This window comes from Noviherbaspirillum sp. L7-7A (genome assembly GCF_019052805.1).
GTDB lineage: Bacteria > Pseudomonadota > Gammaproteobacteria > Burkholderiales > Burkholderiaceae_D > Noviherbaspirillum_A.
This window is the reverse complement of the sequence record NZ_JAHQRJ010000001.1, coordinates 2517455-3425801: the sequence shown is the minus strand read 5'-3', so window position 1 is coordinate 3425801 and position 908347 is coordinate 2517455. Positions and strand designations below refer to the sequence as shown.

Here is a 908347-nt window from a genome sequence, read left to right as displayed (position 1 = left end):
CTTGGCCGATGATCCGCAACACGAAAATGTTCTTGTAGCAAATGAATTACATGAGCGCACAAAGCTTTATTCTCGGGCACTTCAAAGCAATGGCGAGAGTGAAGCACTTGATGCGTTGGCGAAGGCAGAAGGTCTCGCCGAACTGCTGACTAGTGAGCGCAAAGAACTAGATGAACTGATTAGCGCAGGATTCCGTCCGATTAGAGCTGATAATCGTTTCAAACTGGCAGGCATGGGGTCATGGTACCCGACAGTATTCGCGCGCTTGAGCGAGCATGTTCACAACAACCTGAAGATCATGAAAGGCCGTTTTCTACGAGAGGAGACTGCCGGCGCCAAATTGATTTATTCATGCAAATTGGATGAACCTGAAATGGCAATGTACTTGACCATAATCTGTGATGCATGCGTGGGCGGCTTGCTAAAATTGTTCGTCCTACTTGATGTCACGGATGACGACACCTTGCGATTGCTTGATGAAAAGCGGAAACAAGTCCATTCCTACCTGCCAGATTAAGTGACCTCCATCACCTTCCCCAATATTGGCCAAGTTCAGCGACGTTAACCCGTTTCACCAAAATGGTTGTGGAAGCCCGTAGCCAGCCTTAATGACTGCTATGGCCGAGTTGTAGGCGTAGTCAATAGGACGGATTACAGAACACAGTAGCCGTTTAGATGACTGGTCTACGGAAGGAGCGTACAGCAGGAACTGACCAATCTCGGTCGTTCTCCAACCTCGCTTTACTATAATGGTTACCACCCGGAAAATCTCTTGGGAATGGGTGCTGTCGGCGTCTCTTTGAACCGACGAGGCTGGCGTTGCGCCCCCAAGTTGCGCCTTGGCTATCCTTTAGATACGATGCAGTCGGGCGACACAATTGCGACGACCTGCCGAAACGGCAACAAATTCGTACACTGCGCTTTTCTAGGCCTTAGCGATTAACAGGCGATTCAGAATATGTAGTCTTAGGCCAAATACATAACGTCTGGGCGACACCGAATTTCCCTGTGCAACAGATGTTTCAGATTGGTAATCTACAAGATCATGCTTGCTCTCGACCGTAATACCCGTTCACAGGACAATCTCTTTTTCTATATCATCGGAAATAACGGATCTGGAAAAAGCACGTTTTTGCAGAATTGCACCAAGACATATGTCAAAGATTTTCGAAAGATCATTGCATTGCCCTGTGGAATGATGGATCGATTTGACCCTAAGTCGAGCGGGAAGGTGCACTATTTGGGCTATCGCTCTAAGCAGAATGCCGTGTTCCTCACGACCTTAAATAAAAGTATCACGTTGCTGATCCTGAGCTTGCTGAAGAATGGAAAAAGCGCGTTGCTCGAAACTGTCCTGGACGACTTGCATATGGGGTTGTCGTTTTCTTCTGCAGCCACCACGTGGGACAAGCGCACTCCTATGGCTCGCCGCGCAAGCGAAGTGCAGCGTGCTTCTGCCGAAAGCGCGATTGCGCGTTGCGGGAAGGTCGATTGGAAAAAAATGCCTGTTGATGATGCAGATATTTTGGAGCAGTGCCTGCGTCTTGATTTGCGATTCTTCTGTAAGCTCGGCCCCAAGGACAAGGAGGACCGCTATTTCCCCGAGGATTTGAGTTCGGGGTACATACAAAAAATCAGGTTGCTGCTCACGGTTGCGCAGGAGGCGGAGGACGATTGCTTGATCTTGATCGACGAGCCCGAGATTAGTTTGCATGTGACATGGCAAGCAGAATTGCCCAAACTGTTCCGCTCGACCCTTTCATCCCTAACCAGATGCGCACTGGTAGTGGCAACCCACTCTCCTGTGATCGTTTCCAATACTACTCAGGAGTTGGACTTTATCTACACGATTCCGGATGGTGAAACCGTTACGTCGCAGGAAATTCCGTCAAATATCGAAAAACTTCTGTTCAAACAGTTCAACTACCTGTCACTGTCGAGCAGCATCGTGCCTGAAACATGCGCACGCATTCTGCACAGCCTAACCCATGACACGACGACAGCAGTTCAAGCACGCCAGGAGCTAATGAAGTTCTATGACAACGATCTGACGGCGCGTGACAAGGAATTTCTGGGAAAAGCGCTAGAAATAGTTGATATCGCCGCCGCTGACGATGAATAACCTAATCGACCTCCTCGCTGATCCCACCGGTGTGGATTTGAAGGAAGCGCAGATCCTAGACAAGCTTCGGTGGGAAACGATTTATGGCAGCGTGACGACGGCCGACGCGTGGGCGTTCTTCACAACTGGAGGAAAGCTCCCGCAAATATTACTCCCTAAAAAACCTACCGCTGATCACATTTCCTACAAAAACATGGCCGACACGTTTTTTGCAGCGCTGCAGAACGGCGACGATAAATGTTTGAGTAAGACGAAAAAAGAACTACGCACGTATCTGACTAATCGCCAACGAGGTTTTTGTTGCTACTGTCGTCGACAGCTATATCTGCACGGGACGGCCATCAATATTGATCACGTCGTTCCAAAAACGCCGAAAACTAAGGCGGCAATAGCACTGCATCATGCACGTAAACTCTGTTTTGATATTGAAAATTTAGTAGTGTGTTGCATCGATTGCAACGTCGCTAAAAAGGCCGAACGCCATACTTTCCATCCTAATATGGCGAATTACGGGGACTATATTTCGTACAAGATTCTCATTTCCCCAACTAGCAATATCATTACCTACAAACGGTCAACTACGCTGGGCCAAAAAAACATCGCAGAAGAGATATACCGTGTTTTCAAACTATGGCGGCTGGAAATGCGTCAGATGCACGGGGCGATAAACAATGACGATGTCCTGCGCTCTATTGAGGCCAGCATTGTTGCGGCAGAGGACGATGTGGAATTACGAGTAAAGCTGTATGAATTGGCAGGCATGTATATCGACCGTTTGGCTTGATCACGATCCGCATCCGCTAGCGCTAGCACTCGACAGCTGACCTTACTATTCCATATAGGCCAATTCTGTGCTGTAGTCGCGCAGCCAGGACGCCTGGGCACTCGCAGCTTGCAGCGACTGATGGATCCGGTGTTTGCGCCACATGTAAGGGATAGTAGCGCTGCTCATTGGCCCATAAGGTCGTCACCGCCACGATCCCGTTATCGATCTTGCCCACCGAGCTCAGATACTGGCGTGCCACATGCTCGATCGCACAGCCATCCTTGCGGGCGCCGGTGACATCGATGACGAGTACGCCGTTTGCATCGCTGGCCGTCAGGGTATCCTCGCCCAGCAATTGCAGCGTGAGGGCGGTCATGGCTTCGGCGTCCCAAGACGATTCAAAAAGAAAGAATTGCAGTTGCTGCACAGGCGCAGTTTGCGCCTGGATTAACGGCTCGGCGCCCGCCAGTGCCGTGAGCGTTTTGGGCCGGTCACGCGGTGCCAGCAGGCCGGCAAGATAGGTCTGGAAGCTGCGGCGTTGCGCCAGCGAATGAAACAGCGGGTCGAACAGTTGGGCGTAGTCTTCCAGCGGGCCCGATATTTCGTACTCGGACTCCCACGCTGATTGACTCGGGCTTTTCAGTGCTGGTCTCTGGCTGGTTCCAACTCTGCAGCATTTAGCATAGATGTTCTTACTTGAAACCCTTTGGGCTAGGACTTTGCCTGAAGGAATCTCTTTGGAGTTGGTGCCTTGTCCGGTCCGCCGCCGGTCTTTAGGCCGTTGGACACGACATAAAAGGCAAGGCTCACGACAAGGCCAAGTCTGTTTTATGCCTGGTTTTCCCTGCTACAATGGCTTCCGAGTGCCGATCAAGGTTTGTCTAGCGAGTGACGATCTAAAAGCCGCGGGTCGCGGAAGGAAGCCCACGCAGCAGGACGCTTCTTACTTGCCCCGCTGGACCCTCGTCTTGAAAATCCTTGTGTCGGTGGTTCGATTCCGCCCCGGGCCACCAAGATTAATTCTTACAAAAACGCCAACCTTCACAGGTTGGCGTTTTTGTTTTCCGCTTCACAATTATCGTATTCGGCCCATCTCTGGCCTAATGCCAGAAGCGAAACTTCTGTCGACTTGCCGCATGTACGTCATGCCGTGATATCAGGCAAGGAAATGTCTGGCGAAAAACTCTAGCCGGAGGCCCATTATTAACAATGGACTCTGCGTACTTCCGATGAAAGTTAAAGAGAACAGAACGCCACCCTGTCAAAGCATCTAACTCTCTCGGACGCAATTTGGCAAACATTGAGGGCGCATAGGAAGCCAGCCCTGAGTGAAGCGTCACGCGGACGCGGTTGTACGGCATTTAAGTACGGGCAAGCGGAATGATTGCGCCTGGAATTCTTGCGGAGGCGGCATAGCAGCGGATAAGTTTCCTTTTTTTCCACACAGCGCATAGCCTATTTGGCAAGACCAAAGAAAAAATGCCAATCCAGCCCTCTTAAGATTTCTCGTAATCTTCCGTTAACTATTGGTTATCGCATGGTCCCTGCATCACCCTAAGAATGTTGACTGCAGAGAAAAACCTTGAAATACAATTGGTAGCGTTAAAAGTTTTCTATGAAGAAAATAAAAGAGGTTTTATCCAGTTCCTTAAGAACACAACGAGATCCTTTGGAAAAGGCTATCTCCAACAAAATCCTGTTCCGTCATAGAAGGTCGCTCGCCGGTTTTTTTCTTTTCATCGTCGTTCTACAGGTACTGCTCGCTGCCTTCAGCATTGAAATAATGTCCTCTGTAAGAGGATACGTAGCAGGCGAAAGCTTGTATTCAAAAGCGCAAAAAGATGGATTGCTCAGTCTGAAGTCCTATATAGAATCCAATGTCGATGCGGACTATCAGGAGTTCGTTTCCAGATTAAAAGTCATCGAGGGCGATGCGCAAGCCCGTTTGGCTCTGCAACAGAAAACGGTAGATTGGCAGTTGGCACGAGATGGTTTTCTGGCAGGGGAAAACCATGGGGATGATCTAGACGGCATGATTCGGCTATTTTTATGGGGGAAAAATATTCCTTTCATGAAAAGGGCTATCAATACATGGGCTGAAGGCGATGCAGCAATGGAAGAGCTGCATTCGCTAGCAAAAGCTGCGCGTACAGACATTCTTCAAGGCACGCCTGATGCTGCCTCGGTTCAGCATTTGAAGTTGCGCCTTCCCGAAATGAACAAACTACTCAGCCTGTTGCAACGCAACTTCTCTGAGGAGCTTCGTCAAGGATCCGTTCTCGTCCGACGGGTGCTACTGGGGTTAAACGCAGCCATTGCCGCGCTCATCGCAGCAATGGGCACTTTCTATATCCGCCGCTCTCTTCAAGCTCAACTCCAGATACAAGCAGAGGTAGCGGAAATTCTGAACGCAGTCAGCGAAGCTGTGATTTCCGTGGACAGCAGCGGACGCGTGATCGTCTTCAATACAGCTGCGGAGCAGCTTTTTGGATATTCCGCAAGTTCGGCCAAGGGTCTCCCCTTGGACCAATTTATACCTTCCGGCCTGTCCAAGCTCACGCTGGAAAGCGAAGCGGATTCGAAACAATTTCTTTGTGAACTCAAAGGTCTGCATGGAGAAGATCGCACGCTATACCTTGAGGTGTCGCATGCGACGTTTCAAACGCTCTCCGGGACACGAACGACTCTCGTTTGCCGCGACGTCTCACAACAACATACGGTGCGAACCAGGGAACGCTCGGAATTATTAAAAACCAATGCAGAACTTACCAACAAGGCGTATGCGGATTCTCTAACGGGACTCCCGAATCGCGAGGCACTTTCACGCCACCTTAATGATACGTTCGATGTATGCCAGCAATCGGGCCTGCCTTTTGCTGTCTTGTTTCTGGATCTCGACGGGTTTAAACATGTAAACGACACGCACGGGCATCTGTGCGGCGATGATTTGCTCAAACAGTTTTCCTCTCGTCTGTGTCAGGCCATCCGCGAGCAAGACAAAGCATTTCGAGTGAGCGGCGATGAGTTTGTAGTCATCGTGCCAACGGAGCGAGAAGGTACGATCGGCGAATCGGTAGCCCAGAGAGTATTGAGTGTTGTTCGACAGCCGTATTGCCTTGGCGAGGTTACTGTGACGGTAACAGCCAGCGCTGGTATCGCAAATTATCCTGTAGACGGCATTGATGCTCGCTCGTTGCTATTGGCTGCGGATGAGGCCATGTATCGAGCAAAGAAAGCTGGAAAGAACGCCTACCATATTCATGCAAGGCCTTTTTCATAGCATATTATTTTTTACACAATCTGGTTGTTCTCATCTCGCAACCTCGTCCATTGATGTTTCTGGTTCAATTGCAAGACGGCATATTGATTTTCCAGCAGTAGGATCGTCAATTCCCAGAAAACTTGAACGTGGGTGTCATAAGCAATCTGAAGAATGGCTAATGCCTTTTTGTTTTTTGTCTTGCTCAAAATCCCCTTTTTTGCCAAGGAAATCAATCGGCGTCAGCGATCGCATCGGTTAGACGAATAGCAAATTCTCTTGAGGGGCCAAGAGTGCCGAAACAGGCAAGTTCGAGGTTGCGAGCCAGGATGACGCCGGTATGTGGCTCGTTCAAACCTGAAAAATTTGCCGTACTCGCCGTCGTGTTCGAGGGAGTGTGCAGGGAAGAAGGCTAGTGCAAGCTAACCTTGTTCGACACCTGTTCCGGTACAGGCCAGTGCCCAAGCTTGTGGCACTTTATGCCTGAGACTGCAGGACCGGCATGGGTTCCTAGCGCTGTCATTGCGACGAAGATTGGTCTACACGGCTTACATGAAGATCGACCTGCATCCAGCATTGCTGGTCCGGTGCGCCTCGGAAAAAGTGGTTGCATGTATGATAGACTCCGCAACCTCGCTGGGGCTTCGTCTTGAAGATCTTTTTGTCGGTAGTTCACTTCCGCCCGCGCTACCCAGATGAAGAACGCATCGGCAACTCAGCTCTCTTGCATCTCGGGAAGCAACCAGTGCTGATGGAGCCGCCCAAATTTTTCATGATGCGCGGTATCTGCCAAATTTTCGCTATTGTTCATTTTTTGGCCTGCTTCCCCGATCCGTTGTAAGCCATTCCGGTCGAATTGTCCGATTGAATGTCCGGGCGGAAATTGAGCTCGCCTTTCCTGTGGCTGCTCTCAACCGTATGGATATGCTAGCGATCACTTATGCTTAATGTATAAGCGGGTCCAACACAGCGGCGGATAATAGCGGCCACCTTATTTTGGAAATCTCCCATGGAAATCAAAGTCAACTTTCTCGACAAACTTCGTCTTGAAGCCAAGTTCGATGACTTCACGGTGGTGGCCGACCAGCCGATCCGCTACAAGGGCGATGGCTCCGCGCCTGGCCCTTTCGATTACTTCCTGGCTTCATCGGCCCTGTGCGCGGCTTACTTCGTCAAGCTGTACTGCAACACGCGCAACATTCCGACCGAGAACATCCGCCTGTCCCAAAACAATATTGTCGATCCAGAAAACCGTTACCAGCAGGTTTTCAAGATCCAGGTCGAGCTGCCGGCAGATATTTCTGACTACGACCGCCAGGGCATCCTGCGCTCCATCGAGCGTTGCACGGTGAAGAAAGTGGTGCAGGCCGGACCGGAGTTCGTGATCGAAGAGGTGGAGAACCTGGATGCCGATGCCCAGTCCCTGCTGACGCTGAAACCGTCTTCCGACGCCAGCACCTACATTCCAGGCAAGGACCTGCCGCTGGAGCAAACCATCGCCAATATGTCGGGTGTCCTGGCGAGCCTGGGCATCAAGATCGAGATCGCCTCATGGCGCAATATCATTCCCAATGTATGGTCGCTGCACATCCGCGACGCGCACTCGCCGATGTGTTTCACCAATGGCAAGGGAGCGACCAAGGAAAGCGCGCTGGCGTCGGCCTTGGGTGAATATATCGAGCGCCTGAACTGCAACCATTTCTACGCCGGCAGCTTCTGGGGCGAAGACATCGCCAATGCGCCTTTTGTGCATTACCCCAACGAGCGCTGGTTCCAGCCCGGCCGCGGAGATGCGCTGCCGGCCGACATTCTCGATCCCTACTGCCTGTCCATCTACGATCCCGATGGGGAGTTGCGGGGCTCGCACCTGTACGACACCAACTCGGGCAATGTGGAACGCGGCATCTGTTCGCTGCCGTATGTGCGCCAGTCCGATGGCGAAGTGGTGTATTTCCCGTCAAACCTGGTTGAAAACCTGTTCGTCAGCAATGGCATGAGTGCTGGCAATACCCTGGCTGAAGCGCAGGTCCAATGCCTGTCCGAAATTTTCGAGCGGGCGGTAAAGCGTGAAATCCTGGCAGGCGAAATGACGCTGCCCGATGTGCCCCAGGAAGTGCTGGCGAAATACCCCGGCATCCTGGCAGGCATTCAGGGCTTGGAAGCGCAGGGCTTTCCGGTGCTGGTAAAGGATGCATCGCTGGGTGGCATCTACCCGGTGATGTGCGTTACGTTGATGAATCCGCGCACTGGCGGCGTCTTTGCTTCATTCGGCGCCCATCCAAGCTTTGAAGTGGCGCTTGAACGGAGCCTGACTGAATTGCTGCAGGGTCGCAGTTTTGAAGGCCTGAACGATCTGCCCCAGCCCAGCTTTGTCAGCAATGCCGTGACCGAGCCAAACAACTTTGTCGAACACTTCATTGATTCCAGCGGCGTGGTGTCGTGGCGCTTTTTCAGCGCGAAAGCGAATTTCGATTTTGTCGAATGGGATTTTTCCGGCCACGGCGAGAATTCCAATCGCCAGGAAGCCGCGACCCTGCTCGGCATTCTTGAGGACATGGGCAAGGAAGTCTATATGGCGGTCTATGACCAGCTGGGAGCCATTGCCTGCCGAATCCTGGTGCCCGGCTATTCGGAAATCTATCCTGTGGAAGATCTGATATGGGATAACACCAACAAGGCGCTGTCGTTCCGCGCAGATATCCTGAACCTGCACCGCCTGGACGACGAAAGCCTGGAAGCGCTGCTGGAGCGTCTGGATAACAGCGAGCTGGATGAATACTCCGATATCGCCACTTTAATCGGCATCGAATTTGACGAAAATACGGAATGGGGGCAGCTAACCGTGCTGGAGCTGAAGCTGCTCATTCATCTTGCCTTGCAAGATTTCGAGGCAGCGCACGAACTGGTGGGAGCCTTCCTGCAGTACAACGACAACACGGTCGAGCGCAGGTTGTTCTACCAGGCCTTGAACGTGGTGCTGGAGGTGGTACTCGATGACGACATGGAACTGGACGACTATGTCGTCAACTTCCGCAGGATGTTTGGCAATCCACGGATGGATGCAGTGCTGGGCTCACTGGACGGCAGCGTGCGCTTCTTTGGACTGACGCCAACCAGCATGAAACTCGAAGGGCTGGAAAGACATCATCGCCTGGTCGATAGCTACAGGAAACTTCATGCGGCGCGAGCCAATGCAGTAACTATGGCAAGTTAATGTGGCGCGTTATGGCTCCAAGCTAATCATTGAAAACGGGGCGCCTGTGACCACTGGCCAAGGTGCCCCAATGAGGCTTAAGCCGAAAAGGACGAACCGCAGCCACAGGTCGTAGTGGCATTCGGATTCTTGATCACGAATTGCGCGCCTTCCAGGTCATCCTTGTAGTCGATCTCCGCGCCCACCAGGTACTGATAGCTCATCGAATCGATCAGCAGCTGCACGCCGTTCTTGGTCATGGTGGTGTCGTCTTCGTTGACGATTTCATCGAAGGTGAAACCATACTGGAAACCGGAGCAACCGCCACCCTGCACGAATACGCGCAGCTTCAGGTCAGGATTTCCTTCCTCTTCAATCAACTGGGCAACCTTGGCGGCTGCACTGTCGGTAAAAACAATCGGTGCTGGCATTTCTGCAATGGCGTTCATTTGGACTCCTGCTAATTAAAGCGAATAATGTTCGATTATAGAACTAATAGCGCACTCACACATTGGAGGCTAATTTTGGCGATGCCAGCTTCAGCACCTGCTCGCTGTCCTGTGGATGACTGAGCTTGCCTGAAACCAACGCCCCGCCATGCATTTCCAGCGCTTTGTAATGTACATCCCCGGTTATGCGGGCCTTGGGCTGCAATTCAAGAAGCTCGGAACAAAAAACCGGGCCATTGATTACGCCGTCCACAACGATATGTTCCGCCCTGACCTCACCCTCCACGCTGGCCTGCTCTGAAATGACCAGCATGCTGCCATCGATCGGATCGGCAATCAGGCTGCCTTTGACATGCCCGTCTACCCGCAAGCCGCCACGGAAACGAATATTTCCCTCGATTGTCGTCGACATGCCGATCAGGCTGTCTATCGTGTTCTTTGCCTTTTGCCCGAACATCAAGCCTCTCCTTTATCGTTCCAAATTGGCCGACTGTTGCGCACGCACTTTGCCATTTTCCAGCACGCGAGCCTGTACATTCCTGACCTGCAAGCCCTCTGGCAAGGGAAGTATGCCTTCGATACGCTGGTAGCGCTGAAATTCCAGCTGAAACGCCTCAGTCTTGTCATCCTTACCGGGGAAATTCAGCACCGAGGCCTTGCCTGCCTGGATTACCGCCAGCGACAACGCCAGGCTGCCCTTGAAATCCTGTGGATTATTGCCGCGTCGCATGACGAGCAGACGATATCGCAACTGGTTGGGCGGCACGAATTCCATTTTCAGCCGACGAATCGAAATGCCTTCCGACACCGGGCCGGCAGGCACCAGGCTGTCGAAAAACGCCAGATCCTCCTGCAGACGGGCATTTTCGGCAGTCAGCGACTGTACCTGGGAGGCCAGTTGCGTATGTGCCGCCCGCTCCATGGCCAGCTGGTTTTCCAGCGTGCCAAGCGTGCCGCTTGCCTGATCCCGCTCGGCAACCGCCTTGGCGGCCTGTGCCTTGAGCAACTGCGCCTGCTCGGCACTGATGCCCGCGCCGAGCACATTCACGCCACGGCCGAGCTCATAGGTCCACAACGCCAGACAGCCGATGATGAAAAACAGCAGCGCCATTCGCGACAGGCGCACCCGCCAGGAGACTTGTTTGCTGACAGTAAGCTTGGGCGCCGCAAGAGGCCGGCGCCGTCGCGGCCAACGACCTATCCTCATCGCCAGGGCAATCAGGGAAGAACAGGCACCTGCTTCAGGCCAGTCGTTTCATCCAGTCCGAACATGATGTTCATGCACTGCACACCCTGCCCCGCCGCGCCTTTAACAAGGTTGTCTTCCACCACCAGGATAACGAGCTGGTCACCGTTATCCGGACGATGCACGGCAATCCGGAGCATGTTGGAAGCGCGTACCGACCGGGTTTCCGGATGGCTGCCGGCTGGCATCACATCGATGAAAGGCTCGTTGCGATAATGATTTTCATACAGCGCCTGGAAATCAATGTCGCGCGCCTCGGGCAGGATGGTGGCGTATAGAGTGGAATGGATACCGCGGATCATCGGCACAAGATGCGGCACGAAAGTGAGTCCGGCCGGACGACCGGAGATCGCTTCCAGCCCTTGCCGGGTTTCTGGCAAGTGGCGATGCCCTTTCACGCCGTATGCCTTGAAGTTGTCCGAAGCCTCCGCCAGCAGCGTTCCTACCTCGGCCTTGCGGCCTGCGCCGGAAACGCCGGACTTGCAATCCGCGATCAGTGCGGATTCGTTGACCAGTGGCTTGCCTTGCGACAGCAAGGGTGCAAGGCCCAGTTGCATCGAGGTCGGATAGCAGCCTGCCAGACCCACGACACGGGCCTTCCTGATCGCCTCACGGTTGACCTCGGCCAGACCATAGACCGCTTCCTCCAGGATCTCCGGGCAAGAATGCGGCATGCCATACCATTTCTCGAAAACCGCAGTGTCTTTCAGGCGGAAATCTGCCGCCAGATCGATCACTTTTACGCCAGCGGCCAGCAGTTCCGGCGTCTGCGCCATGGCCACACCATGCGGCGTGGCAAAGAAAACCACATCGCAGTCGGTCAGCCGGGCCTTTTCAGGCGCGGAAAAGGCGAGCGAAACAAAGCCACGCAGGGACGGAAACATGTCGGCAACCGGCATGCCGTCTTCCTTGCGCGACGTAATGGCGGTCAGTTCCACCTGCGGATGCGTTGCCAACAAACGCAACAGCTCGACGCCGGTATAGCCAGTGCCGCCTACGATGCCTACTTTGATCATGATTTTTCCAAGCCGGATTGAAATAATGTCCCGAAATTCTAACAGTGTCGGCCAACGGCCGTTTTGCTCGGGCCTGGCCACAATGACAAAAGCCGCCCGGCGAACCGGGCGGCTTTCGCAGTGCCAAAAACGTGATTAACGCTTCGAGAACTGTTTTGCGCGACGTGCTTTACGCAGGCCGACTTTCTTACGCTCGACTTCACGTGCATCGCGGGTAACGAAGCCTGCCTTGGACAGTTCCGGCTTCAGCGTTGCATCGTAGTCGATCAGTGCACGGGTGATACCGTGGCGCACTGCGCCTGCCTGGCCGGACTCGCCGCCGCCGTTGACATTGACCATGATGTCGAAACGCTCGACATTGTTGGTCAGTTCCAGCGGCTGACGGATCACCATCAGGCCGGTTTCGCGGGAAAAGTACTCGTTGGCCGGCTTGCCGTTGACCACGATCTGGCCCGAGCCAGACTTGATGAACACGCGAGCCACTGCGCTCTTGCGACGGCCGGTGCCGTAGTTGTAGTTACCGATCATGACTGTTCCTTACAGTTCGAGGGGCTGCGGCTGCTGCGCGGCGTGCGGATGGCTGCCTTCCGCATAGACCTTCAGCTTCTTGATCATGGCGTAGCCGAGAGGACCCTTGGGCAGCATGCCCTTGACTGCCTTCTCCAGCGCGCGGCCCGGAAAACGCTGTTGCATTTTCAGGAAATTGGTTTCGTAGATGCCGCCCGGGTAACCGCTGTGGCGGTAGTACTTCTTCTCGGTGGACTTGGTGCCCGTCACGCGCAGCTTGTCTGCGTTGACGACGATGATGAAATCGCCGGTATCGACGTGAGGGGTAAATTCTGGCTTGTGCTTGCCGCGCAACCGGAGTGCCACTTCGCTGGCAACACGTCCGAGGACTTTGTCCGTCGCGTCAATCACGAACCAGTCGCGCTGGACTTCGTGTCCTTTAGCGGAAAAGGTTTTCATGATGACTTCCTGATCAATTGATTCGCTCAAAATGGTGGTTTTGCGCTGCCTTGTTTCAGCTTTTGCCGCAGACTCTGCCTTGTATCTTTTCCCTTGAGCAAACAGGGAATCGGAAAGTATAGCCTTTTCAAGCACTTGCCGTCAAACAGAAAAGTCGATATTCAACAGTTACAATAGCGCACGTTCAATTTTTGCGAGGATGCGATGGAATGCACCGTACGCTGGACTGGCTTGTCCGGCATGACATTTATGGCCGAAACCGGCTCTGGCCATCTTGTGACCATGGATGGTGCGCCGGAGGGCGGCGGCCGCAACCTGGCACCACGCCCGATGGAAGTGGTGCTTGCCGGCACGGGCGGCTGCACTGCCTATGACGTTGTGCTGATTCTGAGGAAAAGCGGCCAGGACATCCGTGGCTGCGACGTCACGTTGAAATCGGAGCGCGCCGAAAAGGATCCCAAGGTCTTTACCAGCATCCATTTCCATTTCACGGTTCGCGGCCGCAACCTGAAAGCGAATCTTGTCGAACGCGCCATCAAGCTGTCGCATGAAAAATACTGTTCGGCTTCCATCATGCTGGAAAAGACAGCGACAATGACGCATACCTTCGAAATTATCGACGACCTGACCGAAACGCCGGCCAGCTGAAGCGGGCACTTATCGCCGCTTTTTCCATTCGCTATAAATAATAGGCAATGCCCGTCATGACTTTCGACATGGCGCGCATTGCCTGACGCACAGGCTGCGGCACCTCTGCAGCGCCCAGTGTCTGGGCCGATGCGCCGTGCGCAATCTCATCCTGTCTCATTTGTTCCACTATTGCCCGGGATTTGTGGTCGCTTTGCGGCAACCTCTCCATATGACTGGCCAGATGCGCCTCAACCTGGCGCTCAGTTTCCACCACAAAGCCGAGGCTGCGCGCATCGCCCAAACGCGCTGCCACCATGCCCAGTGCATATGCGCCGGCATACCAGAGCGGATTCAATACACTGGTATGGGAGTTCAACTCCTGCAGCCTCTGCGCCGTCCATGCAAGATGATCCTCCTCTTCACGCGCGGCGCTGTCGAATTGTGTGCGGATATCAGGACTCTGCGAAAAACGGCCTTGGGCCTCGTACAAAGCCTGGGCGCAAACCTCGCCGACATGGTTTACCCGCATGAGGCCGGCACTATGCTTGCGCTCGCTTTCAGTCAGTTCCGTATCTGCCGTAGCAGCAGCAGGCGTTGCGCGGAACGCCGAAGCCACCCCGCCAACAACCCTTAACGCCCGGTCAAACCCGATAATCAAGCCGTCCATTAATTTCCTTTTTACATTAGCGGCGTTGCCACTAAATCAAATAATCGTTGTTTCAATGCCACATAAAGCAGGATGATTGCATAGAAAAGCCAAAATTTCTTTGCCCTGCCATCGGTATTTTGATGAAATGACTACTAGCTTCTTGATCAACTGGTTTGGAAGTCTCGGCAGGGGGGCTCCCTACTGGTAGCCTTGCTGAATGCAGCGAAAAATTTTAGCACTACAACTTCTGGAGATTACTCAATGAAAAAATCGCTTCTCGCACTGGCAGTACTGGGTGCATTTGCAGGCGTTGCACAAGCACAAACCAGCGTGACGATTTACGGTTCGTTTGACGCAGGCGTTCGCAACCAGCGCGACATTGACGCAGCTGGCCACAGCCGCACCACCATGAGCTCCAACGGCACCTACAACTCCAACCGTCTGGGCTTCAAAGGCGTTGAAGATCTGGGCGGCGGTCTGAATGCTCACTTCACCCTGGAATCCGGCTTCAACTCCGGCACCGGCGCTCTGAACAACACCGAAAACCGTCTGTTCCAGCGTTCCGCATTCGTTGGTCTGGGTGGTCAGTGGGGCTCCCTGGATCTGGGCCGTCAGTACACGGTTGCATTTAAGACCGTTGGCGCGTATGACCCGTTCAACTACAAATTCACCGGCATCATCCCTCTGACCGGCGCAAGCGTTTCCGCTGGTACCCGTGTTGACAACGACATCCAGTACACCGGCACTTTTGGCCCGATCACTGCACGTGCTGAATACGCACTGGCTGAAGCCACTAACGGCGGCCGTGTTAGCAATCACGCAGCAGTCGGCGGTACTTACGCTAACGGCCCACTGTCGTTTGGCGCTGCTTACACCGTTCGCAAAGCAAATGTTGGCACCGCGACCGCTGTTAACCTGCAAGACAACAAGAACTGGACCGTCGGCGGCGCGTTCACCTTTGGCCCGGCTCGTATTGCTGCTGGTTACCAGAACGAAACCCAAGATCGTGCTACCGGTGGCGAAGCTGACCAGAAGAATGCCTGGATCGGCGGCAGCTACGACATCACCCCAGCTCTGGGCTTGACCGCAGCTTACTACCACACCAAAGTTGATGCTGGTGCACTCGGCGTTGGCAACACTGCAGCCGGCAAGCGTGGCCTGTTCATCGTCGGCGCCACTTATGCTCTGTCGAAGCGTACCAACTTCTACGCAGACGTAGACTACGCTAAGTACAAAGATGGTCTGGAAAACGGTCCGAGCGCCATCACCGGTCAATCTTCGCTGCGCGCAGCTCCTGGCCAAGACAGCATGGTTGGCGTTTCGGTTGGTATCAACCACCTGTTCTAATAAAACAGTCTAGATTGAAGCCCTACTTCGGTGGTGGTTTCAATCTAAGCAGGCTGCTTTAATGGTCTGTTGAATGCAAGAATTTCAGGCTCACTTCGGTGGGCCTGTTTTTTTGCCTAACGGTTTTGATGCCCTATACCTCGTTGTTTTTTAACATGAGCACGTCCCGTTCGAGCAAAGGGCGTTGTTGCAGATTCCATAGTCTGTAGACTGAGGTCACATGAGGGTCGAAGACTACTTTTTCTTTGCTGGCCGAAATACGCTGCTGTCGGCATAAAATGCCTCATCCTGCGCAGGCCACCAGCCAGGTACCCCGAGTACAGGGAGATGAGAAAAGTCCGACGTGCTCAATCCTTCCTTCAATTCGCCAGCTACTTCCTGGTCCAGCCATTCACGTCTTGCCGGCTCCGGCAAGGCAAGAACGTCTTCACTGGTTTCGAGGATCCAGGCATGTCCCGTGATTGCCTTGTAGGGATCGACCAGTTTCTCCAGCAGTGCGTGGCCAAACAAATACACGGCGCAGTGCTCTTCGAACTCTTGTCGGCTTTCAATGAACAGCTCTTTCCAATGATGGGCACGCAGAAAGGAAGAGAAGGACGGATCTGATGTCAGGAACAGCACGGCGTTCTCGTCGAAAATCGTTGCCGCATCCCTGACTCTGCCTCGTACCTGTTGTCCCTGCTGGGCTTGCTTGACTACCAAAGCGCGGCGGGCGATTTCGGCTGCCTGCAGTTGATTCAGCCTCACCTTGATACGCGGAAAAGCCAGCCAGACCAGCGCATTGAAGAAGTCATGCAGGTTATCCCGCGTCGGTACGCATCCCGTTGCGCTGATAAAGCTTTCATAGGCTACGCCTTCCGGCAGGGCAGACTGCGGCACGAATTGGATCGGCAGCGAGAGATGATTTCTGAGATGGCGGATTGTTGCCTGCTGATTCAGTCCGTCACGCCAGGCTGGCGCCTGCAGGACCAATTCCGCCACCGGCTGCAGAGGTGCAAGCCAAGGACGACGCCAGTCGATTTGTTTCAGGAAATCGTCCGGCATCGCTTCATTGTTTCATTGCTGGATGACGTTGCGGCTCAGGCCATTGCCCAGTCCATGGTTTCGCCGCCGTTCAGCGGAACGACCGTCGATTCTCCCATGGGCAACTCGCTGGGCAGGGTCCAGGACTTACGCACCAGCGTGATGGTGCCGTGATTGCGCGGCAGGCCGTAGAAGTCAGGGCCGTGCAGGCTGGCGAAGCCTTCCAGTTTGTCGAGCGCGTTGGCCCGATCGAATGCCTGGGCATACAACTCCATCGCATGCAGTGCGGTGTAGCAACCGGCGCAGCCACACGCATGCTCCTTGGTATTGCGCGCATGCGGCGCCGAGTCCGTACCCAGGAAAAACTTGCCGCTGCCGGAAGTTGCCGCCTGCACCAGGGCCTTGCGATGGGTTTCACGCTTCAGGACAGGCAGGCAATAGTAGTGCGGGCGGATGCCGCCTTTGAATATCTCGTTACGGTTGTAAAGCAGGTGGTGGGCGGTAATGGTTGCGGCGGTATGTTGTCCAGCTTCCTGAACATAATGCGCCGCGTCCTGCGTGGTGATGTGCTCGAACACGACCTTCAGTTCAGGCATATCGCTGCGCAAAGGCGTCATCACGCGGTCAATGAAGACCGCTTCCCGGTCGAAAATATCGATTTCCTGATCGGTGACCTCGCCATGCACCAGCAGCGGCATGCCGACCTTCTGCATGGCCTCCAGCGCGCCGTAGCATTTGCGCAGGTCGGTGACGCCGGCGTCCGAGTTGGTGGTTGCGCCCGCGGGATAGAGCTTGACGGCGTGGATCAGACCGCTTTCCTTGGCGCGCAGGATCTCTTCCGGCGCCGTGTTGTCGGTCAGGTACAAGGTCATCAAGGGCTCGAAATCCATGCCTGACGGCAGCGCCGCCAGGATACGGTCGCGGTAAGCCAGGGCTTGTGCGGTGGTCGTGACTGGCGGCTTCAGGTTGGGCATCACAATGGCGCGAGCGAACTGCCGCGCGGTATGCGGCAGCACGCTGGCCATGGTGGCGCCGTCGCGCAGGTGAAGATGCCAGTCGTCGGGACGAGTAATGGTGATGCTGTTGGGTGATGTTTGCATGATGGGCGCCAGGAAAAGTGCGCCAATTTTACAGCACGAGAATCACCCGGTAATCGTTCACGTTGGTCAGCGTCGGCCCCGTAATGACCAGATCGCCCAAGGCCGAAAAGTAGCTGTAGCCGTCGTTATTGGCCAGCATCTTGCGCGCGCTGATAGCCAATTGGTCGGCGCGCGCCTTGCTGTCCGGGAGCAGCACCGCGCCGGCATTGTCCTCGGTGCCATCGATGCCATCGGTATCGGCGGCAATCGCATACACATCGGGCATGCCGTCCATTTCGGCCGCCAGCGATGCCAGAAATTCGGCGCAGCGCCCTCCCCGTCCATTGCCACGCACTGTGACCGTACATTCGCCGCCCGAAATCAGCGCGACGGGCGGCTTGAACGGCTGCTGGTAAGCCCGGATTTCACGTACGACTGCCGCATAGACCTTGGCGACTTCGGACGCTTCGCCGGTCACGGTGTCGCCCAGGATGACTGGCGTGATCTCCTGCGCGGCAAAGAATTCGGCGCCTGCCTGCAGGCTCTGGCGCGCGGTGGCGATAACCCGGTTGTCGACCCGTTCGAACAAGGCGTCGCCCGGCTTGGGCGTTTCGTCGATCTGGCCGGACGCGCCGCGCTCCAGATGCGCCAGCACGCTGTCCGGCGCCTCGACGCCGTAGCGCTGCAGGATTGCGATGGCATCGGCATAGGTGCTTGCGTCCGGGCAGGTCGGGCCGGATGCAATCGCGCTGGGATCGTCGCCGGTGACGTCGCTGATGATCAGTGTGGTGACCGGAGCACGGCAGGCAGCGGCCAGGCGGCCGCCCTGTATCCGGGACAAATGCTTGCGCACGATGTTCATTTCGGTGATCGGCGCACCCGATTTCAGCAGGGACCTGGTGACCGACTTCAGGTCGGCCATCGGCACGCTGTCCACGGGCAGCGACAGCAGGCTGGAACCGCCGCCGGATACCAGTGCGATCAGCCGGTCATCCGGTCCCAGTGCAGCAACCCGCGCCAGGATATCGGCAGCGGCCTTTTCGCCTTCATCGTCCGGCACCGGGTGGCTGGCCTCCACCACGGTGATGCGCTCGGTCGGAATCGCATGTGCGTAGCGAGTAACCACGATGCCGTCCAGTGCGGCATCCTGCGGCCAGGCCAGGTCCACCGCCCGCGCCATGCTGGCCGCGGCCTTGCCGGCGCCAACGACCAGGGTGCGTCCCTTGGGCGGCGGGGGGAGATGGGCGGCAATGATTTTCAAGGGATCGGCGGCAGCGACTGCCGCTTGAAAGCTGTCTATCAAGAGTGTTCGATAATCCATGAAATTCCTTATTGGCAGACCGGGCGATGTGCGAAAAAAACCGCCTCAGTTTGTCGCTGAAGCGGCTTGCGGTCAATCGCACAAAAGGCTTAATGGATGATTTTTGCCAGAAAATCACGTGCGCGGTCGGAACGCGGGGTGCCGAAGAACTCGTCCTTGGTGCAATCCTCTACGATCACGCCCTTGTCCATGAAGATCACGCGATTGGCGACTTTGCGGGCGAATCCCATTTCATGGGTCACCACCATCATGGTCATGCCTTCCTGGGCCAGGCCCACCATCACGTCCAGCACTTCATTGATCATTTCCGGGTCGAGCGCGGAAGTCGGCTCGTCGAACAGCATGGCGATCGGGTCCATCGACAGGGCGCGGGCGATGGCCACGCGCTGCTGCTGGCCGCCTGACAGCTGCCCGGGGAATTTGTCCTTCTGGGCGATCAGGCCGACCCGGTCCAGATATTTCAGGCCGCGCTCGGTGGCGTCGGCAACGCTGCGGCCCAGCACCTTGACCTGGCCGATGGTCAGGTTTTCACGGATGGAGAGATGCGGGAACAGTTCGAAGTTCTGGAACACCATGCCGATGCGCGCCCGCAGCTTGGACAGGTTGGTCTTGGGATCGCCAACGGAGACGCCGTCGACCGTGATGTCGCCCTTCTGGAAAGGCTCGAGTCCATTCACGGTCTTGATCAGCGTGGACTTGCCGGAGCCGGACGGGCCGCAGACTACCACCACATCGCCCTTGGCCACGCTGGTGGTGCAGTCGGTCAGGACCTGGAACTGCCCATACCATTTGCTGACGTTTTTCAGTTCTATCATGTTTTCTCCTGGATTCTGAATTCACAAGGTCAGCGTATGATCGCCACCCGTTGCTGCAGCCGCTTGACCAGCAGGGACAAGCCGTAGCAAAGCACGAAATAGACAAGCGCGACAAACAGATACATTTCCACCAGACGGCCATCGCGCTGCGCCACCTTGGATGCGGCACCGACGAAATCGGTGATCGACAGCACATAGACCAGCGACACGTCCTGGAACAGCACGATCGTCTGCGTCAGCAGCACCGGGATCATGTTGCGGAATGCCTGTGGCAGTACCACGTGGCCCATGGTTTGCCAGTAGTTCATGCCCAGCGCATAGCCGGCCGACACCTGGCCGCGCGGTATCGACTGGATGCCGGCGCGCATGATCTCGCAGTAGTAAGCTGCTTCGAACAGGATGAAGGTGATCAGCGACGAGGAAAAGGCGCCGACCATGATCGGCTCCTTGGCGCCGATGATCCATGCGCCGATATAGGGCACCAGGAAGTAGAACCAGAAGATCACCAGCACCAGGGGGATGGAGCGGATCAGGTTCACATAGCCGGTGGCCACCATGGACAGGGTGCGGAACTTGGACAGCCGCATCATGGCCAGCAGCGTGCCGATGATGATGCCGCCCACCATCGCCAGGCCGGTCAGTTCCAGGGTGAAGACCATGCCGGTCTTGAACAGGTAGACCCAGGAACGCTCGATGACGTCGAAGTCGAAATTGGAAAACATGTCAGTGACCTCCGCCGCCGGTGGAACTGCTGATGAAGCCAGGCACGGCAACCCGGCGCTCTATCCAGCGCATCAGGAACACCACGACCACGTTGACCAGGATGTAGATCAGCGTCGCGGCGGTGAATGCCTCGAAGACCTGGAATGAAAACTCCTGCATGGAACGGGCGCGCGCGGTGAGCTCCATCAGGCCGATGGTCAGCGCCACGGCGCTGTTCTTGATGATGTTCAGGAATTCACTGGTCAGCGGCGGCACGATGATCCGGAAGGCCATGGGCAGCAGGATGTAGCGGTAGGTCTGCGGCAGGGTCAGGCCGAGCGCGGTGCCGGCCAGCTTCTGGCCGCGGGGCAGGGAGTTGATGCCGGCGGAAACCTGCACTGCCACCCGTGACGAGGTGAAGAAACCGAGGCAGAGCACGGCGGTGATGAAAGGCGCGTTGGGCAGGGCTTTGAGCCAGTTGCCCAGGCCTTGCGGCACCAGTTCGGGCATGACGAAGTACCAGAGGAACATCTGGACCAGCAGGGGCACATTGCGGAACAGTTCGACATAGGCATTGGCAAGGCGAACCGCCAGCTTGTTGGGCGTGGTGCGGATCGTGCCGATCAGGGCACCAATCAGGAGCGCCATCACCCAGGCGGTCAGCGCGGTGGCAAGGGTCCAGATCAGGCCGGACCATAGCGTATCCATGTAGGTGCCGGCACCGTCCGGGGAGGGCTCCCAGAAGATGCGCCAGTTCCAGTTGTAGTTCATAGGGGTTTCCTCATCCGGGTCGAGAAGCCGATTTTATAGTTGGTCTGCAGGTGCAGGATGGCAGCGACGGAAAACCGCGCAGCTTACAACAAAATAGTTGATTCAAGCGAGCAATTTTCATGCCCCAAATAAAAACGGGAGGCCAAAGCCTCCCGTCCTTTTCAGCAGTGCTGAATTATTTCTTTTTTGCGCCGTTCTTTTGCGCGTCCGGCACGTCTGCGTAGGCCGCAGGATCACCGGAATCGGTCGGCTTGGCGATGACCATCTTCAACTGGTCGCTCATCGGAACATTGAGGTTGATGTTCTTGGGCGGGATCGGCGACATGAACCATTTCGCATAGATCTTGTTGATTTCGCCCGACTTCATCACGTTCTCGATGGCCGTGTCGACAGCCTTCTTGAACTGCGGATCTTCGCGGCGCAGCATGATGCCGTATGGCTCCACCGACAGCGCTTCCTTGGTAATGGCGTAATCGTTAGGCGCCTTGGAGCTGGCGGCCAGGGAAGCCAGCAGGATGTCATCCATGGCGAAGGCGACGGCGCGGCCGGTTTCCACCATCAGGAAGGCCTCCGCGTGGTCCTTGGCGGCCATGATGTTCATGCCGAGATTGCGCTCGCCATTCAGGGCCGTTACCTGCTTGAGGTTCGAGGTGCCGGATGTGGAAACCAGGCTCTTGCCTTTCATGTCGTCCAGGGTATTGATGTTGGACGCTTTCTTGGCGAGCAGACGGTTTGCCGTGACGAATGTCGTTGGTGCAAAGGCGACCTGCTTCTGGCGCTCGAGATTGTTGGTGGTCGAGCCGCATTCCAGATCCACCGTGCCGTTCGCCATCAGGGGAATCCGGGTGGCCGATGTCACCGGGTTCATCTTGACGTTCAGGGAAGTCAGTCCAAGCTGCTTCTGGACCGCCGTCACGATCTTCATGCATAGATCGATCGAATAGCCCTGATAGGACTGCTTGTCGTCCAGATAGGAGAAAGGAATGGACGAGTCACGTACACCAAGGGTGATGGTGCCGGTGTCTTTGATTTTCTTCAGCGTGCCGGTCAGCTCTTGTGCGTGTACGGCGCTCGTGATCAGGCTGGCACCGATCATCACGGTAAGTAGGGCATGCAGTTTCATGAATTCTCCTGAACACAAAATGGATAGGCAGCACGACACTCGATGTGTTGTCGTTATCAAAAAGCTTCTCTAGTGTATCAAACAGTATATTTGTGCGAAAAATGTTTGTTGATTATTTTGTTTTGCAAAAAAACACTAACATTCATGAACACCTTTTAATTAAAAGTAACGTTATCGAAGAATGAAGTTGTTGCTGGATACCGGCAGGCGCATGGGAGATGATTCAGGGACTTCATGCGCTGAATGACGCCAATGAGCTTCTTTCGGCTGGAAACGGGATGCCTTCACGGGTTCGACCGGGTTGCGTGGCGTACTCCTGATGCAGTAGTCCGCATGTAACGGCTGAATCCGTCAAGCCATACATGAGTAACGGCCACATGGGCAGGTGGCGCTCGGGTGCCGCATTGCCGGGCTTGCCCACGCTGCGCCAGCAGCGTCGTGTCCGGGTGACACAGGGCTGGCTCCTGAACGAAAAAAGGCCCGGTCGACAATCAAGTCGACCGGGCCTTCAAGGATTTGCCACGGACTTACATGGTTCGCGCCTTGGAAAAGGCAGCGCTCATCGCATCAAGCCTGGCAACGTCCTTCTCTTTATGACTCTCTGCAGTGGGCTGGCCTGCTTATGCGCCGAAATACAGATCGTTGACGTCGCCTGCATGACGGGTCTGGGCGGCGCGGGCTGCTTCCTTCCTTACCTGTTCGCGGGTCTGGGTGCTGCCGGCAAACTGGGTGTCCTGGCCGTCATGCTGGCGCTGGACGACGTCGCCTTGCGCATAGGCCTGGGCCAGTTCCTGGCGCACCTGGGCGCGGGTCAGGCTGGACTTGAAGCCGGCGTCCGGAGCGACGAATTCGGTTTGCTGGGCAAAGGACGAACCTGCGGCAGCGAGGATGGCGGTAGCGACGATGATGTTCTTGATGTTCATGGTTTTTCTCCAATAAGTAGAGGCTGCTGATCTGGCGGTTCGGGCATTTGCCTGGGTCGCCACGATCGGCCTGGCTGGATCGCGCAAACGGCGCTGATCGATGACAGGCATGTTACAGATCGCTGCCCCGGCAATAAATGGCATCCCAAGCAATGAACTATTGCAAAAATCGGTTCAATCCTTGCCCGGCGGAATGAAGAAAGAAAGACTTGAAAACGGTTTTTAAATCGCCATATTCCGATACATGGTTTCAAACATCTCGATAAATACATTGGGTAAAAGCGAAATGACTGCTGCCGACGGAACGCTGGAAATGGATGTGGATGCGATACACAAGGCGCTGGCCAATCCTACCCGCCGCCAGATCCTGGCCTGGCTGAAGGACCCGTCGGCGCATTTCTCAATGCAGGAATATCCGCTTGAACTCGGTGTCTGCGCTGGCCTGATCGATCAGCGCGCGGGACTTTCCCAATCCACCGTATCGGCCCATCTGGCCACGCTGCAGCGCGCCGGCCTGATTACTTCGCACAAGGTCGGCCAGTGGATCTTCTTCAAGCGCAATGAAGACCTGATCGGCCGCTTCATCGCGCAGCTTGACGGGGCGCTGTAAGGCTTGCCGCTTTTCCAGGCGTCGCTTCCCTGCCATGTATTCAACCCCTGCTTTTCCATCCCCGGCCTGAATGCCGTCTTAAAAAAGGAATCTTTCATGAGCAAACTCTTCGATCCCATCCGCGTCGGCGACCTTGAACTGCCCAACCGGGTCATCATGGCGCCGCTGACACGCTCCCGCGCCATTGGCGGCGGCCGCGTGCCGAATGCCCTGATGGCGCAATACTATGTGCAGCGCGCCTCGGCCGGCCTGATCCTGTCCGAAGCCACGGCGGTCACGCCGCAGGGCGTGGGCTATGCCGATACGCCGGGCATCTGGTCCGACGAGCAGGTGGCGGGCTGGAAGATGGTGACGGATGCGGTGCATGCGGCCGGCGGGCGGATCTTTCTGCAGCTGTGGCATGTGGGCCGGATTTCCGACCCGGTCTTCCTCGACGGCGACTTGCCGGTGGCGCCGAGTGCGATCGCGGCGCAAGGCCATGTCAGCCTGGTCCGCCCCAAGCGCGCCTATGTAACGCCGCGCGCGCTGGACACGGAGGAGATTCCGGGCATCGTCGCGGCTTTCCGCAAGGGCGCGGAGAATGCCAGGCGCGCCGGTTTCGATGGCGTGGAAATCCATGGCGCGAATGGCTATCTGCTGGACCAGTTCCTGCAGGACAAGACCAACAAGCGCACCGATGCCTATGGCGGTTCGGTGGAAAACCGGGCGCGCCTGCTGCTGGAAGTGACTGATGCCTGCATCGCGGTATGGGGCGCGTCGCGGGTGGGGATGCACCTGGCGCCGCGTGGCGATGCGCATGACATGGGCGACACCAATCCGGCCGAGACCTTCGGCTATGTGGCGACCGAACTGGGCAAGCGCGGCATTGCCTTCATCTGCGCACGCGAGGCGCTCGGCCCGAACCGGCTGGGCCCGCAGCTGAAGAAGGCTTTCGGCGGCGTGTATATCGCCAATGAAAAGATGACCCGCGACAGCGCCGAACAGGTGATTGCCTCGGGCGAAGCCGATGCGGTGGCCTTTGGCCAGCTCTTCATCGCCAACCCGGACCTGCCGCAGCGGCTGAGGATCAATGCGCCGCTGAACCAGCCGCAGCCGGAGACCTTCTATCACCCGGGCGCGGAAGGCTATACCGACTATCCGGCGCTGGCCTGAGCAGAGGCGGTCAGCCTTCGGGCGCGGTGATGCGCGCCTGGCCCTGGGTAAGGTCACGCAGGGCCAGGCGCGCTGCCGGCAGTTCGGCCGCCGGCAGGCGTATCGCCAGTTCCACCTGCGCGCCGTGGCTGCCGTGTTCCAGCAGGTAGCCGTGCCGGGCGATCCAGCGGCGGATCCTGGCTTCCTCGGGATAATCGATTTCCACCCTCAGTGTGGCCTGGGCCACGTACTCGATGCGCTGCGCGTCCTTGAGCGCGCTGGCGATCGCGTCGGTGTAGGCGCGCACCAGGCCGCCGGCGCCCAGCTTGATGCCGCCGAAATAGCGCACCACCGCGCCCAGCACATTGTCCAGCTCGTGATGACGCAGCACTTCCATGATGGGCCGCCCGGCCGTGCCGGAAGGCTCGCCGTCGTCGGACATGCCGGACTGGCCGCCGGCCAGCAGGGCCCAGCAGACATGCGTAGCGGCCGGGTGCCCGGCCCGCAGCCGGGCAATCGCCAGCTGGGCGGCGTCGCGGCCGTCGACCGGCATGGCGATGGCGATGAAGCGGCTCTTGCGGATGTCGATGTCGGCGTGCACCGCCTGCACCAGTGTGTAGACAGCCATGTTTTTTCCTTTGACGGCCACCAGCGCTGGGCAGACCGAACAGCGCTTATTATATCGGCCACCGCTTTCTTTCCTTTTCCCGATGACGCCCGATACCCTGCAACTGCTGGTCAGCCGTGAAATGCCCTTTGGCAAATACAAGGGACGGATGCTGGCCGATCTGCCGGGCCACTACCTGGCCTGGTTTGCCCGCGAGGGTTTCCCCAGGGGAGAATTGGGCAGTCTGCTGGCGCTGATGTACGAGCTCGACCACAATGCGCTGCGCCATTTGCTCTCGCCGCTGCGCGACCCTGCCAGGACCCTGTCATGACGTTGCACACCTGGTGGCTGTTCGTGATGATGAGCTTTGTCGTTTCCGGCACGCCCGGCCCCAACATGCTGCTGGTCATGAGCAGCAGCGCCCGCCACGGCATCAGGCAGGCGCTGGCGGTCATGGCGGGCTGCATGACGGCGCTGATGCTGATGATGGGCCTGTCAGCAGCCGGCCTGGGCGCGCTGCTGCAGGCCTCGCCCGCCGTGTTCGATGCATTGCGCTGGATCGGCGCGGCCTATCTGGTTTACCTGGGTGTGAAAAGCTGGCGCGCGCCAGCGGTGACCAGGGCGGATGATGCGCCCGCCATGCCATCGGAGCGCGGCGCGGCCCTGTTCCGGCGCGGCTTCCTGGTGGCGGCCAGCAATCCCAAGGCCATCCTGTTCGCGGCCGCCTTCCTGCCGCAATTCATCACGCTGTCGGCGCCCAGGCTGCCGCAGTTCATGATCCTGCTGCTGACGTTTGCGCTGATCGAAGGCGGCTGGTACATGGCCTATGCGGCCGGCGGCCAGCGCATAGCGGTCTACCTGCGCCGTGCCAGGGTGCTGCGCCTGTTCAACCGGGTGACCGGCGGGGTTTTCGTCGGCTTCGGGGCACTGATGGCGGCGCTGCGGCACTAATGCCGGTCCCAACCATCACGCCCCATGGAACCACGTCTTTTTCCGCCTGGCTGCGTTGGGATTGTCGTCAATAGCCGGGCTATTGACTCCTCGCCCGCCTTGCCAGGCGAAAAAATCCATCGGTTTCATTTGGGACGTGATGGATTGGGACTGGCATCAGCGGTCCTTCATTGGAGAGCCTATGGACCATGACCCATTTGAGTTGCAACGCTTCGTCGATGCCCAGGAACCACTGCGGCAGCGCGTCAAGGCTGAAATGCGCGCCGGCCGCAAGTCCAGCCACTGGATGTGGTTTTTCTTCCCGCAGCTGCGCGGCCTGGGCAGGAGCGAAATGGCGCATCGCTATGGCATTGCGTCCCTCGACGAAGCCCGCGCCTACCTGGCCCATCCGGTGCTCGGGCCGCGGCTGCGCGAAGCCTGCCAGATCATTCATGAAGTCAGGGGCCGCAGCGCCTGCCAGATATTCGGACACCCGGACGACGTGAAGTTCAGGTCCTGCCTGACGCTGTTTGGCCGGGCAGACCCCGACGAGCCGGTATTCGCGGCCTGCCTGCGCAAGTATTTCGCCGGCGTGGAAGACCAGGCTACGCTGGCGCTGTTGCGCTGATGCGGTAGAGGCAGTGGCGATGCAGCGGATGGCCGGCCGGCAGGGATGGATGGCCAAAACCTGCTGCGCTATCCTCGCGCATGCCGATGCGCGCCATCACCGCGCGTGAGCGCAGGTTGCCAACAGCGGTGAAAGCGACGATTTCTCCCAGACCCAGCCTGTCGAAGCCAAAGCGCAAGGCCGCGGTTGCGCCTTCGCTGGCATACCCCCGTCCCCAGCAGTCATGGGCCAGCCGCCAGCCAATTTCGACACAGGGAGAAAACGGTAACGCCTGCGGTTGCGCATGCAGGCCGAGTAAGCCGATGAATGCCTGCGTTGCTTTGCACTCCACCGCCCAAAAGCCCCAGCCCTGCTGCTCGATCAGGCCCTGGCAGCGCTCTGCCAGGGCATCACTCTCTGCGGCCGACAGAATGGACGGAAAAAACGCCATAACTCGGGGATCGGCATTGAGTGCCTGGAATGGCGCCCTGTCTTCGGGGCGCCAGGGGCGCAGGCGCAGTCGTGCTGTCTGGATAATCACCTGCTCCATCGATGGGCTCCTTGAATCAGGCTCCGGACTCAGCCGCGCGCCTTCAGCATCGCCGCCACCCGCTGCGCAAAGGTGTCCAGGCTGAATGGCTTGGTCAGCACTTCCATCGCCGGCTCCAGCATGCCGTTGCGGGTCGGCGCGTCTTCCGCGTAGCCGGTGATGAACAGCACGTTCAGATCGGGTCTACGCTGCCGCGCCGCTTCGGCCAGCTGGCGCCCGTTCATGCCGCCGGGCAGGCCGACATCGGTGATCAGCAGGTCGGCATGCTGGCCGGCGTCGATCAGGGCGAGCGCGGCGGCGGCGTCGCCGCTCTGTACCACCCGGTAGTTCAGCATTTCCAGCATCTCGGCCAGCAGTTCGCGCAAATGGCCTTCGTCGTCCACCAGCAGCAGGGTCGCCTGGCTGACAGCCTGTATCGCAGCGCCACTCCCGGGCATGTGGCTGTCGGGCAGTGCGTCGCCGCGATAGCGCGGCAGCTTCAGCCGGATCACGGTGCCGGCGCCCAACGCGGTATCGATGGCGATATGGCCGCCGGACTGCTTGGCGAATCCATAGATCATCGACAGCCCTAGGCCGGTGCCCTGCCCCTGCGGCTTGGTGGTGAAGAAGGGATCGAAGGCGCGCGCGGCCACCTCCGGCGTCATGCCGGTGCCGTTGTCGGCTACCTGGATGGACACATAGTCGCCGGGCTGCACTTCGGCATGCCGGGCGGCGTAGTCCGCGTCGAGCACGGTATTGGCGGTTCCGATGGTCAGCAGGCCGCCGCCGGACATGGCGTCGCGGGCATTGATGGCCAGATTAAGCAGCGCGCTTTCGAGTTGGTTGGGGTCGCATTCGATCGGCCAGACGTCGGCCGCCAGCCTCGCTTCCACCTGGACCGAAGGACCGACGGTGCGGCCGATCAGGTCGGTCATTGCCGCCACCAGGCGGTTCGGGTCCAGCGGCTTGGGCATCAGGGTCTGGCGGCGGGAAAAGGCCAGCAGCCGGTGGGTGAGCGCGGCGGCGCGGTTGGCCACCGCCATGGCGTCGTCGATATGGCGCGACAGGCCGACGCCGCCGCTGCGCATCTTGACCTTCAGCAGTTCCAGGTTGCCCACCATGCCGGCCAGCAGGTTGTTGAAGTCATGCGCAATGCCGCCGGTCAGCTGGCCCACGGCTTCCATCTTCTGGGCCTGGCGCAGCGCTTCCTCGGTCTGGTGCAGCAATTCGGCCTGGCGCCGTTCCGCGGTGATGTCGCGCGCCACGCCGTAGAGCACATCGCCCTCGGGCACGATGGTCCAGGACAGCCAGCGGAAACCGCCGTCCCGGTGCAGGTCGCGCACCTCGTAGCGCACCAGCGCCTCGCCGCGCGCCAGCAATTCCACCTTGCCGACGAGGTCGGCACGATGGTCGGGATGGGTCATTTCCAGGAAGGGCATCGATACCGCCTCTTCCAGGCTCCAGCCGAGGATGGCGGTGAAGGCCGGATTCACATTCAGGAAGTAGCCATTCAGCGAGGCAATCGCCATGATGTCCTGCGACATGCCCCACAGCCGGTCGCGCTCTAGCGTGCTCTGGCGGATGCCGATTTCGAGGCCGGCATTGAGCTGGCGCAGCGCGTCCTCGGTGCGGCGCAGCTCGGTGATGTCGGTATGCACGCCGACCCATTCGATGATGTCGCCACGGGCATCCATGGTGGGAATGGCGCGTACCGAATAATGACGCCACTGGCCGTCGCGACGGCGCAGGCGGTGCTCGGCCAGATAGGCGCGGCGCTCCGCCACGGCCTGGTTCCAGACGTCGACGCTCTGCCGGACGTCATCCGGATGGACCACGGCGGTCCAGCCAAAGTCCTGGTACTGCTCGTAGCTCTGGCCGGTCAGCATGGCCCATCCGGGCTGCTCGCCGCGCATGCGGCCGGTGGCGTCATTGGTCCAGAGCACGCCCTCGACGGCCCTGATGGCAGCCTGGAAGCGGGCATTGCTGGCCGCCACGGCGGCTTCGGCCAGCTTGCGGTCATGGATGTCGAGCACGGCGCCGACATAGCCGAGGTAAGTGCCGTCCTCGCCGAAGCGCGGCGCGGCCGCGTCGATGACCCAGCGGTAGACGCCGTCATGCCGGCGCAGGCGGTATTCGGCACGGAAGTGGGACTGGGCTTCGTTGGCCGTCAGGAAAGCGGTCTCGGCGGCGGGCCGGTCTTCAGGATGGGTGGTGTCCAGCCATCCCAGGCCCAGGCCTTCGTCCCTGGACTGGCCGGTGAACTGATACCAGGCGGGATTGAGATAGGTGCAGTAGCCGCTCGCCTCGGTGGTCCACATCATGATCTCTGCGTGGTCGGCAATGCTGCGGTATGGCGGCGTATCGTCGCGCGGCGCGCTGGCGGTGACGTCGACACAGGTGCAGCAAACGCCGGCCGGCGCGCCGGAGGCATCGCGCACCGGCGCCAGGGAATAGTCGAGCCAGGCCACTTCGCGAATGCCCCCGCACAGGCGGCTCAGCGCCTGGCGCTGGCGATGCACCGGGTTGCCGGCCATGGCGCCGGCAAACAGCGGCTGCAGCTGCTGCCAGTCCCACGGCCAGGCCTCGGCCACCGGCCGGCCCAGGGCTGCCGGATGACGGTCGCCCAGCAGTTGCGCATAGGCGTCGTTGTACAGCAGCAGGCCTTCCGGTCCCCATGCGATGCAGGCGGCAAAGCCCGAATCGAGCGCCAGCGACAGCGCGGTGGCAAGCGCCTGCGGCCAGTCATGCGGCTGGCCCAGGCCTGGCAGGCGGTCCGTCTGGCGCAACAGGCCTCGGACTTCGCCGGGACCCTGGAGAAAATGGGGCATGTGGTCCTGCATCAGGAAGCTGTGGAAAAGGCAACGCGTGGATCGGGAACTGCCGGCGACATGGTATTGCACAGCGCAAGCCGGCGGCAATGCATTTCATGCCGCTGGGGCCATCGCAGGCATTGGCTCATTATCGTAGGGTGAAATACCCGAAGGGCATTGCACGACTGGTCGCATTCCGGGATTGCCATGTCGGCCGCCCTGGCTGAGCGACCAGTCGTGCAATGCCCCTGCGGGGTATTGCACCCTACGAGACTTGTTGTTTTCCCACTGTTCGGCGAAAGCCCTGGCGTACCGGGCAGGGAATCAGGACACCCAGTTCACCCGCTGGAACTTGCCGGAAAACGCGTCGGGCATCGGCACCACCTTGCGGGTCTTGTAATTGAAGAACACGAAACCCGACTTCGCCATGGCCACCAGCGCCTGGTCGCGCGGACGGGTGATGCGGAAGGTGATGTCGCCGCCATAGGTGTTGAAGTCCATCACGCCGACCTCGAACAGCAGCTGGTCGCGGGCATGGGCTTCATTGCGGTACGTGGTGGCAAGATCGGTGACGATGGTGCCGACATCCTGGTCCAGGGTGCCTTCCAGGCCGAAGTCGAACAGGAAGCGGGCCCGGGCTTCGGAGATCATCGAGATCATCGAGTCGTTGCCGAGATGGTTGGCGCCGTTGATGTCGGTCACGCGCACGGTGAGCTGGGTGGCGTAGTAATACTGGTCTTCAGGAAAATCGAGCGTCAGGCGTGCCATGATGTGCTGGTTGATGTTGCGGCGCAACGCGCGCCAGCCGGGATTGTACCGGCATCGCGGCAGGCAATCAGCGCCGAGAGGACAGCACGATGCCGCCGACGATCAGCAGGAAGGCCACCGCATGATAGAGATGCGGCAGCTCGCCCAGGAAGGCCAGGGACAGCACCGCCGCGAACAGCGGCGTGAGATTGCTGAAAAAGGCGGCAATGCTGGGGCCGACCCGCTGCACGCCGGTGCCCCAGCAGCGCAGCGCAATCACCGCCGGGCCGATGCCGACATACACCAGCGCCGCCGCCAGCGGCCAGCTCCAGTGTATGCGGGCATCCGACACCAGCCATTCGCCGCCGGCGAAGAGGCCGGACCAGGCCAGGCCGAATACGACCTGCGCCATCAGGAAGGCCGCCCAGTCCGGCCGCAGCTTCTGCGCCGCGCCAGGCAGGGGCAGCGTCAGCAGCCAGCTGTAGAAGGACCAGACAATCGTGGCGACGATCATCAGCAAGTCGCCGGCCACCAGCCGCAGGCCCAGCAGCAGTTGCCATTCGCCGCGCGACAGCACCACCAGCACGCCCAGGATGGACAGCACCGCGCCCACCATCTGGCGCGGTGACACCCGCACCTTGAAGAACAGCCAGCCGATGGCCAGCATCCAGACCGGCATGCTGGCGCCGACCAGGGTCACATTGATCGGCGTGGAGCTTTTCAGGGCCAGGTACTGCATTGCGTTGTACAGGCCTACGCCCAGGAGGCCCAGCAGCGCGAAGCGGCGCCATGCCGGCCATAGCACGCTGCCGCGCCGCAGCACCCAGCCGGCCAGCGGCAGCAGTACGAGGAAGGCCACCAGCCAGCGCGCGAAATTCATCATCACCGGCGGCACCATGCCCTGCACCATGCGGCCGACCACCGCATTGCTGGCCCAGAGCAGCGGCGGAAGCAGCAGCATCACAATGGTGGACGGAGTGAGTCTGGCGGTCATGAAATGGAGAAATGGTTGCCGGGTCGGGAGCCGGGATTGTAACGGTTAACAGACCGGACGGCCGGGCGGCGGGCGTAGGGATGCGCACAGCGCCACCGGAGGCATCCGGCAGCGGACAAGGCGAGCTGGTTGAATCCGGCAGGCCGGCGCGGCAATGCCGGCGACCCTTTGCCGTTTGCGTCTGCCGGGAAACGAGTCCGTGCCGGCGCGTCGGCGCCAGCCGCACCGGCCCGGTTGACGCCCGGGCTGCCGGTTCAGGCGCCCAATGCCTCGAGCTGCCTGGCCGTCTCCGGCGCGCCCATCGTCAGCGCCAGGTCTCTGGCGCTCAAACCCTTGGCATTGCGCGCATGCGGATCGCCGCCGTGGGCCAGCATCAGGTCCAGCATCGCGGTGCGGTTGAACATGGCCGCCATCATCAGCGCGGTGCGGCCGTCCGGCGAGGCGCCGTCCACCTTCGCGCCGCTGGCCAGCAGCAGCTCGGCGATCTCGCGGTAATCCTTGAAAACCGCCGCGGCCAGCGGCAACTGGCCGTTGTCGTTGTAGATCTCGGTATCGGCGCCATGCTGCAGCAGCACGCGGGCAGCCTCGAGATGGCCGTGATAGCAGGCCAGCATCAGCAGGGTGTCGCCCTTCTCGTTGCGCAGATTGACCGGCACGCCCAAAGCCAGGAGGCGCGCCAGCGTGGCGGCGTCGCCGGAGCGGGCGTAGTCGAACATTTCCTTCAGGTGCTGCCGCAGTTGGGCCTGGCGCTCGGCGTCGGGTTGCTGGTCTGACATGGGAATCCCGTGAGGTGAATGGCGCGCTGTGAGCGCGGCCGATCTGGATTAATATACCGGCTTGAAATTTCCCCTCCATGCATTTCCGCAATGACTGACACTTCCCCCGATTTGCCCGCGTCCGACGACGACGCCAAGATTGAAGAGCCGCGCCTGTGGCGCGACAACGGCTGGACCGCGCGCGTGATCAAGAACGAGGATGACGACGGCTGGGCGGTGGCCATGATCAAGGATGGCGAAGCCGAGCCGGCGCTGGTCGGCCCCTGGACCATGGGCCGCGACAAGAAAAACCCCAAGCCGCTCGACGCCTCCGCCTTCAGCACCCTGGTCAAGACCGCGTCCGAGGTGCTGCGCCGCCACGAGCAGCAGCTGCACGCGATGCTGCACAAGAGCCTGTTCGTCAATGCCGAGGCCGGCCGCATCGAGGTCATCCTCGATATCGTGCCGGACGAGGACGACCCGTATGCGCTGCTGTCGGCGCGCGATGAGTACGGCGAGCAGCTGGCCGAAGTGCGGGTGGCGCCCAACTTCAAGCTCAGCCCCTCCAGCGCCGCCGCCTGGATCGAAGGCGGCTTCCGCCGGCCGAACTAGGTTCCGCCGTCGCCCCTTCCCCGCCTGCCTTGAGCGATCAACCGATACCGCGCCGCTACACGGTGGCCGTGCGCGCGCTGTGCGAGTTCACCGCCAAGGCGGGCGACCTCGACCTGCGCTTTACGCCCTCGCCCACCGCGCTGGAAGGCATCGCCGGCCATGCGGTGGTGGCGTCGCGGCGGCCGGCCCCCTATGAAGCCGAGGTCAGCCTGTCGGGCCAGTTCGGCCAGCTGCTGGTGCGCGGCCGCGCCGACGGCTACGACCCGGCGGCGAACCGGGTGGACGAGGTCAAGACCTATCGCGGCGACCTGGCGGCGATGCCGGACAACCACCGGCACCTGCACTGGGCGCAGGTGCGCATCTATGGCTGGCTGCTGTGCCAGGAACGGGCGCTGGACAGCATCGAACTGGCGCTGGTGTATTTCGACATCGGCAGCCAGCGCGAGACCGTGCTGACCGAAACCCGCGACGCCGCCTGGCTGCGCGCGCATTTCGAAGACCACTGCCGGCGTTTCGATGCCTGGGCCGAACAGGAACTGGCGCACCGCGCCGCGCGCGACGCGGCGCTGTCTGCCCTGACTTTTCCGCATGCCGAGTTCCGTCCTGGCCAGCGCCATCTGGCAACCTCGGTCTACCGCACCGCCCGCGACGGCGGCTGCCTGATGGCGCAGGCGCCGACCGGCATCGGCAAGACAGTGGGCACGCTGTTCCCGCTGCTCAAGGCCTGTCCCGGCCAGGCGCTGGACAAGGTGTTCTTCCTGGCCGCCAAGACTTCGGGGCGGGCGCTGGCGCTGGACGCGCTGGAACAGATCGCAGGCGCCGCGCCTGCCGCCCGGCCGCTGCGCACGCTGGAACTGGTGGCGCGCGACAAGGCCTGCGTGCATCCGGACAAGGCCTGCCATGGCGCTTCCTGCCCGCTGGCGCAGGGCTTCTACGACCGCCTGCCGGCCGCCCGCAGCGCCGCGCTCGACGCCGGCACGCTGGACCAGGACCGCCTGCGCACCGCGGCGCTGGCGCACGACGTCTGCCCCTATTACCTCGGCATGGAACTGGCGCGCTGGGCCGACGTGGTGATTGGCGACTACAACTATTACTTCGACCTGTCGGCGATGCTGCATGGCCTGACGCTGGCCAACCAGTGGCGCGTGGCGGTGCTGGTGGACGAGGCGCACAACATGGTCGAACGCTCGCGCAAGATGTATAGCGCCGAACTGGACCAGCACGGCTTCGCCGCCCTGCGCCGCGACGCGCCGGCCCTGCTGAAGAAGCCGCTGGACAAGCTCAACCGCCAGTGGAACGCGCTGTGGCGCGACCAGGAGGAAAGCTACGTCGTGCACGACACCCTGCCGGACGGCTTCGTCAATGCGCTGCAGCAGGCCACCAGCGCCATGACCGACTACCTGGCCGAGCATCCGACCGAAGTCCACGGCGCGCTGCAGAACTTCTATTTCGACGCGCTGCACTTCGGCCGCATTGCCGAACTGTTCGGGCCGCACTCGCTGTTCGACGTAACCCTTGACGCAGGCCGTGGACAAAAAACCGGCGCCCGCCTCTGCCTGCGCAACATCGTGCCGGCGCCCTTCCTGCGGCCGCGCCTGAAGCTGGCGCGCGCCACGGTACTGTTTTCCGCCACGCTCAATCCGCGGCCCTTTTATACCGACATGCTGGGCCTGGCGGAAGAGACCAGCTGGATCGATGTCGAATCGCCCTTCGAGGCGAGCCAGCTGGCGGTGCGGGTGGCGAGCCACATCTCCACCCGCTACCGGCAGCGGGAACAGTCGCTGGCGCCGATCGCGGACCTGATCGCGGCCCAGTATGCGCGCCAGCCGGGCAACTACCTGGCCTTCTTCAGCAGCTTCGATTACCTGCGGCAGGTGGCAGCGCTGATGGCCGAACGGCATCCCGGCATTCCGTTCTGGGAGCAGTCGCGCGGCATGGAGGAAAGCGCGCGCACCGCCTTCCTGACCCGCTTCACCGCCGACAGCGCGGGCGTTGGCTTTGCGGTGCTCGGCGGCGCCTTCGGCGAAGGCATCGACCTGCCCGGCCGGCGGCTGATCGGCGCCTTCATCGCCACCCTGGGCCTGCCGCAGATCAACCCGGTCAACGAGCAGATGCGCGAGCGCATGCAGCAGGCGTTCGGCGCCGGCTACGACTATACCTATCTGTATCCCGGCCTGCAGAAGGTGGTGCAGGCGGCCGGCCGGGTGATCCGCACCCGCGCCGATTCCGGCGTGGTGTACCTGATCGACGACCGTTACGCCAGGAGCGAGGTGCGGCGGCTGCTGCCCGACTGGTGGGACGTGCGCCGGGCTGCGCCGGGTGCATAGGGCGCGGCATGACTCCGGAAGAAAGCCTGAACGCCGCCATCGGCTCACCTGCCGCCTTGCGGCTCCTCCACGCAAGCGCCTGCTGCCTCGTCGCGCACCTTGCATGTGGCCGGTTCCGGCGACGCCTGTCCCCCGGCACCCCACGAAATCCATGACAGGCTCCAGAAAGACATCATGCAAAACACTTCACTGAGCGGCCGCGAGCTGCTGGCCGCTCTCGGCATTGTCGTCATCTGGGGCACCAACTTCATCGCGATGAAGGTCGGCCTGCGCAGCTTCACGCCCTTCCAGCTTGGCGCGGCCCGTTACCTGCTGGCGGTGCTGCCGCTGATCTTCCTGGTGCCGGCGCCGCGGATGCACTGGAAATGGCTGCTGCTGTATGGCCTGTGCCAGGGCGTGGGCCAGTTCGGCCTGGTGTTCCTGTCGCTGAAGATCGGCATGACGGCGGCGCTGGCCTCGGTCCTGCTGCAGACCCAGCTGTTCTTTACCGCCCTGCTGAGCTTTTTCGTGCTGGCCGAAAAACCCGGCCGGCCGCTGCTGGCCGGCCTGGCGCTGGCGGCGCTGGGCCTGTGCTGCTTCGCGATGAATTACCTGCTGCCGGCGGCCGGCGCGGCGACCGCTACCACGGCGCTGGGCTTTGCGCTGTGCCTGGGCGGCGCGTCGATGTGGGCCGCCTCCAACATCGTGGTGCGCCTGGCGCAGCGGGCCGCGCCCGGTTTTGCGCCGCTCAGTTTCCTGGTCTGGTGCAGCGCGGTGCCGGTGCTGCCCTTCATCGGGCTGTCGCTGCTGTTCGACGCGCCCGGCAGCCGCTGGCAGTGGACGAATGCGCCCTGGCAGGGCTGGGTGGCGGTGGCCTACCTGGGCTGGGTGGCGACGATTTTCGCCTACAGCATGTGGACCGGCCTGATCCAGCGCCACGGCGCCAACCGGATCGCGCCGTTCAGCCTGGGCGTGCCGGTGGTGGGCATTGCCAGCGGCATGCTGGTGCTGGGGGAAAGCGTGACGGGCTGGCAGTGGGCCGGCATTGCGCTGATCGTCGCCGCGCTGGCCTGCGTGCTGCTGGGCGGCCGGCCGCGTACCGTGGATACCGTCAGAGCGGGTTCAGTCTGACCTGGCTTGCCGCCGCCGGCCGGATCCGTTCTAGCCAGCGGCGATGAAGCGCTCGCGCATCAGCCGGAGCTGGTTTTCCGAAATCAGATGGCCGTGGGCAGCGGCCTTGGAAAGCCACATCATGCCGAGATTGTCGTCGCGCGCCACGCCATTGCCTTCCAGGTAGCAGCGCGCCAGCCAGTGCATGGCATCGGCATGATCCTGCCGCGCCGCCATTTCCAGCCAGGCGATCGCGCCGCGCGGCTTGCCGTTGGCCAGGAAAATGAGCGCCAGGTCGTTCTGGGCGGCGGCATCGCCGCGGTCGGCCAGCTTCAGCAGCGCGAAGTCGTCGGCGTCCAGCGGCATGGCGATATACGGCTTGATGGAATCCAGGTGCACCATGGACTTGCCATTGCCGCCGCCCTCCACTTCCTTCTTCACCGAACCATCGGCAAAGCGCCGCCAGAAGGTGCGCTCGCTCCATTCAGTCAGGGTAATGGCTGCTGCAAGGCTGATCAGTTCCACGATGCTTCTTTCTCTCTGGCGCCAGATCCTGGCGGGTAGACGGCCGGTGCCAGCAGTGGCTGGCAGGGCCCGCAGCGGTGCCAGACCGGCTGGCACAGCGTTTCTGCCCGCCATTTTTTCATGCAGGGGGGCAAAAACCAGGGTTTTCCATGATTTCTGTGCAGAAACGTTGCTGGCACGTATGTTGCTTTAGAGAAAGCAGCTTCAACAGATTTCGGTGGTTTTACTTTTTACTCTACTTCTCGGGACGGACATCATGAAATTCGCTCAATACAAAAAGCAGGCTCAGCAAGGTTTCACCCTTATCGAACTGATGATCGTGGTTGCGATTATCGGTATTTTGGCGGCGGTGGCTATTCCGGCGTATCAGGACTATGTCAAGAAGGCCAAGTTTGCCAACGTAATTTCCGCAACCAATGCAATCAAGACAGCGATGGCTGAGTGCATTCAGAACAACAATGATCTGACTCTTTGCGATACCTTTGCGGAGTTGAATTTGACTGCCCCGACCGCTGATACCAACCCGGCCAGCGTCGCAATTACGGCTACCACCGCAGTTATTACTGCGACCGGTACTGCAGCAGCAGGTGCTTATACATACATCATCACTCCAGCTCTGCCAGCTGCCGGCGCAACTTCGATTCCGATGCCAGTCAGCGGCACCTGCGTCGCCGCCAACGCCTGCAAAATCTAATGTGTTTCTCTAGACTCACCAGATAACACTGGCGGGTAATCAAAATAAAAGCCAGCCGTTAATCCGGCTGGCTTTTATTTTTAGATTCTCAAACATTGGCAGCAATCGCATAATCTGATCTGAGCAATCTAGATCAACTCCTCACCAAGCCTCTGACCTATAGGCGACAATAGGCTAGACCGAATCAAGTTCCAAATGCTGCTTGCGCTTCAGCCCCATATCCTCGACCATCACCGCCATCAACCCTCTTATCCAGGACATCACCAGCCGCTCCAAGCGGCAACAGCCGTAGGGGTGCACTACCCCGAAGGGGTATTGCACCCTACAACTGCCTGCCAGGTTGGGCTCTTTCTCTAAGACTAAAAGAAAAGCGCCCCGAAGGGCGCTTCGCATGTCCGGCTGGCTGGCTTCTTACCGCCGGCCGATCATCATCCCCAGCAGCACGCCCACTCCTGCCGAAATCGCCACCGCGCGCCATGGGTTGTCCTTGACGTAGCTGTCGGCGGTGTCGACCACTTCCTTGCTGGTGTCCAGCGCAACCGACTGCAGGTCCTGCGCCTTGACCAGCGCGGTATCGAGCAGCTCCAGGCCCCGCTCGCGCAGGTCGTCGGCCTTCATGCCGGTGGACGAGGTCGCCTCGCGGAACAGGTCCTGGGCATCGCGCAGCAGCGAGCGCAGATCCGTCCTGACTGTCTTCAGATTGTTTTCCAACATGGTGGTACCCCCAAGGCTAGGTGAAGTATGCGCAGGCGGCTCTGACGGCGGTTCAACGCGGGCCGGCGGCCGTTGCGTAAGGCGTGCTGCAGGTTACAAAAAAGTGGCAATTTTTGCAAGTCTGCAAGGCCTTGCGGATGCGCTGCTGCATGGCGCAGCCGGCGCTTCCAGGCAAAGGATAAGGTGGATTGCAGAAAAAAGCGGTGCGCTAACGAACACTGGGTCCGAAGCGAAATCCACGCAGGCACATCGGCATATCAACGCATCAGCGAACCCGTGCGGCTTACGACGGTCAGGTCCACGAAACGGGAGCCGACATGATTGGTCGGCGAGAAGTTGAGCGGATAGCCGCCCAGATTGATCTGTCCCAGGCCTTCCAGCGCCTGCCGGACCGAGGCGCGGGTGGGCGTATTGCCGGCTTTTTTCAGCGCCATCACCAGCACCCGCGCATTCATGTAGCCTTCCATCGTCGAATAGGAATACGGCGTGCCCTTGGCGTAGGTCTTCATCGCTGCCTGGTAATCGGCCACCAGCGGCAGCGTGGCGCTGTACGGAAACGGCACGACCTGGGAAATGCCCAGGCCCTGCAATGCGGTTGGGCTGACCACCTTGGACAAACCTTCCACGTTCGCCGTGGACAGGCCGAACAGGTAGGCGCGGCCGCCGGCGGCGTGGAACTGCTTGATGAATTCGGCGGCCGGCGGCGTGATCGCCACCAGGATCACGGTGTCGGGCTGGCTTTCCACCACGTCCTTCACCGCATCGCGCACGTCGGTAGTGTGCTGCTGGTAGGTCGCCCGTGCTACCAGCGCCAGGTTGCGTTTCTTGACGGCGTCTTCGGCGGCGCGCAGGCCGGCCTCGCCGAAGGGATTGTCTTCATACACCACGGCGATGCGCTTGGTGCCGAGTCCGGCGACATGGCGCACGATGGCATCGACTTCCTCGATATAGCTGGCGCGCAGATGGAAGATGCTGGGGTTCAGCGGCTCGCGCAGCAGCTTGGCGCCGGTCGACACGCCGACGATGGACAGCGGCGTGTTGTCGAACAGGCCCTGCTTGAACAGTTCGGTGACATTGTCGGTGCCGTAGAGGCCGGTCAGCGCCACCACCCGCGGGTCGGCGATGAATTCCTTGGCATTGCGCACCGTGCTTTCGATCTGGTAGCCGTCGTCCTTCACCACATGGACGACCTTGTGGCCATTGACGCCGCCTTCAGTGGCATTGACATGATCGAAATAGATCTTCGCACCCAGCGCCAGGCCGCGCCCGGCGCCGCCGGCTTCGCCGGTCAGTGGCGCCGACTGCGCCACCACGATATCGGCATGCGCCTGTGACGCCAGTGCAAAGGCAAGACCCAACAACAGGGATGAACAGGCTTTCAATCGCACGGCGGCTCTCCTAGAACGCAACGGTACGACTATTTAACCAGAGAGGTTTGTATTTATCCAGAGAAATTGTTTCTTTGGAGAATTACTTACAACGCCGAGGGCAAAACCGGTCGAGGGCGGTAGGCGATCCGGTACCAGAGCAGGCCTATCCATTCATGCAGCGCATAGTGGCTGTCCCGCAGCGCGCCGGCATTCGGGATAAAATCGGCCGGATGCAACGCCCCCTGCCCGATGTAACTGGTGGGCGCAGCAATCACTTCCAGGCCGGTCTGTTCGAAGATCCTTTGCGAACGCGGCATATGCAGCGCATCGGTCACCAGGAGCACCCGGGAAATCCCTGCCTGCCGCAACAGCGCGGCCGCGAAAGCGGCGTTCTGGGCGGTGTTGTCCGATTCCTCTTCCAGCCATTGCACGCTGATCCGGAAATCCTCGCGCAGTACCCGTGCCATCAATGCGGCCTCGGATTGTGCCGCGCCTTCCGGCTTGCCGCCGCTGACCAGCAGGGGCAGGCCGGTCTGGCGCTGCAGGCGGGCCGCATAGCGCAGGCGCGCCAGCACATTGGGACGCGGCACGTCGAGGTCGCCATATTCCGGCGCATTGCGGCTGCGTCCGCCGCCCAGCACGACAATGGCCTCGGCATTGCTGGCCTGCGCCATGTCCAGCACTGGAATGCGGTTTTCCAGCGGCCGCGCCAGGAGGCGCACGCCGGCATGGGTCGACAAGCCGAGCAGCACGGCCAGCGACAGCATCGCCACGCCGCCTCCGAGCCGCGGCCAGCGCCGGCGCAGCAGCACGCCCGCGGCGCACAGCAGCAGGAGGTTCAGCGGCGGCAGCAGCAATGCGCTGACCGCGTTGACCAGCAGCCAGGCGCTGCTCATTCGTTCATCTGGACCAGGGCGATCGAACGCAACTGGAAGCGGCCATCGTTGTTGAACAGCCAGGATTCATGCATCTCCACCCTGCCATTGCGCAGCAGATGCGGCGCCGGCTTGGGAAACGGCGCGCTGTTGCGCAGCGACGCCAGCGCGGTGGCTTCCGTGGCCCGGTCGTGGTTGCTGCGGGCAATCTCGCTGCGCACCAGGTTGCCGCCGGCATCGACCGTATATTTCACCACCACCACCGAGCGCAGCAGCGCCTGGGGCCGGGTGGTGTAGACGCGGGTGGAATTGACCTGATAGATCCGCTGCGCCAGGTCGGCCTTGTAGCTGTCGATGGTGGCGGCGGTGGACATGCCGTCGCGTGTGGTATCGACCGGCTCGACGCCATAGCGCAGCGTGCCGGCTGTCTCGGCGGGCGGACTGTGGCCGCAGCCGGCCAGCATGGCGGCGGCCAGCAGGAAGGTAAATCGGATAGCCATGATGAAGTCTCCACAGGCCTGTATTGATGATCGGCCAGCGTCCATTCTGGCTGATTCGCCTGTGCGATGCAGCAGCAGACTGAGCGATCAACGATTTTTTTCAAAAATTTTCGCCGGGCACTGGTTTTTCAAAAAGACTTCCTGTAGACTTCGCCCCGCTTCAGACACAAGGCAACACGTCTGAATTCGATGCAGGATGCAAGCACCGGGGTGCTTAGCTCAGTTGGTAGAGCGGCGCCCTTACAAGGCGTAGGTCGGGAGTTCGAGCCTCTCAGCACCCACCAGGTTCAGCAGACGGCATGCGAAGATTTCAGCAGTTTAGGAGTGGTAGTTCAGTTGGTTAGAATACCGGCCTGTCACGCCGGGGGTCGCGGGTTCGAGCCCCGTCCACTCCGCCAGTCGTACCAAACGCCCGCGCAAGCGGGCGTTTGCATTTGTGCCGTCCGGGGTGGAGAAAGCCGCCTGCGCGGCTTTCGGCGGGGCGAGAAGGGCTGCGCCTGCAGGCGCAGCAGCGGCCCGCGCCACGTGGGCGAGCCCCGTCCACTCCGCCAGTCGTACCAAACGCCCGCGCAAGCGGGCGTTTGCATTTGTGCCGTCCGGAGTGGGTAAAGCCGCCTGCGCGGCTTTCGGCGGGGCGGGAAAGGCTGTGCCTGCAAGCGCAGCCAGACGGGATGTGGCGTATGTTTCCCGTGAAACAATTTTCTGAAAGCATCATACAGGCGGGCCTGCGCACGGTCCTGTGTACTGCCCTTAGCGGGTAACCGAGCCAGCTATTTCGCCTATCAGCAAGCGCATGATCAGAACCCGAAAGCCGACATTACGCTACCGGGTGTATTTGTTGATGCCCCTCCCTCCTTGCACTCGACCATTACAGCTACCGGCTGCTTGGGAAGCCGGGTGCCGCATTCGGCGACCTGTAGCGTCGTCTGCTGCGACAGCAGGTGCATTCTGTCCGGATTGGTTGCGGCATCGCTCATCGCAGCAGCGGTTGCGGCCACCTCGGTGCCGGCTGCCTGGTACACCGGTTCCAGGGGAGGCGGCTGAATCGTCAGTTTGCCGTCCACATAGACGATGGCGTAGTTCTGACTGGCATAGCCGGCAGGCGCAATACGGTAAGTTCCTAAATTAACCGCGCCTTGCGCATCCCCGCCATAACTCGGCTGACCACTGAGCACTGCCGCATTTTCACCTGCGGCGAAGCCGGCATAGGTGACGCCATTGCCGCCGCGGTAAGCTTTGCCGTCGAATGCCTTTTTATCGGGATTGGCGGTGACGGTGAGCGGCGCCTTGCTGACGCTGGCGGTCGTGACGGCATTGGTGTCGGCCACGTAATTGCCGGCGTCGGCGCCGGAGGCTGCGATGCCAGCAACAGTGACGGCCTTGTTGCTGCCGGCATTGCTGTCGGCAAAGCTGGCTTTGGCATAGCGGAGATTGAGCTTGTCGCCATCGACGCGGTTGTCACCGAGGGTGACGGTCGCATTGGCATTGCCGTCGTAGACCTTGTCCACGCCCTGGGCACGAACCGCGAGCGGGCGCGGCCGGATGGTGGCGGTGGCAGTTACGCTGCTGTCCAGTACATAGTTGGCGGCATCGGCGCCGGTGAGTCTCAGGTTGCTGACGGTGACAGCCTTGCCCTGACCCGCATTCTTGTCGGCGAAAGCGGCTGTAACGCTTGCCGTCGTCGTCTTCACGTCATCATTGGCCACCACCTCGTTGAGCGTGCCGGCATTCGTCAGCGTGGCCACCGTGCTGCCGTCATACGCCTTGTCGGCGATCTCTGTTTTGGACAAGGACAAGGCGCGGGCAGTAATGCTGGCCTTGGCTGATGGATCAGCAATGCGGTAGTTGCCGGCATCAGCCCCCTGCAAGGCCAGGCCGCTGACCGTTACTACCTTGTCCTCGCCGACAGTCTTGTCAGCGAACGCGGCCGAGGCGCCTGTTGCATTCAGGGTGACGTCGTCTTTGCCTATGCCTTTTGCCAGGGTGCCGGCTTTCGTCAGCGTGGCAGTGGTCTTGCCGTCATATACCTTGCCGGCAACCTCGGTGCCCGACAACGCCAGCGTCAGCGGCGTGATGTCGGCCTTAACCGTGACCGTGGTCTTGTCAAGGAGGTAGTTACGGGCATCTTTACCGGCGAGCGTCAGGCCGCTGACCGTCACATCCTTCTTCTTGCCCACATTTTTGTCAATAAACTTTGCAGCACTCACATTTACGATGACTACATCACCTGCCACCATCTTGTTCAACGTGCCTACATCCAGGACATCAGCATCCATGCCGCCGTCATACACCTTGTTGGGAACCACCGTGCCCAACAATGAAACGGTCAGCGGCGTGATGGCGGCATTGACCGTGACCTTTGGGTTCATAAGGGTGTAGTTACCCGCATCGTTCCCCGTAAGCGTCAGGCCGCTTACCGTTACGTCCTTCTTCTCGCCCACATTTTTGTCGTTAAACGCCGCAATTCCCGCACTCACGCTGACTACATCATCCTTTACCTTATTGCCCAGCGTGCCCACATCCAAGACCTTGGCAGCAAGGTCGCCGTCATAAACCTTATTGTCAACCGTCGTGCCCGACAACGACACCTCCCGCGGCGTGATCCTTCCGTTGCCAATACTAAATGTGCCTGGAATCTCATAATTGCTAGCGCCATCACGGTTTTCAAGCGTAACGCCAGAGAAAGTGACCGTCTTGTTATCACCCGCATTCTTGCTGTCATACTCGGCCGATCCATATTTCGCTGTGACATCGTCCTTGCGCAGCGACGTAACCTGCAGCAGCCTCGCCGGTACCTGCCGCGTTCCGTCATACTCCCTTTCAGGCGCGTCTGTCGTCGGTGTCAGCAAAAAGGGCGTGATCGTCAGCTTGCCGCCCCGGATGTCATAACGCTGCTGCGAGTCATAAGGGCTATAGGTGCCGACATTCTTCCCGGAAGCCGGCGTAAAAGTCGTATTGCCCGAAGCGCTGTCGCAGGGCGTGCCGGTGCAGCCGATCTGGGTTTCGCTGTTGTAAGTAACGGACTTGGCCTCGACGCTTTTCGTCACGAGAAAGCTGCGCAGCAGCGGCGAGGTTTGCCCATCGTAGATGCGCCAGGTCTTGCCGGTGCCCCCTTCGGCATCGATGGTCCAGCCCTTGAAGGTGGACAGGGTTCTCATCTGGGCAGTCGTGAGCCCATTCGCGTTATCGCTGCCCTGGCTTGAGTCTTGTCCTGTTGTTTCCCTGTTCCAGAAACTATTGAGAACATTTTTATTTGTGCTGTCGTTCACACCAACCAGGCCGCCGACAGTTGCCGGATTAGCGCTTCCAGGGGTTACAGAGCCAGTGGCATACGTACCTGCCACCACCCCTTGCAACAAGCCAACCAGGCCGCCGATTGCATTACCGCCCGTGCCCTTCACTGGTACCGCTGCGTAGCTGTCGGTGATACCACCAAGTTCAAGGTATCCGACCAAGCCGCCTACATTCTCCTTGCCTGACACAGATCCTTTGTATCCATCTGCACTTACGCCGGCGTAGCTGCCAGTTACCGTAGGGTTTGCGATGCCGGTCGAACTTTTCTCCATGAGTCCGACCAAGCCGCCGACAGAACGATTGCCAGTTACGCCAACCGCCGCATAGCTGTCGATGATGGTGCCGCCGATCTTTTTGGTTTTGTCGGACGTTTCCATGCCTACCTGTCTGCCTACGAGCCCGCCGGTTGCCTCGGCATCATTATTCCCCAGGAAGGTCACTGTCCCTACTGCAGAACTGTTCCTGATTTCGCCGTTGTTGACGCCTACCAGGCCGCCGGCATTGTTATAAGTGGTAACCACGTTTGTCGTGGTTGCATGCACGTTGAAAAGGGTTCCGTCATTCTTGCCTACTACTGTGCCAACTGCGGTTGTAGGAGAAGTTCCTCTATTTGTTATATTCGCCTTGTCCACTGTCAAATTCTGGATGCGCCCAGTCGGTGTCAGGTCCCTTATCAAACCGACCCATAGACTTTCCGTGCTGTTGATATGCAGGTTGCCGATCGTGTGGCCCAAGCCATCCAGAATGCCTTCAAAACTCCCAAGTGGAATGAAACCAGCGCCGTTGTTCCAATCTTTGGTGGCCGAAGCATCGATGTCACCACCGAGAACGTAGCGGCCGTTATTGACAGCATTGGAAATACCCTGCAGCTCCGTTACCGCTGTCTCCCCTACCCCTCCGATGACGCGGTAAGTCTTGATCAAGCCCAATTTGCCCAAGCGCAAGCTGAAGTTATCGCCGTTCGGCAAGTAGACTTTTGCACCGTTGCCTATTGAATAAATAGGAATTTCACCCTTGGTACCGCTACCCTGACCATACTCAAGCAACAAGCTTACACCCTTAGCAGCATTGATGTCTGCATTGATATAGATATTTCCGGACGCTGACAAGGTCAGGTTTTTGCCCGACTCCGACTTTACCGAAGCATTGACATACAGGTCGCCCGCGCCAGTCGAGATATCGGGGGTAGCCGGGTTCTGGGAATCGTTGGACAACAGTGCGCTGAGCGTTGTTGCGCCGATGGACGTCTTTGTCTGTGGCCCTTTCCCCTCTGCGATCACGAAGTCAGTGGACGTGTTGGTCCAGGTATCCTCAAGGACTTTCTCATTGGGCGTTTTACCGTTGATCAAAGCCTTCTCACCGATATTCACCCGCGCTGCGTGGGTTCCTACCAACCCGCCTTGGCCCGCAGGCGCGGAAACATCCAATATGCCGTTTACCAGCATGTCGGACTCTCCCTTTCCCACCAACCTGATTTTGCCAGGCTTACCTTGCAAGCTCTTCGCTTCGATGATGCCCGTGTGATTGATGACCGCGCGGCCAATGTCGTTTGCTGCGGTGGCAGTGAGAGTGACTTCGCCATTGCCTCCGTTGGCGCTGATGCGTCCACTGTTCTGCACCAGTGCATTCAGGCTGCCACGGTCGATGGTGTAGCTCGCCAGGCTTTTTTTGTCGTCTTTTAGCGTGAGGGTGACCTTGTCGCCGGCTGCCATCACCACCGTGCCCTGCACCGCGTTAATAGTCCCTTCGTTGGTCGCGCCGCTATCGTTGAGCACGCGCGGCCCGGCCAGCACGATGTATCCGCCCGGGTTGGCTGTAAGCGTGCCCTTGTTGACCACGGCGCCGATAGCCCCGCCATCCACATTCAGCACCTGGCTATCCTTGAGAAAGCTGTCGCTCTCCATTTTCAGGGTTGACGCCAACAGGCCACCCACGTTGACCGATGCCTTCTCCCCGAACAGCACGCCGTTCGGATTAATCACGAACACCTGGCCTGTGGCCGTCAGATTGCCCAGCAACTCACTGGGGGTGCTGCCGGTGACGCGGTTAAGCGCAATCATCGAAGCGTTCGGCTGCACGAACTGAATTTTTTCCGCTTCGGCGGAGGAAAAGCTGGTCCAGTTGATGGCCAGGCGCTGACTGGCCTGGTTGATGACGGTCGTTGTTGCGTTCGGACGCGTAATGGCATCCCCGGCAATGCCATTGATGATGGTGCCGCCGGTAGGCCCAGCGCTGACGAGAGAAGCCGGAAGGACTGCGGCCGCCAGTGCGGCCGCAATGACAAGGGCCGCGCCCCTGACTGATTTGCCGCAGCGCCGGGCATGCTCGCCAACGGCGACAAAGCAATGGTTCCGGCGACTCCAGATCAGGCGGTAGCTATGGTTCATGCGCGGCTTTCCTCGTTTTCCGGGAAAGACCGCCCCTGTGGCAGTCAGAGCTTGCCCGGATAATCACGTTGAGTGGTCGCCAGGAAAACCTTGTTCCGATCTTTAATGCATTAATTCATCCGGAAACCGCCTGACCAGGACAGTCAGGCGGCGTGCCGTGCCCGCTCAGGCCGCCTTGGCCACCGGCGTCATCAGCTCGGTCATTTCACCGCCCAGCGCGGCGACCAGGTCGGCGATCATTTTCGCCAGTTCGCCGGTCATCAGCGCCATGTCGGTGTCGAAGCGTTCGTCGTCATTCTGCGAGCCGCCTTCATTGTTTTCCTTCAGCACGTCCAGCGGGGCTATGCGCTTGATGGCCAGCGACTCGGTCAGCACGAAGGACACCCGGTCGGCCCAGGTCAGCGCAAGACGCGTGCACTGCTTGCCCGACTCGATATGGCGGCGCACGTCGGCCGCTTCCAGCGTGTGGCGCACATAGCGCACGGTGGCCTTGCCTTCGCCGGTGGCGCGCAGTTCGGTGTCCTGGTCGACCGTGAAGCCGCCCGGCGCCTCATCGGCCAGCAGCCAGTCAGTCATGGCCGTCACCGGCGACTGCGCCACGCGCAGGGTGTCCATCGGGAACTTGTCGACGGCTTTCAACAGCAGGCGGATCACGTCCTCGGCCTTGGCGGCGCTGGCGCTGTCGATCACCAGCCAGCCATTGACCGGGTCGATCCAGACCCAGGTGCTGCTCTGGATGGAAAACGCGCGCGGCAGCAGGTCGTCGGCAACCTGCTCCTTCAGTTCCTTCATCTGCTTGCGGCCGGGCTTGAAGCCCTGCTGCTCTTCCAGCTCGGCCGCCTTGGCCTTGGCGACCTGGTTGATCACGGAGGATGGCAGCAACTTCTTCTCGGTGGACAACTGCAGCAGCATCTGGCGGTTGACGCTATGGACCAGGCCGCCGCTGGGGCGCGGCGGCAGCCAGCCCTGGGTCTGCAATTCAAGGCTGGTGCAGGGCGTGAACGCCTGCGGCGCCAGCTTGTCTTCCAGTTGTTCGGGAGTCATTGCCCACGGCGCGGGCAGACGGTAGATCTGGAGGTTTTTGAACCACATGGCAATCGTCGCAAAAAGCGGCCATTCTACACGGCGAATCGAGGATTTTCGGCAAGCTTGCCAGCCTTGCAATGCGTCGCGGCGGCGCAGGGGCCGGGAGTGTTGTGCTATGGTCAATCCGCGCTTTTTGAGCCGCAATCCCATCAGAAAATACCAGGAGAACAGCATGCGATATCGACGTCTCGGCAACAGCAACCTGCAAGTCTCGGCCCTGTGCCTGGGCACCATGATGTTCGGCGATCAGACCGCCGAGGCCGAGGCTGGCCGCATCGTCGCCTCGGCGCGGCAGCACGGCGTCAACTTCATCGACACCGCCGATGTCTACACCAAGGGCGCGTCGGAGCTGATGGTGGGGCGGCTGCTGGCCGGCCAGCGCGACGACTGGGTGCTGGCCACCAAGCTGGGCAACACAATGGGCACCCAGCCCAACCAGTCAAACTATTCGCGCAAGTGGATCATGAAGGAGACCGAGAACAGCCTGCGCCGGCTCGGCACCGACTATATCGACATCCTCTACCTGCACCGCGACTTCCACGAGGAAAACCTGGACGAAGCGGTGCGTGCCATGGGCGACCTGATGCGCGAGGGGAAGATCCGCTACTTCGGCCTGTCGAATTTCCGCGGCTGGCGCATCGCCGAGACGGTGCGCGCCTGCGAGCGTGCCAACGTCGCGCCGCCGGCGGTCTGCCAGCCCTACTACAACCTGCTGAACCGGATGCCGGAAGTCGAGATCCTGCCGGCCTGCGCCCATTACGGCCTGGGCGTGGTGCCGTACAGCCCGATCGCGCGCGGCGTACTGAGCGGCAAATACCTGCCCGGCCAGCAGCCGCCAGAAGGCAGCCGCGCCGGCCGCGCCGACAAGCGCATGATGGAAACCGAGTTCCGCGAGGAGTCGCTGGCGATCGCCCAGCATCTGAAGGAGCATTGCGACCGGCGCTGCATCAAGCTCGGGCATTTCGCCACCGCCTGGGTGCTGGCCAACCGCCACATCACGTCCGTGATCGCCGGGCCGCGCACGCTGGAACAGATGGAGGACTATTACGCCGCGCTGGACGTGACGCTGGACGCGGCCGAGGAAGCAATGATCGACACCCTGGTGCGGCCCGGCCATGCTTCTACCCCGGGCTACAACGATCCAAACTATCCCTTCTTCGGGCGGCTGACCGGCCCGGCCGGCGGCTGACCGGCTGCTGGCCAGCGGCGCTGTCGCTACGGCGCCGGCTTCACGCCAGCCACAATTCACCCTGGCTGGGCTGCGCGGCTGCGCTGCTGGCCTGCCCGCGCGGCGACAGCGTGCCGACCCGCACGCCCAGGAGCCGCAGCCGCTTTTCCAGCGGCACCCGGCGCAGGCATTCGCCGGCGGCACGACGTATCGCGGCGGCATCGTCCGTAGGGACCGGCAGCGTGACATCGCGGGTGACGGTCTGGAAGTCGTCGTAGCGCAGCTTCAGGCCGATGGTGCGCCCAAGATAACCCTTGCGCTGCAGGTCCTCGGATACCCGCACGCACAGGCCGGTGAAGATGGCCGACAGCGTTTCCCGGTCATGCCGGGGATGCAGGTCGCGCTCGAAGGTGGTTTCGCGGCTCAGGGACTTGGGCTCGGAGCGGGTCACTACCGGACGGTCGTCCTCGCCCTGCGCCACGCTGCGCAGCCAGGCCGCGGTGCTGCGGCCGAAATGGGTCTGCAGCAGGCCGGCGTCGGCCTGCGCCAGCTCGGCGATGGTGTGGATGTTCAGGCCGGCCAGCTTTTCCACCGCCTTCGGGCCGATGCCGTTGACCTTCTTCACATGCAGCGGCCAGATCCGGGTCTGGATGTCGGCCGGCGTCAGGATGGTGATGCCGTCGGGCTTGTCGAGGTCGGAACAGATCTTGGCCAGCAGCTTGTTGGGCGCCACGCCGATCGAGCAGGAAAGCCCTGTGGCGTCGCGCACCGCCTGCTTCAGGCGCTTCGCCAGCGCGTCGGTCGGCTCGTCGTGGCCGCTCAGGTCCAGGTAGATTTCATCGATGCCGCGGTCTTCCATTTCGGGCGCGACCTCCATCACCGCTGCCTTGAAGAGCTGCGAATAATGACGATAGGCCTTGAAGTCGGTGGGCAGCAGCACCGCGTCCGGCGCCAGCCTGGCCGCCTTCATCATGCCCATGGCAGAGAACACGCCGAGCGCGCGGGCTTCATAGGTGGAGGTGGTGACCACGCCGCGGCCGACATAGTTGCGCAGCGTGGTAAAGCGGCGGCTGCCGTCCGGCAGGGTCTGCGGCTGGTGGTCGGACCCGCCGCCGATCACCACCGCCTGACCGCGCAGTTCCGGATAACGCAGCAGCTCGACCGATGCATAGAAGGCATCCATGTCGAGGTGGGCGATGCGGCGGGATGAGGCGGGCATGGCAAGCGGCGGAAAAGTCCTGATCGGCGGACGCTATTTTAACGGCAGCACATACAGGGATGCTTGCCGGTGCTCCTCAAAAGGTTGCGCAGATGCGCGTCACACGCCATTCCTGGACCCGGCTTTCGTAGGGTGGAATACCCGCAGGGCATTCCACCATGGGCGGTTGCACGAGGAGCGAAGGTCATACTTCGCCGTGAGCGGCGACGGTGGAATGCCCCTTCGGGGTATTCCACCCTACTGCGGCTTGACATCGTGGCTTTCAATGCAGCCCGCGGCGCCCCTCCAACCTGTCCACCCGCTGCACCAGCACCCAGGGCTTGACCACCACTGCCCACAGTTCCACATCGGCCTGCAGCCAGGCCGCGGCCTGGATGTCGCCCAGCCTGGCCAGGCGGCCGTCGGCCATCCATTTCTTCACCGATTCGGTGTCGTCCTGCGCGATGCCGACCGCGACCTCGATCAGGTCCAGGCTCGTGTCCACCGCGACCACGTTGCCGCCGGCGTAGTGGCGCTGCAGTTCGGTCCAGCGCAGCTTCGAGGTTTCGCTGTTGAGCCGGCGGCGCAGCTCGTCATCCTTTTCATGGTTCATCGCGTCTCTCAAATCGTTCAATAATGCGGCGGAATCTCGTGCGCGGCCTGCTGGCCGCCGCTGTCGGCCTGCTGCGACTCGGCGACGCGCTTGGCCAGCGCGGCGCACAGCGCTTCCAGTTCGTCGATGCGGCGCTGCTGCCGGTAGACTGTGCTGTTGAGCACATCCAGCAGGTCTTCCTGCCGCGCCAGTTTGATCTCGATATCGACCAGGCGTTCTTCATCCATCATGTTGTCCTTTCGCTTTCTTCGGCGCGGCGCGGCAGGCGTCGGAACAGTAGCGCACCTCGTCCCAGTTCAGTGCCCACTTGCGGCGCCAGGTATAGGGCCGGCCGCAGGCCTCGCATACCTTCACCGGCAGGTTATGCGGATTGCGCAGCGGCTTCTTCTGCGGCTTCACGTCGGTCTCGGCTTTTGCAGCAGGGCTTTCAGGTTGGCCAGCCGGTTCTGTGGCGTGATCACTTCCTCTTCCTTCGGCACCGCGTCGCCTTCGTCGAGCTTCATTTCCTTGATGAAGCGCGACATGTCGCAGTTGACGCTTTCGCGCGCCCGCTTGCGCTTCTTGCACCAGGTGATGTGCAGCGTGCGCTGGGCGCGGGTGATGCCGACATACATCAGGCGGCGCTCTTCCTCGATGCGCGCGCCCAGCGTGTCCATCGGCGCGTCCGGGTCGCCCTTGTGCGGCAGGATGCCCTCCTCCACGCCGACCAGGAACACGTGCGGGAACTCCAGTCCCTTGGAGGCATGCAGCGTGGACAGGCGCACCGCGTCCGGCTCTTCGTCCTTCCCTTCCAGCATGGTCATCAGCGCCACCATCTGGGTCAGGTCGAGCAGGCTCTTTTCCTCGCCGGCGCCGTCGCGTCCGCCGCTGCCCTTTTCCTTCAACCAGCTGGTGAAGTCGATCACGTTCTGCCACTTGCCCTGGGCGCCGCGGTCGTCGAAGGCGTCGTACAGATAGGCTTCGTAATTGATGGCCTTCATCATGTCGTCCAGCACTTCGCCGGCGGTCTCGCCGGGCCGGTGGGCCCGGGCTTCCAGCTGGTTGATGAAGGTGCAGAACTCGCGCAGCGGGCCCAGCTGCCGCTCGGTCAGCTTGGCCTCGATGCCGCCCTTGAACACCGCCTCGAACAGCGAGCATTGCCACTGGCCGGCGAAGCTGCCCAGCACTTCCAGCGTGGCCTTGCCGACGCCACGCTTGGGCGTGGTGACGGCGCGGATGAAGGCCGGGTCGTCGTCGGCATTGGCCACCAGGCGCAGGTAGCTCATGATGTCCTTGATCTCGGAGCGGTCGAAGAAGCTCTGCCCGCCGGACATGACATAGGGAATGCGCTCGCGCCGCAGCGCCTGTTCGAAGATGCGGGCCTGGTGGTTGCCGCGATACAGGATGGCGTAATCGGAGAACTTGCCGCGCCGCTCGAAGCGGTGGGCCGACAGCATGATGGCGACCTGGTCGGCTTCATGTTCGTCGTCCTGCATGGCGAGCACCTTGACCGGATCGCCCAGGCCATGCTCGGACCAGAGCGCCTTCTCGAACAGCTTGGGATTGTTGGCGATGACCGAGTTGGCCGCTTGCAGGATGCGGGTGCTGGAGCGGTAGTTCTGCTCCAGCTTGATTACCTTCAGGTCGGGAAAATCCACCTGCAGCGCGCGCAGGTTTTCGATGGTGGCGCCGCGCCAGGCATAGATCGCCTGGTCGTCGTCGCCCACCGCGGTAAACATCGGCTTCTTGCCCACGCCGGTGACCAGCAGCTTGACCAGCTCGTACTGGCAGGTGTTGGTGTCCTGGTATTCATCCACCAGCAAATAGCGCAGCTTGCGCTGCCACTTGTCGCGCACCGTGTCATTAGACTGGAACAGCTGCACCGGCAGGCGGATCAGGTCGTCGAAGTCCACCGCCTGGTAGGACGCGAGCGTAGCCACGTAGTCGCGGTAGATGCGCGCGGCCTGGGCTTCATCCTCGGTGACGGCCTGCCTGATGGCGTTGTCCGGATCGACCAGGCCGTTCTTCCACAGCGAAATGGTGTTCTGGATGCGGCGTATCACCTGCTTGTCGGTGGTCATGGCCATGTCCTGCACCAGCGAGAAGCAGTCATCGCTGTCCATGATGGAAAAGCGGTCCTTCAGCCCCAGCTCGCGCGCCTCGCGGCGCAGGATCTGCACGCCCAGCGAGTGGAAGGTCGATACGGTCAGCTGCTTGGCGCCGCGCGGATCCTTTAGCAGCTTGGCGATGCGCTCCTGCATTTCCAGTGCGGCCTTGTTGGTGAAGGTCAGCGCGGCGATGTGGCGCGGATCGTAGCCGCATTCCTCGATCAGGTGCGCGATCTTCTGGGTAATGACACGGGTCTTGCCGGAGCCGGCGCCGGCCAGCACCAGGCAGGGGCCATCCATGTACTTCACGGCCTCGCGCTGCGGGGCATTCAGGCCGAACTGGGGGGTGGTGGTCATGCAGACAATCATTGGCGGAAAGGAGCAGGGTATTGTAGCGGAGTGATGAGGATGACGCCGTCGGGGCGATGAATGCAGCTGGCGTTGGCTTCACGCGCAACGGCAACTGTTGCGACGCGTACTGCAAATGCGGCCGCAAACGTGAGCCCCTTCATAGGGTGCAATACCCGAAGGGCATTGCACCGCTGTTCGCAAACCGGGATGGCATTGCCGGCCGACTTTCTTGATCGACCCATGGTGCAATGCCCCTGCGGGGCATTGCACCCTAAGAAAGCAGAGCCTTGTTCGCTGCAGGCATTGCCTTCACGGCGCGCTCGGGGGGAAGTTGATGACAACGACCGCAACTGCAACGGCGCCCTTCGTCCCCAGCCCCTACCTCACTCATGATAAAGTCGCCCTTTTCCATTTCTTCCCTTACGCCGCCGTCTCACGCGGCGTATCCGCCATGAAATTTTCCCATCTCGTCGAAATCAACGATCCGCTCAATCCGCTGATCGAGCCGCTGTCGCGGGCGCAACTCTGGCGCGGGCTGGTGTTGCGGGCCGAGCGGCCGAAAATGTTCGTGCCGCATCTCGATGCCTGCGACATTCTGGAAAAATCCGCCGCCCTGGTGGAGCGCGAACTGCGCTACGGCGACACCGTGATCCGCGACCGCGTGAGCTATCTGCCGCAGATGCAGGTGCATTACCACGTGCCGCAACAGAAGGACATCCCGATGTCGGACCTGACGATGACCATCGAGGAGCCGCAGCCGGGCGCGCTGTATGTGCGCTTCATCTATGACGATCATCAGGGCGAGGAAAACCAGGCGGAGGCGTTCTACAACGAATTCCGCCGCTCGGCCTATGAAGAGGCCGACATCGATACCATCCGCATGGTCAGGGAACTGGCCGAGAACGGCGCTTTGGACTGACCGGGACGGGCGCCGGGGCCAGGCCGCAAACAGCCGGCCGCAGGCCGCCAGCGGGCCTGGCTTGGCAATGGAATTGATTGAGAAGCGTGCCCTTGGCGGGACCGCAGTCCCGAACAGCGGCGCTTTTTACCGAGAGACGATGGTGCAGAAGTTGGCCTTGCCAGGCGCAATGCCGCCCCGGCATTGCGCCATGCGCTCAGCGCCGTAATTACTTCGGCTTGCCGCCCTTGCGGTGGGTCTTCTTCTCGTCCACGCGACGTTCAGCGCCGCGCTTGGGCACGGTCAGCGGCGGACGCTTGCCGGGCGCCCTGGGCGCTGCCGGCGGGCCGTCTGCATGGGAGATGCGAAGCTGCTGGCCAGCCACCCATACGGTCTTGAGATGCTGCAGCAGTTCCTTGGGCATGCCTTCGGGCAGGTCCACCACGCTGTGGTCGTCGAAGATGTCGATGTGGCCGATGTACTTCGCTTCCAGCCCGGCTTCATTGGCGATGGCGCCGACGATGTTGGCCGGCTTGACGCCATGGCTGCTCCCGACTTCGATGCGGTAGCGCTCCATGCCGATATCGCCCTTGCGGTCCTTCTTCGGCGCGCGCTCGGTTACGCTCTCAGCCCCCGCATCCCGCACTGGCCGCTCGCGCGGTGCGCGCTCTTCTGCCGGTTCACGCGGCGCACGCTCGGCTGGAGCACGCTCGGCTGAGGCGCGCTCGGCGCGCGGCGCCGTGGCTGCCTCGCGGCTGGCCGGGCGCGGCGCGGGCGCCGGGGTGAAAATCTTTTCCACTTGTTCGCCGACGCGGCTGAGGTGCAACTGGCGGCCGGAGATGCGCACGCCTTTCAGCTTGTTGATCACATCGTCCGGCAGGCCGTCGGGCAGGTCGAGCAGGCTGTGGTCGTCCTCGATGTCGATGCGGCCGATATTCTTCGCATCCATGCCGGCCTCGTTGGCAATCGCGCCGACGATATTGCCGGGCTTGACGCCGTGCATGTGCCCGACCTCGATCCGGAAGCGTGCCATGCCGGCCTCAGCCGGGCGCTCGCCGCGTTCCGCGCGTTCCCGGCGCGGCGGGGCTTCGCGCTCGTCGCGACTGAATCGGTCGGAGCGCTCAGGGCGCTCGGCACGTTCAAAACGCTCGGCACGCTCCGGCCGTTCCGCCGCCGGCTCGCGCCGCGGCTTCTCCAGCAGCAGCGGTACATCGCCGCGCGCCATCCTGGCCAGCGCGGCGGCGATCTCGATCGCCGGTACATTCTTCTCGCTCTCGTACTGCTCGATCAGGTCGCGATAGATCTCCAGTCCGCCACCAGCCAGGGCATCGGCGATCTGGTCCTTGAAGCGGGCGATGCGCACATCGTTGACCGCCTCCACCGTCGGCAGCGTCAGCGGCGACACCGGCTGGCGCGTGGCGCGCTCGATCACCCGCAGCAGGCCCTTCTCGCGGGGCGTGATGAACAGGATCGCTTCGCCGCTGCGCCCGGCGCGGCCGGTGCGGCCGATGCGGTGGGTATAGCTTTCCGGGTCGTGCGGCACGTCATAGTTGACCACATGGCTGATGCGCTCCACGTCCAGGCCGCGGGCGGCGACGTCGGTGGCGACCAGGATGTCGATCTTGCCGTCTTTCAGCATCTGGATGGTGCGCTCGCGCTGCTGCTGGTTGATGTCGCCATTGATGGCGGCAGCCGAGAAGCCGCGCGCGGCCAGCTTGCCGGCCAGTTCCTCGGTGCCCAGCTTGGTGCGGGCGAAGATGATCATGCCGTCGAAGGTCTCGGCTTCCAGGATGCGGGTCAGCGCGTCGAGCTTCTGCATGCCGCTGACGAGCCAGTAGCGCTGGCGGATGTTTTCAGCGGTGCCGGTCTTGGCGGCGATGGTGACTTCGGCCGGCTCGCGAAGATAGGTCTGGGCGATGCGCCGGATGGCCGAGGGCATGGTGGCCGAGAACAGCGCGGTCTGGCGGCTCTGGGGCGTTTTCTGCAGGATGGTCTCGACGTCGTCGATGAAGCCCATGCGCAGCATTTCATCGGCTTCGTCCAGCACCAGGGTCTTCAGCTGCGACAGGTCCAGCGAGCCCTTTTCCAGGTGGTCGATCACCCTGCCCGGCGTTCCCACCACCACATGCACGCCACGGCGCAGCGCGGAGAGCTGCGGGCCGTAGGCCTGGCCGCCGTAGATCGGCATCACGTGAAAGCCCGGAATGTGGGTCGCATAGCGCTGGAAGGCTTCGGCGACCTGGATCGCCAGTTCCCGCGTCGGCGCCAGCACCAGGGCCTGCGGCGCGCTCTGGCGCACATCGAGGCGGCCGAGGATGGGCAGGGCGAAGGCGGCCGTCTTGCCGGTGCCGGTCTGGGCCTGGCCCAGCACGTCGCGGTTGGACATGAGCAGCGGAATGGTGGCGGCCTGGATCGGCGACGGCGACTCATAGCCGAGTTCGTTGAGTACGCGCAGCAGGGGTTCGCCCAGATTCAGATCGGCAAACAGCGGGAAGGAGGTGTCGGACATGGCGGAACTCACGGATTTCTTTGACGCGGTGAAAAAACAAGGGGCGTAGTCTACTCCGTTGCGGCGGCAGGCAAGCGGTTTATCGGCGGTACAGCGCGCCGCCGGGGGCATTACCGGGTCATTTACCGGGCCAATGCCGCACCGGGAAAGCCGGCCCGACACGGCGCCACTCAGGGCAGACCGGCGCAGTAGTGCCCGGGTTCCACTTCCCGCAACACATTGTCGGCCCGGTCAAACCGGGCCGGCTCCAGCGCCGGCACATAGGTGATCTTGCCCACTTCCATCTTCGGCGCCGCCGCCAGCAGCGCCCGGGTGTAGGGATGGCGCGGATTGCCATATACCGCCTCGGTCGGCCCGAGTTCGACGATGCGCCCGCGCAGCATGATGGCAACCCGGTCGGCCACATGGCGCACTACGGTCAGGTCATGGCTGATGAAGATGGAGGTCAGCTGCAACTCCTGGCGCAGCCGCATGAACAGGTTCAGCACCTGCGCCTGGATCGACACGTCCAGCGCCGCCACCGCCTCGTCGCAGATCAGCATGTCCGGCCGCACCGCCAGCGCCCGCGCGATGCCGATGCGGGCCCGCTGCCCGCCCGAGAACTGGTGCGGGAAACGCTGCATCAGGGTCGCATCCAGCCCGACCTGGCGCATCAGGGCGCCGACATGCTCGCGCTGCAGCTGCCGCTCCACCAGGCCGTGCGCCACCGGTGCCTCGCCGACGATGTCCACCACCCGCATGCGCGGATTGAGCGAGGCATACGGGTCCTGGAAGATCATCTGGATCGCCAGCCGGGCGCGCCGCTTGTCGGCGGCGTTCATCGCATCCATGTCGGCGCCCTTCCACCAGCGCGAGCCGGCCGACGGCGCATGCAGGCCGGCGGCGATGCGTCCGAGGGTGGACTTGCCGGAGCCGGACTCGCCCACCAGGCCCAGCACTTCGCCCGGCGCCACCGCCAGGCTGACCTGGTCGACCGCCCGCGTCACATGGCCGCGCGCCGGCGCGCCCAGCAGGCGGGCCAGGCGCTCGGCCAGGTCGGGCGAACGCTCGAAGCGCTTGCTGACCTCGCGCAGTTCCAGCAGCGGCGCGGCGTGGACGGGCGGCGTCATCGGCCCCGCTCCTCGAAGACCGGGTGAAAGCAGCGCCAGCCATGGCTGCCGTCTTCGTACAGCGGCGGCGGCGTGGCGCAGATTTCCGTGGCCCGCGGGCAGCGGTCGCGGAAGCGGCAGCCGGACGGCGCCGTCAGCGGCGACGGCGCCATGCCGTTGATCTGGGCCAGCGGCCGGCCGCGCGGATTGCGCGACGGCGCCGAGGCGATCAGCGCCAGCGTATAGGGATGGCGCGGCGTCTCCAGCACCTCGCGCACCGTGCCCTGCTCCACCAGCTGGCCGGCATACATCACGGCCACGGTATCGGCCAGGCCGGCCACCACCGCCAGGTCGTGGGTGATCCAGACCAGCGCGCTGCCCGACTCGCGGCACAGGGTCTGCATTTCATACAGGATCTGGTTCTGGGTAGTGACGTCGAGCGCGGTGGTGGGCTCGTCGCAGATGATCAGGTCGGGCTTGTTCAGGAGCGCAATCGCAATCGCCACCCGCTGCCGCATGCCGCCGGAAAACTGGTGCGGATAGGCCAGCAGCCGCTCGTCGGGCGCGGCGATGCCAACCCGCGCCAGGCCGTCGCGCGCCATCTCACGCGCCCGTTTCTTCCCCACCGGATGGTGCGCCAGCACCGCTTCCATCATCTGGGTGTCGATGCGCAGCACCGGATTCAGGGTCATCATCGGGTCCTGGAAGATCATCGCGATGCGCTCGCCGCGCAGCTTGCGCATGTCCTGCGCCGGCAACCCGGCCAGCTCGCGGCCATTGAGGCGGATGCTGTCGGCCATCACGCGGCCGGGCGGATCGACCAGGGCCATGATGGAATAGCCCGTCATCGACTTGCCTGAACCGGATTCGCCAACCAGTCCCATGATCTGGCCGCGCGCCACGGTGAAGGACACATCGTCGACCGCCCTGACCACGCCGGCCGCAGTGTTGAATTCGGTGCGCAGGTGTTCCACTGCCAGCACGGGTTCTTCCATCGTCATACTCCCTGCAGCCGCGGATTGAGCACGTCGCGCAACTGGTCCGCCACCAGGTTGATGGCAGCCACGGTGAGCAGCAGCGCCAGGCCAGGATAGAAGCTGATCCAGTAGGTGCCCGAGAGCAGGTACTGGAAGCCGTTGGAAATCAGCAGGCCCAGCGACGGCTCGGTGACAGGCAGGCCCAGGCCGAGGAAGGACAGCGTGGCTTCCAGCGAAATCGCGGAAGCCACTTGCAGCGCGGCGATCACGATCAGCGGCGGCAGGCAGTTGGGCAGCAGGTGGCGCAGCACGATGCGCGCCGGCGACAACCCGAGGCCGGCCGCGGCTTCCATGTATTCCTTGCCGCGCTCGACCAGCGCGGCGCTGCGCGCGGTGCGGGCGTAATAGGCCCATTGCACCGCGATCAGCGCAATGATGATCTTGCCCACGCCGGGTCCGGAGACGGCCAGCAGCACCAGCGCGATCAGGATGGGCGGAAAGGAGAGCTGGATGTCGGCCACCCGCATGATCAGGCTGTCGATGCGGCCGCCGGCGTAACCGGCCAGGAGGCCCAGCGCCAGGCCGATCACCAGCGCCACCGCGGTGCTGGCGAAGCCGACCGCAATCGAGATGCGCAGGCCATACAGGATGGCCGACAGCATGTCGCGGCCCTGCTCGTCGGTGCCCATCAGGTAATGCAGGCGGCCGTCGCCGGAGCGGGTACCGGGCGCCAGGCGCGAGTCCATGATGTCCAGCGTCATCAGGTCATAGGGGTTTTGCGGCGCCAGCAGCGGCGCGCACAGCGCCGCCAGGATCATCAGCAGCAGCACGGCGCTGGCCGCGGCGGCGATGCGGCTGGCGAAATAGGCGCGGGCGAAGCGCATCAGCGGCGTTTCGGGCTGGCGCACCATGCGGGTCATCATCGCGCATCCCCCAGCCGCACGCGCGGATCGAGCAGCGAGTACAGCACGTCCACCACCAGATTGATGACGATGAACAGCGTCACGATCAGCATCAGGTAGGCCACGATCACCGGCCGGTCCAGCACCCGGATCGAATCGATGATCAGCTTGCCCATGCCCGGCCAGGCGAACACGGTTTCGGTGACGATGGCGAACGCGATCAGCGAGCCGAACTGCAGGGCCAGCACGGTGACGATCGGGATCAGGATGTTCTTCAGCACATGCACGCCGATGATGCGGCCATTCGACAAGCCCTTGGCGCGGGCGAAGCGCACATAGTCCTGCTGCAGCGCCTCCTGCGCGCCGGCGCGGGTCAGGCGGATCACCAGCGCGATGTTGAACAGCGCCAGGTTCAATGCCGGCAGCAGCAAATGCTGCAGGCCGTCCCGGGTCAGGAAGCTCAGCGGCACGCCGAACACGTCGACCGTCTCGCCGCGGCCGCTGGAAGGCAGCCAGCCCAGCTTGACCGCGAACACCATGATCAGCATCAGCCCGACCCAGAAGGTGGGCAGGGAAAAGCCCAGCACCGAGATTGTCATGATGGCCTTGCCGGCCAGGCTGCCGGGCTTGAGGCCAGCCAGCAGGCCCAGCGGTATGCCCAGCCCCACCGACAGCAGCATGGCCGACACCGCCAGCTCCATGGTGGCCGGGAAGCGTTCCAGGATCAGCGCCAGCGCCGGCGTGGAAAAGGCGAACGAGCGGCCCAGGTTGCCGGCGGCGGCATTCTGCAGGAACAGCAGGTACTGGCGCCACAGCGGCTGGTCCAGGCCGAAGGCGGCGATGATGCGGGCGCGCTCGGCCTGGTTGGCGTCGGGGCTGATCAGGATATCGACCGGGTTGCCAATGGCATAGACGCCGGCGAAGACCAGCAGCGACATCACCAGCAGCACCAGCACGCTTTGCAGCAGGCGGCGGATCAGGAAAATCAGCATGGATTACAGCGGCCGGACCTGGTGCGCGAAGGTGAATTCATCGACCCGGCCCGGATACACCAGGCCGCGCCGCATCGCCCAGCTGGCGTACTGGTGATGCAGCGGGATCACCGCCGCCTCGCCCAGGGCGAGCGCCGCCGCGTCCTTCGCGAACGCTTCGCGCTTGCTCTCGTCGACTGAAGACAAGGCCAAGCGCACCAGCTCATCCACCTTCGGATTGGTGTAATGGCCCCAGTTCCAGGTGCCCCAGCCGGTGTCGGGATTGCGGGTGCCAACCAGGGTGCGCAGGCCGAAATCGCCAGCCAGCGTGCCCCAGCCCAGGAGCGCCATGCTGAATTCGCCGGCGCGCGCCTTGCTGAAATACACCGACAGCGGCAGCGTCTGCACCTTGGCCTGGATGCCGATGCGGGTCAGGAACTGGGCCACGGTCTGCACCACCCGCTCGTCATTGATGTATCGGTTGTTGGGGCCGTGCAGCGTCAGGGCGAAGCCCTGTGGATAACCGGCCTCGGCCAGCAGCTTCCTCGCGCCTTCCGGATCGTAGTTTTCCACCGGCAGCGCGGCGTTGTAGCCGAAGATGCCGGGCGCGACGATGTTCGACGCCGGCACCGCCAGGCCTTCCATGGTGCGCGCCGCCATCGCCCGGCGGTCGATTGCCTTCGAGATGGCCTGGCGCACCCGCACATCGGCCAGCGGATTCTTCTCCAGCGGCTTGCCGGCGCGGTCGGTGACGAAGGGCGAGGCATGCTGCTGCTGGTCCAGGTGCCAGAAGATGGTGCGCCACGAGATTTTCTGCTCCAGCGTGAATTTCGGATTGGTCTTCAGCTTGGCCAGGTCGGCCGTGGGCACGGTCTCGATCAGGTCGACGTCGCCCGCCAGCAGCGCCGCCAGCCGCGGCGCGCTGGCGCTGATGATGCGGAAGGTGACCTTGTCCCAGGCCGGCTTGGTTCCCCAGTACTGGTCGTTGCGGGCCAGCTCCACCCGGTCGCCGCGGGCGAAGCTGACGAACTTGAAGGGGCCGGTGCCAACCAGCGCGCGGCCGCTGTTGAAGTCTTCGGTAGAGGCATTCTGCGCCGCCTTTTTGGAGACGATGAAGATGGAGCTCATGTCCAGCGGCAGGGGTCCGTAGGGCGCGGCGGTTTTTAACTGCACGGTGTAGGGATCGAGCGCCTTCTTGGCCACGATCTGGCGGGTATAGCTGGTGAACGGCCCCGGGCTGGCGGTCAGCGTGGCCGGCCGGTCCAGCGAGAACAGCACATCGTCGGCCGTCATCTCGCTGCCGTCATGGAACTTCACGCCGCGCCGCAGCTTGAATTCCCAGGTGGTGTCGTCCACCGCTCGCCAGGAAGTCGCCAGGCCGGCGATCAGTTTGCCATTGGCGTCGCCCAGCACCAGCGTGTCGAACAGGTGGCTGGACAGGCTGATGTTGGGCGCGATATTCAGGTAATGCGGGTCGAGCGAGGAGACATCGGCCGCCAGGCCGATCTTCAGGTCGGCGGCAAGGGCGCTGGCTGCCATCAGGCTGGCCGCAAGCAGGGCAATGCGCAGTTTCCGTGCTGTTTTCTGCATGGTTTCTCTGGATGGACGGCGCACGGCGCCGGGGTTGCTCATGGGTTGCCAATGATATACGGCGCACCGGGTTTCGGTTTGCGCATACTTTCGGGCAGAACTTATTGTCCGCTGCCGCGCTCTGACTTGACTGAGCGACATCACTCGGCACCCAGCCTAAGGAGAGGCATTATGACAACGATTATCGCAGGCAGGTTCGAATTGCAGGACGATGCGCAGCGCGCCGCCGAAGAACTGGCGCGCGCCGGCTTCCCGGCCGACCGCATCAGCGTGTTCTATGTAAGCTCGGCCGGCCAGCATGACCAGACGCCGATCGGCGGCGACCGCGACCAGTCGCCGGGCGCCGAAGGCACCGGCAAGGGCAATGCCGCCGGCATCGCCGCCGGTGGCGCGATTGGCGCGGCGGTGGGCGCGATCACGGCGCCCCTGACCGGCCCGATCGGCGCCATTACCGGCGCCTTCGTCGGCGGCCACATGGGACAGCTGGTCGGTGCGATGAGCGCGACCAAGGACGATGGCGGCGACGCCGATGAAAACCGCATCCCGGTGCGTCAGGCAGGCATGCTGGTGGCGGTGGAAGCTGCCGGCGCCACGGACCGGGCGGCCGATACCCTGCGCGCAGTCGGCGCGGCTGACCTGGAGATCGGCGAAGGCAATATCGTCGCCGGCGACTGGCAGGATTTCGACCCGGTCGCACCGCCGCGCTTCATCGACCAGCAGACCCGCACGGCCGACCGGCCGCATGCGGAAGGCGCCGGACCGGCGCCGGGCACGGGGCCGGACATCAACCGCTGACGCATTTCCAGCCTGACCGGCATCTCCCGCCCAGGTCGGATTGCCGTTGGAAGCGCCGCCTGGATGAGTAGGGGGCAATACCCGAAGGGCATTGCACCATGCGGCGGCAGAACGTGAGGCGGCGCCAGAATGGAAGGCGGCGGTGGAACGACAGGCATCACCTAACGCGCTTCCCCTTGATCGACGGTCTGGTGCAATGCCCCTTCGGGGTATTGCACCCTGCGCCACCAGGGCATGCCACGGGAACAGGATGCAAGTGGCGCAAAGGGAGGGGGCCACGCCGGCCGCTCCCGTTCCTGAGTTCAGATATCCACCGGATCGACTTCCAGCGACCACCTGGCCCGCGTCTTTATCTCCCGCAGCGCCTCCATCCACACCTTCAGAAACGCCTGCAGCGCCGGCCGCGAGCCCGATTCCAGCAGCAGCTGCGCCCGGTCGACATTGGCGACCCGCGTCATGGTCATCGGTATCGGGTCATTGATCACGATGCCCGGATGCTCGACGCAGGTCGCCGCCTGCTGCAGGAAATCCAGCGCAATCTCCAGCTCCCTTGCCTCGGCCCGCAGCAGCGCCTGGAACAGGAAGGGCGGCAGGCCGGCCATCTGCCGCTCTTCCAGCAGCCTGTCGGCGAAGCGGTCATAGTCATGCGCCATCAGCGAGGCATACAGCGGATGCTGTGGATAACGGGTCTGGATCAGCACTTCGCTGGCGCTGCCGCCCTCCTTCTGCGCGGCACGGCCGGCGCGCCCGGATACCTGCATCAGCTGCGCGAACAGCCGCTCGCTGGCCCGGTAGTCATGCGAGAACAGCGCCGTGTCCGGGTTCAGGATGCCCACCAGCGTCAGGTTTTTGAAGTCGTGGCCCTTGGCCACCATCTGGGTACCGATCAGGATGTCGACCTCGCCGTTGTGCACGCTGTCGAACGCGGCCTGGGCGCTGCCTTTCCTGCGGGTGGAGTCGGCGTCGATGCGCAGGATGCGGGCCGTCGGGAACACCAGTTGCAGGTTTTCCTCCACCCGCTGGGTGCCGCGGCCCAGCGGCTGCAGGTCGACATTGCCGCAGGTCGGGCAGGAACGCGGTATGCGCAGCTCCAGGCTGCAGTGGTGGCAGCGCAGCCGGTGCTCCGGCCGGTGCAGCACCATGAAGGCGGTGCAGCGGATGCAATTGCTGACCCAGCCGCAGGCATCGCAATTGAGCACCGGCGCATACCCACGCCGGTTCAGGAACAGCAGGGACTGCTCGCCGCGCTCCAGGCGCCGCTTCACTGCCGACACCAGAGTGGAGGTCAGGCCTTCGGCCGGCTTGTCGCGCTCCATGTCGATCAGGCGTATCGCCGGCAGCACCGCGTCCTGTACTGCCCGCTCCCGCAGTTCCAGCCGGCGGTAGCGCCCGGACTGGGCATGGTGCCAGCTCTCCAGCGACGGCGTGGCCGAGCCCAGCACCACCGGAATGCCAAGCTGGTGCGCGCGCCAGACCGCCAGGTCGCGCGCCGAGTAGCGCAGGCCTTCCTGCTGCTTGTAGGAAGGATCGTGCTCCTCGTCGATGATGATGAGCTTGAGAAACGGCAGCGAGGCCAGCACCGCCAGCCGGGTGCCGAGCACGATGCTGGCATGGCCCAGGTGCGCCGTCAGCCAGTTGACCATGCGCTCGCCCTCGGCCAGCCCGCTATGCAGCGTTGCCACCACCAGGCCGGGAAAGCGTGCCCGGATATTGGTTTCCAGCTGGGGCGTCAGGTTGATTTCCGGGATCATGATCAGCACCTGCGCATCCGGCTCGCGGGCCAGGATGCGGGAAGCGGCCTGCAGGTACACCTCGGTCTTGCCGCTGCCAGTGACGCCATACAGCAGGGCGGGCGCGAAGCCGCTGGCTTGCGCAATGCTGTCGGCCGCTTCGCGCTGGGAAGCATTGAGGGCCGGCACGCCGGCCGGCGTTGCATCCGGCACCGGCCTGTGCTGGCCGATCTTCTTCAGCGCCCGGTTCAGCGAGACCGGATTCTCCGCGCGCAGGTTCTTGGGCACGCCGGGCACGGCGACCTCGCCCAGGGGACGCTGGTAGTACGCCGCCGCGAAGCGGCACAGATCCATCCACTGCGCCGACAGCGGCGCAAGCTGGCTGCGCACGGCCAAAGCGGTCTTGAGCTTTTCCGGCGGCAGTTCGGTGCTGTCGGCAATATCGACGATCAGCCCCATTACTTCGCGCCGGCCGAACGGCACGAGTGCGAACTGGCCCGGCAGCGGTTCCGGCATGCCCTCTTCCACCGTCCAGCCATAGTCGAAGAGGAAGTCAAGAGGGGTATCGAGTGCTACTTTGAGTATCCTGAAACGAGCCACCTGAGACCAATCCTGAAAAAATGAGCTAACTCACGGTTTACTAAGCAGTTTTTCAACGACGCACCGCGCCTGTGGATAACTTTGTGAACAAAACCCTCTTGACACGCCAAAACCCAGATCCCATGCGGCTTTCCGGCCGCTGCACCGAACTGAGCCAAAAAAAGACCCTATTAAAATCAACCACTTAAGATTTGCGTAAACGCGACAAAAAATATTTTCTTTTTGCGGTGCACGATACTGTTTTTGTGAATAAGTGGGCTTTCCCGCCGTTATTTTTTGTGCGCTGAGCAAGCGCATCTCTTGCGCTGCCGCAGCTTTTGGCGATTTCGTCGTGACTTACTCACAAGCACAAAATTTCCACTGTTAAATCGGTGAACAACGACATTGGCATGCGTGAAAAAGAATTGCTGCGGCACAATAAACTCAACGGAACAGCAATTTTGTCATGTTTCTTGGGTTCAACGAAACATCGTATTAACAAACACGCATAAGCCCCGGTTTACAAAGGAGATTCAGACAGTGCGCAGGCTGTGGATAACTTTGTGCACAAATGTGCGCAACTTGCAGAAGCAGCCATAACGGCTTTAGTCAATCCTGTGGATAAAAACAGCCATTCTTTATAAAACAGCTTACAAATCAATGGTTTGACAATTAAATCATGCGCCTGCGCATTGTACGGCCAGGAGAATGGCGCCAAATCGGCGGTGGATGATTTTGTGCATAAGTCGCATAAGCACAGGCAAAAAATGTTTTTAACAATTCTTGCCTGCGTACCAGCGCTGTTTATTTCTGTCCGCGCTGCGCGCGGCTGATACGGTGCACTGCATCAACCATGGCGGTCACGGATTCCGGTGGCGTGAATTGCGAAATGCCGTGTCCCAGGTTGAACACATGGCCATGGCCTGCCGCCGGCGTGCCATAGGAGGCCAGCAGTTTGGCAACTTCCGCCTCGATCTGTTCCGGCTTGGCGAACAGCACCGACGGGTCAAGATTGCCCTGCAGCGCGACCTTGTGCCCTACCCTTGCCCGCGCCGAAGCCAGGTTCACGGTCCAGTCCAGGCCGACCGCATCCGCGCCGATGTCGGCAATCTGCTCCAGCCACAAGCCGCCGCCTTTGGTGAACACAATGCTCGGAATGCGCACGCCGTCCTTCTCGGTCTGCAACCGGCTGACCACCTCGCGCATATAGGCTAGGGAAAATTCCTGGTAGACGCCGTCGGCCAGCGCCCCCCCCCAGGTGTCGAAAATCATTACCGCCTGGGCGCCCGCATCGATCTGCGCATTCAGATAGCCAGCCACCGCGGCGGCATTGGTACGCAGGATATGGTGCATCAGGTCCGGGCGGTCGTACAGCATGGTCTTGACCCGTCGGAAGTCGTCCGAGCCGCCGCCTTCGACCATATAGCAGGCCAGGGTCCAGGGGCTGCCGGAGAAGCCGATCAACGGCACCCTGCCCTGCAGTTCGGTGCGGATCTGGGTCACGGCGTCGAACACATAACGCAGTTCATTCAGGTCGGGCGCGCGCAGTGCCTGCACCGCCGCCTCGTCCCGCAACGGCCGCTCGAACTTCGGCCCCTCGCCGTCGGCAAAATAGAGGCCCAGGCCCATCGCGTCCGGCACGGTGAGGATGTCGGAAAACAGGATGGCCGCGTCCAGCGGGTAACGGTCCAGTGGCTGCAGCGTGACTTCCGTCGCATAGGAAGGATTCTTCGCCAGGCCCAGGAAGGAACCGGCCCGGGCGCGCGTGGCGCGGTACTCCGGCAGGTAACGCCCGGCCTGACGCATCAGCCACAGGGGCGTGTAGTCGGTTGGCTGGCGCAGCAGCGCGCGCAGGAAAGTGTCGTTCTTGAGTGCGGCGAAGGTAGTGGACATCGGCGTGGGGGGCTATTTCGGGAAGCCGGTATTATCGCCCAAAGACACTGCCCGCGGCCTTGTGATGCTCGGCCGTTGCGTGCTGCGGGGAAGCCAGGTCGCGATTTGACCCCCTTTGCATCAAACCCGATGTCTTTTTGATACGAGTTGAAACATCTTTTACCGCAATGCGCTACTTTGACTTGCATGACAGAAAGTAGTCTTGCCCGGAGCCTGTCCATTCCGGGCAGGCAAAGGATGCTGATGAACTCGACGATAGATTGCGACCTGCTGGTGGTCGGTGGCGGCCTGAATGGCACGGCGATTGCCCGCGACGCCGCCGGACGCGGCATGTCGGTGGTGCTGTGCGAACGTGATGACCTTGGCGCCTACGCGGTCGCTTCCGCCTGCGGCCCCTCGCACACCGCCGTGCCTTCGCTGAAAAGGCAGGCACTCTCCACGCTCAGGAAAGCGCTGGCTGAACGGGAAACCCTGATGCGCATTGCGCCGCATGCCGTCACGCCGCTGCGGCTTGTAGTGCCGCGTGACGACGACCGGCAGCCATGGCGGGAGCGCGCCAGCCGGCTGCTGGCCGACCGGCTGGCGCCGCGCCAGCTGCTGCCGGCGTCGCGCCACCTGGACCTGCTGCATCATGTGGCCGGCCTGCCCCTGAAACCGCAGTTCAGCCAGGGAGAACTGGTGTCCGGCTGCAAGGTCGATGGCCCGCGTCTGGCGGTGCTCAACGCGATGGATGCCGCCGAGGCCGGCGCCACCATCCTGACCCGCACTGTCTGCGATGCCGCCCAGCGCAGCGGCGAAAGCTGGCAGGCCACGCTGCGCGGCCCCGGCGGCGCCGGCACGCTGGTGCGCTCGCGCGCCATGGTCAACGCCACCGGACAGTGGGCAACCCGCTTCCTGCGTTCGGCCAGCAATGTCGACCTGCCGATTCCGCTGGTCAAATGCATCCGCCTGGTGGTGCGCAAGAAGCTGGCGCATCCGTGCAGCTACCTGCTGCGGGATGCCGATGGCCGCAGCGTGCTGGTACTGCCGTGCGAGAACGATTCCACACTGGTTATCGCGGATGGCTTGCCGCATGGCGGCGAGCCGGGCGCGCCGCAGGTCAGCGACGCCGAGATCGAACGCTTGTGCGGCCTGCTCAACCGCTACTTCACCGCCCGCACCAGCGCCGCCGATGTGGCGCAGGCAAGCGCCGGCCTGCGCCTGGCCGTCGACGGCAGCGACAGCAGCGCGCAGGCGCTGCCGCAGCCTCATGCCCTGCGGCTCGACCGCGATGGCGCGCCGCTGCTGTCCGTGCTCGGCGGCGACGCCGAAAGTTTCCGGCGCGTGGCGGAAGAAGCGGTGGACCAGCTGGCGCCGCTGCTGGGCCAGAGCGGTGGCGCCTGGACCGCGCAGGCCTGCCTGCCGGGCGGCACGCTTTTCGGCATGGCGCCCACTGCGCAAAGCGTGCTCGGCTTTAGCGACTACCTGCGCATGAAGAAACAGGCGTTTGCCTGGGCGCCGCCGGAGCTGGTCGAGCGCTATGTACACAGCTATGGCAGCCGGACCGACCGGCTGCTGCAGGGTTGCGCCGGCATGCATGACCTCGGTCGGGAAATATTGCCGGGACTATTCGAGGCCGAACTGCATTACCTGATCCGCCACGAGTGGGCGCAGACCGCCGAAGATATCCTGTGGCGCCGTACCCGGCTGGGCCATCTGCTGCCGACCGGGGCAGCGGCAACGCTGGAGGGCTGGCTGGCCGCCACGCCGGTAACGCAGGCAGTCAAGCACGCCTGATGCCGCGCGCGCCTGGAAGCGGGCGTGGTGGAAGAATAGTGGGCTGCAATGCGCGGGAGAACGATGTGGTCTGACTTCGCCACCTTCTGCCGCACAGGCTCCTGGCCCTGCCGTTACGGCAGCGCCAGTTCGACTGCCTGCGCCAGGTCGCGTGCCCATGCGGCGCAGCCCAGCGTCGAGGGATGGTAATTGTCGATGGCCATCATCCCCGCCAGATCAGCCTGGCTCTGCATCGGCACATGGCGTACGCCAGCCATGCCGGCCGCCACCCGGTCGAGTTCCGCCGCCTTCAGGCCCAGCACCCAGCGCAGTGGCTGCGGCAAGGCCGGGAACCGTGCCAGCGGCGGCACGCCGGCCAGCAGCACCACGGCCGGATCGCATTTCTCGCGCAGGCCGGCCAGCAGCAGCGACAGGTCGCTCAACCACCGGGCGCTGGAGCGAAACGCGGTACTGTCATTGACGCCGAAAGCCACCAGCAGCACATCGACCCGCTGCGCCGGCACCAGCGGCAGCAATGCCTGCCGTGCCTGCGCCACCGTCACGCCGTTCAGGCCACAGGCGCGCCATTGCACCGGCCTGTGCAGCCTGCGCGACAGTTCGCGCGCCAGCGCCGCGGTAATGGCCTGCTCGTGGTGATCGACGCCGACGCCGGCCACCGGCGATTCGCCAACCGCCAGCAGGCGCAATGGCGCGCCGGCCAGCGTGTCGCCGCACAGGCCGTTATCCGCACCCGCCGCTGGCGGCAATCGTGGCGTGCGCCGGCGCACGCCACGGCCCTGTGCGGCCAGCAGCGGCAGCAGGGGCAGCGCGACCAGTTCGGGCAGCCAGCGTCGCATGCTCGGTCGTCTACTCCACCTTGAGCTTGCTGTAATCGGCATGCGGCTCCGGGTAAGCCAGCTTCATTCCTTCCAGCGTTTCCTTGAAAATCGCCGCCACCGCCAGGTTGCGGTGGGTCTTGGAATCGGACGGGATCACATACCAGGGCGCGTGGTCGGCGTCGGTTTCAGACAGCAGTTCGGTATAGGCGGCCTGGTAATCGGACCAGAACTTGCGCTCTTCCAGGTCCTGCGGATCGAATTTCCAGTGCTTCTGCGGATCGTCCAGCCGCGCCTGCAGCCTGGCTTTCTGCTCATCCTTGGATATGTGCAGGAAGAACTTGACGATCACGGTGCCGGTTTCGGCCAGCATGCGTTCGAAGTCGCGGATATGCGCGTAACGCTGCCTGCAGGTCTTTTCATCGATCCAGCCATGCACCCGCGGCACCAGCACATCCTCGTAATGGCTGCGGTTGAAGATCACGATTTCGCCCTGCCCCGGCGCTTCGCGGTGGATGCGCCACAGGAAGTCGTGCTCCTTTTCCACCGTGCTGGGCGCCTTGAAGGCGATGGTGCGTATGCCCAGCGGATCGGTGGCGTCGAACACGCCGCGTATCGTGCCGTCCTTGCCGGCAGTATCCATCCCCTGCAGGATCACCATCAGCTTGCGGCCATGCTCGGCATAGAAGATGTCCTGCATCTCGGCGATTTCCCGCGCCAGGATCTCGACAGCGCTCTTGTCCACCGCCTTGTCGCCAGAGGACAGCGGCTTGGCGGATGCATCCTCGTCGCGCACCTTGAATTTTTTGGCCGGCCGGAACTGCTGTTGCGTCTTCATGGCCTACCCGCCGGATTCGATGCCAGGGCCATATGCTCGATCTTCATGCAGCGGTCCATCACCACCATCATGCCGGCCTTGCGCGCGATCTGCGCCGCCGCCTCGTTGACCACGCCGAGCTGCATCCACAGGCAACGCGCGCCGATGGCCACCGCTTCCTCGGCCACCGGCACGATCTCTTCCGGCTTGCGAAAGCACTGGACCACGTCGATCACGCCATGTTCCCGGGTCGCCTGCGTCAGCGTCGCATAGCAATGCTCCCCGAGGATGGATTGTCCGGCATAGGTCGGATTGACCGGAATGATGCGGTGGCCATGCTGCTGCAGGTAATGCGCGACTTCGTGGCTGGCGCGTTCCGGCTTGCTGGACAGGCCGACTACGGCAATCGTTCGTGCAGTGGACAGCAGTTGCGGAATGGACTCGAAGGCTTTGGACATTGGTCAACCTCGAAAAGGGAATTTGTTGCGTTTATTGTAAGCGGGTCCCTGCATGCGGGCTTGCGTGAAATCCGGTGCGCTGCATGTGGATCTGAGCGTAGATAGGTGCAGACAAAATCGGAAAAGACAGGAGTTAGGTTACAAGGAACCGACATGAAAAGATGGGTACTCATGCAGCCCAGATTGCTGGCCACATCGTTTTCGGGGTTTCACATGGTGTGGCATACCCTGCACGCCACCAATCAGGAGTCGCGTCAATCTGAAAATCCCTCCTCGCTTAATGAAAGGAATCAAATGAAAGCACGTCTCGCATTATTGATTGCAATCGCATTTTCGCTATCGGCTTGCACCAACCCCAATTGGTTCGCGGATTCACAACCCGGCACGGCTCTGTTGCAGAAATAAAGTAAGGGACGAGTTAACCTTGCTGTAGATGGATTTATGGCATAGCGACCGTAATTGGCGTGCCAAGGCGCGTAAAGCGATTCAGCACAGCGGCACGGACCTGTAATTCAGCGACTTGCCGATCAAAGTCACGGGCCATGATGCGTTCGCCAAGTAGCTTGAAGCAGCGCATCTTAGTCTCGACCAAACTTCGTCGGTGATAGCCACTCCATTTCTTCCAGATCGTTCGGCCCAGTCGGCGTGTCGCTCGTAGAATCTCATTTCGTGCCGTGGCACCAATGCGATTCATCTTCCATAGCTTGGCATTTTTCCGGATCGGGATTATGGCATCGGCCTGACGTCGTGCGATGGCTTCATGGCAGCCCTTCGTATCGTAAGCGCCATCACCACTGACGCTGGCGAGCAGCTCTTCTGGAGGAATCTGACCCAATAGGTTGGGCAACATAGGCGCATCGCCGATACTGTTGTCCGTCACTTCCATCGCGCGAATCTCGAGTGTGGAAGCATCAATGCCAAGATGGACTTTGCGCCATTGGCGGCGGTAATCAGCGCCATGCTTCCTGGTCTTCCATTCGCCTTCGCCCAGCATCTTGATGCCGGTGCTATCGACCAGCAGGTGCAGGCCGGTCGTGGTGGGCATGACTTCGATGGCAACGCGCAATTTCTTTTGCCGGCGGCTTATCGTGCTGTAGTCGGGGACGGGCCAGTCGAGGCCTGTCAATTGCAGCAAGCTTTGCGTCATGCCCATGGCCTGGCGTAGCGGCAAGCTGAACAGGCATTTGATACTCAGACAGAACTGAATGGCTTCGTCACTAAAGGTTGGACTTCGTCCACGCTTACCGTTTGCCTGGCCGTGCCAGTTCATAGTGGGATCGAGCCAGATCAGCAGAGAGCCACGCGCCTTTAATGCCGCGTTATAGGCTTTCCAGTTCGTCGTTTGGTACTTCCGAGCAGCGGGTTTCATGCACCCAGCCTACCCGAATTGCTGCCAATGCGCTTGGCTGCCCGATTTGCGCAACAAAGCCACTAATCATGCGCAATATTGACGAGCCTGGCTTTTTATTCGCCAGCTTAGATGAGAAAAATCCTTACATGCTCTATTACTCGAGAAATAAAGAGATTCTGTGGTTTTCAGCTACTGAAGTAAATAAGTCCACTACCATTTGCGACTTTGACATGCGTAATCAGGAGCTTTAGGAATTAGCGTTGCAGTGGAATAGCGCACACGCGCTTTGCCACCAATTGCTGACTCAAACAACGCACAGCCCGCAATTGGCTACAGCAATAAAAAAAGGCAGCCAAAGCTGCCTTCATTTTTACTGCCGCTACTACCAGATCAGCGCTTTTGCCGCAGTCTCTGGATCGCCGCCAGCTGGGCAATCGCCACAGCCAGTTCCGCCTGCGCAGTTGCGTAATCGATCTTCGATTCGCGATTGACCAGGCTTTCCTCTGCCAGGCGCTTGGCTTCCGCCGCCTTGGCTTCGTCGAGGTCGCCACCGCGGATGGCGGTGTCGGCCAGCACGGTCACGGCATTAGGCTGCACTTCCAGGATGCCGCCGGCGACGAAGACGAACTCGTCTTCGGACTGGCCCGGCACCTTGATGCGCACCGCGCCCGGGCGGATGCGGGTGATCAGCGGGGTGTGCTTGGGATAGATGCCCAGCTCGCCCGCTTCACCCGGCAACGCGACGAATTCCGCTTCGCCGGAGAAGATCTGCTCTTCGGCGGAAACGACGTCCACGTGTATTGTATTTGCCATATCAAAACCTTCTCAAGCTGAGCTGTTCGGTGCAGTGCGGACAACAAAAGACGGCCGGCGCGACGCCGGCCGTCCCATGTTGGCCATTACTGCATCTTCTTCGCTTTTTCGATCGCTTCGTCGATGGTGCCGACCATGTAGAACGCCTGCTCCGGCAGGTGGTCCAGTTCGCCCGACGCAATCATCTTGAAGCCGCGGATGGTTTCCTTCAGCGGCACGTACTTGCCTGGCGAGCCGGTGAACACTTCAGCGACGTGGAACGGCTGGGACAGGAAACGCTGCATCTTACGAGCGCGTGCCACGACCAGCTTGTCTTCCGGCGCCAGTTCGTCCATGCCCAGAATCGCGATGATGTCGCGCAGTTCCTTGTAGCGCTGCAGGGTGCCCTGAACGGCGCGGGCGGTCTCGTAGTGCTCCTGGCCGACCACCAGCGGGTCCAGCTGGCGCGAGGTCGAGTCCAGCGGATCCACTGCGGGGTAGATACCCAGCGAAGCGATGTCACGCGACAGAACGACGGTCGAGTCCAGGTGGGCGAAGGTGGTTGCCGGCGACGGGTCGGTCAAGTCGTCCGCAGGGACGTACACGGCCTGGATCGAGGTGATCGAACCGGTCTTGGTCGAGGTGATGCGCTCCTGCAGGCGGCCCATTTCTTCGGCCAGCGTCGGCTGGTAACCCACGGCGGAAGGCATACGGCCCAGCAGTGCGGACACTTCGGTACCGGCCAGGGTGTAACGGTAGATGTTGTCGACGAAGAACAGCACGTCACGGCCTTCATCGCGGAAGCCTTCCGCAATCGTCAGGCCAGTCAGCGCCACGCGCAGACGGTTGCCCGGCGGCTCGTTCATCTGACCGTAGACCATCGCAACCTTGGAGTTGGTCGGGTTTTCCAGGTCAACCACCTTGGCATCGGCCATCTCGTGGTAGAAGTCGTTGCCCTCACGGGTACGCTCGCCCACGCCGGCGAACACGGACAGACCCGAGTGCGCCTTGGCGATGTTGTTGATCAGTTCCATCATGTTCACGGTCTTGCCCACGCCGGCGCCGCCGAACAGGCCAACCTTACCGCCTTTTGCGAACGGGCAGACCAGGTCGATCACCTTGATGCCGGTTTCCAGCAGGTCTTGCGAAGGCGACAGTTCGTCGTACTTCGGCGCTTCGCGGTGGATGGAAGCCATGTGCTCGTGGCTCACCGGACCGCATTCGTCGATCGGGTTGCCCAGCACGTCCATGATGCGGCCCAAGGTAGCAGGGCCGATAGGCACCTGAATTGCCTTGCCGGTGTTCTGGATGATCATGCCGCGACGCAGGCCGTCGGAGCTGCCCAGCGCAATGGTACGCACCACGCCGTCGCCCAGCTGCTGCTGCACTTCCAGCGTCAGTTCGGAGCCTTCCATTTTCAAGGCGTCGAACACCTTGGGCATCGCGTTGCGCGGGAACTCAACGTCCACCACGGCGCCGATACACTGAACGATTTTGCCATCAGCCATTTTCGTTCCTTCAATATGTAGTATTTAAATTCTGTTTCACGCGTTTGCGTGTTTACACCGCTGCCGCACCGGCAACGATCTCGGAGAGTTCCTTGGTAATCGCGGCCTGCCGGGTCTTGTTGTAGACCAGGCGCAGTTCACCGATGACGTTGCCGGCGTTGTCGGACGCCGCCTTCATCGCCACCATGCGCGCCGACTGCTCGGACGCCAGGTTCTCGGCAACCGCCTGGTAAATCAGCGCTTCCACATAGCGCACCAGCAGTTCGTCGATCACGGTCTGGGCATCCGGCTCGTAGATGTAGTCCCAGTCCATGCCGTGCTTGTCAGCCGTCATGCGCTCGGACGACAGCGGCAGCAACTGCTCCAGCATCGGCTCCTGCCTCATCGTGTTGATGAACTTGGTGTAGACGATGTAGACCGCGTCCAGCCGGCCTTCCTGGTAAGCGTCCAGCAGCACCTTGACCGGGCCGATCAGCTTTTCCAGATGCGGCGTGTCGCCGATCTGGACTGCATGCGACACGACCCGGGCGCCAACGCGGTTCAGAAAGCCGAAGCCCTTGTTGCCAATGGCGACGGCCTCGACCTTGTTGCCCTTGCCTTCGAGCTCGCGCAGCTTGTTGGTCAGAACACGCAACGCATTGGTGTTCATGCCGCCGCACAGGCCCTTGTCAGTGGTGACCACGATGATGCCGACCGTCTTCGAGGCATCCTGCTTGACCAGGAACGGATGGGTGTACTCCGGATTGGCCTCGGCAAGATTGGAGGCGATATTACGAATCTTGTCACTATAGGGACGGGCCGACCGCATCCGCTCCTGCGCCTTTCGCATCTTGGAAGCGGCGACCATTTCCATCGCCCTGGTGATCTTCTTCGTATTCTCTACGCTCTTGATCTTGCCACGTATCTCTTTGCCTACAGCCATGAGTCCTTGCTCCTTCTAGCCGCGTTCAAATCAGAACGATACAGATTTCTTGAAGTCGCCAATCGCGGCGGCCATTGCGGCTTCGCCATCCTTGTCGAGTTGCTTGCTATCTTCAATCTTCTGCAGCAGCGCTCCGTGGCTGGTCTTCATGAAGTTATGAAGGCCAGATTCAAACGCGAGTACATTCTTGACTTCGACGTCGTCGAAGTAGCCCTTGTTGACCGCGAACAGCGACACAGCCATCAGCGAGATCGGCAGCGGCGAGTACTGGGGCTGCTTGAGCAGTTCAGTCACGCGGGCGCCACGCTCGAGCTGCTTGCGGGTCGATTCGTCGAGATCGGATGCAAACTGCGCAAACGCTGCCAGCTCGCGGTACTGCGCCAGGTCGGTACGGATACCGCCGGACAGGCCCTTGATGACCTTGGTCTGGGCGGCGCCACCGACGCGCGACACCGAGATACCGGCGTTGATCGCAGGGCGGATACCGGCGTTGAACAGCGAGGTTTCCAGGAAGATCTGGCCGTCGGTGATCGAAATCACGTTGGTCGGAACGAAGGCGGAAACGTCGCCTGCCTGGGTTTCAATGATGGGCAGTGCGGTCAGCGAGCCAGTCTTGCCGGTCACGGCGCCGTTGGTGAACTTCTCGACATAGTCGGGGTTCACGCGGGCTGCGCGCTCGAGCAGGCGGCTGTGCAGGTAGAACACGTCGCCGGGGTAGGCTTCACGGCCTGGCGGACGGCGCAGCAGCAGAGACACCTGGCGGTAGGCAACAGCCTGCTTGGACAGGTCGTCATAGACGATCAGCGCGTCTTCGCCGCGGTCGCGGAAGTATTCGCCCATGGCGCAGCCGGAGTAGGCCGACACGTATTGCATGGCGGCGGATTCGGAAGCGGATGCGGCCACGACGATGGTGTATTCCATGGCGCCATGCTGTTCCAGCGCGCGCACGATGTTCTTGATCGTCGATGCCTTCTGGCCGATGGCGACGTAGATACACGTCATGCCCTGGCCCTTCTGGTTGATGATCGCATCGATTGCCACGGCCGACTTGCCGGTCTGGCGGTCGCCAATGATCAGTTCGCGCTGGCCACGGCCGATGGGCACCATCGCGTCGATCGACTTCAGGCCGGTTTGCATCGGCTGGGAAACGGATTGACGGGCGATCACGCCCGGTGCGATCTTTTCGATCGGGGCGGTCAGGGTGGTGTTGATCGGGCCCTTGCCGTCGATCGGCTGACCCAGCGCGTTGACCACGCGGCCACGCAGTTCAGGGCCGATAGGCACTTCCAGAATGCGGCCGGTGCACTTGACCGTGTCGCCTTCGGAGATATGTTCGTAGCTGCCCAGGATCACCGAGCCGACCGAGTCGCGCTCGAGATTCAGCGCCAGGCCGAAGGTGTTGCCCGGGAATTCCAGCATTTCGCCCTGCATCACGTCCGACAGACCGTGGATGCGGCAAATGCCGTCGGACACGGAAATGACGGTGCCCTGATTGCGAATCTCGGCGTTGTCGCCGAGGCCCTGGATCCGGCTCTTGATCAGTTCGCTGATTTCAGACGGGTTGAGTTGCATGTTAACTCCTAATTTAGATGTCTTGCGTGCTTGCCGAAGCGGGCCGGGTCAGCTGGTCAATGCGGTCTGCATCTGCTGCAGCTTGGCGCGCACCGACGTGTCGAGCACTTCATCGCCAACCACGACGCGCACGCCACCGATCAGCGAGTTATCCACGGTCACCGACGGGTTCAGGTTGCGGCCGAAGCGCTTCTGCAGCGTCGCAACCAGGTCGTTTATCTGCGCCGGCGTCAGCTCGAACGCGCTCACGATTTCCGCATCCGCCGCGCCTTCCTGCGCATTTTTCAATGCATGGAATTGCAGCGCGATTTCCGGCAGCAGTGCCAGGCGACCGTTTTCGACCAGCATGCCGACGAAGTTTTGGAGTTCGGCATTGGCGGGCGAGTTCAGCGCGGCGAGAAAAGTAGAGACGATCTGCTCATCGGACACCTTCGGGTTGCGCGCCAGTTCCTGCATGTCAGGATTGGCGGCCACCGACGACATGCCTGAAACGAGTTCAGACCAGGCCGCCATGTTTCCGGACTGGGCTACACGAAACAGCGCCTCGGCGTAGGGGCGGGCAATCGTTGCGAGTTCGGCCATGATTACAGCTCGGTCTTCAGTTGGTTCAACAGATCGGCATGAGCGGCGGGGTTGATTTCCCGCTTCAGGATCTGCTCGGCGCCCTGAACTGCCAGCGTTGCCACCTGGGCGCGCAGTGCGTCACGTGCCTGGCTGACTTGCTGTTCTGCGTCCGCGCGGGCCGAAGCCAGAATACGGGCTGCTTCTTCCGAGGCAGTCCGCTTTGCTTCTTCGATGATCGCCTGGGCACGCTTTTCAGCGTCGCCGATGCGCTTCTGGCCAGCGTCGTGCGCCGAAGCCAGTTCGGCTTGCACGCGCTTTTCCGCGGCAGCCATTTCCAGCTTGCCGCGCTCGGCAGCAGCCAGACCGTCCGCGATCTTCTTGGCGCGCTCGTCGAGCGCGTTCATCAATGGCGGCCACACGAATTTCATCGTGAAGACAGCCAGGATGAAGAAGACCACGAACTGAGCAAACAATGTTGCATTCAGGTTCATGGTAGTTTCCTTCTCAGAATGGCGAGTGCTGGAATCCTATTCCAGCATGAGAATCAGGACGGTCGAACCGTATTAGCCACGAACGAACGGGTTTGCGAAGGCGAACAGCATGGCGATACCAACACCGATCAGGAACGCAGCGTCGATCAGACCAGCCAGCAGGAACATCTTGGTTTGCAGGGTATTCATCAGTTCAGGCTGGCGAGCCGAAGCTTCCAGGTACTTGCCGCCCATGATGGCGATACCGATACAAGCGCCGATAGCGCCCAGACCAATGATCAAACCGCAAGCCAGTGCTACGAACGAGATGTCAGTCATGACAATTCCTTTAAGTAAAGTTAAAAATTAAAAACGAAAGGTTGAATCAGAAAGTTTTACCGCTTGCCATCAATCTGCTGATTAATGGCCTTCATGTGCCTGGCCGAGATACACCAGCGTGAGCATCATGAAGATGAACGCCTGCAACAGCACGATCAGAATGTGGAAGATGGCCCACATCGAACCGGCAATTACATGCCCAACGAAACCGAACACGGTTGCAGTCGAACCAAGCAAAGCGATCAGCAGGAACAGCAGCTCGCCGGCGTACATGTTGCCGAACAGTCGCATCGCGAGCGATACGGTTTTTGCGGCGAATTCGATGATATTGAGGAGCAGATTGAACGGCGCCAGCCAGATGCCGAACGGTGCGGCAAACAGTTCATGGACAAAGCCGCCGGCACCCTTGATCTTCACGTTGTAGTACAGCATCAGGACCAGCACGCCCAGGGCGATGCCCATGGTGCCATTCAGGTCGGCGGTTGGCACGACGCGGTGATGCGGGAACACGTGCTCGATGCCCAGCACGCTGAACAGGCTGGAAAACAGGTCAACCGGCAGGAAATCCAGGGAATTCATCAGCGCAACCCAGACGAACACGGTCAGCGCCAGCGGTGCGATGAAGCTGCGGTCGCCATGCACGATGGACTTGGCCTGGTCGTCGACCATTTCCACGACCATTTCAACGAAAGCCTGCAGACGGCCGGGGACGCCGGCGGTAGCACGACGTGCGGCCAAATACATCACGAGACAGCCGACGATGCCCATCGCAACGGACCAGAACAGCGTGTCCATGTTAATGATGGAAAAATCGACGATCTTTTCCTGATGATTGGTGGAGAAGTGTCCAAGATGGTGGACGATGTATTCGGAAGCGGTGGGAGCAGCATGCCCCGCAGCCGCCCCAGCAGCAGTTTCAGTCGCCATGTCAGTGCCTAAATAATAAGATGATGTAACTTTTCAGTGCCACGATGAAAGCGGCGATCAGCGCCAGCCAGTTCAAATCGCGGTACAGCCAGACCACCGCAGCCAACAATGCAATGGTCAGTGCAATCTTTATAAATTCACCGATGAAAAACGACATCGGATTGACGGTCTGTGATCGGCGCGCATTCGAGTACAAGCGCAGCGCAAGCAAACCATTCGGCACCACACAACACAAACCACCCAGCAATGCGGAAATCAGTGCGTGGATTCCGCCCAGCATTCCAGCCACGGCGCCAGCCAAGACCGTAGTCAACAGTTGCAGAAGGACCAGGCGAAGCATACTTGTCCAGACTCATGCAACCCGTTGGGCTCTTGCGAGTCGCGGTACGGGCCGTGTGGTTCGTGTGAAATGCAAAGGCTTGCGGATGGAGTGCGATTTCTGAAGCCACGGGATTATAAGATTATTCTTTCCGCGGCGTCAAACGTTTACTTGCACTGAAATCGCGCACAACGCGCGCTAAAAGCATGGGATCATCGGTTATGCATCACACATCGTCGAACATGTAAACGCCTACCGTAGTTTTACGTGACTGATATACAACAGCCGGAACGGCCGAGTCAGCGCAGTGTTGCGATTTGGAATGTCAACGCCGCAAGCGTGCAATCACGCCATCCAGTGCATCGAGGTTGGCAAAATCGATGACGAGCTGTCCCTTGTTACGCGCGCTGACCTTGATGGCAACCTGGGTCGCGAGCGCGTCCGACAACTCCTCCTCGAGGCGCACGATGTCGCGCGGCTTTTCACGCGGTGCGGGTTTTTGCTGCTGGTCGTCCGCCAGTGCCTGGGCTACCAGCTTTTCCGCCTCGCGGACCGAGAGCCTGCGAGCGATGATCATGTTGGCCAGGTTGATCTGGGTCGCAGCATCGACTGACAGCAAGGCGCGCGCATGGCCCATGTCGATGTCACCGGCCATCAGCATGGTTTGCACCGGCTGCGCCAGGTTGAGCAGGCGCAATAAATTGGAAACCGCACTGCGCGAGCGGCCTACCGCGCCGGCAGCCTGCTCATGGGTAAATCCGAAGTCCGAAATCAGCCGCTGTATGCCCTGCGCTTCTTCCAGCGGATTCAGATCCTCGCGCTGGATATTCTCGATCAGCGCCATCGCCGCCGCGGCATGGTCATCCACGCTCTTGACCAGTACCGGCACTTCCGTGAGGCCAGCCAGTTGCGCTGCCCGGAAGCGGCGTTCGCCGGCGATGATTTCATAGCGGCCATTGGCCTCGGGCACTGGCCTGACCAGGATGGCCTGCAGCAATCCCTGCGCGCGGATCGAATCGGCCAGTTCCGCCAGGGCACCCTCGTCCATGCGGGTGCGCGGCTGGTATTTTCCGGGCTGCAGCTTGTCGATGGCCAGCGAGGATGGCGTGCTAACTCCCATGGCTTCCGTCTCGGAAGTGTCGGAGGAGCCGCCAAGCAGCGCGTCGAGGCCGCGTCCCAGGCCCTTGGTTTTTTTGGTCGCCATGTGTCAGATCGTCATTTCATTGAGGAGTGCATATGTATCGGCTTACCAGCCCTTGATCCGCTCGACCATTTCGGCGCCGAAGGCGACATAGGCCTGGGCACCCTTGGAAGAGGGATCGAAACTCACGCCCGGCATGCCGTAGGAAGGCGCTTCGGCCAGACGCACGTTGCGCGGGATGATGGTCTTGAATACCTTGTCGCCGAAGTGCTGCTCGAGCTGGGCCGATACCTGCTGCGATAGTGTCATGCGCGGGTCGAACATCACCCGCAGCAGGCCGATGATGCGCAGGTCCGGATTGAGCTTGGCATGGACTTTCTTGATGGTATTGACCAGGTCGGACAAACCTTCCAGCGCATAGTATTCGCACTGCATCGGAATGATCACGCCATGGGCGGCGCACAGGCCGTTCAGGGTCAGCATCGACAGTGCCGGCGGGCAATCGATCAGCATGAAGTCATAGTCGGCATCCACCGCAGCCAGCGCCAGCTTCAGCCGCTTTTCACGGTTGTCCAGTTCCACCATTTCCACTTCGGCGCCCGCCAGTTCGCGGTTGGCCGGCAAGACATCGAAGCGACCGGTTTCCGACTCCTTGCGGCAGGCGGCGACGTCCGCCAGGCCAACCAGCACTTCATAGATGGAACCGTCCAGTTCAGCCTTGTTGATGCCGGCGCCCATGGTCGCATTGCCCTGCGGATCGAGGTCGACCAGCAGCACGCGCTGGCCGAGCTTGGCCAGTCCGGCTGCCAGATTCACTGCGGTGGTGGTCTTCCCCACTCCGCCTTTTTGATTTGCGACACAAAATATTCTGGCCATGGATTTGTCAGTTGGTTGTGAGTTTGATGCCGAAGCCAATCAGGAACAGGCCAGCCGCCCGATTGGCAAGCCGGGCCAGTCCGCGATGCCGTTTCAGGCGCGACGCGGCGGCATTGCCGACCAAGACCAGCAGGCTGCAGTAACACAGCGTGCAGCTGGCGATGATGGCGGCCATGACGACAAAGGTCAGGCCGCCGCGGTGCGTAGCCGGATCGATGAACAGCGGGAAAAACGCCATGTAGAACACAATGGCCTTGGGGTTGATGCTGGTGACCAGAAAGCCGCGACGGAAGTCGGCAGCGCTTGAAAATGGCACCACGCCGCTCGCCGCTTCCCTGGCCAGTAGTAGCCGCAGACCCAGCCAGGCCAGGTAAGCCGCGCCCAGATACTGCATTGCCTGGAATGCCAGCGGGTTGGCCCTGAGCAGCGCGGCGACACCCAATGCGGCGAGCAGCATCAACATGGCGTCGGCCAGCATCAGCCCGGCAACCGAGGCGAAGCCGCCGCGCACGCCATGGCGCGCAGTGCATGTAAGCACGCAGAACGTTCCCGGACCCGGCAGCATCAGAAACACCGTGGCGGCAAGAATGAGCTGCCACACATCGGAAATGCCCATGAACGGTAACGGCGCAAGCATGCTGACCTTACTCCCCTGCCCTGGCAATGAAGACCAGATGCCGTTCCGCATCCAGACCCGGCACCTGCAGCGGCTGCTTTTTTTCAACCCGCCATGCAGCCGGCAGCCGGTCGGTTTCTTCGCTGGCGGCGACGCCTTTCATCGCAATGAATCGGCCGCCCGGCGCCAGCAGGTGGCCTGCCCAGTTGACGAAGTCGGACAGATCCGCAAAGGCGCGGGAGGTGATCACGTCATACAGCGGCGTAACCTGTAACGCCTCCACCCGGCCGGTATGCACGGTGACTTTGCTCAAACCAAGCTCTGCCTTTACCTGGGTCAGGAATGCGGTCTTCTTGTGCACGGTGTCTATCATGTCGACCCGCATGTCCGGCGCCGCTTCCTGTGCCCAGATCGCCAGCACCATGCCTGGCAGTCCACCGCCTGATCCGACATCGAGCACCCGGTTTGCACCGGTAAATGCAGGCATCGCAGCGAGGGAATCGAGCAAGTGCTGCACCACCATCTGGGCTGGGTCGCGCACCGCGGTCAGGTTATAGACCGCATTCCATTTCGCCAGCAAGGCGAGATAGTCGAGCAGCTTTGCCACCTGCGCCTGGCTCAGGTTGAGCGACAATCCCGCGATGCCCTCTTCCAGCTGGACTGAGAGTGCGGCACGGTCGAATGCCGGCGCTCTCATGACGCGCTGGTTCCGGCGGGCACTGCAGAAAACTCGCGGAAGCCGCCTTTCTTGAGATGCACGAGCAGCAGCGAAATTGCCGCCGGCGTAACGCCCGCGATACGGGATGCCTGGCCCAGCGTCTCCGGTTTATGCTTGTTCAGCTTCTGCCGCACTTCCATCGACAGCGCCTTGACCTGCATGTAGTCCAGTTCGGCGGGCAGCTTCAGGTTTTCGAAGTGTTCATGCCGCTCCACTTCCTTCGCCTGGCGGTCGATGTAGCCGGCATATTTCAGCTGGATTTCGATCTGTTCGCGCACGGCGTCAGCGAGAGGTTGTTCGGCAGAGAACTTCCTTCCGTCAACTGACTGCATAGACATCAATAAGTCGTAGTTCACATTAGGACGGCGCAAGAGGTCGGCGAGGTTGTACTCGCGCTCCATGGCCTTGCCGAGAACCCGTTCAGCTTCCAGCGATGCAACCAGCTTTGGGCTGACCCAGGTCGATTTGAGGCGCTCGATTTCACGTGAAACAGCCTCGCGTTTTTCCTCGAATGCCTGCCATTGCGCATCGCCGACGCAACCCAACTTCCGGCCAATTTCGGTCAGACGCATATCGGCATTGTCCTCGCGAAGACTTAGGCGGAATTCGGCACGGCTGGTAAACATGCGATACGGCTCCATCACGCCTTGGGTAATCAGGTCGTTAACGAGCACGCCGAGATAGGCTTCATCACGCCTTGGCGTCCATGCTTCCCTGCCCTGCGTTTGCAGCGCGGCATTCAGTCCGGCCAGCATGCCCTGGGCGGCGGCTTCTTCATATCCGGTCGTGCCATTGATCTGGCCGGCGAAGAACAAACCCTGGATGACGCGGGTTTCTAGCGATGCCTTTAACCCTCTCGGATCGAAATAGTCGTATTCGATCGCATAGCCCGGACGGAGGATATGCGCATTTTCCAGGCCGATCATGGAGCGCACCAGTTCCAGTTGCACGTCGAATGGCAGGCTGGTGGAGATGCCGTTCGGGTAAAACTCGTTGGTCGTCAGGCCTTCCGGCTCCAGGAAAATCTGGTGGGATTCCTTGTCCGCGAAGCGGTGGATCTTGTCTTCGATCGACGGACAATAGCGCGGGCCGACGCCTTCGATGACGCCGGTGTACATCGGGCTGCGGTCCAGACCGCCGCGAATCACGTCATGGGTACGGGCGTTGGTATGGGTAACCCAGCATGGCACCTGCCGCGGATGCATGGCGGTGTTCCCCATGACCGAGAATACCGGCACCGGATCGAGGTCACCCGGTTGTTCGGTCAGGCGCGTGAAGTCGATGCTGCGGCCATCGATACGTGGCGGCGTGCCGGTTTTCAGCCGGCCTTGCGGCAGCTTCAGTTCCTTCAGCCTGGCCGAAAGCGACACGGCAGGAGGATCACCGGCGCGGCCGGCAGAATAATTATTCAGGCCGACGTGGATCTTCCCATCCAGAAAAGTGCCTGCGGTGAGTACCACGGCACGGCTGCGGAAGCGGATACCCACTTGGGTTACCGCGCCGACGACGCGGTCGCCCTCCACCATCAGGTCGTCAACTGCCTGCTGAAATAGCCACAAGTTAGGCTGGTTTTCGAGGCGTGAGCGGATGGCCTGCTTGTACAGGATGCGGTCGGCTTGCGCTCGCGTGGCGCGAACGGCGGGGCCTTTTGAGGAATTCAGGATGCGGAACTGGATGCCGGCTTCGTCGGTGGCAATTGCCATCGCGCCGCCCATGGCGTCGACTTCCTTTACCAGGTGGCCTTTACCGATGCCGCCGATAGACGGGTTGCAGGACATCTGGCCCAGGGTTTCAATATTGTGGGTCAGCAGCAGGGTCTTCTGCCCCATGCGTGCCGCGGCGAGCGCAGCTTCAGTGCCGGCGTGGCCGCCGCCAACGACGATGACATCAAATTCAGTAGGAAATAGCATTGTGCGCCTCGGTGAGACGATGAACAGAGGCGAGATTATAGAGTCTTTTCTTTCGGTGCCGCTTTGGTGGCGCAGATGTTTGTCCTTTGTTTCACGTGAAACAGACAGACGTAATCCACCTTTTGTTTCACGTGAAACCAATTAATGCATCAGAAACGCGTCATACCCTGTCTTCAAGATCAGCGCGCTTACAACAAACAGGAAGATCTTCCTGACGAAGCCGCTTCCATGCCGCAATGCCAGCCTGCTACCGATGAGCGAACCAGCCACATTCAATACCGCCATCATGATCCCGACCTTCCACAACAGATGTCCGCTGTAACCAAACCACAGCAGCGCGGCAAGGTTACAGGCAACGTTGACAATCTTGGACACCGCCGCTGCGCTCAGAAAGTTGTATCCAAAGACACGCACAAACAGGAACACCAGAAAGCTGCCGGTGCCAGGGCCAAAGAAACCGTCATAGAAACCGATGCTTCCTCCAATCAGCACCGCCAGTGATTTTTCCTGCCAGCCTGCATGTAGGGGCGCATGGTGCGCGCCGAGGTCTTTCTTCTTCAGCGTGTAAACCGCTACGGCAACGAGGATAAAGGGCAGCAGCTTGCGGATGAAATCGGGCGGAATTTTGGTTACCGTATAAGCGCCCAGAAAGGACAGCACGAAAGCCGCACCAGCGGCAGGCGCAGCAGTCGACCATTGGATCGTGATCCGACGCGCAAAGTTGATTGCTGCTGCACCGGTACCCCAGATCCCGGCCAGTTTGCTGGTACCCAGCAGCGTTGCCGGCGCCACCGTCGGCAGAGTGGAGAACAATGCCGGTATCTGGATCAGCCCTCCCCCACCGACTACTGCATCAATCAATCCGGCGAGAAAGGCGGCCGCAGCTAGCACCAGGTAATCCGTCATGTCTTCTTGCTCTTCTGGTTGAGGCGCCCAGGTTGCCGGGCAAAAAGACAGGCACCTTAGCAGTTAGCCCGGCGCATGTCATCTTGCTACAATCGCCGGACAAGGAGACAAGATGAACACTTACAACACATTTACCTTCAGCACCGTACCCAACATTGTGTGCGAGACAGGCGCCGTACAGAGGCTTGGGACACTGCTCAGACAACAGTTTCCAGATGTCAAAAACGCTCTGATCGTGACAGACCGGGGATTTCTCGGGACAGGCCTGATCGATGCGCCCCGAGCCAGCCTGGTGGAAGCCGGCATACAGGTGCAGACGTATTCCGATGTCCTGGCTGACCCGCCTGAACACATTGTCCTGCAGGCGGCCGACAGCGCAAGACAGTATGGCGTAGACATCGTCATCGGCTTTGGCGGCGGCAGTTCGATGGATGTCGCCAAGCTGATTTCCATCCTGGCCGGAAGCGAGCAGCCGCTGTCCAGCATGTATGGCATAGGCAATGTCCAAGGACGGCGATTGCCCTTGTTGCAGATTCCCACCACCGCTGGCACCGGCTCTGAGGTGACACCGATTTCGATTGTGACGACAGGCGAGACAACCAAGATGGGCGTGGTGTCGCCCAAGCTGTATGCCGACCTTGCTATCCTTGACGCATCGTTGACAGTCGGCTTGCCGCCCAAGGTGACTGCCGCTACCGGCATTGACGCCATGGTGCATGCGATAGAGGCCTATACCACCAGGCACAAGAAAAATGCGCTCTCCGACATGCTTGCCCGGGAGGCATTGAAGTTACTTTCTAGAAATCTCGTTGTCGCCTGTGAGGATGGCAGCAACCTGGAGGCACGGCAGGCAATGCTGCTCGGCGCAATGCTGGCTGGCCAGGCATTCTCCAATGCACCGGTGGCCGCGGTGCATGCGCTTGCCTATCCGATTGGCGGCATATTCCACGTTCCGCACGGCTTGTCCAATGCCCTGGTGCTGCCCCATGTGCTGCGCTTCAATGCCAGCCATGCCGCGTCCAGCTATGCCGAACTGGCCGATATCGTGGCGCCAGGCGCCCAGGGCAGCGACGAAGCGCGCAGCCAGTCACTGATCGTCGCAGTCGAAGAACTTGCAAAACGGGTTGGCATTGAAACCACGCTGCGTGAAGTCGGCATTACCGAAGCCGACCTCGACCGCCTGGCCGACGACGCCATGCTGCAGACCCGGCTGCTCGTCAACAATCCGCGTGAATTGCAACGCGCCGACGCGCGGGCAATCTACGCTGCCGCCTTGTAGACTGCAGGTCGCGAGACAGGGCAGGCAGCGCCGCCCTGTCTCGCCGCCCCCTCCCCTTTCCACTGTCAGAGAGACAGACGGCACCAGCACTTGGCTGCCGCAGCCAAAGACGCTGCCGGTAGCGATGCCAACCTTTCTACCTGCCAATCCAAACTGAGCGAGCGTCCGGGCATGGCGTGCACCCGAAGCCTGCGCGAACACCCGCCAGTGCTGCAGCACAGCTTCGCCTGGCTGAACCAACGATCAATCCTGCGTCACACGGTACGGCACGGGAATGGAGCAGGCTTGCCCTGCTCTGCTTCACACTCCATGGAACCCGTCGTTCAGATTCGTCCCATACGGTCTTCTACGCGCCCTGGAAGCTGATCCAGCAATCCCCAGGACAGACCGGGCCATAGGCAGACACAGTGACGGTACTTGCCATCACGAGAATTCAACCGCCGCAGATGGCTTGTGATGGCAGCGTCCACAGCCTCCCGGGGCTCATGACAGCCTCGCGGACTACGCTTCATTTTTTGTCGGACTCACACATGCAATCCAGCAATCCAACTGATGGCACCAGCGGTTCAAGCTTTTCCTACGTCCTGTCCGATTCGGATAGCACCCCAGTCGACGGTGACAGTTGCAATGGGCAAGCCGCGACCGGCCAGGATGGCGCAACGCGGCAACCCCGCCTGCATGCCGGCAACCGTTCAGGCACACCGCTGTTATCCGACGCCGACGCCCGCCTGCCGGATGACCATGCCCAAGCAATCGGCGTGCTCAATGAGCATCTTCGGCCTTTGCGCGGCACCAATCCAATCGACCTGGAACAGGTTCTGCAGTTCTTTGACGCCATCAAGGCATCAGAACAGAAGCTCAAGGCCTTCATGCGCGACGATCCGCATGACGCGGCACTCCGCAGGCTGGCCGACGGCCTGTATGTCCTCCTTCCTCGTCTGCGCGTCCTGCTCTGCGGCGATGGCAGCGCCAGCCTCGACATCAACACCATCCACACCCTGTGCATGGGCCTGTCCACCTGCGTGGCGCCGGCAGCGGGAACAATGTTCGAGAAGGAGCGCCTGCAAAGGCTGAGGCCGGACCTGCAGGCAATCACCGACGTGCTGATGGAACGTGCATGCGAAGCCGGCCTGCCGGCAGCGACCGCCTCGATCGGCGTCGTGCTCGATATCCTGAACTGGGCCAGTCGCGCCCTCAAGGCTGAGTGCATTGAAGTAAGCCAGCCTATCGAGAAAGTGTTCAATAAGGCACTGACCGTGTTCGAGGAATCGCTGGCGGGCAAACTGAACACCTGCGGACTGACCACGCACCAACTCGGCAAATGCGCCGTGCAGATCAACACCATCTTCCAGTTCCGCTTAATAAAAGTCGATAGCAGCGAGAAAGGCCTGGCCGGCCGCCGCCGTCTGGCCACCTGCGGCGAGTGGCTGTGTTCCAGCGACATGGCAGCCCGGCTGGGGACAGGAAGGGTCGATGCCGTGGCCTGCACGAATGTATGCAATCTGGTCAAGGACATGATGGCGCACGGCCTGCTGCCGGCGGCTACAAACGTCCTGCTCTCGCAGGGGCTGGCGGGGCTGGTTGGGGTAATCCTGCGGATTTCTGCTGATCAGATGCTTGCAGACGACTGCCGCACATTATCCAATTGCGCCAATTTCCTGCGGGTGCTCGGCGAGCACGGCGCGAGCCTGCCGGAGCAGGCACTGGTACCGAATTGGGTCGCTGCCAGCCATGCCCTGCTTGGCGTGATGAATGACGAGGCGTTCATGGACTGCCTGCCGAGCGGCCAGGCGGTAGCGAACCTGATCAGCTTTGTGAAGCGCTGCGACCGTCACCTGCGGCAAAGCCTTCCCGCTGGCGGCACCACAACGACCATGATGCCTGCCAGGCTGACTACCACGACGGCCGCCGCCACTGCCCCGGCCACCGACAGCACCGCCCCGGGGTTCGCGCAAGATCAACTGCGCAGAGCTGCGAACCATTTGATCCAGCATTCACTACACTGCACCCCAGACGCATTTACTGGCCCCAAAACCCTCAGTGGACTCTTGTCAGGCCTGGACTACGTCGTGCGCCGCAATCTGGCATCAGCCACGCCCGAACTGAAGACTTTCATGGCGGGGCTGATGGACAACATGGCCTGGTGCTCCTCGACGTGGAAGGAGAAATCGCGCATGGTGGCATTGCCGGCGCTACGCGGCTTGCTGAGCGCGAAGTTGGTGACCCTGGCGCAGGCGCAACCTGGCCTGGCTGCGTTACTGGGTCCGTGCAACAACCCGAGCGGCTACAGCATGGAAGACCTGGCAGCCGCCATCCGGGACAGAGGCGTGATCGAGGACGAGGTCCTTGCACTGCCGCCAGCTGAGGCAGTACTGAAGGTGCTGACGTCGCCTTCGCGCAAAGCGATTCGGCCCGCACTGCCGCCAGGCTATACGCGGATCATCCCGCCGTCCACCGCCAGCAGCAGTCACAGCGATAGGGGCAGGATGGCCGCGCCCACCTTCCGGGCCGCCACGTCCCTGCGGACTACCACCTTGGCCGCCGCGAACAAGCCGGAAAGCCAGGGGTGGCACAGTCCGCGCAAGGTCGCCAGGGCAAACCGTCAGACCGAGGCCTATGGCGTCAGGTCTGCGGCTCTGCCACAAGCGCAGCAGCCGGCGCCGTCGATGGCCGCCACGCCGCCACAGCGCAAGGCAGAGCCACAACCCAAGCCGGCCAGCGCTACACCACGCAAGCCGGCGACACACGCCAAGCCCGCCCAAAAGCGACACCAGCAAACGAGCCGCGCCCTGAACCCCACCGCCAGGCCGGAAGACGAATGGTTTGACTTGCTCAACTCCAGGGATCCAGAAGCGCTGGAACGCCTCAAGCGACTGGCCGGCCAGCCCGGCCTGCTCAATCGGAAGAAAGGAAAAGGCCTGGAAAGCCTAGGCGCGCTGGCATGCGCGCTCGCTTCCGGCCAACTGACGGTCGTGATGTGGCTGCTGGCTCCTGAGACTGGATACCGCTTCGACGAACAGATTGGCCCATTCCTGAGCGCGGTGCAACAGAACATTGCGTTGCTGGATGACGAGGTAATCACATCCCTCGATTACTTTCTCGCCAGGCAGGATGAGGCAGCCAGGACGGACCTCCAACGCCACTTCGCCACGCACCAGCCGACCAGCGTGGCCATGCAAAACCTGCTGGAGCGCCACGGATTGATAGCTGCGGAGACGAAGATCCCGACGTTCAAAACCACCACGACCGAGACAGGCGCCACGACAACGACAACCACAACCACTACCACAGCCGGAAATCGCCAGACTTTTGATCCGGAAGACGCTCAGGCGCAAATCAGGCTGGGCGATTGCTACTGGAACGGCACAGGCGTGAGCGTGGACAAGGCCCAGGCCTTTGCGTGGTATAGCGCGGCTGCGAACCAGGGACTTGCCGAGGCGCAACTCAGGCTGGGCAATTGCTACTGGAACGGCACGGGCGTGAGCGTGGACAAGGCCCAGGCCTTCGCGTGGTATCGCGCGGCTGCGAACCAGGGGCTCGCCGAGGCGCAAAGCGGCGTCGGCTATTGCTATCAGAAGGGCATAGGCGTGAAGGAACACAAGGCCCGGGCCGCCGGCTGGTATCGCACGGCCGCAAGGAATGGGGACGCCAACGCGCAATACAACCTGGGCATGTGCCATGAATTTGGCATAGGCGTGAACGTGAACATGGCCACTGCCTTCGAGTGGTTTGGCAAGGCTGCGCATCAGGGGCTCGCTCAAGCGCAATTCGCTCTGGGCAATTGCTATGAGAACGGCACAGGCGTGAAGAAAGACATGGCCGCGGCCTTCGCGTGGATTAGCAAGGCTGCGTATCAAGGGCTCGCTGAGGCGCAATTAAACCTGGGCATGTGCTATGAGCATGGCGCCGGTGTAATCAGGGACTACGCCAAGGCCGCCGAGTGCTATGAAAAGGCGGCGAACCAAGGGCTCGCTCGGGCGCAAGTCAACCTCGGCAATTGCTATTGGAATGGCACGGGTGTAACCAGGGACTACGCCAGGGCCGCAGAGTGCTATGAGAAGGCTGCGAACCAGAGGTTCGCTGATGCCCAGGTCAACCTGGGCAATTGCTATTGGTATGGCAGAGGTGTACCCAAGGATTACGCCAAGGCCATGGCGTGGTACGGGAAGGCGGCGAACCAGGGGCTCGCTGATGCGCAAGTCAACCTGGGCAATTGCTATCGGAATGGCACGGGTGTACCCAAGGACGACGCCAAGGCCTTTGCGTGGTATGAGAAAGCTGCGATCCAGGGGGTCGCTGGGGCGCAAGACAACCTGGGCAATTGTTATTGGAATGGCATCGGTGTAAGCAAGGACTACGCAAAGGCCGCCGAGTGGTATGAGAAGGCTGCTAGCCAAGGGTTCGCTGGGGCGGAGCTCAACCTGGGCAGTTGCTATTGGAATGGCACGGGTGTACCCAAGGACGACGCCGAGGCGCTGGCATGGTACGAGAAGGCTGCGAACCAGGGGCTCGCCGAGGCTCAATTTATCGTAGGCAACTTCTATTGGAACGGCATAGGCGTAAAGGAAGACAAGGCTCGGGCCATCAGATGGCTTGGCAAGGCTGCGAACCAGGGATACGCCAAGGCGCAATTCGACCTTGGCACATTCTTGCTGGAGGGCAAAAGCGTGAAAAAGGACCAGGACCAAGCGATCGAATGGTATCGGACGGCCGCAAACCAGGGGCTCGTCGAGGCGCAATTTTCCCTGGGCCGTTGCTATTGGTACGGGATAGGCGTGCACAAGGACACGAACCAGGCCACCCAGTGGTTTCGCAAAGCCGCGGACCAGGGATACACCCGGGCGAACGAATTTTTAAACTGATGTTCTCCATTTTCACGTCCCGATTCATTTAAATATTTTTAAATTTCAAGCACTTATGGTGCTTTTGCGTTCTCACGGCATAGGCGGCCGCCTCGACTGCGCTTTCAATTCCAAGTATGGAAAATAATAAAATCTGGCCGCCGGCATGGCGATTTCGAGAATAGGCATGGCCACGAGGCCGCCCTCCCCTGTCCTTTTGCACCCCCTCGTACGCGCCCCATAAAAAAACCCGCTGTTCATCACAGCGGGTTTTTCACCGGGTATTTGCCGTCAATGCCGTGAGGCAGGCCGGATGCGCGCCGCGATCTCGCCCACGATGCCACGCCTGAATGCCAGCACGCAGATGATGAAGATCAGGCCAGTGACGATGGTGACCGAATCGCCGAGCGTATTGAACCACTCGATGCTGGTCAGCCGTGCCAGTCCATTGCCCAGGTCGCCCAGCTTGTTTTCCAGCGCGATGATCACAATGGCGCCGACCACCGGGCCGACGATGGTCCCCAGGCCGCCTACAAGCGTCATCAGCACCACCAGGCCGGACATCGTCCAGTGGGCATCGGTCAGCGTCTCGAAGCCCAGCACAAGGGTCTTGGTGGCCCCTGCAAGGCCCGACAGCGCGGCCGACAGCACGAAGGCCAGCAGCTTGTACCTGTCCACGTCATAGCCCAGCGAGATCGCGCGCGGCTCGTTTTCCTTCACCGCCTTCAGCACCTGGCCGAATGGCGAGTGGATGATGCGAACGATCAGCGCGAAAGCCGCAATCACGATGGCCAGCACCACGAAATACATGGTGACGTCATTCGACAGGTCCAGCATGCCCAGCAGGCGGCCGCGCGGCACGCCCTGCAGGCCATCCTCGCCGCCGGTGAACGGCGCCTGCAGGAATACGAAGAACAGCATCTGGGCCAGCGCCAGCGTGATCATCGTGAAGTAGATGCCCTGCCGGCGTATCGCCAGGCCGCCCATCACCAGGCCCACCAGCGCAGCGAACGCGGTGCCGGCCAGCAGGCCGATCTCGGTCGGCAGGCCCATGCCCTTCAGTGCATAGCCGGTGATATAGCCGGCACCGCCGAAGAAGGCCGCGTGGCCGAAGGAAAGCAGGCCGGTATAGCCGATCAGCAGGTTGAAGGCGCAGGCAAACAGCGCGAAGCACAGCACCTTCATCAGGAACACCGGGTACAGGAAGAACGGCGCGGCCAGCGCCAGCAGCAGCGCAATGCCGTACAGCAGTTTCTTATTCATTGCCATCTCCGATTACTTTTCTTTGCCGAACAGGCCGGCGGGACGAATCATCAGCACGATCGCCATGATGATGAACACCACGGTGGCCGACAGCTGCGGATAGAACACCCGCGTCAGGCCTTCGATGATGCCCAGGCCCAGGCCGGTCAGGATCGAGCCCATGATGGAACCCATGCCGCCGATCACGACCACCGCGAACACGGTGATGATCAGGTTGGAACCCATCAGCGGCGACACCTGGATCACCGGCGCGGCCAGCACGCCGGCAAAAGCTGCAAGCGCCACGCCGAAGCCGTAGGTCAGCGTGACCATCAGCGGCACGTTGATGCCGAAGGCCTCCACCATCTTCGGGTTCTCGGTGCCGGCGCGCAGGTAGGCGCCCAGCTTGGTCTTTTCAATCACGAACCAGGTCACGAAACAGACGATCAGCGAAGCCACCACCACCCAGGCGCGGTAATTGGGCAGCACCATGAAGCCGAGGTTGGTCGCACCGCTCAGGGCGCTGGGTACCGAATAAGGCTGGCCGGAGACGCCATAGACCGAGCGGAACACGCCCTCCACCATCAGCGTGATGCCGAAGGTCAGCAGCAGGCCATACAGATGGTCCAGCTTGTAGAGCCAGCGCAGCATGGTCTTTTCAATAATGATGCCGAACAGGCCGACAATCAGCGGCGCGGCTACCAGCATCACCCAGTAATTGATGCCGAAGTAGCTCAAGCCCATCCAGGCGATGAATGCGCCCATCATGTACAGGGCGCCATGGGCGAAGTTGATCACGTTGAGCAAGCCGAAGATCACGGCCAGCCCAAGCGACAACATCGCGTAGAACGAGCCATTGACCAGGCCCAGCAGCAGCTGGCTCAACATCGCCTGCAGGGGTATGCCGAAAATTTCCATCGCGCTTATCTCAAATCATCCGGCCGGAGCCGGACGGGCACAGAAAAAACGGCGCGCGAACCAGCCGCGCGCCGCACACAGGCTGCTGATTATTTCCAGGCAGCGCACTTGGTTTCGGCTTTGGTCGTGAAAGCCTGGTCGCCCGGAATCGTCGCCACGATCTTGAAGTAGTCCCACGGCGTCTTGGATTCGTTGGGCGCCTTCACCTGCATCAGGTACATGTCATGGATCATGCTGCCGTCGGCGCGGATGGTGCCGTTCTTGGCATACATGTCGTTGATCTTGCTGGACTTGAACTTCTCCCAGGCCTTTTCGGTGTCATCGGTGCCGGCTGCCTTGACCGCGTTCAGATACTGCAGCGTGGCCGAATAGTCTGCCGCCTGCAGGCTCGATGGCATCTTCTTCATCTTGCTGAAGTAGCGCTTGGCGAAGGCGCGGGTGTCGTCGTTCTGGTCCCAGTACCAGCTGTCGGTCAGGTACATGCCCTGGGTCAGCGCCGGCGTCAGCGAGTGGACGTCATTGATGAACATCAGCAGGCCGGCCAGCTTCATGGTCTTGGTCACGCCGAATTCATTGGCGGCCTTGATCGCATTGATGGTGTCGCCGCCGGCGTTGGCCAAGCCCAGGATCTGGGCCTTGGAAGCCTGCGCCTGCAGCAGGAAGGACGAGAAGTCCGATGCCGACAGCGGATGCTTGACCGAGCCCAGCACCTGGCCGCCGGATGCCTTGACCACGGCCGAGGTATCGTTCTCCAGCGAAGCGCCGAAGGCGTAGTCGGCGGTCAGGAAGTACCAGGACTTGCCGCCCTGCTTCACCACCGCGCCGCCCGTGCCCTTGGCCAGCGCCACGGTGTCATAGGCATAGTGCACGGTATAGGGCGAGCATTCCTCGTTGGTCAGGCGCGCGGTGCCGGCGCCGATCGAGATGAAGGGCTTCTTCTTCTCGGCCGCGACCTTGGCCATCGCCAGGCCGGTTGCCGAGTTGGTGCCGCCGATCAGCATGTCCACGCCTTCACGGTCGAACCATTCGCGCGCCTTGCTGGCGGCGATGTCGGCCTTGTTCTGGTGGTCGGCGGTGACGAGCTCGATCTTCTTGCCGTTGACCGTGCCGCCGAAGTCGGCAATCGCCATCTTGATGGCTTCGGCGCCGCCCTGGCCGTCGATGTCGGAGTACAGGCCCGAGATATCGGTGATGAAGCCGATCTTCACTACGTCGCCGGAGATCTGCGCGTTCGCGCCTGCGCCGAAACCCATGGCGGCAATCGATGCCACTGCCATCGCAATTACTTTAGCCTTCAACTTCATTGTCTTCTCCTTGATGAATGGGGCGATGCCTTTATGCTGTCCCGGGCCCGGGTTCAGACCCCGAGCAGTTCGTTTAACACCGGCATCTTGGCGTTCAATTCGGATGCAGCAAAGGTCTCCACGATCTGACCATGCTCCACCACGTAAAACCGGTCCGCGAGCGGTGCCGCGAAACGGAAATTCTGTTCCACCATCACGATGGTGTAACCCTTGGCCTTCAGGGTTGTGATCATGCGCGCCAGCGCCTGCACGATGACCGGCGCCAGGCCTTCGGAAATCTCGTCGAGCAGCAGGAGGCGCGCGCCGGTGCGCAGGATGCGCGCCACCGCCAGCATCTGCTGCTCGCCGCCGGACAGTCGGGTGCCCTGGCTGTTGCGGCGCTCCGCCAGGTTGGGAAACATGTCGTAGATCTCTTCGATCGACATGCCGCGGTCGGTCTTGGACACCGACGGCGGCAGCATCAGGTTTTCCTCGGCCGACAGCGACGAGAAGATGCCGCGCTCTTCCGGGCAATAGCCCACGCCCAGGTGCGCCACCCGGTAGGTCGGCAGCTGTATCGCCTCGGCGCCGTTGATCCTGATGGAGCCGCGGCGCGCGCCGGTCAGGCCCATGATGGCGCGCAGCGTGGTGGTGCGCCCGGCGCCGTTGCGGCCGAGGAGCGTGACGACCTCGCCCTTGCTCACTGAAAAACTGAGGTCGTGCAGAATATGCGATTCGCCATACCAGGCGTGCAGGTTGGCGACTTCAAGCGCTTTTTCCATGTGTGCTTTCCAGACCGGCGGCAGCAGAGCGTGCCGCCGCCGTGTTGATCAATGTGCGCCTTCGAGCGCGCCGCTGGTGGTGCCCATATAGGCTTCCATCACCTGGGGATTCGACGACACTTCCTGGTAGTTGCCCTCGGCCAGCATGGCGCCGCGCTGCAATACCGAGATGCGGTCGCAGATGCCCGAGACCACGCTCATGTTGTGTTCCACCATCAGGATGGTGCGGCCGGCCGATACCTTCTTGATCAGCGCGGTGACGCGGTGGACGTCTTCGTGGCCCATGCCCTGGGTAGGCTCGTCGAGCAGCATGAGTTCGGGCTCCATGCCCAGCGTGGTGGCGATCTCCAGCGCACGCTTGCGGCCGTATGGCAGGTCCACCGTGACGGTGTCGGCGAACTCGGTCAGGTCGACTTCGGCCAGCAAGGCCATCGCGCGGTCATTCAGGCGCGACAGCGTGCGTTCGCTGGTCCAGAAGTGGAAGGAATTGCCAAGCGCGCGCTGCAGGCCGATGCGCACGTTTTCCATCACGGTGAGATGCGGGAAGACGGCCGAGATCTGGAACGAGCGGATGATGCCCTGGCGCGCGATCTGCGCCGGTGCTGCCGAAGTGATGTCGCGGTTATTGAACAGGATCTGGCCCGCCGTTGGCACCAGGAACTTGGTCAGCAGGTTGAAGCAGGTGGTCTTGCCGGCGCCGTTGGGGCCGATCAGTGCATGGATATGGCCCCGCTGGACCTGAAGATTCACATCGTTCACCGCAGTGAATCCCTTGAACTCCTTGGTCAGGTGCCTGGTCTCCAGAATGACATCGGCCATGGGGTCTCCTGTGTGGCTCTTGCTTATTCGTCTAGATTTTTCGCATCCTACACAGCGCCTGATCTTTTTAGCAATACGGTATAACTACCGTGCGTCAAGCTTTGTTACTGTGTTTTGCGCTAGCGCATCATACATGCGCCTGCTGCAGTTGTTCAACAAATAAGAGGCTGTTCCACGGCGTGCGGGTCGATGCCGTCAACGATAGCTCGCGCGTAGCAGCGCAGCCGCCTTTTCGGCAATCATGATGGTGGGCGAATTCGGATTGCCGGAGGTGATGACGGGCATGATGGACGCATCCACCACGCGCAGTCCCGCCACGCCGCGCACCCGCAGCTGGCTGTCGAGAACGGCGCTGGCATCGTCATCGCGACCCATCCTGCAGGTGCCCACCGGATGGAAGATGGTGGTGCTGATATCGCCTGCCGCGCGGGCCAGTTCCTCGTCGGTCGTCAGGTGCGCGCCGGGCTTGAATTCCTCGGGCGCATACTTTTTCATCGCCGGCGCATGGACGATGGTGCGGGTCAGCTTCAGCGATTCGGCGGCGATCTTGCGGTCTTCCGGCGTGCTCAGATAATTGGCCGTGATCTTCGGCGCCGCCGAGGCGTCGGCCGACGCGATGCGCACATGGCCGCGCGCCGTCGGCCGCAGATTGCAGACGCTGGCGGTGAAGGCCGGGAATGGATGCAGCGGTTCGCCGAAGCGCTCCAGCGACAGCGGCTGCACATGGTATTGCAGGTTGGGCGTGGCCTGGCTGGCGTCGGAGCGGGTGAAGGCGCCAAGCTGCGATGGCGCCATCGACATCGGGCCGCTCTGGTTGAGCACATACTCCATGCCGATCTTCATCTTGCCGAACCAGTTGTTGGCCATGGTGTTCAGGGTCTTGGCGCCGCTTACCTTGAAGGCCATGCGGATCTGCAGATGGTCCTGCAGGTTGTCGCCAACGCCGGGCGCATCGAGCTCGACCTTGATGCCATGCTGCTGCAGCAGCGCGCCCGGCCCGATGCCCGACAGCTGCAGGATTTGCGGCGAGCCGATGGCGCCGGCGCAAAGCAGGGTTTCACGGGTGGCATCGGCCGTCCATGCACGGCCGCCGCCGGTGAATTCGACGCCGGTGCAGGCCTTGCCGCTTTCCGTCGTCGCGATCTTCAGCCGCTGCACATGGCAGCCGGTCATGATGGTGAGGTTGCTGCGCTTGCTGGCCGGCTTCAGGAAGGCCTTGGCGGTGTTCCAGCGTATGCCGCGGCGCTGGTTGACGTCGAAGTAGCCGCAGCCATTGTTGTCGCCGCGATTGAAGTCGGCGGTCTTCGGAATGCCGACCTGTTCCGCCGCGTCGCGGAAGGCTTCCAGGATCTCCCACTTGAGGCGCTGCCTTTCCACCCGCCACTCGCCGCCGCTGCCATGGAATTCATCGGCGCCGTTGTAGTAGTCCTCGGTCTTCTTGAACAGCGGCAGCACCGCGTCCCAGCGCCAGCTGTCGTCGCCGGTCAGCGCGGCCCACTGGTCATAGTCATGCGACTGGCCGCGCATGTAGATCATGCCGTTGATCGACGAGGAGCCGCCCAGCACCTTGCCGCGCGGGTAGACCAGGCTGCGGCCATTGAGGCCGGCATCGACCTCTGTGCGGTACAGCCAGTCGGTGCGCGGATTATCGATGCAGTACAGATAGCCGACAGGGATATGGATCCAGATGTAATCATCCTTGCGGCCCGCCTCCAGCAGCAGCACGGACACATCCGGGTCCTGGGTCAGGCGGTTGGCCAGTACGCAGCCGGCCGAGCCGGCGCCGATGATGATGTAGTCGAATTTGCCTGCCGATTCCACTGTCGTCTCCCTGTCTTTCAACCTTACTTCGCCACCGGCATCGTGAATTCCGCACCCTTGTCGATGGATTGCGGCCAGCGCTGCATGATGGACTTGTAGCGGGTGTAGAACCGCACGCCCTCCTCGCCATAGATATGGGCGTCGCCAAACAGCGAGCGCTTCCAGCCGCCGAAGGAATGCCAGGCCATCGGCACCGGGATGGGCACGTTCACGCCCACCATGCCCACCTCGATGCGGCGCGAGAATTCGCGGGCCGTATTGCCGTCCGAGGTGAACAGCGACACGCCATTGCCGTATTCGTGGGCATTGATCAGTTCCACCGCCGACTTCAGGTCGGGCACGCGCACCACGCACAGCACCGGCCCGAAAATCTCTTCCTGGTAGATCTTCATTTCCGGCGTCACCTGGTCGAACAGGGTGCCACCCAGGAAGAAGCCGTTTTCATGGCCAGGCACCTTCAGGCCGCGGCCATCGACCAGCAGCCGGGCGCCGGCGCGCACGCCTTCCTCGATATAGCCTTCGATCTTGGCCTTGTGCTGGGCGGTGACCACCGGGCCCATCTCGGCCGCGTCCTCCATGCCGTTCATGACCTTCAGCGACTTCACGCGCGGTATCAGCGCATCGATCAGCCTGTCGGCCACCTGCCCTACCGCCACCGCCACCGAGATGGCCATGCAGCGCTCGCCAGCCGAGCCATAGGCCGCGCCAATCAGCGCATCCACTGCCTGGTCCAGGTCGGCGTCCGGCATCACCACCAGGTGGTTCTTGGCGCCGCCCAGCGCCTGCACCCGCAGCGGCCAGGCGCCCTTGCGGCGCGCGCCTTCGGTATAGATGTATTCCGCGATCGGGGTCGAGCCGACAAAGGACACCGCCTTCACATCCGGATGCTGGATCAGCGCATCCACCGCCACCTTGTCGCCCTGCACCACATTGAAGACGCCGTCCGGCAGTCCGGCCTGCTTCAGCAGGTCGGCCATCATCAGCGACGGCGACGGATCGCGCTCGGATGGCTTGAGCACGAAGGTGTTGCCGGTTGCCAGCGCCATGGGCGCCATCCACAGCGGCACCATGACCGGGAAATTGAACGGCGTGATGCCGGCGGTGACGCCCAGCGGCTGGCGCAGCTGCCAGTTGTCGATGCCGCCGCCGATATTGTCGGTGAACTGGGTTTTCAGGAGCTGCGGCACGCCGCAGGCGAATTCAACGATCTCCAGGCCGCGGATCACCTCCCCTTTCGCATCCGAAAATACCTTGCCGTGTTCCCGCGTAATCGCCCTGGCCAGGTCGTCATGATGCCGTTCGATCAGTTCCTTGAACTTCGACAGGATGCGTGCCCGCTTCAGCGGCGCCGTGTCGGCCCATGCCGGCGCGGCAGCGTTTGCCGCCGCCACCGCCGCATTCACATCGGCCACGCTGGCCAGCGCCACCTGGGCACCGACTTCGCCAGTCGCGGGATTGGTCACATCCTGGCTGCGGTCGCCGGACGATGCGGTGATGGTGCCATTGATGAAGTGCTCGATGCGTGCGGGCTGGCTCATGGAAATCCTCATGAATGATTGATGTTCGATGGCGCACAGGATAACGATGACCAACTGGCAAATCCAATGAGTTATGCTGGCGACCAATATAAGGAATTTTTATAAAGCTAAACTTCTATGGATTTCAATCAGTTACGTGCATTCGTCACCATCGCCCAGGAAGCGAACCTGACCCGCGCCGCCGAGCGTCTGCATTTGACGCAGCCTGCCGTCAGCCTGCAATTAAAGGCCCTGCAAAGTACGCTGGGCCTGCAACTGTTTCATCGCACCGCAGCCGGCATGATGCTAACCGATGACGGTGCCAAACTGCTTCCGTTTGCCGAACGGGTATTGGCCAGCTTGATGGAATTCCGCCAAGGCGCCGATGCATTGCATTCCACCCTGTCGGGCACGCTCTCGATAGGCACGATACTCGATCCCGAATTCATCCGACTTGGCGCATTTTTGAAGCGACTTGTCGAATCTTACCCGCAATTATCAACACAACTTCAGCAGGGCATGTCGGGCTCGGTGCTTCAGCAGATCAAGAACGGTGGACTCGACGTCGGTTTTTACCTTGGCATTCCCGGCAAGGAATTCAGTTATCAGGCGCTGACTTCCTTTAATTACTATGTGCTGGCGCCGCAAGGCTGGAAAAATCGGGTCGCCGGCCGCGACTGGAAATCGCTGGCCAGCCTTCCATGGATATGGACGCCACCCGAATCCGCCCATAACCGACTGCTTACAAAAGTGTTTGCACAACATAAGGTGTCACCGCACAAGGTGGCGATGGTGGATCAGGAACCGTCCATGCTTGATCTCGTGAAATCCGGCGTCGGCTTGGCGCTAGCCAGGGACTCCGTCGCACTGCGGGAAGCCCAGGCACGTGGCCTGGTGATTGCCGATCAGGTCAGTCTGGCAATGGATTTGAGCTTCGTTTGCCAGGCAAAGCGTGCCCAGGAACCCATCATCCAGGCCGTTTTTTCCTTGTTGAAAACCGTCTGGGAGCGGTGAATTTCCTTAAATTTCAATCACTTGAACTGTGGACAAACCTATGGATATCCGGTTGCCGGCTTGTGCATAAGCGCGGATATCCAAAACTTCCGATTTTTGTTCAGAAGCTATCACGTTAACATACAGGGCTTATCCAGCCTTTATCCCCGTTTCAAGTAATTGATTTAAAAGGCGTTACGAGACTTACTCACAGAAAAAATCACCGGTTAACACTATTACTAGATTTGTATACAGCTATTTAAGATAAAACCAGATACGCGGTTTTATGCGGCTTCCGGGCCTTTGAAAGAGAAAAAATGGACAGAAAACCGTACCGACTTGGCATCATCAGCGCGCTTCAGGAAGAACAGGCAGGCCTGATCACCCAAATGCGCGATGGAAAAATTTTTACCCGTGGCAAGAGAGACTATGTCCACGGCAATTTGTGGGGAATCGATTGCATCTGCGTCTTGTCCAGATTGGGAAAAGTTGCTTCAGCTGCAACAGCTGCCATGTTGATCGAGCGTTTCGACGTTTCTCATCTGTTATTTACCGGCGTTGCCGGATCTGCCGACCCCGAAGTGCGGGTTGGCGACATCGTTATTGCAAGCGAGCTTGTGCAACACGACATGGACACGCGCCCGCTTTTTCCGCGATTTGAAATTCCACTCACCGGGCTTTCCCGATTTCCAAGCGATGCGCAAATTAATCGTTATCTGCTGGAAGCAGCCACCAATTTCCTGGACCAGGATTTGCTGACTGAGATATCCGAGGAAAACCGCGCGAATTTCAATCTGCATCAGCCCCGCCTACATCAGGGACTGATTGCCAGCGGCGATGAATTCATTGCCAGCGCATCAAGACTGCAAGAATTAAAGAGGGATTTTCCGGATTTACTGGCTGTCGAGATGGAAGGCGCTGCGGTTGCCCAGGTGTGCCATGAATTTGGCATACCGTTTTCCGTGATTCGCACCATCTCTGACAACGCCAACGAAGACTCTGCAGTCGATTTTCTTTCCTTTATTCGGCACGTCGCTTCTGTCTACGCATTTCATACGATACGCAGGTTGTCTGCTCTGCTGCCTTGAGGCCGTTTGTTAACCCCCCCTGCTTCAGGTTTGCGCTGTTTATTTAATCAAGGTTTTTGTATACGAATAGTAGTAGTTGTTAACGCATGCCCATTATTGTGGATAACAATAAAAAAATTCATGAAATCAACCACTTGGAAATTTCATAAATCCTGCATAAGCCCTGTATTTTGCAGTGGGCGATTCTGTACAAGAATCCTGTCCGGCGCAAAGACGGTTTTATCCCCACAAGCTGCACAGCTTATCCAAAGCCTTATCCACATCGCGGAGCATGGATGAAACGCCCATTAACGGTCGTCGTGAGCGGCCTGGGCGTTGCCCAGATCATTTCCTGGGGCAGTCTTTATTACCCGATTGCCGTGCTTGGCGAGCGCATGCAACAGGACTTGCAGATCAGTTCAAGCATGCTGTTTGCCGCCTTTACATTAAGCCTGTCCATCTCGGGCTTGGCGGCGCCGGCAGTCGCGAGGCTGATGGAAGCCCATGGCGCCCGCGCCGTGCTGTGCTCCGGGTCTGTCCTGTCCATGCTGGCTTTGTGCCTGCTTGCGGCCGCCAGCGGGCCTCTAAGCCTGTTTGGCGCAGCCATCCTTGCTGGTTTTGCGATGTCCGCATGCTTATATGACGCAGGTTTCATGGCATTGAACCAGATTGCAGGCGACGCCTATCGGCGCTCTGTCACAGGATTAACCTTGTTTGGCGGTTTTGCCAGCACGCTTTCCTGGCCAGTATCCCAATTCCTGATGGCCATGGCTGGATGGCGCCAGGCGCTGCTGTTCTATGCATTGCTGCAGATCCTCGTCTGCCTGCCACTGCACGCGTGCCTGTTGCCAGCGAACGGCCGCAAGCACGGCAGCCTTCCTGACCGTCCTGCAATCGAGAACCAGGCGCCTGACATTGCCTGGCTGGCGCTTGCCTTTGCGGCGGGCAGCTTCGTGCTGTCGGTATTGTCAGTACACCTGATCGGCATGTTTCGCACGGCTGGCCTGAGCGATGCACAGGCGGTCATGATTGCGGCGCTGGTCGGGCCAACCCAGGTGCTCGGGCGACTGCTGGAGCTGGGCATGGGCCGCAACACGCGCGCGGTGCATGTGGGCACCATGACCTTCGCGGCAATGATATTGGGAATGACAGCGCTGTTCCTGCTGGATGGCTCGACGCAACTGGCCTATCTTGTGGCCGCGCTGTATGGCATCAGCAACGGATTAATGACCATCGTCCGGGGCATCGTGCCCGCCGAGCTGTATGGCCGCCATGATTACACCACCCTGCTGGGCCGGCTGGCCCGGCCCGCATTCGTTGCGCGGGCCCTGGCGCCATTCGGCTTTACCCTGGCGCTGGCCACCCTGGGGCAGACATCCACGATGCTGCTGCTGCTGGCAATGAGCATGATGGCCAGCATGGCTTACTGGGTGGCTGTGCGGCATGCCAGGCGCAGGAGCATTAAGCAGCATGGGGACTAGCTTCTGCCGCCATGGTCATCAGATGTTCGCGCATCCACTTGTGCGCCAGATTGTGCGCATCGCGCTCATGCCACAGCATGTCCACATGCACATCAGGCATGTCGAATGGCAGCTCGAGGTCAACCAGTTCGTAGCTGATGCCGGTGGAAGCAATCAAATGACGCGGCAGCACCGTAATCAGGTCGGAATTGGCGACGACCCGGCCTGCCGTGAAAAACTGATTCACGGTCAGCAGAATGCGGCGTTCCCGCCCCATGCGGGCCAATGCATCGTCCACCAGTCCCCTGGCCCGGCCTGAAAAACTGACGAGCAAATGCTTGGCCTGGCAATAATCGTCCACCGTCAACGGGCCTTTCGCCAGGGGATGATCCCGGCGCATTACACACACATATTTGCCGGAATACAGGCGCTCGTGCCTGATTGCCGTTGCCACTTCTCCCGAAAGCTGCGCCACCACTCCCGGAAAGAAGCCGATGGCCAGGTCGATGTCCGCGCGCAGCAGCATCGGACGTGGTTCACGGGTGGTAAGCGGCATCATCCTGATGCTCAAGCCCGGCGCCTCCTTTTCAATGGCGCGCATAAGCGAAGGTAATGCCAGTGCGGCGGTTGCATCGGCCATCGCCAGCCGAAAGGTCGCTGTTGCCTGCGAGACGTCAAAGGTATGGGGCGCCACGGCTTCCTGCAACTGCGCAAGCGCTCTGCGCACTGCCGGCCACAGGCTTTCCGCCCTGGGTGTCGGCTTCACTCCATGCGCGGTCCGTACCACGATGTCATCGTTCAGTGCATCACGCAGGCGGCGGATGGCGTTCGATACCGCAGGCTGGGTCATCGCCAGGCGACTTGCCGCGCGTGTCAGGTTCTGCTCGCTCATGACAGCATCGAAGACGCGCAACAGATTCAGATCCAGGCTCAGGAAGCTCACCCGCGTACCTCTTCTTTGGCCCAAACCTTATTCATGAGAAACATAACGGCTATCCAAACAGAAAATTGGCTTTCGATCTTATGCCTACTTATACTGCATCGCAACATATGAGTGTTTCGAAGAAATTTTTTACAGAATAACTGGTCGGGAGTTGCCTTATGTCGTTCATGTCCATTGCCTTTCCGCTTGAAGCTGCAGTTTCCTTTGCCGGGGTCGCCGCTGGCGCCGCGCGCCCGCTGCTTGGCGTAAGCTTGTTTGCTACCCTGCTGCTGGTTTTCAAACCCCTGCTCAAGGGCCTGATCCAGGCTGCCATCCTGCTGATGGCACCACGCAAATCGCTGGAAGAGCGTCGCTTCGCGCAAAAGCTGCGTGGCATCGCCATGTTGCACAGCATGGCCTGTGAATACGAACGTAGCCAGCCTAACCTGGCCGCCGAGCTGCGGCAGATTGCATCGCGTGGTTAAGTCATTTAGTTAAGCAATCTTCTCTCACATTAATAAATCTGGTTGAGGTAGAAGCGATCAAAGAAACTTTGGCCTGCGTCAGATGTTTTTTCAGGTTGTCTCCTCCTCCCACTCGGGAAGGTTAGCCCCTCGGACAATAGTCTAGAGGGGCATTTTTTATGGCTTTTTTCTTTGCAGTCGACTGAAATTCAATGACAGCGTCAGCAATCCCACCGCACCAAGGATGAGAACGGTGGTTGTACTGCTGTAATCGGCCAGCAGGCCGGCCATTCCAACGCCGGCAGACTGCCCGATGAAGAAGCAGGATGCAAACGCCGACACGGCGGCGCCACGGCGTTCGGGCGCCATCTGCGTGGCATTGATTTGCAAGGTGTTGTGCAGCATGTAAAAGCCCACGCCAGCAAAGAAGCAGCCGGGAAGCGCCCAGATCCAGTGTGGCCCTATGCCGATGCCCAGCAGCGACAAGGAGGCAATCATGCCGCCCCAGAGCGTCAGTCCGGCCTCCCCAAGCCGGCGCACCAGCGTTCTCGCGGCCGTGGCGAACAACACGCCGCCAAACCCGAAGAGCATGACCAGCAAGCCCGCCTTCGACAAGGGCAAGCCGTGGACCACATGGACGTGGGTAGCGATGAACGCAAATGCACCGTACAGGAAGAGGCCTTCCAGAAATACCGTTGCGAGCACGATTCGCGCCCATTTTCCTGACAACACCTGCGAAAACTCACGCATCATCCGGCGTCCGGCGGCCCCTTCTCCCTGCACCGTTTGTCTCGCATGTTCCGGCAGCCTTCTGTTCAGGGAAAACAGCTTCAGGCTGATCAGTACAAAGCCCATGGCAATGCCAAAAAACGGAATACGCCAGTTCAGGTAATCCGCAGCCATTCCGCCGACGAATACCCCTGCCGATACGCCAAGGATCTGCCCGATCAAAAATCGTGCGAGCACCGGTTGCCGGTCTTCATACGCAATGACGTCGCCTATCCATGCCATCGAAAGGGGAATCAAGGCAGCCGCGGTAGCGCCGGCCAGAAAACGTGCTGCCAGCAGCAGAGGAAAATTAGGCGCAATTGCGCAGAGTAATGCGGTCATCGCGCAGCAAGCGCTTGCCCAGGCGATCACCAGGTATTTTCCGAACCGGTCTCCCAACGGGCCGAAAAACAGCTGCGATATGCCATAAGCGACCGAAAAACAGGTGATGACATCCGAAGCGCTGGCCAAGGATACGCCAAAATCCGCTGCCAGGCGCGGTAGCTGAGCATCCGTTAAACGCAGCGACATGCCGCTGCCAAAGGCGGCCAGCGACAGAGCCAGAACAGCGGTGGGGGGAATCGATGTTGCATGTTTCATAAAGTCAGCCGGAGGAAGTCTTGCAGTTGCCTGGCGCCCACCCTACAGCACCAGCTGGCTGGCGAAATGCCTGGTCTCGCCGCTCAGAGGATCGATGAAGCGTACTGAACGGGACAACAGCTTCAACGGCGAAGACACATCGTCCGCCTTGCATGGCAAGGCATCGGGATAAAACGCATCATTGACGATGGGGATGCCCAGACTGGCCATATGCAGCCGCAGCTGGTGTTTGCGGCCGGTCAACGGCTCCAGGCGATACAGCACATGGTCGCCACAAGTTTCGATTGGCGTAATCACGGTTTCCGAATTCGGCTCGCCAGGAACTTCCGTCATGCGGAAGAAAGGCGTCCCGTCCACCATCCGGCTGCGGTAGGTCAACGGGAAGTCGACATCGGGCAGCGGGTCGGCAAGCGCTTCATACACCTTGCTGACCGCCCTCCGCTGGAACAGCGACTGGTATTGCCCGCGGCTGGCCGGGTCGACTGAAAACAGCATCACGCCAGCGGTTTCCCGATCCAGCCTGTGAATGGGCGACAAATGCGCCAGCCCGGTCTTGCGCCTGAGCCGAACCAGCAGGGTTTCCTGCAAAAATCGTCCGCTAGGCGTGACCGGAAGAAAGTGCGGCTTGTCGACCACCAGGAGGTGCGCATCTGCATGCAGTATGGTTTCCTCGAAGGGAATCGGGGTTTCCGGCGGCAGCTCGCGATAGTAAAAAATCTTGGCATTCTGCCGGCAGGCCGTATCGGTCCGCATGGGCATGCCACGATCGTCCACCACTTCGCCACGGGCCAGGCGGCTTTCCCACACCGGGCGCGGGACAGCCGGAAACTGCTGCGTCAGGAAGTCGAGCAGGTTGCCATTGCAACCTGCCGGCAAAATGACAAAGCTGGGGGCCACGCCATCGCGCATTGGTAGCGTCATGGCATGCCCTTCCCCGTTGCTGCCGGCCGCTTACCCAAGGGATGTGTCATCTTCAGTAAAGCACTACCGAACGGATCGACTCGCCCCGCTTCATCAGATCGAAGCCTTCGTTGATCCGGTCCAGCGGCAAGGTATGCGTAATCAGGTCGTCGATGTTCAGCTTGCCTTCCATATACCAGTCGACGATCTTCGGCACATCGGTACGCCCCCGTGCGCCGCCAAAGGCGGAACCCTTCCACACCCTGCCTGTGACCAGCTGGAATGGCCGGGTACTGATTTCCTCGCCTGCTGCAGCCACACCGATGATGATGGACTGGCCCCAGCCCTTGTGACAGCACTCCAGCGACTGCCGCATGGTAGTCGTATTGCCTATGCATTCGAAGGAATAGTCGGCGCCGCCGTCGGTGAGCTCGATGATGTGATCGACGACATTCTCGACATTGCCTGGATTGACGAAATGCGTCATGCCGAACTTGCGCGCCATCGCCTCCCGCTCCGGATTGAGATCGACACCGATAATCCCGTTTGCGCCCACCATTTTCGCTGCCTGGATGACATTCAGGCCGATGCCGCCAAGCCCGAATACCACCACATTCGCCCCTGCCTCGACCTTGGCCGTAAACAGCACCGCGCCCACGCCCGTGGTAACGCCGCATCCGATATAACAAACCTTGTCGAAGGGTGCATCCGACCTGATTTTTGCAACGGCAATCTCCGGTACGACAATATGGTTGGCAAAGGTCGACGTACCCATGTAATGAAAAACCGGTTTGCCATCAAGGGAAAAACGCGAGGTCGCGTCCGGCATGAGTCCCCTGCCCTGAGTGGCACGGATTGCCTGGCAGAGATTGGTTTTCTGCGACAGGCAGAATTTGCACTGGCGGCATTCCGGCGTATAGAGCGGAATGACATGATCACCGGCCCGCAAGGACTTTACATCCGGACCGACGTCGACCACGATGCCGGCGCCCTCATGTCCGAGAATGGAAGGAAAAATGCCTTCGGGGTCCGCACCCGACAAGGTGTAGTAATCGGTGTGACAGATGCCTGTCGCCTTGACCTCGATAAGCACTTCACCCGCTTTGGGTCCTTGCAAGTCAACGTCCTCGATGGTCAGCGGCGCACCGGCTTTCCAGGCAATTGCTGCTTTCGTCTTCATTCATGTTCCCTTTAAATCGCGATTCAATACTTATGGTACCGACAAGCAATCAGTATAAACGATGATCGGAATATTGATCTCCAATAATCGGTTACCCGTTCTATAAAGAGGTCTTTAAGTTTTTTGAAGCTAATGATTGTTCTTGCCTTAGAAGTAAGAACTTAAATTCGGACGAACAACGGTTTCATCATCCTCGTCCTTATTAAGGAGAAACATCATGAAAAAGAAAGGCGCTTTTAAAAAAAATAACGCAAGAAAAATAAAAACCACAAAAAAAAACCAGAGTTTTAGAATGCCCATTTTTCTGGCTTTTGCATCGCTTTACACGTCGAATGCAAGCGCGTTACCACAAGGTCCCTTAATTGCTTCGGGTTCTATTGATGTCGTTAACAACCACCGTGGCATGGAGATCAGGCAGGCGACTGACAAGGCTATCATTAACTGGCAGCAGTTTGGCATCGCATCGGGAGAAACGGTCAACTTCATTCAGCCTTCAAGTTCTTCCCTGATACTGAACCGCGTAACAGGACTGGACGCGAGTTTGATTAATGGGAGGTTGACTGCGAATGGCCAGGTATTTATTGTCAACCCCAATGGGGTGCTGTTGGGTGAGGGTGCACAAATTAATGCCGGAGGCATTGTAGCCAGTACCCTGGGTATATCAGACAAGAACTTTATGGATGGAAATTTTCAGTTTTCCAAAACTTCCAGCCTGCCAACTTCGGTAAAAAACTCGGGATCTGTGACTGCCGCGGAAGGCGGTTATATTGTTTTTCTTTCTGATGAAGTCAAAAACAGTGGCGACCTGGATGCGTCAGGAGGGCGAGTACTGATGGGTGCCGGTGACCAGGCTGCTGTTTATTTTTCCAAAAATTCGCTGATCAGTTATGCGATCAATCGGGAAACTGCTAATGCTCTTGTAGAAAACTCCGGAAAAATCAAGGCAGCTGGCGGTACGATTTCCCTTGTGGCAAACGGCGTGGACGATTTAGGCAAACATGCAGTAGTTAATAATACCGGCGTCATTGAAGCAAAAACATTGAGCAATGTAAAAGGCAAAATAGAATTGCTTGCCGATTCCCAGCGCGGCGTAGTCAACCTTAATGGCACTTTGGATGCATCTGCGACAGACGGCCCCGGCGGTACGGTCCATGCATCTGCTGCACGGGTCTCCACAGGGGCTCTGTTGCAGAAATAAAGTAAGGGACGAGTTAACCTTGCTGTAGATGGATTTATGGCATAGCGACCGTAATTGGCGTGCCAAGGCGCGTAAAGCGATTCAGCACAGCGGCACGGACCTGTAATTCAGCGACTTGCCGATCAAAGTCACGGGCCATGATGCGTTCGCCAAGTAGCTTGAAGCAGCGCATCTTAGTCTCGACCAAACTTCGTCGGTGATAGCCACTCCATTTCTTCCAGATCGTTCGGCCCAGTCGGCGTGTCGCTCGTAGAATCTCATTTCGTGCCGTGGCACCAATGCGATTCATCTTCCATAGCTTGGCATTTTTCCGGATCGGGATTATGGCATCGGCCTGACGTCGTGCGATGGCTTCATGGCAGCCCTTCGTATCGTAAGCGCCATCACCACTGACGCTGGCGAGCAGCTCTTCTGGAGGAATCTGACCCAATAGGTTGGGCAACATAGGCGCATCGCCGATACTGTTGTCCGTCACTTCCATCGCGCGAATCTCGAGTGTGGAAGCATCAATGCCAAGATGGACTTTGCGCCATTGGCGGCGGTAATCAGCGCCATGCTTCCTGGTCTTCCATTCGCCTTCGCCCAGCATCTTGATGCCGGTGCTATCGACCAGCAGGTGCAGGCCGGTCGTGGTGGGCATGACTTCGATGGCAACGCGCAATTTCTTTTGCCGGCGGCTTATCGTGCTGTAGTCGGGGACGGGCCAGTCGAGGCCTGTCAATTGCAGCAAGCTTTGCGTCATGCCCATGGCCTGGCGTAGCGGCAAGCTGAACAGGCATTTGATACTCAGACAGAACTGAATGGCTTCGTCACTAAAGGTTGGACTTCGTCCACGCTTACCGTTTGCCTGGCCGTGCCAGTTCATAGTGGGATCGAGCCAGATCAGCAGAGAGCCACGCGCCTTTAATGCCGCGTTATAGGCTTTCCAGTTCGTCGTTTGGTACTTCCGAGCAGCGGGTTTCATGCACCCAGCCTACCCGAATTGCTGCCAATGCGCTTGGCTGCCCGATTTGCGCAACAAAGCCATAGCAATCTGTCAACCACCAACATTACGGTGAAAGCTCAGGGTAACAGACAGGTAGAAAGCGGCGATCTTGTCATCAATAATGCGATCTCATCCAGTGGACAAAACAAACTTAATTTAGAAGCTGAAAAAAATGTGTTGATTAACGCTTCCGTAAAGTTAGGCACCGGCGGGCTGAAAATTCGTACAGACGCCAACGGTACCAGCAGCGGTACTCTGATCTTTGGACAAGCTGGAAAGATCAATGCTGCCGATAATGCAGATATCGACATTTATACAAATGTAGAGAGCTTCAGAAACAACCGGATTTATGAAAACTTCATCACCAGCCCCTATCGTTTGTGGATGCTGGTGAACAACGTCAGCCAGTTGCAAAGGATAAATGAGAATCTGTCGGGCTATTATGCACTTGGTCGTGATATTGATGCGACCGAGACCACGTTGTGGAATCAGGGCACTGGCGGTTTGCCAAGGGATATATGGAACTACAACACAGGATTCATCCCGCTGGCTTTGAATGATGTCAAGCAGTTTTCGGGCAAGCTTGACGGCTTGAATCATATTATATCCAACTTGTATATAAACAGGCCTATTGGAAGCAAGATTGGCCTGTTCTCTTCCTCCAGTGGCGAAATCAAAAACCTTGGTCTGGTTGACGTCAACATCACGGGTAATGACTCGGTAGGCGCAATAGCCGGCCACAACAATGGAAATATTCACAATGTCTTCGTAACGGGAAGCGTATCCATTGACGTTAAGCCCGGATATTCGGAGATTTCTCCTAATTCTGCGGGAGGAATTACAGGAAAAAATGGATCCATGGGCGAGATCAAAAACGCCTATAGCCTGGCATCAGTGGCAGGGTCGTTCTTCGGTTCAGGGCTGGGTGGGATTGCCGGCACGAACGATGGAAAAATTGATAGCGCTTATGCACTATGGAATAATTCAAAAAATGGCATTGCAGGAATGAATAGTGGAAAAATTACCAATGCTTATTACACCACGGATGGAAAAGGAAAAACAAATGCATTTGTTTATGATCCAGGTAATGGCACCAGCTATGCGGAAAACGGCCAGTTAAGTGCATCGGCACTCAAGAATGCAAAGTTGAATTTCGATTTTGACGAGACTTGGACGCGCTATGACGGTTATACCTTTCCGCTGCTAAAGTCTTTTCTCAAGCCCCTGGAAATTTTATCAGTTGATGCAAATGTGACGAAAGCCTACGACGGTGTAGCGGTCCGGGTCCAACCAAAATTACTCTACTCTGATTTAAACGCAGTAGATTCGAAACATCTATATTCCACTTCTGACCCTAATTTTAACAGCCTGATGAACGTTGGTGAAATTTCGTATAAAAATCAAAAGAAATTCTGGTCAGATCAGCAAGGCTATTATCTTGAAAATCCGATTATTGATCAGCAAGCTTCGGTAAAAATCTACGCCAGGCCGATTCTTGTTGAAGCAAGCCCTGAGTCTAAACAGTTTGATGAATCGATTACCTCTTCTCTAACACCGCAAATTTCTAAGAATTACAACAGCGGCAATATGGGGCTTGTGGAAGGTGATGTGATGACAGCGCGCCAGGCATTTGATTCAAATGTGCCTGGAAACCGAACCTTACAAGTAGGTGAGGTTCAGATCATTAATGCTGAAGGAAAAAATGTTACTGAAAACTATCAAATCGTTAAGTCAAGCAGCAGTGGTTTAATTCGCGAGAAACCGTCGACTCAAGATCCGGGAACTAGCCCATCCAATCCGTCTGGTAAACCAGACCCTGCGTCACCAACAACACCTCCAGCGGATCCAGGCAAGCCAGCCGGAAACACGGATTTGCCAGTTTCAAACGATTCCACCCCTTCGTCCGGGGAGCTAGCGGGTAAAGGAGCAGGTGAACCTGGAAACGTCAGTATTGATCCTGGTGGTAAAGGCGAAAATAGCGGAAACACCAACAATACTGCCGATGCCGGTAATCAAAGCAATTCCAGGACACCACCATCCGGTTCCAAGCCAGTGAATAGTGATAGCAAATCGGAAAACTTTTTTGTTTGGGCGACCGTTGACAAAGATGAAGAGTATCGGACGCGGTCAAAAACGAGGAAAATGAAGAATACAGTTAGTTTATCCCTCGAAAATGACGGAATGAATTTGCCGATTGAACTAACACGATAAGGAACGAATAGCCAGTTCAGACAAGCTCATCATTCGCTTACTGTTTTCTTCTTTTCATCCACTTATAATCCGGAGGCGGGTCGGCTGCGCCAGCATGCCCCACCGAATCCGGATTTTCCGAAGACATCACAACAAAACAAACCGATTCTCCCGCACGTTGCCTTTGGCGCAGTTTTTCCATGAATTCCAGTGCAGCGCGCAGATCGGATGGAGGAAATAGTTCCTGGTAAGGGATTCTGGTTTCGTCGGCTATCTCAGTCCAGTAAACCATATACATGGCAGCTCCAGAGGCAGGTAGGCTAGCTTCAGACATGACAGACTGCTTGTTATCTGGCGAGTTGCACAATGCCTGTCGCGCTTGCACTGAAAGAAGGGAACTGGATTATCGCTTGAAAAAACCTGGATTTTTGGAGAAAGATGGCGCTTCCGTGTTGCTGGTGAAACTCCCTGTTGCTCCCTTCTAGGCATTAGTGTTGGTAATTCCTGCTGCGAGTTGGACTTATGAACTTGAGTATTGACTAGCGACGGTCTTCGCCGCCTTTACATCTGTTGCAGCCATTTATTGACAGCTTCCGGACCATAGCCAGTAAAGGGCTTATGCCCCGTAATGACGTACAGGTTGCTTGAGCTGTCCATCAATGGACGCAACTGATTGAACACGGTTTGGGGAGTGAAGTTGGTAGAAATTGCGTAGCTGCTTGCTGACAACTTTGCCCAAGGAAATTTTTTTATCGCACTGACCAGATCATGATAGGAAGTCGGGACTGGGCTAAGATCGTAGACGATGATGAGAATGGCCATGCGTATCCTTGGGAAAAAGAAAAACGCGGTCAGGTTTCCCTGCCGCGTTTGTTTGTCTCCTCCACCAGATTTTTGTTCGCCTGGACGTCTGCGAGTACAGCCTAAGCTTTTTTAACTGCCGTTTTTGTGCATGGTTCATGCATTGAAAACAGCGGCTCCAGGCTTTTGATCCAAACCTCAGGCCTTCAGGCGCTGTTCCAGCTTGCCCTTGGCGGCTTCCAGTTCCGGCGGCAGTTTATGCCTGAGCTTGTCAAATAGTTCAGCATGCAGCTTGAGCTCGTCTTCCCAGGCACTGTTATCGATCGAGGTGATTTTCTCGTACTTGTCGCGGCCGAAGTCCAGGCCGTCCCAGTGCATGTCTTCATAGCGCGGGGTGACGCCAAACAGGTGTTCGACGCCTTCCGATGCCTTGCCCTCGATGCGTTCCAGCATCCACTTCAGCACGCGCATGTTGTCGCCAAAACCCGGCCACACGAAGCGGCCATTCTCGTCGGTGCGGAACCAGTTGACGCAATAGATGCGCGGCAGGGTGGCGCCGGTTGCATTCAGCTTTTCGCCGATTTCCAGCCAGTGCTGGAAATACTCGCTCATGTTGTATCCGGCAAATGGCAGCATCGCGAACGGATCGCGGCGCACCACGCCCTGCTGCCCGGTGGCTGCTGCGGTCGTTTCGGATCCCATGGTAGCGGCCATGTAGACGCCTTCCACCCAGTCGCGCGCTTCAGTGACCAGCGGCACGGTGGTTGAGCGGCGGCCACCGAAGATGAAGGCCGAGATCGGCACGCCGGCCGGATCGTCCCAGGACGGGTCGAGCACCGGGTTGCTGGTGGCGGAGACGGTGAAGCGTGCATTCGGATGGGCTGCCTTGGCGCCGGTTTCCTTGGCGATGGCGGGCGTCCAGTCCTTGCCCTGCCAGTCGATCAGGTGCGCCGGCGGCTCCTTGGTCATGCCTTCCCACCATACGTCGCCGTCATCGGTCAATGCGACATTGGTGAAGATGGTGTTGTCCTTCAGCGATGCCATGCAGTTGTAGTTGGTGTCGCTGTTGGTGCCGGGGGCAACGCCGAAGTAGCCGGCTTCCGGATTGATCGCATACAGGCGGCCATCCGCGCCCGGCTTGATCCAGGCGATGTCGTCGCCGATGGTGGTGACTTTCCAGCCTTCGAAACCGGCCGGCGGAATCAGCATCGCGAAGTTGGTCTTGCCGCAGGCCGACGGGAACGCCGCCGCGACATAGTGCTTCTTGCCCTCCGGGTTTTCAACGCCCAGGATCAGCATGTGCTCGGCCAGCCAGCCTTCCTCGCGGCCCATGGTGGACGCGATGCGCAACGCAAAGCATTTCTTGCCCAGGAGCGCATTGCCGCCGTAGCCGGAACCGTAGGACCAGATTTCGCGGGTCTGGGGATAATGCACGATGTACTTGGTAGGGTTGCAGGGCCAGGCCACGTCCTTCTGGCCCGGCTCCAGCGGCGCGCCCACGCTGTGCACGCAAGGCACGAACTCGCCGTCGCTGCCCAGCACGTCGTACACGGCACGGCCCATGCGGGTCATGATGCGCATGTTGACGGCGACATAGGGTGAGTCGGACAATTCCACGCCAATGTGAGCGATTGGCGAACCGAGCGGACCCATTGAGAACGGCACCACATACATGGTGCGACCGCGCATGGCGCCGTCGAACAGGCCGTTCATGGTGGCGCGCATTTCCGCCGGGGCCATCCAGTTATTGGTGGGGCCGGCATCTTCCTTGTTGTCGGTGCAGATGAAGGTGCGGTCTTCCACCCGCGCCACGTCGGACGGGTCGGAGCAGGCCAGGTAGCTGTTCGGACGCTTTTCCGGGTTCAGCTTCCTCATGGTGCCGCCTTCGACCATCAGGGCGCACAGGCGGTTATATTCCTCTTCGGAGCCATCGCACCAGTAGATGCTGTCGGGCTTGGTAAGCGCGGCGATTTCCGCGACCCAGCTGATCAGTTTCTGGTGCTTGACGTAAGACGGGGCCTCGACGGCGGTGACGCCGTTCATGACAGGCTGGTTCATGAGTACTACCTCCAATGCCAATAAAAAAAATCTGTCCCGGCACGGCAGGATCGTCGCTGTTGCTGGCGCAGTATGGCGCGCCACGGCGGTCTTGTCGAAACGCTGGCAATCTGCCGCGCCACCTGTGCTGAAGACAGCACCAGGCTCAAGGGTGGAAAAGCGGGCTTTTGCTAAAAATGGTGGGTGATTGTACACCTGTCTTTTTTGCAAATCCAATGACCAAACACAAGTTTGGAGGAAATAGTAGTCGACTTAAATAGTAGGCTATTGGCCGATAAGATCTTGTTTTATCGAAGAATTTTATTCTGGAAATTGCTGCAATGCGCCATTTTTGGTCGTGCCCTGCATTTCCGGGTGAGGCCGGCTATCATTTCCTGCGAAACAATTCTTTCCTTTCCAATCCCCTACCCGATTCCCAGGAATTCTTGATGAAAATTGCGATTCTCGACGATTACCAGGACGCCGTCCGGCGGCTCGATTGTTTCCGTCTTCTGGACGGCCATGAAGTCAAGGTGTTCAACAACAGCGCGCGCGGCATCGGGCAACTGGCGGTACGGCTGGCGCCTTATGACGCCCTGGTACTGATCCGGGAACGCACGGCGATTTCCAGGGCCCTGCTCGACAAGCTGCCGAACCTGAAGCTGGTTTCACAGACCGGCAAGGTCAGCGGCCATGTGGACGTGGCCGCGGCGACGGCGCGCGGCGTGACCATCGTCGAAGGAAGCGGCGATCCGACCGCGCCGGCCGAACTGACCTGGGCGCTGGTGATGGCAGCAACCCGCCGCATCACCCAGTACAGCGCGAACCTGAAGCAGGGCCTCTGGCAGACCGCCTCGCTGGCGCCGCAGCATAACCGGCTTGGCGTGGTGCTCAAGGGCAGAACGCTGGGTATCTGGGGTTACGGCAAGATCGGCCGCAAGATCGCCTCGTACGCGAAGCCATTCGGCATGAAGGTGCTGGTCTGGGGACGCCCGCCCAGCCTGGAGGCGGCGCTGCATGACGGCCACGACGCGGCTGCCAGCAAGGAGGAATTCTTTGCGCTATCGGACGTGCTGACCTTGCACCTGCGCCTGAACGACGCCACCCGCGGCATCGTGCAGGCAGCCGACCTGGCGGCGATGAAGCCGACCGCCATCCTGGTCAATACCAGCCGGGCCGAGCTGATCGCGCCTGGCGCGCTGGAAGCGGCGCTGGCGCAGGGCCGCCCGGGCCAGGCTGCGATCGACGTGTTCGAGCAGGAGCCGCTGCCGCCCGATTCCCCCCTGCTGCGCATGGAGAATGTCCTGGCCACGCCGCACCTGGGCTATGTGGAAAAGGACGGCTACGAGCTGTATTTCGGCGCGGCATTCCAGAACATCGTCGATTTCGCCAGGGGCGAGCCGAGGAATGTGCTCAATCCGGAAGCGCTCGAAAGGAAGGCTTCCGGGCCGGTTCAGTAGGTCTTGTAGGGCAGGAACTTGCCGGACAGGACGACGTTGACCCTGTCGCCCTTGGGATCTTCCTGGCGCTGGATGTCCATGGAAAAGTCGATGGCGCTCATGATGCCGTCGCCGAATTCCTCGTGGATCAGTTCCTTGATGGTGCTGCCGTACACGCTGACGATTTCATACCAGCGGTAGATCAGCGGATCGGTCGGCACCGCGGTAGGCAGCGAGCCCTTGTACGGCACGATCTGCAGCCACGCGGTTTCCTCGTCGCTCAGCTCGAACAGGTCCTGGGCCGCCGTGGCCTGGGCCTTGGTAAAGGTCATCTGGCCCAGGCAGGCGGCCGTGGTCCACTCCTTGCTCTGGCCTATGCGGGTGGCGATGTCGCGCCATTGCAGGCCCTTCCTGACTTTGGCGGCGAGTATCTTGCTGGTGACTTGCGTGCGGTCCATGAATGCTCCTGTGTGGTTGACCGCCCGTTTCAGCAAGAGCCATGCCATAAAATTGCGTGATGGAAGCGCCGGCATGGTGCGCGGCGCGGCGTCCCGCACAGCGCTGGAGCATGAAGGAAAAGGAAGAATGGTCATCGTCAGTGTCAATACCGCGCCTGTGGGCAACCTGTTCGGCACCAAGGCCGAGGCTGGCCGCCACGTGGCGACCGGCATCCACAAGCAGGCCCGCAGCGGGCCGGTGGTTGTCGGACGGCTGGGACTGGACGGCGATGCGCAGGCGGACCGCAGGCTGCATGGCGGGCCGGGCAAGGCGGTGTATGCCTATCCGGTCGAGCATTATGCTTTCTGGGAGGCGCAGCGGCGGCAGGCCGGCAAGGCCGATGCGGCGCTGGCGTATGGCGCGCTGGGCGAGAACCTGACGATCCAGGGCCTGCTGGAACAGGATGTCTGGCTGGGCGACCGGCTGTCGCTGGGCCGTGTACTGCTGGAGGTCAGCGAAGTGCGCACGCCCTGCTTCAAGCTGAATGTGAAGATGGGCCTGTCCAATGCGGCCAGGCTGATGGACCAGAGCGGCGCCACCGGCTTTTATCTCCGGGTGCTGCAGCCGGGCCTGGTCAATGCCGGCGAGACGGCGCGGCTCCTGCCCGGACCGCGCCAGTTGTCGATTGCGCAGATCAACGAACGTCGTCGGACGGGACGCCAGCCGGATTTATTCTGACCAGCCGGATCGCCGGCACATTGCTCCAGAGGCCAGCCCAGCCGGGCGGCCAGGGCAGCACCGGACCGGCATAGTCCGGCACGCCGCGCCGCACCGCGATCACCGGCAGGCCTTCCGGTTGCGCCTCGCGCTGGTCCCAGCCGAGGCTGAAGGCATAGTCCGGCAGCAGCGCTTCGCATACCATCTCGAACCAGGCCGTATGGTCCTGGTCGCGGCCCAGCGCTTGCGCCAGGCCCTGCGGATCGAACCTGGCCAGCGCGCTGCCCAGTTCCTGGGCATCGGCGCCCGGCGCGTCGCCCCAGCCCATGATGGGATTCAGGTTGTACTCCGCGCCCGACCCGTACCAGCCTTCGCGCCAGGGCCGCTGCATCCAGTTGCGCGGTCCGGTGAACAGATGCCAGCGCCAGTGCAGGCCGGACGCCTTGGGCCAGCTGTACAGGTAGAGCCGCTGATAGCCGGCGCGGTGCAGGTCGCGCACCATTTCCATCAGGCGCGCATGCGGCATGCGGGCCGGCGGCTGGCGCCGGAACAGGATGGGCTCGCCGTCCGCATGCTGCACCTGGTCGGATGACAGATTCAGGTCCAGCGTGCGCCCTTCCGCACCGAAACGCGCCGAGATCCATCCGGTCAGCAGGTTGACCGAGGTGATGACGCCATAGCCTCGATAGCGATGGAAAATAACGGTTCCGGGAGCGACGGGTTTCATGTTCGACAGGGAAAGGAGGGCTTGCAGGATGCCAGTGTAGCGGTATTCGCCGTGCGCCTGACAGGCGAATTTCACCGGCCGAAAGCGGCGGATGCCATGCTTTGATTCATGATTCATGCCGGAAATTCCCAGGCGGGCAAAATTTTTGCATGGCTCCCGGTAGGCTATGATAGCCGCGATCTGCCACTTCCTCCTCCCCTGTCATGAGTGTTTGCATCGTCGCCGCCGGCGGCACATTTGAAAAACATTACGATGAAATCGCCGGCAAGCTGGGCTTCGGCGCCAGCGTGCTGCCCACGGTCATCGCGCGCAGCCGCATCAGCCAGCCGGTCAGGGTGGCGCCACTGCCCCTGCTGGATTCGCTGGACATGCAGGACGCCGACCGCGAGCGCATCCTGCAGGCCTGTATCGAGGCGCCGGAACAGCGGCTGGTGATCGTTCATGGCACCGATACCATGCCGGAAACCGCCCGCCTGCTGGGTCCGGCCAGGCTGGACAAGACCATCGTGATGACCGGCGCGATGATTCCCTATGAGATCGCCAATTCGGATGCCCTGTTCAATTTCGGCATGGCCTTCGGCCTGGCGCAAGCCCTGCCGGCCGGCGTCTATATTGCGATGAGCGGCCAGGTGTTCAGTTGGGACAATGTGCAGAAGAACCGGGTGCAGGGCGTGTTCGAGACGCTGCGGCCCTGACGCTTGCTGCTTCATGCCTGACGTTCAGGGTCTGGCTTTCACCGCACCAGGCGGCGCAGCAGGCGCATCGACCTCGGCGCTTCAACGCTACCGCTCCCCGCCCGCCCTGCATCAGGCGTCCGCCCGTTCTTGGAAATAGCGCAGCGAACGAAACAGCGGCCCGATGGTGAGCACGATCACCGACATCCTGATCACATGGAAGGCAGTGACGATAGGCACGCCCAGTTGCAGCGTGCGCGCGGTCAGGCTCATTTCGGCGATGCCGCCCGGCGACGTGGCCAGGATGGCAGTGGCCGGGTTGATGCCGCTGGCCCAGGCCAGCAGCAGGCCGAACCCGCCCGCCACCAGGATGGCCAGCAGTGCGCACAGCGCCACGCTGGCCAGATAGCGCGGCGCGGTATGCAGGAATTCCGGCGTGAAACGGGTACCGAGCGAAATGCCGATGAACAGCTGGCCGAAATGCGTCATCCATTCCGGCAGCGCCGACAGGTTCAGGCCGAAGGCGGTCAGCAGGATGGAAACCGCGAGCGGGCCGATCACCCAGTTGTTCGGCCAGCGAAAGCGTCCCAGCAGCAGCGCGCCGCTGGCGGTCAGCACGATCAGCAGCGCCAGGCCGTCATAGCGGACTTCACGGGCGCCGGGCACAAAGGGATCGGCGCCATGCACATCGAGAAACTTGAAGGCGAACGGCACGATGGCCACCACCATCATGATGCGCAGGCTGTGGGCGGCGGCGATGCGGTCGACCGCCGCGCCATGGTGCTCGCCCTGCGCCGCCATTTCCGACGCGCCGCCGACCGCCATGGCGAAGAAGGCGGTGACCCGGTCCACGTCCGACAGCCGCGACAGCAGCCAGGCCCCGGCCAGCCCCAGCAGCATCGCAAATGCCAGGCCAACGGCAATCCAGACCGCATACGAGGCCAGCACGCCGAGCACCAGCGGCGTGAAATACAGGCCCAGCGCCGTGCCAATTGCCCACTGGCCGCCCTGCCTGACCTGTGCCGGGCAGAACAGCGCAATGCCCGCCATGCGTGCGGCGGCGCTGGCGAACAGCGGCCCTATCATCCACGGCAAAGGCGTGTGCAGCAGATTGCACAGGCCGGCCGCAGCCAGGCCCAGCAGTAAAGTCAGCAGGAATGAACGAAGATCGGACGATGAAGCAAACGGCATGGGTCGGGCTGAGGTGAGCGGGCGTGCGAAATGCGGCCAGCCGGTATTGTAGAGGGCAATAGGCTTTGCGTCCGGAGTGGCATTCCGGGCAGGTCAAGGTCTGTCGTTGCGCCTGCCTGTGGAAAGCGCAGTGCGTGATAATGTTGTGCAATAGCGTGGCAGATTGGTACTCATTCCAGATTGCCAGAAATGAGGATGCGAACCATGCACGTCGTCATGCAGTTCTTCCCTCGACGTGCAACACCACCACGCTGTCATTCACCAATCACCATCACGGCAGGCACAACGTGCTTGCCACACTTTGCGCAAGGAACGCCATGACCAGTTCACGATCATTCAACCGAAAAGCCAGCGCCTGGCTGATCTCCCTGCTGATCGCGGTCCTGGCAGCCGGTTGCGGCGGCGGAGGCGGCAGCAGTAGCGGCAGCACAGATCGCACGGGTAATCTGCAGCCGGATGGCGTCGTCAGCGACGGTGGCGTGCCAGTCAACATTCTCAATGAAGCCGGCGCGCCAAGGCAGACCGGCGATATGGCAGCCGATGGCTTCAACTGGTTCAACTTCCGGCGGCAGCAGATGGGTCTGGCGCCTGTTGCGCGCAATGCGCAGGTGGACAAGGCGGCGCTGGCGCATTCGAATTACCAGGCCATCAACGATTTCATCACGCACGACGAAGTGTCCACGCGGCGCGGCTTTACCGGCGCCAGCGTCTTCGAGCGACTGCAGTCGGCCGGCTATTCTCTTCCCGGCAGCAATTACGCCTTTGGCGAAGTCATCTCTGCTACCGGCGACAGGAGCGGCGTCAACGCTGCCGAAGAACTGATTACCGCCATCTATCACCGCTTCGTGATCATGGAGCCCAAATTCCTGGAAGCCGGTGCGGGCGTTGCCACCGGCAGCAGCGGCTACACCTATTTCACGACCAATTTCGCGACACGCACCCTGAACCAGGGCGGGCTGGGCAATGGCGGCCTGGTGACCTACCCGTTCAATGGCCAGCAAAACCTGCCCACCGTGTTCTATTCCAATCAGGAGCAGCCGGACCCGGTGCCGGCCCGCAATGAGGTCGGCTATCCGGTCAGCGTCCATGCCGATATCACCTCCAAGCTCAAGGTCATCAGCTTCAACATCAGTCCGCGCGGCCGCGCGCCTCTGTCCACGCTGCTGCTCACTTATGACAATGACAAGGAGATTGCCGAACCCTCGGTTGCGGCCATCATCCCGATCGACGTGCTGCAGCCGCAGACCGACTATGACGTGCGCTTCACCGGCACGGTCGATAATGTCGCCGTGAACCGGTCATGGTCGTTCCGCACCCGCTAGTAAAGTGCCTCCCGGCCGCCCTCACCGCGCCCGCCCGCTATCCTTGAATACCGACAGCGCTTCCGTCACCCGCCGCGCCTGATCCTGCAGGCTGGCGGCGGCAGCCGCGGCTTCCTCCACCAGCGCGGCGTTCTGCTGGGTGACCTGGTCCATGTCGTTGACCGCCTGGTTGACCTGGTCGATGCCCTGGCTCTGCTCCTTGCTGGCCACCGTGATCTCGGCCATCAGGGTGCTGACCTGGGTAATGGCGGTGGTCATTTCCTCCATGGTGCGCCTGGCCTGGGTGACCTTGCTGGTGCCGCTGTCGACCTTGTTGACCGAGTCGTCGATCAGCACCTTGATTTCCTGGGCGGCGGCGGCCGAGCGCTGTGCAAGTGCGCGCACCTCGGACGCCACGACCGCAAAGCCGCGGCCCTGCTCGCCGGCGCGGGCTGCTTCCACCGCGGCGTTGAGCGCCAGGATATTGGTCTGGAAGGCGATGCCGTCGATGACCGAAATGATGTCGACGATGCGGTGCGCCGCCTGACTGATTTCCTGCATGGTGGCGCCTGCCTCGCTGACCGCCGCGCCGCCGCGCTCGGCAATGCCGCATGCCTTGCCGGCGAGTTCGCTGGCATTGACTGCATGACCGGCATTCTGCTTCACGGTGGAAGCGAACTGTTCCATGCTGGACGCGGTTTCCTCCAGGCTGGAGGCCTGCGCCTCGGTGCGGCCGGACAGGTCCATATTGCCGGCAGCGATTTCCCGTGCGCCAAGCAGCATCGTGTCCATGCCGGCACGCACGTCACCGATGATGGAACGCAGATTCACATTCATTTGCTGCAGGCCCTGCATCAGCTGGCCCATCTCGTCTTCATTGCGGCTGCTGAAGCTGGTTGCCAGGTCGCCGCCGGCGATGGCGCGCGCTGCCTGCACCGCATCGCGCAGCGGGGCAATGACCCGGGCCTGCAGGCTAGCCCACAAGCCCAGGCAGACAGCCATGCCGGCGATTTCGGCGCCGGTGCGCCAGCCTGCATCGCCGCCCATCCATCCGGAGATGGCAAGGCTGGCCAGCAGCAGGTTGAGCGCACCCATGGTCAGGCCGATCCGGGTCGACAGGCTCAGCCTTGTCAGCGACGCAAGCCGGCCGCGCAAGCCGCTGCGGGCAATGCGGCCATTGCGCACCATGAATCCGCAGTCGGGGTTTTCGCGCAACTCGCGGTAGGCTGCCTCTGCCGCCTGCACCGCGGCGCGGTCAGGGCGTCCACGCACTGACATATAGCCTACGGTCACGCCGTTTTCGCGCACAGGCGTGACATTGGCCAGCACCCAGTAATGGTCGCCATTCTTGCGGCGGTTCTTTACCAGCCCGGTCCAGGGACGGTCGTCCTTGAGCGTTGCCCACATATCAGCAAAGGCCTCGGCCGGCATGTCCGGGTGGCGCACCAGGTTTTGCGGCGCACCCAGCAGCTCTTCCTCGGCAAAGCCGCTGACTTCGATGAAGTAGGCGTTGACATAGGTGATGTTGCCGTGGGTATCGGTCTTGGAAACGATAGCCTGGCCATCCTGCAATTCATATTCGCGCTGGGTGACCGGCAGGTTCATCCGCATGGTGCTGCTCCTTTATATTTCTGTTGAGCAATTATGGTGCATTCAAGGAACGTCAAAAATTGATTTGGATCAATATTTGTTGACCAAAGGTAATAATACGGATGGTGCTGTTGGTAAAAGGCGGTTACAGCGGAGCAGCCAGCCTATTTGCGCGAAATGTAGCTGTTGCCTTCCAGGTAGAACCGCAGCGGCCGTGCCGCCCATTCGCCGGCATAATCGACGCCGATTCTGGGCCGCTTCACCACGGCAGCCGCCTGGCCGGCCGGCCGCGGCAGCACATGCAGCGTCGGGCTGCAGAAGTCATGGCTGTTCAGGCGTCGGTCTATGCCCATGGCCTTGCACAGCAGGCCCGGCCCGCTGGTCTTGCCGTGCAGATTGCGCACCGGCTCAAGCGCCCGCAGCAGCACGGCGGTGCCCTGCCCTTCGGCCTCGGTGACGATGTTGAGGCAGTGATGCATGCCGTAAATCAGATAGACATAGGCATGGCCCGGCGGGCCGAACATGACCTGGGTGCGCGGCGTGACGCCCTTGGAGGAATGCGCAGCCAGGTCGCCCACGCCCAGGTAGGCTTCGGTTTCGACGATCTTGCCGACACGTTCGACGCCGTCGACCCGGTGCACCAGCAGGCAGCCCAGCAGTTCGCGTGCTACCAGTTCGGTGTCGCGGTCGAAGAAAGCCCGTGGCAGCCAGGGCGTTTCCGCTGGAGATGCATTGCTTGCAGATTCAGACATGCGTCGATGCTGCCATAAAACGCCGGCTGCAGATTTGCACGCACGCATCCAGTGTTGTTAGTTCATGCACCAAAAGTTTGCGTGGTCGCTCTACACAGTTAGAATGGCTGACCGAAAATCTTGCCCACCTGCCAATTTCCAGACCATGCCTACCTGCCCGCGTCCTACTCCAATTTCCCTGGCCGTCTTGTTGTCATGCGCCGCAGCGGCCAGCATGCCGGCACAGGCGCAGACAGCCACGCCGGCGCCTTCCGACCCCACGCTGGGCGAGATCGTGGTCAGCGGCAGCCGCAGCGAGCAGCGGCGCTTCGACGTGCCCGGCGCAATCGATGCAGTCGAAATCGATCCGATGCGGCTCGGTTCGCCCCTGGTCAACCTGTCCGAGCTGATGTCGGCCGTGCCGGGCACGCAGGTGCGCAACCGGGAAAACTATGCGCAGGACCTGCAGCTGTCGGTGCGCGGCTTCGGCACCCGTTCCACCTTCGGCGTGCGCGGCGTGCGCATCCTGATCGACGGCATCCCGGCCACCATGCCGGACGGCCAGGGCCAGGCCTCGTCCATCAGCCTGACATCGGCCAAGCGCATCGAACTGCTGCGCGGACCGCTGGCCCAGCTGTACGGCAATGCCGCCGGCGGCGTGCTGCAGGTGTTCACCCAGGATCCCCCGGTGTCGTCCACGCCGAAGTTCGGTGTCGCCGCCGGCATCGGCTCGGACAACCAGCGCCATCTCGACCTGTCGGTCGGCGGCGGCAGCGAGGCCCTGGGCGCGCTGCTGGACGTGTCGCGCTTCACCACCGATGGCTACCGCGACCACAGCGCCGCGGAGCGGACCCAGGTCAATGCCAAGGTGGTGGCGCGGCCGTCCTCTTCCACCAGGATTACCGGCATCTTCAACAGCTTCGACCAGCCGCTGTCGCAGGACCCGCTGGGCTTGAACCGTGCTGCTTTCAACAGCAATCCGCGCCAGGTGATTCCGGCGGCGATCCAGTTCGACACCCGCAAGACGATCGACCAGCAACAGGCCGGCATCGTGGTCGAGCACGACCTGTCTTCCAGCGACCGCTTGAATGCCCGCGTCTACGTGGGCCGGCGCGACGTGTTCCAGACCTTGTCGATGGCCGGCGACCAGACTGACCGGCGCACCGGCTTCACCACCTCGGCCGGCGGCGTGGTCGATCTCGACCGCAGCTTTGGCGGCGTCGGCCTGAACTGGGTGCACAAGACCCGCCTGAACGACATGCCGCTGCAATGGACGCTGGGCGTGGAAGCCGACCGGTTGAAGGAAACCCGCAAGGGCTTCGTCAATAACGCCGGCACGCCGGGCGCACTGCGCCGCAACGAGGACGATACCGCCCGCAACCTGGATTACTTCGGCCAGATCGAATGGGCATTCGCGCCGCAATGGCAGGCGCAGGCCGGCGTGCGGGTCAGCCAGGTGAAGTTCTCGGTCAACGACAAGTACACCGGCGACGGCCGCAATGACAGCGGCAATGTCACCTATCGCAACACCAGCCCGGTGCTGGGCCTGGTGTGGCATGCCAATGACAACCTCAACTTCTACGGCAACCTCGGCACAGGCTTCGAGACGCCGACCCTGGCGGAAAGCGCCTACCGCGCCGGCACCGCCACCGGCCCCAACTTCCAGTTGAAGCCTTCCAAGAGCAACCAGGCCGAGATCGGCATGAAGGCGCGAAGCGGCCGCCACAGCCTGGACCTGGCCCTGTTCGCCACCCGCAGCCGCGACGAAATCGTGCCCGAACTGGTTTCGGGCGGCCGCACCGTGTTCCAGAATGCCGACCGGGTCGATCGCCGCGGCATTGAGGTGGGCTGGAAGGCCGATTGGGAGCAGGTCACCACCCGCCTGGCCTATACCCTGCTCGACGCCCGCTTCTACAGCGGCTTCACCAGCACCACTGCCGCCGGTACCAGGCAAAATGTCGCTTCCGGCAACCGCCTGCCCGGCGTGCCGCGCCATGCGCTGTATGCGCAGGCCGAAACCCGCATCGCCGAAGCCACCACCCTGGCGCTGGAAATGCGTGCCGAAAGCAAGACCTGGGTCAATGACGTCAACTCGGAAGCCGCGCCCGGCTACACCGCCTTCAACCTGCGCCTGGGCAGGGAGTTCCGCACCGCCGCCGCCCGCTTCTACCTGTTCGGCCGCGTCGACAACCTGTTCGACCGCCAGTATGCCGGCTCGGTCATCGTCAATGACGGCAATGGCCGCTTCTACGAGCCCGCGCCCGGCCGCCGCCTGTTCGTCGGCGTGCGCAGCCAGTTCTGATGGCCTGGTTCGCGGTATACCTGGGCGCCGGCGCGCTGGTGGGCGTGCTGGCCGGCCTGCTGGGCATCGGCGGCGGCATGACGCTGGTGCCGGTCCTGGCTGCCATCTTCACCCTGCAGGGCTATGCGCCCGACCATATCGTGCACCTGGCGCTGGGCACGGCAATGGCGTCCATCGTCTTCACCTCCGCCTCCAGCGTGCGCGAGCACTGGCGCCTGGGCGGCATCGACACCGACATCTTCAAGCGCATGGCGCCGGGCATGGTCACCGGCAGCCTGCTGGCGACCCTGGCCGCCGGCTGGATTTCCCAGCGCCACCTGGCCATGGCCTTCGCCGTGATCGTGTATGCCGGCGCGACCCAGATGCTGCTCAACCGCAAACCCGCCGCGCACCGGCCGCTGCCGGGTCCGCTGCCGCTGTTCATCGCCGGCCTGGCCATCGGCACCATCTGCGGCCTGGTGTCGGCCGGCGGCGCTTTCCTGAATGTGCCCTTCATGCTCTGGTGCGGCGTGCCGCTGCGTACCGCCATCGGCACCGCCGCGTTGCTGGGCATTCCCGTGGCCATGGTGGGCACCCTGGGTTACCTGGCGTCGGGCTGGGGCATCGCCCAGTTGCCGCCGTGGTCGCTGGGCTTCATCTTCCTGCCGGCGCTGGCCGGGCTGGTCAGCGGCAGCGTGCTGACCGCGCCCTTTGGCGCCCGCATGACGCACCGGCTGCCGGTGCTGGCCCTGAAACGAATTTTCGCCCTGCTGCTCTATGTGCTGGCAACCAAGATGCTGCTGACCTACTGGTAGACCCGGCAGGCGGCGGCCGACTCCAACCACCGACATGGAACGATGATGATTCCCACCCTGGCTGAACTGCGCACCGCGCTCGATGAAGGACGCGCCACCTCGCTGCAACTGACCGACGCCGCGCTGGCGCACATCGCCGACCCGGCCGGCGAAGGCGTACGGGTTTTTACCAAGGTGTATTCGGCGCAGGCGCGCGCCGCGGCCCAGGCCTCGGACCTGCTGCGCGGCGCCGGCCTGCCCCGCTCGGCCATCGACGGCCTGCCGATCTCGATCAAGGACCTGTTCGACGTCGCCGGCGACACCACGCTGGCCGGCTCGGTGGCGCTGCAGGGCGCGCCGGCCGCCAGGGAAAACGCGGTTGTCGTGCAGCGCCTGCTGGCAGCCGGCGCGGTGATCGTCGGCCGCACCAACATGACCGAATTCGCCTATTCCGGCCTGGGCCTGAACCCGCATTACGGCACGCCGCGCAATCCCTGGGACCGCGCCACCGGCCGCATTCCGGGCGGCTCCTCGTCCGGCGCGGCGGTGTCGGTGACGGACCAGATGGCCGTTGCCGCGATCGGCACCGATACCGGCGGCTCGGTGCGCATTCCCGCCGCGCTGTGCGGCCTGGCCGGCTTCAAGCCGACCGCGCGCCGCGTGCCGCTGACCGGTGCATTGCCGCTGGCAACCCGGCTCGACTCGATCGGCCCGATCGCCGCCAGCGTCGCCTGCTGCGCGCAGCTCGATGCGATCCTGGCCGCCGACACCCGGCCCTTGCCCAAGCCGGCAAGGCTGGCCGGCATGCGCCTGGCCGTGCCGACCAACATCGTTCAGGATGGCATGGACAGCCATGTCGCGGCATCCTTCCGGGCCGCGCTGTCGCGCCTGTCGGCGGCCGGCGCCTTGCTGGAAGAGATTGTCGTACTGGAGTTCGATGAACTGGCATCGATCAATGCCACCGGCGGCCTGAGTTCGGCCGAGGCCTGGACCTGGCACCGCGCGCTGATCGAACGTGCCGGCGACCGCTACGATCCGCGGGTGCTGTCACGCATCCGCCGCGGCCAGGGCATGACGGCGTCCGACCTGCTGGAACTGCTGGATGCACGCGTGCGCTGGATCGCCTCGCTGGAGCAGCGCATTGCCGGTTACGATGCACTGCTGATGCCGACTGTGCCTGTAGTGGCGCCGACGCTGGCTGAACTGACCGAAGATGACGTCTATTACCGGACCAATGCGCTCATTCTGCGTAATCCGACCTTCATCAATTTCCTGGATGGCTGCGCCTTGTCGCTACCCTGCCAGACACCGGGAACGGCGCCGGTGGGGTTGATGATTGCGGCGGCGGGAGGACGCGACCGGGATGTGCTGGCCTTGGGCATGATGGTGGAAGCTCTGTTGCAGAAGCGAGTCTGACATTCGCTTGGATCAACATTGCTGAAGTGGATGTTGTAGGGTGCAATGCCCTTCGGGTATTGCACCCTACCAAGTGCCTGCATGGCAAGAGGGCTGCTGCTGCAATACCCGGTATGCAATCTCGAAAAAGGTACCCTGCAGCGATCAGCATTTCAGTAAAAAAGCCGCCGTAAAAACGGCGGCTTTTTCAAACCCGCAAACGCTGCCAGTTACTTCATCGCCTTCGCATTCGCCTTCGCATGGTCACGGTCGGCCTTGGCCTCTGCCTTGGCCCGATCGGCTGCGGCATCCGCCCTCTTCTTGCAGGCGCGCTGGTCGGCGCCGCTCAGCTTTTCACATTCTTCCTTGGCCGCATCTTCCCGGCTGTCGGCTTTTGCCTTGGCAGCCTTGTAGTCGCCTTCGGCCAGTTCCTTCTGCGCCTTGGCATCCTGCTTGGCCGCATCGGCTGCGAATACCGGCGCATGCATGGTCACGGCAAACAGGCAGGCAGTCAGCGTGGTCACTAACTTGTTCATGGGGCTCTCCTTGGATTGTTGTGATCGGAACAGGCAGATTAGCGCCGTAACGGCCGGGCTTCAGTACGGTGAATCACACAGCCGAGTTGATAATCCGCCTGTCTGTCCACGCTATCAGCCACCGTGATAGATGTTGAGCTGGCCGTTGGGATCGATCACGGAATGGCGGTTGTCGATCCCGCTTGCACCCATGCCGGAGCCGGTGTTGGACATACCCGAGCGACCCGAAGAACTCATGCCCATGCTGGAGCAGCCGGCCATCACCATCACGAGTAATACTGCAGCAATTTTTTTCATCTTATTTCTCCAAGTAATGCGTTAAATAACGCGGTACAAAGTTGACAAGATGTTGTGTCGACGGTTCCGGTTGGCGCACTGCAGCATGCGCCTCATCAAACTGCGTCAGGGTGTCTGTCAGACACCCTGAAATTGCTACTTCCCGAGATGCTTACCGACGGCATCCGCCGATGGGCCGGCGGCCTTTACGGCATCTTTCAATTGCTCTTCGCTGACGCCGAATTTCCTGGTCCAGTACTGCAGTTCCCATGCCTCGTTGACGTTGATGCGGGAGCGGTCCTGCGGTCCGCGCTCATTGAGGTTGTCAGCCATGGTTGCCTCCTTGAAGTGGTTTAAAAGACAAGTTCATGGTAGCAACGGGTCTGCATTGATCCAAGGCAGACCGGCTTATTAATGCATCCCGCTTGCGCAGAATCACCGGGCAGGCCATCAAGGCCATGCCGAGAAGTGGAGACTGCCGCCGACGACGTAGTTACTTCCCGATGCAGAACCTGCTGAAGATCACCCCCAGCAAATCATCCGACGTAAACGCTCCCGTGATGCTGTTGAGCCTGTCCTGCGCCAGGCGCAGTTCTTCCGCAAACAGGTCCAGCGCCTGGTCATTCTGCGCTGCCAGTTCTGCCGCGATATCCAGGTGCTCACGGGCAGCCTTCAGCGCGATCAGATGGCGTTCGCGGGCCAGGTAGAGCGATTCGCCGGTCTGCTGCCAGCCGGCGATGCGCAGCAGCTCGGCGCGCAGCAGGTCCAGGCCGGTGCGGTCGGTGGCGGACAGGTAGATGTGGGTGGCGTCCGGCATCTGGTCCACTGCGGCGCGATGACCGGACAGGTCGATCTTGTTCCATAGCCGGATCACCGGCACGTTGCCGGGGAAGCGGGCCATGATCTGCTCGTCGGCCAGGGTCGGGCCGCGGCCGGCGTCGAGCATGTGCAGGATCACGTCGGCATCGCGCACCGCGCCCCAGGTGCGCTCGATGCCGATGCGCTCGACTTCATCGCTGGCGTCGGCGGCGTCGCGGATGCCGGCGGTGTCGATGATGTTGATCGGTATGCCTTCGATCTGGATGGTTTCGGTCACCCGGTCGCGGGTAGTGCCAGCGATGGCCGTCACGATGGCCACGTCCGACCCCGCCAGCGCATTGAGCAGCGAGGACTTGCCGACGTTCGGCTGCCCGGCCAGCACCACGTTCAGGCCGTCGCGCAGCAGCGCGCCCTGCGCCGCCTGTTCGAACACCTGCTGCAGCGACGCGCGTATCCTTGCCAGCTGGCCGCGGGCGTCGGATTTTTCCAGGAAGTCGATTTCCTCTTCCGGGAAGTCGAGCGTGGCTTCCACCAGCATGCGCAGGTGGATCACCTGGTCGACCAGGCTGCGGATGACCTTCGAAAAGGCGCCGGAAAGCGACTGCGAGGCCGACTTGGCCGCCGCCTCGGTCGACGCCTCGATCAGGTCGGCCACCGCTTCGGCCTGCGCCAGGTCCAGCTTGTCGTTCAGGAAGGCGCGCTGGGTGAATTCGCCCGGCTGGGCCAGCCGCAGGCCGATTTCCTGCCCGGCCTCCAGGCAGCGCTGCAGCAGCATCTGCAATACCACCGGGCCGCCATGGCCCTGCAGTTCCAGCACATCCTCCCCGGTATAGGAATGCGGCGCCTTGAACCAGAGCGCCAGGCCCTGGTCGATCACGCTGCCGTCAGCCTGGATGAAGTCGAGGTAGGTTGCATGGCGCGGCGCCAGCGCGCGGCCTTCGGGCAGGCGGCATACGGCGCGCGCGACGCTGTCGATGTTCTTGCCGGACAGGCGCACCACGCCGATGCCGCCGCGTCCGGGTGCGGTGGCAATGGCGGCGATCGGGGTCGAGTCGAGATTCATGCGATCAATTTTTCGTTATCGAAGGTTTACTCGGTTTCCATGAAAAAAGGCCCGTGGCGAAGCGCACGGGCCTTTGCTGCTACGACATGATGTCAGGTCAGGCCGCTTTCGGCGTCTGGATGTTGCGGGTAATGACCCACTGCTGCGCGATCGACAGGATGTTGTTGACCACCCAGTACAGCACCAGGCCGGCCGGGAAGAAGAAGAACATCACCGAGAACACGATGGGCATGAACATCATCACCTTGGCCTGGACCGGGTCCGGCGGTGTTGGGTTCAGCTTGGTCTGGACGAACATCGACACCGCCATCAGCACCGGCAGGATGAACCAGGGGTCAGGCGCGGCCAGATCCTGGATCCAGCCCAGCCACGGCGCATGGCGCATTTCCACGCTGGCCAGCAGCACCCAGTAGAGCGCAATGAAGACCGGAATCTGCACCACGATGGGCAGGCAGCCGCCCAGCGGATTGATTTTCTCTGTCTTGTACAGCTCCATCATGGCCTGGTTCATCTTCTGCGGATCGCCCTTGTGGCGCTCGCGGATGGCGGTCATGCGCGGCGTGACCAGCTTCATCTTGGCCATGCTGCGATAGCTTGCCGCCGACAGCGGGAAGAAGGCCAGCTTGATCAGGATGGTCAGCACGATGATGGTCCAGCCCCAGTTGCCCAGGATGTTGTGGATATGGGTCATCAGCCAGAAGATCGGCTTGGCGATGATGGTCAGCCAGCCATAGTCCTTCACCAGTTCCAGGCCAGGAGCGACCTTTTCCAGGGTTTCCGATTCCTGCGGGCCGGAATACAGCTTGGTGTCCATGCTGACCGTCGCGCCCGGCGCGACAGCGCCCAGCGGCAGGATGCTGCCGACCGCATACAGGTTGTTGTCCACCTTCTTGGTGAAGATCTCGCGCGGCGCCTTTTCCGGCGGCACGAAGGCCGAGACGAAATAGTGCTGCACCATCGCGATCCAGCCGTTGTCGGACTTGGTGGCATGGTTGTCCTTGCCGCTGCCGATCTTGTCAAAGGCCAGCTTCTGGAACTTGTCGGATTCGGTATAGACAGCCGGGCCTGTAAAGGTGCTGTAAAACTTGGAATCGCCCGGCAATGCGCCACCATCGCGCAGCAATTGCACATACAGCGACGGCGACACCGGCGCGCCGGAGAGGTTGGTCACATCATGCTTGACGTCGATGGTGTAATCGCCGCGATGGAATGTGTAAGTCTTTGTCAGCTTCACGCCGCCCTGCTCGGAAGTCAGCACCAGCTTGATCTCATTGCCGCTGTCCAGCGTGCGCGGACCGGGTTGCACGGTGAACGGCGTGCGGTGGTTCGGGAAAGCGCCGCCGATCAGGCCGGTCTGGCCGAGGTAGGTACGTTCCGCGCTTGAATCGAACAGCACCACGTTCTTGGTCGGGTCCTGCGTATCCTTGTGCTTCAACAATTCCAGGCGACGCAGTTCGCCGCCGATGCTGTCGATTTCGGCCTTCATCACGTCAGTGGTGATGGTGATGCGCTCGCCGGCAGCCGCGGCTGGCGCGGCATTCGGCACGGCGGCCGTGGCTGCGCCGGGTACCGCGGCGGCGCCCGGCGCGGCTGCAGCGCCCGTGGCCTGCGGTACGGCGGCGGTATTGGCCGCTGGCGCCGTGCCGGTGGTGCCCGTGGCGGTGGCCGGCTGGGCCTGCTGGGTTGCCGTCGGGAAGAACATCGACGGCTTGCCGGTATAACGCAACCAGTTGTCCCAAAGCAACAGCATCGACATCGAGAATACAACCCACAGGACGGTGCGTTTGATATCCATATGTTTATTCATCAGTAATCAGCAATTCAGGAGTGAGCGGGCGATTTTGCGGGGACCGGATCGAGCCCGCCCGGGTGCCACGGATGGCATTTGCACAGGCGCCGCGCGGCCAGCAGGCTGCCATGGGCGGGGCCATGCAGGCGGATGGCTTGCGCGGCGTAGTCGGAACAACTGGGATAAAAGCGGCAGTTCTGGCCCATGAACGGGCTGATGCCCAGCTTGTAGGCCCGCAGCAACAAAAGCAGCAAGGTCTTCATGGCTGCGTTCCGCCCTGCTGGCGCAGCGGGTGGAACAGGCGGGAGACTTCCAGGCGCAGCGCGGTCTTCAGCGCCGAGGTGGTAGCCGGCCCGGCCTTGGTGTTGACCGGCCTGGAAAGCCGGACCACGCAGTCGACCGGGGGCAGCATGCTCTGGCGGAACAGTTCCCGGGTGATGCGCTTGATGGCATTGCGGGTGACCGCGCGCGGCGCGAAGCGTTTGGCGACGACGACGCCCAGGCGCGCATGCGCCAGTTCATTGGAACGCGTGTACAGCACGAAATGCGCTGTACGCTGCACGGGCCGCAAACGAAAAACGGATGAGAACTCATCCGTTTTAATGATGCGCTTGTCGCGTGCGTAATCCTGAGGGCGTTCGCCGGTCACGCCAGCAGCGAGCAATCAGGTGCCGACTTAGGCGGCGAGGCGCTTGCGGCCCTTGGCGCGACGTGCGTTGAGCACAGCGCGGCCACCGCGGGTTGCCATGCGTACGCGAAAGCCATGGGTGCGCTTGCGGCGGACAACGGAAGGTTGGTAAGTACGTTTCATGTTGGTTCTCGCTATTGAGCAGAAGTACGGAAAAAGAAAATAGGGCGGAAAGTTCGCAAGCTGCAACCCCGGCGCCGCTGGCGTCGACTTCAGCCACAACAGGCGCTTGCGGAGCCTGCAGCCGCCACAACATCGACGCTGCTGGCAGTGAACCCGTGATTAGACAGCAGTTTGCGCTTGTTTGTCAATCACTTAGCCCCATATAGATGAGCGTGGTGAAATGCGCATGGCAGTTGCCGGATCGCCTGCCTGTGGATAACTTTGGCGGTCGCGGGTAGAATACACCAATTCGAAGTCCGCATTCCTGCGATAAACAAACGCAATCTGGGCCAACGCACCATCGGTCCCGCGCTACTAAATCAGACGATTCATGGAAAATTTCTGGCAGACCTGCTCCGCGCAGCTGGAGCAGGAACTGACGCCTCAGCAGTTCAGTGCCTGGATCAAGCCGCTCGCCCCGCTCGATTTCGAGGAAGGGCGCCTGCGTATTGCCGCGCCGAACCGCTTCAAGCTGGACTGGGTGAAAACCCAGTTTGCCAGCCGGATCAGCACGCTGGCGGCGCAGTTCTGGGAAGAGCCGATCGAGGTGCAGTTCGTGCTGGATCCGCGCGTGGGCAATGCGCGCCGGGCAGCCGAGCAGGCCGGGCCGACCACCACCTCGCAGGTAGCGCCGCGCGAGCGCGACGGCATGCAGGCCGATGCCGAGGTGCGCGAGCCGGCGGCCGACCTGGCCGACTCCCCGCGCCGCGAGCAGAGCAAGATCAACACCGCGCTGACCTTCGAGAGCTTCGTCACCGGCAAGGCGAACCAGCTGGCGCGGGCGGCGGCAATCCAGGTGGCCAACAATCCGGGCATTTCCTACAACCCGCTGTTCCTGTATGGCGGCGTGGGCCTGGGCAAGACCCACCTGATTCATGCGATCGGCAACCAGGTGCTGGCCGAGAATGCCAATGTGCGCATCCGCTACATCCATGCGGAACAGTATGTGCGCGACGTGGTGACGGCCTACCAGCGCAAGGGCTTCGATGATTTCAAGCGCTACTACCATTCGCTGGACCTTCTGCTGATCGACGATATCCAGTTCTTCGGCGGCAAGAGCCGCACCCAGGAAGAATTCTTCTATGCGTTCGAGGCGCTGATCGCGGCGAAGAAGCAGATCATCATCACCAGCGATACCTATCCCAAGGAAATCACCGGCATGGATGACCGGCTGATTTCCCGCTTCGACTCCGGCCTCACGGTGGCGGTGGAGCCGCCGGAGCTGGAAATGCGGGTGGCCATCCTGCTGAAAAAAGCGGCATCGGAAGGCGCCAACCTGTCCGACGACGTGGCCTTCTTCGTGGCCAAGCACCTGCGTTCCAACGTGCGCGAGCTCGAAGGCGCGCTGCGCAAGATCCTGGCCTACTCCCGCTTCCACGGCAAGGAGATCACGATCGACGTGGTCAAGGATGCGCTGAAGGACCTGCTGTCGGTGCAGAACCGCCAGATCTCGGTGGAAAACATCCAGAAGACGGTGGCCGACTTCTTCAACATCAAGGTCGCCGACATGTATTCGAAGAAGCGGCCGGCCAACATCGCGCGGCCGCGCCAGATCGCGATGTACCTGGCCAAGGAACTGACGCAGAAAAGCCTGCCGGAAATCGGCGAGCTGTTTGGCGGGCGCGACCACACCACGGTACTGCATGCGGTGCGCAAGATCGCCGCGGACCGCAGCAAGAGCCCGGAATGCAACCACGAGCTGCATGTGCTGGAGCAGACATTGAAGGGTTGAGTCGCTGCCTGCGCGGCTGTGGATAAAACGGCACCGCCAGCGCAGGCTGCGGACAATACGCAACAGGCGGCAAGCAAGGGCAACAGGCAGCAATCAGCAAGACCGGCAGTCGGAAATACGCAGCAGGCAGTGCATGCAGGCGACGCCTGCATGAGATGGACAGCATAACCAAACCGAACCAGAACCAGAACCAGGATTCTGATCAACCATAAGGAAAAGCCATGCAATTGGTCAAAACTCACAGGGACACGCTACTTCGGCCACTGCAAGTCGTGAGTGGTATTGTCGAGCGTCGGCATACGCTGCCGATTCTGGCCAATATCCTCATCCGCAAGGACGGCGAGCGGGTGTCCTTCCTGTCGACCGATATCGAAGTGCAGATCACCACCCATGCCAACGTGGGCAGCGGCAGCGACGTCGCCGCCACCACGGTGGCCGCGCGCAAGCTGCTCGACATCCTGCGCGCGCTGCCGGACGGCGACGATGTCGCGCTGTCGCTTGCCAACAAGCGCATGACGGTACAGTCGGGCAAGTCGCGCTTTGCGCTGCAGACCCTGGCCGCCGAGGAATTCCCGACGGTCGCCCAGGCCGAGCAGTACAACGCCACCGTGACCCTGCCCCAGAAAACCCTGAAGCACCTGTTCAACATGGTCCATTTCGCGATGGCCCAGCAGGACATCCGCTACTACCTCAACGGCCTGCTGCTGGTGGTCGACGGCAAGAACGTGATCGCGGTTGCCACCGACGGCCACCGGCTGGCGTTCTGCCAGGTCGAGGTCGACCAGGAATTCCCGCGCCAGGAAGTCATCATCCCGCGCAAGACCATCATCGAGCTGCAGCGCCTGCTCGAAGAGAGCGACGAGCCGGTGCAGCTTGATATCGCCGGCAACCAGGTCAGGCTGACCTTTGCCGACATCGAGCTGGTGTCCAAGCTGGTCGAGGGCAAGTTTCCCGACTACACCCGCGTCATTCCCAAGGGCTACAAGAATGACTTCACGATCGACCGCGACCGCCTGCTGCGCTCGCTGCAGCGCGCCGCCATCATGACCTCCGACAAGTTCAAGGGCGTGCGCTGCGTGATCAGCCCGGGCAGCATGAAGATCAGTTCCACCAACGCCGACCAGGAAGAAGCGGTCGACGAACTCGAAATCGATTACGGCGGCGACAGCATCGACATCGGCTTCAATGTCAGTTACCTGCTGGACGTCTTGAACAACCTTAAATGCGACAACGTCAACATCGCGCTCGGCGACGCCAATTCATCGGCCCTGATCACGATTCCGGACAATGCCGATTTCAAGTATGTCGTAATGCCGATGCGTATCTGATGACCGCCGCGAAGCGGCGGCCGGGGGCCCTGCGCGATTGCCGCGGGGCGCAGTACCTCATGTTGTCCAGCAAGATGGCAGTCGCGGGACGGCAAGCCCTGCTTGCATGTCCCCCGCCCCATTTGAACTCCGTTTCGATTTTTAGCAGCATCCGTTTTTTAGAAGGCAGCCATGTCCGCGATTCCAACTGAACCGACCAAAGAGCCACAAGCCAACCAGTACGGCGCATCCTCCATCCAGATCCTGGAAGGACTGGAAGCCGTGCGCAAGCGCCCGGGTATGTACATCGGCGACACCTCCGATGGCACCGGCCTGCATCATCTGGTGTTCGAGGTGCTGGACAATTCCATCGACGAATCGCTGGCCGGCCATTGCACCGAGATTCACGTCACCATCCACGCCGACAACTCGATCTCCATCACCGACAACGGCCGCGGCATCCCCACCGGCATCAAGTGGGACGACAAGCACGAGCCCAAGCGCAGCGCGGCCGAGATCGTGATGACCGAGCTGCATGCCGGCGGCAAGTTCGACCAGAACTCGTACAAGGTCTCGGGCGGCCTGCATGGCGTGGGCGTGTCCTGCGTCAACGGCCTGTCCAAGCTCCTGAAGCTGACCGTGCGCCGCGATGGCAAGCAGCACTACATGGAGTTCGTGCGCGGCGTGCCGCAGAACCGCGAACTCGAAACCATCGATGGCGTGCTGGTGTCGCCCATCAAGGTTACCGGCGATACCGACAAGCGCGGCACCGAGGTGCATTTCTGGGCCGACGAGGAAATCTTTTCCCATGTCGAATTCCATTACGACATCCTGGCCAAGCGCATCCGCGAACTGTCCTTCCTGAACAACGGCGTGCACATCCGGCTGTCGGACCAGCGCACCGGCAAGGAAGAAGTGTTCGCCTTCGAAGGCGGCACCCGCGGCTTTGTGGAATACATCAACAAGGCCAAGAACGTGCTGCATCCGACCATCTTCCAGGCCACCGGCGAAAGGCTGTCGGACCAGAACACCAACATCACGGTGGACGTGTCGATGCAGTGGAACGATGCCTTCAACGAGCAGGTGCTGTGCTTCACCAACAACATCCCGCAGCGCGACGGCGGCACCCACCTGACCGGCCTGCGCGCGGCGATGACCCGCGTGATCAACAAGTACATCGATGAAAACGACTTTGCCAAGAAGGCCAAGGTCGAGATCGCCGGCGACGACATGCGCGAAGGCCTGACCTGCGTGCTGTCGGTGAAGGTGCCGGAGCCGAAATTCAGTTCGCAGACCAAGGACAAGCTGGTGTCGTCCGAGGTGCGCGGCCCGGTCGAGGAAATCGTGGCCAAGACCCTGTCCGACTACCTGCAGGAAAAGCCGGCCGACGCCAAGATCATCTGCGGCAAGATCGTGGAAGCCGCGCGCGCCCGCGAGGCGGCGCGCAAGGCGCGCGACCTGACCCGCAGAAAAGGCGTGATGGATGGCCTGGGCCTGTCGGCCAAGCTGGCCGACTGCCAGGAAAAGGACCCGGCGCTGTGCGAACTCTACGTGGTCGAGGGCGACTCGGCAGGCGGCTCGGCCAAGCAGGGCCGCGACCGCAAGTTCCAGGCCATCCTGCCGCTGCGCGGCAAGGTGCTGAACGTGGAAAAGGCGCGTTTCGAGAAGATGCTGTCGTCCGAGCAGATCACGACGCTCATCGCCACGCTCGGCACCTCGATCGGCGCCGATGAATTCAACATCGACAAGCTGCGCTACCACCGCATCATCATCATGACCGATGCCGACGTCGACGGCGCCCACATCCGCACCCTGCTGCTGACCCTGCTGTACCGGCAGATGCCCTTGCTGGTGGAGCGCGGCCATGTGTATATCGCGCAGCCGCCGCTGTACAAGGTCAAGCACGGACGCGACGAGCGTTACCTGAAGGACGATGTCGAGGAAGCCGGCTACATGATGCAGATCGCGCTGCATGACGCCGCGCTGGTGCCGGCGGAGCATGCCGAGCCCATCAGCGGCGACGCGCTGGCCGAACTGGTACGCCAGTACAACACCGCCAACGCCATCATCATGCGCCTGACCCGCGCCATCGACAGCGCGGCGCTGTCGGCCATCATGACCGGCGTGACCCTGAAGCTCGACACGGTAGCCGATGCCGAAGCCTCGGCGCAGGCAATGCGCGAGGCGATCAAGGACCCGACCGTGGAAGTGGTGGTGCGCTCCGATGAACTGTCGGACAAGCACATGCTGCGCATCCAGCGCATGCACCATGGCAATGTGCGGGTATCCGTGATCGATGCCGACTTCATCGACAGCCCCGATTACGCGGTGCTGTCGGCGGCGGCGGCCACCTTCCGCGGCCTGATCGGTCCGGGCGCGCTGGTGCGCCGCGGCAGCGGCGAGAAGGTCAGGGAATCGGCCATCACCGACTTCCACCAGGCCATGGCCTGGCTGCGCGACGAAGCCGAACGCGGCGTGTCCAAGCAGCGCTACAAGGGCCTGGGTGAAATGAACCCCGAGCAGCTGTGGGAAACCACGATGGACCCCAAGGTGCGGCGCCTGCTGAAGGTGCAGATCGAGGATGCCATCGCGGCCGACCAGATCTTCACCACGCTGATGGGCGACGATGTCGAGCCGCGCCGCGCATTCATCGAAATGAACGCGCTGCAGGCGGGCAACATCGACGTGTAATAGTCCGGCCGGCGCCACGCCGGCCGCGACACGCCCTACTCCGCGGCAGCCGCCACCAGCAATGCCAGCCCGGCGCCGATCCCGGCGGGAATGCCGTAACGTTCCGCCCGCGATGCCGGCTCGCCGGGAATCACCACGACCGGCACGGTCGTCAATTCAAGCACCTTGCTGGTGACGGAGTCCTGGAAGGTTCGCACCAGCGAGCTCTTGCGCGCGGTGCCCATGACGATGTGGTCGCAGCGCAGCTCCTCGGCCACTTCCGCAATCAGGCTTGCCCTTTCGCTGACCGCGTAGTGCACCGAGTACGGCGCACCGGCTTCGTCGAGCATGCGCCTGCTTGCCTGCAGCGCTTCCCGCGATGCTTCATGTTGAGCGGCCCTGACGGCCGCCCTGCCGGTGAAGCGGGTGACATTCCTGGAAAACGGCGGCTGCACGTTCAGCAGATGGATCTGCATCGCCGGACTGTGCCTGAACTGGCGCAGCACATGCCGCACGGCATGCTGGGCGTTGCTGGAGCCGTCAACCGGAACGAGTATCTTCAACATGGTGTTTCTCCTGTAGTTGCACATCATCGCTTACGACAGAAACCGATCTTCACGCCGGACGTAGCGCCTGCAGCCGGATTACCCGATGCCTGCAGTGCATGCCGGTTCGTGTATGCATTGAACGTGGCAAGCAATCGCTTATCGGGACGCATCGTGGGCGACCTGCGGCGCCTTGCGCTGCGACAGCTGCAGGCTGAGCATCACCGACAGCGCGATGATGCCGCCAACGATGGCCAGCGACCATTGCACCGGCATGTGGAACCAGGGCATTGCCAGCATCTTGCCGCCGATGAAGACCAGCACGATGGCCAGGCCATACTTCAGCAAATGGAAGCGGTCGGCCATGTCCGCCAGCAGGAAGTACAGCGCGCGCAGGCCCATGATGGCGAAGATGTTGGACGTGAAAACGATGAAGGGATCGGTGGTGACGGCGAAGATCGCCGGGATGCTGTCCACCGCGAAGACCAGGTCGCTGGCCTCGATCATCACCAGCACCAGGAACATCGGCGTGGCATACAGCAGGCCTTCCCGGCGCACGAAGAATGCCTGGCCGTGGAAGCCGGCCGTGATGCGCATGTGGCCGCGCAGCCAGTGCAGCAAGGGATTGCGCTCGAGGTCGGACTGCTTGCTGGCCAACACCAGCATCTTGATGCCGGTGATGACCAGGAAGGCGCCGAACACATAGAGCACCCAGGCAAACTCCCGCACCACCCAGACGCCCGCCATGATCATGCCTGCACGCATGACGATGGCGCCCAGCACGCCATAGAGCAGCACGCGGCGCTGCAATTCGGGCGGCACCGCGAAATAGGTGAAGATCATCACGAAGACGAACATGTTGTCCACCGACAGCGACTGTTCGATCAGGTAGCCGGTGATGAATTCCAGCGCCTTGCGGTTGGCGACTTCGCGGCCGACGCTGCCGTCGAGATGCCACCACAGCAGCGCACCGAAGGAAAGCGCCAGCGTGACCCAGGCGATTACCCAGGCCGACGCCTCCCTGACCGACACCTGGTGCGCCTTTCTGCCGCCCAGCACGAACAGGTCGAGTGCCAGCATGGCAAGCACGAAAGCGATGAAGGCGAGCCACATAGACGGCGTCGCGAAACTATCGATGTCCTGCACGATCGCTCCTTGAACGATGGACCAGTGGACCATGGAAGGCCGACGCATTGGCCAGCCTGATCCGCAACTGGCAGCGTGGCAGTGATGGCGGCGTCTGCCAATACCGTCACTGCAGCGGCTGATGGTTTTCAGTGTCGGCCAGACCGGCACATCGAACAAGTAGAATAAATTTTCAATACAGATCGGTTTTTTCGATGTTGAACGCAGCAATGGCGCAGGGGGGTGAATGACCGCCCCGGCCGCCCGTCCCCATCGGGCCGGCGCAAGTTCAGGTAAGCTCGGCAGCCAGGCCTTCTCCCATCCAACGCCATACCGTCATCCAATACCGAAGCGCATGAAACGCATCCTCTGTCCCGCCCTTTTCCTGCTTGCACTGGTTCTGGCCGGCTGCGCCGGCCCGCCGCGCGCGCCGGCAGGCCGCATCACCCCGGCCGTCTTCCGCGATGAGCCGATGGCCTCGCCCGCTGCGCGGGAAGTGGGCATGTATGCGCTGATGCTGCTGCAGACCGGCTACCAGTTCGGCGGCAAGAATCCATCGGCCGGGCTGGACTGTTCCGGGCTGGTCACGCATGTATATCGCGAGGCGGCCGCCATGCCCTTGAAAGGCAATGCCGCCGCGCTGGCGCGGGAAGGCCGGCCGGTCGGGCCGGGGCAGTTGCGCACCGGCGACCTGGTGTTCTTCAACACGCTGGGCCATTCTTATTCCCATGTCGGAATCTATCTCGGCAACGGCGACTTCATCCATGCGCCCAGCGCGCGCGGCCGGGTGCGGGTGGAAAACCTGGCCACCCGCTACTGGTCCGACCGTTTCGAAGCGGCCAGGACATTGCTCGACTGACCGGCAGCTGACCTACAACAGCTCGTTGATGGTGTAGAAGGCATGGTCCTTGAGCTTGTGCCACAGGCTGCGCCGGGTCCATTGCTCGAGATCGACCTCCCTGGCGCCGGCGGCGTACTTTTCGAAGATTGCATCGAAGCGCTGCGCGATGGCTTCGTCCTTGATGCCCAGCATGATCTCGTCATTGGTCTCGAAGGAGCGGTCGTCGAAGTTGGAGGAACCGACCGCGCTCCATATGCCATCCACCGTCATGATCTTCTGGTGCAGCAGCGTGTCGGGATACTCGAACAGGCGCACGCCGCAGCGCATGAGCTTTTCGAAGTTGCGATGGCCGGCATGCTGCACCATGGGATTGTCGCTGCCGCTGGTGGCCGGCATCAGCACCCGCACGTCCACGCCGCGTGCCACCGCCTGGCCGAAGGCATCGATCGCGTCCGGCTCGGGAATGAAGTACGGGTTCTGTATCCAGATGCGCTTCCTGGCCAGGCAGATCGCGGTGTGATGCAGGATCTTGACCGCCGGCGCCGAGTTTTCCGGCTTCAGGAAGGCGGCATGGATCAGCACGTCGCCCTCGGGCTGCAGCGCCGGAAACACATCCTCGCCGACGAACAGCTCGCCCGTCTCGCCGGTCCAATTCTCGCTGAAGGCGCCCTGTATCGCATGCACGATGGGGCCGCGCAGCTGCACGCTGACGTCGCTGTAGTGATGCGCATCCTCGGCGTTGCCGAGCCATTCATCCTTGATGCAGTGGCCGCCGACGAAGGCTTCCAGGCCATCGATGATGACGATCTTGCGGTGGGTGCGGTCGTTCAGCACGCCGATGTTGCGAAAGGAATTGTCATGGAAGAACACGACCTTGCAGCCGGCCGCTTCCATCTGCCGGCGCGCCGCCTTGCCCATCTTGCCGGAACCGTTCGCGTCCAGCATCACGCGCACCTGCACGCCCGCGCGGGCCCGCTCCGACAGCGCGTCGGCGACCCGTTTTTCCAGCACGCCCTCGCTCCACAGAAAGGTCTCGAAATGCACCGATTTGCGCGCGGCGCCAATGCGGGCAACCAGCGCGTCGAAGAAGGCGCCGTTCTCATGCACCGTCACTGCATTGCCCGCCACCGCCGTGCCCAGCGTCAGGCCGGCCAGCGAAGGCACCAGTTCCCCGATCGATGCCTGGCATTCGATGCGCAGCTTCGGATCGCGATGGCGCCGGTGCGACCAGATCACGGCCACCAGCAGCAGGATGATGAACAGGCTGGCCAGTGCCAGATACAACAGGGTATGGCTGCCAGGGGAATCGTTCATCGGGCTTGGTGGCGTGATCGCTTCTCGGCCAATGGGTTGGGGATGGATCGGGACGTGATGGCTTGCCAGGGATTGTGCAGTGCCGGAAAAACAAGGTATTGAAAACCCGCAATGTTTCAGTTTGCTCGACAGTTTTTGCCCGGATCGGGCATGCAGATGCGCCAGTGCGGTCCTGGCCGGCAGGGGGCTGGCGGCGCTCATGGCCCGGGTGAATGCGATATCGTCCCGAACAGGGGACAGCGGGCAGCTATACCGCTCCCATTGACATCAGCCTCAGCGCACGTCGCACTGCGCGCACCAGTGCGCCAGTTCGTCCGCCGACAGCGGCTTGCTGAACCAGTATCCCTGGGCCTGGTCGCAGTGCTGCTGTCTCAGGTAATCGGCCGTCTGCGCCGACTCCACGCCCTCGGCGACCACTTCCAGCTTCAGGCTGTGGCCGAGGGCGATGATGGCCTCGGTGACGGTGCGGCTGGCTTCATCGCCCAGGGCCATGCGGCGCACGAATGACTGGTCGATCTTGAGCTTGTCGATCGGCAGGCTGGTCAGGTTGCTGAGGCTGGAATAGCCGGTGCCGAAATCATCCATCGAGATCTTCACGCCCATCGCCTTGATCCGCTGCATCAGGGCGATGGCGTCGTCGACGCTGTCCATGATTGCGCTCTCGGTGATCTCCAGCTGGATAGCCCCGGGCTCGACGCCGGCGCTGGCGATGATGCCGCCCAGCCTTTCGGCAAAGGCGCTCTGCCTGAACTGCAGGGGCGATACATTGACCGCGCTCGTGATAGCGAGCCCGTCCCGGCGCCACGCAAGGTGCTGCCGGCAGGCTTCGCCGATCACCCATTCTCCAAGCTGCTCGATCAGGCCGACCGACTCGGCAATCGCGATGAAGCTCGTCGGCGGCACCTGCCTGCCATCCGCATCCTGCAGCCGCACCAGGGCTTCGGCGCTGACCAGCTTGCCGGAGTTGAGGTCGATCACGGGCTGGTAGCACAGCCGCAAGCCGTCATCGCGCAAGGCCTCCTTGAGTGCGGCTTCCACCGACAGCACCAGTTCGGCCTGCCGTTCCAGTTCGGGCGTATAGATGCGGTAATGGCCGCGACCGGTCTGCTTGGCCCGGTACATGGCGAGGTCGGCGGTATGAATCAGCGCGCTCACATCCCTGGCATAGCGCGGGAAGTAGCTGATGCCCACCGACGGCGTGATCGTCAGTTCGAGTGCATTGACGCGGATCGGCCGCCCGACATGATCGATGATGTGCTGCGCCACCAGCGCGGCGCGCTGGCCATCGGCCTGTAGATAAGGCAGCACCACCACGAATTCATCGCCGCCCAGCCGGCCTGCCAGGTCTTCATCGCGCACGCACTGGCGCAGCCGCTGCGCCACTTCCTGCAGCACCCGGTCGCCGGTCTCGTGGCCATGGACATCGTTGATGGGCTTGAAGCGGTCAAGGTCGATAAACAGCAGCGCGCCGCCGCCGTGGCCGCGCTCGGCGGCTGCCAGCAGGTGGGTGCAATGCTCGAAGATCAGCGCGCGATTGGGCAGGCCAGTCAGCGGGTCATGCAGGGCGGCGTCGCGCACCCTTTGCTCGGCCAGCTTGCGCTCGCTGATGTCCTGCACCGTGCCGCGCAGGGCGACGACAGCGCCGCTGTCGTCGCTCACCGCCTCGCAGCGCATGTTGAGCCACTTGGCCGGCTGGCTCGCAACGTTGGCATCGGCATCGGCATTCACCGCGATCTCGATGTCGAAGGGCTTGCCGCTGCCCAGCGTGCGCTCCACCGCGGCCTCCACCTTGTCCCAGGCGCGTGTGGGTATCAGCGTTCCCTTCATGTCGGCAAAGGCATTGATGGGATGCCCGGACAGCATATGGATCGAGTCGGAGACAGTCAGCTTGCCGCTGTCCCGTTGCCAGTGCCAGGTGCCGAAGCGGGCCAGCAGATGGGCTTCCTCGAGTTCCGCCTTGCTGGCCGCCAGGCGCGCGCCGCGCTCGTTGAGCAGGTCCATGGCGCGGCCCAGCGCCAGGGCGAGTTCGCGGCTTTCCCTGACGCCGGCGCGTGGCATCGATACCGACTCGCCGGCGCCGATGGCCACCGCGGGTGCAATCAGCGCCGTGACCGAGCCGGCGATGTGGCGCCCGATCAGCCAGGCCAGGCCGACGCCGATGGCAAACAGCGCCGCCACGCCGACCATCGCGGTCAGGATCGAGCGCTTGAGCGGGCCTTCCAGCAGATGGCGCGGCACCGCGATGGCCACGCTCCAGCCGGTGGCCGCCGAACGGCTGTAGAACACCAGCGATGGCACGCCTTCCAGCGTGGTCAGTTCGGCCATGCCCTGCGGCTCGCGCGCCATTGCCTCGATCAATTGCCCGGGTGGCTTGCGACCGACGAATGTCTGCTGTCCCAAGGTACGGGCGACGATGGAGAGCTCGGGATCGAGTATCCCGGCGATCCATTGCGGCGGCAGGCCCTGCGATGCCAGCAGGTCGAGGAAGCGGTCCGGCAGGATGCCGATCGCCAGCACATAGGCCACCCTGCCATCCACCTTGACCGGCACGTTCACGCTGACGATGTGCTTCTTCAGCAACGGCCCCATGAACAGCCTGGAAATCGCTGGCGTGCCGGTGGCGAAAACCTGCCGCAGCTCTTCCGTCAGCTGCCATCCCGGCAGCGGCGCGTCAAACGCGGTGGAGGTATTGAGCAACTGCTGTCCGCTGCTGTCCCGCAGCACGGCATTGGTGCCGAGCCCGGCCAGGGCCACCGCCTCGCGCGCCTGGCGATGAAAGGCAGGCAGGTCGTTGCGCGCCAGCGCGTCCGAGGCCGACAGCACCTGCGCCACGGCCAGCGCCCGCAGCAGATGGCTGTCGACCGCCTGCCCCAGCGCCCGCGCGGTCTGGATGGTGGACTTGCGCAGCTCCTCGCGCTGCTGGTGGTATTCGGCGATCAGCAGTCCGGCAGCGCCGATGACGCCTGGCAGCAGGCAAGCCACCACCAGGCAGTTGAGCAGCGAGCGCACCGGCCAGCGGGCGATACGCTCGGCGAGGCGGTTTTCGGGGGCATTGCCTGTCTTGCCTGTCGAACTCATTGATTTGCGTTCATGCTTGCCGCAGCGCATGCGCGGCATTGAATGGATTTTTCTCGCCAGGCTTGCCTTGACGGGATTGCTTGCGCGCCGAATCGGCAATGCGGCATTTCCAGTCAATGCGGCGCAGCAGGTATTTGACCCGTCCATGCCCTGCCTGTCCACTGAAAAATCGCTGGCTGCGGTTTCTGGCAGCCTAGCGCCGGGTCAATGGCGCGATTACCTGGCAGGTAATCGACGCGCCGCCGGCCCGCCCGCAGAATGGGCCATCACCATTTCGAAAAGGAGATCCGGCCATGAAAACCATCCATCCTTCCGGCATGCTCAAGGCCGCCCTGCTGACCGACGCGCTTGCCAGCGGCGCGCTGGCGCTGCTGCAACTGCTGCTGAACCGCATGCTGACGCAATGGCTGGCGCTCGACAGCGCCCTGCTGCTCCATACCGGCATCTTCCTTCTGGGCTATGCCAACCTGCTGCTGGTGCTGGCCTATGCCGACCGCATCTGGCCATGGCTGCTGCGGCTCATCATCGCCGGCAATGGCGCATGGGCGCTGGCCTGCCTGGCGCTGATGGCGCTGCCCGGCCATGCGCCGACGTCGCTGGCGGCCGCCTATCTCGGCCTGCAGGCAGCCTGCGTGCTGGCTTTCGCAGCCTGGCAGCATGCGGGACTGATGGCGTCATCCGGCATGCGGCGCGCACCGGCGCGCACCAGCCTGTGAGACACCTGCCGCATCCATTGCCAACCGAAAGGAGCCATCATGAACAACATTGCCTTTGTCGCGCTTGCCTGCGGCATCATCATCGGACTGGGCGCGGTGGGCGCCTGCATCGGCATCGCGCTGATGGGCGGGCGCTACCTGGAAGCGTCGGCGCGCCAGCCGGAACTGATCAACACGCTGCAGGTGAAGATGTTCCTGCTGGCCGGGCTGATCGATGCGAACTTCCTGATCGGCGTCGGGGTGGCGATGCTGTTCGCCTTCGCCAATCCCTTTGCGGGCTGAGTTGGGTATGCTGCGGCTTCAACGCAAGGGCATCACGGAAAGGAGCATGGACATGACGGGATGGCAGGCAGGGCGCATCGGCCAGGACACGGGGCGGCCCGCCGCCGAGGGCCTGTTTCGCGACTTCGCGCAGGCGCTGCGCTACTGGCGCGCCAGGCGAGGCTACAGCCAACTGCGGCTGTCGGCCGAAAGCGGCATCTCGCAGCGCCATATCAGCTTCCTGGAAAGCGGCCGCTCGCAGCCCAGCCGCGAACTGATCCTCCGGCTCGGCAACGCGCTCGACATGCCGCTGCGCCAGCGCAATGCGATGCTGCTGGCGGCCGGTTTCGCCCCGGCCTACCGGGAGCGCTCGCTGACGGACCCCGAACTGGCCGCGGTCAGGCGGGCGCTGGACTTCATGCTGACCCAGCAGGCGCCGTATCCGGCGCTGGTGGTGGACCGTCTATGGAACCTGGTGATGCTCAATCAACCCGCGCGGCGGCTGATGGGCTGGCTGCTGAACCTGGCGCCCGGCCAGGCGCTGCCAACGGAAGGCGTCAATGTCATCAGGCTGATGCTGGATGCGCACGGCATCCGGCCCTGCCTGCCGAACTGGCAGGAAGTCTGCGCCGACCTGCTGCACTGGGTGCAGCGCGAAGCCATGGCCGACGGCCCCGGCAGCGAGGCGACCCGGCTGCTCGAATCGCTGCTGGCCCTGCCCGGCGTGCGGCAGGCCGCGCGCGCCGTCAATCCCGACAGCCATGCCCTGCCCTTCATGACGGTTACGCTGCACAAGGGCGATACCGAGCTGCGCCTCTTTACCACCATCGCCACCATGGGCACGCCGCGCGACGTCACCGTGCATGAGCTGCGCATCGAATCCTTCTTCCCGGCCGATGCCGGAACCGCCGCGTGGTTTCAGGCGCAGGTTTGCCCGGACGGCGCGAGCGCCTGACGCAAGCGGCCACGGCAGCGATGGCCGCAAGCCAGGTGCCCGCTACCATCAGGCGTTTTCCGATGAGACAATCGGCCTGGATTTTTCGGGAGAACAGGCATGAAGACCATTGGACTGACCATCGCCGGCCTGCTTGGCGCGGCGCTGCTGTGCATCGCGGGCCTCGCCGGCGCGCAGCAATGGCCGGCAAGGCCGCTGCGGGTGATTGTCGCCTTCGGACCCGGCTCGACGCCGGACATCGTGGCCCGCATTGTCTCGGACCGGCTCGCGCACAGCCTGGGCAAGCCGGTGGTGGTGGAAAACAGGCCGGGCGCGGCCGGCAATATCGGCACCGACGCGGTGGCCAAGGCGGCGCCGGACGGCCATACGCTGGGCGTCACCATTTCCGGCCCGCTGGCGGCCAACACGGTGCTGTTCGGGAAGCTGCCCTACAACCCGCAGACCGACATCGCGCCGATCAGCATCGCCGCCACCCAGCCCAGCGTGCTGGTGGTGGCGCGCGATACCGGCGTGGCCGACATGCCGGCGCTGCTGGCGCGGCTGCGCGGCAATCCGGGCAAATTCAATTACGCGTCCATGGGCACCGGCAGCATTTCGCACCTGGCCATGGCGGCGCTGGCGGCGCGCAGCGGCACCGAGATCGTGCACGTGCCCTATCCCGGCTCGGGCCAGGCGGTGTCTTCCATCCTGGCCGGCGATACCCAGATGGCAGTGCTGCCGGCAGCGGCGGTAATGCCGCATGTGCGGGCCGGCAGGCTCAATGCGCTGGCTGTCGCCACCGCCAGCCGTTCCGCGGTGCTGCCCGAGCTGCCGACGCTGGGCGAGGCCGGCCTGCCGGATATCCAGGGCGACGCCTGGATGGGCTTCATCGCGCCGGCCGGCACGCCGGTAGCCGTCATCAACCGCCTGCAGAAAGAGATCGCGCGCATCCTGCACGAGGATGAGGTGAAGGCCAGGCTGCAGGCCCAGCTGATGGAGCCGGTGGGCAGCACCCCGGCCGAGTTCCGCGCCACGCTGCAGGCTGACCTGACACGCTGGCAGCCGGTGATCAGGAAGAACCATATCCGGCTGGATTGATGGCTTGGCGCCGCCGGCCATGCGTGGACGGCCGGCGGTGAAGGCACCCGACCGCTGTCAGGATGCCGGGCGCCATGCTATCGGTTGAAGGCCGCCTGCAGGTCGGCCTGGCTGCTGATGCCGCTTTGCAGCAGCAGCATCAACAGGATGCGCGCCTTGGCCGGTTTCAGGTCGTCGGCCATAACGGCGCCGGCGTCTGCGGTGGTCTTGCCGCCGCCAACGAAGCCGTAGTTGGGCAGCACCCGGCCGCTGTGCACGCGGGTCGACACCACCACCGGCACACCTTTCGACAGCGCGTACTTCACCGCCTCGAACATGGCCATGTTCATGTTGCCCATGCCCAGCGCCTGCACCACGATGCCGCGCACGCCCCGGTCCACCGCCTGGCGCAGCGCCATGCCATCGGCGCCGCCATACATGGCAACGATTTCCACCTCAGGCATCTTGTCCGCGCGGATGGGGATGTGCTGCCGGCGCACCGGCGCGTTGGCATACATTACCCGGTCGGGATAGACCTCGCCCAGGAAGCCGAAGTCGCCGGAATTGAAGGTTTCCACATTGGCGGTGTGGGTCTTGACGACATACCGGGCCGAGTTGATCTGGTTGTTCATGGCCAGCATCACGCCCTTCTGCTGCGACTGCTGGTCGACCGCGATGCGCACCGCGTTGAGCAGGTTGCGCGGGCCGTCGAAGTCGGGGGAGGAGGCATTGCGCTGGGCGCCGATCAGCACCACCGGCTTGGCCGATTTCACGGTCAGGTCCAGCCAGAACGCGGTTTCCTCCAGCGTGTCGGTGCCGTGCGAGACGATCACGCCGGCCACCTCGGGCTTGTCGAGCGCGGCCTGCACCGCGCGCGTCAATTCGATCCAGCGCGCCGGGTCCATGTAGTCGGACGGGACGTTGGACAGGTTGTTGACCTGGATGGATGCATACTTGGCGACGTCGGGCACGGTGGCAAGCAGGTCGTCGCCGGAAATGGCCGGCACCGGCGCATTCTTGACCGGGTCGATCTTCATCGCAATGGTGCCGCCGGTGGCGATGAACTGCACTTGCGGCAGGTTCTGCGCGGCCGCGGCCGACGCAGCGGCCAGCAGGCTGATGCCGAATAACGCTTTTTTGAATCTCACTGTTTGCCTCTTTTATCGTCGTTATGGATACCAAATACCAGGCCCGACCCATGACGCGCCGTGAAACCGCGAATTTTTCTGCCTTGCAAGCGGCAATGCCGCCCGAATGCCCGGCTACGTTCTTGCCAGATAAAAAAATCCGTCGGTTTCATCCGCCACGTCATGGATTGGCATTGATATGAGAAGCCGCCTGGGGCGGCTGCACCATTGTAGTGCCGTGATGGCAGTGTCTGTAGTCGGTCCTGCCTGCGGTTTGGCATGGCGCATGCCGGCGGTTGCGGGCGGCAGTTCCTATAATGTGGTCCGGAATCAAAAAAGAGGGTGAGCCAGTGCAGGGAATCAAACGCAAGGTGGTGTACGTGAGCGTCTTCGAGGCGATTGCGATCGTGGTGTGCAGCCTGGGCTTTGCCGCGCTGTCGGACCGCAGTCTCGGCCATGCGAGCGTGCTGTCGGTGGCCACGTCGATGGTGGCGGTGCTGTGGAATTTCTTCTTTACGATGATGTTCGAGGCCTGGGAAGCGCGCCAGCCGGTGCGCGGCCGCAGCGTGGCGCGCCGGCTGGCGCATGCGGCGATCTTCGAGGCCGGGCTGATCGTCCTGCTGGTGCCGCTGATTGCCTGGTGGCTGGAAGTGAGCCTGCTGCGCGCGCTGGTGATGGACCTCGGGCTGGCCGCGTTCTTCCTCGCCTACACCTTTGTCTTCAACTGGTGTTTCGACCGCATCTTCGGCCTGCCGGCCTCGGCCGCTCCCATGCCGTCGCGGCCCTGAAGCAGGGCCGCGATGCCTTGTCAGCTCTTGGCCTGCAAGCCCAGGCTGTGGATGGTTTCCCGTTCCGCCTCGAAGGTGTCGCGCGCGAATTTCGTGTAGGCGGCGCTGTCGAGATAGATCACCGACTGGTCGTACTTTTCCAGCACCGACAGCAGGGCCGGATCTTCCAGCGACTTCTTGAAGGCGTCATGCAGCTTCCTGACGATGGCCGGGTCCATGCCGGCCGGGCCGGCGACGCCGAACGGCGAGTCCGACACGGTCTGGTAGCCCAGTTCGAGCAGCGTTGGCACATCCGGCCAGCGCTTGGCGCGCTTGCTGCCATAGACCGCCAGCAGGCGGCAGCGGCCGGCATCGACGAACGGGCCCCAGCCGGTGGCGTCGCTGTGGGCCATCACATGGTTGCCCAGCAGCGCCTGCATGCCGTCGGCATTGCCCTTGTAGGGAATGTGCTGCAGCTTGATGCCGGCGCGCTTAGCGAACTGTTCCATCACCAAGTGCGGCGTGGTGCCGGTGCCGGTCGAGCCGTAGGTGAAGGTGTCGGGATTGGCCTTGGCATACTCGACCAGGTCCTTCATCGACTTGATCGGCGAATCGGCGCGCACCACCAGGCCGAAGGTATAGCCGGTCAGGCAGGCGATGTAGCTCAGGTCCTTGAGCGGGTCGAACTGCACTTTCTGCATGTGCGGCACGCGGAACACGCCCAGCGGCGTCTGGGTGATGGTGTAGCCGTCGGGCTTGGCCTTGACCATCTCCACCGCGCCCAGGATGCCGCCGGCGCCCGGCCGGTTTTCCACGATCATCTGCGTGCCCAGCGCCTTGCCCGCGCTCTCGGCAAAGGCGCGCATGACGACGTCGGTGGAGCCGCCCGCCGGCCATGGGCACAGCAGCTTGATCGGGCGGGAGGGATAGGCCTGCGCCTGGGCCAGGCCGGGCGCGGCGATCGCGGCGGCGCCGGCGGCCGTGGCTTTCAGGAAGTCGCGGCGGGTGAAATGGAATCTGCTGTGGGTCATGCTGGTCTCCGGTCAGGTCGGTGGCTGCCAATCAGAAACAGCGAAAGCTGCTTGATTATTCTGCTATGCAAGACTGCGTCTGATGGCTTTCATTTGTTCGGCGAGATCCGGACGCGAAGGATGCGAGCGGTCGTGCCATGTTGTTCTGCATTGCAGCATTGAATTCCGCAATGGAGGGCTAGTGTATCGGGTCGTGCCAGTGCTGTAAATGTTCGGCCGACGTTTGCCAGGAATTGCCGGGATTGCAGAAAAGCATGGTAAGTGCTGGTGTGCAGCCCGCCGCTGTCCAGGTGGCATCCGGCCGCGGTCCACAGGCTTTCCGTCCGTCGATGCCACCATATGGATTGGCGATGATGCCGTCGTACCCGGAACTGCCGGCGTCTGCCGAGGGACTTCAGAGCAGTATGCTATCCGGCAGCCATCTTGCCGCAAGCTTGACCAGGGAGGTTTGTTCATGTCAATGCGTCCCGCCGTCGAGGACGATGCCTACGCCATTGCCCGCGTCCAGATACTGGCCTGGCGGCAGGCTTACGCCGGCATGATGCCGCAGGCTTTCCTGGACCGCATGGACAGCGTGCGCCGGGTGACCGGCTGGCGGCGCGCCCTGTCCGCGCCTGGGGCAATGGCGACCGATGTGGTGCTCGGCCAGGCTGGGGAAATCATCGGCTTTTTCGTCTATGGCCCGTCGCGCGACGCCGACGCCGCCGTCGGAACCGGTGAACTGGTTGCCATCAACCTGCTGCCCGCGCACTGGCGGCAAGGGCTGGGGCGCGTGATGATGACGCGGCTCTTGACGGTGGCCGCCGAACGGCGCTGGCAGGCGGTCACGCTATGGGTGCTGGAAGCAAACATGCAGGCCAGGCGGTTTTACGAGGCCCATGGTTTTGAAGCCGATGGCGCCAGCCAGGTCGATGCCAACCTGACAGGCACGCCTCTGCACCTGGTGCGCTACCGGCGCCTGTTGCCGCTGTTGCCGGCTGAGGAAACCGCCTGATTCCCTATGCCATCCCGTGATGCCTGCCGCCTCAGACCGGCTTGCGACCCACCAGGTAGCGCACGCCTTCCGGGCCGTAGCTCTCGGAATGCGGCGCATTCGGCGCAAGGTGGAACAGGTCGCCGCGCCGGCAAACCTGTTCCCGGCCGTCCTCGACCAGGCGCAGTTCGCCATCCAGGATCAGCGCCTTTGCTTCGAACGGATGGGTGTGCAGCGCCATCACGCCATTTGGCTCGCGTTCCACCGTGACAAGCTGCTCGAAGCCTTCCTGACGCAGCAGTTCGACGAATTGATCGTGTTCCATGTTGTCTCCTTATTCTTGTCGCGCCAAGGCTCAGACGGCGTCGCTGTCCGGTTCACCGAAACTGACATGGGTCTGGCCCATGCGCGGATGGCCCAGGGTTTCGCCCAGCCGCACCGGCCGCGCCGCTTCCCATTCCTGCCGGAAGCCCAGCGTGTTTTCCGGGAACAGCAGCACCACGGTCGAGCCCAGCAGGAAGCGGCCCATTTCCTCGCCCTTCTTCAGGCTGACCTCGCCCGCCGCATACGTCCATTCCCGTATCTGCTTCGTGCGCGGCGGATTGATCACGCCATGCCAGACCGTGGCCATGCTGCCGACGATGGTGGCGCCGACCAGCGTCAGCACGAAGGGACCATGGTCCGACTCGAATACGCAGACGACCCGCTCGTTGCGGGCGAACAGGCCGGGCACGCCGCGCGCCGTGGTCGGATTGACCGAGAACAGCGTGCCGGGAATATAGATCATGCGGGTCAGGCGGCCGTCGCAGGGCATGTGGATGCGATGGTAGTCGCGCGGGCTGAGGTAGATGGTGGCGAAGCTGCCGTTGCGGAACTGCGCCGCCAGACTGGCATCGCCGCCCACCAGCGCGGTAGTCGAATAGTAATGGCCCTTGGCCTGGAAGATCTGGTCCTGTTCGATCGGCCCGAACTGGCTGAGCGCGCCGTCGACCGGGCAGACATAGGCCGCGTCCGCCAGCGGCCGCACGCCATCGCGCAGCGCGCGGGTGAAGAAGGCGTTGAAGCTGTCGTAGCTGGCGATATCCGGATTGGCCGCCTCGCTCATGTCGACCCGGTACTTCCGCACGAAGCGGCGGATGATGGCTGTGGTGATGCTGCCCCACCTGCCATTGGCCACCAGGCCGGCGAATACCGTCATTGCATGTTTGGGGAAAAGGTACTGCGGCAAGACAGCGGTGCGATCGGACACGGCGGAACCTGTGGCAAAAAGGAAAAGAGATTATAGCGGTGCCCGGTCGTCGACTGCTGCACGCCAGTATGGGCAGGCGCAAGACAGGTAGAAAAGACAGGCTGTTGTCTGCTGTCAAATTCTGTATTTTTTACAGGCAATTGAGCTGTAACCGGACATCCAGGCTTGACTGTCCCCGCTGTTTGGGCGACATTTCCCGCTTCGCGAAGGAGGATGGCATGGCGGTGGTATCGATATCGGAAGCGTCCCGGCTGGTTGGCAAGACCCGTCAGACACTTTACAACGACCGTGACAGCGGAAAGTTGTCGTGGACCACGCTCGAGACAGGCAAGCCAGGCATCGATACAGCCGAGCTGCAGCGGGTGTACGGCCAGCTGAAACTCAATCCGGTCGGCCAGGCAGTGCGCAATGTCAATTTCGACACCCAGGACGGCGGCGTGGACAGCACTGTCGACCCGACTGTCCATGCGGTGCTGGAGACCGAACTGAAAGGCGCGCAGCAGCGCATCGAACTGCTGGAGCGCATGCTGTCGCTGGAAGCGGCGGCGCGGCGCCAGCAGCTGGAATCCCAGCGGGCGGAGCTGATGGCCAAGGACCAGATCATCGGCGTGCTGCAAAACCAGATGAAGCTCCTGGAATACATTGCGCCTGTCAAAACCGCCAGCCATGACCAGGCGCGGACAGTCGACATGCAGACAGGCCAGACAGCGGACGCACAGGCGCCGGCTTCGGCCCGGCAGGCGTCCAATGGACGAGGCTGGCTGTCCAGGTTGTGGCGGCGCGCCGCCTGAGGCATTTCATGGATTCCCGGATGGGGTTGGAAACCACCGGAACTTGCGAGACGCATGCCTGCCAGACATCGCCACGGCCGATGTTTGTGAAGCCGCAAAAGCCCTGATCGGCAGCCGGCCAGGCGGATTGACGATGGCCGTCAAGCGCAGTTAATGTGAATTGCCAGCCACCTGATCCGATATCCGATCATCATGTTTTCCCTGCTCCGCCGCGGCCTGACTGCCGCATCCGCCCTGCTTCTGTCCGCCTGCGCCAACTTCGGCGGCCCAGCCCTCATGCCGGGCGCGCCTGAGGCCGACGTGCTGGCCCGCCTTGGCCAGCCGACCCATGTCTACCAGGACGGCGACGCCCGCCTGCTGGAATACATGCGCGGCCCGATGGGCCAGACCACCGACATGGCGCGCATCGGCCCGGATGGCCGGCTGCAATCCCTGACCCAGGTGCTGACCATGGAAAGCTTCGCCCGCATCACTCCTGGCGTGACGCGGCAGGAACAGGTGCTGCGCATCGTCGGCGCGCCCAGTGAAATCAAGGTCTACCGCTATCCCGGCATGCAGGCCTGGAATTATCCGTACAGGGAAAGCAATGTCTGGGACTCGATGATGACGATCTACGTCGATGACACTGGCCTCGTGCGGCGCATGGAGAACGGCCCCGACCCGCGACGCATGCGCTCGCACTGGGGCAAGGGCTAAAAGTCCGGGCGGCAGAAGATAGGCAGCGAAGCGAAACGCGTTGCAGCCGACTAGCCTTCAGCCGCGCCGATTCCCAAGCCCTGCTCCGCCAGCGCCGCCGCCACCGCCTGCTTCAGTGCCGGCAGCACATCCTCGCCAAACCAGGCATGCCGGCTGAACCAGGGCTGGTTGCGCGGCGAGGGATGCGGTAGCGGCAGCATCGACGGCGCGTAGTCGCGCCAGGCCATCACGGTTTCGGTCAGCGTGGGCCGTGCGCGCCCGCCGAGGAAATGCCGCTGCGCATACTGGCCCACCAGCAGTGTCAGGCGGATATCCGGCAACTGCGCCAGCAGCCGGTCGAGCCAGAGATCGGCGCATTCGCGGCGCGGCGGCAGGTCGCCGCCGCCGCCCCGGCCCGGATAGCAGTAGGCCATCGGAATGATGGCAACGCGCTCTGGGTCGTAGAACACCGGCGGCGCAATGTCCATCCACTCCCGCAGCCGCCTGCCGCTGGCGTCATCCCACGGTATGCCGCTCCTGTGGACCTTCAGGCCGGGCGCCTGGCCCACGATCAGGATGCGGGCGCCGGCGCCGAGCTGCACGACCGGCCGCGGTCCCAGCGGCAGATGCGTGGCGCAGGCGGTGCAGGACCGCACCTCGCGCAACAGGCTGGCCAGTCCATCGGCACTGTGCGGGTTCCCCGCGCCTTGCGTCGCCGCAGCGTTGCCGCCCGTCGTGCTGATCCGGTCTTTGAACGTCACGGGCTGAACTTTGCAACCGGGCATCAGTCCATCCGCCAGGCAATTATTTCCGAAAGGCGATGTTTGCCACTATTCAACAACAAAACGGAGTCCTCCTTGAAAATCATTCTGCCAATGCTGCTTGCCGGCGTATCCATTGTCCTGACCGCCTGCGGCGGCGGCGCCGACGACACTGCCGGCACGCGCCTGCTCTCTTCCTCGGTTGCCGTCGGCGATGGCAATCTGCCGACCCAGCTGCTGGCGCGCAAGCGGGTTTCCAACACCACCAATACCGGCACCACTACCACCACTACGCCTACCACCACTACGACCACCACCACGACGTCGGGCGGCGCCCTCGATGCCCGCCTGACCTGCAACCTGCCCAACTTCCAGCAGGAGATCATCGATCGCATCAACCAGGCACGCGCCGCCGGACGCAGCTGCGGCACCACCTATTACGGCCCGGCGCCGGCGCTGGCCTGGAATACCAACCTGTTCAACGCCGCCGGCGCCCATTCCACCGATATGGCGGCCAACAACTATTTTTCCCATACCAGCCTGGACGGCCGCAACGCCGGCCAGCGCATTACCGGCGCCGGCTACGCCTGGAGCGCCTACGGCGAAAACATCGCCGCCGGCCAGACCAGCGCGCAGTCCGTGGTGGACGGCTGGCTGGCCAGCCCCGGCCACTGCGCCAACATCATGAATCCCGGCTATGCCGACATCGGCACGGCCTGCGCCGCCAGCAGCACGTCGAGCTATCCCACCTACTGGACCATGGATCTGGCGCGACCTTACTAGTTTCGGTTCACTCACGTTCCGGGATTATTTCCACGCCACGCTAAAGACCGGTTTGTTTCCTGTTGTTAACAAAAAGCCGCCCAACCGGGTGGGCAGGCAGCATGCCTGAAGGAGACGCCGGGAGCCATGCTGCCGGCACGACAACAAACAGATCGGCGAGCGTGGACTATGTTTCTGGCTAATTTCAAGGTAAGCACCCGTTTGGCTGCGGGATTTGGCATCGTCATCCTGCTGCTGGTGGGCATCATGGCGCTGGGCATCAACCGCCTTTCCGTCGTCAACGAGGCGTCGGACGTCATCCGCAAGCAACGCTATCCGGTAATCCGCATGGCCTTCACGGTCAACAGCGACATCAACGCCATCGCCATTTCGATGCGCAACGCGGTGCTGTCGGAAAATGACGATGTGGTCAAGCGCGAGCTCGACAACATCAAGGCCGGCTCGGCCCGCGTCACTGAAAACCTGGAGTGGATAGGCAAGACCCTCACCACCGAAAAGGGCAAGGCGCTCTACAAGACCATCGTGGACGCCCGCGCGCCCTACCAGAAGCACCAGCTGGAATTCCTTGCGATGCTGGCCGAAGGCCGCGGCGCGATGGCAACCAACCTGCTGATGCAGACCATGCCCAAGGAGCAGGCAGCCTACATGGCCTCGGTGCAGAGCTTGGTGACGCTGGGCGACAAGCTGCTGGAAAAGGCGGGCGAAGACTCGGCGGCAGCCTATGAGAGCGGCCGCGCGCTGATGCTGGGCCTGGCCGCGGCGGCCATCGCGTTTGCCGCCGGCTTCGCCTGGTGGCTGGCGCGCAGCATCACCACGCCGCTGGCGCAGGCAGTCGAGATCGCCCGCACCATCGCCAACGGCGACCTGTCGCGCCGCATCGAGGTGCGCAGCAAGGACGAGACCGGCCAGCTGATGCAGGCGCTGCAGGAGATGTCGGCCAGCCTGGCCGGCATCGTTGCCGACGTGCGCCGCGGCGCCGACAGCATGACCACCGGCGCGCGCGAGATCGCCTCGGGCAACATGGACCTGTCCTCGCGCACCGAGCAGCAGGCGTCCTCGCTGGAGGAAACCGCCTCGTCGATGGAAGAACTCACCTCCACGGTCAAGCAGAATGCCGACAATGCCCGCCAGGCCAACCAGCTGGCGCTCACCGCTTCCGGCGTGGCCACCCAGGGCGGCGAAGTGGTGGCCCAGGTGGTCGACACCATGGCTGCCATCGACAGTTCGTCGAAGAAGATCGTCGACATCATCGGCGTGATCGACGGCATCGCCTTCCAGACCAACATCCTGGCGCTGAATGCGGCCGTGGAAGCGGCTCGTGCCGGCGAGCAGGGCCGCGGCTTTGCGGTGGTGGCGACCGAAGTGCGCAGCCTGGCGCAGAAGAGCGCGGCGGCCGCGCGCGAGATCAAGGGCCTGATCGGCGATTCGGTGGACAAGGTCGAGGCCGGCAGCAAGCTCGTGGCGCAGGCCGGCAGCACGATCCAGGAAGTGGTGGCCAGCGTGCAGCGGGTGACCGACATCATGGCCGAGATCACGGCGGCCAGCAGCGAGCAGAGCGCCGGCATCGAGCAGGTGAACCAGGCCATCGCCCAGATGGATCAGGTGACCCAGCAGAATGCGGCGCTGGTGGAGCAGGCGGCGGCGGCGGCCGGTTCGCTGGAGGAGCAGGCGTCGGCGCTGGTGGGTGTGGTGAGTGCGTTCCGGCTTGACCAGTCCAGCCCGGCCTTGGCGTACGCCACGCAGGCGATGCCAGCCAGCGTTGCGCCGGCACGCGCCACCGCGCCCGTAGTCGCCAGCCCGCGTGCCGTGCCGGCCACTCCGGCCAACGGGAAAGCGCCGGCAGGCCGGATTGCCGACCAGGGTGGTGACTGGGAAGAGTTCTGATCGTCTGTCGCAGCGCAACAAATAGCGGGGAACCAAGCGCGTTGCTGCCTTTCTGACCGTCATACGATCAGATCGGGGTGGCGCGATGAAAAATCCCTGGGGCAAGAAAAACCCCTTCATGAGCATGTGGCTCTCCGGCGCCAACGCCGTCGCCGGCGCGGCACGGGGCCGTGCCACCGCCGAGGTGAAGCGGCAGGCATCGACCGCCGTCAGCAAGAGTACGCGCGAGATGACCGACGCCTGGACCAGCGCGCTGACCGGAAAGCCGGCGCCAAAGCGCCGCCGCAAGAAAAGCGCCCGCTGATAGCGTCAGCCGACAAAGGCTGGTCACAGCACCGACGAGGCCACCTGCCCTTGTCAGAACGCCACTTCCGCGAATTCAGTAGGGTGGAATACCCCGCAGGGGCATTCCACCGGTTCACCAGGACACGGCAAAGTCCGACCTTAACCGCTCCTGCCACCGCCCACGGTGGAATGCCCTTCGGGTATTCCACCCTACGTTTTCCAGGAACGTCGCTGGGTGGCATTTTTCAACCCGGGTCGTGAGGCGCTCCACTCACAGAACTACGTATCAGGATCGAGCCAAACGCCCGCATCCTCAACCCATGCGCCCTTACTGAAACGCCACTTCCGCAAAGCTGCGCAGCTTCCTGCTGTGCAGGCTGTCCACCCGCCTTTCCCTGAGCAGCTCCACGGCCCGTATGCCGATGCGAAGATGCTGGTCCACCCGCTGCCGGTAGAACACATTGGCCATGCCGGGCAGCTTGATCTCGCCGTGCAGCGGCTTGTCGGATACGCACAGCAGCGTGCCGTAGGGCACCCGGAAGCGGAAGCCGTTGGCGGCGATGGTGGCGCTTTCCATGTCCAGCGCCACTGCCCTGCTCTGGCTGAAGCGGCGTTCCGGCGTGCGCTGCGGCAGCAGCTCCCAGTTGCGGTTGTCGGTGCTGGCCACGGTGCCGGTGCGCATGACGCGCTTGAGCTCATAGCCGGTCAGGCAGGTGACGTCGGCCACCGCCTGCTCCAGCGCCAGCTGGATCTCGGCCAGCGGCGGTATCGGCACCCACAGCGGCAGGTCTTCATCCAGCACATGGTCTTCCCGCACATAGCCGTGGGCCAGCACATAGTCGCCCAGCTGCTGGGTATTGCGCAGGCCGGCGCAGTGGCCCAGCATCAGCCAGGCATGCGGCCGCAGCACCGCGATATGGTCGGTGATGGTCTTGGCATTGGCCGGGCCGACGCCGATGTTGACCATGGTGATGCCGCCGCCGTCTGCGCGCACCAGGTGGTAGCCCGGCATCTGCGGCAGCCGCGGCGGCGCCATGCCGCGCTCGTCGTTCGGGCCGGCCGGCTGGCCGGCGCGGCGGGTGACCAGGTTGCCCGGCTCGACGAAGGCGATGTAGTCATCCGGCCCTTTCATCGGGCTGCACATGATCTCCTGGCCGAGCTTGATGAATTCATCGATGTAGAACTGGTAGTTGGTGAACAGCACGAAGTTCTGGAAATGCTCGGGCGCGGTGCCGGTGTAATGGCGCAGCCGCTGCAGCGAATAGTCGACGCGCGGCGCGGTAAACAGCGACAGCGGCTGCGGCCGGCCGGGCGGTATGTCGTCGGTGCCGTTGGCGATGCCGTCGTCCATGGTCGCCAGGTCCGGCAGGTCGAACAGGTCGCGCATGCGCTGCAGCCGGTCGGCCGGCATGTCGGCTTCCACATGGTCGTGTTCGGCAAAGGAAAAATGCACCGGGATGGGCTGGGCGCTGGTGCCGACCTCGATCTGCACGTTCTGGGCGCCATGGTTCTTCAGCAGCAGCCTGAACTGCTCCAGGTAATAGTTGCCGAACAGGTCCGGCCGCGTCAGCGTGGTTTCATAGGTGCCCGGTCCAGCCACGAAGCCATACGACAGCCGCGAATCGGTCGGCATGCGGGTATCGGTATGGATGCGTACGAAGGGATAGCAGGCGCGCACGGCTGTGGAGAGGTTGTCGCCGCGGATGAAGTCCTGCAGATGATGGCGCAGGTGGCGGATGCCGTTGTCGTAGATGGTGCGCACCTGTTCGAGCGCGGCGGCCGGATCGTCGAAGCGGGTGGTGGCAATGAATTGCGGTGTCAGCATGCTGTGCTCCGATGTCAGGTTAGGCGGGAACCCCTCCTGCCGATGCAAGAAGCATTCCCATGACCAATTGGATCACCGCATTGTATCGGCAGCATGACGGCGGCCGCCAGCACGTGGCGGCTGTCGCGGCAGGGCCTTACTTCACCTTGCCGGCCGCCACATCCATCACCATGCGCGCGGCCAGGTACAGTCGCGGCTCGATGCTGTCGACCAGGATGTATTCGGCATCCTTGGTATGCGCGCCAAAGCCCTGCAGGCCGAAGCGCTCCACCACCGCCTTGCTGTTGCCCTGCGCGGCGAAGGCCGCATCGGTGCCGCCGCCTTCGGCCACCGGGTCCACCACCAGCTCGCGGCCGATCTCGCGGTAGACCGCCTGGGCATGGGAGGCCAGCGCCCTGGACGCGGCTGACGCCTCCAGCGGCGGACGGCGGCGCTCGAACACGGCCGTGACCTTGGACTCGGGCAGCAGCTTCTGCGCGCTGCGTTCCTGCACCTGGCGCTCGATGTTGTCGTAGTCTGCCGCGCGCAGCACGCGCACGTCGGCCTCGGCCTGCGCCTGGTCGGGAATCACGTTGCGGTTGGTGCCGGCCTTGGCCAGCGTCCAGTTCATCTTCACGCCGGTCTCGGCATTGGAGAACTTGCTCATCTGCGTGACCTGGTGCGCCATTTCATACAGCGCATTGACGCCCTTCTCCGGCGCCGAGCCGGCATGAGAGGCGCGTCCCTGCACATCGAGCGTGACCGAGCCGATGCCGGCAGTAGCCAGCGACAGCTTGTCCGAGTTGCTGCGCGAGGCCTCGAAGGACATCGTCACGTCATGTTCCGCGCCCAGTTTGGCGATGAGCTTGCGCGAGCCGGGCGAGCTGATCTCCTCGTCGGCATTGATCAGCACCGTCAGGGTGCCGTAGTCGTCAAACTTCAGTTCCTTCAGCATGGCAACCGTGTGGATGATGGTGGCGATGCCCTGCTTGTCGTCGGCGATCGCCAGGCCATACGCCTTGTCGCCCTCGACGCGGAACGGCTGCTTCTCCAGCATGCCCTTCAGGTAGACCGTATCCATGTGCGCCAGCATCATGATGTTCTTCGTGCCGCGGCCCTTGAAGGTGGCGCGCACCACGCGGCCCACCTTCTCCGGCGTGTCCTGCATGCGGTAGATGTCGTTGCTGACGTCGACCAGCTGCACCTCGCCGCCCAGCGCCTTGAGGCGGCCGGCGATCAGGTTGGCGACCTTGTCCAGTCCTTCGAGGTCGCGGCTGCCGGATTCGATATTGCACAGTTCCTTCAGGGTCTCGAGCAGCGGCGCCTTGTGCTGCTTTGCCTGCGCCAGCACCGGCTCGAGCGGCTGGGCCTGCGCTGCGAACGCAGCCGCGCCCAGGGCGGCCGATACAATAAGAGGAAGAATGCGGAGCTTGATGGAGGTTGTCATGGCGGATGTTCTTTTTGGAAGGGTGAAAAGAATGCCATACCGTTCCGGCAATTTCCAGCGCTTGCCCTCGTGAATTCGTGAAGATAACCGCATGTATCCGGATGACGCTAACCTGCCATGACAATACTGCTTATCCATGGGGACAACCCATGTCGCATGCACGTCCCACATCGATGCCCAAGCTGCGTTGCATCGGCTATCGCAGTCTGGGCCTGACCTTGCCTCACTGCCCGCATCTATAACCCCGCCCTGCCTGTGGCCACGTCCATCACCATCCCTGTAGCCAGGTAAAGGCGCGGTACGATGCTCTCGACCAGAATGTACTCGTCATCCTTCGTATGCGCGCCGTGGCCGCGCAGGCCGAAACGCTCGACCACTGCCCGGCTGTTGCCCTGGGCCGCGTAGGCTGCGTCGGTGCCGCCGCCTTCGGCAACCTTCTCCAGCACCAGTTCGCGGCCGATCTCGCGGTACGCCTGCTGCGCATGCGCCGCCAGCGCCCGCGAAGCGGCCGATGCTTCCAGCGGCGGGTGGCGACGCTCGAAGCCGACATGGACGGTGGATTCGGGCAGGAGTTTATGCGCGCTGATTTCCCGCACCCGGCGCTCGATGTCGTCATAGTCAGCCACGCGCAGCACCCGCACATCGGCCTGCGCCTGTGCCGTATCGGGAATGACATTGCGGGTGCTGCCGGCCCTGCCCAGCGTCCAGTTCAGCTTCACGCCGGTCTGTGGGTCCGATAGCCTGCGCATCTGCATGATCTGGTGCGCCATTTCATACAGCGCATTGACGCCCTTTTCCGGCGCCACGCCGGCATGCGACGCGCGTCCCTGTACGTCCAGAGTCACCGCGGCGCTGCCTGCCGTGGCCAGCGACAGTTTGCCCGATGTGCTGCTGGAAGACTCGAAGGACATCGTCACGTCATGCTCTGCGCCCAGCCGGGCGAGCCAATTTCCTCGTCGCCATTGATCAGCACCGTCAGGGTGCCGTAGTCGTCAAACTTCAGCTCCTTGAGCATGGCAACCGTATGGAAGATGGTGGCAATGCCCTGCTTGTCGTCGGCAATCGCCAGGCCATAAGCCTTGTCGCCCTCGATGCGGAATGGCTGCTTTTCAAGCGTGCCTTTCAGGTACACCGTATCCATGTGGGCCAGCATCAGGATTTTCCTGCTGCCAGTGCCCCGGAATGTGGCGCGCACGGTGCGGCCAACCTTCTCCGGCGTGTGCGCCATGGGGTAGACGTCCTTGTTTCCATCCACCAGCTCCACCTCGCCACCCAGCGCCTTCAGGCGCTTGGCGACGAGCTGCGCCGCCTTCTCCAGCCCATCGATGTCGCGGCTGCCCGATTCAATGCTGCACAGGGTCCGCAGCGTTTCCAGCAGCGGCGCCTCGTGCTGCCTTGCCAGCGCCAGCACGGGCTCTGCTGCCTGCGGCTGGCCTGCGCAGGCGGCGACGGCGAGGAGTGCGGAAAGAAGGAAGGGAAGAAAGCGAAGCCTGGCAAGTGAAATCACGGCGGTGTCCTTGGTTAACGAATGGAAGGATGTCATGCCGCTGCGGCGACGCCGGGATCGCGCCCGAAGCCACGACCACGCCATCTGCAGCGGAAAGCAGGTCGGTAACCAGGCCGGCCGCATAGATCACCGCGATTCATGGACACATTGACGCCTTGCCGCATAATCCCAGCCATCGTCCAATGGAGAACCATGGTGCCGCACACTTCGACGAACCTTGACGCCTACCTGCGCCGCATCGGCTATCGCGGCCCGCAGCCCGGCCCCGACCTGCCAACGCTGCGCGCCATCCACGCGCTGCATGTCGACGCCATCCCTTTCGAAAACCTGTCGCCCCTGCTGGGCATGGAGGTGGCGCTGGACTTGCCGGCGCTGCGCCAGAAGCTGCTTGCCGATGGCCGCGGCGGCTGGTGCTTCGAGCACAACACCCTGCTGCAGCATGCCTTGGCCGAACTCGGCTTTGCCGTGCGCCCGCTGGCCGCGCGGGTGTCGTGGAATGTGCCGCCGGGCGTGGTCAGTCCGCGCACCCACATGCTGCTCCAGGTCGAACTCGACGGCGAGCCATGGATCGCCGATGCCGGCTTCGGCGGCATGACGCTCTCGGCCCCGCTGCGGCTGGTGCCGCATCTGCCGCAGCACACGCCGCATGGCCGCTTTCGCCTCGAGCCCATTGACGATGGTTATCGGCTCGAAGCCGAACTGCCGGAGGGCTGGCGCCCGTTGTACGCCTTCGACCTGCGCACCCAGCTGCCGCCCGACTTCGCCATGGCCAACTGGTACCTCGCCCACTATCCGCAGTCGCCTTTCGTCAGCAGGCTCATGGCGGCGCGGGCCGAGCCGGGCCGCCGCCATTCGCTGCTCAACAACCGGTACACCGTGCATGAAGTGGGCGGCAGCATGGTCAGCATGATTGAACACCCTGAAAGCCTGCGGCAATTGCTAACCGAATCATTCGGCATTCGCCTACCCGATCATCCGGCGCTGGAAGCGCTTCTGGCGCGCCTGGTAATTAGCCCGTCCTGAGATTGACATGCGGCAGCGTACCGCGTTGAAGCGGTGCAACGTAGCCATGAATCAATGTGCGCTTCCTGTGGGCAAATGATCACCGCCAGCGTTGGAACTTTTACCAAAAGTAGTAGTCCAGACTGACTGTAGAGCAATATGCTTTTCGGTATCGTCCTACGGAAAGCCTTGTATTGCTTTCAGGAGCGTACGAGTGCATGACGCGTCGCGATGAGTTCTGCCGCACGTTCGCCTGCACAGCCGTCAGGCGAGCGAGACAAGTACGCCATGAAATGAAGCAGACTGATAAAACGAATCATGCGATCTGGCCGTCGGATGGCGGCGATATGGGGGAGCGCATACGTGGCCATGACTGGGGCGGCACCCTGCTCGGCCCGGTCGCAACATGGTCGCCCGTATTGCGGGCCACCGTCGACCTGATGCTGCGCCTGCCGGTGCCGGCGGTGCTGCTGTGGGGCGACCGGCTGGTGCAATTTCTCAACGACCCCTGCCGCCGCCTGCTCGGCCATACCGCGCCGGACATGTTGGGCCAGCCGTTCCAGAGCCACTGGCCGCAGCGGTGGGAGCTTGGCGCCTCCGTCATCGATACGCTCACCGGCCGCAGCCAGTCACGCACCTTCCACCAGCAATCGCTGCCCGTCTTCGTCGGCGACAGCGAGGAGTCCGGCCTGTTCAGCATGACCTGCACGCCGGTGCCGGCCGAGGATGGCGGCCTGGGCGGCATGCTGATCCTGCTGCAGGACACCGGCCAGCCCGACCAGGGCGGCGCAATGCAGGCCGAACGCGCCCGGCGCAGCGCGGTGCTGCATGCCGACCGCCTGCAGTTGCTGGAGGAAGTGTTCCGCCGCTCCCCCTCCTTCGTGCATGTGCTGCGCGGGCCGGCCTACGTGGTGGAATTCGCCAACGAGACCTATGCCAGAATGGTCGGCCATCGCGACCTGATCGGCCGGCCGCTGTTCGACACCGTGCCGGAACTGAGTTCGGCGCGCTACCAGTCGGTACTGGCCCAGGTGCGTGCTACCGGCGAGCCCTTCGTGGGCCGCGACATGGCCGTCATGCTGGCCTCCGAGCCGGGCGCTGCGCCCGAGGAAACCTTTATCGATGTGGTCTACTCGCCGCTGGTGGACGCCGATGGCCGCAACGCCTGGCTCCTGGGCTATGGCGTGAATGTGACGGAAAAGACGCGCGCCCGTCGCCAGGCCGAGCAGGCTCTGCGCGACAGCGAAGCGCGGCTGTCGGCGATCTTTTCGCGTGCCGCCGCCGGCCTGTCGGAACTGTCGCTGGACGGCCGCTTCCTGCGCGTCAACGACACCATCTGCCAGATGCTGGGCCGCTCGCGCCAGGAACTGCTGTCGGCCAGCATCGTCGATGTCACGCATCCCGAGGATGTGCCGCCCAGCATGGAAGCCGTCCAGCGCCTGCTGGCCGGGGTCGAGCAGGTGGCGCTGGACAAGCGCTATCTGCGCCGCGACGGCAGCATCATCTTCTGCAACAGCGCACTGACCCGGCTCGACGACGACCAGGGCCGTCCGCGCTCGCTGCTGGCGGTCACGGTCGACCTGACCCAGCGCAGGCAGGCCGAAGCGGCGCTGCGTGAGAGCGAGGAATTCCATCGCTTCGCGGCCGATGCCGGCGCCATCGGCAAATGGGAAATCGACCTTGCCAGCGGCAACTGCACGGTGTCGCCGCGCATGGCGACGCTGCTTGGTTATCCGGCCGAGCAGACCATGCTGACCAGCGCCCAATGGAGCAGCATGGTGGAGCCGGAAGACCTGGCCATGCTGACCTCGAAACTGGAAGCGGTGGCGCTGGCCGATGCGCAGCTCGACATTGAACTGCGCATCCGCCGCCACGGCAGCGGCGAGCTGCGCTGGATGTACAACCGCGGCGGCGTGGTCAAGGACAGTTCCGGACGCAGCGCCCGCGTCCACGGCGTGTCGCTCGATGTCACCGAACGCAAGGAAAGCGAAGCGGCCCTGCGCGCCAGCGAGGAGCGCTACCGCATGCTCACCGAGCTCAGCCCGGATGCGATGCTGGTCAATGTCGCCAACCGCGTCGTCTATGCCAACCAGTCGGCGGTAGCCCTGCTGGGTGCGGAAAGCGTCAGCGATATCGTCGGGCATTCGCCGTTCGCCTTCATCGCGCCGGAGTTTCACAACAGCGTCGGCGAGCGCATCGCGCATGCCTTGCAGGACGGCCATCCCCGCTTGCCGCTGATGGAGCAGCGCTGGCGCCGCATCGATGGGGCCGAGGTGCATGTGCAGGTGTCGGCCGGCTTCATCACCTGGGAAAACCAGCCAGCTGTCCAGGTATTGCTGCGCGACGTCACCGAGCAGCAGGGCATACGGGATGCGCTGCGCATCAGCAACGAACGCCTGAAGCTGGCCATCGAGGGCTCGGGCGAAGGCATCTGGGACTGGGACATCCGGCGCGATGTCTATACCTTCTCCGACCATCTCAAGCGCATGCTCAATCTCGGCGTGGCATGCAATGGCAACGGTGATATCAAGGAAGCGCTGCGCAAGCGCATCCACCCCGACGACCTGCCGCGCATCTGGATGGCCTTGCGCGCCTACATCGAGGGCCGCGAAAGCGCCTATGCCTGCGACTTCCGGGTGCAGCGCCCGAACGGCTCCTGGATCTGGATGCTGTCGCGCGGCATCATCGTGGCGCGCGACAGCGACGGCAGGCCATTGCTGATGACTGGCACCATGCAAGACATCTCGGCCAGGAAGGAAGCCGATGAAAAGATCTGGCACCATGCCAACTTCGACGCCCTGACCGGCCTGCCCAACCGCCGCCTGTTCCGCGACCGCCTGGATCAGGAAGTGCGCAAGGCCGCCCGCAGCGGCCAGCAGGTTGCGCTGCTGTTCATCGATCTCGACCGCTTCAAGCAGGTCAACGACCTGCTCGGCCACGACGCCGGCGACACGCTGCTGGCGCAGGCGGCCAACCGCATCAAGGGCTGCGTGCGCGATGCCGACACCGTGGCCCGGCTGGGCGGCGACGAATTCACCGTCATTCTCACCGCGCTCGACAGCCCGGCCCGGGTCGAGCATGTATGCCAGAAAATCCTGGAGACGCTGGAAAGCCCTTTCCATATCGGCAAGGAAGTGGCCTACATGTCCGGCAGCATCGGCGTGACCATCTATCCCAACGATGCCATCACCTCGGAAGAGCTGATCCGCAAGGCCGACCAGGCCATGTACGCCGCCAAGAACGCCGGCAAGAACCAGTTCAGCTATTTCACCTATGCGATGGACGAAAAGGCGCACCTGCGCCTGCGCCTGGCCAGCGAACTGCGCAGCGCCCTGCAGGCCGGGCAGCTCGAGGTGCATTACCAGCCGGTGCTGGACCTGGGCAGCGGCGGCATCTTCAAGGCCGAGGCGCTGCTGCGCTGGCAGCATCCGCGCTTCGGGCTGGTCGAGCCGACCAGCTTCATCCCGCTGGCCGAGGAGACCGGCATCATCAACCAGATCGGCAACTGGGTTTTCAAGCAGGCCGCTTCCCGCTCCAGCCAATGGAGCGAACGCATCGGCGAGCGCTTCCAGATCGGCGTCAACAAGTCGCCGATCCAGTTCCTGGCGCATAACGACGACGCCGACTGGCTGCAGTACCTGAAGCGCACCAATGTGCCCGGCAGCAGCATCTCCATTGAAATCACCGAGGGCATGCTGCTGCATGCGTCGTCCACCGTCACCAACAAGCTGCTGGAATACCGCGACGCCGGCATCCAGGTCGCCATCGACGATTTCGGCACCGGCTATTCCTCGATGGCCTATCTGATGAAGTTCGACATCGACTACCTGAAGATAGACCAGTCCTTCGTCAGCGAGATAGCCACCGATGCCGGCAGCCGCACCATCGCCGAATCCATCATCGTGATGGCCCACAAGCTGGGCCTGAAGGTCATTGCCGAAGGCATCGAAACGCCCGAGCAGCTCGCGCTGCTGGTAGCAGCCGGCTGCGATTACGGCCAGGGCTTCCTGTTTGCCAGGGCCGTGGTGCCGGCGGAGTTCGAGAAGATGCTGCTGGAGAATCGCGCCGGCCGTTCGCGCTGGCAGGACCTGTTCAAGCGGCCTGTGCAGGACGATGCCGGTACGCATTCCGGCGGCGCGACCTACGGCGCCATGTAGCGCCGACCGGCATGCCGGTATCTGCTAGAACTGCGACAGCAGCGACTGCAGCGCCGCGATATCCACCGGCTTGGTCAGATGATGGTCGAAGCCGCTTTCGTGGGTGCGTTTCCGGTCCTCTTCCTGGCCCCAGCCGGTCAGCGCCACCAGCCGGGTGCCGGCATAGCGCGGCTGCTCGCGGATGCGGCGCGCCACTTCATTGCCGTCCATGCCCGGCATGCCGATATCGAGCAGCACCACATCGGGCCGGAAGGTTTCCATCGTTGCCAGCGCCGACGGGCCGTCGTGGGCCACCCTGACCGCCTTGCTGCCCATGAATTCCAGCAGCATCGACAGGGTTTCGGCGGCATCGCGGTTGTCGTCCACCACCAGCACCTTTTGAGCGCCCTCCTCGGTGGCGCCGCCGCCCGAGGCGCCCTGCTCTTCGGCTTGCGCCATCTTGGGCATCAGCGGCAGGCGCACGATGAATTCGCTGCCCAGCCCGAGGCCGGCGCTGCGCGCCTCGACACTGCCGCCATGCATGCGCACCAGGTTGGCCACCAGCGTCAGGCCAATGCCCAGGCCGCCCTGGCGCTGGCTGGCCGCCTCCCTTTCCTGCGAAAAAATGTCGAACACCCGCGGCAGCATCTGCGGCGAAATGCCAATGCCGTTGTCGCGCACCGAAACGATGGCCATGTTTTCCTCCTCATAGGCATGGAGCCAGATCTGGCCGCCCGGGCTGGTATAGCGGGCGGCATTATTGAGCAGGTTGGCGAAGACCTGGGTCAGGCGCACCGCATCGGCGTCCAGCATGATATCGGCCTCGATCGGCGTGCGGTTGAGGCGATGGTGCGCGCTTTCCACCAGCGGCATGCTGGTTTCCACCGCGCCCTGCAGCACATCGGCCAGCGCCGTCGGCGCGCGGCGCAGCGCGATGCGGCCGCGCGTGACACGGGAAATGTCCATCAGGTCGTCCACCAGCCGGACGATATAGTCGAGCTGGCGCGACATCATCTGCTGCAGCCGGTCCGACAGCCGGGCGCCGTTGGACCGTCCCATCATGGGCATGGCGCTGCACAGCGGCGCCAGCGGATTGCGCAGCTCATGCGCCAGCGTCGCCAGGAATTCATCCTTGCGCCGGTCGGCGTCGCGCAGCGCCTTCTCGGCCGCCACGGCGTCAGAAATATCGATCGACATGCAGACATGGCCGGCATAGCCGCCATCGCCTGTGAAGAACGGCATGCCATAGGATTCCAGCCAGCACCATGTGCCGTCACGGCTGCGCACCCGCGTGCGGCACTGGAAACGCTGGCGCAGCCTGCGGGCGTCCGACAGCGCCGTCAGATAGGCCGGCGCATCCTCGGGATGCAGCAGGCTGCGCCAGCCGGCATGCATCAGCGTATTCTTCGGGCGGCCGCTCAGTTCGGTATAGCGTGGATTGAGATAGACAACGTTGCCGGCCGGGTCGAGCTGCCAGATCAGCGCCGGCGATGCTTCGGCCAGCGCGCGGAAGCGGGTTTCGCTGCGATGCAGGACTTCCTCCGCGCATTTGCGGTCGGTGATGTCCATGTTCATGCAGGCCCATTTCTGGACGCTACCATCGTCATTGAACAGCGGCGCCGTGCGCATGTCGGTCCAGCTCCAGCTGCCATCGGCGCGGCGCAGCCGGAATGCCAGGTCGGCCGGCGAGCGCTTCTGGCGGATGTCCTGCCACCTGGCGTCGAACTCGCGCCTGTCCTCCGGATGGATCGCCTCCATCCAGCCATGGCCCAGCATCTGCTCCACGCTCTGGCCGGTCCAGGCGCGCCAGGTCGGCGAATCGATTGCCACCGCGCCGTCCGGCGCCGCTTCCCAGATCGCCTGCGCCACCCCTTCCACCAGCACCCGGAAACGCTGGTCGTTCATGCGGCTGCGGGTTTCAATGTCGAGTTGGTCCAGCGCCGCGGCCGTGGTCCGGCACAGCATTTCCAGCAGCACCCGGTTGTCTTCATCGACCGGACAGGGCCGGTACCAGCACACGCCTATCGTGCGCGAGCCGGCGCGGCCGGCAGGCACCAGCAGCAGGCTGCGCAGCGGATCCGGCAAATGGGGCGCGTCGCTGTCGGGGCTGTTGATCATCAGGGAGCGGCCATGCTGCGCGGCCTCGGCGCAGATTCCGTCCAGGGCCGGGCAAGGCAGATCGCCGCCCGCGGTGGGCAGCAGGCGGCATGAGCCGTGGTCGCGCTGCGCAACCGTGATCCCATGCGCCTGGCCGAGCCGCCAGGCGGCATCGCGCGCGATATCCAGTGCGTGACTTTCATCGTCGGCCGCGGTCAGGCTGGCCTGGACGGCGGTCAGCCATTGCAGGCGCTCGGCCAGGGGTTGCCGCGCCACGTCGCCGATCGAGGCTGCAAGCGCCTCCCGAAGTATTTCCGTTTCTTCTGTTCTGTTCATACCTGGCTGCTTCCGTCCATGTTGGTTCGCCGGCGGGAATACGATGGGCGGATCGGGTGTTTCCCAAGGACTGGTAGACGCCAGCGTCGTAAGCTGGTTCCCTCACTATGGCCCAGTGCGGGAGCCAGCCAATGTCCTTGCGCAAAAAAAGCTGACAGTTATTCCCGCTTCGGTATTATCATGATCATCGTCATGTAAAAACGAGGTGTCAGATGAAGGTGTCACGCCAACAGATGGCAGCCAACCGCGAACGTCTGCTCGACATCGCCTCGCGCCTGTTCCGCGAGCGCGGCTTTGACAACGTCAGCGTTGCCGAAATCATGCAGCAAGCCGGGCTGACCCACGGCGGCTTCTATGGCCACTTCGCGTCAAAGGAGGCGCTGGCGGCGGAAGCGGCCACCCATGCGCTGCTGCAGACGGCCAACCGCTGGCGCGCCACGCTGGAAAGAAGCGGCACCGCCGGCCTCGAACGCATCGTCGATGCCTACCTTTCGCAACAGCACCGCGACCTTCCCGGCGCGGGCTGCGCCATTGCCGCGCTCGGCCCCGAAGTGGCGCGCCAGGCCGACCCGGTACGCCATGCCTTCGCCATGGAACTCGAAAGCCTGGTCGGCGTGCTGTCCGGCTTCCTGCCCGGCGCCGATACGTCCGCGCGCCGCAAGCGGGCGCTGGCGCTGATGGCGCAACTGGTGGGCGCCATCGTGCTGGCCCGCGCCTTCGGCAGCAGCGACCTGTCCTCTGAAATCCTGGACGTCGTGCGCGCTGCCGTCGTGCTGCCGGACGCGGCTGCCACGACAACTGCCTGATCCCCTCCCCCTTCATTCCGGAAAATCCGCCATGAGCGCCATTGCTTCCAACGACACCTCCACCACCGCCTCGCGCAGCGCCTGGATGCTGATGCTGGCCGCCGCCGCCATCCTGATGCTGACCATGGGCGCGCGCCAGACCATGGGCCTGTTCCTGTCGCCGCTCAACACCGCCACTGGCCTGGGCATTGCCTCCATCAGCCTGGCGCTGGCGGTGGGCCAGCTGATGTGGGGCGTCGCCCAGCCCGTATTCGGCGCCGTGGCCGACCGTTATGGCTCGATGCGGGTCATCGTCATCGGCGCACTGATGCTGGCGGCCGGCACCGCGGCCACGCCCTTCATGCACAGCCAGGCCGGACTCCTGCTGACCATGGGCCTGCTGAGCGCCGCCGGCGCCGGCGCCGGCAGCTTTTCCATCCTGATCGGCGCCGCATCGCAACGGCTGCCGGCCGAGCGGCGGGCATTCGCCTCCGGCTTCATCAATGCAGGCGGCTCCTTCGGCCAGTTCGTCTTTGCGCCGGCGGTGCAGGCCATCATCGGCAGCGCCGGCTGGGTCGTCGCGATGCTGGCCATGGCCGCCAGTTCCCTGCTCACCATCCCGCTGGCCCGTCCGCTGCGCACGCCACCGCGTCCGAAGAGCGATGCCGGCGCCCCGGGCGCGGACGGCGGGCTGAAGGCGCAGCTGCGGCTGGCCCTGCGCGACCGCAGCTACCTCTGCCTGCATGCCGGCTTTTTCACCTGCGGCTTTCACATCGCCTTCCTGGTCACCCATCTGCCCGGCGAGGTCGGCCTGTGCGGCCTGCCGGCCAGCGTCTCGGCTGCGGCGCTGGCCCTGATCGGCCTGTTCAACATCGCAGGCAGCCTGTCGGCCGGCATGCTGGCATCGCGCTTCCGGATGAAATACCTGCTGGCGGCCATGTACGGCAGCCGCGCCGTGATCATCCTGATCTACCTCGCCGCGCCCAAGACCGCCTGGACTTTCTACCTGTTTGCCGCCGCGCTCGGCTTCACCTGGCTGGCCACGGTGCCGCCCACCGCCGGCCTGGTCGGCAAGCTGTTCGGCGTGCGTTACCTGGCGACCCTGTTCGGCCTAACCCTGCTGTCGCACCAGATCGGCGGCTTCTTCGGCGCCTGGCTGGGCGGCCTGTCCTTCGTCACCTATGGCAACTACAACTGGATGTGGTACGCCGACATCGCGCTGGCCCTGGCTGCCGCGCTGGTCAATCTGCCGATCCGCGAAGCGCCGGTGCCCCGTCCCGCCGTGGCCGCCTGAGCAACACCATTACAAGGAGAAATCATGGAGGCAAACGACGTACTGGCCGCCTGGAGGCACCAGGAAGAGCAATTGCGTGCGGGCCGGACCCGCGGCGACCTGCAACTCGGCGTGGCCAGCCGCGAACAGATTGCCGGCAAGACCGGGCTGGAGATCATGCAGTCATTGCTGCGCGGCGAACTGCCGGCGCCGCCGATAAGCGACACCCTGGACTTCGCCCTGATCGAGGTGGACTACGGACGGGCGGTATTCCAGGGCCGGCCGCTGGAGCGCCACTACAATCCGCTGGGTACGGTGCATGGCGGCTGGTTCGCCACCCTGCTGGACTCGGCGCTCGGATGCGCCGTCCACACTGCCCTGCCAGCCGGCAAGAGTTACACCACGCTGGAATTGAAGGTCAACATGCTGCGCGCACTGACCAAGAAAGTGGAACTGGTACGGGCCGAGGGCCGCACCATCCATGTCGGCGGCCAGGTGGCAACCGCGGAAGCCCGCCTGGTGGACGCTGCCGGCAAGCTGTATGCGCATGCCACGACGACATGCCTGGTATTCGATTTGCCACCCAGGTAGGAAGCCGGTGTCGAGTAATCATGACTGGCATTGACGGTGTGGCGAAATTGCAAATCTGGCGTGGACAAATTGATGCCCTGGATACCGGGCTGTATTAACATACAGCACTTGCTGGGCTGAAACCTTGTACGTTGGTTGGCAGGCCCAGGTTCCCGATCGGACCTCGCCTGTCCGACATTCCAGACTGCCTTGTTGCCACGGTTCATCATGACAAAATTCATTGGTCTCTCCGCATTCCTTCTGTTCGCATCCATTGGCCAAGCCCAGGCACAGTCCGCCGCTCTCGATGCACCAGCCAGGCATCCGCGTGCAATGCAATACAACGAACGCCAGCTGTATGAAGCCGAGCAGGCCAGGAAGCGCCGGGTATTGGTCCGCTGCCGTGACGGCTCCCGGCACATTGCCCGGGTATGCCGTCGTCACGGCGGTATAGCCTGATCACTGCATGGCGGGCCATCAGCCGGTCAAGTTGCTGTTCATCTGGCGCACACGTTTCTACAGTGCGGTGCTGGACCGTGATCTGTTCGGTCAATGGAGCGTTACCCGCAGTTGGGGCAGCAGTCGCAATGGACAGGGCGGCGGCCGGATAACGGTCGTTCCCGATTTCGAGAGCGGCCTGGCGCTGCTGCGGACTATTGCAGGCAGGCGGGAGAAACTCGGCTACCGCCTTAGCGAATAAGCCCTCAGCTCAGGAATCCAACATGCCGATGCCGGCACCCATCCCCCAATAAAAAACCCCATCCTGTACAGGATGGGGTTTTTTATTTTGCAGCCCTTGCAGGCAGGGCTGCCGAATTATTTTGCGGCTGCGGCCATATAGTCCACGGCAGCCTTGACTTCGTCGTCCGAAGCGGCCGAGCCACCCTTGGGAGGCATCATGCCATTCTTGCCCTGGAAGCCCTTGATGGCATGTTCGTAGAGCACATTGGAGCCCTGCTTGATACGGTCGGCCCAGGCGGCCTTGTCGCCAAACTTCGGCGCGCCCGCCACGCCGGCGCCATGGCATGCCACGCAAGCCGAATCATAAATCTTCTTGCCCACGTCTGCCGATGCTGCAGGTGCCGCAGCGGGTGCAGGTGCAGCGGCCGGCGCGGCTGCTGCGGCCGGCGCGGCGGCCATTTGCGTTGCGGCCGGTGCAGCCGCCGCAGCAGGCTGTTCCGCCGGCGCTGCATCGGCCGTCTTGGCAGGCGCCGCCTTCGCTTCAGGTTCCTTGAACTTGGCACCCGACTGATTGGTCATGAAGACGACTGCGCGTGCCACCTCGATCTCATCCAGATCCGGATTGCCGCCCTTGGCCGGCATTGCACGAATGCCTTGTACTGCATGCTTTACCAGGGTGTCGTAGCCCTGGCTGATGCGCGCGGCCCAGCCAGCGGCATCGCCAGTCTTGGGCGCGCCGGCAGCACCGCTCTGGTGACAGGCAGCGCAAACGGATTTATAGACATCCGCCCCAGCCAGCAGCTGCTTGGGCGCGTTGACGTCACGGAATGTAAAGCCTTCGTCCGCTACCGGCTTGATGCGCGCCGCAATGCCTTCAGCAGTCTGCCCCGTGGAGCCTGCGCCGACCCGATTATGGTTCGTGACGTACTGGACAAGCAGCACGATACAAATAATAGGGATTAAAAAACCTGCAATGACGGCGGCAATCAGTTGCTTGGGTGTGCGTATTACGGACTGATGTTCGTTATGTGCGTCGCTCATTATTTCCTCAAGTACGATTTGTTCGAAATCTGCGGCGAAGCGCCCCGACGCTGCTACCTTGCATGCCGCAAAGCAATGTCTCGCCAAACCCTTGATTATAGACTTAACATCTTCAATTTGGCACGAAAAACCCGGCTATCCATGGACGGCGCACAAGAAAGGCGGTATCCTGCACGCCTGTTTCAGCATCTCAACGCGGCTGTAGCTCAGTGGATAGAGTATTGGCCTCCGAAGCCAAGGGTCGCTGGTTCGATCCCAGCCAGCCGCGCCACACAGACTGAAAAAAACCTCGAACAAAATCGTCGAGGGTGTTGACGACAAGCTCCAAACATCGCATAATCGCTTTCTCTGCTGCTGACGAACACAACGCTTCGCAGCAGCCGGCCAGTCCCACGGGGCGGCCGGCGGCAGACCGAATTGCCCGGTTCTTTAACAACCAACAACCGATAAGTGTGGGCACTTGACGAAGTGCGCCGGCGGCAACGCCGGATGCTCAAAATATCAAGCAAGTGCTCACAACAAAGAAGTAGAACGATTCGCAAGAATCGGTCTGTCAGTATTTTGAGTGAGCGACGGTTCTTCGGAACCTGCCAGCAATGGCACAAAACAGAGATTGAACTGAAGAGTTTGATCCTGGCTCAGATTGAACGCTGGCGGCATGCCTTACACATGCAAGTCGAACGGCAGCACGGACTTCGGTCTGGTGGCGAGTGGCGAACGGGTGAGTAACATATCGGAACGTGCCCTGGAGTGGGGGATAACTAGTCGAAAGACTAGCTAATACCGCATACGATCTATGGATGAAAGTGGGGGATCGCAAGACCTCATGCTCGTGGAGCGGCCGATATCTGATTAGCTAGTTGGTAGGGTAAAAGCCTACCAAGGCATCGATCAGTAGCTGGTCTGAGAGGACGACCAGCCACACTGGGACTGAGACACGGCCCAGACTCCTACGGGAGGCAGCAGTGGGGAATTTTGGACAATGGGGGCAACCCTGATCCAGCAATGCCGCGTGAGTGAAGAAGGCCTTCGGGTTGTAAAGCTCTTTTGTCAGGGAAGAAACGGTTCTGGCTAATACCCGGGGCTAATGACGGTACCTGAAGAATAAGCACCGGCTAACTACGTGCCAGCAGCCGCGGTAATACGTAGGGTGCGAGCGTTAATCGGAATTACTGGGCGTAAAGCGTGCGCAGGCGGTTGTGCAAGACAGATGTGAAATCCCCGGGCTCAACCTGGGAATTGCATTTGTGACTGCACGGCTAGAGTGTGTCAGAGGGGGGTAGAATTCCACGTGTAGCAGTGAAATGCGTAGAGATGTGGAGGAATACCGATGGCGAAGGCAGCCCCCTGGGATAACACTGACGCTCATGCACGAAAGCGTGGGGAGCAAACAGGATTAGATACCCTGGTAGTCCACGCCCTAAACGATGTCAACTAGTTGTCGGGTCTTAATTGACTTGGTAACGCAGCTAACGCGTGAAGTTGACCGCCTGGGGAGTACGGTCGCAAGATTAAAACTCAAAGGAATTGACGGGGACCCGCACAAGCGGTGGATGATGTGGATTAATTCGATGCAACGCGAAAAACCTTACCTACCCTTGACATGGCAGGAATCCCTGAGAGATCAGGGAGTGCTCGAAAGAGAACCTGCACACAGGTGCTGCATGGCTGTCGTCAGCTCGTGTCGTGAGATGTTGGGTTAAGTCCCGCAACGAGCGCAACCCTTGTCATTAGTTGCTACGAAAGGGCACTCTAATGAGACTGCCGGTGACAAACCGGAGGAAGGTGGGGATGACGTCAAGTCCTCATGGCCCTTATGGGTAGGGCTTCACACGTCATACAATGGTACATACAGAGGGCCGCCAACCCGCGAGGGGGAGCTAATCCCAGAAAGTGTATCGTAGTCCGGATTGGAGTCTGCAACTCGACTCCATGAAGTTGGAATCGCTAGTAATCGCGGATCAGCATGTCGCGGTGAATACGTTCCCGGGTCTTGTACACACCGCCCGTCACACCATGGGAGCGGGTTTTACCAGAAGTAGGTAGCTTAACCGCAAGGAGGGCGCTTACCACGGTAGGATTCGTGACTGGGGTGAAGTCGTAACAAGGTAGCCGTATCGGAAGGTGCGGCTGGATCACCTCCTTTCTAGAGATAGGCACGTAGTTGGGTGTCCACACTTATCGGTTGTTCGGCAAAACGAGAACAGTCAAAACACAGTCAAGGTCATGAAGTGATCGGTACATGCAGCCGTCAGGGCAGTATGTGCGGGGTCTGTAGCTCAGCTGGTTAGAGCACCGTGTTGATAACGCGGGGGTCGTTGGTTCGAGCCCAACCAGACCCACCAGTTGATGCAGCAGTGAAGAAGTAACGGCAAGTCCCCGGGGGTTTAGCTCAGCTGGGAGAGCACCTGCTTTGCAAGCAGGGGGTCGTCGGTTCGATCCCGTCAACCTCCACCATTATCCTGATTCCTACTGTGGCAAGGTCCAAACGTAAGTCAGCAACAGCGTTGCGGGACTTAGGTTTGATCATTGCGATCAACAAGGCTGTATTCGTTCTTTAACAAAGTGGAAGAAGTAGTAAAGATCAATGTAATTCGCAATGCGAAGACAGTGAGCAGTCATGTTCATTGTAGGCAGCATTGCTGGGTTGTGATTGTATCGAAACAAACATGCATCAAATGAAACACAGCGCTTGCCTGTGACGTCTTTGGAGGTGACTCCAGAGGTCAACGTTATAGGGACAAGTGACTAAGTGCACATGGTGGATGCCTTGGCGATTACAGGCGATGAAGGACGCAGTAGCTTGCGATAAGCTGCGGGGAGCTGGCAAACGAGCTTTGATCCGCAGATGTCCGAATGGGGAAACCCGGCCCGCAAGGGTCATCACTCACTGAATACATAGGTGTGTGAAGCGAACGCGGCGAACTGAAACATCTAAGTAGCTGCAGGAAAAGAAATCAACCGAGATTCCCAAAGTAGTGGCGAGCGAAATGGGACCAGCCAGCAAGATTTAGCAGTCGTGATAGTGGAATGCTCTGGAAAGTGCAGCCGTAGCGGGTGATAGCCCCGTACGCGAAATCATGATTGTGGAACCAGGCTTGCGACAAGTAGGGCGGGACACGTGAAATCCTGTCTGAACATGGGGGGACCATCCTCCAAGGCTAAATACTCGTAATCGACCGATAGTGAACCAGTACCGTGAGGGAAAGGCGAAAAGAACCCCGGAAGGGGAGTGAAATAGATCCTGAAACCGTGTGCATACAAACAGTCGGAGCCCCTTCGTGGGGTGACGGCGTACCTTTTGTATAATGGGTCAGCGACTTACATTCAGTGGCAAGGTTAACCGCATAGGGAAGCCGTAGAGAAATCGAGTCCGAACAGGGCGACAGTCGCTGGGTGTAGACCCGAAACCAAGTGATCTACTCATGGCCAGGATGAAGGTGCCGTAACAGGTACTGGAGGTCCGAACCCACTAATGTTGAAAAATTAGGGGATGAGCTGTGGGTAGGGGTGAAAGGCTAAACAAACTTGGAAATAGCTGGTTCTCTCCGAAAACTATTTAGGTAGTGCCTCAAGTATCACCATCGGGGGTAGAGCACTGTTATGGCTAGGGGGTCATCGCGACTTACCAACCCATTGCAAACTCCGAATACCGATGAGTGCGAGCTTGGGAGACAGACGTCGGGTGCTAACGTCCGGCGTCAAGAGGGAAACAACCCAGACCGCCAGCTAAGGTCCCAAAGATTGGCTAAGTGGAAAACGAAGTGGGAAGGCTAAAACAGTCAGGAGGTTGGCTTAGAAGCAGCCACCCTTTAAAGAAAGCGTAATAGCTCACTGATCGAGTCGTCCTGCGCGGAAGATGTAACGGGGCTAAGCCAGTCACCGAAGCTGCGGATATGGCGTAATTCATTACGCCATATGGTAGGAGAGCGTTCTGTAAGCCTGCGAAGGTGTCTTGTAAAGGATGCTGGAGGTATCAGAAGTGCGAATGCTGACATGAGTAGCGATAATGGGGGTGAAAAGCCCCCACGCCGTAAGCCCAAGGTTTCCTGTTCAACGTTCATCGGAGCAGGGTGAGTCGGCCCCTAAGGCGAGGCAGAGATGCGTAGCTGATGGGAAGCAGGTTAATATTCCTGCACCGTCGTGTGATGCGATGGGGGGACGGATCGCGAATGGTTGTCCGGGTGTTGGATGTCCCGGTTCTTGACTTGTAGAAGGCCCTTAGGCAAATCCGGGGGCGTAATTCAAGGGGTCGAGACCAGCGGCTTTAAGCTGCGAAGCAATCGGAAGTGGTTCCAAGAAAAGCCTCTAAGCTTCAGTCACACGAGACCGTACCGCAAACCGACACAGGTGGGCGAGATGAGTATTCTAAGGCGCTTGAGAGAACTCGGGAGAAGGAACTCGGCAAATTGGTACCGTAACTTCGGGATAAGGTACGCCCTGGTAGCTTGACTGGCCTGCGCCAGAAGGGCGACGGGGTTGCAATAAACTGGTGGCTGCGACTGTTTAATAAAAACACAGCACTCTGCAAACACGAAAGTGGACGTATAGGGTGTGACGCCTGCCCGGTGCTGGAAGATTAAATGATGGGGTGCAAGCTCTTGATTGAAGTCCCAGTAAACGGCGGCCGTAACTATAACGGTCCTAAGGTAGCGAAATTCCTTGTCGGGTAAGTTCCGACCTGCACGAATGGCGTAACGATGGCCACACTGTCTCCTCCCGAGACTCAGCGAAGTTGAAATGTTTGTGATGATGCAATCTACCCGCGGCTAGACGGAAAGACCCCATGAACCTTTACTGTAGCTTTGCATTGGACTTTGAACCAATCTGTGTAGGATAGGTGGGAGGCTTTGAAGCGGGGACGCTAGTTCTCGTGGAGCCAACCTTGAAATACCACCCTGGTTTGTTTGAGGTTCTAACCTTGGTCCGTTATCCGGATCGGGGACAGTGCATGGTAGGCAGTTTGACTGGGGCGGTCTCCTCCCAAAGTGTAACGGAGGAGTTCGAAGGTACGCTAGGTACGGTCGGACATCGTGCTCATAGTGCAATGGCATAAGCGTGCTTAACTGCGAGACTGACAAGTCGAGCAGGTACGAAAGTAGGACATAGTGATCCGGTGGTTCTGTATGGAAGGGCCATCGCTCAACGGATAAAAGGTACTCTGGGGATAACAGGCTGATTCCTCCCAAGAGTTCATATCGACGGGGGAGTTTGGCACCTCGATGTCGGCTCATCACATCCTGGGGCTGTAGCCGGTCCCAAGGGTATGGCTGTTCGCCATTTAAAGTGGTACGTGAGCTGGGTTTAAAACGTCGTGAGACAGTTTGGTCCCTATCTGCCGTGGGCGTTGGAAGTTTGAAGGGGGCTGCTCCTAGTACGAGAGGACCGGAGTGGACGAACCTCTGGTGTACCGGTTGTCACGCCAGTGGCATTGCCGGGTAGCTAAGTTCGGAAGAGATAACCGCTGAAAGCATCTAAGCGGGAAACTCGCCTTGAGATGAGACTTCCCGGGAGCTTGACTCCCCTAAAGGGTCGTTCGAGACCAGGACGTTGATAGGCTGGGTGTGGAAGCGCAGTAATGCGTTAAGCTAACCAGTACTAATTGCCCGTGCGGCTTGTCCCTATAACCTTGATGGTGCATAGCGGCGCTGTGTGGTGCGTGACGTTCCGATACTCACAACCTGCAAGACAAGACATTGATCGTTGCATCACCCCTGCGAAGTGCAGGAGCGATGCGGCTGCTTCTTCCCTTTGGGTTGGATGTGGCGTGTGCCAGGCGAGGAGCCGGCAGCGCGACAGACAACCGACAAGTCATGCCTGATGACCATAGCGAGTTGGTACCACCCCTTCCCATCCCGAACAGGACCGTGAAACGACTTTGCGCCGATGATAGTGCTGCAACCAGTGTGAAAGTAGGTCATCGTCAGGCTGTTATTAGAAAACCCCCGGCGCCAGCAGGCGCCGGGGGTTTTTGCTTTGGGGCGGCGTATAAAACGATGTGTCGGGAGTAACGTCAACGTTTGGCAAAATCGCTTTGAAGCCACTTGGGGCAAGGGATGATGGTGCCCACCTATGCGAGGTGCATACCTTACGATGGAAACGGCATCACGCCAATATCGTCAAGGCAAGCCCTAAAGGCCAAATGCTTGAGCTAGACGGGCAAACCTCTAGCCTCCATCGCGTTAATAGCTATATCGCATGGCATTCATGCCAATCTCGTGCGCAAATGGCGTGCTTGTGCAATGAAGTCGCAGACTGCTGCCGAAAAACTCATTTGCCGCGCCTATGCCGTTCGACGGTAAAAACGCCAGCTGCTGATCGAGCCGCTCGGCTTTGTCCCCGCCGACACGCGATGATGGGCCTCCGGCGCCTTTTCGTGTAGTTCATATACCGGCTCCTACGGCTGCTCGGCATCCGGCGCAACAGTATGCGTGGAAGGATTGCCCTTCCAGAAATGCGGCTGCGATTACGGCGTCGGGCAGCCAGCCAGATTCCGAAGCCATCGATGGCAAATACCTTGATGCGGGTAGCCGCCTCGTTGATGGGCATATAGGCGCACTGCAGCCGCGCAGCGCTGAATACCTTTATCACGCGCGTCGCTGCGGTGTTGTGCCGCCTCGCATATCGAGCGGTTCAGTGGCCTGCCAGGTAGCATTTATGCATGGCGTACGCGGATTCTTCGTGACTATACGTGGACACGGTCCTCCTTGATCACCATGCGCTTCTTCCAGATGGAATTGGCCGATGCCTATGAAGGTTCCAGTGCAAGGCCGCTCGGGGATTTGGCTGGCTGCCCAGCGCCTTGATCACGACGGCTTCGTCTGGACCGAGGGACGCCACGTGCCACTTAAATGATCAACACCGTGCAGCGGCAGGCATTGGTCGCTAGCCTCCGATGGAAGACGCTGCCACCTCTGCTTAAACCGAACCCAATTTGTCGTCGCGTGACTATTCCTTATCCAATTCCTAACATGCAAACAAGCCGCGCTTTCAATGTTCGCTCATGCCGGAATCGGCATAATCGCCTGGCGGCTGACGCATCATTTGCTTAACGCGAGCACGGCCGGCAGAGGGAACAGCGATGCAGGCGGGCAGCATGCATCGCTGTTCCCTGCTACCTCTTTGCCCGGCGAAGAGAGCAATCATTTCCATCTGGCGCGCGATGTATCGCCACTGCCCCAAAATCGGCCCGACGTTTCACAAGGCGCCACACTCCCCATCACTCCACCCAGGCACGTGCGCGTTCAACAGCACGGTGCCATTGAGCCAGGCGACCGTTCCGCTCCGTTTCGCTCATGTCCGGGTCAAACCGCCGCTCTCTCTGCCACTGAGCGGCAACTTCGTCCTGCGACTTCCAGAACCCTACCGCGATGCCGGCAAGATAAGCCGCTCCCAACGCGGTCGTTTCGGTGATGACCGGGCGAACCACCGGTACGCCAAGCACATCTGCCTGGAATTGCATCAGCAAGTCGTTTTTCGACGCGCCGCCGTCCACACGCAGTTCCTGCAATTCGATGCCGGAGTCGTTCTGCATCGCAAGCAATATGTCGACCGTCTGATAAGCAATGCTGGCCAGCGCCGCCCGCGCTATATGCGCCTTGGTGGTGCCCCGCGTCATGCCGACGATGGTTCCGCGCGCATAGGCGTCCCAGTGCGGTGCGCCCAGCCCTGCAAAGGCAGGGACGAAGACCACGCCGTCGGTATCAGGCACGCTGGCGGCAAGCGCCTCCACTTCATCCGAACTCCGGATGATTCCCAAGCCATCCCGCAGCCATTGCACAGTCGCGCCGGCCATGAAAACGCTGCCTTCGAGCATATAGACAGCATCGCTGCGCCCGACATTGCCGCAGGCCCAGCCTATGGTTGTCACCAGATTGTTATGGGAAGCGATGGGTTGGGAACCGGTATTCATCAGCATGAAGCAGCCGGTTCCGTAAGTGTTCTTTGCCATGCCGGGCCGCAGGCAGGCCTGGCCAAATGTCGCCGCCTGCTGATCTCCTGCGATGCCTGCAATCGGCAATGCTGCACCAAAGAGTGCCGCATGGGTATGGCCGACCACACAGCTGCTCGGGACGACGCGTGGCAGCATCGACGCTGGAATGCCGAGTATCTCAAGCAGTTCCTCGTCCCATTCCAGGCTATGGATATTGAACATCAGCGTGCGGGAGGCATTGCTGGCATCGGTGACATGCAGGCCGCTCAGCTTGCTGATGAGCCAGCTGTCGATGGTGCCGAATGCAAGCTCGCCGCGTTCGGCACGTTCCCGCGCGCCGGGCACATTATCGAGCAGCCACTTGACCTTGGTGCCTGAAAAATAGGCATCGAGCACCAGCCCGGTCTTGCGCTGGAACAGGTCGGCATGGCCGGCTTCGCGCAACGCGTCGCAGATATCGGCGGTGCGCCTATCCTGCCAGACAATGGCATTGCCGATGGCTTGGCCGGTAGCGCGGTCCCATACGACGGTGGTTTCGCGCTGGTTGGTGATGCCGATCGCGGCGATGTCCGCAGCGCTGACTGCGCACTCCTTCATCACCTGACGGGCAACGGCAAGCTGGGACTGCCAGATCTCGTCGGGATCATGCTCGACCCAGCCTGGATGCGAGAAGATTTGCCGGAATTCCTGTTGGGCGCAGCCGCGGACATGGCCTGCCTGGTCGAACAGGATGGCGCGCGAGCTGGTTGTCCCCTGGTCCAGCGCAAGAATGTAGTTGCTCATGCTTGTCTCGTTATCGTTATATTGATTATGGTTGCGACGGGTATTGCTATGGAATGTAAGGGTGCTCGGGCAAGCCTGGCACGTCGACCCGCAGCGATAACAGGCAGCCCGAATGCGGACATGCTGCCAGCTCTTCCGGACTGCGCTTGCTGCTCACTGTCGTGATGTAAAGCGTGCGCAGGTCATTGCCGCCAAAGGCCACCATGGTAGGGCAACGCACCGGCAGCAGTATCTCACGAAGGATTTCCCCGCCAGGCGCCAACTGCAGCAGGCGGCCGCCTTCATACATAGCGCACCAGTAATTGCCTTCGGCGTCGACTGCCGCGCCATCCGGCCTGCCGCCATATTGCGCATTGCGCTCGGTCGAAAACTGGCGCAGCACGCGGCCAGCGCCAGGCGTGCCAGTGTGCAGGTCGAATTCATAGGCGCTGATCCGATGGCTGGTGGTATCGCTATGGTAGATGACGCGGTTGTCGGGGCTGAAGGCGACGCCATTGGAGACGGTGGCGCGTATGCCGCTGTCGCGCAGCGCACCGCGTTCGAATGCATACAGCACGGCATTGGGCTGGTCGCGCGGCTCGTACAGCGTGCCTACCCAGAAGCGTCCGGCGGCATCGCATCGTCCGTCGTTGAAGCGTTCGCGTGCCGCGTCATACGGCGGCGGGGCGATGAGATTCAGGGAACCGGCAACGGTGTCGAGCAGGTGCATGCCGGTGCGCAGCGCCACGACCATGCCTCCCGATGCGCACCAGGCGATGGCGCCCGGTTCCGACGGCATGGCCCAGGACTGGTGCATGTTGTTCTGCAAAGCCAGCCGGTGCACTGCGCGGCCGTCGATGTCTATCCAGTAAAGCTGGTCTTCCCGAGGGTGCCATAAAGGGCATTCCCCAAGCTGCATCGGCACGGGATAGGCAAGCTGGATGTCAGAAATTTGCATGACAAGGTCCTGATGAGGAAAATGTGCATTATGCAATAGCGTTCGACAGGATGCCCCCGCGGAGCGCAAGGCCAGGCTATGGTAATCATCGTAATATGCGGTACCGGCCGGCGCCTGACCGGACGCAGCCTGCATCACCTGGCTGTCGCCGGAGATTCCCCTATACGAAAACCGAGGAAGAGACAATGAAACTGAAGAAATGCTTATCCCTGCTTGGCATGGCTGTGATGGCAATGGCCAGCGCATCGGCAAGCGCAGACACCTATCCCAGCAAGACCATCAAGATTGTCGTGCCATTCGCCGCCGGCGGCACGACTGACCTGCTGGCCCGCGCCGTTGGCGCCGAACTTCAGAAGTCGATGGGGCAGTCGGTCATCATTGACAACCGGCCCGGCGCCGGCGGCAATGTCGGCGCCGATATCGTGGCCAAGTCGGCACCCGATGGCTATACCCTGCTGATGGGCACCGTCGGCACGCATGCGATCAACCAGTCCCTCTATCCCAAGATGCCGTTCGACCCGATCAAGGATTTCGCGCCGGTAACGCTGGTGGCTGCCGTGCCCAACGTCCTCGTGGTGAACAAGGATTTTGCCGAGAAGAACAAGATCACCGACATCAAGAGCTTCACCTCCTACGTGAAGGCGCATCCCGGCAAGCTCAACATGGCGTCTTCGGGCAACGGCACGTCCATTCACCTGGCTGGCGAACTGTTCAAGACCACGACCAAGACCTATATGGTCCACGTTCCCTATCGCGGCTCCGGCCCGGCATTGACCGACCTGATCGCCGGACAGGCCGACCTGATGTTCGACAACCTGCCGTCGGCGCTGCCGTTCATCAAATCGGGCAAGCTGCTTGCACTGGGCGTTACCAGCAGCAAGCCGTCGCCGGCCTTGCCTGGCGTGATGCCGCTGGCCAGTGCCGGCGGGGAGCTTGCCGGTTTTGAAGCCAGCTCCTGGTTCGGCATACTGGCGCCTGCCGGCACGCCGAAAGACATCGTCAACAAGCTGCAGCAGGAAATCGCGCAGTCGCTGTCGAGCCCGGCGGTGAAGGAAAAGATGATAGGCCAGGGCGCCGACCCCGTTGGCAATACGCCTGAGCAGTTCGCCGCGCATATCCAGGCTGAAACCAAGAAATGGGAAAAGGTTGTGAAGGTTTCCGGCGCCAAGGTGGACTAAGCAAGCGACTAAGCAGGCAAACCCTCCGATTACATAAGGATCGACACCATGCAGATAAAACGCCGGACCAACGAACCGACTGATTGGCATGCGGTCTGGCGTCTGCTCAAGCCTTACTGGGTATCGGAGGAAAAATGGAAGGCGCGCGGCCTGCTCGCCACGGTGGTCGTGCTGGCGCTGGGCATGGTGTATATCAACGTGCTGTTCAATGAATGGAACCGGGTCTTCTACAACGCGCTGGAAAGCAAGGACCTGGCAACGTTCAAGCAGCAGCTATGGCGGTTTTCCTACCTAGCCTTCATCTATATCGCGGTGGCGATCTACAAGGTCTACCTGACGCAGGCGCTGGAGATCCGCTGGCGCGGCTGGATGACGCGGCAATACATGGCAGGCTGGCTTTCTCGCCAGGCGTATTACCGGATTGAGCAAGCCGGCGGCGCCGACAATCCGGACCAGCGCATCGCCGAAGACCTCAAGTACTTGACCAACGGCTCACTGACGCTGTCGCTGGGCCTGCTGTCCAGCGTTGTCACGCTGGTGTCGTTCGTGGGAATACTCTGGTCCGTCAGCGGGCCGCTGGCTTTCATGCTGGGTGGGCGCGACTGGGTGATTCCGGGCTATATGGTCTGGTTCGCGATCGCCTATGCCGGCATCGGATCGCTGCTGGTGGCCTGGATCGGCAAGCCGCTGGTGCAGCAGAACTTCATGCAGCAACGCTTCGAAGCGGATTTTCGCTTCGGCCTGATCCGGGTGCGGGAAAACGCCGAGTCCGTCGCGCTTTACCGTGGCGAGCCCCAGGAGCATGCCCAGCTCCAAGGACGTTTCGAGAAGATACGCGACAACTGGTGGCAGATCATGCGCACGACCAAGCGCCTGAATGTGGCATCCACCTTCTATGCACAGTTTGCAATCATCTTTCCCTTCCTTGTGGGCGCGCCGCGCTACTTCAGTGGCGCCATCACCCTGGGTGGCCTGATGCAGATCTCGTCGGCATTCGGCCAGGTGCAGTCGGCTTTGTCATGGTTCATCGAGGCCTTCAGTTCGCTGGCTGAATGGAAGGCGAGCGTGAACCGCCTTTCCGGCTTCCATGACGTCGTCGAAGCGGCCCGTCATACCGAGTCGGGCATCACGGTGGCGCGCAACGGCACGCAGGACATCACCCTTGCCAACCTGACGCTGGCCTTGCCCTCCGGCCTGCCGCTGACGCAGCCCCTGTCGGCCGCCATCGGCACAGGGCAGCGCATCCTCGTTGCCGGCCCGTCAGGTTGTGGCAAGTCCACGCTGTTTCGGGCCATCGCCGGCATCTGGCCCTATGGCGATGGTGCGATCGACATACCGCAACAGGCTTCCGTGCTGTTTCTGCCGCAGCGCAGTTACCTGCCGATCGGCATGCTGCGGGCCGCGGTGACCTATCCCTTGTCGGCGCAGAACTATGACGATGCCGATATCCTGCGGCACTTCGATGCCTGCCGGCTCGCGCACCTGGCGCCCGTGCTGGATCAGGAAGAAAACTGGAGCCAGAAGCTTTCGCCTGGCGAGCAGCAGCGCCTGGCGATGGTGCGCGTGCTGCTGATCCGCCCGGACATCGTGTTCCTGGATGAAGCCAGCAGCGCCATGGATGGCGATACCGAGGCGGCACTCTATGCGCTGCTTACCGCGGAACTGCCGGACTCGACTATTGTGAGCATCGCGCACCGGGAATCGGTGGCGCAATACCATCACCTGCGCTGGCAGTTCGTGGCTGATGACAATGATGAAGATGGCGGCAAGGCACAGCCGGACGGGGCGCGGACCTACCGCATTGTCCCGTCCGTGCTGCAGGCGCCCGGTCAGCCGCGCGCCAGCCAGGCTTCGGCCAGCCGCACCCAGTAGGTTGCGCCGATCGGCAGCAGCGCATCGTTGAAGTCGTAGCTCGGGTTGTGCAGGTTGCACGGCCCCAGCCCATGGCCGCCGCTGCGGTGATCGCCGTCGCCATTGCCGATGAAGACATAGCAGCCGGGCTTCTTCTGCAGGAAGAATGCGAAGTCCTCGGCGCCCATCGTGGGTTCGACCTTGGCATCGACCTTGTCGGCGCCGACGATGGATTGCAGAACCTCGGTGGCGAATGCCGCTTCCCGCGCATGATTGATCAGCGGCGGGTAATTGCGCTTGAATTCGAAATGGACGCTGGCGTCGAATGCCTCGGCGGTATGCTCGGCAACCGTGCGCATGCGGCTTTCAATCAGGTCCAGCACCGGCAGGTCGAAGGTGCGCACGGTGCCGATCATGGTGGCCTGGTCCGGGATCACATTGGTGGCGCTGCCGGCGTGGATCTGGGTGATGGACAGCACCGCGGGCGCAAGCGGGCTCTTGTTGCGGCTGATGATGGTTTGCCAGCTCTGCGCGATCTGCACCGCCGTCATCACCGGGTCGATGCCCTTGTGCGGCTGGGCCGCGTGGGCGCCGCGGCCGGTGATGGTCAGCTCGAACTCGTTGGACGATGCCATCATCGGCCCGGGCGTCACGCCAAAGGTGCCGGTGGCCACGCCCGGCCAGTTATGCATGCCGAAGATGGCGTCCATCGGGCACTGCTCGAACAGGCCTTCTTCCATCATCTTGCTGGCGCCGCCGCCGCCTTCCTCGGCCGGCTGGAAAATCACATAGACGGTGCCATCGAAATTGCGGTGGCGAGACAGGTAATGGGCCGCGCCCAGCAGCATGGCGACATGGCCGTCATGGCCGCAGGCGTGCATCTTGCCGGGATGGCGCGATGCATGGGAAAAGGTGTTGACTTCCTGCACCGGCAGCGCGTCCATGTCGGCGCGCAGGCCGATGGCGCGCGGGCTGTCGCCGTTGCGGATGATGCCCACCACGCCGGTCTTGGCCAGGCCGCGGATCATCGGAATGCCCCATTCGGTCAGCTTTTGCGCGACCACGTCCGCCGTGCGCTGTTCTTCATAGCACAGCTCCGGGTGGGCATGAATGTCACGCCGGGTCTGCGCCAGTTCGGATTGAAACGCGACAATGGGATCGATCAACTGCATGATGTTCTCCTGTATTTTGAACCGACAGCATAGCCGATTTGCATGCTCGACAATATTGAAGCGTCAAGCATTTGTAAGACAGTCAATTTTAAAAAGAAAACATCTTCAGAAACAGAGGCTTAAGCTGAAATTTCATGCCTCGCGAAAAGCGTTTTGCAGTACGATTGAACGCTCCGAAAGCGATATCCCCATGACGACCAAGACCATCCGCGCTGCCTGTCCCCACGACTGTCCCGATACCTGCGCCATGCTGGTGACGGTGGAAAACGGCATTGCCACCAAGGTGCGCGGCGATCCGGAGCACCCGACCACGGCCGGCGTGCTGTGCACCAAGGTCGCCCGCTACACCGAGCGCATCTACCATGCGGATCGCCTGCTGCATCCGATGCGCCGCGTCGGCGCCAAGGGTGAGGGCAAATTCGAGGCAATCAGCTGGGAGGAGGCGATTGACACCATCGCCACGCGTTTGAAGGCGATTGCGGCGCGTGCCCCGGAAGCCATTCTTCCCTATAACTATGCCGGCACCATGGGCCTGGTGCAGGGCGAGTCGATGTCGGCGCGCTTCTTCCACCGGCTGGGCGCATCGCGGCTGGACCGCACCATCTGCGCCTCGGCCGGTGCGGCCGGCATCACCTACACGCTGGGCGGCAAGGTCGGCATGGACGTCGAGCAGTTCCAGGATGCCCAGGTCATCCTGATCTGGGGCGGCAACCCGATCGCGTCCAACGTGCATTTCTGGATGCGGGCCCAGGAAGCCAAGCGACGCGGCGCGATCCTGGTGGCGATCGATCCCTACCGCTCGCTGACGGCCGAGAAGTGCCAGATCCATATCGCTCCCTTGCCAGGCACCGACGCGGCGCTAGCGCTGGCGATGATGCACATCCTGATCCGCGACGACCTGCTCGACCACGACTACATTGCGCGGCACACCCTGGGCTTTGACGAGCTCAAGGCGCGCGCAATGGAATGGCCGCCGCAGCGGGCGGCGGAAATCTGCGGCGTGCCGGTCGAGCAGATCGAACAACTCGCGCAGCTTTACGGCGGCACCGCCCGCACCGGACAGCCGGTGGCCATACGCCTGAATTACGGCCTGCAGCGGGTGCGCGGCGGCGGCATGGCCGTGCGCAATATCGCCTGCCTGCCGGCGCTGGTCGGCGCCTGGCGCCATGCCGCTGGCGGCGTGCAGCTGTCGGCCAGCGACAGCTTTCCCAAGAATGCGCAGGCATTGCAGCGTCCCGATCTGCTGCCGGGCAAGCTGCCGCGACTGATCAACATGAGCACCATAGGCGACGATCTGCTGCGGCCGGCATCGCCCGGGTTCGGTGCGCAGATCGAAGCGGTGATCGTCTTTAACGCCAACCCGGTGGCGGTGGCGCCGGAGTCGCCGAAGGTGGCGCAGGGCTTTGCCCGCGACGACCTGTTTACCGTGGTGCTGGAGCACTTCCAGACCGACACCGCCGACTACGCCGACATCCTGCTGCCTGCCACGACCCAGCTCGAGCATGCCGACGTCCACGGCGCCTATGGCCATCTCTACATGCTGGCCAATAATCCCGCCATCGCGCCGCTGGGCGAGGCCAAGCCCAATACCGAGATTTTCCGTTTGCTCGCGGCCCGTATGGGTTTCGACGACGACTGCTTCCATGAAACCGATGACGAGATTGCCGCCCGGGCCTTCAACCGGGCCGACCCGCGCGCCGCGCACTTCGACTGGCAGGAGCTGAAGCGCATCGGCTGGCGCAAGCTGGCCATTGCAGACGCGCCCTTTGCCAACGGCAATTTCGCCACGCCTTCCGGGAAATGCGAGTTCTACTGCGCCCGCATGCTGGCCGACGGGCTCGATCCGCTGCCGTCCTACATCCCGCCCTATGAATCCGCCGCCAGCAATCCTGAACTGGCACAGCGCTATCCGCTGGCCATGATCTCGCCGCCGGCCCGCAATTTCCTGAATTCGACCTTCGTCAATGTGGAAAGCCTGCGCAGCACGGAGGGCGAGCCGCACCTGGACATGCATCCGCGGGACGCGGCTGAGCGCGGCATTGCCGATGGCGACATGGTACGCATCCGCAATGACCGCGGCGCCTTCATCGCCCGGGCCCGCGTCACTGACCATGCCCGCCCCGGCCTGGTGGTGGGCCTGTCGATCTGGTGGAAAAAGCTGGCCTCGGACGGGAAAAACGCCAATGAACTGACCAGCCAGCGCCTGACCGACATGGGCCGGGCGCCCACCTTTTACGACGTGCTGGTGGAAGTGGAAAGAACGGGAATAGAAGCATGAAGATACGCTATCGCACCGCGCTCTTGGCCAGCGCCGCCATCCTGGCTGCCGGGCTGTCCGGCGGCTGCGCCCAGCTTGGTTACTACATGCAGGCAGCGCAAGGGCAGTACTCCCTGATGGCACAGGCCCGTCCGATCGACGACTGGCTGGCCGACCCGGCGACCGGCGACAAGCTCAAGACCAAGCTGCAGCGGGTCAAGGAAATACGTCGTTTCGCCGCGGCCGAACTGGAGCTGCCCGACAACGGCAGCTACAAGTTCTACGCCGACCTGAAGCGTCCCTTCGTGTTGTGGAACGTCGTGGCGGCGCCGGCGCTGTCGCTGGAGCCGACCAAATGGTGCTTCCCGATTGCCGGCTGCGTCAATTACCGCGGCTATTACAGCAAGGAAGCGGCGCAGGCATTCGCCGGCGAATTGCGCGGGCAGGGGCTCGATGTGCAGATCGGCGGCGTGCCCGCCTACTCGACCCTGGGCTGGTTCAACGACCCGGTGCTGTCGACCTTCATCCAGTACCCGGACGGCGAACTGGCGCGCCTGGTCTTCCATGAGCTGGCGCACCAGGTCGCCTATGCCAAGGACGACAGCCAGTTCAATGAATCCTTCGCGGTGGCGGTGGAAGAGGTTGGCGTGGAACGCTGGATGGCGCGCTTCGGCGATGAAAAGATGCGCCGTGCCTATGCCGACTACGAGAGCCGCAAGAAGGATTTCCTGGCCCTGCTGCTGAAATACCGCACTGAACTGAAGGCCAACTACGACAGCGATGCGGCCGACGCCGAAAAGCTGAAAACCAAGGCCGCGCTGTTCCAGTCCCTGAAGGACGATTACCAGGTGCTCAAGGCCAGCTGGGGCGGCTATGCCGGCTATGACCGCTGGTTCGCCGAGCCGCTGTCCAATGCGCATTTGGCGTCGATTGCGACCTACCATGATTTCGTGCCGGGTTTCCGGAGCCTGCTGCGGCAGGAGAAAAGCCTGTCTGCCTTCTATGCCGCGGTAAAGCACATGGCGGCGGAGGACAAGAGCCAGCGCCATCAGCAACTCGCCGATTTGGGGCAGCCTGCCAGAATGGCGTCCGACGAAAGCCAGGCAGCGGCGACCCGCCAGGAATGAGCAATCAACCTATCAGTTCAGGCAATTTCACAGAGGAAATCATCGCCGCTAGAGTAATTGCTCCAAATTTTCGCAAAATGCTTGCGACGCCAGGGCCTGCCGACTAGCATCCTGCTTACCGGCAGCTTTCGAGAGGCCTGCCGGTCCGGCGCCCAGCGCATTCTTCCATCTCCATACATAACAATATTTCGAGGCAGACTATGGACAAGATTTGGCTTAGGTCCTATCCGGCGGACGTTCCCGCGGAAATCGATTACACCCGTTACCGTTCGCTGGTTCACCTGCTGGAAGAAGCGTTCCAGAATTATGCGCAGCGCAAGGCCTACATCTGCATGGGCAAGTCGCTGACCTATGCCCAGGTCGATGCCATGTCCCAGCGCCTCGGCGCCTGGCTGCAGAGCAGGGGGCTGGAAAAGGGCGCCCGCGTGGCGCTGATGATGCCCAACATATTGCAGTACCCGGTGGCCCTGGCCGCCGTGCTGCGCGCCGGCTATACCGTCGTCAACGTCAATCCGCTCTACACCGCCCGCGAACTGTCGCACCAGCTCAACGATTCCGGCGCCGAAGCCATCATCATTCTCGAGAACTTCGCCACCACGCTGGAACAGGTGGTGGCAAACACCAGGGTGCGCCACGTGGTGATCGCCTCGATGGGCGACCTGCTGGGCGGACTGAAGGGCGGCATCGTCAATTTCGTGGTGCGCAATGTGAAAAAGATGGTGCCGGCCTATCAGTTGTCCAATGCCGTGCCGTTCAAGCGGGCGCTGGCCGAAGGCAGCCGCATGACGCTCAAGCCCGTGCCGCTGACCCACGAGGACGTGGCCTTCCTGCAGTACACCGGCGGCACCACCGGCGTCTCCAAGGGCGCGACCCTCACCCATCGCAACGTGCTGGCCAATGTGCTGCAGAGCGAAGCCTGGGCGCAGCCGGCGATCAAGCGCGAGCCGCATGTCGAGGAACTGGTGTATGTCTGCGCGCTGCCGCTGTATCACATCTTTGCGCTGACGGCTTGCTGCCTGATGGGAACCCGCATGGGCGCCACGAACCTGCTCATACCGAATCCGCGCGACATCCCTGGCCTGGTCAAGGAGCTGTCGAAGTACAAGATCAATATCTTCCCGGCGGTCAACACGCTGTACAACGGCCTGCTCAACAACCCCGACTTTGCCAAGCTCGACTTTTCCGGGCTGAAGGTCTGCAACGGTGGCGGCATGGCGGTGCAACGCGCGGTGGCGGACAAGTGGCTGCAGGTGACGGGCTGCCCCATCATCGAGGGTTATGGCTTGTCCGAGACCTCCCCGGTCGCCACCTGCAATCCATCCGACAACCATGCCTTCACCGGCACGATAGGCTTGCCCGTTCCATCGACAGAAATCGCGATCCTGGATGACAACGGCCAGCCCCTGCCGCTTGGCCAGGTGGGTGAAATCGCCATCCGCGGACCGCAGGTGATGGCGGGCTACTGGAACCGTCCGGAAGAAACGGCCAAGGTGATGACACCTGAGGGCTACTTCAAGACCGGCGACGTCGGCGTGATGGACGAACGCGGCTATGTGCGCATCGTCGACCGCAAGAAGGACATGATCCTGGTGTCGGGTTTCAATGTCTATCCGAACGAGATCGAGGATGTGCTGGCCACCCATCCCGGCGTGCTGGAGTCGGCGTGCGTGGGCGTGCCCGATGCCAGTTCGGGCGAGGCAGTCAAGGTTTTCGTGGTGCGCAAGGACCCCGCGCTGACCTCGGCCCAGCTCATGGACTATTGCCGCGAGCAGCTGACCGGCTACAAGCGTCCCAAGTACATCGAGTTCCGCAATGAACTGCCGAAGACGAATGTGGGCAAGATACTGCGGCGCGAATTGCGCGACGAGAAGCAGGCGGCTTAACTTCCTCAGGCGGCCGGCAACACGCCCGGCCGGCCATCCTCCACCCTGAAACGCGCCAGCGTGGTCATTGCCGAGCTGGCGCTTTTTACATTCTCCAGGCCCTGGAACAAGACCGTGGCATGATCCGGCGCCAGGTCCATCACGGCGAAGCCGCGCCGGTCGCTGCGGCCGTAGGCAATGTGCGGATTCATCGTCAGGTACTCGTCCGTGCGCGCTTGTGGCCGCGAATTCGACGTCACCGACGTGCCGCAGAACTCGGTCGCCAGCACCGGGTTTTCCGGCGAAGCGGGACGGTAGAAATCGCTGCGCAGATCGCTGGCGAAAAAGCTGTGCACGTCGCCTGAAATCACCACGGGATTGGACGGACGGTAACGCGCGATATCGCGCATCAGGCGCTGCCGCGCTGCCGGATAGCCATCCCAGCCATCGGTCCAGAACCGGCCCTCGCCTTCGCGGTCAGCCTGGGCATGGCTGCACTGTGCCATCAGCGTCTGCTGCGCCAGGATGTTCCAGCGTGCCCTCGACGAGGCCAGCCCCTGCGCCAGCCAGGCTTCCTGTTCCAGGCCAAGCAGCGTACGCTGCGGCGCCAGCCGTTCCCGGCAGGACGCGCCGACCGATGTGCTGCCGCCGCGCCCGGTCGGCGCGCAGGCCTGATGCGAACGATACTGGCGGTCATCCAGCACATGCAGGCGTGCCAGCCGCCCCCAGTCATAACGCTCATAGATGCGCATATGGGCGAAGCCTCCGGCATGCGCCGGCGGCACCGTCAGCCGCACCGGCATGTGCTCATAGAAAGCCTGGTAGGCGGCGGCGCGGCGCTGCAGGAAGGCCGGGTCCAGCCGGCCGTCGCGGTCATCGGCGTAATCATTGGCCACTTCATGGTCATCCCAGGTAACGATCCAGGGCGCGGCATGGTGCGATGCCTGCAGATGCGGGTCGGCCTTGTACTGCGCGTAACGGGCACGGTAGTCCGCCAGCGTGATGGATTCATCGCTGCGCCGGGGCGAGTCCGGATGCGTGCTCTGATACGGTCCCCATTCGTAGATGTAGTCTCCGAGAAAGGCCACCAGGTCGGGCGCCATCGCGGCGATGTGGCGATGCGCCGCATACTCGCCGAATTCCCAGTGCTGGCAGGAGGCGTAGGCCAGCCGCATTCTTGCCGGCATTGCCTCTGCCGCAGGCGCAGTGCGGGTGCGTGCCACCGGACTGATCGCATCGCCCAGCATGAAGCGGTACCAGTACCAGCGGTCCGGCTGCAGGCCGCCCACGTCGACATGCACGCTGTGCGCAAGCTGCGGCGCCGCGAGGGCGTCGCCGCGCGCGACGATGCTGCGAAAAGCTTCATCATTCGCCACTTCCCAGCGCACTGTCAGAGGGCCGGACGATGGCGGCGCGTCATTGCCTGGCTCGGCCATGAGACGGGTCCACAGCACCACGCCATGGGGCAGCGGCGATCCGGAAGCCACGCCGAGGCGGAATGGATACCAGTTGGCGGCGCAGAGCGTGGTTCCGGCTGCGCCAGCGCCCAAGGCCGCAAGGCGTGCTGCATTGAGCAGGAAGGAACGCCTGTCCATGCGCTGGAAGGTTATGCGCCGTCCGGATGCTGGGCCGACTCGGGCGGCAACAGCCGCGGCTTGCGGTCTTCCCCCGTGGCGACATAGGTGAGGGTGGCTTCGGTCACCTTCACCACTTCCCATTGCAGGCGATTGCGCTCGGCATAGACCTCGACATTTACCGTCACCGAGGTCTTGCCCGACTTCACGACCGTGGCATAGAACGACAGCAGGTCGCCGACGAACACCGGTTGCTTGAAGACAAAGGAGTTGACGGCGATGGTGGCCACCCGGCCATTGGCGCGGCGGGCCGCCGGCAGGGCGCCGGCGATGTCGACCTGGGCCATGATCCATCCGCCAAACACATCGCCGTGCGCATTCGAATCCGCCGGCATCGGCATGACCCGCAAGGCCGGCATGCCGGGCGGAAGTCTGGTCTGGTTACTTTCGGTCATGGAGCGGTCCTGCCTTCCTGGGATAAGAACGTTACAATCGAGGGCCAAGCATAAACCATCCGCCAGCCCACTCTCAATGCGACGCACTCTGCCCCCGCTTCCCGACGCACCCGCCAACCAGGGCACCCGCAACGACTGGGCCACCCTGAAGACCCTGCTGCCCTATCTGTGGGCCTACAAATGGCGCATGTCGCTGGCCCTGGTGTTCCTGGTCAGCGCCAAGATGGCCAATGTGGGCGTTCCGCTCATCCTCAAGCAGCTGATCGACCGTCTCACCATCACCGCCAGCCAGCCGCAGGCATTGCTGGCGCTGCCGCTTGGCCTGCTGCTTGCGTATGGCGCGCTGCGGCTGTCCACCACGCTCTTTACCGAGTTGCGCGAATTCGTATTCGCCCGGGTCACCCAGCGCGCAGTGCGCACTGTCGCGCTGCAGGTCTTCAAGCATCTGCATTCGCTGTCGCTGCGCTTCCACCTGAACCGCCAGACCGGCGGCATGACGCGCGACATCGAGCGCGGCACCCGCGGCATTTCCTCGCTGGTTTCCTACACCCTGTTTTCCATCCTGCCCACGCTGGTCGAAATCACGCTGGTGCTGGGCTACCTGGTGCTGCATTACGACATCTGGTTTTCCATCATCACGGCCGGCGCGCTGGTGACCTACATCGCCTTCACCGTGCTGGTCACCGAGTGGCGCACCCACTTCCGGCGCACGATGAATGACCTGGACTCCAAGGCCAACACCAAGGCGATCGACTCCCTGATCAACTATGAAACGGTCAAGTACTTCGGCAACGAAGAGTACGAGGCACGGCGCTATGACGAGGGCCTGCAGCGCTACGAGGCCGCCGCGGTGCGCTCGCAAACCTCGCTGTCGCTGCTCAACACCGGCCAGTCCGCCATCATCGCCGTTGCCGTCACCCTGATCCTCTGGCGCGCCACCCAGGGCGTGATCGACGGCACCCTGACGCTGGGCGACCTGGTGCTGGTCAATGCCTTCATGATCCAGCTGTATGTGCCGCTGAACTTCCTGGGCGTGCTGTACCGGGAGATCAAGCAGAGCCTGGCCGACATGGAACGCCTGTTTGCCTTGCTGGACCAGCATCGCGAAGTGGCGGACGTGCCCGGTGCGCCGGCGCTTGCCGCGCATGGCGCCGAGGTGCGCTTCTCCCATGTGAATTTCAGCTACGAGAAAAACCGGCAGATCCTGTTCGACGTCGACTTCACCATCCCGGCCGGCAGCACGACTGCCGTGGTCGGCCATAGCGGCTCCGGCAAATCGACGCTGTCGCGGCTGCTGTTTCGTTTCTACGATGTGGATGGCGGCGCCATCAGCATCGATGGCCAGGACCTGCGTCAGGTAACACAGTCATCGCTGCGCGGCGCCATCGGCATCGTGCCGCAGGACACCGTGCTGTTCAATGACACCATCGAATACAACATCGCCTATGGCAGGCCGGGCGCCAGCCGCGAGGAACTGATCGCCGCCGCGCGCGCCGCATCCATCCACGACTTCATCGAAACGCTGCCGGCGGGTTACCAGACCATGGTCGGCGAGCGCGGCCTGAAGCTGTCGGGTGGTGAGAAGCAGCGGGTGGCGATTGCCCGCGCGCTGCTGAAAGACCCGGCCATCCTGATCTTCGACGAAGCGACGTCCGCCCTGGATTCACGTGCCGAGCAGGCGATACAGGCCGAACTGAAGGCGATTGCCCGTACCCGGACCACGCTGGTCATCGCGCACCGGCTGTCCACGATCGCCGACGCGGCCCAGATCCTGGTGATGGACCACGGCCGCATCATCGAGCGCGGCACCCATGCGCAGCTGCTGGCGGCGGACGGCGCCTATGCGCAGATGTGGGCACGGCAGCAGGCCAGGCCGGACGAAGCCCAGGCTTCGCCACGCGCCGATCCGATGGGCGCCAGCGAAGCCGCCTGACGCCATTGCTTTGCCTGCGGCTGGCCAGCCGATTACCATGGCGCCATGGACACCAAATGGCTTGAAGACTTCATTTCCCTGGCAGAGACACGCAGCTTCAGCCGCTCGGCTGAACTGCGGCATGTCACCCAGCCGGCATTCTCGCGCCGCATCCAGTCGCTGGAAGCCTGGCTCGGCGCCGACCTGATCGACCGCACTTCCTATCCCACGCGCCTGACGCCGGCCGGCGAGGTTTTCTATGAGCAGGCGATGGAAATGCTCGGCCAGGTCAACAACGCCCGCGCGCTGTTACGCGGCAACCGGCCCATGGCGCCCGGCATGATCGACTTTGCCGTGCCGCATACGCTGTCGCTGACCTTCGTGCCGAAATGGATCAAATCCATGGAAGCCGGTTTCGGCCCGGTCGGCGCGCGCCTGATGGCGCTGAACGTGCATGACGCCGTGATGACCATCGTCGAAGGCGGTTGCGACCTGCTGCTGTGCTACCACCATCCACGCCAGCCGGTGCAACTCGATCCCGGCCGCTACGACATGCTGGTGCTGGGACACGAGACCTTGCGCGCCTATGCCCGCTGCGACCGCGCCGGCACGCCCGACTTCCTGCTGCCTGGCGATATCCGCTCGCCATTGCCCTTTCTGTCCTATACCAGCAATGCCTATCTCGGCCGCATGGTGGATCTGATCCTGACCGATGCCCGCAAGACGCCGCATCTGGAACGCCGCTACGAAACCGACATGGCGGAAGGGTTGAAGATGATGGCGCTGGAAGGGCATGGCCTGGCTTTCCTGCCGGAGTCCGCCGTCATGCGCGAACTGAAGCAGAAGCAGCTGGCGCGCGCGGACGGTGGCATACCGGACTGGGAAGTGCAGATGGAAATCAGGCTGTACCGGGAACGTCCTTCCGCACAGAGGCCTGGCAAGCCGGTGGTTAGCCGGCTGTGGGATTACCTGGTTCAGCCGCCTTCATCAAAACACCTTTCCGGCAAGGCTGGTGTCAAATCGAAAGGCTAACTGGGAACTAAATCTATGTTTTATACGCATAGTTACATGCGAACAAGGCATTGGATTCGTAGCGGCGGCCAGTCATAAGATACAGGTCTCTGCAGCGCAAGCCCCGCACGGTTCGCTGCCTGCGTCGTTCAACCAAGGAGACCCCAAATGTCCAGCCAGCATGAAATTCCGTCCTATCTGACCCCGCATGAAGTCGGCCCATGGGCCGTGTACCTCGAGCAGATTGACCGTGTGACGCCTTATCTGGGCGGTCTGGCGCGCTGGGTGGAAACCCTGAAGCGGCCCAAGCGCGTGCTGATCGTCGACGTGCCCATCGAGCGCGACGACGGCAGCATCGCGCATTTCGAAGGCTACCGGGTGCAGCACAATACCTCCCGCGGCCCCGGCAAGGGCGGCGTGCGTTTTCACCAGGACGTCACGCTGTCCGAGGTGATGGCGCTGTCGGCCTGGATGACGGTGAAGAACGCGGCGGTCAACGTGCCGTATGGCGGCGCCAAGGGCGGCATCAGGCTGGATCCGCGTTTGCTGTCGCAAGCCGAACTGCAGCGCGTGACGCGTCGCTATACCAGCGAGATCGGCATCATCATCGGCCCCAACAAGGACATTCCCGCCCCGGACGTCAACACCAACGAGCAGGTCATGGCATGGATGATGGACACCTATTCGATGAACCAGGGCAGCACGGCATCCGGCGTGGTGACGGGCAAGCCGATTTCCCTCGGTGGCAGCCTCGGCCGGCGGGAAGCGACAGGCCGCGGCGTATTCGTTGTCGGCTGCGAAGCGGCGGCAAAGACCGGTCTGGACATCAAGGGCGCCAGGATTGCCGTGCAAGGCTTTGGCAATGTCGGCAGCATCGCGGCCCGGCTCTTCAGCGAAGCCGGCGCCCGCATCGTGGCCGTGCAGGACCATCAATCGACGGTATATAACGAAGCCGGCCTCGACTTAGCCGCGCTCCAGGAGCACGTTGCTGCCCACGGCGGTGTCGGCGGTTATGCCGGCGCAGAACACATCAGTGACCGTAGCCGTTTCTGGGGCGTGGACTGCGACATTCTGATTCCGGCTGCCCTTGAGCAGCAGATCACTGAAGTCAATGCCGGGCAAATCACCGCGAAAATCATCCTTGAAGGCGCAAACGGCCCGACCACGCCGCTTGCCGACGATATCCTGCATGAGAAGGGCGTTCTGATTGTTCCGGATGTGATTGCAAACGCCGGCGGCGTGACCGTCAGCTATTTCGAATGGGTACAGGACTTCTCGAGCTTCTTCTGGACTGAAGACGAAATCAATCTGCGCCTTACGCGCATCATGCGGGAAGCATTTGCCGGCGTCTGGCAACTCGCTTCCGAGAAAAAAGTATCGCTTCGCACAGCGGCATTCATCGTGGGCTGCACCCGCATACTGCAAGCAAGGGAAATGCGCGGCCTGTATCCCTGAGAGCCGAAAGCGCAAGCAGTCGACCAACAAGGAATACAGACTGCACAAGCTGTTGCGGTCACCCGAACAGTTTTTTGTTGACACGATTTCTTGTTGGAAATACGATGTCGGTGTTGTTTTGTTTTTCCGATTCGCCCGCCTTGTGCGGGCTTTTTTTATGTGTTCATATTAAACGTTGTCGATTTCGTAACCTTGTCGGATATCAAGCTATATCTAACTTTGGGAGCAGGATCTTGTTCCAGACATCCTGTTCTCAGGTGCTAGATCTTAAGCGCCAGGGCTGGTATTCACGGAAAGCATTGCGACTATCAATTTTTAAAAGTTTTGAAGCTTATCGAAATTCACTAAAGTGCTGACCTTCCGTGTTGTGCCTCCTCCACTAGCTTCAGCGCTAGCCGAAAGAGGCGTCGATGGAAGACATGATGCACGGCGAATGCGTGATAAAGATTGTCAAAACGAAGCAAAAAACAGTTGACGCAAGCCACCAAACATCGCATAATCGCTTTCTCTGCTGCTGACGAACACAACGCTTCGCAGCAGCCGGCCAGTCCCACGGGGCGGCCGGCGGCAGACCGAATTGCCCGGTTCTTTAACAACCAACAACCGATAAGTGTGGGCACTTGACGAAGTGCGCCGGCGGCAACGCCGGATGCTCAAAATATCAAGCAAGTGCTCACAACAAAGAAGTAGAACGATTCGCAAGAATCGGTCTGTCAGTATTTTGAGTGAGCGACGGTTCTTCGGAACCTGCCAGCAATGGCACAAAACAGAGATTGAACTGAAGAGTTTGATCCTGGCTCAGATTGAACGCTGGCGGCATGCCTTACACATGCAAGTCGAACGGCAGCACGGACTTCGGTCTGGTGGCGAGTGGCGAACGGGTGAGTAACATATCGGAACGTGCCCTGGAGTGGGGGATAACTAGTCGAAAGACTAGCTAATACCGCATACGATCTATGGATGAAAGTGGGGGATCGCAAGACCTCATGCTCGTGGAGCGGCCGATATCTGATTAGCTAGTTGGTAGGGTAAAAGCCTACCAAGGCATCGATCAGTAGCTGGTCTGAGAGGACGACCAGCCACACTGGGACTGAGACACGGCCCAGACTCCTACGGGAGGCAGCAGTGGGGAATTTTGGACAATGGGGGCAACCCTGATCCAGCAATGCCGCGTGAGTGAAGAAGGCCTTCGGGTTGTAAAGCTCTTTTGTCAGGGAAGAAACGGTTCTGGCTAATACCCGGGGCTAATGACGGTACCTGAAGAATAAGCACCGGCTAACTACGTGCCAGCAGCCGCGGTAATACGTAGGGTGCGAGCGTTAATCGGAATTACTGGGCGTAAAGCGTGCGCAGGCGGTTGTGCAAGACAGATGTGAAATCCCCGGGCTCAACCTGGGAATTGCATTTGTGACTGCACGGCTAGAGTGTGTCAGAGGGGGGTAGAATTCCACGTGTAGCAGTGAAATGCGTAGAGATGTGGAGGAATACCGATGGCGAAGGCAGCCCCCTGGGATAACACTGACGCTCATGCACGAAAGCGTGGGGAGCAAACAGGATTAGATACCCTGGTAGTCCACGCCCTAAACGATGTCAACTAGTTGTCGGGTCTTAATTGACTTGGTAACGCAGCTAACGCGTGAAGTTGACCGCCTGGGGAGTACGGTCGCAAGATTAAAACTCAAAGGAATTGACGGGGACCCGCACAAGCGGTGGATGATGTGGATTAATTCGATGCAACGCGAAAAACCTTACCTACCCTTGACATGGCAGGAATCCCTGAGAGATCAGGGAGTGCTCGAAAGAGAACCTGCACACAGGTGCTGCATGGCTGTCGTCAGCTCGTGTCGTGAGATGTTGGGTTAAGTCCCGCAACGAGCGCAACCCTTGTCATTAGTTGCTACGAAAGGGCACTCTAATGAGACTGCCGGTGACAAACCGGAGGAAGGTGGGGATGACGTCAAGTCCTCATGGCCCTTATGGGTAGGGCTTCACACGTCATACAATGGTACATACAGAGGGCCGCCAACCCGCGAGGGGGAGCTAATCCCAGAAAGTGTATCGTAGTCCGGATTGGAGTCTGCAACTCGACTCCATGAAGTTGGAATCGCTAGTAATCGCGGATCAGCATGTCGCGGTGAATACGTTCCCGGGTCTTGTACACACCGCCCGTCACACCATGGGAGCGGGTTTTACCAGAAGTAGGTAGCTTAACCGCAAGGAGGGCGCTTACCACGGTAGGATTCGTGACTGGGGTGAAGTCGTAACAAGGTAGCCGTATCGGAAGGTGCGGCTGGATCACCTCCTTTCTAGAGATATGCACATAGTTGGGTGTCCACACTTATCGGTTGTTCGGCAAAACGAGAACAGTCAAAACACAGTCAAGGTCATGAAGTGATCGGTACACAAGGCGCTGCAGCAGGGGCGTCGCATCGTGTGCGGGGTCTGTAGCTCAGCTGGTTAGAGCACCGTGTTGATAACGCGGGGGTCGTTGGTTCGAGCCCAACCAGACCCACCAGTTGGCAGCAGCGCTGAAGTCATAGCGAGAAGTTGGCAAGTCCCTGGGGGTTTAGCTCAGCTGGGAGAGCACCTGCTTTGCAAGCAGGGGGTCGTCGGTTCGATCCCGTCAACCTCCACCATTATCCTGATCACACTGTGGCAAGGTACAAACGTAAGTCAGCAACAGCGTTGCGGGACTTAGGTTTGATCATTGCAATCAACAAGGCTGTATTCGTTCTTTAACAAAGTGGAAGAAGTAGTAAAGATCAATGTAATTCGCAATGCGAAGACAGTGAGCAGTCATGTTCATTGTAAGCAGCATTGCCGGGTTGTGATTGTATCGAAACAAACATGCATCAAATGAAACACAGCGCTTGCCTGTGACGTCTTTGGAGGTGACTCCAGAGGTCAACGTTATAGGGACAAGTGACTAAGTGCACATGGTGGATGCCTTGGCGATTACAGGCGATGAAGGACGCAGTAGCTTGCGATAAGCTGCGGGGAGCTGGCAAACAAGCTTTGATCCGCAGATGTCCGAATGGGGAAACCCGGCCCGCAAGGGTCATCACTCACTGAATACATAGGTGTGTGAAGCGAACGCGGCGAACTGAAACATCTAAGTAGCTGCAGGAAAAGAAATCAACCGAGATTCCCAAAGTAGTGGCGAGCGAAATGGGACCAGCCAGCAAGATTTAGCAGTCGTGATAGTGGAATGCTCTGGAAAGTGCAGCCGTAGCGGGTGATAGCCCCGTACGCGAAATCATGATTGTGGAACCAGGCTTGCGACAAGTAGGGCGGGACACGTGAAATCCTGTCTGAACATGGGGGGACCATCCTCCAAGGCTAAATACTCGTAATCGACCGATAGTGAACCAGTACCGTGAGGGAAAGGCGAAAAGAACCCCGGAAGGGGAGTGAAATAGATCCTGAAACCGTGTGCATACAAACAGTCGGAGCCCCTTCGTGGGGTGACGGCGTACCTTTTGTATAATGGGTCAGCGACTTACATTCAGTGGCAAGGTTAACCGCATAGGGAAGCCGTAGAGAAATCGAGTCCGAACAGGGCGACAGTCGCTGGGTGTAGACCCGAAACCAAGTGATCTACTCATGGCCAGGATGAAGGTGCCGTAACAGGTACTGGAGGTCCGAACCCACTAATGTTGAAAAATTAGGGGATGAGCTGTGGGTAGGGGTGAAAGGCTAAACAAACTTGGAAATAGCTGGTTCTCTCCGAAAACTATTTAGGTAGTGCCTCAAGTATCACCATCGGGGGTAGAGCACTGTTATGGCTAGGGGGTCATCGCGACTTACCAACCCATTGCAAACTCCGAATACCGATGAGTGCGAGCTTGGGAGACAGACGTCGGGTGCTAACGTCCGGCGTCAAGAGGGAAACAACCCAGACCGCCAGCTAAGGTCCCAAAGATTGGCTAAGTGGAAAACGAAGTGGGAAGGCTAAAACAGTCAGGAGGTTGGCTTAGAAGCAGCCACCCTTTAAAGAAAGCGTAATAGCTCACTGATCGAGTCGTCCTGCGCGGAAGATGTAACGGGGCTAAGCCAGTCACCGAAGCTGCGGATATGACGTAATTCATTACGTCATATGGTAGGAGAGCGTTCTGTAAGCCTGCGAAGGTGTCTTGTAAAGGATGCTGGAGGTATCAGAAGTGCGAATGCTGACATGAGTAGCGATAATGGGGGTGAAAAGCCCCCACGCCGTAAGCCCAAGGTTTCCTGTTCAACGTTCATCGGAGCAGGGTGAGTCGGCCCCTAAGGCGAGGCAGAGATGCGTAGCTGATGGGAAGCAGGTTAATATTCCTGCACCGTCGTGTGATGCGATGGGGGGACGGATCGCGAATGGTTGTCCGGGTGTTGGATGTCCCGGTTCTTGACTTGTAGAAGGCCCTTAGGCAAATCCGGGGGCGTAATTCAAGGGGTCGAGACCAGCGGCTTTAAGCTGCGAAGCAATCGGAAGTGGTTCCAAGAAAAGCCTCTAAGCTTCAGTCACACGAGACCGTACCGCAAACCGACACAGGTGGGCGAGATGAGTATTCTAAGGCGCTTGAGAGAACTCGGGAGAAGGAACTCGGCAAATTGGTACCGTAACTTCGGGATAAGGTACGCCCTGGTAGCTTGACTGGCCTGCGCCAGAAGGGCGACGGGGTTGCAATAAACTGGTGGCTGCGACTGTTTAATAAAAACACAGCACTCTGCAAACACGAAAGTGGACGTATAGGGTGTGACGCCTGCCCGGTGCTGGAAGATTAAATGATGGGGTGCAAGCTCTTGATTGAAGTCCCAGTAAACGGCGGCCGTAACTATAACGGTCCTAAGGTAGCGAAATTCCTTGTCGGGTAAGTTCCGACCTGCACGAATGGCGTAACGATGGCCACACTGTCTCCTCCCGAGACTCAGCGAAGTTGAAATGTTTGTGATGATGCAATCTACCCGCGGCTAGACGGAAAGACCCCATGAACCTTTACTGTAGCTTTGCATTGGACTTTGAACCAATCTGTGTAGGATAGGTGGGAGGCTTTGAAGCGGGGACGCTAGTTCTCGTGGAGCCAACCTTGAAATACCACCCTGGTTTGTTTGAGGTTCTAACCTTGGTCCGTTATCCGGATCGGGGACAGTGCATGGTAGGCAGTTTGACTGGGGCGGTCTCCTCCCAAAGTGTAACGGAGGAGTTCGAAGGTACGCTAGGTACGGTCGGACATCGTGCTCATAGTGCAATGGCATAAGCGTGCTTAACTGCGAGACTGACAAGTCGAGCAGGTACGAAAGTAGGACATAGTGATCCGGTGGTTCTGTATGGAAGGGCCATCGCTCAACGGATAAAAGGTACTCTGGGGATAACAGGCTGATTCCTCCCAAGAGTTCATATCGACGGGGAGTTTGGCACCTCGATGTCGGCTCATCACATCCTGGGGCTGTAGCCGGTCCCAAGGGTATGGCTGTTCGCCATTTAAAGTGGTACGTGAGCTGGGTTTAAAACGTCGTGAGACAGTTTGGTCCCTATCTGCCGTGGGCGTTGGAAGTTTGAAGGGGGCTGCTCCTAGTACGAGAGGACCGGAGTGGACGAACCTCTGGTGTACCGGTTGTCACGCCAGTGGCATTGCCGGGTAGCTAAGTTCGGAAGAGATAACCGCTGAAAGCATCTAAGCGGGAAACTCGCCTTGAGATGAGACTTCCCGGGAGCTTGACTCCCCTAAAGGGTCGTTCGAGACCAGGACGTTGATAGGCTGGGTGTGGAAGCGCAGTAATGCGTTAAGCTAACCAGTACTAATTGCCCGTGCGGCTTGTCCCTATAACCTTGATGGTGCATAGCGGCGCTGTGTGGTGCGTGACGTTCCGATACTCACAACCTGCAAGACAAGACATTGATCGTTGCATCACCCCTGCGAAGTGCAGGAGCGATGCGGCTGCTTCTTCCCTTTGGGTTGGATGTGGCGTGTGCCAGGCGAGGAGCCGGCAGCGCGACAGACAACCGACAAGTCATGCCTGATGACCATAGCGAGTTGGTACCACCCCTTCCCATCCCGAACAGGACCGTGAAACGACTTTGCGCCGATGATAGTGCTGCAACCAGTGTGAAAGTAGGTCATCGTCAGGCTGTTATTAGAAAACCCCGGCGCCAGCAGGCGTCGGGGGTTTTTGCTTTGGGGCGGCCGCATGGGGTGGTCGAGCTGAATCGATTTCGATATCACTTTCGCCGGATACCTGAACAATCTCGTGTATCTCCACCAGCACCAGCACCAGCACCAGCACCAGCACCAGCACCAGCACCAGCACCAGCACCAGCACCAGCAGTACTATCAATGCCAACGTAGTAGTGACTCCCCGAGCTTCCCTCGTTTTTGTCTTCCAGCCAGCGGCTTATGCTGTGTATTGTTGCTCTTGTTGCAGCTTCCCTTGCTCCACCTACTGACTCTGCGACTAATAGCCGAAGTGGAACGTTGAAACTTTCGATTACAGAAGGCTTCGACTAATCTTGGGCCAGCCGACTATCGCGGCAAAAGCAGGATAGTGCGCATATCATGAACGCGTTCGTTTTCAAAACTGTTGAACCAGCTTGGCTTCAGTGGTAATTTCGGCAACGACCTTAACGGCTCATCCAACTCACCATGTCGTAAGCGAGCAGTTTTACCGGACTGAAGTAGCCCCCTGATTCCCCGGACCGTCGGTATTCCTTAAACTAACGACTAGGAATACTGCTATGGATATGCCTATGCCTTCGGGAAGAAGTCAGCAAGTGGAAGTCATTACCGGGGTCCAGCGGCGCAGACGCTGGACCCCGGAACAGAAGCTGGAATGGGTCAAGCGCAGCATGGAACCGGGGATGTCGGTGTCCCTGGTGGCTCGGGAAGCGGGTATCACTGCCAGCCAGCTGTTCCAGTGGCGCAAAGCCTATACAGAAGGATCGCTGGTTGCCGTGGGTGCCAATGAGCCCGTGGTGCCAGCGTCTGAACTGCAGGATGCAATGAAGCGCATCAAGCAACTGGAAGCGGCATTGGGACGCAAGACCCTGGAGAATGACATCCTCAAGGAAGCAGTGGACCTTGCCAAAGCAAAAAAGTGGATTGCGCGCTCGCCGCTGTTGCCCGGGGACGACCAATGAGACTGGTGTGTTCGACCCTTGGCGTGGCGCGCAGTCATCTCGTGGCACTACGCAAGCGTTCTGATGACTGGACTGACCGCCGCACGGCACGCAGCCGGATGGATGACACGTCACTGCTGGAAGACGTTCGGCACGTCATTCATGGCCTCGGCACCTATGGCTACCGACGGGTCTGGGGCGTATTGCGACATCAGCATCCCAGGCCGAACGGACAGTCTCCTAACCACAAACGCGTCTATCGGGTCATGCGGGACCATGGCTTACTGCTGTATCGTCATGGTCAGCGACCTGTCTCTACCCGCAGGCACGATGGCAAGGTAGCCGTCGACAGCAGCAATACCCGCTGGTGCTCGGACGGCTTTGAACTGGCTTGCGACAATGGCGAACGGGTACGGATAGCCTTTGCGCTGGACTGCTGCGATCGAGAAGTCATGAGCTGGGTGGCGACGACAAAAGGCATTGACGCCGGGCTGGTGGGCGACTTGATGATGCAAGCGGTCGAGTCTCGATTTGGTCCAAACAACACGGCGCCATCGGAGATCGAATGGCTGACCGACAATGGCAGTTGCTATACCGCTGCTGATACCCGATCGTTTGCGCGTGCACTGGGTCTCAAACCGGTGACCACGGCGGTTTCCAGCCCGCAGAGCAACGGAATGGCCGAGAGTCTGGTCAAGACCATCAAGCGCGATTACGCCAGGCTGGCATTACTTCCAGATGCCAGAACTGTGATGCGACAATTGGTGGACTGGTTTGAGCACTACAATACGAAGCACCCGCATAGCGCGCTAAAGTACCTGCCGCCACGCATGTTCAGAGAGAAACAGCCTTTGATTAACTAACGCCGGTGGTACGGGAATATAGGGGCGAGACCACGGACCGTACCACTGGCATATTGATTAGAGCGATCCAAATGCAGTAGCACTCCCAGCACCGGGCGTCACCGAAACCATGCCATGGTCAACACTTTGGCTGCCAAGTTTGTGTAAGGCATTTCACCCGCGTATGACTGGCACTAATGAAACGTGTACGCGGATCCAAGACTGTCTGCCTCCATCGGCGCGAGCAACTGCCTATTCCTAGGCCGCTTGCTTCGCATGCTGCCGCTGCGGTTAAGGAACGATGTAAATGGCACAAGCTCATGGCGCCTGGAATGCTTCTACTGCAGGCCAATTCAGGCTCATTGCACAACCCATCATTGGCGAAGTACATCGCCGCTTTTTTCGGTTTCAATCTTGCGCTGCAAACGTAGCCACTTGGCGAGCAGCGGGTTCAATTCTATTTCGTCTAGCCTAACTCCTCGGTTTCCGGTGCCAAATAGCTTATCCTCGACAGCCACCGTGGCCCAGTTGCATATCATTTCATGACTTATTCCAGTTCCTACTCTACTGCCACGATTCTCTAGCCCACCTTTACCTTACGGCCAGCAAATGCCTTGAACAACTGGCGCGCTATTTTCTTCGGTTGCCTTTTTCCAACTTAAAGGCAACTTGCCATTCCTGCCGGACGACTACATGCGAGGAAGCTCGACCGCATGGTTTGCCTTTTCGGTATTTCGATGCGATACCAAACACTTCCGGGCCAGCTTTTCTGTTGATGCCGCATCGCTGCTTCACGCAATACGATTGTGATAAAAACCTGAAAAATCAACGTCACGATGTTTCCTTCAACAACTAAGTTGTTCCAACCACACGCATTACCCTGTAAAGTTGATTCATTGCAAGTTTTAAATGGTATTATTTGCAAGAAATTGTTTCTTCTCGGTCATATTAAGGAATAATACGATGCTCGAATGCGGTAACGGGCTGGCATGCAGCCAGTAGCAGACAGTGATTCTGCTGCAGTTGCCTTTCAAGCAAAGCGCAAGCAACAGCGACAAAGTTCGATAAATGATGCAGCGATCCGAAATAGACATACGAAAGCGACTGGAGCAAGCGCATCTTCCAACGATGCCGCAAATTCTCCTGAAGCTCATCGAACAATGCCAGGACGAAGAAGCTGGCATGTCGGAACTCGCCGCTCTGATATCGCAGGATCCCGGGATGGCAAGCAGCATTCTTGCCGTTGCCAATAGCCCGGCCTACCACCGTAGCGGAGGCCGCAAGGCCAATCTGGACCAGGCGCTGATGGCAATCGGCACCGACATGATCAAAACACTGGTGATCAGTGAGTCGGTGCTGCAAATGTTCAACGACTTTTCCAAGCCTGGCACGATTGACCTGCGAGGCTTTTGGAAGCATTCATTGACTGCAGCCGTGATGGCGCGCGACATCGCGATCAAGATGAAGCACCCGCATATCGAAGAGGCTTATCTTGCCGGCCTGCTGCATGATGTCGGGCGGCTAGGCCTGCTGTCCGTAGCGCCCCAGGAATATGCGGTGAACTTCCATGCAAGGGACGATGCCAAGCTGTGCTGGGTGGAGCAGCGGACCATGCAGATCACGCACGCCGAAGCAGGCGCAGCCATCATCGAGCGCTGGCAGTTGGACTCATTCCTGTGCGACAGCATCCAGTACCACCATGAACCGGCAGCCCGCGTGGCCAATGCCCACCCATTGATCCGTATTGTGATGCTGGCGCATCTACTGGCCAGCCACGATACCGACGAGGCGGCACTGGACGAAGTCGCGGCGCTTTGCGGCCTCGATGCCGACGCCATCCAGGAAATCCGCGGCAAGGCCGAGGCGCAAGTCGTGCGTGCCGCAAGCGCACTGGGTATAGACCTGGCGGGCGCAGACGACATCGTCGCCCAGGCCGCCTACGTGCCGCCCCAGCCAGCCGCAGCGCGCAATCCCACCCAGGAAAAGATGGATGAGGAAATGCGCAACATGGTGCTGGCGTCCCAGGCCAGCCGCTTTTTCTCGCGCCAGACCGACATGGCGGGCCTGATGGAAACCGTGTCCGGATCGGCCCGAATCCTGTTCAGTTTTGGCGAGGTGTTCCTGCTGCTGACTGACAAGGCCGGCCAGGCCCTGGCAGGCAAGCCGGGCAAGGGCCAGGTCGAAAGACTGGCCGAATTTTCATTGCCCCTGACAGCAGGCGGCGTGATTGCCGAGGCCGCCCTGATGCGGCGCATTGCATTTGTGCGGCGCGGCAGGGAGCTGCTGAGCCTGGCCGAGGAGCAGCTGCTGAGCCTGATGCGTGCCGACTGCCTGCTGTGCCTGCCGATGACAGTGACCGGCCGCTGCATCGGCATGCTGGTGGGCAGCATCGGCGAGCACCAGGTCGATGACCTGCAGCGACGTGAACGATTCCTGCTCGCCTACGCCTCCCAGGCGGCCAACGCGCTCCATGCCGCAATCAGCAGCCAGGCCGAACTCGACCAGCGCATCGCCAGCGTCGCAGACCAATACCAGGCAGCCACGCGCCGCGTCGCGCATGAAGTCAATAATCCGCTGTCCATCATCAAGAACTATCTCGGCATACTGGATAGCCGCCTGCGCAAGCAGGACATCGTGGTGGGCGAGGTCGCCATCCTCAATGAGGAAATCGACCGGGTAGGGCAGATCGTGCATGGCCTGGCCGAGTTGGAGCCCGAGTCTGCCAGCGCGCAGGCCGAAGTCGGGCGGGTGGTAAGGGATGTGGTGCGCCTGTTCCAGGACACTGAGTACATGCCGGCGTCGATTTCCCTGCGTGCCGACGTGCAGGACGATGAAAGCGTGCTGGAAGCCAGCGCCGATCTGCTCAAGCAGGTACTGGTCAATCTGCTGAAGAACGCCATGGAGGCGATGCCGAATGGCGGTGAAATCCAGATCGTCGACAATGGCCACGTCAACCGCGACGGCCGGCTGTATGCGGAGCTGAGCGTGCGCGACAACGGCGGCGGCATTCCGGCCGAAGTCATGGCCAAGCTTTTCTCTCCCGTGCAAAGCACCAAGGCCGGCGTGGGGCGCGGACTTGGCTTGAGCATCGTCCATGGCCTCGTGCAGAAGATGGGCGGCACGATCAGTTGCCGCAGCAGCCGCCGTGGCACGACCTTTGATGTGCAGCTGCCGTTGCATGTGCAACCCTCAGCGGCCTACGCTGGCCAGTCCAAACAGTCGGGACAGTATCCATCATGATCAATCAGCGCAACGTGGCGCCGTTCATGCCATTGCTTAATGCCGATGCGCCACTGAACGAGGCAACGGCGTCGGCCATGCCGCCAGCGCACCGCCTGCTGCTGGTCGACGACGAGCCACGCCTGCTTGCCAGCCTGTGCGCGCTGCTGGAAGACAGCGGCCATGAACTGCACACCGCCACCTGCGGCAGCGAAGCGGTGGCACTGCTGGAAAAGATGTCCTTTGATCTGGCCTTGCTGGACCTGCGGCTTCCGGACTTTGGCGGCCACCAGATCATGGACGTCATCAACCGCAAGAAGCTCGAGACCCGCGTCATCGTGCTCAGCGGCGAGACCGGCATTGATGGCGCGATCGGCGCATTGAAGCGGGGCGCCTATGACTATCTGCGCAAGCCCTACAGCCGGGAAGAGCTGCTCAACACCGTGGACAACGCCTTGCGCCAGCGTCGGCTCGAAGCCGAGAACAAGCGCATCGCGCAGCAGCTGGCACGTTCCGAAAAGCTCTACCGTTACCTGGTCGACAGTTCGCCGGACATTATTTACACGCTGAACGAGGAAGGGCGCTTTTCCTTCGTCAATGACCGGGCGCTGCAGCTGCTGGGTTTCAGCCGCACTGAGCTGATCGGCAACCATTACTCGATGCTGGTGCATGCCGAGGACATGGACCGGGCCTATTATGTCTTCAACGAGCGCCGTGTCGGCGAGCGGGCCAGCCGCAATATCGAATTGAGGCTCAAGTCCGCCGGTGGCCGCGACAAGGGGCCGGCATTTGAAACGACGCTGCTCACGCTTTCATTCAATTCCATGGGCATGTACGGCAGTGCCCCGGACAAGCACGGCGCCGAATTCTATGGCACCTATGGCGTGGCGCGCGACATCACCGAGCGCAAGCGGGCGGAGGCCATGATCTCCTACCATGCGTATCACGACATCCTGACCGACCTGCCGAACCGGATGCTGTTCAAGGACCGGCTGGGGCTGGCGATCACGCAGGCCAAGCGCAAGGATGCAGAGCTGGCGGTGATGTTCATCGATCTCGACCGTTTCAAGCTGGTCAACGATACGCTGGGCCATATCCATGGCGATGAATTGCTGCAGCAGGTGGCGGCACGGCTGAAGGCGGCGCTGCGTCAGGGCGATACGCTGGCCAGGCTGGGCGGCGATGAATTCACCATCGTCCTGCCGGAATTGCAAAGCCGTGGCGACGCCGACGTGGTGGCGCAGAAGGCGCTTGAATGCCTGCAGCTGCCCTTTGAGCTGGCCGGCAGCGACAACCATATATCCGCCAGCATCGGCATCGCTGTCTATCCGCATGACGGCACGACCATCGATGAACTGCTGTGCCATGCGGACATGGCGATGTACCAGGTCAAGGCGCGCGGCAAGAACAGCTACAGCTTCTACGAGCCATCGATGCATGAGGCGTCCTACCAGAAGATCACGCTGGAGAAAAGCCTGCGGCGTGCGCTGGAGCGCAATGAATTCGAGATGTACTACCAGCCGCAGGTGGATGCCGCCACGGGCCGGATCGTGGGCGTGGAAGGGCTGATGCGCTGGCATCATCCCGAGCGCGGCCTGCTGTCGGCCGGCGAGTTTCTGCCCTTCGCCGAAGAGAACGGCCTGATGATGCCCATCAGCGACTGGATGCTGGATGCCGTCTGCCGGGATCTCGCCTGGTGGAACAGCCAGTCGCCATCCCGCATCCGGCTGTCGCTGAATGTCTCGCCGCAGTATCTTGACAGCGGCGACTTCGTCGAAAAGATGAAGACCATGCTGGCACGGCACAGGCTGTCGGCATCGCAGATCGAGGTGGAGATCACCGAGAACATCTGTATCCGCAATCCGCAGTATGCGATCGAGCAGCTCAACAAGCTCGAGGCGATTGGCGTGAGCGTCGCCATTGATGACTTCGGCACCGGTTATTCCTCGCTCGCCTACCTGCATCGCTTTCCGGTACATACCATCAAGATCGATCAATCCTTCGTCAGGGAGATCCACCGGATCGACGGCCATTACCCCGTGGTGCTGGCGATCATGTCGATTGCCAGCGGGCTGTCGCTGAACGTGGTCGCCGAGGGCGTGGAAAGCGGCGTCCAGGCCGCTTATCTGCAACGCATCGGCTGCTCGGTGATGCAGGGCTACCTGTACCACCGGCCGGTGTCAGCGGCCCACTTTCTGCAACTGCTGCCACGCCATGTCGCCCGTATTGCCTGAAGCCGGATCTGCGAATGAATAGCCTGCAGCAAAGTGTTCATCCCTTATCCGCGGCTTCCGCGCAGGACTCCGCGCAGGCCGAGATGGATGAAGCCAACCGGCTGGGCATGATGTACAGCAGCGGTGATGGCGTTCCCCAGGACTGGGAGCAGGCGCGCACCTGGTTTCGCAAGGCAGCTGACCGGGGGCATGCGAATGCGCAATTCAATCTGGCCGTTATCTACAGCAATGGCAGGCGCGCGCAGGACTATGCGCATGCGCTGCTGTGGTATCGCAAGGCTGCGCACCAGGGGCATGCCAAGGCCCAGTTCAATCTGGGCCTGATGTATGCCAATGGCCAGGGCGTGCAGCAAGACCAGGCGCAGGCCCTGGCCTGGTACACCGAGGCCGCTGAACTTGGCCATGCCGGCGCGCAGAACAATCTCGGATTGATGTACGTGAATGGCGTGGGCGTACCGGCCGACGGCATGCGCGCGCTGCACTGGTTCCAGCGCGCGGCGGACCAGAACGATCCGGCGGCGCAGAACAATCTCGGATTGATGTACGCCAGCGGCAAATCGTTGCCGCAGGATTTGCAGCAGGCAGCCGGATGGTATGGCAGGGCGGCCGCCCAGGGGTATGCGCTGGCGCAGTACAACCTGGCGGCGATGCTGGAAGCCGGGCAGGGCGTACCGGTGGACCTGCCGCAGGCGCAGGCCCTGTTTCGCGCTGCGGCCGAACAGGGGCTGGCCAAGGCGCAATACAGCCTGGCCGTGATGTACGACCGCGGCCATGGCCTGCCGCGCGATGCGCAGCAGGCCATGGCCTGGTATTGCAAGGCGGCCGAGCGCGGCAATGCGCATGCGCAGTTCAGCCTGGGCTTGCGTTACGACGCCGGCAACGGCGTGCAGCAGGATGCGACCAAGGCGCTCTCGTGGTATCGCCGTGCTGCCGAGCAGGGGCATGCAAGGGCGCAGTTCAATCTGGGAACGATGTATGCGCAGGGCCATGGCGTAGCAGCCGATGGAGCGCAGGCCTGGGCCTGGCTGAACCTGGCAGCCGGGCAAGGCATCTGGCAGGCCAGCCGCGCGCTTGCGCAGCTGGCGCAGGAAATGACGCCAGGCCAGTTGGCCGCGGCTGCCGGGATCAGCAGCGCATTGCAGGGCAAGGCCGGTGCAGACAGCGCTGTGGCGCAAGGCTAGGCGCCTGCGCGGCAAAAGTTTCCGCGGTTGAATCGCCGCTGATTCAGCCAGCCGACTGCACGGTGCCGAAAAGCTTGTCGCGCGCAGCCGAGCGGATGGCCACTACCGCCGGATGCGTCAGGCGCCGTTCCATCGAGACTGCATAGAACTGCTCATTGACCTCATTGGTCGTTCCAAGACGCTGCACTGCAAGCTGCTTCCTCAGGCGCGCGGCAACGGCCTGCGGTGCGCAGAAGATGCCGGCGCCGGCTTCGCCAAAGGCTTTCATCAGGGCGCCATCATCGAATTCGCCGACGATCTGGGGCCGTATGCCAATCCGGTCAAACCAGCGCAGCAGCCTCGGGCGCATCGCGGCATCCTCGCCGGGCAACAGGAAGGGGGCGCCGTCCAGGCTGTGCGGAAAGCCCTTGCGGTATTGCCGCGCCAGCGCTGGCGCGGCAAAGAAATCCAGACCACATTCACCCAGCAGGTGATTGAAGCCACGTACTTCGACATTGGCGGGCAGCGGGCTGTCTGCGATCACGATGTCGAGCTGATGGGTCGCCAGTTCGGCCAGCAACTGGCGCGGCTTGCCCTCGCGGCAGATAATGCGCAGCCCCTGCGGCAACTGCATCGCCGGTTCCAGCAGCAGGTACGCCATGGCCTTGGGCACAGCGTCGGTCACGCCGACCCGCAGTTGCAGCGTGCGCTCGCCCGGCCCGCGCCGCACGGCTTCCTCGAGTTCTCCGCCCAGCGTGAAGATATCGTCGGCATAACGCAGCACCAGGCGCCCCATGTCATTGAGCTGCAGGCGGCGGCCCACGCGGTCAAACAGCTGATGGCCCAGTATCTCCTCGAATAGCGTCAGCTGGCCGCTGATGGTCTGGGCCGTCACATGCAGGCGTGCGCTGGCGCGCCCGATGCTCCCGGTTTTGGCGACCATCCAGAAGTAATGGAGGTGTTTGTAGTTCATTGCGCCCATGGTTTTCTCATCGGTTTTTTCGAATTTCACAAACGTTATATTCGAATATTCAAGCCAATCGCGCCGTCCTATAGTGTGCCTCACCAACACCCGAAAGGAGAAACTCATGAAGATCGCCATTCACTCCCGACGCTTTGGACTGACCGCGGCGCTGCAGGAATATACCCTGCACCAGTTGCGCAGCGCACTGTCGCATACCCGTGCCAGGGTGCGGCACGTGACGGTACGGCTGTGTGATCTCAACGGGCCACGCGGCGGCGCCGACAAGCACTGTGGCATTCACGTGGTGGTGGACGGCGTGGGGCAGGTGGTCACTACCAGCACGGACCGCGACCTGTATGCCGCCATCGCCCAGGCGGCGCGGCGCATCAGCCGTGGCGTGGCACGACGCCTGAGCCAGAGGCGTACGGTCAAGGCGTCACAATTGCATGTCGCGGCCCAGTCATGAGATGCCCCGCATGTGACGCGGCCACGCTGACGCCACAGTATCGGGAAGGCGTCGAAATCGACTGGTGCGCCCGATGCCGCGGCGTTTGGCTGGACCGTGGCGAACTCGACAAGTTGCTTGACCGTCTGAGTGCCTATCGAGGAAGCAATGACGCCAGGCGTGGCGAGCAGTCCATGTATCGAGCGCAGTCCGCGAGCCCGGCAATGCGCCGGCGGCGCAGTTTTCTTGCCGAACTGTTCGACTTCGATTGAACTGCCGGCAGGACGCGTTACCAAGCGTATCGGGAATTTTCAGGGCTGACATGCGGATCGTCATGTCGGCCTTTTTATTGTCAAGGGTTGATAAGGGTTGTCATGGCGGATATTGAAACCTTCGCGACCGCGCCGATGTGGACTGGCTTCATCCTGTTTGTCATCGGCATGCTGGTCATTGATATGGTGGTGCTTGGCGGGCGCAATGCTCACAAGGTGTCTTTCCGTGAAGCGCTGGGCTGGTCAATCGCCTGGTTTGCACTGGCGTTGCTGTTCAACCTGCTGCTCTGGTGGCATCTGGACAATACGGTCGGCCGTGAAGTGGCCAACGTCAAGGGCCTGGAATTCCTGTCCGGTTACCTGATTGAAAAGGCGCTGTCGGTCGACAATATTTTTGTCTTCCTGATGCTGTTCAGCTATTTCGCGGTACCGGCGGAATTCCAGCGACGCGTGCTGCTGTATGGCGTGATCGGCGCCATCGTGATGCGCGCTGTCATGATCCTGCTCGGTGCCTGGCTGATCAGCCAGTTCAGCTGGATCCTGTATGTCTTCGGCGCCTTCCTGTTGTTTACCGGCGTGAAGATGCTGATCTTCGCCAACCACGAGCCGGATCTGGAAACCAATCCGCTGCTGCGCTGGATGCGCGGCCATATGCGGGTCACCACTGACTATCATGGCGAGCGGTTCTTCATCATGCGCGATGGCCTGCGCCATGCCACGCCCCTGTTCCTGGTGCTGGTGCTGATCGAGTTCACCGACCTGGTATTCGCGGTCGACAGTATTCCGGCAATCTTTGCCATTACCAGCGATCCCTTCATCGTCTTTACTTCCAACATGTTTGCCATCATGGGATTGCGTGCGCTGTATTTCCTGCTGGCTGGCATGGCCGACCGCTTCCATTATCTGAAATATGGTCTGGCCGTGGTGCTGGTATTCATTGGCGGCAAGATGCTGGCGGCGCAGTGGTATCACATGCCAGTCCAGGTGTCCCTGGGTATCGTCGGGCTGATCCTGCTGGTGGCGATAGCGGCAAGCCTGGTAGAGCCAGCTCGTCACACTGTCTGAACTCCGGCCGTGTGCCCTTTGCCTGCCAGGATGGCAGGCAAAGGAAAAGGCGCTCTTTCGTCTATCTAGTGGAAAACGATCAAGCCTTATCCCTGCTTCACGAACCTTTTTACCTCGCGATGTCTTAACAAACAGACAGCAGCCCTGATCGGGCTGTGCGCGTGACGCGCGGCGATATGCGCGGCGACCCCGGTAAAAAGGAGAAAAATCATGCTGGCAATGGATTACAGAGGTCCCTACCGCGTACGAGCGAAGCACAAGCCCGACCCGGTAATCGAGCACCCGAATGACGCTATCGTCCGCGTCACCCGGTCCTGCATCTGCGGCTCCGATCTGCACCTGTATCACGGCCTGGTGCCGGACACCCGGATCGGCTCCACCTTCGGCCATGAATTCACTGGCGTGGTGGAGGATGTCGGGTCTTCCGTGCAAAACCTCAAGGTGGGCGACCATGTTCTGGTGCCCTTCAACATCTTTTGCGGCTCCTGCTATTTCTGCCAGAAGGAGTTGTACAGCAATTGCCATAACGTTAATCCGGAAGCGACTGCGGTTGGCGCCATTTACGGCTATTCCCATACGGCCGGCGGCTACGATGGCGGCCAGGCTGAACTGGTGCGTATCCCGATGGCCGATGTCGGGCCGACTGTCATTCCCAAGGACTTGCATGTGGAAGACGCGGTGCTGTTGACCGATGCGTTCCCCACCGGCTATCAGGCGGCGGAGATGGGCGATATCGAAGAAGGCGACACCGTGGTGGTGTTCGGCGCCGGCCCGGTCGGCATCTTTGCCGCCAAATCCGCCTGGCTGATGGGAGCCGGCCGTGTGATCGTCGTCGATCATGTCGAGTACCGCCTTGAATTCATCAAGAATTATGCGCAGTGCGAGGTCGTCAACTTCAAGGAGGTGGCCGACATGGCCATCCACATCAAGAAGATGACAGACGGGCTGGGCGCGGATGTCTGTATCGACTGCGTCGGCTGCGAGGCGGCGGGCAATGCCGCCCAGACGCTCACCGGTCGCTACCTGAAGCTGCAGGCTGGCGCAGCGACCGTCCTGCACTGGGCCATCAACTCGGTGCGCAAGGGCGGCACGGTGTCGATTGTCGGGGTTTATGGCCCCACCTTCAATGCGATCCCGATCGGCAATGCAATCAACAAGGGCCTGACCATGCGGATGAACCAGGCCAGCGTCAAGCGTCATCTGCCGCGGCTGATTGAACATATCCAGGCCGGCCGCATCATTCCGCGCCAGATCATCACGCACCGGATCCCATTGGAAGAAGTGGCCGATGCCTATCACCTGTTTTCCAGCAAGCTCGACAATTGCATCAAGACTGTCCTGATACCGCCGGGCGCTTACAGCAATAGCGTTGTCGCCAAGGAAGAAGCCTGAACCCACGGACCAAGGAGCGCAGCATCATGGACATCCAGCACAACACCACACCCGAGATCGGCCACCATCATCACGAAAAACCCAAGCGCGACATGTCGCACATCACCGGCTGGGGAGCCGACCTGGACCATAAGAACCGTCCTGCCTACCCAATGGAACGTACGCCGCCCCGGCTGGACAATGTGCACTGGGATGTGCCCGAGCAGCAACCGGTGAACGTCAAGGTTTTCCATTCGACCGAGCGGCCGAGCATCACGCCGGTATTCGGCACCAGTGTCCCGCCCACCGGCTTGTCCGGGAAAATCCGTGATTTCGCCTTTACCCTGAGCGAAAACGACATCCGCCACTGGCTGCTGCTGCTGTTCGCAGACCGGGTCAACATGGTCGAAGGCCTGGCCGATGACCTCAAGTCCGGACATATTCCCAACATCCTCGGCGAAATGGGCATCATGGCCGAGGTCAAGCACAATCCGATCGGCCTAGCCGGCAAGGCACTGGCCATCGGCGGTGCCATCGGGTTGATCTACAGTTTGAGGCAGCGCCGCAAGCTCCGTCCCTGGCGCTGATCGAGTAGCCGTTAGCCCGCCTGGCTAAGAGCGGGCAACGTTTCACGCGGGATTGCAACTTACGGCGGGCGCGCCAACGGGGCGCGCCTTGTCCCTTACTGCAATCCGCATGATATTCCTTCATTCAAAACTGATTCATTACGGTTTTCTCCTGACCCTGGCTGCCGGCCTTGCGGTCTTCAGTTGCGACCGTGTTGAAGGGCCGCTATTTCCGGGCCTGTCCGCCGTTGCGCCGGAGATGGCGCAGGTCTATCTGTACCGGCGTGACGCCATGGCTGCCTATGCCCAGGGCTTTGATGTCATTATTGACGGCAAAATTTGCGGACAACTGTCAAATGCATCCTACCTGCGCCTATCCCTGGCGCCAGGCCGGCATCTACTGGAGGTTGCGCCCGGTCCCAGGGCTGCCGTGATCGAGGCGAAAGTCGACGCGCAGCCAGGGAAGAACATGTTTTTTGAATTCGTCTTTTCGACCGGACTGGATATGCAGCCACTCTTTCACGATGCTCTGATCGCAAACAGGGAGGAGCGTGAAGCCATGCTGACTTTGCCCAAATTGCGGGAAAAGGCGCTCTATTTGGTGCAAGGCGCTAAATAAACACTGCTTTATGTCGCGGAATCAATATTGACCATTGCATCCTTTGCCATGATCGGCAAAAATCATGGTCCGCTCAAAAAGCGACAAAAAGGAGACTTTGCAGCATGTTAATCAGGAACCAGAAGGACTTCTGGTCGGGGGTGATGTTTGCCGCCTTCGGCCTTTTCTTCGCCGGGTTTGGTACCCGTTACACCTTCGGCTCGGCCGCCCGCATGGGCCCCGGCTACTTCCCCACCGTACTGGGCGTCATCCTCATCGTCATGGGCGTCGGCATTGCCCTGATGGCGCTCTCGCCCAAGGCCGAGGCGCACAAGGTCGACCGCTTTTCCTGGGCCACCATCATCCTCATCCTCGGCTCGGTCGTGCTCTTCGGCTTGTTCCTGCCGCGCCTGGGCCTGGTCATTTCCCTCGTCACCGTGGTGCTGGTGTCGAGCTATGCCAGCCATGAATTCGGCTGGCGCGCCGCCCTGATCAACACCGTCGTGCTGGTCCTGCTGTGCCTGTTCGTCTTCGTCTATGCCCTGAGTCTGCAGTTTCCGCTGTGGCCCACTTTCCTCGGCGCCTAAGGAGCACACATGGAAACCCTGATTGCCAACCTCTCCACCGGCTTCGGCGCGGTGCTGGCCCTGGAGCCGTTCTCGGTCTTCGGCCTGACCATGAGCCTGCCGATGAACCTGGCCTACTGCTTCATCGGCGCTTTGATCGGCACCCTGATCGGCGTGCTGCCCGGCCTGGGCCCGATCGCCACCATCGCCATGCTGCTGCCGGCAACCTATGCGCTGCCCCCGCTGGGCGGCCTGATCATGCTGGCCGGCATTTACTATGGCGCCCAGTACGGCGGCTCCACCACCGCCATCCTGGTCAACCTGCCCGGCGAGACCTCGTCGGTGGTCACCTGTATCGACGGCTACCAGATGGCCCGCCGCGGCCGCGCCGGCGTGGCCCTGTCCACCGCCGCCATCGGCTCGTTCTTTGCCGGCTGCGTCGGCACGCTGCTGCTGGCCGCCTTTGCGGTGCCGCTGGCCGAAGTGGCCTTCAAGTTCGGCCCGGCCGAGTACTTCTCGCTGATGGTGCTGGGCATGATCGGCGCCGTCGTCCTGGCCTCCGGCTCGCTGGTCAAGGCCATTGCCATGATTGTGCTGGGCCTGTTGGGCGGCGTGATCGGCACGGACGTGAACACCGGCGTGTCGCGCTATGCGTTTGACATTCCCGAGCTGTCCGACGGCGTGAGCTTTGCCGCGGTGGCCATGGGCGTGTTCGGCTTTGCCGAGGTGATGACCAACCTCGAGCAGAAGGAAAAGCGCGAAGTCTTCACCAGCAAGATCACCACCCTGTTCCCGTCGAAGGACGACTTCAAGCGCATGGTGGCGCCCATCCTGCGCGGCACCGCCCTGGGCTCGATGCTGGGCATCCTGCCCGGCGGCGGCGCGGCCTTGGCCTCGTTCGGCGCCTACACCATGGAAAAGAAGATCAGCAGGAACAGCGCCGAGTTCGGCAAGGGCGCCATCGAAGGCCTGGCCGGTCCGGAGTCGGCCAACAATGCCGCGGCGCAGACCTCGTTCATTCCGCTGCTGACGCTGGGCATTCCGCCCAATGCGGTCATGGCGCTGATGGTGGGCGCCATGACGATCCACAACATCCAGCCGGGCCCGCAGGTCATGACCAGCAACCCGACGCTGTTCTGGGGCCTGATCGTGTCGATGTGGCTGGGCAATGCGATGCTGGTGATCCTGAACCTGCCGCTGATCGGCATCTGGATCAAGCTCTTGACGGTGCCGTACCGCTACCTGTACCCGGCGATCCTGGTGTTCTGCTGCATTGGCGTCTACACGGTCAACAACAGCGTGTTCGACGTGTTCATGACGGCGGGCTTTGGCGTGCTGGGCTATGTGTTCATCAAGCTGGGCTGCGAGGGCGCGCCGCTGCTGCTGGGCTTCGTGCTGGGGCCGATGATGGAGGAGAACTTCCGCCGTTCGCTGCTGCTGTCGCGGGGCGACTTCAGCGTGTTCTTCACGCGGCCGATCTCGCTGGGCCTGCTGCTGGCGGCCGCGGCGCTGGTGGTGATCGTGGCGCTGCCGTCGATCAAGTCCAAGCGCGAGGAGGCGTTCCAGGAAGAGGCCTGAAACACGGCCATGCCGTCGCAGGACGGCATGGCGACGGGTGATGAAAAAACCGGCGCTGCGGCGCCGGTTTTTTATTTGGGGATTCATGCAAGTTGTAGGGCGTAATACCCCGCAGGGGCATTACGCGTGGTCGCAAAGAATGGCAGCCCACGACTCCCCAACATTCTGCAAAGCCGTGCAATGCCCTTCGGGGATTGCACCCTACAAAGGCGTCCAAAAACGGTAAATGTCTTTCCCGCTGAGATCTCTTACCTGGCTGACTACTTTCCTGCCTGGTACTGGTCGCGCAGTTCACGCTTCAACACCTTGCCAATGGCGCTGCGCGGCAGCGATTCGGCGAACTCCAGCGCCGACAGCCGTTGCGTCTTGCCGACCCGCTCATTGACCCAGGCCATCAGCGCATCCGGTGTGATGCCGGCGCCTGTCCGCGGCACGACATAGGCCACTGGCGTTTCGCCCCAGGCCGTCGATGGCACGCCTACCACCGCAGCGTCGGCCACGTCCGGATGCTCGCGCAGCACGGCTTCCAGGTCGCTCGGGTAGATGTTGAAGCCGCCGGAAATAATCATGTCCTTCTTGCGGTCCAGCAGCGTCAGGAAACCGTCGGCATCGAAACGCCCGAGGTCGCCGGTGCGGATGAAACGCTTGCCGTCGGGCGCGTACCACTCGGCCTCGGCGGTTTTCTCCGGCTGGTTGAAGTAACCCTGCATCATCGCGCCGGAATGGCCAACCACCTCGCCGGTTTCGCCCGGCCCGACTTCCCGACCCTGCTCGTCAATCAGGCGGATGTCGTGCTCCGGCGCCGGCTGGCCCACCGTGTGCAGCTTGTCCGGATGCTCGTGCGCGGCCAGGATGCAGGTGCCGCCACCTTCCGTCATGCCGTAATACTCGACCAGGCCGCCAGGCCAGCGTTTCAGGATGTCGGCTTTCAATGCAGCCGAGAAGGGTGCGCTGGTGCAGAACTTCATCCGGAAGGAAGACAGGTCGTAACGGTCGAAATCCGGATGCGCCATCAGCCGCTGGTATTGCACCGGCACCAGCATGGTATGGGTGACCCGATGTTTTTGCGCCAGTTCGAGATAGGTGCCGGCGTCGAACTTGGCCATCATCACAACCGTGCCGCCGAGCGCAATGGTCGGGAAAAAGCTGACCAGCGTGGTGTTGGAATACAAGGGGGTGGAAATCAGCGTCACCGCCTCGGTGCCGTAGCCGTTCAGGTGGCCGCGCTTGACATGCTGCCAGCGCATGCCGTGCGGCTGGGTAATGCCCTTGGGCGCGCCGGTAGTGCCGGAGGAATAGATGATGTTGAAGATCCAGTCCGGCTGCAGCTGCACCGGTTGCGGCGCCGCGCCGGGCGCAGCCAGCCAGCTGTCCCAGCCGGGTTCGGCGCTGCCGTCCAGGCGCACTTGGGCCACATCGATGCGGTCCTGCACCGCGGCCAGCGTAGGGGCGGTGCTGGCATCGAGGAAAAGCCGCTTCGCGCCGCAATCGCGGATCATGATCGCCAGGCTTTCCGCGGTGGAGGAAGGCGCCAGCGGCGCTACCGCCACGCCGGCGCGCAGGGCGCCGAGGAACAGCGCAGCGTACTGGATCGAGGTGCCGGCGCAAATCGCAATGGCCTCGCGTGGCTGCACGCCGTCGCGTTGCAGAGAGGCAGCCACCCGGTTCATTAATGCGTCCAGTTCGGCATAGCTCACGCTGCGGTCGTCCTGCACCAGCGCCGGATGGCCGGGCTGCTGCTGTGCATGCAGATGGATCAGTTCGGGGATGGTGCCGAAATCGCGGTCAAGCAGGGTTTCTATCGTCATGGTCTTCATGGTTGGTTCAGACAGAAAATAGCGGCTTATAGCGCCGCGTACACCAGGTTGCGGAACAGCTGGCGGTAATGCGAGCGCTGTTCCGGCGCCTGCATCAGGAAAATCGCCGCCAGTTCTTCCTGCGGATCGATCCAGAAATAGGTGCCGGCCAGGCCGCTCCAGTTGTAGTCGCCGAGCGAGCCCGGCACGATGGCGTCGCCGGCGGCAATGCGCACCGCGAAGCCAAGACCGAAGCCGTAGCCCGGACCGGGCAGGAAGTCCAGTGTGGCGCGGGCGCCGGGCAGGTCGCCGAGGTGGTCGCTGGTCATGGTTTCCACGGTCTTGCGCGACAGGATGCGCACGCCGTCCAGCGTGCCGTGCCCCGCCAGCATGCGCACGAAGCGCAGGTAGTCACGCACGGTGGAAACCATGCCGCCGCCGCCGGAGAGGAAGTCGGGCTTGCGCCGCACATTGATCAGCTTGACCGCCACGCCGGTCTGCGGATCGGTATCGAAGGCTTCGGCCAGGCGGTACTGCTGGTTTTCCGGCACCCAGAAGCCGCTGTCATTCATGCCCAGCGGGCCGAGGATGCGCTGCTGCAGGAATGCCTCCAGGTCCATGCCGGAAATGCGTTCCACCAGCGCGCCCAGCACATCGGTGGAGCGGCTGTATTCCCAGATCGTGCCCGGCTGGTAGGCCAGTGGCACCGTGGCCAGCCGGCGCACCATCTCGGCATTGGTCACGTCCTTGCGCTCCACGCCGGCGTCGCCATAAGCGCTCTTGACCAGCGATTCGCCGAAGATGCCATAAGTCAGGCCCGAGGTATGGCGCAACAGGTCATGCACCGTCATTTCGCGCTGGGCCGGCACGGTGTTCAACACCGGCTCTCCGTTTTCATCGGCCGATGCAACGCCGACCCGGGGTTGGCCCAGTTCCGGCAGAAAAGCCGACACCGGCTGGCTGATCAGGAGCCGGCCTTCCTCGACCAGCATCATCACCGCGACCGAGACGATGGGCTTGGTCATGGAATAGATGCGGAAAATGCTGTCGATGGACATAGGCACGCCGGCGGCGGCGTTCTGCATGCCCAGCGCCTTTTCATAAACCACTTCGTCGCGATGGGAAACCAGCATCACGGCGCCGGGAATGCGGCCGTTGTCAATGTCGGCCTGTATCGTGCGGGTGAGGTGTTCAAGGCGGGCCGGATCGAGGCGGAAATCGGCGCGCGCGAGCGGCGCCATCAGGCTGTTTGCTGTCATTTGAGCTGTCTCGCTGGTTGTAGTTTGATTAACGCAGTCATTGTAGCGAGAAGCGGAGGCGCCGGCTTTGTGCCCGCCGCAGCCGTCTATGCGCCGAGCGCGCCCGCTTCCAGGGTGCCGATGCGCTGCGAAGCCATGACCATGTGGTGGCGCGCGGCGGCGCTGGCGGCGGCCGGGTCGCCGGCGGCGATGGCTTCCAGCAGGGCATGATGCTCGTCCAGCACCTGCCGGCCCATTTCCTGCCGCTCGGCTTCCAGCGCCCGGGTTACCGTCATGGCGCCGCGCAGGAACTGCCCCAGGAAGTCCCACAGCGCCAGGAAATGCGGATTGCCGGTGGCGCGCGCAATCGCCCGGTGGAATGCCATATCGGCATCCACGCCGTCGCCGCCGGTGGCCACATCGGCTTCGATTGCGGCCAGCGCAGCGCGGATTTCGTCCAGTTGCGCCGGCGTGCGCCGCTCGGCCGCCAACGCGGCGATTTCCGATTCCAGCCCGCGCCGCAGTTCCACCACCTGCAACAAGGACTGCACCGAGTCGGCGACGGTCGGATCGATGCGGAAGGGCGTATCCATGCTGCCGGTGCGCACATAAACGCCGCTGCCCTGGCGCGATTCGACCAGCCCTTCCGACTTGAGCCGCGACACTGCCTCGCGGATGACCGTGCGGCTTACGCCGAAGCTGGTGGCCATGCGCATTTCCGACGGCAGCCGGGCGCCGGGCGGATATTCACCGGTGCGGATCAGCGACAGCAGGGCGGCCGTGACACGGTCCGGCATCTTGGCGGTGGCGCTCAGGGTTGCTATCGGAAGATCCTGCAGCTTGGTCATGGAGCGGTCCTGAAGGGGAAATGTATTGTAATCATACAACTGGCTCGGCTATGCTTCCACACGATCCGGCGCGCCCTGGGCCATGCCGGCACGCAGGCAGATGTAGACGGCAACGGAACTTGCCATGCGTCATGGCGTCTTCCTGATTGTTCACGGCGACCATTGCACTTTGCAATGCAAGGCAGAAATGCAGCGCAGCGCACAATGAGCAATGCGCCGCCACGCACGACCACCCAACCCTGGAGGATCATCATGCCTGACCAGCACTTCATCGGTAACCGCTGGGTCGCTTCGGCATCGCGCCAGGCGATTCCCGTCATCGATCCCTCCGATGGCCAGCAATATGACGAAATCGCCCGCGGCAATGCCGAAGATATCCAGTTCGCCATCCAGACGGCGCGCACGGCGTTCGAGGGCGAATGGAGCGTGATGTCGGCCGCCGAGCGCGGCCGATTGCTTTATCGGCTGTCCCAGGCCCTGATCGAGCATGGCGAGGAGTTTGCGCAGCTCGAAGCGCGCGACTGCGGCAAGCCGCTGCGCCAGGCGCGCGCCGATGCCGCCGCGGTGGCGCGCTACTTCGAGTTCTATGCCGGCGCCTGCGACAAGCTGCATGGCGAAACCATTCCGTATCAGGCTGGCTACACGGTGCTGACGCTGCGCGAGCCGCTGGGCGTAACCGGCCACATCATTCCCTGGAACTACCCGCTGCAGATCTTCGGGCGCTCGGTCGGCGGCGCGCTGGCGGCCGGCAATACCTGCGTGGTCAAGCCGGCCGAGGATGCCTGCATGTCCATCCTGCGCCTGGCGCAGCTGGCGGCGGACATCGGCTTCCCCGCCGGCGTGATCAACATCGTTACCGGCTATGGCCATGAAGCGGGTGCGGCGCTGGTGTCGCATCCGGGCATCGATCATGTGTCCTTCACCGGCTCGCCTTCGGTCGGCACCCTGGTGTCGCAGGCGGCCGCCGTCAACCATGTGCCGGTCACGCTGGAGCTGGGCGGCAAGTCGCCGCAGATCGTGTTTGCCGACGCCGACATGGACCTGCTGCTGCCGGCCGTGACCAGCGCCATCGTGCAGAACGCCGGCCAGACCTGCTCAGCCGGCAGCCGCCTGCTCATCGAGCGGCCCGCCTATGAAAAGGTGCTGGACCTGCTGGCCAGCGTGTTCGAACGGCTGCAGGTCGGCCCGGCCCAGATGGACCTCGACTGCGGTCCGCTGATCCGCCGCCAGCAGCAGCAGCGGGTCTGGGACTTCCTGTCGGACGCGCACAGCGACGGCATCTCGGTGATGGCCCAGGGCAGCATCGTGCCGCAGGCGCCGGAAAGCGGCTTCTACCAGGCGCCGACCCTGCTGCGCGACGTGCCGCATACCCATCGCCTGGCGCAGGAGGAAGTGTTCGGCCCGGTCCTGGCGGCCATGGCCTTCGACGACGAGCATGACGCGCTGCGGCTGGCCAACAGCACCGCCTTCGGCCTGGTCGCCGGCGTCTGGACCGAGAACGGCGCGCGCCAGATGCGCATGGCCCGCGCGGTGCGCGCCGGCCAGGTCTTCATCAACAACTACGGCGCCGGCGGCGGGGTTGAGCTGCCCTTCGGCGGCGTCAAGGCCAGCGGCCATGGCCGTGAAAAAGGGTTCGAGGCGCTGTACGGCTTCACTGCGCTGAAGACCATCGCCATCCGGCATGGCTGATGCGCGACAGCATTCATTTCGATAACAACAGGAGACAGCATGCGGTTAAAGGACAAGGTGGTGATCGTTACCGGCGCCGGATCGGGCATCGGCGAAGGCATTGCCAAACGGCTGGCGGAAGAGGGCGCGAAAGTGGTCGTCAATGACCTGCTGCCGGCCGGCGGCGAGCGGGTGACGGAAGAGATACTGGCCGGCGGCGGCATGGCCCGCTTCATCCAGGGCGATGTGACATCCAGCGCCAGCATGGCGGCGCTGGTTGCCCAAGCCGTGCAGCAGTTCGGCCGGCTGGACGTGATGGTCAACAACGCCGGCTGGACCCATCGCAACCAGCCCATGCTGGACGTGCCGGAAGAAGACTTCGACCGCTGCTATGCGGTGAACGTGAAGAGCATCTACCTGTCGGCCATGCATGCCACGCCGGTGTTCCGGCGCCAGGGCGGCGGCGTGTTCATCAACATCGCGTCCACCGCCGGCGTGCGGCCGCGGCCCGGCCTGACCTGGTACAACGGCAGCAAGTCGGCCGTGATCGGCACCAGCAAGTCGATGGCGGTGGAACTCGGGCCGGACAACATCCGGGTCAACTGCATCAACCCGGTGTTCAATCCGGATACGGCGCTGTCGACATCCTTCATCGGCGGCGAGATCACCGAGGAGCGGCGGGCGAAATTCCTGTCGACGATTCCGCTGGGACGGTTCTCGACCGCGCTGGATGTGGCCAATGCGGCGCTGTACCTGGCCTCGGATGAGGCCGCATTCATCAGCGGCGTGTGCATTGAAGTGGATGGCGCGCGCTGCGTCTAGCGAATAAGCGACGCAGTCGGCAATTCAGGCAGAAGCCGCGGCAGGGGATACCCGCCGCGGCTTTTTACATCAGCGGTGATAGACGATGTCGCGCAGGTACAGCGACAGTCCGGGGAAATAGGTCACCACCATCAGGCAGGCAATCACGGTCAGCACGAAGGGCAAGAGCCTCGGGATGATGCGGTCCAGCGAGATCTTCGCCACGGTGCAGGCGGCAAACAGGTTCACGCCGAATGGCGGCGTGATCATGCCCAGCGCCAGGTTCACCACCATCACCATGCCGAAGTGCACCGGGTCGATGCCGAAGCGCATCGCCACCGGGGCCAGGATCGGCGCCAGCACGATGATCGAGGCCGAGGTCTCGATGAACATGCCGATCACGAACAGCGCGGCGTTCACGCCCAGCAGGAAGTAGGCGGGGCTCTTGAGCACGTCGGCCAGCCAGGCGCCGATCATGTCGGGCACGCCGGCGCGGGTGATCATGAAGGAGAACAGGCCGGCATTGGCGATGATGAACATCACCACCGCCGACGACAGCACCGACTTCCTGAAGATGACGACCAGGTCCGGCAGCTTGATTTCGCGGTAGATGAAGACGCCCACCACGAGGGCATAGAACACCGCCACTGCGGACGCCTCGGTCGGGGTGAAGATGCCGCCGTAGATGCCGCCCAGGATAATGACGGGCATCAGCAGCGCCAGTGCAGCCTGGCGGGTGGCAGGCAGCACGTTCATCTTGCCGACATGGTCATCCTTGCCATAGCCCTTGAAGCGGGCATAGATCACCGCGAAGATCATCAGCGCAATGCCGATGAACAGGCCGGGGCCGATGCCGGCAATGAACAGCTCGCCGATCGAGACTTCGGCCGACACGCCGTACAGGATCATCGGGATGGATGGCGGGATGATCACGCCCAGTTCCGCCGACGTTGCCTGCAGCGCAGCCGCATAGCCGACCGGATAGCCATGCTTGATCAGGGCCGGGATCAGGATGGCGCCAATGGCGAAGGTGGTGGCTACCGACGAGCCGGACACGGCGGCGAAGATCATGCAGGTCAGCACGCAGCTGGCGGCCAGGCCGCCCTGGATGCCGCCGACCAGCGACTTGGCGAACTCCACCAGCCGGCGCGAGATGCCGCCGGTTTCCATCAGGTTGCCGGCCAGGATGAAGAAGGGAATCGCGGCCAGAGGAAACTTGTTGATTGAATTGAAGATCTCCTTCGCCACCAGCAGCATGTTGGCATTGGCGACGGAAATTCCGACGATGCTGGCCAGGCCGATCGATACCGCAATCGATACCGAAAAGGCGAAGCAGACAATCATCGTGATGAGCATGGTGGTGGACATGAATGGCTCTCTTGATGTCGGTTCAGGTTGCGGTTTCGAGTTCTTCGTGGCGCGGATCGAGGAAGTTGCCGATCACGCCCACCATGGCGCACAGCGCGCCGACCGGCATGGAGAGGTAAGCCCAGAACATCGAGAATGCCTCCAGGCCGATGATGGTCTGCACCTGGCCGCGTACGGCATAGTCCCAGCCGAACCAGGCGATGAAGCCCAGCAGCACCAGCGACGCCGCCATGATCAGGAAGTCCAGCACGCGGCGGAAGGCGGGCGAGGACTTGCGGTGCATCAGGTCCACCGACACCATGGAGCCCAGCCGGAACGCGGCCGGTATGCCGAGAAACACCATCCAGATCAGGGAAAAGCGCACCAGCACCTCGCTCCATTCGGAAGGCTGCTCCAGCACGAAGCGCATCAGGACCTGAACCATGCCCAGCACGGCGGCAATGAGCAGCATGATGCCGGCGATGCTGAGCGATACGAGATTCAGGCCATGCTCAAATTTGAGGAAGGCAGATTTCATGTTGCTGTCCTTGAGGGGAAAGTCGCTCGCGACGAGCGCCGCCCCGGATGGGGGCGGGCTGAAGGATTATTTGTAGTTGCGGATGCGGTCCAGGTTGGCCTTGCCGAACTGCTTCTCGAAGTCGGCATACACCGGCGACAGCGCGCTCTGGAAACGCGTCTTGTCGACCTGGTCGACCACGGTCATGCCCTTGGCGCGCAGGTCGGCCACGGCCATCTTTTCATCCGAATCGACCCGCATGCGGTTGGCCTTCACGCCCTCCTTGGCTGCTTCCAGGAAGGCGGTCTTGTCGGCTGCGGACAGCTTGTCGAAAGCGCCCTTGTTCATCAGGAAGACGCAGGGCGAGTAGACATGGCCGGTCAGGGTCAGGTACTTCTGCACCTGGTCGAACTTGGCCGAGGTGATCACCGACAGCGGGTTTTCCTGGCCATCGACCGTGCCCTGCTGGAGCGCGGTGAATACTTCACTGAATGCCATCGGCGTCGGGATGATGCCGAAGCCCTTGTAGGCCTGCACGTGCACCGGGTTTTCCATGGTGCGCATCTTCAGGCCCTTGAGGTCCTCCGGCGCGTTGACCGCGCGCTTGCTGTTGGTCATGTGGCGGAAACCGTTCTCGCCCCATGCCAGCGCCTTCATGCCGCGGGCATCGAATTTTTGCAGCAGTTCCTGGCCGATCGGGCCGTCCAGCACGGCGCGCGCATGGGCATAGTCGCGGAACAGGAAGGGCACGTCGAGGATCTTCACCTCGGGCACGAAGTTGGGTATCGGGCCAGTGGAAGTAAAGGTCAGTTCCTGGGTGCCCAGCTGTACTGCCTCGGTGGCTTCGCGCTCGGCGCCCAGCGACGCGGAATAGAAAGTCTGGATCTTGTAGCGGCCTTCGGTACGCTTCTCCACTTCCTTGGCGAAGGTGTCGATGGCCACGCCCTGGTGCGAGTTCTGCGGAATCGAGACGCTGATGCGCATCGTGGTGACAGCCATCGCGCTCGCGGAAAAGCCCGCGGCCACTGCCAATGCGAGCGCGGATGCGCCCATGCGGAAAGAAATCATGCAAGTCTCCTGGGTGTTGTTGTGGTCAAGGTGGGATGAGCGGCTCAGGGGAACTGAATCGCAGCTGCCTGTAACTTGTATTACAACTATATATTCAAGCCACACGTCGCGCAACAGCATGCTTGAAGAAGACAGGGGAGCATGCACATGGACGGCGGACCCAAGGCAGCATTTTGCCGCCACTGCATCGCCATTAAAAAAGGGCCGCGGTAATCACGGCCCTTTTTCCCTTGTGTTGCGCTGTGGCGCGGTCTGATGCGCACCGCTGACGTCAGGCGGCTTTTTTTACCGCCGGCCGCTTGGCAGCAGCCTTCTTCGCCACCGCTTTCCTTGCCACTGGCTTCTTCACCGCCGCCGGCTTCCTGGCTGCCGCTGCTGCCTGTTCCGGGCCGTCCGCATCGGTCTTGCCCTTGGCGGGCGGCTTTCCCTTGCGCTCCTCGAACTCGAAGCTCACCTTGCCATCCTTGCCGCGCACCAGGAAGGCCTTGAACGGCCGCCGGGTACGCTGCGAGACGAAGCCTGGCAGCAGGTCGGTCTTGCCTTCGTTGAGCAGCTTGGCCATCTGCTCGGGCAGGATCTCCTGTTGCAGGATGATGCGGCCGCTGCGGAAGTCGCAGGTCTTGGGCTTGGCCACGCTGTGCTCGCAGACATAGGCCAGGCCCATTTCATAGACGCCCGCCTGGCATTTCGGGCAGGGCCCGAGGGGCTTCTGCTCGCTGAAGTCGACGCCTTCGCCGTCCTCGGACTCGCCATCGTTCTGGCCGAAGTCGAACTCCAGCTTGAAGTTCCTGATGTCCTCGTCGCGCACGATGTTGAGAATCGCGGCAAACGGCCGGCCCATCTTGGAGCGGAAGCCCTGCAGCGGACCGATGGTGCGGCGGGCCAGCAGTTCCTCCACCTCATGGATCTCGAACTGCCTGCTGCCCGGCGTCTTGCTCATGGAGAAGTCGCACTTGGTGCAGGCGAAGCGGCGATAGTTTTCCTTTACCACGCTGCCGCAGTTCGGGCAGGGCGTGTTGAGCGTCGCATATTCGCCGGGGATGGTGTCGTTGCTGTATTCCTTGGCGCGCTTGACGATGACCTCGGCCATTGCGGCGATCTCGCGCATGAATTCCTCGCGGCTGATGCGGCCGCGCTCCATCTGCGAGAGCTTGTACTCCCATTCGCCCGTCAGTTCCGGCGCGGTCAGTTCATTCACGCCCAGGCCGCGCAACAGCGTCATCAGCTGGAAGGCCTTGGCGGTCGGGATGATTTCCCGGCCTTCGCGCAGCAGGTACTTTTCATTGAGCAGGCCTTCGATGATGGCCGCGCGCGTGGCCGGCGTGCCCAGGCCCTTGCCCGCCATCGCTTCGCGCAGCTCCTCGGAATCGACCAGCTTGCCGGCGCCTTCCATCGCCGACAGCAGCGTGGCTTCGGTATAGCGCGCGGGCGGCTTGGTGACCAGCGCCACCGTGTCGACCTTCTCTGTCTTCACCTGTTCGCCCTTGGCCACCGGCACCAGGATGCGGTCGCTGCCGGCCTTGTCCGACTTCTCGGACTTCTCCTCGGCGACTTCGCGGCCGTACACCGCCAGCCAGCCGGGATTGGTCATCACCTTGCCCTCGCTCTTGAACTGGTGTCCTTCCACTTCGGTGAAGCGGGTGGTCACCTGGAATTCGGCGGCCGGGAAGAAGATCGCCATGAAGCGGCGCGTCACCAGGTCGTACAGCTTCTGTTCCGGCTCCGACAGGTTCTTCGGCGCCAGCGTGGTCGGGATGATCGCGAAGTGGTCGCTGATCTTGGTGTTGTCGAAGATGCGCTTGTTCGGCTTGACCCAGTTGTTGTTCAGGATCTGCTTGGCGAACTGGTGGTAGTTGTTGTTCTCCGAGATGGTGTCCAGCGTCTGCCGCACCGTGTTCAGGTAGTCTTCCGGCAGATGGCGGGAATCGGTACGCGGATAGGTCAGCACCTTGTGCTTTTCATACAGCGCCTGCGCCAGGCCCAGCGTGTTCTTGGCCGAGAAGCCGAAGCGGGCATTGGCCTCGCGCTGCAGGCTGGTCAGGTCGAACAGCGCCGGCGCCATCGAGGTGGTGGGCTTGGATTCCTCGGTGACGCGGCCGGGCTTGCCGCGGCAGGCGGCCACGATGGCATCGGCGTCGGCCCGGTTCCACAGCCGCTCGGCGCGCTTCTCGGGGTCGTTCTCGTCGCGCTTGTGCTTCGTGTCGAGCCAGCGGCCTTCATAGGTGCCGGCGGCGCAGCCGAACTCGGCGCGCACTTCCCAGTAGTCGCGCGGCACGAACTTCTTGATCTTCTCTTCCCGCTCGACCACGATGGACAGCGTCGGCGTCTGCACCCGGCCCACGGTGGTGAGATAGAAGCCGCCTTCCTTGGAATTGAAGGCGGTCATGGCACGGGTGCCGTTGATGCCGATCAGCCAGTCGGCCTCGCTGCGGCAGCGCGCGGCATCGGCCAGCGGCATCATCTCGCGGTCTTCCCGCAGATGGCCGAAGGCTTCCCGGATCGCGCCCGGCGTCATCGACTGCAGCCACAGCCGCTTGATCGGCTGCTTGGCCTTCGCATACTGCGCAATCAGGCGGAAGATCAGCTCGCCCTCGCGCCCGGCGTCGCAGGCATTGATCAGCATGCCGACATCCTTGCGCTTGATCAGCCGGTTCAGCACCTTCAGGCGCGACTCGGTTTTCGCGATCGGGTTGAGATCGAAATGCGGCGGGATCATGGGCAGATGCGCGAATGACCATTTGCCGCGCTTGACGTCGTATTCTTCAGGCACGGTGATTTCCACCAGATGGCCGACAGCGGACGACAGCACGTACTGGTCGGACTCGAAATACTCATCGTGCCTCGTGAAGCCGCCGAGCGTCTTCGCGATGTCGTTCGCGACAGAAGGCTTCTCTGCGATGATGAGGGTCTTGGTCATAGAAATGGGTCTCGCAATGGACGCGTGTTTCGCGTGATGGACTGCATGGTACAGGGATAATTTACATTGCATTCAGACGCTTGCCTGAATGCATCAGGCCTGGAAGAGGTGACTCAGACCGCACCGCCTGCGTAGTTGCGGCCAATGATAAGCGGGTTGCGTCTGAAATCGCAAGCAAGCCGCCGAATGAAAAAGCCGCGATAACGCGGCCTGTAATCATTGGCGCGCCAGCTGGCGCGCACAAACCCGTGATGTTTGTTAATGCAATTGCCGGGTTTGCGCCTCGTCGTCATCCAGAAACAATTCGTCGAACATCAGCCCGTCCGGTTCCTTGCCCTGGCTCCACAGCACCATCAGCACGATGACCTTGAGCTTGTCCAGCGAGATCTGCGATTCGCTGGCGGCAAGCGCCCGTTCCACCACGATTTCACGCTGCAGCGGATTGATGACCTTGGCCGACTCCAGGAACTGGATGAAACCGATCGCAGCCGTGCCCAGCACGTCGAATTCCCGTTCCACGTAGATGCGAAAGCCTGCCGAAAAGCTGGTCTGCTGCGGATGCAGCATCGAGAATTCATTGGTCGTTTCCGCAAGGTCGGTCAGCCAGCCAAGCGCCTTGGAGATTTCTTCCTCCTCGAAGCCAACGGCTGACAGTTTCTTCACGAGCGCCTCGGAGTCCGGGCAGGCATCCGGCCGGTAATAGGTTTCGTAAAGATAGACTAGGACATCAAACATGGTTTTACTGTAAAGGTAAGAAGTTGAGCATCACAATAATTTGTGCGATTAACAGCATCGCAGTTGCAAATTTGTGACAGCTTGTTTTTTCAAGATCGATGTAAAAAACCCGTTTGCCATTCAGGACCTGCTGCAACGCCAAAGCGTTGCATTCATTATAAGAGCGCACGTCGGCGGTTAGTGGAGCTTGCTCAACTTCAGGCCAATCGCCTGATCAATCCGCCTGGCAGCAGTTCCACCTGCCCATCCATTTCCAGCATCAGCACCTGCGCATTCATTGTAGCGGCATCCACGCCGGCCCGAGCGGCCAGCGCATTCAGGCTGACCGGATCATAGCCGATTATCCTCAAAATATCGTTGTCGCAACTGCCAGAGCCGGGGACAAAAAGCGGCTTTTCTTCCGGATTGCTGGTCAAATGCAAAGATTTCCGGTCTTCCAGAATGTCTGCCGCCGTTTCGACCAGCTTGGCGCCCTGACGGATCAGTTCATGGCATCCGCGCGCCAGCGGCGACTGTATCGAGCCCGGGATGGCATAGACATCCCGGCCCTGCTCGGCCGCAAGGCGCGCGGTGATCAGCGAGCCTGACTGGGCCGCCGCTTCCACCACCAGCGTGCCGCCGGACAGCCCGCTGATGATGCGATTGCGGCGCGGGAAGTTGGCCGGCAGCGCCGGCGTCCCCAATGCATATTCGGAAAGCAGGCAGCCTGCCTCGGCAATGCGGTGGGCGAGCGCATGGTTGCGCGCCGGGTAGACGATGTCGGCGCCGGTGCCGATCACGGCAATCGTGCTGCCCGCGCCTGCCAGCGCGCCTTCATGCGCCGCCGTGTCGATGCCGAGCGCCATGCCGGAAACGATGGTCAGGCCAGCCTCCGACAGGGTCTGTGCAAACTGGCGCGCATGCATCGTGCCCTGCACGCTGGCATTGCGGCTGCCGACGATGGCCAGCGATTCGCGGCGGATCAGTTCGAGCCGGCCCTTTGCATACAGCAGCAGCGGCGGATCGGCGATTTCCAGCAGCAGGGGCGGATAGTGCTCGTCCGCCAGCGTCAGCACATGATTGCCGGGAAGGGCGGCCCAGGAAAGAGTTTTTTCTATCAGGGCCTGAAGCGTCGCCGTGGGTGGTGCCAGCAGCGCTGTGGTCAGCTTGCTGCCGACCAGCGCGCAGAGGCGGCCGGCATCCGCAGCCAGGATAGCCTCGGGTCCCGGGAATGCGCTGAGCAGCTTGTGTGCGGCGATGATGCCCAGGCCGGGCGTCTGTTGAAGTCTAAGCCATGCCGCCAGGTCTCCGCCGGTCATGGCCGCGCTTACTCTGGTGACCTGGCGACGTCACCGACCCGGACCGGCGCGGTGACCTGCATGACCAGGCCGTAGGAGACATTGTCGAAAGTCCGGAAAACGAACACCGAACCGTAGCGCTCATCAGGCAAGCGCACCGGCTGGTTGCCTGCCGCCCGGTCCGCCACCACGCCGGCGCGACGATACAGTTCCAGCACGCTGCCGGCATCCAGGCCCTGCCTGCTGCCGCGGTTGATCGTGACCACGTTGTTTTGGCCGGCGTAGGCCACGCCGCCATAGACCGACATCACGCGGGCGCTGGTTTCCACCTGCGGCCGGTGCGGCACGTAGTTGACGATGGGCGCGGGCGGCATCGGCACCAGTTGCGCGCCCACGCCGATTTCCCGCACCGCGCTGGTGACCACGAAGCGATGCGCCTCGTCGTCGGCACGCGCCGCGCGCGTGAGCTTCATCGTGCCCAGGTAAGCGGCTTCGTAGCCGAGGATGGCGCCGGTGTCCGGATCGCGCAGCGGCTGGCTGGGACGATAGACCTGGAACACGGTGTCGCCATCGATCCTGCCGCGCACATAGGCGACGTCGCCCTTGCCCATGTACACATGCCCGTCGCCGCCCTGCAGCACGCGCGGCGCCTCGGCCAGCTTGCCTTCCTCGACCAGGAGCGGCTGCGTGAGAAAGGGCTCGATGACGCTGGCCGGAATGGCCGGGATGGCATCGGCAGCCATGTTTTCCATCCGTATCTGCGGCGACATGCGCACCGTTGGCAGGCCGCCTTCGCCGCCGACGGCGCGCGCCAGCCGCAACTGGCCGCTGGCGCGGTCGAAATACACCGTCTGGCCGGGATAGATCCAGTGCGGATTGCTGATCTGCTCCCGGTTGATGCCCCACACCTGCGGCCAGCACCAGGGATGCTGCAGGAAACGCCCGGAAATGCTCCACAAGGTGTCGCCGCGCGCTACCTGATGCTGATCTGGCGCGTTGTCCAGGAACTGGCACTTGGCTGCGGTGGAAGGCGTTTCAGTGGACGTGGCAGCGGATGCCGCAGTGCAGGCAAGCGCGAACAGCAGGCCGGCTGTGCTAAACTTTTTCATGGTTTTTCCGGTAGTGACGGCGAAGCGAAGGAACGACTACAGGCTGGGCACAGCGTGATGCTTGTCAGGCAATCGTTGAAAAATGTTGCCGTAGTGAATCAAATTCTGCCTTCAATTACTTGAACTGGCAAGAAGAACCACCATCTATTCCTCTTCTATTGTTGCGCAAAAGTCGTATGTCCCAACTGAATATTCTCCGTTATCCCGACCCGCGTCTTCACAAGGTCGCACAACCGGTCAAGGTGTTCGATGACAGGTTAAAAAAGCTCGCCGCCGATATGGCCGAGACCATGTATGAAGCGCCCGGCGTGGGCTTGGCGGCGACCCAGGTCGACGTGCATGAGCAACTGATCGTCATCGACACGTCCGAAACCCATGACGATCTCAAGGTGTTCATCAATCCCGAGATCACCTGGGCCAGTCCGGAAAGGCAGGTCTACGATGAGGGCTGCCTGTCGGTGCCCGGCGTGTATGACGGCGTGGAGCGGCCGGCGCGGGTGAAAGTGCGCGCGCTCGATCTTGACGGCAAGCCGTTCGAAGTCGAGGCCGACGGCCTGCTTGCCGTTTGCATCCAGCACGAGATGGATCATCTGAAGGGCAAGGTGTTCGTCGAATACCTGTCTCCGCTGAAGCGCAACCGGATCAAGACCCGCATGATCAAGGAAGAGCGCGAACTGAAGCGGGAACAGCAGAAGGTCGTGGGCGCGAGGTAAGCGCCGGGGCGCTACAATCGCGCCCATGAAAATCATCTATGCCGGCACGCCCGAATTCGCGGCGTCTGCCCTGAAATCCCTGCACGAGGCAGGTTTCGAGATTCCCCTGGTACTGACCCAGCCCGACCGTCCGGCCGGACGCGGCATGCAGCTGCAGGCATCGGCCGTGAAGCAGTATGCGCAGCAGCATGGCATCCCGGTAGCGCAGCCGGTGTCGCTGCGCCTGAACGGCAAATATCCCGACGAAGCGCGCCAGGCGCATGCGCTGCTGCAGAACACGCCGCATGATGTGATGGTGGTGGCCGCCTATGGCCTGATCCTGCCGGCATCGGTTCTGGGCATTGCGCCGCGCGGCTGCATCAATATTCATGCATCGCTGCTGCCGCGCTGGCGCGGCGCGGCGCCGATTCATCGCGCCATCGAGGCGGGCGACACCGAAACCGGCGTGACCATCATGCAGATGGACGAAGGCCTGGATACTGGCCCGATGCTGCTGTGGCAGGCCTTGCCGATCGCGCCGGACGACACCACCGCCAGCCTGCACGACAAGCTCGCCGCGCTGGGCGCGACCATGATCGTCCATGCCTTGCGCCAGATGGAGGCGGGAACGCTGTCTGCCCGGCCGCAGCCTGAAGCAGGCGTGACCTACGCGGCCAAGATTGCCAAGGAAGAGGCCGCGCTCGATTTCACGCAGCCAGCCGCCGTGCTGGCCAGGAAGATCCGCGCATTCAATCCATTTCCCGGCGCAAGCGGGCAGTTCAACGGCGTGCCGGTGAAGATCTGGCAAGTCGACACCGTTGATGCGGGCAGCGGCGCGGCGCCGGGCACCATCCTCGCCGCCGATGCTGCGAAGGGCGTGCTGGTGGCGTGCGGAGAAGGCGTGCTGCGCCTGAGGCAGTTGCAGAAACCAGGCGGCAAGCGGCTCCCCGCAGTCGATTTCCTGAAAGGCTTTCCGATGGAAGGTGGCCGTTTCGACGCGGGCGCCAAAGCGGCTTCCTGAACGCTTTGTGAGCCTTGACGACAGGCGCTAGCTCAGCGCGGGCGGCAGCGGCAGCGGGCTGGCCGGCTTGATCTCTTCCAGGCAGATCATGGAGCGCATGCGGGCTACGCCCGGCACCTGCATCAGCCTGTCGGTGAGGAAGGCGGAAAAGGAACGCAGGTCGGTGGACACCACCTTGAGCAGATAGTCGAAGTCGCCCGAAATCGTGTAGCACTCCAGGATTTCGGGGAAATCCCGTATCACCTTCTCCAGGTCGCGCACATTCTTGAACTGTTCGCGATCGATCGTCAGGCTGACGAAGGCCACCACATCCAGACCCAGGCTGGAAGGCACCACCTGCGCGGTGTAGCCCCGGATGATGCCGTCCATTTCCAGCCGACGCACCCGACGGTAGCACTGGGGCGCTGAAAGGCTGGCCTGCTCCGACAATTCGACATTGGAAGCACGGCCGTTTTTCTGCAATGTCGTCAGAAGTATGCGGTCGTATCGGTCGAGCTTTTCCATTTGTTCTCTCCGAAGGATTGATACACAAACGATCCTTTCATAACCCATCTGTTCCATGCCTGATAAAGCACAAATCTTTTCCGCATTCGGGGCTAACATGTGTAGGCAAACGCTTGGTTGATCTGAATGGGGATACGTTCATGGAAAACCTGATTGCCCTTGAAAAAAAGGTTTGCGCAGAAAACTATGCGCCCCTGCCGGTAGTGCTGCACAGCGGCGCCGGCGTCTGGCTGACCGACATCCACGGCAAGCGCTACCTGGACATGATGTCAGCCTATTCGGCCACCAGTTTCGGCCACAGCCATCCGCGCCTGGTAGCGGCGCTGACGGCGCAGGCGCAAACCCTGGCGGTGACATCACGCGCCTATTACACCGACCGATTGGGACCTTTCCTGCAGCGGCTGTGCGAAATGACGGGCATGGCGCGCGCATTGCCAATGAATACCGGCGCCGAGGCCGTGGAAACGGCCTTGAAGGCGGCGCGCAAGTGGGCGTATCAGGTCAAGGGCGTGACGCCGGAGCGGGCACAGATCATCGTCTGCGCCGGCAATTTCGCCGGCCGCACCACTACCATCGTCGGCTTTTCCTCCGAGGCGCAATACCGGCAGGGTTTCGGGCCGTTTGCGCCGGGCTTCGTGTCGGTGCCGTTCGGCGACGCCGCCGCGCTGGAAGCGGCGATCACGCCCGACACCGCCGCATTCCTCGTTGAGCCGGTGCAGGGAGAAGCCGGCATCATCGTGCCGCCCGACGGCTATCTGGCGCAATGCCGCGCGATCTGCAGCCGCCACAATGTGCTGCTGATCTGCGACGAGGTGCAGACCGGCCTGTGCCGCACCGGCCGTCTGCTGGCGTGCCAGCACGAGGGCGTGCAGCCGGACGGTCTGATTCTCGGCAAGGCGCTCGGTGGCGGCCTGCTGCCGGTGTCAGCCTTCCTGGCGCGCCCGGACGTGATGGGCGTGTTCCGGCCGGGCGACCATGGCAGCACCTTTGGCGGCAATCCGCTGGCCTGCGCTGTCGGCCATGCGGCACTGGACCTGCTTGAAGAGGAAAATCTGGCCGCGCGCGCCGAGCGCATGGGTGCGCTGCTGCTGGGTCGGCTGCGGAGGCTGCGCTATCCGGCAATCCGGGAAGTGCGCGGCAAGGGATTGCTGATCGGCATGGAACTTGATTCAACGCACATTTCCGCGCGGGAGTTTTGCGAACGCCTGATGTACTTCGGCGTCCTAAGCAAGGACACCCACGGCACCGTGGTCAGGCTGGCGCCACCGCTGGTAATCAGTGAGCAGGAAATCGATATTGCTGTAGCGGCAGTGGCGGCAGTGCTGGACGAATTCGACATGGCAGCCTGAATGGCGGCTGGCCGCCGCCGTAGAACAATCATCAGCAGGGAGGGCTGGCAATGAAAGCGCGTTTCCTGATGTGCGCACCGCAGCACTTCGAAGTGGCCTATGTGATCAATCCATGGATGGAAGGCAACATCGCGCGCGGCAGTAATCCAGTGGCGATGCAGCAGTGGAGCGCGCTCTTGGCATTGCTGCGACGCCATGCGCAGGTCGACTGTATCAGTGCCAGGGAAGGCGTGCCGGACCTGGTATTCACCGCCAATGCCGGGCTGGTGCTGGAAAACAGGGTATTGCTGTCGAATTTCCGGCATGCCGAGCGGCGGCCAGAGGAAGCCTACTTCGCGCAATGGTTCGCCGAGCATGGTTTTGAGGTGCTGACGCTGCCGCCGGATGTCTACTTCGAAGGCGCTGGCGATGCGCTGTTCGACCGTCGCCTGCCCCTGCTGTGGATGGGACATGGCCACCGCTCCGACTCCGCGGCCGCTGCGATGATCGCCAGCCGGTTCGATGTCGAAGTGGAACCGCTGCGGCTGGTCAATCCGCACTTTTATCATCTCGACACCTGCCTGTGCCCGCTGGAGGGCGGCGCGCTGCTGTACCATCCGGCCGCCTTCGACGCGGCCTCGCAGGAACGCATCGCCACGCTGGTGCCGCCCGAACTGCGTATTGCCGTCGGCGCCGCGGATGCGGACGCATTCGCCTGCAATGCCGTCAACTGCGGCCGCCATGTGATCCTGAACCAGGCATCCGACAGCCTGTGCGCGGCGCTGGCCGCCCACGGCTATACCGTGCACCAGACCCGCTTGTCGGAATTCATGAAAGCCGGCGGCTCGGCCAAATGCCTGACCCTGAAGCTGACCGAAGCGCGCACGCCGGCGCTGGCCTTGCCCTGACACGCTGCTGCGCCGATGCCCCGTCCGCTCGGCGCAAAGCGAATTCACGTATAATTTTTCCCGCGCCGATTTGATTGCAAAGTCAAACCCAGCTTGCGGGCGCGGAACAGTCCTCCACAGGCCGTCTTCCAACAAATGCAGCTAAAGCGGACCTGAACAAACCCGGCCCCGCTTTACCGGCCGGGTTTTTCATTTTTGTTCTCTTGGACCACATCACATGAAACGCGATTCCATTTCTTCCACCGAGGCGCTGCTGCGCGATCTGCTGTCCCAGCGCATCCTGATCCTGGACGGCGCCATGGGCACCATGATCCAGCAATACCATCTGACCGAAGAGGATTACCGCGGCACGCGGTTTGCCGACTTCCAGGTGCCGGGCAAGGAAATGTTCGTCAAGGGCAACAATGAATTGCTGACCTTGACCCAGCCGCAGATCATCAGCGAGATCCATGAGAAATACCTGGCCGCCGGCGCCGACCTGATCGAGACCAACACCTTCGGCGCCACCACGGTGGCGCAGGAAGACTACAGGATGGCCGACCTCGCCTCTGAAATGAACGTGACCGCGGCCCGCCTGGCGCGCTCAGCCTGCGACAAGTATTCCACGCCTGACAAGCCGCGCTTCGTCGCCGGCGCGCTGGGGCCGACGCCCAAGACCGCATCGATCTCGCCCGACGTGAACGACCCGGCCGCGCGCAACGTCACCTTCGACGAACTGGTGGCGGCCTATCTGGAGCAGACCCGCGGCCTGGTCGAAGGCGGCGCCGACGTGCTGCTGGTCGAAACGATTTTCGACACGCTCAACTGCAAGGCCGCGCTGTTTGCGATCGACCAGTTCTTCGAGGAATCCGGCCAGCGACTGCCGATCATGATCTCCGGCACGGTGACCGATGCCTCGGGACGCATCCTGTCCGGCCAGACCGTGCCGGCATTCTGGAACTCGGTGCGCCATGCGCAGCCCCTGACGGTGGGCCTGAACTGCGCGCTCGGCGCGGCGTTGATGCGGCCCTACGCGGAAGAGCTGTCCAAGATCGCCGACACCTTTGTCTGCATCTATCCCAATGCCGGCCTGCCCAACCCGATGTCCGACACCGGTTTCGATGAAACGCCGGACGTGACTTCCTCGCTGCTCAAGGACTTCGCCGAAAGCGGCTTCGTCAATATCGCCGGCGGCTGCTGCGGCACCACGCCCGACCATATACGCGCCATCGCCGAGACGGTGAAGACGATTGCGCCGCGCAAGCTGCCGCAGGTGCCGCCGGCGATGCGGCTGTCCGGCCTGGAGCCGTTCACGATCGACGAGGACTCGCTGTTCGTCAACGTGGGCGAGCGCACCAACGTGACCGGCTCCAAGGCCTTCGCCCGGCTGATCCTGAACGAGCAGTACGACGAGGCGCTGGCGGTGGCGCGCCAGCAGGTGGAAAACGGCGCGCAGATCATCGACATCAACATGGACGAGGCGATGCTCGATTCGCAGGCGGCCATGACGCGCTTTCTCAACCTGATCGCGTCCGAGCCCGACATCGCGCGCGTTCCCATCATGATCGACTCGTCGAAGTGGTCCGTGATCGAGGCCGGCCTGAAATGCGTGCAGGGCAAGGCGGTGGTGAACTCGATCTCGATGAAGGAAGGCGAGGAGGAATTCCTGCGCCAGGCCACGTTGTGCCGCCGCTATGGCGCGGCCGTGATCGTGATGGCCTTCGACGAGACCGGACAGGCCGACACCTTCGAGCGCAAGATCGAGATCTGCAAGCGCGCCTACGACCTGCTGGTTGAAAAGGTGGGCTTCCCGCCGGAAGACATCATCTTCGATCCCAACATCTTCGCCATTGCCACCGGCATCGAGGAACACAACAACTACGCGGTCGACTTCATCAACGCGACCCGCTGGATACGCGAGAACCTGCCGCATGCCAAGATCAGCGGCGGCGTTTCCAATGTGAGCTTCAGCTTCCGTGGCAACGATCCGGCGCGCGAAGCCATCCACACCGTATTCCTGTATCACGCGATCCAGGCGGGCCTCACCATGGGCATCGTCAATGCCGGCATGGTCGGCGTCTACAGCGAGCTCGATCCCGAACTGCGCGAGCGGGTGGAAGACGTGGTGCTGAACCGCAGGCCGGATGCGACCGAGCGCATGATCGAGATCGCCGGCACCCTGAAGGCAGGCGGCAAGAAGGAAGAGCAGAGCCTGGAATGGCGTGCCGGCACGGTGCAGCAGCGCCTGGCGCATGCGCTGGTGCATGGCATCACCCAGTGGATCGTCGAGGATACCGAGGAAGCGAGGCAGGAACTGCTGGCCAGCGGCGGCCGTCCTATCCAGGTGATCGAAGGGCCGCTGATGGATGGCATGAACATCGTCGGCGACCTGTTCGGCCAGGGCAAGATGTTCCTGCCGCAGGTGGTGAAGTCGGCGCGGGTGATGAAGCAGGCAGTGGCGCACCTGATTCCCTACATCGAGCAGGAAAAGCTGGAAGAGGAACGCAGGACCGGCGTGGCCGCCAAGCCCAAGGGCAAGATCGTCATCGCCACCGTCAAGGGCGACGTGCACGACATCGGCAAGAACATCGTGTCGGTGGTCCTGCAATGCAATAACTTCGAGGTCGTCAACATGGGCGTGATGGTGCCGTGCTCGGAAATCCTGGCGCGCGCCAAGGCCGAGAATGCCGACATCATCGGCCTGTCGGGCCTGATCACGCCGTCGCTCGAAGAGATGGCCTATGTCGCCAGGGAGATGCAGCGCGACCCGCATTTCCGCATGCTGAAGATTCCGCTGCTCATCGGCGGCGCCACCACCAGCCGCGCCCATACCGCGGTGAAGATTGCGCAGAACTATGAAGGCCCGGTGGTCTATGTGCCGGACGCGTCGCGCTCGGTGTCGGTGGCGCAGTCGCTGCTCACGCCCGAACAGCGCGACCAGTATGTGCAGGAGATTGCGACCGACTACGAACGCATCCGCGAGCAGCATGCCAACCGCAAGGCGGTGCCGATGCTGTCGCTGGCCGACGCCCGCAAGAACCGCGCGCAGCTGCAGTTCGCGCCGGTCAAGCCGAAGTTCATCGGCCGCCGGGTGTTCAGGAATGTCGACCTGGCCCAGCTGGCACAGTACATCGACTGGGGCCCGTTCTTCCAGACCTGGGACCTGGCCGGGCCGTATCCCGCGATCCTGACCGATGAAGTGGTGGGCGCCTCGGCAAGCAAGGTATTCGAGGAAGGGCAGGCGCTGCTGAAGAAGGTGATCGATGGCCGCTGGCTCACAGCCAATGGCGTGATCGCGCTGCTGCCTGCCAACAGCGTCAATGATGACGACATCGAGATCTATACCGATGAAACCCGCAGCGAGGTTGCCTTCACCTGGTATGGCGCGCGCCAGCAGACTGTCAAGCCCGTGATCGACGGCGTGGCGCGGCCCAACCAGTGCCTGGCCGACTTCATCGCGCCCAAGTCGTCAGGTATCGCCGACTACATCGGCATGTTCGCGGTGACCGCTGGCATCGGCATCGAGAAACACGAGAAGCGCTTCGAGGATGCGCATGACGACTATTCCTCCATCATGCTGAAATCGCTGGCTGACCGCCTCGCCGAAGCCTTTGCCGAGCAGATGCACGAGCGGGTGCGGCGCGACCTGTGGGGCTATGCGGCGGACGAGACGCTGGACAATGCGGCGCTGATCCGCGAGGAATACCAGGGCATCCGCCCGGCGCCGGGCTATCCGGCCTGCCCGGAACACACGGTCAAGGCCGACATGTTCCGCGTGTTGCAGGCCGAGGAAATCGGCATGCAGCTGACCGAGTCGTATGCGATGTATCCGGGCGCGGCGGTGTCGGGCTTTTACCTGGCGCATCCGGAGTCGAAGTACTTCAGCGTCGGCAAGATCGGCATGGACCAGGTGGAAGACATGGCGGCGCGGCGTGGCGTTTCGAAAGAAGAGATCGAGCGTTGGCTGGCGCCCAACCTGTGATCGCCTGCATCTGGCCTCAGGGCCGGATCGTTTGATGTCACCGGCGCCCGCGATATAGCGGGCGTCTTTCATTTGCGTTGTCGTTCCTGCAATCGATCCGGCGCAAGCCTGGCTTTCATCGTTGCTGCTAAGCTGGCTCATCCATACTGCAGCCAACGAAAAATGATCTGGAGACCGCAAACCACGCGCAGCAAAGTGATGGTGGCTATCGCCAGCATCCTGGCCACGGTGCTCGTCACCCTGCTGGTCGTGAATTTCTCCTCCGGCGAGAAGCAGATCAAGCAGGAGATATCGCGCCTCTATGCGGTGTCGGACCCGCAGTTCCAGCGCTCCATGGGCGTGATGCTTGGGCCGCAGATCGTCGATGGCAACAAGGTCGAGGCGCTGCTCAACGGCGACCAGATCTTCCCGTCGATGCTCAAAGCCATCCGCGGCGCGAAGAAGACCATCAATTTCGAAACCTATATCTACTGGTCCGAGGAGATCGGCCGCGAGTTCGCCGAGGCACTCTCCGAGCGCGCCCGCGCCGGCGTCAAGGTGCATCTGCTGATCGACTGGGTGGGCAGCGCCAAGATGGACGACAAGGACCTGGAGCAGATGCGCCAGGCCGGCGTAGAAGTGCGGCAGTATCATCCGCTGCGCTGGTACAACCTCGGCCGCATCAACAACCGTACCCACCGCAAGCTGCTGGTGGTGGATGGCCGCATCGGCTTTACCGGCGGCGTCGGCATCGCCGGCCAATGGACCGGCAATGCGCAGGACCCGGACCACTGGCGCGATTCCCACTTCCGGGCCGAGGGTCCGGTGGTGGCGCAGATGCAGGCGGTCCTGATCGACAACTGGACCAAGACCACCGGCAAGGTGCTGCATGGCGACGACTATTTTCCGCCGCAGGCACAGCCAGGCACGGCGCGGGCGCAGGTCTTCAGCAGTTCGCCCTCCGGCGGCAGCGAGAGCATGCACCTGATGTACCTGCTGGCCATCACTGCGGCCGAGCGCAACATCCAGATTTCCGCCTCCTATTTCGTGCCGGATGAAATGACCCGCAACGCGCTGATCGATGCGATGAAGCGCGGCGTGCGGCTGCAGATCATCCTGCCGGGAAAGAACATCGATGCCGAGGCAGTGCGCAGTTCCTCACGCGGCATGTGGGGCGAACTGCTCCAGGCGGGCGCGGAGATCAGCGAATACCAGCCCACCATGTATCACTGCAAGGTGATGATCGTCGACGGCCTGCTGGTCTCGGTGGGCTCCACCAATTTCGACGACCGCTCGTTCCAGATGAACGATGAAGCCAACTTGAACATTTACGACGCCGGCTTCGCGCGCCAGCAGATCGCCATCTTCGAACAGGACCTGAAGAAAGCGCGCCGCATCACCTACGAGCAATGGCTGGACCGGCCGCTGAAGGAAAAGGCCTGGGAGAAGGTCGCTTCCTGGCTGGGGCCGCTGCTGTAGGCGCCTGCGCGGCTGCCTCAGGATAGCGCCGGGCTGATCGGCTCGCCATCGATGAAGACCTTCATTTCGCCGGCTTCGAAGGGCAGCCAGGTCTCGTTGGTGGTCAATGGCGCGGTGACGATGATGGCGACCTTGTCGCGCGGCGTGGTGACCTGGGAAAAATCCACGATCACGTCTTCATCGGACAGCCGGGCCTCGGCGAACGGATGCTGCCGCACCAGGTAATGCAGATTTGTGGAGCAATGCGCGAACAGGGCCGAGCCGTCGGACAGCATCATGTTGAATACGCCGTGGGCGGCGATTTCCGTGGTCAGTTCACGCACGGCCAACGTCAGTTCCGGCAGCGCGGGCATGGTATCGCCGAAACGGCTGCGCAACCGCTGCAGCAGGTAGCAGAAGGCCAGTTCGCTGTCGGTGGTGCCGACCGGACGGAAGGCGCCGTCGAGCACCGGACGGAATTCCTTGAGGTCGCCGTTATGGGCAAACACCCAGTAGCGGCCCCACATTTCGCGCACGAAGGGATGGCAGTTTTCCAGCGCCACCCGGCCCTGCGTGGCCTTGCGTATATGCGCGATCACGTTCTTGGACTTGATCGGGCATTGCTTGATCAGCGCGGCGATGGGCGAAGCGGTGGCGGCCTGGTAGTCGACGAAATGGCGCACGCCGGCGCCTTCGAAAAAGGCAATGCCCCAGCCGTCATTGTGGTTGTCGGTGCGGCCGCCGCGGGTGGCGAAGCCGGTGAAGCTGAACACGATGTCGGTCGGAACATTGCAGTTCATTCCAAGAAGCTGGCACATGGCGGAATCGGGAAGAAGCTTCGCAAAAAGGAAAATACACTACCACGGATGCGGCATTGCCTGCGTTATTTGCCGCACCATGGATCGGTTTCGGGATGCGGGAAACGGGCGGTGATGAAGTCGATGAAGCTGCGCACCTTGGCCGACATCTGGCGCCGGCTGGGATAGACCAGCATCACAGCCATTTGCCCCAGGCGGTATTGATCCAGCAGGCGCACCAGCCTGTGGCTCTTGATGTCATCGATCATGGCATACGAGGGCCCCACCACCAGGCCCATGTCGGCGGCGGCGCAGTTGCGCAGCAGCTCGCTGTTGTTGCTCAGCATGCGGCTGCGGATCGGAATGTTGACGGCTTCGGTGTCGGTGGCGATCGGCCAGTGGTTGCGCAGCAGGTCCACGTTGGAGAAATTCAGGCAGTCATGGGCCGTCACGTCCTCGGGCACGCGCGGTTCGCCGCGCTGCCTGATGTAGCCCGGCGAGGCGCACAGCAGCACTTCGGCCATGCCGAGCTGGCGCGAGATCATGCTGGCATCGAACTTCTGCAGCCCGGTGAAGATGCCGATATCGTAGCCTTCCTCCACCAGGTCGATGGTGCGTTCCGACAGCGTCACATCCAGCGTCACATCCGGATTGGCTGCGGCGTAGAGCGGCAGCAGCTCGGCCAGGCGCTGCTTGCCGAAGCCCAGCTGCGAATAGATGCGCAGGGTGCCGGTGGGCTTCTTCGACTGCGAGGTAACGATGGCATCGGCATCGTCGATGTCGGCCAGGATGCGATTGACCCGCTCCAGATAGGCCTGGCCGGTTTCGGTCAGCGACAGCTTGCGTGTCGTGCGGTTGAGCAGCCGGGTGCCTAGATGGTTTTCCAGGTCGGCCACATGGCGGGTGACGACCGCATTCGATAATTCCATCACCTGGGCGGCGCGGGCGAAGCTGCCCTGTTCAACCACTTTGGAAAATACGCGCATTGATTGCAGGCGATCCATGCTGCAGCCTTTTTATTGTCGTTCAGGGGAAGAGGGCAGGGCGAGGCGGCAGCGCCAGAGGGCATGGCCCGATGCGCGGTATTTCTCCTCGAACGGCGTGATCGGTGCGACCGCATCGAACGATTCGGTCTGTACCGGCAGGCCGGTCAGCTGGGTCAGTGCCGCCGCGCATTCGTCGATGTAGATGCGCCAGTTGCTGCGGCATTCAAGCTGCCCGCCCAGCGCCACCACGGTGGGAAACACCGGATGACCATGCCAGCGCCGGCCCAGGTGCTGCTTCTTGGGCCACGGGTTGGGATAGAGCAGGTAATGCCGCGCCGGCCGCACGCCGGATGCCAGCATCAGGCGCCAGTAGTCCACCAGGTCGGCACGCAGGCGCAGGCAGTTTGCGGGGAGCGCATCGGGCCAGTACACCTGGCGCGCCAGACGATCGGCTGACTGGTCGACGCCGATCACGAAATGGTCGGGATGGCGTGCTGCCAGATGGAGCGTCGACAGGCCGACGCCGCAGCCGGCGTCGAGGATCAGCGGCGCCCTGCCGTGGGCTTCCCAGGCTGCGATGCTGGCGTCAAAGGCGCGGCGGTTGTAATCGGTGACAGGTTTGCGAAACACCGTGGCCGCGTGCTTGGCCACTTGCTGCGCCAGGTCGTCATGCATTCCTGGCTGGGTACTGTGGATGGGACTTGAATTGGCATGCATCGCGGCAGTATACCCGGATGCCGCCATCCTTCAGGGCGGCGCCGCAAGGAACTGCGGCGCCGCGCCGGCTTCAGCGATCAGTGCAGGCGCACCGGCTGATGCATCAGTTCGTCAAAGTTGCCGAGGAAGTCGTCGATTTCCTCCATGCTCGGCTCTTGCGCGATCAGGTCCTGGACATGCTGGCGGAAGGACTCGGCCAATGCGCCATTGATGAAGATTTCGCGGCGTCCGGACTTGTCCATGATTTCATAACCGCCGAAACGCAAGGCCTCACGTGCCTGGTCGGCGCCGAACTCCACTACGCTGTACTGGTCGCTGTTGTAGATCAGGTTCATGTATGCTCCTCGTGCGATTGCTGATTGCTGGAATAAACTTCCCGCTGCTGAGACAGAACATGGCGCCCACGCGCCGCATTTCAAGACGCAATATGCAGGTCTTCTGTCAAGGTCAATAACCGGCTATAGGAATCGGTTCGAAGAAATGCGCGGAATTGCTGCAGGTGGGCGGTATCGGCCAGGCCGATGAAGAGCTGCTGCGGTGCTTGGCGCAGCACGCGGTTGAGTGTGACGCGCATGGTCAGGCTACCGGTGCAGCAGGGACAGCCAGGCGCAATGCGCAGCACATGCTGCGACGGCAGTGCCTGTTGCAAGGGCGAGCCCGGTTTCCCGTCCGGCAATCCTTCAAGGATGACGAACGCGGATATGCCGGGCCGCAGCGCCGCCGCGATCGCCGCTTCGCGCGCGGCGTAGGAACTGCCTGTGACCAGCGTGACTTCCGTCATCCGCTGCGTCGGCCCAGCTTGCCGGGTTCGACGCCAAGCTGCTTGAGCTTGCGGTACAGATGGGTGCGTTCCAGGCCGGTGCGTTCCGCCACCCTCGTCATGCTGCCGCCTTCGCGCTGCAGGTGATGCTCGAAGTAGGCCCGCTCGAAGGCGTCGCGCGCTTCCCTCAACGGCAGTTCGAACGACACCGTGAAGCCCTTCTCCTCGGGCGCCTTGGGCGCTTCAGGCGCCTGCGGCTGCACGCTGCCCGGTGCGCTCTGGGCGGCCGGCGCACTGGCCGGCAAAGGTTCGCTGACCGGCGCCGGGATCGGCCTTGCCACGGCCGCGAGCGTGCTGGCGCGCGCCACGTCCTGGCCGCGCGACAATCCCTGCTGCACCGCCTTGAGCAGCTTTTGCAGGGAGATCGGCTTTTCCAGGAAATTCAGCGCGCCGATGCGGGTGGCCTCGACCGCGGTGTCGATCGTGGCATGGCCCGACATCATGATGACGGGCATGGTCAGCATGCGGTCGCGCTGCCATTCCTTGAGCAGGGTGACGCCGTCGGTATCTGGCATCCAGATATCGAGCAGCACCAGGTCCGGAGTGGTGCTGGCGCGAATCTGGCGCGCCTGCTGGGCGTTTTCGGCCATGGTCACCACATGGCCTTCGTCGCCCAGTATTTCCGAGAGCAATTCACGTATGCCCATCTCATCATCAACTACCAGAATATTTGCCATTTCCTTGCCTTGGTTAATTCAGATTTGGATCACTCCCGGACCGTGCATTCTACTTGTCTGTGTGGCGCTCTTTGATCTTGTTAGCTTTTCGTTAGTACTTCGTTATCGGACGCCAGCTTCAGAAGCAGTATGACTATTTTAGCGCCGCTGACATTGCGCCGATTCTGGATATCGACGCGGCCGCCATGCTCTTCGACGATTTTTTTCACCATCGCCAGGCCCAGTCCGGTGCCGCGGGTTTTGGACGTGACGTAGGGCTCGAAGGCGCGGGCCAGGATCCTGGCTGCGAAACCGGGGCCGTTGTCGGTGATGGTCAGGCGCACTGCCGTCTGATTGATGCCGTCGGAGCCGGGAAAGTGCACCGTCTCGGTAACCAGATCGATGCGGGCCGGTTCAGCCTCGGCATCGGTACGTTCGGCCACCGCGTCCTGGGCATTCTGCAGCAGGTTGTGGATCAGCTGGCGCAACTGGGTGGCGTCGCCCATCACCCGCGGCAGGTCCGGCGCCAGTGCCGCATGGATGATGTCGCGCTCGTCGCCGCTCATGTAGAGCGCCAGGATTTCCTCGATCAGCGCATTCAGGTTCAGGGGCGACAGCACCGCCGGCGGCGTCTTGGCATAGTCGCGGAAGTCGTCGACCATGCGCTTCATCGCGGTTACCTGGCTGACGATGGTGCTGGTGGCGCGACCGAGCATGGCGGCGTCGGATGGGGCCAGTTTTTCTTCCAGCTTCATCTGCAGGCGTTCGGCCGACAGCTGGATCGGCGTCAGCGGATTCTTGATCTCGTGCGCCAGCCGGCGCGCGACCTCGCCCCAGGCGATCGAGCGCTGGCCGGAGATGACGTCGGAGATATCGTCGAACACCACCACATAGCCGGTTGCGCTGTCGACCGGCAGCCGCGAGCCGCGCGCCAGCAGGGTGATGTTGTTTTCGACTTCGGCGTCGTCGACGCTGCGCGGTATCTCGATCTGCTGCTGCCAATGGAAGTCGTTGCCATTCTCGCCGGCCGACTTGGCGCTCTGCTCGGTGAAGGCACGGATGATCACATCGGCAAACGCGGACAGGCCGTCGATCTCCGACAGCGGCTGGCCAAGGTGCGGTTCGAAGTCATGCTGCAGGATGCGGTCCACCGATTCATTGCAGCTCATCAGGCGGAACTGCCCGTCCAGCACCATCACGCCGGCCGACATGTTGGCCAGCACCGATTCCAGATAGGCCTTGGCGTTTTCGAGTTCGGTGCGGTTCCGTTCCACGGCGGCGCGGGCGTCGAACAGCTGGCGCGTCATGGTGTTGAACGACTGCGTCAGCGTGCCTAGTTCGTCGCTGGTGGCAACGATGGGCCGCGGCGACAGATTGCCCTCGGCCACCGCCTTGGTGCCTTCGGCCAACAGCAGCAGCGGCTGCGCCAGGTCATTGGCGATCACGAAGGCGCTGGTGACGGCGCCGAAGATGGCCAGCAGCAGCGTCAGGGTAAGGGTGACGATATAGATCTTGCGCAAGCCGGTGCGGCCGACCGAGCGCGCCTGATATTCGCTGTAGGCAGCGCGCAGGGCCTCGGCGTCGGTGGCGAGCTGCTGCGGCACCGGCTGCAGCAGCTGCAGGAAACGGGCCTCGTTCTGCAGCGACAGGTCGCTGCTTTTGCCGGGAATGGCCACCACCACGCGCAGCCGGAGGCCGGCGCCGGGCTCGGCTGGCTGCGGCTTGCCCTCGCGCAGCCGGTCGAGCCCTTCGCTGCTGCCTTCGATGGCGGCAAAGCCGCGCGTGAGCCGGGCCTGGCTCAGCATGTTCGCCGTAGGCAGTTCCGGCACCAGCGAGCCGATATTGCCGCCGGCGCTGGCCACCACCCGGTTGCTGGAAGTGACGATCAGCGCTTCCTGCAACTGGCTCTGGTCGCGCAGCCTGGAGAGCTGGGTGATCTGGCTGGCGTCGGAATAGTCGGCCAGTTCCAGCGCCATCGCGCGCGCCTTGGCATTGAGGTCGGCCAGCGAGGAGTCCAGCGCGGTGCGGCCCAGGTTCAGGCCCGCTTCCAGCGCCGACTCGACCCGTACGTCGAACCAGGATTCGATCGAGCGCGACACGAACTGCACCGACACCACGTAGATCACGGTGCCGGGCAGGATGCCGATCAGCGCAAACAGCATCACCAGCCTTGTCATCAGCCGTGAGCCGAACCGACGCTGCTTGTAGCGCTGATACAGCCGCAGCAGCAGGGTCGTGACCAGGCCCAGCAGCAGCGCGGCGAACAGCGCGTTCAGGCCCAGCAGCCAGGAATAGTTCTGGTCGAAGAAGACCGAATTCTCGGATGCGGAGGCGAGCAGGAATAGCAGGATGCCGGTGATCGCTCCGCCAAAGACCAGCACATACCGCAGCACGCGCGTCACTTGCCGTCCGCCCTGAAGGTGAAGTAGCGCCACTCGGAAGAAAGCCGCCAGTCGCTGCTGTTGATGGAGTGGATCTGGAAGGGCTTGGGAAGCTGGGCGACGTCGAGCTCCATGCGCAGCGCCACGGAGTACAGCTCGCCCGGCTTGAGCGCATCCGGCCCGGCCACCAGCCAGCGTCCGGGGCGACGCACCAGCGACATGGCTTCCTCCAGCGAGGCGAAGCTCTGCTGCAGATTGCTGCCATTGATGGCGGCGCGGTATTGCCGGGTCAGCACATTGTAGGAAATGCGTATGGTCTGGGTGGCGCTGGCGGTGCGCTCGTCGAGCCAGTACCAGCGCGGGCGGCGGATCACGATTTCGGTGGTGAAGTACAGCGGTATGCCGCGGGCGATGGCGCTTTCCAGGCTGCGATTGAGATCGAAATGGTAGACGGCGGCCAGCTTGTAGCCTTCGTCGGTGTATTCAAGATTGGCTTCCGCGATCTCGACATCGCCGGCATGCGCCGCTGGCATGGCCAGTGTCAGCACGGACGCCAATGCCGCTGCCAGCCAGAACCATAGGAAAAATCGTCGAATCACGCGCTATCGCAGGCTTGTGGCCCGGGAAATTGTTTGGGCCATGGTATCAAAGGCCCGGCTTTTGGAACAGCGCATAGAACAAGCCGTCATGATCCTGTCCGGCTTGTGAAATGGGCAACATCTGGCCGGGCGCGGCCAGGCGCAGCGCCTGATGACGCACGGCAAATGCGGCGGCCTGTCCTTCCGATTCTTGCGGCCAGACCGAACAGGTGACGAACAGCATCTTGCCGCCCGGCGCCAGCATCTGCCACAGGTTGTCGAGGATGCGTGCCGACAGCGTTGCCAGTTGCGCTGCGTCGCCCTTGCGGCGCAGCCAGCGGATGTCGGGATGGCGGCGCACGATGCCTGAGGCGGTACAGGGCACGTCAGCCAGGATGCGGTCGAACGGCTTGCCGTCCCACCAGTCCTGGCGTGCCGCGTCGCCCTGTTGCAGGCTGGCTTGCAGTTGCAGGCGAGCGAGGTTGTCGGCCACGCGCTGCAGGCGTTGCCCATCCTGGTCCAGCGCCAGCAAGTCCAGCGCGGCGCATTCCAGTAAATGGCCGGTCTTGCCGCCGGGGGCGGCACAGGCGTCCAGGACCCGCATGCCGTCCTGCGCGTCCAGCAGCGGTGCTGCAAGCTGGGCAGCGGCGTCCTGGACCGACACCAGGCCCTGCTCGAAGCCTGGAATGCGCTGCACTGGCACCGGCTGCGTCAGTCGCACGGCGTCGGGCCCCAGCTGTTGCGCTGCCATGGCATGCTGCTCCAGCAGCGCCAGGTAAGCGGTCATGTCGGTCTTGCGCCGGTTCACGCGCAGGGTCAGCGGCGGCAGGCAGTTGCCGGCTGCGAGCAGCTGTTCCCAGTCAGCCGGGTAGGCGGTGCGGGCGGCGTCTATCCACCATTGCGGATAGTTCCATTGTGCCTCGCGGCTGCCGGCCAACTGCGCGGCCAGCGCGTTGCGTTCACGCAGGAAGCGGCGCAGCACCGCATTGACCATGCCGCGCGCATGCGCCAGCTCGGCTTCGGCGCCGGCGGCGCTGACTGTCTGGTCGACCACGGTATAGGCCTCATAGGCGGCGTCGGCATCGGCATCGGTATCGAGCAAGGCCAGCGCGCATTCCAGCAGCGCGAGCAGCAGTGCCGGCTGCGGCGGTTTGCTGGTCATCGCCTGCACCAGCGCGTCGGCACGCCCGCGTGCGCGCATGGCGCGATAGGCAATATCCTGGATCGCTCCACGTGCCTGCGGGCTGGCCTGCAATGTCTGGTTGACGCGTGCCAGCGCCTGCGGCAATGCGGTGCCGGTGCGCACCAGGGCTACCGCACGGGCGGCGCCGAGCAGGCTGTAGGCGAGGGAATCATGTTTGGGGGAAGAAGAGGTCACGGGTCGGCTGAAGGCAGAAAGGCAGGGCGGGAATCCGCCGGAAAGACAGGATTGTAACGGACCCGCCGCTTCGGCTCTCGCGCGGATGCAGATCTGGAAGTGGCGGCAGCCCGGCTTCCACTTCGTCACGGGCCTGCCTGGCGCCGGGACGGATCAGTCAGTGCAGCAATTGGAAAGTCCAACAGCATGCGACGTTCAATCATTCCTGTTTCTTCATGTTGTTGCTAGAGAAATAACGCAGAGGGAAATCATGATGGCGAACATTGCTGCGGCACGCCGACCACTTTTTCCCTAGAAACATCCGATGCGATTCCAGCAAGGACAAGAAAAGGGGAATGCGTTACTGACCGCGTTCGGTATTAACCGGATCCCTTTTACCGCATGCAAAATTGTTGCGTGCATTACCTGGAGTAGCAGATGAGCATCCCAAACCGCCACAATTCCGATATGCGTACCACCCAGCCCTCCCGGTTCGATTTGCCCGACGAACTGTCGAGCAAGGCGAAGGCCCTGTTAGGTGAAAATTACAAACAATACAGTACGCTTGACAAGCTGAAAATTATCAGCCTTTTTGAAAAGCCGATCGAGAAGCAACGCGCTTCGGAAAGTGAGCAAGGCATACTGGGCGAGATCCGCAAGCGATACAAGGAAATCGGCAGTGCCGGTGATGCCCTCGGAAAGAGGGCAAGCAATATGTTGAAAGCATCCTTGCCTACTTATGTGTCACCTGATCTATCCTCTCTCCAGCACGCAAGCTTTGAATCGCAGTTGCCAAAGGTGATAGAAAAAGCCGAACAGGCAGCAACGCAATTCGCAGAATGCTCCGTGGGGGTGCAGCTTCAACTGTATGGTTTCTCTCTCTGCGCCAAATACAAAGGCGAACTCAATGCGGAGGGTGGGTTTGCTAATTCATATGAAAGGCTCAAGCAAGCTGGCGGTGGATTGGCCAGCGCTGCACTTGGTTATGAGTACAAGGAAGCTTTTAACCGCAAGCTGCGCACCTATTTGCCGGAAGAGCAGAACCGAGCCCTGGAACAGCTTGAGGCAGAGCCGGCCTATGATGTGCGCAAGCATGGCATGGTGCAGGTGCTTGAACTTGCGCTAACGAAGCTGAAGACGGGCGCATTGTCGGAAACAAGCTCCCACACAACCACGTCTAACACCACAACCACTATTGCCACCACGACGGTCACAGGTACCAGCCTTGGGGCGGTCACTTCTCGGCAGCTAAGCGATATTGAAACAAAACAGGCGGCGAGCCTGATTTCGGAGCCAGTCAATGGTTTGAGTCATATTGCGAGGTTCTGTCTGTATCTTCAGTACGAGGCAGGCCCTACTAATTTTCCATTCGTAACGAAACATGAAGATGCAGCGCTGAATGAATTTGAAGCACGACTGAAGGAAGAAACTGGGAAACTGAATAACCCGGCCGATCAGGATGCGTTGCTCAAATCAGTTCTGGAAATAGTGAGAAACCTTCTTCCCGAGCACCTGAAAAATGAGTTGAGCAAGATAAGCATTCTAGACAGTGATAGTCGGAAGGCCGAGTTTGAACGGTTGGCACATAGCGCTTTTTTGAATGTAAAGGCAGGTTTTCGTCTCTCCGCCGTGATTCAGTCCAAATGCAGCGCAACTGCCATTCTTCATATGATTGGTTATGGTTTTGATCGGGATGAAAACCGATTGAACCATATGAATGAAGAAGAGAAATGGCAATTTGACTATGCATGTCGCCATGAGATTTTGAAGGAGGACCCTCAGGAGCAGCAGGGATTCTTATGCGCATTTATTGGCGGCGTGCTTTCACGCGCCCCAGAAGCGGTACAGGAAAGTTTTAGGGAAGCATTGCTTTTACTCAATCCGGAAAAGGCTAAAGAAGTTGTTCTGAACCTGGTTGCTGAATACCTCAAGGATCCGTCAGCTATCGAACCGCTCAAGCCAAAGGACGAGGCGAGCTGATCTAACAAAGGCGGTGGATGGCGCATTCCTCTCGGTTGACGCTGCGTGCCGTCCGTGCCTGAATCTGTCCATTCTCCAGAACGGGTAGCTTTGAATCGGAGCGCCATATCAGTTCAGCAAGGCGTGAGCGCCCGCAGCCCGCCAGAGATGCGGTCGCCCATTCACGTTGGCCTAAACGCCCCAGACCACCGGCTGCTGCTCCCGTTCGGCGGCACGCAGCATTTCCAGGAGCGGATAGGCACGGCTGGCAAAACTCACCACCTGTGCCGGTTCATGATCATGGTCGTCATGGTCATCTCCATGATGTGCTGCGATATCACGCTGCAGTTCTTCCGCAGCCGAGTGAGCCCGGCTTTCGGCGATCTGCGTCTCCAGCAGCGCAATTGCGTTCGGCATTTCCGGCGGGGTGATTACGCCCTGGTCCGGATTCTTGCCCAGCAAGTCGAGGATGCGCTTGGCATGCTCCTTGTACATCAGGATTTCGGCGGCGGCCTTTGATTTGAATGTAATCAGCATAAAGACCCTTTCGGTTTGGACAAGATAGGCAAAACGATAGCACGGGCGTAAAAGCGACGCTGGCGCAGGCGCAAGCCCGCTCGCCGCAAGACAGCTAGCTTCCCGGCTTGAAGGAATCGAAGAAGGTCGTCACCGCTTCAGCCGGCACGTCCTGCGGCGCGCCGATGACGACCACCTGATATACCCGCTGGCCACGCGCACCGAAGCGGGCGGTCAGCCTGAGCGGCCGGCCGTTGCGGCTGCCATCGGCCACTACCTCGTTCAATGGCAGCGGCCCGGCCACCGCCTTGTCGCTGCTGATGGCGCCGCCGATGTTCTTCACCATTGCCGTCTTCATTGCCGCCAGCGCCGGCTGCACCAGCGCCGGGCTGGACAGGCTGGCGCTGCCGATGGCAAACATCACGCCGTTGACTTCGGCCGCCGTCATCGCCATGTCGGTGCGTATGCCGTCGAGGTTGACCTGCTGGGTATGACTGGCAGTCTTGGCGGGGAACAGGGCGACGAAGCTGGCATCGGCCGGTTGCACCTGACGCCAGTTGTAGTCAGGCGAGCAGGCGGCGAGCGCGGCACAGAGGAGCAGGGCGGAGAAGACACGGCGGGAATTTGGCATGCGCGCAATGATACCAGCGGATAACAGCGCGGCGTCGCCCAAGAAAAAGCCCGCGCTTGCAGCACGGGCTAAAAACTTCCAGGGAGTGGTGCTTCAGCGAAGAACCGATTTCATAGTATTGCCAACTACGCATTTGTTCTTTGCGCGAACACAATCTGTCGCCAATTTCGCGCCCTGCTATACCACCTTCACCCGGATGTTCGGCAAGCCGTCGATGTGGCCTTCCATGATGTCGCCGCGCACCACGGGCCCGACGTTTTCCGGCGTGCCGGAATAGATGATATCGCCAGGCATGAGTTCGAATGCCTCGGACAGCTTGCTGATCTGCTCGGCCACAGACCAGATCATCTGGTCAAGGTTGGCCTGCTGCTTGACCGCGTCATTGACCTTGAGCCAGATTGCGCCATTTTTGAAATGGCCGGTGGAGCCCACCGGATGGATGGGGCCGATCGGCGCTGAATGGTCGAAGCTCTTGCCGATCTCCCAGGGCTTTTTCTGGTCGCCCATGCCGCGCTGCAGGTCGCGTCGGGTCATGTCCAGGCCAATCGCATAGCCGTACACCAGGTCCAGCGCCTGATCCTGCGAGACATTGCGTCCGCCCTTGCCGAGCGCAGCGACCAGTTCGATCTCGTAGTGATAGTTCTTGGTCAGCGTCGGGTAGGGATGATCGATGGTCTGGCCGGGCGGCACCAGCTGAATCGCATCGGACGGTTTCTGGAAGAAGAAAGGCGGTTCGCGGTTGGGGTCGGAGCCCATTTCGCGGGCATGGGCGGCATAGTTGCGGCCGATGCAGTAAATCCGGCGCACCGGAAACATCTCGCTGCTGCCCACGATGGGAATCATGGGCTGGGACACCGCAAAAGGCGTTTTCGTGTCATGGCTGGCTCTGCCCGGAATGGCGCAGCCGGCCAAGCCGCCGATGCCCGCGGTTGCCGCGGTCTTCAATAAGGTTCGTTTGGATTGATCCAAGTTGGTCTCCTGATTATCGTTCGGCCCTTGTTCGCACGAGCGTGCCGGGCCGTCGGCGCATTATGCAGCAGATGCAGTTGCGTTTCACTGATGCAACGCAGCAGAAATCCGTGAGCCATGCCCCTGTACCGTATATCCGGTCAGGTGCGGTCAGTCATGCCTGAGTGCGCGCCGGTACTGGATGGCTTCGGCGACATGCGTCTGGCCGATGTCGTCATCGCCGGCCAGATCGGCGATGGTCCGGGCTACCTTCAGCACGCGATGGTACGCCCGCGCCGACCATCCCAGGCGCGACATGGCATTACGCAGCAACAGTTCGCCATCCTGGCTGGTATGGCAGGCGTCGTCCAGGCCGGCGCCCGCCAGCGCGGCATTGAATCCGCCCTGGCGCTGGATCTGGCGCCGGGCGCACGCTTCAACCCGGGCGCGCACCGCTTCGGAGGGCTCGCCGCTGCCGCCGGCCAGCAATTCTTCCTGTGACAGCGGGCCGACCTGGACCTGCAGGTCGATGCGGTCGAGCAGGGGGCCGGAAATCCTGCCCTGGTAGCGGTTGACCATGTCGGGCGTGCAGCGGCATCTGCCCGCCTGGTGGCCAAAGTAGCCGCAGGGGCAGGGATTCATTGCGGCCACGAGCTGAAACCGGGCCGGGAATTGCGCCTGTCTGGCCGCGCGGGAAATGGTGATGGAGCCGGACTCCAGCGGCTCTCGCAATACTTCCAGCACCCGGCGCTCGAATTCGGGCAATTCATCGAGAAACAGCACGCCCCGGTGCGCGAGGGAAACCTCGCCGGGCCGCACGCTGCTGCTGCCGCCCACCAGGGCGACCGCGGATGCGGTGTGATGCGGCGCGCGGTAGGGGCGCGCTTTCCAGCGCGCCGCATCGAAGCTGCCGGTCAGGGACTGCAGCGCAGCCGATTCCAGCGCCTCGTCCTCCGTCATCGACGGAAGAATGCCGGGCAGGCGCGACGCCAGCATGGACTTGCCGGTGCCGGGCGGCCCGATCAGCAGGATGCTATGACCGCCGGCCGCGGCGATTTCCAGCGCACGGCGGGCATGCGCCTGCCCTTTCACGTCGGACAGGTCGGGATAGGGATGCGGCTGCTGCGACAGGCAGGCCTGATGCCGCTGCAGCCGCAGCGCCGGATCAACCGTGGCGAAATGGGCGCAGACCTGCAGCAGGGAGTCGGCCGGCAGTACGGTGGCGTCGGTTACCAGCGCGGCTTCGTCGGCATTGGCGCGCGGCAGGATGAAGGCGCGCCGGGTGCTGCCGGCCCGCTGCATGGCAAATGTCATGGCCAGGGCGCCCCGGATCGGCCGCAACTGGCCGGACAGCGAGAGTTCGCCAGCATATTCATAGTCGTCCAGGCGGTCGGCCGGCATCTGGCCGGATGCCGCCAGGATGCCCAGCGCGATCGGCAGGTCGAAGCGGCCGGATTCCTTGGGCAGGTCGGCCGGCGCCAGGTTGACTGTGATGCGGCGCGCCGGAAACTCGAAACAGGCATTCTGCAGCGCGGCCCGTACCCGGTCGCGCGACTCCTTGACCTCGGTGTCCGGCAGGCCGACGATGGTAAAGGCCGGCAGGCCATTGGCCAGATGCACTTCCACCGTCACTTCCGGCGCGGCCATGCCTGTCAACGAACGACTTTTCAACACTGCCAATGTCATGCTCGCTCCGTAGTGGGGGCAAACCGGATCGTGGGCGTCGTCGACGCAGGGATGCAGATCGAGAGCGCACGATACGCAAGGCGGCCGGTAACTTCAACCGGGCGGCGCTAACAAAGGAGGCAGGTCTTGTCAGCGGGACGGAACGGTCGATCGGCTATGATGTACCGACCCCTTTTCCGCCCTGAAGAATTTCCTGGAGTTAACTCTTTCGATGCAGATGGACCCGATTACTGCCGCCACGGCGACCATGGCGGTGCAACTGGCTGTGGCCATCATCATGGCCGGCACGTTCTACGCATCACCGGCGGAACGCTGCACCCGCTACTGGGCGCTCTCCGGCCTGCTGTCAGCCGCAGGCGTGCTGATCGTCATCATCAATGCCGGTGCCCCGAAGATCGGCTTGTCCGTCATCGGCAACACCGCAATCATTGCCGGGATGGTCACGCAATGGTGGGGCGTGCGCGCGTTCTACCGCCGTCGCCGCAGCATTCTGGGCTGGATCATTCTGGCCGGATTCGCCGCGCTGTTTGCGCTGTCGATGCTGCTGGATCAACCGCTGCGCAACCGCGCGCTGCTGTCCTCGCTCGCCATGGCGCTGCTGGCCTTGCTGAACCTGCTGGAACTGTGGAAGCGGCGTTCACCGGTTCCGTCGTTCGCCGGCATGCTGGCCTTTGTCGCCGCGCTGGTGTCCCTGGCCACCTTCAGCACGCGCGCCATCGGCATCTACCGCGACCATCCGCATTTTCTGCCCGATACGGCAGCCGGGGTCGGCGTCGTCGTGGTTTACATGATCCCGATGGTCAGCACGCTGCTGTTCGCCATGGCCCTCTTGCTGCTTTACTTCGAGCGCATGGTGGCCGAGAAGCACCAGATGGCCACGCATGACGAGCTGACCAGCCTTTACAACCGACGCGCCATCGTGGCGGCCGGCAAGCGCGAGATCGACGTGGCGCAGCGGCTGGGCCGGCCGCTGGCAGTGGCCTATATCGACATCGACCATTTCAAGAAGATCAATGACCAGCTGGGCCATGATGCGGGCGACCATGTGATCACCGACATCGGCCATATCCTGAAGGACACCTGCCGCAACATCGATATCGTCGGACGCTATGGCGGCGAGGAGTTCTGCATTATCTTTCCCGGCATGGACCGGGAAGGCGTCACCATGCTGGCGGAGCGCCTGCTGGGCGAAGTCAGGCGCTACCGCTTCCGCGACAATCTTCCGGTGACGGTCAGCATGGGCTTTGCCGTGCTGCAGCCCCAGGAAACCGAGCGCAACTGGACGGCGCTGATGCAGCGGGCGGACAGCCTGCTGTATCAGGCAAAGTCCGCCGGCCGGAACCGGTATTGCATCTGACCGGGCACGGCAGCCGCCGGCCCAGCCTGCATCGTGAGGTCCGTGGCCAAGGCGCTCAGGCGCCGCCCTGCTTGTCCCTCAGCAGGGCTTCCAGCTCGGCCAGGCGCGCTTCCAGCGCATCCACCTTGGCCCGGGTCTTGGCCAGTACCTGCATCTGCACGTCAAATTCCTCCCGGGTCACCAGATCGAGGCGGGAGAAACCCTGGCTCAGCATGGCCTTGACATTCTTTTCCAAATCTTTCGCGGGCGAATTATCGATGACTTGGCCGATCTTGCTTTGCAAGTCGTTGAAAAAATTGGATCTGTTCATGATTTTCCTTGATGAATAGGTGGGGCGCTCTTATTTGGTGCGCACTTTCCCGGTGCGCTTCAATCTGGTGCGTTCGGAAGTCGATTGTTTTGAATCATACAGGACCATCAAGTGGGCAATTACATAGCGGAATCGCCCATGTCAGGCTTGCTGGCACGCCTCATGCTAATGCGTATGCAGAGTACCTGAACAAAACAAAAGAATGTAACGCTCCAATAACTTTAAGGGAATTTCATGAAAAAGCTGATTCTGTCTGCCGCAGTGCTGAGTGCCCTGTCCATGTCCGTTCATGCGCAAACCGCTGCGCCAACGCCCGAGCATACCTTCACCGGCAATGTGACGGTGGCCTCGGACTACCGCTTCCGCGGCATTTCGCAGACGTTCAAGCAGCCGGCAGTGCAGGGCGGCTTCGATTATGCCCATAGCAGCGGATTCTATCTGGGCAACTGGAACTCCAACGTCAGCGGCAACCAGTACAACAATGGCGCCGGCCTGGAAATGGATTTCTACGGCGGCTACAAGTTCGAGGTGATGCCTGACTTCACCGCCGACATCGGCCTGCTCTACTACTATTACCCGGCTGCCAAGGTGGGCAACACGGGCGAGAAATACAACAACGGCGAAGTCTACTTCGCCGGCGCCTACAAGTGGTTCTCGGCCAAGTACAGCTATGGCCTGACCGACTTCTTCGGCCTCAACAACAACACCGCCGCCATCCCGCGCGGCAATTCCAAGGGTTCGGGTTACCTGGACCTGAACGCGACCTTCGAGGTTGCGGAAAAGACCACGCTGACGCTGCACGCAGGCCGCCAGTGGGTGCGTCATTACGGCGACTTCAACTACAACGACTACAAGATCGGCGTGGCGCGTGACTTCGGCTTTGCTACCGTCGGCCTGGCCGTCGTGGGCACCGACGCCGACAAGGATCTCTACACCGTTGCCGACGGCAATGGACGCACCAAGCGGGTAGGCAACACCGGCGCGGTGCTGTCGATCTCGAAAACCTTCTGACACCCCGGGAGCTTCCCATGAAACTCATCACCGCCATCATCAAACCCTTCAAGCTTGACGAAGTGCGTGAAGCCCTGTCCGCCATCGGCGTGCAGGGAATCACGGTCACGGAGGTCAAGGGATTCGGACGGCAGAAAGGCCATACCGAGCTGTATCGCGGCGCCGAGTATGTGGTCGATTTCCTGCCCAAGACCAAGATCGAGGCCGCGGTGGACGATGACATCGTCGAGCAGGCCATTGAAGCAATCGAGACCGCCGCCCGCACCGGCAAGATCGGCGATGGCAAGATTTTCGTCTACGACCTCCAGCAGGTGGTGCGTATCCGTACGGGTGAAACCGGCAAAGAAGCGCTGTAAGGATGACAACATGAAAAAACCATTTGCAAAACTGCTCGCCGCTGGCATGTTGATGTGCGCCATCGGTTTTGGTCACTCGGCGTTTGCCGCCGATGACGCCGCCAAGGCACCGGCTACCGTGGTGGCCCAGGCCGCCGCTGAACCGGCAGCCGCGGCGCCGGCCGCTCCCGCGGCTGCGCCCGCCGCAGCGGCTCCTGCCACAGCCGCAGCGCCAGCCGCTGCAGCACCCACGCCCAACAAGGGCGATGTCGCCTGGATGACGGTTGCCACCATTCTGGTAGCGATGATGTCCATCCCCGGCCTGGCACTGTTCTACGGCGGCCTGGTCCGCTCCAAGAACATGCTGTCGGTGCTGATGCAGGTCTTCACGGTGTTCTCTCTGGTGATGGTGCTGTGGGCAATCTACGGCTATTCGCTGGCGTTCACCCAGGGAGGCAGCTTCATCGGCTCGTTCGACAGGCTGTTCCTGAAGGGCATGACAGTTGAAACCGTGACCGGCACCTTCAGCAAGGGTGTGGTCCTGCCGGAATTCACTTTCGTGACCTTCCAGGCCACCTTCGCCGCCATCACCTGCGGCCTGATCATCGGCGCCTTCGCCGAGCGGGTGCGCTTCTCCGCGGTGCTGCTGTTTACCGTGCTGTGGTTCACCTTCTCCTACCTGCCGATCGCCCACATGGTTTGGTTCTGGCCCGGTCCGGATGCCTATACCGACGCCGCCGCCGCTGAAGCCGCCACCGCTGCCTCGGGCTGGCTGTTCCAGAAGGGCGCGCTCGACTTCGCCGGCGGTACCGTGGTGCACATCAATGCCGCCATCGCCGGCCTGGTGGGTGCCTTCGTGATCGGCAAGCGCATCGGCTACGGCCGTGAAGCCATGGCGCCGCACTCGCTGACCATGACCATGATCGGCGCATCGCTGCTGTGGGTGGGCTGGTTCGGCTTCAATGCCGGCTCCGGCCTGGAAGCCAACGGCCTGGCCGCCATGGCAACCCTGAACACCATGCTGGCAACCGCAGCCGCCGTCGTTACCTGGACCATGGGCGAGTGGATGGCCAAGGGCAAGCCCTCGATGCTGGGCGCCGCGTCCGGCGCCGTGGCCGGCCTGGTTGCCATCACCCCGGCGGCCGGCTTCGTCGGCCCGATGGGTTCGCTGGTGATCGGCCTCCTGGCTGGCATCATCTGCCTGTGGGGCGTCAATGGCTTGAAGCGCATGCTTGGCGCCGACGACTCGCTGGACGTGTTCGGCGTGCATGGCGTGGGCGGCATCCTGGGCGCCCTGCTGACCGGCGTATTCGCATCGCCCTCGCTGGGCGGCAGCGGCATCTATGACTATGTCGCCAACGCGGTGTCGCCTGAGTATTCGATCTCCGGCCAGGTTTGGATCCAGTTGCAGGCTGTGCTGACCACCGTGGTCTGGTCCGCCGTCGTGTCCTTCATCGCCTACAAGCTGGTGGACCTGATCGTCGGCCTGCGTGTACCGGAAGAGGAAGAGCGCGAGGGCCTGGACATCACCAGCCACGGCGAATCCGCCTATCACGCCTGATCCTGTCGTACCTCCCTGGCCGCGCCGCGGCCCCTCAAGCGCCCCACGGGGGCGCTTTTTTTATGCTCGTTTTGTGGGTGGAATACCCCAAGGGACATTCCACCGCCGGTCGAACAAGCAAGGGGCCGACATGACTGTTTTGTTGTGCGACCCATGGTGCAATGCCCTTCGGGTAATGCACCCTACGACCTCTATGCGGCCCGGGGATGGCTTTGTAGGGCGTAATACCGCGCAGGGGCATTACGCGGAACCACTGCCCCAGGGATTACGCGCAACCACTGCCCCATCCAGCAAACGCGAACCCCCGCGCTTTTTTTGTTCCCCGCCTTTTAAAAACGGCCGTTCGCCCCCATTCTCCTCGCAGTTGGCCGCACACTTCTTGTCCTGCCACCCGGCGTTGGGCCGGGAATCCCGCTAGAATCTGCGTCACTGTAGACGTAATGTAAAGAAAGTTCACCATGGTTCCGCATCTCGTCACCGCCCTGAACGGCCCGCTGCTCGATCTCGAAAAGAAAATCCTGGCCGCCACCCCCGCCATCGAGCGCTGGTTCCGGCTGGAATGGCAGGAGCACACGCCGCCGTTCTACTGCTCGGTGGACTTGCGCAATGCCGGCTTCAAGCTCGCCCCAGTCGATACCAACCTGTTCCCCGGCGGCTTCAACAACCTTTCGCCCGAGATGCTGCCGCTGGCGGTGCAGGCGGCGATGGCGGCGATCGAGAAGTATTGTCCGGACGCCAAGAACCTGCTGATGATCCCGGAGCGCCATACCCGCAACACCTTCTACCTGCAGAACGTGGCGCGGCTGATGCAGATCTTCCGCCAGACCGGCCTGAACATCCGCCTCGGCACGCTGGATGAAACCATCAAGGAGCCCACGCCGATCAACCTGCCCGACGGGGGCACGCTCACGCTCGAACCGCTGGAGATCCTGGCCAATGGCCGCCGCGTCGGCCTGAAGAATTTCGATCCCTGCACCATCCTGCTGAACAACGACCTGTCGTCCGGCCTGCCGCCGATACTGGAAGACCTGCACGAGCAGAACGTGCTGCCGCCGCTGCATGCCGGCTGGGCGGTGCGGCGCAAGACCAATCACTTCTCCGCCTACGACGACGTGGTGAAGAAGTTTGCCAAGCTGATCGATGTCGATCCATGGATGCTCAACCCGTATTTCGCCAAGGTCGGCCCGGTCGACTTCCAGGAGCGGGTGGGCGAGGACGCGCTGGCGACGGCCGTCGACGCGGTGCTGGCCAAGATCCGCAAGAAGTACAAGGAATACGGCATCAAGGAAACCCCGTTCGTCATCGTGAAAGCCGATGCCGGCACCTACGGCATGGGCATCATGACGGTGCGCGACGCCAGCGAGGTGCGCGACCTGAACCGCAAGCAGCGCAACAAGATGGCGGTGGTGAAGGACGGGCTGGAAGTCAACAATGTGATCGTGCAGGAGGGCGTCTACAGCTTCGAGCACATCAACGACGCGGTGGCCGAGCCGGTGGTCTACATGATAGACCGCTATGTGGTCGGCGGCTTCTATCGGGTGCATGCCGAGCGCGGCGCGGACGAGAACCTGAATGCGCCCGGCGCGCATTTCGTGCCGCTGGCCTTCGCCCAGCAGCATGCCTTGCCCGACCCGCATGCCCGCCCCGGCACCACGGCGCCTAACCGCTTCTACATGTACGGCGTGGTGGCCCGCCTGGCGCTCCTGGCCGCCTCGATCGAACTCGAAAAAACCGACCCCAATCCGGAAGTGTATTAACAACATGAAGATCGCCTTCCTCGCCGACCCGCTTTCCACATTCAAGATCTACAAGGACACCACCTACGCCATGATGGTCGAGGCGGCGCGCCGCGGCCATGAACTGTATGCCTTCCGCCATCGCGACATGGCAATCGAAGGCGGCCGCGTGATCGCCAGCATCGCCCGCATCCACCTGACCGGCCATACGGAAGACTGGTACCAGGCCGAGCCGGCCGTGGCGCTCGCGCTGACCGACTTCGACGCGGTGCTGGAGCGCACCGATCCCCCGTTCGACATGGAATACATCTATGCGACCTATCTGCTGGAAGTGGCGCAGAACCATGGCGCGAAGGTATTCAACCGGCCCGAAGCGATCCGCAACCACAATGAAAAGCTGTCCATCGCCCAGTTTCCGCAACTGACCGCGCCGACCCTGGTCACCAGCGACAATGCCCGCATCCGCGCCTTCCACCGCGAGCACCAGGACATCATCCTGAAGCCGCTGGACGGCATGGGCGGCGCCGGCATCTTCCGGGTGCGGGAAGACGGCATGAACCTGGGCTCCATCATCGAGTCGCTGTCCGACAACGGCCGCCGCACCATCATGGTCCAGCGCTACATTCCCGAGATCGTCGACGGCGACAAGCGGGTGCTGCTGATCGGCGGCGAGGTCATGCCCTTCGGCCTGTCGCGCATACCGCAGGGCGGCGAGGTGCGCGGCAACCTGGCCGCCGGCGGCCTCGGCGTGGCGCGGGCGCTGACGCCGCGCGAGCGCGAGATCGGCGAAACCGTGGCGCCCATTTTGTGGCAGCGCGGCCTGTTGCTGGTGGGCCTGGATGTGATCGGCAACTACCTCACCGAGATTAATGTCACCAGCCCGACCTGTTTCCAGGAAATCGAGCAGCAGACCGGCTTTTCCGTGGCCGCGAAGTTCATCGATGCGCTGGAACGCGCGGCGGGCGTGGTTTAATGCAGGCTTTCCGTTTCTGATCACCCCTATATGGTTGGCATTCTGCTCCTGACCCATGCGCCGCTTGGGCAGGCTTTCATCGACGCGGCAACCCATGTCTTTCGCAACCGGCCCGAGCACCTGGAGGCGATCGACGTCAATGCCGACCAGGACACCGGCGAAGTACGGCGGCTGGCGTCGGAATCGATCCGGCGCATCGACGACGGCAGCGGCGTGCTGGTCATGACCGACGTCATGGGCGGCACGCCGTCGAACTGCACGCTGCCGCTGTGCGAGCCCGGCCACGTGGAAGTGGTGGCCGGCATCAGCCTGCCGATGCTGCTGAGGGCGCTGACGTATCGCAATGACACCATCGATGTCGTCGTCGAGATGGCGCTGGCCGGCGGCCAGAACGGCGCCGTGCGGGTCGACAACCGGGTCCGACTTTCTCCCACCTGAAACCAACAAGAACCAGACCACAATGATTCAGCAAGACATCGAAATCATCAACAAGCTCGGTCTGCATGCGCGCGCATCCGCGAAGCTGACCCAACTGGCGGCCAAGTACAAGAGCGAAGTCTGGATGACGCGCAACAAGCGCCGCGTCAATGCCAAATCCATCATGGGCGTGATGATGCTGGCGGCCGGCAAGGGCGCCGTGGTGAGTCTGGAAGTCGATGGGCCGGATGAGCAGGCATGCTTCGACGCGCTTTCGCAGCTGATCCAGGCAAAGTTTGGCGAAAGTGAGTAGGAACGGCCCGCAGATCCACCAGAACAAGCACACATCAATGGCATCCTTCACGCTCCATGGCATACCGGTATCGCGCGGCATCGCGATAGGGCGCGCGCACCTGCTGGCCTCGGCCGCGCTCGACGTCAAGCATTACCTGATCAGCGAAGAGCAGGTGGAGGCGGAGGTGCAGCGTCTGCAGAACGCGATTGCCGCCGTGCACCAGGAGTTGCAGGCGGTGTGGCGCGAGCTGCCGCCGGATGCGCCGGCGGAACTGGGCGCCTTCATCGATGTGCATGCGCTGATCCTGTCGGACCCGATGATTTCCGAGATGCCGCTCGACATCATCCGCAGCCGCCACTACAACGCCGAATGGGCGCTGCTGACGCAGATCGACGAGCTGTCGGCGCAGTTCGACGAGATCGAGGACACCTACCTGCGCGAGCGCAAGAACGACATCCAGCAGGTCGGCGAGCGGGTGCTGAAGGTGCTGACCGGCAGCGCCTCAACGCTGTCCGGCCTGGCCAGCTCGCCCGATTCGACCGCCCACATGATCGTGGTGGCGCACGACATCTCGCCGGCAGACATGCTGCAGTTCCGCGACCGCGCCTTCGCCGGCTTCATCACCGACCTCGGCGGGCAGAATTCGCACACCGCCATCGTCGCCCGCAGCCTCGACATCCCGGCCGCGGTCGGCATGTACAACGCCTCGGCCCTGATCGCGCAGGATGACTGGGTCATCATCGACGGCGACGCCGGCGTGGTGATCGTCGATCCGCCGCCGGTGGTGCTGGAGCAGTACCGGGAGCGCCAGGCGCGCATGCTGCGCGAGCGCAAGAAGCTGTCCAAGCTGAAGAAGACGCCGGCAATCACCAGGGATGGCACCGAGATCACGCTTTTGGCCAATATCGAGCTGCCGCAGGACTGCCCGGCGGCGCTGGAGGCGGGCGCCACCGGCATCGGCCTGTTCCGCTCCGAGTTCCTGTTCATGGGCCGCGCCGGCTATGCCAACCGCCTGCCCACCGAGGACGAGCAGTTCGAGTCCTACAAGATGGCGGTCACGGCCATGAAGGGCCGGCCGGTGACGATACGCACCCTGGACATCGGCGCCGACAAGCCGATGGACAATGCCGAGGAAACCGCGCTCAATCCGGCGCTGGGCCTGCGCGCCATCCGTTACTGCCTGGCCGAGCCGCAGATGTTCATGGCCCAGCTGCGCGCGATCCTGCGCGCCTCGGCCTTCGGCCCGATCAAGCTCCTGATCCCGATGCTGGCGCATGCCTTCGAGATCGACCAGACGCTCAACATGATCGAGCAGGCCAAGGGCCAGCTGCGGGAAGCCAACAGGAAGTTCGACCCGCTGATCCAGGTCGGCGCCATGATCGAGATTCCGGCCGCCGCGCTGGCGCTGCCGCTGTTTGCGCAGCGGCTGGACTTCCTGTCGATCGGCACCAATGACCTGATCCAGTACACGCTGGCGGTGGACCGGGTCGACCATGAGGTGGCGCATCTGTACAACCCGCTGCACCCGGCCGTGCTGTTCCTGCTGTCGACCACGATCGCGGCCGGCGCCAAGGCCGGCATCCCGGTCTCGGTCTGCGGCGAGATGGCCGGCGACACCAAGCTGACCCGGCTGCTTCTGGGCATGGGCCTGCGCGAGTTCTCGATGCATCCGGCGCAGCTGCTGTCGGTGAAGCAGGAAATCCTCAACAGCGACCTCGCCGTCATCGTGCCCAGGACCCGCAAGATCCTGCGTCTCATGGAAGCCAACGCGATCAACGAGGCGATGGAGCAGCTGCGCAGCGCCTAGAACATGACGGTGCGCGCCCGTTTGACGCCGCCCCACGACTTCGCTATTCTTCCGTGACTGCGCCGATTTGACCGGCTGCCAGCGCACCGCGCGGCAGCCCAGCTTGCGGGCGCCAGGGGACTCCCCGCATAAATACGGCTAAAGCGAGCTTGGAAAAGCCCCGAACTTAGCCCGACAGCATGCGCTCTCGGGCTTTTTTATTTGGGATCGCGGGCACGCTTGCCCCGGTTCCGCAGACCGGACCATCATGAAATCTCTTGGCGTCGTCTCCCCGCAGTCCATGCACTTCGATGCGCCCCTGCCGCTGCAGAGCGGCGCATCCATCGCCGGCTACCAGCTGGTCTATGAAACCTACGGCGAACTCAATGCCGACCGCTCCAACGCCGTGCTGGTCTGCCATGCGCTCAATGCGTCGCACCACGTGGCCGGCATCTACCTGAAGGAAGACGGCAGCAAGAGCGTGGGCTGGTGGGACAACATGGTCGGCCCCGGCAAGCCGCTCGACACCGACCGCTTCTTCGTCATCGGCGTCAACAACCTCGGTTCCTGCTTCGGCTCGACCGGCCCGATGCATGTCAATCCGGCCACGGGCAAGCCCTATGGCGCGGCCTTCCCGGTGGTGACGGTGGAAGACTGGGTGCATGCCCAGGCCCGCCTGGCCGACGCGCTGGGCATACGGCAGTTCGCCGCCGTGATGGGCGGCTCGCTGGGCGGCATGCAGGCCCTGGCCTGGAGCCTGCTGTATCCCGACCGGCTGCGCCACTGCATGGTGATTGCCTCCACGCCCAGGCTGTCGGCGCAGAACATCGCCTTCAACGACGTGGCGCGCCAGGCCATCCTGACCGACCCGGACTTCCATGGCGGCGACTACTATGCCCACGGCGTGGTGCCCAGGAACGGCCTGCGGGTGGCGCGCATGGTCGGCCACATCACCTACCTGTCCGACGACGACATGGCCGAGAAATTCGGCCGCGAGCTGCGCTCCGGCGAATACCAGTTCGGCTACGGCATCGACTTCGAGATCGAGTCCTATCTGCGCTATCAGGGCGACAAGTTCTCGGAGTACTTCGATGCCAACACCTATCTGCTGATCACCAAGGCGCTGGATTACTTCGATCCGGCCGCCGCGTTCGGCGGCGACCTGACCGAGGCGCTGGCCGCGGCGCAGGCCCAGTTCCTGCTGGTGTCGTTTTCCACCGACTGGCGCTTCGCGCCGGCGCGAAGCCGGGAAATCGTGCAGGCGCTGGTCAACAACCGCCGCCACGTGACCTATGCCGAGATCGACGCGCCGCATGGCCACGATGCCTTCCTGCTCGAGGACGAGCGCTACATGGCCACCGTGCGGGCCTACTACAACCGGGTCTGGCGCGAGCTGGAGACCGGCGTTTCAATCGGCGGCGAAAGCATGGTGGCTGCATGAACTTCAATGAACTGACCGCATTGCGCGCCGACCTGGCCTTCATTGCGCACTGGGTCGAACCGGGCTCGCGCGTGCTCGACCTCGGCTGCGGCGACGGCGTGATGCTGGATTATCTGCAAAGCGCCAAGCAGTGCGCCGGCTATGGCGTGGAAATCGACGATGCCAAGATACCGGCCTGCATCGGCCGCAATGTGCCGGTGATCCAGCAGGACCTGGAAGCGGGCCTGGCGATCTTTGCCGACAATGCCTTCGACAGCGTGCTGTGCCTGTCGGCGCTGCAGATGATGAAGAATGTCGAAGGCGTGCTGCGCGACATTGCCCGCGTTGGCGCCGAGGCCATCGTGTCCTTTCCCAACTTCGCCTACTGGCCGCATCGCTTCGCGCTGCTGCGCGGCCGCATGCCGGTCTCGCGCAGCCTGCCCTACGAGTGGTACGACACGCCCAACCTGCGCTGCGCCACCATCCACGATTTCCAGGACCTGGCCAACGAGGTCGGCCTGGAAGTGCTGGAATTCGTCGCGCTCGATGAAGCAGGCAAGCCGGTGAGCTTCCTGCCCAACTGGCGCGGCAGCCTGGCCGTGTTCAGGCTGCGCAAGCGGGCGGTTGCATGAAGCAGGATGCGCTGACCTGGCACAGCTACCTGAACCGGCGCATGCTCATATGCGTGTTCCTGGGTTTCAGCTCCGGCCTGCCGCTGTTCATCCTGCTGTCCCTGATGCAGGCCTGGCTCGCCAAGTCCGGCCTGAACGTCAAGGCGCTGGGCCTGTTCGCGCTGGTGATGTTTCCCTATACCTGGAAATTCCTCTGGTCGCCGCTGATGGACCGCTTCAGCTTCGGCTGGCTCGGGCGCCGGCGCGGCTGGATGGCGTTGACGCAAGGCCTGCTGTTTCTCGGCATCGGCTTCATGGGCATGCTCGACCCGCTGACCCAGGTGCCGCTGATCGCCGCCGCCGCCAGCGCGATCGCCTTCCTCTCGGCCAGCCAGGACATCGTGATCGACGCCTACCGGCGCGAGATCCTGCCGGACAACGAGCAGGGCCTGGGTGGCGCGATCCATGTCAATGCCTACAAGGTGGCCGGCATGGTGCCGGGCGCGCTGTCGCTGATCCTGGCCGACCTGATGGCCTGGCAGCCGGTGTTCTGGATCACCGCCGCCTTCATGCTGCCTGGGCTGCTCTGCACCTTCGTCATTGCCGAGCCCCGCGTCTACGGCGTGCCGCCGAAGAACATGCGGGAGGCCGTGGTGCTGCCATTCCGCGAATTCATCGCGCGCGGCGGCTGGGGCAATGCGCTGGCCATCCTCGGCTTCATCTTTCTCTACAAGCTCGGCGACAGCATGGCCACGGCGCTGGCCACCAAGTTCTATATCGACCTCGGCTTCTCGATGACCCAGATCGGCGCGGTGGCCAAGACCACCGGCTTCTGGGCCAGCATCGCCGGCGGCATCATCGGCGGCGTCTGGATGGTGAAACTCGGCATCAACCGCGCGCTGTGGATCTTCGGCGTGGTGCAGGCGGTGGCCATTCTCGGTTTCGCCTGGCTTGCCTACGCCGGCGCCGACCTCGTCTTGCTGGCACTGGTCATTGGTTTCGAGGCGTTTGGCGTGGGCCTGGGAACGGCGGCATTCGTCTCCTATATCGCCACCACGACGGATCCGCGCTACACCGCCACCCAGTACGCGCTGTTCACCAGCCTGGCGGCGGTGCCCCGAACCTTTGTCAATTCCGCTGTCGGCTATATCGTCGCCGAGACAGGATGGTTTCTGTTCTTTATCCTGTGCTTTGTGCTGGCGCTGCCCGGCATGCTGATGCTCCCGAAAATTGCACCGTGGAATAAATGATGAAAAAACTGCCATTGATTTCTGCCCTGCTGTTCTGCCTGGCCTCGCCCGCGCTGCCGGCCATGGCGCAGCAGGACGAAGGCGTCGCCGTGGAACGCATGTCCCGGCTGCGCGGCCTGATTCCGGAAAAGCAGCTGGAAGAGCAGGCCACCATGCAGTACCAGGAACTGAAGCAGCAGGCGGCCCAGAAGGGCGTGCTGGCGCCGGACACTGACCCACAACTGCAGCGGGTGCGCGCGATTTCCCGCCGCATCATCTCCCAGGCCACACGCTGGAACCAGGGCGCGGCTGACTGGCAATGGGAAGTCAACCTCATCAAGGCGGACAACGTCAACGCATTCTGCATGCCGGGCGGGAAAATCGCCTTCTTCAGCGGCCTGGTGGACCAGTTGAAGCTCACTGACGATGAAATCGCCATCGTCGCCGGCCACGAGATTGCCCATGCGCTGCGGGAACATGGCCGCGAACGGGTGGCCAAGGGCAGCCTGCTGCAGCTCGGCGCCAATCTCGGCTCGGCCATTTTCGGCCTGGGCCAGCTCGGCCAGACCGTGGTGGGGCAGGGCGCGCAACTGGCGCTGCTGCGCTTCTCGCGGGAAGACGAAACCGAAGCCGACACTGTCGGTCTGGACTTGGTTGCACGCGCCGGCTATGACCCGCGCGCCGGCGTGGCGCTGTGGCGCAAGATGGCCATGCTGGAAAAGAGCGCGCCGCCGCAATGGCTGTCGAGCCATCCATCCGGCAATAACCGGATTTCGCAGATCCAGAAAACCCTGCCGCAGGTGATGCCGGTGTATGCCCGCGCCGTCAATGCGCAACCGGGCGCATTGCCGCCCTACCGCAGCAACGTGAAGGGCGTAGCGCCGGTGCAGTGAAGCGGCACAGGTGAAGCGGCACCGTCGCTGACGCGGCGGCAGAAGGCGCAAAAAGCGCGCTGGCGCAAGCCGGCCAGCCGGGCGCGGCGGGCAGCGAACTACGTCGCCTGCAGCGCCCAGTCATAGGCGATGGTCAGCGGCGCATGATCCGAGAACCGCGCCTCCCTGTAGATGGCCGCTGTGCGCGCATGTTCGGCGATGCAGGGCGTGGCGACATGGTAGTCGATGCGCCAGCCGACATTCTTGGCCCAGGCCTGGCCGCGGTTGCTCCACCAGGTATAGGCCTCGCCGGTGGTTTCCGGATGCAGGCGGCGGTACACATCCACCCAGCGCAGTTCGTCCAGCACCGCGCTCATCCAGGCCCGCTCCTCCGGCAGGAAGCCGGAATTCTTCAGGTTGCCCTTCCAGTTCTTCAGGTCGATCTCGCGGTGCGCGATATTCCAGTCGCCGCAGATCACCACCTTGCGGCCGCGCTGCGCGAGGTCGGCCAGGTGCCTGTAGAAATGGTCCATGAAGGCGAACTTGGCGGCCTGCCTGTGCTCGCCGCTGGAGCCGGACGGCAGGTACACGGACACCACCGACAGGCCGTCGTAGACCAGCTCGATATAGCGGCCCTCGGCATCGATTTCCGGCACGCCCAGTCCCTGTATCACCTGCAGCGGCTGGTGGCGGGCATAGATGCCGACGCCGCTGTAGCCTTTTTTCTCGGCATAGTGGAAATAGCCGTAATAGCCTTCCGGGTTGAGCATGGCGGCCGTCATGTCGGGCGCCTGGGCCTTGAGTTCCTGCATGCAGACGAAGTCGGCGTCCTGCGCCGGCAGCCAGTCGAGAAAGCCCTTGGCCGTGGCGGAGCGGATGCCGTTGAGATTGGCGGAAATGATGTTGAGCATGGAAACAGTCGCGATGGAAAAGAGGCCGGAGGCCGGCGGTTTGCAGGCGGTATTGTAATTGGCGCGGCAGGCCATGCGCCGGTGTCCGGGCATTTTCCATTTCCTCTTGGAATTTTTGGTCCGGGGCCGCAGCGACTTCGCGTTAAAATGGCGGTCCCGCAAGTCCAGTCCACACGGTCCCATCTTGGAAAATCTACGTCAGCAGTTCATCGCCTTCTCGGTCGATGCCGGCGTCCTGCGTTTTGGTGAATTCATCACCAAGGCCGGCCGCACCTCGCCTTACTTCTTCAACGCCGGCCTGTTCAACGACGGCGCCACGCTGGGCCGCCTGGCCGACTTCTATGCGCAGACGCTGATCGATTCGGGCGTCGAGTTCGACATGCTGTTCGGCCCGGCCTACAAGGGCATCACGCTGGCGTCCGCCACCGCGGTGGCGCTGGCGGCGAAGGGCCGTAACGTGCCGTTCGCCTATAACCGCAAGGAAGCCAAGGACCATGGCGAGGGCGGCACCATCGTTGGCGCGCCATTGAAGGGCAGGGTGGTGATCATCGATGACGTGATTTCCGCCGGCACCTCGGTGCGCGAGTCGGTGGACCTGATCCGCGCCGCCCGCGCCACGCCGGCGGCGGTGCTGATCGCGCTCGACCGCATGGAGCGCTCCGGCGCCGACGGCGCGCTGTCGGCCAACTCGGCGGTGCAGGAAGTCGGCGCCGCCTACGACATGCCGGTGGTGTCGATCGCCAACCTGGACGACCTGCTGCGCTTCATTTCCGCCGGCGGCAATGCCGAGCTGACGAAGCACCGCGACGCGGTCGCCGCCTACCGCCAGCGCTACGGCGTCAGCGGCGCCTGAGCCGCGCATGGCCCGCCTGCGTCCCGCCCTGCTATGGCTGCTGCTGGCGCCGGCGCTGGCGCATGCGCAGGCCAAGATCTACATCTGCAAGGATGCAGCCGGCCGCACCCTGACCTCGGACCGGCCGATTGCGGAATGCAGCAACCGCCCGGTGCGCGAAGTCGACAGGAGCGGCATCACCCGCCGTGAAATTCCGGCGCCGCTGACGCCCGAGGAAAGGCAGCAGCAGGCCCGCGAGGACGCGGCGCGCCGCGCCGAACAGATGGCGGCGCAGGAGCGTCGCCATGGCGACCGGGCGCTGCTGGCGCGCTTTCGCAGCGAGGACGAGATCATCTCGGCCGGCCAGCGCAACATCGTTCTGGTGCAGGAAAACGTCAAGCGCGAAACCCTGCTGCTGGCGGCAGCCGAAAAGCGCCAGCAGGCGGCGGAGGACGAGCTGGCGGTGACGGCCCGCAAGCAGCAGCCTTCCCATGACCTGCCCCAGCGGCTGCAGGATGCCGACCATGCGGTCGCCGCCAGCCGTCGCCGGCTGGGAGATTATGAAGCGGAAATCTTGCTGATCAACAGCCGTACCGATGCCATGCTGAAGCGCTTCCGGGAACTGCGGCAGGAAAAGACGGCCCAGCAGTAGGGCGCTTTCCTGCGGCGCCGGCCAGGCCCTGGCGGGCGCCGGCCGGTTTTTGCTACTGGCTAGTCACTATCGACTCAGGCGCCCAGCTTCTGCTTGAGCAGCTCGGTCAGCTGCGCCGGGTTGGCCTTGCCGCGCGAGGCTTTCATCGCCTGGCCGATCAGCGCGTTGAACGCCTTTTCCTTGCCGGCGCGGAATTCCGCCACCGATTTCTCGTTCGCCGCCAGTACCTCGTCGACGATCTTTTCCAGCGCGCCGCTGTCGGAAATCTGCTTCAGGCCCTTGGACTCGATGATCCGGTCGGCCAGGTCCGCCGCATCCGACTTCGCTTCCCACATCGCGCCAAACACTTCCTTGGCGATCTTGTTGGAAATCGTGCCGTCGGCAATGCGCTTCAACAGCAGCGCCAGCTGCGCGCCGCCGACCGGTGCGTCGGCAATGTCCACGCCCTCGCGGTTCAGGGTTGACGACACATCGCCCATCAGCCAGTTGGCGGCCGGCTTGGCCTGCTCGCGGCCAGCGGCGGCCACCACGGCTTCAAAGTAGGCGGCCATTGCCTTGGACTGGGTCAGCACCACCGCGTCGTACTCGGGCAGGCCGTAGTCGGCGACGAAGCGCTCCCGCATTGCGCCCGGCAGTTCCGGCATCGCTTCCCGCACCCGGTCTATCCAGGCCTGCGAAATCGCCAGCGGCGGCAGGTCGGGGTCGGGGAAGTAGCGGTAATCCTGCGCGTCTTCCTTGCTGCGCATCGAGCGGGTTTCGCGGCGGTCGGGGTCGTACAGGCGGGTTTCCTGCACCACCCGGCCGCCATCCTCGATCAGCTCGATCTGGCGCCGCACCTCGTAGTTGATCGCCTCTTCCAGGAAGCGGAAGGAGTTCAGGTTCTTGATCTCGCAGCGGGTGCCGTATTCCTGCTGGCCGACCGGCCGCACCGACACGTTGGCGTCGCAGCGGAACGAGCCTTCCTGCATGTTGCCGTCGCACACGCCCAGCCAGGTTACCAGCGCATGCAGCGCCTTGGCGTAGGCCACCGCCTCGGCCGCGCTACGCATGTCGGGCTCGGTAACGATTTCCAGGAGCGGCGTGCCGGCGCGGTTCAGGTCGATACCGGTCATGCCGTGGTAGTCCTCGTGCAGCGACTTGCCGGCGTCTTCCTCCAGGTGGGCGCGGGTCAGCTGGACGGTGCGCATCTCCGGCTTGCCGTCCTTTTCCACGATGAAGGAAATGGTGCCGCCCTGCACCACGGGAATTTCATACTGGCTGATCTGGTAACCCTTGGGCAGATCCGGATAAAAGTAGTTCTTGCGCGCAAAGATCGAGCGCGGCGCAATAGTGGCGCCGATCGCCAGGCCGAACTGGATGGCCCGCTCGACCGCGCCGCGGTTCATTACCGGCAGCACGCCGGGCAGGGCCAGGTCCACCGGACAGGCCTGGGTGTTCGGTTCCGCGCCGAAACGGATCGGCGCGCCGCTGAAGATCTTGGACTGGGTCGTGAGCTGCGCATGCGTCTCCAGACCGATAACAACTTCCCACTGCATACTTACCTCGCTGTTTTATTGTTCGGTCGGCTGGCGCAGGTGCCAGTCGGTTGCGCCCTGATAGCGGTGCGCGATGTTGAGCAGCCTGGCTTCGCTGAAATAATTGCCGGTCAGCTGCAGGCCCACCGGACGCTTGCCATTCTTCTCGCCCTGGCCGAAGCCGCACGGCACAGACATGCCGGGCAGGCCGGCCAGGTTGGTCGACAGGGTGAAGATGTCGGCCAGGTAGTTGGCCACCGGGTCGTCGGCCTTCGCGCCGAGGTCCCAGGCCACGGTCGGCGCCACCGGTCCCATGATCACGTCGCACTGCTCGAAGGCGCGGCGGAAATCCTCGGCGATCAGGCGGCGGATCTTCTGCGCCTGCAGGTAGTAGGCGTCGTAATAGCCGTGCGACAGCACATAGGCGCCGACCAGGATGCGGCGCTTGACTTCCTCGCCAAAGCCTTCCGAGCGGGTCTTGCGGTACATGTCGGACAGATCGGTGTAGTCCGCGGCGCGATGGCCGTAGCGCACGCCGTCGAAGCGCGACAGGTTGGACGAGGCTTCGGCCGGCGCGATCACGTAGTACACCGGGATCGACAGCTCGGTCTTGGGCAGGGATATCTCCACCAGGGCCGCGCCCAGCTTCACGAATTCCTGCAGCGCCGCGCGCACCGCCTGCTCTACATCCGCCGCCAGGCCGGGGCCGAAGAATTCCTTCGGCACGCCGATGCGCAGGCCCTGCAGGCTGTCGTTCAGGTTCAGCGTGTAGTCCTCGCGGTCGCGCTCGACGCTGGTCGAGTCGCGCGGATCGAAGCCGGCCATGGTGTTCAACAGCAGCGCGCAGTCCTCGGCGGTGCGGGCGATCGGGCCGCCCTGGTCGAGCGAGGACGCGTAGGCGATCATGCCGAAGCGCGACACCCGGCCGTAGGTCGGCTTGATGCCGGTCACGCCGCAGAAGGCCGCCGGCTGGCGGATCGAGCCGCCGGTGTCGGTGGCCGTGGCGCCGGGCGCGAGACCCGCGGCCACCGCGGCGGCCGAGCCGCCCGACGAGCCGCCGGGCACTGCGGCGAGGTCCCACGGGTTTTTCACCGCGCCGAAATGGCTGTTCTCATTGGACGAGCCCATCGCGAACTCGTCGCAGTTGAGCTTGCCCAACGTGACCGCGCCGGCGGCGTTGAATTGCTCGACCACGGTGGCGTCGAACGGGCTGACATAGTTTTCCAGCATGCGCGAGCCGGCGGTCGAGCGCCAGCCGCGGGTGACGAAGATGTCCTTGTGGGCGATCGGAATGCCGGTCAGCACGGTGGCGCCGCCGCGCGCCAGGCGGGCATCGGCCTCGCGCGCCTGGGCCAGCGTCAGTTCCTCGTTGATGTCGGTATAGGCATTGAGGTTGCTGGCCTGCGAGCGCGCCAGGAAGTGGCGTGCCAGCTCGGTGGCCGACACCTGTTTGCCCTGCAGCAGCGCGGACAGTTCTTTGATGGTTTTTGTGTGCATGGATCTGTTCTTTTGGGCAGTGGCTGGGCCGGGCTTATTCGATGACCTTGGGCACCAGGTACAGGCCGTCCTGGGTGGCGGGCGCGGGTTGCTGGTAGTCCTCGCGGCGGTTTGGCTCATTGGCAATATCGTCGCGCAGACGCAACGAGAATGCTTGGTCGTAGGCAGTAATGGGCTGGGCCAGCGGTTCCACGCCGCTGGTGTCGACCGCCTTCATCTGTTCCACCAGGTCGAAGATGCCGTTGAGCTTGGTCAGCGTGGAGGCGGCCTGCTCCTCGCTCAGGTCCAGCTGCGCCAGGATCGCTAATCTTTTGACATCGGAAAGGGCAAGGGACATGGTTTGTATGCGCGCGAGACGCTTGTCGGAAAAGGTTTTTGGAAATATTAAAGATAAGCTAATAGTCGATAAAAACTTGGCAAAACATCGCATTAGGCGTGCAATTCGGCTGTTTTCATCGTCTGGTAGGAGACAAATTATAAGGTAGAATGTCGGGTTACTGCCTGAAGGCGCCAGCAAAGCGGCTGCCGCGGGCTACAAATAACCCCTCAAGCGACGCGCACCGGTTGCGCTCAGGACCATTCAATGTTTGGATTTCTCCGCAGTTACTTTTCCAATGATCTCGCCATCGATCTCGGCACTGCCAACACCCTGATCTATGTACGCGGACTCGGCATCGTGCTGGACGAGCCATCGGTCGTCGCCATCCGCCAGCAGGGCGGACCCAACGGCAAGAAGACCATACAGGCAGTAGGCAAGGAGGCAAAGCAGATGCTGGGCAAGGTGCCGGGCAACATCGAGGCGATCCGCCCGATGAAGGACGGCGTGATCGCCGACTTCACCGTCACCGAGCAGATGCTGAAGCAGTTCATCCGCATGGTGCACGACACCAAGCTGTTCAAGCCTTCCCCCCGCATCATCATCTGCGTGCCGTGCGGCTCGACCCAGGTCGAGCGCCGCGCCATCCGCGAATCGGCGCTCGGCGCCGGCGCCTCCCAGGTGTTCCTGATCGAGGAGCCGATGGCGGCCGCAATCGGCGCCGGCCTGCCGGTGTCGGAAGCCACCGGCTCGATGGTGGTCGACATCGGCGGCGGCACCACCGAGGTGGGCATCATCTCGCTGGGCGGCATGGTCTACAAGGGCTCGGTGCGGGTCGGCGGCGACAAGTTCGACGAAGCCATCGTCAACTACATCCGCCGCAACTACGGCATGCTGATCGGCGAGCAGACCGCCGAAACCATCAAGAAGGAAATCGGCTCGGCCTTCCCGGGTTCGGAAGTGCGCGAGCTCGAAGTCAAGGGCCGCAACCTGTCCGAAGGCATTCCGCGTTCCTTCACCATTTCCAGCAATGAAATCCTGGAAGCGCTGACCGATCCGCTGAACAACATCGTGTCGGCCGTGAAGAATGCGCTGGAGCAGACGCCGCCGGAACTGGGCGCCGACATTGCCGAAAAGGGCATGATGCTGACCGGCGGCGGCGCGCTCCTGCGCGACCTCGACCGCCTGCTGATGGAAGAAACCGGCCTGCCCGTGATCGTCGCCGAAGACCCGCTGACCTGCGTGGTGCGCGGCTCCGGCATGGCGCTCGAGCGCATGGACAAGCTCGGTTCCATTTTTTCTTACGAATAAAAGCCGGCAGGGCGCGGCCGCTTCGGTGCCGCGCCTGGCATGCCGGGTCATGCATGCACGCTCCTTGTCATGTCAGCCCGGCCTGCCCGACCGGGGCAGGATAATTCTCACTGATGGAATACTATCCTCCGCCACTCTTCAAGCAGGGCGCTTCCGCCCGTGCCAAAGTCGTCATCTTCGCGCTGATCGCCATCGTGCTGCTGGTGGTGGACGGCCGCACCAACACGCTTGCAGTGCTGCGCCAGCTGGCCGGCACCGTGCTCTATCCGCTGCAGGTGGCGGCGCTGGCGCCGCGCGACGTCGCCTACGCCATCGGCGGCTACCTCAACACGATGACGGCGCTGAAGCAGGAAAATGCGGCGCTGAAGACCGAGCAGGTGCGCAATGCCCAGGCATTGCAGCAGGGCCAGTTCCTGGCGGCTGAGAACGCCCAGCTGCGCCGCCTGCTGTCTGCCAGCGAACGGCTGCCGGTGAAGTCGGTGCTGAGCGAGATGCTGTACGACACCCGCGACCCCTTCACCCGCAAGATCGTGCTCAACCGCGGTTCCCAGCATGGCGTGGCGCTGGGCCAGCCCGTGATCGACGACACCGGCGTGGTCGGCCAGGTCACCCGGCTTTATCCCTTCACCACCGAGGTCACGCTGCTGACCGACAAGGACCAGGCGATCTCGGTGCAGGTGGTGCGCAGCGGCGTGCGCAGCGTGGCCTACGGCCGCGGCCAGTCCGGCGTGCTGGAACTGCGCTTCATCGCCGCCAACGCCGACATCAAGAAGGGCGACGTGCTGGTCACCTCCGGCATCGACGGCGTCTATCCGGCCGGCCTGGCGGTGGCGTCCGTGGTGTCGGTCGAGCACAAGTCCTCGGACGCCTTTGCCCGCATCATCTGCCAGCCCACCGCCGGCATCGACCGCAACCAGCAGTTCCTGATCCTGCTCAACGAGCAGAAGGAACTGCCGCGCCCGGCGCCGGAAGAAACCAAGAAGGAAAAGTCGCCGAAGAAAAAGATGAAGGATGCCGGCAAGGATGCCGCCCAGACGGCGCCGGCGGCAACCGCCGCCAGCCCCGCAGTGCCGGCGCCCACAGCGCCCGTTGCCAGAACGGAAGGCAAGACGGAAGCCGGGAATGAAGCCAAGACGGAACCCAGGGTCGCGGGCGCCAATGTGATCAGCGCCTCCTCGAAAAACATCACCCGGATCGTCACGCCGGCCGCTGCTGCCGAGGCAAAGAAATGAACCGTCCGCAATACATCCTGCTCCCGGTCAGCCCGCTGTTCATCGCCGTCACCCTGGTCGGCGCCTTCCTGCTCAATCTGCTGCCCTGGGGCGACCTGTACGGCGTGCCCGACTTCGTCGCGCTGACGCTGATCTTCTGGAGCGTGCACCAGCCGCGCAAGGTCGGCATCGGCCTGGCCTTTCTGATGGGCCTGCTGATGGATGTGCACAATGCCTCTCTGCTGGGCGAGAATGCGCTGGCCTACACGCTGCTTTCCTATTTCGCGATCATGATCCATCGCCGCATGCTGTGGTTCCGCCCCATCACCCAGGCGCTGCACGTGCTGCCGCTGCTGCTGCTGATGCAGGTGGTGCAGATGCTGATCCAGGCGCTGGTCAGCGGCAAGTTTCCCGGCTGGTATTACTTCGCTTCCAGCCTGGTCAGCGCGGCGCTGTGGCCGCTGGTCACCTGGATGCTGCTGGCGCCGCAGCGGCGCGCCGTGGACCGCGATGAAACCCGTCCGATCTGACCCGCCATTCGCCGAGCCTGCCAAGCATGACTGAATTCAAGAACACGGAACGCGAACTGCATTACTTCCGGCTGCGCCTGTCGGTGGCGGGCCTGTTCGTGTTCATTTTCTTTTGCCTGCTGGCCGCGCGCTTCGTCTGGCTGCAGGGCTACCAGCATGATCACTACGCCGCCCAGGCCGAGGACAACCGGATCTCGGTGGTGCCGGTGGTGCCCAACCGCGGCCTGATCGTGGACCGCAACGGCGTCGTGCTGGCGCGCAATTTCGCCGCCTACACGCTGGAGATCACGCCATCGAAGATCAACCGCGACCTCGACGAGCTGATCGACCTGCTCGGCGGCATCGTCGAGATCCAGCCCAAGGACAGGCGGCGTTTCCGGCGCCAGCTGGAAGAGTCCAAGAGCTTCGAGAGCCTGCCGATCCGCACCCGCCTGACCGACGAGGAAGTGGCCCGCTTCACCGCGCAGCGCTACCGCTTTCCGGGCGTGGACATCCAGGCCCGGCTGTTCCGGCAATATCCGCTCGGCTCGATGGCGTCCCATGTGATCGGCTTCATCGGCCGCATCAACCAGCGCGAGTCCGCCAGGATCGAGGAGACCGAGGACGCCGCCAACTACAACGGCACCAGCTACATCGGCAAGGAAGGCGTCGAGAAAAGCTACGAGAAGCAGCTGCACGGCCAGACCGGCTACGAGGAAGTGGAAGTGTCGGCCGGCGGCCGCGCGGTGCGCACGCTGTCGCGCACGCCGGCCACGCCCGGCTCCAACCTGATCCTGTCGATCGACATCGAGTTGCAGAAGGTGGTGGAGCAGGCCTTCGGCAACCGCCGCGGCGCGCTGATCGCCATCGAGCCTTCCACCGGCGACATCCTGGCCTATGTGTCGATGCCGACCTTCGACCCCAACCTGTTCGTCGAGGGCATCGACCAGCAGAGCTGGGACGAGCTCAACAATTCGCCGGACAAGCCGCTGGTGAACCGGCCGCTGTCGGGCAGCTATCCGCCCGGCTCGACCTACAAGCCCTTCATGGCGCTGGCCGCGCTCGAACTGGGCAAGCGCTCGCCGATGTCGGCCATCAGCGACCCCGGCTATTTCATGTTCGGCAACCACCGCTTCCGGGACGACAAGGAAGGCGGCCACGGCACGGTGGACATGTACAAGTCCATCGTCCATTCCTGCGACACCTACTACTACCAGCTCTCGGCCGACATGGGCGTGGACATGATGCATGACTTCATGAAGCCGTTCGGCTTCGGCCAGCTGACCGGCATCGACCTCGAGCACGAGAAGAAGGGCATCCTGCCGTCCACTGCCTGGAAGCGCGCCGCCTACCGCCGGCCCCAGCAGCAGAAATGGTATGCCGGCGAAACCATCTCGCTGGGCATCGGCCAGGGCTACAACTCCTTCACGCCGCTGCAGCTGGCGCATGCCACCGCCATACTGGCCAACAATGGCGTGGTGATGAAGCCGCACCTGGTGAAGATCATGGAAGATGGCGGCACCCGGGTGCGCACCCCGACCGTGCCCAAGGAAAGCTACCGCATTCCGCTGAAGCAGCAGAACATCGACATCGTCAAGCAGGCCATGGTCGGCGTGATCCGCGAGGGAACGGCGGCCAAGGTGTTCTCCAACCTCGGCTACGCGGCCGGCGGCAAGACCGGCACCGCGCAGGTGATCGCGATCAAGAAGAACGAGAAGTACAACGCCAGCAAGATCGACGAGCGCCATCGCGACCACTCGCTGTTTACCGCGTTCGCACCGGCCGACAATCCGCGCATCGCGATCGCCATCATCGTCGAGAACGGCGGCTTCGGCGCCACCGCCGCCGCGCCCATCGTGCGCGAGGCGCTCGACTTCTACCTGCTGGGCAAGCGCAGCGGCCGGGTACAGGACGAGGCGCCAGTGGAGCGGATCGACCTGTCCGATACCCGGCCGCTGGCCGAGGTGCGCGCCGACCAGGACTCCGAGGGCGGCCCGCGCGACGGCGCCGAAACCCAGGGCAACCGGGACTGAGCAGCCATGCAACTCACTGAAAAACGCTCCATCTGGCAGATCGTCAAACCGCACCTGACCGTCTTCGACGGCACCCTGGCGCTGATCATCTTCCTGATCATGTCCACCGGCATGGTCACGCTGTACTCGGCCGGCATCGACTTTCCGGGCCGGGTCGAAGACCAGATGCGCAACATCATCGTCTCCTTCGTGGTCATGTTCATCGCCGCCAATGTCCCGCCGCAGACCCTGATGCGCTTCGCGGTGCCGATCTATACCGTGGGCGTGGCGCTGCTGGTGGCGGTGGCCATGTTCGGCATGATCAAGAAGGGCGCGCGGCGCTGGATCAATGTCGGCATCGTGATCCAGCCGTCCGAGATCATGAAGATCGCCATGCCGCTGATGCTGGCCTGGTATTTCCAGAAGCGCGAAGGCATGCTGCGCTGGAACCACTTCCTGGTGGCGGCGCTGCTGCTGCTAGTGCCGGTGCTGCTGATCATGCGCCAGCCCGACCTCGGCACCTCGCTGCTGGTGGCGGCGGCGGGCTTCTACGTGATCTTCCTGGCCGGCCTGTCATGGAAGGTGCTGCTGGGCCTGGCAATCGCCGGCGGCGCCAGCCTGCCGATTGCCTGGACCATGCTGCACGACTACCAGCGCGCCCGGGTGATGATGCTGATCGACCCGACCGCCGATCCGCTCGGCAAGGGCTTCCACATCATCCAGTCCACCATTGCCATCGGCTCCGGCGGCATCTCCGGCAAGGGCTGGCTCAACGGCACCCAGGCCCATCTGGAGTTCATCCCCGAGCGTACAACCGACTTTATTTTTGCGGTATTCTCCGAGGAATTCGGGCTGATCGGCAACTGCGTGCTGCTGTTCCTGTATCTGATGCTGATTGCCCGGGGACTGATCATCGCCGCCAACGCGCCCACGTTCTTCGCGCGCCTCCTGGCCGGCGCGATCACGCTGATCTTCTTCACCTATGCCTTCGTCAACATGGGCATGGTCAGCGGCATACTCCCGGTGGTTGGCGTGCCGCTGCCATTCATGAGCTATGGCGGCACCGCGCTGGTGACGCTGGGCCTGGGGGCCGGCATCCTGATGAGCATCCAGCGCCACCGGAAACTGGTACAAACCTGATCCATCGATCGGACCAGGCGCGCCCGCGGGTGGCGCGCCACGAACAAGAAAAAGGAAAAGCAATGCACTTGCCATCCCGCCCATGGCCCGGCACGGCCATCCTGTGCGCCGCGGTCGCGTTCATCGCCGCCGGCTGCGGCAGCGCGCCGCAGCAGCAGAGCGCTGATGCCAACGCCGGCGCCGTTCCCGCCAAGTCGGCGCGCCGCGGCCTGCCTTCGCTGCCGCCCGCCGGTTCCGGCCGCGGCGGCTACTACCAGGACGATGGCCCCGGCGAGAACATCCCCGACAATCTCTGGGACGTGCCCGACGCCGAGCCGCGCATCGAGCCCTATGCCAATCGCGGCAACAAGCCCTACGTGGTGTTCGGCAAGGAATACGTGCCGCAGATGAATGAGGAACCGGTGAAGCAGCGTGGCCGCGGCAGCTGGTACGGCCGCAAGTTCCACGGCCAGCGCACCTCGTCCGGCGAGCCGTACGACATGTACAAGATGACGGCCGCCCATCCGACCTTCCCGATTCCGTCCTATGCCCGCGTGACCAATCTGTCCAATGGCAACACGGTGATCGTGCGCGTCAACGACCGCGGGCCGTTCCACTCCGACCGCATCATCGACCTGTCCTATACCGCGGCGCTGAAGCTGGGCTATATCGGCCATGGCAGCGCGCAACTGGAAGTCGAGCGCATCCTGCCCGACGAGATCCGGCGCATGGAACTGGCGCGCAGCAATGGCGCCGCGCCGGCGCTGGCGTCAGCCGCGCCATCGGCGCCGGGCGTGAGCACCGAGGCGGTGCCGATGCCGGTGACCATGGTCAGCGCGCCGGCCGAGCTGATGGCGCCGCCGGCAGCCGCACCCGCCGCTGCGTCAACCATGCCCGCCGCGTCCAGCGTATCCACCGTGTCCGCCGCGGCCGGCGGCTTCTACCTGCAGCTCGGCGCCTTCTCCCAGGCCGCCAATGCGCAGGCGGCGCAGGCGGTGCATGCCCAGCGCTGGAACGGCAGCCTGCGCCAGGTTGATATCGTGCACAACAACACGCTGTTCCGGCTGTATGGCGGCCCGTTCGCCAGCCGCGCCGATGCCGAGGCCGTGGCGCGCCAGATGCAGGCCAGCGGCGGCGCCATGCCCATCATCGTTCAGCGCTGATCGTCGCCTTCGTCCTGCGCCTTCAGCGCAAGGGCGCGCTCGTACAGCGCATTCTTCTTCTGCCCGGTGATGCGGGCCGCCAGCGCGGCGGCCTGCTTGACCGGGCATTCTTCCAGCAGGATGGACAGCACCCGGTCCGACTCCGCCGTGCCGGCGTCCTCCTGCTCTGGCGCACCCTCCACCAGCAGCACGAACTCGCCGCGCTGGCGGTTGCTGTCGGCCGCCAGCCAGGCTGCGGCCTCCGACAGCGGGCAGCGATGGATCTGCTCGAACAGCTTGGTCAGCTCGCGTGCGAACACCACCTGGCGCTGCGGCTCGAAGGCCGCGGCCAGCGCGGCCACGGTGTCGATGATGCGATGCGGCGCCTCGTAGAACACCAGGGTCGCGGCCAGCGGCCGCAGCTGCGCCAGCTCGGTCTCGCGCTGGCGCGCCTTGGCCGGCAGAAAGCCGTGGAAATGAAAGCGGTCATTCACCAGCCCGGCGGCCGACAGCGCCGCCACGGCTGCCGACGCGCCCGGCACCGGCACCACCCGCAGCCCGGCTGCGCGCACCGCGTCGACGATGCGGGCGCCAGGATCCGACACCGCCGGCGTGCCGGCGTCCGACACCAGCGCAATGCGCTCGCCCGCCTGCAGCCGCGCAATCAGCCTTTCGGCGACTTCCCGTTCATTGTGCTGGTGGGCCGCGATCAGCGGGCGCTGCAGGCCGTAACGGCTCAGCAGCTGCGCGGTGTTGCGGGTATCCTCGCAGGCGATGGCGTCGGCCTGGGCCAGCACCTGCAGTGCGCGCAAGGTGATGTCGGCTACATTTCCGATGGGTGTGGCGAGCACATATAATGCACAGGCCGGATAATTCTGGGCAACAATCTCCTGCAGCAGGGGCAGGGCGCCGGAAAAGCTGAACGCGGGTTGTGTCATTGGGAGTCGAAATGTCGTTCCGAAAAGTGAAGACCGGATTGGTGGCGGCGGCGCTGGCCGGATTGTGCGCGCTGGCGCAGGCAAACACAACCGTGGCCATGCCGGCCCTGCCGTTGCTGGCCCAGAACGACATCAGCCTGATGCCGGGCGGGCCGACCGACACCGGCCCGGTCGAAACCGAGGCGGTGCCGATGCCTGATGTCAGCCTGCAGCCGCAGGACCAGGCCGCCCTGTCCGGCCCGGTGCGCATCGGCCTGCTGCTGCCGTTGCGCTCGGACAGCCTGGGCGCCGCCGCCGCCATGGTGCGCGACGGCTTCATCGCCGCCTATGAAAAGCGGCGCGACCCCAATATCACCCTGACCGTGGTCGAAACCGGCGACGCCGCCCAGGACGTGCTGGATGCCTACAACGGCGTGCTGGCCGACCAGGACATCATGGTCGGCCCGCTGTCGCGCAGCGGCGCCGCCGCCATCGCATCGCGCGGCGCGGTCAGCAAGCCCACCATCGCGCTGACCCCGGCCGACGCGGTCGGCGCGCAGGCCGGCGCCCAGCCGCAACTGCTGCTCATGGGCCTGTCGCTGGAAGACGAGGCGCGCCAGGCGGCCGACCTGGCCGCCGCCGACCTGCCGGGCGAAGAGGCGCTGATCGTCTCCACCGCCACCGCATGGCAGCGCCGCGCCGCCCGCGCCTTCCAAGCCGCCTGGCAGCGCCGCGGCCTGCCGGCCGACCTGGTGGAACTGAGCGCCGGCGGCGGCAACCTGAGCGCCAGCGCGCTGGGCCAGCTGCAGGAACGCCTGCGCAACGGCCGCCCCGGCCTCGCATTCGTGGCGCTGGACGCGGCACAGGCGCGCCAGTTGCGCGAATCGATCGGCACTGAACTGCCGATGTATGGCACCTCACAGCTGAACCCTTATTCGCGCCAGGGCTGGTCCGCGGCCGAGCGCCGGCCCGACATGGACGGCGTGCGCTTCATCGACCTGCCTTACCTGCTGCGGCCGGATGCCAGTGCCGTATTCGCCCCGGCGCCGGCGGCCCAGAAGAGCGCCGACATGGAGCGCCTCTATGCGCTGGGCATCGATGCCTACCAGGTGGCGCGCGAAGTCGCCGCCCGCCGCGGCGTGTTCGAGCTCGATGGCGCCACCGGCAAGTTGAAGGCCAGCATTGGCGGCGGCCGCGCCCGCTTCGAGCGCAGCGCATCGCCGGCGGTCTATCAGGACGGCGCCGCCGCGCCCCTGTCAAACCCGCAATGACATTGAGGAAGGTGCCACGGCGCACGCAACGCCAGCTGGCCGGCGACGCCGGCGAGGATGCGGCGCTGGCGCACCTGCAAAGGCATGGCCTGGTGCTCATCGAGCGCAACTTCCACTGCCGCGGCGGCGAACTGGACCTGATCATGCGCGACGGCGCCACGCTGGTGTTCGTCGAAGTGCGGCGGCGCGCCGGCAGCGGATTCGGCGGCGCCGCCGCCAGCATCGGCAGCGCCAAGCAGGCGCGCCTGTGGAACGCCGCCCAGACCTACCTGCAGCGCTACCGCATGCCGCCGCCATGCCGCTTCGACGTGGTCGCCATCGAAGGCGCCGCGCTGGACTGGCTCAGGAATGCCATTCAGGCCTGATCAGGCCTGAATCGGTGGCTGGTTTCAACTTACCCTTATAATCGCGCATCATGACGAACCAACGTATCCTCCAGCACTTCCAGGAAAGTGCGCAGCTCATGCTGCAGGCTGCCGAGCAGCTCTCCGGGCCCATCGCGCAAGCGGTGGAAATCATGTTCACCGCGCTGTCGAACGGCAACAAGATCCTCGCCTGCGGCAACGGCGGCTCGGCCGCCGACTGCCAGCATTTCGCCGCCGAGCTGGTCGGGCGCTTCGAGCGCGAGCGGCTGCCGCTGCCGGCGCTGGCGCTGACCACCGACACCTCGATCCTGACCGCGGTGGCCAACGACTACAGCTACAACGAGGTCTATGCCAAGCAGGTGCAGGCCTTCGGCCAGTCCGGCGACGTGCTGCTGGCGCTGTCCACCTCGGGCAACTCGGCCAATGTGGTGGCGGCGATCGAGGCGGCGGTCGAGCGCGACATGCGCGTCATTGCACTCACCGGCAAGGGCGGCGGCGTGATCGGCGAGCTGATGTCGGAAGGCGACGTGCATATCTGCGTGCCGCACGAGCGCACCGCCCGCATCCAGGAAGTACACGGACTGACCATACACATACTGTGCGACGGCATCGACGTCGCCCTATTCGGAGGGGATGCAAATGACTGAAGGCGCGGCCGCGAAACAACAATCCAACGCCGCCGCCTGGCGTCGTCCGCTGGCGCGGCTCGCGCTGTGCGGCATGATCGCCATCAGCCTGCAGGGATGCATCGAGATGGCGGTCGGCACCGCGGTGGTAGGCACCATCGCCGCCACCGACCGCCGCACCTTCGGCGCCCAGACCGAGGACAAGGCCATTGCCTTGAAGGGCGAGAGCCGGGTCGCCAACATGGTCGGCAATGCCGGCCATGTGAACATCAACAGCTTCAACCGCAAGGTGCTGCTGACCGGCGAAGTGCCGGACGAGGCCACCAGGATCGCGGTGGAGCGTGAAATCGCCGACATCTCGGGCGTGCAGTCCATCGTCAACGACCTGGTCGTCGCGCCCCCCGCCAGCTATACCTCGCGTTCCAACGACACCCTGATCACCGGCAAGGTCAAGGCCTCGCTGGTGGACGCGAAAGACATCTCGGCCAACAGCTTCAAGGTGGTGACCGAGCGCGCCGTGGTCTACCTGATGGGCCGCGTGACCCAGCGGGAAGGCACCCGGGCGGCCGAAGTGGCGCGCGGCGTGGCCGGGGTGCAGAAGGTGGTCAAGGTGTTCGAGTACATCACCGAAGACGACGTGCGGCAGATGTCGAACACGCCTGCCCGGCAATAAGCCACGGTAACGGCCAATGAAGCGGCGCCTGTTCCTGCACCTGTGCCTTGGCGGTTCGCTGGCCGCCGGCGGCTTGGCGCGCGCGGCCGAGCCGGTGAAGGTGGTCTATCACATGGCCGACGGCATCGACCAGGCAACGCGCGGGCTGGCCAGCATCCGCAACCACCTGCGCGCCGCGCCTGATACGAAGATCGTGGTGGTGGCGCTGGGCGACGGCATCCGCTTCCTGCTGAAGGGCGCGACCGAGCGCAACGGCCGGCCATTCGACGCGGCGGTGGCCGCGCTGGCGCGCCAGGGCGTGGAATTCCGGGTCTGCAATAATACCCTGACCGCGCACAACATCGACAAGTCCGAACTGGTGCCGGACATCAGCCTGGTGCAGGCCGGCGTGGTCGAGATCGCCCGGCTGCAGTCACAGGAAGGCTACGCCTATATCCGCCCCTGACGCTGGCGGCGCCGGCCGGGCCACAGGCAACCAAGCAGGCAGGCAGGCAGGCAGGGGCCTTGTTGACTATAATGTCCGCATTCCCGCCTTTCCTTTCTTCACCGCCCTCATCCCTTCCTCATCATCATGGCTACTGCAAACCGCAACTGGATCAAACTGCTGGCCGGCATCGCCGTCGTGGTGATTGCCGCCGTCGCTTACTTTTCCCTGTCGTCGCGGCAGCCGGCACCGCAGGTCACCTATACCGACCTGAACGGACAGAAGATCACGCCGGAAAGCCTCAAGGGCAAGGTAGTGATGGTCAATTTCTGGGCAACCTCCTGCGTGACCTGCATCAAGGAAATGCCGCAGATGGTGCAGACCTATAACAAGTACAAGGACCAGGGCCTGGAATACATCGCGGTGGCGATGAGCTACGATCCGCCCAACTATGTGCTCAACTATGCCCAGACCCGCCAGCTGCCGTTCAGGGTGGCGCTTGATACCCAGGGCGAGCTGGCCAAATCCTTCGGCGACGTCAAGCTCACGCCCACCACCTATGTGATCGACAAGGAAGGCAACATCATCAAGCGCTACGTCGGCGAGCCGGAATTCCAGCAACTGCACAAGCTGCTGGAGAAGGCGCTGGCCGCCTGAGGCATGGACTGCCAGCAGAAATCCTTTCCAAAACCCCGGCCCGACCGGGGTTTCTGCCAATTGCAGAAACCCAAGATTGTTTGGCATTAAGGCCGGTACCCGCTTGTCTGAAGTAGTATTTGACTGCAATTCAAAAGGGTAAATCGTGCAGCCAAGGCCAGTCCTGGCGCACGGTGCCTGTCGCCTTCCCGGCAGCCGTCACAGCGCCACCACATCAATCGTCGGAAAAGATCATGGCCGTATCCTTGGTAAAAATGGGCATTCCCGGGCTGGATGAAATCCTGCTGGGCGGCTTGCCGCGCAATAACAATGTGATCGTCGAAGGACAGCCAGGCTCGGGCAAGACCACGCTGGGCCTGGGCTTCATCCATGCCGGCGCTGCGCTGTACGACGAGCCGGGCGTGATCGTTTCCTTCGAGCTGGAGCCGGAAAAGCTGCTGCGCGACGCCATCGGCTTCGAATGGGACCTGCAACGCCTGATCGATGCCGGCAAGGTGCGCATCATCCAGACCAGCCCGGCCGCGCTGCTCAGCGAGTTTCGCAGCAATGACGGCGCCTTTGCGGCTGAACTGGCCGCCATCGGCGCGCGCCGGCTGCTGATCGACGGCCTGACGCCGCTGCGGCTGTATGCGCAAAGCAATGACATGCCGTTCCGGGAAGACCTGCATCTGCTGGTCGAAGGACTGACCAGGCTGGGCGTAACCACCATGGTGACCGCCGAGCGCGACGAAGGCGGCAAGGACGGCTTCGCGCATGAGCGCTTCGTGTTCGACACCATCATTTCGCTGGGCCGCAACGAACAGCGCCGTCGGCTGCACCGCAGCCTGTCGGTGGTGAAGTCGCGCGGCCAGGACTTCATCGGCGGCAGCCACACCATGCGCATCGAACCGGGCGTGGGCATCCATGTGTATCGTCGCGCCCAGTCGCGGCCGCTGGTGGCGGACGAGCAGCCCACGTCCAGCAAGCACCTGTCCATCGGCGCCGAGGCGATAGACCGCATCATGGGCGGCGGGGTCTATGAGGGCTCGATCACCATGGTCTGCGGCATTTCAGGCACCGGCAAGACCGTGCTCGGGGTGCAGTTCCTGAATGCCGCCATCGCCGCCGGCAAGCGCACGCTGCTGGTGACGCTGGACGAGCATCCGCGCCAGCTGATACGCAACGCGGCCTCGCTCGGCTTCGACCTGGAAAAGCTGCTGGCCGACGGCTCGCTGTTCATGCTGTACGAGTCCCCGCTGGAACTGGAACTCGATGTTCACTTCGACAAGGTGGCCAGGCTGGTGGAGGAGCATCGGATCGACTGCATCGTGCTGGACTCGGTGGCGGTCTATGAACTGAGCAGCGCCCATGAAGCGGCCGACTTCCTGTATGCGCTGGCCAGCTTCTTCAAGGACCGGCTGGCCACCGTGCTCTTCAACTATGAGAGCCCGGAACTGCTGGGCCTGTCGCAGATCAGCGAGGCGCTGAAGGGCTCGCACCTGGTGGACAACATCATCCTGCTGAACTATGTGGAAATCTCGACCAGGCTGCGGCGCGCCATCGCGATACCCAAGGTGCGCGGCGCCGACAACCAGCAGCTGACCAGGGAATACGTGATCGGCCAGGGCGGCATCACGGTGATCGAGGACGACGAGGAAGAGGCCGATGGCGGCGCGGTGCCGCAGCTGCCGTTCTCGTCCTATTACGGTTTGCTGGCGCGCTCGCCGTCCAGGCGCAGCCCGGTCATCGAGGAAGCGCTGTCGCAGGGCAAGAGCCTGCCCGAGTCCAGTGCGCCGGCAGTGCGCGACATGGACAAGGGTCAATGACCGAGCAGGAAAACGCCGATGCCGACTGGAGCGCCTGGGAGCAGGCGCTGGCCGAGTTCTCCGCCGCCAGCGGCCTGGTGGTCTCGGCCTACGATGCCAGCGGCCAGCGCCGCCTCGGCCCTTTCCTGCAATCCCGGCTGTCGACCCTGCTGGCCGGCTCCACGCTGTGGGACGCGCATGGCGACGGCACCCGCTTCGAGCAGGCGCTGGCGATGCGGGCCGCGGCCGAAGGCCATGCCGGCGCACTGTTCTGCGAGGAGCTGTGCGTGCAGGCGGTGCCGCTGACCCTGTTCGGCAAGAGCTATGGCGCGGTGGTCTATGGCTGGGTCTTCAACCGCTTCACTTCCGGCATGGCCTGCGAGCGCATCGCCCGCCAGCTTGGCATGTCCGGCACGCCGCTATGGGCGCAGGCACGGCTGGAGTCGCCGGTGCCGCAAGGCCGGATGACGATTTACACCGAACTGCTGCGCACCCTGATCGATTCCACCACCCGGCAGAAAGAGGCGATCGTCCGCCTGAATGAACTGAACCGGATGCGCGACGTGTTCCTGGCCACTGTCTCGCACGAAATGCGCACGCCGCTGTCGGCGATCTCGATGCGGCTGGAAATGCTGCTGCGCAGCCAGTTGAATGATCCCGAGCGCCTGCGCCGCGAACTGGGCGCGATGATGCGGCATGTGGCCCAGGAGACCCGGATGGTGGAAGACCTGATCGACGCCGCCCAGACCCGCAACGGCCAGCTGGCGATCCGTCCCGAGCATGTGTCCCTGATCCGCATCGTCAGGGATGCGCTGTCCACGGTGGAGCCGGGCGCCCAGGCCAAGCAGGTGGCGCTGGGCGCGGACCTGCCGGCGCAGGGAGAGCTGATGGTCTGGGGCGATGCGCAGCGGCTGCAGCAGCTGTTCTGGAACCTGCTGTCGAACGCGGTGAAGTTCACGCCCGAGGGCGGCATGGTGCGGCTGCGGGTACTGCCCGGCGCGCAGAGGCACCTGATCGAGGTCAGCGATACCGGGCAGGGCATTGCCGAACAATTCCTGCCCGAGGTATTCGGCGCCTTCAACAAGCAGCAGTCGCATAACGCGGGCGGACTGGGACTGGGCCTGTTCATCGCGCGCCATATCGTCGAGCTGCATGGCGGCACGATCGAGGTAAGCAGCGGCGGCGCCGGCCAGGGCGCCACCTTCACGGTCAGCCTGCCGGCGCTGGCCGGCGCGAGCGCCTGATCAGGCCAGGCCGGCGCCGTGCGCCTGCAGGTCGGCGTGGTAGGAGCTGCGCACCATCGCGCCCACGGCCGCATGCACGAAGCCCATCTTGTAGGCTTCTTCCTCGTACATCTTGAAGGTGTCCGGATGCACATAGCGGCGCACCGGCAGATGGTCGCCCGACGGCATCAGGTACTGGCCGATGGTAAGCATGTCGACGTCATGGGCGCGCATGTCGCGCATGACCTGCAGCACTTCCTCGTCGGTCTCGCCCAGGCCCACCATGATGCCGGACTTGGTCGGCGTATGCGGATGCATGTCCTTGAAGCGTTTCAGCAGGCTCAGCGAATACTGGTAGTCCGAACCCGGACGGGCTTCCTTGTACAGCCGCGGCGCGGTTTCCAGGTTGTGGTTCATCACGTCCGGCGGCGCGGCCTTCAGGATTTCCAGCGCGCGGTCCATGCGGCCGCGGAAGTCCGGCGTCAGGATCTCGATGCGGGTGGCCGGCGACAGTTCGCGCACGCGCTCGATGCAGGCCACGAAATGGCCGGCGCCGCCGTCGCGCAGGTCGTCGCGGTCGACCGAGGTGATCACCACATAGTTGAGCTTGAGCGCAGCGATGGTTTTCGCCAGGTTTTCCGGCTCGTTCGGGTCCAGCGGGTCAGGGCGGCCGTGGCCGACGTCGCAGAACGGGCAGCGGCGGGTGCATTTGTCGCCCATGATCATGAAGGTCGCGGTGCCCTTGCCGAAGCATTCGCCGATGTTGGGGCAGGAAGCTTCCTCGCACACCGTCACCAGGTTGTTGGCGCGCAGGATGTCCTTGATCTCGTAGAAGCGGGTGGTGGGCGAACCGGCCTTGACGCGGATCCAGTCGGGTTTCGGGATGCGCTCGGCGGGCACGATCTTGATCGGGATGCGCGCGGTTTTGCCGGCGCCTTTCTGCTTCTCGCTGGGGTTGTAGGCGGAGGAAGCAATCTCGGTCGGGTTGGATGCCATGGTATGCAGTGCGCCTGGCGGCGCCACTATCCTTTCAGTCGGTCAATGAGTTGGCGGGCCAGCGCCTGCTGCACCTGCGCAAGCGGCGCGGTAACGCCCAGGGTTTGCATGTCCACTGTCGCCAGGCCGGCATAACCGCAGGGGTTGATCCAGCCGAAGGGCGCGAGGTCCATGGAAACATTGAGGGAGACGCCGTGGTAGGTGCAGCCGTTGCCGCGGATCTTCAGGCCCAGCGCGGCAATCTTGGCGCCGCGCCAGTCGCCGTCGGCGATGTAGATGCCGGGCGCGCCGGCCCGGCGCTCACCGGCCAGATTATACGCCGCCAGCGTTTCGACCACAGACTGCTCGATATTCCAGACGAATTCGCGGGCAAACAGGCGGGCGTCGCGCTGGCGCCGCTTCAGGTCCATCAGCAGGTAGATCACCACCTGGCCCGGGCCGTGGTAGGTCACTTCGCCGCCGCGGTCGGTCTGTATCACCGGGATGTCGTGCGGGTTCAGCACGTGGGACGGATCGGCCGCCAGGCCCAGCGTATAGACCGGCGGATGCTCGACGATCCACAGCTGGTCGGGCGTGGCCGCGGTGCGCGCGTCGGTATAGGCGCGCATCGCGTCGAAACTCGCCTGGTAAGGCTCGCGACCGCGGTGAACGAGAACGGGCGAGCCTTCCATGGCGCTGTTACAGCACGACCTTGACCATCGGATGCGAGCTCAGCGCGCGGTACAGGTTGTCAAGCTGTTCACGGCTGGTGGCGCGCACGGTGGCGGTCAGGGACAGGTAATTGCCCTTGGACGACGGCCGCATCTCCATGCGACCGGCGTGGAATTCCGGGTCGTGCTGCGTGACCACTTCGACGATCACTTCGGCAAACGATTCCTGCATCGCACCCATGATCTTGATCGGGAAATCGCTCGGGTATTCGATCAGGCTTTCCGGTGTGGGCAGATCGCTCAGATTCGTCAGGTTGCCGGTCTTGTTCAGCTTGTCCATCATGCGCTCCTGGTTGATTCAGGCTGCGGCTTTCGCTGCCTGGTAGGCCTCATACAACTTGGCATATATGGGGCCTGGCGCGCCGTTTCCAACAGGCTGGCCGTCGATGCGGGTAACCGGCAGCACTTCCTTGGTGGCCGATGAAATCATCACCTCGTCGGCGGCGAACACTTCCTCGCGGCTGATGCGGCGCACCTGCATCGGAATGCCCAGACCCTCGCACAGTTCCTGGATCAGGCCATAGCGTATGCCTTCCAGGATCAGGTTGTCCTTGGGCGGCCCTGCCAGCACGCCATCCTTGACGATCCAGACATTGGACGACGAGCCTTCGGTCAGCATGCCGTCGCGGAACTGGATCGCTTCCGTCACCTGGTTTTCCGCCGCATGTTGCGCCGCCAGCACATTGCCCAAGAGCGACACCGACTTGATCTCGCAATGCAGCCAGCGCTTGTCGTCCATCGTCACGCAGGCCACGCCCTTGCTGCGCACCTCGGCCGAGGGCAGCACCAGCGGATTGGTCATGATGAAGACGGTGGGCGTGACTTCCGCCGGGAAGGCATGCGCCCGGCGCGCTACGCCGCGGGTTACCTGCAGGTAGACCATCTGCTCGTCGTCCGGGCTGGCATCCACCACCTGCCGGATCAGCGCCATCCAGCCCGCAAGGTCATGCGGATTCGGTATGCCGATCTTGTCGAGGCTGCGAAACAGCCGCGCCATGTGCTGTTCGGAACGGAACATGCGGCGGCCGTAGATGGGAATGACTTCATAGACGCCGTCGCCAAAGATGAAGCCGCGGTCGAGCACCGGGATCTTGGCTTCGGACAGGGGCGTCATTTCGCCATTGAGATAGACCAGGGGATCGTTCATGTTTTTTTCAGGGGATGTGGGAATGCAGATTCTTGCATGCGCGCGCCGGGCAGTTGATGCGGATTCGGCATGACCACGTGCCAGCCGGCAAGGTACACGGGAGCGAATTATAGCGGAGCGGGAGTGATGGGACCTGCGGCAGGAACAACAGCGTCCCGGTCCAAGCAAAGAGGCAACATTGTTACAAGATGAGTTTTTTGTGCTTAATAGTTCTGGCATCAAAGGCACACTCAACCGAACCTACGGCGCCTGGCTGCCTGCCTGCTGGCTGCCAGGTTCAGGCACCACAGGTCTTCCGATGGCGCAAGCCTGCCTACTTTCCTCATCCATCATTGCGGACCCTGACATGAAAAATCATCATCGTTCCATGCTCTACAGCGCAGTTCTTTTTCTGACACTTTCTGTGGCTGCTTGTGGTGGCGGTGGGTCCGGTTCCGGCTCCAGCGCTAGTTCCAGTTCCAGTTCTGGCGACAGCGCAAGCACACCAAAAAGCCTGCCGGCGGTCCAGAGCGTGATTGACCAGAGCAATTATGTCAGGACAGCGGCGCATGCCTACCTGGGGCCGGAAAGCATGACAGGCCTTACCCAAACCAGTGCCATGCTTCTCTCGGGTGTCAGCATCGACACGAAGGTCCCTGGACTGGCAGAACTGGCCACGGATGTGCTGCGCCAGCTTGTCGGCAACCGGCCTTCCACCGTGACGGCGGTTGTGCAGTCGGCTTCCTGCCCGGGCGGCGGCACGATGAAGGTGAGCATTTCCGCCGATTCCCTCGACAGCATGCAGCCGGGCGACGTCGCTACCTTGGAAGCGAGCAACTGCGGCGTATCCGGCATGAAGATCAATGGCGGTTTGATGCTGACCTTGAAGGAAGGCAGTGCCGCCTCTGCCCTGAATGGCGCACCGCATAGCGTGATGCAGTATCGATTCACCAGCCTGTCGCTGGCGAGCGAAACCGAGAAGGCGCTGATGGACGGCGACATGACGGCAAGGTATGACCAGTCCAGCACAGGCGATATCACAGTCGTGCTGTCGGGCGACTCCTTCAGGACCAGATTGGAAAGGGATGGTGCGCTCGTGATGGACCATACCATGCTTGGATTCGAATCCAGCGCCGTTGCCACGACCACCGGACGCACTGCCAGCAGGAACTACATGCTCAGCACGAGTTCGCCTTCGTTCAGGGATTTGTATGTCGGGGTTAAAACCATCACGCCACTTGTTTACGGGGCCGGCGACAACCCGGTATCCGGTTCGATACTGGTGACCGGTGCCGCCTCGAGCGTAACCATCACGGCAGTCGATGCGGCCAGCGTACGGCTTGACCTGAGCGCCAGGGGTGACGGCGTGATCACCGAGAGCCAGACGATGCCCTGGCCTGAATTCGAGAAAGCGTTCTGAGGCCTGAAATCCCAAACCCATGCGGCAGGCCGGCGGCCTGCCGTTCTTTTTCCGGCATCGACATGCTTTTCAAAACCATTGCGGCAATGCTGGCCGCCGGCGCCCTGGCTCCATCGGCCCGTGCCCAGTGGACGCCCGCATTGGGCGTCGCGGCCAGGCAATTTACCCTCAACGAATACGATGCCGCCGGCCGCCGCATCGTGCGGGAGCAAGGCTGGCTGCCCGGTGTGGAAGGCCGCCTGGCTTACCGGAGCGGCGACTGGACGCTATCGGCGCAGGCGTCGCATTATCAGCATGACATTGGCTATCGCGGTCAGACCCAGTCCGGCGCCCCGGTGGACAGCCGCACCGACACCGCACTGACGCAATCGGGCGCCGGGATTACCTATGCGGTCAATGCCATGCTGAGCGCCTCGCTGGCCTTCGAGTTCGAGCGCTGGCGGCGTGACATCCGGGGCGTGGGCCAAGTGCTGGGACTGCAGGAGCGCACGCTGTCGCGCCGCGCGCTGCTCGGGCTGGACGCACGGTTTCCGACCACGCATGGCGAAGTGATGGCTGGCGCCGCATTGCTGCTTGCCGCGCCGGAAAAGCTCCGGGTCGGGTTTTCGGGCCAGTTCGACGATGTCTCGTTCGACACCCGCCCCGCCCATGGCATGCGGCTGGGCCTTGGCTGGCAGCCTGCCGCGTGGCCGTCGCTGGAACTGCGTGCCGGACTGGACTGGTGGAAGGTGGGACGCAGTGCGGATGCGGCGCTGGGCAGGAACGGCCGCCATGCGGGAACAGTCGCCCAGCCGGAGCATGCCTTGACCAGCATGCGGCTGGCTGTGCTTTACCGGTTCTGAGCCTAGTTCCGATGCCAAGCCGGCCAGGCAGGAAAGAGGTGATCCTCCACACTTGATGCCCTAAAAGTCGCCGGTGGCCTGCTCCGCCTCTGTTTGCGGGCGAAAGTCAAGAGGTACCGCTCTTCATGAAAAAGGCCCTGGCGACATTCTCTGTCGCCAGGGCCTTGCTTGATTCGAAGAAGCCCAGGCAAGCCGCCCAAGCCATCACCGCATCACTTCATCATCAGCCGTACCGAATCCCAGGCCCGGCCGAAGATGCTGGCCTCGTTCACCTGTTCCAGCGCCAGGAGCGGCGCCTCGGTGATAGTCTTGCCGTCGGCGACCATCTTCAGCGTGCCGACCCGGCTGTTCTGGGCAATCGGCGCCACCAGCGGGTCCTTGCGTTCGACCACCGGCTTCATCTTGTCGGCCGTGCCCTTGGGCACGGTCACGTACATGTCGCGGTCGAAGCCCAGCTTGACTTCCTTCTGCGAGCCTTTCCAGACTTCCGGCGTGGCCACTGCCTGGCCCTTGGCGTACAGCTTGACCGTGTCGAAGTTCAGGAAGCCCCAGTTCAGCAGCTTCTGGCTTTCCTGCGCCCGCACCGAGTCGGACCGGGTGCCCAGCACCACCGACACCAGGCGGCGCTCGCCGCTGGTGCCGTTGGGACGATGCGAGGACGCGATCAGGCAGTAGCCGGCGGCCTGGGTGTGGCCGGTCTTCATGCCGTCCACGGTCGGGTCCAGCCACAGCAGGCGGTTGCGGTTGGGCTGGGTGATCTTGTTGTAGGTGAAGCTCTTGGTCGAATAGATCTTGTACATCTCCGGGTAGTCCCGGATCAGGCGCGCAGCCAGCACCGACAGGTCGCCCGCGGTGGAATAGTTGTCCGGGCTGGGCATGCCGGCCGCATTGGCGAAGCGGGTGGACTTCAGGCCCATGCGCTCGGCTTCGCGGTTCATCAGCACCGCGAAGGCATCCTCGGTGCCCGCCACTGCTTCGGCCAGCGCCACCGCGGCGTCGTTGCCGGACTGGACGATCAGGCCGTACAGCAGGTCCTTGATCGACACCGGCGTGGCCGGCTCGATGAACATCTTGGAGCTGTCGCCCGACACCTTCCAGGCCTTCACCGACACATTGACCATCTGGTCGAGCGTGAGCTTCTTGTCCTCGATCGCCTTGAACACCAGGTAGGCGGTCATGATCTTGGTCAGCGAGGCCGGCTCGATGCGCAGGTCGGGCTCCTGGGCGGCCAGCACCTGGCCGCTGGTGGCGTCGAGCAGCAGGTAGGAGCGGGCGGCCACGGTGGGCGCGGGCATGGTCTGGGCGACCGCGGCGGAGAGGGTCAGGACGGAAGCGGCAAGCGCCGCGAGAATCTTTTTCATGGAGTTGGACAGGATGACAACGCGCCGGACTGGCAGCGCGAGCGGTTGAAAACGAAGGTTCGCATTATAGAGCGGATTGGGCGCGCCAAATCCGCTTTGGCCTTGCAAATGCCTGCATGCAGGCGCTTTGCCTGACTTTGCCTGAGACAGGCGCCTATCTGTGCCACATCGCCGTCACCAGGTTCTTGATGTGCTGGAGCTTGCGATGGAAAAAATGGTCGGCGCCGGGAATCACGATCACCGGGATGTCCTGCGGACGGGCCCAGTCCAGCACCGCCGGCAGCGGGATGGTGTCGTCCTGCTCGCCATGGATGAGGATGGTGTCGGCCGGGATGTCGGGCATGGCCCACTTGCCGGCGGCCGCGCCCACCAGCACCAGGCGCTCGGCCGGCTCGCCCTGTTCCTGCAGGCGTTGCTGCAGCTGCGCCTGGACGAAGGTGCCGAAGGAAAAGCCCGACAGCGCCGCCGGCAGGCCGGGAAAGCGCTGGCGCATATGGGCCAGCAGCAACGCCATGTCGTCGGTCTCGCCGGCGCCTGCGTCATGCACGCCGGCGGATGCGCCGACGCCGCGGAAGTTCATGCGGGCCGTGGCATAGCCCAATGCGACGAAGGCGCGGGCCAGGGTCTGCGCGACCTTGTTGTCCATGGTGCCGCCATACAGCGGATGCGGATGCGCCACCAGCGCAATGCCGCGCGGCGACGGGAACTGCGCGCTGTCGGGCAGGTCGAGCGCGCACTCGATCGTGCCGACGCTGCCGGCAATGGTGAAGGGCTGGGTATGGGCATTCATGGCGGGCTCAGATCTTCAGGCGTTCGACCACCTTGCCGCCGATCAGGTCGGAGTCGATGATCTCGTCGATATCGCTGTTGTCGACGAAGGTGTACCAGGTGCCCTGCGGATAGACCACCAGCACCGGGCCTTCCTCGCAGCGGTCCAGGCAGCCGGCCTTGTTGATGCGGATCTTGCCCTGGCCGTTCATGTCCAGCTTCTTGATGCGGCGCTTGGCATGCTCCTGCGCCGACTGCGCGCCGCGATCGGCGCAGCAGGGGCGTCCGTCCTCGCGGGCATTCATGCAAAAGAAGACATGCTTTTCGTAATAGGGTTTTTCAGCTTGGTCGCTCATGGGGATTCGATTCGGTGGACTGCTCTGCGGAAGGGGGATGATACACCGCGGGGCAGGGGCTTGCAGGCGCGGCGTCGATGCCAGCTTGCGCAATCCGTTGCGGCCATGTCGTGGCAGAATCGGTGCTCAGGGCGCGGCAAGACCCGGCAACAAGACAATAAGACCTGACAAGCCGCGCCTTCCATTCTTCATCTCCGAGACAAGGTGAATCCATGCATGCTTCCGACGCATTCCTCGCCGCGCGCGACTTCCTGCAGCGCCATCGCACCGACTACGACACTGCCTGGCGCGACTTCCGCGCCCCAGCGCTGGACCGCTTCAACTGGGCGCTCGACTTCTTCGACCGCCAGGCGAGCGACAACCATGCACCGGCGCTGTGGGTGGTGGAGGAGGATGGCTCGCAGCAGAAGATCTCCCATGCCGAAATGGCCGCGCGCTCCAGCCGCACGGCCAATTACCTGCGCGGCCTGGGCGTGGCGCGCGGCGACCGGGTGCTGCTGATGCTGCCCAACCGGGTGGAGCTCTGGGAGCTGATGCTGGCCTGCATCAAGCTGGGCGCGGTGATGGTGCCGACCACGATGCTGGTGTCGGGCGACGACCTGGCCGACCGGCTGCAGCGCGGCGCGATCCGGCATGTGGTGGCGCAGTCGTCCGAGGCCGCGAAGTTCGAGGGCATGGCCGGCAGCCATACCCGCATTGCCGTGGGCGGCAAGGTGCCGGGCTGGCATGACCTGGCCGACGCCGCCGGCGCGCCGGCCGCCTTCGCGCCGGACGGCGACACCCTCGCCAGCGATCCGCTGCTGCTCTACTTCACCTCCGGCACCACCTCGCGGCCCAAGCTGGTGCTGCACAGCCACCAGAGCTATCCGGTCGGCCATCTGTCGACGATGTACTGGATCGGGCTGGAGCGCGGCGGCCTGCACTGGAACATCAGCTCGCCCGGCTGGGCCAAGCATGCCTGGAGCTGCTTCTTCGCGCCCTGGAACGCGGGCGCCACGGTGTTCGTCTACAACTACGCCCGCTTCAATGCTAAGGAGGTGCTCGATGTGATCTGCCGCTGCGGCGTGACCTCGCTGTGCGCGCCGCCGACCGTCTGGCGCATGCTGATCCAGGAAGACCTGGCCGCCTTCAAGGTGCCGCTGCGCGAACTGGTCGGCGCCGGCGAGCCGCTCAATCCGGAAGTGATCGAGCAGGTGGAACGGGCCTGGGGCCTGCGCATACGCGACGGCTTCGGCCAGTCGGAAACCACGGCGCAGATCGGCAATCCACCCGGCCAGCCGATCAAGCCCGGCTCGATGGGACGGCCGCTGCCGGGCTACCGCATCGCGCTGCTGGATGCGGACGACCAGCCGGCCGACGAAGGCGAGATCTGCATCGACCTTGCCGAACGGCCGCAGGGGCTGATGCTGGGCTATGAAGGAGACCCGGCCAAGAGCGCCGACGTGATGCGCGGCGGCTTCTACCACACCGGCGACATCGCCCGGCGCGACGCCGACGGCTACTACTTCTACGTCGGCCGCAATGACGATGTGTTCAAGGCCTCGGACTACCGCATCAGCCCGTTCGAACTGGAAAGCGTGATGATCGAGCATGAAGCCGTGCTGGAAGCGGCCGTGGTGCCCAGCCCGGATGCGCTGCGGCTGTCGGTGCCCAAGGCCTACATCACGCTGCGCGCCGGCCATGCGCCCGACCAGGCCACGGCCGCATCCATCTTCCGCTATGCCCGGGAAAAGCTGGCGGCCTACAAGCGCATCCGCCTGATCGAGTTCGCCGAACTGCCCAAGACCATCTCGGGCAAGATCCGGCGGGTGGATTTGCGGCGGCAGGAAGAAGGGCGCTCGCAGCGGCGCGAGGGCGAGTTCAGGGAAGAGGACTGCGCGTAGGCCTGGACTGCTTCTGGCCGGCGCACCAATGGCGGACAAGTGAGCGCGATGCCGCCGCTCGGATACGGCAGCGGGGCAAGAGCGGAGGTCAGCAGGCTGCTGCCAGGGTGTAACAAATTACAACTGTTCTGGCCGGCAATCGGCCCTTGCAATTATCCTTTGGCAACGATGACTGCCGCCGCGCCCGATCGGGCGCGGCGGTTCGTGCAACCCTCCGACCCAAAGGTTTTTCCATGCGCATCACCCTCCGACCGCTTTCCGCCGCCGTCCTGCTCGCCGCCACGCTGGCCACCACCGGCTGCGCCAACATGTCCCATCGCGACAAGAACACGGTCATCGGCGCCGGCATCGGCGGCGTGGCCGGTTCGGTGCTGACCGGCGGCTCGGCGATCGGCACCGTGGGCGGCGCGGCGGTGGGCGGCTTTATCGGCAACCAGGTCAATACCGGGCGTCGGCGTTAGGACGCTGCATCCGGCGCCGGCTTTTTCCGCCGGTGCACCGGGTGATACAGGAACCACAGCGTAATGAAGGGCCAGGCCAGCGTCAGGAATTGCGCGGCGCCGTTGAAGTTCAGGAATTTGCCCTGCACCCAGGTCTGCAGCGTGGACAGGAAGTAGGGATTGTCCGGCGCGATATTGGCCACCGCCAGGCTCAGGATCAGCGCCAGCGCCGCGACCCGGCGTTGCGCCACCTGCGGCGCGAACGCCAGGCCCGACAGCATGATCAGGCCGATCAGGAGGCCGCCCTGGGCGCCGGGCGTGATCCAGGCGAAGGCATTGTCCGGCGAGAACAGCAGCGCGCTGGCCAGTGTCTTGGTGGCCAGCGCGGCCAGCAGCAGGGCCGCCGCCAGCGCCAGCCGCGGCGCGCGCCGGCGCGTCAGGCACAACAGCGTCAGCAGCGCGCCGGTCAGGCCGCAGGCGGTGATGATGGTTTCCGACAGCCAGTACTGCTCGGCGCTGAGTTCGGCGTCGCGCCGCAGCAGCGCGCCCAGGTCGATATCCACCGACCACAGTTCCGACAGCCATTCCGAAAGGATCGGCAGCAGCTGGCCATGGCCGAACAGATAGGCCTGCGGATAGATTTGCGCCATCGGCCACAGGCCCAGCACGATCAGGCCGCGGCTGGCCTCGGCCAGGAACCAGCGGCTGCGCAAGGCCAGCAGGCGGCTCTGCTCCAGGAAGGCCGGCGTGAGCAGCGCGCCCAGCAGCGCGCCTAAGGCAACGCCGGCGGCATTGGTGAAGAGGTCGAGATTGGACGGCACCCGGCTCGGCAGGAAGTTCTGGCCGGCTTCCAGACCGGCCGACAGCAGCGCGCCGAGCAGGCAGGCCGGCAGCACCGCCCAGATGCCGCGCAGCCGCGGATACATTGAAAACACCAGCAGCACGCCCAGCGGCATGTAGCCGATGATGTTGGTCAGCAGGTCGAACCGGGTCCAGTAATAGGGCAGCGGCGCCGACAGGAAGCCCAGCAGCGGCAGGCCATTGCTGCGCCAGCCCGAGAACGGATACCAGCTGGCATAGACGATCAGGAATACATAGAACAGCAGGCCGCCGCGGGCAAACACCGAGCCGGTGTCGCCGCTTGCGGACTGTTCCTGGTTGTCTGTCTCAGCCATGCAGCGGGCCGCTCAATGCGCCAGGCCGAGGCTGGCCAGCCATTGCAGCATGTCGTCGATCACCGCGTCGCTGGCGGCGGCCAGCGCGGCCACGCCGCCTTCGACATCGGCGCTGGGCGCCGGCGCGCGGCGCAAAAAGCTTTTCTGGCCCAGCAGGCGCCGGCCGTCCAGTACCGACAGCCGCATGGCCACCAGGCCCGCGCTCTGGCCGGCGCTGGTAAAGACCTGGCTGAATTCCTCGGCTTCCAGGCGCAGCACCGGCACGCCGGCGGCGCCGTCGGAAGCAGACAGCAGGGTGCCGCCGCCCTGCACGATGCGCGACTTCAGGCGCTGCGCGAACAGCTGCGCCGGCGGCATGCTCCAGCGGCTGTTGGCATAGGGCCTGGGCTGGTGCTGGCTGGCATAGTTCAGGCGATAGAAGATGGCCGGCGAGTCCAGCCATTCCGGCGTGTCGATGTCGGCCAGGGCCAGCGGCGGCAGGGCCGGGATCGCCGCCGCCGGCGGCGCCAGGCCGAGGTCGAACAGGCCGGGCTGCGGCTTCTTCATGCTGGTGCAGCCGGCAAACAGCATGCAGGCCAGCAGCAGGGCAATCAGGCGGGATGTTGGAAAAGTCATGGCTCGTGGTGCTGTTTTCATAAGCATGTCAGTTGCCCGGCGGCGCGATGAAGCCGGCTTCGCCCGGCCCGGGCGGCACGCCGGCGCCGCCGAACAGGATGCTCTGCGGCCGCTCGTTCAGGCTGTTCAGGGTGCGGTTGAGTACCCGCAGCGAGCCGCGGATGTCCGAGGTCAGCGGCAGCACCTCGCGCTCAAAGCGATTGGCCAGCACGCTGACATCGTCGGCCGCCGCGCCGATCCTGGCGACCGGATTGCCGGGCGCCTGCAGGCTGGCGGCAAGCGTATCGGCGGTGCGCGACAGCTTGCCCAGCGAGGCCAGCGAGCGCTGCGCTTCGGCCATCAGCGCCGGCATCGCTTCCAGCGTCGGCGCCAGCTGGCGCGGCAGCGCTTCGATCGCCGCCGCGGCATTGCCGACCCTGGTGATGGTCGACAGGATGGCCTGCTGGTTGTCCGGGTTGAGCATCACGTTCATGCGCTTGGTCAGTTCCTCGGTCTGCAGCAGGATCGCCAGGCCGCGCTTCTGCAGGCTGTCGAGCAGGCTGGGCCGCAGTTCGATGCGCGCCACATGGGCTGCGCTGCTTTCCACCCCGGCCGGGTCGCTGCCGTCGTCGTCGAGCTGCACATAGGCCAGGCCGGTCACGCCCTGGTAGCCGAGCGTGGCGAAGGTGGAGCGGGTGACCGGGGTGTCGGGCCGCACGCTCAGGTCGATCAGCACCTGGCCCGGCACCTGCGGGTCGAAGCCGATGCGGCTGACCCGGCCGACGTCGAGGCCGCGGTAGCGCACGGTTGCCTGCGGATTCAGGCCCGGCACCGACAGCCGGGTGGCGATCTGGTAGGGCACCCGCACCTCGCGGTCGCGGTTGAGCCAGACCGCGCCCAGGATGACCGCCGCCAGCATGGCGATGGTGAACAGGCCCGCGATCATCGCGTGCGACTTATTTTCCATAGTGATGCTCTTTCATGTCGCGCATGCCCTGCAGCGCGCGCAGGCCGCGCTGGCCAAGGAAATAATCATGGATGAAGGGGTGGTCCACGCGCACCACCTCGTCGGCGCTGCCGAAGGCCACCAGGCGCCGGTCGGCCAGCACCGCGATGCGGGAGGACAGCGCCAGCAGCGTGTCGAGGTCATGGGTGACCATCACCACGGTCAGGCGCATTTCCCGGCGCAGCATGGCGATCAGGTCGACGAAGGCTTCCGACAGCGCCGGGTCGAGGCCCGCGGTCGGCTCGTCCAGGAACAGCAGTTCCGGCTCCAGCGCCAGCGCCCGCGCCAGCGCGACACGCTTGACCATGCCGCCCGACAGGTCGGCCGGCATGCGCGCCGCCTGCGACGCAGCGATGCCGACCATCTGCAGCTTGAGCAGCGCGGCGTCGCGGATCAGGTCTTCCGGCAGCGCGCGCAGCTCGCGCATCGGCTGGGCGACATTGTCGAATGCCGACATCGCCGAGAACAGCGCGCCATGCTGGAACAGCATGCCCCAGCGGTTGCGCAGCGCCTGCAGGGTGGCGCCGTCTGTCCGGTGGATGTTGACGCCGAACACCTGCACCCTGCCGGCGCTGGGCCGTTCCAGGCCCAGGATCTGGCGCAGCAGCGTGGTCTTGCCGGAGCCGGAGCCGCCGACCAGCGAGACTACCTCGCCGGCGCGCACGTCCATGGAAAGGTTGTCATGCACGGTCACGTCGCCGAAACGGGTGGTCAGCCCGTCGATGTCGATTACGGGCTGGCTATGGGTATGAGCCTGATCGGACGCCGCCATCAGTAGTAGCCTACCCGGTTGAACACGATGGCAAACACCGCGTCGGCCAGGATCACCACCGTGATGGCGGTCACCACCGAGGTGGTGGTGCCCTGGCCCAGGCTTTCGGTATTGGGCTCGATGCGCAGGCCGAAATGGCAGGCCACCAGTGCGATCAGGCCGCCGAACACCACGCCCTTGCCCAGGCCGATCCAGTAATTGGCGATCGGCACCGCGCTCGGCAGCTTCTGGATGAAATAGGCCGGCGCCATGTCGAGCTGGATATTGGCCGCGGCCATGCCGCCAATCAGCGCCATGGCGTCGGTCCAGACCACCAGCAGCGGCATCACCAGCGCCAGCGCCAGCACCCGCGGCATGATCAGCCGGAAACCGTGCGGCAGGCCCATTACCAGCATCGCGTCGAGTTCCTCGGTGACCCGCATCACGCCCAGCTGCGCGGTGATGGCCGACCCGGAACGGCCGGCTACCAGGATCGCCGCCAGCATTGGGCCCAGTTCGCGGATGATGCTCATGCCCAGGATGTTGACCAGGTAGATGTCGCCGCCGAAGGTGTGCAGCTGCTGCGCCGACAGGTAGGACAGCACCACGCCGATCAGCACGCCCACCAGCGCGGTGATGCCCAGCGCCTGGTAGCCGATATGGTAGACATTGGCCGAGAGTTCTTTCCATGGCCCGTGCCGCGGCCGGCGCGCGAAGCGGCCCAGGTCCAGCACCAGCTGGCCGACCAGGCCCAGCATGCCGGCCAGGTGGCCGCCGAAGCGGCGCGCCGCGCCGGCCAGCGAGACGATGGAGAACCAGGGATGGCTATCGCCCGCCGGCAGCGCCAGCGTGCCGGCCTGTTCCAGGCGCCGGAAAAATTCCTCCTGGCCGGGCGCAAGCGTCAGCCGGCCCGGACGCCGCCGCCCCCAGGCATTCCACAGCATCTGGGCGCCGATATGGTCCAGCGCGCTGATGCCGGACAGGTCCCAGGCCAGCGCCGCCGGCTGCGGCAGCTGGCGCAGCGCCGCCCGCAGCGCGCCCATGGCGGCCGGCTGTGCCAGCGCCTGCACCTGCCAGTCGCCGCTGGCGGCCACCGTGGCCGCGCGCAGGCCATCGAGCCGCAGCATCGGCGCGGCTGGCGAGGCGGGCATGACGGGGGAGGAAAGCGGGGGTTGCGAAGCTGGCATGGGCGCAGTGTAAGTTACCGGGCCGGTTTCGTCATGCCCGCGCCGCCGGCGCATCCGGTTCCACCAGCGCTTCCCGGTTCCGCCGCCGCTCGCCTGCCGTTACAATGCGCTGCATGACTTTCCTGCCCTCCCCGCAGCAACTCGCTTCCCGCGCAACCGGCCCGGCGCGCCTGGTCGCGCTCGAATGCGTTGCCGAAACCGGATCGACCAATGCCGACCTGCTGGCGCGCGCGCCGCGTCTTTCCGGCCCGGTGCTGCTGCTGGCAGGGCACCAGACCGCGGGCCGCGGCCGTTCCGGCAGAACCTGGCAATCGGCCGCCGAGGCCAGCCTGACCTTTTCCCTGGCCTGGAAATTCCATCGCGCGTTGCCGCAGCTGGTCGGCCTGCCGCTCGCGGTCGGCGTGGCGATTGCCGATGCGCTGCGCGACAGCGGCGTGCAGGCGCAACTCAAATGGCCCAATGACGTGCTGCTCGATGGCCAGAAGCTGGCGGGCGTGCTGATCGAGACCAGCGCCGCGCCGGAGGGCGTCTGGGCGGTGGTGGGGATCGGCATCAACCTGGCGCTGCCGCCGGCGCTGGCGGCGCGCATCGACAGGCCCGCGGCCGCGCTGCCGCCGCAAGCCATCGACCGCGAGGCGCTGCTGGCGGCGCTGCTCAATGCCCTGGCGCAAGCGCTGGCCGACTTCGACGCCGCCGGCCTTGCGCCCTTCATTGCGCGCTGGAATGCGCTGCATGCCTGGCGCGGCGAGGCGGTGGCGGTGCTGGACCAGGGGCAGGTGCGCCAGCAGGGCACTGCGCTGGGCATCGACGACGCCGGCCGGCTGCTGATCGACACCGCCGACGGCCAGATCGCCGTGCTGTCCGGCGACGTGTCGTTGCGCCGTCTGGATCCGGGGGCCTGAATGCTGCTGCTGATCGATGCCGGCAATACCCGGGTCAAATGGGCGCTTGCCACCGCCGCCACCTATGCCGGCACCGGCTTTTCGCGCGACGAACTGGGCAAGTGGATCTGCTCCGGCGTGGTCGAGCGCGATGCGCTGGGCCAGCTGGTGGAAGTCTGGCGCGGCCGCCAGGTGGCGCGGGTGGTGCTGTCCAACGTGGCCGGCGAAGGCATGCGCGACAAGCTCGACCAGCTGCTGCTGCGCGCCTTCGGCGCCCGGCCGATCGCCATCGAATGGTTCCGCCCCGCGCCGCTGCTGGCGGGCGTGCGCAACGGCTACCGCAATCCGCTGCAGCTGGGCGCCGACCGCTTCGCCTCGGCCATCGGCGCGCATGCGCTGTATCCGGGCGAGGCGCTGATCGTCGCCACCTGCGGCACCGCCACCACGGTGGACGCGATCACGCCGGACGGGGTTTTCCTGGGCGGCATGATCCTGCCGGGCCTGGGCCTGATGGCCAGTTCGCTGGCGAAGAACACGGCGCAACTGCCGCAGGTCGATTCCAGGATCGACATCGTCACGCCCTTTGCCGACAACACCACCGACGCCATCATCAGCGGCTGCGTGGCGGCCCAGACCGGCGCCATCGGCCAGGCGCTGGCCGCGCATGCCGCGCAGTACCGCGAGGTGCGCTGCATCCTGTCCGGCGGCGCGGGGCGCATGCTGGCGCCGCACCTGGACCATCCCAGCGTGCAGATCGACAACCTGGTGCTGATCGGCCTGCAGACCATGGTGATGAAGCAGAATTCATCATGCTGAAATTCGTTCTGGGTGCGCTGCTGGTGGCCAATCTGGCGATGTTCGTGATCGAGCGCGGCGAGCCGGCCGGGCATGAGCCGGCCCGCATGAAGAATCAGCTTTACCCCGACCGCATCCGGCTGCTGCCGGCGACCGCCAGCGCGCCGGCCGCCGCTGCCGACGCGCCGGCCGCACCCGTGGCAGCTGTCGCCACCGCTGCGGCGCCGTCTGCGGCAACGGCAGCCGCGGCAGCCGCCTGCGTCGAGCTGGCCAGCTTCACCGCCGCCGAAGCCGGCCGCTTCGAGGCGCGAATGGCCGAACTGGGCCTGGCCGACCGGGTCTCCCGGCGCGACGTGCCGACGCCATCGAGCTACATGGTGATGATTCCGCCGCAGGGCAGCCGCGAGGCGGCCGACGCCAAGACCGAGGAACTGCGCCGGCTGGGCATTACCGACACCTTCATCATCCAGGACAATTCGGCGCGCCGCTGGGGCATCGCGCTGGGCACCTTCCGCAGCGAGGAGGCGGCGCAGTCGCACCTGGCGGCGATGAGCCGGCGCGGCGTGCGCACCGCGCGGGTGGAGCAGTTCGGCACCGGCCCGGCGCGCATCGCGATCCAGCTGCGCGGGCTGGACGCGGCGGCCGAGGCGCAGATCACCCGGGCGCGGGCGGAGTTTCCGCGGCAGGAGGCGCAGGGCTGCGGCTAGGAGGGGAATAGCCCGGCTGGCTCAGGCCGAATAAATTCATGCATGCCCGGATGCAGGCAGCGCCGATGCACTGCCCAGTCACTGCGTCTTTCATCGTTCATGCCTTGCCGATGCTCGCGGCCGCTGTCGGGAAGTGTGAGGTCCCTGCGACCGCACCGGCAAAGTAACCGTGCGTCAGGGCTTTCCGGCCTAGTCGGGTCTTCACGCCGCTTGCCGTGCGCCATGCTTGCGCAGCAGGTCGGCGATGCTGTCGTGTCCAAGCTGAATGGCGAGGCCCAGCGCGCCCGTCTGCGCTTCCTGGTCGGCGGGCGCACCGTGTTCCAGCAGCAGTGACGTCATCCCGAGGTCTCCATGGTAGACAGCCCGCTGCAGCGCATCCATCAGCAGCAGCGGGGGGCAGGGGTGGCTTTTCGCATGCCGCAGCATGGACTCCACCATGTCATGGTGTCCGGATTCAACCGCTTCCTGAAAGGCCGATTGTTCTCCGGGCGGTATGGTGCAGGGGTTGGCATCGGCACGCGACAACCGGTCGACCATTTCCGGATCCTTCCTCTGCACGGCAAACCGAATCGCATTGCGCCCGTTGTCTGTGGCGTAATGCACATCGGCGCCCGCGTCGAGCAGCAGGCCGGCGATCTCATGTTGCTTGTGCAGCACGGCGGTCAGCAGGGGCGTCAGTCCGCTCAGACTGCTGGCGCCCGACACCGCGATGTTCGGATCGGCACCGGCGGCAAGCAGGGTCTGCACAAGCCGGGGATGATCATTCTGGACGGCGAGGGAAAGCGGCGTGAAGCCAGAATGGTCCAGTTGGTTCAATGGCGGCGCCTTTTTGAGCAGCATGCCGACGACCTCCACATTCTCTGCCAGGACTGCCATATGCAGCGCGGTCAGGCCTTCATGGTTGGCGGAATCGACGCGCGCGCCAGCTTCCAGCAGGCGGCGTACGACATTTGCCTGTCCCATCCGGGTGGCCACGATCAGCGCCGTGTTTCGATTGGCGTCGGCGTCATTGACATCCGCACCGGCTTGCAACAGCGCATCCACCTGGCGCAGGTCGCCGTGATAGGCGTGCACAGCCAGTGCGGATTCGACGGAAAAGGTCCGACTGGCGCCTTCGGGCGTGGTTGAGGGTGCGCGTGCCTGTTTCCTGTTGCCGGGTTCCGTTTGCAATTCGGAGGAGGCTGAAACGCCGGTTCGAGTGGTGCCGGCATCAAATCTGAACGACACGCCGCCTGTGCCCGCGCCGTCCTGATTGACCGGCCCACTGCCGCCATCCCGGTAACAGGATGGCTGGCCGTTTGCCGGCTGCGCGCAGTCTGGCGCGCCAGCTGTCGCTGTGGGAAACCGCAAGCCTGCGTCGATTGCCATTGCCAGCCGTGACAGCCTATCCACCAGCATGCCGGCCTGGCGCATGCTTTCCCTGGCAAGGGCCGTGCATGTCTGCCCGGTTCGTTCGATCAGGCCAGGGGAGGTACTTGGTACGGACGTTGCCGGCAGCAGCCGACCATGCGTATTCAGGAAGTGGCGAATGGCGGCGCGCCGGCCGTCTTCCTGGCTGGCCGGGTGCAGCAGTGGCCGGCGGCAGATGGCGTCGGCTGCGAAAGCGTGGCTGCTTTCAATGGCATAGCCGGCGGCCATGGCGCCGGCATTCGAAACAATCGGGTAACGGCTTGTAGTGGTCTGGCGGCAGGACATGAAGATTCCTTGAAGAGACAGGCTGCATGGGGAAAGGCATCGGGCCGTTGTTGGCGAGGCATGCGGTGAGGTCTCTTGCCTGCGCTCCGTATCTCATCGGATTACGTGGACTACGGCCTGCTTGCGTCGTGTTGCCATTTCACGCGTCAGCAATGGGAGGGCATCCGAAGTGCGTATTGCTTATCGAAGTGGCCGGCGTGTGTAACAGAAGTCCCTGCCCGGTTGCGCCGGCAACCGTGGGGCCGGCCCATCCGGCAGGCGCCTGTTATAGCGCCCCGAAGGATGCAGCTTCGCCCGAACCGGCCGGACGTGGCCGGGGCGACGAAGTTCGCATCCCCGTCCCGAGATTGATCACACGCCCCGGGCGCCGCGCGTTTCGCCAGTCTTCATGCCGGCCCGTCCAGGCCTTCCATCCACGCCTTCAGGCAGGCAGGGCAAAGGCAGCGGCCGTCGTCGGCGTCGGGCAGGCTGTCAGCGGGCAGCGCCGGCAGCGCGGTGCACCAGCATGGGGTGTCCAGCGCCTCCACCATGCCGCATTCAAAGTCGGCGCCGCAACGGCTGCATGTGCTCATCGATATCCTTTTGAAAATGGTCGGGAAAACCTGCTTGTCAGACTTGAAACGCCTTGTTGCAATTTATCCGATATCCGGCCATTTTTTACGGAAAAATCCGCCAGGGGCGCCTGGGCTTTCGTTGTAAAATCGCGCCCATCTCTCAATTTGGAACAGTCATGACCGATTTCGCCGACCTGTCGCAGGTGTCATCCGGCATCAAGGCCGAGATTCTTGCGCAAGCCTTGCCCTACATCCGCAAATTCCACGGCAAGACCATCGTCGTCAAGTACGGCGGCAATGCGATGACCGAAGAGCGCCTGAAGCACGGCTTCGCGCGCGACGTGATCCTGCTGAAGCTGGTCGGCATGAACCCGGTGGTGGTGCATGGCGGCGGGCCGCAGATCGACAATGCGCTGAAGAAGATCGGCAAGCAGGGCACCTTCGTGCAGGGCATGCGCATCACCGACGAGGAAACCATGGAAGTGGTGGAGTGGGTGCTGGGCGGCGAGGTGCAGCAGGACATCGTGATGCTGATCAATCACTACGGCGGCCAGGCGGTGGGCCTGACCGGCAAGGACGGCGGCCTGATCCGCGCCCGCAAGATGCAGATGCCGGACCGCGAGAACCCCGGCCAGTTCCTCGACATCGGCTATGTCGGCGAGATCGAGGCGATCAATCCGGCGGTGGTCAAGGCGCTGCAGGACGATGCCTTCATTCCCATCATCTCGCCGATCGGCTTCGGCGCCGACGGCCAGGCCTACAACATCAATGCCGACCTCGTGGCCGGCAAGATCGCGGAAATCCTGCATGCGGAAAAGCTGATCATGATGACCAACATCCCGGGCGTGATGGACAAGCAGGGCAATCTGCTGACCGACCTGTCGGCGCGCGAGATCGACGAGATGTTCAACGACGGCACCATCTCCGGCGGCATGCTGCCCAAGATCTCGTCGGCGCTGGACGCTGCCAAGTCGGGTGTCAATACGGTTCACATCGTCGACGGCCGCATCGAGCATTCGCTGCTGCTGGAAGTGCTGACCGAGCAGGCCTTCGGCACCATGATCCGCTCGCACTGATAACGCGTTTTCCGATACAGGCGCGGCGTTGCCGCGCTTTTTTATTTCATGCCCAAGCTGACCTGGCTGTTCGACCTCGACAACACCCTGCACAACGCGTCGCACGCGATCTTCCCGGCGATCACCGCCAACATGAATGTCTATATCGCGAAGGTGCTGGAACGAAACGGCATGGCGGCCACGCCGGAGGCGGTGAACGCGGCGCGGCTGGCTTACTGGCAGCGCTATGGCGCAACGCTCCTGGGCATGGTGCGCCACCATCAGGTGCGGGTCGACGACTTCCTGCATGAGGCACACCAGTTCGACGACCTCGCCGCCATGATCCGCGCCGAGCGCGGCCTGGGCAGGCTCCTGGCCCGGCTGCCGGGCAGGAAGATCCTGCTGACGAATGCGCCGCGCCGCTATTCGCAGGAGGTGCTGCGCCATCTCGGCCTGCACCGCCATTTCGCCCAGCATGTGCCGATCGAGGCGATGACGGTGCACCGGCAGCTGCGGCCCAAGCCGTCACGGCTGATGCTCAAAAGGCTGATGGCCAGGAACCGCCTGGTGCCTGGCCGCTGCGTGCTGGTGGAAGACACGGTCGGCCATCTGAAGGGCGCGCGCCAGCTCGGCATGCGCACGGCCTGGATCACCCAGTACCTGCCGGCGCAGGCAGTCCAGCGCCAGCACAGCAGCGCGCACCGGGCGCTGGCGCACACGCGCAAGCCAGGCTATGTGGATGTGAAGCTTCGGTCGGTGATGCAACTGCCGCGGCATTTGCGGCGCCTGCGCTGAGGACAGGTTCAAAAGGAAAGCGCTTTTCCGGCTTTCAACACGCCGTGTAGCGGCATTGACCATATCCCGCCCGGGGTTCCGGCAAGCTCAACCGTATCTCCGGCCTCTTGTATAGTGTCGGCTTCGCCGTTGCGGCGCAGCATATGTGTGTCTGTCGCCGCCGCATCCGATTCAGCCATTGCGCCCCATTCCTCTTCAGAAAAGGAGCTCCATGCATCGTCGTGACCTGCTCAAGGCATCCGCCGCGCTGGCCCTGGCCGGCATTTATTTGCCCCGGCCCGCTGCCGCCAGCGACACCCCGACCCGACTCAAAACCCTGGGCAAGGCCCAGTCCTTCGACTACGCCTGGCTCAAGGGCCGCGCCCGCGAGATGGCGCAGCAGCCGTACAAGCCCGTGACCGACCAGCTGCCGCCCCGGGTGGCGGCGCTGGACTGGGACCAGTACCAGGCCATCGGCTACCGTGACGACCATGCGCTGTGGGCCAACGACAAGCTGCGCTTCCAGGTGAAGTTCTTCCACCTCGGCCTGTTCTTCAAGCAGCCGGTGCAGATCCATGAAGTGGTGGACGGCATGGCCCGCGAACTGGCCTATGACCCGGAAATGTTCAACTACGGCAAGAGCGGCCTGAAGGGCGGCGAACTGCCCAGGGACCTGGGCTTTGCCGGCTTCCGCGTCAATTTCCATACCGATCTCACGCGAGACATCACCGCCTTCCTCGGCGCCAGCTATTTCCGTGCGGTGGGCGGCGAGTGGCAGTATGGCCTGTCGGCGCGCGGCCTGGCGATCGACACCGGCATGGAGCGGCCGGAGGAATTCCCGATGTTCCGCGACTTCTGGCTGGAACGGCCAGGCAAGGATTCGAGCAAGCTGGTGGTCTATGCGCTGCTCGATTCGCCCAGCGTCGCCGGCGCCTACCGCTTCGAGATCGTGCCCGGCGCCACCACCGCGATGGATGTCGACGCCGCGCTCTATCCAAGGAAGGCCATCGAGCGGCTCGGCATCGGCCCGCTGACAAGCATGTACCAGTACGGCGAGAACGACCGCCGCATGGCCAATGACTGGCGTCCGGAAATCCATGACAGCGACGGCCTGGCCATGTGGACCGGCAGCGGAGAATGGATCTGGCGGCCGCTGGCCAATCCGCCGCAGCTGCGCTTCAACGCCTATGCCGACAACAATCCGCGCGGCTTCGGCCTCTTGCAGCGCGACCGCAATTTCGAGCATTACCAGGATGACGGCGTGTTCTACGACCGCCGGCCCAGCCTGTGGGTCGAGCCCAAGGCGGGCTGGGGCAAGGGCTCGGTACAGCTGGTGGAAATCCCGACGGTGGATGAAACCTTCGACAACATCGTCGCCTTCTGGAACCCCGAAGAAAAGCCGCAGCCGGGCCAGGAACTGCTGTTTGGCTATCGCCTCCACTGGGGCACGAAGATGCCGGCCGTGCCCAATCTCGCCACCGTGGTCGCAACGCGTACCGGCGTCGGCGGCGTGATCGGCCAGAAGCGCAAGTACTTCTCCTGGCGCTTCGCCATCGATTTCGCCGGCGGCGATCTGGGACTTCTAAGCAGCAAGGCGGTGGTCAAGCCGGTGATCACGGCCAGCCACGGCACAGTGGAAATCACCTCGGCGCGGCCGCTGGACTCGGTGAAGGGATACCGGGCCATGTTCGACCTGAAGCTGGCCGACACCGACAAGGCGCCCGTCAACCTGCGGCTGTATCTGGAAGTGGATGGCCAGCCGCTGACCGAGACCTGGCTGTACCAGTGGACGCCGCCGACGGACCGGAGTTTTGCATAAATGACGCGGCGCGGCCGGGATGGGGAAAAGGCTGTTGCCTCATCATTGCCATCACTTGATCAGGTGCCGCGGCGACGGCATTCCCTCGGCGTGCAGGTTTTTTGATATACACTTCATATATCATTGAAATGGGGAAAACGATGGCACGCATCCTGGTAGACCTGCCACAGCCTTGTGTGGAAGAACTCAATGCGATCGCGGCTGCTGAAAAGTTGCCGCGCGCCGAAGTGATCCGACGTGCCGTTGCCGCTTATGTGGACCAGCATCGGCCCTCTACTGCCGATGTTTTTGGCATCTGGAAGAACCGTGGCATCGATGGCGTCCAGTATCAGGAGGATATGCGTTCGGAATGGTAAGCGCTCTTTTCGATACCAATATCCTGATTGATTTCCTGAACGGCATCGAAGCAGCCAGAGAGGAAATCGCATTGTATGACGACAAGGCCATTAGCCTGATCACCTGGATGGAGGTCATGGTGGGCGCTGGAAAAGATGCCGGCCGTATCAAGACCTTTCTATCAGGGTTCAGACTGGTGGCGATCGATAGCGATGTTGCGGCGGAAGCGGTCCGGATACGCCAGGGCCGAAAAATCAAGCTGCCCGATGCCATCATCCTGGCTTGCGCCCGAACCAGCCACAGGCTGCTCATCACCCGAAACACCAGGGATTTTCCGTCAGGCGTCGAGGGTGAAGTGCGTACCCCTTACGTGCTCGGGAAATCCTGATCCCCCCTCACGCCGCCTGCCGCGCGCCTTCCCCGAACCAGGCCTGCGCCACCAGGTATTCCAGCCCCACTGCCAGCGCCATCAGCGCGGCGCCGACCGCCAGCATCATGGAAGGCGACATCGTCACCGACAATGCCCAGAAACCCAGCAGCGAGGCCATGCGCAGTACCCAGAGCGTGACCTCGCGCACCACGATGCGGTCGCCAAGGTCGCCGTGGATATCCAGCGCGCGCTGGTTCAGCACATGCTCGCTGGCGCCCAGGAAGGGGCCGGCGGCGGCCTTGGCGATCAGGTGGACCACGAACAGGCCCGGCAGCCAGGCGCTGCCGGCCAGGAACAGGAAGGCCATCGCCATGGCCAGGCAGGAGCCGCCGAGCCAGGAGCCGCGGTTGTCGACATCGCGCTTCTTCGCCGACAGGTAGAGGCCCACGCCGCCGGCCAGGCCGGCGACGGTGGCGACCCAGCCCAGCGCGGTGGCCGAGCCCATTGCGCGCGAGGCGCCGATCGAGGTGACCGCCTGGCCCAGGCCGAACAGGCCCGACTCGAGGAAAAACAGCGGCAGGCAGGCCAGGAATTGCGGCTGCCTCACCAGCGCGAACGGCGCTTTCAGCGGTTGCAGCGGCGCATCCGGCATGCCGCGTCCGAGCCGCCAGGCGGCCAGCAGGCAGGCCGCGCCGTACAGCGCATACAGCAGGCGGGCGCTGTTGCCGGTCTGGGCCAGCAGCATGGTCGCCACCAGCGTGGCCACGATGCCGCCGGCCACGCCCAGTGCGCCCGCATGCGAGGCGTAGCCGTCGCGCTGGCTGTCCGACAGCAGTTGCATTTCCAGCCAGTGGCGGGCGCTCCAGGTCAGGCCGAGAAAGCCGCCAAAGGCAATCGACAATGCCCATACGGTCTGGTTGCCGGACAACAGCACCACGCCCGGCAGGAAAAAGCCCAGCTTCATCAGCGTCTTGCCGCCCAGCCCCAGCCGCGGACCGAGGCCATAGGCCAGCACCGCGGCGATCATTGCCACCGTCAGCAGCAATGCAGTGAATTCGAACATTGCTTCATGGCGGCTGCCACCCATCAGGAAAAAACCGATGAAGCCGGACAGGGTGCCGACTGCGCCCTGCAATGTGACGAAAGGCAGCAGGCTGCGTTCTTGTCTTGAAATGAGCATGAAAGAAGAAAGAATTAGTCACCAGACGACACGCATGCGCCCGGAAAAGTGCATTGAGGAAAGTTGACAGGCTAGGGGAAATGCTTCGATGCAGCAATGCAATAAAGAAACTTTTGCTGAAAAACGACACGACAATGCAGAGGAAAAACGACGGCCTGCCTTACCATGCCGGCATCCGGATCAACTACCGAATGCAATGAATGACCTGATCACATACTGGCAGCCACGGCTGGCGGCCATCGCCCAGTCAGCCACGGGCGACGATGGTGCCCATGACCTGCAGCACTTGCACCGGGTCTGGCAAAGCGCCGCCAGGCTGCTGGCCCGTTCCCCTGAAGCCGACGCCCTGGTGGTCCTGGCCGCCTGCTATCTGCATGACCTGGTGAACCTGCCGAAAAACCATCCGCAGCGCAGCGCCGCCTCGCGCCAGGCGGCCGCGCTGGCGACGGTAAAGCTGTCGCAGGCCGGCTTTCCGCCGGACCGGCTGGCGGCGGTGGCGCATGCGATCGAGGCCCACAGCTTTTCCGCGGCGATTGCGCCGCGCACCCTGGAAGCGCGCATCGTCCAGGATGCCGACCGTCTGGATGCGCTGGGCGCGATCGGCCTGGCGCGGCTGTTCTACACCGCCGGCCGCATGGGCTCGGCGCTTGCGCATGCGGACGATCCGGGCGCCATGCATCGCGAACCGGACGACCGCGCCTATGCGCTCGACCATATCGAATGCAAGCTGGCGACCCTGCCGGCCACCATGCAGACCGCAGCCGGCCAGGCGCTGGCCAACGAGCGCCTGGACTGGCTGCGGGCATATCGCGACCGGTTTATCGAGGAGTGGGGCGGGGCTGCGGCAGGGAGTTAATCCGCCTTGTCGCGGAAGGCCAGCTGCTGCGCGACGAAGCCGTCGAAGGCCCGCAGCAGCGGCCGGTAGCGGGCCGCATTCCCCTCCAGCCGGGCCAGCGCATGGCAGACCGCTTCCAGCGTCGACAGCTGCCCCGGCTTGTGCGCCTTCCTGATCAGGTACTGCGATGGCGGCGGCGCCGACAGCGGCAGCCGGGGCAGGGCCTGCAGCGCCGGGTTCAGCGCCAGCATCTTGCGGCTCTTGCGCCAGGTCGCGTCCAGCACCACCAGCCGCGGCGGCGGGCCGTCAGGGTCGGGCAGATAGGACGGTGCGTCCGGTGCCCCGGGATACAGCAGCACTGGCTGGGTCTTTCCGGCTTTGGCACCATGGAGCAGCGACTGCAGCTGGTCGGGCGGGAATGCCTCGCCCACGGCTACGGTATGTCGTGCCAGGGAGAGCCGCAGCAGGGCCAGGCTGTTCTTGGCATGGCCGGTTTCCAGCGGATGCTGCAAGAGGAGTACACCCACCTGGTTGGCGGTTGGCGCTGCCCACGGGCAGATGCAGGCGCGCGCCGGGCGCAGGCAGGTGAGGCAGACGGGGCGGGAAGGCGCGGATGACATGGCTGGGGGATGCCCGCGTGTCCGGGCAATCGTGAAAGGGAAGGACTATATCGTTTCCGTTGAGGCCATACTCATCCCAGCCATGCCACAGCCCGCGCCGCCAGCGGCAGCAGCAGCGAGGCGATCAGCACCTGCAGGCCCAGCGCAATGCCGGCATAGGCGCCGGCATCGGCATGCACCTGCAGTGCGCGCGCCGCGCCTATGCCGTGGGAAGCGGTGCCAAGCGCGAAGCCGCGCACCGCCCAGTCGCGCACGCCCAGCAGGTCGAACAGGTACTTGCCCGACAGCGCGCCAACCATGCCGGTCAGCACCGCGAACACCGCCGCCAGCGCCGGTATGCCGCCCAGCCGCTCGGCAATGCCCATGGCCACCGGCGCCGTGGTGGACTTGGGCGCGAGCGAGCGGATCACATCGGCCGGCAGGTCGAATGCCCAGGCCAGCAGCACCGCGCTGCCGGCGGCTGCCGCGCCGCCCACGGTGGCGGCCAGCACCAGCGCCATGCCGCGGCTCCTGAGTTCGCTGCGGCGCTGCCACAGCGGCCAGCCCAGCGCCACCACGGCCGGACCCAGCAGCACATGCACGAACTGGGCGCCGGCGAAATAGGTCTGGTAAGGCGTGCCGGTGGCCACCAGCACCGAGCCCAGCGCCAGCACCGACCACAGCACCGGGTTGGCCCACGGCGCATGGTCCAGCCTTTCATAGGCCCATTGCACCAGCACATACACCACCAGCGTGGAGGTCAGCCCGAACAGCGGCGCGGAAGACAGATATACCCAGAGCTGGACGAACTCACTCATGGCCGCGCTCCCGGTCGGCGCGCCGCAGAAGCGTGCGCAGCGTCAGGGCCGTGACCGCCAGGCCGATCCAGGTCGATAGCACCACCACGACCAGCAGGCGCATGCCATAGGCCGACACCAGGTCCAGATGGGCAATCACGCCCACGCCGGCCGGTACGAAGAACAGCGACAGGTGATTGAGCAGCAGCTGCGCCGCCGCCGCCACGGCTTCGCGCAGCGGCGTCCATTGCACCACCGGCCACAGCAGCAGGAGGCCGATCACGGGGCCGGGTATGGGAAGGGCAAGCAGGCGGCTCAATCCTTCGCCGCAGGCTTGCAGCAACAGCAGCAGGGCAAATCCGCGCAGGGCATTCATGGCATCGGCCGTCGTCAAATGAAAAATTATAGGGTGCAGGACGTGAAAGGCGTTGCGCCTTGTTTGCCGACATTTGGCGAACGCAGGAAATTTGCCCGACCGCCGTTGCCGACCCCGGCTTGCCTCCACGGCTGTGTAATCGCCTTGCGTCATCCGGCAACGTTTCACCTTCCGCCACGCAATCCGTACCAGCCATGTGTGGCGGCTTCTTCCTGCCGGCCTCATATTCCTGGTAATTCACGGTAAAGACAGTCACCTGCGAACGCCTTCAAAAGCCGAAATGAAGGTGGCGATGCGGCCCAGGAACCAGCGTCGGCGTGAAATTGCCGTAACGGCGGTAAATTTCAGGAATGGTTTCCCGGATTCCAGCGCTATCCGCCTCGCATCCTTTTCAACGTGTTGCAGCTGATTTCTCGAATAACCGCTAAACGTTCGAATTTCACGAACGCCCTCTGCAATTTGGTTTCTTAAATTTTGTACCAAATAATTCAAACTCTTATCCTCAATTAAAAACCTCGATATGAACAATTTACCCACCATCATTTCACCGAAGGATGGCGTCTACGGCGTTGACAGCGGCGCGGCGTTCACATCCTTCTCGCGTCAGGTGGAACAGCCATCTTCCACCATGCCCGGCGCTCCCGTGGTCCAGTCAAGGGACAACACGAATGTTGTCCCATCCCGGTTCATCCCGTGGGCTGGCGGCCAGCAAGACACATCGCCTCCGTTAACTACACGCCCGGTAGTGGTAGGGAAAAGCGAGACCGGCGATGCGGACGTTGGCTCGCACAGCGTCGTGCCGGCAAAGCTGGCCGGCAGCAAACCTTGCCCCCAGGTGCAGAGGCTTACCGGTTTGATTGATGGGGACACTCTGACAGTTGATGAAACGCTAAACGCAAGTACGATGGGCGCACTTTGCCATATCCTGAAAGAGCCGAATTGCGGGTTGGCTAAGCTTGTTATAACGATCAAACAAAAAGAAATGAGCCCTGATGTTGCCCGCATGCTGTCCATGGCGCTAAAAGTAAATCGCACGCTTACTCACCTTCGTGTCTATAACGCGGCGACTAACAGTAATGGCCTGGCCTGGCTGATGGATGAGGTGGCGGAGGCGTTGAAAATCAATCAGACGCATGGCGCGGCCAGGCTGATGGGTGCGGTGGCGGATGCGCTGAAAACCAATCAAACGCTCACCAGCCTTTGCTTCTCCAGCATCAAGATTGGCGATGACATTGCTGCCAGCCTCTCGGAGGCGTTAACGGTCAATCGCAGCCTCACTAATCTTCGTCTTTTATCTGTCGAGACGAGCGCTGACGGCTCTGCCAGGTTGTTGAATGCATTGAAAGTCAACTCCACGATCACTGAGCTTGATCTTTCTGGTAGTGGAAATGCCAATGCCGCTGCATTGCTTTGGGAGGTATTGAAGGTCAATAAAACACTTACTACGTTTCATTTTGAGGGCACTAAAATCGCTGACAAATGTGTGGGGCTATCGAATGCATTGAAGGTCAATGACACGCTTACTACGCTTAGCCTCTTTGGCAGCCTGGATGGCGATGAAGGCGTGGTCAGGCTATCGGAGGCGTTGAAGGTTAATAAGGCACTCACCAAGCTTGATCTTCGCGCCTGCCGTATTGGCACTGATGGCGCTGGCACGCTGGCCGAGGCATTGAAGGTCAACCTTACCCTGACCAGCCTTGATCTTCAGGACTACACCACGCACAGGGACGCTAAATGCACCGGGTCAATCGCATCCAGCCTTCAAAGGAATCAGCAATTCCACCTGACGAAGAAACATGCTGCGGGGTTCATGGAGCTTGCCAGCGGCTTGGGGCAATTTCCCAGCGAGATTTCCGATGTTCTAATCGAGCAGATGGCGGCGCTGCCACCGAACCAGCGGCAGGAGAGCATCGCCAGCATTAAAGCCATGAGCGCGGCGATTGGCGGTCCTCGCTAGAAGACCTGACCCCGCCGCGCTATCCTTGATTACCCCCGCAACGGCTTATAGCGAATCCGCTTCGGCTTGGCGCCTTCCTCGCCCAGCCGCTTCTTCTTGTCGGCCTCGTACTCCTGGTAATTCCCGTCGAAGAAGGTCACCTGCGAATTGCCTTCGAAGGCCAGGATATGGGTGGCGATGCGGTCCAGGAACCAGCGGTCATGGGAGATCACCATCACGCTGCCGGCGAATTCCAGCAGGGCGTCTTCCAGCGCGCGCAGGGTTTCCACGTCGAGGTCGTTGGACGGTTCGTCGAGCAGCAGCACGTTGCCGCCCATGAGCAGGGTCTTGGCCAGGTGCAGCCGGCCGCGCTCGCCGCCGGAGAGGTTGCCGACGACCTTCTGCTGGTCGCTGCCCTTGAAGTTGAAGCGGCCCAGGTAAGCCCGCGACGGCATCTCGAAGCGGCCCACGGTCAGCAGGTCGGCGCCGTTGGAGACATCCTCGAACACGGTCTTCCTGTTGTTCAGGTCATCGCGCGACTGGTCGACCAGCGACAGCCTGACCGTGGATCCGATCACGACTTCGCCGCTGTCGGGCTGCTCGCGCCCAGCCAGCATGCGGAAAAGGGTGGACTTGCCGGCGCCGTTAGGGCCGATGATGCCGACGATGGCGCCGGGCGGCACCTTGAAGGACAGGTTGTCGATCAGCAGCCGGTCGCCATAGCCCTTGCTGACGTTCTTGAACTCGATGACTTCATTGCCCAGGCGCTCGGCCACCGGAATGAAGATTTCCTGGGTCTCGTTGCGCTTCTGGTATTCATGCTCGGACAGCTCGTTGAAGCGGGCCAGGCGCGCCTTGCTCTTGGCCTGGCGGCCCTTGGGATTCTGGCGCACCCATTCCAGTTCCTTCTGCAGCGCCTTCTGGCGCGCGCTTTCCGTCGACTCTTCCTGCTTCAGGCGGTTTTCCTTCTGTTCCAGCCAGGAGCTGTAATTGCCTTTCCAGGGAATGCCGTGGCCGCGGTCCAGTTCCAGGATCCATTCGGCCGCGTTATCGAGGAAGTAGCGGTCATGGGTGATGCCGACCACGGTGCCGGGGAAGCGGTGCAGGAACTGCTCCAGCCAGTCCACCGACTCGGCGTCGAGGTGGTTGGTGGGCTCGTCCAGCAGCAGCATGTCGGGCTTGGACAGCAGCAGCCGGCACAGCGCCACCCGGCGCTTCTCGCCGCCCGACAGCACGCCTATCTTCGCGTCCCAGGGCGGCAGGCGCAGCGCATCGGCCGCCATCTCCAGCTGCAGCTCCAGGTTGCCGCCGTCGCTTGCTGCGATGATGGCTTCCAGCCGCGCCTGCTCGGTGGCCAGCGCGTCGAAGTCGGCGTCGGGTTCGGCATAGGCCGCATACACCGCGTCGAGCTTGGCGCGGGCGGCGAAAGCCTCGCCCAGGCCGGCCTCGACCGCCTCGCGCACGGTCTGTTCCGGGTCCAGCTGCGGCTCCTGCGGCAGGTAGCCGATATTGAGGTTGGGCATCGGAATGGCTTCGCCTTCGATGTCCTTGTCGACGCCGGCCATGATTTTCAGCAGCGTGGACTTGCCGGAGCCGTTCAGGCCCAGCACGCCGATCTTGGCGCCGGGGAAAAACGACAGGGAAATATCTTTCAGGATGTGGCGCTTGGGTGGGACGATCTTGCCCACGCGATTCATCGTGTATACGTAATTGGCCATGTTGGGGTCTGGTTTGCTTGAAGGGCAGGGGAGATAAAGGAGGAGAAGGATAACGCAAGGGCGCGGCAGGGTACAGCCGCGTTCGCCGCTGCCCTTGCCGTGCCGGCATCGATCAGCCCGCCGCCGGCGGCCGGCGCCAGGCGCGCAGCATGCCGTCGGCCGAGTACAGCGCCAGGCCGCCCCAGATCAGCGCAAAGCCGACCAGCCGGCCGATGCCGAACGGCTCATGGTAGAGCCACACGCCCAAAAGCAGCTGCATGGTCGGCACCATGTACTGCATCAGGCCCAGCAGCGACAGCGACAACTGGCGCGCCGCGGCGGCGAACAGCAGCAGCGGAATCGCGGTGATCGGGCCGGACAGCGCCAGCAGCGCCTGGGTCAGCGGCGCGGCGGCGGCAAAGCCGTTCTGGCCATGCTGCGCCAGCCAGGCCAGGTACAGAACGGCAAACGGGAACAGCAGGATGGTCTCCAGCGACAGCCCTTCCAGCGCGCCCAGCGAGGCGGTCTTGCGCAGCAGGCTGTAGATGCCGAAGGTCAGGCCCAGGGCCAGCGAGATCCAGGGCGGATGCCCGGCCTGCCAGGTCAGCCAGCCGACGCCTGCCGCGGCCAGCGCCACCGCCGTCCATTGCACCGGCCGCATGCGCTCCCCGAGCACGAAGAAACCCAGCACCACATTGACCAGCGGATTGATGAAGTAGCCCAGGCTGGCATCCACCACACGGTCATGATTGACCGACCAGATATAGATGCCCCAGTTGGCCGCCAGCAGCAGGGCGCTGGCGGCGAAACCGGCCAGCAGGCGCGGTTTGCCCGCTGCCGCTGCCAGCCAGCTCCACTGGCGCCGCCACAGCAGCACCATGGCCAGGAACAGCAGCGACCACACCATGCGGTGCGCCAGGATTTCCTGCGCCGCAATGCCCTGGAAAAGTTTGAAATACAGCGGGAACAGGCCCCAGGCCAGAAAGGCCAGGGCAGCGGACAGCATGCCAGGGTTCATGGGGAAGAACAGCGCTTCTTGAAAAAAGGAAAGGCGGCATTATGCGCCCGATGGCGGCCGGGCGCCTCCTTCCGGCCCGGTGCCGGCAATCCGCCGTGCTGCTCGTTCATGTCAAGGCACAAGCAACGGTATGCAGGCATACTCGGGCGGCGACATCATGGGTGCCGGCGAAAACGCCCGGCCGGCATGCTCTCAGTTAATATGCGGGTTTTTCCAGAAATTACAGGTGTCCATTGGCCTCTCCCATCACCAACGACAGCCATACCGATGAAGGCAGCGGGCAGGAAGCGCATGGCCATGCCGGCGCCGTCCATGGCAGCCGGCTCCTGACGCTGACCATTGCCGCCATCGGCATTGTCTACGGGGACATCGGCACCAGCCCGCTGTACACGATGAAGGAAGTATTTTCCGAGGAGCACGGCATTGCGCTGACCCATGCCAATATCCTCGGCGTGGTGTCGCTGATCCTGTGGGGACTGCTGCTGATCATCTCCCTCAAGTACGTAACCCTGGTGCTGCGCGCCAATAACCGCGGCGAGGGCGGCATCATGGCCCTGAGCGCGCTGGCGATGTCCTCGGTCGGCACCGGCTCGCGCTGGCATTATCCGGTGATGCTGCTGGGCATGATGGGCGCCGGCCTGTTCTATGGCGATGGCGTGATCACGCCGGCGATCTCGGTGCTGTCGGCCATCGAGGGCCTGGAAGTGGCCACGCCCGCACTGAAGCCCTATGTGCTGCCGCTGACGGTGACGGTGCTGGTGGCGCTGTACTCGCTGCAGAGCAAGGGCACGGCCGGCATCGGCAAGTTCTTCGGCCCCATCGTGCTGGTCTGGTTCGCCACCCTGGCGACCATGGGGGTGATCAACATCGTGCATTACCCGGCGGTGCTGGCCGCCTTCAATCCGCTGCATGCGCTGAACTTCATGCTGCATAACGGCTGGTTCGCCTTCATCGCGCTGGGCGCGGTGGTGCTGGCGCTCACCGGCGCCGAGGCGCTGTATGCCGACATGGGCCACTTCGGCAAGAAGCCGGTGCGGCTGGCCTGGTTCACGGTGGTGTTCCCGGCGCTGGCGCTGAACTATCTCGGCCAGGGCGCGCTGCTGATGTCGACGCCTGCGGCGGTGACCAATCCCTTCTTCCAGCAGCTCGGCCCATGGAGCGTCTACCCGCTGGTGGTGCTGTCGACCATGGCCACCGTGATCGCCTCGCAGGCCACCATCTCCGGCGCCTTTTCGGTGACGCAGCAGGCGATCTCGCTGGGCTTTCTGCCGCGCATGCGGGTGATCTATACCTCCGACCGCGAGATGGGGCAGATCTACATTCCGCTGGTGAACTGGGTGCAGCTGACCATCGTGCTGCTGGCGGTGGTCGGCTTTGGCTCTTCCGGCAACCTGGCTTCGGCCTACGGCATTGCCGCCACCGCCACCATGACCACCACCACCATCCTGACCTTCTTCGTGGTGCGCTTCAAATGGAAGTACAACCTGCTGCTGGCCACGCTGGCGACCGGCTTCTTCCTGACGCTCGACATCACGCTTTTGTCCTCGACCTCGCTGAAGATCGTCAGCGGCGGCTGGTTCCCGCTGGCCCTGTCGGCGCTGATGGTGACCATCATGCTGACCTGGAAGAACGGCCGCGAACTGGTGTTCAACAACCTGAAGAAGCATGCGATTCCGTTGAACGACTTCCTGCAGTCGCTGTTCTACGGGCCGCCGCACCGGGTCGACGGCACGGGCATCTTCTTCCGCGCTGAGGGCGACGGCGTACCGCATGCGATGCTGCACAATCTCCTGCACAACAAGGTGCTGCATCAGCGCATCGTGTTCCTGACCGTCTTCAACCAGGACATTCCGATGGTGCCGATGGAAGACCGGGTCAAGGTCGAACCGCTGGGCCATGAGTGCTATCAGGTCAATGTGTATTACGGCTTCAAGGACGAACGCGACATTCCGCTGGCGCTGGCTCTGTGCGCCAGGCACGGCCTGGAATTCGAGATGATGGAAACCTCCTTCTTCATTGCCCGCCAAACCGTCATCTCCGCCGTCGGCGGCGGCATGGCGCGCTGGCGCGAGGCGCTGTTTGCCACCATGTCGCGCAATGCGCGGGATGCGGCGGACTACTTCCGGGTGCCGACCAACCGGGTGATCGAGCTGGGGACGCAGGTCGAGATCTGAGCGCGAAGCAGCGCGGACCTCGTCCGGGGCCTTCCAACGGCAAGCGGCAAGCGGCAAGCGGTGGCAACTGCTGCTAACGACCAAGGCAACACTGCTGCGCTGCTCATCGCCGGCGACGCGTCATCGCGCAACCGTCCGCCGAGCCCGGAGTCCGCGACAGCTGTGCCCGTCATTACAGCCCCCGCAACTATCACGTCAACATCCGCCACGATAATAACCAGCACCAGGCCAGGCTATGCGTCGTCGCCGGCATCGAGCAGGTCATGCGCAACGTTCGACAGGAACGTGAGTGCTGGCGCCAGCGGGCTCGTGCCGTTGGCTGAAGGCAAGCAGAGCGCTGCGCCTTTGGTAAGCATGGCGACAGACAGTCCACGAGCACGGCAGCTTGCCAATCCGGTCAGCGATGGCAAATTGAGCCTGTTTGATATAAGGCACGATGAAACCTTCCGGGCGCTTGCCGTGCTGCTAATAAGCCCGGATTGCATGATCGCGGACCTTCACGTTAAGCACGGCGGTATCAGTGATGCCAACATGGCTTTGCTGATTGAGGCGCTGAAGGTTAACCGCACGGTTGTCGCGCTTGATTTTGGTTGTGGCACAGCCAGTTCGATGAGCAAGCTGCCTGTCGGAGGCGCTGAAGGTCAACCGCACGCTCAACAAGCTTTTCTTAATGAAATCGAGATCGCGCTGTTGACCAAGATATTTTGGGGGCGACATCAAAGGGCAGCGGCACGATCAAGAAACTCGATCCTTCCTGGAATGGTATTGAACCCGATTTAATCAAGTCAATTAATGCAGTACTTAAGGAGAATAAAAACTTTCAAAGCGCATTGCCTTACGCTCCCCGGTCATTGGAAATCGTCAGCGGCGAGCAATATCCCCAGAGATCATGAATGCCGTCACACAGCAGCTGGCCTTCCTCCCACCCGGCAAACGAGAGGAGGGCCGTGCCACGATCAAGGCGTTGGGAGCGGTGTTACAGCCACCTGGGGGGAAACTGAACTTGCAGTCGCCATCCCCGGAAGGGATGGCGCCTTGTTTCATCCTTCACTACAAGGCCATTCACACACCTGCTGCCTGAAGCGCGGAGGCGATACCCTCCGGATATGACATTCCTGCAGCGTGCGCTTGCCTGTGAAACTACCTGGCTTGCTGCCCATCGCTGCCGCAGGCTTTCGCAGCGCCCATGTCAGTTGGCGATGCAGCGTGTTGGGATGCGGCCGCTTGTAACGGATAAGCCTGCAGATGACCGGCATTGCCCGCTGGCCTGTCCCTGACCAGAATCTGTGCTTCAACGCCGTATCGTCCTGCGCAAGGCCTCCACGCCGATGCCGCCAACCACGCCATCCTTCGCCGGCGCGGCCGCGGACTTGTCGCCGCAACCGTCGCAGCCACCGCAGGCGCCGGCGCTGCTGGCCGGCGTGGCCAGCCTTTGCGCCAGCCGTCCCAGGCCAACGGCGCCAGCCAGCCGGGCGGTATGCTTGCGCAGCGCGGCGCGCAGCGGCCGCGGCAGCAGGCGGCTTGCCGCCACCCACACGGCCCAGGCCACAATCAGTCCGACGATCAGGTTCTGCAGCATGGTCATCCTCCCAGCAGGGCGCGGCTGATCTGGAAGGTGGCGAATGCCGCCAGATAGGCCAGCCCGAACATGTAGCCCGCCATCGCCAGCACCGGCTTCCAGGAATTGGTCTCGCGGCGCACGATGGACAGGGTGGAAATGCATTGCGGCGCGAAGACGTACCAGGCCAGCAGCGAGAGCGCGGTCGGCAGGGTCCAGGTGGCCGAGATCATGGGCGTCAATGTGGTGGCCAGCGCGTCGCCGGTGGCCGACAGCGCATACACGGTGCCCAGCGCGCCCACCGCCACTTCACGGGCGGCGAGGCCAGGGATCAGGGCAATGGCGATCTGCCAGTTGAAGCCAACCGGCGCAAACACCAGCTGCAGCAGCTGCCCCAGTTGCCCGGCCAGGCTGTACTGGATGGCCGGGCCGGTGGCGCCGGCCGGCGGCGCCGGGAAGCTGGAGAGGAACCACAGCAGCACCATCAGCGCCAGGATGATGGTGCCGACCCGGCTGACGAAGATGCGGGCCCGCTCCCACAGGCCAATGGCCAGGTTGCGCAGGTTGGGCCAGTGGTAGTCGGGCAGCTCCAGCATCAGCGCATGCGCGCCCTTGTTGCCCAGCGTGCGCTTGAAGACCCAGGCCACCGCCATGGCCGAGACGATGCCCAGCACGTACAGGCCGAACAGCACCAAACCCTGCAGGTTGAAGATGCCCATCGAGCGCTCGGGGATGAAGGCCCCGATGATCAGCGCATACACGGGCAGCCGCGCCGAGCAGGTCATCAGCGGCGCGATCATGATGGTGGCCAGGCGGTCGCGCGGATTCTGTATGGTGCGGGTAGCCATGATGCCCGGCACCGCGCAGGCGAAGCTCGACAGGAGCGGAATGAAGGCGCGGCCCGAGAGGCCGACGCTGCCCATCAGGCGGTCGAGCAGGAAGGCCGCCCGTGGCAGGTAGCCGGAATCTTCCAGCGCCAGGATGAACAGGAACAGGATCAGGATCTGCGGCAGGAACACCAGCACGCTGCCCACGCCGGACAGGATGCCGTCCACCAGCAGGCTGCGCAGCAGGCCCTCGGGCATGGCGTCGCGCACCAGCGCGCCCAGGCCGTCGACGCCATCCTTGATCAGTTCCATCGGCCACTGCGACCAGGAAAACACCGCCTGGAAGATCAAAAACAGCACCGCGGCCAGGATCACGTAGCCCGCCACCGGATGCAGCACCACCGCATCGATGCGCTCGCCCGGCACGTTCTCGCGGCCGGGGTTGGCAATCGCCGCATCCAGGATGCGCCGCACACGGGCCTGGGTGTCTTCCACCGTGGTGGCGTCGCTGTCCGGGCCGGCTGCGCTGGCGCCGGCATCGGGCGGCGGCAGGCCGGCATGGTCGGCGGCGATCCGGTCGAGCTGGGCCAGCAGCGCGCTGGCGCCGCCCGGCTGCACCGCCACGGTCTCGATCACCGGTATGCCCAGTTCGCGCTGCAGCGCGGCGATGTCGATCTGCATGCCGCGCTTTTTGGCCACGTCCATCATGTTGACCGCCAGCACGGTTGGCCGCTTCAGGCGCAGCACTTCCAGCACCAGGCGCAGGTTCAGCCGCAGCCGGGTGGCGTCCACCACCAGCACCACCAGGTCGGGCGCGGCCTCGTCGGCGCGGGCGCCGAGCAGCACTTCGCGGGTGATGGCCTCGTCGGGCGTCATGGGTTTCAGGCTGTAGGCGCCGGGCAGGTCGGTGACCTGATAGGCCCGTCCGGTGGCGGAGAAAAACTGGCCTTCCTTGCGCTCGACGGTCACGCCGGCGTAGTTGGCCACCTTCTGGCGCGCGCCGGTGAGGCGGTTGAACAGCGCGGTCTTGCCGCAGTTGGGATTGCCCACCAGGGCGAGGCGCAAAGGCCGGATGGCATTCATGAACGGTAATTACGAAGGAATAACTTGGACCATTGCCGCCTCGAAGCGGCGCAGCGCGAACGTGGTGGCGCCGACGCGCACCGCAATCGGATCGGCGCCGGGAAACGATACCGCCACGACGCGCACGGTCTCGCCGGGCACGAAGCCGAGTTCGCGCAGGCGCAGCTGCACCGCGCGTTCCTCGTCGCCGGCAGCGCCGGCCATGCCGGCGACCACGGCGCGCGCGCCCTTGCGCAGCAGCGACAGGGGCTGGCTTGCAGCCGGCGAAAGGGTGGGGTGCATGGCGGCTTGTTGGATGGGTGACATCGGCTGAGAGGATGGGTGCGGCACGGAGACGTAAGTGTAGCACCGTAATGATAATTATTCTTAATTGCGGCGTACGCTGGCAGATTTGATGTAATGCATCTGGCCGGATTCTGCTTGTGCTGTTCTTCGCCTTTGAATCCGGCGAGCCTTTGCTTTCCGGACGAGGCACGAGGGCGCGCAATGAGTGCGTCTATTGAAGGAAAGACGCTTTCCCGCCACGTATGGCGCTACCCACAAGGAAAAATAGTTTGCGGTGAGAAATATAACCTTCACCCCATATAATTGTTTGGATGCAATATTCTTCTTTTAATTTATCGCTCCCGCTCCTGACGCCCTTGACGTCGCATTCTGAGGCGATGCCATGCTGAGTCCCATCACGCTTTTGCTGATCACGGCCGCGCTGTGCGTGGTCATGCTGTTTGTCCTCGGATCGCTGGCGCGCAGCGGCATGGCAGGCGTGAGCGCCTGGCGCGCGGCCAATGTGCTGGCTTTCGTGGCGCTGCTGCTGTACGCCGGACGTGACACGCTGCCAGGCCCGCTGACGATCGAAGGGGCCAACGGCTTGTTCGCGCTGTCGATCGCGGCGATCCATGTCGGCTTCAGGCAGTTCTTTGGCCAGGCGGTGCCGTATCGCCTGCTGGCGGCCGGCTGGCTGGCCACTGTCACTGGCGTGGCCTTTTTCCATTACGCGATTGACGCCATTGAAATCCGCACCGTGGTGGTCTCCATGTTTCATGGCCTAGTCTGCGCCGCCATTGGCGTGACCGTGCTGCGCTCGCTGTCGCAGGCGCGGGCACGCTATCCCTTTTATTTCACCGCCGGGGTGGCGCTGCTGCTGGCGCTGGGGCACCTCGGCCGGGGCCTGATGTATGCGCTGCAGCCTGACATGCAAACTGCCTTCTACCAGGCTACGACCATCAACCTGGTGTTCCTTTCGGTCGGCACGGTGGTGCTGCCGCTCCTGACCATGGGTGCGGTGATGATGGTGCATGACCGGCTGCTGGCCGAAGCGGATGACCGGGCCAACCGCGATTACCTGACCGGCGCCTGGACCCGGCGGGCGCTGTTCCAGATGGCCGAGCATGAGCTGCGGCGCGCCCAGCGTCACCGCCATCCGGTCTCGCTGCTGGTGCTGGACGTGGACCGCTTCAAGCAGATCAATGACAGTTGCGGCCATGCCGAAGGCGACCGGGTACTGGTCGATCTGGTGCGGCGTGCCGGTGCGATGGTGCGCGACATCGACTGCTTCGCCCGCCTGGGTGGCGAGGAATTCGCGCTGCTGCTGCCGTATTCCGACACGGCGGCGGCAATGCATGTGGCGCAACGCCTGCGGCAACTGCTGGAGCAGCCCGAGCCGGGCGCCCTGACGATGACGGCGTACACCGTCAGCATTGGCGTGGCCACACTGGACAGGGACGAACCATTTTCCGCACTGCTCGGCCGTGCCGATGCCGCGCTCTACAAGGCCAAGCATGCCGGACGCAATGTGGTCCGGCTGGCTGAAACGGCCAGTGCTTGCGGGTAAGCCGGCGCGCTGCTCGGGCTGCTACGCCGGCAGGCGGGCCAGGAACAGCTGGAATTCCGCCAGGGAAAGCGGTCCCGCCAGCAGGTAGCCCTGGCCGTCGTCACAGCCAGCGTCGCGCATCCGCTCGCGCAAGGCAGGGGTTTCAATGCCGGTGGCGGTGACGCGGATGTCCAGCGCATGCGCCAGCGTGACCAGCGCTTTCAGGAAGCCGGGCCTGGCGCTGTCCTGCGCCGGATCGAGCTTGACCGTGTCGACCGGCAGATGCTGGATGCAGGCAAGCGCGCCGCCGCCCGCGCCGAAGTGGTCGACGGCAATGCGCACGCCCCTGGCCTTGAGCGCGGCAAGACGCCGTGCCGCCGCATCAAGATCGTCGGTCAGGGCAGTCTCGGCCAGTTCCAGTTCCAGCAGTTGCGGCGCCAGGCCGGCAGCCTCCAGCGCCATGCCCAGCCGTTCTCCCAGCGCCGGATGGCACAGCTGGCGTGCTGACAGATTCACCGATACCCGCAGCGCGCGGCCGAACTGGCGCTGCAGCCGGCCGCCCTGCAGGCAGGCTTCCCGCAGCGCCCAATGGCCGATGTCGTCCATCAGGTCAAGCTGCTGCGCCACCGGAATGAAGTCCTGCGGCGCAATCCGGCCCAGGTGCGGATGATTCCAGCGCAGCAAAGCTTCCATGCCGGTCACCGCCATGCTGCGCAAATCGAGTCGCGGCTGATAATGCAGTTCGAATTCGCCGCGTTCCAGCGCCCGGTGCAGCGCCTGTTCCATCAGCATTCTGGCGCGCGCCCTTGCATTGACCTCGGCTTCGAAAAAGCACCAGCTGTTGCGGCCGGCTGCCTTGGCGCGGTGCAGCGCGGCGTCGGCATGCCGGAACAACGTTTCGCGGGTAGTGGCGTCGGCCGGATGCATCGCCACGCCGATCGATGCGCTGATGCCCACTTCCTCCCCGGCCACGGTGCATGGCGCGGCCAGCGCCGCCAGCAGGCGGCCGGCAGTGGCAGCGGCATCGGAAGCGCCGGCAGGGCAGCTTGCCGCCACGACGAATTCGTCGCCGCCCAGGCGGGCGACGATGCCATCGGCCGGCAGCATGGCGCGCAGGCGCAAGGCCACCTGGCGCAGCAGCTGGTCGCCCGCTTCGTGTCCCAGCGCCTCATTGACTTTGCGAAACTGGTCGATGTCGAGGAACATCAGCGCGACGGGCTTGCCGTCCGCTTGCTCCAGCATGTGCTGCAGCCGCTGATGGAGAAGGGTTCGGTCGGGCAGGCCGGTAAGCGCATCATGCAGGGCCAGTTCCTGTTCACGGTTTTCCGGCAGCCCTGTGTTGGGGCGGCTCAGGAAACAGCTCAGCCTGTCCGGGGCGCCGCTGGCATCCCGGCTCATGCTGGCATGCAGGCGCACCGGGATCGCATGGCCATCCCGATGACGCAAGGTGAAAATGCCGGGCAGCATGGCATCGGCCTCGCCTGGCGTGCGCGGGCCGCCGGGAAGCAGCCAGGCCAGATTGCGGCCTGCCAGATCGTCCGGCGCGTAACCGCTGATGGCACACAGCGCCGGATTGGTTTCCAGCAGCATGCCGTCATGACCGGCAAGCAGGTAAGGGCAGGGCGCAAGTGCCGTCAGATCATGCAACTGCTGCCGCGACTCGCGCAGGCGCTGCGCCGCCTGCAGCAGCGCCGCACCGGCCTGTTCCCCGGCATTTGAACGGCCCTGATGGGCATCGCCTTTCATGGGTGATGGAAGTTTGCCCATGCTCGATGGCTGCGCCTGGCTGGCATGCTGAGGGCTGGTTTCTGGAGGAAGGCGCTGATTCATCGATGCTATCGCAAGAGAATTTCTCCTCAGAAATATATAGCATGGCTATCAAAATTGCCATTCTCTATATCCCTATGCGTTGCGCTTGAACAATAAATTGCCACGAGAAAAATTTTCTTGAATGCTATTTTTTGTGCGATGAAAGAACATGTTTTGTTCCAAAAGCTCGGATGCCCACAGTGCGATTAAGGATCAGCTCATGCCTTTTTTTCAAAAGCCTTCATCTGCCTCATTCGTCCGGCCCACCGCATATCACGCGGGCAGCCGGCTCATCAGTGCCAGGCGTTCACAGAGCCCGGTCACGGCGGCATTAAGTTGGCCGCTGGCATGCGGTCTGGCCGCCATCGTCCTCTGGCTCAGCCTGCAATGGTGGGACATCGACCATGCGGCTTTCGGCGATGCAAATGCGACGATCGAGCCGGAACCGGAAAGCAGCCCTCTGCCTGCAGCGCCCGATCTTTCTGCGCCTGCAATGCTGGCCAGGCACCAGCAACTGGTGCATCAGCACCTGTTCTTCGCCAACATGCTGCTGTTCGGTCTGGGGCTGGTCGGGATGCTGCTGGCTGTACGTCTGGAGAAACGCAGGCAGCATGCCGAGCAAGTCCGCAGTGCCTGTCTGAGCGCCATGGACGCCGGCAAGGAAGGCCTCCTTATCCTGCGCCCGCTACAGGGCCACGGTAGCCACGTAACCGATTTCATCATTCAGGACTGCAATGAGCGCGGCGCCGGGCATGCCGGGCTGTCGTGTCGCGACCTGCTGGGCAGGCGGCTGAGCGAACTACGCGACAGGGAAGGAATTGCCGGCCTGGTCCAGGCATGCCGCCACGCAATGGCAGCCGGTTCGCATGAGGAAGAGCTCGAAACCGGACGTGACGGCGAGCGCGTCTGCCTGCAGCGGCGCCTGGTACGCGCCGACGCCGGACTGGTGATCACGCTGCGCGACATCTCCGAGGCCAGGGCGAATCAGGACATCCTGATGAAAATGGCCCACGTGGATGCACTGACCGGTTTGCCCAACCGTCTGTGGCTGACCAATTTCCTGCCCCGTGCAATCGAGGCGGCCGCTGCCACCGCTTCCAGCCTGGCGGTGCTGTTCATCGATCTGGACGACTTCAAATCCGTCAATGACGCCTGCGGCCATGATGCCGGCGACGCGCTGCTGGCGGCCGCCGCCGGCCGGCTGGCCGCGGCCGTCCGTACGGAAGACAAGCTGGCGCGCCTGGGCGGGGATGAATTCGTGATCGTGCTGGCCGAAGCCGATCACGCCGAGATCGTCCAGGTCGCCCACCGCATCATTACTGCCCTGGCGGAGGACTTCATGCTGAACGACCACGGATGCCGCCAGACCCAGGCATCGATCGGCATCAGCGTGTATCCGCAGGACGGCACCTGCGCTGCTTCACTGCTGCGCAATGCCGACCTGGCGATGTACATGGCCAAGAGCAGCGGCAAGGGCCGCTATGCATTCCATGCCGCCAGCCCAACGGCGCTGGCCGAGCCGCTTCAGCCAGCCGAGGCATTGGCCGGCGACCGTGTCTGAGCCTGCCGCACCAGCAAGGGGTAGGGATTGACGGCGCCGGCATTGGTGTAGATGCCGTAATGCAGATGCGGCGGCGTGCCGCGCGCATTGCCGGTGGTGCCGACATAACCCAGCACATTGCCGCTGGCGACCCGCTGTCCGCGCCGCACATCGGAAAAGCGGTCGAGATGGGCATAATAATGCCGCTGCCCGCCAGGCCCGAGCACCCATACCACCTGTCCTCCGAGACGGTTATTGCCCACGTCCAGCACGATGCCCTCGGTGGCGGCGCGCACTGCCCGGCCGCGCGGCGCGAAGATGTCCAGGCCTTCATGGCGGCGGGCGCCGCCGTCGCGCGGCGCATGCCAGTTGTCGCGCAGCGCGGCCGGATGCACGCCATCAACCGGCATGGCCACTGACTGCGGCGCCGGCATCGCAGCCAGCCGGGCAGCGTACCAGGCCGTCTTCAGCGGCGCCTCCGCCAGAAACAGCAGAAACAGCAGGAACTGCAGCAACACGGCGCGCACGAGATGGCCGGCGAAGCGGGACAGCATGAGCATGCAATCGGGAAGGGAAGATGGGCCTGCCGTTTGGAGTGCCGGTGCGGCTGCAGGTTCAATGCCGGCGCGCCACGCGGCCGGGCAGGCCTGACTCAGGCCGAGGCTGAGGGCTTGCGCGAGGTCAGCGCCATCAGCGCATCGAAATTGATCGGCTTGACCAGGTGATGATCGAAGCCGGCCGCCATCGCATCCTTCTTGTCCTTCTGCTGGCCGTAGCCGGTCAGCGCCACCAGCGTTGCGCTGGCTGTTTCGGGCATGCCGCGCAGGGTCGCCGCCACTTCATAGCCGGTCATGTCGGGCAGGCCGATATCGAGGAAAACGATGTCGGGCCGGAAGCTGGCCGCGGTGGCGAGTGCTCCCTTGCCGGTGTTGCTGGTGGAAACCGTATGGCCATTGATCTCCAGCAGCGCGCACAGCATGGCGGCGGAGTCGGCGCTGTCGTCCACCACCAGGATGCGGTAGCCTTGCTCCGTGCTGGCCTCGGCCGCCGCCGCCGGCACCGGCAGCGGCGCGCTGGCCATCACCGGCAACCTGACCTCGAAGGTGCTGCCCTGTCCTTCGCCCTGGCTGCTGACGGTGACAGTGCCGCCGTGCAGCTCGACCAGTTTCCTCACCAGCGACAGCCCGATGCCCAGGCCATCCTGCACCCGGTCGGACACATGCTGGGCCTGGGCGAACAGGTCGAAGATGCGGGCCGCACTGCCCGGCGCGATGCCGATGCCGTTGTCGGCAATGCGTATGACCAGCATGTCGCCTTGCAGCGCGGCCGTGAGCGCGACCTGGCCGCCCACCGGCGTGAACTTGGCGGCATTGTGCAGCAGGTTGCCGATGATCTGCGCCAGCCGCACATTGTCGCCATGCAGCGTGACACGCTGCGGCGGCAGGGTGACCGACAGCGCATGCCGGCGCGACTCCATGATCGGCTGCACGGTTTCCAGCGCGGTGCCGATGAAGGCTGCCAGCTCGGTCGGCTCGCGCCGCAGGGTGATCTTGCCCTGGTTGATGCGCGAGACATCCAGCAGGTCGTCGACCAGGCGCACCAGATGGTTGGTCTGGCGGATGATGGTCTGGCGCGCCTGCTCCTGCTGCTGCGGCGCATCGTTGCCGAGCTGGCGCAGCAGTTCGACCGCATTGCGTATCGGGCCCAGCGGATTGCGCAGTTCATGCGCCAGCGTGGCGAGGAACTCGTCCTTCTGGCGGTCGGCGTCGCGCAGCTGCCGTTCCACCCGGCCCAGGCGCAGCAGCGCCTTCACATTGGCCACGAGTTCCTCCGGCTCGATCGGCTCGAACAGGTAATTGTCGGCGCCGCCGTCCAGGGCGCGGATCTTGTCGGCGCTGGACAGATAGGATGCCGAGGTCTGCAGCACCAGGATCGAGCCGGTAGCCGCATCCCGCTTGAGCATGCGGCATACCTCCATGCCATGGATGTCGGGCAGCTTCATGTCCAGCAGCACCAGGTCGGGATGGTGTTCATTGGCCATCTGCAAGGCTTCACTGCCGCTGGCGGCCTCGATCACCGTCAGGCCGGCACGGGTCAGGATGCGCGTCTTGGCATAGCGGGCGCCGTCGTTGTCGTCGACATTGAGCACCAGGGGATCATGCATGCTTGCACTCATAAAGCCAGCCGCCTCACGACGGATTCTCCTTGATAGTCTGCGTGCCGGCGCCAGTCAGGTAATCCAGCGTCGACAGCAGTTCCAGCCGTGATAGCGGCTTGATGTAATAGGCATCGGCGCCCAGTGCCAGGCCCTTGCGCTTGTCGTCGGTCTCGGTGGCCAGCACCACCGGCACCCGCGCGCGGCGCTGGTCGCTCTTGATGTCGGCCAGCCAGCGCCAGGTTTCCTCGCCCTTCAGGCTGACATCCAGCAGCACCGCCGCCGGCTCCTGCACCAGCCACTGTTCCTCGGCTTCGCGCACGCTGGTCGCATGCACCGGCCGGAATGCCGAGCCATGCAGGAAGCGCTCGTACAGCAGGCGGGTGGATTCATCGTCTTCGACCACCAGCACCGGCAGCCGTCCGTCGCTGCCGTCATCGTGACTGCCGGAGCCGGCCGCAGGCGACGCGGCGGCCGGCTCCGGCAGCGCCGCGTAACGCACCGGCAGCACCACCGAAAAGGTCGAGCCTTCGCCCAGCCTGCTTTGCAGCTCGACCCGCCCGCCCAGCAGCGCGGCCAGCTTGCGGCACAGGGGCAGGCCCAGGCCCGTGCCCTTGACCCGCTTCTGCAACCGGTTCTCGACCTGGGTGAATTCCTCGAACACCAGCTGCTGGCTTTCCTCCGGAATGCCCACGCCGGTATCGCGGACCGACAGCCGTACCGACTGCTCCGACGGCACGGCAACGGCGCTGATCCTGACTTCGCCGGCGTCGGTGAACTTCAGCGCGTTGGAAATGAAATTGCGCAGGATCTGCGACAGCTTGGCCTCGTCGGTGTACAGGGCCGGCACGCCGGCCGGCTCATCGAATTCCAGCCGCACCGATTCGGTCACCAGAAGCGGGCGCAGCATGCCGCGCAGCGCCGAGAACAGCTCGGCCACTTCGAACTTGCCGGGCCGGATGTCGATCTTGCCGGCTTCGATCTTGGCCAGGTCGAGCAGGTCATTGACCAGCTCCGACAGGTCTTCCGCGCCGCGCAGGATGAAGGTGACCTGCTTTTCCTGCTCGGTCGTGAGTTCGCCGTCGACCCGGTCCAGCAGCAGCTTCGACAGCGCCCGGATCGAACTGAGCGGCGTGCGGAACTCATGGCTCATGTTGGACAAGAAGCGCGACTTCATCTCGTCGGCGCGGCGCAGGTGGCCGGCCTTTTCATCGAGTTCGGCATACAGCGCCACCACGCCGCGGTTGGTGTCTTCCAGCTCGCGCGTGAGCTGCAGCAGTTCTTCCTGCCGCGCCTTCAACTCGGCCAGCGTGGACAGCAGTTCGCGGTTCTGCTGCTGCACTTCGGTCAGCGTGGCTTCGGCCGGCATTGCCGCCAGGCGCGCGCCGATCTCGCCGATCAGCGCCGGCGTGAGCAGGCGCGCCTGCGCCGGAAAGAGCTTCTTCAGTTCCACCAGGGTGCCGCCAGGGCCGGTGTCGACCGTGAAGCGGTCCATCAGCCGCTGCGCGCCCAACAGGCCCATGCCCATGCCGGTTGGCGACTTGTACTGTCCCCCCAGGATGGCATCGAGATCGGCGATGCCGCGGCCATGGTCTTCGATGCGGATGATCAGCACCTGCGGCGCGGTCTCGCCCTCGATCAGGAATTCCGCGCGGCCCGGCACGGCATAGTTGTACACATTGCGCGCGATTTCCGACACCGCGGTGGCAATGCGGGCCTGGTCCTGCAGGCCAAAACCGCACAGCGCCGCAATCTGGCGGGCGCGCTGCCGGCAGGCCACCACGTCGAACTCGGCCTGGATGCCCACGGTGAGGATGCGCTTGGTCATCTGCCGCTACTCCCGGTTCCTCTGAGCCACCACCACGCTGACATCGTCGCGATGGCGGGCATAGTCGCGGTACAGCACCGCGGCGATCAGGGAAGGATGATGCCGCAGCAGGCCGGGATAGCGTTCCAGGTCCCAGCGGGTGGCCAGGCCGTCGCTGTGCATGATCAGGATGTCGTCGTCGCCGAAGTCCATCTGGAATTCCTGCACCTTGCGCATATTGCTGCCCACGATGCCATTGTGCGAAACCAGATGCCTGGAAGTCGATGCCGCATGCACCGAGACGCTGATGTTGCCGATGCCGGCAAAGCGCAGCGTGCCCTCGGCCAGATTCAGGCAGGCCACCGCCAGCGCCGCGCCGCGCGTGCCGCGCAGCGCGGCATGGGCATCCTGCACCAGCGCTTCCGGCGCGAACGATGCCTGCGCATCCACCAGGGCCACCGCGGCCTGGGAAGCGCGGGCCGCCTCGGGGCCATGGCCCAGGCCGTCGGCCACCATCAGCAACAGCTCGGCATTCCTGCAGGCCGAGCCCCAGGCGTCGCCGCATGCATGCTCGCTGGGCAGGGGCAGGCAGACGGCGCCGACCGTCCACAGCGTCACCGGCGCCGCAGTGGGCCAGACCGCCATGCGCAATACGGTGCCGTGATTGCGGTCGGTGTACAGGTCGAATTCGTCCGCCACCCGCTGCATCGCACCCAGGCCCACGCCATAACTGCCGGCGGTGGACATGCCGTCGCGCATGGCCAGATCGAGGTTGGCGAAGCCCGGCCCATTGTCGATGGCCAGGATCTCCATGCCGTGGCTGCCGGCCCGTTCCAGCGGCCGCAGCAGGATGTCGCCGCTGCCGGCATGCTTCAGCACATTGGTGGCGGCCTCGGTGATCACCAGGGCCGCCTTTCCGGCCATGGTTTCATTGAAGCCCAGCGTGCCGGCCAGGGTGTTGCCGGCACGACGCACGGCGGCGATGCCGCTGCTGTCGGTGACCGGGTGGATGGTCTGGGGCGCCAGGGAATTCAAAACAGCTTCCACTTCGCAATGCGCACCGTCGTGCCCTGGCCGGGCGCCGTGATCAGTTCGAAATCGTCGGCCAGACGGCGCGCGCCGCCCAGGCCCAGGCCCATGCCGTTGCCAGTGGTATAGCCATCCTTCAGCGCCAGGCTGACATCCTCGATGCCGGGCCCCTGGTCGATGAAGCTGAGGATGACGCCGCGCCGGCCGCCGTCGGTCACCTTCTCGATATGCGCCTCGCCGCCGCCGCCATAGCGCAGCGTGTTGCGCCCGAGTTCGCTGGCCGCGGTGATCATCTTGGTCTGCTCGATCAGGGAAAAGCCGATGGACACCAGGCACTCGCGCAAGACCTGGCGCATGCGCACCACGTCCTCGTCCGCCCGCAGCGGAACTACCTTCACATCGATGTCGTTGCCAATCAAGACGTCACCTTTCGTGCCGACCGCAGGCCGGCATCCGGCGTGCAGCGGGCTTCATGAAAAACTGCCCAGGTTCAGCATGGTCATGCCGCGTTCGACATTCAGGGCGGTCTTCACGCCTTCCAGCGTCAGGCCCAGTTCGACCAGGGTAATCGCCACCGCGGGCTGCATGCCGACCAGTACCGTGTCGGCATCCAAAATCTTTGCCATTGCAGCAATATTATTGATCATACGGCCGATAAACGAATCTACCAGATCGAGCGCGGAGATATCGATCAGCACGCCCTTGGCACGATCTTTCACAATACGGGTGGTCAGGTCATCCTGCAGCGTCATTGCCAGACGGTCATGCATGTCGACCTGGATGGTGACCAGCAGCAACTGGCCCATTTTCAATATAGGGATGCGATCCATATGAACCTCAACGGTCTTTCTGGACGATGACAGAACCGGCGCGCTGCAGCGCCACCAGGAAGGCATCGGCCAGGGTGGCCTTGGTGATTACGTCCTCCAGGTTCACGCCAAGGTGGACGATGGTCTGGGCAATCTGGGGCCGGATGCCGCTGATGATGCAGTCCGCGCCCATCAGCCGTGCGGCTGCAACGGTTTTCAGCAGATGCTGCGCCACCAGGGTGTCGACGGTGGGCACGCCGGTGATGTCGATGATCGCAATCGAGGCGCCGGTATCGACGATCTTCTGCAGCAGGCTTTCCATCACCACCTGGGTGCGGGCGCTGTCCAGGGTGCCGATCAGGGGCAGCGCCAGCACGTCTTTCCACAGCTGCACGACCGGCGTCGACAGTTCCAGCAATTCCTGCTGCTGGCGCATGATGACCTGCTCGCGGGACTTCTGGTACGACTCGACGGTGAACAGGCCCAGTCTGTCGAACAGCGAATTGGTCGCCATGATTTCATTGACCAGCGCGGCCGGGTCGTTCGCCAGTTCCGTCTTCAGATAGGACGTCAGCGGTTCCTTCAGCGAAAACACGAAGTTGGCGGTCTCGATCGAGCTGTAGCCCTGGCGCACACGGTTGGCCGAGATGTCGCCCAGCAGCTGGCGGGCCTCCTGCCAGGCATTGGAATCGATATCGGCGCTGCCGGCGTTCCTGATCGTCGTGCCCACCAGCATGAGGAAGCGGCTGGCCTGCTGGCGAAGTTCGGTTTCGGCATGCGCATCGCGCCGGCCGATGCGGGAGATCAATGAAGCCAGCCAGCCTTCGAGCAGTTTTTCCTGGTGTTGAATAATGATATCGCCCAGACGGCTGGTTTCATTTTGCATAGCGGTTCCTTGTAAGTACGTGTGCCATTCAGGCCGGGGGAGGGAAGGCGTGACATGCATGCCAAAAGGCAATAGCAGCGACCATTATAAAAGATGCAGCAAGGTTTCAGAGAAACGCTATTGCAAGAATGCACATTCCTTTATTTCGCGCAATGTCGGCCGCAAGTAAATTGCCCGCAATTTTCATGGCAGCCTGGATTCATGCCGGTGCGCCGGCATGCCGCCCGCCGCATACCGGGCAGGCCGGATTGCGCTGTATCCGTATGCTGCTCCACTCCATGCTCATGGCGTCGAGCAGCAGCAGGCGGCCGGCCAGCGGCTCGCCGAGGCCGGCCAGCAGCTTGAGCGCCTCGGCCGCCTGCATGGTGCCGATGATGCCCACCAGCGGCGCGAACACGCCCATGGTGGCGCACTGGACTTCCTCGAACTCCTGGTCGGGCGGGAACAGGCAGGCATAGCAGGGCGCGTCCGGCCGGCTGCTGTCGAATACCGAGATCTGGCCGTCGAAGCGGATGGCGGCGCCCGACACCAGCGGCACGCCGGCCGCGACACAGGCGGCATTGACGGCGTGGCGGGTGGCGAAATTGTCGCTGCAGTCCAGCACCACGTCGGCCGCAGCCGCCAGCGCGCGCAGCCGCTCGCCTTCCAGCCGCTCCGTCAGGGCGACCACTTCCACTTCGGGATTGATGCCCGCCAGCGTCAGCTTGCCGGACTGCGCCTTCGGCTGGCCGACCCGGTCGGTGGTGTGCAGGATCTGCCGCTGCAGGTTGGTCAGGTCCACCGTGTCGTTGTCGGCCAGCGTGATGCGGCCCACGCCGGCGGACGCGAGGTAGAACGCGGCGGGCGACCCCAGGCCGCCGGCGCCAATTACCAGCGCATGCCCGGCCAATAGCTTTTCCTGCCCCTCGATGCCGATCGGGTCGAGCAGGATATGGCGGGAGTAGCGCAGCAGTTGTTGGTCGTTCATGGATGGAGCCAGGCCTGAAAAAACAAGGCCGCATCGCTGCGGCCCGTGGGATGGATGCCGATATTACTTCTTGCCGTCGTTCTTCTTCGGATCTTCCGGGTCGTTGATGCTGGGTTCCTTCTTGCTCTCCACGACCCTGGCCTTGGCAACCTGCACCGGCAGGCCCTTCAGGTGGTTGAGCGCCTGCGCCAGCTGGAAGTCGTCCTTGCCGCCGAACTCCAGCGGCTTGCGCTTCTTGTCCAGCGCCGCCAGGCGCTGCTCCTCTTCCAGTTCGTCGACCTTGTTGCGGACTTCGGCTTCCTTGTCCTTGTCGTTGGAGAGGTGCTTGGTCAGGTCGGCTTCGCGCAGGCGCAGGCTGTTCAGGCCATCGCCTTCCGGGGTTTCGTCGACCATCAGGTCGGGCACGATGCCGCGGGCCTGGATCGAACGGCCGTTGGGGGTGTAGTAGCGGGCCGTGGTCAGCTTCACCGCGGTGTCGGCGGAGAGCTGGCGGATGGTCTGGACCGAGCCCTTGCCAAAGGTCTGGCTGCCCATGATGGTGGCGCGCTTGTAGTCCTGCAGCGCGCCCGCCACGATCTCGGAGGCCGAGGCCGAGCCGGAGTTGACCAGCACCACCATCTTCACATTCTTCACCGCCTCCGGCAGTTTGGCCAGCGGATCGCTCAGCGAGCGGGTGCCGTAGAACTCGCGCCGCGCATAGAAGGTCGCCTTGGAATCCGGCAGCTGGCCATTGGTCGAGACGATGGCCACGTCCTTGGGCAGGAAGGCGGCGGAGACGCCGATCGCGCCCGGCAGCACGCCGCCCGGATCATTGCGCAGGTCCAGCACCAGGCCCTTGATGTTGGGGTCCTGGGCATACAGGGCGCCGATCTTCTTGGCCATGTCCTCGACCGTCGGCTCCTGGAACTGCGAGACCCGCACCCAGGCGTAACCGGGTTCGATCAGCTTGGACTTGACGCTCTGCACCCGGATTTCCTGGCGCACGATGGTGATCAGCACCGGCTTGTCTTCTTCCTTGCGCGCCACCGTCAGCGTGATCTTGGTATTGGGCTCGCCTCGCATGCGCTTGACCGCCTCGTCCAGCGTCATGCCCTTGACCGGCGTGCTGTCGAGTCGCGTGATCAGGTCGCCGGCTTTCAGGCCTGCCTTGTAGGCGGGCGAATCCTCGATCGGCGAGATGACCTTCACGTAGCCGTCTTCCATGCCGACCTCGATGCCGAGGCCGACGAACTTGCCCTGGGTGCCTTCACGCAGTTCCTTGAAGGCCTTCTTGTCCAGGTAGGCCGAATGCGGGTCGAGCGACGCCACCATGCCGGAGATGGCCTCGGTCAGCAGCTTCCTGTCCTCGACATTCTCGACATAGTCGGACTTGATCAGCCCGAACACGTCGGCCAGCTGGCGCAGTTCATCGACCGGCAGCGGGGCGCCGGCGTTTTTCTGCGCCAGCGCGTCGAATTGCATCGAGCCGACGACGCCGGCAAGCATGCCTAGACCAATAAGACCGAAGTTCTTGAATTTGCTGCTCATGTGTCACCTGGAAGTTACCCAACCGAGAGGATCGAAGGCGCGGCCCTGATGCCGCATTTCAAAGTATAAACCCGATTGTTCGTTGCCGCCGCTATTGCCTGCACTGGCAATGACTTCGCCGGCCCTGACCGCATCGCCCGGCCGCTTCAGCAGCGACTGGTTATTGCCATAGATGCTCATGTACTGGCCGCCGTGATCGACGATGATCAGGTTGCCGAAGCCGCGCAGCCATTCGGCGAACACCACCCGGCCGCCGGCCACCACCTTGACCTCGGCGCCTTCGGCGGCCTTGATAAACAGGCCTTTCCAGCTCGGGCCGTCGCCGCGGCCGCCGCCGAAACGCGCCGCGATCTCGCCATGCACCGGCATTGCCATCTGGCCGCGCAGCGCCGGGAAGGAAGCCGGGAAGATGCCGGCCGGCGGCGCCGGCGGCGGGGGCGGCGGCAGTGCCCGCTCCCGCTTGTTGGCAGCCAGGCTGGGATTCTCGTCGGCGTCGATCGCATCCGGATTGTTCGCCGGCAGGGGTTTCCCCCTGGGTGCATTGGCTGCCTGCTGTTCGCGCTGCCGCTTCGCGGCCGCCTGCTGCTCGCGCAGCTTTTCCTGGCGGGCGCGTTCGGCGGCGGCCGCCGCGAGCTGCTGCTGGCGCCGCTTCTCGGCGGCGATGTCGGCCAGCCGCTGTTCCTCGATCATCCTGGCCAGCTTGTCGACCAGGCCGCCCAGGCGCTGCTCGTCGCGCTGGATGTTGCCGACTTCCTTGCGCTGCTCGCCGAGCTTGTTCGACAGTTGCGCCACCAGCGTGGCGCGCTTGGCCTTTTCCCGCTCCAGCAGGGCTTTCTGGTCGCGCTGCTCCAACGCGATCTCATCCAGTTCTTCCTTGGCTTCCTGGGTATCGGCCTTGTTCTTTTCCACTGCCGCCACGTCGGCGCGCAGCGATTCGATCAGCCTGGCCTGGGCCTGCGACACATAGCCCAGGTATTGCAGGTCGCGGTTGACGCGGTTCGGGTTGTCGCCCGACAGCAGCAGCTTGATGCGGTCTTCGCCGCCGGCCATGTGCTGCTGGCGCAGGAGCCGCGACAGCCGCGCCTTCTGGGCGTCGACTTCCTTCGTCAGCTGCGCCAGCTCCTTCTGCAGGCGGGCGATGCGGCCGGCCGTGTCCTTCTGCTCGCGGGCAAGGTCGTACAGCGCACGGTTGGCGTCGGAGATCGCCGCTTCGGATTCGGCCAGCGCATCGGCCGCGTCTTCCTTGGCGCTCTCGGTGCGAGTGATATCGCGCTTCAAGGCCGTCAGCTTCTGCTGCAGCACGGCGCGTTCGGCCTCGGCGGCCTGTTTCTGCCGGGTGCGCTCGGTCAGCTTGGCGGCGCCGCCCGGGCCGGCCGCCAATAGCAGCGCCAGGCCCAGCGCGGCGCCGCGCCATCGTTGAACAGTCACGGATTGTCTCGGGAAGGTTTTACTTGGCCTTGCCCTGGCTGGCCACTGCCTGCATGGCTGCGGCAATCGCATCGGCGTCGCCGAGGTAGTAGCTGCGGATCGGTTTCAGGTTGGCATCGAGCTCGTACACCAGCGGCTGGCCGTTGGGCACGTTCAGGCCGACGATGTCGGCGTCGCTGATCCCGTCGAGCATCTTGATCAGCGCGCGCAGGCTGTTGCCGTGGGCCGAGATGATGATGCGCTTGCCCGCCCTGATGGCCGGCGCGATTTCCTCGTCCCAGGCCGGCATCACGCGCGCCACGGTGTCCTTCAGGCATTCCGTCAGCGGGATCTGCTCGCGCTTCAGGCCGGCATAGCGCGGGTCGTTGTAGGAAGCGCGCGGATCATTGGCGTCGAGCGGGTTGGGCGGGGTGTCGTAGCTGCGGCGCCATACCAGCACCTGCTGGTCGCCGTACTTGGCGGCGGTCTCGGCCTTGTCCAGCCCCTGCAGCGCGCCGTAGTGGCGCTCGTTGAGGCGCCAGTCGTTCTTCACCGGCAGCCACATCAGGTCCATTTCATCGAGCGTGATCCACAGGGTGCGGATGGCGCGCTTGAGGACGGAAGTGTAGGCGACGTCGAAGGAGAGGCCGGCATCCTTCAGCAGCTTGCCGGCGTGGCGCGCTTCGGCCACGCCTTTTTCGGTCAGGTCGACATCGGTCCAGCCGGTGAAGCGGTTTTCCAGATTCCAGGTGGATTCGCCGTGGCGCATCAATACGATTTTGTACATGGGGCTTTTATGGTCTATGGGGAAATGGGGGCAAATGCGGGCAAACGCGGGTTTTGCAGGTTTTGAATTGTAAACCGACTTCTATTTTATAATGTCGCGCTCTTTTGGCAGTTCCAACCCTATCCAACCGGTTTCCTCCTCCCGATTCCACCTACTGACGACGGCAAGCTTGTGAAATTCTTCATCGATAATATCTGGCTGATCGCGCTGGCCCTGCTATCCGGCGGCGCGCTCTTTCTGCCCACCCTGCAACGCGGCGGCGCGCGCGTCTCGCTGCTGCAGGCCACCCAAATGCTGAACCAGGGCAAGGGCGTGATCCTGGACATCCGCGACCAGGATGAATTCGCCGCCGGCCATATCCGCGACGCCCGCCACATCCCGCTGAAGGATTTGAAGTCGCGCATCAGCGAGCTGGACAAGTTCAAATCGAAATCGGTAATCGTTGTATGCTCTTCCGGTGCGCAGTCGGCCCGCGCGGCCAGCCAGCTGAAGAGCGCCGGCTTTTCCGAAGTCTACAGTCTCGATGGCGGCCTGGCCGCGTGGCGGGCACAGGGCCTGCCGACCGCGAAATAATCAAGGAACAACATCATGACCGCGCATGTTCTCATGTACAGCACCGGCGTCTGCCCCTATTGCGTGATGGCGGAGCGCCTCCTGAAAGCCAAGGGCGTTGACGAGATCGAAAAGGTCCGCATCGACCTCGATCCGGAACAACGAAACCACATGATGCAGAAAACCGGCCGCCGCACCGTGCCGCAGATCTACATCGGCGACACCCATGTCGGCGGCTTCGACGACCTGTCCGCGCTCGACCGCGCCGGCAAGCTCGAACCGCTCTTGCGCGGCGAATAAGCAACCACCTTCCTACATAGAAAGAAGTCCATGTCCGACGAAAACCTGCAACCCGTATTCCAGATCCAGCGCGTCTACCTGAAGGATGTCTCGCTGGAGCAGCCGAATTCCCCGACCATCTTCCTCGAGCAGGAAGCGCCGAACATGGAAGTGGCGGTCGACGTCGGCGCCGAGCCGCTGGCCGACGGCATCTTCGAGTCCACCGTGACCATCACCGTGACCGCCAAGATCAAGGACAAGGTTGCCTTCCTGGTCGAATGCAAGCAGGCCGGCATCTTCGAGGCCCGCAACATCCCGGCCGAACAGCTCGACCCGCTGCTGGGCATCGGCTGCCCGAACATCGTGTACCCGTACCTGCGCGCCAACATCGCCGACCTGATCACCCGCGCCGGCTTCCCGCCGGTGCACCTGTCGGAAATCAATTTCGAGCTGTTCTACCAGCAGCGCCTGCAGGCGCTGGCCGAGCAGCAGGGTCAGCAGGCGGGCGGCGCCGGCATCGTGATGCCGGACGGTTCGCAGGCCAAGCACTGAGCATTGCAATGAAACGCCGTATTGTTTGGGCCGCTGCCCTGGCTGCCATAGCCGCCACGCTGGCGGCGCCAGCGGCGCGCGCCGCCGAGTTCAAGTCGGTGGGCGCCGCGCCCGCCATCCTGTACGACGCGCCGTCCGAACGCGGCCGCAAGATGTTCGTCGCGCCGCGCGGCATGCCGGTCGAAGTGGTGCTGAGCTATGGCGAATGGACCAAGGTGCGCGATGTCGCGGGCGACCTGTCCTGGGTCGAAGCCAAGGCCTTGGACAACCGGCGCCATGTGGTCGTCAGCACCGCCGGCGCCAGGGTGCGCGCCAGCGCGGACGAGGCCGGCGCTGTGGTATTCACCGCCGACAAGGGCGTGCTGCTGGAACTGGCCGAGCCGATTTCATCGGGCTGGATCAAGGTGCGCCATCGCGATGGCCAGGGCGGCTATATCCGCGCCGCCGACATCTGGGGCGACTGAGTCAGCGTGAAGATCACGGTATTGGGCGCTGGCGCCTGGGGTACCGCGCTGGCACTGGCGCTGGCGGCGCGCCATGACGTGCTGCTGTGGGGACGCAACCAGGACGCGATCGGCCGCATGGCGGCAGCGCGCGAGAACCACGATTATCTTCCCGGCTTTGCGCTGCCGCCGCGGCTGCGGTTCTCCGCCGATCTGCCAGAGGCGCTGGCCCATGTGGCCGCGCCCGATGCGCTGCTGATCGTTGCCACCTCGGTGGCCGGCCTTCGGCCGCTGGCTGCCCAGCTCAAAACCTATCCCATTCCGAATATCGTCTGGCTCTGCAAGGGTTTCGAGGAAGAGACCCGGCTGCTGCCGCACCAGGTGGTGCGCGAGGTGCTGGGCGCGGACCTGCCCGCCGCGGCGCTGTCCGGACCCTCCTTTGCCCAGGAAGTCGCGCAGGGCCTGCCATGCGCGCTGACGGTGGCATCGAGCAACGCCGACCTGTGCGAGCGGGTGGTGGCGGCGCTGCACGGTGGCGCCATCCGCGTGTATTCCACCGACGACCTGGTGGGCGTGGAAGTCGGCGGCGCGGTCAAGAACATCCTGGCGATTGCCACCGGCGTGGTCGACGGCATGGGGCTGGGCCTGAATGCGCGCGCCGCGCTGATCACCCGCGGCCTGGTGGAAATCTCAAGACTGGGCGTGGCGCTCGGCGGCCGGCCCGAAACCTTCATGGGCCTGACCGGCATGGGCGACCTGATCCTTACCTGCACCGGCGACCTGTCGCGCAACCGCCGCGTCGGCCTCGGCCTGGCGCAGGGCAAGCCGCTGGACGTCATCGTGGCGGAGCTGGGGCATGTGGCCGAAGGCGTGCGCTGCGCCCGGGCGGTGCGGGAACTGGCCGCGCAACATGGCGTGACGATGCCGATCGCCGGCGCGGTGGCCGGCGTCCTGTTCGACGGCGATGCGCCGGACGCGATGGTGGCCCGACTGATGGCGCGCGATCCGCAGCCGGAGCAGGGCTGAGCGGCGACGGCAAACTGCAATCGCCTTCCGCTCCGCAGTTCCCTAGGGCTTGCTGCCGACCGGGCCGCCGGTGTTGACCGGCCGGTTCAGCAATACGGTCATCAGCACCGAGGTGTTTTCCGTGGCATGCAGCGCATGCGGCACCTTGGGCGCGAGATAGACCATCTGGCCCGGCGCCAGCGTCTGCCGCCTGCCGTGGGCTTCCAAGTCGACACTGCCTTCCAGGCACTGCAGCGTCACATCGCCTTCCACCCAGTGTTCAGGCATCGATTTGCCCGCCTGCAGCACCAGGCGCATCAGTTCCAGATGCTCGGTCTTCAGGAATGCAGTGGAGACTGCGCTTTCCAGTTGGTCGCCCAGGGGCGCGATGTTGATCAAGTCGCCAGAGGCGGCATGGGGCAGGGACATAAACGTTCTCCCAAAGCAAAATTCATAGCCTACATTGCCGCTCGCGAACGGCATTGCGCATGATCGAGTCGTTTTGAACTAATCGCGGCACTTTGCTACTAGTATTGCTGTCAGAGAAGATGCACGAAAGAATGATCGCCGGTGCTTGCAGCCGTGCCAATGATTACCGTTTTATTTCTTTATGTCATTTTCTTGTTTTCTCTGCATGCCGTCCCGGTACTGCCCTTATACTTCCATTTCTCCTCACCCGTAACCGAATCCATGCTCAAGTCTTCTGCTTCCGTTTCCGTTTCCCGGCGCGCACTGGCGCGTGGCTTTACCCTGATTGAAATCATGGTGGTGGTGGTCATCATGGGCATTCTTGCCGCGCTGGTGGTGCCCAAGCTGATGGGCCGCACCGACGACGCCCGCATCATGGCGGCACGCTCGGACATTTCCACGCTGATGCAATCGCTCAAGCTGTACCGGCTCGACAACCAGCGCTATCCGACCACCGAGCAGGGGCTGCAGGCGCTGGTCTCCAAGCCCACCAGCGGCCCGGCCGCCAACGGCTGGAAGCAGGGCGGGTACATCGACAAGCTGCCCAAGGACCCATGGGGCAATCCCTACCAGTACCTCTCACCCGGCCTGCGCGGCGAAGTTGACGTGTTCTCGCTGGGCGCGGACGGCCAGCCAGGCGGCACCGGCAACGATGCCGACATCGGGTCGTGGGATCTCTGACCTTCCACCAGGCCAGCCGCGCACAGCGCGGCTTCACGCTGCTTGAATTGCTGGTGGTGCTGGTCATTGCCGGCATCACGCTGGGCATTGTGTCGTTCAACGCCATGCCCGGCCCGCAGCAAAACCTGAAGGACGACGCCCAGCGCATCGCGCTGCTGCTGCAACTGGCGCGCGACGAAGCCATCGTGCGCGACCGGCCGATCGCCTTCGAGGCCGACAGCGAAGGCTACCGCTTCCTGCAGCGCGAGGAAAAAACCTGGCAGCCGCTGCGCGCCGACGACATGCTGCGCCCGCGCCAGTTCAAGCGCGCGCCGGTCACCCTGCTGGTGTTTCCGCCGCCGGATGGCAATGCCATGCCGCTGCGCATCGTGTTCGGCCGCGAGCCGGTGCAGCAGCCTTTCGTGCTGACGCTGGCGCTGGCCGATACCAGCGTGGCGATCCGGGCCGATGGCATCGGCCACTTTACCGTTGACTGAGATGCCTGCCCCGTCCAGATCGCTTGCGCGCCATGCCGGCTTTACCCTGCTGGAAGTGCTGGTGGCCCTGGCCATCGTCGGCACCGCGCTGGGGGCGAGCCTGCGCGCGGTCGGCAGCCTGACCCAGAACAGCAACGACCTGCGGGCGTCGCTGATGGCGACCTGGTCGGCCGAGAACCGGCTGTCGCAGATCCGCATGGCCAGGGAGTGGCCGCCGCTGGGCAACCGCAGTTTCGAATGCCCGCAGGGCGAACTGGCGCTGGTCTGCCAGGAAAGCGTGTTCGCCACGCCCAATCCGGCGTTCCGCCGGGTGGAAGTGAGCGTGGTCGACGCCGCCAGCCCGGAGCGGCGCATCATCAAGCTGACCCAGGTGGTGCCCAATGGCCTGTAGACCATATCGATATCGCCAGCGCGGCGTTGCGGTGGTGACGGCGCTGCTGCTGACCACGCTGGCGGTGACCATCGTGGCCAGCCTGTTCTGGCAGCAGCAGGTGCAGGTGCGCTCGATCGAGAACCAGCGCCTGCAACTCCAGAAGCAATGGATACTGCGTGGCGCGCTCGACTGGGCGCGCCTGATCCTGCGGGAAAACGCCCGTCTTTCCAATTACGATTCGCTCGACCAGCCATGGGCGGTGCCGCTGCTCGACACCCGGCTGGACCAGTATGTGGAAAACAACCGGGCCGATACCGAGAGCAGCGACGCCACGCTGTCGGGCCAGATGGTGGATGCGCAGTCGCTGTACAACCTGACCAACCTGGCCCCGAACGGCCAGATCGTGAAAAAGGAAGTGAAGGCTTTCGCCCGCCTGCTGGCCAGCCAGCGGCTCAATCCGTCGCTGGCGCAGGATACGGCGGCGATGGTGGCGTCCAGCGTGCCCAGGCAGCTGCTGCCTGTTGCCGGCGGAACCGGCGCCGGGCAGGATATCGATCCCCTGACCGGGCTGCCGCGCGCCAACGCCAATCCCAATCCCAATACCGGCGCCACCGGCAACCAGGGCACGCCAACGGTCACCGTCGGCAGCCAGCGCCTGATGCCGATGACCCAGGTGGAAGACCTGCTGGCCATACCCGGCTTTACGCCCGAAGCGGTGGAGAGGCTGCGCAATCTGGTAATCTTCCTGCCGCAGGGGGGAACCAGTCTGAATATCAACACCGCGCCGGTGGAGGTTCTGGCGGCGGTGATCGAAAATATATCGACGTCGGACGCGGCAGTGATCGTGGCAACCCGCACCACCGCCAGCTTTCGCAGCAAGGAAACGATTGCGAACCAGTTGCCGGGCATCCCGACGGTCGGTCCCAGCAATCTGGATGTCTATTCGAACTATTTTCTGGTCAATGGTCGGGTAAAGCTGAACCGGGCTGCATTGCAGATCCAGGCGCTGATGAAGCGCACGGGTCGTGGCCCGTCCGCGAAAACCCAGCTGGTATGGATACGCGAAAACTAGAAGGAAGTCCTTGAGCACACTGTATCTACGCCTGCCGTCCAAGGCAGCTTTCGACAGCACCTCCCAGTGGGAAGTGCTGGACTGCCCCTATGCGCTCGCCGCGCCGTCCGGCCTTCTGGAGCAGGAGGGCGTCGCTGCCCTGTCGCAGGTGTCGGCGCTGGCCGCGCGCGCGCAGCGCGTGGTGCTGCTGGTGGCGGCCAGCGACGTCACCATGCTGCGGGTGCAGTTGCCGCCGATGTCGGCGGCGCGCCAGCGGGCCGCGCTGCCCAACCTGGTGGAAGACCAGCTGATCACCGATCCGGCCGAATGCATCGTCATCGGCGGCGCCCTGGCCGATGGTTTGCGCACGGTGGCGGTGGTGCAACGGGCCTGGCTGGAGCTGATGACGCGCACCGTGCTCGGTTCCGGCATGGCGCGCATTTCGGCCCTGCCGGCCCAGTTGTGCGTGCCCCATGTGGCCGACTTCGTGCAGGCGGCGGTGCTGGAGCACGATGCCGACATCGAACTGACGCTGCGCCTGTCGCCGCAGGATGGCATGGGCTTGGCGATCCTGCCCGAGCATCCGGCCAGCGCGGCGCGCGAGGCGGTCGACGCGGCGCTGGCGATGGCGCACGGCCAGCCGCTGCTGCTGCGGGTGCCGCGCGAACGGGTGCCGGCCTACCAGCAGGCGGCGGCGGACCTGGGCGCGGCCGAACTGGTCACGGTGCAGGCCGACAGCTGGCAGCAATGGATTACCGGCGCCGGCGGCGCCGACATCGACCTGGCGATCGGCCTGGGCGCCTCGGCCCGGCCCAAGCTGAACTGGAAGCCGTGGCGGCTGCCGATCGCGCTGGCGCTGCTGCTGATGGCGGTGAACCTGGTGCCGCTGAACCTGGAATGGATGCGCCTGAAACGGGAATACGACGGCCTGCGCGCCTCGATGACGCAGATCTACAAGGCAGCGTTTCCGAACGAAACCGTGATCGTCGATCCGCTGGCCCAGACCCGGCAGAAGGTGGCCGCCGGCCGCCGCAATGCCGGCCAGGGCACGCCGGACGATTTCAGCGCGCTGGCCGCGGCTTTCGGCGAAGCCTGGCAGAGCGCCGCGGCGCGCGCGCCGGGTGGCGCGCCGCCCACGCTGGCCGGGCTGGAATACCGCGAGCGCAGCCTGTTCGTGCGCCTCAAGCCCGAGGCGCAGGTGCCGTTCGACGCGGTCAGCGCGGCGCTGGCGCGGCGCAATCTGTCCCTGACCGCCGCGCCGGAGCAGGCCGGCGTGGTGATGTGGCAAGTCAAGACCGGAAAATGAGGCAGGGCAGATGAGTGTGAAAACAAGCATGACGGAAGCAGGCCAGGCCGCTTCCCGTTTCTGGGCCGAGCGCAACCTGCGCGAGCAGCGCATCCTGCTGGCCGGCATGGCCGCCATCCTGGCCGCACTGGTCTACCTGCTATTGGTCGCACCGGCGCAGGAAGGCATTGCGCGCTACCAGCGCAGCCTGCCTGAAATGCGCCAGCAGGTGGCCCAGTTGCAGGCCCTCACCCAGGAGGCGGTGATGCTGCCCCAGGGCGACGCCGCCGCGCCGGCCGCCGTGCCGCTGAGCCGCGAAACGCTGGAGGCGGCGCTGCAGCGGCGCGGCCTGAAAGCCGAGAACACCTCGGTGGCCGGCGAGATCGTGCGCCTGCAGCTCCAGGGCGCCTCGTTCAGCACGCTCAACGAATGGCTCAATGAAGCGCGCACCGCGTTCCAGCTGACGGTGACCGAGGCCAGCATCACCGCCCAGCCAACGCCGGACATCGTCAATGCCAGCCTGACCCTGCGCCAGCAGAAGGCGCAATAAGCGAAAGGCAGTCTCCATGGCGTTATCAGATGAAAACCGGAAATCGCACAAAAAGGCGGGAAATTGCTGAGGGCCGTGCTATGGTTGCTTGCGGCAACATTCGCTATCGTGTTGACCGTGCTGGCTTTCCTGCCCGCGGCCTGGATGTCGGTGCTGCTGGAGCGGCAAACCGGCGGCAGGTTTTCGCTGGGCGATGCGCAGGGCACCTTGTGGCAGGGGTCGGCCTTTCTGGGCGGCGCGCCCGGCGCGGACGCGGCGGTGACGCCGCTGCTGCCGGGCCGGTTTGCCTGGCGGCTGTCGCCGCTGGTGGTGCTGGGAACGGTGGATGCCGAACTGAGCAACCCGGCGGCGCTGTCGAAGCCGGTGAAGATTACCGGCGGCTGGACTGCCTGGACCATCAGTGCGGCCTCCATCAGCCTGCCGGCCGAACGCCTGACGGCGCTGGGCGCGCCGCTCAACACGCTGCAGCCGTCCGGACGCATGATGCTGGACTGGCAGCAACTGCAGATCGCGCGGCAGGGCCAGCAGGTGGCAATGACCGGCACGATGCGCCTGACGCTCGACGATATTGCATCCCGGCTGTCGCCGATCAAGCCGCTGGGCGCTTACCGAATGACACTGGAATGGCGCGGCCAGCAGGCGCAGTTGCAGCTGAACTCCCTGCACGGCCCGCTGCTGTTGAGCGGCGCCGGCCGGCTTGACCGCGGCAGAATGCAGTTTTCCGGCAGGGCCGAGGCGGCGCCAGGGCAGGAGCAACGGCTGGCGAATCTGTTGAACCTGCTCGGACAGCGTCGTACCGAAGGCGGCAAGGATTACATCTCACTCGAACTCAAATGAAAAAAATCTTCCCACTGGCAAAATGCCTGCCGACCAAGGCAACCTGGCGCCGCGCTGGCGCCGCCACGCTCGTGATGAGCCTTCTGGCCGGCATGGCCCCGGCGCGGGCGCAGGACCCGTCCCGCAACGAGGCGGTGCTCAATTTCGTTGGCGCCGACATCGAGTCCGTGGTTAAGGCAGTTGGCCATTACACCGGCACCAATTTCCTGATCGATCCGCGGGTCAAGGGCACGATCAGCCTGATTTCCGAAAAGCCGGTGACCAAGGCCCAGGCCATGCAGCTGCTCAGTTCGGCGCTGCGCCTGCAGGGCTATACGGTGGTCGCCAGCGGCCCCTTCACCAAGGTGGTGCCGGAAGCCGATGCCAAGCTGCAGGCCGGCCCGATCCAGACCACGCCCGGCCGCGGCGGCGACGGCGGCGCGGTGCGCGGCGACCAGATCGCCACCCAGGTCTTCAAGCTCAACTATGAGTCGGCGGTGAACATGGTGCCGGTGCTGCGGCCGCTGATCTCGCCCAACAACACCATCAATGCCAATCCCGGCACCAACAGCCTCGTCATTACCGACTATGCCGACAACCTGCGCCGGCTGGGCCGCATCATCGCCTCGCTGGACATGCCGGCCGCGGCCGACCTCGACGTGCTGCCGATCCGGCATGCGGTGGCCACCGATATCGCCACCATGGTCAACCGGCTGCTGGACGGCGGCAGCGCCGGCGGCCAGCCGGGCGGGCAGGGCGTGGTTGGCGGCAGCGACCGCACCAGCCTGCTGGCGGACAGCCGCACCAACTCGGTCATCATCCGGGCGCCGTCCGAAGCCCGCGCCCGGCTGGCGCGCTCGCTGGTCGACAAGCTCGACCAGCCTACCGCCATGCCCGGCAATGTGCATGTGATCTACCTGAAAAACGCCGAAGCCACCAAGCTGGCGCTGACCCTGCGCGCGGTGGTGGCGTCGGACCCGTCGGCATCCGGCCTGCAGACCGGCAACACCGGCGCATCCACGCCGACCAATCCGGCGCTGACTAACACCAGCGGCGCGGGCCTCGGCCAGACCGGCGGCGGGCTCGGTCAGGGCGGCCTGGGGCAGGGCGGCGCGGGTTTTGGCCAGGGTCAGGGCCAGGGCAGCGGCCCGCTGCCCACCGGCGGACCCGGCGGCTTCATTCAGGCCGACCCGGCCACCAATTCCCTGATCATCACCGCCAGCGAGGCGGTCTACCGCAACCTGCGCAGCGTGGTCGACCAGCTCGATGCCCGCCGCGCCCAGGTCTATATCGAGTCGCTGATCGTCGAGGTCACCGCCAAGCGCGCCGCCGAATTCGGCATCCAGTGGGCCGGCCTGTCCGGCAACGGCGACAGCGCCTACCGGGTCGGCAGCATCACCGGCTTTTCCAGCGGCGGCAACAACCTGATCACGCAGGCGGCGGCGCGCCTTGCCGGTACCACCGGTGGTGCCACTCCGGCAGTGGCAGCACCGGGCAATGGCCTGAACCTCGGCGTGTTCCGCCAAGTGGCCGGCCAGCTGACGCTGGGCCTGATCGCCCGCGCGCTGGAGACGGACAACAATGCCAACATCCTGTCCATGCCCAACCTGATCACGCTGGACAATGAGGAAGCCCGCATCATCGTCGGCCAGAACGTGCCCTTCGTGACCGGCCAGTACACCACCGCCGCGTCCGGCGGCGCCGCCGGCGTCAATCCGTTCCAGACCGTCGAGCGCAAGGACATCGGCCTGTCGCTGGTAGTCAAGCCGCAGGTGTCGGAAGGCGGCACCGTGAAGATGGCGATCTACCAGGAAACCTCGGCCATCGACGAAACCAAGAACAATGTCTCCGGTCTGATCACCACCAAGCGCGCGATCCAGACCAATGTGCTGGTCGACAATGGCGAAATCATCGTGCTGGGCGGCCTGATCGACGACCGCAACAGCAATGGCACGGAAAAGGTGCCGGGGCTAGGCGACATCCCCGTGGTCGGCAACCTGTTCAAGTACCAGAACACCAGCCGGGAAAAGACCAACCTGATGGTCTTCCTGCGACCCACCCTGATCCGCAGCGCCGATCAGAACCTGAACGTGGCAAGCGACCGCTACGAATACATCCGCGGCCAGCAGCTGCAGACCAAGCAGCCCGAGTCGCCGGTGCTGCCCAACGTCGGCAGGCCCATCGTGCCGGTGATGGAAAACGGCCGCCTGAAAGATGGCGACCTGCTGAACCTGCCGCCGGGCGCCAATGGCATACCGCCGCGCAATCCGCTGCAGCCGGGCCTGCCGCCCGAGACGCAGCCCATGCCCGTTCAACCCGCGTTGCCGCCCCAACCGGCGGCGCCGCAACCAGGCCTGCCGCAGTTCACCCAGTAAGCGGCGGCAAAGAGAGAAATCATGGAAGCCCGACTGTTACCGTATGCCTTCGCCCGCGACCATGCCGTGCTTGCACAGCGCGGCGCCACGCCCGATACCGGCGTCGAGGTCTGGGTGTCGGACGCCACCGCGCCCCGCGCCATCGCCGAGGTCAGCCGCCGTTTCGGCCGCATCCGCTTGAAGCGCATGGACCGCGAGGCGCTCGACGCCGCGATCGCCCGCGCCTATGCCGGCGCCGGCAACGACGCCGCCCAGGTGATCGACGAATACGAGTCCGACCTCGACCTGGCCAAGATGATGCAGGACATGCCGGCGGTGGAAGACCTGCTGGAGTCGGCCGACGACGCGCCGGTGATCCGCATGATCAACGCGCTGCTGACGCAGTCGCTGCGGGAAGGCGCCTCCGACATCCATATCGAGCCCTTCGAGCAGATCTCGGTGGTGCGCTTTCGCATCGACGGCGCGCTGCGCGACATCGTGCGGCCCAAGAAGGCGATCCATGCCTCGATGATTTCCCGCATCAAGATCATGGCCCAGCTCGACATCGCCGAGAAGCGGCTGCCGCAGGACGGCCGCATCACGCTGCGGGTGGGCGGCAAGCCGGTCGACGTGCGCGTCTCGACCCTGCCCACCGGCCACGGCGAGCGCGCCGTGCTGCGTCTCCTGGACAAGGAAGCCGGCCGGCTGGACCTGCAGAGCCTGGGCATGGACGACCCTACCCTGAAGGAATTCGACCACCTGATCGCCCAGCCGCACGGCATCGTGCTGGTGACCGGCCCGACCGGTTCCGGCAAGACCACCACGCTGTACGCCGCGCTGTCGCGCCTGAATGCCGCCAGCACCAACATCCTGACGGTGGAAGACCCGATCGAATACGAGCTGGCCGGCGTCGGCCAGACCCAGGTCAATGCCCGCATCGACATGACCTTTGCCAAGGCCCTGCGCGCCATCCTGCGCCAGGACCCGGACGTGATCATGATCGGCGAGATCCGCGACCTGGAAACCGCGCAGATCGCGGTGCAGGCCTCCCTCACCGGCCACCTGGTGCTGGCGACCCTGCACACCAACGATTCGGCCGCCGCCGTCACCCGCCTGCTGGACATGGGCATCGAGCCCTTCCTGCTGTCGTCCTCGCTGCTGGGGGTGGTGGCGCAGCGCCTGGTCAGGAAGCTGTGCCCGCACTGCCGGCGCCATGACGGCACCATGTGGCATGCGGTCGGCTGCGACAAGTGCGGCATGACCGGCTACCAGGGCCGGGTTGGCGTCTATGAGCTGCTGCAGACCACCGACCAGATCCGTTCCCAGATCCACGACCGCGCCGCCGAGGCCGACATCCGCGCCACCGCCCAGCGCGACGGCATGCGCACCATGCGTGAGGATGGGGAACGCTGGCTGGCCGACGGCACCACGACGCAGGCCGAACTGCTGCGCGTGACCAAGGATTGACGAGGAAAACCCGTGCCCGCATTCCGCTATGAAGCCGTCGACACGCTGGGCGCCACCCGCAAGGGCGTGCTCAATGCCGACAGCGCCCGCGCCGCCCGCTCCGACCTGCGCACCCAGGGCCTGGTGCCCATCGTGGTCGATGCCATCGCCTCGCAGGTCGACGAAAGCGGCCAGACGCGCCGGCGCGGCCTGGGCGACCGGCTGTCGACGGTCGAGCTGTCGCTATTCACCCGCCAGCTGGCCAGCCTGCTGGAAGCCAGCCTGCCGCTGGAGCAGGCCTTTACCGCCTTGCTGGAGCAGGCGGAACGCACCTATGTGCGCGACCTGATCGCGTCGATCCGCTCCGAGATCATGGGCGGCGCGTCGCTTTCCGACGCGCTGGGCCAGCATCCGCGCGACTTTGCCGACATCTACCGGGCGCTGGTCGCGTCCGGCGAGCAGATCGGCCAGCTGGCCAAGGTGCTGTCGCGCCTGGCCGATTACATCGAGCGCCGCAACTCGCTGGTGCAGAAGGTGCGGCTGGCCTTTACCTATCCGGCCATCGTCACCGTGGTGGCGTTCGCCATCGTGATCTTTTTGCTGACCTATGTGGTGCCGCAGATCGTCTCGGTATTCGCCAACACCAAGCAGAAGCTGCCGCTCCTGACCGTGGTGATGCTGGCGATCTCGGACTTCGTGCGCAACTACGGCCTGATCGTGGCGGGCGTGGTGATCGCGCTGTTCTGGGCCTGGCGCCGGGCGCTGAAGAACCCGGTGATCAAAATGCGCTGGCATCGCTGGCTGCTGACGGCGCCGATGTATGGCAAGTTCGAGCGCAGCCTGAACACCGCCCGCTTTGCCAGCACGCTGGCCATTACCACCGGTTCCGGGGTGCCTATCCTGCGCGCCCTGCAAACCAGCCGCGACACCCTGTCCAACGTGGCGATGCGGGCCCAGGTCGAGGAAGCGGCCAACAGCGTGCGCGAAGGCGTGGGCCTTGCGCGGGCGCTGTCGGCGCACAAGCATTTTCCGCCGATGCTGATCCACATGATCCGCGCCGGCGAAGTCACCGGCGAACTGCCGGCCATGCTGGACCGCGCCGCCAATGCCCAGGAACAGGACCTGGAGCGGCGGGCGCTGACCATCGCCGGCCTGCTGGAGCCGGCGCTGATTCTTGCCATGGGCGTGGTGGTGCTGCTGATCGTGCTGGCAGTGCTGATGCCGATTATTGAAATCAACCAGCTGGTGCGCTGATGCCAAAAGCCGCACAGATAAGGGAAGTCGAATGAAACGCTGGCCGCTGCTTACCAGTTTCGTGCTGTTCATTGCGCTCTGCGTGTCCGCCACCTATTGGGGCATGCAGCTGCTGAAACCGCCGGCGCGCCCGGTCGCCGCGCCGCCGCCGGCGGTGCAGGCGCCGCCCGACCCGCGCGCCGCGGCCGTGCTGTTCGGCGGCCGCCAGGGCCCGGTGGCGATCGCCACCAATTACCAGTTGCGCGGCGTGGTGTCGTCCGGCACCAGCGGCGAAAGCGTGGCGATCCTGTCGGCCGACGGCAAGCCGCCAGAGGCAGTGCGCGCCAACCGCGAGTTCCAGCCGGGCGTGCTGATCAAGGAAGTGCATCCGCGCTATGTGCTGCTGCAGGAAAACGGCGTGATGAAGCGGGTCGAGCTGCTGGACGAGGGCAAGGGCGGGACGATGGCCGATACCAGCAATCGCCCGCCTGTTTCAAGAGCCATGCCGCCGCCGCCAGGCATGCAGCAGCCGCAAATGCAGATGCAGCAGCCGCAAATGCAGATGCAGCAGCCGCAATCGGCGCCCATGCCGCCGCAGGTCCAGGCAGTGCCGGAGGGCGCGCCGCCGGCGCAGGGCTTTGCCAGCCCCATGGGCGGCATGCAGCGTTGACCCTGGCATCAGCGGCTTTTGCCGATGCCGACGCCACTGGCGTTGGCGTTGGCGTTGGCGTTGGCGTTGGCGTTGTTGCGGTCATTGCCGTCAACGTCCCGGCAACTGAAATCCAGTCAAGTGTGCCAGGACAGGGCTGAATCCGGAATCCAGACAGCATCCGCCTTGGTGTTGCCTCTGTGGCAATTCCTTCCTTACAGCCTCCGGCCGCGTTGTCGAGCGCAATATTTCCCCGTATTAAGCCAATACGACTTCGCGCAAAGAAGCGTGAAAACGATCGTCCACAAACCCGACCGCCACGACCGACGCAAAACTCCTTTCTTAAAACCTTGTCAAACTTGCATCTGATCAAGTTTTTGGGGAATTTCCGTGGACAAGCGCACAAGCCAGCGTCGTGGCTGGATGTGGTCGATTGCCGGCATGGGCTGGCATGCCATCAAGGTCATGACGGTTGCCGGCATTGCCGTGGCGCTGCTGCTGGCAGGGCTGGTGTATGTGACCATCCAGGAAACGCCCGAGGTGGACCGTCTGCAGACCGTGCGCGCGATGCAGCCCAGCGTGGTTCTGGCGGCCGATGGCAGCGAACTGACCACCCTGCGCAATGTGCAGCGGGAATGGCTGCTGCTGGAAAAGATGTCGCCGCACGTGATCCATGCCCTGATCGACACCGAGGACCGGCGCTTCTACGAACATCGCGGCTTCGATATCAGGCGCACGCTGTCGGCGGCGCTGCATACCGCCAATGGCGAGACCCAGGGCGGCTCCACGATTACCCAGCAACTCGTGCGCAACCTGCACCCGGAAGAAATCGGTCGCGCCCGCACCGTCAGCCGCAAGCTGCGGGAAATCATCACCGCCGTGCGCATCGAGCAGCGCTACAGCAAGGATCAGATCCTTGAGACCTATCTCAATACCGTGCCCTTCCTGTACAACGTCTACGGCATCGAGATGGCTGCGCGCACCTATTTCGCCAAGCCCGCCACCGAACTCGCGCCGGTCGAGGCGGCCACCCTGGTGGGCATGCTCAAGGGTACCCATTACTACAATCCGGTCGTGAACCCGGAACGGGCGAAGGCGCGCCGCAACGTGGTGCTGGCGCAGATGGTGCGCGGCGGCAATCTGGCGCAGGCCGACGTCGACCAGCTCGGCGGCCTGCCGCTGCAGCTGCGCTTCCAGCGCCAGGCCGAGCCGACCGGCAGCGCCACCCATTTCACCGAATACGTGCGCAAGTGGCTGGTGGACTGGGCCGACCGCAATCACCATGACCTCGGCGCCGACGGCCTGGTGATCCAGACCACGCTGGATCCGAAGCTGCAGGCCATGGCGGCGCAGGCGGTGGAACGCCAGGCGCAGGTGCTGCAGGCCGTGGCCGACGTGGAATGGAGCCAGCCGTCCGGCAAGCTGCTGTCCAAGACGCCCGCCGCCTATGAAAAATTGCAGGGCAAGGTAGTCCCGTTCAAACATTTCTGGACCGAGCGCGCCGACCTGCTCGACGCCTTCCTGCGCGAGACGCCGGAATTCCGGCGCGCCGTGGCCGCCGAGGGCGAGGCCGCGGTGCTGAAGAGGCTCAGGCGCGATCCGGACTTCATCAACCGGCTGCAGCAGGCCAAGACCCGGCTCGAAGCCGGCTTCGTGGCGCTGGACCCGGACAGCGGCGAGGTCCGGGCCTGGGTCGGCAGCCGCGACTTCCAGCGCGACCAGTATGACCATGTGGCGCAGGCGGAACGCCAGCCCGGCTCCACCTTCAAGCCCTTTGTCTATGGCGCGGCGCTGGAAGCCGGCCTGGCGCCGGAGCGCATGTATGCCGATGGCCCGGTGGAGATCCGGCTTGGCGACGGCCGCGTCTGGCGCCCTGGCGACATGGGCGGCGCCAGCGGCCGCATGATGAGCCTGCGCGACGGCCTGGTGTATTCCAAGAACACGATCACCGCGCAGGTGATGCAGGATGTCGGCGTCAGGCAGATTGTCGACCTGGCCCAGGCCGCCGGCGTACGCCGCAGCAAGCTCGACGCGGTGCCATCGCTGGCGCTGGGCACCAGCCCGGTAACGCTGCTGGAAATGGCGGCTTCCTACGGCACCATTGCCCGCGGCGGCCTGTATCAGGAGCCAATCTTCGTTCGTCGCATCACTGATCGCAATGGCCGGGTGCTGGCCGAATTCAGCCGCGCCCCGGTACGGGTGATCAGCGAGCATACCGCCGTCGAACTGATCGACATGATGCGCGGCGTGATCAGCCGCGGCACCGGCACTGCGATGAAGACCCAGTTCAAGGTGAGCGCCGATATCGCCGGCAAGACCGGCACCACGCAGAACAATACCGATGGCTGGTTCATGCTGATGCATCCGGCGCTGGTGATGGGCGCCTGGGTCGGCTTCAACGATGCCCGCGTCACCATGCGCAGCGACTACTGGGGGCAGGGCGGCCACAATGCGCTGCTGCTGGTGGGCGACTTCTTCCGGGAAGCGATGCAGGCCGGCAAGCTGGATGCGAAGGCGTCCTTCCCGCGTCCGGAGCGTCCGCCGGTGATGGTATCGGCGCCGCTGCCCTACGGCATGGATGCCCAGGGCGAAATCATCAGCGCCGACAGCCAGCGTCCGGCCACACCACCGCCACCGCCTGCCACCACCATGGCCGGTATCGTGGTGCGCCGTTATGCCGGCGGCGGCATCTGGATCGGCGACAGGGAGTCAGCCGCCCAGGCTGACAGCATGGCGGCGGCAAAGACCGAGGAGGAATTGAGCGGCGTGATGAGCGGCATGGGGCGCGATCCGGTCAGCGGTGCCCGGATGGCGGCGCGCAGCGCGGTGGATTATGGCGACCGGCAGCCGGTCGGCAGCGCGGGAACATCGGGCGGCGGGGATACGGCTTCTGGTTCGGATACCGACTCGATTCGCTGAAAACACCGATTTGGTCAGAACCTGGTGAAATTTGCTCAGGCAAACTCTTTCAAATTTCGTTGACAAAGTGATATTCTCGACCAAGTTTTTTTCATGTCAAATTGGCATTATCCGGTGTGCCGAAGCGGCGCCCGATCAACCGCGTTGGAGAGAGACCAAATGGACCAGCCCCAGGAACCGCAGCAAGCGCATGAACTGACCTCGCAAGTGACCTACAACCCCGACAATCTGCTGGACTCCCTGATCGAGCGGCTCAACCTGAAAAATGATGCGGCGCTGTCGCGCGCGCTCGAAGTGGCGCCGCCGGTGATCAGCAAGATCCGCCATCGCCGCCTGCCGGTCGGCGCTTCGATGCTGATCCGCATGCATGAAGTGTCGAACATGGACATCCGCGAACTGCGTGAACTGATGGGCGACCGTCGCACCAAATATCGCCTGAGCGATGCGCAGGGCAAGCCCAAGCCGGCAAAGACCTGAGACGTTTTTCAGGCAGCGCGGCGGCTATGTTGGGCAGCGCACCGCCAGCATTGAATCAAATCGGCATGATGATTCTTACCAGCCAGGGACGAGCGCCCTGGCCCTGTCCATGCTGATTTGAAGGAGATGTGATGAAAGCCAAGCTGATCGCCGTATGCCTGTTTGCCTCGCTTGCCGGCCTGTCCGGCGCTGCCTCGGCCAAGGGTTGTCTCAAGGGTGCCGCCGTCGGCGGCGTGGCTGGCCATGTGGCCGGCAGTCACGGCGTGCTGGGTGCTGCGGCCGGTTGCGCGGTTGGCCGGCATCGCGCCAACAAGAAGGACGCGGAAAAGACCCAGACCCAGGCGCAGGCCCGCCAGTCGACTAACAGCAGCGTGCCGGCAAGGGCGCAATAAGCTGTGCTGGCCGCGAGGCCAACATCCAGGGCAACTTCAGGCGCCGGGCGGGAAAGCCGGGCGCCTTGTTCCGTCCATGCGTGGTTCGGTTGAAGCCTGCGTGGAATAATGCTGGACGAAGCCATGGCGCAGGGCAGCCAGCTGGTGTGCTGAAATCACGTTCCCCAGCAATGCGGAGCGGGCCAGCAGCATGATGCCCTTGTCCTCGTTTCTCGCCACCCCCTTGCCTTCCAGATGGCAGCGCGCCAGCCAGTGCAGCGCATGGCTGTCATTCCTCTTTGCGGCAAGCCGCAGCCAGTAGACCGCTGCCCTGAATTTGCGGTGCTGCTGCAGAATCAGCGCCAGTTCTGTCTGGGCCGTGGCGTCGCCCCGGTCGGCAGCCTTCACCAGTTCCCAGTGGTCAATCGCAATGGCCGCATTCATATAGGCCGCATCCGGATCGATGGCGATGCCTTCACGGCCGCCCGGACCGGGCAGCGGCAGCAGCCGGATTTCCCCGCGCCTAATCCTGCGCCGGAAGGTGCTCTCGCTTAAGTCGCTCAGGGTCATCGCGGTCGACAGGCTGACGGTGCGCATGGAGGTGGCCTTTCATGGGTGGATTGCCTTGAACCGGCTTGTGGTCACCAGGATGCGCGGGCGGTTCCAGAGATTGGCAGGGTCAGCAACGTCGGCCAGGCGAGGAGAGCCATAAGGACGCGGCGCTTCATCAGTCAGCTGATGGCCATGGCGATAATTGCCCGTGGAGCCCGGTCACGACGGTCATGAACAGCTGTAGACAACTGTCACTTTCCAAAAAGAATCATTAAACGAACACACGATCGTCAATGGATTAATTTCTGATGGCATCCGCTTTGCTCTTGTGTTGCGCCGGTACATTTCTCTTCTCTGCCGGCTCCGTCCAACCCGCATGGAGCAATCATGATCAAACAACCTTACCCGCGCGGCCGCGCAAGCGGCTTTACCCTGATCGAACTGATGATCGTTGTAGCCATTATTGGCATCCTGGCCGCGGTGGCGCTGCCGGCTTATCAGGACTATACGAAAAGAGCCAAATTCACTGAGGTAGTGCTTGCAACGTCGGCAGCGAAGATCGGCGTGGAAATTTGCGCCCAGGATCTGGATACCTTGACCGGCTGCAATGCGGGTACAAACCAGATTCCGGAAAATTTTCCGCCTTCGTCGGGCAGTTCCGGCACTTCTTCCAATGCTTCAGCAACGCCCGCTAATCTTTCCAAATACGTCACGAGCCTGAACACCACTAACGGCGTCATTACAGCTACTGCTATTACAGGCGAGGGCCTTAAGGGTGAGACTTATATATTGAATCCAAACTATGCCGCTGGAAAGGTGACCTGGAGCGTCGGCGGTACCTGTATCGGTAAGAATCTCTGCAAGTAATCCAGTTCTTCCCGGATGCCCGCTCCAGCGGCGTGCATCCGACCAATCCTTCCCTACAACCCCCGCCCCGACCGCATCAGCAGCTCAATCCCGTCAAACGCCACCGGCTTGCTGAAGTAATACCCCTGCATCTGATCGCAGCCCAGCTGGCGCAGGTAGGCCAGCTGCTCGCCGGTTTCCACGCCTTCCGCGATGACCTTCAGGCGCAGGTTGTGCGCCAGTGAAATGATGGACGCGACGATGGCCGCGTCGTCAGGGTCGGCATTGACGTCGGCCACGAAGGAGCGGTCGATCTTCAGGATGTCGAGCGGGAAGCGTTTCAGGTAGGCCAGGCTGGAATAGCCGGTGCCGAAGTCGTCGATCGACAGCGTCACGCCCAGGCACTTCAGGTCGTTGAGGATGCGGATCGCCTGGTCCACATCCTTCATGATCAGGCTTTCGGTCAGCTCGATTTCCAGGAAGCGCGGCGCAATGCCGGCTTCGGACAGCGCCGCCTCGATGCTGGCCAGCAGTTCCCTGTGGCCGAACTGCCGGGCCGAGAGATTGACTGCCACCCGCATCTGCGCAAAGCCCGCGTCGTGCAGCGCGCGCACCTGGCGGCAGGCCGTGCGCAGCACCCAGTCGCCGATCGGCACGATCAGCCCGGTCTCTTCCGCCACCGCAATGAAGCGGTCCGGCGGCACCAGGCCCATGTCCGGATGGTGCCAGCGCAGCAGCGCTTCCATGCCGACCACGCGGCCGCTTTCGAGATCGAGCTGCGGCTGGTATTGCAGCAGCATTTCACCGCGCTCCAGCGCCGTGCGCAGCGCATTATCGATGCGCAGCCGTTCCAGCGCGCGGGCATTCATGTCGGCGGTATAGAACTGGTAATTGCCGCGGCCGCGCTCCTTGGCCTGGAACATCGCCAGGTCGGCCCGCTCGATCAGCGCATTGGCATTGACGCCGTCGGCCGGGTAGGCGGCCACGCCCATGCTGCAGCCGAGGAAGAATTCCTTCTGTTCGAACGTGATGCCCTGGCCGATTGCATGGGCAATGCGGTCCAGCAGCACGAAATTGAGCCGGGTGCCAGGCTGTTCGCTCAACAGCAGCACGAATTCATCGCCGCCAAGGCGGGCCACGGTATCGGTCTGGCGCAGCACATGCTGCAGCCGTTCGGCCACGGTCTTCAGGAAGGTGTCGCCAGCCTTGTGGCCCAGGCTGTCGTTGAAGAACTTGAAGCGGTCCAGGTCCAGGAACACTACCCAGATCTGGCTGTTGTGGCGCTGTGCGGCGGCCATCATGCGTTGCAGCCGGTCATGCAGCAGCGTACGGTTCGGCAGGCCGGTCAGCGGATCATGCGTAGCCAGGTGGTGCAGCGCTTCCTGCACGCTGCGGGTTTCGGTGACGTCGTACTGGGAAGCGACGAAATGGGTGACCGTGCCCTGCGCATCGGTCACGGGGGCAATGTAGAGATGGTTCCAGAATGGCGTGCCGTCCTTGCGGTAATTGCGCAGCACGGCATTGCCGGCGCGTTGCTCGCGCAGCGCCCGCCGGATTTCCACCAGGCCTTCCTGCTCGTCGTCGCCGGCCTGCAGGAACTTGCAATTGCGGCCAAGCGATTCGGCCGCGCTGAAGCCGGTGATGCGCTCGAATGCCGGATTCACATATTCGATGACGAAATCCGGCCCGGCCGCGCTGGTAATGACCATGGCATTGGCGCTGGCCTCCACCGAGCGCTGGAGCAGCCGCAGTTCCAGCAGGCGAGCCGCATTGCCCTCGGCCTGCGGCATGCCAGGCTGCTCCGGCTCAGGCGTCATGCAGCGCCAACTTCCGGCCCTGCCAGCACATGGTCCGAGCGCCTGGGCCAGACCTGGTTGCGGCCGGCCTTCTTGGCGGCGTAAAGCGCGCTGTCGGCCAGTTTCAGCAACTGGTCCATGCCGCTGATCTGGCTGTCCATGCTGGCCACCCCGACGCTGACGGTGTAGCGGATTTCCTGGCTGCCCACCATCACCCGCTGGCTTTCGACCGCGGTGCGAAAGCGCTCGGCCAGCTTGAATGCGCCCTCGAGGTCGGTGGAGGGCAGGAGCGCCGCGAATTCCTCGCCGCCCAGGCGCGCCACCACATCGATTTCCCGCACCGTGGCCGACAGCGTCTGCGCCAGGTTGCGCAGCACCTCGTCGCCCGCCGGATGGCCCCAGGTGTCGTTGATCTGCTTGAAGAAGTCGGCATCGATGGCCACCACCGACAGCGGCCGCGGAAAGCGGCGCCAGCGCTCCAGCTCCAGTTCGGCCGCCTCGAAGAAGGTGCGGCGGTTGGCGATGCCGGTCAGGTAGTCGCAGGCGCTGGCGCGCAGCACGCTGTCGCCTGCTTCGCGCTTGTCGGTGATGTCGCGGATGATCAGCGCATAGCCGCGCTCTTCCTCGGGCAGGTCGTCATCGCGCGACAGCGGCGCGATCATGGTGTTGCCCCAGAAGCGGCTGCCGTCGGCACGCATGCACCAGCCATTGTCCAGGCTCCAGCCGTTGGCATCGGCTTCCACCAGGCGGTCGGCGATGCGGTCGCTGGTGATGGCGCCGGACGGATGGAACAGTGAAATCTGGCGGCCGATCACGGCGCGCTCGCTGTAGCCGGTGACCCGGGCAATGCTCTGGTTCCAGGATTCGACGCGGCCACTCGGATCGAGCGACATCAGCGCGTAATCGGTAATGCCGGTCAGCACCGCGCTGAACCAGGCCTCGCTCTGCTTCAGCTGGCGTTCCCGCCGCACCGCCTGGGTAATGTCGCTGATGACGGCCATCATGCGGCTGTCGTCCAGTTTCAGCACCGTCAGCGACAGCATGCGCGCATCCTTCTTGCCGGGAATGCCGGCCGAAAGCTGCACCCGCAGGCTGTCGCAGACCGTGCCGTGCGGCTGCGGGAACTGGCTTACCATGTTGCGCAGTTCCGGCGCCACCTGTTCGAGCGCGTCGAACAGGTTGTCCAGGCTGCCGTCGCGCGACAGGGGCATCAGCAATTGCGCCGACAGCGGATTGATCATGGCAATCGATCCGTCCAGTGCGGTCTGGACGATGCCCACCGGCGCCAGGTACAGGAACTGCAGCAGCGCCTCGTATTCGCTTTCCAGGTTTTCCACGCCGGGCCTTGCCTACAGCGCGCGCTGGATCAGCACATAGCGCATGGCCTGCGCCGGGGCTGACAGCAGGCGCAGCTTGACCTTCACGGGCCGCATGCGCAGGGTCAGTACATAGTCGATGGTGTCATCCAGCGCGCTGCCGGCGCCGGCGGCATCCTCGAAGCGCTGGGCCACCATGAAATTGTTCATGCAGGGCGCGACATGGGTGAACAGGGACTGGCCGAGCACCCGCTGCGGCGACAGGCCGGCAGCGCGCGACTCGAAAGCGTTGTACTGACGGACCATGCCGTCGGCGTCGAAACCGATCAGCCCGAAGTCCAGGCTGTCCAGCAACTCCGGCGATGCGGATGTCAGGATGGGAAGCAGTTCGGGCTGGGCGAAAGCGTATTGTGCTAGCTGGGTCATGGAGAAATAGGGCTGAGCCGGTAAACTGGGAAATCGAGAAAATTTCTTCGTAGAAATATACTTATACCACATTTTATTTCCATCAGGCAATCAATCAATTGCCCTCATTGATCATGCATAAACCGCTTGCAGAATGATGGCGGCGCGGACCGGTCCAACCATGGCGGCACAACATCATCGAGGAGAACGGAATGGGAATGGAAACCGGAAAGCCCGGCGCGCAGCGCGCCGGCAATGACCAGAGCAGACAGCCTGGCCAGGAGGAAGCCGATCGCGACCGGCCGGAGGAAAGCGGCGACGAGGCGCTCAATGACGCTCGCGCCTTGCAGCAGATGATCGAGGGCGTGCCGGATTCGGACGCGGAATTCAGGCGTATCGAGCAGAAGCGCTGACCGCCGGCGCGGCGCCGGCCGATGGGACCAGCGTCCTATGCGGCATTCGCGCCCTGTGCTTCATTGTGGTAATGCCAGATGCGCTTCAACGCATAGCCGGTGCCGGCCTTGCGGACTTCGTTGCGGTCGCCCTCGAAGCGCCGGGTCTCGGTGAAGGTGGCAACCTTGCCCTTGTGCTCGAACGACCAGGCAAAGCAGATGGTGCCGGGTGCGATGCCGCCCTCGCCGGGGCCGGGGCCGGCGACGCCGGTGTCGGAAATGGCGACATTGGCGCGGGTGCAGGCCAGCGCGCCCTCGGCCATTTCGCGCGCCACTTCCTCGCTGGTGAGGTTGTAGCGTTCGATGGTCTCCTGCTTCACACCCAGGCAGCGCATCTTGGCTTCCTCCGAGTAGGTGACGAAGGCGCATTCCAGCCATTGCCCGCTGCCCGGCGCGTCGGCCAGGGTTGAGGCAATCATGCCGGCGGTGCAGGATTCGGCGGTGACCAGCTTGAGCTTGTTGTCTTCGAGATAGCGCAAGACGCTCTGCAGTTGTTGATCCATGGAGGAGTTTCCATTCTGTTTATGGGGAGGGACGCCGCCAGCGCCGGCGGATGAGAAAGGGCAGCAGGAACCAGGCGGCGCCGGTGATGAGGAAGACCAGCGCGGCGACCGATATGCTGAAGGGCTGCTCGCCAGTGGCCAGGCTGAATACAACGAACATTTCAAGGGCGAAGGCCAGCATCAGCATGAACAGCGCGGCGCAGATGCAGCGGGAAGACAGGGTAATCAGCCGGCGCGATACCCGCCCCGGTTCGGCAATGCGATGAAAGGCGGCAGGCGCCATGCCCAGCGCAATCGCCACGGCCACCATGGCCAGCGACAGCAGATGGGCCACCGGGCTTGGCCCGTGCAGGTGCTCGAAGCGCTCGTTGAAGACGGCAATGGTCTGGAAGCCGAACAGGGCCTGCATGCCGGGCAGCAGTATCCGGCATTCCTCAAGGATATTGCTCAGTTCTTCCTTCAGCGTTTCGGGCTGGCTGTCGTTGCGGGGCCTGGCGCTGGTTGGGTTGTGTTGCTGTCGGCTTGTCAAATCGAACATGAAAAAATTTTACATACGATTTTTTGGGGTGGGTTTGCGTCGACGTAATGGGGATGGCTGGGGCTTTCGGGCTGCCAGCGCGGTTGGTGGCGGCCGTGTGGGCGGGGTATGAGGCAGGGAAGGTGTGTCGCAGGGGGGTAATTGGTTTAAAGGCGCATTTCGTCAACTTGTTTTGACGGTAGTGAGGTCGTTTTGAATCGCTCGCTTTAAGAGCAACTGCTGCTTCGCGGTGACGCCTTCACGCCTGATGACCCAATACGCATGTCCTTGCATCATGACCAGGCCGGGAGTTCGCCCCGGCAGGCGACCCTCTTTTTTGCTTCGCCAAAAAAGAGGGGCAAAAAAGGCGACCCGGTGATCGCGCCCCGCTGCGCGGGGTCCCCGTGCCGTCGACGCCTGAAGCGGGGCGCGGCTAAACTCGCTACACTGCGTTTCGCTCAGACAGACGCCGCACCTTATCCGCTTCAGGCATCGCCGGCACGGCGCGCTCAACGGGGACTTGACCTGCCACGTCAAAAGCAAACGCAACGGCAACTGTCGCTGCGCGTACTTCAAACGCTACCGGTTTCATAGGGTGCAATGCCCGAAGGGCATTGCACCGCTTTCGCAAACTGGGGCGGTCTTATCGCTCGATTTCCGTGATTTACCATCAGTGGAATGCCCCTTCGAGGTATTCCACCAAACGAAAGATGCCGCGCATTTTCCGCTTCCGGAATCGCCGTCACGACGCCTCAACGGAATTTAAATGGCAACCACAAAAGCTTTCGATACGGCGCCACTGTCCACGACCTGCACGCTCCCGACTCAGATCCAGGACTCGCGCACCATCGGGTCGTCCTGGCTGCTGCGCTCTAGGCGCATCAGGCCGGGCGGCAGCTTGGCGCGCACATCGTTCAAGGTGTCGCCCACTACGAATTCACCGGTCTCGACATAGCTGCGATAGCGCCGCGCCACGTACTGGTTGGGAAAGGCGGGCGGCTCCTCGTAGACGATCCACATCGAGGTGTCATCGTCGTCATGGCGCCTGGACTGCTCCTTGCTCATGCTATTCCCCTTTGTTCGGTCTGCTGGCCGGGCACGGCATCGCTGGGTTGCACGTAGCTGGCCAGGAAAGTCTTGTTTTCACTGCCGTCGCCGAACGCGATGGTCACCATGTCACCCGCAATGGCGATCACCTCGCCCTCCTCGTGGCGCGGCACCCTTACGCGGCTGCCAACCGAAAACAGCGGCGCCGGCGCGACGGCCGCTGGCGGCGCCACCTCCACCGGGGCCGGGATGCTGGCTTCGAGCTGCCGGGTACGCTGGCAATTGTCGCAGGTATTGCAGGGCTCGACTGTGTCTTCTGCCTCGCCGAAATATTGCAGCAGCAGTTGCCAGCGGCAGGTGCCGCTCTGTGCATAGGACACCATCTGCTCCAGCGCCTCGCGGTCGCGTTCGGCCTTGTCGGCATAGGCGCCGGCCAGGATGTCGAAACTGTCGGCCGCGGCCGCCTTCCTGCCGGCGCAGATGCGCAGCTGCTTGTCCTGCGCCAGCAGGCCGGCTTCCTTCAGCAGCTTCAGCGCTACCCGCACCCGCGCCGCCGACATCGACGGCAGCGCCGCGGACAGGTCGGCAAAGGGCGTTGGCCCCTGCTCGGCCAGGGTGGCGGCGGCGGCATAGACATGCTGCACGTCGTCGCCGTCGGGATAGTCGCGCGCCAGGAAGAACTGCTGCACCCGCTTGTCCTTGAACTGGAACAGCAGGATGCATTCGGCATGCTCGCCGTCGCGCCCGGCGCGGCCCGACTCCTGGTAATAGGCTTCCAGGTTGGCCGGCATCTGGTAATGGATGATGAAGCGGATGTCCGCCTTGTCGATGCCCATGCCGAAGGCATTGGTGGCCACCATCAGCCGCTTCTCGCCCTGCATGAACTGGTCCTGATTGGCCTGCCTTTCCCTTGCGCCGAGCCGGCCGTGGTAGAGCGTGACGCTCTCGCCGCGCTCGGCCAGCGCGGCATGCAGCGCTTCAACCGCGGCCACGGTGGCGGTATAGATGATGCCCGGGCCCGGCTGCTGCACGGCTGTCTCCAGCAGCTGCGACAGCTTCTCGGTGTCGCTGGTGACCTGGGTGACGCTGTAGCGCAGGTTCTTGCGGTAGATGCCGGTGTTGATGATGCGCGGCCGCGACAGGCCGAGCTGCTTGACGATGTCGGCGATGGCTTCCTCGGTGGCGGTGGCGGTCAGGGCCAGCACCGGCGGCTTGCCGAGCGCGCGGATGGCGGCGGCGAGGTCGAGATAGGCGGGGCGGAAGTCATGGCCCCATTGCGACACGCAATGCGCCTCGTCGACCACGAACAGCGCGATCTTCTGCCGCCGCAGCAGCGCGATGAACTCCTGCTGGGTCAGGCGCTCGGGCGTGGCGAACACGATGCGGCAGCTGCCCTGCGCAATCGCTTCCAGCGCCGCGCCTTCCTCTTCCCGGTTGAGCGAACTGTTGACCTGCACCGCCGGTATGCCCATCTCGTCGAGCTTGGCGAGCTGGTCGCGCATCAGCGAGATCAGCGGCGAGACCACCAGCACCAGGCCGCGCAGCTGCAGGGCCGGCAACTGGTAGCACAGCGACTTGCCGGCGCCGGTGGGCATCAGGGCGAATGTGTCCGCGCCGGACAGGACGCTGTCGATCACATCGCGCTGACCCGGCCGCAGGCGATCGATGCCGAAGGTCTTGCGCAGGATGGGGGTGAACATGTCGGTGGCGCGGCGGCGCAGCTTGGCCGGACTGGTGGGAGCATTCATGAAGTGGCTGAAGGGCTATCGATGGAAGGACCCGTTCATTCTGTCCCCGCCAAGCGCGCAGGCCGTTGCGTAGAATCACCGGCGACTTGAATATCCCGCGCATGGATGCATATGCCAGCTTTCACGAAAACCTGCGAGGAATGCCATGCCAGCCGCAATGAAGATCGACTTCGTTTCCGATATTTCCTGCCCGTGGTGCGCCATCGGGCTCAATGCGCTGGAGCAGGCGCTGGCCGAGGTGCAGGGCGAGATCAGCGCCGACCTGCACTTCCAGCCCTTCGAACTCAATCCGCAGATGCCGGCCGAAGGCCAGGATATCGATGAGCACATCGCGCAGAAATACGGCGCATCGAAGGAGCAGATGGCGGCCAACCGCGAGCAGATCCGGCGCCGCGGCGAGGAGGTCGGCTTTATCTTCGGCGAAGGCAAGCGCAGCCGCATCTACAACACCTTCGATGCGCATCGCCTGCTGCACTGGGCCGAGGAGGAGGAAGGGCAGGGCAGGCAGCGAGAGCTCAAGCATGCGCTGTTCGAGGCCTATTTCACGCGCGGCGAAAGCCCGGGCGACCATGCGGTGCTGCTGGCGGCGGTGGAGTCGGTGGGCCTGGACCGCGACCGCGCCGCGGCCATCCTCGGCTCGGACGCGTATGCCGCCGAGGTGCGCGAGCGCGAGCGCATGTACCTGGATGCGGGCATTCACTCGGTGCCGGCGGTGATCATCAACGACCGCCACCTGATTTCCGGCGGCCAGCCGGCGCAGGTGTTTGCACAGGCGCTGCGGCAGATCGCCGCCGGCGGCTGAGCCGGCCAGGCATCAGGCCAGCGGCTGGTCGATGTTGACCGCCGCCGGCGCCGCTTCCTCGACCGGGATCGTACCGTCCGGCCGCAGATAGGTGCCGATCAGGCAGCCGCTGGCGATGCCGTGGCTGCGCAGCGCCTCCAGCACCGCCTCGCGGCCGGGCGTGCCGCCGAAGTCGGGCGCCTGTTCCAGCGCGAATACCTGGAAGGCATAGCGGTGCACGCCATGTCCCGGCGGCGGGTCGGGCGGCAGCCACGAGGCCTGCAGATAGGAATTGCGGCCGGTGTGATAGCCCAGGCCTTCGCTGTGGCTGCTCTTCAATGCATCCTCGGGCAGCGCGCCATCCTGCGGCGGCAGGTCGACCACGATGGCATGCACCAGCGGATGCGGCGTCGGCGCGTCGGCATCCTCGACGATCAGGAGTACCGAGGCGGTGCCCGGCGGCACCCCGGTCCACTCGACCGGCGGCGAGATGCCGGCGCCGTCGGCGGTGTACAGCGCCGGTATCGGCGCATGGTCGGCAAAGGCCAGGCTGCGCACCTGGATCGCCGCGGTGCCGCCGCCGACGCTGACGAGGTTGAAGGCGATCTGGTCGAGTCCGGCGCGCTGGTTGCGCAGGGCATGGCCCAGCGCCTGAGGCAGTTTTTCAAGCATGGCGCGTCATGGTCGGGGTTTGGCATCGCCCTTGATGAAGGACACCAGGTCGCGGTTGAGGTCATCCTTGTGGGTGATGTACAGGCCATGCGGCGCGCCGTCATACGCCTTGTACTGCGCGCCGGGCAGGGCTTTCGCGGTCAGCGCGCCGCTGGCCTTGATCGGCACCGTCTGGTCGGCGTCGCCGTGCACGATCAGCACCGGCACCGCGATCGACTTCAGGTCTTCCCGGAAGTCGGTGCCGGAAAAGGCGCGCACGCAGTCGATCGTGGCCTTGGGCGAGGCCGGCAGCGCCAGGCTGCGGGTCCATTCCAGGGTGGCGTCGCTGACCGGATGGCGCAGCATGCCGACATTGAAGAAATGCTTGCCGAAGGTGGTCAGGAAGTCCGGCCTGTCCTTCTTCAGCCCGGCTATCATTTGCTGGAACACGCTGTCATCGACGCCGTCCGGGTTGTCCGCGGTCTTGCGCATGAAGGGCGTGACAGCGCTGATGAAGGCAACCTTCTTCACCCTTGCGCCGCCATGGCGCGCCATGTAGCGCGCCACTTCGCCGCCGCCCATCGAAAAGCCCACCAGCACCACGTCCTGCAGGTCGAGCTGGTCCAGCAGGGCCTTCAGGTCGTCGGCGAAGGTGTCGTAGTCATAGCCTTCCCACGGCTTGGACGAGTTGCCGAAGCCGCGCCGGTCATAGGCGATCACGCGCAGGCCGTGCGCCGGCAACTCCAGCATCTGGTGTTCCCACATGGCATGGCTGACCGGCCAGCCATGGATCAACACCACTGGCTGGCCATGGCCGATATCCTGGTAAAACAGTTTCACTGCCTGGTTTTCCGTGCCTTGGCCGACTTCGATTGTGCTCATAGAACTTTTCCCGTTAGAAATGCTACTCATCGTCCGATCATCAAATAGAGTGGAGTGGACAGATGAAGTTCTGGCAACGCTTTGACAGCAGACAACGAAGGCGCGTATCGCTGCGGCAGGCGCTTCACGCCGGTGCATCGGAGTGGCATGCTTTGGCGCAATCGATGACTGGAGCGACGATGCGCATGCAATGGAAGGCATGGCGCCCACGGTTCCCGCGCGCCGCCATGCTGGCCGGCGCCATTCTGCTTGCGCCACATGCGCATGCCGCGCCCGACTGGTGGCGCGAGGCTGGCGACAGGCTCGAAACGATCGCGGACCAGGGCGCAACCGATCTTTACCTGTCCGGCTATGCCCATCATGGCCGCAATACCTATACGCGGGAACGCCTGGCCGAACTCAATGAACAGGCCTGGGGCATAGGCATCGGGCGGCGCGTGCGCAATGACAGGGGCAACGACGAGATGGTGTACGCGCTTGGCCTGTCGGATTCACACCGCAAGCCGCAGCTGATGGCGGGCTACGGCCATGAATGGATACAGCCGCTGGGCCCGGGCCTGGAAGTGGGTGGGGGGTTCACCGCCATGCTGATGAGCCGTGCCGACTACTTCCACGGCATTCCGTTTCCGATGGTGCTGCCCATCATGTCCCTGGGCAGCCGCGACATCAAGCTGCGCGCGTCCTATGTGCCGCGGCTATCGCAGCACAAGGGCAATGGCGATGTGCTGCTGCTGTTCTTCAGCATCGCCCTGTGAGCGGCGCGCTCGGTGCGCGACGCTTCAGCGCTGACCGTAGTACACCGGCGCCGGCGGACTGAGATGCTCCGCCTGGCGCCGCAGGTCCCCAAAACCGTTCAGCTGGTCGGCCGTGGACTTGCGTTGCAGGCCCGGCCGGCGTCCGCCTTCCATCGCCTGCACGGCCGACTTCAATTCCTCCGCAAAAACCTGCCGCTGCGCGGCGCTGCCAAGGCAGCCGCCTTCGCCCACCACCAGCGAGATGGTATCGCTGGCCGATGGCGCAACCCGGCAACTGGCGTGGCCGCACAGTGCCGGCAGCAGCAGGGCGAGAAACAGCAGGGGGCGATGCATGGCGTGAAACTCCGTTGAAGCAGGTGGCAACGTTTGGTTGCGGCCGATAACGCATTGTATGACACAATATTTCTTTTGGGAAATTTAACGGCTTTGTTCTACCAACTTTATGCGAAAAACCACTATCTTTCACATTGCGTGAAAGCATCGTGCAGCTTCGAATCAGTTTGGAGGCATATACCTGCAACCGGGCAGCGCTTACATCACCGCGCCCAGCAACATGGGCAGATCGCTGAAGTGATACCGGTTCTTGCCGGCCCGCTTGGCGTCATACAGCGCCTTGTCGGCGCGCGCCAGCAATTCCTCGACGTCGTTGCCGTCGCCCGGGTAGAAGGCGATGCCGATGCTGGCGCTGACCTTGACGGTCAGTTCGCCGATCTCGAACGGCGTGGACAGGAAGCGCAGCACCTTGGACGCCGGGCGCACCACGTCGTCGACATGGGCGATATCGGACAGCACCACCACGAATTCATCGCCGCCCAGGCGCGCCACCGTGTCTTCCTTGCGGGTCGCGCGCAGCAGGCGGTCGGCCACCATTTTCAGCAATTCGTCGCCGGTCTGGTGGCCGTGGGTGTCATTGACGGCCTTGAAGCCGTCGAGGTCCATGTACATCGCCGCCATCATGTTGTGGCCGCGGCTGGCATGCTGCATCGCCTTTTCGATACGGTCCACCAGCAGGCGCCGGTTGGGCAGGGCGGTCAGCGCATCATGCAGCGCCATTTCCTTTTGCATGCGGCCCTGTTCCGCCACGGTCTTGTAGAGCAGGCGCACTTCGAGCATATTGCGCACCCGCATCTGGAATTCGGTCATGTCATACGGCTTGGTCAGGAAATCGCGGGCGCCGGCTTCCAGCGCAGCGATCTTGAAGCCACGGTCGCCGGTGATTGCCAGTACCGGCAGGTAGGAGTCCTTCTCCACTTCCCGCAGCCTGGCCATGACTTCCAGCCCGTTCATGCCTGGCATGTGCATGTCCAGCAGGATCAGGTCATAGGCATGGGCCACGTGCAACGCCAGCACTTCGCTTGAATTCTTGCACGAGGAAATCTGGCTGTAGCCGGCCATCTTGAGGATTTCGATCTGCATGAAGAGGTTATCCTCGCAGTCGTCCACTACGAGAATTTTCGCTTTATGGATCTCGTCTGCAGGAATCATGCTGTCTTCTTTAAGATAGGGGTAAGAGGCGCAAGCGCCGAAAAAACCGGAATTCTGCCTCCTGTTTGCACTCTGATCGGTGCGTTAGCTCGCATATCGATGCATGCGAACAACTGAGACATGTTTCCATAGAAAAAGTTCTTGGTTTCTTTGCGTCACCATTGATTGGAATCAATTGGGCAATATGCGGCTGTCCGGGACGGTCATCGGGCCGCCACGGGCTGCCTGCCGGGCGGCGGCGCGCCGGGCCTGCATCATTTCGGCAATCACCTGTTCACGGGTCTTGGTACCGACGAATTCCACGACCGGCACCTCATTGCTGCCGACCTGGCGCGGCGCTTCCTGTGCCGGCGCCGGACGCGTCGTGCGCCGCGCCGGCCGCCTGGGTTTTGTTGCGGGAGAACTTTCCACTTTGCGAGGCGCTGCGGCCAGCCCGGCCGCGCCGAGCGCTGCCACCGCGCCCAGCGGCGCGCCGTCCGGCTCGTCATTGCCACGGGTTTGCGGACTGGCCGGCGCTGCAGCCGGTTCGGGCGCCGGCTCTGAAGGCACGGCGAGCGCCGGCGCTGGCGCCGTGCCCGGTGCCGGACCTGGCGATGCCGGCAGCGCGACCGGCGTGGCCGCCGGCGTTGGCGCGGTGACGGCAACGGCGTGCGTCGGTGTGGCGACCGCAACCTGTTTTTGATTCGGCAACCATCCCAGCATGGCCGCAATGGCGGTGAAGCTGGCCAGGATCACCGCGCCGGCCGCGCACAGGACCAGCGGATGGGTGCCTGTGGCTGTCGCCGGCATGGCCGGGCCAGTGTTGGCAAGCACTGGCAGGTGCATCACGTTTGGCGTGTTGGCCTCGGCCGCCGGCTGCCTGGCGGTAGCGTTGTCGTTGGCAGCCGTTGACGACCGCGCGATGTCCGGTTGTGCTGTCACCGCCAGCGGCAGCGCCTCGATCAGCGCCGACACGCTGGAAAACACGCGGTTAGCCACATCGCCCAGTTCGGTATTGGCATCGTCCTCGCCGATGGCGGTCCAGACCGGCGCCGGCGTGCGGCTGACCTGGCCGGGAATGACGCCATTGGACTCGGCAATGCCCAATGCGTCGGCGCTGCCGTCGAGCAGCAGGACCAGGTCGTAAGGCTCGATGCCATGCTGCAGGCGGATCTGTTCGAACGCCTGCTCCAGGGAAGCGCTGCCAGCCTGATTGAAGCCGGCGGCATAGTGGTCGCAGCGCAGCGGATGGGTGGCACGCAGGCTCAGACGCTGGCGCAGCGCGGCCAGCCCGGGCGAGGTGTCCGGGGCGATGACCGCCAGCCTGCGCAAGTTGGTCGGAAAGGGTAATTCGCGATTCGCGTACCAGTGATCCAGGGTCCTGGCGCCTGCATGCTCCATGACTGTCCTTTGTTCAAATTCTGTCCATGAACCGGAAGGTGTTCCGGTCCGTCCTTCAAGCCTGACTGCGCAATGCGTATCGAAACGACAACGAATTGTAGGGATGAACGGTGCGCCGGGATTTGTTGCTACGCAGTACTTTTTCAGAAATAACAATTATTTCTCAAAATTAAGCACCTTGCCGCAGATAGTGGCTTTTGCTCTGATGTTCGTCAATCGCATCGAAATCTGTTCGTGTTCAGCATTGTCCTACACGCGCTTGAGAAGGCGTCCTATACAGCCTGCCGCCAATGCTGCCTAAGCTGGCTTTTCGCTTGTCGGGAAGTTGAAAAGAGCTTTGTTGCCGACATGTCATTCCTTTCATGAATTCCGACTGGAGGATCCGATGTTTGCTCATAACAAGCGTTTGCAGTACACGGTAAGGGTCAGCGAGTCCAATCCGGGCCTGGCCAATCTGATGCTGGAACAGTTCGGCGGTCCACAGGGCGAACTGGCGGCCGCATGCCGCTACTTCACCCAGGCGCTGGGCGAAGACGATCCGGGCCGCAAGGACATGCTGTTCGATATCGCGACCGAGGAATTGAGCCACCTGGAAGTCATCGGCACCATCGTTGCGATGCTCAACAAGGGCGCCAAGGGCAGGCTGGCCGAAGGCGTCGAGTCAGAGGCGGAAATTTATCGTTCCATCACCGGCGCCGGCAATGACAGCCACCTGACCCAGGTGCTGTACGGCGGCGGCCCGCCGCTGGTGAACTCGGCTGGCGTGCCTTGGACGGCTGCCTATATCGACACCATCGGCGAGCCCACCGCCGACCTGCGCTCCAATATCGCCGCCGAGGCGCGCGCCAAGATCGTCTATGAACGCCTCATCAACCTGACCGACGATCCGGGCGTAAAGGAAGCGCTGGGCTTCCTGATGACACGCGAGATCGCCCACCAGAAATCCTTCGAGAAGGCGCTGTACTCGATGGAGACCAACTTCCCGCCGGGCAAGCTGCCGGGCGATGCGCGCTTCACCAATGTCTATTTCAACATGTCGCAGGGCGAACCCGAGAAGCGCGGTCCGTGGAACCAGGGCGAGCAATGGCAGTTCGTCTCCGACCGCGAGCAGCAGATGGCGGTGGACGGCGGCAGCGGCGAGGGCAGCGTTCAGCTGACCACGCCGGAAGTGGCAGTGGTGGAGAAGATGGCCATGCGCACCGCGTCCGATCCCAACAGCGACCCGGTCACCGGCGCCGAGCTCAAGCCCGGCAAGGAAGGCGGCAGCGGTACCGTCGCCGATGGCGCGCCGGCCAAGCCAGCCGCTTCATGACGGCCTGCTGATGCATTTGCCGCCGTCGCCAATGGTGGTTGCGTGACACCGCCGCCGCCCATCGACAGTGCCACTGTCGATGCGGGCCTGCCGCCCCGGGCGGTGGGCCCGTGCCCCTTGCCGCCCGGCCGCTGGCTGCGCCGGCTGCTGGGATTCATGGGGCCCGGCTACCTGATCGCGGTGGGCTACATGGACCCCGGCAACTGGGCCACCGATCTGGCGGCCGGCTCCGGTTTCGGCTATGCGCTCCTGTGGGTGATCATGCTGTCGAACCTGATGGCGATCCTGCTGCAGGTGCTGGCCATCCGTCTGGGCGTGGTGACCGAGATGGACCTGGCCCAGGCCTGCCGCGCCAACTCTTCCCGGCTGTCCGGCCTGGCGCAATGGATCCTCTGTGAAATCGCCATTTGCGCCTGCGACCTTGCCGAAGTGATCGGCAGCGCCATTGCGCTGAACCTGCTGTTCCATATTCCTCTGCCATGGGGCGTGGCGCTGACCGCGCTCGACGTGGTGCTGGTGTTCTGGCTGCAGACGCGCGGCATGCGCTACCTGGAAGCCATGATCATTGCGCTCCTGACGCTGATCTTCTGCTGCTTTGCTATCACGCTGGCCATGGCCCAGCCCGACTGGGCCGACGTCGCCAGTGGCATGGTGCCGGCGCCGCAGGCGCTGGCCAATCCGGAGATGCTCTACCTGGCCATCGGCATCATTGGCGCTACCGTGATGCCGCACAACCTCTATCTCCATTCCTCCATCGTCCAGCATCGCGCACGCGCGCCGGGCGAGGCCGGCAAGCGCGAGGCGATCAGGTTCGCCACCATCGACATCGTCATCGCGCTGTTCTTCGCCTTCCTGGTCAATGCCGCGATCCTGATCGTGTCGGGTGAAGTCTTTCACGAACGTGGCCAGACCCAGGTCGCCGAGATACAGGACGCCCACCGGCTGCTCTCGCCCATGCTGGGCAGCGCCATCGCCAGCACCCTGTTTGCGCTGGCGCTGCTGGCGTCCGGCCAGAGCTCGACCATTACCGCCACCATGGCGGGCCAGATCGTGATGGAAGGCTTTCTGCAATGGCGCCTGAAGCCGTGGATGCGGCGCCTGGTCACCCGTTCTGCCGCCATCGTGCCCGCCCTGCTGGTGGCGGCCTGGTATGGCGAGTCGGGCGTGGCGCGGCTGCTGGTGCTCTCGCAAGTTCTGCTAAGCCTGCAACTTCCTTTCGCCATCGTGCCACTGATCCGTTTCACCAGCAGCAGCCAGATGGGCGTCTTTGTCAGTCCGCGCTGGCTGACCCTGCTGGCGTCGGCAGTGGCGCTCCTGATCATCTCGCTGAACCTGACGATGCTGTTCAACCTGGGCAGGGAGTTCTTGTCGTGACGATCGGCCGGTGCAAAAGGGCAGGGCAATATCCTTTGGCGCGGCGCAATTGCAGTAGCAAGTAGCGGCAGTAAAACATCAGCTTGTCCGGCCTGCTTGTGGATATCCACAGTTGTGAGGCGGGCGCCCGATGGTCAAAATCCGCGCCTTACTGTCCGTACCCGACTCTTTTAAGTAGGCAACTCATGACCCGCAAACCTTTCTACCGGTCCCTGTATGTGCAAGTGCTCTTTGCCATCCTGATCGGCGTGCTGCTTGGCCACTTCCATCCCGAATCCGGCGCGGCGATGAAGCCGCTTGGCGACGGCTTCATCAAGCTCATCAAGATGATCATCGCGCCCATCATCTTCTGCACCGTGGTGGTGGGCATCGCCGGCATGGAAGACATGAAGAAGGTCGGCAAGACCGGCGGCCTGGCATTGCTGTATTTTGAAATCGTCAGCTCGATCGCGCTGGTGGTCGGCCTGGTGATCGTCAACCTGGTACAGCCTGGCGTGGGCATGAACATCGACCCGGCTTCGCTCGACACCAAGGGCATCGCCGCCTACACCGGCCCGGGCAAGATGCAGAACACCACCGAGTTCCTGCTCAACGTGATCCCGAGCACCGTGGTGGATGCCTTCGCAAAGGGCGAGATCCTGCAGGTGCTGCTGTTTGCTGTGCTGTTCGGCTTCGCGCTGCACCGCTTCGGCGGCCGCGGCACGCTGGTATTCGACTTCATTGAAAAGATGTCGCACGTGCTGTTCGTCATCGTCGGCTACATCATGAAGGTGGCCCCGATCGGCGCGTTTGGCGCAATGGCCTTCACCATCGGCAAATACGGCGTGGGCTCGCTGCTGTCGCTGGGCAAGCTGATGGGCACCTTCTACGCCACCTGCCTGGTGTTCATCTTCGTGGTGCTGGGCATCATCGCCCGCTTCAACGGCTTCTCGATCTGGAAGTTCATCAAGTACATCAAGGAAGAACTGCTGATCGTGCTGGGCACCTCGTCGTCCGAGTCGGTGCTGCCGCGCATGATGGCCAAGATGGAAAACCTGGGCGTGAAGAAGTCCGTGGTCGGCCTGGTGATTCCGACCGGCTATTCCTTCAACCTGGACGGCACCTCGATTTACCTCACCATGGCGGCGGTATTCATTGCCCAGGCCACCAACACGCCGATGACGCTAACCCAGCAGATCACGCTGCTGGCGGTGCTGCTGCTGACGTCCAAGGGCGCGGCCGGCGTGACCGGCAGCGGCTTCATCGTGCTGGCGGCCACGCTGTCGGCCGTGGGCGGCGTGCCGGTGGCCGGCCTGGCGCTGATCCTGGGCATCGACCGCTTCATGTCGGAAGCGCGCGCCCTGACCAACCTGATCGGCAACGGCGTGGCCACCGTGGTGGTGGGCCGCATGACCGGCGACCTCGATGTGGCGCGCATGCAGCGCCAGCTCAACAATGAAACCGATGAGGAAGCCGAAGAGCCGGAAGCGGTGCTGGACCGCAGCGAGGCCCATATGGCCGCACAGACCAGGCACTGACCGCCTGGCGCATCCAGGGGGGCGGCGCTGCCGCCCCTTTTCAATTTTTGCCTCGTCACGTTTTCCCTTCCTCCTTGCTTTCCCGATGGCCAATCACAGCATCCGCTTCCTGGTGATGGTGCTGCTCGCCCTGGGCGCGCAGCTGCTGCTGGCCTGGCTGCTGTCGACAGCCGGCCGGCGTGTCGGCGCGCGGCGCGGGACGCTGGCGCTTATGGTCCTGGCCAGCAGCGTGCTGACGGCATGGTTGCTGTATTACCGTCTGCCTGAGCAACTGCCCATCTGTACCAGCGACCTGCTGGCTTATCTGCAATGCCTGGGCTTCTGACGCCGGCAGCGCTCCCAGTCCTCATCGCCGCATTCCGCCTGCCGCTGCTGTCATCCCGGCATCATCTTGCACAAATTGCATAAGCTTTTGATCATAAAGGAGATTTTTTTATCGCAAAGTTAAAATTTCTGTATTGAATCATTTCTATAAAGAAATAAGATAGGGGCCTCAAACCAGAAGGAGACATCATGAGCCAGAGCTATCTTGACGCCGTCGTTCATTCCAGCCGCCCGGCGATGCCGCTTTCCGGCCGCGCCGAGCAGGCCTTGCCTTTTACCGTGCGCGTGGTCAGCGGCCGGAGCGCGCTGATGAAGGCGGTGCAGATACGCCAGGCTGCCTATGGGCGTCACCTTCCCGAATTCGCCCAGACACTGGCAGCGCCCGAAGCGCTGGACCTGCGGCCCGGCGTGGCGGTGCTGCTGGCCGAATCCAAGCTCGATGGCGCGCCGCTGGGCACGATGCGCATCCAGACCAACCGCTTCCAGCCGCTTGCGCTGGAGCAGTCGATCACGCTGCCCTCCAGCCTGGCCTGCCGGCCACTGGCCGAAGCTGCCCGGCTCGGCGTGACCGAGCAGCGTGTCGGGCGCATGGTCAAGACCGTGCTGTTCAAGGCGTTTTTCCAGTATTGCCAGCAGGCCGGCATCGAGTGGATGGTCATTGCCGGCCGCGCCCCGATAGACCGCCAGTACGAGCGGCTGCTGTTCGACGATGTCTATCCCGAGGCCGGCTATATTCCGCTGCGCCATGCCGGCAACCTGCTGCACCGGGTGATGTCGTTCGAGGTGGGCAGCGCCGAAGAGCGCTGGGCAGCGGCTAGCCATCCGCTGTATGACTTCATCTTCCGGACCGTGCATCCGGACATCATGCTCGATGCGTCCTGCGAGGCATCCCACAGCTTGCCGATGCCGGGCATGCGGCTGGCATCGGCTAATTTTGCCGATTCCATGCGCCTGGACAAGTTGGCTGCATAAGCCAGCCATTGCATGGCGCCATTTCAGCTAACGTAACGTCATTACGTTAGCCGGCAAGCCCGTGATCGATGCGGGCACCGCGCGGAAATGACGCATCATGCATGGCACCCTCCTGCAGCCTGACAGCAATCCCTTCCGTGGACGCACGCGTCTCGAGAATGCGTTGTACCTGCTGTCGGTGTATCTGGCGCCGGCCCTGATCGGCATAGCCACCCTGCTGGCGCTGACTGCCTGGAGCGGCCATTACCCGGCAGGCAAGGGCGAGACGCTGATGTTTCGTGTCGTGCCCGAAGCGCCCGGTGACCGCGGCACGGACGACCCGGCAGCGGCGCTGGCGCGCCTGAATGGCCAGCCGCCGTTCTCGCGTTATCACACCAGGCTTGCCGAAACCCCTTTCTGGATCGTCTTTTCCACCAGCCCGCCGGCGCAACGCGCGCCCGTGATGCTGGAGTTCCCGTCGCGTCATGCGCTGGACCTGCGCTGCTGGGATGCGGGCAGCCTGACGCCGCTGGGCAGCGGCAACCGCACCGGCACCGAGGGCGGCATCACGCGCATCAAGGCCGGCTTCGCGCTGGCGCCGGGCCTGTCCACCGAAGTGCTGTGCCGCATGCGCTTCATTGGCCCGGCGGCGCTGTCGGTGATGCAATGGCCGCCCGACCGGCTCCAGCTTTCCGCCTATGAATTCCACCGCAACGCCGGCCTGCTCGACGGCGGCCTGCTGGTGCTGGCCGCCTTCGTGCTGATCACGGCGCTGATCCTGCGCTCCGGCACCTATGTGCTGTTTGCCGCTTGGCTGGTGATCAACCTGCGCATGGCGGCGCTGTCGGGCGGCTGGGACATCCAGTGGCTGGGCCGCAACCTGCCCACCGAGCTGCTGCCCAAGATCAGGCTGCTGACCACGGCGCTGTACTACACCTTGACCATCATGCTGTTCTGCACCCTGTTCCAGAGCGACCTGGCTAAAGTCGGCTATCGCTGGCTGCTGCGGCTGGCGCAATGGACCTGCCTGCCGCTCCTGCTGCTGTCTGTGCTGCTGCCGTACCACGACTTCCTGCCCTTCATCTGGGCCGCCACCGGCATCTGCACCGGCGTGCTGGTGTTCTTCCTGGCGCGCATCCTCTTCATCGTGCCCTCGCGCAGCGCGGTCTGGTACAGCGCCTCGATCGCGGTGACGCTGCTGGCCAGCCTGTATGAAGTGTTCGCCGCGGCGCTGGGCATGCATGCGCTGATCGGTACGGTCAACAGCGTCACCGCGGCGCTGTCGTCGAGCCTGCTGGCGGCGCTGGCCATTGCCGAGCAGATGCGCCAGGAACAGCAGCAGCGGCTGGCGGCCCAGGCGGCGCTGCGCAATGCCTTCGACGCCATGCCCATCGGCCTGTTCACGCTGGACCTGCAGGGCCATGTGCTGTCGGCCAATCCGGCGTTGAAGCAGATGCTGGGCGACGATGTGCTGGAGCCGGGCCGCAACCAGTGGAGCCGGCATTTCAGCGGCCATGCCTGGAGCAGCCTGCAGCAGATGGCGCGCCGCCAGCATCATGTCGAACTCGAACTGAGCAGCGCGCACGGCCCGACGCCGGAGGCGCCGCAGCGCCATTTCCTGGTCAAGGCCACGCTGGCCAACGGCAAGATAGAGGGTTCGCTGCAGGATGTGACGGCGCAGCGCGCGGCCACCGAGGAGCTGCGTTTCCTGGCGCTGAACGATCCGCTGACCAAGGTCTGCAACCGGCGCGGCATCGAGGCCGTGCTGACCGAGGCGATCGCGCAGCTGGCGCAGGGCAGGCCGCTGACGCTGGCCTATCTCGACCTGGACCGCTTCAAGCTGATCAACGACCTGTATGGTCATGCCGCCGGCGACGAGATCCTGAAGCTGGTATGCCAGCGCATCAGGACACTGCTGCAGGGCGGGCAGCAGATCGGCCGGGTGGGCGGCGATGAATTCGTGATCGTCATGCCCGACACCGCCATCGGCCCGGCCGCATGGACCTGCCGCAGCATCATCGACCGCATCGGCACCGAGCCTTACCGGCTGGGCGACAAGGCCTTCCAGGTGCGCGGCTCGATCGGACTGATCGAGGTCGAGCCTGGCGCCGCGATCCGCGACATCATGACCAATGCCGACCGCGCCTGCCGCGCCGCCAAGAGCACGGCCAGCGACGGCCTGGTGGTCTATGAGCGCGGCTCGGCGGTGTTTCGCGAGCGCCAGGCCGAACTGCGGCTGGTCGAGCAGCTGTCGGCGCCGGACGCAGGCGACTTCCTGTTCCTGGAAATGCAGCCCATCATGTCGCTGTCGGCGCCCCACGGCTCGCTCAATTTCGAAGTGCTGCTGCGCATGCGCGAACGCGACGGCAACGTCATTACCGCCGGGCGCATCATCCCGGCGGCGGAAAGCTGCGGCCGCATCGGCATGATAGACCGCTGGGTGCTCAAGACCACGCTGGACTGGCTGTCGGCCAGCTGGGAGCTGCTCAGCCGCACCCAGTTCGTCTGCATGAACCTGTCCGGGGCCTCGCTCAATGACGAGCGCTTCGTGCAGGACACCTTTGCGATGCTGGCCGCCAACCCGGACGCGGCCCGCCGCCTGTGCATGGAAATCACCGAAAGCGTGGCGCTGCACGACCTGGAGAACACCCGCCGCTTCATCGACCAGGTGCGCAGCCACGGCGTGAAGATCGCGCTGGACGATTTCGGCGCCGGCTACACCTCTTTCTCCTACCTCAAGGACCTGCCGGCCGACGTGGTGAAGATCGACGGCAGCTTCATCGTCGACATGAACGACGACCCGGCCAACATCACCATCGTCGAGGCCATCGTCACCCTCGCCGGCAGCCTGGGCATGCGCACCATCGCCGAATGGGCGGAAGACCAGGCCACCGTGCAGGCGCTGGCCGAACTGGGCGTGGATTATGTGCAGGGCTATGCGGTGGCCAGGTCGCAGGCGCCGGACACCCTGCTGCGCTTCACCTCCGCCGCCGGCTTCATCCAGGACGAAGCCATGCGCAGCTATGTGCTGACCCTGGGCCCCGCCGCCATGCCGGACGTGGTCGGCCTCGTGCAACCGCGCCGGGATGGCTGACGGCGCGTGCCGTCGGCTTCAAGCGCCTGTTGGCTCCCGCTGTTCCTTCCCGCCACCGGCATATTTTCGTGCCGGACCGGGCCTCCATTCTTCAACACCGCCTGCAAGTTACTGCCCCGGGTTTGTCGGCATTGGAACTAACGAGTTAGTGCGGTAACCGAGTATTCGGGTCAGTGCTACTTCCGACAGTGGCTACTGCGTCTGCCGCACACTTCCGGATCCCAACCAACCATGCCGACTGCTGCTTTCGCACCATTGCTGTTGCTGTGTCTTGGCCCAGCGCTTGCGCTGACTGGCGTGCCGTCCCATGCGCAAGGCGCCGCCGAAGCGGCGGCTGCACGTCAGGCCGAAATCCTGCAACGACAAAATCAGCAACGCGTCCAGCGCGACATCGACGCAGCAAGGTTGCCGGAACCTGGCCCCGGCGGTGCCGATACCAGCACGATGGCACCCGCCGCCGGCACCAGCGTCCCACGCGCAGAGGTTACCTGCCGCGACATCCGGCGCATCGTCATCAGCGGCGCCAGCCGGTTGAGTGCGTCCTCGCAGCAGCAGATCGTGCAAGGCTATGCGGGACGTTGTCTGGGCGTGGCTGACATCGAGCAGATGCTGGCCGCGATCACCAGGCAATACCTGGAGCAGGGCCTGGTAACGACCCGTGCTTATTTGCCCAGCCAGGACTTGTCGGGCGGCGTACTGGAAATCGAGGTTGTCGAAGGCGTGGTGGAAAACATTCTGCTGGATGAGGGCGCGCGCGGGAGCATCAATCCTGCGAATGTCTTTCCCGCGCCCGGCACGCTGTTCAACTTGCGCGATTTCGAACAGGGCATCGACCAGCTCAACCGTCTGGAATCGAACCGGGCGCAGCTCGACATCCTGCCAGGCAGCGGGCCAGGCGCCAGCGACGTGCTCATCCGGAATGCGCCGTCGACCCGCTATCACGCGGTGCTGGGCGCGGACAACCAGGGCTCCGACAGCACCGGCAGAAACCAGGTGAGCGTATCGCTTTCGGCGGACCGGCTGCTTAATCTGAATGAACTGCTGCTGCTGACCCATCGTCGTTCCCAGCCCGGCGATGCCGAGCGCCGCGCCAGCGAAAGCAGCAGCCTGAACCTGATCGTGCCGTTTGGCTATGCCACGCTCAGCCTGTCGGCCCTGCGCTCTCACTTCGTCTCCACCGTGGAGGCGCCTTCCGGGGCCGCGTTGCAATTCCGCGGGCGGAGCCAGGCCGAGAACATCCGGCTGGAACAGGTGCTGCACCGCGATCGGGCCAGTCGCTGGGCCGTCGCCGCCATGCTCACCGCCAAGGAATCCAGCAATTACCTGGCGGGTCAATATCTGCGCCTGAGCAGCCGCTCGCTCAGCGTGCTGGATATCGACACCACTGGCAGCAGCCTGATGCTGGGCGGCGTTGCCACCGCCAGCCTGGGCTATGCGCGCGGCCTGAAACTGGGCGGCGCGCTGCGCGACGCCGACGGGCTGCCTGACATTGCGCCCCATGCGCAATTCGGCAAGTTCAAGCTGGGACTGGGCTACCTGCTTCCGTTTTCCGTCGCCAATACCGACATGCAGTTTTCCACGCAGTTCAATGCGCAGAGGGCGCAGCAGGTGCTGTACGGCTCGGAGCAGGTGCTGATCGGCGGGTTCTACAGCATTCGCGGCTTTCGCAACAACACCCTGTCCGGAGACCATGGCTGGACCAGCCGCAACGAAGTGTCCTTGCAGCCTTCACTTGCGCTGGGCAGCGAGGCCGTGCCGGTGCGTTTCTATCTCGGCGTGGACATCGGCGGCGTGAGCAACCGCGCCCCCGACGTGCCTGGCGGCCGGCTGGCCGGCATCGCGGTCGGCCTGTCGGCGACCTGGGCAGGCATCTCGGTCGACCTGTTCAATGCCCGCCGGCTGTCGCAGCCGGATTTCCTGCCGCGTGAAGCCAGCCAGACCTGGCTCAGGCTGGCTTTGACGCTCTGATCTCCTGATGGGCAAACCTCATGAACCACGCTTACTGTCTTGTATGGAGTGCGTCGCACGGTGGCTATGTGGTAGCGCCGGAAACGGCGCGGCGCAGGGGGCGCGCCGTTCTGGCCGCCTGCTGCCTGGCGACTGCAGGCCTGGCGCATGCGCAAGTGCCCGCTACTACCGTCGTTCCGGCTTCGGCGCCGGGCAGCGCCACCAGGGCCACTGTGTCGGCCAACGGCGTCCCGGTGGTCAACATCAATACCGCCAATGGTGCAGGCCTCTCATACAACCAGTATCAACGCTATGACGTCGACAGCCGTGGCCTGGTGCTCAATAACAGCATGGTCAGGCGCCAGTCGGCTCTGGCCGGGCAGGTGGATGGCAATACGGCGCTGGGCGCCGAGGCCAGGCTGATTCTCAACGAGGTCGTGGGGCCGCAGCGCAGCGTGCTGGCTGGCTTTACCGAAGTGCTCGGCGGGCGCGCCGATGTGATCGTCGCCAATCCGTACGGCATCACCTGCAGCGGCTGCGGCTTCATCAATGCCGAGCGCGTGACGCTCAGTACAGGTACGCCGGTATTCGGCGCCAACGGCAGCCTGAACGCATTGCGCGTGAGGACAGGCGATGTGCTGGTGCAGGGCCAGGGCCTCAATGCCAGCGATCAGCAGCTGCTGGATATCGTTACCCGTTCATTGAAGCTCGATGGTCCGGTCAATGCCAGGGACCTGCATGTAACCACCGGCCTCGTTCAGTGGGATTATGCCGGCCGCCGTGTCAGTGGCAGCACGACCGGCATGGGAACGGCGCCCGCCTATGCGATCGACAGCAGCAGGCTGGGCGGCATCTATGCTGACCGTATCAGGCTGGTCGCGACCGAAGCCGGCGTCGGCGTACGCATGCGAGGCGAAGCCGCCGCCAGGGCAGACGACTTCACGCTCGATGCCGCCGGCCGCATCCAGTTGCAGGGCAGGTTGTCGGCAGCGCGAAACATGGCGCTGGCGCAGACCGGCGATGCGGCCGGCATCGAGATATCCGATCCCGGTACCCCCGACGACACTGGCCAGGCAAGCAGAGCGTCGGTCACCGCCGGCGCTGGGCTGCATGCCAGCACGCCAGGCGAACTCATGCTGTCGGGCGCAGAGCTCAAGGCCGGCACCGACCTGGTGCTGCGCGCGCGCGACCTGACGGACCGGTCCGACAGCCAGGCCAGCCGCGCCGCCGACGGCCAGCTCGATGCCGTCTTCCTTGGCGCTGCAAGCATTCAGGGCGCAAGCTGGGGCGCCGGTTCCCGCGTCAAGCTGGCTGCCGGCACATTCACCAGTGATGGTGCGCTGTTATATAGCGGTGCCAATGCCAATGCCGCGGAACGCGACCTGCGCATTGCCACCGGCACCGACATGGCGCTCAATGCGACCCGCCTGGTCAGCGCTACCGATGTGCAGCTGGCCGCCGGCGGAAATCTTGCCGTAGGCGCAGGCACCGATATCGAAGCCCGCCGCGACATGATGCTTTCGGCCCAGGGCGCACTACGCAATGCCGGCGAACTGCTGGCGTCACGAACGTTCAGTGTGCGCGCCGCCACGCCCGACGCCACGCTCGCCGTGGAGAACAGCGGCAAGATGCAAGGCAACGCGCTTGTCATCGGCGCCGCCGGCGAGCAGCTGACGTTGACCAATAGCGGCAGCCTGATCGGCGCATCGGTTGATATTGCCGGCAACAGCCTGGACAATGCAGGCCGCATTCAGTCCAGCGAGAACCTTGCCGCCTCTGTCAGCGGCGGCATGCTCAACCGCTCCGGCGCCAGCTTGTCCAATACCGCAGCCGGCAGTCAAGTCATGCTCTCTGGCGCAACGCTGGACAACCAGGGTGCCGTGCAATCGGCCGGCACACTGGATGTCATTGCAAGCGGCGCCCTGGTCAATCGCGGCACGATGCTGACGCTGCGCACCATTGATGGCGGTGCGGATGGCGCCATGCTGCTGCGCGCCGGCAGCCTGGACAGCAGCGGCTGGATCGCCGCGTCCGGCGCAAGCCGGGTCCTGGTCGACGGCGCCATTGACAATGGCGGACGCATCCAGGGTGATACCTTGTTCCTGGGCGCGGCGGCCCTGCGCAATCGCACTGCCAGCAGCATCCTGCGTGGTGCCAACGGTGTGCTGATGCTTGGCAGCGCCGGATTCGCATTCGACAATCGTGGTCTGCTGGCTTCGGGCAAGGATCTGGTCCTGTCTGCGCCGGCCGAATCGAGGCTGCAGAATCAGGACGAAGGCATGATCGTCAGCGATGGGCAAATGAGCCTGAATGGTGGCACGCTGCGCAACAGCGGCATCATGCAGTCGGGTACCGCCATGACGCTTGGCCTTGCAGGGAAAGCTGGGAACGAAGCCAGCGGCAAGATTCATGCACGGGGCGGACTGCTCAAACTGTCTGCCGCCCAGCTGGACAACAGTGGCCAGATACAGGCGGATGGCGGTTTGGATGCCGTTGTCAGCGGCCAGTTGTATAACAGCGGGGTCGTGCTCAACCAGGACAGCGCACAGTCGCTGACATTAAATGCCACTTCCATCGAGAATGCCGGCACGCTGCAAAGCACAGGCGCAGCCTTGCTGAATGTGGACAATACCCTGGTCAATCGCGGCCTGATCCAGGCCGAGGCCGATATTGATTTTTTGTCGCATAGCTACCTGGTCAACGAGAAGGCCGGGCGTATCCTGGGCAAGGGCCTTGTGCGTATCGTCGGACCCGACATGCTGCTCGCCGTGACCAACCTCGGGAGCATTCGAGCCGACGGGCTGCTCGTGCTGGGCGCCGATGGCGCCATGCTGAATTTGTTGCACAACACGCCAGGCGCCATGCTTCAGGCAGGGAGCCTGGCAATCAATGCAAAAGAACTGACCAACAGTGCGCGCATCCAGTCGGATGGCGCAGCCGAGCTTCGTGCCGGTAGCCTCGACAACGACAACAGTACCGCCACCATCCTTGCCGGCCTGGACGGTAGCGCCAGCAGCATGATGATCGACGCTGGCTTGCAAAACCGGGGCGCCATACACAGCGGTGGCCGCATGCGAATCCAGGCGGGCAGCGTGATGAACGGTGACACTGGCGGCATTTCTTCCCTCACCAACCTGTCCTTGCATATGAACGCCTATGGGCTGGACAACAGCGGCGCACTGTATGCAGCCAGCCTGCTGACCCTGTCGGCACCCGGCCAGGCCATTGTCAACCGTAGCACGGGCACGATGGATGGCAGGGATATCGTAATCAGGGCGGGCACGTTTGATAACTACAACGCCGTCAGTGCCGCCCGCGATATCGATATTGCCGTTACCAATGCATTTCGCAATCTGCCCACGGGCGGCATGCCTGCGATCGTCGATAGGGTGACAGGTGTCACTACCAGCACCGTGTCGAGATTTGTAGAGGACGTCGACATCGGTGCGCGTTATATCACTACCGTCTACGAGGAACAGGAAAGCATTGCGCAGTCATTGAGCAGCCCACTGCCCGAGGTGCGTGGCCGCATCATTGCGGGCAAAACCTTGTCGATCGATTATGGCGCGCAAGGAGAAAACCAGGCATCCCTTCTCTCTGCACCTACCGTCAGCATTGGCAGCAGCCAGCCCGGCAGTAAAGGTTTCGTCAATGCCGACCTGCATCTCGATGTCTATGAACGCAAGCGGCGCTACATGGAGGTCGAACTGGATCGCCTGTTCTTTAAGCCAACGGTGACTTACTGGTATCCGGAAAGTGAAGCCAAGTTCTCCTGCGATTCGCGACTGTGTTTCACCGGTTCGGCAGCCAGCGCGGAGGAGGCCAAAGCGGCCAGTTATGTGGCCGAGGTCGGCCGCAGGACGATAAAGACCTACGATGCCGGCATTTATGCCGGGACGCTTATTGTCAAGGATGCCAGCCTGCTGAACCTGGGGTCGCCCTTTTCGCCGACGGTGCAGGCGCGATCGGCCAGCAAGCAGCCAGTGCCGGACGAAAAAGCATGGCAGGCTGGCGATCCGGCCATATCGATCGCTGCCGGCGGCAATCCCGGGGCACAGGTAGGCATGCTGCGATTTGACGTTGCCAATCTGGACCTGCCCACCAATCCCAATGGCTATTTCGTTCTTTCCAAGGATCCACAGGCCCGCTATCTGGTGGAAACCAACCCCTTGTTCGTATCGCCGCCTGTTGCCACGGTAAATCCCCAACCGCAGCCGCAGTCCAAACCCCAGGCACCGGCCGTGGTTGGCTCGGATTACCTGGTCCAGTTGCTGCAGCTGGATCCGGACAAGGTGCAAAGGCGGCTCGGTGACGCAGCGTACGAAAACCAGATCGTGAGGCAGCAACTGATCGAGCAGGTTGGTCGCAATCTGCTGCAGGCCGGTGTCAGCGAGGCTACGCAAATGCAGGCGCTGATGGAAAGCAGCGTCGATCAGTTCGAAGCGCTGGGCCTGGTGTTTGGCCGCGCCTTGTCCGACGAGCAGGCGGCGGCGGTGGAAAGCGACATGGTGTGGTTGGTGGAAGTGGAAATCAAGGGCAGGAAGGTGCTGGCGCCCGTCGTTTATCTGTCCCAAGCCACCAGGAAGGGATATGCCAGCGGGCCTGTGATTGCAGCCGGCAGCATCGACGCCGATGTGGCGTCGCTGACCAACCATGGCGGTACTATCAGGGCCGATGGCAAGCTCACGGTCAGGAGCGCCGGCGATGTGCGCAATCGGAGCGGCAGCATCATGGCCGGCGACGCGGCGATCGCGGCCGGGGGGGACTTCATCAATGAAACGGTGGCAGTTATCAAGGGCGGCGGGGATCTGTTCGCCCATACCGATATGGGCAGGACTGCCACCGTGGAAAGCGGCGCCGACCTGTTGATCTCTGCCGAAAACGTCAACTTCAAGGGCGCAAGCGCAGCAGCAAAAAAAGATCTGGCCATCGGGGCGAGACAGGCAGTGCAGATCGATACGCAAGAAGAGCATCAGGCGCGCTCGGGCGTGGGCAGCGTCAAGGGCCTTGCTTCCGCCTTGAGCGCAGGTGGAAATCTGGACGCATCCGCCGGCACGAATATGCTGATCGCCGGTTCCAGTCTTGACAGCGGCAAGGACATGGTCCTGGATGCCGCAGGAAATCTCGACATCATCGCCCGTACCGACACGGAGTCGAGCAGGAAGCAATCCAGCAAGACCGGCCTTGGCGTGGGCGGCGGCTTGTATGGCATCGAGACCACGACTGAGAAGGAGACCGAGCAGCAGAATCGACAATCCGACCTGGCTGCAGGCGGAAAGGGCAGTCTGCTGGCAGGCAAGGAGCTGTTGGTGAGCGGCTCCGACATCTCGGCGAAGGACAAGCTGCTGCTCACCGGCGACCAGGTCGCGCTGCAGTCCAGGCAGACCGCTGTCACCAGCGAGAAGGTAACCGAATCCACCAGCTTTCTGGCCACGGCAACGTCCAGCAAAGTGGAGAAAGCGGCAAGCGCTTCAGCCCAGGCCAGCGCATCCGACAAGCTGCAGAAGCAGGCTTACAAGGAGGTGGATGGCGTGTCGACGGTGGATGACAGCAAGGGCGACACCAGGTCCAATCGCGCCATCGCCGTGGCGGAAACCTCGGTGAGCACCAGCCGTGCGGTCGACAAGAAGGGCAAGGTCGACGAAACCAGCAAGCGCAGCGGCACGGCCGCCAGTCAGTCGTTGGTCGGCACGCAAACGAGGGAAAAGCCCCTCACGGCAGACAACGAGCCAGCCACGCAGGTGACCACAAAAGCCGCAGCGGCAAAAGCCGAGGCAAAGGCGGAGGCCAGCGCTATGGGCAAAGGCGAATTGAACCTCATGCGCAGCCAGGTCAATACCGAACGTACGGAAGGGACCAAATTGGCCCGTTCCAGTCTGTCGGGCAAGGAAGTGGAGATCAATGCTGCAAACGCGCTGGACATTCAAAGTGCTGCCGTGCGGGCCGAGCGTGACATCCGCATGTCCGGCAGGAGCGTGCGCATCAGGTCGGCTGCGGAAACCAGCACCAGCAGCAAGACGTCGAAGGTGGCCGATGTCGGCTTGCTGGCGGCGTCGAAAAATACAGCCAGCGCCAGTGCCTCGGCCAATGCCAATGCCGAGGCGAAGGCCACCACGGTGGGAAGCGACCGGGGCAGGGGCTTGGATGCAAAGGCCACGCTGGACGCCAAGGCAGAGGCCGCAGTCAAGGCCAAGAGCGACAATATCGTCGATCTGGTTCGCACGGAACAGGAAACCAGCAGCAGCGCCGACAGGAAAAGCTTGGAAACCAGCATCACTGCCGGCGGAAATCTGCAGATCACTGCAGCCGACAGGCTCAGCACAGAGGGTGGCACGCTATCCGGCCGCGAAGGCGTGGACCTGAAAGCGCGTGAGATGGTATTTGGTGCCGCCTCCGATTCACGGGATGCTGGCAGCACTGAAAGCAAGACCAGTTTCGGCATGGCGCTGAAGGCCGAAGCCTCAGCCGATGCATCAGCCAAGGCCAGCGTGAAGGCCGAGAGCAGCATGAGCGCCGCTACAAGGCCAGACAATGGAATGGGGGCTTACGGATTGACCGACCGCGATGCCGCGCGCGCCAACGTCAGCGCTTCGGCCACGGCTTCTGCCAGTGCCAATGCCGATGCCGGTGCGGAGGGCGGCTTGCAGTTCAAGCATGGCACTGCCGGCAAGAGCACCGGGTCCACGCAGGCCAAAGTCACCCGGATCGTTTCCGCGGATGGCAACGTCAGCCGCATTGCTTCCGGCAAGATCACTGACGTCGGCACATCCATCGAGGCGCGCGGCGACGTCGTGCAGCAATCCGACGCATTTGAAAGCAAGGCGGGCAGCAATACCACCAGCCGCCATGACGAGAGCAGCGCGCATTCAGGACGGCTGGTCTCCTACGCAAAGGCGGGTGCCGGCGCGTCGGCCGATGCCAATGCCAACGCCACGGCCGGCCTGGGCTACCTGGGCGGCAATGCAGTCGAAAAGGAACAGGACGGCAAAACCGACACCCGCGCCGGCGCCAGCGTGGGGGCGCAGATCGAGTACAGCCACAAGTCTGCACAAAAGGATGCCGGCAGTACGACGGCTGTCGTGTCAAGCATCAAGGCCGGGGGCAATATCGCCATATCCACGTCCGATGCAATACGGATGGAGGGCACGCAATTGAAAAGCGGCGGCAAGATGGACTTGAGCGGTCGTCGCATCGATATCCTGGCGGCGGGCAACAGCGCTTCCAGCAGCAGCGCTGACACCAGCGCCAGCGGCACGCTTTCCGCTGGCACGGGCGTGGGCAGCAACTCTCCCCTGGAAGGTGGCCTGAAAGGAAAAATGGAAAACAAGACGGACAATGCCACCCGGTCGAGCGCCCGGGCCGCCGGTTTTGATGCTGGCGGCGATCTGGCGATACGCAGTCAGAGCGACCTGCTAATGGAAGGCACAAAACTGACGGCCGGCGGCAACGCCGATATCAGCGCTGCAGGCAACATTGATTACCGCGCTGCACGTGACAAGAGCCAGGCAGACACTGGCAAGGCATCCGGCGATCTGAGTTTGAAGGCTAAAAGGGATAGCAAGGACAAAAACAAGGCCAGCCTCGCTATCAGCGCCGAGTACGAACGGTCAAGCGACAGGGATAACAAGAGTCTCGTCGGCGCTATCCGCGCCGGGGGCGATCTGGCAATCAGCGCAGGGCAGGCAGTTACCGTGGAGGGGGCGGCATTGAATGCAAAGGGCAATACGTCAATTGACGCAGGCAGCACATTGACCTTGCAGGCCGCCCGCGATGATGTGTCTTCCAGTTCGCAGAAACTTAAGGGTGGCATCAATGCAGCCCGTGGCAACGGTAAGGACAAAGACGGCAATGCAACGAGTACAAAAGTGGATGCCGTCAATGCTTCCGGCACCGTGGAAAAACAGGAATCCAGCCAGGCCACCGCGGTTGCCATCACCTCGGGCGGCAACGTGAGCACGCGCAGCCGGGGCGACACGCTGTTCGAAGGCACGGCCATTGATGCCAGTGGCGGCATCACCGTTGCCGCGGGAGGCAATGTGACGATGGAGGCTGCGCGCAGTACGGATGAGGCCCTGAAGGTCACCGGTTCATTGACTGGGAAGAAAGCCGAACTGCCGGACAGCAGCAATAACGTCGACAATCGTCGCGCCGAAACGGGAATGCGTTCAGACAAAAACGAGAATTTTCAGGGCAGCGTCCTGAAGTCCGACGGCGCCGTGGTGGTGGAAGCCGGCGGCAAGGCAGTGCTGGTCAATACCGAGATCAAATCGCAAGACCAGGTGATCAGAGCGCGGAGCGTGGAACAACGCAGGAAGAAGAACAAGCAGAATGTTGTCAATACTGGCATCAGTGGTGTTAAAAAAAGCACTGGCGTAAAGCCGGGTACGGTAGAGGCTGAAAAGAACAAGGAAGCGGTGGTGGGCAGATAGAAGCTGGCTGCGCTGTATACGCAGCACGCAAAAGGGTAGGCCGTTTCCAGCATCACAAAAACACCACGGCGCCTGGTACTCACCACGGCAAAGCGTGCGACATCCCAAAAAGTTGAGTGACCTGAAAGCTGCGGTGTCGTCCGGAACCGCGGCTTTGCGCGTGGTTACGAATCAGCAAATCTACTGAAAAATAGCCGCCTAATGCGTGCTGTCGCGTCCGTGCCGCCCCTTCCTCTTCCATCCAGAAAGATTCCCATGCCACATCGACCCGCCAGCCAGTGGCCAATAGTAGCCTGCGTGGAAGAAGCGCCGGCGGCTGCAACGCGCGAGAAAACAGTCCAGTTTGGTAATGCCACCTGCTCCCGGGGGACCTCCTTGAGCTTGTCGGCACTACCGAACTGCCCTTGTCTTCCGCACGTTTCGCTCTGCCGCTTTCTGCCGCGCAGGCTCCTGGCGCCTATCATGATTTCCTGCATCGCTGCGGTTGCCCATGCCCAGACGGCGCCGGGCGCCGCCGCGGCACGCCAGGCCGATATCCTGCAGCGTCAGAACCAGGAGCGGATACAGCGCGACATCGAGTCGGCCCTGCCTGCCGAGCGCGCGCCGGCGGGCGCCGAAATCGCTGTTCCGGCAACGCCGGTCGGTGCCGTTTTCGACGGCAAGGCCTGCCACGCCATTGATCAAGTGGCGATTCTCAATGCGCCCAACCTGCCGGCATCCATACAGGATGGCATCGCGGCGGCGTACAACGGTCGTTGCCTCGGCGCGCAGCAGATGGAACAGATTCTCGCCGAGATCACGAAAAGCTATATCGATCGCGGCTATGTCACGACCCGCGCCTACCTTCCGACGCAGAATCTGGCGTCCGGCACGCTGCAGGTGCTGGTGATCGAGGGGCGGGTGGAGCGCGTCGTGCTGGACGATGGCGCGCTGCAAAGCATTCATGCGCCAGGCGTATTCCCGCCAGCAGGCGCACTGCTGAACCTGCGCGATTTCGAGCAGGGCATCGACCAGGTCAACCGGCTCGCGTCCAACGATGCGCGCCTTGAACTGCGGCCAGGCAGCAGGCCGGGCGATACCGAGGTGCTGATACGCAACACGCCCTCGCGCCCTTACCATGCATGGTTGTCCGCCGACAATCACGGTCCTGGCAGCACCGGCCGCAAGCAGCTCGCCTTTGCCTTCACCGCCGACCGGCTGCTGGGCTTGAATGAACTGCTTCTGATAACCCACCGCCGCTCGCAGCCCAACGATGAATCGCGCAAGGCCAGCGCGGCCGACAGCCTGTCCATGGTGATCCCGTTCGGCTATGCCACCGCCAGCTTCTCGACCAGCCGGTCCCATTATGTTTCCAGCGTTACCACGCCCGGTGGCGCGAGCCTGCGCTTTCATGGCACCGGACGCAGCGACAGCATGCGCATCGAGCGGGTGCTCTACCGCGACCGCGACAGTCGCTGGACGCTTGCCGGTTCGCTGACATCGAAGGACACGAACAACTACCTCGCCGATGAGTTTCTTGCGGTGAGCAGCCGGAAGTTGACAGTGCTGGACATCGATGCGGGCGTCAGTGCCGCAGTCCGCGGAGGCGTGCTGACCGCCAGCCTGGGTTATGCGCGCGGCATCAGGCTGGGCGGCGCCTTGCGCGATCCGTCAAATCTGCCCGATGCAGCGCCCCATGCGCAGTTCGGCAAGATCAGGCTTGGACTGTCTTATTTGAAGCAATTCCAGATGCATGGCCTCAACGCGCAGTTCTCGACGCAGTTATCGGCGCAACGCGCCCAGCATGTGTTGTACGGCTCCGAGCAGATCCTGATAGGCGGCATCTACAGCGTGCGCGGCTTCAGGGACGGCACGCTCGCGGGCGACCACGGCTGGATCAGCCGCAATGAGTTGTCCGTCTATCCGACGCTGTCGCTCGGCACGATGACGCTGCCTCTGCGGCTGTATGCGGCCATCGATGCGGGCGGCGTGAGGGACCGTCATTCAGGACTGCCGCAAGGTCGGCTGGCAGGCGCCGCGCTGGGCGTCTCCTTCAGCTGGAAGGGCACGACGATCGATTTGTTTCATGCCCGCCCGCTGTCGCAGCCAGACAGCTTGAGGCGCGAATCATCCCAGACCTGGCTCCAAATCAGCCATGCGATCTGACACCAAACCGATGCAAGGAATGCTTCCATGAACCAGGCTTATCGACTCGTATGGAGCGCCGCGCGCGGCGCCTATGTCATCGCTCCCGAAACCGCGCGCGGCCGCGGCAAGTCCGGCGGCACCTTGATGGTCGGCGCGCTGGTGGCGCTATTTGGACTGGCCTTGCATGGCACTGCGCAAGCCCAGCAGCCGCCCGCCGCACCCAACGTGGTACCGACATCCGCAGCCACCCAAGCCTATGTATCGCCCAACGGCGTCACCGTGGTCAACATCGGCACTGCCAACGCCGCCGGCGTGTCGCATAACAAGTTTCACCGCTATGACGTCGATGCGCGCGGGCTGGTCCTGAACAACAACGGCAATCCCAATGTCGCCGCGATGGAGTCGCAGCTGGCGGGCCAGGTCTATACCAACACCCGCCTGGGCAGGGAAGCCGGCGTGATACTCAACGAGGTGGTGTCGCCCAACCGCAGCGTCCTGGCCGGCTTCACCGAAGTGCTGGGAAAGAAAGCCGATGTCATCGTTGCCAATCCATATGGCATTACCTGCACCGGCTGCGGCTTCATCAACACCGATCGCGCTACCCTGACTACCGGCACGCCGGTATGGAAAGCCGATGGCCGTGTCGCCGGCTTCAATGTGGCCGGCGGCGATGTGCTGATCAATGGCGGCGGGCTCAATGCAAGCGGCCAGGCGCTGCTCGATATCGTGACCCGGACAGTGAAGGTCGATGGCCAGGTCAATGGCAATGACATCGTTCTGGCCACCGGCGCCCATGCCTGGAAATATGAAACCCGCGAAGTCACTGGCCGCATTGCTCCTTCCGGCGGGAAGCCGGAATACGCGATTGACACCACCGCGCTCGGCGGCATGTATGCCAATCGCATACACATGATCGCGACCGACGCCGGCGTTGGCGTGCGCATGCTGGGCGAAGCGGCCGCCAGGACTGACGATTTCCGGGTTGACGCATCGGGACAGCTGGTGCTGCGCGGCGCCTTGTCAGCCGGTCGCGACCTGGTGATGCGGGCCGCACAACTGGAGGCCGGGTCGGACCAGCCGGCCATCCGGTTTGCAAAGCGCAATATCGACATCGGTGCCAGCGGCAGCGCCGCATTCGATGGCGGCGCCTGGCTTGCGGGCGGCACGCTTGATGTCCAGGCCGGCACGCTCAGCGCCGTTGGTGGAACGCAGTTTTACAGCGGCACCGATGCAAGCGCAGCCAGCCGCGCCATGCGCTTCGGTACCGGCGGCGCCATGACATTTGCCAATGCCAGGCTGGCCAGTGAAGGCGGCATGGACCTCGCCGCGGGCGGCGAACTGCAATTCGGGCAGGACGCCAACGTGCAGGCTGCCGGCGATATCGCCCTGCGTGCGCAAGGCAGGCTGGGCAACAATGGCACGCTGATCGCCGCACGCGGCATGACGGCCACAGTCGGCCAGGCACCAGGCGGCGGCACGCCGCTGCTGGTCAATAGCGGCTTGCTGCAGGCCTCCGCCGGCGCCCTTGCCCTCGGCGCGCCGGGAAGCGCTCTCGTCATCGACAACCGTGCCCGCCTGCTGGGCGGCGGCATCAGTCTGTACGGCGACCGGCTGGTCAATCGCGGCTGGATACAGTCCGACAGCGACATGCTGAGCGTGCAGGCTGGCGCGATCGACAATGAGCGGGACGGCGTGCTGCTGGGCGCAGGCAAGGGAGACGCTCTGCGTCTGTCTGGCGCCACGCTGAACAATGACGGTGTGGTGCAGTCCGCCGGCAGGATCGACATCGCCACGCAGACCCTGGCCAGAAACGCCGGCAAGCTCATTGCCACGGACAGCGCCCATGGCGGCGCCAATGGCGATATCACGATCAATGCGCACCGTATCGACAACGGCGGCGTCATCGATGCCGCAGGCGCCGGTCGCTTCGATGCCGGTTACAGCATGGCCAATGCCGGCGAAGTCCGGGCCGGCGGCATCTCGCTCTCTGCATTTGAACTTGATAACCGGGGCACCCTGTATTCGCGCACCGACCTTGCCGCAGGGCCGCGCAGACAGCTGGATATCAGGAACCACGCCGGCGGCCAGATCGTCGCCAATGGCAAGCTGGCCATCGATGGCAGCACCTTGCAGAACAGCGGCCTGATGCAGGCCGGCGACGACCTGCAGATCAACCTGCTTGGGGGCATGGTCAACAATGTCGATGGCCGGATGCTTGCCGATCGCGGCAGCCTCATGCTGCGCGCCTATTTCCTCGACAATCCTGGCGTGATGCAGGCGGCGCGCAACCTCGATGCGCTTGTTGCCGACAATCTGGACAACAAGGGACGTCTGCAGACGATGGATGACAGCGGCACGCTCCGACTGGAAGGTCGCTCTGTCAGCAACCAGGGCACGGTGGAGGCTGCCAACAGGGCGTTGATCCGATCCACCGGCGCCGGGCCGGATGCGATCATTGCCAACAGCAACCTGGTTCAGGCCCAGGGTGATCTGGACCTGGATTCCGCAGTGGCGATCTACAACAGCAGCGCCAACAGCCGCATCCTGGGTAACCGCGCCGTGTCGATTGACAGCAGGAACGGCAGGACCAATGTCATCAATCACGGCCGCATACAAGCGGCTGGCATGCTTGCGATAGGCGATGGCCAGCAGGCTGGCAGGATCGACAATGCCATCAGTGGCACCTTGCTGGGGCAAGACATGGCCATCGCGGCTGACCGCCTGGAAAACGCCGGCGCCATGTCCGCCGGCAGGGCAACGGTCAGGGTGGCAAGCCTGCTCAACAAGCATGCGGGCTCAAGCATCGTGATGGGCGATGGCGGCGCCTTTTTCGTCGCCGGTCTGCTGGAAAACCGTGGGGCGATGCATGGCAATGGCGAAGTGATGGTGCGCGCCGGCGATATCCGGAACGGCCAGACTGGTGGCATCTCGGCATCCGGGCCGCTGTGGCTGGGCGCGACCAATAACGGCATTGCCAATGCCGGCGCGCTTTACAGCGGCAGCTTGCTTACGCTGGGCGCCCGTCAGTCGATCGACAACAGCGGCACCATGGACGCGACCGATATCGCTGCCACCGCGGCCAGCATCGTCAATACCCGCAGCATCGTGGCGGCGAATAACATCACGATCCGGGCATCGCAAGAGTTTCGCAATCTCCCGGCGGGAGGCATGCCCAACCTTGTTTACACGAATACAAGTTCGATGGAGCAGTCGCCGCCGACGAACGGCGGGTCTCTGCTGGACCCGACCCTGATCAGCATCAGCAAGTACACCGACACCATCACCAGCAGCCTGCCTGACGGCACGACCGTCCTGCCAGGCCGGATTGTCGCGGGCAAGGAACTCAGGCTGAACTACGGCGGGCGTGCCGAAAACAAGGCATCGGTATTGTCGGCGGATAGTCGGGTCATTGTTGCCGAACCTGGCGCTCAGGCTTTTGACAACAGCAACCTGCAGATGAGCAGGGTGGATGCCGTGAGAACCATCAAGACGGTCGGTCATACAAATACTGGCAAGGCTGAATATTATTACCCCGCGAGCACGTACGAAATCGCCGCTGGTCCGAGTGCCTATATCGGATACGCCACGGACTTCAATGTCGCCTTGGAGAATAGCCTCAGAACCATCTCCGAAAGACCCCAGGGCCCGTCCTACGATGCTTCCATCCGCGCCACAACCCTGGTCTTCGAGGGCGGCAAACTCGTCAATTCGGGCAATCCCCTGCCAGCCCAGCCGCAACCGGTATCCGTGGGCGGCGCGGCCGCCGAGGATGTGATCCGCGGGGCAGGCCAGGCAGCGGTGGTGCTGCCTGGCGGTAACCAGGGCGCCGCGAAGCCGGCACCCTTTGCCGGGCTGGACCTGAGCCTGCCAGCCAATCCCAATGGCTATTTCGTCATCAGCCGCGACCCTGGCACACGCTATCTGGTGGAAACCAATCCGCGCTTCCTGCTGACTGGCGGTGTTGACAGCCGCACCGGGCAGGGCGGCAATACCACTGACGGCATCATTGGCGGTTCCGATTACCTGGCCATGGAGCTTGGCTTTGACCCCGAGCGCATGCAAAAGCGCCTGGGTGACGCCGCCTACGAGCAGCGGCTGATTCAGCAGCAGCTCATTGCGCAGACCGGCCGGCATCTGCTGGCGGGAAAACGCAACGAGGCAGCGCAGATGCAAGGCCTGTTCGAAAGCGCGGCAGGCCAGGCCAGCAAGCTGGGCCTGCGCTTTGGCGTTGCGCTTGGCGAGGAGCAGATCAATGCGCTTGACCGCGACATCGTATGGATGGTGGAGCAGGAGGTGCGCGGCGAGAAGGTGCTGGCCCCGGTCGTCTATCTGTCGCGCGCCAGCAGGGAAGGCGTGGAACGCGGTACCGTGATTGCGGCCGATGACGTCACGATGCAGGTCGCGTCCCTGGACAACCGTGGCGGCGTGATCGCCGGGCGTGACAAGCTGACGGTGCGCGCCACGGACGATGTGCGCAACACCAGTGGAACCATCAAGGGCGGCAGCCTGGATCTGCAGTCGGCCGCCGGCGACATCGTCAACGCTACCCTGGCCGAGGGCAGCGGCGATCGATACCAGACCCGCACCGTGATCGGCAAGACCGCCCGTATCGAGAGCACCGGCGACATGCGCCTCGATGCCGGCAGGAATATCGCGGTCAAGGGGGCGCAGGTGCAGGCGGGTGGCAATGCCAGCCTGCGCGCCGGTGGCAGCCTGGAGGTGGATGCGGTGGCAGACCGGCGCGCCGATGCCACTTCGGCCAGCATGGGCATGGTCACCGGGCTGGACCGCCAGGGCTGGTCCAGCAGCATCGCCACCACAATGCATCAGGGCGCCAGCATCAAGACAGGCGGCGCGCTGGACGCCTCGTCCGCCGGCGACATGCGCATTGCCGGCTCGAAAGTGCATGCCGGTGGCGACTTGCTGCTCAGGGCGGGCGGCGATCTGACCGTCGCCGGACGCGATGACACCATGACGATCAGGAATTCGGTCACGACCTCGGCAGCCGGCATCGGCGGCGGGCTAAGCGGAACGCAGACCGTCATCGTGGAAAAAGACCGTAGCCGCAATCTGGCCTCGACGGTCAGCTCGGACGGCAAGGCGGTGGTGGTCGCAGACAAGGACGTGCTCATCCAGGGTTCCTCTGTTGCGGCCAGGGACAAGCTCATCGTTGCTGGCGATGCGGTCACGGTGGCGGCGGCACGGGATAGCGATCGCAGCAGCACCACGGTCAGCACCGTCAGCCTCCTCAAGGCCGATGCCTCCGGCAAGGCCAGCGCGTCGGCCAGCGCTGACGGCCGGGCCAGCGTCATCGATCAACAGCGGGTGGAAGCGCTGAAGATGGTCGATGGCGAACTCGTGCAGGACGCACGCGGCGGCGCTGGCAGCAAAAATGAAAACAGCTTGTCTGGCAAGCGCTCGTTCGCCACCAGCAGCACGATGGATGAAAAGGGAAAGTCCGAAATTAAAAGCGAGAGCGTAAGGAAGGACGAGACAATCGCCTTGAAGGAAAGGAGTAACGAAGGCGAGCGGCCCGTCTCGGTCAAGCCAGGCAGGGGCACAGGCGCCGCCGCCGGCAGCGGCAAGACAGGCGCCGCCATCGCCAGCGGCGAAGCCAGCAGCAGATCGACTGCAGAGGCCGGTGCATCCGGCAATGCCTCCGCTGCGGCAAGCGCTTCCGGAAAGGCGGGCGTCAAGCTCGTTGAAAATATTGTCGAGAAGGAGGAGCAATCCTCCGAACGCCTGGCCCGCTCAACCCTCTCCGGCAGCGATGTCAGCCTGCTTGCCAAACAGGATGCGATGCTGGAAGCGGCCACGGTGCGTGCGGCACGGGATCTGACGCTGCAGGGCAGGAATGTGCGTATTGGAAGCGGACAGGACAAAACGGTTGCCAGCACGACCAGGCAGGTGACAGCCGCCGGGGTGCTGGTCAATTCCGCCAATACCGCCAGCGCAGAAGCCAGTGGCTCGGCGAAGGCGGATGCCAAGGTCAGCCATCTGGCCAGGCCGCAGGGCCATGACGGCGACGCCAACGCGAGCGCCAGCGTGGAAGCGAGTGTCAAGGTGGCGGCGAAAAGCGATAACAAGGTGGACCTGTTCCGCAGTAATGAAACCACCGAGGCTGTGACGACGATCAGGCAGGCCGGCAGCGACATCGAAGCGGGCGGACGGCTGGCCGTAACGGCCGGAAAAGACATGCTGGTGGAAGGCTCTGCCCTGAAGGGCAAGGCGGCTGTCAATCTGGATGCGGCGCGCATGGACTTTGCCGCCGCAGACGATTCCGTCACGCGCTCGACATCGTCCACCGGTATCGGCGCGGGCCTGGCGCTGCTGGCGGACGGCAATGCGCAGGCCAGCGGCAAGGCCAGTGTGAGCGTGGAGGCCGGCGGCAAACTGGCCGACCGCGGCCTGCTCGACCGGGATTCGGCGCAGGCCAGCGTTGCCGGCGCCGCGGCCGCGTCCGCTTCGGCATCCGCCGATGCGCGTGGCGAGGCGGGCCTGCAGGCGCAGTACCGGCATGCCACCGAGGAGACCAGGAGCACGACTGCCAAGGTATCGCGCATTGTATCTGGAGGCGGCGATGTGACGCGCACAGCCACCGGCGAGATCCGCGACGTCGGCACCGTAATCGACGCAGCCGGTGATTTCAGCCAGCGGGCCAGTGCAATCAACAGCCTCGCCGCGCGCAACACGACGAGTGAAAAGACCGTCAGCGACGATCACCAGGGTCGGCTGACTGCCTATGCCAAGGCCGGCGCAGGGGTTGCTGCCACCGCGTCTGCGAAAGGTGAAGCAGGAGTTGGCTATCTTGGCGGCAATACGCTCGATGGGGAATCGGCGTCCGATACCGTCAAGGGCACGCGGGCCGGCGCCAGCATTGGCGGGCAGCTGCAATATGAATTTGCCGGCACGGACAAGCAATCCGCCAGCAGCACGGCCGTGGCCGGTTCCATCAAGGCTGGTGGCAAGGTGTTGAGCGACAGCGCCGAAACCACTGTGTTCGAAGGAACGCAGATCAGTGCCGCCCGGGGTGTCGATCTTGCCGCACAGCGCATGGAATTGAAGGCGGCAGCCGACACGAAGACGAGCACCGACAAAACAACCTCGGCCAGCGGCAAGCTTGCCGCCGGCGCCGGCGCAGGCACCAGCAGCGCGGTCGAGGGTGAGCTGGCGGGCAAGCTGGAAAGGAAAGAAGACATCAGCGACAGCGCCAAGGCCAGGGTGGTCAGCATCAACGCTGGCGAGGCACTCAGCGTGCGCGCCGGCGGCGATCTCATCCTGGAAGGGAGCAGCCTGAAAGCGGGCGGTGACGCTGAACTGAAAGCCGGCGGCAAGCTCACCTATGGCGTCGCGGCGGACACCACGTCGTCGACCGTTGCCAGGACAGTGGGAGAGATTGCGCTGGCGACTGGCAACAATGAACACGACAGCAAGGCAAGCGTGAAGCTCAAGGGTGGTGACGATCGAACAACCAGCATTGAAAGCAAGGCGGTTGTGGGCAAGCTCGATGCCGGCGGCAATATCCGCGTCGAGGGCGCACAGGCCGCCACGCTGGAAGGCACCCGGCTTAGCGCCGGCGGCGATGTCGATATCGGCTCGCAGGGCAAGGTCACGGTAGCCGCGGCACGCGATGTGTCCGACACCGTCAAGCGCGTGATCAGCGGCGAAATTGAACTTGGCAACAAGCAGGCGGAAAATCCGGAAAAGAAATCCGGCGAGCAGTCTTACAGTGCGGGCATTACGGCTGCAGGCAGCTATGAAAAAATCCGTACCGAAACAGCGAAAACGGCCTCGATCACCGCGGGTGGTTCGCTTGCAAGCCGCAGCGGTGGTGACAGCGCATTCGAGGGAGCCGCACTGGCAGCCGGCGGCAAGGTGGAGATGAAGGCAGGCGGCAATCTGGCGATCGATGCCGCGCGGGACCGTTACACCTCGACGGCAATCGACGGCAGCCTGAAGGTGGGCGGCGACAAGGGCAGCCAGACTGCGCCGGACAAGAAGACCAGTGCGCCCGTCACCAACCGGAGCCAGGCAGGAAAAGCCAGCCTGGAGGCGGCTGCCAACCACGTGGACAAGTCCACGAGCCGTGCCGGCAGCATTGCCGCCGGCACGGCTGGCGTGGCGCTCAACGCAGGCGGCAATGCCAGCCTGGAGGGCACTGCTGTCAAGTCCGGCGGCGACCTGGCCGTGGCGGCCGGCGGCGATCTGACCATAGGCACCGCCCGCAGCACAACCAGGTCCGCCGGCGCGTCGCTCGGGCTGGGTGGCAGCAGCAAGAGCAACACGGTCAGGACAGACAAGAACGCGAGTGCGCAATCCCTTGATCTGGCGGCGCATTCAGGAAACAAGGAAACCCACGGCGCCGCCAGGCTTGACGCCAGGGGCGCCGTGGCGCTGAGTGCGGGTGGCAAGGCGAGCCTTGTCAACACGGAAGTCAAAGCCGATGCCAGCACCGGCATCAGGGCGGCCTCGGTGGAAAAGCGCACTGTCAGCAACACCAACGCCACCATCAATATCGGTGCATCGGTGTCCAGAGATAAAAGCGGCGCCACAAAGAAGAAGACCGCCCCCAAGACTGCGCAACCGTTTAAAAATGCCGCGCCCGCAAAGACCGGGCAACCATCCGCGATCAGGATAGGTGAGCGGCCAGCCAGTCCCGCCAGGGTGGCCACCGCGAATGCGGCAGCCGGGCCCGCAGACGCTGCCAGCAAGGCGGATGCGACAGTTACCCGGCCACGTTCGGACGCCCAGGCCGCACCGCGGCAACAGGCCGGTGCTTCAGGCAAGTAAGCCGAAGCCGTATTGAACGGCGCCTGGCTTGGGCCAGGCTACAGCTTGGGGATGCGCAGGGTCTTGCTGATCATCAGCGTGCCGGACAGCACGAACAGCAATGCCAGCGGATGGAATTGCCAGGGGCCGATCGTCTTCTCGCCCCAGTACAGCGCCTCGCCGATGCGGCCCTGCCAGGCGGCAAAGGCCAGCACCGCCGAGAGCAGCACGCTGGTCGGAATCGGCGTGCCTTCGAAGTAGGCAACCTTGTCGGCGCCCTCGGCCAGGCTTTCCGCGGTGACGTTATAACGCGCCAGCCGGCTCACGCCGCAGCAGACGAAATAGGCCAGCGCCACGGCATCCCAACCGCCGCGCATGCCGGCAGCGAAGGCCAGTGCCGCTGGCGCGACGCCGAAGGAAATCACGTCGGCCAGCGAGTCGAGCTCGCGTCCCAGCGGTGAATGCTGGCGCCGCCAGCGGGCGATGCGGCCATCCAGCACGTCGAAGATCAGCGCCGCCGGCGCCATGGCCGCGGCGGCATAGAAGTGGTCCAGGGACTGGCTGCCCATGTAGAGCATGGACAGCAGCACCGCCGCCACGCCGCAGGCGGCATTGCCCAACGTGAAGAAATCCGCCAGGTGAAAGCCGCGCAGCATGGAAAAGTGCTTGGGTGGAGTGCCGGGTGTACGCATGGATGCAGGCCTGTTCAAAAGGAGTAACTGCCAGGAAAAACTGCCGGGAAACCGTCACCCGAGTGTATCAGCGCAGCCACATGGCCAATGACGACGCCATCAAGCCGCGCCGCGATACCCTCAGTTGACCGTCGGATGCACTTCCGGCGTTGCCGAGAACAGGTCCCAGCAGGCAATGAACAGCGCCGCAATCGCCGGCCCGATCACAAAGCCGTTCAGGCCGAACAGCGCCATGCCTCCCAGGGTGGAGATCAGCACCACATAGTCCGGCATCTGGGTATCCTTGCCGACCAGGATAGGGCGCAGCACATTGTCCACCAGGCCGATTACGAGGACGCCGAAGGCAATCAGCGTCACGCCCTGCCAGATCGCGCCTGTCACCAGGAAATAGATTGCCACCGGCAGCCAGACCACGGCCGCGCCGATGGCGGGCAGCAGCGACAGGAAGGCCATCAGCACCGCCCACAGCAGCGCGCCCTGGATGCCGAGGAACCAGAAGATCAGCCCGCCAAGCGCTCCCTGTGCCGCCGCCACCGCCACATTGCCCTTCACGGTGGCGCGGATGACGGTGGTGAATTTCTTGAACAGATGGCGCTTGTGGCTGGCGCTCAGCGGAATGGCGTCGCGGATGCGGGCGGCCAGGGTGGCGCCGTCGCGCAGCAGGAAGAACAGCAGGTACAGCATGATGAAGAAGCTCACCATGAAGTCGAAGGTATTCTGGGTGATGCTGATGGCCTGGGTGGCGACATACTGGCTGCCTTGCATCGCGCCGGAGGATAGCCGCTGCTGGATGGAATTGATGTCGAGCAGGTCCAGCCGTTCCAGCAGCCGGGTCAGCCACTGCGGCAGGGCGGCCACTATCTGCTGGAAATAGGCGCCGAAATTGATCTGCCCGGAACGGATCTTCTCGAAGATCAGCATGCCTTCCTGCAGCATCGCCATCGTGATCAGGGTCAGCGGCAGGATCACGCCAACCAGGCAGATCGTCAGCGTGGCCAGCGCCGCCCAGTTGGCCCGCTGGTGCATGCGCGCCAGCAGGCGCCGGTAGAACGGCGCGAACAGGATTGCCAGCACCGCTCCCCAGAATACCGCGCCGTAGAACGGCAGCAATATCCAGCCAAAGGCGATGGAGACGATGATTAACAGGATGAGGAAGGTTTTTTGCTGGAGTTCGGGATGGTTCATCGGCTTCTGGAAAGATCTGCAAGGGGAAGGGAGAGCCTCCACCGCGTCGCGTAATGGAGGTTGCAAGCATCAGGTTGCCGCCATGCTAACCCGTACGTCCGGCGCGGCCCCTGGCAGCAGTGCCCCGATTTGTGCGCAAGCAATCGGGTTTGTGTCGTGCCTGCCACGTGACCTGCCTACTGGGTGCAGGGCTGCTCGCAGAGTTGGGCAGGTGTCCTGGCCTGGTATTGCCGGATGAAGTCGTCGAAGCTGCCCGACTGGGTGGCTTCCATCGTCGCCTGCTCGGCCAGCGATGTCTCGGCCATGGCGGCGAATGCCTGCTGCTGCTCCGGCGCCAGCGGCCGCGAGCGGAAATTCTCGGCATGCAGCCGGCTTTGCGCCATGCCGAAGGCGGCAAAGGAGCCGTGGCGGCGGATGGCTTCCAGGGCCTGGGCCGACGGCGTGGTATCGAGGTCGGCCAGCTTGGCGCGCTGGGCCCGCAGCGCGTCGGCATGCTCGGTACCGCCATGCTGCGCATCCAGCAGCGCCGCCACCGCCTCCATCTCGTCGAGCAGTTCCCGGCCCCAGGCTGCCACCGGCGTCGCAACGCCATTGCGTTGCAGCGTCAGGCCCGGACGACGGCCTTCCTTCACCGCCAGCGCGAAGTTCGCGGCATTCTCGACGCCTTCCGCCTGGTTGGTCGGCGGGCTCTGCTGCAGTGTGCAGTACAGCAGGTACACGTCCAGGAAACGCGCCGTCTGCAGGCTGATGCCCACCGGCGAGAACGGGTCCACGTCCATGCAGCGCACCTCGATGTACTGCACGCCGCGCGCACACAGTGCCTCCAGCGGACGTTCGCCGGAAGCGATCACCCGCTTGGGCCGGATGCTGGCGTAGAACTCGTTCTCGATCTGCAGCACGTTGGTATTGATCTGCACCCATTCGCCATCGCGCCGGGTGCCCATCTGCACATAGGGCGCATGCGGCTGGCGCACCGCGCGCGCCAGGCTGCGCATGTACTCGGGCAGGGTGTTGTAGGGCGGCACCAGGCCGGCCTGCACATTGTTCTGGTAGCCCAGGTCGCTCATGCGCAGGCTGGTGGCATAGGGCAGGAACAGGGTGTCGTCGGACAGGCGCTGCAGCTGATGCTCGTGGCCGCGCATGAAACCGGCGTCCAGCGCCGGCGCCGCGCCGAACAGCAGCATCAGCAGCCAGTTGGTCCGGTAGAAGTTGCGCACCAGCGCAATATAGCTTTCGGACTGGTAGTCGCGCAGGCAGCCCGAGGCGCCTTCCTCCTGCTGCAGCAGCGGCCAGAGAGACTCGGCCAAGGAATAGTTGTAATGGATGCCGGCAATGCACTGCATCGCGCGGCCATAGCGCAGCGCCAGGCCGCGCCGGTAGACATGCTTGATCATGCCGATATGGGACGTGCCATACCAGGCGATCGGTATTTCTTCCTCGGCCGGCAGCGGCACCGGCATCGACTGGCTCCAGAGCAGTTCCTGCCCGAGCATGCCGGTGGCGTAACGGTGGATGGCGTCGAGCTGTGTCAGCGCGGTGGCAATGTCGTGCTCGGCCGGCGTGATGAATTCCAGCAAGGCTTCGGAATAGTCGGTGGTGATCTGAGGATGGGTCAGCGCCGATCCCAGCGCCGGCGGATGCGGCGTCGTTGCCAGGCGGCCGTCGGCGGTCACCCGCAGCGTCTCGCGCTCGATGCCGCGCAAGCCCTGCAGCAGCAGGGGACGCGCCTGTTCGCTGGCAAGCAGCGCAAGACGGCGCTTGAGCAGATTGGTCATAAGGCTCCTCTTCCTGTCGTTATTGATTTTCGCTTCCTGTTACAAGCATGGCCACGGATGTGTCAGATGTAAGCAGATGCATCAACCATTGAATGCATTTTTTGCCACGGTATATTGGGCCGCATCATCGCACAGATGGCGGTTTTCATCCGGCCGCCCGCCAGACGCCCATGCTCCTGCTTGCCACTGCGGACCAGAACCGCCTGCTGTCGGCCCTGCCAGCCCACGAGCGCGACCATCTGGCGCACTATCTCGAACCGGTCGTGCTGCGCAGCGGCGACATCCTGTGCGAAGCCGGCACGGTGCCAACCCATCTGTACTTCCCCACCAGTACGGTGATTTCCATCCTGCATCTGATGGAAAACGGTTCCTCTTCCGAACTGGTGGCGGTGGGCAATGAAGGCATGGTCGGCATCCCGCTCCTGATGGGCGGCGAAGCGACCGGCGCGCGCACCGTGGTGCAGGCGGCCGGCCACAGCCACCGGCTGCGCGCCGAACTGATGCGCGAGGCATTGCTGCACGGCGGATCGGCGATGCCGCTGTTGCTGCGCTACACCCAGGCATTCATGGTGCAGATGGCCCAGAACGCCATCTGCAACCGCTATCACAGGATCGATCAGCAGCTGTGCCGCTGGCTGCTGCAGAATTTCGACCGCGTCGGCAGCGCCGAAGTGGCCATCACCCATGGCATGCTGGCCGCCATTCTGGGCGTGCGCCGGGAAGGGGTGTCGGAGGCGGCGGCGCGGCTGCAGCAGGCCGGCGCCATCGGCTGCCGGCGTGGTCATCTGAGGATGCTCGACCGCGGCCTGCTGGAATCCATGGCTTGCGACTGCTATCGCGCCGTGCAAACGGAATTCTCGCGCCTGTTGCCGCAGGCTGCAGGCAGCCGGTGTGCGGGGAAGGAAGCGCGGTCCTGGCAGTAGTGGGCGATTTCCCCGGCATGACCCCGGTTTGCGCTGCGCTTAACCCAGGCTACCTGCTGATGAACTGATGCCGTCAGGCGCTGCGGGTATTGCCGACTTCACACACGCTGCAAATGGTTTCGATCAGTGTCTGGGCCGACAGCGGCTTGGCGACGTGGGCATCGAAGCCGGCGAACGAGGCGGCACGCTCGTCGCGCGTCATGGCGAAGGCAGTCAGCGCGATGGCGGGGATCATCGCGCCCTTGTCGCGGCTGCGCTTGCGGATGGTGCGGATCAGCTCATGGCCGTCCATGCCCGGCATGCCGACGTCGCAGATCAGCAGGTCGAAGCTCTGCCTGTCCAGCAGCTGCAGGGTTTCGGCAGCCGATGCCGACACCGCCACATTGGCGCCAAAGCTGGTCAGCAATGACTGCGTGGCCAGGCGGGCATCTTCCTCGTCGTCGGTCACCAAAATGCGCAGGCCCGTCAGCGGCGTCATCGGAAACTGCTGCAGCAGCCGCTCGGTGCGGTCGCTGACGATGTTTTCCGTTGCCTCGGTCAGCGCCGGCAGCCGCACCGTGAAGCGCGATCCCTGATTCAGGCCGGCACTATCGGCCTCGATGGTGCCGCCGTGCAGCTTGACCAGGCTGGCGGCAATGGCCAGGCCGAGTCCGAGCCCGCCCTTGCGCCGGGTCGCCGAGGCGTCTTCCTGGCGGAAGCGTTCGAAGGCATGGGGCAGGAACTGGGGCGCGATGCCGCAGCCGGTGTCGGTCACGGAAATGAGCAGCGACTCGCCATCGAAGCCGGCCTGCAGCGTCACGCGGCCGCCGCTGTCGGTGAACTTGATCGCATTCGATACCAGGTTGGTGACGACCTGGTTGATGCGCCGCTCGTCGCCATCGATCAGCACCGGCGCCGGCGCGCGGCATTCAAGCGTCACGCCTTTCTGCTCCGCCATGGGCTTCTGCGACAGCGCCACGCTGGTCACCAGCGCGGCGGCATCGAACGGACGTTTCGCCAGCACGACCTTGCCGGCAATGATGGCGCTGGTGTCGAGCAGGTCATTGATCAGCGCCGCCTGCAGATGCACGTTGCGGTTGATGACTTCGGCGGCGCGGGTCACGGTATCGTCCTCGGAAGCGCGCCGTGCCAGCAGCTCTGCCCAGCCGGCAATGGCATTGAGCGGCGTGCGCAACTCATGCGACAGCGTCGCCAGGAATTCGTCAGCCATCAACGCCACCCGCTCGGCCTCGGCGCGGGCCTGGCGTTCCATGTCCAGCGCCTGTTCGGTGCGCTCGGCCTGGGTGATGGCGTCATGCACGTTGGTAATGGTGCCGACCCACCGTATGATCCGCTGGTCCTCGGCGCGCAGCGCGCGGCCGTGTATGCGGAACCATACATAGGCGCTGTCGTTGTGGCTGCGCAGGCGCACCGTGCAGTGCAGATCGACGCCGCTGGCGCGGCTGATGCTCCATGCATTCATCAGGGTGAGCAGGTCGCTCTGGTGCGCAAGCGATGTCAGCTGGTCCAGGCGCGTGACCGGGCCGGGGCCAAAGGTCGTATGCCACTGCTCGTTGCGGTATTCGAGCACGCCCTGCGGGTCGGCCTGCCAGACGATGTGCGGCAGCGACTCGGCCAGCGTGACGAATTCCAGCTCCCGCATCAGCGCCGTGTGCGACAGCGCGCGGCTGTCATTGGCCAGCTGGTGCAGCACATCTTCGACCTGGGCGATGTCGCCAAGGCGCCGTCCTGCCTTCTGCGGTGCGGGAAAGGAAGGCGCCAGCGCCATCGCGGAGTCGGCCAGCTTTCTTACCGGCGTGAGCAGCCGGCCGGTGACGAACCAGGCAATGCCGGCGGCAAGCAGGCCCAGGGCCAGCGCGCCGGCGAAGAACCCGCGCTGCAGCATGGCCACCGGTGCGAATGCCGCCGAGACCGGCTGGCGCGCCACCACTTTCCAGCCAAAACCGGCAAACTGCCCGCTCGGCTCGGTGGGCATCATTGCCGTCAGGTAGTCTGCGCCGTTGGACCAGCCGACAACGCTGGCGCTGGCGTCAGGCAGGCGCCTGGTCAGCTGGCTCAGCGCGCTGCCGACCGGCGTGCTCTTGTCGGGGCCCAGCACAACCTTGTTGCGTGTGTCGAGTATCAGCATCTCGATGCCGCGCTTTTCCTTCAACGGCCCCAGCACGCCGGCACGCACGCCGTCCGTCCATTGCCAGCTGACATGCGCGGCCAGCACCCGAACAATCTTCCCGCTGTTGTCGCGCACCGGCGCGGCCGCATCAAGAAAACGCAGCGGTTCGCCGCTGGCTGGCCGTGGCAGCAGTTCAGCCAGCCGCACCGCTTCATGCACATCGCCGACGAAGGCGCCCTTGCGCCCCTCCTCGAATACCGGGCGGCCGACCAGGCTGCCGCCTTCAAACACGCCGCCGGTGGCGGCCAGCACCTTGCCGGAAACGGCATCGACCAGCGCCAGGTAGGCATACTCGGGACGGGTGGCGACGAACTGCTCCAGGGCGGCGCGCACCTCGCCCTGTGCCGTGCCTGCATTGCGGAAGACCTCGCGGCTCGCCTGCACTTCCACGTCGCGCCCGAAGTCGTCCATGCCGGCGGACAGTTCGCGTGCCATCTGCTGCGCTAGCGCCTCGATATTGGCGCTTGCCAACCGGGCGATTTCGCGCCTGGCCAGTTCGCCCAGCACGCCGGCCAGCGCCACAGCCAGCATAAGGATCACTGCGCAAAAGGCAGCGCCCAGACAGACATGAAGGCTGATGTGTTTTCGGAACATCGTTCTCGGCGCGGAAGAGGTGTTGAGAAGGCGGCAGACTGGAGCCGTATCGTCACTGAATCTGAAGGGTGGGTCAAGGCATGTCACAAATTTATTGCTCGAAAGAATGGTTGCCCAGTTTTGCTGATGGCGGCTTGCGTGTTTCCGGCCAGGCGCAATCTTCTTCCCCAGCCCTATTGTGCGAGCGCAAACAATGGAAGGGCGCTGGCCGGAACTGGACCGGAGGCGCCTTCTCTAATCGCCTGTTATCGCGGCCGCGCTACCAGCGCATTGCCGCGCATTTCCATGCCTTCCGCCCCATTCCCATGTCACAAGCAAGGAGTTTTGTATGGCAACAATGAATCCGCATCTGACCGAGAGGCGTCATACGCCAGAGCGCCGTTCCGCCACCGGCAGCAGCATGGCGCGCCGCATGGGCGCCATCGACTGGCTGGCCATGGTGCTGATGATCATCGGCGGCATCAACTGGGGGCTGGTTGGCCTGATGAATATCGACCTGGTCGCCACCATCTTCGGCGACATGACCACCGCATCGCGCGCGGTGTATGGCCTGGTGGGTCTGTCGGCGCTGTATTGCATCTATACCCTGAGCAAGATGGCGGGTGACGCCCATCGCTATTAAGCCGCAGCGCCTGCCGCTCCGGAGGGGCCGCACTGTTGTTCCGGGGCCGGCGCCGGTGCCAAGGACGGCCGGCGCGCCGCTGTTCGCCGCTGCCTTAACGCTGCCGGCGATGCATCATGTTTGACTTCATCGTCCGGTTCATCACCGAGCATGGTTATCTCGCCATCTTCGCGCTGATGGCCGCGGAAAACCTCTTCCCGCCGATTCCATCCGAGCTGATCATGCCGCTGGCCGGCTTCACGGCCGCCAGCGGCAAGCTCAACCTGTTTGCCGTGCTGCTGGCCGGCGCGGCCGGCTCGGTGGCCGGCAGCACGCCCTGGTATTACGCAGGCCGGCTCTATGGACGTAAGAGGTTGCGCACGCTGGCCGGCAAGCATGGCCGCTGGCTCACCGTCAAGCCCGATGACATCGACAAGGCATTGCAGGCATTCGAGCGGCATGGCCGCAAGGCGGTGCTGTTCGGCCGGCTGGTGCCGGCGGTGCGCACCCTGATCTCGGTGCCGGCCGGCATTGCGGAGATGAGCGTGCTGCGTTACCTGGCCTATTCCGCAATCGGCTCGCTGGTCTGGGCCAGCCTGCTGGCAGGCGCCGGCTACCTGCTCGAAGCACAGTACGACACGGTGGCCCGCTATCTCGATCCGGTGTCCAAGGCCATTGTCGGCTTCCTGACTGCGACCTATCTCTATCGCCTCGCAACCTACAGGAAGGAAAGCGCCTGAGGCCGCGCCAGATTCAGGCCCGCGGCCTGCCGCGTGCCGCCAGCCGTTCCATCGGCCCCTGCGCATGGCGCGACAGCCACCAGCGGCTGGCCAGCGCCTGCAGCATCATGATAGCCAGCGCAAACAGCATGAGCCCCGCCGGCGATGCCTGCGAGCCGAGCGCCGTGCCCTGCAGCAGGCATACGCCCAGCAGGGACTGCATCAGGTAATTGGTGAGCGACATGCGGCCCACCGGCGCCAGCCAGGCGCTTGCCCGCCGCATCAGCGCACCGCGCGCCAGCAGCAGCGCTGCGACATAGGCGGCGGCCAGCAATGAACCGCCCAGCGGCAGCAGGGCATAGGCCAGTTCGCCCCAGGCCGGGGCGGCGAGCGGGTTGGCCGCTCCGGTCGCGGCGGCAGCGGCCCAGGCCAGATTGAGCGGCAGGCCAATCAGCAGGCCGGCGTTGCGCACCCGCCGCCACAGCAGCGCATGGCGCTGTGGCGCAGTCAGCCATCCCATCCGCACCGAACAGATCCCCAGGAGAAAAAGCACCATCAGGTGCGGCACCAGCAGCAGCGATCCCGACGTGACTGCCAGATAGTCCGGCAGCCTCTGCGCGGCGATGTCGCCGGCTGTGCCTTCGGCGTAGATGGCGCGCGCCTCCTGCGCATCCTCGATGTAGGCAATGGCCTGTTCCTGCCGCGCATCGTCGGCGTCCTGGTCAATCGATGGGACTGACAGCGCTACGCTGGCCGCCAGCACGGCCAGCCAGATCAGGCACCAGTTGCGCAGGCTGGCGCGCACCCGCCGCAGCCGGGCATCGAAGAGGCGCAGCAGCAGGAAGCCGGCGGCGCCGTAGACAGTGAGGATGTCGCCGGCCCACAGCAGCAGGCCGTGCAGCACGCCGCAGCCCAGCAGCCATCGGAAGCGGTAGCGCAATGCCGCATGGACCTGGCCCTGGTCTCTCAGGCGGCGCCGCAGCGAACGGGCCTGCAGCGCAAAACCGGCGCCAAACAGGAAGGCGAAGATGGGATAGAACTTCTGTTCCGCCAGCAAGGCCACCGCGAAGACCACACCGCGGTCCAGCCAGGACGGCTCGGCAATGGCGCCGTAACGCAGCGCGCCAAAGCCCCAGACAAAGGACCAGACATTGACCAGCAGAATGCCAAACACCGCCATGCCGCGCAGGACATCGATATGCGCAATACGGCGCGGGCTGGCAGCGGCATCGGCGCCGCCGGCGCGGAACATTTCGGTTGGCACAGGCATCGAACTTTTCTCTCAACATACAGCCAGGACAAGGACAACATGAACGCTACGTGGATCGTCTCAGCAAATGCAAGCCGGGCAAGGTTTTTTTCCCAAGCCAGCGCCGCCGCGCCGCTGGAAGAAGTCAATGACATGGTCAACGACGGCGCGCGACTGCGCATGGTCGAGAGCAGCGAATCGGACAAGCTCGGGCCGACCTCCGGCACCAAGAGCATGCACAACACCGGCGGCGCCGTGCCCAACAAGCTCTACGAGCCGCGCCAGACGCCCGACGAGCATGCCGCCGAGCTGTTCGCCCGAGACATCGTCGCCTACCTGGAGGAGTCGCAGCGGGCAGGGCGCTTCCGGGAGTTGTGCCTGGTGGTGTCGCCGCAGTTCCTCGGCATGCTGCGCAAGCTGCTGCCGCAGCAGCTGAGCGCGCTGGTGAAGCTTGAGCTGAACAAGGATTACACCATGTCGGGCGCGGAGGAGTTGCGCGGGTATCTGCAGGCGGCGCAGGCGCTGAAATAGGCCTTGCCTTACGCGCCAGCTTCTCTGCTGGCGCTTCTCATTCCCTTCCGACGGCCGGGCCGTCTCATAACCGCAGAAGACGGCGACATGCCGGTTGCGCCGTGCGGCGCATGTGGCCGGCTTCCCCGCCAGCGGGATTGCCGACAGGGATGAACCACACGGCCTGAACGCAGGCCAGCAAAACTCCACTACAGGACGGTGCATCAGCAAATGACCCAGGCAGCGTTTCGCCAGGCCGGCTGACGTAGACACCTTTCCAGCAGATGTTCATCCACAGGGAGAAACGAAATGGCATCAGGAACACTTTCAGTTCTGGCCGCGGCACTGCTTGCTTGCGTGGCACTGGCTGCCTGCGGCGATGGCTCCAACGGCAAGGACGGTGCCAACGGCGCTCCTGGAACCAGCATGCTGGTTCGTACCGTTGCCGAGCCGGCCGGGGCGAATTGTGCATCCGGTGGGCAGAAGCTGCAGCTTGGCGCAGATGTGAACGGCAATGGACGACTGGAGGATGACGAGGTGCAGGAAACCCGGTATGTCTGCAATGGAAACAGCATTGCCGGGCCGGCAGGCGCAACGGGAGATAAGGGCGTAGCAGGGGAAAACGCACCAGAGACTGCTCCCATCGGAAAATTCCTGGCGACGCAGATTATTAAAGGCGCCATTCTTGCTTGCGAGACTGTCATACAGCGAGATCGTTCGGTCACCTGTTTCCAACCGAGAGTTAATGGCGTGATACTGGTTGAACTGGGAATGGTCAAAGAGCCATCAGGCTTGCAGACAATGAACTCGCTTTGCAAGGCCGTTACCGGCGGCAATACGTCCGGCTACACCACCGATCCGATTTCACCTGATGGTTCTTTCTTTTCCTCGTGGACCGAAGACGGATGGCATTTTTCGCAGAATGTCATCCCTGGGCAACTACAGGTCAGGCAGCTCGGCTGTTTTTCTACCCTTTGACGACGCGGGAATGTGGCGGCCTGCCGCCCATTCCATGCTACGCCTTCTCCCTGAACGCCCGATACCCCTTCGCCCTCAATTCACAAGCCGGGCAAGCCCCGCACCCATACCCCCAGTCATGCAGCTCCCCGCGCTCGCCGAGATAGCAGGTATGGGTCTCGGTGCGCACCATTTCCACCAATGCCTCACCGCCCAGCTCCCTTGCCAGCTCCCAGGTCTGGGCCTTGTCGATCCACATCAGCGGCGTCTCGATCCGCAGGTCGGTTGCCATGCCGAGGTTCAGCGTGGCCTGCAGCGACTGCATGGTGTCGTTGCGGCAGTCCGGGTAGCCGGAGTAATCCGTCTCGCACATGCCGCCCACCAGCACGTCCAGGCCGCGGCGGTAGGCCAGGGTGGCAGCCACCATCATGAAGAGCAGGTTGCGGCCCGGGACGAAGGTGTTGGGCAGGCCGTTTTCCTGCATCGCGATCGCCACGTCCTTGGTCAGCGAGGTGTCGGAGATGCGGCCCAAAAGGCCCAGGTCCAGCATGTGGTCCTCGCCCAGGCAGGCATTCCACTCGGGCGACATCGTGCGCAGCGCCTGCAGCACGGCAGGCCGCACTGCCAGTTCGACCGCATGCCGCTGGCCGTAATCGAAGCCGATGGTTTCGACCCGTTCGTAGCGGGCCAGCGCCCAGGCGGCGCAGGTGGTGGAGTCCTGGCCGCCGGAAAACAGTACCAGGGCGCCCTTTGCATTGCTCATTGTGTTGTCCTTACTTTGCTGGTTGGCCGCGGATTTCCCGCAGCGTCTGTTCGATGTAGTCACCGTCGTTTTCGGTATAGCGCAGCTTCACCGGATACCACTGCAGGTCCGGCGCCAGCCAGATGTCGAGCTGGCGTCCCTTGGCGTCGGGCGGCGGATTGCGGGTCACATGCCAGGCCGTAGTGGGGCCGGACGGGCCGTTGACCTTTTCCTGGCCGACCACGCGGAAGGTCCATGGGTCGCCGTCGCGCTGGCCAACCACGAAGAAGTGCCAGTTCGAGCCGGCCCTGAATTTCGCCGGCGTGGCGCGCGCCACCGAGCTCAGCTGCCAGACCACGCTGGCGTGGTCCTGTTCGCCGCCCTGGATCGGGTAGCTGCGGTCGGAGGCCTCGAAGCTGATCTTCTTCGCCGCCCGGTCGAAGTTCACGCTGGTGGCACCCTTGCGGTAGCGCTGCTCGGTGAAGCGCGCCGGCGCCAGGCCCCAGGCATCGATGCCGCCCTCGCTCTTTTCCTCCAGGATCTTCCCGACCAGCATGGCGCGGGTGGTCACGCCTATCGTATAACCCTGGCTGGCATGGTCCCAGCGCATGGTCGCTTCGCCATTGAGGGACAGGCCGCTCTGGCGCGCCTTGATGCCATAGTCCAGTTCGGCCGGCGGCGGCAGCCGGGTCGGGTATTTCGGCGGCGCTGCCGCCAGCGCGGTGCCGCTGGCGACGAGGCACAGCAGGGTTGTGCAAACGGTGGTGAAACGCATTGGGGACGGGTTCTCCATGTCAGATTGGCGTGGCGGGATGCAGCGCCGACACCGCCAGCTCCAGGTATTCGCCGCTGGCTTCGGTAAAGCGCAGCCGCACCGGATACCAGGAATGCCCCGGCGCAAGCCAGATATCGAGCTTCTGGTCGCGCGAGCCGGGCAGCGGCACGCGGCTGACGTGCCAGGCCTGCATCGCGCCGGCCGGCGTGTCGATCCGTTCCTGTCCGATCACCCGGATCAGCCAGGGTTCCGCATCGCGCACGCCGGCCACGAACACCCGCAACTGCGCGCCGGGTGCATATTGCGCAGGGTCGCCCAGGCCGATCGACGCCAGTTGCCAGACGATGCTGGCGCGGTCCTGCTCGCCGCCGCTGCGCGGATAGGAAGCCGTGGAGGCCGAAAAGCGGATGCTGCCCGGACTGGCTTCGAAGCGGGTGACGGTTTCGTCCTTGCGCATGCGCTTTTCGACATAGCTCTGCGGCGCCACGCCAAACTCGTCGAAGCCGCCCTGGCTCTGGAAGCGCAGCACGGTGAAGAACAGCACGCCGGCTTCGCCGTCGATGCGGTAGCGCTGGCCGTCGGCATGCCAGACGATACGGCCGTTGCCGAACACTTCCTTGCCCTGTCGCAGCGCCCGCACTTCGTACTTCAGGTCGACCGATGGCGGCGGCCGCACCTGGTAGCGCGGAAAGCTTTCCCGCTCCGGCGTTGCGGGAGCGGCCTGCGATGGCGGCTCGGCCGACGCGGTTGTCATGCTGTCAGCCGGTATGGCCGCTGGCGCTGGCGCCGGCTCAGGCGGCGCGGCATCGGCGAGCGCGGGCCCGGCCACGGTTTCCGCAGGCGGCGCGACCGCAGGCGGGACGCTGGCCTGTCGTGGCGCCTGTTGTGGCGCAACGGCTTTCGGTTTGGCCCTGGGACGCGGCGTTGGCCTGGGCGGCGGTGGCGGCGGTTCCGGCGCCGCTGCAACCGGCGCCGGCGGCGGCAGCAGGGCCACCGCCACCGGCGGCGCATGGTCCCCGGCCAGCGAGGGCAGCCCGATATGGCCGCCCGCCCAATGCAATGCCAGCGCATGCAGCAGCAGCGACAGCGCCAGCACGGCCAGCATGCGCAGCAGCGGGGCGCGCCAGCGTTGGAAAAGGGAATATTTTTCGGACATGGCGCTAGTGTAGCCGCTCGGCGGCCAACGGTCGCCAGTCATGCTGCGGCGCGGCAAAGCAAGTAGAATGGCGCCTTTTTTGCGGGGGCACCATGTTCAGAACACTGCTGGCAACGCTGTTGCTGCTGCTTGCCAAGGGCGCCGCTGCCGGTGCGCCGATCCGCATCGGCATGGTCGAAGGCATGTCCGGCCCCTTTGCCAATGCCGGCGAGGCGGTTGCGCGCAATATCCAGATGGCGGTCGACAACGTCAACGCTTCCGGCGGCGTGCGCCTGCCCGACGGCAGGCATCCGCTGGCGCTGACAATCTTCGACAGCAAGCAGGGCGTGGAAGAGGCGCTGATCGAATTTCGCCGCCTGTCCGACCAGCGCATCGGCTTTCTCATGCAGGGCAACAGCTCGGCAGTGGCGTCGGCGCTGATCGACGCGGTGGAGCGGCACAACAGCCGCGCGCCCGATCAGCGCATCCTGTTCCTGAACTACTCGGCGGTGGACCCGGCGCTGACCAATGAAAAATGCAGCTTCTGGCATTTCCGCTTCGACGCCCATGCCGACATGCGCATGCATGCGCTGACCGAGGTGATACGCCAGGACAGCCATGCGAAAAAAGTCTATCTGATCGGCCAGGACTACAGCTTCGGCCGCCAGACCGCGAAGGCGGCGCGCAGCATGCTGGAGGCCAAGCGGCCGGACATTGCCATCGTCGGCGACGAACTGCACCCGATCGGCAAGATCAAGGATTTTTCGCCCTATGTGGCCAAGATCCGCGCCAGCGGCGCCGACAGCATCGTCACCGGCAACTGGGGCAATGACCTGACGCTCCTGGTCAAGGCGGCGCGCGAGGCCGGCCTGGATGCCAAGTTCTATACCTTCTACGGCAATGGCCTGGGCGCGCCGGCCGCGATTGGCGATGCCGGCGTGGGGCGGGTGCGGGCGGTGGCCGAATGGCATCCGAACGCCGGCGGCCCGGCCAGCGATGCGTTCTACCAGGCTTTCGGCAAGCGCTATCCGTCGCCAAAGGACGACTACGTGCATCTGCGCATGCATCTGATGGTGGGCATGCTGGCGGCGGCCATCGAAAAGGCCGGCAGCACCGAGGCGGCGGCGGTGGCGCGGGCGCTGGAAGGCGCGCAGTTCAGGAACAGCTTCCACCAGGCCACCATGCGCGCCGCCGACCACCAGCTGATCCAGCCGCTGTATGTGTCGGTGATGCAGAAAAAGGGCGAGGGCGCGCGCTTCGACAATGAAGGCAGCGGCTATGGCTTTCGCACCGAGCGTTACCTGTCGGTCGAGGAAACCGCACTGCCGACGACCTGCCGGATGACGCGGCATTAGAGCGGAGTCGGCCTGACTTGACTCGCCGAGGCCGGCCGTATTGCCCCTGGCACTGCGTTGCGCCTCCTCGCCGTAGCACCGCTACGACTCGTCGTCACCCTTGCAGTGCGCGTCTGCGCCTGCAGGCGCAAACCGGTAACCAGGCGCAAAGCAATGCTTTGCGAAACCCCTGCTTACCCCTTGTCCCAGGGGCAATACGGCTCGGCCTCGACTGAGCCAGTCAGGCCGACTCCGCTCCAGCGCGCCGCCAGCGTTTCTTGCTTCGACCCAGGTCAAGATGTAGGAAGGCGCCGCCTGAATCGCCGCCGGTGCAGGTTTTTTTCCGTGGCTTTTCTGCTACGCTAAGCGGACATCAAACGTGGAGATCAGCATGGCAGATTCGAGCATGTCCGGCATTCCAGGCGTGGGCGCAATGACCGACACACTGGAGTTCGTCAAGAACCTGTGGGGCGGCATGAAGATACCCGGCATGGCAATGCCTTCCCTGTCCGTCGACGACGTGAACAAGCAGATTGCCGATCTGAAGGCAGTCGAGTCCTGGCTCAACGTCAACATGAGCATGTTGCGCAGCACGATACAGGCGCTGGAAGTCCAGAGCGCCACCCTGGCCGCGCTGCAAACCATGAGCAACAGCATGAATTCCCTGGCACAGGCCGGCATGCCGCAGGCGGCGTCGGCCGACAGCAAGCCGGCAGCGGACATGGCCAAAGCCTTTTCGTTTGCCCCGCCGCAGGCCGAGAAGCCGCCCACCCCGGGCGCCGGCGACAAGCCGGCAAGCGAGCCGCCGCAGGCCAATGCCGATATGGGCAATGCCACCGCCTTCGCCAATCCGGCGGCCTGGTGGAACCTGCTGCAGGATCAGTTCAAGCAGGCCGTCAGCACGGCAGTCACCACCGAGCCGCGCGCCGAGCCGCGCAGCGAGCCCAAGGCGCCGGAAGCGGAAAAAGCCAAGCCGCGCGCCCGCAAGACGGTCGCCAAGAAGCGCGCACCCAAGGCCTGAGCGCCTGACTGCCTGAGCGCAGGGCGGCGCCGTCGTGATTCAGGCGGCGCGGGGCTGCTTGCTGATCTGCGCCAGGAGCGCTGTCAGCCTGTCGATCTCCACCGGCTTGACCAGGTGATGGTCGAAGCCCGCCAGCACCGAACGTTCGCGGTCCTGCGCCTGGCCATAGCCGGTCAGCGCAATCAGCACGGCGTCGCGGGTGGCGGGAGATGATCTCAGGCGGCGCGCCAGTTCATAGCCGTCCATGTCCGGCAGGCCGATGTCGAGCAGGCAGATGCCGGGCGCCTGCGACGCCGCCCGTTCCAGCGCGTCCTTTGCCTCATACGCCACCGAGACCTGGTAACCCTGCAGCTCCAGCAGCATCGCCAGGGTATTGGCGGCGTCGACATTGTCATCCACCAGCAGCAGCGAAGCCGCCGGCGCGACATGCGCCGGATGGCCGCCATCCTGCGCCGACGGCATGCCGAGGCTCTGGCCCGGCGCCAGCGGCAGGCAGACCGAGAACACGCTGCCTTTGCCCGGCCCGTCGCTATGGGCCGCCACCCGGCCGCCATGCAGTTCGGCCAGGCTCTTGACCAGGGCCAGCCCCAGCCCCAGTCCGCCCTGGGCGCGGTCCGGCGAACGCTCGCCCTGGGTGAACAGGTCGAACACATGCGGCAGCAGGTCAGCCGGCATGCCGATGCCGTTGTCGCTCACCGTCAGCGCCAGCATGCCGTTCTCCACCCTTGCGCGCAGCCGCAGTTCGCCGCCCGGCGGCGTGTACTTGGCGGCATTGTTGAGCAGGTTGGTGCAGATCTGGACCAGGCGGATGCGATCGCCCAGCAGCGGCGGAATGCCCGGCGCGATGTCGATCTCGAGATGATGTCGCCGCGACTCCACCAGCGAGCGCACCTGTTCCATGGTGCTGGCGATGACCTGGTCCAGCATCACGGCTTCCCTGTCCAGCGTGACCAGGCCGCGCGTGACCCGGGATACGTCCAGCAGGTCGTCAATCAGGCTGGTCATGTGCTCGACCTGCCGGCTGATGATGTCGCTGGTCCGGGCAATGCGCGGATCCTCCACCTGCGCCAGCCGCAGCAGCTGGGCGGCGGTGCTGATCGGCGCCAGCGGATTGCGCAGCTCGTGGGCCAGCATCGCCAGGAACTCGTCCTTCCTGCGGTCGGCCGCGCGCAGCGCTTCCTCGGCCCGCTTGCGCTCGGTGACATCGATCGAGATGCCGCGCACCGTCGCCGGCTCGCCGGCGGCGTCGCACACCACCTTGCCGCGCGCCTCCACCCAGATCGTCGCGCCATTGTCGGGGCGGATCATGCGCACCGTGCCTTCATACGCCCTGCGCTCGGCAATGGCTTTCTGCACCACGCCGCCGATCTGGGCCATGTCTTCCGGATGGACCGCCGACCAGCCCGGCGGCGCATCGTCCTGGCCATGCCCGAACACATCCTTCACATTGAACGAATAACGCACGCGGTCCTGCTTCAGGTCCCACTCCCACACCACCATGCGCCCTACCTGCAGCCCCTCGCGCAGCCGTTCCTCGCTGTCATGCACCGCCTCGGCCGCCAGCCGGCGGTCGGTCACGTCATAGCCTTCGATGAAGATGCCCGAGACCTTGCCATCGAATCCGAGCACCGGCTGGTAGATGAAGTTGATGAAGCGCCGCGTCGGCGCGACATCCGGCCGGGGTTGCAGCACCACCGGCGATTCATGGCCGAAGAAGGGCTGGCCGCTGGCATAGACCTGGTCGAGCAGGTCGAAGAAGCCTTGCGACTTCAGCTCCGGCAACGCCTCGCGCACGCTCTTGCCGAGGATGTTCCTGCGGTCGATCAGCTGCGTGAAGCTCTTGTTGGCCAGCTCGAACACATGGTCGGGGCCGCGCACCACGGCCATGAAGCCGGGCGCCTGCTCGAACAGGCCGCGCAGGCGGTCGCCTTCGGCCGCCAATTGGCGCGACAGCGCCGCTTCCGCCTGCCGTCGGCTGGCTTCGGCGGACGCCCTTTCCACCGCCGACCAGATGCGCTCGGCCATGTCCTCCGCCAGCGCCACGTCGCCGTCGCGCCAGCGGCGCGGCGCGGCCTGGGCCAGCACCAGCAGGCTCTGTTCCTGATCGGTCTTGCGCAGCGGCACCGCCAGCAGCGAGCGCACCGCCACGCCGGCGTATACGGAGGCATGGGCCGCGGTGCGGCTGTCGGTCTCGACATCGGTGACCCAGAACGGGCCGCCGCGCTGCACGCTCTCGGCCAGCGCCGCGCCAAGCTGCGCGACCGGGTAGGCCTGGCCCTGTATGCCCGGCACGCTGCCGTCATGCCAGTCGCTGTTGATGCGCAACTGCTGGCCGTCCTCGGCGATCTGCGCATACAGCACGCGGGTCAGGCCAAGGTGGCGGCCGAGCAGGGCGGACGCGGTCTCGGTGATCTGGCCCGGTTCGGTCAGGCCGCGCAGCCGGTCCGCGATCTCCAGCTGGAAGCGCTGGCGCCGTTCCGACAGGATCTGCAGCGTGGTCTCGGTGCAGGCGCAGAACATGCCGGCCACCTGGCCGGATTCGTCATGGATGGGGCTGTAGGAAAAGGTAAAGTAGGTTTCCTCGGGAAAGCCGTTGCGCTCCATGACCAGCAGCAGGTTATCGGCGAAGATCGATTCGCCCCAAAGCGCCGTGTCCACCAGCGGGCTGATGTCCGACCAGATTTCCGACCAGAGTTCGGCGAACGGCATTGCCAGCGCATGCTGCTGCTTGTTGCCCAGCACCGGGATATAGGCGTCGTTGAACAGGAAGGTCAGCGTCGGGCCCCATGCCAGGAACATCGGGAAGCTGGAGTTGAGCATGATGCCGACCGCGGTGCGCAGCGACGATGGCCAGGTGGCCGGCGCGCCCAGCGGCGAATTGCGCCAGTCATGGTTGCGCATGCGGGCGCGCATCTCGCCGCCGCCGGCCAGCAGGTCGAAGTTGCTCTGTGCTTTCTGGCTCACGCTGGCCTACCTCCGGTGCTGCGGCAGCCTGGCGGCAGGGCCGCGGGTGTCGCTGCAGGCGTGCACATGCGCCGACGCGCCAGGCCGGGATGCGGCAAGGGCGGCGCCATCAGGTGCAAGGGACGGCGTGGCGCTCAAGGCCAGGGAGCGGGTGCAACGCTGACAAACTGGGCGCCGCCTTCGGAAGGCGCCAGCGCCTCGCCCTTGGGATGGCGCACCCGCTGGCTGATCGCATGCACCGCTTTCCTGACATCATCGAAGTCCTCCAGGGAAACCGGGCGCTCCCGGTCCGGCCAGCTGGTGACGGCCCATTGCATTAGGTCCTGGAAGCGCTGCTCCAGGTCGGCGGCAAACTGCTCCTTGTCGGTCTGGTCACTCATTGCAATACCTCGTTCGCAGTTCGTATAACGGTCGATTTTACTGTAAGACGCGGTTCGCCTCCGGCATTCGGTCAAGCTCGGGCCGGATCGGAAAATCAGCGTTTTCCTACGCAAGGCCAGCCGCCTCGCTGACACCGGCGCAAAAAGCGTGCGCCTATGATGTAGCCTTGCCAGAAAACCAAGGAGACTTATCGTGGCCAGCGAAACGACAGGACCGGCCGGACCGGACAATGGCGCGCCAGCCGGCGTCGAGCCGGCGAAGAAACGCAGCGGCCATCCGCAGGACGGCAGCCAGCTGCAGACCGTGGTGGAAGAGCAGCTGTTCATCGAAACCGCCAAGGACGACCAGTTCAGCGTCATGCCGGGCGACCCGCGCTCGCAGCCGCCGCACCACGACAAGGCAAAGCGGCCGCCGCAGGGCGCCGCGCCCGCATCCGACCTGGAGCCGCCCGAGCGGGCGCGCGAGACCAGCCCGGAAAGCGCGCCGGAAGAACCGGTCGAAGGGCTGGTGCTGGGCAACTCGGGATTCCCGTCGAGAGGCAATTGAGGTGCCCGGCAGGGCGGGTTTGTTCTACAGCGTGTGAAGGCGATTGTTTTGCCACCCACGGCCGCATTACCATTTAGAATTTCAGGCTCCACATGCCAACCTCCTGTGCCGGCTCCCGGCCTGAAGCCTGAATCTGAATGAATGCGATTATTCGGTTGAACCCGGAAGCGACACGTTCGCGCCTGCATGCCTTTGACTGGTCCGCCACGCCGCTGGGGCCGCAGCAGGCATGGTCGCCGGTATTGCGCACCGCAACCGACATCCTGTGCAACGCGCCGCTGCCCATGCTGTTGCTGTGGGGGCCGCAGCATACGCTGGTCTACAACCAGGCCTTCGCCGCGCTGGCCGGCGAACGCGATGCCGACGCATTCGGCCAGGCGGCCGCGGCCGCCTGGCCGCAACTGCTGCCGGCAGCCGGCGACAGCCAGACTGGCGTGCCGCAATGCCAGCACCTGTCCCTGGCCCGGCAGGAATTCGACCTGCATTACACGCCGCTGGGTACGGAAGGCGCCGAAGGCAGCGATGCCGGCTATCTGGTCGCTGTCACCGTGGCGGCGCCCCAGGCGCCGGCCATCCCCGACACCGGCATGGTGCGGCGCCTGCATGAGGCGATCGCAGCGGAACGCCTGGAAGCCGATACCCAGCGCCATGCGCGCGCCGACGAGAGCGAGTTCCTGCGCAGCCTGTTCGAGCAGACCCCGGGCTTTACCGCGGTGCTGCGCGGCCCGCGCCATGTGTTTACCGTCGCCAATGCACCCTACCGCAATCTTGTGGGACGCGACGACATCATCGGCAAGCCGGTCCACGAAGCGCTGCCGGAGGTGGTGGAGCAGGGCTTCGTCACACTGCTGGACCAGGTCTATGCCAGCGGCGAACCCTACATCGGCAAGGAAATGCAGCTGAAGGTGAGCGGCAGCAACGGCGACGGGCCACGCACCGTGCTGCTCGATTTCGTCTACCAGCCGATACGCGATCCGTCCGGCGCCGTGACCGGCATCTTCGTGCAGGGCGTGGACGTGACCGAACAGACCGCCAATGCCGAGCGGCTGCGCATTGCGCAGGAAGCCGGCGGCATCGGCAGCTTCGAATGGTTTCCCGATACCGACCAGCTGGTGTGCTCGGATACCTACCGCCGCCTGTGGGGGCTGCCGGACGATGTGCCCCTCACCGGCAGCATGCTGGTGGCCATGGTCAGCCCGCAGGACCGGCATGAAGTCGGGCCGGCCAAGCTGGCGCGCAACGTCAATCCGCTGGAATACGCGGAATACGAAATCACCCGTGCCGACAACGGCGAGAAACGCTGGCTGGCGCGGCGCGGCAAGGTGATCGAGCGCGACGGCCGCAAGCGCTACCTGGGCGTGGCCTTCGACATCACCCACAGGAAGCGCATCGACCAGGCGCTGCGCGACAGCGAGACGCGCATCCAGCAGAGCAATGAATTCATCCGCCTGCTGCTCGACTCGACCGAGGAAGGCTTCTACTCGATCGACCGCAATGGCCGCACAACGCTTTGCAACCGGGCCTTCATGCGCATGCTGGGCTTCAGCCAGGCCTCGCAGGTCATCGGCAAGCCGCTGCACGACCTGATCCACCACAGCCATCCGGACGGCACGCCCTACGCGTCCGAGGAATGTCCCATCCTGCGTACCGCCCGCACCGGCGAATCGGCGCTGGTCGACGAGGAAGTGTTCTTCCGGGTCGACGGCAGCAGCTTTCCGGTGGAATACCGGTCGCACCCGGTGCGCCGCAACGGCGTGCTCGAAGGCGCGCTATGCACCTTCACCGACATCACCGCCCGGCGCCAGCACATGGCCACGCTGCGCGACCTCAATGAAACCCTGGAGCAGCGCGTGGTGGAAGAGATCAGCCGCCGCGCCGACGCCGAGAATGCGTTGCGCCAGGCGCAGAAGATGGAAGCGATCGGCCAGCTCACCGGCGGCGTCGCGCATGACTTCAACAATGTGCTGCAGGTGGTCGGCGGCAACCTGCAGCTGCTGCAGGGACAGCTGGTTGGCAACCAGGCGGCGCAGAAGCGGCTCGACACCGCGCTGGCGGCGGTGCTGCGCGGCGCCAAGCTGGCGTCGCAGCTGCTGGCTTTCGCCCGCCGCCAGCCGCTGCAGCCGGTCGTCATCAATCTCGGCGACCTGGTGCGCAACATGGACGACCTGCTGCGGCGCGCGCTGGGCGAGGCGGTCAGCGTTTGTACCGTGGTCGAGCCGGACCTGTGGAACACACTGGCCGACCCCGGCCAGATCGAGAACGTGATCCTGAACCTGGTGATCAATGCCCGCGACGCGATGCAGGGCGAGGGCCGGCTGACGCTGGAACTGGCCAACGCGGCGCTGGACGGGCAGGCATTCGGCGCGGCCGACGCCGTGCCGGCCGGCGACTACGTGATGCTGGCCGTCAGCGACACCGGCTCCGGCATGTCGCCGGCGGTGCTGGAAAAGGCCTTCGAGCCTTTCTTCACCACCAAGCCGGAAGGCGAGGGCACCGGCCTTGGCCTGTCGATGGCCTACGGCTTCGTGCGCCAGAGCGGCGGCACCATACGCATCTACAGCGAAGTCGGCGTCGGCACCACGATACGAATCTACCTGCCGCGTTCGACCCAGGCCAAGGAAGCCTTGCCCGACCTGCTGTCGGGGCCCGTCATCGGCGGCAATGAAACCATCCTGGTGGCGGAAGACGATCCCGACGTGCAGTCGACCGTGGTCGACATCCTGAGCACCCTGGGCTACCGGGTGCTGAAGGCCGACGATGGCGAAGGCGCGCTGGTGATCCTGCGCAGCGGCATGCATATCGACATGCTGTTTACCGATGTGGTGATGCCCGGCCCGGTGCGCAGCGTGGAGCTGGCGCGCCAGGCGCGCCTGCTGATCCCGGACATCGCCGTGCTGTTCACCTCGGGCTATCCGCAGAATGCGATCGTGCATGGCGGCCGGCTGGACGAGGGCGTGGAGCTGCTGTCCAAGCCTTACCGGCGCACCGACCTGGCGCGCAAGATCCGCCATATCTTCGCCAACCGGCAGCAGGCAATGGGGCGCACCGCTGCGCCGCCACCGCCGCCGCAGTCCACTCCAACCTCGTTGCCGCCCGCATCCGAAGCGGCGCCGGCGCCGTCCGCCAGCGCCGACGCCGCCGGGCAGGAGGGCGCGCTGCGCATCCTGGTGGTGGAAGACAACGAGGATTCCCGCATCCTGGTGTGCGAGCTGCTCTCCACGCTGGGGCATGAAGTGACCGGCGTGGGCAGCGCCGAAGAGGCGCTGGAGGCGCTCAAGGCTGGCAGCTTCGATACCCTGTTCACCGATGTCAGCCTGCCCGGCATTTCGGGCGTGGAGCTGGCCAAGAAGGCCGCGGTGATGGTGCCGGGGCTGGCGATCATCTTCGCTTCGGGTTATGGCGCGTCCATCAGCTCCCATCTGAACATCCGCTCACGCTCCCTGGCCAAGCCTTACGACCTGAGCCAGTTGCGCGCCGTGCTGGCGGCGGTTGCCGCCGATGCGAGCGCCGCGTGATGGCGCCGGACGGCGCCGCCGACCTGCTGCCGCCGTATGCGGGACTGGACCCGGCCAGCATCACGCTGGTCAGGGACAGTGCGGGCTGCGCCGCTGCGCGCCGGGTGCTGGAAGCCGCCGATGCGCTGGGCTTCGATACCGAATCGCGTCCGACCTTCGTGCGTGGCGAAGCCTCCAGCGGCCCGCACCTGGTGCAGCTGGCAACCGACAGCCATTGCTTCCTCTACCAGGTCGACCATCTCGACGACCTGGCCGACCTGCGCGCCGTGCTTGCATCGCCAAGTTTGGTCAAGGCCGGCTTCGGCCTGGGCGACGACCTGCGCCGCCTGGCATCGAAATGCGACATTCATTGCGCCGGCGTGCTGGACCTGGCCCAGCTGCTGCGCCACAACAGGCGCGAGGCGATGGGCGTGAAGAAGGCGGTGGCCGGCCTGCTCGGGCGGCGCCTGGAAAAATCCAAGCGGGTCGCTACCACCAACTGGGCCAGCCACAGGCTGAGCGAACGCCAGATGCTGTATGCCGCCAATGATGCGCATGCGGCGCTTTGCGTCTATCGCGCCTGGGCTGCAAGGCAGGCGCGATGAAACAGGAACGGGACCGCGCCAATGCCCCCCAGTCCGGCATGGCGCTGGCAGACGACGTGGCGTCGTCATCCGGCGCCGCACGCGTGCCGCTGCTGTCCTGGCTCCTGCCCTTGCTGGTGCTGCTGCTGTGCCTCGGGATCACCGCGCTGGCATGGCACGAGGCGCGCAGCGCCGCCACCCGCAGCCGGCAGCAGGACTTCGATTACCAGGTGCGCCGCATCGTGACCCTGCTGCAGCAGCGCATGGCAACCTACGAGCAGGTATTGCGCGGCGCCCAGGGCTTCGTCGGCAGCCGCGCCATGGCCGAGCGGGCCGACTTTGCCCGTTACGTGGCTACGCTGCGGCTGGAGGAAAGCTTCCCTGGCATCCAGGGCATTGCCATTGCCAACCTGATTCCCGCCGGCGAACGCGAGGCTCACATGGCGCGGGTGCGCGCCCAGGGCGTGGGCAACTATGCGGTCCGCCCCGATGGTGAACGGCCGGTCTACAGCGCCATTGAGCAGATCGAGCCGGCCACGCCGATGAACCTGCGCGCGCTGGGCTACGACATGCTGACCGAGCCGGCGCGGCGCGACGCGATGGAACGCTCGCGCGACAGCGGCATGGCGGCCCTGACCGGCAAGCTGCGGCTGGTGCAGGAGCAGGAGCCGCATGTGCAGTCGGGCGTGATCGTCTACATGCCGGTCTATGGGCGGGAGCTGCCGCTGGACACCGTCGCGCAGCGCCGTGCCGCGCTGGTGGCCTGGGTCGGCGCGCCGTTCCGCATGAACGACCTGATGCTGGGCCTGCTGGGAGAACGCGCCGGCGACGTCCGGCTGCGCATCTTCGACGGCGCCGGCATGGCCGAGGATGCGCGGCTCTACGATTCGGCCGATGCTGCGAAACTGGCCACGCCCGAATTGCAGGCGCTGCGCCGCATCCGCATCGCAGACCGCGACTGGACGCTGGCCATCGACAGCACGCCGGCATTCGATGCGCGCTTCAACAGCGGTGCGCCGTTATCCGTGGCCGGCGCCGGCGCCGGCATCAGCGTGCTGCTGTCGCTTCTGGTCTGGCTGCTGGCAAGCGGGCGCAGCCGCGCGCTGGCGCTGGCCGGCAGCATGACGCGCGCCCTGCGTGCCAGCCAGCTGCGCTGGCAATACGCGCTGGAAGGCGCGGGCGACGGTGTCTGGGACTGGAACAACCATACCGGTGAAGTGGTGCTGTCGCGGCGCTGGAAGGAAATGCTGGGCTATGCCGAGTCCGAGGTGGAAGACAACGTCGCCAGCTGGGCCAGGCTGATGCATCCGCAGGACAGGGACAGGGCCGTGCAGGTGCTGCGCGACTATGTGGCCGGCGCCATGCCGGACTATGCCCAGGAAATCCGCATGCGCTGCCGCGACGGCAGCTGGAAGTGGATCCTCACGCGCGGCATGGTGGTGAGCCGCGACGCCCAGGGCAGGCCGCTGCGCACCATCGGCACCCACACCGACATCAGCCGCCTCAAGCAGAACGAGGACGCGCTGCGCGTTGCCTATAGCGCCACCGCGGCGGAGCAGCGGCGCATTCGCGTTATCCTGGAAAACTCCTACGATGCCTTCATCGCCGTCGGCCCGGACGAGCGCATCACCGACTGGAACGTCCAGGCCGAACGCACCTTTGGCTGGAGCGCGCATGAAGCGATCGGGCGCAGCCTGGCCGGCCTGATCATCCCCAAGCAGCAGCGTGCCGCGCACCTGGCCAGCTTCGCCCGCTTCATCGAGCGCGGCGATGGCGCCGGCGGCCGCCAGGAAATCATGGCGCTGCATCGCAGCGGCCGCCTGATACCGGTCGAGCTGGCGCTGGCGCCCATGCCGCATGAGGGCGGCGGCACCGCGGCGACTGCCTTCGTGCGCGACATCAGCGACCGGCGCGAGGCCGAGCGCCTGCGCGCCGAGCACGAATGCTCGCTGGAGGAGGCGCGGGCGGCGCTGCATCATGCGCAGAAGCTGGAAGCGGTGGGCAAGCTCACCGGCGGCATTGCCCATGACTTCAACAACGTGCTGCAGATCATCAGCGGTTACCTGCAGCTGATGCAGCGCGAGGTGGCGGCCAATGGCCCGATGGCGCGGCGGATGGAACGCGCGCTGGACGCGGTCGATCGCGGCGCGCGGCTGGCGTCGGGCCTCTTGACCTTCGCCCGGCGCCAGCCGCTGCAGCCGGTGGCGGTCAACCTTGCCCGCCTGGTCGGGAGCATGGAAGAACTGCTGCGCGGCGCGCTGGGTGAATCGACCATGCTGGCCATTCATGCGCCCGAGGCGCTGTGGAACACCCTGGTCGACCGCGACCAGTTGCAGCACGTGATCCTGAACCTGGCCATCAATGCCCGCGATGCGATGGATGGCGTTGGCAGCGTCGACATTACGCTGGACAATCTGACGCTGGCGGCAGGCGAGCTGCGTTCCCGGCCCGATCTTGCCGCCGGCGACTATGTCGTGCTGGCGATGAAGGACAGCGGCACCGGCATCACGCCGGAAGTGCGGGAACGCGCATTCGAGCCGTTCTTCACGACCAAGGCCGAGGGCGCCGGCACCGGCCTGGGGCTGGCGATGGCCTACGGCTTCGTTGCGCAGAGCGGCGGGCATATCGATATCGATGGCGTGCCCGGCGCCGGCACCACGGTCCGCCTGTTCCTGCCGCGCAGCACCGCGCCGGAGAGCGCGGTGCTGGAGGCGGCCAGTCCGGCGCCGCCGGGCGGCAACGAGCACATCCTGGTGGTCGAGGACGACGATGCGGTCCGGGATTCGGTCTGCACGATGCTGGGCCAGCTGGGCTACCGGGTTCGCAGCGCCGGCGACGCCCAAGCCGCGCTCGACATGCTGCGCCAGGGGGTACCGGCCGACCTCGTATTTACCGACGTGGTGATGCCGGGGCCGCTGCGCACGCCCGACATGGTGCGGCAAGCGCTGGTGCTGCGCCCTGGCCTGGCGGTGCTGTATGCCTCGGGCCATACCCGCGGCGCGGTGCTGCAGGGCGTCGGCGGCGCCGGGCCGCTGCTGCTCAACAAGCCTTACCGGCGCGAGCAGCTGGCCCGCTGCGTGCGCCAGGCGCTGGCGCAGGTGCGGGCGCCGGCATCCCGAACCGGACAGCAGGTGCTGGTGGTGGAACAGCAGGAGGATTCGCGCCAGATTCTTTGCGACATGCTGTCGCTGCTGGGACATGCGCCGCGCGGCGTGGCAAGCCTGGACCAGGCGCGCCGTGCGCTGGCTGAATCCACGGTGGACATGCTGCTGGTGGCCGACGATGTCGCCGACCGCGATCAGGCAGGCGACATCGCAGGCGCCTATCCGTCGCTGAGGCTGATCATGGTGGGTGAAGCACCTGAAGGCATGGCGACCACGCTGATCGACAAGCCCTACAGCATGGACAAGCTGCGCAGCGTCATCGGCGGCGCCGGCTGACGCTCATTGCCAGCGCGAGAGGGAGAACCGGAAGATTATTTCTGCTTGCTGGGACGGCCAGCCTTGACCGGGGTGAGCGTACCGAGCGCCTGCTCGATCTGGGCAACATCCATCTTGCGCAGCAGCGAGACCGCCACCCGCAGCAATTCGCTCTTCTTCACCGCCACGCCGGCCTTGATGCAGGTTTTCTTCATCTCGGCCAGCGCTTCATATTCGGCTTCCGGCATCGTGAAGCTGTCGCGCACCAGCTTCTGCTTTTTCGCCTTGGGCTTGTCCTTCTTCTTTTCGGCGGCCGGTGCGGCCGCAAGCGGGGCAGCCGCCTGTTCCAGCGCCACTTCGGGCAGCATCACTTCGGGCGAGGCCACGGTCGGGGAAAGTGTCACCAGGACCTTCTTCTGCCTGGGCGCGGTGGCTTTCCTGGTGGGTAAAGGCAGGTCGTTCAGGTCTTTTGTCACGAAGCGCTCCCGGAGTTAATTGTATAAATAATATATACAGTTCCGCCGGCGGCGGCAATCGTCGGGTGTTCTGATGAAACAGACCATGACCAGTTCGACCAGTTCGGCACGCAGGCGGAATTGCACCGCCTTGATGATACGTTTATCGGCTTCGTGTGCAATTGAAACCCGACTTCATCATGGCTGGATGACGTCCTGATGACGTGCCCGAAACGGCCGTCATCATTGTGCGTTCCATCAACCCGGCTGCGGCACCCGGCGCAGCTTCTTCCAGCGCTTGCAGAGCCTGCGCAGTGCCTCCGGCTCGCGTGCCTGCATCAGGCCGCAGGCGTATCCGGCCGCCAGCCCCTGGGCCGGCTGGCGCTGCGCCAGCTCGCGCAGCAGGCCCTGGGCCACCGCTGCATCGTTCAACCCGCCCAGGCTGTCCTGCAGCGCAGTCAGCGCTCGCACGAACGGCCGCACCTGCCGTTGCGGATACAGGCTGGACAGGAATTCCGTGGCATAGCGCATGCGCTTGGCGGCAATCCGCAGCCGGTGCCGGGTTGGCGCGTCGGCATGCGCCAGATTGCGGGCGCGCCGCTTCATCCGCCGTTCGCCCTGTTTCAGCGCGCGCCGGGCAAAGCGGCCAACCGGCGCGGACAGCGCCTCGCGCTGTTCGGGGGATGCGTCACGCTGCCAGCGCGCGCCATGCAGCCAGGCGATCAGCTTGAGCAGCAAGCGGGCATAGCGGGTCGAACCCACCGCCTGCGCGGCGCGGGCGCGATTGCTGTCGGCCTGCGCCTGGGCCGCCTGCTGCAGCGGCGGCAGCAGCGCGTCGTTCTGCTCATGCATCAGGTCCGACAGGGTGTCGCCCGCCAGCACTTCCCAGTCGCGCGCGGCGCCCAGCTCATCGCCGAGCCAGCGCAGTTCCTGGTCCAGCCTGGCCGGCAGCGGCGCGAGTTCCTCGAACATCTTCAGCAGCGAACGCAGCCGGCGCAACCCGACCCGCATCTGGTGCACATGCTCCGGGTCGCCGCCCTGCATCACGCCGGCTTCGTTGCCCTGCAGCTGCGCAATGCAGTTGCCGGCAATGGCCTGGAGCGCCTGTTCCACCGTCATCCCGACGGCCAGTTCGACCGGCCCCGCCTTGACCAGCGGCGGCGGCGCCGGATGCATCATTGCGTAGCCGCGCGCGCTCTTGCTGGCATTGCCCAGGCGCAGGGGAATGTCCTGCAGCAGCGCCAGCGCGAAGTCCAGCAGCGGCGCGGCGTCGCCCGATTTGACTTCCAGCTCGATTTCGCTGATGGCTTCGCGCTGCTCGCCGCGACGCAGTTCGCCCTGGTCCAGCACCAGCTCAGCCCGCTGGCCCTCGCCGAAATCCAGCAGCCAGGCGGTGCGGTCGATGCGGTTGGAAAAGACCGGCGCAATCGCCTCCTGCAACGCTGTGTCGGCCAGCCGCTCGAACCACGGGCTGCCATGGCCGACGGCTTCCCGCAGCGCCTCCAGGTCGGGCGTACCGGCATCGACCTCGGTCTCCCATTCATTGCGGCTGTGCAGCCCGCCCTGGACCTGGTTGCCATCCTTGAGCGTCTGCACCCAGGCATTGTCGGCATGCCGCACCCGCAAGGCCGCCCGGTGGCGGCTGAAATACAGGTCGGGCGTATCGAAATAGGTGGTGTGCATCTGATGTAGCGTCGGCGTCGCGCTGGCATGCTTTGTCAGCAGCGGATGGTCACGCAGTGCCTGCGCATGCGCGGGCTCGATCAGGAGCTTGAGTTCGATTTCCATAGGGCGGCCGCTTCGAAGGGAGAAGGCCAGTATAGCCGGCGGTACGGCCGGACCCGTTGGCAGCGCGCAAGCCGCCAGCCACGCATGCAGCGTTCAGATCACCGTGTATTCCGGCAGGCGGATCACCCGCATGTTCAGCGATGCATGCATCAGCTGTTCATGGGAATTGACTAGCCTGACTTCATACGCGCCCTGCTTGCCATTGCCGAAGCGGATTTCGCTGGCCAGTTCTTCCCAGTCGGTGCGGTCGCGGATGTCATCGGTCTCCAGGCACAGGAAGACCAGCAGGTCGGCGTCGACCTTGCCCAGCGCATTCAGGCCCACCCGCACCAGCGCGCTGGGAATGCGGTCGTCGATGATCATGCCGTACACCTTCATGCCCTCGGGATAGCGGAACTGCTGTTCGGGGCTGTTGTTGTCGCCGCTGCCGGCGGTCGCGTTGTTGACTGTTTCCATGGTGCTTTCCTCCGTTGGTGTCTGACCCGGGGCCTGCGCCGTGACGCCGATGGCGCCAGGCCGGCTGTTTGCGGGGCTTCCCAGATGGAGTGCCTGGAAGGGCAAAGATTCCTTGCAACCATTGACGCAAACCCGCTCGGGGCGCGATTGGCGGCCAGTTCCTGCCGGGGCGCCGCTGTCACGCTGTTGTCACAGTGCTTGGCTACAGTGCGCGCAGTTCGTTTGTCGCAATATGCTTGTTCATCACTCAAGGGATACATCATGTTCAAAGCCATCAGGAAATCCATGGCAGTCGCCGTCGGCGCTGTTGTTCTCGTCGCTTCTGCGCATGCCGCGGACATCACCGGCGCCGGCGCCACCTTTCCCTATCCGATCTACGCCAAATGGGCGGAAGCCTACAAGAAGGCCACCGGCACCGGCCTGAACTACCAGTCGATCGGCTCCGGCGGCGGCATCAAGCAGATCAAGGCCAGGACCGTGGACTTCGGGGCCTCCGACATGCCCCTGGCAGCCGAAGAGTTGAACAAGGAAGGCCTGCTGCAGTTTCCTGCCATCATGGGCGGCGTGGTGCCGGTGGTGAACCTGGACGGCATCGCCGCCGGCCAGCTGAAGATGACCGGCCCGGTGCTGGCCGACATCTACCTCGGCAAGATCACCAAGTGGAATGCAGCCGAGATCTCGGCGCTGAACCCCGGCTTGAAGCTGCCTGACGCCGAAATCACCGTGGTGCATCGCGCCGATGGTTCCGGCACCTCCTTCCTGTGGACCGATTACCTGTCCAGGACCAGCCCGGACTTCAAGAGCACGGTCGGCGCCGGCACCGCGGTGAAATGGCCGGTGGGCGTGGGCGGCAAGGGTAATGAAGGCGTGGCCGCCAACGTGCAGCGGATGAAGGGCGCGATCGGCTATGTCGAATATGCCTATGCGAAGAAAAACAATATCGCCCATGTCCAGCTGAAGAACCGTGACGGCCAGTTCGTGCAGCCGGACGACGAGACCTTCAAGGCCGCCGCCGCCAACGCCGACTGGGCCAGGACGCCCGGCATGGCCGTGGTCCTGACCGACCAGGCCGGCAGGAATGCCTGGCCGGTGACGGGCGCCTCCTTCATCCTGATGCACCGCAGCCAGGCCGACTCGGCCAAGGGCCGCGACGTGCTGAAGTTCTTCGACTGGGCCTACAGGGAAGGCGGCGCGATGGCCGCCGAGCTGGACTATGTGTCCATGCCGCCGGCGGTGGTGAAGCAGGTGGCCGACCTGTGGAAGGGCGAAGTCAAGGATGGCAGCGGCAAGGCCATGTGGTAACTGGTTTTGCCCATGGCGCTGGGCTCCTGGCCCGCTTTTCGGGTCAGGAGCCCAGCGCCTTTTCGATCGCCGCCTTCAGCCGGCCGTCCTGCGGCGTGACCTGGCTCGGATAGCTGGCGATCACCTTGCCGTCCCTTCCCACCAGGTATTTGTGGAAATTCCAGGCCGGCATCTGGCCGGTGGCCGCCGCCAGCTGGGCATGCAGCGGATTGGCCTGTTTGCCGGTCACCACGGACTTGGCGAACATCGGAAACTTCACGCCATAGGTGTTGAAGCAGAAATCGGCGATCTGCTTGCTGTTGCCCGGTTCCTGGCCGCCGAAATCATTCGATGGAAATCCCAGCACAACCAGGCCGCGCTCGCGGTATTTCGCATACAGCGCTTCCAGGCCTTCGTACTGGCTGGTGTAACCGCAATAGCTGGCGGTGTTGACCACCAGCGTCACCTTGCCGGCGTACTGGCAAAGATTTTGCGGCGCCTCGTCCTGCAGCCGCTTGAACTGATGGTCCAGCAGCGCCGGGCAGGACGGCGCCGCCGGCGTTTGCGCCAATACGGGGCCACTGGCAAGCGCGATGCCGATGCAAAGAAACAGGCGATGCAAACCCATGGATGCCTCCCGATGAAAGAGCCATCATAAACCGGGCATGGGAATCGCGTCGTGACCCTCAGTTAGGGTGCAATACCCGAAGGGCATTGCACCATCGCCGCAGACCGGAATGTCATTGTTTGCGCCCTGCTTGATCGACCATCCGTGCAATGCCCCTGCGGGGTAGTGCACCCTACAGAAAAGCCGTGTTTTGTTACTCAGCGTATTAATTTTGCCTCATTGAAAGAAACAATCCTTGACACGCCATCAAAGGTGGTTGAGTAAAAGCCACGAATCGTGCTGGCGGGATGCGTCAAATGGTCATTTATTGGTAAAATCAAAGGCTTAATTCATCCAACGAAAGCTTCTCATGTTGTACCCAGAACTGTTTAAATCGCTCGAGCAAGTGCGCTGGAGCATGGATCGCGACATTCCGTGGGATCAATTCGATGGCAGCAAGCTGACTGACGAGCAGGCGCAGACCATCAAGATGAATGCGATCACCGAATGGTCCGCGCTGCCGGCAACGGAAATGTTTTTGCGTGACAACCGTGGTGACAGCGACTTCTGCGCTTTCATGTCGGTCTGGTTTTTCGAGGAGCAGAAGCATTCGCTGGTGCTGATGGAATACCTGCGCCGCTTCCGCCCGGAACTGGTGCCGACCGAGGAAGAACTGCACAACGTGCGCTTCGAGTTCGATCCGGCGCCGCCGCTGGAAACCCTGATGATGCACTTCTGCGGCGAAATCCGCCTCAATCACTGGTATCGCTGCGCCTCCGAATGGCACAGCGAGCCGGTGATCAAGAACATCTACAAGATCATCAGCCAGGACGAGGCGCGCCATGGCGGCGCCTATCTGCGCTACATGAAGAAGGCCCTGTCCGAGCATGGCGATGTGGCGCGCGCCGCTTTCGCGAAGATCGGCGTGCTGATGGCGTCGGCCCGTCGCACCGAGAAGCCGCTGCATCCGACCAACCTGCACGTGAACCAGGCGCTGTTCCCCAACGACACGGTGCAGAGCCGCCTGCCGGACCCGGAATGGCTGGAAGCGTGGCTGGACAACCAGATCCGCTTCGATGCCGAGTGGGAAAAGAAAGTGGTCGACCGCATCCTGCACAACATGGCGCTGCTGTTCGACCGGCCATTCGCCACGGTTCAGGAACTGAATCGCTACCGCAAGGAAGTCGCAGGCCGCCTGGCTGCCGAGACGGCGCCGCAGGACGCCTGATGCCGGTCCCGCCGCTGCCCGCCGCCACGCCCGATTTCGAGCGCAAGCTCTGCTCCCGGATGGAACTGGCGGCGCGGGTGGCTCGGTTGCCCAGGCCGGTGGTGCTGACCAATGGCGTGTTCGATATCCTGCATCGCGGCCATGTAACCTACCTGGCGCAGGCCAGGAGCCTCGGTGCCTCGCTGGTGGTGGCGGTCAATACCGATGCGTCGGTCAAGCGCCTGGGCAAGGGCGACGACCGGCCGCTCAATCAGTGTGAAGACCGCATGGCCCTGCTCTCGGCGCTGGAATCGGTGAGCCTGGCCGTGCCCTTCGACGACGACACGGCGCTGGAGACAGTGCTGCTGGCGCGTCCCGACATCTATGTGAAGGGCGGCGACTATGACATGGCCGCCATCCCGGAAGGCCAGGCCGTGCTGGCCTATGGCGGCCAGGCGGTGGCGATCGAATTCCGCCATGACCGCTCCACCACCAAGCTGCTGGAAAAGGTCAGGCGCGGCTGAACCGTCGACGTTGAGCTGAAGTGAAACGAAGCGGGGCGCAATGCGAATAAACGCATTGCGCCCCGTTTTTCGTTCCGGCGGCGATCAGGCCTGCGGCGGAATGCGCAGCATCTGGCCCGGATAGATCTTGTCCGGGCTGGTCAGCATCGGCTTGTTGGCCTCGAAGATGGCGTTGTACTTGTTGGCATCGCCATACATCTGCTTGGAGATCTTCGACAGCGTGTCGCCGCTGACCACGGTGTAGTACTTGGCTTCCGGCGCCGGCGTGGCTACCGTCATCTGGTCATCCACATGTTCGACGGAGTGGATGTTGCCGCAGCAGAGCACGACTTTTTCCCTGGTCGCCTGGTCCCTGGCCTGGCCGCTCACGGTGGCCGTGGCGCTGGCGCCGTCGAACTTCACCTGCAGGTTCTCCACCGGCAGGTTCTGCGTCTTGATATAGGTGAGGATGGCATTGGCCGCCGTATCGTTCAGGGCGGCAACTTCGGCCTGGGTCGGCGGCGCGGCCGGAGAAGGCGCGGCGGCCGGGGTGGCTGCCTTGGCGTCATTGGCGCCGAGATTGAACAGTTTCTGGCCTGCTTCCTTGACGAACGATAAAAGTCCCACGTCGTACTCCTTTTCTTTGATGAATGGCTTTCCCGTGCCGGGAAAAATCAAAGCTCAGGGTAACCGCTGGCTGCTATCCCATCGGTGCGATGTCGCACATTGCGTAAATATTAATTATGCCGCGTCGGACGGCTCGCCGAATACCGTGGTGTAGCTGGGATAGAAGGAGCAGTACATCACCACTGTCAGCACCATGGACAGCGGCAGCAGCACCACGATCATCAGCGTCGGCGAGCCGGTGATCCAGCCCAGCATGGTGCTGAGCAGCAGCGGAAACAGCACGCCCAGCAGGCCCCAGCCCAGGCCGTACAGCAGGAAGGCGCGGCCGGCGCGGCGCACCGCATGAAAGCTGTAGAACAGCGCCTTGACGATGCCCATGTTTTGCCAGGCAATCAGCGGCGCGGCATACCAGAACGCCATCGCGGCCGGGACATACAGCAGGCCCGACACCAGCATGGCCAGGCGGATATTGGAATGCCGCATGGTCTCGGCGTCGACCCTGGCGCTGCCGGCCATCACCTTCCAGAACACGCCGCCATCGACCAGGGCGGAAGCGCCGATGGCCAGTGTCGCGGCGCAGACATACAGCAGGCCGAGCCAGAGCAGGCGCGAGAATCCGGCGGAACGAAAGCCGGTCAGCAGCAGATTGGGGTAGACCCGCTCGCCCTTCCCGATCTTCACGCAGGCCTGCATGAAGGCCATGGAGAACACCGGTATCAGCAACAGCGGCAATATCTGTCCCACCACCGGAATGATGGGCAGGATCATCATCAGGAACATATAGCTCAGAAACAGCGTGGACATCTCCGCCGGCTGCTTGCGAAACAGCGCGAAGCCCTGCCTGATCCATTGCCACCCCGTGGCTGCCGGCAATTTTTCCATCAGAAGAGCGGCGGCACCGGCTGGTTGATGCGTTCGCGCAGGATGCGCTCGAAATGGCCGGGGTCATGCGGCGTCAGCATTTCCGCCTCGCGCGGCAGATGGAAGTCATACAGCCGCGACAGCCAGAAGCGCAGCGCGCCGGCGCGCAGCATCGGCCGCCAGGCATCCTTCTCGTCGTCGGTGAAGGGCCGCACCGCGTGGTAGGCCGCCAGCAGGGCGCGCACCCTGGCCGGGTCGAGCGCGCCGCTGACCTCGTCGATGCACCAGTCATTGACGGTGACGGCCACATCGAACAGCCAGGTGTCGACGCCGGCGAAGTAGAAGTCGAAGAAACCCGTCAGGCGCTCGCCGTCGAACATCACGTTGTTGCGGAACAGGTCGGCATGGATGGGGCCGCGCGGCAGGCGGTGCGCGGCGTCGGTGCTGGCGAAGGTCTCCTGGAAATGCATCTCGGCGCGCAGCAGGTGCTGGCCGGCATCGGGCAGGTAGGGCAGCACGATGGGCGTGGTCTCGTTCCACCAGTCCAGGCCGCGCAGGTTGGGCTGGCGGATGTCGAAGTCGGCCGCGGCCAGATGCATCTTCGCCAGCATCGCGCCCACTTCGGCGCAATGCACCGGATGCGGCGCCATCTGGCAGGCGCCTTCCAGCCGGGTGACGATGGAAGCCGGCTTGCCGTGCAGCGTGCCCATCAGTTCGCCGTCGCGGTTGGCCAGCGGCAGCGGCGCCAGCACGCCGCGCTCGGCGATATGGCGCATCAGCTTGAGATAGAAGGGCAGCTGCTCGAAGGTCAGCTTCTCGAAGATCGTCAGCACATACTCGCCGCGCTCGGCGCTCAGGAAGAAGTTGGTGTTTTCGATGCCCGAGGAAATGCCTTTCAACGCACGCACCTGGCCGATGTCGTACTGGGCTGCCCAGGGGGCGATCTCGTCTAGGGTAACCGGGGTGAAAACAGCCATGGGTAAGTAGGGTAGGAGTTGCGTGAAAAGCCCGCGGCGGCGCGGGCGGGATGGGCTTAACCTGTCTGGCGGATTACTTCGCCGGCGGCGCGGCAGGCGCTGCGGCGGGCTGGGCCTGCGGCTTCAGGTCCTCTGGGCGCTGCAGGTCGAATTCCTTGACCTTGAATTGCGGCGCCCGGTTGGTGCTGGTTTGGGCGTCGCCCGGCAGCGCGCTGCCGGCCGGATTGATCGGCTTGACCACATAGGTGCTGCGGCCGGTGCGCACTTCGACTTCCGTAACACGACCCTGCTCGCGCTTTTCGGTGATCGACTTCTCGGCCGGACCGCCGCCGGGAATGGTGACGGCCGGCGCATCGCCTTCCTCCAGCCGTTCCAGGCGCGGTGGCGGCGGCACGTCGGCGCGCTCGCGCGGCTGTTGGGCATGGGCCGGGATCGCGGCGGCGAAAACCAGGGGAAGGGCGGTCAGCAGGATAGGGGTGCGCATGGAAATGGCTGGTCAGGTTGGTTGCGCTGCCAGCCGGCGGCGGCCTGGAAAGGGCTTGGGCATGCGGCATGGCGCGGTAGGCCGCATTGTAGCAAACCCGTCGTCCTCCCCGGTGCCGGTTTTGACGCTACAGCAGGGCGCCGCTGGAACTGGCCTCTTCTTCCAAAGGCATTTCCTGCGCCTCGTAAAACGCGAAGATCGCCTCCACCACATTGGCCGGCTCGTCGATCAGCTGCACAAGGTTCATGTCTTCCGGCGCGATCATGCCGTCGGCAACCAGGCGTTCGCGGAACCAGTCGAGCAGGCCGCGCCAGAAGCTGGTGCCGACCAGGATGATGGGAATGCGGCGCGACTTGCCGGTCTGGATCAGCACCAGCGCCTCGGTCAGCTCGTCGAGCGTGCCGAAGCCGCCCGGCAGCACCACGTAGGCGTCGGCATGCTTGACGAAGGCCACCTTGCGGGCGAAGAAGTGGCGGAAGGACAGGGAAATGTTTTGCCAGGTGTTGGGCGTCTGCTCGCGCGGCAGCTGGATGTTCAGGCCCACCGATGGCGACAGCCCTTCGAACGCGCCCTTGTTGGCCGCTTCCATGATGCCGGGGCCGCCGCCGGAGATCACCGCGAAGCCTTCGTCGGACAGCCGGCGGGCGATATCCACCGCCACCGCATACATCGGGTCGTCCGGCGCAATCCGGGCCGAGCCGAACATCGAAACCGCCGGGCGCAGTTCAGACAGCCGTTCTGCCGACTCGACAAACTCTGACATAATCGTGAACATTTGCCACGACTCGCTGGCCTTCTGCGAGGTTGCGCGCGCCCTGTTGGTCACCTGCCGCAACTGCGGCACATTTTTCCTGTCTGCTCTCATATGAACAAAACCCTGTTGTTGGTTGATGGCTCGAGCTATCTGTATCGCGCGTTTCATGCCTTGCCCGACCTGCGCAACGCGCAGGGCGCGCCGACCGGCGCCATCTACGGCATCATCAACATGCTGCGCCGCCTGCGCAATGATTACCCGGCAGCATACATTGCCTGTATTTTCGACGCAAAAGGCAAGACTTTCCGCGACGATCTCTACCCCGAGTACAAGGCCAACCGCGCCTCCATGCCGGAAGACCTGGCGCGCCAGATCGAGCCGATCCATGAAGCGGTGCGCGCCATGGGCTGGCCTATCCTGATGATCGAAGGCATCGAGGCGGACGACGTGATCGGCACCCTGTCGGTCGATGCGGTGAAACATGGCATGAAGGTGGTGGTGTCCACCGGCGACAAGGACCTGGCGCAGCTGGTCAATGACGATGTCACGCTGATCAACACCATGAGCAATGAGACCCTGGACCGAGACGCCGTGATCGCCAAGTTCGGCGTGCCGCCGGAGCGCATCGTCGACTATCTGTCGCTGGTGGGCGATACGGTGGACAACGTGCCCGGCGTGTCCAAGGTCGGCCCCAAGACGGCGGCCAAATGGATTGCGCAATACGGCTCGCTGGATGGCGTGATCGACAACGCCGCCAAGGTCAGCGGCGCGGTGGGCGAGAACCTGCGCGCCGCGCTCGGCTGGCTGCCGCAGGCGCGGGTGCTGGTGACGGTCAAGACCGACTGCGACCTGGTCGAACAGCTCGTGACCTTCCCCGACGACCTGGCGCAAAAGCCGGAAGACAAGGTGGCGCTGCTGGACTTCTTCAAGCGCTATGGCTTCAAGACCTGGATGCGCGAGCTCAGCGCCGAGCTGGGCGCCCAGGCCGGCGAAGGGCAGGGCGGCCTGTTCGATGCACCGGCTTCGGCCGCCGTCGCCGCAGCCGAGGCGGGCACGGGCACCAGGGCGCCAACACCGCCGGTCCAGACCGTGTATGAAACCGTGCTGACCGACGAGCAACTCGACAAGTGGCTGGCCATCATCGACGCCGCGCCGCTGACCTCGCTCGACACCGAGACCACCTCGCTGGAGCCGATGCGCGCCGAGATGGTCGGCATCTCGCTGTGCTGCGAGCCGGGCCTGGCGGCCTATATCCCGCTGGCGCACCGCTATCAGGATGCGCCGCAACAGCTGGGCCGCGAGCATGTGCTGTCGCGCATGCGGGCCTGGCTGGAAAGCCCGGACAAGCCCAAGCTGGGCCAGAACATGAAGTACGACAGCCACATCTTCGCCAACCATGGCGTCACGCTGCGCGGCGTGGTGCATGACACCCTGCTGCAGTCCTATGTGTTCGAGTCGCATCGCAACCACGACATGGACAGCCTGGCGCTGCGCCACCTGGAGCGCAAGACCATCAGCTTCACCGATGTCTGCGGCAAGGGCGCCTCGCAGATCTGCTTCGACCAGGTCGCGCTGGACCGCGCCACCGAATACGCGGCCGAGGATGCCGACGTGACCCTGCAGCTGCACCAGGCGATGTGGCCGCATGTGGCCGAGAGCGAGCAACTGACCTATATCTACGAAAAGATCGAGCTGCCCACTTCCTTCGTGCTGCAGAAGGTCGAGCGCAACGGCGTGCTGATCGACTGCGAGCTGCTGGCGACGCAATCGAACGAACTGGGCCGGCGCATGCTCGAGATCGAGCGCCAGGCCTATGAGCTTGCCGGCCAGCCGTTCAACCTGAACTCCCCCAAGCAGATCGGCGAAATCTTCTTCGACAAGCTCAAGCTCCCGGTGGTGAAGAAGACGCCGTCCGGCACGCCTTCCACCGACGAGGAAGTGCTGCAGAAGCTGGCCGAGGACTATCCGCTGCCCAAGGTGCTCCTGGACTACCGCAGCCTGTCCAAGCTGAAGTCGACCTATACCGACAAGCTGCCCAGGATGCTCAATCCCGGCACCGGCCGGGTGCATACCAACTATGCGCAGGCGGTGGCGGTAACGGGCCGGCTGTCGTCGAACGAACCGAACCTGCAGAACATCCCGATCCGCACGGCAGAGGGCCGGCGCATCCGCGAAGCCTTCATCGCGCCGCCCGGCAGCGTGATCGTGTCGGCCGACTATTCCCAGATCGAGCTGCGCATCATGGCCCATCTGTCGGACGACGAGGCGATGCTGCGCGCCTTTGCCGAAGGCGAGGACATCCACCGCGCCACCGCCGCCGAGATCTTCGCGCTGCCGCCGGCCGAGGTCGGCAGCGAACAGCGCCGCTATGCCAAGGTGATCAACTTCGGCCTGATCTACGGCATGAGCGCCTTCGGCCTGGCCAGCAACCTGGGCGTGGAGCGGGCCGCGGCGCAGATGTATATCGAGAAGTATTTCCAGCGCTTCGTCGGCGTGAAGCGCTTCATGGACGAGACCCGCACCCGCGCCAAGCGCGACGGCTATGTCGAAACCGTGTTCGGCCGCCGCCTGTGGCTGCCCGAAATCAATTCGCCCAACGGCCCGCGCCGCCAGGGCGCCGAGCGCGCCGCGATCAATGCGCCGATGCAGGGCACCGCGGCCGACCTGATCAAGCTGTCGATGGTCGCGGTGCAGGACTGGCTGGAAGCCGAGAAGATGTCCTCGCTGATGGTCATGCAGGTGCATGACGAACTGGTGCTGGAAGTGCGGGAGGAGGAACTGGAGCGGGTGAAGACGAAGCTGCCGGAACTAATGGCTGGCGTGGCGGTACTGAAAGTGCCGCTGGTGGCCGAAGTGGGTGTGGGTCCTAACTGGGAACAGGCGCACTGAAGCCGCTGCAGCGATTCGGGATTGCCAATATCATGGCCAGCCCTGCCCGCATCCGATGCGAGCAGGGCTTTTTTCAATGGCGCCCGATTCAATCTTCAATCGCATCACTTCACATTGCACATGGAGCACATCGATGGACCGCATCAAGCAAGAACTGGATAGCCTCATTCCCGCAACGCCGCTTTCCGGCAGCATGAATCGCCGCGACTTCATCAAGACCACGCTCGGCACCGGCTTTGCCGCCGCGGTGCTGCCGGTCTGCGCGCAAACCCAGATCAAGACCGACGCCAGCGGCCTGCAGGCAGGCACGGTGATGGTCAGGGTCAACGGCCAGGACGTGCCGGTGTATCGGGCACAACCCGAAGGCAAGTCCAATCTGCCGGTGATACTGGTGATTTCCGAGATCTTTGGCGTGCATGAACACATCGCCGACGTTGCCCGCCGCTTCGCCAAAGAAGGCTACCTGGCGCTGGCACCGGACCTGTACGTGCGTCAGGGTGATCCGGCAGCTTATCCGGCCATCACCGACCTGATGCGGGAGGTTGTCAACAAGGTGCCAGACCAGCAAGTGATGACGGATCTCGATGCAGTAGCGGCCTGGGCCGGCGCCCATGGCGGCGACACGCACAGGCTGGGCATCACCGGCTTTTGCTGGGGTGGCCGCATCACCTGGCTCTACAGTGCACACAATCCAGCGGTCAAGGCGGGCGTAGCCTGGTACGGCCGCCTGGTCGGCGACAAGACCGCCAACACGCCGCGCCATCCGGTCGACATCGCCGATGCGCTGAAGGCGCCGGTGCTGGGCCTGTATGGCGGCAAGGATGCCGGCATACCGCTGGCATCGGTGGAGCAGATGAAGGCCGCGCTGGCCGAAGCCGGCAGCAAGTCCGCTTTCGTGGTCTATCCCGATTCCGGGCATGCCTTCCATGCGGATTACCGTCCCAGCTATGTGGAGGCGGATGCAAAGGATGGCTGGAAACGCTGCCTGGCATGGTTGCGCCAGCATGGCGTGGCGTAAGTCCGGCTTGAGCGGATCGCGCTGAAGGCAGCGGCCGGGTTTGCCGAATCCCGGCCGCTGTGCTTTAATTCCGCGTCTCATCCCGCCGAGGTTCAAAATCAATCCCACGCTGCTCTCGATACTGCTTGCCACCACCATTGCTGGTGTCATCAGCATTTCGGCGGCCGCCGTCTTCTCGTTTTCGCTGCTGGCCAAGATGGTTGACCGCATGGTCAGCCTGTCGGTCGGCATTCTGCTGTCGACCTCGCTGCTGCATGCGCTGCCCGAGGCATTCGAGTCCAAGGCCGACCCGCACACCCTGTTCGCCACGCTGCTGGCCGGCCTGCTCGGCTTTTTCCTGCTGGAGAAGATGGCCATCCTGCGCCATTCCCATCACTACGAGGGCGACGGCCACGGCCATGCCCATGGCCACGATGCGCACGAGGCGGGCAAGGCCGGCTGGATGATCCTGGTCGGCGACGGCCTGCACAACTTCACCGACGGCATCCTGATCGCCGCCGCCTTCCTGGCCGACCCCAAGCTGGGCCTGGTCACCGGCATCGCCATCATCGCCCATGAAATCCCGCAGGAAATCGGCGACTTCATCGTGCTGCTCAACGCCGGCTTTTCGCGCGCCCGTGCCTATGTCTACAACCTGCTGTGCAGCCTGATGGCCATCGTCGGCGGGCTGGTGGGCTATTTCACCCTGGAGCGCGGCATGGAGGCGATACCGTATGTGCTGGTATTTGCCTCCTCTGGCTTCATTTACATCGCCGTCAGCGACCTGATGCCGCAGATGCAGCGGCGGGCCACGGTGCGGGAAACCATACCTCAGGTGGTGCTCATTACGCTGGGAGTAGGGCTGGTGCTGTTTCTGACCAGTCAGACGCAGATGCATGGGCATTGAGTGGGCATTGCTTTTGACGTACGCGCAGCGACCGTTGCCGTTGCCGTTGCCGTGAAATCCCGCTGACACGGGCACCCCGCGGCAGCGGGGCGCGATCATCGGGGCCGCCTTTTTTGGTTACTTTTTTGGCGGAGCAAAAAAGTGACCCGGCCGCCGGGACGGACTCCCGGCTTGTTTCCACGGCAGTGCAGGCGCATTGCGTCACCTGGCAAGGCACGGGCAGCACTGTCGGTGTTGACGTTGATGTTTTCAAGCAAACTGCAACTGCTGCTTCGCAGTGACGTCTTCACGCCTGATAAAACAACGCCACTGCACTGCCGTCATGACCAGGCCGGGTGTTCGCCCCGGCAGGCGACCTACTTCTTTTGCTTCGCCAAAAGAAGTAGGCAAGAAAAGGCGACCCGGTGATCGCGCCCCGCTGCGCGGGGTCCCCGTGACGGCGATGCCTGAAGCGGGGCGCGGCTAAACTCGCTCCACTTCGTTGCGCTCAGACAGACGCCGCACCTTATCCGCTTCAGGCATCGCCGTCACGGCGCGCTCAACGGGATTTCACGGCAACGGCAACGGCAACGGCAACGGCAACGGCCACTTCAAAACCAACGGCAACGGCAACGGCAACGGCAACGGCAACGGCAACGGCAACGGCAACGGCAACTGTGGCTGCGTGAACCGCGACCGCTGCACGTACAGCATGTCCCTCTCCCTCCGTCAGTCGCCGGTCGCCACCGGCCGCGCCGGGTCCGAACACCATTCGCTCCATGATCCCGGATACAGCGCCGCGCCCGGCATGCCCGCCACCTCCAGCGCCAGCAAGTTATGGCAGGCGGTCACGCCCGAGCCGCACTGCATCACCGCCGATGCCGGCGAGGCCACCAGCGCGCCCAGTTCCTGGCGCAGTTGCGCGGCCGGCTTGAAGCGGCCGTCGGCCTGCAGGTTGTCCTTGAAGAAGCGGTTCTTCGCGCCCGGGATATGGCCGCCAACCGGGTCCAGGGTTTCGTTCTCGCCACGGAAGCGGTCCGGCGCGCGCGCGTCCAGCACGCTCAGGCCCTGCCGGGTCAAAATGTCGTCGGCGCTTACGCTGCGCACCAGCGCATCACGACGCTGCAGATTGCCGCGCGACGGCGTGAACGGTTCGGTGGATACGGGCATGCCCTGCGCCGTCCAGACCGGCAGGCCGCCGTCCAGCACCGCCACGGCTTCATGGCCTACCCAGCGCAGCATCCACCACAGGCGGGCGGCGAACATGCCACCCTGGGCGTCATAGGCAACGACCTGAGTGTCATCACTGACGCCCCAGCGACGCAGCGTGTCGACGAAGACATCGGGATCCGGCAATGGATGCCGGCCGCGAAAGGCGCCGTTTTGGCCGCGCGCATGGTCGGCCAGGTCATGGTCGAGCGAGGCGAACTGCGCGCCTTGGATATGGCCGGCGTCATAGGCCTGCCTGCCGGCCTGCGGATTGGCCAGGTCGTGCCGGCAGTCCAGCACGACCCAGTTAGCTTGCGTGTAATGCTGCGCCAGATCGTCGGCTGAAATCAGGGTGGTATAGGCCATGCTGGACTCCTAGGATTTGGCGGCGACCGCTCTGACACCGGCTGCCGGGACTGTCGTTGGCGCCGGCACCGGCCGGCCGCGGGAATTATAGAAGGTGGCGGCGCTGCCGCTGGCCAGGATGATGGCAATGCCGGCCCAGCCCATCCAGCCCAGCGCATCGCTCCACAGCAGAATGCCCCAGATGCTGGAAAACACGATGCCGGTGTACTGCAGATTGGCCGTCACCAGCGGATGGCCGAGCCGGTAGGCGCGTGTCATCGCCATCTGGGCCACCGTGGCGCACAGGCCCACGCCAGCCAGCAGCAACAAGCCGTGCGCCGTATGACCGTGCCAGGCAAGCTGTCCGGGCGCTATCCACGGCGTGGCGAGGCTGCCGAGTGCGCCGGCAAGGGCGCCGGTGACGGAGAAATAAAACACCACCCGGTATTCCGGCTCGCCAAGCTGGCCGAGCTTTCTTACCTGCAGATAGGCCAGCGCGCTGATCACGCTCGACACCAGCGCGACGCAGGCGGCAAACCACTGGCTGGCCTGCATCGACGGCTGCAAGAGCAGGGTGACGCCGCCGAAGCTGGCCATGACCGCAAGCGCGCAGCCCCATTCCAGCCGGCCCTGGCCGCGCCACCATGCCGCGCCCAGAAGGATGGCGGCGATCCAGATCGGCGCCATGCTGTTTAAGGTCATCGACATGGCCAGCGGCAGCCGTCCGATCGCATAGAACCACAGCCACAGCGCGGTGACGCCGATCACGCCGCGGGTCAGGTGCGCCCACGGCAAGGGCGTGCGCATGCTGTCGCCGCGCAGGCGGCTCAGCACGAACAGCATGCCCGCGCCCATCATGCCGCGGTACATCACGATCTCGGAAGTGGTGTAGAGCTCGGCGGCCAGCTTCACGCAAACGCCCATGGCGGCGAAGAGAAAGCTGGCCAGCAGCATCCAGAGCGACTGCATGACTCAGGCCGCCATGCTCAGACGGCAATCTTCGAGCGGTACCACTCGTGGAAATGCTGCATGCCGTCTTCCATTGGCGACTGGTAGGGGCCGACCTCGTTGACGCCGCGATCCATCAGGATGCGGCGGCCGGCGTCCATGCGCTGCGCGATTTCATCGTCCTCGACGCAGGTTTCCATGTAGGCGGCGCGCTCGGCCTCGATGAACTCGCGCTCGAACAGCACGATTTCCTCCGGATAGTAGAACTCCACCACGTTGGTGGTCTTCTGCGGTCCGTTCGGCCAGACGGTCGACACCACCAGCACATGCGGATACCACTCCACCATGATGTTGGGATAGAGCGTGAGCCAGATCGCGCCATGCTTGGGCGCTTCGCCATTGCGGAATTTGAGCAGCTGCTCCTGCCATTTGCGGTAGGCCGGCGTGCCGGACTTCTTCAGCGCATGATGCACGCCGACGGTCTGCACGCTGTAGCCCTCCCCGAATTCCCACTTCAGGTCGGAACAGGTGACAAAGCTGCCCAGCCCGGGGTGGAAGGGCTCGACATGATAGTCCTCCAGGTACACCTCGATGAAGGACTTCCAGTTGTAGTCGCACTCGTGCACTTCGACGTGGTCCAGCATGTAGCCGGAAAAATCGAGGTCCCTGGTCACCGACAGGTTTTTCATGATGTCGGCCACGTTGGCGCCACCGGCCTCGAACAGCAGGCCGTTCCAGTTCTGCAGCGGGGTGTTGGACAGATTCAGGCAGGGCGTTTCGCCAAAATGCGGCGCGCCCACCAGGGTGCCTTTCAGGTCATAGGTCCAGCGATGCAGCGGGCAGACGATGTTTTTCGCATTGCCGCGGCCATTGAACATCTTGGCCTGGCGATGGCGGCAGACATTGGACAGAAGCTCCAGGCCCTGGGCATTGCGCACCAGCATGCGGCCTTCGTTTTCCCAGGCCAGCGTCGCATAGTCGCCGACCTCGGGCACCATGAGTTCGTGGCCGGCATAGCGCGGCCCCTGACGGAACAGATCAGAAATTTCTTTTTTCAGCAGTACTTCGTCGAAATAGACGTGGACTGGAAGTTGCGCGTTGGAACGCGCCAGCTTGGCGAGATTAGCCAGATCGGACATCCCTACCCCCCAAATTAATTTGCACCAACCTAAGAGAGAAAGAATCCGCAAAAACCTATGTTCAAACGAGATGAAGAGGGAATTTTTGGACAGAACCGTAGATTATACCTTAGACAGCCGTTTCTGGTCCCGCCTTGGCGCGGCGCAGTGTTTTGCGCGGAATGGCGCCAGCTTGTGGACAATCGTAACTTCTGTTGCCTGTTTGTTCTAAAATAGCCGGTCCTGAGCACTCCGCAACCCGCAGCAAGGCTGCCAGCCTTCGTTGCCCGCACTCAAAGACGATACCTTATGGCAAGTAAAACTCCCGTCAGTACGCAGCCCGCTTCGTTCGAAGACGCCATGACCGAACTGGAACAGTTGGTCGAGCGCATGGAAGCCGGCGAACTGCCGCTGGAGGCGTCGGTAGCGGCCTACAAGCGCGGCGCCGAACTGGTGAAATTCTGCGCCGGCCAGCTCGACCGGGTGGATGCCCAGGTCAAGGTACTGGAAGGCGACATGCTCAAGCCCTTCGCCACCGACGACGCCACGCTGGAGGCCGACGAATGAGCGCGCTGTCCTTCCACGACTGGATGCGCAACACGCAGTCCGCCATGGAAGACGTGCTGGCGACGCTGCTGCCGCCCGAAACCGCCGCGCCGGCCCGGCTGCACGAGGCCATGCGCTATGCGGTGCTGGACGGCGGCAAGCGGGTGCGCCCGCTCCTGGTATTCGCCGCCGGCGAACTGCACGGCGCCGACCGCAATGCATTGGCGCGCGCCGCCGCCGCGGTCGAGATGATCCACGCCTATTCCCTGGTGCATGACGACATGCCCTGCATGGACGACGACGCGCTGCGCCGCGGCAAGCCGACCGTGCATGTGAAATACGACGAAGCCACCGCGCTGCTGGTGGGCGACGCATTGCAGTCGCAGGCCTTCCTGGTGCTGTCGGAAGCGGGCGCCGATGCCGAGCGCACGGTGGCGATGCTGCGCCTGCTGGCCCAGGCATCCGGCTCGGCCGGCATGTGCGGCGGCCAGGCGATCGATCTGGCCAGCGTTGGCATGACTCTGTCGCTGGCCGAGCTGGAACAGATGCACCGGCTGAAAACCGGCGCGCTGCTGCGGGCTTCCGTGATGCTGGGCGCGCTGTGCGGCCGCATGCCGGACGCCGCTGAAACCGCCGCGCTCGACGCCTATGCGGCCGCGGTGGGCCTGGCCTTTCAGGTGGTGGATGACGTGCTCGACGCCACCGCCGATTCACAGACCCTGGGCAAGACCGCCGGCAAGGACGCGGTGGACCACAAGCCCACCTACGTCTCCATCCTCGGTCTGGAGCAGTCGCAGGCGCTGGCGCAAAAACTGAGGGAGGACGCCCACCGGGCGCTGCTCCCGTTTGGAGACAACGCACGACGGCTGCGCGAACTCGCCGACCTGATCGTGCAGCGGAAAGCATAAGTATGGATCTGTTGAAAAAAATCGAAGGCCCCGGCGACCTGCGGCGCCTCTCCCGCAGCCAGCTCAAGCCGCTGGCCGACGAGCTGCGCGCCTTCCTGCTCGATTCGGTGTCGCGCACCGGCGGCCATCTGTCGTCGAACCTGGGCACGGTCGAGCTGACGATTGCGCTGCACTACGTGTTCAACACGCCGGACGACCGCATCGTCTGGGATGTCGGCCATCAAACCTATCCGCACAAGATACTGACCGGCCGCCGCGAGCGCATGGGCAGCCTGCGCCAGCAGGGCGGCATTTCGGGCTTTCCGCGCCGCGACGAAAGCCCGTTCGACACCTTCGGCACCGCGCATTCCTCGACTTCGATCTCGGCCGCGCTGGGCATGGCGATCGCCGCCCAGACCATGGGCGAGAGCCGCCACGCGGTGGCCGTCATCGGCGACGGCGCCATGACTGCCGGCATGGCATTCGAGGCGCTCAACAATGCCGGCGTGCATGAGGATGTGAACCTGCTGGTGATCCTGAACGACAACGACATGTCGATCTCGCCGCCGGTCGGCGCCCTGAACCGCTACCTGGCGCGCCTGATGTCGGGCCGCTTCTACGCCGCCGCCCGCAGCGTGGGCAAGTCGGTGTTGCCGGGGCCGATGCTGGAACTGGCCAAGCGGCTGGAGGAGCATGCGAAGGGCATGGTGCTGCCGGCCACGATGTTCGAGGAATTCGGCTTCAACTACATTGGCCCGATCGACGGCCACGACCTCGATTCCCTGGTGCCGACGCTGCAGAACCTGAAGCAGCTGAAGGGCCCGCAGTTCCTGCATGTGGTGACGAAGAAGGGCCAGGGCTACAAGCTGGCCGAGGCCGACCCGGTGCTGTACCACGGCCCCGGCAAGTTCGACCCGGCCGAGGGCATCAAGCCGGCCGCCGCCGGCAAGAAGACCTATACCCAGGTATTCGGCCAGTGGCTGTGCGACATGGCGCAGCAGGACAAGCGCCTGATCGGCATCACGCCGGCCATGCGCGAAGGCTCGGGCATGGTGGAATTCGAGCAGCGCTTCCCCGACCGCTACCACGACGTCGGCATCGCCGAGCAGCATGCGGTGACCTTTGCCGCCGGCATGGCCTGCGAAGGCCTGAAGCCGGTGGTGGCGATCTATTCCACCTTTCTGCAGCGCGCCTACGATCAGCTGATTCATGACGTGGCGCTGCAAAACCTGGATGTCACCTTCGCGCTCGACCGCGCCGGCCTGGTCGGCGCCGATGGTGCAACGCACGCGGGCAATTACGACCTGGCCTTCCTGCGCTGCATTCCCAACATGGTGGTGCTGGCCGCATCGGACGAGAACGAATGCCGGCAAATGCTCAGCACGGCGTATCAGTATCCCGGCCCGGCGGCAGTGCGCTATCCCCGCGGCGCCGGCATCGGCGCGGCGGTCGACACCAGCCTGGACACCATTCCGCTGGGCAAGGGGGAGCTGCGCCGCAACGGCAAGCAGGTTGCCATCCTGGCCTTCGGCACCATGGTTGCGCCGGCGCTGAAGGCGGGCGAGGAACTCAATGCCACGGTCGCCAACATGCGCTTCGTCAAGCCCCTGGATGCGGCGCTGGTGCTGGAGCTGGCCGCCAGCCACGACCTGCTGGTGACGGTGGAGGAGGGCTGCATCATGGGTGGCGCTGGCTCGGCGGTGGCCGAAGCGCTGGCCGCGGCGGGCGTGGTCAAGCCGCTGCTGCAACTGGGCTTGCCGGACAAATTCATCGACCATGGCGACGCGCCGCAGTTGCTGGCGCAATGCGGGCTGGATGCGGCTGGCATCGCGGCGTCCATCCGGCAGCGGCTGGGCAAGAAGGAACCGCGGCTGGTTGTGAATAACTGAGCTGCATTTTATAAAGGCAATGCAGGAACGGCGACACAATGTCGCCGTTTTTATTTGTTTGTTTCCTTGGTGCATTTCACCCCTGACTTTAATGTTCGATTGATGAACATAACGTTCATGGGTGGCACGTAGTGAGTGGATGTACATCTTTAACTACCCGCACTTGCCAAATCATGGACAAACTTTCACCCAAGGTCGTTTCCGCCAATGCTCAAGCCGACTATAGTCAGCCGTCGTCTGATACAACCTCGCGGGAAAAAGGAAAGCCAGGCATCAGCTTGCAGGTCACTCAGCCCGATTCACTGTTAGCTGCTAGTGACTCAACTGGTGCCAAGCCTACCGGCCAGGCTGCCATGAACGCCACTAGCCCTAATTATGTCGGCAATAGTGGTTCTTTCACCCCGCAGCAAAAGTTCTTTCAGGCGGTTGCCTCCAATAATGGGAAGGATATGGCAGCCTTGTTGAAGGCGCATACAGACCAGATTGACATCAACCTGATTGACAAGGCGACAGGAAAGTCACTGTTGCGAACCGCACTGGAGGCAAAAAACGAAGAGGCCGCCAAGGTGCTTGTAATGCATGGCGCACCGGTCAATGCCCATGATGACCAGGGAAGAACGCCAGTGATGCTGGCCGCCGCCGCCGGCTTGAAAAGCATGGTCAATACGCTGATCTCGCGTGGCGCAACGGTGGATGGCATCGACAAATCCGGAGCCACAGCCTTGCATCATGCCGTGCAAGGCGGAAATCCTGAGATTGCCAGGGAGCTGATTCGCGCCAAAGCGGAGGTAAACGCCCCTGACAAACGGGGATGCGCGCCTTTGCATTACGCTGCGACCGCAGGAGAGGCCGAAACCGTTCAGGTACTCATCGATGCCGGCGCCAAAGCAGACCCAAAGGATAAGACACGAACCACACCGCTGTGGAATGCCTGCAAGGCAGGTAATGTGGCGGTGGTGAAAATTCTCCTCGATAAAGAAGCCAAAGCAGAGCGATATTGTGGTGCTCTAGAGGACAGCACGCCAATGCTGGCTGCTTGCAATGGCGATAACGATATGCACGCTCTGGCGATCGTCAAGCTGTTGATGGATAAAAAGGCGTCGGCAAACGTCGCCGACAAAAAAAATGGGAATGTTCCTTTAATAGCAGCGGCCAGGAATGGTTTATTCAATACAACCGCGTATTTGTTGAACGAGGGGGGCGCATCGCCCCAGGCCGTAAATAAGGCAGATGAAACAGCGCTTTATGCGGCGCAAGGCAACATCGTAAAGCTGCTTAATGACCATGGAATTAACAACGGCCTGCGGCAAAAAATTCGGCATTAAGCGAGCCAGAACCTGTCTGCAAGTGTTTAAGTTCGTCATTGCGCCGGGTGGTCTGAGCTTACCGGCACGGACCAGTCCAGTACGCGGCAGGCAGAAAGACGCGACAAGCCTCAGCCTCGCCCGCGCCCCTTCTCCCACAACACATCCCCGCCACCCGCATGGCGGTTCAGCACCCGCGCCAGCACGAACATCAGGTCTGACAGCCGGTTCATGTACTGGCGCGGATGGTCATTCAGCGTCTCGGCCCTGCCCAGCGCCACGATGGCCCGCTCGGCCCGGCGGCAGACGGTGCGGCAGACATGGGCCTGGGAAGCCGCGCGCGAGCCGGCCGGCAGGATGAAGTCGGCCAGCGGCGGCAGGTCGGCGTTGTAGCGGGCCAGCATGTCGTCGAGCCGCGCCACCTGCTCCTCCTTGATCAGCGCATAGCCCGGAATGCAGAGTTCGCCGCCGAGGTCGAACAGGTCGTGCTGTATCGTCACCAGTTCCTCGCGCAGGCCGTCCGGCAGGTCCTCGCACAGCAGCAGGCCCAGGTGGGAATTCATTTCATCCACATCGCCCATGGCCTGCACCCGCAGGCTGTCCTTGTCGACACGGCTGCCGTCGCCCAGCCCGGTGGTGCCGTTGTCGCCGGTGCGGGTGGCGATCTTGGAAAGTCGGTTGCCCATGGCGTCTCCCTTGTTGTCCGCTTGATATGGAAGGCTGTGAGCATACGGGAAATTTCAGGCCTTCGCCGCGCCGGCCGCCGCTAAACGCCCGGCAGGGGTAAAATCACATACCCCACGGAGGACAAGATGAATCACCCAGTACAGCTGGCGGCGCTGAAGAAGCCGCTTCCCGAGTCCCTGCTTGCCGCGCTTTTGTCCCTGTTCGGCGAGCGCTGTTCCACCAGCGAGGCGATGCGCACCCATCATGGGCGCGACGAGTCGTCTTACGATCCGATGCTGCCCGACGCGGTGATCTTCGCCCAGTCCACCGAGGAAGTGGCGGACGCGGTCAAGCTGTGCGCCGCCCATGACGTGCCGGTGATTCCCTACGGCGCCGGCACTTCGCTGGAAGGCCACATCCTGGCGCTTCGTGGCGGCGTGTCGATCGACCTGTCGCAGATGAACAAGATCATCGCCGTCCATCCCGAAGACCTGACGGTGACGGTGCAGCCGGGCGTGACCCGCAAGCAGTTGAACGCGGAGATCCGCGACACCGGCCTGTTCTTCCCGATCGACCCCGGCGCCGACGCCTCGCTCGGCGGCATGGCCGCCACCCGCGCCTCCGGCACCAATGCCGTGCGCTACGGCACCATGCGCGAGAACACGCTGGCACTGACGGTGGTGCTGGCCGACGGCCGCATCATCCGCACCGGCACCCGCGCCCGCAAGTCCTCCGCCGGCTATGACCTGACCCGCGTATTCGTCGGCAGCGAAGGCACGCTGGGCATCATCACCGAAGTCACCGTGAAGCTGTATCCGCAGCCGGAAGCGGTGTCGGCGGCGGTATGTTCCTTCCCGACGCCGGGCGACGCGGTGCGGGCGGTGATCCAGACCATACAGATGGGCGTGCCGGTTGCCCGCGTCGAATTCCTTGACGAGCGCGGCGTGAAGGCCATCAACGCCTACGACAAGCTGAGCCTGCCGGAAAACCCGCTGCTGCTGTTCGAATTCCATGGCACCGAGCATGGCGTGAAGGAACAGGCAGAGACCGTGCAGGAAATCGTCGCCGAGCACAACGCCACCGGCTTCGAATGGGCCACCCGGCCGGAAGACCGCACCCGCCTCTGGGGCGCGCGCCACAACGCCTATTTCGCGCTGCTGCAGATGCGTCCTGGCGCGCGCGCCATCTCCACCGACTGCTGCGTGCCGATCTCGCGCCTGGCCGAATGCATCCTCGACACCAAGGCCGACTGCGAAAGCCACAACATGGTGTACTCCATCATCGGCCATGTCGGCGACGGCAACTTCCATGTGCAGATGCTGGTCGATCCGAATGACCCGGAAGACATCGCCCGCGCCGAAGGCGTGAACGCGCGCATGGTGGCGCGCGCCATCGCGATGGACGGCACCTGCACCGGCGAGCACGGCGTGGGCATGCACAAGATGGAATTCCTGGTGCAGGAGCATGGCGAAGGCGCGATCGACACCATGCGCGCCTTGAAACATGCGCTGGACCCGAAGAACATCCTCAATCCCGGCAAGATCGTTCAGTGGTAAATCCCGCAGGCGGACGCATGCAGCAGACCAGACAAGCCCTGACCACCCGCCTGCCGCCGGTGCACGCGCTGTCCGCCTTCGAAGCCGCGGCGCGCCACCAGTCCTTCGCGCTGGCGGCGGACGAACTGTGCATCACGCCGTCGGCGCTGTCGCACCGCATCCGCCTGCTGGAAGATTTCGTCGGCGAGCGGCTGTTCATCCGCGATGGCCGCTCGATCGGCCTGTCCGAGTTCGGCCGCCGCTATCTCGACGTGGTGCGCAGTGCGCTGCGTACCCTGACCGACTTCCCGATGCCGCATCGCAGCGCGCAGGCGCAGCCGAGAATCAAGGTCACGCTGCCGCCGACCTTTGCCCGCTACATGTTCGTGCCGCACCTGGCCGACTTCACGCAACGGTATCCGGACATCGTGGTGGAAGTGTTCATGTCGGTGCCGCTCTACGATCTAAGTTTGTCGGAGAGCGATGTCGAGGTGCGCTTCGGCGCCGGCAATTATCCCAACATCATCACCGAAAAGCTGTTCGAGGAGCCGGCCTTCGCCGTCGCCAGCCCGTCCTACCTGGCCCAGGTCGGGCCGCTGCATACGCCAGCCGACCTGCGCGGCAAGACCCTGCTGCGCTCGGCGCTGGAACCCTGGCAGCCATGGTTCGAGGCAGCCGGCCTGGACTGGCAGGAGCCGTCCACCGGCCTGCGGGTCGACGACCTCGGCCTGCTGCTGGAAGCCATCCGCCACGGCCATGGGATCGGCTTAACGCGCAGCCACTTCGCCCAGGCCGCGCTGGAAGCCGGCGACGTGGTGCGTCTGTTTGATGTCGAACTGGCTTCGCCGCCCCATGCGTATTACATGGTGTATGAGAAGCCTGCCCGGGAACGCGGCGAGGTGATGCTGTTCATCGACTGGATGAAGGCGACGTTCCGCAACGGCTGAGAATGCCCGTACGCAGTAAACAACTGAGTGCTGGGCTCATGGTCTTCAGCTTTCCTGACTACGTTTCATTGTTATTTTGCTGCTTTTCGCGAATTCATGAAAACCCGTGAAAATAATTTCCTTGCGGCGATTCCTGATTCCTCCATTTAAACGTGCTGATCGATACTGAACCTGATGCGTTCCGGGGTTAATCACATGTTCAATCCTTTTTAATGGAGAAATGTCATGTCAACATCATTTAACAAAGCTGGTATCGTTCGCGTGGGAGTGGAATCTACTACCTCGGAAAAACATATGCATCAGGAAGTTCCAGGCGAGAAAACGCAGAAGCGCCGGAGGCAGGATGCTATATCAAATCCCACAGTACGGTCCGGGGAAAAACAAGGCAGTAATGCTGAAAATACGTCGCTATTGTCCAAAATGCCTGTTTCAAAAAATGGCAGGACACCGAATACGTCCAGCCAGCCGGTCATTCCAAATGCGCAAGTGGCCGTTCCTGCTGGCAATCGACTGAAGCAGCCGACTTTGGCATTGTTTAACAGTTTGTTGGAAATGACTGATTTCCGAGAGATTGATAAGGCTTTGCAGGGCTTTGATATCAATATGCGCATGGAGAATAACCGCACGATGCTTGCTCATATTTTTATTGATAAAAATTTGACTCGCGAAACCATGGCTTTCATAGGGTGCTTGCGGCAAAAGGGAGCAGAGTTCTATTTGACTTCGGAAGATTTTCCTAAGGCGCTTAGAGTTGCCGTAGCACTAGGAGACATTAATTTAATAAATATTTTAATTTTGACTAGTGAAGGTCAAAAGGCGGAGAAGCAACATGACGCGCTGCATTATGCAGTCGTGTCTCGCGAACCAAAGCTTGCGCTCCAGCTTTTAGAGTCGATGGAGAAAATCGATCCATCTTTAATTAGTGTGCCTCTGCTTTTTGCCAAAGCGGCAATCCTGAATAATCTCGATTTGATGGAAGAAATATTTTTTCTTGCAAAGCCTGACATCAATGCCACTGATATGGTAAACGGGCATACGCCTCTGCAAATAGCCGCAGGGTATGGTTCGACGAATATTATCGATTTTCTTCTTCGCAAGGGCGCAGAAATAAATCCGGAAAGTAAATGGCATGGCAACAATGCATTGGTCTCTGCACTCCATGGTTTAAGTCAAAAAACTCTGAACGAGTTCGATAAGGATGAGATAGCGGATTACAATTCCAGAAAACTAAAGGCTGTCCAGATGCTTCTCGACGCCAAGTACGCGGAAATTGATTTTACTGCCAAAATTCCAGAAGGCCCGTACACAACAAGGTATGACACACTGTATGGACTCGCACAAAAAGCTGGACCGGAATTTGTGGCGTGCCTTGCGGAAGCGCACTTAAGGCAGGCTTCCAGGCGCACCGGCCTCCCTATATCAGCAGAAGGCTTCCAGTATCAAACCCAATAGCGCTGGTCAGGCGGCAGCAGCGAGCCTGAACGCGTCCTTGCAAGATGGCACATTCGTATTTTTTAGTTGATATAGCGTCTGATGAACCATACAGCGTGCGCACACTTTTAAAATACTTTTTGCTTTCCTTGGCCCGTGCCTTTCTGGCACGGGCTTCTGCGATCAACGCCAAAGGACGACATTAATCCTTACAGGACGCCTCGCTTCAACGGAGTCGCCTGGGTCGATGGCCCAAAATTCCTTCAACAGGAAATGTGACCACAGAAAGTTCCTCCTGTCATAGGCCATTCCATTCATCCACTGCCCGCATCAAAATCTTTCATCAATTGCAGCAAAGCTTTTCAGTCATTCCGCGCGCGCAAATCCCTTTTATTGCCCCAGTTTCGCTACACTGTTCGTTTTCTTGAAGAGCGGGGCCATTCGGCGTGCCCGCTACCCATTCCAGGACGTACAGCCATGAATGCTCCATCAGAAGCGCCGTTTGCCGCCGCGCGCCAGCGCGAGGTCGTCGATGCCCTGAACGCCGTGCTGCCAGCGGGCGCGGTCCTCTTTAACGAGGAAGACACCCGGCCTTATGAATGCGATGGCCTCGCTGCTTATCGCCAGTTGCCGATGATCGTGGTGCTGCCTGCCAACGAAGAGCAGGTGATCGCCGCGGTTAACGTATGCCGCCGCCTGCAGGCGCCCATCGTGCCGCGCGGCGCCGGCACCGGCCTGTCCGGCGGCGCGATGCCAATCGCCGACGGCGTGGTGATTTCCACCGCCCGGCTCAACCGCATCGTCAGGCTCGACGCCTATTCACGCACGGCAGTGGTCCAGCCCGGCGTGCGCAACCTTGCCATTTCCGAGGCGGCCGGCGCGCATGGCCTGTACTACGCGCCCGATCCGTCGTCGCAGATCGCCTGCACCATCGGCGGCAACGTGGCCGAGAACTCCGGCGGCGTGCATTGCCTGAAATACGGCCTGACCGTGCATAACGTGCTGCGGGTGCGCATGGTCACCATCGACGGCGAGATCGCCGAACTCGGCGGCGAGGCGCTGGACGCGCCCGGCCTGGACCTGCTGGCGCTGTTCATCGGCTCCGAGGGCATGCTGGGCGTGGTCACCGAAGTCACGGTGCGGCTGATCCCCAAGCCGCAGCAGGCGCGGGTGGTGATGGCCTCCTTCGACGACGTGGTCAAGGGCGGCAATGCGGTGGCCAATGTGATTGCCGCCGGCATCATCCCGGCCGGCCTGGAAATGATGGACAAGACCAGTTCGCGCATGGTCGAGCCCTTCGTGCATGCCGGTTACGACACCGAGGCCGAAGCCATCCTGCTGTGCGAGTCCGACGGCCTGCCGGAAGAGGTTGACGAGGAAATCGCCCGCATGGAGGCGGTGTTCCGCGATTCCGGCGCCACCGCCATCGCGGTATCCCAGAACGAGGCCGAGCGCCTGAAGTTCTGGTCGGGCCGCAAGAATGCCTTCCCGGCTGCCGGCCGCATTTCGCCCGACTACTACTGCATGGACGGTACCATCCCGCGCCGCAACCTGGCGCAGGTGCTGATGGGCATTGCGGAGATGGAAAAGAAGTACGGCCTGCGCTGCGCCAACGTGTTCCATGCCGGCGACGGCAACCTGCATCCGCTGATCCTGTTCGATGCCAACCAGCCTGGCGAATTCGAGCGCGCCGAACTGTTCGGCGCCGAGATCCTGGAATTGTGCGTCGAGGTGGGCGGCACCATCACCGGCGAGCATGGCGTGGGCATCGAAAAAATCAATTCGATGTGCGTGCAGTTCTCGCAGGCCGAGCTCGACGCCTTCCGCGCCGTCAAGGCGGCCTTCGACACGGCGCTGCTGCTCAACCCCGACAAGGCCATTCCCAGCCTGCGCCGCTGCGCCGAGTATGGCCGCATGCATGTGCGCGCCGGCAAGCTGCCCTTCGCCGATCTGCCGCGCTTCTGATTCTGAAAGAGAGTGTATGGAACAGGTATTGCAGGAATTCAAGGACCGCATCGCCGGCGCCACGGCCGAGCGTCCGCTGCGCATCCGCGGCGGCGGCAGCAAGGACTGGTATGGCGGCGCCCTGCGCGGCGACGTGCTCGACACCCGCGGCTGGCGCGGCATCGTGGCCTATGACCCGACCGAACTGGTGATCACGGTCAGGAGCGGCACGCCGCTGGCCGAGGTGGAAGCGGTGCTGGCGGAAAAGAACCAGATGCTGGCATTCGAGCCGCCGCATTTCGGCGCCGATGCAACCGTCGGTGGCATGGTGGCGGCCGGGCTATCCGGCCCGCGCCGTGCCGCGGTCGGCGCGGTGCGCGACTTCGTGCTGGGCGCGGTGCTGATGAACCATCGCGGCGAAGTGCTGCATTTCGGCGGCCAGGTGATGAAGAACGTCGCCGGCTACGATGTGTCGCGGGTGCTGGCCGGCTCGCTCGGCACGCTGGGCCTGCTGCTGGAAGTGTCGCTGAAGGTATTGCCGCGCCCGTTCGAGGAAACCACGCTGGCCTTCAGCCTGAGCCAGGCCGACGCCATCCGCACGCTCAATGAGTGGGGCGGGCAACCGCTGCCGATCTCCGCCAACGCCTGGCTGGACGGCACCCTGGCGGTACGCCTGTCAGGTGCGGCCGCGGCGCTGAAGGGCGCGCGCAGCCGCTTGGGCGGCGAGGAAATCGCCGACGCTGCCGGCTTCTGGCACAGCTTGCGCGAGCAGCAGCATCCCTTCTTCACCGCACAGGAAGCGCCGCTGTGGCGCCTGTCGCTGCCTTCGGTGGCCGCACCGCTGGAACTGGAGGGCAATCAGCTCATCGAGTGGGGCGGCGCCCAGCGCTGGCTGCACAGCAACGCGCCGGCCGACAGCATCCGCGCCGCCGCCGTCCGCGCTGGCGGCCATGCGAGCCGCTTCCGCACCGGCGTGGCTGCCGACGCACGCGACGCCGTCTTTCATCCGCTTGCTCCCGCAGTCGCTGGCATCCAGCGCCGCCTGAAGCAGGCTTTCGATCCGGCCGGCATCTTCAACCCCGGCCGACTGGGAAACGACTACTGACATGCAAACCAATCTCGCTGATTTCATCAAGGACACGCCGGAAGGCAAGGAAGCCGATTCCATCCTGCGGGCCTGCGTGCATTGCGGTTTCTGCACCGCCACCTGCCCGACCTACCAACTGCTGGGCGACGAGCTCGACGGCCCGCGCGGCCGCATCTACCTGATGAAGCAGGTCCTGGAAGGCAAGCCCGCCACCGCCAAGACCCAGCTGCATCTCGACCGCTGCCTGACCTGCCGCAACTGCGAAACCACCTGCCCGTCGGGCGTTCGCTATGGCCGGCTGGTCGACATAGGCCGCAAGATCGTCGAAGACCAGGTGCCGCGCGCGCCGGCCGACCGCGCCATGCGCACCGCGCTGAAGGAAACCCTGCCGCGCAGCTGGGTCTTCAGCCCGGCGATGAAGGCCGGCCAGCTGCTGCGGCCGCTGCTGCCCGCCGTTCTGAAGAACAAGGTGCCGAAGAAGCAGTCCGCCGGCGTCTGGCCGCGGCGCGAGCATGCCCGCAAGATGCTGCTGCTGGACGGCTGCGTGCAGCCGTCGATGTCGCCCAACATCAATGCCGCCACTGCCCGCGTATTCGATGCGCTGGGCGTGCAGCTGATCGTCGCCCCGCGCGCCGGTTGCTGCGGCGCGATCCGCCATCACCTGAACGACCACGATGGGGCACGCGACGACATGCGCCGCAACATCGACGCCTGGTGGCCGCATGTGGAGGCGGGCGCCGAAGCCATCGTGATGACGGCATCCGGCTGCGGTGCCACCGTGAAGGAGTACGGCCATCTGCTGGAGCAGGACCCGGCCTATGCGCAGAAAGCCAGGCGCATTTCCGAGCTCACGCGCGACCTGTCCGAACTGCTGCCGGCTTTCGAGGAAGAGCTGAAGCGGAAGCTGCGCGGCAAGGTCGCCAAGCGCGTGGCCTGGCATCCGCCCTGCACGCTGCAGCACGGGCAGAAGATCCGCGGCAAGGTCGAGGACGTGCTGCGCGGCATCGGCGTGGATGTGCAACTGTGCGCCGACAGCCATCTGTGCTGCGGCTCGGCCGGCACCTATTCGGTGCTGCATCCGGACATTGCCTATGCCTTGCGCGACCAGAAGGTCGCCAATCTCGAAGCCACCAAACCGGACATGATCGTCTCGGCCAATATCGGCTGCATTACCCATCTGCAGTCCGGCACGGCAACGCCGGTCGCGCACTGGATTGAACTGGTGGATAGCGCACTGGCTTGATTGCGTCCCGCCGGCTGGTGGGCAGGTTTTGTTCCGGATCGATAGCCGCAGGGACAAAACCGGCCGGACCAGCCTGTCCACATCGGAATCACAAATTTTTCTTCCCTGGCCGACGCTGCTGCGGCGTGTCCAGCCCTGTCATGGACCTGACAAGGTGCTATGCACGCTCATTTCGTTTAAAAGTACACCTACCGCACTTTCATTTTCCTTCTCCTCGAAGAAATCCTTTCAATCAACGCGACTTAGTTCTCCTACTGATCAAAGCCGATGGCTTCCAGTTTTTCTTGAAGTTGTGCAAGTCATTTCAGGAGGGTTTATGCCGGGGCCAGAAGTCACCAGAACCAATTCTCAGTCTGATAAGCAGCCGCTATATTCCCGTATGGATGGCGAAGCCGATCATAGCGAGGCTTTTGCCAGCGACGAGGAAGCCAGAAAAAACAGCGGCAAAAAGGATGCAAACCGCCCTTCGCCTATCCCCAAGCCGAAAATACGCACCGGCGAGAAAAAACGGTCCGCGTCGATGTTGCGCAGCGCACCAAGCCCTACTGGAAAAGGTCAGACCAGCCCAAGGGGCAACATCGGTCACAGCGCATCGCCAAACCGTAAATCATCGTCAGCCAATCGCTCCAGTAACCAGCAAGAAATGCCATTGCTGATGGAGTTGGATAATTCCTGGGAGTCTTCGGAAAAGGAGAACCTCTTCTCGAATCGGGGACAAGGTCAAGCAAACATTCCCGGCACTCCCAGACCGGCCAGGAAGATCAGTCAGCCGGTATTCCGAACTACCGCTTCGTCGGGTGCAAAGCCACCCGGCGGCGAGGCGTCGACATCGACAGTCAAATCAGTCGATACGGCCACTGGGCAGGATAGCAGCGTGGTTGAAAGCAGTTTGGATCAAACCCTTGATGTATTTTCCTCCCACGCGAGCAAGCAAAAAGCTTCGGGTCCGGGAAAGGCTACGACAGCCCGACCGGTCAGGAAAAGAACAAGCATGCCCAATGCATCGCAACCGCCTGCAAAACTGGCAAGAAGGCAAACCCATGAAAGCTTCATATCGATAAAACGGGTGCAGAAGCAGAAGGCCAAAGCAATAAAAGAAACCAAACAGCAGCAACTCCAGAGGCTGACGCCGGACGTGATCAGTCGCATTGAGGTACATAAGGCTGATCTGATAGCGCTGATGACCAGCGAGGACACCGATGAAAATGCCGAAGCGCTGTACGAAAAAGTGGCCGAAATCTGCACAGAAGAAAATCTGGAGAATTGGCAAAAACTGGATTGCTTGCGAGGAGAAATAGGAAAAGTTTGCACGACGCTTACACAGGACGTGAATGCCTACTTTGATGCCTGGGTCATCCAGCATTATGTTGATAATCATTCGCCAGATTCAAAAGGGGAAGGAAAGTCAAAAAAAGGAAAAAGTTCGATTGCTGAAGGAGAAAGGAAAAGTCTCCTTTCAGATAACGATGGCGAAGATGATGGTGGCAACACGGCCAGCGAAAAAGATTTCAGTATCAATTCCATCGCGGACTACGATGAAAATCGTGTGTTGGAAAAATTCAGGTCCACTTTGAATTGGTGGGAAAAGAGAAAGCTGGAAAAGATTCAACCTGAGGAAAAGTTTGCAAAAGATCCTGCGAGAAAGGCTGCTTTGCAGAGAGTCGAATTGCTGAGGAAAATGCAGAAAAGATTAACTGGCGAGGAAAGAAGATTTATTAGTGATCAGGCAAGAACATATCACGATCTTCTGGCGAATTCGGGTCTGCCTGTTCTGCATATTGCTGTAAAAAATGAAAGCTGCAAGCTGGTAAGGGCCTACCTTCTGGCAGTAATGGCATTTGCTCCGGTCGATATCAGGAAAGAGGCCATACAGGCAACGCAGCATCAGGGTTTGCAGGCGTTTTACTGGGCCATGACACATTCCACAACCGACATGATAAAGATGTTCATGGAAACGGTCTTGAACTCCAACTTCTTGTTTCACAACGAAAAACAAGAAATTCTCCATGCCCGCAGGCCAGATCCTCAGAAAAACGGAATTTATGGTATTGGTGGATTCTATATGGCGATGGCATCAGGCGATATTGCAAGGGCGGATGCCTTCATGTCGCAATTGCTGGCATGGGATCCTAATTGCCGAATTCGCGAGTATTCTCAAATAAAGGTTGACCTGTTGGAAGGATTTAAATCGGATTGGATTAAAGATAAGGCGAAGGGCGCAGCGGTCGAGAACGGTCATAACGAGTTGGTGGAGAAATACAATCAATATGTGGATAGTTCGCACTTGAGAAGGGTCGAAAAGGACCTTTTGTATAAATATAATAAAATTCATGATCCGCAAGAACGAAAAATGCAATTTACAAGTAAAAAGGAAAGCGAAGAGGCCGAAAAACTGATACAGGAAGTTTTTGACACCCTAAAAATAAAGAAAGGTCGAGTGGGCGGAGATCTTCCCGAAGATGTTGAGATGGCACCTGGAATTCCAATGCAGGGTTATACTCGAATACATCAGATTATTGCTTACGAACGCAGGGCTTCCATATTGGAAATGAATAATATGCCTGTCCCCGAGCACTTGAAGAGGAGGTCCATTAAGGACCTTGCATTGCGTCCGTTTAGAAGTCTGGATGAAGCTGGTGATTACGGAAAGCTTTCAACGATTCCAGAGCCAATTCAAAACGAAACAAGGCGAACAGATGGCGACCGTCTGTTAGGCCCACCACTTGCAGTAAGCAAAGAAGCGAAAGAAAACTCTTGGCAGGAAAGGAAAAAAAATCATACGCTTCCGCCTCGCTCCAGCAGTTACGCCAGTGGGCTGGTGGATTTACCGCCTGCCCCTGCCTCGATGCCTGCTCTTCCCAGGCTTGATGAACTCAGCCCTGTCAAGATAACGCCCAGTCCCAGACGCCGCTCCATCCAGCACACTGGACTGCCAAATGAAACGCCGACAAAACTTGTTACTGAAAAAGCAGGGAAGCCGTCGCCGACTTTGGGTAGTTCGTCAATCAGAAGGAAAAATCGTCAAAAATACCGCTCTGGCACGGGAACTGATGGCACTACTGATGTACTGGATACGTCCGTTCTAAGCTAGAAGCCGGCGCGGCAGAAGAAATTGAAAGTGACATGAAATTCCTCACCTCTCAAAACACGTCACAATCGATTTTCTCGACTTCGTTAAGGGATAAAACGTCGCCCGAAAATGCTTAAAAAGCGGCGTTTATTCTTTTGCCGAGCAGGCTCTCAGCGCTTGTTCATTAGGTGTTTTAGATAAGGAACGGTGAGAAAGTTCAGCCTGGCGTAGGGTAGGTCAGAAAACGCTGCATGCAACAAAACGAGAAGATGCATGCAGCGTTTTATCTGGTGCGGAGGCTCGAAATTACCTTGCTACTCACTTCCGCCAGCATGCGCAGGCCATGCCAGTCACTAGATTCTGAATCCGAACTGGAAATGTCGAGTTGGTTGCCGCCGGAGTCAGATTTTGTTTCCTTGTTTACTGATGCCCTCCTGGTTTGATTGCTGCCGGTTTTCATAGTGTTGCGCTTACTGTCATCGCCTGTAGTTGCCTGGCCGCGATGCGCCAAACTGGATGCAGTTTCCAGCTTTTTCGCCTGGCCTTGGGCCACAGATTTTCCATGGTAAATATCTTGGGACAAGCCGTCTTAAACATCAGTGGTGACTGTTTCCTCGTCGCTGTGGGTACCATGATGGTCCATATCGGATTAGTCATCTTCTGTGCCATCGATTGAACGCAGCCGATTGGCTACTTTTTTTTCCTTACGGTTTTGTCGTCGGTACTCGGCCACGAGGTCCTGCGTCGAACCGACCGATCTAATCGACGCATTCTCTCGCTCAAGATGAAGGCCGGCATTCCTGTTATCAGTCTCGCCAGGCACAAAACCGCGAATTTTTTTCGACACAATGTCAGCTATTCCAAGTCCCACCCCGATCAGACCGCGGTATCCCAGTTCGGCTTCCTTGCGCAAATTAAAGGCAACGATCAGCATGCTGTATTGCCCCAACATGATGCCTGTTCTTCCAGCGACGCTCGTCGCGGTCGCCATCATCTTCATCGTGAAAGCATAGTTCCACGCTGTGCTCAAGCCCAGCACGGTGCCCTTTGCCAGCAAGCCTGCAATGAATTCAGACAGCTTTCCGGCCACCTCGCCCCGGCGATCCCCCGTGTCAAGTTTCAGATTAAACATTGCTGTGAATTCAAATTGAAGCGAGGTAAGCGCAGTTGCCTTTCTACGCGCCTTTTCAATGGCTTTATTCAGTTTTTCCTCTGTTTCATACTTATTGAGCTTGGTATCGGCTGTATTTTCAGAGTTGCGACTGGCTGACCGTGCATGCATCAGTTGTGATGTGGCCTCTAAAATTTCCAGTTCCTTCTTCCACATGCCCAAGGTTTTTGTAATTGCCTGTCCCTTTACCTGGTCGGCATTCGGGTCCCGCTGATATCGCTGCCGGCGGGTGTACTGCATCGTCACCGCCGTAAATGCTCCTGCCAAAGTGCCTGCCACAAGCAGGGAAATCAGGCTGGCTGGTGAGGTGGCTGGCAAATCCTTGTCAGCGATGATGGTGTAGCGCAGGCCATAACAAAGGGTATAGAAATAATAGGGGAGGTCATCTGTGAGCATCTTGCCCCACCAGGCTTTCGGGAAATTGATCTCGTCAAGAGATGGTCCTTGATTGTTGCCATCAGCATGGCGAGGCTTTATCCCCGCCAAATTTCGTACCGCATCACGGGCCGCGCGTTGAATCAAATTGCCAAGCAGCGGATAGGTTTTATCAGCATGCTTGTTCTCCCATGTGGTGTTGCGTACCATCGGGATAAAACGCTCGCTCAATGCCCACATTGCCGTGCTGATGGCCCAGCCAACTGCCGGTTCGCCCAGTGCGCTCGATGTCAGCGTACCGGCGCCAAAACACATCAGAAAAGCGGTTGCGCCCGACAGGAAATTGGAAGCGAATTCACAGGGGAAATAGTCACGGTTGGATTCCCTGGCTTGCCGAATCATCTGCCCATACTCGTCGAGAGCCGTTCTTAATTTGGCTTGTAACTCACGTGTATCTTGCAACTCGCGTGTTTGCGGCGCATCTGCCGTTACAGCAAGCAGACTAGCCAGATCGTTACTTAGATTTCTGTGGTCTGTGGCGGCGTCATCAACGCCATTAACATCATCATTGTCATCAACGTCGATAGTTACGCTTGGGTCACGTTCATTGACACCGTAGTTTGTCGTTGCAACAGCATGCGCATTGCCCAATATATAGTTGGCGTTATTTTTACCGCCTGTTTCATTGTTGTCCGCGTCATTATCGAAATGATTTTGGTCATCTGACATATCTGCAGACGCGCTGGAGTTATAGCAAAAGCATGATCTGTTCAATGCATCCATAGGCTTTTTCCTGTTTGAGCATTGGATGAGTCATCATCCGTGATGAAGAACGCAAGGCGTGCAGGCAACTCCTCATCCCGCACTTCGCGTAAAAGGCGCTGTGACAGTGTTTAACAAAGATGGACGTGGCAATCTTTAACCAGTCGTGCCGGTGTAGTCGCTACCACCTGGGCAGCAAGCAGGCGCAATCATCTTGTCAGGCGCTTTGAGTAACGTCAGCCTGTGATGTGTGTACGGGATTAGCTTTATTAATAGGCGCACTGAGCAGACGGCCGCTATCTTTGAACCCGCGCCGCAACTTGAAGCGTCCCTGGCACTTGCGGCGCCATATCAACTTTCGCAGCCATCATCAGATGTCCGTATCATCCTGTTCCGCCAGAAAGCAACATCGTCTTGCAATTCCTTGCCCTGCACCCAGCATGGCCCTGGCCACGACCTCGAATTCGCGCCGGAAGCAAAAGCCCCAGGCGATGGAGACCAGCGGCGGCACGATATAGCCACTCCATCTGACCCAGGGCAAGGCCGATCTTGTTGCGGCTGAGCCTGCAAGCTGGCCAACCGCGATGCCGGGCAGTTGGGAAACGCCCTTGCCGATGAAGCTGGCAAGGGTGTCGAGCCGCTTGCCCGGTACTTCGGGATCGATGCCCGTCGCCTCCCGCTTCGACTGCAGCATCACGCGCCATTCGTAGGCAAGGGAGGGCAGGAAGCTGGATTTTGCGACGGCCTTTTGATGCCACAGCAGTAATGATGCCTTGAGCTGTTCCAGTTTGCTTTTCTCAGCAACATCCAGTCCATGCGCTGCAAGCCTGTCTTTGATGCGCTCAAGCAGCATGTCGACATAGTTCGCTTCCTTTTCCCAGAAGGCGAGCGGCTTGGTGACTGTTTCCTTGCCGCCGGTATGTTCCATCGCCGAAGCGCGCAGCAACTGCATGCCCTCCTGGATCACGGCGCCAGCGATGAAACCACCGGCGGCGCGTATTCCGCCGTAGGCAAGCTTTCCGTGCCAGGTAGACATGTCGTACAGCGCTTTGCCGAGGAATTCAGGCAAGCAGTTTGTCAGGCCGTACATCACGCTGTAGACGTGGTAGATCACATCATCCGTAAAGTGCTTGCCCGCCCACAGCCCCTGCCAGCTGGTCCGTTCAAGCCATTCGCTTGCATTGAGCCACTCAGTCTGATTGCTGCCGCGGTCGGACCAGGGAAACTTCCTGTTCCATTCTAGGTCAGCAGTGCCGTCCAGCCGCTCCCGCAATGCACGCGCCTGCAGACGCTGGCGCACCATGTAGAAATCCATGTAGGGATTATTGACCGTGGTGGCACGCATCATGCTGATCAGCGGCTCGGCGAAGGTCCAGGCAACTGTATTGATCGTAAATCCCACCAGCCAGCTGCCACTGTATGCGCCTGCGATGCCACCCAGACCAAAACAGATGAAGTTGCCGACGCCGCCCGCAGCCAGATTGTGAAAGTGCTTGTGCCCGCTTTCTTTTGTCGCCTTTTGATAAGCTTCCCATTCGCGCTGGTAGCGCGCATAGCTATTCCTGGTGACGTCGTCATTGATGGTGTGAAAGAGATAGGCTGGATCAATGCTCAGCTGGAGCCTTGACAATGCAGTGGTCGCTGCAATGGATTCGGCCAGGGCCTGTTTGGCATCACCTCCGCGGCTGATGATATTGGCCAGTCGGCTGGACGCAAGGTCCACCCTGCGCTGGTAACGGATCAGCCTCTGTTGCAGCGCGCTGTCCAGCGATATCGTCATGAATGCAGGCGCACCCGAAACGATGCTGCTAGTGTGACTGCTATTGCTATGGTTGGTCTTGTCTGTTGCTTGCGTTGATGTGAACGGTTGCAACACGATGTCGTCGTCCTCACCGCCATTATCCCGGTCATTCCCTTTCACAGAGGACGACGATGGCTGATTCCGGTTCAGCATCGGCGTTGAGCTATTCGATCGCTGCCGGCCTTTCGTGGCGTCCATGGCTCTACGCAAGATCCACCATGGAAGCGGAACGGCCGGAAACGGCAGGCCCCGATGCCATGGTGCTCGTGGCAGGCTTTGAGGCATCGTCGTGCAACATCGCGCGCAGGGTGTTGGTCTGGGTGGCGTAGACCGTGAAAGCTTGCGCCAGCAGTTGCGTATCGAGCTTTTCGGGCTGCATGAAATGCACCACGAAAATCGCATTGCCGCTGGTCGGGTCGAGCGAGTAGACGCCATTGGTCTTGGCGCCCGATAGCAAATTCATGGTTAGCAGCTGGGCATACATATCGGCGCGCATCGCTTCCGGAACAGGCCCCATGTCCACGTAGCAGAACAGCATGTCCGGATTGACCTGCTCGTCAAAGAAGAGTGCAATTTCCACGCCATCGATCGTAATGCGGCCGTGATCACCCAGGTCGTCGGGGGTTGGATAACTGAGTGCCACGCACACCTTGCGGCACAAGGCCTTGAATTCTTTTTCTTTCATGTCACTGCTCCTGAAGTTGAACAAGCGGGCGCCAGGCAAAGCGGATGTGATGCGGCGCACAAAGACATCGGGGTGGGTAGAGTCAGATGCTCTGCTTAACGTCTGGTGCGCCGCTATGTAACCTGCTTTTTGCCAGGGTTCACTCGGGAAGGGCAGCCTCAGGCGTGCATTACTTCATGCACTGTCGTCATCCGGGCTCGAGCCAATACCCGGCTTGGTGCGGGTGTCGCGTACATTCTGTCTGGATGAGGAGGAAGTCCCGCTGTCATCGGAATCGCCTGAGGTTACGGGGCTCGAGCTGGTATCAGAGCTTGGATTTGAATTCGAGCTTGAACTTGAACTGGACCATGGACTTGAACTTGAACTTGAACTTGAACTTGAACTTGTACTGGACCTGGTTTCGATTTTTTCGGAGCTTAACGATGCTTCATGGTCGGCTCGCATGCGCTGGCGCAAGGCGCTTCCGGCTTCACAGTTCACATCGGCATTGGCTGGATGGCTTTCATGACCTGATCGGTTCTGTCCGGCGTCCCCGTGCTCGTCGCCCTCGCTGTCGCTGTCGCTGGCGTCGGTGATTGCGTCGACATCCCCGTCATCACCATCATCGTCAGAATCCACCGCGCAGCAGCATCCTGCCCGCATGGCGCTGAGCATGCCCTTGCTTGCGCCATACAAGGAGCGCCACATGTCCTGGAACTCGGTACGCATCGCAAAGCCGGGCCAGGCGATCAGGAAAAAGGGCGGTACGGTATGGGCGATCATGCGCTCCATCAGGCTATCGGAGCTGGCAAGTGGCTGGCATAGCTGTGTTGCCAGAAGGCCGGGCAACAGGCTGGTAGTCTTGCCCAGAATGCTGCACACCGTGTCAAGCCGCTTGCCCGGCATGTCAGGATCGGTTCCTGTTAATTCGCGCTTCTTCTGGAACATAACGCCAAGCTCATGGCCGATCGAAGTCATCAAGCCGGACTTGGCATGTGCCTTCGCATGTTGTGCCTTGACTTCAACAAGCTGTCGCCGCAGTTGCCTTGTATCGCCTGCCGACAGGTTTGTTTTGGATAGTTCTTCCTCGATGTCCTGGATATAGGACTTCAGATAGCGTGCCTCCAGTTCCCAGACGTGCAAACTCTTGTTCACCACTTCCTGTCCCCGCGTGGGGCCCGAAATCGCGCGGCGCAATCCCTGGCCCAGCACCATGGTGAGTGCGCCGGAGAGCAGTCCTGCGGCATATTGCGTCACCAGGTCATTGCGCATGCCGTCGGAGGTGCTGCGATCGAAAAACCTGGGACCCAATACTTCATTGAGCGAATTCTTGCCCGCATAGAGAAAGAAGAACACAAGGAAGGGCAGGTCGTCCGTGACAACCTTGTGCAGCCATAGCCATAGTTCCTGATTGGTGGCGAGTGCCTGGGCGGCTGTCAGCCGGGAGTACTGCTCAGTCTTCGGATCCTTCCACAGCATCTTCGCCTTGGGCGCTATATGCGCCAGGTAGCGCCACGCATCGCCGTTGGCGCGGGCACGCGCGCGCTGCCGTCCGACGTAGGTCTCCGATGCCGGATTGGTCCAGCTGGTTGCGCGAACCATGGTCCACATCGGCTCGGCCAGCGTGTGGAGCGTGCCTGCGAGCAGCACGAAGTAGGGGATGCCCAGGCCGCGAGACAGCATGGTCGCGGTGCCAAACGGAATGGCATAGGCCACCGCGCCGGATGCCAGGTTCCACAAGTGTTTCGTGCAGCTGTCGCGCTGTGTCTGCTGATAGTCATCCCAGACATGCTTGAAGCTGTTCTCGCGTTCCCTGGTGGCGACGCTCTTGATGCGCTCCATCGCGGTGCCGGACAGGTCGGGCTGCAACAGGCTGGCACATTGCTGCAGCCGGTCGGCAAGGTCCCTGCGTTGCTTCCTGAGCCTGTCCATTGCTCTGGCCGATGCCCTGTCCCCGGGATCACGCATGCGTAGCGCAGCCAGCGCGTCGGTGTTGGTTTCATATTGCTGGCAAAGCTGCAGAATCTCCCGGTCAAGGCGGGGATGGCTGCTGAGCGCGCCTGCGTTCTCGGGCCGCGACTGGCGCTGGGTGTGGCTACGGTGGATCTGGCTGAACGACAGCACAGGGGTGCCGCCGACGGTTTCCGACAAGGCGCTTGAGCTGCTGGCGGAGGCAATGGTGGCGCCCGGCGTGCGGCTTGCCCGACGGCTGCCAGCCTGATCGGTATTGTCATCATCGTTGCCATCCATCGAAATGATGGTGTGCCGTGATAGGTCCTTGCTGCTGGCTTGCCTGCCTTGCATGGATTGCATGCTTGTCTCCCGTTGCGTTCGGCTGCTGGTTGTCGAGGGAGCGAGCGGGAACGCCATGCGCAGTCAGGCCTGATGCGGAAGGTTCTGAGCGCGTGCTGGCTAGCGGCCCGGATCAGGCCGAACGCGGGATGATGGCGGCTGCTCGCAAGATGCGCAGCTTGCGGCTGCCTCGTCGCCACTTCATTGAGCTAGCGCAAGCGCAACCTTGCGCTAGCGCAGACATGAGCCTGCTAGCGCGGGATGCGAACGGGCCTTGAGTGACTTATACGATGCCCAGATGGGCAGTGCCGGCGGACAGGTCGCGGTCCTTGGCTTCCTTGCCGTTGAGCTTGATCGACAGCCGCAGGTCATTGACGGAATCGGCATTGCGCAGCGCGTCTTCATACGATATGCGGCCGGCTTCATACAGGTCGAACAGGGCCTGGTCGAAGGTCTGCATGCCAAGCTCGCGCGACTTCTTCATGATCTCCTTGATCTCGTGCACATCGCCCTTGAAGATCAGGTCCGACACCAGCGGCGAGTTGAGCATGATCTCCACCGCGGCGCAGCGGCCCTTGGTGTCCTTCAGCGGCACCAGGCGTTGCGAGATCATGGCCTTGAGGTTCAGCGACAGGTCCATCAGCAATTGCTGGCGGCGCTCTTCGGGGAAGAAGTTGATGATGCGGTCCAGCGCCTGGTTGGCGCTGTTGGCATGCATGGTGGCAAGGCACAGATGGCCGGTCTCGGCAAAGGCAACCGCATAGTCCATCGATTCACGGTCGCGGATCTCGCCGATCAGGATCACGTCCGGCGCCTGGCGCAGCGTGTTCTTCAGCGCCGTGCCCCAGTCGGCGGTGTCGACGCCGATCTCGCGCTGGGTCACGATGCAGTTCCTGTGCGGGTGGATGTATTCGACCGGGTCTTCCACCGTGATGATGTGGCCGTAGCTGTTCTCGTTGCGATAGCCCACCATGGCCGCCAGCGTGGTCGACTTGCCCGAGCCGGTGGCGCCCACCATGATGACCAGGCCGCGCTTGGTCATGACCACGTCCTTCAGCACCTCCGGCAGCTTCAGGTCTTCCATCTTCGGGATGGCGGTGGTGATCACCCGCAGCACCATGCCGACCTTGCCCTGCTGGACGAAGGCCGACACCCGGAAGCGGCCGAGGCTGGCCGGGCTGATCGCGAAATTGCATTCCTTGCTGGCCTCGAATTCGGCGGCCTGCTTGTCGCTCATGATGGCGCGCGCCAGTTCCAGGGTATGGCCGGCGCTCAGGGGCTGGTTCGATACCGGCGTCATCTTGCCGTCGATCTTGAAGGCCGGCGGGAAGTCGGCGGTAATGAAGAGGTCCGAGCCGTTCTTGCTCAGCATCAGTCGCAGCAGGTCGTGCATGAATCGGGTTGCCTGTTCGCGTTCCATCGTGCGTCCTTTGCTTGAGTAATGCCGGCGCTCAGCCGGGGAAATTATCCGGGGTCTTGGCGGCGGCGCGCGCAGCGGCCGATGAAATCACATTGCGCCGCACCAGGTCGGTCAGGCAGCTGTCCAGGGTCTGCATGCCGAGATTGGCGCCGGTCTGTATCGCCGAATACATCTGGGCGATCTTGGCTTCGCGGATCAGGTTGCGGATCGCCGGCGTGCCCAGCATGATTTCATGCGCCGCCACGCGGCCATTGCCGTCCTTGGTCTTCAGCAGGGTCTGCGAGATCACCGCCTGCAGCGACTCCGACAGCATGGCCCGCACCATTTCCTTTTCGTCGCCGGGGAAGACGTCGATGATACGGTCGATGGTCTTGGCCGCCGAGGAAGTATGCAGCGTGCCGAACACCAGGTGGCCGGTTTCCGCCGCCGACAGCGCCAGCCGTATGGTTTCCAGGTCGCGCAGCTCGCCCACCAGCACCACATCCGGGTCTTCCCGCAGCGCCGAGCGCAGCGCGGCATTGAAGGAGTGTGTGTGCACGCCGACCTCGCGCTGGTTGATCAGGCATTTGCGCGACTCGTGCACGAACTCGATCGGGTCCTCGATGGTCAGGATGTGGGCGTACTCATTTTCATTGACATGGTTGACCATGGCCGCCAGCGTGGTCGACTTGCCGGAACCGGTGGGCCCGGTTACCAGCACCAGGCCGCGCGGCTTCAGGGCCAGTTCGGCAAAGATCCTGGGCGCGTTCAACTGTTCCAGGCTGAGGATGGTCGAGGGAATCGTGCGCAATACGGCGGCGGCGCCGCGGTCCTGGTTGTAGGCATTGACGCGAAAACGCGCCAGGCCGGGAATGGCGAAGGAAAAGTCGATCTCCAGGTTTTCCTCGTAGGCCTTGCGCTGGCCGTCGTTCATGATGTCGTAGATCATGCCGTGTACATCCTTGTGCTCCAGCGGCGGCAGGTTGATGCGCCGTACATCGCCGTGCACCCTGATCATCGGCGGCAATCCGGCCGAGAGATGGAGGTCGGAAGCCTTGTTCTTGACCGAGAAGGCGAGTAATTCGGAGATGTCCATTTATAATCCCAGGCCCGCGAAAGAGGAAAAATCAGGAAGTGGGCAGGCCGTCTGGCCCGGAGCCACCAAGGTGGAAGTGCACGAAAACCGGAAAATGTTTCCGTAAGTCATTAAATTATGTCCCACATCACGGAAAACCTGCAAGCAGTACATGCGGCGATTGTTGCGGCAGCGAGAAATGCCGGCCGTAATCCATCGGATATCGCCCTTTTGGCCGTTTCCAAGACCTTCGGCCCGGACGCTGTGCAGGAAGCGTTCGACGCCGGCCAGCGCGCCTTCGGTGAAAACTACCTGCAGGAGGCGCTCGACAAGATCGCCGCGCTGCAGGGCAAAACGCCCGGCCTGAAATGGCATTTCATCGGCCCGATACAGAGCAACAAGACCCGGCCCATCGCCGAGCATTTCGACTGGGTGCATTCGGTCGACCGCCTGAAGATTGCGCAGCGCCTGTCGGAGCAGCGGCCGGCGCATCTGCCGCCATTGAACATTTGCCTGCAGGTCAACATCAGCGGCGAGGCCAGCAAGAGCGGCATCACGCCCGCGGAACTGCCGGCGCTGGCCCGCACGGTGTCTGCCTTGCCGCGGCTGGCCCTGCGCGGGCTGATGGCCATACCCGAGCCGGCAGACGACGAAGCCGCGCAGCGCGCGCCGCTGCGCGCATTGCGCCTGCTGGCCGGGCAGCTGCGCGCCGACGGGCTGAGCCTGGATACCCTCTCCATGGGCATGTCGGCCGACCTTGCCGCGGCCATTGCCGAGGGCAGCACCATGGTTCGAATCGGAACCGCCATTTTTGGAAAACGCGACTATGCAAAATAACCTGAAGATCAGTTTCATCGGCGGCGGCAACATGGCCGCCGCACTCATCGGCGGCCTGGCCGGCAAGCTGACCGGCGGCGCCAACATTCATGTGGTCGACATCAATGCCGATGCGCTGGCTCGCCTGGCGCAGCAGTTCGGCGTCACCGCCTCGCAGCAGATCGATGCCGCCGTTGCGGGCAGCGACGTGATTGTGCTGGCGGTCAAGCCGCAGCAGATGCGCGACGTGGCCGCGCAGTTGCAGCCGCATCTGAAGGCGCAGCTGGTGCTGTCGATCGCCGCCGGCATCCGCGGCGTGGATCTGTCGCGCTGGCTGGGCGGGCACAGCGCCATCGTGCGCACCATGCCCAATACGCCGGCACTGATCGGCATGGGCATCACCGGCATGGCGGCGCTGCCCGGCGTGAGCGCGGCGCAGCGCGACGCGGCCGATGCCATCATGCGCGCGGTCGGGGGCACGGTATGGCTGGATGATGAAAGCCTGATCGACCCGGTTACCGCAGTCTCGGGCAGCGGGCCGGCCTATGTGTTCTATTTCATCGAGGCGATGCAGCAGGCGGCGCAGGAACTGGGCCTGACGCCGGAGCAGGGCACCGAGCTGGCGATTGCCACCTTCACCGGCGCGGCCCAGCTGGCGGCCCGGTCCGGCGAGCCGGTGTCGGTGCTGCGCGAGCGGGTCACGTCCAAGGGCGGCACCACCTATGCGGCGCTGACCTCGATGGAAGCATCAGGCGTGAAGGATGCCATCGTGAAGGCGCTGCATGCGGCGTCGGCACGGGGCAGGGAACTGGGCGAGGAGTTTGGGAAGGATTGAGTTGGCGCATGGTGCGTTGCTGTCAGCCGTAATCAGCAGGCTGGGGTGTTCGCGTTTCCAGAGGGGACAGCTGGTTTCTTGACGATCGGTGTCGTTTCGATGGAGGGCAGGCGGCTTGTCGTGGAGCCCTGGACCGCGTAATGCCCCTTCGGGGTATTGCGCCCTACGACCTACGGCCGGGTAATGCCCATGCGGCGTGTTACGCCCGACAATTTTTGGACGTAGGGTGGAATACCCCGAAGGGACATTCCACGGGGTGCCCCGTACCGCATACCGCAACGCAAGCTGCGCAAGGGCACGCTTCAACGCAGCGCCAGATCCAGCGCAATCCCCGCAAACACCGCCGCGCCCAGCCAGTTGTTATGCCTGAATGCGGCAAAGCAGGGCATGCGCTCGCGGCCGCGGATCAGGAAGTAGTGATACACCGCCATGCCGGCAGCCACCATCATGCCAAGGATGAACCAGATGCCCAGGCCGGCCGACAGGCCGACGGCCGTCACCAGCCCGAGGCTGGCCGCGTAGCACAGCATCACCGCCAGCACGTCGTACCGGCCAAAGGTGATCGCCGAAGTGCGTATGCCTATCTTCAGGTCGTCATCCCGGTCCACCATCGCATATTCCGTGTCGTAGGCCAGCGCCCAGAAGATATTGGCCAGCAGCAGCAGCCAGGCCTGCGCCGGCACCGTATCCTGGATTGCCGCATAGGCCATCGGTATGCCGAAGCCGAAGGCAATGCCGAGATAAGCCTGGGGCAGGGCGAAGAAGCGCTTGAAATAGGGATAGCTGGCGGCAATCGCCACTGCCGCCACCGACAGCAGCTTGGTCAGCGTATTGAGCGGCAGGATCAGCAGGAAGGCCACGACAGACAGCACGGCAGCCACCAGCAGCGCTTCCCAGCCGGCGATGCGGCCCGAGGTCAGCGGCCGCTCTGCAGTGCGCTTGACATGACGGTCGAAGTCGCGGTCGGCGTAGTCGTTGACGGCGCAGCCGGCCGAGCGCATCAGCACGGTGCCCAGGGTGAAGATCAGCACGACATGCCAGGGCGGATGGCCGCCTGATGCCAGCCATAGCGCAGCCAGCGTTGGCCACAGCAGCAGCAGGATGCCTATCGGTTTATCCAGCCTGACTAACCGCAGGTAGAGTTGTAGTCGTGTCATTGCTTTAGAATAAGCCGGTATTTAAAAAAGCCGCGCAAAAGCGCTGATTATAAGCGCCGCCAGTTGACCGATCGGGCAGAGACACCAGGTGCCATGATGCCTGTAACCTGCCTGTCATCCACGGCGGCTACCATTCCGCAATTTCAGGAGACCCGTTCATGCCGCACCACTTCCGCGCCATTACTGTCGCCAGCGTCCTGCTGTGCGCCGCCGCATCGGCCCAGGCCGCCACCGAAATCACCTGGTGGCATTCCATGACCGGCGCCCTCGGCGAGCGCGTCGCCGGCCTGGCGGACCAGTTCAACAAGAGCCAGTCCAACTACAAGGTCAATGCAGTCTACAAGGGCGCCTACGATGAATCGATGTCGGCCGCGATTGCCGCCTACCGTGCCGGCAATGCGCCCAACATCCTGCAGGTATTCGAGGTGGGCACCGCCACCATGATGTATTCCAAGGGCGCGATCGTGCCGGTGTCGCAGGTGATGAAGCAGGCCGGCGAGAAGTTCGACACGTCCGGCTATGTGCCGGCAGTGGCGGGCTATTACACCGCGCCGAATGGCGAGATGCTGTCCTTCCCGTTCAACAGCTCGACCACCGTCTTCTACTACAACAAGGACATGTTCGCCAAGGCGGGCCTGGACCCGGAAAAGGCGCCGGTCACCTGGCAGGAAGTGGTGTCGGCCGCGGCCAAGCTCAAGGCCAGCGGCGAGCGCTGCGCCTATACCACCGGCTGGCAGGCATGGGTGCACCTGGAGAGCTTCTCGGCCTGGCATAACGTCGAGTATGCAAGCAAGAACAATGGCTTCGGCGGCCTGGATGCGCGCCTGAAGTTCAACAGCCCGCTGCATGTAAAGCACATCACCAACCTCTCGAACTGGGCCAAGCAAGGCTACTTCACCTACGGCGGCCGCAAGAACGAGCCGGAAGCGAAGTTCTATTCCGGCGAATGCGCGATGCTGACCTCGTCCAGCGGCGCCTATGCCAACATTTCCAAGAACGCCAAGTTCAAGTACGCGGTGGCGCCGCTGCCTTACTACAACGATGTGCCGGGCGCGCCGCAGAACACGGTGATCGGCGGCGCTTCGCTGTGGGTCATGGCAGGCAAGAAGCCTGACGAGGTCAAGGCGACCGCGCAGTTCCTGAAGTTCCTGGCGCAACCGGAGATCCAGGCCAAGTGGCATCAGGAAACCGGCTATCTGCCCATCACCAAGGCGGCCTACGACCTGACCCGCCAGTCCGGCTTCTATGACAAGAATCCGGGCACCGATGTCGCCGTCAAGCAGATGATCGTCAAGACCACCGACAAGTCGCGCGGCATCCGCCTCGGCAATGCGACCCAGATCCGCACCGTGGTGGACGAGGAACTGGAAAACGTCTGGGCCGGCAAGAAGACGCCGCAGGAAGCGCTGGACGCGGCTGTGAAGCGCGGCGACGAGCTGCTGGTGCGCTTCGAGCGCGCCAACAAGTAAGGCAGACGCCGGGCGCGGGGCAACTTCGGGACGTGCCGGATCGCCCTGCGCCGCGCAGCCTGCGGTGAATAGGAACAGGCATGCATACGCGAACGCCGCGCCTTGGCGACGCCGGCATGCTGGTCAGGCGCGGGCTTCGGTACGGCGCTCCCCCATGGGTTCACCCGCTGGGAGGACGGCCTTGTCACTCCAGAGGTTGCATCAGCATTGGCACACGTCCGGACGGCGGCATGCATTCCCTTCTTCGTCGCTTCAGGCGCGCCTGTGCAGCATTTCAGAAGACACGGCGGCCGGTATGGCAGCAGGCGCCTCGTGCTGTACATAATCACGCCACATCTCCACTAACTGACTGAAGTTTGTCAACACGGTGCCGAGCAGGACGTAGGTCAAATTGTTTCCGTGAACGTCGTAAATCAGCACCGCCTTGCCCTCCGCGCCATTAATAGCCATGCGCGCGCCGCCTGTCTCCTCCCACAACAGGTTATAGGACAGCAGGGTTTCAAACACCGCCATGCGTTGCTCGATCGTTGGCCGGCCCAGCACAGAACTCAGAACCAGGCGGCCCGGGTCGTCGGTCCATTCGACCAGTATTGGCGATTTCCCTTCAAAGGTCGCAAGCCAGCTTCCGGAGTCAACCCGAGTAAGCGACATATCGGACAACCCACTGGCCTGGAGTTCTTCAATCATCAAGCGTGCAATATCGACAGTGAGTTCCATGGCGATGGTTTCCTTGATGTCCCATTTTGTGGATGTTCAGTGCCGGCTCTTAGTTTTGTATTGCTTCAGGTCTCTTGTAATTGAAGTGATCGTGCCATGGAGATCGGCTACCGTAATGCTCACACCACGCGCTTCTTTGCTGTCGAATAATTTCTTGATCAAGTCGATTTTATTTTTCGTGTCGTCGCTGATCCGGCGGTCAGTCTCCCATTTGCTCAACATGCTCTTGAGAGTGGTGACGGTTTGGTTGATGCTCCGGCGTTCTATGGAACGCTTCAGATCGTTCAGGAGAAGGAAGGAGATCCCCGTCGTGTTTGTATCGGGTTTATGTAACTCGATGGCAACTTTGGGTGCTGCCTGCGGCTCTGATCGAATGGTCACCACTTCGTCGGAACTTTTTGCGGCTTCCAGCAGGTTTTTCAAGGCTTTCATTTCCTTGAGATCGATATGGGCGAAATCGGCGGACGTGGAGGGCTGGGGCAATGGCGGTGATGACAAATCTTCGACGATCAGGGATACGATGGGACGAAGATCCGCTCCGGTAATATATTCACCCACCATGATCTTGTTTTTCAGGGTCAATAAAGTTGAAGTCAATTCTTCCATTGTGATGTCGTCAAGTTTCGGATTTCCGGCTATGTTCTGGTTATCAAAAATGCTCATGAAGCCGAAATAAGTTTCCGCCTTCTCATCTCGCGTCATCACTTTTTGATGAAACGAGCTATCGGACGGTACGATTTTCTTGATTGAGAAGCCCCAAGGTGTTTGAGAGTCAAAAGCGCATGTGAATCTATCCGCATCCGCGCCATTACTACTGAGCATGCCCTGCAATTGCTTCATATGCGGCAGCCCGATATTTTTGGTTGAGGTATTTTTTCTTAGCTTCGCTTCCTGGGCGTCCATCAATTCTACTGGTATGGATTTATCCAAAGCATCCAATTTGTTCACCATTGCTGGGCTGGGCCTTGCCGGTTGGGGAACTGGCGCCTTGGGTCGCGGAGGTGGGGCATGGGTCGCCGGTGTGCTTGCAGGTATCGGCGGGTTCGGCTGCGCTGAAACCTGGGACGGAAGAGTGGCCCCCTTGGGGTTGGCGAGCATGCTTGCGCCTGATGTGGACGCATTGATCTGATTGAGCGCGGAAGTTTTGTCCAAGGTGGACGGCGATTTGGCGCCCGTCGGTATGGTTGTTCCACCATTGGAAGCAGCAGAAGTGGAATCCGTGGTCAGGTTCTGTTGGTTCGTCTGAGTTTGCGAGGAATTTTTCGGTGACGATGGATACATGGCATTTTCTTTCCGTAGTTACAAGCGATGGTCCGAAGCAAAGGCGATATCGTCCCGACATTGCAAGCACACCTGCAAAAAAATCGCTTCAAGCAGGGAGGGACGAGAAGAGCTCATGCCATAAGGCATGTCTCGTGGGCATTGCGGGCAGATGATCGAAGCAAAGGATTGCTAAAAGCAAATTTTAAGTAACGCAACTTGTCGTTTCGTTCGCTTATCGTCCTTCGTTAATGCTTCGCTCTGGCGGCGTTGTTCTTGCCCGGCTTGTGCCCTGTGAGACGTCTGCATCGGAAGGCTTGCACCCTGCAGAGCGTGAAAGAGACCGAAGCCTGCTATGCGAAGTGCATTGCGGGCCTGGTTGGATGACTTGCCACACTTTCCGGACGACCCTGAAGGGGTGCGCGCATTGCAGGGCGCAACGGCCTAGCTGTGCCATGCCGCGGAATTGCCGAACTCATGAAGAAAGGCGAGGGCAGCATCTCAACCAGGCCAGCAGGGGCTGATGGAGATGCTGAAAGCGCGTTATATCGATTGAACTACGGATCAGACAGCCCGGAACGGAAGCGCAAGGCCAGCCATAACCATGGCAATAACCGGTCAACCGGTGACACTGCACGGGGGCAAGTCGGTCGCTGGCGGAACCGGCCTCAGCTTTCCTCCACCCCCGCATCGGTCAGCAAATCCACGCCATGCAGGTCGCAGGCCAGCACGGCCTGCCGCACCGCCTCGATCGCCGGACGCCGGGTAAAGCTCTTGCGCCAGGCGATCGCCACGCGCCGGGTCGGCACCGGGTCCTCGAACGGCACATAGCGCAGCAGGCCGTCCTGCGCCTGCATGTCCGGCACCGAGGCCTTGGGCAGCACCGTGATGCCGATGCCGGACGCCACCATGTGGCGTATGGTTTCCAGCGACGAGCCTTCGAAGGTGCGGGCAATGCCGTCGCCCGTGGTGGAAAAGCGCGCCATCTCCGGACAGACTTCCAGCACCTGGTCGCGGAAGCAGTGGCCATTGCCAAGCAGCAGCATGGTCTCGTTCTTCAGGTCGGCGGAGCTGATCTTTTCCCGGTTAGACCAGGGATGGCTGCTCGGCATGGCCACCACGAAGGGCTCGTCATACAGCGGCTGCACCAGCAGGCCCTGCTGCGGAAAGGGTTGCGCCATGATGGCCGCGTCGAGTTCGCCCTGGCGCAGCATTTCCACCAGCTTGACGGTGAAGTTTTCCTGCAGCACCAGCGGCATCTGCGGCACGCGCTCGATCATGTTGCGCACCAGCTGCGGCAGCAGGTACGGTGCCACGGTGTAGATCACGCCCAGCCGCAGTTGGCCGGTCAGCGGGTCCTTGTTCTGCTTGGCGATTTCACGGATCGCGGCCGTCTGCTCCAGCACCCGTTCGGCCTGGGCGACAATTTGCGAGCCCAAGGGTGTCATCGAGATTTCCGAGCCGCCGCGCTCGAAAATCGGCACGCCCAGCTCGTCTTCCAGCTTCTTGATGGCGACGGAGAGGGTAGGTTGGGCGACGAAACAGGCTTCCGCCGCATGGCCAAAATGTTTTTCGCGGGCGACCGCGACAATGTATTTCAGTTCAGTAAGCGTCATAGCCAATATATTCGCACATACGATCGTTGATCGTATTCTTGCATCGTCACACCTTCAGGTAATCCTCTTTCGACCCCAGCCAGCGCGCAAGGTGGGCCGCCACGGTGGCCGGGTCGTCGCGCAGCAGGCGCTGGGCCAGGTCGCGCGCCTCTTCCACCAGCCACTGGTCGGTTTCCAGGTCGGCGAAGCGCAGCAGCGCCTGGCCGGATTGGCGGGCGCCCAGGAATTCGCCGGGGCCGCGGATTTCCAGGTCGCGCCGGGCAATCTCGAAGCCGTCGGTGGTCTCGCGCATCGTGCCCAGGCGCTGGCGGGCTACCGGCCCAAGCGGACTCTGGTACAGCAGCACGCAGACGCTGGCGGCCGAGCCGCGTCCGACCCGGCCGCGCAGCTGGTGCAGCTGCGACAGGCCGAACCGCTCGGCATGCTCGATCACCATCAGCGAGGCATTCGGCACGTCAACGCCAACCTCGATCACCGTGGTGGCCACCAGCACATGGGTTTCAGCCTGGATGAAGGAATCCATCACCGCCTGCTTTTCCGCCGATTTCATGCGGCCATGCACCAGGCCGACCCGCAGATCGGGCAGCGCCTCGGCCAGCGTTGCATGGGTGTCGGTGGCGGTCTGCAACTGCAGCGCCTCGGATTCCTCGATCAGCGGGCAAACCCAGTACACCTGGCGGCCCTCCAGCGCGGCGGCATGGACCCGGGCGATTACTTCCTCGCGCCGGTTCTGGTCGATCACCCGGGTCACGATGGGCGTGCGGCCAGGCGGCAATTCATCGATCACCGACACTTCCAGGTCGGCGTAATAGGTCATGGCAAGCGTGCGCGGTATCGGCGTGGCCGACATCATCAGCTGGTGCGGCACGGTCGCTTCCTCGGGATGGTCGTCTCGGCCCTTGTTGCGCAGCGCCAGCCGCTGTCCAACGCCGAAGCGATGCTGCTCGTCGACGATTACCAGGCCGAGTTTCTGGAACTGCACCGCCTCCTGGATCAGCGCATGGGTGCCGATTACCAGATGCGCCTCGCCGGACTCGATGAGCGCTTGCGCCTGCTGCTTTTCCTTCTTCTTGAGGCTGCCGGTCAGCCAGGCCACCGTCACGCCCAGCGGCTCCATCCAGGCTGCGATCTTGCGAAAATGCTGTTCGGCCAGGATTTCGGTGGGCGCCATCAGCGCTGCCTGGAAGCCGCTGTCGATCGCCTGCGCCGCCGCCAGCGCCGCCACCACGGTCTTGCCGCTGCCGACATCGCCCTGCAGCAGCCGCTGCATGGGATAGGACGCGCCGAGGTCGGTGCGGATGTCGCCCAGCACCCGTTGCTGGGCGCCGGTCAGCTTGAACGGCAGCGCGGCCAGAAAGGCTGCCGACAGATCGCCGGCCACGGTGAGCGGTGCCGCGCCCTTCGCGCGGCGCGCATCCTGCGCCCGCTTCAGCGACAGCTGCTGGGCCAGCAGCTCGTCGAATTTCATGCGCACCCAGGCCGGGTGGGAACGGTCTTCCAGCGCGCTTTCATCGATCTCGGCCGGCGGGTTGTGCAGCAGGCGCACCGCCTCTTCGAACGGCATCAGCCGGTGCGCTTCCAGCAGCGATGGCGGCAGCGTGTCATGCCAGTCCAGCCGGGCCATTGCCTCGGCGATGGCCTTGCGCAGCGCGGTCTGCGACACGCCCTCGCCGGACGGATAGACCGGCGTCAGCGCGCTGGGCAGTGGCGCGCCCTCGGTCACGACCTTGTAGGCCGGATGGACCATCTCCGGGCCGAAGAAACCATGCCGCACCTCGCCGCGGGCACGGATCCGGTTGCCCTCGGCGAACTGCTTGGTCTGGCTGCCGTAGAAATTCAGGAAGCGCATCACCAGCGGACCGGAGGCGTCCTCCATCGTGACCACCAGCTGCCGGCGCGGCCGGTACTGGACTTCGCAGGACGTGACCACGCCTTCGACCTGGGCCGGGCTGCCGCTCATGAAGCCGGCCTGGCGGATGTCGACGATCTCCGTTTCGTCCTCGTAGCGCATCGGCAGGTGCAGCACCAGGTCCATGTCGGTGCGCAGGCCGAGACGGGCGAGCTTGTCCTCCAGGCGCTTGGGAGCGGCCTTGGTCGTCTTTGCTGGCTTGGCGGTCTTGGCTGGGGCTGGGCTTGTCGCGGGCATTTGATAGGAACTGCGCGGTACAGCGTAAAATAGCGGGTTTTCGCGATGGTTACGCCATTGCCGCCTGATTTACAAACCTGTAACCATAGCAGTTCCAGGCCTGCTCCGATACCCACCGCATCGCATGTACGCACTCTCCGATTACGATTTCGACCTGCCGCCCGAACTGGTGGCGCAAACGCCTCTTGCCGAGCGCAGCGCATCGCGCCTGCTCCATGTGGAGCAGCACGCCCTTGCCGACCGCGCCTTCACCGACATTGTCGACCTGCTGTCGCCGGGCGACCTGCTGGTGTTCAACAATACCCGGGTGCTCAAGGCCCGTTTCCTCGGCGTCAAGGAGACTGGCGGCAAGGTCGAGGCCCTGGTGGAGCGGGTGCTGGATGCGCGCACCGTCCATGCCCAGCTGCGGGCTTCGAAGTCGCCGCCGCCGGGCACCCGCATCCGCCTGGCCGACGCCTTCGACGTGGTTGTCGGCGAGCGCGCCGGCGAATTCTTCACCCTGGTGTTTCCGGACGATGTCTTCGAACTGATCGAAGCCCACGGCCGGCTGCCGCTGCCGCCCTACATCGAGCATGCCGCCGACGCCCATGACGAGGAGCGTTACCAGACTGTGTATGCCAGGGAGCCGGGTGCGGTCGCCGCCCCCACCGCCGGCCTGCATTTCGATGCGCCGCTGCTGCAGCGCCTGCAGGAACGGGGCGTGCGCATGGCCTATATCACGCTGCATGTGGGCGCCGGCACCTTCCAGCCGGTGCGGGTGGAAAACCTGGCCGAGCACCAGATGCACAGCGAGTGGTACACCATTTCCCAGGACACGGTGGACGCGGTGGCCGAAACCCGCGCCGCCGGCCGCAGCGTGGTCGCGGTGGGCACCACCAGCCTGCGCGCGCTGGAATCGGCGTCCCAGAGCGGCCAGCTGGTCGCCGGCAGCGCCGACACCCGGCTCTTCATCACGCCCGGCTACCGCTTCCATACCGTGAACCGGCTGATCACCAATTTCCATCTGCCCAAATCGACGCTGCTGATGCTGGTTTCGGCCTTCGCCGGCTACGACACCATGCGCGCGGCCTACCGCCATGCGATCGAACAACGCTACCGTTTCTTCAGCTATGGCGACGCCATGCTACTGACCTGTTCCAACAATGCTTAATTTCAAACTGAAAAAGACCGACGGCAACGCCCGCCGCGGCAGCATCACCCTGAACCACGGCGAGGTCGAGACCCCGATCTTCATGCCGGTCGGCACCTACGGCACCGTGAAGGCGATGTCGCCGCTGGAGCTCAAGGAAATCGGCGCCCAGATCATCCTGGGCAACACCTTCCACCTGTGGCTGCGCCCCGGCACAGGCATCCTCGACAAGTTTGGCGGCCTGCACCGCTTCATGGGCTGGGACAAGCCCATCCTGACCGACTCCGGCGGCTTCCAGGTATTTTCGCTGGGCGCGATGCGCAAGATCACGGAAGAGGGCGTGAAATTCGCCTCGCCCATCAATGGCGACAAGCTGTTCCTTTCGCCCGAGATCTCGATGCAGATCCAGCGCTCGCTCAACTCCGACATCGTGATGCAGTTCGACGAATGCACGCCGTACGAGATCAATGGCCGCGCCGCCACGGTGGATGAGGCAGCGAAGTCGATGCGCATGTCGCTGCGCTGGGCGCAGCGCTCGCGCAATGAATTCAGTGCCGGCGAAAACCCGAATGCGCTGTTTGGCATCGTCCAGGGCGGCATGTACGAGGCGCTGCGCGATGAATCCCTGGCCGGCCTGAACGACATCGGCTTCGACGGCATCGCCATCGGCGGCCTGTCGGTCGGCGAACCCAAGGAAGACATGATGCGGGTGCTGGAGCACATCGGCCCGCGCCTGCCGGCCGACAAGCCGCACTACCTGATGGGCGTGGGCACGCCGGAAGACCTGGTCGAAGGCGTCAGCAATGGCGTCGACATGTTCGACTGCGTGATGCCTACCCGTAACGCCCGCAACGGCTGGCTGTTCACCCGCTTTGGCGACATCAAGATCAAGAATGCCCGCTACAAGGATGAAGACCGTCCGCTCGATGAAACCTGCGGCTGCCATGCCTGCCGCAACTTCTCGCGTGCCTATCTGCATCACCTGCATCGCGCCGGCGAGATCCTGGGCGCGCGCCTCAACACCATCCACAACCTGCATTACTACCTTGACCTGATGCGTCAGGCGCGCGAGGCGATCGACGCCGGCGCCTTCCAGGCGTTTCGCATTCGTTTCCACCAGGATCGGTCGCGCGGCGCCTGATTTGCGCTGGCGCAGAGCCTGTCGCTGCAAGGCATGCGGCAGCGCTTGTCGATGGAACAGGTACGCGCTGGCTTTTCCTCACGGTGCAAGTCAACCGGGCAAGCCTGGCTCAGGCAAGCCAGCGTTGTCTCGTTTGACTCCCCCGCCGCGGCGTTGCCGGCAGCGGGAGATGACCTGCCACGACTCGCTTGAGGAGCTCCATGATGAATGCGCTATACGATGACGACGTGCCGGCTGTCTGGCTACGGCTGCAGGAGAATCATCCCGGATGGTCGGAACCATCCTTTCCCCACCTGGAGGTTGCGCTGGCGCCGCGCATTGTTGCCGTGCCCGCTACGCAAGAGAACAATGCAGGCAACCGGCTCATGCCGCAGCTGGACGACCACTGGCATCAGCTTGATCCAGCAGCATTTTCGCAACCCGGATACAAGGCGCCGCGGAAAATGCTTGACGAAAAAGTACGGCGGCACTGCTTCAACTGGAAAGCAGATGCCGATCTGATCACCAGCCCCAACCGTACCAGTCCGGCAGAACCTTGCCTGAATGAGGAACGCAATACCCGGGCACCGGGAGCAACCGCGGCGCTGGTTGAAACCTGTATCCGTGGCGACCAGCAAGCCGTGCAGGCACTGCTCTGGGAAGGCGCGGATGTCACTGCGCGTGATCATCATGGCCTGACCGCGCTGGACCATGCGATCGATCACGAGCAATTCATCATTGCCGAGACCCTGCGCGCCGCGGGCGCGGTCTGGACCCTGTCCCGCAAGGATGTCACGGCACTTCTGATTCCCTTGGTCAATGCGAATCTGCCCAACCTGTTGCGCTACGCGCTGAGCGCCAGCGCTGATATCGCCGTGACCGATCGCAACGGTCGCACGCCCCTGCACCATGCGGTGCTGAACATGCGCCATGCCTTCCTGCCTTGCCTGGCAAACCTGCGGACAGCGGCGCATGCGGATGCATGGGGAAACACGCCCTTGCACCTGGCCGCCCTTGCTTGCAACCAGCCAGCGCTCAAGGCCCTGCTGGTTTGGCGGGCAGCGTTAAATGTACGCAACGGGGACGGCAACACCGCGCTTTCCTGTGCCTGTGCACTTCCGTCCGTCAATTCCGTCATGCTGCTACTGCGCGCAGGCGCCGACATCACGCTGGAAAACCGTCTCGGCCAGCGCCCGCTGCATATCGCCTGCCTCCGTGGCCAGACGGATATCGTGCGCATGCTGCTGGCTCTTGGCGCCGATCCGCAGATGCGCACTGTCCATGGCGAAACGGCGCTGGACATCGCACGGCGGGTAAATATTCCCGCCATCGTCAGTACCCTGACGCTGGGCGGCGCGACAGATTGAACACGGCGCCGCCACTGCCGGGCGGCGCGGAAAACCGGGTAAGCGGTGCTAAAATGCCGGGTCTTTCAAAACTACAAGGTGGAGCAGTACACATGTTGATATCGAATGCATACGCCCAGGCGGCCGGTGCGGGCGGTCTGGAAAGCAGCCTGACCAGTTTCCTGCCCATCATCCTGATGTTCGTGGTCCTGTATTTCCTGATGATCCGTCCGCAAATGAAGCGGCAGAAGGAACAACGGGCCATGATGGACGCGCTGGCCAAGGGCGATGAAGTGGTCACCGTGGGCGGCATGCTGGGTCGCGTCACCAAGGTGGCCGACGCCTATGTCACGCTCGACATCGCCAACGGCACCGAAGTAGTGGTGCAGAAAGCCGCCGTCGCCACCCTGCTGCCCAAGGGCACCATCAAGGCGCTTTAATACCTACCCGGTACGAGCGGCGCAGCGGGGCGCAGCCAATGTCCCGCAGCGGCCTCCCCAGGGCCGCGATCCTCTTCTGAATGCTCCCATGCCATGAACCGCTATCCCCTCTGGAAATACATCATCATCGTCATCGCGCTGCTGTTCGGCGTGATCTATACGTTGCCCAATTTCTTTGGCGAATCGCCGGCGCTCCAGGTGAGCAGCGCCAAGGCGACCGTCAAGGTCGATAACAGCGTCACCGGCCTGGTGGAGGGCGCGCTGCAGAAGGTGGGCCTGCCGGCCCAGGGCATCGTCTACGAAACCATCGGCACCCAGGGTTCGGTGCGTGTGCGCTTCGCCGATACCGACACCCAGTTCAAGGCCAAGGGCATCCTTGAAAAGGAGCTGAACCGCGATCCGGCCGACCCGACCTACCTGGTGGCCTTCAACCTGCTGCCCAACACACCGCGCTGGCTGCAGGGCCTGCATGCCTTCCCGATGTACCTGGGCCTGGACCTGCGGGGCGGCGTGCATTTCCTGATGCAGGTCGACACCAAGGCAGTGATGAACAAGCGGCTGCAGGGCCTGCAGACCAGCGTGCGCAGCATCCTGGTGGACAAGAAGATCCGCTACGCCGGCATCGGCCGCAGCGGCGACAGCGTCGAAGTGCGCTTCCGCGATGAAGCCACCCGCAATGCCGCGCGCGAAGCGCTGGCCTCGCAACTGTCGGAGCTGGTGCTGGCCGATGCCGGAAATGGCGCCGACTTGTCGCTGGTGGCCAGCCTGCGCCCCGAGGCACTGAAGAACACGGTGGAAGACGCGGTGCAGCAGAACATCACCACCCTATCCAAGCGCGTCAATGAACTCGGCGTGGCCGAGCCGCTGATCCAGCGCCAGGGCGCGGACCGCATCGTGGTGCAGCTGCCGGGCGTGCAGGACGTATCGCGCGCCAAGGACATCATCGGCCGCACCGCCACGCTGGAAGTGCGCTTCGTCGATGAGACGGTGACTCGCGGCACTGAGGAAACCGCCGCCATTCCGTTCGGATCCGAACTGTTCAAGGTCGGCCGCGGCGCGCCCGTGGTGCTGTACAAGGATCCGATCATCACCGGCGACTATATTTCCAATGCCTCCGCCAGCTTCGACCAGAACCAGCAGCCCGCGGTCGGCATCGACCTCAACGGCGACGGCGGCCGCCGCATGCGCGAAGCCACCCGCAACAAGATCGGCAAGCTGATGGCCATCGTGCTGTTCGAGAAGAACCGCGGCGAAGTGCTGACCGTGGCCACCATCCGCGACGAGCTTGGCGCGCGCTTCCAGATTACAGGCATGGGCTCTTCCGAGGCATCCAACGACCTGGCGCTGCTGCTGCGCGCCGGCTCGCTGGCCGCGCCGATGGAAATCATCGAGGAACGCACCATCGGCCCGCAGCTCGGCGCCGAGAACATCGCCAAGGGCTTCAATTCCACGCTTTACGGCTTCGCCGCCATCGCGGTCTTCATGGTGATCTACTACATGCTGTTCGGCTTCTTCAGCGTGTTCGCGCTGGCAGTCAACCTGCTGTTGCTGATCTCCATCCTGTCGCTGCTGCAGGCCACGCTGACCCTGCCCGGCATCGCCGCAATCGCCTTCACGCTGGGCATGGCGATCGACGCCAACGTGCTGATCAACGAGCGCATCCGCGAGGAACTGAGGAATGGCGCTTCGCCGCATTCGGCGATCGCCACCGGCTTCGACCGCGCCTGGGCCACGATTCTCGACTCCAACGTCACCACGCTGATTGCCGGCCTCGCGCTCCTGATCTTCGGCTCCGGGCCGATCCGCGGCTTCGCCGTGGTGCACTGCCTGGGCATTGCCACCTCGATCTTCTCGTCGGTGTTCATTTCGCGCGGCGTTGCCAACCTGTGGTACGGCCGCAAGAAGAAACTCACCGGCATATCGATCGGCCAGATCTGGAAGCCGGGCACCTGAGCCTGGCCCCTACCGACATCAGAGGATTCCATGGAACTTTTCCGCATCAAGAAAGATATTCCCTTCATGCGCCACGCGTTGATCTTCAACGTGATCTCGGCGCTGACCTTCGTCGCCGCGGTGTTCTTCCTGGTTCACAAGGGACTGCACCTGTCGATCGAGTTCACCGGCGGCACCGTGATGGAGGTGGCTTATCCGCAGAGCGCCAATATCGAGGGAATCAGGCAGAACGTGGTCGGCATGGGCTTTACCGACAGCCAGGTGCAGAGCTTCGGCACCGCACACGACGTGCTGATCCGCCTGCCAACGCAAAAGGGCCTGAACTCGACCCAGGTCAGCGAAAAGGTGCTGGGCGGCCTCAAGGCGCAGGACCCGACGGTGGAACTGCGCCGGGTTGAATTCGTGGGCCCGCAGGTGGGCGAGGAACTGACGCATGACGGCCTCATGGCATTGGGCATGGTGGTGCTGGGCATCGTGATCTACCTGGCCTTCCGCTTCGAATGGAAGTTCGCGGTGGCGGCCATCGTCGCCAACCTGCATGACGTGGTGATCATCCTGGGCTTCTTTGCCTTCTTCCAGTGGGAGTTCTCGCTGACCGTGCTGGCTGCGGTGCTGGCGGTGCTGGGCTATTCGGTCAACGAGTCGGTGGTGGTGTTCGATCGTGTCCGCGAAACCTTCCGCGACCGCCGCTATGGCAAGCTGGCCACGGCAGATGTGATGAACCATGCCATCACGAGCACGATTTCCCGCACCATCATCACCCACGGCTCGACCGAAGTGATGGTGCTGTCGATGCTGCTGTTCGGCGGCCCGACGCTGCATTACTTCGCCATTGCGCTGACCATCGGCATTCTGTTCGGCATTTACTCGTCGGTATTCGTCGCAGCTGCCGTGGCCATGTGGCTGGGCGTCAAGCGCGAAGACCTGCTCAAGCCGGCAAAGGAAAAGGACACCACCGGCGGCGCTGTGGTTTGATGTTTGCATGATGCAGCAAGCGCGGGCCGCAACGGCCTGCGCGAGCCGGGCCGCCAGGCCTGGCAGGTCAGCGTGACAGGCGTCCTGTTACGGCATTGAATTCTTCCCCTGCAAGTGTTACGAAGGCCGACATCGTCCTTGAGACGTCGTCTTGCATAACACTAACCCGGAGGACATTCATGTCGGAATCAAGCGCGGAATTATCGGGCGGGTCGAAGAGATATAGCGCTAGCAGTAGTCGAAGTAATAGTCCGCGCGAGTTGAAAGATTTTTCAAGCGAGGAGGAAGCATCTCCTGGCAAGTCAGATGTCCCGGTAATAAAGGCGCCTGGTTCTGTTGCGCCCAAGTTAAAGACCAAAGACAGCAAGAATGTTTCGGCTCATCCCGATTTTTCCAGGGCGCGGTCCCGCCTCAATACGCGAGCAGGCTCTGGCATAAAGGTCATGCAGGAAGGCTCGAAAACGCAACTGAGCGCAACCATCATTGAAAGTGCCAGTACCTCGGAGTCCGGTCGGCGTAGTCCCGGCTCATCGAATAAGCAAAGGCGGGAAACGGACAATGACAATGACAATGACAATGACAATGACATCCGTTCTCCCTTGATCGACGAGGGCACGGGAAAAAACTCGAGTGGGCGCAATACAGCCAAAAAGGCTGGGTCTCTTATAAGGAAACAGACTCTCAAGGCCAGAACGAAGGCAGCCGCCACGAGCACGACAACAACTACCACGACAACGACGACTACCACGACAACAACGGCCACCACAGTGCCTGTTTACAAAGCGTCAAGTTCGAACAGCGAGGAAGGGGAGTCGTCGTCAAGCCAGGTGGAAAAGCGCACGCCCAACGCTCGCACGAAGGAGAAGCGCCGCTCTTACATTGCTTTAAGCGTCCAGCCAGACCAACAATCCATTGCGGCTGTGAAGAATGCGGAGTCCATTTCCCGTCTCCCATCCGGCAAGCAGAAAGAATTCTTTGAAAAGACGCTGGGCATGATCGAGCAGATGAGTCCGGACAGCCGCTGTGCCGCATTGGTCAGGCTGGCACCCGCCTTGAAGCTTTTTGATTCGAAGGAGCAAGCTGTCTATTTGCTGCGCTTGCGCAAACTGGCTTCTCTGCCGATGTCCGTGCAGGACAGAAGGAAAGTCATCGATGCGCTGGTGTGTACCTATGCCGGAAGCGCCATTGATAGCACCGACAGCGATTACCATAATCTGGATGGCGAGGGCTCAGGCATGGAGCAAGCTTACCCACCAGATGATGCCGAAAACCTGAGGAAATTTCAGCAGCAATCCAAAGAAGCCAAATTAAAGATTCAGGCCGTTAATGCGCCCGGTAAGCAACGTTCAACCGACACCATTCAGCAGGTTTTGCAAGATATGGCCACATCGGAGGATGCCTGCCTGAAGCTTGAATATGCTATCGGGTTTCTCGATGCCTTGGACAACCATCATGACACCGGCAAGAAGGTGATTCTCGGTCAGCTGCTTGACGCCTTGGGTGATGAAATCGTTACCACTGCCTTATTGATGGGGTTGTTGAATGAGGAACTGGGAAAAAATCCTGAAATAAAAATTCCTCCATCGGCAATGCTGCATGGTTTTATTGAGGCTAATAAGGGCGTTGTAAAAATTCTGGAAGATTTCATTGCAAAAGCCGCCCGCACGAAGCCCTTCCTGAATGCTTTTTACCAGCGCCTCCTGGAGCGGTCGAGGGAGATGTCCACGCCGGGAAGGAATAACGCCCGGATAGCCGCTGCGACAGTGTATCTGTTGATGGATCTGGCGGAATTAAGTCAATTGCCTGAAGCCAGCCGGTGCGTGCTGATTACGCACCTGTACCTCATGGATCCGAAGCAGCTCTATCAAGCCATATCCAAAACAAGAAAGCAGAATGGTGAAACCGGCTTCGACTTTGCCCATCGTGTCATTGCGCCCGTGATTGATGTGTCTGCCTGCTGTAGGTTGCTGCCTGCATCCCCTCTCAACAAGATGGAACACTTGGCCAGCTATCAGGATCGTGTGGATGCAGCCAACGGACAGAAGAAGCCGCCCCGTCTTCAACCTCGCGGAAAGCATCTGCGGGAGCTTCTTCTGAATGGCAAGGGCGATGCGGCGGGAGTAAAGGAGGCAGTCCGGAAAGTGCTTGCTTCCAATGCCAGCTTCGAAGACAAACGCGTTCAGCTTCAAGCGTTAGAGACAGCGCCGCTGACTGACGAGCTTCCTGCTTACGTTGAACGGTTTTACTTTGCCACAGCGGATGCCTACCTGAATGAACTCAATCCTGATGGAACCCGACCTTTGCCTGACATCGATCGATTACGAACGGAAAAAAAGCCCTACTACGAAACGCTTTCGCGGATACATAAAAAACTTCTGCCGGAAAAGGTGGCTGAACTCAGAAAGGAAACGAAGGAAGCCTATGACAAGGCCTTGACTAGTACGCTGCCGGCCATGCATGCGGCGATCATGAATAACAATGTGGCAATGGTAAAAGCTTATCTCGACGCTGTGCTGGATCCCGGGAATGGGCTGTCATCCAATGAGGCCATGCAGCTGATAAGCATGCCGCACAAGAAAAAATCCGCATTTTACAGAGCGCTGATTCGTGGCACGCCGGACATGATTCGCAGCTTTATTGAAATTATCCTTGCCTCGAAACTGGATGAAACGCATAAGGTTGATCTGTTATTGGCAAGGCGTGAGTCCGATAATTTTGGCGCATTTTATATTGCCATGTCTTCGCGCAATCCTGAGCGGGTCCAGGCATTCATGGAAGCGATCTTAAATTCTAATCTGAGCCCAAAGAATATAGAAAAACTTCTCAGATGCAAGAAAGAGCTTGGGAAAGGGGCTGTGGCAAACCAAAACAAGGTGAGTGAGATTTGGACGAATGCCAAATTGTACGCTCGCAGCGAAGCAATGCGTAACGAGGAAATATGGGCTTCCAGGGAGCAAAAAATCACTACGTACGACAAGATCAGCTATGGCGCACGCAAGATACCAAGCAAGGTCAATCCCGAAATCAAGCGCGATCCTGCCGGCTTGCGCACCAGAGAGGAAATGCCCAGTCTCGTGGCATTGTTCGATGACCTGATTGACAAATCCAACCTGGACCCTTCAACCAAGGAGCTGTTAAAGGACAAGTATCCGAACAGGAATCCTTCGAAGCAATAAACCCGATACCGGCCCCGGCGGCCGGCATCGTCAGCCACCTCAGATGTCCCGGGCCAGCCGCTCGGCGATACCAAGATAATTCGCCGGGGTCATTGCCAGCAACTGCTCCTTGGCCTGCTGCGGTATCGCCAGGCCTTGCACGAACGCCTGCAGCGCCTCGCGCGAAATGCCCTTGCCGCGGGTCAGCTCCTTCAGTTGCTCGTAAGGATTCTCGATGCCGTAGCGGCGCATGACCGTCTGCACCGGTTCGGCCAGCACTTCCCAAGTGGCGTCCAGGTCCTCGGCCATGCGTGCCGGATTGACTTCCAGCTTGTTCAGGCCGCGCAGGCAGCTGTCATAGGCCAGCAGCGCATAACCCAGGCCGACGCCGATATTGCGCAGCACGGTGGAGTCTGTCAGGTCACGCTGCCAGCGCGACACCGGCAGTTTCTCGGCCATGTGCTTCAGCACCGCATTGGCCATGCCGAGATTGCCTTCGGAATTTTCGAAGTCGATTGGATTGACCTTGTGCGGCATGGTGGACGAGCCGATCTCGCCAGCCTTGGTGCGCTGCTTGAAGTAACCCAGAGAGATATAGCCCCAGATGTCGCGGTTCAGGTCGAGCAGGATGGTGTTGGCGCGGGCGACCGCGTCGAACAGTTCGGCCATGTAGTCATGCGGCTCGATCTGAATGGTGTACGGATTAAAGGTCAGGCCAAGGCGCTCTTCGATTACCTGTCGGGAAAATGCCTGCCAGTCCAGTTCCGGATAAGCCGACAGATGGGCATTGTAGTTGCCGACTGCGCCATTCATCTTGGCCAGGATCTCCACCGAGGCGATGCGCTGCGCCGCGCGCCGCAGCCGCGCCACCACGTTGGCGATTTCCTTGCCCAGCGTGGTCGGGCTGGCCGGCTGGCCATGGGTGCGCGACATCATCGGCACGGCGGCCTGCTCATGCGCCAGCTCGGTCAGGCGGTCGATCACGGCTTGCAGCGCCGGCAGCAGCACTGTGTCGCGGGCAGCCTTGAGCATCATGCCGTGCGAGGTGTTGTTGATGTCTTCGGAGGTGCAGGCGAAATGGATGAATTCGCTCGCAGCCACCAGTTCGGGCACGTCCTTGACCTGTTCCTTGAGCCAGTATTCAACCGCCTTCACGTCGTGGTTGGTGACGGCTTCGATCTGCTTGATGCGCTCGGCGTCGGCTTCGGTGAAGTCATTGGCGATGCGCGTCAGCAGCGCATTGGCCTCCGTGGAAAACGGCTTGATCTCGTCCAGGCCCGCTGCGGCGAGCGCCTGCAGCCATGCAATCTCCACCTTGACCCGGTGATGCATGAAACCTGCTTCGGACAAAATGGGACGTAGTTTGTCGGTCTTGGCGGCATAGCGGCCGTCGAGTGGGGAAAGGGCGGTCAGGGTGGAGAGAGGCATGGCGATGAGGGAAAAGAAGATGGAAACTGTGCCGCAGCAAGAAGGCCAGTCGGCAGGACGGAAAAAAGCGCCATTCTACCACTGGCGGCGGTGCGTAATTTCCTTGTTCAGACGCGAAACCGCGTGTATTTTGCAGATTAAACCCGAATTTCCGGGTGCTATAATCGACCCGACCTATTCTAAAAACTGTCTATGAAACTACTCGGTTCCCTCGCCAGCCCTTATGTGCGTAAAGTGCGCGTCGTCATGGCCGAAAAAAAGCTCGATTACGAGCTGGTACTGGATAACGTCTGGGGGCCGGAAACTACCGTTCCGCAATCCAATCCCCTGGGCAAGGTGCCCTGCCTGATCATGGAAGACGGCGCCGCGCTGTTCGACTCCCGCGTCATCGTCGAATACCTGGATACGCTGACGCCGGTCGGCAAGCTGATTCCCGCGCAAAGCCGCGAGCGCGCGGTCGTCAAATGCTGGGAAGCCCTGGCCGATGGCGTGCTCGACGCCGCGATCCTGGTGCGGCTGGAAAAAACCCTGCGTCCGGTCGAGCAGCAGAGCCAGATCTGGATCGACCGCCAGATGGGCAAGGTGCATGCCGGCCTGAAAACCATGTCGCAGGACCTGGCCGAGACGCCGTACTGCATGGGTAACCAGTTCACGCTGGCCGACGTGGCCATCGGCTGCGCGCTGGGATGGCTGACTTTCCGTTTCCCGGAAATCACCTGGCGCGACGATTATCCGAACCTGGCGCGCCTGTTCGACAAGGTGTCCGAGCGGCCCTCCTTTAAAGATAGCGTTCCGCATTAAGACGCCATTAAAGGTATGCGTTGTGTTCCCGCACACCTTTCAATTGAAAAACGGCGCTGTTTGCGCCGTTTTGCTTTCATGTTCCCAGCCAGTCACCGGCTTCAGGTATCGGCCCACATCCGCAACAGGTTGTGATAGCAGCCGGTCAGCTTGACCACCGGCGGCGTGTCGCCCTCGGTGCCGCGCAGGGTGAGGATGGACATGTCCAGATCAAACAGCAGGCGGCGCTGTGCATCGTCGCGCACCATGCTCTCTATCCAGAAGAACGAGGCTAGGCGGCAGCCGCGGGTAACCGGCTCTACCCGGTGCACGCTGGACGCCGGGTACAGGATCAGGTCGCCGGCGGCCAGCTTCACCGACTGGCTGCCGAAGGTGTCCTCGATCACCAGTTCGCCGCCATCGTATTCCTCCGGTTCGGACAGGAACAGCGTGGCCGACAGGTCGGTGCGCACCCAGGCGCCGGTAATGGGCGAGGTGCGGACCGAATTGTCGATGTGGTTGCCAAAGGCATTGGCGGCGCCATCGTAGCGGTTGAACAGCGGCGGATAGGTTTTCTTGGGCAGCGCGCCGGTAATGAACAGCGCGCTCTTGCCCAGCGCATCAAGCACGATGGCGCGCGCCGCCCGCGCGGCTTCGGAGTCTTCCGGCAGCTGCCGGTTGTTCTTGACCTGCTCTGACTGGGTGCCGGCGGTGATCCTGCCATCAGCCCAGCCGGCTTCCTCCATGATGGCGCGGCACCTGGCCAGAGCGGCGGGCGACAGGACTTCGGGTACGCGCAACAACATGGAGGACTCCTCGTCAGAACTTGGTGGACAGCGTCAACTGGGCGATGCGGGTCGTGCCCGGCACGATATGGCCGGCATACACGCCCTCATAGTACTTGCGGTTGAACAGGTTGAAAACGTTCAGCTTCAGCGCCCATTTGTCCATCTGGTACTCGGCCATTGCATCCCAGCGCACATAGGACGGCGCCTCATTGGTATTGGTGGTGTTGCCATAACGCTTGCCCACCGCTTCCACGCCGCCGCCGAGCTTGAAGCGCTCGCTGACCCGATAGGTGCTCCAGATATTGGCGGTGTGCTGCGGCGTGTTGATCGGACGCTTGCCCAGGGTGTCCTGCTGGGTGCCGGTGGCGGCGTCGATCTTGGCATTCATCAGGGCCAGGCCGCCGAAGATTTCCCAATTTGGCGTGATCCGGCCGGCCAGCTCGAACTCGATGCCGTCGGTATGGCGCTTGCCGCTCAGCAGGTTCTGCTCGATGCTCACAGCCAAGTCGGTATTGCGCTCATTGGTCTTCTGGGAGCGGAACAGCGCGGTGCGGAACATCACGTTGCCATCCAGCAAATCCCACTTGGCGCCGATCTCGATATTGCGGTTCTTTTCCGGCGGCGTATTGGCGCCGCGGTCGTCCAGCGCATACAGTTCGCCGGACGGATTGAACGAGGTGCCATAGGAGGCGTAGTACGACGCGGTATCGGTCGGCTGGAAGATCAGGCCGGTGCGATAGCTCCACTCGGCATCGGTGCGCGACAGCGGGCCGGCAGGCGCGGCGCGCTCATAGTCGGCGGAGAAGCGGTCGTGGCGGGCACCTACCAGCACCTTCCATTGCTTGTTCAGGCTGATCATGTCCTGGCCATAGATGCCCACGGTATGGGCGTCATAGCTGACCGGATTGATGCGGGCCTTGTTGCCGTAGCCGGCCGGCAGGACTGGGTAGGCATTGATGTTGCCCACCGTGGTCGACGGATTGGCCGGCGTGGTGGCGTAATTCCAGCGATTGGCCTCTTCCTTCACCAGCTCCGCGCCCAGCAGGATTTCATGCTTCATGCCGGCTGCTTCCAGCTTGGTGGTGAAGTCGGTCTGGCTGGTCAGCGTATGCTCGACGCCGCCGCGGCGCTGTGCCTGGCGATTGATGAAGGTGCTGGGCGTGATGAAGCTGGTATTGGCCGCCAGGCGCGGCGCGACAGCCCACAGGTCGCGGTCATAGTCTGCCTTGCGCAGCACGGTGCGCACCGAGGTGTCCTTGTCGAATCGGTGTATCCAGCTGGCGGTTGCGATGTCGGTGTCTTCGCGCTGGTAATCGGAATCAGGCAGGCCGTAGAAGGTGCTGACCGGCACGTTCAGCGGCTTGCCCCTGAAATAAGGCACGCCGAAGTCAGGGGTGTTGTCGCCCTTGAGCTTGTAATAAGACAGATTGAATTCATCCTTGGTGCCGATGCCCCAGCTGAAGGACGGCGCTACGCCCCAGCGCTCGCTGTGCACGCCGTTGCGGAAGCTGTCGGTATCGGTCTTCATCACGTTCAGGCGCACCGCCGCATTCTCGCCCACCACCCGGTTCAGGTCGGCGGTGCCGCGCTTGTACGAATCGCTGCCTACGGTCAGGGCGGCTTCATTGATATTGGACAGGAAAGGCTTCTTGCTGACCTGGTTCACCACGCCGCCGGTCGAGCCGCGGCCAAACAGCATCGATGCCGAGCCGCGCAGTACATCCACCTGTTCGATATTGAAGATTTCGCGGTTGTATTGCGCGATGTCGCGCATGCCGTCGAGATACAGGTCTCCCACCAGGGAATAGCCGCGCAGCGTGATGTTGTCGCCAATACGGCCGCCTTCGCCGGCATTGAAGGTCAGGCCGGCGACGTTGCGCAGCGCTTCCTTCAGGGTATCGGCACCGCGGTCCTGGATCAGCTGCTCGGTCACCACGGTGACTGCCTGGGGCACGTCGCGCAGCAGTTGCGGCGTCTTGCCCACAGTGGTCTTCACGCCCTGATAGCCAGGGTTTTCCTCGCGTTGGGTCTTGACGTTGATCGCTGGCAGCGCAGCGGCTTCCGCCTGCGCGGTTTCCTGCGCATGCGCCACGCCGGACAGCGCAACGGCGGCCACCATCGCGCCGATGGGCAGCAGGGCGGGACGACGGGCGCCGGCGGCGCTCAGTTCGGGGTGGCTGATATCGGCGGCGAGGGGCCGCAGGGCGGGACGTTGCATGCTGTTCTTCTCCTGGATAGCTCGTTGCGGCGCACGCGACGAGGGCGCTGACTGACGTTGTGGCTGGCTATCCGCGGGAGGGAATTGCTGGCTGGGTGGACGATGTTCGAGCTGGCACCGAACACCGCCAGAAATGATAACCATTCTCATTTGCATTGGCAACTTTTAATGCAATCTTGCATACCCACCGCGGCGCAGACGCCACAGTTGCTAGATAAGACAAGGAAGGGTTTTGGTTATAGGCAACAAAGGGCGACAAATTCGCGTCGCTGTCAACTACCAAGGTTTCGAGCTTTTGAAACCCACTGCCGTTTTTATACTTCTTCTCCACGAGGCCGCCATCTACCTTGCACCTCGCCAGCCTGTCCCGCAGCTTCCACATTGATTTCACGTTCTCTTTTCAGGGAGTGTTCGCCATGCGTTTTCTTCGTGCAGCTCAATCACGCGGTCAGGGCATGACCGAATACATCATCATCGTCGCGCTGATCGCTGTCGCCGCAATTGCCGTCTACCAGTTCTTCGGGCAGACCATACGCAGCCAGATGTCGGCGATCGCCAATGAGGTGGGCGGCAAGTCCGGTGCAGCCGCTGCCACGGCGGCAGGCACTGCGGCAGCCAAGACGGATGATCAGCAAAAGGCAAAAGGCTTGTCGAACTATGCGGATGGCGCGGACAAGGCGAAGTAGGTAGCTGCGCGAGATATTGCATGCGCCTGCCTAGCCGTCTCCCGCCAGCCATGGAGCGCAAACCAATGCCTCCTTCGGCTTGCGCGCTGTGCCGCCAGCGTGGCCAGGCTCTGGTCCTGGGCGTTTTCTTTTTGCTTGCCGGGCTGGCCGGCACTTACTTCCTGTTCAATACCGGGCAGGTGCTCACCGAAAAAAACCGTCTGGTCACCACTGCCGATGCCGTCGCCTACGGCGCCGGCGTGATGCAGGCCAGGGCGCTGAACTTCGACGCTTATGGCAACCGCGCCCTGGTTGCCAATGAAGTGCTGATTGCACAAATGGTCAGCTTGTCTTCCTGGTCGCAATATGTGAAGACGCATGCGGAAAACCTGCCATGGCAGTTTCCTGAATGCATGGATCCGAATGGCGTTGGTGCAGCATATGGTACTGCGTTCAAATACGATCTCTTGTTCGCCGGGGCCTGCTATTTCTCCGCGCAATATGCAGGCGAGTTCGTTGCCCAGGCCGCCGAACAGCTGCCGATGCTGATGCAGAAAATCGTCGCCGGCGTGGAGGCCAACAAGAAGCTGATCCAGCTGGCGCAGAAAGCGCTGCATGGCCCCGGCACGGCCAACGGCAGCGGCAACGCTCCTGTAACTGCCTTCCAGATGTCGCGCGCCACCGTAATGCAGGAAATCGCGGATGCCAATTATCGCGGCGATGGCAGTGTGACGGCCACCGCGCAACTGCTGACCGACAGCTGGCCGGGCTTCACGCGCCGCTATGAAGGCGCCGAGCGTGCCCGCTTCGCGGAAGTGACCAAGATCGCTGCCTATAGCGATGGCTTCGTCAGGCAGCGCAACTGGACTGCCGCAGCCATGTTTCCAGACCCTAGGGAATGGGTTTGCGCATTGAATAGGCGAAAGAACTCGGTCAAGCGGCGCGGCGGCACAGAACTGGTCAATTACGACGAATGGAAGGCCGAAGATACCGAATCCTACTGGGAGTTTCGCAATGTCGGGCGCATTTTCAAACGTTGCCGCAGCCGCGAACATCCCATCGCTTGGGGCGAGCAGCAAGCCCATCCGGATGATGCTGACCAGGACGATTCCGAGGCTGCACTGGGCGGCTCGCCACGCACCAATCCCTATGCCCACAGCCTTGCCTCCTCCGATCAATGGGCCGAGTACACCGGCCTGCCAGCCTTCCAGGACCTCAATGCCAACCACCTGAAGCCTGGCGCGCCTGATCCCCGGCTCAAGCTGCAGGTCAAGCTTACCCGCAATCGTGATCAGCTCGCCACCCCTGAGGGCCGGTCGGCGATCAGGCAGGCGCCCGATCCTGCCGGCGCGCGGCTGAATGTAATGGCCTATCAGTCCAACCTGTCGGGCGGCGAAATGACGGCCAGTGCGGCAGTGGAAGTGTGGTTCGAAAGGCCGCCTGACAGTATGAACAACACTTGGGGTAGTGCGCGCGGCAAGCCATACGAATTGCCCAGCCTGTTCAATCCCTATTGGCAGGCACGCCTGCTGGACCCGTCGCTGCTGGCAACGGTAGTCGGGGCGTCAAAATGAGCGGAATGATGCACAAGCGCGGCGCAAGGGCAGGGGCCGTTGCAGCCATGCACGGTCAGGCGCTGACGGAGTTCCTGGTCATCAGCCTGGTACTGATACCGCTATTCCTGTTGTTGCCCGTTATCGGCAAATACCAGGACATCAGCCATGCAAGCCAGATGGCCAGCCGTTACGCTGCATTCGATGCCGTGCTGCGCAACGACGGCAACAACAGCCAGAAGTCCCCGGCACAGCTAAAGAACGAATTGCGGCAACGCTATTTTGGCCCTGCGCAGGCTGGCATCAGAAGCGGCCCGGAGCAGGAAGCCGCACTCAAGGATTACTGGAACGACCCGTTCGGCAAGCCGCTGATACGCAATCCCGATGACATTGCATTGTCCTTTGGCGCATCCCATGGCGCCAGACATGCCGATGGCTATGCCAGGGCCAGCGATACCCTGCTCTTCCCGTGGGCTAGCCGCGCCGGCCTCTCCACCAACGGCATCTACCGCGCCAATGTCGCGGTCAGGCTTGCCAATCTGCCTGAAGGGGTGCGCAGCATCGAGCCCTTCGACAAGCTCGACCTGACCATCGAGCGGCATGCGAGTGTGCTGCCGGATGCCTGGACAGCCGCTTCGCCAGTACAGGCAGAGCAACGCTTCGGCCGCATGGCGCCGATCAATGCGGTAATGCCGGAAAGCGTGATCTCGCTGGCCATCAAGTATGTCGATCTTGGAAAGGTCGAGGCGCCACGTTTCGGCAATCTGGCGGCCTGGCGTGATGTGGTGCCACAGGACCGGCTTCAGGGGGAAAAAACGCCATGAGACCCTCACGACGCTTCCTGCTGCTTGCTGCACTGGCATGGCCCCTTGCCCACGCAGCGGATGCAACGCAATGGCGTGAAGTGCGCCTGCCTCCCGGTGCCCAGGGATTCTCGCTGGGCGGCACCCTCTCCGCCAACGGCATGCCGATGCAAGTGCAGGGATTTCTCAGCAAGCAGTCGGCTACGGAAATCGTTGCGTGGTTTCGGGCCAGCCTGGGCATGCCGCTGGTTGAAAACCACGTCGGCGCCAGTACGGTATTGGGTCGGGCGCAAGGCAGCCAGTACCTGACGGTGCAGATCGAGCCGGCCGGCAGCGGTTCACGCGGTCTGATTGCCCAGGCCGACCTGCCCGCCATGGTGGCAGACCGTGAAGAGGAGCGCACCCTGCAGGCACGCTGGCTGTCGCGCCTGCCATCGGGCATGCGGCTACACAGCCTGACACGTGGACATGATGCGGGGCGCCACTATCAATACCTGGTGCTGGACAGTCCGCATTTGTCAAGCCTGAGCCGGACCGCCATCAGCACGCTGATGCAACAGGATGGCTATGCATTGGAGCGCGAAGTGCGGGCCATCGCGCCGCCATCCCAGACGCTTTATTTTCGTGGTGCGGCGCGGGAAGCCACCGCTGTCATCCTGGCCCATGCCGATGGCTCCAGCGGGGTCGTGCTCAACATCGTCGTCACCATCGATGGCATGCGATGAGACGGGTGCGGCGTTGCGGCGGCCAGTCTTCGGTGGAATACGCCGTGGTATGCGCGGCCATTGCATTAACGCTGGGGATAGGCATGGCCAACTCCGACAGCGTGCTATGGCAGCTCGTCGATGCGCTTCGCACCGCCTACCAGAAATTTACCTACGCTGTATCTGTGAGCGAATGACATCATGAAACTTGCGCTTCCCTCTTTTCCGCGGCCAGGAAAAACTACCCTGGTGCTGGGTCTTGCTCTGGTCATAGGCGTCATTGCGGCGCTGGCGGCCAACCGCTTCCTCTCCGCCCGCATCGATGCCATCGAGGCCCGGAGCCGGACCGCGATGGTGGAGGTAGTGGTAGCCAGGAAAGACCTTCCCAAGGGCGAGGAAATCGGACCAGGCAATGTCGCCCTGCGTCCCATACCCAGGGACTATGCGCATTCCAATGCGCTGACCAATAACAGCTTCGGCAGCGCCGTGGGACGCAAGCTTGCCTACAACATCAAGGGCGGCGAAATGCTGCTGTCGAGCATGCTCGAAGCGAGCAAGCCCGCCACATTTTCCGGACGCGTCGGCATCGGGTGGCGGGCAATGACGGTTGCCGTCGATGAAATCAATTCCATCTCTGGCCTGCTGGAGCCAGGCGACGTCATCGACCTGATTGCAAGCCTCGAACGCAAGGGTAACAAGCTCACCATGCCGCTGCTGCAAGGGGTGCAGGTCATCGCCACCGGCCAGCGGCTTGTCGACGACCCGGTCACTGGCGAGCGCAAGCAGTATGCAACGGTCACGCTGAATGTCACGCCATCGCAGGCAACCACCCTGATTGCCGCACGAGACGGCGGCAAGATCACCGCACTGCTGCGTAATCCGGGCGACAGGCAAGCCGCGCCTGGCGATGCACTCGATATGAATGCACTGCTCGGGCAGGGCATGAATGAAGACCCGGAGATTCCGGTGCTGTACGGCGGCCGTGTGAGCAAGTTTCCACCCGAAGCGCTATGGCTGGGCGGATACAGGCCGGCTTCAGGCGGCACGCCAGCAGCCGGCTTGAACGCAGCAAGTGCGCAAACACGCCCGGCCGCAGCTGTTCCGGTGCTGATGCCGTCGACTGCAGGCACTGCGCCTTTGTCTTCAACCGATGCGGCTGAAGCGCCTGCCACAGCGGCTCCCGCCATGCCAGGCGCAAGCCGCGCTACCGATCTACGCTAGCTTCAATGACTGGAAATCCCCTCATGTCCTTTCCGCCAGTGCGCCGTCATGCCACGCTGCCGCTCGTCTTTATTCTTGTGTTGATGAGCGCTTTTTCCGGTGCTGCGGAACCGACGCCTGCGGGCGCCAGTTCCACCGGCACCATCTCTGCCACGCAGGGACCAGCTTCTGCTGCAGGCAAGACGACGAGTACATCGCCACCCGCACCAGTTGCTGCGCATGGCTACGCAGAACAGCTACGTCCGCGCAAAAAGGCGGCGCCAGTGCTGGTCAACCAGCCTTATGCGCCGATCCGCAAGGCCGACGAGCCGGTCGATATTCCCGAAATCGAGATGTTCGTCGGCGAGTCGCGGGTATTTCCCACACCCGGTGTAGGCCGGATTGCAGTCGGCAATGGCCAGATCCTGACCGCCGCAGCGCTTGATGGCCGGGAAACCATCCTGTTCGCCAATGCCGTCGGCACCACCTCGCTCTTCGTCTGGAACGAGGACGGCCGTTACCAGCGTCTCAAGATCAATATCGTTCCCGGTGACACCAGCCGATATGCGCGGGAAGTCGCGGCCTTCCTGGCGACGATACCGAGCGCCCGCGCATCGGTCATCGGCGACAAGGTCATTGTCGAAGGCGATGGTTTATCCGACTTCGACCTGTTGAAAATCGATGAGCTGAGCAAGCGCTATCCGCAGATCGTCAACTTCACCAATCGCCTTGGCTGGGAAAAAATGGTGCTGCTGGATGTGAAGATTGCGGAGTTTCCTGTCAGTGAACTGCGCGAGCACGGCATCAAATGGACGCCCGCTGGCGGTGGCGCAATTGCAGGCATCTGGTCGCCGCTACGCCGAGGCACCGATGGGCCGTACCAGATCAATATCCAGACCGCAGGCCAGGGCAATGCCGCGCCCATTTCGGTGCCGCAAGGTATCGAAGGTGTGCCGGCAGGCGGCGGCGTGCCGCTGCCGAACGGACTCAACATCCTGTCCGGCATCAACATGGGCCTCAATGCGCAATTGAATTTGCTGGCGCAGAACGGCCGCGCCAGCATTCTGGCCGAGCCCCAGCTATCCGCACGCAATGGCGCCAAGGCCAGTTTCCTGGCGGGTGGTGAATATCCCTACACTGTATCCACCATCAACGGACCGACGGTGTTGTTCAAGCCCTATGGCGTCAAGCTCGAGATTCAGCCACGAGTGGATAGCCACGGCGTGGTGCGGGCAATGATAGACAGCGAAGTCAGTTCGATCGACGCCGCCATCTCCACGCCAGCCGGCCCTGGCCTGCGCACCCGCAAGACCAGCACCGAATTCAATGTGAACAGCGGCGAGACCATCGTTCTGTCCGGCCTGCTGTCACGCGAAACCAGCACCGATATCGACAAGGTGCCGTTCCTGGGGGACCTGCCCATCCTGGGTGCGCTGTTTCGCTCCAAGCGCTTCCAGAACAAGGAGACCGAGCTGGTGGTGTTCGTGACGCCTACCGTTGTTGACAGCAGAACACCCGAACTGGCTGACCGCGTGCGTCGCACCGACGAAAGACTGCAGGCGACCATGGGCCCGGCGCCCTATCTGAGCCAGCCGCTGCAACCCGGACGCGACGCTGGCAGCTTCACCTCGGTTGCACCAGCTAACGACATGCCCGCGCGGTCCAATCTGCAGTTCGATCCTCCCGGCGGCAGCCTGCTGATGGTAACCAGCCCCAGTGCGCTGCTGCGCCTGCGGCCGCATGCCGCGTCGGCCGCAATCATGACCCTCGGCCGCGGGGCTGCGGTACGGATGGGCGCACAGCAGCCCGAAGTGGAAAGCAGTCGCTGGCGCCATGTGCTGGTGGGTGAAGTCAGTGGCTGGATTGCCGCCGATGCGGTACAGCCGGTAGGGCAGGCAACGCCGCAGCCCGTGCCGCGTGACAGCCAAAGCAAGGATGCCGATGCCGTTGGCGTGCCGATCGCGTCAATCAACGCGGCCAGCCCAGCAGCTCAGGCAGGCGATGCCAGCCCGGGCCGGATGCGGGTCATTGCGGACCGGCTGGCGCTGCGGGTCACGCCCGACATCAATGCGCCGATGCTGCGCCAACTGCGCGCCGGCATGATGGTCGAGATCCTGCCGCAGCCGCAGCGCGCTTACTGGACGGCGGTGAGGGTGGGCGGGCACCGTGGCTGGGTAGCCAGCCAGTGGCTGGTGCCGGAGGAATCAGGCCGGGTTGATCGATAACGGGGGAATGCCATGCTGGACCTTGAACTGCTGGATGCAGATGGTGGCAGGCGCGTGCTGCAAGTGCCTGATGAATGCGTGATTGGCAAGGGCGCGCAGAATGAAATCAGGCTGGACAGCTGGCGTGTCGGACGCGAGCATGCGCGCCTGTTTGCCACGCCAGGCGGCGTGCTGGTGGAAGACCTGGGCGGCTTCGGCGGCGTGGCAGTCAATGGCAGCCGCATCAGCGGCCAGTACGGGCCATTGAGCAGCGCAGACATGATCGCTATCGGCCCGTTCCAGTTGCGCCTCCTGGCCGTCGACAAGAGCGAGCCGCCTGCGCCGCCTTCAATGCGGCCGGCGCAGCCTGTGCGTGCTCCGCAGGCAACCGCAGTGGCAAGCACGCCCAAGACACAGCCACCAGAGGCGCAGCATGTGGCCGGCACGCCCGCCCTGCCCGAAACACTGCCCATACCGGCAGGCGAGCGCCTGGCGCAGCAGCATGAATTCGAATGGCGCAAGATCATCCATACCCGTTTGCTGGAAACCATGGACCTGCGGCGTCAGGATGTGCATGGCATGTCAGACCAGCAGTTGCGCCACGAGACCGAGCTGCTGGTGCGCCAGATCATGCGGGAGGCTGACGCCCAGATTCCACCGGAGCTGGACCGCGCGCTGCTGACGACGCAGGTAATCAACGAAGCCATTGCATTGGGGCCGCTGGAAGAGTTGCTGGCCGATGACAGCGTGTCGGAAATCATGGTCAATCGCTATGACGAGATTTATGTCGAGCGCAGCGGCCAGCTGCAGCGACATCCGATGACCTTCACCGGCGACCGCGCCGTGATGGGCGTGATCGAGCGCATCGTCGCGCCGCTGGGCCGCCGCATCGACGAGTCCTCGCCCATGGTGGATGCCAGGCTCAAGGACGGCTCCCGGGTCAATGCCATCATTCCGCCACTGGCACTGAAGGGGCCTTGCCTGACGATACGGAAATTTGCCAGGCACAAGCTTAGCGCCGGCGACCTGGTCCGCTTCAATGCCATCAGCCCGCAGATGGCCAGCTTTCTGGAAACCTGCGTGGTGGCGCGCAAGAACATGGTCGTGTCCGGCGGCACCGGCTCCGGCAAGACCACCCTGCTCAATATTCTGTCCAACTTCATTCCCGGCGGCGAGCGGGTGGTGACGGTCGAGGATGCCGCCGAACTCAAGCTCAGCCATGCCCACCTGATCAGCCTGGAGTCGCGCCCGGCCAATGTGGAAGGCAAGGGCGCGGTGCTGATCCGCGACCTGGTAAAGAATACCCTGCGCATGCGGCCAGACCGTATCGTGGTGGGCGAATGCCGTGGCGCTGAAGCGCTCGACATGCTGCAGGCCATGAACACGGGCCATGAAGGCTCGCTGACCACGCTGCATGCCAACACGCCGCGTGACGGCCTGGCACGGCTGGAAACCATGGTGCTGATGGCCGGCATGGACCTGCCGCTGACGGCCATCCGCGAGCAGATCGCCAGCGCCGTCCATATCGTGGTGCAGCAGACCCGCTTTGCCTGCGGCAGCCGCAAGGTCACCAGCATCACCGAGATCAGCGGCATGGAGAGCGGCAAGATACAGATGCAGGAGCTGTTCCGTTTCGTCAACCTGGGTTACCGGGGGCCGGGAAACCGGGTCAGCGGCTACTTCACCGGCTGTGACATGGTGCCGAGCTTTTACGAGGAGCTGCAGGCCTCGGGCACGCAACTGGACATGACGATCTTCCAGCCCTCCGAGCCGCCGGATAGTCATGGCCATGCCAGGCCGCAGCCATGAGCGGCAGCGTCGATATCAGGCTGGCTGCATTGCTGGCCATTGCCCTTGCAGCCGCCCTGCTGGCCTGGTTCCTAATGCAGGCCGGCTCAGGCGCAATGGCGCGCTACCGGGCCAGCTTCACCGAACGCACCCGCTTCCAGGCCCAGGAATTCTTCCTGTTTATCGATCCAAAACAGCTGTTCATGCTCAACCTTGCCGTGATGATGCTGGGCTCGGCCCTGGCATGGGTTTTCACCGGCAACCTGCTGCTGGCCATACCGGTGTTCTTCGCGCTGGCCATGCTGCCCAGGCTGGTCTATGCCGCCTTGCGCCGACGCCGCATGCAGCGCTTCGAACAGCAATTGCCGGATGCACTGATGATGCTTTCCGGCGGCCTGCGCGCCGGCGTCGGCCTGAACGCTGCCATGCAGCAGCTGGTGGCCGAAGCCCATGCGCCGCTGGCGCAGGAATTCACATTGATGCTGCGCGAGCAGCGGCTGGGCGTGACCCTGGAGCAAAGCCTGAACAACCTGGCCCGCCGCGTGCCGACCCAGACCACCGTGCTCGTGGTATCTGCAATGCGGATTGCCAGCGAGACCGGCGGCGGCCTGGCCGAAACCCTGGAGCGCACCGCCCATACCATACGCAGCCGCCTGCAGATGGAAGGCAAGATCGGCGCGCTCACGGCGCAGGGCAAGCTGCAGGCCTGGGTGGTGTCCCTGCTGCCGATGTTGCTGATGCTCATTCTGAATCACATGGAGCCGGAAGCGATGAGCTACCTCTGGCATACCCGGCTGGGCTGGGCCACGCTGGCTGGCATCGCGCTGCTGGAGTCGCTGGGCGTGTATGTGATCCGTCGCATCGTCGCCATCGATGTATGAGCTATGCATGAGGTGCACGCCATCATGGACATGCTGAGCGGAAGCCATGCCAACCTGGCCCTCGCCGCGATCTCGCTGGCGGCCGGCCTTGCATTCGCGCTGCTGACCTGGCTGGTGAGCCGGGCGCTGGCCGAGGTGCCGCCTGAAGATCGCTCCTACAAGGACACGCCACCGCTGGGCTTTCGCCTGATGTGGGCACCGATCAGCTGGACTGCCCACTTCATCGGGCCGCGGCTCGCAACTCGCCGCCATGCGCTGCTGCTGGTGCGCCTGGGCCAGGCCGGCGTGGACTTTGCGATCAATCCGGCGCAGTTCCTTGCCAGCCGCCTGATCGGCGTCCTGCTTGCCGCATCAATTTTCTATTGGATGATGGCGTCCTTTGACCATCCGGCGGCCGGTGCTTCCGGCATGCCGGCAGGCCGCTATCTTCTGGTGATGATCACCGGTGGGCTGCTGGGCTGGGCCTATCCCGGCATCTGGCTCAATGACCGCATCAACCAGCGCCGCCGTGAGCTGCTCAAAACGTTGCCGTTCTATCTGGACATTATCACCCTGTGCGTTGAAGCTGGTCTGAACATGCAGGGCGCACTGACGCAGGCGGTGGCGAAGGGACCCAAGGGCGTGTTGCGCGATGAATTCCAGCGCCTGCTGCGCGACATCCGCGCCGGCAAGTCACGCGCCGCCTCGCTGCGCAGCCTCGCATCCCGGCTGAACGAAGGCAGTGTCACGGCGTTTACCACCGCGGTGATCCAGGCCGAAAGCATGGGCATGAATCTTGGCCCCATCCTGCGGGCGCAGGCCGACCAGCGCCGCACCGAGCGTTTCCTGCGCGCCGAAAAGCTGGCCATGGAGGCGCCGGTCAAACTGCTGTTCCCGCTGCTGGCCTTCATCTTTCCCTGCACCTTCGTCGTGCTGTTCTTTCCGATCGCGATGAAGTTCGTGCATTCCGGCCTATGAACGCGGCCGGCTCACGCGCCCTGGCCAGGGCTGAAGACGCAGGCCGGCGTCGTTTCCCGCGCTGCGCAAGGCCAGCATATGGCGCAAGCATGACCGAATTCGTTGTCGCGGCGCCGGTGCTGCTGCTGATCGGCCTGGCCTTGCTGCAATACACCCTGCTGTTCGTGGCCAGGAACCAGGTCAACCATGCCGCCTTCATGGCTACCCGCTCCGGCAGCATGCAAAACGCCACAGCCGACTCCATCAGCACGGCGTACCTGCGCCATCTGGCGCCGCTGTACGGTGGCGGCAGCAATGCGGCGGAGGTCGCCCAGGCAGTGGCACGTGCTACCGCCGACATGCAGGGCAACTACCGCATCGAACTGATCAACCCCGGCAAAGCGAGCTTCGATGACTTCAACGACCCGGCGTTAAAGGAAGTGCTGAAAACCGAAGCGCGGGTTATACCGAATTCCAGCCTGGCTCTGCGTAATCCCGCCATCATTGGCAGGCAATCCGGCCAGAACATTTTCGATGCCAACCTGATCAAGATCCGTATTACCCATGGCTACAAGCCGGGCGTGCTGCTGGTGGGCCGCGTCTTCGCCAAGGCGCTCGAAGCCGCGCAGGAAGCGAGCAAGAACAAGGATGATTTCGCTGCACGCCTGATCGCCGCGGGCCGCGTGCCGATCACCACCGATATCACGCTGCACATGAACAGCCCGGCCATTGAATGGGCCGACCCGGTCTGGATATCCGCCGGCGGGCCGCAAGCCAATCCGAAGCCACCCGCCGACCCGCCCGCACCGCCTGGCGGGTCCCGCCCCGCAGGCAGCGCAGATACGGGCAATGGCGGCGCCAGCCAGGACAACCCCGGCAATGCCAACGCCCCGACTAACACCTCGGATGGAACGGGCGGCAACAATGCCGACCCGCAGGACACCACGAATGAATGCAGCGGCAAGGCCTGTCCGGTATGCCCCGTCGACCCGGCCAATGCCGAGCCGTATTCCCTTTCTGCTGACACCCTGTTCGACTTCGATAGCGCAGTGCTCAAAGCCAATGGCCTGACACAGCTCGACACCCTGATCGATGAAGTCAAGGCAGCCCAGAAGGACGGCCAGACGATTCAATCCGCCACCGTCACAGGCTATACCGACCAACTTGGCAGCGAAGCGGTGAACCTGAAGTTGTCCCAGGCCCGTGCCGAGGCGGTGCGCAACTACATGAAACGTCGCGGCTTTCCAGACGTGCCCATCACGGTCGTGGGCAAGGGTGCGGCCAACCCGGTAGTGCCTTTGGAGAGTTGCGGCGGCACCACCGAACAGAAAATCGCCTGCCTCGCGCCAAACCGACGCGTGATGGTGGACATCAAACGCAGCGCAAGCCAGCCATGAGCTGTGCCTGCGGCAAGCCCATGCACAAGGAGCCGCGATGAAGGCCTCATACCGCCATGCATGCCTCTGCCTGCTCTGGGTATTGCATGCGTCTTCCCCCCTCCCGGCACAGGCTGCGGACGAGCCGCCTGCCTGTGGCCTGCAGCAGGCAGGACCCTCCTGCGAAACCGGCCAGCCCGCCGGCATGAGCAAGAGCAGCGGTGTCACCCAGGAAGCCGGTAACCCGGTCAATCTGATCACGGGAAACAAGTACCAGAAAGAAGTCGACATGGCGCCCTTGCCCGGCCTATTGGGCCTGGAACTGGTTCGCCACTACAACAGCTACCATGCAGCGCCTGGCATGCCGCTGTCCGGCGCCGGCCGCGGCTGGCAGTTTTCCTATGACACCCGGCTGTATCCGGTCGGCGACAGCCTGCAGATCCTCCAGGCCGACGGCACCCGGCTAAGCTTTGCCCGCACTGCCTGGAGCAGCACGCTGTGCACCGCGCCCGATCCGGCACATGGACAGGTGCGCATCATCAGGCAGGGCCGCCAGCAGCACTACCGCTGGCGCTGGCCCAATGGCCGTGAACTGGCCTTTGACAGCAACGGCCGCCTGACCCATATCTTTGCACCCAGTGGCGAGTGGCTGGGCATCGAGCGCGACAACGCCGGCCGGCTGCGCAAGGTCAGCGATCCGCAGGGGCGCAGCATGCTGTTCCACTATCCGGACCGCAAGGCATTGAAGGCGGGCACCTACCCTGGCATACAGAGCGTCGATACGCCAGTGGGGCGTTTTCTTTATGCCTACGGTGCGCAGGAAACCGGCACTGCCGCGCCCGAACCTGCACGCCGCGCCAATCTGACTGCCGTGCATCTGCCCACGAGTTACGACCCCGACAAGCCGCGCCCGCCCTTCGCACTGGGCGACACGCCCACCACCACCAGCGTCAGCACCATTCGCCGCATCTACCACTATGAAAACCCGCGCTTTCCCAGCCTGCTGACCGGCATCACGGTGGAAGGCACAGGCAATGACGGTCGTGCCCTGCGCGAACGCATCGCCACCTGGGTCTATGACGGCAACGGTCTGGCCGTGCTGTCCGTCAGGGGCGAACCGGCCGGGAAAGACCCGCATGGCAAGCCGCTTCCGGGCACCGGCATCGAGCAGATCAGCATGGACCGCAGCGCGCCCGGCCTGGTCCGCCTTACCAATAGCCTTGGCCAGGTGACGGTGTACCGCCACGCCATCGTCGCTGGCGACCGCCGCCTGCTGGAAGTGCGTGGCCCCGGCTGCGCCAGTTGCGGCGACACCGATCAGCGTTACAGCTATGACAGCAAGGGCCGCCTGCAGGAAATCACCCGGCTCGATGCCGCAGGCAAGCCGCTGGAAGGACGCAGGTTATGGCTGGACGCGTTGGGCCGCATCTACGGCGTCTCCGTGGTGGATTACCAGCAGGGCAGGGCGGTTGGCCGCAGGTTGGTACTGCGCCAGCAATATGCCCATCCCGGCCCCGAGCAGGCATGGCCCGCATCACGGATCGCACAGCAGCCATATGACCCGGTGCTTGTCGCCCGCGACAGCGTCGTGCCGGGCAAGGAGCGCCAGTGGCGTTTCGAATACAACCAGTATCAGCAGCCGGTCAGCCTCACCGAACGAGGCTTCAATCCATCAGACGGCAGCGAGATGGTGCGCACCACGCATTACCGCTACCAGAGCATCCATGGCCGCAGCCTGCTGGTGGAAATCGATGGCCCCTTGCCCAACGGACCTGCCGCAACGCCCGAAGATTCGGACATCACCCGCTACGAATGGGATGCCACCGGCTCGCAGGTCGTGGCAGTCAGCGTGCCGGGCGGCGGACGCACCGTGCTGGAACATGACCCGCATACCGGCCGGGTCACGCGCATGGTGCGGGAGGACGGCCAATCCATCGCCCTGCGCCATGACAGCAGTGGCCGCATCATCGAAATGACTGCCACCGGGCTGGGCTGGCGACAGCCGCTGGTACGCAGCATGCTGTTCGATGCCCGGGGCCGGCAGACAGGCAGCGGTGCCGGCATTCCCGGCCAGCCGGACTGGCAGCCCGAACTGCTCGCCGCATTCGATGCAGCCGGCCGCCCGGCCTGGACCGCCACGGCCACCGGCATCGCCATGCAATGGCGCTACAACACCGAGAACCACCTCCAGCAAGCAAGCACCTTCAGCAACCGCATCCACCGCACCTGGCAATACCGCCATGACGAACGCGGCCGCATCATCGAAGCCATCGACCCGGCCGGCGCATCGCTGCGCCCGGGCTACCCGGAAGACGGCATGGCCCAGCCGGCAAGCCCATCGGCGAGCATGACCGACAAGCCCGCCGGTAGGGTAGTGCATGCGATCGACGACTTTGGCCGCCGTGTCGCCAGCATCAGCCCCGACAGCGGCAAGACCCGCTATGTCCACGACGAGGCCGATCAACTCATTGCCAGCACCGACGCCGCCGGCAACCGCGCCGTCTATGCCTACGACATCAGCGGCCGCATCCTGCGCCAGGACATCTGGCCGGCCGGCGCCGCGCAAGCCGACACCACCCACTGGCAATACCAGGGCAGGCGCTTGGTGGCGCTGCTGCATCCCACCCAGGAAGAGCGCTACCTGCATGACGAGCGCGGCCTGCTGATACGCAAGACCACGCTGCGCCATGATCCTGTGCAGCGTGGCGCTGCGCTGGTCACACAGACCCGCTACAGCCATGACAGCCTGGGCCGGCTCGACAGCATCAGCCTGCCGGACGGCAGCCTGATCCGCTATCTGCGCAACGGCCAGGGCCAGGTCACTGCGATGCAGCGCAGCCGCATCCAGACGGAATGGCTGCGCTGGCTGCTGCCGGCGCAAGTCATGGCCCGCGACATCGAGCGCGACCTGGTTGGCATTGCCCGCTACGTGACCGGCAATGGTATTGAAGCGCGCTACCAGCGCAGCCGGGAAGGCATGCTGGCACGCATCGTCCACCGGCCTGCCGACGGTCCGCCCGTCCCGCAAGGCAAGACTGCTGCAACCAGCCTGCCCGGTGCATTGCGGCTGCCGCCGGACCTGCAGGCGCTGTACGACGCCAGGCTGCTGTGGGACGTGCGCGGCAACCTGCTGCACCGGCGCGCGGAAGGGAAGGGCTGGCAAGCCGTGGCCAGCAGCTACGCGTATGACCATGCCAACCGCCTGATCGTCGCTACGCAGCCCGGCGCGGCCAGCCGCTATTTCCATGACGCCGCCGGCAACCGGCTGCTAAGCCAGCAGGGTATTGCCAGCCAGAGCGAGGTCAAAGCCGGCACCGCGGTATCACGCTACCAGCCCGGCAGCAACCGCTGGCTGGGCGATGTGGTCGATGAAAAGGCATGGCCGCCATACCGCTACGACGCCAACGGCCAGCCCGTTGATGCGGGAGACCGGCGCTACGGATGGGATGCGCTGGGCCGGTTGATGACGGTGCAGCGCGGCGATGGCAGCGAGGTGGCGCGCTATGTCTACAACCATCGGGGCGAGCGGATTGCGAGCATTGCTAGGGGTGGCAATAGCGGCAACGGCAACAGTGGCAACGGCAATAGCGGCAATAGCGTGGTCGGCTTTCTGTACGAGGACGACAAGCTGCAAGCGGAAACTGACCAGCAAGGCCGCATCCTGCGTCAATACCTCTGGCTGGGCGATCAGCCACTGGCGGTCATTGACACCCCGGCTGGCCGCGCTCCAGCTGGCGAGGGCGCCCTGTCCCAGGCCATGCGGGATATCGCCACCGTGCTGCGGGCATGGCTGGGCAATGATGACGAGATCAGCTGGCTGCATCCCGACCACCTGGGCGCAGTCGCATTGGCAACCAACGCCGATGGCGCAGCAATCTGGCAAGCCAGCTACAGCCCCTATGGCGCCGCCACCATCAAAGCCATGCAGTTCCCCGGCCGCCCGGCCTTCGCGCTGAACCTGCGCCTGCCGGGCCAGTACTGGGACGCCGCCACCGGCCTGCACTACAACCGCCACCGCTATTACGACCCGCAGTCAGGCCGCTATCTCACACCCGACCCGCTGGGTATGCCGGACGGGCCGAATTCCTATATCTATGTAAAGAACAATCCACTGCGCTACGTGGACCCGGAAGGGCTGGTGCTGTTTGCGTTTGATGGCACGGGCAATGCGGCGGAGCCGCTGGCGGGGGACACGATATCGAATGTGAGAAAGTTCTGGATGGCGTATGACGAAGAAAAGAATGGAAAGCGCTACTACATCACGGGTATAGGCACGACAGATGAGGACATGCCGGTTAAAGGCAATGTAATGAACGGTCAAGGCTTCGACGACCGGGTGCGATTGGGATTCCAGTTTCTGGACAGATTCATTGAAGAAAAGTACGTTCCGGGCAAGCCGATCGACATCGACGTAGTGGGTTTCAGCCGCGGTGCAGCCGAAGCGCGGGTCTGGATGAACCAGTTGATAGAAAAGATGACTCAGTCGCGCTACGCCACCGAGACAGGTAAGTTAGCTTGTCTGAGCCTGCGCTTCATGGGGTTGTGGGATACAGTGCCGCACCTCGGTTATTTCAATGGCGATGAAGCGCGCTATGACTTCAGTATTGACCCGTCTGTTCCATATGTGGCGCACGCAGTGGCGTTGAATGAGCACCGGGGCGGGCTGGTGAGCTTCGACGCACTATCCATTCTGCCGGCGCCTGCAACGACGAGCGGGGGCAATCGCATTGAAATGGGCTTCGTCGGAAGCCACGCTGACATCGGCGGTGGTTATGGCACTGGAGATTTGTCGGATGTGGCGCTGATGTGGATGATTGAGCAGGCCCGCGCTCAAGGGGTTATTTTAAAAAGTAAAACCATTGAGGATTCTGGGTGGGACGTGATTTCCAGCCCCATCATTCACGACAAAAGTGCTAACAGGATTGACCCTCCGAACCTGTCGTCTGCTGGCGATAGAGATTTTTCTTATGGCAATGGCACTTCTGTCAAGCAGGCTAAGGCAGTCGTCGGTGGCAAGGACACTGCCTGGGCTAGAAGCCAGGTAAATTATTACAGCGCATGGTGTGGTCCCTCGGAATCACCAGCAGTCGGCTTGGTCGACATCCAGAAGTACAACGACTGGCTTATCGGTCAGGGCATTAACATCGGCTACGCATCGCCATCTGCAACTCAACTCTGCGAATAAGCACAATGAAAATCAAAATATTGATTCTAAGTTTAGTCAGCCTTGTTTTGGCTGCATGTAGCTCCATGCAAACGGTCAACGGTCCGGGGATGATCATGAACTATGGGAGCATGATGGATGGGCGATCTGCAAGTATTCGCGCAATAACCTTTCCAAGTGGGAAGCGAAAGATGGACGGTTTAAGCATAACAGGCAGCAGGAAGTCCAATTGGCGTCATGCCGTCGGCACAACCGAAGGTATGTCAGGCGATACCCGCGGCGTTCCGGAATGGCTGGATTTCGAATGGCAAGAAACCTCCTACCCAGGGCTTGAGCCCAAAGATTTTGCAAGCCGAGAGGGGTACAGCAAATATGTTTCTGACGAAAAAGCGACTTTGCCAGTCAAGACCCAGCGGGTCTTCATCAAAAGCCGCATTCCGCCAGAGATCGTGCATTAGGCAATCGAATCAAGGCTTCATGTTCAGAAGGGGCAAGGCCTTCCGGAGAAGTCATTGTGGATCTATTTCGTCTGGACAGATGACGGCATTAAATTTCGATGGGATCTTTACTGCACCAAGCCGGCATGTGCCACGAAGGAAGGCGGCGATGAAATCAACTAAGCAACAGCCGGGTGACGCCAAACCCATTGGCTAGCAGCGGCCTTCAGCAGCATCGGTCGGCAGCCCCATCGAAACTCGTGCAAGCTGCATTCTCTTACCGCCGCGACACCGCTGACGAATTCCAACATAGCTTTTGCATTACCAGCCTGGACCGCCACGGCCACGGCCACCGGCATCGCCATGCAATGGCGCTACAACACCGAGTGACATCGGCGGCAGTTATGGCACGGGGATTTGTCGGATGTGGCGCTGATGTGGATGATTGAGCAGGCAAAGGAGCACGGTGTCATTCTCAAAGACGATGTTATCAAGGATAACAATTGGAACATCGTTTCCAGTCCCATCATTCACGACAAAGGTGCTAACAAAATTGACCCTCCGACATTTTCGCTTGTTGGTGACCGGGATTTTTCGTATGGCAATGGCACTTCTGTCAAGCAAGCGAAGGCGGTTGTCGGCGGCAACGATACTGCTTGGGCGCGAAGTCAGGTCAGTTATTACAGCACATGGTGCGGCCCGTCGGAATCACCAGCAGTCGGTTTGGTCGACATGCAGAAGTACAACGACTGGCTTGTCGGTCAGGGCATCAATATCAGCTATGCACCAACCTCTTCGACCCAACGCTGCGAATAAGCACAATGAAAATCAAAACTCTGCTTTTGAGTTTTGCCAGCTTTGTTCTAACCTCATGTGGCTCTATGCAAACGGTCGATGGCCCAGGAATGATTACGACCTTTAAAAGTCTGATGGATGGACGATCGGCGTATATGCTGTCGATAACACTACCAAACCGTAAGTCGGCTATGACGCCGTTCAGTGTGTCAGGCGGTAAAGCAGCTAGTTTGCGGCAGGCGCCCGGTAGCACCACAGGTATGTCAGGTGATACCCGTGCGCTTCCCGAATGGGTCGATTTCAGCTGGAAAGAAACCGCTTACCCAAGTCCCAAGCCAAGCAGTTTCGCGAGCGACGACGAGTATGGAAAATACCTCTCGGATGAGAAAGCCAGACTGCCGCTCAAGACTCAACGCGTCTTCATCAGCAGCCGCATCCCGCCTGAGGTCGTTCAAGAAGTTATTTACTCAAGATCCCATATCCCGAAAGGCCAAAATCTGCCAGAGAAGATGCTATGGATCTACTTCATCTGGACGGACGACGGTATCAAGTTTCGATGGGAGATGAGCTGCGATAAGCCATGTGTGGAAAAGGGAGGCGGCGATGAGGTCAACTAAGCAGCTGTTCAGAATGAACCAATCTATCGACTAGCAGTGCCATTCCCGCCATCGGCCGCTGTCTGTCATCGGAATTACCTTCTGCACCCCCGTTCACGCTTGCAGGCCTGAACAAATTTCATTCCCCCCTCATTTACAGAAGCCAGCATCACACATGACTTCGCCTTAGTCCCCGATCCGATGCGCATTACGACATCTCACGCGTATAAGTCACAGTCAGTTTTCCGCCAATTGTTAAAAAAAACTTGCCATTCAAAAACAAATCTTTCACAAAAAGCAGCCTTTGCGCATTCTGTGCAGCGCTACTCCTCATCGCGCCTGCTTTGTGTATTACCCAGTCGATCCGATGGACCGTCCGCAGGCGGAAGGCTCTCAATCCAATTCGGTTATCGGAGAAAAATCATGTCCAGGGATGAAGCGTCAGCACGTGAACACCACGATGACGACAAGGCGCGTAGCTATGCTCATGAAAGAAATGTACGCCAGCAATCGTTGCGCAAGCGGGAAGCGCAGGCCAGGGGCGCGGAGGCGTTAAGGCCAAGAACGGTGCTGGTGATCACCGGTACCGGCCAGGCAAGGGAAACCGGACTGTACTGCGTCAGCACGCTGGCCAATGCCGGTCACCGGGTCGTGGCGGTGCTGGACGATGGCAACCCGCCCGAGGAATTCATCAAGGGTCCGGTGGCCGACCGGATTGCTTGTGTCAACAAGGGAGTGGGCAGCGATGCCATGCTGCGCAATGCCATTGCTGTCCTGCCGGAGCGCTTCCGGCAAATCGATACGCTGGTCAGCATGATTTGCATACAGTCCTGTCATAGCCCCCTGCTGGAGAAGGAGGGCCGTCCCGTCAACGTCGATCCGGCTGCCGGCATCGGCGATCTTGTTCATGCAGTGCGCGCCCTTTTGCCGGAGTTTTCCGCGTCCAGGCGCAGCCATGCGCTTGCGGTACTGGTCCCTCAGGCCGGCGTTCGCCATGCCAGGGTGAAGCCCTCGCTGCATCATGAGCAGGCCGAACTGCTGATTGCCACCCTGCGGGCCGAGCTGACCGAGCTTGGCGTGCGCTTCACCCGCATTCAGTCCGGGGCGCTGGAGGCCGATGGCGAACTGACGCCCAAGGACGTCACGCAGGCGGTGGCATGGGCGCTGGGGCAGCCGCATCACCTTGCGGTATGCGATATCGATATCCAGCCTGCGCCGCTGGCCCGGCCGGCGCTGACCCGGCGGGAGCGGGAAGTGCTGGCATGGACAGCCTGCGGCAAGACCTCCGATGAAATCTCGCGCATCCTCGACCTGTCAGTCAGCGGCGTGAATTTCCATGTCACCAATTTTCTCTCCAAGCTGGACACCTGCAACAAGATGGCCGCAGTGGCGCGGGCAACCCAGCTTGGGCTCTTGCCCTGAGTGCCGCACTTGCTGGCACGTACGGGTGCTGGCTGGTGCCTGAATGCAGGCAGCATGCGGGCAAAAAAAGCGGACCGAAGTCCGCTTTTCGTTTTTCTGGCTTGCCGATTATTTCTTTTCCGGCTCGGTCACGAAGCCGATCTTGCTTAGGCCGCCCGATTGCGCCGCGGCCATGACCTGTGCCACCTTTTCATATTGCGTGGTGCGCTCGGCGCGCAGGTGCAGTTCCGGCTGCGGCGTTTTTTGCGCAGCGGTGGCAATGCGCAGGTTCAACTGGCTGGCGTCGATGGCTTCGCTGTTCCAGAAGATCTGGCCCTGGGCATTGATGTCGAGATTGATGTTCTCGGGCTTCAGGTCATCCGGCTGGCTGGTGGCGCGCGGCAGGTCGATTTTCACGCTGTGGTTGATCACCGGGATGGTGATGATGAAAATGATCAGCAGCACCAGCATCACGTCCACCAGCGGGGTAGTGTTGATCTCCGGATTGAAGTCGTCGTCCGAGTCGGACAGGGAGCCCATCGCCATCATGCGCTCCTGGCAACGGTCAGGTGCTTGCCCTGCGGCTGCGCGCCGTCCGAGGTGCGTGAGCCCGTGACGAACAGCGCATGCAGATCGAAGCCGAACTTGTTCAGGCGTGCCAGCGTGGACTTGTTGCCGCGCACCAGCGCGTTGTAGCCGAAGGTCGCCGGAATCGCCACTGCCAGGCCCAGCGCCGTCATGATCAGCGCTTCGCCAACGGGGCCGGCGACCTTGTCGATGCTGGCCTGGCCACTGGTGCCGATCGATACCAGCGCATGGTAGATGCCCCAGACCGTGCCGAACAGGCCGACGAAGGGCGCGGTGGAGCCAACCGAGGCCAGGATCGCCATGCCGGACTGCAGCTTGGCCGAGGATTCATCGATCGCCTGGCGCAGCGACAGCGTGACCCAGTCGCTGACCGACAGCTGGTCATGCAGATGGCCCTGATGCGCGCTGTGGTGATGCATTGCCTTCACGCCGGCCTGCGCCAGGTCGGCATAGGGATTGTTGCTGCCCAGTGCCGCCACACCTTCCTGCACATTGCTGGCATCCCAGAACTGGCGGCCGGCCACCGCCGAGGCCCGCCGGTAGCGCAGCAGCTGCAGCGCCTTGGTGACGATCACGTACCAGGAAGCGATCGACAGCAGCAGTAGCAGGATGGCAACGCCGCGTATAACAAAATCGCCCTGCAGCCAGAGGCTGTCCAGTCCGTAGGGATTACCTTGCATGATGATTCCTTGAAGATTGTTTGAAATGGGTTATGCGCAGTGCCGGCGCTGGCGTCTGCTGCTTGTGGCGTCTGCTTCTTGTTTCTTATTGAATCGAGAAATTGATCGGTATCAGCGCATACACCGCCACTGGCCGGCCGTCTTCCAGATGCGGCTTGAAGACGGCGCGCAGGGCGGCCTGGCGGGCCGCTTCGTCAAGCCTCGCATACCCGGAGGATTTCTGCACATCGACCTTCTCGGGACGGCCACGCTCGCTGACCAGCACCCGCAGCATGACCTTGCCTTCCTCACCCATGCGCTTGGCAATCGGCGGATAGTCCGGTTGCGGCGGCTGCACGTACTCAACGCCGGAAACGGTCTTCGGCGGCGCCGGCGCTGCCGGAGCGGGTGGCGCCGGGGGCGCGGGCGGCGCGGCGGGCGCGGCTGCCTGCGGTTCGGGCGCGGAGGGCGCGGCGGCTACGGGCGGCGGCGCAGGCGTGCTGATCGACTTTTCAGTCGGCTCCGGCGCCGGCTTCGGGTTGGGCTTGGGTGGCGCTGCCTTCTTGACCACCGGCGTTGGCTTGGGCGTGACCTTGGGCGCCGGTTTGGGCTCGGGCTGTGGCGCCGGCGGCGCAGGTTGAGGCTGTGGCGGCGTGGGCGTGGGTTGCGGCGTGATCAGCGTGGCGATCACTTCACGCGGTACGGTGGGAATGGCCACCGGGTGCTTCATGCCATGCAGCGCCGCATACAGCAGCGCTGCATGCAGCACGACGATCAGTGCGAGGGGAATGGCGCGTATGCCCGATCCGGGCAGAGGTAATGCAGTTGCGGGCATGGACAATGATCAGGCGGCAAGCGCATTCGAGAAGAAGACAATCGGCTGCACATGCGGCTCGTTCGGAAACGGTTGCGACTGCGTCGGCGCCGCGGCATCCAGGCAATCGCGCAGGATGCGTTTGGCGCTGGGATGGCATTTGCCGCAGCAGGTGCCGATCTCCAGGTGCTCGCGCAGTTCCACCATGGTGGTCATGCCGGCATCGACTGCCTGGCGGATCTTGCGGTCGGAGACGTTGTTGCAGACGCAGACGATCATTTGATGTTTCCTTGCGGCGGCCAAAGCCAAAAAGGGTTCAGTTCAGGCGGTCAGGATCAGCTTGTTGAGCTGGGTCAGCCGCAGCCGGTAAATCCGGCCTTCATGGTCGATCTCGAGTTCACGCAGGTGCTGGAACAGGTCCTGGCTCCTGAGTCGGCGCACTGCTGGCGCAGGCGCCTGGTCCGGCTTCGATTGCGCCGATGCCGGCATTGCATCTTTCGGGGCTGTGTCACGCATGGCTGCCTTTGTAAATGCGAACAATTCGTATTTAGATTATTCCCGAAGACGGTAGTGATGGCAAGTGTTAATTTGTGCGTTGAACGAAACAGATAGATGGAAATGGTTACGATGGGGCTTTGTAAAACGGCAAGGCGGCGGGATGGATCGGGGAAAGCGGGCTGAAGTGGCGCAAACGGCCGGAAAGCAGCGTTGGTAGGGTGTAATACCCCGAAGGGGCATTACACCAGGGCCTCAACAAGGGGGAATCTGTACGCCCATCCTGATCCACCAAATGTGGTGGAAAGGATTTTAGCCAAGCCTGGCTGAATCTTTTTTGCCGAAACACGGTGGAATGGTTTGCGGCCGAATGCGGTGAAATGCCCCTTCGGGGTATTCCACCCTACTATATCCGGCTGTTAAAGCGGGGTTGGCGGCAGGGAGGAAGGCAGGCGGGGCCCGCCCGCCTAGCGTACTCAAGCGTGCGACAGCGCCTCGGCATTGCTGATGATGCCGCCGCCCAGGCAAATATCGCCCTGGTACAGCACGGCCGACTGGCCGGGCGTGACCGCCCACTGCGGCGCGTCGAATGCCAGGGCAAAGCCATCGTCGGCGCTGCGCTGGCGGCAGGCGACATCGGCCTGCCGGTAACGGGTCTTGGCCGACAGGGCTTCCGTCCCGGGAGCCGCGCCGGCCACCCAGCTTACCTGCCCCGCATCCAGCGTGCCCGACAGCAGCCAGGGATGATCGTGCCCCTGCACCACGTACAGCGTGTTGCTTTCCACGTCCTTGCGCGCCACGTACCAGGCGTCATGGCTGCCGTCGTCATTGCGGTTGGATTTCATGCCGCCCAGGCCGATGCCCTTGCGCTGGCCCAGGGTATAGAAGCTCAGGCCGACATGCTCGCCGACCGTCTTGCCGTCCGGCGTCTTCATCGGGCCCGGCCGATAGGACAGATAGCGGTTCAGGAATTCCCGGAAAGGCCGTTCGCCGATGAAACAGATGCCGGTGGAATCCTTTTTCCTGGCATTGGGCAGTTGCAGCTGCTCGGCAATGCGGCGCACCTCGGTTTTGTGGATTTCTCCCAGCGGGAACAGGGTTTTCGAGAGCTGCGCCTGGTTCAGGCGGTGCAGGAAATAGCTCTGGTCCTTGCTGGCGTCGACTGCCTTGAGCAACTCGAAGTTGCCGGCAGCCGCCTGGCGCACGCGGGCATAGTGGCCGGTGGCGATCAGGTCGGCGCCCAGCTTCATTGCATAGTCGAGAAAGGCCTTGAACTTGATTTCGGCATTGCACAGCACGTCCGGATTGGGCGTGCGGCCGGCCTGGTATTCACGCAGGAATTCGGCGAACACCCGGTCCTTGTATTCGGCGGCGAAGTTGACTGCCTCGATGTCCACGCCGATCACGTCGGCCACGCTGACCGCGTCGATCCAGTCCTGGCGGGTCGAGCAGTATTCGGAATCGTCGTCGTCTTCCCAGTTTTTCATGAACAGGCCGATCACTTCATAGCCCTGTTCCTTCAGCATCCAGGCCGCGACGGAGGAATCCACGCCGCCCGACATGCCGATTACTACCTTTCTAGACATGCAATTCTCCAAGCACGCTGGCATGGGTATAAAGCAGCGACAGTGGCGCTCTCTTGCCAGCGAGATAATCGTCCACGCATTGCATCACCAGGTCGCTTCGGTGCCGGCTGCGGGTGGCCTGCATTTCGTCGTAGGTCATCCACACTGCGCGCAGGATGCCGGTGTCGAGCGGCGTGTCGTAATTGGCGCCGACCTCGCCGCTGAAGGTAAAGCGCAGGTAGGTCACTTCCGTATGGGTGCGCAACGACAGATACCGTGACATGTAGACGCCCACCAGGTGGGTGGGCGTGAATTCATGCGCCGTCTCTTCCATGGTTTCGCGGGCGACTGCCTGTTCCAGGCTTTCATTCGGATCCAGATGTCCGGCCGGCTGGTTAAAGCGCACGCCATCGCTGGTTTCTTCCTCGACCAGCAGGAACCGCCCGTCGCGCTCGATCACGGCTGCCACTGTCACTGAAGGTTTCCAGATATCACTCATAAGCTTCCTCTTAAGAGGGCGCCATTTTACAGCGGTCCCCATCCGAAGTTTGTGCGGCATGCGGCGTAGCAGCATTTTCTTACAACATTTATCAGGAATTCCCTCAAGAAAAGCTGAAGTGCAATTGCGGAACTAAAAAAAGAACGGTTGTTCCTTTTTTACAAAGCCGTGTAAGATCAGTGCCAAGAAAATAACCTGGAGGTAGGCATGAGGATAGGAATTCCGGCCGAAACAAGGCTGGGTGAGACCAGGGTGGCCGCCACCCCCGAGACCGTCAAGAAGCTGGTGGCGGCCAAACACGAGCTGGTGGTCCAGGCAGGCGCCGGCATCAGCTCCAGCATCACCGACGAGGCCTATGCCGCCGCCGGCGCGCAGGTCGGCAGCGCAGCCGATGCCTTCGGCGCCGACATGGTGCTCAAGGTGCGCGCCCCCAATCCCGAGGAACTCGGCCTGCTGCGCCCCGGCACCGTCGTCATCGGCATGCTCAACCCCTTCGACGCCGAGAACATCGCCGTCATGGCCCAGCGCGGCCTGTCGGCCTTCGCGCTCGAAGCCGCGCCCCGCATCACCCGCGCCCAATCCATGGACGTGCTGTCCTCCCAGGCCAACATCGCCGGCTACAAGGCCGTCATGCTCGCCGCCAACACCTACCAGCGCTTCATGCCCATGCTCATGACCGCCGCCGGCACCGTCAAGGCCGCCCGCGTGCTGATCATGGGCGTGGGCGTGGCCGGCCTGCAGGCCATCGCCACGGCCAAGCGCCTGGGCGCGGTCATCGAGGCTTCCGACGTGCGCCCGCCGGTCAAGGAACAGGTCGAGTCGCTCGGCGCGAAGTTCATCGACGTGCCTTTCCTCACCGATGAAGAACGCGAGATCGCCCAGGGTTCGGGCGGCTATGCCCGCCCGATGCCGGCCGACTGGATGCGCCGCCAGGCCGAGCTGGTGCACGAGCGCGCCAGGCAGGCCGACATCGTCATCACCACCGCGCTCATCCCCGGCCGCCGCGCGCCGGTGCTGATCGGCGAGGACACGGTACGGTCCATGAAGCCCGGCTCGGTCATCGTCGACATGGCGGTGGAGCAGGGCGGCAACTGCCCGCTGTCGGAACTGGGCAAAACGGTCACGAAGCACGGCGTGCACATCATCGGCGAGCCCAACCTGGCCACGCTGGTGGCGGCCGACGCCTCGGCGCTGTATGCGCGCAACGTGCTGGACTTTTTGAAGCTCATCGTCGACAAGGACGCCGGCCTGGCCATCGACCGGGAAGACGAGATCGTCGCGGCCACGCTGCTGTGCCATGGCGGCGACATCCTTCGCAAACAATAAGGCAGGAGACATCATGGAAGTCAGTCACACCATCATCAACCTCATCATCTTCGTGCTGGCCATCTACGTCGGCTACCACGTGGTCTGGACGGTCACGCCGGCGCTGCATACGCCGCTCATGGCCGTCACCAATGCGATCTCGGCCATCATCATCGTCGGCGCCATGCTGGCCGCCGGCCTGACCGAAGGCCGGCTTGGCCAGGTCATGGGCGTCTTGGCCGTGGCGCTGGCCGCGGTCAATGTGTTCGGCGGCTTCCTGGTGACCCAGCGCATGCTGGAGATGTTCAGGAAGAAGGAGCCCAAGGCGGTCAAGAGCGCCGAAGCGGCGCCGGCGCTGGCCAAGGAGGGCGCGAAATGATGAACATGGCCTTTGTATCGATGAACCTGGTGACGATGCTGTACCTGGTCGCCTCGGTGTGCTTCATCCAGGCGCTGAAGGGCCTGTCGCATCCGTCCACGGCGCGCCGCGGCAACACCTTCGGCATGACCGGCATGGCCATTGCCACGCTCACGACCATCATGCTGATGATCAAGCTGCAGCAGGAAGCCGCGGCCGGCAGCGGGCTGGGCATGTGGGGCGTGCTGGTGGGCGTGATCGCCGGCGGCGTGATCGGCGCCACCCTGGCCAGGCGGGTGGAAATGACCAAGATGCCCGAGCTGGTGGCGGCGATGCACTCGCTGATCGGCCTGGCGGCGGTGGCCATTGCGGTGGCGGCAGTCTCCGAGCCCTGGGCCTTCGGCATCTCGGCGCGCAATGCGCCGATCCCGATCGGCAACCGCATCGAGCTGTTCATCGGCACCTTCGTCGGCGCCATCACCTTCTCGGGCTCGGTGATTGCGTTCGGCAAGCTGGCCGGCAAGTACAAGTTCCGGCTGTTCCAGGGCGCGCCGGTGAGCTTTCCGGGGCAGCACATGGTCAACCTGGTGCTGGCGGTGCTGATGCTGGGCCTGGGCATCGTGTTCACGATGACGCAGGACTGGACGCCGTTCATCCTGATGACGGCGATCGCCTTCGTGCTGGGCGTGCTGATCATCATCCCGATCGGCGGCGCGGACATGCCGGTGGTGGTGTCGATGTTGAACAGCTATTCGGGCTGGGCGGCGGCCGGCATCGGCTTCTCGCTGAACAACTCGATGCTCATCATCGCCGGCTCGCTGGTGGGCTCCTCCGGCGCGATCCTGTCCTACATCATGTGCCGCGCGATGAACCGGTCGTTCTTCAACGTGATCCTGGGCGGCTTCGGCGGCGAGGCCGCGACCGCCGGCGGCGGCGCGCAGCAGCAGCGCAACGTGAAGTCGGGCTCGGCCGATGATGCGGCCTTCCTGATGGGCAATGCCGAGACGGTGATCATCGTGCCGGGCTATGGCCTGGCGGTGGCGCGGGCGCAGCATGCGCTGAAGGAGCTGACCGAGAAGCTCACCCACAAGGGCGTGACGGTGAAGTATGCGATCCACCCGGTGGCGGGGCGCATGCCGGGGCACATGAACGTGCTGCTGGCCGAGGCCGAGGTGCCGTACGACCAGGTGTTCGAGATGGAAGACATCAACAGCGAGTTCGGCCAGGCTGACGTGGTGCTGGTGCTGGGCGCCAACGACGTGGTGAACCCGGCGGCGAAGGACCCGAAGTCGCCGATCGCGGGCATGCCGATCCTGGAAGCGTACAAGGCCAAGACGGTGATCGTGAACAAGCGCTCGATGGCGGCGGGTTATGCGGGCCTGGACAACGAGCTGTTCTACATGGACAAGACCATGATGGTGTTTGGCGATGCGAAGAAGGTGATCGAGGACATGGTCAAGGCGGTGGAGTAGCAGCCTGCTTCAGACAGCAGCCTGCTTCAGATGGAAGAACGCCGGCCCGCAATAGGGGCCGGCGTTTTTGTTTGTTCGTAGGGTGCAATACCCCGAAGGGGCATTGCACCCTACGAATTCAACGGCAGCGCTGCCAGGTGAAGCATGTTTCTGTTCATTCTGACCGGTGAACTTCATGTGCGCGAGCCTGGCTGCGCGCCTGCGCCTCAGCAATTGCCTTTCTTGGCTTGTCCCGGCGGGCAGAAATTGCGTTCCGGCGTGTCATAGACTGGTCCGCAATTGCCTTTCTTGGCCTGGCCGGGCGGGCACTTCGGCGCCGGCGTGTCATGGAATACTGGCACTGGCACTACCGCGCAGCCGGCCAGCAGGGCGCTGGCGAGCAGCGCGGCGATTCCTGGTTTGTTCATGTCTGATTCCTGTTTTCTATGCAATGCGGCCGGCATCGCTGCCGGCCTTGATGATTGCTGACTCGAATGGGGCGCCGCGACCGGCGTTCCCTTACTGGGTCAGCGTGAAATTCACGCCGGCCTGGTTGCCCTGGCTGATGTCGACCACCGTCGATGCCGTCGTCTTGTAGCCGGTGGCGCTTGCCTGCACCGCATACTGGCCCACGCCCGGCTTGATGCCGGCCTGCGCGGCGAAGACCAGTGCCGTCGCGTTGTAGGGCGCATACTGCGGCGCTACCTTGGGCAGGTCGCTCAGCGTGTAGTTGCCGCTGGCATCGCTTGCCCTGTACTTGATGGTGATTTTCGAGCCGGCCGGCAGCGTCTGGCTCGCATACACATAGGCGGCATCGGTGCCGGGTGGCATGAAATTGACGGTGCCGCTGATCTTGCGTGCTTCCGGCGCAGCCAGCAGGCTGATCGGCGCTGCCTTGGTGCCGAGCATGGTGGTTGCGGTTGGGCTGGTGACGGGCACCGCGCCGACCACGGTGGTGGCCCGGTCCGATGCCGTGATCACCACGTCGTAGGCGCCGACCGGCAGGCGCGACAGATAGAAGTGGCCTTCGCTGTCCGGCGCCGTGCTGCTGATGATCTCGCCATTCTGCTGGGCCGACACATGCACGTCGGTCAGGCCTGCGCCGACATAGCCTTCCACGCCGTTGAGCAGCGTCGGAATGACTTTCACCACCGGCTTCAATGCATATTCGCCATTGCCGCGGGTGACGATGGATTTGCAGGCATCGAAGTCCAGCACCAGGTCGGCACGCTGGCCGGCCTCGATGTCGAATTCGTTGACCAGCTTGAGCCCGCTCTCCACCGCGCTGGGCGTGACCAGCGGGACTTCATTGGTCTGGCCGGTGGGAATCACGGAATTGGCCAGGCCATTGCCGCTGTTCTTGTTCAGCACCAGGCGCAGCTGCGAATAATGGCCCGCGGCCAGCGGCACCTGGCCCAGGGGCTGAAGCACGCCATTGGCCAGGGACAGCAGGTCGATCTTGCTTTTGGCCGGGTCTACCGCGATCTCGGTCCAGCCGTCGTCTTCCGTGCCCGCCGCGGCGCTCTTGTGCACCCGGACCTTGGTGACGGTGACAAATACCTTGTCGAAACCGCAGGAAGGCGCGTCGGTCAGCGATACACCCAGGGTACCCGCGGTCTGCGTCCCGCCGCCTCCGCCGCCACCGCCGCATCCGGCAAGCGCGGTCAGTGCACAAGCGCCAACTGCGGCGCGAACCACCCATTGTTGAGTCGATGCCATCCTGTCACCCCTATAAAAGTTCTGTGCGGCAACTTTAACGGGTATTGGAGTTTATTTGGAGCAATGTTTCAACTCGAAACAAACTAATGTTGTTTTTGAGTAATAGGCGATGAACCTGCCAGGAATGCGACTGTCGTCTAGCGCCGGCCGAACATCATCTGCCCGGCTAGCAGCTGCTTGAGTGGGCGCACGGTATCGATCAGCCCCAGCGACAGGCCCAGCAGGGCCTGGGTATAGGCGCCATCCGGCGCGCTGGCGAAGATGCGGGCCATGGTGTCGGTGACGCGAATGGTCAGGTCGCGGTCGCCACGGCGCTGCATCGCGTAGTGCTGCAGCGTCAGCGGCGTGGCATCCACGGCCAGCATGCGCGCCAGCACGGCGGCGTCGCGCAGGCCCAGGTTCAGGCCCTGGCCGGCAACCGGGTGCAGGGTCTGGGCCGCATTGCCGATGGCGACCATGCGGGCGCTCTGCGCGGTGCCGGCGTTCAGGCCGAGCGGATAGCTGATGCGCGGCGAGGCGGTGAGGAAGCGGCCCAGCCGCTGGCCGAAGGCCTGCTGCAGTTGCGCCAGGAAGGCGGCGTCGGGGAGGGCGGCGACCTGGCCGGCGCGTGCCGGCCGCAGGCACCACACCAGCGCATAGCCGTCGTCCTGCGGCAGCAGGGCCAGCGGCCCCTCGCCGGTGAACCGTTCGAAGGCGCGTGCCGCCAGCGGACGGTCGACCGTGACATGGGCAATCACCGCTGTCTGGTTGTAATCGCGGCTGATCGGCTTGCCGGGCTGGTCGGCGAACAGGCCGCCTTCCGCCTGCACCATCACCTGCGCCTCCAGGCTGGCGCCGTTGCCCAGCGTGAGCGTGATGCCGTCAGCCTGCTCGGTGCGGGAGGCGATCTGCATCGGCCGCACCACGGTTACGCCAGCCTGCGCCAAGGCTGATGCCAGCGCCTGCACCAGCGTGCCGTAGCGGCTTACGTAGCCCAGTTCCGGCAGGTCGAATTCGTCGGCGGCAATCAGGGTGCGGCCGAAGTGGCCGCGGCGCGATACATGAATTTCCCGGATCGGCGTGACGGCGGCCGGCCAGGCGCGGATTTCCTCCAGCAGCTGGCGGCTGCCCCAGGACAGCGCCAGCGAGCGCGGGTCCTGGGTTGCCTGCTCCAGCCCACGGGCGTCGATCAGCGCGATGCGGCCCGGCTCGGCGCCATGGCGCACCAGCATCGCGGCCAGCGCCATGCCGACTGGGCCGGCGCCGCCGATGGCGATGTCATAGCTGCGCTCCACGATGTCAGCCGCGCATCACGGCTTCGATCCCGGCCACGGTCTTGGGCGCTTCTGCCGTGATGATGTCGCAGCCGCCAGGCGTGACCACCGCGTCGTCCTCGATGCGGATGCCGATGTGCCAGTACTGCTCCGGCACGCCTTCGGCCGGCCGCACATAGATGCCCGGCTCCACCGTCAGCGCCATGCCGGCCTGCAGCGTGCGCCATGGCCGCTCGCCGCCGGCCGGCGCGGCGTCGCGGTATTCGCCGACGTCATGCACGTCCATGCCCAGCCAGTGGCCGGTGCGGTGCATGTAGAACTGGCGGAAGTCGCCGTTGGCGATCACGTCGTCCAGGGTGCCGACCTTGTCGCGGTCGAGCAGGCCGGTGTCCAGCATGCCCTGGGCGAGGATCTTCACCGCCGCGTCGTGGCCGTCGGTAAAGCGCTTGCCGGGGCGGATCTCGGCGATCGCCGCCGCCTGCGCCGCCAGCACGATCTCGTACAGGGTTTTCTGCGGGCCGCTGAACTTGCCATTGGCCGGGTAGGTGCGGGTGATGTCGGAGGCGTAACCGTCGAGCTCGCAGCCGGCGTCGATCAGCACCAGGTCGCCATCCTGCAGCACCGCGTCGCCGGCGCGGTAGTGCAGCACGCAGGCATTGGCGCCGGTGGCGACGATGGACGTATAGGCCGGGAATTGCGAGCCGTTGCGACGGAACTCGTGCAGCAGTTCGGCCTCGATCTGGTATTCATGCAGGCCGGGTTTCGACATGCGCATCGCGCGCTCGTGCGCGGCCGACGAGATCAGCGCGGCGCGGCGCATGATGGCGATCTCGCCGGCATCCTTGACCAGCCGCATCTCGTCCAGCATCTGATGCACGTCGAAGGCGGCGGCCGGCGCGGTGACGCCGGCGCGCACCTGGGCGCGCACCGCCTGCAGCCAGCCCTGCACCTGGGCGTCGAGCCTGGCATTGCTGCCCAGCGCGTAGAAGATCGCCGGCGCATTGGCCATCAGCTGCGGCACTTCGGCGTCCAGCGCCGAGACCGGATGGGCGGCGTCGAAGCCGAACTGCTCGCGCGCGGCGTTGGGGCCGTAGCGGTAGCCGTCCCAGATTTCCCGCTCCATGTTCTTTTCGCGGCAGAACAGGATGGACTGGCCGCCGGCCGCGCCCGCCACCAGCACCAGCACCGCCTCCGGCTCGGTAAAGCCGGTCAGATAATAGAAGTAGCTGTCATGCCGGTAGGGAAAGTCGGCATCGTTGTTGCGCAGCGCCTCGGGCGCGGTCGGGATGATGGCGATGCCGCCACCGCGGGCCTGCATCTGTTCGATCAGTCTGGCGCGGCGGGCTGCGTAAGCTGCTGTCATGGGCGGTTTCCTTGGTAGGGGGCATTCAGTTGGGCCAGGCGTTCGGGGGTGCCGACATCGAGCCAGTCGCCGCGGTAGACTTCGCCGCCGACCTGGCCGCGCGCCGCGTATTCCCGCAGCAGCGGCGCCAGCTTCGCGCTGTCGCCGGGCGTGATGGCGTCGAACATCTGCGGCCGGTAGACGCCGATGCCGGAAAAGGTATGGCGCTCCTGGCCTTCGTTGGCGATCGAAAAGCTGTTCAGCGCAAAGTCGCCGGCCGGGTTGTGGGACGGGTTCTTCACGAGATAAAGCCAGGCCACGTCGCGCTGGTCCAGCGGCAGCGGGTTGCCCCAGACATCATTGTCGACCAGCGCGTCGGCGGCCTGCGAGAAGTCGAAATGCGGCGCCCAGATGTCGGCCGCCAGCGCGACAAAGGGTGCTTCGCCCAGCAGTTCGCGGGCGCGGGCGATGCCGCCGGCGGTTTCCAGCGCGGTGCCTTCGGCCGAATAGGCGATCGATGCGCCGTAGCGGCTGCCGTCGCCCAACGCTTCCTCGATCATGTGGCCGAGGTGGGCATGGTTGACCACGATCTCGGTGATGCCGGCGCGCACCAGGTTGAGCACATGCCAGACGATCAGTGGCCGGCCGCGCACCTTCAGCAGCGGCTTGGGGCAGCTGTCGGTCAGGGGCCGCATGCGTTCGCCGCGGCCGGCGGCGAGAATCATTGCTTTCATTGCGGTCTCAGAAGGTAAAGCCGACGCCGGAGTCGGTGTTTTCCAGCACGTCGAGGATGCGGATCAGCGGCGCCAGTTCGCGGTAGCGGCCGGCGGTCTTCCGGGTGTATTCCATCACCAGCGGCATGTCGTCGAGATAGGCGGCCTTGCCGTCGCGGTGGTACAGCCGCGCGAAGATGCCCAGCACCTTCAGGTGGCGCTGCAGTCCCATGAATTCGAAGTCGCGGTAGAAGCTGTCGATGTCGGGCGCCACCGGCAGGCCGGCGCGGCGCGCCCGTTCCCAGTAGCGTATCGCCCAGTCCAGCACCATTTCCTCGTCCCACTGGATGTAGGCATCGCGCAGCAGCGACACCAGGTCGTAGGTGATCGGGCCGTAGACCGCGTCCTGGAAGTCGAGGATGCCGGGATTGCCGCTGTCCATCACCATCAGGTTGCGGGAATGGTAATCGCGGTGCACATAGACCTGCGGCTGGGCCAGGTTGTTGGCCAGCAGCGCGTCGAACACCTTCTGCAGCGCGGCCTGCTGCTTGTCGTCCAGCGTCACGCCGCGGTGCTTTGCGATATACCATTCCGGGAACAGGTTCAGCTCGCGCAGCAGCAGCGCGCGGTCATATTCGGGCAGCACCTCGGGCTGGCTCTGCGCCTGCAGCAGCACCAGCGCGTCGATCGCATCGAGATAGAGCTTGTGGGCGGTGTCGCTGTTCAACAGCTTCAGGTAGGTGGTGGCGCCGAGGTCGGTCAGCAGCAGGAAGCCGCGTTCGGCATCCTGGGCCAGCACCTTGGGCACCGACACGCCGGTCTTGCCGAAGACCTCGGCCACATGGATGAAGGGCTTCACGTCTTCCTGCGGCGGCGGCGCGTCCATCAAAATGTAGGTGTCGCCGTCGGCGCCGTCGACGCGGAAGTAGCGGCGGAAGCTGGCGTCGGCCGACGCCGGGCGCAGGGTGTCGCAGCGCAGCGCGGGCGCGGTCAGCGTCGCCAGCCACTGGCTGGCCTGTTCCAGGCGCGGATCGTTAGGGAATTGCTCGGGCATGATGCGGTATCGGATAGGGTCTGAAAGTGGTCCGGGGGCGGCCCGGCGTGATCTGGGAGCCGTCCGGCAAAGCGGGCGGACTGCGGAGTTCTCATATAATAAGGGATTCAACCTAAAAAATCCGCCTCCTTTATGGTGTTGCAATTCCCCTGTTCATGACTCGCCGCCAACGCTATTTCCGCACTCTACCCGCGGTGCGTGCGCTGACGCTGGCCGTGCTCGCCTCGCTGCCCGCGCTGGCCGCCGCCCAGGCCAGGTACCAGCGCCCCGTGGACGATCCGAACGCACCCACCACCCTGGGGGCCGAGCGCCTGACCGGCCGGCCTGACCGCGAGATCACGCTGGAGCGCGACGCCGAAGTCACTCGCGGCGGCACCACGCTCAACGCCGACCGCGCCGACTACGACATCGTCGACGACCGGGTCAAGGCCAGCGGCAACGTCCGGCTGAAGCGCTTCAAGGACCGCTTCACCGGCGACGACCTGGACCTGAAGCTCGATACCGGCGAAGGCTATATCGACAATCCGACCTATCACCTGGAAATGCGCAATGCCCAGGGCACGGCCGACCGCATCGACTTCGTGTCGGACGACCAGGCGGTGGTGCACAACGGCACCTACAGCACCTGCGAGGCGCCGGACCAGGACTGGTACCTGTCGTCGCGCACCATCAATCTCGACAGCGGGCGCGACATCGGCACGGCCGAGCGGGCGGTGCTGTACTTCAAGGGCGTGCCGCTGCTGGCCTCGCCCTACATGAGCTTTCCGCTGTCGGACCAGCGCAAGACCGGCTTTTTGCCGCCCACATTCGGCACCAGCAACCGCAACGGCATTGAAGCCTCGACGCCTTACTACATCAACATCGCGCCCAACCGCGACCTGACGCTGTACCCGCGCATGATTTCACAGCGCGGCCTGCAGCTCGGCGCCCATGCGCGCTACCTGGGCGACGGCTACTCCGGGCAGACCCGCGTCGAAGGCCTGATGAACGACAGCCAGACCGGCCAGAGCCGCGGCGCGCTGACCATGCTGCACAACCAGAGGCTGGCGCCGTCGCTGTCGTTCAATGCCAATGTGAACATGGCATCGGACGACCAGTATCCGAATGATTTCCCGCACAGCATCACCAACAGCCGGCAGCGGCTGCTGGCACGCGACCTCAGCCTGAACTATGCCCAGCCCTATTGGAACATGATCGCCCGCACGTCGAGCTACCAGGTGCTGCAGGACCCGCTGGCGCCGATCGGCCTGCCGTATGACCGGCTGCCGCAGATTAGCCTCAACGCCGCCCGCCAGGAACTGGGTGGCTTCGACGTCAGCCTGAAGTCGGACTTCACCCGCTTCTATCATCCGACCCTGGTGCGGGGCGACCGCTCGGTGATCAATCCGCGGGTTTCCTACCCGATCCTGGCGCCCGGCTACTTCATTACGCCGAGCCTGTCGATGCATGCGACCAGCTACAACCTGACCAATCAGGCGGCGGACCAGCCCAACACCCTGACCCGCACGCTGCCCACCTTTTCGCTCGACAGCGGCCTGGTGTTCGAGCGCGATGCGAGCTTTCTGGGCAGGCCCGCCACGCAAACCCTGGAGCCGCGGCTGTTCTATACCTACACGCCGTACAGGGACCAGAGCAAGTTTCCGATCTTTGACACCGCGCTGGCCGAGTTCAGCTTCGCGCAGATCTTCAGCGAAAACCGCTATGTCGGCAACGACCGCATCACCGATTCCAACCAGCTGACCGCGGCCGTGGTGTCGCGCTTCATCGAGGAGGATGGCGTCGAGCGGCTGCGCGTGGCCCTGGGCCAGCGCTTCTACTTCAACCAGCAGCAGGTGGCCGGCAACGCCAGCAATGCCGAAAACAAGTCCGACCTGCTGGCCGCGATGTCCGGCCAGGTGACGCCGACCCTGCTGCTGGATGCCGGCGTCCAGTACAGCCAGAGCCAGCGCAAGACCAATGCATCCAGCCTGGGCGTGCGCTGGCTGCCGGGGCCCCAGCAGGTGTTCAACCTGCAATACAAGCGCGATGTGCCGACCGCGGTCGACCTGCTGAACGTCTCCACCCAGTGGCCGATCACGCGCCGCTTCTATGGCGTGGGGCGCGTGAACTACTCGCTGGAGGAAAGGAAGGTTTCCGAAAGCCTGTTCGGCGTGGAATACAAGGCCGACTGCTGGATCTTCCGGGTCGTGGCGCAGCGCACGCCGACGGCGACCAATGTCGCGACTTCCTCGCTGTTTTTCCAGCTTGAACTGAACGGCCTGTCCAGCCTGGGCTCCAATCCCTACAGGGCACTGCGCAACAACATCCCCGGTTACAACCGCCTCTCCGAATCGGAGCCCTGAACGCAGGGCAGCACTCTCATGAATCAAGGCACTATGAAAACCGATATGACTTCCCGTTCTCTCCTCACGTCGCTTCGCCTCAAGCGCATCATGCCGGCGCTGCTGTGCGCCTTGCTGGCTGCGCCTCCGTCCGGGGCGCAAACCCTCAAGGCGCCCGGCGCAGGCGCTGGTCCGCGCCTGGGCGGCGGCACGCCGGCCTCCCCGGCGCCCGCCGCCCAGCTGCCGTCGGCGACCGCGCCGGCTTCGGCTTCGACCTCCGCTTCCCAGCGGGTACGCCCGATCGACGCCATCGTCGCTGTCGTCAACAGCGAAGTCATCACCGCCCAGGAACTGGAATCGCGGATGCAGACCGTCGAGGCACGCCTGCGCAGCCAGGGCGGCACCGTGCCGCCGCGCGCCCAGTTCCAGCAGCAGCTATTGGAACGCATGATCGTCGACCGCGCGCAGTTGCAGCTGGCCAAGGAAAACGGCCTGCGGGTCGACGACACGCTGCTCGACGCGGCCGTGGCCCGCATCGCCGAGCAGAACAATGTGACCCTGGCCGAGATGCGGCGCAAGGTCGAAAGCGACGGTGTGAGCTTTGCCCGCTTCCGTGAAGACATCCGCAATGAAATCCTGCTGCAGCGCCTGCGCGAGCGCGAAGTCGACAGCAAGGTGCAGATCACCGAGTCCGAGATCGACAATTTCCTGGCCTCGGGCGGCGGCGGCGCGGCGCAGGCCGCGCAACCTGAAATCAACCTGGCGCAGATTCTGGTGCGCATCCCCGAAAACGCCAGCGCCGAGCAGATCGCCCAGCGCCGCGCGCGCGCCGAGGAAGCCCTGAAGCAGTTGCGCACCGGCGCCGACTTCGCCCAGATAGCCGCCGCCTATTCCGACGCCACCGATGCATTGAAGGGCGGCGACATGGGATGGCGCACGCCGGACCGCCTGCCGCAGCTGTTCGTCGATGCGGTGGCCGAGCGGCGCGACAACGAACTGGTCGTGGTCAAGAGCGCCAATGGCTTTCATATCCTGCGCGTGCTCGGTCGCCGCACCGCCACGCCGGCCAAGGCCGGCGCCTCGGTGCCGGCCGTTACCCAGACCCGTGCCCGCCACATCCTGATCAAGGTGAACCAGGTGGTGCCGGCCAACGAAGCCCGGCGCAAGCTGGTGGAACTCAAGGAGCGGCTGGACAACAAGGCCGCCACCTTCCCCGAACTGGCGCGGCTGTATTCCAATGACGGCTCTGCTTCCAAGGGCGGCGACCTGGGCTGGCTGTATCCGGGCGACACCGTGCCGGAGTTCGAGCGCGCGATGAATGCGCTGCAGCCAGGCCAGATCAGCGAGCCGATCGAATCGCCATTCGGCTTCCACCTGATTCAGGTGATCGAGCGCAAGACCGACGATGTCACGCAGGAGCGCCAGCGCATGATGGCGCGCCAGGCGCTGCGCGAGCGCAAGATCGAGGAGGCGACCGAGGAATGGCTGCGCCAGCTGCGCGACCGCACTTACGTCGAATACCGCTCCGAGGAGCTCGGCGCGGCTGCCGGCGCAACCGGCGCAACCCGGTGAGCGCGATGCCCCGCCCGGGCGTCTTGCCTGCGATCGCCATCACCACCGGCGAGCCGGCCGGCATTGGCCCCGAGATCGCGATCCGCGCGGCCTGGGAGCTGCGCCATGAAGTGCGCAGCGTGCTGATCGGCGATTCCGCCTTCCTGGCCATGACCGCCGCCGCGATCGATCCGGACATCAGCCTGGTGGCGCTGTCGCAGATGGCGGTCAACAACAATGGCCTGCCGGCTTTCCCGGCCGGACGCCTTGCCGTGATCGACTGCACGCTGGCGGCGCATGTGCGGCCCGGCGAACTCGACGCCAACAACGGCCGCTATGTGCTGGAAACCCTGGACGTGGCGATAAACGGCGCCATGCGCGGCTGGCTGGCGGCCATCGTCACCGCACCGCTGCAGAAGAGCACGATCAACGACGCCGGCGTTGCCTTCACCGGCCATACCGAATACCTGGCCGAAAGAACCGGCACGCCGCAGGTCGTGATGATGCTGGCCACCGACGCCACGCCCACGCCGCTGCGGGTGGCGCTGGCCACCACCCATCTGGCGCTGAAGGATGTGCCGGCCGCGATCACCGCCGGCAGCCTGGCGCGCACGATCGACATCATCGATGCCGACCTGCGCGGCAAGTTCGGCATTGCCGCGCCGCGCATCCTGGTCACGGGCCTGAATCCGCATGCCGGCGAGAATGGCTATCTGGGGCGCGAGGAGATCGAGGTGATCACGCCAGCCCTGGAAGCGGCCCGCGCGCGCGGCATCGATGCACAGGGACCGTATCCGGCCGACACCCTGTTCCAGGCCAAGTACCTGGAGCATGCCGACTGCGTGCTGGCGATGTACCACGACCAGGGCCTGCCGGTTCTCAAGCACGCCAGCTTTGGCCGCGGCGTCAACATCACCCTGGGCCTGCCCATCATCCGCACCTCGGTCGACCACGGCACCGCGCTCGACCTGGCGGCGCAGGGCCTGGGCCGCGCCGACCATGGCAGCATGGTCGAAGCCATCCGCACCGCGGCCCGCATGGCCGCCGCACAAGACAGCAAGGCGCAATGAAACACATACCCCGCAAACGTTTCGGCCAGAACTTCCTGACCGACCAGGCCGTGCTGCACGACATCATCCGCGTCATCGCGCCGCAGGCAGACGATGTGATGGTGGAGATCGGGCCCGGCCTGGCCGCGATGACGCGGCTGCTGCTGGAACAGCTGCACGAGCTGCACGTAGTGGAGCTTGACCGCGACCTGGTACAGCGCCTGAACAAGACCTTCGACCCGAAGCGCCTGCATGTGCATGCAGGCGACGCCCTGCAATTCGATTTCGCCACGCTGGCCCCAGCGGAGGGCAAGCTGCGGGTGGTGGGCAACCTGCCGTACAACATCTCCAGCCCGCTGCTGTTTCATCTTTCCGAGATCGCGCACCGGGTGCAGGACCAGCATTTCATGCTGCAGAAGGAGGTGGTGGAGCGCATGGTGGCGCAGCCCGGCAGCAAGACCTATGGCAGGTTGTCGGTGATGCTGCAGTGGCGCTACCACATGGAATTGCTGTTCATCGTCCCGCCCACCGCCTTCGACCCGCCGCCGCAGGTCGACTCGGCCATCGTGCGCATGATTCCGCTGGCGCAGCCGCTGGCCTGCGATGCGGCGCGGCTGGAGGAAGTGGTGCAGAAGGCTTTTTCACAACGCCGCAAGACCTTGCGCAACTGCCTGGCGGGGATGTTCAGCGAAGCCGACCTGGTGGCGGTGGGGATTGATCCGCAGGCGCGGGCGGAGACGGTGGGGGTGGAGGGGTATGTGGCGCTGGCCAATCTGCGGCCAGGGGGCGTGAGCGGGTGACACCGGGCTGCCGGCATATAGGGGGTAGTGTTGGTTGGCGACTAAGGTCTTTAAAGGCGACTGCTGACTTGGCAGTTGCCGTTGCAGTGAAGTCCCGTTGAGCGCGCCGTGACGGCGATGCCCGGAGCGGGAAAAGGTGCGGCGTCTGTCTGAGCGAAGCGCAGCGCAGCGAGTTTAGCCGCGCCCCGCTTCAGGCGTCGTCGGCACGGGGACCCCGCGCAGCGGGGCGCGATCATCGGGGCCGCCTTTTTTGCCCCTCTTTTTTGGCGAAGCAAAAAAGAGGGTCGCCTGCCGGGGCGAACACCCGGCCTGGGCATGACGACAGTGCAGTGGCATTGTTTCACCCGGCGTAAAGGCATCACGGCGAAGCAGCAGTTGCTTTTGACGTTCGCAGTTCGCAGTTTGCTTAGAAACGTCAAAGACAACGACGACAGTGCTGCCCGTGCCTTGCCGGTTGACGCAAGGCGATTGCACTGCCGTGGAGACAAGCCGGGAGTCCGTCCCGGCGGCCGGGTTACTTTTTTGCTCCGCCAAAAAAGTAACCAAAAAAGGCGGCCCCGGTGATCGCGCCCCGCTGCGCGGGGTTCCCGTGGCAGCGGTACCCGGAGCGGGGCGCGGCTAAACTCGCTACGCTGCGCTTCGCTCAGACAGACGCCGCACCTTATCCGCTCCGGGCACCGCTGACACGGCGCGCTCAACGGGATTTCACTGCAACGGCAACTTCAAACACAACGGCAACGGCAACGGCAACGGCAACGGCAACGGCAACGGCAACGGCAACGGCAACCGCAACCGCAACCGCAACCGCAACCGCAACCGCAACCGCAATTGCCGCTACGCGTGACTGCAAATGCAACGGCAGCCGCTTCTGTAGAGTGCAATACCCGAAGGGCATTGCACCGCGTTCGCGAACCTGAATCGCCTTGTCGGCCAACTTCCTCGATCGACCATTCGTGCAATGCCCCTGCGGGGTATTGCACCTTACGGCTGGCGGGTTTGTCTATGTTCCGGACGTGGCCGGCGTGGCGCGTTCAGCGCAGCGCCAACTGGGCGGCGGCCGCGCTTGCAGCGGCCATCAGATCCACCCGAACCACCCCAGCAGCCCCCCTGCGGCCAGCAGCCACAGCAAATGCACCCGCGTCTTCCACACCACCACCGCGGTGACCGCCGTCAGCAGCCATAGCGGCCAGTCCCGGGCCAGGTCGCCGTGGGCGCGGCTCATCAGCCAGCCGGTTGCCAGAATCAGCCCGACCACCACCGGCGCCATGCCCTGCTTGAAGGCGCGCACCGCCCGCAGGTCGCGGTTGTTGTGGCCCCAGCGCGAGGCGACGTAGGTCAGGGTGGTGCTGGGCAGCAGGATGCCGGTCATCGTGATGGCCATGCCCATCAGCGCATTGAGCAGGCTGCCGCTGTTGACACCCACCTGCCAGCCCATCAGCGCAATGAACAGCACGTTCGGGCCGGGCGCGGCCTGGGCCAGGGTGATGGCGGCGGTGAACTGGGATTCGCTCATCCAGTGCTGCTGGTCCACCAGGTAACGGTGCATGTCAGGCGCGGTGGTGATGGCGCCGCCCACCGCCAGCAGCGACAGCGACAGGTAATGCACGAACAGGTCGAGCCAGTCCGCCGGATGCATCTGCAACAGCGCGCTCATGGACGGATCTTCCGCCAGGTCAGCACGCAGGCCAGCGTGCCCAGGCCCGCCAGCACATACAGCAGCGGCCACTGCAGCAGCGCCACCGCGCCGAAGCAGAGGGCGGCCAGCAGCAGGCAGGCCGGCTTGCCCAGCGGATGGCGGTTCAGCGCGCTGATCAGCTTGATGCCGGTCGCAATGATCAGGCCGGCCGCCACCGCGCCCATGCCGCGCAGCGCGCCGGCAACCTGGGCATTGTCGGCAAAATGGCTGTACGCCAGCGCCATGCACAGCACCACCACCAGCGGAAAGGTCAGCATGCCGGCCAGCGCGGTCAGGGCGCCCGGCAGGCCGAAGTAGCGGCTGCCTATCATCATCGACAGGTTCACCACGTTGGGGCCGGGCATGATCTGCGCCACCGCCCAGTCCTCGATGAATTCCTCGCGGGTCAGCCAGCGCTTGCGCTCCACCAGCTCATGCTGCACCACCGCCAGCACGCCGCCGAAGCCTTGCAGGGCCAGCAGGGAAAAGGATATGAAAAGGTCGGACAGCGAGCGTGGCTGGGGATGGTCCTGAGAAGGGGGCAAATTCATGAGGCGTATCGGTGAGCGGCTTGACTGAGGGCCGCCCGGGGCCACCGGACGGCCTGGTATCCTAACATTTCACAAGGGCCGCTGACCACAGGCAAACTGCGCTCCCCCCGGTTTGGGTTAATCTGGCGCTTTCCTTCCGACCAGGTAAGCCTTGCCATGAAGTTCATCAAACCCCTGCTGTGCGCCTTCCTGCTGTGCCATGCCGCCGCCCATGCCGAACAGGTCGGTGAGGTCAGCACCGTGTTCAAGTTCATCGGCCCCAACCACAAGATCGTGGTCGAGGCCTATGACGACCCGAAGGTGGGCGGCGTGGTCTGCTATCTGTCGCGCGCCAAGACCGGCGGCATCAGCGGCGCCATCGGCATCGCCGAGGACAAGGCCGATGCCTCGGTGGCCTGCCGCCAGGTCGGCGAGATCCGCTTCAACGGCACCCTGCCGAAACAGGAGGAAGTCTTCAGCGAGCGGGCGTCGATCCTGTTCAAGCGGGTGCAGGTGGTGCGCATGGTCGACGTCAAGCGCAATGCGCTGGTCTATCTGGTCTACTCCGACCGGCTGATCGAAGGCAGCCCGCAAAACAGCGTAACCGCAGTGCCGCTGCCGGCCGGCCAGCCGATCCCGCTGGCGAAGTGACAGTGAAGTCACAGCCGGGCCCGCATCTTGCAAACCCATCCCTGTCCGGTCCGGCGCGGCTAGGGCAGGGCTGGCTTGCCGCCGCAGTCGCTGCATGATTGACAGGCAGCCGTTACAAGCCCGGCAGTTCTTACAGGCGATCCGCCTCCGCAGGAGCGGGCGCCGCCCAACAACTGGAGAGCCTTCATGCTAGTGATTCGTCATGTCTCATGGATCGCGGCCATCGTGCTGCTGGCCGGCTGCGAACAGGCCACGCTGCCGCTCAAGGCCGGCACCGGCCCGGAACCGACGCTTCCGCCGCCCAACCACACGCTGCTGCCGACCGTGCATATCGCGCCGGCCAAGGGCTGGCCCGATGGCGGCAAGCCCTTGGCCGCGGCCGGGATGATGGTCACCGCCTATGCCAGCGGACTTGACCATCCGCGCTGGCTGTACACGCTGCCCAATGGCGATGTGCTGGTGGCCGAGACCAATGCGCCGCCCAAGCCGGAGGACAGCAAGGGCATCAAGGGCAAGATCATGAAGATGGTGATGAAGCGGGCCGGCGCCGGCACGCCCAGCGCCAACCGCATCACGCTGCTGCGCGATGCCGACGGCGATGGCGTGGCCGAGGTCAAGACCGTGTTTCTGGAAGGCCTCAATTCCCCGTTCGGCATGAGCCTGGTCGGCAATACGCTGTATGTCGCCAACACCGACGCCATCATGCGCTTTCCCTACAAGGCCGGCGACACCCGCATCAGCGAGGCCGGCGTCAAGGTGGCCGACCTGCCGGCCGGGCCGCTGAACCATCACTGGACCAAGAACGTGATCGCCAGCCGCGACGGCAAGAAGCTGTATGCCACGTCCGGCTCCAACAGCAATGTGGCCGAGAACGGCATGGAAGCCGAGGAAAACCGGGCGGCCATATTGGAAATCGATCCCGCCAGCGGCAAGACCAGGCTGTTCGCCTCGGGCCTGCGCAATCCGAACGGCATGGCATGGCAGCCGCAGACCGGCGCGCTGTGGACCGTGGTCAACGAGCGCGACGAGATCGGCAGCGACCTGGTGCCCGACTACCTGACGTCGGTGAAGGAGGGCGGCTTCTATGGCTGGCCCTACAGTTACTACGGCCAGACCGTCGATGCCCGCGTCAAGCCGCAGCGGCCGGACCTGGTGTCCAAGGCGATCAAGCCCGACTATGCGCTGGGGCCGCACACGGCCTCGCTGGGCCTGATGTTCTACCAGGGCGACCTGCTGCCCAAGCGCTACCAGAACGGCGCCTTCATTGGCCAGCACGGCTCGTGGAACCGCAAGCCGCGCAGCGGCTACAAGGTGATCTTCGTGCCGTTCGACAAGGGCATGCCGGCCGGCGAGCCGGAGGACATCCTGACCGGGTTCGTCAACGACGACGGCGATGCGCTGGGCCGCCCGGTCGGCGTGGCCAGCGACAAGTCCGGCGCGCTGCTGGTGGCCGACGACGTCGGCAATGTGATCTGGCGGGTGGCGCCGGCGAAGTGACGGCGAAGTAGTGCGCTAATCAGCCGCCGCTGGCGCGCCAGGTGCCGTTGTGGACGCTGGCGCGGCCTTCGGCCAGGAGCTTTTCCAGGTGCGCCAGCAGCGAGCGCTCGGCCATCGCCAGGCGCTCGGCCGGCACGTCGTCATACACCCGCGGCAGCAGGGCCTGCGCGGTGGCGGCGCCGGCCTCGCGCAATGCCCGCAGCACCTTGTCTTCCCGGGTCTGGCGATGCGCGAGCAGCCGCCGCACCGCCCGGTGCGGCTGGTCGATCAGGAAGCCATGGCCGGGTGCCAGCCATTCCAGGTCTTCTTCCAGCAGCGAGCGCAGCGAGGCGAAATAGGCCTGCATGTTGCCATCCGGCGGATTGATCACCACGGTCGAGCCCTGCATGATGTGGTCGCCGGTGAACAGCATCCTTTCCTCTTCCAGCAGGTAGCACAGGTGGTTGGACGCATGGCCCGGCGTATGCACCACCCGTAGCGTGGCGCCGCCGATCCTGATGCGCTCGCCATGCGCCGGCACCCGGTCCGGCGTGAAGGCCTGGTCCTGGCGCGCATGCGGCGGCGCCGGCATGCCCAGCACCTCGGCGCCGGTGGCTTCCTTCAGGCGGCGCGCGCCCGGCGAATGGTCGAGATGGGTATGGGTGGTAAGGATCAGCCGCAGCGCCGCGCCGCTCTCGCGCAGCAGCGCCTCGATATGGGCGGCGTCGTCCGGGCCGGGGTCGATCACGGCCAGCGCACCGGCATCGCCGACCAGGTAGCTGTTGGTGCCGGGGCCGGTCATGTAGCCGGGATTGGGCGCGGTCAGGCGCAGCACCCGCTCCGACAGGCGCACCGGCTTGCCCGGCACGATCTCGGACCAGGTCTGGCCTTCGCCGAAGGGGTCGAGCTTGCCGACCTCGGCATAGGCGCGGTCGCCCGGCAGCAGCATGCGGCGGCCCTTGCTGCCGGTGGACACCCGCGGCATCAGCGCCGGCACTGCCTGCTGCGCATGGGCATGGGCCAGCATCGCCTCCACGCTGCCGAAGCCCGACAGCGCCTTCAGGGTCTGGATGGTGGCAAACACCATTTCCATCTCGCCGCGCTGCTGCCTGGCCAGCGCATCCTCTGGCCGCAGCCAGGCATGGGCGATGGTCTCGACCTGGTCGGCCACGGCGATCTGCTCGGCCGGCGCCGCTGCCAGGAAGAAGCGGGTGTCGAAGCGGCGCGGCAGGCCGGGCGGCGTGATCCAGTGGCTGAAGTAACGCAGCGACGACAGTGCGGGGAACAGCCCGCGCTCGCGGCACAGCGTGATGAAATCCAGTTCGCCGGCCGCCGCGCGCGCGCGCAGCGCGACCAGTTCTGCGGCGCCGGGCGTATTGCCGGCAAGGTCGGCGGCCAGCAGCAGGCCGGATTCCTCGAAGCATTCGCGCACCGCCGCCACCCAGTAGGCCAGGCCGCCGTTTTCCATGCCGAGGATGCGGCTGGCCGCATCGTCGTCGAGGCCGGCGCCTTGCGACCACCACGGGTCGTGGTCGGCCGGGTCCACCGCGCCGCCCGGAAACACATAGGCGCCGGCCACGAAGTTGGCCTTCAGCGTGCGTTGCATCATGAAAATCTCGGGACCTTGGTCGCCGTCGCGGGCGAGGATCAGCGTCGCCGCCGGGCGGGGAATCAGCAGGGTGGGGGTCATGCGCTAGGCCTGGAAGGAATCGGGTGGCGACGATTGTAAAACAGCATGGCGAATTTCACCGGAAGCCCTGCGCCATGCCCAAGCCGCTGTTCCCGGCGCTGCCTATAATGTCGGTCCATTCATTGCCCACGGAGACCCGCGATGCCCAACACTCTCGCGCAACGGCTGCACGTCGATTACCCGATCTTTCTCGCGCCCATGGCCGGCGAGGCAGCCAAGGCGCCGCTGGTGGCGGCGGTCAGCAATGCCGGCGGCCTTGGCGTGCTGGGCGCGGGCTACATGTCGCCGGACAGGCTGCTGGCCACCATTGCCGAGATTCGCAGCCTGACATCCCGGCCGTTCGGCGTGAACCTGTTCGTCATGGCGCCCGGCGAGCGCAGCAGCGCCGGCGTCGACACCATGCGCCAGGCGCTGGCGCGCTATCACGCCGAACTCGGCATTGCGCCGCCCACGCTGCCGGCCAGCCTGGAGGAGAATTACGAGGCGCAGATGGAAGCGGTGCTGTCGGCCGGGGTTGCGGCATTCAGCTTTACCTTCGGCGTGCCGTCGGCGCAGCATATCGATGCATTGAAAGCTGGCGGCGTCTGCGTGATGGGCACCGCCACCACGGTGGACGAAGCGATCGAGCTGGAACGGCATGGCGTCGACGCGGTGGTGGCGCAGGGGGCCGAGGCCGGCGGCCATCGCGGCACCTTTCTGACCGACGATTTCCAGGGCGCCATGATCGGCACCATGGCTCTGGTGCCGCAGGTGGCCGACGCGGTGCGGCTGCCGGTGGTAGCGGCCGGGGGCATTGCCGACCGCCGCGGCGTGCGGGCCGCGCTGGCGCTGGGCGCCTCGGCGGTGTCGGTCGGCACCGCCTTCCTCAGCACCATCGAGTCCGGCGTGTCGGATGCCTACAAGCTCACGCTGACCGGGCCGGCCAGCCGCCACACCGGCGTGACCCGGGTGTTCTCCGGGCGGCCGGCGCGGGGCGTGCGCAACCGCTTCATGGACGAGATGCGCGCCTTCGAAGTCAGCGCGCCGGCCTATCCGGTCGCCAATGCGCTGACCCGCGACATGCGCGCCGCCGCCAGCCGCCAGGGCCGGCCCGAGTTCCTGTCACTGTGGGCTGGCCAGTCTGCGCCGCTGTCGCGCAACTGCAGCGTGGCGCAGCTGATGGAGGAACTGCGGGAAGGGTTGTCGCAGTCGGACCTGCCGCTGACGCGGGAAGCCCGGTAATTTCATATCAGAAACGCATTCTGCAGCGCATTGCACAGTGGCGCCATGTTTGATATTTCCACTGGGTAATATGTTGTTCCGTGGCTTGCGCCCGCAACCAAAGCCAAGGCACAAGCCGCTGTAGGCAACACTTCCTTCCGGCATTTTCTTTCCTTCGGTAGATATTGAATGAAGCGATGGAACGCATTGTGAATGCGCGGTTATAAAATATATGTTCGCTGTTGGTTAGTTTGATGTTGGAACTGCCCTGGTTTGAAAGCGGCGTGGTGTTCTTGTTGAATCTGCTTTGCCTTGGTGTGTAGAAAACGATATGAGATAAGTGGATGTTGTTACCTGCTTATCCGAGAAGTCGATAAGCATTTACCACACACGGTTCAGGCACCGTAACCACGTAAGCATATCGGCCGTGTAAGCATCGCTGGGCTTATGGTCACCCACTCTGAAGGAAGATGCATGTTTTCCTGTTTCATTGATCTAGGCTTGCCCACGATGTTCAACGGTTATGATCTTCTCGACTACTCCAGCACACGCAGTGCGGTGCCGGCGACAAGGGAATGCGAAAGTGAAACGGTTGTGCCAAGTGCAGTGGTTCTTAATCCTGCCGAGCCCAGGGCAAATCAAAGCAATGGGTTTCTGAAGTCAATCAAAAGTTTTTTCGCCTTTTGCTTTTCCGGTTGGCTGACATCGGCCGAACCACGAGCGGCGGCGGCTAATGAAGCTGAAAATGCTGATGGTCAAGGTAAGCCAGGAAACTGCGCCTCACAGGGCAATGAAGATGACTCGTTGAAAGCACCCGAGGGCGTCGAGTCCCATCGTCCGCCCCCCAACATCATCACCTTGCCCTTTGATAGCGATGATGAGGATTACTTGTCTGAAAAACGCAATGATGAGCGAATAAGGAACTTGATCGATACGCTAAGCAACAGCGCTTCAGAAAACGATAAGGATTACTTGTCTGAAGAACGCAATGATGAGGGAAAAAACGCCTTGATCGGTGCGCCAAGCAACAGCGCCTCAGGCAACGATGATGATTACTCGGATGGATACGATCGGGAGTTCTGGAAGCATTTCAACAATGGTGAATCGATTGACCCAGATGACTATGACTCATCATGTTCAGACTCTGAAGACGAAAATTCGTTGGCACACTAAACATGTTCTGCTCCACAACCCCGCATCCTTCTCTGGTTTAATAACTGAAGCGCTGCGGGGTGCAGACACCCTTGCGTGTTCCGATCCACCGTCTCCCATTCCGCGATATCGTTCAATTGGCTAGACTGGGCTTTCCGTTCCGGCCCCGGAGAACCATCATGCACGATAGCCCCACACCTCAGCAGGTAACCGCGCTGCGCGCCGGCCCGGCAACCGCCACCATCCAGGGACTGCCTTATTTCAACGGCATCTCCGCCGACAGCGCCGGCGCGCGCGGGCTGGCGATGCACCTGGTGGTGATCCCGCCCGGCGGCGCAGCGCGGCCGCATGTGCATGAAGGCTATGAAACCGGCATCTATGTGCTGGAAGGGCGGGTCGAAACCCGTTACGGCATGCGGCTGGAGCAGGTGGTGGTGAGCGAGCCGGGCGACTTCCTGTTCATCCCGCCCGGCGTGCCGCACGAGGCGCGCAACCTGAGCCAGACCGAGCCGGCGCGGGCCGTGGTGGCGCGCAATGACGCCAACGAGCGCGAGAAGGTGACTCCCTACGATCCGCCGTCGCAGGGCACTCAATCGTAATGCCGTAATGCCGTAATGCCGTAATGCCTTAGTGCCGTAAGGCTACGCAACGCACCGGGTTGGGCTCAGCCATCCTTATCCGCTATACTCGCCGCCGGGTGCTCACACAATCCTGTGTGGCAGGTAACGCGATGGTCGGGCCGCCACGCGGCTTGCTCACGACCATGAACGCACCCACACTGATCCAGATCATTGGCGCCAGCCTGTTCGCCATCGCCGTCCTCCATACCTTTTCCACCCGGTTCTTCGAGCATCTCGCCCATACCCGGCCGCGCCATGCGGGCATCTGGCATCTGCTGGGCGAGGTTGAAGTCGTGTTCGGCTTCTGGGCCATGGTGCTGATGCTGTTCATGTTTGCCGTCAGCGGCAGGCAGGAAGCGATCGGCTACCTGGAATCGCGTAACTTCACCGAGCCGATGTTCGTGTTTGCCATCATGGTGATCGCCGGCACCCGCCCCATCCTGCAGTTCGCCGGCTCGGCCGTGCGCCTGGTGGCGCGCTTGCTGCCGCTGCCGCGCGCGATGGCGCTGTACTTCCTGGTGCTGGCGCTGGTGCCCCTGCTGGGCTCCTTTATTACCGAGCCGGCGGCCATGACGCTGGCTGCGCTGATGCTGCGCGACACGCTGTTCTCGCGCCAGGTATCCGAGAAGCTGAAGTACGCCACCATCGGCGTGCTGTTCGTCAATGTCTCCATCGGCGGCACCCTCACGCCCTTCGCCGCGCCGCCGGTGCTGATGGTGGCGGCCAAGTGGAACTGGGACATCGGCTTCATGATCGCCACCTTCGGCTGGAAGGCCGCCATCGCGGTCGTGATCAATGCCGGCGCGGCGATGCTGCTGTTCCGGCGTGAACTTGGCCACATGGCGGACGCACCGCACGGAGCGGCATCGAATGTGCCCCTGCCGATGATCCTGGCCCATCTTGCCTTCCTGCTGCTGGTGGTCGTGTTTGCGCACCATTCGCCGATGTTCATGGGCGTGTTCCTGTTCTTCCTCGGCTTTGCGACCGCCTACCAGCGGCATCAGGACGCGCTGATCCTGCGCGAGGCCCTGCTGGTGGCCTTCTTCCTCGCCGGCCTGGTGGTGCTGGGCGGGCTGCAGCAATGGTGGCTGGAGCCGGTGCTGATGAGCATGGACGCCAATGCCGTGTTCTTCGGCGCCACCGCGCTGACCGCCATCACCGACAATGCGGCGCTGACTTACCTTGGTTCGCTGGTGGAAGGCCTGAGCCCGGAATTCAAGGCCGCGCTGGTGGCGGGCGCCGTGACCGGCGGCGGCCTGACGCTGATCGCCAATGCGCCCAATCCGGCGGGCGCGGCCATCCTGAAGGAAAAGTTTGCCGACAATACGATACGACCGCTGGGCCTGCTGCTGGCCGCGCTGCCGCCCACGCTGGTGGCGGCGCTGGCATTGCGCCTGCTGTAGCAGGCGCGTTCATGCCGGTTCAGGCAGCCTGCCGGGACAGCGGGAACGCCTTGCCATGGATCGCGGCAAGGATCGCCTCCACCGCCGGATGCTTGATCTTGCGCTCGTTGGAGATGGCATAGAACTGCTCCTTGACCGAGGACAGCGCGCCCACCGGCACCGCGCCGAACTGGTCGTGCACATCCTTGGCCAGCGCCGAGTCGGCCGGGAACAGGCCCATGCCGTTGCGGCCGAAGGTGTTGAGCAGCGCATTGTCGTCGAACTCGCCCACCACATCGACCCGGATGCTGTTCATCTCCAGCCAGTGCTCGATGCGGCCGCGGATGGCATTGTTGCGGGTCGGCAGCAGCAACGGCGCGCCATTCAGGCTGGCCGGAAAGCCCGGCGCATAGCGCTCGGCCAGGGCCGGCAGGCCGAACAGCGCGATCTCGCTCTCGCCCAGCAGATGGCTGAAGACGCGCATGTTGGTGCCCGAGGGCACCGGCCTGTCGGTCAGCACCACGTCCAGCTTGTGCAGCGCCAGGTCTGCCAGCAGGTTGTCCAGCTGGTACTCGTAGCACACCAGCCGCACCCGCTGCGGCAGCGCCAGCGCCGCTTCCAGCAGGTGCGAGGTGATCAGCTTGGGCACCGAGTCGGAGATGCCCACGGTCAGGCGCATGCTGTGCTCGGTGTCGGAGATGGCCAGGGTATCCATCATCTGCTCGGAGAGCAGGAAGATCTGGTCGGCATAGGCCAGCGCGATGCGCCCGGCCTCGGTCAGCACCAGACGCCGCCCCTGCGGCGCCAGGAGCGACTTGCCGACCGACTGCTCCAGCAGGCTCAGCTGGGCGCTGATGGTCTGCACCGCGACATCGAGGCGGTCGGCGGCGCGGGTGATGCTGCCTTCCTTGGCAACCACCCAGAAATAATAGAGATGGCGAAAGTTGAGTCCGAGTCCGGAAGTCTTCATGGTCGGCGTGATAGTGATAATGCCGCCATTATCTCCGCAAACGTCGGTTTGGCATGCATGCGGCGCATCGCTGCGCCTTCGTCACTTCAACGGAAGCCGTCGGCCTGCAATTGCGCCGCCCAGCGCGGCGCCTGCGCCAGCAGCAACTCGTCCATGCCGGCCTGCGCGATGAAGGACAGGCTGACCGGCGCGCCGCCCACGCGGCCGGCCGGCAGCACCAGCTGCGGCAGGCCGGCATGGCCTGCGATGGCATTGACCGCCAGCGCGACTTCATAGAAGGCAGACAGCGCCGCGCCGCTGGCGTCCTTCTTCAGCGACGGAACCTGCACCGTAGGCAGCACCAGCACCCTGCCATCGGCCAGCAGGCGATGCAGCCTTGCGCTGACGATCAGCCGGAATGCCTGCTGGTCGCGGATGTCGTCGTCGGCGATGTCCAGCGTGGAGGCGAAGCGTGCCGCGATGTCGCGTCCGAAGCGCGGCTTCCTGGCGGCAATCCACGGGCCCAGCGTGTGCCGGATCTCGGCGCCCTGCAGCACCTGGTAGCAGCGCAGCCATTGCGCCGCGCGTCCCTCGAAGACGTCCACCGATGCGCCTGCGCCAAGGGCCTCGGCGGCGCTTTTGAGCAGGGCCGCGCTGCGCGGCTCGGCCATGGCATAGACATCGGCAGCCAGGCACAGCCGCGGCGCGCCCGATGCGACGGCCGATGGGCCAAGCAGCGCCTGGCCTACCTGCGCCAGCAGGCTGGCCGAACGGGCAAGCCAGCCCACGGTGTCATAGCTGGGCGCGAATGGCAGCACGCCTTCAGGCGAGACCCGGCCATGCGTGGGACGAAAGCCCGCAAGGCCGCAGAAGGCGGCCGGCACCCGTACCGAGCCGCCGGTATCGGTGCCCAGCGCGAAGTCGGCCAGCCCGGCCGCCACCGCCACCGCCGAGCCGGAGGACGAGCCGCCGGGCAGGCAGTCGGGCAGCTGCGGATTGAGCGGCGTGCCGTAATGGGCATTGCGTCCTTCCAGGCTGAAGGCCAGTTCATCGGTGATGGTCTTGCCGCACAAGTGCGCGCCCGATGACAGCAGCGTTGCCACGCAGGGCGCATGGCGGCTGGCGGGTGCATGGTCGGCGGCCCAGTCGGGATTGCCGCCGCCGGTGACGGCGCCTTCGATGTCGATCAGGTCCTTGACCGCCATCGCCATGCCATCCAGCGCGCCGGCCGCGCTGGGCAGGGCGGTGCAGCGCGCGCCCGGCAGGAAGGCGCCGAACAGGTCGGGCGGCGCGGGCATCATGCCGGCCGCGCCGTTTCCAGCGCGCTCAGGAGCCGCGTGCTGTCGGTGGTGAAGCCGAAGCATTTCTTCACGTTCCATACCGCCGCCTCGGCGCAGAAGCCGGGCGAGGTGGTGGCGCAGCAGTCTTCCACCAGCAGGCAGCCATAGCCGAGGAAGTTGGCGTCGGTCAGGGTGTGCAGCACGCACTGGTCGATGTTGACCCCGGCGAACAGGATGGTGCGTATGCCCAAGTTGCGCAGGATGCTGTCGAGCGGCGTGTCCCAGAAGCCGCTGATGCGGTACTTGTCGACCATGATGTCGCCGGGCTCGGGCTTGAGTTCATCCACCACGGCCGCGGCCCACGAGTCCTTCTGCAGCACCGGCGCGGCATTGCTGCGCAAGGGGTCGCCCAGGCCGGTGCCCGTGCCCGACGGCTTGTACAGATGGATCTGGTTGGGCGGCATGTTGGCCAGGTCGGGCCGGTTGCCCCAGTTGACCCAGATCACCGGCACGCTGGCCTTGCGCAATGCCGGCAGCAATCCCTGCAATGGTGCAATCGGCGCACGGTTCGGGGTCGGGTCGCCGCCAATCTCGTGCACCCAGCCATTCGTGGTGCAGAAATCATTCTGCATGTCGACCACGATGATGGCTGTCTGGCGCAGGTTCACCAGCACCGACTGCGGCTGGCAGGCGATGCGGGCCAGCACCGGATGCGGCGGCGGCACCGCCATGTCGATCTCTTCGGCGCTGGCGCGCCATGCGGTATTGGGGCTGTGGCCCAGCATGCCGTCGGCTGGGCGGGCAAGTGGCGGTGGGGCTTTCTGCATGGTTTCTCCTGAGGGCATTGCCGGCAGTGGCATCGAACTTGCTATGGATGAGTCAGGCCCTGTAAGCCAGGGCAAGTCGACTTTCCCAATGCAAAAGGAGTGCCAGTCATGCGTTGCAAAACCTCATCACGCCGTCGCCTGTTGTTGTCCGTGTCCGTGCTGGCGATTGCCGCTGCGTTCGGCCCGGCCCAGGCCGCCGACCCGGTCAAGGTCGGCGTGCTGATCCCCGGCTCGAAGTCCGACAAGGGCTGGATGGAATCGGGCTATAGCGGCCTGGCCCAGTCCGAGAAGGAGTTCGGCAGCAAGATCAAGGTGCAGATGATCGAGAACATCAACTATGCCGACATGGAGCAGGCGCTGACCAACCTGGCCGGCAAGAACGACCTGGTGATCGGCGTCGGCGGCCAGACCCAGGCGGCGGTGCTGAAGGTGGCCAAGCGCTTCCCGAAGAAGAAGTTTTCCATCGTCGGCGGCAACCAGGGCGAATCCGCGCCCAATGTCGCCGGCTATGACGTCAAGCAGGCGCAGATCGCCTATGTGGCCGGCGCGGCCGCGGCCATGCTGTCGAAGAACGGCGCGGTCAGCTATGTCGGCGGCATGGAGATTCCTTCCATCGTCAATGCCGGCAAGGAGTTCGGCAACGGCGCGCGCGCGATCAATCCGCAGATCAAGTACGTGGAAAACTACACCGGCGACTTCGACAACGTCTCCAAGTCCAAGGAAGCCACGCTGGCCGCGATCGCCCAGGGCGCCGACGTGCACTATCACATCCTCAACCTCGGCCTGCGCGGCATGGAGCAGGCGGCCAAGGAAAAGGGCACCCACATCATCGGCAGCTATACCGACCGCTGCGGCAGCGACCCGCTGTACGTGGCCTACAGCATCACCGGCGTGGGCTACCAGGTGCATTACGCGATCTCGCAGGCCGTGTCCGGCGAATGGAAGCCGGGCTACAAGCCGTTCGGCCTGGCCATGGGCGCCGATGCCTCCGACATGAAGATCTGCGGCGCCACGGCCGAGCAGAAGGCCAGGCTGGAGCAGATCAAGAAGGACATCATGGACGGCAAGATCAAGGTGCTGGAAGGCTGACGCAATGCACGCCGCCTTCGCACCCGCCGCCGCTGCTGTGGCTCCCTCCGCCGTGGAAGCGGGCTGGCTGCGGCTGGACAATGTAGGCAAGCGCTTCGGCGCGATGGCCGCGCTGGACGGGGTCAGCCTGGACATCCGCGCCGGCGAGATCCATTGCCTGCTGGGCGAGAACGGCGCCGGCAAGTCCACGCTATGCAACCTGGTGTTCGGCGTGCATGCGCCCGACAGCGGTGCGATGCTGCTGGACGGCGCGCCCTACCGGCCGCGCGGCCCGGCCGATGCGCTGGCGCGCGGCATCGCAATGGTGCACCAGCACTTCAGCCTGGTGGAAGACGCCAGCGTGGCCGACAACCTGCTCCTGGGCCAGAGCCGCGGCCTCCTGAAGCGCCGTGAAGCCGGCGCCCGCATCCGTGCGCTGGCCTCGCAGTACGGCCTTGAACTGGACCCGGATGCGCTGATATCCGACCTCTCGGTGGGCGAGCGGCAGCGGGTGGAAATCATCAAGTGCCTGATGCGCGAGCCGCGCCTGCTGGTGCTGGACGAACCGACCGCGGTGCTTCTGCCCGACGAGATCGCCGCGCTGCTGAAGGTGTGCCGCAAGGTCGCCGACAGCGGTTGCGGCGTGGTGCTTGTGACCCACAAGCTGGCCGAGATCCGCCAGGTGGCCGACCGCGTCACGGTGCTGCGCGGCGGCCGCACGGTGGCATCGTCGACGACGCCGGCCAATGACATCGACCGCCTGGTAACGGCCATGATCGCGCGCGACGCGGGTGCGCCGGCCACGCCCGCGATGCGCATCGCGCCGCGCCAGCCGGCTTCCAGCGATGTGCGCGACGAAGTGCTGCAGGTCGACGGCCTGACGGTGAAGGATGCGCATGGCGCGCTGCGGCTGGACAATGTCACGCTGATCGTCAACCGCCATGAGATCGTCGGCATTGCCGGCGTCGAGGGCAATGGCCAGAGCGAGCTGGCGGCGGCGCTGTCGGGCATGATCAAGCCGGCCGCCGGCCGCTTCTTCGTCAACGGCAGGCATCTCACGGGCAGCACGCCGCAGGCGATCACCCGCGCCGGCGTGGGCATCGTGCCGGAAGACCGGCATGCGGTGGGCTGCGTCACCGGCCTTTCGGTTGCGGAAAACATCTTCCTCAACCAGCTCCACAGGTTCACCCGGCGCGGCATGCTGGACCGCAGCGCCATGCGCGCCGCCGCGCGCGAGCTGATGCAGCGCTTCGACGTGCGCGCCGCCAGCGAGGACGTGGCCTTCGGCGGCCTCTCCGGCGGCAACCAGCAGAAGGCGGTGCTGGCGCGCGAGCTGACGCAGGACAAGCTTGCGCTGCTGATTGCGGCCCAGCCCACCCGCGGCCTGGATGTGGGCGCGGTCGAGGCGGTCTACAACCATATTCGTGCCGCCCGCGACCGCGGCGTGGCGGTGCTGCTGATCTCTTCCGAACTCGATGACCTGCTGGCCGTGGCCGACCGCATCGTGGTGCTGTACCGCGGCCGCTTCATGGGCGCCTGCCCGGCCGGCCCGGAACAAAGGGCGCGCATCGGCGCCATGATGGCGGGACAATCCCATGACTAAAGCCTACTCACTGAACTTCACGCCGGCGCGGGCGCTGCCGGCAGCAGCAGTGCTGCTGGCCATGACGGTGGGCATCCTGCTGGTGGCATTGACCGGCGTGCCCGTCGGCGAGGCGCTGGAAGCCTTTGCCGACGGCGCCTGGGGCTCGCCCTATGCCATCGGCGCATCGGTCAACCGGGCGGTGATCTTCGCGCTGGTCGGCACCGGCTTCGTACTGGCCGATAGAGCGCGGCTGACCAATGTCGGCGGCGAAGGGCAGATCGCGGTCGGCGCCATTGCTGCCACCGCGGTGAGCCTGTACGGCGGCGTGCAGGGCCTGCCGCTGGGCCTGGCCTTCATCCTGCCGTTATTGGCTGGCGCACTGGCCGGCGCCGCATGGGGCGCCTTGCCCGGCCTGCTCAAGGCGCGGGCCGGCACCAATGAAGTGATCAGCACGCTGATGCTGTCTTTCATCGGCGTGTGGCTGCTGTACTGGTCGGTGCAGTCGGAACGGCTGCTGCGCCAGCCGATGAGCAATTCGGGCACGCTGCCCGAGTCGCTGGAAATCCCGGCCACGACCAGGCTGCCCTTCTTCCTGGGCGACGAATCGATGCCGATCAACATTGGCCTGCCATTGACCGTGCTGCTGGGCCTGGGCACGGCCTGGCTGCTGGCGCGCAGCCTGTTCGGCCTGCACCTGCGCTCGGTGGGTATGAATCCGCTGGCATCGCGCCAGGCCGGCATGCCGATCGCACGCACCGTGGTGCTGGCCATGACGCTTGCCGGCGCGCTCGGCGGCCTGGCCGGCGCCATCATGCTGCAGGGCGACCAGTATGCATTGAAGAGCGGCTTCTCCTCCGGCTATGGCTTCGACGGCCTGGTGGTGGGCCTCCTGGCACGCGGCTCGCTGCCGGGCGTATTCGCCGGCGCGCTGCTGTTCGGCTTCCTGCGCTCGGGCGGCATCAACATGGAAATGGCGGCTTCGGTGCCGTCGGCCCTGGTGCAGGTGGTGCAGGGCATGATCATCCTCGCCGTGGCTGGCGCGGCCTTGTGGATGGACCGGCATGGAGGGGCCAAATGAGTCTTGAATTGTCAGCGGTATTCATCGGCTCGGCGATCCGCTTCGCCACGCCCCTGCTGCTGGGCGCGACCGGCGAGCTGGTCAGCCAGCGCGCCGGCGTGCTCAACATGAGCCTGGAAGGCATGATGCTGACAGGCGCCTTCGCCGGCGCGGTGGGCTCCTGGGCCACCGGCAACCCGCTGATCGGGCTGGCGCTGGGCATCCTCGCGGTGCTGCCGGTGGCGCTGCTGCAGGCCTTCCTGTCGATCACGCTGCGCGCCAACCAGATCGTGACCGGCATCGGCATCAACATCCTGGCGCTGGGCGGCACCACGCTGGCCTACCGCGAACTCTTCGGCAGCCGCTCCAGCGCGGCGATTCCCGGCCTGGACAAATGGGCGCCGCCGCTGCTGCGCGACATTCCCATCGTCGGGCAGGTGGTGTTGGAGCAGGTCTGGCTGTTCTATCTCGGCCTTGTGATCATCGCCGCCACCGCCTTCATGATGCGCCAGACCGCGCTTGGCCTGGCCTTGCACGCCGCCGGCGCGGCGCCGCGCGCGGTCGACAAGTCGGGCCTGTCGGTCAACGGGCTGCGCTATGGTGCAGTGATGTTCTCGGGCGTGATGGCGGCGATTGCCGGCTGCTTCATTTCGATTGGCGACATCCACACCTTCACCGAGGGCATGACCAGCGGTAGCGGCTACCTGGCAATCGCCGCCATCATCTTCGGCAACTGGAAGCTGGGCCGCATGCTGCTGGCCTGCCTGCTGTTCGGCGCGGCGACGGCGCTGCAGTTCTTCCTGCCGACGGTGGGCGTGCAGGTGCCGAGCGCGCTGCTGATCATGCTGCCGTATCTGCTGGCCTTGCTGGCGGTGGCGGGGGTGATTGGGCGGCAGACTGCGCCGGGGTATCTGGGGGAGGCTTATCAGCGGGGGTAAGGGGCAGGGGAGAGGCGGCAACTGGTACCGCCGAATTACCTGTGGAACCGCTTCCGCCGCGGTCGTAGGTGGAATGCCCCGAAGGGGCATTCCACCATTGGTTGATCAGGGAAGTCGGTGGCAATGCCATTCCGGTTTGCTAACGGCGGTGCAATGCCCTTCGGGTATTGCATCCTACGAAAGCAGTTGCCGTTGCCGTTGCAGTTCAAGTCCCGTTGAGCGCGCCGTGACGGCGATGCCTGAAGCGGATAAGGTGCGGCGTCTGTTTGAGCGAAGCGCAGCGCAGCGAGTTTAGCCGCGCCCCGCTTCAGGCGTCGACGGCACGGGGACCCCGCGCAGCGGGGCGCGATCATCGGGTCGCCTTTTCTTGCCTACTTCTTTTGCTTCGCCGTAACTATTCAGCATTCATAGAACGCAAGACGTATGCAGCCTTAACCTGTCGAAGGCATGCGACCGCTAAATAGCATGGTCAATGCCTGTATCAGATCCTTCGATTGCTTCTGCAATGTCCCTATGTAGGAACGAATGCTGCAATACGCCTGCGCGCCCGCAAAGCTGCGGTAGCATCCGCATACCTTCTGCTTGAGCTTGGGCATGCGAAGGTCGCGCTCGGCAAGGTTGTTCGTGAACGGCACCCGTGCATCATGCATGAAACGCAGCACATCATCAGCGTGTTGCTCCAGCCGCTTGATCAGGTTGTATGTGGTGCTTTGCTTGATGCCGCCTCGCTTGTCCTTGCGGGTCAGGTCAGTCAGCCTTTGCGGATTATGCTGGCGACCCTGCTCAAGGAGCTCACGGTATCGGCGACGGTAGCTTGCAGCAACATGCTGGCTCAACACCCCATCCTCGCTGGCATCCACAGCATGATTCATCTTCACAAGCAAGCTCATCATGTCTTGCGCCCATTGCTGCCCGGTCGAGTCGATTACGAACTCCAGCTCACGCAAATGATGCGCGTTGCATAACGCATGTTGTACGTTGAAACGGTAGTAGGAAGGCCAGCCGTCATGCACGGCCACACCCTTGAAGCGCGGCAGCAGGTTCAACGCCTCCAGCGCCTGGTAGCCGCGGCGCGCATGCACCTGATAGACCACTGCGTCCTCGGTCGATGCACTGTGCATCCAGTACAGCTTGGTGCCCACGCGCATGCCCGTTTCATCGAAGTGCACTACTGGCGCCTGCAGCAGTGACTCGCCCAGCGCCTGCACCACCGGTGCCACAGCGGCGTGCGCCTGCGCAATGGCGGCATGCACGCTGGCCGGGGACATCGTCACGCCAAACAAGTCCTGCATCAGGCGCGTGCATCGCTTCATCGGCACATGCTGATACTGCGTCAGATAAACCACCGCAGCCTTGATGGTCGCACCGTACTGTGCCGCCTGCGTCACCCCCTCGGGATAGCATCCGGTATGCGCCTGGCCGCAACGGCAGCGCACACGCTGCAGGCGATGCTCGATCACCGTCATGCGAATGGCAGGCAAGTCAATGACCTGACGCCCTTGCACATCGATCGTGGCGGTGCGCAGGTCGAGTTTGCTGCCACATGCCGTGCAGCGTTGCGGTGGCTGATGCACTTGCACTTGGTCAGCCACGTCGACTCGTTTCAATGTCGATCCGGGATGTCCCTTCTGCCCGCCCGCACTGGCCTTGCCAGCCACGCGGCGTGATTTAGGCTTGCGTTTGAAGCCGTCTGACGAAGGCGGCTTGCTGGAGTTACTGCTGTTTTTAAGCAGCATCGCTTCGAGCTTGTCGAGGCGATCCCAGAGTTGCAGGATCAGCTCGTCCTTTTGCTCGAAGCTCAGAGTGGAGAGATCGGGACGTGATTTCATGACATCGCACTATGCACCTGAATGAAGGAATTTAACAGTCTGATGCTGAATAGTTACGGCGAAGCAAAAGAAGTAGGTCGCCTGCCGGGGCGAACACCCGGCCTGGTCATGACGGCAGTGCAGTGGCGTTGTTTCACCCGGCGTAAAGGCGTCACGGCGAAGCAGCAGTTGCTTTTGACTTTGCAGTTCGCAGTTTGCTTAGAAACGTCAAAGACAACGACGACAGTGCTGCCCGTGCCTTGCCGGTTGACGCAAGGCGATTGCACTGCCGTGGAGACAAGCCGGGAGTCCGTCCCGGCGGCCGGGTTACTTTTTTGCTCCGCCAAAAAAGTAACCAAAAAAGGCGGCCCCGGTGATCGCGCCCCGCTGCGCGGGGTTCCCGTGGCAGCGGTACCCGGAGCGGGGCGCGGCTAAACTCGCTACGCTGCGCTTCGCTCAGACAGACGCCGCACCTTATCCGCTCCGGGCACCGCTGACACGGCGCGCTCAACGGGGTTTCACACCTAACTGCAACTGCAACTGCAACTGCAACTGCAACTGCAACGGTCGCTACGCGTACTTCAAAAGCAACTGCAACGGTCGCTACGCGTACTTCAAAAGCAACTGCAACGTCACCCCTACCTGCAAAGCTGTACCGCCTCGCTACCTGTGCAACTCTTAATGCAATGCGCCGTTCCGCAATTGCGCATCCTTTCAGCCGACTCGAAGCGCCGTCGCCCGCCACCTTTCTCCCCGCACCAAAACAGGCTGGCACGCAAGCTGCATGTACACCAGCCTGTATACAGGCCGGTGCACCACTAAAGACCGGTCTCACGTTCAACCCCTTGTCCGGAGATCCAATGAAAGACATCAGCCCCGCATTCGCCATCGCCACTCAGTCGGAGCACGCCGCACCGCGTTCGCCCAGCCGCCGCCGCGTGCTGCGCGCGGCGCTTGCCGGCGGCGCGCTGGCGGCGCTTGGCGCGCCTGCCATCGTGCGCGCGCAGGCTTCGCCCAAGATACGCATCGGCTACTGGCCGGTCGCATCAGGCCTGCCGTTTTTCGCCGCGGTGGAAAAGGGCTATTTCAAGGAGGCGGGACTCGATGTCGAGGCGCAGAAGTTCGCCAGCGCGCAGCAGGTGATGGAAGCAATGCTGGCCGGCCGCGCAGAAGGCAGCAGCAATGGCACCGCATCGGCCGTGCTGGCCATCGGCGAGATCGCGCAGCCCGGCCTGTTCAAGATCTTTTGCACCAACCCCACCAACGCCAAATTCGTGCTCGATGAATTCGTCGTGCCCAAGGACAGTGCGGTCAAGAGCATCGCCGATCTGAAAGGCAAGCGCATCGGCTGCGGACCGGGCGTGCAGAACATGACGCTGGCCAAGGTGATGCTGGAGCGCGGTGGCGCCACCGGCGTGACCGTGGTCGAGCTGCCGATCGGCCAGCATGTGGCGGCGCTTGCGGCCGGGCAGGTCGATGCGGTGTACACGCTGGAACCCACCGGCACCGTCGGCCGCCTGAACGGCGCCACCCGCACGCTGGAAACCGGCGTGGTGGCCAAGTACATCCTGGGCGATGCGATGGCGCCCTGGCATGGCGGCGCGGCCAGCCTGACGTCGGAATTCATCCGCCAGCATCCGGAGGCGGCGAAGAAGTACATGGCCGCCTATCTGCGCGGCGTGGACCTGGTGCGCAAGTCGCCGGACGCGGCGCGGCCTTACCTGAAAGGCTATACCGCGATCGAGGGCGCGCTGACGGCCGAAGTGCCGATGTCGGACTACATGTTCTACAACGAATTCAAGCCCAGCGACGTGGCCCACTTCCAGAAGTTCTATGACCTGTTTGCCGACAAGGGCATCTTCCAGAAGCGGGTGATGGTGGACTCGCTGCTGTACAAGGGGTAAGCCATGAACAAGACCGCAGTCAACCCGGCCGCGCCATGGGCGCCGCCGGCCAATGCCGACGCCGCCAAAGCGCCGGCGCCGCCGGCATGGAAGAAGGCGCTCCCCTTCATCGGTCCGATGGTGCTGTTCATTGTCTGGGACCTGGTGGTGCGCTTCGGCCTGATCAAGGCCATCCTGCTGCCCAGTCCCGCGGCCACGCTGGAGGCGCTGGTCACCGGCATGGCCGGCGGTCCGCTGCTGACCGACTTCGCCGTGACCTTCGGCCGCACCCTGCAGGCCTTCCTGATCGCGGCCGTGGTCGGCGTGCCGCTGGGCGTGCTGTTGGGCAGCAACGAGAATGTCTATCGCAGCATCGAGTTCCTGATCGACTTCTTCCGCTCCACGCCGTCGTCGGCGCTGATACCGCTGTTCCTGCTGATCTTCGGCGTGTCCGATATCAACAAGGTCGCCATCGCCGCTTTCGGCGCGCTGCTGATCGTGATCTTCAACAGCGCCTATGGCGTGATGAACGCCAGGAAGCAGCGGGTCATGGCGGTGCGGGTGATGGGCGCGACGCGCTGGCAGATCTTCCGCGACGTGCTGGTATGGGAAAGCCTGCAGTCGAGCTTCGTCGGCCTGCGCTCGGCGGTGTCGATGGCGCTGGTGATCGTGATCGTCGCCGAAATGTTCATCGGCTCGGAAAACGGCATCGGCCACCGCATCATCGATGCGCAGCAGGTATTGAATGTCAAGAGCATGTACGCGGCAATACTCGCGGCCGGCGCGCTGGGCTATGCGCTCAATGTGCTGTTCCTGCTCATCGAGCGCCGCATCATTCACTGGAACGGGAGATAAGCCATGAGACCTGCCACCATGCTGGCCGAACTGGAACCGCCCGCGCCGCGCTTTGCGCCCGGCCCGGCCGGCACCCATATCACCATAAGCGGCCTGACCAAGTACTTCGCCGGCTGGCCGCTGTACGAGAACTTCGACCTCGACATACCGAAGGGCCGCATCGTCTCGGTGTTCGGTCCCAACGGCTGCGGCAAGAGCACGCTGATCAACATGATCGCGGGCCTGATCCCGGTCGACGCCGGCCAGATCCTGTTCGACGGCAAGTCGCTGGCCGATACCAAGGTCGGCTATGTGTTCCAGAATTACCGCGAGGCGATGCTGCCTTGGCAGCGCACCATCGACAACATCGCCTATCCGCTGAAGCTGGAAGGGAAATCACCGGCCGAGATCAACCGCCGCATGGAGGAACTGGTCGCGTCCTTCGACGTGAAGTTCGACCTGCGCCGCTATCCCTACGAGCTGTCCGGCGGCCAGCAGCAGACCGCGTCCATCATGCGGGCGCTGGCGCCGCGGCCGGAAGTGCTGTTCCTCGACGAGCCGTTCTCGGCGCTGGACTTCGAGATGACGCTGTTCATCCGCGAGAAGCTGCAGGAAGTCTTCATGCAGACCGGCACCACCATGGTGCTGGTGTCGCACGACCTGGAAGAGGCGGTGTACCTGGCCGACCAGGTGCTGCTGCTGACCAAGCGGCCGACCCGCGTTGCGGAGATCCTGCAGTACGACGACCCGCGGCCGCGCACGGTGGAGACGCTCTCGGGCGCGGGCTTCATCGCGACCAAGAAGAAGAGCCTGGAGATTTTCCAGCGCGAAGTGCGGCGCTGAAAGGGAGGCCGTCATGGAAGAGGACATCCGCGCCTATGTGGCGCAGGCCCTGCGGCTGCAGGGCTATGAGCTGAGCCAGGCCCAGGAAGCCGGCGTTGCGGCGGCATTCGAGGGCATTGCCGCAATCGCCGCGGTGCTGATGCAGGACGAGCTGCCATTCGCGCTGGAGCCGGCGCCGGTGTTCCTGCCATGAGGCGCGCGCTCGACATCGCCGCGCAGATCCGGGCGGGCAAGGCCAGCGCGCTGGAAGTGCTGGCCGACACCGAGGCCCTGATCGGCAAGCGCGACCCGGTGCTCAACAGCTTCACCAGCCTGTGCCTGGAGCGGGCGCGCATCGAGGCGGCCGCGGTCGATGCGCTGCGCGCGGCCGGCCGGCCGCTGCCGCCGCTGGCCGGCGTGCCGTATGCGGTCAAGAACCTGTTCGACATCGCCGGCGAAGTGACTGTCGCCGGGGGCCGGGTCAACCGGAGCAATCCGCCGGCTGCCGCCGATGCCGAACTCGTGCGCCGCATGCGCGCCGCCGGCGCGGTGCTGGTGGGTGCGCTCAACATGGACGAGCATGCCTACGGCTTCACCACCGAGAACAGCCACTATGGCGTGACGCGCAACCCGCATGACGCCAGCCGCATTGCCGGCGGCTCTTCCGGCGGCTCGGCGGCGGCGGTGGCCGGCGGCCTGGTCCCGCTGGCGCTGGGCTCGGACACCAACGGCTCGATCCGGGTGCCGTCCTCGCTGTGCGGCATCTTTGGCCTGAAGCCCACCTTCGGCCGCCTGCCGCGCACCGGCAGCTTTCCCTTCGTGCACAGCCTGGATCATCTCGGCCCGTTCGCGGCCGATGTCGATGACCTGGCGGCGGCCTACGATGCGCTGCAGGGGCCGGACGCGAGCGACCCGGCCTGCGCGCCGCGCGCCGCCGAGCCGGTCGGGCATGGCGCAACGGCGATCCGTGGCGATCGGGTGGGGGTGCTGGGCGGCTGGTTCGAGCGCCAGGCCGGTGAGGCGGCGCGGGAAGCGGTGCAGCGGGTTGCCGCTGCGCTGGGCGCGGCGCGCAGCGTGGAATGGCAGGGCGCGGAAGCGGCGCGGTCGGCCGCATTCCTGATCACCGGTTCCGAAGGCGGCGCCCTGCATCGCGCCCGCCTGATGCGCCATTACGAAGAGTACGAGCCGCTGTCGCGCGACCGCCTGATTGCCGGCTCGCTGATGCCGTCAGCCTGGCTGGCGCAGGCGCAGCGGGTGCGTCGCCGCGCCCATGAGGAAGTGATGGCGCTGTTTGCCGACCAGGGCCTCGACCTGCTGATCGCGCCGGCCACGCCGGTGCAGGCCACCGTGGCCGGCGCCTCCACCCTCCACATCGGCGGCCGCGCCTTGCCGCTGCGCGCCAGCATGGGCCTCTTGACCCAGCCGATCTCCTGCATCGGCCTGCCGGTCTGCACCGTGCCGGTCTGGCCGGCCGGCGGCGAGCCCGGCCTGCCGATCGGCGTGCAGCTGATCGCGCCGCCATGGCGGGAAGACCTGTGCCTGGCGGCTGCGCGGTTGCTGGCGGGGCAGGGCGTGGCCATGGCGCGGGAACCGGGAGTGTTTGCCTGATGGCGGCCAACGCATGGCGCCATGCGCCGGCCAACGCCGCCAACGACAGCCCGGCCACGCTGGGCGATGCGGCCTACCTGCGGCTGAAGGACGAACTGTTTGCCTTCCGCCTGCTGCCGGGCGAACGCTTTTCCGAAACCGCGATGGCGGCCAGGCTCGGCATGTCGCGCACGCCGCTGCGGCAGGCGCTGGCGCGGCTGCAGCGGGAAGGCTATCTGGACATGGATGCCAAAAGCGGCTGGTCGGTCAGGTTGCTGGACTTCGAGCAGTTCGATCACCTGTACGACCTGCGGCTGGTGCTGGAAACAGCCGTGGTGCGCCGGCTGTGCGAAGACGGCGCACTGCATGGCGCGCTCTACACCCTGAGTGACTTCTGGCTGGTGGCGCCGGAGGCGCGCCTGGACGATGGACAGCGCGTGGCCGAGATGGACGAGGCCTTCCACATGGCGCTGGTGGCCGCGGCCGCCAATCCGGAAATGGCGCGGGTGCATCACGACGTCACCGAGCGCATCCGCATCCTGCGCCGTCTCGACTTTTCCAGCGCCGGGCGGGTGGCCTGCACCTATGACGAGCACGGCGCCATCCTGCGGGCCATCCTGGCGCGGCAGGCGGACCAGGCCGCCGTGCTGCTGCGCGAGCATGTCGAGGCCAGCAAGACCAAGGTGCGCAATATCACGCTGCACCGGCTCTATACCGCGCGCGACCAGCGCCGCTGAACATTTCATGGAGAAGACGATGACTGCAAGTCCGGAACGCGAGGTCGATGCGGCGCCTTATGCCTACCGCTATGCGCCGGAGCGCACCGCGCTGATCGTCATCGACATGCAGCGCGACTTCATCGAGCCCGGCGGCTTTGGCGCGGCCTTGGGCAATGACGTGGGCACGCTGTCATCCATCGTGCCCACCGTGGCGGCGCTGCTGGCGCATGCGCGCGCGCTGGGCCTGCTGGTGGTGCATACCCGGGAATCGCATCTGCCCGACCTGTCGGATTGCCCGCCGGCCAAGCGGCTGCGCGGCAATGCGACGCTGCGCATCGGCGACGCCGGGCCGATGGGCCGCATCCTGGTGCGCGGCGAGCCGGGCAACCAGATCCTGCCCGAGGTCGCGCCGCTGGAAGGCGAGCTCGTGATCGACAAGCCCGGCAAGGGCGCCTTCCATGCCACCGGGCTAAACGAGGTGCTGCGGAAGCGGGGCATCAGCCATCTGCTGCTGGCCGGCGTGACCACCGAGGTCTGCGTGCAGACCACCATGCGCGAGGCCAATGACCGCGGGTACGAATGCCTGCTGGTGGAGGATGCGGCCGCCAGCTACTTCCCGGCCTTTCACGAGGCGACGCTGGCGATGATCCGCGCCCAGGGCGGCATCGTCGGCTGGACCGCGCCGCTGGCGGCGCTGCTGGCTGCGTAAAGCAGGGTGGCCGCGGCTGCGGCCGGCTTTGGCGCCGGCGCGTTGCGCCACAGGGTGATGGCGCCGAGGCCGGCGGCCAGCAGCAGGCCGAGCGCCACCAGGATCAGCCAGGCCGGATGCAGGCGCGGCGCCACCTTCACCGGCGGCAGGATCACCCGCCCCGATGGCAGCGGCTGGCCCAGCAGCCCGGCCAGGTCGGCCACCAGCTGGCGCGCGCCGGGCGCAGCGGCCGTGCCGTCCCAGCCCGACAGGTCGGCCGCCTGGATGCTGCGCAGGCCGGGCGGCGGCGTGACCTGTTCCAGCAGCACCGGCACCAGGGCATGGCGGGCGCGCCCCTGCTCGGCCTCGGCGGCCACCTGGTCATTGTTGACGGAGTGACGCGACCACAGTACTACCATGCAGCGCGCTTCGGCATCATTGGCCGGCGCCTGCTCCGGGTGAACGCTCCAGCCCTGTGCCTGCAGCAGGCTGGCGACACGGCGCGCGGTATCGCGGTCCTGTTCGGCATAACTCAGAAAAACGTCGGGCATGGCAGGCTCCGTATCGAGGTAAAACGCCTGACGAACTGTCTCTGGCGTTATTGCGCTGGCTTGCCATGCTGCGCGCCCGTCTGCGCCGGCATGCCTGGCCGCAAAGGGCGACGCGCATGAGGTCAGGCGCCGTCAGTTGCGCCGGCGTTCCCTGGTCTTGCGCAGCAAATGAGCGGCATCGATGGCAATGATCTGTCCAGTATAGCGATGCACGGCCTCCACCAATTGCGCAGTACCGCTTCCGGCGTCGAAAGCATTCGGGCCTTCCGACAGCGTCATCAGCCATACCCGGTCGCTGCCATGCGAGAGGGCGGCGTTGAGCTGCCACTGACCGGCCTCGGCGAAGGGGTTGCCGGCGGCGGGCACGGCCTGCTCGGGCAGGCAGTAGGCCACTGTGCGTGGATGGCTGCGGATGCGCAGGTAGCGCGACAGCCAGTGCTGGCCGGCGAAGGCGACCGCTTCCCGCAGGAAGCGTTTTTCATCGAATGGCAGGCGCAGTTCCAGCCGCATGCCACGCGCCAGCGCCGCCTCGGCGAACAGCAGGCTGCCGCCGCAGGCGCCATCGCACAACGCCAGGTCGCCCGGACCGGCATCCAGCAGCGCCAGGCGCAGTGCGATTTCGGCAGTCGCCAGCGGCGCCATGTCGGCCGGGAAGCGTTCCCGCTCGCAGAGCGGTGCGTCCAGCATCGGGCCGGCGAACAGTACGATCCATGGGGCGCGTGATTTCATGGCGCTGTCTGCTTCGCCATGAGAGGCGATGTGCCGGCGATCCGCGCCCGGCGGGATTGCGAGCGGCTTTCGCCTTGATGCGGCAAGGGAAGCAGGCAGGCAAGGCCTGCGGACCTGATGCTCGACGGCGTGAGGCAACGCGCTTGATCAGCCGTCGTCATGCTCCGGTATTCCTGCCCCGGGCAATGGAGCGGCTGCAATATGGATGGGGCCGCGCCCGGAATGCAGCATGGCAGCGCCGTTTCCAAGCCCGACTTGGCTGATGAATCATTTTGAGGATAATTTTGCGTCTATCGATGTTCGGGTGAAATTCAATTCACGAGCCTGCTGATGGCGGAATTTGCAGGTTCTCACGGTATCCAAAGACTGCCTGACCGGAAAATTTCCTGATAGCACAAACTGTCGGGCCTGTCCTGGGAGACCGATCAGCGTTAAGCGTGGGAATCAACTGGCGCCGGCAAAGCCATGTCCCTATTTATGTAGAAAAAAACCGAACAAATATCCTTTTATCGGTTTTGTTCGGTTGAGATTGGCTGAGCCATGTCGACGACAGGTTGATTGCGGCCTGTCGCCTCTCCTTAAGCCTTGCGCATGGCCGCCGGCGCAAACCCATGATTCAGCGGCCCATGCCCGCCGCCAACCCGCACATCCGCCCCGTGCCGGATTGCCTCGACCACATAGGCGCGCGCCAGGCGCACCGCTTCGGCCAGATCGTGCCCCAGCGCCAGATGGCAGGCAATCGCCGACGACAGCGTGCAGCCGGTGCCATGGGTATTGCTGCTGGCAATGCGCGCGCTGGCGTAGCGTTGCGGCGGTTGGCCGGCTTCCAGCAGCAGATCGACCAGTTCCTCGCCGGCCAGATGGCCGCCCTTGAGCAGCATGGCCGGCGCGCCCAGCGCCAGCAGGTCGGCCGCTGCCTGCGCCAGTTCGGCTTCCCGCGTCACCGGCCGGCCCAGCAGCAGGGCGGCTTCATCCAGGTTCGGCGTCACCACCGTGGCCAGCGGAAACAACTCACGCACCAGCACGGCCACCGTCTCGCGGGCAATCAGCGCGTCGCCGCTGGTGGCCACCATCACCGGGTCCAGCACCACTTTCGTCCAGCCGTAGCGGCTAATTGCCGCCGCCACCGCCAGCACCACGTCCGGGTCGTGCAGCATGCCGATCTTGACCGCGTCCACGCCGATATCGGTGGTCACCGCATCGATCTGCTGGGTCAGCAGCGATGCCGGCAGGGCCTGGATGGCGGTCACGCCCAGTGTGTTCTGGGCCGTGATGGCGGTAATGGCGCTCATGCCATAGCAGCCCAGGGCGGCGAAGGTTTTCAGGTCGGCCTGGATGCCGGCGCCGCCGCCGCTGTCGGAGCCGGCGATGGTGAGTACACGAACGTAACGCTGCGATGGTGCGGGAAAAGCGGGCATGGACATGGCTGGTGGAAGGCGTGGTGGATGGGGAAAAACAGAACCGAAGGAAACCTTGCTCAAAGGTACGATAATTGCATGGAACTTGCGCGCGGCAGCCAATTCTATCAAGGCATGCGCGGCTGACGGCGCTGGTTTTTCCTAACGCGGACTAGCGCAGAAACAATACTGGCGGCCGGCGATTGAGAGATAGTTTTGACAAGAATCCCGTTTTCCAGGTGACGCCGGACGGCAGGCATGCAGGGTCCCCGCCACACCAAACCATCAAAAAGACACGACAAATGAGACGATCAATGGACAAACTTCTGGTCTCGCGGCAACTGCCCAAGCGCACCATGGCGCTGGTGCTGGCCGGAGGCCGCGGATCGCGGCTGGAGCGTCTGACGGACAAGCGCGCCAAGCCGGCGGTGTATTTCGGCGGCAAGTTCCGCATCATCGACTTCGCGCTGTCGAACTGCCTGAACTCGGGCATACGCCGCATCGGCGTGGTGACGCAGTACAAGTCGCATTCGCTGCTGCGCCACCTGCAGCGCGGCTGGAGCTTCCTGCGGCCGGAAATGAATGAATTCATCGACCTGCTGCCGGCCCAGCAGCGGGTCAGCGAAACCCACTGGTATCGCGGCACCGCCGACGCGGTCTACCAGAACCTCGACATCATCCGCGGCTACGCCCCGGAATACGTGGTGGTGCTGGCCGGCGACCATATCTACAAGATGGATTACTCGCTGATGCTGCTGGACCATGTCGAGCGCGGCTCCGGCTGCACGGTCGGCTGCATCGAGGTGCCGCGCATGGAAGCCACCGCCTTCGGCGTGATGGCCATCGACACCAACCGGCGCGTGGTCGACTTCGTCGAGAAGCCGGCGCAGCCGCCCGGCATGCCCAACAACCCGGACATCGCGCTGGCCAGCATGGGCATCTATGTGTTCAATGCCGACTACCTGTACCGCTTGCTGGAAGACGACCTGAAGGACCCTTCCTCCAACCATGACTTCGGCAAGGACATCATCCCCAAGGTGGTGCGCGACGGCAGCGCAACGGCGCACCCGTTCAGCATGTCCAGCATTCCGCCGGCGGAAAGCGCGGAGCACATCGCCTACTGGCGCGACGTCGGCACCGTGGACGCCTTCTGGTCGGCCAATCTCGACCTCGCCACCGACAAGCCGGAGCTGGACCTGTACGACCGCGACTGGCCGATCTGGACCTTCCAGGAGCAATTGCCGCCGGCCAAGTTCCTGCCCGATGAGAGCGGCGTGCCCGGCAAGGCGGTCAATACCCTGGTCTCCGGCGGCTGCATCGTCAGTGGCTCCGATATCAGCCACGCGGTGCTGTTTTCCAGCGTCACGGTCGATACCCATTGCGTGATCAATCAGGCAGTGATCCTGCCGCAGAGCAGGATAGGCAAGAACTGCCGGCTGACCAAGGTGGTGATCGACCGCGGCTGCAATATCGAGGACGGCACCGTGATCGGCGAAGACCCCGAGCAGGATGCGCAGCGCTACTTCCGCACCGAAGAGGGCGTGGTGCTGGTCACCGCCGACATGCTGGGCCAGGGCGGCGCCACTCCCACCGCATGATGCGGGTCCTGCAGGTTTGCGCCGAACTCTATCCGCTGCTCAAGACCGGCGGCCTGGCCGACGTCACCGGCGCGCTGCCGCCGACGCTGGCGCTGCTGGGCTGCGATACCCGGGTGCTGGTGCCGGGCTTTCCGGCGCTGCGCGACGGCATCGTCGAGCAGCAGCTGGTCACCGACCTGTCGGGCCGCTTCGGCCCCGAAACGGTGCGACTGTACTGCGGCCTGCTGCCCGGCACCGCGGTGATGGTGTATGTGATCGACGCGCCCCAGTTCTACGACCGGCCCGGCAATCCCTACTACGACAGCGAGGGCAAGGATTATCTGGACAATGACCGCCGCTTCGCGCTGCTGGGCCGGGTCGCGGCCTGGCTGGCCGAGGGCGGCGACAGCTGGTGGCAGCCGCGGGTGGTGCATGCGCATGACTGGCATGCCGGCCTGGCGATGGCCTACCTGAAGGCGCGCGAGCACCAGACCGGGCGGCGGCTGGCCGGCACCGTCTATACCGTGCATAACCTGGCCTACCAGGGCATCTTCAGCGACTGGTCCTTCGGCGCGCTGGGCCTGCCGGACTACTTCTTCAACCTGTACGGCCTGGAGTACCACGGCCAGGTGTCCTTCATGAAGGCCGGGCTGTACTACGCCGACAAGCTCACCACCGTCAGCCCCACCTATGCCCGCGAGATCCAGCGCCCGGAGCAGGGCTGCGGCCTGGACGGCCTGCTGGCCTCGCGCGCGCATGACCTGCACGGCATCATGAATGGCGTCGACCCGGCCGTCTGGAACCCGGTGTCGGACCGCCTGCTGCCAGCCAATTACGATGCCGCCGACCTGTCGGGCAAGGCCGCCTGCAAGCGCGCACTGCAGGCGGCGCTGGGCCTGGCCCAGCGTGCCGATGCGCCGCTGTTCTGCGTGGTCAGCCGGCTGGCCGAGCAGAAGGGCCTGAACCTGGTGCTGGCCGGCCTGCCGGCGCTGCTGGCGCACGGCGGCCAGCTGGCCCTGCTGGGCAGCGGCGACCCCGGCATGGAAGCGGCTTTCCTCGACGCCGCGCGCGCCAACCCGGCCGCCATCGCGGTGAAGATCGGCTACGACGAGGCGCTGTCGCATCGCCTGATCGCCGGCGCCGACGCGATCCTGGTGCCGTCCCGCTTCGAGCCCTGCGGCCTGACCCAGCTGTATGGCCTGGCCTATGGCACGCTGCCGCTGGTGCACCGGGTCGGCGGCCTGGCCGACTCGGTGGTCGACTGCAGCCTGGAAAACCTGGCGGAAGACCGCGCCACCGGTTTCACCTTCGATGGCTTTGCGCTGGATGCCTACGAGGCGGCGATGCGGCGCGCCTTCGCCCTGTTCGACCGGCCAGCCGACCTGGCCCAGGTGCAGCGCTGTGCGATGCGGCAGCAGTTCAGCTGGGACGTGGCGGCCCGGCAGTACCTGGCGCTGTATGAGCAGGTGGCGGTCCCGGTGTGAGGCGCATGCATGCACCGGCTGCCGGGTTGACAGGCTGTCAGCAGGCGAGCCTGACAACTTGTTGTAAATCGACTGCACGGGCGTTTGCCGCCTGCGCTATCCGTTCCGGCTCGTGTACGCTAGCGTTCCCGGGCAACGATTCCGACCCGCCCGCGCTATTTTCCATACGCTGTTGAAGAAGACCGCAGCCGAGCCGGCGCGGGTGCCGCCGTCCTGTCCATAGCCTGCCATTCCATTCCGTCCCGATACCGACCAACCATGGCCCATTCCGAATTCGAATACGACCACGTCGCGCATGACGTGCACACCCTGATGCGCTCGATCGCCAACAAGCTGATGTACGCGGTTGGCAAGAACCCCGCCGCCGCCCGTCCCCAGGACTGGCTGCAGGCCACCGAACTGGCAGTGCGCGACCGCATGGTCGAGCGCTGGATGAAAACCACCAACGAGTACTACGCGCAGGACGTCAAGCGCGTCTATTACCTCTCGATGGAATTCCTGATCGGCCGCACCTTCACCAATGCGCTGCTGGCGCTGGGCATCTACCAGGAAGTCAGGGATGCGCTGCGCGCCCTGGATATCGACATCAACGAGCTGGCCGAGCTGGAGCCGGACGCCGCGCTGGGCAATGGCGGCCTGGGCCGGCTGGCGGCCTGCTTCCTCGACTCGATGGCCACGCTGGGCATTTCCGGCATGGGCTACGGCATCCGCTACGACTATGGCATGTTCCGCCAGCAGGTCATCGACGGCCGCCAGGTCGAGGCGCCGGACTACTGGCTCTCCGGCGGCAATCCGTGGGAATTCCCGCGCCCCGAAGTGCAGTACCGGGTACGCTTCGGCGGCCGCATCGAGAAGGACGGCGACAAGGTGCGCTGGCTCGACGGCGAGGACGTGCTGGCCATGGCCTACGACACCATCATTCCCGGCTACGGCACCGAAACCACCAACACGCTGCGGCTGTGGTCGGCCAAGGCCACCAGCGAGATGGACCTGTCGGCCTTCAACCAGGGCAATTACTTCGCCGCGGTGGAAGACAAGAACCATTCCGAGAACGTGTCGCGGGTGCTCTATCCGGACGATTCCACCCAGTCCGGCCGCGAACTGCGGCTGCGCCAGGAATACTTCTTCGTCTCGGCCAGCATGCAGGACCTGGTGGCGCGCCACCTGCGCAACGGCCACAGCTTCGACAGCCTGCCCGACCATGTCGCGGTGCACCTGAACGATACCCATCCGGTGCTGGCGGTGCCGGAGCTGATGCGCATCCTGCTCGACGAGCACCAGCTTTCATGGAGCCATGCCTGGGGCCTGGTGCAGCGCATCTTTTCCTATACCAACCACACCCTGATGCACGAGGCGCTGGAAACCTGGCCGGTGGACATGATGGGCCGGCTGCTGCCGCGCCATCTCAACATCATCTTCGACATCAATGCCGACTTCCTCAACAGCGTGACCGCGCAGTTCGGCCATGACTTCGAGCTGATGCGGCGGCTGTCGCTGATCGACGAGCATGGCGAACGCCGGGTGCGCATGGCCTACGTCGCGGTGGTGGCCAGCCACAAGGTCAATGGCGTGTCGCGCCTGCATTCGGAGCTGATGAAGCAGTCCATCTTCGCCGACTTCGCCCGCGTGTTCCCGGACCGCTTCAACAACAAGACCAATGGCGTGACGCCGCGGCGCTGGCTGGCGCAGGCCAATCCGGCGCTGTCGGACCTGATCGACAGCCATATCGGCCGCGACTGGCGGCGCCATCTCGACCAGCTGGCAGAATTGAAGCCACTGGCCGCCGACCCCGACTTCGCGCAGCGCTTCAGGCAGGCCAAGCGCCAGAACAAGCTGCGCCTGGTGGACTGGGTGCGCGAGCACATGGACATTGCGCTGAACCCGGACTCGCTGTTCGACGTGCAGGTCAAGCGCATCCATGAATACAAGCGCCAGCTGCTGAATCTGCTGCAGGTGGTGGCGCGCTACAACCGCATCCTGGCCAACCCGGATGCCGACTGGGTGCCGCGCACCGTGCTGTTCGCCGGCAAGGCAGCCTCGGCGTACCACACCGCCAAGCTCGTCATCAAGCTCATCAACGACGTGGCGGCCAGGGTCAACAGCGACCCGCGCGTGGGCGACCGCTTGAAGGTGGTGTTCATGCCCAACTACAGCGTCAGCCTGGCCGAGCTGATCATTCCGGCGGCCGACCTGTCGGAACAGATTTCCACCGCCGGCACCGAGGCCTCCGGCACCGGCAACATGAAGCTGGCCCTGAACGGCGCGCTGACCATCGGCACGCTGGACGGCGCCAATATCGAGATCATGGAGCAGGTGGGCGAGCAGAACATCTTCATCTTCGGCGCCACTACGCCGCAGGTGGCCGACATCCGCGCCCATGGCTATCAGCCGCGGCAGCTGTATGAAACCGATGCCGAACTGCGACAGGTGCTGGACCAGATCCGCGACGGCGTGTTCTCGCCGGACGAGCCGGGCCGCTTCCAGCAGCTGTTCGACCTGCTGGTGAACTTCGGCGACCACTACCTGCTGCTGGCCGACTTTGCCAGCTATATGGAAGCGCAGGACCGGGTCGACGATCTCTACCGCCAGAGCGAGGAATGGACCAAAAAGGCCATCCTGAATGTCGCCGGCATGGGCGCGTTCTCGTCCGACCGCACCATCGCCGAGTATGCCGAGCAGGTCTGGCATACGAAACCGCTCAAGCTTTGAGCCGATGCCTGCGCGCCGCCGGAATCTTTCGGCGGCGCTTCTTGTCAGACGGATATGTCGATGTGGCATGAAACCGATGCAAGGAGCACAGCATGAGCAGTGATAAAACCAACGACAAGACCCGCCAGCAGAAAGCCAACACGCCCACCGAAGCCGAGTCCAAGGCGCATCAGCACAAGCAGAGCGGCAAGGAAGGCGCCAGCCACACCAAGGCCTCCACGGGCGAGGGCGCCGGCGGCGGCAAGAAGCAGCAGCGCAATCATTAGAGCGCTGTGATGCGCAGCGCCCTCATGCCGGGCGCTGCGCCCATGTCAGGCAAATGGAAGTCGCCGCTGGCCATGGCCAGCGGCATCGCTGCACCAGCCTCAAAAGCCGCCGCAGCGTCGCGGCGATTCCGCTAAACTTGCGCCTTTTCCCACTGGTTCCGTCTCAGGCGCGCCGCGGCCCGCTGTCAGCAGCCTCGCTGCCGCCTTGCGGAAAACTCGCCATGCTCAAGAAACTCCTCATTACCGCCGCCCTTGCCTGCGGCGCCGTCGTTGCCCACGCACAGTCCTTTCCGTCCAAGCCAATCCGGCTGGTGATTCCCTTTCCGCCCGGTGGCGGCACCGACATCCTGTCGCGCCTGGTAGCTAACCGGCTGGGCGAAGCGACCAAATGGAACCTGGTGCCGGACAACCGTCCCGGCGCCGGCGGCACCATCGGCGTGGCCGAAGCGGCCCGCGCCGCGCCCAATGGCTATACCCTGCTGATGGGCCAGAAGGACAACATGGCTGTTGCTCCCTGGCTCTACAAGGACATCAGCTACGAGCCGGTGCGTGATTTCACGCCGGTGGCGCATGTCGCCTATACCCCGGTGGTGATCGTCACCGGCGCGCAATCGCGCTTCAGGTCGCTGGCCGACGTGGTCACGGCGGCACGCAGCGCACCCGACAGCATCACCTACGGATCGCCGGGCAACGGCACCACCATCCACCTGGCCGCGGAAACGTTCAACCAGGTAGCCGACATCAAGCTGCGCCACGTGCCTTACAAGGGTTCGAATGCCGCGATGATGGACGTGCTGGGCGGCAGCATCGACCTGGCGGTATCTTCCGTTCCTTCGGCGCTGAGCCAGATCAAGGCCGGCAAGGTCAGGGCGCTGGCAGTCACCTCGGCGGCGCGCAGCACCTCGTTGCCGGATGTGCCGACGGTGGCGGAGTCCGGCTACAAGGGCTTTGACGTCAACACCTGGTATGGCCTCTTCATGCCCGCCAAGACGCCAAAGGATGTCGTCGAGCGCGTCAACAGGGAAGTCAACAGCCTGCTGCAGGCACCGGCGATGCAGGGCGCCATCCACGACCAGGGCGCCGAGCCCAGGGCGATGACGCCGGAGCAGTTTGGCGCGCTGCTGCAAAAGGACTACAGCGACTCGAAGAACGTGGTTGCCCGCACCGGGATGAAAATCGAGTAAGGCGCGCCGTGCGGCAGCGCCAAGGATGGGGAAATCAATTGCAGTTCCGCCCTGGCGCCTGCCTTGGCCGAACAGCCAGGGGCCAGGACCAGCGCGGTTGCGTCATCACGCAACCGCATCCCGGCGCCACTCCCGCCTTCAGGCCGGGTAGAGCGCGCCCAGTATCCGCGGCCCGAGCGCGCCGGTGACAGCCGGCAGGTTGCCGGGCTGGCGGTCGACGAAGCGCTGCGCGAGCCAGGCAAAGGCAAGCGCCTCCACATGCTGCGCCGCCATGCCCAGCGCATCGGTGGATGCAATCGCAACCGGCTGGTTCAGCTGCGACAGCGCCGCCCCGAGTTCCTTAAGGAGGTGGGCGTTGAAAGCGCCGCCGCCGCACACATACACTGCCCTGGCCGCCGGCGAATGGCGGTGGATGGCTTCGGCCAGGGTGACCGCGGTGTAGCGCGCCAGGGTCGCCTGCACGTCCACCGGCGCCAGCATGCCGAACGGCGCGAGGCGGGCGGCCAGCCAGTCGGCATGGAACAGGTCGCGCCCGGTGCTCTTGGGCGGCGGCAATGCCAGGTAGGGCTCCTGCAGCAGGGCCTGCAGCAGCGCGGCATCGACCCGGCCGCTGGCAGCCCAGTTGCCGCCGTCGTCGTAATGCGAGCCGCGGTGCCGGAATATCCAGCCATCCATCAACGCATTGCCGGGGCCGGTATCGAAGCCGGTGGCGCCGTCGCCGGACGGATCGAGGATGCTGATATTGGCAATGCCGCCGATGTTGGCAAGCACGATGGCCTGCGCCGGATCGGCAAACATGGCCTGATGAAAGGCCGGCACCAGCGGCGCGCCCTGGCCGCCGGCGGCGATGTCGCGGCTGCGGAAGTCGGCGATCACATCGATGCCGCTCAGTTCCGCCAGCAGCGCGGGGTTGTTGGTCTGGCGGGTGTAACCGGCGGCCGGCTGGTGGCGTATGGTCTGTCCATGCACGCCGATGGCACTCACGTCTTCCGCGGCCACGCCGGCCTGTTCCAGCAAGTCGGCAACGCACTGCGCGTAGAGCCGCGCGAGCGCATCGGCGGCCAGGCTCTCGCGGTGGATTTCATTCTCGCCCGGAGCCTGTAATGCCATCAGCGCGGCGCGCAACTCATGCGGGAAAGGGCGGTGCACCGCGGCCAGGGTCGTAATGCGCGTCGGCTTGCTGCCGATGGAAGCCAGCACGCCGTCTACGCCATCCATGCTGGTGCCGGACATCAGGCCGATAAACATTGCGGGAGTGGTGTGGGCCATAAAAAAGACCGCTTTCCCTGGCCGATTGCTCTGACATACAAGCCGGTTTCGGAAAACGGTCCCATGAAAGTGGACGAAGCCGGCATTGCGCCGGCTGAGAAGACTGCTAGTTGGACGCTACCCGTACCGCAGCATCTTCCTGCGGCATCATCAGTGCAAAACGATGGGTCATGTCGCCGGCCACCCTGCGGAAACGCTGCAGTTCGGCGCCCGCCAGCGGCGCCACATTGGGCAGCTCGATGCTCAGCGGGTCGCGCGGCTCGTTGTTGACCCGGAATTCATAGTGCAGGTGCGGTCCGGTAGACCAGCCGGTGGAGCCGACATAGCCGATCACATCGCCCTGGCTGACTTTCTGGCCCTTCTGCAGGCCGCTGGCGAAGCGGCTCATGTGGGCATAGGCCGTGGAGTAATTCGACCAGTGCTTGATCACCACGATGTTGCCGTAACCATTCTGCGTGCCCGAGAATTCCACCACGCCATCGCCCGACGCCCGGATCGGCGTGCCGGTGGCGGCGGCGAAGTCGACGCCCTTGTGCTGGCGCCAGTGTCCCGAGATCGGATGCACGCGCATCGAGAAGCCGGAGGAAACGCGGGAAAATTCCAGCGGCGACTTCAAGAAGGCCTTCTTCAGGGACTTGCCGTCGAAGCCGAAATAGCCGCCGGCCTTGCCCGGCTCCTCGAACCAGACGGTCTGGTAGGTCGAACCGCCGTTGCGGAACTCGGCCGCCAGGATGCGTCCGGAACGAACGTATTCGCCATCCTGCCAGAAGGTTTCATAGATCACATTGAAGCGGTCGCCGCGACGCAGGTCGGTGCGGAAGTCGATGTTGGTGGAAAACATGTCGACGATCTGGCTGGCGATCGCATCCGGAATCTGCGCCACGTCGGTGGCGGCAAACAGGGAGGAACGGATTTCGCCGGAACGCATTTCCATCCGCTTTTCCAGCGCCGCCGCGACGACGGAGGCCTTGAAGCTTTCGCCGTCGCGCTTGACGAGCAGGTTTCTTACCGGCGCATTGTCGCGGCTGTCGTTATCGGCCGCGCTCATCCACAGCAGCTGGCCGTCGGCGCTGGTTTGCGCCTGTACCCGCCGGCCGGTCTTGAGCTGCAGCATGCCGCGTGCAATCGGATCGGTCTTGATGAAGGCGATGGCGTCATCGTCGTCGATGCCCAGGCGCTGCGCCAGGGCGGCCAGGGTGTCGCCCGGACGGACGCGTTCCTCGTTGATGAAGGTTTGGGCGGCAGGCGTCAGGCCGGCAACCTGTTCCGCCAGCGTGGGCAGGGCCAGTTCCTCGACGATGGACTGCACAGGCAGGTCGGAGGCGTCAGGCGCCATCGGGGCAACGCCGGCCGCGCCAAAGGCGCACATGGCCAGGAAGATTGCCGATGCGGATATGATCCGGTGCTTTCGTGACGATCCGACAAACCGTGCGCTGCGCGCTCCCATGCTCAGTAATTTATCTATAGCGACCATTCGATCAGTTAAAATCTGCCGTTTTGTCGTCAACATCGGCGAAAAATTGCCGTGTTGATATCGAGCAAGGTTAAAGAAAGCCGGCATTATAACAACGTAAATTGTCGATTTCCCTCAAAAATGTCATTTTGATCAGTGTTATGACCAACCATTCTCAAGAGAAACAAAGCCTTACGCCGCCGGCCGCAGAGTCATTGCCGCTCACCGAAAGCGTGCAAAATGCACTCGATATCATCAAGCGCGGTATCGATGAGCTGCTGGTGGAGTCTGAACTGGTGCAAAAGTTGCTATGCGCAGAAAAAAACGGCAAGCCGCTGCGCATCAAGCTGGGTCTCGATCCAACGGCGCCCGACCTGCACCTGGGCCATACCGTCGTACTCAACAAGATGCGGCAATTGCAAGATCTGGGCCACACGGTCATTTTCCTGATCGGCGATTTCACCTCGATGATCGGCGACCCGTCGGGCCGCAACGTGACCCGGCCGCCGCTGACGCGCGCGCAGATCGAGGAAAACGCCAAGACCTACTTCGCCCAGGCCAGCTTGGTGCTGGACCCGGCCAGGACTGAGATCCGCTACAACTCCGAATGGTGCGACCAGCTCGGCGCGCGCGGCATGATCGAGCTGTCGTCGCGCTATACCGTCGCCCGCATCCTGGAGCGCGAGGACTTCACCAAGCGGTTCAAGGAAGGCACGCCGATCTCGGTCCATGAGCTGCTGTACCCGCTGATGCAGGGCTATGACTCGGTGGCGCTGAAGTCCGACCTCGAACTGGGCGGCACCGACCAGAAGTTCAACCTGCTGGTGGGGCGCGAGCTGCAGAAGCACTATGGGCAGGAGCCGCAGTGCATCCTGACCATGCCGCTCCTGGAAGGCACGGACGGCGTCGACAAGATGTCCAAGTCCAAGGGCAACTACATCGCCATCACCGAGCCGGCCAACACCATGTTCGCCAAGATCATGAGCATTTCCGACCCGATGATGTGGCGCTACCTGGAGCTGCTGTCCTTCCGCTCTCTGGCCGAGATCGCGCAGTTCCGCGCCGATGTCGAGGGCGGCCGCAATCCGCGCGACATCAAGGTCTTGCTGGCGCAGGAAATCGTCGAGCGCTTCCATTCGCGCGCGGCGGCCGAGGCGGCGCTGGCCGACTTCGACAACCGCGCCCGCGGCGGCATCCCGGACGACATCGCCGAAATCGCCGTGGCCGGCGCGCCGCTGGGCATCGGCCAGCTGCTCAAGCAGGCCGGCCTGTGCGCCTCGACCTCCGAGGCGCTGCGCATGGTGGAGCAGGGCGGCGTGCGCATCGACGGCGCGGTGATTGCCGACAAGGCGATGAAGGTCGAGGCCGGCAGCTTCGTGCTGCAGGTCGGCAAGCGCAAGTTCGCCAGGGTGACCCTGGCGTGATCGCGCTCTTGCAGCGGGTCAGCAGCGCCGGCGTGGTGGTCGACGGCGCGCTGGTGGGCGCCATCGACGCCGGCCTGATGGTGCTGGTCTGCGCCGAACGTGGCGACAGCGAGCGCGAAGCCGACGCCCTGCTGGCCAAGCTCCTGGCCTACCGGGTGTTTTCCGACGAGGCGGGCAAGATGAACCGCAGCGTGGCCGATGTCGGCGGCGGCCTGCTGCTGGTGCCGCAGTTCACGCTGGCGGCGGACACCCGTTCCGGCACCCGGCCCTCATTCACCCCGGCCGCGCCGCCCGAACAGGGCCGCCGCCTGTTCGACCACTTCGTGGCGGCCGCGCGCCAGCGGCATCCGGTGGTGGCCACCGGCGTGTTCGGCGCCGACATGAAGGTCAGCCTGACCAATGACGGGCCGGTGACCTTCTGGCTGCAGGTCAAGCCACCACAGCCCGCCCGCACACACTGAAAAGAGATCCGCATGACCGAAATTTTCCTGATCCGCCACGGCGAAACCGCCTGGAACGCCGAGAGGCGGCTGCAGGGCCACCTGGACATTCCTCTCAATGCCGAAGGCGAGCGCCAGGCGGCCGCGCTGGCCCGGGCGCTGGCTGATGAAAAGTTCGACGCCATCATCAGCAGCGACCTCGGCCGCGCCCGCAGCACGGCGCAGGCGGTGGCCTCGGCCCAGGGCATGACGCTCTCGACCGACCCGGCGCTGCGGGAGCGCTGCTTCGGTGCCTTCGAAGGCCTGCTGTACGAGGAACTGGAGGCGCGTTTTCCGGAGGCCCATGCCCAGTGGCGGGCGCGCGATCCGCATGCCCGCTATCCGGATGGCGAGCGGCGGGCAGAAACCTTTGCCGAATTCGCGCAGCGCTCAGTCGAGGCGGTGATCCGGATCGCCGAGGCGCACCGGGGCCAGCGGATCGCGCTGTTCAGCCACGGCGGCGTGCTGGACTGCGTCTACCGCGCCGCGCACGGCATGGATATCCGCGCGCCGCGCAATTTCGACGTGCTCAATGCGGCGATCAATCACCTGTGCTGGGACGGCGAAAGGCTGCAGGTGTTGCGCTGGTCCGACAATGCGCATCTGGCAACTGCCCTGGACGAACTGGGCAACTGAGGTAGCAACGGCAATTTAGTTGCCTCGTTGCATCAGAAGTGCGTATACGGTCCGGAGCGGGGGGCGATTGAGGCTAAAATAGCGCTTTTCGTTTTTTGGCTCGCTCGTGCACATCGGACCTTATCAGTTGCGCAACAACGTATTTGTCGCTCCGATGGCAGGGGTGACCGATCGTCCGTTCCGGCAACTCTGCAAGCAGCTCGGCGCCGGTTATGCGGTGTCCGAGATGGCGGCGTCCGATCCGCGCCTGTGGGCCAGTGAAAAGACGTCGCGCCGCATCAACCACGACGGCGAGATGGAACCGCGTGCCGTGCAGATCGCCGGCGCCGACCCGCAGATGCTGGCCAATTGCGCCCGCTTCAATGTCGAGCGCGGCGCCCAGATCATCGACATCAACATGGGTTGCCCGGTGAAGAAGGTCTGCAACAGCTGGTGCGGTTCGGCCCTGCTGCAGGACGAGGCGCTGGTGGCATCCATCCTTGAGGCCGTGGCCGGCGCGGTGGATGTGCCGGTGACGCTGAAATTCCGCACCGGCTGGGACCGCCAGCACAAGAACGCACTGAAGATCGCCGCCATCGCCGAAGCCAGCGGCATTGCCATGCTGACGCTGCATGGCCGCACCCGGGCCGACGGCTATGCCGGCGAAGCCGAGTACGACACCATTGCCGCGGTCAAGGCCAGCGTTGGCATTCCGGTCGTGGCCAATGGCGACATCACCTCGCCGGAAAAGGCCAGGGCGGTGCTGCAGGCTACTGGCGCCGATGCGGTGATGGTTGGCCGCGCGGCGCAGGGCCGGCCCTGGATCTTCCGCGAGATCGACCATTTCCTGCGCACCGGCACCCATCTCCCGGCGCCGCTGGTGGACGAGGTCGCGGCGCTGATGGAAGAACACCTGCTTGCCCATTATGGGTTTTATGGCGCCTATCTGGGCGTGCGCACCGCGCGCAAGCACATAGGCTGGTACGTAAGGGCGCTGCCCGGCGGCGAGGCTTTTCGCCAGGCAATGAATCTGTTGGAGGACTGCGACGCGCAACTCGCGGCCGTCAGGGACTTTTTCCGGGCCCAGCACGCCTACGGCGAGCGGCTGCGGTATGGCCTGGCGGACGACAGGCTCGCAGCCTGAATCCATAATAAAAACACTCAACTATCGAATATGAGCAAAGACAACATCCAGGACGTCGTCAAGAAGAGTCTGGAAAAGTATTTCAAGGACCTGGGCGAGCAGCAGCCCTCGAATGTCTATGAAATGGTGGTATTCACCGTTGAAAAACCTATTCTGGAAGCAGTCATGGCGCGGGCGGAAGGCAACCAGTCGCATGCCGCCGAAATGCTGGGCATCAACCGCAATACCTTGCGCAAGAAGCTGCAGCAGCACGGCCTGATCTGACGCCTGCCGGCCTGCTCCGTCGCGTCGGATGCCTCCGGCCGTGCCGCGCAGGGCGGCACGTCCGCCATGGCAAACCGTCGCGGCTTTCACCACATCAATCACTCTGGCTATTTCCATCATGATCAAACAAGCCCTCATCTCCGTTTCCGACAAGACCGGCGTGCTCGACTTTGCCCGCGCGCTGTCGGCCATGGGTGTCAACATCCTGTCCACCGGCGGCACCGCGAAGCTGCTGGCCGACAATGGCGTGCCGGTGACGGAAGTGGCCGATTACACCGGCTTCCCGGAAATGCTGGATGGCCGGGTCAAGACCCTGCATCCGAAAGTGCACGGCGGCATCCTGGCGCGGCGCGACTTCCCGGAGCATGCCGCGGCCCTGGAGCAGCATGGCATCCCGACCATCGACATGGTGGTGGTCAATCTCTATCCCTTCGTGCAGACGGTGTCGCGCGAGGAGTGCGCGCTGGAGGACGCGATCGAGAATATCGACATCGGCGGCCCGGCGATGCTGCGTTCCTCGGCCAAGAACCACAAGGACGTGATCGTGCTGTGCGACCCGTCCGACTATGCGCCGGTGCTGGCCCAGCTGCAGTCCGGCTCCGGCGAGGTCGGCTATGCCACCCGCTTCGCGCTGGCCAAGAAGGTGTTTGCCCATACCGCGCAGTACGACAGCGCGATCACGAACTACTTCACCTCCCTGGGCGACGACTTGGCCCACGCCAGCCGCAGCGCCTATCCGGAGACGCTGAACCTGCATTTCGAAAAGGTGCAGGAAATGCGCTACGGCGAGAATCCGCACCAGTCGGCCGCCTTCTACCGCGACCTGGCGGTGCCGGCCGGTGCGCTGGCCAACTACCGCCAGCTGCAGGGCAAGGAGCTGTCCTACAACAACATCGCCGACGCCGACGCCGCCTGGGAATGCGTGAAGACCTTCGAAGGCAGCGCCTGCGTGATCATCAAGCATGCCAATCCCTGCGGCGTGGCGGTTGGCGCCAATGCGCTGGAAGCCTACAGCAAGGCGCTGCAGACCGATCCGACCTCGGCCTTCGGCGGCATCATCGCCTTCAACCAGGCGCTCGACGGCGCGGCGGCCGAAGCGGTCGCCAGGCAGTTCGTCGAAGTGCTGATCGCACCGTCCTTCACCGACGAGGCGCGCAAGGTGTTCGCCGCCAAGCAGAACGTGCGGCTGCTCGAAATCCCGCTAGGCAATGGCACCAATGCCCATGACTTCAAGCGCGTCGGCGGCGGCCTGCTGGTGCAGTCGCCGGATGCGAAGAATGTGCAGGTGGCCGAGCTGAAGGTGGTCAGCAAGCGCCAGCCGACGCCGCAGCAGATGCAGGACCTGATGTTCGCCTGGCGCGTGGCCAAGTTCGTCAAGTCCAACGCCATCGTCTTCTGCGGCAATGGCATGACGCTGGGCGTGGGCGCCGGCCAGATGAGCCGGGTCGATTCGGCCCGCATCGCATCGATCAAGGCGCAGAATGCCGGCCTGTCGCTGGCCGGCTCGGCCGTGGCCTCGGATGCCTTCTTCCCGTTCCGCGACGGCCTGGACGTGGTGGTGGCCGCCGGCGCGACCGCGGTGATCCAGCCGGGCGGCTCGATGCGCGACCAGGAAGTCATCGCCGCGGCCGACGAGCAGGACGTGGTGATGGTGCTGACCGGCACCCGCCATTTCCGCCACTGATCCCGCGAGGCGGGCATTCATGCGCATACTCGGCATCGATCCCGGCCTGCGGGTGACCGGCTTTGGCGTCATCCACAAGGAGGGCAACAAGCTCTCCTATATCGCTTCCGGCACCATCCGCACCGCCGATGCCGATTTGCCTTCCCGCCTCAAGACCATCCTGGCCGGCGTGTCGGAAGTGGTGCGCACCTACCAGCCGGACTGCGCCGCGATCGAGAAGGTATTCGTCAACGTCAATCCGCAGTCCACGCTGCTGCTGGGACAGGCGCGCGGCGCGGCAATCTGCGCGCTGGTGCACAACGACTTGCTGGTGTCGGAATACACCGCGCTGCAGGTCAAGCAGGCGGTGGTCGGCCACGGCAAGGCGGCCAAGCAGCAGATGCAGGACATGGTGCAGCGCCTGCTGGTGTTGCCGGGCCTGCCCGGCACCGACGCCGCCGACGCGCTGGGCGTGGCGATCTGCCATGCCCACAGCGGCGAAACCCTGGCCATGCTCAACGGCCTGGCGCCCGGCCTGTCGCGCCGCGGCCTGCGGGTGCGTGGCGGACGGCTGGTCGGCTAATTTCAGACCGCTCCCGCCAGCGCAGGCTCCGTAGGGTGCCATACCCGAAGGGCACCGTCGTCGCGGGCCGGCATGGTTTCGATTGGCGATATAGGTGATTGACCGCCGCGCAATGCCCCTGCGGGGTATGACGCCCTACGCCAGCTGGTCCGTCGCTCCCAACCGCCTCAGGCATGCCGCTCGGCCTTGCGGGCGGCGATCTCAAACACATTATTCCAGTAGGCATCCTGGCCGCGCAGCATTGCCCAGGCGCTGGCTCCCAGATAAACGAAGGGAAACAGGATGCCCCAGCAGGCGGCCTGGCGCACATGCGCCAGTTCATGGGTCAGGATGCGGCGGGTCAGGCTGCTGCGCTCGGCAATGACCACATGGCCGATCGCCATTGCGCACATCGCGCCGAACGGATGCCGCTCCAGCATGTAGTCCGCCGCCCGGCCGCTGAACAGCAGGGCCGGCACCCGACCCGAGCGCACCAGCCGAACCTCGCCGCGACAGGCGACGACCGGCAAGGCCAGCAGCAGCCCGACCAGCGTCAGCGGCAACGCCCACACAATGCCGGCCAGCAAGGCCAGCATGCGCAGCAGCTTTTGCAGCGCCGAGGGGCGGGGCGGGATCACAATAAGGTCGTCTCCGGCATCAACCATGGCGGTGTCCTGTAGTCCTGTATGATTCCAACACTTATATGAAAGCTTAACCAGATGATAGGCCGACTTTCCGGAACTTTGCTTGAAAAAAATCCACCGCAACTGCTAATCGATTGCGGTGGTGTCGGCTACGAAGTCAGCGTCCCGATGAGCACGTTCTATAACCTGCCGGGACTGGGTGAAAAGGTGGTGCTGCTGACCCATCTGGCGGTGCGCGAGGATGCGCATTTATTGTACGGCTTCGGCAATGCCGAGGAACGCGAAGTGTTCCGGCAGTTGATCAAGATCTCCGGTGTCGGCGCCCGTACCGCGCTGTCCATCCTGTCGGGCATGTCGGTCGGCGAATTGTCCAGCGCGATCACGCTGCAGGAATCGGGGCGGCTGACCAGGATTCCCGGCATCGGCAAGAAAACCGCCGAACGCCTGCTGCTGGAATTGAAGGGCAAGCTGGGCGCCGATATCGGCGCGGGCGGCGCGCAGCACGGCGACGCCAGTTCCGATATCCTGAATGCCCTGCTGGCGCTCGGTTATTCCGACAAGGAAGCCACGCTGGCAATGAAGCAGGTGCCCGCCGGCACCGGGGTGTCGGAAGGCATCAAGCTGGCGCTGAAAGCCCTGTCCAAGGGGTAAGGATTTCAGCGCACTGTAAACAGACAAGCGCAGGACCCATGCCATGAGTATTCAGACAGACAATTTCTCGGAACAACGCATCATCGCCGCGACGCCGGCCTCGCCGAACGAGGAAGCGATCGAACGGGCGCTGCGGCCCAAGCAGCTCGACGAATACGTCGGCCAGGAAAAGGTGCGCGGCCAGCTCGAAATCTTCATCGCCGCCGCCCGCAACAGGAAGGAAGCGCTCGACCATACCCTTCTGTTCGGCCCGCCGGGCCTGGGCAAGACCACGCTGGCGCATATCATCGCGCGGGAAATGGGCGTGAACCTGCGCCAGACCTCGGGCCCGGTGCTGGAGCGCGCCGGCGACCTGGCGGCGCTCCTGACCAACCTCGAAGCCAACGACGTGCTGTTCATCGACGAGATCCATCGGCTGTCGCCGGTGGTCGAGGAAATCCTGTATCCGGCGCTGGAGGATTACCAGATCGACATCATGATCGGCGAAGGCCCGGCAGCGCGTTCGGTGCGGCTGGACCTGCAGCCCTTCACGCTGGTCGGCGCCACCACCCGCGCCGGCATGCTGACCAATCCGCTGCGCGACCGTTTCGGCATCGTCGGCCGGCTGGAATTCTATACGCCGGACCAGCTGGCGCGCATCGTCAGCCGCAGTTCGGCGCTGCTCAACGCGCCGATCGACGAGGAAGGCGCGCTGGAAATCGCGCGCCGCAGCCGCGGCACGCCGCGTATCGCCAACCGGCTGCTGCGCCGGGTGCGCGACTATGCCGAGGTCAAGGGCAACGGCGCCATCACCAAGGCCACCGCCGATGCGGCGCTGGTGATGCTCGATGTGGACCCGGTCGGCTTCGACCTGATGGACCGCAAGCTGCTAGAAGCGGTGCTGTTCAAATTCGGCGGCGGCCCGGTCGGCCTCGACAACCTGGCCGCGGCCATCGGCGAGGAGCGCGACACCATCGAGGATGTGCTGGAACCTTACCTGATCCAGCAGGGCTTCCTGCAGCGCACGCCGCGCGGCCGCATCGCCACGCCGGCGGCCTACAGCCACTTTGGCATCACCGCGCCGCGCACCAGCCCGAACGGCGACCTCTGGGACGCCGCCAGCCCGGGCTGACCCCGGATTTGGCCGGCGGCGCTGCCGAGGCGGCTTGCGTGGACGCAATTGGCGGCGGGAAGGCTTGTGCAAAGATTGTCCGTCGCTGAAAATGCGATGTCTTTCCGGAGCGTCCATCCTTCCTGCCGCGAGTTCCCTATGCTTTTGTCCGCCCAAGCTGCCCGCCATGCACATCGCCTGCTGGCAGCCCGTGCCGATGCCGAACTGATTCCCTGCCTGTCGTCGCAAGGCCCGCTGTCGATGGCGGATGGCTATGAAGTTGCCAAGAACATCATGGATATCCGGATTGCCCAGGGCGAAACCATGGTCGGGCGCAAGATCGGCTTCACCAACCGCGCCGCCTGGCCGCGCCTCTCCGAGACCGAGACCCTGAAGGAACCGATCTGGGCGCCGCTGTTCGACAGCACCGTGCGCTTCGCGCCGGACAACCACGGCATCCAGAGCCTGGCCGGCGCCCAGCAGCCGCGGCTGGAGCCGGAAGTGGTATTCAAGCTGGGCGCAACGCCCGCGCCCGACGCCAGCCTGGAGCAACTGGCCGACTGCATCGAATGGATGGCGCATGGCTTCGAGATCGTCACCTGCCCCTATCCCGGTTGGAAATTCGAGCCGGCCGACGCGGTGGCGGCATTCGGCCTGCATGGCGCGCTGATCGTCGGCGAGCCCAAGGGCGTATCGGTCGAAACCCGCCGCAACCTGGGCGAGGTGCTGGGCATGGCCAGCATTTCGATGTCCTGGGGCAGGGATGGCGTGATGAGCCTGCGCGGCGCCGGCTTCGGCAGCGACGTGATGGGCAGCCCGGTGCAGGCGCTGTGGCACCTGCATGCCATGCTGCAGGCGCAGCCGCACTTTCCGCCGCTGGCCGCCGGCGAGATCATTACCACCGGCACCTGGACCGAAGCCTATGCGATCGAAGCCGGGCAGACCTGGATCAGCGCGTTTTCCGGCATCACCCTGCCTGGGCTGAATATTTCCTTCGTATAAAGAAAAACGCCGGAAGACCGGCGTTTGTCGCGTGTTGCGTTGCAAGCCCGAAAAGCGGCTGCAGCGCTCAACCGAAGCGCCGCAACCGGTATTGCCAAACTCAGGCTTTCGCCAGCTTGCCCAGCTGCTCGCGCAGCTTCTCCAGCGTGCCGGAGAAATTGGCCAGCCTTTCCTTTTCCTGCGCCACCACCTGGGCCGGCGCGCGGGCGACGAAGCTCTCGTTGGACAGCTTGGCGCCGGCCTTGGCGATCTCGCCTTCCAGGCGGTTGATTTCCTTGGTGAGCCGTTCGCGCTCGGCGGCGGCGTCGATCTCCACCTTCAGCATCAGCTTGGCATTGCCCACCACCGACACCGGCGCCGGCGAGTCAGGCAGCGTTGCCAGCACCTGCACTTCCGACAGCTTGGCCAGCGCCTGCAGATACGGCGCGAACGACTGCAAGAGCGCCTGCTCGCCTTCCAGCAGCAGCGGCACCTTCTGCGCCGGCGACAACTGCATCTCGCCGCGCAGGTTGCGGCAGGCGTCGGTCATGGCCTTCAGCTGCGCCATCCACTGCTCGGCCTGCTCGTCGATCCTGCCGGCCTCGGCGACCGGGTAGGGCTGGCGCATGATGGATTCGGCGCCGGCGGCCAGCTTGCGGCCGGCCAGCGGGGCCACCGTCTGCCACAGTTCCTCGGTGATGAACGGGATCACCGGATGCGCCAGGCGCAGCACCGCTTCCAGCACGGTCAGCAGGGTGCGCCGGGTGGCGCGCTGCTGGCTTTCGGTGCCGGCCTGGACCTGCACCTTGGCCACTTCCAGGTACCAGTCGCAGTACTCGTCCCAGATGAACTTGTAGATGGCCGAGGCGATGTTGTCGAAGCGGTAGTCGGCAAAGCCCTTTTCCACCTCGGCCTGGGCGCGCTGCAGCAGCGAGACGATCCAGCGGTCGGCCGCGGAATAGTCGAGCGCGGACTCGTCGGCATCGATGCCGCAGTCGCGGCCCTCGGTATTCATCAGCACGAAGCGGGTCGCGTTCCACAGCTTGTTGCAGAAGTTGCGGTAGCCCTCGCAGCGGCCGAGGTCGAAATTGATGTTGCGGCCCAGCGAGGCATAGCTGGCCATGGTGAAGCGCAGCGCATCGGTGCCATAGGCCGGGATGCCGTTCGGGAATTCCTTGCGGGTCGCCTTGGCAATGCTGTCGGCCTGCTTCGGGTTCATCAGGCCGACGGTGCGCTTGGCCACCAGGTCTTCCAGCGCGATGCCGTCGATCAGGTCGATCGGGTCCAGCGTGTTGCCCTTGGACTTGGACATCTTCTGGCCGGCGGCGTCGCGCACCAGGCCATGCACGTACACGTCGCGGAACGGCACTTTCCCGGTGAAGTGGGTGGTCATCATCACCATCCGGGCAACCCAGAAGAAAATGATGTCGAAGCCTGTCACCAGCACCGAGGACGGCAGGAAGAGGTCGTATTCCGGCGTCTTTTCCGGCCAGCCGAGCGAGGAGAAGGGCACCAGCGCCGAGGAGAACCAGGTGTCGAGCACGTCCTCGTCGCGTTTCAGGGCCTTGCCGCCGGCCTTCTGGCGCGCTTCCTCCTCGCTGCGGGCGACATAGACATTGCCTTCCTCGTCATACCAGGCCGGGATCTGGTGGCCCCACCAGAGCTGGCGCGAGATGCACCAGTCCTGGATGTTGTTGAGCCACTGGTTGTAGGTGGTGGTCCAGTTTTCCGGGATGAAGCGCACTTCGCCGCTGGCCACCTTTTCCAGCGCCACCTCGGCGATGGACTTGCCGGGGAAATGGGTGCCTTCCGGCGCCGGCTTGCTCATCGCGACAAACCACTGGTCGGTCAGCATCGGCTCGATCACCACGCCGGTACGGTCGCCGCGCGGCACCATCAGCTTGTGCGGCTTGACCGATTCCAGCAGGCCCTGGGCTTCCAGGTCGGCCACGATCTGCTTGCGGGCGGCGAACCGGTCCAGGCCGCGGTAGGGCGCGGCGCCGTTGTCGTTGATCTTCGCGTCCAGCGTCATGATGGAGACCGGCGCCAGGTCATGGCGCTGGCCGACCGCATAGTCGTTGAAGTCGTGCGCCGGCGTGATCTTCACGCAGCCGGTGCCGAATTCCTTGTCGACGTATTCGTCGGCGATCAGCGGGATCTCGCGGCCTGTCAGCGGCAGCATCAGCATCTTGCCAACCAGGTGGGCATAGCGCTCGTCGGTCGGATCGACCGCCACCGCCACGTCGCCCAGCATGGTTTCCGGCCGGGTGGTGGCCACCGTGATGTGGCCGCTGCCGTCGGCGAACGGATAGCGGATATGCCACATGCTGCCGTCTTCCTCTTCCGACACCACTTCCAGGTCGGACACCGCGGTGCCCAGCACCGGGTCCCAGTTGACCAGCCGCTTGCCGCGGTAGATCAGGCCCTGCTCGGACAGCCGCACGAAGACCTCGGTGACCGCCTTGGACATCTTGTCGTCCATGGTGAAGTATTCGCGGCTCCAGTCGGTGGAGGCGCCGAGGCGGCGCATCTGGCCGGTGATGGTGGAGCCGGATTTCTCCTTCCATTCCCAGACCTTTTCCAGGAAGGCCGCGCGGCCGAGGTCATGGCGGGAGATCTTCTGCGCATCGAGCTGGCGCTCCACCACGATCTGGGTCGCAATGCCGGCGTGGTCGGTGCCGGGGATCCATGCGGTGTTGTAGTTGCGCATGCGGTAGTAGCGCGTCAGGCCATCCATGATGGTCTGGTTGAAGCCATGTCCCATGTGCAGCGTGCCGGTCACGTTGGGCGGCGGCAGCTGGATGCTGAAGGCGGGCCGGCTGCTGTCGGTGGTGGCGGTGTAGTAACCGCGGCTCTCCCACTCGGTGCGCCAGTGTTTTTCTATGTCGGCGGGCTCGAAGGACTTGGCTAATTCCATGATTTGATTGGGGTTGGGCGAAACCGGAGATTATAAGGGACGGCAGCATCGGGGATGACACAGCCGCGCAGCTATCAATTTTCCATGAAGAAATAATTGACTTGAATCAATAAAGGGAATGCTCAGTCGGACCATCATCGAGTCCTTCAAAAACCATTCTGATCCGCCTGAATCACGTCATGAACATCCGGGAACAAAAGGAAGCTGCCGACGCCCTGCGCATCGCGGCGCTGGTCTACGAGCACAGCAGCGAAGCGATGATGGTGACCGACGCCGGCAACCGCATCCTGTCCATCAACCCGGCTTTCACCCGCATCACCGGCTATGGTTTCGAGGAAGTGGCCGGCAGGAATCCCCAATGCATGAGTTCAGGACGGCATGACCGGCTGTTCTATCGCCAGATGTGGGACAGCCTGCTCGCCAAGGGCACCTGGTGCGGCGAGGTCTGGAACCGGCGCAAGAACGGCGAGGAATACCCGGAATGGCTGACCATCAACACCATTGCCGCGCCCGACGGCAGCGTGCACCGTTACCTGGCGCAGTTCTCCGACATCACGGAAAAGAAGCGCACCGAGGAGACCATCTGGCGCCAGGCCAATTTCGACAGCCTGACCGGGCTGCCCAACCGGCGCCTGCTGATCGAGCGGCTCGGCCATGAAATGCGCAAGGCCGAGCGCAGCGGCCTAGCGGTGGCGGCGCTGTTCATCGACCTCGATGATTTCAAGCAGGTCAACGATGTGTTCGGCCATAACGTCGGCGACCTGCTTCTGGTGGAAGCCTCGCGCCGCATTGCCTCCCACCTGCGCGCCACCGACATCGTGGCCCGCCTGAGCGGCGACGAGTTCGTCGCCATCCTGCCCGACTTCAGCCATATCGGCGACATCGAGCGGGTGGTCCAGGACATGCTGCAGGCGCTGGCCAGGCCGTTTTCGCTGGTCAATGAAACCGCCTTCGTCTCAGCCAGCATCGGCGTGGCGTTTTACCCGCAGGATGTGTCCAGCGCGGAGGAGCTGATCCGCTATGCCGACCAGGCGATGTATGCCGCCAAGGGGGCGGGACGTAACCGGCATTGCTATTTCACCGCGGCCATGCAGCAGCAGAGCGTGGAGCGCATGCGCCTGGTGCAGGACCTGCGCCTTGCGATCGGGAAGAAGCAATTGCGGCTGCATTTCCAGCCCGTGGTCGATCTGGCCGACGGCAGCGTGCTCAAGGCCGAAGCGCTGGTGCGCTGGCAGCATCCGGAGCGCGGCATGGTGGGACCGGGGGCATTCATCCAGGTTGCGGAAGAAACCGGCCTGATTGCGGAGATCGGCGACTGGGTGTTCTGCGAGGCGGCGCGCTGGGCCAGCCGCTGGAGCGTGCTGACCGGAAAGACGTTCCAGGTCAGCGTCAACAAGTCGCCGCTCCAGTTCCTCGCGCCCAAGTCATTGTCCTGGACCGATCATCTGCGCGGCCTGGGCCTGCCCGGCCAGGCCATCGTGGTGGAAATCACCGAAGGCGTGCTGCTCAACGCCTCGGGCGACGTCGACCGGCAGTTGCAGGACTATCGCGATGCCGGCATCCAGATCGCCATCGACGATTTCGGCACCGGCTATTCCTCGATGGCCTACCTGAAGAAGTTCGCCATCGATTACCTGAAGATCGACCGTTCCTTCGTGCGCGACATGGCGGTCAACGAGGACGACCGTGCCATTGCGGAAACCATCATCCTGATGGCGCGCCGGCTGGGCATCAAGGTGATTGCCGAAGGCATCGAAACGGGGGAGCAGAAGGCGCTGCTGTGCGCGGCCGGCTGCCAGTACGGGCAGGGCTACCTGTTTTCACACCCTTTGCCGCCGGAAAGGTTTGAAGCGCTGTTCATTGCACCGGAAACATCGGCCGAAACGATGGCGCCGGAAATCTCTGCACAGCCGCAATTGATAGGGCTATAATCGCCCGACCGCCAGGGAACCGGCGGAAAAAATGCTAGGGGTCCTGTTTGCGGGAAATGCTGCAAGCGGGTGAGAAATACCCTCCAACCTGATCTGGATAATGCCAGCGAAGGGAAGCAGCCGGCCGCACCGCACCCGGGCTTCCTTCGCTTCTCTGCCCGAAGGAAGCCATGAACGCCAATCCGCAATTTCTCGCCGCCACCGCCCAGGTGGACGAAGCCGCAGTCCAGCCGCTGCCCAATTCCCGCAAGATCTATGTCGAAGGCTCGCGCCCGGACATCCGCGTGCCGATGCGCGAGATCAGCCAGAGCGACACGCCGGCCTCGTTCGGCGCCGAGCCCAATCCGCCGGTGTATGTATATGACACCTCCGGCCCCTACACCGACCCCGAGGCACAGATCGACATCCGTTCCGGCCTGGCGCCGCTGCGCGCGGGCTGGATCGCCGAGCGCGGCGACACCGAGGAACTGGCCGGCCCGACCTCGCAGTACGGCATCGAGCGCCTGAACGACCCGAAACTGGCCGAGTTGCGCTTCAACCTGCACAGGAAGCCGCGCCGCGCCATTCCCGGCAAGAACGTGACCCAGATGCACTATGCGCGCCAGGGCATCATCACGCCCGAGATGGAATACATCGCCATCCGCGAAAACCTGCGCCGCAAGGAATACCTGGAAAGCCTGAAGAACGCCGGCCCGATGGGCCAGAAGCTGGCCGACCTGATGGGCCGCCAGCATCCCGGCCAGGCCTATGGCGCCGCCATCCCCGACGAGATCACGCCGGAATTCGTGCGCAGCGAAATCGCGCGCGGCCGCGCCATCATCCCCAACAACATCAACCACCCCGAGTCCGAGCCGATGATCATCGGCCGCAACTTCCTGGTCAAGATCAACGCCAACATCGGCAACTCGGCGGTCACGTCCTCCATCGGCGAGGAAGTGGAAAAGATGACCTGGTCGATCCGCTGGGGCGGCGACACCGTGATGGACCTGTCGACCGGCAAGCATATCCACGAAACCCGCGAGTGGATCATCCGCAATTCGCCGGTGCCGATCGGCACGGTGCCGATCTACCAGGCGCTGGAAAAGGTCAACGGCAAGGCCGAGGACCTGACCTGGGAAATCTTCCGCGACACCCTGATCGAGCAGGCCGAGCAGGGCGTGGACTACTTCACCATCCATGCCGGCGTGCTGCTGCGCTATGTGCCGCTGACGGCCAAGCGCATGACCGGCATCGTCTCGCGGGGCGGCTCGATCATGGCCAAGTGGTGCCTGGCGCATCACCGCGAAAGCTTCCTGTACGAGCACTTCGAGGACATCTGCGAAATCATGAAGCAGTACGACGTCGCCTTCTCGCTTGGCGACGGGCTGCGTCCGGGCTCGATCTACGACGCCAACGACGAAGCCCAGCTGGGCGAACTGAAGACCCTGGGCGAACTGACCCAGATCGCCTGGAAGCACGACGTGCAGGTGATGATCGAAGGCCCCGGCCATGTGCCGATGCAGCTGATCAAGGAAAACATGGACCTGCAGCTGGAGCAGTGCCACGAGGCGCCGTTCTACACGCTGGGACCGCTGACGACCGACATCGCGCCGGGCTACGACCACATCACCTCCGGCATTGGCGCCGCGCAGATCGGCTGGTACGGCACCGCCATGCTGTGCTACGTCACGCCCAAGGAGCACCTGGGCCTGCCCAACAAGACCGACGTCAAGGACGGCATCATCACCTACAAGATCGCGGCCCATGCGGCGGACCTGGCCAAGGGCCATCCGGGCGCCCAGATCCGCGACAACGCGCTGTCCAAGGCGCGCTTCGAGTTCCGCTGGGAAGACCAGTTCAACATCGGCCTGGACCCGGACAAGGCGCGTGAATTCCACGACGAGACCCTGCCCAAGGACTCGGCCAAGGTGGCCCATTTCTGCTCGATGTGCGGGCCGCATTTCTGCTCGATGAAGATCACCCAGGAAGTGCGCGACTATGCCAGCCGCGAAGGCATTTCCGAAGTGGCGGCCTTGAAGCAGGGCATGGAAGTCAAGGCGGTGGAGTTCGTGAAGAACGGCGCCGAAATCTATCGCAAGCAATAAGGCTGGCCGCATGATGGAGATCGAACTCAACGGCGCGCCGCATGCGCTGCAGCAGGGTGCATGCATCGCCGACCTGGTGGCCGACCTGGACCTGGCCGGCAAGGCGCTGGCCATCGCGGTCAACCGCGAGGTTGTGCCGCGCCAGTCCTGGGCGGCACGCCAGCTGCAGCCGCGCGACCGGGTCGACATCGTGCGCGCCATCGGCGGCGGCTAAGCCTGCCGCCGCGCCGCCTCACATCGAAAGGAAAGCATGAGCAAGCACACTGACGGCCTGACCATTGCCGGCACCACCTACAACTCGCGCCTCCTGGTAGGCAGCGGCAAGTACAAGGACCTCGAGCAGACCCGCCTGGCCACCGAGGCCAGCGGCGCCGACATCATCACGGTGGCGATCCGCCGGGTCAATATCGGCCAGGACCCGAACGCTCCCAGCCTGCTGGACGTGGTGCCGCCATCGCGCTACACCATCCTGCCCAACACCGCCGGCTGCTACAACGCCGAGGACGCGGTCTACACCCTGCAACTGGCGCGGGAGCTCCTGAACGGCCACAAGCTGGTCAAGCTGGAGGTGCTGGGCGACGAGAAGACCCTGTTTCCCAACATGCCCGAAACCCTGAAGGCAGCCGAGCGGCTGGTCAAGGATGGCTTCGATGTCATGGTCTATTGCAGCGACGACCCGATCCAGGCGCGCATGCTGGAAGACCTGGGCTGCGTGGCGGTGATGCCCCTGGCCTCGCTGATCGGCTCGGGCATGGGCATCCTCAATCCGTGGAACCTGTCCCTGATCATCGAGCAGGCCAGGGTGCCGGTGCTGGTCGATGCCGGCGTGGGCACCGCTTCCGACGCGGCGATCGCGATGGAGCTGGGCTGCGACGGCGTGCTGATGAACACGGCGATTGCCGGCGCGCAGGACCCGGTGCGCATGGCGCGGGCGATGCGCCTGGCGGTCGAAGCCGGCCGCGAAGCCTACCTGGCCGGACGCATCCCGCGGCGCTTTGCCGCCTCGCCATCGTCGCCGATGGCGGGCCGGATTGCATGAGGAGAAAACAATGCAGACGACGCTGAAGGGGCTGTACCTGGTCACGCCGGACTGGGACGACACGGCCAAACTGGTGGAAGTGAGCGACGCCGCGCTGCGCGGCGGCGCCACGCTGCTGCAGTACCGGCACAAGACAGCCGGTGAAGCGCAGCGGCGGGAGCAGGCTGCCGCGCTGCTGGCCTTGTGCCGCCGGCACGGCAAGCCGTTCATCATCAACGACTATCCGGAACTGTGCGTGGAGCTCGATGCCGACGGCGTGCATGTCGGCGGCACCGATGCGGCGGTCGCGGCGGTGCGCACGCTGGTCGGCCCGGACCGTATCGTGGGCGCCTCCTGCTACGGCACTTTCGAGCTGGCGCAGTCGGCGCAGCAGGCCGGCGCCAGCTATGTGGCCTTCGGCGGCTTCTACCCGTCGCGCATCAAGAAGTACGAGGTGAGCACGCCGGTCGACATCGTGACCCGGGCGCGGGATGCCATTGCCGTGCCCAACGTGGTAATCGGCGGCATGACGCGGGAGAACTCGGCGCCGCTGGTGGCGGCGGGGGCGGACATGGTGGCGGTGATCAGCAGCGTCTACTTTGCCGACGATCCGCAGGCGGCGGCACGCGAACTGGCCAAGCTGTTCAGCTGAAGGCCCGGGGTCGCAAGTAGGGCGTAATGCCCCGAAGGGGCATTACGCGCAGGCCGATCATGCAGGCCGCCGACAAAACGATCCCGGTCTGCGAACGCCGTGCAATGCCCTGCGGGTATTGCATCCTACAAAGGCCTAACCCATCCCGTAGGGCGTAATACCCCGAAGGGGCATTACGCGCAGGACAATTATGTAAACCGCCGAAAAGCCCATTCTTCCAAGCTTCAAAACCCCCACGCATTCCCCGACCGACGCACCGCCCACCCCGCTTTCGCTTCCCCGCAACCGCAACCGTCGCTACCCTGACTTCCGGGCGCCGCCGGATTGTTACGGACCGGCGACACACCGGCTTATAATCCTGCGGATGCAAAACCTACTTCACAACCTCAATCCAGAACAACTTGCCGCGGTGACACTGCCGGCGCAATCGGCCCTGATCCTGGCCGGCGCCGGTTCCGGCAAGACGCGCGTGCTGACCACCCGCATCGCCTGGCTGATCCAGACCGGGCAGATTTCGCCTGCCGGCCTGCTGGCCGTCACCTTCACCAACAAGGCTGCCAAGGAAATGATGACGCGGCTGTCGGCGATGCTGCCGATCAATACCCGCGGCATGTGGATAGGCACCTTCCATGGCCTGTGCAACCGGCTGCTGCGCACCCATTACCGCGACGCCGCGCTGCCGCAGAGCTTCCAGATCCTCGATACCCAGGACCAGCTGTCGATGATCAAGCGCATGCTCAAGGCGCTCAACATCGACGACGAGAAATATCCGGCGCGCAGCCTGATGTACTTCATCAACGGCGCCAAGGACGAGGGCCTGCGCGCCAAGGACGTGGAAGTGCATGACGACTACCACCGCAAGTTCGTCGAACTCTACGACTTCTACGACCAGCAGTGCCAGCGCGAGGGCGTGGTCGACTTTGCCGAACTGCTGCTGCGCACCTATGAACTGCTGTCGCGCAACCAGGCGCTTCGCGAGCATTACCAGGCGCGCTTCCGCCATATCCTGGTCGACGAGTTCCAGGACACCAACAACCTGCAGTACAACTGGCTCAAGCTGCTGGCCGGGCGCGACAACGCCGTGTTCGCCGTCGGCGACGATGACCAGAGCATCTATGCCTTCCGCGGCGCCAACGTCGGCAACATGGCGGCCTTCGAGCGCGAGTTCCAGGTGCAGAACCTGATCAAGCTGGAGCAGAACTACCGCTCCCACGGCCATATCCTCGATGCAGCCAATACGCTGATCGCCCACAACGCCAAGCGCCTGGGCAAGAACCTGCGCACCGATGCCGGCCATGGCGAGCCGATCCGCATCTATGAAGCCAGCAGCGACCTGCAGGAAGCCAACTGGATCATCGAGGAAAGCAAGAGCCTGATCGCCGATGGCTCGCTGCGCAGCGAGATTGCGGTGCTGTACCGCTCCAATGCGCAGTCGCGGGTGATCGAGCATGCCCTGTTCACCGCCGGCATTCCATACCGGGTGTACGGCGGCCAGCGCTTCTTCGAGCGCGCCGAGATCAAGCATGCGATCGCCTACCTGCAGCTGATCGACAATCCCCACAACGACTCGGCCTTCCTGCGCGTGGTCAATTTCCCGACCCGCGGCATCGGCGCGCGCAGCCTGGAGCAGCTGCAGGATGCAGCCAAGCAGCGCGACACGTCCCTGCATGACGCCGCCGCCCATGTGCCCGGCAAGGCCGGCACGCTGCTCTCCGGCTTCGTGCGCATGATCGAGAAGACGCGCCAGGACACCAGCCTGCTGCCATTGCCGGAACTGGTGCAGGTGGTCCTGGACATGAGCGGGCTGATCACCCATTACCAGAGCGAAAAGGAAGGCGCCGACCGGATCGAAAACCTGGAGCAGCTGGTCAGTGCGGCGACGCTGTTCGTCTCGGAGGAAGGCTTCGGCAAGACGTCCCCGGCACTGCTGGGACCCAGCGCGCAGGCCATGGTCGGCCAGGCCATCGTCAACGAGGACGGCATCGAGATCCTGGACGCCGACGCGCCGCTGGCGGCGGTGATGTCGCCGCTCTCGGCCTTCCTGTCGCATGCCTCGCTCGAGGCCGGCGACAACCAGGCGCTGGCCGGCCAGGATGCGCTGCAGCTGATGACGGTGCATTCGGCCAAGGGGCTGGAATTCGACGCGGTGTTCATCACCGGCCTGGAAGAAGGACTGTTCCCGCATGACAACAGCGAGAAGGAGGAGGGCGGCATCGAGGAAGAACGGCGGCTGATGTATGTCGCCATCACCCGCGCCCGGCGCCGGCTCTACATGAGCTTTTCCCAGACCCGGATGCTGCATGGCCAGACCCGCTTCAACCTGAAGTCACGCTTCTTCGATGAACTGCCGGAAGAATCGCTGAAATGGCTGTCGCCCAAGGTGCAGCATCACTGGTTCGCCAACCAGCAGCAGAAGGCTGCCTGGGTCGAGACCCCGTTGCGGTCAGGCGGTGCGCAAAAGGATTGCGGCTGGCGGATCGGGCAAAGCGTGATGCACCAGAAGTTCGGCGAGGGCGTGATCGTCAATATCGAAGGCGGCGGGGACAATGCCCGCGCCAGCATCAACTTCGGCCGCAACGGCATGAAGCTGCTCGACCTGACGATCGCCAAGCTGGAGAAGGTGGAGTAAGTGGAGGAGGGCAGTCACCGCATCCGGTGGCCGGCAAAACCGGCGGCCGGATGCGGCAAACGCTGCCGGCGCATCAATGCCCGTGGCCGGACGGCTTGGCTTCCTTGCTGTCCACCGTGACCGACACCTCGACCTTGCCGGCCTTCTCAAAACTGAGCGTCATCGGGAACTTGTCGCCAGCCTGGAGCGGCTGCTTCAGGCCGACCAGCATGATGTGATAGCCGGCCCCCGGCTTCATTTCCACCTTGGCCGCCGGTGCGAGGTCCAGCGCACCCACTTCCCGCATCCGCATTACATCGCCTTCCATGCTCATGGTGTGAATCTGTGCCGATGCCGCCACTGGCGAGGACACCTCGAGCAGGCGGTCGCCGGCGCTGCCGCGGTTTTCCAGCGTCATGTAGGCGCCGCCGCTGGGCTGCTGTGCCACGGTGGGACGGGCATGCGGATAACCGATGCGGATCGTGCCCAGTTCATAACTGTGGCCATGAGCGGCGCCGGCCAGGAGCAGCGCGGCGGAAAAGACGGATAGGGCGGAAGCGAAACGCAAGGTCATGAATTTCTCTTTATCTGCTGGTGAGGACAACACTGTTAGCAACTCTTGGAGCGGATTCGGCCTCGACTGAGCCAGTCAGGCCGAATCCGCTCTAGCCGCTTGAGGGCCGTGAAGCCGGATTATAACCATGGCAATGCTTCAGGCGCCGCCGGCATAGCCATGCTGGCGCCAGGCTTCGTATACCACTACCGCCACCGTATTGGACAGGTTCACGCTGCGGTTGCCGGGCCGCATCGGCAGCCGGATGCGCTGGCTGGCCGGAAAGCTGTCGCGCCGTTCCGGCGCCAGCCCGCGGGTTTCCGAGCCGAACACGAATACGTCGCCGGGCTGGAAGGCCACGCTGGCAAACGGCGTGGCGCCATGGGTGGTCAGCGCGAACATGCGCGCCGGATCCGGCTGCTCGCTGGCCAGCCAGGCATCCCAGCTGGCATGCACTTTCATCGCTGCATATTCGTGATAGTCCAGCCCCGCGCGGCGCATGCGCGCATCGTCCAGCGGAAAACCCAGCGGCTCGATCAGGTGCAGCTGGGCCCCGGTATTGGCGCACAGCCGGATGATATTGCCGGTATTGGGGGGGATTTCCGGCTCGACAAGAACGACATGAAACAAGCAACTCTCCTTTGATGAAACGAATGAGCGGGGCAGGCTGGTTGCCTAGCGCCGCCCGGTGCGGGCAAATGCCAGGCAGGTCACCCGCACGGCGCCGCAGCGCTTGAGCGTGGCGGCAATTTCTTCCAGCGTCGCGCCTGTGGTGAGTACATCGTCCACCACGCCGACATGGCGCCCGCGCACCTGGCCCGGTCCGGCCTGCGGCAGGCTGAATGCGCGGCGCAGGTTGGCGCGCCGCTCGCCCGGCGTCAGCAGGCTTTGTGGCGCCGTCTCGCGCTCGCGAGCCAGGAGGCGCGCCGCCAGCGGCAGGCCCAGGCCGCGGGCCAATGGCCGCGCAATTTCCAGCGCCTGGTTGAAGCCGCGTTCGGCCAGCCGGCGCTGTCCCAGCGGCACCGGCGTAATCAGTTCAGGCCATTCCTGTTGCGGCAGCCGGCGCAGCGCATCGGCCAGCAACTGGCCGAACAGCGGGGCCATTGCCAGCTGGCCGCCGAATTTCAGGGCCAGCACCAACTGGTCGAGCGGCGCCGCATAATCGCCGGCGACCACGGTGGCATCGAACGACGGCGGCCGCCGCAGGCAGCTGCCGCACCGTAGCACGCCAGCCGCTGCCGGCAACTCGATCGCGCACTGCGCGCAACGGGCAGGGGCGCTGGCCAGGTACCGCGCCCGGCAAGGCGTACATAGAACGGTCCGGCCAACGCGGCCGCACAAGGCACAGCAGCATGGCGCTGAGGCCAGCATCCTGGCAGCCTGGTTGCGCAAACGGATCAGGGCAAGTCGTAGCATGGAGCGCCAAGTGCGACGAAAGGGTAAGATTGCCGGGATTATCTCATTTGACTGCCAACCGCCGTGTCCCAGCCTTCTCCGCCAGCCGAGCGCGCCAGCGCCCCGATCGACCTGCGCCGCGTGCGTACCCTGTTTTCCCGTCCGGCCGCGGTGGCTGAATCCGGCTTCCTGCGGCGCGAAGTGGCCGGCCGCATGTTTGAACGCCTGGAACTGATCAAGCTGGCGCCAACGATGGTCGTCGACGCCGGCTGCGGCGAGGGTGCGGACCTGCCGGTCCTGCGCCAGCGCTTCGGCGCCGCCCGCTTGCTGGGTATCGACGCCTCGGACGCCATGCTGCTGGCCGCCCACGCCAGCCAGCAGGCGGCCCAGTCATCGGTTAACCGGCTGCTGCAGCGCTGGCTGCCCAGGACTGCGGCGGCCAGCGGCATTACCGCCGAACTGGCCTGCGCCGACTTTGCCGAACTGCCGCTCGCGGCCGAAAGCGCCGACCTGATCTGGTCCAACCTGGCGCTGCACTGGCATCCGCAGCCGCACCGGGTTTTCGCCGAGTGGCACAGGGTGCTGCGCGTCGATGGCCTGCTGATGTTTTCCTGCTTCGGGCCGGACACGTTCCGCGAGTTGCGCGCGGCCTGGCAGCAGGCGGACGCGGCGCCGCATGCGCTGCCCTTTGTCGACATGCACGATTTCGGAGACATGCTGGTCGACGCCGGCTTCGCCACGCCGGTCATGGACATGGAAACCGTTACGGTGACCTATGCCGACCCGCTCAGGCTGCTGGAGGACGTGCGGGCCTGGGGCGGCAATCCGCTTGCCACCCGCCGCCGCGCACTGCTGGGCCGTACCGCCTACCGGCGCATGCTGGACGCGCTGGAAGCCGGCCGCCGTGCCGATGGCACGCTACCGCTGACCTTCGAAGTGGTCTACGGGCATGCGTTCCGCCCGGCGCCGCGCAAAACCGCTGGGGGCGAGTCCATCATCCGTTTCGACCGGCCGAAACGATAGGTGGCGAAATGCAAGCCGATATTTGTTTCGCAGCAACGGAAGGGCATTTTGCACAAGGCAGAATGCGCACGATTAAGCCAAATTCCATGGCCGCTCATCGCCCGTTATTTCGCTTGATGCTATTGTATGTTCCACTTATACTTCGCTGGTTTTGCATAGTGCGGGTTGGGTGCGACGAAAGAGCGGGTAGCCAGCAATGAGCAGCCGGGAATGGGTCCTGAAACGCAATTGTTCGATCACGCCGCGACAATTGATGATGGTCTACGCAGCCCTGTGCCTGGTTTCGCTGACGGTCGCCGGGATATTTACACTGCACGGCGCCTGGTACATCCTCGGTTTTGCGGTTCTCGAACTGGCGGCGGTAGGTCTGGCTTTCCTGCATTACGGTCGCCATGCAACGGATCGCGAACGTATCGCATTGAGTGAAGACACCCTCCTGATAGAACTGATCCAGGCCGAGCAAGCCAGCCAGCACCGGTTGAGCCTGCGGACGGTCAGAGTCAGTCCGCCGGACAGGCACCGTGGCCTGATCGCCGTGGAAATGCCTGGAACCAGGGTGGAAATCGGACGCTATCTGACCAGTTTGCATCGGCGCGAATTTGCGCGGGAGCTGGCGCTTGCGATACGGGAGACGAGGCTGGCGGGCCTGGCAGTACAGAATTCTAATTAAAGGGCATTTGAGGAAATCATGAAACAAGCGAAGCGCCTTCAATCATTGATGCTCGGTGCATTGTTCATGGCGGCTGGTATGCCGGCATGGGCCGTGAACGACAGCCAGGGCGGACCGGCGGTACGGCAGATGTCGTTCCAGCCAGCCAACACCCAGATCGCTGCGGAAATCCACACGCTGCACAACTGGATGCTGGGAATCTGCCTGGCAATCTTCATTGCCGTGTTTGGCGTGATGCTGTATTCCATCATGAAGCATCGCAAGTCGCTCGGCCACAAGTCGGCCAGTTTCCATGAGAGCACGGCAGTCGAGATCGGCTGGACGGTGGTGCCTTTCGTCATCATCATCCTGATGGCCCTGCCGGCAACCCGCACCGTGGTCGCCATGAAGGACACCTCCAACGCCGACGTAACCATCAAGGCCACCGGCATGCAGTGGAAATGGGGCTATGACTACCTGAAAGGCGAAGGCGAGGGCATTTCCTTCCTGTCCAACCTGGCCACCCCGCGCGAAGACACCGTCAAGCCCGCCTCCATCACCAATGACAACTACCTGATCGAAGTCGACAATCCCGTTGTCGTGCCGGTCAACAAGAAGGTGCGCATTGTCACGACCGCCAACGACGTGATCCATGCCTGGGGCATTCCGTCGTTCGGCGTCAAGCAGGACGCGATCCCCGGCTTCGTGCGCGACACCTGGTTCCGCGCCGAGAAGGTCGGCGTCTACCGCGGCCAGTGCTACGAGCTGTGCGGCAAGGACCATGCCTTCATGCCCATCGTGGTCAATGTCGTGAGCGATGCCGACTACACCAAGTGGGTCGAGACCAAGAAAAAGGAAATGGCCGCGCTGGCCGACGATCCGAGCAAGACCTGGACCGTGGATGAGATGAAAACCCGTGGCGAAAAGATCTATGCAGCCAACTGCGTTGCCTGCCACCAGGCCAACGGCAAGGGCGTGCCGGGCGCCTTCCCGGCACTGGACGGTTCTGCGGTCGTGAACGGCCCCAAGGGTCCGCAGATCGACATCCTGCTCAACGGCAAGAACGCAATGCCGGCATGGAAGTCTGTGCTGTCGGATACGGACATCGCCGCCGTGATCACCTATACCCGTAACAGCTGGTCCAACAAGCCGTCTGAAAACATCGTACAACCGGCCGAAGTCGTGGCTGCGCGCAAGTAATCGAAATCTAGGAGTCTGAGATGAGCACAACCGTTGTTGATCACGTACACGATCACTCACACGACCACGCGCACGATCATCCGCATGGCTGGCGCCGCTGGTTGTTCGCAACCAACCACAAGGATATCGGCACGCTGTACCTGTGGTTCTCGTTCATCATGCTGCTGTCCGGCGGCGTGCTGGCGCTGGGCATCCGCACCGAGCTGTTCCAGCCCGGCCTGCAATTCTTCGAGCCGCAGTTCTTCAACCAGCTGACCACGATGCACGGCCTGATCATGGTGTTCGGCGCGATCATGCCGGCCTTCGTGGGCTTCGCGAACTGGATGGTGCCGCTGCAGATCGGCGCATCCGACATGGCCTTCGCCCGGATGAACAATTTCTCGTTCTGGCTGCTGCCGCCGGCCGCAATCCTGCTGGCAACGTCCTTTCTGATGCCGGGCGGCGCCACCGCCGCCGGCTGGACGCTGTATGCGCCGCTGTCGACCCAGATGGGCGTCGGCATGGACATGGGCATCTTCGCGATGCACATCATGGGCGCATCGTCCATCATGGGCTCGATCAACATCATCGTCACCATCCTGAACATGCGCGCTCCCGGCATGACCCTGATGAAGATGCCGATGTTCTGCTGGACCTGGCTGATCACCGCCTACCTGCTGATTGCTGTGATGCCGGTTCTGGCAGGCGCCATCACCATGACCCTGACCGACCGTCACTTCGGCACCTCCTTCTTCAACGCCGCTGGCGGCGGTGACCCGGTGATGTACCAGCACATCTTCTGGTTCTTCGGTCACCCCGAGGTGTACATCATGATTCTGCCGGCCTTCGGCATCATCTCGCACATCATCCCGGCATTTGCCCGCAAGACCCTGTTCGGCTACGCATCGATGGTGTACGCAACCGCATCGATCGCGATCCTTTCCTTCATCGTCTGGGCGCACCACATGTTCACCACCGGCATGCCGGTGACGGCGCAGCTGTTCTTCATGTACGCCACGATGCTGATCGCGGTCCCGACCGGCGTGAAGATATTCAACTGGGTTGCCACCATGTGGCGCGGTTCGATGACCTTCGAGACCCCGATGCTGTTCGCCATCGGCTTCATCTTCGTGTTCACCATGGGCGGCTTCACCGGCCTGATCCTGGCTGTCACCCCGATCGACATCATGGTGCATGACACCTACTACGTGGTTGCCCACTTCCACTACGTGCTGGTGGCCGGCTCGCTGTTCGCGCTATTTGCCGGTTTCTACTACTGGGGTCCGAAGTGGACTGGCTACATGTACAACGAAACCCGCGGCAAGATCCATTTCTGGGTGTCGCTGGTAACGTTCAACGTCACCTTCTTCCCGATGCACTTCCTGGGACTGGCCGGCATGCCGCGTCGTTATGCCGACTACCCGGCCCAGTTCACCGACTTCAACATGATCGCGTCGATCGGCGCCTTCGGTTTTGGCCTGGCCCAGGTGTATTTCCTGCTGTTCGTTGTGCTGCCGTCCATCCGTGGCGGCGAAAAGGCGCCGGCCAAGCCATGGGACGGCGCGGAAGGCCTGGAGTGGACCGTGCCCAGCCCGGCGCCGTTCCACACCTTCGAAACACCACCGCTGGTCAAGTAAGGAACAGGGCGGGCGCAAGCCCGCCTTTCTCAGCTCATGTCCAATCCCAACAAGCAGAACAACATCAGGACGGCACTGATCCTCGCCCTGATCGCGCTGGGATTCTTTATCGCCGTGTTCGTCAAGCGCGCCTGGTTCGTCTCATGACTCAGCCCACCAACGACAGCTACACCAAAAAGCTCAATGCCAGCACGCTGAGCAAGCTGGTGGTGATGGCCGTCATGATGTTCGGCTTCGGATATGCGCTGATTCCGGTGTACAAGCAGATCTGCGAGCTCACCGGCGTGAACCTGCTCACGCCCAAGGATGTCACCGTCGAGCGGCCGACCAACACCCAGGTCGACAAGACCCGCACCATCACCATCGAATTCGATGCCAACGCGCAGGGACCGTGGCGCTTCCGGCCCACCGTGTCGAGCATGCAGGTGCATCCGGGTGAAATGGCGCAGGTCGTGTATGAAGTCGTCAACACCCAGTCGCGCAGCATCGATGCGCAGGCGATTCCCAGTTATGCGCCGCAGCAGGCCAGCGCGCATTTCAAGAAGGTTGAATGCTTCTGCTTCCAGCAGCAGACGCTGAAGGCGAATGAGGCAAAGCAGATGCCGGTGCTGTTCTACATCGATCCGGCACTGCCCAGGGATGTAAAAACGATTACCTTGTCCTACACTTTCTTCGAGATCGGCGGCAGCGCCAAGACAGCCGGCTGACGAGACAGTGACGACATGAATGAAGAACAACAAGTAACGCGGCGCAAGGCATCGTTTGCAGCCACGATGAAAGCCGTTTTCTGGTCTTTCTTCGGCGTGCGGAAGAAGCGGGACTATGAAGAGGACGCGGCGCAGCTCAATCCGGTGCATGTGATCATTGCCGGACTGATCGGAGCGGCACTGTTCATTGCCATCCTGATCATCATCGTCAGGATGGTCGTGGCGTAAGCGTTGAATAACGATCTAAGCAGAATTGAATTTGCATATTGGAGGGGGATATGAGTACTCATCAACACGGCGGTAGCGCACCATATTATTTTGTGCCAGGACCATCCCGATGGCCCATGCTGGCAGGCATATCGCTTCTCGTCACCATGATAGGCGCGTCCGGCTGGGTCAACGGCGCAAGCTGGGCGCCCTATGTGAACATCGCCGGCATCCTGGGCTTCCTGGCCGTGCTGTATGGCTGGTTCGGCGACGCGATCGCCGAGTCCGAAGGCGGGCTCTACAGCAAGCGCATCGACGTTTCCTATCGCTGGAGCATGAGCTGGTTCATCTTCTCCGAAGTCATGTTCTTCGGCGCCTTCTTCGGCGCGCTGTTCTATGCCCGCAGCATCACCATGCCCTGGCTGGCCGACCTCGACCACAAGGTGCTGTGGCCTGATTTCTCCGCGCAGTGGGGCAATGCCGGGCCTGGCGGCACGGTCGAGAGCTTCCGCACCATGGGCCCGTTCCCGATTCCGACCATCAATACCGCGCTGCTGCTGACTTCCGGCGTCACCCTGACGATTTCCCACCATGCGCTGCGCGCAGGCCATCGCGGCAAGACCGCTTTCTGGCTGGCTGCCACAATCCTGCTCGGCGCCGTCTTCATGGGCTTCCAGGTCTATGAATACATGCACGCCTACAGCGAACTGAACCTGAAGCTGACCTCGGGCATCTATGGCTCGACCTTCTTCATGCTGACCGGCTTCCACGGTTTCCATGTGACCATGGGCGCCATCATGCTGGCAGTCGTGCTGTACCGTGTGATGAAGGGCCACTTCACGCCTGAACACCACTTCGCGTTCGAAGGCGCTGCCTGGTACTGGCACTTCGTCGACGTGGTATGGCTGGGGCTGTATGTGGTGGTGTACTGGCTCTGAAGACCGTCCTGCCAAAAAAAGCCGCACCTCGGTGCGGCTTTTTTACTGAGGGCTGCGGTCATGGCAAATTGCAGGCCGCGCGCTCCACGAAGGCTTTAACGCAGGCCGATGCCGGTAGGCTGGATATAGCCCAGGTAGTGGGCTACCAGCAGCAGGATAAACAGCGTGATTGAAAAACCGACCCGGAAGGCCAGTGCGCGCACTGTACGATTGGTCGAGCCCTTGTCCCGCATCAGAAAGAAGAGAGCGGAGCCCAGGCTGCCAATGATGAGGATGAAGCCGATGGCAACGATGATTTTCATGATGGAGCTGGCAGTGCGGCACATGGAACCCATGCGCCTGGTGGGGAAAGTCAAACAGGACTCATTGTAATGCCATTCAGTTTTCGCTTCCGGCTGCTGCCTTTCATCGCGATGCTGGTCGTCGTCGCCATCGGTATCTCTCTGGGACAGTGGCAGGTCCGCCGCGCCCATGAAAAGGAATCGATCGAGCGCAGGATCAGCGAACGCGAATCTGCGCCGGCCCTGCAACTGGGTGACAGGGCATTGCAGCAGGCCGATGTGGATGCGCTGGAGTTCAGCCAGGTCGCGATCAAGGGCGAGTTCCAGCCAGGCTGGACCATCTACCTCGATAATCGTCCTCACGAAGGCAAGGCCGGCTTTTATGTGATGACGCCATTGAAAATTGCCGGGTCCGGCCGCCATATCATGGTTGCGCGCGGCTGGGTGGAGCGCAATCTGGCCGACCGCAGCCGTCTTCCCGACATTGCCACGCCGGCCGGCGTAGTGGAACTGACCGGCGTCGTGCGCCAGCATGCCGGGCGGCTGCTGCAACTGGGCCAGGCGGCTGCCATCCGGCCTGGCGCCATCGTGCAGAACCTTGATGTTGCCGACATGGCCAGGGCCAGCGGCCTGGAATTTGCGCCATTCATCGTCGAGCAGACCAGCGGCACCGGCGATGGCCTGGTCCGGGCCTGGCCCAAGCCGTCGCAGGGCGTGGACAAGCACTGGGGCTATGCCTTCCAGTGGTTTGCCCTGGCCGGTACCGCCTTCATTTTTTTTGTCGTTACAGGATTCAAACGTGGAAGCCAATAAATCGAAAGCCGCCGGTCGCTGGAAGCTGTTTCTGGTGGTGCTGATCTGCGCCTCGCCCATGATCGCGTCTTACCTCACCTATTTCGTGATCAAGCCGCAGAGCCGCACCAATTATGGCGAGCTGATCGATCCGCGCAGCCATCCGATGCCCAGCCTGGGTTCGACTTCCCTCGACGGCAAGCCGACGGAACTTGAAGCCTACAAGGGCAAATGGATCATGTTGCAGGCCGATAGCAGTGACTGCGCGGAAAAATGCCGCACCAAGCTGTTCCAGCAGCGCCAGCTGCGCCTTACCACCGGCAAGGAAATGGAGCGCATCGAGCGCGTGTGGCTGGTAACGGACGACAAGCCGGTCGACACTACGCTGCTGCGCGAATACGACGGCACGCGGGTATTGCGCGTCGACCCGGCAAAGCTCAGGCAATGGCTGCCGGTGGAAGAGGGCGCCGGCATTGCCGACCATGTCTACATGATCGATCCCCTGGGGAACCTGATGATGCGCTTTCCGAAAAATCCCGATCCGAACAAGATGAAGAAGGATATTTCCAAACTGCTGCGCGCTTCCAGCATAGGGTAGCCACATGCTGATCCAACTCGCCATCCTTGGCCTCCTGGCCGCCATGCTGCCGCTGGCGGTGGTCTGGGCCTCCAAAGACGCCAACAAGTTCCGCAAGCTGGCCTGGGTCACGCTGTTCCTGACCTTCGACCTGATCATGTTCGGCGCCTTCACCCGCCTGACCGATTCCGGCCTGGGCTGCCCGGACTGGCCCGGTTGCTATGGCCATGCCAATCCGGTGCAGGCCCATTCCAGCATCAGCGCCGCCGAAGCCGCGATGCCGCATGGCCCGGTCACGGTAGTCAAGGCCTGGATCGAGATGATTCACCGCTACCTGGCCATGGGCGTGGGCGTTCTGATCGTGGCGATGATGGTGGTGGCCTGGCTGCGCTGGCTGAAATCGCGGCGCACGGACGCAACATATGCGCCGCTGCTGCCGACACTGCTGTTCGGCTTCGTCTGCCTGCAGGGCGCCTTCGGCGCCTGGACCGTCACGATGAAACTGCAACCCAGCATCGTGACCATGCACCTGCTGCTGGGCATGACCCTGCTGGGCCTGTTGACCTGGCTGGCGGCGCGGCAAAGCATGCATGCGCCGGTTGCAACAACTCCTGGCTTGCGCTCCGCGGCGGCCATTGGCCTGGCAGTGCTGGCGCTGCAGATCGGCCTTGGCGGCTGGGTCAGCACCAACTACGCGGCGCTGGCCTGCACCGATTTTCCGCTGTGTCACGGCGCGCTGCTGCCGCGCATGGACTTCGAGCATGGTTTCACGCTGTGGCGCGAACTCGGCATGACCGCCGGCGGCGATTACCTGCCGTTCGATGCGCTCACCGCGATTCACTGGACCCACCGCAGCTTTGCCTTCGTCGTCGTGGCCTATCTCGGCTGGCTGGGCCACAAGGCCATGCGCATCGACGGCCTGCAACGCGCCGGACGCTGGCTGCTGCTTGGCGTGGTGGCGCAATTCTGCATCGGCATTGCCACGGTCTTTCTGAAATGGCCGCTGGCAATCGCGGTGTTGCACAATGGCGGCGCGGCCACGCTCGTCGTTTTGACGGTCATGTTAAACTACAAGGCTGCTCTTTCCGCCGGAGTCAGGTCTGCCAGCACTGTCAGCAGCGCCTATCCTGCCTGATTGTCAACAAGCCGCCCGATTCCCATTCCACGGACCAATTCCAAGGATGACTACGCTGACCGCAACTCCCAACCGCGTCGCCCAGTACTGGGCGCTGACCAAGCCGCGCGTGACGCAACTTGCCGTGTTCTGCGCCGTGATCGGCATGTTCCTCGCCACGCCGGGCCTGCCCGACTGGCGCGTGGTCGTTGCGGCGACGGTGGGCATCTGGCTGCTGGCCGGCGCCGCATTTGCGGTGAACTGCCTGGTCGAACGTGAAATCGATTCCCGCATGGCCCGCACTGCCCGCAGGCCGATGGCCCGCGGCGAAATCACGGTGCCGCAAACCCTGCTGTTTTCGGGCATCATCGGCGGCGCCGGCATGTGGGTGCTCTACACCCTGGTCAATCCTCTGACCATGTGGCTGACCTTCGCCACCTTCGTCGGCTATGCGGTGATCTACACCATCATCCTGAAACCGGCCACGCCGCAGAACATCGTGATTGGCGGCCTGTCGGGCGCAATGCCGCCGGCGCTCGGCTGGGCTGCCATTGCCAACGATGTGCCGATGCAGGCCTGGATCCTGGTGCTGATCATCTTCATCTGGACGCCGCCGCATTTCTGGGCGCTGGCCCTTTACCGGCGCGACGACTATGCGAAATCCGGCTTGCCGATGCTGCCCGTGACCCACGGCATGAAGCTCACGCAGTTCCATATCTGGCTCTATACCATCGCGCTGGTCGCCACCACCATGCTGCCTTATGCGGTGCGCATGAGCGGGCTGCTCTACCTCGCCAGCGCGGCCATACTGGGCGCGATCTTCCTGTGGCATGCGTGGCGCATCTACCGCCACTACAGCGACCTGGTTGCCCGCAAGACCTTTGCCTATTCCATCATCTATCTGTCGCTGCTGTTTGCCGCGCTGCTGGCTGACCACTACCTGCCGTTCTGAGATGCGACCGATACTTCCTGCACTGCTTCTGCTGTCGGCGCTGGCCGGCTGTTCCGACAAGCCCGGCAGCGAAGGCGGGCAGATGAGCCTGACGCCAGCCAGCAAGACCTTCATGAACAGCGACGTAACCGGCCTCGGCTATGCCCGCGACTTCGCCCTCAATGACCAGAACGGCAAGCCGCGCACCCTGGCCGACTTCAAGGGCAAGGCGGTGGTGGTGTTCTTCGGCTATACCCATTGCCCGGATGTGTGCCCCACCACGCTTTCCGAAATGGCGGCGGCGATGAAGGAACTGGGGCCGGATGCCGCTCGTGTCCAGGTGATCTTCGTCACCCTCGATCCGGAGCGGGACAAGCCCGAACTGCTCAAGTCGTATGTGCCCTCCTTCGATCCGCGCTTCATTGCCCTCTCGGGCGACCAGGAAGCCACTGCCAGGGTAGCCAAGGAATTCAAGGTGTTCTACCAGAAAGTACCCGGGAAGTCGGCCGACAGCTACACCATGGACCATACCGCGGCCAGCTATGTCTTCGATCCGCAAGGGAGGGTCAGGCTGTTCGTCAGGCATGGGCAGGGGCCCGAGCCCATCGTGCATGACTTGAAGGCGCTGCTCGCGGGCAAGTAAGCCGACAAGAAAAAACGCCATGGCCTTGCGGCACATGGCGTTTTTTCATTGCGGTCTGGCTTGACGTGACGTCAGACGTAGCTGGCGAGGCTGCCTTTCATCTTCTTCAGCGCCACCGCTTCAATCTGCCTGATGCGCTCGGCCGACACGCCGAACTCATCCGCCAGCTCATGCAGGGTTGCGCCCGAGCCATCGTCATTGGCCAGCCAGCGCGCCTCGACGATGCGACGCGAACGCGGGTCCAGCTTTTCCAGCGCGCTGGCCAGGCCCTCGGACTGCAGCCGATCGAATGCCTGCGCTTCCAGCACCTTGCTGGGCTCGGAATTGTCGGAAGACAGGTAGGCGATCGGCGAGAACTTGTCGTCCTCGTCGTCCGTCGGCGCTTCCAGCGCGATGTCACGGCCGGACAGCCTGGTTTCCATCTCGATCACTTCCTCGCGCTTCACATTCAGCGTCTTGGCCAGCGCATCCACCTGCGCCGGCGTCATCGAGTCCAGGCCTTCCTTGTGGCTGCGCAGATTGAAGAACAGCTTGCGCTGCGCCTTGGTGGTGGCCACCTTGACCAGCCGCCAGTTCTTCAGGATGTACTCATGCATCTCCGCCTTGATCCAGTGCATCGCATACGACACCAGGCGAACGCCCTGGTCCGGATCGAAACGCTTGACTGCCTTCATCAGGCCGATATTGCCTTCCTGGATCAGGTCGGCATGCGGCAGGCCGTAGCCCAGGTAGCCGCGCGCAATCGATACCACCAGCCGCAGATGCGACAGCACCAGGCCCTGGGCGGCAGCGAGGTCATTGCTGTCGCGCCAGCGACGGGCCAGCGACACTTCCTCTTCCTGCGTCAACATCGGCAGGCGGTTGACCGCGGAAATATACGCGTCGATATTGCCCAGATTGCCAGAGAAACCCAGGGCCAGTGCATTTTGGCCTGCAGCTACTATCGCATCCGACGAGGTCGATGCTTTCATGCTTTCTCCTTGCTAACTAGACGTAAATTTATCTTGACTAAACGAAATCTTTTGCAGGTTCTATATTAGCACTCCCTCAACCGGAGTGCTAATCGGCTATCCCAACCGACAAGATAGGGAAAACACTATCGGGAACCTGAATAAGATACACAGACTTTTTTTTAGAACCCAGACCAAGCCGAAAGTTTGCCGGCCCGGCTTCTGTCTAGGGGGATATGACGAATCGATCAACGCACAAGGTTGATCGGGTAGCAAATGTTTTACACGGGATACGCGGAATAGACTTTGGTGGGCTGAAAAATGCTAATGAAGGATTGCGTTACTATGACCCGTTCGCTCGGCAATTGTTCCCGCCAACGTTCAGTTCGCCCGCCCGAGATGACGTCGGACGGACAGCATTGCACCGCACAGGCCCAAAAATGCGCTCACCAGCAGCAAGGCTGTAGTCAGCAGCCAGCCCAGCGGCAGCAATTGAAATTCGGACGCATAAAGCCGGGCAAATTCCGCAATGGCGGCATTCAACGGACGCATGCCCAAGGCAACCACGCCCAGCGCCAGTGCGCCGGCGGCCAGGCCAAGTAGGGCGCCGCTGTAATAGAAGGGCCGGCAGATGAAGCCGTCGGTGGCGCCTACCAGCCGCGAGACCTCGATTTCCTCGCGTTGCGTCATGACCTGCAGCCGTATCGTATTGAATACCACCGCCACCACGACCACGCCCAGCGTCGCGGCCAGGAACAGCAGCGCCATCCTCAGCACATTGAGCAATGCCGACAGCCGCTGTACCCAGGCGGAATCGACCTGCACATATTCAACGCCAGGCAATGCCTTGAGCTGCACCGCGATCTCATCCACGCGGCGGGCATCCTGCGCATTCTCGAAGCCGGCCAGCTTGAGCACATAGCCATCCGGCAGCGGATTGTTGCCCAGGGTAGTGACTGCGTCGGCAATGGCGCTGCGTTCCTTCAGCGCGCTCAATGCATTTTCCCGCGGGATGAATTCGATGGTGCCGCCGGTCTGGCTGGCCTGCAGCACCCGCTGGATTTCGGGCGCCAGGGCCGAGGCCCGCTGGCGCGGCGTGTCCATTGACAGGAAGACACTGATTTCCGGTTCGACCGCCAGCTGGGCCGAGACCGGCCGCATGTTTTCCAGCACCGTCAGGCCGGCGAAGGGCAGGGCCAGCGCAATCGCCACCACCAGCACATTGAAGGCAAAGCTGCCGAAGCCGCGTCCGGGACGGGGAATCGCGCCCTTCAAGGCAAACACATGCTGTCGCAACCACACCTTCATGCCACATCCTCTTCCACCGGGTTACGGCGCCAGGCTTCGGTGACCCGGCCCTGGCTCAGATAGATCACGCGGTCGGCGCGATCGAGAAAATAGTCGTCGTGGGTCGATATCACGCAAGTCACGCCGGCGCCATGGAATGCTTTCAGGGTCGACAGCACCAGGTTGGCGCTGTCGCGGTCGAGGTTGGCGGTGGGCTCGTCGGCGATGATGACCTGCGGCCGGTGCACGATGGCGCGCGCGATCGCCACCCGCTGCTGCTCCCCGCCCGACAGGCTTTGCGGCATGCTGGCCGCCTTGGACGGCAGCCCGACCTTGCCCAGCGCTGCGCGGGCGCGCTTTTCCGCATCCTCGCCGGCGATGCCGGCAACCACCAGCGGCAGCATCACATTGGCCAGCACATTGCGATCCATCAGCAGGCGCTGCTCCTGCAGGATCAGGCCGAGCTTGCGGCGCAGATAGGGCAGGCCGCGCTGCCTGATGCTGCTGACTTCCTGGCCATTGACGAGCACCCGGCCAGCGCTGGGACGCTCGATGGCGGCGATCATTTTCAGGAGAGTCGACTTGCCGGCGCCGGACGGGCCGGCCAGAAACACCAGTTCACCGCTGGCAATGGACAGCGACACCTCCGACAGGGCGGCCGATCCGCCCGGATACAGCTTGGAGACATCGTGGAATTCGATCATGGCCATGTGTTTGCTTCCCCGGATGCGCGTCAGCTCAGCAGCGCGTCGACAAAGTCTTCGGCATTAAACGGCTGCAAGTCCTCGATCTTCTCGCCCACGCCGATGAAATACACCGGCACCGGCCGCACCTTGGCGATCGCCGCGAGCACGCCGCCCTTGGCGGTGCCGTCGAGCTTGGTGATGACCAGCCCAGTCAGGCCGAGCGCGTCGTCGAACGCCTGCACCTGGGCCAGCGCGTTCTGGCCGGTGTTGCCATCGATGACCAGCAGCACTTCATGCGGGGCCGAAGCCATGCCCTTGCCGATCACGCGCTTGATCTTCTTCAGCTCATCCATCAGGTGCAGCTGGGTTGGCAGGCGGCCCGCGGTGTCGACCATCACTATGTCGGTCTTTCTGGCCTGGGCCGAATGCACCGCGTCGAAGGCGACTGCGGCCGGGTCGCCCGATTGCTGGGAGATGACGGTGACATTGTTGCGCTCGCCCCAGACCGTAAGCTGTTCGCGCGCAGCCGCGCGGAAGGTGTCGCCGGCGGCCAGCAGCACCGACTGGCCATGCGCCTGCATGTGCTTGGCCAGCTTGCCGATGGTGGTGGTCTTGCCGGCGCCGTTGACGCCGGCGATCATCAGCACCAGCGGCTGCTCGCGGCCCAGCACCAGCGGCTTTTGCAGCGGCGTCAGCAGTTCCACCATCAATGCCCGCAGCGCGGTCTTGACCTGGGAGGCGTCGGTCAGCTTCTGTTCCTTGACCCGGCGCTTCAAGCCATTGAGCAGGAACTGGGTCGCTTCCACGCCGGTATCGGCCATCAGCAGCGCCGCTTCCAGCTCTTCATAAAGCTCGTCGTCGATGCGGGCGCCGACGAACAGGGTGGTCAGGTTGGTCGAGGTCTTGGACAGGCCGGCTTTCAGGCGCTTCATCCACGACTGCCGCGTTTCGGCAGGCGTTTCCACCGGCACCACAATGGCCTGAGGCGCAGTCGCTGCGGGCTCGGGCATGGCCTGCGGGGCCGCGGCCGGCGCAGCTGCCGCAACGGGGGCTGCGGGCGCCGGGGCGGGGGCGGCCGCTGGCGGCGCAGTCTCGGTATCGGTGGGCGTGTCTTTGGGTTTGCGCTTGAAGAAACTGAACATCGGATCGGGAGTCGTTGCGGTCAATGGCGCCAGGCAACCGGGATGGCTGCAAGCGGATACAATCAATGCCTTGTTTTTCGGAACGCCAGAGCCGCATGCGGCGTGGAAAATCGGGTCCCCTATTCTAGCAGAGCGAGACTATGAAATTTCGTATCAAGGCAATCGCCGCGGCCTGCATGCTGGCCATCTGCTCGCTGGCCGCGGCAGAGCCGGCGCAGGAATTCATGCTGGGCAATGGCATGAAGATCATCGTCAAGGAGGATCATCGCGCCCCGACCGCGGCCCACATGATCTGGTACCGCATCGGCTCCATGGACGAACTGAACGGCACCACCGGCGTGGCCCATGCGCTGGAGCACATGATGTTCAAGGGCACCAAGAGCTTGAAGCCCGGCGAGTTCAGCGCGCGGGTGGCCGCGCTGGGCGGACGCGAGAATGCATTCACCAGCAAGGATTACACCGGCTATTACCAGCAGATCGAGAAGTCGCGGCTGGAAGCGGTGATGGCGCTGGAAGCGGATCGCATGGCCAACCTGGCGTTCGACAAGGAAGAGTTCTCGCGTGAGATCCGGGTAGTGATGGAAGAGCGGCGCCTGCGCACCGAGGACCAGCCTCAGGGCAAGCTCAACGAAGCCCTGAATGCCGCCGCCTTCATTGCCCACCCCTATCACAATCCCATCGTCGGCTGGATGGACGACCTGCGCAACATGAGCGTGGACGACGCCCGCGCCTGGCATGATCGCTGGTATGCGCCCAATAACGCGACCATGGTCGTTACCGGCGACGTCGATGCGCAGCAGGTGAAGGCGCTGGCGGAAAAGCATTTCGGCAAGATCTCCCCCAAGCGCATCCCGGTCACCAAGCCGCAGGAAGAGCCGGTGCAGGAAGGCATCCGGCGGGTCACGGTCAAGGCCCCCGCGGAAAATCCCTATGTGGCGCTGGCATTCAAGGTTCCGACCCTGCGCGATGTGGAAAAGGATGACGACGTCCATGCGCTCGACGTGCTGTCGGCGGTGCTGGACGGCTTCGACAATGCCCGGCTGCCGGCGCGCCTGGTGCGTACCGAGCGGGTCGCCAACTCGGTCGGCGCCAGCTATTCGGCCAATGCGCGCGGCCCGGTGCTGTTCGTGCTCGATGGCGTTCCCGCCGCTGGCACCAGTACCGAGCAGCTGGAAAAGCTGTTGCGCGCCGAGGTGCAGCGCATTGCCCGGGAAGGCGTCACCGAAGATGAACTGCGGCGGGTGAAGAACCAGCTGATCGCCAGCCAGATCTACAAGCGCGACTCCATTTTCGGCCAGGCGATGGAGATCGGCGTGATGGAAATGACCGGCATTTCCCACCGGCAGATCGACCGCATCATCGAAAAGCTGGGCCAGGTCACGGCGCAACAGGTGCAGGCGGTGGCGGCCAGGTATTTCAACGACGACCAGCTGACCGTGGCCACCCTGGTGCCATTGCCCCTGGCTGACAAGAAGCCCGCAGCGCCGCCCGCCGGCCTGCGCCACTGAGGACATGACTTCATGCCAAACAAGATCCCTTTCATGCACAGGTTTTTCCTCGCGTTGCTGCTGACCCTGGCCGTCGGCGCCGCCCATGCCGCCCTGAAGATCGAGCACTGGACGCTGGCCAATGGCGCTCGCGTCTACTTCGTCGAAAGCCATGCAATTCCGGTGGTGGACATGAGCGTGGAATTCGACGCCGGCTCACGCCGCGACCCCCAGGCCAAGACCGGCGTGTCGGGCCTGGCCAATGCGATGCTGGCGCGCGGCCTGCGCGAGGCCAAGCTCGATGACGGCACGGTCGAGCCGGCGCTGAGCGAGGCGCAGATATCGGAAGCCTTTGCCAACATCGCCGCGCAGCGTGGCGGTGGCGGCGGCAGCGACCGTGCCGGCGCCTCGCTGCGCACCCTGTCCTCCAGGGCAGAGCGCGACGAGGCGGTGCAGCTGCTCGGGCGCCTGCTGGCCCAGCCCAGCTATCCGGCCGACCTGCTGGAGCGCGACAAGGCGCGCGTGGCGGCGTCGATACGCGAAGGCCTGACCCGGCCGGAAGTGATCGCCCAGCGCACCTTTTCCCGGACCGCCTACGGCGAGCATCCCTACGGCCGCGAGGAAACGGTGGAATCGATCGAATCGATCAACCGTGAAGACCTGGTGGCATTCCATGCCGCCCACTACGTGGCCAACCATGCGGTGGTGGCGCTGATGGGCGATGTGTCGCGTGCGCAGGCCGATGCGATCGCGCAGCAGCTGACGCGCCGCCTGCCCCAGGGCAGCGCCTTGCCGCCCCTGCCGGCGACGCCGCCGGCCCAGGCCAGGGAAGAATGGATTGCGCATCCGGCCTCGCAGTCGCATGTGCTGATCGGCGCGCCTTCGCTGCAGCGTGGCGACCCGGATTTCTTTGCGCTGACCGTGGGCAATTACATTCTGGGCGGCGGCGGCTTCGTTTCCCGCCTGACGCGCGAAGTGCGCGAGAAACGCGGCCTGGCCTACAGCGTCTACAGCTACTTCAGCCCGCTGGCCCAGCCCGGCCCGTTCCAGATCGGCCTGCAGACCCAGAAGGCGGAAACAGCCACCGCGCTCAAGGTGGCGCGCGACACGCTGGGCGACTACCTGCGCAGCGGACCCACGGCAGCCGAACTGAAGGCGGCCAAGGACAACCTGGTCGGCGGCTTCGCGCTGCGCATCGACAGCAACCGCAAGATCCTGGACAACCTGGCCGTCATCGGCTTCTACGGATTGCCGCTGGATTATCTCGACACCTGGACCGCCAATGTGGAAAAGGTCACCATTGCCGACATCCGCGCCGCCTTCGCCCGCAAGATCGCGGACGATCGCCTGGTCACCGTGGTGGTCGGCATGCAGAAGCCATGAAGCAGCATCGCACCGGCGCATCGCGCCCTGCGCCTGCCGCGCCGCGCCACGCGCCGCGGCAGGTGCGCATCATCGGCGGCAAGTGGAAACGCACGCCGTTGCCGGTGCTGGATGCCGAAGGCCTGCGTCCCACGCCCGACCGCGTGCGCGAAACCCTGTTCAACTGGCTCGACCACCTGCTCGACCGCGACTGGCCCGCCCTGCAATGCCTGGACCTGTTTGCCGGCAGCGGCGGGCTTGGCCTGGAAGCGGCCAGCCGCGGTGCAGCGCGGGTGCTGATGGTGGAGTCGCAGCCGGCGGCGGTGCGCCAGTTGCAGGCCATTTGCGACAAGCTCAAGGCCGCGGGCGTGGAAGTGCGGCGCGGCGATGCGCTGGCCACCGCTGCCGCGCTGGCGCGCTCCGATGCCCGGTTCGGCCTGATTTTCCTGGACCCCCCCTACCATCAGGATTGGCTGCAGCGTATGCTGCCGCTATGCGAACGTCTGCTCACGCCAGGCGGGCTGGTGTATGTCGAAGCCGAGATGGCGCTCGACGCCGAGCCGCTTCCCGAATGGCTGCAGGGCTGGCAGTTACTGCGGGCGGATCGCGCAGGCATGGTCTATTACCATCTTTTCACTCTTCAACCTGCTGCTTAATCAGGCATAATGCGCGTTCAATTTAGGGAGCCATCATGGTCACAGCCATTTATCCGGGAACGTTCGATCCGCTGACACGTGGACATGAAGATCTGGTGCGCCGCGCGTCGGGTCTGTTTGACAAGCTGGTGGTCGGGGTTGCCGACAGCAAGGCCAAGCGGCCGTTCTTTTCGCTGGAAGAGCGCCTGACCATTGCCAACGAGGTGCTGGGCCACTACCCGAATGTAAAGGTGGAAAGCTTCTCCGGCCTGCTCAAGGACTTCGTGCGCACCCATGATGCCCGCGTGATTGTCCGCGGCCTGCGCGCGGTATCGGACTTCGAATATGAATTCCAGATGGCGGGCATGAACCGTTACCTGCTGCCGGATGTGGAAACCCTGTTCCTGACGCCGTCCGACCAGTACCAGTTCATCTCGGGCACCATCGTGCGCGAGATCGCGGTGCTGGGCGGCGACGTGTCCAAGTTCGTTTTCCCATCCGTGGAAAAATGGTTGAAGCAGAAAATTGCCGAACAGGCTGCCTGAGTCAGGCATGAGGAGTCGCCAGTCATGGCCTTGCTGATTACCGACGAATGCATCAACTGCGACGTATGCGAGCCGGAATGCCCGAATGAGGCGATCTATCTCGGCGAGGAAATCTACGAGATCGATCCCCATAAATGCACCGAGTGCGTCGGGCATTTCAGCGAGCCGCAGTGCCAGCAGGTCTGCCCGGTCAGCTGCATTCCATTCAATCCCGCCTGGCGCGAGAGCCGCGAGGAATTGCAGGCCAAGTACGAACGGCTGCAGGCGGAAAAGGCCGGGAAGTAACAACGCATTGCTGCAGACGCAGGTACTTGCGCCTGCAGCAAGGAACCAGACAGCCTGCGCCTTTTCTCAGAACGCCAGTTCCAGATCCACTTCCTGTCCCACGCGCAGCACTTCCCCTTCGCCGCGGGTGACGATGCAGTTCATCCCGAATGCAATGCCATCGATGCCGCCGACCCCCGTCCGGTAGGTGCGCAGGATGTCGAGCGGGTCCGGGCCGGGCTCGCCGGTCTGCTGGTTGATCGACGGGATCGGGCAGCGCGGGCAGGGCTTGACCGGGCGGATCTCGCTGTTCCCCATCACGAGCCGGGCCGCATGGTCTTCCTCATGGGCCGGCGCATCGGCGATCACGATGTTGGGACGGAACCTGTCCATGGGCAGTGCTGCGCGGCCTTGCGCGACCAGCCGCTCGTTGAGTTCGTCCAGCGATGCCTTGCCGATCAGCAGCAGCGGATAACCGTCGGAAAACAGGGTGCCGATCTCCATGCCCCCGGTGCGCTGCGGATTGACCGTGTGACGGGCGTCCGGATGAAAGCGCACCAGGTGGCATGGCACGCCCAGCAGTCGGGAGAACCAGGTGCGGGTCAGGTCGTCGCAGTCATAGGCTTTCAGGATGTGCTGCCACAGCCTTACCTGGCGCGTCGGCGCCAGTTCCGGGTCGGGCAGGTCCAGCGGAATTTCCAGCCGCAGCATGCCGGGCGCGCGCAACTCCATGGTGTCGCTGCGAAGGCGCGGCTCGATCAGGGCCATCTTCGGATACTCGCGTTGAGTGAGGAAATGGCCGGCATCGTCCACCAGCATCCATTCCCTGTCGTAAATATGTTCATGCATCAGGCCGGCGCCGGTCAGCGTGGCGCTGGACAGGCTGATGCCTGCGCAGGACTTGATCGGATAGAAAACCAGTTGGCTGAGTCGAGGCATGCTTGCGATTCCCGGGAGGCGCAAAGGCCGGATTCTATCACCGGCGCATGCCGTCTCCGATTCCTGCATGCATGGGTTGAAAGGGCAGGTGGCTAATCCCGGCCCGCAGGAGGCAAGTCCGCGCTTGCCTGACGATCAGTTGAAGGAGAGGTCATCAAGTGCGCGTTCCAGCACTACCCGCGCTTCCAGGCACCGCGCGCTCGCCACCGCATAGCGTATGGCCTGATGCATTTCCTCTTCCGGCGTCATCCCCTGCGTGTCGGTCATGCCGACATCGATGCGCAGGATGCATTTGCGGTAGGCGTCCGCGCTCAGCTCGGCGATGGGCATAGGCTGTTTCGGGGTCATACTCGATTCTCCGTGGCGTGTGCTACGGCCCATCTATAGCAGGGCCGCCAGCGCCGCTCTGTCTGCTAACCCACTTAAGCATGCTTTCCTTTGCGTCGGCTCTCATCGCCCATCTGCAAAGGTCTGTATGGTTGCAGCCCATGAATGACGCAGCCATCAGCGGATCAGGGGCGGCCGAGGGCAGGACCGTGTTGCTGATCGGTGCCACCGGTCTGGTTGGCAGTGCATGCCTGCGCCTGCTGATGGCGGACCCGACCGTGGGCCGGGTGAGGACACTGACCCGGCGGCCGCTTGCGCACCTGCCGGCAGCCTGGACTCGGGACGGCAAGCTGGCGCAGCAGGTGGCGGACTTCGGGGAACTGGAAGCGCATCCGGAATGGCTGGCCTGCACCCAGGTCATCTGCGCGCTCGGCACGACGATGCGCCAGGCCGGGTCCGGTGCCGCGTTCCGAAAGGTCGATCATGACTATGTGCTGAACGTGGCTAGCATTGCCCTGGCGCAGGGCGCAAGCCATTTCCTGGTAGTCAGTTCAATGGGCGCGGACGCCCAGTCAGCCAATTTCTATTACCGCGTCAAGGGCGAGGTGGAAGACGACCTGAAGGCGCTGGGCTATGCCTCATTGACCATTGCCAGGCCCTCGCTGCTGCTTGGCGAGCGTGCCGAATGGCGCTGGGGTGAAGAAGTGGGGAAGCGGCTGGGCGTGCTGCTGCCGCCGCGGTGGCGCCCCATTGAAGCTGAACAGGTCGCGGCGGCGCTGGTGCAGGCATCCCGTCTGCCGGATATTGGCGTACGGCTGCTGGAAAATGCGCAGATCAGAAAAATGGCGCTGAGCCCCTGAGGGGGCTTCAGCGCCAGATGCGGTTGCCGCAGCGTCGTTACTTCTGCTTGGCGTGGCTGCACTTGAGCCGGTCGTATTCCTTCTTCACGCCGGCATAGCATTCGCATGCCCGGCTTTCCAGGCCCACGCGGTCCATCACCGTGATGTGTCCGCGGCGATACTGGATCATGCCTTCGTCCTGCAGCTTGCCCGCGGCTTCGGTCACGCTCTCGCGGCGCACGCCCAGCATGGTGGCGATCAGTCCTTGGGACACCGCCATTTCATTGGACGGCAGGCGGTCCAGCGTCAGCAGCAGCCAGCGGCACAGCTGCTGCATCACGTTGTGGTGGCGGTTGCAGACGGCGGTATGCGACATCTGCGCTATCAGCGCATTGGTATAGCGCAGCAGCGACTGCTGCAATGCGCCGCCACGGCGGAATTCTTCCATGAACACGCTGGCCTTCAGACGGAAGCCATAGCCGGCGCTCTTGACCACTGCCCGGTTCGGGCTGGCGCCGCCGCCCATGAAAAGCGTCACGCCGACGATGCCTTCATTGCCGATCACGGCAATCTCGGCCGATGCGCCATCGCGGGTTTCATACAGCAGCGACACGACGCTGCTGGTCAGGAAGTACACATGGTTCATCTGGGTTTCGGCTTCGCATACCGTCATGTCGAACGGCATTGAGATGAATTCCAGATGCGGCAGCAGTCGTTCGAAGTCCTCTTCCGGAAGCGCATTCAACAACTGGTTCTGTTTCGGGTTGTGGCCATACAGTGCGCTGATGCGCACTGGCGCAACGGCGGGATGGCGTGGCTGCGCAGGCTTGCCTTCGGCCTTCTTTCTGGCGACCGGCGCCAAGGCCGGCTTCGCAACTGCCTGTTCTGCAGCAGTGCCGAAAGCATTCATTACGTTTGCCATGATTGATTCCCCCGTGATCTTGTTCGACGTTTCCATGGAGGCATCATTGCATAGCGTCAGCGAACGCAGCATCGGTGTAAATCCCATTTGTCTGTGGGATTACACTGACATCTCTGTAAGGCTGGAAGGGGTAGTCGTAGGACTCTACAGCAGGGGTAAATTGAGGCTGGGCGGATGCAGCCATGCGGGCGAGCGCATGATGGATGGCAGGCGCTCGCCGGAGAAACTTAATCGATCAGGTTCTGCTTGATTGCGTAGTAGATGATGTCTGCATTGTTGGTCATGTTCATCTTTTCCAGCACACGCGAACGGTAGGTGCTGACGGTCTTCACGCTCAGGCATAGCTCATCGGCGATCTTGGTCACGCCTTCGCCCTGGCCCAGCTTGTAAAAGATCTGGTATTCACGCGCCGACAGCATTTCATGCAAGGGCTTTTCGGTGTCCGCGCTGGCCGGGTCCGCCGTCAGCAGCTCCGCTACCGCCGGGCTGATGTACTTGTGGCCGCGAACGATGGTGTTGATCGCGTTGACCAGTTCCGTTGCCAGTGCTTCCTTCTGCACATAACCCGAAGCGCCGCTGCGCAGGATCTGGACGGCATAGCGGCTTTCCGGATGCATGCTCAGCATCAGCACAGGCAACTCGGGCTTTTCGCGCTTGATCTGCTTCAGCACTTCCACGCCGCTCTTGTCCGGCATTGCGATGTCGAGCAGGACGATATCGAAGTCCTGGGACCGGATCAAGCGTATGGCTTCCTGCGCTGTTCCCGCTTCAGCGGCGATCTCCATGCCGGGAATCTCTGAAATGAAATAGTGGACCCCGGCGCGCACAACTGCATGGTCGTCAACTACAAGGATTTTTATCATAGGTATTGCGACTTTAAATCAGGTTTGCATCGAAGTGTTTGTGATCACTGCGCCTTAAGCGCGCAATGAGAAGCCATCAGTTTCTGGCAAAGATTGTAGCGTTTTCGTCCCGTCCCGAACTATCTTTTTGCATGCTATTCGATGCAACCGTACAGCATCGCTGCCATAGTTCAACGAAGCTCAATGCTTTAAACCTAAAGTAGACATTGTTACTTGTGGTTACAACAAACGACACGGCTTTATGTATTCGACTGGAGTTCGATGGAAAAATTCCATCGCTCAGCGGTTAAGGACACCGGAATTTCCGTTTTTCCTACAAAGTGTCGGGGAGGTGTCCTATATATGCGCTGTTATCCCGATGCTACGATTCTTTCCAAGGGCCAATGGTATTCGCAAATGCGAAAAACCGATGTGGTCCTCTCTGGGAGTGCATCATGGAACTGGTTCTTTTCTCTGCAATCGGTATTGTCCTGTCGTGGCTGGTCGCTATCGCCATCTTTTCAAGCAAGCCTCAAGCTAGCCTTGCAAGAGGCATTCTCGCCAGCGCCGGCGTGGTGGCAGGCGCATGGGCCACGACCGCTACCGCCAGCATTGCCGAACTCGGCGAAGCTTCACTGCTGGCCTCGCTGCTGCGGGTTCTGGGCTGACTCTTCGGTAAGCAAGGCCTTTACGGCAGGCTAGCTCGTCCGGGAGTGCGACCTGCTCAATACAGGTAATAGGCAATCGGTAAATAATGTTATAAATATTCAACTTGAATGCGCGGAGGATATGCGATGAATTACCGCGCAACTGACTCAATCAAATCTGGACACAAGAACGGGATGAGACTTCTCGACCATGAACACACAACGAGAGCGCTTCAACGCGACGCAGGCCGGCACATGATGCCCGTCCAGCGCGATGCATCGTTGCTTGAACAGAAGCAGGAAGCGTTGCAGGTGATGCTGGTCGAGGACTCGCACATCATCAGCGATCTCATCAGTGAAAACCTGGCGCGCATTCCCAAGCTCAGACTGCTGGGGATCGCGGAAACTGAAACCGAGGCCCTGTCCATGCTGCAGGCGCAGCCATGCGACGTGCTGATCCTGGATATCCAGCTACGCCAGGGCAATGGCATCAATCTGCTGCGCGTTCTTTCGGCGGATCCGGCTTACGCGAAAACCCTCAAGATCGTGTTGAGCAACCATGTCAGCGGCACCTATCGCCGCATCTGCGAACAGTATGGCGTGCAGTTTTTCTTCGACAAGACCAGCGAATTTCCACAGCTGCAGATGCTGCTGTCGCGCCTGTCGCAGACCGGCATCGATAGTTGAGATGAGAGGCGCATGCTTCCGTGGTGACTGATCAATCCGCTCGCGACAGGAAGGGCGCCGGCTTGTCCGGCCAGATGTCGGGAATGGAAGGCGAGCACCGTCCCGGCGCCCGCATGCCGCGCCGCGCCTTGCCCGTGGCCTTGCTGGCCATGGCTGGCGTCAACTGGCTGCTTTATCAGGGCGCGCTTCGCAGCCTGTATTCCCTGCCCATGCTGGTGATCCTGCTGACGCTGGCCAACTGCGCCATCGTTCTCCTGGTTTTCTGGCACGCCGCCCGCCTTGCCGACCGCGCGCATGAGAACCTTCGCCACGCAAGCAACGGCCTGTCGGAAACCATGTCCCTTCTGGCAGCTGTCAGCGACAGCACCGCCGACCCCATCTTCGTCAGAAACCGTGATGGCCTGCTGGTCTTTGCCAACCCGGCGGGCCTGCGCATGCTGGGCAAGAGCCATGAACAGGCGCTGCATCAGCCGCTGGGCGCCTTGCTGGCGGGCGCCGGCGGCCTGGGCCATGAAGCGCTGGATGACATGCGTGTGCTGCAGGAAAGGGTCTCGCTCACGGTGGAGCATAGTGTGGGGCCGCCGGAGTCGAGGCGCACCCTTGCGACAACCATGTCGCCGTGGCTGGGTCAGGAGGGCGAGACGCTTGGCGCGGTCTGCATCAGCACCGACATCAGTGCCCGCAAGGAGGCCGAAGATACGCTGCGTGCCCGCGAGTCGCGCCTGGAAGAGATCATTGCGCGGCGCACGGCCACGCTGCGCCGCCTTGCCGACCATCTTGAAACGGTGCGCGAGGAAGAAAAGCGCGCCATCGCGCGCGAGCTGCATGACGACATGGGCGCATCGCTGACATCGTTGTCCATGCATATGGAAGGCGCTTATCCGCTGCTTCCCAGCGACACCCAATGGACCGAGCGCAAGGCCAAGATCCAGAACCTGCTGCGCTCGCTGGTCACGACGACGCGGCGCATGCAGACCGAATTGCGGCCCACCATGCTGGACCTGTTCGGCATCAAGGCCGCGATCCATGAGCTGATCGATGACTTCAGGCAGCGCGGCAACATCGAGTATGACCTCAGCCTGCCGGACGAGGACATCACCATCGGCCACAAGCTGGAAATTACCGTCTACCGCATGCTGCAGGAAATACTCAACAATGTGGTCAAGCATGCGCAGGCCACCCACGTGGACATCATTCTGGATGTCGACGAGGACCGCGTGGCCCTGACCGTGCGCGACAATGGCATCGGCCTGTCGCCGGAAAGCCGCGACCGTCCCAACGCCTATGGCTTGCGCGGCCTTCAGGAACGCGCCGCTTTTCTCGGCGGCACCGTCTCCTTCTCCCAGGGCCGCAATGGCGGCACCGTGGTGTCAGTGCAGTTGCCATTGACAAACAATCAGGTCGATCCGGTAAGCCTATAATGTCTGGCGTTCGCCGCGTGTGACGGCGTATCCCTTACCGACGTTCAGGAGCTGAAATCAATACCCGTGCCAACAACGAGCCCGCAATGCGCATTCTGCTGGTCGACGACAATGACGACGCCAGCGCGTCGATGTCGGACCTGCTGAGCCTGTACGGCCACCAGGTTCGTACCGCTGCCAACGGTACGTCGGCGCTGGACATCGCTGAGCAGTTCCAGCCCCAGCTGGTGCTGTCCGATATCGGGCTGCCCGGCATGGATGGCTATGCGCTCGCGCCCGCGCTGCGCCGGCTTGCGGGCGACAGGCGCATGGTGATGGCGGCCGTGACAGGCTATGGCCAGTCCAGCGATCGCGAACGCGCCATGCGCGCCGGCTTTGATCATCATCTGGTCAAGCCGCTGGCCGCCGAAGCGCTGCTCAGGTTTATCGACGAGCAGCGCCTCTCCCTGTGCGGCGAAATGTCATGACTTCATCCGACAGGCCTGAAACGCCCGATACGGAGAATGCCCGCCTGCGGACGATGCTTGCCCATGCCGAGGAAGTGAACGAAATCGAAAAGCTGCAACTGGCACGCACGCTGCATAATGAGTTCGGCTCGGCCCTGACGGCCCTGGCAATGCGCATGGCGCTGCTGGCGCGCCAGCCCGCCGATGCGCCCGGCGCCGCCGAGCAATGGGCAAAGGCCAATGCCATACTGGCCGCGCTGACCCGGACCGCGCGCCAGGTGCAGAGCGATCTGCGGCCGGGCGCGCTGGATGTGGTCGGGCTGAAAATGGCGCTGGAAGAATACCTTGTCGATTTTGGCGAGCGTCATGGAATCTCAGTGACGCTTGCACTGCCTGATGACGAGCCCGCGCTCGGGCCGGCCCTGGCGGTCGCGCTGTTTCGCATGTTTCAGGAATTGCTCAGGAACGTGCGCCTGCATGCCAATGCCAGCCAGGTGCAGGCAAGCCTCGCAGTGGATTCCCAGGCAGGCACCGTCACCCTGAGCGTGGCCGACAATGGCGTCGGCTTCGATACGGCTGCCTGTGACCTCCAGCGCAGCCATGGCCTGCGCCGCATCACCGAGCGCGCCGCCTTTCTTGGCGGCGCGATGCAGCTCGACAGCGCCGCCGGGCAGGGCACCCGCGTTCTGATCATCCTTGCGCCTGCAAACCCGCCGCCTGACCACGGAATCGATGAATCATCAAATCGCTGAACAACCGAATCACTCAACTCCGCCATGAGCTTTCGCACCTTCGACCTGAATCTGCTGCGCATCTTCGACGCCGTGATGACGGAGCAAAACCTGACCCGGGCCGCCGAGCGCCTGGCCACGACCCAGCCAGCCGTGTCGAACGCCCTGAAGCGCCTGCGCGAAACGCTGGACGATGAACTGCTGGTGCGCACCGCGCATGGCATGAAGCCGACCGCCCGCGCCGAGGAACTGTGGCCCGCGGTGCGCAGCGCGCTGTCATCGCTGGAAGCGGCGATCGCGCCGGAAAACTTCGATGTCTCGGAAACGCATGCCACCTTCCGCCTGGCGATGGCGGATTCCACCGCCTCGCTGCTGCTGCCACGGCTGATGCGGGCCATCAAGGAAGAGGCGCCCGGCGTGGACATCCGGATGCTGCCCCTCACCACGCGCGACCCGCGCGCCATGCTGCTGCAAAGCGATATCGACATGGCGATCGGGAATTTTCCGGGCGTGGTGGCGCAGTTGAGCGGCGGCCAGAGTTCGGTGTCGGCCATCCGCCATCAGCGCCTGTACAGCAGCGAGTCGGTTTGCATCATGCGCAAGGACCATCCGCTGGCCTCGGGCGAACTGACGATCGACAGCTATTGCGCAGCCCATCATGCCCTGGTGAGCTTTTCAGGCCGCGCGCACGGGCCGGCCGATGAGGCGCTGGCCGCGATGGGACGGCAGCGCCGCATCGCGCTAACGGTCAACCAGTTCTACACCGTGGGCCGGGTGGTTGCCGGCACCGACCTGATCTCGGTAGTGCCGCGCCATCTGGTGGCGTCGACCGGCGTGATCGAGTCTCTGGTGGCCAAGGAGCTGCCGTTTGCGCTGCCCATCGTGCATGTGGACATGCTGTGGCATGAGCGCGATACCCGCAACCCTTCACACAAGTGGATGCGCAACCACTTCGCCAGCATCAATTACGGCCTCAACGAGCAGCACGCCTGATCACGCCTTATCGGGAGCCGTATCGCTTTCGGGCGGCGTGCTGGCGGCGTCATTGCGCCCGGTGCCGGGCTCGCCTGAATCACCGGCCTGCGTGGCCTCGGCGGGCCGGGCTGCGGCCTTGCGCGCGGTTCGGGCCTTGGGTACGTCGTCGGTATGCCGCACCACGGCCTTGAGTCGCTGCAGCCGCGCATATTCCTCCGGATCGGTCTTGGCCAGCCGCTTTTCCCGCCAGCCGTAGTACACCATCATCCCCAGCGTCGCAGCCACGCCGATGGCGAGCTTGCCCTTGTGCTCGGACAGCAGCGTCATCGCATCGTCGGCCAGGCTGGTTTCGCCGGGCACGGCAGTGCTGTCGGCCTCCGGCGTCGCGGAAGCCGTTACGCTGGCTGCGTCGGCTGGCTCAACCTCCGGGACAGGTGGAATGTCTTGTTCCGGCTGGTTGTCGGGAATGCTTGTCATGGTCTGCCCTTGTCTGGTTGGTGCCTGAGGTAATGCCAATTAGGTATCAAAGCAGTCAAGTGGTTCACCATGGGAACCAAAGCCGTGAAGCACTTCTCCAAATTTCCATCTGGATCAACGATCAATTCATGAACGGAGAGAGCCATGCCTACCGGAGACAAGTCCGCCTACACCGACAAGCAGAAGCGCCAGGCCGAGCATATTGCGGAAGGCTACGAGAAGAAGGGCGTGCCTGAAAAGGAAGCCGAGCGGCGCGCCTGGGCAACGGAGAACAAGCTGTCCGGCGGCGGCAGGAAGTCCGGCAGCGGCCGCAAGGGAAGCTGAGGTTGTTGATGACGGCCTGCGCGCCTCAGCGTCCGGTGGTCTGAAAAGCGCCCGGCAGCGTAGGCGCGCCGTTCAGGCGTCTGGTGCTGGCTGGATGGGCATATTCGGCGCGTGGCGTCAGGTCGATGCCGTTGGCCATGCCTGGCGGCTGGTAAGCGCGGGGCAGCGCATGGTCTTGCCTGACGCGGTAATCCATACGTTCGGGGGCATTGAAGGCGTCGCGGCCGACGCTGAAGTTGTTGCCGGATTCAATCCTGGCGCCGTCGGCTGCCTGCCGCTGCGCGACCTGCTTGCCGGCGAAGATGGTGGCATCGCGCTTCCCCTCGCCGACCAGCAGGTTGTTGACGGCCTTGATGGCTTGCAGTCCGGGCGCGGCGCGCAGGAACACGCCGTCCGCGGCGCGGTCGTCGACGATGGTGTTGTTGGCCAGGTAAAGCGCGTTCTTGGGCCAGCGATAGCCTTCCAGGCCCATTGCAACGATGGCCGGATTGGGCGACGTAGCACTCTGCTGGATCAGGTTGCCCACAACATAGGCCAGGCCGCCATTCGGAAACTCGAGCTCGTAGCTGGCTTCGCCGCCGGCTTCATCGGTCAGGCGGTTGTAGATGATGGTGTTATAGGCGGCGCGGCTCTTGAGCAAATGGCCGCCGACCGTGCGGTGGAAGTAGCTGCCGCTGACCCGCAGACGCGCAATGTTGCCGGCGTAAATCTGGTGGGCATAGCCTTCCACCGTGCCGTTATGGTCGAACTCGGAATTCTCGATCTCCAGTTCGGCCTTGCTGTTGCTGCTGGTGAGGATGCCGTTCTCGTTGTCCCTGAAGAGGCAGTTGCGCAGCACCAGCCTGCCCGCTTCGAAGCGGATGCCGGCGCCATTCTGCGCCGACGAGCGCGCGCCGATGAATTCGATATTCTCCACCTGGATATGGCCGCCGCGCACCACCCAGGTCGCCTTGTCCTCGGCGCTGGCGCCGCCGGCATCGAGCCGGGCGCGACCGCCGACGGCGCGTATGGTCAGCCGGTCCTGGGTAAAAATGGCGACATCGCGGCCATAGACGCCGGGGTCGATCAGGATGGTGTCGCCGTCCCTGGCCAGCCTGGCGGCCTCGGCAATGGTGCGTATCTTGCGGCCGGGGCCGACTTCCAGCGTCATCGGCCCGGGCGGGAAGGACTTGCGCAGCGCGGCGGAGGCGGCTTCCTCGGCGGTGGACAGGCTGCGCGGCTCCAGCCGGCCGCCATCGCGCACCTCGTCGGGCGGGGTGTAGGGCTTGACGACCACGCCGCCTCGGCCATCGCCAATCAGGTCGCCCTTGAAAGAGGAATCGGGTGGCAGCGATGGCTCGGCGGCTGCGCTGGTGGCGTGCAGCGCGAGCAGGATGGGCGTGGCTGCCAGGCAGCGGGCGGCGCAGTGCATCAGCGCCCGGGTTGCATGCGGGCCGCGATGCCGGGCTTGCATTGATGCGTCGCTACGCGTGGTTGCATTTGCGCTGGTCGGGTGCAGCTTTGAGGTCTCGATGGTCATGGAAAGCCGAATCGCATGGGGCAGGAATACAGCAAGCCTGGCATTGGCAGGCATCGCTGCATGAATACGGATGATGTTCATGGTCATTGCCGCATATTTGCTGATTACGGCATGGACGTGTTGATCCGATTCCTCTTTTGTGCTGGAAGCCGGCTGTTGTCAGCCTGAACGTGTTGCCAGCTTCAATACCGAAGCGTCCGACGCTGAAGAAGAGGCACTGATTCAATCCTGGCTTGAGATCACTTTTGGCAGACGACATGAGAAAAAGAAACGGGCGCCCCTAGCGGACGCCCGTGTTCACAGCCTGGAAACGCTTACCTGATCTTGACGTTGATGCTGCCGCCGCCGAGGACAGTGCCTTCCAGGTTGCTTCCTGCAGCAGAGGAGTCAATCTGGTTGTCGTAATCGGTCACATCGGTATTGCTGCTGTCATCATGATGCCAGATCTTGATGCGGAACCGGTCCGGCGTGCCCTTGGCGATCAGGTCGCCATCCACGGCAGTGAGCATGAACTGGTAACTGCCTCTGCCATTGATGGTGCCAGTGCCCTTGTACTGCGCGCGCGCGCCGCCGACCACCAGCCAGTCGTAGTTGTTGCTGTAGAAGTTCAACCCGCCGGCCTGGAACCGGAATTCGGTTTCGCCAGTGGGCTTGTTGGCGCCCTTGAGGTACTTCGAGACGAAGCCAAAGGTCGCGCGGCCGGTCATTCGCTCATCCGCCTTGCAGGCGCCCTCTGGCGACATGATCCATCCGCCACCGGTCACGAAGCCGGCGGAGGGATCGTAGACGACGATCTGGCGGCTGACGCTGCTGCTCAAGCCGCCGCTGTCTGTCACAGTTACGGTGACGTTGTAAAGGCCGGCAGCTAAGAAGGTGGCGGAGCCGGTGACTGTGCCGGGAGCGGTGCCGGTTGCTTCAGTCACGACACCGGCGCTGGTGCCGTTGCCTTCCCAGGTCCAAAGCGCGGTGTGGACGTCGGCGGTATTGACATCGGAAAATGTCACGCTGACGTTGACCGGCATGCCAACTGCGATCGGATCATTTGCCGTGATCGCGCCCAGTGTCGCAGCGGCAGGCGCAGGCACAGCGGCAGCGGGCTTGAGCAGTACCCAGCCTGTATTGGCCCGTGCAAGAATATATCCGCTGTCGGAAATTGCTATTGCTTCAAAAAGCTCCACCCCGGGCGCATTTGCCAGACGGGTGTTCAAATCAGTTATCTGGCTGTCGCCAGGCGACTTGATGAAGGCGTGTTCAACAGCTTGGGCTATTCGTGACTTGCCTACTACCTGACCGCTGGAATTAATGGCGCGGGCGTCGGACTGACTATAGACATTTTCCAATGCCCCCAGGTCAGTCATGGTTGTGCCATCGAAGAGGAAGGCATGATAGGTAGTGCCGTACTGTGAGCTGCCTACTACCAGCCCGCTGGCATTGATCGCGACTGCACCGGACATGTTATTTGCATTTCCCAAGGCCCCCAAGTCAGTCATGGTCGTGCCGTCGGAGAGGAAGGCGTGATAGTTAGTGCCGTTATACGAGCTGCCTACTACCAGCCCGCTGGCATTGATGGCCGTAGCATTGGACGTATTATTTGCATTTCCTAAAGCGCCCAGGTCCGTCATAGTCGTGCCCTCAGAGCGAAAGGCGTGAACGCTATTGCCATTGCCGTACTGTGAGTTGCCTACCACCAGTCCGCTGGCATTGATGGCGACTGCACGGGACTGATTGTTTGTGCTTGCCAAGGCCCCCAAGTCCGTCATGGTCGTACCATTGGACCTGAAGGCGTGAACAATGTAACCATTGCCGTACCGCGAGTCGCCTATCACCATTCCGCTGTCGTTGATGGCGGTCGTATAGGAATTATTGTTTACACTTCCTAAGGCTCCCAAGTCTGTCATGGTAGTGCCGTCGGATCGGAATGCATGTGTAACGCCTTGAGAGTAATCTCCAATGCGCAAATCTCCTGCCATCGTTCCGTTGGCATTGATTCCCCATCCCCGGGAAGAACTGTTTGCAATTGCCAAAGTGTCCATGTTCTTTAATGTCCCGTTTTCATAACGGTATGCTCGAGCCATAGTCCAGTCCCCATTTTGGGTGATAGACCCTGCAACCTGCCCACGATCATTTAGAACTCCACCGTCTTCTTTTTCAATTTCAAAATCCGCCCCTAAGTTAGCGACTGTATAGCTGGCAGGAGTAACCATAGCGACTGCCGTTGTCGTGGCAGCAAGGGCAGCGGGGCTGCCTGGCGTATTAATGGAACTCGGTGAGTTGTCTTTGCCGTCTCCGCAAGCAGTAAGCAGGGCAATGAATGTACACGCTACCACCCTGCGAAAAGCTGCGGGTCTGTCCTTTGAATAAGTGCGCATGACTAATCCTTCATATGAGTTCTGGAAATGCCCGTATAAGCAGGAGCGTTAAAGTGATTGCCGATAGAGAGAACGATACGGATATCACGGCCATTGCAGTGATGCGGCCTTTATTCAGGCGAGTTTGTTCTCGCTTGTTCTTTTTGCGGCAACCCCTGCAAATACGCTAAGCCATCAACGGTGGCATTCCATACGCACCTCATCGCGTTAATAAAACTGCGATCGGATGTCGTGCCGTTCAGAAGCGGTTATCTAAATCTCTCAGCCGCCTTTATTCAGTAACGCGCATGGAAAGTAGTTGCAACGTGTAGCTGCGAATGTGGCCTGATCGCTGAGATTTCATCGGGAAGACGAGGGTATCGGCAGTTTTCAGCACACTGGATAGCACATCCGAATTTTGTAAACCGGCGTGGCTTGTGCGCAGCTTGTAATTGAACGAAAAAACAAAAAGCCCTGAGTCGTCAGGGCTTTTTGTTTTTTCAATGCAGTGAATGCAGCCGAGACTTATCGGCTGCATTCAGTATGCCTGCATGCATCAAACGTTGAACAGGAAATTCAGCACATCCCCATCCTTGACCACGTACTCCTTGCCCTCGGCGCGCATCTTGCCGGCTTCCTTGGCGCCCTGTTCGCCCTTGCAGGCGATGTAGTCGTCATAGGCGATGGTCTGGGCGCGGATGAAGCCGCGCTCAAAGTCGGTGTGGATCACGCCGGCCGCCTGCGGCGCGGTGTCGCCGATGTGGATGGTCCAGGCGCGCACTTCCTTGACGCCGGCGGTGAAGTAGGTCTGCAGGCCCAGCAGCTTGAAGGCGGCGCGGATCAGGCGGTTCAGGCCGGGCTCTTCCATGCCGAGGTCGGTCAGGAATTCCTGCTTGTCGGCGTCGTCGAGGTCGGCGATCTCGGACTCGATGGCGGCGCAGATGGCAACGATGGGCGCATTCTGCTTGGCGGCATATTCGGTCAACTGGTCCAGCAGCGGATTGTTGGTGAAGCCGTTCTCTGCCACGTTGGCGACATACATTGCCGGCTTGGCCGTGATCAGGTGGAGCGGGTAGATCAGCGCCATTTCCTCGGCGTCCAGGCCCAGCGCGCGCACCGGCCGGGCATTGTCCAGCTCGGGCATGATGCGTTCCAGTACCGCCACCAGCTTGGCCGCGTCCTTGTCGCCGGAACGGGCTTTCTTGTTTTCGCGGTGGATGGCTTTCTCCACCGTGCCCATGTCGGCCAGCGCCAGTTCGGTCTGGATGACTTCGATGTCGTCCAGCGGGCTGATGCGGCCGGCCACGTGGATCACGTTCTCGTCCTCGAAGCAGCGCACCACGTTGACGATGGCGTCGGTCTCGCGGATATGGGCCAGGAACTGGTTCCCCAGGCCTTCGCCCTTGGACGCGCCCGCCACCAGGCCGGCGATGTCGACGAACTCGACCGTGGCATGCAGCACGCGCTCTGGCTTGACGATGGCAGCCAGCGCATCAAGACGCGCATCCGGCACTTCCACCACGCCGACATTGGGCTCGATGGTGCAGAACGGATAGTTCTCGGCCGGGATGCCGGCCTTGGTCAGGGCATTGAAGAGGGTGGACTTGCCGACATTGGGCAGGCCAACGATGCCGCATTTGAGACTCATGGAATTCCTTTGTGATCGATGCGCAGGCGCCAGACGGGCATGGGCGATGGGTGCGGCGGCACGGCCGGGTCCGGCAGGACTGGTGCAACACGCCATGCCGCGAGCGCCGCTGTAAAAAGGGCTCAATTGTAACCCTGGCCGCTGCCGGCATCAAAAACTCTTGCCGTAGAACGACGGCCTTCGGCAACCAACTGTACCCGCGATCCTGACCAAGAATTCCTCAAGACGCATGCGGCGCCGGACGTTAATGGTCTTTTGCAAATTGTTTCTCATGGAAAGATCGACATGTCACTTAAATTGCGCCTGATTTCGGTGCTCGGACTGCTGTCCGTGCTGCTGGTGGCCATCGGCTTGCTGGGCCTGTTTGGCATGCGCAAGTCCAATGAAGGCCTGCGCACCGTCTATGAGGCCCGCACCGTGTCCCTGGACCGCATCACCAACATCGACCGCAACATCGTGCGCAGCCGCCTGGCGCTGGCCGATGCCTATGCCAACCCGGCGCCCGACAAGGTGCAGGCCGAGCTTGACCTGATCGCCCGTAACGACAATCTCATCGCCGACACCATGGCGCAGTACCAGGCCGGCCATCTCGACCCGGAGGAAAGCAGGCTGGCCGGCCAGTTCGTCGAGGCCCAGCGCCGGCTGTATGCGCAGGGCATGCGCCCGGCGATCGAGGCGCTGCGCGAGGGCCGGCTGGACGCAGTCCGGCAACTGGTGGCCGGCGAGATCGCCACGCTGGCGCCCACCGTGACCCAGTCGGTGGCTGCGCTGCGCAAGCTGCAGGTGGAGAATGCGCGCCGCGAATACGAGGAAGCCATGCAGCGTTTCGCCACGCTGCGCAACGTGATGATTGCGGCCATCCTGCTTGGCCTGGCGGCAGCAACGGTGGCCGGGGTGTTGCTGGTGCGCGCGGTGTACCGCCAGCTCGGCGGCGAGCCGGCCTATGCGGCGCGGGTGGTGGCCGCGATCGCCGCCGGCGACCTCGGCGTGATGGTCGCCACCCGTCCCGGCGACCAGGGCAGCTTGCTGCATGCAATGAAGGCCATGCAGCAGATGCTGGCCGGAACCGTCGGCAACATACGCCGGTCCAGCGACACGATTGCCACGGCATCCGGTGAAATCGCCAACGGCAACATGGACCTGTCGGCGCGCACCGAGCAGCAGGCGGGCTCGCTGGAGGAAACCGCATCGGCCATGGAGCAGCTTACCGCGACCGTGCGCCAGAACGCCGACAATGCGCAGCAGGCCAAGCAGCTCGCCACCGCCGCTTTCGGCGTCGCGGCGCAGGGCGGGCAGGTGGTGGGACAGGTGGTCGAAACCATGAGCGCGATCGACAGCGCGTCCAGGAAGATCGTGGACATCATCGGCGTGATCGACGGCATTGCGTTTCAGACCAATATCCTGGCGCTGAACGCGGCGGTGGAGGCGGCGCGCGCCGGCGAGCAGGGAAGGGGCTTTGCGGTGGTGGCGACCGAAGTGCGCAGCCTGGCGCAGCGGTCGGCGGCGGCGGCGCGCGAGATCAAGGGCCTGATCGACGACTCGGTGGAAAAGGTCGAGGCTGGCGGCAAGCTGGTGGCGCAGGCCGGCAGCACGATGGCGCAGGTGGTGGCCAGCGTGCAGCAGGTCGCCGGCATCGTGGCCGACATCAGCTCGGCCAGCAACGAGCAGAGCGCCGGCATTGGCAATGTGAACCAGGCCATTATCCAGATGGACCAGGTCACCCAGCAGAATGCGGCGCTGGTGGAACAGGCCGCCGCCGCTGCCGGCAGCCTGCAGGACCAGGCGCGCACGCTGGCGCAGGAAGTCAGCGTGTTCAAGCTGGAGGGCACGCAGCAGGCTGCGCCTGCATCAGTTGCATCGGTGGCATCCGGCGCGCCGGCTGCGGCACGAGGCCGGCTGCAGGTGCCGGCTGCGCCCAGGCGCGAGCCGGTCGGCGCTGCGCTGTCGCGACCCGCGTCGCGCGATGGCGACTGGGAGGAATCCTGAATCGTGCCTGTTGCGTTTGATGAGCGATGAATGAGCGGGCATGCGTGCCCGCTTTTATTTGGTGGTATGCAGCTTCAGCATCGCCGCTTCGAACTTGCCTTCGCACAGCGTAGGCACCACGTCCAGGCTGTGGGCAATGGCCTCGTCGATCAGCAACTGTTCCTCGCGCCTTGGACGATGCAGCACGAAGTCCACCACCGCCTGCTGCAGGTTGAGCTGGCGCGGGTGGCCGATGCCGATGCGCAGCCGCCAGTAATCCGGCGTGCCGAGCGCGGCGGTGATGTCCTTCAAGCCATTGTGCCCGCCGGACGAGCCGCCTTTCTTCAGCCTGGCCACGCCGGGCGCCAGGTCCAGTTCATCATGCACCACCAGCACTTCCTCCGCGGCGATCTTGTAGAAGCGCGCCAGCGCGCCGACCGACTGGCCGGAACGGTTCATGAAGGTCTGCGGCTCCAGCAGCCACACTTCCTGGCCGGCGATGCGGGTCCTGCCGGCCAGTGCCTGGAAGCGGGTCTCGCGGGATAGGCTGCAGCCTTCTGCCTGCGCCAGGTTGTCCACCAGCCAGAAGCCGGCATTGTGACGGGTTTGTTCATACTCGGCGCCGGGATTGCCGAGGCCAACGATGAGGCGGATGGGCATGGTGCTTGTGCTGGAAAGAGGGAAACCGGGATTATCCGGGAAGCATGGGATGCCGTCCAATCGACGGGACAGGAAGCGCAGGCGAAAAAAAACCCGCCGGGCGCGGCGGGTTTGCAGCATCGACGCCGGTTGCCCGGCATCGCCATTGCATTACTTCTTCTCTTCGCCTTCGCCAGCAGCGGCGGCTTCGCCAGCGGCTTCGACCTTGCCTGCCGGGATCGATGCGGTAGCGATGGTCGGGTCGTCACCGTGGACGATCGCGGTCACGCCAGCCGGCAGCGTCACGTTGGACAGGTGCAGCGAGGCGCCGACTTCCATGTTGGCCAGGTCGATCTCGATGAACTCGGGCAGGTCCTTCGGCAGGCAGCTCACGTCCAGCTCGGTCATCACATGGCTGATGATGCCGGCCGACAGCTTGACTGCAGGCGAGGTCTCGGCGTTGATGAAGTGCAGCGGCACCTTCACGTGGATCTTTTCCGAGGAGCTCACGCGCTGGAAGTCGGCATGCATCACCAGTTGCTTGTAAGCGTGAACCTGGAAGTCGCGCAGCAGGACCTGCTGCACCTTGCCGTCGATTTCCATGTCCAGGATGGACGAGTGGAAGGTTTCCTTCTTCAGCGCGTGGTACAGCGCATTGTGGTCGAGCGAAATGGCGACCGGTGCTTCGGAACCGCCGTAGATGATGCCAGGCGTCATGCCGGCATTGCGCAGGCGGCGGCTCGCTCCGGACCCCTGCTCAGTGCGTACAAAAGCGACTACTTTCATGATGAACTCCAATGTATGCGGGGGCTATGCCCCGCGTTGCGCAATCCCCGCGACCAGGGACTGCAAAAAAGAATGCGGCTTTGCGGCCGCATTCGGGATTCTGTATAGCGCAGGATCAGTCGATGAACAGCGACATCACCGAGTCGCCCTTGCTGATGCGCTTGAAGGTCTCGGCCAGCAGTTCGGCGCAGCTCAGCTGCCGGATCTTGCTGCAGGCGCGCGCGGCTTCGGACAGCGGAATGGTGTCGACCACCACCAGTTCGTCCAGCGGCGAGCTGGAAATGCGCTCGATCGCCGGGCCGGACAGCACCGGGTGGGTACAGTAGGCAATGACCTTCTTGGCGCCGCGTTCCTTCAGCACTTCGGCGGCCTTGGTCAGCGTGCCGGCGGTGTCGACCATGTCGTCCATGATCACGCAGTTGCGGCCTTCGACTTCTCCGATGATGTTCATCACTTCCGACACGTTCGCCTTCGGGCGACGCTTGTCGATGATGGCCAGGTCGCAGTTCAGGCGCTTGGCCAGCGCACGGGCGCGCACCACGCCGCCAACGTCCGGCGACACGACCAGCAGGTCGTCATAGTTCTTGGCGACCAGGTCGCCGAGCAGGATGGGGGACGCGTAGATGTTGTCGACCGGGATATCGAAGAAGCCCTGGATCTGGTCCGCATGCAGGTCCATGATCAGGACCCGCTCGACGCCGGCTTCCTGCAGCATGTTGGCAACCACCTTGGCCGAGATCGCAACGCGCGCCGAGCGCGGGCGGCGGTCCTGGCGGGCATAGCCGTAGTAGGGAATGGCGGCGGTGATGCGGCCGGCCGATGCGCGCTTGAGGGCATCGACCATCAGCATGATTTCCATCAGGTGATCGTTGGTTGGCGCGCAGGTCGACTGGAGTACGAACACATCCTTGCCGCGGACGTTTTCATTGATCTCGACGACGATCTCGCCGTCGGAGAATTTGGAGACAACAGCCTTGCCGAGAGGGATGCCCAAATGTTTGGCCACTCCCAACGCCAGCTCCGGATTAGCGTTGCCGGTAAAAACCATCAGGTTCTCGAGCGCCATGGGATCCCTAAATGCAGTCGTTAAAAGTTTAAAAAGCCGCAATGTGGTGGACGGGGCGTCTCAACATTGGCGGCTTGTCTTCTAGCTTCGATATTTAATGGCAGGGGAACAAGGATTCGAACCTTGGAATGCTGGAATCAAAATCCAGTGCCTTAACCGACTTGGCGATTCCCCTACACAACCTGCTGTTTGCCGCGGCATTGTCGCCGAACTGGGCGATGATTGCAACGTCAAACGAATTCTTTTCTAACGATCCAACAAGCTGGCTAACGGATGCTGTTTCACGCCCTTTGCCTTCCAGGCTTTCCATCGACCCGATGCTGCTTGCAGCACCCGATCCGCCTGGGCTTCGGACGTGCAGGGCATGAATACACATGCGCCCGATCCGGTCATCCTTGCTGCGCCGTAATTGCCCAGCCATGAAACGGCTTCTGCAACTTCGGGAAACAGCCGGACTGCCACTGCCTGCAAATCGTTTTTTCCGAAGGCGTTTTGAAGTGCCCTTGAAAAGTCCGCTATTCTGACGGGCTTCGAATCTCTTGTCAATTCCGGCGAGCAAAAAATTGTGGGTGTCGGTACAGCCACGCCTGGTTCGATCACCACGAACCAGCAATCCAGGCCATCGACCGGGGTCAACTGCTCGCCGACGCCCTCGGCGAACGCGTTGCGGCCGAACAGGAAAAACGGCACGTCGGCACCCAGTTGCAGTCCCAGCGCCATCAGTTCCTCGCGGCTCTTGCCCAGCCGCCAGAGGCGATTCAACGCCATCAGCGTGGTGGCCGCATCGGACGAGCCGCCGCCCAGGCCGCCGCCCATCGGCAGCCGCTTGTCGATGCGGATGTCGGCGCCGGGCAACGGCTGATTGGTCGCAGTGGCCTGGAGCAGGCGGGCGGCGCGCACCACCAGGTCGCTGTCTTCAGGCACGCCGGGCACGTCGTTGACGCGGCGGATGACGCCGTCGTCGCGCAGATCGAAGTGCAGCAGGTCGCCGCGGTCCAGCAACTGGAAAACCGTTTGCAGCAGATGGTAGCCATCGGCCCGCCTGCCGATGACATGCAGGAACAGGTTGAGCTTGGCCGGGGCCGGGCAGTCGTGGAGTGATCGCATGGCAGGCCCTCAGCGTGGCTGAAAACTGTCGATCACCAGCCGCAGCGCCACGTCGCCGGCCTGTTCGGTGCCGCGCGCAAGGTCGATGCGGCGCGGCCGCGCCGGGGCGCTGGCTTCCCAGGTCGTGAAACGCAGGCGCCAGCCATCGGCGCTGACGATCTCGCCGCCGTCATCCCGCGGTGCGAGGGCGATCCGTTTGCCGCCGGGCACGGTCACCATGCCCTGCAGCCAGTCGCGCAGGCCGGCCACCGGCAGGGGCCAGCCCAGCGCCTGGCTGGCCAGGGCGTCGGCATCGGCGGCCGACAACGGCGCCTGCCCGGCCTGGGTCAGCGTGGCGCCGGCCGGCGTCACCATGATCTGCGCCAGGGTCTGGCCCAGCGGCGACAGCAGGGTCAGTTGCGTATTGTCCGGGCGCTGTTTCCATTCGAAGCTGCCATGCAGCGCTTCATCACGCCCATTGAGCTGATAGCGCACCGACATGCGGCCATTGATATCGACCGATTGTTGATAGGCGCGCGTGACGCCGGACTCCGGCAGGGCTGGTGTGGCGGGCGGAACGCCGGCGCAGGCGGCGAGAAAGACAGGCAACGCCAGCAGGGCGGCGCGGTAGGGAAAGGTCATCGGTAAAGGGAAGCGAGGAAATGAGGCGGCGCCGCATTGCGCGGCGCACGCGCGAAGAGCCTGGGCCTACAGCCGCACGCGCAGCCGGCCCAGCGTGTTTTTCAGGGTGTCGTTCTTTGGGTCCTTCAAGCTGGCTTCGCGCCACAGCTTGCGGGCGTCGTCGCGCTGGCCGAGCGCCCACAGCACTTCGCCCAGATGGACGGCGATTTCCGGGTCCGGCCGCAGGCTGTAGGCGCGCCGCAGCAGTTCCTCGGCTTCCTTCAGGCGGCCCAGCCGGAACTGCACCCAGCCCATGCTATCCATGATGAACGGGTCTTCCGGCGCCAGGTCGAGCGCTCTGGAAATGAGCTGGTAGGCTTCCTCCAGCCGGATGTTGCGTTCGGCCAGCGAATAGCCGAGCGCATTGTAGGCATTCTGGTTCCTGGGCGCGATCGCGATGATCTTGCGCAGCGAGGTTTCCATCACATCAAGCCGGTTCAGCTTTTCAGCCAGCATCGCATGGTCGTAGAGCAGGTCGGTGTTGTCCGGATAGCGTTTCAATGCCTCTTCCAGCACCGCCAGGCCTTCCTCGCCGCGCTCGGCCGTGCGCAGCATCTGCGCTTCCGCCACGATGAGTTGCAATTCCTCTTCCTGGCCGCTCGCCCTGGTGTCATGCAGCACCTTGCGCGCGCTGTCGAGATCGCCATTCCTGCCTACCAGCTGGGCGCGCTTGATCTGCGCGCTGACATAGGCCTGGGGCGTGCCTTCCGGCACCTGGTCCAGCCATTTAAGCGCGGCGGGGATATCGTTGCGCTGCTCGGCAATCTGCGCCAGGATCAGCAGCGCCTGCGTGGGGTCGCGCTCGTCGTCGGGCTTGGCGCTCAGCTCCTCCAGATAGGTTGAAAGATATTTCTCCGCGCCCTGCAGGTCGTTGCGCTGCGCGCTCAGCAGGCCGAGGGCGTACAGTACGGTCAGATCCCTGGGCTGCTCCTTGAGCAGCACATTGAACTCGGCACGGGCCGCATCGTACTGCTTCTGCTCGACCAGGAAACGGGCATAGGCCAGCCGCACATCGCGTGATTTGGGATTGGCTTTCAGATAGTCCGCCAGCGACTTCAGCGCGGCGTCCTTGTCCGGCAGCACCTGCGCCAGGGTCAGCGCGGCCAGGTCGGAGGATGGGGAAATCGCCAGCGCTTCCCGCGCTTCGGCGGCAGCGCGCGGCGCGTCGCCGGCGGCATGCGCAGCCTGCGCCAGGGCCAGGTGCATTTCAGGCAGCGCCCTGTAGTCGGCCAGCACGTCTTCCAGCAGACGGAATGCGGCGGCCTTGTCGCGCGCCCTCGACAGCAGCCGCTGCGTTTGCAGGATGGTGGCGCCCAGCGTCGGCTTGCTGGCGGCCTTCAGGCGCTGCTCCAGGATGGGGCGGGCTTCCTCGAGGTTGTCGCCGATCAGGGTGAAGCTCAGGTAGAACTGGGCGGCTTCTTCCGATTCCGGTGAAATCTCGCGCCACAGCCGCACCGCGGCCAGCGCTTCATCGGTTTCCTTGGCATTGATGGCGATCTCCGCCGCACGCCGGGCCAGGCGCGGATCGCGCGACAGTTGCGCAATCTGCAGCATGTTGACGAAGGCATATTCCCAGTCGCCGCGCTGGTCGGCGATTTCCGCGCTCAGGTAGCGGAACAGCACTTCCTCGCTCAGTTCCGCCGCCGGCAGGCGCTCGCCCGGCGAGGCCGTGGTGCTGGCGCTGCGCAGGCGGGGCCGGCGTGGTGCGGAGGTGGCAGCTTGCTGCTCCGGCGCCTTCTGCGCGAGTGTTCCGGCGGAAGAGGCTGACTCGGAAGGTGCCCGCTCAGGCAGTCCCGCACAGGCGGACAGGGCCGCGCAGAAAAGGGCAATGGCTGGAAGGTTTTTCAAGAGCTTATCCTGGCTGATAGGCAAATTTCGATTCTACGCCCAACATGCTACGCGCGTGCGGCGTGCGCCCACGCGGATGCGGCGTGGTCAAATCGGGTCCGGGTTGCCATTGTAGCCACAAGACGAGCCGCGCAAAAATAAGCGGCGAAATTGCGAAATTCATCCCCAACTATCGGGCTCGTTCAAATTTCCAAGCACGTTCCCATGCCTGAACTACCTGAAGTGGAAGTGACGCGGCGCGGCATTGCGCCGCATATCGAGGGCCGCACGGTGCGCGGCGTTACACTGCGCCATACCGGCCTGCGCTGGCCGTTTCCGATCGACCTCGAACAGCGCCTGCTCAACCGCACCGTGCGCGCAACCAGCCGGCGCGGCAAATACCTGCTGATCGCTTTCGACCATGGCACCCTGATCATCCACCTTGGCATGTCCGGCCATCTGCGGATACTGCCGCTGGCGACGCCGCCGCAGAAGCACGATCACTTCGACCTGATGCTGGAAGACCAGGTGATGCGCCTGACCGACCCGCGCCGCTTCGGCGCCGTGCTGTGGCATCCGCACGAGGAGGGCAGCGTCGACAACCATCTGCTGCTGCGCGGTCTGGGCGTGGAGCCGCTGGAAACCCTCTTTTCCGGGCAAACGCTGTACAAGGCCACCCGCAACCGCAGCGCACCGATCAAGCAGGTGTTGCTTGCCGGAGACATCGTGGTCGGCGTCGGTAATATTTATGCGTCGGAAAGCCTGTTCGAGGCCGGCATCAATCCGAAAACGCCGGCGCACCGGATCAGCCTCGCCCGCTACGAGAAGCTGGCGCAGGCAATACGCCGAGTTCTGGCCGCTTCCATAGAGCGGGGCGGCAGCACGCTGCGCGATTTCGTCGGCGCCGATGGCCAGTCGGGCTATTTCCAGCAGAGCTATTTCGTCTATGATCGCGGCGGCGAGCCATGCCGGCAGTGCGGCAGCGCGGTGCGCCAGATCCGCCAGGGTCAGCGTTCCACCTTTTACTGTGTAAATTGTCAAAAATGACGCCCGATGCTAGGCTGTGGATAGTTCCGTAGAGCAATAAGGCATATCGTGAGCAATCTGGTTGAAAAATTCGGTGAGTACAGCCACTGGCGCAGTGGCGTGGTGCGCGCGTTGGAACGCTATCGCGACGCGATCCAGGCCGCCGGCCTGGCCGATGAAGGCAGCCAGCAGCGCATCACGCGCACCCTGGCCCGCCTGGCCGAGGACAGGATGACGGTAGCTTTCGTCGCCGAGTTCTCGCGGGGCAAGTCGGAGCTGATCAATGCGATCTTCTTTGCCGGCTATGGCCAGCGCATCCTGCCGTCGTCGGTGGGCCGCACCACGATGTGCCCGACCGAGTTGATGTATGACGCCAGCCTGCCGCCCTCGATCCGCCTGCTGCCGATCGAGACCCGCGCCACCAGTCAGTCCACTACCGACCTGCGCGCGCAGCCGGATGCTTGGACGGTAATGCCGCTGGATGTGGCCTCGACTGACGGCATGCTGGAAGCCTTCCGCCAGGTCAGCCTGTCGCGCCGGGTGCCGGTCGAACAGGCCCAGGCTTATGGCCTTTACGATCCGGACGCTGCCGACAGCGGCATGACGGTTGGCGCCGACGGCCTGGTGGAAATTTCGCGCTGGCGGCATGCGATTGTGAATTTCCCGCATCCGCTGCTGCAGCAGGGCCTGGTGATCATCGACACGCCCGGCCTGAATGCGATCGGCACCGAGCCAGAACTGACCCTTAACCTGATACCGAACGCCCACGCGGTGCTCTACATCCTGGCCGCCGACACCGGCGTGACCCGCTCCGATATCGATGTCTGGCGTGAGCATATCGGCGCCAGCGCCGGCCGCATGGTGGTGTTGAACAAGATCGACAGCATGTGGGACGAGCTGCGCGGCCCCGCCGAGGTGGAAGCGCAGATCGCACGCCAGGTCGCCGGCGCCGCCCAGACGCTGGAACTGGATGCGTCCCAGGTCTACCCGGTGTCGGCCCAGAAGGGCCTGGTCGCCAAGATCAATGGCGACGCCGCACTGCTGGAAAAGAGCCGGCTGCCGGCGCTGGAATCGGCGCTGTCGCAAAAGCTGATACCGGCGCGGCGCGAGCTGATGCAGGCGCAGTTGCATGCCGAGGCGGCGGAGCTGATCGCCTCGCGCCAGTCGCTGCTGTCGTCGCGGCTGCGCAATGTGGTCGAGCAGTTGGTCGAGCTGAAAAGCTTGCGTGGCAAGAATCAGAATATCGTGGCGCACATGATGAAGCGCATCGACATGGAAAAGGCCGATTTCGATGCCAGCCTGGTCAAGCTGCAGGGCACCCGCACTGTGTTCGGCAACCTGTCGGCGGAGCTGTTCGCCCATCTTGGCACTGATGTATTGAAGAACAACATCCGCGATACCCGGGAAGCGATGCAGTCCAGCCTGTTCTCGGTCGGCATGCGCGATGCGGTCAAGCGCTTCTTCACCGAGGTCGAAGGCAACCTGATCCTGTCGGGCCGCAAGATCGGCGAGATCAGCGACATGATGGCGGTGATGTACCGCCGCTTCTCCGCCGAGCACGGCTTTGCGCTTTCCACGCCGATGCCGTTTTCGCTCAAGCGCTATGCCGACGAGATCGCGGCGGTCGAGTCGGCCTATCACAGGCAGTTCGGCGCGGGCGCGCTGCTGACCACGCCGCAGCTGGCACTGATGCAGAAGTTCTTCGACTCGATTGCCTCGCGCGTCAGGCAGAGCCTGCTGCTGGCCAACCGCGATGTCGAAGCCTGGCTGAAGGTAGTGATGGCGCCGCTGGAAGCCCAGATCCGCGAGCACAAGAACCAGCTGAAGCAGCGCCGCAATTCGATCGAGCGCATCCATCTCGCGGCCGACGACCTGGATGTGCGCGTCACCGCGCTGGAACGCATGCAGGCCGACCTGGAAAACCACAGGCAGGCGCTGGCAGAGTGCGAGTCCGGACTGAAGGCGGCGCTGGTGGCCGATGCGCCGGTGCCGGCGCCATCCATGGCGGCCGGATGAAACGCATCGTCGATCACGATATTCCGCTGCAGGACCCGTCCTTTTCCGCCGACGTGGTGCGGTGGCAGAAGCAGCACGGCCGGCATGCGCTGCCCTGGCAGAACACACGCGACGCCTATCGCATCTGGCTGTCCGAGATCATGCTGCAGCAGACCCAGGTCGCCGCGGTCATTCCGTATTACCAGCGCTTCCTGGTGCGCTTTCCCGATGTGACGTCGCTGGCCGAAGCGCCGGCCGAGGACGTGATGGCCCACTGGAGCGGCCTGGGCTACTACTCGCGCGCCCGCAATCTGCATCGCTGCGCGCAGCGCGTGGTGGCCGAATACGGCGGCGTCTTTCCGGCCGACCCGGCGCTGCTGGCCGACCTGCCTGGCATAGGCCGCTCCACCGCCGCCGCTATTTCCGCCTTTGCCTACGGCACCCGCGCCGCCATCCTGGACGGCAATGTGAAGCGGGTGTTCTGCCGGGTCTTCGGCATCAAGGGTTTCCCCGGCGCCAAGCCGGTCGAGGACAAGCTTTGGCAACGGGCCGAAGCCCTGCTGCCGCATGAGGATATGCAGGCCTATACCCAGGGCCTGATGGACCTGGGCGCCACGCTATGCACGCGCAGCCGGCCGGATTGCCAGCGCTGCCCGCTGGCGCATCGCTGCGTGGCTTTTGAAACCGGCCGCACTGCCGAACTGCCGGTCAGGAAGCCGAAGAAGGCGGTGCCGGAACGGCATGTCGGCATGCTGGTGATCGTCGACGATGGGCAGGTCTTGCTGGAGCAGCGGCCGGGCAGCGGCATCTGGGGTGGTTTGCTTTCATTGCCCGAGGTCGCCCTGGACGACTGGGACAGGCGCATGGCGGCCGCGGTCGCGCCTTTCGGCGTGATGCAGGCGCATGACAAGCTGCAGCCCTTCAGCCATGGCTTTACGCATTTCAAGCTGCATGTGGCGCCTTACCGCGTCCATTTGTCGCAGCGGCATGCGATGGCGGCCGAGGCCGGCCATGTATGGTATCCGGTGGCCAAGCTGGCGCAGGCGCCGCTGCCGGCGCCAGTGAAGAAAATGCTGCTGGATTTGCTGGGAACGCGGGATTTATTCGGCAGTTGACTTGCCTGGCCCGTAAAGGCGTGCATAACGGCGTTCCATTTAAAAACGTTTGTCCATGCGGATCTTTTATTTAGCGCAGCGTACTCAAATTTTTTGACCCCTACGCGAGCGTGAAATGGATTCCACTCCTAAACTGGGCATTTCATCGGCGAATCTGCATGAGTTGAATTCGCCGGATGCCGTTACTGACAGCACTTCCCCGACATCGAATCAGACAGCGCCTGTTCTTTCCGAAAGAAAAACGAATTCGGAACCACTGCTGGGCCAGAATCAAGAAAAAGTCGCCTTTAAACATTATTTCGGCAATTTGGTTTTAAGAATGCTTACTTCCTCTGAAGCAAGCAATGGATTAGCTCCTCAAGATTATTTCAGACACGCTTCCGCCTGCATTGTATTAATGCAGGAAAGCGATAAGCCATCTGCAACCCATACCCTATTGGACCTATTGAAGAACCGGGTGGATATCTATACGCATAAGGCATCCGTAATGGGGAGCGGCTTGGCGCGCGACAGCCGGGAAACGGCACGGGATATGTTAAGCCCACTCAAGTATCTTGCTGAACGTGAAGAGTCAGGGCTCGATGACACCATCCGTGCCAGCCTCCAGAGAGAACTCAGTGCTTTGGAAGCTCAGGTCAACCTGGAATATGAATTGCGGAACGATAAGGAAAACGGTGTTCATGCCGTCCTTCTGCAACCCAAATCGTCGTGAGATTGTAGTTGGCAGTCATGTAAAGGCATCAATGGGATTGGCAAGCTGCCGCCATGGCTGATTTTCCAATGCCCGGTTGTTGACGCATCAATGCGACTTGTCGCCCGCCACAATCCCATGCTGCACCAGATACTGATGCACGATCGCCAGCCGGCTTTGTGCATCCGTCAGTTCCAGCAGCTTCTGCCGCGCCAGCGTGGAAATCGGCAGGATCTCGCACCAGCGATTGGCGACCCAGCAGGTGCTGTCCAGTTTCAATTCCGCCGGAAAGGGGCTGAAGCCGCCTTCGCCGCTGGCGCGGGCGGCTTCATTGATGTCCTTGATGACGGTATTCAGCGCAGTGGCGCAGGCCACCAGTTCGGCGCTGGGCGGCGCGTCGGCATCGTCGGCAATCAGTTCCGTCCTGGCTTCGATGCGCTGGTCCGGCAGGGTCCGGGTTTCCAGCACCCGGAAGCGCTGGCCGCCGCTGGTCTGCAGCATCAGCAGGCCCAGTTCCGGCATGTCCCACTCCACGATATGCGCCAGGCAGCCCACGCTGTCGGGCTGGGCCGCGACGCCGACTTCCTTGCCTGACTTGATGCGCACCACGCCAAACGGCGCATCGCGCTTCATGCAGTCGCGGACCATGTCGATATAGCGCGTCTCGAAGACCCGCAGCGGCAGCGCGCCGCCGGGGAACAGCACGGTATTGAGCGGAAACAGCGGCAGCCAGGCGTGATCGGACATAGTGGGAATCCGCAAGGGGAAAGGGCGTCAGTCAAGCTCGCGATGGCGCTTCAGCACCCGCGCGGCGTCCTGGAAATAGGCGGCAAGATGCTCGACGAAATACACCGAACGATGCTGGCCGCCGGTGCAGCCGATGGCCACGGTCAGATAGCTGCGGTTGTCGTTCTTGAATGACGGCAGCCATTTCTCGACGAAATTGCGGATGTCGCCCATCAGGTTTTCCACTTCCGGCAGCGCATCGAGAAAATTGATCACTGGCTGATCGCGCCCGGTCAGTGGCCGCAGCGCCAGATCGTAATACGGATTGGGCAGGATGCGCACGTCGAACACCAGATCGGCGTCGAGCGGCACGCCGTACTTGAAGGCAAACGATTCGAACAGCAGCGTCAGCGGTGAGTGGTCGCTTCCGACCAGATCCTTGATCCAGGCGCGCAGCTTGTTGGCCGACAGGCCGGAAGTGTCGATCACCTGGCCCAGGCCTTCGACGTCGGCCAGCATTTCACGCTCGCGGCGGATGCATTCGACCAGGGTGGGGCGATGGGTCGGGCTCTTGTCGTCATCGCCGATGGATTCGCGGTGCGACAGCGGATGGCTGCGGCGGGTTTCGGAAAAACGGGTGATTAGCGACTCGGTCTTGGCGGTGAGGAACAGCACCTTGACGTCATGCCCCTGCTGCTTGAGCCAGCGTATGTCGGCGGGCAATTCCGCCAGTGACAGCGCGCTTCGGGCATCGACCGCAACCGCCAGCGCCGTGGCGCCATCCTTTTGCCGGGTTTCCACCAGCGCGCGCAGCAGCGTGGGCGGAAGGTTGTCTACACAGAAGTAACCGGCATCTTCAAGGGCTGCGAGGCCGATCGATTTGCCGGATCCGGATATGCCGGTAATGAGTATGATGCGCATCGCCCGATCATACCGCAAACCGCACCGATTTAAAGGCCAAGCCAGCCAGCCGGAGCACTGTCTCAGGCTTCGTCGTCCATCGCCTTTTGCTGGCGTTCCATGAAGTCCTTCAGAGTATCGATGCCGCGCAGTTGAAGAATGGTATTGCGCACCGCGGCTTCCAGCAGCACTGCCAGGTTGCGGCCGGCTTCGACCGGGATCACCACCTTGCGGATCGGCAGGCCGAGCACTTCCTCGCTTTGGGAGTGCAGCGGCAGCCGCTCGTAGTTTTCTTCCAGCGTGCTGCGCCTGACCAGATGCACGATCAGCTTCAGGCGCATTTTCCGCCGGACCGCGGTTTCGCCAAAGATGGTGCGGATGTCCAGCAGGCCCAGGCCGCGCACTTCCAGCAGGTTCTGCAGCAGCGTCGGACAGCGGCCTTCGATCATGTGCGGCGCGATGCGGGCGAATTCCACCACGTCGTCAGCCACAAGGCCATGGTTGCGCGAAATCAGTTCCAGACCCAGTTCGCTCTTGCCCAGCCCCGACTCGCCGGTAATGAGCACGCCCACCCCCAGCACATCCATGAACACGCCATGCATGGTGATGCGCTGCGCCAGCTTCTTGGAGAGATAGACCCGCAGATAGTCGATCACCTGGGCCGCAGGCAAGGGCGTGGAAAACAGCGGGATATTCTTCTCGTCGCAGATCGCCAAGATGTAGGCCGGGGTTTCCAGTCCCTGGGCGATGATGAATGCCGGCGGCGCGCCGGCCACCAGTTCTTCGGTCTGGTGCTGCCGCGACAGCGGCGACAGCCGCTTGTAGTACTCGGTTTCCTGGTGCCCGAATACCTGGATGCGTCCCGGATGGATCAGGTTCAGATGGCCCACCTGGTCCGCCGCCGACGCGGCGTCGCCGGAAATCAGGCGCTCGCCGCCGGGAAAACCGGCGAACCAGCCCAATTGCAGCGCTTCGCGGTTATCGTCGTAGAGCTGCTGTATCGACAGCGGAGTGGAAAGCGGCATCGGGTGCTTACACCTGGAAAAAAGAGGACAAGGCTAACCGGTAAAACTCAGGCAACGTTCTGCATGCTGGACTGCCAGCCGATGATGCGATCATGCACCGCCTTGGCATCGGGATCCTGTGCCAGGCCGCTACGGAATGCATCGTCGGAAAACATTTCGGCGATTTCGGACAAGATTTCCAGATGCTGCTGGGTGACGTTGTCGGGAATCAGCAGAAAGATCAGCAGACTCACCGGCTGACCATCCGGCGACTCGAACGGAATCGGCGCGGCAAGGCGCACGAAGGCGGCGATCGGCGCCTTCAGGCCCTTGATGCGGCCATGCGGCACGGCAACAGCGTGGCCCAAGCCGGTGGAACCCAGTCGCTCACGGGCAAACAGGTTATCCGAGACCGTTGACCGGGCGATGCCAAAATTGTTCTCGAAGATCAATCCCGCCTGTTCGAACGCGCGCTTCTTGCTCGATACGTCTAGGTCGAGCACGACATTCTCTATGGGAAGGATCTGGCTGAAGTGGGTCATGATGCGATGCACAATAAAAGTGGCTTGTCGCTGCGGATTATAGGCGCATTGCAGGATGGAAGCTCCTGGTTGCCTATGCCGTGGCGGCCGTGTTGGGGCCGCTGATGCTGTATATGGGTGCGGCTGTCCCTGTTTCCAGTCGCACTTTATACGCGATATCCCAGCGGGGCAATGTATTTAAGAAACATTTCCTCAAAAAAGGAATGACAATTATTGACGTGGCAATCGCAGGTTCGAAGGACGCTGGCCAGTCGTGAAATTGCTCCGCCATGGATTGATGTCCAACCCGCCGCGGCGTGTAAAGCGGGCGTAGACCGCCAGCTTCTGTGGCTGGCAATGGCGCAACAGGTCCATGAATATGCGTTCCACGCATTGTTCATGGAATTCATTGTGATTTCGGTAGCCAATCAGGTACTTCAGCAGGCCTTCCTGATTGATGGCGGGGCCGACATAACGGATCTGCACGCTGCCCCAGTCGGGCTGCCCGGTGACCAGGCAGTTGGACTTGAGCAGATGCGACACCAGCACTTCCTCGACCGGCGCTTCCTCGCGGGCGCTCCTGAGCAGCGCGGTATCGGGGCTGTAATTGTCGACCTCGATATCGAGCCGGTCCAGCAGCAGGCCTTCGAGGTCGCCCATTTTCAGCTTGCTGAAATCCTCGGGCGCCGTCAGCGCCACCTGCACCGGCGCGCCGGTGGCGGCGGACAGGTCGGCGCGCAGCAGCTCCAGCAGCGCGTCTGCGCCGGCCAGCCGGGTCTGGTTGAAGGAATTGAGATAGAGCTTGAAGGACTTCGACTCGACGATGTTGGGCGAGTCGGCCGGGATCATGAAGCTGACCACCGCGATCTGCGGCTTGCCGCGCAGGTTCAGCCACGACACTTCATAGGCATTCCAGATATCGATGCCGAAGAAGGGCAGCGTGCCCGACGACAGCCCCAGTTCACTGCGCTTGCCCTGGCGGGCAATCGGGAACAGCAGGGAGGCATCGTAGTCGCTCTTGTAGGTGGCGGGCTTGCCGAGCGGGGAATCTTGCGGCGTGTCAGGCGTGGTCATGGCTACGGAATCCGGCGGAAACCGGCATTTTGCCAGATTCCGCCGGGCGGGGTTTCGAAGCGCCCGGCGGACGATTCAGAGGAAGAGCTTGTAGGCCGGATTGTCGTTCTCGTCCCAGTAGCGGTAGCCCAGGCTGGCCAGCGAGGCGCGGAAGGCCTTCATTTCCTTTTTCGGCACCTGCAGGCCGACCAGGATGCGGCCGACGTCGCCGCCCTGGTTGCGGTAGTGGAACAGGCTGATGTTCCAGTTCGGCGCCATGCTGGCCAGAAAGCGCAGCAAAGCGCCGGGGCGCTCCGGGAATTCGAAGCGGTACAGCAGCTCGTCCTGCGCCAGTGCGCTCCTGCCGCCGACCATGTGACGGATATGCATCTTGGCCAGCTCGTCGTGCGTCAGGTCCAGCGTGCGGTAGCCATGCTTCTCGAAGCTCCTGGCGATCTTGCCCGGCTCGTCGCGGTTGGCGATCTGCAGGCCGACGAATACATGGGCCTCGCGTTCGTCGCTGATGCGGTAATTGAATTCGGTGACGCTGCGCCCGCCGACCAGTTCGCAGAAGCGCCGGAAGCTGCCGCGTTCCTCGGGAATGGTGACGGCGAACACCGCTTCGCGCGATTCGCCGACCTCGGCCCGTTCCGCCACCAGGCGCAGGCGGTCGAAGTTCATGTTGGCGCCGCAGGCAATCGTCACCAGCGTCTCGTTCTTCAGCGGCCGCTTGGCCAGGCGCTCGCGCTCGATATAGGCCTTGGCGCCGGCGACCGACAGCGCGCCGGCCGGCTCCAGGATGCTGCGGGTGTCCTGGAACACATCCTTGATCGCCGCGCAGACGGCGTCGGTGTCGACCACGATGATGTCGTCGACATACATCTTTGCCAGCCGGAAGGTTTCCTCGCCGACCAGCTTGACCGCGGTGCCGTCGGAAAACAGGCCGACATCGGGTAGCGCGACCCGGCGCCCGGCTGCGAGACTTTGCGCCATCGCGTCGGAATCGGTGGTCTGCACCCCGATCACCTTGATGTCGGGCCGCACCGCCTTGACGTAGGCGGCGATGCCGGCAATCAGGCCGCCGCCGCCGATGGCCACGAAGATCGCGTGGATCGGGCCGGAATGCTGGTGCAGGATTTCCATCGCGATGGTGCCCTGGCCGGCGATCACGTCCGGATCGTCGAAGGGATGGACGAAGGTCAGCTTCTGCTTCTTTTCCAGCGTCAGCGCATGGCCGTAGGCATCGCTGTAGGAGTCGCCGTACAGCACCACTTCGCCGCCACGGGCGCGCACCGCGTCGATCTTCACCTGCGGCGTGGTGGTCGGCATCACGATCAGGGCCTTGCAGCCCAGGCGCGATGCCGACAGGGCCACGCCCTGGGCATGGTTGCCGGCCGAGGCGCAGATCACGCCGCGCTTCAGCTGCGCCGGGCTCAGGTTGGCCATCTTGTTGTAGGCGCCGCGCAGCTTGAAGCTGAACACGCTCTGCATGTCTTCGCGCTTGTAGTAAATGCGGTTGCCGGTGCGCTCGGACAGGCCGGGCGCGAATTCCAGCGGCGATTCGATGGCAACGTCATAGACGCGGGCGGTCAACACTTTCTTCAGGTAATCGATGGTCATGGCTTTCTGGCTGATGAGGCGATTGCTGTGCGCCGTGGCGGCGCGTGGGCGGGGCAGGCATGCGCATGCGGCTTGGCAACACATTATAATGGACGCCCCTCGGCGGAACCCGTTCCCCGGCACCGGCCGGCGCCGCATCGATGACAAGTTCAACCAAAAAAGGCGGGTCCGACTTCGCATGATACTTTCCGCAATCGAATGGCTGCTCAACGTGCTGGCTGCGCCGGCCGTGGGCCTGACCTCGGTGTTCTTCATCAGCCTGGTGTCGGCGACGCTGGTGCCGATGGGCTCGGAGCCGGCGGTGTTTGCGGTGGTCAAGGCCAATGCCGCGATGTTCTGGCCGGCGATCCTGGTTGGCACCGTCGGCAACACGCTGGGCGGCATCCTCAATTACGCGCTCGGCTATGGCGCCAAGCAGGTATTCGCCCATGAGCGCAAGACCCGCTGGTTTCACTGGCTGGAGCGCTATGGCGCCAAGACCCTGCTGCTGTCCTGGCTGCCCGGCGTGGGCGACCCGATCTGCACCGTGGCCGGCTGGCTACGCCTGCCGTTCTGGCCCAGCGTGGGCTATATGGCCATCGGCAAGTTCCTGCGCTATCTCATGATGACGGTCGCGCTGCTGTATGTGCCGGACGGCGTCTGGCGGCGCATCGCGGAACTGTTCTGACGGGTCTTTCCGCTGCGGCGGCGCCCGGCTGAAGCAGCTGATCGGGCGATTTCCGAATGGCGATGCCGCCTGCCTGATGCGGCGCAATACGCTAGAATGCTCGTTTAGCGTCAGTCCCTCCCCAATTCCCCTCTGATGAACGCTCCAGCTCAAATCCAGGCTTTACTGTCCGACGTGCCGGCCCCGACCCGGCTGCGCGAAATTCCCTATAACTACACTTCGTTTTCCGACCGCGAAATCGTGATCCGCCTGCTGGGAGAAGAGTCCTGGCGCCTGCTGGACGCGCTGCGCGGCGCGCGCCAGACCGGCCGCTCGGCGCGCATGCTCTACGAAGTGCTGGGCGACATCTGGGTAGTGCGGCGCAATCCCTATCTCCAGGACGACCTGCTGGACAACCCGAAGCGGCGCCAGGCCCTGATCGACGCCCTGAACCACAGGCTGGGCGAAGTCGACAAGCGCCGTCTCGCTGCCGACGGCGGCGACGGCGCGGACATGGATGCGCAGCAGCGCAGCGACAGCGTGGAAACCCTGCTCAGGGCAGCCAGGAAGGCCGTGGCCGACTTCGGCGAGGAATTCCGCCAGACTTACGACCTGCGCAAGCGTGCGGTGAAGGTGCTGGGCCGCTACACCGAAAAGGACAACATCAAGTTCGACGGCCTGTCGCGGGTGTCGCATGTCACCGACGCCACCGACTGGCGCGTGGAATACCCCTTCCTGGTGCTCACGCCCGACAGCGAAGAGGAAATGGCCGGCCTGGTCAAGGGCTGCATCGAACTCGGGCTGACCATCATCCCGCGCGGAGGCGGCACCGGCTATACCGGCGGCGCGATTCCGCTGACGCCCATGTCGGCCGTGATCAATACCGAGAAGCTGGAGCAGCTGGGCGAAGTCGAAATGATGATACTGCCTGGCGTGGACCGCGAGTACGCCACCATCTACACCGGCGCCGGCGTGGTCACCAAGCGGGTGTCCGACGCGGCCGACAAGGCCGGCCTGGTGTTCGCGGTCGACCCGACCTCGGCCGAGGCATCCTGCATCGGCGGCAATATCGCGATGAATGCCGGCGGCAAGAAGGCCGTGCTGTGGGGCACCGCGCTGGACAACCTGGCGAGCTGGCGCATGGTCGACCCGAACGGCGACTGGCTGGAAGTCACCCGCCTGGAGCACAACCTCGGCAAGATCCACGACGCGCCGGTGGTCAAGTTCAGGCTGGAATGGACCAAGCCGGCCGCGCGCGGCCGCAGCAACCAGCCGTTCCGCTCGGAAGTGATCGAGGTGGCGGGCAAGGTGTTCAGGAAGGAAGGCCTGGGCAAGGACGTGACCGACAAGTTCCTCTCCGGCCTGCCCGGCATCCAGAAGGAAGGCTGCGACGGCCTGATCACGTCGGCGCGCTGGATCCTGCACCGCATGCCGAAACATGCCCGCACCGTCTGCCTGGAATTCTTCGGCCAGGCGCGCGACGCGATTCCTTCGATCGTCGAGATCAAGGACTACCTCGACAGCGAAACCGCCAAGGGCGGCGCCATCCTGGCCGGCCTGGAGCACCTGGACGAGCGCTACCTGCGCGCGGTCGGCTATGCCACCAAGTCCAAGCGCGGCGTGCTGCCCAAGATGGCGCTGTTTGGCGACATCGTCGGCGACGATGAGGACGCGGTAGCCCGCGCGGCCTCGGAAGTGGTGCGCATCGCCAATACCCGCGTCGGCGAAGGCTTTGTCGCGGTCAGCCCGGAAACACGGAAGAAATTCTGGCTGGACCGCGCCCGCACCGCGGCGATCGCCAAGCACACCAACGCCTTCAAGATCAACGAGGACGTGGTGATCCCGCTGAACCGCATGGGCGAGTACACCGACGGCATCGAGCGCATCAACATCGAGCTGTCGATCAAGAACAAGCTGCAGCTGGTCGACGAACTGCGCGCCTTCTTTGCCAAGGGCAATCTGCCGCTGGGCAAGAGCGACGACGCCGAAGGCAGCGGCATTCCGCCGGCCGAGCTGCTGGAAGACCGGGTCAGCCAGGCCGAGCAGCTGCTGGCCGGCGTGCATGCGCGCTGGACCTACCTGCTGGCCAACATGGACAAGCCGCTGGCCGCGGCCAAGGCCGACCTTGCGGTGCTGGGCCTGGACAAGCTGTCGGCCGCCTTCGACGAGCGCCTGGCGCAGCAGCCGGAGGCGACCGTCTTCGATGTCACCCAGGACCGCACGGTGCGGGTGTCGTGGAAGAGCGAAGTGCGCGCCGGCCTGCGCCAGATCTTCAACGGCGGCGCCTTCAAGCCCATCCTCGATGAATGCACCGCGATCCACAAGAAGGTGCTGCGCGGCCGCGTGTTCGTCGCGCTGCACATGCATGCCGGCGACGGCAATGTGCATACCAACCTGCCGGTCAATTCCGACCACTACGAGATGCTGCAGGACGCCCATGCGGCGGTGGCGCGCATCATGACGCTGGCGCGCTCGCTCAACGGCGTGATCTCCGGCGAGCATGGCATCGGCATCACCAAGCTGGAATTCCTGACCGAGGACGAGATCGTCGAGTTCCGCGAATACAAGCGCCGGGTCGATCCGGAAGGCCGCTTCAACAAGGGCAAGCTGCTGAACGACCCGAACATGCATTCGGACCTGCGCAATGCCTATACGCCGTCGTTCGGCCTGATGGGCCATGAGTCGCTGATCATGCAGCAGAGCGACATCGGCGCCATCGCCAACAGCGTCAAGGACTGCCTGCGCTGCGGCAAGTGCAAGCCGGTATGCGCCACCCATGTGCCGCGCGCCAACCTGCTGTACTCGCCGCGCAACAAGATCCTCGCCACATCGCTGCTGGTGGAAGCCTTCCTGTATGAAGAGCAGACGCGGCGCGGCGTGTCGATCAAGCACTGGGAAGAGTTCGAGGACGTGGCCGACCACTGCACGGTATGCCACAAGTGCGTCACGCCTTGCCCGGTCAATATCGACTTCGGCGACGTGTCGATGAACATGCGCAACCTCCTGCGCAAGATGGACAAGAAGTCTTTCAACCCGGGCACCGCGGCCTCGATGTTCTTCCTCAACGCCACCGATTCGGCCACCATCAACGCCACCCGGCAGGTGATGATGGGCTGGGGCTACAAGGCGCAGCGCCTGGGCAATGAAGTGCTCAAGAAGCTGGCGAAGAAGCAGACCAAGGCGCCGCCGGCCACGCATGGCAAGCCGCCGGTGCGCGAGCAGGTGATCCACTTCATCAACAAGAAGATGCCGGGCAACCTGCCCAAGAAAACCGCGCGGGCGCTGCTCGATATCGAGGACGACAAGATCGTTCCCATCATCCGCGACCCCAAGACCACCAGCGCCGATACCGAGGCCGTGTTCTACTTCCCCGGCTGCGGCTCGGAGCGGCTGTTCTCGCAGGTGGGGCTGGCAACCCAGGCGATGCTGTGGAATGTCGGCGTGCAGACCGTGCTGCCGCCGGGCTATTTGTGCTGCGGCTATCCGCAGCGCGGCTCGGGCGATTACGACAAGGCGGAAAAGATCATCACCGACAACCGGGTGCTGTTCCACCGCATGGCCAACACGCTGAACTACCTCGACATCAAGACCGTGATCGTGTCCTGCGGCACCTGCTACGACCAGCTGCAGGGCTATGAATTCGAGAAGATCTTCCCCGGCTGCCGCATCGTCGACATCCATGAATACCTGATGGAAAAGGGCGTCAAGCTCGAAGGCGTCAATGGCGTGCGCTACATGTATCACGACCCCTGCCATACGCCGATGAAGCTGCAGGACCCGCTCAAGACCGTCAATTCCCTGATCACCACGGCGGATGCGCAGAAGATCGAGAAGAACGATCGCTGCTGCGGCGAGTCCGGCACGCTGGCCGTGTCGCGGCCGGATATCTCGACCCAGATCCGCTTCCGCAAGGAGACCGAGATGGAGAAGGGCGTGGCCAAGGTGCGGGCTGACGGTTTCGCCGGCGACGTCAAGGTGCTGACGTCCTGCCCGTCCTGCCTGCAGGGCCTGTCGCGCTACAACGAGGATGCCGGCACCACCGCTGACTACATCGTGGTCGAGATGGCGCGCCACCTGCTGGGGCCGTCCTGGCTGGAAGACTATGTCGGCCGGGCCAACAGCGGCGGCATCGAGCGGGTGCTGGTATGACGGCGGCCTGCGAGCTGTGCGAGGGCAGCGGCGGCGAGGAGCTGTACCGCGACCACCAGCTGCGGGTGGTGCTGGTCGACGATGCGCAGTATCCCGGCTTCTGCCGGGTGATCTGGCAGACGCATGTGAAGGAAATGACCGATCTCGCGCCGACCGAGCGCAGCGCGATGATGCAGATGGTGATGAAGGTCGAGACCGCGCTGCGCGAGGCGATGAACCCGGACAAGATCAACCTGGCCAGCCTGGGCAACATGACGCCGCACCTGCACTGGCATGTGATACCGCGCTTTGCCGACGATGTGCATTTCCCCTCGCCGGTATGGGCCAATGCGCAGCGCGCCGCCGACGCCGCCACGCTGGCATCGCGCAAGGCGCAACTGGACGCACTGCGCGCCGCGCTGGCGCGGCAGACCGCGCAATAAACTGGAGACTGACAACATGGCTGGCTCGCAACAGACACCCCCGGCGCCGACGCCGACCGAAATCGCAGTGCGCAGGCAGTCGCGTCTGCTCGATATTGCCTTTGACGACGGCGCCAGATTTTCGCTGCCCTTCGAACTGCTGCGGGTGTATTCCCCTTCGGCCGAGGTGCGTGGCCACGGCCCCGGCCAGGAAACCCTGCAGACCGGCAAGCGCAATGTCGACCTGACCGCGCTGGAGCCGGTCGGCAATTACGCGGTGCAGCCGCATTTCGATGACGGTCATAACACCGGCATGTATTCCTGGGAATACCTGTACTGGCTGGGCAACAACCAGGCCGAGCTGTGGGAAGACTACCTGGCGCGGCTGGATGCGGCCGGGCATGGACGCGAGGCGGGTCGCGATGTGGCGATGGCGCCGGCCAAGGCGGGCGGCCATGGGCATGGCTGCGGCGGGCACTGACAGCCTTTGACCTTTGAAGGCGACAGCCCGTCGCACTAGCACTAGCACTAGCACTAGCACTAGCACTAGCACTACGCCCGTCCCTGGTCCGCCATGCCGGCGATGCTTAAAGCAAATCGGGCGCAGCGCCTGTCGTAGGGTGGAACACCCCGAAGGGGCATTCGACGAGGCGGTCGATCAAGGCAGCAGGTCGCAATCGCCAGGGCCGCCTGGCGTAGCGAACCGCCTGGCTAATCAACGGCGTCGTGCAAAGGTGTTGAACTGCTAGTGGCAGGCGTCACTGCGAGACAGCAATTGCTTTCGATGTCAAATGCGCCAAGACGACTGCACTATCGTTGTAACGATTCGGTGGAATGCCCCTTCGGGGTATTCCACCCTAGGGGCTCCGGGCGCCGCCCCTGATTTACTGCAAGCTTCGACTTCACGGTGCAAGCGCATGAGCAAACCGGTGAAAGGCTATGGCGCCGGCTTGCTGTCCGGCGCTGCGCATTGACCGCTGTGCCGCGCGGCATGCGGTTTCAGGGTGCCAAGCCGCCTGCCGCGGCGGTCTCGGCCTTGCTTTCCCGCTTCGCGCAATGCGGGCAGGAGTCGCCATACACATACAGCGGCGACAACTGCTCGCGCGGCGTGACCACGGCGCGGCAGGCATAGCACTGCACGGTAGGCGTGGCTTCCAGCTTCGGGTTCAACGCGGTGCGGCGGTCGAAGACGAAGCAGTCGCCGGTGTAGTGGTCGCCGCCCACTTCCTCGAAATACTTCAGGATGCCGCCCTCCAATTGGTAGACATGGTCGTAGCCGATGTTCTGCATGTGGATCGCCGCCTTCTCGCAGCGTATGCCGCCGGTGCAGAAGGTCACCACGGTCTTGCCGGCCAGTTCATCGCGATGCCGCGCCACCACGTCTGGAAACTCGCTGAACTTCTCGATGCGGTAATCCAGGGTGTCGTTGAAGGTGCCGACATCGACTTCGAAGGCATTGCGGGTGTCCATCATTACCACCGGCCGGCCTTCATCGTCATGGCCCTGGTCCAGCCAGCGCTTGAGGTCCGGCGCCGTCACGGCCGGCGCGCGGCCCAGCTCGGGCTTGATCAGCGGGTGCTTCATCGTGATGATTTCGCGCTTCAACTTGACCAGCATGCGCTTGAACGGCTGCTCGTCGGAATAGCTTTCCTTGACTTCTAGGTCGGCGAAGCGGGCGTCGGCGCGCAGCCATTGCAGGAAGCGGTCGATGCCGTCGCGGCTGCCGGCCAGGAACAGGTTGATGCCTTCCGGGCTCAGCAGGATGGTGCCCATCAGGCCCAGCTCGGCGCAGACGGCCTGGAACGCGGGCCGTTTTTCAACGGTGTCGTCGAAGGTGATGAATTTGTAGGCGGCGATGTTGACGAATGGTGAGGAGGGTTGCATGCCAGATAAGGTAAGTCATTGATTCGTCGGCATTATAAACCGCGGTGTGGCGTGCGCGCCAAAAACCCGGTTTGGCGCGGACAGGGCTGCGGGTAAAATAGCCGGATGACCTCCCCGCAATTCATCCATCTTCGCCTCCATTCCGAATTCTCCATCGCCGACGGCCTTGTCCGCATCGACGACGTGGTGAAGGCGGCAGCGAAAGACGCGCAACCCGCACTTGCCATCACCGACCTCGCCAACCTGTTTGGCATGGTCAAGTTCTACAAGGCCGCGCGCGGCAAGGGCATCAAGCCCATTGCCGGTTGCGATGTGTGGATCACCAACAATGACGACCGCGAAAAGCCGTCGCGCCTGCTGCTGCTGGTCAAGAACCGGGACGGCTACCTGCAGCTGTGCGAGCTGCTGTCCAAGGCCTGGCTGACCAACCTCTACCGCGGCCGCGCCGAGATCCGCGGCGAATGGCTGGAGGCGCTGGCGCCAGGTGGACTGATCGCGCTGTCGGGCGCCCACTTCGGCGACATCGGCTGCGCCTTCGAGCGCGGCAATCCGCAACTGGCCGAGCGTTGCGCACAGCGCTGGGCAGCCGCTTTCCCCGGCCATTTCTATATCGAGATACAGCGCGCCGGCCAGCCCAACATGGAGCAGCAGGTCCGGCAGTCGGTGGCATTGGCGGCCAGGCTGCAACTGCCGGTGGTTGCCACCCATCCGGTGCAGTTCCTGTCGGCCGAGGAATTCGTCGCGCATGAAGCGCGCACCTGCATCGCCGAAGGCGAGATCCTGGCCAATCCGCGTCGCCCCAAGCGCTTCAACGAGCAGCAGGCCTTCAAGACCCAGGCCGAGATGGCAGAGCTGTTCGCCGACCTGCCGGGCGCACTGGCCAACAGTGTCGAGATCGCGCGCCGCTGCAACCTGGTGCTGGAACTGGGCAAGCCCAAGCTGCCCAACTTCCCGACGCCGGACGGCATGACCATCGACGACTTCCTGGTGGCCGAGGCCAGGCGCGGATTGGAAGAGCGCCTGCTGCATCTGTTCCCCGACGAGGCGGTGCGCGAGCAGAAGCGGCCGCGTTATGAAGAGCGCCTGAAGTTCGAGACCGACACCATCATCAAGATGGGCTTTCCCGGCTACTTCCTGATCGTGGCCGACTTCATCCAGTGGGCCAAGAACAATGGCGTGCCGGTGGGGCCGGGCCGTGGTTCGGGCGCCGGTTCGCTGGTGGCTTATGCGCTATCCATTACCGACCTCGACCCGCTGGCCTACAACCTGCTGTTCGAGCGCTTCCTGAATCCGGAACGGGTATCGATGCCCGACTTCGATATCGACTTCTGCCAGGAAGGCCGCGACCGCGTGATCCAGTACGTGAAGGATCGCTACGGCCGCGAGGCGGTGTCGCAGATCGCCACCTTCGGCACCATGGCCGCCAAGGGCGCCGTGCGCGACGTCGGCCGCGTGCTCGACATGGGCTACAACTTCTGCGATGGCATCTCCAAGCTGATCCCGTTCAAGCCCGGCAAGCTCGTCACCATCGCCGACGCCATCGAGGAAGAGCCGCTCCTGAAGGAGCGGATGGAGAAGGAAGAGGAGGTCAAGCAGCTGCTGGACCTGGCGCAGCAGGTGGAAGGCATCGCCCGCAACATCGGCATGCATGCCGGCGGCGTGCTGATCGCGCCCGGCAAGCTGACCGATTTCTGCCCGCTCTACACCCAGGGAGGCGACGCCGGCGTGGTGTCGCAGTACGACAAGGACGACGTGGAAGCCGTGGGCCTGGTGAAGTTCGACTTCCTGGGCCTGACCACGCTGACCATCCTCGACCGCGCGGTGCGCTACATCCGCCAGCTGGACCCGGCGATGGCCGAGTTCAGCCTGGACAAGCTGCCGCTGAACGACCGCGCTTCCTACGAGCTGCTGACCAAGGCCAAAACGGTGGCCGTGTTCCAGCTTGAAAGCCGCGGCATGCAGGGCATGCTGAAGGATGCAAGGCCCGACCGCTTCGAGGACATCATCGCGCTGGTGGCGCTGTACCGGCCCGGCCCGATGGACCTGATCCCGGACTTCTGCAAGAGGAAGCACGGCGAGCGCTTCGACTATCCCGACCCGCGTACCGAAGGCATCCTGTCCGAGACCTACGGCATCATGGTGTATCAGGAGCAGGTAATGCAGATGGCCCAGGTGATCGGCGGGTATTCGCTCGGCGGCGCGGACTTGCTGCGTCGCGCGATGGGCAAGAAGAAGGCCGAGGAAATGGCGCAGCATCGCCAGATCTTCCGCGAGGGCGCGGCCAGGAACGGCCTGTCCCAGGAAAAGGCCGACGAGATCTTCGACCTGATGGAGAAGTTCGCCGGCTACGGCTTCAACAAGTCCCACGCAGCCGCCTACGCGCTGCTGTCGTACTACACCGCCTATTTAAAGGCCCATCATCCGGCCGCCTTCATGGCCGCCAACTTGTCGCTGGCCATGGATGACACCGACAAGATCAAGATCCTGGTGGAAGACGCGGTGGACATCTGCGGCCTGACGCTGCTGCCGCCCGATATCAACCAGTCTGACTACCGCTTCATGCCGGTTGGCGAGCCGCCCAGCGTGAGCAAGAAGAAGGTCAGGGAGATTCGCTATGGCTTGGGCGCGGTCAAGGGCTCGGGCCAGGGCGCGATCGAGGCCATCCTCGCGGCCCGCCGCGACGGCCCCTTCGCCGACCTGTTCGACTTCTGCAAGCGGGTTGACAAGAAGCAGATCAACCGCCGCACCATTGAGTCGCTGATCCGCGCCGGCGCCTTCGACAGCTTCGAGGTCGATCGCGGCATCCTGTTGGCCTCGGTCGGCTTTGCCATGGAATGCGCGGAACAGGCCGAAGCCTCGGCCAACCAGGTCAGCCTGTTTGGCGGCGACCACAGCGACATGGTAGCCCCGCCCGAGTATGTGAAGGCGCCGCCCTGGAGCGAGAAGCAGAAGCTGACCGAGGAAAAGACCGCGCTCGGCTTTTACCTGTCGGGCCACCTGTTCAATGCCTATGCCGAGGAGGCGCGCAAGTTTGCCCGCACCCGGCTGTCCGACCTGTCGCCATCGCGCGAGCCGCGGCTGATGGCCGGCATCATCGCCGGCCTGCGGGTGCAGATGACGCAGCGTGGCAAGATGGTCATCGTGCTGCTTGACGATGGCAGCGCGGCGGTGGAGGTCACGGTCTACAACGAAGTGTTCGACGCCAACCGGCACCTCTTCAAGGAAGACGAGTTCCTGGCGGTGCAGGGCAAGGTATCGGAAGACCGCTTCTCCGGCGGCCTGCGCATCACCGCGGAAAAGGCGATGGACATCGCCACCGCGCGCATCCAGTTCGGCAAGAAGTTTGCGTTCTCCATGACCGACAGCACCGACCCGGCGCAGATCAAGGCCATCCTGTCGCAGTTCCGCTCGGAGCAGGGCCTGCCGCTGGCGATGCGCTATACCCGGCACGGCATCGATTGCGAGGTGCAGTGGCCGGATGAGTGGCGGGTGGCGCCGGCCGATGCCCTGAAGCAGTCGCTGTTTGACCGGCTGGGCGCGCGCAGCGCGGCGGTGGAGTACTGAGTCGGGCAGCTTTGGCCAAGGTCGTTGCACCCTGCCAAAGCAGTTGCCTTTACTGCCCGTTGAACGCAGGGCGGCGTCGATGCCTGAAGCGGACAAGGTGCGGCGTCTGTCGTAGATACTGTCATGCCAGTCAAGCCCATGTCATGTTGGATCGAAGGCCTGCCGTAACCTCAGTACGCCAAAGGCAGCATGGATGGGCCTGGTTGGCTTTCCAGCCGCGGCCAGTCGCTGGCGGAACACGCCGCCGCAGGCGGTTCCGTGCAAGGCCACCACGGCAGGCATGCAGTCCGTAGCCTGGGTGAAGCGCAGCGCAACCCGGGCCATCCATTGATGAAGCCAGTCGCATTGCCAGAGAGGCGAAAAGGCCGGGTTTGAGAATGCGCCAGGAAAGCCCGGGAGGCATCTATTGCGTCACGGGGCAATCCGAATTGCGCTGCGCTTCACCCAGGCTACGCTGCGCTTCACCCAGGCTACGCTTGCTGCCGTGGCGGTATCGCGTAATGCCCCTTCGGGGTATTACGCCCTACGTCTTCCATGATGCTTTACCTGCTCATTCCAGCGTCACCCGCGCAAAGAATCAGCGCTCCGTAGGGTGGAATACCCCGAAGGGGCATTCCACCATGGGTCGATCAAGGGGTTGGCAGACAATGCCGTCGCGGTTTGCGAACGCCCTGCAATGCCCTCAGGTATTGCACCCTGCAAATGCGGCTGCTCTTCCAACTGCAACGACAACGCCATTCGCTTCATCGCGCTGCAATGGCTGTCATTGCTTCCCATTTTTGATCGCCTGGCCTTCTGCCGCCCCATCCATCACGAACGATTACCTGAAATTCTGCAAGGCCATCACCGCCCATGCGCAACATTGGGTTCTCATTTCCTCGCTGATCGTCCATCAAAACTGCTGATCGCTTAGTCGACATAGCGCCAGATCAAACGGCCTGAACCGGTTGCGATCTGTCAAACACCGGCTTGCCCACGCCGCGACACTAGCGCCTGCGACGGGCCTCACAAGCCGCAGGAAGTCGCATTCCACATCAACTACATCAGGAGCAATTCGATGAACGCAATCATGCAGTTTCTGAAGGAAGAGGACGGCGCCGCCGCTGTCGAGTACGGCTTGCTGGTGGCCCTGATCGCCGCCGTGATCGTGACGGTGGTGGCGACCCTGGGCACGCGGGTCAAGGCCGGCTTCACCACAGTGTGTAATGCACTGACCGGCGGATCAGGCGCCTGCACCTGAGTAATCACGGGCCCGGCATGCCGGGCCCGGTACGCACAATGAACACAGACATGACCGCTTCCATGCTGCTTGCCAGCCTGTTCCTGCTGCTGGCGGTTGGCCACGACTTCCGGCATCGTCGCATCCCAAACAGCCTGGTCGCCGCCGGCATGCTCGCGGCAATGGCCTGTGCCGGCGCAGCCGATGGCATCGGCCTGCGGCTGGCGCTGGCCGGCATGGCCATAGGGCTGTTCTCGCTACTGCCCCTGTATGTGCTTGGCGGGCTGGGTGCCGGCGACGTCAAGCTCATGGCCATGGTCGGCGCCTTCATTGGCCCACAGTGCATGCCGCTGACACTGCTTGCCACCCTGCTTGCAGGTGGCGCGCTGACGCTGGCAGTAACGCTATGCCAGGGCACGACAAGGCAGATGCTGCATAACGTGCGCGACATGCTGTGCAGTGCGTGGTGGCGGCTGGCATGCCGCCAGTTGCCCAGGATAGATCCGGCACCCGCCTCCGCCGGCAGGATGCCTTATGCATTTGCCATCGCCAGCGGCGCATGGCTGCAGTGGATGCTGGCCGACAGCAGCCTGGCGGCCCGGCTGGCCCTGTATTGAGTTGGCCTTGTACCGAAGCAGCGCGGCGCGAGCCGATTTGAAGGAGCAGCATCATGAGCAAGACCTTACGCAGCCTGCTTTCCATTGGCATTGCCTTGCTTGCCGCACTGGCCGCAGTGCTGCTGGCGGCGCGCTGGAGCGCGCGGTCCACGATCGACATGCGCCATATCGCGGTGGCGGCAGCCGAGATCCAGCCTGGCACCCGGCTGCGTCCTGACATGCTGCAACTGCTGCCATGGCCGGCCAGCAGCCTGCCTCAGGGCATTTACACGGAGCTGTCCTTGCTGAACGGACGCGTGACCCGTGTTGCGCTGGCGCGCGGCGAACCGGTGCAGGACGCCAGGCTGGCCCAGCCGGGCGCCACCGGCGGCCTGTCGGCACTGGTGGCGCATGGCAAGCGCGCGATGACGGTCAGGGTCAATGACGTGGTGGGTGTGGCCGGCTTCGCCCTGCCGGGCAATTTCGTCGATATCCTGGTCAGTACGCAGGATGAACGACGCACGCCGGGCGAGCGTGAGCTGGCGATTTCCAAGCTGGTGCTGGAGCGCATCCTGGTGCTGGCAGTGGCGCAGGAAGCGGGACAGGGCGACACCCGGCCCAAGGTGGTCAATGCAGTCACGCTGGAAGTCACGCCGGCAGAGGCCGAGCAGCTGGACCTGGCGCGCAGCGTGGGGCAGCTGTCGCTGGTGCTGCGCAACCAGGTGGATCTGGCGCCGGCGCGCACGATCGGCGCTACCAAGCAGACGCTGCTGAAAACAGCGGCGCCCGCGCCGGTGGTCAAGGCCTCCCCAGTACTGCCAAGGCCGGAGCGGTCAGCGCCGCCACAGCAATGCCAGCAGGTGTTTACAGGGGCAGGGCCGCTGGTGCAGTGTTTTTAATGCATGGACTAACCGGCGGACTAAAGGCTGAGGCGGTGTAGAGCATGCTGATCTGACTGCTTGCCTGTCCCATCAGGCGGGCAAGCAGCGGTTGCCGTGGATCGGCACGCCAGCCAGGCGTAGCAGTCAGGCTTGCAAGCCTGACCGGCGTTGCTCTACCTCCTTTGCTTTGCCATGCACCCCGTGTGAACAGGCGCTCGGCGCCGCATTACCTTGCCGGCATATCTCTTTTGCAGCAGGACGCTTCCATCCCTTCGCCCTGATGACGCGTAGTCCGTATTGCGTTGCCTGGCATGGATGAAAGCCAGGAGGCTGCCATCCTTCCACCGTCCTGCAAGCGAATCTGCTGCCGCATGTCGCCTTCCCTGATGTGGTGTTTGATCCTTTCCTGCGGGTGCAGACCGGTTGCCCGCCTTGCGCCAGGCAGAGGGAAGCAATCGCGATAACGCATGTCGCATGCCATCGTCTTTTGGACATCCTTTAGCAGCGATGAAAGCGCTTTTTACATCGCTGACAGGCTGGCTTTACTGCTGATCGATCACTTGACTTAGCGCCACATCAAGCGCCGGAAACGCCTTGTTCTTTATCAAGCCCACGCCATGGCGTATGCACACACTGGCGCCTGCCGTCATTCAAGTGCGTTGTCTTCCAGCCTGATGAAAGGATATTGATGCAACGTCGATCGCCATGTTATCGCCTGCCTGTCATGGCCTTGCTGCTGGCACAGCCCTGGGCGCTGGCGGCCCCGGTGCAGCCACTGCAGGCCACGTCGGTGCAGACACAGCAGCCCGCGCCGCGCATGCAGGCGCCACCGCCCTGCATCGGCGACATCGACACGGCGGCCCCGCTCGGCGTGGCCCAGGGCAAGTCGCTGATGCTCGACCTGCAGCATCGTGGCTTGCCATCGCCCGCCTGGCTGCGCGCCGTCGGCGATACCGACGTGCTGCAACTGGAGCCGACTGCATCGGCCGCGCCACGCGGCATGTTCTTCCTGTTCGGTAAAAAAGTGGGCGCCACCAACCTGCTGTTCCAGAACAGGGACGGCCGGTGCGGCTGGGTTGAAGTGGCCGTTGGCATCGATGCCGGCGCAGTGGAAGCCAGGTTGCGCCAGTTGCTGCCGCAGGAAGCCGGCATCCGTGTCGGCGCGGCTGCCGATTCCCTGGTCCTGTCGGGCGTTGCCAGCGATGCCGCAGCAGCAGAGCAGGCATTGCTGGTAGCGGAAGCCTATGCGCAGCGCGGCAATGCGGCGTCGCAGCTGCCAGGCGCCACAGGCAATGCACGCGTGATCAACCTGCTGTCGATCGCATCGCCGCAGCAGGTCATGCTGGAAGTGAAGGTCGCCGAGATCTCGCGCAGCATGCTGGAGAAGCTGGGCATCGATGCGGCGCTGGGACGCAGCCGCGGCAACTGGTCGGCCAGGCTGGCGGCGCAGTTCGTCGCCGGGGCCAATGGCACGCTGGGCCTGGTGAAGAACAGCGGCGAATTCATCAGCCTCGATGCGGAGAAGGGCGATGGCCTGGTGCGCATCCTGGCCGAGCCCACCATCATGGCCGTGAGCGGCCAGGAAGGCAGCTTCCTGGCCGGCGGCCGCATCTTCATCCCTGTGGCGCAGAACAGCGTCAATGGCGGCACCGTCACGCTGGAAGAAAAGGAATTCGGCGTGGGACTGCGCTTCACGCCCACGGTGCTGGGCGGCGGCCGCATCAACATCCGGGTGTCGCCCGAGGTGTCCAAACTCTCGCGCGAAGGCGTTGGCCTGTCGGCCCGCGGCACCGGCGGCAATGCGGTGCTGCCGCTGTTGACCACCCGCCGCGCCAGCACCACGGTGCAGCTCCAGGACGGGCAAAGCCTTGCCATTGGCGGCCTGATCCGCGACAGCCTGGCGCAGAACATCCGGGCCTTGCCCATGCTGGGAGAGGTGCCGGTGCTCGGCGCGCTGTTTCGCAGCAGCGACTTCCAGAACGACCGCAGCGAGCTGGTATTCATCGTCACGCCGCGGCTGGTGCAGCCGCTGCAGGCCGATGCGCCGCTGCCTACCGATGGCCTGCGCATGCCAAGCCGGGCCGAGTTCTTTTTGGGCGGGAAGATGGAAGCCGCACCGGCTGCCCAGCCCGCCAGGGAGTGATCATGCACAAGCGTCTTCTGATTCCCCTGCTGCTGTGCTGCGCCGCCTGCGCGCCAGTGGCGCCGCAGCTTGACAGCCGCTTCGGCAGCAGCGTGCGCAATCTGATGGCACAGCAGGCGCTGCCCTCCATGCCGGCCAATGCGGACGGCGATGCCGGCATGGACGGCGCGGCGGCGCGCGGCGCGCTGTCACGCTACCGGCAGTCATTCCAGAGCACCGCGCCTGCGCCTGCGCCAACCGTGTTCTTCAATGCCGTCGGTGGCGGCAATGGCAGGTGAGGGCGCCATGACCGGATTGCGGATCGCCGTCATCGCGCCCGGCGCGCGGCAGATAGAAAGCCTGCTTGGGCTGCTGCCGGCTGGCAGCCAGGCCAGCGCCTATCCCGGCACGCTGGCCAGCCAGGCAGCCCATGCGGCGCTGGCGGCGCCCGATGTGCTCGTGGCGGATCTGGGCGACGGGGCTGCTTCGGACGTGCTGCTGCCGCTGCAGGCCTGCGCCGGCCTGCCGGTACTGGCGCTGTCAGCGCGGCAGGATGCCGAGTTCCTGCTGGCCGCCATGCGTGCCGGCGTGCGCGAGGTGCTGCCGCTGTCGCCGGATGGCCAGCATTTGCGCGCCGCGCTGGAGCGGATTGCCGGCCTGCGCAGCAGCCAGCGCGCCGCACAGGGCAAGCTGCTGGCCTTCGTTTCCTGCAAGGGCGGCAGCGGCGCCACCTTCCTCGCCGCCAATCTGGCCTATGCGCTGGCGGCGCAGGGCAGCCGCACGGCGCTGCTGGATTTCAACCTGCAGTTTGGCGACGCCCTGCTGTTCCTGTCCGACCGCGCACCGGTGCGCACGCTGGCCGACCTGGCGCGCTCGCATGAGCGGCTGGATGCAACCTTCCTGGCGGCCAGCATGACCGAGGTGGGGCCGCTCTCGGTGCTGGCGGCGGCGCAGGACCCGGCGCAGTCCGCCGACATCCTGCCCGACCATCTCGCATCGGTGCTGGCGCTGGCGCGCAGCCGCTATGACCATGTGGTGGTGGACGTGGGCCGCAACCTGGATGCGCGCAGCCTGCGGGCGCTCGACCAGGCCGACCTGATCTATCCGGTGCTGCAGATCACCTTGCCCTTCATTCGCGATGGCCGGCGCCTGCTGGAAGTATTCGGCGGCCTTGGCTACGGCGCCGGGCGGATCAGCCCGGTCGTGAACCGCCATGAAAGACGCGGCGACATCAGCATCGCCGAAGTCGAGCAGACGCTGGGCATGGCGGTGGCACGGACAATACCGAATCACTATGCGGCTGCCGCCGCGTCGGTGAACCAGGGCGTGCCCATCATCAGGCTGGCGGGCAGAAGCCCGGTCAGCCGGGCGCTCAGGCAATGGAGCGCCGGGTTCGTGGAGGCGCCGGTGGCGCGCAGAAGCTGGATGCCGACATGGAAACGCAGCTTGGGCTGAGCAAGGCGTTGCGTGGCGGTGTGTAGTCCGTGCCGCGGCCGGCTGCATTGCCGGCCTGGTGATCAGCTTCATGCAGCAGATGAAATCAACGAAGGCAAAGGAGACCCATGATGTCATTGCGTCACCGTCTCGAATCAGGCCTGCCGCTCGCTCAGGGGCCCGCCAGCGTATCGCTCATCAATGACGAGCTCCGGGCCCGCCTGCATCGCCAGTTGCTGGAGCAGATAGACCTGCGGGCGCTCGAAGCGCTGCCGCAGGCCGAGGTATCGGCGCAGTTGCGGGCACTGCTCGACGACATGCTGACAGCCGGCCATGCCGGCCTGAACGAGGCCGAGCGGCGGCTGCTGCTGCGCGACATCCAGCATGAGATGTTCGGCCTGGGACCGCTGGAGCCGCTGATGGCCGACCCGGCGGTGTCGGACATCCTGGTCAATGGCAGCGGCCGCATCTATGTCGAGCGCCATGGCCGGCTGGAACGCACCGCCGCGCATTTCCGGGATGATGCGCACCTGATGAAGATCATCGACAAGATCGTGTCGCGGGTGGGCCGCCGGGTCGACGAGGCCAGTCCGATGGTCGATGCCCGCATGGCCGACGGCTCGCGGGTCAATGTGGTGATTCCGCCGCTGGCCATCGATGGCCCCTGCCTGTCGATACGGCGCTTTGCGGTCATGCCGCTGACCATGGCCGAGCTGTGCCGCAGCGGCAGCCTGACGGAGCCGATGGCGCAGGTGCTGGAAGGCCTGGCCAGGGCGCGCATCAATCTGCTGGTGTCGGGCGGCACCGGCAGCGGCAAGACCACGCTGCTCAACATCCTGTCCGGCTTCATCGATGAGGGTGAGCGCATCGTCACCATCGAGGACGCCGCCGAGCTGCAGCTGCGGCAGCCGCATGTGGTCCGGCTGGAAACCCGCCCGCCCAGCGTGGAAGGCTGCGGCGAGGTCACGCCGCGCGCGCTGATGCGCAATGCGCTGCGCATGCGGCCGGACCGCATCATCATGGGCGAAGCGCGCGGCGCCGAAGCGGTGGACATGCTGCAGGCGATGAACACCGGGCATGACGGCTCCATGGCCACCATTCATGCCAACAGCCCGCGCGATGCATTGACGCGCCTGGAGAACATGCTGGGCATGGCGGGCATGCAGTTGTCGCCGCGGGCGGCGCGGCAGCAGATCGCGTCGGCACTCACCGTGGTGGTACAGGTCGCACGGCTGTCGGATGGCCGCAGGCGCGTAACCAGCGTCCAGGAAATCACCGGCATGGAAGGCGATATGGTGACCATGCAGGAAGTGTTTGCATTCCGGCAGACCGGCGTGGCCGCCTGCGGCACGGTCGAAGGCAGCTTTGCGGTCGCCGGAATCTATCCGCGCTTCTGTGAACGCCTGCAGGCCCGCGGCGTGGCCTTGCCGGCCGCGCTGTTTGCCGCGGCGCCGCGGGGGATGGCATGAGCAATGACGCCCTGATCCTCGGCCTTACGGTCTTCCTGGTAGTGCTGATGCTCATTGAAGGGCTGCGCATCAGCCTGGCGATGCTGGACGACACCATGCCGCCATCGACCCGCCTGCGCGAGCGGTTGCGCGATGCCGGCCCGCCAGGCCGGCAGCCGGGCGGCTCCATCATCAAGCAGGGCAGGCTGGCGGATGCCCGCCTGCTGCGCCAGTGGCTGTCGCGCTTTGCCTTTGCCGGCGCGGTCGAGAAGCTGCTGGCGCAGGCTGGCATGCGCATCAAGGTTGCGCCCTTCCTGCTGCTGACGCTGGGCCTGGCCGGCCTGCCTTCGCTGTTTGCGCTGCACCGCCGGCGCCGGCGCCTGGCGCGCATGGAGGCGCAGCTGCCCGATGCGCTGGACCTGCTGTGCGGCGCGCTGCGCGCCGGCCATGCGCTGCCTTCCGCCCTGCGGCTGGTGGCCGACGATACCGAGGCGCCGCTGGCGGACGAGTTTCGCATCCTGGTCGATGAAGTGGGATACGGCGCCTCTCTGGCCGACGCGCTGCGCCGGATGGCGCTGCGCAATCCCGGCGGCGATATCGGCTGCTTCGTGGTGGCGGTGCTGATACAGCGCGACACCGGCGGCAACCTGACCGAACTGCTGGCCGGCATTGCCGCGCTGGTGCGGGAACGCCAGAAGCTGCGCGGCCAGATCCGCGTGCATACGGCCGAGGCCAGATTGTCGGCATGGATACTGGGGCTGCTGCCTTTCGTGCTGGCGGCCGGCCTGCACTTGGCGCATCCGCAGTTCATGAGCCTGCTCTGGACCGATGAAACCGGCCGCAGCCTGCTGCTGACGGCGCTGGCCCTGCTGGTGGCGGGCGTAGGGTGGATGCGGGTCCTGGTGCGGAGCGCATCATGAGCGGCGCCGGTCACGCGGGCGCCATGCTGGCGCTCTTTGCCGCCGTGTTCGGCATCATCCTGCTGCTGGCCCGGCGCATGCTGCCCGGTCCAGCTGCTTACCGCTTGCGGAAGATGAAAACAGCCGCGCCCGGCGGCGCGGCGCTGGTCCGCCGCAGGGAGCCGGGCCCGGGCCCGGGCCTATTGCGGCGCCTGCGCGACCGGCGGCGCCGGCGGGCACTGGCGCATGCCTTTCCGGACCTGCTGGACCTGCTGGTGGTGTGCCTGGAAGCGGGCCTGGGCATCGACGCGGCAATTGCCCGGGTCAGCGCCGACATGGCGCTCCATGCGCCCGAGCTGGCGGCGGAACTGGAGCAGGTCTCGCTCGAACTGCGGGCCGGCGCCGGTCGGCAGGCGGCCTTGCGTGCCATGGCGCAGCGCACCGGCCTGCATGAACTGCAGGCGCTGGCGGCGGTGCTGGCGCAGGCCGAGCGCTTCGGCACCGGCGTGGCCGCCGCATTGCGCCAGCATGCGGCCGAGTTGCGGCTGCGCCGCCGCCTGCTTGCCGAGGAAAGGGCGGCCAGGCTGGCCCTGAAGCTGCTGTTCCCGCTGATCTTCTGCATCTTTCCGTCGCTGCTGCTGGTACTGCTTGGCCCGGCCTCTATCCAGGTGCGGCAGGCACTGCTGTCGGGGGCGGCATCATGAGCCGCGCTGCCCTTGCATTGGCTGCACGCCGGCCGCAACGCCGCCGCGGCGGCACGCTGGTGGAGTTCGCGCTGGTGGCGCCCGTGGTGCTGCTGTTGTTCTTCGCGATACTGGAACTGGCGATCCTGTTCTGGGTCAGCCTGACCATGCAGCATGCCGTGCGCGAAGGCGCGCGCCTGGCGGTTACCGGCGCGGGCGGCGCCATGCGCGAGGCCCTGGTCATGGGCCGCATTGCCGAACAATCGATGGGACTGTATGGCCTTGTTCACCCGGTGCTGCATGTCAATGGCATCACGGTGCCGTCTGATGGCGCCAGTCCGCCGGCCGGCCTCTTCGGTGCGGGCGGCAGCATGCTGCTGTTGCGCCTGGACTGCCGCTGGCCGGTCGCCACGCCGCTGCTCAGGCCCATGCTGGGCGAGGCATTTCAATTCAGCGTGGCTGCCAGCATGCGCAAAGAGGCTTTCGAATGAGGCGCCGGCCGGTCTGCCTGCAGCGCGGCGCCGCCGCCATCGAGGCGGCATTGCTGCTGCCGTTCCTGGTGCTGCTGGCGCTCCCGGTCGCCGACCTGGCACGCGCACTGCAGACCCATCTGGTACTGGTGGCGATCAGCCGCGAGGGCGCCAGCATGGCAGCGCGCGGTTTCGGGCCGCTGGGAGCGAGCAGCCAAGCCATGATGGACACTCTGGCCGCGAGCGCGCCGCCGCTGGACATGCGGCGTGACGGCATGCTGTTCGTCACCCGGGTGATGGGAAGCGCCAGCGTGCCCTTGGCCCTGGAGCAGTACCGCTGGCTGGCCGGCGGACTGGATGCGCGTGCCGAGGTTGCCCGCTGCGCCGCCTGGGATGACGGGGGTGGCTGCACGGTGCCGATGGGCATGGCGATATTGCCCGAAGGCGGCACGCCGGACGATGGCGAGGTGGTCCATGCGTTCGAAGCGCGTTACCGCTTCCGGCCATGGTTCCCGCTGCTGCCGGGCCTGGAAACCGAGATGCATGCGCTGACCCTGTTCTGATCCCGACCCCATGCGCCACTTCATCCGCCAGTCAGCCCAGGTGCTGCCCTTGACCGCCCTGTTGCTGGTGCTGCTGGTGGCCGTGGCCGGCATGGCGCTCGATTCCGGCCGGGCCTACCTGGTGCGCGTGCGGCTGGCGGCGGCGGTCGATGCGGCTGGCCTGGCCGCGGCGCGCGCCGTCACACGCGGCGAGGATGCCGACAGCCGCAAGGCCAGCGCGGTAGCGGCGGCAGGGCGCGCATTCCGGGCCAACTATCCCGAGAACTATCTCGGCTCCGTGCCGCTGCTGGGCGCGCCGCAACTGTCCTTCGAGCAGGGCAGGGTGCTGGTGGACGCCAGCGCCAGCGCATCCCTGCCGCTCGGCCTGACCACGGTCATGGGGTTTACCAACATGGATGTCGTGGCCAGTGCGCAGGCGGTGCGGCGCGACCTCGACCTGGCGCTGGTGCTGGATGTCTCGAGCTCGCTGGCGCCGGTGGCGCAGCAGGTAAGGGATGCCGCCGTATTGTTCCTGGAACGCTTCAGTCCCGATACCGATCGCGTGGCGCTGGTCCGCTTCGCCTACGGCGCGGTGGTGGACATGCCGATCCGCGCCGGGCAGCGCGGCTTCGACCGGCCCGCCATGCGCCGGCAACTGGCAGCGACGCAGTTCTCGGGCTATACCAATTCGGCGGAAGGCTTGTGGCAAGGCCATGCGCAGTTGAACAGCGTGCCTGCCGCGCAGCGCTCCAGCCTGCGCGTGATGGTGTTCTTCTCGGACGGCGTGCCGACTGCGCTGGCTTCCCGCTTCGGCGTGGCCGCGCCTGCGGGCTGCGACCTTGCCGGCGTGCTGATCAGTGACATCGACGGCAGCAGCGTGCGCGGCCTGTGGCGCATGGACCGCCAGGAAGAGCCGGTCCCTGGCTGCGCTACGGTGAGTCTTTCACCGCAGGCGCTGCCACGGTACTACAACGCCCATGGCGAGCACACCGACCTGCCGGTGGTGGGCGGCACGCCGCGCAGCGTTGGCGCGACGCCAGACTGGACCAATGTCAACCGCGCAGCGCGCAACCTGGCCGAAGCGATGGCCGCGCGGGCGCGGGCCGACGGCGTCCATGTCTATACCATCGGCCTCGGGCCTGAACTGCTGCAGTATGCCGGCGCCGACGCGGAAAGCGGCAGCGACATGCTCAAGTGCATGGCCAACAGCGCCGATGCGCCGCCGCGCTGCAGGCAGCCGTCGCAGCCGGCTGGCGTGCATTGCCATGCACGCGACGCGGCCGGGCTCAAGCCCTGTTTCGCCATCCTTGGCGCGGAGATATTGCGGCTGACGAAGTAGGGCAGGGCGCATCAATACGGCAAAAAGGCGCATGCCACGCCATCCTCCGCCGCAAGAACGGTTGCCAGCCGCGCCATGAAACACGATAAAAAAAAGCCGCCTCTCGGCGGCTTTTCTGTTCGAACAGGAATCCCGGTCAGATGTTTTCCAGGAAGGTCTTCAGCGTGTCCGAACGCGACGGATGGCGCAGCTTGTTCATGGCCTTGGCTTCGATCTGGCGGATGCGCTCGCGGGTCACGTCGAACTGCTTGCCCACCTCTTCGAGCGTGTAGTCGGTCGACATTTCCACGCCGTAGCGCATGCGCAGCACCTTGGCTTCGCGCGGCGTGAGCGAGTCCAGCACTTCCTTGACCGCATTGCGCATCGAGGCATGCAGCGCCGCGTCCACCGGGGCCAGGGTGTTGTTGTCCTCGATGAAGTCGCCGAGCTGGGTGTCGCCATCCTCGCCCATCGGGGTTTCCATCGAGATCGGCTCCTTGGCGATCTTCATCACTTCGCGGATCTTGTGCTCGGGCATGTCCATCTTCTCGGCCAGCGTCGCCAGGTCCGGCTCGCTGCCGGTCTCCTGCATGATCTGGCGCGAGATGCGGTTCATCTTGTTGATGGTCTCGATCATGTGCACCGGCACCCGGATCGTGCGCGCCTGGTCGGCGATGGCGCGGGTGATGGCCTGGCGGATCCACCAGGTCGCATAGGTCGAGAACTTGAAGCCGCGACGGTATTCAAACTTGTCCACCGCCTTCAGCAGGCCGATATTGCCTTCCTGGATCAGGTCCAGGAACTGCAAGCCGCGATTCACATACTTCTTCGCAATCGAGATCACCAGGCGCAGGTTGGCCACCGTCATTTCACGCTTGGCCTGACGGGTGCGCATTTCCCCGGCAGCCATCTGCTTGTTGATGCGGCGCAGTTCGGGCAGCGGCAGCGCGACGCGTTCCTGCAGCGCCACCAGCTTGGTCTGCAGTTCCTTGATGGCCGGCACGTTGCGGGCCAGGACCACGCTGTACGGATGGTTGCCGGCGACTTCGCCGTCCACCCATTCCAGGTTGGTCTCATTGCCAGGGAACACCTTGATGAAGTGGGTGCGCGGCATGTTGCAGCGGTCCACGGCCAGGGCCAGGATCTGCTTCTCGATATGGCGCACTTCATCGACCTGGGCGCGCAGCGTGTCGCACAGCGCTTCCACGGTCTTGGCGGTGAAGCGCATGCCCAGCAGTTCATGCGAGATCACTTCCTGCGCCTTGGCATAGGCCGGCGAGCCGTAGCCTTCCTTGGCGGCTGCGCGGTTCAACTTGTCGAACTGGGTACGGATGGTGGCGAATTTCTCCAGCACGCTCTTGCGCAACTGGACCAGCTGTTCGCCGGAGAAGGTCGAGGCGCCGCCGGCGCTGGCAGCGCTGCCGCTTTCCTCTTCTTCCTCGTCTTCCAGCTCGTCGTCCTCGTCGTCCGACTCGTCGTCGCTGGCGGCTACGGCAGGCGCCGCATCCGCGCCGGTGGACAGGTCGACCAGGTCGTCGACGATATCGTCGACCTTGATCTCATCCTTTTCCAGGCGCTCGGCGGCGGCAATGATTTCCGAAATCGTGGTCGGGCAGGCGGAGATGGCCTGGATCATGTCGCGCAGGCCGCCTTCGATGCGCTTGGCGATCTCGATCTCGCCGTCGCGCGTGAGCAGCGGCACCGCGCCCATCTCGCGCATGTACATGCGCACCGGGTCGGTGGTGCGGCCGAAGTCGGAATCGACAGTCGACAGCGCGGTGGCGGCGGCCGCCTCGGCTTCATCGTCGCTGGCCACGGTGGCGACGTTATCCGACAGCAGCAGGGTTTCCGCATCCGGCGCCTGCTCGTAGATCGCAATGCCCATGTCGTTGAAGGTGCCGATCATGGTTTCGATCGCTTCAGCGTCGCCGACGTTGGTCGGCAGATGGTCGTTGATCTCGGCATAGGTCAGGAAGCCGCGTTCCTTGCCCAGGTTGATCAGGGTGCGGATCTGCTGCAGGCGGTGCTGGATTTCCTCTTCGGTCGCGCCTTCGTCGTCCTTGCCTGCCTTCTTGCGGTCCTTGGCCTTGCTGGCCGCCTTCAGTTCGGCACGCTCGACCGCGTTCAACGCCGCGACTTCATCGTTTTCCGGCGTGAATTCGGACGGCTTGCGGCCGCGCCGGCCCGGCACCTTCACCGAGGGCAGCACATAGCCGGAGGTATCGATCGCGGCCAGCGCGGCGGCGTCGGTCGTCTGGCTGACCGCGGGCGCGGTCCCGCGCGGCTCGGCGGCCGGCTGCGGCTTGGCCGCTTCCGCCTTCGACACCGCCTTGGCCGCCACCTTCTTCACGGTGGCCGGACGTGCTGGGCCAGCCGCGGCTGCGGGTGCCGGTGCTTCATCACCCTGCGCGACCGGCGCGGATGTCGTGGCTTCCGCCTGGGATACCAGACGCGAACGCTTCCTGACCACCGTCACTGGCGCCGCGGTCTGCGCGGGATCGAGCGGTTCTACCAGCATGGCTTTGGGTTGGGCCGCGGCGCTCGCGGCCGGCTTGACGGTTTTGGCGGACAGAGTAAGTGTTTTCGGGGTATTTTTCATTGCGTCGATATCAGGTCGGACAAGACTTGCGTTTTACGTAATTGCATCAGCGCCCGGCATTGCGCTTGAACACATGCGGGTCATGCGGTAAGGGGTAGCAGGTAAGGTCGTTAGGTAGGAATTCAACCGGCAGGTTCCGTAGTCGACCCGCATGATAGACCTTCAGGCATGCTGCGTCAGCAAATGCATCCATATTCAGTGTAAGTATGTGATTTGCCTCAGGTTGAGGTTGCGCTCGGACGACAGCTCGATTTCATACAGGCGGCCGAGCTCGTCGCAGACCTGATCGCCGACGTTCAGCACCGGCGCCTGGCGCCATGCCTTCAGGTCCAAGCCTTCTTCGCCGTACACGCTCGAGGCCGGCAGCAGGAAGGCATGCGAGGCGGAGCAGCGGAAAAATTCCATCAATGCCTTCATCGCCTCATCGTTGCCGCGGGCGTAACCGGCAACGGTGCGAAAGACCATGCACTGGCCGTGAATGACCGCCTTGCTGTCGTGGGTAAAGGAATGGACGTGGCAGGTCGGCAGGTTCAAGGTCAACGGTCCTGTTGTCAAACATGCTTGACGGCACGTCGCGCGAGATTGCAAACCGTGCCGGAATGGAAAAAAAGCCCGCTGTAAAAAGCGGGCTTGAATCTATTTCCTGAAGGAGATAGAGGAGACAGAACGAATTATGTTGGCTAAGGGAAAATATGGCCAATTGATTGTGCGCATATCAGACATGTGATTCATGAATGGCTATTTTTTTGATGTCGTTTAATTAACGCTGGAACTTGGCCCGCGCAAAAGCAGGGTGCCAATTTGTTTGTTCCTTTAATATCCTGTTTCGCAACGCGCATTCATCACAGCCAAGGACAAGCAATGACGGCAGTAGTACGCAGTCTTCTGGAGACTGATCTCTATAAATTCACGATGTGGCAGGCGCTGCTGCACAGCCATCCCGGCGCCCAGACCGAATACACCTTTGCGCTGCGCAATACGCCAGCGTTCCCGCTGTCTGAGCTGAAGGAAGAAGTCGACCGGGAACTGGACCATCTGTGCCGGCTCACTTTCCGCGACGAGGAACTGGCCTATCTGCGCAGCCTGCGCTTCATGAAAAGCGACTTCGTCGATTTCCTGACCGTATTCCGCTTCCAGCGCAAGTTCATCGAGGTCACCACCGAAGGCGACGCATTGCACATCCGCGCCGTCGGCCCGCAGGTGCATGTGATGGGCTTTGAAATTTTCGTGCTGTATATCGTCAACGAGCTCTATTTTCGGCGTTTCGCCAGGGAGCCGGCCATCGAGGAAGGGCGCCGCCGCCTGGCGGAGAAGATCGAGCTGCTGCGCCGCTTCAGCAAGGAGCTGCCGGAAAAGCACAGCTTTTCCTTCTTCGACTTCGGCACCCGCCGTCGCTTTTCCGGCGAGTGGCATGACGAAGTGCTGGCCACCCTGGCGCGCGAAGTGCCGATGTACTTCAAGGGCACGTCCAATGTCTACCTGGCGCGCAAGCACAACCTGGTGCCGATCGGCACCATGGCCCATGAATACCTGCAGTCCTATCAGTCATTCGGCGTGCGCCTGCGCGACTTTCAGAAGGCGGCGCTGGAAGGCTGGGTGCAGGAATTCCGGGGCGACCTGGGCACCGCGCTGACCGACGTGGTCGGCATGGATGCCTTCCTGAACGACTTCGACCTGTACTTTTCCAAGCTGTTCGATGGCCTGCGGCATGACTCCGGCGACCCCATCGTATGGGGCGAGAAGGCGCTGGCTCATTATGCGAAGCTGCGGGTCGATGCCAATACCAAGCGCCTTGTGTTCTCCGACGGCCTGGACATTCCGAAGGCATTCCAGCTGTACCGCCATTTCGCCGGACGCACCCAGACCGGCTTTGGCATCGGCACCAACCTGACCAACGATCTCGGCATCCAGCCGCTGAACATCGTGATGAAGCTCACGTCGTGCAATGGCCAGCCGGTGGCCAAGCTGTCGGACTCGCCAGGCAAGGGCACGATGTGCACCGACGAGACCTTCCTGGCCTATCTGCGCCAGGTATTCCACCATCCTGGCTGAGGCTGAAACTTCCGGCGCGCAGGCTCCTATCCGCGCTTGACGAATACCAGATCCCAGACGCCGTGGCCCAGCTTCAGGCCGCGGTTCTCGAACTTGGTCACGGGCCGGTAGTCCGGCCGCGGCGCAAAGCCTGGCGCCGTGTTCTGCAGCAAGGGCTCGGCGCCCAGCACCTCCAGCATCTGCTGCGCATAGTCTTCCCAGTCGGTGGCGCAATGCAGGTAGGCGCCCGGCGCCAGCCGGGATGCCAGCAGCGCGACGAAGTCCGGCTGCACCAGGCGGCGCTTGTTATGGCGCGCCTTGTGCCAGGGGTCGGGGAAGAAGACATGCACGCCGGCCAGCGACTGCGGCGCCAGCATGTGATTCACCACTTCGACGGCGTCATGCTGGATCAGGCGCAAATTCTCCAGTTGCTCCTCGCCGATCAGCTTGAGCAGGCTGCCCACGCCCGGCGTATGGACCTCGACGCCCAGAAAATTCTTGTCCGGCATGCCGGCGGCGATCGTCGCCGTGGTGCCGCCCATGCCGAAACCGATTTCCAGCACGGTGGGCGCAGCCCGGCCGAAGGCGGCATCGAGATCCAGCGGCGTTTTCTGATAAGGCAGGCAGAAGCGCGGCCCCAGGGTATCGAGCGCGCGCGCCTGCGCCGGGGAAAGGCGGCCGGCGCGGGTCACGAAGCTTCGGATGCGGCGCTCGGTCGGGTCGTAGAACAGGGGTTTGCCGGCTTCGTTGGCAGGGAGGTGATCGGACATGCGGGAGTCGTATGGGTAAGGGAAAGTGCGCCGGACAATGGCACATCGGGGACGAGGACAGTGGAGCAGGTTGCCCAGGAGGGCAGCTGATGCGCTGGCTTGTACAAGCGCCTGCGGGCCGGCGCGATTATGTCACAGGACCAAAGCGCGGAAAAGGATTGCCGGCAAGGCAGCTTCTGTTCACCCTGATAACGCTGTCCTGATCTGGCCCCGGCTCGCCGGCCTGCGTGGCCGGGATATTGCCGCCGGAGCGGCGAGGAATGCCAGGCAACTGGAGCGGGTGAAGGGGATCGAACCCTCGTCTAGAGCTTGGGAAGCTTTCGTTCTACCATTGAACTACACCCGCGGGAACGTGCATTTTACGCAATTTCCGAAACGGCAGGCAAACCGGCTTGCCATCAACGTCTTCTCCAAAAAAAAATCCATGACTGTTGCCAGTCATGGATTCCTGTTACCGGCTTGCCACCGCGCTGCGCTGGCAAGTGTCCTTCTGTTGCTTCTTAAGCCTTCTTGCTGCGACGACGGCTCAGACCCAGGCCCATCAGGCCCAGACCGATCAGAGCAACGCTTGCTGGCTCAGGCACGGCGTTGTTGAACACCACGTCCAGGGAACCGTTGATCGTCTGGGTGCCGGCTGGTGTGAAGTTGTTCAGCTGGCCGGACTGGAACGACACGTTGTAGAACGGGTTCGGCGAGGTGAAGTACTGGCTGCCGGAAGCGGTCAGCGCGAAGGTCGACGTCGCGCCGAAGCTGCCGCAGTTGATGCCAGTGCCGCATGTCGGCAGGTTCGGGTCCAGCGTACCCTGGCCGGTCGTCGGGGTGCCGTTGGCGATCAGGATATCGTCGCCGGAGGCGCCCGTGGTCCATGCCACCGAGCCAGATCCCGGTGCACCGAAGGTGGTGTTCGAGTTCGGATCGAGGAACAGGCGCAGGCTGCTGCCGGCGCTAGGCGCAAAGTTGAACGTGGTCACGCCGCCGGACTGGGTGAAAGTGCCGGTAGCCTGGTACAGCGCATACATGCCGTACTGGGCAGCGGTACCGCCGGTGGGGCTGAGATTCGATGCAACCGGCGTGGTGCCGTTGTTGGCGACGAACTGGCCGGCGTTCCACAGCAGCGAAGCCTGGAAGGTGTTGCCGGAGAAGGTGATTACTTCGGTGTAGTTGCCGGTGATCTTGTCTGCGGTAATGCCGGTCAAGGTGCCTCCGGCGATCGTTTCATTCACGACGAAATCAGGGAAGTTTGTTTGCGCCATTGCGCCGGAACTGAAAACGCCCAGAGCTGCGGTGACTGCAGCTGCTACCAGAGTCTTGCTAACCATTTTTTTCATTTTGTTTCTCCGAGAGTGTTAAATGTAATCAACTTTCCGAGCCTCCCCTGCATTGGATTAGCCCCTAAAGTCGTGGTGTTTTCGTTTTATATTTTTAACTTATTGTCCGACTTTCAACACATAGCATTTAGTGTGCCAACTAAATATAATCCTTTATTTTCAAAGAGTTAATAAGTTATTTTCCTAAATGAAATTGAGCTGTGTAAAAATAATCGACAAAGTTCAAACAATTAATATTTCCAAGAATAATCGTTTCTTGTAAGAATTACAAAATTAAATGGTTTCTTTTGGTAAAAGCTTTCTTTAATGAAATAGTTGATAAATTTCATTAAATTTCGCGTGAAACTTAATTATTGTTTAAGCGCAAAGAAATCAACTTGGGAATTGATTATTCTCAACGCCCGAATTCGTCCGGCACTGGATTAATAATTGCTGTACCAGAGGGGCTTGAAACTAAAAGGTTGTATCTACGGGAGAGGGGTCTGGCCGAGCCAGGGAAGCGGTGGGGAGAGGAAAACCGGTTAGGCAACAAGTACGAAAAAAATAACCGACATCTTATAAGGACTAGTGCCGCGATTGTCTTGCACAGGCGTCTGCCGACGGCCTGATCCGGCATAGTAAATAGTTCTGACTTGCACGTTTGGCAAACGCCAGACAGTCTGGCTTTTCGACTTGCCTCATTATGGAGGCATGGTTTTCTTAAATGTTCTTCTGCATAAGTAGCGATTTCGGCAAGTCTTGTTGACTACGGTTTAACAAAATCAGCCTGAAACGACATTGTAAATCTGTCAGCTATGCGGACTTGACGTGCATTTCATCTTGTCGCGCATACCAGCCTATGCATGCCGAAATCACCTTTTTACCCGTGTTTGATGTCATTTAAATAGTTTATTCAGGGAAAAACATGCCGTTCGTCGCCTAATTTTGCACTTCGCGAACCTATTGGCGGCACCCCCTTCTAATCTCGCGTGTTGCATTTAGTCAAAACCTTGTTCGCAGGGTAATTTTTTAATTCAGCAACTATTTTCTATCGAGTAATATTTGTGACGAGGAGCCTGTACAGTGTTTGACTATCAAGAAAGCAAGACCTATCTGGAGCACGAGCTGAATGGCCAGGATGCACAGCCCGAAGTAACGATCAGGCAAGTACGCGCCGAACAGCCCGACGAGACAGATGCTCATGAACTTGATGTTGACGAAAGAACATTCCAGATCCGTCTTGCCAACACCGAAACGGTGCGTAGTCATGCCAGCTCCCTGATACACAGGATGTATGCATCGCGTGGCTATACAGTAAACAATCCCCTGCAGGAAAATCCTCACCGCGTCACCATGACGATCTCCGAAGAGGACAAGGTCATCGGCACGATCACCCTCGGTATCGACTCCCCCTCCGGCCTGCTGGCGGATGAAATCTTCAAGGACGAGGTCGATGCCTACCGCGCGCGTGGCCGCAAGGTATGTGAATTAACGAAGCTTGCGTTTGATCCTACGACACGTTCCAAAACTGCTTTAGCATCGCTATTCCATATTATTTTCATTTACTTGCGGCGCGTGCAAAAATGCACCGACATCTTCATTGAAGTCAATCCGCGGCATCGTCGTTTCTACGAGCGCATGCTGGGCTTCAAGAAGCATGGCCCCAAGAAGATGAATCCACGGGTCAATGCGCCCGCTTACCTGCTGTGCGTTGAAACCGATTATGTCGAGGAGCAGATCCAGAAGATGGGTGGCACCAGCAGCCATGACAATGCTGAAAAATCGTTGTACCCCTACTTCTTCTGCCCGATCAGCGAGAAGCAGAACAAGGCAGCAATTGAAAGGCAACTGGCAGTGCTGCATACTGACCAGGGCAATGCCAACGCAGTCAATGCGCTGGCGGCAATTTATCAGGCAAGCAGAGGCGCCACTTCGGTGGAAAGTTTGACACTATCGCATTAGGGAAACATGGAACTCCGGCGATCATCTAATAGATTCCCCATCTGATGTCCGGCAAGATCGGACCGAACAAATCGCTGGATGCTCCCGACGGCAATGGACTGATCGGCGATGTGCATGCCCTTGGCCTGGACAGTACCGCGATTCCCGATGATGCCGACGACCTCGTCATCGAGCAGAAGAACTTCCGCATCCGCCTGGCCGACACCGAGAGCGGCCGCAACTCAGCCTCGATGCTGATCAACAAGATGTATGCGTGGCGCGGCTATGGCAGCGCGCATCAGGTCAAGGCCAGCCCGTCCCGCATCACGCTGACCGCTTCCGACAAGGAAAAGGTCATCGGCACGGTGACCCTTGGCATCGATTCCGAGGAAGGCCTGCTGGCCGACGAGATCTTCAAGCCCGAGATCGACAAGCGACGCAACGCGGGCGGCAAGGTGTGCGAGCTGACCAAGCTGGCGTTCGATCCGGATATCCGCTCCAAATTCGCGCTGGCCTCGCTGTTCCACATCGTCTTCATCTACGGCCGGCGCATGCATAACTGCACCGACGTCTTCATCGAAGTCAATCCGCGCCACCGCCGCTTCTACGAAACCATGCTGGGCTTCAGGCGGCAATGCGAGATCCGCACCAATCCGCGCGTGAATGCGCCGGCGGTGCTGCTGTGGGTGGACATCGGCTATGTGGAGGAGCAGATCCACAAGTACGGCGGCACCAGCGACAACCCCGACACCACCCGCTCGCTCTACCCCTATTTCTTCTCGCCCCGCGAAGAGGCCGGCATCCACGGCCGCCTGGTGTCGCTGGGCTGAACGTTCAGGCGTGCCATGGATCTCTCCCGGGATCCATGGCAACCCTCTATGCCGGCTTCACCGGCTTGCGCGCCACCACATTCCAGGTATTGCCGGACTTGAACTCGCGCGAGATTTCATAGCCGGCGGCAATCAGGCGCTGGCGGATGTCATGTTCCTCGAAGGGGCTATACAGGATCCCTTTCCTGATGCCCCAGTCGTTGATGCGCTGGGCCGCCCAGCGCAGCGGCGGCAAGCCATCGGGATAGAGCAGCACATTGGCCGCCAGCGTGCCGCCCGGCTTCAGTACCCGGTGAATGTCGCGCAGCGCGCCGTCCACGGTCGGAAAGCAGTGGATGGAGTTGGCGATATTGGCGGTGTCGAACGATGCATCCGGAAAGGGCAGGTCGGCGGCATCGGCATGCTGGATCGTCACATTCGGGTCCTTGGCGAAACGCTTCTTCGCGCCAGCCAGCATCGAGGGAGCGTAGTCGATGCCGGTGACCTTCACCGGCTTCATCCTCTTCCAGCGCCGCCATTTGAGCACCAGCTCCAGCAGCGTGCCCGTACCGCATGCCACCTCCAGATGGTTCGGCCCGAAATGCGGACCGAAGAAACGCAATTGGGTATTGATGGTGCTGTTGTAGGCGAATGTGAGAATGAAGAAGCCGCGCAGGTCATACCACCATGGCTCGGAGGAATATGCTTCTGCGATTTCGTCGCGGGTTTTGCCTGTGCTCATTAAGCCTTCCTGTTCTTGCTGTTGCAGGGTTGGATGCCGGGAATCGGAGCCCGACTATAAGATGACATTTGACAACTATCAAGAATCATCGTCGAGAACCGTCGGGTTAGTGTGGGACTAAGTCAAAGCCCTGACTGATAGACGCTTTTTTTCTGGTACAGTTTCCTCCTTTCACGTTTTCGACGCATGCGGCAAGGCCTTGAGCCGACCACTGCCTTGCAGTACCGCAGTCGTTCATCATGCAAACTGAATTCAATTATTCGCAGGCCTTCTCGCGCAATATCGGCTGGGTCACCGTCGATGAGCAAAGCCGGCTGCGCAACGCGCGTGCCGCGATCGCAGGGCTGGGCGGCGTAGGCGGCGGACATCTGCTGACGCTGGCCCGGCTGGGCATAGGCAACTTCACCATCGCCGACTTCGATCATTTCGAAGTGCACAACTTCAACCGCCAGGCAGGCGCGATGATGTCCACGGTGGGGCAGCCCAAGTCGGACACGCTGGCGCGCATGGCAAGGGATATCAATCCCACGGCGGACATCCGGGTCTTCAATGAAGGCGTCACGCCCGAGAACGTGGATGCCTTCCTGAAGGATGTCGACATCTACATCGACAGCATCGATTACTTCTCGGTGGAGTCGCGCCGCCTGCTGTTTGCCGAATGCTACAAGCGCAATATTCCGGCAGTCACAGCCGCGCCGCTGGGCATGGGTGTGGGCTTCCTGTACTTCAAGCCGGGCAGGATGAGCTTCGAGGATTACTTCCTGCTGGAAGGCCAGACCCGCCGCGAGCAACTGCTGCGCTTCATGGCAGGCCTGGCGCCCAAGGCGCTGCACCGGCACTACCTGGTGGCGCCAGAGGCAGTGCATTTCGCCGAGGAGCGTGGGCCGTCGACCATCATGTCCTGCGAGCTGTGCGCGGGCTTTACCGGCACCCAGGTGCTGAAGATCCTGCTGGGCCGCGGCAAGGTCAGGCCGGCGCCGTGGAGCATGCAGTTCGATGCCTACGAGCAGAAGCTGCGCTTCACCTGGCGGCCGGGCGGAAATGCCAACCCGATGCAGAAACTGCTGCTGAAGATCATCCGCGCCCAGTTCAAGGATTGATTCGGCTTACTTGCTCTTGCCGCTAACCTTGAGTTCGCGCCAGCTGCCTTCGGCAACCTCGACGCCAAACTTGCGGGCTGCGGCAATGATGCGCCGCCATGCCTCGTCGCGCTCATCGTCGCTGACATCCCTGACCTGATTGAAGCGGGCTATTGCATTACGTACGTGGCCCGCATCTTCCAGTGGCTCCTTGCGCTGTTTGGGAAAGGCGAATTCCCGCTTCGGCAGGTCGTCGCGGTCTTCCTGGTCCAGTTTGCTCATGATGGGTTTTCCTTTCCGCGTTGCCTATTGCTTACTGGCCGCCGGTCACGCCGCCCATTACCGGCAGCACCACGCCGGTAATGAAGCTGGAGCACACAGGCGAGGCCAGGAACACATAGGCCGGCGATATCTCCTCGGGCTGCGCCGGGCGCTTCATGTCGGTGCTGGCGCCGAACTGGGCCACTTCATCAGCCGGACGGTCGGCGGGATTCAACGGCGTCCAGACCGGCCCCGGCGCAACCGCATTGACCCGGATGCCGCGTGACACCAGGTTGCTTGCCAGCGCCTTGGTGAAGGCATGGATCGCGCCCTTGGTGGCCGAATAGTCGAGCAGCTTGGCGCTGCCGAACAGACCCGTCTCGGAGCCGGTGTTGATGATGGAAGCGCCATTGTTCAGGTGCGGCAGGGCGGCCTTGGCCATGTGGAAGTAGCCATAGACATTGGTGCGCAGGGTCTGGTCGAAATGCTCTTCGGTCAGGTCGGCCAGGCCATCCGCATGTTCCTGGAAGGCGGCATTGTTGACCAGCACATCGAGCTTGCCGAATTCGCGCACCGTGCGTTCCACCGCGTCGCGGCAGAAGGCGGCGTCCTTCACGTCGCCCGGGATCAGCAGGCAGCGCCGGCCTTCGCGCTCCACATGCTGGCGGGTTTCCTCGGCATCGCTGTGTTCATTCAGGTAGACGATGGCCACGTCCGCGCCTTCGCGCGCAAACAGCACCGCCACTGCGCGGCCGATGCCGGAATCGCCGCCGGTGATGATGGCCGCCATGTCGGCCAGCTTGCCGCTGCCCTTGTAGCCGGGCGCCTCGAACTGCGGCCGCGGCTTCAGGTCCGATTCCAGGCCGGGCTTGACCAGATGCTGTTGCGGCAAGGGCGGCTCCGGCTGCTTGCGCTCGCCCGCCTGCACCGCGCCTTCCTGCTCCGGCTCGGCGGGCTTGCTGGCGTCGCGCCGGTCGGTTTCCTGCTGTATCTTGCGCTGCTGCGCCGCTACCTGTTCGACGTCGCCGTCCTTGCCTGTGGCCATCATCCGCTCCGCTGCATGTCAAACAGACAGTGTAGGCAGGCGCAGCAGGCCTCACGAGCGAGTCAATGCGGCCGGTTGCGTGCAATCAAAAAGGGGGATGTGTTGGCAATATCCCCACGGCCATCCGATCGCCTGGCAGCAAGGATAGATCGGCAAAACCCTACCCGATGCGCTGCCGCAGGCGTCCGGCGCGCAGCCACAATGCCAGCGCGATGCCGGTCAGCGCCAGCTGGCCCGCGGCCAGCTTGGGCACCGAGTCCCACAGCAGCGGCGCCACCAGGCCCGACACCGCCGATGCCAGCACCGTCATCGCGCAGGACTGGCAGGAAGCCACGATGCCGCGGATATCGGGGAACAGGTCGAGCACCAGCAGCGTGGCGCCGGGCGCCACCATCGACATGCCAAAGGTGTAGAAGAACAGCGGCAGCACCGACCATGGCAGCGCCGGCGGCAGCAGCAGATGATAGAGCAGGTTGGCACTGGCCGCGCCGAGCAGCAGCGTGAAGCCGATGCGCGCCTGGCGCTGGATGGAGTAGCGCCCGGCCAGGCGGTTGACCGCCAGCGCGCCGAAGAAGATGCCGGCCACCGAGGGCACGAACTGCCAGGCGAACTGGTCCGCGCCCAGCTTCAGGTGCTGGGTAATGAATACCGGCGCCGCTGACACATACAGGAACAGGCCGGCGAAGTTGAAGGCGATGGTGCCGGCCTCCAGATGGAACAGCTGCGAGCGGAATACCGAACGGTAGCTTTGCCACAGGTGATGCGGGTTGAAGGGCTGGCGCCTTTCCGGCGGCAGGCTTTCCGGCAGCCGCCGGTAGCAGTACCACAACAGCAGCGCCGTGTAGAAGAACAGCGCGATGAAGATGGCGCGCCAGTTGGCCAGCTTGACGATCCAGCCGCCGATGATGGGCGCGATCGCCGGCGCCACCGAGAAGATCATCGTCACCAGCGACAGCAGCCGCGCCGCCGGCGCGCCGGCATACAGGTCGCGGATGATGGCGCGGCCAATGACCACGCCGGCGCCGGCCGACATGCCCTGCATCACGCGGAAGATCCACAGGTACTCGACGCTGTGCACCGACGCGCAGGCCAGCGTGGCAACCGCGAACGCGGCCAGCGAGATCAGGATGATGTTGCGCCTGCCATAGGCATCGGACAAGGCGCCATGCCACAAGGTCATGATGCCGAACGAAAGCATGTAGGCCGTCAGCGTCTGCTGCACCTGGATGGCGCTGGCATTGAGCGTGGCCTGGATGTCGGGAAAGGCAGGCAGGTAGGTGTCGACCGCGAAGGGTCCCAGCATGGCCAGCGCGGCCAGCATGATGGCCAGCGCCGAGGAAGTAATGCCGGGATGAAGCGCCGGGCCTGGGGTTGGCGGAGTGGCCTGGTCAGTCTGATCGGGTTTATGCATTGTTTTTTTTGCGATGCCGGCGCAGCGCGAGGCACGATGCAGCCCAGGCCCGAAGGCGTGGAACAAGGGCGTCGCTCCGGATGGGCAAGGCGAGAGGATGGCGATCTGCTAAAGGCGACAAGGATAGCCTAAATGCACATGGCTTGCAGATTAGCCAACGCCAAAAACACTGTTAAAACAAGGGGCTCGGACCATTTTGACTTACATCAAGGAAATCGGCCCTCCCCGTTCTTACACTGCACTCGCCTGAATCGATGGTGCAGTCCGTACCCGTCAGGCCGCAGGAGAAAGATTATGTTGGCCCCTCATGCAGCCGTGTGCGCTGCTCCGGTTGTAGAGTTCGATGCGGCATTGATCAAGCGACAAAGCCAGCTCGGTCCGCGCTATACCTCGTATCCCACCGCCGACCGGTTTTCCGAAGCATTCGATTACGGTGATTACCTGCAGGCGGTCGCCAATGTGCGCAACCGCGGCGGCCTGCATCCCCTGTCGCTGTACCTGCACATCCCGTTCTGCGACACGGTGTGCTACTACTGCGCCTGCAACAAGATCGTGACCAGGAACCGCGAGAAGGCGGCGACCTACCTCAGCTACCTGAAGCGCGAGATCGAATTGCAGGGGCAGCTGTTCGCCGGATTCAACCACGTCGAGCAATTGCATCTGGGCGGCGGCACGCCAACCTATCTGTCCAATGAGCAGATGGCCGACCTGATGGCGCACCTGCGCCGCTGCTTCCAGTTCGCGCCCGACGCCGTAGGCGAATATTCGATCGAAGTGGACCCGCGCACGGTCAGCGTCGAGCGCGTGCATGCGCTGCGGCAGCAGGGTTTCAACCGCATCAGCCTGGGCGTGCAGGATTTCAATGCCGATGTGCAGAAGGCGGTCAACCGCATCCAGCCCGAGCAGGAAACCCGCGCCATCATCCAGGCCGCGCGCGACGCCGGCTTCCGCTCGGTCAGCATCGACCTGATCTACGGCTTGCCGCGGCAATCGCGCGACACCATGGAAGACACGCTGGAGCGCGTGATCGCCGCCAGCCCGGACCGGCTGTCAATTTACAACTATGCCCACCTGCCGCATCTGTTCAAGCCGCAGCGCCGCATCCTCGATGCCGAACTGCCGGCGCCCGACGAGAAGCTGCGCATGCTGCAGCTGTGCATCGACAAGCTGCGCGCCGCCGGCTATGTGTACATCGGCATGGACCATTTCGCCAAGCCGGACGATGAGCTCGCCGTGGCGCAGCGCCAGGGCCGCCTGCATCGCAACTTCCAGGGTTATTCAACGCATGCCGACGCCGACCTGGTGTCCTGCGGCGTGTCTGCCATCAGCGCGGTTGGCCTGACCTACAGCCAGAACGTCAAGACGCTCGATGCCTACTACAGCCATCTCGACCGCAACGAGCTGCCGATCGCGCGCGGCATCCGGCTGTCCATGGATGACGTGCTGCGCCGGCTCATCATCCAGATGCTGATGTGTAATTTCGAACTGTCCATCGCATCGGTCGAGCAGGCTTATCCGATCACCTTCGCCGCCTACTTCGAGTCCGAGCTGGCCCAGCTGAAGACGCTGGAACAGGATGGCCTGCTGACCATCGATGCCGAATGGATCTCGGTGAGTCCGCGCGGCCGCCTGCTGATACGCAATATCTGCATGGTGTTCGATCGTTACCTGCAATCGCGCCAGGCTGACACGCCGCGCTACTCACGCACCATCTGAAGCTCATGAACGCGCTGTCCCTGTTTCCCTTCTTTGTCGCCGGACTGGTGGGCAGCGTCCATTGCGTGGGCATGTGCGGCGGCATCGTCAGCGCCTTTTCGATGGCCGCGCCGCGGCCGGCGTTTCCCGTGCTTGTCACCACCGTTCCCGCCTTTCCTGCCACGGCCGCGCTGGACGGCGGCCTGCGCGTGCTGGCCTACAATGCCGGCCGGCTTGGCAGCTATATGGCTGCGGGCGCGCTGGCCGGCGGCATGCTGGGCGGCGTGCGCCACCTGGCGGGCGTCGCGCCCCTGCAGATGGCTGCCTACTGGATGGCCAATCTGATGCTGGTGGCGCTGGGCCTGTACCTGATGGATGCCTGGCGCGGCCTGGCCAGGCTGGAAGCCGGCGGCCGCTTCCTGTGGCAACGGCTGCAGCCGCTGACCCGGCACCTGCTGCCGATCAGGCATCCCGGCCAGGCGCTGGCATTGGGCGCGCTGTGGGGCTGGCTGCCATGCGGCATGGTCTACAGCATGCTGCTGACAGCGATGCTGACCGGCTCGGCCTCCGGCGGCGCGGCGGTGATGCTGGCCTTCGGCCTGGGCACCATGCCCGCGCTGGTGACCATAGGCCTGCTTGGCAACCGCCTGCAGGCATGGACCCGCCGGCGTGACGTGCGCCTGGGCGCCGGACTGCTGGTGCTGGCCTTCGGCCTGCTTGGCCTGGCGCGCGCCGGCCACGGCATCAGCGCCGGCTGGCTGGATGCGCTGTGCCTGACGCCCTCGATGATGGGAGCCGGACTGTGAGCGCGCTGCCAAGGGAAATCAAGGCTGCCGACGGCTGCTTCCATTGCGGCCTGCCGGTCCCGGCCAACAGCCATTGGGCGGTGGAGATCGACGGCCTTGCGCGCAGCATGTGCTGCCCGGGATGCGAAGCGGTGGCGCAGGCCATCGTGCAGAACGGCATGACGGATTACTATCGCAATCGCACCGACTTTGCGGTCACGGCGGAGCAGGGCGCTGCACTGCCGGCGCAGCTGCGGCTGTATGACCAGTCAACATCGAACGATGTGTCGCGCAATCCCGACGGCATGCTTGAAGCCACGCTGTCGGTCGACGGCTTGCGCTGCGCCGCCTGTGTCTGGCTGATCGAGCGGCGTCTCGGCCAGTTGCCCGGCGTCGTGGCGGCCAACATGAATGTCGCGACCGGGCGCCTGTTCGTGCGCTGGGATCCGGCGCAATGCAAGCTCAGCGGCATCCTGGGCGCGATGCGGGAAATCGGTTATCCCGCCTATCCCTTCGATCCGGCCCGGCATGAGGCGCAACTGCGCCGAAGCGGCAAGACGCTGGGCCGACAACTGTTCATCGCCGGCCTGTCGATGATGCAGGTGATGATGTATGCGGTGCCGGCCTATCTCGCCACCGACGGCACGCTGGAAGCGGACATGGCCGCGTTGATGCAATGGGCCAGCCTGCTGCTGACGCTGCCGGTTGTCGTCTATTCCGCGCAGCCTTTCTTCCGCGGCGCCTGGGCCGCATTGCGCCAGCGCGCGCTGACCATGGATGTGCCGGTGGCGCTCGGCATCGGCGCCGCCTTCATCGCCAGCGTGGCTGCCACCCTGCGCGGCAGCGGCGAGGTCTACTACGACTCGGTGACGATGTTCATCTTCCTGCTGCTGTGCAGCCGGCTGCTGGAGCTGACCGCGCGTCGTCGCGCCGCCCATGCGCTGGAGCGGCTGCAGCATGGCCTGCCCGATGCCGCGCAACGCCTGCCGGCCTATCCGGCCAGCCGCGATACGGTGACGGTGGCGGCAGGCGACCTCGAGCCGGGCGACGTGATTCTGGTGCGGCCCGGCGAGCCGGTCGCGGCCGACGCGGTGCTGCTGGAAGGCCAGACGAGCATCGACGTCTCATTGCTGACCGGCGAAAGCGCGCCGCAGCAGAAGGTTGCGGGCGACGCCATTCCCGGCGGCGCGGTCAATGCCGGCCAGGCGGCGCTGCTGCAGGTCAGCCGCCGTGCCGGCGCCAGCACGCTGGCCTCCCTGGTGCGCATGGCGGAAAGCGCCGGCCAGGGCAAGCCGGCCCTGTCGCAATGGGCTGACCGGGTTGCGGCATGGTTCGTTGCGGGCCTGCTGCTGCTGGCTGCCGCCGTGTTCCTGTTCTGGCAATGGCATGATGCCGCCCGCGCCTGGTCGGTGGCGATCGCGGTGCTGGTGGTGTCCTGTCCGTGCGCGCTGTCATTGGCCACGCCCAGCGCACTGGCCGCCGCCACCGACAGCCTGCTGCGCCGCGGCGTGCTGATCCTGAGGCCGCATGTCCTGGAAACCCTGCACCGCGCCACCCATGTGGTCTTCGACAAGACCGGCACGCTGACGGTGGGCAAGCCGGTCGTGCGCGATGTCGGCCTGTATGGCGGCGTCGAGCGTGAAGCCTGCCTCGACATTGCCGCCGCGCTGGAAGCCTGCAGCGCCCATCCGCTGGCGCAGGCGCTCACAAGCGCCGCTGGCGGGCATCGGCTCTGCGCCAGCGACCTGATGCAGTTTCCCGGGCAGGGCGTCGCCGGCTCGATCGACGGCATCCCATACCGGCTGGGCCGGGCTGACTTCGTCGCGCAGCTCAGTGGCCGTTTCCTGGCGCCGGCCGACATGCCTGGTGTCAGCGCAGTCTGGCTGGGCAGGGAAGGCAGCCTGCTGGCCCGCTTCGACCTGGCGGATGGCTTGCGTGACGATGCGCATGACGTGGTGGAGAGATTCAGGAAGGCAGGCAAGCAGGTCATCCTCCTGAGCGGCGACCAGCAGGCGATGGCGCAGGAAGTGGCGCAGAAGTTGGGCATAGCCGAAGCGCTGGGCAACCAGTTGCCGGAACAGAAACTGGCCTATGTGCAGCGCCTGCAGCGTGAAGGCGCGGTGGTGGCGATGGTGGGAGATGGCATCAACGACTGCGCGGTGCTGGGCGCTGCCGATGTCTCCTTCGCCATGGGCAGCGGCGCTGCGCTGGCCCAGAGCCATGCGGATGCAGTGCTCCTGACAGGCAAACTGGAAGCGCTTGCCGATGCCGCTGAAAGCGCCGATGCCGCGATGGCGGTGGTGCGGCAGAACCTGGCGTGGGCGATGGTCTACAACATGATCGCCATCCCCGCGGCGGCGGCGGGACTGATCACCCCATGGATGTCGGGCATCGGCATGTCGGTCAGTTCCATGCTGGTGATTGCCAACGCGCTTCGTTTGCGCGGCGGACGGAAAGGAAGTTAAGCAATGGATGCCTTATATCTGCTGGTGCCGCTGAGTATCGTGATTGTGTTCGCGGCGATCTGGGTGTTTTTTCGGATGTCTGATAGTGGACAGTTTGATGACATGGTGGGGCCGGCGCTGCGGGTGCTGCAGGATGATGATAAGGGGGAGGGTTAAGCCGGGGCAGCGGAAGCAGTGGCCGTTGCAGTGGCCGTTGCTTTTGAAGTGGCCGTTGCAGTGGCCGTTGCTTTTAAGTCCCGTTGAGCGCGCCGTGCCGTCGATGGCTGAAGCGGGAAAAGGTGCGGCGTCTGTTTGAGCGCAGCGCAGCGAGTTTAGCCGCGCCCCGCTTCAGCCATCGACGGCACGGGGACCCCGCGCAGCGGGGCGCGATCACCGGGTCGCCTTTTCTTGCCTGCTTCTTTTGGCGAAGCAAAAGAAGTAAGTCGCCTGCCGGGGCGAACACCCGGCCTGGTCATGACGACAGTGCAGTAAGCTTGTTTTATCAGGGATAAAGACGTCACTGCGAAGCAGCAGTTGCTTTTGAAGTTAAGGGTCTTGTTCAACGAACACATCGAACGTCAACACCGACAGTGCTGCCCGTGCCTTGCCGGGTGACGCAATGCGGCTGCACTGCCGTGGACACAAGCCGGGAGTCCGTCCCGGCGGCCGGGTTACTTTTTTTGCTTCGCCAAAAAAAGTAACCAAAAAAAGGCGACCCGGTGATCGCGCCCTGCTGACGCAGGGTTCCCGTGTCAGCGGTACCCGGAGCGGGGCGCGGCTAAACTCGCTCCACTGCGTTGCGCTCAGACAGACGCCGCACCTTTTCCCGCTCCGGGCACCGCTGACACGGCGCGCTCAACGGGATTTCACTGCAACTGCAACTTCAAAAGCAACTGCAACTGCAACTGCAACTGTCGCTGCGCGTAACTGCGATTGCAGTTGTAGGGTGCAATACCCAAAGGGCATTGCACCGCCGTTCGCAAACCGGGCTCGCATTGTGGGCCGACTTCCCTGATCGACCAAAGGTGCAATGCCCCTTCGGGGTATTGCACCCTACGAACACCACGCCTTATCTGCTCCAGACATCGCTGACAGGATGCGCTCAACGGGACTTGAAGAGTTACAGCAAGCGCTACAGAATTAAAGCCTTGCTTAACAAGCACCATAACCTTTGCCATTCAGGCTATAAACCAAAGCCCTTCACGCATCAAAAACCCACAAGTTGAAAAAGCCCTTTAAATAAAGGCCAAAATGCCATCTCCCACCATGGCTGACGTATTTCATCCACAAGCATGGCGCATTGTCATGCTTTTCGGACCGCATATTCAGCGTCCCCGCACCGCTTCTCCACAACCCGGTCATTTTTGACTCATATCAAGGATTTTCGAACACCCGAAACGTACGCTCCAGCCATGACATTACTTGTTTCTTCTGGAGCGTTTGCGTGGACACTGCACTGAACTATAACTATCGGATCGTGAAGCAGTTTGCGATCGCGACTGTGGTGTGGGGCGTCATTGGCATGCTGGCTGGCGTATTCATCGCTGCCCAGCTGGCATGGCCGGCCCTGAACTTTGATATCCCCTGGCTAACCTATGGTCGGCTGCGCCCGCTGCATACCAATGCGGTGATCTTTGCATTCGGCATCTGCGGCCTGTTCGCCACGTCCTACTACGTCGTGCAGCGCACCTGCCAGGTAAGGCTGTTCTCGGACAAGCTGGCGGCCTTCACGTTCTGGGGTTGGCAACTGGTGCTGGTGTCCGCGGCCATCACGCTGCCCATGGGCCTGACCCGCGGCAAGGAATACGCCGAACTGGAATGGCCGATCACCCTGCTGATCGCGGTGGTGTGGATCGCCTATGCCGTGGTGTTCTTCGGCACCGTCATCAAGCGCAAGGTGGCGCATATCTATGTGGCCAACTGGTTCTTCGGCGCCTTCATCCTGGCCGTGACCCTGCTGCATGTGGTCAACGGCATGAGCATGCCGGCCTCTCTGACCAAGTCGTATTCGGCCTATTCGGGCGTGCAGGATGCAATGATCCAGTGGTGGTACGGCCATAACGCGGTGGGCTTCATCCTGACCGCCGGCTACCTGGGCATGGTCTATTACTTCATTCCCAAGCAGGCCGAGCGCCCTGTGTATTCCTACCGCCTCTCCATCGTCCACTTCTGGGCGCTGATCTTCACCTACATGTGGGCCGGCCCGCATCACCTGCACTACACGGCATTGCCCGACTGGACCCAGTCGATCGGCATGGTGTTCTCGCTGATCCTGCTGGCGCCTTCGTGGGGCGGCATGATCAACGGCGTGATGACCCTGTCGGGCGCCTGGCACAAGCTGCGCTCCGACCCGATCTTGAAGTTCCTGATCGTGTCGCTGTCGTTCTACGGCATGGCCACCTTCGAAGGCCCGATGATGTCGATCAAGACCGTGAACTCGCTGTCGCACTACACCGACTGGGGCATCGCCCACGTCCATGCCGGCGCGCTGGGCTGGGTCGGCTTCATCACCATGGGTTCGCTGTACTACCTGCTGCCGCGCCTGTCGGGCAAGCAGGCCATGTGGAGCACCCGCCTGATCGACCTGCACTTCTGGGTCGCCACCATCGGCATCGTGCTCTACATCGCATCGATGTGGATCGCCGGCGTGATGCAGGGCCTGATGTGGCGCGCGGTCAATGCCGACGGCACCCTGACCTACAGCTTCGTGGAAGGCGTCAAGGCAACCTACCCGTACTACGTGATCCGCTTCACCGGCGGCACGCTCTACCTGACCGGCATGCTGCTGATGGCCTACAACACCTATATGACGGTGCGTGACGCCAAGCCGGTTGCCGCGCGTATCCCGGCACTTAATGCCGCGCACGCTTGATTAAGAAAGACGGAGCAAGACATGAAGTTTTCGCATGAGTCGATAGAAAAGAATCCCTGGCTGCTGATCGTGCTGGTGGTTCTGGTGATCAGCATTGGCGGCGCAGTGGAGATCATTCCGCTGTTCTTCCAGAAGTCCACCACCGAGCCGGTTGCCGGGCTGAAGCCGTACTCGCCGCTGCGCCTGGTGGGACGCGATATCTATGTGCGTGAAGGCTGCTATGGCTGCCATTCGCAGATGATCCGCCCGTTCCGCGCCGAGACCGAGCGCTATGGCCACTATTCCGTGGCCGGTGAATTCGTGTACGACCGGCCCTTCCAGTGGGGTTCCAAGCGCACCGGTCCGGACCTGGCACGCGTTGGCGGCCGCTACAGCGACGAATGGCACCGCGCCCACCTGGACAACCCGCGCGACCTGGTGCCCGAGTCCAACATGCCCGGCTATCCGTGGCTGGCCAAGACCAGGCTGGACCCGCAGGAAGTGCAGCCCAAGATGCGCGCGCTGCGCCGCCTGTCGGTGCCTTACAGCGACGAGGAAATCGCCGCCGCGCCTGCCGAGCTGGCCGGCAAGACCGAGCAGGACGCGCTGGTCGCTTACCTGCAGGGCCTGGGCACGCAGATCAAGGCCCGCAACTAGGCCCGCTTAATCAATCGACACTGTCATCATGAATATCCAAACATTATTCGACCAGGCCAGCAGCGCCATGACCGTGGTGAGTTTCCTCACCTTCCTCGGCATCCTGTGGTGGACCTTCATTCGTCACAAGGACCAGGATTTCCACGCCGCGGCGCAGCTGCCCTTCGCTGACGAAGGCGTATCCGACCAAGCACAGCAGGAGCAGGGCCATGTCTGACTTCACCAGCGGTTTCTGGAACATCTATATCGTGGTGCTGACACTGATCGGCATCCTCGGCTGCGGCCTGCTGCTGTGGTCGCAGTCCAAGCACAAGATCACGCTGCCGCCCGGCTCCAGGGTGCAGACCCAGACCACCGGCCACATGTGGGATGAGGACCTGACCGAGCTGAATACGCCGATGCCGCGCTGGTGGATGTGGCTGTTCTATATCACCATCGTGTTCAGCCTGGCCTACCTGGTGCTGTATCCGGGCCTGGGCGAGTATGCGGGCAAGCTGGGCTGGAAGTCGGCTGGCGCCTACCAGCAGGAACTCAAGCAGGCCGAGGCCGACTATGGCCCGCTGTTTGCGAAGTACCAGCAGCAGGACCTGAAGGCGGTGGCCGCCGACCCGCAGGCCCGCGCCATCGGCGAGCGGCTGTTCCTGACCTATTGCGCGCAGTGCCATGGATCCGATGCCCGCGGCAGCAAGGGCTTTCCCAACCTGGCTGACAATGATTGGCTGCATGGCGGCGAGCCCGACGTGGTCAAGACCACCATCATGAACGGCCGCAACGGCATGATGCCGCCCATGGCAGCCGCGGTCGGCTCGGAAAAGGATGTGGAGAATGTCGCGCACTATGTGCTGAGCCTGTCGGGTTCGACCTCCGACCCGATCAAGTCGGTGCTGGGCAAGCCCAAGTTCTCCGCTGCCTGCGCCGCCTGCCATGGCGCCGATGGCCATGGCAACCAGATGCTGGGCGCGCCCAACCTGTCGGACAAGACCTGGCTGTATGGCGGTAGCGCCGACACCATCATGGAAACCATCCGCAAGGGCCGCACCAACACCATGCCCGCGTTTAAGGATTTCCTCGGCGAGGCGAAGGTGCATGTGCTGGCCGCTTATGTCTGGGGCCTGTCCAATGTCAAGGGAGCGGCTCCGCAGTAAAGGCCGCACTGAGCCGCGCTGGCCGGAAACGGCCAGCCAAAGTTAAAGAGCATTGAAATGAGCAGCAATACCACGCCCGAAGTGGCGGTTGTGAAGATGTATGCGGCGCGCGAGGAAATCTATGCGCGCGAGGTGCAGGGGCGCTACGCCAGCCTGCGCTGGATCTGTGTGTGGCTGACGCAGATCCTGTTCTACGGCCTGCCGTGGATCAACTGGAACGGCCGCCAGGCAGTGCTGTTCGACCTGCTGGCGCGCAAGTTCTACATCTTCGGCATCGTGCTGTGGCCGCAGGACTTCATCTACCTGGCCGCGCTGCTCATCATCTCGGCCTATCTGCTGTTCCTGGCCACGGCCATTGCCGGCCGGGTCTGGTGCGGCTTCGCCTGTCCGCAAACGGTCTATACCGAAATCTTCATGTGGATAGAGCGCAAGATCGAAGGCAGCCGCAGCGCCCGCATGCGCCTGGACCGCCAGCCGGCCTCGCTGGAAAAGTTTGCCCGCAAGTTCGGCAAGCATGCCGCCTGGGGCGCGGTGGCGCTGTGGACCGGCTTCACCTTCGTCGGCTATTTCACGCCCATCCATACGCTGGCGCGCGAGGTCGTCACCCTCGGGCTGGGCCCGTGGGAGTGGTTCTGGGTGCTGTTCTACTCCTTTGCCACCTACGGCAATGCCGGCTGGATGCGCGAGCAGGTCTGCAAGTACATGTGCCCGTATGCACGCTTCCAGAGCTCGATGTTCGACAAGGACACGCTGATCATCACCTACGATGAAAAGCGTGGCGAGCCGCGCGGCGCGCGGGCCAAGAGCGCCAGGGCGGATGGCGGTGCGCTGAAGGCGAAGCTGGGCGACTGCATCGACTGCAGCATGTGCGTGCAGGTATGCCCGACCGGCATCGACATCCGTCAGGGCCTGCAATATGAATGCATAGGCTGCGCCGCCTGCGTCGATGCCTGCAACGGCGTGATGGACAAGGTCGGCTCGCCGCGCGGCCTGATCCGCTACAGCACCGACCATGCAATGAAGCAGGGCCTGTCCGGCGCCGACATCCGGCGCCGGGCGCTGCGGCCCAGGGTGCTGATCTATCTGGCCATCCTGCTGGCCATCGTCGTTGCTTTCGGCCTGTCGCTGGCAATGCGCACGCCGCTGAAGATGGACGTGCTGCGCGACCGCGGCGCGATGGGGCGCGAGATCGAGGACGGCATGATAGAGAATGTCTACCGCCTGCAGATCATGAACACGTCCGAGAGCCCGCATCGCTACCGGATCGTGGTGGACGGCCTGCCATCGCTGCGGCTTGCCGGCGCCGATGAGGTAACCCTCAATGGCACCGAGACCCGTTCCGTGCCGGTGCGGCTGCGCATCGATGGCGGGCAGGCCGGCAAGGGATCCAACAAGATACATATCGGCCTGCAGGCGCTGGATGAATCCGGCCTGCAGGTCAGGGAAGAAGCGGTCTTTTATGTGCCGCGCTGAAGGAGAATGCAAATGCCATCCATGAATACCCTCGAACGTCCCGCCACACCGTGGTACAAGCACCGCTGGCCCTGGCTGATCATGCTGGGTCCGTTCCTGGTGGTGCTGGCGGGCAGTTACACGATCTGGCTTTCCTACTCGCAGCAGGATGCGCTGGTGGTGGGCGACTATTACCGGCAGGGCAAGGCCATCAACCAGGACCTGCGGCGCGACCAGGCTGCCAGCCGGCTGGGGCTGTCGCTGGCACTGCGCTACGATGCCGCCGCTGGCCGGCTGACAGGCACGATGCGCGGCGCGCAGGGCATTCCGCGGGGCGCGATGACGCTGCGCCTGGTCCATTCGACCCGTCCGGAAAAGGACATCGTGCTGCCGGTGGTGGCGGATGCAGAAGGCAATTTCGGCGTGAGCCTGCCGATGCTGGAAATGGCGCGCTGGCAGGTGATGCTGGAAGACCAGGGCCGCAGCTGGCGCATCAACGGCGTGTGGCCCTGGCCGCAGCAGGCCTCCGTGGCGCTGTCGGCCGACCAACCCTGAAGGAGGCACAGATGCGGCGTCTGGCAATGGTGATCCTGTGGCCGTCCTTCCTGGTGGCGGCGATGGCGGAAGGCTTTTTCTTTTCCCTGCTCGATCCGCAGGACCTGCACCTGGGCGGCGTGGAGTTCACGCTGTCGCCGCTGGCAGCCTACACGGTGGGATTTTTCCTGTTCTGGCTGTTCTGCTCGCTGGCTGCAATGCTCAGCTATTACCTGGCCAATGTGCCGGCCGACCGCCAGCCGCCGCTATGACAGCGACATTGGCGGCATCACGCTAGTCGCATTTCTCGGTGCCGGCTGCCATCGCCTTCAGGCGGGCCGGATCGAGGACCACGATCTCGCGGTTGCTTACCTGCAGCACGCCCAGCTTCTTGAAGCGCGACAGCAGGCGGCTGATGCTCTCGATGGTCAGGCCGAGATAATTGCCGATTTCCTCGCGCGACATGCGCAGCTGGAAGGCGGTGGAGGAATAGCCGCGGGCGGCATAGCGCGACGTCAGATTGACCAGGAAGGCGGCAAAGCGCTGGCCGGCGCGCATATTGCCCAGCAGGAGCATGACGCTCTGCTCGCGCGTGATTTCCTGGCTCATCATCCGGTGGAAATGGTGCAGCAGCGTGGGAATGTGGCTAAACAGTTCTTCCAGGCGGGCGAACGGAATGTCGCAGACTTCGCTGTCTTCCAGCGCCACCGCCGAGCAGTGATGGCGCTCGGTGCCAATGGCGTCCATGCCGAGAAGCTCGCCCGCCATCTGGAAGCCGGTGATCTGCTGCTCGCCGCTGACGTTGATCTGGAAGGTCTTGAAATGCCCGAGCCGGATCGCGTACAGGTTGGTGAACGGGTCGCCCATGCGGTAGAGATGGGTGTCGCGCGGCACCTTGCGCCGGCGTCCGATGATGGCGTCGAGGCGCGACATGTCGGCATCGTCAAGCCCCATAGGCAGGCAAAGCTGGTGCATGCTGCAGGCCGCGCAGCTTGCCTTCAGGGCATTGACGTTGATGGGTGCTGGCTGGCTGCTGACTGGAATGGACTGGATCATGGTCGCCAATGATATATCTCAAGCCGTTGGAAACACGAAACGCTACGGTATGAAACGTGTCGCAGTACTGATCTGCGGATTAGAACGGTTGGTACGGCGAAGTGTAGCAAACACATCGTAACGCGGATACAACAGATATTAGCTGTTTATCAAATAGTTAAGTGGAATGACGCTTGTGTTCGCCAGCGCACAGTCGGTCTGCGGAAAAATCGGTATCTTTTTTGCACGATGTGGCTGTGCTGGTGCTACTCCCTTTCTTCACTCTCAACGACTGGATGCGCAAAATGAAAAAAATGTTCACGCTGTTGGCACTTCCCCTGGCTCAGGCCGCGATGGTTTCGGCTTTCGCGCAAGCGCCTGCCGCCACTTCCACCGACCCATCGGCCAGCCAATCCCGCGCCGAAGTCAAGTCAGGCGCCAGCGCGGCGAATACGAACCGGGTCAATGAATTCAGTGACCGTCCGGGCGCTGCGGTGAAGGGCAGCGGCACCAGCCGCGCCGAGGTCAAGTCCGGCGCCAGCGCCGCCGATATCGACAAGGTCAACCAGTTCGAGGACAAGCCTGCTCGTAACTCCGGAGCAAGCCGCAGCCGCGCGGAAGTCAAGGCCGAGCGCAACGCCGGCGCCGGCCAGCTGCGCGCCAATACCGAAGTGCCAACGCCCGGCACTTCGTCGCAGCCGAATCTGCGCAATCCGAAGGCGCTGACGCCGGAAGAGCGCGCCGCCCGCCGCGAGGCACGCAAGCAGCGCACCGCCGAACGGCGCGCCAAGCGTAGCGCTGACGCCACCGCAAGGCCGGCTGGCAGCGAAGGCACCCGTATCATGCCGGCCGATGGCGGCGCTGGCGGCGGCAACCCGGCTCCAGGCAAGTAATTCAGGTCGTTGCCGGGACTTTCCCGGCACGGTTTGCAGAAATGGCACGGCGCGCATGACGCGCCGTGTTGCATTACAGTATCGGTTTTTCACTGGCAGCTTGCGGCCACACCATGAAGCTTTCCGTTCTTGACCAATCCACCGCTGTCAGCGGCCGGCCCCAGACCGATGCCATCGCCGAGTCGCTGGCGCTGGCCCGGCATTGCGACGGGCTCGGCTACCATCGCTACTGGGTATCCGAGCACCATCACAGCGGCAGCATCGTCGGCAGTGCGCCGGAGGTGCTGATGGCGGCCATCGCTGCCACCACCTCACGCATCCGGGTCGGCAGCGCCGGCGTGATGCTGCCGCATTACTCGGCCCTGAAAGTGGCGGAACAGTTCCGGGTGCTGGAAGGCATTGCGCCCGGCCGCATCGACCTCGGCATCGGCCGGGCGCCCGGTTCGGACCGTCTCACCGCCTATGCATTGAATCCGGACGCCGGCCAGGCTGCGGAACGCTTTCCACAGCAGGTGCAGGATCTGCAGGCCTGGGTCAGCGGCATGCCGCTGGCGCCCGGCCATCCGTTTGGCGCCAGCCGCGCCCATCCGCAAGGGCCGACTTCGCCGGAGATGTGGATACTGGGAAGCTCGAACTATGGCGCCCAGCTGGCGGCGCATTTTGGCTTGCCCTATGCCTATGCCTATTTCTTCAGCGAAGGGGAGGGCGTGGAAGAAGCGCTGGACCTGTACCGCAGGCTGTACCAGCCCAGCGAACGTCATCCCATGCCACAGGCCACGATCTGCGTCTGGGCGCTGGCGGCCGATACCGAGGAACAGGCGCGCCATCTGCTCAGGACCCGCGAGCATTGGCGCATCGGCTTCGAGCGCGGCCTGCGCCTGCCTCTGGTCTCTCCGGAGGAAGCGGCGGCGACCGCCTATGACGAGGCGGACCAGGCCCGTATCGCCGCACTGCGCCGCCGCGCCATCGTCGGAACGGCCGGGCAGGTGGCTGCAAGGCTGCATGCACTGGCGGCCCAGCTGAACCTGGATGAAATCGTGGTCAATACCTGGACCCACGATCCGGCCGCGCGGCGTCACTCCTACACCCTCCTGGCACAGGCATTCGGCCTGACAGGACTTCCTTCCGGGCAAGCTCTCGGTTAAAGTTAGATTATTTCCTGCCGTAAATAAGTTTGGGGTCTCACCCGAAGATAGGCTTTCGGTACCGTGGATGCGCTCAGGCGTCCCCGGGGAAAGACGTCAGCGCCGGGCAAAGCGGATCATTGCTTTTTTGCACGGCGGACCGTACGAACTTTGCCCTGGCGGCTTCAGGAACGAGCGTTTGGAAATTCAGCCAATAACCATCACCGAACATGTTTTCGATGCCAAATGACGTTTTGATAGAACACCTGAAAGGCCAGCTGACGCGGCTGACGGAGTCGGCCGGGGATCTGGTTTTCACGCTCACCGAGAATGGCGAGATTCTGCACGCCAGCCAGCGCGCCATTGGCATCATCGCGCCGGGCGCCGTCCTGTGCGGCAGCATGCTGATCGAGCGGGTGGATACGCCGGACCGGGCAGGCCTGGTATCGGTCATGGCCCAGGTGATCGCAAGCGGTCTGCATGACAGGGTCAATGTGCGGGTCCATACGAGCACCGGCCTGCACTGGTTTGAACTGGAACTGTCCGCCCATCCCGATCTGGATGGGCGCACCGAAGTGCTGGTGGTGGGGCGCAATATTTCGGGGCAGCAGGAAACCAAGGAGCGTCTGCTGCATTTGGCCACCCACGACGCACTGACCGGCCTGCCCAACCGCGCGCTGCTGTCGGACCGGCTGCGCATGGCGATTTCCCATGCCCGGCGCACCGGCCGCGGCTTCACCGTGCTGGCGCTCGACCTCGACGGTTTCAAGAAAGTCAATGATGCGCTCGGCTATGCCGCCGGCGACGCGCTGCTGCGCGAGGCCGCCGGCCGCCTGCAGAAGGCGCTGCGCGACAACGACACCCTGGCCCGCATCGGCGGCGACGAATTCATGGTGGTGCTGCCGGGCGCGTCCCACGCCGATGAAATCAACCCGATAGCGCGCCGCATGATCAGCGCGATACAGCTGCCGTTCGAGATCGAAGGCCAGTCGCTGTATCTGTCCACCTCGGTCGGCGCCGCCATCTATCCGGAGCACGGCGACAATGAAGTACGGCTCCTGGCCCATGCCGACACCGCGATGGCGCGCGCCAAGGAAACCGGCCGCGCCCGCTGCGTCATTTACAGCCGCGCCACCTTCAGCGCGCCCGACCATGACGTGTCGATGGAAGCGGCGCTGTTCGAGGCCGTGCGAAACGGCGAGTTCTTCCTGCACTACCAGCCCATCGTCAATGCCGTCACCCGGGAGATCGTGGGTTTCGAGGCGCTGATGCGGTGGATGCACCCGGAACTGGGGCTGATCTCGCCCAGCCAGTTCATCCAGATGGCCGAAAGCAATGGCCTGATCAACCTGCTGGGCGCCTGGGTGCTCAAGGCCGCCTGTGTCCAGTTGAAGCGCCTGCAGGAAGTCGCCGGGCGCGAACTGTACGTGTCGGTCAACGTCAGCCCGCGCCAGTTCCGCAATGACCAGTTCCTGGGCCTGATGGAAGACGCGCTGAAGCTGTCGGGACTGCATGGCCGTCAGCTGCTGCTGGAGATCACCGAGGGCATCCTGATGTCGGACCCGGCGCATGCGGAAGCGCTGCTCCTGCAGATCGCCGCGCGCGACGTTCGGATCGCCATCGACGATTTCGGCACCGGCTATTCCTCGCTGGCCTATCTGAAGCGCTTCCCGATCAGCACCCTGAAGATCGACCGCGCCTTCATCAAGGACCTGCCGCAATCGGTCAAGGACGCGGCCATCTGCAACGTGGTGCTGAGCCTGGCCCAGCACCTGAACCTGACCACGGTGGCCGAAGGCGTCGAAAACGAAGAGCAGCTGCAGTTCCTGTCCCACCAGGGCTGCAGCCTGATACAGGGCTACCATACCGGCCGCCCGATGATGTTCGACGACGCCATGGATGTGCTGGGCGCAGGCGCGGCCGAACTGGCGCTGCCATGACAATCAACGAGGAATGCAGACCATGACCACCATGCCACCTGAACTGGGCGACTCGCGCAAGACCCAGGAACTGCTGTGGAAGCAGATCAAGGAGCAGGGCCACCTGCCCGGGTTCTCCAATGTCGTCCAGCAGATTGTCGGTGCCATGCAGAGCGAGAACGAGCGCGAATTCAGCATGACGCGCACGGTGCTGTCGGACCCAGCGCTGACGCACCGGGTGCTGCGCCTGGCCAATAGCGCCATGTATGCGATGTTTGGCGAGATCAATACCGTGTCGCGCGCCGTGATGGTGCTTGGCACCGAGTCCATCGGCCATCTGGCGCTGGGCTTGAAGCTGGTCGACAGCCTGGCCACGGTGTCCAGCACCTCGGTCGGCGTGCGCACCGAGATGGAAAAGGCGGTGCTGGCCGGCCATATCGCGCGCCAGGTCACCGCCCAGGCCAGTACCCGCGACGCCGAGGAAGCGGTGGTGTGCTCCCTGCTGCACGGACTGGGTCGCATGGTGGTGGCGTTCTACCTGCCGCTGTACTGGGAAGCGATCCAGACGCTGACGGCGCAAGGCAATGACGAGTCGGTGGCGGTGGTCAAGGTGCTGGGCATGACCATGGTGGACATCGGGCGGCTGATCGCCCGCCGCTGGGGCCTGCCGCGCGACCTGATCGAAAGCCTGCATGACGTGATGCCGCAAACCGGCGAGCCGCTCGACCATGCCGGCTGGCTGGCTGCACTGTCGACCATGTCCTCGTCCTGTGCGCGGGTGCTGTGCGACAAGGCCGGCGACGACGAGGCGCTGGCTGCCATCGTCGATGGCTATGCCGACATGCTGGGCATGGAAACCGACACCGTGCTGGCCGCCGTCAGCGCCGCCCGCGAGGCTGCGCGCGACGACCCGGCGCTGGCGCGCGCCGCCACGGTGCAGGCAGTGGCCGAAGCACCCGAAAGCGACGAGCGGCGCCGCGACGCGACGCCGGCGCTGGTGCGCGGCGTGGCCGACATGCGCGATGTGATCAGCACCATCAACACCAGCCAGCTGATGACGATGGCGCTGGAAACCATCTACAAGGGGCTGCACCTGAAGCGCGCGGTGGCCTTCCTGCGCAACCGCAAGGAAGGCAAGTACCTGGCCGGCATGTGCTTTGGCGAAGACATCGAGCACCTGGCGCCGCGGCTGGTCTTCAATGACGCCTATCAGCCCGACGTGTTTCATGCCGCGCTGGCCAACGACAAGATGGTCTGCGTCAAGGATGCCTGCGACCCGGCATTCCGCGCCAAGCTGCCGCGCTGGTGGAAAGACGCCTTCCCGACGGTGCGCAGCTTTATCGTGCTGCCGCTGACGGTCAATCGCCATCCGGTCGGCTTCATTTATGGCGATTGGGACGACGCCCTGCCGGTAGCCCTTGAACAGGGCGAAATCGCCGCATTGAATGAACTGCGGGCGCTGGTGATGGGCAAGCACGGGCCGCAGTAAAGGGATGCGGCCGGCAAGGAGCCGTGTGGTTTTTGCGCTGCAAAACCACCGGGGAGAGATGAAAGCATCAAGAAAAATCATGCGGGATGCCATTTTTCTATTGCACTGCACAATTTACCGGACTATAGTTGAACCGTCTCCTCCACCCTCCCAAGGATGGATTAACCCGCTACCGCAAGGTCAGCGGGTTTTTTTTGCCCCGGCTTTCCATCTTTTCCCCGCACCTCGACGGTGCGGCATTCGGCCCGAAACCTGGCACGGCAATTGCTCTGCAGCATATACCTCCAGTGGTTGCCAAAGCGACGACTTTCCCCGGCCTTGCGCCGGGTTTTTTTTCGGCCGCTACAATGCCAGCCTGATTCTTTTCGGGACAATGACATGCAAGCAGTGCAATGCACCCGCGAGCGCCACGGCGACGCCATCCTGGACATCTTCAACGACGCCATCCTGCATTCCACCGCGCTCTACGACTACAAGCCGCGCACCGCGCAGAACATGGCCGACTGGTTTGCCGCCAAGGCACGCGGCAATTTCCCGGTGCTGGGCCTGGAAAACGAGGACGGCAGCCTGGCCGGTTTCGGCAGCTACGGCACATTCCGCGCCTGGCCTGCCTACAAGTACACGGTCGAGCATTCGGTCTATGTGCACCCGTCGCAGCGCGGACGCGGCATCGGGCTGGCGCTGATGCAGCAGCTCATCGCCGCCGCCCGCGAGCAGCAATACCATGTGCTGATCGGCGGCATCGACATGGAAAACCAGGCCAGCATCGCCCTGCACACCCGCCTGGGTTTCGTGCATGCCGGCACCATCCGGCAGGCCGGCTTCAAGTTCGGGCGCTGGCTCGACCTGGGCTTTTACCAGCTGACGCTGGACACGCCGCTGCAGCCGGTCGACGGCTGAGCCGGCGCTTCGGACTGTCCGGGCGCCGATAGCGGGCGCCGACAGCGCAAAGCCTTGCGTCTGCGCCAAGGCTGGCGGGAACCAGCGCCGGCGCCGGCCGGTCTGCTCACTTGTATAATGCGCAATCGTTCAATCAAGCCTTCCCCGCCATGACCCAGACCCATTTCGGCTATCAGACCGTCCAGGAAGAAGACAAGGTGCACAAGGTCGCCGAGGTCTTCCACTCGGTCGCCGCCAAGTACGACGTGATGAATGACCTGATGTCGGCCGGCCTGCATCGCATCTGGAAGGCGTTCACCATCGCCCAGGCGGGCGTGCGGCCGGGCTTCAAGGTGCTCGACATCGCCGGCGGCACCGGCGACCTGGCCAAGGCCTTTGCCCGGCAGGCCGGCCCGACCGGCGAAGTCTGGCTGACCGACATCAATGAATCGATGCTGCGCGTGGGCCGCGACCGGCTGATCAACAACGGCCTGACCAACCCGGTGCTGCTGTGCGACGCCGAGCGCCTGCCGTTTCCCGACAATTACTTCGACCGCGTCAGCGTCGCCTTCGGCCTGCGCAACATGACCCACAAGGACGCGGCGCTGGCCGAGATGCGGCGCGTGCTCAAGCCCGGCGGCAAGCTGCTGGTGCTGGAATTTTCCAAGGTCTGGGAGCCGCTGAAGAAGCCGTATGATGTCTATTCGTTTTCCGTCCTGCCCTGGCTGGGCAAGCGCATCGCCAACGATGCCGAAAGCTACCGCTACCTGGCCGAGTCGATCCGCATGCATCCGGACCAGGACACCTTGAAAAAGATGATGCAGGACGCAGGTTTGGAACGTGTCGAGTACTACAACCTGACTGCCGGCGTGGCTGCGCTGCATACCGGCATCAAACTCTAGGAGCCTGAAATGAAAAAGTATCTGGTCATGATGATGCTGGTCGCCAGCACGCTGTCGATGGTGGCGGTCGAGGCCGATGCCAAGCGCCTTGGCGGCGGCGGTTCCTTCGGTCGGCAGTCGCAGGGCGTAAGCCGTTCCGTTCCTTCCTCGCCGCAGAGCGCGCCGATGCAGCAGGCCGCGCCGCGTCCGGCCACGCCGCCGGCAGCCGCGCCGGCCACCCGCCCTGCCAGCCCGTGGCGCGGCATGCTGGGCGGCGCCCTGCTGGGCCTGGGTCTGGGCGCGCTGCTGTCGCATCTCGGCATCGGCGGCGCGCTGGCCAGCGTGATCGGCACCGTGCTGACGGTGGCGCTGCTGGCCATGGCGCTGATGTTCATCCTGCGCCTGTTCCGCCGCAAGGACAGCGTCAGTCCGGCGATGGCAGGCGGCTATGCCCGCAACACCACGCCCGAGATCGGTTCCGGCGTGCAGTCCACTCCGCAGTCGGTGCCGGCGGCCGGCGCGGCTGCCGCCACTGCCACTGCTGCAACCGCAGCCGCGCCCTGGGGCGTGCCGGCCGACTTCGACGTGCCGGCCTTCCTGCGCCATGCCAAGAGCTACTTCCTGCGCCTGCAGGATGCCTGGGACAAGGGCGACGTGAATGACATTCGCGAATTCACCAACCCGGAAATGTTCGCCGAACTGCGCATGCAGATCGAGGAACGCGGCGCGGCGCTCAATGTCACCGACGTGGTGCAGCTCAATGCCGAACTGCTGGGCATCGAGAGCGGCAACCATGACTACCTGGCCAGCGTGAAGTTTTCCGGCCTGATCAAGGAAGCGCCGGATGCGTCGGCCGCCGAGTTCGCCGAAGTCTGGAACCTGTCCAAGCCGAAGTCGGGGCAGGGCGGCTGGGTGCTGGCCGGCATTCAGCAACTCTCCTTGTCGTGAGCAAACACGTCTTTTATAGCAACTGCTAAACTCCAAACCGCCCGTGAAACCTCACGGGCGGTTTCTTTTTGACCGTTCATGATTCCCTCTCCATTTCCCGCCATCATCAATCATCTGCTCGTGCAGGAAGCCTGGGCCGGCCGGAAGCTGGCCCTGCATGCCGGCAAGGTCGCGCGCATCGACACCGGCCTGGTGGCCGTGCAGCTGCGCATTGCCGCTGACGGCCTGGTGGAAGACGCGCCCGATGCATCGGCCAATGTCACCATCCGCATGAAGCTTTCCGACCTGCCGCTGATGATGCAAAACCGCGAGCGCGCCTTTTCCTATGTGCAGGTGGAAGGCGACGCCGAGTTCGCCAACGTGGTGTCGCAGGTCGCCCAGGGCGTGCGCTGGGAAGCCGAGGACGACCTGGCGCGGCTGGTGGGCGACATCGCCGCCCGCCGCATCGTCGCCGGTGGCCGCGCCGTGTTCGGCGCCGCCCAGTCCACCCGCCGCCGCATCGAGGAAAACGTCGCCGAGTACTTCCTGGAAGAGCAGCCGCTGCTGGTGCGGCCGGAAGCCGTGACCGGCTTCAGCGCCGACGTGGCCGAACTGCGCGACGATGTCGAGCGCCTGGCCAAGCGCATCGAGCGCCTGCGCGGAGGGCTGGCATGATCCGGAGGCTGCTGCGGGTTTTCAAGATTCTGTCGGTCGCGCTGCGCTATGGCCTGGACAATATCGCGATGTCGGGCGTGACGCCGCGCATTGCATTGCTGACCAACCGGCTGCTGTTCTGGCGCGACATCAGCGCGCCGCGCGGCGAACGGCTGCGGCGCGCGCTGGAAGAGCTGGGCCCGATCTTCGTGAAGTTCGGCCAGGTGCTGTCGACCCGGCGCGACCTGATGCCGCCCGACATCGCCAACGAGCTGGCGCTGCTGCAGGACCGGGTGCCGCCATTCGATTCCGACCTGGCCATCGCCCAGATCGTGCGCTCGCTGGGCGCCCATCCCGACCAGCTGTTTGCCTGGTTCGACCGCAAGCCGGTGGCCTCGGCCTCGATCGCCCAGGTGCATTTCGCCAGGCTGCGCAACGGCACCGAGGTCGCGGTCAAGGTGCTGCGCCCGAACATGAAGAAGACTATCGACGAGGACGTGGCCCTGATGCATATCGTGGCCGGCTGGGTCGAGCGCTTCTGGGCCGATGGCCGCCGCCTCAAGCCGCGCCAGGTGGTGGCGGAGTTCGACAAGTATCTGCACGACGAGCTGGACCTGATGCGCGAGGCCGCCAACGGCAGCCAGCTGCGGCGCAATTTCGCCGAATCGAAGATGCTGCTGGTGCCGGAAATGTACTGGGACTTCTGCTCGGAATCGGTGATCACGATGGAGCGCATGCACGGCATCCCGATTTCCCAGATCGACCGCCTGCTGGCCGAGGGCGTGGACTTGAAGAAGCTCTCCAGCGACGGCGTGGAAATCTTCTTCACCCAGGTGTTTCGCGACGGCTTCTTCCATGCCGACATGCATCCCGGCAACATCCTGGTGTCGGTCGCGCCGGAAACCTTCGGCAGCTATATCGCGCTGGACTTCGGCATCGTCGGCACCCTGACCGATTTCGACAAGGATTACCTGTCGCAGAACTTCCTCGCCTTCTTCCGGCGCGACTACAAGCGGGTGGCCGAGGCCCATATCGAATCCGGCTGGGCGCCGAAGGAAACCCGGGTGGACGAGCTGGAGGCCGCGGTGCGCGCCTGCTGCGAGCCCATCTTCGACCGGCCGCTGCGCGACATTTCCTTCGGCCAGGTGCTGCTGCGCCTGTTCCAGACCTCGCGCCGCTTCAACGTGGAAGTGCAGCCGCAACTGGTGCTGCTGCAGAAAACCCTGCTCAACATCGAGGGCCTGGGCCGCCAGCTCGACCCCGATCTCGACCTCTGGAAAACCGCGCGTCCTTACCTGGAGCGCTGGATGAGCGAGCAGATAGGCTGGCGCGGCCTGCTGGAAAAGCTGCGCGAGGAAGCGCCGCGCTATAGCCAGCTGCTGCCGCAGCTGCCGCGTCTGGCGGTGCAGGCACTGCAGGAAGCCAAGGGCCATGCGCTGCAGGAAAATGCGGATTTGCTGAAGCGGGTCCTGGCCGAGCAGAAGCGCACCAATATGCTGCTGGGCGTGGCCGTGTATTTCGGCGGCGGCCTGGCAGCGGGCGTGGTGCTTGTGCAGTTCCTGATGCGCTGGTATTACCTGATCGAGTAGGCGGCGGTTTGCCGCAATCGGTTTCGCCATGCACTGGAATCCATGGCGTTGCCATGAGGCTATAATTCCGGACTTTTCATTCAAAGCGTTCATGCCATGACCACGCTGACTGTTTTCGTCATCCTTTACCTGGCCGTCTCGGTTGCCATCGGCCTGTTCGCGGCGCGCCGGGTCAAGACATCCGGCGACTATGCGGTGGCTGGCCGCTCGCTGCCGCTGTATATCGTGATCGCGACCGTGTTCGCGACCTGGTTCGGCTCGGAAACCGTGCTCGGCATTCCGGCCAAGTTCGTCAAGGACGGCCTGCGCGGCGTGATCGAAGACCCGTTCGGCGCATCGATGTGCCTGGTGCTGGTCGGCCTGTTCTTTGCACGCAAGCTGTACCGGATGAATCTGCTGACCATCGGCGACTACTACCGCCAGCGCTACAGCCGTACCGTCGAGGTGCTGGTGTCGCTGTGCATCGTGGCATCCTATCTGGGCTGGGTGTCGGCCCAGATCACCGCGCTCGGCCTGGTGTTCAACGTGCTGTCGCAGGGCGCCGTTTCCATGCCGGTCGGCATGTGCATCGGCTCGGCCATCGTGCTGCTGTACACCCTGTTTGGCGGCATGTGGTCGGTCGCGCTGACCGACTTCTTCCAGATGACCATCATCGTGATCGGCCTGCTGTACATCGCCTACCTGGTCTCGGGCATGGCCGGCGGCGCGCAGCAGGTGGTGGCGCATGCGGCCGCGGCCGGCAAGTTCCATATCGCGCCGGCACTCACCGCCAGGGAGTTGCTGGCCTTCGCCGGCGCGCTGGTGACCATGATGTTTGGCTCGATCCCGCAGCAGGACGTATTCCAGCGGGTGATGTCGGCCCGCTCGGAAGGCGTGGGCGCGGCCGGCTCGCTGTCCGGCGGCGCGCTGTATTTCCTGTTCGCCTTCGTGCCCATGTTCCTGGCCTATTCCGCCTATGTGATCGACCCGAAGATGGTGGACGCGCTGATCGAGAGCGATGCCCAGATGATCCTGCCGACGCTGATCCTGAACAACACGCCGGTATTTGCCCAGGTGATGTTCTTCGGCGCGCTGCTGTCGGCCATCATGTCGACCGCCAGCGGCACGCTGCTGGCGCCCAGCATCACCCTGACCGAGAACGTGCTGCGCGAAATCTTTCCGATGAATGACAGGCAGATGCTGCTGGCGCCCAGCATCACCCTGACCGAGAACGTGCTGCGCGAAATCTTTCCGATGAATGACAGGCAGATGCTGCTGGCGACCCGGCTGGTGGTGGTCTGCTTTGCGGTTGTCGTGACGATCTTCGCGCTGGTGTCGCAGGGCACCCCTATCTACGACATGGTGGGCAACGCCTACAAGGTCACGCTGGTAACCGCCTTCGTGCCGCTGGTGATGGGCCTGTACTGGAAGGGCGCAAGCAACCAGGGCGCGCTGTGCGCCGTCATCGGCGGACTGGCGACCTGGCTGCTGATGGAGCGCTTCGGCGGCGACTCGATCTGGCCGCCGCAACTGGCGGGCCTCCTGGCCAGTTTTGCCGGCATGCTGCTGGGCTCGCTGCTGCCGCAATACACCCGCGCCACGACCGGGGCGACGGTTCCGCGATAAACCTGCGGTGGCACTGTGAAACCCTCTATAATTCAGGGTTTTGGATGATTTTTGCAGGGAATTTTCATGCCGATTTATGCATATCGCTGCGAAGCGTGTGGTTTTGCCAAGGATGTTCTTCAGAAAATGTCCGATGCCCCGCTGACCCAATGCCCGTCATGCGGCAAGGCCGAGTTCAGGAAGCAGGTGACCGCCGCCGGTTTCCAGCTCAAGGGCTCCGGCTGGTATGTGACCGATTTCCGCGGCGGCTCGGGCGGCACCGCCGCGCCCGCCACGTCCGGCGCGGCAAAGAGCGAAGCCAAGTCCGAGGCGGCCCCGGCCGCGCCGGCGCCGGCCGCCGGCAGCGGCTCGTCGGAATGATGCGCGCCGCCTGCGCAATCGCCCGCTGAGCCGCCCTCCATGCGCAAATATTTCGTCACCGGCCTGCTGATCCTGGTGCCCCTGGCCATCACGATCTGGGTGCTCAACCTGATCATCAGCACCATGGACCAGTCGCTGCTGCTGCTGCCGGAGCGCTGGCGGCCGGAAGCGGTGGTCGGGTTCCACATTCCCGGCCTCGGCACCATCCTGACGCTGCTGTTCATCTTCCTGACCGGCCTTGCCACCCGCAACTTCATCGGCAAGCGCATCGTCTGGCTCTGGGAAGGGATGCTGACCCGCATTCCCGTGGTGCGCTCGATCTATTCCAGCGTCAAGCAGGTGTCCGACACGCTGTTCTCGTCGTCGGGCAACGCCTTCCGCAAGGCGCTTCTGGTGCAGTATCCGCGCCAGGGCAGCTGGACCATCGCCTTCCTGACCGGCGTGCCGGGCGGCGACGTGCGCAATCATCTCCAGGGCGACTATGTCAGCATCTACATACCGACCACGCCCAACCCGACCTCCGGGTTTTTCCTGATGGTGCCGCGGGCCGACACCATCGAGCTCGACATGAATGTCGACGAGGCGCTGAAATACATCGTGTCCATGGGCGTGGTATCGCCCGAGCACTTTGAAAAGAAACTGATCATCGATCCGGCCAAGGTCGACGCGACCGACCGGCATCAAGCAAAGCAAACTGAAACTGGAAACTGACTATGTCTTCTATGCGAACTCATTACTGCGGCCTCACCACCGAGGCGTTGCTGGGCCAAACCGTCAGCCTGTGCGGCTGGGTGCATCGCCGGCGCGACCACGGCGGCGTGATCTTCATCGACCTGCGCGACCGCGAGGGCCTGGTTCAGGTGGTGTGCGACCCGGACCGCGCCGAGGTCTTCAAGGCCGCCGAATCGGTGCGTAATGAGTACTGCCTGCGCATCACCGGCATCGTGCGCAGCCGTCCCGAGGGCACCGGCAACGCCAACCTGAAGTCGGGCGCGATCGAGGTGCTGTGCCATGAACTCGAAGTGCTGAACGCATCGGTGACGCCGCCGTTCCAGCTCGACGACGACAACCTCTCGGAAACCACCCGCCTGACACACCGCGTGCTGGACCTGCGCCGTCCGCAGATGCAGAACAACCTGCGCCTGCGCTACAAGGTGACGATGGAAGTGCGCAAATTCCTCGATGCCAACGGCTTCATCGACATCGAGACGCCGATGCTGACCAAGTCCACGCCGGAAGGCGCGCGCGACTACCTGGTGCCGTCGCGCGTCAATCCGGGCCACTTCTTCGCGCTGCCGCAGTCGCCGCAGCTGTTCAAGCAGCTGCTGATGGTGGCCAACTTCGACCGCTACTACCAGATCACCAAGTGCTTCCGCGACGAGGACCTGCGCGCCGACCGCCAGCCGGAATTCACCCAGATCGACTGCGAAACCTCGTTCATGAAGGAACAGGACATCCGTGACCTGTTCGAGAACATGATCCGCCTGGTGTTCAAGAATGCGCTGGATGTCGACCTGCCCAACCCGTTCCCGGTGATGGACTTCGCCACCGCGATGGCGCTGTACGGCTCCGACAAGCCCGACATGCGCGTCAGGCTGCAGTTCACCGACCTGACCGCGGTGATGAAGGACGTGGACTTCAAGGTGTTCTCGGGCGCGGCCAACATGGAAGGCGGCCGCGTGGTCGGCCTGCGCGTGCCGGGCGGCGGCGCGATGCCGCGTTCCGAGATCGACGCCTACACCCAGTTCGTCGGCATCTATGGCGCCAAGGGACTGGCCTACATCAAGGTCAACGAGAAGGCCCGCGGCCGCGATGGCCTGCAGTCGCCGATCGTGAAAAACCTGCATGACGCGGCGCTGGCCCAGATCATCGAGCAGACCGGCGCCGAGGACGGCGACCTGATCTTCTTCGGCGCAGACAAGGCCAAGGTGGTCAATGACGCCATCGGCGCGCTGCGCGTGAAGATCGGCCACAGCGACTTCGGCCGCAAGGCCGGCCTGTTCGAAGACGCCTGGCGTCCGCTGTGGGTGGTTGACTTCCCGATGTTCGAGCATGACGAGGAGGGCGACCGCTGGGTGGCGCTGCATCACCCGTTCACCGCGCCCAAGGAAGGCCACGAGGACTTCATCGAGACCGATCCGGGCCGCGCCATCGCGCAGGCCTACGACATGGTGCTGAACGGCTGGGAACTGGGCGGCGGCTCGGTGCGTATCCATCGCGCCGACGTGCAGAGCAAGGTGTTCCGCGCGCTGAAGATCAATGCCGAGGAAGCGCAGCTGAAGTTCGGCTTCCTGCTGGACGCGCTGCAATACGGCGCGCCGCCGCATGGCGGCCTGGCGTTCGGCCTGGACCGCATCGTCACCATGATGACCGGCGCCGAATCGATCCGCGACGTGATTGCCTTCCCCAAGACCCAGCGCGCCCAGTGCCTGCTGACCCAGGCGCCGTCCGAAGTCGACGAGAAACAATTGCGCGAGTTGCACATCCGCCTGCGCAACGCCGAGCCATCGGTCAAGTCCTGATGCTGTAGCGTCCTGTCCTGAGGGCGCAATGCAAGAAGCCGGTCGGCGCGAGCTGACCGGCTTTTTGTTTGGGCCCGGCCGGCAGCGTTATTGCTGGGCGACCGGCGTATAGCCCGCTTCGCGGATCGCGTCGGTCACGGCGGCATCGTCGCTGGTCTGGTCTACCCGCACCAGATGGCGCTCCAGGTCCACTTCCACCCTGGCGCCCGGCGCGGCCTGCGTCACCGCCTCGGTGATGGCCTTGACGCAATGCTGGCAGCTCATGTCGTTGACGGTGTATTGCAGCATGGTGCTTCCTTTCGCTTTCAGTGATGTCGAGGCAGCTACTCTAAACCTTCCCGCAATGGCAGGGTCAAGGGCTGCGCAAGCCATGCGCGATACTGCCATGTGCGCCACTGACTGCACTGCACTGCAGCGCTGCCTCCGGGCATCATCATCCCCGGCCATCACTTCCTCTGCAGGCGGCGCCGGGCCGATGCGGCGAACGCCTGCGCTGCCTGTCTTCGGCTGGCGCCTAACGCCGCAGCACCTGCCCCCGGCCGGCCAGCAGGGCCAGCAGGCCCATGGCCAGCAGTGTCGCGCTGGCCGGTTCCGGAACGGCGCAGACATCGACCGCGAAAACCTGGTCCAGCGGCATGCCGGCAGCGTCGCCGGCCACAACCTTGACCAGCGTCGTGGCATTCAGCAGTTCGTCGGCGCCGCGGGTGGTAAACGTCGGTGTCAGGCGATAGGCATGCGCCTGGAAGTCGCTGTTCATGCCGATGGCGGCGATCTGTCCGGGGTCATTGATGTCACTGGCCTGGTAGAGCAGGAAGTTCGGGTCGCTGCTTTGCACCAGGGCGTTGAGATCGATGATCCGGCCATCTTCCCACAGGGTGGCATTCGGCCTGCCGCCAAACGGCGAGCCGCTGTAGCCCGCGACCTGGCCGCGGGCATTGATGCCCAGCGCGCCGCTCATGCCATCGCTCGACAGTGCCCCGAGGTCAACGATGGCGCCATTGCGCCATAGCGTCGCATGCTGCGTGCGGTCGCCAGCGAGGTCGCTGCTGCCGGCGATCAGGCCCACGCTGTTGACCGCTTGCGCGCTGCTGCCGCTACCGCCCAGCGTGCCGAGGTCGATCGCGCGGCCGCCTTCCCACAGCGTTGCATGGTTGGCGGCATCGCCGGCGGTGCTGCTGTAGCCGACGACCCTGCCTCGGTCATTGATATCGTGGGCGCTGCATAGGTGCCGCCCGGGGTGCCGAGGTCCTGGGCGCGCTGGCCATTCCATAGCGTGGCGCGGCTGGCGGCGTTGCCGGCGGTACTGCTCATGCCGACCGCCTGGTTGCGGTTGTTGATGGCATAGGCCGCGGCATAGCTGCCGCCCAGCGTGCCGAGCGGCGTCGGCGTGCCGCCCTGCCACAGGGTGGCGCGGCTGGTCGTGCCGCCCGCCCGCCAGGCCGGCCCAGCCGGCAATCACGCCGGCATTGTTGATGTCATGGGCGACGCTGTAGCTGCCGCCCAATGTGCCGAGGTCGCGCGGCGTGCCGCCGCGCCAGGCGGCCGCATGCGAGGTGCCGCTGGCGGTGTCGCTGCTGCCGACGACCGTCCCGGCATTGTTGAGCCCATAACTTGTGCTGCCCCAGCCACCCAGGCTGCCGAGATCGGTCAGCGCATAGGGACCGGCTGCGGTCGCGGTGTGGCTTGCCATTCCCAGGGCAAGGAAAGCAAGGGCGGACAGCATATGTTGCTTGATAACGGGCATGACTCCCCCGTGTTGCGGTTACCGTGTTGCGCTGGTGGGAGGCGATTGCATGGATGACTATTTCAGCCAGACCGCGGGCAACCATGAGCTAGATCAGAGGTCCGGCCATCCACGCCCTCCATGGCGGCTTGGACGCAGCACCGGGCAGCGCCGCGGCACAGCCGGCCGCGCTCTGTGTTGATCGGCCTAAATGATCGATCTGGTGGCTGGAACTTCATCCCCGGATTTCGGCCACAGCACACAGCGAGCGCAGGTGGATGGCAGGCGTGACAGCGCTGCCCTTTCCGCCGCGAGCGGCTTTCCCAAAACCATGCGCCTGGATCCGGAGTCCCCGATGGAAACACTGGCTGGTGTCGATACAACCTTGCTTGCACGGGTGCAGTTCGCCTTCACGATTGCGTTCCACATCATCTTCCCGTCCTTTACCATCGGCCTCTCCGCCTTCATCGCCACGCTGGAGCTGCGCTGGTTTTACAGCGGCAAGCAGCATTTCCACACGCTGGCCCGGTTCTGGACCAAGATCTTCGCGGTCTCATTCGCCATGGGGGTGGTGTCGGGCATCGTGATGGAATACCAGATCGGCACCAACTGGAGCCGCTTTGCGGAAATCATCGGCAACACGCTGGGTCCGCTGTTCAGCTACGAAGTGCTGACCGCGTTCTTCCTGGAGGCCAGCTTCCTCGGCATCATGCTGTTCGGCTGGAACCGCTTCCCGCCCTGGCTGCATACGCTGGCATCGGTGATCGTGGCCTTTGGCACCATGCTGTCGGGTTTCTGGATCCTGTCGGCCAACAGCTGGATGCACACGCCGGCCGGCTTCGCCATTGAAAACGGCATTACCTATCCGGTCGACTGGTCCGACATCATCTTCAATCCCAGCTTTCCCTACCGCTTCACCCACATGATGATCGCGACCTACCTTACCACCTCGCTGGTGGTGCTGGCGGCCGGCGCACGCTATATGGTGCAGGGCCGCTTCGAGGCCGAGGCGCGCACCATGGTCCACATGGGGCTGGGCATGCTGGCCATCCTGGCGCCGTTGCAGGCGGTGGTGGGCGACTTCCATGGCCTGAACACCCTGGAGCACCAGCCGGCCAAGATCGCCGCCATCGAGGCGCACTGGGACGGCAGCGAGCCAGCCGCCCTGGTGCTGTTCGCCTGGCCCGACAAGGAGGCCGAGCGCAATCACGCCGAGATCGCGATCCCCAATCTGGGCAGCCTGATCATCACTCATGACTGGAATGGCCGCTTCAAGGGCCTGCGTGACTTCAAGCGGGAAGACAGGCCGCCGGTGGCGCCGGTATTCTTCATGTTCCGGCTGATGGTCGGGCTGGGGCTGCTGATGATGGCCATCGGCTTCACCGGCGTCTTCCTCTGGTGGCGTGGCAGGCTTCATCGCGCGACCTGGTTCCTGCGACCGCTGTCGCATGCCTGGCCTGTCGGCTTCATGGCCCTGCTGGCCGGATGGATGGTCACCGAAATCGGCCGCCAGTCCTGGATTGCCTACGGCGTCCTGCGCACCGCCGACGCGGTGTCGCCGGTGACCTTCGGCTCGGTGCTGATTTCTCTGGCGCTGTTCGTGCTGGTCTACTGCGTGGTGTTCTCGATCGGCATCTGGTACATCAGCCGGCTGATCGGCAAGGGGCCGCAGCAGATTCCGGCCGACCCGGAAGCGCTGCCCAACCGGCCGCTGTCGGCCGCACAGGAAACCACCCGGGAGGCAAGCACATGAGCGAGGTATCCGAAACCATTCCCGTCATCCTGGCGCTGCTGCTGGGTTTCACCGTGGCGATGTATGTGGTGCTGGACGGCTTTGATCTTGGCATCGGCATCCTCTTTCCCTTCTTCAGCAGGGAAGAGGAGCGCGACCAGATCATGAATTCGGTGGCGCCGTTCTGGGACGGCAACGAGACCTGGCTGGTCCTGGGCGGCGTGAGCCTGTGGGCCGGCTTTCCCAAGGCATTCGCGGTGATCCTGCCGGCGGTCTACATGCCGGTGATGTTCCTGCTGCTGGCGCTGATCTTCCGCGGCGTGGCCTTTGAATTCCGCTGGGTGGCCAAGCCGCATCACCGCAAGTGGGATGTCTCGTTCGCGGTCGGCTCCATCGTCGCCGCGTTTGCCCAGGGCCTGATACTGGGCGCGATGCTGCAGGAAATCCGCATCAGCGGCAACCAGTTCGCCGGCGGCCCGCTGGACTGGCTCACGCCATTCAGCCTGATGTGCGGCGTGGCCGTGGTGGTTGGCTATGCGTTGCTGGGCGCCACCTGGCTGATGATGAAGACGGTCGATGGCGTCGAGCAGCGCTCGCGTCAGTTGGCATTGCCGCTCCTGGCAGCGCTGATGGCATTCATCGCCATCGTCAGCGTCTGGACGCCGCTGCAGATTGGCCGCATCGCCGAGCGCTGGTTCAGCATGCCCAACATTTTCTTCCTGAGCCAGATCCCGGTGGCCACGTTGCTGGTGGCCTGGCTCTGCTATTACAGCATCCGTAAAGGCCGTCCCATCCTGCCGTTCGCCACATCGGTGGGCTTGTTCCTGCTGGCTTATCTCGGCCTGGTGGCATCGAACGCGCCCTACATCGTGCCGCCGTCGATGACGATCTGGGAAGCGGCGTCGCATCCGTCATCGCAGGTGTTCTACCTGATTGGCGCATCCATTTTGATGCCGATGATTCTGGTTTATACGGTGCTGGTGTTCTGGCTGTTTCGTGGGAAGGTGAAGCCGGGGGAGGGGTATCACTAGGGCTGCCGCAGCAGAAGCATGGCGACTGCAACGCGCGGGAAAAGTGCGGTTTGATATCTCCCCAAGCTTGCCGCTGCTACCAAATCGCCTTCGGTTTTGGCGAAACGATAAGGCCGTCATCGCACGTTTCGCATCAAAGCCTTCTGCCATGCAGGCTGCAGGAAGCCGGGTAGCGGGACAAGCCTGAGCGCCCATAAGCGCACCATGCCGTGTTGACTCCCGCTACGTCGATGGCCTTGATTGTTTGCCGACCGCTCTGCCATGCCTGCACGCCTTCGCCGGATCCTTCCGATTACCTTGCTGCTGCTTGCCTGCGTCATTGCCAGCCATGGCCAGGCCGCCGAGCCGTCTGCCTGCGGGCCGGATATGGCCGGCTCTCCCTGCGGCGAGGCGCAGGTCGCCGGCGCCGGAGTGAAGTCCACGCCGGACTGAGGGACGAGCGCTTGCTACATCGCCGGCCGCGTGCAGGGCGGCGTTGTACGGCGCGTGTCGCCGTATGCCTGCGTGCTGCTGTTAATCGGCGTGAGCAGCACGGCACGGGTTTCGCGACTGCTGGTCATGCCAAAGCCGACGATTTGCCCGCGGTGGTTGATGGCGCTAGCCTGCACCAGCGTAAGGTCGCGCCCGCTCAAGTCGACCATGCCATTGAGGTCATATATGCAGCCATTGGCCCACAGGGTGGCGCGCCCGGCGCCGCTGAGCGGCGCGAGGCTATAGCCGACCACCTGGCCGGCGTTGTTGATGCCGTAGGCGCCGCTGGTATGGTCCGCCTGCAGCGCACCGAGGTTGGACGGGACGCCATTGCGCCACAGAGTCGCCCGGCTCAACAAGTCACCCTTCAGTTCACTGGTGCCTGCAATGAGGCCGGCGTCGTTGATGCCCTGCGCATTGCTGTTGGTGCCGCCCAGCGTGCCCAGGTCGATTGCGCCCTGGCCGCTCCACAGCGCCGCATGGCTGGCGCCATCGCCGCTGGTATGGCTGTAGCCCACTGCCCAGCCCTGGTTGTTGATGGCCTGCGCGGTGCTGTAGCTGCCGCCCAGCGTACCCAGGTCGATCTTCCTGCCATTGGTCCAGTAGGTTGCGTGCACACTGGCGTTGCCGGGCAGGTTGCTTGCGCCTACCACCTGGTTGTAGTCATTGATGGCATTGGCCGAACTGTAAGTGCCGCCCAGTGTGCCGAGGTCCATGACGCTATTGTTGCGCCATATTGTTGCGCGGCTTGCGCTGTCACCGCTGGTATAGGCATAGCCTGCCATGACCCCGGCTTCATTGATGCCGGCGACGCCGCTGTAGCTGCCGCCTAGCGTGCCAAGGTCGCGCACGCCGCCATTGCGCCAGACGACTGCATGGGACTGGCCCGTGCTGGTATAGCTGTAACCGGCGACGACGCCGGCTTCATTGAGCGACGTGGCTGCGCTGACCGGTCCGCCTGTCGTGCCGAGATCGGTGACGGTGTACGACGGCGCGGCGCTGGCTGCATGCGAGGCCAGGCCGAACAGGGCGGAGGCGGTAAGGGCGGACAGGGGGTGTTTCGAAATTCTACGCATGACTCCTCCAGAGGCAACTGATGAACAGAATGCTGTTTTCGTGCTGATGCAAGGATGACTATTTCAGGCGTAAGGCAAACAGCCATGACCTGCATCAGACATTGGAAGGAGGCGCACGCATTTGGTCGACTGATGCAACAGTCGCCATTTCGGGCTGCCGCAGCAGGCATGCCGGGGCGGCAGTGGAGGAAAGGCAAAGTGTTTGCGCGCTGCGCTGCGTTGCGGAAGAAGGATTTGCGCGAGCACAAAAAGAAAAAGGACTTCCGGAGAAGTCCTTTGAAAAACACCAAGGTGTTTGGTAGGCCGTGCGGGATTCGAACCTGCGACCAACGGATTAAAAGTCCGCTGCTCTACCAGCTGAGCTAACGACCCAAAAACTTTTTATTGCAACTTCAAACCTGCATGCAACGCTGCTGCATCCATGCTGAACCACCGCATGAAAAAAGGACTGCCTCGCGGTAGTCCTTGAATACAACATGTTGCGGTATTCGTGGTAGGCCGTGCGGGATTCGAACCTGCGACCAACGGATTAAAAGTCCGCTGCTCTACCAGCTGAGCTAACGACCCGAAAGACCGCCATTATAGGGAGCCCACCCTGGGCTGTCAAATCGTTGCACTGATTTAACAGCTGGCCGGTCAGACTCCCACAACATTTATTTCAATGCGACCAGACGCTGACGCGCGGTTTGCGCCGCGTTCGAGTCCGGGTACTGCGCAATCAGGGTTTCCAGCGTCTTCTTCGCGGCCGCCTTGTCCTTCAGCTCGGTATAGCAGCTGGCGATGTTGAGCATCGCGTCAGGCGCTTTCGGGTTGTCGGCATAACGGCTTACCACCACCTGCTGCGCCGCAATCGCGCCACGGTAGTCACGCTCGGCATACAGCGCATTGCCCAGCCAGTACTGGGCCGAAGCCGCATAACCGGACTGCGGATAGCTGCGCAGGAAGGAAGAGAAGGACTGGCCGGCGCCCTTGTAGTCGCCGCCCTTGAACTGGGCCAGCGCGGCGTCATAGGACTGCTGCTCGGACTGCTGCACATCGACCTCGCGGCCATCCACCGTCATGCGCTGCGGCTCGAGCTTGCGCAGCCGGCCATCGAGGTCGGCGTAGAAGTCCTTCTGCCGCCGCTGTTCGTTGGCCAGCTCGTTGTTGAGCACCTCGATCTGTCCGCGCAGCCGCGCGATTTCGCCGCGCAGCTGCTCGTTCTGGCTTGCCAGGTCAAGACTGGTGGTCTTGTCGGCCTTGCCATCGACGCGGGCATTGACCGCGTCGATGCGGGCGCGAATGTCGAGAATGGCGCGGCGTGCTTCATCGTCGTCAAACAGGCCGGCATGCGCCTGCAGCGGCGCGGCCAGCGCAGCCGCGGTAACAGCCAGCGCCAGTGCGGATCTGATCAGGGTGCGCATGGCGATCAGTAGGCGATGTCGGCGCGGCGGTTCTCAGCCCATGCGGCTTCGTCGCTGCCCAGGGCCTTCGGCTTTTCCTTGCCGAAGGAAACGGCTTCCATCTGGCTTTCCTGCACGCCCAGCAATGACAGTGCGCGACGCACGGCTTCGGCGCGCTTCTGGCCCAGCGCCAGGTTGTACTCGCGGCCACCGCGCTCGTCGGTGTTGCCCTGGATGACGATCTGGCGCGACTTGTTGGCGTTGAGGTAGCGGGCGTGGGCGTCCAGCACCGGCTTGAACTCGTCCTTGACGCTGTAGCTGTCGAGGTCGAAGTAGATGCTGCGCTTGGCCAGCACGCCTTGCGGGTCGTTCAGCGGGTCCATGCCGGAACGGGTGGCGTTGACGGTGCCGACGCTGCGCGGGTCGGCGCCCTGGCCGGTGGTGCTGCCGGTGCGGTCTTCAACGGCGGCCTTGTCGTCGAGCTTGACGGGCGACGAGCAGGCTGCGACCAGCATGGCGCTGGTCAGCATGAGGGCGAGGATTTTTGGGCTGCGCATGGGTAGTTCTCCTGTTTGAGTGATCGGATTAATTCATGAAGGGGCCCCAGTTGGGCTCCCGGATATCGCCTGCCTGGGTGGTGACGCGTTGCTTGATTCGGCCGTCGACCGAAACCACCGCCAGCGTGCCGCGACGTCCGCCCGATTCGGTGGCATACATGATGTACTTGCCGTTGGGCGAGAAGCTGGGCGATTCATCCTTGGTGGTGTCTGACAGGCGCAGTTCCTGGTTGTTGGACAGGTCCAGCACATAGAGCTGGAAGCGGCCGTCGCGGCGCGAGATATAGGCCAGCGACTTGCCGTCCGGCGAAATGCGCGGACTGATGTTGTAACTGCCGTTGAAGGTCACACGCTGCGCATTGCCGCCACTGGCGGGCATGCGGTAGATCTGCGGTCCGCCGCTGCGGTCGCTGGTGAAGTAGATCGACTTGCCGTCGGCCGAGAACTGCGGCTCGGTGTCGATGCCATCGGTATTGGTCAGGCGCTGCAGGTTGCTGCCGTCGGCGTTGACCGTATAGACCTGGGTGAGGCCATTGCGCGCCAGCGCGATCGCGATCCTGCTGCCGTCCGGCGACCAGGAAGGCGCCGAGTTGCTGCCCTTGAAGTTGGCCACCACGGTGCGCTGGCGGGTTACCAGGTTCTGCACATAGACCACCGGCTTCTTGTTCTCGAACGATACATAGGCAACCCGGGTGCCGTCGGGCGACCAGGCCGGCGAGATGATGGGCTCGTTCGAGCGCAGCGCCACGTTCACGCCTTCGCCGTCGGCGTCGGCCACTTCCAGCCGGTATTCATTGCCTACCTTGGTCACATAGGCGACCCGGGTGGCGAAGGCGCCGCGCACGCCGACCAGCTTTTCATAGATGTCGTCGGCGATCTTGTGGCCGGTCACGCGGGTGAACTGCGGCTGCGCGGCCAGGGCCAGCGCGGACAGCTGGCTGGACTTGAGGGTGTCGAGCAGGCGGTAGCGCACGTCGAAGCGGCCGTCGGCCAGGCGCTGCACGCTGCCCACCACCAGCGCCTCGGCGCCGCGCGACTTCCATTCGCCGTAGTTGATCTGGGCGGCGTCCGACATCACGCCGGCATCCATCACCTTGAACATGCCGCTGCGTTCGAGGTCGGCCTTGATGATGGCGCTGACCTGCTGCGGTGCGATGCCTTCGTCCGCAAAGCCGGCCACGGCGATCGGGATCTGCTGGGCGCCGACGCCGGCGATTTCCACCCGCAACTGGGCATGCACCTGGGTCATCGCGCCGGTGAGCAGGGCAGCCACAGCGACCGCGCGTACGAGTAATTTCTTGATCATGGCTTACTGGTCCTTCGGTTTGTGGGAGACGGTAAAGCCCGACGGCGCGCGTCCGGAACTGTCGGGCGGGAAGGGCTGCGACTTCTCGATGGCGCGCCTGACCGCATCGTCGAAGCCGGGCATGCCCGAACTCTTGAGCTTGCGGATGCTGCGCACCGAGCCGTCCGGCAGCAGGTCGACCGAATACTCGACAGCCGGGTTGTTGGCCAGTTCGTCCGGCACATTGAACACGGTGTTGGAGCGGATCTTGCCGCCCACCTTGGCCGCATAGCCGGCGTCGGCCCGCGACGCGCCCTGCGATTTGGCTGCCTGGCCGCTGCCGCCGGAGCCGGTTGCCTGCGCGGTCATGCGCGACAGGTCTTCCAGCCGGCGCTGCTCCGCCGCGGCCGCTTCCGCGGCGGCTTCGGCACGCTTCTTCTTCTCGGCGGCTTCAGCCAGCTTGCGTTTCTTCTCGGCCTCGGCCAGTTCGCGCTTCTTGTCTTCCTCGGCGGCGCGCTTCTTCTCGGCTTCGGCCTGCAGCTTGCGCTCGCGCTCGGCTTCGGCGCGGCGTTCCTTCTCCGCTTCCAGGCGTTTTTCCTTTTCGGCTTCGGCCTTGGCCAGTTCCTTCTTGCGGGCCTGTTCCTGTTCCTTTTCCTTCTTCAGCGCCAGCTTCTTCTGTTCCTCGCGTTCGCGTTCCTCGCGCTCCTCTTCCAGGCGGCGCTCTTTCTCCAGGCGCTTCTTCCTTTCCTGTTCCAGCGCGATGTCCGGATTGGGCACCGGTTTCTCCACGGGCTTTTCCACTGCCGGCGCCGGCGGCGGCTTGGGCGCCTCGACCACGCGCGGCGCCGGTTGCGGCGGCGGCGGTGGCGGCTGCTCGGGTTCGGGCGCCGGTTGCGGCTTGGGCGCTGCCTGTTGCGCCTGCGGGCTCCAGATTTCCGCCTCGACCGCCACCGGCGTCTCGTTTTGCCAGCGCACGCCTATCCACAACAGCGCGACCAGCGCCAGATGCACCAGCACAGCGAGCGCGAATGCGCGCCCGCCGCCGGGTTCCTTGGGGATGGAGTAGGGTGTTGCGTTGTCGTTCATGGACGTCTTGACAGTGCTAGCGGGTGGCCAGGCCGACGCGCTCGAAACCGATCTTCTTGGCCTCGGACACCATCTGGATCACTTCATCGTATTTGATGTTCTTGTCGGCGGCGATCATGATCGCCATCTGGTCGTTCTCGGCATGCATGGCCTTGAGGCGCTTTACCAGCTCGGCCCGGCTCGACACCGTCTGCTGCGGGCCCGCGCTCTTGCCGCCGGTAATGCCGATGCTGGCCGCTTCATCGGGCTTGAGCGAAATCTGGATGTACTCCGGCGGCGGCAGCGCCGACTTGCCGGCCGTGGGCAGGTTGATGACGCTCGGGTTCACCATGGGCGCCGCGGCCATGAAGATCACCAGCAGCACCAGCATCACGTCGATATACGGCACGACATTGATCTCGGACTTGAACTTGCGCGACCGGCCGCCGCGCATGCTTGAGTTGGCCATCAGCGCGCCTGCCTTTGCAGTATGTTGGAAAACTCTTCGATGAAGGTTTCGAAGCGGATCGCCAGCCGGTCGATGTCATGGGAATAGCGGTTGTAGGCCACCACTGCCGGAATCGCCGCGAACAGGCCGATGGCGGTGGCAATCAGCGCTTCGGCGATGCCCGGCGCCACGGTCGCCAGCGTGGCCTGCTGCACATTGCCCAGGCCGCGGAAGGCATTCATGATGCCCCATACCGTGCCGAACAGGCCGACGTAAGGCGAGACCGAGCCGACCGAGGCCAGGAAGGCCAGATGCGATTCCAGCGCATCCATCTCGCGCTGGTAGGCTGCGCGCATGGCGCGGCGGGCGCCTTCCAGCGGGCCTGCGCCCTGGGCATCGGCGCGCGAGCCGATCGCGCGCGCCTTGTTGAACTCGCTCATGCCGGATTCGAAGATGCGCTCCAGCGCGCCGCTGTCGTTCTTGTACTGCCGGCGCGACGAGGTGGCGTCCTGGTACAGCGCGTCCAGATTGCCGCCCGACCAGAACAGCCGCTCGAATTCATCGGTCTGGGCGCGGGCATTGCGGATGGCAAACATCTTGCGGAAGATGTAGGTCCAGCTCATCGCCGAGACGGCCAGCAGCAATGCCATCACAAGCTGCACCAGGATCGATGCGTTGGAAATCAGGTGGAGGAAAGACAGGTCTGCGGTGGGGGTCATGGAATCGGCTTGTCGGTAAAACGAATTCAGTCTGGTTAGGCGCGGCGGCGGTGTTCAGCACTGCACATGGCGTTGAAGGCGGCACTGGCGGAGTCGGTCATGCGGCGTCGCCCGTGATGCGGTCAAGTACCTGGGCCGGTATCGCGCCGGGGCGCAGGGTATTGGTGTCAACGCAGCCAACCTTGATCCGGCCGGTGCTGAGCAGTTGGGGCCCGGCTGGCGTGGCGCGCCAGGCTTCCTGGAAAAACTGCACCGACGCCCGGCCCAGCCGTTCCACCTTCACGCTGATCGTCAATTCATCGTCCAGCCGCGCCGGCGCATGGTAGTCCACTGCGGTGCTGCGCACAACAAACATCACGCCATGGGCCTGCGCCAGTTGTTGCTGTTCCACACCGGCCGCGCGCAGCCACTCGGTGCGCGCCCGCTCGAAGAACTTCAGGTAGTTGGCATAGAAAACGATGCCACCCGTGTCGGTATCCTCGTAATAGACGCGTATCGTCCAGGTGAACTGTGCTGCGGTCATCGAACGACTTTCGGAACTTTCCCTTGTGAAATGCGCCTATGTTGCGGCGCAAACATTCTACTACTGCTTGCGTTTGACGGTAAATGCCGAAAAGCCCTGGCAGGTGGGCATCATCTCGATGATGTTGATATTGACGTGCCCGGGCAATGTCGCGATCCAGTAGGCGGTTTCGGCGATGTCGGCGGCCGTCAGCGGCTCGGTGCCTTCATAGACCTTGGCAGCGGCGGCGTCGTCGCCGCGGAAGCGCACATTGGAAAACTCGGTGCCGCCGCACAGGCCGGGCGCGATGTTGGTGGCGCGCACGCCGGTGCCGACCAGGTCGGCGCGCAGGTTCAGGGTGAACTGGTCGACGAAGGCCTTGGTGGCGCCGTAGACGTTGCCGCCGGGGTAGGGATAGCCGCCGGCCACCGAGCCGATATTGATGATCAGGCCGCTGCCGCGCGCCACCATCTGCGGCAGCACGCGGCGCGTCATCGTCACCAGGCCCTTGCAGTTGGTGTCTATCATGGTTTCCCACTCGTCCAGCGACGCGTTCTGCGCCGGCTCCACGCCCAGCGCCAGGCCGGCGTTGTTGACCAGCACATCGATTTCCTTCCAGTCCGCCGGCAGCGCGGCCAGCGCGGCGTCGATCGAGTCCTTGCTGGTGACGTCCATTTCAACCGGCAGCAGCGCCGCGCCCAGCTCGCCGGCCAGCGCGTCCAGGCGTTCCCTGCGGCGGCCGGCCGCGATGACCTTGTGGCCATGTGCCACGAATTTGCGCGCCATTTCCGCGCCAAAGCCGGCGGTTGCGCCCGTAACCAGAACAATCATGGAAATCCCTAAACGGTGGATGGAAGAGACGAAAAGCGGAAATTGTAGCTGAAAGGATATGGGCACGCAGGTGCGGCGGCGCACCAATCTTGCTCAAAAACTGCCATTAATCTACAATGCGCAGACCATTTCGTCTCACGTGACTGGCGAAAAGCCGGAACTTGCTTTCCGGCGCAAGGTGGGCATCCACCGGGAAGCGTGAGATTTCAATAGCCGTGCGCCTGGGCAGCCAAGATGGTAAGTAGATTGAGGCTGCCGTCATCCCCCCTGCATTCCGGCCGGCCCTCATTCCCTCGCATCGTTGCTGTCCGTCCCATCGATTGGAGTACTCCATGTTTGCCAAAGACCACACCATTGCCAAAGTCGACCCTGAACTCTGGTCCGCCATCGAGCTTGAAAATACCCGCCAGCAGGAACACATCGAGCTGATCGCGTCCGAAAACTATACTTCGCCCGCAGTGATGCAAGCCCAGGGCAGCCAGCTCACCAACAAGTATGCGGAAGGCTATCCCGGCAAGCGCTACTACGGCGGCTGCGAGTACGTGGACGTGGCCGAGACCCTGGCCATCAACCGCCTGAAGGAGCTGTTCGGCGCCGAAGCCGCCAACGTCCAGCCCAATTCCGGTTCCCAGGCCAACCAGGGCGTGTTCTTCGCGATGTTGAAGCCGGGCGACACCATCATGGGCATGTCGCTGGCCGAAGGCGGCCACCTGACCCACGGCATGGCGCTGAACATGTCGGGCAAATGGTTCAATGTCGTGTCCTACGGCCTGAACGAGAAGGAAGAGATCGACTACGAGGCGATGGAGCGGCTGGCCCGCGAGCACAAGCCGAAGATGATCATCGCCGGCGCTTCGGCCTACGCGCTGCGCATCGATTTCGAGCGCTTCGCCAAGGTTGCCAGGGAAGTCGGCGCCTACTTCATGGTCGACATGGCCCACTATGCCGGCCTGATCGCCGCCGGCGTGTACCCGAACCCGGTGCCGCATGCCGACTTCGTGACCTCCACCACCCACAAATCGCTGCGCGGCCCGCGCGGCGGCGTGATCCTGATGAAGGCCGAGCACGAGAAAGCCATCAACTCGGCGATCTTCCCCGGCATCCAGGGCGGCCCGCTGATGCATGTGATCGCCGGCAAGGCAGTGGCGTTCAAGGAAGCGCTGAGCCCGGAATTCAAGGCTTACCAGCAGCAGGTGGTGAAGAATGCCGTGGCCCTGGCCAACACCCTGATCGAGCGCGGCCTGCGCATCGTCTCCGGGCGCACCGAGTCGCACGTGATGCTGGTCGACCTGCGCGCCAAGAAGATCACCGGCAAGGAAGCCGAAGCCATCCTCGGTTCGGCCCATATCACCTGCAACAAGAACGCGATCCCGAACGACCCGGAAAAGCCATTCGTCACCTCGGGCATCCGCCTGGGCAGCCCGGCGATGACCACCCGCGGTTTCGGCGAGGCCGAGGCAGTCAAGGTCGGCAACCTGATCGCCGACGTGCTCGACAATCCGCATGACGCCGCCACCATCGACCGCGTCAAGGCCGAGGTGAAGAAACTGACCGACGCCTTCCCGGTCTACGCGGCGTAATCGCCGGGCGCCATCGCGGCGCATCCCGCCTGCCGGTTGCACGAGCCGACAGGCGGCCCTTATACTCGTTGCCAATTCCCCAACGGCTGTCGCTTCCGGTGCCCGCTCATGAAATGTCCTTTCTGCCAGCACGAAGACACGCAAGTCCTTGATACCCGGGTGTCCGAGGAAGGCGACAGCATCCGCCGCAGGCGTCGCTGCAATTATTGCGAAAAGCGTTTCACCACCTATGAGCGGGTGGAACTGGCGATGCCGGTCATCGTCAAGAAAAACGGCAGCCGCACTGATTTCGAGCCAGCCAAGCTGCGCGCTTCCATGATGCTGGCCCTGCGCAAGCGGCCTGTGCCGGCTGACGCGGTGGATACGGCCATCCAGCACATCGAGGAAAAGCTGCGTTCCAGCGGCCAGCGTGAAATTCCGTCCGGCCAGGTCGGTGAACTCGTGATGGCCGAATTGCAGCGTTTGGACAAGATTGCCTACATACGCTTCGCTTCGGTGTACCGCAGTTTCCAGGACGTCGCCGAATTCCGCGATGTGATTGCGGAAATCGATCCCGACCGCAAGAAGCCCCAGAAGTAATCCGTAGTTTCAGAAATCAATTCTCGGAAGTCGCTGTTCATCCGTCTGTCTCGCTGCGCGTGCCCATCGGGTCGCAGTCTGGAACGGTGTTCGCCTGACCTGTTCGGCCTGTGCCGGCCGGTCGTAAGAACACTGCCCACCCCTTTCGTCTCGCATGTCCTGTCCCGCCGCGCCTGCGGCTGGCGGGCTATTGCCGGAGTTTGCGACCATGGGAAATACTGCGCGCGGCTTTACCCTGATCGAAGTGCTGATCGTGCTGTGCCTGCTGTCGCTGGCCGCATTGAGCCTGCTCGAATTGCAGTGGCGTTCGCTGCACGCTGCCCGGCAGTCGGCGCTGCATGGCGTGGCAATGCAGCTGGCGGTCGACATGGCCGAGCGCCTGCGCGCAGGCGCAGCGCCCGATGCGGCCGAACAGGCGGCCTGGCAGGCCCGGGTTGCCGCGGCGCTGCCCGCCGGCCGGGCCCTGATCTGCCAGGATGCCGCGCCCTGGGACGAAGCGGCCGGCGCCTATCGATGGGCATGCAGCGGCGAGGCATCCGGCCCGCAGGTGGTGAAGCTGGGCTGGGGCAGCGCGGCCGACGGCGCTGTACCGCATCCGGACGTGGTGATCGTCGTCGCGCCGGCGCAGCCATGAAGCCCGCGCCGCGCCGGCATGCGGCCGGTTTGTCCCTGCCCGAACTGATGGCGGCGCTGGCCATTGGCATGATGCTGGTGCTGGCCTCGATCTCCCTGCTATTGGCCGTGCGCAGCGCCTACCTGCTGCATGACGACCGGGCGCGAATGGAAGAGAGCGGTCGCTTCGCACTGGAACTGATCAGCCGCGCAGTGCGGCAGGCCGGCTACCGCGACTGGAGCGCGGCCGGCAGCGGTGCGGCGACGCTGCAGCCTGTCAGCGGGCTGGACGCAAGGTCGCTCAAGGATGCCGCCGATGGCATCGACGGGCCGTATGGCAGCGCGGTCAATGGCAGCGACGTGCTGGCATTGCGATTCGATGGCAGCGGGCAGGGCGACGGCGATGGCGCAATCCAGAACTGCGCCGGCGCGGCCGTTAGCGCCGATGGCGGGCAAGGCGGCTGGAGCATCTTCTATATCGCCAATGACGCCGGCGGCGAACCTGAGCTGCGCTGCAAATACCGCGGCCCGAACGGCTGGAAATCCGATGCGCTGGTGCGTGGCATCGAGGGCTTCCAGGTGCTGTACGGCATCCGGGCCCAGCCCGGCGTCACGCCGGGACGCTTTGTCAACGCCACCGGGGTGCAGGCGCAGGCCGGCGCCTGGCAGGCAGTTGGCGCGGTCAGGGTCGCGCTGCTGGCGCGCGGCACGCAGACCGACGCCGCCAATGCCGGCAGCTACGCGCTGTTTGGCCCGGCTTACGACGGCAGCGCCGATCCTGGCTCGGTGATCCAGGCATCCCAGCTTCCCACTGCCAGTCGCAGGCTGTCGCGCCGGATCTACGGCGCTACCGTCTACCTGCGCAATCCTGATCCGGTGGCGCCATGAGCCGTCCCGGCGGCAGTGCCTTGCTGCTGTGCCTGCTGGTCATGGCGGTGGCGCTGATGCTGGGCCTGTCAGGCGCACGCATTGCATTGCAGGAGGAGCGGGCGGCGCGCAACGACCGTGACCGCAAGACGGCTTTCCAGGCGGCCGAAGCCGCCTTGCTCGACGCCCAGCGCGACATTGAGCAACCGGCCGGCGCCAGCCCGCGTTCCGCGTTGCTGGCTTCCGTGTCGCCAGCGTTCCCGGCCGGCTGCGGCGCCGGCGTCGGCAATCCGCTGCTGGGCCTGTGCGCCGGGCAGGGCACTGCGCCAGCCTGGCTTGCCGTCGACTTCCTGGATGAGGGCGAGGCCAGCATGCGCAGCGTTCCCTATGGACGCTTCACCGGGCAGTCCATGCCGGTCGCTGGCGGCGGCTTCCCGGCGCGGCGGCCGCGCTACCTGATTGAAGCCTATCCCGACCGCCGCGCCGGCAGCAGCGCCGACCTCGCCGGCGCCGGCGCGCTTTACTGCATCAGCGCCGTTGGCTTTGGCGTACAGGAAGAGACCCGGGTGCTGTTGCAGGCCTGGTACCGCCGGGCGGGGGGAGGCTGAGATGCGATGCGCGCTGCTGCTTGTCGCATGGCTGCTGTCCGGACTGGCTGCTGCCATGCCGTCGCTCGACCTGGCCAATGCCGCGCAGCTGGCGCGGGCGGGCGCCTGCATTGCCAGCGCCATCGATCCGGCGGCAACAGCGCTGTACCAGTCCGCAGCCAGCGCCTCGGGCGTAGATGGCAACCTGAAGAAATACGCGCTGACACGTGATCAGGCCGGCCGCCCCGTCCCCGCTGGCGCGCCTGCCTGGGATGCCGCTGTTCTGCTGGAAAGCCATGATCCGGCGCTGCGCGCGCTCTATACCGGCCAGCGTGAGGGCGAACGCTGGCGCACCGTCCCCCTGGACTGGACCGCGTTGGATCGGGCCGGCCAGTCGCTGCTGTCGACCGGCGCCGGCGGCGTGGCCGACGGCGAAGGCGCCAGCCGGTTGGCCTATCTGCGCGGCGCGCGGGCAATGGAAACCGGCTTCCGGCAAGGCCGGTTCCGGCACCGCGCCAGCCTGCTGGGCGCAAGCGTGGTCGGCGCGCCCCTGTTCGTGGGTCCGCCGGCGCCGGCAGGGGCTGATCCGCGCTATCAGGCATTCCAGTCAACGCATGCCAATCGGCCAGCCGCGGTCTATCTGCAGGCCAATGACAGCATGGTGCACGGCTTCGACGCAGCCAGCGGCGGCGAACTGTTTGCCTATCTGCCGCTGGCGCTGCGGCCGCGATGGCCACGGCTGCCCACGGCAGCTTATGCCGCCAGCCCGTATGCCGAAGGCGGCCTGGCCGCCGGCAATGCGCTGGTGCGCGGCGCCTGGAAAACCGTGCTGGCCGGCGCGCTCGGCAGTGGCGCCCAGGGCGTGTTCGCGCTCGATATCAGCAATCCGGCGCGCTTTGCCAGCGGCGACGGCGTGCTGTTCGAGTTCACCGACGGCGACGATCCCGACATGGGCAATCTCTTTCATCCGCCTGCACTGGCGCGCTTTCGTACCGGTGCCGGGCAGTATGGTGATTTCATCGTGGTTGCTTCGGGCTACAACAGTCACCATGCCGACGGCGAGGGGCGCTCGAATCCGGCCGGGCCGGGCGCGCTGTTCCTGCTCTCGCTCGACAAGGACCCGGCCGCGCCATGGCAGCAGAACCGCAATTACTTCAAGTTCCTGCTGCCCGCCGGCAGCGCCGCGCTGCCCAATGGCCTGGGGCAGCCGGCGCTGATCGCGCACACCGATGGCAGCGTGCGGCTGGCCTATGCCGGCGATCTGCAGGGCCGGCTTTGGCGGCTCGATTTCAGCGCCGGCCAGCCGCCCTGGCCGCAGGCCACCGGTTCCGGCCAGCCGCTGTTTGTCGCCGCCGATGCAAGCGGCCGACGTCAGCCCATCACCAGTGCGCCGCGCGCGCTTTACCGTCCGGATGGCGGCCTTCTGCTGCTGTTTGGCACCGGCCGGCTGCTGGAAGGAGGCGATGCGCAGGACAAGTCGGTCCAGTCGCTGTATGCCGTTGCGGACGGGCAGGCCGCCGCCACGCTGGCGCGCGCTGACCTCGCTGTACGCAAGCTGGTCGCGGACAAGGCGGGCGCTTACCGGCTCGATGGCGGGACTAATTCATCCGCCGGCTGGGTGCTCGATTTCCCGGTGCCCGGCGAGCGCCTGCTGGCCAGTCCGCTGGTCGAGGATGGCATTGCAAGCATCGTCACCATGCTGCCTGGCGCCGCCTCCTGCGCCGCCAACGGCAGCCTGTATCTGCTGAATGCGCAGAACGGACTGTCGCCGCTTGGTGTCACGGCGCCGTGGCTGGCAGTGCCGATGTAGCCTGCACGGACGCTCAACGTCATTGCGGAGCGCCAGCCGGCACAGCCATGGCCGGCTGGCGGCGCCGGCGCGGGAATTGTCGGAACACGCCACACCGTCCTGGGAGGCAGTGCCGGCGGGCAGCCAGTGGCCTCCATGGTGCGCAGGTCGCGCGCCGGCCGCCTGGGATGGCGCGAAGTCGTAGACTGGGAGGCCATGCGCAATGCGGCATCGCAACGATAAGGCTGGCGGCCATACACTGCCGGAATTGCTGATGGCGCTGGCGCTCTGCGCGGCGCTGGCGGCTGTTGGCGCGGCAAGCTGGCAGAGCCTGGCGCGCAGCCAGCGCCGGGCCGAGGCCAGGTCGGCATTGCTGATGCTGATGCAGCAGCAGGAGCGCCATTTTTCACGACACGGTCGCTATCATGCCTTCGACGCCGCGGCGCCAGGTCCCTTCAAATGGCATTCCGGCGCCAGCCCGGCCGACAGCGCCTATCTTCTCAGCGCCACCGCCTGCGACGGCGAAAGCCTGGCGCGCTGCGTCAGCGTCGTCGCCCATCCCGGCGGCCCTGGCGCGCGGGCCAACCATGCCGACCCCGACTGCGGCGTGTTGCGGCTGGACAGCCGCGGCCAGCGGCGGGCCGACGGCAAACTTGCCGCCTGCTGGCCATGAACCGGCGCGCTGGCCATACGCTGCTGGAAATGCTGTCTGTGCTGGCGGTCGCCGCCCTGTTGATGGGCATGGCGGCGCCATCGCTGCAGGCGCTGCTGCAGCGGCAAAGGCTCACCACCACCGCCAACGACTTCTTCGCCGCCGTAACCCTTACCCGCTCCGAAGCCCTGCGCCGCGGCACGCCGGTGGTGCTGCTGGCAAGCGGCGCCGGCTGGGACAGCGGCTGGATGGTGCTGGTCGACCGCAATGGCAACCTGCGGCCGGATGCCGGCGAGGACATCGTGGCCAGCCATGGGCCGCCGCCTGCCGGCATTGCCATCACCGGCAATTTCAACGACAACCGCGTGCCGCATATTGCCTATGGCGCCAATGGCCGCAGCCGCACCGGCAGCGGCAGCGCGCAGGCGGGTTCATGGGAATTCAGGGCCGGCGACCTCAGGCGCAAGGTCATCGTCAACCTGCTCGGCCGGCCGCGCGCCTGCAACCCGGAACGCGACAAGTCGGCTTGCTAGAATAGCCGCCTCTCCCCCTGCAAAACACACCGTCGTGCATATCAATTCCGACCTGCAAGCCATGCAGCTGGCCCTGGACTGGGCCGAAAAAGGCATGTTCATCACCGCCCCGAATCCGCGCGTGGGCTGTGTCATCGTGCGCGACGGCATGCTGCTTGGCGCCGGCCATACCCAGGCCGCCGGCCAGGCCCATGCCGAAGTCCAGGCGCTGCGCGACGCCGCCGCCAGAGGCCACGATGTGCGCGGCGCCACCGCCTACGTGACGCTGGAGCCGTGCAGCCACCATGGCCGCACGCCGCCCTGCGCCGACGCGCTGGTGGCGGCCGGCCTGGCACGCGTGGTGGCGGCAATGCAGGACCCCAATCCCCTGGTGGCGGGGCAGGGCATGGCAAAGCTTCGCGCCGCCGGCATCGCCACCGAAAGCGGCCTGCTGGCGCAGCAGGCGCGGGAGCTGAACATCGGTTTCTTTTCGCGGATGGAGCGCGGCAGTCCCTGGGTGCGGATGAAGGCGGCGGCCAGCCTGGACGGCCGCACCGCGCTGCATAACGGCGTGAGCCAGTGGATCACCTCGCAAGAGGCGCGCGACGATGGCCACTGGTGGCGGGCGCGCGCCTGCGCCGTGCTCACCGGCATCGGCACCGTGCTCGAGGACGACCCGCAGATGACGGTGCGCGCGATCGACACGCCACGCCAGCCGCAGCGCATCGTGATCGACAGCCGCCTGCAGATCAGCCCCGACGCCCGCATCCTGGAAGGCGGCGGCACCTGGATCGTGGCCGCGCAGCCGGATGCCGACAAAGAGGCCCGGCTGCGCGAGCGCGGCGCCGACGTGCTGCTGCTGCCGAATGCGCACGGCAAGGTCGACCTGCCGGAACTGATGAAGGAACTCGGCCGGCGCCAGCTCAACGAGCTGCATGTCGAGGCCGGCTTCAAGCTCAACGGCTCGCTGCTGCGCGAAGGCTGTGTCGACGAACTGCTGCTGTACCTGGCGCCGACGCTGCTGGGCGATGCGCAGGGCATGTTCGACCTGCCGGCGCTGCAGGAACTGGGCGGCCAGCCGCGCCTGGCTTTTCATGAAGTCAAGCAACTCGGTCCGGATTTGCGTATCCTTGCCCGTTTCCCCTGACCTGAATCTGCTTATGTTTACCGGAATCGTCGCTGCCGTCGGCAGCATACAGACCCTGACGCCCCTGGGCAGCGCCGCCGATGCCGGCGTGCGCCTGACGATAGCCGCCGGCGGCCTGCCGCTGGCCGATGTCGCCATCGGCGACTCGATCGCCATCAACGGCGCCTGCATGACCGTGGTCGCCAAGACCGACAGCCAGTTCGACGTCGATGTCTCGCGCGAGAGCCTGAACCGCACCGCCGGGCTGGACCAGCCGGGCGAAGTCAACCTGGAAAAGGCGCTGACCCTGGCCGACCGCCTGGGCGGCCACCTGGTGTCGGGCCATGTCGACGGCCTGGGCACGGTGCGCCGTTTCGAGCCGGTGGGCGAGTCCTGGGAACTGGTGGTGCAAGCGCCGCGCGAACTGGGCAAATACCTGGCCTACAAGGGCTCGATCGTGGTCAACGGCGTGTCGCTGACCGTGAACCGGGTGGAAGATACCGCCGCCGGCAGCGAGTTCTCGATCAACCTGATTCCGCACACGATACAGGTCACCACCCTGAAGCACCTGCAGGCCGGCAGCAGGGTGAACCTGGAGATCGACCTGATTGCGCGTTATGTCGAGCGGATGCTGAGCGCCAAGGGCGCGGCCTGAACTGAGTCCGGGCCGGCGCCCCGTCATTACTTGCGGCCTCGGCCCAGCCTTGCTGCCCCGGCGCTTCCTGTGCGTTTTGCAATGCGCTTCTATAATCCGGAAACATTGCAATCCAAGGCCGTCGATATGCATCGACTAGCCCCAGACCAACAGGACACACTATGGCTGACACCCTTCCCGGCGCCTCCGCCCCGGCACACTGGAACCTCGACACCGTGGTTGCGCAACTGCGCGATTCGCGTGAAGTCACGCACAAGATCCGGTACCAGGGCAATATCCGCGAACTGCCTTCCAAGACGGCGCTGGTGGGCATACTGCAGGGGCTGTGCGCTGCGCTGTTTCCAACGCATTACGGCCGTGCGGGGCTGACTGACGAAAGCATCGACTACTTCGTCGGCGATACCCTGAACACCACGCTGTCGCTGCTGTCGGAGCAGGTCCGCCGCGGGCTGGTGTTCAGCACCGATGCCGGCAAGCTCACCGGCGCCCAGCTCACCGAGCGGGCGCAGCAGATCACCCGGGAATTCGCCAGCCAGTTGCCGGCGATCCGGGCGCTGCTGGTCAGCGACCTGCAGGCCGCCTATCAGGGCGACCCGGCGGCCACCAGCATTTCCGAAATTTTGCTTTGCTATCCCGGTACCGTGGCTGTCATCTACTACCGCCTCGCGCATGCGCTGTACCGGCTCGACGCCAAACTGGTGGCGCGCCTCATTTCCGATATCGCCCATTCCGACACCGGCATCGACATCCATCCGGCGGCGCAGATCGGCGGCAGCTTCTTCATCGACCACGGCACTGGCGTAGTCATCGGTGAAACCGCGGTGATCGGCCAGCATGTGCGGCTGTACCAGGCCGTCACCCTGGGCGCGCGCCGTTTCCCGGCCGACGCCACCGGCGCGCTGATCAAGGGCAATGCCCGTCACCCGATCGTCGAGGACGATGTGGTGATCTATGCCGGCGCCACCATACTCGGCCGCATCACCATCGGCCGCGGCTCCACCATCGGCGGCAATGTCTGGCTGACGCATGACGTGGCGCCCGGCAGCAATGTGTCGCAGGCCGACGCGCGCAGCAATTGCCCGGAATGATACGGAGGCAATAAGCGCCGGGCCGCAAGGCAAATCCATTAAAATAGCGGTCTGTCCCTGGAACTGTCTTATGTCTCTTTCAACTACGCAAGAAATCGTTGCCGAGCTGCGCGCCGGCCGCATGGTCATCCTGGTCGACGAGGAAGACCGCGAAAACGAGGGCGACCTGGTGCTCGCCGCCGAGTTCGTCACTCCCGAAGCCATCAATTTCATGGCCAAGTACGGCCGCGGCCTGATCTGCCTGACGCTGACCGAGGAGCGCTGCGAACAGCTCAACCTGGCGATGATGACTTCCCGTAACGGCACGTCCTACGGCACCAACTTCACCGTATCGATCGAGGCCGCCGAAGGCGTCACCACGGGCATTTCCGCCGCCGACCGCGCCACCACCATCAAGACCGCGGTGGCGCGCCATGCGAAACCGTCGGACATCGTCCAGCCCGGCCATATCTTCCCCCTGAAGGCGGTCAAGGGCGGCGTGCTGATGCGCGCAGGCCATACCGAAGCCGGCTGCGACTTCGCCGAACTGGCCGGCCTGACGCCGGCCGCGGTGATCTGCGAGATCATGAAGGACGACGGCAGCATGGCGCGCCTGCCCGACCTGATCGAATTCGGCCGCGAGCATAACCTGAAGATCGGCACCATCGCCGACCTGATCCATTACCGCAGCCAGCACGAGAGCATCGTCGAACGGGTGGCGGAGCGCACCATGCAGACCGTGCACGGCACCTTCCGCGCCATCGCCTATCGCGACAAGCCCAGCCGCGGCGCGCACCTGGCGCTGGTGCATGGCGAGCTGTCGCCGCAACAGGAAAGCCTGGTGCGGGTGCACCAGCCGGTCTCCATCCTCGATCTGCTGGAAAGCCAGGCGACCACCCATTCCTGGACCATGGCCTCGGCGCTGGAAGCCATCAAGGCCGCCGAGCGCGGCGTGGTGGTGCTGCTCAATTGCGAGGAATCGGCCGACCAGATGTTTGCCCAGTTCGAGGCGCTGGCCGCGCCGCAGCAGGAGCGCTCGCCGTCGCGCAGCGCGCGCATGGACTTGCGCACCTACGGCATCGGCGCCCAGATCCTGAAAGACCTGGGCGTGGGCAAGATGACGCTGCTGGCGAGTCCGCGGAAAATGCCGTCCATGACAGGCTTCGACTTGGAAGTGATGGGCTTTCGGGCCTGCCCGGAAAATTAAACAGACTACTTGGGAGACGGCGAGCCTGCAGGCTGCCGTCTCCGCTGATCAACGAATGACGCTTAGGCGCACGAAGGAAGAAAATGACAGTTGGCATCTATGAAAGCAACCTGGACGGCCAGGGCCTGCGTATCGGTATTGTCCAGGCCCGTTTCAACGAGGATGTCTGCCATGGCCTGCTCTCCGCCTGCCTGGCCGAACTCAAGCGCCTGGGCGTGGCTGATGAAGACGTGCTGCATGTCACCGTTCCCGGCGCGCTGGAAATCCCGCTGGCGCTGCAGAAAATGGCGGAAACCCACCAGTTCGACGCGCTGGTCGCGCTCGGCGCGGTGATCCGCGGCGAGACCTATCACTTCGAACTGGTATCCAACGAGTCCGGCGCCGGCATCACCCGCGTCGGCCTCGACTACGGCATTCCGATCGCCAATGCCGTGCTGACTACCGAGAACGACGAGCAGGCGGAAGTGCGCATGGCCGAGAAGGGCGCGGATGCCGGCCGCGTCGCGGTCGAGATGGCCAATCTGGCGATGGCGCTGGAAGAACTGGCCGAAGTCAGCGAAGAAGAGTGATCCGCAAGGGCGCTTTTCCTTACTCAATCTGAATCAATCTGAATGTATGTCCGCCAGGCGCGGACCAAGGCCGTTATGAACCAGAAATCCCAGCATGCCAATCCCAGCAAGAACCGCACCCCGCGCCACCGCGCGCGCGAGTTCGCGCTCCAGGGCCTCTACCAGTGGCTGCTCAACAATGAAGACTCTGGCGTGATCGATGCCCATATCCGCCAGGCGCACGGCTTCGACAAGGCCGATGCCGCCCATTTCGACACCGTGCTGCATGGCGCCATCCGCGATGTCGTCAAGCTGCGCGCGCAGATCGCGCCGCTGATCGACAGGCCGCTGGACCAGCTGTCGCCGATCGAGCATGCGGCATTGCTGATCGGCGCCTATGAGTTGGAACACCACCTGGAAATTCCCTACAAGGTGGTGATCAACGAGGCGGTGGAGCTGACCAAGTCCTTTGGCGGCATCGACGGCCACAAGTACGTCAACGGCGTGCTCGACAAGCTGGCCGCCAGGGTGCGCACGGTGGAAACCGGCGCCGCCCGCGGCGCCTGAGCGGCGTTCGGCAAGCGCGCAGCAAGCATCACATTTCCGGCCGGAGCCTGCTCCGGCCGCATCATTTTCCTGTTCCAACCCCGACCGCCAAGGATTGCTGTTCATGGATCTGAACCATCTCGCCTCCCGCCTCGACCATATCGCACCGTTTCATGTCATGGAGCTGGCCAAGATGGCGACCCGGCTGGAGCGGGAAGGGCGCAGCATCATCCACATGGGCATCGGAGAGCCGGACTTCACAGCGCCGCCACCGGTAGTGGCCGCGGCCACCCGGGCAATGGCCGACGGGCAGCTGCAATACACTGCCGCAACCGGCTTGCCGGCGCTGCGCGATGCTATTTCCGATCATTACCGCCAGGTGTACGGCCTGGACATCGCGCCCGGCCGCATCATCATCACCGCCGGCGCCTCGGCGGCGCTGCTCTTGGCCTGCGCCGCGCTGGTGGAGCCGGGCAGCGAAGTGCTGATGCCCGATCCTTCCTATCCCTGCAACCGGCATTTCGTCGCTGCTTTCGAAGGCCGGGCGCGCATGGTGCCCAGCGGTCCGGAACAGCGTTTTCAGCTGTCCGAGGCGATGGTGCGGGAACATTGGAGCGATGCCACCCGCGGCGTGCTGCTGGCTTCGCCATCCAATCCGACCGGCACGTCGATCGCGCATGATGAACTGCGCCGCATCGCCGGCGTGGTGCGGGAAAAGGGCGGCTTCACCATCGTCGACGAGATATACCAGGGCCTGACCTATGACGAGGCGCCGTTCTCGGCGTTGTCGCTGGGCGAGGACATCATCGTCATCAACAGCTTTTCCAAGTATTTCAATATGACGGGATGGCGCCTGGGCTGGCTGGTGGTGCCGGAAAACATGGTGCGGGCCATCGAGAAACTGGCGCAGAACCTGTTCATCTGCGCGTCCAGCATTGCCCAGCATGCGGGCGTGGCCTGCTTCACGCCGGAAGCCATTGCCATCTATGAGGAGCGCAAGGCCGAGTTCAGGCGCCGGCGCGACTATATCGTGCCGGCCTTGCGGGAACTGGGATTGAAGGTGCCGGTGACGCCCGACGGCGCGTTCTATGTCTATGCCGATTGCAGCGCGTTGTCGGACGACGCCGACCGGCTGACGCTGCAGATGCTCAACGAGGCGGGTGTAGTAATGGTGCCGGGCCTGGATTTCGGGCCGTACACCGCACACCAGTACATACGGGTTTCCTATGCAACATCGATGGAAAACCTGCAGGAAGCGGTAAGCCGGCTGCGCGGCTTTTTCAGGGTATAAAAAACCGCCGGGCTGCCGGCGGCTTTCAGGTTGTGAGGCTATCGGCTTGCCAGGGTATCAGACGATCAGAGGGCGGCGACGATGCCGTCCTGGTCCTGCGTCTTTTCATGCCGCGACGGCGTTTCGGCCTGGGTCAGCGCATCCACCTTGTCATCGGCCGGCGGTGTTGCCGGCTTGGGCGGCGTCTTCGCTGCCACGGTTGCCGTGGTCGCCGTGGTCCAGGGAACGGACTTGCCGCTGGCCACTTCCTTGAGACGCTTGTATTCGGCCAGCACCTTGTAGCCATAGCCGGCATCATTTTCGAATGCGGCTGCGCCCACGTACATCTTCAGCCCCGACTCCACCGAGCCGCCACGGCTGACGTATTCCTTCAGGATGGTGGCGCCGACCTTGATGTTGGCCACCGGGTTCAGCGCCGCCTTGACGCCGCCAAGCGGCTGGAACTTGTCATGGTGCACCTTGGACATCACCTGCATCAGCCCCTGCGCGCCCACCGGGCTTTCGGCAAAGGGATTGAAGCCGGACTCGATGGCCATCACCGCCAGCACCAGCAGCGGGTCGATCTTGACTTCCCTGGCCGTGCGGTAGGTTGCGCCGACCAGCATGTTGGCGGCATCTCCCGCCACGCGGTAACGCTTGGCCAGCCAGTTGGTGACCCACTTCTGTTCCTTGGTTGCAACTTCCTTGCCTTCGCTTGCCGGGATGCTGGCGGCATGCTCGACGGCATTGACTTGCTCCGGTGCCGCTGCGGCTGCGCTTGCGGCCGCTGGTGCGATAGCCACCGGCGTTGCCGACAAGGTTGCCTGAATAGTTTGCGCAGGCGCTGCTGCGGCTTGTGCGGCCGGCATGGCTGCAGCCGGTGCCGCCACCAGCACATCCGGGCTGGCGACTGGCGAGGCCGCTGCCTGCTGCATGCTGGACGCGGCAAACGGCGACATCGCCTTGATATGGTCGGTCAGTTCGGGTTTGACGAACATGACACCGATTGCACCGATCGCGCCCACACCTGCCACCAGTACGGTGCGATGTGCTGCCACGCGAACACGTTGCATTGTGCCGGGGGCAGTCAGCAATTCCCGCAATCGGGTCCGGGCGTTCGCCCCGGGCGCTTTCTCCTCTGGCTGCGCTGGCCCTATTGAACTCGTCAACATTTGTACTCCTCTATCAGCGCGGCAAAGCACATCCCTGCGGGTGACGCACACAGGTAATCCGTTTGCTTGGCTTGCCGCGTATCAGAACGATCGCCTGCCGTCGCTGGGAGCGCACGGGCAAGCGGCGGAGTCATCTTTCACAGACCGCGGCCAGGCCGTGGCGGGTCGGTGTCCGATAACGTTGTCGGGGGATAAGGCTGACGCCTTGCGAAAACACTCCTTAAAATGTCGTTGGGGCCCCGAACCCCGTAAGCTGAATGCAACCGAAAGATAGTGTTTCTTTGTTAACAATTTCGACTGCGTTGGCCGCATTGTATAAACCCGAATATATCGAGTCAATAATATAAATACTTATTTCTATAACTTATGGATATATAGATTGACTGCGTGTTTCCGTAAACATGAATAAAATCAGTCACTTAAAATCATGTTATCCATGCAAAAACCCACCTTTGAAAAATATCAATAAACATGAAATATGCTGATTTGCGCGACTTTATTGCCCAATTGCATGCAATTGGCGAACTTCGCCATGTAACGACCCCGGTTTCTCCACACCTGGAGATGACGGAAATCTGCGATCGGGTACTGCGCGCGGGTGGCCCGGCTTTACTTTTTGACCATCCGACCGGCCATGACGTTCCGGTTCTCGGTAATTTGTTCGGCACGCCCCGCCGGGTGGCGCTGGGCATGGGCGCTGACAATGTCGGCGAACTGCGCAAGATCGGCCATGTGCTGGCCACCCTGAAGGAGCCCGAGCCGCCCAAGGGCCTGCGCGACATGATGGGCCTGGGCTCGCTGGTAAAGGCGGTATGGGACATGGCGCCCAGGGAAGTACGCGGCGCCCGCTGTCAGGAAATAGTATGGGAAGGCAATGACGTCGATCTTGGCCGTCTGCCAATCCAGCATTGCTGGCCGGGCGATGTGGCGCCGCTGATCACCTGGGGCCTGGTAATCACGAAGGGGCCGAACAAGAAGCGGCAGAATCTCGGCATCTACCGCCAGCAGGTGCTGGGCCGCAACAAGGTCATCATGCGCTGGCTGGCCCATCGCGGCGGCGCCCTGGATTTTCGCGAGCATGGCATCGTCAACCGCGGCAAGCCGTATCCGGTGGCGGTGGCGCTGGGCGCTGATCCTGCCACGATTCTGGGCGCGGTGACGCCGGTACCGGACAGCCTGTCCGAATACCAGTTCGCCGGCTTGCTGCGTGGCAGCCGCACCGAGCTGACCAAGGCCATCGGCAGCGAGCTGCGGGTGCCGGCTTCGGCGGAGATCGTTCTGGAAGGGCATATCTATCCCGACGAGAGCCATCCCAGCGGCTATGAGCATGCGCTGGAAGGTCCGTATGGCGACCACACCGGCTATTACAACGAGCAGGACATGTTCCCGGTATTCACCATCGACCGCATCACGATGCGGCGCGACCCGATCTATCACTCCACCTACACCGGCAAGCCGCCGGACGAGCCGGCGATCCTGGGCGTGGCGCTGAACGAGGTGTTCATTCCGCTGCTGCAGAAGCAGTTCTCCGAAATCACCGACTTCTACCTGCCGCCGGAAGGCTGCAGCTACCGGATGGCGGTGGTGCAGATGAAGAAGGCCTATGCCGGGCATGCGAAGCGGGTGATGTTTGGCGTCTGGAGCTTTCTGCGCCAGTTCATGTATACCAAGTTCATCGTGGTGGTCGACGAGGACGTGAACATTCGCGACTGGAAGGAAGTGATCTGGGCCATCACTACCCGCGTCGACCCGACGCGCGACACCACGCTGGTGGACAACACGCCGATCGATTACCTGGACTTCGCCTCGCCGGTCAGCGGCCTGGGCAGCAAGATGGGTATCGACGCCACCAATAAATGGCCGGGAGAGACCAGCCGTGAATGGGGCGTGCCGATCGAAATGAGCGAGGAAGTCAAGCGCCGGGTCGATGCGCTCTGGCAGCAACTGGGGATTTGAACGGCAGGGAAAGCAAAAATCAGTTCGCTGGGTGGCTGGCGTGTGCGCCTGAGTACCAAGAATCAGGCACACGGTGCCGGCTTTGCTGCTAGAATGCCGGCTGGCGGGCCCCTGCGCATTGTGGCACGGCCAACCTGGTCAGGTCGGGAACGAAGCAGCCACAGCCGTTCACCATGAGTGCCGCAGACAAGGCTCGCCTCCTTCCTTCATCGTCTCTCCCCCGCAAGTCACTCCTGGTTTTTCGTTCGGGCATCCTGCAAGCCGTAGAGATTGTCACGGATGCGCGTCATGACTTGCGAGCACTGGTCCAGCTGCTGGGTCGTCAGGCCGGCCATCATGCTGCTGCGCAGTTCCTCGGAGAGCGATTCAAGCAGCCGCACCTGTTCCGCCGCCTTGGGCGTGAGCACCGAGTATTTGCGTCGCCGGTCGTCGGTCGAGGCAACACGTGCGATCCAGCCCTTTTCCTCAAGCTTGTCCAGCAGCCGCACCAGCGTCGGGCCTTCTATGCCGAGATTGCGCGCCAGTTCCGCCTGCATCAGGCCGGCCGGATTGCGCTGCAACTGCACCAGCACCTGCCGCATCGACAGGTTCAGGCCTAGCGGCCGCAGCGCGCGGTTCATCTCATAACGCCAGGCGCGCGACACTTCGCCGATCAGCCGCGCCAGCAGCTTCGGATACATTTCCGCATCCGGCATGTTTTCGAGGTCTTTTCGCATTGCCAACCACACTTTCAAACAACGAACAGGCCGTATGCTATGCTATTCGATAGCATTACTACCATATTTCTTCTACGATACGTTTTTCGTGTCGGCCTGCCTGGCTGCCCCAATTACTCTTCCGTTCATCATGCGTCCTGCCCGTTCCCTGCTGTTGACCGCCGCCGTGCTGCTGGCCGCCGGCACCGGCTATTACTATTACCAGAACCGCCCGGCGCCAGCCGTTGCCAGGGCGGCGCCGGCGCAAAGCATACGCAGCGCCACAGCGCAGCAGAAGCCGGTGGCGATCACGGTGCGCGCCAATGGCTATGTCAGTGCCCTCAAGGTGGTGGATGTGCGTCCGCAGACCCAGAACATCGTGCGCGAGGTGCATGTGCAGGAAGGGCAGGATGTACGCGCCGGACAGCTGCTGTTCACATTGGACCAGCGCAGCGACACTTCCAACGTCGAGCGCGCCCGCGCCCAGGTGGCGCGCGACCGCGCCGATCTGGTGGAGGCGGAAAGCGCGCTGCGCCGCAATCAGGAACTGGCGGCGAAGAATTTCGTGTCGCAGGCGGTGGTCGATACCGCCCGCAGCAAGGTCGACGCGCTGCGCGGCACGCTGCAGGCCGACGAGGCCGCCATCCGCAGCAATGCCATTGCGCTGGGCAACAACCGCATCGTCGCCAGCATGGATGGCCGCATCGGCGCCATCAGCGTCCATCCCGGCAGCCTGGCCCAGCCCGCCGGCGCGCCGATGCTGACGATTGCCCAGCTCGACCCGATCACCGTCACCTTCGCGCTGCCGGAACGGGAACTGTCCAACCTGCTGGCCAGCTATCCGAATGGCGAAGCGCCGGTTACGGCGGAACTGGCCGGCGAGCGGCGCGTGGAGGGCAAGCTGGTCTTCATCGACAGCGCGTCCGACCCGCAAAGCGGCACCATCAAGATGAAGGCATTGTTTTCCAACCAGCAGCGCATGATGTGGCCGGGCACTTTCGTCAATGTCAGCATGGTGTCGCGCACGCTGCCGCAGGCGGTGGTGGTGCCGGCGCAGGCCATCGTCACCGGACCAGCCGAGAAATTCGTCTACCTGATCAAGCCGGACAACACGGTGGCGGTGCAAAAGGTCACGGTCCTGCATATCGACGGCGGACAGGCCGCGGTCAACGGCCTGCAGCCGGGCACGCGCATCGTGGTCGAGGGCGCGCAGAACCTGCGGCCCGGCGCGCGGGTGAAGGAAGCGCAGAGCGGGAAGGGCCAGACGCCGCGCACCGCCGCCGACGCATGACCGGCAAGGCCGATCGCAACCTTCCACCAGGCACCCCGTGAATATCTCCGAACTCTGCATACGCCGCCCGGTCATGACCGTGCTCCTGGCCATCGCCATCGTGGTGGCCGGCGCCTTTGCCTACACCCGTCTGCCGATCGCCGCGCTGCCCAGCTATGACACCCCGGTGATCAACGTCACCGGCGTGCTGCCCGGGGCCAGTCCCGAAATCATGGCGGCCTCGGTTGCCACGCCGCTGGAAAAGCAGTTCTCCACCATCGCCGGCCTGGCCACCATCAGCTCCACCAACACCCTGGGCAATACCTCGATCACGCTGGAATTCGCGCCCAACCGCGACATCGACGCCGCCGCGGTGGACGTGCAGGCTGCGCTGCTGCGCGCCCAGCGCAGCCTGCCGGTGGAAATGACGGCCCTGCCAGCCTACCGCAAGGTCAATCCCGCCGACGCGGCGGTGCTGCTGGTAGCCCTGACCTCGCCATCGATCTCGCTGGCCGACCTGAACGACTTCGCCGAAAACCTGATCTCGCCGTCGCTGTCGACCATCGACGGCGTGGCCCAGGTCAATGTCTACGGCCAGCGCCGCTATGCGGTGCGGATCAAGGCGCGGCCCGAGCAGCTCGCCGCCCGCAACATGACCATGGACGAGCTGGCCGCCGCGGTGCGCTCGGCCAATGCCAACAGCCCGGTCGGCGTGCTGGACGGCCCGCGCCAGAGCCTGACGCTGCAGGCCAACCGCCAGCTGCCCAATGCCGCCGCCTTCAGCGAACTGGTGATCAGCAGCCGCGACGGCGTCGCCACACGCCTGAAGGACGTGGCGACGGTGGAAGACAGCGTCGAGTCCACCCGCAGCGGCAGCTGGGTCAACAAGGAGCCGTCCATCGTGCTGGCAGTGCAGCGCCAGCCGAATGCAAACACGGTGGCCGTGGTGGACGCGGTCAAGGCGACGCTGCCGCAGTTTCGCGCGCAGATGCCGGCCTCGATCGAGGTCATGGAGCTGAACGACCGCTCGCTGTCGATACGCGAGGCCATCCACGACGTGAACTTCACGCTGGCGCTGACGGTGGTGCTGGTAGTGATGGTGATCTTCCTTTTCCTGAAGCGCCTGTCGGCCACCGCGATTCCGGTGGTGTCATTGCCGATCTCGCTGATCGGCTGCTGCGGCCTGATGTACTGGCTGGGCTACAGCCTGGACAATATCTCGCTCCTGGGCATCACCATCGCCGTCGGCCTGGTGGTGGACGATGCGATCGTGATGCTGGAAAACATCGTGCGCCATATCGAGGATGGCATGGCGCCGATGCAGGCGGCGCTGGTCGGTTCGCGCGAGGTCGGCTTCACCATCCTGTCGATTTCCATCTCGCTGATTGCGGTGTTCATCCCGATCTTCTTCATGCCGGGCGTGATCGGCCTGATGTTCCATGAGTTCGCGGCGGTGGTGTCGCTGGCCATCATCGTCTCGGCGCTGGTATCGCTGACCCTGGTGCCCATGCTGTGCAGCCGCTACCTGAAGCATGAAGGCCATGGGCGCGACAACTGGCTGAGCCGCGGCTTCGAGCGCGGCTTCAATGCGGTGCTTGATGCCTACCGCGCCAGCCTGGACTGGTGCCTCAGGCACAACCTGCTCGTGCTGGCGGTGGCGCTGGCAACCTTCGCCCTGACCGTGCTGATGTTCGTCAGCATGCCCAAGGGCTTCTTCCCGAATGAAGACATCGGCCAGATCAGCGTGACGCTGGAAGGCCCGCAGGATGCGTCCTATCAGGCGATGTCGGCACTGACGCAGACCGCGGCCGACATCATCGGCAACGACCCGAATGTCGACAGCGTGACCTCGCGCCTGTCGGACGGCACCAGCGCCCGCATGTTCATTGGCTTGAAGCCGCGCAATGAGCGGGTGGCGATGGACGCGGTGGTGGAGCAGCTGCGGCGCAAGGTGCGCGACGTGCCCGGCCTGTCGGTATACCTGACGCCGGTGCAGAACTTGCGTCTGGGCGGGCGCATCAGCAAGAGCCGCTTCCAGTATGTGCTGCAGAGCGTGAAGGCCGATGAACTCAATGCCTGGGCGGAGAAGATGCAGGCCAGGCTGCGCGCCGATCCGGTGTTCCGCGATGTCACCAGCGACTCGCAGCTCAAGGGCCTGCAGGCCATGGTCAATATCAACCGCGACCGCGCCAATGCCGCAGGCGTGCAGGTGCAGGACATCCGCACCGCGCTCTACAGCGCCTTCGGCGACCGCCAGGTATCGACCATCTTCACCAGCAGCAACAGCTATCAGGTGATCCTGCAGGACGCCAACTGGGGCGGCCAGGATGAAGGCGACCTGAACAACATCTTCGTGCGCAGCAAGACCGGCACGCTGGTGCCGCTGCTCAGCGTGGCCAGCGTGGAGCGGGCCGCCGGCGCCATCTCGGTGAACCATCAGGGCCAGCTGCAGGCGGTCACGATCTCCTTCAACCTGGCGCCGGACGTGCCGCTGGGCGATGCCACTGCGAAGATCGACCAGTTCAAGGCCGAGCTGCAACTGCCGGCCAACATCATCACCAGCTATGCCGGCGACGCCGCGGTGTTTCAATCCTCGCAAGGCAGCCAGGTGGTGCTGCTGGTGCTGGCGGTGGTGGTGATCTACATCCTGCTCGGCGTGCTGTATGAAAGCTATATCCACCCGATCACCATCCTGGCGGGGCTGCCGTCGGCGGTGGTGGGCGCGCTGCTGGCGCTGCGGCTGTTCAATTTCGAGCTGACCCTGATCGCCACCATCGGCATCCTGATGCTGATCGGCATCGTGAAGAAGAACGCCATCATGATGATCGACTTCGCGCTGGAAGCGCAGCGCAACCAGGGCATGGCGCCGGCCGAGGCGATACGCTCGGCCTGCCTGCTGCGCTTCCGCCCGATCATGATGACCACGCTGGCCGCCCTCATGGGCGCGCTGCCGATCGCGCTGGGCCTGGGCGCCGGCGCCGAACTGCGCCAGCCCCTGGGCGTGGCTATCGTCGGCGGCCTGCTGGTGTCTCAGGTGATCACGCTGTTCATTACGCCGGTGATCTACCTGTTCCTGGACCGCTACAGCGGCAAGGGGCCGGTGACGGCGGAACTGGAGCCGCAACCTCAGCCGCAGCACGGCTGAGTGCCGGGCACTACCGCGGCCAGGCGCGGTCCAGTATCCGCTCCTGCAGCGCCGGCGTTCCCATCGTCCCGTACACCCGGCCGCCATCGGCATCCAGCCGGCTGGCCACGAAGGCTTCGGCGATGGCACGCGGCGCATGGCGCAGCATCAGCGCCGCCTGCGCCGCCAGCACCAGCCGCTGCACGAAGCGCCGGGCCAATGCTTCCCGTTCTTCCGCAGCGGCCTGCATGTCGCGCCGCAGCCCATCAAGCAGCGCCAGCAGGGCAGGGTGCCCGGCCGCCGCTTCCCGCAGGTCGGCCAGCAGCAGCAGCGCGCCTTCGGGGTCGCGCTCCAGCGCCCGCAGCACATCCAGGCACATCACATTGCCCGAGCCTTCCCAGATCGAATTGACCGGCGCTTCCCGGTACATGCGCGCCATCGGCCCGGTTTCCACATAGCCGTTGCCGCCCCAGACTTCCATGCATTCGCCGGCGAAGGCAACGGCCCGCTTGCAGATCCAGAACTTGGCGGCCGGCGTGACGATGCGGCGCCAGGCGCGCAGCAAGGGCTCGTCGGGTGCATCGAAGGCGCTGGCCAGTTTCAGCATCAGCAGCGTGGCCGCCTCGCTTTCCAGCGCCAGGTCGGCCAGCACATTGCGCATCAGCGGCTGCCCGGCCAGCAGGCGGCCGAAGGCGCTGCGGTGGCGCGCATGGTGGGCGGCCTGGACGAAGGCCTGGCGCATCAGGCCGGCGCTGCCGATCACGCAGTCGAGCCGGGTGAAATTGGCCATTTCGATGATGGTCGGAATGCCGCGGCCTTCCTCGCCCACCATCACGCCCAGCGCCTCCTGGAATTCGACCTCGCTGCTGGAGTTGGACTGGTTGCCCAGCTTGTCCTTCAGGCGCTGGATCAGGATGGAATTCTTGGTGCCGTCGTCGCGCCAGCGCGGCACGAAAAAGCAGGACAGGCCGCGGTCGGTACGCGCCAGCACCAGGTGGGCATCGCACATCGGCGCCGAGAAGAACCATTTATGGCCGGTCAGGGCATACTCGGCGCCGCGGCCCTCGCCGCGCACCGGCACCGCCGCCGTGGCATTGCTGCGCACATCCGAGCCGCCCTGTTTCTCGGTCATGCCCATGCCGATCAGGATCGATTTCTTTTGCGACAGCGGCAGGTCGCGCGGGTCATGCTCCAGCGAGAAGAGCTTGTCGCGCAGGCGGGCGAACAGGGCCGGCTCGTTCGCCAGCACCGGAATCGAGGCGAAGGTCATGGTGGTCGGGCACAGCGAGCCGGATTCCACCTGGGCATGCAGGAAATAACCGGCGGCGCGCGCCACCTGGGCGCCGGGGCGGGGCGAACTGAAGGGCAGGACATGCAGTCCTTCCCGGCGCAGCAGGCCCAGCAGACGGTGCCAGCTTGGATGGAATTCCACGCTGTCGATGCGGTTGCCGACCCGGTCATGGGTGTGCAATTCGGGCGGATGCCGGTTCGCCAGTGCGCCCAGTTGCAGGATGTCGGCGCTGCCCAGTTCGCCGCCCAGCCGTGCCAGTTGTTCGGCATGCCAGCCGCCGCCAGCCTGTTGCAGGCCGTCGGCCAATGCGGCATCCGTGGTGAAAAGGTTGTAATCCAGCAATTCCGGCACCTGGTTGGTGACCGTATGGGTAGGCCATGGCATGATGTCGTCTCCTCCGATTTTCCGTTCCGTCAATTCTGGGCCCGGCGCCATTCCGGTTCAAGCGGCTTCAGGCGCTGATCGGCAGTCGGGTAAAATGCTGCTTCAGTCAATTTCCGCAACGCCATGTCCTATCAAGTCCTCGCCCGCAAATATCGACCGAAAAGCTTCGAAACGCTCGTCGGGCAGGAGCACGTGGTGCGGGCGCTGAGCCATGCGCTGGAACAGAAGCGCCTGCACCATGCCTACCTGTTCACCGGCACCCGCGGCGTGGGCAAGACCACGCTGTCGCGCATCCTGGCCAAGTGCTTCAACTGCACCGGCCCCGACGGGCAGGGCGACATCACCGCCCATCCCTGCGGCGTCTGCGAAGCCTGCGTGGCGATCGACGCCGGCCGCTTCGTCGACTATATCGAGATGGACGCGGCATCCAACCGCGGCGTCGACGACATGGCGCAGCTGCTGGAACAGGCGGTCTATGCGCCGTCGAATGCCCGCTTCAAGGTCTACATGATCGACGAAGTCCACATGCTGACCAACCAGGCATTCAACGCGATGCTGAAAACCCTGGAAGAGCCGCCCGAGCATGTGAAATTCATCCTGGCGACCACCGATCCGCAGAAGATACCGGTCACGGTGCTGTCGCGCTGCCTGCAGTTCAATCTCAAGCAGATGCCGCCGGGCCATATCGTCGGCCACCTGGAAAACATTCTCGGCCAGGAGCAGATCGAATTCGAACTGCCGGCGCTGCGCCTCCTGGCGCAGGGCGCCCATGGCTCGATGCGCGACGCGCTTTCCCTGACCGACCAGGCCATCGCCTATGCGGCCGGCAGGGTCACGCTGGACGCGGTGCAAGGCATGCTGGGCACGCTCGACCAGTCCTTCCTGGTGCGCCTGCTCGATGCGCTGGCGACCGACGACGGCGCCGCGCTGCTGGCGGTGGCCGACGACATGGCCGCGCGCAGCCTGTCCTACAACGCCGCTCTGCAGGATCTCGGTTCCCTCCTGCACCGGGTGGCGCTGGCACAGTCGGTGCCGGCCGCCCTGCCTGAGGACGTGCCGGAGCGTGAACATATCCTGCGCCTGGCGCAGCTGTTCGATGCCGAAGAGGTGCAGCTGTACTACCAGATTGCCGTGCATGGCAGAAACGAGCTGGGCCTGGCGCCGGACGAGTACGCCGGCTTCACGATGACGCTGCTGCGCATGCTGGCCTTCCGGCCGGGCAATCTGCCGCAGGAGGAAGCGCCTGCGCGTGCCGCGGCGCCCGTCCGGCCAGCGGCGCCAGCCATACCCGCCGCACCTGCGCCATCGCCGGTACGCGCCGCCGCCGCTGTAGCGGCAGAGCCGCCGGCACGCACAGCAGTCGCACCGGCCGAACCGGCAGCGAAGGCACCGCCGCCGCGTGGTGCCATCAGCCCGGCCCGCGCCGCGCTGGAAGCGGCGCGCAACATGAAGCGTGGCGGCGCGCCGGCTGCGGCGCCGGCTTCGCCCCAGACAGTGCCATCCCAGCCAGTCGCCGCTCTTGCCGCCGTCGCGCCGATGCCGGTGCCGCAGTCCAGGCCGGCTGCGTCGGACATGCCGCCGCCATGGGACGACATCCCGGTGTTCGACGACGACTACATGGAACCGGCTCAAAAAAAAACTGAAATTGCCGTAGCCGAGCCCGCCGCACCCATCACTGCCGCGCCGCCGGCTTTGGAATTGCCGCCCGCGCCCCCACCTGTACCGGTACCGGCGCTGGAATGGGACGGCGACTGGCCGGTGCTGGCAGCCGGTCTGCCGGTGCGCGGCGTGGTGCACCAGCTGGCGCAGCAGAGCGAATTGCTGGAATGCGTACAGGAAGGCAATACTTTCCTGTTCAAGCTGCGGGTGCCGATCGAGACCCTGTGCTCCAGCGCCACGGTGGACAAGCTCACCGCCGCGCTGGAAGAGCGCTTCGGCAAACCCGCCCGGGTGACCACGGAAATCGGCGCGGCGCGCCAGACCGCCAATGCGAAGGCGGTCGCGGACCGGGAGGCACGGCAGTTGCAGGCGGAACAAACCATGCATAGCGACCCATTCATACAGACGCTGAAGCGCGAATTCGGTGCGATCATCGTGCCGGGATCTATCAAACCAGTTTGACCCTACCAGGAGCGGAACATGATGAAAAACCAGTTGGCAGGCCTGATGAAGCAAGCCCAGGCAATGCAGGACAACATGAAGAAGATGCAGGACCAGCTCGCCACCATCGAGGTGGAAGGCCAGTCCGGCGCCGGCATGGTCAAGGTGGTGATGACCTGCAAGAACGACGTCAAGCGGGTATCGATCGACCCGTCGCTGCTGGGCGACGACCGCGACATGCTGGAGGACCTGGTCGCCGCCGCCTTCAATGACGCGGTGCGCAAGGCCGAAGCCACGACCCAGGAAAAGATGGCCGGCATTTCGGCGGGACTGCCGCTGCCTCCCGGCTTCAAGATGCCGTTCTGAACGGGCTGACAGCTTGTGAAGACCCCGTCCAGTCTTGACTTCCTGACCGAAGCGCTGCGCCGCCTGCCCGGCATCGGCCCCAAGTCCGCGCAGCGCATCTCGTATCACCTGATGCAGCATGACCGTGAAGGCGCGGCCATGCTGGGCCGGGCATTGACCCAGGCGGTGGAGCGGATTCACCACTGCAGGATGTGCAATACCTTCACCGAGAACGACGTCTGCGAGACCTGCCTGGGCCCGGAGCGCGACCCGGCCCTCCTGTGCGTCGTCGAAACGCCGGCCGACCAGTTGATGATCGAGCAGACCCTGACCTACAAGGGCCTGTATTTCGTGCTGATGGGCCGCCTGTCGCCGCTGGACGGTATTGGTCCGCGCGACATCCACCTGGAGCGGCTGATGCAGCGCGCCAGCGATGGCGTGGTGCAGGAAGTCGTGCTGGCCACCAATTTCACCAATGAAGGCGAAGCGACCGCCCATTACATCAGCGAAACCCTGAAAGCACGCGGCCTGAAAGTCAGCCGCCTGGCGCGTGGAGTTCCGGTCGGTGGCGAACTGGAATATGTCGATGCCGGCACCATTGCCCGTGCCATGCTGGACCGGCGTGCGACTTGACGCGGACCTAGCGCGAATTTAGTGCGGGTTTAACGCGCGAAATCAATACGAGGCAAGCTCTTCCCTTGATAAGCAAGGTTTTTGCCTTATCTGCAGCAATAAGCGCGTCAAATGCATTCTTCAGCCTGAATGGCATTGATGCATTGCATCAATGCCATCGATTTGGGCTAGAATTCGGCAACATTTTTTTAAGGCTAGCAACAATGGAATTCCACAAGGATCTCGACGCGCGCGGCCTGAACTGCCCGTTGCCCATCCTGAAAGCGAAAAAAGCCCTGGCCGAGATGGCCAGCGGTGAAGTGCTGCGTGTTGTCGCAACCGATTCCGGTTCGGTGCGGGATTTTCAGGCATTTGCCCGCCAGACCGGCAACCACTTGCTGGAGCAGTCCCAGAACGGCGCCGAGTTCACCTTCTACATGCAGCGGAAATAGTTTTTTTCACTATTTAGTGGCCGCACTCTACCCACTAATAGCACGAGCGTGCTAAATTTCGGCAGGTTAGCTGATTTACTCTTATAATCCCGATTCGGTTTACGTTAACGTCAATTCGATTTTTCAAAGGCAGAGCTATGAAAGTACTGGTTCCAGTCAAGCGCGTGGTGGACTACAACGTCAAGGTGCGGGTCAAATCCGACGGCTCTGGCGTCGACATTGCCAACGTGAAGATGTCCATGAACCCCTTCGACGAAATCGCTGTGGAAGAAGCGATGCGCCTGAAGGAAGCCGGCAAGGTCACCGAAGTTGTCGCCGTGTCCTGCGGCGTGACCCAGTGCCAGGAAACCCTGCGCACTGCAATGGCCATCGGCGCCGACCGCGGCATTTTGGTCGAAACCGCCGAAGAGCTGCAGCCGCTGGCCGTGGCCAAGCTGTTGAAGGCCCTGGCCGACAAGGAGCAGCCCCAGCTGATCATCCTGGGCAAGCAGGCCATCGATGACGACAGCAACCAGACCGGCCAGATGCTGGCCGCGCTCCTGGGCTGGGGCCAGGCGACGTTCGCCTCCAAGGTCGTGCTGGAAGACGGCAAGGCGACCGTGACCCGCGAGGTCGACGGCGGCCTGGAAACCGTGGCGCTGCCGCTGCCGGCCATCGTCACCACCGACCTGCGGCTGAACGAGCCGCGCTATGTGACGCTGCCCAACATCATGAAGGCCAAGAAGAAGCCGCTGGAAAACGTCAAGCCGGCCGACCTGGGCGTCGATGTCACGCCGCGCCTGAAGACCCTGAAAGTGTCCGAGCCGCCCAAGCGCTCCGCCGGCATCATGGTGCCGGATATCCCGACGCTGGTTGCCAAGCTGCGCAACGAAGCGAAAGTCATCTAATTTCACGATAAAGAGACATCATGGCCGCACTCGTCATTGCAGAACACGATAACGCTAGCCTCAAGGGCAGCACCCTCAACACCGTTGCCGCCGCCGCCCAGTGCGACGGCGACGTCCATGTGCTGGTCGCCGGCGCCAATTGCGGCGCCGCCGCCGAAGCCGCCGCGAAGATCGCCGGCGTGTCCAAGGTGCTGGTCGCCGACGGCGCCCAGTTCGCCGACGGCCTGGCCGAGAACGTCGCCGCGCAGGTGCTGGCGCTGGCGTCGAACTACAGCCACATCCTGGCGCCGGCCACCGCCTACGGCAAGAACATCCTGCCGCGCGTGGCAGCCGTTCTCGACGTGGCGCAGATCTCGGAAATCACCAGGGTGGTCTCGCCCGACACCTTCGAGCGTCCGATCTACGCCGGCAACGCCATTGCCACCGTGCAGTCGGCCGACCCGGTCAAGGTGATCACCGTGCGTACCACCGGCTTCGATGCGCCGGCGCAGGATGGCTCGGCAGCGGTGGAGAACGTGGAGGCCGCTGGCGACGCCGGCAAGTCGTCCTTCGTCTCGCGCGAACTGGCCAAGTCTGACCGTCCGGAACTGACTGCCGCCAAGGTGATCGTTTCCGGTGGCCGCGGCATGGGTTCGGGCGAAGCCTTCAAGATCCTCGAGCCGCTGGCCGACAAGCTCGGCGCCGCCATGGGCGCATCGCGCGCCGCGGTGGATGCGGGCTACGTGCCCAACGACTGGCAGGTTGGCCAGACCGGCAAGATCGTGGCGCCGCAGCTCTATATCGCCGTCGGCATCTCCGGCGCAATCCAGCATCTGGCCGGCATGAAGGACTCCAAGACCATCGTCGCCATCAACAAGGACCCGGAAGCGCCTATCTTCTCGGTAGCCGACTATGGCATCACCGGCGACCTGTTCGAACTGGTGCCGGAACTGGTCAAGGAACTGGGTTAATCAAAACGGCTTGAATCCAACCGGGCAGGGCGCGCCAATTGCGTGACCTGCCCATTTTTTTGGGAGTAATCAGATGAGCTATGTCGCCCCCCTGAAGGACATGCTGTTCGTGGTCAATGAACTGGCCAACCTGCCGGCCGTCCAGTCCCTGCCCGGCTGCGAGGATGCCACGCCCGAAACCGTGGAAGCGGTGCTGGAGGAGAATGCGAAATTCTGCGGCGAGGTCGTCGCGCCGCTGAACGTGGCCGGCGACCGCGATCCCAGCGCCTGGAAAAATGGCGACGTCGCCACCACGCCCGGCTTCAAGGAGGCTTTCCATGCCTTTGGCCAGGCCGGCTGGCAGGGCGTGCAGCATCCGGTCGAATTCGGCGGACAGGGCTTGCCCAAGCTGGTGGCCACGCCCTGCATCGAAATGCTGAACTCGGCCAACCTGTCGTTCGCGCTGTGCCCGCTGCTGACCGACGGCGCGATCGAGGCGCTGCTCACCGCCGGCAGCGACGAGCAGAAGAATACTTACCTGGCCAACCTGATCTCGGGCAAGTGGACCGGTACCATGAACCTGACCGAGCCGCAGGCCGGCTCCGACCTGGCCCTGGTGCGCACCCGCGCAGTGCCGCAGGGCGACGGCACCTACAAGATTTCCGGCACCAAGATCTACATCACCTACGGCGAGCATGACATGGCCGAGAACATCATCCACCTGGTGCTGGCAAGGACGCCGGACGCGCCGGAAGGGGTGAAGGGCATTTCCCTGTTCGTGGTGCCGAAGTTCCTGGTCAATGCCGACGGCAGCCCGGGTGCGCGCAACGACGTGCATTGCGTGTCGATCGAGCACAAGCTGGGCATCAAGGCCAGCCCGACGGCCGTGCTGCAGTTCGGCGACCACGGCGGCGCGATCGGCACCCTGGTCGGCGAGGAAAACCGCGGCCTGGAATACATGTTCATCATGATGAACGCGGCCCGCTTCGCGGTCGGCATGCAGGGCGTGGCGGTGGCCGAGACGGCTTACCAGAAGGCGGTGGCCTATGCCCGCGACCGGGTGCAGTCGCGCGACCTGGCCGGTTCGGCCGGCCCGGTGGCGATCATCCACCATCCCGACGTGCGGCGCATGCTGATGTCGATGCGCGCCCAGACCGAGGGCGCCCGCGCGCTGTCCTATGTCACGGCCGCCGCCTATGACGCGGCCCATCATCATGCCGATGCCGCGGTGCGCCGCGAGAACCAGGCCTTCTATGAATTCATGGTGCCCATCGTCAAGGGCTGGTCGACCGAGATGTCGATCGACGTCGCTTCCACCGGCGTGCAGGTGCATGGCGGCATGGGCTTCATCGAGGAAACCGGCGCGGCGCAGTTCTACCGCGACGCCCGCATCCTGACCATTTATGAAGGCACCACCGCGATCCAGGCCAACGACCTGGTCGGCCGCAAGACCGTGCGCGACGGCGGCGCCACCGCCCGCGCCATCCTGGCGCAGGTGCGTCGCACCGAAGCCGAGCTGGAATCGGCCGGCGGCGGCGACCTGGCGGCGATCCGCAACCAGCTGGCGGCTGGATCGAAGGCGCTGGAAGAGGTAGTGGATTACATCGTCGCCAACATGAAGTCCGACATCAAGGCGGTGTTCGCGGGCAGCGTGCCCTACCTGAAGATGGCCGGCATCGTGCTGTGCGGCTGGCAGATGGCGCGCGCGGCGTTGATTGCGCAGAAGAAGCTGGATGCGGGTGAGGGCGATGCGCGCTTCTACCAGGCCAAGATCGCCACGGCGCGCTTCTTTGCCGACTATCTGCTATCCCAGGCTCCCGGCTGCCGGGCGGCGATTGTCGGCGGCAGCGCCGGCGTGCTGGCGCTGGCGGAAGACCAGTTCTGAGGTAAGAAACAGTAGGGAAAGCGCGGCGATGCGCGGGCGCATCGCCGCTTTAGCTTCAACATCAGCCGTAAGAGCCGCCGGTCAGCAGGATGTCGAAGGTGCGGGCGATGGCGGCAATCAGCGCCGTCGACCCGCATGCCAGCGCCACCACCAGCATCAGCGGTACCGGCCAGCGGGTATTGGACTGCCGGCCCGAGCCGGCATTGTGGCGCGCATCCCATTTCTCATCCGGGATGACGCCGATCACCAGGGTTTCCAGGAAACCCGCCAGCACCGACAGCACCAGCGGCCCCGCGGTGAAGATCGCCGGCGCATCCGGATTGCCCAGCAACAGCAGCGCCGACAGCGGCAGCGTCGCAAAATGCAGCCAGCCCCAGAAATCCCGGCGTCCGTATAGGTAGAAGCGATGCAGTCCGGCAGCGCCGAACAGCAGTGCGAGCAGGGTGGCCAGAGTCTTGTTCTTGTGGCGGGGCATGGAATGGGCGGTAGCAGGCGGGATTGCGGGCGTAGTGTGCATCAGCGATGCACGCAAGGCAATCTCCGCAGGCCCGGAAAACCGCCTTATACTGTCGCCTCGCCGCATTTTCAGCGCTGCGCTTTCCCAAAAACACCGATTAACTTAGCCGTAGCCGGAAGAAACCCGCTATAATCTCTGGTTTTTTCCGTCTCCGTACACTTTTTGGAAATATTATGGTCGTGATTCGTTTATCCCGTGGTGGCGCAAAGAAGCGTCCGTTCTTCAACCTGGTTGTGACCGATTCCCGCAATCGTCGCGACGGCCGTTTCATCGAGCGCATCGGCTTCTTCAATCCGATGGCTTCCGGCGCTGAAGAGTCGGTTCGCATCGCCCAGGACCGTCTGACCTACTGGCAAGGCGTAGGCGCGCAACTGTCGCCGACCGCTGCCCGTCTGGTCGAGCAGGCCGGCAAGAAGGCCGCTGCCTGATCACTGATACAAGGTTTTACAGATGACCGCATCGGGAATGCCGATTCCTGACGACCTGGTGCTGGTCGGGCATGTGACAGGCGCATATGGCATACAAGGCTGGGTGCGCATCAGGCCTTACTCGTCGGACGGCGATGCATTGCTGTCTGCCAAGACCTGGTGGGTGGACAAGCCGGAACTGCACGATGTCGAAATGCTGCAGTCCAAGCTGCACAACGATGAAGTGGTGGCGCGCCTGATGGGCGTGTCCGGCCGTGAAGCGGCCGAAGCGCTGAAGGGCGCGACGGTGCAGATACGCCGCAGCCACTTCCCGGCGCTGGACAACGATGAATTCTACTGGGTCGACCTGATCGGCCTGGCAGTGGTCAATGAGCGCGGCGAGCATCTCGGCGTGGTCGGCGACCTGATGGACAATGGCGCGCATCCGATCCTGCGGGTGGAACAGCCGGTGGCGGAGGGCGAAAAGCCTGCGCCGGAACTGCTGATTCCCTTCGTCGACCAGTTCGTCAAGACCGTGGACCAGGCTGCACGCCTGATCACGGTGGACTGGGAAGCGGATTATTCGTGATGCAGGCAGCCTGGCTGCGGGAAGGGCGGCGGTATGCAGTTTGATGTCGTAAGCCTGTTCCCGGAAATGTTCGCGGCCATTACCCAGTCCGGCATCACGCGGCGCGCTTTCGAGCAGGGACGCTGTGGCCTGGGCCTGTGGAATCCGCGCGATTTCACCAGCGACAATTACCGCACCGTGGATGACCGGCCCTATGGCGGCGGACCCGGCATGGTGATGCTGGGCAGGCCGCTGGAGTCGGCGCTGACGGCAGCTGCCGCGCGACAGCAGCAGCTGGGCTTGCCCAGGCCGCGCGTGGTTTACCTGTCGCCGCAGGGCCGTGTGCTGGACCACCAGCGCGTGATGCAGCTGGCGACCGAGCCGGGCCTGGTGCTGCTGTGCGGACGTTATGAAGCGGTGGACCAGCGCCTGCTGGACCGCTGCGTCGACGAGGAAATCAGCATCGGCGACTTCGTGCTTTCGGGCGGCGAACTGCCGGCGATGGCGCTGATGGATGCGGTGATCCGGCAACTGCCGGGCGTGCTGCATGACGATGCCTCGGCGGTGGAAGACAGCTTTGTCAACGGCTTGCTGGATTATCCGCACTACACCCGGCCGGAAGTGTACGAAGGCGTGCCGGTGCCGCCGGTGCTGATGGGCGGCCACCATGCCGAAATCGTCAAATGGCGGCGCCAGCAGGCGCTGAAGGCGACGATGGCCAAGCGGCCGGCGCTGCTGGAAAGCGCCCGCGCCGCCGGTCTTCTGAGCCCGGCCGACGAAAAGTTTTTAGGCAGCCTGCAGGCTGAAAAACCTGCAGGCAGCTGAATGGAGCGCCTGGCCATGTTGGTCGGGCGATAATGTTGAACCCCATCCTCTACCGGGCTGATTCACTATCGATGCGCCGGCAAGATGGCTACAGGAGCAATAAATGGATCTGATCCAGCAACTCGAGCAAGAAGAGATTTCCCGTCTCGGCAAGAACATCCCCGACTTCGCACCGGGCGATACCGTGGTCGTCAACGTCAACGTGGTTGAAGGCACCCGCAAGCGCGCCCAGGCTTATGAAGGCGTCGTGATTTCCCGTCGCAACCGTGGCCTGAATTCCAACTTCATCGTTCGCAAGATGTCGTCGGGCGAAGGCGTCGAGCGTACCTTTCAGCTGTATTCCCCGCTGATCGCATCGATCGAAGTCAAGCGTCGCGGCGATGTCCGTCGCGCCAAGCTGTACTACCTGCGCGAGCGTTCGGGCAAGTCGGCACGTATCAAGGAAAAGCTGCCGCAACGCCGTGTCGCGGCAAAAGCAGCGCCAGCAGCATAATCGGCTGCGACGTATCATGCGAGGGCACCGTTGGTGCCCTTTTTTCATGGCCGATCGCACCCATTTGTATGGGATCTCAACAACTGACAGCCAGCCTTGCGCCAGCCACAGGCTTGCAATGGCGTAACAGGCCGGGAATCCTGCTTTGAGCAAACTGCATTTCGACCCCAAAATTCTGCCGATCGAATCCCTGGCCGGCGAGGCCGCGGTGCTGGCCGAGGAACTGAGCGCCCAGCGCCTGCGCGAACGGTTCGCCACCCCGCCAAAATGGGCGGCGGAAACCATTGAGGAGCGGCTGCTGCGCGTGCGCGACGGCAATCCGACGCCGGCCTCGGTGCTGATGCCGCTGGTGCAGCGCGAAAATGGCCTAACCATGCTGCTCACCGAACGTACCGCCCATCTGACGGACCATGCCGGCCAGGTCAGCTTGCCCGGCGGCCGTGCCGAGCCCGAGGATGCATCGGCGATCGACACCGCCTTGCGTGAAACCGAAGAGGAAATCGGCCTGGCGCGCCGCCATATCGAAGTGCTGGGAACCTTGCCCGACCATTTCACCGGCACCGGCTACCGGGTCACGCCGGTGGTAGGACTGGTGCATCCGCCGTTTGACCTGCAGGCCGATCCGTTCGAAGTGGAGGAAATCTTCGAGGTGCCGCTGGCTTTTCTGATGGATGGCATGAACCATCAGGTCAGAAGCATCGACCTACCGGGCACAGGCGAGCGGCGCAGCTTCTACACCATGCCGTATGGCCGCTTCTTCATCTGGGGCGCCACCGCTGCGATGCTGCGCAACCTGTTTCACTTCATGCGCGCCTGAGCTGCGATACGGGTGGCCGCGGCGGCCGCCGTTTGATTACTCCAGGGCACTACATTATCGTAGCGCCTGACTGACATCCAGGGCGACCGATGACCTTTCTTTCCATTCTTTTCGCGCTTCTGATCGAGCAGTTGAAGCCGCTGCGCGCCGACAATCCGGTGTACGGCGGCATCAAGGCGTATGCGGTCCGGGTCGAGCGCTGGTTCAATGCCGGCCATGCCGACCATGGTCGCCTGGGCTGGCTTGCCGTGATGCTCACGCTGGTGCTGCCCACCCTGCTGATCCACTGGCTGTGCGCGCAGGTGAGCCCGCTGCTGACGCTGGGATGGAATATCGTCATCATCTACCTGACCCTGGGCTTTCGGCATTACAGCCATTACTTCACTGCAATCCAGTACGCGCTCAACGCCGGCGACACCGAAACGGCGCGCCAGTTGCTGGCGCAATGGCTGCGGCAGGACACCACAGGCATGGAAGTGCCGGAAATTTCCCGGCTGGCGGTGGAAAAGGCGCTGCTGACCACGCATCGCCATGTGTTTGGCGTGTTTTTCTGGTTTCTGATGCCGTTGGGACCGGCTGGCGCGGTGATGTACCGGGTGGCGGAATACCTGGCGCGTGCCTGGAGCGAGCCTGAGCACATGCGCAGCGAGGCATTCGGCCGTTTCGCGATCCGCGCCTATTACCTGATGGACTGGGTGCCGGCGCGCCTGACCGCCTCGGCGTTTGCCATCGTCGGCAATTTCGAGGATGCGGTCTATGCCTGGCGCAACTTTGCCCGGCGCTGGCAGAACGAGACGAACGGCATCATCCTGTCAGCCGGCGGCGGCGCGATGGGCGTGCGACTCGGCACGCCCCAGGAAAACGCCACCAGCCTGCTGCTGACCGTGGATGCGGCCACCATCGATGCGGCCACCATCGATGCCGCCGGCGTGGAAGCCGCTGCGGCGGAAACGGAAACCTTGCCGGGCGAGGAGCCGGGCGTGCGCGCGCTGCAGAGCACGGTGGGCCTGGTGTGGCGGGCGCTGCTGCTGTGGATGATGCTGTTGCTGCTGATCTCGCTTGCCGTCTGGCTTGGTTGACGGATGGCGGTGATCGATAATGTCGCGGGAAAGCCACTGCCAGCAAGGGCTTCCCTGGAAATTTCATAATGTGGATAGCTGTTTCGGGGCAAGTCTTCTATAAGATATAATACCTAAGAGAGCCGCAAGTCAGTCCGCCGCGCAATGGCGCCTTGCCCCTTCCAGATTGCCTTTCCACAGAAACCGCATCCGCCATGGCCGATCCCCATTCGACAAGCAACGCGCCCGCCAATGAATTTTTCATCCAGGGCATTACCAGCAACGGGCGGGTATTCCGTCCCAGCGACTGGGCCGAGCGGCTGTGCGGCGTGATGTCGCACTTCCGGCCGGAAGGCTCGGGCGGACGCAACGCCCATCTGAAGTATTCTCCCTATGTCCGGCCGACGCTGCTCAATGGCGTCAAGTCGGTGGTGGTCAACGAGGAATTGCGCAAGATCGAACCGCTGGCCTATCATTTCGTGCTCAATTTCGCCAAGGACAACGACCTGCAGGTGATCGAGGCCTGCCTGCTGCCGGAGCCGGCCAGCAAGGGCGGCTGATCCTCGGCCCGGGAACCACAGCCATGGCGCATGCGCATACCGACCACCATCACGATCATCACCATGGGCATCACCACCATGGCCATGGCCACCATCATCCGGAGCCGGGCGACCACAGCCGCGCCTTCCTGATTGCCATCGTTCTCAATATCGGCTTTGTCGCCGTCGAATTCGCCTACGGCTTCATCGCCCATTCCACCGCGCTGATGGCCGACGCCGGCCATAACCTGTCCGATGTGCTGGGCCTGATGCTGGCATGGGGCGCGGCGGTGCTGACCAGGAAGCGTCCAGCCGGACGCTATACCTATGGCCTGCGCGGCAGTTCCATCCTGGCCGCGCTGGGCAATGCCATGCTGCTGCTGGTGGCATGCGGCGGCATCGCATGGGAAGCGCTGCACCGCCTGCTGGCGCCGGCGCCGGTGGGCGGCATCACGGTGTCGGTGGTGGCTGGCGTGGGCATTGCGATCAATGCCTTCTCGGCCTGGCTGTTCATGGCCGGCAGCAAGGGCGACATCAACCTGCGCGGCGCCTATCTGCACATGGCGGCCGATGCGGTGGTGTCGCTGGCCGTGGTGGCCGGCGGCGTGGCGATGTTCTACACCGGCTGGTACTGGGTCGACCCGGTGCTGTCGCTGGGCATCGTTGCAGTCATCCTGTTGAGCAGTTTCGGCCTGTTGCGCGAAGCGCTGCGCTTGTCGCTCAATGCGGTACCGGCGCACATTGCGCTGGACGAGGTAGAGGCCTTCCTGGCATCGCGTCCCGGCGTGGCCTCGGTGCAGGATCTGCATATCTGGGCGATGAGCACAACGGAAACCGCACTGACCGCCCATTTGCGCATGCCGTCCGGCCATCCGGACGATGCCTTCTTCGCCGACATCGCCGACGAGCTGTCGCATCGCTTCGGCATCAAGCACAGCACCCTGCAGGTTGGCCGCGAGCAGCAACCGCGTTGCGCGCTGGTCGGCTGATCCGCTGATCAGAGGATCAGCCGACCAGCGGATTAAAACCCGACCCTCCACCCAGAACAATTAAACATGCACTAACAATGCATGCGTCATACGGCGCAATTATGCACTCTCCGCCTTCGGGAAAAAACCCGCTGCGAGCCTGCTGCCAGCCGGTTTTCCCAGTCACGTTCGCTGTACGGATTCTTGCGTCGTAACGCAAGCAGGGCCGTGCCGCATACCTGCCACCCTAGCGGAAAACCACCATGGATCGTGTCATTCCAGCCGGATTCACGCTGATCGAATTGCTTATCACTGTTGCCATCGTCGGCATCCTCAGCAGCTTTGCCTGGCCTTCCTATGTCGACCATCTCAGGCGCGGCCGGATCGCCGAGGCCACCGGGCAGCTGGCCACATTGGGGGTCGCAATGGAACAGTATTACCAGGACTACCGCAACTACGGCAATGCCGCGGCCTGCGGCATTGCGATGCCGGCCGCCGGGCAGTTTTCCTATGCCTGCGAAACCAGGAACAGCGCACAAGGTTTCGTCATCGTCGCCAGCGGCAGAAGCGGCACCAACGCGGCGGGACTGCGCTACCAGATCGACCAGGCCGGCCTGCGCCGCACTACCGCCCTGCCGCCGGGCTGGGGCACGGTGCCGCAGGATTGCTGGGTAGTCAGCAGGGGCGGCATATGCTGAAGCCGGCCGCGCATGGCATGACGCTGGTCGAAATGATGGTCGGCCTGGCCGTCATTTCCTGCCTGCTGCTGGTTGGCATGCCGTCCTTCAGCAGCTGGATACAGGATCTGCAGATCCGCGGCGCGGCCGAGTCGGTGCAGTCGGCGCTGCTGCTGGCGCGCAGCGAGGCAATACGCCGCAACCGGCCGGTGAGGCTGCAGTTGAACGACGCCGATGGCCTGGTCGAATGGGAAGTTGGCTGCGTCAGCGTCGCCACGGACTGTCCGGCCAGCATTGCCAGGCGCAGCCGCAATGAAGGCGGCCGCAATGCGCGCATGGCGGCTGGCGCAATGGTGAACGCCGCCAGCCTGGCCAGCCCGCTTGCGGCCGGAAGCGGCTTGCCCGCCAGCCTTGACTTCAACGGGCTTGGCGCTGTCATTGGCACTGCGCCTGGCCGCATCGAGATCAGCCATGCGGCGCTGGGCAGCACGCGGCGGCTGGTGTTGCTGATCGGCAGTGGCGGCCTGATCCGCCTGTGCAATCCGGCGCTGGCCCGGACCGGATCGCCCCAAGGGTGCGCATGAACATCCCACGCCGTCGGATCAAGGCGCGCCAGCGCGGCATGCTGCTGCTGCAAAGCCTGGTGGCGCTGGCGCTCTTCTCGGTTGGGGCGCTGACGGTGCTGATGCTGTCGGTCAATGCGATGCGCCAGGCTGCCGAAGCGCATTACCGCACTGCCGCCAGCGTGCTTGCGGTACAGATGGCGTCGCAGATCCGGCTTGGCCCGCGCGATTCCGCCACGCTTGCCGCCATCGCCACAAGCACTGGCTACGATGCCTTCCGCGAGGCGGCGGCCAGGATCTTGCCCGGGACAACGGCGTATCCGCCGCTGGTCACGGTGGACAGCGCCGGCCGGTTCGTCATTACCGTACGCTGGCAACAGCCTGGCGACACATCGGTTCACCAGTATGTTGCGCTTACCCGCATCACGGAATAGTCGCGCCGGCTTCAGCCTGGCCGAACTGATGGTGGGCCTGGCCCTGGGCCTGCTGACGCTGCTGGCGCTGTCGCAGGCCTACCTCGCCTTTCACGGCAGCCGCCGCACCACGGCCGGCACGGCGGATGCACAAACCGCCGCGATGGGTGCGCTGTTCGCCATCGAGCGCGACCTGCAGCATGCCGGGCCTGGCCTGGGCGACGCCAGGCTGCTCGGCTGTGGCGTGGCGATCGATGCCGGCCAGCCCGTCGTCCTGGCGCCGGTGCGCATCGAGTCTGGCCAGGCTGGCGCGCCCGACAAATTGGTGGTGTATGCCGGCGACCTGCTCGCGCCGCCGGCCCGCCTGGGCGCCGCACTGACGGCAAGCAGCAGCGACATCGGCCTGTCCAGCACCCAAGGCATGCGTCGTGGCGACATTCTGGGCTTGCGCGAGGCCGGCAAGCCTTGCACCCTGGCGCGAATCATCAGCGTGGACAGCGCCCTGCGGGTCAGCCACACCATCCTTGCACCGCAGGCGGGCCTGGCTTCCGACTACAGCACCCTGGCTACCGCCTTCAACCTGGGCCGCCTGAGCCAGGTGTCCTATGCCATCGTCAGCGGCGAGTTGCGCCGCAGCAGCGGCGACCATGCCGGAAACAATCCGCTGGTGCAGACGCTGGCGGGCAATATCGTCAGTCTGAAGGCGCAATACGGCTTTGATACGCGCACCATGATCGCGTCGGTGCCGCTGGTGACTCTGTGGAGCGCGTCGATGGTCGATGCCGACGGCAGCGGTACCGCGGGCGACAGCGGTGACTGGCAACGCATCGCCGGGATACGCATTGCGGTGGTGGCGCGCAGCCCCAACCGGGAGGCCAGCGCCTGTGACGCGACAGCGGCGAACCTGCCGGGCTGGCAGGCGCCGGACAGCGCCGGCACGCTGGTGCGCACCGATATCAGCCTGACCCATGTTCCCGACTGGCGCTGCTACCGTTATCGCAGTTATGAGACCGTGGTGCCGCTGCGTAATGTGATCTGGGGCCGTCCTTGAAGCCGGTCGGACCGCCTCGTGAGCAGGGCGCGGTCCTGCTCACGGCACTGGTCATGCTGGTGGCACTGATGCTGGGCGCGGCTTCGCTGATGCGCATGGTCGAGAGCAGCAACCAGCTGGCTGGCAACCTGGCTTTCAAGCGTGCCGCCACACTGGCGGCGGAAAACGGCGTCGAGGCGGCAATCGACTGGCTCGAGCAGCAAGGCGGCGCCACGCTGGCAAGCGATGCCGCCGCCTCCGGCTACTATGCCTCGGCGAACGTGGCGGTCGACGCCAGCGGCAACGCCACCAGCGGCACCAGCGGCACCGCGGCAATCGATTGGAAAAATAATGAATGCGACGGCCTGGCCCGTTCGGCCTGCCTGAAAACCATGGCGCTGCCTGGCGTTGACAGCGCCGGCCACAGCGTGCGTTACCTGATACAGCGGCTGTGCAGCGGCAGCGGCAGCCTGGCTGCCACCGGCGAATGTGCGCTGTATCTGGAGACCGGAGCGGAAAGCACCAGCCGTGGCGCGATTGGCTACGGCAGCGAGAAGCGCCTGACTGGTCAGCCATGGGCGTTCTATCGGATCACCGCCCGCGCGCTTGGCCCGCGCGACACCGTCGGCCTGGTGCAGGTGCTGGTGCGCTGGTGAATCCGCACGAACGCGGCCGGCTGGCATGCCTGGCGGGCTCACCCTGATGTCCCCTTTCAGACAGGAGTTCTCCATGTCCCACGCCGTGCCATGCAGCCTGCTGCGCCTGTTGCTGCCGTTCCTCTTGAGCCTTGCCTGCGCCGTGGCGCAGGCGGCGCTGACTGATATTGCCAACGCGCCGCTGAAGACGGCCGGCGCCAAGCCCAACGTGATGCTGATCCTCGATGATTCCGGATCCATGCAGTGGAGCTTTCTGGATGACAGCGTCAAGACCAAGGGTTATCAGAACACAGTCGGTTACCGCAGCGCCTTGTGCAACAAGCTCTATTACAACCCCGACTCCGTGTACGCGCCGCCGGTGGGCGCAAACGGCGCGGCATTGCCGGACGCCGCATTCGACGCCGCCTGGCTGGACGGCTACCAGCGCGATGCCACCAGCCCGAAGGTCAATCTCGCCACATCGTTTCGGGCCTGGCGTTCCTCCCTGTCCAATCCCGAACAGCGGCCATGGGACTGCTGGGACGCCACGTCGCAGTGCCAGGCGACCGGCACCGGCATCATTCCAAACACGCCCGAAGCGGCCTATTACTTCGTCTACAAGGGGACGCGGCTGTCCAGCCTGGGCGACAACTCCGCATCGGACGACTGCAAGGACACCGCCTTCACCAGCACGCCCGGCGGCAATGGGAACTGGCTGAAGGTCACCGTGAGCGCGACTTCCGGCCCGGGCGGAACCGACGAGCGCCGCAATTTCGCCAACTGGTACAGCTATTACCGGACCAGGATACTGGCGATCAAGACGGCGCTGACCCGCGCGGTGCGCGATCTGGACAGCAATTACCGCATCGGCTACAGCACCATAGGCTATGCGGGTACCGACACGGGCAACAACGCCTTCCTTCCGATCGGCGACTTCGATGCCGCGCAGAAGAATGCGTTGCACGCCAAGCTGGCCGCCCTTGTGCTGCCCGAGTCGGGTACGCCCTTGCGTGGCGCCCTGTCCAAGGCTGGAAGGCTGTATGGCGCCAGGATCGAAGGCGCCAGCGATCCGGTGCAGCATGCCTGCCAGCAGAACTTCGCCATTCTTTCCACCGACGGTTACTGGAACAGCAATGTCAGCCGTGGCGTGAATGAAGGCGCGACCTACGGGCCGCTGGATCTGTCCGGCGCGCCGGTGGGCAACCGTGACGGCTCGCTGCCGCGCCCGCTCCATGACGGCACGCCGGCCCCGAATGCGACAGGCGTGGCCGGCGGCGCTTCCGACACGTTGTCCGATGTCGCCGCCTACTACTATGAGACCGACCTGCGCACCCCGGCGCTGAACAACTGCAGGGGTGCGCTGGGGCTGGATGTCTGCGCCAACCAGGTGCCGGCCACCAGCGCCGACCCGGCGACCCACCAGCACATGACCACCTTCACGCTCGGGCTGGGCGTGAGTGGCACGCTGGCTTACCGTAGCGACTATCCAACGGCCACCTCGGGCGACTTCGCCGACATCGTCAGCGGGGTAAGAAACTGGCCGCCGCCCAATGATTTCGGTCCATCGCGGATCGACGACCTGTGGCATGCGGCGGTGAATGGCCGCGGCCTTTACTTCAGTGCCGCCGATTCAGCCGCACTGGCCTCGACATTGTCGTCCACGCTGGCGGCCCTGCGCGCCCGCCTGGGCAGCGCAGCGGCCGCCGCCAGCAGCAATCTGGAGCCGGTGCCGGGCGATAACCTGGTGTTCGCGGCCAGTTACCGCAATGTACAATGGGACGGCGAACTGGAAGCACGTACGGTGAGCCCCGCCAGCGGCGTGGTGTCGGAACAGGTCCTCTGGTCGGCCCAGGCGCAACTCGGGCGCCAGGCGCAGGACGGTAGCCGGACCATCCACACCGACGCGCCGGCATCCACGAACACGCGGCTCAAGCCCTTCACCTGGCTGAACCTGAACGATGCGGAAAAAGCCCATTTCAATTTTCTCTGCGCGCCGGCAAGCAAACTCACGCAGTGCAGCGACTTCAGCGCCACGCAACTGGCTTCCGTGACAGGCGAACGGCTGGTGGACTACCTGCGTGGCGACGGCAGCGCCGCCACCGGCAGCGCCGCGCTGTTCCGGCCACGCGACCGGGTGCTGGGCGACATCGTCAATGCCCAGCCGCTGTATGTCGGCGCGCCTTCGTTCAACTATGCCGATGCCGGCCACGCCGCGTTCCGGGCCGCCAGCGCAAGCCGCGCGCCCAGGGTCTATGTCGGCGCCAACGACGGCATGCTGCACGCCTTCCATGCAACCGGGCCCGATGCCGGCAAGGAAGCCTGGGCCTATGTGCCCGCCCCGATGATGCCGTGGCTTTATCTGCTGGCCGACCGCAACTATGCGGCCATGCACCGCCCCTATGTCGATGCTTCGCCGGTGGCCGGGGATGTCTGTCCCAACGCGCCCATGGCCTGCGCGGCCGGTGACTGGCGCACCATTCTGGTCGGCGGTTACGGGGCGGGTGGACGCGGCTACTATGCGCTGGATATTACCGATCCGGCCGCGCCCAGGGCGCTGTGGCAGTACGCCGCAGCCAATGACGGCAATCTCGGCCTGAGCTTTGGCAACCCCGTCATCACCAAGGACCCTGATGGCACCTGGGTGGTGATCTTCGCTTCCGGATACAACAATGCCAATCCGGGCGATGGGAAGGGTTATCTCTATGTGCTCAAGGCCGCCGACGGCAGTCTGCTCAGGAAGATCGGCACGGGCGAAGGCAGCGCCGACACGCCTTCCGGCCTGGCCCGCATCAATGCCTGGGTCGAAAGCCCGCTGGACAATACCGCCCGCTATGTTTACGGCGGCGGTCTGCTGGGCAATCTGTGGCGCTTCGATATCAAGGCCGGCAGTGCGCTGAAGCTGGCTGAACTGGGCAATGTCGGCAATGTCGGCACGCAGCCAGTGACCACCCGGCCGGAACTGGCCATCGTGCGCAGCGGCGGCCAGCGCCACGCGGTGGTCGCGGTCGGCACCGGCCGCTATCTCGGCCTGAGCGACATTGCGGACGTGTCGCAGCAAAGCATTTATGTCATCAAGGATGAACTGACCAGCACCGGCCTGGGCAAGGTGCGCACGGAGGGCGTGCTCAAGCCGCGCACCCTGACTGCGTCCGCCGGTGGCAACAGCAGGAGCATTGCCGGCGAAGTGCTGGACTGGGGTAGTGGCAAGGGCTGGTATGTCGACCTTAATCCCGCCAATGCGTCGGCCGGGGAGCGCGTCAATGTCGACATGGACCTGCAGTTGGGCATGTTGAAGGCCGTGGGCAATGTGCCGTCGAATGATGCCTGCGGGCAGGGCGGTTCGGCCTGGCTGTATGTGATGGACCTTGGCAGCGGCCTGGCCTTGCCGCGCTCAGGTTCGGTAAGTTCCCTGTTCGCGGCCAATGCCTTGCTGACCGGTATCCGGACCTTGCGCCTGACCAGTGGAATCAGCAGCACACTGACGTCCGATAGTGCAGGCGTAGTCAGCGGCAAGCTCGACGAGGGCGGGCCGGCTTCATCGCGCCGGGCCAGGAGGATGGGCTGGCGGGAGGTGGGCGACTAGGAATTTTTGACTGGCAGACTGCGGACGCTGTCGGCGTTTGTCACCGGCCCCGGTCGATGGCGCGGGGCAGGGCAGGGCATCCGGGAACTTGCGCCGCGTTCGAAGTCCAATGTCTATCTTTCAACAGGAGCGGCGCATGAGCACCAGAACCGAACGCGACACCTTTGGCCCGATCGACGTCCCCGCCGAGCGGCTGTGGGGCGCGCAGACCCAGCGTTCGCGCGAGCACTTCCGCATTTCCTCCGAACGCATGCCGGCGGAACTGATCGATGCGCTGGCCGAGGTCAAGCGGGCGGCGGCGGTGGTCAATCGCGACCTGTCGCTATTGCCAGCCGACCGCGCGGATGCACTGGTGCGCGCCGCCGATGAAGTCATCGCCGGCATGCATGGGCAGGAATTTCCGCTGTCGGTCTGGCAGACGGGTTCCGGCACCCAGAGCAACATGAACATGAATGAAGTGCTGGCCAACCGCGCTTCCGAGCTGCTGGGCGGCGAGCGCGGCCAGGCGCGGCTGGTGCATCCGAATGACGATGTCAACATGGGCCAGTCGTCCAACGACATTTTCCCGACGGCCATGCACGTGGCTGCGGCGCGGGCCGTGTCCGGGCACCTGCTGCCGGCGCTGGAGCAACTGCGCGCCACGCTGCAGCAGAAGGCGGACGCCTTCGCCGACATCATCAAGATCGGCCGCACCCATCTGCAGGATGCCACGCCGCTGTCGCTGGGCCAGGAGTTTTCCGGCTATGTGGCCCAGCTCGACCATGCGGGCCAGATGGTGCGCGCCACGCTTGCGCCGCTGTTGCGCCTGGCCGCCGGCGGGACGGCGGTGGGAACCGGCTTGAACACCCATGCCGAGTTTGGCGACCGGCTGGCGGCGCAGCTGCGCCAGCGTACCGGGCTGGAATTCATCAGCGCGCCCAACAAGTTCGCCGCGCTGGCCGCGCATGACGAACTGGTGTCGGCGCATGGCGCCCTGAAGACCCTGGCGGCGGCGCTGATGAAGATTGCCAATGACGTGCGCTGGCTGGCATCGGGCCCGCGCTCCGGCCTGGGCGAGATCACGATTCCGGAGAACGAGCCGGGCAGCTCCATCATGCCCGGCAAGGTCAACCCGACCCAGTGCGAAGCGATGACCATGCTGTGCTGCCAGGTGTTTGGCAATGATGTCGCGATCAACATCGGCGGCGCATCCGGCAATTTCGAGCTCAATGTGTTCAAGCCGCTGCTGGCGCACAACTTCCTGCAGAGCGTGCGGCTGCTGGCCGACGGCATGCACAGCTTCGACGAACACTGCGCGCACGGCATCGAAGCCAACCGGGAGCGCATCGCCGACCTGATGGAGCGCTCGCTGATGCTGGTGACGGCGCTGGCGCCGCACATTGGCTATGACAAGGCGGCGCAGATCGCCAAGCAGGCGCACAAGCAGGGCGGCACGCTCAAGGATACGGCGCTGGCGCTGGGATACGTGACGGCGGAGCAGTTCGAGCAGTGGGTCAGGCCGGAAGACATGATCCGGCCGGCAGGCTGAGCTCCGGAGGCCGCTCAGGAGGGATTGTTGCCGACGGCAGGAGTTGGCGTAGCGGTGCAATGCCGCTATTCGGTTCTGCACCTGCGGCTTCGACCGCGCGCAGCCCGCGTAGGCTATTTCCGCCGCATCTTCTTCCATTGAAGGTTCAGCGCGCCAAGGCCGGGCAGCCGGCCCATCGTCGCGCTGGTGGCGCTCTGGTGCAATCCGTGTCCAGAACATTTTTATTGTTGAGAGCGGCCCCAGCCTGATTACTACGGATGACGGGCTTTCTCTCCGATGGATTTCTCCCTGCCGGGCGTAAGGACCCTCATGAGCGCGGAGCGCGCTGGCACCCTTGTCATGCCAGCATTTCTCAGAGTTGCAAAAAAACAAAAAAATTGATGAAGTTAATAAAAATTTGTTTATTTCGTTGAATTTGATTATATTCTCGCCCTTGCTTGGTGGAAATCTTAGATTGCGGCCGGCCTGATTATTGTTTCCGAAAGACGTGCCTGCGGCGCTGACGGAACAAGCTGCACCGCTTCCTGTTGCACTACCCATTTCTTGGCCCGTCTTGGCGTGCCAGTTTGCACTGCCTCTTTGCCGGAGAAACCATGAAGGTCGTAATCGTTGACGATGTGCCGTTGGTGCTGACGCTGTTGCGGCACCTTGTGAGCAAATTACCCGATTGCGAACCATGCTGTTTCAGCGACCCGCTGGAGGCGGTGGAATGGTGCATGAAGAATGAGCCCGACCTGATCGTCGCCGACTTCGACATGCCGCGCATGGATGGCGCGGCGCTTCTCGAGACAGTGCGCCTGCGCCATCCGGATGTGCCGGTGCTGATGATCACGTCCAGTCCCGTTGCGGAACTGCGATATCGCGTGCTGCATCTGGGTACCAGCGATTTCCTGACCAAGCCGCTCGACAATGTGGAATTCGTGGCGCGGGCCGCCAATCTGCTGTCGATGCACGCGCAGCACAAGACCATGTCTTCCCGTGCCGACGCGCTGGCTGGAGAGATCCAGCAGAGTGCCATTGAACTCATCAATCATCAGCGCACGGCGCTGGTCTGCCTGTCACGCGCGGCCCGCTACCGCGACCCCGAAACCGGTGCACACATCCAGCGCATGGCCCACTACTGCCGCCATATCGCCCGCAATCTCGGTCTGCCCCAGGACCAGCAGGATCTGCTGCTCGATGCCGCGCCGATGCATGATGTCGGCAAGGTCGGCGTGCCCGATGCGATCCTGCTCAAGCCGGCAAAGCTGGACCCGTCCGAGTTCCTGGTCATGCAGCAGCATGCCGGGATCGGCCATGCCATCCTGAGCAGGACCAGGTCGCCCCTGCTCGACATGGCGGCCCAGATTGCCTATACCCATCACGAAAAGTACGACGGCACGGGCTACCCGCGTGGCCTGCAAGGCGAGCAGATTCCTCTGGTGGGGCGTATTGCCGCCGTCGCCGATGTCTACGATGCGTTGACATCCCGCCGGCCCTACAAGGAAGCATGGACGCCCGACGCGGCCACCGACTATCTGGTCGAGGGAAGCGGCAGCCATTTCGATCCCGCATGCGTGCGGGCCTTTCTGGAAGGATGGGACGAGGTGATGGACATCAGGCAGCAGTTCAGCGACGAAGAAGGAGCGTATCCGCGCAAGGGAAAGGCCGCATGATGCCATCCGCCATGCATGTCATCGTTCTGGCGCGTCGCGCAGCGCGCAGCGTCGTTCAGGGCAAGGCAATCCGGTTTCTGCTGCGGCCGGGCCGGCACCTGCTACGAACCTGCGTCCTGGCCTTGACGACGCTGCTGGCCACCCCGGCGCTGCCGCAGGAGCCACGGACCTATTACTTTTCGCCGGTGAACCAGTACGGCATCGAACTCACCGCACGCTACTGGAATCCGCTGATCCGCTACGTCTCCGAGCGCGCCGGCGTGCGCCTGCAGCTCAAGCTGGGCCGCACGTCCGCCGACACCACCGCCTACGTACTGGCGCATGAAGTCGACTTTGTCTTTACCAATCACCTGTTCAGCCCGGAGCGCGACAGGCTGGGATGGAAAACATTCGGACGGCGCAACACGCCGCCGATCCATAGCCAGATCGTGGTGCTGGCCGACTCGCCGCTGCGCACGCTGGAACAGCTGTCAGGCCAGACCGTTGCCTTCCCCGGCCCTGAAGCGCTGGTGGCTTACAAGTTTTCCTATGCCGAGCTGATACACCGGTCGGTGCCGGTGCAGGTCGTGTTCAGCGGGAACATGGACGGCGCCTTCGCCCAGCTCTCCAGTGGCAGGGCGCAGGCAGTGGGCGCCAATTCCCAGCTGACTGAAGGATGGACCCGGCGCGAAGGCAAGGCCCTGCGCGTGCTGTGGCAGTCGCAGCCGCTGCATGACCTGGCGCTGATGGTATCGAAGCATGTGCCGCAGGCGGACCTGCGTGCCGTCGAACGGGCCTTCCTTGACATGGCCAGGGATCCCGAAGGCCGCAGGCTGCTGGCCAGCGCGGCCGAACTGGTGAAACTGCCGCCCGACACCGCGTTCATCGCTTCCGATGGCAGCGAATATGGCACCTACCGGAGCTTTTATCAGAATGCGCCGGCCAGCTTGCGCTAGAGGCAGGAAAGGACGATGAGAAAAGATCTGGCAAGGCTGGCATGGCTGGCATGGCTGCTGCCCTCATCGCTGGTCAATCGCGTGTTCCTGCTCTACGGCATGAGCCTGCTGCTGTTCGTCGCCGGCGGCCTTGCCGTGTCGCTGAAGTTCCAGTACGAGAGTGAAATCGAGAACACCCAGACCGCCTCGGTGATGCTGATCGAAGTGGTGGCGCAGGCGGTCCAGGACAGTGCCGTCATCGGCGACTACGACACGGTGCGCCGCACGCTGGAACGCGCCGTACACGGCTCGCTGTTCCGGTCGGCTTCCTTCATCGATCTGCAGGGCGGCCGGGTGGAAGTCGAGTCCAGGGGTGTCCATGCAGGCGCGCCCGCCTGGCTGGCGCAGGCCGTGGAGAGCGCGCTGTACGACGTCAACCGCACGGTGTCGGTGGGCGGCCTCGATTACGGCCTGCTCAGGCTGCGCTTCGACACCGACCTGGTGGCCGCGAGTTTCTGGGCGATGGCCAAATCCGCGCTGAGCGTGGCGGTGCTGAGCCTGATCGGCGGCCTGCTCGGCATCCGGCTGCTGCTGTCGCACTGGCTGGGCGGCCTGGACCGCCTGCGCAGCCTGCTGCAGGCACTGGGGCGCGGCACGCTCGCGGTGGAGACCTTCGACGCCAGCAATGAGCCCACCGAGATCAGGCGTCTGGTCGACATGTTCAATGAAACCGCCTTGCTGGTGCAGGAGCGCCAGGCCATGCTGCGTGCTCTGGATGAACAGAAATTCGCGCTGGACCAGCATGCGATCGTCAGCATTGCCGATGCCGACGGCAATATTACCTATGCCAATGCGCTGTTCTGCGAAATCAGCGAATACAGCCTGGAAGAACTGATCGGCCGCAATCATCGCATCATCGGCTCTGGCCTGATGCCGCCGGAATTCTTCAGGAACATGTGGGACACCATCACTGCCGGCCAGGTCTGGCGCGGCGAAATCTGCAACCGCAAGCGCAGCGGCGCGCTGTACTGGGTCAGCGCCACCATCGTGCCCCTGCTGGACGAGCAGGGCAAGCCACGGCAGTACATTGCCATCCGCACCGACCTGACCAGCCAGAAGGAAGCCGAAAGCGCGATCCTGCGCGCCAAGGAAGCGGCCGAGCAGGCCAACCGGATCAAGAGCAACTTCCTGGCCAACATGAGCCATGAAATACGGACTCCGATGAACGGCATCATCGGCATGACCGAACTGGCGCTGGACACGGAACTCAGCGCCGAGCAGGCGGAATACCTCGGCATGGTGAAAGGCTCGGCCGACGCGCTGCTGCAGATCATCAACGACATCCTCGACTTTTCCAAGCTGGAGGCGGGCCGGGTGGATATTGAAACCATCGACTGCTCGCCCGAAAAAGTGGTGCAGGACCTGGTCTGCGAGCAAGCCATCCATGCGCATGCCAAGAAACTGGAGCTGTTGCTGCGGGTGGGGCCGGACGTGCCGGACAGGGTCATTGCCGATCCCGGCCGGCTGCGCCAGGTGGTGCTCAATCTGCTGGGCAATGCCATCAAGTTCACCCATGCCGGCGAGGTGGAAGTGGCGATCGAGCGGACCAACGATCCGGGCGATACGCTTGCGGCCCTGCGCATCAGCGTGCGCGATAGCGGCATCGGCATTCCCGACGAGAAGCGCGACGCGATCTTCGACGCATTTTCCCAGGCCGACACCTCGACCACGCGCCAGTATGGCGGCACCGGCCTGGGACTGTCGATCTCGGCGCAACTGGTCAGGCTGATGGGCGGCCGGCTGGAACTCGACAGCGTGCCGGGCCAGGGCAGCGATTTTCATTTCACGCTCTGGCTGCCGGTCGTTGCGCATACGGCGCCGCTGCTGCCGCCGCATGCGCGTCTGGCCGGATTGCCGGTACTGCTGGTGGATGACCATGCCGGCGCGCGCCGGCAGGTGGCCGCCTTGCTGCAGGACTTTGGCATGGCGCCTGCGCTGGCCGCCAACGGGATGGAAGCGCTGATCGAGCTGGAGCGGGCCGCCGCGGCTGGCGCGCCGTATCCCTGTGCGCTGCTGGATGCAGACATGCCCGGCATGGATGGCTTTGCGCTCGCCTCTGCGATAGCGGCAAGGCCCGGCCTGGCCGGTGCAACCGTCATGCTCGTCGCCGGCGCGAACCGTCGCGACAATGCCAGGCGCTGCCGTCAGGCAGGCGCCAGCAGCCACCTGATCAAGCCGGTGATACGAGGCTCCCTGCTGACTGCCCTGATGCAGGCACTCGACGGCATGCGGCCCGCACCGGCCAGGCGGGCTGCGCCGCCCGCGGCACAGCCCAGCCGGCACCCGCTGACCTTGCTGGTGGCGGAAGACAATCCGGTCAACCAGGCGCTGGCGCGGCGGCTGCTCGAAAAGCAGGGACACCGTGTCACCCTTGCCGCCAATGGCCTGGAAGCCGTGGAACAATGGCGTCGTGGCGGCTTCGACGCCATCCTGATGGACATGGACATGCCGCAGATGGACGGCGCCGAAGCGACCCGCTGCATACGCCGCGAGGAGCCGGCCGGCCCGGCCCGCATTCCCATCATTGCCATGACTGCGCATGCCATGCAGGGCACCCGTGAGGCCTGTCTGGCGCACGGCATGGACAGCTACCTGACCAAACCGATCAACCTGCAGGCATTGTGGGGCGAGCTGGAAACCGTGGGTAATCGCCGTGCCGGCACGGTGCCATCCGGCAGCATGCGCGTCATCGATGTCGATCGCCTGCGCAGCAATGTCGACCATAGCCAGGCGCTGTTCGAGGAAATGAAGGCGTTGCTGCTGCGGGACACGCCAAGGCAATTGCACGCAATTCGCGCCGGCATCGAAGAGGGCGATGCCGCGGCTGTGCGGCGTGGCGCGCATGCGCTGCATGGCATGGTCAGCGTGTTCTCCTCACCGCGGGTACAGGAAGCGGCACTGGCGCTGGAGCAATGCGCCGGCCAGTCGCCATCCGGGCTGGAAAGGATGGAGCAGGAACTGCTTGCCGCCATTGTGGAGTTGATGTCGGCACTGGATGGCTATCAGTGGCGCACTGCGTCGGGCGATACCTGAAACGGAGGAGTCCAACCTCTGCAATCCGGAAAGTCGCCTGCCTGCCCGGGCCGGCAGTCGCTTTGGCAGCTGGTTCCGCCGCTGCAAATCCGCCATTTGGCGGCCGGATTTTTTCCTTGCGGCGGCATCAATAGCTGTTGGGTGTAACTTTAAGTTTCCACTGGGATATATATTCAGTTATATTGATCCTGGCAAACAGCATGCGGCAGTGCGCCATCCTGACCAGCGGGCTATTGCCTGCCGTGGATGCCAACATCATTCATCACGATGCCTTGACCACAGTGGCCATCGCTCCTTTCCATACCAACCATGGATACATCAAAGCAACGCCACTTCCGCCCAGCCGCACTGATGCATGCAGTAAGTGGCGACCAGCAGATCTACCTGGAGATGTGCCACCTGTTTCTGCGTACCGTGCCGGAACTCAGGAGAACGCTATGCGACGCAGCGAGCCGGCACGACACGGAGGCGGTACGCAGGCAGGCGCACAGCCTGCGCGGATCCTGTCTCGTGGTCGGTGCATTGGAACTGGTCCAGTTGCTGCATGAGGCGGAACGCTCCGGCATCAAGGGAAACGTGGCGGACATGGTGGCCAGAGTGGGGCAGGCGGCGCTTGGCCTCGATGCCCTGATCGAGGAAATCCAGGAGGCGCTGACGCATTTGTCCGGCGCCAACGCGCCTGGCAATCACTGAACCGTGATGTCTTCCGTGAAGATATAGCCGACTGCATGGGCGACCTTGATCGGCTGTGACAGCGGATAGGCGGCGCGGAGCTTCTTGCGCAGGCGGCTGACCATGGCCTCAAGGCGGCGCGTGTCGTAGTCAACCGGGTTTTTATTCAATGCCAGTGCGATGATGTCGCGCCGCTCCACCGGCTTGCCCGCATGCCGGGCCAGGATGTCGACGAAGGCGGCTTCGGTGTGCGTCAGCTCCAGCGCCGTGCCGGATGGCGCCAGCAACTGGCCGGCCTGCTTCCTGTAATGCCAGCGCCGCGTGCCGGATTCCTCCGCGCCGTCATGCAGCCGGCGGTACAGGCGCTGCACATAGGCTTCGAGTTCCCCGGGGTGCACCGGCTTGGCCATGTAGATGTCGGCGCCGCTGCTGATGCCGGCCACCCGTTCCTCCGGGCTGTCATGCGCCGTCACCATGATGATGCCGATGCGCCTGGTGCTGCGCATCGCGCGCAGTTCCCGGGCGATGTCGAAACCGTTCTGGTCAGGCAGTCCCACGTCCAGTACCACGATGTCGGCATCGGCGCGCAGCAATTCACGATAGAGCCCGGCACTGTCGCTCACACCGGTCGCATGATGGCCTGCCCTGGTCAGCAGGGATACGAGCAGTTCGCGAAACAGCAGGTTGTCTTCGACCACGATAATACGGATCACGGCTTACCTCATGGTTGGGAATGCAGGCGCTGCCGGGATCGAACGCGTTACGGCGCATTTGCCGCCAGGCTGACTGGATGTCAGCAAAAAAGCGTAATGGTCAGCTTGCTGACTGATCAGGCAGTCATAATTTTATCGTTGATTGGCGGCAATTGCGATGGATTCCGTAACGCAAACACCGCTTTCCTTGCATGCCTTGAGGAGTGGTAGCGATGATGATTGGCTTGACCAGTGGAGCGACTGGCGGGAATGGTAGCGCAATGCGTGCGGCCAGTCCCGGCGTCGAGACCGCATATGCCGGCAGTACAGCCGGCAATGTGCTGACCACCTCTTCCAGCATCGTCAGCCTGTCGACCTCGGCTTCGACCCGGCAGACTTCCGCCGACGAGCTGGGTCTCTATGGGCCCCATACAAGCAGTGCCGTGGAAATGGCGCAAAGACTGCGCCAGGCTGCCGATGAAAAGCTGCATCCGAAGACCGGCAGTGCGCAAAACCCGATGAGCGATGTGATGCTGATGTTGCTGATCGCGCAGGCCAAGGCGTATCTGTCCTCCAAAGCCGGCAGTATCTGACCCTCTCCAGACTCTTGCCAGAAAATCCTGCGCTGCGCCTGCCGCCTTCGCCGAAGGCGGCAGGGTAGTTTGTGGCACGACCCGTCAGTTGGCCTTCAGCGCGCCGCCATTGCCCAGCCCGCCCTCGACGTCCTGCGCCTTGTAGTTGCGTACGGCCTTGACCAGGCCGTTATAGGAATCCATGAAGGCCGCGGCAAGCACCTTGCCTTGCGGCGTATTGGTGAATCCGCCGGCGCCGCCCCAGGCGCCGCCGCCGAACAGGCCGCCGGCGATCCCCAGGTCCCAGTTCTTGGCGCTGCCTTCGGAGGCGGCCAGCTGCACGCCGGACCGGTTGTCAGTCAGCAGCAGCATGGTGGATGCTTCGTTGGAGCGCACCGACCCGGCCAGTACGCCGATCGGCCCAAGGAAGCCGCCGACCGCGGCGCCGATGCCGCCGGTGCCGCGCGCGCTGAAGCTGATGCTGGGCGTGGCGGTGTAGTCGGCGGCAACCATCTGCCCCTTCTGCATCTTGCTGGTGGAACGCAGCTCGCCGCTGGCGGCCAGGTCGCGCTCCATGTTCATGTTGTGGAAGGCGCGGCCGCGTTCGACGACCACAAAGCAGTTGGACTGCTGCGCCATCAGGCGCAGCAGCGGAACGGTGGACTGGATGTTGTACTGCTGGGTCAGCTGCGCAATCCATGGCTGGCTGGCGTCCTCGACAAATGTGATGGTGCCCAGCGACTTGTCGCAGCGTTCCAGCTGGCTGTTGGCGCCCTGTGCATTGGCGCCGCCGGCCGAACCGGTGGCAGCCGTCTTGGCGGCCGGTGCGCCCATGTTGACCGGCATCGATTCGCAGCCGGAAAGGACGGCCATGCCCAGCATGGCGGTAATGATCGTGCATTTCATGGAATTTTCCTTGGATGGGATGGTGCCTGCGCCGGGCTGGCGCCGGTGCCGGCGGGATGGCGTGGCACTCGCCTTGTGAGAGACAGGCCTGGTGCCGGGATCGGTGCGACATGGCCGCATCGGCGCTCTCGCCTGTCGTGCGGCATGGATGACAGGCGAAGAGGCGGCTTTAAGTGGCAGCGGCTCTGCTTCGGTTCAGGCCACTGCCGATCGATGCGGTCACAGAACGGGCCTGTGCGCCGCATCACCATGCCGGGCGGGGCCCTTGTGTAGAATGGCGACCTCGGGGCCGGCGCCCTTGCCGCGCTGCCGGCGCACCTGGATCACCACAGGAAACCGCGGAGTCCATACCTTTATGACCAAGCACAAGCACACTTTCGATCCGCCAACATCCGCCGACCAGCTGGACGCCCTCATGCGGCACATCGATACCGGCGACGGCGACCTGGCGTCGCTGTCCGACGAGCAGCGCGAGCAGTTGAAGAACGAGCTGAGCGACGCCTGGCTGGAAGACTATCTCGACGACTACCCGGTGCCGGCCGACATCCGCTCCGCCGCGGCCGAATACCAGGCCATTTTCAGCGGCGAGAAATACCCCAGCCTGCCCGACCATGTGCGCTTCGACCTGCTGCTGCAGTTCGAGGAGCACCATGGCGAAGGCGGGCCTGACCACTGGAATCTGCACGCGTGAAGAAACATCGGAAAGCCGGCGCGCCGCAAGCGCCGCAGCAACCGGCTCAGCAGGACAAGCAGGACCAGCCGCATCCGCTGGCCGCCGAGATCCGTCCCGGCCAGTCGCTGGAACTGCTCAAGGAACTGCACATCCTCACCCGCGACGGCAAGCTCAACCAGGACAGCCGCCGCAAGCTCAAGCAGGTCTATCACCTGGTGCAGTTCATCGAGCCGCTGCTGAGGCAGGTGCTGGCGGACCAGCCCGAAATCCGTCTGGTGGACCACGGCGCCGGCAAGTCCTACCTTGGCTTCATCCTGTACGACCTGTTCTTCAAGGACCAGGCGCCCGGCTCGCATATCTACGGCATCGAGACTCGCGACGAACTGGTGCGGAAATCCGAAGCGCTTGCGGCACGCCTGGGGTTTGCCGGCATGTCCTTCCTGAACCTGTCGGTGGCCGAGTCGATCACGTCCGACCGGCTGCCGCCGCAGGTGGACGTGGTCACCGCGCTGCATGCGTGCAACACCGCCACCGACGACGCCATCCATTTCGCGCTGAAGAGGAAGGCCCGCTTAATCGTTCTGGTGCCTTGCTGCCAGGCCGAGGTGGCATCGGTGCTGAAGAAGAACAAGGCGCGCTCGCTGGCGCGCGATGCGCTGACCGAGATCTGGCGCCACCCGGTGCATACCCGGGAGTTCGGCAGCCAGCTCACCAATGTGCTGCGCTGCCTGCAGCTGGAAGCCCATGGCTACCAGGTCACCGTGACCGAGTTGGTGGGCTGGGAGCATTCGATGAAGAATGAGCTGATCGTGGCCAGCTACCAGAACCTGCCGCGCCGCCGGCCGTCGGAGCGGCTGCAGGCGGTGCTGCAGTCGCTGGGCCTGGAAGAACTGGGCGAGCGTTTCTTCACCGACGCGGCCGCGGCGGAAAACGCCGAACCCGCGGCTTCTTGACTTTCGTTACCTGGGCGGAGAAGATGAATGCGCGCCGGGCTTGCCCGGCGCTCGATCATAAGAGCGTATGCAGCCGCATCACGCTTCATCTCAGGAGACAAGAACAATGGCATTTCCCACCCGCCCGCTTGCGTGCGCGCTTTCCGTCGCCGCTGCCTTTACCGCACCCTTCGCCGTCCAGACCGCCAGCGCCGAGACCGTCAAGGTCGCCGTCATCGATGCCTTTTCCGGCCCGATGTCGCCCATTTCCAGCAATATCCTGAACAGCTTCCAGCTCATCGCCGACAAGGCCAACAAGGAAAAATGGGCTGGCGAGCATACCCTGCAGTTCACTGCCTTCGACAACAAGCTGAGCCCGCAGGAATCGCTGTCGCAATTGAAGAGCGCGATCGATCAGGGTTATCGCTATATCGCGCAGGGCAATGGCTCGGCGGTGGCGCTGGCGCTGGTGGATGCGGTCAACAAGCACAATGAGCGCAACCCGGGCAAGGAAGTCGTGTTCCTGAACTATTCCGCGATCGACCCCGACCTGACCAACAGCAAGTGCAGCTTCTGGCACTTCCGCTTCGACGCCAATTCCGACATGAAGATGGAAGGCCTGACCAGCTACATGGCCAAGGACCAGAGCATCAAGAAGGTCTACATCATTGGCCAGAACTATTCCTTCGGCCACCAGGTCACCCGCGCCGCGAAGGATTACCTGAAGCGCAAGCGTCCGGATATCCAGATCGTCGGCGACGACCTGCATCCGATCGCCCAGGTCAAGGACTTCTCGCCCTATATCGCCAAGATCAAGGCGTCCGGCGCCGACACCGTCGTGACCGGCAACTGGGGTGCGGATCTAGCGCTCCTGATCAAGGCGGCCAAGGACGCCGACCTGAAGGCGAATTTCTATACCTACTACGCCGCCACCAGCGGCGTGCCGACGGCCATGGGCGCTGCCGGCGCCGACCGCGTCAAGCAGGTTTCGTACTGGAACGTCAACAATGACGGCTTCATGGGCGCCGATATCGCCGACGCCTTCAAGCAGAAGTTCAACGATGACTTCTATGTGATGGATACCTATACCGTGGTGTCGATGCTGTCGAAGGCGATCAAGGACGGCAAGTCGACCGACCCGGTGAAGGTGGCCTTCGCGATGGAAGGCATGAAGGTCAAGAGCCTGAATGGCGAGGTCGAGATGCGCAAGACCGACCATCAGGTGCAGCAGCCGCTGATCGTGGCCACCTGGGTGAAGACCAATGGCAAGGACGTCAAGTACGACCAGGAGAACACTGGCTACGGCTGGCGCACCGACCAGAAGATCGATACCTATGTGGCAGCGCAGCCGAGTTCCTGCCAGATGAAGCGTCCGGGAGCGTAAGCCGGGCCGCGCCTGAGGCGGCGCGGCTTAGTGCCGTGCCTGGCGCTGCATTAGTAGCGCAGCATCAATGCAGCGTCAGTGCGCCCTCGACCGGCGCCGCCGGCCAGCACGACGGCTCGTCCGCATCCTGGCCGGCCTGGGCCGCATAGCGCTCCTCCGCCTTGGCCATGCGCACGATGGAGGCGAGCGCCTCCACATACAGGTCGCGGTACTTGCGGTCGCCAAGCCGGGAAAAGGCTTCGGCAAAGGTCAGGATGGCTTCGTCAGTGCTGTTCATGGGCTTCCTCGGCTTGGTCGGTGATCTGCCGCCTGGCGGCAATATGGGCAATGCATGTCCAGACGAAATAATTAAAGCATTTATAGCGCCGGCCGCACGTAGGAAAACACCGGCAATTCATGTAGGAAGCACCCGCGTATGTTGCATCGCATTGGATGACAAACGCTGCGGGAACCGCTCTTAACACCTTGTCCAGATGATCAGCAAGCCATTTTCCCCTGCCAGCGCCCGCAACCGCGAACCGATTCTTGCTGCATTGCGCGATCTGCTGCGCGGCTGCCATACCGTGCTGGAAATCGGCAGCGGCACCGGCCAGCATGCGGTGCATTTCGGCGCCGCCATGCCGCATCTGCTGTGGCAGACCAGCGACCTCGCAGCCAACCATGCCGCCATCCGGGCCTGGCTGGACGGTGCGGCGCTGCCCAATGTGCTGCTGCCGCTGCTGCTCGACGCCGCATCGGACGACTGGCCAGCCGGCCCGTTCGACGCGGTCTATACCGCCAACACCTGCCACATCATGTCGTGGCCCGAGGTCCAAGGCATGTTCCGCGGCATCGGCCGGGTGCTGGCGCCTGGCGGCATGCTCTGCATCTACGGCCCGTTCAAGCGGGACGGCCGGTTCACCACGCCCAGCAATGCCCAGTTCGATGCCAGCCTGCGTGCGCAGGCGCCGCACATGGGCCTGCGCAACCTGGAAGACGTCGACGACCTAGCGCGCGCGCAGGGCCTCACGCGGGTAGCCGACCTGGCGCTGCCGGCCAACAATGACCTGCTGGCCTGGCAACGCGCCGCCTGACATCAGCGACCGCGCAGCGACGCGGTCAGCCCCGGATCCACCGTTTCCCGACGCTCGCCGCCAGCCACATTGGCCGGCACCGCTGCATCGTTATTCCAGACCACATAATCATCCACCGCATACAGCCTGCATGGCTGCTGGCTGTTGGCCTGGCATGCCTTGAGCACCCGGCCGGCCGGATCTTCGCCTTCCTCGGCCCAGCTCCATGCGCCGCTGGCCGAGACGGCGAAGGCGCGCGGCGTCGCCTTGGCCAGGAAGGCGCGATAGGCTTCACGGCCGCGCTCGCGCAGGAAGGGAACGGAATCGATGTCGCCCACGGCGGCGAAGTCGGTGCGCGGAATCGGCGCATCTTCGGCGATCGCCACCACTTCCTCGGTCGGCATGCCCAGCCGCTGCAAAAAGCCGCGCGCCTGCGGCCACCACACCGCGAAGCCGTCGCGGCTGCCGACCATGCTGTGGGCGTCGTTCTTGAAGGCGCCGTAGGCAACCAGCTGCGCCTGGCCGCCGCCGGCGACATAGGCCTGATGCAGCCGGCCGGCCAGTTCATGATTGAAGTAGCTGTCATTGGCGCCATAGAACCACAGGCTGGGCAGGGTGCTGCGGCTGCCGTAGGCGGCAAAGGCCTCGACCAGCGCCGTTTTCCACTGGCAGTCGCCGCCATCGGCCCGCAGGCCGCCGGCGAAATTGATCAGGCCGCGCACGCCGGGCAGGCTGCCGGCGCCGGCCGCCAGGGTTGCCAGGCCGCCATAGGACTGGCCCGCCACCAGGATGCGATTGCCATCGATCCAGTCCTGGCTGCGCGCATAGGCGATGGCGGCGCGCAGATCCATCGCCTGCAGGTAGCCATTGCCGGTCATGTTGCAGCCGTAATCCATGTAGTCGCCGCTGGAGCGGGAAAAGCCGGTGCGCATCGGCACCATCACTGCATAGCCGCGCCGGACGAATTCGCGGCTCATGTAATAGAAGCGGTCGCGCGGCTGCAGCCGCGGGTCGCCCGGCTGCTTGCCATGGTTCATCACCAGCAGCGGGAAGGGGCCGGCGCCAGGCGGGCGGAAGACCGTGGTTTCCAGCGTCGTGCCATTGGCTGTGGGCACCATCACCACCTGTTCGTTCAGCCGGACGTCGAGCGCGGTCGCATGGGCATGCATGAACGCGCCGACGGCAAGACATGCGGACAACGCGAAACGGACAAGGCGGGCAAGCATTGCAGCACTCCTGAACGGTTACTGGAAGCAAGAATCCATTCTAGAAATCAAGTTTCCGCAACTCAATACCGCAATGACAATTTCAGGAAAAAAATTCTGTGATGCAATTTTATTAATGCGCTTTTGGCGAGCCGACCAAGGCTGCATTGAGGGACTTGCCCTGCATGCAGTTGATGGCGTGAGCCACTGCCGACTCCCGGCAGGCCGATTCGCTGTCCATGCGGCGCGCAATCAGCATGCCCTGACGCATCGGGTTGACGGTGTACCAGCTGTAGGCGTCGTAGGATGGCTGGGACTCGATCAGGTGGCTGTTGAACAGCACCAGTGCAAGCAGGGTCAGACAGGCAACGCCACCCATCAGAAAACGGGCGCGTCGTTCCAGGCGGAAGAGGAGATTGGTCATAGCAATTCCTGGTGGCAACTGACTTATGGTGCCATAAATTGCTTGCGGGTATGAAATTGGAATAGCCGTTCGAAGTGGGTTGTTGTTTTTCGGAAAAAGATGGGGGGATATTTACAATTGTCTGATGCGGACTGCGCACTGTGAGAGTGCGGTGGCGGATGGCTTAAGGAGTGAGGTGAATATTGCTGTTGCAACAGCTTGTCTTGATAAGACTGAACTTTCCCGCTATATATTCACTTAAAGAACATATGATCGATTATCGATCATTTCTTTGAAAAGGGAGGGGCCATGAATCATCCTAATGATGGCTTTAAGATAGATGACATGAATTTGGAAACTGTCAACGCAGCGGGTGCAATCAGTGATTTGGTAGCGTTTGGCTATGGATTTATCGGCGTGGCAGCTGCGCCTTTGCATGCGACATTTTCTGAAATTTTCAAGCCCGGTTCTTTTGGGCAAGTTATCAAGGATTATTATTCGGGAAAATTTATGCCCAAGTAAGCGCATACGAGGTTGAACGCAGCAAAATGTACTCCGTATCCTGGGTGAAGCGCAGCGCAATCCGGCCCATCCATCGATGAAGCCGGCAGCTGTGCTAGCGAGACGGAAAATGCAGGGTTTGGGAATCGGCCTGGAAAGCCCGGGAGGCATCTGTTGCATAACGGGTGCAATCCCGGGTTACGCTGCGCTTCACCCAGGCTACGCTTGCTGCCGTCATGACGATGCCGTGGAATGCCCCTTCGGGGTATTCCCTCTACAATTCAATCCAGCCTCGCTTGAAGGGGCATCGGTGCATCCACGAATGCCACAGCCAGGCTTTCGGGAGCCTGGCTGCTACGCCAGCCTGCTTCAGGCGCTCAGTTCCCGCATCACGCTGATCAGGTTGGACTTCCCCTCAAAGCCGATGCCAGGCAGGTCAGGCATGACAATGCGGCTGTCCTTCACCTCGACGCCGTCCGGGAAACCGCCGAAGGGCTGGAACAGGTCCGGGTAGGATTCATTGCCGCCCAGGCCCAGGCCGGCTGCGATGTTGAGCGACATCTGGTGGCCGCCGTGCGGGATGCAGCGGCTGGGCGACCAGCCGTGCTCGCGCAGCATGTCCAGCGTGCGCAGGTATTCCACCAGTCCGTAGGACAAGGCACAGTCGAACTGCAGCCAGTCGCGGTCGGCGCGCATGCCGCCGTAGCGAATCAGGTTGCGCGCATCCTGCATCGAGAACAGGTTCTCGCCGGTGGCCATCGGATTCTTGTAGTAGCTGCGCAGGATGGACTGCAGTTCATAGTCCAGCGGGTCGCCGGCTTCCTCGTACCAGAACAGGTTGTACTGGCCAAGCGCCTTGGCATAGGCGATGGCGGTGTCCATGTCGAAGCGGCCGTTGGCGTCGACGCACAGCCGCTGGCCATCCTTCAGTACCGACAGCACCGCCTCGATGCGGCGCTGGTCCTCGGCCAGGCTGTCGCCGCCGATCTTCATCTTCACCACGCTGTAGCCGCGGTCGATATAGCTGCGCATCTCATTCTGCAGCGCCTCCAGGCCCTTGCCCGGATAGTAATAGCCACCGGCGGCATAGACGAATACGTCACGGTTGGGCTTGCCATCGCCATAACGGTCGGCCAGCAACTGGAACAGCGGCTTGTTGGCGATCTTGGCGACCGCGTCCCAGATCGCCATGTCCATGGTGCCGATCGCCACCGAGCGCTCGCCATGGCCGCCCGGCTTTTCATTGGTGTACATGCAGTTCCAGATCCTGTGCGGATCGAGATTGTCGCCCTCGTCGTTGATCAGCGAGGCCGGGTCGGCTTCCATGATGCGCGGGATGAAGCGCTCGCGCATCAGCATGCCCTGGCCATAGCGGCCGTTGGAGTTGAAGCCATAGCCGACCACCGGCTTGCCGTCGCGGATGACATCGGTGATCACGGCCACCAGCGACAGCGTCATTTTGGAAAAGTCGATATAGGCATTGCGGATGGGCGAGCTGATCGGCAGGGTTTTCTCGCGGATTTCTACGATTCTCATGATGGTTTCCGGCAGGGTTGAACGTGGCCGCAGCATAGCCTGCGGCAGCTATCTCATTATTTACCATCATTCATTCCATTATTCACCGTGGGTGAAAGATGGCATCGCCGTCGACGCCTGCTGCACAAGGCCTGGCGCAGGGTTTATGATTCGCCTCCATGATCAAAACCGACGCCATCTCGGAAATGGCCTTCTTCGCCGCGCTGGCCAGAAAGGGTAGCCTGTCGGCAGCCGCGCGCGAACTCGACATCACGCCGCCGGCCGCCACCAAGCGGCTGGCCCAGATGGAACAGCGGCTCGGCGTGCGGCTGCTCAACCGCACCACCCGGCGCTTCAGCCTGACCAGCGAGGGCGAGCTCTATCTCGAGCAGGCGCAGCGCATCCTGGCCGACATCCGCGACATGGAAGATGCCGTCAGCAGCCACCGGGCCGAGCCGCGCGGCCTGCTGCGGGTCAATGCCACGCTGGGGTTCGGGCGCACCACCATCGCGCCGCTGGTATCGGCGTTTGCCCGCAGCTATCCGGACATCGAGTTGCAGCTGCAACTGACCGACCGCCCGATCGACCTGGTGGAAGAGGCCTTCGATCTCGGCATCCGCTTCGGCGCGCTGCCCGACACCCGGCTGTCGGCCCGCCGCATCCTTGCCAACAAGCGTTTCCTGTGCGCGTCGCCCAGCTACCTGAAGCGTGCCGGCACGCCAGAAACGCCTGAGGACCTGGCCCGGCACAGCTGCATCCTGCACCGCCAGAACAACGATCCCGGCAACCTCTGGCGGCTTGGCCGCGGCAGGCGCGAGCAGCTGGTGAAGGTGCGCGGCGCGCTGTCGAGCAATGACGGCGACGTGGTGCTGGGCTGGGCGCTCGACGGCCATGGCATCTTGCTGCGCTCGGAATGGGACCTGGCGAAATACCTGGCTTCGGGCCGGCTGCGCTTGGTGCTGCCGGACCATGCGCCGGCGCCGGCGGACCTGTATGTGTTCTATCCGAGCCGGCGCCAGCTGCCGGCCAAGGTGCGGGTGTTCATCGATTTCCTGATCGCGCATTTCAACGAAGGCGAAGGCATGGCCTGACTGCCAGACCGTTGAAGCAAGGTGCCAATGGACGATAGGCACGGTCCTGGCACGCCGCACCGTCCGGGCAATTTTGACCCATGTCAATTTTCTAAACTGCACCGTTTGCTACAGTCGGCCGGTCTTCAATGTTCCAGGAATCCCGCCGTGTCGCACACCGATCTGCCTTCCCTCGTCATCCGAAACAAGACCCTGCTGCCCGTGGTGCAGGGCGGCATGGGCGTGGGTATTTCCGCGCATCGCCTGGCTGGCACGGTGGCGGGGCTGGGCGGGCTGGGCACCATCTCCAGCGTCGACCTGCGCCGCCATCATGCCGACCTGATGGCGCAGACCGGCCGCTCGCGCGACAAGGCGGCGATCGATGCCGCCAATCTGGTGGCATTGGACCGCGAGATCCGCGCGGCGCTGGCGCTGGCCGGCGGTCGCGGCATGATCGCGGTGAACGTGATGCGGGCCGTGGCCGAGTATGCGTCCTATGTGCGCCAGGCCTGCGAGAGCGGCACCCAGGCCATCGTGGTGGGCGCAGGCCTGCCGCTGGACCTGCCGGAACTGACCACCGACTTTCCCGATGTCGCGCTGATCCCGATCCTGTCGGATGCGCGCGGCATTGCGCTGTTGCTGAAGAAATGGATGCGCCGCCAGCGCCTGCCGGATGCGATCGTGATCGAGAACCCGCGCTTTGCCGCCGGCCACCTCGGCGCGCCGCGCATTGCCGACATCGACGCGCCGCAATTCGCCTTCCCCACGGTGCTGGAAGGCACCCTGGCGCTGCTGCGCGAACTGGGCCTGGAATCGGAGCGCATTCCGCTGATCGTCGCCGGCGGCATCCACAGCCACGAGCAGGTACGCGCGCTGATGGCAATGGGCGCCAATGGCGTGCAACTCGGCACGCCATTTGCCGTGAGCGAAGAGGGCGATGCCCATCCCGAATTCAAGCGCGTGCTGGCCGAGGCCAGGCCGGAAGATATCGTCACCTTCATGAGCGCGGCCGGACTGCCGGCGCGCGCGGTCAAAACGCCTTGGCTGGAAGGCTATCTGATGAAGGAGGAAAAGCTGCAGCGCCGCGCCCATGCGCGCGACTGCATCGCCGCCTTCGATTGCCTGCACCAGTGCGGGCTGCGCGACGGCAATCCCAAGGCGGGCCAGTTCTGCATCGATACGCGGCTGGCCTATGCATTGAAAGGCGATGTGCAGCGCGGGCTGTTCTTCCGTGGATCGGAAAGCCTGCCATTCGGCGCGGCAATCAGGCCGGTGCACCAGTTGGTCCACTATCTGTTGACTGGCGAGAAGCCGGCGGGGGAGAACGATGATGTTTTCGAAGATACTGGTGGCCAGCGACGGCTCGCCGCTGTCGGCGAAGGCGGCTGACGCGGCGATTGCGTTCGCGCGCGAGTCGGGCGCGCAACTGATCGTGCTGTCGGTGGCGGTGATGTATCCCCTGCTGCCCGAGGCCGGCGCCATGGTCGACCTCAATGCTTTCGAGGAAGCGGCGCGGGCGGAGGCACAGGCGCTGATCGAGCCGGTTGCGGCAGCCGCGGCGCAAGGGAATGTGCGCTGTGAACTGGTGGTGCGTTATGCACCCGACCCCTGGCGGGAAATCATCGCGCTGGCCGAGGAGCGCGGCTGCGACTGCATCTGGATGGCCTCGCACGGCCGGCGCGGCCTTGACCGGCTGCTGCTGGGCAGCGAGACCCAGCGCGTGCTGGCCCACACCAACATCCCCGTGATGGTTTACCGGTAAGGAGCGCGCCATGACAATGACTGACACCACCGCGCACATCGACCAGCATGGCCCTGCCGCTGCGCCGGCCCCGACGGGCAAGCAGCCGCTGGCGCTGCGCATCGTTCGGGAAGAGCATGAGCGGCTGGCAGCCGTGGTCCATGGCATGCGCCATCTGGCGCGGGCCATGGAGGAACAGGGCCTGCGGCCGGACCTGAAGGTGCTGCGCGCCATGCTGCTGTATATCAGCGAATACCCCGAACGCCTGCATCATCCCAAGGAAGACCGCTTCCTGTTCGGGCCGCTGCGCGAACATACCCATCTGCATGACGCGATGCTGGTGGAACTGGAAGTGCAGCATGCGCAGGGCGAGGCCATGGTGCGCAGGCTGGCGCATGCGCTGGCCCGGCATGAATTCGGCGGGCCGGCGGAACTGGCGTACTTCGTGCAGCAGGTAAAGCGCTATGCCGATTTCTATTCCCGCCATATGCGGCTGGAAGAGGAGGTGATCTTTCCGGCGCTGCGCGAGCACCTGACCGAACGGGAATGGCTGGAGGCGGGCGAGGTATTTGCCAGCAACCGCGATCCGCTGGCCGGCATCGACCTGAAACAGGACTTCGAACGGCTCTACACCATCATCGTCACCATCACGCCGGCCCCGTGGGGATTGGGCCCGGCGCTGTGATGGATGAATGAAGCGAATGCGCCGCGCCGCCTTGGCGGACGCAGCGCTGTGGTTGCAGTATCAGTGCGACATCAGTACCGGCAGCGTCATCGATTCCAGCACCGTGCGCGTGGCGCCGCCCAGCAGCACTTCGCGAAAACGCGAATGCACATAGCAGCCCATCACCAGCAGGTCGGCATTCGCATCGGCCGCCAGCGACAGCAGCGCATTGCCGCTGTCCTGCTCGGTGGTTTCCTGCAGCACATCCACCTTCACGCCGTGGCGCGCCAGATAAAGCGCCAGGTCGGCGCCCGGCTGCTCGCCATGCACATTGACCTGGCGCTCGGCATTGAACACCACCACCTTGACCTCCTGCGCCTGGCGCAGCATCGGCATGGCGCCGTTGATGGCGCGGCCGGCTTCCATGCTGCCATCCCAGGCCAGCAGCACCTTGCGGCCGACATGCGGGAACTCGCCGGCGTAGGGCACCAGCAGCACCGGACGGCCGGCGTTCATCACCACATATTCGGGGAAGTCGCTCATGATGCCCGGCAGCGATTCGCCGCTGTCGGTCTGACTCATCACCACCAGGTCGGCATAGCGCGCTTCCAGGCTGAGGCCGCCGGCCGGCTCGTCGTCGACCAGGCGTTTTTCCCAGGACAGCACGCCCATGCTGCGCACCGTCTCCTCGAACTGTGCCAGCGCCTGCTCGGCCTCTTTGCGAAGATAGTCGAGATGGGTGACCAGGACCGGCTCATGCTGATTGACCGCGTCGCCTTCCAGCAGATAGCGCGAGATGCCGGTCATGGCCACGCCGGTCAGGTGGGCATTGTCGCGCAGTGCGAGCTCGGCGGCGATGCGGAGTCGCTGCGGCGCATGCCTGGACCGGTCGACATGCACTACGATGGTCTTGTAGCTCATCACAATCTCCTTGTTGGAATTTTGGAAAGGTTTGCATGTCTAGCCTAAGATTGCCCGGCCCGACAGTCCACTATCCTGAGGCTGTGCCGCGCCATGTTTCCGCGGCGTTTGACCCAGGTCAAAATGTTCCGATACCCCTCTTGTGGAGCGTTTCATGAGCACACGCAACCTGCAATACCTGTTCGAACCGAAGTCGGTCGCGGTGATCGGCGCGTCGGCCCGGCCCCACAGCGTGGGCGCCACCGTGCTGGCCAATCTGCTGGCTGGTGGCTTCCGCGGCGAGCTGTATGCAGTCAATCCGAAATACGATGAACTTGCCGGCAGGCCGGTGTACCGCGACGTGGCCGCGCTGCCGGCTGCCCCCGACCTGGCAGTGATCTGCACGCCGCCGCATACGGTGCCGGACCTGATCGCGCAGCTGGGCGCGCGCGGCACCCGCGCCGCCATCGTGCTGACCGCCGGCCTCGGCAGCGCCGTGGACCGGCATGGCGTGACATTGAAGCAGCGCATGCTGGATGCGGCGCGCACCTCGCTGCTGCGCATCCTCGGCCCCAATTGCGTGGGCATGCTGGTGCCTGGCATCGGCCTTAACGCCAGCTTTGCGCATATCGGCGCGCGCCCCGGCAAGCTGGCCTTCGTGTCGCAGTCGGGCGCATTGGTGACGGGCGTGCTGGACTGGGCCGGCAGCCGCGGCATCGGCTTCTCGCGCTTCGTGTCGCTGGGCGAAGCGGCCGACATCGACTTCGGCGACCTGCTCGACTACCTGGCCGGCGACAGCGCCACCCGCGCCATCCTGCTCTATATAGAAGACATCCGCGATGCCCGCAAATTCATGTCGGCGGCGCGGGCGGCCGCGCGCAGCAAGCCGGTGCTGGTGATCAAGGCCGGCCGCGCCGCCGAAGGCGCGCGGGCGGCGGCCTCGCATACCGGCGCCATGGCGGGATCGGACGATGTCTACGATGCCGCGATACGCCGGGCCGGCATGCTGCGGGTGTATTCCACCGAAGACCTGTTCTCGGCGGTGGAAACGCTGGGGCGGGCGCGGCCGCTGGTGGGCGAACGGCTGTGCATCCTGACCAATGGCGGCGGCCCGGGCGTGATGGCGACCGATGCCCTGATCGCCGATGGCGGCAAGCTGGCCACGCTGGCGCCGCAGACCCTGGAAGCGCTGGACGCGGTGCTGCCGCTGACCTGGTCGCATGGCAATCCGGTCGACATCATCGGCGACGCGCCTGCCGAACGCTACCGGCAGGCAGCCGAGATCCTGCTGTCCGATCCGGGCTCGGATGCGCTGCTGTTCATCCATGCGCCGACCGCCATCGTGCCCAGCCTCGACGTGGCTCAGACAGTGGCGCCCCTGCTGGCAAAGAGCGCGCGCAATGTGCTGGCCTGCTGGCTGGGCGGCGACGCTCTCGCGGCGGCGCGCCAGGTCTTTGCCGACCAGGGCATACCGACCTACGACACGCCCGAGGAAGCGGTGCGCGGCTTCATGCAGATCGTGCAGTACCGGCGCAACCAGGAACTGCTGATGCAGGTGCCGCCGTCGCTGCCGCAGGACTTCGGCGCCGACCGCGCCGCCGCCCGCGAACTGGTGCGCGACGTGCTCGCCAGCTGCCGCAGCATGCTGACCGAGCCCGAATCGCATCGCCTGCTGGCCGCCTATGGCATCCCGGTGGTGGCCACCCGCACTGCAGCCAGCGCAGAGGAAGCGGCGGCGGCGGCCAGCGAGATCGGCTTTCCCGTGGCGCTGAAGATCCTGTCGCCGCAGATCAGCCACAAGTCGGATGTGGGCGGCGTGGTACTGGACCTGGAGGACGCGCCGGCGGTGCTGGCCGCCGCCACCGCGATGCAGCGGCGCCTGCGCGAGCTGCTGCCCGATGCCACGCTGTCGGGCTTCACCGTCCAGGCCATGGCGCGCCGGCCGCGCGCGCACGAACTGATCGTCGGCGTTGCCACCGATCCCGTGTTTGGCCCGGTGCTGCTGTTCGGCCAGGGCGGCATTGCCGTGGAAGTGACTGCCGACCATGCAATGGAGCTGCCGCCCTTGAACATGCCGCTGGCGCAGGCGATGGTGGCGCGCACCCGGGTTGCCAAACTGCTGCGCGGCTATCGCAACCAGGCGCCGGCCGACATCGACGCCATCTGCCTGACGCTGGTGAAGCTATCGCATCTGGTGACCGATATCCCGGAAATCGTCGAGCTCGACATCAATCCGCTGCTGGCCGATGCCAACGGCGTGATTGCACTGGATGCCCGCGTCAAGCTGGCGCCGCGTCCGGTCGGCGATGGCCGGGCCAGGCTGGCGATCCGGCCTTATCCGAATGAACTGGAGGAAACCCTGCCATGGCAGGGCGAAACGCTGCTGCTGCGGCCGATCCGGCCCGAGGACGGCGAGGAACACCTGCGCTTCTTCAATGCGCTGGACCCCGAGGATGTGCGCTTTCGGATTTTCTCCCGCATGCGCGAACTGCGGTCTTCTCAGCTTGCCCGCCTGACCCAGATCGACTATGACCGCGAGATGGCCTTTGTCGCCGTGCGCTGGCGTGCCGACGGCAGCCAGGAAACCCTGGGCGTGGCGCGCGCCATTGCCGACCCCGACAACATCAAGGCCGAGTTCGCCATCATCGTGCGCTCCGACATGAAGGGACACGGCCTGGGCATGATGCTGATGCACAAGCTGATCGCCTACTGCAAGAGCCGCGGCACCCGGGAAATGGTCGGCGAGGCGCTGCTGGACAATCGCCCGCTGCTGGACATGGTCAGGAAGCTGGGCTTCGAGGTCCATCCGGCGGTAGGCGATGGCGTGGCGGTATTGCGCCTGCCGCTGCAGCCGCAGCTGCAAACGCAGAAACCGCAGTAGCAGGCAGCGCGGCAGCCGGGATGAGGGCCGTCATCGCCGGCGCCTGAACCGGCCTAGGCGCCGCCTTTTTCCTCGTCCGCCGCGGCCGTCTCGCCAGGGCGCACCAGTTCGTTCGCATCCGGCAGCGGCGTGTCGGCGCGCGCCAGCTGTTCGGCATCGAGCTGATGGGAAAAGCCCTCCACCGAATCCACCCAGCGCTCGCGGTCGCTGGCAATGGTGGGACCGCTCTGGATGTACAGCACCAGCAGTTCGGCCAGATTCACCAGGCCCGACAGATGGGTGCGCTCGTAGCCGTGCGAGGCATCGGCGCCGAAGCACAGCAGGGCAGTGCGCACATCATGGCCGGCATTCACCGCCGCGCTGGCGTCGGAATGGTAGAAGCGGAACACATCGCGGTGGCTGGGGATGTCATGGTCCTCGCACAGCTTCAGCAGGCGCCGCGTCAGGTGGTAGTCATGCGGCCCGGCCGAATCCATCAGCGGGATGGTCACGCCCATTTCATGCGCGCCCTGGCCGGTGGCCACCGGGCCGATGTCCACGCCGATGACTTCGCTGACGTCGCTCTCGATCACGGCGCGCGCGCCGGAGCCGACTTCCTCGGTCAGCGTAAACACCAGGTGGCAGTTCATCGGCACCGTGGCCTTGCTGTCGACCACGGCCTTCAGCGCGGCCAGCACCGCGGCCACGCCGGCCTTGTCGTCCAGGTGGCGCGAGACGATGTAGCCGTTCTCCAGCACTTCCGGCGCGGCGTCGAAGGCAACGAAGTCGCCGACCTGGATGCCGCGCGCCTTTGCCTCCCCGGCCGAGGCAATCGGCGCGTCGATGCGCAGTTCGAGCTGGTCCCAGTTGACCGGCTGGCTGTCGATGGCTTCGTTGTACACATGGCCCGAGGCCATCAGCGGCAGCACCGAGCCGCGCTCGCGGCCGGCATCGGTAAACAGCGTGACGCGGCCGCCCTCGGCCCAGCGGCTGGACCAGGTGCCCACCGGCATCAGCGACAGCCGGCCGCTGGGCTTGATCTCGCGCACCATCGCGCCCAGCGTGTCGAGATGGGCGACGATGGCGCAGGCCGGGTTGGTGCGCCGCCGTTCCGGCAGGTTGCGGCGCAGGATGGCGCGGATGGTGCCGCGCCGGGTCAGTTCATAAGCCACGCCGAGCGCATCGAGCTTGGCGCCGGTGTAGTGCACGATTTCATCGGTCAGCCCGGTCGGGCTGGGAATGGCCAGCAGTTCCAGCAGCGTGGTCTTCAGGTAGTCGGCATCGATCGGGAGTTTCTGCATAAGGGCTCAGGCGGTATAGGGAAACAGGAGGTCGACGAAGCGCTGCGCGGTCGGTTGCGGTTCGTGGTTGGCAAGGCCGGGACGCTCGTTGGCCTCGATGATCACGTACTCTTCCTGGTCCGGCGCAGGCACCAGGAAGTCCAGGCCAACTACCGGGATGCGCAACGCCCGCGCGGCGCTCTCGGCGGCGGCGCGCAGCGTCGGATGCAGCGCGGCGGTGACATCGTGGATGGTGCCGCCGGTGTGCAGGTTGGCAGTCTTGCGTACCTGCACCCGCTGGCCGTCTTCCGGCACCGAGTCCATCGTCAGGCCCTGTTCGGCCAGGCAGCGCCCGGTCTCCGCATCCATCGGGATGCGGCTTTCACCGCCCGTGGCGGCCGCGCGCCGCGCGCTGTGGCGCTCGATCAGCTGCGCCAGCGTGGACTGGCCGTCGCCGGTGACTTCGGCCGGCCGGCGTATGGCCGCGGCCACGACCTTGTAGCCGATCACGACGATGCGCAGGTCCTGCCCGCTGCAGAATTGCTCCAGCACCACATGGCCGCCTTCCTTCTGCGCCCGCTGCATCGCATTGGCCAGGTCCTCTTCGGTCCGCACGCCCATGCTGATGCCCTTGCCCTGTTCGCCCATCGCCGGCTTGACCACGATCTCGCCATGCTCGCGCAGGAAGGCGGCGTCGGCCTCGGCGTCCCCGGCCACCCGCTGCTGCGGCACCTTGAGGCCGACCGACGCCAGGCGCCGCAGCGTCAGCACCTTGTCCTGGCACCAGGTCATCGCAACGCCCCCGGTCAGCTCGGTCAGGGATTCCCGGCACAGCATTTCATGGCCCACATGCCGCAGCTTGAAGATGCCGGCCTGGGCATCGACGATTTCCACGCCAATGCCGCGCCGGCGCGCTTCGTCGACGATGATGCGGGCATAGGGATTGAGCGCCGACACCTCTGCGGTATCGATGAACAGCCGCTCGTTGATGGAGTTCTTGTGCTTGACCGCAAAGCCGGTGGTCTGCGCAAAGCCCAGCTTCTGGTACAGGCCGATGGCATTCTGGTTGGTATGCAGCACCGACAGGTCGAGGAAGGCGCGGCCGCGGCTGGTGAAGAGATCGATCAGCTGGTTCACCAGCGACGTGCCGACGCCGGCCATGGTGGTTTGCGGGTCGACCACCAGGCACCAGAAGCTGCTGCCGCCTTCCTCGTCGCCGAAGGCTAGCACATGGTCCACGCCCATCACCGAGCCGATCACTTCGCCGGTGCGCTCATCCTCGGCGATCAGGTAGATCAGCGCATCCGATTCGCGCTGCCGCCACACCGTGCGCGGCTCCAGCGGCACCATGCCGCGCATGCTGTAGAGCCGGTTCATTGCGGCAATGTCGGCACGGGTGGTGAGGCGCCGTATCACCACGCCCGGCGCCGTTCCGGCCGCGGGCGCATCGGCGGCCAGCGGTCGCCGGAACATCAGCGACGGATCGAGGAACAGGCTGGCCGGCGCTTCGGCCAGCAGCAATTGCGGCGCCTGCACATACAGCGCAATGTCGCGCTTGCCGGCTTCTTCCTGCATCAGTTCCGAGGCCAGCAGCTTGGTGGATTCGAAGGAGGGCGCATACATCAGGCGGCCCCAGCCGCAATCGAGGATCACATTGGCATGCGGCGCGATGCTGGTTTCGGCATCGGTGGCCAGCGACGGCGGCAAGGTGATGCCGGCGGCGCCTTGTTGCTGCGGAGTGTTCATTTGCTTCTTTCCGTATTCATTGATGGGCAGCTCGGTTACAGGCCATTGGTCTGCAGCCAGGCTTCCAGCAGCGCCAGCTGCCATAGTGTGGAACCGCGCAGCGGCGTGATGGCGCTGTCGGGCGCGGCCAGCATGCGTTCCACCGCATCGCGCCGGAACAGGCCGCGTTCGCGCGCGCGGGGCGAGTCGAGCAGGCCGCGCACATACTCCAGGAAGTCGCCGCGCAGATACTTCAGTGCAGGCACCGGGAAATAGCCCTTGGGCCGGTCGATCACCGCGGCCGGGATCACGCGGCGCGCCGCTTCCTTCAGCACATGCTTGCCGCCTTCGGCGATCTTGTGGCGCGCCGGGATGCGCGCGGCCAGTTCCACCAGTTCATGGTCGAGGAAGGGCACGCGCGCTTCCAGGCCAAAGGCCATGGTCATGTTGTCGACCCGCTTGACCGGGTCGTCGACCAGCATCACCGTGGTGTCGAGCCGCAACGCGCGATCGATCGCGCTGTTCGCGCCGGCCATGGCGAAATGGTCGCGCAGGAAGTCGCCGCTCCAGTCTGGCATGTCGGTACCGGGCTGGAGCAGTCCCAGCAGGTCCTGATGGGTGCGGTCGAAGAACACCTTGCGGTAGGCCGCCACGCCGGCTTCATCGTCATGGATGTCGGCCAGCGGCGGATACCAGTGATAGCCGCCGAACACCTCGTCGGCGCCCTGGCCGCTCTGCACCACGCGGCTGTGTTTGGATACCGCCTGCGACAGCAGGTAGAAAGCCACGCAGTCGTGGCTGACCATGGGCTCGGCCATTGCGGCGATGGCATCCGGCAGCGAGGCCAGCAGATGGTCGGCGGGAATGTGCAGCTTTTCATGCACGGTGCCGTAGTGCTTCGCAATCAGGTCGGAGTAGTAGTACTCGTCGCCGGCCTCCTGGTCCACCGCCTCGAAGCCGATCGAGTAGGTGCGCAGGTCCTTGGTGCCGGCTTCTGCCAGCAGGCCGGTAATCAGGCTGGAGTCCAGGCCGCCCGAGAGCAGCACGCCGACCGGCACGTCGGCTACCAGCCGGCGCCTGACCGACAGGCGCAGCGATTCCAGCACCATGTCGCGCCATTCCCCGAAGCTGCGCTGTTCATCCTCGGCCTTGCCGGGAAAGTCCAGCCGCCACCATGCGGTGGTCTCGCTGCTGCCGTCCGGATGCACCGTCATGTAGGTTGCGGGCGCGAGCTTTCTCACGCCGCGCAGCATGGTCAGCGGCGCCGGCACCACCGCATGCCAGCTCAGGTAATGATGCAGCGCCTGCGTATCCAGCCTGGTATCGATGCCGCCGCCCTTGAGCAGCGCCGGCAGCGTGGAGGCAAAGCGCAACCGGTTCTGGTCCTGCGTGTAGTAGAGCGGCTTGATGCCGAGCCGGTCGCGCGCCAGGTAGGTCTTGCCGCTATCGCGTTCCCACAGGGCAAACGCAAACATGCCGTAGAGCCGGTCCAGCGCCGCCGGACCCCATGCATGCCAGGCCTTGATGATGACTTCCGTGTCGCCGGTGGAGGCGAACTGGTAGCCTTGCGCCTGCAGTTCGGCGCGCAGCTCGTGATGGTTGTAGATGGCACCGTTGAAGACGATGCCCAGGCCGAGCAGATTGTCGATGAAGGGCTGGTGAGCACGCTGGCTCAGATCCATGATGGACAGGCGCCGGTGGCCGAAGCAGCGGCTGCCGAGGCTGAAGATGCCTTCGCCGTCGGGGCCGCGTCGCGCCTGCGACTCCGCCATCCGGACCACCGCTGCGACGTCCGCAAATTGTTGATCGAACCGCAGTTCTCCTGCTATGCCGCACATGACTGTTTCCAATAACTGTGATGATTGACTACGCCGGCGCGCGGGCGCGCCGGCACCTGTTGGATAGAAGTCGCTCGGCCGTTCGGGTTCCATGGGCAGGCCGGATTTCTGGCCTGTATAACGAATGCCTCAAACAGAGGCCATAAAGACGGGCGCCCGCTGCCAGGCAGATGCCGGCAAGCCGCTCCGGTAGGGCCGGAAAGCCACCCGATCAGAGCAGGTGTCCGTTTTTGCAAACACTAGATATGGCGTTTTTTACGCTTCGGGCCCTATCTGTAGTGGTCATTTTTGCCGACTGGTGTAAAATACGTCCACCATTTCGGGGTCGCGATCGCGCCCTTTCCAGCACTGCGGCATGGTGTGGGAAGCGCCGCCGGATGACGGTCCCCGAGGCGGTTGCCAGCGCTTCACGAGGCCCCAAAGAGTGCCGCCCGATGCAGCACGGCGGCTGCAAATCAAAAGACACGTAAAGGACATGACCATGCTTTCCTGGGACGATGAAGTTACCTCCACCTCTACCACCGCGCCAGCGCCGCGCGCAGCCGAGCCGCAGGCACGCCTGCAGGCCGCGGTGCCCGCCGCCCCGTTGAATCAGGACGTGGCATACAACCCCGCGGTGATGGCGCAGCCCGCGGAGGCAGCGCCCAACGCCGAGCGCCGCGTCAATGCTGCCGACAAGCGCATCATCAACGGCCAGACCGATGTCAACCAGCTGGTGCCGTTCAAGTACAAATGGGCCTGGGACAAGTACCTTGCCGGCTGCGCCAATCACTGGATGCCGCAGGAAATCAACATGCAGCGCGACATCGAGCTGTGGAAGAATCCGAACGGCCTGACCGACGACGAGCGTCGCCTGGTCAAGCGCAACCTCGGCTTCTTCGTCACCGCCGATTCGCTGGCCGCCAACAACATCGTGCTGGGCACCTACCGCCACATCACCGCCCCTGAATGCCGCCAGTACCTGCTGCGCCAGGCATTCGAGGAAGCGATCCATACCCATGCCTACCAGTACATCGTGGAGTCGCTGGGCCTGGACGAGGGCGAGATCTTCAACGCCTATCATGAAGTCGCTTCGATCCGCGACAAGGACGAGTTCCTGATCCCCTTCATCGACGTGCTGACCGATCCCGCATTCACGACCGGCACCACCGAGGCGGACCAGAAGCTGCTCAAGTCGCTGATCGTGTTTGCCTGCCTGATGGAAGGCCTGTTCTTCTATGTCGGCTTCACGCAGATCCTTGCGCTGGGCCGTCAGAACAAGATGATGGGCGCGGCCGAGCAGTACCAGTACATCCTGCGCGATGAGTCCATGCACTGCAACTTCGGCATCGACCTGATCAACACCATCAAGATGGAGAATCCTCACCTCTGGACACCCGAGTTCAAGGACGAGATCAAAGCGTTGTTTTTGCAAGCCGTAGAGTTGGAATATCGCTACGCAGAGGATACAATGCCGCGTGGTGTGCTAGGGCTGAATGCACCCATGTTCAAAGGCTACCTCCGCTTCATCGCAAATCGTCGCGCACAGCAAATTGGTCTGGAAGCGATGTTCGCGCAAGAAGAAAATCCGTTCCCCTGGATGAGCGAGATGATCGACCTGAAGAAAGAGCGAAACTTTTTCGAAACAAGGGTCATCGAATACCAGACGGGTGGAGCGCTTAACTGGGATTAAGTTAAAGCGACAAACGACAGCGGTTGGCTTCATCGGCATCAGCATCAGGACGGCATGGCAGTGGGTCCGTCCCCGGGTAGTGATATCGGTGGGATGCATGAAAGCGTGAACCGCTGCCCAAGATGAACTGGAACCAGAAAGACGGTGGGCCAAGAAAGGGTAAAACCGAATTGAATGGACAGTAGAAGATCTGAACGCTCTGACCTGCAAACGCCGCTGCGCCCGATCCTGTCGGGCAAGGCGGCGTTTTCTTCGAAAAACGGTTTGTCCTTTTTGAAACAGTATTCCGACGCCGGCTTTGTGGCCGGCGTTTTTTTTGGCGGTCGCCGCGCGCTTGCGCGCCGCAACCGCCAATGATGGCTGAAGTGCTGCATGAACGAGGAGATGCAGCAGTTCAGCTGGTGCCGAATTCATTAGCGCAAGCGCAGCCTGCTTGTGCCGATGAATAACCCGCCCGGGGCAGCGCGATGCCACGTGCGGGTTCGATCTTTAGCTTGATTTCCTATCACGTGAAGGAGAAACAAATGGCAACAGCAGCAAAGAAAACCGCAGCGAAGAAAAGCGCTGCGAAAAAAGCTGCTACCGGCAAGCCGGTAGCAAAGAAGGCAGCCGCTCCGGCCAGCAAAGCGGTCGCCAAGAAGGCCGTAGCCAAGAAGGCCGTAGCCAAGAAGGCCCCGGCAGCAAAGAAGGCGGTCGCCAAGAAGGCCGTAGCCAAGAAGGCAGTCGCCAAGAAGGCCCCGGCAGCAAAGAAGGCCGTCGCCAAGAAAGCCGTGGCGAAGAAGGCCGTAGCCAAGAAAGCGGTCGCTAAGAAGGCTGTAGCCAAGAAAGCACCGGCAGCGAAGAAGGCCGTCGCCAAGAAGGCAGTCGCCAAGAAGGCAGTCGCCAAGAAGGCGGTCGCTAAAAAGGCCGTCGCCAAGAAGGCCCCGGCAGCCAAGAAGGCCGTCGCCAAGAAAGCCGTCGCCAAGAAGGCCCCGGCTGCCAAAAAGGCCGTCGCCAAGAAAGCGCCAGCCAAGACGGCAGTAGCGAAGAAGGCACCGCAGGCGGCGCCAGCGAAGAAGGCTGCAGCACCGGCCAAGACCGCAGCGCCTAAGAAAGCGGCAGCCCGTAAAAGCGCAGCCACCACGGCAGCCAAGACCGCTGCACCAGCAGCACCAGCAGCAGCGCCCGCCGCACCGGCAACGCCCGCTGTGAAGACCGTGATCAACCCGGCTGCAGCCTGGCCGTTCCCGACCGGCACCAACCGTCCTTAAGACGCTGGCTGCTTGGTCGCCCGCTTAAGTTCGGGCACAATGCCCGCTGCATGACCGCGCGTCATGCAGCGGGTTTTTTATCAGGGGGTACAACGCCGTGCTGTACAGCATTTTTGGTTTGATCGTCGATACCGTCACCGGCATCCTGGGTGCGCTTTTCCTGGTGCGTTTCTGGATGCAGGCAGTGCGGGTGCGCCCGCCCATGGCCTTTGCGCATTTCATGTTCCAGGCAACCGACTGGCTGGTCAAGCCGCTGCGCCGGCTGCTGCCGGGCGTGGGCGGCTATGACTGGGCCTCGCTGATCGGCGCCTTCCTGATGATCATGGTGTCGGTCGCGCTGGACCTGCTGATCGCCGCCAGCGTCACGCCGCAGGCCCTGATCGTGCTGTCGCTGCTGCGGCTGGTGCAGTGGATGCTGTATGGCCTGATGGGCCTCCTGCTGATTGAAGTGATCTTCAGCTGGGTCAATCCGCATGCGCCGCTGGCGCCGCTGGTCAGGGCCATGAACGAGCCCATGATGCGGCCGCTGCGCCGGGTGATACCGCTGATGGGCGGCATCGACCTCAGCCCCATCGTGGCCTTCCTGCTGCTGCGCATTGGGCTGTCGGTCAGCAGCGCGCTGCTGCTGCCGCTGGCTTTCTGAGCTTATAGGGCGGCTGGCTTAATCCAGCCGCTCGATGCGCGCCGTGCCCCGGCTGTGGGTGACCCTGACCTTGTCGCCCACCTTGAACACTTCCGTCGTCATCACTTCTTCCGTGGCAACGCTGCCATTGTCATAGCGCAGCTGCAGGCGGGCGATGGCGTCCGCCGATGGCGGCATCTCCACGCCGATCACCATGGCGTTGCGCACAACCGTGGTTCCCTGCGTCGATGATGTGGAAGGCAGGCCGGGGTCGCCGGCGCAACCCGACATCGCGGCGAGGGCCAGGCTGATGCCCAGTATCTTGCGCATGCTGTTCTCCCTGTCTGTGCGTTCTCAGAAACGGTAACCGAAAGCCTGCTCGAAGCGCTCTTCGATTTCGGCCAGCGACGGCGCATGATTCTGGCCGCCCTGATGGGTGATCTTGATCGCGCCCATCAGGCTGGCGATGCGGCCCGTGGTTTCCCAGTCAAAACCACGCGACAGGCCATGCATCATGCCGGCGCGGAAGGCGTCGCCGCAGCCGGTAGGGTCGACCACCTTCTCGACCGGCACACAGGGTATGTCGATGCGCTTGCCGCCGGTGTGGATTTCAGAGCCGCGCTCGCCGCGGGTCACGACCAGCGCGTCCACCTTGCCGGCGATGTCGGCAAGGGACAGGCCGGTGCGTTCCATCAGCAGCTCGGCCTCGTAGTCGTTGACTGCAACCCAGGTGGCAAGTTCAATGAAGCGGGTGAGTTCGGCGCCGTCGAACATCGGCAGGCCCTGGCCCGGATCGAAGATGAAGGGCACGTTCAGGTCGGCGCACTGCTGCGCATGCTGCAGCATGCCGTCGCGGCCATCGGGCGCAATGATGGCGAGCTTGACGGCGCCGGCGTCGGCAACCTTGTTCTCGAAGGACACTGACATCGCGCCCGGATGGAAGGCGGTGATCTGGTTGCTGCCGGCATCGGTGGTGATGAAGGCCTGCGCGGTATAGGCATCGTCTATCGTGCGGATGCAGCGACGCGAGATATCCAGCTGGTCCAGCCGTTCATGATAGGCGCCGCCGTCCTGGCCTATGGTGGCCATGATCAGCGGATCGCCGCCCAGAAGCTTCAGGTTATAGGCAATGTTGCCGGCGCAGCCGCCAAACTCGCGGCGCATGCTGGGCACTAGGAAGGCCACATTGATCTTGTGCAGCTGATCGGCCAGCAGGGCTTCGGAAAAGCGGCCGCCGAAGGCCATGATGGTATCGAAGGCAAGCGAGCCGCAGATGAGGGCAGTCATGGAGAGTCCGTTTTGGATAAAGGGTGAGGATCAGGGATAGAACAGGTAGACGCGAAAACCGGCGGCCTTGACCTGCGTGAGATTGAATACCAGCCGTGCCGGCTGCTCGGAATTGGGTGCAAAGCCTTCTGCGGGATCCTGGCCGGCGGGCAGGTAGTCGCGCGGTGCGATTACCCGGCGCGCCACCGCGGCCTCGTTGGCGTCGTTCAGGGTCAGCTCGATGTGCGGCCATTGCTGGCGGGTAGCGCTGCGGTTGCGCAAGAGGGCCAGCAGGGTGAAGGTGTCGGTGTTGCCGGGCAGGGCCTGCAGCTCGCTCGATTCGATGGTCACCATCTCGATATGCGCTGGCAGGCCGACCGTGCAGCCGGCAAGGCGGCACAGGCCGGCCAGCATGGTGGAGGCCGCGGGCGACGCGGCTGCCAGCTGCACCCGGAAGTGGTACACGATCTGAAAGAGCAGCAGCAGCGCCAGAAAGACCGATCCGGCCAGCAGGCCCAGCCGGGTACTGCGTGCCAGGCGTTGCTGGCGACGGGCGCGCATCACGAAGTCCGGCTCCGCCGAGTCGAGCGCGTCGATTGCATCTTCATCGGGGCGGGCACGCTTGCCGCTCATGCCGCGCCACGGCTTGCTCTTCAGGTCGTCGATCACGCGTCCAAGGTCGTCGCCGCTGTCGGCGGCGCGTGTACTTGTGCCTGTGCCTGCCTCGGCCGGCTCCGCAGCCGGCGCGGCAGCCATGCGCGGCAATGAAAACGCGGGCTGGGCAGGGGGCTGTGGCGCGCCGGGCGGCGGCGTCGTGTCGGGCCTCCCGGTCTCTTCATCGAAATGGGAGAAGTCCATCAGCGTCATGCGCAGCAGCGGATCGGGCGATGGCTGCTCGGTGGCCGGAGTATCGGCTGCGGGCGGCATGGCGGGCGCGGCGGGCGTCGCTGGCGTGTTGAGCGGCGGTTGCGCCGTCGCAGCCGAAGTAGCGGCGGCAGTAGTCGAGGCAGCCGGCGCGGCCGGCGAACCTGCTTCCGCCTGCGGCGCAGTGGCAGGTGCCGACGGCTCCATCGGCCGCAGCAGGTGTTCGGTGCCGTTGAAGATTTCCTTGCAGGCGCCGCAGCGCACCAGGCCGCCACGCAGCTTGAGCTGGTCCTGGACGACCCGGAACGTGGTCCGGCAGTGCGGGCAGCGTGTTGCCAGCACCATTGCCATTACCGGCCGCCGTCGGCCTTGGCGGCACCTGCAAGCGCCACCCAGCCTTCACGTTCGGCCCAGACGCTCAGCGCAATATAGGGCGCATAGGCATCGATGACTTCCTGCGCCTGGCGCGCCAGCACGCCCGACAATACCAGGGCGCCGCCTGGCCTGACCCGGCCGGCCAGCATCGGCGCCATCAGCTTCAGCGGGCTTGACAGGATGTTGGCCACTACCACGTCGTAGCGTGTCTGCGCTTCGGTGGCGCCGAACTGGTCGGGCAGGTAATAGGCAATGTCGCAGTGGTTGCGCTGCGCATTGAAGTTGGCCGATTCGATCGCCTGCGGGTCAATGTCCACACCGGCCACTGGCGTTGCGCCAAGTTTCGCGGCCACCATGGCCAGGATGCCGGAGCCGCAGCCATAGTCGAGCACAGACAGGCCGCGCGGCGGATGGGATTCCAGCCATTCCATGCATAGCCGGGTAGTGGGATGGCTGCCGGTGCCGAAGGCCAGGCCAGGGTCCAGTTCCAGCACCAGCGCATCCGGATCGGGCGCGTCATGCCAGCTCGGCACCACCCAGATGTTCCTGCCGATATGGATGGGCTCGAACTGCGATTGCGTCAGCCGCACCCAATCCTGGTCCGCCACCGTGCGCAGCTCATGCCGTACCTCGCCGGCGGACAGGCCCAGCGCCGCCAGCGCGTCGCCGATGATGGCGTTGTGGTCGGCATCGGCATCGGCCAGCGCCACCACGCGGCTGCGTTCCCAGCCCGGCTGGGTCGGCTCCATGCCGGGTTCGCCAAACACCGGCTGCTCGGCATCGGTGCCGGCATCGGCATCTTCCACCGACACCGACAGCGCGCCGGCTTCCATCAGCGCGTCCGACAGCAGTTCGGCCTGGTGCAGGGGTACTTCGATCACGATTTCGGTCCAGCTCATGAGAATTCCGTCGGTTTGGATGGAGGGTGTCCGGCCTGGCCGCTATATATAACAGCTTTGTTCAGGATGGGAAGCGCAATCGTAGCGCGCAATCGGCAATGGGCAATGGGCAATCACGAATGCAAGCGGGCGGCATGCCGCCCGCTTGCAAAAGCACAGTGGCCGGCGCCTGCCGGGCCCTGCATCACCCCGGATTAAGCCGCTTCCTTGGGCAAGTCCGGCTTGGTCGCCAGCTTGTGCTCCAGGTAATGGATATTGGTGCCGCCTTCGATGAAGCGCGCATCCACCATCAGTTCGCGGTGCAGCGGGATGTTGGTCAGGATGCCTTCGACCACCATTTCCGACAGCGCGATCTGCATGCGGCGGATGGCCTGCTCACGGGTGGCGCCATAGGCGATCACCTTGCCCACCATGGAGTCGTAATGCGGCGGCACGTAGTAGCCGGCATAGGCATGGGAGTCGACCCGGATGCCGGGGCCGCCGGGCGGATGCCAGGAGGTGATGCGTCCCGGCGAGGGCGTGAACTTGAACGGGTCTTCGGCATTGATGCGGCATTCGATCGCATGGCCCTTCAGCTCGACATCGCGCTGGCGGAAGCGCAGCTTCTCGCCGGCGGCGATGCGGATCTGTTCCTGCACCAGGTCGATGCCGGTGATCATCTCGGTTACCGGATGCTCGACCTGGATGCGGGTATTCATCTCGATGAAGTAGAACTCGCCGTTCTCATACAGGAACTCGAAGGTGCCGGCGCCGCGGTAGCCGATGCGGCGGCAGGCTTCGGCGCAGCGGTCGCCGATCTTCTCGATCAGCTTGCGCGCAATGCCGACTGCCGGCGCTTCCTCGATCACCTTCTGGTGGCGGCGCTGCATCGAGCAGTCGCGCTCGCCCAGCCAGACGGCGTTCTTGAATTCATCGGCCAGCACCTGGATTTCCACGTGGCGCGGATTTTCCAGGTACTTCTCCATATAGACTTCCGGGTTGCCGAAGGCGGTGCCAGCCTCGGTGCGGGTCATCGTCACCGCCGACAGCAGCGCCGCCTCGGTATGCACCACGCGCATGCCGCGTCCGCCGCCGCCGCCGGCGGCCTTGATGATGACCGGATAGCCGACCTTGCGGGCAATACGGATGATTTCCTTCGGGTCTTCCGGCAGCGCGCCGTCCGAGCCGGGCACGCAGGGCACGCCGGCCTTGATCATGGCCTGCTTGGCGGACACCTTGTCGCCCATCAGGCGGATCGCGTCCGAGCGCGGGCCGATGAAGACGAAGCCGGACTGCTCCACCCGCTCGGCGAAGTCGGCGTTCTCGGACAGGAATCCGTAGCCGGGATGGATGGCTTCGGCATCGGTGACTTCGGCTGCGCTGATAATGGCCGGCATGCTCAGGTAGCTCAGGGACGAGGCAGCCGGGCCAATGCAGACCGATTCATCGGCCAGCTTCACATACTTGGCTTCGCGGTCGGCTTCCGAGTGGACGACCACGGTCTTGATGCCCATCTCGCGGCAGGCGCGCTGTATGCGCAGCGCAATTTCGCCGCGGTTGGCAATGAGGATTTTTTCAAACATGGTTGGGGAGTGTCAGTCAGGGTGTCGGCGTTAAGGGGGACAAACAGGGACAGGCATGGCCGCGGCGGAGGAGCCGCCGCAGGCCGCTCCCTGTCATCCGATGATGAACAGCGGCTGACCGAACTCGACTGGCTGGCCGTTCTCGACCAGGATTTGCTGGATCACGCCGGAAGCATCGGCATCGATCTCATTCAACAGCTTCATTGCCTCGATGATGCACAGGGTGTCGCCTTCCTTGACGGTGGCGCCGATGTCGACGAACGGCGCCGAGCCAGGCGATGCGGCGCGATAGAAGGTGCCGACCATCGGCGACTTCACCACATGGCCCGTGGGTACGGCTTCGATGGCGGCGGCAGCCGGAGCGGCCGGCGCCGGCGCGGCGCTCTGGGCCGGTTGCTGCGCCATGGCCTGCGGCTGCATCATCACCAGCTGGTTATGCGGAGTAGCCGAGGATTTGACGATGCGGACCTTGCTTTCGCCTTCAGTCACTTCAAGCTCGGCGATATCTGATTCTGCGACCAGGTCGATCAAGGTCTTCAGTTTACGTAAATCCATGGGAACCCCTCAAAATATTCGTAGTAGTAATCGGCAGAAACTTGCCGATCGATTGCAATTATTGTGATTTAAAGCTTTTTGAGCGCGAAATCGATCGCGGCACGGTAACCTTCGACCCCCAGGCCGCAGATCACGCCGACAGCGATATCGGAGAGAAACGATTTGTGGCGGAAGGGTTCGCGCTTGTGGATGTTGGAAATATGGATTTCCACAAACGGAATGGCGACGCCAGCCAGCGCATCGCGCAAGGCAACGCTGGTATGCGTCAGTCCACCGGGATTGATGATGATGGCGTCGACCTTTTCAAGACGTGCTGCCTGAATCCGGTCGATCAATGCGCCTTCGTGATTGCTCTGGAATGTCGCGATGACAGCATCGGCGGCGCTTGCCTGTGCCTGTGCTGCCTGCTCAACGTCCGCCAAGGTGGTCGATCCATACACTTCCGGCTCACGGGTTCCCAGCAGATTCAGGTTGGGACCATTGAGCAAGAGTAGATTTTTTGCCATCGAGGTGGATTCCAATTGACGAAGTTGGCGGCATTTTGCCGGTAAATCCTGAAGATTGGCAAGGAAAATGCGCCAAACCTGCTTACAAGGCGTTCAGATCGCGCCGCAGCTCGTCCATTTTCAGCCGCCCGAGATAGGTCTTCCTGACCTTGCCCGACGCATCCAGCAGTACGGTAAACGGCAAGCCGCCGGCCTGGTTGCCCATCTGGCGCGACAGTTCGGAGCCGTCGATGCCGGCCACGTAGAGCGGATAGCCGATCTGGTATTTCTCGGCAAACGCGCTGATGCTGGCCGGATTATCGATCCCGATGCCGAGGATCTGGATGTTCCTGGGCTGAATCTCCTTTTGCAGCGCGGTCAGTTCCGGCATTTCCTCGACACAGGGCGCGCACCAGGTCGCCCAAAAATTCAGCACCAGCGCCTGGCCCTTCCATTTGGTCATTGCGATGTTTTCGCCCTTGGCGTCGGGCAGGGTGCGGTTGTAGAAGCCGGCGCTGGCCTCGGGTTGCGCGGGCTGGGTGGCGAAGCGCTTGCTGCCGAACCAGGCGCCGGCCAGGCCGAAGACGACGGCAACGGCGAGAAGCGGCAGCATGCCCCGCCTCATTTGGCTTCTTTCTCGATCAGCGCGCGAACGGCGTCGATATTGGCCCGTTCCGGGCGATCCGGGTCGGCCGGCTTGCGGGCGGCACGCAGGTCGTTGTAGTCATACAGCGCCAGGTGGACGCCGTCGTTGCCGCGCAAAAAGGACAGGGTTTCGACCGGGTCCCCGCGCTTGTGGAAATGCGGCGATTCCGATACTTCGAACTGGATGTTCCGGTTCATCAGGAACACGGCGACATCCTTGGTGTTTTCCACGAACAGCTGGAGATGGATATCCGACTGGTCGCCGGCGGTGCCGTTGAGCACGGCGCCGGTCAGGTAGGGCGAAAAGTCGGCAAGTTCGGTCATCAATTGCAAGGCCAGCTTGCGCAGGTGCAGCAGCCGCGCCGGCTGGGTGGCTGAAAAAAACAAGTCGTTATAAACCCGCACTTCATCCTCTATTTGTGCATTGTCGGGCAGAATATCGCCCCTGACCTTGACGTCGCCCAGGATCTGCCGGGCGGCGCGCCGCTTGGCGGTGCCATAGTCAGCGCCGTCTTCCGCGATCATGCGGGCTGCCGCTGCGGCAATTTCGGCGCGCAATAATTCGGTTTCCGTGGGGTGGCTACTCATGGTTTTCGGTAAGTGGCAAGGCGGGCCTGGTCCGGCGGGTCGGGTAGAATCCCGGTTAATTCAATCCGAAATTGTACAATGCATATACATATCCTTGGCATTTGCGGCACGTTCATGGGCGGCCTGGCCGTGCTGGCACGCCAGGCGGGCCACAAGGTCACCGGTTGCGACGCCAATGTCTATCCGCCGATGAGCACCCAGCTGGAAGAGCAGGGCATTGCGCTGATCGAGGGCTTTGGCGCCGAGCAGATCGCGCTGCAGCCCGACCTGTACGTGATCGGCAACGTGGTGTCGCGCGGCAATCCGCTGATGGAAGAAATCCTCAACCGCGGCCTGCCCTATACCTCCGGCCCGCAGTGGATAGGCGAGCACATCCTGCGTCATCGCTGGGTCTTGGCAGTGGCTGGTACCCACGGCAAGACCACCACGTCCTCGATGCTGGCCTGGATACTGGAAGACGCCGGCTATGCGCCGGGCTTCCTGATCGGCGGCGTGCCGATGAACTTCGGCATCTCGGCGCGGCTGGGCGGCGAGGGCAGGGACAGGGAGTCCGCCTTCTTCGTCATCGAAGCCGATGAATACGACACCGCCTTCTTCGACAAGCGCAGCAAGTTCGTGCACTACCACGCGCGCACCGCGATCCTGAACAATCTGGAATACGATCACGCCGACATCTTCCCCGATCTGGCCGCCATCGAGACCCAGTTCCATCACCTGGTGCGCACCGTGCCGGGCGTGGGCCGGCTGGTGGTCAATGCCCGCGAACCGGCGCTGGAGCGGGTGCTGGCGCGCGGCTGCTGGAGCGAGAAGGAACTGTTCGGCGCGCGTGACGCGTCCGGCTGGAGCCTGCATGAGCATCACGACGGCAGCTTCGATGTCTTCCTCGACGGCGAGCAGCAGGGCACGGTGCAATGGAAGCTGTCGGGCGAGCACAACCGCCTGAACGCCCTGGCGGCGATTGCCGCGGCGCGCCATGTCGGTGTGCCGCCTGCGCAGGCGATTGCCGCGCTTGGAAATTTCGAGAGCGTGCGGCGGCGCATGGAAGTGCGCGGCGTGGTCAATGAGATCACGGTCTATGACGACTTCGCCCATCATCCGACCGCGATCGCCACCACCGTGGCCGGCTTGCGCAAGCAGGCCGGCGGCAATGCCCGCATCCTGGCGGTGCTGGAGCCGCGTTCCAACACCATGAAGCTCGGCGCGATGAAGGATGCGCTGCCCGACAGCCTGGCCGAAGCTGACCTGGTGTATGGCTATGGCGCGGCTAGCGGCAAGGATGCGCTGGGCTGGAGCCTGGCCGATGCGCTGGCGCCGCTGGGCGCGCGGGCGCAGGCGTTCAATGACATCGACGCGCTGGTGGCAGCGGTCGCCCGCGACGCCCGTCCCGGCGACCAGGTGCTCGCCATGAGCAATGGCGGCTTCGGCGGCGTGCACCAGAAGCTGCTCGACGCGCTGGCGCGGCGCTGAAGACAACACCAATCCATGATCGTCTATCTGCACGGATTCCGCTCCTCGCCGCAGTCCTTCAAGGCGCGCCTGCTAAACCAGCGGCTGCACGCGCTTGGCCGTGGCGCGGACTATCTGTGCCCGCAGTTGCCTGCCTCGCCGGCGGGGGCCATCGCCCTGGTGCAGTCGCTGATCGCCGGCCAGTCGCCGCAGCAACTGACGCTGATCGGCTCGTCCCTGGGTGGCTACTATGCGACCTGGCTGGCCGAGCAAACCGGCTGCCGCGCGGTGCTGCTGAACCCGGCGGTGTCGCCGCCGGGCGACTTGGAAAAATATGTCGGCATCACCACCGGCTGGCATGACGGCCAGCCTTTCGAATTCAAGCGGGAATACATCGCCGAGCTGCAGGCGCTGGCGGTGCAGCATATCAGCCAGCCGGAGCGTTATTTCCTGGTCGCGGCCACCGGCGACGAGGTGCTGGACTGGTGCGACATGACCCGCCACTATGCCGGCGCGCGGCAACTGGTGATACAGGGCAGCGACCACGGCCTGTCCGGCTTTGCCGACCAGATCGACGCGGTGCTGGCATTCTGCGACGGCGCGGAGCCGCTGGCGTGAATCGCTGGCTCGCCCATCTGCCGCCGGGCAGTGCGCCGCCATTGCTGCGGCCCTGGCTGATCGAGCCCGGCTCCCTGACCGCCAGGCTGCAGGCGCACAGCCGGCACTTTGAAGTCAGGCTGCTACGGCAGTCGCATGGCGTATGCCAGCCGGACCAGGCCGCCGTGATTGGCCTTTCGCGCGCGGCCCGGGTGCGCGAGCGTGAGGTGCTTTTGTGCTGCGATGGCGAAGCGGTGGTGTATGCCCATACCGTGACGGCATTGTCCAGCGCCGCCGACTGGCCCTTCTTCCATCGCCTGGGCCAGCGCTCGCTTGGCACGGCGCTGTTTTCCGACCCCCTGATCGCGCGCGGCTGCCTGCAGCATGCGCGCCTCCATGCGCGCCATGCACTGGCGCGCCGTGCCGCGGCCGCGGCGCCCGCGTGCGGCAACGAGCGGGTGCTCCATGCCCGCCGCTGTCTCTACCGACGGCACCGCGGGCTGTTGCTCGTGACTGAATTATTTCTGCCGACACTGGCACGACTGGCGCCGCGGCGCTGATTCCCTTACCCGATACAAAACAGGCAGTGACTGATGAATCTATTTTTTGAAGAGTCCGGCGATTTCAAGGCCGGCGCGGTGTTATCCCAGCAGGGCGAGGCCTACCAGGTCGAACTGCCGACGGGCAAGCGGGCCAAGGTCAGGGCGCGCGACGTGCTGCTGCAGTTCGCCGCGCCGACACCGGCCGAGATGCTGGCCGATGCGCAGCGTATCGCCGATGAAGTCGACCTCGACTTCCTGTGGGAAGTGGCGGGCCAGGAAGAGTTCGGCTTTGCCGAGCTGGGCACGGAATATTTCGGCCATGCGCCGCAGGCCCATGAGGCGGCCGGCCTGGTGCTGAAGCTGCATTCGGCGCCCATCTATTTTCATCGCAAGGGACGCGGCCGCTACAAGGCGGCGCCCGAGGCGACCCTGAAGGCGGCGCTGGCCGGCCTGGAAAAGAAGCGGCAGCAGCAGCTGGTGCAGGCCGGCTATGTCGAGGAACTGAAGGCCGGCCGCTTGCCGGAGGCGATGAAGCCGATCACCACCCAGCTCCTGTTCAAGCCGGACAAGAACAGCATCGAGTACAAGGCGCTGGACGCGGCCGCCTCGGAGCTGCAGACCACGCCGCAGCGGCTGATGCTGTCGGTCGGCGCGATCGCCTCGCCCAAGGAACTGCATTTCACCCGCTTCCTGCTGGAGAACTTCCCCAGGGGCACCGGCTTTCCGCCCGTGGCCATTCCGCCGCGGCCGTCGCTGCCGGTGGCCGACGTGCAGGCGTTTTCGATCGACGATGTCACCACTACTGAAATCGACGACGCCTTCTCCGTCACCCGCCTGGACGACGGCAAGGTCCGCATCGGCATCCATATCGCCGCCCCCGGCCTGGGCATTGCCCGCAACGACGCCATCGATGCCATCGCCCGCCAGCGCATGTCCACTGTCTATATGCCCGGCGACAAGATCACCATGCTGCCGGATGAGCTGGTGGCGGCATTCACGCTGGCTGAAGGACACACCTGCCCGGCGCTGTCGCTCTACCTGACGCTCGACACCACGGACTGGAGCGTGATCGCCAGCGAAACCCGCAGCGAGGCGGTGCCGATCGCGGCCAACCTGCGCCACAACGACCTCGATGAACTGGTCACCGAAGACAACCTGGCCCAGGGCGCCGGCGACTATCCGTACAAGGAAGAGATCGGATTGCTGTGGCAGTGGGCGCAGGTGCTGGAACAGGGCCGTCAGGTCAAGCGCGAGTCGTTCGGCCTGAAACCGGAGCAGAACAACCGGGTCGACTTCAATTTCTATGTCGAGGACGACGTCGTCACCATCAGCCGCAGGAAGCGCGGCGCGCCGCTGGACAAGATCGTCGCCGAGCTGATGATCCTGGCCAACAGCACCTGGGGCAAGCTGATGCACGACCATGGCGTTCCCGGCATCTATCGGGCGCAGGGCGGCGGCAGTGGCGGCTGGGCCACGCGCATGCAGGTGCGCATGGTCACCCACGCGGCGCCGCACCAGGGCCTGGGGGTGGACCAGTATGCATGGAGCACCTCGCCGCTGCGCCGCTACACCGACTTGGTCAACCAGTGGCAGATCATGGCCTGCGTGCAGCATGGCGTGACCGCCCCGCTGGCCGCGCCGTTCAAGCCCAAGGATGCCGACCTGTTCGCCATCGTGTCCGCCTTCGACGCCGCCTATGCCGCCTATGCCGAGTTCCAGTCCTCGATGGAACGCTACTGGTGCCTGCGCTGGCTGGCGCAGGAGCAGGCGCGCCAGGTCGAGGCCGTGGTGCTGAAGGACGAGATCGTGCGCCTGGTCGACATTCCGCTGGTGCTGAAGCTGTCCGGCATGGCGCAGCTGGCGCGCGGCACCCAGGTCAGGCTGGACCTGCTGCGCTGGGACGAGGTCGACCTGTCGGTCGAGGCGCGCCTGCTGGAAGTGGAAGCCGGTCCGGGCGACGACACACTGGCCGAGGCCGACGATGCGCTGGCCGACGAGGCCGAACTGGCGGCCGGCATGCCGCCGCTGGAAGCCGATCCGGCGCAGCAGACCGAGGCCGCCGAGTCGGTGGAAGCGGGCGCCGACGCCCGTGCCGATGCCGCGCCGCCTGTTGCGTGAAACCGCCGGCAACGTGGCCGGCCGGCAAATCCCGGCCGCCCGTTTTGCCCTTTGGCGTAAAATCGACGTCCCGATGAAATCTGACTAAGCTGCGCGTGAAGCATTTCCTACAAGACCGCACCCTGGTGATCGCGGTCGTCATTTCCCTGCTGGTGCATGCCGTGCTGCTCGCCGTGCGCTTCGCCGCGCCCGAGCCGGTGCGCTTCAAGCCGGTCGACCCCGGCCTGGAAGTCATCCTGGTCAATGCCCGGCACGAGAAGAAGCCGGTCAAGGCCGAGGCGCTGGCCCAGGCCAACCTCGACGGCGGCGGCAATGCCGACGCCGGCCGCGCCAAGTCGCCGCTGCCCAACCTGAAGAAGAGCGAGGACGGCGACAATATCAAGGCGGCGCGGCGGCGCGTGGCCGAGCTGGAAGAACAGCAGAAGATCCTGGCGCAGAACGCCAAGCAGACCCGCAACAAGGCGCCCAGGACCACGCCGCAGGACACGCCGAGCGCCACGCCGCCGACGCCGGCCGCGCCCGACGACAATGAGAACGCCCGCGCATTGGCGCGGGCCGAAGCCGAGATCAACCGCCAGATCGAGGACTACAACAAGCGGCCGCGCAAGACCCAGATCACGCCGAGCACCCGCGAGGTCGGCTATGCGATGTATTACAGCCAGCTGCAAAAGCGCATCGAGAATATCGGCACCCTGAACTTCCCGCAGCAGAACGGGAAGAAGCTGTACGGCGAGCTGGTGGTGTACATACCGGTGTTCCAGGACGGCACCATCTATGACAAGGAAGGCGGCCCGCGCGTGGAGCGCTCGTCGGGCAACCCGGCGCTGGACGAGGCGGCCTTGCGCATCGTGCGCCGCGCCGCGCCCTTCGGCCGCTTCCCCGACAACATGCGCACCAGCGGCAAGGACGACGTGTGGGAAATCATCACGCGCTTCAAGTTCACCCGCGACGATGCGGTGCAGACCGAACTGCGTGGAGGAAGCAGCTGATGACTGACAACTATGCCGTGATCGGCAACCCGATCGCCCACAGCAAGTCGCCCGAGATCCATGCGCGCTTCGCGCAGCAGACCGGCGAGGATATCCGCTACGAGCGGCTGCTGGCGCCGCTGGACGGCTTCGCGCAGACCGTGGCCGCCTTCATGCAGGCCGGCGGGCTGGGGGCCAACGTCACCGTGCCGTTCAAGCTGGAAGCCTATGCGCTGGCCACCGAGCTGAGCGTGCGGGCGCAGGCGGCCGGCGCGGTCAACACGCTGCGCTTTTCCGGCGACGTGATCTATGGCGACAACACCGATGGCGTCGGTCTGGTGACCGACATCGTCCGCAATGCCGGCGTGGCGCTGCAGGGCAGGCGGCTGCTGCTGCTGGGCGCCGGCGGCGCCGCGCGCGGCGTGCTGCTGCCGCTCCTGGACCAGCAGCCGGCGGAGATCGTGATAGCCAACCGCACGCCGGAGAAGGCGCACCTGCTGGTGCAGGAATTCTCGGCGCCGCATGGCGTGCTGCGCGCCAGCGCCTTCGATGCGCTCGACGCCATGTTCGACGTGGTCATCAATGCCACCTCGGCCAGCCTGGAACAGGCGCTGCCGCCGGTGCCCGCCGCCTGCTTCGGCCCCGCCACGCTGGCCTACGACATGATGTACGGCCGCGACGCCACGCCGTTCATGCGCCTGGCCGAAAGCCACGGCGCCACCGCGCGCGATGGCCTGGGCATGCTGGTCGAGCAGGCCGCCGAATCCTTTTTCGTCTGGCGCGGCGTGCGCCCCGACACCGCGCCGGTGCACCAGGCGCTGCGCGCCCTGCTGTAGTTCATGCTGAGGAAGCTGCTGTTCTGGCTGGTGCTGGTGCCGGTCATCCTGGTGCTGGCGCTGCAGCTGTATTTCTTCGCGCAGATCTGGTGGTGGGTGGAGCACAATCCGACATCCACCAGCTTCATGCGCCAGCAGCTGTCGGTGCTGCAGCAAAAGAATCCGGACGCCAGGCTGCAGTTCCAGTGGGTGGACTATGAGCGCATCTCGGGCAACCTGAAGCGCGCCATCATCGCCTCCGAGGATGCCAATTTCTCAGGCCATGAAGGGATAGACTGGGATGCGCTGCAGAAGGCTTATGAAAAGAACAGCAAGCGCGGCAAGGTCGTCTCGGGCGGGTCCACCATCACCCAGCAGCTGGCCAAGAACCTGTTCCTGTCGGGCGAGCGCAGCTACCTGCGCAAGGGCCAGGAAGTGGTGATTGCCTACATGATCGAATACTGGATGGACAAGGAACGCATCTTCGAAATCTATCTGAACGTGGTGGAGTGGGGCAATGGCGTGTTCGGCGCCGAAGCCGCGGCGCGGCATTATTACGGCACGTCGGCGGCAAGGCTGTCTGCCAGCCAGGCGGCGCGGCTGGCGGTGATGCTGCCCAATCCGCGCTACTACGACCTGCACCGCGATTCGAGCTATCTGGCCCGTCGCAGCGGCCTGATCCTGCGTCGCATGGGCTCGGCCGAACTGCCCTGAAACCCGGTTTTGGCGGCACACGCAACAGGCCTTGCGCGGGTCTGCATTGGCTTCCGGTTATGACTTGCCTAGGCATGGCCTTGTCAGTACACTTGCGCTGTTTTTGTTCCTGGAGACCCGACTTGGGTAGTCCTTATTCAGACATGCGGCCATCATTGCATGGCCGGTTGGCGAGATAGCGCGCTGCATTCCCCAGTCGCCTCTCGCCAGTTTTGGTGGGCGGGCGCATCCAAAAGGCCGTATCGGCCGCGTTCCCTGATTTGTTACACACCCCTGGCGCATGCCAGGGGGCGCTGCGCTTGCGCGAGCGCTGCGGGCGGGAGGTCAGATGATCAATGTATTTGTGCTGCAAAACGGCCGGCTGAACCAGGTCAATATCAACAGCCGCGACGACCTGGTGCAGGCCGTGCCGGTATGGGTGGACCTGACCGATCCCAACGATGAAGAGCGCAACTGGGTCCGCAGCATCTATGGCGTGACGCTGCCGGGCGAGGATGAAGTCAAGGACATCGAGGCATCGGCCCGCTACTACGAAGCCGAGAATGGCGACCTGCATCTGCGCACCGACTTCCTGCTGGAAGACGACGACGGCCCGGCGCGGGTGGTGACGGTGGCGTTCATCCTGGCGCGCAACATGCTGTTCTCGGTGCATACCGACGACCTGCCGGTGTTTCGCCTGGTGCGCATGCGCGCCCGTTCCCGGCCGGGCTCCATCGACGACTACAAGGATGTGCTGCTGGACCTGTATGCCACCGACGCCGAGTATTCGGCCGATGCGCTGGAAGGCATCTACCAGAGCCTGGAGGAAGTCAGCCGCAGCGTGCTGCAGAAGGACTTCACCGACCAGGACGCGGCCGAGTCGCTCAATGCGATCGCCCAGGAGGAAGACCTGAACGGCCGCATCCGCCGCAACATGATGGACACCCGGCGCGCGGTCAGCTTCCTGATGCGCGGCCGCCTGCTCAATGCCGACCAGTTCGAGGAAGCGCGCCAGATCCTGCGCGACATCGAGTCGCTCGATGGCCACACCGCCTTCCTGTTCGACAAGATCAACTTCCTGATGGACGCCACCGTCGGCTTCATCAACATCAACCAGAACAAGATCATCAAGATCTTCTCCGTGGCTTCGGTCGCCTTCCTGCCGCCGACGCTGATCGCCAGCATCTACGGCATGAACTTCCGGCTGCTGCCTGAACTGAACTGGGATTTCGGCTATCCGTTTGCGTTGGTGCTGATGGTGGCCAGCGCGATTACGCCGTTCTGGTATTTCAGGAAGCGCGGATGGCTGAAGTAATCCGGTAAGGCTGTGACGTTGCCGCTGCGGCGGCGTCTGGGCTGCAATTCTCCTTCCGTGAAAGAGCAGGGCATGGTCCTGCATGCCCGCCAATGCTGCAACGATAGCGGCGGGCCAGAGCATCCGGCAGTAGCGGACGATGCCTGGCATCGCCGGCATGAAAACCGTGTGCTGCCCAACGCAATCGTTGGGCATTGAACTGCGCCGGCTTCTCAGACTCAACTGCAATTCTTTCCCTGTCCGGCGACAGCCACGTTTCGCCCGATCCAGTCCGGATTCAATTTCCGCTTCCGTTTTCCCAACCCGCGTCCTGCATTCAGGTCAAAGGGATTCGCACGGTATGCCGTGCCATCGCTGCTTACCGCTCCAATGCAAGGCAGCCACCAGGCAGGCAGGCGCAACATCATGCATTTCTGCAATGTTAAAAAAGGTTTGACACGGTCATTACACTCTATATACTCCGGTTGGATGGTGAGTGGATTCCAAGAGGAGTCCAACTGGAATCCTCAGAAATGGAGATGCGAACGTAAATGACACAGCCGACCGTACAGCCGCCCTTGCCGGTGAAGGCAAACGACACTGAAAAAGTGACCATCAACCTGGGCCTGGTCGATCTCGGGCAGATCGATCTGCTGGTCCAGGAAGGTTTTTATACCAACCGCACCGACCTGATACGCACAGCGATACGCAACCAGCTCGTGGCCCATGCCGACGTGATACGCCAGACCGTTACCCGCAAGAGCCTGGTGCTGGGTCTGCAGCATTTCTCCCGTGCCGACCTGGAAGCCCTGCAGGCCGCCGGTCAGACCCTGCGCATTCAGGTACTGGGGCTGGCCACGATCGCGCATGACGTGGCGCCGGAACTGGCGCTGGCCACCATCACCGATATTTCCGTACTGGGTGCGCTGCATGCCAGTCCAGCCGTCAAGGCCGCATTGGCCGGGCGGATACATTAAACGAACCCAAGAAAGCACAACATGAACATCAACCAGCAATTCCTGGCGCAAATGCAGGAAGCGGCGCAACTGCTGCAAACCGAAGGCCCGATGGCGGCCACCGCCGCCATCCAGCGCGCCCTAAACGGCGGCGCAACGCCTGCCGCTCCGCATGCCACGCCATCGGGCAAGGCGCAGCCTGATGGCCTGATCGACATCAATCCGGTCAGCGCCGCAGACGAGGCGCCCCAGCCGCCGCGCGCCGGCCTCTCGGGCCTGGCGCAGCGCCTGCGCGCCAGGATGGCCAGGGGTGCGGTGCAGGATGTGCAGGATGCGCAGCCTGATGGCGGCGGGAATCAGGCGCCGCTCAAGGGCCAGTTCCTGAGCCTGACCGCCAGCACGCCGGCGGGCAGCCGCACCTACAAGCTGTACATACCGACCAGCTATGCGCCGGGCGGCGCGCTGGTGGTCATGCTGCATGGCTGCAAGCAGCATCCGGACGACTTCGCCGCCGGCACCGGCATGAATGCGCTGGCCGAGGAGCATGGCTGCCTGGTTGCCTATCCGGCGCAGTCGAAGAATGCCAACGGTTCCAACTGCTGGAACTGGTTCCAGGCCGGCGACCAGCGGCGCGAGCGCGGCGAACCCGCCATCATCGCGGCCATTGCCCGCGATGTCCTGCGCGACTACAAGGCCGACCCGGCGCGGGTCTATGTCGCCGGGCTGTCGGCGGGCGGGGCGATGGCGGCCATCCTGGCAAGCGAATATCCCGACCTGTTCGCCGCCGCCGGCATCCATTCCGGGCTGCCGACCGGCGCCGCGCACGATGTGCCCTCGGCCTTTGCCGCGATGCAGAAAGGCTCGATCAAGGCGGCGCGCGCCGCCGGCATCCCGCTGATCGTGTTTCATGGCGACGCCGACAAGACCGTCCATCCGCGCAACGGGCAGGCGGTGCTGGCGCAACGCACCGCGGGACGTGCCAGCGCGGCCACGGTGGAGAAGGGGAAGGCGGCAAACGGCCGCGGCTACACCAGGGCGATACACCGCGACGGTAGCGGCAAGCTGCTGGCCGAGCACTGGACAGTGCATGGCAGCGGCCATGCCTGGTCAGGCGGCAGCCGGCGCGGCTCCTACACCGACCCGCAGGGGCCGGATGCATCGCGCGAGATGCTGCGCTTTTTCCTGGAGCACCGCAAGAACGCCTGAAGCAGAAGTGAAAGCGACGGGATGGCTGGCGCGCAGTTCAAGCCGCGTGCGCAGCAGCCATCCGGCCGTGCATCAGGCCTGGCCCCGATGCACGGCCAGCCCCGCCACATCGAGTTCGGCGCGCAGGATGCTGCCACTGACCGACTCCGTGCAGTAGAGCGTCGTGCGTCCGGCGCCGCCAAAGGCGATGTTGGTCAGCGACATGCCTTCGGTGCTGCGCACCACCATCACCGGCTCGGCGCGATGGTTGAGCACCCAGGCATAACCCAGCCCGGGATTGGCGACGATGACCCGGCCCTGCCGATCGACAGCCAGGCCATCCGGTCCGCTCGGTCCATAGGAGGTAAAGAACTGTCCGACCTTGGCCACGCTGCCATCGTCGAGCAGGGGAAGCCGCCACACCGCATTGCCCCGCGTGACCGCAAGGTAAAGCACTTTCTCGTCCGGCGACAGCGCCAGTCCGTTCGGGCTGGGCGCATTGGCCAGCAGCAGGTCGAGCTGCCCGTTCGAACGCAGCCGGTAGAGCCTTCCGGTCGGATCGTGCATGCCGGTCTGGCCCTGGTCGGTGAAGTACAGATTGCCCCGGGAATCGAAGACGAGGTCGTTGATGCCCTTGAAGGACTCGCTGTTGCGGCGGGTCAGGTACGGCCGCACCGCGCCGCTTTCAATCTCGCACAGCATCAGGCCATTCCTGTAGTCGGCAATCAGCAGTTCGCCCGGATTGAGGAACTTCATGCCGTTCGGTTCGCCATCGTATTCGGCGATCAGTTCCCATTCGCCCATGGGGCTGATGCGGAAGATCCGGCCAAAGGGGATGTCGGTGACGTAGAGATTGCCGAGGTCGTCGAAGACCGGGCCTTCGAGAAAGGAGTCGGTTGGCGCGCCGCCGCGATTGGCGTCGGCCCACAGCGAGCGCATGCCGGTGCGGCGGTAATGCGCCGGCATGCTGGTGAAGACCTCGGTGTCACGAAGCACCGGCGGTTGAAGAAGGACCATGCTGGCTTTCCTGTTATGCCCATCCTGATTCATGCCTGCCGGACGAAACGGATGGATGGTTTGGTCCGGCACAGGCGTAGCGAAGCTGGCAGGCTAGCCCGGTACCGCGGCTGGATGCCATCGACACGAGGCATCGCGTTCCGGGCCCGGCAGCGACTTCATGTTGCCGGCATGGCTGAGCCGGCAACATGAGACGCGCAGCCGATGTGACTCGACTAGCGGGCAAGCACCGCCAGCGCGTTGCTTGCCGCGCCTACGCCCATCTTCACATAGGCATCGCCGGTCACGCCACCGATGTGCGGGCTCAGCACCAGGTTGTCCGTGCCGAGGAACGGATGCCCGGCAACCATGGGCTCGACCTGGAAGCTGTCCAGCCCGGCGCTGGCGACCTGGCCCGACTTCAGTGCGTCAAGCAGGGCGGCTTCATCGATCAATCCGCCGCGCGCGGTGTTGATGATGATCACGCCCGGCTTGCAGGCTGCCAGCGTGCCGGCATTGATCAGGTTGCGGTTGTCATCGGTCAGCGGGCAGTGCAGCGAAATGACGTCGGACTCGCGCCAGATCGTCTCCAGGTCCGCCAGACGCACGAAGTCCGGCACTGCCTTTGCGTAGGGATCGAAGCCGATCACGCGCATGCCGACCGCATCGGCCATCTTCGCAAAGCGCTGGCCGATCGCGCCCAGGCCAATCAGGCCAACGGTGCGGCCCTCCAGTTCCAGGCTCTTGTGGGTCGACTTGTCCCAGTGGCCGGCATGCATGCGCGCATTGAGCGTGGTGACGGACTTGGCGCAGGCCAGCATCAATGCCAGCGCCTGCTCGGCAACCGCGGCAGCATTGGCGCCGGCGGCGGCAACGACTTCGATGCCGCGCGCGCGGGCCGCTACCTTGTCGATCGTGTCGGTGCCGCTGCCGTGTTTCGAAATGACCCTCAGCGAAGGCGCGGCCGCCATTGCACGTTCGCCGACCTTGCTGTAGCGGACGATGATGGCCACCGGATCATGCTGCCTGCACAGCGCGACGATGTCCTCCTCGCTCGGCGTCTTGCCGGCGAAGACGATCTCGTAGTCCCGCAGCAGCTGCAGCGCCGGCGCGGCAAGGTCGGCTCCCGTGACCAGTATGGTGGGCTTGCCCTGGTTCACAGGGTTTCTCCTTCCTTGATCACGCCGGCCGCCAGCAACGCGGCATCGAGCCAGCCCGGGCGCAGCGCCTTGCGGCTCTTGATGTCGGCAATGCGCCTGGTTTCCATGGCCACCTTTTCGGCGGCCAGCGGCAGCATGGCGGCTGCCTTGTCGCGCTCGATGACGGTGACGCCATCGCCATCGCCCACCACCAGGTCGCCTGGATTGACCGTCACGCCACCGATGGAAATCGGATGGTTGAGCCGGCCGGGCACGAATTTGGTCGGGCCGCTTGGATTGGTGCCGGCCGCATACATCGGGAAGCCCAGTTCGCGAATCGCTTCTGCGTCGCGCACGGCGCCGTCGATCACCACGGCCGCCACGCCCAGCGCCACGCATTGCTGCGACATGATTTCACCCATCAGCGCGCTGTTGAGATCGCCCTTGCCATCGACCAGGATCACGTCGCCGGGCTTGGCAATGGCCATCGCGGCATGGATCATCAGGTTGTCGCCGGGCCGCACTTCCACAGTGATGGCCGGGCCGGCGAATTTCATCGACGGCGCCAGCGGCGCGATGCGGCCGGAGAGGCCGCCACGGCGTCCCGCCACGTCGGCCAGGATGGAAGACGGATATTCGGCCGCGGCGGCAACGATTTCCGGGGCGACGCGGTCGATGTCGCGAATGACGTCGGGCAGTACGGCAGCTTGACTCATGAAAGTCTCCTTTGGTGTGCCGGCAATGCCGGCGATATGTAGTCGAAGAGGGAAGAGCGCAGCAGGCCTGCAAGTCCGGGACCGATGGGAAAACCCAGATGCGCGATCGATGTATCCGGGCTTGCGGCGTGCTGAAAAGCGACCACTGCAAGCGCCGGCGACAATGCATCGCCCGGCGCGGCTTGTGGTTCTCGGCCTTGAGTATTGATGCCTGAAGGCCTATAGTCCAATCGATTGTTTTTTGAGATTCATAATCTGGACTTTTGCAATGGACCTGCGGGATCTGCATTACTTTGAAGTCATCGCTGAACTCGAGCATATGGGACGGGCCTCGGAGCGCCTGCATCGCACCCAGCCGGCGCTGACCAGCTCGATCAGGCGGCTGGAGCAGGACTGCGGCGTGCGGCTGTTCGAGAAATCGGGACGTGGCATACGCCTGACCGAAGCGGGCCAGGTGCTGCTGAAGTGGGCGCGGCGCACCCGGCTGGACGTGCATGATGCGCAGCAGGAAATCAACCATCTCGCCCATGGCCTGGCGGGCACGGTGCGGGTCGGCATCGTGCCGACCGCGGCGCAGTTCCTGCTGCCGCCGGCCATGCGCCAGCTCATCCGGGAAGCGCCCGAGGTCAACCTGCACACCGTGGTCGGCCTGATCGACGTGCTCAGGTCGCTGCTGCATTCAGGTGAAGTGGATATGACGATAGGCACCGAAGGCATGGCCGAGCCAGGCTTCACGTCGGAGTTCCTTGCGGAAGACCCGATCGTCGTGGTCGCCAATGCCAGCCATGAGATCTTCCAGGGCGCGCCGACCATCAAGGACCTGGGAGCCTATCGCTGGGTGCTGCAGTCAGAGGGGGCGCCGACCAGGGACTGGCTCGACCAGACCTTCGAGCGGCATCATCTGCCGCGTCCGCGGGTGCAGGTCGAGTCCAACACCTTGCTGATGCTGCCCACGCTGATTGCCGAGACCGGCTTGCTGAGCTTCATATCACGCCGGCATCTGCTGCCCGGCCAGCCCAGCTTCGCGCTCAAGGAAGTGAACGTGCCGGAAACCGTGATGCAGCGGCGCATGGTCGTTACCTATCGCGAAGGCGGCTATCTTTCGCCGGCCAGCCGGCGCCTGATCGAGCTGCTCGCATCGGCTGCGGTGGTGAATGAATGAGCGGATGAGTGGATAAGCGAGAAGGGGCAGCATGCGAGGGCATGCACGGCCCATTGCCTGTCAGTCGAGCTTGATATTGCCCTTGCGGATCACTTCAGCCCACTTGGCATCTTCCTTCTTCAGGAAAGCCGCAAACTCCTCCGGCGTCGAGCCTATCGGCTGCGCGCCCAGTTCATTGAAGCGCTGCTTGACCTCGTCTTCCCTGAGCGCGTCGGCCAGGGCTGCGCGCAGTTTCGCCACCACGGGCTCCGGCGTGGCGGCAGGCAGCAGCATGCCGTTCCACTCGTAAGCCTCATAGCCTGGCACCGCTGTTTCGGCCACGGTGGGCACGTCGGGCAGGCGCTTGGACCGCTCGGGCGACGACACCGCCAGCGCCCGCAGCTTGCCCGAAGAGACCATCGGGTAGGTTGCCGCAACAGTGCCGAACATGAAGTCGACCTGGCCTCCCATCACATCCATGATGGCCGGACCGCCGCTCTTATAGGGCACATGGACCATGTCGAGGTCGAGCTTTTGCCGGAACAGCTCGGCTGCCAGCCGCTGCACCGTGCCGCTGCCGCCCGAGGCGAAATTGATCTTGCCCGGCGCCGCCTTGGCCTTCGCAATCAGGTCCTTCACATCCTTGAATGGCGCGTCGGCTTTGACAATCAGCACGTTGGGCGTCAGCGCCACCAGCGACAGCGGCTTCAGGGCGCCGGCGGCATAGGGCATGCGCGCAAAGAGGTGCGGGTTGATCGAATAGGGCGTGGCGTCATACAGCACGGTGTAGCCGTCGGCCGCCGCCCGGGCGACATAACTGGCGCCTATGGTGCCGCTGGCGCCGGCGCGGTTGTCGACGATGATGGGCGTGCCCAGCTTCACGCTCATGCGCTGGGCCAGGACCCGCGCCAGCGTGTCAGCCGCGCCGCCTGGGGTGTAGGGCACGACGAAGGTGATGGGTTTTTCCGGATAGGCGGCATGCGCGTAAGTAGCGGTGAAGGCGCATGCGCCAATGAGCGCTGCGCAGCGCATGAGCAAGGTACGTCGGTTCATGACTTGTCTCCTGATGAATGGATGCCCACGCGAGTTTTCCGTATAACGCGATGATTCACGGGCACCTCTGTGAGTCTTGGATCGGGAGTATCGAAGCAGATAATGGAGACGTCCAATTGATACTTCGCAGCGATTCATAAATGCCGCTTATGCAGTTTCAATCGAGTTTCAATGCAGCGGAAAGCGGGCATGGCTAAAGCTGCATTTATGAATCGTCAAAAATTATCAATTGGACTGTAAAACTTTAGCTGCAATACTTGTGCCCCAGGAACCCAACCCATACCCGACATGCTGAAGAGATATCGAAGGCAATGGTTTCGGGCTGACATTAGTTGCCTGAAGAGGCTTTACGCTTGCTTGTTCTTTGCCTCCGTACGCCAGCCATGATTATATGAAGCCGCCGCCTGCATCATCAGGCAGTATCTGGCGCACATTCATCAACGCGCCTTTCATGTCAGAGCCAGTGCCTCACGCGAGCGTTTGCCGGGAAAAAATTAAATAATCAGGAGAACACCATGTATTCATTGAGCCGCATGATTGCCGGCATCGCGCTGACCACCATGGCCTTGCACGGAATGACGGCATCGGCACAGGACAGTTATCCCTCCAGGCCGATTCGGCTTGTCGTGCCGTTCCCGCCCGGCGGCGGCACCGACACGATTTCACGCGTCGTTGCCAACAAGCTGACTGAAACATTGAAGTGGACCATCGTCGTGGACAACCGGCCTGGAGCCGGCGGCAACATCGGCGTGGACATGGCGGCCAAGTCGCCGGCTGACGGCTACACCATCGTGATGGGCCAGACCAGCAACCTGGCGGTCAATCCCACGCTGTATGCCAAGCTGCCGTATGACCCGGTCAAGGACCTGGCGCCCATTACCACCGTGGCCGATGCGCCGCTGGTGCTGGTGGTGGCTTCCAGCTCCAAATTCAAGACGCTGGCCGATGTGGTTGCCGCGGCAAAGGCAAAGCCGGGCGATGTGACCTTTGCCACGCCCGGTAACGGCACCGTGGCCCATCTGACCGGCGAGCTGTTCCAGCGTGCAGCCGGCATCAAGCTGCAGCACATTCCCTACAAGGGATCGTCGCAGGCCATCACGGACCTGATGGGCGGCACCGTGGACGTTTTCATGGCGTCCGTGCCGACTGCCATTTCGCATATCAAGAGCGGCAAGATGCGCGCGCTGGCGGTGACTTCCGCCAAGCGGTCGGTGAGCCTTCCCGATGTGCCCTCCATCAATGACGCCGGCTACAAGGGCTTCGACGCCAATACATGGTTTGGCCTGGCCGCGCCTGCCGGAACGCCAGCCAGCGTCATCGCGCGCTTGAACAGCGAAGTCACCCGCGTGCTGCAGATGCCCGACGTGCGCGAAAAGATACGCGCCGAGGGCGGCGACATCCTGGGCGGCACGCCGGAAGCCTTCGGCAACCTGATCAGGACCGATGTCGTGAAGTGGGGCAAGGTCGTCAGGGATTCCGGCGCGAAGGTCGACTAGGCCTTCCATCAGAATCGCCTGACCGCATGGCTGCTTGCAGCCAGCGGCCCGATTTGCCTGCTGCCGCGGCGTCCACATGGCCAGCCGCGGCAGCGCCGTCCATAGGCACTGCTGGCCCCCGCTTGGCATGCGCCTGTTGCATTGCCTGCCGATCGCTGCCTTAATGTGGTCTCTTCAACGCAGAAGGAGACACAACAATGCACGATGCACCGCTCATCATCCGCAATGTCGTGGCACGTGCCGTGGTTGCGCCGATCAGCCGCCCGGTGCGCACCGCAATGGGCACCATACCCGCCGCGCCGCTCGTGCTGCTGGACGTCCATACCGAGCAGGGCGTCACCGGAAGCGCCTACCTGTTTGCCTACACGCCGGTCACGCTGGGTCCGCTCGTGAAGCTGGCTGAAAACCTGGGCGAACTGCTGAAGGGCAAGAGGGTCGTGCCCTTCGAAAGAATCAAGGAACTCGACCTGCATTTCCGGCTGCTGGGGACACAGGGCCTGCTTGGCATGGTGCTGTCCGGGCTGGACATGGCTTTCTGGGACATCCTGGGCAAGGCGGCGGGAAAGCCGGTCGTGGCGCTGCTGGGCGGCGAGCCCAAACCGATACGGGCATACGACAGCTATGGATTCGTCGATCCGGTTGCCGATGCCGCGCAGATACAGCGCTCCCTGGACCAGGGCTTCCGGGGCATCAAGATCAAGGTGGGCGCCGATACGCTGGCGCAGGATATCGCGTCGGTGGGCGCAGTGCGGCGCATGATCGGGCCCGACATTGCCCTGATGCTCGACTTCAACCAGAGCCTCGGCCCGACCGAAGCCTGCCACCGCATCGGAAGCCTTGCCGACTTCGATCCCTACTGGATTGAAGAACCGGTATCGGCGCAGGATCTTCAGGGACATGCCAGGGTAAGGGCATCGACACGCGTACCCATCCAGACCGGCGAGAACTGGTGGTTCCCGCGTGACATGCAACGCGCCGTCAGCGCCGGCGCCTCCGACGTCGTGATGGTCGACATGATGAAGATCGGCGGCATCACCGGCTGGATGGCGGCCGCCGCGCAGGCCGATGCCGCATCCCTGCCGCTGTCGAGCCACATCTTTGTCGAGGCCAGCGCCCATGCGCTGCCGGTAACGCCCACCTGCGATTGGCTGGAGTACCTCGATTTTGCCGGAGCGATCCTTGAAAGCCCTTATGAGGTAAGAAATGGCACTGTCTGCGCGAGGGGAGACGGACTCGGCATCGCCTGGAATGAGGATGCGGTTTCCCGTTACGCAGTGCAGTGAGAAGCACCCGCTCCGGACTGTCGCTTCGAGTTTTTCCTGGCGCCGGGATCGTGATACAGCCGGTTGAGCATGCGCTCAATTGATTGGCAGCATGATGGCTTGACAATATTCATGGCAGGATCACCATGGCCATGTTCGCTGTCATCCGGACACTGTCGCGATGAAACCGCCCGAGCCGCCCCACCTGCACAAGCCGCAACCGCTCGACGAGCCGCTGGTTGCCGTGCGCAAGCCAACGCTGCAGGTCGAGATTACCCCGTTGAGCATGGTCGTCGCGCTGCTGCTCGCCGGCATGGTGTGGATGCTGGCACGGCTGGCGCCCGTCATCCTTGTGCTGGTCACGGCGCTCATGATCGTGGCAACCCTCTATCCAATGATCAGCTGGCTGGAGCGGCACGGATTACGACGCGGCATGGCCATTGCCATCGTGTTCGCCAGCCTGTTGCTGCTGCTGGCGGCCTTGCTGACCGTGACGCTGCCGGCGCTGGCCAAGCAGGTCGCCAGCCTGCTGAGCCAGGAACCGGAACTGCGGGAAAAACTGGCAGCCTTTCTTGCGCGCTATCGCTATGCCGAGCCGCTGGCCGAAGGGCTGCGCACGCTTCAGTACGGGCCATTGCTGAAGGCATCCCGCGCCGAGATGCTGGCATTTTCCAAAAACGTTCTTGAGGTTGTCGCCTATGGCGTCGCCGCGGTGTTTCTGGCGCTGTATATCGCCATCGATGGCGAGCGGCTGCGTGGCGCGCTGTTTGCGGTGGTGCCGCGGACGCAGCACATCCCTCTGTCGCGCATCCTGCTGAATCTGCAGACGATCGTCGGCGGCTATCTGCGCGGCCAGGCCATTACCAGCCTGTGCATGGGCGTGTTCATCTTCGTCCTGCTGACCCTGTGCGGCGTGCCCAACGCCCTGGCGATCGCAGCCTTTGGCGCCGTGGCGGATGTGCTGCCCTTCATCAATTTCTTCCTGACCATCATCCCAACCACGCTGGCGGCCCTGGCGCAGAGCCAGACCACGGCAGTCATCGTGTTCGTCCTGATGTTTGCCTATGAAGAGTTTGAAAGCCGGCTGCTGATTCCGCTGGTCTACGGTCGCGCGTTGCGCATGCCATCGTCGGTCGTGTTCTTTGCCTTGCTGGCGGGCGGCACGCTTTATGGCGTCGTCGGCGCGCTGCTGGCCCTGCCGGTCGCGGCCACGCTATTCATGCTGATCGAGGAGTTACGCATCGAGCTTCCTGGTGACGGGCTGGATACGGAACGGGAAGAGCAAAAGGAAGAGGACGAGAGAACCGCACAGGAGTATGCGCGCCGCGCCGAGGGCCTGCCGGCGGACAAGGCAGCGGCGCTTGCCGTCAAGATTGCAGAAAAGAACGAGGAGTAGGGCAAGGCAGCGCTGTAGCTTCAACTCACGTTTTGCAACCCGACTTGATCACGCTGTCGTTCAACGTGTCGAAGCCGGCTTGCCGGGCACGGTGCATTGGTTCCTGATGGCCTACAGCAAAGGCAGTCGCATTTTTCATTGACATCTCGTCCCCTGTGATCTGACATGACTTGTAGTGCTGGCCTTGAAAGGAGGATGTCATGAGCAAGCAATCCGTTGTGGTGAAACAGGAAGAGGGCGAAACCTTGAGTGTGCTCGGGGCAAAGGTCAGGTTCCTCTGCACCGGCGACCAGACCGATCATGCATGGTCCATGATGGAAGTCGTGCTTCCAAAGCATGCAGGCCCGCCGCCGCACGATCATGCCTGGGATGAAGCGTATTACGTCACGCACGGGCAAGTGCGCTTCCTGCTGGAAGGACAGGAGCGGGTCATCAGGGCAGGCGAATTCCTTTATGCGCCGGGCGGTACGCTGCATGGTTTTCAGGGTAATTCCGACGATCCGGCGCGCATGCTCATCATGGATGCGCCAGCCCACGCCGAGGCCTTCTTCCGGGATGTCGATCGCGAAGTGAAAGGCCCGGACGACCGGGCCAGGATTCCGGACATAGGCCGACGGAATCAGATCTTTTTCCGGCCTGCATGAACGGTGCGCATCTGTCGCATGGCCGCAATGCGCCAGATGCTGTCAGTAGTCTGAGGCAATCGGGAGCGAGCGACGTTATCAGACCACCGAGCCCAGCTTGAAGATAGGCAGATACATGGCCACCACCAGGCCGCCGATCAGCACGCCCAGGATCACCATGATCAGCGGTTCCATCAGGCTGGACAGGGATTCCACCGCCTGGTCGACTTCATCTTCATAAAAGTCGGCAACCTTGCCCAGCATCTGGTCCAGCGCGCCCGATTCCTCGCCGATGGCAACCATCTGCGTGACCATGTTCGGGAACACATCGGCATTCTGCATCGCAATCGTCAGGCTGGTGCCGGTGCTGACTTCGGTCTGTATCTTGCGGGTGGCATCCTGGTAGACAGCATTGCCGGACGCGCCGCCGACCGAGTCCAGCGACTCCACCAGCGGCACGCCGGCGGCGAACATCGTGGCCAGGGTGCGTGTCCAGCGCGCGATGGTGGCCTTGCGCACCACCGGACCGAAGATGGGCGCCTTCAGCAGCAGCGCATCCATCTTGCGCTGCATGGCCGGCGATCGGCGCCAGGCCTGAAAGAACAGGTAGAGGCTGCCGAACAGGCCGCCGAAGATGAAGTACCAGTTGGCCACGAAGAAGTCGGACATGGACATGACGATCAGCGTCGGCGCCGGCAGGTCCGCGCCAAAGCTGGTGAAGACTTCCTTGAAGGCGGGCACCACCCAGATCATGATCACGGCGGTGACGATGAAGGCCACCGCCAGGATGGATACCGGGTAGAACATCGCCGACTTGATCTTGCCCTTGATGGCCAGGGTCTTTTCCTTGTAGATCGCCAGCCTGGTCAGCAGGTCTTCCAGGATGCCTGCCTGTTCGCCGGCGGCCACCAGGTTGCAGAACAGCGGATCGAAATACAGCGGGAACTTGCGGAATGCCTGGTTCAGGCTGGTACCGGTTTCCACGTCGCCGCGAATGTCCTGAACCAGCTTGGACACCGAAGGATTGGAATGGCCCTTGGCGACGATGTCGAACGACTGCAGCAGAGGCACGCCGGCCTTCATCATGGTCGCCAGTTGCCGGGTGAAGAGCGTGATGTCCTTCTCGGTAACCTTGCGGCCGCTGCGCAGCGTGCGCTTCTTGACCTTGTGCACCAGGATGCCCTGGCGCCGCAGCGTGGCGCTGACCACGTTCTCGCCGCTGGCGCGCAGTTCGCCCCGCACCTGCTTGCCGCTGCGGTCGCGGCCTTCCCAGGCATAGATCGATTCCTTGATGTTGTGAACGCTTGCGCCACTGGCCATGGGTTTTCCTTTAGATGTTGGTGCAGCCCAGCACTTCTTCGAGGCTGGTCAGGCCGCTTCTGACCTTGGCCAGTCCGGCCTCGCGCAGCGTCTTGACGCCGTCCAGCCTGGCTTGTGCTTCAATCTCGAGCGCGGTGCCATGCGCCAGGATGATTTTTTCGATGGCTTCCGAAATCGGCATGATCTGGTAGATGCCGACCCGTCCCTTGTAGCCGCTGCCGTTGCAGCGTTCGCAGCCGACCGCCTTGTAGGGCGTCCAGGTGCCGTCCAGCTCGTCTTCGGTGTAACCGGCTTCGAGCAGGGATTCATCGGGAATCACGGTGGGCTGCTTGCAGGTGCAGAGCCGGCGCGCCAGTCGCTGCGCGGTGATCATGATTACCGAGGAAGCGATGTTGAACGGCGCCACGCCCATGTTCATCAGCCGTGTCAGCGTCGACGGCGCGTCATTGGTATGCAGCGTCGAAAACACCATGTGGCCGGTTTGGGCCGCCTTGATCGCAATGTCGGCGGTTTCCAGATCGCGAATCTCGCCGACCATGATGATGTCCGGGTCCTGCCGCAGAAACGCCTTCAGCGCCACCGGAAAGGTCAGGCCGGCGCGGTCGTTGACATTGACCTGATTGACGCCGGGCAGGTTGATCTCGGCCGGGTCTTCCGCAGTCGAGATGTTGATGCCCGGCTTGTTCAGGATGTTGAGGCAGGTGTAGAGCGAAACGGTCTTGCCGGAGCCGGTCGGGCCGGTCACCAGGACCATGCCATAGGGACGCTGGATCGCATCCATCAGCAGGTCCTTCTGGTACGGTTCATAGCCCAGCGACTCGATGCCCATCTGCGCCTGCGTCGCGTCCAGGATACGCATCACGATTTTTTCGCCGAACAGCGTCGGCAGGGTGCTGACGCGGAAGTCGATTGCGCGCGTCTTTGACAGCACCAGCTTCATCCGCCCGTCCTGCGGCACCCGCTTTTCGGAAATGTCGAGCTTGGAAATCACCTTGATGCGGGAAGCGAGCTTTTCCTTGATCGCCAGCGGCGGCTGGGCCACCTCGCGCAGCACGCCGTCCACCCGGAAGCGGATCTGGTAGTACTTTTCAAACGGCTCGAAATGCAGGTCCGATGCGCCCATGTTGATGGCGTCGATCAGGATCTTCTGCAGGAAGCGCACCACCGGCGCATCGTCGATATCGGTCGACAGGCCGTCGGCAGCGGTATTGGGAGCGGCGTCGTCGTCGGCGAAATCGATATTGTCGAGGTCGTCGCCTATCAGTTCATTGAGGTTTTGCTCGGCACTCTGGCTCAGCTTTTCGATTGCCCGCACCAGCTGCTGGTGATCGACGATGACCGGTTCCACGGTCATCTCGGTCTGGAACTTGATCTGTTCCAGCGCCTGGGTGTTGGTGGGGTCCGAAAGCGCCACCGACAGCCGGTTGCCACGCTTGGCCAGCGCCATGACCCGCTGGCTTTGCATCAGCTTGGGGTCGATGGCCTTTTCCGGCAGGTTGCCCAGGTTGAACGCCGACAGCTCCAGCAGGGGATAGCCAAATGTCTCGGCGCAAAAAATGGCCAGCGACCTGGAATCGATCGCCTTTTCCTCGAGCAGCGCGTCGATCAGCGATATCTTTTCGCTTGCTGCCTTCCTGCTGCAGGTTTCCGCCTGCGCCATGCTCAGGCGCCCGGCCTGCGACAGTGAGCGGGCAAGGCCGGACAGGGGCATGCTGGACACGGTATTCGGAGGATTTGCCGCCATGTTTTGATCTGTGGGAAGTTACGTCGGCAGGGTAAAAACGCTCAGATGATGCCTATAGGGTATTGATCTGTAAAGAAATTTAGTCTTTTCTTGTCGTACTGTTCGCAACGTTCGACAGCATATCGATATACGCACATTACTTTACCAGAAGAAACTTATTTGTTTCCCGGTTGTACCAGTTTTACCACTTTGATTGCCTGGTTTTGCACCTGCACGATTTCAATCACGCATCCCGCCAGCTTCAATGCCACATGCGGTTCGGGGATATCCTGCAGCCATTCCAGCAGAAGTCCATTCATGGTTTTCGGCCCGTCGAGCGGGAAATGAAGGCCCAGTCGCTTGTTAATTTCACGCAGGGTGGCGGAGCCTTCGATCAGGCACTCGCCGCGCGCATCCCAGCCATGGTTGTCCGCCCGCGATCCGCCCGGCGCGGACGTCGTGAATTCGCCGACGATTTCTTCCATCAGGTCATCCAGCGTCACCAGACCCTGCACCTCGCCGTATTCATCCACGATGAGCCCCAGCCGCTCGTGGTTTTCCTGGAAATACTGCATCTGGGTAAAGACATCGGTGTCTTGCGGAATGAAATAGGGCAGCGTCAGAAGGCGGCGGAAATCGTCCGCCGTCAGTGCTTCCTGCTGGCTGAGCAGGGCGACTGCCTTGCGCACGTGCAGAATGCCCAGCACCTGATTGATGCCGCCCTGATGCACCGGCAGCTTGTTGTGATAGCAGGTGGTGAGTTGCTTCCTGATTTCCTCAACCGGCGCCGACAGGTCCAGCGACTCGATCTGGGCACGCGGCGTCATCACGTCTTCCACCGAAATCTTTTCCAGGTCGAACAGGTTGAGCAGGATGGCGCGGTGCTTTTTCGGCATCACATTGCCGCCTTCCATGACCATGGCGCGCAACTCGTCCGCCGATAGTGGCTGCTCGCTGGCGCCGGCCCCGATGCGAATCCGCATGAGCCGCAACAGCCCGCTGACGAGCAGGTGCACCAGCCAGATCATGGGCTTGGCCAACGTCAGCAGCGGGCGCAGCACGCGGCTGGCAGCCACTGCAATCCGTTCCGGATGGCTGGCCCCGAGGATCTTCGGCAGGATCTGCGCAAAAATGATCAGCAGCAGCGATACCAGCACGATGGCAATGACAAGCACGGTTTCCTGATTGCCGAACATGGTCACGGCAATCAGCGTGACCAGCGCAGTGGCGAGGGCATTGATCAAGGTGCTGGCAATCAGCACCACGGTCAGCATGCGGTCGGTGCGTTCCAGCAGCCATAGCGCCGACGCCGCGCCCTTGTTGCCACTCTGCGCGAGATGGCGCAGGCGATGCCGGTTGGCCGCCATCAGGGCCGTCTCGGTCATCGCAAAGAATGCGGAAATGCAGATCAGTACAGTCAGCGCAAGAATTTGCGCCCACAGGGGAACGGCGTCCAATCAGTGGTCCTGGAAGTCAGGCCGCAGCTGCGCATGCCGTTTGTTGCGCGGCGCGGCGGTCATGAAAAGGAACGTCGGCGCCCACAATGTAATGCAGGGTGGTTCGGTGGTACAAGGGCTTGCAGCATGGCCGCATGCTCAACTGCCCTTGGCGGCTTCGACCAGGCATTTTGACAGCTTGTCGAAATGCAGCAGCGCGGCTTGGGTCAGTTCAATCTGCTTGCGACGGCTGTCTTCCGTGTCGGTCAGCATGATCCAGCCCTTCTCGCGCATGGATTTGAGGCGGTTGTGAACGGTTGCGGGGGAGCCCAGTTCTTCCTTTGCCATCATGTCGCGCACACAGAGCCGCTGCTGTTCCTTGCCAGCACGGGCAACCAGCGCCAGAATGCGCTCCTCCAGCGGATCCAGCGATGGCAACGACGGCAGCCCTCGGATTGCCTCGGCCAGTTGTAGAAAACGCAGATAAATGTCGGCTGGGCGGGTCTGTCTTTTCATTGGCGTTTATGGACGTGGATTCGCGGATGGGGGGCAGGCCGTTTATCATGGGCATGATTGCCGGACCAGATTCTATCCTACTCAACATTTCGCTTCGCTGATGTCACAATTTCGCCTGCAATTCATGATGGTGCTTGCCACCATTTTTTTCTTCATCCTGATGCTTTGCATTAATGAATGGCTGTTCAGTTATGGCGAACTTGTTCCCGGTATTAACTGGATTTACCTTCCTGCTGGCGTGCGTTTGCTGTCGACATTGCTGTTCGGGGGCGCGGGGGCGGTCGGCCTGCTGATTGTTTCATGGCTGGTGTCCTTCTTTTATTTTTTTCCACATGATTTCATGCGGGCATTTGCCGGCGGCATCGTGGCGACTGTCGCGCCCTATGGCGTGTACCTGGTCGCACAGCGGGCCTATGGCCTGCATTCCTCTCTTGCCAACCTGACGCCCGGCCGTTTGCTCATCTGTATTATCGCCTGCTCGCTGGCAAGCCCTTTGTTGCATCACATCTGGTTTGCCATTTACGAGCCGCCACGCCCGCTGCTGAAGAGTTTTCTGGTGATGGCGGCGGGTGACCTGAACGGAACCCTGCTGGTGGTGTATGCCGCCAAGATGCTGCTGAACCTGCTTCCGCGGCAGCGTGCGGGTTGAGCAAGTGCGCAGGCCGGCACATTCGTCGCACTGCGCTGCGCGCTCTATAATGGCCATCATTTTTGCAAACCATCTTGCATACTTGCATACAGGAGCGGACATGGCGACCACGTTCAAGAAGGGCGACAAGGTACAGTGGCATTCGGCGCAGGGCACGATCACCGGCACAGTGAAGAAAAAACTGACATCGCCAATCGATATCAAGGGTCACCATGTGGCAGCCTCGGAGGAAGAGCCGCAATACCTGGTTGAAAGCGACAAGACCGGCGCTGAAGCGGCACACAAGCCAGAAGCGTTGACCAAGGTGCATTGACGGTCCCGCGATGCGGGACCAGGAAAAACACAAGCATGACTTCAGCATCCCCGAAGATATCCTCAGACCTCTTACGAAAGAGCGACAAGATCCTTTTCATCGCGCATCTTGCGCTCGGCGACTTTACCTACCTGCAGAACTTTTTCCAGCATTTTTCACAGGCCTATCCGCATCTCAGGATAGATCTGTGGGTGGACGAGGTCAGGCGCACCAGCAAGTCCGCAGAGTGGAAATACCTGAAAAAGTACTCGCTCTACGACTGGGTCGCGCAGTGCCCGTTCTTTGAGAAAATCTACAATCGAACCTATAGTCCGCAACTGCTGCGCGAGTCCACCGTCGAAGCCCAGTCCGAGCATTATCCGCTTGTGGTGTCGCTTGCCACATTGCGTCCGCATTTCTACGCGGAGCTTGCCCGGAAGATCAGTCCGCATGGCTTCGTTGCAGGCATCAAGCCGCCGCTGAAGCTGCTGGAACTGCACCATCATCTTGCCTTTCGCAAGCTTGATGCCGCGATCCCGCCTAGCCAGGCAGGCGCAGCGCAGAAGCACATTACGGATACCTATGCAGGCTGGTTCCAGCAGTTATTCGGTCTCGACATGCCTGCATCAGCGCGTCATCCCTTTGTAGACATACCGCAGCAGTGGCAGGACGCAGCGCAGCGGCAGCTTGCGCTCTGGGGATTTTACCCAGGCAATGGAAAGATTATCTTCATCAATCCCTTTGCCAAGACCAAAAAGCGCTGCTGGCCGCTGGACAAGGTGGTCGGGCTGATCAAGGCAATGCAGGCAGAGGAAGCGTGGCGCGATGCCTGTTTCATTGTCAATGCGGTGCCGCAGGAACTGGAGCATGCCAGGAGCATGATAGGCAAGCACCATCTGGCACGCACCGAATTGTTCAGCGCGGAAGAAAACTTCTTTCAACTACCTGCAATGTTGCGGCTATGTGATCTCATCATTTCCGTTGAAACGGCGGTGATGCACCTGGCCAATGCAGTCGGGGTTCCGGTACTGGCCCTGATGCGTCAGAAAAATCCCGAGTGGGCACCGATAGACGAGGAAAGGAGCACTGTGATCACCACGGTAAAACGCAGGGAATGGGTTGATGCCATCCCTGTGGAGAGCGTGCTGAAGCAGTTGCCGTCGCATGCAGAAGCGTAATCGCCGGAAGGCTCTCAATCGAGCCAGGGCAAGGTCTGCTCGGTGCGCCTCTTTAGGTGTTCAGACTGGAGCGGTGCCACCAATCGTGTGGTTTGGCGCCTGCGCGAGATGACGGTGCTGCACAAGAGCGCAAGGTGCCGCGTGCGTGCTGCCTGTCACGGTCGGAAAGAGCGTCGGGCTTGTCAGGACAGAAACAGGGTGATGGAAACGGGCGCATGCCATGATGTGCAGCCAGCTTTCTCACTTGCGACGTTCTTTGCGCATCTTTCTTTGTCAGCAATATTTGATTGCCTCCGCAAAGCCGCAATTTTTCAGCCTTTTCGCAAATCGCATGGTTAGCCCCCTGACTTTTCCGATGTCACGTCCGCAGCCAACGGCTCTTTTATTGTTTTTTAACGTAATTCGAAGCCGTTACAATGTTGGCTATCCTAATTAATAGCTTCTATGTCCACTCCACTGATTCCCTCTAATTTGCTGGAAAAGTCGGACAAGATACTGTTCGTCGCACATCTCGCTCTGGGTGATTTCACCTATTTGCAAAACTGCTTTCAGGCTTTTGCACAAGCCTTCCCGCATATCAAAATCCATCTGTGGGTGGATGAGCGCCGCCGCACCCGCCGCGCATCTGAATGGGCGCATCTGAAAAAATACTCACTCTACGACTGGCTGGCGGAATGCCCATACATCGAGAAGGTTTATAACCAGACTTACAGTCCGGCGTTGTTCAGGCAATCCATTCAGGAAGCGCAGTCGCAGGCATATCCAATTGTCGTATCGTTAGGCGTACTCGAAAGGCATAAATACGCAATTCTTGCTCGCAAGATCAGCCCGCGCGGATTTGTGGTGGGCCAGAAAAAGCGTGTCCGGCCGTACGACTTCCCCAAGCTTTTCATTTATCGCAAGCTTGATGCGTTCATTCCTGCCTATACGTCGGCGGCAGATGCTGATCAGCACATCAGCGATATTTATGCCGGATGGTTTACCACATTGTTCGGTATTGAAATCCCGCCAGGATCGCGCTTTCCGTTTTTGCATATTCCGGAAAAGTGGGTCTGTTATGCACAGCAGCAGTTCGCTGCGTGGGGATTTTCTTCAAATGACGGTAAAAGCGACAATGTGCAAAAGGTAGTGTTTCTCAACGCTTTTTCCAAATCCATCGAACGCAGCTGGCCGCTTGAACGCGTAATTGATTTGATCAAGGCACTGCGAATGCAGGATGCCTGGCGAGCGGCTGGCGTTATCGTCAATGTGGTTCCGGAGGAACTGGAGCGCGCCAGAAGGCTGTTTGCACAGCAAACGCTTGCTGATGTTCATCTCTTCAGCGCCGAAGAAAACTTCTTTCAGTTGCCTGCAATATTGAGCCGCTGCAATTTGATTGTTTCTGTGGAGACCGCAGTCATGCATCTTGCTAACGCAGTACATGTTCCCGTCATTGCGCTAATGCGCCAAAAAAACCCGGAATGGGCGCCGATCGATCAGGCAAGCAGTGTTGTTATCACGGTAAAGAGCCGCGATGACTGGGTAGACAAAATTACGGTTGATGATGTGGTGGCCGTACTGACGAAAGCGAATTTCCCCAAAGCTGAGCCCGTCATGTCATCAAATAGCGATGGAAAACATACGTTTAACTCCTTGTGACCATCAGGTATACATGAAGAATCGAATTTTGCCTTTGGACTGGATTGTCTTTTTCATTCTTTTTACAACATCGAGTCTGATACTGATCGGCCGTAAGGTCGGCAATCTCAGCTTCTATTCCTTGATGCTTGTCGCATTAATCTGCCTTGTGTTTCGCATCAACCATAGCGGCACCAATTTTTCCGAACTTTTTCATAAGTTCTGGAAACTCCACCTCGCCATGGCTGGAATGTTTATCGCCATTCTTCTGCATCAGGTGATTGCGCAAGATTTCGCCATACGATCCTTTGACTATCCTTCCCGCATGGCCTTGTTTGTTTTGATTGTATGGGCATGCCTGGTATGCAACGCCAGAATGTTCCAATGGCTTCAATGGAGTTATGTGCTCGGCGCCCTTCTGTCCATTATTAAGATGTACATCATCACTGATGGAGGAACTACCCGCGCGCAATATGTAGACTTCATGCCCATTATTGAGTTTGCAGACTTGACGCTGCTGCTCGGATTTTTTTCCATACTATCAATCAAATATGGAAGCGGGACGGTGCGGGCGCAGCGTATCGGCAATGCGGTCAAGATTCTGGCAGGAGCCGGCACACTTTACGCAGCGTTCATTTCAGGCACACGCGGAGCGTGGCTGGGAATCCCGTTTCTGTGCGCTATAGCAGCCCTCGTGCTTTTTGACCGCTTTGAACTCAAGAAGAAAATCACTTTCACACTGCTCGTGGTGACATTGTTAACTGGAATGTTTGTTCTCCACCCGAAAGTACAGACGCGTATTCAGTCTGTGGAGCAGGAAATCGACACCTACTCCAAGGACAGTTCGGTCGATACATCGGTCGGAACGCGTTTAGGCCTTTGGAAGGCCTCTCTGATGGTGTTTGCCGAACATCCCCTCGTTGGTGTCGGAAGGGAGAATTTCCGACCGACCCTGGAGCGCTGGGGACAGGAAGGAAGAATCTCCCCTGTAATTGCGCGTCAGATTCATTCTCACAACGAGATGTTCTACAACATGGTAACCCTGGGTAGTTTCGGGATAATCGGCCTGTTGGGACTTTATATTGTTCCGCTGATCTTCTTTACGAGAAAACTGCGACAGAGCAAGGACAAAGAGTTGCGCGCCGTGGCCGGGATGGGCATGATGCTGTGCGTTGGCTACATGATTTTCGGGCTGACGGATGTGATGTTCATGTGGGGGGTATGCGACAACTTCTACGCTTTGTTTGCAGCCATTTTATTTTCCCATCTTTATCAGCGTGAGAGAGTTCTGGCGCTGTCCAACATTGCTAGCTGAAGCAATCGCGCCAACAATCGCCGTACTGCATTCCACCCATTCCTTGCCAAACATGCTTCCTTGGCAGGACAAAAAATCCGCATCAAGATCAAGATCAAGATCTTCAAATCTGATTTCGCTTGGTTTTACGTGATCGTCGCAGCGCATTGGCAGTACACACCCGTGCCAATTGGCGCGGGTTGCGCCATGGATGACAAAGGTTACGACAGTCCTTTCCCACGAGTCCTGCCAGAACTTTTAGCGAATTAATGCTGGTCGGCTGCGTGAAATTTTTAGCAAACCTGATAGATTGCATAGCTTGGCGCTTTAACCGGTATTGAATGTCAATGCCATGCCGGTCATATGGTCGTAACGGGGCCACGAATTCAATAGACATGGAGCTTTTGAAGTCAACGGACGCTGAATACAAAGCGTCAGAAATGAATCAGGCTACAAAAGAGGGGAAAGTGACAGATGGGAAACTGCGGTTTACTTCACTGCTGATTATTGGAATTTTTGGTCGGGGTGAGAGGATTCGAACCTCCGGCCTCTACGTCCCGAACGTAGCGCTCTACCAGGCTAAGCTACACCCCGATGACCAATGCAATGCTCGCTGCCGGACCGCTGTTAGTGATTGCGGTCAACTGCGAAGGCGCATAAGTGTAGCAAAGAATTTTTGAAATCGCTAGAAGGCAGGCCGACAATTGTTGCTCTCGCTGCATCAGCCGCAATGGTCGCCTGTTCGCGTGTATATTGCAGCGCGCCTGACTCCGTCACTGCCGCCAGTACGGCATCAAAGTGCTGCTCATCGCCGGTTTCTATGCAGGCGCGAACCAACTCTCTTTGCTCAGGCGTGCCGTGCTGCATCAGATAGATCAAAGGCAGCGTCGGCTTGCCTTCGCGCAGGTCGTCGCCGACATTCTTGCCGATGTCATCGGCATTGCCCGAATAGTCCAGGACATCGTCGATCAGCTGAAAGGCAGTTCCGAGCGAGCGACCATACTCGGCCGCTGCCTCGACTTGCTCATCGGAAGCACCGGCAATCAGCGCACCCAGTTGCGCGGCGGCTTCGAACAGCTTTGCCGTCTTGGAGCGGATCACCTGCAGATAGCGCGCCTCGGATACATCCGGATCATGCATGTTCAGCAACTGCAGGACTTCGCCTTCGGCAATCACATTGGTTGCGTCCGCCAGAATCTGCATGACCCGCATATTCCGGATGGCGACCATCATCTGGAACGATCGGGAATACAGGAAGTCGCCAACCAACACCGAGGCCGCATTGCCGAACAGCGCATTGGCGGTCTTGCGCCCGCGCCGCATCGAAGACTCGTCGACGACATCGTCATGCAGCAGGGTAGCCGTATGGATGAATTCCACAATGGCCGCCAGTGCATGGTGCTCCACGCCGCGATAGCCCCAGGCGTTTGCAAACAGCAATACCAGTGTCGGCCTTATACGTTTGCCGCCAGCACTGATGATGTAGTCCGCAATCTGGTTGACCAGGGGAACTTCCGAGTGCAACTCGCGGCGTATGACGCGATTGACGGCGTCGGTGTCGGCGGCGATGGCATCGCTTAACAGGCGGGACGAGACGGTAGTTGGCGTGGCGGACAAGGTAGACCTGCTAGTAATCTTCGAGTGAGCGAATTATACGATGCGCCGGCGAACACGCCATGACGGGCCAAGATGCCCGCAATCCACGGCGGCTTGTCACGCAATTTTCTACGACTTTGCCGCACGGAAGAAATTTATGTATAATTCGCGGTTTTCCTGATTTCGCCAGGGGTAAAACCCGGCGCTTGGCAGTTGAAGGGAAAAGTCCTTTAATCAATTGATGAGGTTTCACATGTACGCGGTCATAAAAACCGGTGGCAAGCAATATAAGGTTGTCGCTGGCGAAAAATTCAAAGTAGAACAGATACCGGCAGACATTGGTTCCGAAGTCACGTTAGATCAAGTCCTCGCAGTGGGCGCAGGCGACACCATCAAGTTTGGTGCGCCGTTGGTCGAAGGTGCTACGGTCCTGGCTACGGTTGTGGCACATGGTCGCCACGATAAGGTGAAGATTTTCAAGATGCGTCGTCGTAAGCATTACCAGAAGCATCAGGGCCATCGCCAAAACTACACCGAACTGCAAATCGTCTCGATCAACGGCTAATCGTTGACCTGACCAACCCGATACCAAGGAGTCTGAAATGGCACACAAAAAAGGCGGCGGCACTACGCGCAATGGTCGCGATTCCGAGTCAAAACGACTGGGCGTGAAAGTCTACGGCGGCCAGGCGATCAACGCCGGCGGCATCATCATCCGTCAACGCGGCACCAAGGTGCACGCTGGTGAAAACGTCGGCATGGGCAAGGATCATACCCTGTTCGCGCTGATCGACGGCAAGGTGCAGTTTGCAACCAAAGGCGCGCTGCAGCGTCATACGGTTACCGTAGTACCTGCGTAATCGACAGAATACGCATCAAATGAGGCGCAAGCCTTCATCGAAAAGGCTCTGCCTCCGGTAGGGCCTTTTTAGTTTTTGGGCGGCACAAATCATGAAGTTCATAGACGAAGCAAAGATCGAGGTCATTGCGGGCGACGGCGGCAACGGCGTGGCTTCCTTTTGCCGTGAAAAATTCCGCCCCTTTGGCGGCCCCGACGGCGGCGATGGCGGCAAGGGCGGCAGCATCTGGGCTGTGGCCGACCGGAACATCAATACGCTGGTGGATTACCGTTTCTCCAAGCTGCACAAGGCCAAGAACGGCGAAAACGGCCGCGGCTCCGACTGCTACGGCAAGGGCGCTGACGACATCATGCTACGCATGCCTGTGGGTACCCTGATCATTGACCAGAACGATGGCGAGATCGTGGCCGACCTGACCGAGCATGGCCAACAGGTGCTGCTGGCCAAGGGTGGCGAGGGCGGCTGGGGCAATATCCACTTCAAGACCTCAACCAATCGCGCGCCGCGCCAGAAGACCGAAGGCAAGGAAGGCGAGCGGCGCGAGCTGCGGCTGGAACTGAAGGTCCTGGCCGACGTGGGCCTGCTGGGCATGCCCAATGCTGGCAAGTCGACGTTCATCACTGCCGTGTCGAATGCACGTCCGAAGATTGCCGACTATCCGTTTACGACACTGCATCCGAATCTGGGCATGGTGCGGGTGAGCCACGAGAAAAGCTTCGTCATTGCCGACATTCCCGGCCTGATTGAAGGCGCCGCAGAAGGCGCCGGTCTGGGCATCCAGTTCCTGCGCCATCTTCAGCGCACGCGGCTGCTGCTGCATATCGTCGACCTGGCGCCGTTCGATAATGTCGACCCGGTCAAGGAAGCCAAGGCGATCGTGAAGGAACTGCAGAAGTATGACGAGTCGCTTTATGAAAAGCCGCGCTGGCTGGTACTGAACAAGCTCGACATGGTGCCGGAAGACGAGCGCAGGAAGCGCGTCAAGGACTTCATCAAGCGTTTCGGATGGAAGGGGCCGGTGTATGAAATCTCGGCGCTGACCCGCGAGGGCTGCGAAGAGCTGGTTCAGGACATCTACAACTACCTGGCCGAACAAAAGCAGCTGGAGCAGCGCGTTGAGGCATCGCCTCAGATGGAAGAGGCGGCGCGTGGCATCAACTCCATTGATCCGGACGATCCGCGCTTCAAGATTCTGGATTGAGCAGTAAAGCTTGTTGTTTCGCAGGGCGCCTCGGGCGCCCTTTATAATTGCCGGGCTATCACTCATCCATGCTTCCATGACTTCCGTTATCCACAATGCAAAGCGCCTGATCATCAAGGTGGGTTCTTCCCTGGTCACCAATGATGGCAAGGGACTGGACCACGCCGCAATCGCAAAATGGGCGGAGCAGATTGCGCACCTGCGCGCGCTGGGCAAGGAAGTGGTGCTGGTGAGTTCCGGCGCAATCGCGGAAGGCATGCAGCGCCTGGGATTCGAGAAGCGGCCGACCGGCATTCATGAACTGCAGGCTTGCGCCGCCGTTGGCCAGATGGGCCTGGCGCAGATTTATGAAACCAGTTTTCGTGCCCACCAGCTGGGCACTGCGCAGGTTTTGCTGACGCATGCCGATCTGGCCGACCGGGAGCGCTATCTAAATGCGCGTTCCACCCTGTTCACACTGCTGAAGTTTGGCGTCATTCCCATCATCAACGAGAATGATACGGTGGTCACCGACGAGATCAAGTTCGGTGACAACGACACCCTTGGCGCGCTGGTTGCCAACCTGATCGAAGGCGATGCGCTGATCATCCTTACCGACCAGCGCGGCCTCTACACCGCAGATCCGCGACGCGATCCGCAGGCCCGCTTCGTCGACGAGGCGAAGGCGGGCGATCCGGCGCTCGAAGCGATGGCGGGCGGCGCCGGCACCGGCATCGGACGTGGCGGCATGCTGACCAAGATCTTGGCGGCCAAGCGCGCCGCGACATCGGGCGCACACACCGTGATTGCCTGGGGAAGGGAAGAGCGGGTGCTGTCACGTCTGGCCAGCGGCGAGATGATCGGTACCCAACTGACAGCACAGACTGCGCAGCTCACCGCGCGCAAGCAGTGGATGGCGGATCATCTGCAGACGGCAGGCAGCGTGATTCTGGACGACGGCGCGGTACAGGTGCTGACCGCGCATGGCAAATCGCTGCTGCCCATCGGCGTAGTCGAAGTCAGCGGCGATTTTGGTCGTGGCGACGTGATCACCTGCCTGGATGGGCAGGGCCGGGCGCTGGCGCGTGGCATCACGAATTATTCCAGTTCGGAGGCGCGCCGCATCCTGCGCCGGCCATCATCCGACATCGAATCCATCCTGGGTTTTGTGGAAGAGCCTGAACTGATTCATCGCGACAACATGGTCTTGCTGTAGCGCTGATCAGCGCGTTCCGACGCCAAGGATGCTTTCTGGTTCGGCGCGCCGCGACTTTTATGGGGTCTGGTCAGCCGCCTGTCTTCGGCGTAATGGGTTGGTTGTTGCGTAGCCTTCTGAGCAAGGTTTCGCGATCGCCAGCAACCGCCTGGCTCTCACAGAAAAAATCGACTGCCAGAACGCCGTGCTGGCGATTTGCCGCGTTGCGAACAATCCGTTCCCACTGGTCGTGCCGGGAGCGTGACCAGGTGCCGTCGTCGCGGCCGTAGGCGTAAGACTTCTTTTCAAAGCTTGCGCACCGAATGCCTTCATAGCTGATGTTTCTTGCGCCACTCGGGCTGGTCGACACCAGCGTGAACCGGATCACGCCATCCTTGCCAATACTGAGTGATTTCTCATCCAGGGCAAATGTCTGGGTGGCGGTGGCGCTGACGTAGAAGGGAATCAGATTTTCAGACGCGGGCGACGACGGAAGTTGCACGGCGATTTCCTGCCATGTCTTTCCCGAGTCGTCGAAGTCCTCTTCAAACTGGGATTGTGAAAACGCTGGCGGAATACACACAAAAACCGCCAGCGCAGCCGCGGCCAGAATGGCCGGGCCACGATGGTTCAGGGACATGTAAAACTCACTTGTTGTTGGTTTCGGTGACGATCAGCGTCACTTTTTCCCGCGTTTCGCAAAGTTCAGGCAGTTTGTGCTGTTCGCATGCCTGCATGCCATTCTCAACCGGCTGGCGCAGATAGCGCGCCGGATGACGGTGGCTACTATGGCCGGAACGATGCAAAAAGCGTGACAGTTCCTGCAATGCCCGCTGATATACCTCGCGCTTGAATTCAATCACCACATCGAGCGGCACCCAGTAGTTGTGCCACCGCCATGCGTCGAACTCGGGATGGTCGGTCATGCGCAGGTTGACGTCACAGTCGCGCCCGGTCATGCGCAGCAGAAACCAGATCTGCTTCTGTCCACGATAGTGTCCACGGATTTCGCGCTTGATGAAATGGTCGGGCACTTCATAGCGCAACCAGTCGCGGGTACGGCCGATGATCTTGACGTGCGACGCTTTCAGTCCGACTTCTTCTTCAAGCTCGCGGTACATTGCCTGCTCGGGTGTTTCTCCAAATTTAATCCCGCCTTGCGGGAACTGCCACGAATGTTCGCGCACTCGCTTTCCCCACCACACTTCGTTATGTGTGTTGAGAAGAATGATGCCGACGTTCGGGCGGAAGCCTTCACGGTCCAGCATGTTGCACCTCAATTTTTCTGCGGCTACCTGTTCTGCATTTGCATATCAATCGTTCTGGCTGTCGCTTTCTGCTGCGACAGGGTGATGCTGCAACGAGCAATCGGGCAAAGAGTAGGCACAGGCAACCAGCTAATCCTTTAAAATTGAGTTGATTATAACCCTCTCTTTTTAAAAAGAATTCACCGTTATGCGCGCCTCACGTTTTTTTGTATCAACCCTCAAGGAAGCCCCATCGGACGCCGAGATCGTCAGCCACAAGCTGATGATGCGCGCCGGTATGATCAAGCGTCTGGGGTCCGGCATCTATACCTACATGCCCATGGGCCTGCGGGTAATACGCAAGGTGGAAGCCATTGTCCGCGAGGAAATGAACCGTGCGGGCGCGGTGGAGTTGCTGATGCCGGTGGTGCAACCCGCGGAGCTGTGGCAGGAAACCGGGCGCTGGGACAAGATGGGCCCTGAACTGATGCGGGTGAAAGACCGTCACGGACGCGACTATGCGATCCAGCCGACCTCGGAAGAAGTCATCACCGACGTGGCGCGCACCGAAATTCGCTCCTACCGGCAGTTGCCCGTCAATTTTTACCATATCCAGACCAAGTTCCGTGACGAGCGCCGCCCACGCTTCGGCCTGATGCGCGGACGTGAATTCACGATGAAGGATGCCTATTCCTTCGACCGCGACGTGGAAGGCATGCAGCGCTCCTATCAGCAGATGTATGACGCGTATGTCAGCATCTTCAACCGTTTCGGGCTGCAGTTCCGCGCGGTGGCTGCCGACAATGGCGCTATTGGCGGCTCCGGTTCGCATGAATTCCATGTGATCGCCGACACCGGAGAAGATGCGCTGGTCTATTGCCCGAGTTCGGATTACGCCGCCAACATCGAGGCGGCGGAAGCGCCGGCGCTGCTGGCTGTGCGCAATGCGCCTTCCCAACCCCTGACCAAGACCGCGACGCCGGGCAAGGCCCGTTGCGAAGACGTGGCCGAGCTGCTTGGGCTGCCTTTGGCGCAGACCGTGAAATCGATCGTGCTGGCTCGCGACGCCGAGGAAGAGGGCGGCGAAAAGGAAGTATGGCTGTTGCTGCTGCGCGGCGACCATGAACTGAATGAAGTGAAGGCATCCAAGGTGCCGGGGCTGGGCGCTTACCGCTTTGCCTCCGAATCGGAAATCATCGAGTGGTTTGGCACCAAGCCTGGCTACCTTGGCCCGATCGGCACCGCCAAGCCGGTCAGGATCGTGGCTGACCGCACGGTCGCCAATATGAGCGATTTCGTCTGCGGCGCCAACGAGGAAGGATTTCACTACACCGGCGCCAACTGGGGCCGCGATATCGCAGAACCCGTTGTCTGCGACCTGCGCAATGTCGTCGAAGGCGACGCATCGCCAGACGGCAAAGGCGTGCTCGCGATTCAGCGCGGCATTGAGGTCGGCCATGTGTTCCAGCTCGGCACCCGCTATTCGGAAGACATGAAAGCTACCTTTCTTGACGTCAATGGCAAGCCGGCGCTGATGCAGATGGGTTGCTACGGCATCGGCATTACCCGCATCCTTGGCGCTGCCATCGAACAGAACTTCGACGACAAGGGCATCATCTGGCCGGTATCGATCGCGCCGTTTGAAGTGGTGCTGTGCCCGATGGGCTATGACCGCAGCGAGATGGTCAAGGCCGAGACCGACCGGCTGTACGCTGCCTTGCAGGCTGCCGGCGTCGATGTGATCGTTGACGACCGCGGCGAGCGTCCGGGCGTGATGTTCGCCGACTGGGAACTGATCGGCGTGCCGCATCGCGTCGTGATCGGCGAGCGCGGACTGAAGGAAGGCAGCCTGGAATACCAGGGACGGCGCGATACCGCCGCCACGCCGATTGCGCTGGCCGACATGACTGCCTTCATCCAGGACAAGCTGCGGGCGTGAACCAGGCGGCGCAAGGCCGGAGACTGCTGTTGCGGCTTCTTCTGGCCTCCGGTGGCGGCGCCGGCCTCGGCCTTGCAGCCGACAGCCATGCCGGCAATCAGAAGGAGGAAGCGCTTGCCGATTCGGTCCGGGTGGCACTGTCGCGCGCCATCACCGATTCGGCGCCGCCCAAGGTGCGTATCGATGATATCGACCAGCGCATCAAGTATTTGAATTGGCTGGCCGACATGTCCGAGCGCCTGGCGCGGCGGCTGCCGGACCGCCAGGTTCGCATCGAGTTTCTGGAAACCCTGTGGTATGAATCCACACGCGCCGGGCTGGCGCCAGACCTGGTGCTGGGCCTGGTGCAGGTCGAATCGGCATTCCGGAAATATGCGGTATCCCATGCCGGCGCCCGTGGCTACATGCAGGTAATGCCTTTCTGGACCAGAGTCATCGGCGACGGCGATCCTGCCAAGCTTTTTCACATGCAGACCAACCTGCGTTACGGCTGCTCGATACTGCGGCTGTATATCGATATGGAGCGCGGCGATCTGTTCCTTGCGCTGGGCCGCTATAACGGCAGCCGCGGCAGGCCGGAGTATCCGAATGCGGTGCAAAGCGCATGGAAGCAATGGGAACTAAAGCGTTAGAAGGATTTCAGCTGGTCAGTGATTGATGCATAAACAAAAACGCCCGCGCAAGCGGGCGTTTTTGTTTGGCTCCTGAGAGATTATTTCAGGTGGCCGGAAATGAGTTTCGTCATCTCGAACATCGATACCTGCTTCTTGCCGCCAAAGACTGCCTTCAATTTGTCATCTGCGTTGATGTTGCGCTTGTTGGCTTCATCCTGCAGCTTGTTCTTCTTGATGTAGTCCCAGACCTTCTTGGTGACTTCAGTGCGCGGCAACGGCGCATTGCCAACAACGGCGGCCAGCGTATCGGACGGCGTCAGTGGCTTCATGAATGCGGCATTGGGGGTGCGCGGGCTGGCGGACTTGGCTGCCTTGGCGGCAGTCTTGCCGGCGGCTTTTTTCGCTACCGGAGCGCTGGAAGATTTTTTTGCGGGTGCTGCTTTTGCTGCCGGGCTCTTGCTGGAAGCTGCGGTTTTTGCAGCTGACTTCTTGGCGGCCGGTTTAGTGGCTGCTGATTTTTTGGCTGTTGCCATCTTCGAACCTCCTCACTATAGCGTTAAAAAAATTGCGCCATGTCACGCATCGCTAATAGTGGTTGCCTTTTGCAAGGTACGCAAGTGTTTTTTACAACTATATGGCCGCAAAATCGCATTGCGGCCACAGCTGCTTCTTCATAGGGAAAACGGGGCTTGCGGGAGGTCGTTTTGCCGGCCTCGCGGCCGGCTTCGCGGGGTGTTTCAGCGCATGCCGGGCATCATGCCTTTCATGCTGCGCATCATCTTCATCATGCCGCCGCCCTTGAGCTTCTTCATCATCGATTGCATCTGGTCGAACTGCGCCAGCATGCGGTTGACTTCCTGCACCGGCACGCCGGCGCCGGCGGCGATGCGGCGCTTGCGCGAGGCCTTGATGAGTTCGGGCTTGCTGCGTTCCTGTGCCGTCATCGAGTTGATGATGCCTTCCATGCGCCGTACCTGCTTCTCGGCCTGGTCCATGTTGGCGCCGCTGGCGGCCTGCTGGAACTGGGCCGGCAGCTTGTCCATCAGGTTGGACAGGCCGCCCATTTTCTTCATCTGGCCTAATTGCGCCTTGAAGTCGTTGAGGTCGAACTTGCCGCCGCCCTTGATCTTGTCCGCCAGGCCCTGCGCAGCGGCAACGTCGACGCCCTTGCGCGCCTCTTCCACCAGGGCCAGGATGTCGCCCATGCCCAGGATGCGGTTGGCCATGCGCTGCGCGTCGAATGCTTCCAGGCCGTCGAGCTTCTCGGCCACGCCGGCGAACTTGATCGGCTTGCCGGTGATGTGCCGCACCGACAGCGCCGCGCCGCCGCGGGCATCACCGTCGAGCTTGGTCAGCACGATGCCGGTCAGCGGCAGTGCTTCGTTGAAGGCGCGTGCGGTATTGATGGCGTCCTGGCCCAGCATGGCGTCGACCACGAACAGGGTTTCGATCGGCTTGACGGCGGCATGCAGCGCGCTGATTTCCTGCATCATGGCTTCATCGATGCCGAGGCGACCCGCGGTATCGATGATCAGCACATCATGGAAATGACGTCTTGCATGGTCGAGCGCGGCGCGGGCGATGTCGACCGGCTTGTCGGTGGGTTGCGAAGGGAAGAAGTCGGCGCCGACCTGGGCAGTGACGGTTTGCAGCTGCCCGATGGCGGCCGGACGATAGACGTCGGTCGACACGGTCAGGACCTTTTTCTTCTTTTGCTCGCGCAGGTATTTGGCCAGCTTGCCCACGGTGGTGGTCTTGCCGGCGCCCTGCAGGCCGGCCATCAGGATAATGGCGGGCGGCTGGGTGGCGAAATTGAGCTGGCTGGCTTCGGGGCCGAGATCGGCCCCCATCAGCTTGGCCAGCTGGTCCTGGACCACGCCCACCAGGGCCTGGCCGGGCGTGAGCGATCCGATCACTTCCTCTCCCAGCGCTTTTTCCTTCACGCGCGCAATGAATTCACGCACCGCCGGCAGCGCGACGTCGGCTTCCAGCAGCGCCAGCCGCACTTCGCGCAGCATGTCGGCGGTATTGGCTTCGGTCAGGCGGGCTTCGCCGCGCATGGTCTTGACCACTTTGGCAAGACGTTGAGTCAGGTTGTCAAGCATGGGAACGATTCTGTATAGGAAAGGGGAGGGGCGAACATCTAAAGAGAGTCGCATTTTACCCGATGCGGCGGCTGGAAAATCAGGCAGGGCAACAGTAAAGCGGCAGGCAGCCGCTGCGGCACATGGTGTAAACTTGCGCGATGCAAAATTCCCTTTTCTTCCTGGCTGCCCTGATCTATCTGGTGTGCGCCGTGCTGCCGGCGCGGCAGCGCACCGCAATCGCCGCCGGCACGCTGCTCGCCTGGCTGGTCCATGGCGGCGCGCTGTGGACGGACATGGTGGTGCCGGGCTCGTTGCGGCTGGGTTTTGCGGTGATCCTGTCGGCCACATTATGGATATCGGTTGCGGCCTACTGGCTGGAAAACCGCAACTTCTCGCTCGACAGCCTGCGGGTTCTGGTCTTGCCGAGCGCGGCGGTGGCCGTGGTGCTGCCGGCCCTGTTCCCGGGCAGCCTGGTGGCCCTGCAGGACAAGCCGGTGCTGTATGGCTGGCATATCGCCATCGCCATCATGGCCTACAGCTCGCTGACGATAGCCGCCTTTCATGCGGTGCTGATGGCGGTGCAGGAAGCCAGCCTGCATACCCGTCCCGGCGGCCGGCCAGGCTGGTTCGCGGCCATGATAGAACGCCTGCCGGCGCTGCTGACCATGGAGCGGCTTCTGTTCCGGATGATTGGCTTCGGCTTCGCGCTGCTGACCCTGACCGTGCTGTCCGGCATTGTCTTTTCCGAGGAATTGTTTGGCCAGGCAATGCGCTGGGACCATAAAACCATCTTCACCCTGCTTTCCTGGCTGCTGTTCGGTTCGCTTCTCGCCGGCCGGCACTGGCGCGGATGGCGCGGCAAGACCGCGCTCAGCTTTACCCTGTCTGGCTTTGCCACGCTGCTGCTGGCCTATGTCGGCAGCCGTTTCGTGCTGGAAGTGGTGCTGCACCGGGGACTGGCATGAAATTCCTGATATGGGGCGTGGTGCTTGCGCTCGTGATCTTCTGGCTGCTCAGGCCAAAGGCAAAGCCGGTGCCGCAGCGCAAGCCGCCGGCCGCGGTGGACGCCCCCGAAGCGATGCTGCAATGCGCTGAATGCGGCATGCACTTCCCGTCTTCGGAAGCCCTGCCCGCATCAACCGGCGAGGTGTTCTGTTGCGAAGAACACCGGCGTCATCATGCGTCGCGCTGAAGGATGAGCGCTGTCGCCGGCAGCCTGCGGCCAAGCAATCGGGAAACCCTCTGGCGCACGCTGCAAACCTTTAACGTCACCCGGATCGCCATCGCCGTGGTCCTGCTGGCCTATCTCAGCATCAATGCCCGCCAGGGTTTCTGGATGGTGGAGGGATTTCTCTACCGGCAGATCTGTGGCGTCTATCTTGCGCTTGCCGTGGGCCTGGGTGTTGTCACGATCTGGCGCCGCCAGCGCCTGCTGCTGCAGCTTACCGTGGGCGTGCTGGCCGATATCATTTTCATCAGCACGCTTTATGTGGCCGCTGGCGGCGCCCGGAGCGGCCTTGCCATCCTCTATCTGTTTCCGCTGGCCGGCAGCGCGGTTCTGGCACCGATGGTGCTGGCGCTGTTTTTCACGGCGCTGGCGGCGCTGGCCATGCTGCTCGAAAGCGCCTATCAACTGCTTAACTTTCCTGCCGAGTCAACGATTTCCCAGGCCGGGCTGTATGGCGCCGCATTCTTCTCCGCCGTCTATGTGTTGAACCGGCTGGCGGGCCGGCTGATACGGCAGGAGCAGCTGGCGACGCAGCACCACGAGGGGCTGCAGACGCAGCAGGCGATCAACCAGCTGGTCATTGCCGACATGGGCGATGGCGTGCTGGTCATGGGCACGGATACGACGATTTTCATCGTCAATCCGGCCGCCGAGCGCATGCTGGGCCTGTCCGGTTCCGCTGCGCAGGGCCGCCTGGTCGACATCGAGTGGCTGGCGCCGGTGGCCGATGCCTACCATGCCTGGGCCGGCAATAGCGCCGCTGCGCTGGCATTCGTGATGCTCAAGCCGGCGGAAGAGCGGATGACGCATCTTCGGCTGCGCTTTGCCAGCACCGGCGCCACCGGCAACGAGCGCATCGTGGTGTTCCTGCAGGATGTGGGCGAGATTGAAAACCGGGCGCAGGAACTGAAGCTGGCGTCCATGGGCCGCCTGACTGCCAGCATCGCCCATGAAGTGCGCAACCCGCTGTCGGCCATCTCCCATGCCAATTCCCTCATCGCCGAGGATGCCACCGACCCCGTGCAACTGCGCCTGGTCAACATCATCAATGACAACGTCAGCCGCCTGAACCGGATGATCGAGGACATTCTGCGGCTCTCGCGCAAGGCGCAGCCAGGCAATGAACCGGTGCGGCTGGCGGCGCTGGTGCCGCAGATGGTGGAGGAATTCCGCGACGCGCAGGCGCTGCGGCCCGGCCTGATTCATGTGGGCATGCTGGATGACTGCAAGGTGCTGTTCGATCCGCTGCATCTGCGCGAAGTGATCGTCAACCTGCTGTCCAATGCGCTGCGCTACGCCAGCGGCCAGGATGCGTCGATCCGGCTGTTCATGGTCACCGGATCGGCGCAGCGGCGCGAATTGCATGTGCAGGACGACGGCGCCGCCATCACACCCCAGGTGCGGGCGCATCTGTTCGAGCCCTTCTACACCACGTCGAGCAAGGGCACCGGCCTGGGCCTGTATGTGGCGCGCGAACTCTGCATGAACAATGGCGCCATGCTCGACTATGAATACCGCAGCGACGCCTGGAATCAGGCGCCGGCCCAAGCCAGCGGCCGCTTTGTGATTACCCTAGCCACTCCCGACGCCTGAACGCCATGCCACCACCCCGCATATTAATCGTCGACGATGAAGCAGACCTGCGCGAACTGCTCGACATCACCTTTCTGAAAATGGGGCTGGACAGCGACTGCGCCGCCACCTTGGCAGAGGCCAGGAATTACCTGGCGCGCAATGCCTATGCGATGGTATTGACAGACATGCGCCTGCCCGACGGCCTGGGCATCGAGCTGGTGCGCGAAGTCGCAGCCGGCTACCGCAACACGCCGATTGCCGTAATCACCGCCTTTGGCAGCGCCGACAATGCGGTGGCGGCGCTGAAGGCGGGCGCTTTTGATTACCTGTCCAAGCCGGTTGCGCTGGACCAGTTGCGCGTCATGGTGCAGTCAGCCCTGAAACTGGCGCCGGCGGCGGCCACCCCGGCTGCCGCGCCCTCCGGGGCGGCAGGGCCGGCATTGCGGCTGCTGGGCGAATCGGAGGCGCTGCGCAATGTGCGCACCCAGATCGTACGGCTGGCGCGCAGCATGGCGCCGGTGGCCATTACCGGCGAATCGGGCTCGGGCAAGGAACTGGCGGCCCGCGATATCCATGCGCAAAGCGCGCGGGCCGACAAGCCGTTTGTTGCGGTCAATTGCGGCGCCATTCCGGAAGCGCTGATGGAAGCCGAGTTCTTTGGCTACCGCAAGGGCGCCTTCACCGGCGCCGCCGAGGATCGCGACGGCTTCTTCCAGGCAGCCAATGGCGGCACGTTGATGCTCGACGAGGTGGCTGATCTGCCGCTGCCGATGCAGGTCAAGCTGCTGCGCGCCATCCAGGAACGCCGGGTGCGCAAGGTCGGCTCGACGGTGGAGGAGCCGGTGGATGTGCGATTGATCAGCGCAACCCATCAGAACCTGGCTGCCTGCGTCGAGGCCGGCAAGTTCCGACAGGACCTGTACTACCGGCTCAATGTGATTGAACTCGGCCTGCCGCCGCTGCGCGAGCGCAAGGATGATATCGGCCTGCTGGCACAGGCTGTGCTGCAGCGGCTGACCGGTTCGACGCAGACCCGATTGTCCCCAGCCGCGCTGGATGCACTGCTGGCGCACAGCTTTCCCGGGAATGTGCGTGAGCTGGAAAATGTGCTGGAACGGGCGCTGGCCTTTGCCAGTGGAGACACGATAGAGCCGCAGGACCTGGCGCTGAAGCCGGCGACGCCTGCGGCTGCCGGCGCTGCCACTGCGCCGAGAATCGAGCCCGTGCCTGAGGAAGCGACTGCGCCGACGCAGCCAGCGCCTGCTGAAACCTGGCCGCCGGCTGCGCCTGCCCCGCTGCCCGGCTCGCTGCCGGATCATCTGGACAAGGTGGAGCGCGCGCTGATCCGGGAAACGCTGATGCGAACGGCGAATAATCCGGCACAGGCCGCCAGCCTGCTCGGGCTGACGCTGCGCCAGCTGCGGTATCGCATGCAACGACTGGAGATGGGCGACGATGAATGAGTCCGCGTCATCCAGGGGCATGGTGCAGCTGTCCATTGATCCGGACGGCTGGTGCCCGCAGGCGAGGCGCCTGCCATCGCCGAACTTCGACGCCCGGCCGGCGGGCGTAGTGCCTCAATTGCTGGTAATCCATAACATCAGCTTGCCGCCTGACCAGTTTGGCGGCCCGTATATCGATGGCCTGTTTACCAACACCCTGGACCATGCGGTCCATCCGTATTTCGATCAGCTGCGTCCCCTGCGGGTCTCCGCTCATTTTCTGATTGATCGAAACGGGCTGGTGACACAATTCGTCGCGGCACATGCACGCGCCTGGCATGCCGGCCTGTCCAGCTTCGAGGGTCGGGATAAGTGTAATGATTTTTCGATCGGCATCGAACTCGAAGGCAGCGACTTCGTGCCGTTCGAAGCCGCGCAATACGACAGCCTGGCGGCACTGACACTTGCGCTGCGGCGTCGTTACAGCCTGCGGGCGGTGGCGGGGCATGAGCATATCGCGCCGGGTCGCAAGACCGATCCGGGGCCGTTTTTCGATTGGCTGCGCTACAGGCAGTCATGCTCTGCGGCAACGTACCTGCCGCCGCTGCGATTTGCCATGCTGGCCTGAAAGTCAAATTTTTTTGCGCTGTAACGTTGGGAAAACGCTATTGCATGTGTCCGCCCAACGCACTAGAATTAGTGCCTACTGCGTCAACCATCACTATATATAGTGTTTCATCTTTGGTGCAGATGGTGCGCCGCCATGGTGCCGATTCCGATGCGAGATCGTGCATTCGAAGCCGGCGGCGGCCCTTCCGGCAGCGACGTCATCTTCCGGAACACGTGCGACAGAGGTATGCCGCGCACGACAGACAGACCACCAAAACGCCCAGTCAACAATATCGATTCAGGAGGCCTCGTGTACTCATCCCAGGAAATTTCCAGCAAGACAGGCGCAGAACCGGCCGTCAATTCGTCCCTGTCCGCCGTTGCCGGCGTGATGCCCGCCAGCAATAATTCAGCGGATTACCGTATCCTGCGCCGAAATGGTGCGGTCGTCGGTTTCGAGCCCTCCAAGATCTCCATCGCCATGACCAAGGCGTTTCTGGCGGTCAATGGCGGCCATGGCGCCGCTTCCGCCCGTGTGCGTGAACTGGTCGAGCAACTGACCGACAGCGTGGTGGCTGCCCTGATGCGCCGCCAGCCGGCCGGCGGCACCTTCCATATCGAAGACGTGCAGGACCAGGTGGAACTGGCGCTGATGCGTTCCGGCGAGCATGACGTCGCCCGCGCCTACGTGCTGTACCGTGCCAAGCGCATGGAAGAGCGCGCGCAGCAGCAGGCCGCCCGTGCCGCCGTGCCTGGCGCGCCGCAACTGCATGTGATCGAAAGCGGCCAGCGCCGCCTGCTGGACATGGAACAGGTCCGCACCCTGATCACCGCCGCCTGCATCGGCCTGGAAAAGCATGTCGACGCCGAAGCCATCCTGGCTGAAACGGTAAAGAACCTGTACGACGGCGTGCCGGTGGAAGAACTGCACAAGTCAGCCATTTTGGCTGCCCGCGCGCTGATGGAAACGGACCCGGCCTACAGCCTGGTTACCGCACGCCTGTTGATGCACACCATCCGCAAGGAAGTGTTTGGCCAGGAAGTTGCCCAGGCCGACGCTGCCGCCCACTACCTGCAATACTTCCCGCGCTTCATCCAGAAGGGTATCGAAGCCGAACTGCTCGACACCAAACTGGCCGAGTTCGACCTCGACCGCCTGGCCAAGGCCATCAAGCCCGAGCGTGACCTGCAATTCGGCTATATCGGCCTGCAGACCCTGTATGACCGCTACTTCCTGCACATCCGCGACATCCGCATCGAAATGCCGCAGGCTTTCTACATGCGCGTGGCGATGGGCCTGTCGCTGAACGAAGCCAAGCGTGAAGAGCGCGCCATCGAGTTCTACAACCTGCTGTCGTCGTTCGACTTCATGAGCTCGACCCCGACCCTGTTCAACTCTGGGACGCTGCGCTCGCAGCTGTCTTCCTGCTACCTGACCACGGTGTCGGACGATCTAGAAGGCATTTACGAATCGATCAAGGACAATGCGCTGCTGGCCAAGTTCGCCGGCGGCCTGGGCAATGACTGGACCCCGGTGCGCGCGCTGGGTGCCCACATCAAGGGCACCAATGGCAAGAGCCAGGGCGTGGTGCCGTTCCTGAAGGTGGTCAACGACACCGCCGTGGCAGTGAATCAGGGCGGCAAGCGCAAGGGCGCAGTCTGCGCCTACCTGGAAACCTGGCACATGGACATCGAGGAATTCCTCGACCTGCGCAAGAACACCGGCGACGACCGCCGCCGCACCCACGACATGAACACCGCGAACTGGATTCCCGACCTGTTCATGAAGCGCGTGATGGAAAAGGGCGAGTGGACCCTGTTCTCGCCGAGCGACGTGCCGGACCTGCACGACAAGGTTGGCCGCGCCTTCGAGCAGGCCTACCTCGGCTATGAAGCCCGTGCTGCTAGCGGCGAACTGCGCCTGTTCAGGAAGGTCCAGGCGCTGGACCTGTGGCGCAAGATGCTGTCGATGCTGTTTGAAACCGGCCATCCCTGGATTACCTTCAAGGATCCGTGCAACATCCGCTCGCCACAGCAGCACGTGGGCGTGGTGCACAGCTCCAATCTCTGCACCGAGATTACCCTTAATACCAACGATGCCGAGATCGCAGTCTGCAACCTGGGTTCGGTCAACCTGCCGGCGCATATGAAGAATGGCCAGCTCGACCATGCCAAGCTGCAGCAGACCGTCCGCACCGCAATGCGCATGCTCGACAACGTGATCGACATCAACTACTACGCGGTGAAGAAGGCGCGCGACTCCAACATGCGCCATCGCCCGGTGGGCCTGGGCATCATGGGCTTCCAGGACTGCCTGCACATGATGCGGGTGCCGTATGCCTCCAACGCGGCAGTGGAATTTGCCGACCGTTCGATGGAAGCAGTCTGCTACTACGCCTACTATGCATCGACCGAACTGGCGGAAGAGCGCGGCCGCTACAGCACCTACCAGGGCTCGCTGTGGGACCGCGGCATCCTGCCGCAGGACTCGCTGAAGCTGCTGGCCGAAGAGCGCGGCGGCTACCTGGAAGTCGACGGCAGCTCCACCATGGACTGGAGCGCGCTGCGCGGCCGCATCGCCCAGCACGGCATGCGCAACTCCAACTGCGTGGCGATCGCGCCGACGGCGACGATTTCCAACATCATCGGCGTGTCGGCATGCATCGAGCCGACCTACCAGAACCTGTATGTGAAATCCAACCTGTCCGGCGAGTTCACCGAGATCAACGAGCACCTGGTGCGCGACCTGAAGGCGCGTGGCCTGTGGGATGAAGTGATGGTCTCCGACCTGAAATACTTCGACGGCAGCCTGGCCCGCATCGACCGCATCCCGCAGGACCTGCGCGAGCTGTATGCCACCGCGTTCGAAGTCGAGCCGAAGTGGCTGGTGGAAGCGGCGTCGCGTCGCCAGAAGTGGATCGACCAGGCGCAATCGCTCAACATCTACATGGCGGGCGCCTCGGGCAAGAAGCTCGATGAAACCTACAAGCTGGCATGGCTGCGTGGCCTGAAGACCACTTACTACCTGCGCACCATAGGCGCCACGCATACCGAGAAGTCCACCACCCGCACCGGCGCGCTGAATGCGGTCAACAGCGACGGCGGCGCGAGCGGCGGCCTGATGTCGCATGCGGCAGCAGCGGCGGCGATGGCAGCGCAGGAACCGGAAGGCCCGGCCTGCATGCTGCGTCCTGGTGATGATGGTTTCGAGGAATGCGAAGCTTGCCAGTAAGACAGGCAGTGAAGGCCTGAAACCGGCCTTCGGTTTTTCTGCCATGCCCCGTATTTCATTCAGGTTCAGGCCTGATGAAATGCGGGGCGTTTCTTTTTGTGCCTTGGTGCGCAGTTGGGCGCTGACGATGTCAGGGTACCGTGTCGAGATTGGTTGAAAGATTTACCGGGAAGGGGTTGCGTGGGCATTGCATGAGGCGACGGAAGCAGTTGCAGTTGCAGTTGCAGTTGGTTTTGACGTGGCCGTTCAAGTCCCCGTTGAGCGCGCCGTGGCGGCGGTGCCCCGAGCGGGAAAAGGTGCGGCGTCTGTTTGAGTGGAGCGCAGCGGAGCGAGTTTAGCCGCGCCCCGCTCGGGGCATCGCCGACACGGGCACCCTGCGTCAGCAGGGCGCGATCATCGGGGCCGCCTTTTTTGATTACTTTCTTGGCGGAGCAAAAAAGTGATCCGGCCGCCGGGACGGACTCCCGGCTTGTCTCCACGGCAGTGCAGCGGCGTTGCGTCACCCGGCGAGGCACGGGCAGCACTGTCGTCGTTGCCTTTGACGTTCGTCGTTACGCTGCGAACTGCGAACTGCGAACTGCGAACTGCGAACTGCGAACTGCGAACTGCGAACTGCGAACTGCAAAGTCAAAGGCAACTGCTGCTTCGCAGTGACGTCTTTACGCCTGATGACCCAATACGCATGTCCTTGCATCATGACCAGGCCGGGAGTTCGCCCCGGCAGGCGACCCTCTTTTTTGCTTCGCCAAAAAAGAGGGGCAAAAAAGGCGACCCGATGATCGCGCCCCGCTACCGCGGGGTCCCCGTGCCGTCGACGCCTGAAGCGGGGCGCGGCTGAACTCGCTACACTTCGTTTCGCTCAGACAGACGCCGCACCTTATCCGCTTCAGGCATCGCCGTCACGGCGCGCTCAACGGGACTTCACGGCCACGTCAAAGGCAACGGCAACGGCAACGTCAAAAGCAACGGCAACGGCAACGGCAACGGCAACGGCAACGGCAACGGCAACGGCAACGGCAACGGCAACGGCAACGGCAACGGCAACGGCAACGGCAACGGCAACGGCAACGGCAACGGCAACGGCAACGGCAACGGCAACGGCAACGGCAACGGCAACGGCAACAACAACGGCAACAACAACGGCAACAACAACGGCAACAACAACTGCAACGGCAACAACAACAACAACTGCAACGGCAACAACAACTGCAACGGCAACGGCAACAACAACTGCAACGGCAACAACAACTGCAACGGCAACAACAACTCTGTTGCGCCTAATCAAACCCCTATTCCTTAGCGGTCTGCGCAAGCCCGCCACCCATCTCCCGAACTTTTTCTTGCCCGCCGACTCCCTCGGAGTAGTCACCTATTTCAGCAGAAGGAGAAGCACATGGATCCGGCACTCAACGGACTGCACATCGCCATCCTCGTTACCGATGGCTTCGAGCAGGTTGAACTGACGCAACCCAAGGACGCGCTGGAAGGCGAGGGGGCGATTACCAAGATTATTTCCGACAAGCGCGGCATGGTGCAGGGCATGAACCATGACAAGCCGGCTGACCAGTTTCCGGTGGACCTGACCTTCGACGAAGCCTATTCGCAAGACTTCGATGCGGTGCTGCTGCCTGGTGGCGAAGTCAATTCGGCACGGATACGCAGCAACGAACTGGCGCAGAAGATCGTCAAAGGCATCAACGCGCAGGGCAAGCCGATCGCGGTGATCTGCCATGGCGCATGGCTGCTGGCGTCGGCCGGGCTGGTGCAGGGAAAGACCATGACCAGCCATCAGGACCTGGAGCAGGATCTCAAAAAGGCCGGCGTCAACTGGGTGGACCAGGAAGTGGTGGTGGATGGCAGCTGGGTCAGCAGCCGCAAGCCGGATGACATACCGGCATTCAATGCGCGCATGATCGACGTCTTCGGACAACGCATGCGCGACAGCGTGGCGGGGACGCCGGATGAGGGCGCTGTAGGGATTGCCTCGAGCTGATGCCAGGCTTGCCTGCCGCCACGATGCAGTCTGGCGGCAGGCAGGCAGGCAGGCAAACAGGCGTCAGGGCTTGGGCTTGGCTTCCTCGCGCCGGTTGAAGCCGGCGACCATGTCGAAACGGAACAGCCTGCATTCGATCGCGCCGTTGAAGAACGGCGTCTTGCGCGCTTCCTTCAGACGCAGCAGCTTGGGCAGGCCGAGGTCGGCGGTGAACAGGAATACTTTCCAGCCGGCGAAGCGCTGCTTGAGCGTGGTGCCGAAGGCGCTGAAGAAGGCAATCGCCATGTCGTCTTCCGGCATGGTGCTGTCGCCGCGCACGCCGATCCGCTCGCCATAGGGCGGGTTGGTGACCATATAGCCCGGCGCATCGCTGGGCGGCTTTACTTCCTGCGCTTCGATCTGCTTCAACGGCACCTCGAACGGAATGCCGGCGCGCTGCAGGTTGGCGCGGGTCATGGCCACCATGTCGCCCGAAATGTCGCTGCCGAAAATCGTGGGCACAGCCGGTAGCGGACGCGGCTTGACGCTGCCTTTCACCTGCCGCCATTCATCGGCGTTGAAGGGCGTGAACTTCTCGAATGCAAAGGAGCGGCGGGCGCCGGGGGGAATGCCGGCCAGCATTTGCGCAGCTTCGGCGAGGATGGTGCCCGAGCCGCACATCGGATCGAACAGCACTTCGCCGGGCTTCCATCCCGATACCCGCAGCAGGCCGGCGGCCAGGTTTTCGCGCAGCGGCGCGTCGCCGGTGTCGAGACGCCAGCCGCGCTTGAACAGTGCCTCGCCCGAGGTGTCGAGATAGAGCGTCACGGTGCGCGCGTCGATGAAGGCAAATACCCGCATGTCGGGCATGCGGGTGTTGACCGAAGGCCGCTTGCCGCAGAGGTCGCGGAAGCGGTCGCAGACGGCGTCCTTGATCTTCAGCGTGGTGAATTCCAGGCTCTTCAACGGCGACTTGATGGCGGTGACGTCGATACGGATCGTGTGATGCACCTCGAACCAGTCTTCCCAGGGCTGGGCCAGCGCCAGGTCGTAGACATCGTTTTCATTGAGATAGCTGGCATGCGCCACCCGCATCAATACCCGGGACGCGATGCGCGAATGCAGGTTGACCCGCATGGCGTCAGCCATCGTGCCCGAGCAATGCACGCCGCCCGGCACTTGCGTGTGGACCTTGAGCGTGGGCGAATAGCCTTGCGCGATCTCGTTGAGTTCTTCCGCCAGCGCGGCTTCCATGCCGCGCGGGCAGGGGCAAAAATAGGAATGGTTCATGGGGTACCCTTTATCCGTGGTGTTGCTGTGATGACTGTGATGGCCGTTGCGGCTTTCACAGCCCAGTGAAATGAAGTCAGTCCCTGCGGAAGGCGCGTTCGACGAAGTCGAGACGGTCCTGGCCCCAGTACGGCTCGCCGTCGACGACATACCATGGCGCGCCGAATACATTGGCGGCGATCGCGTCATCGGTGTAGCGCTGGTACTCGGCCTGCACTGCGGCCGTGGCGGCTGCTTTCATCAGGGCCGCGCCGTCGAACCCGGCCTCGCCGGCAATCGCGGCCAGCGTGGCGTCGTCGGCGATGTTGCGCTGCTCGGCCCAGACCGCGCTGCCGATGCGGCCGGTCAGGTCCATTGCCGCGTCATTGCCGTGCGCCAGCTTGGCGGCGATGATCAGGAAAGCCGCCGGGTCGCCGGCGACCGGGAAGAACTGCGGTTGCAGATGCAGCGGCTTGCCCAGATAACGGCTCCAGCGTTCCAGTTCCACCAGCCGGTAGGCCTGGCGCTGCGGCGCCCGCTTCGCCAGCGGCAGGCCGCCCGAGAGGCCGAACACCCGTCCCAGGTCGAATGGCCGCACGTCCACCTGCACCTGGTATTGCCGCACCAGATCGGCAAAGCGCTGGTGGCCCAGATAGACGTAAGGCGAGGGCGGAGCGAGATAGTAGGTGCAGGTTTGCGTCATGAAAGGCTCGGTTTCTCAAAAAGGTTTGACCACGACCAGGATGGTCACGGCAAGCAGGCCAATGACAGGGACTTCATTGAACCAGCGGTACCAGGTATGGCTGCGCGCATTGCGGCCGCCTTCGAACTTGCGCAGCAGCGAACCGCAGGCATGGTGGTAGCCAATCAGCAGCACCACCAGCGCCAGCTTGGCATGCAGCCAGCCATTGCCCGGCCCGCGGCCGATGCCGTAGCCCAGCCATAGCCAGAGGCCAAATACCAGCGCCACCACCATCAGGATGCCGGAGAAACGGTAGAGCTTTCTTGCCATCAGCAGCAGGCGATCGGTAGTGACCTTGTCTTCCGGCGCCACCATGGCCAGGTTGACGAAAATTCGCGGCAGGTAGAACAGGCCGGCGAACCAGGAGGCGACGAAGACGATGTGCAGCGATTTGACCCAGAGCATGCGGTAGGTGTTCCTTTCGTTGATCCGGGTGCTTACTTGCGCACTTCGCCGTGGCCGAACACGACGTACTTCAGCGAGGTCAGGCCTTCCAGGCCCACCGGGCCGCGGGCATGCAGCTTGTCGTTGGAAATGCCGATTTCCGCGCCCAGGCCATATTCGAAGCCGTCGGCGAAGCGGGTCGAGGCGTTCACCATCACCGAGGCGGAATCGACCTCGCGCAAGAAGCGCATCGCCCGGCTGTAGTTCTCGGTGACGATGGCGTCGGTATGCTTTGAGGAATGGGTGTTGATGTGGTCGATTGCCTCGTCCATGTCGTCGACCACCTTGACTGCCAGAATGGGCGCCAGGTACTCGGTCTGCCAGTCGGCCTCGCTGGCATGGGCCAGGTGCGGATAGCCGGCCAGCAGCGCATGCGCGGTTTCATCGGCGCGCAGTTCCACCTCCCGGGTGCGGTACAGCGCGGCCAGGCGCAGCAGGGCCTCGGGCGCGATTTCACGCGCCACCAGCAGGGTTTCCATGGTGTTGCAGGTGCCGTAGCGATGGCACTTGGCGTTGAAGGCAATCGCCAGCGCCTTTTCGATGTCGGCCTGGTCGTCGATATAGACATGGCAGATTCCGTCCAGATGCTTGATCATCGGCACCGTGGATTCCTGCATCAGCCGTTCGATCAGGCCCTTGCCGCCGCGCGGCACGATCACATCCACATACTGCGGCATGGTGATCAGCGCGCCGACCGCGGCACGGTCGGTGGTCTCGACGATCTGCACGCCATCGGCCGGCAGGCCGGCGCCGGCCATGCCTTCCTTCACCAGCCTGGCCAGCGCCTGGTTGCAATGGATGGCTTCCGAGCCGCCGCGCAGGATGGTCGCGTTGCCGCTCTTGATGCACAGGCCGGCCGCGTCCACCGTCACGTTGGGACGGGCTTCATAGATGATGCCGATCACGCCCAGCGGCACCCGCATCTGGCCGACCTGGATGCCGGTCGGGCGGAATTTCATGTTGGAGATCTCGCCGATCGGGTCGGGCAGGGCAACGATCTGCTCCAGGCCCTCGGCCATGGTGGCGATCGCCTGGTCCGACAGCGTCAGGCGGTCCAGCATGGCCGGCGCCAGGCCGGCGGCCCGGGCGGCTTCCAGGTCGCGCTGGTTGGCTGCCTTCAGTTGTTCGGCGTCGCGCCGGATCGCGGCCGCGATCAGCGACAGCGCCTGGTTCTTGGTGGCGGTGTCGGCGCGCGCCATGGCGCGCGATGCGGCGCGGGCGCGCTGGCCGACTTCACTCATGTACTGTTGGATGTCCATTTCTTTCCTCTTCAAATGCGGTGCGGCCGCTTCAGTGGGCGCGTCCGCGGGCCAGTTTCAGCGCCAGTTGCAGCAGCGCGTCCCAGGGGTCGCCGGAAAACGCCTTGACGCGCAGGCCCTTCACCATGCGGTCGATCTGCGCCGCGTCCTGCAGCGCTTCCCGCAGGAGCGACAGTGGCAGGCGGCGCAGGGCGCCTTCGGCCAGCCGTTCGCGCGGACCCCAGATCCGGTATTCCTTGAGCAACGCCGGCAGCGGCCTGCCCTGCGACAGCCCGGTCTGCAGCTTGAGCAGGGTGCGGATTTCCTCGGCCACCGCCCACAGCACCAACGGCAGCGCCTCGCCTTCGCCCTTCAGTCCTTCCAGCATGCGCACCAGGCGCGCCGCGTCGCCGGCCAGCATTGCCTCGCTCAGCTTGAACACATCATAGCGCGCCACATTCAGCACCGCGTCATGGATGGCCTCGAAGCTGAGCTTGCCGGGCGGGTGCAGCAGCGCCAGCTTCTGCAGTTCCTGGTGGGCCGCCAGCAGATTGCCTTCGACCCGCTCGACGATGAAGGCAATGCCGTCGCGGTCGGCGCTCTGCTGCTGCGCCGCCAGGCGCTGGCTAATCCAGTTGGGCAACTGTGCCCGGTCCACCAGCGGAATGTCGATGAAGACGCCGGCCTGCTGGAGTGTGGTCACCCACGCCGCCTTCTGGCTGGCCCAGTCCAGCTTGGGCAGGGTGATCAACGTCACATTGTCCGGGTTGAGCGCAGCCGCATAGGCCTGCAGCGCCTGGCCGCCGTCCTTGCCCGGCTTGCCGGTGGGTATGCGCAGCTCGATCAGCTTGCGTTCGCCGAACAGGGACTGGGACTGGCTGGCTGCCAGCAGCTCGCCCCATTTGAAGCTGCGCTCCACGCTCAGCACCTCGCGCTCGGCATAGCCCTGGACGCGGGCGCACTTGCGTATCTTGTCCGCCGCCTCCAGCGCCAGCAGATGCTCGTCGCTGGCGATCACGTACAGCGGCGCCAGGCTCTTGGCCAGATGCGCGTCCAGCGCGTCGATGCGCAATTGCATGGTGTTGGCCTATCGTGATGCCGGCGCCGGCGTCGGCGCAGCTTCCGGCGTCGGCTCCGGCGGCTTGATGGCGGAAATGCGGCGCAGCACCTGCTGTACCAAGTCGGCCTGCATTTCCTGGTACATCTGAGCTTCCTCGACTTCCTTGGCCAGCGCCTGGGCTTCGTTATAGCTCTGCACGCGCCGGATCAGCACTTCGTTTGGCGCCAGCAGCTGCCGGCCCTGCCTGTCGACCACGCGGAAGTTGAGCCGGTAGAACAGGTTGTATTCCCGCACCCGGCCCTGGCTGTTCAGGGACAGGATCTGCTTCTCCCGGCCTTCGCGGATCACTTCCAGTATCGCGTCGGCTTCCTCGCGCGTTTTTGCTACCCTCACATTGCCCGTTGCATTGAGATAGCGGCGCAACTGCACGCCCACCGGCGAAGTCTCGGCAAAGCCCAGGAAAATCGTGGAAAAGGGCAGCGGATCCTGCGGCCCGGTACCGCGCAGCTTGAAGCCGCAGGCCGCCAGCAGCAGGCTTGCCAGCAGTGCAATGACGAGAGTGCCTGAGAATTTACGCATGGATGAAAAGCACTCTCGTGTTCAGGCGACGATGTTGACCAGCTTGCCCGGCACCACGATCACCTTCTTCGGCGCGCCGGTCAGAAATTTCTGCACGCTCTCGGTGGCCAGCGCGGCCGCCTCGATGCTGGCCTTGTCGGCCTCCTTGGGCACCCGCACGCTGCCGCGCAGCTTGCCGTTGACCTGGATCATCAGCTCGATGTCGGCCTGCTCCAGCGCAGCCGGGTCGACCTGTGGCCAGGGCGCATCGAGGATGTCGCCGAAGCCGGCCGCATAGCCCAGTTCCTGCCACAGCACATGGGTGATATGCGGCGCAACCGGGTAGAGCACGCGCAGGAAGATGGACAGGCATTCGAACATCACGGCGTTGCTGGCGCCGGAGTCGTCGAGGCGCGCGCCTTCCAGCGTATTGAGCAGCTTCATCGCCGCCGACACCACGGTGTTGTACTGGGTGCGACGGTAGTCGTGGTCGGCCTGCTGCAGGATCTTGTGGACTTCGCGGCGCAGCGACTTGTGGCTTTCCGGCAGCGCGGCCGGCTCGATTGCGGCGGTGGCCGACAGGCGCGGCGCCTGCGCATGGGCAAAGGCCCAGACCCGCTTCAGGAAGCGGTTCGCGCCTTCCACGCCGGCGCCCGACCACTCCAGCGTCTGCTCCGGCGGCGAGGCGAACATGGTGAACAGGCGCGCGGTGTCGGCGCCATACTGGTCGATCTGGGCCTGCGGATCGATGCCGTTGTTCTTGGACTTGGACATCTTCTCGATGCCGCCGATCTGCACCGGCTGGCCGTCGGACTTCAGCGCGGCCGATACCGGCCGGCCGCGGTCGTCGGTCGTCAGCGCCACATCCGCCGGGTTGAACCAGACCTTCTTGCCGGACGCGTCCTCGCGGTAATAGGTTTCGTTCAGCACCATGCCCTGCGTGAGCAGCTTGGTGAAGGGCTCGTCGAACTTCACCAGGCCGAAGTCGCGCATTACCTTGGTCCAGAAGCGGGCATACAGCAGGTGCAGCACCGCATGCTCGATGCCGCCGATGTACTGGTCCATCGGCATCCAGTAGTCGTTGCGCGCATCCACCATCGCGTTGTCGCTGCCCGGCGAGCAATAGCGCATGTAGTACCAGGAGGAGTCGACGAAGGTATCCATGGTGTCGGTCTCGCGCCGCGCCGGCTTGCCGCACTGCGGGCAGTCCACATGCAGGAAGGCTTCATGCTTGTTGAGCGGATTGCCGCTGCCGTCCGGCACGCAGTCTTCGGGCAGCACGACAGGCAGGTCCTTTTCGGGCACCGGCACATCGCCGCAGCTTTCGCAGTGGATAATGGGAATCGGCGTGCCCCAGTAGCGCTGGCGGGAGATGCCCCAGTCGCGCAGGCGGTAGGTCACCTTCTTCTCGCCCAGGCCGCGTTCGGCCAGGTCGGCGGCGATCGCGTCGACCGCTTCCTGGTAGGCCATGCCGTCATATTTGCCGGAATGGATGCAGCGGCCGTTTTCCTTGTCGGCATACCAGTCATGCCAGGTCTCGGTCGAGAAGGTCTTGCCTTCAATGCCGATCACCTGCTCGATCGGCAGCACGTATTTCTTGGCGAAGGCGAAATCGCGCTCGTCATGCGCAGGCACGCCCATCACGGCGCCGTCGCCATAGGTGACGAGCACGTAGTTGCCGACCCAGACCTCGACCAGCTTGCCGGTCAGGGGATGGGTGACGTACAGGCCGGTCGGCATGCCTTTCTTTTCCATCGTCGCCATGTCGGCTTCGATCACGCTGCCCTGCTTGCACTCGGCGATGAAATCGGCCAGTTCGCGGTTCCCGCGGGCGGCGAAGGTGGCCATCGGATGCTCGGGCGCGATCGCGCAGAAGGTCACGCCCTTGATGGTGTCGGCGCGGGTGGTGAATACCCACAGCTTGCCCTGCAGCGGGAAGCCGCCGCTGTCCTGCGGCAGGGGATGGGTGCTGCTGCCGGGTTCGGTCAGGTCATAGGGGAAGGCGAAGCGCACGCCGGTGGACTTGCCGATCCAGTTCGACTGCATGATGCGCACCCGCTCCGGCCAGCCCGGCAGGCCGGTCTCGACCTGCTCCAGCAGTTCCTCGGCATAGTCGGTAATGCGGGCGTAGTACATCGGGATTTCGCGCTTCTCGATCAGCGCGCCCGAACGCCAGCCGCGGCCGTCGATCACCTGCTCGTTGGCCAGCACGGTCTGGTCGACCGGGTCCCAGTTCACGGTGCCGGTCTTCTTGTAGATGATGCCTTTCTCCAGCATCTTCAGGAACATCCACTGGTTCCACTTGTAATAGTCGGGCTTGCAGGCCGTCATCTCGCGCGACCAGTCGATCGCCAGGCCCATCGCTTCCATCTGCTGCTTCATGTGGGCGATGTTGGAATAGGTCCATTGCGCAGGCGGCACCTTGTTGGCCATTGCCGCGTTTTCCGCCGGCATGCCGAATGCGTCCCAGCCCATGGGCATCAGGACGTTGTAGCCGTTCATGCGCAGATAGCGGTACATCACGTCATTGATGGTGTAGTTGCGCACATGGCCCATGTGCAGCTTGCCGGACGGGTAGGGCAGCATCGAGCAGGCGTAGAACTTCTTCTTTTCCTGGCCGTTGCGGTCGGTCGCGTTTTCAACGGCGCGGTAGGCATCGATGGCTTGCCAGTGGTCGCGTGCGGACTGTTCGACCTCGGCGTGACTGTATTTTTCTTGCATGGCGGCGGCGATTCGGTGGTGGGACTGGTTGAATTGAACCGAGCATTATACTGGCTGCCCACCGCAAGTGGCGGCGGCGCCGGTTGCACCCAGGGTGGATTCAGCGCAGCAGCAGCCGCAGTGCCGGCGGGGCGCCGGTCTCGGCATGGCGCAGGTTGACTTCCTCCACCACGTCCTCCAGCGCCGCCAGCACTTCGGGCGCCTGTTGCCTGACGAGTTCGGCATCGGTGACGGTGATGTCCAGCAGCTCGTTCGCTGCCAGCACGAAGCGGCTCATGCCGTCGTGATCGCGCACGCCGGAAAGGCAGTCGATCAGGGCGCTGATGTTGTTGCCGTAGAAGTAGGGCAGGCCGAATTCGCGCCGGCATTCGCGGTGCAGCGCCGGCATGCCGGTCAGCTTGCGGCCGTCCAGGCAGGCGCTGGCCGTCATGCTATTTCGCCGCCGGCGCAGCAGCGGCAGCGGCCGTGGGCGCGGTGACGAAGCCCAGCTTGCTCAGGCCATTGTTCTGCGCCGCCGCCATTACCTGGGCAATCACTTCATAGCGGGTCGACTTGTCGGCGCGCAGCTGCAGCTCCGGCTGCGGCTGCTTCTTCGCCGCTTGCGCCATGCGCGCCGGCAGGTCGGCCTGGGCGACCGGCCCATCGTTCCAGAACACCTCGCCGGCCGCATTGATCGACAGCGTCACGGTTTCCGGTTTTTCCGGCGCCGGCGCCGACTGCGCGCTTGGCAGGTCGAGCTTGACCGCGTGGGTGAAGAGCGGCGCGGTGATGATGAAGATCACCAGCAGCACCAGCATCACGTCCACCATCGGTGTGACGTTGATGTCCGCCATCGGCGCGCCCTGCCGGTTATTGTCGAATCCGCCAAATGCCATGATGCTTGCTCCCGTTTATTTGCCGACGCGGCTGCCGGTGGTCAGGTAGGCATGCAGATCGTGCGCGAAGGCATCGAGTTCCGCCAGCGTGACCCGGTTGACGCGGGTGAAGGCGTTGTAGGCCAGCACCGCGGGAATGGCCACTACCAGGCCCAGCGCGGTCATGATCAGCGCCTCGCCGACCGGCCCGGCCACCTTGTCGATCTGCACCGTGCCCGAGGCCGAGACCGCGATCAGCGCATGATAGATGCCCCATACCGTGCCGAACAGGCCGACGAAGGGCGCGGTTGATCCAACCGATGCCAGGAGGGTCAGGCCGTTTTCCAGCCGGGAGGAAACCCGGTTGATTTCCTGGCGCAGCGTGCGGGTGATCAGCTCGCCCGGATCTACCGCTGCGTTCAGCGAGTTGTCCTGGGCGCGCAGATTGGCCGCTTCCATGCTCTGCGCTGCCAGCGGCGTATAGACCCGCTCGCTGTCGGCGGTTTTCATCACGGCGATGGCGTCGGCCAGCGTCGGCGCCTTCCAGAAGCCTTCCAGCGCGCCGGCGCTGCGCCGTATGCGCCATGAACTCCAGGCCTTGGCCAGGATGTAGTACCAGCTGACGACGGACATGGCCAGCAGCACATAGGCGACCGCGTGCGATACCGCGTCGCCTTGCGCCCAGTAGTGGGCCAGTCCCATGCTTTGATTTGCGATTGTCGGGTTCATCTGCGCTTGTTCTAGTTGGAAAGTTTAAAAACGATGGGCACCAGGTACCACTCGGCCACCGGCTTGCCGTTGCTGGTGGCGGGATTGAAGCGCCAGGTCTGGACCGCGCTGCGCGCCGCCTCGTCCAGCATCGGAAAACCGCTGGAAGTGCGTACCTGTACCTCGCCGGCGGTGCCATCGGCCTGCACCAGCACCCTCAGCATCACCCGTCCCTCCTCGCCATTGCGCAGCGAGCGCGCCGGCTGCACCGGCGGCCGGTTGGTGGCGGCGTAGCTGGCGGGGATGGAGACGCCGGTGCGCGCGGGCTCGGGTGGCGGGGCAGGGGGAGCGGGAGGCGCCGGTGGGGCAGTCGGCGCCAGCGCCGGGGCTGCCGCTTCCGCGACGGGCGGCGCTGCCGGCGCGGGTTCAGGCCTGGCTGGCGCTGCACGACGCGGCGCCGGCACGGGACGCGGCGCAGGCCTGGCCGCCGGCAGAGGCCGGGGCGAAGCCGGTTTCGGCGGCGCAGACGGCTGGGCAGGCGGCGGCGGTGGCGGTGGCGGTGGCGGCTCGGGCTGGGGTTGCGGCGCCGGCATGGCAACGGGCGCTGGCACCGGCGGCGTCGGCAACAGCGCCACCGTGATCGGCTTGGGTTCCGGCGATGGATGCATGTGGGTTGTCACGCCCGAGAGTGCGGCAAGAAGCGCGCCGGCATGCATCGCCACCGAAATGGCAATCGCTGCCAGCGAACGGCGGGCCGGCGCGCTCACTGCGTCCTCACACGGCGGGCTGGGTGTCAGCGCAGGCCAAGCACGTTCTGCATGTCGTACAGTCCGCTGTCGCGGCCGGCCAGGAAGCGCGCGGCGCGCAGGCTGCCGTGGGCATAGGTGACCCGGCTCGACGACTTGTGGCTGATCTCGATGCGCTCGCCGATGCCGGCGAACAGCACGGTATGGTCGCCGACGATGTCGCCGCCGCGTATCGTGGCAAAGCCGATCGAGGACGGGTCGCGCTCGCCGGTCACGCCTTCGCGCGCGAAGACGCCGACTTCCTTCAGGTCGCGGCCCAGCGCGCGCGCCACCACTTCGCCCATCTGCAGCGCGGTGCCGGACGGCGCGTCGACCTTGTGGCGGTGATGCGCCTCGATGATCTCGATGTCGTAGCCTTCGGCGAAACTCTTTGCCGCAAGCTCCAGCAGCTTCATCGTCACGTTCACGCCCACGCTCATGTTGGGTGCGAACACGACGGCGGTCCTTTCGGCGGCGGCGGCGATCGCGGCCTTGCCGGCGTCATCGAAGCCGGTGGTGCCGATGATCATCCTGATGCCATGCGCGGCGCAGTATTCCAGGTGCTTCAGCGTGCCTTCCGGCCGGGTGAAGTCGATCAGGTAGTCGGCATCGGCCAGCCCCTGCTCCAGCTTGTCGGTGATCAGGACGCCGGAATCCTGGCCGAGAAAGCCCGATGCATCGGCGCCCAGGCCAGGGGCGCCGGCAACGTCGAGCGCGCCGGCGAGTGCCGCGTCAGATGCATTGCGAATGGCTTCGATCAGCATGCGGCCCATGCGGCCGGAGGCGCCGGCAACGGCGATTTTCATTTGAGTCATGGTTTGGTGGACGGAGTTTGCGGGTCGGCGGCGGAAGAGGGCACCGGCTGCGGGCCCGGGGTCATGGTGTTGGCCTTGCGCTGCTTTTCGCCGGCGATGCGCGACAGGTAGTCAGCCTCGGTCGGCAGGTCGCCGCCTTCGATGCGCGCCAGGCGGTTGTCGACGAAGGTCAGGGTCACGCGGCTGGTGGTGACTTCGCCGTTGCCCTTCTTCATGCGGAATGGATAGTCCCAGCGGTTGTTGTGGAATACATCAGTCAGGAGCGGCGTGCCGAGCACGAAGCGCACCTGGTCCTGCGTCATGCCTTCCTTCAGTTGCGCGACCATTTCGCGGGAAACGAAGTTACCCTGCTGAATGTCGGCCCGGTACGGACGCAGGAAGCCGAGAAACGGCTTTTCGCGCGTGACCTGGACGTCGCTGCCGTTCTGCTCGCTGGCCTGCTGCGCCTGCGCTGCCGGCTCGCTGCCGCGCCCGCTCGCAGGCTCGTCAATCAGCGGATTCTTCGACGCGCAACCGGCTATGGCGGCGGCAAACAGCACGCACAGCGCACCGGAATGGGAAAACAGCATACGCATAAGGGGAGATCTCAGTCGATTGAGCTAGGTGGTCAAACGCTATATGATAAAGCAGATCATCTCCATCCGACGAAATCCATGCCTAACAACCCCACCGATCTGAAGGCCAGCGGCCTCAAGGCCACGCTGCCGCGGCTCAAGATCCTCGAAATCTTTCAGGGCAGCACCGTGCGCCACCTGAGCGCCGAAGATGTCTACAAGATACTGCTGGCCGATAACATGGATGTTGGCCTCGCCACCGTCTATCGCGTGCTGACCCAGTTCGAACAGGCCGGCCTGCTGAGCCGGAATCACTTCGAGTCGGGCAAGGCCGTGTTCGAGCTGAACGAAGGCTCGCATCACGACCATCTGGTGTGCCTGGACTGCAGCCGGGTGGAAGAGTTTTTCGATGAGGAAATCGAGCGCCGCCAGCAGGTCATTGCGCAGCAGCGCGGCTTTGCCATCGCCGAGCATGCGCTGGCGCTGTATGCCCATTGCACCAAGCAGGACTGCCCGCATCGCGGCCGCTAGGCCGCTTTCCCGGACGGTTAACGCCTATTCGTAGGCCTGGAACGCCTCTGCGAGGATTCCAGCCATTTCCTCCGGCGCGCTGATGGAAACGCCCAGGTCGCGCAGCAGGCCGTCCTGGATGCCATAGATCAGGCTGTGTACGGTCAGTTCCTGGCCGCGCTCCCAGGCATCCTGCACGATGGTGGTCTGGCACAGATTGGTCACCTGTTCCATCACGTTGAGCTCGCACAGGCGGTCCAGCCGCTGCTTGTCGGGCAGCACCTCGCCCAGGTAGCGCTCATGCTTCATGTGCACGTCCTGCACGTGGCGCAGCCAGTTGTCCGCCAGCCCGACCCGCCGCCCCACCAGCGCCGCATGCACGCCGGAACAGCCGTAGTGGCCGCAGACGATCACATGCTTGACCTTCAGCACGTCGACGGCGAACTGCAATACCGACAGGCAGTTCAGGTCGGTATGCACGACCACGTTGGCAATATTCCTGTGGACGAACAGCTCGCCCGGCAACAGGCCCAGAAGTTCGTTGGCCGGCACCCGGCTGTCGGAGCAGCCTATCCACAGGTATTCGGGCGACTGCTGGGCCGCCAGCTTCTTGAAGAAATCCGCGTCCTCGGCGGAAATGGCCGCCGCCCACTGGCGGTTGTTTTCAAAGAGTTGCTGATAAGTGATATCGCGTGCCTGCTTGCGTTGCATGTTGTCTGTTCCTGTTAACTATTGATCTGATTAGGTGCATCCCAATCCGAAAAACGGTGCATGAATTTGCGGTCGATCGCATCTTTCCAGCGCCATACCCAATCGCCTTCCCAGCTCAGGCCCTGCCACACCCCCACCGCGTGGCGCGGACCAGTGCCGAGCAGGGACAGGTGGCCGCGCTGCGCCAGGTAGGCCGCCAGCGGCTCGCCGGCAACGGTGCGCAGCAGGTTGTCGGCCAGCACCGGCCCTTGCCGCACTGCATAGACGCCAGCCTTGGCGCGTGGTTGCAGCGGATCGCTGGCGATGTCGCCGGCGGCAAATACATGGTCATGGCTGACCGAGCGCAGATGGCTGTCGATATGGACGAAGCCATCCAGGCAGGCCAGGCCGGATTGCGCCACCCAGGGCTGCGGGCCGGCGCCTGTGGCCCACAGCAGCGCATCGTACGCTGCCGTGCTGCCATCGGCAAAGTGCAGCATGTCCGGTTCCACCTGCAAGACGTCGGTATGGGTAAGCACCGCAATGCCTTGCCGCGCCAGGTGCCGCGCCATGCGCCGTGCCGCGCCGCGCGGATAGCCGGCGAGCAGTTCGCCGCGCGTGACCAGCGACCATTTCACGCGGTCGCGCCGGGCCGCCATCCGGTGCGCCATCGCCAGCACCAGTTCGACGCCGCCGGCGCCGCCGCCCACCACCACCATGTGGACCGGCCGCGCCAGGCCGTCAGCCTGGGCCTGGAAGGCGCGCCATTGCTGCAGGAAGACGTCGACCGGCTTGACCGGCAGCGCATGGTCCTGCGCGCCGGGCACCTGGTCCAGCGGCGGCGTCGAGCCGATGTCGAGGGAAGCAAGGTCAAAATCCCATTGCCGGCCCTGGTCGTCCAGCGCCACGCGCGCCGTCGGGTCGAAGGAGACGATGCGGGCCTGCGCCAGTTCCACCTGCGCCGCCGCGGCCAGCGGCGCCAGGTGCACATGCGCTTCATTGTGCCGGTAATGGCCGGCGATCAGGCCCGGCAGCATGCCGGAATAGGGCGTCTGCAGGTCGCGGCTGACCATGGCAACCTGCAGCCGGTCGCGCCATTCGGGCAGGCGCTTGCGCAGCGCTTCCAGCACGAACAGGTGGGCATGGCCGCCGCCAATCAGGAGCAGACGCTGTCTGGTCACGGCGGCTACTCGCTGGAAAAGCTGATGTCGCCATACCAGGCGCGGCCCTGGCGGGGGCCGTTGTCGCCATCGGTCATGACGGCTACCGCGTCGATCTCGGTGAAGTCCTCGCCAAAGGCGGCGCGCAGGTCGTCGCGCACATTGCGCTGATGGCTGACCCAGCTGCCGGCCCTGGCCTCTCCGCTATCGACCGCCTGCATCATCGCCTGGCTGGTGTAGGGATTCGGCCAGCGCGCGCCGACCGGCTTGCCCGATGCCCACACATAGTTCAGCGCGCGGCTGCGCAGTCCGAGCGGGCCGCGCTCCACCACCACATAGATGCGCACCGGGAAGTCGTCACCTGCCCTGGCATCTTCATCGTTGCCACGATACGGCGCCTCGATCTTCCAGCGCCAGCGCAGCACCGGCGTCCTGGCCAGGTCGATCCGGATCTTGCGAAAGCGCCCCGAGGCCATGCCGTCGGTGCTTGCCTGCAGCACGGTCACGCCGCCATCGCGCACCAGTTCGTAGCGGGTCTCGCCCTTGAAGGACTTGACTTCCCAACCGTCCAGGTCGCCGCTGGAAAAGCTGCCGACCCGCAGGGTTTCCGCCATAGAGGGGCCGGCACAGAACAGCAGGGCGGCGAGTAGGGAAAGGGGAAGGGCGGGTCGCATGCGGGCTTTCGGAAACGGTGCGGACAAGAAAAAGCCGCTGGGCATTGCTGCCAGCGGCCGTTGCGGGGTAATGCTGCTTACTCGAAGAACTCCTTGACCTTGTCTTTCCAGGATTTGCTTTGCGGGCTGTGCTTGGCGCCGCCCTCGGTCATCGAGCGCTCGAACTCGCGCAGCATCTCCTTCTGGCGATCGGTCAGGCGCACCGGGGTTTCCACCACGACGTGGCAGAACAGGTCGCCGGACAGGCCGGAGCGCACGCCCTTGACGCCCTTGCCGCGCAGCCGGAACACCTTGCCGCTCTGGGTGCCTTCGGGCACCGTGAACGATACCTTGCCGCCCAGCGTCGGCACTTCGATGTCGCCGCCCAGCGCCGCGGTGGCGTAGGAAATCGGCATCTCGCAGTGCAGGTCGTCGCCTTCGCGCTGGAACACCGGATGCGGCTTGATGTGGATTTCCACATACAGGTCGCCCGGAGGGCCGCCGTTCATGCCCGGTTCGCCATTGCCGGAAGAGCGGATGCGCATGCCGTCGTCGATGCCGGCCGGGATCTTCACTTCCAGCGTCTTGTTGCGCTTGATGCGGCCTGCGCCGGCGCAGGTGGGGCAGGGTTCCGGAATGATCTTGCCGGTGCCGTGGCACTTCGGGCAGGTCTGCTGGATGCTGAAGAAGCCCTGCTGCATGCGCACCTGGCCATGGCCGGCGCAGGTCGGGCAGGTGGTGGGCGACGTGCCCGGCTTGGCGCCGCTGCCGTGGCAGGTGTCGCAGCTGTCCCAGGACGGCACGCGGATCGTGGTGTCGAAGCCGTTGGCCGCCTGCTCCAGCGTGATTTCCAGGTTGTAGCGCAGGTCGGCGCCGCGGTAGACCTGGGGGCCGCCGCCACGGCCCCCGCGGCCGCCGGCGGCGTTGCCGAAGATGTCGCCGAAGATGTCGCCGAAGGCATCGGCGAAGCCGCCCGCGTTGCCGCCGAAGCCGCCGCCGCCCATGTTGGGGTCGACGCCGGCATGGCCGTAGCGGTCATAGGCATCCCGCTTCTGCGGGTCCGACAGCATCTCGTAGGCTTCCTTGGCCTCCTTGAATTTCTCTTCCGCGCCCTTGCTGTCCGGATTGCGGTCCGGATGGTATTTCATTGCGAGCTTGCGATACGCCTTCTTGATGTCATCATCGGAAGCGTTTTTCGCCACGCCCAGTATTTCGTAAAAATCGCGCTTTGCCGCCATGTTATAGGCACCTCTCTGGTAAGCAAAAAGCCGAGCCGCAGTCGCGCGACCACTGGCTCGGCAAACTTTGCGGCCGAGGCCGCAAAATTGTTATTACTTGTCTTTGACTTCCTTGAAGTCGGCGTCCACAACGTCGTCTTCCTTGGCGCGCGACTCGGCGCCCGCATGACCGGTGCCGGCGCCGGCACCCGCGCCAGCCTCGGCGCCGCCGGCCGCAGCCTGCTGTGCCTGCATGTCGGCATACATCTTCTCGCCCAGCTTCTGCGCAGCGGTGGTCAGCGCGGTCATCTTGGCGTCGATGTCGGCCTTGTCGCTGCCCTTCAGGGACGTCTCGAGGTCGCGGATCGCGGCTTCGATCTTTTCCTTCTCGCCGGCATCGAGCTTGTCGCCGTATTCCGTCAGCGACTTGCGGGTCGAATGCACCAGCGCGTCGCCCTGGTTGTGGGCTGCGGCCAATTCCTTCAGGCGCTTGTCTTCTTCGGCGTTGGCTTCGGCATCGCGCACCATCTTCTGGATTTCCTCCTCGGTCAGACCCGAGTTGGCCTTGATGGTGATCTTGTTTTCCTTGCCGCTGGCCTTGTCCTTGGCGCCGACGTGCAGAATGCCGTTGGCGTCGATGTCGAAGGTGACTTCAATCTGCGGCGTGCCGCGCGATGCCGGCGGAATGCCTTCCAGGTTGAATTCGCCCAGCGCCTTGTTGCCCACTGCCATTTCCCGCTCGCCCTGGTAGACCTTGATGGTCACGGCAGGCTGGTTGTCTTCCGCGGTGGAGAACACCTGGCTGAACTTGGTCGGGATCGTGGTGTTCTTCTGGATCATCTTGGTCATCACGCCGCCCAGGGTCTCGATGCCCAGCGACAGCGGGGTCACGTCCAGCAGCAGCAGGTCCTTGCGGTCGCCCGACAGCACCGAACCCTGGATGGCCGCGCCGACTGCCACCGCCTCGTCCGGGTTGACGTCCTTGCGCGGCTCCTTGCCGAAGAATTCCTTGACCTTTTCCTGCACCTTGGGCATGCGGGTCATGCCGCCAACCAGGATCACGTCATTGATGTCGCTGATCTTCACGCCGGCATCCTTGATGGCGATGCGGCATGGCTCGATGGTCCGGGCGATCAGTTCCTCGACCAGCGATTCCAGCTTGGCGCGGGTGATCTTCAGGTTCAGGTGGACCGGCGCGCCATTGGCCATGGCGATGTACGGCTCGTTGATCTCGGTCTGCTGCGACGACGACAGCTCGATCTTGGCGCGCTCGGCCGATGCCTTGATACGCTGCAGCGCGATGGCGTCCTTGGACAGGTCCAGGCCGTTGATCTTGCGGAATTCGTCGATGATGTAGTCGATGATGCGCTGGTCGAAGTCCTCGCCGCCGAGGAAGGTATCGCCATTGGTGGACAGCACTTCGAACTGCATTTCGCCTTCGACGTCGGCGATCTCGATGATGGAGATGTCGAAGGTGCCGCCACCCAGGTCATAGACCGCGATCTTGCGGTCGCCCTTGCCGGACTTGTCCAGGCCAAAGGCCAGCGCCGCCGCGGTCGGCTCGTTGATGATGCGCTTGACATCCAGGCCTGCGATGCGGCCGGCGTCCTTGGTCGCCTGGCGCTGCGAGTCGTTGAAGTAGGCCGGCACGGTGATCACGGCTTCGGTGACTTCCTCGCCCAGGTAGTCCTCGGCGGTTTTCTTCATCTTGCGCAGCACTTCGGCCGACACCTGCTGTGCCGCCAGCTTCTTGTCGCGCACCTGCACCCAGGCGTCGCCATTGTCGGCCTTGACGATCTGGTACGGCATCAGGCTGATGTCCTTCTGCACTTCCTTCTCGTCGAAGCGGCGGCCGATCAGGCGCTTGACTGCGTAGAGGGTGTTCTTCGGGTTGGTGACCGCCTGGCGCTTGGCCGGCGCGCCAACCAGGATTTCGCCGTCTTCCTGATAGGCGACGATGGAAGGCGTGGTCCGCGCGCCTTCGGAGTTTTCGATGACCTTAGGCTGACCGCCTTCCATGACGGCGACGCAGGAGTTGGTCGTGCCCAGGTCAATGCCAATGATTTTGCCCATGATTGTTATCCCTTAAATATACGGTGAGACAGAATTTCGCTTGCTGCCTATATGTGGAGAAAGGTTGACCTTTCAAGAACCCTGATGCGTCGAATCGCTTATTTTTGTTGCGAGACGGTAACCAGGGCGGGGCGCAGCAGGCGGTCGGCGATGGTGTAGCCCTTCTGCAGCACGCTGACGATGGTGTTGGCTTCCTGGTCCGACGGCACCATCGAGATGGCCTGGTGCTTCATCGGGTCGAGCTTCTCGCCGGCTTGCGGATTGACTTCCAGCAGGCGGTTCTTCTCGAAGGCGGAGACCAGCTGCTTTAAGGTCATGTCGACGCCTTCCTTCAGGGATTCGACCGACGGCGTTTCCACCTTCAGCGCCATTTCCAGGCTGTCCTTCACCGGCACCATCGCCTCGGCAAAGCTTTCGATCGCGAATTTATGGGCCTTGGCGATATCTTCCTGCGCCCGGCGCCGCATGTTTTCCGCCTCGGCCTTGGCGCGCAGGAAGGAATCCTGCAGTTCGGCCAGGCGCGCTTCGGCCTCGGCCAGCTTCTGCTCGGCGGTGGGTGCGGCCGGCTGGGCCGTTTCGGGCGCGGCTTCAGCAGCCGGCGCGCCCTGCGTCGCTTCCTGGGAATTCTTGTTTTCTTCGTCGTGCATCGTGAGACTCCAGCAATATCAAGGACTTATGCGAACTGGCGCCGAGAAGCCGGCGCCAGTTCGCATTGCTATTGAATTAACCACTCGCCGCAAATGGGGATAGCGGCAGGCATTTCAAGGGCGGGTTTCGGGCGGGGCGGAAAATCCGGCCCGTGTCAGTCAGCGGCTCCCAGGGCCAGCGCCCGTTCGCGGCCGGTGGCCGCGTCCTGCCGGCGCGCCGCCTGCAGCGCGCCGTCGCGCGCCGTGGGCCAGCCCTGCATGTGGCGCTCGGCAAGGGTGGCCATCGCGGCGACCCAGGCCGGCGCCTCGTTCAGGCAGGGGATGTAGTGGTAGGCGGTGCCGCCGGCGGTGAGGAAGTCGGTGCGCACTTCCATGTCGATTTCCTCCAGCGTTTCCAGGCAGTCGCTGGTGAAGCCGGGGCAGAGCACATCGACCCGCTTGACGCCTTCCTTGGCCAGCTTCTGCATGGTCGGCGCGGTATAGGGCTGCAGCCATTCGGCCTTGCCGAAGCGGGACTGGAAGGTGACCAGGTACTGGTCCTGCGTCAGGCCCAGCGCGGCGGCCAGGAGCCGCGCGGTCTTGTGGCATTCGCAGTGATACGGGTCGCCCAGCATCAGGGTGCGCTTGGGCACGCCGTGGAAGCTCATCACCAGCTTGTCCGGCCGGCCATGGCTTTCCCAGTGCTTTTGCACCGACTGCCGCAGCGCCTCGATGTAGCCGGGGTCGTCATGGTAATTGCGCACCAGGCGCAGTTCGGGGATGTTGCGCGCCTTTTTGTAATGGTCGAACACGGCGTCGTAGATCGAGGCCGTGGTGGTGCCGGAATACTGCGGATAGGCCGGCAGCACCAGCAGCCGCTGATACCCATCGGCCTTGAGTTTTTCCAGCACCGAGGGCAGTGACGGATTCCCGTAGCGCATCGCGGCGACCACCTCGACATCATGGCCGCGCTCGCCGAGCGCGCCGCGCAGCAGCATGGCCTGCTTGACCGTATGCGTGAGCAGCGGCGAGCCTTCCTTGGTCCAGATCGCCGCGTACTTGTGCGCGGACTGCTTGGAACGGAAGGGCAGGATGATGCCGTTGAGGATGAACCACCAGACCGCCTTCGGGATTTCCACCACCCGCGGGTCGGACAGGAATTCCTTCAGGTAGGGTCGTACCGCGGCGGCGGTCGGCGCGTCCGGCGTGCCGAGGTTGACCAGTACGATGGCGCTGCGGCTGAGGCTGCCGTGGTGATGGGGTGGTTCCGGCTGGAAGCGCATGTGCGGGTAACTCTTTCTTTGTTTTTCAGGGAAACCGGAGTTTACAGCGCCAGCAGTTCGCGTGCATGCTTCCTGGTGGTGGCGGTGATCTCGATGCCGCCCAGCATGCGCGCCACTTCCTCCACGCGCGCCTTGGCGTCCAGCGGTTCGATGCGCGAGACGGTCTTGCCGTCCGGCGCGCCGGCCTTGCTGACCTGGAAATGCTGGTTGGCCTGGCTGGCCACCTGCGGCAGGTGGGTCACGCACAATACCTGATGGTCCTGCCCCAGGCGCTTGAGCAGGCGTCCGACCACCTCGGCCACGCCGCCGCCGATGCCGGTGTCGACCTCGTCGAAGATCAGCGTCGGGGTTGCGGTGGCGCTGGATGTGATGACGGCAATGGCCAGCGAGATACGCGCCAGTTCGCCACCGGACGCCACCTTGGCCAGCGGACGCGGCACGGTGCCGGCATGTCCCGCCACCAGGAATTCCACCTGTTCCAGGCCGTAGGCGGCCGGCTCGCAGGCATTCAGGCCAACCGCGAAGCGCCCGCCGGCCATGCTCAGTTCCTGCATGGCGGAAGTGACGGCCTGGCCCAGCTGCCCGGCCGCGGCGGCGCGGGCGCGAGACAGCTTTTGCGCCAGCGCCATGTAGGCAGCCTTCAGCTTTTCTTCCTGGGCGCGCAGCGCGTCCACGTCGGACGCATCGGCCAGCTGCTTCAGCTGGGCCGACAGGGTTTCCAGCTCGCGCGGCAGCTCGTCCGGGGCGACATGGAATTTGCGGGCCGTGGAATGGATCGCTTCCAGCCTGTCTTCCACCACCCGCAGCCGGGCCGGATCGAGCTCGACCCGGCTCAGGTAGTCGTTCAGTGCATAGACCGCTTCCTGCAGCTGGATCTGCGCCGGCTCCAGCGCTTCCATCACCGGTTTCAGGCCGTCGTCGATATCGACCAGCTTGCCGATCCTGGTGTTGAGCGACGACAGCAGCGACAGGATGGGATTCTCGTCGGATTCGGAAATCGCCGTCAGCGCTTCCTGCGCGCCCTCGATCAGGCTGGCCGCATGCGACAGCCGGCTGTGCTCGTTGCTGATCTCGTCCCATTCGCCCGGCTTGACGGCCAGCTTTTCCAGCTCGGCCACCTGCCATTCCAGGCGCTCGCGCTCCAGCAGCACGTTGCGGGCATTGGTTTCGAATTCCTCGCGCTGGCGCGCCATCGTGCGCCAGGCGCGATAGGCCACGCCCACCGCCTTGGCGTCCTCGGCCAGGCCGCCCTGGCTGTCGAGCAGCGCGCGCTGGGCGTCGGCCTTCAGCAGCGACTGGTGGGCATGCTGGCCGTGGATGTCGACCAGCAGTTCGCCCAGGTCGCGCAACTGGGTTGCGGTGGCGGCCACGCCATTGATATAGGCCTTGGAGCGGCCGGCATTGTCGATCACGCGGCGCAGCAGCACGCAGCCGTCTTCCGGCTCGAATTCATTGACCGCCAGCCAGGCATCGGCTTCGCTGCCGGTGGCGAACTGGGCGCTGATGTCGGCCTTGCTGGCGCCTTCGCGCACCACGCTGGCGTCGCCGCGGCCGCCCAGGGCCAGCGCCAGGGCATCGATCAGGATGGATTTGCCGGCGCCGGTTTCGCCGGTGAAGACAGTGAAGCCGGAGCCCAGCTCAAGTTCGATCGCATCAACAATGACAAAGTCGTGTATGGAGAGTGTGCGCAGCATCTGGAGAGGGAAAGTTCGGATGTTGCCCGAAGGCAGGCGAATTTTTTGGATTTGCGGAATTCCGCGCCGCGGCGTCGCGGCGGGGAAATTATTTTAACTGACCTTCGACGGAAGGATATTCATTCCAGTGCAACTTCTCGCGCAGCGTGTCGTAGTAGCTCCAGCCGCGCGGATGCAGGAAGGTGGCCGAATGCGCCGAGCGCCGGATCAGGATGCAGTCATGGTAGGCCAGGCTGGCCAGCGACTGCATGTCGAAATTGATGCTGCAGTCGCGCCCGGCGATGACCTCGATCCGGATCTCGCACGAGTCGGGCAGCACGATCGGCCGGTTCGACAGCGCATGCGGCGCGATCGGCACCAGCACGATGCCGCCCAGCGTGGGATGCAGGAGCGGTCCGCCGGCCGACAGCGCATAGGCGGTCGAGCCGGTGGGCGTGGAGGCGATCAGGCCGTCCGAGCGCTGGTTGTACATGAAGTGGCCGTCCACCGTCACCCGCAGCTCGACCATGCCGGAGCCGGCGCCGCGCGCCACTACCACGTCATTGAAGGCCAGGCCGCGGAAAATGATCTGGCCGTCGCGCAGCACCGCGCCTTCCAGCAGGCTGCGCTGTTCCGATTCCATTTCGCCTGCCAGCATGTCCGACAGAATCGGCAGCATGCCTTCGGCCGGAATGTCGGTCATGAAGCCCAGCCGGCCCTGGTTGATGCCGATCAGCGGCACATTGTAGGGTGCCAGCTGGCGGGCGATGCCCAGCATGGTGCCGTCGCCGCCGACCACGATGGCGGCGTCGGCCTGTTCGCCGATCTGCTGGGCGGTCAGGCCCGTGCCCTGATGGTTGATGTTCTGCGCCGTCTCGGCCTCGAACAGCACCTCGATGCCGGCATCCTGCAGGAAGGCGGCGAGCTGCGTCAGCGACTCGGCGATACCCGTGGCGCCCGGCTTGCCGATAATCGCAATTTTCTGAAAAGTCATCTGTGTGGGAGGCATGAACGACGGCATGCGGCAGATTAGACCATAATTCCCGTGCAAACCAGTTTATGCGCCGACAAACTGTTAAAACTCTGGAAACTTAGCACTCATGCCTGCCATCAAAGCCGTACTGTTCGACCTTGACGATACCCTGTGGCCCATCGTGCCCGTGATCATGCGCGCCGAGCGCCTGCTGTTCGACTGGATCAGGGAACATGCGCCCGCCGTCGCGGCTGGCTACAGCATCGAGGAAATGCGGGCGAGAAGGGTGGCGCTGATGAAAGCCGAGCCGCGCTACCTCATCAACCTGTCGGCGCTGCGCCATGCGGTGCTGACCGAGGTGTTCGTGGCCTGCGGGGAAAGTGCGGAGGCGGTGGACACGGCAATGGATATCTTCAACGCCGCCCGCAACCAGGTCGAGCCGTATCCGGATGTGCACCCGGTGCTGGCTTCGCTGCGGCAGAAGGTCGCCCTGGGCTCGGTGTCCAACGGCGTGGCCGACCTGGGCGCGATAGGCATGGATCATTATTTCAACGTGTCCATCGCCGCCCACCAGTTCGGCAGCGCCAAGCCGGACCCGGCGATTTTCCGCCATGCCTGCGAGGCGCTGCAGGTCGAGCCGGCCGAGGCGGTCTATGTCGGCGACGATCCGCTGCTCGACGTGGAAGGCGCGCAAAAGGCTGGCCTGCGCGGCGTCTGGCTGCGGCGGCAGGACCTGCCGCTGCGTACCATGCCGGACCATGTAGCGCCGGACGCAGTCTGCGCCTCGCTGCACGACCTGGAAGCCTGGCTGCAAGCACATATAAATCATGGCGCCTGATGCGCCACGACATTAGACTACGGACATGCAACTCGATCATCGCGCACAAACCCTGCTAAAAGCCCTGGTGGAACGGTATATCGCCGACGGCCAGCCGGTCGGTTCCCGCGCACTGTCCAAGATATCCGGACTCGACCTGTCGCCCGCCACCATCCGCAACATCATGGCCGACCTGGAGGACATGGGGCTGGTCGCCAGCCCGCATACCTCGGCCGGCCGCATTCCGACGCCACGCGGCTACCGGATGTTCGTCGACACCCTGCTGACGGTGCAGCCGCTGGACGAGAAGGCGGTGGAATTCCGGCTGCAGCCGAAAAACCAGATCGGCTCGCCGCAGCGCATCATTTCCAGCGCCGCCCAGGTGCTGTCCTCGCTGTCGCAGTTCGCCGGCGTGGTGCTGACGCCGCGCCGGGAGTCGGTCTTTCAGCAGGTGGAATTCCTGCGGCTGTCGGAAAAGCGCATCCTGCTGGTGATCGTCGCGCCCAATGGCGAAGTGCAGAACCGGCTGCTGCTGACGGATGTCGACTACACCCGCTCGCAACTGGTGGAGGCGGCCAACTACATCAACCTGCACTATGGCGGCCTGAGTTTCGACGATGTGCGCAACCGGCTGCAGGCCGAGCTGCGCCAGCTGCGCGACGACATGACGCGGCTGATGCAGGCGGCGGTGGAGGCCGGCAGCGACGCGATGACGGAAAACAATGACGAGGTCGTCATTTCCGGCGAGCGCAACCTGCTGTCGGTGAGCGACTTGTCTTCCAACATGACCTCGCTGCGCAAGCTGTTCGACATGTTCGAGCAGAAGACCAGCCTGATGCAGCTGCTGGATGTGTCGAGCAAGGCCACCGGCGTGCAGATCTTCATCGGCGGCGACTCGCAGCTGATGCCGGTCGATGAAATGAGCGTGGTGACCGCGCCCTATGGCGTCAATGGCAAGGTGGTCGGCACGCTGGGCGTGATCGGCCCGACGCGCATGGCCTATGAACGGGTGATTCCGATCGTCGACATCACCGCCAAGCTGCTGTCGAACGCGCTGAGCCACGGCAGCTGACCGGGCGACGATGCGCATCGGCCTCATTTCCGACACCCACGGCCTGCTGCGGCCGGAAGCGCTGGCCGCGCTGGCCGGCGTGGACCGCATCATCCATGCCGGCGACATCGGCAATGCACAGATCCTGGAAGCACTGGCGTCGATCGCGCCGGTCGATGCGGTGCGCGGCAATAACGACCGGGGGCCGTGGGCGCAGGCGGTGCCGCACAGCCTGACGCTGACCTTCGACGGCGTGGCGATTCACCTGCTGCATGACCTGAAGGAATTGAAGGGCGCGCTGCCGCCGGTGCAGGTCGTCATTGCCGGCCATTCCCACAAGCCCATGGTGCGCGAGGAAGAGGGCGTGCTGCTGGTCAATCCCGGCAGTGCCGGCCCGCGCCGCTTCAAGCTGCCGGTGACGGTTGGCTTTCTGTCGATCGACGCCGGCCTGGCCACCGCGTCGATCACCCAACTGCCGGTCTGACGCCGCGCGCCTGGCTGCCATGCGTCGGCAGCGCAGCGCGGCGGGGCGGCAGGTTAGAAGCAGTGTTCCGGCGCCGGGAAGCTGCCGTCCTTCACCGCCGCCACATAGGCCTTGACCGCCGCGTCGATGCTGGTCTGGCCGTCCATGAAATTCTTCACGAAGCGCGCCTTGTGGCCGGGGAACACGCCCAGCATGTCATGCATCACCAGCACCTGGCCCGAGCAGTCGGGGCCGGCGCCGATGCCGATGGTGGGAATTGCCAGCGCCTCGGTCACCTCGCGGCCGAGCGCCGCGGGAATCGCTTCCAGCACCAGCACCGACGCACCGGCCGCCTGCAGCGCCAGCGCGTCGTCCTTCATCTGCTCGGCGCCGGCCACCGACTTGCCCTGCACCTTGAAGCCGCCCAGGATATGCACCGACTGCGGCGTCAGGCCGACATGGGCGCAGACCGGTATTGCGCGCTCGGTCAGGAAGCGCACGGTTGACGCCAGCCAGGCGCCGCCTTCGAGCTTGACCATGTGGGCGCCGGCGCGCATCAGTTCGGCGGCATTATTGAAGGCTGCCTCCGGCGTGGCATAGGTGCCGAACGGCATGTCGGCCACCAGCAGCGCGGTGCGGTTGCCACGGGCCACGCTGGCGGTGTGATAAGCCATGTCGGCCAGCGTGACCGGCAGGGTGGACTGATGTCCCTGCGACACCATGCCCAGCGAGTCGCCCACCAGCAGCATCTCGACGCCGCAGCGGTCCATCAGCGCGGCGAAGCTGGCGTCGTAGCAGGTGAGCATGGTGATCTTCTCGCCCGCCGCGCGCATTGCCATCAGCGCCGGCGCGGTGACTGCCTTGCTGCGTCCCGCAGCCTGGTTTTCCTGCAGATAGCCTGCCATTTCATGTCCTCCGGTTGCAGTGTCTGGGTTCGGCGCGCATGGCGCCTGTTCTTGTTCTACGGACGGGCGTTCAGCTCTTCAGTCTTTCATTCCCTGATGACGGAAATCGCCTGACCGGCCACATCGGGCACGAAGCCATGCGCCGGCCCCATGCCGGGAATCTCGATCAGGGGCGCGATCTGCAGCAGCGGGATCAGCACGAAGGCGCGCTGCGTCATGCGCGGATGGGGCACCGTCAGCGTCGCCGTGGCGATCCGTTCGCTGCCATACAGCAGCAGGTCCAGGTCCAGCGTGCGCGGTGCATTGTAGCCCGGCCGGGTGCGGCCATGCGCCTGCTCGATCTCCAGCAGCCGCTCCAGCAGTTGCTGCGGCGGCAGGCGGGTTTCGATCCGTGCCACGGCATTGACGTAATCATCGCCGCCGGCATCGACCGGCGCGGTCTTGAACAGGCTGGACTGGGCCAGCAGCCTGGTCTCGGGCAGCGTGCCCAGGGCCTGCAGCGCCGCCTGCACGGCGCCGCGTGCATCGCCCAGGTTGGCTCCCAGGCCGATGTAGGCGGCCACCGGCTTCATTCGCCGTGCTCTCCCGCCATGGCCGGATTGTCGCCAGCCACGCCGGTGCCCGACTCCTTCTTCGGACGGCGGCGCCGGACGCGCTTCTTTGGCGCGGCGGCTTCGCCGTCAACCCTGGGTTTCCTGGCCAGCAGTTCCTCGCGGCCGGGGCCATCGGCTTCCATGAAGGCGGTCCACCATTCGCCGGCCTCGGCGTCGAGTTCGCCGGATTCGCAGCGCAGCAGCAGGAAGTCGTAGCCGGCGCGCAGGCGCGGGTGCTCCAGCAGCTTGTAGGGCGACTTGCCGCTGCGGCGCTCGAAGCGCGGCTGCATTGCCCAGATGTCGCGCATGTCGGTGGCGATGCGGCGCTGCAGCGCCAGTTTCTCGGTCTGGCCGTTGAGCACGTCGTCGGCCGCCTGGTGCAGGGCCGGGATCGGAAATTCGCCGGCGGCCTGGTAGGCGCGCCATTTCTCCAGCACCTGGTGCCACAGCAGCGAGGCGAACAGGAAGCCCGGCGACACCGGCTTGCCCTGACGGATGCGCAGGTCGGTATTGTCCAATGCCAGGCGCACGAAGCGCTCGCCCAGCGGCTGCTCCATCACCACGTCCAGCAGAGGCAGCAGGCCATGGTGCAGGCCTTCGCTGCGCAGCCGCTCCAGGCAAGCCATCGCCTGGCCGCTCATCAGGAGCTTGAGCATTTCATCGAATACCCGCGCCGCCGGCACGTTGTTGATCAGCGGCGCCATCACCGGAATCGGCGCCTGCGCCGACGGATCGATCTCGAAGCCGAGCTTGGCGGCGAAGCGCACCACCCGCAGCATGCGCACCGGGTCTTCCCGGTAACGCTCCTCGGGCACGCCGATCATGCGCAGCGTGCGGTTGCGGATGTCGGCCATGCCGCCGTGGTAGTCCAGCACTTCCTGGGTGGCGGGATCGT

819 protein-coding genes, 12 tRNA genes, 6 rRNA genes, 1 other RNA gene and 2 riboswitches (2 of these 840 cut by a window edge) are annotated in these 908347 nt (G+C 63.3%); of the genes, 462 read left to right on the top strand and 376 right to left on the bottom strand.

Annotated features, from left to right (window positions below):
• The 3 genes from KTQ42_RS15575 to KTQ42_RS15565 form a co-directional block, all read left to right on the top strand.
• Positions 1-517 carry the 3' portion of a DUF5677 domain-containing protein gene (locus tag KTQ42_RS15575; RefSeq protein ID WP_217346314.1) on the top strand. 230 nt of this gene lie to the left of the window's left edge, so the window shows 517 of its 747 coding nt (coding positions 231-747); the start codon falls outside the window, past its left edge; the stop codon is at positions 515-517.
• Positions 518-1045: 528 nt separating this feature from the next.
• A complete protein-coding gene (locus KTQ42_RS15570) occupies positions 1046-2122 on the top strand; it encodes an AAA family ATPase (protein ID WP_217346313.1) in 1077 nt (358 codons plus the stop codon).
• On the top strand, positions 2115-2906 hold the full coding sequence (locus KTQ42_RS15565; RefSeq protein WP_217346312.1) for a hypothetical protein: 792 nt from the start codon (positions 2115-2117) through the stop codon (positions 2904-2906). Before KTQ42_RS15570 ends, KTQ42_RS15565 begins: the two co-directional genes overlap by 8 nt.
• Before the next feature lie 22 nt (positions 2907-2928).
• On the opposite strand, the gene KTQ42_RS23975 is transcribed toward KTQ42_RS15565, so the two are convergent.
• A complete protein-coding gene (locus tag KTQ42_RS23975) occupies positions 2929-3435 on the bottom strand; it encodes a transposase (RefSeq protein ID WP_349292171.1) in 507 nt (168 codons plus the stop codon).
• A 1068-nt stretch (positions 3436-4503) separates the two neighbouring features.
• On the opposite strand from KTQ42_RS23975, the gene KTQ42_RS15555 reads away from it, so the two are divergent.
• The 3 genes from KTQ42_RS15555 to KTQ42_RS15545 all read left to right on the top strand — a co-directional run bounded on the left by KTQ42_RS15555 (position 4504) and on the right by KTQ42_RS15545 (position 9361).
• Positions 4504-6168, top strand: a complete 1665-nt coding sequence (locus tag KTQ42_RS15555; RefSeq protein WP_217346311.1) for a GGDEF domain-containing protein — start codon at positions 4504-4506, stop codon at positions 6166-6168.
• Between the two features lie 628 nt (positions 6169-6796).
• Complete coding sequence (locus tag KTQ42_RS15550) at positions 6797-6988, top strand: hypothetical protein (RefSeq protein WP_217346310.1); 192 nt, start codon at positions 6797-6799, stop codon at positions 6986-6988.
• A 168-nt stretch (positions 6989-7156) separates the two neighbouring features.
• Positions 7157-9361, top strand: a complete 2205-nt coding sequence (locus KTQ42_RS15545) for an OsmC domain/YcaO domain-containing protein (RefSeq protein ID WP_217346309.1) — start codon at positions 7157-7159, stop codon at positions 9359-9361.
• Positions 9362-9438: 77 nt separating this feature from the next.
• On the opposite strand, the gene erpA is transcribed toward KTQ42_RS15545, so the two are convergent.
• The 6 genes from erpA to rplM form a co-directional block, all read right to left on the bottom strand.
• A complete protein-coding gene (gene erpA / locus KTQ42_RS15540; RefSeq protein WP_217346308.1) occupies positions 9439-9789 on the bottom strand; it encodes an iron-sulfur cluster insertion protein ErpA in 351 nt (116 codons plus the stop codon).
• A gap of 55 nt (positions 9790-9844) precedes the next feature.
• Positions 9845-10246, bottom strand: coding sequence for a polymer-forming cytoskeletal protein (locus KTQ42_RS15535; RefSeq protein WP_217346307.1), 402 nt, complete (start codon positions 10244-10246; stop codon positions 9845-9847).
• Positions 10247-10258: 12 nt separating this feature from the next.
• Positions 10259-10900: a DUF6776 family protein gene (locus KTQ42_RS15530; protein WP_217346306.1), complete on the bottom strand. Its 642-nt coding sequence runs from the start codon at positions 10898-10900 to the stop codon at positions 10259-10261.
• A 107-nt stretch (positions 10901-11007) separates the two neighbouring features.
• Complete coding sequence (gene argC / locus KTQ42_RS15525) at positions 11008-12051, bottom strand: N-acetyl-gamma-glutamyl-phosphate reductase (RefSeq protein ID WP_217346996.1); 1044 nt, start codon at positions 12049-12051, stop codon at positions 11008-11010.
• Positions 12052-12186: 135 nt separating this feature from the next.
• Positions 12187-12579 carry a 30S ribosomal protein S9 gene (gene rpsI / locus KTQ42_RS15520; protein WP_194715047.1) on the bottom strand — a complete coding sequence of 131 codons (393 nt, stop codon included), beginning with the start codon at positions 12577-12579 and terminating at the stop codon, positions 12187-12189.
• A gap of 9 nt (positions 12580-12588) precedes the next feature.
• Positions 12589-13017, bottom strand: coding sequence for a 50S ribosomal protein L13 (rplM, locus tag KTQ42_RS15515; protein ID WP_194715048.1), 429 nt, complete (start codon positions 13015-13017; stop codon positions 12589-12591).
• Positions 13018-13221: 204 nt separating this feature from the next.
• On the opposite strand from rplM, the gene KTQ42_RS15510 reads away from it, so the two are divergent.
• Entirely contained in the window at positions 13222-13665 is a 444-nt protein-coding gene (locus tag KTQ42_RS15510; RefSeq protein ID WP_217346305.1) for an OsmC family protein, read from the top strand.
• 31 nt (positions 13666-13696) lie between these two features.
• Here KTQ42_RS15510 and coq7 read toward each other — a convergent pair whose 3' ends face one another.
• Positions 13697-14314 carry a 2-polyprenyl-3-methyl-6-methoxy-1,4-benzoquinone monooxygenase gene (coq7, locus tag KTQ42_RS15505; RefSeq protein ID WP_217346304.1) on the bottom strand — a complete coding sequence of 206 codons (618 nt, stop codon included), beginning with the start codon at positions 14312-14314 and terminating at the stop codon, positions 13697-13699.
• Positions 14315-14557: 243 nt separating this feature from the next.
• Between coq7 and KTQ42_RS15500 the strand changes: the two genes are divergently transcribed.
• Positions 14558-15643 carry a porin gene (locus KTQ42_RS15500; RefSeq protein ID WP_217346303.1) on the top strand — a complete coding sequence of 362 codons (1086 nt, stop codon included), beginning with the start codon at positions 14558-14560 and terminating at the stop codon, positions 15641-15643.
• A gap of 234 nt (positions 15644-15877) precedes the next feature.
• Here the strand turns inward: KTQ42_RS15500 and KTQ42_RS15495 are convergent, their stop codons facing one another.
• The 8 genes from KTQ42_RS15495 to KTQ42_RS15460 all read right to left on the bottom strand — a co-directional run bounded on the left by KTQ42_RS15495 (position 15878) and on the right by KTQ42_RS15460 (position 23400).
• A complete protein-coding gene (locus KTQ42_RS15495) occupies positions 15878-16687 on the bottom strand; it encodes a DUF3025 domain-containing protein (protein ID WP_217346302.1) in 810 nt (269 codons plus the stop codon).
• Positions 16688-16722: 35 nt separating this feature from the next.
• Positions 16723-17766 (bottom strand): dihydroorotase, encoded by a 1044-nt coding sequence (pyrC, locus tag KTQ42_RS15490; protein ID WP_217346301.1) that lies wholly within the window; start codon positions 17764-17766, stop codon positions 16723-16725.
• A 28-nt stretch (positions 17767-17794) separates the two neighbouring features.
• Entirely contained in the window at positions 17795-19066 is a 1272-nt protein-coding gene (locus KTQ42_RS15485; protein ID WP_217346300.1) for a glycerate kinase, read from the bottom strand.
• An 89-nt stretch (positions 19067-19155) separates the two neighbouring features.
• Entirely contained in the window at positions 19156-19881 is a 726-nt protein-coding gene (locus KTQ42_RS15480) for an amino acid ABC transporter ATP-binding protein (RefSeq protein ID WP_217346299.1), read from the bottom strand.
• Between the two features lie 29 nt (positions 19882-19910).
• Positions 19911-20603, bottom strand: a complete 693-nt coding sequence (locus tag KTQ42_RS15475) for an ABC transporter permease subunit (RefSeq protein WP_217346298.1) — start codon at positions 20601-20603, stop codon at positions 19911-19913.
• 1 nt (position 20604) lies between these two features.
• The gene (locus tag KTQ42_RS15470) at positions 20605-21354 is read right to left on the bottom strand and encodes an amino acid ABC transporter permease (RefSeq protein WP_217346297.1); all 750 of its coding nucleotides are present in this window, start codon (positions 21352-21354) and stop codon (positions 20605-20607) included.
• A gap of 175 nt (positions 21355-21529) precedes the next feature.
• Entirely contained in the window at positions 21530-22477 is a 948-nt protein-coding gene (locus KTQ42_RS15465) for an amino acid ABC transporter substrate-binding protein (protein WP_217346296.1), read from the bottom strand.
• Positions 22478-23097: 620 nt separating this feature from the next.
• Complete coding sequence (locus KTQ42_RS15460) at positions 23098-23400, bottom strand: DUF4148 domain-containing protein (RefSeq protein WP_217346295.1); 303 nt, start codon at positions 23398-23400, stop codon at positions 23098-23100.
• A gap of 313 nt (positions 23401-23713) precedes the next feature.
• Here KTQ42_RS15460 and KTQ42_RS15455 point away from each other — a divergent pair, with 313 nt between their 5' ends.
• Both KTQ42_RS15455 and KTQ42_RS15450 read left to right on the top strand, forming a co-directional pair.
• Positions 23714-24010 carry a helix-turn-helix transcriptional regulator gene (locus KTQ42_RS15455; RefSeq protein WP_283093306.1) on the top strand — a complete coding sequence of 99 codons (297 nt, stop codon included), beginning with the start codon at positions 23714-23716 and terminating at the stop codon, positions 24008-24010.
• 96 nt (positions 24011-24106) lie between these two features.
• Positions 24107-25162: an alkene reductase gene (locus KTQ42_RS15450; protein ID WP_217346294.1), complete on the top strand. Its 1056-nt coding sequence runs from the start codon at positions 24107-24109 to the stop codon at positions 25160-25162.
• Between the two features lie 10 nt (positions 25163-25172).
• On the opposite strand, the gene KTQ42_RS15445 is transcribed toward KTQ42_RS15450, so the two are convergent.
• Positions 25173-25769, bottom strand: a complete 597-nt coding sequence (locus KTQ42_RS15445) for a YigZ family protein (RefSeq protein ID WP_217346293.1) — start codon at positions 25767-25769, stop codon at positions 25173-25175.
• 82 nt (positions 25770-25851) lie between these two features.
• Between KTQ42_RS15445 and KTQ42_RS15440 the strand changes: the two genes are divergently transcribed.
• The 3 genes from KTQ42_RS15440 (at position 25852) to KTQ42_RS15430 (ending at position 27306) form a co-directional block, all read left to right on the top strand.
• Positions 25852-26079, top strand: coding sequence for a DUF3820 family protein (locus KTQ42_RS15440; RefSeq protein ID WP_217346292.1), 228 nt, complete (start codon positions 25852-25854; stop codon positions 26077-26079).
• Complete coding sequence (locus KTQ42_RS15435) at positions 26076-26699, top strand: LysE family translocator (RefSeq protein ID WP_217346291.1); 624 nt, start codon at positions 26076-26078, stop codon at positions 26697-26699. Before KTQ42_RS15440 ends, KTQ42_RS15435 begins: the two co-directional genes overlap by 4 nt.
• 181 nt (positions 26700-26880) lie before the next feature.
• Positions 26881-27306, top strand: a complete 426-nt coding sequence (locus KTQ42_RS15430) for a DUF1810 domain-containing protein (protein ID WP_217346290.1) — start codon at positions 26881-26883, stop codon at positions 27304-27306.
• Here the strand turns inward: KTQ42_RS15430 and KTQ42_RS15425 are convergent.
• The 5 genes from KTQ42_RS15425 to KTQ42_RS15405 all read right to left on the bottom strand — a co-directional run bounded on the left by KTQ42_RS15425 (position 27284) and on the right by KTQ42_RS15405 (position 33141).
• The gene (locus KTQ42_RS15425; RefSeq protein WP_217346289.1) at positions 27284-27835 is read right to left on the bottom strand and encodes a GNAT family N-acetyltransferase; all 552 of its coding nucleotides are present in this window, start codon (positions 27833-27835) and stop codon (positions 27284-27286) included. The genes KTQ42_RS15430 and KTQ42_RS15425 overlap by 23 nt on opposite strands.
• A gap of 29 nt (positions 27836-27864) precedes the next feature.
• Positions 27865-30642: a PAS domain S-box protein gene (locus KTQ42_RS15420; RefSeq protein WP_217346288.1), complete on the bottom strand. Its 2778-nt coding sequence runs from the start codon at positions 30640-30642 to the stop codon at positions 27865-27867.
• A gap of 306 nt (positions 30643-30948) precedes the next feature.
• Complete coding sequence (locus tag KTQ42_RS15415) at positions 30949-31392, bottom strand: thioesterase family protein (protein ID WP_217346287.1); 444 nt, start codon at positions 31390-31392, stop codon at positions 30949-30951.
• Between the two features lie 67 nt (positions 31393-31459).
• Positions 31460-32365, bottom strand: coding sequence for a DMT family transporter (locus KTQ42_RS15410; protein ID WP_217346286.1), 906 nt, complete (start codon positions 32363-32365; stop codon positions 31460-31462).
• A 254-nt stretch (positions 32366-32619) separates the two neighbouring features.
• Positions 32620-33141: an ankyrin repeat domain-containing protein gene (locus KTQ42_RS15405; protein ID WP_217346285.1), complete on the bottom strand. Its 522-nt coding sequence runs from the start codon at positions 33139-33141 to the stop codon at positions 32620-32622.
• A gap of 90 nt (positions 33142-33231) precedes the next feature.
• On the opposite strand from KTQ42_RS15405, the gene KTQ42_RS15400 reads away from it, so the two are divergent.
• From KTQ42_RS15400 to KTQ42_RS15390, 3 genes are all read left to right on the top strand, one after another.
• Positions 33232-33732 carry a hypothetical protein gene (locus KTQ42_RS15400; protein ID WP_217346284.1) on the top strand — a complete coding sequence of 167 codons (501 nt, stop codon included), beginning with the start codon at positions 33232-33234 and terminating at the stop codon, positions 33730-33732.
• A 29-nt stretch (positions 33733-33761) separates the two neighbouring features.
• Positions 33762-36059, top strand: a complete 2298-nt coding sequence (locus KTQ42_RS15395; RefSeq protein WP_249222779.1) for an ATP-dependent DNA helicase — start codon at positions 33762-33764, stop codon at positions 36057-36059.
• 174 nt (positions 36060-36233) lie between these two features.
• Positions 36234-37169: an EamA family transporter gene (locus KTQ42_RS15390; RefSeq protein WP_217346283.1), complete on the top strand. Its 936-nt coding sequence runs from the start codon at positions 36234-36236 to the stop codon at positions 37167-37169.
• Between the two features lie 30 nt (positions 37170-37199).
• On the opposite strand, the gene KTQ42_RS15385 is transcribed toward KTQ42_RS15390, so the two are convergent.
• Positions 37200-37673, bottom strand: coding sequence for an SEL1-like repeat protein (locus tag KTQ42_RS15385; RefSeq protein WP_217346282.1), 474 nt, complete (start codon positions 37671-37673; stop codon positions 37200-37202).
• A 256-nt stretch (positions 37674-37929) separates the two neighbouring features.
• Between KTQ42_RS15385 and KTQ42_RS15380 the strand changes: the two genes are divergently transcribed.
• The gene (locus KTQ42_RS15380) at positions 37930-38367 is read left to right on the top strand and encodes a prepilin-type N-terminal cleavage/methylation domain-containing protein (RefSeq protein WP_217346281.1); all 438 of its coding nucleotides are present in this window, start codon (positions 37930-37932) and stop codon (positions 38365-38367) included.
• A 411-nt stretch (positions 38368-38778) separates the two neighbouring features.
• Here KTQ42_RS15380 and KTQ42_RS15375 read toward each other — a convergent pair whose 3' ends face one another.
• The 4 genes from KTQ42_RS15375 to KTQ42_RS15360 form a co-directional block, all read right to left on the bottom strand.
• Positions 38779-39081 carry a DUF883 family protein gene (locus KTQ42_RS15375; protein ID WP_217346280.1) on the bottom strand — a complete coding sequence of 101 codons (303 nt, stop codon included), beginning with the start codon at positions 39079-39081 and terminating at the stop codon, positions 38779-38781.
• Positions 39082-39338: 257 nt separating this feature from the next.
• Complete coding sequence (locus KTQ42_RS15370; protein ID WP_217346279.1) at positions 39339-40469, bottom strand: ABC transporter substrate-binding protein; 1131 nt, start codon at positions 40467-40469, stop codon at positions 39339-39341.
• Between the two features lie 86 nt (positions 40470-40555).
• Positions 40556-41347, bottom strand: coding sequence for a YdcF family protein (locus KTQ42_RS15365; RefSeq protein WP_217346278.1), 792 nt, complete (start codon positions 41345-41347; stop codon positions 40556-40558).
• Entirely contained in the window at positions 41344-41826 is a 483-nt protein-coding gene (locus tag KTQ42_RS15360) for a TonB family protein (RefSeq protein ID WP_217346277.1), read from the bottom strand. Before KTQ42_RS15360 ends, KTQ42_RS15365 begins: the two co-directional genes overlap by 4 nt.
• Positions 41827-42034: 208 nt before the next feature.
• Here KTQ42_RS15360 and KTQ42_RS15355 point away from each other — a divergent pair.
• Together KTQ42_RS15355 and KTQ42_RS15350 are read left to right on the top strand one after the other, a co-directional pair.
• Positions 42035-42110: transfer RNA gene (locus tag KTQ42_RS15355), tRNA-Val, on the top strand.
• A gap of 37 nt (positions 42111-42147) precedes the next feature.
• A tRNA-Asp gene (locus tag KTQ42_RS15350) sits at positions 42148-42224 on the top strand.
• Positions 42225-42623: 399 nt separating this feature from the next.
• On the opposite strand, the gene KTQ42_RS15345 is transcribed toward KTQ42_RS15350, so the two are convergent.
• A complete protein-coding gene (locus KTQ42_RS15345) occupies positions 42624-47507 on the bottom strand; it encodes a YDG domain-containing protein (protein ID WP_217346276.1) in 4884 nt (1627 codons plus the stop codon).
• 165 nt (positions 47508-47672) lie between these two features.
• Positions 47673-48599, bottom strand: a complete 927-nt coding sequence (locus tag KTQ42_RS15340; RefSeq protein WP_217346275.1) for a recombination-associated protein RdgC — start codon at positions 48597-48599, stop codon at positions 47673-47675.
• Positions 48600-48765: 166 nt separating this feature from the next.
• Here KTQ42_RS15340 and KTQ42_RS15335 point away from each other — a divergent pair, with 166 nt between their 5' ends.
• On the top strand, positions 48766-49782 hold the full coding sequence (locus tag KTQ42_RS15335) for an aldo/keto reductase (protein ID WP_217346274.1): 1017 nt from the start codon (positions 48766-48768) through the stop codon (positions 49780-49782).
• Positions 49783-49822: 40 nt separating this feature from the next.
• On the opposite strand, the gene dinB is transcribed toward KTQ42_RS15335, so the two are convergent.
• The 5 genes from dinB to KTQ42_RS15310 form a co-directional block, all read right to left on the bottom strand.
• Positions 49823-50980, bottom strand: coding sequence for a DNA polymerase IV (gene dinB / locus KTQ42_RS15330; RefSeq protein ID WP_217346273.1), 1158 nt, complete (start codon positions 50978-50980; stop codon positions 49823-49825).
• Positions 50981-51242: 262 nt separating this feature from the next.
• Positions 51243-51572: a DUF2288 domain-containing protein gene (locus tag KTQ42_RS15325; RefSeq protein ID WP_217346272.1), complete on the bottom strand. Its 330-nt coding sequence runs from the start codon at positions 51570-51572 to the stop codon at positions 51243-51245.
• A 17-nt stretch (positions 51573-51589) separates the two neighbouring features.
• Complete coding sequence (locus tag KTQ42_RS15320; protein ID WP_217346271.1) at positions 51590-51802, bottom strand: SlyX family protein; 213 nt, start codon at positions 51800-51802, stop codon at positions 51590-51592.
• Entirely contained in the window at positions 51792-51971 is a 180-nt protein-coding gene (locus tag KTQ42_RS15315; RefSeq protein WP_349292155.1) for a DUF2256 domain-containing protein, read from the bottom strand. Before KTQ42_RS15315 ends, KTQ42_RS15320 begins: the two co-directional genes overlap by 11 nt.
• Entirely contained in the window at positions 51968-54016 is a 2049-nt protein-coding gene (locus KTQ42_RS15310) for a UvrD-helicase domain-containing protein (RefSeq protein ID WP_217346270.1), read from the bottom strand. Before KTQ42_RS15310 ends, KTQ42_RS15315 begins: the two co-directional genes overlap by 4 nt.
• A 445-nt stretch (positions 54017-54461) precedes the next feature.
• Between KTQ42_RS15310 and KTQ42_RS15305 the strand changes: the two genes are divergently transcribed.
• Positions 54462-54929, top strand: a complete 468-nt coding sequence (locus KTQ42_RS15305; protein WP_217346269.1) for an SRPBCC family protein — start codon at positions 54462-54464, stop codon at positions 54927-54929.
• Between the two features lie 208 nt (positions 54930-55137).
• Here the strand turns inward: KTQ42_RS15305 and KTQ42_RS15300 are convergent, their stop codons facing one another.
• The 6 genes from KTQ42_RS15300 to KTQ42_RS15275 all read right to left on the bottom strand — a co-directional run bounded on the left by KTQ42_RS15300 (position 55138) and on the right by KTQ42_RS15275 (position 62945).
• Positions 55138-57417 (bottom strand): DEAD/DEAH box helicase, encoded by a 2280-nt coding sequence (locus KTQ42_RS15300; protein ID WP_217346268.1) that lies wholly within the window; start codon positions 57415-57417, stop codon positions 55138-55140.
• Positions 57418-57587: 170 nt separating this feature from the next.
• Positions 57588-58526, bottom strand: coding sequence for an ATP-binding cassette domain-containing protein (locus KTQ42_RS15295; RefSeq protein WP_217346267.1), 939 nt, complete (start codon positions 58524-58526; stop codon positions 57588-57590).
• Positions 58523-59500 (bottom strand): ABC transporter ATP-binding protein, encoded by a 978-nt coding sequence (locus KTQ42_RS15290; protein WP_217346266.1) that lies wholly within the window; start codon positions 59498-59500, stop codon positions 58523-58525. Before KTQ42_RS15290 ends, KTQ42_RS15295 begins: the two co-directional genes overlap by 4 nt.
• A 2-nt stretch (positions 59501-59502) precedes the next feature.
• On the bottom strand, positions 59503-60405 hold the full coding sequence (locus KTQ42_RS15285; protein ID WP_217346265.1) for an ABC transporter permease: 903 nt from the start codon (positions 60403-60405) through the stop codon (positions 59503-59505).
• Positions 60402-61376, bottom strand: a complete 975-nt coding sequence (locus tag KTQ42_RS15280) for an ABC transporter permease (RefSeq protein ID WP_217346264.1) — start codon at positions 61374-61376, stop codon at positions 60402-60404. The genes KTQ42_RS15285 and KTQ42_RS15280 overlap by 4 nt, the downstream gene beginning before the upstream one ends.
• 3 nt (positions 61377-61379) lie before the next feature.
• Positions 61380-62945 (bottom strand): ABC transporter substrate-binding protein, encoded by a 1566-nt coding sequence (locus KTQ42_RS15275; protein ID WP_249222778.1) that lies wholly within the window; start codon positions 62943-62945, stop codon positions 61380-61382.
• A 171-nt stretch (positions 62946-63116) separates the two neighbouring features.
• Between KTQ42_RS15275 and KTQ42_RS15270 the strand changes: the two genes are divergently transcribed.
• Positions 63117-63740: a hypothetical protein gene (locus KTQ42_RS15270; RefSeq protein WP_249222777.1), complete on the top strand. Its 624-nt coding sequence runs from the start codon at positions 63117-63119 to the stop codon at positions 63738-63740.
• 302 nt (positions 63741-64042) lie between these two features.
• Here KTQ42_RS15270 and KTQ42_RS15265 read toward each other — a convergent pair whose 3' ends face one another.
• Both KTQ42_RS15265 and hemE read right to left on the bottom strand, forming a co-directional pair.
• Positions 64043-66070 (bottom strand): primosomal protein N', encoded by a 2028-nt coding sequence (locus KTQ42_RS15265; RefSeq protein WP_217346262.1) that lies wholly within the window; start codon positions 66068-66070, stop codon positions 64043-64045.
• Between the two features lie 783 nt (positions 66071-66853).
• Positions 66854-67942, bottom strand: coding sequence for a uroporphyrinogen decarboxylase (gene hemE, locus KTQ42_RS15260; protein ID WP_217346261.1), 1089 nt, complete (start codon positions 67940-67942; stop codon positions 66854-66856).
• Positions 67943-68185: 243 nt separating this feature from the next.
• Between hemE and KTQ42_RS15255 the strand changes: the two genes are divergently transcribed.
• Complete coding sequence (locus KTQ42_RS15255) at positions 68186-69718, top strand: glycerol-3-phosphate dehydrogenase (RefSeq protein WP_217346260.1); 1533 nt, start codon at positions 68186-68188, stop codon at positions 69716-69718.
• 113 nt (positions 69719-69831) lie between these two features.
• On the opposite strand, the gene KTQ42_RS15250 is transcribed toward KTQ42_RS15255, so the two are convergent.
• Genes KTQ42_RS15250 through KTQ42_RS15240 form a run of 3 tightly spaced genes read right to left on the bottom strand, consistent with a single transcriptional unit; the run spans position 69832 to position 71808 of the window.
• Positions 69832-70554 (bottom strand): SGNH/GDSL hydrolase family protein, encoded by a 723-nt coding sequence (locus KTQ42_RS15250; protein ID WP_217346259.1) that lies wholly within the window; start codon positions 70552-70554, stop codon positions 69832-69834.
• Positions 70555-70564: 10 nt separating this feature from the next.
• Positions 70565-71371, bottom strand: coding sequence for a PPK2 family polyphosphate kinase (locus KTQ42_RS15245; protein ID WP_217346258.1), 807 nt, complete (start codon positions 71369-71371; stop codon positions 70565-70567).
• A complete protein-coding gene (locus KTQ42_RS15240) occupies positions 71368-71808 on the bottom strand; it encodes a CoA-binding protein (protein WP_217346257.1) in 441 nt (146 codons plus the stop codon). The genes KTQ42_RS15245 and KTQ42_RS15240 overlap by 4 nt, the downstream gene beginning before the upstream one ends.
• A gap of 153 nt (positions 71809-71961) precedes the next feature.
• Here KTQ42_RS15240 and KTQ42_RS15235 point away from each other — a divergent pair, with 153 nt between their 5' ends.
• A complete protein-coding gene (locus tag KTQ42_RS15235; protein ID WP_217346256.1) occupies positions 71962-72213 on the top strand; it encodes a hypothetical protein in 252 nt (83 codons plus the stop codon).
• Positions 72214-72247: 34 nt separating this feature from the next.
• Here KTQ42_RS15235 and KTQ42_RS15230 read toward each other — a convergent pair whose 3' ends face one another.
• The 16 genes from KTQ42_RS15230 to KTQ42_RS15155 all read right to left on the bottom strand — a co-directional run bounded on the left by KTQ42_RS15230 (position 72248) and on the right by KTQ42_RS15155 (position 86739).
• The gene (locus tag KTQ42_RS15230) at positions 72248-73177 is read right to left on the bottom strand and encodes an IS5 family transposase (RefSeq protein ID WP_217345312.1); all 930 of its coding nucleotides are present in this window, start codon (positions 73175-73177) and stop codon (positions 72248-72250) included.
• Positions 73178-73549: 372 nt separating this feature from the next.
• Complete coding sequence (locus KTQ42_RS15225) at positions 73550-73972, bottom strand: F0F1 ATP synthase subunit epsilon (protein WP_194714463.1); 423 nt, start codon at positions 73970-73972, stop codon at positions 73550-73552.
• A gap of 86 nt (positions 73973-74058) precedes the next feature.
• Positions 74059-75459, bottom strand: coding sequence for a F0F1 ATP synthase subunit beta (gene atpD, locus KTQ42_RS15220; RefSeq protein ID WP_217346255.1), 1401 nt, complete (start codon positions 75457-75459; stop codon positions 74059-74061).
• 52 nt (positions 75460-75511) lie between these two features.
• Positions 75512-76381, bottom strand: coding sequence for a F0F1 ATP synthase subunit gamma (gene atpG / locus KTQ42_RS15215; RefSeq protein ID WP_217346254.1), 870 nt, complete (start codon positions 76379-76381; stop codon positions 75512-75514).
• Between the two features lie 30 nt (positions 76382-76411).
• Positions 76412-77953 (bottom strand): F0F1 ATP synthase subunit alpha, encoded by a 1542-nt coding sequence (atpA, locus tag KTQ42_RS15210; protein ID WP_217346253.1) that lies wholly within the window; start codon positions 77951-77953, stop codon positions 76412-76414.
• Between the two features lie 48 nt (positions 77954-78001).
• Positions 78002-78535: a F0F1 ATP synthase subunit delta gene (locus tag KTQ42_RS15205; protein ID WP_217346252.1), complete on the bottom strand. Its 534-nt coding sequence runs from the start codon at positions 78533-78535 to the stop codon at positions 78002-78004.
• 2 nt (positions 78536-78537) lie between these two features.
• Positions 78538-79008 (bottom strand): F0F1 ATP synthase subunit B, encoded by a 471-nt coding sequence (locus KTQ42_RS15200; RefSeq protein WP_217346251.1) that lies wholly within the window; start codon positions 79006-79008, stop codon positions 78538-78540.
• Positions 79009-79080: 72 nt separating this feature from the next.
• Positions 79081-79326, bottom strand: a complete 246-nt coding sequence (atpE, locus tag KTQ42_RS15195; protein ID WP_194714457.1) for a F0F1 ATP synthase subunit C — start codon at positions 79324-79326, stop codon at positions 79081-79083.
• 81 nt (positions 79327-79407) lie between these two features.
• The gene (gene atpB, locus KTQ42_RS15190; RefSeq protein WP_217346250.1) at positions 79408-80253 is read right to left on the bottom strand and encodes a F0F1 ATP synthase subunit A; all 846 of its coding nucleotides are present in this window, start codon (positions 80251-80253) and stop codon (positions 79408-79410) included.
• Position 80254: 1 nt separating this feature from the next.
• Complete coding sequence (locus tag KTQ42_RS15185) at positions 80255-80593, bottom strand: ATP synthase subunit I (RefSeq protein WP_217346249.1); 339 nt, start codon at positions 80591-80593, stop codon at positions 80255-80257.
• A gap of 304 nt (positions 80594-80897) precedes the next feature.
• On the bottom strand, positions 80898-81776 hold the full coding sequence (locus KTQ42_RS15180; RefSeq protein WP_217346248.1) for a ParB/RepB/Spo0J family partition protein: 879 nt from the start codon (positions 81774-81776) through the stop codon (positions 80898-80900).
• A 42-nt stretch (positions 81777-81818) separates the two neighbouring features.
• Positions 81819-82589, bottom strand: a complete 771-nt coding sequence (locus KTQ42_RS15175) for an AAA family ATPase (protein ID WP_217346247.1) — start codon at positions 82587-82589, stop codon at positions 81819-81821.
• Positions 82590-82596: 7 nt separating this feature from the next.
• On the bottom strand, positions 82597-83226 hold the full coding sequence (gene leuE, locus KTQ42_RS15170) for a leucine efflux protein LeuE (RefSeq protein ID WP_217346246.1): 630 nt from the start codon (positions 83224-83226) through the stop codon (positions 82597-82599).
• Positions 83227-83233: 7 nt separating this feature from the next.
• Positions 83234-83902 (bottom strand): 16S rRNA (guanine(527)-N(7))-methyltransferase RsmG, encoded by a 669-nt coding sequence (gene rsmG, locus KTQ42_RS15165; RefSeq protein WP_217346245.1) that lies wholly within the window; start codon positions 83900-83902, stop codon positions 83234-83236.
• Positions 83899-85833: a tRNA uridine-5-carboxymethylaminomethyl(34) synthesis enzyme MnmG gene (mnmG, locus tag KTQ42_RS15160; protein WP_217346992.1), complete on the bottom strand. Its 1935-nt coding sequence runs from the start codon at positions 85831-85833 to the stop codon at positions 83899-83901. The genes rsmG and mnmG overlap by 4 nt, the downstream gene beginning before the upstream one ends.
• A gap of 141 nt (positions 85834-85974) precedes the next feature.
• A complete protein-coding gene (locus KTQ42_RS15155) occupies positions 85975-86739 on the bottom strand; it encodes a TSUP family transporter (protein ID WP_217346244.1) in 765 nt (254 codons plus the stop codon).
• A 112-nt stretch (positions 86740-86851) separates the two neighbouring features.
• Here KTQ42_RS15155 and KTQ42_RS15150 point away from each other — a divergent pair, with 112 nt between their 5' ends.
• Positions 86852-88018: an iron-containing alcohol dehydrogenase gene (locus KTQ42_RS15150; RefSeq protein ID WP_217346243.1), complete on the top strand. Its 1167-nt coding sequence runs from the start codon at positions 86852-86854 to the stop codon at positions 88016-88018.
• A 530-nt stretch (positions 88019-88548) separates the two neighbouring features.
• Entirely contained in the window at positions 88549-92880 is a 4332-nt protein-coding gene (locus KTQ42_RS15145; RefSeq protein ID WP_217346242.1) for a tetratricopeptide repeat protein, read from the top strand.
• Positions 92881-93150: 270 nt separating this feature from the next.
• Here KTQ42_RS15145 and KTQ42_RS15140 read toward each other — a convergent pair whose 3' ends face one another.
• From KTQ42_RS15140 to KTQ42_RS15110, 7 genes are all read right to left on the bottom strand, one after another.
• Positions 93151-94122 carry a branched-chain amino acid ABC transporter permease gene (locus KTQ42_RS15140; protein WP_217346241.1) on the bottom strand — a complete coding sequence of 324 codons (972 nt, stop codon included), beginning with the start codon at positions 94120-94122 and terminating at the stop codon, positions 93151-93153.
• A 12-nt stretch (positions 94123-94134) separates the two neighbouring features.
• Positions 94135-95019, bottom strand: a complete 885-nt coding sequence (locus KTQ42_RS15135) for a branched-chain amino acid ABC transporter permease (protein ID WP_217346240.1) — start codon at positions 95017-95019, stop codon at positions 94135-94137.
• A gap of 89 nt (positions 95020-95108) precedes the next feature.
• Positions 95109-96323 (bottom strand): ABC transporter substrate-binding protein, encoded by a 1215-nt coding sequence (locus tag KTQ42_RS15130; RefSeq protein WP_217346239.1) that lies wholly within the window; start codon positions 96321-96323, stop codon positions 95109-95111.
• A gap of 53 nt (positions 96324-96376) precedes the next feature.
• Positions 96377-97084, bottom strand: coding sequence for an ABC transporter ATP-binding protein (locus KTQ42_RS15125; protein WP_217346238.1), 708 nt, complete (start codon positions 97082-97084; stop codon positions 96377-96379).
• A 48-nt stretch (positions 97085-97132) separates the two neighbouring features.
• Entirely contained in the window at positions 97133-97903 is a 771-nt protein-coding gene (locus tag KTQ42_RS15120) for an ABC transporter ATP-binding protein (RefSeq protein ID WP_217346237.1), read from the bottom strand.
• Between the two features lie 195 nt (positions 97904-98098).
• The gene (locus tag KTQ42_RS15115) at positions 98099-99724 is read right to left on the bottom strand and encodes a GMC family oxidoreductase N-terminal domain-containing protein (RefSeq protein WP_217346236.1); all 1626 of its coding nucleotides are present in this window, start codon (positions 99722-99724) and stop codon (positions 98099-98101) included.
• A gap of 23 nt (positions 99725-99747) precedes the next feature.
• Complete coding sequence (locus KTQ42_RS15110) at positions 99748-101262, bottom strand: CoA-acylating methylmalonate-semialdehyde dehydrogenase (protein WP_217346235.1); 1515 nt, start codon at positions 101260-101262, stop codon at positions 99748-99750.
• Between the two features lie 117 nt (positions 101263-101379).
• On the opposite strand from KTQ42_RS15110, the gene KTQ42_RS15105 reads away from it, so the two are divergent.
• The 3 genes from KTQ42_RS15105 (at position 101380) to KTQ42_RS15095 (ending at position 104782) form a co-directional block, all read left to right on the top strand.
• A complete protein-coding gene (locus KTQ42_RS15105; protein WP_217346234.1) occupies positions 101380-102255 on the top strand; it encodes a LysR family transcriptional regulator in 876 nt (291 codons plus the stop codon).
• A 296-nt stretch (positions 102256-102551) separates the two neighbouring features.
• Positions 102552-103322: a 5'-methylthioadenosine/adenosylhomocysteine nucleosidase gene (locus KTQ42_RS15100; RefSeq protein ID WP_217346233.1), complete on the top strand. Its 771-nt coding sequence runs from the start codon at positions 102552-102554 to the stop codon at positions 103320-103322.
• Positions 103323-103597: 275 nt separating this feature from the next.
• Positions 103598-104782 carry an MFS transporter gene (locus KTQ42_RS15095; protein WP_217346232.1) on the top strand — a complete coding sequence of 395 codons (1185 nt, stop codon included), beginning with the start codon at positions 103598-103600 and terminating at the stop codon, positions 104780-104782.
• Here KTQ42_RS15095 and KTQ42_RS15090 read toward each other — a convergent pair.
• Positions 104763-105704: a LysR family transcriptional regulator gene (locus KTQ42_RS15090; protein WP_217346231.1), complete on the bottom strand. Its 942-nt coding sequence runs from the start codon at positions 105702-105704 to the stop codon at positions 104763-104765. The genes KTQ42_RS15095 and KTQ42_RS15090 overlap by 20 nt on opposite strands.
• A gap of 158 nt (positions 105705-105862) precedes the next feature.
• On the opposite strand from KTQ42_RS15090, the gene KTQ42_RS15085 reads away from it, so the two are divergent.
• Positions 105863-106168 (top strand): hypothetical protein, encoded by a 306-nt coding sequence (locus tag KTQ42_RS15085; protein WP_217346230.1) that lies wholly within the window; start codon positions 105863-105865, stop codon positions 106166-106168.
• 156 nt (positions 106169-106324) lie between these two features.
• On the opposite strand, the gene KTQ42_RS15080 is transcribed toward KTQ42_RS15085, so the two are convergent.
• From KTQ42_RS15080 to KTQ42_RS15070, 3 genes are read right to left on the bottom strand one after another with little or no spacing between them, the layout of a single operon-like run.
• Positions 106325-107515 carry an MFS transporter gene (locus KTQ42_RS15080; protein WP_217346229.1) on the bottom strand — a complete coding sequence of 397 codons (1191 nt, stop codon included), beginning with the start codon at positions 107513-107515 and terminating at the stop codon, positions 106325-106327.
• Between the two features lie 42 nt (positions 107516-107557).
• Positions 107558-108436 carry a pseudouridine synthase gene (locus KTQ42_RS15075; RefSeq protein WP_217346228.1) on the bottom strand — a complete coding sequence of 293 codons (879 nt, stop codon included), beginning with the start codon at positions 108434-108436 and terminating at the stop codon, positions 107558-107560.
• A 52-nt stretch (positions 108437-108488) separates the two neighbouring features.
• Positions 108489-109595 carry an S-(hydroxymethyl)glutathione dehydrogenase/class III alcohol dehydrogenase gene (locus tag KTQ42_RS15070; RefSeq protein ID WP_217346227.1) on the bottom strand — a complete coding sequence of 369 codons (1107 nt, stop codon included), beginning with the start codon at positions 109593-109595 and terminating at the stop codon, positions 108489-108491.
• Positions 109596-109812: 217 nt separating this feature from the next.
• Between KTQ42_RS15070 and KTQ42_RS15065 the strand changes: the two genes are divergently transcribed.
• Positions 109813-110793 (top strand): filamentous hemagglutinin N-terminal domain-containing protein, encoded by a 981-nt coding sequence (locus tag KTQ42_RS15065; RefSeq protein ID WP_217346226.1) that lies wholly within the window; start codon positions 109813-109815, stop codon positions 110791-110793.
• 34 nt (positions 110794-110827) lie between these two features.
• Here the strand turns inward: KTQ42_RS15065 and KTQ42_RS15060 are convergent, their stop codons facing one another.
• Entirely contained in the window at positions 110828-111757 is a 930-nt protein-coding gene (locus tag KTQ42_RS15060) for an IS5 family transposase (RefSeq protein ID WP_217345312.1), read from the bottom strand.
• Between the two features lie 27 nt (positions 111758-111784).
• Between KTQ42_RS15060 and KTQ42_RS15055 the strand changes: the two genes are divergently transcribed.
• Complete coding sequence (locus KTQ42_RS15055) at positions 111785-113989, top strand: hypothetical protein (RefSeq protein ID WP_217346225.1); 2205 nt, start codon at positions 111785-111787, stop codon at positions 113987-113989.
• Positions 113990-114026: 37 nt separating this feature from the next.
• On the opposite strand, the gene KTQ42_RS15050 is transcribed toward KTQ42_RS15055, so the two are convergent.
• The 3 genes from KTQ42_RS15050 to KTQ42_RS15040 all read right to left on the bottom strand — a co-directional run bounded on the left by KTQ42_RS15050 (position 114027) and on the right by KTQ42_RS15040 (position 116827).
• Positions 114027-114266, bottom strand: a complete 240-nt coding sequence (locus KTQ42_RS15050) for a hypothetical protein (protein WP_217346991.1) — start codon at positions 114264-114266, stop codon at positions 114027-114029.
• Between the two features lie 263 nt (positions 114267-114529).
• The gene (locus KTQ42_RS15045; protein ID WP_217346224.1) at positions 114530-114790 is read right to left on the bottom strand and encodes a hypothetical protein; all 261 of its coding nucleotides are present in this window, start codon (positions 114788-114790) and stop codon (positions 114530-114532) included.
• A 177-nt stretch (positions 114791-114967) separates the two neighbouring features.
• Complete coding sequence (locus tag KTQ42_RS15040) at positions 114968-116827, bottom strand: phosphoenolpyruvate carboxykinase (GTP) (RefSeq protein ID WP_217346223.1); 1860 nt, start codon at positions 116825-116827, stop codon at positions 114968-114970.
• On the opposite strand from KTQ42_RS15040, the gene KTQ42_RS15035 reads away from it, so the two are divergent.
• Together KTQ42_RS15035 and KTQ42_RS15030 are read left to right on the top strand one after the other, a co-directional pair.
• Positions 116826-117014: a hypothetical protein gene (locus KTQ42_RS15035; protein WP_217346222.1), complete on the top strand. Its 189-nt coding sequence runs from the start codon at positions 116826-116828 to the stop codon at positions 117012-117014. The genes KTQ42_RS15040 and KTQ42_RS15035 overlap by 2 nt on opposite strands.
• A 241-nt stretch (positions 117015-117255) precedes the next feature.
• A complete protein-coding gene (locus KTQ42_RS15030) occupies positions 117256-118266 on the top strand; it encodes a D-2-hydroxyacid dehydrogenase family protein (protein WP_217346221.1) in 1011 nt (336 codons plus the stop codon).
• Here the strand turns inward: KTQ42_RS15030 and cynS are convergent.
• Positions 118260-118703, bottom strand: coding sequence for a cyanase (gene cynS / locus KTQ42_RS15025; RefSeq protein ID WP_217346220.1), 444 nt, complete (start codon positions 118701-118703; stop codon positions 118260-118262). The genes KTQ42_RS15030 and cynS overlap by 7 nt on opposite strands.
• 127 nt (positions 118704-118830) lie before the next feature.
• Between cynS and KTQ42_RS15020 the strand changes: the two genes are divergently transcribed.
• The gene (locus KTQ42_RS15020; RefSeq protein WP_217346219.1) at positions 118831-119421 is read left to right on the top strand and encodes an MOSC domain-containing protein; all 591 of its coding nucleotides are present in this window, start codon (positions 118831-118833) and stop codon (positions 119419-119421) included.
• Here KTQ42_RS15020 and KTQ42_RS15015 read toward each other — a convergent pair.
• Positions 119378-120127: an L-asparaginase gene (locus KTQ42_RS15015; protein WP_217346990.1), complete on the bottom strand. Its 750-nt coding sequence runs from the start codon at positions 120125-120127 to the stop codon at positions 119378-119380. The two genes, KTQ42_RS15020 and KTQ42_RS15015, sit on opposite strands and share 44 nt — an antisense overlap.
• 203 nt (positions 120128-120330) lie before the next feature.
• Here KTQ42_RS15015 and KTQ42_RS15010 point away from each other — a divergent pair, with 203 nt between their 5' ends.
• Complete coding sequence (locus KTQ42_RS15010) at positions 120331-120822, top strand: asparaginase domain-containing protein (RefSeq protein ID WP_217346218.1); 492 nt, start codon at positions 120331-120333, stop codon at positions 120820-120822.
• Between the two features lie 111 nt (positions 120823-120933).
• Here the strand turns inward: KTQ42_RS15010 and KTQ42_RS15005 are convergent, their stop codons facing one another.
• The gene (locus KTQ42_RS15005; RefSeq protein ID WP_217346217.1) at positions 120934-121992 is read right to left on the bottom strand and encodes an AbrB family transcriptional regulator; all 1059 of its coding nucleotides are present in this window, start codon (positions 121990-121992) and stop codon (positions 120934-120936) included.
• A gap of 317 nt (positions 121993-122309) precedes the next feature.
• On the opposite strand from KTQ42_RS15005, the gene KTQ42_RS15000 reads away from it, so the two are divergent.
• Complete coding sequence (locus KTQ42_RS15000; RefSeq protein ID WP_217346216.1) at positions 122310-123314, top strand: CAP domain-containing protein; 1005 nt, start codon at positions 122310-122312, stop codon at positions 123312-123314.
• A gap of 21 nt (positions 123315-123335) precedes the next feature.
• On the opposite strand, the gene KTQ42_RS14995 is transcribed toward KTQ42_RS15000, so the two are convergent.
• Both KTQ42_RS14995 and KTQ42_RS14990 read right to left on the bottom strand, forming a co-directional pair.
• Entirely contained in the window at positions 123336-124904 is a 1569-nt protein-coding gene (locus KTQ42_RS14995) for a PAS domain-containing methyl-accepting chemotaxis protein (protein WP_217346215.1), read from the bottom strand.
• A gap of 143 nt (positions 124905-125047) precedes the next feature.
• Positions 125048-125635, bottom strand: coding sequence for a DNA-3-methyladenine glycosylase (locus KTQ42_RS14990; RefSeq protein ID WP_217346214.1), 588 nt, complete (start codon positions 125633-125635; stop codon positions 125048-125050).
• A 214-nt stretch (positions 125636-125849) separates the two neighbouring features.
• Between KTQ42_RS14990 and KTQ42_RS14985 the strand changes: the two genes are divergently transcribed.
• From KTQ42_RS14985 to KTQ42_RS14975, 3 genes are read left to right on the top strand one after another with little or no spacing between them, the layout of a single operon-like run.
• Positions 125850-127916: a TonB-dependent receptor gene (locus KTQ42_RS14985; protein WP_217346213.1), complete on the top strand. Its 2067-nt coding sequence runs from the start codon at positions 125850-125852 to the stop codon at positions 127914-127916.
• On the top strand, positions 127916-128710 hold the full coding sequence (locus KTQ42_RS14980) for a sulfite exporter TauE/SafE family protein (RefSeq protein WP_217346212.1): 795 nt from the start codon (positions 127916-127918) through the stop codon (positions 128708-128710). Before KTQ42_RS14985 ends, KTQ42_RS14980 begins: the two co-directional genes overlap by 1 nt.
• Before the next feature lie 45 nt (positions 128711-128755).
• Positions 128756-130105 (top strand): amidase, encoded by a 1350-nt coding sequence (locus KTQ42_RS14975; protein WP_217346989.1) that lies wholly within the window; start codon positions 128756-128758, stop codon positions 130103-130105.
• 209 nt (positions 130106-130314) lie between these two features.
• Here KTQ42_RS14975 and KTQ42_RS14970 read toward each other — a convergent pair whose 3' ends face one another.
• The 8 genes from KTQ42_RS14970 to rpmH form a co-directional block, all read right to left on the bottom strand.
• On the bottom strand, positions 130315-130620 hold the full coding sequence (locus KTQ42_RS14970; protein WP_217346211.1) for a hypothetical protein: 306 nt from the start codon (positions 130618-130620) through the stop codon (positions 130315-130317).
• Positions 130621-130734: 114 nt separating this feature from the next.
• On the bottom strand, positions 130735-130917 hold the full coding sequence (locus KTQ42_RS14965; protein WP_217346210.1) for a hypothetical protein: 183 nt from the start codon (positions 130915-130917) through the stop codon (positions 130735-130737).
• Between the two features lie 135 nt (positions 130918-131052).
• Entirely contained in the window at positions 131053-131229 is a 177-nt protein-coding gene (locus KTQ42_RS14960) for a DUF3606 domain-containing protein (protein ID WP_217346209.1), read from the bottom strand.
• Positions 131230-131389: 160 nt separating this feature from the next.
• Positions 131390-132778, bottom strand: a complete 1389-nt coding sequence (mnmE, locus tag KTQ42_RS14955; RefSeq protein ID WP_217346208.1) for a tRNA uridine-5-carboxymethylaminomethyl(34) synthesis GTPase MnmE — start codon at positions 132776-132778, stop codon at positions 131390-131392.
• 97 nt (positions 132779-132875) lie between these two features.
• Positions 132876-134573, bottom strand: a complete 1698-nt coding sequence (gene yidC / locus KTQ42_RS14950) for a membrane protein insertase YidC (protein ID WP_217346207.1) — start codon at positions 134571-134573, stop codon at positions 132876-132878.
• A gap of 26 nt (positions 134574-134599) precedes the next feature.
• Positions 134600-134830 (bottom strand): membrane protein insertion efficiency factor YidD, encoded by a 231-nt coding sequence (gene yidD / locus KTQ42_RS14945; RefSeq protein WP_217346206.1) that lies wholly within the window; start codon positions 134828-134830, stop codon positions 134600-134602.
• The gene (rnpA, locus tag KTQ42_RS14940; RefSeq protein WP_217346205.1) at positions 134827-135216 is read right to left on the bottom strand and encodes a ribonuclease P protein component; all 390 of its coding nucleotides are present in this window, start codon (positions 135214-135216) and stop codon (positions 134827-134829) included. Before rnpA ends, yidD begins: the two co-directional genes overlap by 4 nt.
• 27 nt (positions 135217-135243) lie before the next feature.
• On the bottom strand, positions 135244-135378 hold the full coding sequence (gene rpmH, locus KTQ42_RS14935; RefSeq protein ID WP_011872825.1) for a 50S ribosomal protein L34: 135 nt from the start codon (positions 135376-135378) through the stop codon (positions 135244-135246).
• Positions 135379-135748: 370 nt separating this feature from the next.
• Between rpmH and dnaA the strand changes: the two genes are divergently transcribed.
• The 3 genes from dnaA to gyrB all read left to right on the top strand — a co-directional run bounded on the left by dnaA (position 135749) and on the right by gyrB (position 141147).
• Entirely contained in the window at positions 135749-137149 is a 1401-nt protein-coding gene (gene dnaA / locus KTQ42_RS14930) for a chromosomal replication initiator protein DnaA (RefSeq protein ID WP_217346204.1), read from the top strand.
• Positions 137150-137370: 221 nt separating this feature from the next.
• On the top strand, positions 137371-138477 hold the full coding sequence (gene dnaN / locus KTQ42_RS14925; protein WP_217346203.1) for a DNA polymerase III subunit beta: 1107 nt from the start codon (positions 137371-137373) through the stop codon (positions 138475-138477).
• Positions 138478-138648: 171 nt separating this feature from the next.
• Positions 138649-141147, top strand: coding sequence for a DNA topoisomerase (ATP-hydrolyzing) subunit B (gene gyrB / locus KTQ42_RS14920; RefSeq protein WP_217346202.1), 2499 nt, complete (start codon positions 138649-138651; stop codon positions 141145-141147).
• Between the two features lie 35 nt (positions 141148-141182).
• On the opposite strand, the gene KTQ42_RS14915 is transcribed toward gyrB, so the two are convergent.
• Both KTQ42_RS14915 and KTQ42_RS14910 read right to left on the bottom strand, forming a co-directional pair.
• Positions 141183-141692 (bottom strand): universal stress protein, encoded by a 510-nt coding sequence (locus tag KTQ42_RS14915; RefSeq protein ID WP_217346201.1) that lies wholly within the window; start codon positions 141690-141692, stop codon positions 141183-141185.
• Positions 141693-141830: 138 nt separating this feature from the next.
• Complete coding sequence (locus tag KTQ42_RS14910; protein ID WP_349292154.1) at positions 141831-142817, bottom strand: TerC family protein; 987 nt, start codon at positions 142815-142817, stop codon at positions 141831-141833.
• A 334-nt stretch (positions 142818-143151) separates the two neighbouring features.
• On the opposite strand from KTQ42_RS14910, the gene KTQ42_RS14905 reads away from it, so the two are divergent.
• Entirely contained in the window at positions 143152-143655 is a 504-nt protein-coding gene (locus KTQ42_RS14905) for a C40 family peptidase (protein ID WP_217346200.1), read from the top strand.
• Positions 143656-143667: 12 nt separating this feature from the next.
• Here KTQ42_RS14905 and KTQ42_RS14900 read toward each other — a convergent pair whose 3' ends face one another.
• Complete coding sequence (locus KTQ42_RS14900; RefSeq protein WP_217346199.1) at positions 143668-144951, bottom strand: phospholipase D-like domain-containing protein; 1284 nt, start codon at positions 144949-144951, stop codon at positions 143668-143670.
• Positions 144952-145224: 273 nt separating this feature from the next.
• Positions 145225-148029: an EAL domain-containing protein gene (locus tag KTQ42_RS14895; RefSeq protein WP_217346198.1), complete on the bottom strand. Its 2805-nt coding sequence runs from the start codon at positions 148027-148029 to the stop codon at positions 145225-145227.
• Between the two features lie 293 nt (positions 148030-148322).
• Here KTQ42_RS14895 and KTQ42_RS14890 point away from each other — a divergent pair, with 293 nt between their 5' ends.
• The 4 genes from KTQ42_RS14890 (at position 148323) to KTQ42_RS14875 (ending at position 151038) form a co-directional block, all read left to right on the top strand.
• A complete protein-coding gene (locus tag KTQ42_RS14890) occupies positions 148323-148745 on the top strand; it encodes a hypothetical protein (protein ID WP_217346197.1) in 423 nt (140 codons plus the stop codon).
• A gap of 39 nt (positions 148746-148784) precedes the next feature.
• Positions 148785-149027: a F0F1 ATP synthase subunit C gene (atpE, locus tag KTQ42_RS14885; RefSeq protein WP_217346196.1), complete on the top strand. Its 243-nt coding sequence runs from the start codon at positions 148785-148787 to the stop codon at positions 149025-149027.
• 46 nt (positions 149028-149073) lie between these two features.
• Positions 149074-149961 carry a helix-turn-helix transcriptional regulator gene (locus KTQ42_RS14880; protein ID WP_217346195.1) on the top strand — a complete coding sequence of 296 codons (888 nt, stop codon included), beginning with the start codon at positions 149074-149076 and terminating at the stop codon, positions 149959-149961.
• 99 nt (positions 149962-150060) lie between these two features.
• On the top strand, positions 150061-151038 hold the full coding sequence (locus KTQ42_RS14875) for a tripartite tricarboxylate transporter substrate binding protein (RefSeq protein WP_217346194.1): 978 nt from the start codon (positions 150061-150063) through the stop codon (positions 151036-151038).
• A 77-nt stretch (positions 151039-151115) separates the two neighbouring features.
• Here KTQ42_RS14875 and KTQ42_RS14870 read toward each other — a convergent pair whose 3' ends face one another.
• Entirely contained in the window at positions 151116-152165 is a 1050-nt protein-coding gene (locus KTQ42_RS14870) for an asparaginase (RefSeq protein WP_217346193.1), read from the bottom strand.
• A gap of 329 nt (positions 152166-152494) precedes the next feature.
• Between KTQ42_RS14870 and KTQ42_RS14865 the strand changes: the two genes are divergently transcribed.
• Positions 152495-152932: a PACE efflux transporter gene (locus KTQ42_RS14865; protein WP_217346192.1), complete on the top strand. Its 438-nt coding sequence runs from the start codon at positions 152495-152497 to the stop codon at positions 152930-152932.
• A 20-nt stretch (positions 152933-152952) separates the two neighbouring features.
• Here KTQ42_RS14865 and KTQ42_RS14860 read toward each other — a convergent pair whose 3' ends face one another.
• The gene (locus KTQ42_RS14860; RefSeq protein WP_217346191.1) at positions 152953-153942 is read right to left on the bottom strand and encodes a tripartite tricarboxylate transporter substrate binding protein; all 990 of its coding nucleotides are present in this window, start codon (positions 153940-153942) and stop codon (positions 152953-152955) included.
• Between the two features lie 454 nt (positions 153943-154396).
• Between KTQ42_RS14860 and KTQ42_RS14855 the strand changes: the two genes are divergently transcribed.
• On the top strand, positions 154397-154936 hold the full coding sequence (locus tag KTQ42_RS14855; protein WP_217346190.1) for a GNAT family N-acetyltransferase: 540 nt from the start codon (positions 154397-154399) through the stop codon (positions 154934-154936).
• 31 nt (positions 154937-154967) lie between these two features.
• On the opposite strand, the gene KTQ42_RS14850 is transcribed toward KTQ42_RS14855, so the two are convergent.
• Both KTQ42_RS14850 and asd read right to left on the bottom strand, forming a co-directional pair.
• Positions 154968-155240 carry a cupin domain-containing protein gene (locus tag KTQ42_RS14850; protein ID WP_217346189.1) on the bottom strand — a complete coding sequence of 91 codons (273 nt, stop codon included), beginning with the start codon at positions 155238-155240 and terminating at the stop codon, positions 154968-154970.
• Between the two features lie 30 nt (positions 155241-155270).
• Positions 155271-156164 carry an archaetidylserine decarboxylase gene (gene asd / locus KTQ42_RS14845; RefSeq protein WP_217346188.1) on the bottom strand — a complete coding sequence of 298 codons (894 nt, stop codon included), beginning with the start codon at positions 156162-156164 and terminating at the stop codon, positions 155271-155273.
• A 218-nt stretch (positions 156165-156382) separates the two neighbouring features.
• Here asd and KTQ42_RS14840 point away from each other — a divergent pair, with 218 nt between their 5' ends.
• A complete protein-coding gene (locus tag KTQ42_RS14840) occupies positions 156383-156955 on the top strand; it encodes a hypothetical protein (protein WP_217346187.1) in 573 nt (190 codons plus the stop codon).
• A 192-nt stretch (positions 156956-157147) separates the two neighbouring features.
• Positions 157148-157651 carry an outer membrane protein assembly factor BamE gene (locus KTQ42_RS14835; RefSeq protein ID WP_217346186.1) on the top strand — a complete coding sequence of 168 codons (504 nt, stop codon included), beginning with the start codon at positions 157148-157150 and terminating at the stop codon, positions 157649-157651.
• Between the two features lie 50 nt (positions 157652-157701).
• Here KTQ42_RS14835 and KTQ42_RS14830 read toward each other — a convergent pair whose 3' ends face one another.
• The gene (locus KTQ42_RS14830) at positions 157702-158307 is read right to left on the bottom strand and encodes a uracil-DNA glycosylase family protein (RefSeq protein WP_249222953.1); all 606 of its coding nucleotides are present in this window, start codon (positions 158305-158307) and stop codon (positions 157702-157704) included.
• A 180-nt stretch (positions 158308-158487) separates the two neighbouring features.
• On the opposite strand from KTQ42_RS14830, the gene KTQ42_RS14825 reads away from it, so the two are divergent.
• From KTQ42_RS14825 to KTQ42_RS14815, 3 genes are all read left to right on the top strand, one after another.
• On the top strand, positions 158488-159174 hold the full coding sequence (locus KTQ42_RS14825; protein WP_249222774.1) for a CAP domain-containing protein: 687 nt from the start codon (positions 158488-158490) through the stop codon (positions 159172-159174).
• Between the two features lie 168 nt (positions 159175-159342).
• On the top strand, positions 159343-161058 hold the full coding sequence (locus KTQ42_RS14820) for a methyl-accepting chemotaxis protein (protein WP_217346184.1): 1716 nt from the start codon (positions 159343-159345) through the stop codon (positions 161056-161058).
• Between the two features lie 85 nt (positions 161059-161143).
• A complete protein-coding gene (locus tag KTQ42_RS14815) occupies positions 161144-161362 on the top strand; it encodes a hypothetical protein (RefSeq protein ID WP_217346183.1) in 219 nt (72 codons plus the stop codon).
• 309 nt (positions 161363-161671) lie between these two features.
• On the opposite strand, the gene KTQ42_RS14810 is transcribed toward KTQ42_RS14815, so the two are convergent.
• From KTQ42_RS14810 to KTQ42_RS24355, 4 genes are all read right to left on the bottom strand, one after another.
• Positions 161672-163168 (bottom strand): AMP nucleosidase, encoded by a 1497-nt coding sequence (locus tag KTQ42_RS14810; RefSeq protein WP_217346182.1) that lies wholly within the window; start codon positions 163166-163168, stop codon positions 161672-161674.
• A gap of 136 nt (positions 163169-163304) precedes the next feature.
• Complete coding sequence (locus KTQ42_RS14805; protein ID WP_217346181.1) at positions 163305-164594, bottom strand: glutamate carboxypeptidase; 1290 nt, start codon at positions 164592-164594, stop codon at positions 163305-163307.
• A 236-nt stretch (positions 164595-164830) separates the two neighbouring features.
• Positions 164831-165505, bottom strand: coding sequence for a M20/M25/M40 family metallo-hydrolase (locus KTQ42_RS24360; RefSeq protein WP_349292170.1), 675 nt, complete (start codon positions 165503-165505; stop codon positions 164831-164833).
• 2 nt (positions 165506-165507) lie between these two features.
• On the bottom strand, positions 165508-166101 hold the full coding sequence (locus KTQ42_RS24355; RefSeq protein WP_349292153.1) for a M20/M25/M40 family metallo-hydrolase: 594 nt from the start codon (positions 166099-166101) through the stop codon (positions 165508-165510).
• Positions 166102-166293: 192 nt separating this feature from the next.
• Between KTQ42_RS24355 and KTQ42_RS14795 the strand changes: the two genes are divergently transcribed.
• Together KTQ42_RS14795 and KTQ42_RS14790 are read left to right on the top strand one after the other, a co-directional pair.
• On the top strand, positions 166294-167124 hold the full coding sequence (locus tag KTQ42_RS14795) for an arylamine N-acetyltransferase (RefSeq protein ID WP_217346180.1): 831 nt from the start codon (positions 166294-166296) through the stop codon (positions 167122-167124).
• 272 nt (positions 167125-167396) lie between these two features.
• Complete coding sequence (locus tag KTQ42_RS14790; RefSeq protein ID WP_217346179.1) at positions 167397-171260, top strand: EAL domain-containing protein; 3864 nt, start codon at positions 167397-167399, stop codon at positions 171258-171260.
• 24 nt (positions 171261-171284) lie between these two features.
• Here the strand turns inward: KTQ42_RS14790 and KTQ42_RS14785 are convergent, their stop codons facing one another.
• The gene (locus KTQ42_RS14785; protein ID WP_217346178.1) at positions 171285-173672 is read right to left on the bottom strand and encodes a PAS domain S-box protein; all 2388 of its coding nucleotides are present in this window, start codon (positions 173670-173672) and stop codon (positions 171285-171287) included.
• Between the two features lie 212 nt (positions 173673-173884).
• On the opposite strand from KTQ42_RS14785, the gene KTQ42_RS14780 reads away from it, so the two are divergent.
• The 4 genes from KTQ42_RS14780 to KTQ42_RS14765 all read left to right on the top strand — a co-directional run bounded on the left by KTQ42_RS14780 (position 173885) and on the right by KTQ42_RS14765 (position 177000).
• Positions 173885-174478, top strand: coding sequence for a TetR/AcrR family transcriptional regulator (locus KTQ42_RS14780; protein WP_217346177.1), 594 nt, complete (start codon positions 173885-173887; stop codon positions 174476-174478).
• Positions 174479-174509: 31 nt separating this feature from the next.
• Complete coding sequence (locus KTQ42_RS14775) at positions 174510-175751, top strand: MFS transporter (RefSeq protein WP_249222773.1); 1242 nt, start codon at positions 174510-174512, stop codon at positions 175749-175751.
• Between the two features lie 24 nt (positions 175752-175775).
• Positions 175776-176321 carry a PaaI family thioesterase gene (locus KTQ42_RS14770; RefSeq protein WP_217346176.1) on the top strand — a complete coding sequence of 182 codons (546 nt, stop codon included), beginning with the start codon at positions 175776-175778 and terminating at the stop codon, positions 176319-176321.
• Between the two features lie 445 nt (positions 176322-176766).
• Positions 176767-177000, top strand: a complete 234-nt coding sequence (locus tag KTQ42_RS14765; protein WP_217346175.1) for a WGR domain-containing protein — start codon at positions 176767-176769, stop codon at positions 176998-177000.
• A gap of 116 nt (positions 177001-177116) precedes the next feature.
• Here the strand turns inward: KTQ42_RS14765 and KTQ42_RS14760 are convergent, their stop codons facing one another.
• Positions 177117-178022 carry a c-type cytochrome gene (locus tag KTQ42_RS14760; protein WP_217346174.1) on the bottom strand — a complete coding sequence of 302 codons (906 nt, stop codon included), beginning with the start codon at positions 178020-178022 and terminating at the stop codon, positions 177117-177119.
• A gap of 195 nt (positions 178023-178217) precedes the next feature.
• Here KTQ42_RS14760 and KTQ42_RS14755 point away from each other — a divergent pair.
• The 6 genes from KTQ42_RS14755 to rrf (KTQ42_RS14730) all read left to right on the top strand — a co-directional run bounded on the left by KTQ42_RS14755 (position 178218) and on the right by rrf (KTQ42_RS14730) (position 183951).
• Positions 178218-178293: transfer RNA gene (locus KTQ42_RS14755), tRNA-Arg, on the top strand.
• 344 nt (positions 178294-178637) lie between these two features.
• Positions 178638-180168 (top strand): 16S ribosomal RNA (locus KTQ42_RS14750).
• Between the two features lie 122 nt (positions 180169-180290).
• A tRNA-Ile gene (locus KTQ42_RS14745) sits at positions 180291-180367 on the top strand.
• 36 nt (positions 180368-180403) lie between these two features.
• Positions 180404-180479, top strand: a tRNA-Ala gene (locus KTQ42_RS14740).
• 281 nt (positions 180480-180760) lie between these two features.
• Positions 180761-183645, top strand: a 23S ribosomal RNA gene (locus KTQ42_RS14735).
• Between the two features lie 193 nt (positions 183646-183838).
• Positions 183839-183951: ribosomal RNA gene (rrf, locus tag KTQ42_RS14730) — 5S ribosomal RNA — on the top strand.
• The 16S, 23S and 5S rRNA genes sit together here with 3 tRNA genes alongside, the layout of an rRNA operon.
• Positions 183952-185241: 1290 nt before the next feature.
• On the opposite strand, the gene glpK is transcribed toward rrf (KTQ42_RS14730), so the two are convergent.
• Both glpK and KTQ42_RS14720 read right to left on the bottom strand, forming a co-directional pair.
• Positions 185242-186738 carry a glycerol kinase GlpK gene (gene glpK, locus KTQ42_RS14725; RefSeq protein ID WP_217346173.1) on the bottom strand — a complete coding sequence of 499 codons (1497 nt, stop codon included), beginning with the start codon at positions 186736-186738 and terminating at the stop codon, positions 185242-185244.
• Positions 186739-186784: 46 nt separating this feature from the next.
• Positions 186785-187675 carry an SMP-30/gluconolactonase/LRE family protein gene (locus tag KTQ42_RS14720; RefSeq protein WP_217346172.1) on the bottom strand — a complete coding sequence of 297 codons (891 nt, stop codon included), beginning with the start codon at positions 187673-187675 and terminating at the stop codon, positions 186785-186787.
• 185 nt (positions 187676-187860) lie between these two features.
• On the opposite strand from KTQ42_RS14720, the gene KTQ42_RS14715 reads away from it, so the two are divergent.
• On the top strand, positions 187861-188853 hold the full coding sequence (locus KTQ42_RS14715) for a tripartite tricarboxylate transporter substrate binding protein (RefSeq protein WP_217346171.1): 993 nt from the start codon (positions 187861-187863) through the stop codon (positions 188851-188853).
• Between the two features lie 48 nt (positions 188854-188901).
• The gene (locus tag KTQ42_RS14710; RefSeq protein ID WP_217346170.1) at positions 188902-190725 is read left to right on the top strand and encodes an ABC transporter ATP-binding protein/permease; all 1824 of its coding nucleotides are present in this window, start codon (positions 188902-188904) and stop codon (positions 190723-190725) included.
• On the opposite strand, the gene KTQ42_RS14705 is transcribed toward KTQ42_RS14710, so the two are convergent.
• Positions 190683-191876 carry a M20 aminoacylase family protein gene (locus KTQ42_RS14705; protein WP_217346169.1) on the bottom strand — a complete coding sequence of 398 codons (1194 nt, stop codon included), beginning with the start codon at positions 191874-191876 and terminating at the stop codon, positions 190683-190685. The two genes, KTQ42_RS14710 and KTQ42_RS14705, sit on opposite strands and share 43 nt — an antisense overlap.
• Positions 191877-192066: 190 nt before the next feature.
• On the opposite strand from KTQ42_RS14705, the gene KTQ42_RS14700 reads away from it, so the two are divergent.
• The 3 genes from KTQ42_RS14700 (at position 192067) to KTQ42_RS14690 (ending at position 197143) form a co-directional block, all read left to right on the top strand.
• Positions 192067-194154, top strand: a complete 2088-nt coding sequence (locus KTQ42_RS14700; protein WP_217346168.1) for a molybdopterin oxidoreductase family protein — start codon at positions 192067-192069, stop codon at positions 194152-194154.
• A complete protein-coding gene (locus KTQ42_RS14695; protein WP_217346167.1) occupies positions 194151-195260 on the top strand; it encodes an aminopeptidase in 1110 nt (369 codons plus the stop codon). The genes KTQ42_RS14700 and KTQ42_RS14695 overlap by 4 nt, the downstream gene beginning before the upstream one ends.
• A 200-nt stretch (positions 195261-195460) precedes the next feature.
• Positions 195461-197143: a long-chain-fatty-acid--CoA ligase gene (locus tag KTQ42_RS14690; protein ID WP_217346166.1), complete on the top strand. Its 1683-nt coding sequence runs from the start codon at positions 195461-195463 to the stop codon at positions 197141-197143.
• Between the two features lie 5 nt (positions 197144-197148).
• On the opposite strand, the gene KTQ42_RS14685 is transcribed toward KTQ42_RS14690, so the two are convergent.
• Both KTQ42_RS14685 and KTQ42_RS14680 read right to left on the bottom strand, forming a co-directional pair.
• Positions 197149-198717: an alkaline phosphatase D family protein gene (locus tag KTQ42_RS14685; RefSeq protein WP_217346165.1), complete on the bottom strand. Its 1569-nt coding sequence runs from the start codon at positions 198715-198717 to the stop codon at positions 197149-197151.
• Between the two features lie 11 nt (positions 198718-198728).
• Positions 198729-199151: an acyl-CoA thioesterase gene (locus tag KTQ42_RS14680; RefSeq protein ID WP_217346164.1), complete on the bottom strand. Its 423-nt coding sequence runs from the start codon at positions 199149-199151 to the stop codon at positions 198729-198731.
• Positions 199152-199227: 76 nt separating this feature from the next.
• Between KTQ42_RS14680 and KTQ42_RS14675 the strand changes: the two genes are divergently transcribed.
• From KTQ42_RS14675 to rrf (KTQ42_RS14640), 8 genes are all read left to right on the top strand, one after another.
• Positions 199228-201084, top strand: coding sequence for an ABC transporter ATP-binding protein/permease (locus KTQ42_RS14675; RefSeq protein ID WP_217346163.1), 1857 nt, complete (start codon positions 199228-199230; stop codon positions 201082-201084).
• Positions 201085-201129: 45 nt separating this feature from the next.
• A complete protein-coding gene (locus tag KTQ42_RS14670; protein WP_217346162.1) occupies positions 201130-202095 on the top strand; it encodes a LysR family transcriptional regulator in 966 nt (321 codons plus the stop codon).
• A 147-nt stretch (positions 202096-202242) separates the two neighbouring features.
• Positions 202243-203529, top strand: coding sequence for a Glu/Leu/Phe/Val dehydrogenase (locus KTQ42_RS14665; RefSeq protein WP_217346161.1), 1287 nt, complete (start codon positions 202243-202245; stop codon positions 203527-203529).
• A gap of 775 nt (positions 203530-204304) precedes the next feature.
• Positions 204305-205835 (top strand): 16S ribosomal RNA (locus KTQ42_RS14660).
• 132 nt (positions 205836-205967) lie between these two features.
• Positions 205968-206044, top strand: a tRNA-Ile gene (locus KTQ42_RS14655).
• A 45-nt stretch (positions 206045-206089) separates the two neighbouring features.
• Positions 206090-206165, top strand: a tRNA-Ala gene (locus tag KTQ42_RS14650).
• 280 nt (positions 206166-206445) lie between these two features.
• Positions 206446-209329, top strand: a 23S ribosomal RNA gene (locus KTQ42_RS14645).
• Positions 209330-209522: 193 nt separating this feature from the next.
• Positions 209523-209635: ribosomal RNA gene (gene rrf / locus KTQ42_RS14640) — 5S ribosomal RNA — on the top strand.
• Positions 209636-209640: 5 nt separating this feature from the next.
• Here the strand turns inward: rrf (KTQ42_RS14640) and KTQ42_RS14635 are convergent.
• Entirely contained in the window at positions 209641-209847 is a 207-nt protein-coding gene (locus KTQ42_RS14635; RefSeq protein ID WP_217346160.1) for a hypothetical protein, read from the bottom strand.
• 391 nt (positions 209848-210238) lie between these two features.
• On the opposite strand from KTQ42_RS14635, the gene KTQ42_RS14630 reads away from it, so the two are divergent.
• From KTQ42_RS14630 to KTQ42_RS14615, 4 genes are all read left to right on the top strand, one after another.
• A protein-coding gene (locus KTQ42_RS14630) for an IS3 family transposase (protein ID WP_217346159.1) occupies positions 210239-211482 on the top strand; the annotation gives its coding sequence in 2 pieces (ribosomal slippage) (positions 210239-210584 and positions 210584-211482; 1245 coding nt in all).
• Between the two features lie 1047 nt (positions 211483-212529).
• A complete protein-coding gene (locus KTQ42_RS14625) occupies positions 212530-214701 on the top strand; it encodes an HDOD domain-containing protein (RefSeq protein WP_349292152.1) in 2172 nt (723 codons plus the stop codon).
• 77 nt (positions 214702-214778) lie between these two features.
• Positions 214779-216914 (top strand): EAL domain-containing protein, encoded by a 2136-nt coding sequence (locus KTQ42_RS14620; protein ID WP_249222951.1) that lies wholly within the window; start codon positions 214779-214781, stop codon positions 216912-216914.
• Positions 216915-216928: 14 nt separating this feature from the next.
• Positions 216929-218095 carry a tetratricopeptide repeat protein gene (locus KTQ42_RS14615; RefSeq protein WP_217346157.1) on the top strand — a complete coding sequence of 389 codons (1167 nt, stop codon included), beginning with the start codon at positions 216929-216931 and terminating at the stop codon, positions 218093-218095.
• A 43-nt stretch (positions 218096-218138) separates the two neighbouring features.
• Here the strand turns inward: KTQ42_RS14615 and nhaR (KTQ42_RS14610) are convergent, their stop codons facing one another.
• Entirely contained in the window at positions 218139-219056 is a 918-nt protein-coding gene (gene nhaR / locus KTQ42_RS14610; RefSeq protein ID WP_217346984.1) for a transcriptional activator NhaR, read from the bottom strand.
• Between the two features lie 106 nt (positions 219057-219162).
• Between nhaR (KTQ42_RS14610) and KTQ42_RS14605 the strand changes: the two genes are divergently transcribed.
• The 8 genes from KTQ42_RS14605 (at position 219163) to KTQ42_RS14570 (ending at position 225499) form a co-directional block, all read left to right on the top strand.
• Positions 219163-219504, top strand: coding sequence for an HPF/RaiA family ribosome-associated protein (locus tag KTQ42_RS14605; RefSeq protein ID WP_217346156.1), 342 nt, complete (start codon positions 219163-219165; stop codon positions 219502-219504).
• Positions 219501-219755 (top strand): zf-TFIIB domain-containing protein, encoded by a 255-nt coding sequence (locus KTQ42_RS14600; RefSeq protein ID WP_217346155.1) that lies wholly within the window; start codon positions 219501-219503, stop codon positions 219753-219755. The genes KTQ42_RS14605 and KTQ42_RS14600 overlap by 4 nt, the downstream gene beginning before the upstream one ends.
• A 102-nt stretch (positions 219756-219857) precedes the next feature.
• Positions 219858-220820: a TerC family protein gene (locus tag KTQ42_RS14595; RefSeq protein ID WP_217346154.1), complete on the top strand. Its 963-nt coding sequence runs from the start codon at positions 219858-219860 to the stop codon at positions 220818-220820.
• Between the two features lie 210 nt (positions 220821-221030).
• Entirely contained in the window at positions 221031-222212 is a 1182-nt protein-coding gene (locus KTQ42_RS14590; RefSeq protein WP_217346153.1) for a zinc-dependent alcohol dehydrogenase, read from the top strand.
• A 26-nt stretch (positions 222213-222238) separates the two neighbouring features.
• Positions 222239-222778: a hypothetical protein gene (locus KTQ42_RS14585; protein WP_249222772.1), complete on the top strand. Its 540-nt coding sequence runs from the start codon at positions 222239-222241 to the stop codon at positions 222776-222778.
• Between the two features lie 109 nt (positions 222779-222887).
• Complete coding sequence (locus KTQ42_RS14580) at positions 222888-223376, top strand: DUF2846 domain-containing protein (RefSeq protein WP_217346152.1); 489 nt, start codon at positions 222888-222890, stop codon at positions 223374-223376.
• Positions 223377-223480: 104 nt separating this feature from the next.
• Positions 223481-223942: a tripartite tricarboxylate transporter TctB family protein gene (locus KTQ42_RS14575; protein ID WP_217346151.1), complete on the top strand. Its 462-nt coding sequence runs from the start codon at positions 223481-223483 to the stop codon at positions 223940-223942.
• 9 nt (positions 223943-223951) lie between these two features.
• Positions 223952-225499 (top strand): tripartite tricarboxylate transporter permease, encoded by a 1548-nt coding sequence (locus tag KTQ42_RS14570; RefSeq protein WP_217346150.1) that lies wholly within the window; start codon positions 223952-223954, stop codon positions 225497-225499.
• Between the two features lie 260 nt (positions 225500-225759).
• On the opposite strand, the gene KTQ42_RS14565 is transcribed toward KTQ42_RS14570, so the two are convergent.
• From KTQ42_RS14565 to KTQ42_RS14555, 3 genes are all read right to left on the bottom strand, one after another.
• Positions 225760-227307 (bottom strand): class I adenylate-forming enzyme family protein, encoded by a 1548-nt coding sequence (locus KTQ42_RS14565; protein WP_217346982.1) that lies wholly within the window; start codon positions 227305-227307, stop codon positions 225760-225762.
• Positions 227308-227342: 35 nt separating this feature from the next.
• A complete protein-coding gene (locus tag KTQ42_RS14560; RefSeq protein WP_249222771.1) occupies positions 227343-228554 on the bottom strand; it encodes a serine hydrolase domain-containing protein in 1212 nt (403 codons plus the stop codon).
• An 86-nt stretch (positions 228555-228640) separates the two neighbouring features.
• Entirely contained in the window at positions 228641-229381 is a 741-nt protein-coding gene (locus tag KTQ42_RS14555) for a FadR/GntR family transcriptional regulator (RefSeq protein WP_249222770.1), read from the bottom strand.
• 252 nt (positions 229382-229633) lie between these two features.
• Here KTQ42_RS14555 and KTQ42_RS14550 point away from each other — a divergent pair, with 252 nt between their 5' ends.
• Both KTQ42_RS14550 and KTQ42_RS14545 read left to right on the top strand, forming a co-directional pair.
• Positions 229634-231070, top strand: coding sequence for an aldehyde dehydrogenase family protein (locus KTQ42_RS14550; RefSeq protein ID WP_217346149.1), 1437 nt, complete (start codon positions 229634-229636; stop codon positions 231068-231070).
• Positions 231071-231109: 39 nt separating this feature from the next.
• Positions 231110-231871 carry an SDR family oxidoreductase gene (locus tag KTQ42_RS14545; protein ID WP_217346148.1) on the top strand — a complete coding sequence of 254 codons (762 nt, stop codon included), beginning with the start codon at positions 231110-231112 and terminating at the stop codon, positions 231869-231871.
• A 69-nt stretch (positions 231872-231940) separates the two neighbouring features.
• On the opposite strand, the gene KTQ42_RS14540 is transcribed toward KTQ42_RS14545, so the two are convergent.
• From KTQ42_RS14540 to KTQ42_RS14510, 7 genes are all read right to left on the bottom strand, one after another.
• Complete coding sequence (locus KTQ42_RS14540; protein ID WP_217346147.1) at positions 231941-233218, bottom strand: TRAP transporter large permease; 1278 nt, start codon at positions 233216-233218, stop codon at positions 231941-231943.
• A gap of 22 nt (positions 233219-233240) precedes the next feature.
• Entirely contained in the window at positions 233241-233735 is a 495-nt protein-coding gene (locus KTQ42_RS14535; protein ID WP_217346146.1) for a TRAP transporter small permease, read from the bottom strand.
• A gap of 66 nt (positions 233736-233801) precedes the next feature.
• A complete protein-coding gene (locus KTQ42_RS14530) occupies positions 233802-234782 on the bottom strand; it encodes a TRAP transporter substrate-binding protein (protein ID WP_249222769.1) in 981 nt (326 codons plus the stop codon).
• A gap of 271 nt (positions 234783-235053) precedes the next feature.
• On the bottom strand, positions 235054-237699 hold the full coding sequence (locus KTQ42_RS14525) for a DNA topoisomerase III (protein ID WP_217346145.1): 2646 nt from the start codon (positions 237697-237699) through the stop codon (positions 235054-235056).
• A gap of 258 nt (positions 237700-237957) precedes the next feature.
• Positions 237958-238434 carry a DUF494 domain-containing protein gene (locus tag KTQ42_RS14520; protein WP_194713967.1) on the bottom strand — a complete coding sequence of 159 codons (477 nt, stop codon included), beginning with the start codon at positions 238432-238434 and terminating at the stop codon, positions 237958-237960.
• Between the two features lie 197 nt (positions 238435-238631).
• Entirely contained in the window at positions 238632-239732 is a 1101-nt protein-coding gene (dprA, locus tag KTQ42_RS14515; protein WP_217346144.1) for a DNA-processing protein DprA, read from the bottom strand.
• A gap of 8 nt (positions 239733-239740) precedes the next feature.
• Entirely contained in the window at positions 239741-240820 is a 1080-nt protein-coding gene (locus KTQ42_RS14510; RefSeq protein WP_217346143.1) for a LysM peptidoglycan-binding domain-containing protein, read from the bottom strand.
• A gap of 176 nt (positions 240821-240996) precedes the next feature.
• Here KTQ42_RS14510 and def point away from each other — a divergent pair, with 176 nt between their 5' ends.
• Complete coding sequence (def, locus tag KTQ42_RS14505) at positions 240997-241533, top strand: peptide deformylase (RefSeq protein WP_217346142.1); 537 nt, start codon at positions 240997-240999, stop codon at positions 241531-241533.
• A 25-nt stretch (positions 241534-241558) separates the two neighbouring features.
• Positions 241559-242533, top strand: a complete 975-nt coding sequence (gene fmt / locus KTQ42_RS14500) for a methionyl-tRNA formyltransferase (RefSeq protein WP_217346141.1) — start codon at positions 241559-241561, stop codon at positions 242531-242533.
• Between the two features lie 27 nt (positions 242534-242560).
• On the opposite strand, the gene KTQ42_RS14495 is transcribed toward fmt, so the two are convergent.
• Positions 242561-243037 carry an Lrp/AsnC family transcriptional regulator gene (locus tag KTQ42_RS14495; RefSeq protein ID WP_217346140.1) on the bottom strand — a complete coding sequence of 159 codons (477 nt, stop codon included), beginning with the start codon at positions 243035-243037 and terminating at the stop codon, positions 242561-242563.
• Positions 243038-243177: 140 nt separating this feature from the next.
• Between KTQ42_RS14495 and rocD the strand changes: the two genes are divergently transcribed.
• The 4 genes from rocD to KTQ42_RS14475 all read left to right on the top strand — a co-directional run bounded on the left by rocD (position 243178) and on the right by KTQ42_RS14475 (position 250692).
• On the top strand, positions 243178-244386 hold the full coding sequence (gene rocD / locus KTQ42_RS14490; RefSeq protein WP_217346139.1) for an ornithine--oxo-acid transaminase: 1209 nt from the start codon (positions 243178-243180) through the stop codon (positions 244384-244386).
• Positions 244387-244436: 50 nt separating this feature from the next.
• Positions 244437-245273, top strand: a complete 837-nt coding sequence (locus KTQ42_RS14485) for an arginine deiminase-related protein (protein ID WP_217346138.1) — start codon at positions 244437-244439, stop codon at positions 245271-245273.
• 217 nt (positions 245274-245490) lie between these two features.
• The gene (gene metH / locus KTQ42_RS14480) at positions 245491-249234 is read left to right on the top strand and encodes a methionine synthase (RefSeq protein WP_217346137.1); all 3744 of its coding nucleotides are present in this window, start codon (positions 245491-245493) and stop codon (positions 249232-249234) included.
• Between the two features lie 162 nt (positions 249235-249396).
• The gene (locus KTQ42_RS14475; protein WP_249222768.1) at positions 249397-250692 is read left to right on the top strand and encodes a phospholipase D-like domain-containing protein; all 1296 of its coding nucleotides are present in this window, start codon (positions 249397-249399) and stop codon (positions 250690-250692) included.
• 17 nt (positions 250693-250709) lie between these two features.
• Here the strand turns inward: KTQ42_RS14475 and KTQ42_RS14470 are convergent, their stop codons facing one another.
• The 9 genes from KTQ42_RS14470 to rsmB form a co-directional block, all read right to left on the bottom strand.
• Positions 250710-251489, bottom strand: a complete 780-nt coding sequence (locus tag KTQ42_RS14470; protein ID WP_217346136.1) for a class II glutamine amidotransferase — start codon at positions 251487-251489, stop codon at positions 250710-250712.
• A 65-nt stretch (positions 251490-251554) separates the two neighbouring features.
• A complete protein-coding gene (locus KTQ42_RS14465) occupies positions 251555-252472 on the bottom strand; it encodes a LysR family transcriptional regulator (RefSeq protein ID WP_217346135.1) in 918 nt (305 codons plus the stop codon).
• 12 nt (positions 252473-252484) lie between these two features.
• Positions 252485-253129, bottom strand: a complete 645-nt coding sequence (locus KTQ42_RS14460; protein WP_249222767.1) for an SAM-dependent methyltransferase — start codon at positions 253127-253129, stop codon at positions 252485-252487.
• 119 nt (positions 253130-253248) lie between these two features.
• Positions 253249-253506 (bottom strand): DUF3567 domain-containing protein, encoded by a 258-nt coding sequence (locus tag KTQ42_RS14455; protein WP_194713954.1) that lies wholly within the window; start codon positions 253504-253506, stop codon positions 253249-253251.
• Between the two features lie 80 nt (positions 253507-253586).
• A complete protein-coding gene (locus KTQ42_RS14450) occupies positions 253587-253952 on the bottom strand; it encodes a GTPase (RefSeq protein WP_217346133.1) in 366 nt (121 codons plus the stop codon).
• Positions 253949-254668 (bottom strand): response regulator, encoded by a 720-nt coding sequence (locus KTQ42_RS14445; RefSeq protein ID WP_217346132.1) that lies wholly within the window; start codon positions 254666-254668, stop codon positions 253949-253951. Before KTQ42_RS14445 ends, KTQ42_RS14450 begins: the two co-directional genes overlap by 4 nt.
• Before the next feature lie 80 nt (positions 254669-254748).
• Positions 254749-257049, bottom strand: a complete 2301-nt coding sequence (locus KTQ42_RS14440; RefSeq protein WP_217346131.1) for an ATP-binding protein — start codon at positions 257047-257049, stop codon at positions 254749-254751.
• Positions 257046-257627 (bottom strand): DUF4390 domain-containing protein, encoded by a 582-nt coding sequence (locus tag KTQ42_RS14435; protein ID WP_349292151.1) that lies wholly within the window; start codon positions 257625-257627, stop codon positions 257046-257048. The genes KTQ42_RS14440 and KTQ42_RS14435 overlap by 4 nt, the downstream gene beginning before the upstream one ends.
• A 46-nt stretch (positions 257628-257673) precedes the next feature.
• Entirely contained in the window at positions 257674-258984 is a 1311-nt protein-coding gene (gene rsmB, locus KTQ42_RS14430; protein ID WP_217346130.1) for a 16S rRNA (cytosine(967)-C(5))-methyltransferase RsmB, read from the bottom strand.
• 417 nt (positions 258985-259401) lie between these two features.
• On the opposite strand from rsmB, the gene KTQ42_RS14425 reads away from it, so the two are divergent.
• The gene (locus KTQ42_RS14425) at positions 259402-260943 is read left to right on the top strand and encodes a hypothetical protein (protein ID WP_217346129.1); all 1542 of its coding nucleotides are present in this window, start codon (positions 259402-259404) and stop codon (positions 260941-260943) included.
• Between the two features lie 171 nt (positions 260944-261114).
• Here KTQ42_RS14425 and KTQ42_RS14420 read toward each other — a convergent pair whose 3' ends face one another.
• The 4 genes from KTQ42_RS14420 to KTQ42_RS14405 all read right to left on the bottom strand — a co-directional run bounded on the left by KTQ42_RS14420 (position 261115) and on the right by KTQ42_RS14405 (position 264703).
• A complete protein-coding gene (locus KTQ42_RS14420; protein WP_217346128.1) occupies positions 261115-261459 on the bottom strand; it encodes a DUF1840 domain-containing protein in 345 nt (114 codons plus the stop codon).
• 94 nt (positions 261460-261553) lie between these two features.
• Positions 261554-262069, bottom strand: a complete 516-nt coding sequence (locus tag KTQ42_RS14415; RefSeq protein WP_217346127.1) for a hypothetical protein — start codon at positions 262067-262069, stop codon at positions 261554-261556.
• A 177-nt stretch (positions 262070-262246) separates the two neighbouring features.
• Positions 262247-263038: a fumarylacetoacetate hydrolase family protein gene (locus KTQ42_RS14410; protein WP_217346126.1), complete on the bottom strand. Its 792-nt coding sequence runs from the start codon at positions 263036-263038 to the stop codon at positions 262247-262249.
• 150 nt (positions 263039-263188) lie between these two features.
• On the bottom strand, positions 263189-264703 hold the full coding sequence (locus tag KTQ42_RS14405; RefSeq protein ID WP_217346125.1) for a YifB family Mg chelatase-like AAA ATPase: 1515 nt from the start codon (positions 264701-264703) through the stop codon (positions 263189-263191).
• Positions 264704-264914: 211 nt separating this feature from the next.
• On the opposite strand from KTQ42_RS14405, the gene KTQ42_RS14400 reads away from it, so the two are divergent.
• Positions 264915-266060, top strand: coding sequence for a GGDEF domain-containing protein (locus KTQ42_RS14400; RefSeq protein ID WP_217346124.1), 1146 nt, complete (start codon positions 264915-264917; stop codon positions 266058-266060).
• 55 nt (positions 266061-266115) lie between these two features.
• Here the strand turns inward: KTQ42_RS14400 and KTQ42_RS14395 are convergent, their stop codons facing one another.
• Positions 266116-266370, bottom strand: coding sequence for an accessory factor UbiK family protein (locus KTQ42_RS14395; RefSeq protein ID WP_217346123.1), 255 nt, complete (start codon positions 266368-266370; stop codon positions 266116-266118).
• Positions 266371-266604: 234 nt separating this feature from the next.
• Between KTQ42_RS14395 and KTQ42_RS14390 the strand changes: the two genes are divergently transcribed.
• From KTQ42_RS14390 to KTQ42_RS14335, 12 genes are all read left to right on the top strand, one after another.
• Complete coding sequence (locus KTQ42_RS14390; RefSeq protein ID WP_217346122.1) at positions 266605-267381, top strand: TorF family putative porin; 777 nt, start codon at positions 266605-266607, stop codon at positions 267379-267381.
• A 17-nt stretch (positions 267382-267398) separates the two neighbouring features.
• Complete coding sequence (gene glnK, locus KTQ42_RS14385) at positions 267399-267737, top strand: P-II family nitrogen regulator (protein WP_217346121.1); 339 nt, start codon at positions 267399-267401, stop codon at positions 267735-267737.
• Positions 267738-267747: 10 nt separating this feature from the next.
• Positions 267748-269277, top strand: a complete 1530-nt coding sequence (gene amt, locus KTQ42_RS14380) for an ammonium transporter (RefSeq protein WP_217346120.1) — start codon at positions 267748-267750, stop codon at positions 269275-269277.
• 458 nt (positions 269278-269735) lie between these two features.
• The gene (gene gshA, locus KTQ42_RS14375; protein WP_217346119.1) at positions 269736-271034 is read left to right on the top strand and encodes a glutamate--cysteine ligase; all 1299 of its coding nucleotides are present in this window, start codon (positions 269736-269738) and stop codon (positions 271032-271034) included.
• Positions 271035-271038: 4 nt separating this feature from the next.
• The gene (gshB, locus tag KTQ42_RS14370; protein ID WP_217346118.1) at positions 271039-271986 is read left to right on the top strand and encodes a glutathione synthase; all 948 of its coding nucleotides are present in this window, start codon (positions 271039-271041) and stop codon (positions 271984-271986) included.
• Between the two features lie 30 nt (positions 271987-272016).
• A complete protein-coding gene (locus KTQ42_RS14365; protein WP_217346117.1) occupies positions 272017-272424 on the top strand; it encodes a PTS fructose transporter subunit IIA in 408 nt (135 codons plus the stop codon).
• A 22-nt stretch (positions 272425-272446) separates the two neighbouring features.
• Positions 272447-272716, top strand: coding sequence for an HPr family phosphocarrier protein (locus KTQ42_RS14360; RefSeq protein ID WP_194713937.1), 270 nt, complete (start codon positions 272447-272449; stop codon positions 272714-272716).
• Positions 272717-272753: 37 nt separating this feature from the next.
• Complete coding sequence (gene ptsP / locus KTQ42_RS14355) at positions 272754-274505, top strand: phosphoenolpyruvate--protein phosphotransferase (RefSeq protein WP_217346116.1); 1752 nt, start codon at positions 272754-272756, stop codon at positions 274503-274505.
• Positions 274506-274752: 247 nt separating this feature from the next.
• Positions 274753-275925, top strand: coding sequence for a homoserine O-acetyltransferase (locus KTQ42_RS14350; protein WP_217346115.1), 1173 nt, complete (start codon positions 274753-274755; stop codon positions 275923-275925).
• Complete coding sequence (metW, locus tag KTQ42_RS14345; protein WP_217346114.1) at positions 275922-276536, top strand: methionine biosynthesis protein MetW; 615 nt, start codon at positions 275922-275924, stop codon at positions 276534-276536. Before KTQ42_RS14350 ends, metW begins: the two co-directional genes overlap by 4 nt.
• Entirely contained in the window at positions 276533-277765 is a 1233-nt protein-coding gene (locus tag KTQ42_RS14340) for an AmpG family muropeptide MFS transporter (RefSeq protein WP_217346113.1), read from the top strand. Before metW ends, KTQ42_RS14340 begins: the two co-directional genes overlap by 4 nt.
• Positions 277762-278637 carry a M48 family metallopeptidase gene (locus KTQ42_RS14335; protein WP_249222766.1) on the top strand — a complete coding sequence of 292 codons (876 nt, stop codon included), beginning with the start codon at positions 277762-277764 and terminating at the stop codon, positions 278635-278637. The genes KTQ42_RS14340 and KTQ42_RS14335 overlap by 4 nt, the downstream gene beginning before the upstream one ends.
• A gap of 98 nt (positions 278638-278735) precedes the next feature.
• Here the strand turns inward: KTQ42_RS14335 and KTQ42_RS14330 are convergent, their stop codons facing one another.
• The gene (locus tag KTQ42_RS14330) at positions 278736-279527 is read right to left on the bottom strand and encodes an exodeoxyribonuclease III (RefSeq protein ID WP_217346975.1); all 792 of its coding nucleotides are present in this window, start codon (positions 279525-279527) and stop codon (positions 278736-278738) included.
• Positions 279528-279711: 184 nt separating this feature from the next.
• Between KTQ42_RS14330 and pyrE the strand changes: the two genes are divergently transcribed.
• Positions 279712-280380, top strand: a complete 669-nt coding sequence (gene pyrE / locus KTQ42_RS14325) for an orotate phosphoribosyltransferase (protein ID WP_217346112.1) — start codon at positions 279712-279714, stop codon at positions 280378-280380.
• A 7-nt stretch (positions 280381-280387) separates the two neighbouring features.
• The gene (locus tag KTQ42_RS14320; protein ID WP_217346111.1) at positions 280388-281011 is read left to right on the top strand and encodes a DUF4124 domain-containing protein; all 624 of its coding nucleotides are present in this window, start codon (positions 280388-280390) and stop codon (positions 281009-281011) included.
• Positions 281012-281085: 74 nt separating this feature from the next.
• On the opposite strand, the gene gatB is transcribed toward KTQ42_RS14320, so the two are convergent.
• Genes gatB through gatC form a run of 3 tightly spaced genes read right to left on the bottom strand, consistent with a single transcriptional unit; the run spans position 281086 to position 284359 of the window.
• Entirely contained in the window at positions 281086-282546 is a 1461-nt protein-coding gene (gene gatB, locus KTQ42_RS14315; RefSeq protein ID WP_217346110.1) for an Asp-tRNA(Asn)/Glu-tRNA(Gln) amidotransferase subunit GatB, read from the bottom strand.
• Between the two features lie 15 nt (positions 282547-282561).
• Positions 282562-284022: an Asp-tRNA(Asn)/Glu-tRNA(Gln) amidotransferase subunit GatA gene (gene gatA / locus KTQ42_RS14310; RefSeq protein WP_217346109.1), complete on the bottom strand. Its 1461-nt coding sequence runs from the start codon at positions 284020-284022 to the stop codon at positions 282562-282564.
• 34 nt (positions 284023-284056) lie between these two features.
• Positions 284057-284359: an Asp-tRNA(Asn)/Glu-tRNA(Gln) amidotransferase subunit GatC gene (gene gatC, locus KTQ42_RS14305; RefSeq protein ID WP_217346108.1), complete on the bottom strand. Its 303-nt coding sequence runs from the start codon at positions 284357-284359 to the stop codon at positions 284057-284059.
• Positions 284360-284605: 246 nt separating this feature from the next.
• On the opposite strand from gatC, the gene KTQ42_RS14300 reads away from it, so the two are divergent.
• From KTQ42_RS14300 to KTQ42_RS14275, 6 genes are all read left to right on the top strand, one after another.
• Entirely contained in the window at positions 284606-285649 is a 1044-nt protein-coding gene (locus KTQ42_RS14300; protein ID WP_194713925.1) for a rod shape-determining protein, read from the top strand.
• Positions 285650-285762: 113 nt separating this feature from the next.
• Complete coding sequence (mreC, locus tag KTQ42_RS14295) at positions 285763-286881, top strand: rod shape-determining protein MreC (protein WP_217346107.1); 1119 nt, start codon at positions 285763-285765, stop codon at positions 286879-286881.
• On the top strand, positions 286878-287390 hold the full coding sequence (gene mreD / locus KTQ42_RS14290) for a rod shape-determining protein MreD (protein ID WP_217346106.1): 513 nt from the start codon (positions 286878-286880) through the stop codon (positions 287388-287390). Before mreC ends, mreD begins: the two co-directional genes overlap by 4 nt.
• A 26-nt stretch (positions 287391-287416) precedes the next feature.
• Positions 287417-289402, top strand: a complete 1986-nt coding sequence (gene mrdA / locus KTQ42_RS14285; RefSeq protein WP_217346105.1) for a penicillin-binding protein 2 — start codon at positions 287417-287419, stop codon at positions 289400-289402.
• Positions 289403-289408: 6 nt separating this feature from the next.
• Positions 289409-290521, top strand: a complete 1113-nt coding sequence (gene rodA / locus KTQ42_RS14280) for a rod shape-determining protein RodA (protein WP_217346104.1) — start codon at positions 289409-289411, stop codon at positions 290519-290521.
• A gap of 62 nt (positions 290522-290583) precedes the next feature.
• On the top strand, positions 290584-291663 hold the full coding sequence (locus KTQ42_RS14275; protein ID WP_217346103.1) for a septal ring lytic transglycosylase RlpA family protein: 1080 nt from the start codon (positions 290584-290586) through the stop codon (positions 291661-291663).
• Here KTQ42_RS14275 and rsmI read toward each other — a convergent pair.
• The gene (gene rsmI / locus KTQ42_RS14270) at positions 291654-292580 is read right to left on the bottom strand and encodes a 16S rRNA (cytidine(1402)-2'-O)-methyltransferase (protein WP_217346102.1); all 927 of its coding nucleotides are present in this window, start codon (positions 292578-292580) and stop codon (positions 291654-291656) included. The two genes, KTQ42_RS14275 and rsmI, sit on opposite strands and share 10 nt — an antisense overlap.
• 11 nt (positions 292581-292591) lie before the next feature.
• On the opposite strand from rsmI, the gene KTQ42_RS14265 reads away from it, so the two are divergent.
• The 8 genes from KTQ42_RS14265 to KTQ42_RS14230 all read left to right on the top strand — a co-directional run bounded on the left by KTQ42_RS14265 (position 292592) and on the right by KTQ42_RS14230 (position 299603).
• Positions 292592-293830, top strand: a complete 1239-nt coding sequence (locus tag KTQ42_RS14265) for a penicillin-binding protein activator (RefSeq protein ID WP_249222765.1) — start codon at positions 292592-292594, stop codon at positions 293828-293830.
• Entirely contained in the window at positions 293827-294195 is a 369-nt protein-coding gene (locus KTQ42_RS14260; protein ID WP_217346101.1) for a YraN family protein, read from the top strand. Before KTQ42_RS14265 ends, KTQ42_RS14260 begins: the two co-directional genes overlap by 4 nt.
• 50 nt (positions 294196-294245) lie before the next feature.
• Positions 294246-294842: a phosphoheptose isomerase gene (locus KTQ42_RS14255; RefSeq protein WP_194713917.1), complete on the top strand. Its 597-nt coding sequence runs from the start codon at positions 294246-294248 to the stop codon at positions 294840-294842.
• Positions 294835-295494 (top strand): BON domain-containing protein, encoded by a 660-nt coding sequence (locus KTQ42_RS14250; RefSeq protein WP_217346100.1) that lies wholly within the window; start codon positions 294835-294837, stop codon positions 295492-295494. The genes KTQ42_RS14255 and KTQ42_RS14250 overlap by 8 nt, the downstream gene beginning before the upstream one ends.
• A 16-nt stretch (positions 295495-295510) precedes the next feature.
• On the top strand, positions 295511-295939 hold the full coding sequence (locus KTQ42_RS14245; protein ID WP_217346099.1) for a DsrE family protein: 429 nt from the start codon (positions 295511-295513) through the stop codon (positions 295937-295939).
• Positions 295940-296065: 126 nt separating this feature from the next.
• Positions 296066-296575 (top strand): TlpA disulfide reductase family protein, encoded by a 510-nt coding sequence (locus KTQ42_RS14240; protein ID WP_217346098.1) that lies wholly within the window; start codon positions 296066-296068, stop codon positions 296573-296575.
• 233 nt (positions 296576-296808) lie between these two features.
• Positions 296809-298380, top strand: a complete 1572-nt coding sequence (locus KTQ42_RS14235) for an ATPase domain-containing protein (protein WP_217346097.1) — start codon at positions 296809-296811, stop codon at positions 298378-298380.
• Positions 298377-299603 (top strand): HAMP domain-containing sensor histidine kinase, encoded by a 1227-nt coding sequence (locus KTQ42_RS14230; protein ID WP_217346096.1) that lies wholly within the window; start codon positions 298377-298379, stop codon positions 299601-299603. Before KTQ42_RS14235 ends, KTQ42_RS14230 begins: the two co-directional genes overlap by 4 nt.
• Here KTQ42_RS14230 and lipA read toward each other — a convergent pair whose 3' ends face one another.
• Genes lipA through KTQ42_RS14210 form a run of 4 tightly spaced genes read right to left on the bottom strand, consistent with a single transcriptional unit; the run spans position 299604 to position 302435 of the window.
• Positions 299604-300578 (bottom strand): lipoyl synthase, encoded by a 975-nt coding sequence (lipA, locus tag KTQ42_RS14225; RefSeq protein WP_217346095.1) that lies wholly within the window; start codon positions 300576-300578, stop codon positions 299604-299606.
• A gap of 26 nt (positions 300579-300604) precedes the next feature.
• A complete protein-coding gene (lipB, locus tag KTQ42_RS14220; protein ID WP_217346094.1) occupies positions 300605-301249 on the bottom strand; it encodes a lipoyl(octanoyl) transferase LipB in 645 nt (214 codons plus the stop codon).
• A 7-nt stretch (positions 301250-301256) separates the two neighbouring features.
• A complete protein-coding gene (locus KTQ42_RS14215; RefSeq protein WP_249222948.1) occupies positions 301257-301541 on the bottom strand; it encodes a DUF493 family protein in 285 nt (94 codons plus the stop codon).
• A 45-nt stretch (positions 301542-301586) separates the two neighbouring features.
• Positions 301587-302435, bottom strand: coding sequence for a D-amino acid aminotransferase (locus KTQ42_RS14210; RefSeq protein ID WP_217346093.1), 849 nt, complete (start codon positions 302433-302435; stop codon positions 301587-301589).
• Between the two features lie 178 nt (positions 302436-302613).
• Between KTQ42_RS14210 and KTQ42_RS14205 the strand changes: the two genes are divergently transcribed.
• A complete protein-coding gene (locus KTQ42_RS14205; RefSeq protein WP_217346092.1) occupies positions 302614-303834 on the top strand; it encodes a hypothetical protein in 1221 nt (406 codons plus the stop codon).
• A 62-nt stretch (positions 303835-303896) separates the two neighbouring features.
• Complete coding sequence (locus KTQ42_RS14200; RefSeq protein ID WP_217346091.1) at positions 303897-304676, top strand: hypothetical protein; 780 nt, start codon at positions 303897-303899, stop codon at positions 304674-304676.
• A 212-nt stretch (positions 304677-304888) separates the two neighbouring features.
• Here the strand turns inward: KTQ42_RS14200 and KTQ42_RS14195 are convergent, their stop codons facing one another.
• The 3 genes from KTQ42_RS14195 to KTQ42_RS14185 form a co-directional block, all read right to left on the bottom strand.
• Positions 304889-306037 (bottom strand): D-alanyl-D-alanine carboxypeptidase family protein, encoded by a 1149-nt coding sequence (locus KTQ42_RS14195; protein ID WP_217346090.1) that lies wholly within the window; start codon positions 306035-306037, stop codon positions 304889-304891.
• A gap of 154 nt (positions 306038-306191) precedes the next feature.
• Entirely contained in the window at positions 306192-306827 is a 636-nt protein-coding gene (locus tag KTQ42_RS14190) for an alpha/beta hydrolase (protein WP_217346089.1), read from the bottom strand.
• Positions 306828-306834: 7 nt separating this feature from the next.
• Positions 306835-307161, bottom strand: a complete 327-nt coding sequence (locus KTQ42_RS14185; RefSeq protein ID WP_194713904.1) for an NAD(P)H-dependent oxidoreductase subunit E — start codon at positions 307159-307161, stop codon at positions 306835-306837.
• A 212-nt stretch (positions 307162-307373) separates the two neighbouring features.
• Between KTQ42_RS14185 and KTQ42_RS14180 the strand changes: the two genes are divergently transcribed.
• Together KTQ42_RS14180 and KTQ42_RS14175 are read left to right on the top strand one after the other, a co-directional pair.
• A complete protein-coding gene (locus KTQ42_RS14180; RefSeq protein WP_217346088.1) occupies positions 307374-309044 on the top strand; it encodes an AMP-binding protein in 1671 nt (556 codons plus the stop codon).
• A gap of 233 nt (positions 309045-309277) precedes the next feature.
• On the top strand, positions 309278-309505 hold the full coding sequence (locus tag KTQ42_RS14175) for a glycine zipper 2TM domain-containing protein (RefSeq protein WP_217346087.1): 228 nt from the start codon (positions 309278-309280) through the stop codon (positions 309503-309505).
• On the opposite strand, the gene KTQ42_RS14170 is transcribed toward KTQ42_RS14175, so the two are convergent.
• Genes KTQ42_RS14170 through KTQ42_RS14150 form a run of 5 tightly spaced genes read right to left on the bottom strand, consistent with a single transcriptional unit; the run spans position 309502 to position 314137 of the window.
• Complete coding sequence (locus tag KTQ42_RS14170) at positions 309502-310659, bottom strand: VanZ family protein (RefSeq protein WP_217346086.1); 1158 nt, start codon at positions 310657-310659, stop codon at positions 309502-309504. The two genes, KTQ42_RS14175 and KTQ42_RS14170, sit on opposite strands and share 4 nt — an antisense overlap.
• Positions 310660-310671: 12 nt before the next feature.
• Positions 310672-311274, bottom strand: a complete 603-nt coding sequence (locus KTQ42_RS14165; RefSeq protein WP_217346085.1) for an ABC-type transport auxiliary lipoprotein family protein — start codon at positions 311272-311274, stop codon at positions 310672-310674.
• A gap of 28 nt (positions 311275-311302) precedes the next feature.
• Positions 311303-312220 (bottom strand): MlaD family protein, encoded by a 918-nt coding sequence (locus KTQ42_RS14160; RefSeq protein WP_217346084.1) that lies wholly within the window; start codon positions 312218-312220, stop codon positions 311303-311305.
• Complete coding sequence (locus KTQ42_RS14155; RefSeq protein WP_217346083.1) at positions 312210-313031, bottom strand: ATP-binding cassette domain-containing protein; 822 nt, start codon at positions 313029-313031, stop codon at positions 312210-312212. Before KTQ42_RS14155 ends, KTQ42_RS14160 begins: the two co-directional genes overlap by 11 nt.
• A complete protein-coding gene (locus KTQ42_RS14150) occupies positions 313031-314137 on the bottom strand; it encodes an ABC transporter permease (RefSeq protein WP_249222947.1) in 1107 nt (368 codons plus the stop codon). The genes KTQ42_RS14155 and KTQ42_RS14150 overlap by 1 nt, the downstream gene beginning before the upstream one ends.
• Positions 314138-314310: 173 nt before the next feature.
• Here KTQ42_RS14150 and KTQ42_RS14145 point away from each other — a divergent pair, with 173 nt between their 5' ends.
• The 3 genes from KTQ42_RS14145 to KTQ42_RS14135 are packed head-to-tail and all read left to right on the top strand — an operon-like array spanning position 314311 to position 316580.
• Entirely contained in the window at positions 314311-315099 is a 789-nt protein-coding gene (locus tag KTQ42_RS14145; RefSeq protein ID WP_217346081.1) for a biotin--[acetyl-CoA-carboxylase] ligase, read from the top strand.
• Complete coding sequence (locus KTQ42_RS14140; protein ID WP_217346080.1) at positions 315100-315894, top strand: type III pantothenate kinase; 795 nt, start codon at positions 315100-315102, stop codon at positions 315892-315894.
• Positions 315888-316580, top strand: coding sequence for an SPOR domain-containing protein (locus tag KTQ42_RS14135; RefSeq protein WP_217346079.1), 693 nt, complete (start codon positions 315888-315890; stop codon positions 316578-316580). The genes KTQ42_RS14140 and KTQ42_RS14135 overlap by 7 nt, the downstream gene beginning before the upstream one ends.
• Positions 316581-316781: 201 nt before the next feature.
• Here KTQ42_RS14135 and KTQ42_RS14130 read toward each other — a convergent pair whose 3' ends face one another.
• A complete protein-coding gene (locus tag KTQ42_RS14130; RefSeq protein ID WP_217346078.1) occupies positions 316782-318275 on the bottom strand; it encodes an ankyrin repeat domain-containing protein in 1494 nt (497 codons plus the stop codon).
• 386 nt (positions 318276-318661) lie between these two features.
• Positions 318662-318847 (bottom strand): cysteine-rich CWC family protein, encoded by a 186-nt coding sequence (locus KTQ42_RS14125; protein ID WP_217346077.1) that lies wholly within the window; start codon positions 318845-318847, stop codon positions 318662-318664.
• A 158-nt stretch (positions 318848-319005) separates the two neighbouring features.
• Here KTQ42_RS14125 and argB point away from each other — a divergent pair, with 158 nt between their 5' ends.
• Positions 319006-319905 (top strand): acetylglutamate kinase, encoded by a 900-nt coding sequence (gene argB / locus KTQ42_RS14120; protein ID WP_217346076.1) that lies wholly within the window; start codon positions 319006-319008, stop codon positions 319903-319905.
• Positions 319906-319953: 48 nt separating this feature from the next.
• A complete protein-coding gene (locus KTQ42_RS14115; RefSeq protein ID WP_217346075.1) occupies positions 319954-320679 on the top strand; it encodes an HAD-IA family hydrolase in 726 nt (241 codons plus the stop codon).
• An 8-nt stretch (positions 320680-320687) separates the two neighbouring features.
• Here the strand turns inward: KTQ42_RS14115 and KTQ42_RS14110 are convergent, their stop codons facing one another.
• Entirely contained in the window at positions 320688-320858 is a 171-nt protein-coding gene (locus KTQ42_RS14110; RefSeq protein WP_217346074.1) for a hypothetical protein, read from the bottom strand.
• 32 nt (positions 320859-320890) lie between these two features.
• Here KTQ42_RS14110 and KTQ42_RS14105 point away from each other — a divergent pair, with 32 nt between their 5' ends.
• The 3 genes from KTQ42_RS14105 to KTQ42_RS14095 all read left to right on the top strand — a co-directional run bounded on the left by KTQ42_RS14105 (position 320891) and on the right by KTQ42_RS14095 (position 323201).
• Positions 320891-322477, top strand: a complete 1587-nt coding sequence (locus tag KTQ42_RS14105; RefSeq protein WP_217346073.1) for a glucan biosynthesis protein D — start codon at positions 320891-320893, stop codon at positions 322475-322477.
• A gap of 140 nt (positions 322478-322617) precedes the next feature.
• Positions 322618-322833, top strand: coding sequence for a ribbon-helix-helix domain-containing protein (locus KTQ42_RS14100; RefSeq protein ID WP_217346072.1), 216 nt, complete (start codon positions 322618-322620; stop codon positions 322831-322833).
• On the top strand, positions 322827-323201 hold the full coding sequence (locus KTQ42_RS14095; RefSeq protein ID WP_217346071.1) for a type II toxin-antitoxin system VapC family toxin: 375 nt from the start codon (positions 322827-322829) through the stop codon (positions 323199-323201). The genes KTQ42_RS14100 and KTQ42_RS14095 overlap by 7 nt, the downstream gene beginning before the upstream one ends.
• Before the next feature lie 7 nt (positions 323202-323208).
• On the opposite strand, the gene KTQ42_RS14090 is transcribed toward KTQ42_RS14095, so the two are convergent.
• A complete protein-coding gene (locus KTQ42_RS14090; protein ID WP_217346070.1) occupies positions 323209-324363 on the bottom strand; it encodes a hypothetical protein in 1155 nt (384 codons plus the stop codon).
• Between the two features lie 196 nt (positions 324364-324559).
• Here KTQ42_RS14090 and KTQ42_RS14085 point away from each other — a divergent pair, with 196 nt between their 5' ends.
• Complete coding sequence (locus KTQ42_RS14085) at positions 324560-325219, top strand: HD domain-containing protein (protein WP_217346069.1); 660 nt, start codon at positions 324560-324562, stop codon at positions 325217-325219.
• Here the strand turns inward: KTQ42_RS14085 and KTQ42_RS14080 are convergent.
• From KTQ42_RS14080 to KTQ42_RS14065, 4 genes are all read right to left on the bottom strand, one after another.
• A complete protein-coding gene (locus KTQ42_RS14080; protein ID WP_217346068.1) occupies positions 325216-325818 on the bottom strand; it encodes a tRNA-uridine aminocarboxypropyltransferase in 603 nt (200 codons plus the stop codon). The two genes, KTQ42_RS14085 and KTQ42_RS14080, sit on opposite strands and share 4 nt — an antisense overlap.
• Before the next feature lie 71 nt (positions 325819-325889).
• Complete coding sequence (locus KTQ42_RS14075) at positions 325890-326615, bottom strand: LrgB family protein (RefSeq protein WP_217346067.1); 726 nt, start codon at positions 326613-326615, stop codon at positions 325890-325892.
• Positions 326608-326970 carry a CidA/LrgA family protein gene (locus tag KTQ42_RS14070; protein ID WP_217346066.1) on the bottom strand — a complete coding sequence of 121 codons (363 nt, stop codon included), beginning with the start codon at positions 326968-326970 and terminating at the stop codon, positions 326608-326610. The genes KTQ42_RS14075 and KTQ42_RS14070 overlap by 8 nt, the downstream gene beginning before the upstream one ends.
• A gap of 252 nt (positions 326971-327222) precedes the next feature.
• A complete protein-coding gene (locus tag KTQ42_RS14065) occupies positions 327223-327462 on the bottom strand; it encodes a hypothetical protein (RefSeq protein WP_217346065.1) in 240 nt (79 codons plus the stop codon).
• Between the two features lie 28 nt (positions 327463-327490).
• Between KTQ42_RS14065 and KTQ42_RS14060 the strand changes: the two genes are divergently transcribed.
• Positions 327491-328927: a hypothetical protein gene (locus tag KTQ42_RS14060; RefSeq protein ID WP_217346064.1), complete on the top strand. Its 1437-nt coding sequence runs from the start codon at positions 327491-327493 to the stop codon at positions 328925-328927.
• A gap of 29 nt (positions 328928-328956) precedes the next feature.
• Here the strand turns inward: KTQ42_RS14060 and ettA are convergent, their stop codons facing one another.
• Complete coding sequence (ettA, locus tag KTQ42_RS14055) at positions 328957-330624, bottom strand: energy-dependent translational throttle protein EttA (protein WP_217346063.1); 1668 nt, start codon at positions 330622-330624, stop codon at positions 328957-328959.
• A gap of 112 nt (positions 330625-330736) precedes the next feature.
• Positions 330737-331621, bottom strand: a complete 885-nt coding sequence (gene rarD / locus KTQ42_RS14050; RefSeq protein WP_217346062.1) for an EamA family transporter RarD — start codon at positions 331619-331621, stop codon at positions 330737-330739.
• Positions 331622-331947: 326 nt separating this feature from the next.
• Here rarD and KTQ42_RS14045 point away from each other — a divergent pair, with 326 nt between their 5' ends.
• Together KTQ42_RS14045 and KTQ42_RS14040 are read left to right on the top strand one after the other, a co-directional pair.
• Positions 331948-333795 (top strand): potassium transporter Kup, encoded by a 1848-nt coding sequence (locus KTQ42_RS14045; protein ID WP_249222946.1) that lies wholly within the window; start codon positions 331948-331950, stop codon positions 333793-333795.
• A gap of 285 nt (positions 333796-334080) precedes the next feature.
• Positions 334081-334575, top strand: coding sequence for a hypothetical protein (locus KTQ42_RS14040; protein ID WP_217346061.1), 495 nt, complete (start codon positions 334081-334083; stop codon positions 334573-334575).
• Positions 334576-335086: 511 nt separating this feature from the next.
• On the opposite strand, the gene KTQ42_RS14035 is transcribed toward KTQ42_RS14040, so the two are convergent.
• The 3 genes from KTQ42_RS14035 to KTQ42_RS14025 are packed head-to-tail and all read right to left on the bottom strand — an operon-like array spanning position 335087 to position 337545.
• On the bottom strand, positions 335087-335374 hold the full coding sequence (locus tag KTQ42_RS14035; protein WP_217346060.1) for a DUF6587 family protein: 288 nt from the start codon (positions 335372-335374) through the stop codon (positions 335087-335089).
• A gap of 2 nt (positions 335375-335376) precedes the next feature.
• Positions 335377-337263 carry a ferrous iron transporter B gene (locus KTQ42_RS14030; protein WP_217346059.1) on the bottom strand — a complete coding sequence of 629 codons (1887 nt, stop codon included), beginning with the start codon at positions 337261-337263 and terminating at the stop codon, positions 335377-335379.
• A gap of 9 nt (positions 337264-337272) precedes the next feature.
• On the bottom strand, positions 337273-337545 hold the full coding sequence (locus tag KTQ42_RS14025; protein WP_217346058.1) for a FeoA family protein: 273 nt from the start codon (positions 337543-337545) through the stop codon (positions 337273-337275).
• A 385-nt stretch (positions 337546-337930) separates the two neighbouring features.
• On the opposite strand from KTQ42_RS14025, the gene KTQ42_RS14020 reads away from it, so the two are divergent.
• Positions 337931-339094, top strand: a complete 1164-nt coding sequence (locus KTQ42_RS14020) for a GGDEF domain-containing protein (protein ID WP_217346057.1) — start codon at positions 337931-337933, stop codon at positions 339092-339094.
• Between the two features lie 21 nt (positions 339095-339115).
• Here the strand turns inward: KTQ42_RS14020 and KTQ42_RS14015 are convergent, their stop codons facing one another.
• A complete protein-coding gene (locus tag KTQ42_RS14015; protein WP_217346056.1) occupies positions 339116-340840 on the bottom strand; it encodes a GGDEF and EAL domain-containing protein in 1725 nt (574 codons plus the stop codon).
• A 262-nt stretch (positions 340841-341102) separates the two neighbouring features.
• On the opposite strand from KTQ42_RS14015, the gene KTQ42_RS14010 reads away from it, so the two are divergent.
• Positions 341103-342443 carry a sensor domain-containing diguanylate cyclase gene (locus tag KTQ42_RS14010; protein ID WP_217346055.1) on the top strand — a complete coding sequence of 447 codons (1341 nt, stop codon included), beginning with the start codon at positions 341103-341105 and terminating at the stop codon, positions 342441-342443.
• Here the strand turns inward: KTQ42_RS14010 and KTQ42_RS14005 are convergent.
• The 11 genes from KTQ42_RS14005 to gpmA form a co-directional block, all read right to left on the bottom strand.
• The gene (locus tag KTQ42_RS14005) at positions 342407-342982 is read right to left on the bottom strand and encodes a M23 family metallopeptidase (RefSeq protein ID WP_249222764.1); all 576 of its coding nucleotides are present in this window, start codon (positions 342980-342982) and stop codon (positions 342407-342409) included. The genes KTQ42_RS14010 and KTQ42_RS14005 overlap by 37 nt on opposite strands.
• Before the next feature lie 92 nt (positions 342983-343074).
• Positions 343075-344586: a response regulator gene (locus KTQ42_RS14000; RefSeq protein WP_249222763.1), complete on the bottom strand. Its 1512-nt coding sequence runs from the start codon at positions 344584-344586 to the stop codon at positions 343075-343077.
• A 25-nt stretch (positions 344587-344611) separates the two neighbouring features.
• Positions 344612-346405 (bottom strand): ATP-binding protein, encoded by a 1794-nt coding sequence (locus tag KTQ42_RS13995; protein ID WP_217346053.1) that lies wholly within the window; start codon positions 346403-346405, stop codon positions 344612-344614.
• 6 nt (positions 346406-346411) lie between these two features.
• Complete coding sequence (locus tag KTQ42_RS13990) at positions 346412-347419, bottom strand: ATP-binding SpoIIE family protein phosphatase (RefSeq protein ID WP_249222762.1); 1008 nt, start codon at positions 347417-347419, stop codon at positions 346412-346414.
• Positions 347416-347769 carry an anti-sigma regulatory factor gene (locus KTQ42_RS13985; protein WP_217346970.1) on the bottom strand — a complete coding sequence of 118 codons (354 nt, stop codon included), beginning with the start codon at positions 347767-347769 and terminating at the stop codon, positions 347416-347418. The genes KTQ42_RS13990 and KTQ42_RS13985 overlap by 4 nt, the downstream gene beginning before the upstream one ends.
• A 114-nt stretch (positions 347770-347883) precedes the next feature.
• The gene (locus KTQ42_RS13980) at positions 347884-348243 is read right to left on the bottom strand and encodes an STAS domain-containing protein (protein ID WP_217346051.1); all 360 of its coding nucleotides are present in this window, start codon (positions 348241-348243) and stop codon (positions 347884-347886) included.
• Positions 348244-348250: 7 nt separating this feature from the next.
• Positions 348251-349108: an STAS domain-containing protein gene (locus KTQ42_RS13975; RefSeq protein ID WP_217346050.1), complete on the bottom strand. Its 858-nt coding sequence runs from the start codon at positions 349106-349108 to the stop codon at positions 348251-348253.
• Positions 349109-349307: 199 nt separating this feature from the next.
• Complete coding sequence (gene moeB, locus KTQ42_RS13970) at positions 349308-350075, bottom strand: molybdopterin-synthase adenylyltransferase MoeB (protein ID WP_217346049.1); 768 nt, start codon at positions 350073-350075, stop codon at positions 349308-349310.
• A gap of 63 nt (positions 350076-350138) precedes the next feature.
• Positions 350139-351602, bottom strand: coding sequence for a S41 family peptidase (locus tag KTQ42_RS13965; protein ID WP_217346048.1), 1464 nt, complete (start codon positions 351600-351602; stop codon positions 350139-350141).
• A 3-nt stretch (positions 351603-351605) separates the two neighbouring features.
• Positions 351606-353030, bottom strand: a complete 1425-nt coding sequence (locus KTQ42_RS13960; protein WP_349292150.1) for a peptidoglycan DD-metalloendopeptidase family protein — start codon at positions 353028-353030, stop codon at positions 351606-351608.
• A 19-nt stretch (positions 353031-353049) separates the two neighbouring features.
• Positions 353050-353796 carry a 2,3-diphosphoglycerate-dependent phosphoglycerate mutase gene (gene gpmA / locus KTQ42_RS13955; RefSeq protein ID WP_217346046.1) on the bottom strand — a complete coding sequence of 249 codons (747 nt, stop codon included), beginning with the start codon at positions 353794-353796 and terminating at the stop codon, positions 353050-353052.
• 171 nt (positions 353797-353967) lie between these two features.
• Between gpmA and KTQ42_RS13950 the strand changes: the two genes are divergently transcribed.
• The 5 genes from KTQ42_RS13950 to KTQ42_RS13930 are packed head-to-tail and all read left to right on the top strand — an operon-like array spanning position 353968 to position 356648.
• Positions 353968-354369: a rhodanese-like domain-containing protein gene (locus KTQ42_RS13950; RefSeq protein ID WP_194712407.1), complete on the top strand. Its 402-nt coding sequence runs from the start codon at positions 353968-353970 to the stop codon at positions 354367-354369.
• A gap of 15 nt (positions 354370-354384) precedes the next feature.
• Positions 354385-354648 (top strand): glutaredoxin 3, encoded by a 264-nt coding sequence (gene grxC / locus KTQ42_RS13945; protein ID WP_194712408.1) that lies wholly within the window; start codon positions 354385-354387, stop codon positions 354646-354648.
• Positions 354649-354678: 30 nt separating this feature from the next.
• A complete protein-coding gene (gene secB / locus KTQ42_RS13940) occupies positions 354679-355179 on the top strand; it encodes a protein-export chaperone SecB (RefSeq protein WP_217346045.1) in 501 nt (166 codons plus the stop codon).
• Positions 355180-355187: 8 nt separating this feature from the next.
• Positions 355188-355643 carry an SH3 domain-containing protein gene (locus tag KTQ42_RS13935; protein WP_217346044.1) on the top strand — a complete coding sequence of 152 codons (456 nt, stop codon included), beginning with the start codon at positions 355188-355190 and terminating at the stop codon, positions 355641-355643.
• 6 nt (positions 355644-355649) lie between these two features.
• Positions 355650-356648: an NAD(P)H-dependent glycerol-3-phosphate dehydrogenase gene (locus KTQ42_RS13930; RefSeq protein ID WP_217346043.1), complete on the top strand. Its 999-nt coding sequence runs from the start codon at positions 355650-355652 to the stop codon at positions 356646-356648.
• 42 nt (positions 356649-356690) lie between these two features.
• Here the strand turns inward: KTQ42_RS13930 and KTQ42_RS13925 are convergent, their stop codons facing one another.
• Positions 356691-357056, bottom strand: a complete 366-nt coding sequence (locus KTQ42_RS13925) for a cupin domain-containing protein (protein ID WP_217346042.1) — start codon at positions 357054-357056, stop codon at positions 356691-356693.
• 261 nt (positions 357057-357317) lie between these two features.
• Here KTQ42_RS13925 and gspG point away from each other — a divergent pair, with 261 nt between their 5' ends.
• The 14 genes from gspG to KTQ42_RS13855 all read left to right on the top strand — a co-directional run bounded on the left by gspG (position 357318) and on the right by KTQ42_RS13855 (position 371797).
• Complete coding sequence (gspG, locus tag KTQ42_RS13920; protein ID WP_217346041.1) at positions 357318-357776, top strand: type II secretion system major pseudopilin GspG; 459 nt, start codon at positions 357318-357320, stop codon at positions 357774-357776.
• A complete protein-coding gene (gene gspH, locus KTQ42_RS13915) occupies positions 357764-358252 on the top strand; it encodes a type II secretion system minor pseudopilin GspH (protein ID WP_349292149.1) in 489 nt (162 codons plus the stop codon). Before gspG ends, gspH begins: the two co-directional genes overlap by 13 nt.
• A gap of 1 nt (position 358253) precedes the next feature.
• Positions 358254-358643, top strand: a complete 390-nt coding sequence (gene gspI / locus KTQ42_RS13910; RefSeq protein WP_217346040.1) for a type II secretion system minor pseudopilin GspI — start codon at positions 358254-358256, stop codon at positions 358641-358643.
• A complete protein-coding gene (gene gspK, locus KTQ42_RS13905) occupies positions 358633-359697 on the top strand; it encodes a type II secretion system minor pseudopilin GspK (RefSeq protein ID WP_217346039.1) in 1065 nt (354 codons plus the stop codon). The genes gspI and gspK overlap by 11 nt, the downstream gene beginning before the upstream one ends.
• A 10-nt stretch (positions 359698-359707) precedes the next feature.
• A complete protein-coding gene (gspL, locus tag KTQ42_RS13900; protein WP_217346038.1) occupies positions 359708-360982 on the top strand; it encodes a type II secretion system protein GspL in 1275 nt (424 codons plus the stop codon).
• A gap of 10 nt (positions 360983-360992) precedes the next feature.
• Positions 360993-361511, top strand: coding sequence for a type II secretion system protein GspM (gspM, locus tag KTQ42_RS13895; RefSeq protein ID WP_217346037.1), 519 nt, complete (start codon positions 360993-360995; stop codon positions 361509-361511).
• A 108-nt stretch (positions 361512-361619) separates the two neighbouring features.
• Positions 361620-362348, top strand: a complete 729-nt coding sequence (locus tag KTQ42_RS13890; RefSeq protein WP_349292148.1) for a type II secretion system protein N — start codon at positions 361620-361622, stop codon at positions 362346-362348.
• The gene (gspD, locus tag KTQ42_RS13885; RefSeq protein WP_217346035.1) at positions 362345-364702 is read left to right on the top strand and encodes a type II secretion system secretin GspD; all 2358 of its coding nucleotides are present in this window, start codon (positions 362345-362347) and stop codon (positions 364700-364702) included. Before KTQ42_RS13890 ends, gspD begins: the two co-directional genes overlap by 4 nt.
• Positions 364703-364723: 21 nt before the next feature.
• On the top strand, positions 364724-366148 hold the full coding sequence (gene gspE / locus KTQ42_RS13880; protein ID WP_217346034.1) for a type II secretion system ATPase GspE: 1425 nt from the start codon (positions 364724-364726) through the stop codon (positions 366146-366148).
• 12 nt (positions 366149-366160) lie between these two features.
• Entirely contained in the window at positions 366161-367381 is a 1221-nt protein-coding gene (gene gspF / locus KTQ42_RS13875) for a type II secretion system inner membrane protein GspF (RefSeq protein ID WP_217346033.1), read from the top strand.
• Positions 367382-367412: 31 nt separating this feature from the next.
• Positions 367413-368030, top strand: a complete 618-nt coding sequence (locus tag KTQ42_RS13870) for a type II secretion system protein N (protein WP_217346032.1) — start codon at positions 367413-367415, stop codon at positions 368028-368030.
• Between the two features lie 369 nt (positions 368031-368399).
• On the top strand, positions 368400-370928 hold the full coding sequence (locus tag KTQ42_RS13865; RefSeq protein WP_349292147.1) for a transglycosylase domain-containing protein: 2529 nt from the start codon (positions 368400-368402) through the stop codon (positions 370926-370928).
• Positions 370929-371087: 159 nt separating this feature from the next.
• Entirely contained in the window at positions 371088-371405 is a 318-nt protein-coding gene (locus KTQ42_RS13860) for a hypothetical protein (RefSeq protein ID WP_217346031.1), read from the top strand.
• 131 nt (positions 371406-371536) lie between these two features.
• On the top strand, positions 371537-371797 hold the full coding sequence (locus KTQ42_RS13855; RefSeq protein ID WP_217346030.1) for a hypothetical protein: 261 nt from the start codon (positions 371537-371539) through the stop codon (positions 371795-371797).
• 36 nt (positions 371798-371833) lie between these two features.
• Here the strand turns inward: KTQ42_RS13855 and KTQ42_RS13850 are convergent, their stop codons facing one another.
• On the bottom strand, positions 371834-372373 hold the full coding sequence (locus tag KTQ42_RS13850; RefSeq protein WP_217346029.1) for an SEL1-like repeat protein: 540 nt from the start codon (positions 372371-372373) through the stop codon (positions 371834-371836).
• Between the two features lie 342 nt (positions 372374-372715).
• Between KTQ42_RS13850 and KTQ42_RS13845 the strand changes: the two genes are divergently transcribed.
• Complete coding sequence (locus KTQ42_RS13845; protein ID WP_217346028.1) at positions 372716-373195, top strand: prepilin-type N-terminal cleavage/methylation domain-containing protein; 480 nt, start codon at positions 372716-372718, stop codon at positions 373193-373195.
• A 53-nt stretch (positions 373196-373248) separates the two neighbouring features.
• On the opposite strand, the gene KTQ42_RS13840 is transcribed toward KTQ42_RS13845, so the two are convergent.
• The 3 genes from KTQ42_RS13840 to KTQ42_RS13830 are packed head-to-tail and all read right to left on the bottom strand — an operon-like array spanning position 373249 to position 376712.
• A complete protein-coding gene (locus KTQ42_RS13840) occupies positions 373249-374991 on the bottom strand; it encodes an EAL domain-containing protein (RefSeq protein WP_217346027.1) in 1743 nt (580 codons plus the stop codon).
• Positions 374988-376307 (bottom strand): sensor domain-containing diguanylate cyclase, encoded by a 1320-nt coding sequence (locus KTQ42_RS13835; RefSeq protein WP_217346026.1) that lies wholly within the window; start codon positions 376305-376307, stop codon positions 374988-374990. The genes KTQ42_RS13840 and KTQ42_RS13835 overlap by 4 nt, the downstream gene beginning before the upstream one ends.
• A 12-nt stretch (positions 376308-376319) precedes the next feature.
• Positions 376320-376712, bottom strand: a complete 393-nt coding sequence (locus KTQ42_RS13830) for a PAS domain-containing protein (RefSeq protein WP_217346025.1) — start codon at positions 376710-376712, stop codon at positions 376320-376322.
• Between the two features lie 191 nt (positions 376713-376903).
• On the opposite strand from KTQ42_RS13830, the gene KTQ42_RS13825 reads away from it, so the two are divergent.
• Positions 376904-377104 (top strand): hypothetical protein, encoded by a 201-nt coding sequence (locus KTQ42_RS13825; RefSeq protein ID WP_217346024.1) that lies wholly within the window; start codon positions 376904-376906, stop codon positions 377102-377104.
• Positions 377105-377139: 35 nt separating this feature from the next.
• Here KTQ42_RS13825 and KTQ42_RS13820 read toward each other — a convergent pair whose 3' ends face one another.
• The 4 genes from KTQ42_RS13820 to KTQ42_RS13805 all read right to left on the bottom strand — a co-directional run bounded on the left by KTQ42_RS13820 (position 377140) and on the right by KTQ42_RS13805 (position 380958).
• On the bottom strand, positions 377140-377646 hold the full coding sequence (locus tag KTQ42_RS13820; RefSeq protein ID WP_217346023.1) for a CinA family protein: 507 nt from the start codon (positions 377644-377646) through the stop codon (positions 377140-377142).
• A 19-nt stretch (positions 377647-377665) separates the two neighbouring features.
• Entirely contained in the window at positions 377666-378184 is a 519-nt protein-coding gene (locus KTQ42_RS13815; RefSeq protein ID WP_217346022.1) for a DUF6328 family protein, read from the bottom strand.
• A gap of 804 nt (positions 378185-378988) precedes the next feature.
• A complete protein-coding gene (locus KTQ42_RS13810) occupies positions 378989-379228 on the bottom strand; it encodes a hypothetical protein (protein ID WP_217346021.1) in 240 nt (79 codons plus the stop codon).
• Complete coding sequence (locus KTQ42_RS13805) at positions 379225-380958, bottom strand: ATP-dependent DNA helicase RecQ (protein WP_249222761.1); 1734 nt, start codon at positions 380956-380958, stop codon at positions 379225-379227. Before KTQ42_RS13805 ends, KTQ42_RS13810 begins: the two co-directional genes overlap by 4 nt.
• Before the next feature lie 145 nt (positions 380959-381103).
• On the opposite strand from KTQ42_RS13805, the gene KTQ42_RS13800 reads away from it, so the two are divergent.
• Positions 381104-381760: a DsbA family oxidoreductase gene (locus KTQ42_RS13800; RefSeq protein ID WP_217346020.1), complete on the top strand. Its 657-nt coding sequence runs from the start codon at positions 381104-381106 to the stop codon at positions 381758-381760.
• A gap of 12 nt (positions 381761-381772) precedes the next feature.
• Here KTQ42_RS13800 and KTQ42_RS13795 read toward each other — a convergent pair whose 3' ends face one another.
• Positions 381773-382411, bottom strand: coding sequence for a YbhB/YbcL family Raf kinase inhibitor-like protein (locus KTQ42_RS13795; protein ID WP_217346019.1), 639 nt, complete (start codon positions 382409-382411; stop codon positions 381773-381775).
• 6 nt (positions 382412-382417) lie between these two features.
• Complete coding sequence (locus tag KTQ42_RS13790) at positions 382418-383272, bottom strand: alpha/beta hydrolase (protein ID WP_217346018.1); 855 nt, start codon at positions 383270-383272, stop codon at positions 382418-382420.
• A gap of 179 nt (positions 383273-383451) precedes the next feature.
• Here KTQ42_RS13790 and KTQ42_RS13785 point away from each other — a divergent pair, with 179 nt between their 5' ends.
• Complete coding sequence (locus KTQ42_RS13785; RefSeq protein WP_249222760.1) at positions 383452-384027, top strand: hypothetical protein; 576 nt, start codon at positions 383452-383454, stop codon at positions 384025-384027.
• 24 nt (positions 384028-384051) lie between these two features.
• Here the strand turns inward: KTQ42_RS13785 and KTQ42_RS13780 are convergent, their stop codons facing one another.
• The 3 genes from KTQ42_RS13780 to KTQ42_RS13770 form a co-directional block, all read right to left on the bottom strand.
• Positions 384052-384360: a hypothetical protein gene (locus KTQ42_RS13780; RefSeq protein WP_217346017.1), complete on the bottom strand. Its 309-nt coding sequence runs from the start codon at positions 384358-384360 to the stop codon at positions 384052-384054.
• A 198-nt stretch (positions 384361-384558) separates the two neighbouring features.
• Positions 384559-385512: a diguanylate cyclase gene (locus KTQ42_RS13775; protein ID WP_217346016.1), complete on the bottom strand. Its 954-nt coding sequence runs from the start codon at positions 385510-385512 to the stop codon at positions 384559-384561.
• A gap of 171 nt (positions 385513-385683) precedes the next feature.
• Positions 385684-386892, bottom strand: a complete 1209-nt coding sequence (locus tag KTQ42_RS13770; RefSeq protein WP_217346015.1) for a hypothetical protein — start codon at positions 386890-386892, stop codon at positions 385684-385686.
• Positions 386893-387277: 385 nt separating this feature from the next.
• On the opposite strand from KTQ42_RS13770, the gene KTQ42_RS13765 reads away from it, so the two are divergent.
• From KTQ42_RS13765 to KTQ42_RS13720, 10 genes are all read left to right on the top strand, one after another.
• Positions 387278-388204 carry a manganese catalase family protein gene (locus KTQ42_RS13765; protein ID WP_217346014.1) on the top strand — a complete coding sequence of 309 codons (927 nt, stop codon included), beginning with the start codon at positions 387278-387280 and terminating at the stop codon, positions 388202-388204.
• A gap of 42 nt (positions 388205-388246) precedes the next feature.
• The gene (locus tag KTQ42_RS13760) at positions 388247-389578 is read left to right on the top strand and encodes an Nramp family divalent metal transporter (RefSeq protein WP_349292146.1); all 1332 of its coding nucleotides are present in this window, start codon (positions 388247-388249) and stop codon (positions 389576-389578) included.
• A gap of 185 nt (positions 389579-389763) precedes the next feature.
• On the top strand, positions 389764-391095 hold the full coding sequence (locus KTQ42_RS13755; RefSeq protein ID WP_217346013.1) for a dicarboxylate/amino acid:cation symporter: 1332 nt from the start codon (positions 389764-389766) through the stop codon (positions 391093-391095).
• 85 nt (positions 391096-391180) lie between these two features.
• Entirely contained in the window at positions 391181-391420 is a 240-nt protein-coding gene (locus KTQ42_RS13750; RefSeq protein ID WP_217346012.1) for a hypothetical protein, read from the top strand.
• 188 nt (positions 391421-391608) lie between these two features.
• Positions 391609-392391, top strand: a complete 783-nt coding sequence (locus KTQ42_RS13745) for a hypothetical protein (protein ID WP_217346011.1) — start codon at positions 391609-391611, stop codon at positions 392389-392391.
• Positions 392392-392488: 97 nt separating this feature from the next.
• Positions 392489-395464: an EAL domain-containing protein gene (locus KTQ42_RS13740; RefSeq protein WP_217346010.1), complete on the top strand. Its 2976-nt coding sequence runs from the start codon at positions 392489-392491 to the stop codon at positions 395462-395464.
• Positions 395465-395695: 231 nt separating this feature from the next.
• Positions 395696-397432 (top strand): ShlB/FhaC/HecB family hemolysin secretion/activation protein, encoded by a 1737-nt coding sequence (locus tag KTQ42_RS13735; protein WP_217346009.1) that lies wholly within the window; start codon positions 395696-395698, stop codon positions 397430-397432.
• Positions 397433-397452: 20 nt separating this feature from the next.
• Positions 397453-405840: a hemagglutinin repeat-containing protein gene (locus KTQ42_RS13730; protein WP_217346008.1), complete on the top strand. Its 8388-nt coding sequence runs from the start codon at positions 397453-397455 to the stop codon at positions 405838-405840.
• A 462-nt stretch (positions 405841-406302) separates the two neighbouring features.
• Positions 406303-407985: a ShlB/FhaC/HecB family hemolysin secretion/activation protein gene (locus tag KTQ42_RS13725; RefSeq protein WP_217346007.1), complete on the top strand. Its 1683-nt coding sequence runs from the start codon at positions 406303-406305 to the stop codon at positions 407983-407985.
• 27 nt (positions 407986-408012) lie between these two features.
• A complete protein-coding gene (locus tag KTQ42_RS13720) occupies positions 408013-416757 on the top strand; it encodes a hemagglutinin repeat-containing protein (RefSeq protein ID WP_217346006.1) in 8745 nt (2914 codons plus the stop codon).
• A gap of 38 nt (positions 416758-416795) precedes the next feature.
• Here KTQ42_RS13720 and KTQ42_RS13715 read toward each other — a convergent pair whose 3' ends face one another.
• The 3 genes from KTQ42_RS13715 to gshA (KTQ42_RS13705) all read right to left on the bottom strand — a co-directional run bounded on the left by KTQ42_RS13715 (position 416796) and on the right by gshA (KTQ42_RS13705) (position 420388).
• A complete protein-coding gene (locus KTQ42_RS13715; RefSeq protein WP_217346005.1) occupies positions 416796-417428 on the bottom strand; it encodes a CDP-alcohol phosphatidyltransferase family protein in 633 nt (210 codons plus the stop codon).
• Between the two features lie 120 nt (positions 417429-417548).
• The gene (locus KTQ42_RS13710; RefSeq protein WP_217346004.1) at positions 417549-418613 is read right to left on the bottom strand and encodes an AI-2E family transporter; all 1065 of its coding nucleotides are present in this window, start codon (positions 418611-418613) and stop codon (positions 417549-417551) included.
• Positions 418614-418789: 176 nt separating this feature from the next.
• A complete protein-coding gene (gshA, locus tag KTQ42_RS13705) occupies positions 418790-420388 on the bottom strand; it encodes a glutamate--cysteine ligase (protein ID WP_217346003.1) in 1599 nt (532 codons plus the stop codon).
• 170 nt (positions 420389-420558) lie between these two features.
• On the opposite strand from gshA (KTQ42_RS13705), the gene KTQ42_RS13700 reads away from it, so the two are divergent.
• Positions 420559-421311, top strand: coding sequence for a Crp/Fnr family transcriptional regulator (locus tag KTQ42_RS13700; RefSeq protein WP_217346002.1), 753 nt, complete (start codon positions 420559-420561; stop codon positions 421309-421311).
• Between the two features lie 73 nt (positions 421312-421384).
• On the opposite strand, the gene KTQ42_RS13695 is transcribed toward KTQ42_RS13700, so the two are convergent.
• Positions 421385-424012, bottom strand: a complete 2628-nt coding sequence (locus tag KTQ42_RS13695; protein WP_217346001.1) for an ATP-binding protein — start codon at positions 424010-424012, stop codon at positions 421385-421387.
• A gap of 143 nt (positions 424013-424155) precedes the next feature.
• On the opposite strand from KTQ42_RS13695, the gene KTQ42_RS13690 reads away from it, so the two are divergent.
• The 3 genes from KTQ42_RS13690 (at position 424156) to KTQ42_RS13680 (ending at position 425416) form a co-directional block, all read left to right on the top strand.
• Positions 424156-424416, top strand: a complete 261-nt coding sequence (locus KTQ42_RS13690) for a hypothetical protein (protein WP_217346000.1) — start codon at positions 424156-424158, stop codon at positions 424414-424416.
• On the top strand, positions 424404-424697 hold the full coding sequence (locus tag KTQ42_RS13685) for a DUF378 domain-containing protein (RefSeq protein ID WP_217345999.1): 294 nt from the start codon (positions 424404-424406) through the stop codon (positions 424695-424697). The genes KTQ42_RS13690 and KTQ42_RS13685 overlap by 13 nt, the downstream gene beginning before the upstream one ends.
• Positions 424698-424813: 116 nt before the next feature.
• Complete coding sequence (locus tag KTQ42_RS13680) at positions 424814-425416, top strand: DedA family protein (RefSeq protein WP_217345998.1); 603 nt, start codon at positions 424814-424816, stop codon at positions 425414-425416.
• A 13-nt stretch (positions 425417-425429) separates the two neighbouring features.
• Here the strand turns inward: KTQ42_RS13680 and KTQ42_RS13675 are convergent, their stop codons facing one another.
• Positions 425430-426665 carry a DUF418 domain-containing protein gene (locus KTQ42_RS13675; RefSeq protein ID WP_249222759.1) on the bottom strand — a complete coding sequence of 412 codons (1236 nt, stop codon included), beginning with the start codon at positions 426663-426665 and terminating at the stop codon, positions 425430-425432.
• 39 nt (positions 426666-426704) lie between these two features.
• Here KTQ42_RS13675 and KTQ42_RS13670 point away from each other — a divergent pair, with 39 nt between their 5' ends.
• On the top strand, positions 426705-427175 hold the full coding sequence (locus KTQ42_RS13670) for a host attachment protein (RefSeq protein ID WP_217345997.1): 471 nt from the start codon (positions 426705-426707) through the stop codon (positions 427173-427175).
• A 288-nt stretch (positions 427176-427463) separates the two neighbouring features.
• Complete coding sequence (locus KTQ42_RS13665; protein WP_217345996.1) at positions 427464-428132, top strand: hypothetical protein; 669 nt, start codon at positions 427464-427466, stop codon at positions 428130-428132.
• A gap of 37 nt (positions 428133-428169) precedes the next feature.
• Here the strand turns inward: KTQ42_RS13665 and queC are convergent, their stop codons facing one another.
• The 3 genes from queC to KTQ42_RS13650 are packed head-to-tail and all read right to left on the bottom strand — an operon-like array spanning position 428170 to position 430784.
• Positions 428170-428874 (bottom strand): 7-cyano-7-deazaguanine synthase QueC, encoded by a 705-nt coding sequence (queC, locus tag KTQ42_RS13660; RefSeq protein WP_217345995.1) that lies wholly within the window; start codon positions 428872-428874, stop codon positions 428170-428172.
• 10 nt (positions 428875-428884) lie between these two features.
• The gene (locus KTQ42_RS13655) at positions 428885-429628 is read right to left on the bottom strand and encodes a DUF3108 domain-containing protein (protein WP_249222758.1); all 744 of its coding nucleotides are present in this window, start codon (positions 429626-429628) and stop codon (positions 428885-428887) included.
• A gap of 19 nt (positions 429629-429647) precedes the next feature.
• Positions 429648-430784 carry a DUF3108 domain-containing protein gene (locus tag KTQ42_RS13650; protein ID WP_217345993.1) on the bottom strand — a complete coding sequence of 379 codons (1137 nt, stop codon included), beginning with the start codon at positions 430782-430784 and terminating at the stop codon, positions 429648-429650.
• Positions 430785-430876: 92 nt separating this feature from the next.
• Here KTQ42_RS13650 and KTQ42_RS13645 point away from each other — a divergent pair, with 92 nt between their 5' ends.
• Positions 430877-432118 (top strand): branched-chain amino acid ABC transporter substrate-binding protein, encoded by a 1242-nt coding sequence (locus KTQ42_RS13645; protein WP_217345992.1) that lies wholly within the window; start codon positions 430877-430879, stop codon positions 432116-432118.
• 370 nt (positions 432119-432488) lie between these two features.
• Positions 432489-433118, top strand: a complete 630-nt coding sequence (locus KTQ42_RS13640; protein WP_217345991.1) for a PhaM family polyhydroxyalkanoate granule multifunctional regulatory protein — start codon at positions 432489-432491, stop codon at positions 433116-433118.
• 39 nt (positions 433119-433157) lie between these two features.
• Here the strand turns inward: KTQ42_RS13640 and KTQ42_RS13635 are convergent, their stop codons facing one another.
• A complete protein-coding gene (locus tag KTQ42_RS13635) occupies positions 433158-436082 on the bottom strand; it encodes an ATP-binding protein (protein ID WP_217345990.1) in 2925 nt (974 codons plus the stop codon).
• Positions 436083-436216: 134 nt separating this feature from the next.
• Positions 436217-436462 carry a hypothetical protein gene (locus KTQ42_RS13630; protein WP_217345989.1) on the bottom strand — a complete coding sequence of 82 codons (246 nt, stop codon included), beginning with the start codon at positions 436460-436462 and terminating at the stop codon, positions 436217-436219.
• Between the two features lie 193 nt (positions 436463-436655).
• On the opposite strand from KTQ42_RS13630, the gene KTQ42_RS13625 reads away from it, so the two are divergent.
• The 4 genes from KTQ42_RS13625 (at position 436656) to KTQ42_RS13610 (ending at position 444527) form a co-directional block, all read left to right on the top strand.
• Positions 436656-437009, top strand: a complete 354-nt coding sequence (locus tag KTQ42_RS13625; RefSeq protein ID WP_217345988.1) for a hypothetical protein — start codon at positions 436656-436658, stop codon at positions 437007-437009.
• A gap of 137 nt (positions 437010-437146) precedes the next feature.
• Positions 437147-440524: a PAS domain-containing protein gene (locus KTQ42_RS13620; protein WP_217345987.1), complete on the top strand. Its 3378-nt coding sequence runs from the start codon at positions 437147-437149 to the stop codon at positions 440522-440524.
• Positions 440524-441108, top strand: a complete 585-nt coding sequence (locus KTQ42_RS13615; RefSeq protein ID WP_217346963.1) for a 3'-5' exonuclease — start codon at positions 440524-440526, stop codon at positions 441106-441108. The genes KTQ42_RS13620 and KTQ42_RS13615 overlap by 1 nt, the downstream gene beginning before the upstream one ends.
• Positions 441105-444527 carry a CHASE domain-containing protein gene (locus tag KTQ42_RS13610; RefSeq protein WP_217345986.1) on the top strand — a complete coding sequence of 1141 codons (3423 nt, stop codon included), beginning with the start codon at positions 441105-441107 and terminating at the stop codon, positions 444525-444527. Before KTQ42_RS13615 ends, KTQ42_RS13610 begins: the two co-directional genes overlap by 4 nt.
• Positions 444528-444562: 35 nt before the next feature.
• Here KTQ42_RS13610 and KTQ42_RS13605 read toward each other — a convergent pair whose 3' ends face one another.
• From KTQ42_RS13605 to KTQ42_RS13595, 3 genes are all read right to left on the bottom strand, one after another.
• Positions 444563-444982 carry a hypothetical protein gene (locus KTQ42_RS13605; protein ID WP_217345985.1) on the bottom strand — a complete coding sequence of 140 codons (420 nt, stop codon included), beginning with the start codon at positions 444980-444982 and terminating at the stop codon, positions 444563-444565.
• A 237-nt stretch (positions 444983-445219) separates the two neighbouring features.
• On the bottom strand, positions 445220-446749 hold the full coding sequence (locus KTQ42_RS13600) for a CYTH and CHAD domain-containing protein (protein WP_217345984.1): 1530 nt from the start codon (positions 446747-446749) through the stop codon (positions 445220-445222).
• A 93-nt stretch (positions 446750-446842) separates the two neighbouring features.
• A complete protein-coding gene (locus tag KTQ42_RS13595) occupies positions 446843-447205 on the bottom strand; it encodes a hypothetical protein (RefSeq protein ID WP_217345983.1) in 363 nt (120 codons plus the stop codon).
• Positions 447206-447466: 261 nt separating this feature from the next.
• Here KTQ42_RS13595 and pstS point away from each other — a divergent pair, with 261 nt between their 5' ends.
• Complete coding sequence (gene pstS, locus KTQ42_RS13590; RefSeq protein WP_217345982.1) at positions 447467-448507, top strand: phosphate ABC transporter substrate-binding protein PstS; 1041 nt, start codon at positions 447467-447469, stop codon at positions 448505-448507.
• A 43-nt stretch (positions 448508-448550) separates the two neighbouring features.
• Here the strand turns inward: pstS and KTQ42_RS13585 are convergent, their stop codons facing one another.
• Entirely contained in the window at positions 448551-449114 is a 564-nt protein-coding gene (locus KTQ42_RS13585) for a glutathione peroxidase (RefSeq protein WP_217345981.1), read from the bottom strand.
• A gap of 349 nt (positions 449115-449463) precedes the next feature.
• On the opposite strand from KTQ42_RS13585, the gene KTQ42_RS13580 reads away from it, so the two are divergent.
• Together KTQ42_RS13580 and KTQ42_RS13575 are read left to right on the top strand one after the other, a co-directional pair.
• Positions 449464-450321 carry a ferritin-like domain-containing protein gene (locus KTQ42_RS13580; protein ID WP_217345980.1) on the top strand — a complete coding sequence of 286 codons (858 nt, stop codon included), beginning with the start codon at positions 449464-449466 and terminating at the stop codon, positions 450319-450321.
• Entirely contained in the window at positions 450321-450824 is a 504-nt protein-coding gene (locus tag KTQ42_RS13575) for an adenylyltransferase/cytidyltransferase family protein (protein WP_217345979.1), read from the top strand. The genes KTQ42_RS13580 and KTQ42_RS13575 overlap by 1 nt, the downstream gene beginning before the upstream one ends.
• An 84-nt stretch (positions 450825-450908) precedes the next feature.
• On the opposite strand, the gene lysM is transcribed toward KTQ42_RS13575, so the two are convergent.
• From lysM to KTQ42_RS13550, 5 genes are all read right to left on the bottom strand, one after another.
• The gene (gene lysM, locus KTQ42_RS13570; protein WP_217345978.1) at positions 450909-451430 is read right to left on the bottom strand and encodes a peptidoglycan-binding protein LysM; all 522 of its coding nucleotides are present in this window, start codon (positions 451428-451430) and stop codon (positions 450909-450911) included.
• A gap of 114 nt (positions 451431-451544) precedes the next feature.
• Positions 451545-452312: a BPSS1780 family membrane protein gene (locus KTQ42_RS13565; protein ID WP_217345977.1), complete on the bottom strand. Its 768-nt coding sequence runs from the start codon at positions 452310-452312 to the stop codon at positions 451545-451547.
• Entirely contained in the window at positions 452312-453268 is a 957-nt protein-coding gene (locus KTQ42_RS13560; RefSeq protein WP_217345976.1) for a homoserine kinase, read from the bottom strand. The genes KTQ42_RS13565 and KTQ42_RS13560 overlap by 1 nt, the downstream gene beginning before the upstream one ends.
• A 73-nt stretch (positions 453269-453341) precedes the next feature.
• Positions 453342-453752, bottom strand: a complete 411-nt coding sequence (locus KTQ42_RS13555; protein ID WP_217345974.1) for a hypothetical protein — start codon at positions 453750-453752, stop codon at positions 453342-453344.
• Between the two features lie 127 nt (positions 453753-453879).
• Positions 453880-454617: a TIGR00730 family Rossman fold protein gene (locus KTQ42_RS13550; RefSeq protein ID WP_217345973.1), complete on the bottom strand. Its 738-nt coding sequence runs from the start codon at positions 454615-454617 to the stop codon at positions 453880-453882.
• Here KTQ42_RS13550 and polA point away from each other — a divergent pair, their 5' ends adjacent.
• The 3 genes from polA to KTQ42_RS13535 all read left to right on the top strand — a co-directional run bounded on the left by polA (position 454618) and on the right by KTQ42_RS13535 (position 459299).
• Complete coding sequence (polA, locus tag KTQ42_RS13545; protein ID WP_217345972.1) at positions 454618-457395, top strand: DNA polymerase I; 2778 nt, start codon at positions 454618-454620, stop codon at positions 457393-457395.
• 133 nt (positions 457396-457528) lie between these two features.
• Complete coding sequence (locus tag KTQ42_RS13540; protein ID WP_217345971.1) at positions 457529-458413, top strand: dienelactone hydrolase family protein; 885 nt, start codon at positions 457529-457531, stop codon at positions 458411-458413.
• 196 nt (positions 458414-458609) lie between these two features.
• Positions 458610-459299: a ZIP family metal transporter gene (locus KTQ42_RS13535; RefSeq protein WP_249222755.1), complete on the top strand. Its 690-nt coding sequence runs from the start codon at positions 458610-458612 to the stop codon at positions 459297-459299.
• 549 nt (positions 459300-459848) lie between these two features.
• Here the strand turns inward: KTQ42_RS13535 and KTQ42_RS13530 are convergent.
• From KTQ42_RS13530 to KTQ42_RS13515, 4 genes are read right to left on the bottom strand one after another with little or no spacing between them, the layout of a single operon-like run.
• Positions 459849-459992, bottom strand: coding sequence for a hypothetical protein (locus tag KTQ42_RS13530; RefSeq protein WP_217345970.1), 144 nt, complete (start codon positions 459990-459992; stop codon positions 459849-459851).
• Between the two features lie 15 nt (positions 459993-460007).
• Complete coding sequence (locus tag KTQ42_RS13525) at positions 460008-460853, bottom strand: sulfurtransferase (protein WP_217345969.1); 846 nt, start codon at positions 460851-460853, stop codon at positions 460008-460010.
• 9 nt (positions 460854-460862) lie between these two features.
• Positions 460863-461801 carry a DMT family transporter gene (locus KTQ42_RS13520; protein WP_217345968.1) on the bottom strand — a complete coding sequence of 313 codons (939 nt, stop codon included), beginning with the start codon at positions 461799-461801 and terminating at the stop codon, positions 460863-460865.
• A gap of 17 nt (positions 461802-461818) precedes the next feature.
• Entirely contained in the window at positions 461819-462919 is a 1101-nt protein-coding gene (locus KTQ42_RS13515; RefSeq protein ID WP_217345967.1) for an aromatic ring-hydroxylating dioxygenase subunit alpha, read from the bottom strand.
• 288 nt (positions 462920-463207) lie between these two features.
• Between KTQ42_RS13515 and KTQ42_RS13510 the strand changes: the two genes are divergently transcribed.
• The 4 genes from KTQ42_RS13510 to KTQ42_RS13495 all read left to right on the top strand — a co-directional run bounded on the left by KTQ42_RS13510 (position 463208) and on the right by KTQ42_RS13495 (position 467545).
• The gene (locus KTQ42_RS13510; RefSeq protein ID WP_217345966.1) at positions 463208-463465 is read left to right on the top strand and encodes an exodeoxyribonuclease VII small subunit; all 258 of its coding nucleotides are present in this window, start codon (positions 463208-463210) and stop codon (positions 463463-463465) included.
• Positions 463462-464352, top strand: coding sequence for a polyprenyl synthetase family protein (locus KTQ42_RS13505; RefSeq protein ID WP_217345964.1), 891 nt, complete (start codon positions 463462-463464; stop codon positions 464350-464352). Before KTQ42_RS13510 ends, KTQ42_RS13505 begins: the two co-directional genes overlap by 4 nt.
• Before the next feature lie 2 nt (positions 464353-464354).
• The gene (dxs, locus tag KTQ42_RS13500; RefSeq protein ID WP_217345963.1) at positions 464355-466220 is read left to right on the top strand and encodes a 1-deoxy-D-xylulose-5-phosphate synthase; all 1866 of its coding nucleotides are present in this window, start codon (positions 464355-464357) and stop codon (positions 466218-466220) included.
• Positions 466221-466393: 173 nt separating this feature from the next.
• The gene (locus KTQ42_RS13495; protein ID WP_217345962.1) at positions 466394-467545 is read left to right on the top strand and encodes an ankyrin repeat domain-containing protein; all 1152 of its coding nucleotides are present in this window, start codon (positions 466394-466396) and stop codon (positions 467543-467545) included.
• Positions 467546-467655: 110 nt separating this feature from the next.
• On the opposite strand, the gene KTQ42_RS13490 is transcribed toward KTQ42_RS13495, so the two are convergent.
• The gene (locus KTQ42_RS13490; RefSeq protein WP_217345961.1) at positions 467656-468210 is read right to left on the bottom strand and encodes a cob(I)yrinic acid a,c-diamide adenosyltransferase; all 555 of its coding nucleotides are present in this window, start codon (positions 468208-468210) and stop codon (positions 467656-467658) included.
• A gap of 126 nt (positions 468211-468336) precedes the next feature.
• Here KTQ42_RS13490 and KTQ42_RS13485 point away from each other — a divergent pair, with 126 nt between their 5' ends.
• The 7 genes from KTQ42_RS13485 to KTQ42_RS13455 all read left to right on the top strand — a co-directional run bounded on the left by KTQ42_RS13485 (position 468337) and on the right by KTQ42_RS13455 (position 479468).
• Positions 468337-469746 (top strand): FAD-linked oxidase C-terminal domain-containing protein, encoded by a 1410-nt coding sequence (locus tag KTQ42_RS13485; RefSeq protein ID WP_217345960.1) that lies wholly within the window; start codon positions 468337-468339, stop codon positions 469744-469746.
• 38 nt (positions 469747-469784) lie between these two features.
• The gene (locus KTQ42_RS13480) at positions 469785-470672 is read left to right on the top strand and encodes a LysR substrate-binding domain-containing protein (RefSeq protein WP_217346961.1); all 888 of its coding nucleotides are present in this window, start codon (positions 469785-469787) and stop codon (positions 470670-470672) included.
• A gap of 225 nt (positions 470673-470897) precedes the next feature.
• Complete coding sequence (locus KTQ42_RS13475) at positions 470898-472124, top strand: ankyrin repeat domain-containing protein (RefSeq protein WP_217345959.1); 1227 nt, start codon at positions 470898-470900, stop codon at positions 472122-472124.
• Positions 472125-472580: 456 nt separating this feature from the next.
• Positions 472581-474068, top strand: a complete 1488-nt coding sequence (locus tag KTQ42_RS13470) for an FAD-linked oxidase C-terminal domain-containing protein (protein WP_217345958.1) — start codon at positions 472581-472583, stop codon at positions 474066-474068.
• A 16-nt stretch (positions 474069-474084) separates the two neighbouring features.
• Positions 474085-475152 (top strand): glycolate oxidase subunit GlcE, encoded by a 1068-nt coding sequence (gene glcE / locus KTQ42_RS13465; RefSeq protein WP_217345957.1) that lies wholly within the window; start codon positions 474085-474087, stop codon positions 475150-475152.
• A gap of 1 nt (position 475153) precedes the next feature.
• Entirely contained in the window at positions 475154-476377 is a 1224-nt protein-coding gene (gene glcF / locus KTQ42_RS13460) for a glycolate oxidase subunit GlcF (protein WP_217345956.1), read from the top strand.
• 316 nt (positions 476378-476693) lie between these two features.
• The gene (locus KTQ42_RS13455) at positions 476694-479468 is read left to right on the top strand and encodes a hypothetical protein (RefSeq protein ID WP_217345955.1); all 2775 of its coding nucleotides are present in this window, start codon (positions 476694-476696) and stop codon (positions 479466-479468) included.
• A gap of 262 nt (positions 479469-479730) precedes the next feature.
• On the opposite strand, the gene KTQ42_RS13450 is transcribed toward KTQ42_RS13455, so the two are convergent.
• The 7 genes from KTQ42_RS13450 to KTQ42_RS13420 form a co-directional block, all read right to left on the bottom strand.
• On the bottom strand, positions 479731-480030 hold the full coding sequence (locus KTQ42_RS13450) for a hypothetical protein (RefSeq protein WP_217345954.1): 300 nt from the start codon (positions 480028-480030) through the stop codon (positions 479731-479733).
• Between the two features lie 66 nt (positions 480031-480096).
• Complete coding sequence (locus KTQ42_RS13445; RefSeq protein ID WP_217345953.1) at positions 480097-481776, bottom strand: hypothetical protein; 1680 nt, start codon at positions 481774-481776, stop codon at positions 480097-480099.
• Positions 481777-482125: 349 nt separating this feature from the next.
• The gene (locus KTQ42_RS13440; RefSeq protein ID WP_217345952.1) at positions 482126-483754 is read right to left on the bottom strand and encodes a hypothetical protein; all 1629 of its coding nucleotides are present in this window, start codon (positions 483752-483754) and stop codon (positions 482126-482128) included.
• 4 nt (positions 483755-483758) lie between these two features.
• Complete coding sequence (locus tag KTQ42_RS13435) at positions 483759-484241, bottom strand: CesT family type III secretion system chaperone (RefSeq protein ID WP_217345951.1); 483 nt, start codon at positions 484239-484241, stop codon at positions 483759-483761.
• 174 nt (positions 484242-484415) lie between these two features.
• A complete protein-coding gene (locus KTQ42_RS13430; protein WP_217345950.1) occupies positions 484416-486533 on the bottom strand; it encodes a hypothetical protein in 2118 nt (705 codons plus the stop codon).
• Between the two features lie 262 nt (positions 486534-486795).
• A complete protein-coding gene (locus KTQ42_RS13425; protein ID WP_194715381.1) occupies positions 486796-487932 on the bottom strand; it encodes a PilT/PilU family type 4a pilus ATPase in 1137 nt (378 codons plus the stop codon).
• A 31-nt stretch (positions 487933-487963) separates the two neighbouring features.
• A complete protein-coding gene (locus tag KTQ42_RS13420; protein WP_217345949.1) occupies positions 487964-489007 on the bottom strand; it encodes a type IV pilus twitching motility protein PilT in 1044 nt (347 codons plus the stop codon).
• Between the two features lie 117 nt (positions 489008-489124).
• On the opposite strand from KTQ42_RS13420, the gene KTQ42_RS13415 reads away from it, so the two are divergent.
• Together KTQ42_RS13415 and proC are read left to right on the top strand one after the other, a co-directional pair.
• Complete coding sequence (locus tag KTQ42_RS13415) at positions 489125-489823, top strand: YggS family pyridoxal phosphate-dependent enzyme (protein WP_217345948.1); 699 nt, start codon at positions 489125-489127, stop codon at positions 489821-489823.
• Positions 489813-490637 (top strand): pyrroline-5-carboxylate reductase, encoded by an 825-nt coding sequence (gene proC, locus KTQ42_RS13410; protein ID WP_217345947.1) that lies wholly within the window; start codon positions 489813-489815, stop codon positions 490635-490637. The genes KTQ42_RS13415 and proC overlap by 11 nt, the downstream gene beginning before the upstream one ends.
• A gap of 302 nt (positions 490638-490939) precedes the next feature.
• Here the strand turns inward: proC and ubiA are convergent, their stop codons facing one another.
• On the bottom strand, positions 490940-491794 hold the full coding sequence (gene ubiA / locus KTQ42_RS13405) for a 4-hydroxybenzoate octaprenyltransferase (protein WP_217345946.1): 855 nt from the start codon (positions 491792-491794) through the stop codon (positions 490940-490942).
• 158 nt (positions 491795-491952) lie between these two features.
• Here ubiA and ugpB point away from each other — a divergent pair, with 158 nt between their 5' ends.
• Entirely contained in the window at positions 491953-493263 is a 1311-nt protein-coding gene (ugpB, locus tag KTQ42_RS13400) for a sn-glycerol-3-phosphate ABC transporter substrate-binding protein UgpB (RefSeq protein ID WP_217345945.1), read from the top strand.
• A gap of 252 nt (positions 493264-493515) precedes the next feature.
• Here the strand turns inward: ugpB and KTQ42_RS13395 are convergent, their stop codons facing one another.
• The 4 genes from KTQ42_RS13395 to recG all read right to left on the bottom strand — a co-directional run bounded on the left by KTQ42_RS13395 (position 493516) and on the right by recG (position 499002).
• The gene (locus KTQ42_RS13395; protein ID WP_217345944.1) at positions 493516-493980 is read right to left on the bottom strand and encodes a type III secretion system chaperone; all 465 of its coding nucleotides are present in this window, start codon (positions 493978-493980) and stop codon (positions 493516-493518) included.
• 36 nt (positions 493981-494016) lie between these two features.
• Entirely contained in the window at positions 494017-495261 is a 1245-nt protein-coding gene (locus tag KTQ42_RS13390; protein WP_217345943.1) for a hypothetical protein, read from the bottom strand.
• A 647-nt stretch (positions 495262-495908) separates the two neighbouring features.
• Positions 495909-496856: a hydrogen peroxide-inducible genes activator gene (locus KTQ42_RS13385; protein ID WP_217345942.1), complete on the bottom strand. Its 948-nt coding sequence runs from the start codon at positions 496854-496856 to the stop codon at positions 495909-495911.
• A gap of 46 nt (positions 496857-496902) precedes the next feature.
• Positions 496903-499002 (bottom strand): ATP-dependent DNA helicase RecG, encoded by a 2100-nt coding sequence (recG, locus tag KTQ42_RS13380; RefSeq protein WP_217345941.1) that lies wholly within the window; start codon positions 499000-499002, stop codon positions 496903-496905.
• A 124-nt stretch (positions 499003-499126) separates the two neighbouring features.
• Here recG and queA point away from each other — a divergent pair, with 124 nt between their 5' ends.
• The 7 genes from queA to KTQ42_RS13345 all read left to right on the top strand — a co-directional run bounded on the left by queA (position 499127) and on the right by KTQ42_RS13345 (position 509141).
• Entirely contained in the window at positions 499127-500152 is a 1026-nt protein-coding gene (gene queA, locus KTQ42_RS13375) for a tRNA preQ1(34) S-adenosylmethionine ribosyltransferase-isomerase QueA (RefSeq protein ID WP_217345940.1), read from the top strand.
• Complete coding sequence (tgt, locus tag KTQ42_RS13370; RefSeq protein ID WP_217345939.1) at positions 500145-501272, top strand: tRNA guanosine(34) transglycosylase Tgt; 1128 nt, start codon at positions 500145-500147, stop codon at positions 501270-501272. Before queA ends, tgt begins: the two co-directional genes overlap by 8 nt.
• A gap of 200 nt (positions 501273-501472) precedes the next feature.
• Entirely contained in the window at positions 501473-502618 is a 1146-nt protein-coding gene (locus tag KTQ42_RS13365; protein WP_217345938.1) for an ankyrin repeat domain-containing protein, read from the top strand.
• Positions 502619-502710: 92 nt separating this feature from the next.
• Positions 502711-503037, top strand: a complete 327-nt coding sequence (gene yajC / locus KTQ42_RS13360) for a preprotein translocase subunit YajC (protein WP_217345937.1) — start codon at positions 502711-502713, stop codon at positions 503035-503037.
• Between the two features lie 93 nt (positions 503038-503130).
• On the top strand, positions 503131-504990 hold the full coding sequence (secD, locus tag KTQ42_RS13355; protein WP_217345936.1) for a protein translocase subunit SecD: 1860 nt from the start codon (positions 503131-503133) through the stop codon (positions 504988-504990).
• 30 nt (positions 504991-505020) lie between these two features.
• Entirely contained in the window at positions 505021-505965 is a 945-nt protein-coding gene (gene secF / locus KTQ42_RS13350; protein ID WP_217345935.1) for a protein translocase subunit SecF, read from the top strand.
• Positions 505966-506144: 179 nt separating this feature from the next.
• Positions 506145-509141 carry a hypothetical protein gene (locus tag KTQ42_RS13345; RefSeq protein ID WP_217345934.1) on the top strand — a complete coding sequence of 999 codons (2997 nt, stop codon included), beginning with the start codon at positions 506145-506147 and terminating at the stop codon, positions 509139-509141.
• 39 nt (positions 509142-509180) lie between these two features.
• On the opposite strand, the gene purB is transcribed toward KTQ42_RS13345, so the two are convergent.
• Positions 509181-510548, bottom strand: coding sequence for an adenylosuccinate lyase (gene purB / locus KTQ42_RS13340; protein ID WP_217345933.1), 1368 nt, complete (start codon positions 510546-510548; stop codon positions 509181-509183).
• Here purB and KTQ42_RS13335 point away from each other — a divergent pair.
• Together KTQ42_RS13335 and KTQ42_RS13330 are read left to right on the top strand one after the other, a co-directional pair.
• The gene (locus tag KTQ42_RS13335) at positions 510547-510744 is read left to right on the top strand and encodes a hypothetical protein (RefSeq protein ID WP_217345932.1); all 198 of its coding nucleotides are present in this window, start codon (positions 510547-510549) and stop codon (positions 510742-510744) included. The genes purB and KTQ42_RS13335 overlap by 2 nt on opposite strands.
• On the top strand, positions 510741-511349 hold the full coding sequence (locus KTQ42_RS13330) for a glutathione S-transferase C-terminal domain-containing protein (protein ID WP_217345931.1): 609 nt from the start codon (positions 510741-510743) through the stop codon (positions 511347-511349). The genes KTQ42_RS13335 and KTQ42_RS13330 overlap by 4 nt, the downstream gene beginning before the upstream one ends.
• 101 nt (positions 511350-511450) lie before the next feature.
• Here KTQ42_RS13330 and KTQ42_RS13325 read toward each other — a convergent pair whose 3' ends face one another.
• Both KTQ42_RS13325 and KTQ42_RS13320 read right to left on the bottom strand, forming a co-directional pair.
• Complete coding sequence (locus tag KTQ42_RS13325; RefSeq protein WP_217345930.1) at positions 511451-512134, bottom strand: Fe2+-dependent dioxygenase; 684 nt, start codon at positions 512132-512134, stop codon at positions 511451-511453.
• 13 nt (positions 512135-512147) lie between these two features.
• Positions 512148-514334: a TonB-dependent siderophore receptor gene (locus KTQ42_RS13320; RefSeq protein ID WP_217345929.1), complete on the bottom strand. Its 2187-nt coding sequence runs from the start codon at positions 514332-514334 to the stop codon at positions 512148-512150.
• Between the two features lie 416 nt (positions 514335-514750).
• Between KTQ42_RS13320 and KTQ42_RS13315 the strand changes: the two genes are divergently transcribed.
• From KTQ42_RS13315 to KTQ42_RS13240, 16 genes are all read left to right on the top strand, one after another.
• The gene (locus tag KTQ42_RS13315; RefSeq protein ID WP_249222938.1) at positions 514751-515020 is read left to right on the top strand and encodes a hypothetical protein; all 270 of its coding nucleotides are present in this window, start codon (positions 514751-514753) and stop codon (positions 515018-515020) included.
• Positions 515021-515085: 65 nt separating this feature from the next.
• Positions 515086-516573 carry a hypothetical protein gene (locus tag KTQ42_RS13310; protein WP_249222754.1) on the top strand — a complete coding sequence of 496 codons (1488 nt, stop codon included), beginning with the start codon at positions 515086-515088 and terminating at the stop codon, positions 516571-516573.
• A complete protein-coding gene (locus tag KTQ42_RS13305; protein WP_249222753.1) occupies positions 516570-517376 on the top strand; it encodes a hypothetical protein in 807 nt (268 codons plus the stop codon). The genes KTQ42_RS13310 and KTQ42_RS13305 overlap by 4 nt, the downstream gene beginning before the upstream one ends.
• Complete coding sequence (locus KTQ42_RS13300) at positions 517373-518080, top strand: hypothetical protein (protein ID WP_217345927.1); 708 nt, start codon at positions 517373-517375, stop codon at positions 518078-518080. Before KTQ42_RS13305 ends, KTQ42_RS13300 begins: the two co-directional genes overlap by 4 nt.
• Positions 518077-518256 carry a hypothetical protein gene (locus KTQ42_RS13295; RefSeq protein WP_217345926.1) on the top strand — a complete coding sequence of 60 codons (180 nt, stop codon included), beginning with the start codon at positions 518077-518079 and terminating at the stop codon, positions 518254-518256. Before KTQ42_RS13300 ends, KTQ42_RS13295 begins: the two co-directional genes overlap by 4 nt.
• 4 nt (positions 518257-518260) lie before the next feature.
• A complete protein-coding gene (gene cpaB / locus KTQ42_RS13290; RefSeq protein ID WP_217345925.1) occupies positions 518261-519280 on the top strand; it encodes a Flp pilus assembly protein CpaB in 1020 nt (339 codons plus the stop codon).
• Positions 519281-519303: 23 nt separating this feature from the next.
• On the top strand, positions 519304-521484 hold the full coding sequence (locus KTQ42_RS13285) for a pilus assembly protein N-terminal domain-containing protein (RefSeq protein ID WP_249222752.1): 2181 nt from the start codon (positions 519304-519306) through the stop codon (positions 521482-521484).
• A gap of 12 nt (positions 521485-521496) precedes the next feature.
• On the top strand, positions 521497-523272 hold the full coding sequence (locus KTQ42_RS13280) for an ATPase, T2SS/T4P/T4SS family (protein WP_217345923.1): 1776 nt from the start codon (positions 521497-521499) through the stop codon (positions 523270-523272).
• The gene (locus tag KTQ42_RS13275; protein ID WP_217345922.1) at positions 523269-524132 is read left to right on the top strand and encodes a type II secretion system F family protein; all 864 of its coding nucleotides are present in this window, start codon (positions 523269-523271) and stop codon (positions 524130-524132) included. Before KTQ42_RS13280 ends, KTQ42_RS13275 begins: the two co-directional genes overlap by 4 nt.
• A 24-nt stretch (positions 524133-524156) precedes the next feature.
• Positions 524157-525089, top strand: coding sequence for a type II secretion system F family protein (locus tag KTQ42_RS13270; RefSeq protein WP_249222751.1), 933 nt, complete (start codon positions 524157-524159; stop codon positions 525087-525089).
• 89 nt (positions 525090-525178) lie between these two features.
• Complete coding sequence (locus tag KTQ42_RS13265; protein WP_217346957.1) at positions 525179-526465, top strand: OmpA family protein; 1287 nt, start codon at positions 525179-525181, stop codon at positions 526463-526465.
• Positions 526466-526502: 37 nt separating this feature from the next.
• Positions 526503-531629: a DUF2235 domain-containing protein gene (locus KTQ42_RS13260; RefSeq protein WP_217345921.1), complete on the top strand. Its 5127-nt coding sequence runs from the start codon at positions 526503-526505 to the stop codon at positions 531627-531629.
• Between the two features lie 5 nt (positions 531630-531634).
• The gene (locus KTQ42_RS13255; RefSeq protein ID WP_217345920.1) at positions 531635-532066 is read left to right on the top strand and encodes a hypothetical protein; all 432 of its coding nucleotides are present in this window, start codon (positions 531635-531637) and stop codon (positions 532064-532066) included.
• A 414-nt stretch (positions 532067-532480) separates the two neighbouring features.
• Positions 532481-532861, top strand: a complete 381-nt coding sequence (locus KTQ42_RS13250; RefSeq protein ID WP_217345919.1) for a hypothetical protein — start codon at positions 532481-532483, stop codon at positions 532859-532861.
• A 5-nt stretch (positions 532862-532866) separates the two neighbouring features.
• On the top strand, positions 532867-533457 hold the full coding sequence (locus KTQ42_RS13245) for a hypothetical protein (protein WP_217345918.1): 591 nt from the start codon (positions 532867-532869) through the stop codon (positions 533455-533457).
• A gap of 402 nt (positions 533458-533859) precedes the next feature.
• Positions 533860-534858: a LuxR C-terminal-related transcriptional regulator gene (locus KTQ42_RS13240; protein WP_249222750.1), complete on the top strand. Its 999-nt coding sequence runs from the start codon at positions 533860-533862 to the stop codon at positions 534856-534858.
• Between the two features lie 108 nt (positions 534859-534966).
• On the opposite strand, the gene KTQ42_RS13235 is transcribed toward KTQ42_RS13240, so the two are convergent.
• From KTQ42_RS13235 to KTQ42_RS13205, 7 genes are all read right to left on the bottom strand, one after another.
• Complete coding sequence (locus KTQ42_RS13235) at positions 534967-535383, bottom strand: biopolymer transporter ExbD (protein WP_217346955.1); 417 nt, start codon at positions 535381-535383, stop codon at positions 534967-534969.
• Positions 535383-536105, bottom strand: coding sequence for a MotA/TolQ/ExbB proton channel family protein (locus KTQ42_RS13230; RefSeq protein WP_217345917.1), 723 nt, complete (start codon positions 536103-536105; stop codon positions 535383-535385). The genes KTQ42_RS13235 and KTQ42_RS13230 overlap by 1 nt, the downstream gene beginning before the upstream one ends.
• 85 nt (positions 536106-536190) lie before the next feature.
• Positions 536191-536919 carry an energy transducer TonB gene (locus KTQ42_RS13225; protein WP_217345916.1) on the bottom strand — a complete coding sequence of 243 codons (729 nt, stop codon included), beginning with the start codon at positions 536917-536919 and terminating at the stop codon, positions 536191-536193.
• 9 nt (positions 536920-536928) lie between these two features.
• Positions 536929-537177, bottom strand: a complete 249-nt coding sequence (locus KTQ42_RS13220) for a (2Fe-2S)-binding protein (protein ID WP_217345915.1) — start codon at positions 537175-537177, stop codon at positions 536929-536931.
• Between the two features lie 42 nt (positions 537178-537219).
• Complete coding sequence (locus tag KTQ42_RS13215) at positions 537220-537387, bottom strand: hemin uptake protein HemP (RefSeq protein ID WP_228527337.1); 168 nt, start codon at positions 537385-537387, stop codon at positions 537220-537222.
• A 482-nt stretch (positions 537388-537869) separates the two neighbouring features.
• Positions 537870-538979 (bottom strand): tRNA 2-thiouridine(34) synthase MnmA, encoded by a 1110-nt coding sequence (gene mnmA / locus KTQ42_RS13210; RefSeq protein ID WP_217345914.1) that lies wholly within the window; start codon positions 538977-538979, stop codon positions 537870-537872.
• Complete coding sequence (locus tag KTQ42_RS13205) at positions 538972-539457, bottom strand: NUDIX hydrolase (protein ID WP_217345913.1); 486 nt, start codon at positions 539455-539457, stop codon at positions 538972-538974. The genes mnmA and KTQ42_RS13205 overlap by 8 nt, the downstream gene beginning before the upstream one ends.
• Positions 539458-539664: 207 nt before the next feature.
• On the opposite strand from KTQ42_RS13205, the gene KTQ42_RS13200 reads away from it, so the two are divergent.
• The 3 genes from KTQ42_RS13200 to KTQ42_RS13190 are packed head-to-tail and all read left to right on the top strand — an operon-like array spanning position 539665 to position 542592.
• A complete protein-coding gene (locus tag KTQ42_RS13200) occupies positions 539665-540783 on the top strand; it encodes a Re/Si-specific NAD(P)(+) transhydrogenase subunit alpha (RefSeq protein WP_217345912.1) in 1119 nt (372 codons plus the stop codon).
• Between the two features lie 13 nt (positions 540784-540796).
• On the top strand, positions 540797-541141 hold the full coding sequence (locus tag KTQ42_RS13195) for an NAD(P) transhydrogenase subunit alpha (RefSeq protein WP_217345911.1): 345 nt from the start codon (positions 540797-540799) through the stop codon (positions 541139-541141).
• Positions 541138-542592 carry an NAD(P)(+) transhydrogenase (Re/Si-specific) subunit beta gene (locus tag KTQ42_RS13190; protein WP_217345910.1) on the top strand — a complete coding sequence of 485 codons (1455 nt, stop codon included), beginning with the start codon at positions 541138-541140 and terminating at the stop codon, positions 542590-542592. Before KTQ42_RS13195 ends, KTQ42_RS13190 begins: the two co-directional genes overlap by 4 nt.
• A gap of 206 nt (positions 542593-542798) precedes the next feature.
• On the opposite strand, the gene KTQ42_RS13185 is transcribed toward KTQ42_RS13190, so the two are convergent.
• The 6 genes from KTQ42_RS13185 to KTQ42_RS13160 all read right to left on the bottom strand — a co-directional run bounded on the left by KTQ42_RS13185 (position 542799) and on the right by KTQ42_RS13160 (position 548652).
• Positions 542799-542999: a hypothetical protein gene (locus KTQ42_RS13185; protein ID WP_217345909.1), complete on the bottom strand. Its 201-nt coding sequence runs from the start codon at positions 542997-542999 to the stop codon at positions 542799-542801.
• A 91-nt stretch (positions 543000-543090) separates the two neighbouring features.
• Positions 543091-544290, bottom strand: a complete 1200-nt coding sequence (locus KTQ42_RS13180; RefSeq protein WP_217345908.1) for a DUF4382 domain-containing protein — start codon at positions 544288-544290, stop codon at positions 543091-543093.
• Between the two features lie 137 nt (positions 544291-544427).
• Positions 544428-545564, bottom strand: a complete 1137-nt coding sequence (locus tag KTQ42_RS13175) for a UbiH/UbiF/VisC/COQ6 family ubiquinone biosynthesis hydroxylase (RefSeq protein ID WP_217345907.1) — start codon at positions 545562-545564, stop codon at positions 544428-544430.
• 4 nt (positions 545565-545568) lie between these two features.
• Entirely contained in the window at positions 545569-546906 is a 1338-nt protein-coding gene (locus KTQ42_RS13170) for an aminopeptidase P N-terminal domain-containing protein (RefSeq protein WP_217345906.1), read from the bottom strand.
• A complete protein-coding gene (gene murU, locus KTQ42_RS13165; protein ID WP_217345905.1) occupies positions 546903-547619 on the bottom strand; it encodes an N-acetylmuramate alpha-1-phosphate uridylyltransferase MurU in 717 nt (238 codons plus the stop codon). The genes KTQ42_RS13170 and murU overlap by 4 nt, the downstream gene beginning before the upstream one ends.
• A gap of 7 nt (positions 547620-547626) precedes the next feature.
• Entirely contained in the window at positions 547627-548652 is a 1026-nt protein-coding gene (locus tag KTQ42_RS13160) for a phosphotransferase (protein ID WP_217345904.1), read from the bottom strand.
• Positions 548653-548807: 155 nt separating this feature from the next.
• Between KTQ42_RS13160 and KTQ42_RS13155 the strand changes: the two genes are divergently transcribed.
• Genes KTQ42_RS13155 through rsmA form a run of 4 tightly spaced genes read left to right on the top strand, consistent with a single transcriptional unit; the run spans position 548808 to position 554373 of the window.
• Positions 548808-550994: an LPS-assembly protein LptD gene (locus KTQ42_RS13155; RefSeq protein WP_217345903.1), complete on the top strand. Its 2187-nt coding sequence runs from the start codon at positions 548808-548810 to the stop codon at positions 550992-550994.
• A gap of 45 nt (positions 550995-551039) precedes the next feature.
• Positions 551040-552545, top strand: a complete 1506-nt coding sequence (locus tag KTQ42_RS13150) for a peptidylprolyl isomerase (RefSeq protein ID WP_249222749.1) — start codon at positions 551040-551042, stop codon at positions 552543-552545.
• Between the two features lie 5 nt (positions 552546-552550).
• On the top strand, positions 552551-553594 hold the full coding sequence (gene pdxA, locus KTQ42_RS13145) for a 4-hydroxythreonine-4-phosphate dehydrogenase PdxA (protein ID WP_217346953.1): 1044 nt from the start codon (positions 552551-552553) through the stop codon (positions 553592-553594).
• Positions 553591-554373: a 16S rRNA (adenine(1518)-N(6)/adenine(1519)-N(6))-dimethyltransferase RsmA gene (gene rsmA, locus KTQ42_RS13140; protein ID WP_217345902.1), complete on the top strand. Its 783-nt coding sequence runs from the start codon at positions 553591-553593 to the stop codon at positions 554371-554373. Before pdxA ends, rsmA begins: the two co-directional genes overlap by 4 nt.
• A 694-nt stretch (positions 554374-555067) precedes the next feature.
• Here the strand turns inward: rsmA and KTQ42_RS13135 are convergent.
• From KTQ42_RS13135 to KTQ42_RS13125, 3 genes are all read right to left on the bottom strand, one after another.
• A complete protein-coding gene (locus KTQ42_RS13135) occupies positions 555068-555307 on the bottom strand; it encodes a hypothetical protein (protein ID WP_217345901.1) in 240 nt (79 codons plus the stop codon).
• A 141-nt stretch (positions 555308-555448) separates the two neighbouring features.
• Positions 555449-556027: a chromate transporter gene (locus KTQ42_RS13130; protein ID WP_217345900.1), complete on the bottom strand. Its 579-nt coding sequence runs from the start codon at positions 556025-556027 to the stop codon at positions 555449-555451.
• Positions 556024-556599 (bottom strand): chromate transporter, encoded by a 576-nt coding sequence (locus KTQ42_RS13125; RefSeq protein ID WP_217345899.1) that lies wholly within the window; start codon positions 556597-556599, stop codon positions 556024-556026. Before KTQ42_RS13125 ends, KTQ42_RS13130 begins: the two co-directional genes overlap by 4 nt.
• A 156-nt stretch (positions 556600-556755) precedes the next feature.
• On the opposite strand from KTQ42_RS13125, the gene KTQ42_RS13120 reads away from it, so the two are divergent.
• Together KTQ42_RS13120 and KTQ42_RS13115 are read left to right on the top strand one after the other, a co-directional pair.
• A complete protein-coding gene (locus KTQ42_RS13120) occupies positions 556756-557229 on the top strand; it encodes a CreA family protein (RefSeq protein WP_217345898.1) in 474 nt (157 codons plus the stop codon).
• A 186-nt stretch (positions 557230-557415) separates the two neighbouring features.
• Positions 557416-558726: a sorbosone dehydrogenase family protein gene (locus tag KTQ42_RS13115; RefSeq protein WP_217345897.1), complete on the top strand. Its 1311-nt coding sequence runs from the start codon at positions 557416-557418 to the stop codon at positions 558724-558726.
• 19 nt (positions 558727-558745) lie between these two features.
• On the opposite strand, the gene KTQ42_RS13110 is transcribed toward KTQ42_RS13115, so the two are convergent.
• A complete protein-coding gene (locus KTQ42_RS13110) occupies positions 558746-560395 on the bottom strand; it encodes an MBL fold metallo-hydrolase (RefSeq protein WP_217345896.1) in 1650 nt (549 codons plus the stop codon).
• 117 nt (positions 560396-560512) lie between these two features.
• Here KTQ42_RS13110 and KTQ42_RS13105 point away from each other — a divergent pair, with 117 nt between their 5' ends.
• The 4 genes from KTQ42_RS13105 to KTQ42_RS13090 all read left to right on the top strand — a co-directional run bounded on the left by KTQ42_RS13105 (position 560513) and on the right by KTQ42_RS13090 (position 564770).
• Positions 560513-561616 (top strand): DUF561 domain-containing protein, encoded by a 1104-nt coding sequence (locus KTQ42_RS13105; protein ID WP_349292169.1) that lies wholly within the window; start codon positions 560513-560515, stop codon positions 561614-561616.
• A gap of 453 nt (positions 561617-562069) precedes the next feature.
• On the top strand, positions 562070-562768 hold the full coding sequence (locus KTQ42_RS13100) for a hypothetical protein (protein WP_217345894.1): 699 nt from the start codon (positions 562070-562072) through the stop codon (positions 562766-562768).
• A gap of 158 nt (positions 562769-562926) precedes the next feature.
• Positions 562927-563346, top strand: coding sequence for a cupin domain-containing protein (locus KTQ42_RS13095; protein ID WP_217345893.1), 420 nt, complete (start codon positions 562927-562929; stop codon positions 563344-563346).
• Positions 563347-563510: 164 nt separating this feature from the next.
• Entirely contained in the window at positions 563511-564770 is a 1260-nt protein-coding gene (locus tag KTQ42_RS13090; protein WP_217345892.1) for a putative Na+/H+ antiporter, read from the top strand.
• Positions 564771-564789: 19 nt separating this feature from the next.
• Here KTQ42_RS13090 and nhaR (KTQ42_RS13085) read toward each other — a convergent pair whose 3' ends face one another.
• The 3 genes from nhaR (KTQ42_RS13085) to KTQ42_RS13075 all read right to left on the bottom strand — a co-directional run bounded on the left by nhaR (KTQ42_RS13085) (position 564790) and on the right by KTQ42_RS13075 (position 567805).
• A complete protein-coding gene (gene nhaR, locus KTQ42_RS13085) occupies positions 564790-565719 on the bottom strand; it encodes a transcriptional activator NhaR (RefSeq protein WP_217345891.1) in 930 nt (309 codons plus the stop codon).
• An 86-nt stretch (positions 565720-565805) separates the two neighbouring features.
• Positions 565806-566999 (bottom strand): amidase, encoded by a 1194-nt coding sequence (locus KTQ42_RS13080; RefSeq protein WP_249222748.1) that lies wholly within the window; start codon positions 566997-566999, stop codon positions 565806-565808.
• Positions 566996-567805 (bottom strand): cysteine hydrolase, encoded by an 810-nt coding sequence (locus KTQ42_RS13075; protein ID WP_217345890.1) that lies wholly within the window; start codon positions 567803-567805, stop codon positions 566996-566998. Before KTQ42_RS13075 ends, KTQ42_RS13080 begins: the two co-directional genes overlap by 4 nt.
• Before the next feature lie 108 nt (positions 567806-567913).
• Between KTQ42_RS13075 and KTQ42_RS13070 the strand changes: the two genes are divergently transcribed.
• The 4 genes from KTQ42_RS13070 (at position 567914) to KTQ42_RS13055 (ending at position 572453) form a co-directional block, all read left to right on the top strand.
• On the top strand, positions 567914-568894 hold the full coding sequence (locus KTQ42_RS13070; protein WP_217345889.1) for a BMP family protein: 981 nt from the start codon (positions 567914-567916) through the stop codon (positions 568892-568894).
• A 103-nt stretch (positions 568895-568997) separates the two neighbouring features.
• Positions 568998-570476, top strand: a complete 1479-nt coding sequence (locus KTQ42_RS13065) for an ABC transporter ATP-binding protein (RefSeq protein WP_249222936.1) — start codon at positions 568998-569000, stop codon at positions 570474-570476.
• The gene (locus tag KTQ42_RS13060) at positions 570469-571536 is read left to right on the top strand and encodes an ABC transporter permease (protein ID WP_217345887.1); all 1068 of its coding nucleotides are present in this window, start codon (positions 570469-570471) and stop codon (positions 571534-571536) included. Before KTQ42_RS13065 ends, KTQ42_RS13060 begins: the two co-directional genes overlap by 8 nt.
• Complete coding sequence (locus KTQ42_RS13055) at positions 571533-572453, top strand: ABC transporter permease (protein ID WP_217345886.1); 921 nt, start codon at positions 571533-571535, stop codon at positions 572451-572453. The genes KTQ42_RS13060 and KTQ42_RS13055 overlap by 4 nt, the downstream gene beginning before the upstream one ends.
• A gap of 431 nt (positions 572454-572884) precedes the next feature.
• Here KTQ42_RS13055 and KTQ42_RS13050 read toward each other — a convergent pair whose 3' ends face one another.
• Positions 572885-574282, bottom strand: coding sequence for an IS66 family transposase (locus KTQ42_RS13050; protein WP_217343761.1), 1398 nt, complete (start codon positions 574280-574282; stop codon positions 572885-572887).
• 21 nt (positions 574283-574303) lie between these two features.
• On the opposite strand from KTQ42_RS13050, the gene KTQ42_RS13045 reads away from it, so the two are divergent.
• From KTQ42_RS13045 to KTQ42_RS13010, 8 genes are all read left to right on the top strand, one after another.
• On the top strand, positions 574304-574696 hold the full coding sequence (locus tag KTQ42_RS13045) for a hypothetical protein (protein ID WP_217345884.1): 393 nt from the start codon (positions 574304-574306) through the stop codon (positions 574694-574696).
• A 425-nt stretch (positions 574697-575121) separates the two neighbouring features.
• On the top strand, positions 575122-576165 hold the full coding sequence (locus KTQ42_RS13040; RefSeq protein ID WP_217345883.1) for an NrtA/SsuA/CpmA family ABC transporter substrate-binding protein: 1044 nt from the start codon (positions 575122-575124) through the stop codon (positions 576163-576165).
• A 3-nt stretch (positions 576166-576168) separates the two neighbouring features.
• Positions 576169-576999, top strand: coding sequence for an ABC transporter permease (locus KTQ42_RS13035; RefSeq protein WP_217345882.1), 831 nt, complete (start codon positions 576169-576171; stop codon positions 576997-576999).
• Between the two features lie 3 nt (positions 577000-577002).
• Complete coding sequence (locus KTQ42_RS13030) at positions 577003-577821, top strand: ABC transporter ATP-binding protein (protein ID WP_249222747.1); 819 nt, start codon at positions 577003-577005, stop codon at positions 577819-577821.
• Between the two features lie 13 nt (positions 577822-577834).
• Positions 577835-578014, top strand: a complete 180-nt coding sequence (locus tag KTQ42_RS13025; protein ID WP_217345881.1) for a DUF4089 domain-containing protein — start codon at positions 577835-577837, stop codon at positions 578012-578014.
• Positions 578011-579408, top strand: coding sequence for an AtzE family amidohydrolase (locus KTQ42_RS13020; protein WP_217345880.1), 1398 nt, complete (start codon positions 578011-578013; stop codon positions 579406-579408). Before KTQ42_RS13025 ends, KTQ42_RS13020 begins: the two co-directional genes overlap by 4 nt.
• A complete protein-coding gene (locus KTQ42_RS13015; RefSeq protein WP_217345879.1) occupies positions 579408-580124 on the top strand; it encodes a GntR family transcriptional regulator in 717 nt (238 codons plus the stop codon). The genes KTQ42_RS13020 and KTQ42_RS13015 overlap by 1 nt, the downstream gene beginning before the upstream one ends.
• A 19-nt stretch (positions 580125-580143) precedes the next feature.
• Positions 580144-580815, top strand: a complete 672-nt coding sequence (locus KTQ42_RS13010) for a cysteine hydrolase (protein WP_217345878.1) — start codon at positions 580144-580146, stop codon at positions 580813-580815.
• Here the strand turns inward: KTQ42_RS13010 and KTQ42_RS13005 are convergent.
• The 3 genes from KTQ42_RS13005 to thiD all read right to left on the bottom strand — a co-directional run bounded on the left by KTQ42_RS13005 (position 580731) and on the right by thiD (position 583498).
• The gene (locus KTQ42_RS13005; protein WP_217345877.1) at positions 580731-581345 is read right to left on the bottom strand and encodes a toll/interleukin-1 receptor domain-containing protein; all 615 of its coding nucleotides are present in this window, start codon (positions 581343-581345) and stop codon (positions 580731-580733) included. The genes KTQ42_RS13010 and KTQ42_RS13005 overlap by 85 nt on opposite strands.
• A gap of 132 nt (positions 581346-581477) precedes the next feature.
• Positions 581478-582074 carry a hypothetical protein gene (locus tag KTQ42_RS13000; protein ID WP_217345876.1) on the bottom strand — a complete coding sequence of 199 codons (597 nt, stop codon included), beginning with the start codon at positions 582072-582074 and terminating at the stop codon, positions 581478-581480.
• 578 nt (positions 582075-582652) lie between these two features.
• Positions 582653-583498: a bifunctional hydroxymethylpyrimidine kinase/phosphomethylpyrimidine kinase gene (gene thiD / locus KTQ42_RS12995; RefSeq protein WP_217345875.1), complete on the bottom strand. Its 846-nt coding sequence runs from the start codon at positions 583496-583498 to the stop codon at positions 582653-582655.
• A gap of 287 nt (positions 583499-583785) precedes the next feature.
• Between thiD and glgC the strand changes: the two genes are divergently transcribed.
• The 5 genes from glgC (at position 583786) to KTQ42_RS12970 (ending at position 590691) form a co-directional block, all read left to right on the top strand.
• Entirely contained in the window at positions 583786-585069 is a 1284-nt protein-coding gene (gene glgC / locus KTQ42_RS12990) for a glucose-1-phosphate adenylyltransferase (RefSeq protein WP_249222746.1), read from the top strand.
• On the top strand, positions 585069-586532 hold the full coding sequence (gene glgA, locus KTQ42_RS12985) for a glycogen synthase GlgA (RefSeq protein ID WP_217346950.1): 1464 nt from the start codon (positions 585069-585071) through the stop codon (positions 586530-586532). Before glgC ends, glgA begins: the two co-directional genes overlap by 1 nt.
• 258 nt (positions 586533-586790) lie before the next feature.
• A complete protein-coding gene (locus KTQ42_RS12980) occupies positions 586791-589241 on the top strand; it encodes a glycogen/starch/alpha-glucan phosphorylase (RefSeq protein WP_217345873.1) in 2451 nt (816 codons plus the stop codon).
• Positions 589242-589333: 92 nt separating this feature from the next.
• Complete coding sequence (locus KTQ42_RS12975) at positions 589334-589507, top strand: hypothetical protein (RefSeq protein ID WP_217345872.1); 174 nt, start codon at positions 589334-589336, stop codon at positions 589505-589507.
• A 221-nt stretch (positions 589508-589728) separates the two neighbouring features.
• A complete protein-coding gene (locus tag KTQ42_RS12970; protein ID WP_217345871.1) occupies positions 589729-590691 on the top strand; it encodes a tripartite tricarboxylate transporter substrate binding protein in 963 nt (320 codons plus the stop codon).
• Between the two features lie 138 nt (positions 590692-590829).
• Here KTQ42_RS12970 and KTQ42_RS12965 read toward each other — a convergent pair whose 3' ends face one another.
• Entirely contained in the window at positions 590830-591960 is a 1131-nt protein-coding gene (locus KTQ42_RS12965) for an anhydro-N-acetylmuramic acid kinase (protein ID WP_217345870.1), read from the bottom strand.
• A gap of 106 nt (positions 591961-592066) precedes the next feature.
• Positions 592067-593434, bottom strand: coding sequence for a peptidoglycan DD-metalloendopeptidase family protein (locus tag KTQ42_RS12960; protein ID WP_217345869.1), 1368 nt, complete (start codon positions 593432-593434; stop codon positions 592067-592069).
• 140 nt (positions 593435-593574) lie between these two features.
• Between KTQ42_RS12960 and tyrS the strand changes: the two genes are divergently transcribed.
• From tyrS to ruvC, 7 genes are all read left to right on the top strand, one after another.
• Complete coding sequence (gene tyrS / locus KTQ42_RS12955; protein WP_217345868.1) at positions 593575-594837, top strand: tyrosine--tRNA ligase; 1263 nt, start codon at positions 593575-593577, stop codon at positions 594835-594837.
• Positions 594834-595298 (top strand): D-aminoacyl-tRNA deacylase, encoded by a 465-nt coding sequence (gene dtd / locus KTQ42_RS12950; RefSeq protein WP_217345867.1) that lies wholly within the window; start codon positions 594834-594836, stop codon positions 595296-595298. The genes tyrS and dtd overlap by 4 nt, the downstream gene beginning before the upstream one ends.
• Before the next feature lie 12 nt (positions 595299-595310).
• The gene (locus tag KTQ42_RS12945) at positions 595311-595952 is read left to right on the top strand and encodes a histidine phosphatase family protein (protein ID WP_217345866.1); all 642 of its coding nucleotides are present in this window, start codon (positions 595311-595313) and stop codon (positions 595950-595952) included.
• A gap of 106 nt (positions 595953-596058) precedes the next feature.
• A complete protein-coding gene (gene dusB / locus KTQ42_RS12940; protein ID WP_217345865.1) occupies positions 596059-597075 on the top strand; it encodes a tRNA dihydrouridine synthase DusB in 1017 nt (338 codons plus the stop codon).
• Positions 597076-597105: 30 nt separating this feature from the next.
• A complete protein-coding gene (locus KTQ42_RS12935; RefSeq protein WP_194714975.1) occupies positions 597106-597339 on the top strand; it encodes a Fis family transcriptional regulator in 234 nt (77 codons plus the stop codon).
• A 118-nt stretch (positions 597340-597457) separates the two neighbouring features.
• Complete coding sequence (purH, locus tag KTQ42_RS12930) at positions 597458-599023, top strand: bifunctional phosphoribosylaminoimidazolecarboxamide formyltransferase/IMP cyclohydrolase (protein WP_217345864.1); 1566 nt, start codon at positions 597458-597460, stop codon at positions 599021-599023.
• A gap of 19 nt (positions 599024-599042) precedes the next feature.
• Entirely contained in the window at positions 599043-599585 is a 543-nt protein-coding gene (ruvC, locus tag KTQ42_RS12925; protein WP_217345863.1) for a crossover junction endodeoxyribonuclease RuvC, read from the top strand.
• Positions 599586-599752: 167 nt separating this feature from the next.
• On the opposite strand, the gene KTQ42_RS12920 is transcribed toward ruvC, so the two are convergent.
• Complete coding sequence (locus KTQ42_RS12920) at positions 599753-600229, bottom strand: signal peptide prediction (protein ID WP_217345862.1); 477 nt, start codon at positions 600227-600229, stop codon at positions 599753-599755.
• A gap of 54 nt (positions 600230-600283) precedes the next feature.
• Between KTQ42_RS12920 and ruvA the strand changes: the two genes are divergently transcribed.
• The 3 genes from ruvA to KTQ42_RS12905 all read left to right on the top strand — a co-directional run bounded on the left by ruvA (position 600284) and on the right by KTQ42_RS12905 (position 602951).
• Complete coding sequence (gene ruvA, locus KTQ42_RS12915) at positions 600284-600859, top strand: Holliday junction branch migration protein RuvA (RefSeq protein WP_217345861.1); 576 nt, start codon at positions 600284-600286, stop codon at positions 600857-600859.
• A gap of 43 nt (positions 600860-600902) precedes the next feature.
• Positions 600903-601970, top strand: a complete 1068-nt coding sequence (gene ruvB, locus KTQ42_RS12910) for a Holliday junction branch migration DNA helicase RuvB (protein WP_217345860.1) — start codon at positions 600903-600905, stop codon at positions 601968-601970.
• Between the two features lie 138 nt (positions 601971-602108).
• Complete coding sequence (locus KTQ42_RS12905) at positions 602109-602951, top strand: 4-oxalocrotonate decarboxylase (RefSeq protein WP_217345859.1); 843 nt, start codon at positions 602109-602111, stop codon at positions 602949-602951.
• 100 nt (positions 602952-603051) lie between these two features.
• On the opposite strand, the gene KTQ42_RS12900 is transcribed toward KTQ42_RS12905, so the two are convergent.
• Positions 603052-605847, bottom strand: coding sequence for a valine--tRNA ligase (locus KTQ42_RS12900; RefSeq protein ID WP_217345858.1), 2796 nt, complete (start codon positions 605845-605847; stop codon positions 603052-603054).
• A gap of 179 nt (positions 605848-606026) precedes the next feature.
• Between KTQ42_RS12900 and KTQ42_RS12895 the strand changes: the two genes are divergently transcribed.
• The 6 genes from KTQ42_RS12895 (at position 606027) to KTQ42_RS12870 (ending at position 614161) form a co-directional block, all read left to right on the top strand.
• Positions 606027-607778, top strand: a complete 1752-nt coding sequence (locus tag KTQ42_RS12895) for an EAL domain-containing protein (RefSeq protein ID WP_217345857.1) — start codon at positions 606027-606029, stop codon at positions 607776-607778.
• Positions 607779-607804: 26 nt separating this feature from the next.
• Positions 607805-607910, top strand: a riboswitch (TPP riboswitch).
• A gap of 38 nt (positions 607911-607948) precedes the next feature.
• Positions 607949-609862 carry a phosphomethylpyrimidine synthase ThiC gene (gene thiC / locus KTQ42_RS12890; protein WP_217345856.1) on the top strand — a complete coding sequence of 638 codons (1914 nt, stop codon included), beginning with the start codon at positions 607949-607951 and terminating at the stop codon, positions 609860-609862.
• 10 nt (positions 609863-609872) lie between these two features.
• Positions 609873-610076, top strand: coding sequence for a sulfur carrier protein ThiS (thiS, locus tag KTQ42_RS12885; RefSeq protein WP_217345855.1), 204 nt, complete (start codon positions 609873-609875; stop codon positions 610074-610076).
• Positions 610077-610112: 36 nt separating this feature from the next.
• Positions 610113-610901: a thiazole synthase gene (locus KTQ42_RS12880; protein ID WP_217345854.1), complete on the top strand. Its 789-nt coding sequence runs from the start codon at positions 610113-610115 to the stop codon at positions 610899-610901.
• Positions 610902-610911: 10 nt separating this feature from the next.
• Positions 610912-611532: a thiamine phosphate synthase gene (thiE, locus tag KTQ42_RS12875; RefSeq protein WP_217345853.1), complete on the top strand. Its 621-nt coding sequence runs from the start codon at positions 610912-610914 to the stop codon at positions 611530-611532.
• A gap of 364 nt (positions 611533-611896) precedes the next feature.
• A complete protein-coding gene (locus tag KTQ42_RS12870) occupies positions 611897-614161 on the top strand; it encodes a UvrD-helicase domain-containing protein (RefSeq protein WP_217345852.1) in 2265 nt (754 codons plus the stop codon).
• 73 nt (positions 614162-614234) lie between these two features.
• Here the strand turns inward: KTQ42_RS12870 and KTQ42_RS12865 are convergent, their stop codons facing one another.
• The 3 genes from KTQ42_RS12865 to KTQ42_RS12855 form a co-directional block, all read right to left on the bottom strand.
• Positions 614235-614714: a copper chaperone PCu(A)C gene (locus KTQ42_RS12865; RefSeq protein WP_217345851.1), complete on the bottom strand. Its 480-nt coding sequence runs from the start codon at positions 614712-614714 to the stop codon at positions 614235-614237.
• Positions 614715-614852: 138 nt separating this feature from the next.
• Positions 614853-615323, bottom strand: a complete 471-nt coding sequence (trmL, locus tag KTQ42_RS12860) for a tRNA (uridine(34)/cytosine(34)/5-carboxymethylaminomethyluridine(34)-2'-O)-methyltransferase TrmL (protein WP_217345850.1) — start codon at positions 615321-615323, stop codon at positions 614853-614855.
• Between the two features lie 45 nt (positions 615324-615368).
• Positions 615369-615938, bottom strand: a complete 570-nt coding sequence (locus KTQ42_RS12855; RefSeq protein ID WP_249222745.1) for a ComF family protein — start codon at positions 615936-615938, stop codon at positions 615369-615371.
• A gap of 234 nt (positions 615939-616172) precedes the next feature.
• On the opposite strand from KTQ42_RS12855, the gene KTQ42_RS12850 reads away from it, so the two are divergent.
• The 8 genes from KTQ42_RS12850 (at position 616173) to KTQ42_RS12815 (ending at position 622428) form a co-directional block, all read left to right on the top strand.
• Entirely contained in the window at positions 616173-617111 is a 939-nt protein-coding gene (locus tag KTQ42_RS12850; RefSeq protein WP_217345848.1) for a methyltransferase domain-containing protein, read from the top strand.
• Between the two features lie 196 nt (positions 617112-617307).
• The gene (locus KTQ42_RS12845) at positions 617308-617781 is read left to right on the top strand and encodes a DUF2244 domain-containing protein (RefSeq protein ID WP_217345847.1); all 474 of its coding nucleotides are present in this window, start codon (positions 617308-617310) and stop codon (positions 617779-617781) included.
• Positions 617782-617799: 18 nt separating this feature from the next.
• Positions 617800-618960 (top strand): cytochrome c oxidase subunit II, encoded by a 1161-nt coding sequence (coxB, locus tag KTQ42_RS12840; RefSeq protein WP_217345846.1) that lies wholly within the window; start codon positions 617800-617802, stop codon positions 618958-618960.
• A 20-nt stretch (positions 618961-618980) separates the two neighbouring features.
• A complete protein-coding gene (gene ctaD / locus KTQ42_RS12835; protein ID WP_194711415.1) occupies positions 618981-620576 on the top strand; it encodes a cytochrome c oxidase subunit I in 1596 nt (531 codons plus the stop codon).
• A 36-nt stretch (positions 620577-620612) separates the two neighbouring features.
• A complete protein-coding gene (locus tag KTQ42_RS12830; RefSeq protein WP_217345845.1) occupies positions 620613-620723 on the top strand; it encodes a cytochrome oxidase small assembly protein in 111 nt (36 codons plus the stop codon).
• Positions 620720-621283: a cytochrome c oxidase assembly protein gene (locus tag KTQ42_RS12825; RefSeq protein ID WP_217345844.1), complete on the top strand. Its 564-nt coding sequence runs from the start codon at positions 620720-620722 to the stop codon at positions 621281-621283. Before KTQ42_RS12830 ends, KTQ42_RS12825 begins: the two co-directional genes overlap by 4 nt.
• A gap of 15 nt (positions 621284-621298) precedes the next feature.
• Positions 621299-621511, top strand: coding sequence for a DUF2970 domain-containing protein (locus KTQ42_RS12820; RefSeq protein ID WP_217345843.1), 213 nt, complete (start codon positions 621299-621301; stop codon positions 621509-621511).
• Between the two features lie 50 nt (positions 621512-621561).
• Positions 621562-622428 carry a cytochrome c oxidase subunit 3 gene (locus tag KTQ42_RS12815; protein WP_217345842.1) on the top strand — a complete coding sequence of 289 codons (867 nt, stop codon included), beginning with the start codon at positions 621562-621564 and terminating at the stop codon, positions 622426-622428.
• A gap of 95 nt (positions 622429-622523) precedes the next feature.
• Here the strand turns inward: KTQ42_RS12815 and KTQ42_RS12810 are convergent, their stop codons facing one another.
• On the bottom strand, positions 622524-622730 hold the full coding sequence (locus tag KTQ42_RS12810; RefSeq protein ID WP_217345841.1) for a twin transmembrane helix small protein: 207 nt from the start codon (positions 622728-622730) through the stop codon (positions 622524-622526).
• A gap of 69 nt (positions 622731-622799) precedes the next feature.
• Here KTQ42_RS12810 and KTQ42_RS12805 point away from each other — a divergent pair, with 69 nt between their 5' ends.
• From KTQ42_RS12805 to KTQ42_RS12785, 5 genes are all read left to right on the top strand, one after another.
• Positions 622800-623522, top strand: a complete 723-nt coding sequence (locus KTQ42_RS12805) for an SURF1 family protein (RefSeq protein WP_217345840.1) — start codon at positions 622800-622802, stop codon at positions 623520-623522.
• Positions 623509-624099 carry a cytochrome C oxidase subunit I gene (locus KTQ42_RS12800; RefSeq protein ID WP_217345839.1) on the top strand — a complete coding sequence of 197 codons (591 nt, stop codon included), beginning with the start codon at positions 623509-623511 and terminating at the stop codon, positions 624097-624099. The genes KTQ42_RS12805 and KTQ42_RS12800 overlap by 14 nt, the downstream gene beginning before the upstream one ends.
• Before the next feature lie 4 nt (positions 624100-624103).
• Complete coding sequence (locus tag KTQ42_RS12795) at positions 624104-625213, top strand: COX15/CtaA family protein (RefSeq protein ID WP_217345838.1); 1110 nt, start codon at positions 624104-624106, stop codon at positions 625211-625213.
• Positions 625214-625259: 46 nt separating this feature from the next.
• A complete protein-coding gene (gene cyoE / locus KTQ42_RS12790; protein ID WP_217345837.1) occupies positions 625260-626144 on the top strand; it encodes a heme o synthase in 885 nt (294 codons plus the stop codon).
• 82 nt (positions 626145-626226) lie between these two features.
• Positions 626227-626766 (top strand): SCO family protein, encoded by a 540-nt coding sequence (locus KTQ42_RS12785; protein ID WP_249222932.1) that lies wholly within the window; start codon positions 626227-626229, stop codon positions 626764-626766.
• A gap of 71 nt (positions 626767-626837) precedes the next feature.
• Here the strand turns inward: KTQ42_RS12785 and rpoH are convergent, their stop codons facing one another.
• From rpoH to ftsY, 4 genes are all read right to left on the bottom strand, one after another.
• The gene (rpoH, locus tag KTQ42_RS12780; RefSeq protein ID WP_194711425.1) at positions 626838-627737 is read right to left on the bottom strand and encodes an RNA polymerase sigma factor RpoH; all 900 of its coding nucleotides are present in this window, start codon (positions 627735-627737) and stop codon (positions 626838-626840) included.
• Between the two features lie 360 nt (positions 627738-628097).
• The gene (locus KTQ42_RS12775; RefSeq protein ID WP_217345835.1) at positions 628098-629024 is read right to left on the bottom strand and encodes an ABC transporter permease; all 927 of its coding nucleotides are present in this window, start codon (positions 629022-629024) and stop codon (positions 628098-628100) included.
• Positions 629021-629707: an ATP-binding cassette domain-containing protein gene (locus KTQ42_RS12770; RefSeq protein ID WP_217346949.1), complete on the bottom strand. Its 687-nt coding sequence runs from the start codon at positions 629705-629707 to the stop codon at positions 629021-629023. Before KTQ42_RS12770 ends, KTQ42_RS12775 begins: the two co-directional genes overlap by 4 nt.
• 29 nt (positions 629708-629736) lie before the next feature.
• Positions 629737-630831, bottom strand: coding sequence for a signal recognition particle-docking protein FtsY (gene ftsY, locus KTQ42_RS12765; RefSeq protein WP_217346948.1), 1095 nt, complete (start codon positions 630829-630831; stop codon positions 629737-629739).
• A gap of 140 nt (positions 630832-630971) precedes the next feature.
• On the opposite strand from ftsY, the gene KTQ42_RS12760 reads away from it, so the two are divergent.
• Genes KTQ42_RS12760 through KTQ42_RS12740 form a run of 5 tightly spaced genes read left to right on the top strand, consistent with a single transcriptional unit; the run spans position 630972 to position 635145 of the window.
• Entirely contained in the window at positions 630972-632339 is a 1368-nt protein-coding gene (locus KTQ42_RS12760) for a pitrilysin family protein (RefSeq protein WP_217345834.1), read from the top strand.
• Positions 632340-632351: 12 nt separating this feature from the next.
• Positions 632352-633701 (top strand): pitrilysin family protein, encoded by a 1350-nt coding sequence (locus tag KTQ42_RS12755; RefSeq protein WP_249222744.1) that lies wholly within the window; start codon positions 632352-632354, stop codon positions 633699-633701.
• Positions 633698-634336 carry a 16S rRNA (guanine(966)-N(2))-methyltransferase RsmD gene (gene rsmD, locus KTQ42_RS12750; RefSeq protein WP_217345833.1) on the top strand — a complete coding sequence of 213 codons (639 nt, stop codon included), beginning with the start codon at positions 633698-633700 and terminating at the stop codon, positions 634334-634336. Before KTQ42_RS12755 ends, rsmD begins: the two co-directional genes overlap by 4 nt.
• 35 nt (positions 634337-634371) lie before the next feature.
• Positions 634372-634860 (top strand): pantetheine-phosphate adenylyltransferase, encoded by a 489-nt coding sequence (gene coaD / locus KTQ42_RS12745; protein WP_217345832.1) that lies wholly within the window; start codon positions 634372-634374, stop codon positions 634858-634860.
• Between the two features lie 24 nt (positions 634861-634884).
• Positions 634885-635145 (top strand): YfhL family 4Fe-4S dicluster ferredoxin, encoded by a 261-nt coding sequence (locus KTQ42_RS12740; RefSeq protein WP_217345831.1) that lies wholly within the window; start codon positions 634885-634887, stop codon positions 635143-635145.
• Positions 635146-635211: 66 nt separating this feature from the next.
• On the opposite strand, the gene KTQ42_RS12735 is transcribed toward KTQ42_RS12740, so the two are convergent.
• Both KTQ42_RS12735 and KTQ42_RS12730 read right to left on the bottom strand, forming a co-directional pair.
• Complete coding sequence (locus tag KTQ42_RS12735; protein ID WP_217345830.1) at positions 635212-636063, bottom strand: MOSC N-terminal beta barrel domain-containing protein; 852 nt, start codon at positions 636061-636063, stop codon at positions 635212-635214.
• Between the two features lie 135 nt (positions 636064-636198).
• Positions 636199-636411: a hypothetical protein gene (locus KTQ42_RS12730; RefSeq protein WP_217345829.1), complete on the bottom strand. Its 213-nt coding sequence runs from the start codon at positions 636409-636411 to the stop codon at positions 636199-636201.
• A 140-nt stretch (positions 636412-636551) separates the two neighbouring features.
• On the opposite strand from KTQ42_RS12730, the gene KTQ42_RS12725 reads away from it, so the two are divergent.
• Positions 636552-637250, top strand: coding sequence for an oxidoreductase (locus tag KTQ42_RS12725; protein WP_217345828.1), 699 nt, complete (start codon positions 636552-636554; stop codon positions 637248-637250).
• A 37-nt stretch (positions 637251-637287) separates the two neighbouring features.
• Here the strand turns inward: KTQ42_RS12725 and KTQ42_RS12720 are convergent, their stop codons facing one another.
• Entirely contained in the window at positions 637288-638151 is an 864-nt protein-coding gene (locus KTQ42_RS12720) for a Crp/Fnr family transcriptional regulator (protein WP_249222743.1), read from the bottom strand.
• 227 nt (positions 638152-638378) lie between these two features.
• Positions 638379-639014, bottom strand: coding sequence for a response regulator transcription factor (locus tag KTQ42_RS12715; protein WP_217345827.1), 636 nt, complete (start codon positions 639012-639014; stop codon positions 638379-638381).
• A 434-nt stretch (positions 639015-639448) separates the two neighbouring features.
• Between KTQ42_RS12715 and KTQ42_RS12710 the strand changes: the two genes are divergently transcribed.
• From KTQ42_RS12710 to KTQ42_RS12685, 6 genes are all read left to right on the top strand, one after another.
• Positions 639449-639661, top strand: a complete 213-nt coding sequence (locus KTQ42_RS12710; protein WP_217345826.1) for a hypothetical protein — start codon at positions 639449-639451, stop codon at positions 639659-639661.
• A 126-nt stretch (positions 639662-639787) separates the two neighbouring features.
• Positions 639788-640327 (top strand): response regulator, encoded by a 540-nt coding sequence (locus KTQ42_RS12705; RefSeq protein WP_249222742.1) that lies wholly within the window; start codon positions 639788-639790, stop codon positions 640325-640327.
• 23 nt (positions 640328-640350) lie between these two features.
• A complete protein-coding gene (locus KTQ42_RS12700) occupies positions 640351-641748 on the top strand; it encodes an ATP-binding protein (protein ID WP_217345825.1) in 1398 nt (465 codons plus the stop codon).
• 86 nt (positions 641749-641834) lie between these two features.
• Complete coding sequence (locus KTQ42_RS12695; RefSeq protein ID WP_217345824.1) at positions 641835-642215, top strand: response regulator; 381 nt, start codon at positions 641835-641837, stop codon at positions 642213-642215.
• Positions 642212-642946 carry an ATP-binding protein gene (locus KTQ42_RS12690; RefSeq protein ID WP_217345823.1) on the top strand — a complete coding sequence of 245 codons (735 nt, stop codon included), beginning with the start codon at positions 642212-642214 and terminating at the stop codon, positions 642944-642946. Before KTQ42_RS12695 ends, KTQ42_RS12690 begins: the two co-directional genes overlap by 4 nt.
• Positions 642947-642970: 24 nt before the next feature.
• Positions 642971-643918 (top strand): LysR family transcriptional regulator, encoded by a 948-nt coding sequence (locus KTQ42_RS12685; protein WP_217345822.1) that lies wholly within the window; start codon positions 642971-642973, stop codon positions 643916-643918.
• On the opposite strand, the gene KTQ42_RS12680 is transcribed toward KTQ42_RS12685, so the two are convergent.
• Positions 643919-644377 carry a hypothetical protein gene (locus tag KTQ42_RS12680; RefSeq protein WP_217345821.1) on the bottom strand — a complete coding sequence of 153 codons (459 nt, stop codon included), beginning with the start codon at positions 644375-644377 and terminating at the stop codon, positions 643919-643921.
• A 144-nt stretch (positions 644378-644521) separates the two neighbouring features.
• On the opposite strand from KTQ42_RS12680, the gene KTQ42_RS12675 reads away from it, so the two are divergent.
• Complete coding sequence (locus tag KTQ42_RS12675; RefSeq protein ID WP_217345820.1) at positions 644522-644701, top strand: hypothetical protein; 180 nt, start codon at positions 644522-644524, stop codon at positions 644699-644701.
• A gap of 25 nt (positions 644702-644726) precedes the next feature.
• Here the strand turns inward: KTQ42_RS12675 and KTQ42_RS12670 are convergent, their stop codons facing one another.
• The 4 genes from KTQ42_RS12670 to ychF all read right to left on the bottom strand — a co-directional run bounded on the left by KTQ42_RS12670 (position 644727) and on the right by ychF (position 650216).
• Positions 644727-646301 carry a right-handed parallel beta-helix repeat-containing protein gene (locus KTQ42_RS12670; RefSeq protein WP_217345819.1) on the bottom strand — a complete coding sequence of 525 codons (1575 nt, stop codon included), beginning with the start codon at positions 646299-646301 and terminating at the stop codon, positions 644727-644729.
• A gap of 233 nt (positions 646302-646534) precedes the next feature.
• Positions 646535-648424 (bottom strand): hypothetical protein, encoded by a 1890-nt coding sequence (locus KTQ42_RS12665; RefSeq protein WP_217345818.1) that lies wholly within the window; start codon positions 648422-648424, stop codon positions 646535-646537.
• A gap of 436 nt (positions 648425-648860) precedes the next feature.
• Positions 648861-649106 carry a hypothetical protein gene (locus KTQ42_RS12660; protein WP_217345817.1) on the bottom strand — a complete coding sequence of 82 codons (246 nt, stop codon included), beginning with the start codon at positions 649104-649106 and terminating at the stop codon, positions 648861-648863.
• 18 nt (positions 649107-649124) lie between these two features.
• The gene (ychF, locus tag KTQ42_RS12655; RefSeq protein WP_217345816.1) at positions 649125-650216 is read right to left on the bottom strand and encodes a redox-regulated ATPase YchF; all 1092 of its coding nucleotides are present in this window, start codon (positions 650214-650216) and stop codon (positions 649125-649127) included.
• Between the two features lie 285 nt (positions 650217-650501).
• Here ychF and KTQ42_RS24265 point away from each other — a divergent pair, with 285 nt between their 5' ends.
• Complete coding sequence (locus KTQ42_RS24265; protein WP_217345815.1) at positions 650502-652202, top strand: methyl-accepting chemotaxis protein; 1701 nt, start codon at positions 650502-650504, stop codon at positions 652200-652202.
• 54 nt (positions 652203-652256) lie between these two features.
• Here the strand turns inward: KTQ42_RS24265 and pth are convergent, their stop codons facing one another.
• From pth to KTQ42_RS12615, 7 genes are all read right to left on the bottom strand, one after another.
• A complete protein-coding gene (gene pth, locus KTQ42_RS12645; RefSeq protein WP_217345814.1) occupies positions 652257-652841 on the bottom strand; it encodes an aminoacyl-tRNA hydrolase in 585 nt (194 codons plus the stop codon).
• 150 nt (positions 652842-652991) lie between these two features.
• Positions 652992-653606: a 50S ribosomal protein L25/general stress protein Ctc gene (locus KTQ42_RS12640; RefSeq protein WP_217345813.1), complete on the bottom strand. Its 615-nt coding sequence runs from the start codon at positions 653604-653606 to the stop codon at positions 652992-652994.
• Between the two features lie 115 nt (positions 653607-653721).
• The gene (locus KTQ42_RS12635; protein WP_217345812.1) at positions 653722-654672 is read right to left on the bottom strand and encodes a ribose-phosphate pyrophosphokinase; all 951 of its coding nucleotides are present in this window, start codon (positions 654670-654672) and stop codon (positions 653722-653724) included.
• 98 nt (positions 654673-654770) lie between these two features.
• A tRNA-Gln gene (locus KTQ42_RS12630) sits at positions 654771-654847 on the bottom strand.
• 71 nt (positions 654848-654918) lie between these two features.
• Complete coding sequence (gene ispE / locus KTQ42_RS12625) at positions 654919-655779, bottom strand: 4-(cytidine 5'-diphospho)-2-C-methyl-D-erythritol kinase (RefSeq protein WP_217345811.1); 861 nt, start codon at positions 655777-655779, stop codon at positions 654919-654921.
• Positions 655780-655788: 9 nt separating this feature from the next.
• Positions 655789-656400, bottom strand: a complete 612-nt coding sequence (gene lolB / locus KTQ42_RS12620) for a lipoprotein insertase outer membrane protein LolB (RefSeq protein ID WP_217345810.1) — start codon at positions 656398-656400, stop codon at positions 655789-655791.
• Between the two features lie 66 nt (positions 656401-656466).
• A complete protein-coding gene (locus KTQ42_RS12615; protein ID WP_249222741.1) occupies positions 656467-658287 on the bottom strand; it encodes a tetratricopeptide repeat protein in 1821 nt (606 codons plus the stop codon).
• A 204-nt stretch (positions 658288-658491) separates the two neighbouring features.
• Between KTQ42_RS12615 and mutM the strand changes: the two genes are divergently transcribed.
• The 4 genes from mutM (at position 658492) to KTQ42_RS12595 (ending at position 663114) form a co-directional block, all read left to right on the top strand.
• Positions 658492-659313 (top strand): bifunctional DNA-formamidopyrimidine glycosylase/DNA-(apurinic or apyrimidinic site) lyase, encoded by an 822-nt coding sequence (gene mutM / locus KTQ42_RS12610; RefSeq protein ID WP_217345809.1) that lies wholly within the window; start codon positions 658492-658494, stop codon positions 659311-659313.
• A gap of 48 nt (positions 659314-659361) precedes the next feature.
• The gene (locus KTQ42_RS12605; RefSeq protein ID WP_217345808.1) at positions 659362-661308 is read left to right on the top strand and encodes a dynamin family protein; all 1947 of its coding nucleotides are present in this window, start codon (positions 659362-659364) and stop codon (positions 661306-661308) included.
• Positions 661305-662402, top strand: a complete 1098-nt coding sequence (gene mutY, locus KTQ42_RS12600) for an A/G-specific adenine glycosylase (RefSeq protein WP_217345807.1) — start codon at positions 661305-661307, stop codon at positions 662400-662402. The genes KTQ42_RS12605 and mutY overlap by 4 nt, the downstream gene beginning before the upstream one ends.
• Before the next feature lie 115 nt (positions 662403-662517).
• Complete coding sequence (locus tag KTQ42_RS12595) at positions 662518-663114, top strand: hypothetical protein (protein WP_217345806.1); 597 nt, start codon at positions 662518-662520, stop codon at positions 663112-663114.
• A gap of 87 nt (positions 663115-663201) precedes the next feature.
• Here the strand turns inward: KTQ42_RS12595 and KTQ42_RS12590 are convergent, their stop codons facing one another.
• The 6 genes from KTQ42_RS12590 to ilvA all read right to left on the bottom strand — a co-directional run bounded on the left by KTQ42_RS12590 (position 663202) and on the right by ilvA (position 669001).
• Entirely contained in the window at positions 663202-663840 is a 639-nt protein-coding gene (locus tag KTQ42_RS12590) for an LON peptidase substrate-binding domain-containing protein (RefSeq protein WP_217345805.1), read from the bottom strand.
• 27 nt (positions 663841-663867) lie between these two features.
• A complete protein-coding gene (gene rapZ / locus KTQ42_RS12585; RefSeq protein ID WP_217345804.1) occupies positions 663868-664740 on the bottom strand; it encodes an RNase adapter RapZ in 873 nt (290 codons plus the stop codon).
• A 62-nt stretch (positions 664741-664802) separates the two neighbouring features.
• Positions 664803-665744: an HPr(Ser) kinase/phosphatase gene (gene hprK / locus KTQ42_RS12580; RefSeq protein WP_194711457.1), complete on the bottom strand. Its 942-nt coding sequence runs from the start codon at positions 665742-665744 to the stop codon at positions 664803-664805.
• A 47-nt stretch (positions 665745-665791) separates the two neighbouring features.
• Complete coding sequence (locus tag KTQ42_RS12575) at positions 665792-666265, bottom strand: PTS sugar transporter subunit IIA (protein ID WP_217345803.1); 474 nt, start codon at positions 666263-666265, stop codon at positions 665792-665794.
• A 210-nt stretch (positions 666266-666475) separates the two neighbouring features.
• Complete coding sequence (gene queF / locus KTQ42_RS12570; RefSeq protein WP_217345802.1) at positions 666476-667318, bottom strand: NADPH-dependent 7-cyano-7-deazaguanine reductase QueF; 843 nt, start codon at positions 667316-667318, stop codon at positions 666476-666478.
• A gap of 75 nt (positions 667319-667393) precedes the next feature.
• The gene (ilvA, locus tag KTQ42_RS12565; RefSeq protein WP_217345801.1) at positions 667394-669001 is read right to left on the bottom strand and encodes a threonine ammonia-lyase, biosynthetic; all 1608 of its coding nucleotides are present in this window, start codon (positions 668999-669001) and stop codon (positions 667394-667396) included.
• 94 nt (positions 669002-669095) lie between these two features.
• On the opposite strand from ilvA, the gene KTQ42_RS12560 reads away from it, so the two are divergent.
• The 4 genes from KTQ42_RS12560 to KTQ42_RS12545 all read left to right on the top strand — a co-directional run bounded on the left by KTQ42_RS12560 (position 669096) and on the right by KTQ42_RS12545 (position 674594).
• Entirely contained in the window at positions 669096-669584 is a 489-nt protein-coding gene (locus KTQ42_RS12560) for a YqaA family protein (protein WP_217345800.1), read from the top strand.
• 135 nt (positions 669585-669719) lie between these two features.
• Positions 669720-673712, top strand: a complete 3993-nt coding sequence (locus KTQ42_RS12555) for an FAD/FMN-binding oxidoreductase (protein ID WP_217345799.1) — start codon at positions 669720-669722, stop codon at positions 673710-673712.
• A complete protein-coding gene (locus tag KTQ42_RS12550; RefSeq protein ID WP_217345798.1) occupies positions 673709-674134 on the top strand; it encodes an HIT family protein in 426 nt (141 codons plus the stop codon). The genes KTQ42_RS12555 and KTQ42_RS12550 overlap by 4 nt, the downstream gene beginning before the upstream one ends.
• A gap of 16 nt (positions 674135-674150) precedes the next feature.
• Entirely contained in the window at positions 674151-674594 is a 444-nt protein-coding gene (locus KTQ42_RS12545; protein ID WP_217345797.1) for a DUF971 domain-containing protein, read from the top strand.
• 518 nt (positions 674595-675112) lie between these two features.
• On the opposite strand, the gene KTQ42_RS12540 is transcribed toward KTQ42_RS12545, so the two are convergent.
• Entirely contained in the window at positions 675113-675997 is an 885-nt protein-coding gene (locus KTQ42_RS12540) for a sulfurtransferase (RefSeq protein WP_217345796.1), read from the bottom strand.
• A 105-nt stretch (positions 675998-676102) separates the two neighbouring features.
• On the opposite strand from KTQ42_RS12540, the gene dnaE reads away from it, so the two are divergent.
• The 14 genes from dnaE (at position 676103) to KTQ42_RS12470 (ending at position 691194) form a co-directional block, all read left to right on the top strand.
• Positions 676103-679561 carry a DNA polymerase III subunit alpha gene (dnaE, locus tag KTQ42_RS12535; protein ID WP_217345795.1) on the top strand — a complete coding sequence of 1153 codons (3459 nt, stop codon included), beginning with the start codon at positions 676103-676105 and terminating at the stop codon, positions 679559-679561.
• A gap of 592 nt (positions 679562-680153) precedes the next feature.
• Positions 680154-680474, top strand: coding sequence for a hypothetical protein (locus KTQ42_RS12530; RefSeq protein ID WP_217345794.1), 321 nt, complete (start codon positions 680154-680156; stop codon positions 680472-680474).
• A gap of 144 nt (positions 680475-680618) precedes the next feature.
• On the top strand, positions 680619-680801 hold the full coding sequence (locus tag KTQ42_RS12525) for a Flp family type IVb pilin (protein WP_194711473.1): 183 nt from the start codon (positions 680619-680621) through the stop codon (positions 680799-680801).
• 50 nt (positions 680802-680851) lie between these two features.
• Positions 680852-681397, top strand: coding sequence for an A24 family peptidase (locus tag KTQ42_RS12520; RefSeq protein WP_217345793.1), 546 nt, complete (start codon positions 680852-680854; stop codon positions 681395-681397).
• A gap of 53 nt (positions 681398-681450) precedes the next feature.
• Entirely contained in the window at positions 681451-682275 is an 825-nt protein-coding gene (gene cpaB, locus KTQ42_RS12515; protein ID WP_217345792.1) for a Flp pilus assembly protein CpaB, read from the top strand.
• A 706-nt stretch (positions 682276-682981) separates the two neighbouring features.
• A complete protein-coding gene (locus tag KTQ42_RS12510; protein WP_249222739.1) occupies positions 682982-684400 on the top strand; it encodes a type II and III secretion system protein family protein in 1419 nt (472 codons plus the stop codon).
• A 2-nt stretch (positions 684401-684402) separates the two neighbouring features.
• Complete coding sequence (locus tag KTQ42_RS12505; RefSeq protein ID WP_217345791.1) at positions 684403-684678, top strand: hypothetical protein; 276 nt, start codon at positions 684403-684405, stop codon at positions 684676-684678.
• A gap of 7 nt (positions 684679-684685) precedes the next feature.
• Positions 684686-685834: an AAA family ATPase gene (locus KTQ42_RS12500; protein ID WP_217345790.1), complete on the top strand. Its 1149-nt coding sequence runs from the start codon at positions 684686-684688 to the stop codon at positions 685832-685834.
• Between the two features lie 110 nt (positions 685835-685944).
• Positions 685945-687282, top strand: coding sequence for a CpaF family protein (locus KTQ42_RS12495; RefSeq protein ID WP_217346942.1), 1338 nt, complete (start codon positions 685945-685947; stop codon positions 687280-687282).
• Positions 687279-688181 carry a type II secretion system F family protein gene (locus KTQ42_RS12490; RefSeq protein WP_217345789.1) on the top strand — a complete coding sequence of 301 codons (903 nt, stop codon included), beginning with the start codon at positions 687279-687281 and terminating at the stop codon, positions 688179-688181. Before KTQ42_RS12495 ends, KTQ42_RS12490 begins: the two co-directional genes overlap by 4 nt.
• Complete coding sequence (locus KTQ42_RS12485) at positions 688178-688864, top strand: type II secretion system F family protein (protein WP_217345788.1); 687 nt, start codon at positions 688178-688180, stop codon at positions 688862-688864. The genes KTQ42_RS12490 and KTQ42_RS12485 overlap by 4 nt, the downstream gene beginning before the upstream one ends.
• The gene (locus tag KTQ42_RS12480) at positions 688861-689334 is read left to right on the top strand and encodes a TadE family protein (protein ID WP_217345787.1); all 474 of its coding nucleotides are present in this window, start codon (positions 688861-688863) and stop codon (positions 689332-689334) included. The genes KTQ42_RS12485 and KTQ42_RS12480 overlap by 4 nt, the downstream gene beginning before the upstream one ends.
• The gene (locus KTQ42_RS12475; protein ID WP_217345786.1) at positions 689331-689876 is read left to right on the top strand and encodes a TadE/TadG family type IV pilus assembly protein; all 546 of its coding nucleotides are present in this window, start codon (positions 689331-689333) and stop codon (positions 689874-689876) included. Before KTQ42_RS12480 ends, KTQ42_RS12475 begins: the two co-directional genes overlap by 4 nt.
• Before the next feature lie 10 nt (positions 689877-689886).
• Positions 689887-691194, top strand: coding sequence for a vWA domain-containing protein (locus KTQ42_RS12470; protein ID WP_217345785.1), 1308 nt, complete (start codon positions 689887-689889; stop codon positions 691192-691194).
• Positions 691195-691330: 136 nt separating this feature from the next.
• On the opposite strand, the gene rpoD is transcribed toward KTQ42_RS12470, so the two are convergent.
• Complete coding sequence (gene rpoD / locus KTQ42_RS12465) at positions 691331-693772, bottom strand: RNA polymerase sigma factor RpoD (protein WP_217345784.1); 2442 nt, start codon at positions 693770-693772, stop codon at positions 691331-691333.
• A gap of 195 nt (positions 693773-693967) precedes the next feature.
• Positions 693968-694306 (bottom strand): hypothetical protein, encoded by a 339-nt coding sequence (locus KTQ42_RS12460; RefSeq protein ID WP_217345783.1) that lies wholly within the window; start codon positions 694304-694306, stop codon positions 693968-693970.
• Between the two features lie 327 nt (positions 694307-694633).
• Between KTQ42_RS12460 and pncB the strand changes: the two genes are divergently transcribed.
• Positions 694634-695824, top strand: coding sequence for a nicotinate phosphoribosyltransferase (gene pncB, locus KTQ42_RS12455; RefSeq protein WP_217345782.1), 1191 nt, complete (start codon positions 694634-694636; stop codon positions 695822-695824).
• A 26-nt stretch (positions 695825-695850) separates the two neighbouring features.
• Here pncB and trmB read toward each other — a convergent pair whose 3' ends face one another.
• From trmB to pepA, 3 genes are all read right to left on the bottom strand, one after another.
• A complete protein-coding gene (gene trmB, locus KTQ42_RS12450) occupies positions 695851-696573 on the bottom strand; it encodes a tRNA (guanosine(46)-N7)-methyltransferase TrmB (RefSeq protein ID WP_217345781.1) in 723 nt (240 codons plus the stop codon).
• Positions 696574-696845: 272 nt separating this feature from the next.
• Positions 696846-696919 (bottom strand) — tRNA-Gly (locus KTQ42_RS12445).
• Between the two features lie 154 nt (positions 696920-697073).
• The gene (pepA, locus tag KTQ42_RS12440; RefSeq protein ID WP_217345780.1) at positions 697074-697901 is read right to left on the bottom strand and encodes a flocculation-associated PEP-CTERM protein PepA; all 828 of its coding nucleotides are present in this window, start codon (positions 697899-697901) and stop codon (positions 697074-697076) included.
• Positions 697902-698963: 1062 nt separating this feature from the next.
• Between pepA and KTQ42_RS12435 the strand changes: the two genes are divergently transcribed.
• Both KTQ42_RS12435 and KTQ42_RS12430 read left to right on the top strand, forming a co-directional pair.
• A complete protein-coding gene (locus KTQ42_RS12435) occupies positions 698964-699842 on the top strand; it encodes a GNAT family N-acetyltransferase (RefSeq protein WP_349292145.1) in 879 nt (292 codons plus the stop codon).
• Between the two features lie 44 nt (positions 699843-699886).
• Entirely contained in the window at positions 699887-700651 is a 765-nt protein-coding gene (locus KTQ42_RS12430; protein WP_249222738.1) for an N-acetyltransferase, read from the top strand.
• A gap of 46 nt (positions 700652-700697) precedes the next feature.
• Here KTQ42_RS12430 and KTQ42_RS12425 read toward each other — a convergent pair whose 3' ends face one another.
• Entirely contained in the window at positions 700698-701372 is a 675-nt protein-coding gene (locus KTQ42_RS12425) for a class I SAM-dependent methyltransferase (protein ID WP_217345779.1), read from the bottom strand.
• A gap of 239 nt (positions 701373-701611) precedes the next feature.
• Between KTQ42_RS12425 and KTQ42_RS12420 the strand changes: the two genes are divergently transcribed.
• The gene (locus KTQ42_RS12420; RefSeq protein ID WP_217345778.1) at positions 701612-702472 is read left to right on the top strand and encodes a ThiF family adenylyltransferase; all 861 of its coding nucleotides are present in this window, start codon (positions 701612-701614) and stop codon (positions 702470-702472) included.
• Between the two features lie 6 nt (positions 702473-702478).
• Here KTQ42_RS12420 and KTQ42_RS12415 read toward each other — a convergent pair whose 3' ends face one another.
• The 3 genes from KTQ42_RS12415 to KTQ42_RS12405 all read right to left on the bottom strand — a co-directional run bounded on the left by KTQ42_RS12415 (position 702479) and on the right by KTQ42_RS12405 (position 705168).
• The gene (locus KTQ42_RS12415) at positions 702479-702733 is read right to left on the bottom strand and encodes a DUF6582 domain-containing protein (protein ID WP_217345777.1); all 255 of its coding nucleotides are present in this window, start codon (positions 702731-702733) and stop codon (positions 702479-702481) included.
• Positions 702734-702764: 31 nt separating this feature from the next.
• Positions 702765-703760: an SDR family oxidoreductase gene (locus KTQ42_RS12410; protein ID WP_217345776.1), complete on the bottom strand. Its 996-nt coding sequence runs from the start codon at positions 703758-703760 to the stop codon at positions 702765-702767.
• 157 nt (positions 703761-703917) lie between these two features.
• Positions 703918-705168 (bottom strand): multidrug effflux MFS transporter, encoded by a 1251-nt coding sequence (locus tag KTQ42_RS12405; RefSeq protein WP_217345775.1) that lies wholly within the window; start codon positions 705166-705168, stop codon positions 703918-703920.
• A gap of 294 nt (positions 705169-705462) precedes the next feature.
• Between KTQ42_RS12405 and hemN the strand changes: the two genes are divergently transcribed.
• From hemN to KTQ42_RS12350, 11 genes are all read left to right on the top strand, one after another.
• On the top strand, positions 705463-706884 hold the full coding sequence (gene hemN / locus KTQ42_RS12400; protein WP_217345774.1) for an oxygen-independent coproporphyrinogen III oxidase: 1422 nt from the start codon (positions 705463-705465) through the stop codon (positions 706882-706884).
• Positions 706885-706889: 5 nt separating this feature from the next.
• The gene (locus KTQ42_RS12395; protein WP_217345773.1) at positions 706890-707669 is read left to right on the top strand and encodes a sulfite exporter TauE/SafE family protein; all 780 of its coding nucleotides are present in this window, start codon (positions 706890-706892) and stop codon (positions 707667-707669) included.
• Positions 707666-710113 carry a heavy metal translocating P-type ATPase gene (locus tag KTQ42_RS12390; RefSeq protein WP_349292144.1) on the top strand — a complete coding sequence of 816 codons (2448 nt, stop codon included), beginning with the start codon at positions 707666-707668 and terminating at the stop codon, positions 710111-710113. The genes KTQ42_RS12395 and KTQ42_RS12390 overlap by 4 nt, the downstream gene beginning before the upstream one ends.
• A gap of 3 nt (positions 710114-710116) precedes the next feature.
• Positions 710117-710269, top strand: a complete 153-nt coding sequence (ccoS, locus tag KTQ42_RS12385) for a cbb3-type cytochrome oxidase assembly protein CcoS (RefSeq protein ID WP_217345772.1) — start codon at positions 710117-710119, stop codon at positions 710267-710269.
• A 1267-nt stretch (positions 710270-711536) separates the two neighbouring features.
• On the top strand, positions 711537-712964 hold the full coding sequence (gene ccoN, locus KTQ42_RS12380; protein WP_217345771.1) for a cytochrome-c oxidase, cbb3-type subunit I: 1428 nt from the start codon (positions 711537-711539) through the stop codon (positions 712962-712964).
• Positions 712965-712985: 21 nt separating this feature from the next.
• Positions 712986-713600 (top strand): cytochrome-c oxidase, cbb3-type subunit II, encoded by a 615-nt coding sequence (ccoO, locus tag KTQ42_RS12375; RefSeq protein WP_217345770.1) that lies wholly within the window; start codon positions 712986-712988, stop codon positions 713598-713600.
• A gap of 28 nt (positions 713601-713628) precedes the next feature.
• Positions 713629-713817: a cbb3-type cytochrome c oxidase subunit 3 gene (locus tag KTQ42_RS12370; RefSeq protein ID WP_217345769.1), complete on the top strand. Its 189-nt coding sequence runs from the start codon at positions 713629-713631 to the stop codon at positions 713815-713817.
• The gene (gene ccoP / locus KTQ42_RS12365) at positions 713810-714745 is read left to right on the top strand and encodes a cytochrome-c oxidase, cbb3-type subunit III (protein WP_217345768.1); all 936 of its coding nucleotides are present in this window, start codon (positions 713810-713812) and stop codon (positions 714743-714745) included. The genes KTQ42_RS12370 and ccoP overlap by 8 nt, the downstream gene beginning before the upstream one ends.
• Before the next feature lie 57 nt (positions 714746-714802).
• Positions 714803-716218, top strand: a complete 1416-nt coding sequence (gene ccoG / locus KTQ42_RS12360) for a cytochrome c oxidase accessory protein CcoG (RefSeq protein WP_217345767.1) — start codon at positions 714803-714805, stop codon at positions 716216-716218.
• Positions 716219-716239: 21 nt separating this feature from the next.
• Positions 716240-716752 (top strand): FixH family protein, encoded by a 513-nt coding sequence (locus KTQ42_RS12355; RefSeq protein WP_249222737.1) that lies wholly within the window; start codon positions 716240-716242, stop codon positions 716750-716752.
• 11 nt (positions 716753-716763) lie between these two features.
• On the top strand, positions 716764-717003 hold the full coding sequence (locus KTQ42_RS12350; protein ID WP_217345765.1) for a hypothetical protein: 240 nt from the start codon (positions 716764-716766) through the stop codon (positions 717001-717003).
• A gap of 22 nt (positions 717004-717025) precedes the next feature.
• Here the strand turns inward: KTQ42_RS12350 and fnr are convergent, their stop codons facing one another.
• Positions 717026-717787 carry a fumarate/nitrate reduction transcriptional regulator Fnr gene (gene fnr, locus KTQ42_RS12345; protein ID WP_217345764.1) on the bottom strand — a complete coding sequence of 254 codons (762 nt, stop codon included), beginning with the start codon at positions 717785-717787 and terminating at the stop codon, positions 717026-717028.
• A 284-nt stretch (positions 717788-718071) separates the two neighbouring features.
• Here fnr and KTQ42_RS12340 point away from each other — a divergent pair, with 284 nt between their 5' ends.
• The 13 genes from KTQ42_RS12340 (at position 718072) to aspS (ending at position 732608) form a co-directional block, all read left to right on the top strand.
• Positions 718072-718659, top strand: a complete 588-nt coding sequence (locus KTQ42_RS12340) for a hypothetical protein (protein ID WP_217345763.1) — start codon at positions 718072-718074, stop codon at positions 718657-718659.
• 113 nt (positions 718660-718772) lie between these two features.
• Positions 718773-719804, top strand: a complete 1032-nt coding sequence (locus tag KTQ42_RS12335) for an LLM class flavin-dependent oxidoreductase (protein ID WP_217345762.1) — start codon at positions 718773-718775, stop codon at positions 719802-719804.
• A gap of 218 nt (positions 719805-720022) precedes the next feature.
• The gene (locus KTQ42_RS12330) at positions 720023-721723 is read left to right on the top strand and encodes a GGDEF and EAL domain-containing protein (protein WP_217345761.1); all 1701 of its coding nucleotides are present in this window, start codon (positions 720023-720025) and stop codon (positions 721721-721723) included.
• A 22-nt stretch (positions 721724-721745) separates the two neighbouring features.
• Positions 721746-723191: an HDOD domain-containing protein gene (locus KTQ42_RS12325; RefSeq protein WP_217345760.1), complete on the top strand. Its 1446-nt coding sequence runs from the start codon at positions 721746-721748 to the stop codon at positions 723189-723191.
• 378 nt (positions 723192-723569) lie between these two features.
• The gene (locus KTQ42_RS12320; RefSeq protein WP_217345759.1) at positions 723570-724091 is read left to right on the top strand and encodes a GNAT family N-acetyltransferase; all 522 of its coding nucleotides are present in this window, start codon (positions 723570-723572) and stop codon (positions 724089-724091) included.
• Positions 724092-724240: 149 nt separating this feature from the next.
• On the top strand, positions 724241-724972 hold the full coding sequence (gene ubiE, locus KTQ42_RS12315; RefSeq protein ID WP_217345758.1) for a bifunctional demethylmenaquinone methyltransferase/2-methoxy-6-polyprenyl-1,4-benzoquinol methylase UbiE: 732 nt from the start codon (positions 724241-724243) through the stop codon (positions 724970-724972).
• Positions 724973-724981: 9 nt separating this feature from the next.
• Positions 724982-725899: a Tim44-like domain-containing protein gene (locus KTQ42_RS12310; protein ID WP_217345757.1), complete on the top strand. Its 918-nt coding sequence runs from the start codon at positions 724982-724984 to the stop codon at positions 725897-725899.
• Between the two features lie 78 nt (positions 725900-725977).
• Positions 725978-726553, top strand: a complete 576-nt coding sequence (locus KTQ42_RS12305; protein ID WP_217345756.1) for an SCP2 sterol-binding domain-containing protein — start codon at positions 725978-725980, stop codon at positions 726551-726553.
• Positions 726550-728121, top strand: a complete 1572-nt coding sequence (gene ubiB / locus KTQ42_RS12300; protein ID WP_217345755.1) for a ubiquinone biosynthesis regulatory protein kinase UbiB — start codon at positions 726550-726552, stop codon at positions 728119-728121. The genes KTQ42_RS12305 and ubiB overlap by 4 nt, the downstream gene beginning before the upstream one ends.
• 96 nt (positions 728122-728217) lie before the next feature.
• A complete protein-coding gene (locus KTQ42_RS12295) occupies positions 728218-729726 on the top strand; it encodes a sodium:solute symporter family protein (protein WP_217345754.1) in 1509 nt (502 codons plus the stop codon).
• 66 nt (positions 729727-729792) lie between these two features.
• The gene (locus KTQ42_RS12290) at positions 729793-730086 is read left to right on the top strand and encodes an FmdB family zinc ribbon protein (RefSeq protein WP_217345753.1); all 294 of its coding nucleotides are present in this window, start codon (positions 729793-729795) and stop codon (positions 730084-730086) included.
• Between the two features lie 39 nt (positions 730087-730125).
• Positions 730126-730797: a DUF502 domain-containing protein gene (locus tag KTQ42_RS12285; RefSeq protein WP_217345752.1), complete on the top strand. Its 672-nt coding sequence runs from the start codon at positions 730126-730128 to the stop codon at positions 730795-730797.
• An 11-nt stretch (positions 730798-730808) separates the two neighbouring features.
• Positions 730809-732608 carry an aspartate--tRNA ligase gene (gene aspS, locus KTQ42_RS12280; RefSeq protein ID WP_217346939.1) on the top strand — a complete coding sequence of 600 codons (1800 nt, stop codon included), beginning with the start codon at positions 730809-730811 and terminating at the stop codon, positions 732606-732608.
• Positions 732609-732695: 87 nt separating this feature from the next.
• Here the strand turns inward: aspS and KTQ42_RS12275 are convergent, their stop codons facing one another.
• Positions 732696-732896 (bottom strand): heavy-metal-associated domain-containing protein, encoded by a 201-nt coding sequence (locus tag KTQ42_RS12275; RefSeq protein ID WP_217345751.1) that lies wholly within the window; start codon positions 732894-732896, stop codon positions 732696-732698.
• Between the two features lie 226 nt (positions 732897-733122).
• The gene (locus tag KTQ42_RS12270; RefSeq protein WP_217345750.1) at positions 733123-734331 is read right to left on the bottom strand and encodes a hypothetical protein; all 1209 of its coding nucleotides are present in this window, start codon (positions 734329-734331) and stop codon (positions 733123-733125) included.
• 355 nt (positions 734332-734686) lie between these two features.
• Between KTQ42_RS12270 and KTQ42_RS12265 the strand changes: the two genes are divergently transcribed.
• The 3 genes from KTQ42_RS12265 (at position 734687) to KTQ42_RS12255 (ending at position 737526) form a co-directional block, all read left to right on the top strand.
• On the top strand, positions 734687-736084 hold the full coding sequence (locus tag KTQ42_RS12265) for a cytochrome ubiquinol oxidase subunit I (protein ID WP_217345749.1): 1398 nt from the start codon (positions 734687-734689) through the stop codon (positions 736082-736084).
• Positions 736081-737094 (top strand): cytochrome d ubiquinol oxidase subunit II, encoded by a 1014-nt coding sequence (cydB, locus tag KTQ42_RS12260; protein ID WP_217345748.1) that lies wholly within the window; start codon positions 736081-736083, stop codon positions 737092-737094. Before KTQ42_RS12265 ends, cydB begins: the two co-directional genes overlap by 4 nt.
• Positions 737095-737355: 261 nt before the next feature.
• A complete protein-coding gene (locus KTQ42_RS12255; RefSeq protein ID WP_217345747.1) occupies positions 737356-737526 on the top strand; it encodes a hypothetical protein in 171 nt (56 codons plus the stop codon).
• 14 nt (positions 737527-737540) lie between these two features.
• Here the strand turns inward: KTQ42_RS12255 and KTQ42_RS12250 are convergent, their stop codons facing one another.
• From KTQ42_RS12250 to KTQ42_RS12200, 11 genes are all read right to left on the bottom strand, one after another.
• Positions 737541-738641 carry a hypothetical protein gene (locus tag KTQ42_RS12250; RefSeq protein ID WP_217345746.1) on the bottom strand — a complete coding sequence of 367 codons (1101 nt, stop codon included), beginning with the start codon at positions 738639-738641 and terminating at the stop codon, positions 737541-737543.
• Between the two features lie 296 nt (positions 738642-738937).
• A tRNA-Lys gene (locus KTQ42_RS12245) sits at positions 738938-739013 on the bottom strand.
• Between the two features lie 119 nt (positions 739014-739132).
• Positions 739133-739208, bottom strand: a tRNA-Lys gene (locus KTQ42_RS12240).
• An 86-nt stretch (positions 739209-739294) separates the two neighbouring features.
• Positions 739295-740044, bottom strand: a complete 750-nt coding sequence (gene ybgF / locus KTQ42_RS12235; protein WP_217345745.1) for a tol-pal system protein YbgF — start codon at positions 740042-740044, stop codon at positions 739295-739297.
• Positions 740045-740049: 5 nt separating this feature from the next.
• Positions 740050-740580 (bottom strand): peptidoglycan-associated lipoprotein Pal, encoded by a 531-nt coding sequence (pal, locus tag KTQ42_RS12230; RefSeq protein WP_217345744.1) that lies wholly within the window; start codon positions 740578-740580, stop codon positions 740050-740052.
• Positions 740581-740608: 28 nt separating this feature from the next.
• Positions 740609-741886: a Tol-Pal system beta propeller repeat protein TolB gene (gene tolB, locus KTQ42_RS12225; RefSeq protein ID WP_217345743.1), complete on the bottom strand. Its 1278-nt coding sequence runs from the start codon at positions 741884-741886 to the stop codon at positions 740609-740611.
• A gap of 3 nt (positions 741887-741889) precedes the next feature.
• A complete protein-coding gene (gene tolA / locus KTQ42_RS12220; RefSeq protein WP_217345742.1) occupies positions 741890-742951 on the bottom strand; it encodes a cell envelope integrity protein TolA in 1062 nt (353 codons plus the stop codon).
• A 16-nt stretch (positions 742952-742967) separates the two neighbouring features.
• Complete coding sequence (locus KTQ42_RS12215; RefSeq protein WP_217345741.1) at positions 742968-743399, bottom strand: ExbD/TolR family protein; 432 nt, start codon at positions 743397-743399, stop codon at positions 742968-742970.
• Positions 743399-744097, bottom strand: coding sequence for a protein TolQ (gene tolQ / locus KTQ42_RS12210; RefSeq protein ID WP_194711527.1), 699 nt, complete (start codon positions 744095-744097; stop codon positions 743399-743401). The genes KTQ42_RS12215 and tolQ overlap by 1 nt, the downstream gene beginning before the upstream one ends.
• A 97-nt stretch (positions 744098-744194) precedes the next feature.
• Positions 744195-744620, bottom strand: a complete 426-nt coding sequence (gene ybgC / locus KTQ42_RS12205; protein WP_217345740.1) for a tol-pal system-associated acyl-CoA thioesterase — start codon at positions 744618-744620, stop codon at positions 744195-744197.
• Positions 744621-744680: 60 nt separating this feature from the next.
• Positions 744681-745430, bottom strand: coding sequence for an SDR family NAD(P)-dependent oxidoreductase (locus KTQ42_RS12200; RefSeq protein WP_217345739.1), 750 nt, complete (start codon positions 745428-745430; stop codon positions 744681-744683).
• 129 nt (positions 745431-745559) lie between these two features.
• Positions 745560-745664, top strand: a riboswitch (ZMP/ZTP riboswitch).
• Positions 745665-745762: 98 nt separating this feature from the next.
• Here KTQ42_RS12200 and glyA point away from each other — a divergent pair.
• From glyA to KTQ42_RS12120, 15 genes are all read left to right on the top strand, one after another.
• Positions 745763-747010, top strand: coding sequence for a serine hydroxymethyltransferase (gene glyA, locus KTQ42_RS12190; RefSeq protein WP_217345737.1), 1248 nt, complete (start codon positions 745763-745765; stop codon positions 747008-747010).
• Positions 747011-747118: 108 nt separating this feature from the next.
• Positions 747119-747589: a transcriptional regulator NrdR gene (nrdR, locus tag KTQ42_RS12185; RefSeq protein ID WP_194711531.1), complete on the top strand. Its 471-nt coding sequence runs from the start codon at positions 747119-747121 to the stop codon at positions 747587-747589.
• Positions 747590-747797: 208 nt separating this feature from the next.
• Complete coding sequence (locus KTQ42_RS12180; RefSeq protein WP_217345736.1) at positions 747798-748223, top strand: prepilin-type N-terminal cleavage/methylation domain-containing protein; 426 nt, start codon at positions 747798-747800, stop codon at positions 748221-748223.
• The gene (locus KTQ42_RS12175) at positions 748220-749089 is read left to right on the top strand and encodes a PilW family protein (protein ID WP_217345735.1); all 870 of its coding nucleotides are present in this window, start codon (positions 748220-748222) and stop codon (positions 749087-749089) included. Before KTQ42_RS12180 ends, KTQ42_RS12175 begins: the two co-directional genes overlap by 4 nt.
• Complete coding sequence (locus KTQ42_RS12170) at positions 749086-749676, top strand: PilX N-terminal domain-containing pilus assembly protein (protein ID WP_217345734.1); 591 nt, start codon at positions 749086-749088, stop codon at positions 749674-749676. Before KTQ42_RS12175 ends, KTQ42_RS12170 begins: the two co-directional genes overlap by 4 nt.
• 1 nt (position 749677) lies before the next feature.
• The gene (locus KTQ42_RS12165; protein ID WP_217345733.1) at positions 749678-751465 is read left to right on the top strand and encodes a PilC/PilY family type IV pilus protein; all 1788 of its coding nucleotides are present in this window, start codon (positions 749678-749680) and stop codon (positions 751463-751465) included.
• Positions 751466-751667: 202 nt separating this feature from the next.
• On the top strand, positions 751668-752117 hold the full coding sequence (locus tag KTQ42_RS12160) for a type IV pilin protein (RefSeq protein ID WP_217345732.1): 450 nt from the start codon (positions 751668-751670) through the stop codon (positions 752115-752117).
• Complete coding sequence (locus KTQ42_RS12155) at positions 752114-752629, top strand: GspH/FimT family pseudopilin (protein WP_217345731.1); 516 nt, start codon at positions 752114-752116, stop codon at positions 752627-752629. The genes KTQ42_RS12160 and KTQ42_RS12155 overlap by 4 nt, the downstream gene beginning before the upstream one ends.
• 34 nt (positions 752630-752663) lie before the next feature.
• Positions 752664-753755, top strand: coding sequence for a bifunctional diaminohydroxyphosphoribosylaminopyrimidine deaminase/5-amino-6-(5-phosphoribosylamino)uracil reductase RibD (gene ribD, locus KTQ42_RS12150; protein WP_349292143.1), 1092 nt, complete (start codon positions 752664-752666; stop codon positions 753753-753755).
• Positions 753756-753768: 13 nt separating this feature from the next.
• Positions 753769-754389, top strand: a complete 621-nt coding sequence (locus KTQ42_RS12145) for a riboflavin synthase (RefSeq protein WP_217345730.1) — start codon at positions 753769-753771, stop codon at positions 754387-754389.
• Positions 754390-754550: 161 nt separating this feature from the next.
• Complete coding sequence (gene epsC / locus KTQ42_RS12140) at positions 754551-755477, top strand: serine O-acetyltransferase EpsC (protein ID WP_217345729.1); 927 nt, start codon at positions 754551-754553, stop codon at positions 755475-755477.
• A gap of 70 nt (positions 755478-755547) precedes the next feature.
• Positions 755548-756663 carry a bifunctional 3,4-dihydroxy-2-butanone-4-phosphate synthase/GTP cyclohydrolase II gene (ribBA, locus tag KTQ42_RS12135; protein WP_217345728.1) on the top strand — a complete coding sequence of 372 codons (1116 nt, stop codon included), beginning with the start codon at positions 755548-755550 and terminating at the stop codon, positions 756661-756663.
• Positions 756664-756746: 83 nt separating this feature from the next.
• The gene (gene ribH / locus KTQ42_RS12130; protein WP_217345727.1) at positions 756747-757232 is read left to right on the top strand and encodes a 6,7-dimethyl-8-ribityllumazine synthase; all 486 of its coding nucleotides are present in this window, start codon (positions 756747-756749) and stop codon (positions 757230-757232) included.
• Between the two features lie 75 nt (positions 757233-757307).
• A complete protein-coding gene (gene nusB, locus KTQ42_RS12125; protein ID WP_217345726.1) occupies positions 757308-757778 on the top strand; it encodes a transcription antitermination factor NusB in 471 nt (156 codons plus the stop codon).
• A 103-nt stretch (positions 757779-757881) separates the two neighbouring features.
• Positions 757882-759048: a pyridoxal phosphate-dependent aminotransferase gene (locus KTQ42_RS12120; RefSeq protein WP_217345725.1), complete on the top strand. Its 1167-nt coding sequence runs from the start codon at positions 757882-757884 to the stop codon at positions 759046-759048.
• 65 nt (positions 759049-759113) lie between these two features.
• Here KTQ42_RS12120 and KTQ42_RS12115 read toward each other — a convergent pair whose 3' ends face one another.
• On the bottom strand, positions 759114-760085 hold the full coding sequence (locus KTQ42_RS12115; protein WP_349292142.1) for a transglycosylase SLT domain-containing protein: 972 nt from the start codon (positions 760083-760085) through the stop codon (positions 759114-759116).
• A gap of 585 nt (positions 760086-760670) precedes the next feature.
• Between KTQ42_RS12115 and ubiD the strand changes: the two genes are divergently transcribed.
• On the top strand, positions 760671-762155 hold the full coding sequence (gene ubiD, locus KTQ42_RS12110) for a 4-hydroxy-3-polyprenylbenzoate decarboxylase (protein WP_217345724.1): 1485 nt from the start codon (positions 760671-760673) through the stop codon (positions 762153-762155).
• A gap of 102 nt (positions 762156-762257) precedes the next feature.
• Positions 762258-762356: signal recognition particle sRNA small type (gene ffs / locus KTQ42_RS12105), an RNA gene on the top strand.
• A gap of 26 nt (positions 762357-762382) precedes the next feature.
• On the opposite strand, the gene KTQ42_RS12100 is transcribed toward ffs, so the two are convergent.
• Positions 762383-762871, bottom strand: coding sequence for a MarR family transcriptional regulator (locus KTQ42_RS12100; RefSeq protein ID WP_217345723.1), 489 nt, complete (start codon positions 762869-762871; stop codon positions 762383-762385).
• A 130-nt stretch (positions 762872-763001) separates the two neighbouring features.
• On the opposite strand from KTQ42_RS12100, the gene KTQ42_RS12095 reads away from it, so the two are divergent.
• Entirely contained in the window at positions 763002-764141 is a 1140-nt protein-coding gene (locus tag KTQ42_RS12095) for an efflux RND transporter periplasmic adaptor subunit (RefSeq protein WP_217345722.1), read from the top strand.
• Positions 764142-764178: 37 nt separating this feature from the next.
• Positions 764179-767265, top strand: a complete 3087-nt coding sequence (locus KTQ42_RS12090; RefSeq protein WP_217345721.1) for an efflux RND transporter permease subunit — start codon at positions 764179-764181, stop codon at positions 767263-767265.
• Between the two features lie 10 nt (positions 767266-767275).
• On the opposite strand, the gene KTQ42_RS12085 is transcribed toward KTQ42_RS12090, so the two are convergent.
• Positions 767276-768919, bottom strand: coding sequence for an isovaleryl-CoA dehydrogenase (locus tag KTQ42_RS12085; protein ID WP_217345720.1), 1644 nt, complete (start codon positions 768917-768919; stop codon positions 767276-767278).
• Positions 768920-769042: 123 nt separating this feature from the next.
• Here KTQ42_RS12085 and dnaX point away from each other — a divergent pair, with 123 nt between their 5' ends.
• The 7 genes from dnaX to KTQ42_RS12050 all read left to right on the top strand — a co-directional run bounded on the left by dnaX (position 769043) and on the right by KTQ42_RS12050 (position 776129).
• Positions 769043-771040, top strand: a complete 1998-nt coding sequence (dnaX, locus tag KTQ42_RS12080; RefSeq protein ID WP_217345719.1) for a DNA polymerase III subunit gamma/tau — start codon at positions 769043-769045, stop codon at positions 771038-771040.
• 18 nt (positions 771041-771058) lie between these two features.
• A complete protein-coding gene (locus KTQ42_RS12075; protein WP_194711551.1) occupies positions 771059-771385 on the top strand; it encodes a YbaB/EbfC family nucleoid-associated protein in 327 nt (108 codons plus the stop codon).
• A 15-nt stretch (positions 771386-771400) separates the two neighbouring features.
• Positions 771401-771997, top strand: coding sequence for a recombination mediator RecR (gene recR / locus KTQ42_RS12070; protein WP_217345718.1), 597 nt, complete (start codon positions 771401-771403; stop codon positions 771995-771997).
• A gap of 203 nt (positions 771998-772200) precedes the next feature.
• Positions 772201-772428: a sulfurtransferase TusA family protein gene (locus KTQ42_RS12065; RefSeq protein ID WP_217346936.1), complete on the top strand. Its 228-nt coding sequence runs from the start codon at positions 772201-772203 to the stop codon at positions 772426-772428.
• Between the two features lie 137 nt (positions 772429-772565).
• Entirely contained in the window at positions 772566-773315 is a 750-nt protein-coding gene (locus tag KTQ42_RS12060) for an electron transfer flavoprotein subunit beta/FixA family protein (protein ID WP_217345717.1), read from the top strand.
• Positions 773316-773335: 20 nt separating this feature from the next.
• Positions 773336-774265: an FAD-binding protein gene (locus KTQ42_RS12055; RefSeq protein ID WP_217345716.1), complete on the top strand. Its 930-nt coding sequence runs from the start codon at positions 773336-773338 to the stop codon at positions 774263-774265.
• Between the two features lie 73 nt (positions 774266-774338).
• Entirely contained in the window at positions 774339-776129 is a 1791-nt protein-coding gene (locus KTQ42_RS12050; protein ID WP_217345715.1) for an acyl-CoA dehydrogenase, read from the top strand.
• A gap of 61 nt (positions 776130-776190) precedes the next feature.
• On the opposite strand, the gene KTQ42_RS12045 is transcribed toward KTQ42_RS12050, so the two are convergent.
• Positions 776191-776604, bottom strand: coding sequence for an NINE protein (locus KTQ42_RS12045; RefSeq protein ID WP_217346935.1), 414 nt, complete (start codon positions 776602-776604; stop codon positions 776191-776193).
• A gap of 215 nt (positions 776605-776819) precedes the next feature.
• Here KTQ42_RS12045 and rpsP point away from each other — a divergent pair, with 215 nt between their 5' ends.
• The 19 genes from rpsP (at position 776820) to KTQ42_RS11950 (ending at position 797105) form a co-directional block, all read left to right on the top strand.
• Positions 776820-777074: a 30S ribosomal protein S16 gene (rpsP, locus tag KTQ42_RS12040; RefSeq protein WP_217345714.1), complete on the top strand. Its 255-nt coding sequence runs from the start codon at positions 776820-776822 to the stop codon at positions 777072-777074.
• Positions 777075-777111: 37 nt separating this feature from the next.
• A complete protein-coding gene (gene rimM / locus KTQ42_RS12035) occupies positions 777112-777642 on the top strand; it encodes a ribosome maturation factor RimM (protein ID WP_217345713.1) in 531 nt (176 codons plus the stop codon).
• Between the two features lie 33 nt (positions 777643-777675).
• On the top strand, positions 777676-778446 hold the full coding sequence (gene trmD / locus KTQ42_RS12030; RefSeq protein ID WP_217345712.1) for a tRNA (guanosine(37)-N1)-methyltransferase TrmD: 771 nt from the start codon (positions 777676-777678) through the stop codon (positions 778444-778446).
• A 103-nt stretch (positions 778447-778549) separates the two neighbouring features.
• Complete coding sequence (rplS, locus tag KTQ42_RS12025; protein ID WP_217345711.1) at positions 778550-778939, top strand: 50S ribosomal protein L19; 390 nt, start codon at positions 778550-778552, stop codon at positions 778937-778939.
• A 145-nt stretch (positions 778940-779084) separates the two neighbouring features.
• Entirely contained in the window at positions 779085-779756 is a 672-nt protein-coding gene (locus KTQ42_RS12020) for a CoA pyrophosphatase (protein WP_217345710.1), read from the top strand.
• An 89-nt stretch (positions 779757-779845) separates the two neighbouring features.
• A complete protein-coding gene (locus tag KTQ42_RS12015) occupies positions 779846-780835 on the top strand; it encodes a CobD/CbiB family protein (protein WP_217345709.1) in 990 nt (329 codons plus the stop codon).
• A 194-nt stretch (positions 780836-781029) separates the two neighbouring features.
• Complete coding sequence (locus KTQ42_RS12010) at positions 781030-781374, top strand: DUF3579 domain-containing protein (RefSeq protein WP_217345708.1); 345 nt, start codon at positions 781030-781032, stop codon at positions 781372-781374.
• 23 nt (positions 781375-781397) lie between these two features.
• On the top strand, positions 781398-782342 hold the full coding sequence (locus tag KTQ42_RS12005; RefSeq protein ID WP_217345707.1) for a cation diffusion facilitator family transporter: 945 nt from the start codon (positions 781398-781400) through the stop codon (positions 782340-782342).
• A gap of 242 nt (positions 782343-782584) precedes the next feature.
• Complete coding sequence (locus KTQ42_RS12000; RefSeq protein ID WP_217345706.1) at positions 782585-783019, top strand: type IV pilin protein; 435 nt, start codon at positions 782585-782587, stop codon at positions 783017-783019.
• Complete coding sequence (locus KTQ42_RS11995) at positions 783013-783582, top strand: GspH/FimT family pseudopilin (protein ID WP_217346934.1); 570 nt, start codon at positions 783013-783015, stop codon at positions 783580-783582. The genes KTQ42_RS12000 and KTQ42_RS11995 overlap by 7 nt, the downstream gene beginning before the upstream one ends.
• Complete coding sequence (locus KTQ42_RS11990; protein ID WP_217345705.1) at positions 783579-783995, top strand: hypothetical protein; 417 nt, start codon at positions 783579-783581, stop codon at positions 783993-783995. Before KTQ42_RS11995 ends, KTQ42_RS11990 begins: the two co-directional genes overlap by 4 nt.
• Positions 783967-785025, top strand: coding sequence for a PilW family protein (locus tag KTQ42_RS11985; RefSeq protein ID WP_217345704.1), 1059 nt, complete (start codon positions 783967-783969; stop codon positions 785023-785025). Before KTQ42_RS11990 ends, KTQ42_RS11985 begins: the two co-directional genes overlap by 29 nt.
• Positions 785022-785660: a pilus assembly PilX N-terminal domain-containing protein gene (locus tag KTQ42_RS11980; protein ID WP_217345703.1), complete on the top strand. Its 639-nt coding sequence runs from the start codon at positions 785022-785024 to the stop codon at positions 785658-785660. Before KTQ42_RS11985 ends, KTQ42_RS11980 begins: the two co-directional genes overlap by 4 nt.
• Positions 785661-785733: 73 nt before the next feature.
• Entirely contained in the window at positions 785734-789222 is a 3489-nt protein-coding gene (locus tag KTQ42_RS11975; RefSeq protein WP_217345702.1) for a PilC/PilY family type IV pilus protein, read from the top strand.
• 136 nt (positions 789223-789358) lie between these two features.
• Complete coding sequence (gene fumC / locus KTQ42_RS11970; RefSeq protein WP_217345701.1) at positions 789359-790750, top strand: class II fumarate hydratase; 1392 nt, start codon at positions 789359-789361, stop codon at positions 790748-790750.
• 593 nt (positions 790751-791343) lie between these two features.
• The gene (locus KTQ42_RS11965; protein ID WP_217345700.1) at positions 791344-792405 is read left to right on the top strand and encodes an HD domain-containing phosphohydrolase; all 1062 of its coding nucleotides are present in this window, start codon (positions 791344-791346) and stop codon (positions 792403-792405) included.
• Positions 792402-793340, top strand: a complete 939-nt coding sequence (locus KTQ42_RS11960) for a phosphate/phosphite/phosphonate ABC transporter substrate-binding protein (RefSeq protein ID WP_249222736.1) — start codon at positions 792402-792404, stop codon at positions 793338-793340. The genes KTQ42_RS11965 and KTQ42_RS11960 overlap by 4 nt, the downstream gene beginning before the upstream one ends.
• A gap of 15 nt (positions 793341-793355) precedes the next feature.
• Entirely contained in the window at positions 793356-796412 is a 3057-nt protein-coding gene (locus tag KTQ42_RS11955; protein WP_217345699.1) for a response regulator, read from the top strand.
• 351 nt (positions 796413-796763) lie between these two features.
• Positions 796764-797105, top strand: coding sequence for an Hpt domain-containing protein (locus tag KTQ42_RS11950; RefSeq protein WP_217345698.1), 342 nt, complete (start codon positions 796764-796766; stop codon positions 797103-797105).
• Here the strand turns inward: KTQ42_RS11950 and KTQ42_RS24350 are convergent.
• Positions 797099-797797 carry a response regulator transcription factor gene (locus KTQ42_RS24350; RefSeq protein ID WP_217345697.1) on the bottom strand — a complete coding sequence of 233 codons (699 nt, stop codon included), beginning with the start codon at positions 797795-797797 and terminating at the stop codon, positions 797099-797101. The two genes, KTQ42_RS11950 and KTQ42_RS24350, sit on opposite strands and share 7 nt — an antisense overlap.
• Before the next feature lie 212 nt (positions 797798-798009).
• Here KTQ42_RS24350 and KTQ42_RS11940 point away from each other — a divergent pair, with 212 nt between their 5' ends.
• On the top strand, positions 798010-798369 hold the full coding sequence (locus KTQ42_RS11940) for a hypothetical protein (RefSeq protein ID WP_217345696.1): 360 nt from the start codon (positions 798010-798012) through the stop codon (positions 798367-798369).
• 84 nt (positions 798370-798453) lie between these two features.
• Here the strand turns inward: KTQ42_RS11940 and KTQ42_RS11935 are convergent, their stop codons facing one another.
• Positions 798454-799254, bottom strand: a complete 801-nt coding sequence (locus KTQ42_RS11935; RefSeq protein WP_217345695.1) for a CsgG/HfaB family protein — start codon at positions 799252-799254, stop codon at positions 798454-798456.
• Between the two features lie 355 nt (positions 799255-799609).
• Here KTQ42_RS11935 and KTQ42_RS11930 point away from each other — a divergent pair, with 355 nt between their 5' ends.
• The 3 genes from KTQ42_RS11930 (at position 799610) to KTQ42_RS11920 (ending at position 802243) form a co-directional block, all read left to right on the top strand.
• Positions 799610-799945, top strand: a complete 336-nt coding sequence (locus tag KTQ42_RS11930) for a hypothetical protein (protein ID WP_217345694.1) — start codon at positions 799610-799612, stop codon at positions 799943-799945.
• A gap of 77 nt (positions 799946-800022) precedes the next feature.
• The gene (locus KTQ42_RS11925; RefSeq protein WP_217346932.1) at positions 800023-800880 is read left to right on the top strand and encodes an SAM-dependent methyltransferase; all 858 of its coding nucleotides are present in this window, start codon (positions 800023-800025) and stop codon (positions 800878-800880) included.
• A 106-nt stretch (positions 800881-800986) separates the two neighbouring features.
• Positions 800987-802243 carry a branched-chain amino acid ABC transporter substrate-binding protein gene (locus tag KTQ42_RS11920; protein WP_217345693.1) on the top strand — a complete coding sequence of 419 codons (1257 nt, stop codon included), beginning with the start codon at positions 800987-800989 and terminating at the stop codon, positions 802241-802243.
• A 64-nt stretch (positions 802244-802307) separates the two neighbouring features.
• Here KTQ42_RS11920 and KTQ42_RS11915 read toward each other — a convergent pair whose 3' ends face one another.
• On the bottom strand, positions 802308-802520 hold the full coding sequence (locus KTQ42_RS11915; protein ID WP_217345692.1) for a hypothetical protein: 213 nt from the start codon (positions 802518-802520) through the stop codon (positions 802308-802310).
• Between the two features lie 196 nt (positions 802521-802716).
• Here KTQ42_RS11915 and KTQ42_RS11910 point away from each other — a divergent pair, with 196 nt between their 5' ends.
• On the top strand, positions 802717-803316 hold the full coding sequence (locus KTQ42_RS11910) for a DUF938 domain-containing protein (protein ID WP_217345691.1): 600 nt from the start codon (positions 802717-802719) through the stop codon (positions 803314-803316).
• A gap of 2 nt (positions 803317-803318) precedes the next feature.
• Here the strand turns inward: KTQ42_RS11910 and KTQ42_RS11905 are convergent, their stop codons facing one another.
• Complete coding sequence (locus KTQ42_RS11905; protein ID WP_249222735.1) at positions 803319-804521, bottom strand: CocE/NonD family hydrolase; 1203 nt, start codon at positions 804519-804521, stop codon at positions 803319-803321.
• Positions 804522-804633: 112 nt separating this feature from the next.
• Positions 804634-804924, bottom strand: coding sequence for a hypothetical protein (locus KTQ42_RS11900; RefSeq protein WP_217345690.1), 291 nt, complete (start codon positions 804922-804924; stop codon positions 804634-804636).
• A 288-nt stretch (positions 804925-805212) separates the two neighbouring features.
• On the opposite strand from KTQ42_RS11900, the gene KTQ42_RS11895 reads away from it, so the two are divergent.
• Entirely contained in the window at positions 805213-805425 is a 213-nt protein-coding gene (locus tag KTQ42_RS11895; RefSeq protein WP_217345689.1) for a hypothetical protein, read from the top strand.
• Positions 805426-805773: 348 nt separating this feature from the next.
• Here the strand turns inward: KTQ42_RS11895 and KTQ42_RS11890 are convergent, their stop codons facing one another.
• On the bottom strand, positions 805774-806940 hold the full coding sequence (locus KTQ42_RS11890; RefSeq protein ID WP_217345688.1) for a mandelate racemase/muconate lactonizing enzyme family protein: 1167 nt from the start codon (positions 806938-806940) through the stop codon (positions 805774-805776).
• Between the two features lie 161 nt (positions 806941-807101).
• Here KTQ42_RS11890 and KTQ42_RS11885 point away from each other — a divergent pair, with 161 nt between their 5' ends.
• From KTQ42_RS11885 to KTQ42_RS11870, 4 genes are all read left to right on the top strand, one after another.
• Complete coding sequence (locus tag KTQ42_RS11885) at positions 807102-808010, top strand: LysR family transcriptional regulator (RefSeq protein ID WP_217346930.1); 909 nt, start codon at positions 807102-807104, stop codon at positions 808008-808010.
• A gap of 147 nt (positions 808011-808157) precedes the next feature.
• Positions 808158-809378 (top strand): nitronate monooxygenase family protein, encoded by a 1221-nt coding sequence (locus KTQ42_RS11880; RefSeq protein ID WP_349292141.1) that lies wholly within the window; start codon positions 808158-808160, stop codon positions 809376-809378.
• Positions 809317-809751 (top strand): universal stress protein, encoded by a 435-nt coding sequence (locus tag KTQ42_RS11875; RefSeq protein ID WP_249222733.1) that lies wholly within the window; start codon positions 809317-809319, stop codon positions 809749-809751. Before KTQ42_RS11880 ends, KTQ42_RS11875 begins: the two co-directional genes overlap by 62 nt.
• Positions 809752-809761: 10 nt before the next feature.
• Positions 809762-810415 carry a hemerythrin domain-containing protein gene (locus KTQ42_RS11870; RefSeq protein WP_217345686.1) on the top strand — a complete coding sequence of 218 codons (654 nt, stop codon included), beginning with the start codon at positions 809762-809764 and terminating at the stop codon, positions 810413-810415.
• Between the two features lie 60 nt (positions 810416-810475).
• Here the strand turns inward: KTQ42_RS11870 and KTQ42_RS11865 are convergent, their stop codons facing one another.
• A complete protein-coding gene (locus KTQ42_RS11865; RefSeq protein WP_217345685.1) occupies positions 810476-811315 on the bottom strand; it encodes a universal stress protein in 840 nt (279 codons plus the stop codon).
• Positions 811316-811469: 154 nt separating this feature from the next.
• Between KTQ42_RS11865 and KTQ42_RS11860 the strand changes: the two genes are divergently transcribed.
• Positions 811470-814175: a bifunctional acetate--CoA ligase family protein/GNAT family N-acetyltransferase gene (locus KTQ42_RS11860; RefSeq protein WP_217345684.1), complete on the top strand. Its 2706-nt coding sequence runs from the start codon at positions 811470-811472 to the stop codon at positions 814173-814175.
• A 53-nt stretch (positions 814176-814228) separates the two neighbouring features.
• Here the strand turns inward: KTQ42_RS11860 and KTQ42_RS11855 are convergent, their stop codons facing one another.
• From KTQ42_RS11855 to KTQ42_RS11845, 3 genes are read right to left on the bottom strand one after another with little or no spacing between them, the layout of a single operon-like run.
• Positions 814229-815455 (bottom strand): osmoprotectant NAGGN system M42 family peptidase, encoded by a 1227-nt coding sequence (locus KTQ42_RS11855; RefSeq protein WP_217345683.1) that lies wholly within the window; start codon positions 815453-815455, stop codon positions 814229-814231.
• A 6-nt stretch (positions 815456-815461) separates the two neighbouring features.
• Positions 815462-817180, bottom strand: a complete 1719-nt coding sequence (ngg, locus tag KTQ42_RS11850) for an N-acetylglutaminylglutamine synthetase (RefSeq protein WP_217345682.1) — start codon at positions 817178-817180, stop codon at positions 815462-815464.
• Positions 817181-817215: 35 nt separating this feature from the next.
• Positions 817216-818997: an N-acetylglutaminylglutamine amidotransferase gene (locus KTQ42_RS11845; RefSeq protein WP_217345681.1), complete on the bottom strand. Its 1782-nt coding sequence runs from the start codon at positions 818995-818997 to the stop codon at positions 817216-817218.
• Positions 818998-819478: 481 nt separating this feature from the next.
• On the opposite strand from KTQ42_RS11845, the gene KTQ42_RS11840 reads away from it, so the two are divergent.
• The 4 genes from KTQ42_RS11840 to KTQ42_RS11825 all read left to right on the top strand — a co-directional run bounded on the left by KTQ42_RS11840 (position 819479) and on the right by KTQ42_RS11825 (position 822562).
• Positions 819479-820669 carry a ribonucleotide-diphosphate reductase subunit beta gene (locus tag KTQ42_RS11840; RefSeq protein ID WP_217345680.1) on the top strand — a complete coding sequence of 397 codons (1191 nt, stop codon included), beginning with the start codon at positions 819479-819481 and terminating at the stop codon, positions 820667-820669.
• A 174-nt stretch (positions 820670-820843) separates the two neighbouring features.
• Entirely contained in the window at positions 820844-821026 is a 183-nt protein-coding gene (locus KTQ42_RS11835; protein ID WP_217345679.1) for a hypothetical protein, read from the top strand.
• A gap of 110 nt (positions 821027-821136) precedes the next feature.
• A complete protein-coding gene (locus KTQ42_RS11830) occupies positions 821137-821919 on the top strand; it encodes a histone H1-like DNA-binding protein (RefSeq protein WP_217345678.1) in 783 nt (260 codons plus the stop codon).
• Between the two features lie 97 nt (positions 821920-822016).
• Positions 822017-822562, top strand: coding sequence for a YggT family protein (locus KTQ42_RS11825; RefSeq protein ID WP_217345677.1), 546 nt, complete (start codon positions 822017-822019; stop codon positions 822560-822562).
• 18 nt (positions 822563-822580) lie between these two features.
• Here KTQ42_RS11825 and KTQ42_RS11820 read toward each other — a convergent pair whose 3' ends face one another.
• From KTQ42_RS11820 to KTQ42_RS11780, 9 genes are all read right to left on the bottom strand, one after another.
• Complete coding sequence (locus KTQ42_RS11820) at positions 822581-822871, bottom strand: hypothetical protein (RefSeq protein WP_217345676.1); 291 nt, start codon at positions 822869-822871, stop codon at positions 822581-822583.
• Positions 822872-822895: 24 nt separating this feature from the next.
• Entirely contained in the window at positions 822896-823828 is a 933-nt protein-coding gene (locus tag KTQ42_RS11815) for a carbohydrate kinase family protein (protein ID WP_217345675.1), read from the bottom strand.
• Between the two features lie 30 nt (positions 823829-823858).
• Positions 823859-825022, bottom strand: coding sequence for a DUF3426 domain-containing protein (locus KTQ42_RS11810; protein WP_217345674.1), 1164 nt, complete (start codon positions 825020-825022; stop codon positions 823859-823861).
• Positions 825022-825945, bottom strand: a complete 924-nt coding sequence (gene prmA / locus KTQ42_RS11805; protein WP_217345673.1) for a 50S ribosomal protein L11 methyltransferase — start codon at positions 825943-825945, stop codon at positions 825022-825024. The genes KTQ42_RS11810 and prmA overlap by 1 nt, the downstream gene beginning before the upstream one ends.
• Before the next feature lie 194 nt (positions 825946-826139).
• On the bottom strand, positions 826140-827507 hold the full coding sequence (gene accC, locus KTQ42_RS11800; protein WP_217345672.1) for an acetyl-CoA carboxylase biotin carboxylase subunit: 1368 nt from the start codon (positions 827505-827507) through the stop codon (positions 826140-826142).
• A gap of 93 nt (positions 827508-827600) precedes the next feature.
• Complete coding sequence (gene accB / locus KTQ42_RS11795) at positions 827601-828062, bottom strand: acetyl-CoA carboxylase biotin carboxyl carrier protein (RefSeq protein ID WP_217345671.1); 462 nt, start codon at positions 828060-828062, stop codon at positions 827601-827603.
• 68 nt (positions 828063-828130) lie between these two features.
• Positions 828131-828568, bottom strand: coding sequence for a type II 3-dehydroquinate dehydratase (gene aroQ, locus KTQ42_RS11790; RefSeq protein WP_217346928.1), 438 nt, complete (start codon positions 828566-828568; stop codon positions 828131-828133).
• An 82-nt stretch (positions 828569-828650) separates the two neighbouring features.
• Entirely contained in the window at positions 828651-829160 is a 510-nt protein-coding gene (locus KTQ42_RS11785) for a TlpA disulfide reductase family protein (protein ID WP_249222732.1), read from the bottom strand.
• A gap of 8 nt (positions 829161-829168) precedes the next feature.
• On the bottom strand, positions 829169-829780 hold the full coding sequence (locus KTQ42_RS11780) for a hypothetical protein (RefSeq protein ID WP_217345669.1): 612 nt from the start codon (positions 829778-829780) through the stop codon (positions 829169-829171).
• Between the two features lie 78 nt (positions 829781-829858).
• Between KTQ42_RS11780 and mpl the strand changes: the two genes are divergently transcribed.
• The 10 genes from mpl (at position 829859) to KTQ42_RS11730 (ending at position 840415) form a co-directional block, all read left to right on the top strand.
• On the top strand, positions 829859-831247 hold the full coding sequence (mpl, locus tag KTQ42_RS11775) for a UDP-N-acetylmuramate:L-alanyl-gamma-D-glutamyl-meso-diaminopimelate ligase (protein ID WP_217345668.1): 1389 nt from the start codon (positions 829859-829861) through the stop codon (positions 831245-831247).
• Positions 831248-831262: 15 nt separating this feature from the next.
• Positions 831263-831844 carry a YqiA/YcfP family alpha/beta fold hydrolase gene (locus KTQ42_RS11770; protein ID WP_217345667.1) on the top strand — a complete coding sequence of 194 codons (582 nt, stop codon included), beginning with the start codon at positions 831263-831265 and terminating at the stop codon, positions 831842-831844.
• Positions 831841-832383 carry a chorismate lyase gene (locus KTQ42_RS11765; RefSeq protein ID WP_349292140.1) on the top strand — a complete coding sequence of 181 codons (543 nt, stop codon included), beginning with the start codon at positions 831841-831843 and terminating at the stop codon, positions 832381-832383. The genes KTQ42_RS11770 and KTQ42_RS11765 overlap by 4 nt, the downstream gene beginning before the upstream one ends.
• 33 nt (positions 832384-832416) lie before the next feature.
• The gene (locus KTQ42_RS11760) at positions 832417-834483 is read left to right on the top strand and encodes an RNB domain-containing ribonuclease (RefSeq protein WP_217345666.1); all 2067 of its coding nucleotides are present in this window, start codon (positions 832417-832419) and stop codon (positions 834481-834483) included.
• 95 nt (positions 834484-834578) lie between these two features.
• Complete coding sequence (locus tag KTQ42_RS11755; RefSeq protein ID WP_217345665.1) at positions 834579-835472, top strand: TonB family protein; 894 nt, start codon at positions 834579-834581, stop codon at positions 835470-835472.
• On the top strand, positions 835472-836287 hold the full coding sequence (gene aroE / locus KTQ42_RS11750; protein WP_217345664.1) for a shikimate dehydrogenase: 816 nt from the start codon (positions 835472-835474) through the stop codon (positions 836285-836287). The genes KTQ42_RS11755 and aroE overlap by 1 nt, the downstream gene beginning before the upstream one ends.
• A gap of 3 nt (positions 836288-836290) precedes the next feature.
• Positions 836291-836980 carry a monofunctional biosynthetic peptidoglycan transglycosylase gene (gene mtgA, locus KTQ42_RS11745; protein WP_217345663.1) on the top strand — a complete coding sequence of 230 codons (690 nt, stop codon included), beginning with the start codon at positions 836291-836293 and terminating at the stop codon, positions 836978-836980.
• A 328-nt stretch (positions 836981-837308) separates the two neighbouring features.
• On the top strand, positions 837309-838274 hold the full coding sequence (corA, locus tag KTQ42_RS11740; protein ID WP_194711604.1) for a magnesium/cobalt transporter CorA: 966 nt from the start codon (positions 837309-837311) through the stop codon (positions 838272-838274).
• Positions 838275-838804: 530 nt separating this feature from the next.
• On the top strand, positions 838805-839230 hold the full coding sequence (locus tag KTQ42_RS11735) for a CopG family transcriptional regulator (RefSeq protein WP_217345662.1): 426 nt from the start codon (positions 838805-838807) through the stop codon (positions 839228-839230).
• 21 nt (positions 839231-839251) lie between these two features.
• Entirely contained in the window at positions 839252-840415 is a 1164-nt protein-coding gene (locus KTQ42_RS11730; RefSeq protein WP_217345661.1) for a PHB depolymerase family esterase, read from the top strand.
• Positions 840416-840487: 72 nt separating this feature from the next.
• Here the strand turns inward: KTQ42_RS11730 and KTQ42_RS11725 are convergent, their stop codons facing one another.
• The 3 genes from KTQ42_RS11725 to KTQ42_RS11715 form a co-directional block, all read right to left on the bottom strand.
• Entirely contained in the window at positions 840488-841411 is a 924-nt protein-coding gene (locus KTQ42_RS11725) for an SMP-30/gluconolactonase/LRE family protein (RefSeq protein ID WP_217345660.1), read from the bottom strand.
• A 215-nt stretch (positions 841412-841626) separates the two neighbouring features.
• Positions 841627-842550 (bottom strand): hydroxyacid dehydrogenase, encoded by a 924-nt coding sequence (locus KTQ42_RS11720; protein WP_217345659.1) that lies wholly within the window; start codon positions 842548-842550, stop codon positions 841627-841629.
• The gene (locus KTQ42_RS11715) at positions 842547-843245 is read right to left on the bottom strand and encodes an RraA family protein (RefSeq protein WP_217345658.1); all 699 of its coding nucleotides are present in this window, start codon (positions 843243-843245) and stop codon (positions 842547-842549) included. Before KTQ42_RS11715 ends, KTQ42_RS11720 begins: the two co-directional genes overlap by 4 nt.
• Before the next feature lie 268 nt (positions 843246-843513).
• On the opposite strand from KTQ42_RS11715, the gene KTQ42_RS11710 reads away from it, so the two are divergent.
• Complete coding sequence (locus tag KTQ42_RS11710) at positions 843514-844407, top strand: LysR family transcriptional regulator (RefSeq protein WP_217345657.1); 894 nt, start codon at positions 843514-843516, stop codon at positions 844405-844407.
• Positions 844408-844467: 60 nt separating this feature from the next.
• Here KTQ42_RS11710 and KTQ42_RS11705 read toward each other — a convergent pair whose 3' ends face one another.
• Positions 844468-845418, bottom strand: a complete 951-nt coding sequence (locus KTQ42_RS11705; protein ID WP_217346926.1) for a tripartite tricarboxylate transporter substrate binding protein — start codon at positions 845416-845418, stop codon at positions 844468-844470.
• A gap of 554 nt (positions 845419-845972) precedes the next feature.
• Between KTQ42_RS11705 and KTQ42_RS11700 the strand changes: the two genes are divergently transcribed.
• From KTQ42_RS11700 to KTQ42_RS11685, 4 genes are all read left to right on the top strand, one after another.
• Positions 845973-846935, top strand: coding sequence for a tripartite tricarboxylate transporter substrate binding protein (locus KTQ42_RS11700; RefSeq protein WP_217346925.1), 963 nt, complete (start codon positions 845973-845975; stop codon positions 846933-846935).
• 197 nt (positions 846936-847132) lie between these two features.
• Entirely contained in the window at positions 847133-848218 is a 1086-nt protein-coding gene (locus KTQ42_RS11695) for an enolase C-terminal domain-like protein (protein WP_217345656.1), read from the top strand.
• Positions 848219-848378: 160 nt separating this feature from the next.
• Positions 848379-849593 (top strand): AI-2E family transporter, encoded by a 1215-nt coding sequence (locus tag KTQ42_RS11690; protein ID WP_217345655.1) that lies wholly within the window; start codon positions 848379-848381, stop codon positions 849591-849593.
• Positions 849594-849793: 200 nt separating this feature from the next.
• On the top strand, positions 849794-850237 hold the full coding sequence (locus KTQ42_RS11685) for a cupin domain-containing protein (protein ID WP_217345654.1): 444 nt from the start codon (positions 849794-849796) through the stop codon (positions 850235-850237).
• Between the two features lie 78 nt (positions 850238-850315).
• On the opposite strand, the gene KTQ42_RS11680 is transcribed toward KTQ42_RS11685, so the two are convergent.
• From KTQ42_RS11680 to KTQ42_RS11665, 4 genes are all read right to left on the bottom strand, one after another.
• On the bottom strand, positions 850316-851536 hold the full coding sequence (locus KTQ42_RS11680; protein ID WP_217345653.1) for a type II secretion system F family protein: 1221 nt from the start codon (positions 851534-851536) through the stop codon (positions 850316-850318).
• 10 nt (positions 851537-851546) lie between these two features.
• Positions 851547-853280 (bottom strand): type IV-A pilus assembly ATPase PilB, encoded by a 1734-nt coding sequence (gene pilB / locus KTQ42_RS11675; RefSeq protein WP_217345652.1) that lies wholly within the window; start codon positions 853278-853280, stop codon positions 851547-851549.
• Positions 853281-853435: 155 nt separating this feature from the next.
• Positions 853436-854716, bottom strand: a complete 1281-nt coding sequence (locus KTQ42_RS11670) for an HlyC/CorC family transporter (RefSeq protein WP_217345651.1) — start codon at positions 854714-854716, stop codon at positions 853436-853438.
• A 138-nt stretch (positions 854717-854854) separates the two neighbouring features.
• On the bottom strand, positions 854855-855211 hold the full coding sequence (locus KTQ42_RS11665) for a winged helix-turn-helix domain-containing protein (RefSeq protein WP_217345650.1): 357 nt from the start codon (positions 855209-855211) through the stop codon (positions 854855-854857).
• A gap of 100 nt (positions 855212-855311) precedes the next feature.
• On the opposite strand from KTQ42_RS11665, the gene KTQ42_RS11660 reads away from it, so the two are divergent.
• The 6 genes from KTQ42_RS11660 (at position 855312) to KTQ42_RS11635 (ending at position 860511) form a co-directional block, all read left to right on the top strand.
• Entirely contained in the window at positions 855312-855860 is a 549-nt protein-coding gene (locus tag KTQ42_RS11660) for a hypothetical protein (RefSeq protein ID WP_217345649.1), read from the top strand.
• Between the two features lie 100 nt (positions 855861-855960).
• On the top strand, positions 855961-856173 hold the full coding sequence (locus KTQ42_RS11655; protein WP_217345648.1) for a DUF2945 domain-containing protein: 213 nt from the start codon (positions 855961-855963) through the stop codon (positions 856171-856173).
• 35 nt (positions 856174-856208) lie between these two features.
• Positions 856209-857330 carry a glycosyltransferase family 9 protein gene (locus tag KTQ42_RS11650; RefSeq protein WP_217345647.1) on the top strand — a complete coding sequence of 374 codons (1122 nt, stop codon included), beginning with the start codon at positions 856209-856211 and terminating at the stop codon, positions 857328-857330.
• 444 nt (positions 857331-857774) lie between these two features.
• Positions 857775-858968 (top strand): glycosyltransferase family 9 protein, encoded by a 1194-nt coding sequence (locus tag KTQ42_RS11645; RefSeq protein ID WP_217345646.1) that lies wholly within the window; start codon positions 857775-857777, stop codon positions 858966-858968.
• Between the two features lie 13 nt (positions 858969-858981).
• Positions 858982-860262 carry an O-antigen ligase family protein gene (locus KTQ42_RS11640; RefSeq protein ID WP_217345645.1) on the top strand — a complete coding sequence of 427 codons (1281 nt, stop codon included), beginning with the start codon at positions 858982-858984 and terminating at the stop codon, positions 860260-860262.
• A 60-nt stretch (positions 860263-860322) separates the two neighbouring features.
• The gene (locus KTQ42_RS11635; protein ID WP_217345644.1) at positions 860323-860511 is read left to right on the top strand and encodes a hypothetical protein; all 189 of its coding nucleotides are present in this window, start codon (positions 860323-860325) and stop codon (positions 860509-860511) included.
• A gap of 247 nt (positions 860512-860758) precedes the next feature.
• On the opposite strand, the gene KTQ42_RS11630 is transcribed toward KTQ42_RS11635, so the two are convergent.
• Both KTQ42_RS11630 and ispB read right to left on the bottom strand, forming a co-directional pair.
• Positions 860759-860835: transfer RNA gene (locus tag KTQ42_RS11630), tRNA-Pro, on the bottom strand.
• A 33-nt stretch (positions 860836-860868) separates the two neighbouring features.
• Positions 860869-861858, bottom strand: a complete 990-nt coding sequence (ispB, locus tag KTQ42_RS11625) for an octaprenyl diphosphate synthase (protein WP_217345643.1) — start codon at positions 861856-861858, stop codon at positions 860869-860871.
• A gap of 232 nt (positions 861859-862090) precedes the next feature.
• Between ispB and rplU the strand changes: the two genes are divergently transcribed.
• From rplU to proB, 4 genes are all read left to right on the top strand, one after another.
• The gene (gene rplU, locus KTQ42_RS11620; protein WP_194711618.1) at positions 862091-862402 is read left to right on the top strand and encodes a 50S ribosomal protein L21; all 312 of its coding nucleotides are present in this window, start codon (positions 862091-862093) and stop codon (positions 862400-862402) included.
• 37 nt (positions 862403-862439) lie between these two features.
• Complete coding sequence (gene rpmA, locus KTQ42_RS11615) at positions 862440-862697, top strand: 50S ribosomal protein L27 (protein WP_194711619.1); 258 nt, start codon at positions 862440-862442, stop codon at positions 862695-862697.
• 91 nt (positions 862698-862788) lie between these two features.
• The gene (gene cgtA / locus KTQ42_RS11610; RefSeq protein ID WP_217345642.1) at positions 862789-863898 is read left to right on the top strand and encodes an Obg family GTPase CgtA; all 1110 of its coding nucleotides are present in this window, start codon (positions 862789-862791) and stop codon (positions 863896-863898) included.
• Positions 863899-863974: 76 nt separating this feature from the next.
• Positions 863975-865093, top strand: a complete 1119-nt coding sequence (gene proB / locus KTQ42_RS11605; RefSeq protein WP_217345641.1) for a glutamate 5-kinase — start codon at positions 863975-863977, stop codon at positions 865091-865093.
• A 70-nt stretch (positions 865094-865163) separates the two neighbouring features.
• Here the strand turns inward: proB and KTQ42_RS11600 are convergent, their stop codons facing one another.
• The gene (locus KTQ42_RS11600) at positions 865164-865712 is read right to left on the bottom strand and encodes a CNP1-like family protein (protein WP_217345640.1); all 549 of its coding nucleotides are present in this window, start codon (positions 865710-865712) and stop codon (positions 865164-865166) included.
• Between the two features lie 7 nt (positions 865713-865719).
• Positions 865720-866340, bottom strand: a complete 621-nt coding sequence (locus KTQ42_RS11595) for an RNA pyrophosphohydrolase (protein WP_217345639.1) — start codon at positions 866338-866340, stop codon at positions 865720-865722.
• A 187-nt stretch (positions 866341-866527) separates the two neighbouring features.
• Between KTQ42_RS11595 and KTQ42_RS11590 the strand changes: the two genes are divergently transcribed.
• Together KTQ42_RS11590 and KTQ42_RS11585 are read left to right on the top strand one after the other, a co-directional pair.
• Entirely contained in the window at positions 866528-868258 is a 1731-nt protein-coding gene (locus KTQ42_RS11590; protein WP_217345638.1) for a proline--tRNA ligase, read from the top strand.
• 29 nt (positions 868259-868287) lie between these two features.
• Entirely contained in the window at positions 868288-868890 is a 603-nt protein-coding gene (locus KTQ42_RS11585; RefSeq protein WP_217345637.1) for a lytic transglycosylase domain-containing protein, read from the top strand.
• An 80-nt stretch (positions 868891-868970) separates the two neighbouring features.
• On the opposite strand, the gene KTQ42_RS11580 is transcribed toward KTQ42_RS11585, so the two are convergent.
• Both KTQ42_RS11580 and ffh read right to left on the bottom strand, forming a co-directional pair.
• Positions 868971-869405 carry an SWIB/MDM2 domain-containing protein gene (locus KTQ42_RS11580; RefSeq protein ID WP_194711625.1) on the bottom strand — a complete coding sequence of 145 codons (435 nt, stop codon included), beginning with the start codon at positions 869403-869405 and terminating at the stop codon, positions 868971-868973.
• Positions 869406-869609: 204 nt separating this feature from the next.
• Entirely contained in the window at positions 869610-870977 is a 1368-nt protein-coding gene (gene ffh / locus KTQ42_RS11575) for a signal recognition particle protein (RefSeq protein WP_217345636.1), read from the bottom strand.
• Between the two features lie 140 nt (positions 870978-871117).
• Here ffh and ccsA point away from each other — a divergent pair, with 140 nt between their 5' ends.
• From ccsA to KTQ42_RS11545, 6 genes are all read left to right on the top strand, one after another.
• The gene (gene ccsA / locus KTQ42_RS11570) at positions 871118-871924 is read left to right on the top strand and encodes a cytochrome c biogenesis protein CcsA (protein WP_217345635.1); all 807 of its coding nucleotides are present in this window, start codon (positions 871118-871120) and stop codon (positions 871922-871924) included.
• Positions 871921-872151: a PP0621 family protein gene (locus KTQ42_RS11565; RefSeq protein ID WP_217345634.1), complete on the top strand. Its 231-nt coding sequence runs from the start codon at positions 871921-871923 to the stop codon at positions 872149-872151. Before ccsA ends, KTQ42_RS11565 begins: the two co-directional genes overlap by 4 nt.
• Before the next feature lie 3 nt (positions 872152-872154).
• A complete protein-coding gene (locus KTQ42_RS11560) occupies positions 872155-873780 on the top strand; it encodes an ATP-binding protein (protein ID WP_217345633.1) in 1626 nt (541 codons plus the stop codon).
• A gap of 5 nt (positions 873781-873785) precedes the next feature.
• Positions 873786-875225, top strand: a complete 1440-nt coding sequence (locus tag KTQ42_RS11555; RefSeq protein WP_217345632.1) for a sigma-54 dependent transcriptional regulator — start codon at positions 873786-873788, stop codon at positions 875223-875225.
• Positions 875218-875832: a 1,6-anhydro-N-acetylmuramyl-L-alanine amidase AmpD gene (gene ampD, locus KTQ42_RS11550; RefSeq protein ID WP_249222731.1), complete on the top strand. Its 615-nt coding sequence runs from the start codon at positions 875218-875220 to the stop codon at positions 875830-875832. Before KTQ42_RS11555 ends, ampD begins: the two co-directional genes overlap by 8 nt.
• Before the next feature lie 291 nt (positions 875833-876123).
• A complete protein-coding gene (locus tag KTQ42_RS11545; protein WP_217345631.1) occupies positions 876124-879045 on the top strand; it encodes a ribonucleoside-diphosphate reductase subunit alpha in 2922 nt (973 codons plus the stop codon).
• A gap of 910 nt (positions 879046-879955) precedes the next feature.
• On the opposite strand, the gene KTQ42_RS11540 is transcribed toward KTQ42_RS11545, so the two are convergent.
• Positions 879956-880330, bottom strand: coding sequence for a hypothetical protein (locus KTQ42_RS11540; RefSeq protein ID WP_217345630.1), 375 nt, complete (start codon positions 880328-880330; stop codon positions 879956-879958).
• A 108-nt stretch (positions 880331-880438) separates the two neighbouring features.
• Here KTQ42_RS11540 and KTQ42_RS11535 point away from each other — a divergent pair, with 108 nt between their 5' ends.
• A complete protein-coding gene (locus tag KTQ42_RS11535; RefSeq protein WP_217345629.1) occupies positions 880439-881038 on the top strand; it encodes a type 1 glutamine amidotransferase domain-containing protein in 600 nt (199 codons plus the stop codon).
• 63 nt (positions 881039-881101) lie between these two features.
• Here the strand turns inward: KTQ42_RS11535 and KTQ42_RS11530 are convergent, their stop codons facing one another.
• The 13 genes from KTQ42_RS11530 to KTQ42_RS11470 form a co-directional block, all read right to left on the bottom strand.
• A complete protein-coding gene (locus tag KTQ42_RS11530; RefSeq protein WP_249222730.1) occupies positions 881102-882307 on the bottom strand; it encodes a class I SAM-dependent RNA methyltransferase in 1206 nt (401 codons plus the stop codon).
• A gap of 76 nt (positions 882308-882383) precedes the next feature.
• Positions 882384-882989, bottom strand: a complete 606-nt coding sequence (locus KTQ42_RS11525; protein WP_217345628.1) for a 2-hydroxychromene-2-carboxylate isomerase — start codon at positions 882987-882989, stop codon at positions 882384-882386.
• Between the two features lie 15 nt (positions 882990-883004).
• A complete protein-coding gene (locus KTQ42_RS11520) occupies positions 883005-883433 on the bottom strand; it encodes a CopD family protein (RefSeq protein ID WP_217345627.1) in 429 nt (142 codons plus the stop codon).
• 32 nt (positions 883434-883465) lie between these two features.
• The gene (locus KTQ42_RS11515; RefSeq protein WP_217345626.1) at positions 883466-884731 is read right to left on the bottom strand and encodes a glutamate-5-semialdehyde dehydrogenase; all 1266 of its coding nucleotides are present in this window, start codon (positions 884729-884731) and stop codon (positions 883466-883468) included.
• Positions 884732-884762: 31 nt separating this feature from the next.
• The gene (gene holA, locus KTQ42_RS11510) at positions 884763-885788 is read right to left on the bottom strand and encodes a DNA polymerase III subunit delta (RefSeq protein ID WP_217345625.1); all 1026 of its coding nucleotides are present in this window, start codon (positions 885786-885788) and stop codon (positions 884763-884765) included.
• 9 nt (positions 885789-885797) lie between these two features.
• Positions 885798-886349 (bottom strand): LPS assembly lipoprotein LptE, encoded by a 552-nt coding sequence (lptE, locus tag KTQ42_RS11505; protein WP_217345624.1) that lies wholly within the window; start codon positions 886347-886349, stop codon positions 885798-885800.
• A 21-nt stretch (positions 886350-886370) separates the two neighbouring features.
• Positions 886371-889049, bottom strand: a complete 2679-nt coding sequence (gene leuS, locus KTQ42_RS11500) for a leucine--tRNA ligase (RefSeq protein WP_217345623.1) — start codon at positions 889047-889049, stop codon at positions 886371-886373.
• Between the two features lie 100 nt (positions 889050-889149).
• Complete coding sequence (locus KTQ42_RS11495) at positions 889150-889479, bottom strand: barstar family protein (protein ID WP_217345622.1); 330 nt, start codon at positions 889477-889479, stop codon at positions 889150-889152.
• 1 nt (position 889480) lies between these two features.
• Positions 889481-889924 carry a biopolymer transporter ExbD gene (locus KTQ42_RS11490; protein WP_217345621.1) on the bottom strand — a complete coding sequence of 148 codons (444 nt, stop codon included), beginning with the start codon at positions 889922-889924 and terminating at the stop codon, positions 889481-889483.
• A 15-nt stretch (positions 889925-889939) separates the two neighbouring features.
• Positions 889940-890632 carry a MotA/TolQ/ExbB proton channel family protein gene (locus tag KTQ42_RS11485; RefSeq protein ID WP_217345620.1) on the bottom strand — a complete coding sequence of 231 codons (693 nt, stop codon included), beginning with the start codon at positions 890630-890632 and terminating at the stop codon, positions 889940-889942.
• Between the two features lie 11 nt (positions 890633-890643).
• The gene (locus KTQ42_RS24250) at positions 890644-891378 is read right to left on the bottom strand and encodes an energy transducer TonB (RefSeq protein WP_217345619.1); all 735 of its coding nucleotides are present in this window, start codon (positions 891376-891378) and stop codon (positions 890644-890646) included.
• A 26-nt stretch (positions 891379-891404) separates the two neighbouring features.
• A complete protein-coding gene (gene dapB / locus KTQ42_RS11475; protein WP_217345618.1) occupies positions 891405-892211 on the bottom strand; it encodes a 4-hydroxy-tetrahydrodipicolinate reductase in 807 nt (268 codons plus the stop codon).
• A complete protein-coding gene (locus KTQ42_RS11470; protein ID WP_249222729.1) occupies positions 892208-892786 on the bottom strand; it encodes an outer membrane protein assembly factor BamE in 579 nt (192 codons plus the stop codon). The genes dapB and KTQ42_RS11470 overlap by 4 nt, the downstream gene beginning before the upstream one ends.
• Before the next feature lie 78 nt (positions 892787-892864).
• Between KTQ42_RS11470 and fur the strand changes: the two genes are divergently transcribed.
• Complete coding sequence (fur, locus tag KTQ42_RS11465) at positions 892865-893296, top strand: ferric iron uptake transcriptional regulator (protein WP_194713818.1); 432 nt, start codon at positions 892865-892867, stop codon at positions 893294-893296.
• Between the two features lie 24 nt (positions 893297-893320).
• Here the strand turns inward: fur and can are convergent, their stop codons facing one another.
• The 9 genes from can to KTQ42_RS11420 all read right to left on the bottom strand — a co-directional run bounded on the left by can (position 893321) and on the right by KTQ42_RS11420 (position 903644).
• On the bottom strand, positions 893321-893986 hold the full coding sequence (gene can / locus KTQ42_RS11460) for a carbonate dehydratase (RefSeq protein ID WP_217345617.1): 666 nt from the start codon (positions 893984-893986) through the stop codon (positions 893321-893323).
• Between the two features lie 14 nt (positions 893987-894000).
• The gene (locus tag KTQ42_RS11455; RefSeq protein ID WP_217345616.1) at positions 894001-895146 is read right to left on the bottom strand and encodes an FAD-dependent oxidoreductase; all 1146 of its coding nucleotides are present in this window, start codon (positions 895144-895146) and stop codon (positions 894001-894003) included.
• A gap of 5 nt (positions 895147-895151) precedes the next feature.
• Positions 895152-895799, bottom strand: a complete 648-nt coding sequence (locus KTQ42_RS11450; protein ID WP_217345615.1) for a DUF3047 domain-containing protein — start codon at positions 895797-895799, stop codon at positions 895152-895154.
• Between the two features lie 77 nt (positions 895800-895876).
• Positions 895877-897016 carry a molecular chaperone DnaJ gene (gene dnaJ / locus KTQ42_RS11445; RefSeq protein ID WP_217345614.1) on the bottom strand — a complete coding sequence of 380 codons (1140 nt, stop codon included), beginning with the start codon at positions 897014-897016 and terminating at the stop codon, positions 895877-895879.
• A 93-nt stretch (positions 897017-897109) separates the two neighbouring features.
• On the bottom strand, positions 897110-899068 hold the full coding sequence (gene dnaK / locus KTQ42_RS11440; RefSeq protein ID WP_217345613.1) for a molecular chaperone DnaK: 1959 nt from the start codon (positions 899066-899068) through the stop codon (positions 897110-897112).
• A 98-nt stretch (positions 899069-899166) separates the two neighbouring features.
• Positions 899167-899715 carry a nucleotide exchange factor GrpE gene (gene grpE / locus KTQ42_RS11435; protein WP_217345612.1) on the bottom strand — a complete coding sequence of 183 codons (549 nt, stop codon included), beginning with the start codon at positions 899713-899715 and terminating at the stop codon, positions 899167-899169.
• A 155-nt stretch (positions 899716-899870) separates the two neighbouring features.
• Positions 899871-900977, bottom strand: coding sequence for a ferrochelatase (gene hemH, locus KTQ42_RS11430; RefSeq protein WP_217345611.1), 1107 nt, complete (start codon positions 900975-900977; stop codon positions 899871-899873).
• 41 nt (positions 900978-901018) lie between these two features.
• Positions 901019-902671 (bottom strand): DNA repair protein RecN, encoded by a 1653-nt coding sequence (recN, locus tag KTQ42_RS11425; RefSeq protein ID WP_217345610.1) that lies wholly within the window; start codon positions 902669-902671, stop codon positions 901019-901021.
• Between the two features lie 88 nt (positions 902672-902759).
• Complete coding sequence (locus KTQ42_RS11420; protein ID WP_249222728.1) at positions 902760-903644, bottom strand: NAD kinase; 885 nt, start codon at positions 903642-903644, stop codon at positions 902760-902762.
• Between the two features lie 106 nt (positions 903645-903750).
• On the opposite strand from KTQ42_RS11420, the gene KTQ42_RS11415 reads away from it, so the two are divergent.
• Genes KTQ42_RS11415 through KTQ42_RS11405 form a run of 3 tightly spaced genes read left to right on the top strand, consistent with a single transcriptional unit; the run spans position 903751 to position 905975 of the window.
• Positions 903751-904461, top strand: a complete 711-nt coding sequence (locus KTQ42_RS11415) for an HAD family hydrolase (protein WP_217345608.1) — start codon at positions 903751-903753, stop codon at positions 904459-904461.
• Positions 904462-904486: 25 nt separating this feature from the next.
• On the top strand, positions 904487-905512 hold the full coding sequence (gene hrcA / locus KTQ42_RS11410) for a heat-inducible transcriptional repressor HrcA (protein ID WP_217345607.1): 1026 nt from the start codon (positions 904487-904489) through the stop codon (positions 905510-905512).
• 10 nt (positions 905513-905522) lie between these two features.
• Complete coding sequence (locus tag KTQ42_RS11405; RefSeq protein WP_217345606.1) at positions 905523-905975, top strand: metallophosphoesterase family protein; 453 nt, start codon at positions 905523-905525, stop codon at positions 905973-905975.
• Between the two features lie 53 nt (positions 905976-906028).
• Here the strand turns inward: KTQ42_RS11405 and panB are convergent, their stop codons facing one another.
• From panB to pcnB, 3 genes are all read right to left on the bottom strand, one after another.
• A complete protein-coding gene (gene panB / locus KTQ42_RS11400; RefSeq protein ID WP_217345605.1) occupies positions 906029-906859 on the bottom strand; it encodes a 3-methyl-2-oxobutanoate hydroxymethyltransferase in 831 nt (276 codons plus the stop codon).
• Positions 906860-906945: 86 nt separating this feature from the next.
• Positions 906946-907431 carry a 2-amino-4-hydroxy-6-hydroxymethyldihydropteridine diphosphokinase gene (gene folK / locus KTQ42_RS11395; RefSeq protein ID WP_217345604.1) on the bottom strand — a complete coding sequence of 162 codons (486 nt, stop codon included), beginning with the start codon at positions 907429-907431 and terminating at the stop codon, positions 906946-906948.
• Positions 907428-908347, bottom strand: partial view of a polynucleotide adenylyltransferase PcnB gene (gene pcnB, locus KTQ42_RS11390; RefSeq protein WP_217345603.1) — the 3' portion only. The gene runs 469 nt beyond the window's last position; the window shows 920 of its 1389 coding nt (coding positions 470-1389); its start codon lies off the right edge, out of view; it ends in the stop codon at positions 907428-907430. The genes folK and pcnB overlap by 4 nt, the downstream gene beginning before the upstream one ends.

What these genes read in the sequence shown, in the direction of transcription:
- KTQ42_RS12060 (WP_217345717.1), top strand. Translation starts at nt 772,566, where the DNA reads ATGAAAGTACTGGTTCCAGTCAAGCGCGTGGTGGACTACAACGTCAAG.
- KTQ42_RS13655 (WP_249222758.1), bottom strand. Translation starts at nt 429,628, where the DNA reads ATGCGTTTCACCACCGTTTGCACAACCCTGCTGTGCCTCGTCGCCAGC.
- KTQ42_RS13805 (WP_249222761.1), bottom strand. Translation starts at nt 380,958, where the DNA reads ATGAATGCTCCCACCAGTCCGGCCAAGCTGCGCCGCCGCGCCACCGAC.
- KTQ42_RS14230 (WP_217346096.1), top strand. Translation starts at nt 298,377, where the DNA reads ATGACCGAGCAGGAAAACGCCGATGCCGACTGGAGCGCCTGGGAGCAG.
- KTQ42_RS13770 (WP_217346015.1), bottom strand. Translation starts at nt 386,892, where the DNA reads ATGGAGCATGCAGGCGCCAGGACCCTGGATCACTGGTACGCGAATCGC.
- KTQ42_RS13365 (WP_217345938.1), top strand. Translation starts at nt 501,473, where the DNA reads ATGATGAATGCGCTATACGATGACGACGTGCCGGCTGTCTGGCTACGG.
- def (WP_217346142.1), top strand. Translation starts at nt 240,997, where the DNA reads ATGTCCCAACTGAATATTCTCCGTTATCCCGACCCGCGTCTTCACAAG.
- KTQ42_RS11530 (WP_249222730.1), bottom strand. Translation starts at nt 882,307, where the DNA reads ATGAACCATTCCTATTTTTGCCCCTGCCCGCGCGGCATGGAAGCCGCG.
- KTQ42_RS14890 (WP_217346197.1), top strand. Translation starts at nt 148,323, where the DNA reads ATGAAAACCATCCATCCTTCCGGCATGCTCAAGGCCGCCCTGCTGACC.
- rpmA (WP_194711619.1), top strand. Translation starts at nt 862,440, where the DNA reads ATGGCACACAAAAAAGGCGGCGGCACTACGCGCAATGGTCGCGATTCC.
- KTQ42_RS13470 (WP_217345958.1), top strand. Translation starts at nt 472,581, where the DNA reads ATGAATGCTCCATCAGAAGCGCCGTTTGCCGCCGCGCGCCAGCGCGAG.
- cpaB (WP_217345792.1), top strand. Translation starts at nt 681,451, where the DNA reads ATGAGCAAGACCTTACGCAGCCTGCTTTCCATTGGCATTGCCTTGCTT.
- KTQ42_RS15250 (WP_217346259.1), bottom strand. Translation starts at nt 70,554, where the DNA reads ATGCGACGCTGGCTGCCCGAACTGGTCGCGCTGCCCCTGCTGCCGCTG.
- KTQ42_RS15555 (WP_217346311.1), top strand. Translation starts at nt 4,504, where the DNA reads ATGAAGAAAATAAAAGAGGTTTTATCCAGTTCCTTAAGAACACAACGA.
- metH (WP_217346137.1), top strand. Translation starts at nt 245,491, where the DNA reads ATGAAACGCGATTCCATTTCTTCCACCGAGGCGCTGCTGCGCGATCTG.
- KTQ42_RS12335 (WP_217345762.1), top strand. Translation starts at nt 718,773, where the DNA reads ATGAAGCTTTCCGTTCTTGACCAATCCACCGCTGTCAGCGGCCGGCCC.
- rpsP (WP_217345714.1), top strand. Translation starts at nt 776,820, where the DNA reads ATGGTCGTGATTCGTTTATCCCGTGGTGGCGCAAAGAAGCGTCCGTTC.
- cyoE (WP_217345837.1), top strand. Translation starts at nt 625,260, where the DNA reads ATGACTACGCTGACCGCAACTCCCAACCGCGTCGCCCAGTACTGGGCG.
- KTQ42_RS14465 (WP_217346135.1), bottom strand. Translation starts at nt 252,472, where the DNA reads ATGGATCGCCTGCAATCAATGCGCGTATTTTCCAAAGTGGTTGAACAG.
- KTQ42_RS12880 (WP_217345854.1), top strand. Translation starts at nt 610,113, where the DNA reads ATGAGCAAGCACACTGACGGCCTGACCATTGCCGGCACCACCTACAAC.
- KTQ42_RS14765 (WP_217346175.1), top strand. Translation starts at nt 176,767, where the DNA reads ATGGCGGGCCATCAGCCGGTCAAGTTGCTGTTCATCTGGCGCACACGT.
- KTQ42_RS13475 (WP_217345959.1), top strand. Translation starts at nt 470,898, where the DNA reads ATGTCAACATCATTTAACAAAGCTGGTATCGTTCGCGTGGGAGTGGAA.
- KTQ42_RS15565 (WP_217346312.1), top strand. Translation starts at nt 2,115, where the DNA reads ATGAATAACCTAATCGACCTCCTCGCTGATCCCACCGGTGTGGATTTG.
- KTQ42_RS11520 (WP_217345627.1), bottom strand. Translation starts at nt 883,433, where the DNA reads ATGCTCTGGGTCAAATCGCTGCACATCGTCTTCGTCGCCTCCTGGTTC.
- hrcA (WP_217345607.1), top strand. Translation starts at nt 904,487, where the DNA reads ATGCAACTCGATCATCGCGCACAAACCCTGCTAAAAGCCCTGGTGGAA.
- KTQ42_RS11845 (WP_217345681.1), bottom strand. Translation starts at nt 818,997, where the DNA reads ATGTGCGGCATAGCAGGAGAACTGCGGTTCGATCAACAATTTGCGGAC.
- KTQ42_RS11560 (WP_217345633.1), top strand. Translation starts at nt 872,155, where the DNA reads ATGAGCGCTGTCGCCGGCAGCCTGCGGCCAAGCAATCGGGAAACCCTC.
- KTQ42_RS14820 (WP_217346184.1), top strand. Translation starts at nt 159,343, where the DNA reads ATGTTTCTGGCTAATTTCAAGGTAAGCACCCGTTTGGCTGCGGGATTT.
- mnmA (WP_217345914.1), bottom strand. Translation starts at nt 538,979, where the DNA reads ATGTCTAGAAAGGTAGTAATCGGCATGTCGGGCGGCGTGGATTCCTCC.
- KTQ42_RS12735 (WP_217345830.1), bottom strand. Translation starts at nt 636,063, where the DNA reads ATGCCTCGACTCAGCCAACTGGTTTTCTATCCGATCAAGTCCTGCGCA.
- KTQ42_RS11770 (WP_217345667.1), top strand. Translation starts at nt 831,263, where the DNA reads ATGATCGTCTATCTGCACGGATTCCGCTCCTCGCCGCAGTCCTTCAAG.
- KTQ42_RS13395 (WP_217345944.1), bottom strand. Translation starts at nt 493,980, where the DNA reads ATGGAACTCACTGTCGATATTGCACGCTTGATGATTGAAGAACTCCAG.
- KTQ42_RS12050 (WP_217345715.1), top strand. Translation starts at nt 774,339, where the DNA reads ATGAGCTATGTCGCCCCCCTGAAGGACATGCTGTTCGTGGTCAATGAA.
- KTQ42_RS13010 (WP_217345878.1), top strand. Translation starts at nt 580,144, where the DNA reads ATGACTGCAAGTCCGGAACGCGAGGTCGATGCGGCGCCTTATGCCTAC.
- KTQ42_RS13040 (WP_217345883.1), top strand. Translation starts at nt 575,122, where the DNA reads ATGAAAGACATCAGCCCCGCATTCGCCATCGCCACTCAGTCGGAGCAC.
- rsmG (WP_217346245.1), bottom strand. Translation starts at nt 83,902, where the DNA reads ATGAGAGCGCCGGCATTCGACCGTGCCGCACTCTCAGTCCAGCTGGAA.
- KTQ42_RS14495 (WP_217346140.1), bottom strand. Translation starts at nt 243,037, where the DNA reads ATGGAAAAGCTCGACCGATACGACCGCATACTTCTGACGACATTGCAG.
- KTQ42_RS14475 (WP_249222768.1), top strand. Translation starts at nt 249,397, where the DNA reads ATGATCTGGAGACCGCAAACCACGCGCAGCAAAGTGATGGTGGCTATC.
- KTQ42_RS14855 (WP_217346190.1), top strand. Translation starts at nt 154,397, where the DNA reads ATGTCAATGCGTCCCGCCGTCGAGGACGATGCCTACGCCATTGCCCGC.
- KTQ42_RS11730 (WP_217345661.1), top strand. Translation starts at nt 839,252, where the DNA reads ATGAACATCAACCAGCAATTCCTGGCGCAAATGCAGGAAGCGGCGCAA.
- KTQ42_RS14580 (WP_217346152.1), top strand. Translation starts at nt 222,888, where the DNA reads ATGATATTCCTTCATTCAAAACTGATTCATTACGGTTTTCTCCTGACC.
- KTQ42_RS24265 (WP_217345815.1), top strand. Translation starts at nt 650,502, where the DNA reads ATGTCACTTAAATTGCGCCTGATTTCGGTGCTCGGACTGCTGTCCGTG.
- KTQ42_RS14365 (WP_217346117.1), top strand. Translation starts at nt 272,017, where the DNA reads ATGGTTGGCATTCTGCTCCTGACCCATGCGCCGCTTGGGCAGGCTTTC.
- KTQ42_RS12775 (WP_217345835.1), bottom strand. Translation starts at nt 629,024, where the DNA reads ATGAAGGTGTGGTTGCGACAGCATGTGTTTGCCTTGAAGGGCGCGATT.
- gspE (WP_217346034.1), top strand. Translation starts at nt 364,724, where the DNA reads ATGGAAGCCCGACTGTTACCGTATGCCTTCGCCCGCGACCATGCCGTG.
- KTQ42_RS14575 (WP_217346151.1), top strand. Translation starts at nt 223,481, where the DNA reads ATGTTAATCAGGAACCAGAAGGACTTCTGGTCGGGGGTGATGTTTGCC.
- argC (WP_217346996.1), bottom strand. Translation starts at nt 12,051, where the DNA reads ATGATCAAAGTAGGCATCGTAGGCGGCACTGGCTATACCGGCGTCGAG.
- KTQ42_RS14960 (WP_217346209.1), bottom strand. Translation starts at nt 131,229, where the DNA reads ATGGCTGACAACCTCAATGAGCGCGGACCGCAGGACCGCTCCCGCATC.
- thiE (WP_217345853.1), top strand. Translation starts at nt 610,912, where the DNA reads ATGCAGACGACGCTGAAGGGGCTGTACCTGGTCACGCCGGACTGGGAC.
- KTQ42_RS15450 (WP_217346294.1), top strand. Translation starts at nt 24,107, where the DNA reads ATGAGCAAACTCTTCGATCCCATCCGCGTCGGCGACCTTGAACTGCCC.
- KTQ42_RS12935 (WP_194714975.1), top strand. Translation starts at nt 597,106, where the DNA reads ATGAGCAAAGACAACATCCAGGACGTCGTCAAGAAGAGTCTGGAAAAG.
- KTQ42_RS15570 (WP_217346313.1), top strand. Translation starts at nt 1,046, where the DNA reads ATGCTTGCTCTCGACCGTAATACCCGTTCACAGGACAATCTCTTTTTC.
- gatC (WP_217346108.1), bottom strand. Translation starts at nt 284,359, where the DNA reads ATGTCCCTTGCCCTTTCCGATGTCAAAAGATTAGCGATCCTGGCGCAG.
- KTQ42_RS14710 (WP_217346170.1), top strand. Translation starts at nt 188,902, where the DNA reads ATGCAGATAAAACGCCGGACCAACGAACCGACTGATTGGCATGCGGTC.
- KTQ42_RS14160 (WP_217346084.1), bottom strand. Translation starts at nt 312,220, where the DNA reads ATGGAAAATAAGTCGCACGCGATGATCGCGGGCCTGTTCACCATCGCC.
- mreC (WP_217346107.1), top strand. Translation starts at nt 285,763, where the DNA reads ATGGAATACTATCCTCCGCCACTCTTCAAGCAGGGCGCTTCCGCCCGT.
- KTQ42_RS13745 (WP_217346011.1), top strand. Translation starts at nt 391,609, where the DNA reads ATGAGCCAGAGCTATCTTGACGCCGTCGTTCATTCCAGCCGCCCGGCG.
- KTQ42_RS12010 (WP_217345708.1), top strand. Translation starts at nt 781,030, where the DNA reads ATGGCCGATCCCCATTCGACAAGCAACGCGCCCGCCAATGAATTTTTC.
- KTQ42_RS14805 (WP_217346181.1), bottom strand. Translation starts at nt 164,594, where the DNA reads ATGACAACCTCCATCAAGCTCCGCATTCTTCCTCTTATTGTATCGGCC.
- KTQ42_RS14150 (WP_249222947.1), bottom strand. Translation starts at nt 314,137, where the DNA reads ATGCTGCGGCTCGATGGCCTGCGCGCGGCCACGGTGGCCGCCAGCGGC.
- KTQ42_RS13510 (WP_217345966.1), top strand. Translation starts at nt 463,208, where the DNA reads ATGGCAAGTAAAACTCCCGTCAGTACGCAGCCCGCTTCGTTCGAAGAC.
- queA (WP_217345940.1), top strand. Translation starts at nt 499,127, where the DNA reads ATGTACGCACTCTCCGATTACGATTTCGACCTGCCGCCCGAACTGGTG.
- KTQ42_RS15010 (WP_217346218.1), top strand. Translation starts at nt 120,331, where the DNA reads ATGAGTGTTTGCATCGTCGCCGCCGGCGGCACATTTGAAAAACATTAC.
- KTQ42_RS11535 (WP_217345629.1), top strand. Translation starts at nt 880,439, where the DNA reads ATGGATCCGGCACTCAACGGACTGCACATCGCCATCCTCGTTACCGAT.
- KTQ42_RS14760 (WP_217346174.1), bottom strand. Translation starts at nt 178,022, where the DNA reads ATGAGCGACGCACATAACGAACATCAGTCCGTAATACGCACACCCAAG.
- KTQ42_RS11915 (WP_217345692.1), bottom strand. Translation starts at nt 802,520, where the DNA reads ATGAACAGCACTGACGAAGCCATCCTGACCTTTGCCGAAGCCTTTTCC.
- KTQ42_RS13070 (WP_217345889.1), top strand. Translation starts at nt 567,914, where the DNA reads ATGCGTTGCAAAACCTCATCACGCCGTCGCCTGTTGTTGTCCGTGTCC.
- KTQ42_RS13000 (WP_217345876.1), bottom strand. Translation starts at nt 582,074, where the DNA reads ATGAAATCACGCGCCCCATGGATCGTACTGTTCGCCGGCCCGATGCTG.
- dnaN (WP_217346203.1), top strand. Translation starts at nt 137,371, where the DNA reads ATGCAATTGGTCAAAACTCACAGGGACACGCTACTTCGGCCACTGCAA.
- KTQ42_RS15185 (WP_217346249.1), bottom strand. Translation starts at nt 80,593, where the DNA reads ATGCTTCGCCTGGTCCTTCTGCAACTGTTGACTACGGTCTTGGCTGGC.
- KTQ42_RS15150 (WP_217346243.1), top strand. Translation starts at nt 86,852, where the DNA reads ATGAACACTTACAACACATTTACCTTCAGCACCGTACCCAACATTGTG.
- KTQ42_RS13130 (WP_217345900.1), bottom strand. Translation starts at nt 556,027, where the DNA reads ATGAGCGCGCTGTTGCAGATGCATCCGGCGGACTGGCTCGACCTGTTC.
- KTQ42_RS15320 (WP_217346271.1), bottom strand. Translation starts at nt 51,802, where the DNA reads ATGATGGATGAAGAACGCCTGGTCGATATCGAGATCAAACTGGCGCGG.
- KTQ42_RS13330 (WP_217345931.1), top strand. Translation starts at nt 510,741, where the DNA reads ATGAAACTACTCGGTTCCCTCGCCAGCCCTTATGTGCGTAAAGTGCGC.
- KTQ42_RS11640 (WP_217345645.1), top strand. Translation starts at nt 858,982, where the DNA reads ATGAAGAATCGAATTTTGCCTTTGGACTGGATTGTCTTTTTCATTCTT.
- KTQ42_RS15180 (WP_217346248.1), bottom strand. Translation starts at nt 81,776, where the DNA reads ATGGCGACCAAAAAAACCAAGGGCCTGGGACGCGGCCTCGACGCGCTG.
- KTQ42_RS11985 (WP_217345704.1), top strand. Translation starts at nt 783,967, where the DNA reads ATGTTGCGCTTACCCGCATCACGGAATAGTCGCGCCGGCTTCAGCCTG.
- secF (WP_217345935.1), top strand. Translation starts at nt 505,021, where the DNA reads ATGGAACTTTTCCGCATCAAGAAAGATATTCCCTTCATGCGCCACGCG.
- KTQ42_RS14670 (WP_217346162.1), top strand. Translation starts at nt 201,130, where the DNA reads ATGGACACCAAATGGCTTGAAGACTTCATTTCCCTGGCAGAGACACGC.
- KTQ42_RS14085 (WP_217346069.1), top strand. Translation starts at nt 324,560, where the DNA reads ATGAATGACCTGATCACATACTGGCAGCCACGGCTGGCGGCCATCGCC.
- KTQ42_RS14255 (WP_194713917.1), top strand. Translation starts at nt 294,246, where the DNA reads ATGACGAACCAACGTATCCTCCAGCACTTCCAGGAAAGTGCGCAGCTC.
- KTQ42_RS13555 (WP_217345974.1), bottom strand. Translation starts at nt 453,752, where the DNA reads ATGCGCACCCCTATCCTGCTGACCGCCCTTCCCCTGGTTTTCGCCGCC.
- KTQ42_RS13195 (WP_217345911.1), top strand. Translation starts at nt 540,797, where the DNA reads ATGGAAGTCAGTCACACCATCATCAACCTCATCATCTTCGTGCTGGCC.
- KTQ42_RS13215 (WP_228527337.1), bottom strand. Translation starts at nt 537,387, where the DNA reads ATGCCGGCATCGGCGCAATCGAAGCCGGACCAGGCGCCTGCGCCAGCA.
- KTQ42_RS15255 (WP_217346260.1), top strand. Translation starts at nt 68,186, where the DNA reads ATGAACTCGACGATAGATTGCGACCTGCTGGTGGTCGGTGGCGGCCTG.
- KTQ42_RS11690 (WP_217345655.1), top strand. Translation starts at nt 848,379, where the DNA reads ATGAAACCGCCCGAGCCGCCCCACCTGCACAAGCCGCAACCGCTCGAC.
- KTQ42_RS14390 (WP_217346122.1), top strand. Translation starts at nt 266,605, where the DNA reads ATGAAAAAGCTGATTCTGTCTGCCGCAGTGCTGAGTGCCCTGTCCATG.
- mreD (WP_217346106.1), top strand. Translation starts at nt 286,878, where the DNA reads ATGAACCGTCCGCAATACATCCTGCTCCCGGTCAGCCCGCTGTTCATC.
- KTQ42_RS14360 (WP_194713937.1), top strand. Translation starts at nt 272,447, where the DNA reads ATGATTCAGCAAGACATCGAAATCATCAACAAGCTCGGTCTGCATGCG.
- atpG (WP_217346254.1), bottom strand. Translation starts at nt 76,381, where the DNA reads ATGGCTGTAGGCAAAGAGATACGTGGCAAGATCAAGAGCGTAGAGAAT.
- ubiE (WP_217345758.1), top strand. Translation starts at nt 724,241, where the DNA reads ATGACCCAGACCCATTTCGGCTATCAGACCGTCCAGGAAGAAGACAAG.
- KTQ42_RS13750 (WP_217346012.1), top strand. Translation starts at nt 391,181, where the DNA reads ATGGCCAATCACAGCATCCGCTTCCTGGTGATGGTGCTGCTCGCCCTG.
- KTQ42_RS12525 (WP_194711473.1), top strand. Translation starts at nt 680,619, where the DNA reads ATGAACGCAATCATGCAGTTTCTGAAGGAAGAGGACGGCGCCGCCGCT.
- pdxA (WP_217346953.1), top strand. Translation starts at nt 552,551, where the DNA reads ATGCCCCGCCCGGGCGTCTTGCCTGCGATCGCCATCACCACCGGCGAG.
- KTQ42_RS13110 (WP_217345896.1), bottom strand. Translation starts at nt 560,395, where the DNA reads ATGACCCCCACCCTGCTGATTCCCCGCCCGGCGGCGACGCTGATCCTC.
- KTQ42_RS13095 (WP_217345893.1), top strand. Translation starts at nt 562,927, where the DNA reads ATGCACGATAGCCCCACACCTCAGCAGGTAACCGCGCTGCGCGCCGGC.
- KTQ42_RS13775 (WP_217346016.1), bottom strand. Translation starts at nt 385,512, where the DNA reads ATGATTCCTGCAGACGAGATCCATAAAGCGAAAATTCTCGTAGTGGAC.
- KTQ42_RS12145 (WP_217345730.1), top strand. Translation starts at nt 753,769, where the DNA reads ATGTTTACCGGAATCGTCGCTGCCGTCGGCAGCATACAGACCCTGACG.
- KTQ42_RS11875 (WP_249222733.1), top strand. Translation starts at nt 809,317, where the DNA reads ATGATGTTTTCGAAGATACTGGTGGCCAGCGACGGCTCGCCGCTGTCG.
- KTQ42_RS12325 (WP_217345760.1), top strand. Translation starts at nt 721,746, where the DNA reads ATGACCACCATGCCACCTGAACTGGGCGACTCGCGCAAGACCCAGGAA.
- tolQ (WP_194711527.1), bottom strand. Translation starts at nt 744,097, where the DNA reads ATGACCCCCACCGCAGACCTGTCTTTCCTCCACCTGATTTCCAACGCA.
- KTQ42_RS13490 (WP_217345961.1), bottom strand. Translation starts at nt 468,210, where the DNA reads ATGGGCAACCGACTTTCCAAGATCGCCACCCGCACCGGCGACAACGGC.
- dnaE (WP_217345795.1), top strand. Translation starts at nt 676,103, where the DNA reads ATGACCTCCCCGCAATTCATCCATCTTCGCCTCCATTCCGAATTCTCC.
- KTQ42_RS15015 (WP_217346990.1), bottom strand. Translation starts at nt 120,127, where the DNA reads ATGAAACCCGTCGCTCCCGGAACCGTTATTTTCCATCGCTATCGAGGC.
- KTQ42_RS14665 (WP_217346161.1), top strand. Translation starts at nt 202,243, where the DNA reads ATGTCCAGCCAGCATGAAATTCCGTCCTATCTGACCCCGCATGAAGTC.
- KTQ42_RS15240 (WP_217346257.1), bottom strand. Translation starts at nt 71,808, where the DNA reads ATGTCCAAAGCCTTCGAGTCCATTCCGCAACTGCTGTCCACTGCACGA.
- KTQ42_RS15060 (WP_217345312.1), bottom strand. Translation starts at nt 111,757, where the DNA reads ATGAAACCCGCTGCTCGGAAGTACCAAACGACGAACTGGAAAGCCTAT.
- KTQ42_RS15080 (WP_217346229.1), bottom strand. Translation starts at nt 107,515, where the DNA reads ATGAAACATGCAACATCGATTCCCCCCACCGCTGTTCTGGCTCTGTCG.
- KTQ42_RS12355 (WP_249222737.1), top strand. Translation starts at nt 716,240, where the DNA reads ATGAATACCCTCGAACGTCCCGCCACACCGTGGTACAAGCACCGCTGG.
- KTQ42_RS11895 (WP_217345689.1), top strand. Translation starts at nt 805,213, where the DNA reads ATGAATCATCCTAATGATGGCTTTAAGATAGATGACATGAATTTGGAA.
- KTQ42_RS14715 (WP_217346171.1), top strand. Translation starts at nt 187,861, where the DNA reads ATGAAACTGAAGAAATGCTTATCCCTGCTTGGCATGGCTGTGATGGCA.
- trmB (WP_217345781.1), bottom strand. Translation starts at nt 696,573, where the DNA reads ATGTCCGATCACCTCCCTGCCAACGAAGCCGGCAAACCCCTGTTCTAC.
- KTQ42_RS15485 (WP_217346300.1), bottom strand. Translation starts at nt 19,066, where the DNA reads ATGGATTATCGAACACTCTTGATAGACAGCTTTCAAGCGGCAGTCGCT.
- hemH (WP_217345611.1), bottom strand. Translation starts at nt 900,977, where the DNA reads ATGCGCTTCCAGCCGGAACCACCCCATCACCACGGCAGCCTCAGCCGC.
- ngg (WP_217345682.1), bottom strand. Translation starts at nt 817,180, where the DNA reads ATGAACACTCCGCAGCAACAAGGCGCCGCCGGCATCACCTTGCCGCCG.
- KTQ42_RS12475 (WP_217345786.1), top strand. Translation starts at nt 689,331, where the DNA reads ATGAGGCGCCGGCCGGTCTGCCTGCAGCGCGGCGCCGCCGCCATCGAG.
- KTQ42_RS14790 (WP_217346179.1), top strand. Translation starts at nt 167,397, where the DNA reads ATGAAGCAGACTGATAAAACGAATCATGCGATCTGGCCGTCGGATGGC.
- ilvA (WP_217345801.1), bottom strand. Translation starts at nt 669,001, where the DNA reads ATGTGTTGCCAAGCCGCATGCGCATGCCTGCCCCGCCCACGCGCCGCC.
- KTQ42_RS15400 (WP_217346284.1), top strand. Translation starts at nt 33,232, where the DNA reads ATGACTGACACTTCCCCCGATTTGCCCGCGTCCGACGACGACGCCAAG.
- KTQ42_RS12690 (WP_217345823.1), top strand. Translation starts at nt 642,212, where the DNA reads ATGACTTCATCCGACAGGCCTGAAACGCCCGATACGGAGAATGCCCGC.
- KTQ42_RS13155 (WP_217345903.1), top strand. Translation starts at nt 548,808, where the DNA reads ATGACTCGCCGCCAACGCTATTTCCGCACTCTACCCGCGGTGCGTGCG.
- KTQ42_RS11420 (WP_249222728.1), bottom strand. Translation starts at nt 903,644, where the DNA reads ATGACTTTTCAGAAAATTGCGATTATCGGCAAGCCGGGCGCCACGGGT.
- ftsY (WP_217346948.1), bottom strand. Translation starts at nt 630,831, where the DNA reads ATGTTCAGTTTCTTCAAGCGCAAACCCAAAGACACGCCCACCGATACC.
- fur (WP_194713818.1), top strand. Translation starts at nt 892,865, where the DNA reads ATGCCTAACAACCCCACCGATCTGAAGGCCAGCGGCCTCAAGGCCACG.
- KTQ42_RS14550 (WP_217346149.1), top strand. Translation starts at nt 229,634, where the DNA reads ATGCCTGACCAGCACTTCATCGGTAACCGCTGGGTCGCTTCGGCATCG.
- KTQ42_RS15125 (WP_217346238.1), bottom strand. Translation starts at nt 97,084, where the DNA reads ATGGAAAAAGCGCTTGAAGTCGCCAACCTGCACGCCTGGTATGGCGAA.
- mtgA (WP_217345663.1), top strand. Translation starts at nt 836,291, where the DNA reads ATGCTGAGGAAGCTGCTGTTCTGGCTGGTGCTGGTGCCGGTCATCCTG.
- KTQ42_RS14020 (WP_217346057.1), top strand. Translation starts at nt 337,931, where the DNA reads ATGCTGAGTCCCATCACGCTTTTGCTGATCACGGCCGCGCTGTGCGTG.
- coxB (WP_217345846.1), top strand. Translation starts at nt 617,800, where the DNA reads ATGAAACAAGCGAAGCGCCTTCAATCATTGATGCTCGGTGCATTGTTC.
- ctaD (WP_194711415.1), top strand. Translation starts at nt 618,981, where the DNA reads ATGAGCACAACCGTTGTTGATCACGTACACGATCACTCACACGACCAC.
- KTQ42_RS14720 (WP_217346172.1), bottom strand. Translation starts at nt 187,675, where the DNA reads ATGCAAATTTCTGACATCCAGCTTGCCTATCCCGTGCCGATGCAGCTT.
- pal (WP_217345744.1), bottom strand. Translation starts at nt 740,580, where the DNA reads ATGCGCAGCCCAAAAATCCTCGCCCTCATGCTGACCAGCGCCATGCTG.
- rsmD (WP_217345833.1), top strand. Translation starts at nt 633,698, where the DNA reads ATGAAGCAGCATCGCACCGGCGCATCGCGCCCTGCGCCTGCCGCGCCG.
- KTQ42_RS14015 (WP_217346056.1), bottom strand. Translation starts at nt 340,840, where the DNA reads ATGGGCAAACTTCCATCACCCATGAAAGGCGATGCCCATCAGGGCCGT.
- KTQ42_RS14155 (WP_217346083.1), bottom strand. Translation starts at nt 313,031, where the DNA reads ATGGCGGCGTCCGATCAGGCTCATACCCATAGCCAGCCCGTAATCGAC.
- KTQ42_RS13345 (WP_217345934.1), top strand. Translation starts at nt 506,145, where the DNA reads ATGTCGGAATCAAGCGCGGAATTATCGGGCGGGTCGAAGAGATATAGC.
- KTQ42_RS11995 (WP_217346934.1), top strand. Translation starts at nt 783,013, where the DNA reads ATGCTGAAGCCGGCCGCGCATGGCATGACGCTGGTCGAAATGATGGTC.
- KTQ42_RS12405 (WP_217345775.1), bottom strand. Translation starts at nt 705,168, where the DNA reads ATGCATAAACCCGATCAGACTGACCAGGCCACTCCGCCAACCCCAGGC.
- KTQ42_RS14970 (WP_217346211.1), bottom strand. Translation starts at nt 130,620, where the DNA reads ATGAACAAGTTAGTGACCACGCTGACTGCCTGCCTGTTTGCCGTGACC.
- KTQ42_RS15140 (WP_217346241.1), bottom strand. Translation starts at nt 94,122, where the DNA reads ATGAATAAGAAACTGCTGTACGGCATTGCGCTGCTGCTGGCGCTGGCC.
- KTQ42_RS13815 (WP_217346022.1), bottom strand. Translation starts at nt 378,184, where the DNA reads ATGTTCGATTTGACAAGCCGACAGCAACACAACCCAACCAGCGCCAGG.
- lolB (WP_217345810.1), bottom strand. Translation starts at nt 656,400, where the DNA reads ATGACCTTTCCCTACCGCGCCGCCCTGCTGGCGTTGCCTGTCTTTCTC.
- pstS (WP_217345982.1), top strand. Translation starts at nt 447,467, where the DNA reads ATGTTCAAAGCCATCAGGAAATCCATGGCAGTCGCCGTCGGCGCTGTT.
- KTQ42_RS14905 (WP_217346200.1), top strand. Translation starts at nt 143,152, where the DNA reads ATGAAACGCATCCTCTGTCCCGCCCTTTTCCTGCTTGCACTGGTTCTG.
- KTQ42_RS14275 (WP_217346103.1), top strand. Translation starts at nt 290,584, where the DNA reads ATGCACTTGCCATCCCGCCCATGGCCCGGCACGGCCATCCTGTGCGCC.
- KTQ42_RS14395 (WP_217346123.1), bottom strand. Translation starts at nt 266,370, where the DNA reads ATGAACAGATCCAATTTTTTCAACGACTTGCAAAGCAAGATCGGCCAA.
- KTQ42_RS15335 (WP_217346274.1), top strand. Translation starts at nt 48,766, where the DNA reads ATGCGATATCGACGTCTCGGCAACAGCAACCTGCAAGTCTCGGCCCTG.
- KTQ42_RS13710 (WP_217346004.1), bottom strand. Translation starts at nt 418,613, where the DNA reads ATGAACCATCCCGAACTCCAGCAAAAAACCTTCCTCATCCTGTTAATC.
- KTQ42_RS11590 (WP_217345638.1), top strand. Translation starts at nt 866,528, where the DNA reads ATGCGCGCCTCACGTTTTTTTGTATCAACCCTCAAGGAAGCCCCATCG.
- gspM (WP_217346037.1), top strand. Translation starts at nt 360,993, where the DNA reads ATGAGTGTGAAAACAAGCATGACGGAAGCAGGCCAGGCCGCTTCCCGT.
- KTQ42_RS13730 (WP_217346008.1), top strand. Translation starts at nt 397,453, where the DNA reads ATGAACCACGCTTACTGTCTTGTATGGAGTGCGTCGCACGGTGGCTAT.
- KTQ42_RS11600 (WP_217345640.1), bottom strand. Translation starts at nt 865,712, where the DNA reads ATGTCCCTGAACCATCGTGGCCCGGCCATTCTGGCCGCGGCTGCGCTG.
- glgA (WP_217346950.1), top strand. Translation starts at nt 585,069, where the DNA reads ATGCGGGTCCTGCAGGTTTGCGCCGAACTCTATCCGCTGCTCAAGACC.
- KTQ42_RS15465 (WP_217346296.1), bottom strand. Translation starts at nt 22,477, where the DNA reads ATGAAACTGCATGCCCTACTTACCGTGATGATCGGTGCCAGCCTGATC.
- KTQ42_RS14690 (WP_217346166.1), top strand. Translation starts at nt 195,461, where the DNA reads ATGGACAAGATTTGGCTTAGGTCCTATCCGGCGGACGTTCCCGCGGAA.
- KTQ42_RS12505 (WP_217345791.1), top strand. Translation starts at nt 684,403, where the DNA reads ATGCACAAGCGTCTTCTGATTCCCCTGCTGCTGTGCTGCGCCGCCTGC.
- KTQ42_RS12095 (WP_217345722.1), top strand. Translation starts at nt 763,002, where the DNA reads ATGCGTCCTGCCCGTTCCCTGCTGTTGACCGCCGCCGTGCTGCTGGCC.
- KTQ42_RS12805 (WP_217345840.1), top strand. Translation starts at nt 622,800, where the DNA reads ATGCCATTCAGTTTTCGCTTCCGGCTGCTGCCTTTCATCGCGATGCTG.
- KTQ42_RS12085 (WP_217345720.1), bottom strand. Translation starts at nt 768,919, where the DNA reads ATGCCATGGCCTACCCATACGGTCACCAACCAGGTGCCGGAATTGCTG.
- KTQ42_RS15145 (WP_217346242.1), top strand. Translation starts at nt 88,549, where the DNA reads ATGCAATCCAGCAATCCAACTGATGGCACCAGCGGTTCAAGCTTTTCC.
- tolB (WP_217345743.1), bottom strand. Translation starts at nt 741,886, where the DNA reads ATGATCAAGAAATTACTCGTACGCGCGGTCGCTGTGGCTGCCCTGCTC.
- hemN (WP_217345774.1), top strand. Translation starts at nt 705,463, where the DNA reads ATGTTGGCCCCTCATGCAGCCGTGTGCGCTGCTCCGGTTGTAGAGTTC.
- KTQ42_RS13965 (WP_217346048.1), bottom strand. Translation starts at nt 351,602, where the DNA reads ATGAGCAGCAAATTCAAGAACTTCGGTCTTATTGGTCTAGGCATGCTT.
- KTQ42_RS13740 (WP_217346010.1), top strand. Translation starts at nt 392,489, where the DNA reads ATGCATGGCACCCTCCTGCAGCCTGACAGCAATCCCTTCCGTGGACGC.
- KTQ42_RS12845 (WP_217345847.1), top strand. Translation starts at nt 617,308, where the DNA reads ATGAGCAGCCGGGAATGGGTCCTGAAACGCAATTGTTCGATCACGCCG.
- KTQ42_RS14900 (WP_217346199.1), bottom strand. Translation starts at nt 144,951, where the DNA reads ATGAACGATTCCCCTGGCAGCCATACCCTGTTGTATCTGGCACTGGCC.
- KTQ42_RS12370 (WP_217345769.1), top strand. Translation starts at nt 713,629, where the DNA reads ATGAATATCCAAACATTATTCGACCAGGCCAGCAGCGCCATGACCGTG.
- KTQ42_RS12310 (WP_217345757.1), top strand. Translation starts at nt 724,982, where the DNA reads ATGAAAAAGTATCTGGTCATGATGATGCTGGTCGCCAGCACGCTGTCG.
- KTQ42_RS13685 (WP_217345999.1), top strand. Translation starts at nt 424,404, where the DNA reads ATGGCAACAATGAATCCGCATCTGACCGAGAGGCGTCATACGCCAGAG.
- KTQ42_RS14785 (WP_217346178.1), bottom strand. Translation starts at nt 173,672, where the DNA reads ATGAACAGAACAGAAGAAACGGAAATACTTCGGGAGGCGCTTGCAGCC.
- nrdR (WP_194711531.1), top strand. Translation starts at nt 747,119, where the DNA reads ATGAAATGTCCTTTCTGCCAGCACGAAGACACGCAAGTCCTTGATACC.
- KTQ42_RS13260 (WP_217345921.1), top strand. Translation starts at nt 526,503, where the DNA reads ATGAAGGCCTCATACCGCCATGCATGCCTCTGCCTGCTCTGGGTATTG.
- KTQ42_RS15345 (WP_217346276.1), bottom strand. Translation starts at nt 47,507, where the DNA reads ATGAACCATAGCTACCGCCTGATCTGGAGTCGCCGGAACCATTGCTTT.
- KTQ42_RS12520 (WP_217345793.1), top strand. Translation starts at nt 680,852, where the DNA reads ATGACCGCTTCCATGCTGCTTGCCAGCCTGTTCCTGCTGCTGGCGGTT.
- KTQ42_RS14125 (WP_217346077.1), bottom strand. Translation starts at nt 318,847, where the DNA reads ATGAGCACATGCAGCCGTTGCGGCGCCGACTTTGAATGCGGCATGGTG.
- KTQ42_RS11655 (WP_217345648.1), top strand. Translation starts at nt 855,961, where the DNA reads ATGGCGACCACGTTCAAGAAGGGCGACAAGGTACAGTGGCATTCGGCG.
- KTQ42_RS12810 (WP_217345841.1), bottom strand. Translation starts at nt 622,730, where the DNA reads ATGAAAATCATCGTTGCCATCGGCTTCATCCTCATCATTGGCAGCCTG.
- KTQ42_RS12000 (WP_217345706.1), top strand. Translation starts at nt 782,585, where the DNA reads ATGGATCGTGTCATTCCAGCCGGATTCACGCTGATCGAATTGCTTATC.
- KTQ42_RS12320 (WP_217345759.1), top strand. Translation starts at nt 723,570, where the DNA reads ATGCAAGCAGTGCAATGCACCCGCGAGCGCCACGGCGACGCCATCCTG.
- KTQ42_RS14700 (WP_217346168.1), top strand. Translation starts at nt 192,067, where the DNA reads ATGACGACCAAGACCATCCGCGCTGCCTGTCCCCACGACTGTCCCGAT.
- KTQ42_RS13065 (WP_249222936.1), top strand. Translation starts at nt 568,998, where the DNA reads ATGGCCGCGCTGGACGGGGTCAGCCTGGACATCCGCGCCGGCGAGATC.
- KTQ42_RS14695 (WP_217346167.1), top strand. Translation starts at nt 194,151, where the DNA reads ATGAAGATACGCTATCGCACCGCGCTCTTGGCCAGCGCCGCCATCCTG.
- atpE (WP_194714457.1), bottom strand. Translation starts at nt 79,326, where the DNA reads ATGACTGACATCTCGTTCGTAGCACTGGCTTGCGGTTTGATCATTGGT.
- fumC (WP_217345701.1), top strand. Translation starts at nt 789,359, where the DNA reads ATGAGCACCAGAACCGAACGCGACACCTTTGGCCCGATCGACGTCCCC.
- KTQ42_RS15280 (WP_217346264.1), bottom strand. Translation starts at nt 61,376, where the DNA reads ATGCTGATTTTCCTGATCCGCCGCCTGCTGCAAAGCGTGCTGGTGCTG.
- pncB (WP_217345782.1), top strand. Translation starts at nt 694,634, where the DNA reads ATGACGGCAGTAGTACGCAGTCTTCTGGAGACTGATCTCTATAAATTC.
- epsC (WP_217345729.1), top strand. Translation starts at nt 754,551, where the DNA reads ATGGCTGACACCCTTCCCGGCGCCTCCGCCCCGGCACACTGGAACCTC.
- KTQ42_RS12410 (WP_217345776.1), bottom strand. Translation starts at nt 703,760, where the DNA reads ATGATGGCCACAGGCAAGGACGGCGACGTCGAACAGGTAGCGGCGCAG.
- KTQ42_RS13055 (WP_217345886.1), top strand. Translation starts at nt 571,533, where the DNA reads ATGAGTCTTGAATTGTCAGCGGTATTCATCGGCTCGGCGATCCGCTTC.
- KTQ42_RS12720 (WP_249222743.1), bottom strand. Translation starts at nt 638,151, where the DNA reads ATGGCAAACGTAATGAATGCTTTCGGCACTGCTGCAGAACAGGCAGTT.
- KTQ42_RS13185 (WP_217345909.1), bottom strand. Translation starts at nt 542,999, where the DNA reads ATGAACAAACCAGGAATCGCCGCGCTGCTCGCCAGCGCCCTGCTGGCC.
- KTQ42_RS11810 (WP_217345674.1), bottom strand. Translation starts at nt 825,022, where the DNA reads ATGGCAATGGTGCTGGCAACACGCTGCCCGCACTGCCGGACCACGTTC.
- tgt (WP_217345939.1), top strand. Translation starts at nt 500,145, where the DNA reads ATGCTTAATTTCAAACTGAAAAAGACCGACGGCAACGCCCGCCGCGGC.
- KTQ42_RS12120 (WP_217345725.1), top strand. Translation starts at nt 757,882, where the DNA reads ATGGATCTGAACCATCTCGCCTCCCGCCTCGACCATATCGCACCGTTT.
- KTQ42_RS14250 (WP_217346100.1), top strand. Translation starts at nt 294,835, where the DNA reads ATGACTGAAGGCGCGGCCGCGAAACAACAATCCAACGCCGCCGCCTGG.
- pth (WP_217345814.1), bottom strand. Translation starts at nt 652,841, where the DNA reads ATGCCCATCCGCCTCATCGTTGGCCTCGGCAATCCCGGCGCCGAGTAT.
- KTQ42_RS14105 (WP_217346073.1), top strand. Translation starts at nt 320,891, where the DNA reads ATGCATCGTCGTGACCTGCTCAAGGCATCCGCCGCGCTGGCCCTGGCC.
- KTQ42_RS13995 (WP_217346053.1), bottom strand. Translation starts at nt 346,405, where the DNA reads ATGACCAAGCGCATCCTCACCGTGGGCATCCAGGCCGAGTTCGACGTG.
- KTQ42_RS14795 (WP_217346180.1), top strand. Translation starts at nt 166,294, where the DNA reads ATGGTGCCGCACACTTCGACGAACCTTGACGCCTACCTGCGCCGCATC.
- queF (WP_217345802.1), bottom strand. Translation starts at nt 667,318, where the DNA reads ATGACCACGCCTGACACGCCGCAAGATTCCCCGCTCGGCAAGCCCGCC.
- cynS (WP_217346220.1), bottom strand. Translation starts at nt 118,703, where the DNA reads ATGGACCGCACGCAAGTCACCAGCAAGATACTCGCCGCCAAAGTCAGG.
- KTQ42_RS13225 (WP_217345916.1), bottom strand. Translation starts at nt 536,919, where the DNA reads ATGCCCGCAACTGCATTACCTCTGCCCGGATCGGGCATACGCGCCATT.
- KTQ42_RS12015 (WP_217345709.1), top strand. Translation starts at nt 779,846, where the DNA reads ATGACCTTTCTTTCCATTCTTTTCGCGCTTCTGATCGAGCAGTTGAAG.
- gshA (WP_217346003.1), bottom strand. Translation starts at nt 420,388, where the DNA reads ATGACCAATCTGCTCAAGCGCCGTCTTGCGCTGCTTGCCAGCGAACAG.
- ccsA (WP_217345635.1), top strand. Translation starts at nt 871,118, where the DNA reads ATGCAAAATTCCCTTTTCTTCCTGGCTGCCCTGATCTATCTGGTGTGC.
- KTQ42_RS12160 (WP_217345732.1), top strand. Translation starts at nt 751,668, where the DNA reads ATGCGGCATCGCAACGATAAGGCTGGCGGCCATACACTGCCGGAATTG.
- moeB (WP_217346049.1), bottom strand. Translation starts at nt 350,075, where the DNA reads ATGAACGACCAACAACTGCTGCGCTACTCCCGCCATATCCTGCTCGAC.
- KTQ42_RS12065 (WP_217346936.1), top strand. Translation starts at nt 772,201, where the DNA reads ATGGAATTCCACAAGGATCTCGACGCGCGCGGCCTGAACTGCCCGTTG.
- KTQ42_RS13755 (WP_217346013.1), top strand. Translation starts at nt 389,764, where the DNA reads ATGACCCGCAAACCTTTCTACCGGTCCCTGTATGTGCAAGTGCTCTTT.
- ugpB (WP_217345945.1), top strand. Translation starts at nt 491,953, where the DNA reads ATGCCGCACCACTTCCGCGCCATTACTGTCGCCAGCGTCCTGCTGTGC.
- glcF (WP_217345956.1), top strand. Translation starts at nt 475,154, where the DNA reads ATGCAAACCAATCTCGCTGATTTCATCAAGGACACGCCGGAAGGCAAG.
- KTQ42_RS11960 (WP_249222736.1), top strand. Translation starts at nt 792,402, where the DNA reads ATGATGCCATCCGCCATGCATGTCATCGTTCTGGCGCGTCGCGCAGCG.
- KTQ42_RS12670 (WP_217345819.1), bottom strand. Translation starts at nt 646,301, where the DNA reads ATGAACATCATCCGTATTCATGCAGCGATGCCTGCCAATGCCAGGCTT.
- metW (WP_217346114.1), top strand. Translation starts at nt 275,922, where the DNA reads ATGAACTTCAATGAACTGACCGCATTGCGCGCCGACCTGGCCTTCATT.
- KTQ42_RS15510 (WP_217346305.1), top strand. Translation starts at nt 13,222, where the DNA reads ATGGAATGCACCGTACGCTGGACTGGCTTGTCCGGCATGACATTTATG.
- KTQ42_RS13285 (WP_249222752.1), top strand. Translation starts at nt 519,304, where the DNA reads ATGTCCTTTCCGCCAGTGCGCCGTCATGCCACGCTGCCGCTCGTCTTT.
- KTQ42_RS11705 (WP_217346926.1), bottom strand. Translation starts at nt 845,418, where the DNA reads ATGCGCTGCGCAGCGCTCATTGGCGCATGCGCCTTCACCGCTACTTAC.
- ruvC (WP_217345863.1), top strand. Translation starts at nt 599,043, where the DNA reads ATGCGCATACTCGGCATCGATCCCGGCCTGCGGGTGACCGGCTTTGGC.
- KTQ42_RS13390 (WP_217345943.1), bottom strand. Translation starts at nt 495,261, where the DNA reads ATGTATCCATCGTCACCGAAAAATTCCTCGCAAACTCAGACGAACCAA.
- KTQ42_RS12470 (WP_217345785.1), top strand. Translation starts at nt 689,887, where the DNA reads ATGCGCCACTTCATCCGCCAGTCAGCCCAGGTGCTGCCCTTGACCGCC.
- KTQ42_RS14590 (WP_217346153.1), top strand. Translation starts at nt 221,031, where the DNA reads ATGCTGGCAATGGATTACAGAGGTCCCTACCGCGTACGAGCGAAGCAC.
- KTQ42_RS12480 (WP_217345787.1), top strand. Translation starts at nt 688,861, where the DNA reads ATGAGCCGCGCTGCCCTTGCATTGGCTGCACGCCGGCCGCAACGCCGC.
- KTQ42_RS13270 (WP_249222751.1), top strand. Translation starts at nt 524,157, where the DNA reads ATGGACATGCTGAGCGGAAGCCATGCCAACCTGGCCCTCGCCGCGATC.
- ruvA (WP_217345861.1), top strand. Translation starts at nt 600,284, where the DNA reads ATGATAGGCCGACTTTCCGGAACTTTGCTTGAAAAAAATCCACCGCAA.
- KTQ42_RS12255 (WP_217345747.1), top strand. Translation starts at nt 737,356, where the DNA reads ATGCCTGCACGCCTTCGCCGGATCCTTCCGATTACCTTGCTGCTGCTT.
- leuE (WP_217346246.1), bottom strand. Translation starts at nt 83,226, where the DNA reads ATGCTTGCGCCGTTACCGTTCATGGGCATTTCCGATGTGTGGCAGCTC.
- gatB (WP_217346110.1), bottom strand. Translation starts at nt 282,546, where the DNA reads ATGCAGTGGGAAGTTGTTATCGGTCTGGAGACGCATGCGCAGCTCACG.
- KTQ42_RS13795 (WP_217346019.1), bottom strand. Translation starts at nt 382,411, where the DNA reads ATGCTTGAAAAACTGCCTCAGGCGCTGGGCCATGCCCTGCGCAACCAG.
- KTQ42_RS14565 (WP_217346982.1), bottom strand. Translation starts at nt 227,307, where the DNA reads ATGACGATAGAAACCCTGCTTGACCGCGATTTCGGCACCATCCCCGAA.
- KTQ42_RS14090 (WP_217346070.1), bottom strand. Translation starts at nt 324,363, where the DNA reads ATGCTCATTTCAAGACAAGAACGCAGCCTGCTGCCTTTCGTCACATTG.
- KTQ42_RS11525 (WP_217345628.1), bottom strand. Translation starts at nt 882,989, where the DNA reads ATGACGCAAACCTGCACCTACTATCTCGCTCCGCCCTCGCCTTACGTC.
- KTQ42_RS12685 (WP_217345822.1), top strand. Translation starts at nt 642,971, where the DNA reads ATGAGCTTTCGCACCTTCGACCTGAATCTGCTGCGCATCTTCGACGCC.
- KTQ42_RS13505 (WP_217345964.1), top strand. Translation starts at nt 463,462, where the DNA reads ATGAGCGCGCTGTCCTTCCACGACTGGATGCGCAACACGCAGTCCGCC.
- KTQ42_RS14115 (WP_217346075.1), top strand. Translation starts at nt 319,954, where the DNA reads ATGCCCAAGCTGACCTGGCTGTTCGACCTCGACAACACCCTGCACAAC.
- KTQ42_RS12165 (WP_217345733.1), top strand. Translation starts at nt 749,678, where the DNA reads ATGCGATGCGCGCTGCTGCTTGTCGCATGGCTGCTGTCCGGACTGGCT.
- KTQ42_RS15030 (WP_217346221.1), top strand. Translation starts at nt 117,256, where the DNA reads ATGAAAATTGCGATTCTCGACGATTACCAGGACGCCGTCCGGCGGCTC.
- KTQ42_RS13765 (WP_217346014.1), top strand. Translation starts at nt 387,278, where the DNA reads ATGTTTGCTCATAACAAGCGTTTGCAGTACACGGTAAGGGTCAGCGAG.
- KTQ42_RS14915 (WP_217346201.1), bottom strand. Translation starts at nt 141,692, where the DNA reads ATGTTGAAGATACTCGTTCCGGTTGACGGCTCCAGCAACGCCCAGCAT.
- KTQ42_RS14775 (WP_249222773.1), top strand. Translation starts at nt 174,510, where the DNA reads ATGAGCGCCATTGCTTCCAACGACACCTCCACCACCGCCTCGCGCAGC.
- pilB (WP_217345652.1), bottom strand. Translation starts at nt 853,280, where the DNA reads ATGGCGGCAAATCCTCCGAATACCGTGTCCAGCATGCCCCTGTCCGGC.
- KTQ42_RS11955 (WP_217345699.1), top strand. Translation starts at nt 793,356, where the DNA reads ATGAGAAAAGATCTGGCAAGGCTGGCATGGCTGGCATGGCTGCTGCCC.
- rplM (WP_194715048.1), bottom strand. Translation starts at nt 13,017, where the DNA reads ATGAAAACCTTTTCCGCTAAAGGACACGAAGTCCAGCGCGACTGGTTC.
- KTQ42_RS12575 (WP_217345803.1), bottom strand. Translation starts at nt 666,265, where the DNA reads ATGACCCACTTCAGCCAGATCCTTCCCATAGAGAATGTCGTGCTCGAC.
- KTQ42_RS12215 (WP_217345741.1), bottom strand. Translation starts at nt 743,399, where the DNA reads ATGGCCAACTCAAGCATGCGCGGCGGCCGGTCGCGCAAGTTCAAGTCC.
- KTQ42_RS13675 (WP_249222759.1), bottom strand. Translation starts at nt 426,665, where the DNA reads ATGCCTGTGCCAACCGAAATGTTCCGCGCCGGCGGCGCCGATGCCGCT.
- KTQ42_RS15270 (WP_249222777.1), top strand. Translation starts at nt 63,117, where the DNA reads ATGACAACGATTATCGCAGGCAGGTTCGAATTGCAGGACGATGCGCAG.
- KTQ42_RS11760 (WP_217345666.1), top strand. Translation starts at nt 832,417, where the DNA reads ATGAATCTATTTTTTGAAGAGTCCGGCGATTTCAAGGCCGGCGCGGTG.
- KTQ42_RS15275 (WP_249222778.1), bottom strand. Translation starts at nt 62,945, where the DNA reads ATGCAGAAAACAGCACGGAAACTGCGCATTGCCCTGCTTGCGGCCAGC.
- KTQ42_RS14190 (WP_217346089.1), bottom strand. Translation starts at nt 306,827, where the DNA reads ATGAATGCCCATACCCAGCCCTTCACCATTGCCGGCAGCGTCGGCACG.
- KTQ42_RS15445 (WP_217346293.1), bottom strand. Translation starts at nt 25,769, where the DNA reads ATGGCTGTCTACACACTGGTGCAGGCGGTGCACGCCGACATCGACATC.
- KTQ42_RS15085 (WP_217346230.1), top strand. Translation starts at nt 105,863, where the DNA reads ATGTCGTTCATGTCCATTGCCTTTCCGCTTGAAGCTGCAGTTTCCTTT.
- rsmI (WP_217346102.1), bottom strand. Translation starts at nt 292,580, where the DNA reads ATGACACAACCCGCGTTCAGCTTTTCCGGCGCCCTGCCCCTGCTGCAG.
- gspD (WP_217346035.1), top strand. Translation starts at nt 362,345, where the DNA reads ATGAAAAAAATCTTCCCACTGGCAAAATGCCTGCCGACCAAGGCAACC.
- panB (WP_217345605.1), bottom strand. Translation starts at nt 906,859, where the DNA reads ATGGCAGGCTATCTGCAGGAAAACCAGGCTGCGGGACGCAGCAAGGCA.
- KTQ42_RS12740 (WP_217345831.1), top strand. Translation starts at nt 634,885, where the DNA reads ATGGCCTTGCTGATTACCGACGAATGCATCAACTGCGACGTATGCGAG.
- KTQ42_RS15290 (WP_217346266.1), bottom strand. Translation starts at nt 59,500, where the DNA reads ATGGAAGAACCCGTGCTGGCAGTGGAACACCTGCGCACCGAATTCAAC.
- KTQ42_RS14185 (WP_194713904.1), bottom strand. Translation starts at nt 307,161, where the DNA reads ATGAGCGACCAAGCTGAAAAACCCTATTACGAAAAGCATGTCTTCTTT.
- KTQ42_RS13415 (WP_217345948.1), top strand. Translation starts at nt 489,125, where the DNA reads ATGTCCCACATCACGGAAAACCTGCAAGCAGTACATGCGGCGATTGTT.
- KTQ42_RS11860 (WP_217345684.1), top strand. Translation starts at nt 811,470, where the DNA reads ATGAGCACACGCAACCTGCAATACCTGTTCGAACCGAAGTCGGTCGCG.
- KTQ42_RS15380 (WP_217346281.1), top strand. Translation starts at nt 37,930, where the DNA reads ATGAAATTCGCTCAATACAAAAAGCAGGCTCAGCAAGGTTTCACCCTT.
- KTQ42_RS15360 (WP_217346277.1), bottom strand. Translation starts at nt 41,826, where the DNA reads ATGGCTATCCGATTTACCTTCCTGCTGGCCGCCGCCATGCTGGCCGGC.
- KTQ42_RS13550 (WP_217345973.1), bottom strand. Translation starts at nt 454,617, where the DNA reads ATGAGAGCAGACAGGAAAAATGTGCCGCAGTTGCGGCAGGTGACCAAC.
- KTQ42_RS12905 (WP_217345859.1), top strand. Translation starts at nt 602,109, where the DNA reads ATGCTTTTGTCCGCCCAAGCTGCCCGCCATGCACATCGCCTGCTGGCA.
- ampD (WP_249222731.1), top strand. Translation starts at nt 875,218, where the DNA reads ATGAATGAGTCCGCGTCATCCAGGGGCATGGTGCAGCTGTCCATTGAT.
- KTQ42_RS14995 (WP_217346215.1), bottom strand. Translation starts at nt 124,904, where the DNA reads ATGCGGATGAACCTGCCGGTCACCCAGCGCGAATATGAATTGCAGGAT.
- ubiD (WP_217345724.1), top strand. Translation starts at nt 760,671, where the DNA reads ATGAAATATGCTGATTTGCGCGACTTTATTGCCCAATTGCATGCAATT.
- gspI (WP_217346040.1), top strand. Translation starts at nt 358,254, where the DNA reads ATGCCTGCCCCGTCCAGATCGCTTGCGCGCCATGCCGGCTTTACCCTG.
- KTQ42_RS15050 (WP_217346991.1), bottom strand. Translation starts at nt 114,266, where the DNA reads ATGTATATGGTTTACTGGACTGAGATAGCCGACGAAACCAGAATCCCT.
- KTQ42_RS14835 (WP_217346186.1), top strand. Translation starts at nt 157,148, where the DNA reads ATGTTTTCCCTGCTCCGCCGCGGCCTGACTGCCGCATCCGCCCTGCTT.
- KTQ42_RS15430 (WP_217346290.1), top strand. Translation starts at nt 26,881, where the DNA reads ATGGACCATGACCCATTTGAGTTGCAACGCTTCGTCGATGCCCAGGAA.
- KTQ42_RS14445 (WP_217346132.1), bottom strand. Translation starts at nt 254,668, where the DNA reads ATGGCAAATATTCTGGTAGTTGATGATGAGATGGGCATACGTGAATTG.
- KTQ42_RS12815 (WP_217345842.1), top strand. Translation starts at nt 621,562, where the DNA reads ATGAGTACTCATCAACACGGCGGTAGCGCACCATATTATTTTGTGCCA.
- KTQ42_RS14965 (WP_217346210.1), bottom strand. Translation starts at nt 130,917, where the DNA reads ATGAAAAAAATTGCTGCAGTATTACTCGTGATGGTGATGGCCGGCTGC.
- KTQ42_RS15120 (WP_217346237.1), bottom strand. Translation starts at nt 97,903, where the DNA reads ATGGCCGATGTCATTCTGGAGACCAGGCACCTGACCAAGGAGTTCAAG.
- KTQ42_RS12275 (WP_217345751.1), bottom strand. Translation starts at nt 732,896, where the DNA reads ATGCTGCAATACACCGTCAACGACATGAGCTGCCAGCATTGCGTCAAG.
- KTQ42_RS14680 (WP_217346164.1), bottom strand. Translation starts at nt 199,151, where the DNA reads ATGACCGAAAGTAACCAGACCAGACTTCCGCCCGGCATGCCGGCCTTG.
- KTQ42_RS12705 (WP_249222742.1), top strand. Translation starts at nt 639,788, where the DNA reads ATGAATTACCGCGCAACTGACTCAATCAAATCTGGACACAAGAACGGG.
- KTQ42_RS11785 (WP_249222732.1), bottom strand. Translation starts at nt 829,160, where the DNA reads ATGCTGCCGCTTCTCGCCGTTGCCGTCGTCTTCGGCCTGGCCGGCGCC.
- gpmA (WP_217346046.1), bottom strand. Translation starts at nt 353,796, where the DNA reads ATGTACAAAATCGTATTGATGCGCCACGGCGAATCCACCTGGAATCTG.
- KTQ42_RS12305 (WP_217345756.1), top strand. Translation starts at nt 725,978, where the DNA reads ATGATTCCCTCTCCATTTCCCGCCATCATCAATCATCTGCTCGTGCAG.
- KTQ42_RS13120 (WP_217345898.1), top strand. Translation starts at nt 556,756, where the DNA reads ATGAAGTTCATCAAACCCCTGCTGTGCGCCTTCCTGCTGTGCCATGCC.
- coq7 (WP_217346304.1), bottom strand. Translation starts at nt 14,314, where the DNA reads ATGGACGGCTTGATTATCGGGTTTGACCGGGCGTTAAGGGTTGTTGGC.
- KTQ42_RS13485 (WP_217345960.1), top strand. Translation starts at nt 468,337, where the DNA reads ATGAATCACCCAGTACAGCTGGCGGCGCTGAAGAAGCCGCTTCCCGAG.
- hprK (WP_194711457.1), bottom strand. Translation starts at nt 665,744, where the DNA reads ATGCCGCTTTCCACTCCGCTGTCGATACAGCAGCTCTACGACGATAAC.
- KTQ42_RS11685 (WP_217345654.1), top strand. Translation starts at nt 849,794, where the DNA reads ATGAGCAAGCAATCCGTTGTGGTGAAACAGGAAGAGGGCGAAACCTTG.
- KTQ42_RS12980 (WP_217345873.1), top strand. Translation starts at nt 586,791, where the DNA reads ATGGCCCATTCCGAATTCGAATACGACCACGTCGCGCATGACGTGCAC.
- KTQ42_RS15200 (WP_217346251.1), bottom strand. Translation starts at nt 79,008, where the DNA reads ATGAACCTGAATGCAACATTGTTTGCTCAGTTCGTGGTCTTCTTCATC.
- nusB (WP_217345726.1), top strand. Translation starts at nt 757,308, where the DNA reads ATGAACCAGAAATCCCAGCATGCCAATCCCAGCAAGAACCGCACCCCG.
- KTQ42_RS14585 (WP_249222772.1), top strand. Translation starts at nt 222,239, where the DNA reads ATGGACATCCAGCACAACACCACACCCGAGATCGGCCACCATCATCAC.
- KTQ42_RS14450 (WP_217346133.1), bottom strand. Translation starts at nt 253,952, where the DNA reads ATGACGGAAGTCACGCTGGTCACAGGCAGTTCCTACGCCGCGCGCGAA.
- glgC (WP_249222746.1), top strand. Translation starts at nt 583,786, where the DNA reads ATGGACAAACTTCTGGTCTCGCGGCAACTGCCCAAGCGCACCATGGCG.
- KTQ42_RS14840 (WP_217346187.1), top strand. Translation starts at nt 156,383, where the DNA reads ATGGCGGTGGTATCGATATCGGAAGCGTCCCGGCTGGTTGGCAAGACC.
- KTQ42_RS14810 (WP_217346182.1), bottom strand. Translation starts at nt 163,168, where the DNA reads ATGCTGACACCGCAATTCATTGCCACCACCCGCTTCGACGATCCGGCC.
- KTQ42_RS13295 (WP_217345926.1), top strand. Translation starts at nt 518,077, where the DNA reads ATGAGACGGGTGCGGCGTTGCGGCGGCCAGTCTTCGGTGGAATACGCC.
- KTQ42_RS15305 (WP_217346269.1), top strand. Translation starts at nt 54,462, where the DNA reads ATGAAATTTTCCCATCTCGTCGAAATCAACGATCCGCTCAATCCGCTG.
- KTQ42_RS14860 (WP_217346191.1), bottom strand. Translation starts at nt 153,942, where the DNA reads ATGACCCACAGCAGATTCCATTTCACCCGCCGCGACTTCCTGAAAGCC.
- KTQ42_RS11905 (WP_249222735.1), bottom strand. Translation starts at nt 804,521, where the DNA reads ATGCTTGCCCGCCTTGTCCGTTTCGCGTTGTCCGCATGTCTTGCCGTC.
- KTQ42_RS13440 (WP_217345952.1), bottom strand. Translation starts at nt 483,754, where the DNA reads ATGGACGCCACGAAAGGCCGGCAGCGATCGAATAGCTCAACGCCGATG.
- KTQ42_RS15155 (WP_217346244.1), bottom strand. Translation starts at nt 86,739, where the DNA reads ATGACGGATTACCTGGTGCTAGCTGCGGCCGCCTTTCTCGCCGGATTG.
- KTQ42_RS12590 (WP_217345805.1), bottom strand. Translation starts at nt 663,840, where the DNA reads ATGTCCGATCACGCCTGGCTGCCGCTGTTTCCGCTCAATACCGTGCTG.
- KTQ42_RS13680 (WP_217345998.1), top strand. Translation starts at nt 424,814, where the DNA reads ATGTTTGACTTCATCGTCCGGTTCATCACCGAGCATGGTTATCTCGCC.
- KTQ42_RS13780 (WP_217346017.1), bottom strand. Translation starts at nt 384,360, where the DNA reads ATGCATCGCCCCCTGCTGTTTCTCGCCCTGCTGCTGCCGGCACTGTGC.
- KTQ42_RS11930 (WP_217345694.1), top strand. Translation starts at nt 799,610, where the DNA reads ATGACCAAGCACAAGCACACTTTCGATCCGCCAACATCCGCCGACCAG.
- KTQ42_RS15100 (WP_217346233.1), top strand. Translation starts at nt 102,552, where the DNA reads ATGGACAGAAAACCGTACCGACTTGGCATCATCAGCGCGCTTCAGGAA.
- rimM (WP_217345713.1), top strand. Translation starts at nt 777,112, where the DNA reads ATGCCGATTCCTGACGACCTGGTGCTGGTCGGGCATGTGACAGGCGCA.
- KTQ42_RS11965 (WP_217345700.1), top strand. Translation starts at nt 791,344, where the DNA reads ATGAAGGTCGTAATCGTTGACGATGTGCCGTTGGTGCTGACGCTGTTG.
- KTQ42_RS14530 (WP_249222769.1), bottom strand. Translation starts at nt 234,782, where the DNA reads ATGATTTCTTTCCGCATGGGCGCATCCGCGCTCGCATTGGCAGTGGCC.
- KTQ42_RS12350 (WP_217345765.1), top strand. Translation starts at nt 716,764, where the DNA reads ATGCGGCGTCTGGCAATGGTGATCCTGTGGCCGTCCTTCCTGGTGGCG.
- tolA (WP_217345742.1), bottom strand. Translation starts at nt 742,951, where the DNA reads ATGAACGACAACGCAACACCCTACTCCATCCCCAAGGAACCCGGCGGC.
- KTQ42_RS14210 (WP_217346093.1), bottom strand. Translation starts at nt 302,435, where the DNA reads ATGAACGATCCCCTGGTCTATCTCAATGGCGAAATGACGCCCCTGTCC.
- KTQ42_RS14780 (WP_217346177.1), top strand. Translation starts at nt 173,885, where the DNA reads ATGAAGGTGTCACGCCAACAGATGGCAGCCAACCGCGAACGTCTGCTC.
- KTQ42_RS15005 (WP_217346217.1), bottom strand. Translation starts at nt 121,992, where the DNA reads ATGCCGTTTGCTTCATCGTCCGATCTTCGTTCATTCCTGCTGACTTTA.
- gshB (WP_217346118.1), top strand. Translation starts at nt 271,039, where the DNA reads ATGAAGATCGCCTTCCTCGCCGACCCGCTTTCCACATTCAAGATCTAC.
- KTQ42_RS13690 (WP_217346000.1), top strand. Translation starts at nt 424,156, where the DNA reads ATGTCACAAATTTATTGCTCGAAAGAATGGTTGCCCAGTTTTGCTGAT.
- KTQ42_RS13855 (WP_217346030.1), top strand. Translation starts at nt 371,537, where the DNA reads ATGAAAGCCAAGCTGATCGCCGTATGCCTGTTTGCCTCGCTTGCCGGC.
- KTQ42_RS14605 (WP_217346156.1), top strand. Translation starts at nt 219,163, where the DNA reads ATGAAGATCGCCATTCACTCCCGACGCTTTGGACTGACCGCGGCGCTG.
- KTQ42_RS15530 (WP_217346306.1), bottom strand. Translation starts at nt 10,900, where the DNA reads ATGGCGCTGCTGTTTTTCATCATCGGCTGTCTGGCGTTGTGGACCTAT.
- KTQ42_RS14350 (WP_217346115.1), top strand. Translation starts at nt 274,753, where the DNA reads ATGAAATCTCTTGGCGTCGTCTCCCCGCAGTCCATGCACTTCGATGCG.
- KTQ42_RS14600 (WP_217346155.1), top strand. Translation starts at nt 219,501, where the DNA reads ATGAGATGCCCCGCATGTGACGCGGCCACGCTGACGCCACAGTATCGG.
- KTQ42_RS11715 (WP_217345658.1), bottom strand. Translation starts at nt 843,245, where the DNA reads ATGAGTCAAGCTGCCGTACTGCCCGACGTCATTCGCGACATCGACCGC.
- KTQ42_RS12715 (WP_217345827.1), bottom strand. Translation starts at nt 639,014, where the DNA reads ATGATAAAAATCCTTGTAGTTGACGACCATGCAGTTGTGCGCGCCGGG.
- atpB (WP_217346250.1), bottom strand. Translation starts at nt 80,253, where the DNA reads ATGGCGACTGAAACTGCTGCTGGGGCGGCTGCGGGGCATGCTGCTCCC.
- KTQ42_RS13420 (WP_217345949.1), bottom strand. Translation starts at nt 489,007, where the DNA reads ATGGACATCTCCGAATTACTCGCCTTCTCGGTCAAGAACAAGGCTTCC.
- KTQ42_RS11710 (WP_217345657.1), top strand. Translation starts at nt 843,514, where the DNA reads ATGGACCTGCGGGATCTGCATTACTTTGAAGTCATCGCTGAACTCGAG.
- ispE (WP_217345811.1), bottom strand. Translation starts at nt 655,779, where the DNA reads ATGCGATCACTCCACGACTGCCCGGCCCCGGCCAAGCTCAACCTGTTC.
- ybgF (WP_217345745.1), bottom strand. Translation starts at nt 740,044, where the DNA reads ATGCGCACCCTGATCAGATCCGCACTGGCGCTGGCTGTTACCGCGGCT.
- KTQ42_RS11950 (WP_217345698.1), top strand. Translation starts at nt 796,764, where the DNA reads ATGCATGCAGTAAGTGGCGACCAGCAGATCTACCTGGAGATGTGCCAC.
- KTQ42_RS13015 (WP_217345879.1), top strand. Translation starts at nt 579,408, where the DNA reads ATGGCGGCCAACGCATGGCGCCATGCGCCGGCCAACGCCGCCAACGAC.
- atpA (WP_217346253.1), bottom strand. Translation starts at nt 77,953, where the DNA reads ATGCAACTCAACCCGTCTGAAATCAGCGAACTGATCAAGAGCCGGATC.
- KTQ42_RS15390 (WP_217346283.1), top strand. Translation starts at nt 36,234, where the DNA reads ATGCAAAACACTTCACTGAGCGGCCGCGAGCTGCTGGCCGCTCTCGGC.
- thiD (WP_217345875.1), bottom strand. Translation starts at nt 583,498, where the DNA reads ATGTCCATGCCCGCTTTTCCCGCACCATCGCAGCGTTACGTTCGTGTA.
- KTQ42_RS14895 (WP_217346198.1), bottom strand. Translation starts at nt 148,029, where the DNA reads ATGAGTTCGACAGGCAAGACAGGCAATGCCCCCGAAAACCGCCTCGCC.
- leuS (WP_217345623.1), bottom strand. Translation starts at nt 889,049, where the DNA reads ATGCAAGAAAAATACAGTCACGCCGAGGTCGAACAGTCCGCACGCGAC.
- yidD (WP_217346206.1), bottom strand. Translation starts at nt 134,830, where the DNA reads ATGAAGACCTTGCTGCTTTTGTTGCTGCGGGCCTACAAGCTGGGCATC.
- KTQ42_RS11495 (WP_217345622.1), bottom strand. Translation starts at nt 889,479, where the DNA reads ATGACGGCCAGCGCCTGCCTGGACGGCCGCAAGCTGACCGGCATGCCG.
- KTQ42_RS12900 (WP_217345858.1), bottom strand. Translation starts at nt 605,847, where the DNA reads ATGGAATTAGCCAAGTCCTTCGAGCCCGCCGACATAGAAAAACACTGG.
- KTQ42_RS13695 (WP_217346001.1), bottom strand. Translation starts at nt 424,012, where the DNA reads ATGCTGGCTGTGGCGCTGGCCGGCGTGCTGGGCGAACTGGCCAGGCGC.
- fmt (WP_217346141.1), top strand. Translation starts at nt 241,559, where the DNA reads ATGAAAATCATCTATGCCGGCACGCCCGAATTCGCGGCGTCTGCCCTG.
- rpoH (WP_194711425.1), bottom strand. Translation starts at nt 627,737, where the DNA reads ATGAAAGCATCGACCTCGTCGGATGCGATAGTAGCTGCAGGCCAAAAT.
- rodA (WP_217346104.1), top strand. Translation starts at nt 289,409, where the DNA reads ATGCAACTCACTGAAAAACGCTCCATCTGGCAGATCGTCAAACCGCAC.
- KTQ42_RS14455 (WP_194713954.1), bottom strand. Translation starts at nt 253,506, where the DNA reads ATGAACCTGATCTACAACAGCGACCAGTACAGCGTAGTGGAGTTCGGC.
- KTQ42_RS12175 (WP_217345735.1), top strand. Translation starts at nt 748,220, where the DNA reads ATGAAGCCCGCGCCGCGCCGGCATGCGGCCGGTTTGTCCCTGCCCGAA.
- KTQ42_RS13600 (WP_217345984.1), bottom strand. Translation starts at nt 446,749, where the DNA reads ATGGAAATCGAACTCAAGCTCCTGATCGAGCCCGCGCATGCGCAGGCA.
- ccoP (WP_217345768.1), top strand. Translation starts at nt 713,810, where the DNA reads ATGTCTGACTTCACCAGCGGTTTCTGGAACATCTATATCGTGGTGCTG.
- KTQ42_RS14110 (WP_217346074.1), bottom strand. Translation starts at nt 320,858, where the DNA reads ATGGCTGAATCGGATGCGGCGGCGACAGACACACATATGCTGCGCCGC.
- KTQ42_RS13090 (WP_217345892.1), top strand. Translation starts at nt 563,511, where the DNA reads ATGAACGCACCCACACTGATCCAGATCATTGGCGCCAGCCTGTTCGCC.
- KTQ42_RS14140 (WP_217346080.1), top strand. Translation starts at nt 315,100, where the DNA reads ATGCTGCTGCTGATCGATGCCGGCAATACCCGGGTCAAATGGGCGCTT.
- KTQ42_RS13850 (WP_217346029.1), bottom strand. Translation starts at nt 372,373, where the DNA reads ATGCGCACCGTCAGCCTGTCGACCGCGATGACCCTGAGCGACTTAAGC.
- KTQ42_RS12545 (WP_217345797.1), top strand. Translation starts at nt 674,151, where the DNA reads ATGGCTGGCTCGCAACAGACACCCCCGGCGCCGACGCCGACCGAAATC.
- KTQ42_RS12710 (WP_217345826.1), top strand. Translation starts at nt 639,449, where the DNA reads ATGGAACTGGTTCTTTTCTCTGCAATCGGTATTGTCCTGTCGTGGCTG.
- KTQ42_RS15075 (WP_217346228.1), bottom strand. Translation starts at nt 108,436, where the DNA reads ATGACGCTACCAATGCGCGATGGCGTGGCCCCCAGCTTTGTCATTTTG.
- KTQ42_RS14170 (WP_217346086.1), bottom strand. Translation starts at nt 310,659, where the DNA reads ATGGCTGAGACAGACAACCAGGAACAGTCCGCAAGCGGCGACACCGGC.
- KTQ42_RS14060 (WP_217346064.1), top strand. Translation starts at nt 327,491, where the DNA reads ATGAACAATTTACCCACCATCATTTCACCGAAGGATGGCGTCTACGGC.
- KTQ42_RS13250 (WP_217345919.1), top strand. Translation starts at nt 532,481, where the DNA reads ATGTGGATGATTGAGCAGGCAAAGGAGCACGGTGTCATTCTCAAAGAC.
- KTQ42_RS12635 (WP_217345812.1), bottom strand. Translation starts at nt 654,672, where the DNA reads ATGGCGCTCGAGAACCTGATGGTTTTTACCGGCAACGCTAATCCGGAG.
- KTQ42_RS11855 (WP_217345683.1), bottom strand. Translation starts at nt 815,455, where the DNA reads ATGCAGAAACTCCCGATCGATGCCGACTACCTGAAGACCACGCTGCTG.
- glcE (WP_217345957.1), top strand. Translation starts at nt 474,085, where the DNA reads ATGGAACAGGTATTGCAGGAATTCAAGGACCGCATCGCCGGCGCCACG.
- KTQ42_RS13190 (WP_217345910.1), top strand. Translation starts at nt 541,138, where the DNA reads ATGATGAACATGGCCTTTGTATCGATGAACCTGGTGACGATGCTGTAC.
- KTQ42_RS11815 (WP_217345675.1), bottom strand. Translation starts at nt 823,828, where the DNA reads ATGACTGCCCTCATCTGCGGCTCGCTTGCCTTCGATACCATCATGGCC.
- KTQ42_RS11830 (WP_217345678.1), top strand. Translation starts at nt 821,137, where the DNA reads ATGCCACGTGCGGGTTCGATCTTTAGCTTGATTTCCTATCACGTGAAG.
- KTQ42_RS12415 (WP_217345777.1), bottom strand. Translation starts at nt 702,733, where the DNA reads ATGAGCAAACTGGACCAGGAAGACCGCGACGACCTGCCGAAGCGGGAA.
- KTQ42_RS13385 (WP_217345942.1), bottom strand. Translation starts at nt 496,856, where the DNA reads ATGACGCTTACTGAACTGAAATACATTGTCGCGGTCGCCCGCGAAAAA.
- KTQ42_RS14135 (WP_217346079.1), top strand. Translation starts at nt 315,888, where the DNA reads ATGCTGAAATTCGTTCTGGGTGCGCTGCTGGTGGCCAATCTGGCGATG.
- KTQ42_RS14685 (WP_217346165.1), bottom strand. Translation starts at nt 198,717, where the DNA reads ATGGACAGGCGTTCCTTCCTGCTCAATGCAGCACGCCTTGCGGCCTTG.
- KTQ42_RS15455 (WP_283093306.1), top strand. Translation starts at nt 23,714, where the DNA reads ATGGATGTGGATGCGATACACAAGGCGCTGGCCAATCCTACCCGCCGC.
- KTQ42_RS12500 (WP_217345790.1), top strand. Translation starts at nt 684,686, where the DNA reads ATGACCGGATTGCGGATCGCCGTCATCGCGCCCGGCGCGCGGCAGATA.
- thiC (WP_217345856.1), top strand. Translation starts at nt 607,949, where the DNA reads ATGAACGCCAATCCGCAATTTCTCGCCGCCACCGCCCAGGTGGACGAA.
- yidC (WP_217346207.1), bottom strand. Translation starts at nt 134,573, where the DNA reads ATGGATATCAAACGCACCGTCCTGTGGGTTGTATTCTCGATGTCGATG.
- KTQ42_RS15405 (WP_217346285.1), bottom strand. Translation starts at nt 33,141, where the DNA reads ATGTCAGACCAGCAACCCGACGCCGAGCGCCAGGCCCAACTGCGGCAG.
- KTQ42_RS13830 (WP_217346025.1), bottom strand. Translation starts at nt 376,712, where the DNA reads ATGACCCAGCTAGCACAATACGCTTTCGCCCAGCCCGAACTGCTTCCC.
- KTQ42_RS12770 (WP_217346949.1), bottom strand. Translation starts at nt 629,707, where the DNA reads ATGATCGAATTCCACGATGTCTCCAAGCTGTATCCGGGCGGATCGGCC.
- KTQ42_RS14990 (WP_217346214.1), bottom strand. Translation starts at nt 125,635, where the DNA reads ATGTCTGAATCTGCAAGCAATGCATCTCCAGCGGAAACGCCCTGGCTG.
- KTQ42_RS11820 (WP_217345676.1), bottom strand. Translation starts at nt 822,871, where the DNA reads ATGCGCAAGATACTGGGCATCAGCCTGGCCCTCGCCGCGATGTCGGGT.
- accB (WP_217345671.1), bottom strand. Translation starts at nt 828,062, where the DNA reads ATGGATTTACGTAAACTGAAGACCTTGATCGACCTGGTCGCAGAATCA.
- dnaK (WP_217345613.1), bottom strand. Translation starts at nt 899,068, where the DNA reads ATGGGCAAAATCATTGGCATTGACCTGGGCACGACCAACTCCTGCGTC.
- rplU (WP_194711618.1), top strand. Translation starts at nt 862,091, where the DNA reads ATGTACGCGGTCATAAAAACCGGTGGCAAGCAATATAAGGTTGTCGCT.
- KTQ42_RS12975 (WP_217345872.1), top strand. Translation starts at nt 589,334, where the DNA reads ATGAGCAGTGATAAAACCAACGACAAGACCCGCCAGCAGAAAGCCAAC.
- KTQ42_RS15070 (WP_217346227.1), bottom strand. Translation starts at nt 109,595, where the DNA reads ATGAAGACGAAAGCAGCAATTGCCTGGAAAGCCGGTGCGCCGCTGACC.
- KTQ42_RS14235 (WP_217346097.1), top strand. Translation starts at nt 296,809, where the DNA reads ATGGCCGTATCCTTGGTAAAAATGGGCATTCCCGGGCTGGATGAAATC.
- KTQ42_RS12760 (WP_217345834.1), top strand. Translation starts at nt 630,972, where the DNA reads ATGAAATTTCGTATCAAGGCAATCGCCGCGGCCTGCATGCTGGCCATC.
- KTQ42_RS15175 (WP_217346247.1), bottom strand. Translation starts at nt 82,589, where the DNA reads ATGGCCAGAATATTTTGTGTCGCAAATCAAAAAGGCGGAGTGGGGAAG.
- ruvB (WP_217345860.1), top strand. Translation starts at nt 600,903, where the DNA reads ATGAGTATTCAGACAGACAATTTCTCGGAACAACGCATCATCGCCGCG.
- KTQ42_RS15245 (WP_217346258.1), bottom strand. Translation starts at nt 71,371, where the DNA reads ATGAAGACGCAACAGCAGTTCCGGCCGGCCAAAAAATTCAAGGTGCGC.
- KTQ42_RS15545 (WP_217346309.1), top strand. Translation starts at nt 7,157, where the DNA reads ATGGAAATCAAAGTCAACTTTCTCGACAAACTTCGTCTTGAAGCCAAG.
- amt (WP_217346120.1), top strand. Translation starts at nt 267,748, where the DNA reads ATGAAAAAACCATTTGCAAAACTGCTCGCCGCTGGCATGTTGATGTGC.
- ptsP (WP_217346116.1), top strand. Translation starts at nt 272,754, where the DNA reads ATGGCATCCTTCACGCTCCATGGCATACCGGTATCGCGCGGCATCGCG.
- KTQ42_RS15055 (WP_217346225.1), top strand. Translation starts at nt 111,785, where the DNA reads ATGCGCTTGGCTGCCCGATTTGCGCAACAAAGCCATAGCAATCTGTCA.
- aroQ (WP_217346928.1), bottom strand. Translation starts at nt 828,568, where the DNA reads ATGGCAAAAAATCTACTCTTGCTCAATGGTCCCAACCTGAATCTGCTG.
- KTQ42_RS13170 (WP_217345906.1), bottom strand. Translation starts at nt 546,906, where the DNA reads ATGACAGCAGCTTACGCAGCCCGCCGCGCCAGACTGATCGAACAGATG.
- KTQ42_RS11595 (WP_217345639.1), bottom strand. Translation starts at nt 866,340, where the DNA reads ATGCTGGACCGTGAAGGCTTCCGCCCGAACGTCGGCATCATTCTTCTC.
- dprA (WP_217346144.1), bottom strand. Translation starts at nt 239,732, where the DNA reads ATGACCGGCGGAGACCTGGCGGCATGGCTTAGACTTCAACAGACGCCC.
- KTQ42_RS15065 (WP_217346226.1), top strand. Translation starts at nt 109,813, where the DNA reads ATGAAAAAGAAAGGCGCTTTTAAAAAAAATAACGCAAGAAAAATAAAA.
- KTQ42_RS14330 (WP_217346975.1), bottom strand. Translation starts at nt 279,527, where the DNA reads ATGCTCAACATCATTTCCGCCAATCTCAACGGCATCCGCTCCGCCACG.
- dxs (WP_217345963.1), top strand. Translation starts at nt 464,355, where the DNA reads ATGGATCTGTTGAAAAAAATCGAAGGCCCCGGCGACCTGCGGCGCCTC.
- KTQ42_RS14985 (WP_217346213.1), top strand. Translation starts at nt 125,850, where the DNA reads ATGCCGGCACAGGCGCAGACAGCCACGCCGGCGCCTTCCGACCCCACG.
- KTQ42_RS11910 (WP_217345691.1), top strand. Translation starts at nt 802,717, where the DNA reads ATGATCAGCAAGCCATTTTCCCCTGCCAGCGCCCGCAACCGCGAACCG.
- KTQ42_RS12005 (WP_217345707.1), top strand. Translation starts at nt 781,398, where the DNA reads ATGGCGCATGCGCATACCGACCACCATCACGATCATCACCATGGGCAT.
- KTQ42_RS14975 (WP_217346989.1), top strand. Translation starts at nt 128,756, where the DNA reads ATGATTCCCACCCTGGCTGAACTGCGCACCGCGCTCGATGAAGGACGC.
- KTQ42_RS15410 (WP_217346286.1), bottom strand. Translation starts at nt 32,365, where the DNA reads ATGACCGCCAGACTCACTCCGTCCACCATTGTGATGCTGCTGCTTCCG.
- KTQ42_RS13455 (WP_217345955.1), top strand. Translation starts at nt 476,694, where the DNA reads ATGCCGGGGCCAGAAGTCACCAGAACCAATTCTCAGTCTGATAAGCAG.
- KTQ42_RS12485 (WP_217345788.1), top strand. Translation starts at nt 688,178, where the DNA reads ATGAGCGGCGCCGGTCACGCGGGCGCCATGCTGGCGCTCTTTGCCGCC.
- KTQ42_RS13725 (WP_217346007.1), top strand. Translation starts at nt 406,303, where the DNA reads ATGATTTCCTGCATCGCTGCGGTTGCCCATGCCCAGACGGCGCCGGGC.
- mutY (WP_217345807.1), top strand. Translation starts at nt 661,305, where the DNA reads ATGAAACGCATCGTCGATCACGATATTCCGCTGCAGGACCCGTCCTTT.
- KTQ42_RS14615 (WP_217346157.1), top strand. Translation starts at nt 216,929, where the DNA reads ATGAATAGCCTGCAGCAAAGTGTTCATCCCTTATCCGCGGCTTCCGCG.
- ribBA (WP_217345728.1), top strand. Translation starts at nt 755,548, where the DNA reads ATGTCTCTTTCAACTACGCAAGAAATCGTTGCCGAGCTGCGCGCCGGC.
- KTQ42_RS13840 (WP_217346027.1), bottom strand. Translation starts at nt 374,991, where the DNA reads ATGACGCCTGAGCCGGAGCAGCCTGGCATGCCGCAGGCCGAGGGCAAT.
- KTQ42_RS13720 (WP_217346006.1), top strand. Translation starts at nt 408,013, where the DNA reads ATGAACCAGGCTTATCGACTCGTATGGAGCGCCGCGCGCGGCGCCTAT.
- KTQ42_RS14195 (WP_217346090.1), bottom strand. Translation starts at nt 306,037, where the DNA reads ATGAAAAAGATTCTCGCGGCGCTTGCCGCTTCCGTCCTGACCCTCTCC.
- fnr (WP_217345764.1), bottom strand. Translation starts at nt 717,787, where the DNA reads ATGATCCAGTCCATTCCAGTCAGCAGCCAGCCAGCACCCATCAACGTC.
- KTQ42_RS14335 (WP_249222766.1), top strand. Translation starts at nt 277,762, where the DNA reads ATGATGAAAAAACTGCCATTGATTTCTGCCCTGCTGTTCTGCCTGGCC.
- KTQ42_RS15340 (WP_217346275.1), bottom strand. Translation starts at nt 48,599, where the DNA reads ATGTGGTTCAAAAACCTCCAGATCTACCGTCTGCCCGCGCCGTGGGCA.
- KTQ42_RS14460 (WP_249222767.1), bottom strand. Translation starts at nt 253,129, where the DNA reads ATGCATGACGACCTGGCGCAGCAAGTGGCCAAGCACGCGGCCACGGTG.
- ccoO (WP_217345770.1), top strand. Translation starts at nt 712,986, where the DNA reads ATGAAGTTTTCGCATGAGTCGATAGAAAAGAATCCCTGGCTGCTGATC.
- KTQ42_RS13700 (WP_217346002.1), top strand. Translation starts at nt 420,559, where the DNA reads ATGCTCCTGCTTGCCACTGCGGACCAGAACCGCCTGCTGTCGGCCCTG.
- KTQ42_RS15235 (WP_217346256.1), top strand. Translation starts at nt 71,962, where the DNA reads ATGAAAAGATGGGTACTCATGCAGCCCAGATTGCTGGCCACATCGTTT.
- KTQ42_RS14080 (WP_217346068.1), bottom strand. Translation starts at nt 325,818, where the DNA reads ATGTCATCCGCGCCTTCCCGCCCCGTCTGCCTCACCTGCCTGCGCCCG.
- KTQ42_RS15300 (WP_217346268.1), bottom strand. Translation starts at nt 57,417, where the DNA reads ATGTCCGACACCTCCTTCCCGCTGTTTGCCGATCTGAATCTGGGCGAA.
- KTQ42_RS13575 (WP_217345979.1), top strand. Translation starts at nt 450,321, where the DNA reads ATGCCGGTCCCGCCGCTGCCCGCCGCCACGCCCGATTTCGAGCGCAAG.
- KTQ42_RS13100 (WP_217345894.1), top strand. Translation starts at nt 562,070, where the DNA reads ATGTTTTCCTGTTTCATTGATCTAGGCTTGCCCACGATGTTCAACGGT.
- KTQ42_RS12870 (WP_217345852.1), top strand. Translation starts at nt 611,897, where the DNA reads ATGCAAAACCTACTTCACAACCTCAATCCAGAACAACTTGCCGCGGTG.
- KTQ42_RS13665 (WP_217345996.1), top strand. Translation starts at nt 427,464, where the DNA reads ATGGCATCAGGAACACTTTCAGTTCTGGCCGCGGCACTGCTTGCTTGC.
- erpA (WP_217346308.1), bottom strand. Translation starts at nt 9,789, where the DNA reads ATGAACGCCATTGCAGAAATGCCAGCACCGATTGTTTTTACCGACAGT.
- grpE (WP_217345612.1), bottom strand. Translation starts at nt 899,715, where the DNA reads ATGCACGACGAAGAAAACAAGAATTCCCAGGAAGCGACGCAGGGCGCG.
- KTQ42_RS13630 (WP_217345989.1), bottom strand. Translation starts at nt 436,462, where the DNA reads ATGAGTGACCAGACCGACAAGGAGCAGTTTGCCGCCGACCTGGAGCAG.
- KTQ42_RS12510 (WP_249222739.1), top strand. Translation starts at nt 682,982, where the DNA reads ATGGCCTTGCTGCTGGCACAGCCCTGGGCGCTGGCGGCCCCGGTGCAG.
- dinB (WP_217346273.1), bottom strand. Translation starts at nt 50,980, where the DNA reads ATGCCCGCCTCATCCCGCCGCATCGCCCACCTCGACATGGATGCCTTC.
- KTQ42_RS14875 (WP_217346194.1), top strand. Translation starts at nt 150,061, where the DNA reads ATGAAGACCATTGGACTGACCATCGCCGGCCTGCTTGGCGCGGCGCTG.
- KTQ42_RS12755 (WP_249222744.1), top strand. Translation starts at nt 632,352, where the DNA reads ATGCCAAACAAGATCCCTTTCATGCACAGGTTTTTCCTCGCGTTGCTG.
- ubiB (WP_217345755.1), top strand. Translation starts at nt 726,550, where the DNA reads ATGATCCGGAGGCTGCTGCGGGTTTTCAAGATTCTGTCGGTCGCGCTG.
- dnaJ (WP_217345614.1), bottom strand. Translation starts at nt 897,016, where the DNA reads ATGGCGGCAAAGCGCGATTTTTACGAAATACTGGGCGTGGCGAAAAAC.
- KTQ42_RS13595 (WP_217345983.1), bottom strand. Translation starts at nt 447,205, where the DNA reads ATGGAAACAGTCAACAACGCGACCGCCGGCAGCGGCGACAACAACAGC.
- KTQ42_RS15110 (WP_217346235.1), bottom strand. Translation starts at nt 101,262, where the DNA reads ATGAGCCAGCCCGCACGCATCGAGCACTTCATCAATGGCACCATCACC.
- ribH (WP_217345727.1), top strand. Translation starts at nt 756,747, where the DNA reads ATGACAGTTGGCATCTATGAAAGCAACCTGGACGGCCAGGGCCTGCGT.
- purH (WP_217345864.1), top strand. Translation starts at nt 597,458, where the DNA reads ATGATCAAACAAGCCCTCATCTCCGTTTCCGACAAGACCGGCGTGCTC.
- KTQ42_RS12395 (WP_217345773.1), top strand. Translation starts at nt 706,890, where the DNA reads ATGAACGCGCTGTCCCTGTTTCCCTTCTTTGTCGCCGGACTGGTGGGC.
- yajC (WP_217345937.1), top strand. Translation starts at nt 502,711, where the DNA reads ATGTTGATATCGAATGCATACGCCCAGGCGGCCGGTGCGGGCGGTCTG.
- KTQ42_RS11975 (WP_217345702.1), top strand. Translation starts at nt 785,734, where the DNA reads ATGTCCCACGCCGTGCCATGCAGCCTGCTGCGCCTGTTGCTGCCGTTC.
- KTQ42_RS14415 (WP_217346127.1), bottom strand. Translation starts at nt 262,069, where the DNA reads ATGCCAAATTCCCGCCGTGTCTTCTCCGCCCTGCTCCTCTGTGCCGCG.
- KTQ42_RS13715 (WP_217346005.1), bottom strand. Translation starts at nt 417,428, where the DNA reads ATGCGTACACCCGGCACTCCACCCAAGCACTTTTCCATGCTGCGCGGC.
- KTQ42_RS12265 (WP_217345749.1), top strand. Translation starts at nt 734,687, where the DNA reads ATGGAAACACTGGCTGGTGTCGATACAACCTTGCTTGCACGGGTGCAG.
- gshA (WP_217346119.1), top strand. Translation starts at nt 269,736, where the DNA reads ATGGTTCCGCATCTCGTCACCGCCCTGAACGGCCCGCTGCTCGATCTC.
- ccoS (WP_217345772.1), top strand. Translation starts at nt 710,117, where the DNA reads ATGGATGCCTTATATCTGCTGGTGCCGCTGAGTATCGTGATTGTGTTC.
- KTQ42_RS14510 (WP_217346143.1), bottom strand. Translation starts at nt 240,820, where the DNA reads ATGAAAAAGTTTAGCACAGCCGGCCTGCTGTTCGCGCTTGCCTGCACT.
- KTQ42_RS13525 (WP_217345969.1), bottom strand. Translation starts at nt 460,853, where the DNA reads ATGGCCTATACCACCCTGATTTCAGCCGACGATCTGGCGCAGCATTAC.
- holA (WP_217345625.1), bottom strand. Translation starts at nt 885,788, where the DNA reads ATGCAATTGCGCATCGACGCGCTGGACGCGCATCTGGCCAAGAGCCTG.
- KTQ42_RS13240 (WP_249222750.1), top strand. Translation starts at nt 533,860, where the DNA reads ATGTCCAGGGATGAAGCGTCAGCACGTGAACACCACGATGACGACAAG.
- KTQ42_RS14595 (WP_217346154.1), top strand. Translation starts at nt 219,858, where the DNA reads ATGGCGGATATTGAAACCTTCGCGACCGCGCCGATGTGGACTGGCTTC.
- KTQ42_RS13430 (WP_217345950.1), bottom strand. Translation starts at nt 486,533, where the DNA reads ATGCAATCCATGCAAGGCAGGCAAGCCAGCAGCAAGGACCTATCACGG.
- KTQ42_RS15375 (WP_217346280.1), bottom strand. Translation starts at nt 39,081, where the DNA reads ATGTTGGAAAACAATCTGAAGACAGTCAGGACGGATCTGCGCTCGCTG.
- KTQ42_RS13585 (WP_217345981.1), bottom strand. Translation starts at nt 449,114, where the DNA reads ATGGGTTTGCATCGCCTGTTTCTTTGCATCGGCATCGCGCTTGCCAGT.
- KTQ42_RS12820 (WP_217345843.1), top strand. Translation starts at nt 621,299, where the DNA reads ATGAATGAAGAACAACAAGTAACGCGGCGCAAGGCATCGTTTGCAGCC.
- KTQ42_RS13235 (WP_217346955.1), bottom strand. Translation starts at nt 535,383, where the DNA reads ATGGCGATGGGCTCCCTGTCCGACTCGGACGACGACTTCAATCCGGAG.
- dnaA (WP_217346204.1), top strand. Translation starts at nt 135,749, where the DNA reads ATGGAAAATTTCTGGCAGACCTGCTCCGCGCAGCTGGAGCAGGAACTG.
- secD (WP_217345936.1), top strand. Translation starts at nt 503,131, where the DNA reads ATGAACCGCTATCCCCTCTGGAAATACATCATCATCGTCATCGCGCTG.
- KTQ42_RS14570 (WP_217346150.1), top strand. Translation starts at nt 223,952, where the DNA reads ATGGAAACCCTGATTGCCAACCTCTCCACCGGCTTCGGCGCGGTGCTG.
- KTQ42_RS13050 (WP_217343761.1), bottom strand. Translation starts at nt 574,282, where the DNA reads ATGAAATCACGTCCCGATCTCTCCACTCTGAGCTTCGAGCAAAAGGAC.
- KTQ42_RS12965 (WP_217345870.1), bottom strand. Translation starts at nt 591,960, where the DNA reads ATGGCCCACACCACTCCCGCAATGTTTATCGGCCTGATGTCCGGCACC.
- KTQ42_RS13310 (WP_249222754.1), top strand. Translation starts at nt 515,086, where the DNA reads ATGCCTCCTTCGGCTTGCGCGCTGTGCCGCCAGCGTGGCCAGGCTCTG.
- KTQ42_RS12920 (WP_217345862.1), bottom strand. Translation starts at nt 600,229, where the DNA reads ATGGTTGATGCCGGAGACGACCTTATTGTGATCCCGCCCCGCCCCTCG.
- KTQ42_RS14420 (WP_217346128.1), bottom strand. Translation starts at nt 261,459, where the DNA reads ATGCTGATTACATTCAAATCAAAGGCCGCCGCCGAAATCCTGATGTAC.
- secB (WP_217346045.1), top strand. Translation starts at nt 354,679, where the DNA reads ATGTCCGACGAAAACCTGCAACCCGTATTCCAGATCCAGCGCGTCTAC.
- KTQ42_RS14340 (WP_217346113.1), top strand. Translation starts at nt 276,533, where the DNA reads ATGAAGCAGGATGCGCTGACCTGGCACAGCTACCTGAACCGGCGCATG.
- KTQ42_RS14025 (WP_217346058.1), bottom strand. Translation starts at nt 337,545, where the DNA reads ATGCACCCCACCCTTTCGCCGGCTGCAAGCCAGCCCCTGTCGCTGCTG.
- KTQ42_RS12660 (WP_217345817.1), bottom strand. Translation starts at nt 649,106, where the DNA reads ATGCAGCCGATAAGTCTCGGCTGCATTCACTGCATTGAAAAAACAAAA.
- KTQ42_RS13615 (WP_217346963.1), top strand. Translation starts at nt 440,524, where the DNA reads ATGGCGCCGGACGGCGCCGCCGACCTGCTGCCGCCGTATGCGGGACTG.
- argB (WP_217346076.1), top strand. Translation starts at nt 319,006, where the DNA reads ATGACCGATTTCGCCGACCTGTCGCAGGTGTCATCCGGCATCAAGGCC.
- KTQ42_RS14320 (WP_217346111.1), top strand. Translation starts at nt 280,388, where the DNA reads ATGGCCCGCCTGCGTCCCGCCCTGCTATGGCTGCTGCTGGCGCCGGCG.
- KTQ42_RS14485 (WP_217346138.1), top strand. Translation starts at nt 244,437, where the DNA reads ATGAAAGCGCGTTTCCTGATGTGCGCACCGCAGCACTTCGAAGTGGCC.
- KTQ42_RS13650 (WP_217345993.1), bottom strand. Translation starts at nt 430,784, where the DNA reads ATGTCCGAAAAATATTCCCTTTTCCAACGCTGGCGCGCCCCGCTGCTG.
- KTQ42_RS13265 (WP_217346957.1), top strand. Translation starts at nt 525,179, where the DNA reads ATGACCGAATTCGTTGTCGCGGCGCCGGTGCTGCTGCTGATCGGCCTG.
- glnK (WP_217346121.1), top strand. Translation starts at nt 267,399, where the DNA reads ATGAAACTCATCACCGCCATCATCAAACCCTTCAAGCTTGACGAAGTG.
- KTQ42_RS12540 (WP_217345796.1), bottom strand. Translation starts at nt 675,997, where the DNA reads ATGCAACCCTCCTCACCATTCGTCAACATCGCCGCCTACAAATTCATC.
- purB (WP_217345933.1), bottom strand. Translation starts at nt 510,548, where the DNA reads ATGCCTCTCTCCACCCTGACCGCCCTTTCCCCACTCGACGGCCGCTAT.
- KTQ42_RS13640 (WP_217345991.1), top strand. Translation starts at nt 432,489, where the DNA reads ATGGCAGATTCGAGCATGTCCGGCATTCCAGGCGTGGGCGCAATGACC.
- KTQ42_RS15230 (WP_217345312.1), bottom strand. Translation starts at nt 73,177, where the DNA reads ATGAAACCCGCTGCTCGGAAGTACCAAACGACGAACTGGAAAGCCTAT.
- KTQ42_RS13075 (WP_217345890.1), bottom strand. Translation starts at nt 567,805, where the DNA reads ATGCAGAAAGCCCCACCGCCACTTGCCCGCCCAGCCGACGGCATGCTG.
- KTQ42_RS13535 (WP_249222755.1), top strand. Translation starts at nt 458,610, where the DNA reads ATGGTTGACCGCATGGTCAGCCTGTCGGTCGGCATTCTGCTGTCGACC.
- KTQ42_RS13045 (WP_217345884.1), top strand. Translation starts at nt 574,304, where the DNA reads ATGAAGGAATTTAACAGTCTGATGCTGAATAGTTACGGCGAAGCAAAA.
- KTQ42_RS15295 (WP_217346267.1), bottom strand. Translation starts at nt 58,526, where the DNA reads ATGACGCCGCCCGTCCACGCCGCGCCGCTGCTGGAACTGCGCGAGGTC.
- KTQ42_RS12665 (WP_217345818.1), bottom strand. Translation starts at nt 648,424, where the DNA reads ATGGTTACTCCTGCCAGCTATACAGTCGCTAACTTAGGGGCGGATTTT.
- KTQ42_RS13150 (WP_249222749.1), top strand. Translation starts at nt 551,040, where the DNA reads ATGACTTCCCGTTCTCTCCTCACGTCGCTTCGCCTCAAGCGCATCATG.
- KTQ42_RS12640 (WP_217345813.1), bottom strand. Translation starts at nt 653,606, where the DNA reads ATGAAAGTAGTCGCTTTTGTACGCACTGAGCAGGGGTCCGGAGCGAGC.
- KTQ42_RS14850 (WP_217346189.1), bottom strand. Translation starts at nt 155,240, where the DNA reads ATGGAACACGATCAATTCGTCGAACTGCTGCGTCAGGAAGGCTTCGAG.
- KTQ42_RS15365 (WP_217346278.1), bottom strand. Translation starts at nt 41,347, where the DNA reads ATGAGCAGCGCCTGGCTGCTGGTCAACGCGGTCAGCGCATTGCTGCTG.
- KTQ42_RS11680 (WP_217345653.1), bottom strand. Translation starts at nt 851,536, where the DNA reads ATGGCCAGTGGCGCAAGCGTTCACAACATCAAGGAATCGATCTATGCC.
- KTQ42_RS13200 (WP_217345912.1), top strand. Translation starts at nt 539,665, where the DNA reads ATGAGGATAGGAATTCCGGCCGAAACAAGGCTGGGTGAGACCAGGGTG.
- KTQ42_RS13020 (WP_217345880.1), top strand. Translation starts at nt 578,011, where the DNA reads ATGAGGCGCGCGCTCGACATCGCCGCGCAGATCCGGGCGGGCAAGGCC.
- KTQ42_RS13825 (WP_217346024.1), top strand. Translation starts at nt 376,904, where the DNA reads ATGGGAATGGAAACCGGAAAGCCCGGCGCGCAGCGCGCCGGCAATGAC.
- murU (WP_217345905.1), bottom strand. Translation starts at nt 547,619, where the DNA reads ATGAAAGCAATGATTCTCGCCGCCGGCCGCGGCGAACGCATGCGGCCC.
- KTQ42_RS15205 (WP_217346252.1), bottom strand. Translation starts at nt 78,535, where the DNA reads ATGGCCGAACTCGCAACGATTGCCCGCCCCTACGCCGAGGCGCTGTTT.
- KTQ42_RS13985 (WP_217346970.1), bottom strand. Translation starts at nt 347,769, where the DNA reads ATGCGCCAGGTCTTGCGCGAGTGCCTGGTGTCCATCGGCTTTTCCCTG.
- KTQ42_RS12550 (WP_217345798.1), top strand. Translation starts at nt 673,709, where the DNA reads ATGACGGCGGCCTGCGAGCTGTGCGAGGGCAGCGGCGGCGAGGAGCTG.
- KTQ42_RS12425 (WP_217345779.1), bottom strand. Translation starts at nt 701,372, where the DNA reads ATGAGCACAGGCAAAACCCGCGACGAAATCGCAGAAGCATATTCCTCC.
- KTQ42_RS15045 (WP_217346224.1), bottom strand. Translation starts at nt 114,790, where the DNA reads ATGGCCATTCTCATCATCGTCTACGATCTTAGCCCAGTCCCGACTTCC.
- KTQ42_RS15440 (WP_217346292.1), top strand. Translation starts at nt 25,852, where the DNA reads ATGACGCCCGATACCCTGCAACTGCTGGTCAGCCGTGAAATGCCCTTT.
- KTQ42_RS13030 (WP_249222747.1), top strand. Translation starts at nt 577,003, where the DNA reads ATGAGACCTGCCACCATGCTGGCCGAACTGGAACCGCCCGCGCCGCGC.
- KTQ42_RS12055 (WP_217345716.1), top strand. Translation starts at nt 773,336, where the DNA reads ATGGCCGCACTCGTCATTGCAGAACACGATAACGCTAGCCTCAAGGGC.
- ettA (WP_217346063.1), bottom strand. Translation starts at nt 330,624, where the DNA reads ATGGCCAATTACGTATACACGATGAATCGCGTGGGCAAGATCGTCCCA.
- KTQ42_RS11920 (WP_217345693.1), top strand. Translation starts at nt 800,987, where the DNA reads ATGGCATTTCCCACCCGCCCGCTTGCGTGCGCGCTTTCCGTCGCCGCT.
- KTQ42_RS12170 (WP_217345734.1), top strand. Translation starts at nt 749,086, where the DNA reads ATGAGCCGTCCCGGCGGCAGTGCCTTGCTGCTGTGCCTGCTGGTCATG.
- KTQ42_RS14620 (WP_249222951.1), top strand. Translation starts at nt 214,779, where the DNA reads ATGCCGCCAGCGCACCGCCTGCTGCTGGTCGACGACGAGCCACGCCTG.
- KTQ42_RS11470 (WP_249222729.1), bottom strand. Translation starts at nt 892,786, where the DNA reads ATGCGTATGCTGTTTTCCCATTCCGGTGCGCTGTGCGTGCTGTTTGCC.
- nhaR (WP_217345891.1), bottom strand. Translation starts at nt 565,719, where the DNA reads ATGAAGACTTCCGGACTCGGACTCAACTTTCGCCATCTCTATTATTTC.
- KTQ42_RS12960 (WP_217345869.1), bottom strand. Translation starts at nt 593,434, where the DNA reads ATGGTCGCTATAGATAAATTACTGAGCATGGGAGCGCGCAGCGCACGG.
- KTQ42_RS12730 (WP_217345829.1), bottom strand. Translation starts at nt 636,411, where the DNA reads ATGACCCCGAAACAGCCTATGCCCATCGCCGAGCTGAGCGCGGACGCC.
- KTQ42_RS13435 (WP_217345951.1), bottom strand. Translation starts at nt 484,241, where the DNA reads ATGAAAGAAAAAGAATTCAAGGCCTTGTGCCGCAAGGTGTGCGTGGCA.
- KTQ42_RS12200 (WP_217345739.1), bottom strand. Translation starts at nt 745,430, where the DNA reads ATGATTGTTCTGGTTACGGGCGCAACCGCCGGCTTTGGCGCGGAAATG.
- KTQ42_RS13800 (WP_217346020.1), top strand. Translation starts at nt 381,104, where the DNA reads ATGCCAGCCGCAATGAAGATCGACTTCGTTTCCGATATTTCCTGCCCG.
- glyA (WP_217345737.1), top strand. Translation starts at nt 745,763, where the DNA reads ATGTTTGCCAAAGACCACACCATTGCCAAAGTCGACCCTGAACTCTGG.
- KTQ42_RS11565 (WP_217345634.1), top strand. Translation starts at nt 871,921, where the DNA reads ATGAAATTCCTGATATGGGGCGTGGTGCTTGCGCTCGTGATCTTCTGG.
- KTQ42_RS13005 (WP_217345877.1), bottom strand. Translation starts at nt 581,345, where the DNA reads ATGCCCGACGTTTTTCTGAGTTATGCCGAACAGGACCGCGATACCGCG.
- KTQ42_RS13300 (WP_217345927.1), top strand. Translation starts at nt 517,373, where the DNA reads ATGAGACCCTCACGACGCTTCCTGCTGCTTGCTGCACTGGCATGGCCC.
- queC (WP_217345995.1), bottom strand. Translation starts at nt 428,874, where the DNA reads ATGAGCAATGCAAAGGGCGCCCTGGTACTGTTTTCCGGCGGCCAGGAC.
- KTQ42_RS14200 (WP_217346091.1), top strand. Translation starts at nt 303,897, where the DNA reads ATGCTTTTCAAAACCATTGCGGCAATGCTGGCCGCCGGCGCCCTGGCT.
- KTQ42_RS14525 (WP_217346145.1), bottom strand. Translation starts at nt 237,699, where the DNA reads ATGACCAAGACCCTCATCATCGCAGAGAAGCCTTCTGTCGCGAACGAC.
- KTQ42_RS13540 (WP_217345971.1), top strand. Translation starts at nt 457,529, where the DNA reads ATGGACCGCATCAAGCAAGAACTGGATAGCCTCATTCCCGCAACGCCG.
- KTQ42_RS14095 (WP_217346071.1), top strand. Translation starts at nt 322,827, where the DNA reads ATGGTAAGCGCTCTTTTCGATACCAATATCCTGATTGATTTCCTGAAC.
- rpmH (WP_011872825.1), bottom strand. Translation starts at nt 135,378, where the DNA reads ATGAAACGTACTTACCAACCTTCCGTTGTCCGCCGCAAGCGCACCCAT.
- dapB (WP_217345618.1), bottom strand. Translation starts at nt 892,211, where the DNA reads ATGACTCAAATGAAAATCGCCGTTGCCGGCGCCTCCGGCCGCATGGGC.
- can (WP_217345617.1), bottom strand. Translation starts at nt 893,986, where the DNA reads ATGCAACGCAAGCAGGCACGCGATATCACTTATCAGCAACTCTTTGAA.
- KTQ42_RS15105 (WP_217346234.1), top strand. Translation starts at nt 101,380, where the DNA reads ATGGATTTCAATCAGTTACGTGCATTCGTCACCATCGCCCAGGAAGCG.
- KTQ42_RS11990 (WP_217345705.1), top strand. Translation starts at nt 783,579, where the DNA reads ATGAACATCCCACGCCGTCGGATCAAGGCGCGCCAGCGCGGCATGCTG.
- ffh (WP_217345636.1), bottom strand. Translation starts at nt 870,977, where the DNA reads ATGCTTGACAACCTGACTCAACGTCTTGCCAAAGTGGTCAAGACCATG.
- KTQ42_RS11890 (WP_217345688.1), bottom strand. Translation starts at nt 806,940, where the DNA reads ATGAGAATCGTAGAAATCCGCGAGAAAACCCTGCCGATCAGCTCGCCC.
- hemE (WP_217346261.1), bottom strand. Translation starts at nt 67,942, where the DNA reads ATGTCCACTACCTTCGCCGCACTCAAGAACGACACTTTCCTGCGCGCG.
- KTQ42_RS13180 (WP_217345908.1), bottom strand. Translation starts at nt 544,290, where the DNA reads ATGGCATCGACTCAACAATGGGTGGTTCGCGCCGCAGTTGGCGCTTGT.
- KTQ42_RS11405 (WP_217345606.1), top strand. Translation starts at nt 905,523, where the DNA reads ATGCGCATCGGCCTCATTTCCGACACCCACGGCCTGCTGCGGCCGGAA.
- KTQ42_RS14815 (WP_217346183.1), top strand. Translation starts at nt 161,144, where the DNA reads ATGAAAAATCCCTGGGGCAAGAAAAACCCCTTCATGAGCATGTGGCTC.
- KTQ42_RS13810 (WP_217346021.1), bottom strand. Translation starts at nt 379,228, where the DNA reads ATGAGCAAGGAGCAGTCCAGGCGCCATGACGACGATGACACCTCGATG.
- KTQ42_RS13060 (WP_217345887.1), top strand. Translation starts at nt 570,469, where the DNA reads ATGACTAAAGCCTACTCACTGAACTTCACGCCGGCGCGGGCGCTGCCG.
- KTQ42_RS11415 (WP_217345608.1), top strand. Translation starts at nt 903,751, where the DNA reads ATGCCTGCCATCAAAGCCGTACTGTTCGACCTTGACGATACCCTGTGG.
- lptE (WP_217345624.1), bottom strand. Translation starts at nt 886,349, where the DNA reads ATGCGTAAATTCTCAGGCACTCTCGTCATTGCACTGCTGGCAAGCCTG.
- grxC (WP_194712408.1), top strand. Translation starts at nt 354,385, where the DNA reads ATGACCGCGCATGTTCTCATGTACAGCACCGGCGTCTGCCCCTATTGC.
- KTQ42_RS13320 (WP_217345929.1), bottom strand. Translation starts at nt 514,334, where the DNA reads ATGCAACGTCCCGCCCTGCGGCCCCTCGCCGCCGATATCAGCCACCCC.
- KTQ42_RS15470 (WP_217346297.1), bottom strand. Translation starts at nt 21,354, where the DNA reads ATGAACTACAACTGGAACTGGCGCATCTTCTGGGAGCCCTCCCCGGAC.
- KTQ42_RS12695 (WP_217345824.1), top strand. Translation starts at nt 641,835, where the DNA reads ATGCGCATTCTGCTGGTCGACGACAATGACGACGCCAGCGCGTCGATG.
- thiS (WP_217345855.1), top strand. Translation starts at nt 609,873, where the DNA reads ATGATGGAGATCGAACTCAACGGCGCGCCGCATGCGCTGCAGCAGGGT.
- KTQ42_RS12295 (WP_217345754.1), top strand. Translation starts at nt 728,218, where the DNA reads ATGACCACGCTGACTGTTTTCGTCATCCTTTACCTGGCCGTCTCGGTT.
- rpoD (WP_217345784.1), bottom strand. Translation starts at nt 693,772, where the DNA reads ATGAAAAATACCCCGAAAACACTTACTCTGTCCGCCAAAACCGTCAAG.
- KTQ42_RS11840 (WP_217345680.1), top strand. Translation starts at nt 819,479, where the DNA reads ATGCTTTCCTGGGACGATGAAGTTACCTCCACCTCTACCACCGCGCCA.
- KTQ42_RS13580 (WP_217345980.1), top strand. Translation starts at nt 449,464, where the DNA reads ATGTTGTACCCAGAACTGTTTAAATCGCTCGAGCAAGTGCGCTGGAGC.
- KTQ42_RS12595 (WP_217345806.1), top strand. Translation starts at nt 662,518, where the DNA reads ATGGATTCCACTCCTAAACTGGGCATTTCATCGGCGAATCTGCATGAG.
- prmA (WP_217345673.1), bottom strand. Translation starts at nt 825,945, where the DNA reads ATGAGCTGGACCGAAATCGTGATCGAAGTACCCCTGCACCAGGCCGAA.
- KTQ42_RS15020 (WP_217346219.1), top strand. Translation starts at nt 118,831, where the DNA reads ATGGTCATCGTCAGTGTCAATACCGCGCCTGTGGGCAACCTGTTCGGC.
- KTQ42_RS15420 (WP_217346288.1), bottom strand. Translation starts at nt 30,642, where the DNA reads ATGCCCCATTTTCTCCAGGGTCCCGGCGAAGTCCGAGGCCTGTTGCGC.
- KTQ42_RS14425 (WP_217346129.1), top strand. Translation starts at nt 259,402, where the DNA reads ATGAGCATCCCAAACCGCCACAATTCCGATATGCGTACCACCCAGCCC.
- KTQ42_RS15000 (WP_217346216.1), top strand. Translation starts at nt 122,310, where the DNA reads ATGACCAGTTCACGATCATTCAACCGAAAAGCCAGCGCCTGGCTGATC.
- KTQ42_RS15425 (WP_217346289.1), bottom strand. Translation starts at nt 27,835, where the DNA reads ATGGAGCAGGTGATTATCCAGACAGCACGACTGCGCCTGCGCCCCTGG.
- KTQ42_RS13735 (WP_217346009.1), top strand. Translation starts at nt 395,696, where the DNA reads ATGCCGACTGCTGCTTTCGCACCATTGCTGTTGCTGTGTCTTGGCCCA.
- KTQ42_RS11870 (WP_217345686.1), top strand. Translation starts at nt 809,762, where the DNA reads ATGACAATGACTGACACCACCGCGCACATCGACCAGCATGGCCCTGCC.
- KTQ42_RS14145 (WP_217346081.1), top strand. Translation starts at nt 314,311, where the DNA reads ATGACTTTCCTGCCCTCCCCGCAGCAACTCGCTTCCCGCGCAACCGGC.
- recN (WP_217345610.1), bottom strand. Translation starts at nt 902,671, where the DNA reads ATGCTGCGCACACTCTCCATACACGACTTTGTCATTGTTGATGCGATC.
- KTQ42_RS14770 (WP_217346176.1), top strand. Translation starts at nt 175,776, where the DNA reads ATGGAGGCAAACGACGTACTGGCCGCCTGGAGGCACCAGGAAGAGCAA.
- KTQ42_RS14400 (WP_217346124.1), top strand. Translation starts at nt 264,915, where the DNA reads ATGCAGATGGACCCGATTACTGCCGCCACGGCGACCATGGCGGTGCAA.
- KTQ42_RS11515 (WP_217345626.1), bottom strand. Translation starts at nt 884,731, where the DNA reads ATGGACATCCAACAGTACATGAGTGAAGTCGGCCAGCGCGCCCGCGCC.
- KTQ42_RS13125 (WP_217345899.1), bottom strand. Translation starts at nt 556,599, where the DNA reads ATGAATTTGCCCCCTTCTCAGGACCATCCCCAGCCACGCTCGCTGTCC.
- KTQ42_RS11665 (WP_217345650.1), bottom strand. Translation starts at nt 855,211, where the DNA reads ATGAAAAGACAGACCCGCCCAGCCGACATTTATCTGCGTTTTCTACAA.
- mutM (WP_217345809.1), top strand. Translation starts at nt 658,492, where the DNA reads ATGCCTGAACTACCTGAAGTGGAAGTGACGCGGCGCGGCATTGCGCCG.
- KTQ42_RS12330 (WP_217345761.1), top strand. Translation starts at nt 720,023, where the DNA reads ATGCCAAATGACGTTTTGATAGAACACCTGAAAGGCCAGCTGACGCGG.
- KTQ42_RS14540 (WP_217346147.1), bottom strand. Translation starts at nt 233,218, where the DNA reads ATGTCCACCACCATGCTCATCACGATGATTGTCTGCTTCGCCTTTTCG.
- KTQ42_RS14240 (WP_217346098.1), top strand. Translation starts at nt 296,066, where the DNA reads ATGGCTACTGCAAACCGCAACTGGATCAAACTGCTGGCCGGCATCGCC.
- KTQ42_RS12045 (WP_217346935.1), bottom strand. Translation starts at nt 776,604, where the DNA reads ATGCCCCGCCACAAGAACAAGACTCTGGCCACCCTGCTCGCACTGCTG.
- KTQ42_RS13645 (WP_217345992.1), top strand. Translation starts at nt 430,877, where the DNA reads ATGTTCAGAACACTGCTGGCAACGCTGTTGCTGCTGCTTGCCAAGGGC.
- KTQ42_RS13845 (WP_217346028.1), top strand. Translation starts at nt 372,716, where the DNA reads ATGATCAAACAACCTTACCCGCGCGGCCGCGCAAGCGGCTTTACCCTG.
- KTQ42_RS13935 (WP_217346044.1), top strand. Translation starts at nt 355,188, where the DNA reads ATGAAACGCCGTATTGTTTGGGCCGCTGCCCTGGCTGCCATAGCCGCC.
- mnmG (WP_217346992.1), bottom strand. Translation starts at nt 85,833, where the DNA reads ATGCTATTTCCTACTGAATTTGATGTCATCGTCGTTGGCGGCGGCCAC.
- KTQ42_RS11450 (WP_217345615.1), bottom strand. Translation starts at nt 895,799, where the DNA reads ATGCGACCCGCCCTTCCCCTTTCCCTACTCGCCGCCCTGCTGTTCTGT.
- atpE (WP_217346196.1), top strand. Translation starts at nt 148,785, where the DNA reads ATGAACAACATTGCCTTTGTCGCGCTTGCCTGCGGCATCATCATCGGA.
- KTQ42_RS12675 (WP_217345820.1), top strand. Translation starts at nt 644,522, where the DNA reads ATGCCTACCGGAGACAAGTCCGCCTACACCGACAAGCAGAAGCGCCAG.
- KTQ42_RS13335 (WP_217345932.1), top strand. Translation starts at nt 510,547, where the DNA reads ATGGCGATGAGGGAAAAGAAGATGGAAACTGTGCCGCAGCAAGAAGGC.
- KTQ42_RS13325 (WP_217345930.1), bottom strand. Translation starts at nt 512,134, where the DNA reads ATGTTGTTGCGCGTACCCGAAGTCCTGTCGCCCGCCGCTCTGGCCAGG.
- KTQ42_RS12970 (WP_217345871.1), top strand. Translation starts at nt 589,729, where the DNA reads ATGCTCAAGAAACTCCTCATTACCGCCGCCCTTGCCTGCGGCGCCGTC.
- KTQ42_RS11780 (WP_217345669.1), bottom strand. Translation starts at nt 829,780, where the DNA reads ATGAGTAGCCACCCCACGGAAACCGAATTATTGCGCGCCGAAATTGCC.
- KTQ42_RS11645 (WP_217345646.1), top strand. Translation starts at nt 857,775, where the DNA reads ATGTCCACTCCACTGATTCCCTCTAATTTGCTGGAAAAGTCGGACAAG.
- rocD (WP_217346139.1), top strand. Translation starts at nt 243,178, where the DNA reads ATGGAAAACCTGATTGCCCTTGAAAAAAAGGTTTGCGCAGAAAACTAT.
- KTQ42_RS15480 (WP_217346299.1), bottom strand. Translation starts at nt 19,881, where the DNA reads ATGATAGAACTGAAAAACGTCAGCAAATGGTATGGGCAGTTCCAGGTC.
- KTQ42_RS12725 (WP_217345828.1), top strand. Translation starts at nt 636,552, where the DNA reads ATGAATGACGCAGCCATCAGCGGATCAGGGGCGGCCGAGGGCAGGACC.
- KTQ42_RS12180 (WP_217345736.1), top strand. Translation starts at nt 747,798, where the DNA reads ATGGGAAATACTGCGCGCGGCTTTACCCTGATCGAAGTGCTGATCGTG.
- KTQ42_RS14705 (WP_217346169.1), bottom strand. Translation starts at nt 191,876, where the DNA reads ATGCAGTTGATCGATCCCATTGTCGCGTTTCAATCCGAACTGGCGCAG.
- mnmE (WP_217346208.1), bottom strand. Translation starts at nt 132,778, where the DNA reads ATGAATCTCGACTCGACCCCGATCGCCGCCATTGCCACCGCACCCGGA.
- proC (WP_217345947.1), top strand. Translation starts at nt 489,813, where the DNA reads ATGCAAAATAACCTGAAGATCAGTTTCATCGGCGGCGGCAACATGGCC.
- KTQ42_RS11835 (WP_217345679.1), top strand. Translation starts at nt 820,844, where the DNA reads ATGGACAGTAGAAGATCTGAACGCTCTGACCTGCAAACGCCGCTGCGC.
- KTQ42_RS13980 (WP_217346051.1), bottom strand. Translation starts at nt 348,243, where the DNA reads ATGGATCGCATCCCTATATTGAAAATGGGCCAGTTGCTGCTGGTCACC.
- KTQ42_RS15435 (WP_217346291.1), top strand. Translation starts at nt 26,076, where the DNA reads ATGACGTTGCACACCTGGTGGCTGTTCGTGATGATGAGCTTTGTCGTT.
- KTQ42_RS11650 (WP_217345647.1), top strand. Translation starts at nt 856,209, where the DNA reads ATGACTTCAGCATCCCCGAAGATATCCTCAGACCTCTTACGAAAGAGC.
- KTQ42_RS13115 (WP_217345897.1), top strand. Translation starts at nt 557,416, where the DNA reads ATGCTAGTGATTCGTCATGTCTCATGGATCGCGGCCATCGTGCTGCTG.
- KTQ42_RS13305 (WP_249222753.1), top strand. Translation starts at nt 516,570, where the DNA reads ATGAGCGGAATGATGCACAAGCGCGGCGCAAGGGCAGGGGCCGTTGCA.
- KTQ42_RS11865 (WP_217345685.1), bottom strand. Translation starts at nt 811,315, where the DNA reads ATGAGCTACAAGACCATCGTAGTGCATGTCGACCGGTCCAGGCATGCG.
- KTQ42_RS15225 (WP_194714463.1), bottom strand. Translation starts at nt 73,972, where the DNA reads ATGGCAAATACAATACACGTGGACGTCGTTTCCGCCGAAGAGCAGATC.
- KTQ42_RS11555 (WP_217345632.1), top strand. Translation starts at nt 873,786, where the DNA reads ATGCCACCACCCCGCATATTAATCGTCGACGATGAAGCAGACCTGCGC.
- rsmA (WP_217345902.1), top strand. Translation starts at nt 553,591, where the DNA reads ATGAAACACATACCCCGCAAACGTTTCGGCCAGAACTTCCTGACCGAC.
- KTQ42_RS15495 (WP_217346302.1), bottom strand. Translation starts at nt 16,687, where the DNA reads ATGCCGGACGATTTCCTGAAACAAATCGACTGGCGTCGTCCTTGGCTT.
- proB (WP_217345641.1), top strand. Translation starts at nt 863,975, where the DNA reads ATGACTTCCGTTATCCACAATGCAAAGCGCCTGATCATCAAGGTGGGT.
- KTQ42_RS12495 (WP_217346942.1), top strand. Translation starts at nt 685,945, where the DNA reads ATGTCATTGCGTCACCGTCTCGAATCAGGCCTGCCGCTCGCTCAGGGG.
- KTQ42_RS13445 (WP_217345953.1), bottom strand. Translation starts at nt 481,776, where the DNA reads ATGGATGCATTGAACAGATCATGCTTTTGCTATAACTCCAGCGCGTCT.
- KTQ42_RS12250 (WP_217345746.1), bottom strand. Translation starts at nt 738,641, where the DNA reads ATGCGTAGAATTTCGAAACACCCCCTGTCCGCCCTTACCGCCTCCGCC.
- KTQ42_RS14245 (WP_217346099.1), top strand. Translation starts at nt 295,511, where the DNA reads ATGAAGCGGCGCCTGTTCCTGCACCTGTGCCTTGGCGGTTCGCTGGCC.
- KTQ42_RS11485 (WP_217345620.1), bottom strand. Translation starts at nt 890,632, where the DNA reads ATGAACCCGACAATCGCAAATCAAAGCATGGGACTGGCCCACTACTGG.
- KTQ42_RS14070 (WP_217346066.1), bottom strand. Translation starts at nt 326,970, where the DNA reads ATGAATGCCCTGCGCGGATTTGCCCTGCTGCTGTTGCTGCAAGCCTGC.
- pepA (WP_217345780.1), bottom strand. Translation starts at nt 697,901, where the DNA reads ATGAAAAAAATGGTTAGCAAGACTCTGGTAGCAGCTGCAGTCACCGCA.
- mrdA (WP_217346105.1), top strand. Translation starts at nt 287,417, where the DNA reads ATGACTGAATTCAAGAACACGGAACGCGAACTGCATTACTTCCGGCTG.
- mpl (WP_217345668.1), top strand. Translation starts at nt 829,859, where the DNA reads ATGCATATACATATCCTTGGCATTTGCGGCACGTTCATGGGCGGCCTG.
- KTQ42_RS11935 (WP_217345695.1), bottom strand. Translation starts at nt 799,254, where the DNA reads ATGAAATGCACGATCATTACCGCCATGCTGGGCATGGCCGTCCTTTCC.
- ybgC (WP_217345740.1), bottom strand. Translation starts at nt 744,620, where the DNA reads ATGACCGCAGCACAGTTCACCTGGACGATACGCGTCTATTACGAGGAT.
- KTQ42_RS12830 (WP_217345845.1), top strand. Translation starts at nt 620,613, where the DNA reads ATGTCCAATCCCAACAAGCAGAACAACATCAGGACGGCACTGATCCTC.
- KTQ42_RS13670 (WP_217345997.1), top strand. Translation starts at nt 426,705, where the DNA reads ATGAACGCTACGTGGATCGTCTCAGCAAATGCAAGCCGGGCAAGGTTT.
- KTQ42_RS14010 (WP_217346055.1), top strand. Translation starts at nt 341,103, where the DNA reads ATGCCTTTTTTTCAAAAGCCTTCATCTGCCTCATTCGTCCGGCCCACC.
- KTQ42_RS14545 (WP_217346148.1), top strand. Translation starts at nt 231,110, where the DNA reads ATGCGGTTAAAGGACAAGGTGGTGATCGTTACCGGCGCCGGATCGGGC.
- KTQ42_RS12560 (WP_217345800.1), top strand. Translation starts at nt 669,096, where the DNA reads ATGATACTTTCCGCAATCGAATGGCTGCTCAACGTGCTGGCTGCGCCG.
- KTQ42_RS12795 (WP_217345838.1), top strand. Translation starts at nt 624,104, where the DNA reads ATGCTGATCCAACTCGCCATCCTTGGCCTCCTGGCCGCCATGCTGCCG.
- KTQ42_RS13255 (WP_217345920.1), top strand. Translation starts at nt 531,635, where the DNA reads ATGAAAATCAAAATATTGATTCTAAGTTTAGTCAGCCTTGTTTTGGCT.
- KTQ42_RS15535 (WP_217346307.1), bottom strand. Translation starts at nt 10,246, where the DNA reads ATGTTCGGGCAAAAGGCAAAGAACACGATAGACAGCCTGATCGGCATG.
- nhaR (WP_217346984.1), bottom strand. Translation starts at nt 219,056, where the DNA reads ATGGGCGCAATGAACTACAAACACCTCCATTACTTCTGGATGGTCGCC.
- KTQ42_RS13925 (WP_217346042.1), bottom strand. Translation starts at nt 357,056, where the DNA reads ATGTCCCTGCCCCATGCCGCCTCTGGCGACTTGATCAACATCGCGCCC.
- KTQ42_RS14130 (WP_217346078.1), bottom strand. Translation starts at nt 318,275, where the DNA reads ATGTCCTGCCGCCAGACCACTACAAGCCGTTACCCGATTGTTTCGAAT.
- rarD (WP_217346062.1), bottom strand. Translation starts at nt 331,621, where the DNA reads ATGAACCCTGGCATGCTGTCCGCTGCCCTGGCCTTTCTGGCCTGGGGC.
- KTQ42_RS11725 (WP_217345660.1), bottom strand. Translation starts at nt 841,411, where the DNA reads ATGGTCCTTCTTCAACCGCCGGTGCTTCGTGACACCGAGGTCTTCACC.
- KTQ42_RS15130 (WP_217346239.1), bottom strand. Translation starts at nt 96,323, where the DNA reads ATGAAGTTGAAGGCTAAAGTAATTGCGATGGCAGTGGCATCGATTGCC.
- KTQ42_RS15475 (WP_217346298.1), bottom strand. Translation starts at nt 20,603, where the DNA reads ATGTTTTCCAATTTCGACTTCGACGTCATCGAGCGTTCCTGGGTCTAC.
- KTQ42_RS12270 (WP_217345750.1), bottom strand. Translation starts at nt 734,331, where the DNA reads ATGCTGTCCGCCCTTGCTTTCCTTGCCCTGGGAATGGCAAGCCACACC.
- KTQ42_RS14075 (WP_217346067.1), bottom strand. Translation starts at nt 326,615, where the DNA reads ATGAGTGAGTTCGTCCAGCTCTGGGTATATCTGTCTTCCGCGCCGCTG.
- aroE (WP_217345664.1), top strand. Translation starts at nt 835,472, where the DNA reads ATGACTGACAACTATGCCGTGATCGGCAACCCGATCGCCCACAGCAAG.
- KTQ42_RS14555 (WP_249222770.1), bottom strand. Translation starts at nt 229,381, where the DNA reads ATGACCAAGCTGCAGGATCTTCCGATAGCAACCCTGAGCGCCACCGCC.
- KTQ42_RS15325 (WP_217346272.1), bottom strand. Translation starts at nt 51,572, where the DNA reads ATGAACCATGAAAAGGATGACGAGCTGCGCCGCCGGCTCAACAGCGAA.
- KTQ42_RS13275 (WP_217345922.1), top strand. Translation starts at nt 523,269, where the DNA reads ATGAGCGGCAGCGTCGATATCAGGCTGGCTGCATTGCTGGCCATTGCC.
- KTQ42_RS11695 (WP_217345656.1), top strand. Translation starts at nt 847,133, where the DNA reads ATGCACGATGCACCGCTCATCATCCGCAATGTCGTGGCACGTGCCGTG.
- KTQ42_RS14035 (WP_217346060.1), bottom strand. Translation starts at nt 335,374, where the DNA reads ATGCTGCAGAACCTGATCGTCGGACTGATTGTGGCCTGGGCCGTGTGG.
- KTQ42_RS12865 (WP_217345851.1), bottom strand. Translation starts at nt 614,714, where the DNA reads ATGACCTTGCGTTTCGCTTCCGCCCTATCCGTCTTTTCCGCCGCGCTG.
- coaD (WP_217345832.1), top strand. Translation starts at nt 634,372, where the DNA reads ATGGTCACAGCCATTTATCCGGGAACGTTCGATCCGCTGACACGTGGA.
- KTQ42_RS13230 (WP_217345917.1), bottom strand. Translation starts at nt 536,105, where the DNA reads ATGCAAGGTAATCCCTACGGACTGGACAGCCTCTGGCTGCAGGGCGAT.
- KTQ42_RS12100 (WP_217345723.1), bottom strand. Translation starts at nt 762,871, where the DNA reads ATGCGAAAAGACCTCGAAAACATGCCGGATGCGGAAATGTATCCGAAG.
- tyrS (WP_217345868.1), top strand. Translation starts at nt 593,575, where the DNA reads ATGACCAACCATTCTCAAGAGAAACAAAGCCTTACGCCGCCGGCCGCA.
- KTQ42_RS15035 (WP_217346222.1), top strand. Translation starts at nt 116,826, where the DNA reads ATGAGTACTACCTCCAATGCCAATAAAAAAAATCTGTCCCGGCACGGC.
- KTQ42_RS13425 (WP_194715381.1), bottom strand. Translation starts at nt 487,932, where the DNA reads ATGGAACGCGAACAGGCAACCCGATTCATGCACGACCTGCTGCGACTG.
- KTQ42_RS13975 (WP_217346050.1), bottom strand. Translation starts at nt 349,108, where the DNA reads ATGCAAAATGAAACCAGCCGTCTGGGCGATATCATTATTCAACACCAG.
- KTQ42_RS12290 (WP_217345753.1), top strand. Translation starts at nt 729,793, where the DNA reads ATGCCGATTTATGCATATCGCTGCGAAGCGTGTGGTTTTGCCAAGGAT.
- folK (WP_217345604.1), bottom strand. Translation starts at nt 907,431, where the DNA reads ATGAAGCCGGTGGCCGCCTACATCGGCCTGGGAGCCAACCTGGGCGAT.
- KTQ42_RS12340 (WP_217345763.1), top strand. Translation starts at nt 718,072, where the DNA reads ATGAAAAAAATGTTCACGCTGTTGGCACTTCCCCTGGCTCAGGCCGCG.
- KTQ42_RS14535 (WP_217346146.1), bottom strand. Translation starts at nt 233,735, where the DNA reads ATGAAATCTGCCTTCCTCAAATTTGAGCATGGCCTGAATCTCGTATCG.
- KTQ42_RS13620 (WP_217345987.1), top strand. Translation starts at nt 437,147, where the DNA reads ATGAATGCGATTATTCGGTTGAACCCGGAAGCGACACGTTCGCGCCTG.
- KTQ42_RS15500 (WP_217346303.1), top strand. Translation starts at nt 14,558, where the DNA reads ATGAAAAAATCGCTTCTCGCACTGGCAGTACTGGGTGCATTTGCAGGC.
- gatA (WP_217346109.1), bottom strand. Translation starts at nt 284,022, where the DNA reads ATGCACACAAAAACCATCAAAGAACTGTCCGCGCTGCTGCAGGGCAAA.
- gspK (WP_217346039.1), top strand. Translation starts at nt 358,633, where the DNA reads ATGGCCTGTAGACCATATCGATATCGCCAGCGCGGCGTTGCGGTGGTG.
- ccoG (WP_217345767.1), top strand. Translation starts at nt 714,803, where the DNA reads ATGAGCAGCAATACCACGCCCGAAGTGGCGGTTGTGAAGATGTATGCG.
- KTQ42_RS12285 (WP_217345752.1), top strand. Translation starts at nt 730,126, where the DNA reads ATGCGCAAATATTTCGTCACCGGCCTGCTGATCCTGGTGCCCCTGGCC.
- recG (WP_217345941.1), bottom strand. Translation starts at nt 499,002, where the DNA reads ATGCCCGCGACAAGCCCAGCCCCAGCCAAGACCGCCAAGCCAGCAAAG.
- KTQ42_RS13820 (WP_217346023.1), bottom strand. Translation starts at nt 377,646, where the DNA reads ATGGATCAACAACTGCAGAGCGTCTTGCGCTATCTCGAAGACAACAAG.
- KTQ42_RS12895 (WP_217345857.1), top strand. Translation starts at nt 606,027, where the DNA reads ATGAACATCCGGGAACAAAAGGAAGCTGCCGACGCCCTGCGCATCGCG.
- KTQ42_RS12945 (WP_217345866.1), top strand. Translation starts at nt 595,311, where the DNA reads ATGACCGAAATTTTCCTGATCCGCCACGGCGAAACCGCCTGGAACGCC.
- aspS (WP_217346939.1), top strand. Translation starts at nt 730,809, where the DNA reads ATGCGAACTCATTACTGCGGCCTCACCACCGAGGCGTTGCTGGGCCAA.
- KTQ42_RS13790 (WP_217346018.1), bottom strand. Translation starts at nt 383,272, where the DNA reads ATGAGCACAATCGAAGTCGGCCAAGGCACGGAAAACCAGGCAGTGAAA.
- KTQ42_RS11735 (WP_217345662.1), top strand. Translation starts at nt 838,805, where the DNA reads ATGACACAGCCGACCGTACAGCCGCCCTTGCCGGTGAAGGCAAACGAC.
- KTQ42_RS13860 (WP_217346031.1), top strand. Translation starts at nt 371,088, where the DNA reads ATGGACCAGCCCCAGGAACCGCAGCAAGCGCATGAACTGACCTCGCAA.
- KTQ42_RS13530 (WP_217345970.1), bottom strand. Translation starts at nt 459,992, where the DNA reads ATGCTGTACGTGCAGCGGTCGCGGTTCACGCAGCCACAGTTGCCGTTG.
- lipB (WP_217346094.1), bottom strand. Translation starts at nt 301,249, where the DNA reads ATGGAAGGCTCGCCCGTTCTCGTTCACCGCGGTCGCGAGCCTTACCAG.
- KTQ42_RS12555 (WP_217345799.1), top strand. Translation starts at nt 669,720, where the DNA reads ATGAACGCTCCAGCTCAAATCCAGGCTTTACTGTCCGACGTGCCGGCC.
- accC (WP_217345672.1), bottom strand. Translation starts at nt 827,507, where the DNA reads ATGTTTGAAAAAATCCTCATTGCCAACCGCGGCGAAATTGCGCTGCGC.
- KTQ42_RS15285 (WP_217346265.1), bottom strand. Translation starts at nt 60,405, where the DNA reads ATGATGACCCGCATGGTGCGCCAGCCCGAAACGCCGCTGATGCGCTTC.
- KTQ42_RS14560 (WP_249222771.1), bottom strand. Translation starts at nt 228,554, where the DNA reads ATGACAGCAAACAGCCTGATGGCGCCGCTCGCGCGCGCCGATTTCCGC.
- KTQ42_RS12785 (WP_249222932.1), top strand. Translation starts at nt 626,227, where the DNA reads ATGAGCCTGACGCCAGCCAGCAAGACCTTCATGAACAGCGACGTAACC.
- glpK (WP_217346173.1), bottom strand. Translation starts at nt 186,738, where the DNA reads ATGAGCAACTACATTCTTGCGCTGGACCAGGGGACAACCAGCTCGCGC.
- KTQ42_RS11490 (WP_217345621.1), bottom strand. Translation starts at nt 889,924, where the DNA reads ATGGCATTTGGCGGATTCGACAATAACCGGCAGGGCGCGCCGATGGCG.
- KTQ42_RS14030 (WP_217346059.1), bottom strand. Translation starts at nt 337,263, where the DNA reads ATGAATGCCATCCGGCCTTTGCGCCTCGCCCTGGTGGGCAATCCCAAC.
- KTQ42_RS11940 (WP_217345696.1), top strand. Translation starts at nt 798,010, where the DNA reads ATGATGATTGGCTTGACCAGTGGAGCGACTGGCGGGAATGGTAGCGCA.
- rpsI (WP_194715047.1), bottom strand. Translation starts at nt 12,579, where the DNA reads ATGATCGGTAACTACAACTACGGCACCGGCCGTCGCAAGAGCGCAGTG.
- KTQ42_RS13080 (WP_249222748.1), bottom strand. Translation starts at nt 566,999, where the DNA reads ATGATGCCCGCGCCGCCCGACCTGTTCGGCGCCTTCCTGCCGGGCGCG.
- KTQ42_RS15460 (WP_217346295.1), bottom strand. Translation starts at nt 23,400, where the DNA reads ATGAACATCAAGAACATCATCGTCGCTACCGCCATCCTCGCTGCCGCA.
- KTQ42_RS13515 (WP_217345967.1), bottom strand. Translation starts at nt 462,919, where the DNA reads ATGTCCGATCTGGCTAATCTCGCCAAGCTGGCGCGTTCCAACGCGCAA.
- gyrB (WP_217346202.1), top strand. Translation starts at nt 138,649, where the DNA reads ATGTCCGCGATTCCAACTGAACCGACCAAAGAGCCACAAGCCAACCAG.
- KTQ42_RS14000 (WP_249222763.1), bottom strand. Translation starts at nt 344,586, where the DNA reads ATGCATGATCCCCTGGTGCTCAATGTCGACGACAACGACGGCGCCCGC.
- KTQ42_RS14300 (WP_194713925.1), top strand. Translation starts at nt 284,606, where the DNA reads ATGTTTGGATTTCTCCGCAGTTACTTTTCCAATGATCTCGCCATCGAT.
- KTQ42_RS14880 (WP_217346195.1), top strand. Translation starts at nt 149,074, where the DNA reads ATGGACATGACGGGATGGCAGGCAGGGCGCATCGGCCAGGACACGGGG.
- atpD (WP_217346255.1), bottom strand. Translation starts at nt 75,459, where the DNA reads ATGGCTGATGGCAAAATCGTTCAGTGTATCGGCGCCGTGGTGGACGTT.
- KTQ42_RS14180 (WP_217346088.1), top strand. Translation starts at nt 307,374, where the DNA reads ATGCATGCTTCCGACGCATTCCTCGCCGCGCGCGACTTCCTGCAGCGC.
- KTQ42_RS13025 (WP_217345881.1), top strand. Translation starts at nt 577,835, where the DNA reads ATGGAAGAGGACATCCGCGCCTATGTGGCGCAGGCCCTGCGGCTGCAG.
- KTQ42_RS15040 (WP_217346223.1), bottom strand. Translation starts at nt 116,827, where the DNA reads ATGAACCAGCCTGTCATGAACGGCGTCACCGCCGTCGAGGCCCCGTCT.
- KTQ42_RS13870 (WP_217346032.1), top strand. Translation starts at nt 367,413, where the DNA reads ATGAAACGCTGGCCGCTGCTTACCAGTTTCGTGCTGTTCATTGCGCTC.
- polA (WP_217345972.1), top strand. Translation starts at nt 454,618, where the DNA reads ATGAACAAAACCCTGTTGTTGGTTGATGGCTCGAGCTATCTGTATCGC.
- KTQ42_RS13520 (WP_217345968.1), bottom strand. Translation starts at nt 461,801, where the DNA reads ATGCAGTCGCTCTGGATGCTGCTGGCCAGCTTTCTCTTCGCCGCCATG.
- KTQ42_RS13785 (WP_249222760.1), top strand. Translation starts at nt 383,452, where the DNA reads ATGCGCATGCAATGGAAGGCATGGCGCCCACGGTTCCCGCGCGCCGCC.
- cydB (WP_217345748.1), top strand. Translation starts at nt 736,081, where the DNA reads ATGAGCGAGGTATCCGAAACCATTCCCGTCATCCTGGCGCTGCTGCTG.
- KTQ42_RS12680 (WP_217345821.1), bottom strand. Translation starts at nt 644,377, where the DNA reads ATGACAAGCATTCCCGACAACCAGCCGGAACAAGACATTCCACCTGTC.
- KTQ42_RS14980 (WP_217346212.1), top strand. Translation starts at nt 127,916, where the DNA reads ATGGCCTGGTTCGCGGTATACCTGGGCGCCGGCGCGCTGGTGGGCGTG.
- KTQ42_RS14625 (WP_349292152.1), top strand. Translation starts at nt 212,530, where the DNA reads ATGATGCAGCGATCCGAAATAGACATACGAAAGCGACTGGAGCAAGCG.
- KTQ42_RS11580 (WP_194711625.1), bottom strand. Translation starts at nt 869,405, where the DNA reads ATGGCAACAGCCAAAAAATCAGCAGCCACTAAACCGGCCGCCAAGAAG.
- KTQ42_RS15095 (WP_217346232.1), top strand. Translation starts at nt 103,598, where the DNA reads ATGAAACGCCCATTAACGGTCGTCGTGAGCGGCCTGGGCGTTGCCCAG.
- KTQ42_RS15415 (WP_217346287.1), bottom strand. Translation starts at nt 31,392, where the DNA reads ATGGCACGCCTGACGCTCGATTTTCCTGAAGACCAGTATTACTACGCC.
- cgtA (WP_217345642.1), top strand. Translation starts at nt 862,789, where the DNA reads ATGAAGTTCATAGACGAAGCAAAGATCGAGGTCATTGCGGGCGACGGC.
- KTQ42_RS13035 (WP_217345882.1), top strand. Translation starts at nt 576,169, where the DNA reads ATGAACAAGACCGCAGTCAACCCGGCCGCGCCATGGGCGCCGCCGGCC.
- KTQ42_RS13560 (WP_217345976.1), bottom strand. Translation starts at nt 453,268, where the DNA reads ATGGCTGTTTTCACCCCGGTTACCCTAGACGAGATCGCCCCCTGGGCA.
- KTQ42_RS12075 (WP_194711551.1), top strand. Translation starts at nt 771,059, where the DNA reads ATGATGAAAAACCAGTTGGCAGGCCTGATGAAGCAAGCCCAGGCAATG.
- KTQ42_RS14470 (WP_217346136.1), bottom strand. Translation starts at nt 251,489, where the DNA reads ATGTGCCAGCTTCTTGGAATGAACTGCAATGTTCCGACCGACATCGTG.
- KTQ42_RS13160 (WP_217345904.1), bottom strand. Translation starts at nt 548,652, where the DNA reads ATGCCCGAGCAATTCCCTAACGATCCGCGCCTGGAACAGGCCAGCCAG.
- KTQ42_RS14520 (WP_194713967.1), bottom strand. Translation starts at nt 238,434, where the DNA reads ATGTTTGATGTCCTAGTCTATCTTTACGAAACCTATTACCGGCCGGAT.
- KTQ42_RS14675 (WP_217346163.1), top strand. Translation starts at nt 199,228, where the DNA reads ATGCGACGCACTCTGCCCCCGCTTCCCGACGCACCCGCCAACCAGGGC.
- KTQ42_RS11700 (WP_217346925.1), top strand. Translation starts at nt 845,973, where the DNA reads ATGATTGCCGGCATCGCGCTGACCACCATGGCCTTGCACGGAATGACG.
- KTQ42_RS15310 (WP_217346270.1), bottom strand. Translation starts at nt 54,016, where the DNA reads ATGACCACCACCCCCCAGTTCGGCCTGAATGCCCCGCAGCGCGAGGCC.
- gspG (WP_217346041.1), top strand. Translation starts at nt 357,318, where the DNA reads ATGCTCAAGTCTTCTGCTTCCGTTTCCGTTTCCCGGCGCGCACTGGCG.
- KTQ42_RS14100 (WP_217346072.1), top strand. Translation starts at nt 322,618, where the DNA reads ATGGCACGCATCCTGGTAGACCTGCCACAGCCTTGTGTGGAAGAACTC.
- KTQ42_RS14165 (WP_217346085.1), bottom strand. Translation starts at nt 311,274, where the DNA reads ATGACTTTTCCAACATCCCGCCTGATTGCCCTGCTGCTGGCCTGCATG.
- KTQ42_RS12825 (WP_217345844.1), top strand. Translation starts at nt 620,720, where the DNA reads ATGACTCAGCCCACCAACGACAGCTACACCAAAAAGCTCAATGCCAGC.
- KTQ42_RS13610 (WP_217345986.1), top strand. Translation starts at nt 441,105, where the DNA reads ATGAAACAGGAACGGGACCGCGCCAATGCCCCCCAGTCCGGCATGGCG.
- KTQ42_RS24360 (WP_349292170.1), bottom strand. Translation starts at nt 165,505, where the DNA reads ATGTCCTTCGAGTCTTCCAGCAGCACATCGGGCAAACTGTCGCTGGCC.
- pyrC (WP_217346301.1), bottom strand. Translation starts at nt 17,766, where the DNA reads ATGCAAACATCACCCAACAGCATCACCATTACTCGTCCCGACGACTGG.
- KTQ42_RS11900 (WP_217345690.1), bottom strand. Translation starts at nt 804,924, where the DNA reads ATGACCAATCTCCTCTTCCGCCTGGAACGACGCGCCCGTTTTCTGATG.
- KTQ42_RS13280 (WP_217345923.1), top strand. Translation starts at nt 521,497, where the DNA reads ATGCTGGACCTTGAACTGCTGGATGCAGATGGTGGCAGGCGCGTGCTG.
- KTQ42_RS12420 (WP_217345778.1), top strand. Translation starts at nt 701,612, where the DNA reads ATGCAAACTGAATTCAATTATTCGCAGGCCTTCTCGCGCAATATCGGC.
- KTQ42_RS13220 (WP_217345915.1), bottom strand. Translation starts at nt 537,177, where the DNA reads ATGATCGTCTGCGTCTGCAACAACGTCTCCGACCGCAAGATCCGCCAG.
- dnaX (WP_217345719.1), top strand. Translation starts at nt 769,043, where the DNA reads ATGTCCTATCAAGTCCTCGCCCGCAAATATCGACCGAAAAGCTTCGAA.
- KTQ42_RS14405 (WP_217346125.1), bottom strand. Translation starts at nt 264,703, where the DNA reads ATGACATTGGCAGTGTTGAAAAGTCGTTCGTTGACAGGCATGGCCGCG.
- KTQ42_RS13315 (WP_249222938.1), top strand. Translation starts at nt 514,751, where the DNA reads ATGCGTTTTCTTCGTGCAGCTCAATCACGCGGTCAGGGCATGACCGAA.
- corA (WP_194711604.1), top strand. Translation starts at nt 837,309, where the DNA reads ATGATCAATGTATTTGTGCTGCAAAACGGCCGGCTGAACCAGGTCAAT.
- KTQ42_RS13495 (WP_217345962.1), top strand. Translation starts at nt 466,394, where the DNA reads ATGGACAAACTTTCACCCAAGGTCGTTTCCGCCAATGCTCAAGCCGAC.
- ychF (WP_217345816.1), bottom strand. Translation starts at nt 650,216, where the DNA reads ATGAGTCTCAAATGCGGCATCGTTGGCCTGCCCAATGTCGGCAAGTCC.
- lipA (WP_217346095.1), bottom strand. Translation starts at nt 300,578, where the DNA reads ATGGCATCCAACCCGACCGAGATTGCTTCCTCCGCCTACAACCCCAGC.
- KTQ42_RS14265 (WP_249222765.1), top strand. Translation starts at nt 292,592, where the DNA reads ATGTCGTTCCGAAAAGTGAAGACCGGATTGGTGGCGGCGGCGCTGGCC.
- KTQ42_RS14175 (WP_217346087.1), top strand. Translation starts at nt 309,278, where the DNA reads ATGCGCATCACCCTCCGACCGCTTTCCGCCGCCGTCCTGCTCGCCGCC.
- KTQ42_RS15135 (WP_217346240.1), bottom strand. Translation starts at nt 95,019, where the DNA reads ATGGAAATTTTCGGCATACCCCTGCAGGCGATGTTGAGCCAGCTGCTG.
- KTQ42_RS13565 (WP_217345977.1), bottom strand. Translation starts at nt 452,312, where the DNA reads ATGGAAAAATTGCCGGCAGCCACGGGGTGGCAATGGATCAGGCAGGGC.
- KTQ42_RS14260 (WP_217346101.1), top strand. Translation starts at nt 293,827, where the DNA reads ATGACATTGAGGAAGGTGCCACGGCGCACGCAACGCCAGCTGGCCGGC.
- rapZ (WP_217345804.1), bottom strand. Translation starts at nt 664,740, where the DNA reads ATGCGCATCATACTCATTACCGGCATATCCGGATCCGGCAAATCGATC.
- KTQ42_RS13205 (WP_217345913.1), bottom strand. Translation starts at nt 539,457, where the DNA reads ATGAGTGATATCTGGAAACCTTCAGTGACAGTGGCAGCCGTGATCGAG.
- KTQ42_RS12490 (WP_217345789.1), top strand. Translation starts at nt 687,279, where the DNA reads ATGAGCAATGACGCCCTGATCCTCGGCCTTACGGTCTTCCTGGTAGTG.
- ubiA (WP_217345946.1), bottom strand. Translation starts at nt 491,794, where the DNA reads ATGACACGACTACAACTCTACCTGCGGTTAGTCAGGCTGGATAAACCG.
- KTQ42_RS12155 (WP_217345731.1), top strand. Translation starts at nt 752,114, where the DNA reads ATGAACCGGCGCGCTGGCCATACGCTGCTGGAAATGCTGTCTGTGCTG.
- KTQ42_RS11660 (WP_217345649.1), top strand. Translation starts at nt 855,312, where the DNA reads ATGTCACAATTTCGCCTGCAATTCATGATGGTGCTTGCCACCATTTTT.
- KTQ42_RS12430 (WP_249222738.1), top strand. Translation starts at nt 699,887, where the DNA reads ATGTCCGGCAAGATCGGACCGAACAAATCGCTGGATGCTCCCGACGGC.
- cpaB (WP_217345925.1), top strand. Translation starts at nt 518,261, where the DNA reads ATGAAACTTGCGCTTCCCTCTTTTCCGCGGCCAGGAAAAACTACCCTG.
- trmD (WP_217345712.1), top strand. Translation starts at nt 777,676, where the DNA reads ATGCAGTTTGATGTCGTAAGCCTGTTCCCGGAAATGTTCGCGGCCATT.
- KTQ42_RS13245 (WP_217345918.1), top strand. Translation starts at nt 532,867, where the DNA reads ATGAAAATCAAAACTCTGCTTTTGAGTTTTGCCAGCTTTGTTCTAACC.
- rplS (WP_217345711.1), top strand. Translation starts at nt 778,550, where the DNA reads ATGGATCTGATCCAGCAACTCGAGCAAGAAGAGATTTCCCGTCTCGGC.
- KTQ42_RS14005 (WP_249222764.1), bottom strand. Translation starts at nt 342,982, where the DNA reads ATGCTCATGCTGTCCCGCTTCGCCGGCCATCTCGTGCGCGCCGTGTTG.